The 764,148-nt window shown below is 31.7% G+C and carries 715 protein-coding genes, 14 tRNA genes, 10 rRNA genes, 2 other RNA genes, 18 pseudogenes, 4 riboswitches and 1 other annotated feature; of the genes and pseudogenes, 182 read left to right on the top strand and 577 right to left on the bottom strand.

Annotated features, from left to right (window positions below):
• Positions 1-187: 187 nt before the first annotated feature.
• The 4 genes from sucD to ylqF form a co-directional block, all read right to left on the bottom strand.
• Positions 188-1,093 carry a succinate--CoA ligase subunit alpha gene (gene sucD, locus NSU06_RS07515; protein ID WP_037540990.1) on the bottom strand — a complete coding sequence of 302 codons (906 nt, stop codon included), beginning with the start codon at positions 1,091-1,093 and terminating at the stop codon, positions 188-190.
• A 21-nt stretch (positions 1,094-1,114) separates the two neighbouring features.
• Positions 1,115-2,281: an ADP-forming succinate--CoA ligase subunit beta gene (gene sucC / locus NSU06_RS07520; RefSeq protein ID WP_017174593.1), complete on the bottom strand. Its 1,167-nt coding sequence runs from the start codon at positions 2,279-2,281 to the stop codon at positions 1,115-1,117.
• A 126-nt stretch (positions 2,282-2,407) separates the two neighbouring features.
• Positions 2,408-3,175, bottom strand: coding sequence for a ribonuclease HII (locus NSU06_RS07525; RefSeq protein ID WP_017174592.1), 768 nt, complete (start codon positions 3,173-3,175; stop codon positions 2,408-2,410).
• Positions 3,159-4,043 (bottom strand): ribosome biogenesis GTPase YlqF, encoded by an 885-nt coding sequence (gene ylqF, locus NSU06_RS07530; protein ID WP_017174591.1) that lies wholly within the window; start codon positions 4,041-4,043, stop codon positions 3,159-3,161. The genes NSU06_RS07525 and ylqF overlap by 17 nt, the downstream gene beginning before the upstream one ends.
• Positions 4,044-4,298: 255 nt before the next feature.
• Between ylqF and NSU06_RS07535 the strand changes: the two genes are divergently transcribed.
• From NSU06_RS07535 to NSU06_RS07545, 3 genes and pseudogenes are all read left to right on the top strand, one after another.
• Positions 4,299-6,905: a YfhO family protein gene (locus tag NSU06_RS07535; RefSeq protein WP_048682491.1), complete on the top strand. Its 2,607-nt coding sequence runs from the start codon at positions 4,299-4,301 to the stop codon at positions 6,903-6,905.
• Positions 6,895-9,519, top strand: a complete 2,625-nt coding sequence (locus NSU06_RS07540; protein WP_049415299.1) for a YfhO family protein — start codon at positions 6,895-6,897, stop codon at positions 9,517-9,519. The genes NSU06_RS07535 and NSU06_RS07540 overlap by 11 nt, the downstream gene beginning before the upstream one ends.
• A gap of 351 nt (positions 9,520-9,870) precedes the next feature.
• Positions 9,871-10,277, top strand: a pseudogene (locus NSU06_RS07545) (transposase); the annotation flags it as partial.
• A 56-nt stretch (positions 10,278-10,333) separates the two neighbouring features.
• Here NSU06_RS07545 and NSU06_RS07550 read toward each other — a convergent pair.
• The 5 genes from NSU06_RS07550 to rpsP all read right to left on the bottom strand — a co-directional run bounded on the left by NSU06_RS07550 (position 10,334) and on the right by rpsP (position 14,031).
• Positions 10,334-11,650 (bottom strand): ISL3 family transposase, encoded by a 1,317-nt coding sequence (locus NSU06_RS07550; RefSeq protein WP_049419732.1) that lies wholly within the window; start codon positions 11,648-11,650, stop codon positions 10,334-10,336.
• Between the two features lie 281 nt (positions 11,651-11,931).
• Positions 11,932-12,282, bottom strand: coding sequence for a 50S ribosomal protein L19 (gene rplS / locus NSU06_RS07555; protein ID WP_002448843.1), 351 nt, complete (start codon positions 12,280-12,282; stop codon positions 11,932-11,934).
• Positions 12,283-12,386: 104 nt separating this feature from the next.
• Complete coding sequence (gene trmD / locus NSU06_RS07560) at positions 12,387-13,124, bottom strand: tRNA (guanosine(37)-N1)-methyltransferase TrmD (RefSeq protein WP_017174587.1); 738 nt, start codon at positions 13,122-13,124, stop codon at positions 12,387-12,389.
• The gene (rimM, locus tag NSU06_RS07565) at positions 13,124-13,624 is read right to left on the bottom strand and encodes a ribosome maturation factor RimM (RefSeq protein WP_017174586.1); all 501 of its coding nucleotides are present in this window, start codon (positions 13,622-13,624) and stop codon (positions 13,124-13,126) included. The genes trmD and rimM overlap by 1 nt, the downstream gene beginning before the upstream one ends.
• 131 nt (positions 13,625-13,755) lie before the next feature.
• The gene (gene rpsP, locus NSU06_RS07570; RefSeq protein ID WP_002448807.1) at positions 13,756-14,031 is read right to left on the bottom strand and encodes a 30S ribosomal protein S16; all 276 of its coding nucleotides are present in this window, start codon (positions 14,029-14,031) and stop codon (positions 13,756-13,758) included.
• 492 nt (positions 14,032-14,523) lie between these two features.
• Here rpsP and NSU06_RS07575 point away from each other — a divergent pair, with 492 nt between their 5' ends.
• A complete protein-coding gene (locus tag NSU06_RS07575) occupies positions 14,524-16,215 on the top strand; it encodes an IS1182 family transposase (RefSeq protein WP_340779708.1) in 1,692 nt (563 codons plus the stop codon).
• On the opposite strand, the gene ffh is transcribed toward NSU06_RS07575, so the two are convergent.
• From ffh to NSU06_RS07640, 13 genes are all read right to left on the bottom strand, one after another.
• The gene (gene ffh / locus NSU06_RS07580; RefSeq protein WP_019835642.1) at positions 16,204-17,574 is read right to left on the bottom strand and encodes a signal recognition particle protein; all 1,371 of its coding nucleotides are present in this window, start codon (positions 17,572-17,574) and stop codon (positions 16,204-16,206) included. The two genes, NSU06_RS07575 and ffh, sit on opposite strands and share 12 nt — an antisense overlap.
• A 20-nt stretch (positions 17,575-17,594) precedes the next feature.
• Positions 17,595-17,927 carry a putative DNA-binding protein gene (locus NSU06_RS07585; protein ID WP_017174585.1) on the bottom strand — a complete coding sequence of 111 codons (333 nt, stop codon included), beginning with the start codon at positions 17,925-17,927 and terminating at the stop codon, positions 17,595-17,597.
• Positions 17,914-19,143 (bottom strand): signal recognition particle-docking protein FtsY, encoded by a 1,230-nt coding sequence (gene ftsY, locus NSU06_RS07590; RefSeq protein WP_017174584.1) that lies wholly within the window; start codon positions 19,141-19,143, stop codon positions 17,914-17,916. The genes NSU06_RS07585 and ftsY overlap by 14 nt, the downstream gene beginning before the upstream one ends.
• Complete coding sequence (smc, locus tag NSU06_RS07595) at positions 19,140-22,709, bottom strand: chromosome segregation protein SMC (protein ID WP_340779711.1); 3,570 nt, start codon at positions 22,707-22,709, stop codon at positions 19,140-19,142. Before smc ends, ftsY begins: the two co-directional genes overlap by 4 nt.
• Positions 22,710-22,778: 69 nt before the next feature.
• Positions 22,779-23,510: a ribonuclease III gene (gene rnc, locus NSU06_RS07600; RefSeq protein WP_002448736.1), complete on the bottom strand. Its 732-nt coding sequence runs from the start codon at positions 23,508-23,510 to the stop codon at positions 22,779-22,781.
• Between the two features lie 81 nt (positions 23,511-23,591).
• Positions 23,592-23,825, bottom strand: a complete 234-nt coding sequence (locus NSU06_RS07605) for an acyl carrier protein (protein ID WP_001830184.1) — start codon at positions 23,823-23,825, stop codon at positions 23,592-23,594.
• Positions 23,826-23,951: 126 nt separating this feature from the next.
• Positions 23,952-24,686 (bottom strand): 3-oxoacyl-[acyl-carrier-protein] reductase, encoded by a 735-nt coding sequence (gene fabG / locus NSU06_RS07610; RefSeq protein ID WP_017174582.1) that lies wholly within the window; start codon positions 24,684-24,686, stop codon positions 23,952-23,954.
• Positions 24,679-25,605, bottom strand: coding sequence for an ACP S-malonyltransferase (gene fabD, locus NSU06_RS07615; protein WP_340779713.1), 927 nt, complete (start codon positions 25,603-25,605; stop codon positions 24,679-24,681). Before fabD ends, fabG begins: the two co-directional genes overlap by 8 nt.
• Positions 25,598-26,584: a phosphate acyltransferase PlsX gene (gene plsX, locus NSU06_RS07620; protein ID WP_017174580.1), complete on the bottom strand. Its 987-nt coding sequence runs from the start codon at positions 26,582-26,584 to the stop codon at positions 25,598-25,600. Before plsX ends, fabD begins: the two co-directional genes overlap by 8 nt.
• Positions 26,577-27,146: a transcription factor FapR gene (gene fapR / locus NSU06_RS07625; protein WP_017174579.1), complete on the bottom strand. Its 570-nt coding sequence runs from the start codon at positions 27,144-27,146 to the stop codon at positions 26,577-26,579. The genes plsX and fapR overlap by 8 nt, the downstream gene beginning before the upstream one ends.
• Before the next feature lie 138 nt (positions 27,147-27,284).
• Positions 27,285-29,336, bottom strand: a complete 2,052-nt coding sequence (gene recG, locus NSU06_RS07630; RefSeq protein ID WP_019835645.1) for an ATP-dependent DNA helicase RecG — start codon at positions 29,334-29,336, stop codon at positions 27,285-27,287.
• Positions 29,337-29,919: 583 nt separating this feature from the next.
• A complete protein-coding gene (fakA, locus tag NSU06_RS07635) occupies positions 29,920-31,578 on the bottom strand; it encodes a fatty acid kinase catalytic subunit FakA (protein ID WP_017174577.1) in 1,659 nt (552 codons plus the stop codon).
• 14 nt (positions 31,579-31,592) lie between these two features.
• Positions 31,593-31,967 carry an Asp23/Gls24 family envelope stress response protein gene (locus NSU06_RS07640; protein WP_002448841.1) on the bottom strand — a complete coding sequence of 125 codons (375 nt, stop codon included), beginning with the start codon at positions 31,965-31,967 and terminating at the stop codon, positions 31,593-31,595.
• A gap of 269 nt (positions 31,968-32,236) precedes the next feature.
• On the opposite strand from NSU06_RS07640, the gene rpmB reads away from it, so the two are divergent.
• The gene (gene rpmB / locus NSU06_RS07645) at positions 32,237-32,425 is read left to right on the top strand and encodes a 50S ribosomal protein L28 (RefSeq protein ID WP_002448748.1); all 189 of its coding nucleotides are present in this window, start codon (positions 32,237-32,239) and stop codon (positions 32,423-32,425) included.
• A 51-nt stretch (positions 32,426-32,476) separates the two neighbouring features.
• On the opposite strand, the gene NSU06_RS07650 is transcribed toward rpmB, so the two are convergent.
• The 9 genes and pseudogenes from NSU06_RS07650 to NSU06_RS07690 all read right to left on the bottom strand — a co-directional run bounded on the left by NSU06_RS07650 (position 32,477) and on the right by NSU06_RS07690 (position 41,523).
• Positions 32,477-33,118 carry a thiamine diphosphokinase gene (locus NSU06_RS07650; RefSeq protein WP_340779716.1) on the bottom strand — a complete coding sequence of 214 codons (642 nt, stop codon included), beginning with the start codon at positions 33,116-33,118 and terminating at the stop codon, positions 32,477-32,479.
• A 4-nt stretch (positions 33,119-33,122) separates the two neighbouring features.
• Entirely contained in the window at positions 33,123-33,767 is a 645-nt protein-coding gene (rpe, locus tag NSU06_RS07655) for a ribulose-phosphate 3-epimerase (RefSeq protein WP_017174575.1), read from the bottom strand.
• Positions 33,767-34,642 carry a ribosome small subunit-dependent GTPase A gene (rsgA, locus tag NSU06_RS07660; RefSeq protein ID WP_017174574.1) on the bottom strand — a complete coding sequence of 292 codons (876 nt, stop codon included), beginning with the start codon at positions 34,640-34,642 and terminating at the stop codon, positions 33,767-33,769. Before rsgA ends, rpe begins: the two co-directional genes overlap by 1 nt.
• 298 nt (positions 34,643-34,940) lie before the next feature.
• Positions 34,941-36,964, bottom strand: a pseudogene (gene pknB / locus NSU06_RS07665) (Stk1 family PASTA domain-containing Ser/Thr kinase).
• Positions 36,961-37,704, bottom strand: a complete 744-nt coding sequence (locus NSU06_RS07670; RefSeq protein ID WP_019835576.1) for a Stp1/IreP family PP2C-type Ser/Thr phosphatase — start codon at positions 37,702-37,704, stop codon at positions 36,961-36,963. The pseudogene pknB and the gene NSU06_RS07670 overlap by 4 nt, the downstream one beginning before the upstream one ends.
• 5 nt (positions 37,705-37,709) lie before the next feature.
• The gene (rlmN, locus tag NSU06_RS07675) at positions 37,710-38,804 is read right to left on the bottom strand and encodes a 23S rRNA (adenine(2503)-C(2))-methyltransferase RlmN (protein WP_017174571.1); all 1,095 of its coding nucleotides are present in this window, start codon (positions 38,802-38,804) and stop codon (positions 37,710-37,712) included.
• Position 38,805: 1 nt separating this feature from the next.
• Positions 38,806-40,113 (bottom strand): 16S rRNA (cytosine(967)-C(5))-methyltransferase RsmB, encoded by a 1,308-nt coding sequence (gene rsmB, locus NSU06_RS07680; RefSeq protein ID WP_017174570.1) that lies wholly within the window; start codon positions 40,111-40,113, stop codon positions 38,806-38,808.
• Complete coding sequence (gene fmt, locus NSU06_RS07685) at positions 40,110-41,042, bottom strand: methionyl-tRNA formyltransferase (RefSeq protein WP_029376748.1); 933 nt, start codon at positions 41,040-41,042, stop codon at positions 40,110-40,112. The genes rsmB and fmt overlap by 4 nt, the downstream gene beginning before the upstream one ends.
• The gene (locus NSU06_RS07690) at positions 41,035-41,523 is read right to left on the bottom strand and encodes a peptide deformylase (RefSeq protein ID WP_048762375.1); all 489 of its coding nucleotides are present in this window, start codon (positions 41,521-41,523) and stop codon (positions 41,035-41,037) included. The genes fmt and NSU06_RS07690 overlap by 8 nt, the downstream gene beginning before the upstream one ends.
• Before the next feature lie 176 nt (positions 41,524-41,699).
• Here NSU06_RS07690 and NSU06_RS07695 point away from each other — a divergent pair, with 176 nt between their 5' ends.
• The gene (locus NSU06_RS07695; protein WP_002448731.1) at positions 41,700-41,903 is read left to right on the top strand and encodes a TM2 domain-containing protein; all 204 of its coding nucleotides are present in this window, start codon (positions 41,700-41,702) and stop codon (positions 41,901-41,903) included.
• Positions 41,904-41,962: 59 nt separating this feature from the next.
• Here the strand turns inward: NSU06_RS07695 and priA are convergent, their stop codons facing one another.
• The 4 genes from priA to gmk form a co-directional block, all read right to left on the bottom strand.
• A complete protein-coding gene (gene priA, locus NSU06_RS07700) occupies positions 41,963-44,371 on the bottom strand; it encodes a primosomal protein N' (RefSeq protein ID WP_049420303.1) in 2,409 nt (802 codons plus the stop codon).
• Positions 44,371-45,579 (bottom strand): bifunctional phosphopantothenoylcysteine decarboxylase/phosphopantothenate--cysteine ligase CoaBC, encoded by a 1,209-nt coding sequence (coaBC, locus tag NSU06_RS07705; RefSeq protein ID WP_048762373.1) that lies wholly within the window; start codon positions 45,577-45,579, stop codon positions 44,371-44,373. Before coaBC ends, priA begins: the two co-directional genes overlap by 1 nt.
• A 257-nt stretch (positions 45,580-45,836) precedes the next feature.
• Positions 45,837-46,049, bottom strand: coding sequence for a DNA-directed RNA polymerase subunit omega (rpoZ, locus tag NSU06_RS07710; protein ID WP_002448867.1), 213 nt, complete (start codon positions 46,047-46,049; stop codon positions 45,837-45,839).
• Positions 46,049-46,672: a guanylate kinase gene (gene gmk, locus NSU06_RS07715; protein WP_002448723.1), complete on the bottom strand. Its 624-nt coding sequence runs from the start codon at positions 46,670-46,672 to the stop codon at positions 46,049-46,051. Before gmk ends, rpoZ begins: the two co-directional genes overlap by 1 nt.
• Before the next feature lie 158 nt (positions 46,673-46,830).
• On the opposite strand from gmk, the gene NSU06_RS07720 reads away from it, so the two are divergent.
• Positions 46,831-48,534: an Rqc2 family fibronectin-binding protein gene (locus NSU06_RS07720; RefSeq protein ID WP_070549545.1), complete on the top strand. Its 1,704-nt coding sequence runs from the start codon at positions 46,831-46,833 to the stop codon at positions 48,532-48,534.
• Positions 48,535-48,595: 61 nt separating this feature from the next.
• On the opposite strand, the gene NSU06_RS07725 is transcribed toward NSU06_RS07720, so the two are convergent.
• The 38 genes from NSU06_RS07725 to NSU06_RS07910 form a co-directional block, all read right to left on the bottom strand.
• Entirely contained in the window at positions 48,596-49,000 is a 405-nt protein-coding gene (locus NSU06_RS07725) for a VOC family protein (protein ID WP_017174564.1), read from the bottom strand.
• A 319-nt stretch (positions 49,001-49,319) separates the two neighbouring features.
• Positions 49,320-49,544 (bottom strand): hypothetical protein, encoded by a 225-nt coding sequence (locus tag NSU06_RS07730; protein ID WP_231103763.1) that lies wholly within the window; start codon positions 49,542-49,544, stop codon positions 49,320-49,322.
• Positions 49,545-49,558: 14 nt separating this feature from the next.
• Complete coding sequence (gene pyrE / locus NSU06_RS07735; protein ID WP_017174562.1) at positions 49,559-50,167, bottom strand: orotate phosphoribosyltransferase; 609 nt, start codon at positions 50,165-50,167, stop codon at positions 49,559-49,561.
• Position 50,168: 1 nt separating this feature from the next.
• The gene (gene pyrF / locus NSU06_RS07740) at positions 50,169-50,861 is read right to left on the bottom strand and encodes an orotidine-5'-phosphate decarboxylase (RefSeq protein ID WP_017174561.1); all 693 of its coding nucleotides are present in this window, start codon (positions 50,859-50,861) and stop codon (positions 50,169-50,171) included.
• A 100-nt stretch (positions 50,862-50,961) separates the two neighbouring features.
• Positions 50,962-54,135, bottom strand: a complete 3,174-nt coding sequence (gene carB, locus NSU06_RS07745; protein ID WP_340779720.1) for a carbamoyl-phosphate synthase large subunit — start codon at positions 54,133-54,135, stop codon at positions 50,962-50,964.
• The gene (locus NSU06_RS07750; protein ID WP_070813287.1) at positions 54,128-55,234 is read right to left on the bottom strand and encodes a carbamoyl phosphate synthase small subunit; all 1,107 of its coding nucleotides are present in this window, start codon (positions 55,232-55,234) and stop codon (positions 54,128-54,130) included. Before NSU06_RS07750 ends, carB begins: the two co-directional genes overlap by 8 nt.
• 1 nt (position 55,235) lies before the next feature.
• On the bottom strand, positions 55,236-56,510 hold the full coding sequence (locus NSU06_RS07755; RefSeq protein ID WP_017174558.1) for a dihydroorotase: 1,275 nt from the start codon (positions 56,508-56,510) through the stop codon (positions 55,236-55,238).
• A gap of 2 nt (positions 56,511-56,512) precedes the next feature.
• Positions 56,513-57,406 carry an aspartate carbamoyltransferase catalytic subunit gene (locus NSU06_RS07760; protein ID WP_017174557.1) on the bottom strand — a complete coding sequence of 298 codons (894 nt, stop codon included), beginning with the start codon at positions 57,404-57,406 and terminating at the stop codon, positions 56,513-56,515.
• 25 nt (positions 57,407-57,431) lie between these two features.
• Entirely contained in the window at positions 57,432-58,745 is a 1,314-nt protein-coding gene (locus NSU06_RS07765) for a uracil-xanthine permease family protein (protein ID WP_048680024.1), read from the bottom strand.
• A gap of 224 nt (positions 58,746-58,969) precedes the next feature.
• On the bottom strand, positions 58,970-59,497 hold the full coding sequence (gene pyrR / locus NSU06_RS07770) for a bifunctional pyr operon transcriptional regulator/uracil phosphoribosyltransferase PyrR (RefSeq protein ID WP_017174555.1): 528 nt from the start codon (positions 59,495-59,497) through the stop codon (positions 58,970-58,972).
• Between the two features lie 267 nt (positions 59,498-59,764).
• The gene (locus tag NSU06_RS07775; RefSeq protein ID WP_017174554.1) at positions 59,765-60,682 is read right to left on the bottom strand and encodes an RluA family pseudouridine synthase; all 918 of its coding nucleotides are present in this window, start codon (positions 60,680-60,682) and stop codon (positions 59,765-59,767) included.
• A gap of 11 nt (positions 60,683-60,693) precedes the next feature.
• Entirely contained in the window at positions 60,694-61,170 is a 477-nt protein-coding gene (gene lspA, locus NSU06_RS07780; RefSeq protein WP_002448847.1) for a signal peptidase II, read from the bottom strand.
• 84 nt (positions 61,171-61,254) lie between these two features.
• A complete protein-coding gene (locus NSU06_RS07785; RefSeq protein ID WP_025987213.1) occupies positions 61,255-61,731 on the bottom strand; it encodes a CHAP domain-containing protein in 477 nt (158 codons plus the stop codon).
• 4 nt (positions 61,732-61,735) lie between these two features.
• Entirely contained in the window at positions 61,736-62,530 is a 795-nt protein-coding gene (locus NSU06_RS07790) for a VOC family protein (RefSeq protein WP_150885411.1), read from the bottom strand.
• A gap of 192 nt (positions 62,531-62,722) precedes the next feature.
• Positions 62,723-64,138 (bottom strand): NAD(P)H-binding protein, encoded by a 1,416-nt coding sequence (locus NSU06_RS07795; RefSeq protein ID WP_150885413.1) that lies wholly within the window; start codon positions 64,136-64,138, stop codon positions 62,723-62,725.
• Between the two features lie 196 nt (positions 64,139-64,334).
• Positions 64,335-67,085 carry an isoleucine--tRNA ligase gene (gene ileS, locus NSU06_RS07800; protein ID WP_070436687.1) on the bottom strand — a complete coding sequence of 917 codons (2,751 nt, stop codon included), beginning with the start codon at positions 67,083-67,085 and terminating at the stop codon, positions 64,335-64,337.
• A gap of 219 nt (positions 67,086-67,304) precedes the next feature.
• Positions 67,305-67,985, bottom strand: a complete 681-nt coding sequence (locus tag NSU06_RS07805; protein ID WP_049382509.1) for a DivIVA domain-containing protein — start codon at positions 67,983-67,985, stop codon at positions 67,305-67,307.
• A gap of 63 nt (positions 67,986-68,048) precedes the next feature.
• Complete coding sequence (locus NSU06_RS07810) at positions 68,049-68,822, bottom strand: YlmH family RNA-binding protein (protein WP_049382510.1); 774 nt, start codon at positions 68,820-68,822, stop codon at positions 68,049-68,051.
• Between the two features lie 75 nt (positions 68,823-68,897).
• Complete coding sequence (locus tag NSU06_RS07815) at positions 68,898-69,194, bottom strand: YggT family protein (protein WP_002455457.1); 297 nt, start codon at positions 69,192-69,194, stop codon at positions 68,898-68,900.
• Between the two features lie 22 nt (positions 69,195-69,216).
• A complete protein-coding gene (locus tag NSU06_RS07820; protein ID WP_017174547.1) occupies positions 69,217-69,807 on the bottom strand; it encodes a cell division protein SepF in 591 nt (196 codons plus the stop codon).
• A gap of 5 nt (positions 69,808-69,812) precedes the next feature.
• Positions 69,813-70,487 carry a YggS family pyridoxal phosphate-dependent enzyme gene (locus NSU06_RS07825; RefSeq protein ID WP_017174546.1) on the bottom strand — a complete coding sequence of 225 codons (675 nt, stop codon included), beginning with the start codon at positions 70,485-70,487 and terminating at the stop codon, positions 69,813-69,815.
• A 62-nt stretch (positions 70,488-70,549) separates the two neighbouring features.
• Positions 70,550-71,344 carry a peptidoglycan editing factor PgeF gene (gene pgeF / locus NSU06_RS07830; protein ID WP_017174545.1) on the bottom strand — a complete coding sequence of 265 codons (795 nt, stop codon included), beginning with the start codon at positions 71,342-71,344 and terminating at the stop codon, positions 70,550-70,552.
• Positions 71,345-71,534: 190 nt separating this feature from the next.
• Positions 71,535-72,713 (bottom strand): cell division protein FtsZ, encoded by a 1,179-nt coding sequence (gene ftsZ, locus NSU06_RS07835; protein WP_017174544.1) that lies wholly within the window; start codon positions 72,711-72,713, stop codon positions 71,535-71,537.
• 29 nt (positions 72,714-72,742) lie between these two features.
• Positions 72,743-74,176 carry a cell division protein FtsA gene (ftsA, locus tag NSU06_RS07840; RefSeq protein ID WP_017174543.1) on the bottom strand — a complete coding sequence of 478 codons (1,434 nt, stop codon included), beginning with the start codon at positions 74,174-74,176 and terminating at the stop codon, positions 72,743-72,745.
• Between the two features lie 103 nt (positions 74,177-74,279).
• Entirely contained in the window at positions 74,280-75,425 is a 1,146-nt protein-coding gene (locus NSU06_RS07845) for a cell division protein FtsQ/DivIB (protein WP_019835559.1), read from the bottom strand.
• A gap of 18 nt (positions 75,426-75,443) precedes the next feature.
• Positions 75,444-76,790: a UDP-N-acetylmuramoyl-L-alanine--D-glutamate ligase gene (gene murD / locus NSU06_RS07850; protein WP_150885415.1), complete on the bottom strand. Its 1,347-nt coding sequence runs from the start codon at positions 76,788-76,790 to the stop codon at positions 75,444-75,446.
• A gap of 1 nt (position 76,791) precedes the next feature.
• The gene (mraY, locus tag NSU06_RS07855; RefSeq protein ID WP_017174540.1) at positions 76,792-77,757 is read right to left on the bottom strand and encodes a phospho-N-acetylmuramoyl-pentapeptide-transferase; all 966 of its coding nucleotides are present in this window, start codon (positions 77,755-77,757) and stop codon (positions 76,792-76,794) included.
• Positions 77,758-77,931: 174 nt separating this feature from the next.
• Positions 77,932-80,178, bottom strand: a complete 2,247-nt coding sequence (locus NSU06_RS07860; protein WP_048762358.1) for a penicillin-binding protein — start codon at positions 80,176-80,178, stop codon at positions 77,932-77,934.
• Positions 80,159-80,560, bottom strand: coding sequence for a cell division protein FtsL (gene ftsL, locus NSU06_RS07865; RefSeq protein WP_070859730.1), 402 nt, complete (start codon positions 80,558-80,560; stop codon positions 80,159-80,161). The genes NSU06_RS07860 and ftsL overlap by 20 nt, the downstream gene beginning before the upstream one ends.
• A gap of 13 nt (positions 80,561-80,573) precedes the next feature.
• Positions 80,574-81,509, bottom strand: coding sequence for a 16S rRNA (cytosine(1402)-N(4))-methyltransferase RsmH (gene rsmH, locus NSU06_RS07870; protein ID WP_017174537.1), 936 nt, complete (start codon positions 81,507-81,509; stop codon positions 80,574-80,576).
• A gap of 14 nt (positions 81,510-81,523) precedes the next feature.
• Entirely contained in the window at positions 81,524-81,955 is a 432-nt protein-coding gene (gene mraZ, locus NSU06_RS07875) for a division/cell wall cluster transcriptional repressor MraZ (RefSeq protein WP_017174536.1), read from the bottom strand.
• A gap of 142 nt (positions 81,956-82,097) precedes the next feature.
• Positions 82,098-83,711 (bottom strand): bacillithiol biosynthesis cysteine-adding enzyme BshC, encoded by a 1,614-nt coding sequence (gene bshC / locus NSU06_RS07880; protein WP_150885417.1) that lies wholly within the window; start codon positions 83,709-83,711, stop codon positions 82,098-82,100.
• A gap of 380 nt (positions 83,712-84,091) precedes the next feature.
• Positions 84,092-84,781, bottom strand: coding sequence for a YjjG family noncanonical pyrimidine nucleotidase (locus tag NSU06_RS07885; RefSeq protein WP_002448764.1), 690 nt, complete (start codon positions 84,779-84,781; stop codon positions 84,092-84,094).
• A 125-nt stretch (positions 84,782-84,906) separates the two neighbouring features.
• Positions 84,907-85,041, bottom strand: a complete 135-nt coding sequence (locus NSU06_RS07890) for a beta-class phenol-soluble modulin (RefSeq protein ID WP_002488710.1) — start codon at positions 85,039-85,041, stop codon at positions 84,907-84,909.
• Positions 85,042-85,083: 42 nt separating this feature from the next.
• Entirely contained in the window at positions 85,084-85,218 is a 135-nt protein-coding gene (locus tag NSU06_RS07895) for a beta-class phenol-soluble modulin (protein WP_017174534.1), read from the bottom strand.
• A 34-nt stretch (positions 85,219-85,252) separates the two neighbouring features.
• The gene (locus NSU06_RS07900) at positions 85,253-85,387 is read right to left on the bottom strand and encodes a beta-class phenol-soluble modulin (protein WP_017174533.1); all 135 of its coding nucleotides are present in this window, start codon (positions 85,385-85,387) and stop codon (positions 85,253-85,255) included.
• Positions 85,388-85,429: 42 nt separating this feature from the next.
• Positions 85,430-85,564, bottom strand: a complete 135-nt coding sequence (locus tag NSU06_RS07905; protein WP_017174532.1) for a beta-class phenol-soluble modulin — start codon at positions 85,562-85,564, stop codon at positions 85,430-85,432.
• Positions 85,565-85,604: 40 nt separating this feature from the next.
• Complete coding sequence (locus NSU06_RS07910; protein ID WP_017174531.1) at positions 85,605-85,739, bottom strand: beta-class phenol-soluble modulin; 135 nt, start codon at positions 85,737-85,739, stop codon at positions 85,605-85,607.
• A gap of 432 nt (positions 85,740-86,171) precedes the next feature.
• On the opposite strand from NSU06_RS07910, the gene NSU06_RS07915 reads away from it, so the two are divergent.
• Positions 86,172-86,927, top strand: a complete 756-nt coding sequence (locus NSU06_RS07915) for a hypothetical protein (protein ID WP_017174530.1) — start codon at positions 86,172-86,174, stop codon at positions 86,925-86,927.
• Positions 86,928-87,009: 82 nt separating this feature from the next.
• On the opposite strand, the gene NSU06_RS07920 is transcribed toward NSU06_RS07915, so the two are convergent.
• From NSU06_RS07920 to zapA, 13 genes are all read right to left on the bottom strand, one after another.
• Positions 87,010-87,083 (bottom strand) — tRNA-Arg (locus NSU06_RS07920).
• Positions 87,084-87,306: 223 nt separating this feature from the next.
• A complete protein-coding gene (locus tag NSU06_RS07925) occupies positions 87,307-87,819 on the bottom strand; it encodes a YfcE family phosphodiesterase (RefSeq protein ID WP_017175710.1) in 513 nt (170 codons plus the stop codon).
• The gene (locus NSU06_RS07930) at positions 87,819-88,400 is read right to left on the bottom strand and encodes an XTP/dITP diphosphatase (protein WP_048681704.1); all 582 of its coding nucleotides are present in this window, start codon (positions 88,398-88,400) and stop codon (positions 87,819-87,821) included. The genes NSU06_RS07925 and NSU06_RS07930 overlap by 1 nt, the downstream gene beginning before the upstream one ends.
• Positions 88,401-88,430: 30 nt before the next feature.
• Positions 88,431-89,228: a glutamate racemase gene (racE, locus tag NSU06_RS07935; protein WP_054105445.1), complete on the bottom strand. Its 798-nt coding sequence runs from the start codon at positions 89,226-89,228 to the stop codon at positions 88,431-88,433.
• A gap of 175 nt (positions 89,229-89,403) precedes the next feature.
• On the bottom strand, positions 89,404-90,261 hold the full coding sequence (gene sdhB / locus NSU06_RS07940; protein ID WP_029376803.1) for a succinate dehydrogenase iron-sulfur subunit: 858 nt from the start codon (positions 90,259-90,261) through the stop codon (positions 89,404-89,406).
• Positions 90,261-92,027 (bottom strand): succinate dehydrogenase flavoprotein subunit, encoded by a 1,767-nt coding sequence (gene sdhA / locus NSU06_RS07945; RefSeq protein ID WP_049379537.1) that lies wholly within the window; start codon positions 92,025-92,027, stop codon positions 90,261-90,263. The genes sdhB and sdhA overlap by 1 nt, the downstream gene beginning before the upstream one ends.
• 80 nt (positions 92,028-92,107) lie before the next feature.
• Complete coding sequence (locus NSU06_RS07950) at positions 92,108-92,722, bottom strand: succinate dehydrogenase cytochrome b558 subunit (protein ID WP_017175714.1); 615 nt, start codon at positions 92,720-92,722, stop codon at positions 92,108-92,110.
• Positions 92,723-93,143: 421 nt separating this feature from the next.
• Complete coding sequence (gene uvrC / locus NSU06_RS07955; RefSeq protein WP_048762345.1) at positions 93,144-94,928, bottom strand: excinuclease ABC subunit UvrC; 1,785 nt, start codon at positions 94,926-94,928, stop codon at positions 93,144-93,146.
• A 96-nt stretch (positions 94,929-95,024) separates the two neighbouring features.
• The gene (gene trxA, locus NSU06_RS07960) at positions 95,025-95,339 is read right to left on the bottom strand and encodes a thioredoxin (protein ID WP_002449989.1); all 315 of its coding nucleotides are present in this window, start codon (positions 95,337-95,339) and stop codon (positions 95,025-95,027) included.
• Between the two features lie 180 nt (positions 95,340-95,519).
• The gene (locus NSU06_RS07965; RefSeq protein WP_070492258.1) at positions 95,520-97,871 is read right to left on the bottom strand and encodes an endonuclease MutS2; all 2,352 of its coding nucleotides are present in this window, start codon (positions 97,869-97,871) and stop codon (positions 95,520-95,522) included.
• A gap of 9 nt (positions 97,872-97,880) precedes the next feature.
• Positions 97,881-99,593: a DNA polymerase/3'-5' exonuclease PolX gene (gene polX, locus NSU06_RS07970; protein WP_017175717.1), complete on the bottom strand. Its 1,713-nt coding sequence runs from the start codon at positions 99,591-99,593 to the stop codon at positions 97,881-97,883.
• Between the two features lie 73 nt (positions 99,594-99,666).
• Positions 99,667-100,188, bottom strand: a complete 522-nt coding sequence (locus NSU06_RS07975) for a CvpA family protein (RefSeq protein ID WP_017175718.1) — start codon at positions 100,186-100,188, stop codon at positions 99,667-99,669.
• Entirely contained in the window at positions 100,189-100,455 is a 267-nt protein-coding gene (gene zapA, locus NSU06_RS07980; protein WP_017175719.1) for a cell division protein ZapA, read from the bottom strand.
• Positions 100,456-100,668: 213 nt separating this feature from the next.
• Between zapA and rnhC the strand changes: the two genes are divergently transcribed.
• Positions 100,669-101,595 (top strand): ribonuclease HIII, encoded by a 927-nt coding sequence (gene rnhC / locus NSU06_RS07985; protein ID WP_017175720.1) that lies wholly within the window; start codon positions 100,669-100,671, stop codon positions 101,593-101,595.
• A 438-nt stretch (positions 101,596-102,033) separates the two neighbouring features.
• On the opposite strand, the gene pheT is transcribed toward rnhC, so the two are convergent.
• The 5 genes from pheT to NSU06_RS08010 all read right to left on the bottom strand — a co-directional run bounded on the left by pheT (position 102,034) and on the right by NSU06_RS08010 (position 107,514).
• Complete coding sequence (pheT, locus tag NSU06_RS07990) at positions 102,034-104,436, bottom strand: phenylalanine--tRNA ligase subunit beta (RefSeq protein ID WP_049416184.1); 2,403 nt, start codon at positions 104,434-104,436, stop codon at positions 102,034-102,036.
• On the bottom strand, positions 104,436-105,494 hold the full coding sequence (gene pheS, locus NSU06_RS07995) for a phenylalanine--tRNA ligase subunit alpha (protein WP_017175722.1): 1,059 nt from the start codon (positions 105,492-105,494) through the stop codon (positions 104,436-104,438). The genes pheT and pheS overlap by 1 nt, the downstream gene beginning before the upstream one ends.
• A 351-nt stretch (positions 105,495-105,845) precedes the next feature.
• Entirely contained in the window at positions 105,846-106,586 is a 741-nt protein-coding gene (locus tag NSU06_RS08000) for a TrmH family RNA methyltransferase (RefSeq protein WP_017175723.1), read from the bottom strand.
• A 115-nt stretch (positions 106,587-106,701) separates the two neighbouring features.
• Positions 106,702-106,875, bottom strand: coding sequence for a 50S ribosomal protein L32 (gene rpmF, locus NSU06_RS08005; RefSeq protein ID WP_001830121.1), 174 nt, complete (start codon positions 106,873-106,875; stop codon positions 106,702-106,704).
• A gap of 84 nt (positions 106,876-106,959) precedes the next feature.
• On the bottom strand, positions 106,960-107,514 hold the full coding sequence (locus tag NSU06_RS08010) for a YceD family protein (protein ID WP_017175724.1): 555 nt from the start codon (positions 107,512-107,514) through the stop codon (positions 106,960-106,962).
• Between the two features lie 126 nt (positions 107,515-107,640).
• On the opposite strand from NSU06_RS08010, the gene NSU06_RS08015 reads away from it, so the two are divergent.
• A complete protein-coding gene (locus NSU06_RS08015) occupies positions 107,641-108,780 on the top strand; it encodes a nucleotidyltransferase (protein ID WP_019835747.1) in 1,140 nt (379 codons plus the stop codon).
• Positions 108,781-108,826: 46 nt separating this feature from the next.
• Here the strand turns inward: NSU06_RS08015 and coaD are convergent, their stop codons facing one another.
• Both coaD and rsmD read right to left on the bottom strand, forming a co-directional pair.
• Positions 108,827-109,312, bottom strand: a complete 486-nt coding sequence (coaD, locus tag NSU06_RS08020) for a pantetheine-phosphate adenylyltransferase (RefSeq protein ID WP_017175726.1) — start codon at positions 109,310-109,312, stop codon at positions 108,827-108,829.
• The gene (rsmD, locus tag NSU06_RS08025) at positions 109,305-109,856 is read right to left on the bottom strand and encodes a 16S rRNA (guanine(966)-N(2))-methyltransferase RsmD (RefSeq protein ID WP_002450015.1); all 552 of its coding nucleotides are present in this window, start codon (positions 109,854-109,856) and stop codon (positions 109,305-109,307) included. The genes coaD and rsmD overlap by 8 nt, the downstream gene beginning before the upstream one ends.
• Before the next feature lie 70 nt (positions 109,857-109,926).
• Here rsmD and NSU06_RS08030 point away from each other — a divergent pair, with 70 nt between their 5' ends.
• Positions 109,927-110,316 (top strand): DUF7147 family protein, encoded by a 390-nt coding sequence (locus NSU06_RS08030; RefSeq protein WP_019835748.1) that lies wholly within the window; start codon positions 109,927-109,929, stop codon positions 110,314-110,316.
• 17 nt (positions 110,317-110,333) lie between these two features.
• Here the strand turns inward: NSU06_RS08030 and NSU06_RS08035 are convergent, their stop codons facing one another.
• Positions 110,334-110,585 (bottom strand): DUF2129 domain-containing protein, encoded by a 252-nt coding sequence (locus tag NSU06_RS08035; protein WP_017175728.1) that lies wholly within the window; start codon positions 110,583-110,585, stop codon positions 110,334-110,336.
• Positions 110,586-110,729: 144 nt separating this feature from the next.
• Here NSU06_RS08035 and NSU06_RS08040 point away from each other — a divergent pair, with 144 nt between their 5' ends.
• Positions 110,730-111,665 carry a glycerophosphodiester phosphodiesterase gene (locus NSU06_RS08040; protein WP_017175729.1) on the top strand — a complete coding sequence of 312 codons (936 nt, stop codon included), beginning with the start codon at positions 110,730-110,732 and terminating at the stop codon, positions 111,663-111,665.
• A 167-nt stretch (positions 111,666-111,832) separates the two neighbouring features.
• On the opposite strand, the gene NSU06_RS08045 is transcribed toward NSU06_RS08040, so the two are convergent.
• The 4 genes from NSU06_RS08045 to cyoE form a co-directional block, all read right to left on the bottom strand.
• Complete coding sequence (locus NSU06_RS08045; RefSeq protein WP_049382517.1) at positions 111,833-112,267, bottom strand: YlbF family regulator; 435 nt, start codon at positions 112,265-112,267, stop codon at positions 111,833-111,835.
• 18 nt (positions 112,268-112,285) lie between these two features.
• Entirely contained in the window at positions 112,286-113,347 is a 1,062-nt protein-coding gene (locus tag NSU06_RS08050) for a CAP-associated domain-containing protein (protein WP_049382518.1), read from the bottom strand.
• 245 nt (positions 113,348-113,592) lie between these two features.
• On the bottom strand, positions 113,593-114,054 hold the full coding sequence (locus NSU06_RS08055; RefSeq protein WP_017175732.1) for a DUF420 domain-containing protein: 462 nt from the start codon (positions 114,052-114,054) through the stop codon (positions 113,593-113,595).
• Positions 114,055-114,083: 29 nt separating this feature from the next.
• Positions 114,084-114,995: a heme o synthase gene (cyoE, locus tag NSU06_RS08060; RefSeq protein WP_017175733.1), complete on the bottom strand. Its 912-nt coding sequence runs from the start codon at positions 114,993-114,995 to the stop codon at positions 114,084-114,086.
• Positions 114,996-115,233: 238 nt separating this feature from the next.
• Here cyoE and NSU06_RS08065 point away from each other — a divergent pair, with 238 nt between their 5' ends.
• The gene (locus NSU06_RS08065) at positions 115,234-116,154 is read left to right on the top strand and encodes a COX15/CtaA family protein (RefSeq protein ID WP_017175734.1); all 921 of its coding nucleotides are present in this window, start codon (positions 115,234-115,236) and stop codon (positions 116,152-116,154) included.
• A gap of 123 nt (positions 116,155-116,277) precedes the next feature.
• Here the strand turns inward: NSU06_RS08065 and NSU06_RS08070 are convergent, their stop codons facing one another.
• From NSU06_RS08070 to NSU06_RS08080, 3 genes are all read right to left on the bottom strand, one after another.
• Positions 116,278-119,727, bottom strand: coding sequence for a pyruvate carboxylase (locus tag NSU06_RS08070; protein WP_017175735.1), 3,450 nt, complete (start codon positions 119,725-119,727; stop codon positions 116,278-116,280).
• A gap of 335 nt (positions 119,728-120,062) precedes the next feature.
• Complete coding sequence (ftsW, locus tag NSU06_RS08075; RefSeq protein WP_049420385.1) at positions 120,063-121,295, bottom strand: cell division peptidoglycan polymerase FtsW; 1,233 nt, start codon at positions 121,293-121,295, stop codon at positions 120,063-120,065.
• Between the two features lie 244 nt (positions 121,296-121,539).
• A complete protein-coding gene (locus NSU06_RS08080) occupies positions 121,540-121,815 on the bottom strand; it encodes a YlaN family protein (protein WP_017175737.1) in 276 nt (91 codons plus the stop codon).
• Positions 121,816-121,953: 138 nt separating this feature from the next.
• On the opposite strand from NSU06_RS08080, the gene NSU06_RS08085 reads away from it, so the two are divergent.
• Both NSU06_RS08085 and NSU06_RS08090 read left to right on the top strand, forming a co-directional pair.
• Positions 121,954-122,439 (top strand): hypothetical protein, encoded by a 486-nt coding sequence (locus NSU06_RS08085; RefSeq protein ID WP_017175738.1) that lies wholly within the window; start codon positions 121,954-121,956, stop codon positions 122,437-122,439.
• A gap of 1 nt (position 122,440) precedes the next feature.
• On the top strand, positions 122,441-122,635 hold the full coding sequence (locus NSU06_RS08090) for a DUF2197 domain-containing protein (protein WP_002449988.1): 195 nt from the start codon (positions 122,441-122,443) through the stop codon (positions 122,633-122,635).
• A 61-nt stretch (positions 122,636-122,696) separates the two neighbouring features.
• Here NSU06_RS08090 and typA read toward each other — a convergent pair whose 3' ends face one another.
• On the bottom strand, positions 122,697-124,541 hold the full coding sequence (gene typA / locus NSU06_RS08095) for a translational GTPase TypA (protein ID WP_017175739.1): 1,845 nt from the start codon (positions 124,539-124,541) through the stop codon (positions 122,697-122,699).
• Between the two features lie 98 nt (positions 124,542-124,639).
• Between typA and NSU06_RS08100 the strand changes: the two genes are divergently transcribed.
• Entirely contained in the window at positions 124,640-124,831 is a 192-nt protein-coding gene (locus NSU06_RS08100) for a DUF5325 family protein (protein ID WP_002448174.1), read from the top strand.
• A gap of 68 nt (positions 124,832-124,899) precedes the next feature.
• Here the strand turns inward: NSU06_RS08100 and NSU06_RS08105 are convergent, their stop codons facing one another.
• Together NSU06_RS08105 and NSU06_RS08110 are read right to left on the bottom strand one after the other, a co-directional pair.
• Positions 124,900-125,715 (bottom strand): inositol monophosphatase family protein, encoded by an 816-nt coding sequence (locus NSU06_RS08105; RefSeq protein ID WP_002448077.1) that lies wholly within the window; start codon positions 125,713-125,715, stop codon positions 124,900-124,902.
• Positions 125,716-125,954: 239 nt separating this feature from the next.
• Positions 125,955-126,209: pseudogene (locus NSU06_RS08110) on the bottom strand (GNAT family N-acetyltransferase); the annotation flags it as partial.
• Positions 126,210-126,563: 354 nt separating this feature from the next.
• Between NSU06_RS08110 and NSU06_RS08115 the strand changes: the two are divergent.
• Both NSU06_RS08115 and NSU06_RS08120 read left to right on the top strand, forming a co-directional pair.
• Entirely contained in the window at positions 126,564-127,175 is a 612-nt protein-coding gene (locus NSU06_RS08115) for a YktB family protein (RefSeq protein ID WP_049382522.1), read from the top strand.
• A gap of 179 nt (positions 127,176-127,354) precedes the next feature.
• A complete protein-coding gene (locus NSU06_RS08120) occupies positions 127,355-128,701 on the top strand; it encodes an Nramp family divalent metal transporter (RefSeq protein ID WP_049382524.1) in 1,347 nt (448 codons plus the stop codon).
• A 359-nt stretch (positions 128,702-129,060) separates the two neighbouring features.
• On the opposite strand, the gene auxB is transcribed toward NSU06_RS08120, so the two are convergent.
• From auxB to NSU06_RS08180, 12 genes are all read right to left on the bottom strand, one after another.
• Positions 129,061-130,200 carry a lipoteichoic acid stability factor AuxB gene (gene auxB / locus NSU06_RS08125; RefSeq protein ID WP_049420387.1) on the bottom strand — a complete coding sequence of 380 codons (1,140 nt, stop codon included), beginning with the start codon at positions 130,198-130,200 and terminating at the stop codon, positions 129,061-129,063.
• Positions 130,201-130,272: 72 nt separating this feature from the next.
• A complete protein-coding gene (locus NSU06_RS08130; protein ID WP_048762329.1) occupies positions 130,273-131,346 on the bottom strand; it encodes an ABC transporter substrate-binding protein in 1,074 nt (357 codons plus the stop codon).
• The gene (locus NSU06_RS08135; protein WP_048762327.1) at positions 131,343-132,152 is read right to left on the bottom strand and encodes an ABC transporter permease; all 810 of its coding nucleotides are present in this window, start codon (positions 132,150-132,152) and stop codon (positions 131,343-131,345) included. The genes NSU06_RS08130 and NSU06_RS08135 overlap by 4 nt, the downstream gene beginning before the upstream one ends.
• Positions 132,153-132,157: 5 nt before the next feature.
• Positions 132,158-132,961, bottom strand: coding sequence for an ABC transporter permease (locus tag NSU06_RS08140; RefSeq protein WP_017175745.1), 804 nt, complete (start codon positions 132,959-132,961; stop codon positions 132,158-132,160).
• The gene (locus NSU06_RS08145; RefSeq protein ID WP_017175746.1) at positions 132,954-134,048 is read right to left on the bottom strand and encodes an ABC transporter ATP-binding protein; all 1,095 of its coding nucleotides are present in this window, start codon (positions 134,046-134,048) and stop codon (positions 132,954-132,956) included. Before NSU06_RS08145 ends, NSU06_RS08140 begins: the two co-directional genes overlap by 8 nt.
• Positions 134,049-134,061: 13 nt before the next feature.
• The gene (locus NSU06_RS08150; protein ID WP_017175747.1) at positions 134,062-134,601 is read right to left on the bottom strand and encodes a helix-turn-helix domain-containing protein; all 540 of its coding nucleotides are present in this window, start codon (positions 134,599-134,601) and stop codon (positions 134,062-134,064) included.
• A gap of 130 nt (positions 134,602-134,731) precedes the next feature.
• Positions 134,732-135,004 (bottom strand): UPF0223 family protein, encoded by a 273-nt coding sequence (locus NSU06_RS08155; protein ID WP_048762325.1) that lies wholly within the window; start codon positions 135,002-135,004, stop codon positions 134,732-134,734.
• 144 nt (positions 135,005-135,148) lie between these two features.
• On the bottom strand, positions 135,149-136,555 hold the full coding sequence (gene lpdA / locus NSU06_RS08160) for a dihydrolipoyl dehydrogenase (RefSeq protein WP_002455496.1): 1,407 nt from the start codon (positions 136,553-136,555) through the stop codon (positions 135,149-135,151).
• A gap of 3 nt (positions 136,556-136,558) precedes the next feature.
• Positions 136,559-137,863, bottom strand: coding sequence for a dihydrolipoamide acetyltransferase family protein (locus NSU06_RS08165; RefSeq protein ID WP_048762323.1), 1,305 nt, complete (start codon positions 137,861-137,863; stop codon positions 136,559-136,561).
• Between the two features lie 208 nt (positions 137,864-138,071).
• The gene (locus NSU06_RS08170; RefSeq protein ID WP_002448131.1) at positions 138,072-139,049 is read right to left on the bottom strand and encodes an alpha-ketoacid dehydrogenase subunit beta; all 978 of its coding nucleotides are present in this window, start codon (positions 139,047-139,049) and stop codon (positions 138,072-138,074) included.
• Between the two features lie 3 nt (positions 139,050-139,052).
• Positions 139,053-140,165 (bottom strand): pyruvate dehydrogenase (acetyl-transferring) E1 component subunit alpha, encoded by a 1,113-nt coding sequence (pdhA, locus tag NSU06_RS08175; protein WP_002448048.1) that lies wholly within the window; start codon positions 140,163-140,165, stop codon positions 139,053-139,055.
• Between the two features lie 166 nt (positions 140,166-140,331).
• Positions 140,332-140,961 (bottom strand): YkyA family protein, encoded by a 630-nt coding sequence (locus NSU06_RS08180; protein WP_017175751.1) that lies wholly within the window; start codon positions 140,959-140,961, stop codon positions 140,332-140,334.
• 134 nt (positions 140,962-141,095) lie between these two features.
• Between NSU06_RS08180 and def the strand changes: the two genes are divergently transcribed.
• From def to rnjA, 3 genes are all read left to right on the top strand, one after another.
• Entirely contained in the window at positions 141,096-141,647 is a 552-nt protein-coding gene (def, locus tag NSU06_RS08185) for a peptide deformylase (protein WP_002448106.1), read from the top strand.
• Between the two features lie 355 nt (positions 141,648-142,002).
• Positions 142,003-142,221 carry a DNA-dependent RNA polymerase subunit epsilon gene (locus NSU06_RS08190; protein ID WP_002448185.1) on the top strand — a complete coding sequence of 73 codons (219 nt, stop codon included), beginning with the start codon at positions 142,003-142,005 and terminating at the stop codon, positions 142,219-142,221.
• The gene (rnjA, locus tag NSU06_RS08195) at positions 142,221-143,900 is read left to right on the top strand and encodes a ribonuclease J1 (protein WP_002448244.1); all 1,680 of its coding nucleotides are present in this window, start codon (positions 142,221-142,223) and stop codon (positions 143,898-143,900) included. Before NSU06_RS08190 ends, rnjA begins: the two co-directional genes overlap by 1 nt.
• Before the next feature lie 37 nt (positions 143,901-143,937).
• Here rnjA and NSU06_RS08200 read toward each other — a convergent pair whose 3' ends face one another.
• From NSU06_RS08200 to NSU06_RS08210, 3 genes are all read right to left on the bottom strand, one after another.
• Positions 143,938-144,597 (bottom strand): potassium channel family protein, encoded by a 660-nt coding sequence (locus NSU06_RS08200; RefSeq protein ID WP_002448135.1) that lies wholly within the window; start codon positions 144,595-144,597, stop codon positions 143,938-143,940.
• Positions 144,598-144,720: 123 nt separating this feature from the next.
• Entirely contained in the window at positions 144,721-145,737 is a 1,017-nt protein-coding gene (locus NSU06_RS08205; protein WP_340779763.1) for a cytochrome d ubiquinol oxidase subunit II, read from the bottom strand.
• Complete coding sequence (locus NSU06_RS08210; RefSeq protein ID WP_017175753.1) at positions 145,737-147,083, bottom strand: cytochrome ubiquinol oxidase subunit I; 1,347 nt, start codon at positions 147,081-147,083, stop codon at positions 145,737-145,739. Before NSU06_RS08210 ends, NSU06_RS08205 begins: the two co-directional genes overlap by 1 nt.
• A gap of 195 nt (positions 147,084-147,278) precedes the next feature.
• On the opposite strand from NSU06_RS08210, the gene NSU06_RS08215 reads away from it, so the two are divergent.
• Entirely contained in the window at positions 147,279-147,512 is a 234-nt protein-coding gene (locus tag NSU06_RS08215) for a glutaredoxin family protein (RefSeq protein WP_049382531.1), read from the top strand.
• A 52-nt stretch (positions 147,513-147,564) separates the two neighbouring features.
• On the opposite strand, the gene ptsP is transcribed toward NSU06_RS08215, so the two are convergent.
• The 5 genes from ptsP to auxA form a co-directional block, all read right to left on the bottom strand.
• On the bottom strand, positions 147,565-149,280 hold the full coding sequence (gene ptsP / locus NSU06_RS08220) for a phosphoenolpyruvate--protein phosphotransferase (protein ID WP_049416172.1): 1,716 nt from the start codon (positions 149,278-149,280) through the stop codon (positions 147,565-147,567).
• Between the two features lie 2 nt (positions 149,281-149,282).
• Positions 149,283-149,549: a phosphocarrier protein HPr gene (locus NSU06_RS08225; protein WP_002448249.1), complete on the bottom strand. Its 267-nt coding sequence runs from the start codon at positions 149,547-149,549 to the stop codon at positions 149,283-149,285.
• 272 nt (positions 149,550-149,821) lie between these two features.
• Positions 149,822-150,364, bottom strand: coding sequence for a DUF697 domain-containing protein (locus tag NSU06_RS08230; RefSeq protein WP_017175756.1), 543 nt, complete (start codon positions 150,362-150,364; stop codon positions 149,822-149,824).
• Positions 150,365-150,429: 65 nt separating this feature from the next.
• Positions 150,430-151,602, bottom strand: a complete 1,173-nt coding sequence (locus tag NSU06_RS08235; RefSeq protein ID WP_049379549.1) for a class I SAM-dependent rRNA methyltransferase — start codon at positions 151,600-151,602, stop codon at positions 150,430-150,432.
• 151 nt (positions 151,603-151,753) lie between these two features.
• Positions 151,754-153,049 (bottom strand): lipoteichoic acid stability factor AuxA, encoded by a 1,296-nt coding sequence (auxA, locus tag NSU06_RS08240; protein WP_150885487.1) that lies wholly within the window; start codon positions 153,047-153,049, stop codon positions 151,754-151,756.
• A gap of 152 nt (positions 153,050-153,201) precedes the next feature.
• Between auxA and graF the strand changes: the two genes are divergently transcribed.
• The 5 genes from graF (at position 153,202) to NSU06_RS08265 (ending at position 157,928) form a co-directional block, all read left to right on the top strand.
• Entirely contained in the window at positions 153,202-153,321 is a 120-nt protein-coding gene (gene graF, locus NSU06_RS08245; protein ID WP_145433491.1) for a glycopeptide resistance-associated protein GraF, read from the top strand.
• A 264-nt stretch (positions 153,322-153,585) separates the two neighbouring features.
• Positions 153,586-153,687, top strand: a riboswitch (TPP riboswitch).
• A 92-nt stretch (positions 153,688-153,779) separates the two neighbouring features.
• Positions 153,780-154,355, top strand: a complete 576-nt coding sequence (locus NSU06_RS08250; protein ID WP_017175759.1) for an ECF transporter S component — start codon at positions 153,780-153,782, stop codon at positions 154,353-154,355.
• 12 nt (positions 154,356-154,367) lie between these two features.
• Positions 154,368-155,771 (top strand): ABC transporter ATP-binding protein, encoded by a 1,404-nt coding sequence (locus NSU06_RS08255; protein ID WP_070813311.1) that lies wholly within the window; start codon positions 154,368-154,370, stop codon positions 155,769-155,771.
• Positions 155,764-156,573, top strand: a complete 810-nt coding sequence (locus NSU06_RS08260; RefSeq protein ID WP_017175761.1) for an energy-coupling factor transporter transmembrane component T family protein — start codon at positions 155,764-155,766, stop codon at positions 156,571-156,573. The genes NSU06_RS08255 and NSU06_RS08260 overlap by 8 nt, the downstream gene beginning before the upstream one ends.
• Positions 156,574-156,786: 213 nt before the next feature.
• A protein-coding gene (locus tag NSU06_RS08265) for an IS3 family transposase (RefSeq protein WP_093514945.1) occupies positions 156,787-157,928 on the top strand; the annotation gives its coding sequence in 2 pieces (ribosomal slippage) (positions 156,787-157,057 and positions 157,057-157,928; 1,143 coding nt in all).
• Between the two features lie 71 nt (positions 157,929-157,999).
• On the opposite strand, the gene purD is transcribed toward NSU06_RS08265, so the two are convergent.
• The 11 genes from purD to purE are packed head-to-tail and all read right to left on the bottom strand — an operon-like array spanning position 158,000 to position 169,237.
• Complete coding sequence (purD, locus tag NSU06_RS08270; protein ID WP_017175764.1) at positions 158,000-159,238, bottom strand: phosphoribosylamine--glycine ligase; 1,239 nt, start codon at positions 159,236-159,238, stop codon at positions 158,000-158,002.
• 35 nt (positions 159,239-159,273) lie between these two features.
• On the bottom strand, positions 159,274-160,752 hold the full coding sequence (purH, locus tag NSU06_RS08275; RefSeq protein ID WP_340779767.1) for a bifunctional phosphoribosylaminoimidazolecarboxamide formyltransferase/IMP cyclohydrolase: 1,479 nt from the start codon (positions 160,750-160,752) through the stop codon (positions 159,274-159,276).
• A 15-nt stretch (positions 160,753-160,767) separates the two neighbouring features.
• Positions 160,768-161,334: a phosphoribosylglycinamide formyltransferase gene (purN, locus tag NSU06_RS08280; protein WP_340779770.1), complete on the bottom strand. Its 567-nt coding sequence runs from the start codon at positions 161,332-161,334 to the stop codon at positions 160,768-160,770.
• A 2-nt stretch (positions 161,335-161,336) separates the two neighbouring features.
• The gene (gene purM / locus NSU06_RS08285; RefSeq protein WP_340779773.1) at positions 161,337-162,365 is read right to left on the bottom strand and encodes a phosphoribosylformylglycinamidine cyclo-ligase; all 1,029 of its coding nucleotides are present in this window, start codon (positions 162,363-162,365) and stop codon (positions 161,337-161,339) included.
• Positions 162,358-163,842, bottom strand: coding sequence for an amidophosphoribosyltransferase (purF, locus tag NSU06_RS08290; RefSeq protein WP_017175768.1), 1,485 nt, complete (start codon positions 163,840-163,842; stop codon positions 162,358-162,360). Before purF ends, purM begins: the two co-directional genes overlap by 8 nt.
• Positions 163,821-166,010, bottom strand: a complete 2,190-nt coding sequence (gene purL / locus NSU06_RS08295) for a phosphoribosylformylglycinamidine synthase subunit PurL (RefSeq protein ID WP_017175769.1) — start codon at positions 166,008-166,010, stop codon at positions 163,821-163,823. The genes purF and purL overlap by 22 nt, the downstream gene beginning before the upstream one ends.
• Complete coding sequence (gene purQ, locus NSU06_RS08300; protein WP_017175770.1) at positions 166,003-166,674, bottom strand: phosphoribosylformylglycinamidine synthase subunit PurQ; 672 nt, start codon at positions 166,672-166,674, stop codon at positions 166,003-166,005. The genes purL and purQ overlap by 8 nt, the downstream gene beginning before the upstream one ends.
• Before the next feature lies 1 nt (position 166,675).
• Positions 166,676-166,936 carry a phosphoribosylformylglycinamidine synthase subunit PurS gene (gene purS / locus NSU06_RS08305; RefSeq protein ID WP_048682723.1) on the bottom strand — a complete coding sequence of 87 codons (261 nt, stop codon included), beginning with the start codon at positions 166,934-166,936 and terminating at the stop codon, positions 166,676-166,678.
• Positions 166,936-167,640 carry a phosphoribosylaminoimidazolesuccinocarboxamide synthase gene (gene purC / locus NSU06_RS08310; protein ID WP_019835351.1) on the bottom strand — a complete coding sequence of 235 codons (705 nt, stop codon included), beginning with the start codon at positions 167,638-167,640 and terminating at the stop codon, positions 166,936-166,938. Before purC ends, purS begins: the two co-directional genes overlap by 1 nt.
• Before the next feature lie 3 nt (positions 167,641-167,643).
• Complete coding sequence (gene purK, locus NSU06_RS08315) at positions 167,644-168,768, bottom strand: 5-(carboxyamino)imidazole ribonucleotide synthase (RefSeq protein WP_340779775.1); 1,125 nt, start codon at positions 168,766-168,768, stop codon at positions 167,644-167,646.
• Positions 168,755-169,237 (bottom strand): 5-(carboxyamino)imidazole ribonucleotide mutase, encoded by a 483-nt coding sequence (gene purE, locus NSU06_RS08320; protein WP_049379554.1) that lies wholly within the window; start codon positions 169,235-169,237, stop codon positions 168,755-168,757. Before purE ends, purK begins: the two co-directional genes overlap by 14 nt.
• Before the next feature lie 210 nt (positions 169,238-169,447).
• On the opposite strand from purE, the gene folD reads away from it, so the two are divergent.
• Positions 169,448-170,305: a bifunctional methylenetetrahydrofolate dehydrogenase/methenyltetrahydrofolate cyclohydrolase FolD gene (gene folD / locus NSU06_RS08325; RefSeq protein ID WP_070582778.1), complete on the top strand. Its 858-nt coding sequence runs from the start codon at positions 169,448-169,450 to the stop codon at positions 170,303-170,305.
• A gap of 88 nt (positions 170,306-170,393) precedes the next feature.
• Here folD and NSU06_RS08330 read toward each other — a convergent pair whose 3' ends face one another.
• A complete protein-coding gene (locus NSU06_RS08330; RefSeq protein ID WP_017175774.1) occupies positions 170,394-171,539 on the bottom strand; it encodes a globin domain-containing protein in 1,146 nt (381 codons plus the stop codon).
• A gap of 268 nt (positions 171,540-171,807) precedes the next feature.
• Between NSU06_RS08330 and NSU06_RS08335 the strand changes: the two genes are divergently transcribed.
• The 6 genes from NSU06_RS08335 to rihC all read left to right on the top strand — a co-directional run bounded on the left by NSU06_RS08335 (position 171,808) and on the right by rihC (position 177,440).
• Positions 171,808-172,125, top strand: a complete 318-nt coding sequence (locus NSU06_RS08335) for a DUF5011 domain-containing protein (protein ID WP_017175775.1) — start codon at positions 171,808-171,810, stop codon at positions 172,123-172,125.
• Positions 172,126-172,422: 297 nt separating this feature from the next.
• Entirely contained in the window at positions 172,423-173,535 is a 1,113-nt protein-coding gene (gene qoxA / locus NSU06_RS08340) for a cytochrome aa3 quinol oxidase subunit II (protein WP_017175776.1), read from the top strand.
• Positions 173,535-175,523 carry a cytochrome aa3 quinol oxidase subunit I gene (qoxB, locus tag NSU06_RS08345; protein WP_017175777.1) on the top strand — a complete coding sequence of 663 codons (1,989 nt, stop codon included), beginning with the start codon at positions 173,535-173,537 and terminating at the stop codon, positions 175,521-175,523. The genes qoxA and qoxB overlap by 1 nt, the downstream gene beginning before the upstream one ends.
• Entirely contained in the window at positions 175,513-176,118 is a 606-nt protein-coding gene (gene qoxC / locus NSU06_RS08350; protein WP_017175778.1) for a cytochrome aa3 quinol oxidase subunit III, read from the top strand. Before qoxB ends, qoxC begins: the two co-directional genes overlap by 11 nt.
• Positions 176,115-176,405, top strand: a complete 291-nt coding sequence (qoxD, locus tag NSU06_RS08355; protein WP_002448242.1) for a cytochrome aa3 quinol oxidase subunit IV — start codon at positions 176,115-176,117, stop codon at positions 176,403-176,405. The genes qoxC and qoxD overlap by 4 nt, the downstream gene beginning before the upstream one ends.
• A gap of 132 nt (positions 176,406-176,537) precedes the next feature.
• A complete protein-coding gene (gene rihC, locus NSU06_RS08360) occupies positions 176,538-177,440 on the top strand; it encodes a ribonucleoside hydrolase RihC (protein ID WP_017175779.1) in 903 nt (300 codons plus the stop codon).
• Positions 177,441-177,487: 47 nt separating this feature from the next.
• Here the strand turns inward: rihC and NSU06_RS08365 are convergent, their stop codons facing one another.
• Positions 177,488-178,657 (bottom strand): serine hydrolase domain-containing protein, encoded by a 1,170-nt coding sequence (locus tag NSU06_RS08365; RefSeq protein ID WP_235063137.1) that lies wholly within the window; start codon positions 178,655-178,657, stop codon positions 177,488-177,490.
• A gap of 362 nt (positions 178,658-179,019) precedes the next feature.
• Between NSU06_RS08365 and NSU06_RS08370 the strand changes: the two genes are divergently transcribed.
• The 4 genes from NSU06_RS08370 to NSU06_RS08385 all read left to right on the top strand — a co-directional run bounded on the left by NSU06_RS08370 (position 179,020) and on the right by NSU06_RS08385 (position 185,477).
• Positions 179,020-180,258 (top strand): LCP family protein, encoded by a 1,239-nt coding sequence (locus NSU06_RS08370; protein ID WP_235063138.1) that lies wholly within the window; start codon positions 179,020-179,022, stop codon positions 180,256-180,258.
• Between the two features lie 19 nt (positions 180,259-180,277).
• Positions 180,278-180,748, top strand: a complete 471-nt coding sequence (locus tag NSU06_RS08375; RefSeq protein WP_002448219.1) for a DUF2538 family protein — start codon at positions 180,278-180,280, stop codon at positions 180,746-180,748.
• 117 nt (positions 180,749-180,865) lie between these two features.
• Complete coding sequence (locus tag NSU06_RS08380; RefSeq protein ID WP_017175782.1) at positions 180,866-181,285, top strand: GNAT family N-acetyltransferase; 420 nt, start codon at positions 180,866-180,868, stop codon at positions 181,283-181,285.
• Between the two features lie 151 nt (positions 181,286-181,436).
• Entirely contained in the window at positions 181,437-185,477 is a 4,041-nt protein-coding gene (locus NSU06_RS08385; RefSeq protein ID WP_137689663.1) for a glucosaminidase domain-containing protein, read from the top strand.
• 176 nt (positions 185,478-185,653) lie between these two features.
• Here NSU06_RS08385 and NSU06_RS08390 read toward each other — a convergent pair whose 3' ends face one another.
• Positions 185,654-186,073, bottom strand: a complete 420-nt coding sequence (locus NSU06_RS08390; RefSeq protein WP_002448073.1) for a MarR family transcriptional regulator — start codon at positions 186,071-186,073, stop codon at positions 185,654-185,656.
• 268 nt (positions 186,074-186,341) lie between these two features.
• Between NSU06_RS08390 and NSU06_RS08395 the strand changes: the two genes are divergently transcribed.
• A complete protein-coding gene (locus tag NSU06_RS08395; RefSeq protein ID WP_242265551.1) occupies positions 186,342-187,517 on the top strand; it encodes an aminotransferase class I/II-fold pyridoxal phosphate-dependent enzyme in 1,176 nt (391 codons plus the stop codon).
• A 51-nt stretch (positions 187,518-187,568) separates the two neighbouring features.
• On the opposite strand, the gene menB is transcribed toward NSU06_RS08395, so the two are convergent.
• The 4 genes from menB to NSU06_RS08415 are packed head-to-tail and all read right to left on the bottom strand — an operon-like array spanning position 187,569 to position 192,197.
• Positions 187,569-188,387 carry a 1,4-dihydroxy-2-naphthoyl-CoA synthase gene (menB, locus tag NSU06_RS08400; RefSeq protein ID WP_002448062.1) on the bottom strand — a complete coding sequence of 273 codons (819 nt, stop codon included), beginning with the start codon at positions 188,385-188,387 and terminating at the stop codon, positions 187,569-187,571.
• On the bottom strand, positions 188,380-189,183 hold the full coding sequence (gene menH, locus NSU06_RS08405) for a 2-succinyl-6-hydroxy-2,4-cyclohexadiene-1-carboxylate synthase (RefSeq protein WP_049416162.1): 804 nt from the start codon (positions 189,181-189,183) through the stop codon (positions 188,380-188,382). Before menH ends, menB begins: the two co-directional genes overlap by 8 nt.
• Positions 189,170-190,840: a 2-succinyl-5-enolpyruvyl-6-hydroxy-3-cyclohexene-1-carboxylic-acid synthase gene (gene menD, locus NSU06_RS08410; protein ID WP_340779791.1), complete on the bottom strand. Its 1,671-nt coding sequence runs from the start codon at positions 190,838-190,840 to the stop codon at positions 189,170-189,172. The genes menH and menD overlap by 14 nt, the downstream gene beginning before the upstream one ends.
• Positions 190,830-192,197, bottom strand: coding sequence for an isochorismate synthase (locus NSU06_RS08415; protein WP_340779795.1), 1,368 nt, complete (start codon positions 192,195-192,197; stop codon positions 190,830-190,832). The genes menD and NSU06_RS08415 overlap by 11 nt, the downstream gene beginning before the upstream one ends.
• Before the next feature lie 180 nt (positions 192,198-192,377).
• Here NSU06_RS08415 and NSU06_RS08420 point away from each other — a divergent pair, with 180 nt between their 5' ends.
• Positions 192,378-193,316, top strand: coding sequence for a 1,4-dihydroxy-2-naphthoate polyprenyltransferase (locus NSU06_RS08420; RefSeq protein ID WP_049379560.1), 939 nt, complete (start codon positions 192,378-192,380; stop codon positions 193,314-193,316).
• Between the two features lie 47 nt (positions 193,317-193,363).
• Here the strand turns inward: NSU06_RS08420 and NSU06_RS08425 are convergent, their stop codons facing one another.
• Positions 193,364-193,915 (bottom strand): GNAT family N-acetyltransferase, encoded by a 552-nt coding sequence (locus NSU06_RS08425; protein WP_017175790.1) that lies wholly within the window; start codon positions 193,913-193,915, stop codon positions 193,364-193,366.
• A gap of 143 nt (positions 193,916-194,058) precedes the next feature.
• Here NSU06_RS08425 and NSU06_RS08430 point away from each other — a divergent pair, with 143 nt between their 5' ends.
• Both NSU06_RS08430 and NSU06_RS08435 read left to right on the top strand, forming a co-directional pair.
• Complete coding sequence (locus NSU06_RS08430; protein WP_017175791.1) at positions 194,059-194,271, top strand: TM2 domain-containing protein; 213 nt, start codon at positions 194,059-194,061, stop codon at positions 194,269-194,271.
• A gap of 88 nt (positions 194,272-194,359) precedes the next feature.
• Positions 194,360-194,458 carry an SAR1012 family small protein gene (locus NSU06_RS08435; protein WP_017175792.1) on the top strand — a complete coding sequence of 33 codons (99 nt, stop codon included), beginning with the start codon at positions 194,360-194,362 and terminating at the stop codon, positions 194,456-194,458.
• A 67-nt stretch (positions 194,459-194,525) separates the two neighbouring features.
• On the opposite strand, the gene NSU06_RS08440 is transcribed toward NSU06_RS08435, so the two are convergent.
• The gene (locus NSU06_RS08440) at positions 194,526-194,744 is read right to left on the bottom strand and encodes an IDEAL domain-containing protein (protein WP_002488353.1); all 219 of its coding nucleotides are present in this window, start codon (positions 194,742-194,744) and stop codon (positions 194,526-194,528) included.
• A 207-nt stretch (positions 194,745-194,951) separates the two neighbouring features.
• Here NSU06_RS08440 and NSU06_RS08445 point away from each other — a divergent pair, with 207 nt between their 5' ends.
• The 3 genes from NSU06_RS08445 to NSU06_RS08455 all read left to right on the top strand — a co-directional run bounded on the left by NSU06_RS08445 (position 194,952) and on the right by NSU06_RS08455 (position 195,847).
• Positions 194,952-195,536, top strand: coding sequence for a competence protein ComK (locus NSU06_RS08445; protein ID WP_017175793.1), 585 nt, complete (start codon positions 194,952-194,954; stop codon positions 195,534-195,536).
• 144 nt (positions 195,537-195,680) lie between these two features.
• A tRNA-Asn gene (locus NSU06_RS08450) sits at positions 195,681-195,755 on the top strand.
• Positions 195,756-195,758: 3 nt separating this feature from the next.
• Positions 195,759-195,847 (top strand) — tRNA-Ser (locus NSU06_RS08455).
• 90 nt (positions 195,848-195,937) lie between these two features.
• On the opposite strand, the gene NSU06_RS08460 is transcribed toward NSU06_RS08455, so the two are convergent.
• On the bottom strand, positions 195,938-196,927 hold the full coding sequence (locus NSU06_RS08460) for a lipoate--protein ligase (RefSeq protein ID WP_048762301.1): 990 nt from the start codon (positions 196,925-196,927) through the stop codon (positions 195,938-195,940).
• Between the two features lie 188 nt (positions 196,928-197,115).
• Here NSU06_RS08460 and NSU06_RS08465 point away from each other — a divergent pair, with 188 nt between their 5' ends.
• The gene (locus tag NSU06_RS08465; protein WP_002448045.1) at positions 197,116-197,292 is read left to right on the top strand and encodes a YkvS family protein; all 177 of its coding nucleotides are present in this window, start codon (positions 197,116-197,118) and stop codon (positions 197,290-197,292) included.
• Between the two features lie 15 nt (positions 197,293-197,307).
• Positions 197,308-197,910 (top strand): CPBP family glutamic-type intramembrane protease, encoded by a 603-nt coding sequence (locus NSU06_RS08470; RefSeq protein WP_071560569.1) that lies wholly within the window; start codon positions 197,308-197,310, stop codon positions 197,908-197,910.
• 163 nt (positions 197,911-198,073) lie between these two features.
• Here NSU06_RS08470 and NSU06_RS08475 read toward each other — a convergent pair whose 3' ends face one another.
• From NSU06_RS08475 to NSU06_RS08500, 6 genes are all read right to left on the bottom strand, one after another.
• Entirely contained in the window at positions 198,074-199,432 is a 1,359-nt protein-coding gene (locus NSU06_RS08475; RefSeq protein ID WP_002488327.1) for a TrkH family potassium uptake protein, read from the bottom strand.
• An 18-nt stretch (positions 199,433-199,450) separates the two neighbouring features.
• A complete protein-coding gene (locus tag NSU06_RS08480) occupies positions 199,451-201,310 on the bottom strand; it encodes a trypsin-like peptidase domain-containing protein (protein WP_101804198.1) in 1,860 nt (619 codons plus the stop codon).
• Positions 201,311-201,543: 233 nt separating this feature from the next.
• Positions 201,544-202,341, bottom strand: coding sequence for a TerC family protein (locus NSU06_RS08485; RefSeq protein ID WP_048682477.1), 798 nt, complete (start codon positions 202,339-202,341; stop codon positions 201,544-201,546).
• 56 nt (positions 202,342-202,397) lie between these two features.
• A riboswitch (yybP-ykoY riboswitch) is annotated at positions 202,398-202,530 on the bottom strand.
• Positions 202,531-202,651: 121 nt separating this feature from the next.
• Positions 202,652-204,214, bottom strand: coding sequence for a peptide chain release factor 3 (locus NSU06_RS08490; protein ID WP_340779801.1), 1,563 nt, complete (start codon positions 204,212-204,214; stop codon positions 202,652-202,654).
• The gene (locus NSU06_RS08495; protein WP_054105364.1) at positions 204,211-204,468 is read right to left on the bottom strand and encodes a YueH family protein; all 258 of its coding nucleotides are present in this window, start codon (positions 204,466-204,468) and stop codon (positions 204,211-204,213) included. Before NSU06_RS08495 ends, NSU06_RS08490 begins: the two co-directional genes overlap by 4 nt.
• On the bottom strand, positions 204,458-205,942 hold the full coding sequence (locus NSU06_RS08500) for a UDP-N-acetylmuramoyl-L-alanyl-D-glutamate--L-lysine ligase (protein WP_145449546.1): 1,485 nt from the start codon (positions 205,940-205,942) through the stop codon (positions 204,458-204,460). The genes NSU06_RS08495 and NSU06_RS08500 overlap by 11 nt, the downstream gene beginning before the upstream one ends.
• 380 nt (positions 205,943-206,322) lie before the next feature.
• Between NSU06_RS08500 and NSU06_RS08505 the strand changes: the two genes are divergently transcribed.
• Both NSU06_RS08505 and ltaA read left to right on the top strand, forming a co-directional pair.
• Positions 206,323-207,501 (top strand): diglucosyl diacylglycerol synthase, encoded by a 1,179-nt coding sequence (locus tag NSU06_RS08505; protein WP_017175802.1) that lies wholly within the window; start codon positions 206,323-206,325, stop codon positions 207,499-207,501.
• Entirely contained in the window at positions 207,476-208,672 is a 1,197-nt protein-coding gene (gene ltaA, locus NSU06_RS08510) for a lipoteichoic acid biosynthesis MFS flippase LtaA (protein WP_340779807.1), read from the top strand. Before NSU06_RS08505 ends, ltaA begins: the two co-directional genes overlap by 26 nt.
• Positions 208,673-208,720: 48 nt before the next feature.
• Here the strand turns inward: ltaA and NSU06_RS08515 are convergent, their stop codons facing one another.
• Positions 208,721-209,230: a 2'-5' RNA ligase family protein gene (locus NSU06_RS08515; RefSeq protein ID WP_340779809.1), complete on the bottom strand. Its 510-nt coding sequence runs from the start codon at positions 209,228-209,230 to the stop codon at positions 208,721-208,723.
• A 120-nt stretch (positions 209,231-209,350) separates the two neighbouring features.
• Positions 209,351-210,094 carry an esterase family protein gene (locus NSU06_RS08520; protein WP_340779812.1) on the bottom strand — a complete coding sequence of 248 codons (744 nt, stop codon included), beginning with the start codon at positions 210,092-210,094 and terminating at the stop codon, positions 209,351-209,353.
• A gap of 270 nt (positions 210,095-210,364) precedes the next feature.
• Here NSU06_RS08520 and cozEa point away from each other — a divergent pair, with 270 nt between their 5' ends.
• A complete protein-coding gene (gene cozEa, locus NSU06_RS08525) occupies positions 210,365-211,450 on the top strand; it encodes a lipoteichoic acid biosynthesis protein CozEa (protein WP_311052089.1) in 1,086 nt (361 codons plus the stop codon).
• Positions 211,451-211,801: 351 nt separating this feature from the next.
• Here cozEa and fabI read toward each other — a convergent pair whose 3' ends face one another.
• The 7 genes from fabI to NSU06_RS08560 all read right to left on the bottom strand — a co-directional run bounded on the left by fabI (position 211,802) and on the right by NSU06_RS08560 (position 218,716).
• The gene (fabI, locus tag NSU06_RS08530) at positions 211,802-212,572 is read right to left on the bottom strand and encodes an enoyl-ACP reductase FabI (RefSeq protein ID WP_019835652.1); all 771 of its coding nucleotides are present in this window, start codon (positions 212,570-212,572) and stop codon (positions 211,802-211,804) included.
• Between the two features lie 205 nt (positions 212,573-212,777).
• On the bottom strand, positions 212,778-214,622 hold the full coding sequence (locus NSU06_RS08535; protein ID WP_070663420.1) for a monovalent cation:proton antiporter family protein: 1,845 nt from the start codon (positions 214,620-214,622) through the stop codon (positions 212,778-212,780).
• A gap of 9 nt (positions 214,623-214,631) precedes the next feature.
• Positions 214,632-216,017 carry a magnesium transporter gene (gene mgtE, locus NSU06_RS08540; RefSeq protein WP_070663419.1) on the bottom strand — a complete coding sequence of 462 codons (1,386 nt, stop codon included), beginning with the start codon at positions 216,015-216,017 and terminating at the stop codon, positions 214,632-214,634.
• Between the two features lie 18 nt (positions 216,018-216,035).
• A complete protein-coding gene (locus NSU06_RS08545; protein ID WP_019835655.1) occupies positions 216,036-216,902 on the bottom strand; it encodes an RluA family pseudouridine synthase in 867 nt (288 codons plus the stop codon).
• On the bottom strand, positions 216,902-217,708 hold the full coding sequence (locus tag NSU06_RS08550) for an NAD kinase (RefSeq protein ID WP_019835656.1): 807 nt from the start codon (positions 217,706-217,708) through the stop codon (positions 216,902-216,904). The genes NSU06_RS08545 and NSU06_RS08550 overlap by 1 nt, the downstream gene beginning before the upstream one ends.
• 14 nt (positions 217,709-217,722) lie before the next feature.
• Complete coding sequence (locus NSU06_RS08555; protein ID WP_017175811.1) at positions 217,723-218,352, bottom strand: GTP pyrophosphokinase; 630 nt, start codon at positions 218,350-218,352, stop codon at positions 217,723-217,725.
• Positions 218,353-218,368: 16 nt separating this feature from the next.
• Entirely contained in the window at positions 218,369-218,716 is a 348-nt protein-coding gene (locus tag NSU06_RS08560; protein WP_002448177.1) for a UPF0738 family protein, read from the bottom strand.
• A 209-nt stretch (positions 218,717-218,925) separates the two neighbouring features.
• On the opposite strand from NSU06_RS08560, the gene NSU06_RS08565 reads away from it, so the two are divergent.
• The 3 genes from NSU06_RS08565 to yjbH all read left to right on the top strand — a co-directional run bounded on the left by NSU06_RS08565 (position 218,926) and on the right by yjbH (position 220,781).
• Positions 218,926-219,504 (top strand): CYTH domain-containing protein, encoded by a 579-nt coding sequence (locus NSU06_RS08565; protein WP_070663418.1) that lies wholly within the window; start codon positions 218,926-218,928, stop codon positions 219,502-219,504.
• A gap of 90 nt (positions 219,505-219,594) precedes the next feature.
• Positions 219,595-219,960: a truncated hemoglobin YjbI gene (locus tag NSU06_RS08570; RefSeq protein WP_048761221.1), complete on the top strand. Its 366-nt coding sequence runs from the start codon at positions 219,595-219,597 to the stop codon at positions 219,958-219,960.
• Between the two features lie 23 nt (positions 219,961-219,983).
• Positions 219,984-220,781: a protease adaptor protein YjbH gene (gene yjbH, locus NSU06_RS08575; RefSeq protein WP_048761214.1), complete on the top strand. Its 798-nt coding sequence runs from the start codon at positions 219,984-219,986 to the stop codon at positions 220,779-220,781.
• A 267-nt stretch (positions 220,782-221,048) separates the two neighbouring features.
• Here the strand turns inward: yjbH and pepF are convergent, their stop codons facing one another.
• The 4 genes from pepF to spxA all read right to left on the bottom strand — a co-directional run bounded on the left by pepF (position 221,049) and on the right by spxA (position 225,306).
• Entirely contained in the window at positions 221,049-222,857 is a 1,809-nt protein-coding gene (gene pepF / locus NSU06_RS08580) for an oligoendopeptidase F (protein ID WP_093514800.1), read from the bottom strand.
• 45 nt (positions 222,858-222,902) lie between these two features.
• The gene (locus NSU06_RS08585) at positions 222,903-223,880 is read right to left on the bottom strand and encodes a competence protein CoiA (RefSeq protein WP_093514799.1); all 978 of its coding nucleotides are present in this window, start codon (positions 223,878-223,880) and stop codon (positions 222,903-222,905) included.
• Positions 223,881-223,992: 112 nt separating this feature from the next.
• Positions 223,993-224,712 carry an adaptor protein MecA gene (mecA, locus tag NSU06_RS08590; RefSeq protein WP_048761209.1) on the bottom strand — a complete coding sequence of 240 codons (720 nt, stop codon included), beginning with the start codon at positions 224,710-224,712 and terminating at the stop codon, positions 223,993-223,995.
• A 198-nt stretch (positions 224,713-224,910) separates the two neighbouring features.
• On the bottom strand, positions 224,911-225,306 hold the full coding sequence (gene spxA / locus NSU06_RS08595) for a transcriptional regulator SpxA (RefSeq protein WP_002448146.1): 396 nt from the start codon (positions 225,304-225,306) through the stop codon (positions 224,911-224,913).
• A 268-nt stretch (positions 225,307-225,574) separates the two neighbouring features.
• Here spxA and trpS point away from each other — a divergent pair, with 268 nt between their 5' ends.
• A complete protein-coding gene (gene trpS, locus NSU06_RS08600) occupies positions 225,575-226,564 on the top strand; it encodes a tryptophan--tRNA ligase (RefSeq protein ID WP_017175817.1) in 990 nt (329 codons plus the stop codon).
• Here trpS and NSU06_RS08605 read toward each other — a convergent pair.
• From NSU06_RS08605 to opp3b, 11 genes are all read right to left on the bottom strand, one after another.
• Positions 226,498-228,237 carry an IS1182 family transposase gene (locus NSU06_RS08605; protein ID WP_340779824.1) on the bottom strand — a complete coding sequence of 580 codons (1,740 nt, stop codon included), beginning with the start codon at positions 228,235-228,237 and terminating at the stop codon, positions 226,498-226,500. The genes trpS and NSU06_RS08605 overlap by 67 nt on opposite strands.
• A 280-nt stretch (positions 228,238-228,517) precedes the next feature.
• A complete protein-coding gene (gene opp4C, locus NSU06_RS08610) occupies positions 228,518-229,429 on the bottom strand; it encodes an oligopeptide ABC transporter permease (RefSeq protein WP_093514798.1) in 912 nt (303 codons plus the stop codon).
• A gap of 20 nt (positions 229,430-229,449) precedes the next feature.
• Positions 229,450-230,412, bottom strand: coding sequence for an oligopeptide ABC transporter permease (opp4B, locus tag NSU06_RS08615; protein ID WP_093514797.1), 963 nt, complete (start codon positions 230,410-230,412; stop codon positions 229,450-229,452).
• A 1-nt stretch (position 230,413) separates the two neighbouring features.
• Positions 230,414-231,382 carry an ABC transporter ATP-binding protein gene (locus tag NSU06_RS08620; RefSeq protein WP_093514796.1) on the bottom strand — a complete coding sequence of 323 codons (969 nt, stop codon included), beginning with the start codon at positions 231,380-231,382 and terminating at the stop codon, positions 230,414-230,416.
• A gap of 14 nt (positions 231,383-231,396) precedes the next feature.
• Positions 231,397-232,368: an ABC transporter ATP-binding protein gene (locus tag NSU06_RS08625; protein WP_093514795.1), complete on the bottom strand. Its 972-nt coding sequence runs from the start codon at positions 232,366-232,368 to the stop codon at positions 231,397-231,399.
• Between the two features lie 48 nt (positions 232,369-232,416).
• Complete coding sequence (gene opp4A, locus NSU06_RS08630) at positions 232,417-234,129, bottom strand: oligopeptide ABC transporter substrate-binding protein (protein ID WP_145437257.1); 1,713 nt, start codon at positions 234,127-234,129, stop codon at positions 232,417-232,419.
• Positions 234,130-234,294: 165 nt separating this feature from the next.
• Complete coding sequence (locus tag NSU06_RS08635) at positions 234,295-235,953, bottom strand: peptide ABC transporter substrate-binding protein (protein ID WP_048761206.1); 1,659 nt, start codon at positions 235,951-235,953, stop codon at positions 234,295-234,297.
• 24 nt (positions 235,954-235,977) lie between these two features.
• Complete coding sequence (locus NSU06_RS08640; RefSeq protein WP_019835659.1) at positions 235,978-236,928, bottom strand: ABC transporter ATP-binding protein; 951 nt, start codon at positions 236,926-236,928, stop codon at positions 235,978-235,980.
• Positions 236,915-238,000, bottom strand: a complete 1,086-nt coding sequence (locus NSU06_RS08645) for an ABC transporter ATP-binding protein (protein ID WP_019835660.1) — start codon at positions 237,998-238,000, stop codon at positions 236,915-236,917. Before NSU06_RS08645 ends, NSU06_RS08640 begins: the two co-directional genes overlap by 14 nt.
• A 17-nt stretch (positions 238,001-238,017) precedes the next feature.
• Complete coding sequence (opp3C, locus tag NSU06_RS08650; RefSeq protein ID WP_002448155.1) at positions 238,018-239,082, bottom strand: oligopeptide ABC transporter permease; 1,065 nt, start codon at positions 239,080-239,082, stop codon at positions 238,018-238,020.
• Positions 239,082-240,008 (bottom strand): oligopeptide ABC transporter permease, encoded by a 927-nt coding sequence (opp3b, locus tag NSU06_RS08655; protein ID WP_093514793.1) that lies wholly within the window; start codon positions 240,006-240,008, stop codon positions 239,082-239,084. The genes opp3C and opp3b overlap by 1 nt, the downstream gene beginning before the upstream one ends.
• Before the next feature lie 231 nt (positions 240,009-240,239).
• On the opposite strand from opp3b, the gene NSU06_RS08660 reads away from it, so the two are divergent.
• A complete protein-coding gene (locus NSU06_RS08660; protein ID WP_048761201.1) occupies positions 240,240-240,617 on the top strand; it encodes a DUF3899 domain-containing protein in 378 nt (125 codons plus the stop codon).
• Positions 240,618-240,670: 53 nt separating this feature from the next.
• Here NSU06_RS08660 and fabF read toward each other — a convergent pair whose 3' ends face one another.
• Entirely contained in the window at positions 240,671-241,915 is a 1,245-nt protein-coding gene (fabF, locus tag NSU06_RS08665) for a beta-ketoacyl-ACP synthase II (protein ID WP_048761198.1), read from the bottom strand.
• 13 nt (positions 241,916-241,928) lie between these two features.
• Positions 241,929-242,870: a beta-ketoacyl-ACP synthase III gene (locus NSU06_RS08670; protein ID WP_002488368.1), complete on the bottom strand. Its 942-nt coding sequence runs from the start codon at positions 242,868-242,870 to the stop codon at positions 241,929-241,931.
• Positions 242,871-243,095: 225 nt separating this feature from the next.
• Here NSU06_RS08670 and NSU06_RS08675 point away from each other — a divergent pair, with 225 nt between their 5' ends.
• Positions 243,096-243,296, top strand: a complete 201-nt coding sequence (locus NSU06_RS08675; protein ID WP_017175830.1) for a DUF2929 family protein — start codon at positions 243,096-243,098, stop codon at positions 243,294-243,296.
• Between the two features lie 101 nt (positions 243,297-243,397).
• Here the strand turns inward: NSU06_RS08675 and clpB are convergent, their stop codons facing one another.
• From clpB to NSU06_RS08690, 3 genes are all read right to left on the bottom strand, one after another.
• A complete protein-coding gene (gene clpB, locus NSU06_RS08680) occupies positions 243,398-246,007 on the bottom strand; it encodes an ATP-dependent chaperone ClpB (protein ID WP_048761195.1) in 2,610 nt (869 codons plus the stop codon).
• A gap of 291 nt (positions 246,008-246,298) precedes the next feature.
• On the bottom strand, positions 246,299-248,113 hold the full coding sequence (locus NSU06_RS08685; protein ID WP_340779840.1) for an acyltransferase family protein: 1,815 nt from the start codon (positions 248,111-248,113) through the stop codon (positions 246,299-246,301).
• A gap of 484 nt (positions 248,114-248,597) precedes the next feature.
• On the bottom strand, positions 248,598-248,906 hold the full coding sequence (locus NSU06_RS08690; RefSeq protein WP_002448080.1) for a metal-sulfur cluster assembly factor: 309 nt from the start codon (positions 248,904-248,906) through the stop codon (positions 248,598-248,600).
• Between the two features lie 119 nt (positions 248,907-249,025).
• Here NSU06_RS08690 and NSU06_RS08695 point away from each other — a divergent pair, with 119 nt between their 5' ends.
• Both NSU06_RS08695 and NSU06_RS08700 read left to right on the top strand, forming a co-directional pair.
• On the top strand, positions 249,026-249,847 hold the full coding sequence (locus NSU06_RS08695; protein WP_070549417.1) for a Cof-type HAD-IIB family hydrolase: 822 nt from the start codon (positions 249,026-249,028) through the stop codon (positions 249,845-249,847).
• A gap of 82 nt (positions 249,848-249,929) precedes the next feature.
• Positions 249,930-251,252, top strand: coding sequence for a CoA-disulfide reductase (locus NSU06_RS08700; protein WP_061544377.1), 1,323 nt, complete (start codon positions 249,930-249,932; stop codon positions 251,250-251,252).
• A gap of 40 nt (positions 251,253-251,292) precedes the next feature.
• Here NSU06_RS08700 and NSU06_RS08705 read toward each other — a convergent pair whose 3' ends face one another.
• The 8 genes from NSU06_RS08705 to NSU06_RS08740 all read right to left on the bottom strand — a co-directional run bounded on the left by NSU06_RS08705 (position 251,293) and on the right by NSU06_RS08740 (position 263,513).
• Positions 251,293-251,694, bottom strand: coding sequence for a YisL family protein (locus tag NSU06_RS08705; RefSeq protein WP_017175835.1), 402 nt, complete (start codon positions 251,692-251,694; stop codon positions 251,293-251,295).
• A gap of 129 nt (positions 251,695-251,823) precedes the next feature.
• On the bottom strand, positions 251,824-252,726 hold the full coding sequence (locus tag NSU06_RS08710; RefSeq protein ID WP_049379475.1) for a fumarylacetoacetate hydrolase family protein: 903 nt from the start codon (positions 252,724-252,726) through the stop codon (positions 251,824-251,826).
• A 126-nt stretch (positions 252,727-252,852) separates the two neighbouring features.
• Positions 252,853-256,518, bottom strand: coding sequence for a helicase-exonuclease AddAB subunit AddA (gene addA, locus NSU06_RS08715; RefSeq protein WP_017175837.1), 3,666 nt, complete (start codon positions 256,516-256,518; stop codon positions 252,853-252,855).
• Positions 256,511-259,999, bottom strand: a complete 3,489-nt coding sequence (gene addB, locus NSU06_RS08720) for a helicase-exonuclease AddAB subunit AddB (protein ID WP_093514792.1) — start codon at positions 259,997-259,999, stop codon at positions 256,511-256,513. Before addB ends, addA begins: the two co-directional genes overlap by 8 nt.
• Before the next feature lie 128 nt (positions 260,000-260,127).
• Entirely contained in the window at positions 260,128-260,694 is a 567-nt protein-coding gene (lepB, locus tag NSU06_RS08725; RefSeq protein WP_017175839.1) for a signal peptidase I, read from the bottom strand.
• 14 nt (positions 260,695-260,708) lie between these two features.
• A complete protein-coding gene (lepB, locus tag NSU06_RS08730) occupies positions 260,709-261,233 on the bottom strand; it encodes a signal peptidase I (protein ID WP_049382051.1) in 525 nt (174 codons plus the stop codon).
• A 4-nt stretch (positions 261,234-261,237) separates the two neighbouring features.
• The gene (locus NSU06_RS08735) at positions 261,238-261,813 is read right to left on the bottom strand and encodes a TVP38/TMEM64 family protein (protein ID WP_025987168.1); all 576 of its coding nucleotides are present in this window, start codon (positions 261,811-261,813) and stop codon (positions 261,238-261,240) included.
• A gap of 368 nt (positions 261,814-262,181) precedes the next feature.
• Complete coding sequence (locus NSU06_RS08740) at positions 262,182-263,513, bottom strand: glucose-6-phosphate isomerase (RefSeq protein ID WP_017175842.1); 1,332 nt, start codon at positions 263,511-263,513, stop codon at positions 262,182-262,184.
• Between the two features lie 324 nt (positions 263,514-263,837).
• Between NSU06_RS08740 and NSU06_RS08745 the strand changes: the two genes are divergently transcribed.
• From NSU06_RS08745 to NSU06_RS08755, 3 genes and pseudogenes are all read left to right on the top strand, one after another.
• On the top strand, positions 263,838-265,040 hold the full coding sequence (locus NSU06_RS08745; protein WP_070548398.1) for an argininosuccinate synthase: 1,203 nt from the start codon (positions 263,838-263,840) through the stop codon (positions 265,038-265,040).
• Positions 265,033-266,412, top strand: a complete 1,380-nt coding sequence (gene argH / locus NSU06_RS08750) for an argininosuccinate lyase (RefSeq protein ID WP_002455540.1) — start codon at positions 265,033-265,035, stop codon at positions 266,410-266,412. Before NSU06_RS08745 ends, argH begins: the two co-directional genes overlap by 8 nt.
• Positions 266,413-267,093: 681 nt before the next feature.
• Positions 267,094-267,897: pseudogene (locus NSU06_RS08755) on the top strand (glycerophosphodiester phosphodiesterase); the annotation flags it as partial.
• Positions 267,898-267,985: 88 nt separating this feature from the next.
• On the opposite strand, the gene NSU06_RS08760 reads toward NSU06_RS08755, so the two are convergent.
• The 5 genes from NSU06_RS08760 to NSU06_RS08780 all read right to left on the bottom strand — a co-directional run bounded on the left by NSU06_RS08760 (position 267,986) and on the right by NSU06_RS08780 (position 273,313).
• Positions 267,986-269,230, bottom strand: a complete 1,245-nt coding sequence (locus tag NSU06_RS08760) for a Glu/Leu/Phe/Val family dehydrogenase (RefSeq protein WP_017175846.1) — start codon at positions 269,228-269,230, stop codon at positions 267,986-267,988.
• Between the two features lie 108 nt (positions 269,231-269,338).
• Positions 269,339-270,529, bottom strand: coding sequence for an ornithine--oxo-acid transaminase (locus NSU06_RS08765; protein ID WP_070859506.1), 1,191 nt, complete (start codon positions 270,527-270,529; stop codon positions 269,339-269,341).
• A 268-nt stretch (positions 270,530-270,797) separates the two neighbouring features.
• The gene (locus NSU06_RS08770) at positions 270,798-271,925 is read right to left on the bottom strand and encodes an NADH-dependent flavin oxidoreductase (RefSeq protein WP_070549404.1); all 1,128 of its coding nucleotides are present in this window, start codon (positions 271,923-271,925) and stop codon (positions 270,798-270,800) included.
• A 174-nt stretch (positions 271,926-272,099) separates the two neighbouring features.
• On the bottom strand, positions 272,100-272,483 hold the full coding sequence (gene ygs / locus NSU06_RS08775; RefSeq protein ID WP_002455545.1) for a S1 domain-containing post-transcriptional regulator Ygs: 384 nt from the start codon (positions 272,481-272,483) through the stop codon (positions 272,100-272,102).
• A 227-nt stretch (positions 272,484-272,710) separates the two neighbouring features.
• Positions 272,711-273,313, bottom strand: a complete 603-nt coding sequence (locus NSU06_RS08780) for a peptidylprolyl isomerase (RefSeq protein ID WP_017175849.1) — start codon at positions 273,311-273,313, stop codon at positions 272,711-272,713.
• A gap of 68 nt (positions 273,314-273,381) precedes the next feature.
• Between NSU06_RS08780 and kapB the strand changes: the two genes are divergently transcribed.
• The 9 genes and pseudogenes from kapB to NSU06_RS08825 all read left to right on the top strand — a co-directional run bounded on the left by kapB (position 273,382) and on the right by NSU06_RS08825 (position 280,924).
• Positions 273,382-273,762, top strand: coding sequence for a sporulation phosphorelay system protein KapB (gene kapB, locus NSU06_RS08785; RefSeq protein ID WP_002448064.1), 381 nt, complete (start codon positions 273,382-273,384; stop codon positions 273,760-273,762).
• A 132-nt stretch (positions 273,763-273,894) separates the two neighbouring features.
• The gene (locus NSU06_RS08790) at positions 273,895-276,297 is read left to right on the top strand and encodes a Na+/H+ antiporter subunit A (RefSeq protein WP_049419834.1); all 2,403 of its coding nucleotides are present in this window, start codon (positions 273,895-273,897) and stop codon (positions 276,295-276,297) included.
• Complete coding sequence (locus NSU06_RS08795; RefSeq protein ID WP_017175851.1) at positions 276,290-276,718, top strand: Na(+)/H(+) antiporter subunit B; 429 nt, start codon at positions 276,290-276,292, stop codon at positions 276,716-276,718. The genes NSU06_RS08790 and NSU06_RS08795 overlap by 8 nt, the downstream gene beginning before the upstream one ends.
• A complete protein-coding gene (gene mnhC1 / locus NSU06_RS08800; RefSeq protein ID WP_002448250.1) occupies positions 276,718-277,065 on the top strand; it encodes a Na+/H+ antiporter Mnh1 subunit C in 348 nt (115 codons plus the stop codon). Before NSU06_RS08795 ends, mnhC1 begins: the two co-directional genes overlap by 1 nt.
• Positions 277,052-278,551, top strand: coding sequence for a Na+/H+ antiporter subunit D (locus NSU06_RS08805; RefSeq protein ID WP_049382057.1), 1,500 nt, complete (start codon positions 277,052-277,054; stop codon positions 278,549-278,551). Before mnhC1 ends, NSU06_RS08805 begins: the two co-directional genes overlap by 14 nt.
• Positions 278,551-279,030, top strand: coding sequence for a Na+/H+ antiporter subunit E (locus NSU06_RS08810; protein ID WP_017175853.1), 480 nt, complete (start codon positions 278,551-278,553; stop codon positions 279,028-279,030). The genes NSU06_RS08805 and NSU06_RS08810 overlap by 1 nt, the downstream gene beginning before the upstream one ends.
• Positions 279,030-279,320 (top strand): Na(+)/H(+) antiporter subunit F1, encoded by a 291-nt coding sequence (locus NSU06_RS08815; RefSeq protein ID WP_017175854.1) that lies wholly within the window; start codon positions 279,030-279,032, stop codon positions 279,318-279,320. Before NSU06_RS08810 ends, NSU06_RS08815 begins: the two co-directional genes overlap by 1 nt.
• Positions 279,298-279,654, top strand: a complete 357-nt coding sequence (locus NSU06_RS08820) for a Na+/H+ antiporter subunit G1 (RefSeq protein WP_017175855.1) — start codon at positions 279,298-279,300, stop codon at positions 279,652-279,654. The genes NSU06_RS08815 and NSU06_RS08820 overlap by 23 nt, the downstream gene beginning before the upstream one ends.
• A 109-nt stretch (positions 279,655-279,763) precedes the next feature.
• Positions 279,764-280,924: pseudogene (locus NSU06_RS08825) on the top strand (NAD(P)-binding domain-containing protein).
• 57 nt (positions 280,925-280,981) lie between these two features.
• Here the strand turns inward: NSU06_RS08825 and NSU06_RS08830 are convergent.
• The 6 genes from NSU06_RS08830 to NSU06_RS08855 form a co-directional block, all read right to left on the bottom strand.
• Positions 280,982-281,356 carry a PaaI family thioesterase gene (locus NSU06_RS08830; RefSeq protein WP_017175858.1) on the bottom strand — a complete coding sequence of 125 codons (375 nt, stop codon included), beginning with the start codon at positions 281,354-281,356 and terminating at the stop codon, positions 280,982-280,984.
• 18 nt (positions 281,357-281,374) lie between these two features.
• Positions 281,375-282,694 carry a Na+/H+ antiporter family protein gene (locus NSU06_RS08835; protein ID WP_002455553.1) on the bottom strand — a complete coding sequence of 440 codons (1,320 nt, stop codon included), beginning with the start codon at positions 282,692-282,694 and terminating at the stop codon, positions 281,375-281,377.
• Between the two features lie 204 nt (positions 282,695-282,898).
• Positions 282,899-284,377 carry a M17 family metallopeptidase gene (locus tag NSU06_RS08840; RefSeq protein WP_079335426.1) on the bottom strand — a complete coding sequence of 493 codons (1,479 nt, stop codon included), beginning with the start codon at positions 284,375-284,377 and terminating at the stop codon, positions 282,899-282,901.
• 99 nt (positions 284,378-284,476) lie between these two features.
• Positions 284,477-285,685: an NAD(P)/FAD-dependent oxidoreductase gene (locus NSU06_RS08845; protein ID WP_017175861.1), complete on the bottom strand. Its 1,209-nt coding sequence runs from the start codon at positions 285,683-285,685 to the stop codon at positions 284,477-284,479.
• Positions 285,686-286,013: 328 nt separating this feature from the next.
• Positions 286,014-286,373, bottom strand: a complete 360-nt coding sequence (locus NSU06_RS08850) for a HesB/IscA family protein (protein WP_002448110.1) — start codon at positions 286,371-286,373, stop codon at positions 286,014-286,016.
• Positions 286,374-286,385: 12 nt separating this feature from the next.
• The gene (locus NSU06_RS08855; RefSeq protein WP_017175862.1) at positions 286,386-286,631 is read right to left on the bottom strand and encodes a YuzB family protein; all 246 of its coding nucleotides are present in this window, start codon (positions 286,629-286,631) and stop codon (positions 286,386-286,388) included.
• A 315-nt stretch (positions 286,632-286,946) separates the two neighbouring features.
• Between NSU06_RS08855 and NSU06_RS08860 the strand changes: the two genes are divergently transcribed.
• Positions 286,947-288,011, top strand: a complete 1,065-nt coding sequence (locus NSU06_RS08860; protein WP_017175863.1) for an NAD(P)/FAD-dependent oxidoreductase — start codon at positions 286,947-286,949, stop codon at positions 288,009-288,011.
• Between the two features lie 91 nt (positions 288,012-288,102).
• Here NSU06_RS08860 and NSU06_RS08865 read toward each other — a convergent pair whose 3' ends face one another.
• Entirely contained in the window at positions 288,103-288,426 is a 324-nt protein-coding gene (locus NSU06_RS08865) for a YuzD family protein (protein ID WP_002448149.1), read from the bottom strand.
• 103 nt (positions 288,427-288,529) lie between these two features.
• On the opposite strand from NSU06_RS08865, the gene NSU06_RS08870 reads away from it, so the two are divergent.
• On the top strand, positions 288,530-288,772 hold the full coding sequence (locus tag NSU06_RS08870) for a NifU family protein (RefSeq protein ID WP_002433501.1): 243 nt from the start codon (positions 288,530-288,532) through the stop codon (positions 288,770-288,772).
• A gap of 66 nt (positions 288,773-288,838) precedes the next feature.
• On the opposite strand, the gene dltD is transcribed toward NSU06_RS08870, so the two are convergent.
• The 7 genes from dltD to NSU06_RS08905 form a co-directional block, all read right to left on the bottom strand.
• Positions 288,839-289,996, bottom strand: a complete 1,158-nt coding sequence (gene dltD, locus NSU06_RS08875) for a D-alanyl-lipoteichoic acid biosynthesis protein DltD (protein ID WP_048679902.1) — start codon at positions 289,994-289,996, stop codon at positions 288,839-288,841.
• Positions 289,993-290,229, bottom strand: coding sequence for a D-alanine--poly(phosphoribitol) ligase subunit 2 (gene dltC, locus NSU06_RS08880; protein ID WP_017175865.1), 237 nt, complete (start codon positions 290,227-290,229; stop codon positions 289,993-289,995). Before dltC ends, dltD begins: the two co-directional genes overlap by 4 nt.
• Positions 290,230-290,244: 15 nt before the next feature.
• Positions 290,245-291,459 (bottom strand): D-alanyl-lipoteichoic acid biosynthesis protein DltB, encoded by a 1,215-nt coding sequence (gene dltB, locus NSU06_RS08885; RefSeq protein ID WP_079335427.1) that lies wholly within the window; start codon positions 291,457-291,459, stop codon positions 290,245-290,247.
• On the bottom strand, positions 291,456-292,910 hold the full coding sequence (gene dltA, locus NSU06_RS08890; protein ID WP_017175866.1) for a D-alanine--poly(phosphoribitol) ligase subunit DltA: 1,455 nt from the start codon (positions 292,908-292,910) through the stop codon (positions 291,456-291,458). The genes dltB and dltA overlap by 4 nt, the downstream gene beginning before the upstream one ends.
• Positions 292,911-292,924: 14 nt before the next feature.
• Positions 292,925-293,095 carry a teichoic acid D-Ala incorporation-associated protein DltX gene (locus tag NSU06_RS08895; RefSeq protein WP_002455559.1) on the bottom strand — a complete coding sequence of 57 codons (171 nt, stop codon included), beginning with the start codon at positions 293,093-293,095 and terminating at the stop codon, positions 292,925-292,927.
• A gap of 335 nt (positions 293,096-293,430) precedes the next feature.
• On the bottom strand, positions 293,431-294,219 hold the full coding sequence (locus NSU06_RS08900) for a TIGR01457 family HAD-type hydrolase (RefSeq protein ID WP_002448132.1): 789 nt from the start codon (positions 294,217-294,219) through the stop codon (positions 293,431-293,433).
• On the bottom strand, positions 294,219-294,653 hold the full coding sequence (locus NSU06_RS08905; RefSeq protein ID WP_017175868.1) for a DUF86 domain-containing protein: 435 nt from the start codon (positions 294,651-294,653) through the stop codon (positions 294,219-294,221). Before NSU06_RS08905 ends, NSU06_RS08900 begins: the two co-directional genes overlap by 1 nt.
• Before the next feature lie 102 nt (positions 294,654-294,755).
• Here NSU06_RS08905 and NSU06_RS08910 point away from each other — a divergent pair, with 102 nt between their 5' ends.
• A complete protein-coding gene (locus NSU06_RS08910) occupies positions 294,756-295,022 on the top strand; it encodes a DUF3055 domain-containing protein (RefSeq protein WP_002448201.1) in 267 nt (88 codons plus the stop codon).
• Between the two features lie 53 nt (positions 295,023-295,075).
• On the opposite strand, the gene NSU06_RS08915 is transcribed toward NSU06_RS08910, so the two are convergent.
• From NSU06_RS08915 to sufC, 10 genes are all read right to left on the bottom strand, one after another.
• A complete protein-coding gene (locus NSU06_RS08915; protein WP_017175869.1) occupies positions 295,076-295,462 on the bottom strand; it encodes a YutD family protein in 387 nt (128 codons plus the stop codon).
• Positions 295,463-295,665: 203 nt separating this feature from the next.
• The gene (gene lipA, locus NSU06_RS08920) at positions 295,666-296,586 is read right to left on the bottom strand and encodes a lipoyl synthase (protein ID WP_002448197.1); all 921 of its coding nucleotides are present in this window, start codon (positions 296,584-296,586) and stop codon (positions 295,666-295,668) included.
• A 111-nt stretch (positions 296,587-296,697) separates the two neighbouring features.
• Positions 296,698-298,029 (bottom strand): bifunctional metallophosphatase/5'-nucleotidase, encoded by a 1,332-nt coding sequence (locus NSU06_RS08925; protein ID WP_017175870.1) that lies wholly within the window; start codon positions 298,027-298,029, stop codon positions 296,698-296,700.
• Positions 298,030-298,048: 19 nt separating this feature from the next.
• A complete protein-coding gene (locus NSU06_RS08930) occupies positions 298,049-298,876 on the bottom strand; it encodes a sulfite exporter TauE/SafE family protein (protein ID WP_017175871.1) in 828 nt (275 codons plus the stop codon).
• Between the two features lie 13 nt (positions 298,877-298,889).
• Positions 298,890-299,738 carry a DUF72 domain-containing protein gene (locus NSU06_RS08935; protein WP_049379462.1) on the bottom strand — a complete coding sequence of 283 codons (849 nt, stop codon included), beginning with the start codon at positions 299,736-299,738 and terminating at the stop codon, positions 298,890-298,892.
• A 336-nt stretch (positions 299,739-300,074) separates the two neighbouring features.
• Positions 300,075-301,472 carry a Fe-S cluster assembly protein SufB gene (gene sufB, locus NSU06_RS08940; protein WP_002448087.1) on the bottom strand — a complete coding sequence of 466 codons (1,398 nt, stop codon included), beginning with the start codon at positions 301,470-301,472 and terminating at the stop codon, positions 300,075-300,077.
• Between the two features lie 161 nt (positions 301,473-301,633).
• Positions 301,634-302,095 carry a Fe-S cluster assembly sulfur transfer protein SufU gene (gene sufU, locus NSU06_RS08945; protein WP_002448166.1) on the bottom strand — a complete coding sequence of 154 codons (462 nt, stop codon included), beginning with the start codon at positions 302,093-302,095 and terminating at the stop codon, positions 301,634-301,636.
• Entirely contained in the window at positions 302,085-303,335 is a 1,251-nt protein-coding gene (locus NSU06_RS08950) for a cysteine desulfurase (protein WP_170999981.1), read from the bottom strand. The genes sufU and NSU06_RS08950 overlap by 11 nt, the downstream gene beginning before the upstream one ends.
• 30 nt (positions 303,336-303,365) lie before the next feature.
• A complete protein-coding gene (gene sufD / locus NSU06_RS08955) occupies positions 303,366-304,673 on the bottom strand; it encodes a Fe-S cluster assembly protein SufD (protein ID WP_049379461.1) in 1,308 nt (435 codons plus the stop codon).
• 122 nt (positions 304,674-304,795) lie between these two features.
• Complete coding sequence (sufC, locus tag NSU06_RS08960; RefSeq protein WP_049379460.1) at positions 304,796-305,557, bottom strand: Fe-S cluster assembly ATPase SufC; 762 nt, start codon at positions 305,555-305,557, stop codon at positions 304,796-304,798.
• 327 nt (positions 305,558-305,884) lie between these two features.
• Between sufC and NSU06_RS08965 the strand changes: the two genes are divergently transcribed.
• A complete protein-coding gene (locus NSU06_RS08965) occupies positions 305,885-306,742 on the top strand; it encodes a DUF368 domain-containing protein (RefSeq protein ID WP_019835074.1) in 858 nt (285 codons plus the stop codon).
• A gap of 63 nt (positions 306,743-306,805) precedes the next feature.
• On the opposite strand, the gene NSU06_RS08970 is transcribed toward NSU06_RS08965, so the two are convergent.
• Entirely contained in the window at positions 306,806-306,991 is a 186-nt protein-coding gene (locus NSU06_RS08970; RefSeq protein ID WP_002448111.1) for a CsbD family protein, read from the bottom strand.
• A gap of 175 nt (positions 306,992-307,166) precedes the next feature.
• Between NSU06_RS08970 and NSU06_RS08975 the strand changes: the two genes are divergently transcribed.
• Positions 307,167-307,331, top strand: coding sequence for a hypothetical protein (locus NSU06_RS08975; RefSeq protein WP_002448129.1), 165 nt, complete (start codon positions 307,167-307,169; stop codon positions 307,329-307,331).
• On the opposite strand, the gene NSU06_RS08980 is transcribed toward NSU06_RS08975, so the two are convergent.
• From NSU06_RS08980 to NSU06_RS09015, 8 genes are all read right to left on the bottom strand, one after another.
• On the bottom strand, positions 307,326-309,038 hold the full coding sequence (locus NSU06_RS08980; RefSeq protein WP_049379459.1) for an IS1182 family transposase: 1,713 nt from the start codon (positions 309,036-309,038) through the stop codon (positions 307,326-307,328). The two genes, NSU06_RS08975 and NSU06_RS08980, sit on opposite strands and share 6 nt — an antisense overlap.
• A gap of 292 nt (positions 309,039-309,330) precedes the next feature.
• Positions 309,331-310,146: a MetQ/NlpA family ABC transporter substrate-binding protein gene (locus NSU06_RS08985; RefSeq protein WP_017175876.1), complete on the bottom strand. Its 816-nt coding sequence runs from the start codon at positions 310,144-310,146 to the stop codon at positions 309,331-309,333.
• 20 nt (positions 310,147-310,166) lie between these two features.
• Positions 310,167-310,862, bottom strand: a complete 696-nt coding sequence (locus NSU06_RS08990; protein WP_017175877.1) for a methionine ABC transporter permease — start codon at positions 310,860-310,862, stop codon at positions 310,167-310,169.
• Positions 310,855-311,880: a methionine ABC transporter ATP-binding protein gene (locus tag NSU06_RS08995; protein WP_017175878.1), complete on the bottom strand. Its 1,026-nt coding sequence runs from the start codon at positions 311,878-311,880 to the stop codon at positions 310,855-310,857. The genes NSU06_RS08990 and NSU06_RS08995 overlap by 8 nt, the downstream gene beginning before the upstream one ends.
• Positions 311,881-311,964: 84 nt before the next feature.
• Positions 311,965-312,069, bottom strand: a riboswitch (SAM riboswitch).
• A 54-nt stretch (positions 312,070-312,123) separates the two neighbouring features.
• Positions 312,124-312,423 (bottom strand): thioredoxin family protein, encoded by a 300-nt coding sequence (locus NSU06_RS09000; protein ID WP_002448091.1) that lies wholly within the window; start codon positions 312,421-312,423, stop codon positions 312,124-312,126.
• Positions 312,416-312,802 (bottom strand): toprim domain-containing protein, encoded by a 387-nt coding sequence (locus NSU06_RS09005; RefSeq protein ID WP_002448075.1) that lies wholly within the window; start codon positions 312,800-312,802, stop codon positions 312,416-312,418. The genes NSU06_RS09000 and NSU06_RS09005 overlap by 8 nt, the downstream gene beginning before the upstream one ends.
• 136 nt (positions 312,803-312,938) lie before the next feature.
• The gene (gene gcvH / locus NSU06_RS09010) at positions 312,939-313,319 is read right to left on the bottom strand and encodes a glycine cleavage system protein GcvH (RefSeq protein WP_017175879.1); all 381 of its coding nucleotides are present in this window, start codon (positions 313,317-313,319) and stop codon (positions 312,939-312,941) included.
• 92 nt (positions 313,320-313,411) lie between these two features.
• Entirely contained in the window at positions 313,412-313,765 is a 354-nt protein-coding gene (locus tag NSU06_RS09015; protein ID WP_048761460.1) for an arsenate reductase family protein, read from the bottom strand.
• 139 nt (positions 313,766-313,904) lie between these two features.
• Here NSU06_RS09015 and NSU06_RS09020 point away from each other — a divergent pair, with 139 nt between their 5' ends.
• Entirely contained in the window at positions 313,905-314,228 is a 324-nt protein-coding gene (locus NSU06_RS09020) for a thioredoxin family protein (RefSeq protein WP_048682682.1), read from the top strand.
• A 37-nt stretch (positions 314,229-314,265) separates the two neighbouring features.
• On the opposite strand, the gene NSU06_RS09025 is transcribed toward NSU06_RS09020, so the two are convergent.
• Both NSU06_RS09025 and aroD read right to left on the bottom strand, forming a co-directional pair.
• On the bottom strand, positions 314,266-314,805 hold the full coding sequence (locus NSU06_RS09025; protein WP_002448165.1) for a nitroreductase family protein: 540 nt from the start codon (positions 314,803-314,805) through the stop codon (positions 314,266-314,268).
• A gap of 69 nt (positions 314,806-314,874) precedes the next feature.
• On the bottom strand, positions 314,875-315,600 hold the full coding sequence (aroD, locus tag NSU06_RS09030; protein WP_048761457.1) for a type I 3-dehydroquinate dehydratase: 726 nt from the start codon (positions 315,598-315,600) through the stop codon (positions 314,875-314,877).
• 161 nt (positions 315,601-315,761) lie between these two features.
• On the opposite strand from aroD, the gene NSU06_RS09035 reads away from it, so the two are divergent.
• Positions 315,762-316,184 carry an organic hydroperoxide resistance protein gene (locus NSU06_RS09035; RefSeq protein ID WP_002448074.1) on the top strand — a complete coding sequence of 141 codons (423 nt, stop codon included), beginning with the start codon at positions 315,762-315,764 and terminating at the stop codon, positions 316,182-316,184.
• A gap of 446 nt (positions 316,185-316,630) precedes the next feature.
• Positions 316,631-317,122, top strand: a complete 492-nt coding sequence (locus NSU06_RS09040; protein ID WP_048761455.1) for a GNAT family N-acetyltransferase — start codon at positions 316,631-316,633, stop codon at positions 317,120-317,122.
• 14 nt (positions 317,123-317,136) lie between these two features.
• Here the strand turns inward: NSU06_RS09040 and NSU06_RS09045 are convergent, their stop codons facing one another.
• Positions 317,137-317,736 (bottom strand): histidine phosphatase family protein, encoded by a 600-nt coding sequence (locus NSU06_RS09045; RefSeq protein ID WP_019835711.1) that lies wholly within the window; start codon positions 317,734-317,736, stop codon positions 317,137-317,139.
• A gap of 194 nt (positions 317,737-317,930) precedes the next feature.
• On the opposite strand from NSU06_RS09045, the gene NSU06_RS09050 reads away from it, so the two are divergent.
• Positions 317,931-318,173, top strand: coding sequence for a hypothetical protein (locus NSU06_RS09050; RefSeq protein WP_017175884.1), 243 nt, complete (start codon positions 317,931-317,933; stop codon positions 318,171-318,173).
• Here NSU06_RS09050 and NSU06_RS09055 read toward each other — a convergent pair.
• A complete protein-coding gene (locus NSU06_RS09055) occupies positions 318,165-318,368 on the bottom strand; it encodes a sterile alpha motif-like domain-containing protein (protein ID WP_017175885.1) in 204 nt (67 codons plus the stop codon). The two genes, NSU06_RS09050 and NSU06_RS09055, sit on opposite strands and share 9 nt — an antisense overlap.
• A 452-nt stretch (positions 318,369-318,820) precedes the next feature.
• On the opposite strand from NSU06_RS09055, the gene tsaA reads away from it, so the two are divergent.
• From tsaA to NSU06_RS09095, 8 genes are all read left to right on the top strand, one after another.
• Complete coding sequence (gene tsaA, locus NSU06_RS09060) at positions 318,821-319,078, top strand: type II toxin-antitoxin system antitoxin TsaA (RefSeq protein WP_017175886.1); 258 nt, start codon at positions 318,821-318,823, stop codon at positions 319,076-319,078.
• 22 nt (positions 319,079-319,100) lie between these two features.
• Positions 319,101-319,289 (top strand): type II toxin-antitoxin system toxin TsaT, encoded by a 189-nt coding sequence (gene tsaT / locus NSU06_RS09065; protein ID WP_017175887.1) that lies wholly within the window; start codon positions 319,101-319,103, stop codon positions 319,287-319,289.
• A gap of 96 nt (positions 319,290-319,385) precedes the next feature.
• Positions 319,386-319,952, top strand: a complete 567-nt coding sequence (lnsA, locus tag NSU06_RS09070) for a lipoprotein N-acylation protein LnsA (protein ID WP_371089541.1) — start codon at positions 319,386-319,388, stop codon at positions 319,950-319,952.
• A gap of 73 nt (positions 319,953-320,025) precedes the next feature.
• Positions 320,026-320,772, top strand: coding sequence for a poly-gamma-glutamate hydrolase family protein (locus NSU06_RS09075; protein WP_049379259.1), 747 nt, complete (start codon positions 320,026-320,028; stop codon positions 320,770-320,772).
• A 76-nt stretch (positions 320,773-320,848) separates the two neighbouring features.
• Entirely contained in the window at positions 320,849-321,133 is a 285-nt protein-coding gene (locus tag NSU06_RS09080) for a hypothetical protein (protein WP_019835715.1), read from the top strand.
• A gap of 155 nt (positions 321,134-321,288) precedes the next feature.
• Positions 321,289-321,516 carry a hypothetical protein gene (locus NSU06_RS09085; protein ID WP_019835716.1) on the top strand — a complete coding sequence of 76 codons (228 nt, stop codon included), beginning with the start codon at positions 321,289-321,291 and terminating at the stop codon, positions 321,514-321,516.
• A gap of 132 nt (positions 321,517-321,648) precedes the next feature.
• The gene (locus NSU06_RS09090; protein ID WP_017175892.1) at positions 321,649-322,353 is read left to right on the top strand and encodes a hypothetical protein; all 705 of its coding nucleotides are present in this window, start codon (positions 321,649-321,651) and stop codon (positions 322,351-322,353) included.
• A 135-nt stretch (positions 322,354-322,488) separates the two neighbouring features.
• On the top strand, positions 322,489-322,665 hold the full coding sequence (locus tag NSU06_RS09095; protein WP_019835718.1) for a hypothetical protein: 177 nt from the start codon (positions 322,489-322,491) through the stop codon (positions 322,663-322,665).
• A gap of 54 nt (positions 322,666-322,719) precedes the next feature.
• Here NSU06_RS09095 and NSU06_RS09100 read toward each other — a convergent pair whose 3' ends face one another.
• Positions 322,720-323,661 carry a cation diffusion facilitator family transporter gene (locus NSU06_RS09100; RefSeq protein ID WP_019835719.1) on the bottom strand — a complete coding sequence of 314 codons (942 nt, stop codon included), beginning with the start codon at positions 323,659-323,661 and terminating at the stop codon, positions 322,720-322,722.
• Positions 323,662-324,523: 862 nt separating this feature from the next.
• Here NSU06_RS09100 and NSU06_RS09105 point away from each other — a divergent pair.
• Positions 324,524-325,840 carry an ISL3 family transposase gene (locus NSU06_RS09105; RefSeq protein WP_049419732.1) on the top strand — a complete coding sequence of 439 codons (1,317 nt, stop codon included), beginning with the start codon at positions 324,524-324,526 and terminating at the stop codon, positions 325,838-325,840.
• An 80-nt stretch (positions 325,841-325,920) separates the two neighbouring features.
• Here the strand turns inward: NSU06_RS09105 and ssrA are convergent.
• From ssrA to NSU06_RS09165, 12 genes are all read right to left on the bottom strand, one after another.
• Positions 325,921-326,282: a transfer-messenger RNA gene (ssrA, locus tag NSU06_RS09110) on the bottom strand.
• Between the two features lie 86 nt (positions 326,283-326,368).
• On the bottom strand, positions 326,369-326,839 hold the full coding sequence (gene smpB / locus NSU06_RS09115; RefSeq protein ID WP_017175898.1) for an SsrA-binding protein SmpB: 471 nt from the start codon (positions 326,837-326,839) through the stop codon (positions 326,369-326,371).
• Positions 326,840-326,863: 24 nt separating this feature from the next.
• Positions 326,864-329,242 carry a ribonuclease R gene (gene rnr, locus NSU06_RS09120; RefSeq protein ID WP_340779864.1) on the bottom strand — a complete coding sequence of 793 codons (2,379 nt, stop codon included), beginning with the start codon at positions 329,240-329,242 and terminating at the stop codon, positions 326,864-326,866.
• 36 nt (positions 329,243-329,278) lie between these two features.
• Positions 329,279-330,019, bottom strand: coding sequence for an alpha/beta hydrolase (locus NSU06_RS09125; RefSeq protein WP_049415376.1), 741 nt, complete (start codon positions 330,017-330,019; stop codon positions 329,279-329,281).
• Between the two features lie 204 nt (positions 330,020-330,223).
• Positions 330,224-330,457, bottom strand: coding sequence for a preprotein translocase subunit SecG (gene secG / locus NSU06_RS09130; RefSeq protein ID WP_002448159.1), 234 nt, complete (start codon positions 330,455-330,457; stop codon positions 330,224-330,226).
• Positions 330,458-330,524: 67 nt separating this feature from the next.
• Positions 330,525-330,995, bottom strand: coding sequence for a hypothetical protein (locus NSU06_RS09135; RefSeq protein WP_017175901.1), 471 nt, complete (start codon positions 330,993-330,995; stop codon positions 330,525-330,527).
• Positions 330,996-331,168: 173 nt separating this feature from the next.
• Positions 331,169-332,473, bottom strand: coding sequence for a surface-displayed alpha-enolase (gene eno, locus NSU06_RS09140; RefSeq protein ID WP_017175902.1), 1,305 nt, complete (start codon positions 332,471-332,473; stop codon positions 331,169-331,171).
• A 131-nt stretch (positions 332,474-332,604) separates the two neighbouring features.
• Positions 332,605-334,122 carry a 2,3-bisphosphoglycerate-independent phosphoglycerate mutase gene (gene gpmI, locus NSU06_RS09145; protein WP_049415377.1) on the bottom strand — a complete coding sequence of 506 codons (1,518 nt, stop codon included), beginning with the start codon at positions 334,120-334,122 and terminating at the stop codon, positions 332,605-332,607.
• Positions 334,123-334,124: 2 nt separating this feature from the next.
• Positions 334,125-334,886 (bottom strand): triose-phosphate isomerase, encoded by a 762-nt coding sequence (tpiA, locus tag NSU06_RS09150; protein WP_049415379.1) that lies wholly within the window; start codon positions 334,884-334,886, stop codon positions 334,125-334,127.
• Positions 334,887-334,997: 111 nt separating this feature from the next.
• Positions 334,998-336,188, bottom strand: a complete 1,191-nt coding sequence (locus NSU06_RS09155) for a phosphoglycerate kinase (protein WP_017175905.1) — start codon at positions 336,186-336,188, stop codon at positions 334,998-335,000.
• 145 nt (positions 336,189-336,333) lie between these two features.
• On the bottom strand, positions 336,334-337,341 hold the full coding sequence (gene gap / locus NSU06_RS09160; RefSeq protein ID WP_017175906.1) for a type I glyceraldehyde-3-phosphate dehydrogenase: 1,008 nt from the start codon (positions 337,339-337,341) through the stop codon (positions 336,334-336,336).
• A 46-nt stretch (positions 337,342-337,387) separates the two neighbouring features.
• Positions 337,388-338,407, bottom strand: coding sequence for a sugar-binding transcriptional regulator (locus NSU06_RS09165; protein WP_048683224.1), 1,020 nt, complete (start codon positions 338,405-338,407; stop codon positions 337,388-337,390).
• 266 nt (positions 338,408-338,673) lie between these two features.
• Here NSU06_RS09165 and NSU06_RS09170 point away from each other — a divergent pair, with 266 nt between their 5' ends.
• Positions 338,674-338,901: a hypothetical protein gene (locus NSU06_RS09170; RefSeq protein ID WP_049382072.1), complete on the top strand. Its 228-nt coding sequence runs from the start codon at positions 338,674-338,676 to the stop codon at positions 338,899-338,901.
• Positions 338,902-338,953: 52 nt separating this feature from the next.
• On the opposite strand, the gene NSU06_RS09175 is transcribed toward NSU06_RS09170, so the two are convergent.
• Complete coding sequence (locus NSU06_RS09175; RefSeq protein WP_150885485.1) at positions 338,954-339,718, bottom strand: DUF4887 domain-containing protein; 765 nt, start codon at positions 339,716-339,718, stop codon at positions 338,954-338,956.
• A 187-nt stretch (positions 339,719-339,905) separates the two neighbouring features.
• Between NSU06_RS09175 and NSU06_RS09180 the strand changes: the two genes are divergently transcribed.
• The 3 genes from NSU06_RS09180 to NSU06_RS09190 all read left to right on the top strand — a co-directional run bounded on the left by NSU06_RS09180 (position 339,906) and on the right by NSU06_RS09190 (position 341,473).
• Positions 339,906-340,076 (top strand): hypothetical protein, encoded by a 171-nt coding sequence (locus NSU06_RS09180; protein WP_167805761.1) that lies wholly within the window; start codon positions 339,906-339,908, stop codon positions 340,074-340,076.
• Positions 340,077-340,373: 297 nt separating this feature from the next.
• Complete coding sequence (locus NSU06_RS09185; RefSeq protein ID WP_054105331.1) at positions 340,374-341,273, top strand: TIGR01777 family oxidoreductase; 900 nt, start codon at positions 340,374-340,376, stop codon at positions 341,271-341,273.
• A gap of 17 nt (positions 341,274-341,290) precedes the next feature.
• On the top strand, positions 341,291-341,473 hold the full coding sequence (locus NSU06_RS09190; protein WP_048683232.1) for a hypothetical protein: 183 nt from the start codon (positions 341,291-341,293) through the stop codon (positions 341,471-341,473).
• A 51-nt stretch (positions 341,474-341,524) separates the two neighbouring features.
• Here the strand turns inward: NSU06_RS09190 and clpP are convergent, their stop codons facing one another.
• Complete coding sequence (clpP, locus tag NSU06_RS09195) at positions 341,525-342,112, bottom strand: ATP-dependent Clp endopeptidase proteolytic subunit ClpP (protein WP_017175911.1); 588 nt, start codon at positions 342,110-342,112, stop codon at positions 341,525-341,527.
• 177 nt (positions 342,113-342,289) lie between these two features.
• On the opposite strand from clpP, the gene NSU06_RS09200 reads away from it, so the two are divergent.
• Positions 342,290-342,361 (top strand) — tRNA-Arg (locus NSU06_RS09200).
• Between the two features lie 68 nt (positions 342,362-342,429).
• On the opposite strand, the gene whiA is transcribed toward NSU06_RS09200, so the two are convergent.
• From whiA to fakB1, 19 genes are all read right to left on the bottom strand, one after another.
• Positions 342,430-343,374, bottom strand: coding sequence for a DNA-binding protein WhiA (whiA, locus tag NSU06_RS09205; protein ID WP_019834952.1), 945 nt, complete (start codon positions 343,372-343,374; stop codon positions 342,430-342,432).
• Between the two features lie 97 nt (positions 343,375-343,471).
• A complete protein-coding gene (locus NSU06_RS09210) occupies positions 343,472-344,458 on the bottom strand; it encodes a gluconeogenesis factor YvcK family protein (protein WP_019834951.1) in 987 nt (328 codons plus the stop codon).
• Positions 344,455-345,369 (bottom strand): RNase adapter RapZ, encoded by a 915-nt coding sequence (gene rapZ / locus NSU06_RS09215; protein ID WP_017175914.1) that lies wholly within the window; start codon positions 345,367-345,369, stop codon positions 344,455-344,457. Before rapZ ends, NSU06_RS09210 begins: the two co-directional genes overlap by 4 nt.
• Positions 345,370-345,522: 153 nt before the next feature.
• Complete coding sequence (gene trxB / locus NSU06_RS09220) at positions 345,523-346,464, bottom strand: thioredoxin-disulfide reductase (protein ID WP_017175915.1); 942 nt, start codon at positions 346,462-346,464, stop codon at positions 345,523-345,525.
• 63 nt (positions 346,465-346,527) lie between these two features.
• On the bottom strand, positions 346,528-347,967 hold the full coding sequence (locus tag NSU06_RS09225; RefSeq protein ID WP_049415402.1) for a tetratricopeptide repeat protein: 1,440 nt from the start codon (positions 347,965-347,967) through the stop codon (positions 346,528-346,530).
• Positions 347,968-347,984: 17 nt separating this feature from the next.
• Positions 347,985-348,464, bottom strand: a complete 480-nt coding sequence (locus NSU06_RS09230) for an acyltransferase (RefSeq protein WP_017175917.1) — start codon at positions 348,462-348,464, stop codon at positions 347,985-347,987.
• Positions 348,464-349,306, bottom strand: a complete 843-nt coding sequence (lgt, locus tag NSU06_RS09235; protein WP_049382074.1) for a prolipoprotein diacylglyceryl transferase — start codon at positions 349,304-349,306, stop codon at positions 348,464-348,466. Before lgt ends, NSU06_RS09230 begins: the two co-directional genes overlap by 1 nt.
• Before the next feature lie 3 nt (positions 349,307-349,309).
• Entirely contained in the window at positions 349,310-350,245 is a 936-nt protein-coding gene (gene hprK, locus NSU06_RS09240) for an HPr(Ser) kinase/phosphatase (protein ID WP_017175919.1), read from the bottom strand.
• 178 nt (positions 350,246-350,423) lie between these two features.
• Positions 350,424-353,264 carry an excinuclease ABC subunit UvrA gene (uvrA, locus tag NSU06_RS09245; protein ID WP_167805762.1) on the bottom strand — a complete coding sequence of 947 codons (2,841 nt, stop codon included), beginning with the start codon at positions 353,262-353,264 and terminating at the stop codon, positions 350,424-350,426.
• A 7-nt stretch (positions 353,265-353,271) separates the two neighbouring features.
• On the bottom strand, positions 353,272-355,257 hold the full coding sequence (uvrB, locus tag NSU06_RS09250) for an excinuclease ABC subunit UvrB (protein ID WP_150885328.1): 1,986 nt from the start codon (positions 355,255-355,257) through the stop codon (positions 353,272-353,274).
• Between the two features lie 267 nt (positions 355,258-355,524).
• The gene (locus tag NSU06_RS09255; RefSeq protein ID WP_017175922.1) at positions 355,525-355,752 is read right to left on the bottom strand and encodes a CsbA family protein; all 228 of its coding nucleotides are present in this window, start codon (positions 355,750-355,752) and stop codon (positions 355,525-355,527) included.
• Positions 355,753-355,757: 5 nt separating this feature from the next.
• Positions 355,758-356,405 (bottom strand): YfbR-like 5'-deoxynucleotidase, encoded by a 648-nt coding sequence (locus NSU06_RS09260; protein WP_017175923.1) that lies wholly within the window; start codon positions 356,403-356,405, stop codon positions 355,758-355,760.
• A 208-nt stretch (positions 356,406-356,613) separates the two neighbouring features.
• Positions 356,614-357,498 carry a COG3942 and LysM peptidoglycan-binding domain-containing protein gene (locus tag NSU06_RS09265; RefSeq protein ID WP_049382076.1) on the bottom strand — a complete coding sequence of 295 codons (885 nt, stop codon included), beginning with the start codon at positions 357,496-357,498 and terminating at the stop codon, positions 356,614-356,616.
• 220 nt (positions 357,499-357,718) lie between these two features.
• Positions 357,719-358,832 (bottom strand): peptide chain release factor 2 gene (prfB, locus tag NSU06_RS09270; RefSeq protein ID WP_100442621.1). Its coding sequence is split into 2 segments (ribosomal slippage): positions 357,719-358,759 and positions 358,761-358,832, totalling 1,113 coding nucleotides; the frame shifts between segments, so codons are not numbered across the junction.
• Positions 358,833-358,946: 114 nt separating this feature from the next.
• Entirely contained in the window at positions 358,947-361,484 is a 2,538-nt protein-coding gene (gene secA / locus NSU06_RS09275) for a preprotein translocase subunit SecA (RefSeq protein ID WP_017175926.1), read from the bottom strand.
• Positions 361,485-361,945: 461 nt separating this feature from the next.
• Positions 361,946-362,521, bottom strand: coding sequence for a ribosome hibernation-promoting factor, HPF/YfiA family (gene hpf / locus NSU06_RS09280; protein WP_017175927.1), 576 nt, complete (start codon positions 362,519-362,521; stop codon positions 361,946-361,948).
• Between the two features lie 61 nt (positions 362,522-362,582).
• Entirely contained in the window at positions 362,583-363,260 is a 678-nt protein-coding gene (locus NSU06_RS09285; protein ID WP_017175928.1) for a ComF family protein, read from the bottom strand.
• Positions 363,253-364,335, bottom strand: a complete 1,083-nt coding sequence (locus tag NSU06_RS09290) for a DEAD/DEAH box helicase family protein (protein ID WP_017175929.1) — start codon at positions 364,333-364,335, stop codon at positions 363,253-363,255. Before NSU06_RS09290 ends, NSU06_RS09285 begins: the two co-directional genes overlap by 8 nt.
• Positions 364,336-364,641: 306 nt before the next feature.
• Positions 364,642-365,508, bottom strand: coding sequence for a fatty acid kinase binding subunit FakB1 (gene fakB1, locus NSU06_RS09295; RefSeq protein WP_017175930.1), 867 nt, complete (start codon positions 365,506-365,508; stop codon positions 364,642-364,644).
• 140 nt (positions 365,509-365,648) lie between these two features.
• Between fakB1 and NSU06_RS09300 the strand changes: the two genes are divergently transcribed.
• On the top strand, positions 365,649-366,290 hold the full coding sequence (locus tag NSU06_RS09300) for a YigZ family protein (RefSeq protein ID WP_017175931.1): 642 nt from the start codon (positions 365,649-365,651) through the stop codon (positions 366,288-366,290).
• A 64-nt stretch (positions 366,291-366,354) separates the two neighbouring features.
• On the opposite strand, the gene NSU06_RS09305 is transcribed toward NSU06_RS09300, so the two are convergent.
• Entirely contained in the window at positions 366,355-367,428 is a 1,074-nt protein-coding gene (locus NSU06_RS09305; RefSeq protein WP_340779875.1) for a glycosyltransferase family 4 protein, read from the bottom strand.
• A 372-nt stretch (positions 367,429-367,800) separates the two neighbouring features.
• Here NSU06_RS09305 and gdpS point away from each other — a divergent pair, with 372 nt between their 5' ends.
• The 4 genes from gdpS (at position 367,801) to pepT (ending at position 371,595) form a co-directional block, all read left to right on the top strand.
• Entirely contained in the window at positions 367,801-368,871 is a 1,071-nt protein-coding gene (gene gdpS, locus NSU06_RS09310; protein WP_017175933.1) for a GGDEF domain-containing protein GdpS, read from the top strand.
• Between the two features lie 207 nt (positions 368,872-369,078).
• Positions 369,079-369,840: a threonine/serine exporter family protein gene (locus NSU06_RS09315; RefSeq protein WP_002448186.1), complete on the top strand. Its 762-nt coding sequence runs from the start codon at positions 369,079-369,081 to the stop codon at positions 369,838-369,840.
• A 16-nt stretch (positions 369,841-369,856) separates the two neighbouring features.
• Positions 369,857-370,351, top strand: coding sequence for a threonine/serine exporter family protein (locus NSU06_RS09320; RefSeq protein ID WP_002448047.1), 495 nt, complete (start codon positions 369,857-369,859; stop codon positions 370,349-370,351).
• A gap of 14 nt (positions 370,352-370,365) precedes the next feature.
• Positions 370,366-371,595, top strand: coding sequence for a peptidase T (pepT, locus tag NSU06_RS09325; RefSeq protein ID WP_017175934.1), 1,230 nt, complete (start codon positions 370,366-370,368; stop codon positions 371,593-371,595).
• Here pepT and NSU06_RS09330 read toward each other — a convergent pair.
• From NSU06_RS09330 to NSU06_RS09345, 4 genes are all read right to left on the bottom strand, one after another.
• A complete protein-coding gene (locus tag NSU06_RS09330) occupies positions 371,568-373,271 on the bottom strand; it encodes an IS1182 family transposase (RefSeq protein WP_340779876.1) in 1,704 nt (567 codons plus the stop codon). The genes pepT and NSU06_RS09330 overlap by 28 nt on opposite strands.
• Positions 373,272-373,548: 277 nt before the next feature.
• The gene (locus NSU06_RS09335) at positions 373,549-374,673 is read right to left on the bottom strand and encodes a glycerate kinase (RefSeq protein ID WP_017175935.1); all 1,125 of its coding nucleotides are present in this window, start codon (positions 374,671-374,673) and stop codon (positions 373,549-373,551) included.
• A 203-nt stretch (positions 374,674-374,876) separates the two neighbouring features.
• Positions 374,877-375,197, bottom strand: coding sequence for a bacillithiol system redox-active protein YtxJ (gene ytxJ / locus NSU06_RS09340; protein WP_002449093.1), 321 nt, complete (start codon positions 375,195-375,197; stop codon positions 374,877-374,879).
• Between the two features lie 114 nt (positions 375,198-375,311).
• The gene (locus tag NSU06_RS09345; protein WP_150885326.1) at positions 375,312-376,190 is read right to left on the bottom strand and encodes an EMYY motif lipoprotein; all 879 of its coding nucleotides are present in this window, start codon (positions 376,188-376,190) and stop codon (positions 375,312-375,314) included.
• Positions 376,191-376,297: 107 nt separating this feature from the next.
• Between NSU06_RS09345 and NSU06_RS09350 the strand changes: the two genes are divergently transcribed.
• From NSU06_RS09350 to NSU06_RS09360, 3 genes are all read left to right on the top strand, one after another.
• Positions 376,298-376,813, top strand: coding sequence for a GrpB family protein (locus NSU06_RS09350; protein ID WP_017175937.1), 516 nt, complete (start codon positions 376,298-376,300; stop codon positions 376,811-376,813).
• Positions 376,814-376,906: 93 nt separating this feature from the next.
• Positions 376,907-377,833, top strand: a complete 927-nt coding sequence (gene murB, locus NSU06_RS09355) for a UDP-N-acetylmuramate dehydrogenase (protein ID WP_150885324.1) — start codon at positions 376,907-376,909, stop codon at positions 377,831-377,833.
• A 27-nt stretch (positions 377,834-377,860) separates the two neighbouring features.
• On the top strand, positions 377,861-378,175 hold the full coding sequence (locus NSU06_RS09360; protein ID WP_017175939.1) for a CHY zinc finger protein: 315 nt from the start codon (positions 377,861-377,863) through the stop codon (positions 378,173-378,175).
• A 242-nt stretch (positions 378,176-378,417) separates the two neighbouring features.
• On the opposite strand, the gene NSU06_RS09365 is transcribed toward NSU06_RS09360, so the two are convergent.
• The 7 genes from NSU06_RS09365 to nrdI all read right to left on the bottom strand — a co-directional run bounded on the left by NSU06_RS09365 (position 378,418) and on the right by nrdI (position 385,976).
• Positions 378,418-379,452 carry a ferrated catecholamine ABC transporter substrate-binding lipoprotein SstD gene (locus NSU06_RS09365; protein ID WP_048761397.1) on the bottom strand — a complete coding sequence of 345 codons (1,035 nt, stop codon included), beginning with the start codon at positions 379,450-379,452 and terminating at the stop codon, positions 378,418-378,420.
• A 106-nt stretch (positions 379,453-379,558) separates the two neighbouring features.
• A complete protein-coding gene (locus NSU06_RS09370; RefSeq protein ID WP_017175941.1) occupies positions 379,559-380,329 on the bottom strand; it encodes an iron ABC transporter ATP-binding protein in 771 nt (256 codons plus the stop codon).
• Positions 380,326-381,285 carry an iron chelate uptake ABC transporter family permease subunit gene (locus tag NSU06_RS09375; RefSeq protein WP_002449066.1) on the bottom strand — a complete coding sequence of 320 codons (960 nt, stop codon included), beginning with the start codon at positions 381,283-381,285 and terminating at the stop codon, positions 380,326-380,328. The genes NSU06_RS09370 and NSU06_RS09375 overlap by 4 nt, the downstream gene beginning before the upstream one ends.
• Positions 381,275-382,243 carry an ABC transporter permease gene (locus NSU06_RS09380; protein ID WP_002449086.1) on the bottom strand — a complete coding sequence of 323 codons (969 nt, stop codon included), beginning with the start codon at positions 382,241-382,243 and terminating at the stop codon, positions 381,275-381,277. The genes NSU06_RS09375 and NSU06_RS09380 overlap by 11 nt, the downstream gene beginning before the upstream one ends.
• Positions 382,244-382,427: 184 nt before the next feature.
• On the bottom strand, positions 382,428-383,396 hold the full coding sequence (gene nrdF, locus NSU06_RS09385) for a class 1b ribonucleoside-diphosphate reductase subunit beta (RefSeq protein ID WP_002455627.1): 969 nt from the start codon (positions 383,394-383,396) through the stop codon (positions 382,428-382,430).
• 113 nt (positions 383,397-383,509) lie between these two features.
• Positions 383,510-385,615, bottom strand: a complete 2,106-nt coding sequence (gene nrdE, locus NSU06_RS09390; protein ID WP_017175944.1) for a class 1b ribonucleoside-diphosphate reductase subunit alpha — start codon at positions 385,613-385,615, stop codon at positions 383,510-383,512.
• Positions 385,578-385,976, bottom strand: coding sequence for a class Ib ribonucleoside-diphosphate reductase assembly flavoprotein NrdI (gene nrdI / locus NSU06_RS09395; RefSeq protein WP_002449085.1), 399 nt, complete (start codon positions 385,974-385,976; stop codon positions 385,578-385,580). Before nrdI ends, nrdE begins: the two co-directional genes overlap by 38 nt.
• A gap of 737 nt (positions 385,977-386,713) precedes the next feature.
• Between nrdI and NSU06_RS09400 the strand changes: the two genes are divergently transcribed.
• From NSU06_RS09400 to NSU06_RS09415, 4 genes are all read left to right on the top strand, one after another.
• Entirely contained in the window at positions 386,714-387,580 is an 867-nt protein-coding gene (locus tag NSU06_RS09400) for a DMT family transporter (protein ID WP_002449096.1), read from the top strand.
• Positions 387,581-387,590: 10 nt separating this feature from the next.
• Positions 387,591-388,091 carry a preQ(1) synthase gene (gene queF, locus NSU06_RS09405; protein ID WP_002449091.1) on the top strand — a complete coding sequence of 167 codons (501 nt, stop codon included), beginning with the start codon at positions 387,591-387,593 and terminating at the stop codon, positions 388,089-388,091.
• Positions 388,092-388,391: 300 nt separating this feature from the next.
• Positions 388,392-389,897 carry an S-Cys-Gly-3M3SH uptake peptide MFS transporter gene (locus tag NSU06_RS09410; RefSeq protein WP_048682169.1) on the top strand — a complete coding sequence of 502 codons (1,506 nt, stop codon included), beginning with the start codon at positions 388,392-388,394 and terminating at the stop codon, positions 389,895-389,897.
• Between the two features lie 129 nt (positions 389,898-390,026).
• Positions 390,027-390,950, top strand: coding sequence for a diacylglycerol/lipid kinase family protein (locus tag NSU06_RS09415; RefSeq protein WP_340779882.1), 924 nt, complete (start codon positions 390,027-390,029; stop codon positions 390,948-390,950).
• Between the two features lie 62 nt (positions 390,951-391,012).
• On the opposite strand, the gene NSU06_RS09420 is transcribed toward NSU06_RS09415, so the two are convergent.
• From NSU06_RS09420 to NSU06_RS09445, 6 genes are all read right to left on the bottom strand, one after another.
• Positions 391,013-391,549, bottom strand: a complete 537-nt coding sequence (locus NSU06_RS09420) for a 5' nucleotidase, NT5C type (RefSeq protein WP_017175949.1) — start codon at positions 391,547-391,549, stop codon at positions 391,013-391,015.
• A 94-nt stretch (positions 391,550-391,643) separates the two neighbouring features.
• A complete protein-coding gene (hisC, locus tag NSU06_RS09425) occupies positions 391,644-392,699 on the bottom strand; it encodes a histidinol-phosphate transaminase (protein WP_019834936.1) in 1,056 nt (351 codons plus the stop codon).
• A 137-nt stretch (positions 392,700-392,836) separates the two neighbouring features.
• Positions 392,837-394,351: an ABC transporter permease/substrate-binding protein gene (locus tag NSU06_RS09430; protein WP_069723654.1), complete on the bottom strand. Its 1,515-nt coding sequence runs from the start codon at positions 394,349-394,351 to the stop codon at positions 392,837-392,839.
• A gap of 3 nt (positions 394,352-394,354) precedes the next feature.
• Positions 394,355-395,311, bottom strand: coding sequence for an ABC transporter ATP-binding protein (locus tag NSU06_RS09435; RefSeq protein ID WP_017175952.1), 957 nt, complete (start codon positions 395,309-395,311; stop codon positions 394,355-394,357).
• Positions 395,312-395,500: 189 nt separating this feature from the next.
• The gene (gene recQ / locus NSU06_RS09440; RefSeq protein WP_017175953.1) at positions 395,501-397,279 is read right to left on the bottom strand and encodes a DNA helicase RecQ; all 1,779 of its coding nucleotides are present in this window, start codon (positions 397,277-397,279) and stop codon (positions 395,501-395,503) included.
• A 13-nt stretch (positions 397,280-397,292) separates the two neighbouring features.
• A complete protein-coding gene (locus tag NSU06_RS09445) occupies positions 397,293-399,173 on the bottom strand; it encodes an ABC-F family ATP-binding cassette domain-containing protein (protein WP_340779886.1) in 1,881 nt (626 codons plus the stop codon).
• Positions 399,174-399,284: 111 nt separating this feature from the next.
• On the opposite strand from NSU06_RS09445, the gene NSU06_RS09450 reads away from it, so the two are divergent.
• The gene (locus NSU06_RS09450) at positions 399,285-400,103 is read left to right on the top strand and encodes a ZIP family metal transporter (protein WP_002455634.1); all 819 of its coding nucleotides are present in this window, start codon (positions 399,285-399,287) and stop codon (positions 400,101-400,103) included.
• Between the two features lie 291 nt (positions 400,104-400,394).
• Here the strand turns inward: NSU06_RS09450 and ltaS are convergent, their stop codons facing one another.
• The 7 genes from ltaS to NSU06_RS09485 all read right to left on the bottom strand — a co-directional run bounded on the left by ltaS (position 400,395) and on the right by NSU06_RS09485 (position 407,077).
• Positions 400,395-402,332 (bottom strand): polyglycerol-phosphate lipoteichoic acid synthase LtaS, encoded by a 1,938-nt coding sequence (ltaS, locus tag NSU06_RS09455; protein WP_145421400.1) that lies wholly within the window; start codon positions 402,330-402,332, stop codon positions 400,395-400,397.
• Between the two features lie 406 nt (positions 402,333-402,738).
• Positions 402,739-403,743, bottom strand: a complete 1,005-nt coding sequence (locus NSU06_RS09460) for a 5-oxoprolinase subunit C family protein (protein ID WP_019834930.1) — start codon at positions 403,741-403,743, stop codon at positions 402,739-402,741.
• A complete protein-coding gene (locus tag NSU06_RS09465) occupies positions 403,743-404,447 on the bottom strand; it encodes a 5-oxoprolinase subunit B family protein (protein WP_048681250.1) in 705 nt (234 codons plus the stop codon). The genes NSU06_RS09460 and NSU06_RS09465 overlap by 1 nt, the downstream gene beginning before the upstream one ends.
• A 41-nt stretch (positions 404,448-404,488) precedes the next feature.
• On the bottom strand, positions 404,489-404,695 hold the full coding sequence (locus NSU06_RS09470; protein WP_049379636.1) for a hypothetical protein: 207 nt from the start codon (positions 404,693-404,695) through the stop codon (positions 404,489-404,491).
• Between the two features lie 53 nt (positions 404,696-404,748).
• Positions 404,749-405,357 (bottom strand): aminotransferase class IV, encoded by a 609-nt coding sequence (locus tag NSU06_RS09475; RefSeq protein WP_049379637.1) that lies wholly within the window; start codon positions 405,355-405,357, stop codon positions 404,749-404,751.
• Positions 405,358-406,500: a chorismate-binding protein gene (locus tag NSU06_RS09480; protein ID WP_049379638.1), complete on the bottom strand. Its 1,143-nt coding sequence runs from the start codon at positions 406,498-406,500 to the stop codon at positions 405,358-405,360.
• Positions 406,484-407,077, bottom strand: coding sequence for an anthranilate synthase component II (locus NSU06_RS09485; RefSeq protein ID WP_017175960.1), 594 nt, complete (start codon positions 407,075-407,077; stop codon positions 406,484-406,486). Before NSU06_RS09485 ends, NSU06_RS09480 begins: the two co-directional genes overlap by 17 nt.
• 330 nt (positions 407,078-407,407) lie before the next feature.
• Here NSU06_RS09485 and queC point away from each other — a divergent pair, with 330 nt between their 5' ends.
• The 4 genes from queC to NSU06_RS09505 all read left to right on the top strand — a co-directional run bounded on the left by queC (position 407,408) and on the right by NSU06_RS09505 (position 409,934).
• Positions 407,408-408,085, top strand: a complete 678-nt coding sequence (gene queC, locus NSU06_RS09490; RefSeq protein ID WP_017175961.1) for a 7-cyano-7-deazaguanine synthase QueC — start codon at positions 407,408-407,410, stop codon at positions 408,083-408,085.
• Positions 408,082-408,501: a 6-carboxytetrahydropterin synthase QueD gene (gene queD, locus NSU06_RS09495; RefSeq protein ID WP_017175962.1), complete on the top strand. Its 420-nt coding sequence runs from the start codon at positions 408,082-408,084 to the stop codon at positions 408,499-408,501. Before queC ends, queD begins: the two co-directional genes overlap by 4 nt.
• A complete protein-coding gene (queE, locus tag NSU06_RS09500; RefSeq protein WP_017175963.1) occupies positions 408,501-409,217 on the top strand; it encodes a 7-carboxy-7-deazaguanine synthase QueE in 717 nt (238 codons plus the stop codon). The genes queD and queE overlap by 1 nt, the downstream gene beginning before the upstream one ends.
• 108 nt (positions 409,218-409,325) lie before the next feature.
• Positions 409,326-409,934 (top strand): hypothetical protein, encoded by a 609-nt coding sequence (locus tag NSU06_RS09505; RefSeq protein ID WP_017175964.1) that lies wholly within the window; start codon positions 409,326-409,328, stop codon positions 409,932-409,934.
• A 92-nt stretch (positions 409,935-410,026) separates the two neighbouring features.
• Here NSU06_RS09505 and NSU06_RS09510 read toward each other — a convergent pair.
• The 9 genes and pseudogenes from NSU06_RS09510 to norA all read right to left on the bottom strand — a co-directional run.
• Positions 410,027-410,962: pseudogene (locus NSU06_RS09510) on the bottom strand (glycosyltransferase family 2 protein); the annotation flags it as partial.
• A gap of 127 nt (positions 410,963-411,089) precedes the next feature.
• Positions 411,090-411,929, bottom strand: a complete 840-nt coding sequence (locus NSU06_RS09515; protein ID WP_017175966.1) for an aldo/keto reductase — start codon at positions 411,927-411,929, stop codon at positions 411,090-411,092.
• 112 nt (positions 411,930-412,041) lie between these two features.
• Positions 412,042-413,412, bottom strand: a complete 1,371-nt coding sequence (locus tag NSU06_RS09520) for a hemolysin family protein (protein ID WP_048680802.1) — start codon at positions 413,410-413,412, stop codon at positions 412,042-412,044.
• Positions 413,413-414,247: 835 nt separating this feature from the next.
• Positions 414,248-416,218 (bottom strand): annotated as a pseudogene (locus tag NSU06_RS09525) (PTS fructose transporter subunit IIABC).
• 5 nt (positions 416,219-416,223) lie between these two features.
• The gene (gene pfkB, locus NSU06_RS09530; protein WP_019834923.1) at positions 416,224-417,144 is read right to left on the bottom strand and encodes a 1-phosphofructokinase; all 921 of its coding nucleotides are present in this window, start codon (positions 417,142-417,144) and stop codon (positions 416,224-416,226) included.
• A 10-nt stretch (positions 417,145-417,154) separates the two neighbouring features.
• Positions 417,155-417,901 carry a DeoR/GlpR family DNA-binding transcription regulator gene (locus tag NSU06_RS09535; RefSeq protein WP_048682600.1) on the bottom strand — a complete coding sequence of 249 codons (747 nt, stop codon included), beginning with the start codon at positions 417,899-417,901 and terminating at the stop codon, positions 417,155-417,157.
• 147 nt (positions 417,902-418,048) lie between these two features.
• Complete coding sequence (gene ybaK, locus NSU06_RS09540) at positions 418,049-418,504, bottom strand: Cys-tRNA(Pro) deacylase (RefSeq protein ID WP_172457931.1); 456 nt, start codon at positions 418,502-418,504, stop codon at positions 418,049-418,051.
• A 145-nt stretch (positions 418,505-418,649) separates the two neighbouring features.
• Positions 418,650-419,135 (bottom strand): hypothetical protein, encoded by a 486-nt coding sequence (locus NSU06_RS09545; RefSeq protein ID WP_049382110.1) that lies wholly within the window; start codon positions 419,133-419,135, stop codon positions 418,650-418,652.
• Positions 419,136-419,302: 167 nt separating this feature from the next.
• Positions 419,303-420,466 (bottom strand): multidrug efflux MFS transporter NorA, encoded by a 1,164-nt coding sequence (gene norA / locus NSU06_RS09550; RefSeq protein WP_061544168.1) that lies wholly within the window; start codon positions 420,464-420,466, stop codon positions 419,303-419,305.
• A gap of 384 nt (positions 420,467-420,850) precedes the next feature.
• Here norA and NSU06_RS09555 point away from each other — a divergent pair, with 384 nt between their 5' ends.
• Positions 420,851-421,468, top strand: a complete 618-nt coding sequence (locus NSU06_RS09555; protein ID WP_019834919.1) for a DUF1361 domain-containing protein — start codon at positions 420,851-420,853, stop codon at positions 421,466-421,468.
• Between the two features lie 117 nt (positions 421,469-421,585).
• Here NSU06_RS09555 and NSU06_RS09560 read toward each other — a convergent pair.
• The 4 genes and pseudogenes from NSU06_RS09560 to NSU06_RS09575 form a co-directional block, all read right to left on the bottom strand.
• A pseudogene (locus tag NSU06_RS09560) lies at positions 421,586-422,869 on the bottom strand (cryptochrome/photolyase family protein); the annotation flags it as partial.
• Complete coding sequence (locus NSU06_RS09565) at positions 422,866-424,536, bottom strand: IS1182 family transposase (protein WP_151520982.1); 1,671 nt, start codon at positions 424,534-424,536, stop codon at positions 422,866-422,868. The gene NSU06_RS09565 and the pseudogene NSU06_RS09560, both read right to left, overlap by 4 nt.
• Before the next feature lie 488 nt (positions 424,537-425,024).
• Entirely contained in the window at positions 425,025-425,324 is a 300-nt protein-coding gene (locus NSU06_RS09570) for a hypothetical protein (RefSeq protein ID WP_019834917.1), read from the bottom strand.
• 122 nt (positions 425,325-425,446) lie between these two features.
• On the bottom strand, positions 425,447-426,370 hold the full coding sequence (locus tag NSU06_RS09575) for a CobW family GTP-binding protein (protein WP_145428918.1): 924 nt from the start codon (positions 426,368-426,370) through the stop codon (positions 425,447-425,449).
• A gap of 222 nt (positions 426,371-426,592) precedes the next feature.
• Here NSU06_RS09575 and NSU06_RS09580 point away from each other — a divergent pair, with 222 nt between their 5' ends.
• A complete protein-coding gene (locus NSU06_RS09580; protein WP_048682595.1) occupies positions 426,593-427,030 on the top strand; it encodes a MarR family winged helix-turn-helix transcriptional regulator in 438 nt (145 codons plus the stop codon).
• 115 nt (positions 427,031-427,145) lie between these two features.
• Here the strand turns inward: NSU06_RS09580 and NSU06_RS09585 are convergent, their stop codons facing one another.
• Positions 427,146-428,813 carry an amino acid ABC transporter ATP-binding/permease protein gene (locus NSU06_RS09585; RefSeq protein ID WP_049379644.1) on the bottom strand — a complete coding sequence of 556 codons (1,668 nt, stop codon included), beginning with the start codon at positions 428,811-428,813 and terminating at the stop codon, positions 427,146-427,148.
• Positions 428,797-430,440, bottom strand: a complete 1,644-nt coding sequence (locus NSU06_RS09590) for an ABC transporter ATP-binding protein/permease (RefSeq protein ID WP_049420409.1) — start codon at positions 430,438-430,440, stop codon at positions 428,797-428,799. Before NSU06_RS09590 ends, NSU06_RS09585 begins: the two co-directional genes overlap by 17 nt.
• 286 nt (positions 430,441-430,726) lie before the next feature.
• Here NSU06_RS09590 and NSU06_RS09595 point away from each other — a divergent pair, with 286 nt between their 5' ends.
• The 4 genes and pseudogenes from NSU06_RS09595 to NSU06_RS09610 all read left to right on the top strand — a co-directional run bounded on the left by NSU06_RS09595 (position 430,727) and on the right by NSU06_RS09610 (position 433,238).
• Complete coding sequence (locus tag NSU06_RS09595; protein ID WP_048761332.1) at positions 430,727-431,596, top strand: undecaprenyl-diphosphate phosphatase; 870 nt, start codon at positions 430,727-430,729, stop codon at positions 431,594-431,596.
• Positions 431,597-431,737: 141 nt separating this feature from the next.
• A pseudogene (locus tag NSU06_RS09600) lies at positions 431,738-432,190 on the top strand (hypothetical protein); the annotation flags it as partial.
• A 23-nt stretch (positions 432,191-432,213) separates the two neighbouring features.
• Positions 432,214-432,675 (top strand): YaiI/YqxD family protein, encoded by a 462-nt coding sequence (locus tag NSU06_RS09605; protein WP_049420407.1) that lies wholly within the window; start codon positions 432,214-432,216, stop codon positions 432,673-432,675.
• On the top strand, positions 432,672-433,238 hold the full coding sequence (locus NSU06_RS09610) for an LOG family protein (protein WP_017175980.1): 567 nt from the start codon (positions 432,672-432,674) through the stop codon (positions 433,236-433,238). The genes NSU06_RS09605 and NSU06_RS09610 overlap by 4 nt, the downstream gene beginning before the upstream one ends.
• A 227-nt stretch (positions 433,239-433,465) precedes the next feature.
• On the opposite strand, the gene NSU06_RS09615 is transcribed toward NSU06_RS09610, so the two are convergent.
• From NSU06_RS09615 to NSU06_RS09630, 4 genes are all read right to left on the bottom strand, one after another.
• Complete coding sequence (locus NSU06_RS09615; protein ID WP_017175981.1) at positions 433,466-434,011, bottom strand: GNAT family N-acetyltransferase; 546 nt, start codon at positions 434,009-434,011, stop codon at positions 433,466-433,468.
• A gap of 100 nt (positions 434,012-434,111) precedes the next feature.
• Positions 434,112-434,408, bottom strand: coding sequence for a hypothetical protein (locus NSU06_RS09620; RefSeq protein ID WP_049420405.1), 297 nt, complete (start codon positions 434,406-434,408; stop codon positions 434,112-434,114).
• A gap of 154 nt (positions 434,409-434,562) precedes the next feature.
• Positions 434,563-434,940 carry an SA0632 family lipoprotein gene (locus tag NSU06_RS09625; protein ID WP_049420403.1) on the bottom strand — a complete coding sequence of 126 codons (378 nt, stop codon included), beginning with the start codon at positions 434,938-434,940 and terminating at the stop codon, positions 434,563-434,565.
• Between the two features lie 67 nt (positions 434,941-435,007).
• Positions 435,008-435,460, bottom strand: a complete 453-nt coding sequence (locus NSU06_RS09630; protein ID WP_019834911.1) for a GNAT family N-acetyltransferase — start codon at positions 435,458-435,460, stop codon at positions 435,008-435,010.
• A gap of 122 nt (positions 435,461-435,582) precedes the next feature.
• On the opposite strand from NSU06_RS09630, the gene NSU06_RS09635 reads away from it, so the two are divergent.
• Positions 435,583-436,272 (top strand): DUF1129 family protein, encoded by a 690-nt coding sequence (locus NSU06_RS09635; RefSeq protein ID WP_017175985.1) that lies wholly within the window; start codon positions 435,583-435,585, stop codon positions 436,270-436,272.
• A gap of 185 nt (positions 436,273-436,457) precedes the next feature.
• Here the strand turns inward: NSU06_RS09635 and NSU06_RS09640 are convergent, their stop codons facing one another.
• The 3 genes from NSU06_RS09640 to NSU06_RS09650 all read right to left on the bottom strand — a co-directional run bounded on the left by NSU06_RS09640 (position 436,458) and on the right by NSU06_RS09650 (position 439,229).
• The gene (locus tag NSU06_RS09640; RefSeq protein WP_017175986.1) at positions 436,458-437,678 is read right to left on the bottom strand and encodes a sugar efflux transporter; all 1,221 of its coding nucleotides are present in this window, start codon (positions 437,676-437,678) and stop codon (positions 436,458-436,460) included.
• Positions 437,679-437,724: 46 nt separating this feature from the next.
• Positions 437,725-438,579: a LysR family transcriptional regulator gene (locus tag NSU06_RS09645; protein WP_017175987.1), complete on the bottom strand. Its 855-nt coding sequence runs from the start codon at positions 438,577-438,579 to the stop codon at positions 437,725-437,727.
• A 92-nt stretch (positions 438,580-438,671) separates the two neighbouring features.
• On the bottom strand, positions 438,672-439,229 hold the full coding sequence (locus NSU06_RS09650) for a DUF402 domain-containing protein (protein WP_017175988.1): 558 nt from the start codon (positions 439,227-439,229) through the stop codon (positions 438,672-438,674).
• A gap of 214 nt (positions 439,230-439,443) precedes the next feature.
• On the opposite strand from NSU06_RS09650, the gene NSU06_RS09655 reads away from it, so the two are divergent.
• Positions 439,444-440,547 (top strand): 5-methyltetrahydropteroyltriglutamate--homocysteine S-methyltransferase, encoded by a 1,104-nt coding sequence (locus NSU06_RS09655; protein ID WP_049382104.1) that lies wholly within the window; start codon positions 439,444-439,446, stop codon positions 440,545-440,547.
• Positions 440,548-440,655: 108 nt separating this feature from the next.
• On the opposite strand, the gene NSU06_RS09660 is transcribed toward NSU06_RS09655, so the two are convergent.
• The 5 genes from NSU06_RS09660 to NSU06_RS09680 form a co-directional block, all read right to left on the bottom strand.
• The gene (locus NSU06_RS09660; RefSeq protein WP_049335017.1) at positions 440,656-441,147 is read right to left on the bottom strand and encodes a cupin domain-containing protein; all 492 of its coding nucleotides are present in this window, start codon (positions 441,145-441,147) and stop codon (positions 440,656-440,658) included.
• Positions 441,147-441,863 (bottom strand): YebC/PmpR family DNA-binding transcriptional regulator, encoded by a 717-nt coding sequence (locus NSU06_RS09665; RefSeq protein WP_049382103.1) that lies wholly within the window; start codon positions 441,861-441,863, stop codon positions 441,147-441,149. The genes NSU06_RS09660 and NSU06_RS09665 overlap by 1 nt, the downstream gene beginning before the upstream one ends.
• A gap of 144 nt (positions 441,864-442,007) precedes the next feature.
• Entirely contained in the window at positions 442,008-442,367 is a 360-nt protein-coding gene (locus NSU06_RS09670) for a transcriptional regulator, SarA/Rot family (RefSeq protein ID WP_002449574.1), read from the bottom strand.
• A 149-nt stretch (positions 442,368-442,516) separates the two neighbouring features.
• Entirely contained in the window at positions 442,517-444,655 is a 2,139-nt protein-coding gene (locus tag NSU06_RS09675) for a helix-turn-helix transcriptional regulator (RefSeq protein WP_070443339.1), read from the bottom strand.
• Between the two features lie 302 nt (positions 444,656-444,957).
• On the bottom strand, positions 444,958-445,626 hold the full coding sequence (locus NSU06_RS09680) for a Bax inhibitor-1/YccA family protein (RefSeq protein ID WP_048761295.1): 669 nt from the start codon (positions 445,624-445,626) through the stop codon (positions 444,958-444,960).
• A gap of 699 nt (positions 445,627-446,325) precedes the next feature.
• Between NSU06_RS09680 and NSU06_RS09685 the strand changes: the two are divergent.
• Positions 446,326-446,862 (top strand): annotated as a pseudogene (locus tag NSU06_RS09685) (CHAP domain-containing protein); the annotation flags it as partial.
• Positions 446,863-446,931: 69 nt separating this feature from the next.
• Here the strand turns inward: NSU06_RS09685 and NSU06_RS09690 are convergent.
• From NSU06_RS09690 to NSU06_RS09720, 7 genes are all read right to left on the bottom strand, one after another.
• On the bottom strand, positions 446,932-447,936 hold the full coding sequence (locus NSU06_RS09690) for an inorganic phosphate transporter (protein ID WP_017175997.1): 1,005 nt from the start codon (positions 447,934-447,936) through the stop codon (positions 446,932-446,934).
• Positions 447,937-447,950: 14 nt separating this feature from the next.
• The gene (locus NSU06_RS09695) at positions 447,951-448,568 is read right to left on the bottom strand and encodes a DUF47 domain-containing protein (protein ID WP_002449132.1); all 618 of its coding nucleotides are present in this window, start codon (positions 448,566-448,568) and stop codon (positions 447,951-447,953) included.
• 261 nt (positions 448,569-448,829) lie between these two features.
• Positions 448,830-450,719 (bottom strand): FtsX-like permease family protein, encoded by a 1,890-nt coding sequence (locus tag NSU06_RS09700; protein WP_145428934.1) that lies wholly within the window; start codon positions 450,717-450,719, stop codon positions 448,830-448,832.
• Entirely contained in the window at positions 450,709-451,470 is a 762-nt protein-coding gene (locus NSU06_RS09705; RefSeq protein WP_017175999.1) for an ABC transporter ATP-binding protein, read from the bottom strand. Before NSU06_RS09705 ends, NSU06_RS09700 begins: the two co-directional genes overlap by 11 nt.
• Positions 451,471-451,723: 253 nt before the next feature.
• Complete coding sequence (locus NSU06_RS09710; RefSeq protein ID WP_048683078.1) at positions 451,724-452,764, bottom strand: sensor histidine kinase; 1,041 nt, start codon at positions 452,762-452,764, stop codon at positions 451,724-451,726.
• Entirely contained in the window at positions 452,757-453,431 is a 675-nt protein-coding gene (graR, locus tag NSU06_RS09715; protein WP_017176001.1) for a response regulator transcription factor GraR/ApsR, read from the bottom strand. Before graR ends, NSU06_RS09710 begins: the two co-directional genes overlap by 8 nt.
• A 14-nt stretch (positions 453,432-453,445) precedes the next feature.
• On the bottom strand, positions 453,446-454,369 hold the full coding sequence (locus NSU06_RS09720) for an NAD(P)H-binding protein (RefSeq protein WP_017176002.1): 924 nt from the start codon (positions 454,367-454,369) through the stop codon (positions 453,446-453,448).
• 93 nt (positions 454,370-454,462) lie between these two features.
• Between NSU06_RS09720 and NSU06_RS09725 the strand changes: the two genes are divergently transcribed.
• A complete protein-coding gene (locus NSU06_RS09725) occupies positions 454,463-454,969 on the top strand; it encodes a GNAT family N-acetyltransferase (protein ID WP_150885320.1) in 507 nt (168 codons plus the stop codon).
• A 134-nt stretch (positions 454,970-455,103) separates the two neighbouring features.
• On the opposite strand, the gene NSU06_RS09730 is transcribed toward NSU06_RS09725, so the two are convergent.
• The 12 genes from NSU06_RS09730 to NSU06_RS09785 all read right to left on the bottom strand — a co-directional run bounded on the left by NSU06_RS09730 (position 455,104) and on the right by NSU06_RS09785 (position 469,543).
• Entirely contained in the window at positions 455,104-456,171 is a 1,068-nt protein-coding gene (locus NSU06_RS09730; RefSeq protein WP_049415468.1) for a YkvI family membrane protein, read from the bottom strand.
• A 268-nt stretch (positions 456,172-456,439) separates the two neighbouring features.
• The gene (locus NSU06_RS09735; RefSeq protein ID WP_017176005.1) at positions 456,440-456,943 is read right to left on the bottom strand and encodes a hypothetical protein; all 504 of its coding nucleotides are present in this window, start codon (positions 456,941-456,943) and stop codon (positions 456,440-456,442) included.
• Positions 456,944-457,058: 115 nt separating this feature from the next.
• The gene (dhaM, locus tag NSU06_RS09740) at positions 457,059-457,439 is read right to left on the bottom strand and encodes a dihydroxyacetone kinase phosphoryl donor subunit DhaM (protein WP_017176006.1); all 381 of its coding nucleotides are present in this window, start codon (positions 457,437-457,439) and stop codon (positions 457,059-457,061) included.
• A 221-nt stretch (positions 457,440-457,660) separates the two neighbouring features.
• Complete coding sequence (locus NSU06_RS09745; RefSeq protein WP_017176007.1) at positions 457,661-458,452, bottom strand: ABC transporter ATP-binding protein; 792 nt, start codon at positions 458,450-458,452, stop codon at positions 457,661-457,663.
• A 185-nt stretch (positions 458,453-458,637) separates the two neighbouring features.
• Positions 458,638-459,471: a YitT family protein gene (locus tag NSU06_RS09750; protein WP_017176008.1), complete on the bottom strand. Its 834-nt coding sequence runs from the start codon at positions 459,469-459,471 to the stop codon at positions 458,638-458,640.
• 514 nt (positions 459,472-459,985) lie between these two features.
• Positions 459,986-461,218 (bottom strand): NupC/NupG family nucleoside CNT transporter, encoded by a 1,233-nt coding sequence (locus tag NSU06_RS09755; protein WP_017176009.1) that lies wholly within the window; start codon positions 461,216-461,218, stop codon positions 459,986-459,988.
• 282 nt (positions 461,219-461,500) lie between these two features.
• Positions 461,501-463,672, bottom strand: coding sequence for a bifunctional glycosyltransferase/CDP-glycerol:glycerophosphate glycerophosphotransferase (locus NSU06_RS09760; RefSeq protein ID WP_079118803.1), 2,172 nt, complete (start codon positions 463,670-463,672; stop codon positions 461,501-461,503).
• 154 nt (positions 463,673-463,826) lie between these two features.
• Positions 463,827-465,554: an ABC transporter ATP-binding protein gene (locus NSU06_RS09765; protein WP_017176011.1), complete on the bottom strand. Its 1,728-nt coding sequence runs from the start codon at positions 465,552-465,554 to the stop codon at positions 463,827-463,829.
• A gap of 294 nt (positions 465,555-465,848) precedes the next feature.
• Entirely contained in the window at positions 465,849-466,247 is a 399-nt protein-coding gene (gene tagD / locus NSU06_RS09770) for a glycerol-3-phosphate cytidylyltransferase (RefSeq protein WP_017176012.1), read from the bottom strand.
• Positions 466,248-466,352: 105 nt separating this feature from the next.
• Positions 466,353-467,417, bottom strand: coding sequence for a glycosyltransferase family 2 protein (locus tag NSU06_RS09775; protein WP_048679973.1), 1,065 nt, complete (start codon positions 467,415-467,417; stop codon positions 466,353-466,355).
• The gene (tarB, locus tag NSU06_RS09780) at positions 467,414-468,508 is read right to left on the bottom strand and encodes a teichoic acid glycerol-phosphate primase TarB (protein ID WP_025987151.1); all 1,095 of its coding nucleotides are present in this window, start codon (positions 468,506-468,508) and stop codon (positions 467,414-467,416) included. Before tarB ends, NSU06_RS09775 begins: the two co-directional genes overlap by 4 nt.
• 222 nt (positions 468,509-468,730) lie before the next feature.
• A complete protein-coding gene (locus tag NSU06_RS09785; RefSeq protein ID WP_002449143.1) occupies positions 468,731-469,543 on the bottom strand; it encodes an ABC transporter permease in 813 nt (270 codons plus the stop codon).
• A 314-nt stretch (positions 469,544-469,857) separates the two neighbouring features.
• Here NSU06_RS09785 and tagH point away from each other — a divergent pair, with 314 nt between their 5' ends.
• Positions 469,858-470,652 (top strand): teichoic acids export ABC transporter ATP-binding subunit TagH, encoded by a 795-nt coding sequence (gene tagH / locus NSU06_RS09790; RefSeq protein ID WP_002449138.1) that lies wholly within the window; start codon positions 469,858-469,860, stop codon positions 470,650-470,652.
• 47 nt (positions 470,653-470,699) lie between these two features.
• On the opposite strand, the gene tarA is transcribed toward tagH, so the two are convergent.
• Positions 470,700-471,458 carry an N-acetylglucosaminyldiphosphoundecaprenol N-acetyl-beta-D-mannosaminyltransferase TarA gene (tarA, locus tag NSU06_RS09795; RefSeq protein WP_002455672.1) on the bottom strand — a complete coding sequence of 253 codons (759 nt, stop codon included), beginning with the start codon at positions 471,456-471,458 and terminating at the stop codon, positions 470,700-470,702.
• A 178-nt stretch (positions 471,459-471,636) separates the two neighbouring features.
• Between tarA and NSU06_RS09800 the strand changes: the two genes are divergently transcribed.
• The gene (locus NSU06_RS09800) at positions 471,637-472,380 is read left to right on the top strand and encodes a M50 family metallopeptidase (protein WP_061815595.1); all 744 of its coding nucleotides are present in this window, start codon (positions 471,637-471,639) and stop codon (positions 472,378-472,380) included.
• A 41-nt stretch (positions 472,381-472,421) separates the two neighbouring features.
• On the opposite strand, the gene NSU06_RS09805 is transcribed toward NSU06_RS09800, so the two are convergent.
• From NSU06_RS09805 to NSU06_RS09850, 10 genes are all read right to left on the bottom strand, one after another.
• Positions 472,422-473,069: a metal-dependent transcriptional regulator gene (locus tag NSU06_RS09805; RefSeq protein ID WP_017176019.1), complete on the bottom strand. Its 648-nt coding sequence runs from the start codon at positions 473,067-473,069 to the stop codon at positions 472,422-472,424.
• 182 nt (positions 473,070-473,251) lie between these two features.
• Complete coding sequence (locus tag NSU06_RS09810; RefSeq protein ID WP_017176020.1) at positions 473,252-475,291, bottom strand: cation:proton antiporter; 2,040 nt, start codon at positions 475,289-475,291, stop codon at positions 473,252-473,254.
• Positions 475,292-475,484: 193 nt separating this feature from the next.
• A complete protein-coding gene (locus NSU06_RS09815) occupies positions 475,485-475,985 on the bottom strand; it encodes a Na+/H+ antiporter subunit G (protein ID WP_019834899.1) in 501 nt (166 codons plus the stop codon).
• Positions 475,960-476,262 (bottom strand): Na+/H+ antiporter Mnh2 subunit F, encoded by a 303-nt coding sequence (gene mnhF2, locus NSU06_RS09820; protein WP_017176022.1) that lies wholly within the window; start codon positions 476,260-476,262, stop codon positions 475,960-475,962. The genes NSU06_RS09815 and mnhF2 overlap by 26 nt, the downstream gene beginning before the upstream one ends.
• The gene (mnhE2, locus tag NSU06_RS09825) at positions 476,259-476,741 is read right to left on the bottom strand and encodes a Na+/H+ antiporter Mnh2 subunit E (protein ID WP_019834898.1); all 483 of its coding nucleotides are present in this window, start codon (positions 476,739-476,741) and stop codon (positions 476,259-476,261) included. Before mnhE2 ends, mnhF2 begins: the two co-directional genes overlap by 4 nt.
• Positions 476,738-478,237, bottom strand: coding sequence for a Na+/H+ antiporter Mnh2 subunit D (gene mnhD2, locus NSU06_RS09830; RefSeq protein ID WP_049434595.1), 1,500 nt, complete (start codon positions 478,235-478,237; stop codon positions 476,738-476,740). Before mnhD2 ends, mnhE2 begins: the two co-directional genes overlap by 4 nt.
• Positions 478,227-478,574, bottom strand: a complete 348-nt coding sequence (gene mnhC2 / locus NSU06_RS09835; protein WP_002448875.1) for a Na+/H+ antiporter Mnh2 subunit C — start codon at positions 478,572-478,574, stop codon at positions 478,227-478,229. The genes mnhD2 and mnhC2 overlap by 11 nt, the downstream gene beginning before the upstream one ends.
• On the bottom strand, positions 478,571-478,996 hold the full coding sequence (gene mnhB2, locus NSU06_RS09840; RefSeq protein WP_002455676.1) for a Na+/H+ antiporter Mnh2 subunit B: 426 nt from the start codon (positions 478,994-478,996) through the stop codon (positions 478,571-478,573). Before mnhB2 ends, mnhC2 begins: the two co-directional genes overlap by 4 nt.
• Positions 478,983-481,385 (bottom strand): DUF4040 family protein, encoded by a 2,403-nt coding sequence (locus NSU06_RS09845; RefSeq protein ID WP_049379659.1) that lies wholly within the window; start codon positions 481,383-481,385, stop codon positions 478,983-478,985. Before NSU06_RS09845 ends, mnhB2 begins: the two co-directional genes overlap by 14 nt.
• A gap of 14 nt (positions 481,386-481,399) precedes the next feature.
• Entirely contained in the window at positions 481,400-481,957 is a 558-nt protein-coding gene (locus tag NSU06_RS09850; RefSeq protein ID WP_048683106.1) for a tyrosine-type recombinase/integrase, read from the bottom strand.
• A 142-nt stretch (positions 481,958-482,099) separates the two neighbouring features.
• On the opposite strand from NSU06_RS09850, the gene sroA reads away from it, so the two are divergent.
• From sroA to sarA, 5 genes are all read left to right on the top strand, one after another.
• On the top strand, positions 482,100-482,306 hold the full coding sequence (gene sroA / locus NSU06_RS09855) for a sigS mRNA-stabilizing protein SroA (protein ID WP_002448893.1): 207 nt from the start codon (positions 482,100-482,102) through the stop codon (positions 482,304-482,306).
• A gap of 32 nt (positions 482,307-482,338) precedes the next feature.
• A complete protein-coding gene (locus NSU06_RS09860) occupies positions 482,339-482,560 on the top strand; it encodes a DUF2922 domain-containing protein (RefSeq protein ID WP_017176027.1) in 222 nt (73 codons plus the stop codon).
• A gap of 180 nt (positions 482,561-482,740) precedes the next feature.
• Positions 482,741-483,667 (top strand): DMT family transporter, encoded by a 927-nt coding sequence (locus tag NSU06_RS09865; RefSeq protein ID WP_049379660.1) that lies wholly within the window; start codon positions 482,741-482,743, stop codon positions 483,665-483,667.
• Between the two features lie 147 nt (positions 483,668-483,814).
• On the top strand, positions 483,815-484,753 hold the full coding sequence (locus NSU06_RS09870; protein ID WP_061815593.1) for an HlyD family efflux transporter periplasmic adaptor subunit: 939 nt from the start codon (positions 483,815-483,817) through the stop codon (positions 484,751-484,753).
• A 315-nt stretch (positions 484,754-485,068) separates the two neighbouring features.
• On the top strand, positions 485,069-485,443 hold the full coding sequence (gene sarA / locus NSU06_RS09875; RefSeq protein ID WP_002448898.1) for a global transcriptional regulator SarA: 375 nt from the start codon (positions 485,069-485,071) through the stop codon (positions 485,441-485,443).
• A gap of 246 nt (positions 485,444-485,689) precedes the next feature.
• Here sarA and NSU06_RS09880 read toward each other — a convergent pair whose 3' ends face one another.
• The 14 genes from NSU06_RS09880 to adhP form a co-directional block, all read right to left on the bottom strand.
• Positions 485,690-486,505, bottom strand: a complete 816-nt coding sequence (locus tag NSU06_RS09880; RefSeq protein ID WP_017176030.1) for an alpha/beta fold hydrolase — start codon at positions 486,503-486,505, stop codon at positions 485,690-485,692.
• A 158-nt stretch (positions 486,506-486,663) separates the two neighbouring features.
• Positions 486,664-487,380 carry a hypothetical protein gene (locus NSU06_RS09885; protein ID WP_340779916.1) on the bottom strand — a complete coding sequence of 239 codons (717 nt, stop codon included), beginning with the start codon at positions 487,378-487,380 and terminating at the stop codon, positions 486,664-486,666.
• 205 nt (positions 487,381-487,585) lie between these two features.
• On the bottom strand, positions 487,586-488,092 hold the full coding sequence (locus NSU06_RS09890) for an SA0570 family protein (RefSeq protein ID WP_017176032.1): 507 nt from the start codon (positions 488,090-488,092) through the stop codon (positions 487,586-487,588).
• Positions 488,093-488,224: 132 nt separating this feature from the next.
• Positions 488,225-489,019, bottom strand: coding sequence for an alpha/beta fold hydrolase (locus tag NSU06_RS09895; RefSeq protein ID WP_048682336.1), 795 nt, complete (start codon positions 489,017-489,019; stop codon positions 488,225-488,227).
• Positions 489,020-489,724 carry an HAD family hydrolase gene (locus NSU06_RS09900; RefSeq protein ID WP_017176034.1) on the bottom strand — a complete coding sequence of 235 codons (705 nt, stop codon included), beginning with the start codon at positions 489,722-489,724 and terminating at the stop codon, positions 489,020-489,022.
• A 58-nt stretch (positions 489,725-489,782) separates the two neighbouring features.
• Positions 489,783-490,739, bottom strand: coding sequence for a FecCD family ABC transporter permease (locus NSU06_RS09905; protein ID WP_017176035.1), 957 nt, complete (start codon positions 490,737-490,739; stop codon positions 489,783-489,785).
• A gap of 190 nt (positions 490,740-490,929) precedes the next feature.
• A complete protein-coding gene (locus NSU06_RS09910; protein ID WP_048682710.1) occupies positions 490,930-491,850 on the bottom strand; it encodes an ABC transporter substrate-binding protein in 921 nt (306 codons plus the stop codon).
• Positions 491,851-492,053: 203 nt separating this feature from the next.
• Positions 492,054-492,557 (bottom strand): DUF805 domain-containing protein, encoded by a 504-nt coding sequence (locus NSU06_RS09915; RefSeq protein ID WP_017176037.1) that lies wholly within the window; start codon positions 492,555-492,557, stop codon positions 492,054-492,056.
• Positions 492,558-492,634: 77 nt separating this feature from the next.
• The gene (locus NSU06_RS09920) at positions 492,635-493,396 is read right to left on the bottom strand and encodes a MerR family transcriptional regulator (protein WP_095324333.1); all 762 of its coding nucleotides are present in this window, start codon (positions 493,394-493,396) and stop codon (positions 492,635-492,637) included.
• A 90-nt stretch (positions 493,397-493,486) separates the two neighbouring features.
• Complete coding sequence (locus NSU06_RS09925) at positions 493,487-494,134, bottom strand: endonuclease III domain-containing protein (RefSeq protein ID WP_340779920.1); 648 nt, start codon at positions 494,132-494,134, stop codon at positions 493,487-493,489.
• Between the two features lie 79 nt (positions 494,135-494,213).
• Positions 494,214-495,875, bottom strand: coding sequence for an arginine--tRNA ligase (gene argS / locus NSU06_RS09930; RefSeq protein WP_002448884.1), 1,662 nt, complete (start codon positions 495,873-495,875; stop codon positions 494,214-494,216).
• Positions 495,872-496,288: a DUF1934 domain-containing protein gene (locus tag NSU06_RS09935; RefSeq protein WP_002488582.1), complete on the bottom strand. Its 417-nt coding sequence runs from the start codon at positions 496,286-496,288 to the stop codon at positions 495,872-495,874. Before NSU06_RS09935 ends, argS begins: the two co-directional genes overlap by 4 nt.
• Before the next feature lie 318 nt (positions 496,289-496,606).
• A complete protein-coding gene (locus tag NSU06_RS09940) occupies positions 496,607-496,747 on the bottom strand; it encodes a hypothetical protein (protein WP_162837134.1) in 141 nt (46 codons plus the stop codon).
• Positions 496,748-496,927: 180 nt separating this feature from the next.
• Entirely contained in the window at positions 496,928-497,938 is a 1,011-nt protein-coding gene (gene adhP / locus NSU06_RS09945) for an alcohol dehydrogenase AdhP (protein ID WP_340779923.1), read from the bottom strand.
• A gap of 220 nt (positions 497,939-498,158) precedes the next feature.
• Between adhP and larA the strand changes: the two genes are divergently transcribed.
• Genes larA through larC form a run of 4 tightly spaced genes read left to right on the top strand, consistent with a single transcriptional unit; the run spans position 498,159 to position 502,249 of the window.
• A complete protein-coding gene (gene larA, locus NSU06_RS09950) occupies positions 498,159-499,427 on the top strand; it encodes a nickel-dependent lactate racemase (RefSeq protein WP_002488564.1) in 1,269 nt (422 codons plus the stop codon).
• A gap of 18 nt (positions 499,428-499,445) precedes the next feature.
• Positions 499,446-500,273 carry an ATP-dependent sacrificial sulfur transferase LarE gene (gene larE, locus NSU06_RS09955; RefSeq protein ID WP_002488593.1) on the top strand — a complete coding sequence of 276 codons (828 nt, stop codon included), beginning with the start codon at positions 499,446-499,448 and terminating at the stop codon, positions 500,271-500,273.
• Positions 500,274-500,285: 12 nt separating this feature from the next.
• Positions 500,286-501,062, top strand: coding sequence for a nickel pincer cofactor biosynthesis protein LarB (gene larB / locus NSU06_RS09960; RefSeq protein ID WP_002488579.1), 777 nt, complete (start codon positions 500,286-500,288; stop codon positions 501,060-501,062).
• Complete coding sequence (larC, locus tag NSU06_RS09965; protein ID WP_340779925.1) at positions 501,059-502,249, top strand: nickel pincer cofactor biosynthesis protein LarC; 1,191 nt, start codon at positions 501,059-501,061, stop codon at positions 502,247-502,249. Before larB ends, larC begins: the two co-directional genes overlap by 4 nt.
• Positions 502,250-502,303: 54 nt before the next feature.
• On the opposite strand, the gene NSU06_RS09970 is transcribed toward larC, so the two are convergent.
• From NSU06_RS09970 to NSU06_RS09990, 5 genes are all read right to left on the bottom strand, one after another.
• The gene (locus tag NSU06_RS09970) at positions 502,304-502,810 is read right to left on the bottom strand and encodes a YwhD family protein (protein WP_048682982.1); all 507 of its coding nucleotides are present in this window, start codon (positions 502,808-502,810) and stop codon (positions 502,304-502,306) included.
• 72 nt (positions 502,811-502,882) lie between these two features.
• Positions 502,883-504,187, bottom strand: coding sequence for an HD domain-containing protein (locus NSU06_RS09975; protein WP_172473780.1), 1,305 nt, complete (start codon positions 504,185-504,187; stop codon positions 502,883-502,885).
• A gap of 57 nt (positions 504,188-504,244) precedes the next feature.
• Positions 504,245-504,721, bottom strand: coding sequence for a GNAT family N-acetyltransferase (locus NSU06_RS09980; RefSeq protein ID WP_002488589.1), 477 nt, complete (start codon positions 504,719-504,721; stop codon positions 504,245-504,247).
• A gap of 94 nt (positions 504,722-504,815) precedes the next feature.
• Positions 504,816-505,352, bottom strand: coding sequence for a flavodoxin family protein (locus NSU06_RS09985; protein ID WP_340779928.1), 537 nt, complete (start codon positions 505,350-505,352; stop codon positions 504,816-504,818).
• 148 nt (positions 505,353-505,500) lie between these two features.
• Positions 505,501-506,436 (bottom strand): aldo/keto reductase, encoded by a 936-nt coding sequence (locus NSU06_RS09990; protein WP_002488560.1) that lies wholly within the window; start codon positions 506,434-506,436, stop codon positions 505,501-505,503.
• Positions 506,437-506,592: 156 nt separating this feature from the next.
• Between NSU06_RS09990 and hypR the strand changes: the two genes are divergently transcribed.
• Together hypR and merA (NSU06_RS10000) are read left to right on the top strand one after the other, a co-directional pair.
• The gene (gene hypR / locus NSU06_RS09995) at positions 506,593-507,033 is read left to right on the top strand and encodes a redox-sensitive transcriptional regulator HypR (RefSeq protein ID WP_002488600.1); all 441 of its coding nucleotides are present in this window, start codon (positions 506,593-506,595) and stop codon (positions 507,031-507,033) included.
• Positions 507,020-508,342 carry a hypothiocyanous acid reductase MerA gene (merA, locus tag NSU06_RS10000; protein ID WP_054105300.1) on the top strand — a complete coding sequence of 441 codons (1,323 nt, stop codon included), beginning with the start codon at positions 507,020-507,022 and terminating at the stop codon, positions 508,340-508,342. Before hypR ends, merA (NSU06_RS10000) begins: the two co-directional genes overlap by 14 nt.
• Before the next feature lie 61 nt (positions 508,343-508,403).
• On the opposite strand, the gene NSU06_RS10005 is transcribed toward merA (NSU06_RS10000), so the two are convergent.
• From NSU06_RS10005 to pta, 6 genes are all read right to left on the bottom strand, one after another.
• Positions 508,404-508,745 carry a DUF1450 domain-containing protein gene (locus tag NSU06_RS10005; protein WP_017176048.1) on the bottom strand — a complete coding sequence of 114 codons (342 nt, stop codon included), beginning with the start codon at positions 508,743-508,745 and terminating at the stop codon, positions 508,404-508,406.
• Positions 508,746-508,921: 176 nt separating this feature from the next.
• Positions 508,922-509,998, bottom strand: coding sequence for a phosphomevalonate kinase (locus NSU06_RS10010; RefSeq protein ID WP_017176049.1), 1,077 nt, complete (start codon positions 509,996-509,998; stop codon positions 508,922-508,924).
• A gap of 12 nt (positions 509,999-510,010) precedes the next feature.
• Positions 510,011-510,994, bottom strand: coding sequence for a diphosphomevalonate decarboxylase (gene mvaD, locus NSU06_RS10015; protein WP_017176050.1), 984 nt, complete (start codon positions 510,992-510,994; stop codon positions 510,011-510,013).
• Between the two features lie 4 nt (positions 510,995-510,998).
• Positions 510,999-511,922: a mevalonate kinase gene (mvk, locus tag NSU06_RS10020; RefSeq protein ID WP_048761238.1), complete on the bottom strand. Its 924-nt coding sequence runs from the start codon at positions 511,920-511,922 to the stop codon at positions 510,999-511,001.
• 412 nt (positions 511,923-512,334) lie between these two features.
• Complete coding sequence (locus NSU06_RS10025; RefSeq protein WP_029376812.1) at positions 512,335-513,171, bottom strand: lipoate--protein ligase family protein; 837 nt, start codon at positions 513,169-513,171, stop codon at positions 512,335-512,337.
• Positions 513,171-514,160: a phosphate acetyltransferase gene (pta, locus tag NSU06_RS10030; protein WP_002488580.1), complete on the bottom strand. Its 990-nt coding sequence runs from the start codon at positions 514,158-514,160 to the stop codon at positions 513,171-513,173. The genes NSU06_RS10025 and pta overlap by 1 nt, the downstream gene beginning before the upstream one ends.
• Before the next feature lie 170 nt (positions 514,161-514,330).
• Here pta and hemQ point away from each other — a divergent pair, with 170 nt between their 5' ends.
• From hemQ to NSU06_RS10045, 3 genes are all read left to right on the top strand, one after another.
• Complete coding sequence (hemQ, locus tag NSU06_RS10035) at positions 514,331-515,080, top strand: hydrogen peroxide-dependent heme synthase (protein ID WP_002455697.1); 750 nt, start codon at positions 514,331-514,333, stop codon at positions 515,078-515,080.
• A 454-nt stretch (positions 515,081-515,534) separates the two neighbouring features.
• Positions 515,535-516,302 carry a threonine/serine exporter family protein gene (locus NSU06_RS10040; RefSeq protein WP_002455698.1) on the top strand — a complete coding sequence of 256 codons (768 nt, stop codon included), beginning with the start codon at positions 515,535-515,537 and terminating at the stop codon, positions 516,300-516,302.
• Between the two features lie 12 nt (positions 516,303-516,314).
• On the top strand, positions 516,315-516,767 hold the full coding sequence (locus NSU06_RS10045; protein WP_002448879.1) for a threonine/serine exporter family protein: 453 nt from the start codon (positions 516,315-516,317) through the stop codon (positions 516,765-516,767).
• Between the two features lie 56 nt (positions 516,768-516,823).
• Here the strand turns inward: NSU06_RS10045 and NSU06_RS10050 are convergent, their stop codons facing one another.
• The 4 genes from NSU06_RS10050 to NSU06_RS10065 form a co-directional block, all read right to left on the bottom strand.
• Positions 516,824-518,293, bottom strand: coding sequence for an APC family permease (locus tag NSU06_RS10050; RefSeq protein ID WP_340779931.1), 1,470 nt, complete (start codon positions 518,291-518,293; stop codon positions 516,824-516,826).
• Between the two features lie 70 nt (positions 518,294-518,363).
• Positions 518,364-518,732: a DUF423 domain-containing protein gene (locus NSU06_RS10055; RefSeq protein ID WP_107632348.1), complete on the bottom strand. Its 369-nt coding sequence runs from the start codon at positions 518,730-518,732 to the stop codon at positions 518,364-518,366.
• 33 nt (positions 518,733-518,765) lie between these two features.
• Positions 518,766-519,116 (bottom strand): DUF5327 family protein, encoded by a 351-nt coding sequence (locus NSU06_RS10060; RefSeq protein ID WP_340779933.1) that lies wholly within the window; start codon positions 519,114-519,116, stop codon positions 518,766-518,768.
• Positions 519,117-519,776, bottom strand: a complete 660-nt coding sequence (locus NSU06_RS10065; protein WP_340779935.1) for a uracil-DNA glycosylase — start codon at positions 519,774-519,776, stop codon at positions 519,117-519,119. It abuts the gene before it with no gap.
• A 141-nt stretch (positions 519,777-519,917) separates the two neighbouring features.
• Between NSU06_RS10065 and thiD the strand changes: the two genes are divergently transcribed.
• Positions 519,918-520,748, top strand: coding sequence for a bifunctional hydroxymethylpyrimidine kinase/phosphomethylpyrimidine kinase (gene thiD, locus NSU06_RS10070; RefSeq protein ID WP_340779938.1), 831 nt, complete (start codon positions 519,918-519,920; stop codon positions 520,746-520,748).
• Between the two features lie 445 nt (positions 520,749-521,193).
• On the top strand, positions 521,194-521,382 hold the full coding sequence (gene vraX, locus NSU06_RS10075) for a C1q-binding complement inhibitor VraX (RefSeq protein ID WP_340779940.1): 189 nt from the start codon (positions 521,194-521,196) through the stop codon (positions 521,380-521,382).
• A gap of 268 nt (positions 521,383-521,650) precedes the next feature.
• Here the strand turns inward: vraX and NSU06_RS10080 are convergent, their stop codons facing one another.
• The 6 genes from NSU06_RS10080 to hxlA form a co-directional block, all read right to left on the bottom strand.
• The gene (locus NSU06_RS10080) at positions 521,651-521,929 is read right to left on the bottom strand and encodes a hypothetical protein (protein WP_070519190.1); all 279 of its coding nucleotides are present in this window, start codon (positions 521,927-521,929) and stop codon (positions 521,651-521,653) included.
• On the bottom strand, positions 521,919-522,299 hold the full coding sequence (locus NSU06_RS10085; protein WP_002455705.1) for a hypothetical protein: 381 nt from the start codon (positions 522,297-522,299) through the stop codon (positions 521,919-521,921). The genes NSU06_RS10080 and NSU06_RS10085 overlap by 11 nt, the downstream gene beginning before the upstream one ends.
• A complete protein-coding gene (locus NSU06_RS10090) occupies positions 522,268-523,413 on the bottom strand; it encodes a thiolase family protein (RefSeq protein WP_048682873.1) in 1,146 nt (381 codons plus the stop codon). The genes NSU06_RS10085 and NSU06_RS10090 overlap by 32 nt, the downstream gene beginning before the upstream one ends.
• Complete coding sequence (locus NSU06_RS10095; protein WP_017176056.1) at positions 523,410-524,795, bottom strand: AMP-binding protein; 1,386 nt, start codon at positions 524,793-524,795, stop codon at positions 523,410-523,412. The genes NSU06_RS10090 and NSU06_RS10095 overlap by 4 nt, the downstream gene beginning before the upstream one ends.
• 119 nt (positions 524,796-524,914) lie before the next feature.
• Positions 524,915-525,463, bottom strand: coding sequence for a 6-phospho-3-hexuloisomerase (gene hxlB / locus NSU06_RS10100; RefSeq protein ID WP_049418534.1), 549 nt, complete (start codon positions 525,461-525,463; stop codon positions 524,915-524,917).
• Between the two features lies 1 nt (position 525,464).
• Positions 525,465-526,097 (bottom strand): 3-hexulose-6-phosphate synthase, encoded by a 633-nt coding sequence (hxlA, locus tag NSU06_RS10105; RefSeq protein ID WP_002455709.1) that lies wholly within the window; start codon positions 526,095-526,097, stop codon positions 525,465-525,467.
• Between the two features lie 185 nt (positions 526,098-526,282).
• Between hxlA and NSU06_RS10110 the strand changes: the two genes are divergently transcribed.
• Genes NSU06_RS10110 through folE2 form a run of 3 tightly spaced genes read left to right on the top strand, consistent with a single transcriptional unit; the run spans position 526,283 to position 528,230 of the window.
• Positions 526,283-526,645: a YojF family protein gene (locus NSU06_RS10110; protein WP_002488035.1), complete on the top strand. Its 363-nt coding sequence runs from the start codon at positions 526,283-526,285 to the stop codon at positions 526,643-526,645.
• Positions 526,646-526,658: 13 nt separating this feature from the next.
• Positions 526,659-527,324, top strand: coding sequence for a bacillithiol biosynthesis deacetylase BshB2 (gene bshB2, locus NSU06_RS10115; RefSeq protein WP_340779944.1), 666 nt, complete (start codon positions 526,659-526,661; stop codon positions 527,322-527,324).
• Between the two features lie 27 nt (positions 527,325-527,351).
• Entirely contained in the window at positions 527,352-528,230 is an 879-nt protein-coding gene (folE2, locus tag NSU06_RS10120) for a GTP cyclohydrolase FolE2 (RefSeq protein WP_119882013.1), read from the top strand.
• 718 nt (positions 528,231-528,948) lie between these two features.
• On the opposite strand, the gene NSU06_RS10125 is transcribed toward folE2, so the two are convergent.
• From NSU06_RS10125 to tadA, 6 genes are all read right to left on the bottom strand, one after another.
• Positions 528,949-531,000, bottom strand: coding sequence for a Mur ligase family protein (locus NSU06_RS10125; RefSeq protein ID WP_053019377.1), 2,052 nt, complete (start codon positions 530,998-531,000; stop codon positions 528,949-528,951).
• A 2-nt stretch (positions 531,001-531,002) separates the two neighbouring features.
• The gene (locus tag NSU06_RS10130) at positions 531,003-532,628 is read right to left on the bottom strand and encodes a poly(glycerol-phosphate) alpha-glucosyltransferase (RefSeq protein WP_070549202.1); all 1,626 of its coding nucleotides are present in this window, start codon (positions 532,626-532,628) and stop codon (positions 531,003-531,005) included.
• A 124-nt stretch (positions 532,629-532,752) separates the two neighbouring features.
• On the bottom strand, positions 532,753-537,429 hold the full coding sequence (locus NSU06_RS10135) for an SdrD B-like domain-containing protein (RefSeq protein WP_340779948.1): 4,677 nt from the start codon (positions 537,427-537,429) through the stop codon (positions 532,753-532,755).
• Positions 537,430-537,744: 315 nt separating this feature from the next.
• Positions 537,745-538,311 carry an NADPH-dependent FMN reductase gene (locus NSU06_RS10140; protein WP_340779950.1) on the bottom strand — a complete coding sequence of 189 codons (567 nt, stop codon included), beginning with the start codon at positions 538,309-538,311 and terminating at the stop codon, positions 537,745-537,747.
• Positions 538,312-538,338: 27 nt separating this feature from the next.
• A complete protein-coding gene (locus NSU06_RS10145; protein ID WP_002488393.1) occupies positions 538,339-539,205 on the bottom strand; it encodes an HAD family hydrolase in 867 nt (288 codons plus the stop codon).
• A gap of 117 nt (positions 539,206-539,322) precedes the next feature.
• On the bottom strand, positions 539,323-539,811 hold the full coding sequence (gene tadA, locus NSU06_RS10150; RefSeq protein ID WP_049434272.1) for a tRNA adenosine(34) deaminase TadA: 489 nt from the start codon (positions 539,809-539,811) through the stop codon (positions 539,323-539,325).
• A gap of 63 nt (positions 539,812-539,874) precedes the next feature.
• On the opposite strand from tadA, the gene NSU06_RS10155 reads away from it, so the two are divergent.
• Both NSU06_RS10155 and NSU06_RS10160 read left to right on the top strand, forming a co-directional pair.
• Positions 539,875-540,492, top strand: a complete 618-nt coding sequence (locus NSU06_RS10155; RefSeq protein WP_049434273.1) for a deoxynucleoside kinase — start codon at positions 539,875-539,877, stop codon at positions 540,490-540,492.
• Positions 540,485-541,147 carry a deoxynucleoside kinase gene (locus tag NSU06_RS10160; RefSeq protein WP_049434275.1) on the top strand — a complete coding sequence of 221 codons (663 nt, stop codon included), beginning with the start codon at positions 540,485-540,487 and terminating at the stop codon, positions 541,145-541,147. The genes NSU06_RS10155 and NSU06_RS10160 overlap by 8 nt, the downstream gene beginning before the upstream one ends.
• Before the next feature lie 144 nt (positions 541,148-541,291).
• Here NSU06_RS10160 and NSU06_RS10165 read toward each other — a convergent pair whose 3' ends face one another.
• Together NSU06_RS10165 and NSU06_RS10170 are read right to left on the bottom strand one after the other, a co-directional pair.
• Positions 541,292-541,993, bottom strand: coding sequence for an HAD family hydrolase (locus tag NSU06_RS10165; RefSeq protein WP_049434278.1), 702 nt, complete (start codon positions 541,991-541,993; stop codon positions 541,292-541,294).
• 285 nt (positions 541,994-542,278) lie between these two features.
• Complete coding sequence (locus tag NSU06_RS10170; protein WP_017175349.1) at positions 542,279-542,506, bottom strand: hypothetical protein; 228 nt, start codon at positions 542,504-542,506, stop codon at positions 542,279-542,281.
• 680 nt (positions 542,507-543,186) lie between these two features.
• On the opposite strand from NSU06_RS10170, the gene NSU06_RS10175 reads away from it, so the two are divergent.
• A complete protein-coding gene (locus tag NSU06_RS10175) occupies positions 543,187-543,381 on the top strand; it encodes a hypothetical protein (RefSeq protein ID WP_017175348.1) in 195 nt (64 codons plus the stop codon).
• Positions 543,382-544,344: 963 nt separating this feature from the next.
• On the opposite strand, the gene NSU06_RS10180 is transcribed toward NSU06_RS10175, so the two are convergent.
• The 3 genes from NSU06_RS10180 to NSU06_RS10190 all read right to left on the bottom strand — a co-directional run bounded on the left by NSU06_RS10180 (position 544,345) and on the right by NSU06_RS10190 (position 547,105).
• Complete coding sequence (locus NSU06_RS10180; RefSeq protein WP_048761927.1) at positions 544,345-544,947, bottom strand: hypothetical protein; 603 nt, start codon at positions 544,945-544,947, stop codon at positions 544,345-544,347.
• Positions 544,940-545,449, bottom strand: coding sequence for a Panacea domain-containing protein (locus tag NSU06_RS10185; protein WP_048761930.1), 510 nt, complete (start codon positions 545,447-545,449; stop codon positions 544,940-544,942). The genes NSU06_RS10180 and NSU06_RS10185 overlap by 8 nt, the downstream gene beginning before the upstream one ends.
• Positions 545,450-546,841: 1,392 nt before the next feature.
• Positions 546,842-547,105 (bottom strand): hypothetical protein, encoded by a 264-nt coding sequence (locus NSU06_RS10190; protein ID WP_048685317.1) that lies wholly within the window; start codon positions 547,103-547,105, stop codon positions 546,842-546,844.
• Positions 547,106-547,281: 176 nt separating this feature from the next.
• On the opposite strand from NSU06_RS10190, the gene NSU06_RS10195 reads away from it, so the two are divergent.
• Positions 547,282-547,458 (top strand): hypothetical protein, encoded by a 177-nt coding sequence (locus tag NSU06_RS10195; RefSeq protein WP_160300589.1) that lies wholly within the window; start codon positions 547,282-547,284, stop codon positions 547,456-547,458.
• A gap of 794 nt (positions 547,459-548,252) precedes the next feature.
• Here NSU06_RS10195 and elxI1 read toward each other — a convergent pair.
• The 13 genes from elxI1 to NSU06_RS10260 form a co-directional block, all read right to left on the bottom strand.
• Positions 548,253-548,483 carry an epilancin biosynthesis-related protein ElxI1 gene (gene elxI1, locus NSU06_RS10200; protein WP_101804416.1) on the bottom strand — a complete coding sequence of 77 codons (231 nt, stop codon included), beginning with the start codon at positions 548,481-548,483 and terminating at the stop codon, positions 548,253-548,255.
• Between the two features lie 919 nt (positions 548,484-549,402).
• Complete coding sequence (locus tag NSU06_RS10205) at positions 549,403-549,831, bottom strand: terminase small subunit (protein WP_048761935.1); 429 nt, start codon at positions 549,829-549,831, stop codon at positions 549,403-549,405.
• A 25-nt stretch (positions 549,832-549,856) separates the two neighbouring features.
• The gene (locus tag NSU06_RS10210) at positions 549,857-550,096 is read right to left on the bottom strand and encodes a terminase small subunit (RefSeq protein ID WP_048761936.1); all 240 of its coding nucleotides are present in this window, start codon (positions 550,094-550,096) and stop codon (positions 549,857-549,859) included.
• A gap of 54 nt (positions 550,097-550,150) precedes the next feature.
• A complete protein-coding gene (locus tag NSU06_RS10215; RefSeq protein WP_340779962.1) occupies positions 550,151-550,672 on the bottom strand; it encodes a hypothetical protein in 522 nt (173 codons plus the stop codon).
• A gap of 11 nt (positions 550,673-550,683) precedes the next feature.
• Positions 550,684-550,917, bottom strand: coding sequence for a hypothetical protein (locus tag NSU06_RS10220; protein ID WP_048761942.1), 234 nt, complete (start codon positions 550,915-550,917; stop codon positions 550,684-550,686).
• A complete protein-coding gene (locus NSU06_RS10225; protein WP_048761944.1) occupies positions 550,907-551,749 on the bottom strand; it encodes a hypothetical protein in 843 nt (280 codons plus the stop codon). The genes NSU06_RS10220 and NSU06_RS10225 overlap by 11 nt, the downstream gene beginning before the upstream one ends.
• Positions 551,750-551,802: 53 nt before the next feature.
• Entirely contained in the window at positions 551,803-552,600 is a 798-nt protein-coding gene (gene zapE, locus NSU06_RS10230) for an AFG1/ZapE family ATPase (RefSeq protein WP_048761947.1), read from the bottom strand.
• 12 nt (positions 552,601-552,612) lie between these two features.
• Positions 552,613-553,371, bottom strand: coding sequence for a DnaD domain protein (locus NSU06_RS10235; protein WP_081365149.1), 759 nt, complete (start codon positions 553,369-553,371; stop codon positions 552,613-552,615).
• A 35-nt stretch (positions 553,372-553,406) separates the two neighbouring features.
• Entirely contained in the window at positions 553,407-553,631 is a 225-nt protein-coding gene (locus tag NSU06_RS10240) for a hypothetical protein (protein ID WP_037556069.1), read from the bottom strand.
• 53 nt (positions 553,632-553,684) lie between these two features.
• A complete protein-coding gene (locus NSU06_RS10245) occupies positions 553,685-553,936 on the bottom strand; it encodes a hypothetical protein (protein WP_048761953.1) in 252 nt (83 codons plus the stop codon).
• A gap of 59 nt (positions 553,937-553,995) precedes the next feature.
• Positions 553,996-554,205, bottom strand: a complete 210-nt coding sequence (locus tag NSU06_RS10250) for a hypothetical protein (protein ID WP_232153210.1) — start codon at positions 554,203-554,205, stop codon at positions 553,996-553,998.
• A 65-nt stretch (positions 554,206-554,270) separates the two neighbouring features.
• Complete coding sequence (locus NSU06_RS10255; RefSeq protein WP_002455738.1) at positions 554,271-554,540, bottom strand: hypothetical protein; 270 nt, start codon at positions 554,538-554,540, stop codon at positions 554,271-554,273.
• 11 nt (positions 554,541-554,551) lie between these two features.
• The gene (locus NSU06_RS10260) at positions 554,552-554,773 is read right to left on the bottom strand and encodes a helix-turn-helix transcriptional regulator (protein WP_340779970.1); all 222 of its coding nucleotides are present in this window, start codon (positions 554,771-554,773) and stop codon (positions 554,552-554,554) included.
• A gap of 124 nt (positions 554,774-554,897) precedes the next feature.
• On the opposite strand from NSU06_RS10260, the gene NSU06_RS10265 reads away from it, so the two are divergent.
• From NSU06_RS10265 to NSU06_RS10285, 5 genes are all read left to right on the top strand, one after another.
• The gene (locus NSU06_RS10265) at positions 554,898-555,503 is read left to right on the top strand and encodes a helix-turn-helix domain-containing protein (protein ID WP_048761960.1); all 606 of its coding nucleotides are present in this window, start codon (positions 554,898-554,900) and stop codon (positions 555,501-555,503) included.
• Between the two features lie 100 nt (positions 555,504-555,603).
• A complete protein-coding gene (locus NSU06_RS10270) occupies positions 555,604-555,837 on the top strand; it encodes a hypothetical protein (protein WP_002468636.1) in 234 nt (77 codons plus the stop codon).
• A gap of 21 nt (positions 555,838-555,858) precedes the next feature.
• Positions 555,859-556,332, top strand: a complete 474-nt coding sequence (locus NSU06_RS10275; protein WP_048761965.1) for a DUF6978 family protein — start codon at positions 555,859-555,861, stop codon at positions 556,330-556,332.
• Positions 556,333-556,336: 4 nt separating this feature from the next.
• Entirely contained in the window at positions 556,337-557,128 is a 792-nt protein-coding gene (locus tag NSU06_RS10280; protein ID WP_048761968.1) for a DUF1828 domain-containing protein, read from the top strand.
• 140 nt (positions 557,129-557,268) lie between these two features.
• Positions 557,269-558,405 (top strand): site-specific integrase, encoded by a 1,137-nt coding sequence (locus tag NSU06_RS10285; RefSeq protein WP_048761970.1) that lies wholly within the window; start codon positions 557,269-557,271, stop codon positions 558,403-558,405.
• 96 nt (positions 558,406-558,501) lie between these two features.
• On the opposite strand, the gene NSU06_RS10290 is transcribed toward NSU06_RS10285, so the two are convergent.
• The 6 genes and pseudogenes from NSU06_RS10290 to NSU06_RS10315 all read right to left on the bottom strand — a co-directional run.
• Positions 558,502-559,581: a branched-chain amino acid aminotransferase gene (locus NSU06_RS10290; RefSeq protein ID WP_019835794.1), complete on the bottom strand. Its 1,080-nt coding sequence runs from the start codon at positions 559,579-559,581 to the stop codon at positions 558,502-558,504.
• 174 nt (positions 559,582-559,755) lie between these two features.
• A complete protein-coding gene (locus NSU06_RS10295; RefSeq protein WP_019835793.1) occupies positions 559,756-560,703 on the bottom strand; it encodes an NAD-dependent epimerase/dehydratase family protein in 948 nt (315 codons plus the stop codon).
• 383 nt (positions 560,704-561,086) lie between these two features.
• A complete protein-coding gene (locus NSU06_RS10300; protein ID WP_340779978.1) occupies positions 561,087-562,040 on the bottom strand; it encodes an ornithine cyclodeaminase family protein in 954 nt (317 codons plus the stop codon).
• Positions 562,041-562,352: 312 nt separating this feature from the next.
• Positions 562,353-562,772 (bottom strand): NUDIX hydrolase, encoded by a 420-nt coding sequence (locus tag NSU06_RS10305; RefSeq protein ID WP_049420614.1) that lies wholly within the window; start codon positions 562,770-562,772, stop codon positions 562,353-562,355.
• A gap of 4 nt (positions 562,773-562,776) precedes the next feature.
• Complete coding sequence (locus tag NSU06_RS10310) at positions 562,777-563,289, bottom strand: GNAT family N-acetyltransferase (protein WP_049420610.1); 513 nt, start codon at positions 563,287-563,289, stop codon at positions 562,777-562,779.
• Between the two features lie 155 nt (positions 563,290-563,444).
• Positions 563,445-563,588 (bottom strand): annotated as a pseudogene (locus NSU06_RS10315) (8-amino-7-oxononanoate synthase); the annotation flags it as partial.
• A gap of 178 nt (positions 563,589-563,766) precedes the next feature.
• On the opposite strand from NSU06_RS10315, the gene NSU06_RS10320 reads away from it, so the two are divergent.
• A complete protein-coding gene (locus NSU06_RS10320) occupies positions 563,767-564,933 on the top strand; it encodes a M20 family metallopeptidase (RefSeq protein WP_340779980.1) in 1,167 nt (388 codons plus the stop codon).
• Positions 564,934-565,115: 182 nt separating this feature from the next.
• Here NSU06_RS10320 and tuf read toward each other — a convergent pair whose 3' ends face one another.
• The 28 genes from tuf to NSU06_RS10460 all read right to left on the bottom strand — a co-directional run bounded on the left by tuf (position 565,116) and on the right by NSU06_RS10460 (position 595,858).
• Complete coding sequence (tuf, locus tag NSU06_RS10325) at positions 565,116-566,300, bottom strand: elongation factor Tu (protein WP_017175321.1); 1,185 nt, start codon at positions 566,298-566,300, stop codon at positions 565,116-565,118.
• A 210-nt stretch (positions 566,301-566,510) separates the two neighbouring features.
• A complete protein-coding gene (gene fusA / locus NSU06_RS10330; RefSeq protein ID WP_017175320.1) occupies positions 566,511-568,592 on the bottom strand; it encodes an elongation factor G in 2,082 nt (693 codons plus the stop codon).
• Positions 568,593-568,713: 121 nt separating this feature from the next.
• A complete protein-coding gene (gene rpsG / locus NSU06_RS10335) occupies positions 568,714-569,184 on the bottom strand; it encodes a 30S ribosomal protein S7 (RefSeq protein ID WP_001137495.1) in 471 nt (156 codons plus the stop codon).
• A 69-nt stretch (positions 569,185-569,253) separates the two neighbouring features.
• Complete coding sequence (gene rpsL / locus NSU06_RS10340; RefSeq protein WP_016931318.1) at positions 569,254-569,667, bottom strand: 30S ribosomal protein S12; 414 nt, start codon at positions 569,665-569,667, stop codon at positions 569,254-569,256.
• 89 nt (positions 569,668-569,756) lie between these two features.
• Entirely contained in the window at positions 569,757-570,017 is a 261-nt protein-coding gene (locus tag NSU06_RS10345) for a ribosomal L7Ae/L30e/S12e/Gadd45 family protein (protein WP_017175319.1), read from the bottom strand.
• Positions 570,018-570,164: 147 nt separating this feature from the next.
• Complete coding sequence (rpoC, locus tag NSU06_RS10350; protein WP_161795359.1) at positions 570,165-573,758, bottom strand: DNA-directed RNA polymerase subunit beta'; 3,594 nt, start codon at positions 573,756-573,758, stop codon at positions 570,165-570,167.
• 189 nt (positions 573,759-573,947) lie between these two features.
• Positions 573,948-577,499 carry a DNA-directed RNA polymerase subunit beta gene (gene rpoB / locus NSU06_RS10355; RefSeq protein WP_002449020.1) on the bottom strand — a complete coding sequence of 1,184 codons (3,552 nt, stop codon included), beginning with the start codon at positions 577,497-577,499 and terminating at the stop codon, positions 573,948-573,950.
• A gap of 203 nt (positions 577,500-577,702) precedes the next feature.
• Positions 577,703-578,311, bottom strand: a complete 609-nt coding sequence (locus NSU06_RS10360; RefSeq protein WP_019835677.1) for a class I SAM-dependent methyltransferase — start codon at positions 578,309-578,311, stop codon at positions 577,703-577,705.
• 171 nt (positions 578,312-578,482) lie between these two features.
• Positions 578,483-578,851: a 50S ribosomal protein L7/L12 gene (gene rplL, locus NSU06_RS10365; protein ID WP_002488409.1), complete on the bottom strand. Its 369-nt coding sequence runs from the start codon at positions 578,849-578,851 to the stop codon at positions 578,483-578,485.
• Positions 578,852-578,890: 39 nt separating this feature from the next.
• Positions 578,891-579,391 carry a 50S ribosomal protein L10 gene (gene rplJ / locus NSU06_RS10370; RefSeq protein WP_002449049.1) on the bottom strand — a complete coding sequence of 167 codons (501 nt, stop codon included), beginning with the start codon at positions 579,389-579,391 and terminating at the stop codon, positions 578,891-578,893.
• A gap of 30 nt (positions 579,392-579,421) precedes the next feature.
• Positions 579,422-579,575: a sequence feature (ribosomal protein L10 leader region), on the bottom strand.
• A gap of 128 nt (positions 579,576-579,703) precedes the next feature.
• Positions 579,704-580,399: a 50S ribosomal protein L1 gene (rplA, locus tag NSU06_RS10375; protein ID WP_017175315.1), complete on the bottom strand. Its 696-nt coding sequence runs from the start codon at positions 580,397-580,399 to the stop codon at positions 579,704-579,706.
• 206 nt (positions 580,400-580,605) lie between these two features.
• Positions 580,606-581,028, bottom strand: coding sequence for a 50S ribosomal protein L11 (rplK, locus tag NSU06_RS10380; RefSeq protein WP_001832298.1), 423 nt, complete (start codon positions 581,026-581,028; stop codon positions 580,606-580,608).
• A 186-nt stretch (positions 581,029-581,214) separates the two neighbouring features.
• Positions 581,215-581,763: a transcription termination/antitermination protein NusG gene (gene nusG, locus NSU06_RS10385; RefSeq protein ID WP_017175314.1), complete on the bottom strand. Its 549-nt coding sequence runs from the start codon at positions 581,761-581,763 to the stop codon at positions 581,215-581,217.
• 17 nt (positions 581,764-581,780) lie between these two features.
• On the bottom strand, positions 581,781-581,981 hold the full coding sequence (gene secE / locus NSU06_RS10390; protein ID WP_017175313.1) for a preprotein translocase subunit SecE: 201 nt from the start codon (positions 581,979-581,981) through the stop codon (positions 581,781-581,783).
• Positions 581,982-582,024: 43 nt separating this feature from the next.
• Positions 582,025-582,168, bottom strand: coding sequence for a 50S ribosomal protein L33 (rpmG, locus tag NSU06_RS10395; RefSeq protein WP_049336738.1), 144 nt, complete (start codon positions 582,166-582,168; stop codon positions 582,025-582,027).
• Positions 582,169-582,248: 80 nt separating this feature from the next.
• Complete coding sequence (locus NSU06_RS10400; RefSeq protein WP_017175312.1) at positions 582,249-582,839, bottom strand: sigma-70 family RNA polymerase sigma factor; 591 nt, start codon at positions 582,837-582,839, stop codon at positions 582,249-582,251.
• Between the two features lie 67 nt (positions 582,840-582,906).
• Positions 582,907-583,437, bottom strand: coding sequence for an NYN domain-containing protein (locus NSU06_RS10405; protein WP_017175311.1), 531 nt, complete (start codon positions 583,435-583,437; stop codon positions 582,907-582,909).
• Positions 583,434-584,183, bottom strand: coding sequence for a 23S rRNA (guanosine(2251)-2'-O)-methyltransferase RlmB (gene rlmB / locus NSU06_RS10410; RefSeq protein WP_037541103.1), 750 nt, complete (start codon positions 584,181-584,183; stop codon positions 583,434-583,436). The genes NSU06_RS10405 and rlmB overlap by 4 nt, the downstream gene beginning before the upstream one ends.
• 8 nt (positions 584,184-584,191) lie before the next feature.
• Positions 584,192-584,578, bottom strand: a complete 387-nt coding sequence (locus NSU06_RS10415) for a Mini-ribonuclease 3 (RefSeq protein ID WP_017175309.1) — start codon at positions 584,576-584,578, stop codon at positions 584,192-584,194.
• A gap of 1 nt (position 584,579) precedes the next feature.
• Positions 584,580-585,980, bottom strand: coding sequence for a cysteine--tRNA ligase (gene cysS / locus NSU06_RS10420; RefSeq protein ID WP_017175308.1), 1,401 nt, complete (start codon positions 585,978-585,980; stop codon positions 584,580-584,582).
• Complete coding sequence (cysE, locus tag NSU06_RS10425; RefSeq protein ID WP_170999993.1) at positions 585,964-586,593, bottom strand: serine O-acetyltransferase; 630 nt, start codon at positions 586,591-586,593, stop codon at positions 585,964-585,966. The genes cysS and cysE overlap by 17 nt, the downstream gene beginning before the upstream one ends.
• Positions 586,594-586,979: 386 nt before the next feature.
• Positions 586,980-588,434 carry a glutamate--tRNA ligase gene (gene gltX, locus NSU06_RS10430; RefSeq protein WP_017175306.1) on the bottom strand — a complete coding sequence of 485 codons (1,455 nt, stop codon included), beginning with the start codon at positions 588,432-588,434 and terminating at the stop codon, positions 586,980-586,982.
• Positions 588,435-588,711: 277 nt separating this feature from the next.
• A complete protein-coding gene (locus tag NSU06_RS10435) occupies positions 588,712-589,785 on the bottom strand; it encodes a PIN/TRAM domain-containing protein (RefSeq protein WP_017175305.1) in 1,074 nt (357 codons plus the stop codon).
• Positions 589,786-589,807: 22 nt separating this feature from the next.
• Entirely contained in the window at positions 589,808-591,181 is a 1,374-nt protein-coding gene (gene radA, locus NSU06_RS10440; protein ID WP_017175304.1) for a DNA repair protein RadA, read from the bottom strand.
• A gap of 133 nt (positions 591,182-591,314) precedes the next feature.
• Positions 591,315-593,786: an ATP-dependent Clp protease ATP-binding subunit gene (locus NSU06_RS10445; protein ID WP_017175303.1), complete on the bottom strand. Its 2,472-nt coding sequence runs from the start codon at positions 593,784-593,786 to the stop codon at positions 591,315-591,317.
• Between the two features lie 15 nt (positions 593,787-593,801).
• Positions 593,802-594,809, bottom strand: coding sequence for a protein arginine kinase (locus tag NSU06_RS10450; RefSeq protein ID WP_017175302.1), 1,008 nt, complete (start codon positions 594,807-594,809; stop codon positions 593,802-593,804).
• On the bottom strand, positions 594,802-595,365 hold the full coding sequence (locus tag NSU06_RS10455) for a UvrB/UvrC motif-containing protein (protein WP_019835674.1): 564 nt from the start codon (positions 595,363-595,365) through the stop codon (positions 594,802-594,804). The genes NSU06_RS10450 and NSU06_RS10455 overlap by 8 nt, the downstream gene beginning before the upstream one ends.
• Before the next feature lie 31 nt (positions 595,366-595,396).
• Positions 595,397-595,858, bottom strand: a complete 462-nt coding sequence (locus tag NSU06_RS10460; RefSeq protein ID WP_002449017.1) for a CtsR family transcriptional regulator — start codon at positions 595,856-595,858, stop codon at positions 595,397-595,399.
• A 153-nt stretch (positions 595,859-596,011) separates the two neighbouring features.
• Between NSU06_RS10460 and NSU06_RS10465 the strand changes: the two genes are divergently transcribed.
• Positions 596,012-597,226: a NupC/NupG family nucleoside CNT transporter gene (locus tag NSU06_RS10465; protein WP_017175300.1), complete on the top strand. Its 1,215-nt coding sequence runs from the start codon at positions 596,012-596,014 to the stop codon at positions 597,224-597,226.
• Positions 597,227-597,262: 36 nt separating this feature from the next.
• On the opposite strand, the gene pdxT is transcribed toward NSU06_RS10465, so the two are convergent.
• Positions 597,263-597,817: a pyridoxal 5'-phosphate synthase glutaminase subunit PdxT gene (pdxT, locus tag NSU06_RS10470; protein WP_017175299.1), complete on the bottom strand. Its 555-nt coding sequence runs from the start codon at positions 597,815-597,817 to the stop codon at positions 597,263-597,265.
• Between the two features lie 3 nt (positions 597,818-597,820).
• A complete protein-coding gene (gene pdxS, locus NSU06_RS10475) occupies positions 597,821-598,708 on the bottom strand; it encodes a pyridoxal 5'-phosphate synthase lyase subunit PdxS (RefSeq protein ID WP_017175298.1) in 888 nt (295 codons plus the stop codon).
• Between the two features lie 95 nt (positions 598,709-598,803).
• Between pdxS and pdxR the strand changes: the two genes are divergently transcribed.
• On the top strand, positions 598,804-600,174 hold the full coding sequence (pdxR, locus tag NSU06_RS10480) for a MocR-like pyridoxine biosynthesis transcription factor PdxR (RefSeq protein ID WP_049382347.1): 1,371 nt from the start codon (positions 598,804-598,806) through the stop codon (positions 600,172-600,174).
• A 199-nt stretch (positions 600,175-600,373) separates the two neighbouring features.
• Here the strand turns inward: pdxR and rrf (NSU06_RS10485) are convergent.
• The 65 genes from rrf (NSU06_RS10485) to treP all read right to left on the bottom strand — a co-directional run bounded on the left by rrf (NSU06_RS10485) (position 600,374) and on the right by treP (position 663,746).
• Positions 600,374-600,488: ribosomal RNA gene (gene rrf / locus NSU06_RS10485) — 5S ribosomal RNA — on the bottom strand.
• A 67-nt stretch (positions 600,489-600,555) separates the two neighbouring features.
• Positions 600,556-603,477: ribosomal RNA gene (locus NSU06_RS10490) — 23S ribosomal RNA — on the bottom strand.
• Between the two features lie 145 nt (positions 603,478-603,622).
• A tRNA-Ile gene (locus NSU06_RS10495) sits at positions 603,623-603,699 on the bottom strand.
• Positions 603,700-603,798: 99 nt separating this feature from the next.
• Positions 603,799-605,349, bottom strand: a 16S ribosomal RNA gene (locus tag NSU06_RS10500).
• A 216-nt stretch (positions 605,350-605,565) separates the two neighbouring features.
• Positions 605,566-605,680, bottom strand: a 5S ribosomal RNA gene (gene rrf / locus NSU06_RS10505).
• Between the two features lie 67 nt (positions 605,681-605,747).
• A 23S ribosomal RNA gene (locus tag NSU06_RS10510) occupies positions 605,748-608,669 on the bottom strand.
• A 300-nt stretch (positions 608,670-608,969) separates the two neighbouring features.
• Positions 608,970-610,520 (bottom strand): 16S ribosomal RNA (locus NSU06_RS10515).
• Between the two features lie 122 nt (positions 610,521-610,642).
• Positions 610,643-610,718 (bottom strand) — tRNA-Ala (locus NSU06_RS10520).
• Between the two features lie 15 nt (positions 610,719-610,733).
• Positions 610,734-610,807, bottom strand: a tRNA-Pro gene (locus NSU06_RS10525).
• Positions 610,808-610,830: 23 nt separating this feature from the next.
• Positions 610,831-610,907 (bottom strand) — tRNA-Arg (locus NSU06_RS10530).
• A gap of 11 nt (positions 610,908-610,918) precedes the next feature.
• Positions 610,919-611,007 (bottom strand) — tRNA-Leu (locus tag NSU06_RS10535).
• A gap of 7 nt (positions 611,008-611,014) precedes the next feature.
• A tRNA-Gly gene (locus NSU06_RS10540) sits at positions 611,015-611,089 on the bottom strand.
• Between the two features lie 18 nt (positions 611,090-611,107).
• Positions 611,108-611,180, bottom strand: a tRNA-Lys gene (locus NSU06_RS10545).
• Between the two features lie 5 nt (positions 611,181-611,185).
• A tRNA-Thr gene (locus tag NSU06_RS10550) sits at positions 611,186-611,261 on the bottom strand.
• 11 nt (positions 611,262-611,272) lie between these two features.
• A tRNA-Val gene (locus NSU06_RS10555) sits at positions 611,273-611,348 on the bottom strand.
• A 10-nt stretch (positions 611,349-611,358) separates the two neighbouring features.
• Positions 611,359-611,473 (bottom strand): 5S ribosomal RNA (rrf, locus tag NSU06_RS10560).
• The 16S, 23S and 5S rRNA genes sit together here with 9 tRNA genes alongside, the layout of an rRNA operon.
• 334 nt (positions 611,474-611,807) lie before the next feature.
• Positions 611,808-613,298, bottom strand: a complete 1,491-nt coding sequence (gene lysS / locus NSU06_RS10565) for a lysine--tRNA ligase (protein WP_070517256.1) — start codon at positions 613,296-613,298, stop codon at positions 611,808-611,810.
• A gap of 151 nt (positions 613,299-613,449) precedes the next feature.
• Complete coding sequence (gene folK / locus NSU06_RS10570; RefSeq protein ID WP_017176407.1) at positions 613,450-613,929, bottom strand: 2-amino-4-hydroxy-6-hydroxymethyldihydropteridine diphosphokinase; 480 nt, start codon at positions 613,927-613,929, stop codon at positions 613,450-613,452.
• Positions 613,929-614,294 (bottom strand): dihydroneopterin aldolase, encoded by a 366-nt coding sequence (gene folB, locus NSU06_RS10575; protein ID WP_017176408.1) that lies wholly within the window; start codon positions 614,292-614,294, stop codon positions 613,929-613,931. The genes folK and folB overlap by 1 nt, the downstream gene beginning before the upstream one ends.
• Positions 614,272-615,075, bottom strand: coding sequence for a dihydropteroate synthase (gene folP, locus NSU06_RS10580; protein WP_048680149.1), 804 nt, complete (start codon positions 615,073-615,075; stop codon positions 614,272-614,274). The genes folB and folP overlap by 23 nt, the downstream gene beginning before the upstream one ends.
• 181 nt (positions 615,076-615,256) lie before the next feature.
• The gene (gene cysK, locus NSU06_RS10585) at positions 615,257-616,189 is read right to left on the bottom strand and encodes a cysteine synthase A (RefSeq protein ID WP_002449949.1); all 933 of its coding nucleotides are present in this window, start codon (positions 616,187-616,189) and stop codon (positions 615,257-615,259) included.
• A gap of 99 nt (positions 616,190-616,288) precedes the next feature.
• On the bottom strand, positions 616,289-618,013 hold the full coding sequence (locus tag NSU06_RS10590) for an IS1182 family transposase (RefSeq protein ID WP_340779987.1): 1,725 nt from the start codon (positions 618,011-618,013) through the stop codon (positions 616,289-616,291).
• A gap of 283 nt (positions 618,014-618,296) precedes the next feature.
• Positions 618,297-619,181, bottom strand: coding sequence for an Hsp33 family molecular chaperone HslO (hslO, locus tag NSU06_RS10595; protein ID WP_017176410.1), 885 nt, complete (start codon positions 619,179-619,181; stop codon positions 618,297-618,299).
• Between the two features lie 211 nt (positions 619,182-619,392).
• On the bottom strand, positions 619,393-621,525 hold the full coding sequence (gene ftsH / locus NSU06_RS10600) for an ATP-dependent zinc metalloprotease FtsH (RefSeq protein ID WP_048762012.1): 2,133 nt from the start codon (positions 621,523-621,525) through the stop codon (positions 619,393-619,395).
• Between the two features lie 283 nt (positions 621,526-621,808).
• The gene (gene hpt / locus NSU06_RS10605; protein WP_017176412.1) at positions 621,809-622,348 is read right to left on the bottom strand and encodes a hypoxanthine phosphoribosyltransferase; all 540 of its coding nucleotides are present in this window, start codon (positions 622,346-622,348) and stop codon (positions 621,809-621,811) included.
• Entirely contained in the window at positions 622,349-623,650 is a 1,302-nt protein-coding gene (gene tilS / locus NSU06_RS10610; protein ID WP_017176413.1) for a tRNA lysidine(34) synthetase TilS, read from the bottom strand. It abuts the gene before it with no gap.
• Positions 623,651-623,857: 207 nt separating this feature from the next.
• Complete coding sequence (locus NSU06_RS10615; RefSeq protein WP_017176414.1) at positions 623,858-624,259, bottom strand: S1 domain-containing RNA-binding protein; 402 nt, start codon at positions 624,257-624,259, stop codon at positions 623,858-623,860.
• A 134-nt stretch (positions 624,260-624,393) separates the two neighbouring features.
• A complete protein-coding gene (gene divIC, locus NSU06_RS10620; RefSeq protein WP_017176415.1) occupies positions 624,394-624,789 on the bottom strand; it encodes a cell division protein DivIC in 396 nt (131 codons plus the stop codon).
• 35 nt (positions 624,790-624,824) lie between these two features.
• Positions 624,825-625,106, bottom strand: coding sequence for an RNA-binding S4 domain-containing protein (locus tag NSU06_RS10625; protein WP_017176416.1), 282 nt, complete (start codon positions 625,104-625,106; stop codon positions 624,825-624,827).
• Positions 625,103-626,293, bottom strand: coding sequence for a MazG nucleotide pyrophosphohydrolase domain-containing protein (locus NSU06_RS10630; protein WP_017176417.1), 1,191 nt, complete (start codon positions 626,291-626,293; stop codon positions 625,103-625,105). Before NSU06_RS10630 ends, NSU06_RS10625 begins: the two co-directional genes overlap by 4 nt.
• Before the next feature lie 2 nt (positions 626,294-626,295).
• Positions 626,296-627,870: a polysaccharide biosynthesis protein gene (locus NSU06_RS10635; RefSeq protein WP_017176418.1), complete on the bottom strand. Its 1,575-nt coding sequence runs from the start codon at positions 627,868-627,870 to the stop codon at positions 626,296-626,298.
• Positions 627,854-631,357, bottom strand: coding sequence for a transcription-repair coupling factor (gene mfd / locus NSU06_RS10640; protein WP_340780058.1), 3,504 nt, complete (start codon positions 631,355-631,357; stop codon positions 627,854-627,856). Before mfd ends, NSU06_RS10635 begins: the two co-directional genes overlap by 17 nt.
• 2 nt (positions 631,358-631,359) lie before the next feature.
• Positions 631,360-631,932, bottom strand: a complete 573-nt coding sequence (pth, locus tag NSU06_RS10645) for an aminoacyl-tRNA hydrolase (RefSeq protein WP_002449969.1) — start codon at positions 631,930-631,932, stop codon at positions 631,360-631,362.
• Positions 631,933-632,237: 305 nt separating this feature from the next.
• Complete coding sequence (locus NSU06_RS10650) at positions 632,238-632,903, bottom strand: 50S ribosomal protein L25/general stress protein Ctc (protein WP_017176420.1); 666 nt, start codon at positions 632,901-632,903, stop codon at positions 632,238-632,240.
• Positions 632,904-633,075: 172 nt separating this feature from the next.
• Complete coding sequence (locus NSU06_RS10655) at positions 633,076-634,041, bottom strand: ribose-phosphate diphosphokinase (RefSeq protein ID WP_002449951.1); 966 nt, start codon at positions 634,039-634,041, stop codon at positions 633,076-633,078.
• Between the two features lie 211 nt (positions 634,042-634,252).
• Positions 634,253-635,608, bottom strand: a complete 1,356-nt coding sequence (gene glmU, locus NSU06_RS10660; RefSeq protein WP_049413888.1) for a bifunctional UDP-N-acetylglucosamine diphosphorylase/glucosamine-1-phosphate N-acetyltransferase GlmU — start codon at positions 635,606-635,608, stop codon at positions 634,253-634,255.
• Positions 635,609-635,870: 262 nt separating this feature from the next.
• Positions 635,871-636,182, bottom strand: coding sequence for a septation regulator SpoVG (spoVG, locus tag NSU06_RS10665; protein ID WP_002449945.1), 312 nt, complete (start codon positions 636,180-636,182; stop codon positions 635,871-635,873).
• Between the two features lie 68 nt (positions 636,183-636,250).
• Positions 636,251-636,631, bottom strand: coding sequence for a RidA family protein (locus NSU06_RS10670; protein ID WP_002449962.1), 381 nt, complete (start codon positions 636,629-636,631; stop codon positions 636,251-636,253).
• A gap of 15 nt (positions 636,632-636,646) precedes the next feature.
• A complete protein-coding gene (purR, locus tag NSU06_RS10675; protein ID WP_002449943.1) occupies positions 636,647-637,471 on the bottom strand; it encodes a pur operon repressor in 825 nt (274 codons plus the stop codon).
• Between the two features lie 14 nt (positions 637,472-637,485).
• Complete coding sequence (gene ispE, locus NSU06_RS10680; protein WP_017176422.1) at positions 637,486-638,334, bottom strand: 4-(cytidine 5'-diphospho)-2-C-methyl-D-erythritol kinase; 849 nt, start codon at positions 638,332-638,334, stop codon at positions 637,486-637,488.
• Between the two features lie 276 nt (positions 638,335-638,610).
• Positions 638,611-638,874 carry a biofilm formation stimulator Veg gene (veg, locus tag NSU06_RS10685; protein WP_002449940.1) on the bottom strand — a complete coding sequence of 88 codons (264 nt, stop codon included), beginning with the start codon at positions 638,872-638,874 and terminating at the stop codon, positions 638,611-638,613.
• A gap of 99 nt (positions 638,875-638,973) precedes the next feature.
• Positions 638,974-639,864, bottom strand: a complete 891-nt coding sequence (gene rsmA / locus NSU06_RS10690; protein ID WP_019835397.1) for a 16S rRNA (adenine(1518)-N(6)/adenine(1519)-N(6))-dimethyltransferase RsmA — start codon at positions 639,862-639,864, stop codon at positions 638,974-638,976.
• Between the two features lie 2 nt (positions 639,865-639,866).
• Complete coding sequence (rnmV, locus tag NSU06_RS10695; protein WP_025987191.1) at positions 639,867-640,415, bottom strand: ribonuclease M5; 549 nt, start codon at positions 640,413-640,415, stop codon at positions 639,867-639,869.
• 148 nt (positions 640,416-640,563) lie between these two features.
• Entirely contained in the window at positions 640,564-641,334 is a 771-nt protein-coding gene (locus tag NSU06_RS10700) for a TatD family hydrolase (protein ID WP_017176425.1), read from the bottom strand.
• A 23-nt stretch (positions 641,335-641,357) separates the two neighbouring features.
• The gene (metG, locus tag NSU06_RS10705) at positions 641,358-643,334 is read right to left on the bottom strand and encodes a methionine--tRNA ligase (RefSeq protein ID WP_049415668.1); all 1,977 of its coding nucleotides are present in this window, start codon (positions 643,332-643,334) and stop codon (positions 641,358-641,360) included.
• Between the two features lie 238 nt (positions 643,335-643,572).
• Positions 643,573-644,415, bottom strand: a complete 843-nt coding sequence (gene rsmI / locus NSU06_RS10710) for a 16S rRNA (cytidine(1402)-2'-O)-methyltransferase (RefSeq protein WP_019835399.1) — start codon at positions 644,413-644,415, stop codon at positions 643,573-643,575.
• Between the two features lies 1 nt (position 644,416).
• Entirely contained in the window at positions 644,417-644,665 is a 249-nt protein-coding gene (locus NSU06_RS10715) for a GIY-YIG nuclease family protein (RefSeq protein ID WP_017176428.1), read from the bottom strand.
• A complete protein-coding gene (locus NSU06_RS10720; protein ID WP_019835400.1) occupies positions 644,658-645,383 on the bottom strand; it encodes a tRNA1(Val) (adenine(37)-N6)-methyltransferase in 726 nt (241 codons plus the stop codon). The genes NSU06_RS10715 and NSU06_RS10720 overlap by 8 nt, the downstream gene beginning before the upstream one ends.
• Positions 645,384-645,504: 121 nt before the next feature.
• A complete protein-coding gene (yabA, locus tag NSU06_RS10725; protein WP_017176430.1) occupies positions 645,505-645,897 on the bottom strand; it encodes a DNA replication initiation control protein YabA in 393 nt (130 codons plus the stop codon).
• Between the two features lie 16 nt (positions 645,898-645,913).
• The gene (locus NSU06_RS10730; protein WP_017176431.1) at positions 645,914-646,717 is read right to left on the bottom strand and encodes a PSP1 domain-containing protein; all 804 of its coding nucleotides are present in this window, start codon (positions 646,715-646,717) and stop codon (positions 645,914-645,916) included.
• Entirely contained in the window at positions 646,718-647,644 is a 927-nt protein-coding gene (locus NSU06_RS10735) for a DNA polymerase III subunit delta' C-terminal domain-containing protein (RefSeq protein WP_049415669.1), read from the bottom strand.
• Positions 647,645-647,821: 177 nt separating this feature from the next.
• Positions 647,822-648,151, bottom strand: a complete 330-nt coding sequence (locus tag NSU06_RS10740) for a cyclic-di-AMP receptor (protein ID WP_002455851.1) — start codon at positions 648,149-648,151, stop codon at positions 647,822-647,824.
• A gap of 27 nt (positions 648,152-648,178) precedes the next feature.
• Positions 648,179-648,796 (bottom strand): dTMP kinase, encoded by a 618-nt coding sequence (gene tmk, locus NSU06_RS10745; protein ID WP_049415672.1) that lies wholly within the window; start codon positions 648,794-648,796, stop codon positions 648,179-648,181.
• 1 nt (position 648,797) lies between these two features.
• Positions 648,798-650,135 carry an aminotransferase class V-fold PLP-dependent enzyme gene (locus tag NSU06_RS10750; RefSeq protein WP_049415674.1) on the bottom strand — a complete coding sequence of 446 codons (1,338 nt, stop codon included), beginning with the start codon at positions 650,133-650,135 and terminating at the stop codon, positions 648,798-648,800.
• A 194-nt stretch (positions 650,136-650,329) separates the two neighbouring features.
• A 5S ribosomal RNA gene (gene rrf / locus NSU06_RS10755) occupies positions 650,330-650,444 on the bottom strand.
• Positions 650,445-650,511: 67 nt separating this feature from the next.
• Positions 650,512-653,433: ribosomal RNA gene (locus NSU06_RS10760) — 23S ribosomal RNA — on the bottom strand.
• A gap of 300 nt (positions 653,434-653,733) precedes the next feature.
• Positions 653,734-655,284: ribosomal RNA gene (locus NSU06_RS10765) — 16S ribosomal RNA — on the bottom strand.
• 524 nt (positions 655,285-655,808) lie between these two features.
• Positions 655,809-656,405 carry a recombination mediator RecR gene (recR, locus tag NSU06_RS10770; protein WP_002447967.1) on the bottom strand — a complete coding sequence of 199 codons (597 nt, stop codon included), beginning with the start codon at positions 656,403-656,405 and terminating at the stop codon, positions 655,809-655,811.
• A gap of 7 nt (positions 656,406-656,412) precedes the next feature.
• Positions 656,413-656,730, bottom strand: coding sequence for a YbaB/EbfC family nucleoid-associated protein (locus NSU06_RS10775; RefSeq protein ID WP_340780060.1), 318 nt, complete (start codon positions 656,728-656,730; stop codon positions 656,413-656,415).
• Between the two features lie 126 nt (positions 656,731-656,856).
• Positions 656,857-658,566 (bottom strand): DNA polymerase III subunit gamma/tau, encoded by a 1,710-nt coding sequence (dnaX, locus tag NSU06_RS10780; RefSeq protein ID WP_017175207.1) that lies wholly within the window; start codon positions 658,564-658,566, stop codon positions 656,857-656,859.
• A 72-nt stretch (positions 658,567-658,638) separates the two neighbouring features.
• Positions 658,639-659,157, bottom strand: a complete 519-nt coding sequence (locus NSU06_RS10785) for a GNAT family N-acetyltransferase (RefSeq protein WP_049415045.1) — start codon at positions 659,155-659,157, stop codon at positions 658,639-658,641.
• Between the two features lie 316 nt (positions 659,158-659,473).
• Positions 659,474-659,743, bottom strand: an RNA gene (gene ffs / locus NSU06_RS10790) — signal recognition particle sRNA large type.
• A 96-nt stretch (positions 659,744-659,839) separates the two neighbouring features.
• Positions 659,840-660,565: a trehalose operon repressor gene (gene treR / locus NSU06_RS10795; protein WP_017175205.1), complete on the bottom strand. Its 726-nt coding sequence runs from the start codon at positions 660,563-660,565 to the stop codon at positions 659,840-659,842.
• A 22-nt stretch (positions 660,566-660,587) separates the two neighbouring features.
• Positions 660,588-662,225, bottom strand: coding sequence for an alpha,alpha-phosphotrehalase (treC, locus tag NSU06_RS10800; RefSeq protein ID WP_049415048.1), 1,638 nt, complete (start codon positions 662,223-662,225; stop codon positions 660,588-660,590).
• Positions 662,226-662,303: 78 nt separating this feature from the next.
• Positions 662,304-663,746, bottom strand: a complete 1,443-nt coding sequence (treP, locus tag NSU06_RS10805; protein WP_017175203.1) for a PTS system trehalose-specific EIIBC component — start codon at positions 663,744-663,746, stop codon at positions 662,304-662,306.
• A gap of 381 nt (positions 663,747-664,127) precedes the next feature.
• Between treP and NSU06_RS10810 the strand changes: the two genes are divergently transcribed.
• On the top strand, positions 664,128-665,813 hold the full coding sequence (locus tag NSU06_RS10810) for an IS1182 family transposase (protein ID WP_340779996.1): 1,686 nt from the start codon (positions 664,128-664,130) through the stop codon (positions 665,811-665,813).
• A gap of 19 nt (positions 665,814-665,832) precedes the next feature.
• On the opposite strand, the gene NSU06_RS10815 is transcribed toward NSU06_RS10810, so the two are convergent.
• The 3 genes from NSU06_RS10815 to gltB form a co-directional block, all read right to left on the bottom strand.
• A tRNA-Ser gene (locus NSU06_RS10815) sits at positions 665,833-665,925 on the bottom strand.
• A 58-nt stretch (positions 665,926-665,983) separates the two neighbouring features.
• Positions 665,984-667,447 carry a glutamate synthase subunit beta gene (locus NSU06_RS10820; RefSeq protein ID WP_017175202.1) on the bottom strand — a complete coding sequence of 488 codons (1,464 nt, stop codon included), beginning with the start codon at positions 667,445-667,447 and terminating at the stop codon, positions 665,984-665,986.
• A gap of 18 nt (positions 667,448-667,465) precedes the next feature.
• Positions 667,466-671,974: a glutamate synthase large subunit gene (gene gltB, locus NSU06_RS10825; protein ID WP_070492118.1), complete on the bottom strand. Its 4,509-nt coding sequence runs from the start codon at positions 671,972-671,974 to the stop codon at positions 667,466-667,468.
• A 150-nt stretch (positions 671,975-672,124) separates the two neighbouring features.
• On the opposite strand from gltB, the gene gltC reads away from it, so the two are divergent.
• The 3 genes from gltC to NSU06_RS10840 all read left to right on the top strand — a co-directional run bounded on the left by gltC (position 672,125) and on the right by NSU06_RS10840 (position 675,062).
• Complete coding sequence (gene gltC, locus NSU06_RS10830) at positions 672,125-673,021, top strand: glutamate biosynthesis transcriptional regulator GltC (protein ID WP_017175200.1); 897 nt, start codon at positions 672,125-672,127, stop codon at positions 673,019-673,021.
• Between the two features lie 116 nt (positions 673,022-673,137).
• Positions 673,138-674,259, top strand: a complete 1,122-nt coding sequence (locus NSU06_RS10835) for a YibE/F family protein (protein ID WP_017175199.1) — start codon at positions 673,138-673,140, stop codon at positions 674,257-674,259.
• Positions 674,256-675,062: a YibE/F family protein gene (locus NSU06_RS10840; protein ID WP_017175198.1), complete on the top strand. Its 807-nt coding sequence runs from the start codon at positions 674,256-674,258 to the stop codon at positions 675,060-675,062. The genes NSU06_RS10835 and NSU06_RS10840 overlap by 4 nt, the downstream gene beginning before the upstream one ends.
• Before the next feature lie 66 nt (positions 675,063-675,128).
• On the opposite strand, the gene NSU06_RS10845 is transcribed toward NSU06_RS10840, so the two are convergent.
• Positions 675,129-675,512, bottom strand: a complete 384-nt coding sequence (locus tag NSU06_RS10845; protein WP_017175197.1) for an NUDIX hydrolase — start codon at positions 675,510-675,512, stop codon at positions 675,129-675,131.
• A 150-nt stretch (positions 675,513-675,662) separates the two neighbouring features.
• Between NSU06_RS10845 and NSU06_RS10850 the strand changes: the two genes are divergently transcribed.
• Complete coding sequence (locus tag NSU06_RS10850) at positions 675,663-675,941, top strand: hypothetical protein (protein ID WP_048762529.1); 279 nt, start codon at positions 675,663-675,665, stop codon at positions 675,939-675,941.
• 229 nt (positions 675,942-676,170) lie between these two features.
• On the opposite strand, the gene NSU06_RS10855 is transcribed toward NSU06_RS10850, so the two are convergent.
• The 6 genes from NSU06_RS10855 to NSU06_RS10880 form a co-directional block, all read right to left on the bottom strand.
• Positions 676,171-677,160, bottom strand: coding sequence for a LysM peptidoglycan-binding domain-containing protein (locus tag NSU06_RS10855; protein ID WP_017175195.1), 990 nt, complete (start codon positions 677,158-677,160; stop codon positions 676,171-676,173).
• Positions 677,161-677,636: 476 nt separating this feature from the next.
• Positions 677,637-678,479, bottom strand: a complete 843-nt coding sequence (gmpC, locus tag NSU06_RS10860) for a dipeptide ABC transporter glycylmethionine-binding lipoprotein (protein WP_002448016.1) — start codon at positions 678,477-678,479, stop codon at positions 677,637-677,639.
• Positions 678,480-678,520: 41 nt separating this feature from the next.
• Positions 678,521-679,180, bottom strand: a complete 660-nt coding sequence (locus NSU06_RS10865) for a methionine ABC transporter permease (protein WP_017175194.1) — start codon at positions 679,178-679,180, stop codon at positions 678,521-678,523.
• A complete protein-coding gene (locus tag NSU06_RS10870; RefSeq protein ID WP_070443497.1) occupies positions 679,181-680,203 on the bottom strand; it encodes a methionine ABC transporter ATP-binding protein in 1,023 nt (340 codons plus the stop codon). It abuts the gene before it with no gap.
• Between the two features lie 219 nt (positions 680,204-680,422).
• Positions 680,423-681,571: a bifunctional cystathionine gamma-lyase/homocysteine desulfhydrase gene (locus tag NSU06_RS10875; protein WP_017175193.1), complete on the bottom strand. Its 1,149-nt coding sequence runs from the start codon at positions 681,569-681,571 to the stop codon at positions 680,423-680,425.
• A 2-nt stretch (positions 681,572-681,573) separates the two neighbouring features.
• Positions 681,574-682,470, bottom strand: coding sequence for a PLP-dependent cysteine synthase family protein (locus NSU06_RS10880; RefSeq protein WP_017175192.1), 897 nt, complete (start codon positions 682,468-682,470; stop codon positions 681,574-681,576).
• Positions 682,471-682,725: 255 nt separating this feature from the next.
• Here NSU06_RS10880 and NSU06_RS10885 point away from each other — a divergent pair, with 255 nt between their 5' ends.
• On the top strand, positions 682,726-683,256 hold the full coding sequence (locus tag NSU06_RS10885) for a pentapeptide repeat-containing protein (protein WP_017175191.1): 531 nt from the start codon (positions 682,726-682,728) through the stop codon (positions 683,254-683,256).
• A 74-nt stretch (positions 683,257-683,330) separates the two neighbouring features.
• On the opposite strand, the gene NSU06_RS10890 is transcribed toward NSU06_RS10885, so the two are convergent.
• From NSU06_RS10890 to NSU06_RS10920, 7 genes are all read right to left on the bottom strand, one after another.
• Positions 683,331-684,659 carry a sodium-dependent transporter gene (locus tag NSU06_RS10890; protein ID WP_017175190.1) on the bottom strand — a complete coding sequence of 443 codons (1,329 nt, stop codon included), beginning with the start codon at positions 684,657-684,659 and terminating at the stop codon, positions 683,331-683,333.
• A 163-nt stretch (positions 684,660-684,822) separates the two neighbouring features.
• A complete protein-coding gene (locus NSU06_RS10895; protein ID WP_017175189.1) occupies positions 684,823-685,071 on the bottom strand; it encodes a hypothetical protein in 249 nt (82 codons plus the stop codon).
• 12 nt (positions 685,072-685,083) lie between these two features.
• On the bottom strand, positions 685,084-685,815 hold the full coding sequence (locus tag NSU06_RS10900) for an alpha/beta hydrolase (protein ID WP_017175188.1): 732 nt from the start codon (positions 685,813-685,815) through the stop codon (positions 685,084-685,086).
• 44 nt (positions 685,816-685,859) lie between these two features.
• Positions 685,860-686,531, bottom strand: a complete 672-nt coding sequence (locus NSU06_RS10905; protein ID WP_017175187.1) for a phosphatase PAP2 family protein — start codon at positions 686,529-686,531, stop codon at positions 685,860-685,862.
• A 363-nt stretch (positions 686,532-686,894) separates the two neighbouring features.
• Positions 686,895-687,257 (bottom strand): DUF2294 domain-containing protein, encoded by a 363-nt coding sequence (locus tag NSU06_RS10910; protein WP_002447992.1) that lies wholly within the window; start codon positions 687,255-687,257, stop codon positions 686,895-686,897.
• A 68-nt stretch (positions 687,258-687,325) separates the two neighbouring features.
• Positions 687,326-689,887 (bottom strand): DUF2309 domain-containing protein, encoded by a 2,562-nt coding sequence (locus NSU06_RS10915; RefSeq protein ID WP_017175186.1) that lies wholly within the window; start codon positions 689,885-689,887, stop codon positions 687,326-687,328.
• Between the two features lie 15 nt (positions 689,888-689,902).
• Positions 689,903-691,402: an NADH dehydrogenase subunit 5 gene (locus NSU06_RS10920; protein ID WP_017175185.1), complete on the bottom strand. Its 1,500-nt coding sequence runs from the start codon at positions 691,400-691,402 to the stop codon at positions 689,903-689,905.
• Between the two features lie 788 nt (positions 691,403-692,190).
• Between NSU06_RS10920 and NSU06_RS10925 the strand changes: the two genes are divergently transcribed.
• Positions 692,191-692,718: a phosphatase PAP2 family protein gene (locus NSU06_RS10925; RefSeq protein ID WP_228451900.1), complete on the top strand. Its 528-nt coding sequence runs from the start codon at positions 692,191-692,193 to the stop codon at positions 692,716-692,718.
• A 100-nt stretch (positions 692,719-692,818) separates the two neighbouring features.
• Here the strand turns inward: NSU06_RS10925 and guaA are convergent, their stop codons facing one another.
• The 4 genes from guaA to xpt form a co-directional block, all read right to left on the bottom strand.
• Positions 692,819-694,360: a glutamine-hydrolyzing GMP synthase gene (guaA, locus tag NSU06_RS10930; protein WP_017175183.1), complete on the bottom strand. Its 1,542-nt coding sequence runs from the start codon at positions 694,358-694,360 to the stop codon at positions 692,819-692,821.
• A gap of 146 nt (positions 694,361-694,506) precedes the next feature.
• Entirely contained in the window at positions 694,507-695,973 is a 1,467-nt protein-coding gene (gene guaB / locus NSU06_RS10935; RefSeq protein WP_145420143.1) for an IMP dehydrogenase, read from the bottom strand.
• A gap of 38 nt (positions 695,974-696,011) precedes the next feature.
• Entirely contained in the window at positions 696,012-697,280 is a 1,269-nt protein-coding gene (gene pbuX, locus NSU06_RS10940) for a xanthine permease PbuX (protein ID WP_017175181.1), read from the bottom strand.
• The gene (xpt, locus tag NSU06_RS10945; protein WP_017175180.1) at positions 697,277-697,858 is read right to left on the bottom strand and encodes a xanthine phosphoribosyltransferase; all 582 of its coding nucleotides are present in this window, start codon (positions 697,856-697,858) and stop codon (positions 697,277-697,279) included. Before xpt ends, pbuX begins: the two co-directional genes overlap by 4 nt.
• 206 nt (positions 697,859-698,064) lie before the next feature.
• Positions 698,065-698,167: riboswitch (purine riboswitch) on the bottom strand.
• Between the two features lie 213 nt (positions 698,168-698,380).
• Here xpt and NSU06_RS10950 point away from each other — a divergent pair.
• From NSU06_RS10950 to NSU06_RS10965, 4 genes and pseudogenes are all read left to right on the top strand, one after another.
• A complete protein-coding gene (locus tag NSU06_RS10950; RefSeq protein WP_017175179.1) occupies positions 698,381-698,788 on the top strand; it encodes a general stress protein in 408 nt (135 codons plus the stop codon).
• Between the two features lie 215 nt (positions 698,789-699,003).
• The gene (locus NSU06_RS10955) at positions 699,004-699,663 is read left to right on the top strand and encodes a hypothetical protein (RefSeq protein WP_019834714.1); all 660 of its coding nucleotides are present in this window, start codon (positions 699,004-699,006) and stop codon (positions 699,661-699,663) included.
• A 128-nt stretch (positions 699,664-699,791) separates the two neighbouring features.
• Positions 699,792-700,290 (top strand): annotated as a pseudogene (locus tag NSU06_RS10960) (DNA-binding protein); the annotation flags it as partial.
• Positions 700,291-700,646: 356 nt separating this feature from the next.
• Positions 700,647-702,038, top strand: coding sequence for an L-cystine transporter (locus NSU06_RS10965; protein WP_145420147.1), 1,392 nt, complete (start codon positions 700,647-700,649; stop codon positions 702,036-702,038).
• Between the two features lie 56 nt (positions 702,039-702,094).
• On the opposite strand, the gene NSU06_RS10970 is transcribed toward NSU06_RS10965, so the two are convergent.
• Positions 702,095-702,850, bottom strand: coding sequence for an NADPH-dependent oxidoreductase (locus NSU06_RS10970; RefSeq protein WP_101804333.1), 756 nt, complete (start codon positions 702,848-702,850; stop codon positions 702,095-702,097).
• A gap of 155 nt (positions 702,851-703,005) precedes the next feature.
• Between NSU06_RS10970 and NSU06_RS10975 the strand changes: the two genes are divergently transcribed.
• The 4 genes from NSU06_RS10975 to NSU06_RS10990 all read left to right on the top strand — a co-directional run bounded on the left by NSU06_RS10975 (position 703,006) and on the right by NSU06_RS10990 (position 707,173).
• Positions 703,006-703,785 carry a 2-keto-4-pentenoate hydratase gene (locus NSU06_RS10975; RefSeq protein WP_017175680.1) on the top strand — a complete coding sequence of 260 codons (780 nt, stop codon included), beginning with the start codon at positions 703,006-703,008 and terminating at the stop codon, positions 703,783-703,785.
• Between the two features lie 402 nt (positions 703,786-704,187).
• Positions 704,188-704,757, top strand: coding sequence for an alkyl hydroperoxide reductase subunit C (gene ahpC, locus NSU06_RS10980; RefSeq protein ID WP_002447989.1), 570 nt, complete (start codon positions 704,188-704,190; stop codon positions 704,755-704,757).
• A 14-nt stretch (positions 704,758-704,771) separates the two neighbouring features.
• A complete protein-coding gene (ahpF, locus tag NSU06_RS10985) occupies positions 704,772-706,295 on the top strand; it encodes an alkyl hydroperoxide reductase subunit F (protein ID WP_054105612.1) in 1,524 nt (507 codons plus the stop codon).
• A 248-nt stretch (positions 706,296-706,543) separates the two neighbouring features.
• Positions 706,544-707,173, top strand: coding sequence for an NDxxF motif lipoprotein (locus NSU06_RS10990; protein WP_017175678.1), 630 nt, complete (start codon positions 706,544-706,546; stop codon positions 707,171-707,173).
• 96 nt (positions 707,174-707,269) lie between these two features.
• Here the strand turns inward: NSU06_RS10990 and NSU06_RS10995 are convergent, their stop codons facing one another.
• A complete protein-coding gene (locus tag NSU06_RS10995) occupies positions 707,270-707,848 on the bottom strand; it encodes a histidine phosphatase family protein (protein WP_017175677.1) in 579 nt (192 codons plus the stop codon).
• A 277-nt stretch (positions 707,849-708,125) separates the two neighbouring features.
• On the bottom strand, positions 708,126-708,374 hold the full coding sequence (locus NSU06_RS11000) for a GlsB/YeaQ/YmgE family stress response membrane protein (RefSeq protein ID WP_002447983.1): 249 nt from the start codon (positions 708,372-708,374) through the stop codon (positions 708,126-708,128).
• 320 nt (positions 708,375-708,694) lie between these two features.
• On the opposite strand from NSU06_RS11000, the gene NSU06_RS11005 reads away from it, so the two are divergent.
• The gene (locus NSU06_RS11005; protein ID WP_017175676.1) at positions 708,695-708,952 is read left to right on the top strand and encodes a helix-turn-helix domain-containing protein; all 258 of its coding nucleotides are present in this window, start codon (positions 708,695-708,697) and stop codon (positions 708,950-708,952) included.
• 58 nt (positions 708,953-709,010) lie between these two features.
• On the opposite strand, the gene NSU06_RS11010 is transcribed toward NSU06_RS11005, so the two are convergent.
• The 4 genes from NSU06_RS11010 to rpsF form a co-directional block, all read right to left on the bottom strand.
• On the bottom strand, positions 709,011-709,955 hold the full coding sequence (locus NSU06_RS11010) for a hypothetical protein (protein WP_101804334.1): 945 nt from the start codon (positions 709,953-709,955) through the stop codon (positions 709,011-709,013).
• A 182-nt stretch (positions 709,956-710,137) separates the two neighbouring features.
• Positions 710,138-710,380 (bottom strand): 30S ribosomal protein S18, encoded by a 243-nt coding sequence (gene rpsR, locus NSU06_RS11015; RefSeq protein WP_002447994.1) that lies wholly within the window; start codon positions 710,378-710,380, stop codon positions 710,138-710,140.
• A 41-nt stretch (positions 710,381-710,421) separates the two neighbouring features.
• On the bottom strand, positions 710,422-710,937 hold the full coding sequence (gene ssb, locus NSU06_RS11020) for a single-stranded DNA-binding protein (protein WP_002447969.1): 516 nt from the start codon (positions 710,935-710,937) through the stop codon (positions 710,422-710,424).
• Between the two features lie 21 nt (positions 710,938-710,958).
• Positions 710,959-711,255 (bottom strand): 30S ribosomal protein S6, encoded by a 297-nt coding sequence (gene rpsF, locus NSU06_RS11025; RefSeq protein ID WP_017175673.1) that lies wholly within the window; start codon positions 711,253-711,255, stop codon positions 710,959-710,961.
• Between the two features lie 248 nt (positions 711,256-711,503).
• Here rpsF and NSU06_RS11030 point away from each other — a divergent pair, with 248 nt between their 5' ends.
• Positions 711,504-711,695: a hypothetical protein gene (locus NSU06_RS11030; protein WP_172473787.1), complete on the top strand. Its 192-nt coding sequence runs from the start codon at positions 711,504-711,506 to the stop codon at positions 711,693-711,695.
• A 69-nt stretch (positions 711,696-711,764) separates the two neighbouring features.
• Here NSU06_RS11030 and ychF read toward each other — a convergent pair whose 3' ends face one another.
• The 4 genes from ychF to NSU06_RS11050 form a co-directional block, all read right to left on the bottom strand.
• Positions 711,765-712,862, bottom strand: a complete 1,098-nt coding sequence (ychF, locus tag NSU06_RS11035) for a redox-regulated ATPase YchF (protein ID WP_019834710.1) — start codon at positions 712,860-712,862, stop codon at positions 711,765-711,767.
• Between the two features lie 11 nt (positions 712,863-712,873).
• Positions 712,874-713,077 (bottom strand): DUF951 domain-containing protein, encoded by a 204-nt coding sequence (locus NSU06_RS11040; RefSeq protein ID WP_002448008.1) that lies wholly within the window; start codon positions 713,075-713,077, stop codon positions 712,874-712,876.
• Positions 713,078-713,097: 20 nt separating this feature from the next.
• Positions 713,098-713,976 (bottom strand): mechanosensitive ion channel family protein, encoded by an 879-nt coding sequence (locus NSU06_RS11045; protein WP_061815518.1) that lies wholly within the window; start codon positions 713,974-713,976, stop codon positions 713,098-713,100.
• A gap of 129 nt (positions 713,977-714,105) precedes the next feature.
• Positions 714,106-714,930, bottom strand: a complete 825-nt coding sequence (locus tag NSU06_RS11050; protein WP_049382444.1) for a ParB/RepB/Spo0J family partition protein — start codon at positions 714,928-714,930, stop codon at positions 714,106-714,108.
• A 683-nt stretch (positions 714,931-715,613) separates the two neighbouring features.
• Between NSU06_RS11050 and NSU06_RS11055 the strand changes: the two genes are divergently transcribed.
• The 5 genes from NSU06_RS11055 to NSU06_RS11075 all read left to right on the top strand — a co-directional run bounded on the left by NSU06_RS11055 (position 715,614) and on the right by NSU06_RS11075 (position 722,744).
• Positions 715,614-716,717, top strand: coding sequence for a PLP-dependent transferase (locus NSU06_RS11055; RefSeq protein WP_101804335.1), 1,104 nt, complete (start codon positions 715,614-715,616; stop codon positions 716,715-716,717).
• A complete protein-coding gene (gene metC, locus NSU06_RS11060; protein ID WP_145420151.1) occupies positions 716,714-717,889 on the top strand; it encodes a cystathionine beta-lyase MetC in 1,176 nt (391 codons plus the stop codon). The genes NSU06_RS11055 and metC overlap by 4 nt, the downstream gene beginning before the upstream one ends.
• On the top strand, positions 717,843-719,681 hold the full coding sequence (locus tag NSU06_RS11065) for a bifunctional homocysteine S-methyltransferase/methylenetetrahydrofolate reductase (RefSeq protein ID WP_048679222.1): 1,839 nt from the start codon (positions 717,843-717,845) through the stop codon (positions 719,679-719,681). The genes metC and NSU06_RS11065 overlap by 47 nt, the downstream gene beginning before the upstream one ends.
• Positions 719,678-721,924, top strand: a complete 2,247-nt coding sequence (gene metE, locus NSU06_RS11070; protein ID WP_142836541.1) for a 5-methyltetrahydropteroyltriglutamate--homocysteine S-methyltransferase — start codon at positions 719,678-719,680, stop codon at positions 721,922-721,924. The genes NSU06_RS11065 and metE overlap by 4 nt, the downstream gene beginning before the upstream one ends.
• A 73-nt stretch (positions 721,925-721,997) precedes the next feature.
• Positions 721,998-722,744, top strand: coding sequence for a cyclase family protein (locus tag NSU06_RS11075; RefSeq protein WP_002488092.1), 747 nt, complete (start codon positions 721,998-722,000; stop codon positions 722,742-722,744).
• A 109-nt stretch (positions 722,745-722,853) separates the two neighbouring features.
• Here the strand turns inward: NSU06_RS11075 and NSU06_RS11080 are convergent.
• The 3 genes and pseudogenes from NSU06_RS11080 to NSU06_RS11090 form a co-directional block, all read right to left on the bottom strand.
• Positions 722,854-722,964 (bottom strand): annotated as a pseudogene (locus tag NSU06_RS11080) (GNAT family N-acetyltransferase); the annotation flags it as partial.
• 33 nt (positions 722,965-722,997) lie between these two features.
• Positions 722,998-723,324 (bottom strand): annotated as a pseudogene (locus NSU06_RS11085) (MFS transporter); the annotation flags it as partial.
• Positions 723,325-723,363: 39 nt separating this feature from the next.
• Positions 723,364-724,959, bottom strand: coding sequence for a xylulokinase (locus tag NSU06_RS11090; protein ID WP_079335384.1), 1,596 nt, complete (start codon positions 724,957-724,959; stop codon positions 723,364-723,366).
• Between the two features lie 306 nt (positions 724,960-725,265).
• On the opposite strand from NSU06_RS11090, the gene NSU06_RS11095 reads away from it, so the two are divergent.
• Complete coding sequence (locus NSU06_RS11095) at positions 725,266-725,625, top strand: DUF4870 domain-containing protein (RefSeq protein ID WP_025987127.1); 360 nt, start codon at positions 725,266-725,268, stop codon at positions 725,623-725,625.
• 75 nt (positions 725,626-725,700) lie between these two features.
• On the opposite strand, the gene NSU06_RS11100 is transcribed toward NSU06_RS11095, so the two are convergent.
• From NSU06_RS11100 to NSU06_RS11145, 10 genes are all read right to left on the bottom strand, one after another.
• The gene (locus tag NSU06_RS11100) at positions 725,701-726,030 is read right to left on the bottom strand and encodes a hypothetical protein (protein ID WP_340780007.1); all 330 of its coding nucleotides are present in this window, start codon (positions 726,028-726,030) and stop codon (positions 725,701-725,703) included.
• 200 nt (positions 726,031-726,230) lie between these two features.
• Positions 726,231-726,605, bottom strand: a complete 375-nt coding sequence (dhaM, locus tag NSU06_RS11105) for a dihydroxyacetone kinase phosphoryl donor subunit DhaM (RefSeq protein ID WP_019834705.1) — start codon at positions 726,603-726,605, stop codon at positions 726,231-726,233.
• Positions 726,602-727,183: a dihydroxyacetone kinase subunit DhaL gene (gene dhaL / locus NSU06_RS11110; RefSeq protein ID WP_019834704.1), complete on the bottom strand. Its 582-nt coding sequence runs from the start codon at positions 727,181-727,183 to the stop codon at positions 726,602-726,604. Before dhaL ends, dhaM (NSU06_RS11105) begins: the two co-directional genes overlap by 4 nt.
• Before the next feature lie 31 nt (positions 727,184-727,214).
• Complete coding sequence (dhaK, locus tag NSU06_RS11115; RefSeq protein ID WP_019834703.1) at positions 727,215-728,177, bottom strand: dihydroxyacetone kinase subunit DhaK; 963 nt, start codon at positions 728,175-728,177, stop codon at positions 727,215-727,217.
• Positions 728,178-728,371: 194 nt separating this feature from the next.
• The gene (locus tag NSU06_RS11120) at positions 728,372-729,484 is read right to left on the bottom strand and encodes a glycerol dehydrogenase (RefSeq protein WP_017175656.1); all 1,113 of its coding nucleotides are present in this window, start codon (positions 729,482-729,484) and stop codon (positions 728,372-728,374) included.
• A 577-nt stretch (positions 729,485-730,061) separates the two neighbouring features.
• Positions 730,062-730,604, bottom strand: a complete 543-nt coding sequence (locus NSU06_RS11125; protein WP_017175655.1) for a GNAT family N-acetyltransferase — start codon at positions 730,602-730,604, stop codon at positions 730,062-730,064.
• Positions 730,605-730,785: 181 nt separating this feature from the next.
• Entirely contained in the window at positions 730,786-731,628 is an 843-nt protein-coding gene (locus NSU06_RS11130; protein ID WP_017175654.1) for an AbiH family protein, read from the bottom strand.
• 24 nt (positions 731,629-731,652) lie between these two features.
• Entirely contained in the window at positions 731,653-732,192 is a 540-nt protein-coding gene (locus NSU06_RS11135; RefSeq protein ID WP_017175653.1) for a hypothetical protein, read from the bottom strand.
• Between the two features lie 2 nt (positions 732,193-732,194).
• Positions 732,195-733,799 carry an N-6 DNA methylase gene (locus NSU06_RS11140; RefSeq protein ID WP_017175652.1) on the bottom strand — a complete coding sequence of 535 codons (1,605 nt, stop codon included), beginning with the start codon at positions 733,797-733,799 and terminating at the stop codon, positions 732,195-732,197.
• 139 nt (positions 733,800-733,938) lie between these two features.
• Positions 733,939-735,480: an LA2681 family HEPN domain-containing protein gene (locus tag NSU06_RS11145; protein WP_017175651.1), complete on the bottom strand. Its 1,542-nt coding sequence runs from the start codon at positions 735,478-735,480 to the stop codon at positions 733,939-733,941.
• Between the two features lie 93 nt (positions 735,481-735,573).
• Between NSU06_RS11145 and NSU06_RS11150 the strand changes: the two genes are divergently transcribed.
• Positions 735,574-736,242 (top strand): Cthe_2314 family HEPN domain-containing protein, encoded by a 669-nt coding sequence (locus tag NSU06_RS11150; protein WP_017175650.1) that lies wholly within the window; start codon positions 735,574-735,576, stop codon positions 736,240-736,242.
• Positions 736,243-736,806: 564 nt separating this feature from the next.
• On the opposite strand, the gene NSU06_RS11155 is transcribed toward NSU06_RS11150, so the two are convergent.
• From NSU06_RS11155 to NSU06_RS11225, 15 genes and pseudogenes are all read right to left on the bottom strand, one after another.
• Positions 736,807-737,571, bottom strand: coding sequence for an alpha/beta hydrolase (locus NSU06_RS11155; RefSeq protein ID WP_017175649.1), 765 nt, complete (start codon positions 737,569-737,571; stop codon positions 736,807-736,809).
• Positions 737,572-737,595: 24 nt separating this feature from the next.
• Positions 737,596-738,255, bottom strand: a complete 660-nt coding sequence (locus tag NSU06_RS11160) for an ABC transporter permease (protein WP_017175648.1) — start codon at positions 738,253-738,255, stop codon at positions 737,596-737,598.
• A complete protein-coding gene (locus NSU06_RS11165) occupies positions 738,255-739,205 on the bottom strand; it encodes an osmoprotectant ABC transporter substrate-binding protein (protein WP_017175647.1) in 951 nt (316 codons plus the stop codon). Before NSU06_RS11165 ends, NSU06_RS11160 begins: the two co-directional genes overlap by 1 nt.
• Before the next feature lie 18 nt (positions 739,206-739,223).
• Positions 739,224-739,856, bottom strand: coding sequence for an ABC transporter permease (locus NSU06_RS11170; protein WP_017175646.1), 633 nt, complete (start codon positions 739,854-739,856; stop codon positions 739,224-739,226).
• Complete coding sequence (locus tag NSU06_RS11175; protein WP_017175645.1) at positions 739,853-741,028, bottom strand: betaine/proline/choline family ABC transporter ATP-binding protein; 1,176 nt, start codon at positions 741,026-741,028, stop codon at positions 739,853-739,855. The genes NSU06_RS11170 and NSU06_RS11175 overlap by 4 nt, the downstream gene beginning before the upstream one ends.
• A gap of 132 nt (positions 741,029-741,160) precedes the next feature.
• Positions 741,161-741,634 carry a thioesterase family protein gene (locus tag NSU06_RS11180; protein ID WP_017175644.1) on the bottom strand — a complete coding sequence of 158 codons (474 nt, stop codon included), beginning with the start codon at positions 741,632-741,634 and terminating at the stop codon, positions 741,161-741,163.
• Positions 741,635-741,638: 4 nt separating this feature from the next.
• Positions 741,639-742,604, bottom strand: a complete 966-nt coding sequence (locus tag NSU06_RS11185; protein ID WP_017175643.1) for a 3-hydroxyacyl-CoA dehydrogenase NAD-binding domain-containing protein — start codon at positions 742,602-742,604, stop codon at positions 741,639-741,641.
• The gene (locus NSU06_RS11190) at positions 742,604-743,488 is read right to left on the bottom strand and encodes a BKACE family enzyme (RefSeq protein WP_017175642.1); all 885 of its coding nucleotides are present in this window, start codon (positions 743,486-743,488) and stop codon (positions 742,604-742,606) included. The genes NSU06_RS11185 and NSU06_RS11190 overlap by 1 nt, the downstream gene beginning before the upstream one ends.
• A 126-nt stretch (positions 743,489-743,614) precedes the next feature.
• Complete coding sequence (locus NSU06_RS11195; protein ID WP_017175641.1) at positions 743,615-744,172, bottom strand: TetR/AcrR family transcriptional regulator; 558 nt, start codon at positions 744,170-744,172, stop codon at positions 743,615-743,617.
• Between the two features lie 471 nt (positions 744,173-744,643).
• Positions 744,644-744,793 (bottom strand): annotated as a pseudogene (locus NSU06_RS11200) (GNAT family N-acetyltransferase); the annotation flags it as partial.
• Positions 744,794-744,816: 23 nt separating this feature from the next.
• A pseudogene (locus NSU06_RS11205) lies at positions 744,817-746,138 on the bottom strand (ISL3 family transposase).
• 159 nt (positions 746,139-746,297) lie between these two features.
• Positions 746,298-747,938: a mercury(II) reductase gene (gene merA / locus NSU06_RS11210; protein WP_340780012.1), complete on the bottom strand. Its 1,641-nt coding sequence runs from the start codon at positions 747,936-747,938 to the stop codon at positions 746,298-746,300.
• Between the two features lie 28 nt (positions 747,939-747,966).
• Positions 747,967-748,359: an Hg(II)-responsive transcriptional regulator gene (gene merR / locus NSU06_RS11215; RefSeq protein WP_001863748.1), complete on the bottom strand. Its 393-nt coding sequence runs from the start codon at positions 748,357-748,359 to the stop codon at positions 747,967-747,969.
• Between the two features lie 189 nt (positions 748,360-748,548).
• A pseudogene (locus NSU06_RS11220) lies at positions 748,549-748,989 on the bottom strand (GNAT family N-acetyltransferase); the annotation flags it as partial.
• A gap of 73 nt (positions 748,990-749,062) precedes the next feature.
• Positions 749,063-749,263, bottom strand: a pseudogene (locus tag NSU06_RS11225) (GNAT family N-acetyltransferase); the annotation flags it as partial.
• 183 nt (positions 749,264-749,446) lie between these two features.
• Here NSU06_RS11225 and NSU06_RS11230 point away from each other — a divergent pair.
• Entirely contained in the window at positions 749,447-751,021 is a 1,575-nt protein-coding gene (locus tag NSU06_RS11230; RefSeq protein ID WP_049382452.1) for a BCCT family transporter, read from the top strand.
• 228 nt (positions 751,022-751,249) lie between these two features.
• Here NSU06_RS11230 and lepB (NSU06_RS11235) read toward each other — a convergent pair whose 3' ends face one another.
• Entirely contained in the window at positions 751,250-751,822 is a 573-nt protein-coding gene (gene lepB, locus NSU06_RS11235; RefSeq protein ID WP_049382454.1) for a signal peptidase I, read from the bottom strand.
• A gap of 206 nt (positions 751,823-752,028) precedes the next feature.
• Between lepB (NSU06_RS11235) and NSU06_RS11240 the strand changes: the two genes are divergently transcribed.
• The 4 genes from NSU06_RS11240 to NSU06_RS11255 are packed head-to-tail and all read left to right on the top strand — an operon-like array spanning position 752,029 to position 755,306.
• Entirely contained in the window at positions 752,029-752,436 is a 408-nt protein-coding gene (locus tag NSU06_RS11240) for a YxeA family protein (protein WP_037541632.1), read from the top strand.
• Positions 752,437-752,459: 23 nt separating this feature from the next.
• A complete protein-coding gene (locus tag NSU06_RS11245) occupies positions 752,460-753,218 on the top strand; it encodes an ABC transporter ATP-binding protein (protein ID WP_048762519.1) in 759 nt (252 codons plus the stop codon).
• Complete coding sequence (locus NSU06_RS11250) at positions 753,208-755,088, top strand: FtsX-like permease family protein (protein WP_049382457.1); 1,881 nt, start codon at positions 753,208-753,210, stop codon at positions 755,086-755,088. Before NSU06_RS11245 ends, NSU06_RS11250 begins: the two co-directional genes overlap by 11 nt.
• Before the next feature lie 26 nt (positions 755,089-755,114).
• On the top strand, positions 755,115-755,306 hold the full coding sequence (locus tag NSU06_RS11255) for a VraH family peptide resistance protein (protein WP_019834699.1): 192 nt from the start codon (positions 755,115-755,117) through the stop codon (positions 755,304-755,306).
• A 41-nt stretch (positions 755,307-755,347) separates the two neighbouring features.
• On the opposite strand, the gene NSU06_RS11260 is transcribed toward NSU06_RS11255, so the two are convergent.
• From NSU06_RS11260 to rpmH, 10 genes are all read right to left on the bottom strand, one after another.
• A complete protein-coding gene (locus NSU06_RS11260; protein ID WP_017175631.1) occupies positions 755,348-755,923 on the bottom strand; it encodes a helix-turn-helix transcriptional regulator in 576 nt (191 codons plus the stop codon).
• Positions 755,924-756,338: 415 nt separating this feature from the next.
• Entirely contained in the window at positions 756,339-756,881 is a 543-nt protein-coding gene (locus NSU06_RS11265; RefSeq protein WP_049335806.1) for a TetR/AcrR family transcriptional regulator, read from the bottom strand.
• Positions 756,847-757,242, bottom strand: a complete 396-nt coding sequence (locus NSU06_RS11270; protein WP_017175629.1) for a DUF3147 family protein — start codon at positions 757,240-757,242, stop codon at positions 756,847-756,849. The genes NSU06_RS11265 and NSU06_RS11270 overlap by 35 nt, the downstream gene beginning before the upstream one ends.
• A gap of 18 nt (positions 757,243-757,260) precedes the next feature.
• Positions 757,261-757,623 carry a DUF3147 family protein gene (locus tag NSU06_RS11275; RefSeq protein WP_019834696.1) on the bottom strand — a complete coding sequence of 121 codons (363 nt, stop codon included), beginning with the start codon at positions 757,621-757,623 and terminating at the stop codon, positions 757,261-757,263.
• Between the two features lie 170 nt (positions 757,624-757,793).
• Positions 757,794-758,633, bottom strand: a complete 840-nt coding sequence (noc, locus tag NSU06_RS11280; RefSeq protein WP_017175627.1) for a nucleoid occlusion protein — start codon at positions 758,631-758,633, stop codon at positions 757,794-757,796.
• A 53-nt stretch (positions 758,634-758,686) separates the two neighbouring features.
• Complete coding sequence (rsmG, locus tag NSU06_RS11285) at positions 758,687-759,409, bottom strand: 16S rRNA (guanine(527)-N(7))-methyltransferase RsmG (RefSeq protein ID WP_167805790.1); 723 nt, start codon at positions 759,407-759,409, stop codon at positions 758,687-758,689.
• Positions 759,409-761,286: a tRNA uridine-5-carboxymethylaminomethyl(34) synthesis enzyme MnmG gene (gene mnmG, locus NSU06_RS11290; protein WP_048679401.1), complete on the bottom strand. Its 1,878-nt coding sequence runs from the start codon at positions 761,284-761,286 to the stop codon at positions 759,409-759,411. Before mnmG ends, rsmG begins: the two co-directional genes overlap by 1 nt.
• A gap of 70 nt (positions 761,287-761,356) precedes the next feature.
• On the bottom strand, positions 761,357-762,736 hold the full coding sequence (gene mnmE, locus NSU06_RS11295; RefSeq protein WP_048679397.1) for a tRNA uridine-5-carboxymethylaminomethyl(34) synthesis GTPase MnmE: 1,380 nt from the start codon (positions 762,734-762,736) through the stop codon (positions 761,357-761,359).
• Positions 762,737-762,876: 140 nt separating this feature from the next.
• Positions 762,877-763,221, bottom strand: a complete 345-nt coding sequence (gene rnpA, locus NSU06_RS11300) for a ribonuclease P protein component (protein ID WP_048679394.1) — start codon at positions 763,219-763,221, stop codon at positions 762,877-762,879.
• Positions 763,222-763,319: 98 nt separating this feature from the next.
• Positions 763,320-763,457: a 50S ribosomal protein L34 gene (gene rpmH, locus NSU06_RS11305; RefSeq protein ID WP_000240855.1), complete on the bottom strand. Its 138-nt coding sequence runs from the start codon at positions 763,455-763,457 to the stop codon at positions 763,320-763,322.
• Between the last annotated feature and the right edge of the window lie 691 nt (positions 763,458-764,148).

Genomic DNA, 764,148 nt, shown 5'->3' on the forward strand with positions numbered 1-764,148 from the left:
TTTGATATATAAATGTAAGGAGTAATAATATTAAAAGATTATGTATACTTTTTGATTTCATAACATGTGAAAAATAGAGCGTTCAGTCATTTATAATATATTGTAGTCTACGATATATATAAGAAAAACTGCCAACAAATTTCAGTAATTGTTGACAGTTTGAATTCAATTATTAATTACATAATTGCTACTTCACTGTTAATAGTTCTTCATAAATGCCTGCTTCTTTTGCCGCTTCAATTAGTGTTGTACCAATTTCTGATGGTGTATCTGCTGTTTTAACACCACATTCATTAAGCGTTTTAATTTTTTCTGCAGCAGTTCCTTTACCACCTGAGATGATTGCACCTGCATGGCCCATACGTTTTCCTGGAGGTGCTGTTTGTCCACCAACAAAACCAACCACTGGTTTAGTCATGTTTGCTTTGACCCATTCAGCTGCTTCTTCTTCAGCAGTACCACCGATTTCGCCAATCATAACAACAGCTTTTGTTTCTTCATCTTCATTAAATGCTTTAAGTACATCGATAAAGTTTGTACCGTTAACTGGGTCCCCACCGATACCTACTGCTGTGGTTTGACCAATACCTTCTTCAGTTAATTGATGTACTGCTTCATATGTTAAAGTACCTGAACGAGAAACAACACCTACATGCCCTTTTTTATGAATATAACCTGGCATAATACCAATTTTACATTCATCTGCCGTAATTACACCAGGACAGTTCGGTCCAACTAAACGTGTTTTTCTACCCTCTAAATAACGTTTCACTTTAATCATATCAACAACTGGAATATGTTCAGTAATACAGATCACCATATCTAATTCTGCATCAGCTGCTTCTAAAATTGAATCTGCAGCAAATGGTGCTGGTACGTAAACTACTGATACGTTAGCACCTGTTTCTTTTTTAGCTTCAGCTACTGTATTATACACTGGCACGCCTTCAACAACTTGTCCACCTTTACCTGGTGTTACCCCTGCGACAATTTGTGTGCCATAATCAAGCATTTGTTTTGTATGGAAAAGGGCAGTAGACCCTGTAATACCTTGCACCATTACCTTAGTATTCTTATCTATAAATACACCCATTTTAGTGTTCCCATCCTTTCCTTACGCTTCTTTAACAAGTTTAACAATTTGTTGTGCACCTTCAGCCATTGTTGCTGCTGGTTCAATTGCTAGACCAGATTCATTTAAAATCTCTTTACCACGTTTAACGTTTGTGCCTTCTAAACGAACAACTAAAGGTAAAGTTAATTCGACTTCTTTAACTGCTGCTACAATACCTTCTGCAATCACATCACATTTCATAATTCCACCGAAGATATTTACAAAAATACCTTTAACATTATCATCCCCCAAGATGATTTTGAATGCTTCAGTTACTTTTTCTTTTGTAGCACCGCCACCAACGTCTAGGAAGTTAGCTGGAGTACCACCGAAATGATTAATTGTATCCATTGTAGCCATGGCTAATCCGGCACCATTAACCATACAACCAATGTCACCATCTAAAGCAATATATGATAAATCATATTTAGATGCTTGAATTTCTTTTGGATCTTCTTCTTCTAAATCACGTAATTCTAAAATATCTTTATGTCTAAATAATGCATTATCATCAAAATTTAATTTCGCATCTAAAGCCAAAACATCACCATCACCCGTTGTTACAAGTGGATTAATTTCAACAATAGAACAATCTTTTTCAACAAAAACATTATATAAAGAAAGTAAGAATTTTGCTGCTTTATTTACAGATTCTTTTGGAATATTAATATTGAATGCAATACGACGTGCTTGGAAAGGTGATAACCCTATCACTGGATCGATTGTTTCTTTAAAGATTTTTTCTGGCGTTTTAGCTGCAACTTCTTCAATTTCAGTTCCACCTTCTTCAGAAGCCATCAATGTAATACGATCAGTAGCACGATCAATGACAAAGCCTACATAATATTCTTTTTGAATATCACAACCTTCTTCGATATATAAGCGTTTAACTTCTTTACCTTCAGGTCCAGTTTGATGCGTTACTAATTGCTTGCCTAATAATTCATTAGCATAAGTTTCAACTTCAGACAGTGATTTAGCAATTTTAACTCCACCTGCTTTACCTCTACCCCCAGCGTGAATTTGTGCTTTCACTACATAAACATCTGAATTTAATTCTTTTGCCTTTTCCACCGCTTCTTCAGCAGTAAATGCTACACGTCCTTCTGGAACGGCTACACCCATAGCACGAAATATTTCTTTACCTTGATACTCGTGGATATTCATCTTCCATCCTCCTGTTTCTTAGGTTAAATTCACTTTAATTATAGAAAATGTAAGCGCTTTTGTAAACTGAAAGTGTTATACTTTTTGCAATAGTTTTTAAATTCAAATAATTTTATTTTTATTTAATTATATCATTGATTTAACAGGCTCAAACGTTTTACGATGATATGGCGTTATGCCTAATTGTTTTAATCCTTGAAGGTGTGATTTAGTGCCATATCCTACATTTTTTTCAAAATCATAACCAGGATATTTCAGTGCTACTTCCGCCATTAAACCATCCCTATATTCTTTTGCCATGATACTAGCAGCAGCAATAGAAACACTTTTAGCATCTCCTTTAATAATAGAAGTTTGAGGAATTGCATTATCCAATGTCATAGCATCAATAAGTAAATGGTTAGGTTGTTCTGTTAATTGATTAATAGCACGTTTCATAGCTAATTTGGTTGCGTTGTAAATATTGAACTCATCAATTTCTTCAGCGCTTGCTATCCCGTAAGCATAATCATAAACGCCTTCTTTTAATTGTTCGTTAAGTATTTTTCGCTTTGTTGCTGAAACTTTCTTCGAGTCATCTAATCCTAAATATTGATGTTCTTTATTTAAAATGACTGCACAAGCTACAACAGGCCCAGCAAGTGGACCACGACCTACTTCATCAATCCCACATATTAAAGCATTAGGATTGTCCTTTAATATTTCATTTTCATATTTATTCATTTGTTGATAATGTTCTCGTGTTTCTTGATCTTTTAAAAGCTGTTTACGACGTCGTACTATATTTTGCTGTACCCCTTTTCTTGTATCACTCATTAATTCATGTTGTTCAAGTGCTTCAATTGAATCAATTGTGTCTAATAATGCTTTAATCTCTTTAATTGTTTGAGGCATAATCTAAGTCCCCTTTCATTTCTGAATAAATATCAAAACAATAAGTTCCAATTTTAGCATTACGCACATCATTAATAATCAATTCGATGACAGCCTCGTAATCGACTTCATTTCCTTTTTGTAATAACCCACGTCGACGTCCAATAGCATCAAACCATTCTAAAATTTCTGCATCAGTTTCTACATCAATATTGTAATGATTCTTCAATCCTTCAATATCATGTTTAATTAAGAAGTGTAAACCGTATATTGCTACTTCATCTAAGTGTACGATACTATCTTTAATGGCACCAGTAAGGCTTAGTTTTTTACCTACAGTTTCATCTTCAAATTTAGGCCATAAAATACCTGGCGTATCTAGTAGTTGTAATGCTTTACCTACTTTAATCCATTGTTGTTGTTTCGTTACTCCCGGCTTATTTCCTGTTTGAGCAATATTTTTTTTAGCTAACTTATTAATTAATGTAGATTTCCCCACATTAGGTATACCAACAATCATGGCACGTATTGCTCTAGGTTTAAGTCCTTTCGCTTTTTCTTTCTCAAATTTTTCTTTAGTCGCTTCAATTGCAGCATATTCTACACCTTTTAAATTTTTGCCGTGTTTCGCATCAACTGCTACAGGATAAAAACCTTTATCAGTAAAGAAATGTTCCCACTTTTGCATTTCATTTAAATTCGACATATCTTTTTTATTTAAAATAACTACGCGTGGTTTTTGTTTAATGACATCATCAATCATTGGATTTCTTGAACTATACGGTATACGTGCGTCAACAAGTTCAAATACCACATCTACTTTCTTAAGTTGTTCTGTCACTTCTCTTTTGGCCTTTGCCATATGCCCTGGATACCATTGAATCACCATGACATTCACCCTACTTTCATTAAATTTATTTCAACTGTTCGATTATAATCAATATTTAAAATCTTCACTACTATTATCAATTCTATTATATTTTAACATGCTATTTCATATTCATTAAATCGCTAATATTAAAAACAAATTTCTAATTTTTTATAAAACATATAAATACTTTTATTAAGAAGTTTAATACTCTACAATTTAGTATGTAGTCATTTTTTAATTATGAATAGTACATTCTAACTATAGAGGTTTAATATGAAAAAATTCTTTACTTATCTAGGACTTTTTATAGCACTGTCCATCATAGGACATAGTTATGTCATTTATCGTTTTATTCACGATGGCATTTTATTTACAGGTCCAAATGATGGAATGGAACAAATGGTTCCAATTCAAATGTATTTATTTGATAAATGGAGTAGTGGCAATTTGTTTTATTCCACTGATTTTGGATTAGGTGGCGATTTCTTTACAGATCTTAGTTACTACTTCTCCACAAATATTTTATTTATAATAAATGTAGTATTTATTGCACTTATTAAAATTTTTATTCCTTTACATACGCATAATGTATTATTTTGGATGATTAATGCACTGATTATGTCCATGATTAAAGCAATGATTGCCATGTATTGCACTTATTTATATAGTAAATACATTTCAAATAACAAATGGTTAAGCTTAGTTGTAGCGTTTTTATTTGTTATGTCACCCTTATATTATCGCTTTACAGTGTATTGGCCCTTCTTTAGTGATGTGTTTGTTTGGATGCCGTTATTATTACTCTCTATTGAAAGAGTCTTACAAAAACAGAAGTTTGGACTATTCATTGTTACTGTTTCTTTAATACTAATTAATAACTTTTATTTTGCATACTATCTTTGTTTAATAGGTGCGGGTTATATACTGATTCGTATAATATTTAGACATCCAAAAGATATTCTCTCAAGAAGTAAAGCATTTTTAACTTTAATCATTAGTGCCCTGTTAGGTTTAGGTAATAGTTTATTTATCTTTTTTCATGGTGCTCAAAGCTTTTTAAATAACCGTCGTGTACCTTTTTCTGGAGCAGTTGATACATTTGAAAAATTAGATATTAATACAAATATTTTCTTTGATAATTATTTAATTGTATTATTATTTATTACCATTCAAGCTCTTTTAAGTTTTAAATTATATAAACATTATTATTATCGTTTATTTGCTATCCTTACCTTTGTATTTATTATATTTAGTTTTATACCTTTCATCGACCAAGTATTTAATGGTTTTTCAGCGCCTCAAAAGCGTTGGCATTTTATTTTAGCTTTTAATTCCACACTATTAATCGGATTATTTTTAAAATATTTCAAAACACTAACTACAAAATCTTATCTAATAAGTAATATTATTGCAGAATTAGTTATATTTATAAGTGCTATGATATATCATAAATTTTTAGCATGGTTCATATTAGTCCCTATTGTATCTTTGATTGGATTGATGGTTCTTATCATTAAAGATCGTACATATCGTTTTAAATTAAGTTATTTATATAGTGTTTCAATTATATTATTAAGTATCTTGGTCTCTATAGTATTTATTAAAAATCAAATTTACTATAAAGATCACACTGATCGTGGAAATACGTTTTATATTAATTCCAGTTTATATAGTTCCGACTTACAACGTGCACTTGTTCAAGAAATGAATCAAAATAAGCATGAAGATGAACGTATCGATTGGAGAGTCAACGAGCAAGATAATACACCGATGTATCAACATTTTAAAGGGTTAAGTTTATATTCAAGTATTTTTCATCATAATATACTCGATTATTATTACGATGCTTTAAAAATTAATTTAGCTGAGGAGTCATTGAGTAGATATCAATCAACGAATGGACGACAAAATATCGCGAGTCTATTTTCAGTGCGTTATATGATGCTAAAAAATTATCAAAATAACTTACCTTCCTACTTCAAAAAAATAAAATCAAGCGGACAATATGGTATTTATGAAAATACACTTAACTTACCATCTGTTAAAGTAACTGATTCTATATACAATAGTAAAAAATTGACGACTGCAATTGATAGAGAACATGCAATGTTAAAAGGTGTGATTTTAAACAATGAAGGCACAAGTTATAAAGCTAAAGCTCCTAATTTATTAAATCAATCATCATTGAGTTATAAAAATTTAAAACATTTAAATGGTAATGTCTATAAAGTAATTGGAGATAAAGGTGGAACATTAACGATACACTTACCTCAATCATTACGCCAAAAGTATGATGATTTTTACGTTACGATGAAAATAAAGCGTGGTAATCCTGATAGTAATTACACAGTCTCTGTAAATAATTATGCAAATCACCGATTATTTAACAATTCTACTTATCGTACTGGTATTGATACTCAACTTTATCGAACACAACCTGATAATAAGGGAAACATTAATATCACTTTATCTCCTAAAGGAACATTTTATTTAAACCTTCAACAATTAAATGGTGAAAACTATAAAATGTTAAAACAAATGCATAAAAAAGCTGATTTTAATAACAAATATAAAGATATTAAAAACGGCGTTGAAGTCAACTTAGCTAAACATGATAAAGGGATTGCTTCAATTAATATTCCTTATAGAGAAGGGATGCAAGCGTATGTTGATGGACACCGTATTAAACCTATGAAAGTTAATTACATGATGACAGGCGTTCCTGTTAATTCATCTGCTAAAAAAATAATTATTAAATATCAACCACCGTATTGGAATACTATGATTTTAATCTCACTCATCAGTATAGTAATAAGTGTTGTATTTGTTAGATTTGTGAATACCAAAAAGAGAAAGTTGAGGAAAAACATTGATCAATAAAATTCGGTCCAATCGATTATTGACCTTTTTATCTATATTTATAATTGCTAATATCATTTCTTTAGCAATTTATTATCCATTTATTCGAGATTATTTCAAAGAAGGATTTGTATTTAGTGGTTCTGGAGATGGTTTTAGACAAATGATGCCATTTCAAATGTACTTATATGAACATTACAGTAAGTTCAAAGGAGCCTATGATCAATCTTTTGGATTAGGCGGAGATTACATTAAGGGGTTGGCCTATTATTATTCTTTATCTCCCATAATGTGGATTAATTTTTTTATAATCTGGGTAAGTCATTTTTTATTTCATTGGCAAACGAGTCATATCGCCTTTTGGGCAACTAACCAATTAATAATCGCTTACGCTAGAACGATTATTACAATTATTGTTGTATTTTACTATTTAAAATGGTTAAAGTTGAAAACAGCGCCATTGCTTATCGCTACTATTTTATATGGTGCATCCACTCTTGTGCTTTACTATAACTATACATGGTCATTTTATGGAGACTTATTGATTTTATTACCTTTATCTTTATGGGGAATGGAACGTTTCTTCCAAAAAAGAAGAATAGGGCTATTTATCTTTTCAGTTGCTCTGACCTTATTTTCTAATTTTTATTTCAGTTACTACCAAGCTATTGTATTAGGGATTTATTTCATATTAAGAGTCATTTTTAAATATCGTTGTGATATCGTATCAAGATGGGAAAAATTTTATTTACTCGTTATTGGTGCAATACTTGCGCTTTTATCTAGTATTTTAGGATTCTATACAGGTGTATCTTCATTCCTAAACAATGATAGAGCCCAAAATGATGACTTTAATATTACATTGTTTACAGATTTAACACAAAGTAAATATCATATTTTTTCTGATGGTTTTTATATCACAGTTTCGATTATTGCATTAATGGCTTTATTTACGTTTAAGTTATATCGTCACTACTATTATAAAATTTTTGCTATCATCACTTGGTTTTTACTTATTGGATCGTTATCACAATACTTTGATAGTGCATTTAATGGCTTTTCATTACCACAACGTCGATGGGTATACTTTTTATCTATTTCAACTAGTATCTTAATTGCATTATATATTCAATATTTATCTGAACTTACATTAAAACAATATTTACTTGTAGCAATTCCGGTATTTATATTTGGTTTATATCACTATATATTTGCAAGTGCTTATGTCAATTGGATGATTGTACCATTATTTTTAATCATCGTTTTAACCTTTGTAGTATGGAAAAAGCAATGGTTATATCAACCTTATATACTAATAGCTATTGTATTACTATTCTTTGTACAACAAATTATAATGACACACGATTCACGAGCCCGTACTATTGATCCATATGCAACGACTACGAAAACATTAACAGATTCAAGTTATTATAATCATAAACTTGCTAAAAAAATTAATAATATTAAGAAACAAAAAGATAATAAAAATCCTTTCCATCGTATCGATTATATGTCAGCCTATGCACTCAATTCACCATTTATTTACCATTATAATGGCATTTCACTTTACTCAAGTATTTTTGATGGTGACATATTAAAATACTATGATAAAGAAATGCAAATTAATATGCCTGTTGATAAGAATAGTACATATCGATACTTAGGGAACCGAGCAAATTTAGAAGCCATGTGGGATGTTCAAGATCGATTCCGACATCCTAATGATCTGAATATGCCTTATGGTTTTAAAAAGGTAGATACTATCAATAATGGTTCAGATAAATTAATTCATTCAGAAAATACTATTAATTATCCAGCCACGCATATTACTAATAAGATTTTTAATAAACATGATCTCAAATCGCCATTAGATCGTGAGCAAGCGATGCTACAAGGTGTAGTATTAGATGATGATTCAATAAAAGCGAATACTTCTTTCACTCAAAATAAAAACCTATTAAGTAAAGCATATCAATCTACAAATAATGCTACTTGGAAAGATAAAACTCATTTAAACGTAAAAAAAAATAATGGTGGTATCACATTAACATTACCTAAAACTTTAGCAAATCAATATAAAGATATGTATGTCGAAATGGATGTAGAATTGTTAGCTCCCGATATTGAGCATTCTATAGGAGTAAATGAATATGCTCAAAATCGTAATATGCTAAGTTATAAATATCGACGTTTTGTAACGCCTGTAACAATGAGAGTAAAAGCTTCGGATCAATTAAAGATTCGTCTTACTAAAGGACATTATCGATTATCTATTAAAGGTATCTATGGAGAAGATTATCATACATTGAAACAAGCTTCTAAATCACTTAAACCTGTGACTATTTCACAATTTAGAAGTGGCTATACATTCACTAAACCTAAAGGAACTTCTGGATACTTAGTGGTACCAATCGCCTATGCTAATGGTATGCATGCACGTGTTAATGGACACGATGTAGATGTAAAACAAGCTAACGGTATTATGACAGCTATTCCAGTCAAGAAAAATGATACTCATATTGAATTATCTTATACACCACCACATTTTTATATACTATTAATTTTGAGCGTTATCGGAATAATAAGCAGTATAATATTTAGCAGATATTTAAAAAGAAAAAATCAATTAAAATAAAAAGAGCCTGGGTCATAATTACTAGCAAAATAGCCAGTAAATGAGTTTATAATAAATTCATTTACTGGCTTCTTTATTTACAATACTGGGTATTGTTGGATCGCTTTTTTAGGGAATAGCTTCAGCCTGCAGTCTTCAGCTTGTCCTATTCTCTCAAGAGTCTTGCCAAAATATTTTGTATTTATATGTAATTTTACATTGAAATACTTAAGAAAATAAGGCATATTCGTACAATTTAATAAACATCACTAAACTAAATCAACGAGATGTCTTATGTATAAAGATTATAATATGATTCATCTTACTCTACCAATGGCAATTTCAGTTCTCACTCCCATAAATGATATTGTAGAAATAAATACTAAGACTGAATTTATTTATACGAACAATAAAAGACTAGGATTTAAAAATATACCTATCACCATGATAAATATAGCTTTAAACGAGACTTTAAATTATATGAATGTGATGATGATTCAGAATGTCCTCTGAAACACCCATGTATGAACTTCAATTCAAAAACAAATAAAAAAGTAATGAAGAATTATAATTGGGAATATTTTAAAGCGCAAATTAATAAAAAGCTTTCAAAAACAAAAACCATTTATAGTCAAAGAAAAATTGATGTGGCGTCTGTTTTTAGATTTATAAAGGCTATTTTGAGTTTCACTCGAATGTCCGTTCGAGGGATAAATAAAGACAAAAGAGAACTAGGATTTGAGCTAATGACACTTAATATAAGAAAAGTAACAGCTCAATGAGCAGAAAATAATGGTTCTACGTCAAATCGGACTGATGAGTCCAAATATTGAGATTAAGCAACCTTAAGTTGTTTAATCTCTTTTTTTGTTGTTGAGGCAAATAGTCGCGAAGTTATAATAATTCGATTACGCAAATTATCATAATTTCTATAACCAAAAGATACCCTTTTAATGAGTTTGATTTTATTATTAATTCCTTCTAACGGACCGTTGGTCAGGTTAGAATATGTCATAGTATTTTCAATGAAAGCTGCTAATCGTCTTAAAGTTCTAATGACTGGGCGTAATTTAGGACACACATCTGAAAGATGAATAGAAAAGAGTTTATGATTAAATTTCTCTATTTGATTTTCTTTTAATAATCTTCTTAGCTCATGAACGTAGTGATATGTATTAAATAATTCTACATCTACACCTAATAAGTAATTTATAATGCTTTTTTCGGTTTTCCACTCTTTAAATAAATGGACTTTATGATAATTAAATGTTTCTAGCATTTCAAAAGGTTTAAGAAATAGTTTCCAATAACTTTTATATTTATTATAAAGCGGTCTATTAGAGATTCTATAACTATTCATTACATGAACTCTAGACATATTTAACGCTCGATTTAAAGATTGAACAATATGAAAACGATCAATAATAATCTTCGCGTTAGGAAATAATTGTTTGATTAGTGACATATATGGTTCATACATATCAATCGTTACTGTTTTGACTTTTTGTCTGAGTTTTAAAGAATAGCGATAAAAATGATCTTTAAGCGATTTCAACTTACGATCCGCTACCACATCTACGATGCGGTGCGATACAGCATCTGCATAAATAAAGCTCATTTTTCCTATAACATTTTTAACACTTTTAAATTCGTCCATCATTAAGTGTTCAGGTAGAGCATCAAAAGAAGACTGACCTACGTCGCTTGCCGCTTGATTAATCACTCTAGACACAGTCATTGATGATACTAAGCATGACTTAGCGATAGATTTTTGAGACCGGTATTCTTGTGCTTTATCTAAAACTGCAAGTTTTGTTTTATTAGAAATAAAACAATGAGCGTCGACAATATTAGATTTAGCAGTAAAATGACTGTCACATGATTTACAATAAAATCTTTGTTTTTGAAGTTCTAAATAAGCGGGCATTTCCATAATTTTAAGTAAAGTAATCGTTGAGGTTTTCTTACCATTTTTTACTATAGAGAAATTTTCATTTTTAGTTGAACAATTTTCACAATGTGTAGGTTGATAAGTGAGCTCGGCATAGTAAAACAAGCTCATTCGTCCTTTATGTTTTTTCTCAATCACTTTATCTGAAAAATTTAGATTTTTATCTTTAATTCTTAATGTATTTAATATAGACTTACACATAGGCGCATTACCTTTCTTTTTTATTTTGTGTGGTAACTAATAATTATAGAGGTAATTGCGCCATTTTTGTATTCAAACATAAAAATTGGACTGATGATTTTTAGTCATCAGTCCAATTTATTATAGAGCCAAAATAATCACAAAAATTATAAAAAAGACAATTTCTATATTATTTCAATAGAAATTGTCTTTTTTTACTTATCTTGGAACTTTATATCCAAGACTCTTTTTTAATTGCGTATTAACTTACCCATTTTTTAGTATAGTTTTCTATATACTGATTAGCGAATTTCTTGAATTCTTGCAGCTTTACCACGTAAACTACGTAAGTAGTATAATTTAGCACGACGTACTTTACCGCGACGTTTAACTTCGATTTTTTCGATTTTTGGAGTGTGTAATGGGAATGTACGTTCCACACCTACACCTGAAGAAATTTTACGAACTGTGAAAGTTTCAGAAATTCCTCCACCGCGGCGTTTAATTACAACACCTTCGAAAACTTGGATACGTTCACGTGAACCTTCGACGATACGTACGTGTACACGTAAAGTGTCACCAGTACGGAAAGTTGGTAAGTCTGTGCGTAATTGTGATTTTGTAACTGCTTCGATTAACTTATGATTACTCATTTTTATACTCTCCTTCAACCTATGTTCTTGCCTAGACATTCATATAGCAGCGGATCATAGTGATTTTTAGTGTCTTTTCACACTTGATATATATTAGCATACTCCTAGTTGTTTTTCAATTGGTTTTTATAGCTTTCTAAAAATTCTTTATCCTTGTCACTTAATTGATACTTTTCTAGTAAGTCCGGACGTTTATGCAAAGTACGTATTAATTTTTGTTCATGTCGCCATTTTTCTATATTTGCATGATTTCCAGATAACAATACGTCAGGTACAGTCATACCTTTATATTCTCTTGGACGTGTATATTGCGGGAATTCAAGTAAACCATCGGAGAAAGAATCATCTTGATGGGATTGTTCATTACCAAGTACTCCAGGAATTAATCTAACGATAGCATCAGTCATAGTCATAGCTGGTAATTCTCCACCAGTCAATACATAATCCCCCATTGAAATTTCATCGGTTACTAAATTTTCTCTAATTCTTTCGTCATATCCTTCGTAGTGTCCACAAATAAATACAATATGTTCCGCTTCACTCAATTCTTCAGCAATTGCTTGAGAGAATGGTCGTCCTTGAGGACACATGAGAATGACACGCGTTTTATCAGTACGTTTTAAATCTTTCATTGCATTAAACACTGGTTCTGGTTTTAAAACCATTCCTTGACCGCCACCATACGGATAATCATCCACTTGATTATGTTTATTTTCAGCGTAATCTCTAAAGTTTACAGTATTAACTTCAATAATATTTTTATCTTGCGCACGCTTCAAAATCGAATGATTTAGAACGCCGTCGAACATTTCTGGAAATAATGTTAGGTAATCTATTTTCATTATTCTAATAATCCTTCCATTGGCGTAATACGAATTGTTTTATGTTCAACATCTACTTCTTTAACGACATCTGCTATATATGGAATAAGGTATTCTTTGTCACCTTTAACAACCCATACATCATTGGCACCTGTTTCAAAAATATTAATGACTCTTCCAATTGGTGTATCGTTATTAAAAACCGTACACCCAATAATATCAGAATAGTAAAATTCGTTTTCATTCAATTCAATATCCTCATGATCACGTTCTTGGAATAAGTAGTCGCCTTTATATTGTTCGACGTCATTAATATTATTAATACCTTCAAATTTAAGCATGTGAAATCCTTTATGTATACGATATGATGTAATAGTCATTTCTATTTCATTATGGTGGTGATTCACGATAAGGACTTCTCCAGGTTGAAAACGTGTATCAGTAAAATCAGAATTAGATTTTACTTTTACTTCTCCTTTAATCCCATGTGTATTTACAATTTGTCCTACTTCTACTTGCATCCTTATCCTCCTTACATAGTCGTTTATTTATACATATTAACATGTTTCTTATAAAGTGAGAATATAATAAAAGCCTGTGACATACCTTATGCCACAGACCTGTTATTATATGATATTGATATTATTATCAATTATTTTGAACGTTTTTGTTCATCAAATGTTTTTAAAATACCTTGTTTTGATAAGATATTGTGAACAGTATCAGTTGGTTTTGCACCGTCTTTTAGCCATTTTAAAGCTAATTCTTCATCGATTTTAACTTCTGGTGCATTTACACTTGCTGGATTGTAAGTACCGATTTGTTCAATGATACGACCATCACGTGGTGAACGCGCATCAGCTACAACGATACGATAGAATGGATTTCTTTTTGAACCTAAACGAGTTAAGCGAATTTTAACTGCCATTTATAAAACTCTCCTTTAAATCTTTTAATTTTTATTTTCTACAAGAAATAATAATAACAGGAACCTCCAACTTTGTAAAGACTTTTTTCTTTACCAAATCTAGATTTATGAAATAAATTGTAGATTTGATTATGTACTAGCTTTAACTAGAGCTTACCTTTATTCATTTTGGTTATGCATGTGCCAATGTACATGCATTCCTTTACTTATTTATGAAAAAGGAGGCTGGGACATAATTCCTAACAAAATAGCCAGTAAATGAGTTTATTATAAATTCATTTACTGGCTTCTTTATTTACAATACTACGTATTGTTGGCTCGCTTTCTTAGGGGACAGCTTCAGCCTGTAGTCTTCAGCTTGTCCTGTTCCCTCAAGAGTCTCGCCAAAATACTTTGTATTTATATGTAATTTTACATTGAAATACTTTAAAAAAATAAGGCCCTTTCGTATAATTTAATAAATATCACTAAACTAAATTAACGAGGTGCCTTATGTATAAAGATTATAACATGACTCAACTTACTCTACCATTGGAAACTTCAGTTCTTATCCCCACAAATGATATGTCACGACATGTCAATGATATTGTAGAAACAATTCCTAAAACTGAATTCGATGAATTCAGACATCATCGTGGTGCAACCTCATACCATCCAAAAATGATGTTAAAAGTCATTCTATATGCCTACACACAATCTGTGTTTTCAGGTCGTAAGATAGAAAAATTACTTAATGATAGCATCCGGATGATGTGGCTATCACAAAATCAAAAGCCTTCTTATAAAACGATTAATCGATTTAGAGTCAATCCAAAAGTAGATGCTTTATTAGAATCATTATTTATTCAATTTCATAGTCAGTGTTTGAAACAACATCTTATAGATGATCAGGCCATTTTTATTGATGGTACGAAAGTTGAGGCGAATGCCAATCGATATACATTTGTATGGAAAAAGAGTATTCAAAACCATGAGACAAAAATGAATGAAGATTCTAAAGCACTCTATCATGAATTGATAACAAATAAAATCATACCTGAGATTAAAAAAGATCACGATAATGACTTAACAAAGGAAGAAATAGATTTGATTGGTAGTCATTTGGATAAAGAAATCGAAGATTTAAATCAACATATCGATAATGAAAAATGTACTAAAATAAGAAAACAAATACGGCTCAAAAGAACTAAAATTAAACAATACAAAAAGCAAATTAATGATTACTCTGGGCGAAAGCATAAATACGACGTCCAAAAATCTATTTTAAAGGATAGAAATAGTTATTCTAAAACAGATCATGATGCCACATTTATGAGAATGAAAGAAGATCATATGAAAAATGGACAACTCAAGCCAGGTTATAATTTACAAATAGCGACAAATTCTCAATTCGTTTTATCTTATAATGTGTATCAAAATCCGACTGATACAAGAACGATGATACCATTTTTAAATTTAATTCAAGAGACCTACGGTCATTTACCTGAATATATTGTAGCTGATGCAGGTTATGGTAGCGAACCCAATTATATGGCAATTATAGATGATTTTAATCGAATACCACTTATAACCTACGGTATGTTTATAAAAGATAAAACTAAAAAATATAAAAGCGACATCTTTAACACTCAAAATTGGGATTATGACGAAATTAACGATGAATATATTTGTCCAAACAATAAGCGATTGGGTTTTAAAAGATATGCCTATCGCCATGATAAATATGGGTTTAAGAGAGACTTCAAATTATATGAATGTGATGATTGTTCAGAATGTCCTCTGAGACACCAGTGCATGAAATACAATTCAAAAACGAATAAAAAAATAATGAAAAATTATAATTGGGAATATTTTAAAGCCCAAATTAATAAAAAGCTTTCAGAACCAAAAATAAAAACCATCTACAGTCAAAGAAAAATTGATGTGGAGCCTGTTTTTGGATTTATGAAGGCTATTTTGGGTTTCACTCGAATGTCCGTTCGAGGGATAAATAAAGCCAAAAGAGAACTAGGATTTGTGCTAATGGCACTTAATATAAGAAAAGTAACAGCTCAACGAGCTGAAAATAATCAAAAAAATTATAAAAAAGACAATTTCTATATTATTTCAATAGAAATTGTCTTTTTTCACTTATCTAGATACTTTATGTCCCGGACTCGCTTTCATTACTTTTTAGAATGGTAAATTCATGCCTTTTAACATATTTTCCATTTGGCTACGTTTACCTTTTTTACCTTTACGACCATTACCCGTAAATTGTTTCATCATTTTTTTCATATCATTAAATTGTTTCATTAAACGATTCACTTCCTGCAATGAACGGCCTGAGCCTTTTGCTATACGTTTCTTTCTTGAAACATTTAAAATTGCTGGATCTTGTCTTTCATTAGGTGTCATTGATTGAATAATAGCTTTAATATGGTCAATTTGTTTATCGCTCATATTTAGCTTATCTAAACCTTTCATTTTATTCATACCTGGAATCATTTTCATAATATCATCCAGTGGTCCTAAATTCTTCACTTGATCCAATTGTTCTAAGAAGTCATCTAATGTAAATGAGGACTCACGCATTTTCTTTTCTAAATCTTTAGCTTTTTCTTGGTCCACATCTTGTTGCGCTTTTTCGATAAGACTTAATACGTCACCCATACCTAGTATACGAGATGCCATACGCTCTGGATGGAATAATTCTAAACCATCCATTTTTTCACTCATACCAACAAATTTAATTGGTTTATGTGTTACTGCACGAATAGAAAGTGCCGCACCACCACGAGTATCTCCGTCTAATTTAGTTAAAGTCACACCAGTGACATCCAATTGCTCATCAAATGATTGCGCAACGTTCACAGCATCTTGTCCTGTCATCGCATCTACAACAAGCATAATTTCATCTGGTTTTGAGATTTCTTTAACATCAGTTAATTCATTCATTAATGTTTCATCAATGTGTAAACGTCCCGCAGTATCGATAATTACAAAGTCCAAATGTTCTTCTTTAGCATATCTTAATGCGTTATCTACAATTTGTTGTGGTTTAACTTGATCACCTTCACTATAAACAGGTACATCAAGTTGTTTACCTACTGTTTGTAATTGATTAATCGCAGCTGGACGATATATGTCGGCTGCTACTAACATTGGCTTTTTATTATATTTTTTACGCATTAACAATGCCAATTTACCAGCGGTAGTTGTTTTACCTGCCCCTTGTAAACCAACCATCATTACAACTGTGGGTGGCTTATTAGCCATTTTAATAGATGTATTTTCTCCACCCATTAATTGTGTTAATTCATCTTGTACTATTTTTATAACTTGTTGTCCAGGTGTTAAAGACTGCATAACGTCTGATCCCAAAGCACGTTCGGAAACTGTTTTAACGAAGTCTTTGACTACCTTGAAGTTAACATCGGCTTCTAACAATGCTAATCTAACTTCACGCATCATTGTTTTAATATCCGCTTCTGTTACTTTACCTTTACCGCGAATTTTTTGCATCGTGGCTTGTAAACGATCGGATAATCCTTCAAATGCCATATTAACAACCTCCTTATAAATTATTCTAGTTCTTCTAATTTTTGGATTAAATGTTCCAGTTTTTTAGTATCATGAATAGATTGTTTCATTTCGTTATAAATCATTTGACGTTGTTCAAATTTCTCATATAACTTTAATTTAGTTTCATAGTCTTCTACTAAATCGCCAGTTCTTCTTATATTATCATAAACCGCTTGTCTACTCACTTTAAACGTTTCAGCAATTTCACTTAATGAGTAATCATTTAGATAAAATAACTCAAGATAATTCTTTTGTTTTTCAGTAAGCAAAGAATGGTAAAAATCAAATAGATAATTCATTCTTAACGTTTTAACTAAATCATTTTTCCCCATTTTGGTGTTCCTCATTATTATCTGTTAAGCTTTGCATTTCATCAGGGATATTATCATTTTGCTCAATCATATCAGCAAACAATCCATATACATAACTTTCAGGATTAAATGGTTGTAAATCATCTAGTTTTTCACCTAAACCAACGTATTTTACTGGAATATGCAATTCGTTTCGAATAGCAAGTACAATACCACCTTTTGCTGTGCCATCTAATTTAGTGAGCACAATCCCTGAAACGTTGGTTACTTCTTTGAATGAACGTGCTTGTGATAGTGCATTTTGACCAGTGGTTGCGTCTAAACATAATAATGCTTCATGTGGTGCATCTGGAACAGCACGACTAATGACTCGTTTCATTTTGTCCAATTCTTGCATTAAGTTTGATTTATTTTGTAAACGACCTGCTGTATCACAAATTAATATATCTACATCTTTATTCTTAGCCGCATTGATTGCATCATAAACCACTGCTGCAGGATCAGAACCTTCGCTTTGTCTGATTACCTCTACGCCTACACGATCGCCCCAAACTTGTAATTGTTCAATTGCACCTGCTCTGAAAGTATCACCAGCAGCCAACATAACTTTTTTACCTTCCATTTTATAACGATGTGCCAATTTACCAATCGTTGTAGTTTTACCTACACCATTGACCCCAACCATTAAAATGACATTTAATCGGCCATCTTCGATATTCATTGCTTCTGAATGATCATCTTCTTGGTGATAAATTTCTACAATTTTTTCAACGATAACTTCTCTTAAACCTTCAGTTTCTTTGATATTACGACGTTGTGCTTCTGTACGTAATTCATCCGTTAATTGCATAACCGTATTAAAACCTACATCCGCAGTAATCAACATTTCTTCTAAAGCTTCGAAGAAATCTTCATCTACAGTTCTATAACGTGCAATCAAGTTATTTAATTGCTCCTGGAAGTTTTCTCTTGATTTTTCTAAACCTGCTTTAAATTTCGCTCCCATTTTTTGAGCTTCAATTTCTTCAAAATCTTCAATTGAAATTAACCCATCTTCGTCAAAGTCAGCTTCGCTTAATTTACGTGGTTTTTTCTTTTTTGGTGCAGGTTCTTCATTTTCTTGTTCATTGTCTTTTGTTGATGGTTGATCTAATTCCTCATCTTCCGTTAATTCCTTTTCAATATCTTCAGTCGACTTTGTAGAAAATTTATCTTTTAGTCGTTTGAAAAAACTCATGCATTTTCCTCCTTCATAACCTCATCTATTGTATTTAAATTTACACTTACTAATTTTGAAACGCCTGACTCTTGCATTGTAACACCATATAAACGATCCGAATACTCCATGGTACCTTTTCTATGCGTAATGACAATAAACTGTGTTTTTTCCGATAAATCATTTAAAAATTGTGCGTAACGAATAACATTAGCTTCATCCAAAGCTGCTTCCACTTCGTCTAGTATAACAAATGGTGCTGATCTTACTTTTAAAATAGCAAACAGTAATGCAATAGCACTTAATGCGCGTTCGCCACCACTTAATAAAGAAAGATTTTGTAATTTTTTACCTGGTGGTTGAACAATAATATCTACTCCCGCAGACAAGTAATCATCATCCGTAAGCTCTAACTTGGCATGACCACCACCAAAAAGTGATTGAAAGACAGTTGTGAAATAATCTTGTACTTCAAAAAATGTAGCTTTGAAACGATCTTTTACTTCTTGATCCATTTCATCAATGATTTGTTCTAAAGTCTGTTTTGCTTCTCTTAAATCATTTCTCTGTTCATTCAAAAATGTATAACGTTCATTTAATTCTTCAAATTGTTCAATAGCATTAACATTAACTGAACCTAATTCTTCAATTGACATCTTAGTTAATTTTACTTTTTTTCTTAATGTTTCTATTGGAACATTTGATTGATAAGTTTCTCTCGCACGTTCAAGTGTAAGATGATACGTTTCATTTAAATGATTCATTGCGTGATTAATAAGAACATCTAATTTAGACTGTTGGGCCTTAATATCTTGATAAAAACTTTCAATAGATAATAAATCTTGATGGCATTGTTCGAGTTTGTACTCATGAATTTCAATATCTTCATTTATAGAATCTTTCTGTTCTTTTAAAGTATCAAGTTTTTGTTTTAATTTATCACGTTGAGACGCTTTATCTTGGATACTTGATTGAAGTTGTTGAAATGCTTTTTCGCCCATCATATCGTCAGAATTAAATAATTCTATTTTCTCTTTAGTTGCAATGATTTGTTGGTTAATTTGTGCAAGTTGCTTATCTATTCTTTCCAATGACATAGTTTGATGACTTATTTTTTCTTTAACGACTGCAACATCAGAACGTTTTTGATTTAATTCTTTTTCAACTTGCGATACATTTTCTTTACCTTCTTTAGAGAGTTTTGAATATACCTCTATGTCATTTTCAAGTTGTTTTAGTTGCTCTTGAATTTCAGATAAACGCAATTGTTGTTGCTTTAATGTATGACGACTTTTTTCACTTTGATAGCCATCATTTTTCTCAAATTCAAATTCTTCATGTTCACTTTTTATATGTGTTTCTTGTTTTTTCAATCGATCTAAAGTCAATGTTTCTTCGTGAGCGGTATCTTTTAATTGATGATATTGTTGGCTTAAATCTACATACTTATTACTTAATGTCTCAACTTTCTCTTTTTGCTTTTGCAATTGTTGTTCGAATTCTTTTGTTTTCTCTTCGTAGTCGTTTAATTGTGTTTTCATTGTTGCCAATTCATCTTTTTGAGCTAAAATACTTTTTGATTGACGCATTCCGCCACCTGTCATTGCTCCTCCTGGATTAACGATATCTCCTTCTAAGGTAACGATTCGCGCTTTATATTGAATCGCTCTTGCAAGTTCATTCGCAATTTTAAGATTCTCCACTATAATTGTAGTACCCATCAAATTATCTATCACAGCTTGATACGTTTGATTAACTTCAACCGCTTCCGATGCAATATTAATAAAACCATCAAAATTTCGAGCTACATTTTGAATATGATGAGATAAACTTCTTGCTCTAATTACATTTAGTGGTAAAAATGTTGCTCTTCCTAATCCTCGTTGTTTTAAAAATTTTATCGCTTGGCGACCATCTTTTTCATTATTTACAATAATGTGTTGTAATGAGGCTCCTAACGCTGATTCAATCGCTTGTGTCAATTTTGATGGTACCTTGATGACTTCAGCTACTGCACCATGAATACCACTTAAAGTATTCTCTTTTGCTTTTAATATATGTTTTACTCCATTAAAAAAGTAGGAATAGTCTTCTGCTTGTGTTTCTAAACTTTCCATACGCACGCGCATTTTATCAGTATATCGATAAGCTTGATATAACTTATCTTCATATGTCGCTTCTATACGTTTTGCTTCAGATAAACGATCTTCAACGTCACGCATGTCTTTCTCTGTTATGTTCATTTTTTGTGATATAGTAGTATGCGCTTGTTCTGTTTGATGTATGTCATTTTGAATATGTTTAAGTTGATCAAATACTTCTATTAATCTTGCATCGAGACGTGTTTTTTTAGTTTCATTTTCTTGAATAGTACGTTCTAAAAAACGAATATCATTATTCACTTCAGATTGCTCAGACATTAATTCATAATATTCATTTTTAATAGTTTCTAATTTTTCATCATGTTGTGCATCTGTAAGATTAAGTTTTGATTCTAACTGTTTAATCTCTTTATTAAGCGATTGATGCTGTTTTTTAAGTTTAGATACTTGTTCTACAGAAAGTTCTCTTTCATCTTGAACATTCTTTAATTCATACTGTAAATTATCTAATTCTTCTTCAAATCGTGCATTCGTTTCTGATTGATTTCTTTTTCGCTCTTCAAGTACATTTAATTTTCCAATAAATTTTTCATATTCCTCAGTTGTAGTAATTAAATCTATATTAGTGTGGTCGGTATCTCTTTCAAGTTTTTGACGTTGCGTTTTTTGTTTTTGTAAATATTGATTTAATTGAGCTTGTTGACCTTCTTTTTCAGCTTGTTGGCTTTTTAGATGATTCAATCGTTCATCGAGTTGACGATTCTCTTCATCATATTGATTAATATCGTGTACAGTTACAACAACATCACTATGCTCCATCTCTTTTGATAATTGTAAGTATTCTTTAGCAATAGATGCTTCTGCTTTTAGGGGTTCAACACGCCCTTCTAAATCATATAAAATATCCTCTACTCGAGATAGATTATCTTCTGTATGACCAAGCTTTTGTAAAGATTCCGTTTTTCTTTTTTTATACTTTAAAACACCCGCTGATTCTTCTATGATTTGACGTCGGTCAACAGGTTTAGCATTTAAAATTTCATCTACTCTACCTTGTGAAATAATACTAAACGCTTCTTTTCCTAGACCAGAATCTAAAAATAACTCTGTAATATCGCGTAGACGTGCCCTATCATTATTTAAATAATATTCGCTTTCTCCACTACGATAAAGACGACGTGTTACAATCACATCATCAGCCTCAATCTGCAATTCTCTTGTAGAATTATCTAATTTTAATTGTACTTCTGCATAATTTTGTGCTTGACGATGTTCTGCCCCTGAGAAAATAATATCTTCCATTTTAGAGCCACGAAGCGACTTAGCAGATTGTTCTCCTAAAACCCATTTAATCGCATCAGTAATATTACTTTTCCCACTACCATTTGGACCAACAATTGCTGTCACGCCTTTATCGAACTGTACATTCGTACGATCTGCAAATGACTTAAAGCCAACGGTATCTATAGATTTCAAATAAACCATACTCTTCTCCTTAATTCATTCATACTCATTCTTGTTGAAAAGAAGATAATATATGAAATGCGTTCATTATTATTTGTTCTCATCTCTTAACTTATGATAAGCACTTTCAGCTGCTTTTTGTTCAGATTCTTTTTTTGTTCTGCCTTGTCCTTTTGCGATTGCTTTATTTTCTAAAATCACTTCAGATGTAAATAAGCGATGGTGTGCTGGACCTTCTTCTTTAATCAAATGATACGTCACATCCCCTTTACTTTGACTATGAATATATTCTTGGAATTGTGTTTTAAAATCGACCACGCCAATTAATTCATTATGTTCTACATATGGAAAAATGACTTTTTGAGCAAACTTCCAGACTACTTCTAAGCCTTGGTCTAAGTATAAAGCCCCAATAAACGCTTCAAAAGCATCTGATACTAATGAAGGTCTTGTTCTACCACCTGTTTTTTCTTCACCTTTTCCAAGTAAAATGAGTTGATTTAATTCAATTTTATTTGCAAATATTACAAGTGAGGGTTCACATACGATTGTCGCTCTCATTTTAGTTAAATTTCCTTCTGGTAAATTAGGATATTTGTCAAAAAGGTAACGTGAAACCGTCAATTCTAATACCGCATCTCCTAAAAATTCTAAACGCTCGTTATGAGCTAATCGATCCATATTAAAATCATTAATAAAGCTAGAGTGCGAAAACGCTTGTTGGTACACATCTAAATGAGTATAACTAAGACCAAGCATCTTCATTTTTTTATCAAATTGATATTGAAAATCTTTAATCATTTCTGATTGTTTCGGGTGCATGATTGATAAACCTCCGTTCATGTTATTGATGTCCTATGAAAAAAATCTGAGCCATCATGACGACGACTCAGATGTAAGTTTTTATTTTTCAAGACTATTGATGTATTTAACTGCATCACCAACAGTGTTGATTTTTTCAGCTTCTTCATCAGGAATTTCAGTACCAAATTCGTCTTCTAATTCCATCACTAATTCAGCGATATCAAGTGAGTCAGCGCCTAAATCATCTTTGAAAGATGCATCTTCTGTTACTTTATCAGCGTCTACACCTAAACGGTCAACGATGATATCTTTTACTTTATCGAAGTTTTCCACGTCGATTCACCTCCTTTAAAAGTGTCTATCCATAGACTATTATATTTTCCCATTTTAAGGGCTAAAACACAAGTATTTATTAAAAGGATAATGACTATTTATCCTTTTAAATACATGACGTATATATTACATATACATGCCACCATTAACTGATAACGTTTGACCTGTAATATATTTTGCACGATCAGATGCTAAAAATGACACTGCATAGGCAATATCTTTATCTTCTCCAAAACGTGATAATGGAATTTGCTCCAACATTTGTGATTTAAGATCTTCATTTAATGCATTTGTCATATCTGAGACGATAAACCCAGGCGCAACTGCATTAACAGTAATACCACGTGAAGCAAGTTCACGTGCACTTGATTTTGTCAGTCCTTCAATACCTGCTTTTGTCGCAACATAATTAGCTTGTCCAGGATTACCCATAGCCGCTACAATACTAGATAAATTGATAATAGCACCGCTACGTTGACGTAACATTTGTGGCGTAGCTTTTTGAATACAATTAAATGTCCCTTTTAAGTTAGTATTAATAACGTCATCCCATTCTTGCTCTTTCATTCGCATTAATAAATTGTCTTTTGTAATACCTGCGTTGTTTACAAGAACATCTAAAGAGCCAAATTGATTTACAACTTCTTTAATCATAACTTTGACTTGATCACCTTCAGCAACATTTGCTTGTATTGCAAAACTTTCTACGCCTTTTTCTTTAATTTCTTTAACCACTGCTTCTGCTTTTTCTTTATTACCCGCGTAATTAACTGCTACATTGAATCCATCTTCTGCTAATTGCAATGCAATACTACGTCCAATTCCTCTAGAAGCACCAGTTACTAATGCACTTTTAGTCATTTTCATTCCATCCTTTCACATCTTCTAATGTTTGAATCGATGTAATTTTAACATCTCGATTAATTTTTTTAATTAAACCAGATAATACTTTACCAGGTCCAATTTCAATAAAATGATCCACACCTTGGTCTATTAACCATTCTGTCGATTTAATAAATTGTACTGGTGAATAGAGTTGTTTCACCATATTTTGTTTAATCGTTTCTGCTTTTGTTTCTCCATGAGCATTGTAATTTTGAACGATAGGAAATTGAGCATCATTCCAAGTGAATTGATCAATAAATGAAGCGAAATTCTCTTCAATTACTTGCATCATTGAAGAGTGGAAAGGACCTGATACTGCTAAAGGAATCACACGCTTCGCACCTAAAGATTTTCCTTCTTTAGTTAATTTATCAATCAGCGCTTTATGCCCAGATACAACGATTTGACCTGGTGCATTAATATTGGCAGGTTCAATTAATTGATCTCCAAATGAAATTTCTTTACAAATTTCATTTACCTCTTCATAACTTAGCCCTAAAACAGCAGCCATACTTCCTACACCATTTGGAAAAGCTTGAGTCATTAATTCGCCACGCTTACGCACAATTTTCACTGCATCTTCAAATTTTAGTACACCAGCAGCCACTAAACTTGAATATTCACCTAGACTATGCCCCATTGTATAGTCAGCATCTATATAGTTTAGTGCTTTTAGTAATGCAATACTATGTGTTAACAATGCAGGTTGAGTATTCTCAGTTTCTCCTAATTTTTCCTCTTTATCTGTAAACATCGTTTCTAATAAATCAAAATCAACCGTTGTTTGCGCTAATTCTAAAATAGAAGTCGCATCTTTATTAACTTGATATAAATCTTTAGCCATTCCGACTTTTTGTGCACCTTGTCCAGGAAAAACAATTGCAATTTTACTCATTGTCACTACCTACCGTTTCTCTCATAATTTTTACTATTTGTTCATCACCAGCAATTTTAGCTTGTCGAATTGCAGAATAGAATGCACGTGCATTTGAACTGCCATGTGCTTTTACTACAGTACCATCTAACCCTAAAAGAACAGATCCACCATATTCTGCATAATCTAATTTTTTCGCAAACTTACTGATATCTTTTTTCAATATCGCCGCAGCAAGCTTATTTTTTAAATTAGCTAATAGTGTACCTTTTAACATTTTTCCAATTGATTTAGCAGTACCTTCGATGTTTTTTAGTACCATATTTCCAGTATAACCATCAGTGACAACTACATCTGTGTCACCCTCCATCAATGTTTTAGCCTCAATATTTCCATTAAATCGAATAGTCGCTTCATCTTTTAATAATTGATATGTTTTTTTAGTCAAAGCATTTCCTTTTGCTGGTTCAGTTCCGATATTCAACAATGATATTTTAGGTTGTTGAATACCTCTAATTTTTTGAGCATAAATATTACCTAGCTGTGCATATTGCAATAAGTGTTCAGGTTTTGCATCTGCATTGGCTCCAACATCTAAAAAGACAAATCCTTTACCATCGATAGTAGGTAATGTGACAACAAGTGCTGGTCTAGCTACGCCTTTAATACGTCCGACGATAAATAGCCCTGCTGACATTAAAGCACCTGTATTACCAGCAGATACACAGCCATCTGCCTCACCAGATTTAACCGCTTCTGCCATGCGTACCATTGAACTGTCTTTTTTTCTTTTAATGGCACGTACAGGCTCATCTTCCATCTCAATTTTTTCTGAACAATGTCTAAACTCTATACGCTCATGATTTAATGTATATTGTTTTTCATCACCAAATAAAATAATTTCTAAATCTTTAAAATCATTGATTGCTTTTTCTACAGCTTCTAATACGATTCCTGGTGCATTGTCGCCACCCATCATATCTACAGCAATTTTAACCATGGTTTTCATCCTCACTTATATAAAACATTTTAAATATGCCTGTAAAAACGCGTGTATCTTTTACAAAAGATTCCACTTTTATATCATAATGTCGATTTGTTCTATTGATTACGGTTGCTTCTGCTCTAACATTATCATGCAACTTTACTTTTTCAATAAATTTCAAATTACTTTCTTGAGTTAACACAGTAGAGTTATGTATTAGGGCTACACATAATGAATTAGCTTGAGCAAATAAAATATGCCCCCGTGCAATACGTGTTTTTTGAAACACATACTCTTCTGTAATTTCTATAATAGATTGGGCAGAATAATTAGGTTTAACTTGAATAAGATCCCCAATCACTTCATTAGCTTCCAATCCTTTGATATATTCATAATTTTGTTTAGCTACAGATTTAATACGTTTACGTAATTCAGGAATATTAAGTTGTGTGCGATCCAGACGGATAGTTTGAATACTTACGTTGAATAATTCACACAATTCACTATCCGTAATAAAGGGGTTTTCATTAATCGCCTTCTTAATCTCATGACGACGTTCTGTTTTTTTTAATTTCATACTTTCCTCCCCTTTAAATATTTTAGTACCAAGTCTTAATCATTCCTCACATATCATAACACTTTCTATTTATTATCCTCAACAAATATTACATGTTCATATAATAAATAATTTGAATTAAATATCAGTTTACTGATGTTAATCAAAACTTATGTTAAGTAAATGGTCGTTGATAAATGCTCTTAAACGTTCATATTTCTCAGTAAAGAACTCCCCGGATTGAATGAGTTCTGCAGCCTCATCACGAGCTACTTCTAGCATACGATAATCTTCTACTATATTAGCAACCATAAAATCTGGTAACCCGCTTTGTTTAACTCCAAAGAAATCACCAGGGCCTCTCATTTCTAAGTCACGTTCACTTAATTCAAATCCATCTGTAGTTTGTGTCATAATGGTCATTCTTTCTATGCCAGTTTCTGTTTTAGGTGATGCAATTAATACACAATAACTTTGATGTTCACTACGTCCAACACGACCTCTAAGTTGATGTAATGTAGATAATCCAAAGCGATCAGCATCATAAATCATCATGAATGTAGCATTAGGAACATTAACGCCTACTTCAACTACGGTTGTCGACACTAAGATATCAATATCATGATGACTAAAACGTGCCATTACATCATCTTTTTCGTCTGCTGACATTTTCCCATGTAATAAACCTACATGTGTTTTACCATAAAATTCTTGTAGTGACTCAAAAAGTTCAACAACATTTTGTACATCTTCTAGATGTTCAGAACTTTCAATTAGTGGACAAATCACATAGGCTTGGCGTCCTTTTTTTAGTTCGCTTGTCATTTGAGCTAACACTTGGTCATACTGTTCATGTTTCGCCCAATGTGTAATAATTGGCTTTCGACCTTTAGGTAGTTGTTTAATTGAGGACACATCCATTTCTCCAAATACTGAAATGGCTAACGTTCTCGGTATAGGCGTCGCAGTCATAAACAATACGTTGGTCATAGCACCTTTTTCTCTTAGTAATTGACGTTGATTCACACCAAAACGATGCTGTTCATCAGTAATCACTAACCCTACATTTTTAAATTGTACATCATCTTGAATCAATGCATGTGTACCAATTAAACAATCGATCGTTCCATTCTCTAATTGTTCTAGCAATACACGTCTTTTTTTTCCTTTTACCGATCCAGTTAATAAAGCCACATTCATATGGTCACCGAAAAGTTCTGTTAAACTGTTTGCATGTTGTTCAGCCAAAATTTCTGTAGGTACCATCAGTGCAGATTGATAACCAGCAGTTTTGAGTGCATACATACAAATTGCTGCTACAACTGTTTTCCCTGACCCAACATCACCTTGTAATAAACGATGCATGCGTATTGGCGCTTTCAAATCTCTAAATATTTCATTAACGCTCGATTTCTGTGCATCTGTTAATTCAAAAGGTAACGACTGGATAAATGACTTTACTTTATTAATATCATAATTAATTTCAATGGCTTCATCTGAAGCTTTTTCTAAGCGATTTAACCATTGCATACGTAGTTCAAACATAAATAATTCAGTAAAAGCATATGTACGTCTCGCACGCATAAGCGCTTGTTTATCTTTAGGTAGATGTAACGTTTTAATAGTATAATCTAGTAATTCCAATTTGTACTTTTGTCTTAATTCCTCTGTAATCCATTCATGTATAGTGACATCATTAAGAGATTGATGAATCATATCACGCATCTGTTTTTGTTTAATACCTTCTTTAAGTCGATATACCGGTTCTAATCTCACTTCTTCAGTAGAGGTATGAGTGTCATTAAAAAAAATACGATTGCCATTAATTTCTTGTTTAGCACGATTCCATTTACCTTTTATTGTTACTATTTGATTTAACTCAATTTTCTTTTTTAAATACGGTTGATTAAAAAATACACATTTAACTGCGATATTATCAATCATTAAATGGACAGTTAATTTTGATTTATTCCGGCCAAAAAAGGCTACCGTGGGTACAGAATAAATTTCTCCTGCTACTGTCACAGTAGATTGATCTTCAGCTAAGTTTAAATCTACGACAGTATTATCTTCATAACGTGTTGGTAAATATAACACTAAATCTTCTATTGTGTGAATGTTTAATTCATGTAGTAAAGCAATTCTCTTTGGTCCAAGTCCTTTTATAGATTGAAGCGGATATGGACTTTCAATTAAACTAACTTTCGACATTATTTCTCACCTAATATTTTTAATCTTATTTATATTTTATCACGTTTATTATAAATATTTAGTGATACCATCTTACTATAGCTCACTCGACAAATGAATATCACTCGCTTCATTTAAACGTATAAACGTACAACATTCACTTTTAACACTAATATCAATTATCATACTTAACCAATAAAAAGAGATCCTACAATGTTTCAATCTATTTTAATTGATTTTGCATTAGCTCTTCATCTTATTTAAATTTTAGAAGTACGAAATATTTTATATTTCATCAAGGTCCAAATCAAGAACGATTTATACATATATTCCCAGTTATTATTACTGCTGAATTATATGATATTTTTAATCACTCTTTGAGTATTAGATATCTTCTTAATTGTTATATCTTCCTCTATTTTACAGTTCATTACTGATAGCATATCTTTCTATTTTACTATATATTGATTGGTCATTATGTCTTGAAAAATCTATTAAATTAAGCTCTCCATTGTCATATTTTTCAATACTTTTCTTAAATATAAAATGGGGAGTGACAACGACAATTATTTCATCGTTATCACTCCCACTATTAAATCTCACTTTATTCTACAGCAAATAAATATGGATAAATTGGTTGATCACCTTTATGGATTTCTATTTCAACATCTGGATATTCATTTTCTATCCATTCTTCTAATTGAGTTGTCATATCAGATTGTGCATCTTCACCAGTTATCACTGTTAATATTTCACTTTCTTCATTTAACAATGTACTTAATAAGCCAGTAATAGTTTTAAATTCATCTGCATTACTAGTCACAATTTTACTTTCAGCTAATCCCATAAATTCATCTTTTTTAATATCTACACCATCAATCTTAGTATCTCTGACAGCAAATGTAATTGATCCAGATTTAACTGTTTCTAACGCTGTATTCATATGAGACGCATTTTCTTCTAACGTAGATGCAACATCATATTGGAAAAGTGCTGCAATACCTTGAGGAATAGATGTAGTTGGAATGACTACTGTGTCAGCTTTAACAAGTTGTGCTGCTTGATCACTAGACATTCTAATATTTTTGTTATTTGGTAAGATAATTGCACGCTGGCATTCAGACTGTTCAATCACCTTAACAATATCCTCTGTAGAAGGATTCATTGTTTGCCCACCACTAATAATGTGTGTCGCACCCATTGAAGTGAACAACTCAGAGATACCTTCACCCATTGAAATGGCAATTACTGCTGTTTCAACTGTTTTAGGTTGTTGCGAAGCTGTTGCTTGTTGATGACTTTGTTCTTTTCTAATTACTTCACGATGTTGTTCACGCATATTTTCTACTTTTAATTTAATAAGTTCACCATATTGTTGTCCATAATTGAACACTTCACCTGGTGTTTCTGTATGTACATGGACTTTAACTATTTCATCATCATTAATAACTAATAATGAATCACCAAATTCGCTCATATCATTTCTGAATGTTTGTTCATTAAATTCTTTTTTATCTTTTCCAAAGCGTACCATCATTTCAGTACAATAACCGTACTTAATATCTTCTGTATTAATAACCCCATGAAAATCATGTTCTTCATGAACCAAATCTTCTGTGTCTAATTTTTGTTTGTTAGCTTCAACTTTTTCGCCTTTTAGTCCTTTTAAAAAGCCTTCGTAGACACATAATAAACCTTTACCGCCACTATCCACTACGCCTACTTCTTTTAAAACTGCTAATAAATTTGGCGTATTATTTAAAGATTGCTCAGCTTTTTCGATTGTATATTCCATTACTTCGATGCAGTCATCTGTTTCTTCTGCTTTAGTCATAGCTGCACTTGCTGCATCTTTGGCAACAGTCAAAATAGTTCCCTCAACTGGTTTCATGACTGCTTTATAAGCTGTATCTACACCTGCTTGAAAACTACTAGCAAATTGTTGAGCATTAATCTCCTTTTCATCTTCAATATTTTTGCAAAATCCTCTAAATAATTGAGATAAAATAACACCAGAGTTACCACGTGCTCCCATTAAAAGTCCTTTAGAAAAAGTTTTACCTAATTCACCAATACTTTGAGATAAATTATTTTCAACTTCTTCGCGACCTGAGGTAATTGTTAAATTCATATTTGTTCCTGTATCACCATCAGGTACCGGGTATACATTAAGGGAATCAACTAAATCTGCATTATTAGATAAATTGTGTGCCCCTTGTATAATCATATCGGCAAATAATTTACCATTAATTTTGCTAATCATCGTGCTTTGTCCTCCTATACCTTCTTGCCCTTGTTATTAAGTCTTACACCTTGTACAAAAATATTAATAGAATTCACTTTAATATTAAGTGAACTTTCGAGTGTATATTTTACTGATGATTGTACATTGTTAGCTACTTCAGAAATTTTGACACCATAACTTACAATGATGTACATATCTATATCAATCACACCATTATCTTCTTTAACAACAATGCCTTTAGCATAATTCTCATGTCCTAATATTTCAGCAATACCGTCTCTTACTTGTTGTCTAGATGCCATGCCAACAATGCCATAACTTTCTACAGCTTTACTTCCTACAACAGAAGCAATGACCTCATTTGAGATATCAATTTTGCCATAGTCATTTAAGATTTCTAATGTCATCTTCATTATCCTCCTGAATTATGGTTAAAATCATATTTAATAAATGATGTATACATATATGATAAAGATAACTATTTTATAAATAAGCCAATCTACATAAAAATATATTATAATAACTCCACAATAGTTAATTATACCATAGATTTACATTTTCAAAACAATTAACATAAATTACATATGATTTTATTGCTTTAAATATTGATATATGGTATCTTATTTAAGTATATAAGTAGTTAAGTGTATTTATATTTATTAAAGGAGGTACTTTGATGGGTAAACAATGTTACGTAACAGGTCGTAAAGCTACGACTGGTAATAATCGTTCACACGCTTTAAATGCGAACAAACGCAGATTTAACGCTAACCTTCAAAAAGTTAGAATTTTAGTTGACGGTAAACCTAAAAAAGTTTGGGTTTCTGCTCGTGCTTTAAAATCTGGTAAAGTTACTAGAGTTTAATAAATATAATGCACTAAAAATGCCTTCATATGTGGTGAAGGCATTTTTTTATTACTCTAAATCTCTACTTCTCATTTGCAGTACTTGACCTTTTTCAACTTCGATAATTGCCATTGATCGATTGACTTCATTAGAAATTGTCAGTGTAGAGCCTATTTCTAAGTGCTGATGATTTAAATTATATTTAAACCCAGATAAAGATAATATCACTTCTCCATTTACTGGAATAAATGAAACATATTGATATTTATCAGATTTACGAAGTTGATGTGTTCCGGTATTAAGTAGCATGATTTCATTTTGCTTATCTATTACTTTAATTATAATTTCTTTTTTTATATAGTCTGACTTGAAAAGAATTTGTAATGTTCCCATAAAATGATCTAATCTTCCACCCGTTGCTCCGTAGATATCTATTTCTGTATATCCCTTTTGAATAGCTTGTTCTACGCCTAATGCTAAATCAGTGTCATCTTTTTCAGCTTTAACTGGATGAATATTTAATGTTTTTTTTAAAATTTCTCTTTCTTCATCATTGACGGAGTCAAAATCGCCCACTGAAAAAACAGGTACAATACTGTGTTCAGAAAGAATTAAAGTCCCACGATCTATTCCACCCCAAGGTTCAGTTGATAATTTTGAAAAAATATGAGGTGGTAAATGACGATCTCCACATAGTAAATTAATTTTCATTATCTCAACCTCTCAATATTTTAGTCACTGTTTTATAATCATCATGGTTAAAAAAGTATGAACCTGTAACAAAAAGGTTAGCCCCATGTTTTGCACAAATATCTATCGTTTTATCATTTATACCGCCATCGACTTCAATATTAAAATTTAAATTAAAAGATGACTTCAAATCATTTAATAACTTAATTTTTGAAGCACACATGTCGATAAATGTTTGTCCACCGAAACCAGGATTAACCGTCATTACTAAAACATAATCCACCATGGAAAGAACAGGTACGACCCTATCTACAGGGGTGCCAGGATTAATTACTACACCTGCTTTTTTATCTAGACTTTTGATAAGTTGAATAGCACGATGAATATGAGGAGTTGATTCAATATGGACTGAAATCATGTCTGCACCATGTTTTGCAAATGTCTCAATATAGTTTTCAGGATTCTCAATCATGAGGTGTACATCAATTGGTAATTGTGTAGTTGATCTTACTGCATCTAATATGGGTAATCCAATTGATATATTAGGTACAAATTGACCATCCATAACATCAAAATGTAGACCGTCAACGCCCGCTTCTTCTAATAATTGTATTTCATGTTTTAAATTCAAAAAATCGACTGATAATAAAGAAGGAAAAATGTGTCTCATTAATATCTAACCTTTCTATTCGAAATTTCATTAACTAATTGTAAATAGTGTTCATAACGAAATTGTGCTAAATTATTGTTTTCTAATTGATGTTTAACATTGCATTTAGGTTCTTTAATATGATTACAATTTCTAAATTTACAATCATTTCCAAAAGTATTAATTTCTTTAAAGTAATACTTTACATCATCTTTTTCAATATGATCAAAATCAAGTGCACTAAAACCAGGTGTATCTGCTATAAAACCATTTTCTCTTTCAAATAGCTCTACATGTCTTGTCGTATGTTTGCCTCGATTAAGTGATTTAGAGATATCATTGGTTTCAAGATTTAGTTCTGGTTTAAACGTATTTATAAATGTTGATTTTCCAACACCAGATTGTCCACTTAGCACAATTAGACCATTGGGCCAAGTATTCACAATATCAACTTTATCAGTTTTTTTACCTACAAATTGAACAGAATATCCTATTTCCTTATATGTATTTAGTATTGTTTCGATATGATTGATTTGCGTTTCACTAGCAATATCTTTTTTAGTGACTAATATACTAGGAGATAAGTTGTAAGAATGTGCAATCACTAAAAATCTGTCTAACAATTGTGTTGAAAATTTAGGTTCAACCGCACTCATTACAATAATCAGACCATCAATATTACTTACTGGAGGACGCTTTAATGCATTGTGGCGTTCATGCACGTGGTGAATATAACCTTCATCTTCATTTTGAATGTCAAAGTCAACGATATCTCCTACTACAGGAGAAAATTTTTTCTTTCTAAAAAGACCACGAGGTTTAGTATTATATTTTTTTCCACCTACATCTACTTGATATACTCCACTAATTAGTTTAACAATACGTCCTGTTTCCAAATTAACACCTCAAATTAAGTATTTATGTTTACGTTATTATAGCAAACATAGAATTAATAATATATATATTCTATACCCTCATCATAAAGATAAGGATAGAAAGACATTGAAATCACTTAAAAAATTAACTTTACATAATAAAATTATAGTTGTTAAAAAGACAATTTCTATATTATTTCAATAGAAATTGTCTTTTAAAATTAACATCATTTATATCATAGAATACACGTTAATGTATAAACAGTAAACGATGAATAACTTATCATTACTATCTTACTCTTATTCTGATATTTGAAATTTATTCGTAGTCAATATCTTTATCTGCAATAACATTGTCATCTACTTCAATCGTATATCCAGCAGAATCACCTTGTTCAATTTTTAATGGAATAGTAATGATTTTATCCTTGTGAATATTGTATGTTTGACTTACCTGTGTACCACTATTATTTTTATCTCTAATATAAATCTTTACCTTTTGGCTTTCTCCATCATTTCCAGTATACGGAATATGATAAGTTTCCGTATAATTTTTTACGCTTGTTGTATGATTATCTTTCTTATCATCAGAAGAATCCGAGTCCTCTTTTGAATCTTTTTTTTTATCTTTCCCCTTAGAAACCATAAGTTCTACTGTACTTCCTTCATTTACTTCAGTCTGTTTTGGAGATTGTGAAATAATGATATCCTTATCTTTAGTATCACTATTAGTCGTCTTAACTTGTACTTTTAGACCCCTCGACTCTAATTCTTTTTTAGCATTTTGATAGTTTTTATTTTCATAGTCTTTGACGTAAACTTTTTTTACACCTAACGATTCAGTCAGTACAATATGATGATCGTTAATTTTCACCGATTCATTAGGGTTAATATTTTGCTTGAAAATATATCCTTTTGGCATTTGACTATTATATTCTTGATTAATTGTCACATGATTTAATTTATGATCTTTAAGTTTTTTATAGCATCTTCTTTTTTAATCCCTATCACATTAGGCATATTTATCTTTTCTGGACCTTTTGATAATACAACATCTACTTTTTCTTGTTGGTTAACACGTTCTCCTGCTTTAGGATTGGAGTTAATAATTTTATTTTCGGGATAGTCATCATTATATTCTCTAGATATATGTCCTATTTCTAAATGCGAAGCTTTTAATACTTTTTCTGCTTCTTTTTCAGTTTTACCCGTTAAATCAGGCATTTCTGCATATTTATCACCAAGCATGCCCCAAGCGATAAACCCAATCAAGCTTAATAATAAAAGCGCTAGAATAAAAATAATAGCGACTTTTTTCTTTTTAGAACGTTTTTTACGTTGAGGTGTGTACACATTATTTTCACTTGCTTGAAATTTATGATGATTGATAATAGGAATTTGCATCGTTTGCGCTATATCTTTTTTATGATTTTCTTCATCAAGTTTGTTTTTTATTTCTTTTTTATCAATGGGTACTGTTTGGGTGGTATCACTTATACGCGTATGCTTTTCTTCATTTAATCTGCTTGTAACAAGCACACTACTCAAATCATTATACATTTCTTCTATCGTTTGATAACGATCTTTAGGGTTTTTTTCAGTCGCCTTAAGTACCACATTACTTAAAGATTGTGGAATATTTGGATGTTTTTCAGTAATATTAGGAACTGTTTCTTGAATATGTTTAATAGCAATACTTACAGCTGTCTCTCCCCTAAAAGGAGGTTCACCAACTAACATTTCATACAACACTATACCAATTGAATAGATATAGGTTGTTTCATTCGTTTTATCTCCTTTAGCTTGTTCAGGAGATAAATATTGAACCGTTCCAAGCACATGATTTGTTTGAGTCATTGATGTCTCACTTAACGCTTTTGCGATGCCGAAATCAAAAATTTTTAAAATTTTATCTTTATTAATTAGTACATTTTGAGGTTTAATATCTCTATGTATAATACGTTGCTCATGTGCTTGTTTTACTCCATTTAAAATTTGCTTAATAAAATCAATAGCTGTTTCTATATTCAATGGACCATGGCTATGTATATACTCAGATAGTGTCGGTCCATCAATATATTCCATAATAAGATAGAAATTATCATCATCTTCTTCAACATCATATATTTCCACAATATTTTCATGAACAATTTGTGTAGCACTATTTACCTCTCTGTAGAAACGTTTCATAGTTTCATCTTTTTCGTTTTGTGAAATAGAAATTGCTTTAATAGCTACTTTACGTTCAAGTATAGTGTCTTCAGCAAGATAAACAATACTCATTCCTCCGCCACCAAGTTTATCTAAGAGTTGATAGCGATCATTAATTAGCTTGCCATTCATACATTATTACCCTCAATTTCAGCTAATAGTACACTCACATTATCTTTAGATTGATGATCTAAGGCAGCTTGTATTAGTGCTTCTCCAAGTTCATTTAATGATGTAGACTGATTCATTAACGTTTCTATTTCATGATTTCTTACATAATCTGACAGTCCATCAGAATTAAGTAATAAATAATTATAGTAACTGATGCGCTTTGTAAAAATATCAGGACTTACTCGGCGATCAGTACCCATTACTTTAGTGATTATATTACGTTGAGGATGATTAAACGCTTCTTCTTCAGTAATTTGTCCGGTCATAAGCAAATGATTAACAAATGAATGATCATATGTAATCTGTTCAATTTCTCTTGAATTAATCACGTATGCTCTAGAATCACCAATATTTGCTACTACAATTTTATTATCAAATATGAGGGCACATACACACGTTGTGCCCATACCACGATATTCTTCATTCGTTGTAGCATATTCAAATAATTCGAGATTAATATCTTTTAATGTTTTACTTAACCATGATTCAGCTTGGTCTAATTCAATAAAGTTTTCTATTTCAAAATAGTCTCGTAATTGATTAGTAACAAATTGACTTGCAACTTCACCTGCTTTATGACCACCCATTCCATCACACAACACTAACAATTGTTGATGTGTTTGGTTATAAAATATACCTCCCGCGTCTTCGTTCTTTTCTCGATGTTGTCCAGTATCTGTGAAAAACTGTGCGTTAAGCATGATGATTACCTCGTTTCTACTTGTCGTTCCTTAGCTCTTAATTGTCCACATGCTGCATCTATATCTGAGCCTTGTTCTCTTCTAATTGTTGCATTGATGCCTAAACGTTTCAATTCTTTTTCAAATTTAAAAATATCATCTTTTGGTGTTTTAACATAATTACGTTCAGGAACATGATTGACTGGTATAAGATTTACATGACAGTTTAAATCTTTAATTAAATGTGCTAAATCTCTTGCATGTTCAAGTTGATCATTTACGCCTCCAAATAATCCATATTCAAATGTAATTCGACGATTCGTTTTTTCTTGATAATATTTGATTGCTTCCATTAATTTTTCAACATTATACGCTCTATTAATTGGCATTAATTTTGAACGAATTTCATCTTTAGCAGCATGTAAACTTACTGCAAAATTAATTTGAATTTGTTCATCAGCAAAGTCATAAATACGTGGGATAATTCCTGACGTTGATACTGTAATATGTCGCGCCCCAATGTTTAAACTATTATCATCATTGACTATTTTTAAAAAGTCCATCATTTCATCATAATTTTCGAAGGGTTCACCAATTCCCATAATAACAATTTGTGATACACGTTCATTAGTAGCATCAAGTGCTTTTTGAACTGTGAGTACTTGAGATACAATCTCGCCAGCCTCTAAGTTACGCTTTAAACCACCTAAAGTTGAAGCACAAAATGTACAACCAATTCGACAGCCAACTTGAGTCGTTACACATACAGAATTACCGTAATCGTGTCTCATTAATACCGTTTCAATGGTATAACCATCTTGTAATTCGAATAAAAACTTAATTGTTCCATCTTTACTTTCTTGTTTAACTACGGTAGTTAACGTTGTCATAACAAAGTTATCTTTTAACAATTGTCTTAAGTCTTTAGATAAATTAGTCATCTCATCAATAGTGTCTACACGCTTTTGATATAACCATTCAAAAATTTGTTTAGCTCTAAATTTTTGTTGTCCGTGCTCAATTAACCAATTTTGCATTTCATCATATCTTAACGAATATATTGATTGTTTTTCAAAATTTGGTAAGAATTTATTTTTTTTCTTTTTTTCAGCAGTTATCATCTTAACTTTCCTTTCTTTTTATTTTAGTAATGAAAAAGCCATCTGAATTAAAGTCTTGTGGCAAAATTTGTAGTGTTTTTACTTTTTCACCAGTAACAGGATGCGTCATCAATTCAAATTCAAAATCTTTATTTTCTTTTAAAAATGTATAAATTACATTTTCATTTTCCATTTGTTCAATTGTGCAAGTTGAATAAATAAGTGAACCGCCTGGTTTCAAGTTATGTTTAACATTATCTAATATACTTAATTGAATTTCTACAAGATCATTAATACTATCCTTAGATTGTACATATTTAATTTCAGGCTTATGTCTTAATACACCTAATCCACTACAAGGTGCATCTACTAAAATTTTGTCATATAGTTCTGAATATGGTTGTGTTGCATCATGGTCGAAAGTGGACACATTCTTTAATTTTAACTTTTTGATATTTTCTTTAATTAAACCAATTTTATGCTTATGAATATCTGTAGCATCTACATGGCCTGTGGATGCTAGTAATTCTGCCATATGACAAGCCTTACCGCCAGGAGCACTGCATGCATCTAATATGGTATCGCCTTTTTGAACATCCATTAAATACCCTACTAACATTGAACTTTTATCTTGGATGGAAATAAGTCCATCTTTAAAAGCTCGAGATTCAATCACTGGTTTACCTGTAAGGTGTAAACAATATGGAATGAGTTGATCAATATCCACATGATAACCTTCTTGTAAAAGCTCCTTACTTATTGTTTCAACATCCGTACGACTTGTATTCACTCTTACTGTACTTGCAGATTGTACTAGAAATGATTTTGCAATCTTATGTGTCGTTTCTATTCCGTAATGTGTAATCCAATGCTCAATAATCCATCTTGGTATACTATACTCAATCGTCATACGTTGCTTTTCATTCTTAATTGTTTCCAATGTCGGTAAGTCACTTTTAAATATGTGACGAAGTATAGCATTAACGATGTTCCCATTGTGCTGGCCACCACGACGTTTAGCAATATTAACTGCTTCATTTATAATTGCATGATTAGGTATTTTATCTAGGAAGACATATTGATATAAACTCATCCATAATAATTGACGTACCCAACCTTTAATTCTAGTCTTAACAAAGGGTTTTAAATAAAAATCTAAAGTCATTTTACGCTTTATTGTTCCATAAACTAATTCTGTAAACAATGCTTTATCGACAGTTGCAATATTATATTGGTTAATGACTTCGTTAATTTTTAAATTGCTATAAGCATTATCGTTTAAAATATCTTGAATGGTATGAAATGCAAGGTCTCTTACTGATTGTGTCATACTAATTTAGTCCCCACTAATGAATCTTGTACACCACTTAAATATTGAGCAGCAAGCATTCGTTTTTTCCCAGATAATTGAATATCTGTTAATGCAATAGCATCCAAAGAGCCAGTTCCTACAATAATTGCAGTCTTAGTGATTTCTATAATTTCACCTGGTTCTCCGTTTTTTCCTTTTTCAATATGAGCTTGATATAGTTTTAAATTTTTATCATTCATAGTTGTATAAGCCACTGGCCATGGTGATAATCCACGAATATGATTGTGTATCTCTTTAGCGCTTTTAGTCCAATCGATACGTTCGTCTTCTCTGCTAATATTAGACGCAAACGTTGCTTTTGAATCATCTTGTGGAATACTTTCATTTGAACCATCTATAATAGAAGGTAATGTTTCTTTTAATAAATCTGCACCTAAAAAGCTTAATTTATCGTGCATTGATCCTACATTATCATCATCTTCAATGTCGATGGCCTTTTGAGAAATAATATTACCTGCATCTAACTTTTTCACCATATACATGATTGTAATACCCGTTTGTGCTTCACCATCTATAATGGCTTGGTGAATAGGTGCTCCACCACGATATTTTGGCAATAATGAGGCATGTACATTTACAGCACCTAACTTAGGAAGATTTAATAGACTTTCAGGTAATAATTGTCCAAATGCTGCCGTTACAATTAAATCAGGATTTAAATCCATAAGTTCATTTAACTCATTAGAATCTTTTAACTTTTCAGGTTGATATACTGGAATGTGATATGTTTCTGCCACTTTCTTTACAGGAGGAGGGGTTAATACACGCTTACGTCCTACTGGTCTATCTGGCTGAGTAACTACTGCGATGACTTCATGTTCAGCGATTAACATCTCTAGTACTTTTGTTGAAAAATCTGGTGTTCCCATAAAAATTATCTTACTCATTGTCAAAATATGCCTCCACTTCTTTTTCAGTCAATATTTTTGTAGCACGTTCGGTAAATGGAATACCATCTAATTGATCAATGATGTGCAGTATCATTCTAGCCACATCATCATAAGCAGTTAATTCAATCTCGTGACCTTCTAAATCACTTGCTTCTACAGTTATCATTTTACTACGTTCTACCTCCCCAAATACATTAGGAAGATTAACCGAACCTTCTAAATCAATGATTTTCTCATTAGATTCTGTTTTGATTTTAGGATTGATTAATTGCAAGAGTCCTTCTGCTTCCATGTCAATTATAGCAACACGTTGACTTACACCAATTTGTGGCGCTGATAAAGCTGATGCTTCTTCAGAATATAAAGTGTCTTCAATATCTAATAATAAACGTTTTAAATTTTCATCAAAAGTTGTTATCTTTTTTGCTTTTTTAGATAAAACAGGATGAGTCGATGGAACTAATTTCTTTATTGCCACTTAGAACGCCTCCCGAAAAAAATTCATCATATTATTATAACGTAATTCAATTTAAAATGCGACCTTAGTCTTATCTTCACTCTTCTCAGATAACTTTAATTGCTTTTAGTTTTTTTCATATTTAAAATAATTATAAAGACAATTAATATATTAAATAGACTAAGGAGGTATAAAGAATGGAAGTCAATAAAGTGATTTACATTATCCTAGCTGTCTTTTTAGGTGGCTTTGGCGTACACAAATTTTATGCTGGTAAAATGATGTCTGGTCTTCTTCATTTATTATTCTGTTGGACAGGAATTCCTCATATTATTGCAATCATCAGTGCGATTCTGACATTACTAAGACCAGCAGATGAAAATGGAAACGTAACAATGTAACATGTAAATACAAAAAGAGTTACACCACGCAGTTAAACGCAAACGGTGCAACTCTTTTTTTACATTAATATTTGAGGATTGATATCAATCCTTAACGATAATTTATCTTTAATATATGCTTCATGATAATAATCATCTAAGTACTGTAATGCATGAATTAATTCTGGCTCACTCTTGTATTTAACCAATATTTGAAAACGATGTTCGTTATTAATTCTAGCAATTGCCGCTGGAGAAGGTCCAAGTACGAGTGCTCTTTCTGAAAGATGTTGCAGTAAAATTTGATGTACATGTTTAGCAGCTTCCATTACTTTTTTCATATTTTTATGCGCAATAGTAAAATTAATTAAATAATAATAAGGTGGATATTTACCTAATTTTCTAAATTGCATTTCTTTATGATAAAACGTTAAATAATCATTTTTTTGAACATCTTCTATTGCATAATGAGTTGGATTATATGTTTGAATAATCACTTTACCGGGTTTTTCATGACGACCAGCACGACCTGAAACTTGTGTAAGTAACTGATACGTTCTTTCACTCGCTCTAAAGTCGGGCAAATTTAACATTGTGTCGGCATTAAGCACACCAACTAATGTTATATTTGGATAATCTAAACCTTTTGCAATCATTTGTGTGCCTAATAAAATATCGCCTTTTCCCTTTTCAAAATCAGTCAATAGCTTTTCATGTGCACCTTTTCTTGACGTCGTATCTACATCCATACGAATAATACGTGCCTCTTCAAATTCTTGTTGTAAAATTTCTTCTACCCTTTGTGTACCTGTACCAACCTGTCTGATATGCGGGCTTTCACAATTAGGACACAGGTTAGGAGGCAAGTCTTGATAGCCGCAATAGTGGCATTTTAGTTGGTCTGTCGTCTTATGATAAGTTAACGAAATATCGCAATGTGGACATTGTGGAACATATCCACAATCTCGACATAACATAAACGAAGCATAACCCCGTCGATTTAAAAATAAAACGATTTGTTCATTTTTATTCAGTCTATCTTGAATCGCTTGTCTTAATTCTTCTGAGAACATGGAACGATTACCTGAACTTAGTTCTGCTCTCATATCAATGATATCTATTGAAGGTAAAGCTTGTTGATTAACTCTTTCAGGTAAAGTAAGTAATTGATATACATTTTTTTCTGCCCGTGCATAAGATTCAAGACTTGGTGTCGCACTTCCTAATACTAATGGACATTGATGAAATTGACTTCTCCATTCTGCTATGTCTCTAGCATGATAACGTGGATAATCTTCTTGCTTATATGTTGATTCATGTTCTTCATCAATAATAATAATGCCTAAGTTTTTAAATGGTGCAAAGATACTTGATCTCGCACCTACGCTTACACGTGCTCTTCCATCTCTAATTTTTTGCCATTCATCATATCGTTCACCATTTGACAAACCTGAATGTAAGACAGCTACATCATCACCAAAACGTCGCTTAAAGCGTAAAACCATTTGTGGTGTCAGCGCAATTTCTGGAACAAGCATCATGGCTTGTTCATCTTTTTTTAATACTTCTTCAATGGCTTGCAAATAGACTTCAGTTTTACCTGAACCTGTGACGCCGTGTAATAAAAATGTACGTTGTGCGTTGTGATCTATTTTTTCTTTAATTTGTTGAAATGCGTTATTTTGAGCAGGGGTTAACATTCGTTTTTCTTCTTTTTCAAAGATACGATTTGCAAAAGGATCTCGTTCAATTTCAGCATCATATTTTTCAAGGAAACCTTTTTTGACGAGACCCTCTATACTTGATTTAGAAAACCCCATTTCTTCAAGTTCTTTTAAAAATACATTTCTATGATGTTCTTCTAAAAGATAAGCATACACATCATATTGTTTTAATTTCTTTTCTAGTAAAGCTAATATATCATCTGGATTGTATCCTTCAACAACTCGTACTGCACGCTGTGTTTTTCTTTTTGTATGTTGAGATAATATGGTTTCTTCTTCTATTAAATGTTGTTCAAGTAAACGATTTAATATATTTAAATGATTATTTTTTTGCGCATCTTTATACTTATAATATCCGTTGTTATCAAAATATTTTAATATATCTTCTTCAATATCATTGTGACGGACTATTTTAAATACTTTAGTGTATTTTGCTTTAATCGCGCTTGGAAGCATTGCCTCTAACACAGAAATGCGTTTTGAAATATGATAATGACTCAACCATTCACTTAATTGGATAAGTTCAGGTGTTAATTCTGGTCGAATATCTCTAATTTCTTTAATTGCTTTCAATTTATCTATATTGACATCTTCACTTGGTTGTTGTTGTATATCCATAACATATCCTTGAATGGTACGTGGACCAAACGGTACAACAACTCTTACACCCACTTTTATAAAATCTTTTAAATGGTCAGGTACGAGATAATCGAATTTAAAATCAACACTCTTAGAAGGAATATCTACAATGACCTTCGCAATCATTATTGCCACCTAGTTTCCAGTTCATCTAAAATTTGTTGTGCAAGTTGCACTTTCTTTCCTTTTTTTATATTAATACGTTGTCCATCTTTAAAATGCATAGTGAGTTCATTATCATCAGATTGAAATCCAATGGTCTGATCTCCTACATTATTCGAAATAATGACATCCGCATTTTTACGTTTTAATTTATCTTGTGCATAAGCATTAATATTTTGGGTTTCAGCTGCAAATCCGACCAAGTATTGATGTGTTTTATGTTCACCTAAATATTTCAAAATGTCCTTTGTTCGCTTAAAAGTGACAGAAAGATTGCCATCTTGTTTTTTCATTTTATGATTCAATACATCAGCCGGCGTATAATCTGAGACGGCTGCTGCTTTAACAACAATATCTTGTTCTTCATATCGACTTGTAACTGCATTAAACATTTCTTCTGCACTTTCTACATGAATGACTTCTACATTCTCTGGATTATCAAGTTGCGTTGGTCCTGCCACAAGCGTCACCTTTGCACCTCTTTTAGCTAAAGCTTCTGCAATTGCATATCCCATTTTTCCAGAGGAACGATTAGATACAAACCTTACTGGATCAATTACTTCAATTGTAGGACCGGCAGTAACTAAAGCATGTTTCCCTTCAAAAGAAGTATGAGATATGTGTGATAGTTCATTCTTATCTTTAAAATAATCATTTATGATTTTGACAATTTGAAGAGGTTCCTCCATACGTCCCTTTGCAATGTACCCACATGCTAAAAAACCATCTCCAGGTTCAATAAAATGATATTCATCGTCTTTTAATACAGAAATATTATGTTGCGTACGTTTATTTTCATACATATGAACATTCATAGCTGGAGCAATAAATTTAGGGGTTTCTGTAGCAAGTAGCGTTGATGTGACGATATCATCAGCAATACCTACACTTAATTTGGCAATAGTATTAGCGGTAGCAGGTGCAACAACGATACAGTCTGCCCAATCACCTAATGCTATATGTTGAATGTCTTCAGGATTTTCTTCAATAAATGTATTGGTATATACAGGGTTTCTACTAATGGCTTGAAAGGCTAAAGGTGTAACAAATTCTTGTGCATGATCAGTGAGCATTACTCTTACATCATAATTCGCTTGCGTAAGTTTACTAGTTAAATCAATTGCTTTATAAGCAGCAATGCCTCCTGTAACAGCTAATAGAATGTTCTTCATGATTCGACTCCTCTAGTTATATTTATAGTCTTCACTTTTAAATTTATTATACACAACTAAGATGAAAAACTAAAAACACGGGAGTAGAACAGATTTTTAATTCACTGTTCTACTCCCGCAAGATTAACTGATTCTAAAAACGCTTATATAAGTACATTTTCAATTGAATCAGAGATTGCAAAAATGTTTAAAAGTCTGAAATACATGGTAACTTATATTTCAGAACAACAACTTAACTGATAACGAAATAATTTTATTTATGCTTGAAACTCTTCAGGTACAACAGGTGAAATTTTTCCGCTTGCGATCTCTTCTAGTGCTTCACCTACAGGTTTTGCTGAATGATAACCATTTAGTAATGCAGTTTCAGGCTTTTCGTCTAATTCACGTGCACGTTTAGCAGCTGTTGTTGCAATTAAATATTTTGAATTAATTTGTGATTGTAATTGATTTAACGGTGGGTTTAACATTATTTCTTTGCCTCCAATAACATTTTTCTATATATCGCTTCAACGCGTTCTCTTTTTAAGTGCTCGGCTTCTACAATTGATTGAATTCTTTCTTTAGCCAAATGAACTTCATCATTAACAACGACATAATCATAAAGATTCATCATTTCTACTTCTTTACGTGCTTCATTTACCCTACTTTGAATCTTTTCATCTGTTTCTGTACCGCGACCAATAAGACGTTCTTTCAAATGATCTAAGCTTGGCGGTGCAAGAAAGATAAATAATGCGTCAGGAAATTTTTTTCTTACTTGTTTCGCACCTTCAACTTCAATTTCTAAAAACACATCATGACCTTCAGCCATTGTATCTTTAACATATTGTACGGGTGTCCCATAGTAATTTCCTACATATTCGGCATATTCAATAAATTGATCTTCTTGAATTAATGCTTCAAATTCTTCTTTCGTTTTAAAAAAGTAATCTACACCGTTAACTTCTCCTTCTCGCATTTGACGCGTAGTCATCGAGATTGAGTATTTATATGATGTAGTTGGATCGTCAAATATCTCTTTACGAACAGTTCCTTTACCTACTCCTGAAGGACCTGAAAGAACAATTAGTAATCCTTTTTCATTATCCATGCCTTACGACCTCTCTAAGCTATTCTTCTATTATTTAAATATGATATCACATTGTTGTTTACGTTGTATAGAGTGTACTAGGATAAACTTAACTCATGACGCTCTATTGTTACCATGTTACAATATAATGAATGACAAAACTGAAGGTGGAAAAAATTATGGCTTATGATGGCTTATTTACAAAAAAGATAATAGAATCACTACAATTTTTAGTAACAGGTAGAATTCACAAAATTAATCAACCAGAAAATGACACAATCATTATGATTATTCGTCAAAATCGTAAAAACCATCATCTATTGTTATCTATTCATCCCAATTTTTCAAGAATGCATCTCACCAATAAAAAGTACGACAATCCCTTTGACCCACCAATGTTTGCACGTGTCTTTCGTAAGCATTTAGAGGGAGGTATTGTTAAATCAATACGACAAATCGGTAATGATCGTAGAGTAGAAATTGACATTGAAAGTAAAGATGAAATTGGCGATACGATATATCGAACAGTGATATTGGAAATCATGGGTAAACATAGTAATTTAATACTAGTAGATGATCAATATAAAATTATAGAAGGCTTTAAACACTTGACGCCAAATACAAATCAGTATCGTACAGTGATGCCTGGTTTCAAATATGAAGCTCCTCCTACTCAAAACAAACGAAATCCATATGATATTTCAAGTGATGAAGTGCTCAAATTCGTTGACTTTAATTCCGGAAAAATTGCTAAACAATTACTCAATGCGTTTGAAGGCTTTAGTCCTCTAATTACAAATGAAATTACAAATCGTTACCAATTTATGAATCAAGATACTCTACCTCAAGCTTTTGAAGAAGTGATTGACCAAACATTAAAAGTACCCGTACCAGTATTTCATAAAAATCATGAAACAGGTAAAGAAGATTTCTATTTTATGAGATTAAAACAATTCTCGGATGATATTGTTATCTATGATTCATTACATGATTTGTTAGATCGTTATTATGATGCTAGAGGTGAGCGAGAACGTGTAAAACAACGTGCGAATGATCTAGTACGCTTCGTACAACAACAATTACAAAAATATCAACACAAGTTAAGTAAACTTATAGACGAATACGAAAGTGCTAAAGATAAAGACACACAACAATTATACGGTGAACTCATTACTGCTAATATTTATCGTATTCAACAAGGTGACGCGTCTATAAACGTTCTAAATTATTATACTAATGAAGAAGTAACGATTCCATTAGACCCTACTAAATCACCATCTGTGAATGCTCAATACTACTATAAGCAATATAATCGAATGAAGACACGAGAAAAAGAACTCGATCTTCAAATTGCTCTTACACGTGAAAATATTGACTATTTTGCCAATATTGAACAGCAATTAGAACATATTACAGTTGATGAAATTGATGACATTCGTGATGAATTGGCAGAACAAGGATTTATGAAACAACGTAAAAATACTAAAAAGAAAAAACAAGATAAAATCCATTTACAAACATATATCTCTTCAGATGGAGACACGATTTTAGTAGGTAAAAATAACAAGCAAAATGATTATTTAACAAATCGTAAAGCTCAAAAATCACATATATGGTTCCATACTAAAGATATTCCAGGTTCGCATGTTGTCATTTTAAATGATGCACCGAGTGAGACTACGATAAAAGAGGCAGCAATGCTTGCGGGATATTTCTCTAAAGCTGGAAATTCTGGTCAGATACCGGTAGACTATACAGAAATCAAAAATGTCCATAAACCTTCTGGCGCTAAACCAGGATTTGTCACATATGATAATCAAAAAACGTTATATGCAACACCTGATTATGACCAAATCCAGCGTATGAAGCAGGATAAAAATTAAAAAAATAAAAATCCGTAGATGCTTTTTTTAAGTCATCTACGGATTTTATATATCATAGTGTCTATTTTTCTGGTAATGCAAGTTGGAAACTTACTCCAAATTTATCTTGCACCCATGCAAACTCACGAAATGGTGGCATAGAAGTTTTAGGCATCAGTATAGCACCTTCTTTTTTTAGACCATTAAATAAACGTTCCATTTCCATAGCATCTTCAACAGTGATATATAAAGAGATGGAAGGATTCATTGGTAATTCTTCACCATTATCGGCATCTATCGCCATGAATACTTGACCATTTAATGTGAAAATAGAATGTTGAACTGTCCCAGGTTCTCCAGGACCATCTTCTCCGTATTTTACCATTGTTAAAATCTCACTGTTTTTAAATAAGCTTGTATATAAATTGACTGCTTCTTCAGCTTGATTATTAAACATTAAAAATGGTGTTACTTTAGGTATTTCCATTGTAATCCTCCTATAATTTATAATTAATGTCTATTTTAAACTATTTTTAAAAATAATAAAAAGTTAGCTATTAAGAACTTTGAATTAAAAGTAGCTTTAATTTTGAAAACTTTCCATAAACAGTTAAAATTAAATAAAAGTATAATAGGAGGCATTTAATATGATGCATTATATTCTACCACTATTAGCAATGGTCATCGTTTTATTAATCGGATGGGTGTTAATTAAAATCTTTATACGTTAAGTTAATTATAGATTGATATAAAAAGATACATATAAATATGTTGATTCATATTTATATGTATCTTTCTTTCTATATTTAGATTTTATCTTTTTGACGTAAACGTGCTTTGGCTTTTTTAAAGAAGTCACTTGTATGCTCAAAAGATTCCATTTGTGCGTGATGCATATGTTTAATACTTTCTTTAATAGTTAACACATGTGCTGTTTGTTTAAATTCTTTTTCACTGTATAAAAATTGATTCACATGTTTTAACTGATTATAAAATGCATTATTATCTTTGTCTTTAGACAACTTTATCACCCTTTAAGCGAAACTTAGAGATTATCGCGCCAATCCACTAATGTTTGAATATCATTTTCTGAAATTTTGCCTTCTTCTTTAGCTACTTCAATAAGTTCATTATAATTACTTAGCGTATAGAATGGTAGATTCGCTTGTTTGAACATGTCGTCTGCTTTAGCTAGACCATAAGTAAAGATTGCAACTACACCTACGACTTCAGCCCCTGCTTCTCTTAAAGCTTCCACTGCAGTAATTGACGATCCCCCTGTTGAAATTAAATCTTCCACGACAACGACTTTTTTATTTTTACTTTGTGCGCCTTCAATTTGATTTTGTTTACCATGACTTTTACTTTTAGATCGTACATAGTTCATTGGTAAGTTTAGTTTTTCAGAAATATAAGCAGCATGTGGAATACCAGCAGTTGCTGTTCCTGAAATAACCTCTACATTATCAAAATGTTCTGTAATAAGTTCACTTAATCCATCACGAATGTCTTGACGTACTTTAGGGTAACCTAATGTAATACGATTATCACAATAGATAGGTGATTTTATGCCTGAACTCCATGTGAATAAGTCATTGGGTGATAAACTTACTGCTTCAATATCTAATAATGATTTTGCTATGTGTTTTGACATATTAACTTAACCAACTTTCCTTTATTTTTGTATAACTCTCTTGTGGATGCTCACTTTGAGTTATTGGACGACCCACTACAATGTGAGTTGAACCTAATTGTTTCGCGTCTTCTGGAGTTGTAATACGTTTTTGATCATTCACCGCTGCACCTTTAGGTCTGATACCAGGCGTCACCTTTAAAAAGTCAGAACCTAGAGACTTTGTCAGTAATTTAGCTTCTAATGGTGAACATACTACGCCATCTAATCCTGACTCCTGCGCTAATTTTGCATAATTCAACACTGCTTCTTCAATAGACGTTTGGATATTTTGTTCTTGATGTAGCATTTCTTCAGTCGTTGATGTTAATTGAGTCACTGCTATTATTTTAGTAGTTTCATTATATTTACGTAACCCTTTTACAGCATGTTTCATCATTTCAGTTCCACCAGCAGCATGCACGTTAACTAAATCAACATTTAACTTACCTAAACCCTCCATAGCTTTTTGAACTGTATTAGGAATATCGTGTAACTTAAGGTCTAAAAATATATCATGTCCACGTTCTTTTATTTTCTTAATTAAAGCTGGTCCAGTTTGATAATATAATTCCATTCCTACTTTTACAAAAAGTGGTTCATCAAATTGATCTAAAAAATCAAGAACATGATCCTCAGAATCAAAATCTAAAGCTATAATTGGTAAATCTCTCATTCATTAAACTCCTTTAAATAACTCACTTTTATTTTAAAAAGAAGCGACTTGTGCTTAAACATAAAGCAAGTTAACACATAAGTCGCTTATAATTACGGCATTACATATTTCTCATTGAAAATGTCATACTTTCAATGACATTTGTTAATGCACTTGCAGTATCTAATGAAGTTAAACATGGCACTCCGTTTTCTACAGTAGTACGTCGAATTTGGAAGCCATCTCTTTCAACTTCTTTACCTTTTGTCATTGTGTTAATAACAATTTGTACATCCCCATTTTGGATACGTGTTAATAAATCATCTTCTCCACCGATTTTACCAACAACTTCAACAGGGATATTGTGCGCTTCTAATTTTTGTGCAGTACCTTGTGTAGCTAAGATTTTATAACCTACTTCATTTAAACGGTGCGCAATATCAACGATTTCTTCTTTATCTTTATCACTTACTGTCATTAATACGGTACCATGATCTTTTACTTCTACACCACTACCTGTTAAACCTTTATATAAAGCTTTTTCAAGTGTTAAATCTTTACCCATCACTTCACCGGTAGATTTCATTTCAGGTCCAAGTGTCACGTCAACATTTTTTAATTTATTAAAACTAAATACCGGTGCTTTAACAAACACACCCTCTGAATATGGTTGAATACCTTGTTGATAGCCTAAATCTTTAAGTTTTGTGCCCATTATCGCTTGCATGGCAAGTTGTGCCATTTGAATATCAGTAATTTTACTTAAGAAAGGCACTGTACGACTTGCACGTGGGTTAACTTCTAATACATACACACCATCATGTGCAATAACGAATTGAATATTGATGAGACCCACAATGTTTAATCCTTTAGCTAATTTAATTGTATAATCTTCGAGTGTATTTATTTCTTCATCGCTCAATGTTTGTGGTGGATACACTGCAATTGAATCACCGCTATGAACACCTGCACGTTCAATGTGCTCCATAATACCCGGAATAATAACTGTTTCACCATCAGAAATTGCATCGACTTCTATTTCTTTACCTGTTAAATATCTATCCACTAATACTGGATGTTCTGGACTTGCTTTAACAGCTTGTTCCATATAGTCTTCTAATTCTGCATCACTATTTACAATTTCCATGGCACGGCCACCTAATACATAAGAAGGTCGTACAACTACTGGATAACCAATTTCACGTGCATTTTCTAATGCTTCTTTAGGAGAAGTGGCTGTTTTACCTTTAGGTTGTGGCACATCAATTTTTCTTAAAAGTGCTTCAAATTCTTTTCTATCTTCTGCACGATTTAAATCTTCTAATGATGTTCCTAAGATTTTCACACCATGTTTAGCTAATTTATCAGCTAAATTGATTGCTGTTTGACCACCAAATTGAACTACTACACCTTTAGGTTGCTCTAAATTAATGATATTCATTACATCTTCTTCAGTTAGCGGTTCAAAATATAATTTATCTGAAATTGAAAAGTCTGTTGATACTGTCTCTGGATTATTATTAACAATGATTGCTTCATATCCGGCATTTTGAATTGCCCAAACTGCATGCACTGTCGCATAATCAAACTCTACACCTTGTCCGATACGTATTGGTCCAGAACCTAATACTAAAATTTTCTCTTTATCTGTAACTATAGATTCATTTTCTGTTTCATATGTTCCGTAATAGTATGGTGTAGATGATTCAAATTCTGCTGCACACGTGTCTACCATTTTATACACAGGTTTAATATCATTATCTTGACGTAATTGATATACTTCTTCTTCAGTCATATCAAAGCGATGAGCAATCACTTTATCACTGAAACCATAATCTTTTACATATTTAAGATATTCTAAGTCTCCTGGATGCGCTTTAAGTTCATGTTCAATATGAATAATATTAAGGAATTTATTTAAGAAGAAATAATCAATTTTAGTCATTTCATGAATTTCTTGTAATGATGTGCCACGTCGAATCGCTTCACCAATAAAGAATAAACGCTCATCATCTTGATGACTAATACGTTCTTTAATGTAGTCTAAGTCATAACTTTCACCGTTTGGTAAACCAAGATGATGGACACCATATTCTAATGAACGAATCGCTTTTAATAATGATTCTTCATATGTACGACCAATAGCCATCACTTCACCAGTAGCCTTCATTTGTGTTCCTAATTCACGTTCACCTTTTTCGAATTTATCAAATGGGAAACGTGGAATTTTTGAAATGACATAATCAAGTGTTGGTTCAAACGCAGCATAAGATGTTCCAGTTATAGGATTTAGCATCTCATCTAATGTTAAACCAACCGCAATTTTAGCCGCTAATTTAGCAATTGGATAGCCTGTTGCTTTTGATGCTAGTGCAGATGAACGAGACACACGTGGATTAACTTCAATAATGTAATAATTTAATGAATATGGATCTAAAGCCAGCTGTACATTACAACCACCTTCAATACCTAAAGCACGAATCACTTTAAGCGATACATCACGTAACATTTGGTATTCAACATCTGATAGTGTCTGACTAGGAGCTACAACAACTGAATCTCCAGTATGGATACCTACTGGGTCAATATTTTCCATATTACATACTACAATGGCATTGTCATTTTTATCACGCATCACTTCATATTCAATTTCTTTATATCCTGCTATTGATTTTTCAATTAAACATTGAGTCGCTGGACTATAATGTAATCCATTACTTACAACTTCTTTTAATTCTTCATCATTATGACAGATACCACCACCAGTACCCCCCATTGTAAAGGCAGGACGTACAATTAATGGATATCCTACTTGTTCTTTGAATGCAAATGCTTGTTCTACAGTATTTACTATATCACTTTCAGGTACCGGAACATCTAATTCATTCATCAATGATCGGAATAATTCTCTATCTTCTGCTTGTTGTATAGATTCTAATTTTGTACCTAATAACTCTACATTATTTGCTTTTAATACACCGCTATCATGTAATTGTATTGCCATATTTAAACCTGTTTGTCCACCTAATGTAGGTAATAATGCATCAGGTTGTTCTTTACGAATGATACGTGCAATAAAGTCATGAGTTAAAGGTTCAATATATACTTTATCTGCAATTTCTTTATCAGTCATAATGGTTGCAGGATTTGAGTTTACTAAAATAACACGGTATCCTTCTTCTTTTAAAGCAAGACACGCTTGTGTTCCAGCATAGTCAAATTCTGCAGCTTGTCCAATAATAATAGGACCTGAACCAATTACTAAAATCGTTTTAATATCGTCACGTTTAGGCATTCGTTTTACTCTCCTTTTTATTATCTTTAAAATCTCTCATCATGTCTAAGAACTCATCAAATAAGTAATTTGAGTCACTTGGGCCTGGTCTTGCCTCTGGATGATATTGCACTGAAAAGGCTGGTAATGTTTTATGTCTTAATCCTTCAACCGTACCATCATTTAAAGCAATATGTGTCACTTCTAAATCTGTATTTTCTAATGAGTCTTTATCAATAGCATAACCGTGATTTTGACTTGTGATATCTACTTTACCTGTGCGTAAATCTTTTACAGGATGATTCGCACCACGATGTCCGAACTTCATCTTAAATGCTTTGGCACCTTGAGATAATGCAAATAACTGATGACCAAGACAAATGCCAAAGAATGGTATATTTCCTAAAACACCTTTAATCATATCTAAGGCAACATTAACTTCTTCTGGATCTCCAGGTCCATTTGAAAGCATGACACCATCTGGTGACATTGCTAATATTTCCTCTGCTGAAGTATCATAAGGTACTACAGTAACATTACATCCTCTTGAATTAAGCTCTCTAACAATATTTTGCTTTTTACCAAAGTCTAATAACACGACGCTTAAATCTGAGCCTGTTGATACATACGGTGTTTTTGTTGACACAGTAATTACCTCATCACGAGGTAATTCTGCAGTTTTTAAGTTAGCTGCAAGTGATTCAATTTCCTCTTTATTGTCAGTAAATCCTGCTTTTAATACACCATATTTTCTAATTTTTCTAGTAATACTGCGTGTATCTACCCCTGAAATACCAGGAATTTGATATTGAACAAGCACTTCATGTAATGTTTTTTGTTTTCTAAAATTACTTGGATGCGTACTTGCTTCCTTAACCACTACCCCATTTAATGTAGGTGTAAGTGATTCAAAATCGTCTCTATTAATACCATAATTTCCAATTAAAGGATAAGTAAATGTAACAATTTGACCAGTATATGATGGATCAGAAATCGTTTCTTGATATCCAGTCATCGCTGTATTAAATACAATTTCACCGATTGATAATTGATCTGACCCTAATTTATATCCTTCATAATATGAACCATCTTCAAATACGAGATATCTACGTTCAAACATTTTACTTGTCCTCCTTAAATTTAACTTCACCCTCAACCATTGTTAAAACAGGGTTACCATATACTTTATATCCTATAAATGGTGTATTATCTGCTTTAGATAAGAAGTCTTCACCACGAATTTCTCTTTCTTCATCTAAATTGATGATTGTTAAGTCTGCATAGCTGCCTTCTTCTAATTTTCCATAAGGTAAATCAAATATTTGTGCTGGTTTAATTGTTAAGTAATCAACAAGTTGTTGTAATGACCAGTCTCCATTTTTAACAAAATGAGTATATAATAATGGGAAGGCTGTTTCACTTCCTACAATACCAAATGGTGCTTTTGTCATTGGCTGAGCTTTTTCTTCTTTGGCATGAGGCGCGTGATCTGTAGCAATACAATCAATGGTACCATCTAGTAATCCTTCTAATAATGCATCTCTATCTTCTTTACTTCTTAATGGTGGATTCATTTTAAAAATGGCATTATCGCCTGGAACATCATCTTCAGTTAATAACAGATGATGTGGTGTCACTTCAGCAGTAACATGAATGCCTGCTGCTTTAGCATCACGAATTGCTCTTACACTTTCTTTTGTTGAAACGTGGCACACATGATAGTGACAATTTGCTGCTTCTGCTAATAAAACGTCTCGTGCAATTTGTACAGATTCACAAATGTTTGGAATGCCAGGAATACCTAATTCTTCACTACGTTTACCTTGATGCATTGCACCACCATAAATTAAGCTATTATCTTCACAATGAGCAACAACTGCTTTATTTAATTTTGCAGCTTGTTGCATCGCTTCATACATCATTGCTGACTCCTGAACACCTACACCATCATCTGTAAATGCAAATGCACCCTCTTTTGAAAGTGCTTCAAAATCAACATGCTCTTTACCAGCTTGACGAATTGTAATTGATGCATAAGGTAAGACACGGACTTGTGCATTTTCTTTAATTAATGATTGCAACTGATCCATGTGTTCTACTGTATCAGGTACAGGACGTGTATTAGGCATAGGACATACTGTTGTAAACCCGCCACGTGCAGCTGCTTTTGTTCCAGTTTCAATTGTTTCTTTATGTTCTCCACCTGGTTCTCTTAAATGTACATGCACATCTACTAGTCCTGGTGCTACAAACTGACCATTTGCATCAATGACTTCAGTACCTTCATCAATATTAATATTTTCATTCATTTCCTTGATATATTGTCCATCAATTAAAATTGACGTTGATTTAAGTTCACCATTGTCTAAAATTTTAGCATTTTTTATAAGTTTCATAATTATTCTCCTTTTCTTGATAAAAGTTTATCTATTACAGCCATTCTTAAATACATTCCATTTTCCATTTGTTTAAAGATTCTTGACTTAGGTGCTTCAACTAGTTCACTATCGATTTCTACGCCACGATTTACTGGAGCAGGATGCATCACTATCGCATCATCTTTTAAACGACGATACCTTTCTTTAGTTAACCCATATTGTTCATGATAATGATCAGCTTTAAAGTTTGCTTCATCAGTAATACCATGTCTTTCATGTTGAACTCTTAAAAGCATAATGATATCAACTTTATCAATCACATCATCAATATTTACATAGGGAGCATCTAATGTTTCATCTACCCATTCATTAGGACTTGAGAACATTACTTTAGCGCCAAGTGAGGTTAAACTTGTATAATTACTTCTTGCTACACGAGAATTTTTAATATCTCCACATATTAAAATATTTAATCCTTCAAACGTTTCGTATTCTTCATAAATCGTCATTATATCCAATAAGCTTTGAGTAGGATGCTGACCACTACCATCTCCAGCATTTGCAATCGGAATATTTAAATTTTCTAGTTCTTCGTAATATGCATTTTGAGGATGTCTAATGACTAATAAATTGACGCCAATACTCTCTAACGTTTTACAAGTGTCATAAAGTGATTCTCCTTTTTGTACTGAAGAAGTGCTTGTTTCAAAGTTAACTTGTTTCAATCCAAGATTAAGTTCAGCTACTTCAAAACTGCATTTTGTACGTGTTGAATTTTCAAAGAATAAGTTAGATACATATTTTCCTTCATACTGAGGGACAATTTCTTTTCCTGATTTAAAACGACTCGCTGTTTGAATAAGATTAAAAATATCGTCGTTTGTTAAATATTCCATTGAAAATAAATTTTTCATGACCTGCCTCCTAAAAGATCCTCTTTTATTTAATGTCTGATTCTTCTTTTTCTTTTGGCAAAATAAGATTTAATATGATTCCTGATAATGCTGCTAAAGCCATGCCTTCAATTTGTAGGTTCACACCAAGACTTTTTAAATTGATAAGTAAATTTCCAATACCAACTACTAGTACTACTGATGCAATAACTAAATTACGATTACTAGCAAAATCAACACGACTTTCTACCAACATTCTAAGTCCACTTGCTGCAATAATACCGAATAATAAGATAGATACACCACCCATAACTGGTGTAGGAATTGATGAAATTAATGCTGAGAACTTACCTATAAATGATAAGATAATTGCAATCACTGCTGCGCCACCAATGACATAGATACTATATATTTTTGTAATTGCGAGTACACCAATATTTTCGCCATAAGTTGTACTAGGCGGTCCTCCAATAATACTAGCGAACATTGTTGAAACACCATCACCTATAATTGAACGATGTAAACCTGGATTTTCAAAGAAATTACGTCCTACAATTTTATTAATTACCATTTGATGGCCAATATGTTCACTGACTGTTACAAATACTATAGGCAACATGACTAAAATAAGTCCGATATGTATCGATGGAACATAATCTTTAAATGGTAAATATATATCTGGAAAATCTAGCCAACTGGCTTTAGCAATTGGTTTGAAATTAACAATGCCTACAAAAATTGACACAATATAACCTACAATAATTCCTATTAACACAGGAATAAGAGAAAGGAAGCCTTTAAAGAATCCTTGAACAATAATAGTTACTAGTAAAGTTACTAATGCTACTAATAAATAGCTTAAATTGTAACCCTTCATATCTCCTGAATTCTCATACATTGCCATGTTTACTGCTGTTGGTGCGAGACTTAAACCAATGACCATAATAACTGGACCAACAACAACTGGTGGTAAAAGATGCATCAACCAACCGGTACCACTTAATTTTATGAAGATACCAATAACGATATACATTACGCCACTAGCGAATAATGCGACAAGCATATCTCCTAAACTGTGTGTACTTAACCCCGTAATAATTGGAGTAATAAATGCAAAGCTTGAACCTAAATAGGCAGGTATCTTTGCTTTAGTAATTAATATATATAGTAATGTTCCTATCCCAGATGCTAATAATGCTGCAGAAATAGGTAACCCTGTTAAAAATGGAACAAGGACAGTTGAACCAAACATTGCAAATAGATGTTGTAAGCTTAAAAACGCCCATTGTGCTGGTTTTGGTTTATCTTTTACATCTAGTACTGGTTTGACAGTACGTTTAAACATTTGCTCATTTTCCATGAAATGTTCTTCCTTTCTAAAAAAGTCTCTTTACACTATGGTAAAGAGACTAAAATAAATTAATGAAATATTATAAAAAGCTTCTTTAAGTTTTTTATAACATGACATAGGAAAAGTATTTAATTTAAGTGAGACATATCATCTATCCAATTAATAAATACATTACACGCTCACCATTAAATACTTTACCTTTTTCAGTCTCTCGTACTGGTTTAAAAGGTTAGTTATTCAATTACTACTGCATTTCTATCATCTATTTCTTCAAGATAAACAGATACTGCTTCATCTTTTGCAGTAGGTATATTCTTTCCAACAAAGTCTGCTCTAATTGGCAGTTCACGATGGCCACGATCCACAAGGGCAGCGAGGCCAATTTTTATAGGTCGAGAATGTAATAAAATTGCATCTAAAGATGCTCTAACTGTTCGTCCAGTATAAAGTACATCATCAATAATGATCACTATCTTATCTGTAACATCTTGATCAATTTCAATGGCATCTTTAGTGATAGGCTTTTTCGAGTTTTCAATATCATCTCTAAAATGAGTAATGTCAATCGTACCTGTTGGAACTACATGATGTTCAATTTGTTTAATTTTTTCTTGAATACGACGTGCTAAAAATTCGCCTCTTGTTTTAATACCTAAAAGAACAAGTTGTTCAGTTCCTTTATTATATTCTAGAATTTCATGTGCTATACGTGTAACAGTACGTTGTATAGCTGCTTCGTCCATAATAATACGTTCTGACATGATTACACCTCTTAAAAGAAAAAACCTCATGCCTTTTACAAAGACATGAGGTTTAATGTATATAAAAATATTTTATATGATTCGTCTGATAACAATCGAACAATTAAAGTTAATCATATTTATATCATTAGTCACCCTGTCTTTTGAGCCTCTCTGGACTCTTTTTAAAAGACACTGTTTTGTTTAATTTTAACTGTTATTAGCTTAAATCTTTTTAGTTCATAAGTCAATATGCTTTCTTTTAATTTACGACTTTGTTCTCTAATTTTATGATTCTCTTAATCGAATATCTTCTAATAGCGATTGAAACTCTTGAGGTAACTCAGCATGACGTTCAATATATTCATGAGTGACAGGATGTTCAAAACCAATAACTCCAGCATGTAAAGCTTGTCCACCAATATCTAATGTTTTTCTAGGACCATATTTAGGATCTCCAACAAGTGGGAACCCAATATATTTCATATGAACACGAATTTGATGAGTACGACCTGTTTCTAATTGACATTCAATTAATGTATAGTCATTGAAATGTTCTATTACATTAAAATGAGTCACTGCTTCTTTTCCATCATCAACAACATCCATAGATTGACGGTCTTTTTTGTTTCTGCCTATTGGAGCATCAATTGTTCCATAATCATGAGGGATATTACCATGTACTAAAGCTGTATACTTACGCTTTACTGTTTTATCCATAAGTTGTTCTACTAGACCACGATGTGCTATATCATTTTTAGCTACCATAAGTAAACCAGACGTATCTTTATCAATACGATGAACAATACCAGGACGTATCTCTCCATTGATACCTGATAAATCTTTAATTTGATACATTAACCCATTAACTAATGTACCTGTATAATGACCTGGTGAAGGGTGTACAACCATGCCTTTAGGTTTATAAACAATGGCTACATCTTCATCTTCATAATAAATATCTAAATTGAGGTTCTCCGGTAAAATATCGGCTTCAACCACTTCTTTTTCAGTCACTTGAATCTCATCATTTAATTTAACTTTATAATTTGATTTGATTATTTTACCATTAACAGTGACTAAATCATTTTTAATCCAATCTTGAAGTTGACTTCTAGACCACTCACTATTGAAATCAGATAATAATTTATCAATACGCTGACCTACGAGTGCTTCATCTTCTATTTTATATTCATACGTTTCCACTACGTGCCCTCCTATTCTTTTTTAGTTGCATCCTTAACCAATGCAATAATGACAAAAATAACACCAATTGTTAAGCTTGAATCTGCGATATTAAAAATTGGAAAATCATATCCAAAAATATTTGTATCAATGAAATCAACAACTTCACCATTGAATAAACGATCGATAAAGTTACCTAATGCACCAGCAAATAATAAGCTAATTGCAACTTGCATAAACGCATTATATTTAGTTTCTTTAATATAAAATATAATAAGTACAGCTAAAATAATAAGAGTAATAATATAGAAAAATCCCATTTTACCACTTAAAATCCCCCATGCTGCACCATTATTTCTATGTGATGTAATATTTAAAAAATGAGGAATCACTTCATAAGAATCACCAATGTTCATGGTTGCTGTAATTATTTTTTTAGTTAATTGGTCTATAATTAAAATCACGATGGCTACTATTAAAGATAAACCAATATAATATTTCTTTTTCATTCATGTGCCTCCATTCAGCCCTCAACTCTTTGACAACACTCTACATTATAGCCTACTACTTAGCATAAAAAAAGCTACAATCTTCTATGTCATATTTGTGTTACTTTTAGGATGAATATAATTAAATTGATCGACTTGATCAACATCTACAAAACGTGTTGTAATTTCGTAAGGTTTTCTGAAATTCATATCAGAGACTATTAAAGAGCCATCATTATTGACTTGTTCTACATAAGCAACATGTCCATGTTTTCCTTTTGGATAATGTAAAATAGAACCCTTAGTTGGATTTTCATTGACTGTATACCCTTGTTTCTTAGCCTTATTTGCCCAATGTTTAGCGTCACCCCATTGGTTACTTATTAAATGATGGTCTTCTTTTACTCGATCAAATACATAGTAAGTACATTGACCTTTAGCGTATGTGTTATATTTCATAGGATTTTTTTCCCAAAAATGAATTGTAGGTTCAGTCATATCTTGATTGTCTAGACCATCAAAAACTGCACCGGCCGTAAATATCATGCACACAAACACCATTAAAAAAATCCATTTTTTCATTTCATCACTCTACCTCTATAAAATTAAATCTAAACTGGATACCATCTGGACCTTTTATATTGATATGATGTGTTTCTGGATAATGAAAGTCAACGATAGATAAACCATAAGTATGTTCATTATCTATTCGCTTTATTTTTGAATTCCATTGATTCATTGAAAGATGACAATAATATTGTTCAGAAGCTAAATAAAACGATTCATCATCTAAATATGCAGAAGGTACTAGTCCAAAATGGTTTAAATAATATTCTCTTACTTCATTTAATCGAATGGTTTTTAAACTAATATTCCCAATTTTACTATCATTAGGTAAACCTTGCCATCCGATGGTGGATGCATATGGTAATAATGAAGAAACATCGAGCGGCTTAATATTGAGTCTAATCCATTCACTTTCTTGTTTCCAATCAGAAATCGCTTTATCAACATAAAATTTAAACATATGACCTTCTGGATCTTCGACAAAAATAAATGTACATACATTTTGTTCTCCACCATTAATTGGTAACTCATAATCATTTAACTTTTCGATTAGATCTGCCAGATGTTGTTTATTGGATAATTGAATTCCTATATAAAATAAACCAGCTTCTTGAGAAAAAGGATTTCGTCCAGACTTTATCTCTCTTAAAGTAATATAATGGTGACTGTCTCCAACTTGATATTTGACAGCGGTTAATGTCTCTTCCACTTTTTTAAACCCTAATAATTCTTCATAGAACGGTTGTAAAGTACGTAAATCTCTTACATTTAAAGTGATACCATTAATAAAATGTGCATCATTATCATGAAACATAGGACACCTCCTAAATTTTAAAATCTCTCTTTCAATTTAAAAAAGCTATGATTAATGATTATTCTATAATAAAATATTTAAAATTTTATCAGTCTTAATGCGTAATATTCAACTATTTAGACTAAAAAAGCTTTCGATAGAGAGAACTTCATTGCGTTTCCATCGAAAACTTTTAAATATATATAAAGTACATTATTTTTTAGCTAAAACTTTATTGTAGATTCTTGTACCAACACATGCACCAAACATTACACCAGTAGTCATAGCAAGATTAGTAAAAATTTTATTAACGGAATCTTGTTTATCTTTTTCATAACTAGCTAAATGATTCATATACTGTTTGAATACACCCATCACAAACTTATGTGCAATGGCTTGAGTAAACTTATAAACTCCCCATGGTAATGTTGGTTCATATCCTTGCAACGCTGCAATACCTTCGTTGGTATCTAATATACGTCTAAATTCAAATCGTGCATTACTACTGTCTTTAACCATAGCTAAATCTCCACCAACAATTTTATACACACTCATTTCATTAATAGAATCATGATTATCTCTTTTCATTTTTAAAATACATTTCCTTATTAATGGTAATTGAATATTAAATTCATGCTCATTAATGGTACCATTTACTAAATGGAGCGTGATATTATTAATAAATTCTGCATATTCTCTTGTTACATCCTGTATCGAATAACTTTCCGGAATTCTAAAACGCGTCATTGCTCTAACATCTTTAACTTCATCTCTCTTATTTTGATTTGATTTAGATTTAGATTGTTTTGTAGTTATTATTTGTTGTTCATCTTGTTTTTCTTTAAGTGCTTTTTTCACATTTTCTTTACCATTCATTTTCTCTTTAATCCAACATCGACTTAACCGAATAAGGATGGTTGGTAAGTGCAATATAAACAAACGTTTATCAAGAGTAGTCGCTATACGTTCAAATAATTCTTGATAATTCATTACCTTAGGCCTTGTAATATTAAATACTTCATTTTCTTTAGGAGAACGTTCGACTAACATAGCTAATTTATCAATAACATCATCCATAGATACTGGCGCAATCATATTGTAAGCCCAGTTCGGTAGAATCATTGCTGACAAACGCTCTATCGTTCTTTTAAAAATAGGATATGAACTACCGTTTGAATCTATAATTAACCCAGCACGTAATGTGCTTACAGGGACACCATAATATCTTAATATTTTTTCACATTCTAACCGACTTTTTAAGTGAAGTGACAAATGACTATCATTCGTGATAATACCACTCATAAATATAATGTGTTTGACCCCATGTTTTTTCGCTACGCGCCCAACATTATCAGCTAGTAGTGCATCCATATCTTCAAAATTAGCCTGTGTAAGTTTAGCACTTGTCTTCATTGAATGACCAAGATAAATCGCAGTATCTATACCTTTCATTACTTCAGTTATAGCATCTAAATCAAATAAATCTGCTGATTTCCAAGTTACATTTTTTTCATTTTTTTTATTTTGAGCATTTCTTGATATTGCGATAATCTCATGATTAACTTTTAATTTATCTTTTAAGTGACTACCAATATATCCAGAAGCCTCTGTTAGTAAAATCTTACCCATCATTTTATCTCTCTTCCTATATTACTTACGAGAAACATTCTATCACTTATTATTTGATATAACCTCATCCGTTTTTATCTAAACTTGAAACTCTATTCAGATATATTTTCAAATTATTATTATTTAATATTTATATACTTTATAAAAAAACGCTCGTAACCCTTAATTAGGTTACAAGCGTTCTATCTCTATTGAATTAAACTAAAGTTTTTACGACTTCTTGACAACGTGGACATAAATGATCAAGTTCACCAACAGATCCTAATGTTTCACTATAATTCCAACATCTTTCACATTTTTCACCTGAAGCATGTTCAATACGAATGTCACCATGTTGGTATTCATTTCCATTGTCTACTTTTTCAGTCACTTCAACTTGAGAGGCGATAAATAATTGTTGTAAGTCATTAAATTGTTGTAAAAATTCTGCAGCTTTAAAGTGATCATTGTTTCCAATCACTACTTTAGCTTCAAGAGATTTACCGATAACTTTTTCATTACGTGCTGCTTCTAATGCACGGTTTACATCATCACGTAATGACATAAATTGATTCCATTTATCTAATAATTCTTGATCAACGTCAACAACTTTTGGCATATCTGCTAAGTGAACACTTTCTTCTTTAACATGTGGTGTATGAGACCATACTTCTTCGGCAGTATGTACTAAAATAGGAGCAAGTAATTTAGTCATATCTACTAAAATTTGGTACAACACTGTTTGCATACTACGACGTTTATGTGCGTCTTTTTGTTCAATATAAAGAATATCTTTACCATAATCTAAATAGAAGTTACTTAATTCAACATTGATAAAGTTTTGAACTTCTTGATAAATATTTAAGTAATCAAAGTTATCATAGTGATTAATAGTACTAGCAGTGAATTCACGTAAGCGATTCAATAAGTAACGATCTACTTCTAATAATTCATGTTCAGGTACACTGTCTGTTTCAGGATTAAAGTCATTAATATTACCTAACATAAATCTTAAAGTATTTCTGATTTTTCTATAAACATCAGACGTTTGTTTTAAAATTTCATCTGAAATACGTACATCTGCTAAGTAGTCTGTACTACTTACCCATAATCGTGCAATATCTGCACCTTTTTGTTTTACTACTTGATTAGGAACGATAACGTTACCTAAAGATTTACTCATTTTTTTACCTTCGCCATCCATTACGAAACCATGTGACAATAAGAATTTATAAGGTGCTTGTCCTCTAGTCGCAACTGCTGTAGTAATTGAAGAGTTAAACCAACCACGATATTGGTCACTACCTTCAAAATATAAATCGGATGGGAAATGCAATTCTGGACGAGTTTCTAACACGCCTCTATGAGATGAACCAGAGTCAAACCAAACATCCATAATATCTGTTTCTTTAGTAAATTCTCCATTAGGGCTTCCAGGATGTGTGAATCCTTCAGGTAATAAATCTTTAGCTTCTCTTTCAAACCAAACATTTGAGCCATATTCTTCAAATAAATCAGCTACATGATTGACTGTTTCTTTTGTCATAATAATATCGCCATTTTCAGCGTAAAATACAGGCAATGGTACACCCCATACACGTTGACGAGAAATCACCCATTCACCACGGTCACGAATCATATTATAAATACGTGTTTTACCCCAATCCACTTTAAAATCAGTCTCTTCAATCGCATCTAAGATATCTTGTCTCACTTTATTAATTGAAGCAAACCATTGAGGTGTTGCACGGAAAATAACTGGTTTTTTAGTACGCCAATCATGCGGATAACTATGCGTAATAAAGTCTAATTTTAATAAGGCACCTTTATCAGTTAAAAGGTCTGTTACAGCTTTATTTGCTTTATCATAGAACATACCTTCAAATTGTCCGCCTTCCTCTGTGAAGACACCTTTATCATCCAAAGGACTGATGACAGGTAAATCGTATTTTTGACCTACAATATAGTCATCTTCCCCGTGACCAGGGGCAGTGTGTACACAACCAGTACCAGCATCAGTTGTTACATGACCACCATTAATGACTAATGACACTCGATCTAAGAAAGGATGTTGTGCTTCAACATACTCTAATTCTTTCCCTGTAAATTCTTTTTCCAATTGAATAGTATCTTTATCCCAGCCTAATGCTTCAGAAACACTTTCAGCTAAAGCTTCAGCAATCACGTATTTCTTACCATTTACATTATATTGACCATATTTCAAATCTGGATGAACTGTAATTGCTACGTTAGAAGGTAATGTCCAAGGTGTAGTTGTCCAGATAATAAATTGAGCATCCTCATCGATAGTACCTTTTGAATCTTTAACATCAAAGGCTACATAAATAGATGCTGAACGTTTATCGTGATATTCAATTTCAGCTTCAGCAAGTGAAGATTCACTTGATGGTGACCAATAAACAGGTTTTTTACCTTTATAAATTAATCCTTTATCAGCCATTTCACCGAACAAACGAATTTGAGCTGCTTCATATTCAGGTTTAAGAGTAATATAAGGATTATTAAAGTCCCCACGTACACCTAAACGTTTAAAATCTTGTTTTTGAAGTTCAACTTGTTCTAAAGCAAATTCTTTACATTTTTCTCTAAACTCAGCAATTGACATTTTTTTGCGATCAACGCCTTTTTTAGTCAATGCTTGTTCAATTGGTAAACCATGTGTATCCCATCCTGGAACGTAAGGTGAGTAAAATCCTTGCATCGTTTTATAACGTACAATAATATCTTTAATAATTTTATTTAATGCATGTCCCATGTGAAGATTACCATTTGCATAAGGTGGGCCATCATGCAAAATAAATGATTGATTTCCTTCATTTTTCTCTAAAGCTTTTTGATAATGATTATTTGCTTCCCATTGCTCTTGAATTTTTGGCTCTTTATTAGGTAAACCTCCTCGCATTGGAAAGTCGGTTTTTGGCATTAATAACGTTTCTTTGTAATTCATATTTTCCACTCCTTAAATATAAAAAGAACTCTAAGTTCAATTAATAGGGACGGGAAATCCGCGGTACCACCCTTCTTAACTCAACTTAGAGTTCTCTTCTTAATATTATAAAATTTTAATATGTCAGTGATATAAAAAATAGACTTATATTAGGCTTGCACCGTCTCCTAACTCGCTGTGAAAAGTTTATTATTTTTTACGTGTCTGACATTTTATTAACTATTTATTTGATGATGATTCGCTACTTGAAACATCCTTATTTTCAGATGTAGACTTACTTGTATTAGTTGTTTCATTAGAATTGATTGACTGATTTTCCTCATTTGATACTGTCTCAGTTGTTTCACTCGTTGGAGTTTCATTATTCGCATTTGGATTTACATCTTGTGGATTTAAATGCTGTATATTTTCTTGTGTCACTTGTTCTGCATCAAAATCATAATTTAATAAGTAATCCCAATCATCATTTTTCAATAAATCCAGCTGTGCTTCTACAAGCATACGAAATCTTGATCTAAATATTTTAGATTGACGTTTCATATCTTCAGTTTGGAAAGATAAATGACGTGCTTTTTCAATAGCATCATTTACAATCACATCAGCTTGCGCTTTTGCTTTAGAGATAATTGCTTCTGATTCTTTTGTGGCAGCAATTTTTGTTTGTTCTCCAGCTTGTTGAGCTTGAATAAGCGCATCACTTACTGATTGATGAACATCTTGATACGATTTAATATTAGTATCTCTCTCTTCAAGCACTTTTTCAAGTTGTTTTTTTTCTTCTTTAAGTCTTTCAATCTCATTACTTAATTGAGTTAAAAAGTCGCTAACTTCAGCAGGCTCCAAACCATTTTTCACTCTTGTAAATTCCTTATTTCTTATTTCATTAGGTGTAAAAGCCATCTGTTATCCTCCTTAAAACAAACCATCATAAAGGTGTTTTTATTAATTATCAATCAATATCATTTACTTAAATAGTGTTTGATACGTTATATGAACTTTTTCTTTTTTAGTTTTGCCACCTATATCAACAATTCGAGCACGTCCAAATCCTTGAATAGAGAGCAAATCATTGTTTTGAAGTTGAAAATCGGGAGAATCGATTAAAGTATGATTCACTTTTACCCGTTTTTTTTCAATTAATTGTTTAGCGATTGATCTAGATTTTCGAATCATTTCTTTTAAAACGACATCTAATCTTAAAGCACTGACTGTACTATGATGAATATTCCAATTCTCTTTTGATTGTATCATATCTTTAAATGGAATAGAATCAAGTTTGACTGTAGCACCTTTAATCTTTGTTAATTCCATCATAATATATGATTCCAATTGCTTTGTCAAAACAAACTGAATCGTATCACCAACAAGTATATCTCCTACTTGTTCTCTTTCTATACCTAAAGACATTAAAGTTCCAAGTACATGTTGATGTTGAATAGACACAAATTTCTCGGGATAATTAATTTGGATTAATACTTCTTCAAAATCACCTTCAGTAGGTTCAAAATAACTAGGCGCAATAATTGCTCTCTTTCTTTCTGCCGATTGACCACCGAAATAGCTCACTTTCATATCTTCAAAACTACCGACGATGACTTCTAATATATATTGTCCTCTAGGATCTAAAAATGAAGTCAATACAGGTGCATATTGTTGATTAACTTGTTCAAATTTATCTAATAATTGATCAATAAGTGGTTGTTCTTCATTTCTAAAGTGCTGATAAATATCGATGATTAACGCCTCCTCTTTTAAGTGTTAAAGAGCCTGAGACATTATGCATATCACAGGCTCTACTAACTTATTATAAAATTATTTTAGTATTAAATAATTTAATATCATATCAAAAATACTTTTCAATCCATATTGAAATAATACAAGTACAAATAATGCTACAATTGATGAAATATCAATCATACCAATGGGTGGAATAATCTTTCTAAATGGCTCTAAGAAAGGTTCATATATCTTACTTAAAAATGATCCAAATTTAGATTCTCTAATTGTTGGAACCCATGAAGTAAAGAAATAAATAATCATTCCCCAATAATAAATTTGAACTAGTAATAATATAAAGTTAAATATACTAGCTAATATACCAACATCCATATATTATATTCTACTCCTTAAATTATTCGTAATGTTGTTGTGTATTCATCTGTTCAAGGTGATCGGTAATACTACCTGCCACCTCAACATTATCAGGTGTACAAAGGAAGATATCAGCACCTACACGTTGTATATCTCCGCCAATGGCATAAACTGTTCCACTTAAGAAGTCAATAATACGTTTCGCTGATACTTTATCAATACGTTGTAAGTTAACTAATGTCGCACGACGATTTTTAAGTTCATCTGCAATGTCTTGAGTATCTGAAAATACACGAGGTTCAAATAAGCACATTTTTGAATTTTCGTAATTACTATAACCTGTACCAGCTGATTGATTCATAGTAACAACATTTTTTGAATTAGACTTATTTGATGTATGTCCCATACGATAATTCCTTTCTTCAGTATTGTAATTTTTTGATACTTTCTTTTGAGGTACAGTTTTTAAGTGATTTTGATTATTCTGTGTTCTTTCAATAGGTTGCTGTTGCATATTACGATTTTGATTTTCTTCATTTTGTGTTACACGCTGTTGTCTTTCAGCAGGGCTTTCGACTTCTTCTTCATCTTCCATTAGGAAAAAATTATTAAATAAATCCTTGATAGCCACGGGGCTCACTCCTCTTCTCCAACAAGTTTAGTCCCTATTCTTATAAATGTAGCACCTTCTTCTACAGCAATAGTATAATCATTACTCATTCCCATAGATAAATATTCACATGGTGCATAATTTAATTTAAGGTTTTTAATTTCATCTCGTTTTAATCTCAATTGTTTAAATAACTGATGTATGTAGTCCTTATCATCGGTATAAGGCGCCATTGTCATTAATCCAACAATTTTAATATTGTCGAATGCTTTAATTTGTTCAATAAAATCATTAACTTCACTAAGCGCAATACCATGTTTAGTTTCTTCACCAGAAACATTCACTTGGATAAAGCATGAAATAGTGTGAGTTGCTCTTTTATTAATTTCTTTTGCTAAATTCAAACGATCTAGTGCATGTAAATAATCGATGTCATTAATCACATCTTTTACTTTTCTAGACTGTAGTGAACCGATAAAATGCATTGTAACATCTTTAGGTAAGGCTTGTTTTTTTTCTAGAAAACCTTCTACTCTATTTTCTCCAAAGTGTCTTAAACCAGCATCATACGCTTCTTTTGCTCGGTCTATTGTAACATATTTTGTTACTGCAATCACGTTTGGAGCGGTCTTAATCACACTTTTTTCAAGATGATGATTAATTTCCGTTTGTATTTTTTCTAAATTTTCTGTCACTTTCATTATATATCAACCTCTTAACTTTGTAATGACATAAAGGATTATAGTGATATAACTGCATTACACTACACTTCTCCTTTTTGACCTATAAATGCTAGCATCCTGCCAGTTTTACCTTTTTCAACACGATAAGAGAAAAAAAGCGATAAGTCTTCTGACGTAGTATATTTTGTAATGTTAATATTTTCAGCTGGTACGCCACTATTTATTAATAATAAAGCGTTGGCTAATTTTAAATCAATACCATGTCGATCAGTATCTCGTGTTTCAATATATTTGTCAGAATTAATAGGCAATGTTTCAAATTTCTTTTTAATATCATCATTTATTTCATAGGTTGAAGAAGTCGCTGGACCTATGACTACATTTAAATCTTGATAGTCAAATTCTACATATTTAAGCATTTCTACTACTATTTGACCATATGTTCCTCTCCACCCCGCATGAGCTAGAGCGATAAAATGATGTTTTTCACTATAAAAATATACAGGTACACAATCAGCATAACACATCGTTAATAATATATCTGAATCATAAGTATACATACCATCAATTCCATATAATTCATTACCTAATGTCTTAATATTAGCGCCACAATGTGCTTTAGTAATGTGAGCGATATTATTTTCGTGTGTTTGAATAGGAAAAACCCATTGTTGTGTAGGAAAGTTGATAGCATTAGCTAATATCTCTTGATGATGCGTCACATAACTAGGTTCATCATCAATATAACGTGCCATATTAAATGCATCTCTTGGATATGGACTCTTTCCATCTTCGCGTGTAGTAAAACCAAGTGTTAACTGATCATATTGTGATGTATAACTCAAATAATGTGGCTGTTTTATAAATTTTTCCACGTTGTGAAAACCACCTTCACTTTTAAGAATAGTCATACCTAGACTATTGTTTTATATTTTATCAGCATTTCGATTAAAAGATGTAGATAAATGTATTATATAACATATTTCTTTTTAAATTAAACAAAACAAAAAGAGCAGCATTCTCCTCAGAAATCACTGCTCCTTTCTTTATATTTATACTTTAATATTAGCGTCTAGTTCTTCTAGAACGTCTTTCTTCTCTATTACGAATAAAGCTAGGAATATCATCATCTTTAGTAGTATGACTTCTTTCGCTTAGACCATCAGAAGGACGTGAATTAGATGTACTATGTGTGAATGAGTCTTCTTTTGGTGCACTTTGAGTTGATGTACTAGAAGTTGCACTTGAACCAAAACCAGTACTTGACGCTTTACGTCCTTGAGATGTTGGTTTATCTTCAAATCCAGTTGCGATTACTGTTACAACAATTTCATCTTGCAATTCTGGATTAATTACAGTACCAAAAATCATATTTACATCTTCATCTGCTGCATCTTGTACAATATCAGCTGCTTCTTGGGCTTCGAATAAAGATAAAGATTCTCCACCTGTAATGTTCATTAACACACCTTGAGCACCAACAATTGATGTTTCAAGTAATGGAGATGAAATAGCTTTTTTAGCAGCTTCCACTGCTCTATTTTCGCCTGAAGATACACCAATACCCATTAATGCAGAACCTTGGTTAGACATAATTGTCTTAACGTCAGCAAAGTCTAAGTTCACTTCACCTGATACAGCGATTAAATCAGAGATACCTTGAACACCTTGACGTAAAACATTATCTGCTTCTTTAAATGCTTCCATCATAGGAGTTGATTTATCAACAATATCTAATAAACGATCGTTAGGAATAACAATTAATGTATCAACTGCCGCTTTCATTGCTTCAACACCTGCTGCTGCTTGTGTAGAACGTTTACGTCCTTCGAAGCCAAATGGACGAGTTACAACACCTACTGTTAATGCTCCCATTTCTTTAGCAATTTTAGCAACTACTGGTGCAGCACCTGTACCAGTACCGCCACCCATACCAGCAGTAACAAATACCATATCAGCGCCTTGAATAGCATCTTCAATTTGTTCGCGTGATTCTTCAGCAGCTTTTTTTCCAATTTCTGGATTTGCACCTGCACCTAAACCACGTGTTAATTTTTCACCGATTTGTATCTTAGATTCTGCTTTAGATAAGTTTAAAGCTTGCCCATCAGTGTTAATTGCAATAAATTCAACATTGTTCATTCCATGATCAATCATGCGGTTAACAGCGTTGTTACCGCCGCCACCTACACCGATGACTTTTAATGTCGCCAAATGATTAAATCCTTGTTCAAATTCTAACATTTATTTTTCCTCCTAGTCTTAATGGCCAATTATTCAAATAGAGATTTCATAAGCTTTTTAAATTTGCTTTCTTCTTTATCAGATTTTTCATGTTCATCATCATAATGATGTGTTCCATCTTGATGGTTGTTTTCATCATACGTTTCATAATCATCATGTTTCTCCGCTTTTTCACGTACTTCCGGCTGATGATTTTCGTCAGTGTCTTCGTTTTTATTAGATTTACGTTTAAACCAGTCAAAGCCACCTGATTTTGAAGTATGATTGTGTTCGTCATTTTCAATGACTTCTTCTTCAAATTCATCATTATCTTGATAATTTATTGTAACATAATCTAATAATTCATCAAATGTGATACTACTAGATATTGTAGAAATCGCTGAAGTAAATTCAGGTTTTCTAATTCCCATTTGAGAAGGTGTATGGATTCTTATTTTTTCATTAACCATTGTACTTAGTAATTCTTTAACGCCCAATAAGTTTGAAGAACCACCTGTAACAATGAATCCACCATTTACTTTAGTTAATCCTAAATCTACCAACACATCAAATACTTCATCAAAGATATCTTGCACTGTTCTTTCAATAACTGCACTTAAATCTTTTTGAGTATACTCTACTAATTCGTCACTATCTACCTGATCAACACTGAAAACGTCTTGATCAGACGCTGATTGTGTATAAGCATGTCCATATTGATGTTTAATTTTTTCAGCTGTTTCATATGTAGTGTTTAATTCTTCTGCGATATCATCTGTAATATCACGTCCAGCTAATTCAATTGAATCGGCATCTACAAGTTCACCGCGTTCATAAAAGGCGATTTGAGTGAGATCTTCACCAATATCAATTACACATGCACCTAATTCTTTTTCAGTTGCAGATAAAATAGAGCCATAGTTATAAGCATCTGAATAGACGTCCAATACATCTACTCCACAAGATTCTACACATTTAATCATATTAATTAGAATTGACTTGTGAATTGCAATAACACCTGCTTCTACTTTTAACGAGTGTCTTGCAATGAGTTCTTTAGGATCCGAAACCTCGTTATCTCCATCTACAATGAATCTAATCGGAAACACATCAATAACTTCTGTATCAGGTACATCATTTTTTTGACGTATACCTTCCAATACTGTTTCAATATGTGATCCACTAATTTCTGTATCTTCGTAAAAATCAATTTCGTTTTCTTCATCATACACTTCAGTACCAATGATAGGTAATTTTAAGAAAACTTCTTTTATATCCACACCTGATGCGATAGAAGCTTTTTTAATTGTATCTTTAATTGCTTGTTTCGCAATATCAAAATCATCAATCAATCCATTCTTAATACCGCTAGTGTAGGTTTGCCCTGTACCTATCACATTAATACCATTGTGAAATTTTTCGCCTACTATTGTTTTAACACTTGATGAACCAATATCTATGCTTACATAGTAATGTTCCTCCATAGATAGGCACCTCCTGACAAAATACTATTAAAATACACTATATTTAGTTTACAATACGTCGTTTAGCTTGTGAACTATAAACACATATTATTATCGAAATTTTTTAATTATTTGTATCCGATTGTTCGCTTATTTTATTTAATGCACTTTGTAATTCATTTTTTGCTTCTGTTTCTTGCTGTGTTTTTTGACGAACATTTTGATCGGACTTAGAATTAATACTGCTATTTTCATTATATGGAATAAATGATGCTCCTACAGATAAATCAATATATCCTTGTGTTTTTAATTGACCTGAACTATCTTTTGCAAGAGATTGAGACATTTGAGGATAATACTCGATTTTGTTAGCTAGAGTATTGATGTCTCCTACTACTTGCATGCCATCTTTCATATATAAAAGGACTCGATTTTGTTGATTCTGCAAAGGTGCATATTTTATTTCTGAAATCATATCTCTCGTTTCATTAGACATTTTAGATAATGCTTTCGTGATACGATTTAAATTGTCACCTTTAAAATCTTCTAATACAGGTGCACTATTCGCAATATCACCATTATAATTGTCTAATTTTTTATTTCCTTCAATTATTGGCACATATTTATTTTTATCTTTTACAATACCTACTAAATTATTTTCAATAATTTTAACATTTAAAGTATTAGGCAACTGTTTATTAATCTGAACATCTTTGATTAATGAATTTTTCTTTAAATTATTGATAGCTTTGCTTTTACTAAAAGTATAAATGCGTGATCCTTTTTTGATATTTAATTCTTTTTCAACTTGGCTATCACTTACATTATGATTACCACTAATATTAACATGAGAAATTCTACTTAATGGTGTAAACATATATAGTAGAAATAATATAATTAAAAGTATTAAAGTAGTAACAATAATATATTGGATACGTTTTTGTCGCTTTCTTTTATCTATCTTTTGTTGTTCTCGTTTTTCAGCTACCGTTAAGTGACTATATTTATCATTTTGAAATTTATTGCGCTTTTCTCTTAACCTTGTTTTTACTTCTTTCTTTAAATTTTCACCTTTATTTTTCGAAGAATTTAAAGATTTATTTGACCTTCTATCATTTGAAAGATTCTTTTCTTTTTGGAGTCTATCTTTTGATTTAACATCATCTTTAATTTTTTTATTTTTATCATTTTCTAATTCAGTTTTGTCTTTATCAAATGAACGCTTGATAGAACGAATCTTTTTATTTCTATTGCCCCTTGTATCATCCAATTACTTCACATCCTTTAATTAAGATGGTAGGTATGCACGGAAACTTTCAATAAATCTTTCGCCGCGTTCTTCAAATGTTTTATATTGATCCCAACTTGCACATGCTGGTGAAAGTAAAACAACATCATTAGGTTCAATGACATCTTGAACTTTTTTTACTGCATCTTCTATATCAACTGCCTTGATTACTTCTTTACCTTGATTATTACCTAATTTAGCGAATTTATCTTGAGTTTCACCGAAAACTACCATTACTCTAACATGTTTCATGTAAGGAATTAATTCATCAAATCCATTACCTCGATCTAAACCACCACATAACCAGATAATAGGTTGTTTAAATGAATTTAAAGCAAACTGTGTTGCTAATGTATTGGTTGCTTTAGAGTCATTATAGTATTTATTTGTTCGATTCGTTCCAATATATTGTAATCGATGTTCAATACCTGAGAATGTTGTTAAACTATCTACGATAGCCTTAATTGGTACGCCTGCAAGTATCGCAGCTAAAACAGCAGCTAAAATATTTTCTAAGTTATGTTCTCCTGGTAAAACTAAATCATCAATATTAATAAGGTTAACATCATTATAAACGATATAATTATCTTTAATATAGATGCCATCTACTTCTTGTTGAGTAGAAAAATATAATGTTTTAGCTTTTAAATTTTCAGTTTCAATTAAATGACGTTGATGATAATTACAAATCAAATAATCATCTTCTGTTTGATTTTTGTAAATACGTCGCTTCGCATTTTGATAATTTTCTAATGACTCATGATAATCTAAATGAGCAGAATAGATATTTGTAATGATGGCAATGTGAGGTTTGTAATGTTCAATGCCAAGTAATTGGAATGAAGATAATTCAGTGATTAGATATTCATCAGGTGACGTTTCTTGAGCTACTTTAGAAGCAACATACCCAATATTTCCTGAAAGTCTTCCAGTTAATCTACTTTTTTTAAACATATCTCCAATGAGAGAAGTTGTTGTTGTTTTACCATTTGTACCAGTCACAGCGATAATTGGAGCTTCAGAAATTAAATAACTTAATTCTACTTCAGTTAAAATTTTAAGGCCTCGTTGATATGCTTCATCAATAATTGAAACTGTATAAGGTATACCTGGGTTTTTAACAATAATCGGGTTGCTATCAAGTAATGATAATGGATGACCACCATCAACAATTTTCACACCTAATGTTTCTAAGTCTTTTGCATGGGGATCTTTAGATAAATCTTTCCCATCATTTACAGTTACATTTGCACCTAATTTAACTAATAACTTAGCAGCTTCATAACCACTTTTTGCTAATCCAACTACAAGAACATCTTTATTCTCTAATCCTGTATAATTTAGCATTCTAATGCACTCCTATCCATAATCCAATTAATCCTGAAATTAAGCCCACAAGCCAAAATACTGAAACAACTTTCCATTCACTCCATCCGCTAAGTTCAAAATGATGATGAATTGGTGTCATTTTAAAGATTCTTTTTTTAGTTAATTTATAAGATGATACTTGCAACATTACTGATAATGTTTCGATAACAAATACTAAACCTACAAAAAGTAATGAAAATTCTTGGTTTAACATGATTGAAATTGTAGCAAAAATACCTCCTAATGCTAAGCTTCCTGTATCTCCCATAAATACTTTGGCTGGATTTAAGTTATACGGTAAGAAACCGAGTAATGCAAAAATCATAATAATACAAAAAGTACCAATTGCAGGGGCATTTAACATGAAACTCATAATTGCATACATAGTGAATCCAATAATTGATAAGCCAGTTGCTAATCCATCCAATCCATCAGTTAAATTAACTGCGTTTGAAAACCCAACTTGCCAAAAAACAATAAAAATAACGTACGCAAACGACAATGGAATTCCAAAATTAGTAAATGGAATATTTATACTTGTTGAAAATTCTATTAAATGAAAAACATCGCTTAGAATGAAAAATATAATTGCTATTGCAATTTGAGCTAAAAATTTCTGCTTACTTGTAAGTCCTTGGTTATTTTTTTTAACTACAATAATGTAATCATCAATAAAGCCAATGAGTCCAAATCCTATTGTGACAAAGAGTAATAGAATAATGGGATTGGAATGATCTGTGAAAAATATAGCAATAATAGATGTAATAATAATACTAATTAAAAATGTTAAACCACCCATGGTTGGTGTACCCGTTTTTTTCATATGACTTTGAGGGCCTTCTTCGCGGATACTTTGCCCAAATTTCATTCTTTTAAGTGTCGGTATAAGTACAGGAACTAAAATAAATGTGATAAGTAATGCGATAATCGCAAATATAAAAAGCATGGTAATCTCCTTTATGTATTTTAAATTTATTCGTTTTTCACTTTATTTCCTTTATAATCTTATCAATTTTCAAACTAATTTTATATATATTATGTAAGAAAATGAGATTATAAATAAGGTATACATAATATATGACACCTTATTTATTATCATTTAAAACGACGTCATTTGTTCTTATGAATCGTTTTTATCATTAGACGTTGTATCAGTTGAATTATCTGAAGTGTTATTTGAATCAGAGCCACTCGAATCAGTTAAGGATGTACTATCATTAGGATCATCAGTAGATAATTCTATTTCAATTTTATTATTACTTTTGAGTGTTGACCCACTCGCTACAGATTGTTTTGTTACGTATCCACTGCCTTTAGTCGTAACATTGATTCCAGTTAATTCTTGGAAGGCTAGGACATCGTCTGTTGTCCAACCTTTCATATTGGGCATAGTAATATCGCCGTCTGTCACTGCTAACACTTTACTATTCGGTAATAATTTTGTATTAGCTCTAGTAGATTGAGCTTTTATTGTATTACCATTACCAATAATGACAGGTTGTAAATCTTTTCCTTTAAGACTATCTTGTGCCTTTTGACTTGGTTGCCCTACAACATTTGGCACTTTACTATACTGTGCTGATTGAGTCTCATCTTTTTTAGAGCCTACATTTAAATACTTAAGTGTATTTTCCATGATAGGTTTAAAAGCTTTACTTACCCCTAATTCATATGCTTCTTGGTCATTTTTCTGAGCAAGACTCATACCGGCATAAACAATAACTCTTGGATGTTTTTTTGGCGCATCTCCCATAAAGCTTACAAAGTAGGGATTTGCTCCTTTAACGTATCCACTACCATTTTCATTAACGACCTGAGCAGTACCTGTTTTCCCTTCAATATCATAACCATCAATACGATAATTGGAAGCATGACTTTTATCACTATTTACTACTTTATCTAATTCTGTTTCAACTTTATCCGCAGTTTCTGAAGTAATAGGTTTTCCAGCTATTTTCTTTTCACCTTTATAGAATGTTTTCTTTGAAATTGGATTGTCTATACTTTGAACAAACCAAGGTTTTAACATATTTCCTTTATTAAAGAAAGCTGATTGTGCTTGTATCATTTGTACAGGTGTCACTGTAGTCGATTGACCGAATGCTGATGTTTTTTGTTGTAATTCATTTGACCAAGCAATATTTCCTTTTAATTCTCCGTCAAACATGCCATTTGTTGATTTACCAAAACCAAAGCGCTCGTACCAAGATTTCATTTTGTCAGCACCAACTAAATCTTGAAGATGCATCATCAATGTATTAGATGAGTAAGTGAAACCTAATGACATTGGAATTTCTCCCCAACCGGTTTTATTCCAGTCAGAAATTCTTGAACCCATAATATCACGATGACCAGATTCATATTTTTCTTTAGGATTAAATTTACCTTCTTGAATGGCAGCTGCTAATCCATATGATTTAAATGTTGACCCAGGCTCATAGGCATTTTGATATAAATCATTCGCCCATTTTTTTCCAAAGTCTTTACCCGTTTCGGGGTTGAACGTTGGACGTTGACTATATGCAAGAATTTCTCCTGTTTTCGCATCCATAACCACTGCAAATAAATCTTTTGGTTCATATCGTTTCACCATATCATCAAGGGCCTCTTCGACAAATACTTGTATATTTGAATCAATGGTTAAATGAACGTCATCACCACGTTTTGGCGCTTTTTCATTTTTACTGTTTGGTGCAATATAACCCCAAATGTCATGTATATAAGATAGCGAACCTTTCTGTCCATTTAGATAACTATTAAAAATCTTTTCTACACCTAATGCACCATTTAATTCCCCGGTATCAGGATTTTTTTGAGCCATACCAATTAAATGAGAAGCAAAATTACCGTTAGGATAGAATCGTTCAGTTTCTGGATATAAGGTGATGCCTGGTAAGTCCATTTTATCGAGTTTAACTTTATCTTGATATGTTAAATTTGTCCCTTTCTGTCCAAATTCAACTTGAAAGGCTTTCTTTTGATTAAGACGTTTTTCAATTTCATCAGGTTTCATATCAATAATTTTTGATAATTGTTTTGCTGTTTTCTTTTTATCTTTAACATACCTTGGTGTATCACCAACTTCTCCAGCATTTTTATCAATAATAGCTACTAATTTATATCGTTGAACATCTTCGGCTAAAATTTTACCGTTTCTATCGTAAATTTTCCCTCTTTCAGGCTGTTCTTGCGTTTTTACGAGATATTTTTCATTAGCGCGCATCACTAAATTTTGTCCATCTGAATGTCCAGTTATCATGATATATGAATATCTTAAAACCAATACAAAAAAGAGCAGTCCGAATAATCCAACAAGGAGGACTGCTCCTAATTTATTTTTTCTAATTTTAATTTTTCGCTTCGCCATTAGTACGCACTACCTTTACATTATCGTTCTTTAGGCTCATACCTTGTTTTTTAGCCTGATCGTAAATGCGCTCATAAGAAGAATTTTTCTTAATTTCAGATTGAATTGCATTGTTTTCATTAGATTGTTGTTCAATCTTTTGATCTAACTCGGCAATTTTATCATTTGTATCGTATGCATCCATTTTTAAAGATAGCATATAGATTGCTAGAACAGCAATTGCTGTGACAAGCGTTATGTATAAAAATTTCTCAAATCGCGTAAGTTGAACAATAACCTTTTTAGTTACTGTTTTCGTCTCAGATTGTGTTTTTGGTTGTTCTTTCGGTATGCTAGTGTGCTGAATGTGTTCATATGGTTCGTAAATTTTTTCTACAGCCATCCTCAATTACTCCTTATTTTAATATTTCAGCAACACGTAATTTTGCACTACGTGCTCTATTATTTTCGTCTAAATCCTCATCTGTAGCAGTAATTGGTTTACGATTTACTCGTTTTAACTTAGGTGTATAAGCTTCAGGAATAATTGGTAACCCTCTAGGCACGTCAGGTCCTTTTTCGTATTCTTGGAAAATTTGCTTGCATAGTCTATCTTCCAGAGAATGGAAAGTAATGACTGAAATCCTACCTTTTACTTTAACATGCTCAATGGCTTGTTCAATTGAATCTTCGAACGCAGATAGTTCATCGTTCACTGCTATTCTTATCGCTTGAAAAATGCGTTTAGCAGGATGACCACCTTTTCTTCGAGCTTTAGCTGGAATACCTTCTTTAATAATATCTACAAGCTCTAATGTTGTTTCAATAGGTTGTTGTTCACGGTGTGCTTCTATTCTTCTCGCTATTTGTTTAGAAAACTTTTCTTCTCCATAACGATAAAAGATTTTAACCAATGCTTCATAAGACCAATCATTAACAACATCATATGCAGTTAATTCTTGCGTTTGATCCATACGCATATCTAACTTTGCATCATGATGATAACTAAATCCTCTTTCAGGTATATCAAGTTGTGGACTTGAAACACCTAAGTCATAGTAAATACCATCTACTTTTTCAATTCCTAAATTTTTCAAAATATCAGTTAATTCTCTAAAGTTATTATGTACAAACGTGACCTTGTGTAAGTGATCTTTTAGTACTTCTTTAGCATTTTCTAAGGCAGTAGTATCTTGATCGATTGCAATCAACCTACCGTCATCGTTTAATTGATTTAATAAATAGAGTGCATGACCGGCTCCACCAAGCGTACAATCTACATATATGCCATCCTCTTTGATGTCTAATTCATCTATTGTTTCTTTTAGCATAACGCTTACATGATGAAACACTATAAATTCCTCCATTAAAAATCAAAATCTATCAAATCTTCGGCAATATCTTCAAAACTTTCTTCTGATTCTTCATAAAATTCATTCCAAGTTCCTCTATCCCAAATCTCTATACGATTTGAGACACCTATTACCGTACATTCTTTTGTTAAATTTGCGTATTTCCTCAAATTTTGAGGAATGTTAATACGCCCTTGCTTATCTAGCTCTACTTCGATAGCTCCAGAGAAGAACATACGCATAAACTTACGTGCGTCTTTTTTTGTCATAGGTAAGGTTTTCATTTTCTCTTCAATCTGTTGCCATTCTTCAAGCGTGTAGCCAAACAAACATTTATCAAGGCCTCGTGTGATAATAAAACGTTCATTTAAGTCATATCTAAACTTAGATGGAATTATCATACGTCCTTTAGCATCTAATTGATGCTCGTATTCTCCCATGAACATTATTACCACCTCACCTTATTAATAATTTACCACATCTCACCACTATCCTCCACTAATTATGTAAAATATCTTAAAATTCTTTAATTTGACATAAAAAGACCCATATTATCTATTTAAATAATATGGGTCTCTCCCTTACAAATTAAGGTTTTATAACTATTTGGTTAAATGTATATTTAAGTGGAGGATAAGTGGAGGGACTGAACGCATCTATCCCAAATTCATTCATCATTTGAAGTGGATTCCAAATTCTTTCTTGTAGACCACCCATTGGATGCAATACATGTTCAATCTCTCTAAAATGTTTCATACTTATATCGTTATCTCTTTCAATGTTAAGTAAATATCGGTTTAATAAATATTCAAATTGTTTATTATGAATGTCATAATTTTTCTTTACTAAATTGATATTGTCATGATTATCATTCACTTCTTTAAGAAGTAATTCGTATATTTTGGCATGATTCTCTTTTAAAGACTCTACTTTTTTAATAAATGTATCTGAGGCTTTGCTACGAACGAAGTTTTCTCTATCCGTTTCTATACCGTTCATAATAACATTTTCAGCATTTAACTTATACTGATTAATTAGCTTTTCTATTCTAATTGGTAAATAAGTGATTTTCATTCTTGGTAAAACAATAGGCATTTCAACATCTAAAATTTTAAATACTTCATTCAATTCAGCCCAGTATTTAATTTCACTTGGTCCTCCAATAAAAGCTACCGTATTAAATAGCCATTCTTCCATTACTGGTCTAGTTACAACATTATTAGAAAAACGAGTTGGTTCTTTTTCAACTAATTTTAACAATTCATCTTTATTATATGTAATATCTGATTTACTCAATTTGAATACATCATCTTTTTTAATAATTAGTTGACGCATACTATCTTCATGAAGGAACAAATGGACATTGGTATCTGTTTCAATCATTTTGTTTAAACCTGATTGCGTAGTTAATTTTTGTGTTTTTCTAAACGCCTGGTTAATTTCATTATGTTTTTGAATAATATTTTTTAATAATGGCTTCTCCAATTCACGAATTTTTTCATATTGAGCATCAATAAATAGTACACCGTAATCTTTAAATACTTCTTGAAGTAACCCTTTAAAAATATCAGTCCAATTATTGTACTTTTCTATAATCTCTAAACATACTTGATAAAGTGCGTTAGTATGTTTCGTTTCTTTTAATTCTTTAAAAAATTGATTAAGTGCTTCAATCATCTGTTCCTTTTCTGGAATATAGCGAGAGACGCTTGTTTCAGGCGATGTCATTGTATGATATTTTACTTTATGTAATTGAGTGTCTTTTGCATTATAAGCATACGTATGATTTACTTCTTCAAAGTCATGATCTTCACCAGCAATCCAAAAAACAGGTACAACTGTTTGTTGGTATGTTTCAGTTAACTCACGACTTAAATTAACAATTGAAAGAATTTTATGAAACGTATATAAAGGTCCACCAAAAAGACCAGCTTGCTGGCCCCCAATTACCACTTTAGCTCCTTCACTGAGTGCAGTAAGATGAGTCTGTTGAATTTCTGTTATATTCAAATCTGACATATATGATTTAATCACTTGAGCAAGTTGTTGCTCTCTACCATTATTAGGACGATTCATTCTTTGATTAAAACTAGATGGTTTGACTGGATTATATTGATAAAATTTCAATAATGTTTCATCACTGTTTTCTAACTTAGTAATAAATGAATCTTTTTCTTGAAAATTAGTTACTTTACAGTTCATTCCCTTACTCCTTCAATATAACATTACTTATTCAGTATAAAGATTATATCCTTAGATGACAATTTTACGGCTTAAATATTGAAATTCAAATCCATTTTATCAGATTATAAGTAATTAATATGTTATTAAATGAAAATCGTATATTAATGACGATACAATATATATAAAGAATTTAAATGATAATGAAAACATGAGCAAAGTTCAACATCTTTAAATAAATTAAAAAAACTGTTGAATTATTTGAGGAATTTAAAGAAAAAGAAATTAATAATAAAGATTTGCATAAGGGTTCAATATACTAGTATGGTTTCCAAATCATTAAGCTATAAACGCTATTTGCATAAATAAGCCTGAGCCATTTAGCTCAGGTCTGTTATTAATCATTCTTCCACTAAATTAACCAATTCATACAAAGATTGTATTTCATAATCCGGTACAATATCACTGTTATTTTCTTTATTACGATAATTAAACCAACATGTTGTAATACCAGCATTTTTTCCACCTAGTATATCTGATGTAAGAGAATCTCCTACTATTATTGAAGTCTTTCTTTTTTCTTCACCAATTCTCTCAAAGATATAATCAAAAAATTCACTCATAGGTTTTTGATATCCTGTTTCTTCTGATATATATACTCCAGATAAGATATCTTTAAACTCTAATTGAGCAATACGACGTTTTTGAGTATCTGTAACACCATTAGTCACAATAAACAATTCACATTCTTGGCTTAATCGATCAATTGTTTCTAAAGTAGAGTTGAAGAATTTTAATGGTGCTTTAGCTAGTTCGTCTCTAAATAAAACATCGGCTTTTTTACCATCTACGTCTATGCCATACTCTTTAAAATAATTAATAAAACGATGTGTTAATACTTCTTCTTTAGATAGTTCATTTTTTTGAAATGCTTCCCAATGATTTTGATTTACTTTCTTAAAATATTGAAAATCTTCTTCAGTTGGATAATGACCGAAATGATGTGCCATTTGATGAAATGCTCGATCTTCTGCATCAAAAAAGTCCACAATTGTATCATCAAAATCAAGTAAAATAGTATCGTATTTCATTTTTATACTCCTAAATTATAATATGTATATTATTTTAGCAGATTTGTCATGATTCATTAAATAATGCCAAAAAATAAAAACACTTAAGGATTAATCCTTAAGTGTTGAATACTTGCTATTAAGTATTAGAAACCAAATACTTTACCTAATACACTTGCACCACTTGATACAATGTCAACAATACTTGTACCTAATTTTGTCCAATCTTGATTTTGTGCTGCTGTTACAGTATTTGCAATTGCTTCTGCTAATTTAGTCATTTGAATTTCTCCATTCTTTTTTTATTTTTAAATGTTATTACATTAGAATCCTAAGTATTTACCTAGAATGCTTACACCATTTGATACGATATCAACAATGCTTGTACCTAATTTTGTCCAGTCTTGGTTAATTCCTGCGTCTACTGTATTTTTGATTGCATCGAATAATTTTTCCATGTTAATAACCCCTTTATACGTAATTAATAATTAATTAAAATCCGAATACTTTACTTAAGATACCTACACCACTTGATACGATGTCAACAATACTTGTACCTAATTTTGTCCAATCTTGGCTTTGTGCTGCGTCTACTGTATTTTTAATTGCTTCTACTAATTTAGTCATTTGAATTTCTCCATTCTTTTTTTATTTTTAAATATTATTACGTTAGAATCCTAAGTATTTACCTAGAATGCTTACACCATTTGATACGATGTCAACAATACTTGTACCTAATTTTGTCCAGTCGTGGTTAATTCCTGCGTCTACTGTATTTTTGATTGCGTCGAATAATTTTTCCATGTTTGTTATCTCCTTTGTACTATTTATAATTATCTTTAAATTAGAAACCTAAATATTTACTAACTAAACCTACACCGTTTTCTACGATACCAACAATACTTGTACCTAATTTTGTCCAATCACCATTAATACCTGCAGTTACTGTATCTTTAATTGCGTTAAATAAACCTTCCATTTCATACACTCCTTAGAAATTAATTGGTAAAATTCTAAAACGATAGGTTACTGTATTGCTTGCTTTGTTTTGTTTAACTATCGTTTTGTTATCTTTACTATAAAGGGTTTATTTAGATAGTTGTGTCATTTTCCGTAACTTATACTTAAATCATCAAAACTGTGCAATTTAAAAATTTATATTTACAGTTAGGAATTCAAATATGTCTATCTCGTCAAAGTTTTTTAGATTATAAAAATAAAATAATTAAAAATATTTAATACATAATTATATGATATAATCCAAAAGTGTATATTTTCATTATATTTATTCTAGTAAATTTAATTAAATGGTTATAAGGTGGTGATATTAAAAGTAATTCCTACGTAAAATGTGAATAAAAGGACTGTGTTATTAATAATTACTAATTGAGTGAACGAACGGAGAATACATATGAAAAAATATTTCATTTTATTATTTAGTAGTTTTTTAATATTAAGTGCATGTGATAATGATTTTTCTTTAACTGGTGATAATAAAAAAGAACAGAATGATACCAACAATAAAAAAGAGAAAGAAGATAAGCATATTTCAAAATCAGATAAGAATTCTATAGAACATAATGACAAAACTATCCAAAATCAAAATACTGAAAATACAAGTAATGAACAGAAGTCAAACGAAGAAAGAGATTCAAAAGATACCATAGAAGATGTTTCATCTCAAAATAATAATCAAATTGATTTCTCTAATATTAAAGATAGAAGTACATTAGAATCAATTATTTATGGAAATTATAGTGAAGAACAAAAGATACAAGCTTACAATAGTGCAGTTGCAAATGGAATTATTCCACAAGGAAATGTAATGGAAGGTCCTGCTAGTGTAGCGTATCAAAGTTCACTTAGAGTTGAAAATGGTCAAGAAAAATCAATTTATGACCGACCAAATGAGTCAGATGTTTCAGTAGATGATGAAAATGCAACTCCGGATCCTAATGCTGAAATCAATGCAGCAGAAACTGAAGATGAGTATTATGATGCACTCAGAAAAAAATATAATGGCGGTCTTTCATCTGGAGAACTTCAAACAAAACATGCAATTGAGCAAGGTTACTACGAAGGTGATGACGCTGAAGAAGTCTATCAAAACATTAAAGAACAAGAAGCTGACATAGCAGCTGGAAAATGGGATAAATATAATAATTAAATTCTTGAAGCAAGTCATCATAGTGAGTTTAAAACAGATAAGCAAAAACCCCGTAACCACAATGGTTAACGGGGTTTATTAGCGTCCTGGGAGGGATTCGAACCCCCGACCGATGGCTTAGAAGGCCATTGCTCTATCCAGCTGAGCTACCAGGACATTATTTTTTAACACAAGTATTATTATATCTAAAGAAATCTTATTTAGCAATAGCTTTAATATAAAAAAAGTTTATATTTTCCACTAATTACGTATAATTGCAACTAATCACATACTTTCTTCGTTGCTATTTAGTTAAACTAAATAGCTAAATGTTTGGTATCAAATTTGAAATTAGCTAGGACTAGACTATCTTGCATTGTAGTCCTAGCCCTTTTAATAGTTAATTAATTTCAAATTCTATTGATTGTATGACTTGATGATCTCTATTTCTAAAATTCAGCGTAGCTTTTTTACTTTCATCCTCTATAAGTAGTTCTGCGTATGTTTCTTCTATATTACTACGCGACTGTGAAATACTACCAGGATTTATAATATGGACGTCGCCTAATTTTTCATATTTAGCTATATGTGTATGCCCATAAAACGCAAATTGACAACCAAGAGATTGTGCTTTTTCAGCCAAACGCATACGTGTTTGATTTACACCATAAAGATGACCGTGGGTGTATAATGCTTTAACACTGTTCTTTTCAATGATGTCTTCATTTGGAAATTCAGGATAAAAGTCACAATTACCTTTTACACGTTGATACAAGCTTAATTCAGTATCATTATATTTAAATTCAGAATCTCCTAAATGTAAGCATATATCTGCGTCTTTATGATAGTCGTATAATTGATACAGAATTCCAGATTCAGTGTGATTATCACTTACAATTAACCATTTAGACATTATTTTTCACGCTCCAAAAATTCATTTAAAGCTTTAATTGCATTTCCACGATGACTCACATCGCTTTTTTCTTCTGTAGTTAATTCAGCCATTGTTTTGTTCTTCTCTGGAAGATAAAAAATAGGATCATATCCGAATCCATGATCACCTTTACGTTCTGTTGTAATTTCTCCTGATACAGTTCCTTTGAACATATGTGTTGGTTCATTTGGCGTACTCATGCTAATGACACATACAAATTGTGCCTTTCTATTTGTCTCACCTTCTAACTTTTTAAGTACTTTATCAATATTTGACTCATCATTTTTCTCAAGACCAGCATAACGTGCAGAATATACACCAGGCTCACCATTTAGAGCATATACTTCTAGACCACTATCATCGGCAATCACTCTTTTATTGAGTGCTTTAGCTGCCGCTTCAGATTTTAATCGTGCATTTTCTTCAAAGGTAGTGCCTGTTTCTTCAACATCAAAGTTCTTTATAATTTCTGAAATGCCAATAACATTATCATTTGGAAAAATAGCTTTAAAATCATTTATTTTACCTTTGTTGTTAGAAGCTATAACAATGTCTGCCACTTAAATCTTCCTTTCACTTCTGTTTTAAATTTAATCTACTTTTATACGTTCAACTTCTACATCTAATTTCAGCCATTGAGAAATGATATGTTTAATATGAACCGTATCACCTGTTGCAAAAAATCGATGTTTTGGATGTTGCGTATAGCTTGCATGTTCATTACTAAACGTAAGTAATGCACTTACTTCACGTGCAGTTTCAAGCCCAGAAGAAATAACTTTTTTATTCCCACCAAAATAATCATTAATAGGTTTATATAATAATGGATAATGCGTACAGCCTAAAATAACAGTATCGGCATCTGTGTTACGCCAATGTTTTAAAGTCTGATGTATTACAATACTAGTTATTGTAGGGTCATCATAACGCATTTGTTCAACGAGTGGTACGAAACCTGGACATGCTACCCCATATACTTCGACATTTGGGTTTATTCTTTTAATATGATGGCGGTAAGCTTCTGATTTAATCGTGCCCTCAGTACCTAAAATTAAAACTTTTTGATTTTTTGTAGTCATAATAGCGGTTCTAGCACCAGGTTCAATGACTCCAATAACTGGAATTGGTAATAACTGCTGTAAATGTCCTAACGCCACTGCAGTTGCAGTATTACAAGCAATGACTAACATTTTTATATCAAATTCCATCAGTTTATTAGCAAGTTGCGTCGTAAAAGTTTTTACTTCTTCTCCAGGTCTTGGACCGTATGGACACCTTGCGATATCGCCTAAATAATATATTGTCTCATTAGGAAGTTGTCGCATAATTTCTTTAGCTACAGTTAGTCCTCCAACTCCTGAGTCTATGACACCAATGGGTTTATTCATTTACATTCATCCTTATAATACATAATACGTTTATTTTACCATAGACAAACCTAATCATTCATTAATTGATATTTTTGCTCATTTTTATTTTACTCAATAAACATTTATATCCGTATTGAATTCTCCATTAATAAAAACCAGCAAAGTTTTTACTTTGCTGGCAAATATGTCATATTTAATTTACTTGATGATCAGAACCAAAGAATGATTTAAACATATGGAATGATGTTTCACGGTTCATTGCTGCAATTGACGTTGTTAATGGAATACCTTTTGGACATGCATTAACACAGTTTTGAGAATTACCACATTCTTGTAAACCACCTTCACCCATTAAAGCATTCAGCCGTTCATCTTTAGTCATTGAACCAGTAGGATGTAAATCAAATAAACGTACTTGTGAAATAGCTTGTGCACCAATAAATTTATTATTACGTGTTACATTAGGACACACTTCTAAACATACACCACATGTCATACATTTTGATAATTCATATGCTGTTTGACGTTTCTTTTCTGGAATACGTGGACCTGGTCCTAAATCATACGTACCATCAATTGGAATCCAAGCCTTCATACGTTTTAAGTTATCAAACATTCTTGTACGATCGACTTGTAAATCACGAATGACTGGGAATGTACTCATAGGTTCCAAACGAATCGGCTGTTCTAATTGGTCAACAATTGCTGAACAGGCTTGACGTGCACGACCATTAATAACCATTGAACAAGCACCACATACTTCTTCTAAGCAGTTCATATCCCATACTACTGGCGTTGTTTTTTCTCCTTTACTATTCACAGGGTTGCGTCTTATTTCCATTAAACAAGCAATCACGTTTAAATTCTCTTTATAAGGAATTTCAAATGTTTCTTCATACGATTTTGCTTCTTGGTTATCTTGACGTTTAACAATTAATTTAACTGTTTTTTGCGTGTGTTTTTCTTCTTTATGTGTTGTTTCTTGATTATGTTGTTCATCTGTATGACGTAATTCTTCTGGAGTTTCTTTTACTGATTGATTGTTAGCCATCATTTTTTACCTCCTTTAGATTTACTTGTATAGTCACGTTTACGTGGTGGAATTAAACTGATATCGACAGGTTCATATGTGAATTTAGGTGCTTCATATTCACCTTGATATTCAGCTAAAGTTGTTTTTAACCATTCATCGTCATTACGATCTGGGAATTCTGGTTTATAATGTGCGCCACGAGATTCATTACGGTTATACGCACCAATTGTTATAACACGTGCTAGCTGCAACATGTTCCATAATTGACGTGTAAAGAATACAGCTTGGTTACTCCAAGTTTGTGTATCTTCCATATCAATATTTTGATAACGTTCCATTAACTCAACAATTTTTTTATCCGTTTCTAATAATTTGTCATTTTCACGTACTACTGTAACGTTAGCTGTCATAATTTCGCCTAATTCACGGTGAAGTTTATAAGCATTTTCAGTACCACGCATATTAAGTAATTCGTCGAAACGTCTTTGTTCTTCATCTACACGTTTTTGATAAATACTGTCATCTAACTCAGTATATGATGTTTCAATATTTTCAACGTATTTAATTGCATTTGGACCTGCTACTGTACCACCGTAAATCGCTGATAATAACGAGTTAGCACCTAAACGGTTACCGCCATGTTGAGAGAAATCACATTCTCCTGCAGCAAATAACCCTTTAATAGTTGTCATTTGATCATAATCTACATATAATCCACCCATTGAATAATGTACTGCTGGGAATATTTTCATAGGTACTTTACGTGGGTCATCACCAGTGAATTTTTCATAAATCTCAATAATACCACCTAATTTAACATCTAATTCATGTGGATCTTTATGAGATAAATCAAGATACACCATATTTTCACCATTAATACCTAATTTTTGATTGATACATACATCAAAGATTTCACGTGTTGCAATATCACGTGGTACTAAGTTACCATAATCAGGATACTTTTCTTCTAAGAAGTACCATGGTTTTCCATCTTTATAAGTCCAAATTCGACCACCTTCACCACGTGCTGATTCACTCATTAAACGTAATTTATCATCACCTGGAATTGCCGTAGGATGTATTTGAATAAATTCTCCATTTGCATATTTAGCGCCTTGTTGGTATACGATAGATGCAGCTGATCCAGTATTAATCATTGAATTCGTTGTTTTACCAAAAATAATACCCGGACCACCTGAAGCCATAATAACAGCATCAGAACCGAAAGATTTAATTTCAGAAGTAGTTAAATTTTGAGCAACAATACCCCTTGCTGCATTTTCATCATCTTTAACTAATCCTAAAAATTCCCATCCTTCATACTTAGTAACTAAACCATCAACTTCAAAAGAACGAACTTGTTCATCTAAAGCGTAAAGTAATTGTTGTCCTGTAGTTGCACCAGCATATGCTGTTCTATGATGAAGTGTACCTCCGAAACGTCTAAAGTCTAACAATCCTTCATTTGTTCTATTAAACATAACGCCCATACGATCTAATAAATGGATAATTTTTGGTGCAGCTTCAGTCATTGCTTTGACTGGTGGTTGGTTCGCTAAAAAATCTCCACCGTATACTGTATCGTCAAAATGAATCCATGGTGAATCTCCTTCACCTTTAGTATTTACCGCACCATTAATACCACCTTGGGCACATACAGAGTGCGAACGTTTAACAGGTACAATTGAGAATAAGTCCACATGTGCACCTTGTTCTGCAGCTTTAATTGTTGACATCAGCCCCGCGAGGCCACCTCCGACAACAATAATTTTTTTCTCTGCCATAGAATTGTCACTCCCCTAAAATATATCTGAAACTAACCTATTGATTCCTTTTATAACTATACTTTTTTTACTTTCATTTTTTATGCAAAAGCTAAAATTGCAGTCACACCTATGTATGACAGAATTAAGAAAATAATTAATGAAACCCATGTGAAAATACGTTGTGATTTTTTAGATTGTAAAAATCCCCATGTTACTAAGAATGACCAAATGCCATTAGAAAAATGGAAAATGACAGCAATAACACAAATAATGTACACGATAACCCAAATTGGATTTTGTAACGTTTGATGCATCATGTCATAACTGATTTCTTTACCAAAGAAAAGTTTTTGTAAACGTGTTTGCCATAGGTGTACAAAGATGAATACGAAAGCAATAATCCCTGTTAACCTTTGTAGCGCAAACATCCAGTTTCTAAATAATGAATAATGGCCGATATTTTCTTTAGCAGTAAAAGCAATATGAATACCATATAGTCCATGATATAAAATTGGAATGTAAATCAAAATAAGTTCAGTTACTAATAAAAATGGTAAAGATTCCATAAAGCCTGCAGCCTTATTAAAAGCCTCAGCTCCTTGAGTCGCTTGGTGGTTAATCATTAAATGAACAATTAAAAACGCACCAATCGGAATAATCCCTAGTAGTGAATGAAGACGTCTAAGATAAAATTCATTTTTAGACTTAGCCAAAAGGAGTCCCCCCTGTTATAAAACATAATAAATTTAAATAGCTTCTTTTTAAGATAGTACTATAAACGCATTTACTATTTTATTTAGTACTTGTAAGTATAAAAATATAATAGTTATAATGATTGTAAATTTTCTGAAAATTAAACAAATCAAACATCTACTTTTTATTAGATTGAGTATTATTATTTTTCATAACTACAAGTATGACTTAAAAAAATAAATATAATTAAAAACAAGATGAATAAATGAGATATACAAGTATTACATGATAATTGTGTAACTACTATAAAATGATAATATTTCTCATTTAGAAAACGCTTCCATACTTTCTTAAAAAAATAAGCCTTTTGTTAACTATATTGTAACATTCTTTCTATATGTATGGGGTATGAAATTCAAAGTCATACCCCTTTTTTTGAAATTAATCTTCTTTTAAAGCATATTGTAGATTTTCAGCTACCTTTTTAGGTAATCCTGCAGCTTTTAAATCTTCTATACTAGCTTCTTTCATTTTTTTAATAGAACCAAATGTTCTTAATAATTTTGTTTTTCGTTTACTTCCTATACCCTCTACTGTATCAAGAACAGATTGTAATCCAGTTTTTTGTCTAGTTTGACGATGGAAAGTTATCGCAAAACGATGTACTTCATCTTGAATTCTATGGAGCAAATAAAAGGCTTGACTATTTTTCTTTAGAGGTACAACCTCAGCATTTGTACCGTATAATAATTCAGATGTTTGGTGTTTATCATTTTTTCTTAATCCAGCAACAGGAATATCTAAACCTAGTTCATTTTCTAGTACATCTATGACACCAGACATATGTCCTTTACCACCATCAACGATAATAAGATCTGGTAATGGAAGACCTTCATTAAGTACACGCGTATAACGACGGCGTACAACTTCTCTCATCGACTTATAATCATCAGGACCTTTCACAGTCTTAATTTTGTATTTACGATATCCTTTTTTATCCGGTTTACCATCCACAAATGTTACCATTGCCGAAACAGGATCAACACCTTGGATATTTGAGTTATCAAATGCTTCAATTCTTATCGGTGTTTGAATGCCCATTCTTTCACCAAGTTCTTCGATAGCTTTTATCGTTCTAGATTCGTCTTTAGCGATTAATTGAAATTTATTTTCTAGTGCAACTTCAGCATTATGATTAGCTAAATCAACCATTTCTTTCTTTGTTCCACGCGCAGGTTGAACAATTTTTGTATCAACTACAGAGTGAATGATATCTTTATCTAAATTTTTCGGTACATGTACTTCTTTAGGTAAAATATGTTGATTTAAGCTATAGAATTGTCCAATGAATGTATAAAATTCTTCTTCTTCTGTTTGTTGTAGAGGAATCATTGTTGCATCACGTTGAATCATATTTCCTTGTCTAATAAAGAATACTTGAATACACATCCAACCTTTAGAAACGCTATATCCAAAAACATCTCTAATTGTATTATCTGAAGACATAATTTTTTGTTTTTTAGTTAAATTATGAATATGTTGAATTAAATCTCTATATTCTTTAGCACGTTCAAAATCTAACTTCTCACTAGCATCTAGCATGCGTGTTTCAAGATTATGAAGAATTGTTTTATCTTCTCCATTTAAAAAGTCAGTAATTTCACGTGTCATTTGTGCATATTTTTGTTGATCTACATCATACACACATGGTCCCATACACTGACCGATATGATAATATAGACACAATTTATCAGGCATATTATCACATTTTCTAAAAGGATAAATACGATCTAATAATTTTTTAGTTTCTTGTGCTGAATATGCATTAGGATAAGGTCCAAAATATTTTCCTGTACCTTTTTTTACTGTACGTGTCACAAGTAAACGAGGATGTTTTTCTTTAGTAATCTTTATAAAAGGATAACTTTTATCATCTTTTAATAAAATATTGTAGCGAGGTTGATATTGTTTGATCAAATTCAACTCAAGTAATAATGATTCTGTCTCACTTGAAGTTACAATAAATTCGAAGTTACGAATTTCACTAACAAGACGTGTAGTTTTTGCATCATGTGCACCAGTAAAATAAGAACGTAGTCGATTTCGTAATCGTTTTGCTTTACCTACATAAATAATTTGGTCATTTCGATCTTTCATTAAATAACAGCCTGGTTCAAATGGGACGACACTTAATTTATCTCTAATTTTTTCTTCGTAGTCGGTCATCCGTCTCCTCCTTTCTATTAACTTGACGTTCACATAAAAAAGACGGAGCGATTACATAACATGTAATGCCCCATTCTTTTATAATTGTACTAAATATTATAGATGTTTATCTAAAACTTCTGCTAAGTTTTCTTTAGGTTGGAAACCTACTACTTTATCTACTGCTTCTCCATCTTTAAATACGATTAAAGTTGGGATGCTCATTACTTCATATTTAGCAGCAGTAGATGGATTTTCATCTACATCTAATTTTAAGATGTCTGCTTTACCATCATAGTCTCCAGCTAATTCTTCTAACACAGGGGCGATCATTTTACAAGGTCCACACCAAGTTGCCCAAAAATCTACTAATTTAACACCTGATTGAATGTTTTCATCAAAATTTGAATCTGTAACTTTTACGATTGCCATAATTGCCAATCCTCCTTAAATATTAAATGATGAGCAAATTATAACAGACTTTCCATATATCTGCATTGCTCTTGCTCATCTTTATCACTATTTATTAATCTTGTCATAAACTTATGTTAAGATTAAACGCTTGCTTTATTGTACGTCAAATTTTAAAAAAATCAACATTCTAGTTTTATATTATTTAAGTTCTGCTACTGTAACACCAAATCCGCCTTCACTTGGCATTCCACCACGAAAAGATTTAACACTTTTATGTTTTTTTAAATGATTTTGAACTGCTTTTTGAAGTGCACCAGTACCTTTACCATGAATAATATAAACCTGTTCATAGTTACTTAATACAGCTTGGTCAATATATTGATCTAAAGCTCCAACCGCTTCTTCATAACGATAGCCTCTTAAGTCTAATTCTGTTTTAATAGTTTGACGATTTTGGCGTGTCACCATTTTCGTTGGTTTTTCTTTTTTCTTTTTCGTTTTTTCTAAATCTTCAATAGGTAATTTCATTTTGATAATACCCATTTGAACTACAGCTTCATTTTCTCCGCTTAATTCTAATACTTCGCCTTTTTGGCCATAAGATAATACTTTAACTTCATCGCCAGCATGAATATCATCCCATTTTTGTTTTTTTACATTTTGTTTTAAGGATTTAGCTTCATATTGATCTTCTAAATGTTTTTTCTTATCTATTAATTCATGTTCTTTAACGTCGGCCCCTTTTTTATCTCGCATTTCTCTTAAATCTTTTAGAATGTCATCTGCTTCTTTTGTAGCTGATTTAATGCGCTGATTTGCTTTATCTTTAGCTTCATCCATTAATTTTTGTTCATAATTTTTATATTGTTGATACTGACGTTCCAAATCATCATGCGTCGTTCGTGCTTCTCTCAATAATTTTTCAAGCTCAATACGTTGTTCATCCACACGTTTAGAGTTTTTCTCTAATGATTCTATCATTGAATTAATTTCTTGTTCGTCTGTACCAATCATTGTTTTAGCCTTATTAATGATGTTTAATCCTAAACCTAATTTTTTAGAAATATCAAAGGCATTGGAACGTCCAGGAACACCCATTAATAATTTGTAAGTCGGACTTAATGTATTCACATCAAACTCAACACTTGCATTCATAACGCCTTCACGATTATAACTATAAGCTTTAAGCTCTGGATAATGTGTCGTTGCCATAACTAATGAACCAATCTCCCTCACATGATCGAGAATACTCATAGCTAAAGCTGCACCTTCACTCGGATCGGTTCCAGCACCTAATTCATCAAATAAAACAAGACTATTTTTATCCGTTTCTTTCAAAATTTCTACAATATTTTTCATATGTGATGAAAACGTAGATAGCGATTGTTCAATCGATTGTTCATCACCTATATCACAATATACGTTTTCAAATACACTCAATTGACTACCATCTAATGTAGGAATGAGTAACCCGGATTGAGCCATCACAATGATAAGTCCTAACGTTTTTAAAGTGACAGTTTTACCACCTGTGTTAGGTCCCGTAATAATAACCGTTTCAATATCATCAATAAATTCAATTGTATTTGCTACGACTGTATCTTTATTCAATAAAGGATGATAAGCATTAGGTAAATAAACCGTTCTTTCCTTATAAAAAGTAGGTTTTGTCCCTTTAATTGATCGTGCATAGCGCGCTTTAGCCGTTAAGAAATCAATTTGACCCATAACCGACTCTGCCACTAAACAATTATCATCATCAGCAGCTACGAAACCTGTTAATTCTGTTAATATACGTTCACGTTCTACTGCTTCATCATTTCTTAATCGACTAATTTGATTATTCATTTCAACAATAGAAGATGGTTCAATATAAAGGGTTTGTCCAGAAGCTGATTGATCATGCACAATCCCTTTAAAATCTTGTCGATATTCTGCTTTTACCGGTATCACATTGCGATCATTTCGCACTGTAATAATGGCATCTGAAAGTTTCTTTTGATTAGCTTGACTTTTAACAATACGATCTAAATTTTGTCTAATGCGTTGAGTCGTACTTGATATTTTGCTTCGAATACCTTGCAATTCATAACTTGCATTATCATATAAATCGTAAGCATCACATTTTTCATTTATTTCTTGATATAAATCAGTAAGTACAGGTAGTTGATTCATTCTTTCATTTAAAATTGGATACTTTACGACGCCTTCATCTTCTTCAAGCAGTTGATTATAAAATGTTTTAAATTGATTTTGTACTTGTATCAACCGCTTAATTACATTTAATTCGGTAACATTAAGCACTCCACCAATTTTAGCACGGTGAATTAATGGTGATACTTTTGATAAACCACTTAAACTAGGTAAACGATGTTTATTATAAATTTGTGATATTTCATCTGTCTCATTCATTTGAAATTCTACAGTTTCAAAATCAGTTGCTGGAGACATTTTAGACACTTTTTCACGTCCTAAATCACTTATCGTTTCAGAAGCTACAAATGATTTGATTTTATCAAACTCTAAGACGTCTAATGTTTTTTGTCTCATACAATCCCTCTATTTCTGTAATTTAATATTATTATTAATAAAGTTTTTAAAAGCGTCACGCGTCATTGTATTAATCACTCTATCTTTATTTACAAATCCTTTTTGCGCAGTAGCTACGCCATATTTCATAAAATCAAGATGATCCACATGATGAGCATCTGTATTAATTGTTAATTTAATATTTGGATATTTTTTTACAGTGGCAGCATTTAAATCTAATCGTTTTGGATTAGCATTAATTTCCATTACCGTTTGTGTTTCTTCTGCAAGTTGCATCAACTGTTCTATATTAGGTTGATACCCTTCACGTCGCTCAATAATACGACCAGTTGGATGTGCAATATGTCTAACATAAGGATTACGACATGCATGTTCTAGGCGCTTCATAATCTCTTCTTCAGATTGATTGAAACTTTGATGAATAGCTGCAATAACATAGTCAAGTTGCGATAGTATATCATCCTCATAATCTAATGATCCATCAGGTAAAATATCCATCTCTGTACCTGAGTAAATATCTATTTCTGTGTATTCTTCATTCAAATTTTTTATTTCTTCATTTTGACGTAATAATCGTTCAACTTGTAATCCATGCGCAACTTTTAAACTCTTTGAATGATCCGTAATGACCATGTATTCATAGCCTTTTTTAATGTTTGCTTCAATCATCTCTCGTATAGAAAAAGCGCCGTCACTATACGTTGTATGCATATGAAGATCACCTTTAATATCATCTAATGTAATGATTGAATTTAAATCACGATCAAACTCACTGCCATCTTCACGCATTGCTGGAGCAATCCAATGTCTACCGAAGTGTTGGTAAATTTCAGCTTCACTTTGGAATTGGAGTAACGTTCCATCTTGTTGTTCGATACCATACTCACTCACTTTTTCATTTTGTGCTTTAGCAAGTTGTCTAATGCGAATGTTATGATCTTTGGAACCTGTAAAGTGCTGTAAGGTATGATAAAAGGCTTCTGGTTCAACAAGTCTAAAATCTACACCAATCGTTTCATCATCATATTCCAATTCAAGTGACACTTTCGTTTCTCCAACTGCGACTTCTTTCACTTTATTTGGAATATTTAAAAGGTGTTGTTGTACATGAAGAGGGTGTCGTGTACTAATAATATAGTCTAAATCTTTACTTACTTCTTTATAACGACGGAAACTACCTGCTTCAGAATAATGCTCAACTTCTTCTAATTGTTCTAGATAAGTCATAATATCTTTATTTAAATGTCGCATCAAATCAATAGGATAATGATCTTTTTTAGCTCCTAGTGCTTTTACTGCTTCAAGTATGTTTTGTTCCGTTTTTTTAGCAAATCCACTTAGTTCACTAACTTTTCCCGCTTCACAAGCTTCTTGAAGATGTTCTTTATCTGTAATATTTAACTCTTTATACAACTTTGCAATTTTTTTACTACCTAAACCTTGAATTTTCATTAAAGGAATTAATCCTTCAGGAACTAAACGTTGCAATTCTTTTAAAGTTGATGAGGTACCTGTTTCTCGATATTCGCTAATGACCTCTCCTACCCCTTTTCCAATTCCTTTTAATTCAGTAACATCTTTTATTTCATCTAAAGAACGTTCATCTATTTCAAGACTTTGTGCTGCTTTACGATAAGCAGATACTTTAAACGTATTTTCTCCATTCAATTCCATATATATAGCAATTTTTTCTAGTAGTTGAATTACATCTTTCTTTGTCATTACATTCACTCCATAAAAAGAGACCAGGAGGTTTATATCCATCACCTAGTCCTGACCTTTTATCTTTTTTTATTTATAAATTTAGTATATAAGATGATAAAAACGGCATCTTAAATAGAATAATATGGCTTAAATAACCGTGTTTTAAACTTTCTTGAATCCATTCATTAGGATATAAAGATACTAAATATAAAACAAGTTGCAGTACAATCACACTGGCAATACTACCTAATAAGCTTCCCAATATTCGACTTGTAACATGAATATTATGATATGACACTATATTATCAAAAGTTACAATAATAAGATATAAAAGCAACTTACTTATAAAAGCAATACATAAAAATGCCACAATAGTATCAAAACGTTGTTGTACATCATGATATTGAAATGCGAAGTGCGTATCAAAAGCAACTGTTTTAGGAAATGGAACAAAAACAATCATTTGTTTTGATATATATTGGTAAAAACGATGCGCAATGAATAGTGAGACAAGCGTAGACGACAAATGAAGACTATTCAGCCAAAGGCCTCTTCTAAAACCAATTATCATATACATCAAAATAATAAGTATCATTACTAAATCTATAGTCATTTAGCTATCCTGTTGTTTTAATTCATAAATCATTTGTTTTAATATTTCGTTTTCTTCTTCCAATTTCACTTTTTCGTCCATGATATTCACTGCAGTTAAAATTGCTTTTCTTGTTGTATCTAATCCTGCTGATTTACGTCCTAATAATCTTAGCTGTTCATCTACTAAATGTGCTACATAACGTATGTGTTCAGGATCATCGTCACCGATAATCGTAAAATTTTGATCATTGATCGATACATTAATACGATTTTTAAATTCTCCCATTGTATTAACTCCTGACTTTTGATAATATTTTAAATTTCTTTGACTAATGTTTTGTTGAGTGAATAAGTAGATTATTATTATTATACATGAGCGTCTCTTATTTGTAATTATAGATTTAAAATACTATTTATTTATACCACTAAACCTACGTTTTTATCTTCATTATGTTAAAGTATATCTATTAGAATTTTAAAAGAGAGGTTTAAACATTTTATGGGAAATGTAGTACATAAATTAACTAATCAAGATATTGAGCAACTTTTGAACCAAATTAACTTTAGTACATCCAATTTACCTAATGGGATGAAAGCAAGAACCAAATATCATGACACTGTCATTAGTATTTACAATTCTGGTAAAGTTATGTTTCAAGGAAAACATGCTGAACATATAGCGCGTCAATTTTGTACTACTGATTCTGTAACTAATTCAAAATCTTCAAAGGCAGATGATTTACATAATATAACATATAATGATTATAACTGTATTGGTAGTGATGAAGCGGGAAGTGGCGATTATTTTGGTCCATTAACGGTTTGTGCTGCTTTTGTATCTAAAGAGCATATAGATATTTTAAGAACGCTAGGCGTAGATGATTCGAAAAAATTAACAGACACTAAAATTATAGAACTTGCAGAACAACTGATTACCTTTATTCCTCATTCATTACTTACATTAAACAATACTAAATATAATGAAAGACAAGCACTAGGTTGGTCTCAAGTAAAAATGAAAGCAGTCCTTCATAATGAAGCGATAAAAAATGTAACTAACAAGATAGATACTAAAGCATTAGACTACATTGTCATTGACCAATTTGCAGAACGTAACGTCTACAAGCGTTATGCTCTAAGCGACTTACCTTTTCCAAATCAAACAAAATTTGAAACAAAGGGAGAATCTAAATCCCTTGCTATTGCAGCAGCAAGTATCATTTCTCGCTATGCTTTTATTAAGCACATGGATTCAATATCAAAAATGATGCATTTTGATATTCCAAAAGGCGCGAGTCATAAAGTAGATTTAATCGCTGCTCAAATTATTGAAAAATATAATATTAGTAAGTTAGATTCTATTTCAAAAAAACATTTTAAAAATCGTGATAAAGCATGGACGTTGGTTAATAAAAAGTATCAATAAAGAACATTTTAGAATGCTATACGATGATGTCTAAATTCATCAAATTCAGTATCGAGAATTGTTTCAACACTTTTATTTACATATCGTGACACATCGTTTGCGGGAACAAGTGCTGAAGTTTCTATCGGTCAAGTAAGTTGAGTCATGTTAGAATCTTTATACATAAGGTACCTCGTTAATTTAATGAAGTTTATTAAATTATACGAAAGGACCTTATTTTTTAAAAGTATTTCAATGTAAAATTACATAAAAAAAGCATTTTAGCGCGACTCTTGATAAAATAGGATACGCTAAAGACTACAGACTAAATTTATTCCCTAATAAAGCGAACCAACTATACAAAGTATTGTAAATAATGAAACCAGTAAATGACTTTATAATAAACTCATTTACTGGCTATTTTTTTAGGATGTATATCCCAATCTCTTCTTTAATTTATTATCGAATTGTAGCGCCTTTAGCTTTTAATGCTTCTAAAATTTTATCATGCACTTTAGAAACACGTTCATCTGTAAGTGTATTTTCAGTATCTAAATAATTTAAACGAATGGCTACTGATTTTTTACCTTCTTCCAAGTGTTCACCTTCATACACATCAAATACAAGTGTATTTTTTAGAATGTCTTCACCATTCTCATGAATAATGTCTAATAATTCTGATGAAGGCATGTCACGTTTTACTTCCATAGCGATATCTCTTGACACACCAGGGAATTTTGGAATTGGTTCATAATTAATGTAACCTACAGCTACTTGCATCATTGCATCATAGTCTAATTCAAATACATATGTGCGTTTAAGATCATTTTCAGCTGCTAATTGAGGATGTAATTCTCCTACAAATCCTATCTCTTTACCTTCTAATGAAACAATCGCAGTTCTACCTGGATGAAGGCCTTTTATTTCGCCAGCTTTATAAGTGAAACCTAAATTTAATTTTTCAGCAATTCGATCGACTACACCTTTAGCAATAAAGAAATCAATCTCTTCTTTTTTACCTTGCCAAGTATTAACTACATATTCTCCAGTTAGAATACCACTTAAATATTCGATTTCATCCGGTAATTCATCTTTGCCGTTACCAAAGAACACACGTCCAATTTCATATAATCTTACATTTTTATTTTTACGTGCTACGTTATAAGTTGTTGCTTCGATTAAATGTGGTAATAAGCTTTGACGTAATGTAGAATGCGCTTCACTCATTGGCATAAGTAGACTAATTGTAGGACGTTCTTGTAATGCAAAATCTTTGGCATGGTCTTTAGACACAAGTGAATATGTGATGGCTTGATTTAATCCTGCACCTTCGAGTGTTTCTTTTACCGTACGCGTTTTATATTGACGATCTGTCAATTTTCCACTAGTTACATCATCAAACACTGGTAAAGTTGAAGGAATATTATCATATCCGTATATTCTTGCTATTTCTTCAATTAAATCTTCCTTAATTGAAATATCTTTACGACGTGAAGGTACATATACTGTTAAAGTATCGGCATTTTGAATCGTTTTAAATCCTAATTGTTCGAAAATAGCTTTAATCTCATCATTTGATAAATTAAAACCAATTGTTTGATTTACTTTTTCCGCAGTAATATCAATTGGCGTAACAAGTGAACCTAAATCTCCTTGTGCCACTCTATCTTTTAATACTTCACCAGAAGCATAATGTTCAAGTAAATAACAAGCTCTATCGACTGCTTCATTAACAAATTCTGTTGCAATACCTTTTTCAAAACGACTTGAAGACTCACTACGTAAATTCAAACGACGTGATGTGTGACGGATAGATACAGGGTCAAAAATCGCACCTTCTACTACGACATTCATTGTTTGATCAGTCACTTCTGAAAAATCTCCACCCATAACACCAGCTAATGCAATAGGTTCTTTACCATTTGTGATAACGATATCTGTATCAATAAGCGTTCTTTCAGTATCGTCTAATGTTGTCATTGTTTCATTTTCATTCGCTTGACGTACAACGATATCTTTAGAACCCATATGGTCTTGATCAAACATATGAAGTGGTTGACCATATTCAAGTAATACATAGTTAGAAATATCAACTACATTATTAATTGGACGGATACCAGCTTTAATTAAACGTGCTTGCATCCAGATAGGTGATGGTGCAATTCTCACATTTTTAACAACTCTTGCACTGTAATAAGGAACTTTTTCAGGATTATCAACTGTCACTGATAACTCATCTGTTGCTGAAGTTTCAGTTTCGTTAAGCGTTGTGTTTGGTTTAGTCATTTCAGTTTGATATAATGCTGCAACTTCATATGCAGTTCCCACCATACTTAAAGCGTCTGCACGGTTAGGTGTTAAATCAAATTCCATAATTTGATCATTAAGATATAATGCGTCTAATGCATCAGTTCCCGGTGTCACTTCACTAGGAAATACGAAAATTCCATTTTCATAGTCTTTTGGTACAACATTACTTGAGACACCAATTTCTTGTAAGGAACAAATCATACCTTCCGAACGTTCTCCGCGTAATTTGGCACGTTTTATTTTAATACCTCCAGGTAAACGTCCACCTACTTTAGCCACAATCACATATTGATTTTCATCAACATTAGGTGCCCCACAAACAATTTGAACAAGTTCTTCTTCACCTATATCAACTTGACAGATATTCAATTTATCTGCATCTGGATGTTTTTCTTTAGATGTTACATATCCTACTACTACATTTTTAATATCTTTTGAGTAATCTATAATATCTGCTACTTCAATACCCGTACGTGTAATACGCTCAGCTAAGTCTTTAGCAGGTACACCAGCATCTACGTAATCTTTTAACCATTCATTTGAAATCAACATTATGCTTCACCTCTATCTTCTACAGCTTTAAATTGATTAAGGAATCTCACATCATTTGTATAGAAATGACGAATGTCTTCGATTCCGTATTTTAACATTGCTATACGATCTGGCCCCATACCGAATGCAAAGCCAGAATATTCATTTGAATCAAAACCGGCCATTTCTAGAACATTAGGATGTACCATACCTGCACCTAAGATTTCAATCCATCCAGTATGTTTACATACATTACATCCTTTACCTTTACATTTGAAACAAGAGACGTCTACTTCCACTGATGGCTCTGTGAATGGGAAATAACTTGGTCGTAATCGAATTTCACGATCAGCACCAAATAATTTTTTAGCTACTAACTCTAACGTTCCTTTCAAATCACTCATTTTGATATGTTTATCTACTACTAAACCTTCAATTTGTGTAAATTGATGACTATGTGTAGCATCATCTGAATCTCGTCGATACACTTTCCCAGGACAAATAATTTTTACTGGTCCTTGACCGTGACGTTTTTCCATTGTACGTGCTTGCACTGGAGACGTGTGCGTACGCATTAAAATCTCATCTGTAATATAAAAACTATCTTGCATATCTCGGGCTGGATGTGATTTAGGAAGGTTTAAAGCTTCAAAATTATAATAATCTTGTTCTACTTCGTATCCATCAACAATTTCATATCCTAATCCTAGGAATAAATCTTCAATTTCTTCAACCGTTCTAGTTAATGGATGTTTTGAGCCAATATTAATTTGGCGACTAGGTAATGTAACATCAATTGTTTCCTCAGCAAGTTGTTGGTTTAACTTTTCATTTTTTAATAATTCTTGTTTTTCTTCAAGTTCATTTTGAATTGCTTGTCTTAACTCATTTACTTTTTGTCCATAAGCTGGCTTTTCTTCATTTGGTAAATCTTTCATATTTTTCATTAAACCACTTACAGAGCCTTTTTTTCCTAGATACTTTACTTTGACATCTTGTAAAGCACGTTCATCTTGCGCTTCGTTAATATCTACTAAAGCTTGTTGTCTTAATTCTGTCATTGAATCATTTTGAGTCATGACTTACACCTCATACTTTCTATTTATCATAAAATTTACTTTATTAAATTAAAAAAAGACTTTCATCCCTAAATAACTGGGACGAAAGCCTTCCGTGGTACCACCCAAATTTATGCCTAAGCATACACTTGTTAGCATTGTTAACGAAGATGCACTCCGACTTAAATTTCTTTAAGTAACCAAAAAGGTGAAAAAAACTAATGTAAATTGAAGTAAGTTTCAGTCACGCTTACTTTCCCTGTGCAATTAATCATTTAGTTTACGTCTTTTTATCGGTTTATATTTATCTTTAATAAACATATTATTTTAATTTTGTATACAATTAAGTATAGTCGATTTTAAATCAAAAGGTCAACCTTTCAAATGATAAAGCAAAATACTTCCAGCAATCGCCACGTTTAAACTTTCCGCTTTGCCGTATATAGGTATAATAAGATTCTGCGAGGTATGTGCTAATAATTCTTTATTAACACCTTCTCCTTCATTACCAAGTAATAAGGCAAATGTGTCTTGCGATTCGATGTTTTTATAGGACACAGCATTTTCTAAGGCTGTACCATATACTGGGCCATCAAATTGTTCAATAAATTTATTTAATTCTGTTGTGACAATAGGAATATGAAATACACTTCCTTGACTGGCTCTCATTACTTTATCTTGGTATGCGTCTGCTGTACCTTTTTCCATTACAATCATATCTATACCCGCAGCATCTGCTGTACGAATTAACGTGCCTAAGTTACCAGGATCTTGTATACGATCAAGTAATAACACTTGTTTCGCTTTTGAGATATCATGTTTAGGTTTTTCAATGACTGCAAAAAAACCTTGCGGTGTAATAGTCCCTGATAATGATTCAGCCACTTTCATATTAATTTCGTAAGCTTCTTTTGCATACTCTAAAAGTCTAGAATCTGTTCTTTCTGGCTCAATTACAAATAATTGTTTAATCATCATATTACTTTTAAATGCTTCATCAATTAAATGTATGCCTTCGATGAGAGCTAATCCTGTTTTATCGCGTTCTTTTTTCTTTTTAAGTTTATTTGCTAATTTAATTTTATTATTTTGTGTTGAAGTAATTTGTTCCATAATAGTCTCTCCAAATTATTTTTGATAGCAATGGTATAAATTGAGATAATATAAAAAAAGAGTGGGATAGAATTCATAATGAATTCGTATTCCACCTTTTTTAAATAGATATAAATTATTTAGAAACGACTTCTTCACCATTGTAAGAACCACAGTTTTTACATACGCGGTGAGATAATTTGTACTCGCCACAGTTTGGGCATTCAGTCATACCAGGTACTGAAATTTTGAAATGAGTACGACGTTTATTTTTTCTAGTTTTAGACGTTCTTCTTTTTGGTACTGCCATGATATATCCTCCTTAATATTAAAACACATAATCTCAAGTATTCGGTCATTTAATTATTATACTATAAATTAAATTAACCTGCTATTACTCTTTATCATATAACTGTTGTAATTTTTGAAGCCTAGGATCAACTTGGCGTGTTTGGGAATCGTCGTTATCTTTAGAGTGCTCAAGCTCAAGCGCTTGTTCTTCATCAATAACTTCCCAACCGTTACCTTCTGTAAGCATTTGATCACTATTCTCAGAAAATGCACGCATTGGCTTCTCAATAATAACCAATTCTTTAGCAATATCTCGGATATTAATCATACCATCTGTAGCAAGATGATAATGTTCATCTTCATCTACTTCTTCATCGGTATAACTATTATAACCTTCTAAATCAAATATTTCGGAAGTTCTGACATCAAGTGGCACATCTACAGGCACTAATGTACGAGCACAAGGCATAGTATACGTACCAGTAACATGCATATCTGCTATCACTTCATTTGATTTTATGGTTAATTCACCTTCGATATTCATCTCTGATAAATCAATCAGACCTAAAGGTTCTATTAAATCGTCAAAGTTCGCCTTTTCATTGAATTCAAAAGGTTTACCTTGATATTTTCTCAATTGCGTTATTGACCATTTCATATGGCTTCACCTCTAACAAACACAAAATTTATTTTAACTTTACTATTATAAGTTGTCAAGATTTTTTCTTAACATCTTATTATCTGTTACAATACTAATAATGAATACTGAAAGGACGAATTGCAAATGAAAAGTGTTGGATTGATTACAGAGTATAATCCATTTCATAACGGTCATGCTTATCATGCGCAACAAGCTAAAGTACAGTCCGATGCAGAGATCTCTATTGCAATCATGAGTGGTAATTTCGTTATGAGAGGTGAACCTGCTATTTATAACAAATTCCTACGTACACAAATGGCACTTTCCAATGTCGATTTAGTTGTTGAGTTACCCCTTATCGCTAGTCTTTCTTCAAGTGATTATTTTGCACAAATAGCTGTTCAAGTTGCTCGTTATCTAGATGTTAATACTATTGCTTTTGGAAGTGAAACACCTGATATAACTCGCCTTAAAAACGTTGCAAATGAAATAATCAATTTAGAACATAGTTCAACTTTTAATCAAAAAGTAAAAGAAGGTAGTAATTATGCAAAAATTATAAATGATTTAATTAGCGATAATACTTTACTGAAAATGCCTAATAATATTTTAGCAATCACTTACTTAAAAGCTATACAACAATTTGCACCTCACATGAAAGGACTTGCTATCCAACGTGTGCATGCTCATCATCATGATGCGACAATTGAAACATCATCCTTTGCAAGTGGTTCTGCAATTAGGCAGTCGTTAATCACTCAAGAAACTCAGTGGACTACAGTTGTTCCCTCTTCAATTCAATCACTGTATACAACACCTCATTTAACTAAAGAGGATACATTTAGCTTGATTAAATATCATATCTTAAGTCATTCAATTCATGAAATGGCTCATATATACACTATATCTGAAGGACTAGAACATCGATTAAAAAAATATATCAATCAAGCCACTTCTTTTGAATCCTTTATGTCTTTACTGAAGACAAAACGCTTTACCTATACTCATTTACAACGCATACTTATGCAAATTCTTTTAAATGTAAAAAAAGAAGATTCTATTCAATCCATTTCAGCTGTAAGAATTTTAGGAATGAATCGTCGCGGACAAAGTTATCTCAAACAATTAAAAACCAAATTTCCAGAGCGTCAATTCATCACTAATATTAATAAAACATCTGCTCATTTTTTTAAAAATGAAATTAAATCTACCGATATTTATAACTTATTATCAGGTCAACAGAAAAATGATTTTAATACCCCTGTAATTAGATTAAATAATTGAATTAAAGCGTATGGAACATTTCATTTCTGTTCTATACGCTAATTTTTTAATCTTCAAATTTTTCTTTTAATGCTCTTTCAACATGCCTAGGTACGAAATCTGAAATATCTGCCTTATATTGAGCCACTTCTTTCACAACACTTGAACTGATAAATGAATAGTTTGTACTTGTCATCATATACATTGTTTCTACATTACTATTTAATTTTTTATTCATTGAAGTTAAACGTAATTCATATTCAAAATCACTCACTGCTCTTAAGCCACGAATAATTGTTTTAGCGCCTATTTTATCACAAAAATCGACAAGTAATCCATTAAAATTATGTACTTTCACATTTGGCAAATGTTTTACAGATTCACGTATTAATTCCATACGTTCTTCAATAGAAAATGTACCTGCTTTACTACTATTTTTTAATATACATACATGAAGTTCATCAAATCGATCAGAACTTCTTTCTATAATATCTAAATGCCCATAAGTAATAGGATCAAAACTACCTGGAATGACTGCTTTTGTCTTAGTCATTGTGTTCTCCTTTTTTTAATAACAAAGTATCTGTTAAACCGTAATGATATTGCTTAATTACTTCAAAATCATATGTATTGATTTTTTCTTGATTACTAAACTCACAAATGATAATACCATGTTCTTTTAATAAATTAAACTTAGAAATTTGATCTAGAGCCTTATCTATTAGCCCTTTATTATAAGGAGGGTCTAAAAAAATGAAATCAAATTGAATGTCTCTTTTATTGATAGCCTTTAACGCTCTATCTGCATTATTTTTATATACTTCAGATTGTTCCTCTAAATTTAATTGTTTCAAGTTAGCTTGGATCACTTTAACTGCTTTAAAGTTTTGGTCTACAAATATAACTTTATCCATACCTCTAGAAAGTGCTTCAATTCCTAAAGCACCACTACCAGCAAATAAGTCTAAACCTAAGCCGTATACTTCATGTAAACTGTTAAAAATACCTTCTTTAACTTTATCCATTGTTGGACGTGTATTACGTCCTTCTAAACTCTCTAGTGGTTTACTTTTATGTTTTCCAGCAATGACTCTCATTTTGACTTACACTTCCATTTCATTCATTTATTTACTATAATTTATTTTGAAAAAGGAGAATTAAATATTTATGAAACAATCATTTATTATTTTAGGAGAAGGACTTACAGATTTATTCGAATTTCTTACTCTTATTGAATATAATCATGCAAGAATAGACAAGGTTGTCTATTTCCATACACCACAGTCAGACAAACAATTATCATCAGTCGCAATTATTATGAATCCTACGACCGGTAAACAATTTCAAGCCATATATATGATGTTAAACGCTTTAAAATATCCTTACCCAAATAGTAATAAAAAATTTGAGATGATTAATGAACAAGCTCAATCGTATGATATTCCTATTGTCGGCATTGATGTTCAACCGCCAAATGCATTTCATACGAATGATTTATATTTTAAATATTTAATTAGCGTACTTCGTTTACAAAATTGGATCCCACCGATGCAATAACAATGTTTAAATACATCTTAAAGCTTTTCATGCTTTTCTTTATCATATGTTTTTTTCAAGTTTTTATAAGGGGATCCATCAATATGTAAAACATATTTTAATTTCATTAATTTCTGGAGAATATCGTCTACTTCATGTTCATTAACATACATTACTACATACTTTCGAGGTTTATTAGTATAAACGATATGTCCATATTTACGTATCTGTCTTTCATGTTTAATATGCTTTAAGTAAATAATTAAGCTAACTCTTGGAATCAATTCCATATTATTTCACTCACTCCATTTATTATGCATAATTACTATACCATGACTAATAATTTTATAAAATACATTCAATATCTCAACACTTAACTTTCGAAAAATATTTCTTTAATTATTAATTTTAAATGAACTTTAGGAGGTTATACCTTGAAACACATTAAGAAGAATTTTTTTAATTTGGGTATCACTAGTATGGGTATACTAAGCAGTTTATTACTTTTAAAAAGAAATCAAAAGCCTAAAATGCTTAAAGACATACCTTACTTTTTTAATGGACCAGCACCTTATATTTTTGCACATAGAGGTGGAATGTCAGTTCGACCAGAACAAACACAATTAGCTTTCGATAATGCTGTTGATTATGGTTTAGATGGCTTTGAAACAGATGTGAGACTAACTAAAGATGAAGAATTGATTGTTTTTCACGATGCTACAGTCGACCGTACTACTAATGGTTCAGGAAAAGTATGTGATTACACATTAAAAGAATTAAAAAAATTAGATGCAGGATTTCATTTTACTGATATCAATGGTCGCCATATTTATAGAGGTCATCAACAAGCTAAAATTTTAACTTTCGATGAACTTTTAGAAATGTATCCTAGCAAATATATCAATGTAGATTTAAAAGATACTCCAAGTAGTTATGAAGGAGCTATTGCGCCTAAAAAAATGTATGATATTATAAAGCATCATCATGCTGAGAAACGTGTACTTGTAACAAGTTTCCATAAAAAACAAAATGAACGTTTTAGAGCAATAAGCAATGGAGAAATAGCTACTGGTGCAAGTCAACATGAAGTGACTGAAGGTGTGATTAAGTTTATTTTAGGACTAGGTTATCATTATCATCCTCAAGCTGACACATTTCAAATGCCTATAAAATTCAAAGGTATCCCATTATCATCAACTCATTTTATTCAATGGCTTAACTTATTAAATATTGTGCCAGGTTATTATGGCATCAATAGTGTTGACTTAATGTATGATTTGTATCAAAAAGGTGTCCACACCATTGTTACTGACCGTCCTGATTTAGGTAAACAATTTAAATCACTACTAAAACAACATACCTCAAATTAAATACACTCATTCTATATAAAATTAAAATATATACATAAAAGAATCTGGGACATACATCATAGTTGTCTCAGATTCTTTTAATATATTAATCTTCAATAATTAAAGTAAAAATATGCTGACATCTCATTTTGCAACTCAACCTCTGATTTACTAGATTTTATTTTTAATTATAAACGACAATTACATGTACCTCCTGAGGCGCAGCCTTTAGAATCCGTTTTAAAAAATGGATTACCCACTTCAATCTTTACATTTTCTGACACAGATAATGCGATTGTAGTCAACACTTCATCTATTAAATTTTGTAATTGTACTTCCTTAGATTTGTAATCCATTACATTAGGCAACATTTCATAAGCTCGCTTACGTCGACGTGTATCTAACATTACATTTTGATAATCTGGGTGATATCTACCAAAGCGCATCACTTCATCATAACGTTCTTTTGATTTTAAAAAAGCTTGATACAGTAAATGTGCTTCATCATCTTGTTTAAGTGTTTTTTGAGCTTCTCTATAATTAAAATACACTTTTGATTGTACAATCATGTCTGATAAATCTTCAATTTCATCTAAAATTGATAATGTTTCCTCTGTATACATTATCGGTCACCTCACAACTTATTTTTGTACAAAAATAAGTGAATAATAATTTCTCATTACTTCTCCACCCATTTCATTATACTTTTTATTTAACATTCTTGAACGGTGTATATCCGAATTCATCCAACTATGAATTAATGTAGGCACGTCATCAAAATCATAGCCCACATTTTGACTTGTAGCTATAAAGTCAATGTTTTCGTTACCAAGTTGGCTCTTAAGGGCTTCTTCTGTAAATTCAACATCTTCTGTACCAGTTGCTTCATATAAATTTGCTGAAGCAATATGTGAAATGTCTGAATTTACTTTCAATGGTGGAATATGTTTTAAATCTCTCATTTGATTAGTAATTTCATAGAGGGTTATCAATTGATTTGGGCTTTGTTCATATGGTAATGAATCTTTATTATTTCTGTCATTATTAAATTTATCATCTGAAATATCTTCTTCATCTGTTAATTGATAAGGTTTTATAAATGCTAATAGTTCTTTATCTAGATATCGAATACCCATAATTCGATTTGATTGTTGATCCACATAAACTTGAGCATAAATATTACCATATTTAATTAGAGTTTGAGTTTTAATATCTTCATCTGATAACTCAAAATTATATTGTTTTCCATTCACTTTAAAAGAGGGGTCAGGATTAATACTAGTTTTTTCAAATATATGTGAAGCATTTTCATTGATTTTTAATGATCCGGTTTGAGCTTTTTCTCCAGTAGCATAAACAGATTTAATTTCATCATGTTTTGTAGTAACAATATAATATTGTTGTTTTCTCTTAAATATATAATCAGTATATCCGCCTTTAACAGGATATGTACGATTTGCTTGTCCATATTTATTTGTAAGATAATTAATATCTTTACCTATCCAAGTACCTATCCCATTTTTGGGAGCAGGATTTTCAGTCTGTTTTTTCACGGAATGTGATACTTGATTTGAATGACTTATTTTATTGTTGTTATTAGGATTTTCAAGAACATCAAATTTTAATCTTGGTGAGTAAAATAAATAAATTAAAAATGTAATTAAAAATACGACTCCTAAAACTTTGATTACTAACTTAGTCATTGCTCCCCCACCTCTTTAGAATTATATATATTGTACAAAATAACTATTTTAACAATCAAGCCATTCTTTTTTTCTAAACTCCAAATTTATTAATTAAACTACATTATACCTATTTACAAATAAAATAAACAATTAATATTAAAACATAATTTATACTAAACAATTTGATCATCGACTGCCAAAATATTAAAAATACCTGAGACACTCATTATGTCCCAGGCTATTCTTTAAAATATTCAATATTGTTATAAACCTAGTGTGGCTTTAATCACCGATGTAGTTTCTCCACCTGGATAAATTACATATAGTAATAAGTATACTGCCACACCTGTAATACCAGTAAAGAACCATATAATTGAAGCGACAGGTCCGATTCTTCTATGCCATTTAAATTTATCTTTAAATGCAGTAATAATTTGAACTAATCCTAATACGCCACCAATCGTAGCAAGATTAATGTGGAAGATTAAGAATATCTTATAATATGTTCTAACAGAATCTGGACCACCAAAATCTGTATTACCTATAAATATCGTTCGAGTTGCGTAAATTATAAAAAACGTTAATGCGAAAAATGCTGCCCATAACATAACTTTTTTGTGAGTATTAACATGACGATGAGCAATTTGCCACCATCCTATTGCTACTAAAATAGCACTAATTACGATACAGCTTGTACTAATAGTTGGTAGAATTGGTAAACTCATATGTTCCATCCTTATTTAACTTAGATATTTTAAATCATTTTTATTAAAGAGATGACAACAACTAATGCAAAGAATACTACTAAATAATTTAGTGAATAGATAAACATTTTTGTTGCCCACTTAGTTTGATCAGTATTTTTCTTAAATGTTGTTAAACCTATAAAAATCCATCCAAGATTTAATAAAGTTGCTAATACAACGAACGTAGTGCCTAAACTAGATAATAAGAACGGTAATGGTAATAAAAATACTAACCAAATAAACATACTTACTCTTGTACGTTTAAAGCCTTTTACTGAAGGTAACATAGGAATATTTGCTAATGAATATTCATCACTACGTTTAATAGCTAAAGCATAGAAATGAATAGGCTGCCAACAAAAGACAACTAAAAATAAAGCAAAAGCTACAAGACTTATTTGTCCATCAATAGCTGTCCATCCAATTAAAGGTGGCACAGCACCTGGAAAACTTCCTACTACTGTGTTCCAAGTCGTATGTCTTTTAGACCAGATTGAATAATATGATACATATCCTACTATACCAAAAAGTCCTAAAACACCTGATGGCACATTTAATAAGAATAAACATGCTTCTCCTACTAACATCATACCAAAACTTAACATTAATAAATGTTTATCTGAAATTCTATCGTTTACTGTTGGTCTACTTTGTTTACTTGGCATAATTTTATCGATATCTTGATCATAATAATTATTTAATGCACAAGCACCACCCATAATTAATGTCGAACCTATCAACATTAATAGGATTTGAGGTATTGACGATAGGAAGGAATGATTTGTCATTACAATAGCTAACCAAGCGCCTGCAAAAGCAGGAATTAGGTTACCCTGTACCAAGCCCATTTTAATAATTTGTTGTAGTTCTTTAAAAGACACTCTACTTGACGGCTGTGATAAAGTGTGTTCTTTACTCATGGTTCCCCTCCTTAAAATTTTCATATAGTACTATGATATAATAATTACTTATAAAAGGCTAGGTAATATCTATTTAAATTGTGACACTTTAACGACTTCCTGTCTCACTAATTTTTTGTCTTTAATTATTGTAGTATAATAGTTGTAATATTTATAATTATATCTTTTATATTAAAATCAGAGCATAAATGGATATCATATTACAAAATATTTTAAATTAATGATGGGGTGTTTAAACTTGTTTAACAAACGAAACCTTAAATGGTTATCAATCGTAGCAACAATTATTATGGCATTGGTACAACTTGGGGGCGCCTTAGTAACTAAGACGGGCTCTGAAGATGGCTGTGGTGCTTCATGGCCTTTATGTCACGGCGCTTTATTACCTCAGAATTTGCCAATTGCTACAATCATTGAATTGAGTCACCGAGCTGTATCAGGTTTATCATTAATTGTTGTGTTATGGTTGGCCATCACAGCTTGGAAAAATATAGGATACATAAAAGAGGTTAAACCTTTAGCAATTATTAGTGTCGCTTTCCTATTAATTCAAGCCTTAATTGGCGCAGCAGCTGTTATTTGGCAACAAAATTCTTACGTTTTAGCCTTACATTTTGGAATTTCATTAATTAGTTTTTCTTCTGTGTTCGTATTAATGCTTATTATTTTTGAAGTGGATAAAAAATATGAGGCTGATGAATTATTTATAAAAAAACCATTGCGCAATCTTACTTGGATTATGACGGGCGTTGTTTATGTCACTATTTACACTGGTGCTTTGGTTCGCCACGCTAAAGCAAGTTTAGCATATGGAAGCTGGCCATTGCCGTTTAATAATTTAGTACCCCATACTGAGCAAGATTGGGTACAATTTGCACATCGCGGTATGGCATTTATCACTTTTTGTTGGATTATGATTACATTTATTCATGCCATCAAAAATTATTCTGAAAACCGTACAATTAGATATGGCTATACTGCTGCATTTATTTTAATTATTTTACAAGTGATTACGGGTGCATTGTCTGTAATCACACATGTTAATTTAATTATTGCATTGCTACACGCACTTTGTATTACTATACTTTTTGGCTTAATCGCTTACTTTATTTTACTCATGCTTCGTTCAATTAGAAGTGAAAAATCAAAAATCAAATAAAGTTTTAAAAGACATGTTAGAGTTATTGTAAAACATGGAATCTCTAACGTGTTTTTTATGCAAAAAAGCATAAGATAGAATGTCATTTAACTTTCTATCTTATGCTTTTAAACTTTTTAATACCTACTCAGATTTTTCAATTTCGATTAATAAATCTCCCGTTGCAATAGCATCACCATTTCCAACAGTAACTTTTTTAATCACTCCATTAAATGGAGCTTGAATTGTTGTTTCCATTTTCATGGCTTCAGTGATTAATAGTGGTTGATTTACTTTAACCTCATCACCTACTGAAACTTTAACTTCAGTCACACTTCCTGGCATTTGAGCTCCTATATGATTTGGATTTGTTTTATCTGCTTTAGGTTTTACATTCGCATTTGTTTTTATGTTTTCATCTTTAATCGTAATACGACGAGCTTGACCATTCATCACGTAATAAATTGTTCGATTACCCTTTTCATCTGCTTCACTAATTGTTTCAAGTTTAATAATTAAACGTTTTCCGTTTTCAATTTCAATTTCTACAGTCTCACCGTTACGCATACCAAAGAAGAATGTCGGTGTATCAAGTAATGATAAGTTACCATATTGTTGTCTAGTTTGAATAAATTGATCAAATACTTTTGGATAAAGTACATAACTTATAATATCTTGCTCAGTCACTTCACCATAATTTTTATCTTGTAATTGTTCTCGTATTTCATCAAAATCTACTGGTTTTAAATATTCTCCTGGACGTTCAGTTAGCGGTTGTTGACCTTTTAAAATAATATCCTGCAATTGTTTATTAAAGCCATTTACTGGTTGACCAATCTCACCTTTAAAGTATGACACTACTGATTCAGGAAAATCTAATTTATAACCTTGTTCAATAATCGATTGTTCATCTAAATCATTTTGTACCATATATAACGCCATATCTCCTACCACTTTTGAAGATGGTGTCACTTTAACAATATCTCCAAACAAGAAATTAACACGACGATACATATCTTTGACTTCATTAAAACGTTCACCAAGACCTAAACTTTTAGCTTGTTGACTTAAATTAGAGTATTGACCACCTGGCATTTCATGTTGATAAATTTCTGTATTAGGTGACTTAATATCACTTTCAAAGTCAACGTAGTATGGGCGAACAGTACTCCAATAGTGACTTAGTTCTTCTAAACCTTGAATATCTGTACGCATATTTCGTTTAAACCCATCTAATGCATAATATAAGGAGTTCACACTTGGTTGACTTGTTAAGCCACTCATCGATGCAATAGCTGTATCGATAATATCTACACCAGCATCGATGGCTTGTTTGTAGGTTAATAAACCATTTCCACTTGTATCATGTGTATGTAAATGTATTGGTAAATTAACTGCAGCTTTTAATTCTCCAACCAGTTCATATGCTGCTCTAGGTTTTAATAAGCCAGCCATATCTTTAATTGCTAAAATATGGAAACCTTCACGTTCTAATTCCTTAGCTAATTTAACATAGTAATCTAAAGTGAACACATTTGAACGTTCTGAGTTTAAAATATCCCCTGTGTAACAAATAGTACCCTCTGAAATTTTACCTGCTTTTTGTACCGCTTCATTTGCCACTTTCATTTGATCTACCCAGTTTAATGAGTCGAAAATACGGAAAACATCTACACCTGCTTTAGCACTTTCATCTACAAATTTTTGAATTACATTATCAGGATAATTCTTATAACCCACAGCATTTGAAGCTCTTAATAACATTTGGAATAATACATTTGGAATCGCTTTTCTAAGTTTTTCTAAACGCTCCCAAGGATTTTCTTTTAAGAAGTTGTATGCCACATCAAAAGTAGCGCCTCCCCACATTTCTAAAGAAAAACTATCTTTAAATACTTCAGCAGTTTTAGAAGCTATATTTAACATATCTTTTGTACGTACACGCGTAGCAAGTAAAGATTGATGCGCATCACGGAATGTCGTATCAGTAATTAAAACATCATCTTGTGCTTTAACCCAATCTGCAACTCCACTAGGGCCTTTTTCATCTAGTAATTGTTTTGTACCATATAGATGTTGAATTTTCTTTTTTGAAACTTGCGGAATCGAAGTTGACTCATAGTCTGGCTTCGTACGTTTTTCGACATTCGGAAAACCATTAATGGTTACATTCCCAATGTATTCTAATGTTTTAGTACCACGGTCTAATGTAGGTGCAATATCGAATAATTCCGGTGTTTCTTCAATAAATTTTGTTGTATAATCTCCACTTCGGAATTTTTCATTACGCATAACGTTAACTAAAAACGGAATATTTGTTTTTACACCACGAATACGCATTTCTCGTAAAGAGCGTTCCATTTTTTCTTCAGCTTGTTTAAAAGTAATGGCATGAGTAGATAATTTCACTAATAGTGAGTCATAGTAAGGCGAAATTTCAGCGCCTTGGAAACCATCTCCTGCATCTAAACGTACACCAAAACCACCACTTGAACGATAAGCAATAATCGTACCAGAATCTGGCATAAAATCATTTGTAGGATCTTCGGTAGTGATACGACATTGAATAGCATAACCAAGTGTTTGGATTTCTTCTTGAGGAGGTAAAGCGATACGTTTGTCAAATAGACTTGCTCCATCTGCTACTAAAATTTGAGTTTTAACGATATCAATTCCTGTAATCATTTCTGTAATCGTATGCTCTACCTGAACACGTGGATTGACTTCAATGAAAAAGAATTCATCGCCAGATACTAAAAATTCCACTGTTCCAGCGTTAACATATTTGATATTTTTCATTAATTGTAATGCAGACTGACAAATACGTTCTCTTAATTCATCAGGTAAGCCTACAGATGGTGCTACCTCAACTACCTTTTGATGACGACGTTGTACAGAACAATCACGCTCATATAGATGAACAATATTACCATATTCATCGCCAATAACTTGAACTTCAATATGTTTGGGATTATCGATGTATCTTTCGATATATACTTCACTATTACCAAATGATTTTTGTGCTTCAGATTTCGCACGATGAAACGCATCTTCTAATTCACTTTCTTCGCGAACAATACGCATACCTTTTCCACCACCACCACTTGTGGCTTTAATCATCAGTGGGAATCCTGCTTCTTTAGCAAATGCCTTTGCTGCATCAAAATTTTCAATTGGTCCATCTGTTCCTGGTATAACTGGTAAATTTGCTTTAATTGCAGTTGTTCTTGCTTTTACTTTATCACCAAACATATCTAAATGGTCTAGGTGAGGACCAATAAATGTTATGCCCTCTTCATTACAACGTCTTGCAAATTCTTCATTTTCACTTAAAAAGCCATAACCAGGATGTATTGCATCTACATTCGCACGTTTTGCTACTTCAATAATACGTTCAATATTTAAATAACTTTCGGCTGGTCCTAAATCTTTTCCCACTAAATATGATTCATCGGCTTTATATCTATGTAATGAATTTTTGTCTTCGTTTGAATAAATTGCTACTGTTTGAATATTTAATTCCGTTGCTGCTCTAAAAATTCTAATTGCAATTTCACCACGATTGGCTACTAATAATTTTTTTATATGATTCAAACAAGAAACACCCCTTTATATTTTGAATATTCTAACTAATTAGATAATAAAATTTTATCTTAAAATACATGAGAAAGCTAATACTTTTTTACATACAATTTATAAAATGAAAATATAGTAACTAGGTTAGCTTAATCACTATTTTAAAATGTAATCATTAATAATTATTATACTTAATAACTTTATATTATCATTTATAGTTTGAAGACGCTACTGTAGACTAGTAATCCTTTAACTTGTCACATAAATGTAAAAAGAGTGGAAGCAAATTTTTTAATTCTTGCTTCCACTCTTAATAATGTTAGTTACATATTTACATCTATCATTAAATGATTTTAATATTGTCTAGGAATATCCACTTTTGTTTTTTTATTTTTTATTGCTCTTTTTTCTTCAACTTTAATTTGTCTTGCTACTAACAATAATAATCCCATAGCAATACTTAAGCTGATCATTGATGAACCACCAAAACTTATAAATGGAAGAGGAACCCCTGTAAGAGGAATCGTAGCTGATATACCTCCTAAATTTACGAACGTTTGACTACCAATATAACTCGCTACACCAACACATATTAATTTATAAAAATATGAAGATGTTTTAGTGGCTAATATAAATGCACGGAATACAATAAAAAATAATAATCCTATTACTAATAAGGCACCAATCAGTCCTAATTCTTCACAAATTACTGCGAAAATAAAATCTGTATGCGCTTCTGGAAGATAGCCAAGTTTCATGATTCCATTACCTAATCCTCGACCAAATAATCCTCCATTTCCGATTGCCATTAATGAATTGGATAAATGATACCCAGTTCCAGAAGAAGAACTAAAAGGATCGTAAATTGTACTAAAACGTGCCTTTAAATATTCTGGCATCATTCCAGTGAAAATAAAGAATCCAGCAATAAGAATAAATCCAAGAATAATATATAAAATAGGTCCTTTTACTATTTTCTTAGCACCTATACCTACGAATAAAAACATTGCTAATATAATAATTAATGTTAATAATGTTTGTCCAATATCTCCTTGTAAAAGTACTAAACCTAAACAAAGGATAATTAAAATAATTGGCCCTTTGATAATTCTTAAATTACCTCTTAACTGCGGTAATTTTTTACTTAATACATAAGAAATATAAAGAATTAAAGCAATTTTTAGCAACTCTGAAGCTTGTAAATTCATAAATCCTAAGTCAAGCCAACTTTTTGAACCATTAATATTTTTACCTACCAATAATGTTAAAAATAAAAGGACAAAGATGATAATCATAATCCACTGTTGAACTTTTGATTGTTTAAAGACTTTTATATTCATCATAAATGAAATAAAAAAAACAATAATGAAACTCATGATAACATAAATTAATTGTCTGTTATAAAAATATGTACCTGAAACCTCAACGCCACCTGTTAACGTTCCTTTAGTAGCTGCCACCATACTGGCACTATAAACCATCACTAAACCTATAAAACACAAAATAACATATGAAATTAATAATGGATAATCGATAAACTTAGAGATTCTACCTATGTATCGAAATATATTTTTTAAATTATTCATAAAAAAGATCATCCAATTCTAAAAATTTAAACTATATATGCTCATTAAAACGATTTATCAAATTAAATTCTGTCTAAACTATTATATACTTTGTAATTATTAATTAACAAACATAAACGTAAAAAATAAAATAAAAGGACTGAAAATATTATTTACATAACATTTCAGTCACTATCATAAATTATTACATCTATTAATTCTTGCTCATTATAACACTTTCATATTCAAAGCATTAGACTTAGAGTTATACGTTTGTGAATGCTTCATGCAATTTAGATAATTCTTTTTCTAAACGAAGCATTAAATTTTTACCGTCTTCTTTATCAACTAAACCAAGTTTCACAGCAAAGTCTACTTCTTTTTGTAAACCAAACATTTGTGTGTCGAGAACCTCTTCATATAGTGGGCAAGATGGCATAGTTAAATTATCCATTTGAACCTTAATTAAATGCAAGATTCGGTCAGCATCTTGATTTAATTGCTCATAAGCTGCACTATTTATGTTCATTTGCTTCGGCATCACATTCTCCCCCTATCATTAAATATCTTCATATCAGAAGTTTATCCTACTACCTTTTAAAAAGCAAGTTTATTCAATAAACCCTTCATTTTAAATATGATAAAATAATGGTTAGATTGAAACTAGGGAGTGGGCAAGATGATTCAAATTAAAGGAGACGTCAAATTTCCTATTACTTTAGATAGTACAACATGGATTTTTGATGATAGAAAAGTAAAAATAGAAGATATTGAAAACGGTATTTTTGAAGGAACTAAACCTATTAAATTTGAAGATAACCGCGAATGGAATAGGGCTATTTTAGAAGGACAAACCAATCCTCCTACATTAAACTCTGAAATTAAGTATCGTAAACGTGCTGTATTAGAAGATTCATTTGCAATAAATATGACACCATTTTTTAAAAATGCAGAGCCTTTAGAAAGTGCAACTACAATTAAACTTTCAAATGATACATCTTCAATTGAAATTCCATTAGAATTATTACCTTATCTATTTTTCCAATTTGCTAAAGATGGTAAGCGATTGTACGATGATAATTCAGTAGATAGCTTTGTTTATAATCCCGAGGAGAACGCCTATTCATATCACTTTAAATATGTAACTCGTATTGAGGTGATTTAAGTTGCGAGAAGTACAATGTATTATTTGTGATACTAAGGTCTTAATTGATGAACGTACAGTTGAAGCTAAACGTCTACGTAATAATCCAATTAAAACATTCATGTGTAGTGACTGTAAAAGTCGATTAGACACACCTAGACAACGACCAAATGAAAATCGTAAATTTAATCTCCATTTTCCAAATGAAAACTTATAGTATACTTTTCAATAATAAAAAGACGCAACATCAAATTTGATGTTGCGTCTTTTTATTAGTTTTATTGATCTTGCATCATTTGTTTTACACGTTTCGCTTCTTTTTCACGTGCAGCTTTATTTAAAATTTTCTTTCTTAAACGGATACTTTGAGGCGTTACTTCAACCAATTCATCATCATTAATATATTCTAATGCTTCTTCTAACGTTAAAATTCTTGGACGATTCATTGTTTGAGTTTGATCTTTTGTTGCTGAACGTACGTTAGTTTGATGTTTAGCTTTAGTAATATTAACTGTTAAGTCGTTTTCACGGTTATGTTCTCCTACAATCATACCTTCATAAACTTCAGTACCTGGTTCCATGAAGTTTACACCTCGGTCCTCTAGACCAATGATGGCATAGGCTGTTGCTTGTCCTTGATCCATTGAAATTAATGCACCATTACGACGGCCACCAATTTGTGCTTTAACACGAGGTCTAAATTCTTCAAATGTATGATTAATAATGCCATAACCACGTGTCATAGACATAAATTCAGTTGTATATCCAATCATACCACGTGCAGGTACCATAAAGATTAAACGTGTTAATCCATTATCAGTTGTTAACATGTCTAACATTTCACCTTTACGCGCACCAAGTGATTCAATCACTGCTCCAGCATTTTCAGATGGAACTTCACATTGAACACGTTCAAATGGTTCACTTAATACACCATCAATTTCACGTAAAATAACTTGAGGTTTAGAAACTTGAAGTTCAAACCCTTCACGTCTCATATTCTCAATTAAAATAGATAAGTGCAACTCTCCACGGCCAGCTACAATCCACGTATCTGGAGAATCTGTTGGTGTAACTTTTAAAGATACATCTGTTTCAAGTTGTTGATCTAACCGTTCTTGGATTTGACGAGCAGTTACAAAATCACCTTCACGACCAGCAAATGGTGAATTATTTACTTTGAATGTCATTTCAAGTGTAGGTTCATCAATACGCAATACTGGTAACGCTTCTTGATGATCATGTGGTGTAACTGTTTCACCTACGTTGATATCTTCCATTCCTGATACAGCAATTAAATCTCCCGCTTGTGCTTCTTCAATTTCTTCACGTTTTAAACCAAAGAAACCAAAGATTTTTGTTACACGGAAGTTTTTCACTGTACCATCTAATTTAATAAGCGATACATTATCGCCGACACGCATTTTACCTCTAAATACACGACCAATACCAATACGACCAACGTAATCATTATAGTCTAATAATGCTACTTGGAATTGTAGTGGTTCATCACTGTTATCAATTGGAGCAGGCACGTAATCAAGAATTGTTTCATATAAAGACTGCATGTTTTCATCTTGTTTTTCAGGATCAAGACTCGCTGTTCCATTTACAGCTGATGCATAAACAACTGGGAAATCAAGTTGTTCATCATTTGCTTCAAGTTCAATAAATAAATCTAATACTTCATCTACTACCGCTTCTGGTCTAGCAGAAGGTTTATCAATTTTATTAACTACTACAACAGGTTTTAAATTTTGTTCTAATGCTTTTTTTAGTACGAAACGTGTTTGTGGCATCGTACCTTCGTAGGCATCTACAACAAGTACAACACCATCTACCATTTTCATGATACGTTCAACTTCACCACCAAAGTCAGCATGCCCTGGTGTATCTAAGATGTTAATTCTTGTACCTTTATAATTTATCGCAGTATTTTTAGCAAGAATTGTAATACCACGTTCTCTTTCTAAGTCATTAGAGTCCATTGCTCTTTCATCAACATGCTCATTTTCTCTGAAGATTCCAGATTGTTTAAGCAATTCGTCAACTAGTGTTGTTTTACCATGGTCGACGTGAGCAATAATTGCAATATTACGAACATCTTCTCTTCTATTAGTCATTTTATAATATCCTTTCTTGAGTAAATTCCCACTTTTAATTGCAACTTTTTTATTATATCATAATATTAACAAAAGATAACTAAAAGGTGGGGATGGGGATGGAAAAACCAAAATCTAAAGGTATATTCTGGATACTTTCTATTGTAGCAGTTATATTTTTAGTGCTCTTTAGTTTCAGCGTGGGTGCCGGAAGTATTCCAATGATGATTTTAACATTTATTCTTTTCATTGCAACGTTTGGCGCCGGATTTACGCTTAAGAAAAAGTATCGTGAAAACAATTGGCTATAATCAACCATTAAGATATATAAAGCTTGAGATATTTTTGTCTCAAGCTTTTTTTATTGAAATAAGATTTTTTATTTTTTAAAGCGTTGATGTAAATCTATTAAAGTAGCCGTATTAGGTGCTAGATAAATTTCTAATATTTCTTTATGAATATTTGAATTTCCTACTAATACTGAATTCGCACTTGAAATATTTAATGGTTCACCTAATAAGTTACTAGCTACGCCTCCAACTTCATTTAATACAATAAGACCACCAGCAAAGTCCCAAGGCTGTAATCTAGGTGTGATATAAGCAGCCAATTGTCCTTTAGCTACACTTATAATTTCTAAAGCTGCACTACCATATGCTCTACAGCTTCTTGCATCATTTACTATATCTTGAAATATAGGACCCATTTTAGGTTTGGTTACCCAATTTGGGTTGATACCAATTAAGCTTTTCTTTAGGGTGGTAGATTCAATCGTAGATAATGGATGTTTATTTTCAAATGCACCCTCACCTACCTTGGCATGATATAAAACATCTTTCATTACATCATATACAAAGCCAGCGTATGGTTTACCATTTCGATAGATACCAATTGAGATAGCAAAATTTTCTTTTTGATGTACAAAGTTTAATGTGCCATCAATTGGATCCACTACCCATACGACCCCTTCAACATGAGTTAAATCATGACCATGTCCTTCTTCCCCAATAACACGATGTTCTGGATAACTATGGGTAATCGCATCATATATATAATTTTCAGTAGCTTTATCAACATTTGTAACTAAGTCATTCGGATTTGATTTTGTTTCAATATTTAATTCTTCCTTCATCATTATTCTAACTTTATTTCCTGCTTCTAAAACTAAGCCTTTAGCAAAATCATATAGCGACATACTATCATCTCCTGTTGCTTACTATTATACATCAAATCAATTTTATAATTGTTATACATCATTTTATACCTTCATCACTATATATTAAACTCTTATGAATAGTTTATAAGCATAAAAATAGGTCGCCAATAAAAGCAACCTATCAAATCCATGATATAAAAGACTGAAAACATTTAAAATATATGAATAAATATGTACATTCATCTTATAATTATGGAAGATAAATAAATAAAAGATCATTAAGCTAATTTTAAATGTAAAATCGGGTAATCTCTACCTTGATTGTCTTTTTGAGATTCACTATATGCTTTAAAACCATTTTTAATATAAAATTTCAATGCATGTTGGTTATCTTTATTAACATCTACATATTGGATTTTATCTTCTTGAATCAGTGACTGAAGTATGATTGTACCGTAACCTTTATTAAAATGTTTAGGATCTATAAACAACATTTCCAAATTTTCATCATTAATTCCCGAAAAACCAATAACTTCTTTATCATAAAATCATAGATATGCATCTACATATTTTAAATAAGTTAGAAGGTCATTTTTTAATTGCATTCTATCTTCTTCTTTAAAAAAATCATGTGTTTTTACTACAGATTTCTCCCAAATTTTTAGTATTGTATTATAGTCTTTTTTCTTTTACTTTTATTAATCTCATGACACTCTCCTAACCACGAGGGGTAAAATCCTAAAAATTAAATGACTAACATCTAGGTACTGACTCTACCTTATTAGTTTAAATTAACTATCTATATTGTATATTACTATTCTATCATTATCACTTTGAAATATATGCTACAATAAACTCAACATACTATTAAAATAGGAGGAAGATCAATGACACAATACACATTTACACCTAAACATTTTAAAGCATTTGACGTTGAGGGTTTAGATGAACGAATGGAAGCTTTAAATAAATATATTAGACCTCAATTACATCAGTTAGGCGATTATTTTAGTGAGTATTTCACTTCTCAAACTGGAGAAACATTTTATGCACATGTTGCTAAACATGCGCGTAGAAGTGTTAATCCTCCTATAGATACCTGGGTCGCTTTTGCACCTAATAAACGTGGTTATAAAATGTTACCCCACTTCCAAATTGGCCTTTTTAGGGATCAATTATTTATCATGTATGGAATAATGCATGAAGGAAAAAATAAAGAAGAACGTGTTAAAGTTTTTGACAAACATTTTAATGCATTAAAACAACTTCCAAATGATTATCAAATTAGTTTAAATCACATGAAAAAAGATAAACAATATATCAAAGATTTAAGTGATACTGATTTACATCAAGCTATTGATCGTGTTAAAAATGTGAAAAAAGGAGAATTTTTTATAGCACGTACTTTAGCCCCTAGTGATGAACGATTAAAATCAGATGAAACATTTTTAGCTTTTATTAAAGAAACATTTGATGAATTCTTAAAATTATATGAATAAATACTATTCTTCGGCCTGGGACTTTACTAGAAGTCTCAGGTGTTTTTTATTTTATTGGTAATCACTCACTGTCTTGAAGATCCATCTAAATTCAGTAATATTCTTTTTTACAACATTTTTAGGTTGACCTAAAAATATATTTAGGTTAATATAATTAAAAAGATTTTAGGAGTGTATGAATGAATTATATGAGTGATAAAAAACAACGCAGCTTAGATGAAATTAATAATACAGTAGATTTTAGTAGTCATAAAAGTGCAAGCCAAAAATTTCTAGCTTTTTTAGGTCCAGGATTATTAGTAGCGGTAGGATATATGGACCCAGGTAACTGGATTACATCTATGCAAGGTGGAGCACAATTTGGCTATATCCTTCTTTTTATTATTTTAGTTTCTAGTTTATCTGCAATGCTTTTGCAAAGCATGACAGTGAGATTAGGTATTGCTACAGATATGGATTTAGCACAAATGACACGTTATTATTTAAATCGCCCGTTAGCAATTATGTTTTGGATAATAGCAGAACTAGCTATTATCGCTACAGATATTGCTGAAATTATCGGAAGTGCAATAGCTCTAGATTTATTGTTTAATATTCCTTTAATTATAGGTGCACTTATAACTGTTTTAGATGTTTTTCTTTTACTCTTTATTATGAAATTTGGTTTCAGAAAAATCGAAGCGATTGTCGGAACATTAATTTTTACTGTTCTAATTATTTTCTTATTCGAAGTATTTATTTCGTCACCTAAAGTGATTAATATTCTTAACGGTTTTATTCCTCATAAGGATATCGTTACAAATCACAGTGTGCTGTATATTGCTTTAGGGATTATCGGTGCTACAATTATGCCTCATAATCTCTATTTACATTCTTCGATTGTACAATCACGTAAATATGATAGAACTAATGAGAACGATAAGGCACAAGCAATAAAATATGCAACAATTGATTCTAATATACAATTAAGCATCGCTTTTATAGTAAATTGCTTGTTACTTATATTAGGTGCTGCACTATTTTATGGTGTTAATGCTGATAAATTAGGAGGATTTTATGATTTATATCATGCCCTTAAAACTCAGCCGCTTCTAGGGTCAGTACTTGGCAGTATCATGAGTACATTATTCGCTATTGCACTACTTGCATCTGGACAAAATTCTACAATCACTGGAACACTCTCAGGTCAAATTGTTATGGAAGGATTTTTAAGATTATCAATTCCAAATTGGTTAAGACGATTAATAACTAGAGGTTTAGCTGTCATTCCTGTTATAATTTGTTTAATTGTATTTAAAGGTAATGAAAATAAAATGGAACAACTTTTAGTACTTTCTCAAGTATTTTTAAGTATCGCTTTACCGTTTTCACTCATTCCTTTACAACTTGCAACAAGCAACAAAAAATTAATGGGCCCTTTTTATAATAAAAACTGGATTAACTTTTGTTCTTGGAGTTTAATTATTATTCTAAGCCTACTTAATGTTTATTTAATTATCGAAACATTTAAAGAATTTTTTGCATAAAATAAAACTATTGTTAAGGTATTGAACATGATATCTTAACAATAGTTTTTCTCTGTATTCTTTTAATTCATTATAACTTCCATAATATCATTGCAAACCACACTATATTAAACTTTCATATCAATGTCATAATATGAATAGTATAGATTTAATTTTTAATATTAATGTAGGTTTTACAAATACTCCAATAGAACTGATTATTGCGACTATATCATTTCAATGATGTATGCATTTATTTTAATTGATATCCTTCTATTATTAAATACTTATCCAATTTTATTTTTATTAACGATAAATAAACTCCCAAGCAATTTAATTCAAATTGCTTGGGAGCTATACGTAAAACTAATAACCTTCAATTATTCTTGATCAACTGAGTGTTTCTCTTTGTTTTCTTCTTTATTTAAAATTTGCTTACGTTCTTCATAATTCATTCGACGTTGATTAACAGCACTTGGCTGATTCTTTCTTTTTTCTTTCATACGTTGATTATAAGCTTTACGTTTTTCTTTTTTCTTAGCACGTAATTCCGCTTTTTCTCTTTTACGTTGTGCTTTTTGTTCTTTCTTATCAATATATAAGTCTTTTTCTACATTATTTTCATTGAATATATTTTCATCATCATCATTAACTTCATTCGGCATACTATTTTTTGATTTATATTTATACTTTCTTTGTCTTGAAAGCACGCCAGAAGTATCATCATCATTTGAAGATTGTTGATATTCACTTGTTACAGCACGTTTAGGATATTGATTATATTTATCTTCCTCAATATCATCATTAAAATCTTGCTCATTATTATTTTGATTAATATGATTATAATCCTCATAATCATGTTCTCTTTCATTATAATAACTTGAAGGTTTACGACGAGTACGACGTTCTGATTTTTTAGTCTTACGAGGTGGTTCTATGTACTCTTCTTCATCATTATATTGAGTAGGTTCTTCTTCATAATAATATCTATCATCATAATCATCTCTTTGATTATAATAAGGGGGATAATCGTAAGTAGAACCATATGCTGGAACAGTTTCTAATTTACTTCTTCTTGCAAACATCATAATCGCTGTAATGAAGAAGAAGATTGGAATAATTAATGTAATAAATAATAACACTAAAGGCAAAGTAATAATGGAAGCAATTAAAAATAATATTCCAGATAAAATTCTAATATTCATAGAAATTAAAGCTAAAAATGAAATTAATAAACAAATGATAAAGTACACGATAATTGCCCAAATTCCATTTTGTAACCATATAACAAATTGAGTCGTATTTAGACTATTGTTAACTAGTATTTGTTGTATTAATTGATTATTATTCATGGAATTTTCAAGATTTTGAATAGATGTATCATTACTGAATGATACGAGTGCAATAAACATTGTAATAACCGTTAATATTAATAAGAAAATCCAACTAATCCAACCTAAAAGTTTCTCAGTTAAACGGCTCACAGGTCGTTTGATTTGTGTGTATCGTTCTCCTGACATTTATTACAACTCCTTAATTGACTTGTCAAATTATTATATCTAATTTATAGGAAAATAACTACTAATTATCACTTATTTTAACGACATTTTAAAATTCAAGAAACTTTCGTTATATTCTCCTAATGTTTTCTCCCCTAAATCTTTATAAACTTCTAATCGTTTTTGTTCTTTTTGAGTTGGATAAAAACGGTGATCATTTTTTATGTTATTAGGTAATAAATTTCTAGCCGCCTTATTCGGAGTAGCATACCCAACCCATTCTGTATTTTGTTTATTATTTTTAGCATCTAATAAAAAGTTAATAAATTGATATGCGCCTTCTTTATTTTGAGCAGTTTTAGGAATAACCATGTTATCAAACCATACATTCGAACCTTCTTTAGGAACCACATAATCATAAGTATCTCCCTCTTGAACAAGTGGTGCTGCTACACCACTCCATACTACAGCAATATGGCCTTCATTTTGTTGAAGCATCATAGTAATTTCATCGCCTACTACCCCTCTAACTTGAGGGGTAAGAGATTGTAAGTCTTGTTCTGCTTGCTTAATATGAACAGGATTGGAATCATTTAAGCTATAACCCAATTTATTTAAAGCTAATCCTATAATTTCTCTAGCCCCGTCAACAAGTAATATGTCATTTTTGTATTTAGACTGATATAAATTGTTCCAACTATCAAATTGTTCATTAGGATACGCTTTTTTATTGTATAGAATACCTACCGTTCCAAAAAAATAGGGTATTGAATAGGTATTTTGTGGATCATAAGCCATATTCATATAATCAGAATCCAAATTTTTAATATTGGGTATTTTCTGATGATCTAAAGGTTCTAATAAATGTTCTCTTTTTAATTTTTGAACAGTATATTCACTTGGAAATGCAACATCATAATGTGTACCACCATTTTTAATTTTTGCTTCCATGGCTTCATTCGAATCAAACGTTTCATAAACAACTTGTATACCTGTCTCTTTTTCAAATTTTTTTATTAAATCGGGATCAATGTATTCCCCCCAGTTATATACATAAACTTTTTTACCAGTTTTTGTATGATCTTGAGAATTAAACCAATGACTTATTCCTAAACATATCAATCCTACTACAATGGCACCGATAATTAACTGAAAAAATTGTTTCATTCTATTGCACCTCTTTTAGCACTTCTACGTTTTAATATATTTTGAAGTGCATAGTATCCAATAATACCTAGCACAATAGCTAAAAATAAGATTGTTGAAATAGCATTTATTTCCATACTGATACCTTTTCGAGCCATGGCATACACCTCTACTGATAAGACACTAAATCCATTACCTGTCACAAAAAAACTTACAGTAAAATCATCTAGGGAATAGGTAAGTGCCATAAAAAAGCCACCAATAATAGCAGGCATTAAGTTTGGTAAAAGTATACGTCCGAGTACTTGAGATTCTGTAGCGCCTAAATCACGAGCTGCATTTAACATATTATGATTCATTTCATATAGCTGTGGTAGCACAAGAATGACTACTATAGGTATACAGAATGCAATATGCGATGCTAATACTGTTCCAAATCCTAATCCTAATCCAAATATATGACCTAAAGCTGTGAACATAATTAAAAATGAGGCACCTATGACAACATCAGATGAAATCATTAGTACATTATTTAATGTAAGTAATGTCAATTTAAACTTCTTATTTCGCAAATAATAAATTGATATTGCTCCAAATGTTCCTATAATAGTAGATACTGCTGCGGATAGCAATGCAACTGCTATTGTATTGAATATTACAGACATTAAATGATCATCTTGAAATAAAGTTTGATAATGTTCTAATGTAAAATGTTCAAAATGTACCATATTTCCAGCTGAATTAAACGAATAAAACATTAAGAAAAAAATAGGAAGATATAATACAACAAGTAATATTCCTATATAAAGTTTTCCGTACCATTTCATTTAATTCACCCTCTTCCATTTGTTTCTTTAGATTTAGTAATAATTAAGATAAAGGCCATAAATACAATTAAAAAGATAGCTATTGTCGAACCCATTCCGTAGTTTTGAATAACTAAAAATTGTTCCTCAATAGATGTACCAATATTAATCACTTTATTTCCAGCTATCAGTCTAGTAATCATAAATAATGATAGTGCTGGTATAAATGTGACTTGAACACCTGTCATTATACCTTCTTTAGTCAAAGGAAGTATGATTTTACGAAAAGTAGTAAATGTATTTGCACCTAAATCACTTGAAGCTTGTAATAAATTATTAGGAATTGATTTCATGCTATTAAAAATAGGCAAAATCATAAATGGTATATAAATATAACTTGCAACAAGTAAAAACGCACCTGATGTAAACAACAAATTTAGGGGATCAATATGCATTATACCTAACATTTTATTAATCATACCTTCGTGACTTAAAATTCCAATAAAAGCATACGTTTTTAACAATAAATTAATCCATGTGGGTATGATTAATATAAGTAACCAAATATTTTGGAATTTTGAAGATCTAATAAAATAGGCTGCAGGATAACTTATAATTAGTGTAATGATTGTTATAAGTGTCGCATAAAAAATAGAATCCCACATCATTTTTAAATATTTCATTGAAAAAACTTGTCGATAATTTGTAAAACTAAAGTGACCATTTATATCGATAAATGAAAAATATACAAGTAATAGCACAGGAATAATAATAAAAATAATCATCCATAATAAATATGGAATGATGAGAAATTTATTTAAATTACGCATGTTCAATATCCTCATAACTTTCAATACGTTTATCAAATTCTTCTTCAGTTTCTCCAGGAACCATAATATGAATAGCTTCAGGTTCAAAAAACAAACCTACCTGACTTCCTATCGTTGTCTTTTTAGTAGATTGAATAACCCATTCATACCCTTTCTCATCAATACAACAAATTTCGTAATGTACACCTCTAAAAAGCATTGAATCGACAGTTGCAGTGAATAAACCTTGTGTCGATTCAACTAAAGAAATATCCTCTGGACGAATCACTACTTCAATTTTTTTCCCAGATGGAATCCGAGCATCAACACATTCAAAATCCTGACCATATATATTCACTACAAAATCTTTAACCATTGTGCCATCAACAATATTAGATTCTCCAATAAAATCAGCCACGAATCGATTCACTGGTTCATCATAAATATCTGTTGGTGTACCAAATTGTTGTATTTCACCATCTTTCATCACAAAAATATAATCACTAAGTGCCAATGCTTCTTCTTGATCATGAGTAACAAAAATAAAAGTGATGCCTAATCTTTTTTGTAACTCACGCAGTTCATATTGCATTTCAGTACGTAATTTTAAATCTAGTGCCGAAAGAGATTCATCTAATAATAAAATTTCAGGTTTATTTACAATAGCTCTGGCAATAGCGACTCTTTGTTTTTGTCCCCCACTCATTTCATCAATATGACGTTGTTCATAACCTGTGAGCTTAACAAGTTTTAATGCTTCTTTAACTTCCTTATCAATCTCTTGTTTAGAAAACTTTTTTAGTCTTAAACCAAAAGCAATATTCTCATATACATTTAAATGAGGAAATAAAGCATAATCTTGAAATACTGTATTTACTTTACGTTTATTTGCAGGTAATTTTTCGATAGACTGATTTTTATAAATAATTTGACCTTCATTAGGTTGTTCAAATCCTGCAATAAGCTTTAAAATCGTAGTTTTACCACAACCTGAGGGACCAAGTAACGTATAAAAATATCCCGATTCAATATCTAAGTTCATATTATTTAATATTGTTGTATCATTAAATTTCTTAGTAACTTTTTTAAAAGATAATAGTGATTCCAATCCATTTCCTCCTTTACAAATATGATGCTGTTGCTACAATTAGAATTTTAACTTCATTTTCTGAATGATTATGTAATTGATGTAATTCATTTGCTCTAAAATAAAGTACATCTCCCTCATAAGCTTGATAGCGCTCCTTACCTAACGTAAGTATTACACATCCCTCTAAACAATAAATAAAGGTATCAGATTCAGAAGGTTCAAAAGATTTGTACGATGATCCAGGCTTAATTGTTAATATAAGAGGTTCCATTTCATATTCATTTGAACTAGGTACAACCCAATTTAAAATATATCCTCTGTCATATTCATCATAAATAGTTCGTTCACTTTTTTTATATAATACTTTCTCTTTCGCTTTTTCTTTAAAAAAATCACTTGGTGTAGTACCTAATACTTCTAATATATTTAAAAATGTTTCCATACTTGGAGACGCATATTCACTTTCAATTTGTGAAATATATCCTTTTGATAAATCAGTTCGTTCCGCTAACTCTTCTTGAGTAAGATTTTTTTGACGTCTTAAATTTTTTAATTTATATCCAATCTGCATAACTAACCACCTAAAAAAGCTGTATATTGTTTACTATTATCAAACATTTTGTTTAATGCTTAATAAAAATAACAAAATACAGCTTTAAATTCAATAGGTATATTAAAAAATTGAGATTGAATTAGCAATCTTAATGTTTACTAAAATTTTCTCGATCAGGATGCTTTTTAACTTCTTGGATTACTTTATAGCTATTATAGCCACTTTTTTCTTCAAATTCTTTAAAAATTTGTTTTTCTTCAGCTTTACTTGGCACAATTTGTTTAAATTTTTTATATTGTTCCATTAACTCAGTACCTATTATAGACTTTTCATAATAGTTTTCGATTTGATTAAAAAATTTAATAACTTCAACCATTTCATCATTAGACCAATCTAAATCGAGTGGATATTGATATTCCATAGTTACCCTCCAAAATATAAACTTATTTCTATAAAAAAAGGTGGAACTAGATTCCTTATAAAAATCATAGTCCCACCGTAAATGGTTATTTCAATTATTTCAATTAAATACGTCGATTTAATTCACAATTATTTCAAAAGGAAATTACATAGTATGGATTGGTAATCCAATAGCTTTTTCAGCAACTTCCATAGTCATTTCACCTAATGTTGGGTGAGCATGAACAGTTAATGCGATATCTTCAGCATTCATGCCTGCTTCGATAGCTAAACCTAATTCAGAAATAATATCAGAAGCACCATTACCTGCTACTTGAGCACCAATAACTGTGTCATCTTCTTTTAATGTAATTAATTTAACGAAACCAGTTGTATCATCTAATGATAAAGCACGTCCGTTAGCAGCATAAGGGAATTTAGATGCTTTGAAATCTAAACCTTCTTCTTTAGCTTGAGCTTCAGTATAGCCAACTTGAGCTAATTCTGGTTCAGTGAAGCATACAGCAGGCATACCAATGTAATCAACTTCTGATGCTTGACCTGAGATTACTTCTGCAGCTACTTTACCTTCATAACTTGCTTTGTGTGCAAGTGGTAAACCAGGTACGATATCACCAATTGCGTAGATGTTTTTAATAGAAGTACGACTTTGTTTGTCTACTTCTAATAATCCACGATCAGCAAATTTAAGACCTAATTCTTCTAAGCCTAATTCGTCTGTATTTGGACGACGACCTACAGTTACTAATACATAATCAGCTTCAATTGTTTTTTCTTCACCTTTAGCTTCGTAAGTAACTTTAACACCGTTTTCAGTTTCTTCAGCGTTTTTAGCCATAGCTTCAGTGATAATTTCAACGCCTTTTTCTTTCATACCTTTTTTAACAGGTTGAACCATTTGTTTTTCGAAACCGCCAAGAATTTCTTTAGCACCTTCTAAAATTGTAACTTCAGAACCGAAGTTAGCAAAGGCAGTACCAAGTTCTGAACCAATATAACCGCCACCGACAACTACTAATTTACCAGGAACTTCTTGTAAGTTTAAAGCGCCTGTTGAATCGATAACGCGTTTACCAAATTCAAAATTAGGAATTTCAATTGGTCTTGAACCAGTTGCAATAATAGCATTTTTGAAGTTATACGTTTGAGCACTTTTCTCATCCATAACACGTAAACTATTTTCATCTACGAAATAAGCTTCACCACGAACGATGTCAACTTTATTACCTTTTAATAAACCTTCAACACCGCCAGTTAATTTATTAACAACTGATTGTTTAAATTCTTGAACTTTATCAAATTTAAGTGATACGCTTTCAGCTATAATCCCTAAATTTTCAGAGTGTTGAGCTTCTACGAAACGATGAGAAGCATGTAATAACGCTTTTGAAGGAATACATCCAACGTTTAAGCACACACCACCTAAGTCACCTTTTTCAACAATAGTAACTTTTTGCCCTAATTGAGCTGCACGAATTGCAGCAACATATCCACCAGGACCTGCTCCGATTACAATAGTATCTGTTTCAATTGGGAAATCTCCAACTACCATGTTTTACCCCTCCATTAATAATAATTCTGGATTATTTAATAAGCGTTTGATATGATTCATAGCATTTTGACCAGTTGCACCATCAATTTGTCTGTGGTCAAAGCTTAATGATAATGCTAATACTGGAGCTGCTACAATTTCACCATCTTTAACAATAGGTTTTTGAGCAATACGTCCAATACCTAAAATAGCTACTTCTGGGTGATTGATAACTGGAGTGAACCATTGTCCACCAGCTGAACCGATGTTACTAATTGTACATGTAGCACCGCTCATTTCTTGAGATGTTAATTTACCATCACGAGCTTTAACAGCTAATTCATTGATTTCATCTGAGATTTGGAAAATAGATTTACGATCTGCATTTTTAACTACAGGTACTAATAAACCTCTTTCAGTATCTGCAGCGATACCGATATTCCAGTAATGTTTGTGTACAATTTCACCAGCTTCTTCATTAAATGATGTATTAAGTGCTGGGTATTTTTTAAGTGCAGAAACAAGCGCTTTAACAACATATGGTAAGAATGTTAATTTAATACCTTGTTCAGCTGCAACTTCTTTGAATTTTTTACGGTGATCCCATAATTCTTGAACATCAATTTCATCCATTAATGTTACGTGTGGAGCAGTGTGTTTTGAGTTAACCATTGCTTTAGCAATTGCTTTACGCATAGCAGGGATTTTTTCTGTAGTTTCAGGGAAGTCTCCTTCAGGTACTGATTGAGTTTGAACTGCAGAAGTATCTTCTGATGTTGAAGCAGCTGCACTTTCATTTGAAGCTGTTGCTGCTTGAGCACCGCCACCATTTAAGTGGTTATCGATGTCTTCTTTAGTAATACGTCCATTTTTACCTGAACCAGAAACTGCTTTAATGTTCACGCCTTTTTCACGTGCATATTTACGTACAGATGGCATTGCTTTAATTCGTCTATTTTCGTCTACTTTTTCATCTTGTGATGTTGAAGCTGCTGGAGTTTCTTCAGTTTTAGCTTCTTCTTTTGCAGGTTCTTCTTCTTTAGATGAAGCATCGTCATCATCATGACCTTTAAATTGCATTTCTTCTGCATCTGGTGCGTCAATTTTAACAATGACATCACCTACAACTGCTACAGTGCCTTCTTCAACTACTACTTCTTCAATTGTACCGCTTACAGGAGATGGGATTTCTACTACAGATTTATCATTTTGAACCTCTGCTAATACGTCATCCTCTTCAATTGTATCTCCGGCTGAAACAAACCACTTAACGATTTCACCTTCGTGGATACCTTCACCAATGTCGGGTAGTCTAAATTCAAATGCCACGTTCTTATCCTCCTAAGATTTAAATATTTATTATTTAAATAAATTTATAACATAGAGGAAGGACAGAATAATATGTCGTGTCTGTTAACACTTTATCATTTTGTCCTACGTCTCTAGTTTACAATTAATTATATATACATAAAATAAATAGAAAATACTTATTTTAAATATATAGATTCATATATAGCTTACTGTTTTGTATATACTATTAGAATTCTAAAGTAGCTTTAGCTTGTTCAATAATATCATTTTTATTTGGTAACCAAACGTTTTCAGCTTGAGTAAATGGATATACAGTATCAGCAGCAGCAACACGTGCAATTGGAGCTTCTAATGAAAGAATAGCACGTTCAGCTAATTCAGCTGCTACAGTAGCACCAACACCAGCTTGACGTTGAGCTTCTTGAACAACTACTGCACGACCAGTTTTTTCAACTGATGCAACTAATGTATCAATATCGATTGGTTGAACTGTACGTAAATCGATAACTTCTACAGAGTAACCTTCTTTTTCAAGTTCTTCTGCAGCTTTTTCAGATTCTTGTACCATTGCACCGTATGCAATTAATGTAATGTCATTACCTTCTTTTTTGACATTTGCTTTACCAATTTCAATTGTATATTCTTCTTCAGGAACTTCTTCACGGAATGAACGATATAATTTCATGTGCTCTAAATATACAACTGGATCGTTTGATCTAATTGATGAAAGTAATAAACCTTTAGCATCATAAGGACCAGATGGAATAACTACTTTAATACCTGGTGATTGAGCTAAAATACCTTCTAAGTTATCTGCGTGTAATTCTGGAGTGTGTACCCCACCACCAAATGGTGTACGAATTGTTACAGGAGCAGTTTTAGAACCACCTGAACGGAAACGCGTACGAGCGATTTGACCAGCAACTTCGTCAAACACTTCAAATACGAATCCTAAGAATTGAATTTCCATTACAGGACGGAAACCTTCTACAGTTAAACCAAGAGCTAAACCACCAATACCAGATTCAGCTAATGGTGTGTCGAATACACGGTCTTCACCGAATTCTTTTTGTAAACCTTCAGTAACACGGAATACACCGCCGTTAACACCAACGTCTTCACCGAAAATTAAAACGTTTTCGTCATTTTGCAATTCAGTTTTAAGCGCATTGTTAATCGCTTGAACCATTGTCATTTGTGCCATGGCTTATTTCGACTCCTTCTCTTTGTAAATTTCATATTGTTCAGCTAAATTTTGAGGCATATCTTCATACATGATATCCATTAAATCAAGAACAGTTTGTTTTGGAGTATTGTCAGCCTCTTTAATTGCTTTCTTGATGTCGTCTTTAGCACGTTCAATAACTTCGTTTTCTTTCTCTTCGCTCCATAATCCTTTATTTTCTAAGAATTTTCTGAAACGAACTAACGGGTCTTTTTTCTCCCACTCTGCATCTTCATCTGAAGTTCTGTAACGAGTTGGATCATCTCCAGCCATTGTATGTGGACCATAACGATAAGTCATAGTTTCGATTAATGTTGGACCTTCACCATTAATTGCGCGATCACGAGCTTCTTTAGTAGCTTGATATACAGCTAATGCATCCATACCATCAACTTGGATACCAGGGATACCTACTGCAATTGCTTTTTGAGCTAATGTAGTAGCAGCTGTTTGTTTACTACGTGGAGTAGAAATAGCATAGTTATTGTTTTGGATAACAAAGATTGCTGGTGCTTTATAAGCAGAAGCAAAGTTAATACCTTCGTAGAAATCACCTTGTGAAGAACCACCATCACCAGTGTAAGTGATAGCAACTGCTTTTTTACCACGTTTTTTAATACCGAATGCCACACCAGCTGTTTGGATATATTGTGCACCGATAATGATTTGTGGACTGAATGCGTTTACGCCTTCAGGGAATTGGTTACCTTTAAAGTGACCTCTTGAGAATAAGAAAGCATCAGTTAACGGTAAACCGTGCCAAATAAGTTGTGGTACATCACGGTAACCAGGTAAAATGAAGTCTTCTTTTTCTAAAGCATATTGAGAAGCTAATTGAGATGCTTCTTGTCCTGCTGTTGGAGCATAGAAACCTAAACGACCTTGTCTATTTAAAGAAATAGAACGTTGGTCAAGAATACGTGTCCACACCATTCTTTCCATTAATTCTACTAATTGTTCATCAGTTAAATCAGGTACTAAGTCTTCATTTACGACATTACCATCTACGTCCAAAATTTGAACCATTTCAAATTTCGACTGAGTATCATTTAATACTTTTACTGCATCGAATTGGGCTTGTAACTTAGGAGCCATTCAATTCACCATACCTTTCCCATATAATAGAAATTCATTTTATCCACTCATAGTGTACCACAATTATTTTAGACTGTTAAACATTTTCATAAAGTTCTGTATTACTAAAAAAAGATACAGTCTGAGAAACTGTATCAATGTAACAATTAACACTGTATTAGTGATGTTAAGAGATTAAATGATCGACGTCTTGTTTTTCTTTATTAACTGTATTCATTGCCTTAGCATAAGCCTGGAATTTTTTCTTAAAGTTTTCTTGAGCTTTATTAAGCGCATTGTTTTTTTCGTCTACTTGAGATTGTGTTACTCCATCTTGTTTGACTAATTCAAATAAATCTTTTTCTTTACTTAATACATTTCTATAAGCCTTAGCATAGTCGTCATGTGTTTTATATTTGTTTTTTATAGCATCGTCAAGTTGTTTAACTTCTTTTCTTTTATTATCATTTTTAATATCGTTAATATGAGAATCGCCTTTTTTAAATTGCTTTTCGGAATTTTTTAAAATTGAAACTTCCTTATCAAAGGTTTTTTCTCGTTTATCAATATTATCAAGTACATCGTCAGCTGCTTTACTACGTGTATTACTGTCATTGCTATTTGCTTTTTTATACAAACCTTGTTTCTTTTCTTCAAGTGAATTTAGTTTTTTACTAACCTCATTTATAGATTGTTCTTTATCAAATGCTTTTTGAACATTCTCGTCATAAGCTTTTACCTCTTTTTTATCAGTTGTACAACCAGCTAATAAAAGTGTAGAGGCAGCTGCAACAACTATGGTTTTACGTAATTTCATTAATGTCATTCCTCCTCATAGTGTTTCGATTGTAATATTATATAAAGATAGTTTATAAATCAAATGAAACTATATAATGTACGTAAATGTATATTATCTGTTATATTTTATATTATATAAGGAAGGTGTATAACATGTTAACAATGAAAGATATTATTAGAGATGGACATCCTACGTTACGCGAAAAAGCAAAAGACGTGAATTTACCTCTTTCTGAAGAAGATAAAAATACTTTGCGTGATATGCGTGAATTTTTAATTAATAGTCAAGATGATGAAATTGCTAAAAAATACGGTCTACGCTCTGGAGTAGGTTTAGCTGCACCACAAATTAATATCTCAAAAAAAATGATAGCTGTGTATTTACCTGACGACGGGGAAGGTAAATCTTACGACTATATGTTAGTCAATCCTAAAGTAATTAGTCATAGTGTCCAACACGCTTATTTACCTACTGGTGAGGGGTGTTTAAGCGTAGATGAAAATATACCTGGTTTAGTTCATCGTCATTATAGAACAACAATTAAAGCTTATGATATTGACGGTAATGAAGTTAAATTACGTTTAAAAGGTTATCCAGCAATTGTATTTCAACATGAAATTGATCATTTAAACGGTATTATGTTCTACGATTATATCGATAAAGATCATCCTCTTACTCCATTACCAGACTCAGTTGAAGTTTAATATTCAAGCCTAATGCATTTTTACATTATTGTAATAAATGTGTTAGGCTTTTCTTTTTTTATTCAATTTCCTACTACTTTTACTACATATAAACTGCTTTATTTATTCTGATACATAAGGTAAAATAAAAGTTAACTGAAATCATAGTAAATTACTATCTTTCAAAAATGAACGACATGTATGATTTGCCTTTAAGCACAGTAAAATAAATATTATTTTATATTAAAAATTTAAAATACCTGTTATGTGGCATTCACGTTAGATGTGAAAATAAATAAACATGTATATTTTATTTATTTTCTACTTGTGCTCATAAGACAATAAATAGACATTTATTTAGGAGGAAATATATATCATGGCAGTATTTAAAGTATTTTTTCAACATAATAAAGACGAAGTAATTGTTCGTGAGAACACAAATACAATTTATGTTGAAGGTGAAACTGAAGAACAAGTAAGACGTTATTTAAAAGATCGCAATTATAATATCGAGTTTATTACTAAATTAGAGGGCGCACATTTAGAATATGAAAAAGAACATTCTGATCACTTTAATGTGGAGAACGCTCAATAATGAAACAATTACATTCTAATGAAGTAGGTGTATATGCTCTAGGCGGCTTAGGTGAGGTTGGTAAAAACACTTATGCTGTGGAGTATAAAGATGAAATTGTTATCATTGATGCTGGAATTAAATTCCCTGATGATAATTTATTAGGTATAGACTACGTTATTCCTGATTATACCTACTTAGAACAAAATCAAGATAAAATTGTTGGTTTGTTTATTACTCATGGACATGAAGACCATATAGGTGGTGTGCCCTACCTATTAAAGCAAATTAATGTGCCTATTTATGGTGGCCCTTTAGCTTTAGGTTTAATACGCAATAAATTAGAAGAACACAATTTACTGCGTAATGCTAGTTTAAATGAAATTACAGAAGATAGTGTTATAAAATCTAAACATTTTGAAATTTCTTTTTACTTAACTACGCATAGTATCCCGGAAGCATATGGTGTTGTTGTTGACACACCTGAAGGTAAAATTGTCCATACTGGTGACTTCAAATTTGATTTTACCCCTGTTGGTGCGCCTGCAAATATCGCAAAAATGGCAGAGCTTGGTAAAGAAGGCGTATTATGCTTGTTATCTGACTCTACAAATGCGCTAGTTCCTGATTTCACATTAAGTGAACGTGAAGTTGGACAAAATGTCGATAAAATTTTCCGTAACTGTAAAGGTCGTATTATTTTCGCAACCTTTGCATCAAACATCTATCGTGTTCAACAAGCGGTGGAAGCAGCAATTAAATATAATCGTAAAATTGTAACTTTTGGTCGTTCAATGGAAAATAATATTAAGATTGGTATGGAGCTTGGTTATATCAAAGCACCCCCCGAAACATTTGTTGAGCCTAACAAAATTAATAATATTCCTAAACACGAGTTACTTATTTTATGCACTGGCTCTCAAGGTGAACCAATGGCTGCACTTTCGCGTATCGCTAATGGTACACACAAACAAATTAAAATTATACCTGATGATACTGTAGTATTCAGTTCTTCTCCTATTCCAGGGAATACTAAAAGCATCAATCGTACAATTAACGCATTATATAAAGCTGGTGCTGATGTTATTCACAGTAAGATTTCTAACATTCATACATCAGGACATGGTTCCCAAGGCGACCAACAGTTAATGCTTCGTTTAATTCAACCTAAATACTTCTTACCTATTCATGGTGAGTATCGCATGCTAAAAGCTCATGGTCAAACAGGTATTGATTGTGGTGTTAAAGAAGAAAATGTCTTTATTTTTGATATTGGTGATGTCTTAGCTTTAACACACGATTCTGCGCGTAAAGCTGGTCGAATTCCATCTGGTAATGTATTAGTTGATGGAAGTGGCATCGGTGATATTGGTAATGTTGTCATTCGGGATCGTAAATTATTATCTGAAGAAGGATTGGTTATTGTTGTAGTAAGTATTGATTTTAATACAAATAAACTTCTTTCAGGTCCAGATATTATTTCACGTGGTTTTGTTTATATGCGTGAATCTGGCCAATTAATTTATGATGCACAACGAAAAATTAAAACGGATGTTATTTCAAAACTAAATTCAAATGATGATATTCAATGGCATCAAATTAAATCTTCAATCATTGAAACGTTACAGCCATATTTATATGAAAAAACTGCTCGTCGTCCAATGATTTTACCAGTAATTATGAAAGTAAATGAAGAATAAAAAAACACGGTATTTCTTAAGAAATACCGTGTTTTTTTTATCTTACTATTTTTTTCTCAAAACGATTTAAATCATTATCGTGTCCAATCATTATCATAATATCTCCAATTTCAATATTCATATTTGGATCTGGTGACACAATGATTTCTCGACCTCTTTTTATTGCAATAATATTAATACCGAATTGTGCTCGAATATCTAAATCTCTGATTGTTTGACCAGTTAATTTTTCGCTTACTTTTAACTCCACTAATGAATGCTCATCTGCGAGTTCGAGATAGTCTAGTACACTTGCACTTGCTACATTATGTGCAATACGACGACCCATATCTCTTTCTGGATGTACCACAGTGTCGGCACCAATTTTATTCAAAATCTTTGCATGATAATCGTTTTGTGCTTTGGCCGTAACTTTTTTAACACCTAATTCTTTCAATATTAAAGTTGTTAATGTACTAGATTGAATATTCTCACCTATTGCTACAATGACATGATCAAAATTTCGTATACCTAAACTTTTCATTACCGCTTCATCTGTAGTGTCAGCTACAACAGCATGTGTCGCAATTTCACTATATTCATTTACTCGAGCTTCATCTCTATCAATAGCCATAACATCCATATCTAAAGCGTTTAACTCTCTTACAATACTTCCTCCAAAACGACCTAATCCTATTACTACATACTCTTTCTCCATGAATTCTGGAACTCCCATCTAAAAAATAAGAGCTAAAATGATAAGTTCATTTATATACTAGAAACTTATTCAAAGTTCTATAAATATAAATCACTCTCATTTCAGCTCCTCTCTTAATTTAAATTACTTTTTACCTTCCACATATTGTTTATCAAAAACGAATAATCTCAATAACAATATTAACGATGGAAGTAATAAAAGTAAACCTAAAATAAAGACGATCGTTAATGCTAAGCCCATTGATGAGTTTACACCTGAATCTGAAATTTTAATATATGGATAAAGAATATAAGGTAACTTACTCATACCGTAGCCGTAAAAAGCGAAAGCCATTTGTAAAATCACCATAATAAATGCTAAACCATGATACTTTTTAATCATATTTAAAATTCCTGCAATTAAGAAGAAAATAAAACTAATTGCAAACATCCACCAATAATGCGTAATTGCATTATAAAAGTGATTAGAGTTTTGTATTCTTAATGATAAGAATACAAATAATGAAATAATAATCATCGGTGGACCCCAGAACATAAACCATTGACGCATAAATTTATAAGCCACTTTATCTTTTGCTTTAGAAGCGTAATATGTTAAAAACCCTGATGATATATATAACACACTTACAATTGCTAAAAATACAACTGACCATGCAAAAGGACTTAATAGTAATTGTACCCAATCCAAATCAAAATGATTGCCTTGTTCATTAATGTATCCGCCTTCTGAGATAGTCAATACAGTTGCGAGTGCTGCGGGTATTAAAAGCCCAGTAATACCATATAAAAATATCCAAGGCAGTTTATTATCTTGTCCATAATGTTCAAAAGCATAAAAACTACTTCTAATAGAAATAAGAATTAAAGCGATTGAACCAGGAACTAATAACACTGTCCCTAAATAAAGAGCTGAATCTGGGAAAAATCCGACAAAACCTACAAAGAAAAATACAAAAAATACATTTGTTACTTCCCATACAGGATTTAAATATCTTTCTATAAGATGATTAATCTTTTTTTCTTCTCCCGTTAATTTTGTATGCAAAGTTAAAAATCCAGCACCAAAATCAATAGACGCTACGATAATATAACAAAATAGGAAAGTCCATAATACTGTAATACCTATGCAAGTATAATCCATTATTCTTGACCTCCAATCACTTTATCAATATCCTCGCGAGCTGGTTTATTTCTAAACATTCTCAATAATACATAAGCAGATGTAAAGAGAAGTACAAAATAAAGTAAACCGAATAAAATTGTTACTAATGTAATTCCTCCTGCCTGTGTAGCAGCTTGGCTAACACGCATGTAACCTCTAACAATCCATGGTTGACGTCCCATTTCAGTTAAGAACCAACCAAACTCTATAGCAAGCATTGAAGCAGGTCCTGTTAAAAGTACTGCATAAAGCATTACTTTTTTAGTTATAATAGGACGTAGTTTTTTTATCAATAATGCTAATATAAAAATGCCTGATACGATAAAACAAAAGATTCCCATAGCTACCATTAAATCAAAGAAATAATGAACGATTAATGGAGGTAAATCATTTTTAGGAAATTCATTTAAACCTTTTACTTTAGTATTAATATTATTATCAGCTAAAAAGCTCAGTAATCCAGGAATTTTTATAGCTCCTGAAACTTCTTGAGTGTTTTCATTTAAGACACCAAAAAATACTAAATCTGCTTTGGAATGTGTATCAAAATGCCACTCATATGCAGCTAATTTTTCTGGTTGTACTTTATGAAGAAACTTAGCAGACAAATCTCCCGCTAACATTGATAATAATGTTTGAATAAATCCAAGAATCATAGTCATTTTTAACGCTTTTTTATGATATGGCGCATCTTCACTATATTTATTTTTCAATAATTTAAATGCAGCAATTGCTGCCAAAATAAATGCCATCGTCATACCAGCTGTTGCAACAACATGAAATGCTCTAACTAAAAATGAAGAATTGAACATTGCTTCAAATGGTTGAACATTCACCATTTTACCTTTTTTCATTTCAAAACCTGCTGGAGTATTCATAAATGAGTTCACTGAAGTAATAAAGAACGCTGAGAATGAACCACCAATAATAACAGGTAAACTAATTAAAAAATGTATCCATTGATTTTTAAAACGATTCCATGTATACAGATAAATACTTAAAAAGATTGCTTCAAAGAAGAAAGCAAATGTTTCCATGAAAAGAGGAAGCGCGATAACATGGCCACCCATTTTCATAAACGTAGGCCAAACAAGTGAAAGTTGTAATCCAATAATTGTTCCAGTTACAACCCCAACTGCAACTGTAATCGTATACCCTTTTGACCAACGTTTTGCTAATGCTATATATTTAGGATCTTTCTTTTTGATCCCTAAAAACTCTGCGATTGCAAACATTAATGGCATTCCTACTCCAATAGTAGCAAAAATAATATGAACGCCTAATGTCATCCCTGTCAAAAAACGACTAATTTCGACAGAATTCATACTTAACCACCTTTTCTATAATTTAAAATTTAATCCTATAGATTTAAATTATATACCTAAACATTAGTAACTAAAATTTTTTTGTTTACTTTTTAATAGATAATTTAAATGGAATTCACATAAAATTCAAAATTTGCATTTTTTAATTACCTTATATATAGTAAGAAAAGTATAATTAAAAGGAGAATATGATTTATGTCTAAAATAATTATCTATACACAAGATGATTGTCCACCTTGTAATTTTATAAAAAATTATTTAACGGAACATCATATTAATTTTATTGAAAAAAATATTAAGCATCCTTCTTATCGTAATGAAATGTTAGAATATGATGCATTCTCTACACCATTTATCTTATTAAATGAGGAGCCTATGTATCATGTAGATTTAGAAAAAATCAACAGAATATTTGATATCCAACTGTAATACATAAAAAAAGAACCTGAGACATCATAAGTTGTCTCAGGTATTTTTAATATTATTTAGAAATGCGATGAACAAGTTCTTTAACTTCATCTTGTGTTGCACAATTAATGGCACGATTTGCTAATTCCGCCATTTCATTTTTACTTAAACCATTAATTTGTCTTCTAGCTTTAAGAATAGAGGTTGCACTCATAGAGAACTCATCTAATCCTAAACCTAATAATAATGGAATTGCTGTTTCATCGCCAGCCATTTCACCACACATACCAGTCCATTTACCTTCTTTATGAGAAGCTTCAATGACCTGTTTAACTAAACGTAAAATTGCTGGGTTATATGGTTGATATAAATATGAAACACGTTCAGACATACGGTCAGCTGCCATAGTATATTGAATTAAGTCATTAGTTCCTATACTAAAGAAATCTACTTCTTTAGCAAAGATATCAGCTAACGCAGCAGTAGAAGGAATCTCTACCATGATACCTACTTCGATATCATCAGCAACTTCTTGTCCTTCGCTAGTTAATTTATCTTTTTCTTCTAAAAGAATAGCTTTAGCATCTCTAAACTCTTTAATAGTGGCTACCATTGGGAACATAATATTTAATTTACCATAAGCAGATGCGCGTAATAACGCACGTAATTGTGTTCTGAAGATGTCTTGTTGATCTAAGCACAAACGAATTGCACGATAACCTAAGAATGGATTCATTTCTTTAGGTAAATTTAAATATGGTAATTCTTTATCTCCACCAATATCTAAAGTACGTACAACAACGCGTTTATCTTTCATAGTTTCTAAAACTTTTTTATACGCTTCAAATTGTTCGTCTTCAGTTGGCATTTGATCTCTACCCATATATAAAAATTCTGTTCTATAAAGACCAATTCCTTCAGCGCCATTTTCCATAACACCATATAAATCATCAGGTGTACCAATATTAGCAGCTAATTCTGCATGTTCACCGTCAACAGTTACAGTTTCGGCATCACGAAGTTTTTGTAATTCTTTTTTATCTTCAAAGAAACGCTCACGTTTATTTTGATAAGCAATGAGTTCGTCTTCAGTTGGATCTATGATAACGTCACCAGTAATACCGTCAACAATAACCATATCTCCTTGTTTTACTTCATGAGTAATCGATTTAGTACCAACCACGGCTGCAATTTCTAATGAACGGCTCATAATTGCAGAATGACTTGTACGTCCACCAATATTTGTAACAAAACCTTGAACAAACTCTTTGTTTAATTGTGCAGTATCAGATGGTGTTAAATCGTTTCCTATAATAACTACACTTTCATCAATCATACTAGGATTTGGTAACTCCACGCCTAAAAGATGAGCAAGTACACGCTTAGAAACGTCACGAATATCTGCTGCACGTTCTCTCATATATTCATTATCCATAGATTCAAAAATAGTAATGAATTGAGTCGTAACTTCATTTAATGCTTCTGGTGCATTGACTTTCTCATTCGCAATTTTATCTTCAATTGGCTGAATTAATTCTGGGTCATCAAGTACAAGTAAATGTGCATCAAAAATAGCAGCTTTATCTGCACCTAATGATTTTTCAGCATTATTTCTAATTTTTGTTAATTCAATTTTGGAAGCTTCTAAAGCATTTCTGAACTTTTTAATTTCAGCATCAGTATCAGTAATTTTCTCATTTGTAAATGATAAATCAGGTTCTACTAGTAAATATGCTTTGGCAATTGCAACTCCATCAGAAGCTGCAATACCTTTAATTAATTTAGACATAATTACTCTGTTAAACCTTCTTTTGATAAAACTTCACTGATAGCTTGAATTGCATCTTGTTCATCGCTTCCATCAGCATAGATAGTAATTTCAGCATCTTTACCTACACCTAAACTCATAACGCCCATAATTGATTTTAAATTTACTTTTTTACCGTTATATTCTAATTGAATATCTGAATCAAATTTAGATGCTGTTTGCACTAACATTGTAGCTGGACGTGCATGAATTCCAGTTTCGTCAACAATTACATATGATTTTTGTTCCATAATCTATTTCTCCTCCATAAGTTAGAAAATTAATTTTCTTATTATCTAACATAAAAATTCATACCCTAACACTACCAAAATATATAACTAAATTCAATTCTTATATAATTGAATTATTATCGAAAAATACACTTATGTTAATAAAGTAGCAGTCATTATATAAGTAATCAAACAAAGTTTGATTACTTAAAATGGGTATAGGTTGATGTTAGTCAATTTTCTAATGTTATATATAAATTCCTTCCCTTTTATTATACTACATTTTTAAAAAATTAAATAATATCACGTAAAACTTTTTCACATTTTTCTATATGATCTTGACCTAATTTATTCATAAAGTAGTAACTAATTGAAGCTGAAACAGCTTGTCCCACTATTGGGAACCATTTTGTTTGTTTTGCTGCTGTACGTTTAGCAACATCTCTAATGATTAGTTTCAAAGCACCACTAGTTACTTTTTCACCAATCATTGAACTACCTTGAATTGCTGCTGCTGATAAAATACGTTCTTTAACATCTTCACCAAGAGAATTGACTTGTTTTTGATCAAGACCATAAATTTTATTAATATCTTCAATAATATCTTTCATCAATTTGATATCTACACCAAAGTCTAATCCTGGAATTGGCACAACACTCATCCCTGAAGATAATAAAGATTTTTTCTTAACAACAGCTTTAGCTTTTTCTCTACGTTGTGCAATTTCTTCTTCATTTTTAGGTAAGATATCTTTTTCGTTAATTTCTTCTATATCTAAGACTTTTTTACCAACTTTATCAGTAACTCCATTTGTAATTTTATTAATAATACCCACTTACTGACTCACCTTTCGTTTTTCATAATATTTTCAATATACATTTAATACCCTATTTCAGTACTTTAATGCTTAATATTTATGAATACAGCTTTTAAATATTTAGAAGGTTTATAATGTGGATGTGTTTTAAAGTCTTTTGGTAATCCCATGACTTCTTCTATTTCATATTCTACGTTAGCTTGTTCCAATGTTTTCTTAATTACATTTTTAAATGCTTTTAAAGAAAAAGCACTTGAATTTGTACATAGAAGCAATGTACCATCTGGTGCTAAAACATCTAAAGCACCATTAATTAAATCATCATAATTTTTTTGTACTGAAAAAGTTTTCTTTTTATTACGTGCAAAACTAGGTGGATCAATGACTATTGTGTCATATTGTTTTCCATGACGTGCTGCATAATTATAAAAATCAAATGTATCCATGACATAGATATATTGACTTTTAGGGTCTACACCATTTAACCCAAAATTTTCTTCAGTTAATGTACGAGAACGATTAGCTAAATCTACACTTGTTGTAACTTTAGCATTTTTAGATGCTACCACTGAAAACGCGCCCGTATAACTAAATAAATTTAAAATACTTCTATTTTCGGCAAAATAATCACGTAATTTTTTACGAACTTCTTTTTGATCTAAAAATATTCCTGTCATTAATCCATCGTTTAAATCAACATTGTAAAATGTAAAATTTTCTTCAATAACTATTGGAAATTCCGGAGTTTTTCCAAGTACATGTCCTCCTGTATACTCCGTATCTTTAAAGCGCATTTTTTCAAAAACTGATTCAAATTTAAATACTTTTTTTATTGCTTCAATAATTATATAACGAAACTTGTAAATTCCTTTTGAATACCATTGAATAAGTAGATGTCCATTGTAATTATCAATAGTTAAACCTCCAACGCCATCTCCCTCAGCGTTAAATAGTCTAAAAGCATTAGTTCCTTCTATATTATAGTAATACTCTCTTTCTTCTAGCGCTTTTTTAAATAAATTTTCAAAGAAAGTAATATTGATATCTTCTTCTTGGCTATATGTGATTACCCATCCTAATCCTTTATGTTGACGTCCTACATAAGCTGTTGCAATATATTGGTTATTTTCAGTAACTATATTAAACAAGTCACCTTCTTTTAAATGATCGTGTTGAAAAATATCTTCTTCTTCAACTAAAGGATATTGATTTAAATATTTAGTTTCTTTGCCTTTATTTAAAGTTGCTATTTTCATTTTAATTTCTCCTATTTTAATTTTGTAACGAATCTATTGTAATCTACTCTACTATTTTAACAAATTAAAATTCTTCACCTAAATATTAAATTAAAAAAAGAAGTGGAACACTGAATTCAAAAATGAATTCTGTTCCACTCCCTTACTCAGATTATGGTTTTTCTTTTAATTGCAACGAAAATGCTATAATTACAGGTATTAACATAATAATTAATGTAGGTGTAATAAATATTGAAAGTAATAGACCATGAATCATTATATTAATAAATTCAGTAAGCAATTTGAAGAATAGAATACTAATCATAAACAACTGTAAATAGTAAAATTTGCCTCTTAAAAAATGAGTAAATGTCGTCGCAATGTAAATGATAATAATAAAGAGTAATATTAACAGTGTAATCCATTCAATCACGTATTGAGTTTGTGATAATTCCCATTCTCCAGATACAAATAGAGCATTTCTATTATTAAATTCTATAAATGTAAATAAGAATAAGATAAAACCACAGAAAATTTCCACATATGCTGGTTTAATCCATTTAGGACGTCTCATCCACTTAGGAATATCATCTTCTTCTATATCTACAATATTTTTAAATTTACTTTTAAATTTATCGCGTTTAGATCTAATTCTATCTAAATCTACACTTCTTCTTGTCTTACGTGCATATTCTGATGTTTTATCTTGAAGTTGTTTAAAATGAACTTTTGATTGAGTCGAAACGTTTCCTTTTTGAGTTCTTGATAATTCAGGCTCTTCTTCCCCTAATTCTTCTTTTGTTAAAGGTAACGCACGGCGTAAGAATAAGAAATTCCAAATTGCCGCTTGAGCTAATAACCACATAATGATGAAGAATGTATTTACACTTAAAATATCAATAGGCTCAATCTCATTTGCATCGATTTTGCCATACAATGACAGTTGAGTAATCAAGTAACTTATTCCATATGAAATAATAATCCATAAATAATGAACTTTTCTATTTTCTTGATACAATTCATCTTTATAAACGATATATCCTGTATGAATCACAAATGGAATAATGAATATAATTGCCCAAAAACCATATACTTGAGTCATCAATGTAATTGTAATGAGGAAGTATAAAATACCAATGACTAAAAAGAAAATTGAGATGTCGTAATCGTATTTGGTTGTTCTAAATAACGTATATCCAATCAATATGACAAGAATACCAAATAGAATAATTATGACTGCACTTACAACTGGAAAGTTGCCTATGAATCTACTCATCACTCTAATTATTTCACTAAAAAATGCATTAAGAAAGTCCCATATATTATGTATTTTTAAATCAATTTTATCTTTATCTTTTAGTTTATGGATTAAAGGCAAATTGATTAAGATAATGAGACCTGTGAAGAGTGAAACGATACCGATCAAGTAACTATAGATAATCTCGGCGTGTTTCTTAAGAAAAGACATACAGTTCACCTCAAAATTAATTATATATGAACTTTCTATTCTTGTCTTTAATAAAAAATAAAATACTTCTCTAGACTGAGATGAAGTTTATTCTTTTATTAATTGGGTATATTAATTTTGTAAAGTAATCTATGAAAAAGGAGAGTTGTCCTATGACACATGAAGATGCAAAAAAAGCAAAAGAATATGAAGAAAAATTAAAAGAACAAAAAGAAGAAAAAACTGATGATATTGAACAAACTAAACAAGACGTTCAAAGTACATTAGACTAATTTTCTTATTTATGTCATCATTAAGAATATTTAATGAATAAGCCTGAGACATACAAGCTGTCTCAGGTATTTTTAATATATTGGCTATCGATGGCTGAGTTGGAAATAAATCTGTCCTACTTTCATTCATTATTTTTAGAACTAATTACATTTTAATTGTTAAATATGTAAACTGTTTAATTATAATTTATTTTTAATTAAATATAGATTAAAAGCATCTTGACATCTACTATTAAAAGTCATACATTTAAAATAAATAAAATATAAATGCACTAGGGGTGTATAGCACTGAGATGAGGCTTAACCTCAAACCCTTTGAACCTGATCTAGTTAAAAACTAGCGTAGGAAAGTGTTAACTTAAATAAATCATGTTTTTAATAATCAATAGCATTTTTATTTAAATTTACGCACAACTTTTCTACGAAGGGTTGTGCGTTTTTTTAGGAGGAACTATTTTATGTCTAAAGGTTTAAAACTTTCAGAAATTCTAGTTACGGTGCTGATTGCTGTTATTTTTGCAATCATTTATAACTTATGGTGGTTGCCATATAATTTAGCTCAAGTAGCTGGTATACATCTAGAGCAACTTACATACGGTATTTGGTTTATGGCTGCTATTGTGGCTTACTTAATTATTCCTAAACCAGGTATTGCATTAATTGCTGAATTTGCTGCTGGTGCAGGTGAAACTATTGTTATGGGGAAATTTGATATTCCTACTATAGTATATGCCATTTTACAAGGTCTAGCATGTGAAATTGTGTTTGCTATCTTTAAATACAAATCACGTTCTTTAATGGTAGCAATGTTAGCTGGTTTAGTAACAGCATTAGTATCTTTCCCTGTAGATTATTTTTACGGCTATCTAAACGAAGTTGCGGGTTGGAACTTACTACTTTTCATCATTTTCCGTGCTATTAGTGGTATTGTACTGTCTGGTATACTCTCTTATTTAATTGTAAAAGCCTTAGATCAAACTGGAGTAACTAAATTATTCCGTCCTGCCTCTCAAAAAGATTACGACAACTTATAAGGGGAAATGATTGTGTTAAAAGTCAAAAATTTACGTCTAAAATATCCAAATGGTGATCGAAAAATTTTCGATAATCTAAATATAGAAATTAAAGATAAAGAAAAAGTGCTTTTACTAGGTCCTTCAGGATCTGGTAAAAGCACATTGCTTAATGTCCTTAGTGGCATTGTTCCTAATCTTATAGAATTACCGATGAAATATGATGAACTAGACATTGATCCTAATTCGGGGGTTATTTTTCAAGACCCAGATACACAATTTTGTATGCCAAAAGTTTACGAAGAATTAGCTTTCGTCTTAGAAAATCAAAAAGTGCCAAGAGAAGACATGGATGAACAAATTAAAAAAGCACTTGCGTCTGTAGATTTAGATGTGGATAATTCAACTTTCGTAAATAATTTAAGTGGTGGTATGAAACAAAAGCTTGCTATCGTTGAAACGATTTTACAGAAAGCTGATACACTCTTTTTAGATGAACCTACAGCTATGTTAGATGTACAAGCAACTGCTGACTTATGGCAACGATTAATTCACTTATGGACTGATCAAACGGTATTAATTGTAGAACATAAAGTGGAACATATTTGGCATCATGTAGATCGAGTCATATTAATGAACTATGATGGAGAAATTATAGCTGATAATACACCTGAATACATACTCAAACATTGTGAATCGTTACTCACTGAATTTGGCGTATGGCATCCTCATGCTTGGGATTATGCACCTATTCGAAAAGATTTAACTCCCCAATATTCCAATACACTTTTTAAATTTCAAAACGGACAAATAATTCGTAGTAAAAATATACTATTTGAAGTTTCAGAACTAAATATTCATCCTGGAGAATGGATTACAATTACTGGAAAAAATGGAGCTGGTAAAACTACTTTACTCGAATCTATGATGCAATTAGTGAAATACAACGGTACAATGTTTTATGAGAAGCGATTACTGAAGAAAATTAAAGATGCTGCTCAAAATATGTATCTTGTATACCAAAATCCTGAACTTCAATTTATTACAAATTCAGTTTATGACGAAATTAATATTCATTATAATCATCTTGATAAAGCAAAATCGAAAGAAGAAACTGAGCATCTTTTGAAACTTTTACATTTAGAAAAAGTTAAACATCATCATCCTTTTGAAATATCTACAGGTCAAAAACGTCGATTAAGCGTAGCAACTGCTTTAAGTTCAAAAGCTGAAATTGTTTTACTAGATGAGCCAACATTTGGACTTGATAGTCATAATACATTTCAATTGATTAAGCTATTTGAAGAACGTGTAAAACAAGGACAAACTATCGTAATGGTGACGCATGACCCTGAAATTATTCATCGTTATCCAACACGTCGACTTGTCGTAGAAAATCATAAGCTTTTAGAAATGGCAGGTGAATCAAATGTTTGAACGTTGGAAAAAGCGTCATACACTTGTAGATGATGTAAATATTATTACGAAATTAATTCTTGGAGTTTTATTATTTATTTTTATCATTTTTGTGCATAATTTTGATTACATGATTTATATTACTTTATTAATGTTTATATTTTTATTATCTTTTAATGGTACAGCTTTTAAAGTCATTGCTGCATTTTTATCAGCAACCATTCTCTTTGCCTTGCTATCATCATTATTCATGATTTTATATGGTGATGGTACACATATGTTATTTGAATGGGGAATTATTCATATTAGTACTGAGAGCATTGTAAGAGGTCTTCACTTATCTTTAAGAACAATTACTGTTTCAATGTTTGGTGTGTTAATTGCATTAACATCGCAAATTGTAATGATTTTCTATAGTTTAATGCAACATTTAAAAGTAAAACCTAAAATCGCCTATGCATTTATGGCTGCTATTCGTATGGTACCACTTATTTTCACATCATTTATCCAATTAAGACGTTCTTTAAAAATGCGTTACCAAATGATTGATGCTTCCAATTATCGTGGATTTAAACGTATAAAACACTTACTTATTCCAGTTTTAAGTCAAAACATACGTCGTGCACATCAATTATCAGTAGCTATGGAATCAAAAGGATTTAAAGATGGCCCACGTACCTATTATTATAAAGCACCTTTCTCATACAAAGATATTCTTTTTGTTGGTATGACAATTGCTTTACTTATTATTGCTTTTTATTTATCTCAATATTTTCCAATCACTGGTATTGAAGATGCTCGTGTTTCAGAAATGTTAGAGTAATATATCTAACATAAGACAAACTAAAGTAAAAATTGAGTTCAAAGATAAAAACAGTTTCAAAAATACAGTAAATTTATCTTGCTCGTATATTAAACCCTAACATTATAAAAAACCCATAGATGAATATCTGGACTGACCCCAATTAGTGGGAAGTATATAAAAACACCTCCGCATGATTCATATTAAAATGAATCATGCGGAGGTGTTTTTTCTATGAAAAGAGTTGCTTATTCAGTAGAAACAAAGTATAAAGCTGTTGAAATGAAAGCAGCAGGATTTTCAACAAAAGAAATTATGGAAGAATTAAATATTAGAAATAGAACACAAGTGAAAACTTGGTGGCGATGGTATCGAAATGGGGAAAGTTATAGATTTTCACAACACGTTGGTAAACAATATACCTACGGTAAAGGATTAGAAGAGCTGTCAGAAGTAGAACAATTAAAATTAGAAAATAAGAGAAAAGATATAGAATTGGATATTTTAAAAAAGTACAAGGCATTGGAAAGGAAGTGGTACCAACGGTAGTCATAGATTTAGTGGATCAATTAAAAGGAAACTATTCAATCAAATTGATACTAGACGTATTAAACATACCTAAATCAACATATTACCGATGGAAAAACAAAACCTATAAAAATGATACTGTAACACAAAAAGTCATTGAATTATGTGAAGCTAACCACTATACCTACGGTTATCGTAAGATTACAGCATTGATTAATCAATGTTATACATCACCAATTAATCATAAGAGAGTACAGAGAATTATGCAGAAGCATCATTTGAACTGCCGAGTTAGACCTAAAAAGACGACAAGGATAGGTAAACCGTATTATAAAACAAACAATTTATTACAAAGACAATTTAAAGCGAGTTGTCCCATGAAAGTATTAACAACCGATATTACTTATTTACCATTTGGTCACTCTATGTTGTATTTATCTTCGATAATGGACATATATAACGGAGAAATTGTGGCGTATAAAATAGATGATAAACAAGACCAAAGTTTAGTTAATGATACATTAAATCAAATCGATATACCTGAGGGGTGTATATTACATAGTGATCAAGGCAGCGTTTATACATCTTATGCTTATTATCAATTATGCGAAGAAAAAGGCATTATCAGAAGTATGTCCCGAAAGGGAACACCTGCCGATAACGCCCCGATAGAAAGTTTTCATTCCTCGCTAAAGTCTGAAACTTTTTACATCAATAATCAGCTTAATAGCTCTAATCATATTGTAATAGATATTGTCGAAAAATACATTAAAAACTATAATAATAATCGAATTCAACAAAAACTAGGCTACTTATCCCCTGTAAAATACAGAGAATTAGCAGCCTAGCACATAGTGTTTTTATTAAGTTCCCATTTTAAGGGTTCAGTGCCTATCATCTATGGGTTATTATTTTTAGTTTATTTGAGTGCTTTATTTCCAATATCTTTACGATAAAATAGTTGATCACTCTTAATTTTTTCTACATTTCCATAAGCATCTTTTTGTGCTTGTTGAATAGTTTTTCCTTTTCCAATGGCTAATACAACTCGTCCGCCGGATGTAAGAAATGTATCATTTTCTTTTTTCAAACCACTAACGAAATAATGGTTATTTAATTCAAAGCCTGAAACCTCTGCACCTTTATCATATGACCCAGGATAGCCTTTCGAAGCAAGCATTACTCCTACCACATAATCGTTAATCCATTGAAAACGAATAGGTTCTTTACGGTCTAGAGCAACGATTTGTGCCATCAAGTCACTTTCTAGACGACTTAACAATACTTGCGCTTCTGGATCACCAAATCGTGCATTAAATTCAATAACTTTAGGACCTTCCTTAGTTAAAATTGCACCTATATAAAGTAAACCAAAATAGTCATAACCCTCTTCTTTTAACGCTCTAGCAATTGGTTGAGCAATATCTTTGTTTGTACGTTCTAAAACGTCATTTGAAATATGAGGAACAGGACAATAAGCGCCCATCCCACCAGTATTAGGACCTTCGTCATTATCATAGGCACGTTTATGATCTTGAGCAATACAGTCAAAAGGAACTGCATAATCACCATTAATGAATGTCATTAATGAGAATTCTTCTCCTTCAAGAAATTGTTCAAAGACAACTTTTCCATCTTCTTGTGGATATAGCACTTCTACCGCTTCAATTGCTTCATCTCGTGTATTAGCAATAATTACGCCTTTACCAGCAGCTAACCCATCCTTTTTGACTACAATAGGTAATTCGCAATCATTTACATAATTAAGTGCTTCAGTTTTATTGTCTATTTCTTTATAATCAGCAGTTGGAATATCATATTTTTCCATTACCCTTTTAGCAAAAGATTTAGAACCCTCAATTTGGGCTGCTTCTTTATTAGGACCAAAGACTTTAACATGATTGTCTCTCAATTTATTAGATAAACCATCTATCAATGGTTGTTCTGGACCAATAATCACCCATTCTATATGATGTTGGTGAACAAATTGTAAAATAGCCTTATGGTCGGTTTCAGCAATTTCAGTGTGTATTTCAGCTAAATGAGTCATTGCATCATTTCCAGGAATAGCATAAAGTTTTTCAATAAGTGGCGACTGATGTAATTTTGATACTAATGCATGTTCACGACCGCCTGCACCTATAACTAAAACATTCATTTCTTTTCTCCCTCTATTCTCTCAATTATTTTAAATTAGTGTTTAAAATGACGCATACCAGTAGTAACCATAGCAATACCATGTTTGTTAGCCATATCAATCGAATCTTGGTCTTTAATTGAACCGCCTGGTTGAATAATAGCTTTAATACCATGTTTTGCAGCAAGTTCAACAGTATCATCCATTGGGAAGAAGCCATCAGAAATCATTACTACATTGTCATTTATTTCAATTGCGCGCTCTAATGCAATCTTAGCTGCACCTACTCTATTCATTTGTCCTGCACCAATTCCAACTGTCTGTTTATTATTACTTAAAATGATTGCATTACTTTTCACTGATGGAATAACTTTCCATCCTAGAAGCATTGCCTCCCACTGAGCATCGGTAGGTTCAACGTCTGTAACAACCTTCATTTCTTCTTTAGACACTTCGTAATTATCTTTATCTTGAACCAAATATCCACCTGAGACTGAAACAAATTCTTCTTCACGATTATCAATTGTCATATCAATTTCTAATAAGCGAATATTTTTCTTTTGAGTTAAAATATCTAAAGCTTCTTTATCAAATTTTGGTGCAATGACAACTTCTAAGAAAATAGAATGTAACGTTTCCGCTAAATCTTTGGTAACTGTTCTATTGAGTGCAATGATCCCACCAAAGATAGACTGATTATCTGCATCATACGCATGTTTAAATGCAGTTTCAATATCAGTGCCAATACCTACACCACATGGATTCATGTGTTTAACTGCAACGGCAGCTGGTTCTTTAAATTTTTTCACTAATGCTAATGCTGAATCTACATCTTTAATATTATTAAAACTCAATGCCTTACCATGTAATTGTTTCGCACCAGCAATAGTATGTTTACTATTAGAAGTACGAACAAAACGTGCTGATTGTTGAGGATTCTCACCATATCGTAATTCTTCACTATCTCCTTTGAAGAAACTTACAATTGCATGATCATATTCATTTGTATGTTCAAATACTTTAATCATTAATGACTTACGGTATGATTCATCAAGTCGATGTTCTTTAATTCGTTGAATGACTTCATTATAATCAGATGGATGGACAATGGTTGTTACATGTTTAAAATTTTTGGCTGCAGCACGTAACATAGTTGGACCACCAATATCGATATTTTCAATTGCATCATCTTCAGTTACATCTGGATTAGCTACAGTTTGTTGGAAAGGATATAAGTTGACCACAACCATATCAATTAAATCAATGTGTTGTTCTGATAATTGTTCTAAATGTTCAGGTTTATTACGATCTGCTAAAATACCACCGTGTACTGCTGGATGTAACGTTTTTACACGACCATCCATAATTTCAGGGAATTGCGTCAACTCTGATACAGATTTAACAGTTACATTAGCTTCTTCTAAAGCACGTTTTGTACCGCCCGTTGAATATAATTCATAATCTAATTGCGTTAATGATTTAGCAAATTCCACGACTCCACTTTTATTTGAAACACTAATAATTGCTTTTTTCATGATTAACTATGCTCCTTATTTAATAACTTTAGCTATTACACTTGGATAAAGTTCATATTCTAATTGTTTCACACGTTCTTCTAACGCTTCTTTTGTATCGTCCGGTTTTATATCACATTTTCGTTGTTCAATTATTTCTCCCGTATCCATTCCACTATCTACATAGTGAACTGTTGAACCTGTTTCCTTATCCCCACTATTAAATGCTTGACCAATTGCATCTTTCCCCTTGTACTTTGGTAATAATGAAGGATGAATATTCAATATTTTACCTTCATAAACATTTAATAAGTCTGGTCCCACTAATCTCATATAACCTGCTAAGATAATCCACTCCACCTCTTCACTATGAAGAAGTTGAATTAATTTTTGTTCATATTCTGCTTTGTTTTCAAAGTCTTTAGGTTCATTAATATGAACCATCACTTTCAACTGTTTTGCACGCTCAATGCAATAAGCATCGTGATGATCTGTATACAAAGAAGTAATTTCTATATTATTAAGGTGCCCCTTATCAACTTTAGATACAATATTTTCGAAGTTACTTCCTGATCCAGAGGCAAATATAGCCACCTTAGTCATATCTATACCCCCTCAAGATAAATCTGTGCATCATTACTTTTAACAATTTCCCCTATTTGATATGCAGCAATATCTTGTTCTTTTAAGATATCAAGTGCTTTAGATACATCTTCTTTATTTACAATGACAGTATAGCCTATGCCCATATTAAAAACGTTATACATTTCACTCGTTTCAATGTCAGCTTGTTGTTGTAACCATTCAAATACTTTTGGTGTTGGGAAGGATTGTGTATCAATTTTAGCTGCTAACCCGTTAGGTAAGCCTCTAGGTATATTTTCATAAAATCCGCCACCAGTAATATGATTCATGCCTTTGATTTTAACTTTTTCTTTTAAAGTTAAAATAGGTTTCACATACAATTGAGTCGGAGCTAAAAATGTATCAAGATAAGTACTTCCATCAAATGAATCATTCAAATTAATTCCGGATTCTTGAATTAACTTTCTTACTAAACTATACCCATTAGAATGAATTCCATTAGAAGCTAAACCAATGATAATTTGTCCCTCTTCTACTTCAGATCCATCAATATATTCATCTTTTTCGACTGCCCCTACAGCAAAACCTGCTAAGTCATATTCTCCTTCGTGATACATTTCACCCATCTCGGCTGTTTCTCCACCAATAAGAGCAGTATGAGTAGCTTCACAACCATCACTCACACCTTTTACAATTTGCTCTATCACTTCCGGAACAACTTTATTTGTTGCTATATAATCTAAAAAATATAGCGGTTCTGCGCCCGTTGTAAGAATATCATTTACACACATGGCAACTGCATCAATACCAATCGTGTCATGCTTATTATTATCAATGGCAAGCTTTAATTTTGTTCCTACACCATCTGTACCAGAGACTAATACTGGCGCTTTCATATTAAGCTGGGATAAATCAAAAGTCGCACCAAATCCACCTAATCCACCAAGTACTTCTTTACGCATTGTACGTTGAACATGACTAGACATTCTTTCTACCGCTTCATAACCTGCATGAATATCAACACCTGATTGTTCATAAGCTTTAGACATGTATATTTCCCTCTCTATCAAAATAATGTTTATGATTATCAATATATTCTTTTTGACGTGTACTTAAATTATTTAAATAGTTTTCTTCATAGTCAAATAGACCTGCTGGATAATCTCCTGTAAAACTTTCTACACATAATCCACTATATGGTGCATCAAAATCTAATCCAATTGATTCTATAAGACCTTCAACACTTAAATATGCAAGAGAATCTGCACCAATATACTCACAAATTTCTTCTGGAGATTTACTAGCAGAAATCAATTCAGCAGTAGTAGACACATCAATTCCATAAAAACTAGGGAACATAAATTCTGGAGAAGCTATACGTACATGTATTTTATTTGCTCCAGCATCTTTAAGCATTTTGACAATACGTTTACTTGTTGTTCCTCTTACAATAGAGTCATCAACTAAAATAATGTCTTTACCTTCTACAATATCTTTCACTGCCGATAGCTTAACGCGTACTCCTTGTTCACGTAATTCTTGTGTAGGTTGAATAAAAGTTCGTGCGACATATTGGTTTTTCACAAGCCCCATTTCATAAGGTAATTGAATCTCTTCAGCATAGCCACTAGCTGCAGATAATGATGAGTTTGGAACACCGATAACCATATCTGCTTGAGCCGGACTTTCTTGAGCTAATTTTTTACCAGAAACTTTACGAACTGCATGCACATTTTTTCCAGCAATTGTTGAATCTGGACGCGCAAAGTAAATATATTCCATTGCTGAAATAGCTGTGTTAGTGTGACTTGTATATGATTTTACTTCAATGCCATTGTGATTAATGACAACATACTCTCCAGCATGAATATCTTGAACATATTCTGCTCCTAGCACATCTATGGCACATGTTTCACTAGCTAAAATGTATGTTCCATCTTGCATCTTACCAACTACTAGAGGACGAATCGCATTTGGATCAACAGCACCATACAAAGCGTCTTTAGTCAATATTGCGAAAGTAAATCCGCCTTTAATTTGTCGTAAACTTTCTTTTAGCGCCTCTTCAAATGTAGGAGCTTTACTACGACGAATTAAATGCATAATCACTTCAGTATCAGAAGATGAGTGGAAAATGGCACCATGTTTTTCAAGGTACTGTCTTAAAGTTTGTGCATTAATTAAATTACCATTATGACAAATTGCGACACTCATATCGTAGAAATGATATAAAAATGGTTGGATATTTTCGATACCTTTATTTCCTGATGTCGCATAACGAACATGTCCAATAGCATGATTGCCATCTTTTAGTTTATTAAGTTGTGGTTCTTTAATGGCTTCAGTAAGTAAACCTAAACCACGTTCACCCTTTAGAGTATCTTCATCAGAAACTACAATCCCTGCACCTTCTTGCCCTCTATGTTGTAAACTATGCAATCCCATATAAGTTAACTGAGCTGCTTCTGAATGATTCCAAATGCCAAAGACACCGCATTCTTCGTTTAATCCACTGTAGTTAAACATTCTGAAATAGCTCCTTCCCAAATTGCTTTAATATCTGAGACTTTTTCTGTAATTGTAGATGTAGTATTAGATACTTTAAATTCATCAACATCTGTTAATTCACCAATTTTAATAGCTCCATCTACATCTAGTGTTTGTCCTTCTTTGACTGCAACGACATAACGTCCTTGTGTTTCACTAAATAATTGTGCATCAGAGAGTTCTACTTTTGCTTCTAATCCTAAATTATAATAAGCACTTATTTTAGCAAGCGTAATAAGCAAACCGCCTTTACCTACAGTTTGTACATGAGAAGCAATTCCATTTCTAATAGATGTTTTTATTGCTTCGCCTTTTGCCACTTCATCACCTAAATCAATTTCTTCATACTCATGATTGACTTTACTATATAAAAGTTTTTCAATTTGACTTCCACCAAAATCATTTCTTGTTTCTCCTACAAGATATAATGTATGCCCTGTTTCTGGATGGAAATCATTTAAATATTGAATATCTTCAATGAGTCCTACCATTCCTACTACTGGTGTAGGGAAAATAGAAGTTCCTCTAGTTTCGTTATATAAAGAAACGTTTCCTGATACTACCGGTGTTTTTAATACTTCACAAGCTTCTGCCATACCTTTTGTAGAATCAATTAATTGTTGGTAAATTTCTTTCTTTTCTGGAGAACCATAATTTAAACAGTCTGTCATAGCTAATGGTGTTGCGCCTACAGCAATTAAATTTCTATAAGCTTCTGCCACAACCATTTTTCCACCTTCGTAAGGTTGATTAAATACATATCGAGCTTCACCATCAATGGTTGAAGCAATGGCTTTATTTGTTCCTTCAACTCTTACTACAGATGATTGTAGTCCAGGTTTAATAATGGTATTAGCACCTACTTGTTGATCGTATTGTTCATATAAATAATGTTTCGAAGCAATTGTTGGATGCTTTAATAATTTCTTAAATACATCTTGTACATTGATCTCACTATAATCATTTTTTGAGGTATTATATTCTTTTTCTTCACCTTCTAAAATATAGACAGGTGCTTCATCAGCTAGTGCATCAACAGGAATATCTGCATACACTTCATCTTCGTATTTAAGAACGAAGCGGTCAGTATCCGTTACTTCACCAATTACTGCACTATCAAGTTCATGTTTATCAAATAAGTCCAAGAACTTTTGTTCTGTTCCTTTTTCAACAACAAGTAACATTCTTTCTTGTGTTTCAGATAACATCATTTCATATGGTGAGATTCCTGGTTCACGTGTTGGGACTTGATCTAGATACAGTACTAATCCACTACCGCCTTTAGCAGCCATTTCTGATGAAGAAGAGGTAAGACCTGCTGCTCCCATATCTTGGATACCTACAAGTTCATCAAATGTGATTGCTTCAAGTGTGGCTTCCATTAATTTTTTACCTACAAATGGGTCACCAATTTGTACTGAAGGTCGTTTACTTTCACTTTCTTCAGTTAATTCTTCAGATGCAAATGTGGCACCATGAATACCATCACGTCCAGTTTTAAGGCCTACATAAATGACTGAATTTCCTTCACCTTTAGCAGTACCTTTTTGTACCATATCGTGATCGATAACACCTACACACATTGCATTGACAAGCGGATTTCCATCGTAACGTTCATCGAATTCGATTTCTCCTGCTGTAGTTGGTATACCAATACAATTACCGTAACCACCAATACCACGGACAACGCCTTTTAATAAACGTTGATTTTGTTTTACTGATAATTCACCGAATCGCAAACTATTTAGTAGGTTAATGGGTCTTGCTCCAATCGATACGATATCTCTGATGATACCTCCTACACCAGTAGCTGCACCTTGATAAGGTTCGATTGCTGAAGGATGATTGTGAGATTCTACTTTGAAAACTACCGCTTGATTATCACCAATATCTACAACTCCAGCACCTTCACCTGGTCCCATAAGGACATGCTCGCCAGTTGTCGGGAATTGCTTTAAGAAAGGTTTAGAATGTTTATAAGAGCAATGTTCACTCCACATGACTGAGAAAATACCTACTTCTGTAAAGTTAGGCTCTCTTCCTAAAATCTCACGTACCTTATTATATTCTTCATCACTTAAACCCATGTCTTGATATAGTTTTTCAAGTTTAATTTCTTCAATACTAGGTTCGATAAACTTAGACATTTTGTTCCCTCCAACTATTTACCATTGCTTCGAATAATTTAACACCACTGTCTGTACCAAGAAGTGTTTCAAGTGCTCTTTCAGGATGAGGCATCATTCCACATACATTGCCTGCTTTATTTACAATACCTGCAATATGTTCATGAGACCCATTCGGGTTATCTTCATATGTTAAAATAATTTGATTATTTTCAACTAATTCATTGTACATATCATCTGTACAATAATAATGTCCTTCTCCATGTGCTACAGGATAAACAACAATTTCATTTTCTCCATATAAATTAGTAAAAGGAGTTTGATTATTAACAATTTTCAGTTTTTCATTTCTGCTAATAAATAGATGTGAATCATTATGTAATAAGGCGCCGGGTAATAGTCCTATCTCAGTTAAAATCTGGAATCCATTACATACACCTAAAACGGGCTTACCTTCACTGGCAAAACGTTTCACTTCGCTAATAATTGGAGCGACACTTGCCATAGCCCCTGAACGTAAATAGTCACCAAATGAAAAACCACCTGGAATTAATACCCCGTCAAAACCTTTTAAAGATGTTTCACGATAATCTACATATTCAGCTTCTGCACCTGTTTTAATAGCCGCATTATACATATCTCTATCACAGTTAGATCCTGGAAAAACGAGAACTGCAAATTTCATATTATGCATTCTCCTTTTCATCAACAATTTTATAACTATATTCTTCAATAACCGTATTAGCAAATAACTTTTCGCTTAATGTCGTAATAATATTATTTACTGCTTCCTCTGTAGCTTCATCAACAGTCATATATAATACTTTACCTACTCTAATGTCATTAACTTGTTTATAACCTAAGTCATGCACAGCACGATTTAATGCTTGACCTTGTGTATCCAATACCTGTGGTTGTAATGTAATGTGAAGTTCAATTGTTTTCATTATTTTAGTTCCTCCAATTTATCCAAAAATGTTTGATACGTATCTATTAAAGAACCAGTATCATTTCTATATACATCTTTATCGAAATTCGTATCTGAATATTTATCCCAAATACGACAAGTATCTGGTGAAATTTCATCCGCTAATAAAATATCACCATTTTCTGTTTTTCCAAATTCAACTTTAAAATCTACTAATCTTAAATCCATTTCATTCATTAATTGAATTAATACTTTATTAATATTTTTAGCCATATCTTTTAATGTCTTAATTTCCTCATCATTAGCAATATGAAGTAATTTGACATGATCATCAGTAATCAATGGATCATTTAAATCGTCATTTTTATAAAAGAACTCTACAAGTGGTTCATCAAATACATGGCCTTTTTCAAAACCTAAACGTTTCGTAATAGAACCTGTCGCAATATTTCTTACAACTACTTCTAGTGGTATAATCTTTACTTCTTTAACTAATTGCTCAGTTTCAGAAAGCTGTTTAATAAAATGGCTTTCAAGGCCATGTTTATTTAAATATTCGAAAATAATTGAAGTAATTCGATTATTTAAACGTCCTTTCCCTTGCATCTTATCCTTTTTGGCGCCGTTACCTGCTGTGACTTCATCTTTGTATTCAACTCTCAACTGATGTACTGTTTCAGTTGAAAATACTCTTTTTGCTTTACCTTCATAAAGTAATGACATTGATTATTCTCTCCCTTTAAATTGTTTCAACATTTCATTTTCAGTTTCATTAACATTATTTGTAAGAATGGTCATATGCCCCATTTTTCTATCCGGTTTTCGTTCTGTTTTTCCATAGATGTGGACATGCCATTCAGGATGATCTCCAAATTTATCTTCTAATAAGTCTAAATCGCGTCCTAGTAAATTCATCATCACAGCTGGTTTTAAAATTTCAATCTCTTGAGGTAAATCTTGACCAGTTACTGCTAAGATATGTGTATCAAATTGAGAATAATCACATGCTTCAATCGTATAATGTCCAGAGTTATGTGGTCTCGGTGCAATTTCATTTACATATAAGTGATTTGATTTATCAATAAAGAATTCCACGGTAAAAGTACCAACAAAGTGAACTTTTTCGATTATTTTATCTACTTCTTTTCTCGCTTCTTGCTCTTTATCGCATCTAGCTGGAATAATAGTTTTAAATAGTATTTGATTACGATGCTCGTTTTCTTGTAGTGGGAAATAAGCAATTTGTTTTTGATTACCAATCGTTACAGTTAAAGATACTTCTCGATCGAGATCTAAAAATTTTTCTGCCACACATTCATGTTTTGAAACAAGTACTTTAGCTTCTTCAACATTGGAATCATTTTTCACTAAAATTTGTCCTTTACCATCATATCCACCAAAACGTGTTTTTACGATAAATGGATAACTTAATGTTTCAATTGCTTGATTCAAATCTTTTTCATCTTTTAAAGATACATAAGGAACAATTTTCGTACCTGCAGATTCTAATGTTTGTTTTTCAGTTAAACGATCTTGTAATAATTCAATTGCTTGATAACTTTGAGGAATGTTAAATTGTTGAGTTAGTTGCTTAAGTTGTTGAGCAGATATATTTTCAAATTCATAAGTAATCACATCTGATTGTTGACCCAATTTGTTTAAGGCTTCTTCATCATCATACTCTGCCGTGATAAAAACATCTGCTACTGATTTACATGGACTATCTGGATTAGGATCTAAACACGCTACATTAAAGCCCATTTTTTGGGCAGATTGTGCCATCATCTTACCTAATTGTCCTCCACCAATAATACCAATTGTTGCTCCGAACTTTAATCTATTGAAGTTCATCTTGCATTTCGCCTACCTTATCTACTAAAGATTGTTCATATTGTTCAAGATGTTTACAAACTGAATCATTTCCAATACTTAAAATTCTCGCTGCTAAAATACCAGCATTTTTAGCCCCAGATTTACCGATTGCCGTTGTAGCAACAGGAATTCCACCAGGCATTTGAACAATAGACAATAGTGAATCTAGTCCTTTTAAACTTTTAGATTCAATAGGTACACCGATAACAGGTAACGTTGTCATTGAAGCAACCATCCCAGGTAAATGTGCTGCACCACCAGCGCCAGCAATAATAACGTCATAACCGTTTGTACGTGCTTCACTTGCAAAATCAAACATTAACTTTGGCGTACGATGTGCTGACACTACTTTCTTTTCATATGGTATTTCAAATTGTTCTAACATTGCACAACTTTCTTGCATAATCTTCCAGTCTGAGGAACTACCCATAATGACTGCTACTTTCACTTTGTACACCCTTTCAAAGTTTAAAATATAAATCTTATTAGTTGTATATTACACGTATAGCATACCAAGTATAAGATTTAATTTCAATCAAAAATCGAACTTTATCTATGTTTCTTAACTTAATTTACGCTTTTTAGCTAAAATTTGACGTTTTTATACCTTTAAAGTTAATCTATAGACAGATGTTTAATAAACAAGGAGGAGTTTTTTGTGGTTGCAAAAATTTTAGATGGGAAACATATTGCAAAAGATTATAGACAAGGGTTGCAAGACCAAGTTGAAACTTTAAAAGAAAAGGGATATACACCAAAATTATCCGTTATTTTAGTTGGGAATGATGGTGCAAGTCAAAGCTATGTTAATTCTAAAAAGAAAGCTGCTGAAAAAATAGGGATGATATCTGAAATTGTTCATTTATCTGAAGATACTTCTGAAGAAGACGTATTAAAAGAACTAGATCGTTTAAATAATGATGATTCGGTAAGTGGTATTTTAGTCCAAGTACCTCTTCCTAAACAGGTTAGCGAACAAAAAATTTTAGAAGCAATTAATCCAGAAAAAGACGTTGATGGTTTTCACCCATCAAACATTGGTAAATTATACATTGATGAACAAACGTTTGTTCCTTGTACACCATTAGGAATTATGGAAATTTTAAAACATGCAGATATCGATTTAGAAGGTAAAAATGCTGTCGTAATTGGCCGAAGTCACATTGTAGGTCAACCCGTGTCTAAGTTATTATTACAAGCAAATGCGACAGTAACAATCTTACATTCACGTACTAAAGATATGCATAGCCATTTAAAACATGCAGATGTTATCGTCAGTGCAGTAGGTAAACCTGGATTAGTTACTAAAGACGATGTAAAAGAAGGCGCAGTGATTGTGGATGTAGGTAATACTCCTGATGAAAATGGCAAACTAAAAGGTGACGTTGAATTTGATGAAGTAAAAGAAATTGCAGGTGCTATTACTCCAGTACCAGGCGGTGTAGGTCCTTTAACTATTACGATGGTTTTAAATAATACATTATTAGCTGAAAAAATGCGTAGAGGCATTGAATAATTTAAATTCAAACGTTTATTATTAAAAAAGAGAGAGACATAATTTCAAATTAATTATGCCTCTCTCTTTTTTTAATAATATATTACATTTATACTGAAACACTTAATTTTGGAACAAATGTTTCATAATGAATATGTTCTTGGCTTACGCCTATTTCTTTTAATACTTCAATCACTGATTGAATAAATTTAGCACTTCCACAAACATATACTTCACTATCATTATTCACATAATTTTCAAGAGTTTCTTTAGTTAAATAACCTTTAGCTTGTCTATCATATAATTCATATTTCGCGTTGTCGTAGCGTTTTGAAATATCTTTTAAATGAGAAGTGAATGGTGTATCGTTAACGTCTCCAGTTACTTGAATAAACTGTGCATGACTTCCATTTTCAGCTACTTTATCAAACATTGAAACAAGTGGTGTGACACCAATACCCGCACCAATAAATACTTGTGGTTGATTTTGGTTAACCACACCAAATGGACCTACTGGAGCTGATAAGTTAATATCATTTCCTTCTTTTAATTCATCATGTAAAATAGTTGAAACTTCACCTTCATGGTCTGTAGATACATCACGTTTGACAGCAAAAGTTAAATGATTGTTATCGCCACTAACAATTGAATAGTGACGTTTTGCACGATAAGGCATTTTTTCACTACTTACATCAACTGTAATATATTCTCCTGGTGTAAATTGACTTAAATCATATTTATCTGATACTACAGTAAAGGATTTAATATCAGATGAAAGTTGGTCAATTTTTTCTATTTTAAATGGTTGGAAACCTTCCCATAACATTTTACTATAAATATCTTTTTCAACTTGAATAAATACATCAGCAATTTCTTGATATGCTTTTTTCCAAGTTTGAATAATAGGATGACTATCTTCTAATCCTAAAACAGCTTTAATTGCTTCAATTAAGTTTTCTCCTACGATATCATATCCAGCTGGTGGTACTTGCAACGCACAATGTTTATATGCAATTTCTTTAACAACTGGCAAAATATTTTCTAAATGCTCAATATTAACTGCAGCTGCTAATACACTTTGAGCTAAAGCAGTAGATTGGAATCCTTTTTGTTGGTTAGTTTGGTTAAACATATTTTTTAACTCTGGATGTTGTTGAAACATTCTATTGTAAAAATAAGAAGTGATCTCTGTTCCTCTTTCTTGTAATACTGGAACAGTTTCTTTTACAATTCCTTTTTCTTGTTCTGTTAACATTCAAATCCACTCCTACTTAAAATTATATGTGTAAAATATATTTATTTACTACAAATATATTTTAGTACAATACTTATTATAATGTAATATAGATTTTTTTAAATTCACAGAACTTTCATTTTACATAAATTTAATATTTATTTATCTTAAGTTCATTTAAATTTAATCTTGAATAAGCTATATTAAGACTATAGTATGATGTTAAAAATCAGAAATTAAAGTATAGTTAAATTATTCAAATGACTTATTACATTCGGAGGTTAACGTAATGAATAAACTCATACAATCTCTTTCAGCTCTCGGTGTCTCCGCTACTCTTGTGACTCCAAATTTAAGTGCAGAAGCTACTTCAAATCATACTCCACAGCTTAAAGGAGTAAACGATATTGTTATTGAAAAAGGTCAAGATTATAATGTATTAAATGGAATTAGTGCCTATGATAAAGAAGATGGTGATTTAACACATAAAATTACAGTTGATGGTCACGTAGATACGTCAAAAGTAGGTACTTATAAAGTAAGATATAATGTCATCGACTCAGAGGGAGCCGAAGAATCATCAACACGTTACATAAAAGTTAAATAAATGTGTCAATTTTCTGAAAAAGACGAGATGAATATCTCGTCTTTTTTATTTAATTTTTATTGTAAACGCTAGAATTGATAATGTTTCTCAAATGTAACGAACAATTTTCTATTTTTGACATTTTTCACAGAATAGACACATAATTTTAACAAACCTTACATTCCCCGTCATTCCTATTGTTACTAGTTTTTTCCTATTTATTATTGTAATTTTTTTCTAATAAGGTCTTGTAAATATCGCGTAATAAACTAAAATTAATGGTAAGCCCTACATTTGTAGTATTAGGAGGTCAAAAAAGTGTCAAAATTTAAGTCGTTGCTTCTTATGTTTGGCACACTAATTTTACTTAGTGGTTGTTCAAACATAGAAGTGTTTAATGCAAAAGGGCCAGTAGCAAGTAGTCAGAAGTTCTTGATTATTTACTCAATCATCTTCATGCTTGTTATTGTTGCTGTTGTACTTACTATGTTCGCTGTTTTTATTTTCAAGTATAGTTACAATAAAAATGACGAATCTGGTAAGATGCACCACAATTCTTTAATTGAAACAATTTGGTTTGTGGTACCAATCTTAATCGTAATTGCTTTAGCTATTCCAACAGTTAAAACATTATACGATTACGAGAAACCACCTGAAAGTAAAGAAGACCCATTAGTTGTCTATGCAGTTAGTGCCGGATATAAATGGTTCTTTGCTTATCCAGAACAAAAGGTTGAAACAGTGAATACATTAACTATTCCTAAAAACCGTCCAGTTGTATTTAAATTACAATCTATGGATACAATGACTAGTTTCTGGATTCCTCAATTAGGTGGTCAAAAATATGCCATGACTGGCATGACAATGAATTGGACTTTAACAGCCGATCAAACTGGTACATTCAGAGGACGTAACTCTAACTTCAATGGTGAAGGTTTCTCTCGCCAAACATTTAAAGTTCACTCTGTAAACCAAAAAGATTTCGATGCTTGGGTTAAAGATGCTAAAAGTAAGAAAACTATTAGCCAAGATGAGTTTGATAAACAAATCTTACCAAGTACTCCAAATAAAGAATTAACATTTAGTGGTACTCACATGGCATTTGTCGATCCTGCAGCTGATCCAGAGTATATCTTCTATGCATATAAACGTTACAACTATACTCAAAAAGATCCTAACTTCGTTGCTGAAAAAGATCTTTACAAAGATGTAACAGATAAACCTCAAAAACCAGCTCGTAAGGTAACAGTTACAAATGTCAACTATCCTCGTCATGGTATGAAGCCAATGATTTTAGGCAACGATGACCCTTACGATAGTGAGTTCAAAGATGAAGAAACTCACAACGCTAAGGAAATGGAAAAAATCAATAAAGGAGCTAAAGACGAGAATGCGTCTAAAGCAGATAATGATCATGGAGGTGAACATTAATGAATTTTCCATGGGATGAATTACTCGTTAAAGGTAACTGGATGATTACTATGGCACAAATTGGTGCCCCATTCTTAGTTATCGGTTTAATCGCAGTAATTACTTATTTCAAATTATGGAAATATCTATACAAAGAATGGTTCACATCCGTAGACCATAAAAAAATCGGTTTAATGTACTTAATTTGTGCAGTATTAATGTTCGTTCGTGGTGGTATTGATGCGTTATTACTTCGTACTCAATTAACTATTCCGGATAATACTTTCTTGGAATCAAATCACTATAACGAAATTTTTAGTACGCACGGCGTTATCATGATTATCTTTATGGCTATGCCATTCGTTTTCGGTTTATGGAACGTTGTTGTTCCTTTACAAATTGGGGCTCGTGATGTGGCATTCCCTGTAATGAACAACATCAGCTTCTGGTTATTCTTTGTTGGTATGATTTTATTTAACCTATCATTTATCGTAGGTGGATCACCAGCAGCTGGTTGGACAAACTATGCTCCACTAGCAGGAGAATTTAGTCCTGGTCCAGGAGTTAACTACTACTTAGTAGCAATTCAAATTTCAGGTATCGGTACTTTAATGACAGGTATTAACTTCTTTGTAACAATACTTAGATGTAAAACACCTACTATGAAGTTTATGCAAATGCCTATGTTTACTGTAACTACTTTTATTACGACATTAATCGTAATTTTAGCATTCCCAGTATTCACAGTTGTTCTTGCTTTAATGACAGCTGATAGAGTATTCGGAACTCATTTCTTTACAGTAGCAGATGGCGGTATGCCAATGTTATGGGCAAACTTCTTCTGGGTATGGGGGCACCCTGAAGTTTATATCGTTATCTTGCCTGCATTTGGTATTTATTCAGAAATTATTCCAACATTTGCTCGTAAACGTTTATTCGGTCACCAAAGTATGGTGTGGGCAACTGCTGGTATCGCGTTCTTAAGTTTCTTAGTTTGGGTTCACCATTTCTTCACAATGGGTAATGGTGCTTTAATTAACTCATTCTTCTCAATCTCAACAATGTTAATCGGTGTACCTACCGGAGTTAAATTATTTAACTGGTTATTAACATTATATAAAGGACGTATTACTTTTGAGTCACCAATGTTATTCTCATTAGCCTTTATCCCTAACTTCTTATTAGGTGGGGTTACTGGTGTAATGTTAGCAATGGCATCAGCTGACTATCAATATCACAACACTTATTTCTTAGTAGCTCACTTCCACTATACATTGGTTACTGGTGTAGTATTTGCCTGTCTAGCTGGTTTAATCTTCTGGTATCCTAAAATGATGGGTTACAAATTAAATGAAAAATTAAATAAATGGGCATTCTGGTTATTCATGATTGGATTTAACGTATGTTTCTTACCACAATTCATTCTTGGTTTAGACGGTATGCCACGTCGTTTATACACATATATGCCATCTGATGGTTGGTGGTTATTAAACTTCATCTCAACTATCGGTGCATTAATGATGGCAGTCGGCTTCCTATTCTTAGTAGCAAGCATTATCTACAGCCACATTAAATCTCCACGTGAAGCAACTGGAGATAACTGGGATGGTTTAGGTCGTACTTTAGAGTGGTCAACAGCTTCTGCTATTCCACCTAAATACAACTTCGCAATCACTCCAGATTGGAATGACTATGATACATTTGTTGATATGAAAGAACATGGTCGTCATTTCTTAGACAATCATAACTACAAAGATATTCATATGCCTAACAACACACATACTGGTGTATTTATGGGTATATTCATGTTAGTTGGTGGTTTCTTCTTAATCTTCGAATCTATCATTCCATTCCTAATTTGTGTAGCTGGTATCTTCGGAACTATGATTTATCAAAGTTTCGTACAAGATCACGGTTATCATATTCCAGCTTCTGAAGTTGCTGAAAACGAAGCACGTTTAAGAGAAGCACGTATTAAAGAAAGGGAGGCTGTAGGTCATGAGTCATGATACAAACACTATTGATTCACGTACGCATGAAGGTCAATTGAATAAACTTGGCTTCTGGATTTTCCTTACAGCCGAATTTGCATTATTCGGTACCCTATTTGCAGCGTTATTAACGTTGCAACATGGGGGCGGTTACGGTGGTAAATTGACAACTGAATTGTTTGAATTACCACTTGTCCTAATCATGACATTTGCCTTATTAATCAGTTCTTATACTTGTGGTATTTCAATTTACTACTTACGTAAAGAAGAAAAAGGTAAAATGATGTTTTGGATGATTTTAACAGTAATCCTTGGCTTAGTATTTGTCGGATTCGAAATTTATGAATTTGCACATTATGCTTCTGAAGGTGTAACACCTAAAGTAGGCTCTTACTGGTCAAGTTTCTTCATCCTATTAGGTACACATGGTGCCCATGTTTCATTAGGTATCGGTTGGATTATTTGTTTATTAATCCAAGTAGCAACACGTGGATTAAATAAATTTAATGCTCCAAAATTATTTATAGTAAGTTTATACTGGCACTTCTTAGATGTTGTATGGATCTTCATCTTTACTGCCGTATATATGATAGGGATGGTGTATAGCGGATGAACACAATCGTAAAACATACAGTTGGCTTTATTGCTTCAATCGTTTTAACGTTATTAGCAGTTTTTGTAACTCTATACACAAACATGACATTCCATGCTAAAACAACAATTATCTTTGGTTTTGCTTTCATCCAAGCTGCATTACAATTATTAATGTTCATGCACTTAACTGAAGGTAAAGATGGACGTTTACAATCTGCCAAAGTTATCTTTGCGATTATTATTACTTTAATCACAGTTATTGGTACTTATTGGGTTATGCAAGGTGGACATTCTAGTCACTTATAATTCAATTTCTACCTTTCTTAAAAAGCCTGTACGAGTTTTTTAACTTGTACAGGCTTTTTGTTTTGTTTATATTAATTACTTCTTTGTGTATGATAGATATAAGAAAAAGTAAAAATCTTTGGAGGTGTATTCATGTCATTACCTATTATTATTGATACTGATCCAGGTATAGATGATGCAGCAGCAATTGCTCTTGCATTATCTCATACAAAATTTGATGTCAAAATGATTTCTACTGTAAATGGAAATGTAGGTGTTGAGAAAACCACAGCGAATGCTTTAAAATTAAAAGCCTTTTTCAACAGTGAGGTCCCTATTCATAGAGGAGCTTCTCAACCATTAATAAGTGAAATACAAGATGCTAGTCATATTCATGGAGAAAGTGGTATGGATGGCTATCAATTCCCTACAATTTCTACTTCAGATTTAGCGTCTTCTCATGCTGTAGAAGCTATGAATGAGATATTAAGTCATTCTAATGAACCTATTACTCTTGTAACTTTAGGCCCTTTAACAAATATAGCTCTACTTTTTAATACGTATCCTGAATGCAAAAACCATGTTAAAGAAATTATTATGATGGGTGGTAGTACTGGAAGAGGTAATGTTACTCCCCTAGCTGAATTTAATATTTATTGTGATCCTGAAGCAGCTCATATCGTTTTTAATGCTGGTTTACCTTTAACGATGATTGGCTTAGATTTAGCGCGTCAATCATTATTTACTCATTCTTATTTAGACACTCTTAAAGATAAAAACAACACAACACAAATGTTGTATCATATTTTCCAACACTATCGCGGTGAAGATTTTAAAGAAGGAATAAAACTATATGATGCATTTACGATTCTTTATTTACTTGATCCTAAGAGTTATGAAATTAAAGAAGCAGATGTGCAAATTGAATTACAAGGGTCACTGACTCGTGGTGCTACTGTAGTTGATTTTGAATCTTCCTATCCTAATTGTTCTGTAGTCGTATCAAGTATAAATGAACATTATAAAACAATATTTTTAAATACTTTAAAAAATTAAAGGTCGAAACAATTAATGTTCCGACCTTTTAATATTTAATTTTACTCTTATTGATAATAAGATTGTTGATTTAGTATTTTATGATAAATATATGAGATGCGATTTTCATTTGTTACTTTAGAATTATCACCTATATTTGAAGCAAGTACGATGACATAATGTTGATTGAAATAGACGGTAAATATTTGTCCATAGAATACACCATTAATTCTGTTATATTGCGGTGTAACATAAAATCCGTAACGATAAGATTCAGGATATGCTGTTGTTCCTAATTGCTGAGTCAGTGGTATTGACACTGATTCACTAAAAATATTATTATTTTTTAAATTATTTACTAAATGAGCCATATCATATGTTGTCATATATAAATTACCCGCTCCATAATATTGAGCTAATATATTTGGTTTCATAGCAGTTAATTTACCGTCAATCATTTTATATCCTGTAGCCATATATTTTTTATATGGTTTTTCATTAAAGAACGCACTATGTTGTAAACTAAATGGTTGTGCTAAATCATCATAATAATTCGCAGCATAGGATTTATGTGTGACTACTTCTATTACTTGAGCAAGCACTAAGTAATTAGCATCATTATATAAATGTTTATGATAAAATTTTTCATCAATTCCCCTTGCTTGTATTGCATGTACTGCACCATCAAGACTTTTAGTTTTAGGAGAAGCTTCAAATTTATATAGCCCACTTCTATGTAACATTAGATCTTTTAAAGTTATCTTTTTTGTCGTTTCAAACCAAGGTAAATATTTAGTGACAGAATCATTTATATTCACTTTATTTTCATTTTCTAATTTTTTTAGAATTAATCCAGTTGTAAATTTCTGTGCGGAACCAATTAAATACATTGTATTTGGTGAGTTTTTAGTTTTATGATGAAAATTTTGATAACCGTATCCTTTATTCAACTTTAATTTACCATTTTCAAGAACTGTAACTGCCCCATTAAAATGAATTGCTTTTAAATATTCATCAATATTTTTGATATGTGGTTCTTCGACTTCAATTGTCTTTAAATGTGGCAATTTCGATACATGATAATCTCTTTTTTGTAAATACGTTTTATTATCATTAATTTTGTTATATTCTGTATCTTTATGATTTGTTTTATATACTTTCATTAAGAATATAACGAATAATGTTACTAAGATGATTAAAACTATGATTAATGTTATTATTTCTATTCTTTTTTTCATTTGCTGCCTCATTACAATTTAATAAAAACTATTAACTCTACACTATTTTATTAATTTTTTATTCTTTCAATAAATTATATTATATATTATTCCCCCTAAAATATCATCTTTAATATATCTTACTCCGACTATTTTTTATTACATCATTCTTTAGACCGATAAAGTAAATTTTCAAGCCTGCTTCATTGTAAATAAAAGTTTTTAAACATTATCTTTTTATATTAAAATTAAGTTGTAATTTTAGCTAATTAGTAATACAATTTATGGCTATGGGAGTAATAATTATTATTCTTTTATATTAAAATGGTATGATTAAATTATTAACTTATTTTTTTAATAAATACGTATAGGAGCACATAATTATGAATCGTTTTTTAAAATATTTTATGATGCTATTAACATTATTACTTATTGTTGTTCCTGTCATTTTTATTGTCAATTTATATCATCATTCTGAGAATGCTTTGCAATCTTCATATAATAAATCTGATGCAAAACGTCATTCTACTTTAAGAAATAGCAAAATAAATCCTTCTAAAAACGCTATATCAATATTATTTCTTGGGATAGACGATAATGAAGGTAGACGTAAAAATGGTCAAACGACTGAACATTCAAGAACTGATTCAATGATTTTAGCAACACTTAGTCCAAATAAACAACAAATCCGTTTATTAAGTATTCCTCGTGATACAATCAGTTATATTCCTAAAGTAGGTTATTACGATAAAATCACACACGCACATGCCTATGGAGGTCCTATTGCTACTATGGATACTGTTGAAGCCACACTTAATGTCCCTGTCGACTATTATGTTCGAATTAATATGGATGCCTTTGTTCAAGCGGTAGATAAATTAGGTGGTATTTATTACGATGTACCTTATGATTTAGATGAACCTAACACAGATGATACTGGAAGAATCAAAGTTAAAAAAGGGTATCACAAATTAAATGGTGATGAAGCTTTGGCTGTAGCACGCACGCGTCATCACGATTCAGATTTAAAACGTGGCGAGAGACAAATGGATTTAATCAAAATTTTATTTCAGAAAGCAAAAAATTTAGATTCATATGACAGACTAGATGAACTCGTTCAAATAGTAGGTAAAAATGCTAAACATAACCTAACAACAGAAGAAATTAAATCGATAGCTTCAATTTATTTATCTGATAATATAGACTTTAAAAAGTCTCAACTTAAAGGTGACAATGATTATTTAAATGGTATCTACTATTATCACCCTAGCATTAAGAGCATATTAAAATATTCAAATTTATTGCGTTCTGATTTAGGACTATCTAAAATAACAGATAAGAATGATTTATTGGATGAAAGAGTCATTAAATATTATGGCAATCTAGTACCGTTAACACCTATTGATTCGTTTCTGTTAGAAAATAATCAAAAAGATACCACAACAGATGAAAACTCTATTCAAAATAATGATACTAACCCTTCTACGCAATCACAATCAGAACAAAATCCATCTGATAGTACTATGGTTCAGCAAGATCAAACGAGTAATCAAGTCAATAGCAACAATCCAGACAACTCAAACGACTTCAACAATCAAAATGAAATAAATCAATTATATTAATTTGAGAGGAGCACGTAGAATGTCACGCAAAACATATGAAAAAATTGCTAATATTAACGGTATGTTTAACGTATTAGAACAACAAATTATTCATAGTCAAGACATGGCTTTATTTAGAAGTGAATTCTTTTATGTTAATCATGAACATCGTGAAAACTATGAGGCATTATTAGTATACTATGGTGAAAATTCAGTGAATCCAATTGTAAATGGAGCTTGTTACATTGTTGCTTTACCTGAAATTTTTAATAAAGTAGATGTATTTGAATCTGATTTACCCTTTTCTTGGGTATATGATGAAAATGGAATTACAGAAACAATGCAAAGCATTAGTATTCCTTTGCAATATTTAATTGCAGCTGCTTTAGAGGTGACAGACGTTAATCTTTTTAGACCTTCAGGTTTCACTATGGGTATGAATAACTGGAACATCGCACAATTAAGGATCTTTTGGCAATATTGCGCAATTGTTCGCCAAGAAGCATTATAATTTATTACTCCTTTTTACTTTTTAGTAAAAGGAGTTTTTTTTCTATATTTAAATAATATAAAATGATTCTATACAATGATTGAGTTTATTTAATTTAAGAGAGTAGGTAAATGTCACATGTTTAGAGAAGTAATTAATCAATCTATGCTTTCTGACTGTTTTGAAATTAGAAAGTCAGTTTTTGTAGAAGAGCAAGGGGTTCCATTAGAAAACGAATTAGATGCATTTGAAAATACTTCTACTCATATTATTGGATATCACGATAATCATCCATTTGCTTGTGCACGATTTCGTCCATATGAAGATGGTATAAAAGTAGAACGTGTAGCAATTTTAAAACCTTATCGCAATAAAGGATTCGGTAAAACATTAATGAACACGATTGAAAGTATTGCAAAACGAAAACATCATCATAAACTTATTTTAAACGCACAACTACAAGCTAAACCGTTCTATGAAAAACTAGGTTATGTTAGTATTGGTCTTCCTTTTCAAGAAGAAAATATTGTTCATATTAAAATGTATAAAATAATTTAAATTATATTTTTCGATACTTGAATTCCATTTACACCAGCTAGATATTTTTTAAAAACAAAATTAAATTTAGTTTACAAATTAGTTAAAAATAATTACTCTTACTTTTCTTGACGTTATAATAAAAAAGTAAATTAAAAAAGGAGCAACTATTATGTCGAAAAAATTTAGCTTTAAATTCCCATCAATGATCGCCCTTACTTTATTTGGTGCAGCATTTACTACACATCATGCTGAAGCCTCTGAAAACAAACAAGAGGCTGCTAATAATGTAATCGATGATCAACAAAATATTGAAAATGCCAATGTAGCTAAACATCAAGTCAGTAATGCAGCTCAAAATATCTCTGGGGTGCAAACTTACCAAGACCCTACATTAGTAAAATCAAATACTACTAATAATACATACACATATGATGCAAAATTAGATCACTTAAATCAATCAGCGTCATCTCAAAATAACTCAACGCGTTCTAATACTAATGATACACTTAAAAACAATGATACAATTTCAAATTATCAATCTGATAATACAAAACATAATAATAATGAAGTAGCTACTACCTCTACTACTTCAACTGATTCAACTAAATTAGTTACATCAGCAGAGTCTAATAATAAAATAAATTCAAATCATGTAACTACTGAAACACAACCAACTCATAATGAAAGTGCTCAAGTTTCAAATACACAAAAGTTAAATACAGATGAGCCTAAAACAACATTAAATAACGTAGATAGTCAAAACAATAGCATATCAAAAACTCAATCAAGCACTACTTTCGTTAATAATAAGCAACAAAAAGTAGATGATGATACGACAACGACAAATAATGACAATAATAAAGTATCAACATCTTCTACTTCTACTACTGAAAGTGACAGTACGTCTAACAATTTATCAAATAAATCAGACAACACTACAGTTAACAATGAAGATACTACTCTTCAAAATAATAATACTCAAACTTCACCAATGCATAATACTTTAAAAGTACGTGCATACAGTGCAGCTTTAAATAATACTAATGTTAATAATAAAACTACAACTTCAACTCAATCAAATGATGCATCTGTCTCTGACTCTACATCATCAGTGTATAAAGGTATCGGTGGAAAAGGTGGTCCAGCTACAGTAAGTACATATTCAACTACTTCTTCACTACCAAAATATGTACCACAAGTTAAATCTTCAATTAATAATTATATTCGCTCAAATAATTTGAAAGCTCCTTCGATTGAAGAACATTATACATCTTACTTCCCTAAATATGGGTATCGAAATGGAGTAGGAAAACCTGAAGGCATCGTCGTGCATGATACTGCAAATGACAATTCAACGATTGAAGGCGAAATTAATTATATGAGAAATAATTATACAAATGCGTTTGTACATGCATTTGTAGATGGAAATCGTATTATTGAAACTGCCCCTACTGATTATTTATCTTGGGGAGCTGGACCATATGGAAATAATCGTTTTATTAATGTTGAAATTGTTCATACACATGATTATGCTTCATTTGCACGTTCAATGAATAACTATGCAGATTACGCTGCTACACAATTACAATATTATGGATTAAAACCAGATAGTGCTGAATATGATGCTAAAGGAACAGTATGGACTCATTATGCTATTAGTCGTTATCTTGGAGGTACAGATCACGCTGATCCACATGCCTACTTGAGTAATCATAATTATAGTTATGATGAATTATATGATTTAATTAACGAAAAATATTTAATTAAAATGGGTAAAGTTGCACCATGGGGTACAACATCTACAAATAATTCAACTCCTACTACTAAACCAAGTGTAAATAATAAAAAATTAACAGTAACATCTAATAATGGCTTAGCTCAAATTAAATCAGATAATAGCGGTCTTTATACTACTGTATATGATTCTAAGGGAAAAACAACGAATCAAGTTCATAATACTTTAACAGTTACAAAATCTGCACAGCTTGGTAAAGATAAATATTACCTAGTATCCGATTATAATAGTGGAAAATTATATGGATGGGTTAAACAAAGTGAAACGATTTATAATACTACTACTTCTAAAACAAAAGTAAATAAATCGTATACTATTAAACCTGGAACGACACTATACACGGTTCCATGGGGTAATTATAATCAAATTGCTGGAACAGTATCTAAATCAAATCAATCTCCATTTAAAGCGAGTGCATCACAACAAGTAGGTAAATCAACTTATGTATATGGTTCAGTAAATGGTTTAACTGGTTGGGTAAGTAAATATTATTTAAATGATATTCAAAACAAAGCGGATACAACTAATGTACTTAATGTTTCTCAATTAAATAACACTTTAGGACAAGTAGCTAAAAAAAATAGTGGTGCTTACACAACAGTATATGACTCATCAGGAAAAATAAATCCTTCTATTAACGGTAATACTTATCGTGTAACTAAAAAAGCGACATTAAATAATAAAAACTTTTATTTGATTTCTGACTTTAATGGTAATCAATCACACGGTTGGATTCCTTCATCAGAAATTAATATTCAAACTACAACACCTATAAATGATGGTATTAAAAATTACAATATCAAAGGAAATAGTAATATATATGAAACACCTTGGGGCAGTTCGTCTCAAATTAAAGCAACTGTTCCTTCAAAGGGAGATGTTCTAAAATCTATAGACGCTTTAAAAGTAGGCTCAAATACGTATCTTCACGGTGTTATCAATAATGTTTGGGGCTGGATTTTATCAGACGATGTTCAAACTGTAAAAACGAGTCAAAAAACAAGTAGTGTTCAAACTGTTTCAAAAATTGCTCAAGTAAATTCAACAAATGATGGTATACGTTCAAGTATTTACGATGCAAGTGGTAAGCATGCAAAGCAATATGCTAACAAAACATATGTTGTAACTAAAGAAAAAAAATTAGATGATAATACATATGTTTTATTATCTAGTACTTCTGGAAATACCCCATTAGGTTGGTATAATGTTAAAGACTTAAATATTAAAAATTTAGATAAAGAACAAAAAGTGAAAGGTACTTATACTGTCAATCAAAATAATAAGGGCTTGTATACGATTGCTTGGGGCACTAATCAACAACGATTAGATAAAAACAACATTGCTAATCAAACTTTCACAGCTTCTAAATCGACAATTGTTGATGGTAAAACGTATTTATACGGTACAGTTAATAATCAAACAGGTTGGATTGCACTAAATGATTTAACTAACGCTTCATCTTTCGATACAGTAGAAGACTATAACGATGATTTAGTTATAACTAATGGTAATAGTTTTTACTATGACGACCCTACTTCAGCTAAAGGGTACTTACTCAAGCCATTTAATGAACAAATTTTTCAAGTTACAAAACGAAAAGTAGTAAATGGTATCACTTGGTATTATGGTAAATTAAGTAATGGTAAATCAGTATGGATTAAGAAAAGCGATTTACAACAACAATTAGTTAAACTATCTAAAAACTATAGAACACTTGATGATGTCACTAAAATTCAACAAAATGTTTACGGTGCACCACCACAAGTTCAACGTAATAATAGCGGTTGGTCAAATGCAACGTATAGTGAAATTAAAAATGCGATGAACGCGAAAACACTTGCTAAACATCCAACTTTAAAATATCAATTTTTACGTTTAGATCGCCCACAATCATTATCTGTAGATCGTTTAAATCGACTACTTAAAGGTAAGGGAATGTTAGAAAACCAAGGTCAAGCATTTGCTAATGCTGCAAAATTGACAGGTGTTAATGAAATTTACTTAATTGCTCATGCCCTACTTGAAACGGGTAATGGCCAATCTAAACTTGCTAAAGGTGCAAATTTGGTTAATAATCAAGTCGTTTCTAATTCCCCTATTAAATACTATAATGTATATGGTATTGGTGCTTATGATTATGCACCACTTGTAAATGGAATTAATTACGCAAAACGATCTGGCTGGAATAGTATTTCTAAAGCTATTATTGATGGAGCTAAATTTATTGCTCAAGATTATATTAAATCTGGTCAAAATACACTTTATAAAATGCGTTGGAATCCTGATCAACCTGGTACACATCAATATGCTACTGATATTAATTGGGCAAATGTGAATGCTGAAGGTTTAAAATACTTATACGATCAAATTAATTCAGTTGGTAAATATTTTGAAATACCAGTATTTAATCAATAATACTACTTGGGAGTGAGACTGAATTCAGTTGCCCTTCAGTTATCGCCTACCCATACGTAAAAGAATCTGAGACACTTATTTCTGTCTCAGATTCTTTTTTGCTCTAAATTTTATATTTCATACAAACACCCATCTTATTGTACTATGTTATAAAGAACAATAAGATGGGTGCTATGTTAGATATAAAGATGACGACTATTAAGTTTATTTAAAAGATGATTCAAATTATTGATTTCCTCTTCTGTTAAACATTGACATCTCGCTTCGATTAATTCACATCTTGCTATATTGATTTGTTTAATTAAATCTCTAGCTTCAGTTGTTAAACATAAATCCTTACAACGTAAATCTTCGTGTGACTGTTGACTTGTAATATAACCTTTATGAACTAATTTCTTTATCCAACGAGATACAATGGACTGCTCTCTACTAATCTTCATTGTTAAATCATATTGTGATAATCGATCATAGTTATAAAGAATTCTTAATAATTCCAGTTGGTCATTTGTTATATCAGTCCGTTGGCCAAAGCGTCTATTTACTAAATTAAGATCATTGTTTGTTAGGGTAATAAGTTTTTCTAGTTGATTATACATAGCTGTTCTACTCCACTCTAGTAATTGTTTATATTATAAAGTTAATTTTATAATTAGACAATACTATTCAATAAATTGACTAAATTCATTTTAATAATATGGTATTATCTATTCATTATACACGATTTCTAATTTTTCTATTTAAATTGAGAGAAAATGAGATTTTATTAATTAAATATTATAAATAAAAATATGATATGATAATTATATTCTATTTCAAAGTAATGAGGTCATAATACTTTGAATGATTATATTTAGAGGTGTAAATATGAAATTAACTTTAAATTCAAATTCTAAGTTTTTAAGAGCGCCAAGTATCCGACAGTTTTCAAGTCGAATAAAAAATATTGACGACTGTGTTAATTTAACTATTGGCCAACCTGATTTTCCAATGCCTGATGTGGTTAAGCAAGCATATATTAATGCAATAAGTGAAGATAAAACAAGTTATTCACATAACAAAGGTCTTACTGAAACACGTCAAGCGATTAGTCAATATTTTAAACGTAGATATGGATTTTTTTATAGCGAAGAAGAAATTATTGTTACAAACGGTGCAAGTGAAGCGTTAGATACATCGCTAAGAAGTATAATCGAACCTGGAGATGAAATTTTAATCCCTGGTCCTATTTATGCTGGATATATCCCATTAGTTGAAACTTTAGGTGGTAAACCTATTTATATTGATACCACACATTCTGACTTTAAGGTCACACCTGAGCTAATTGAAGCTTACTTTACTGATCAAACTAAAGCAATTTTATTAAATTATCCTACTAATCCAACTGGTGTTATATTAGAACGCTCAGAAGTTGAAGCCCTTGTACGTTATTTAAAAACTAAAGAAATATTTATTATCAGTGATGAAATCTACGCTGAAAATACGTTTACAGGAACACATACTTCTTTTGCAGAATATGAAGAGATACGTGATCAACTATTACTCATTGGTGGCTTAAGTAAATCGCATTCAGCTACAGGCATCCGTATCGGTTTTTTAATCGGTCCTGAATATTTAATTGAAAAATTAACTTTCATGCATGCATATAATTGTATTTGTGCTAATGTTCCTGCTCAAATTGCTTGTATCGCTGCATTAAATGAGGGTTTAGAAGCACCAAAATATATGAACGAAGCTTATATTGAACGACGTGATTATTTAAAAGCTAAATTGTTATCGCTAGGATTCGAACTTGAAGCTCAACCTGAAGGTGCATTTTATATTTTCCCAAGTATTAAACGATTCACTAATAATGATTTTGACTTTTGTGTCAATGTACTGGAAGAGGCACATGTTGCGATGGTGCCAGGCTCTTCTTTCACAGATATAGGAAAAGGCTATATTCGTATTTCTTATGCTTATGAAATGAACGTCTTAAAAGAAGGTATGCGTCGTTTAGAATTATATTTAAAAGAACACTATCCTAACGTGTTAGATAATTAAAAAAAACGCAAGATTGACTAAGTCAATTTTGCGTTTTTTTATTACTATTGTTTATGGGAATTTAGGGAATTGATCAAAATCAGGATCGCGTTTTTCTTTAAATGCGTCACGACCTTCTTTTGCTTCATCAGTAGTATAATACAGTAATGTAGCATCTCCAGCCATTTGTTGTAAACCAGCTAAACCATCTGTATCTGCATTCATTGCAGCTTTTAAGAAACGTAATGCTGTTGGTGAATGTTTCATAATGTCTTTACACCAAGCTACTGTTTCATCTTCTACTTTATCTAAAGGTACTACAGTATTAACTAAGCCCATTTCTAATGCCTCTTGAGCATTGTATTGACGACATAAGTACCAAATTTCACGTGCTTTTTTGTGGCCTACGATACGAGCTAAGTATCCTGAACCATAACCAGCATCAAATGAACCTACTTTAGGTCCAGTTTGACCAAAGATTGCATTATCTGCAGCAATTGTTAAGTCACATACTACATTTAATACGTTACCTCCACCAATTGCATAACCCCTAACCATTGCAATAACTGGTTTAGGAATAACACGAATTAAACGTTGTAAATCCAATACATTTAAACGAGGAATTTGGTCTTCACCAACATAACCACCATGTCCACGTTTCTTTTGATCTCCGCCTGAACAAAACGCTTTATCGCCTTCACCTGTTAAGATAATAACAGAAACATTTTGATCATCACGTGCTCTAGTAAATGCATCAATCATTTCAGCTACTGTTTTAGGTGTAAATGCATTACGTACTTCTGGTCGGTTAATTGTTACTTTTGCAATTCCTTCGAAGAATTCATATTTAATTTCATCATATTCTTTTAGTGTTTCCCACTGTCTAGTCATTTTGCTCCTCCTTTAAAAAGCCTAATACTATTGTATCAAATTCCGCTTCATCTTCCACATGAATTGTGTGACCTACATTTTTTAAAATACGAATTTGATAGTTTTTAATTTCTTGTGCCATTTTTTTAGCAGTATTAACGAATTTTTCATCTAATTCTCCTGCTAGAATAAGGCAATCACTTTTTATACGCTTAATATCTCCCCATAAATTAGGCATATGTCCAGTCCCATAATCTCTTAAAGCTTTCGCTAATTTATTAGGATCCTGCGAAAGTCGCATACGACGCATTGCCTGTTTTTTATTATCATCTAATAGATATTGTGTTTGAAATAAAGGGAGTTTTTCCCAATCATTTACAAACACTTCAATTCCAGCTATTTCTAATACACGTCCACGTGCTTGATCGATAGCCTGTCGTTCTTTACGTAAGGCTTCGTCAGCAATGCCTGGCGATGTACTTTCTAATATTAACTGTTTGATTCCATATTGACCATATATTGTATAGTAAAGTGCTACGCGCCCACCCATTGAATAGCCTAATAAACTGAATTTATATTTCTCAAATTGAGATAAAACTCGATTTATTTGTTCCGTTATATACGGAAAGTCCCATGTTTGATCTATAGGTGAGTCATCTTTGCCATGTCCAGGTAAATCAATAGTTAAAATATTACATTGAGTAAGAAAAGCCTCTATATGATTCATATACGTTTGACTATCACTAATAAAACCATGAAGTAAAATTAATAATTGATTGCTTGGATGATCAGATTTATAAAAATTATAATGTAACATTTAAAATCTCACTCAATTTCTGATATAAAAGTTGATGTTGTTCTAAGTTATCTTCACGATTTGTAATCATTTCATATATATATGAATTCATATTTGAAAATGATACTTGAGAAAAATCGGTAATATTATTCAAACGTTTAAATGAAAAATCATATAACATGGCAGTATACTCAAAATTTAGTCCAGTTGGTGTACCAAATAGACGTTCAAAGTATTGCTCTGCTGCTTTTTTTTGAGGCAAATAAGAAAATATACCTCCACCATCGTTGTTAAGTATAACAATATTAATATGAATATCGTTTAATTTAGCCATTAATAATCCATTCATATCATGATAAAAAGCTAAATCTCCAATCAGTAATGTCACTCTTTTATGTACTGCCATACCTAAAGCAGTAGAAATAACGCCATCAATACCATTTGCACCTCGATTAGCGTACACTTCTACTTCACTATCAAATAATAAATTATCTACATCACGAATAGGCATACTATTACTTACAAATAATGCATCATCTTTAGTGAGTTTTTGAATCAGTGTACTTACAAATGCTGATTCATCTGTCGCTTGAGACATATGTTGAGTGATTGCTTTACGAGATTGTGCTTCTATAGATTGCCAACGTTCAATCCAATCCTTACGATTTACTGTTGGTTCATTCACTAAACTTCTGAAGAAATCATTTGCTGATATTTCATATGAGATGTGTGGCGGTGTTGGAAATACATCAATTTTATCATTATTTTGAACTAATATTTGAAATGCATTTGTGCGTGTAAGCCATTGATTTAATTTTTTAGAAATAACTGGTTTACCTACACGTATAATAAAATCAGCATCAATATTTAAATGAGAACGGTATAATAAATCATATGTTGTAATAACATTAGGATGGTTAAACTTGCGTAATTGACTAAGTGGATCTGCAAGAATTGGTAAATCATGAATTGTAGCGTAAGTTAAAATTTGATCGACTGCTTGGTGCTGCATATCCCCTACAATAATAAGACCTTTCTTATCTTTTAATACATTTTTTATATCTTGTATATCTATATTTTTTTGATAATGAGGCAATATTTTATGTTCAGATTTTAAATTCTCAGTCATTTCAAGATCTGGTGTTAACGGTTCTCTAAATGGCAAATTAAAATGTATTGGACCACGGTGTGGGCCATATAAATATTGACTTGCAATTTGCATTTGATAATTAATAGTATTCAGCATTTCTTGACTGCCATCAGCTACAGGCATATCAAATTGGAAGTTAATATAATTTGCAAACATATTGACTTGGTTAATCGCTTGTGGTGCACCTACACTTCTAAGTTCATGTGGACGATCGCTAGTCAATACTATAAGCGGTATACGGCTGATTTGACTTTCAGCTATAGCTGGCGTGTAATTAGCAGCCGCTGTTCCAGAAGTACATAAAATCGCAACTGGGCGTTCGCTCCCTTTAATTAATCCTAAGGCAAAAAAAGCTGCGCTACGTTCATCAGGATGTATCCAAGTTTTAATATTTGGATGCGCTTCAAATGCAATCGCTAAAGGAGTCGAACGTGAGCCCGGACTAATAACGACTTCTCGCACACCATAGGCATATAACTCTGATGCAAATGTATAAACTTGTTTAGTTAAAGCTTCTTTATGATTCATTCTTATTCACTACTCCTAAAGCATTCATCATTGGTGAAAATTTCACCGACGTTTCTTCAACTTCACTTTCAGCATTAGAGTCTTTTACAATACCACAACCTGCAAACAAAGTAGTTTGATTTTGTTTAATTAACATAGAACGAATAGCCACAATAAATTCACAATCATCATCTACGTCAATATATCCAACTGGAGACCCATATAATCCTCGTGTACCAAATTCATTTTTTTCAATATAGTCAACTGCTTCTTTCTTAGGATAACCCCCTAAGGCAGGTGTAGGATGCAACTCATCAATTAAACTAATATACGAATGATTCAATAATGTTCCTTTTATTTCAGTATACAAATGATACATATGATCATTTTTTAAAATATTAGGTTTTTGATTGTACTCTACATTTTCTACATAAGGCTTAATATCATTTAAAATGCTTCTAACGACAAATTGATGTTCACCTAGATTTTTACTGTCTTGTAGAAATGCTTGAACATTTTTTTCATCTTTTTCAGCATCTTGTGTTCGAGGAATTGTTCCTGCTACAGCCTTCGTAGATAATACACCGTCCTCAACTTTTAATAATTGCTCTGGTGTTTGAGAGAAGAATACAGATTGGTTAGACTCTAGAATAAATAAGTAACTATTTTTCTCATTGTTTAACGCACGATTAAGTACATAAGGAATACTAATTGGCTTATCAAACTTAATTAAACGACGTCTCGCAAGCACTACTTTTTGATCTTTATCAAGTTGTTCAATCGTATGACTTACAAGATCTTTCCACTCATCAACATAAATATCTTCCATGCGTGTTACATTGCCTAAAGCTGTCTCTCGTTCTGTCGTATCGACTTGAGTATTTTCAAAATAATTAATAATTTGATTTAATTTTTCCATTTCAAATTGAGCTTTTTCAACTGTATATGTCAAAATGGTTTGATTGTTAACTGAAGAAATAAGTACTTCAGGTACCACAAAATGATTAATCCCAAATTCACGCCACTCATCATCAGACTTATGATTTGAAAATTGGAATCCCCCTACTATTTTAAGGTGATGCTTTTGCGTATTAACATGAATTAGTTCTACATCGTTTTTAAATTTTTCCCATTCCCGAAAGATAGATTGTTTATTTTCAAAGTTATTCTTAAATCTTTGAATTGCATGATAGCCGAAAAATGAAGACATATTATCGTTTAATCGCAAATAAAATCGATCTCCAGCTTGTTTTTCAGTTAAATTAAATAATTCACTTGGTGTTAAAGATTTATTTAACACGACTTCAACAGAAACCCAGTTTTTATTGCTTTCATATATAGATTCCATAATTTTGTCTTCCATTAGGTTGGCAGCCATTCATTTCACTTCTTTCATTATCTTTTTTTACTCATTAAAGTATTGTAACATTTTTCGTTATTCATCGTATCATAATTGCTTAATCAATTTAGAGAAATATTTCACGTTGATTGACCTTTCTTACCTATTCCTATAAAATACATATGTTAAAACTTTATATTATAAGAGGTAGATTACATTATGGCAGATCAATATCAACAATATTCAACTGTTAGAAAATATTGGCATTTAATGAGACCTCATACTTTAACCGCGTCTATTGTCCCTGTATTAGTAGGAACAGCGACAGCTAAACTTTTCTTACTGGGCAGTCAAGATCATATTAAATTCAGCCTATTCTTAGCAATGTTAATCGCATGCCTTTTAATTCAAGCAGCGACTAATATGTTTAATGAATATTATGATTTTAAAAAAGGATTAGACGATCATACATCTGTAGGCATCGGTGGCGCGATTGTTCGAAATGGTATGAGTCCAAAACTTGTCATGAATCTAGCAATTGCTTTTTATATTATTGCCGCTTTACTTGGTATATATCTAGCTGTTAATAGTTCATTTTGGATTATTCCAGTTGGTATTGTATGTATGGCAATTGGTTATTTATATACTGGTGGACCTATTCCTATTTCATGGACGCCATTTGGTGAATTATTCTCCGGATTATTTATGGGTATGATTATCATTTTACTTGCATTCTTTATTCAAACAGGTAATGTGAATGGTTTTATTGTTTGGATTAGCTTACCTATTGTCATTACAATCGGGTTAATTAATATGGCTAATAACATTCGTGACCGTGTTAAAGATAAAGCAAGTGGTCGTAAAACCTTATCTATTTTATTAGGTAAAAAAGCTTCTATTACGTTTATGGCAGCAATGTATATCTTAGCTTACTTAATCGTAATATTTACTGCTTTATTCAAATCAGGCGGCTCATTATTCTACTTGTTAGTATTATTCTCATTCCCAATGCCAATCAAAGCAATTCGTCGTTTTAATAAAAATGATACACCAGCAAGCATGATGCCAGCGATGGCAGCGACTGGCAAAACGAATACAGTCTTTGGTATTTTGTACGCTTTGGGTATTTATATCAGCGCACTTTTAGGTGGAATCTAATTTGTTTTAACTAGCATTGTGTTTTAACAATGCTAGTTTTTTTATTATTATATATATATCATATGTAGATAATCATGGCCATATAAATTAATATCTTCAACCCATTTGAAACCTAGTTGTTTATAAAGTTTAAGTGCTTTCTCATTATTATAATCACAATTTAAACTCCATTTTTTATTAAAACTTGTGGTGATCAAGTGTTCCAACAATTGTGTCGCAATACCTTGTCCTCTATAATCAGGCGATGTGACCACTGCTTCAATATACCACTCATCATTTTTAGCTTCTTTTATAGGTAAAGGTGTTCCAACTAATCTGATATCTTCTTCAAGAGGCAGTTGGTTCCATTGTTCTTCGTACTCCATTTCTTTTGAACCATCATAAGCGATAATACAACCGGCCACTTCATTATTCTTTTCATATACCCATATATTTTTATAATAGGTACGATAATGTACATTAACTATACTAAGTTCAAGCAAATTAATCATACGTTTTTTAGAAATTTCCTTTACAATGTCAAGTTCCATATCTTTCCATATTAAATAATAAAGTTTTGCAATTTGCTTATTATCACTTGGTGTCGCTTTTCTAATCATATTTATCCCTCCATCTACATCATACTCATCTTCTTACAAGAAATTAAATATTATAGTAAGTATAAACTTATTCTTTTATAAGTGACATTCTTGATTTTAGTCATAAATTACTTACAATATAAAAATAAGGAGGCATCCATAATATGAGAGTAAACAAAACATTATATGTATTATGTGCATTGTTCTTAGGTGGTGTTGGGATTCACAAGTTCTATGCAGATAAAGTTGGACAAGGTGTATTACATTTGGTCTTCTTTTGGACACTTATTCCAACAATTGTTTCGATTATTCATGGCATTATCATTATCTTTACTACTAAAGCTGATAATAATGGATATATTTTTATACCCAGATAAAAACAAGCGAAAGTTTTTAAACTTTCTTCTTTAAATTAAAGAAAATGGGGTATAAATTAATAATAGTTTTAAAAAGGAGAATGTGACTATGAAAAACTTTATTAAACGTATTGTGAGAACAATTATTACAGGCTATGTCTTAAAATGGATTAAAAATAAAATAGAAGGAAATTCAAAAAGAAAATAATTTAAAAAGGTCTATTCACTTTATTTTAGAGAATAGACCTTTTTATAGTGATTCATTGGAACCGGATTTACTCATTGAGAAATGCCTCCAAATGTTTTAATTCAGTAGTATATTGATTAAAATCATCTTCATTTCTATTAACCAAAGCTTCATCAATTAATGTTACAAGTTGTTTCTTTCTTTCTAAACGTAACGCTTCGTCAATCACAAGTTCTACACCTAAATCATTCACCGTCGTTACAAATTCTTCTAGTGTGGTATGTTTAACATTTGTATTGTAATACATAAGATTCACTACCTTTCTATTAATTTAAAAATAGTATACAAGCTTTTTATTTTGAAATCAATGAATATTCAGACTTTTCTAAATAAATTAGTGTAATTTTATTTTTAAATAATAACTTGACAACATATACTTTTTTTATATAATAATTTTATATTATTAATCACTCTTCGTGTTTAATAATAAATAATTAAATAAGGAGCTGATCTTATGACTCAGTTCAATAAACCTCCTAATACGATTTATGTCATACGTAAAGGTGATATGGTGATTAGACCTACATTTGACGATCATCAACAACCGAACGGCTCAGAAATCCTCAAATTCGATACCTCACGAGAAATAAGTCCTTTTAAAACTCAAAAAATTATTGAACGATCTTGTAGATTTTATGGCAATAACTACTTAAGCAAGAAAGCTGAAACTCAACGCATTGCTGGAATAACTAGTAAACCTCCCATCCTTCTCACACCATTGTTTCCAACTTACTTTTTCCCAACACATTCAGACCGTTTAGAAGAAAATATATGGATTAATATGCATTATATTTCTGATATTAAGCCATTAAAAAACAGAAAGAGTAAAATTATCTTTGCAAATCAAGAAGCACTAACATTAAATGTATCTTTTCATAGTTTATGGCATCAATATTCTAATTCTATTTTCTATTACTATATGATTGATAAACAAGCAAGAATGAAATCTAATAATCCAGATATGCCAATCGATTATGAAAAAACATCTTTAAATATTTTTGAGGCACTTTCACACTATTCTTTATTAGAAGATAAATAGCTGTATGTTTATTTTTAAAATATACGGAACGATTATATTAATTTAGTGTAAATGTTCCGTATATTTTTTAAAGATAATCTCTTGCAAATTTTAAGATTATTGATATAATTGTATTTGTATTGATTGAAGAACACGTTATATTATTCCGCAGTAGCTCAGTGGTAGAGCTATCGGCTGTTAACCGATCGGTCGTAGGTTCGAATCCTACCTGCGGAGCCATATGGAAACGTACTCAAGTTGGCTGAAGAGGCGCCCCTGCTAAGGGTGTAGGTCGCGAGAGCGGCGCGAGGGTTCGAATCCCTCCGTTTCCGTCATTTGACTCTTTACTTTTTAAGTAAAGAGTTTTTTTTATAAAAAAAGAGCCAATGTTTCTACAATTTGACTCCTTTTTTATATTTAAACTAATACGCCATTAACTTCAATATACTGTCTTTATCAATATCACCAAAGTAATGATAAAAGTCATAGTCTTCCATTACTTCTTTTATATGAGTATAATCGTGTAATGTTCCTACTAAAGCATCTTCTAATTCATTGACATTTCCTTCTCCAAAGAAATCGCCAAAGATTTTAGCATGCTCAATTTTTCCTTTTTTGACATCAAATTTAATTTGAATGAATCCTTTTTCAAACTTCTCGTCACGTTCAAAATTATATTTCGGATTTTTACCATAATTCCAATCCCAAGTGCGATATTTTTCATTGCTTAATTGCTTAATATTGTTCCAGTCTTCTTCCGTTAAATGATATTCCTCTACTTCATGCTCACCAAAGATGTTTTTTAAAATAATTTGCTTAAATTGATCAATTGTAATAGAGTCATCTAAAAATTCTTCAATATTTGCTACGCGTTTACGTACAGACTTCACACCTTTAGATTGAATTTTTTTAGGATTCACTTTTAATGCGTTTTGTACTTCTTCTAAATCACTATTTAGCATTAATGTACCATGACTAAACATACGATTTTTAACCTTAACCATAGCATTTCCAGAAATTTTAGCTGCGCCTACTTGAATGTCATTACGGCCTGTCATTTCTGCATCTACACCCATAGATTGTAAAGCTTGAACAATAGGCTCAGTAAATTTCTTGAAGTTATGAAAACTGTTACCATCATCACTCGTTACAAAACTAAAATTCAAATTGCCTTTATCATGGTACACAGCTCCTCCTCCAGAAATTCGTCGTACAACATGAATATGATGCTCATCTACATACTGTTTATTAACTTCTTCAATTGTATTTTGATTTTTACCTACAATGATTGAGGGTTCATTAACATAAAATAAAAAGTAACTATCATCTGCAGGTAAATATTTAAGTACATATTCTTCCATGGCTAAGTTAATTGTAGGATCAGTAATATTATTATTACTTACAAATTTCATAGCACTCACCTTTCTCTTTCTTTTAAAATTTAATAATGCAATATATCTTCCACTATCGATTATTTAACTTAATTATGGCATTATTTTCAAAAATAATATAATATTTTCTGATTTTAGTATATATTTGTTTATTTGTAGTGTAAATTTTAGTACAATATAGTCTAGCTATGATTTGAGGAGGACTCGAAATGACTGTTGCAGAAGTTGGAAATATTGTAGAATTTTATGACGGTTTAAGAGGCCGTGTTGAAAAAATTAATGATAATTCAGTTATTGTTGATTTGACAATTATGGAAAATTTTAATGAACTAGATTTACCTGAAAAAACAGTTATTAATCACAAACGATATAAAATCGTTGAATAAGAAGGTTAATATTAAATGAAAAATACATCTAAACCCTTAATTTGGTTTGTTGCAAGTTTTATTGTATTTCATCTTATCTTATTTATAATGTGGGGAGAACATCAAGAATATTGGTATTTATATACTGGTATAATGTTAATTGCTGGCATTAGTTATGTATTTTATCAACGTGATATCACATCAAAACGTCTATTAACCTCTATTGGTGTGGGCGTAATCACAGGTGTTGTATTAGTGATAATACAACTTATATTTTCACTTATATCGTCACAAATTACTTATACCGAATTAATTAAAGAATTATCAAGAACAGGTGTATATTTTAAATGGCAAATGTTAGTTACTATCTTATTTGTCATCCCTTGTCATGAGTTATACATGCGTGCTGTCTTACAAAAAGAGTTAAATAAATTTAGACTACCTCGTTGGATAACAATTTTAATACCTGCATTATGTTCTAGTTCTTTATTTATCTATCTTGATAAATGGTGGATTGTTATTTTTATCTTTATAGCTCAAGTCATATTATCATTGAGTTATCAGTATACAAGACGTATTGTTACATCGTCTTTAGGTCAAATTGTTGCCATCATTTTATTACTTATCTTTCATGGATAAAAACCTTTTCTTAGTTGCTAAAACTAAGAAAAGGTTTTTTTAATTGGTATCACGATTCATTTCAATAACGATATTCTTTTTTTATTTAAAACATAACTATCTACATACAAAAAAGAGTGGGATAACGAATTCAAAATGAATGTATCCCACTTTCCTTTTTTAGTTATCCAATTTGAATTCTCTCTTTTGGATAACTAAATTTATCAGGTTCTTTACGACCAGATATCATAATAATAAATGATATTAAACCGACACGTCCTATAAACATAAGAAGCATTAAGACGACCTTGGTAATACTGCTAATATTATCTGTCACCCCAAGTGATAAGCCACATGTTCCAAACGCAGACATGACTTCAAAAAACACCTGTAAGAATGATAAATTATTGGCTTCTGCTGCTAATATAATAATGATACTTACAAAAGTAAGTACCGTCGCCATTATAAACACAGCAAAAGAACGTTGTATATCGATGGTATGAATTTCTCTATTAAATACTTTAATCGATGATTTTTCTGTATTGTTATTAAAATTAATCACAAATAAAATAAGTATCGCAAATGTCGTTGTTCGAATACCTCCTCCTACTGAACTCGGAGAAGATCCAATAAACATGAGAATACTCATAATGACATTTGTTGCATCACTAAAGTGTGTCACATCAATGGTTTGTAATCCAGCACTACGTGTAGTTGCAGATTGAAATAATGCATAGAATAAAGATTGATGCCAATTATATCCTTTGAATGCATGATTGTACTCAAGTGCTAAAATAGATAAAAATCCAGATATAAATAGGAAAAAGTAAGTCGTTGTTGTAATTTTAGTAAATAAAGAAAATCTAAAATGACTTACTCTATTTCGTATATAAGCTCTGATTTCAAGTAATACTGGAAAACCAATTGATCCAAGAATAATTAAAAACATTACAATAGTTTGTACAAAGTAATCCTTGGCATATGGAACTAGTGATTGGCCAGTAATATCTAACCCACCATTTGTAGTAGCTGAAATAGATACAAACAAACCTTGCATTAAAGCATTTTTTAAATCAGGATTGTCTCTGTAAAAATAAAATGCAAGCAAGAGTGCACCTACAATTTCGATAGTCATGATGGTTTTAACAATTTCAATAATAAGCTTAACTGTCCCACTCATTGTGTCTTTATTATTATCAAGCATGATAAGTTGACGTTCGCGCATACCAATATGTTTACCAAGTACTACCCACAACACTGTACCTATCGCCATTACGCCTATGCCACCGATGTTTAAGATAATTAAAATGATAAGTTGGCCAAATGATGAATAGGTATCAATAATACTGACTGGCGTTAAACCGGTCACACTAATTCCAGATACAGCTACAAACAATGTATCTATAGGACTCACCTTCACGCCAGGTTTATGTACAAAAGGTAAATTGAGTAATAAAAATGCAACGACAATTGCAATTAAATAATATAAAACAATACCTTGTTGAGGCGTTGATTTTTTGAATAATTTACTGAAAATAGACATTAGTTTGTCACCTCAATGTCATTTCAAATTAATTTCTATATCTTGAATATTTCCATCTCTGTAAATTTTAGCCGATAACGTTTTTAAATCTTGTCGATGGTTAAACAGGATGTGTCTATACTGCAAATTATCTTTTAATGTTTTACCTTCTAATTTTACAATGACATCACCAATTTTTAAACCTGATTTTTTACCTAAACCGTCATCTTTTAATTTTTTCACTAAAATCCCATCATTTATATCATTAGGTAATTTTAAAAGTGAGCGTTCATAATGATTTAAATCATTTACATTTTCTAAAGCTATTCCAGTATTGGGGTAATTTACTTTCCCATTTTTCTCAAGCTCTTTAGCGATTGATTTAGCTTCATTAATGGGAATAGCAAAACCCATTCCTTCTATACTTGGCATATTAATTTTTAATGAGACGATACCAATAAGCTCTCCATCTTTATTAACTACAGCTCCACCTGAATTTCCTGGATTAACAGAAGCATCAATTTGGAACGTTTGCATCAATTCATCATTTTTATTATCTTTATCAAAATCAACAGGAACCAACCGATTTAGCCCCGAAATAATCCCTTTTGATACCGTATTTCTAAACTCTTCTCCTAGAGGATTACCTACAATTAATATCGATTCCCCTAAAACTAATTTATCTGAATTTCCAATATGGATAGAATTAATATTTTTATCATTGATTTTTGCTTTCACTACTGCAATATCTGACCATTTATCCTTTCCGACCACGTCACCTTTTATACTTTTATTCTCTCCATATGTAATCTTAACTTTATCCGCTTCACCAACAATATGTGTATTTGTTAATACAAAAAAAGTATCGCCTACAGTTTTGTAGACGACACCTGAGCCAAGTTCACTATCTAATTTTGAATTTGTTTTTTGAACTGAAGTATTCTTAGGTGCGTCACTTTCTACTGTTACCACTGATCTGACAGTATTATTAGCGTTTTTCATAGTTGTTGTGTACTTCTTATCTTGTGTATGTGTTTGATTTGAATGTTGTTCTTGTGAAGGTTCAGTAAAAATAGCTTTTACTAAAACTAAAATTAATATTAACGCAATTGCGATTAAAATTTTAATCCAATGTTCTTTTAAAAAGTCAACGACTTTATTTTTTGTATCATTTGATGATTGTTCATGTGATTCATGAGATTGTTGATCCGATATATTTTCTGTCGTATTCTTATCAGAATTAGATATGTGCTTTGATTGTTCACTCTTAGTATGTTCTACTTGAGTTGAACGTTGCTGAGTTGAAATTTGTTCTTTCTCAGTATGGATTGATTCTTTATCCTTAGTTGAAGTGTATGATTCTTCAGTGATTGTTGGATGTTTAGATTGTGTTTTAATTGTATCATTATGTTGATTGTCTTTTTCTTGTTTAGACTTTGGACGAGATTCATTATTTTTATTCAATCTACTATAAGTTGGTTCTATAGATTTATTCGTTTCATTTTCACTTTTTGAGCCATTACTCGAAATTGGTTTTTGCTGTTTCAATTCCTCATTATGTATGTCTTCTTGTTTAAGGTGTTGTTCTTCAGGCAGAGTTAAATGATGCCTATTATTTTTCTTAGCTGTGTTTGATGCATCTCTTTTTGATCTTAACTTAGCTAAATGTTGTTGTTGTTGAATTTCTTCTTGTGTTAATTTTTCAATTCTAGCTTTTCTTAAATTATCTTTGACACGTTCTTCATTTACTTTTGCTTGATGCTGTTCTTTTTCTGCTAAATGTTCACGCTTTTGTCTTTCACGTTCAATACGTTCCTCACGTTCTTCATTATGAAAGTATTCGTGACGTTTACGCCCATATTTACTACGCGGTATCACTTGTTTTTTATCATTATCCAAAGATGCCCACTCCTAACCTTGAAATCACAATATATATCACTAAAAAATGATTTACTTTTATGTGGTTATATATCTATCTTAATTTATTTATATATTACTTAAATTTTAATATCATTAGTGTTAATAAGCAAACGATTGTCAAATATTTTCTAAAAATATTTGACAAATAGTTATTAATTGAAAAAACCTTTTGAAGTTTTTTATAAAAAAACTTCAAAAGGTTTCGATTACATCTAATGCTTAGCATTCTTTTTATTTTTTCTTACTGATGTTAACCATCCAATCACAACTAATAAAATCATTACAGTCCAAAAGATTGCTTGCCATAACGTACTATGTGGGAAGTCTTCTGATAATACGCCAATATCTGGATGAGCTAATACGATAACTACTAATTTAATACCTACCCAGCCAACAATTGCAAAAGCGGCACCTTCTAAACCTGGATATTTATTTAATAAATCAACAAACCATGTTGCTGCAAAACGCATTAAAATAACACCAATCATACCACCGATGAACATAACTCCAAATTGGCCTAAATCCATACCGCCAAAATGAATACCCATCTTAGGAAGTGTCACTGCAATAGCCATTGCTGCTAACATAGAATCAATTGCAAAGGCAATGTCAGCAAACTCTACTTTAAATACAGTAGCCCAAAATTTTCCAGCACTTACTTTCTTTTCAGCGCCAGTTTCATCATAATGATGTTCATCCCCAACTTGTTCCTCTTCATCTTTCTTATGGAAGAAATTCCAAAGATTTCTAATAGACATGAAAATTAAGTATGCAGCACCAATCGCTTGAATAAACCAGAAATTCACAATAATACTAATTAAAAATAAAGCAATAAAACGGAAAATAAATGCTCCTAGTAAACCATAGAATAATGCTTTTTTACGCTGTTCTGGTGGTAAATGCTTAACCATTACTGCCATTACAACCGCGTTATCTGCTGCTAGTAATCCTTCTAAAAATACTAACACTAATATTACCCACAAATAAGGTAAAATTAAGCTTGGATCCATGAAAAGACAGCTCCTTTATTTATTTTTTACAAATAAAAAGACCTATGCTAATTCATAGCAAAGGTCTCACTTAGCAAATTTGCTCATTTTACCGGAAGTATCAACTTCGTAATGACGATAAAATGCTGAATTTAAGATGTTAGTAATATAGCATCTCAAATTCTCAAGTTACTCCCCCCTGACATTAAGCCATAGGTATTTATTTGTTAAGAGTATTATAACCAGATTTGATATATATAAACAATGTTAAAGCTAAAATTATTGTATATCTTTATTATTATTTTAACTTAAACCTTATATTGTCATTTTTTTATAATAAACTATATAGTTTAATATCTGGGAATTTTTCTTCAAACCAACGTGTAGCAAACTCATTTTCAAATAAGAAAACAAACTTATCATATCTGTCTTTCACTAAAATAGAACGTGACGTGTTCATCTTATCTTGAATATTCTCTTCATTTTCAATCCAACGTGCAATTTTTCTACCTACGGGTTCCATGACGACATCTACATTGTATTCATTTTTCATTCTGTGCTCGAATACTTCAAATTGTAATTGACCCACTGCACCGAGAATAATTTGATTCGTATGAAGTGTTTTATAATATTGAATCGCACCTTCTTGCACAAGCTGTTCAATTCCTTTATGGAAATGTTTTTGTTTCATTACATTTTTAGTAGAGACTTTCATGAAAATTTCAGGTGTAAATTGCGGTAAATCTTGGAAGTTAAATTTTTGTTTACCTCCAACTAATGTATCACCAATTTGGTAGTTACCTGTATCGTATAATCCAATAATATCTCCAGCTACAGCGTGATTGACAGTTTCTTTATCATCTGCCATAAAAGAGGTAGAACGTGTGATTTTTTGTTTTTTATTAGTACGTTGTAGGGTCACATCCATACCTCTTTCAAACGCACCACTAACTACTCTCATAAAAGCAATTCTATCTCTATGTTTAGGATCCATATTCGCTTGAATTTTAAATATAAAACCTGAGAACTCGTCATCAAACGGGCTAACTTCAACTTCTTCATTTGTCTGACGAGCATTAGGCATGGGCGCATAATCTACATATGCATTCAAGAAATTCTGAACCCCGAAATTAGCCAATGCTGATCCAAAGAATACAGGAGTTAAATCACCATTTAATAATGCTTCATTATCAAATTTTTCGCCAGCTTCTTCAACTAACATAAACTCTTCAATCGCTTGTTCGAAAGCACTATCATTGCTAATAGTGTGTTCTTCTTTAAGTTCATACTCATCATTTAAATGTAATACATTCTCTTCATCTCTAAAAGGTTCAATAGTTTTAGACTCACGATCGATAATACCAAAAAAGTTTTGACCCATTCCTATTGGCCAATTCATTGGATAGGTGTCAATATTTAATGTTTCTTCAATTTCTTCTAATAGTTCAAATGGTTCTTTACCTACACGGTCTAATTTGTTGATAAAAGTAAAGATAGGAATGCCTCTCATTTTACATACTTTAAATAATTTTAATGTTTGGGGTTCGATCCCTTTCGCACAATCGATAACCATTACTGCACTATCAACCGCCATTAATGTTCGGTATGTATCTTCAGAAAAGTCTTCGTGTCCTGGTGTATCTAGAATATTAATTTTATAATCATCATAATCAAATTGCATGACTGAACTGGTCACAGAAATACCACGTTCTTGTTCCACTTTCATCCAGTCACTGGTTGCAAATTTCCCTGTTTTTTTCCCTTTTACAGTACCCGCTTCACGAATAGCACCACTAAAATATAATAATTTTTCAGTTAGCGTCGTTTTACCAGCATCCGGGTGTGAGATAATAGCAAACGTCTTTCTTGATTCTATTTCTTCTTTTAAACTCATTCATTATTCTCCTTTAAATCCTTTATTATCCACTTAGATAACTGAGAAGCTATACGCAATGCTTCACTTTCTTCTTTAAATGTAAATAATTGCATTATTAACTCTTCATTTATTTCCTGTTCATTGAGTTGTGCATTTAATTCTACAGACCAAAACATATCTGGAATAGCTATCATATAATAAGAATGATGCACATTTTCATATAGATAGACATTGATTATTTCATTTTGTTCAGAAAGTTGCTTAATGATCATAGTTGGATTTTCCAAACTTTTTATACGCAGCTTCTAAACCAATTAAATCGTCACGATGTGGCACTTTCACGTGTCCTGGCATAATTTGATAAGGTTCTCTACCTTTAGAAGCAAGTACAACTGTATCACCTGGATTCGCGACTTCGATAGCATGTTTAATGCCTTCAGCTCGATCTTCAAATTCTACATAGTTATTATGTGTTGCCCCTTTAGCAAGTTCTGCAGTCAACATTTTAGGGTCGTCATCTGCTGGATTGTCAGGTGTAAAAATAACATAGTCTGCTCGACATGCAACAGCGCCCATTTCAGGCGTTTTTGTTAAATCACGTTCGCCAGCCATGCCTACTAAAAAGATGAGCTTTTGTTTAACAAAAGGTTGCACTGCGTCAATCAGTTTATTCATACCATCAGCAGTATGTGCATAATCAATAATTAAATCGATTGGAAGTGATGGATCTAAAACCTCTAGACGCCCTTCAACAGGTTCTAAAGATTTCACCACTTCTACGATATCTTTGAAATCGACTCCTTTACTCCACACTGCTATCATAGCTGCCATAAGATTTGAGATATTAAATTTACCTACATAGGGTGATGAAACATGATACGTGCCAAATGGAGTAACACAATCAAATTGTACACCTTGTAAAGATTCTTTGATATTTTGAGCCATAAACTGTGCTCCATTATCTATACCATATGTCAATATTTCAAATGGTGTTACCGTTTCTAAATATTTAGAGAAATCATCATCATTATTTAATACCACATACTTTTCTTTTGATAAATCTTCACCTAATTGACTAAATAGTAAAGATTTAGCATGTCCATAAGCTTCCATTGTGCCATGAAAGTCTAAATGATCTTGGGTTAAATTTGAAAAAATAGCTACATCAAATTCTACCCCTCTTAATCGTCCTAGAGCTAATCCATGACTTGAGACTTCCATAGTCATTGCTTCAGCTTTACTATCTACAGCTTGCTTAATTTTCTTAGTAAGCAATACAGTTTCAGGAGTAGTATTTGCCCCTTTTGTTTTTTCTTCATTAATTTGAAATCCATTCGTACCTAAATACGCACTATTTTTGTCTAATCCTCTATAAATTAAGTGAATCATTGTCGCGATTGAAGTTTTACCATTTGTACCAGTGACGCCAAAGGTAGTGAGTTGTTGACTTGGATAATCAAATAATGTATGCGCTAATATACTGGCTACTCTTAAAGTATCAGGTACAATAACTTGTGTGACTTCTCCTTTAACTTCTTGCTTACGGTTTACAACTATAATTTTAGTTCCTTGGTCAATGACGTTTTGACAAAATCTATGACTATCTACAGTATATCCTTTAGAGGCTACAAAGATACTTTCTCCACTAGCAGTTCGAGAATCTGTAGTAATATCAGTGATATCTATATCTAAAGTTCCTATAACTTGTTTAACTCTTATTTTATTGAACAACTCATTCGCATTCAAAATGTATCGCTCCTTTTTTTCAATATCTCTATTATACACATTTTAAAGTTGTTGATAAATTTATTCTCACCTAAAAAAGTAAATTCTGAACTACTCAAAATCAAATAATTTTTGTATCTTCTATATTATTAATATTAATTCCAAGTTAATTATTTATAAATTTTTTCTTATCTTAGTGTAAGTCCCATACATTTCACTTTATTAGTGCTAGGATAAGGGTATAAAGTTAAAGTAATCATTGTTCGAATATGCTATAATTCACTATAAATGAATTTTATGACTTTCTTGAATAAAATACATATTATTTATACCCGTATGTATTTTTTACTGTAATACATTATTCGATGGATTAAACTTAAATTATTGGAGGGTGACTATTAATGGTTACTCAAAATAAAAAGATATTGATTATCACTGGATCATTTGGAAATGGTCATTTACAAGTGACACAAAGTATTGTCAATCAATTGAATGACATGAATCTATCTCATATTTCTGTTATTGAGCATGATTTATTTATGGAAGCACATCCCATCCTTACGTCTATTTGTAAAAAATGGTATATCAATAGCTTTAAATATTTTAGAAATATGTATAAAAACTTTTATTATAGTCGACCAGATGAATTAGATAAATGTTTTTATAAATACTATGGTTTAAATAAATTAATTAACCTACTTTTAAAAGAAAAGCCTGACTTGATTTTAATGACTTTTCCAACGCCCGTGATGTCAGTATTAACTGAACAATTTAACATGCGTATTCCTATCGCAACAGTCATGACGGATTATCGTCTACAAAAGAACTGGATTACTCCAAATTCTCATAGATATTATGTGGCTACTGAAGATACAAAAGAAGACTTTGTAAACGTTGGTGTACCGGCATCTTTAATTAAAGTCACAGGTATCCCTATTTCTGATAAATTTGAAGCGGATATTGATCAACAGGCTTGGCTAAAAAAATATCATTTAGACCCTAAAAAAACTACTATTCTTATGTCTGCAGGTGCTTTTGGAGTATCAAAAGGTTTTGAACATATGATAGAACGTATCTTAGAAAAAAGTCCTCATTCTCAAGTCGTTATGATTTGTGGTAGAAGTAAAGGACTTAAACGTAATTTGGAAGCTAGATTTAAATCTTACGACAACGTTCTTATTTTAGGATATACAAAACATATGAATGAATGGATGGCTTCAAGTCAATTAATGATCACTAAACCAGGTGGGATTACGATATCCGAAGGTTTGACAAGAAGTATCCCAATGATTTTCTTAAATCCTGCTCCAGGACAAGAACTAGAAAATGCGTATTATTTCCAAGAAAAAGGGTATGGTAGAATTGCTGATACTCCTGAAGATGCAATTGACATTGTCTCTGAATTAACACATGATTCGAACAAATTAACTTTAATGATAAATACAATGCGTCAAGATAGAGTAGATTATTCAACCCATCGACTTTGTATCGATTTATTGAATATGCTCGATCATTCATCTCAACAGCAAGAAATTTATGGAAAGGTGCCATTATATGCCAAGTTCTTTGTCAAACAATAAAAGCGTAAGTAAAAACTTTAAAATAATGCTCGTTATTTTATTTTTAATGGAATTTGCTAGAGGAATGTATGTATTAAGTTATGTTAACTATTTACCTACTGTAACCTCTATCGCTGTAGCTGTGACTTCAGTAGCACTATCTATTCATTTTATTTCAGATGCAGCTACAAACTTTGTGATTGGTTTTTTATTAAAGAAATTCGGAACTAAAATCGTCCTTAATTTAGGTTTTTTATTAGCTTTTTTAAGCTTGTTTCTAATTATTTTCTTTCCAGCTAATCCCATCATTATCATCATTAGTGCAATTATGCTAGGGATTGCAGTAAGTCCAATATGGGTAATCATGTTATCTAGTGTGGAAGAAAGTCAACGTGGCAAACAAATGGGTTATGTATACTTTTCATGGTTATTAGGTTTGCTTGTAGGTTGGGCGTTTATGAATGTTCTAGTCAAAATACATCCAACGCGATTTGCATTTGCGATGTCTCTTGTCGTTATCATTGCATGGATACTTTATTATTTTGTAGATGTAAAACTCACAAATTATAATACTAAACCTGTGAAAGAACAATTAGGTCAAATCATAGAGGTAATGAAACGTCATATGATTTTATTCCCAGGCATTTTGTTACAAGGTGCTTCAATATCAGCTTTGCTTCCAATATTACCGACGTATGCTACAAAAGTTGTGGGGGTAACAACTATTGAATATACTGCTGCTATCGCTATTGGTGGTATTGGTTGCGCAATATCAATGTTATTTTTATCTAAAATGATCGATAAAAATAGCACTGGCTTTATGTATACCGTTATTTTTGTAGGATTCATATTGTTTACGCTATTTATTTTTGGTCTCTCACTAGTTAACAATATTATTGTTGTTTGGATAGTTGCCGCCTTTATAGGTTTAATCTATGGCATTTTATTACCTGCTTGGAATACTTTTATGGCTGGACATATCGATCCATCTGAACAAGAAGAAACTTGGGGTGTATTTAATAGCGTCCAAGGCTTTGGTTCAATGATTGGTCCTCTTTTCGGAGGCCTTATCGCTCAATTCTCAAATGGATTAAATAATACATTCTATGTCTCAGCTTTGATTTTTCTATTACTCGCTATTTTTTATGGTATTTATTTTATCAAAAGTAGAAAGCATCAAAAATATTCTTAAAAAAGAAGTCAAAACTAAAATGTTTTGACTTCTTTTTTTATATACATATTATGCTAGTTTAAAACTATCAACAATGTTCCATCTGTCTTCATCTTCATTGTAATGTAACAATGAAAGTTCATCAATGGTTTCTCTATGGTCTACCCCTGCAAGCTTCACTTGACCAAATATATCTTCAAATTCTTGACTCGTTAAGCCTTGAGCAATCTTAAAATGAGGAACGAATGGATGTTCAGCTTTACCATAAAAAGATTCGGTATTAAATGTATTAAATAAATTTTCTAATTCTTCTGTTTTTTCTACTTTAAAATAAATAACATTATTTGTCGGTTTAAAGCTTGAAGCTTTTGTCACGTGGACCTCTACAGGTTTAAATCCATCTAATGTTTGTTTAACTTCGTCTTTAAATGAATCTAATTCTGTTTCTTTAAGTTCAAAGTGAGGTTTAATCGTAATATGTGGCATAATACGTGCATACTCCGTATCATAACGCTTACGATAGCCATCTACTTCATTTTGAAATGATTGTGACGGAATAAGTGCTAATCCTATCTTCATTGAAATTCCTCCTTTGTTTAACATACTTCTATTATATCAAAATTCTATTTAATACGTTATTAGATACAACATTTTTTGAAAAGGCTTTCAAAAAGATTTGTAAACTATTAATATGTACTATTATTTATTATTATTTAAAAAATAATAGAGAATATCTCCGAGCATAGGTTTCCATGATTTCCAATTATGACTACCATTAAATTCATTGTATACGTAAGTGACACGCTCATCTTGTTCAATAAGGTTTGCTAGCTTTCTATTTGGAGTTAAAAAATCCGCTTGCTCACCAGTCGTTGGTAATTTAAAATCGACTTCATCTTTACCAATCGCATGCCAAATCGTTAATCGATTACGTTGCTTACATGTCTCAAATTTTTCAAGAACAGTATGATCTGAGTGCGGACTAAACATAGCTATTTGACTAAATATTGAAGGATAAGTCAATGAAGTAAGAAAGGCAATACTTCCAGCTAAACTATCTCCTATTAATAATCTAGAATTTCCCACCTTATATGTAGGGAATGCTTGATCAATGAAAGGTAAAAGCTCTTTAACTACTGACTGAATCATCTTTTGACTACGACTACCTTGAGGATGAAACTCTTCTCTACGTTTCTCAACATCTTCATAATGAAATCCAACAATAATAGCACGTTCAATATGTTCCTCTTTTCTTAGACGTTCATATTCACGCTGAATCCTTCCAAATCGGAAAAAATCCAATCCATCAAAACAAATAATCACCTGAGACTTAAATAATTCAGTAAAATCTTCTGGAAGATAAATCGACAATGTGATATCTCTTTCTAGAATGTCACTACTCAAAATATATTTATTAATTTTTCCAGCTTTAAATTCTCCCATGTTATCTTCTCTCCTTCATATATATTCATATTGTATCAATTTTATTTATTAGTGACAGTGATATAAACGTTTATAATAAGCTTTTTTATTTTAGATTTTATATACTTTTTTAAGAGAATTAGGAATTGTTTAATTAAGCTCATCTATTTTTATACAACTAAATATTATAATATAATTCTTTTTTAGTTAATCAACTTTTCCTTTTTAACATCTCTTATTTAAGATATACTTATTACTAATGAATTCATTACTTTAGGAGGAAGTAAGTCTATGCTTAATAAAGTATGGTTTCGAACTGGGATTTTCTTAATCATCCTGTTCGTACTTATAAAGTTATTTATGGAAGTGCATAGTGTATTTACACCTATAGCAACTATTATTGGTTCAGTGTTTCTTCCATTCTTGTTAAGTGGATTTTTATTTTATATCTGCTTACCTTTTCAAACACTTTTGGAAAAATGGGGTTTCCCACGTTGGGCAAGTATTTTAACTATCTTTATCGTATTAATCGCTATTATCGCTATCGTAGTAGCTTTCATTGCGCCTATTATTATTTCTAATGTTAATAATTTAATCAAAGCAACACCAACTTTACAACGTGATGCAGAGCAAGTGGTTAATTTCTCATTAAATCAAATGGATAAATTACCAAGTGATGTAACAGCGAAAATTAATTCAACAATGAAATCAATCAGTGATAGTTTAACTGGTATATTAGCAAATTCAATCACTTATATCACATCTCTTATTTCAACCATCTTTTTATTGATTATGGTACCGTTCTTCTTGATTTATATGTTAAAAGATCATGAAAAATTTATTCCAGCAATTGGTAAATTTTTCAAAGGAGAACGTAAAGTTTTTGTTGTTGATTTACTTAAAGATTTAAATTATACGTTAAAATCGTATATTCAAGGTCAAGTTACTGTTAGTTTCATCTTAGGTATTATTCTTTATATTGGTTATACCTTTATTGGGTTACCTTATACTCCATTGCTTGTATTATTCGCTGGTGTAGCAAACTTAATCCCATTTTTAGGACCATGGTTATCATTTGCGCCTGCTGCAATATTAGGAATTATCGATGGTCCATCAACATTTATTTGGGTTTGTGTTGTTACATTAATTGCACAGCAACTTGAAGGTAATGTCATCACACCTAACGTCATGGGTAAATCATTAAGTATTCATCCACTTACAATCATTGTTGTTATCTTAGCAGCGGGTGATTTAGGAGGATTCACACTTATTTTAATTGCTGTTCCACTTTATGCAGTATTAAAAACAGTAGCAAGAAATGTATTTAAGTATCGTCAACGTATCATTGATAAAGCAAATAGCGATGTTAAAGATTAATTTAATTATTAATGCTTTTTAATTACTTACTGCGGATAGAACATATTCTATTCGCAGTTTTTTTATGTCATATCACATTAAATAATATAAAGCTAGAAGAGGGATAAAATTCATTTTTAAGTCGTCGTTCTACATCATCAATGCCTATGCCTCTCCAATTTGCGTTGAATATAGATGTTCTTATTAAAAGTCTCTATGTTCTAGCCTTGGAATTGAAATTGAATAAAGCTTGATACAAATGCATTTTCAATTCAGTCATCAACTGTCAATTTATTAAAAAAGTCTAAGACAACTCATTGTCTCAGACTCTTGGATTTATCATATATCTTATATCTATTTTTCAATTTAAACTTATTTAATTGCGTGGAAACCACTATCTACGTGGATATTTTCTCCAGTCACACCACTTGAAAAATCACTTAATAAATAAGCAGCAGTTCTGCCCACTTCTTCTTGATCTACATTACGTCTTAACGGTGCACGTTCTTCAACTTCTTTAAGAATTAAGTTCAAACCACCTACACCTTTAGCACTTAATGTACGAATTGGTCCAGCAGAAATTGCATTGACTCGAATATTATCTGGGCCTAAATCATATGCTAAATATTTAACATTTGCTTCAAGACTTGCTTTTGCAACACCCATCACATTATAGTTTTGAATTGCAAATTCTCCGCCTAAATAAGTTGTAGCTACAATACTACCCCCATTCGGCATAATTTTTTTCGCTTCATGAGCTACAATGGTTAATGAATATGAACTAATATCTTGTGCAAGTAGGAATCCTTCACGAGATGTTTCAGAAAAACGACCACGTAAATCTTCCATATTAGCAAATGCAATTGAATGATAGACGCCATCAATAGTTCCAACTTCTTCACCAATTTTCGCAAAGCCATTAATGACATCTTCATCTTTTTGAACATCTATTTGATACAAATGATGCTCTTTTTGATTTAATTGGCCTAATAATTTTTCTAATTCTTTTTTACTGCGCTCTTTACGATATGTAAATACGAGATGAGCACCTAATTCGTCTAATACTTTAGCTACGCCAAAACCAATACTACGTTTATTAGCGATACCCATAATGACAAAGGTTTTATTTTCTAAATTAATCATATAAATTATCTCCTTATATTACTTTATATTAATTCGTTCATTATAAACGTTTTTAACATACATATTTTACCATTGTTAATAATATTTAATAAAGTAATAATAAATTTTCAAATCATCTCAATAAAAAGAGAGGTACATAAAGTAATGTATCTTTTTATGTTATTTTTCAAAGATACCCTTTATTTTGTCCTCTCTTTTAAATAGATTAATAATAAAATTCTAATTCAGATTTGAGTTCATCTACATATTCTTTAGAACCTGTTACAATTAAACGGTCTTTATATCTAAGTTGCGTATCTCCATGTGGTACAATGGATTCATTATTTCTAACAATACGTACAAATATGATGTCCCCACCAAATGGGAAATTACGCAATAGAATATTTTCGTATTTATAATTTAACATTTCAATTTCATATAGTGAAGTTTCAACGTTACTTAAAATATTTAGCATATTTGGTGTTTCAATTAAACCTTTTAAGAAAATTTTATTACTAATAAAATTACTAAATACTTCAATACCATCTGTTTTTAACTCTTCATCATCACCACTATTTTCTAGTCGACAAATAACTCTGTTTACACCATGAGATTTAGCTAATTTTGCTATCATTTTATTTAAACCATCATCATTAGCAGAACATACGACAATATCTTGATTAAATAAGCCAAGTCTCTCTAATAAACTTTCTTCATATTCACTAATTTCAATAACAGTCACATTGTCAGGTAAATTACGCTGATCACCTAAATCTTTACGGTAAAACAACGTTATATTATATAACTGTGAAGTCAGATTTTGAACAATTGGAATAGTCAATTGATTTTTACCAATTAACGCAATATCAATTTTCCGGTTCACTTCATCTGGAATTGGGAATAATTTTTTAAATACAACAGGTACAAATACACATGTAATAATTGCACTTAATATTAATATTCCTGACATTTCAGAAGTAATTGCTTTTAATTCTTCAGCAATTTTTGCTGCAGCAATAACAAGCGAAAGTGTTGATGTTAATAAAAATGCTGATGCAATGGTTGTTTTAGTATCAAACCATCTTCGAATAAATAAGACAGGAATCAACTTAGAAACGATAAAGGACAATATAAGTATCGGAATTATAATAAGTAAAGAGGGTTCTTTAATTAAAGATGGTATATCTAAATCTACACCGACCATAATAAAGAATATCGGTATAAAGAATCCGTATCCAAATGAATCTAAAGTATGAATGATTTCTTCATCAGGTTTTAACAGTGATACAACTACACCAGCTAAAAAAGCACCTAATATATATTCAGCACCAACACCCTCAGCAAGAGCAACCAGTAAAATGATTAATGCAAAAATGGCACGTATACCAATTTGTGTTGTACCACCCATTAAGCGTTGCATAAAATTTAACCGTTTAAATACAGAACCTAACAAATAAAATATTGCAGTAAACACGATTAAAATTGCAGATAGCCAAATTGACCCTCCGCCTTCACCATTGATTCCACCATAAATAGTTAATAAAACCATCGTAAATAAATCTGCTAATACTGCTACTAATAATATAAATTGTCCTATTGTTGTGCGCATGATATTCATTTCTTTAAGTGTTGGCACAACTACACCCAATGAAATAGTTGAAATAATAATGACCATTAATAATACATCATCTACAAAGCCTAACCATTTAAATGCAAATGCTAAAATGATTGAAAGCACTATTATTAATGAAAAAACTGTAAGTGCTAATTGTAAATGACTTGGTAAATTCTTTTCATTTTTATCAATACCCTGTCTCTTTCTTGTGTCTTTTTTAAATGCGCTGAAATCAATTTCTAGTCCACTTAAAAACATTAAAAAGATAAAACCTAATGTTGACAGAATATTTAACATTTCATCTTTGTGGACAAGTCCTAAAAATGAGTTTCCTATAATAATTCCCATTAATATTTCAGCTACGACAACAGGTAAAAAAGTGACGTTTAATCGATTAACAATAATCGGTGTAAGAAATGCTGCGACGACGACTATGACCAAAGAAAAAAATTCCATTTCATCCCCCTATGTTAGATATGACATAAATGTTGTTGCAAGTCCAAAATAAATTAACATACTTACAATATCATTGATAGTTGTAATAAATGGTCCACTTGCGACAGCAGGATCGATATGAATTTTATTCATTAAGATTGGAATCATTGATCCTACTAACGTACCTACTGTCATGGCAATAGTTAAACTTGCACCTACAATCAGTGCCAAGAATGGTTGACGATAAATAATGACAATAATTAAGAATAAAATCACTGCACATACAAAACCAGTGATTAACCCACTACCTGCTTCTTTTAAAGCTATTTTAAGTTTACTTTTTTCTTTAATATCACCATTAGAAATATTACGAACAGACACTGCTAATGATTGTGTTCCTGAATTTCCTGACATCCCACTTATAATAGGGATAAATGCTGCTAATAATGCAACTTGCGACAAGGTATCTTCAAAACCACCCAGAATCGTTGCTGTTATCATACCTAAAAATGTTAAAATAATAAGCCACGGTAATCTCTTCAATGCTTTCTTAAATACTGATTGATCAGTAGACTTAGTATCAGAAACCCCCGCTAAACGTGAATAATCTTCATCTGCTTCTTCATTTACAACATCTAAAATATCATCTATTGTGATAATCCCTACTAAATGATGTTGATAGTCGATCACAGGCATAGCAATAAAGTCATAATCTTTCATTTTTTGAGCAACACGTTCTTGATCTTCTTCTACATTTACACTTACAACACGTCGAATCATTACTTCTTCAACATGAGCATCAATATTTGCTACAATTAAATCTTTCAAAGATAGAACACCTACGAGTTGACCGGCAGTATCAACGACATAAATCACATATATCGTTTCTGCGTCAGGTGCTTGACTTTTAACTAGCATGAGTGCCTCTTTTACAGATGTACTAATATCCAATGAAATATATTCAGTAGTCATGATACCGCCAGCAGTATCTTCTTCATAATGTAATAACTTTTTGATTTTATCTGTGACTCTGTTATCCATCAAAGCTAATAAACTGGCAACTTTTGAGTTAGATAATTCATTTAGAATATCAACTGCGTTATCTGTAGACATATTTTCTAATACTTCACTTGCATAATGTGCATGCATTGAATCAAATAATATTTCATATTCTTTCCCCTCAATATCTAATTGATTAAAAAATCTACTCACTTCTTGAGGCGATAAAAATTCGAATATTCTTTGTCTATTCTGATTCGTTGTATTTTCAAAATATTCACTTTGTTCATATTGATGTATAGTTAGAAATTCTTTTCTGAATTGATCTATATCATTGCGGTTTAAACTGTCATCTAGTAGTTTTTGATTGTATACTTTATTATGTTGTATGTCAGTTGTTTCTGTATTTAATGACATCAAATGTACCTCCTAATTTTAATTTACACTTTGATATATTTTTTCTAAGTTTTTATAGTCTAAAATAATCTCGATTTCTTTATTATATATTGGATGTCTAAATTTTACTTTATAACACTGTAAAGATTGTGTTTGAATCCGAGGATGAAAACCATCATATAAGTCATCCCCAATAAGTGGATGACCAATATGCTTAAAATGAACTCTAATTTGGTGTGTTCGTCCAGTATGTAATTTAACTTCACATAAACTTGCACTGTGATGACTACTCAACGTTTTATATTCAGTTTTTGCATGTTTACCAGATGGCGTAATACACCGAGTAATAATACTATCTTTGTTTCTACCAATAGGTGCCTCTATCATAGATTGTTCTTTAGTTTTACCGTAACACACACATATATATCGCTTATCTATTTCAAATGTCGACATAAGGTGATGAATATGACCATGTTTAGTAAAGATAACGATGCCCGTCGTATTACGATCTAATCTTGTAACAATATGAGGTACTACATATTGTACTTTATTTGTAGAATGATTTAAATAATACATCACGCGCTCAATTAAACTATCATGAGGATGTTCTCTTGAAGGTGCACAATTTAAATGCACCGGTTTTGAAACGATAATTAAATATGTATCTTCATATAATATTTCAATATGTTTGTTTGAAGGACGAAGATATGTACTTGGAACTTCTTCCGGCAGTTTAACAATAAGTTGATCATCTTTTTTCAACATATATCTAACTGTCACAGGTTGCCTATTAATAATTAAAGCGCCATCACGTTTAATGGCGCTAATTGTTTTCTTTGAATAATTATGACGTTGTAAAAATGTCTTAAGCATTTCTTCGCTATGAATATGGTATACAAATTTCATCAATCATCTTCACTTTCAATAAACGAATCATGAACTCTTTTCCAAAAAGGAAATGGTCTAAACCTAGCAAAACGAACTTTTTCATTTGCGACCCTAAATTGAATGTCGCTCACATTTTTATGTTTTAGACTGACATGGTCAATTGTTGTTCTAATTGTATTATGATTTACAGGTGTAATCAAACATGTATGATGCTTAGGTAATACTAATGGTGAACCTACCGTTCTAAATACTCTATTATTAATAGATGCAATTTCAGCAATTTGTATGGCTTCAAGAGAAGGATGAATCAGTGCACCACCTAGTGCTTTATTATAAGCCGTCGACCCAGAAGGTGTAGAAATACATAGACCATCCCCTCTAAATCGTTCAAAATGTTTACCTCTAATTGCGACATCTGCTACTAATGTTGATCCATTTTCAGTTTTCATAGTTGCTTCATTGAGTGCTAGATAGCGTGTTTCATTCTTAGTGTTGTTATATTTAACAATAATTTCAAGTAATGGATATTCAATCACTTGAAATTCAGAATGATGAATTTCATCAATCAATTTTTCAACTTCATGAGGTAACCAGTCTGCGTAAAAACCTAAATGACCAGTATGTACTCCAACGAATGCTACATTTGATAACATATGACTATACTGATGAAAAGCTTGCAAAAGTGTTCCATCTCCACCGACAGATATTACTATTTCTGGATTTTCTGTATCCTCCATCATATGAAAAGAGTTCATTTGATTCATCATTTTATGTTTAAGCGTGTTTGATTTAGAGTCACCTTTAGATAAAATCGTATAACGCATGTATTGACACCTCATTAGTCATGTTTTTTTGCACGTTTTTGAGTATAATATTTTTGAGCTTCTTGTATTTCCTCTTTAATTTCAGACATCTCTTCATCTAATAAGTAAGCCGCTTCAGCAGCTCTTTCTAGACGATGTTGTATCTCAGCAGGATAATCTCCATCATATTTATATCTTAATGTATGTTCGATTGTAGCCCAAAAATTCATTGCTAATGTTCGAATTTGAATTTCAGCTAATATCATTTTTTGACCACTTAATGTTTCAATTGGATACTCGATAATTACATGATATGAACGATAACCACTTTGTTTTGTATTGTTAATATAATCTCTTTCTTCTACAACTTTAAAATCTTGTCGTTGTCTAAGCATGTTAACAACTACATCAATATCATCAACGAATTGACACATCATCCTTAAACCAGCTATGTCGTACATTTCTTCACGTAATCGATCAAAAGGAATTCCCCTTTTATTCGCTTTATCAATGATACTTGTAATAGGCTTTACACGACCAGTTACAAATTCAATGGGTGAGGCGTTGTCTCCAACTTCATATTGCTTACGTAAGCCTTTTAATTTCACCTTTAATTCATCGACTGCTTGTTTATATGGTGTTAAAAATTGCTCCCATTGATTCATATGGTTCCACTCCGTTTCACTTTAGTTCGAAAGTTTCTTCAACTGCTGAAACAAACTCCTTACCATAGTTATTATTTCCTTCAACATTTTCTAGGATATAACTTAATTCATCTTGAAAATGTTCTAATTCTAATTCATCGTTAATAATTACTTTTTTATCTCTATTATTATGTAACATTGACCACGTCTCTTGTACAAAAATCAAATATGAATACGACGAGCCATCATCTAATAAATAAGCAAAACTAAAATTATCACTATCTACAAGCATTTGTCCTACTTCATCTAATCCATCAGTTGGATCTTCTGAGTAGCAATAAATGCTATCATCTTTGATTTTAATTTCATTTACATATATACGCATGCTTGTTCCTCCTTATTATTCCTTATTAGTTTAACATAATTTAACTTTCAAACACACATTAGAGTACCATAGTTCAAGTATGCTCTAAACGATTAAATATTTAGCTCCATATATTTTATTTTTAGTATTGTTATTACTTTAATTTTTTACAAATGTCCGTCATAATGAACTACAATAATATACTAAAGATTTTCTAATGAGGTGTAATTATGAGTACTAATAATGAAATTGAATTTAAGCAATTAATTGATTTCAATACATATAACGCGATTAAAGATTCTTACTTTAAACAACTCACACCATTCACTCAAACAAATTATTATATTGAATCATCTAGTTTCAAACTACGTGATCATCGTTCTGCTTTAAGAATACGTGTTAAACAAAACACATTTGAAATCACACTAAAAGTACCAGCTAAAGTTGGCTTGATAGAATATAATCATCCAATCGATATTAAGCCTCATATTGGACAAACAATTGTCAAATCAACATTACCTAACGATATTCAAAAAATTCTTACTGAATTTGATATTGAAGAAAACGAATTAAGTGTTTTAGGTGCATTGACAACTGAAAGATTAGAAGTTGAATTTCAAAATGAACTATTAGTATTAGATAAAAGTCAATACTTTGATAAAACAGACTATGAACTAGAATTTGAAGTCAATGATTATCAAATAGGCTTTGAAAAATTTCAAAATTTATTAAAACAATTTGACCTAGTTCATGAGCCCCCTAAAAATAAAGTTCAACGCTTTTTTGAATATCAAGCTCAATTAGGATAGATATGAGATAAACTTGTGAAAAGTCAAATTACTTTTAAATGTAAAAATTCATGTTATATTAGAAATATATTAATAGAAATTGGTGATACTATGGCTACAACACCTTATGATGTAATAGGAGAAAAAGCTTTGTATGATATGATTGATTATTTCTACTTTCTTGTAGAGAATGATCAAAGAATCAACCATTTATTTCCTGGAGATTTTAAAGAAACAAGTAGAAAGCAAAAGCAGTTCTTAACACAATTTCTAGGAGGTCCTGATTTATACACTCAAGAACATGGTCACCCAATGTTAAAAAAAAGACATATGGAATTTAGAATTACTACTTATGAAAGAGATGCATGGTTAGAAAATATGTATAAAGCAATCAATAAAGCTCAATTTCCAGCAGGAGTTGGCGAATACTTGTATGAAAGATTGCGTTTAACTGCTAACCATATGGTGAATTCCTAAATATAATTGAAGGTGAGTTAAACATGGCTGAAGAACTTAAAATTGTAGATAATGCGAGTCGTGAAAACACTAATCTGTCACCTGTAAATAAAATAGAAATTTATTCATTCTTTGATCCTTTTAATAAAGATTGTTTTAAATTATCCGCAATTATTTCTAAATTAAGAATTGAGTATAATCAATATATTCGAATCAGACATATTTTGAATCCTTCATTAAAGGTCTTGACTAAATGTCAAGCTCAAAGTACTTCAGATTTTGATAATATTGCTTTAGCATATAAAGCTGCTGAATTACAAGGTAGATTAAGAGCGGAACGTTTTATTCATTTAATGCAAAACGAAATTATACCGAAAAAAGATATTATCACTGAAGAAATGATTTGTAATTGTATTAAAAATGCTGGTTTAGATTATGATGTTTTCAAAGAAGACTTACAAAAAAATAAACTTACCGAAAGTTTGAAAATAGATTTGCATATTGCAAGAGAAATGGAAATTGAACAAGCGCCTTCACTTGTATTTTTTAGTGAAGATGTACATGAAGAAGGTTTGAAAGTCGAAGGCCTTTATCCTTATCATATTTATACTTATATTATTAATGAATTAATGGGATGCCCTATCGAAAAAGAATTACCTCCAAATCTCGAAACTTATATTCAATCCAAACAATTAGTAACGATGGAAGAATTGCTTACTATTTATGAATGGCCGGAAAAATTACTCGTAAAAGAATTGAAAAAATTAGCTTTACAACAAAAAGTTGAAAAACTAAATTATCCTGACGGCGAATTTTGGCAATCTAAAATGCCTAAGAAATAACAAAGAGCGATCACTTATATGAAGTGTATCGCTCTTTTTATATTAACTTGATTTAATAATTAAGCATAAAAAAAACGCCGTGTCTGATTACACGACGCTAAACAAAGGGGATGGGAGAAATTTTTCACTTCAAACAAAGGGGTATGTTTGTTATGTGATTAATTTCATGTATATAATATAACACGCTCAAAACGTCGTTTCAATATTAAACTACATTTCCACCCTAAATGTCACAAATTAGACACATTGAAAACGAATACACTCTTTTTAGTGCTTCATTAATTTTTCAAATGCTTTTAATTTTTGTTCAAAAACTTCACACGCTTGCTCTATAGGTTCTGGTGTAGTCATATCTACACCCGCATTCTTAAGAATTTCAATTGGGTAATTAGAACTACCTTTTTTCAAGAATTCATTTATATATCTTTCAACAGCAGGCTGTCCTTCTGTTAAAATTTGATGACTTAAACTTTGAGCTGCACTGTATCCAGTTGCATATTGATATACATAATAATTCATATAGAAGTGTGGAATACGAGACCACTCTTTACTAATATGATCATCTGTTTCTACTACATCACCGAAGTATAGTCTATTTAATTTAGCATACTCTTCATTCATACGAGTTGAAGTTAATGGTTCTCCCGCTTCCTCAATTTGATGAATTTTGTGTTCAAATTCAGCAAACATAGTTTGACGGAATAATGTTGCTCTGAAACGCTCAAGTTCTTGGTTTAGTAATAATAAACGTCGATCATCATCTAAATGTTTATCCATATAATCACTTAGTAGAGCTTCATTACATGTTGAAGCAACTTCAGCTACAAAGATAGAATAATCACTAGAGTTTGATGGTTGATTTTTACGACTAAAGTAACTATGTGCAGAATGTCCAAATTCATGAACAAGTGTATATAAATCAGAGATAGTATCAGACCAATTTAATAAAATAAATGGATTAGTTAAATGTGCGCCTGAAGAATAACCACCTGAGCGTTTTCCTTTATTCTCATAAACATCTACCCAACGATGATTTAAACCTTCTTTCACTACATCTAAATATTCTTTTCCCATTGGTTCTAGGGCTTTTAGCATCCATTCTTTAGCTTCGTCATATGGCATTTCAAATTTAACATCTTTAACTAATGGAGTATAGATGTCATACATTTTCAAATCATCAATACCTAAAAGTTCTTTTCTCAATTGAGTGTATTTATGCAACAATGGAAGATATTTGTGAACTGTTGCAACTAAATTATCATATACTTCTTCAGGAATATGATTATTACTTAAAGCGCGTTCACGTGCCGTTTTATAGTTATGCGCACGCGCATTGAAAATATTTTTCTTAACTTCACCAGCTAAAGTTGAACCTAATGTATTGTTATATGCACCATACGCCTCATATAAGTTGTTGTAAGCTGACTGACGTAATTTACGATCATCTGATTCTAAATATTTAATAAATGTACCTTGTGTTAAAGGATGTTTTTTCCCATCTTTATCTACTGCATCTTTAAACTCTAAATCAGCGTTACTAAACATACCATAGACATTTTCTGGAGTTGATAATGCATCTTGCGCTTGGGTTAATAATTTTTCTTTATCAGCATCTAAAATATGCGGACGTTTTTCATTAATTAATTTCAAGTCAAATGCATAACGTTTTAAATCATCGTTACTCTTAATAAAAGATTCTAATTTCTCTTCATCAATTTGCAAAATCTCTGGAACTAAGAAACTCCATACTGAGCTAATTTTTATGATGAGTTGATGCGCACGAGATTCAAAACCAGTATATTTATCGTTAGATGTATCTTGGTCTTGTTTTAGATGTGCATAAACATATACCTTTTCTAATTGTGTTCCAATCTCATCTTCTAAAGCTAAAGCATTATATAAAGTTTTAGCACTATCTCCTAGATGTCCTTTAAATTGTTCTTCTTTACCTAGATAGCTCTCTACCTCTTTTAATGCCTTTTCAAAAGCTTCATCGCTTTCAAAAATAGTTGTTAAATCCCAAGTTTCATTTGGATATTTTCGTTCTTGCTCTTCTCTAGTAAGTTGTTGACTCATACATGTACCTCCTAAATGAATTAATGTTATAATTTTCTCATTCTTTTATTTATTTTGCACGTTTAAACTCCCGCTTATTTGTTGAATATAATCATCTATTAACTTTAAAGTAATTTCTTCTTTATTAATATCCAGTAGATAAAATTGTCTGAATTTCAAATACGACATTAAATACTGCTTGGGAAGATTATGTTTTAACAACAACTTCAGCTTGAGTTGCCATTGTACTGGATGATTTTCAATAAAAATTTGATACGAAAAAATATAACCTGTATCTCTACATACCTCATCGTCAGTTATTTGTAATTGATACATAGCACTTAAAGACGGTTCTAGCACTGAACGTTTTTTTCTACAATTAAAAATATAACGACTGATATGTCTATTTGACAATTTATAACAATATGACTCATTCTTTTGTTCATTGAATGATAACAATTCAGAAATTTGAATTATTCGTCTATGCGCAATAAATTTTCGGCCACCAATATGTTGTATATTGACATACTTTACTATAAGTTGTTTTTCATGCTCCCAACTATATAGCGTTCTATCAATCGGATTAATGAAATAAGCTTGAAATGTGTTCAAGTATAAATAACCCTTATGATATTGTACTTGTTCGATAATCCAAATAACTGCTACTCCAATTTGTTCAAGTCCTCTTGATCGAGATTTGACCTCTTTTATACTTATTCTTGAAAATTGAACTTCTATAGCTACTTTTGCATTCACAAGAATATCAGGATACTGCATAATTTCAGAAAAATAAGGCTCTATTTCAACATTAAAGTGATATTGTTTTAGACGTTGAGCAATAAAAAATTTAACGTAGTAATGTTTTTCTGTTTCATTTTTCATACATCTTCTTTTAGTTTGAGAAACATGAGCAAAATGCGAAATCTTTTTTAACCCTTTTTTTAAAAGAAGTTTTTCTTTGCAATATGGACATCGGTATGCTTCAGTAATGATGGCTTGATGAGCATATACGGTTTCATTATTACGATTAATCGCTACTAACATGCATTCACCTCATACTATTAAACGTTTAAGGTGATTCATTTACTTTAAAAAAAGAGAGTAGAAAAGAAATTCATTTTAAATTTCTTCTCTACTCTCGATTAATCGTTATATATTATTCTACTGAATCAGTAAAATAACGACGTACTTGTGAAGTAACATTATGACTCATAATAATTTTAGCATAATCATTTAAATACACTTCTGTCTTATCACTAGGATAAGCGAATTCAAGTAATTGACTATAGCTATCATTAATTGTCTCTTGGCTAACAGTACTATCGAAGTGAATTGCATAGTAGTAATGTGAATCACTCATATACAATAAATCTTCAAACTCATCTGTAGATAGATTATGATGATAAGCGTAATGAATGACTTCTTCTAAGTCTTCGAATTTCACAATAATTGTTCTTAAACTAGAACGTTGTTGTGATGATTTACGTTTAGATTTATGTGCTTGTTTTTGTTGTGCACGTTGTTCAAATAAATCTTCAATACTTTCTTCTTGTTCTAATGTATTAGCTAGCAATTCATTCACTTGTTCCTCAAATTGTTCATTTGCATGATTATCTGACATGTTCATTGCTTCTTCATTTTTAGATTTAGAGATTGTAACTTCCACGCCTTTTTCAAATGCATGTACTTGAATCCAAAGAGGTCCTTCGACTACAAAATCTTCTTCTTCATTAATCTCGTCCATCATTGACCAAAAGAATTCTTCACCACGCTTACGATTTGTCCATAAATCTTCACGACTAAATCCTCTTGCTTCAATATCACCATAAGTGATAAATAATTTCACAGTTGTGTCGTCAACGCGTTCTATTCTCATATCATCTCACTCCTTACAGTCGATGAATAGTAACCATATTGTATTAGAACGTAAGTTAAATTACAATTTATTTGTTTGATTAAATTTCACTATTTTAAATAGGACACTATATCATATTATATTCCCTTTTTTTATTATAAAAAACAGCACTATAGCTAAGCCAGTGCTGTTAAATAATATGTTGTTAAATTTTAAATATTAGTCGACTAAACGTTGAGCTTCTTGTAATTGGAAAGTACGAACCTTTCTAGGTAAGAAACGTCTGATTTCATCTTCGTTATATCCAACTTGCAAGCGTTTTTCGTCTAAAATAATTGGACGACGTAATAGTCCAGGATTATCTTGAATAATTGTATACAAATCTTGCAATGGTAAAGAATCAATATCTACGTTTAATTTTTGATAAGTTTTAGAACGAGTTGAAATAATTTCATCTGTTCCATCTTCAGTCATTTTTAAAATTTGTTTAATTTCATCAATTGTTAAATGTTCAGAAAAAATGTTACGCTCCGTATACGGAATGTCATGTTCTTGTAACCATGCTTTCGCTTTACGGCAAGATGTGCAACTTGGTGATGTAAATAATGTTACCATACATCTCACTCTCCTATTGAATAAATATTATTCATTATATTAATAATTATGCTAATTTGTCTTAAGCTTATATTATAAGTATAATATGCTAACATTAAAATTAAATGAGAAAATCCTAATTTTTCTGAGAAATTTCAAATTTTCTAAAAATTTCTCTACAAAATCTAATTTCTTATGTGTATCTCTATTATAACATAACTTACAATTTAAAAAAATACTGTTATAATCTAGTTAAAATGAATTATTTTTAAAGAAAGTAGGCATCTATATGGAGACATTATTTTCAGGAATACAGCCAAGTGGGATACCTACATTAGGTAACTATATTGGTGCATTAAAACAATTTTCAGACGTACAGAACGATTACAACTGTTACTTTTGTATTGTAGACCAACATGCGATTACTGTCCCACAAGATAAAATCAAATTGCGTAAACAAATTCGTCAGTTAGCAGCAATTTATTTAGCTTCAGGTATTGATCCAGATAAATCAACATTATTTATTCAATCAGAAGTTCCAGCACATGTTCAAGCCGGTTGGATGTTAACGACCATTTCAAGTGTTGGCGAGCTTGAACGTATGACGCAATATAAAGATAAAGCGCAAAAACGTACAGATGGTATTCCAGCTGGTTTATTAACTTATCCACCTTTAATGGCAGCTGATATTGTTATTTATAATACAAATATTGTGCCCGTAGGTGAAGACCAAAAACAACATATGGAACTTACTAGAAATTTAGTGGAACGTTTTAATAGTCGTTATAACGATATATTAGTTAAACCAGAAATTCGTATGCCAAAAGTTGGTGGACGTGTAATGAGTTTACAGGATCCAACAAAGAAAATGAGTAAAAGTGATGATAATCAAAAAAACTTTATCTCATTACTTGACGAACCAAATGTTGCAGCGAAAAAAATTAAAAGCGCTGTAACTGATTCAGATGGTATTATCAAGTTTGATAAAGACAATAAACCAGGAATTTCTAACCTACTTACAATTTATTCAAGTTTAACTAATAAATCTATTAAAGAGCTTGAAACACAATACGAGAATGAAGGATACGGAACATTCAAAACAGACTTATCAGAAGTAGTTAAAGACTTTTTAGTACATTTCCAAGAAAAATATAACGAATTTTATAATTCAGATAGATTGGATGACATCTTAGATCAAGGGCGTGACAAAGCTCAAAAAGCTTCTTTTAAAACACTGAAAAAAATGGAACGTGCAATGGGCTTAGGACGTAAGAGATAAATTAAAAGAGTCCGGGACATAAAGTATCTAGATAAGTGAAAAAAGACAATTTCTATTGAAATAATATAGAAATTGTCTTTTTTATAATTTTTTTGATTATTTTCAGCTCGTTGAGCTGTTACTTTTCTTATATTAAGTGCCATTAGCACAAATCCTAGTTCTCTTTTGGCTTTATTTATCCCTCGAACGGACATTCGAGTGAAACCCAAAATAGCCTTCATAAATCCAAAAACAGGCTCCACATCAATTTTTCTTTGACTGTAGATGGTTTTTATTTTTGGTTCTGAAAGCTTTTTATTAATTTGGGCTTTAAAATATTCCCAATTATAATTTTTCATTATTTTTTTATTCGTTTTTGAATTGTATTTCATGCACTGGTGTCTCAGAGGACATTCTGAACAATCATCACATTCATATAATTTGAAGTCTCTCTTAAACCCATATTTATCATGGCGATAGGCATATCTTTTAAAACCCAATCGCTTATTGTTTGGACAAATATATTCATCGTTAATTTCGTCATAATCCCAATTTTGAGTGTTAAAGATGTCGCTTTTATATTTTTTAGTTTTATCTTTTATAAACATACCGTAGGTTATAAGTGGTATTCGATTAAAATCATCTATAATTGCCATATAATTGGGTTCGCTACCATAACCTGCATCAGCTACAATATATTCAGGTAAATGACCGTAGGTCTCTTGAATTAAATTTAAAAATGGTATCATCGTTCTTGTATCAGTCGGATTTTGATACACATTATAAGATAAAACGAATTGAGAATTTGTCGCTATTTGTAAATTATAACCTGGCTTGAGTTGTCCATTTTTCATATGATCTTCTTTCATTCTCATAAATGTGGCATCATGATCTGTTTTAGAATAACTATTTCTATCCTTTAAAATAGATTTTTGGACGTCGTATTTATGCTTTCGCCCAGAGTAATCATTAATTTGCTTTTTGTATTGTTTAATTTTAGTTCTTTTGAGCCGTATTTGTTTTCTTATTTTAGTACATTTTTCATTATCGATATGTTGATTTAAATCTTCGATTTCTTTATCCAAATGACTACCAATCAAATCTATTTCTTCCTTTGTTAAGTCATTATCGTGATCTTTTTTAATCTCAGGTATGATTTTATTTGTTATCAATTCATGATAGAGTGCTTTAGAATCTTCATTCATTTTTGTCTCATGGTTTTGAATACTCTTTTTCCATACAAATGTATATCGATTGGCATTCGCCTCAACTTTCGTACCATCAATAAAAATGGCCTGATCATCTATAAGATGTTGTTTCAAACACTGACTATGAAATTGAATAAATAATGATTCTAATAAAGCATCTACTTTTGGATTGACTCTAAATCGATTAATCGTTTTATAAGAAGGCTTTTGATTTTGTGATAGCCACATCATCCGGATGCTATCATTAAGTAATTTTTCTATCTTACGACCTGAAAACACAGATTGTGTGTAGGCATATAGAATGACTTTTAACATCATTTTTGGATGGTATGAGGTTGCACCACGATGATGTCTGAATTCATCGAATTCAGTTTTAGGAATTGTTTCTACAATATCATTGACATGTCGTGACATATCATTTGTGGGGATAAGAACTGAAGTTTCCAATGGTAGAGTAAGTTGAGTCATGTTATAATCTTTATACATAAGGCACCTCGTTAATTTAGTTTAGTGATATTTATTAAATTATACGAAAGGGCCTTATTTTTTTAAAGTATTTCAATGTAAAATTACATATAAATACAAAGTATTTTGGCGAGACTCTTGAGGGAACAGGACAAGCTGAAGACTACAGGCTGAAGCTGTCCCCTAAGAAAGCGAGCCAACAATACGTAGTATTGTAAATAAAGAAGCCAGTAAATGAATTTATAATAAACTCATTTACTGGCTATTTTGTTAGGAATTATGTCCCAGCCTCTTTTTATCATTATCTTCTATCTTTTGGATTAAACGCATCTTTTAAACCTTCACCAACAAAATTAATACTTAATATAGTAAACATAATCATTAGTGCAGGAGGCATCCAAATCCATGGTTTAGAACTAATTACATCGCCTTCTTGAGCATCGCTTAACATATTTCCCCATGAAGGAATAGACTTACTAATACCAAATCCTAAAAAACTTAATCCTGATTCAACTACAATCATACCAGCAAAGGTTAATGTCGCTTGAACAATAACAACACTAATAATATTAGGTAATAAGTGTTTTAAGATAATTTTATGTGTAGGAGTTCCTATGGATTTAGCTGCTAAGAAATACTCATTTTCTTTTTCTTGCATCACTTTACCTCTTATAAGTCTCGCTATCCCACCCCAACTTAAAATGATAATAACCACTATTAAAATCAATGCAGAACCGTATGGATTTTTAATTTTATCTCCTAATGCTGCATTTAGAACAATTGCAAAAATTAAAAATGGAAATAACATCACAAATTCTGTAATTCTCATTAATATTGTGTCAGTTATACCTCCAAAATAACCTGATATTACTCCAATTGTAATTCCAATGATCAACATACCAATAGTCGAAGTTAGTCCAATCGTTAACGAAACTCTCCCTGCATATAATAATCTGCTAAAATTGTCTCTTCCTCCAGAATCAGTGCCTAAAATATTATGTGAAGACATATCACCTTTAATATTTAAAAGATCTTGTTGATTAATTGGTAGAGGAGCTAATAACGGTGCAATAATAGAAATAATAGCTAAGAAAAATAAAAATATTAAGGATACCATTGCAATTTTATTTTTTAAAAACTTTTTTAAAGCTAATTGTGTTGGAGAATAAATTTTTTTAGTAGAATTTTTTTTACTGCTTCGTTCTTTTTTCATAATACTCTTGCCTCTTTTATTTAATTACTGTGAATTCTTGGATCTATAAAATTATATGTAATATCAGAGATAAGATTGCCAAATAGACCTAAGAATGAAAAGAAAAGTGTTAAAGCCATCATTAATGGATAATCTTGGCCTGTTACTGATTCTAAAAATAATTTTCCTATACCATTAAATGAAAAAATAGTTTCAGTTATTACTGCACCACCTAAAATACTTACAATATCTGCCCCTAAAAATGTAATTATAGGAATAAGTGAATTTCGTAAAATATGCTTATTATAAATTTTATTAGTTGATAAACCCTTAGCTTTCGCTGTTAGAACATAATCTTTACTTGAATTATCAATAATATCATTTCTAAGGTATTGAATATAACCAGCAGTAGATAACAAACCTAATGTTAAAGCAGGTAATAACGTATGATATATTTTACTTATATAGTAACTAAACGTTCCTTCTTCTAAATTAATATCAACAGAGCCTTGAAAAGGAAATATTGGAATTTGAAATGCGAATAAATATATTGCAAAAACACCTGCTATAAATGAAGGAATAGCTAGCATAATATAGTTGAATATTTGAATTGTATAATCACTTAGTGTATAGGCATATCTACCAGATATAATTCCTAATATAAAAGATAATATGTATGTAATGATTAACGAAACTGTCCCTAATAATATTGTATTAGGTATACGTTCACTTATTAATTCAAGTACTGGTCGTTTATATTTAATTGATTCTCCTAGATTACCATGAGTCACATTATTTACCCATCTAATATATTGTTTAGGAATTGAGTCATTAAGACCTAATTTTTCTTTTTGAGCTTCAATTGCCTCTTGTTTAACATGAGGATTATATTGTCCTGTAAATGGATCACCAGGCTGAATGATTGCTAAACTAAATACCACTATAGATATCAAAAACAGCAAAGGAATCATTAATAAAAATCTTTTTATTATAAGTCTTAGCACTTCACTCTCCTCCTTCGCTATAGAAACAAGCAACATAATGATTAGACTTAATTTCTTTTAATTTAGGTCTTTTTTCTGAACATATTTTTTTTGCTATTGGACACCTAGTGTGAAACGGACATCCTTGTGGTGGATTACTTGGAGAAGGTAATTCTCCATTTAAAATAACTCTATTTGATTTTTGTTTATTAAATTGTGGGATTGAAGATATAAGTGCTTTAGTATATGGATGATAAGCATGAGTATATAGTTCATGGCTATCCGCTATTTCAACCAAATGACCTAGATACATTACGCCTATGACATCACTAATATGTTTCACAACGCTTAAGTCATGTGCTATAAAGAGATAACTGAGACTAAATTCTTTTTGTAAATTTTTCAATAGATTTAAAACTTGTGATTGTACTGATACATCTAATGCACTAACAGGTTCATCTGCAACAATTAACTTAGGTCGTATTGCTAAAGCTCTAGCAATTCCAATTCTTTGACGCTGTCCTCCTGAAAATTGATGAGCATATTTATAATATGCATCTTCGCTCATACCTACACATTTTAATAAGTATAGTACTTCATCTTTCAAATTCTTTTTATCTACAAGATGATAATTTAGTAAGGGCTCACCTACAATATCGCCAACCATTTGCATAGGGTTTAAAGATGCATAAGGATCTTGAAAAATCATCTGAAAATCTTTGCGTGCATTTCTTAATTCTTTACCTTTAAGTTTAGTAATACTTCTCCCGCATATTTTAATATCGCCAGATGTTATATTTTCTAAGCGTACAACAGACTTACCAAGAGTAGATTTCCCACAACCTGATTCACCTACTAAACCAAATGTTTGTCCTTTTTTTATTTTTAATGTGATATTATCTACCGCTTTTACATATTGATTCTTTTTAAAAAGACCATTTTTAATAGAATAGTATGTTTTTAAATTCTGTATTTCTAAGATGTAATCCATATTTCTTTTCCTTTCTAATCATTGAATAAATGACAACGTACCTTACTATTATTTAAATTTAGAAGCTTAGGTTCGCATTGACTACAGATATTCATTTTTTTAGGGCATCTATTAACAAAACGACATTGCTTATTATTAAATTCTGTTATATTTGGAACTAGTCCCTCTATAACTTCAAGATATTCAGTATCTTCATCTAATTTTGGAATTGTATTTAATAATTTTTTTGTATATGGATGTTTAGGATTCACCATTACGTCTTTCAAATTTCCATATTCAACAATTTGGCCAGCATACATGACCATGACTGAATCACAAAATTCAGATACAACACTTAAATCATGAGTTACTAAAATAATAGCCATTTTATTTTTTCGTTGTAATTTCTTTAGTAAATCTAGAATTTGTGCTTGAACCGTAACATCTAAGGCAGTTGTAGGTTCATCTGCAATTAATAATTTAGGATTACATGAAATGGCAATAGCAATCATCACTCTTTGACGCATTCCACCTGATAGTTGATGGGGATAACTATTTAATACTTCTTCTACTCTTGCTATACCAACGTCTTCTAATAACTGTTCTGCCAATTGATATGCTTCTTTTTTATTCTTTTTTAAATGTAAACTTATAGGTTCAATAATTTGTTCCTTAATTTTAAAAACTGGGTTTAATGCAGTCATTGGTTCCTGAAAGATCATACCTATTTCTTTGCCACGAATATTTTGATATTCTTTTTCTGTTATTTTCGTTAAATCTTTACTATCAAATATGACTTTTCCATTTGTTATTTTTGAAATTCTATCAGGCAATAATCTAATAACCGATTTATTAAGTATAGATTTTCCACAACCCGATTCCCCCACAACACCTAATATTTCATTTTTTTCTAAGTTTAAAGATATCTGATCAATTGTCGGATACCATTTATTTTCAATTTTAATCGAAGTTTCTAAATCTTTAATTTCTAATAAATATTTATCCATCGCTTACTCCAATCAATAAACCCCGACTAAAGTCGAGGTTTATCCTAATCATTCTTTGGTTAATTTATATAAATCCATATCTGATCCTATTTTAATGTCCACATTTTTCACTTTGTCATTAACGACAGTTAGAGTGTCTAATTGAACAATAGGTAATGCTGGTAATGTATCATTAGTATGTTTTTGCCATTCTAGATATATTTTTTTACGTTTTTTATCATTATTTCCTACTTTTGAGAAATCCAATGCATCATCTAATAATTTATCAGAAGTTTTATCTGTAGTACGCATTTCATTTTGTGGTCTATCAGAATGATATAAATCAGAAGGATCTGGATCAGAACCACCTGTCCATGTTCTAAAGTAAACTTCCATATCTTTAGAAGCTTGAGCTAAGTCATCGTTATATTTACCAAATTCAACCATTTTCACATTCGTTTTCAAACCGACTTTTTCCCAGAAATCTTTAATTGCTGCAGTTCTAGGTTCAAATGTTGGATTTGATCCAGAATAGTGTTTTAAATTAATTTCAAATGGTTTACCATTAGGGTCTTCTCTGAACCCATCACCATTTCTATCTTTATATCCTAATTTATCTAATATTTTTTTAGCTTTTTCTGGATCATAGTTATAGTCATTTAAATCTTTTTGATTAGCTGCAATCCAATGAATTGATGGTACAAAGCTATTTAGTTCTTTACCATATCCTTGATAAAACGCTTTTATCCATTTTTTTCTATCAATTGCATATAACATTGCTTGTCTAAGCTCTTTTTCTTTATATTTTGGACGTTCTGCTCCAGTTTTATTTTTATCTTTATCATAATCATGAGATACAAATCCTATTACTGCATAATCTGTGCCTGGAGTTGACAATACTTTAAGTTTTCCATCTCCTGATTTTTTAGCTTCTTGAGCAATACTACCAGTAGTACTATCAGTCATATCGATTTCACCATTTTTCATAGCTTTAACGATTTGTGTTTGATCAATTACTTTTAAATTTATTTTGTCTAACCCTGGTTTTCCTTGCCAGTAGTCATTAAATTTTTCCAATTGTACCGCTTCACCTTGGACTACCTTTTTAACTTTGTATGGTCCAATACCTATTGGATGTTTTCTAATCTTATCTGACTTAGCTAGGTCTTTTACAGGAACATCACTTAAATATTTCTTACTTAATAAAGGTCCAGCAAAGAAACTTTCTAGATAATTAACTTTTTTATCTTTGAAAGTCACTTCCATAGTGTATTTATCTACTTTTTTAATACCACTAATTGAATCTGCTTGGCCTTCATGTTTTTCTTTAGATCCCTCGATATTTTCAACTACTGGATAATAATTTCCATTATAGTCTTTATCTGCTAACACATTTAAAGAATAAATCCAATCGTCAATCGTTAATTCATTACCATCATGCCATTTAATTCCTTTTTTAATTGAAAATTTAATTTTTTTGCCTGGATCAATGTCTTTCCAAGATGCAATATATGGCTTAGGTTTTAAATTTTTATCAAGTTTAATAAGTACCTCATTAAAATAATTTTCTACTGATGAGTCCGAAGCGTCAGAACTTAATAAAGATGATAAAGTTCCTGAAGGTGCAGCATTTAGAGCTACATTTAATACTCCACCCTTATGATTAGATGTTTCAGTTTTAGATGTAGTAGCGTCTTTAGAATTTCCTCCGCCTTTTCCACATCCACTCAATACTAATATTGCTACTAATAAAAGAATTAAATACTTTCCAATTACTTTCATTAATATCAAGCCTCCTGTATATTCTATGATGTTTTTCTTATTTTACTTCTAAAATAAAATTTAACAAATATATTTTAATAATTTTCTGATAATTATTTTATTTAAATTTTTAAATAAAAATAACCCCAAGTATTATAACTTGAGATTACTTTTTTGAATATTTAATTAGTTATCTTTCTTTTTTCCTGTTTCACGATCAATTGATTTATCGATATATACATGTTTCAGTGTAGTATCTGGACCAATTTTATGATACTGTAATCCTTTGACCTGTGGATTAGTTAAGTGTGCTTCACCTTTTTGATAAACAGGAGCTACTGGTGCATCATGAAGTAAGATACTTTCCGCACGTTGTAGCGCTTCATTTCTTTTTTCTGTTTCACGTAACAATGAACTATTTGATTCTTTTAAAAGCCTGTTATATTCTTTGTTATCCCAATCAGTATTATTTTGAGCATTATCCTTAGTCATTGTTTCTAAAAATGCTGTTGGATCAGGATAATCTGGACTCCAACCTGAATAAGTCGCTTCGTAATTATTAGCTAATTCTAAAGTGGTTTTTTGTTTAAATGGCATTTGTTTAATTTTTAATGTAACGCCTGGTAAGTTTGATTCAATTTGAGATTTAATATACTCTGCAGCTATTTTAGCAGCTGGTGTATCTTGCGTATTCATTGTAAATGCAAACTCTTTTTTACCTAATTCTTTTTTTGCCTTTTCCCAATTTTGTTTTGCTACCTTAGGATTATATTTTAAAGGAGACTCAACTGTACTTGCGAAGTCTTTACCGTCAGGCGTCTTCGCTGTACCTATTCCCGTGAAATTATTTGAAGCAAGAGACCCATCATTTAAAACAGTTTTTACATACCCTTTTTTATTGATAGCTTGTGCAATAGCTAATCTCAAATTTTTATTTTTAAATTCAGGCACTGTTTTTTCATTCATTTTAATATAAAAAGTAGCAGCAGTTAAACGATAGTTTAATTCTTGACTGCCTTTATATTTATCTACTTGTTCAGAAGTGATGATTGTATCATCGATTGAATTAGTATCATATAAAGAAGCGCCAGCTTGTTGATCTTTTAAAACTTTATAATTTACTTTATCTAATTTGACATTTTTCTTATCCCAATATTGATTATTTTTAACCAATTGTATTTTATCTTCTACCTGCCAATTGATAACTTTGAATGGCCCATTATAAACTGCTCTTTCAGCATTCGTTCCATATTTTTTATCATATTTTTTGGCAATTTTAGCATCTTGTGGATAAAACGTACTTAAAGCAAGTAATTCATTTATGTACGGTACTGGTCTTTCTAAATCAATTTGAAGTTTATATTTATTTAACGCTTTGATTCCTAAAGAATTTACTGGTTTTTTTCCAGTATTAACTAAATCTGCATTTTTTATATCACTCATTATATATGCAAATTCAGAGGCGGTTTTTGGATCTACAACTTTTCTCCATGCATAAACAAAGTCATGCGCTGTTACAGGATCTCCGTTTGACCATTTTGCATCTTTTCTTAAATTGATAGTCAGCGTTTTACCACCATTACTTTTTTGTGGTGTTTCTTTTGCTACACCTAAAGTTACTTTGTCATTTTTATCTATTGAATATAATCCTTCGAAAGTTTGACCAGCAACATCGCTAGAAACAGCATCTGTAATAAGAGCTGTATCTAAAGTAGTTATATCTTGAGTAATTATTTTTCTGAATACCTGTCCTTCATCAGAATATAAACTTTTTTTGTTACTACACGCTGATAGTATTAAAGTGAAAATAACTAATAGCGTTAAATATTTATATTTTTTCTTCACATTCTTGTCCTCCCTTCCTCAGACTTAATTATGTTGAAGATGAGTTTGATCTTGTTCTTTTAAACGTACTGCTTCTTCATCTGTTACAAAAACGTAATGATTAGGTCTAATTTCTTGCAGTCTACGTTCTGCATTTTTAGATTCATCTTCTTCATACACAATTCGTTTTCTTGTTCTTTCACTATCAGGATCAGGTTGAGGGATAGCAGATAATAGTGATTTAGTATAATCATGTAAAGGATGATAATAAATTTCGTCAGACGATCCTAATTCTACAATTTTTCCAAAATGCATTACTGCTATACGATCAGAAATATATTTGACCATTGATAAATCATGGGCAATAAATAAGAAAGTAATACCTCGTTCTTTTTGTAATTTCAGCATTAAATTCACTACTTGAGCTTGAATAGAAACATCTAATGCAGAAATTGGCTCATCTGCAATAATAAACTCAGGTTCTACAGCTAAAGCACGAGCAATTCCTATACGTTGACGTTGTCCACCAGAGAACTCGTGTGGATAACGGTTCGCATGTTCTTTACTTAAACCTACTGTTTCTAGCAAATCATATACTCGACGTTTACGATCTTTTTTATCACTTGCTAACTTATGAATATCAATACCTTCTGCTACAATATCCATGACTTTTAGACGTGGATTTAAAGAAGCATATGGATCTTGAAAAATCATTTGAATTTTCTTATTAAATTTTAATAAATCTTTTCTTTTAGCAATCTTCTGAATATCTTGTCCTTCATAAAGAATTTCACCATCAGTAATATCATTTAATTTAATAATGGCTTTTCCAGTTGTAGACTTTCCACATCCAGATTCTCCTACTAATCCCAATGTTTCCCCTTTATAAATATTAAATGAAATATCTTCGATTGCTCTAACTTCATTACGTTTACCTTCATTAAAATACTGCTTTAAGTTTTTAATTTCTAATAATATTTCTTTATTCTTCTCCATCGAACGACACCCTTTCTACTCGACGTGGCTTGTCGTAATTATTAGGCATTTGACGTTGTCTCTTTTGTACCATCTCTGGCGGTTCAACTTTTGGAGCGCGTTCGTCTAATAACCATGATTTTACATAATGAGTAGGTGATATTTTAAACCATGGTGGAACTTCTTTAAAGTCAATGTCTAGTGCATATTGACTACGTCTTGCAAATGCATCACCCTTTGGTGGATGTAATAAATCAGGCGGAGTACCTGGAATTGCAATTAACTCTGTCTCGTTACTTGTCGTTAAATCAGGCATTGAAGATAATAATCCCCATGTATATGGATGTTTTGGATCATAGAAGATTTCATCGACATTTCCAGTCTCAATCATTTGCCCTCCATACATAACAGCCACTCTATCAGCCACATTTGCTACTACCCCTAAGTCATGTGTAATAAAAATAATAGATGTTTCAATTTTTTGTTGTAATTCTTTCATTAAATCTAAAATCTGTGCTTGCATTGTTACATCAAGTGCTGTCGTTGGTTCATCTGCAATTAAAATTTTAGGTTCGCACGCCAATGCAGTTGCAATAACAATTCTTTGACGTTGACCCCCAGAGAATTGATGAGGATATGCTTTAAATCTTTTTTCTGCATTAGGCAGTCCTACTAAATTTAAAATCTCAAGTGCACGTTTTTTTGCTTCAGATTTACTATAATGACGATGTTTTATTAAAGGTTCCATAACTTGCTTACCAATTTGCATCGTAGGATTTAATGACGTCATAGGGTCTTGAAATATCATAGAAATATCTTTACCACGAAGTTTGTTTAATTCTTTTTCAGATTTAATTGCTAAATCTTCCCCTAAAAAATTAATTGTCCCTTTTTTAATTCTCCCTGTATCCCCCTGGAACAATTTTGTAATTGCTTTTGTTGTTACAGATTTGCCAGAACCTGATTCTCCGACAATCGCTAATGTTTCCCCTTTATTTAAAAAGAAATCTACTCCTCTAACCGCTTGCACTTCCCCGGCAGTAATATCAAAGGAAACATGCAAGTTGTTGACTTCTAACACTCTTTCTGACATAGATTTTGCCTCCTTTGTTATTTACGCATTTTTGGATCAAATGCATCGCGTAATCCGTCACTAAATAAGTAAAAGAATAAAATTAATAAACTTAATACTGTAGCTGGAATAAATAATTCGTGTGGGTGTATTAACAACATTGCTCGTCCATCATTTACGAGTGAACCAAGTGATGTTTTCGGTGCAGGTACCCCTATACCAATAAAGCTTAAAAATGCTTCGAAGAAAATTGCACTTGGTACAGTAAACATAGATGTTACTACAATGGCACCTAGTGTATTCGGTAAAATATGTTTAAAAATTAATTTAAATTTTGAAGCCCCTAATGTTCTTGAAGCCATTACAAATTCTTGACTTTTTAGTTTTAAAAATTCACCACGCACTACTCTACTCATACCTAGCCATCCAGTGATAGACATAGCTAAAATAATCGTCCAAATAGATGGTTCAAATATCAATACAAATAAAATAACAATAATAAGATTAGGAATAGATGCTATAATTTCTAAAATACGTTGCATCACATTGTCAACACGTCCCCCAAAAAATCCTGAAATAGCGCCATAAACGACCCCTATAAAGATATCTAGTGCAGCAGCTACAATGCCAATAAATAATGAAATTTGAGCACCTTTCCATGTTCTAGTCCAAAGATCACGACCTAATTGGTCTGTACCAAACCAAAAATTTTCTTTCACGCCCGCTTCTTTATAAGCGCTCTTACCATCTGCCCCTGTTCCATCAAAAGGTAAAAAGTGTACTTGATCTAGTACTGGAATTTTAGCAGGTAAATTTCGTCTAGTAACATCTTGTTCAGCATAATCATGTTTACTAAATGCTGGTCCTACAAATGCAAGAATGACAATTAAAATGAGTCCAATCAAACCGACAATAGCTAGTTTATTTCTTTTCAACTGTGTCCAAGCATCTTGCCAGAAGTTTTTACTTTCACGTTGTATTTCTGGTTCTTTATTTAAATCGAGTTCTCTAATAACAAAATCCGTCCCAACCGCTCCCTCAGAGGTATGTGACATCGCTGCATTTGAATGGTCATCAAATGGTTTATTAAAATTTTCAGGCATTATTTTTTACCTCCTTGTACACGGATTCTTGGATCAATTACACCATAAAGAATATCTACAATAAAAATTGAAACGATAAATAATGTACTAAATAAAATTGTAGTAGCCATAATAACTGAGAAATCATTTGTTGTAATCGATCTAACGAATTGGTCCCCTAAACCGGGTACACCAAAGATATTTTCAATAGTTAAAGTCCCTGTTAAAATACCGGCTAACATTGGAACAATAATTGTAATAATAGGAATTAATGCATTTCTTAATGCATGTCCAAAAAGGACTCTTATCGGCGAGTTACCTTTAGCTCTTGCTAATAATATGTAATCAGAACTTAGTACCTCTATCATTTCAGCTCGAATATAACGAGCTACCGTGGCCATTACACTTGCTGATAATGCTAAGGAAGGCAATACTGCTGTTGAAAATCCTTCCCATCCTGCTACTGGAAACCATCTTAAACGTACTGCAAAAACGTATTGTAATAGTACTGCTAAGACGAATGAAGGTACTGATACTGCTATAACTGAAATAACAGTAGTTGTATAGTCTACCCAAGTGTTTTGTTTCGTAGCAGCAGCTACACCTAAAATTAAACCTAAAATCACTCCAATAATCATTGAAGTAATACCCATTTCCATAGAAGGAATCAATCTCGGTCTAATTAATGACCAAACTGGTTGATTATGATATTGGAACGAATAGCCAAAATCTCCAGTTACTACATTTTTTAAATAATGAAGATATTGCACTGCTACTGGATCATTTAATCCATATTTTTCGTTTAAAATTGCTTTTTGCTCAGCACTTAATTTAGCATCATTAAATGGTGATCCAGGCATCATTTTCATTAAGAAAAATGTAATTGTGATGATAATAAATAACGATAAAACCATATATCCCAAACGTTTTAATATATATCGCGTCATCATATAGTCCCCCTTTACTAAATATTCAAAATTAACATTCCCTTCAAAATTTTCAGAAATATTTATACATATTATATATACTATTTTCATAAAATTGCAATATAATTTTACATTTTCTTAATATAAGTGTAATTTTTATATATATTATTTAAAAGAATATAAATTTTAGATTTTATTTATAGTAAGTTTACAGTAAATTAGACTATATAGATAAAAAAGTCGGAGGTATACATGAACAATATTAAAACTTGGTTTATATGGCTCTTTTTGCCACTCATATGTACTTTTTTACTTTGGATGTTCGTAACTCAACATTCGTTTGTCTCATTTATTAATATCTTATTTTATATATCACTTGTATTATTTATATTGTTATTTTTAATTCTCCTTGTACAAGAAGGTATATTTGATGCTACAAGTTTTGGTTTTAGACGCATGCGTTATCAACTCGCTTCTCGCTCTAAGAAAAAAACTTTAGAGAACGATGACTTTTTCAATCCAAAACAAGTAAAAAAAGAGCATTATACCATTTCAACATGGTTACTACCTGCTCTAATACTATGTGCATTTTACTTCATTTTGACTATTCTTATTTCAATTTTTCTATAAACATAAAAAAACCATGCATATTATTGCATGGTTTTCTACTCTTAACTTAATTTTTAATCTTTAAACTTTTTAAATACTAATACTGCGTTATGTCCACCAAAACCTAGACTATTACTCATTGCATATTCAATTTCTAAATCTTGTGCTTCATTAGGAACAATATCTAAGTCACATTCTGGATCTGGTGAATCTGCATGAATCGTCGGTGCAACTTTAGAGTCACGAATAGATAATGCAGAGAAAATTGCTTCAATTCCCCCAGTAGCACCTAATAAATGTCCTGTCATCGATTTAGTTGAACTAATTTTTAAGTTTTTAGCTGCATCTCCAAATGTATTTTTAATCGCTTTAATTTCATACAAGTCACCTACTGGCGTACTTGTACCATGTGCATTTAAGTATTGAATATCTTTAGCTTCAATACCTGCATCATCTAAAGCCGCCTGCATTGCACGAGAACCACCTTCGCCTTCAGGTGCTGGTGCAGTAATGTGATAAGCATCTCCAGTTGAACCATATCCTACAACTTCAGCGTAAATTTGTGCGCCACGTGCTTGTGCTGATTCTAATGATTCAATGACTAAGATACCAGCGCCTTCACCCATGATAAATCCATCACGTCCTTCTTGGAAAGGACGACAAGCTGTTTCTTTATCATCATTTGTTGATAATGCACGACTTGCACTGAATCCTGCAAGTGCCATATGCGTAATAGGTGCTTCAGTACCCCCAGTAATCATAGCATCAGCAGCACCTCTTTGAATGATTTTAAATGCTTCACCGATAGAATTTGTACCTGTGGCGCAAGCAGTAACAGTTGAACCATTAGGTCCTTTTGCACCTAAATCAATTGAAACTTGGCCAGTAGCCATATCAGGAATAAGCATTGGAACAAAGAAAGGACTAACTCTTCTTGGTCCCTTATTCTTCAGTATTGTATGTGCAACTTCAAATGTTTCCATTCCACCAATACCTGAACCAATCCATACACCGATACGATTAGCATTATCGTCATTGATAGTTAAATTAGCATCTTCTACAGCTTGTCTTGCCGCTACTACTGCATATTGTGTAAAACGATCCATGCGACGCGCATCTTTTTTCGAAATATAATCTTCAATATTAAAGTCTTTTAATTCACCTGCTAAATGAACGTTATATTCTTCAGTATCAACGCGTGTAATTATATCAATTCCATTGACACCTTTTAAGGCATTTTCCCAATTTGTTTGGGCATCGTTTCCAATAGGTGATAATGCACCCATGCCTGTAATTACCACTCTTTTGTTTTCAGTCATACATTAAATCCTCCTATTTACCCCATTTGATTACCATAGCGCCCCATGTTAGGCCGCCACCGAAACCTACGAGTACTAAAGTGTCATCATCTTTAATTCTTCCGTTTTCTAACTCTTGTTGAATACTTAAAGGAATCGAAGCAGCTGACGTGTTTCCAAAACGGTTAACTGAAACACTCATTTTTTCTCTTTCAATACCCAATCTTTCACGTGCTGATTCCATAATTCTGATATTTGCTTGATGTGGTATAAACATATCAATATCATCAGATTCTAAACCAGCTTTTTCAACTACACGTGTAGACGCTTCGCCCATAATTCTTACAGCGAATTTAAAAACTTCGCGTCCATTCATTACTAGTTTACCAGTCTCTTTATTTAAATATAAGTATTTTCCACCTGACCCATCTGAGCCCATTTCATAGCTAATAATACCTCGTCCTTCTGAGACTTCACCAATTACTACTGCACCTGCACCGTCTCCAAATAATACAGCAGTTGAACGATCAGTTAAGTCAGTGATTTTGGATAATTTATCCGCACCCACTACTAGAATATTTTTATAGTCTCCAGATTGAACATATTGTTTTGCAGTAATCATTGAATACATGAAACCTGAGCATGCAGCAAGTTGATCCATAGTAGGCACTTTACCAGTACCTAATTTTTCTTGTAGTATATTAGCTACAGATGGAAATGGCATATCTCCAGTTGCTGTAGCTACAATAATCATATCTATATCATTCGGTTTAATACCAGCATCTTCAATTGCTTTCTTACTTGCTTCATATGCTAAGTCTGACGTATCTTGGTCGTCACGAGACCAACGTCTTTCTTTAATGCCAGTCATTTTTGAAATCCATTCATCAGACGTATCTAAAAAACCTTCAAAATAGGCGTTATCGACTACTCTCTCAGGTGCATAAGCACCAAAACCTTTTATACCTACGTTCATGAACGTACACCTTCTCACTTCATTTTTTAATACCAGGTATTAATTTAACATACTTTTTAAATCTAACTCAAGTAGTTACACTTGATTAGACGATTTTGTTAAACAGTCACGAGCCAATAATTCATATAAAAAATGGCACAAATTTTTATACATTCTCTACTAATACTATACAAATAATTCACTTTACTTTAAAATGATAATATATATAAATTGGAGGTCATATATATGAAATACCTCGTAACTTTTATTTGGGCGTTAATCTTAACACAAATGGTTAACTTTGTACTTAATAGTTTAAATGGTGGCGGCAGTTTAGATGTGATTAAACCAATTATTATTGCAATCATCATTACCATTGCTATTGCCATTTTAGGTGCTATGATTAAACCTAATGATTTCGCTCGTAAAGGGAATAGAGACGTCTAAATGGTATTGTATTACGTGTTTGGAGTAATATAACGCTCTTAACAAGTTTAATAATAAGAAAAGGCATTGGAAAGCTTTGCTTTCCAATGCCTTTTTATATACTATTCAGCTGAAGGTTTTTGTACATCAAATGTTAATTCTTGACTATCGTTAAGATCAACATTTACTTTTGTACCTTCTGGCATATTTTCTTTAATCATCATACGAGCAAGTGGTGTTTCAATTTGACGTTGTACAAAACGTTTAAGTGGTCTAGCACCAAATTGTGGTTCGTATGCTTCTTCACCTAACCATTTTTTAGCTTCGTCTGATACTTCAATTGAAATACGTTGATCCATTAATCGAATATTTAATTGAGTTAAAATTTTATCTACAATCATACTCATATCATTTATAGATAATGGTTTAAATAATACAATATCATCCATACGGTTTAAGATTTCTGGTTTAAAGAATGCATGTAAACTATCCATAACTGCTTTTTCAGTGCTTTCAGTAATTTCACCAGAATCTTTAACATTTTCTAATAATATTTGTGAACCAATATTACTTGTCATGATAATAATTGTATTTTTGAAATCTACGCTACGACCTTTAGAATCAGTTAAACGCCCTTCATCTAAAATTTGAAGTAACACGTTGAATACATCACTATGTGCTTTTTCAACTTCGTCGAGTAGAATAACTGAATATGGGTTACGTCTTACCGCTTCAGTTAATTGACCACCTTCATCATGGCCTACATAACCAGGAGGCGCACCAATTAATCTAGAAACAGAATGTTTTTCCATATATTCACTCATGTCAATACGAATCATATGTTTTTCAGAGTCGAATAATGATGAAGCGAGTGATTTAGCTAACTCTGTTTTACCTACACCAGTTGGACCTAAGAATAAGAAACTACCTATTGGACGATTAGGATCTTTTATACCTGCACGCGCTCTCACTACAGCATCTGACACAAGATCAACCGCTTTATCTTGCCCTACGACACGTTCATGTAAGATATCACTTAAGTTTAATAATTTTTCTCTTTCTGTTTCGACTAATTTAGAAACTGGAATACCTGTCCATTGGCTTACAATATCTCCAATTTCCTCATCAGAAACAACTTCGCGAATCATGCGTTCATTATCGCCTTGTTCATCATGGAAAGCTTCTTCGTATTCTTTTAATTCTTTTTCTAATTGTGGAATCGTACCATATTGTAATTCTGCTGCTTTTTCATAATTACTTTCTGTTTGCGCATCTTCTAAAGCTTGACGACTACGATCTAATTCAGCACGTTTTTCTTGAACTTTCGCGATTTTTTCTTTTTCTTGTTCTACACGAGATTGTAATGACGCTTGTTTTTCTTTTTCATTTGAAAGTTCTTCTTGTAATTCTTCTAATCGATGTTTACTTGCATTATCTGATTCATTTTTTAATGCACTTTCTTCAATTTCTAATTGCATAACACGGCGATTAACTTGGTCTAATTCAGTTGGATTTGATCCCATTTCTGTTCGGATAGTTGCACAAGCTTGGTCGACTAAATCAATTGCTTTATCTGGTAAAAATCGATCAGTAATATAACGATCTGATAATTCTGCTGCTGCTACTAAAGCACGGTCTTGAATACGCACACCATGATAAACTTCATAGCGTTCTTTTAAACCACGTAAGATTGAAATTGTATCTTCTACGTCAGGTTCACTTACACCTACTTTTTGGAATCGACGTTCTAAGGCTGAATCTTTTTCAATATATTCTCTATATTCATTTAATGTTGTAGCACCGATACAATGCAATTCACCACGAGCTAACATTGGTTTTAACATATTACCAGCATCCATTGCACCATCTGTTTTACCAGCACCAACTAACATGTGAATTTCATCGATAAATAGGATAATACGTCCATCTGATTCTTTCACTTCTTTAAGTACTGCTTTAAGACGTTCTTCAAATTCGCCTCTAAATTTTGCACCTGCAACTAATGCACTTAAATCTAATTCAAAAATAGTTTTATCTAGCAATGATTCCGGCACATCTTTACGTACAATACGTTGTGCTAATCCTTCTACAATTGCAGTTTTACCTACACCAGGCTCTCCAATTAATACTGGGTTATTTTTAGTTTTACGGCTTAAAATTCGAATGGTATTACGGATTTCTTCATCTCTACCAATAACTGGATCCATTTTGCCTTGGCGAACTTCTTCTACTAAATCTCTACCATATTTCTCTAAAGCTTCATAATTTACTTCTGGATTTTGTGAAGTCACATGATTTCCCCCTCTAACTTTAGTAATAATTTCTTTGACTACTTCTTCTTTATTTCCTACAAATTGTTGTGTTGTTTCATCAATGTCCATAGCAGCACGTAAAATATGTTCCATTGAGATATATTCATCTTCATATTCTTTCATATATGACTCAGCTTTATTTAATAATTCGTTTGCTTTTGAGCCAATATATTGTCCATATTGAACATTATCACCTTGTACTGATGGATAGTGTTTTAATTTTTCACTATACGCTTGATTTAGTTGATCAGTGTCTATATTTGCACGTTCTAAAATACTTTTAAACAAGCTTTCGTCTTCTTCTAAAGTTCCTTTTAGTATTGCTTCAATTTCAATATTTTGTAATTCATTTTCTTTACTTAATTCAATTGCTTTTTGCAAAGCTTCTTGTACTTTATAAGTCATTTGATTGATATCCAAATGTATTCACCCCTACTTTTTGTATAAGAGTATGGTCAAATACTCCTTCGTTTGACTTTGACTTTCTTTGACCTTAATTACATTATAGACCTTCTTTACTAATTAATCAACACTTTTACTCATCTTTTTAACAATTCAATAAATCCTATCATATCAAGCATTCATTTACGTTTCATTCATTACTTATCATATTACCTTACTATTTAAACATTGTTACCTTAATTTTTTCTTAAATGCTAAAAAAGGATTAACTTTGTGAGCATCCTCAACTAGTTAATCCTTTTTAATTATTTATTTTTTAGTCATATTTTTTAGTATTTCATCCGATAATACTTGTACCCCACTATGTTCTAAGTGCACACCATCAGATGCAAAATATTCAGTGTGACCGGCAGAACGTTTATACCAGTCTACTAAAACAACATTTTTATGTCGCTTAGCTGCGTCTGAAAGTTGTTTATTTACATTATCTTGCCAGCTTCTCGGTACCCTTGTATTAACTAAATATATTTTAGCTTTACCAAATTTACTAATAAGTTGATCAAGCTCATCTTGAGTAAAATCTCCATTTGTACCAAGTTCTAATACAACTTGATTTGATGGTTTATTATAATTAGTATAATTATTTGCAACTATCAGGGCTTCTTGTAAATGACGACCTACTTTACCATCTATAGTTGCTTTAGGAACTTGAGATTTAAATTCTTCACCAATATCTACCATAACTGAATCGCCAATAAGTAATGGGCTGATATTTGTGTAAACTTTATCTTTATTCTCACTCTTACTTGTTTGTCCATTTAACTTAATATTTTCACCGGGCATCATTTTGACTAAATATTTATCAGCAGTACTTGTATTAAAACTGTTTGCTTTATTTGCAATTTCATCTTTTCCAAATCGATCAAATGCACCCATAAATATTAATAACAATGGAATCACAGCTATGATAGTAACGATTGTTCTTATAAATTTAGGTCTACGTAATCGGTCAAAAGAAAATGCGCTTAACCCTTCACGTCTAAATGGTGTTTCAATATAACGATAAGATAATTCTGCAAACGCCACAGTTAATAGTATATCTAAGATATATACATATATTGGTAACTGACCATCAACAAAATGTATATGTAGAAAACTAATGACGGCGAAATGCCATAAGTATAAACTATATGAACGTTTTCCGATATACACTAACAAAGGATGTCCTAGAAATTTAGCAATCATTGTAGATGGGTGAACGACACTTGCAATAACAAATAATGTCACTAAAGATATCAAATAAAACCCGCCATTGTATATCCAATCATTATCGTCGTTAACAGTGAAGAATAAAATAATTAAGATAAGTAGGCTACCTATACCAATTCCATCTATTGCACGACGTAATCGTTGTGGTGGATTAACTTTTAATTTAAATGGTGGCCAAACAAACGCCAATATGACGCCTAATAATAATGTTTGTAAACGAGTATCTGTACCAAAATAAACACGCGAATATCCCACATTTGGTTGTGATATAATGACCATTTCTAATAAAGAGGCCAATGATACTATCCAAAATATAAGTGTCACATTACGATATTTTTTAATCGTAAGTAATAATATCACTAAAATGAATGGGAAAAATAAATAAAATTGTTCTTCGATAGCAAGAGACCATAAATGTTTAAGAGGCATGAATGAAAATTGTTCAAAATAGTTAACGTCTTTAGCGATATACCACCAATTTGAAACATAAAATAGCGCTGCAATAATATCATGTTTAACTCTAATAATTTGTTGAGGTTCAAATAATAAGGTTGCAATACCTACTGTTATTAATAAAGCTATCACCGCTGGCAGTAGACGTTTTATGCGTCTAATCCAAAATTGTTTAAGATTAATAATTCCTTTTTCTTCATACTCTCTCAAAAGTAAACTTGTAATTAAATATCCTGAAATAACGAAGAAAGTATCTACACCAATAAAACCTCCAGTTAGCCACTTTCTATTCAAATGATATATAATGATGCCTAATACGGCAATTGCTCTTAGACCATCTAAACCAGGCATATAGCGCATTTTTGTTTTATCCTGCACGCCCTTTTCTAAATTTTGTTTCATTGTTCACATTCTTTCCCTATTAAATAATAAATTTTCAATAAATTCATTAGATATAAAAGCACTAAAATCAGAATAACAATAAAGTTAATTATAGAAGTTTATATGTATGATTGGTCATTCTATAGTCTATGAATTTAATACACTGTATAATATGATTCTGTGTTTTATACTAAGTTGACTGAAAACTTGATATACAATTAAATAAAATATAAATTCATTTTCATTGATTAATTCTTAATTGTTGAAAATTATACTTTTCCTAAGATATAAGTCTTATGTATTGTAGTATAACCTAGACGTAAATTCAATTTATATTACAATTGTGTCATTTCTTTTTTACTCATTTAAAAATAAAATTGTCACATTCTTATATATTAAAAAAGAGAGTAGAAGAAAAATTCATCCCCTACTCTCTATTAAATATTGTATCTAGCGCTTCATAATAAATAGCTTCATACATTAATGCTATCGAGCTCGCTTAAATTTATCCAACGCCTAATGCGATTTTTGCATATCTAGACATCATATCTTTATTCCATGGCGGATTCCAAACAATATTAACTTCTGTATCTTGAATCTCTGGAATTTCGGCTAATACTGTCTTAATTTGATCGATGATTTGTGGTCCAAGTGGACAGCCCATAGACGTAAGTGTCATTTCTACAGTACATAATCCTTCATCATCAACGTTTACTTTATATACTAAACCTAAATTAACAATGTCTATACCTAATTCAGGGTCAATTACCATTTCCAAAGCGCCAAGGATACTATCTTTTAATGCTTCTTCCATTAGTATCACCTCTCCATAATTATCTTTACACTAATATATCAAATATCCGACAAAACGCCAATAAAATGCTATGATACAAATAAACTAATATTTATGAACTGTAATGCAAGGAGATATTTATGAAACCTTATTTAATTTGTTTAGATTTAGATGGAACATTATTAAATGATAATAAAGAAATTAGTGATTATACAAAAAAAGTTTTAACTTCTTTACAAAAACAAGGTCATTACTTAATGATTGCAACTGGACGTCCTTATCGTGCAAGCCAAATATATTATCATGAACTTAATATGAATACACCTATTGTTAATTTTAATGGTGCCTACGTTCATCATCCAAAAGCAGATGACTTTGAAACCAAACATGAGGTATTAGATGTAGACATCGCTAGAAGTATGATAGAGGCACTTCAAAAAGCTAATGTTACAAACATTATTGCTGAAGTGAGAGACAGTGTCTTTATCAATGACCATGATCCTCGATTATTTGAAGGTTTTTCAATGGGCAATCCTAAAATCCAAACAGGCAATTTATTAGAAAAACTTGATGAATCTCCAACTTCCATATTAGTGGAAGCTGAAGAAGTGAATATCACACGTATTAAACAAATGTTAACTCGTTTTTATGCTGAAAATATTGAACATCGTCGTTGGGGTGCACCTTTTCCTGTTATTGAAATCGTAAAACGAGGTATTAGTAAAGCTCGTGGCATTGACTATGTTAAATCATATTTAAATATAAATTCTTCTAATATTATTGCATTTGGAGATGAAGATAATGATTTAGAAATGATTAAATATGCTCAATACGGAATTGCTATGGACAATGGTTTAGATGATTTAAAACATATCGCTAATCATATCACTTATTCCAATAACGAAGATGGAATTGGGCGTTACCTAAATGAATTTTTCAAACTAGAAATACCTTATCAATAATAAAAATGAGAGTACTTAAAGTAAGATTCTAAAAATTATAATTGTATCTCACTTGTTTACTTCTTAGTTATGGAGGATATGTATGTCTAAAATTATTATAGTTGGTGCTGTTGCTGGGGGCGCAACATGTGCAAGTCAAATTCGTCGCTTAGATAAAGAAAGCGACATTATCATTTTTGAAAAAGATCGAGATATGAGTTTTGCTAATTGTGGTTTACCTTACTATATTGGACATCTCGTTTCTGATCGTCATCAAATATTGCCTATTACACCAGACATTTTTAAAGAGAAGAAAAATATTGTAGTTAAAACACATCATGAAGTAATTGAAGTAAACGATCAACAACATGTCGTACGTGTATTAAATCATCAAACAGGCGAAACATTCGACGAAACTTATGACAAATTAATCTTAAGTCCTGGCGCTAGTGCGAATACTCTTGGATTTACTAATAATTTTACTTTCACTCTAAGAAATGCAGAAGATATGGACCAAATCGATCAATATATTTCTCGTCATAAAGCTAAGCGAGCATTAGTTGTCGGTGCTGGTTACATTTCATTAGAAGTATTAGAAAACCTTTATCAACGTGGTCTTGATGTGACATGGATTCATCGTTCAGATAAAGTCAATAAATTAATGGACCAAGATATGAATGCAGCCATTTTTAGCGAAATTGATCAAAGAAACATTTCATATAGATTAAATGAAGAAATTGAATCAATTCAAGCGCATACTGTTTATTTTAAATCTGGTATACATGAAGATTTCGATATCATTATTGAAGGTATAGGAACTCATCCTAATTCATCATTTTTACGTTCATCAAATATTCATATAGATAAACAAGGTTTTATTCCTGTTGATGATTGCTTTAAAACAAATATACCTGATATTTATGCTCTAGGTGATGTCATCACCTCACATTATCGCCATGTAAATATGAATGCTCAAGTACCTTTAGCTTGGGGTGCTCATCGTGCAGCAAGTATTATAGCAGAACAACTCTCAGGTAATAAACATATTACATTTAAAGGTTTTCTTGGTTCAAATATTGTAAAATTTTTTGACTACACTTTTGCGAGCGTAGGAATAAAACCTGAAGAATTAAGTCTATTTAATTATGAGATGGTTGAAATTAAGTCTGGTGCACACGCAGGATATTACCCAGGTAATACACCCCTACACTTACGTGTCTATTTTAATAAAGACAATAGACAATTAATACGCGCCGCAGCAGTTGGAAAACAAGGCGCCGATAAACGTATTGATATTTTATCAATGGCTATGATGAATCAACTTACAGTAGATGAATTGGCTGAATTTGAAGTTGCCTATGCGCCTCCTTATAGTCATCCTAAAGATTTAATCAATATGATTGGTTACAAAGCACGCAATATATAAAAAGAATCGTTTGAGTAGACACTCAAACGATTCTTTTTACTTAACTTAAACCGAACATTTTAGATAATGGACCCCATGGTAAGATAATTCCAAGAGCCATAGTAATAATAATTAAAATAATTGTTGCCCAAAATAAGCCATGACTAGGTGCATGTTTTTTTCTTTTAGCTAATGATACTTCCATTAAAGCAACAACACCTAAGCCACATAACATTTTTAAAGTAAGAAGCATGTGGTTGCCACCTTCACCATGACTCGCTGCCATAAACTCTTCAATTAATTCCCAAAATCCTGAGAATATTGTAAGGAGCATAAAGACTCTAAGCCCCATATGTAATGATTTAAAAGTTGGTGTTGGCCCCTGTGATTTTGAAATGTGTAAAAATGCAATAATATATAACACAATGGTTAAAACCCAACTCACAATATGCATATGTAACAAGACTTGATTACCTCCAATATTTATAATCACTTTCTTTTAATTATCATAACATATTTCCACTTTTTAAGTATTAAAATTTAAAAAGGAGAGAAGCCTTAGCTTCTCTCCTTTTAAACATAACTAGCATTATTATTTGGCAATATAAGTTGTCAAAGTACCAATGTTATCAATAGTTACTTTAACTTCATCACCTGGTTGTAAGAATTTTGGTGGTTGTAATCCAGCTCCTACACCCGCTGGAGTACCGGTTGCAATGATATCACCAGGATGTAAAGCAACATATTTAGAAATTTCTTGAATTAAGTCATCAATTTTATTAATCATTTGACTAGTGTTTCCATCTTGGCGAATTTCATTATTCACTTTAGTGACAATATTAACATTTTCTGGAGTAGGTAATTCATCTTTAGTAACAATATATGGTCCCATTGGGCAACCACCTGTTAAACTTTTAGATAAGAATGCTTGATCTTGTGTATTTTGAGCAGTGCGGTCTGTAATATCATTAATGATAGTATAGCCATAGACATAATCTAATGCTAAGCCTTTAGGAATCTTTTCGCCATATTTACCGATCACAATTCCTAATTCACCTTCGTAATCTAACTGATCTGTAATATCTTTATGATTTGGAATTGTTGCGTTATCACCAGTTAAAGAAGAAGCTGCTTTAGTGAACACATATAAACGTTGCACTTCATGATTTAACTCAGAGGCATGATCTTTATAGTTACGACCAAAAGCAATAACATTATTCGGTGGTGTTACAGGAGGTAAAAATTCAATATCATTAAATGAGAATTTATACTGATCTGCTTTTCCACTATTTTCAACAGCTACTATTGCTTTACGTACTTGTTCTTGGAAATCAAGTGTTTGGTTTTGTTGTAAACCTTCAAGTAGCGTTTGTGGATGGAAGTCTCCTTCACCAAATTCAGCAAAAATTTGTTTTAAATCCCATACAGCGTCTTCACGCTTTACTTTAACGCCATATGATTCAGCGTTATTGTATTTGAATGATAAAAATTTCATTCATTATCAACTCCTCATCTATATCTTATTTCATATTATAACTTTAATTATTAATAAATAACAAATATATATGTCTGAAATTTTAGAAATTTGACGCATCTTTTCTAAAATAAAATAAGATTGATATTATAAAGCATCTTCAATGCTCATCTCACCGAATTGGAAGAAATATAAATAGCCGTTCACTCTTTTATTTAGTATTGTTTCTAAGGTGTTTTTGTAATATTTCATTTGAATTTTATACTTATCACGTAATTGTATTCCAATCTCTTGATCCGTCAGCCCTCTTCTTCGATTAAAAGCATCTGTTTTGTAATCTACAAAATAATATTGATTATCTTTAATAAAAATCAAATCAATCATACCTTGGATAATGGAGACATCTTCATCTAAATCTGGTATTTCATCTACACGTGCTTGATTAACTACAAATGGTAGCTCTCTGTATACTTCATCAGCTTGTGCAATTTTCATATATAAGTCACTACGAATAAATTCCATAATTCTTTCAAATTGGATATCTTTTTTAGCGTCTTCTTCAATAATGTGTTGATCAATTAACATATGAATATAGTCATCTAACTCTATTTCAGTTAATCGTTGTTCTCTAAATGGAAGATGCTGCATAACGGTATGCATCAATGTACCAATTTCATTAGCTTTACGTTTTCTTTCTTGTCTTAAGAATTTAGGACGTTCATAAGTATAAGCACCAATGCGATATTGTCTTACTCTATCGTAACTTGTTCCATCTTCTTTAGTTTCTAATTGACGTTTTAATTCAGATACAGATTGTTTTGATGGCTTTTGAGTATTTTTTATAAATGGATACTTAAACGTTAATTGATGAATCATTTGTTGTTCGTTTTCTTTATTATTCGGAGCCTCTTCTTCAATATCATTGATAGTTCGATGTAATGTCTCATTTGAATCACTTATTAAAGATAATTCATCAAAATGAATGATTTTCAAATCTACATATGGTTTCAAACTGTCATCTAATTGATTGATAGATGTCTCAAATTGATAATCGGATGTGATAGATTGAGATAAGTGTTTCGCTAAAATACTATATACCAGATTAAAAGGTCGTTCTACTGATAATCTTTTATGAAGTGCAATGAGTTGATTTGAAATAGGCAAACGTTCATACTTTCTTAACTTTTCTTCTTTATCTACCGTTCCAATTAGAATGAGCTGTTCTTTTGCACGAGTTAATGCCACATACATTAAACGCATCTCTTCAGAAATCAATTCTTTTTCTGTTAACGATTTAACAACTACAGATGAAAGTGATGGATAAGAAATATTATCTGTTAAATCATAGTACTCCATTCCTAAACCATATTTTTGATTTAATACTAAAGGTTTCCGAATATCTTCTTTATTAAAATTCTTAGAAAGACCAGAATAAATAACATATGGAAACTCTAAACCTTTACTACTATGAATTGTCATCATTCGAACTACATTATCATTAGGTCCTATCACATTTTCTTCACCAAAATCTTTTTTACGCTCTATCAATTCATCGATAAATCTTATAAATTGATAAAGTCCTCTAAACGTAGAGTTTTCAAATTCTATTGCTTTATTAAACAATCCAAAAAGATTAGCACGTCTGCCTTTACCACCAATCAGTCCGCTAAAATATTGAATGACATAATGATCATTATAGAACTTATCAATTAACTGATACACAGGATGTGTTTGCCCATAATCTTGATATAAATGTATATCTTCAATAAAACGACGTAATTTATCAACTAATTGTGTGTTAGCTTGATCATATTTTATATAGTGTAAAATTGATTGATAAAAGTAATCATCATTTGAACTGACTACTCGAATTTCAGCAAGTTCATCTTCAGTAAATTGATAAATAACAGAGCGCATTAACCCAACTAGATAAATATCTTGCAATGGGTTATCAATCGTTCTAAGAAACGATAGTACTAGTCGTACTTCCGTTTGTTCAAAATAACCTTCCTTACTATTAACATGGAACGGAATATTATTATCTTTAAATACTTTTTGCAAACGTCTAGCATTACTCATTCCACGTTCTAAAATAACAATATCTTTATAAGTTGCTTTACGATAGGCATTGTTTTTCGCATCGTAAACGAGTTTATTATCAAGGATATGCTTTACTTGTTCAACTACATAATATGCTTCTTGTTCCTGTCTATCTAAGTCTGTGTCCTCATTTTCAGATTTAATCAGCGCATGTAATTCGAGTGGCATTGGTTTTTCTGGATAATAATGAGCGCCGAAATATAAACGCGCATCGACATCATAATTAATTTCTCCAACCGCTTCATCCATCATATGATCAAAAAGATAATTAGTCGTTGAAAGTACTTCCTTTCTTGAGCGGAAGTTATTAGATAAGTCAATTCGAAGTCCCGTTTGTTGCCCTTCTTTAGTGAATCGATGATATTTACTCATAAACAATGTAGGATCCGCTTGTCTAAACTTATAAATAGATTGCTTTACGTCTCCCACCATAAATAAGTTGCCATCTAATTCATCACCACGTTTGATAGTAGATATAATTGCCTCTTGTACCTGATTGGTATCTTGATATTCATCAATAAGTATTTCTTCAAATTGATGACGATAATCTTTAGCGATAGTAGAAGGCATCCCGTTTTCATCTGTTAATATTTGTAAGGCAAAATGTTCATAATCTGCAAAGTCTAGTACATTTCTACTACGTTTTTTCTTAGCAAAATCATTAATGATATCTTTAATGATTTGAACTAAATATTTTATCCGAGGCGCTAACTGTTTCATATCGTCTTTAAGTTCATCTACTGACCGCATTAAATATTTATTTTTTACATCTTGAATGGTTTCATTATATTCTTTATAGAAAGATTTAATATCTTCAAGTGTCTCTAAATCTTCATTTTCTTTTTTTATTTTTGATGACATTTGTGGAAATTTTTCAGGTGTATGATTAAGAAGTGCATCTCTATTCAAAACACCATCTTCTAATATGCTTTGACATATCATTTTCTCTCTTTGGACAACTTCTAAATGTTTTTCAACAGCATTACAATAGGATAAAAGATTTTCTGCTTCAAGAAGTGAGTCAAATGCTGCTTTCATATATATTTCTGCAAGTATTTTTAATTCTTTAAGGTAGTCTTGTTGCTTCTCATCATTCTCGTAAGGATCAACTAATGAATCTAACCATTTAAATGGTGAAGGATTAGCTATACTAAAATAATAAAATCGCTTTAACATTTCTCTAAATCCATCGTCATTTCTATCATTTGATAGTTGTTCGACTAAAGTCAAAAATTCAATATCAGGATTTTCATAATGATGTTCTAGTACTTCATCAATTGATTGCTCCAATAAAAGTACGTTTTCTACTTCACTAATCGTTCTAAAATTAGGGTCTAGTTGGATAACATCATAATGTTGTTGAATCACCTTTAAACAAAAACTATGCAGTGTAGAAATTTGAGCTTGATGTATTTTTATACGTTGACTTTTTAAGTGTTCATTCTTAGGATCCTCTAATGAAGCTTGTTGAATACGTTGTTCTACACGATGTTTCATCTCTCTAGCACTTAAGTTCGTAAATGTTACTACAAGTAATTTATCAACATCTACTTCATCTCTTAAGATTTTTTGAATAATACGTTCAACTAGAACAGCTGTTTTTCCTGAGCCAGCAGCTGCTGCAACTAGTATATCTTGTCCTTTTGCATATATACTGTTCCATTGTGCATCCGTCCATTGTGCGTCTTTAGGTTTTATCGGAATATTATTCATTGTCCTCACCGCTTTCTAATTCGACCTCTTGAATTGCTTGAATTGGATTAATCGATTCATCTACATGGCGATAATGTTTACTATCAATAAGGCTATCTACGTGACATACTGACTGGAAACTACAAAATTCACATGGTAATTTGTCTTCAAATTTAAGTGGAGCTACTTCTGTATGACCATCCATAATATTTGAAGCAGTCTCAATAAAATTATTTTTATTGTGTTGAATAAATTTATGAATCGTTGTTTCATCAGCAACTTGGCTTCCCCGTGCACTAATACCTCCATCTTTTTTTAATGTCACGGGTACAATATCTGATTTAGATATCTCGTTAAGTCTTATATCCATAGCATCGATAACTTCAGCATCACTATTGATTAATCCTTTTAATTTATATTCTTTTAGAATAGCTTGATTAATATTTTTCTTATTTAATGCCTCTTCAGTTAAATCGCCCCATTTTTCAAATTTCAAACGTTCATCATGAATGTGGAAATATAACAATCCACCTGGTTTAACCTCTGAACTTAAACCAAGTCGCTCTGAATTTTGTAATACGATATCCATATACGTCATCATTTGCATCTGTTTACCATAATAAACTTTTTTCAAATTTAAATTGGCGCTATGATTAGATGATTTATAATCAATAATATTTACAAAACTTGTATTATTTTTTGTATAAGTATCGATACGATCAATTTGTCCACGAATATGAATCGGAATCCCTTGTGTCGTCATTAAGGGATGTGCAATCAACTCTTCTTCAGTTCTTGGTTTCTTTCTAAAAGCAGTTTCAAAACGTTTTGGTCTAAATTTTGTATTCTCATTTTGATAACGAAGTGCCTTTAAAGTACTTTCAACAATGACACCTATACGTTTAGATACATAACGATAATATGCATTGGAATCCATTAAATTAAATTGCACTTGTGGTAAAACATGTTGTAGAGCTTCTTCTGTAAGTGCATGGATTTTCTGATTATCCAGTTGACTAAATTCTCCGTTTACTTTATCCGAAATATATTTTAAAGCATTATGAAAAATATTACCTAAATCAAAACTTTCAAGTTGATATTTGGTACGTTCATTTAAACGAAGACCGTAAGTAGCATAATGTTGGAACGGGCAATCATTATAACCTTCAAATCGTGAAACACTAGCATTAATAGACGTTCCATATAATGCTTCTGACAATTGTGGTGTGAGTTGAATGGTTTCATTATCATATGTTAATGCTGTTGATAAATAGTTTATACTGTCATTTAATTCTTCATTTTCACTTATAACTTTATAAGCATCAAGCCACGTATCTGCTACCGCTTCTTCTTCCAACCACGATTTCAATGCTTCAAATAAATGAATTTTAGTTTGATGTGGATGTTCCATTAATGTAAGAGGATAAGCATGATGCAGATAATGAATATTTTGGATATCCAAATTACTGAACAATGCTTGAATCTGATTTAAAAATGGACTTTTCTCTTTTTCATCTCCTTGCATCCCCATAAGACTATATGAAAAAGTCATTTGTTCACATGCACGTGTCATAGCAATATAGCATACAAATGCTTCATCCATTTGTAAGATATCAGAGGTTGGACTTAATTCAACACTTCCCTGTTCCTCTAACAAACGTTTTTCTTCATCAGTGATTAAGCTTGAAGATGACATGGGCTGTGGCATCACTCCATCATTCATCCCAACCATATAAACGTGTTTTTTATTATCAACTTTTGCTAAATCCATAGTCCCTATGCTCACTTGATCCAATGTTTGAGGAATCATTACAAATTCGAGTTGTTCAAGTCCAATGTCAAATACTTCTAAGAATCGATTTAAACTCATTTCTTCTTCTTCAAATACTGTGACTAAATCATCTAGTATTTGTATTAATCCATTCCATAATTGGTCAATTTCTTCTGCTTTCTCATGGTCCCCTTTTAAATCTAGTTCATCACGGTGAGCCATTAAATATTTAGGTAAATCAAAAGCTTCCATTGTTTCATAAAATGCAGTTGCATAATCTCTAACATTTTTAGAGTGAAGCATGGCTTGTTCAAAACGAAGTATTTTATTTACAACATCATCCTTTAAGCGTACGACGTCTTCAAATGCTTCTTTTTCTTCTTCAGTTAATTGATGCTCTTTACGTCCCATTTTTGTAAAATTATCGATATTAAACAATTTATCATCTAACCATTTTTTACCGTAAATACCTCGTTCAATGACAAAGTTTTCTAATAGATCAATTAAGTAACTACTATTTTTAAATTGATGAGATAAAATATTGGTTTTAAATAGTCTCATCATTGGACTAAGCCCCATATTACTTTGGATAACTTCTAATAAAGAACGTATCATTTCCATTATAGGATGATGTGTCATCGATTTTTTAGTATCAATATTATAAGGAATATCGTATTGTGGCAAAATAGATTCAAATAGATAAGCATATGTTTCATCTCTATATAAAATTGCAATATCTTGATATCTAAAGTGTTTATCACGTGTATCTTTAATAATACGTCGTGCTATTTCATTAACTTCTTCTCTCATATTCGATGACTCAAGTAAATCAATATAACCATGTGATTGAGTTGGATTAACTTGAAGTGCGTCAAATTGTTGTTCTAATTGTAATAAATCTTTATTTTTGAAACGATATGGTGTTGTAAAATAATGTTCATTTAAAGGTATATGTAATTCATTTGCAATTTCTTTTAAGTGAATAAGTACGTCAGAAGGTTTTCTAAACATACTAAAGTGATCTTCATTACCATCTGTAGTTAATAATATAGTAACTTGTTTAGCATTTTGTACTAATGCTTTAATAATTTGATATTCAAGTGTTGAAAAGTTATAAAATCCATCTATATAAATATCAGCATGCTTAATCCACTCAGATTTGTGCATTATTTCAATAAAATAATTAAGACTGTCTTCAGCGGTAATAAATTCTCCATTTAATCGTTCTTCAAAATAATGATAAATAAGCGAAATATCTTCTAGTTTATGTCGGGTTCTTGTTTGTAATTCATTATCTTCTAAAAATGAATCAAGTTGATGAGGTGTTACAGAATATTTCTTAAAATCTTGGATTTGTTCACTTAATTTTTCACTAAAACCATAATAATCTGCTTGAGATTGATATAATTTCATTTCTGATTTGTGTTGTTGAACGATATTGAATATCATCATTTCAATAGCTGCTTTAGTTAAACGTGTTTCAGTTAATCCTCCGAGTTCTTGAAAGATTCTATAGCTCAAACGTTCAAAATGTAAAACTTCCGTTCTTAAACTCCCGTTTAACTCTCGATCATTTACGAAAGATTGCTCCAATTGAAACGTACTTTGGGTAGGTGCAATCAAAATGATAGGATCTCCAAGAGGATTTTCTTTCATTTGTTGTTTAATATTTTTAATCATATGATACGATTTACCGGTACCAGCTCTTCCAAGATATGTATTTAATTCCATTATCTACACACTCCTTTAAACTCATTTTACCACGGAACATACGTTCTTAAAAAGTAAAGTAGATAAAATAAAAGTAGAATGTGAATTCACCTGAATTGACATTCTACTTTCATTTTTAAATTGATATCCTACTTATCTGGATTAAAATTAAATTTAAAATCATTTAGTGGCCAAAATCTAAATGATACTTTACCGACGATTTGTTGTTTATCTATTAATCCAAACGCTCTACTATCTTTACTAACTTCACGATTATCTCCTAGCACTAAGTATTTATTTTTAGGAATAACGTTAGACTTAGGATGAGCATTAAGAAGATCCTTAGTTTCAAAAGATCCTGTAATGTACTCTCCTTGTTTATGTTTTTCATTATAGTCTAAGTAAGGCTCATTTACTTTTTTTCCATTAACATATAGCTGATCTTTTTTATATGTCACACTATCTCCTGGTACGCCTATCACTCTTTTAACATAGTCATCAGATTTATTAGCATGGAAAACAATAACATTTCCTTTTTTTATGTTTCCTACCTTATAACCTAAAATGTTAACCATTACATGTTGTCCATCTTTTAATGTTGGATCCATAGAGTCGCCTTTTATTGTATAGGATTTGGCAACAAAAGTGACTACAAGCCATACAAGCAATAAGCCTACAGCTATCGCAACAATCCATTCTGTTATTTCTTTTTTCAAATATAACACCTCATCTATTTATTAAACTCATAGTTGAATGATCTAAAAGGATAATACCTTAGATATACATTTCCTATAACATCACTTTTTTTAATTAATCCATATTTTCTCGAATCAGTTAATGTATTACTATTATCATTCAACACTAAAAATGAGTCAGGTGGAATAATATCCCCATCAGTATTTTCTAAATCTCGTAATGCGAAATCATTAATATCTCTATTTTTAGCATAATATTTATTCACTTGTCTATCATCTTTATATAATTTACCATGCCTTATTTCTACCGATTCGCCTGCTTTCCCAATAATACGGCTAAAATGAATTTGATCATGATGACGATACATAATAATATCGCCTTCATTTAATAAATTAAATGTCACTTTCAATTTATTAATCATTATATAATCATTTTTATTTAGAGTGGGGGCCATCTCATTAGTATGAACAATTGCACTTCTTAGTAAAAAATTTTGGATAAATATCACAAAAATAATTGCTAAAATAATGGAGATACTCGTACTTATAATTCGACGCAAAATGTCACTCCTCATGTGTTCCCATAAAATGTTTTTCAACTCTTTTTCCAATAAACCATATGACTATAGTAACAATAATTAAAATAATTGCTCTTATAGGATGGGTTAAAAATGTAGTCACTTCTCTACCCATCACTGCTAAAAATGAGATGGAAATAAACTTTGAAAATAATAAAATAATAAAATAATTCTTCATTTTAATATGAGAAAAACTAGCTACAAAGTTTACTACTGTATTAGGTGTAAATGGAAAACACATTAATATAAAAATAGGAACAAGTCCTTGTTTATCTATAAAATGTGTAAGTTTTTTCACACCTTTTTTTGCTTTAACTCTTTGCATAAAAGATGCATCAACGAATTTCCTAAAAAAATAAAATACAGTAAATGTCCCAGCGACGATCCCTAACCAACTAATAATGGTTCCTGTAATAAAACCATAAGCATGAACATTTAAGATGACATATAGAGTTAAAGGAAAAACAGGAATCATAGCTCTTAAATAGAGAATAATAAAACCTGCAAAGTATCCTAATTGTTGTAACACATTAAACCAATGTTCAATTTGATGAAACACTATATCATCAAATCCTTTCTTGAAATTTCATCATTCTCTATTGAGTATAAAATTATTTTACACTCTTTTCTTAAAAAAACTATTAATTCAATAAGAAATCAGTCACAAGTACTAGATAACAGATTTAACATTAGTCATATTAATCATTTAAAAGAGAGTGAGACTGAATTCAAAACGAATTCAGTTTCCTTCTCTTGACCCCATATTACGTTAAACAAAAACTTCTTTTTATGAAAGTCTAGTATGTTGAAAAAGATTGATATAAGTATATATTCAATTGAGTCATTGACTGCCAATATATAAAAAACGCCTAAGACAGCTCATCATGTCCTAGGCTTTAAACTATCATTTTATTTAAATTTATGTTGATATTATAAACGTTCTTCTAATTCTTTTTTCTTATCTTCATAACCTGGTTTACCAAGTAAAGCAAACATATTTTGTTTATAAGCTTCTACACCAGGTTGGTTAAATGGATTAACACCTAATTGATAGCCACTCATCGCACAAGCTAATTCAAAGAAGTAAACAACATAACCGAATGTTTCTTCATCTAAACGTGGGATATTCACAACGATATTAGGAACGCCACCATCAGTATGAGCTAATAACGTACCTTCAAATGCTTTTGTATTAACTTCATCGATTGTTTTTCCAGCTAAATAATTTAAGCCATCTAAATCGTCATCATCTTTTTCAATTGTAATATCATGTTTAGGTTGATTTACTTTTACAACAGTTTCAAATAAGAAACGGCGTCCTTCTTGAACGTACTGACCTAATGAATGTAAATCAGTAGTATAGTTTGCGCTTGAAGGATAAATACCTTTAAAGTCTTTACCTTCAGATTCACCGTATAACTGTTTCCACCATTCATTAAAGTACTGCATAGATGGTTCGTAGTTAATTAACATTTCAGTTGTATAACCTTTACTATAAAGAACATTTCGAATTGTTGCATATTGATATGCAATATTCTCTTCTAAATTTTCAGATGATAGTTCTTTACGAGCTTTATTTGCCCCATTCATAATTGCTTCAATATCAATACCTGCAGTTGCAATTGGTAATAATCCTACTGCAGTTAATACTGAATAACGACCACCTACATCATCAGGTACAACAAATGTTTCATAACTTTCATTATCTGCTAATTGTTTCAATGCACCTTTTGCTTTATCAGTTGTAGCAAAAATACGTTTTTTTGCTTCGTCTTTACCATATTTTTCTTCAACTAATTGTTTAAACAATCTAAATGCTACAGCAGGCTCAGTCGTTGTTCCTGATTTAGAAATAACATTTACTGAAAAGTCTTTATCAGACAAGTAATTCACTAATTCTTGTGTATAACTTGAAGATAAGTGATTTCCTACAAATACAATCTCAGGATATTCTGTACTGTTACGGAAAGATGAAGTAAGCATTTCAATTGCAGCACGTGCACCTAAATATGAACCGCCAATTCCGATAACTACCAATACATCTGAATTCGATTGAATATGTTTTGCTGCTTTTTGAATTCTAGAAAACTCTTCTTTATCATAATCTTCAGGTAAATTTACCCAACCTAAAAAGTCGCTTCCAGCACCTGTACCTTCATGAATCGTTTTATGAATTGTTTTTACAATATCTTTTTGTTGATCAAGTTCATGTTGACCAAAAAATTCTAACGTTTTTCCATAATCTAATTGAATATGAGTCATTTATAAATCCTCCAATGTTTATGAATTAGTTTCATTTTACTAACTTTAAGTTATCTATTCAATGAACAAGTTCAATTATTCAAAAAATAGTCTGTTTTTTTTAGAATCATTGAATTACCTTACCTTGTAATGAATACACAATCGAAACAGCAATAAACTCCTTAGTTGTAGTAATATTCAATAAATATAGAAATAACAATAGATGATTAATGATATTCAAATTATCTTTATTTTGTATAAATATGTAAAAAAATGGTTTTATTTTCAAAAACAATCTGTTAGTATAGAATTATATTAATTTTCAGAAAATTTTGAGGTGACAATATGAAAGATAAAATTGTTTTAGCTTATTCAGGTGGATTAGATACTAGTGTAGCTGTTAAATGGCTTATAGATAAAGGGTATGACGTAGTGGCAGTATGTTTAGATGTTGGCGAAGGTAAAGATTTAGATGTTGTTTATTCTAAAGCATTAGACATGGGCGCCGTCGAATGTCATGTTATTGATGCAACTAAGGAATTTAGTGAAGATTATGTAAGTTATGCAATAAAAGGAAATTTAATGTATGAAAATAGTTATCCTTTAGTATCTGCGCTTTCAAGACCCTTAATAGCGAAGAAATTAGTAGAAATTGCTGAACAAACAAAGTCAATCGGTATTGCACATGGTTGTACTGGTAAAGGTAATGATCAAGTACGTTTTGAAGTAGCAATTAAAGCACTTAACCCTAATTTGAAAACATTTGCTCCTGTTAGAGAGTGGGGCTGGAGTCGTGAAGAAGAAATCGACTATGCAATCAAACATGGTATTCCTGTAAGTATTAATCATGATTCACCTTATTCAATCGATCAAAATTTATGGGGTCGTGCAAATGAATGTGGTATTTTAGAAGATCCCTATGCTGCTCCACCGAAAGATGCATATGATTTAACTGCTGAATTAGAGGATACACCAAATACACCAGATGAAATTATCTTATCATTTAAAAATGGTGTTCCTGTTCAACTTAACCATAAAGACTATGATTTAGATCAGCTAATTCTAACATTAAATGATGTAGCTGGTAAACATGGTATCGGACGTATCGATCACGTAGAGAATCGTTTAGTTGGTATAAAATCACGTGAAGTATATGAAACACCAGGTGCTGAAGTGATATTAAAAGCTCATAAAGCTTTAGAAACATTAACATTAACTAAAGATGTGGCGCATTTTAAACCAGTCATTGAAAAACAATTTGCTGAACAAACATATAATGGTTTATGGTTCTCACCTTTAACAGACAGTCTAAAGCAATTCATCGATAGCACTCAACACTATGTTGAAGGAGATGTTAGAGTTAAATTATTTAAAGGTAATGCTATTGTTAATGGTAGAAAATCGCCTTATACACTTTATGATGAAAAGTTAGCAACTTATACTAAAGAAGATGCTTTTGATCAATCAGCTGCAGTCGGCTTTATTGATATTTATGGACTGCCAACACAAGTAAATGCTTATTTACATGGAGGTTATAGTAATGAGTAATAAAGCATGGGGAGGTCGTTTTCAACAACAACCTGAAGAATGGGTAGATGCGTTTAATGCTTCTATTGACTTTGACCAAACGCTTTTAGATGAGGATATTCAAGGTAGTATTGCACATGCAACAATGCTTGCACACCAAAACATTATTTCTGAAGAAGAAAAAAATGCTATCGTAAAAGGTTTGAAAGATATACAGGCAGATTTTCATAACCATAATATTGAATTTAAACATGCTTTAGAAGATATACATTTAAATATTGAACATGAACTGATACAACGCATTGGAGATCCAGGTGGCAAGTTACACACAGGTCGTAGCAGAAATGATCAAGTAGCAACAGACTTACATCTCTATGTAAAAAAACAGGTCATTGAGATTCAAGCACTTATTCGTTCATTCCAAGAGTCTATTTTAACTCTAGCAAAATCTCACGTAGAAACGATTATGCCAGGTTATACGCACTTACAACGTGCTCAACCTATTTCTTTCGCTCATCACATCATGACATATTTTTGGATGTTGGAAAGAGACTATACACGTTTTGCAGATAGTTTAAAACGTATTGATATATCTCCTCTTGGCGCTGCAGCATTGAGTGGCACTACACATCCTATCGATAGACATGAAACTCAAGAATTACTTGGTTTTGAATATATTTATGAAAATAGTCTTGATGCAGTGAGTGATCGTGATTACATTATTGAAACATTGCATAATATATCATTAACAATGACTCACCTATCACGTTTTGCAGAAGAAATTATTTTTTGGTCTACGGATGAAGCGAAATTTATTACACTATCTGATGCATTTTCTACTGGTTCATCTATTATGCCTCAAAAGAAAAATCCAGATATGGCTGAACTCATTCGTGGTAAAGTTGGACGTACGACAGGACATTTAATGAGTATGCTTGTCACATTGAAAGGCTTGCCTCTTGCATATAATAAAGACTTACAAGAGGATAAAGAAGGTTTATTTGATTCTGTTCGTACGATGAAAGGTTCTTTACGTATTTTTGAGGGCATGCTTAATACGTTAACGGTTAATACAAATCGTTTAAATGAAACAGTGCATCAAGATTTCTCTAACGCAACAGAACTTGCAGATTATTTAGTAGATAAAAATGTACCGTTTAGAACAGCACATGAAATTGTAGGAAAAATTGTCTTTGAATGTATTCAACAAGGCATCTATTTATTAGATGTACCATTTGAACGTTATCAAGAATTAAATGATAAAATCGAAGAAGATGTATATGATTACTTAAAACCAGAAAATTGTTTAAATAGAAGAAAAAGTTATGGTTCTACAGGCCAAGATGCTGTGCGTCATCAATTGAACGTTGCAGAAAATATTTTAAAACAATAATGAATACTATTATTAAATGACTATGAATCGAATAAATAAAGATTCTAATAAAGCATCTACTTGAGGATTAACTCTAAATCGCTTAATCGTTTTATAAGAAAGTTTTTGATTTTGTGAAGATCACATCACTTGTAAGAATAAGTACTGAAGTTTCCTTTCGTAGAGTAAGTTAAGTCATGTTAGAATCTTTATACATAAGGCACTTCGTTAATTTAGTTTAGTGATGTTTATTAAATTATACGAAAGTGCCTTATTTTTTTAAGTATTTCAATGTAAAATTACATATAAATATAAAGTAAATTGACAAGACTCATTTTTTAGTTAAATTTAATTTAATTATTTTAACTTTCTCTATATTTATTGTTAATAAATTAATAGTTTTGCTAAAATTTTGAAAAAATTATTCTAAAAATTTCTTCTCTTTGCTAAAGTTTTAATGTATTTTTAAATTGAACTGAGAGGATGAATTTTTTGAAGGTTTCTAAAAAAGCAATGATATCTAGTTTAGCAATAGCCACTATCGGTTTAGTAACATTACATAATCCAGTAGAAGCAAATAATAATCATAACAACTATAGCACTACTTCTAATTCCGCTGCAGAACATCAACAGTTTAATCAATCACAAAATAAATATACGTCAGTAGCGATTAGTAAACATCGTAATCAAGATCATTCGAATTGGATGACCAACTTAACTGGCGAACGTTTTACGACTATCGCTCATAGAGGTGCAAGTGGCTATGCGCCGGAACATACGTTTCATGCATATGATAAAAGTCATAATGAGTTAGGGGCGTCGTATATTGAATTAGACTTACAACGTACGAAAGATGGACAACTTGTAGCAATGCATGACGAAACCGTTGATCGTACAACAAACGGTACAGGTCGTGTCGAAGACTATACACTCGCACAACTTAAACAACTAGATGCTGGGTCATGGTTTAACAATGCTCACCCTGAATATGCGAAACCAGAATATAAAAATGCTAAAGTCCCTACTCTAGATGAAATTTTATCTCGATACGGTACAAAGGCTAATTATTATATTGAAACTAAAAATCCTAATGTATATCCAGGTATGGAAGAACAACTACTTGAAACATTAAAAAAACATCACATGTTAACTGGTAACTCTTTAAATCATGGACATATATTAATTCAGTCTTTCTCAGAAGAAAGTTTACAAAAAATGCATCAATTAGATTCACGAGTACCATTGATTCGATTACTTGATAAAAATGAATTGCAACAACAAAGTGAAGCAGATTTACAACATATTCTCTCATATGCCATAGGTGTCGGCCCAGATTATACTAGTTTAAACGCTGAAAACACTAAGCATTTAAAAGATTTAGGTTTCCTAATTCATCCTTATACAGTAGATAAAACTACAGATATGCAACGTTTAAATCAATATGGTGTTGACGGTCTATTTACAAATTTTGCTGATAAATATAAAGCTACTATCCCAAACGAGTAATTTTATTAATTAAATCACTCTATAAAAAACCTCCCAATAACGAGTATATATTTCTCATTATTGGGAGGTTCATTTTTAATAGTTATATTTACGCCCATCCACGATAGCGTGCTGCTTCAGCGGTACGTTTAATTCCTACAATATAAGCTGCCAATCTCATATCAATTTTTCTATTCTGAGCTAATTCATAAATAGTATCAAAAGCCTCGATTAATTTTTCCCGTAATTTTTCATTGACTTCATCTTCTGACCAGTAATAACCTTGGTTGTTTTGTACCCATTCAAAATAAGATACTGTCACGCCACCTGCACTTGCTAATACATCGGGTACGAGTAAAACGCCACGTTCAGTTAAAATACGTGTAGCTTCTGGAGTGGTTGGTCCATTTGCCGCTTCTACAACAATGTCAGCTTTAATATCGTGTGCATTATCTTCTGTGATTTGATTTGAAATTGCAGCCGGTACTAAAATATCACAATCAAGTTCGAATAATTCTTTATTTGAAATTGTATCTTCAAATAAGTTAGTTACAGTACCAAAGCTATCACGACGATCTAGTAAGTAATCGATATCTAAGCCATTAGGATCATGTAATGCACCATATGCGTCTGAAATACCAACTACTTTAGCACCCATATCATTTAAAAATTTAGCTAAGAAACTTCCAGCGTTCCCAAAGCCTTGAATCACAATACGTGACCCTTTAATTTCTTTTCCTCTACGCTTAGCAGCTTGTTCAATAGCAATCACTACGCCAAGAGCAGTAGAACGATCACGTCCTTGTGAGCCACCTAAGACAATTGGCTTACCAGTAATAAAACCTGGAGAATTAAACTTATCTAAAGCACTATATTCATCCATCATCCAAGCCATAATTTGAGAATTTGTAAACACATCTGGAGCAGGAATATCTTTAGTTGGTCCTACAAATTGAGAAATTGCACGTACATATCCTCGTGATAAACGTTCTACTTCATGAATACTCATTTGACGTGGATCACATACAATACCACCTTTACCTCCACCATAAGGTAAGTTGACAATGCCACATTTTAAAGTCATCCACATCGATAAAGCTTTGACTTCTTCTTCATCTACATCAGGATGGAAACGAACGCCACCTTTAGTAGGACCTACAGCGTCATTATGTTGTGCACGATACCCAGTAAATGTTTTAACTGTACCATCGTCCATACGTACTGGAATACGTACTTGCAAGAATCTTAATGGTTCTTTAATTAAATCATACATACCATCATCAAATCCCAATTTATGCAATGCTTCTTTAATGATGCTTTGTGTAGAAGTCACTAAATTATTATTCTCAGTCATAATCACTTTCGCCTCTTTTTTTTCACAAATGTTTTCGCTTTCATAAGTATTGTAACACGCCTATACTTTTTAAAGAAATTAAATCACGCCATATTACGTCATATCTATTTACTCAAATACACTTCTAATTCGATTTAATGCTTCATCTAATTCTTCTTTAGTAATAACCAAAGGTGGCGCAAAACGAATTACTGTATCATGGGTTTCTTTACACAATAAACCTTTTTCTTTCAACGCTTCACAAAATGGTCTTGCACTGTCGTGTAATTCCATACCAATGAATAACCCGCGTCCACGAACTTCTTTAATTGCAGGGTGGTTAATCTTTTGTAATTCTGATTTAAAATATTCACCTAGTTCATTTGAATGTTCTGGTAAATTTTCATCGATAATGACATCTAAAGCCGCAATTGACACTGCACAAGCAAGCGGATTGCCACCAAAAGTAGAACCATGAGAACCAGGTGTAAATACATCAAGCACCTCGTTATCTGCTAATACAACTGAAATTGGTAAGACGCCTCCACCAAGCGCTTTACCCAAAATATATACATCCGGTTTAACATTATCCCAATCACATGCAAATAATTTTCCAGATCGTCCTAATCCAGCTTGAATTTCATCGGCGATAAACAAAATATTATGTTCATTACATAAATCTCTAATGGTTTTCAAATAACCTTCTGGAGGAATATTAATGCCTGCTTCGCCTTGAATAGGTTCAACTAAAACAGCTGCTGTGTTTTTATTAATTGCTTCTTTTAATTGTGTTTCATTGCCAAAGTCAACTTTACGAAAACCATCTAATAAAGGACCATATCCACGTTGATATTCAGCTTCAGATGATAAAGACACAGGGGCCATTGTACGACCATGGAAGTTCCCATTAAATGCAATAATCTCAGCTTGATTTGGTTCAATACCTTTAACGTCATAGGCCCAACGACGTGCAGCTTTTAAGGCTGTTTCAACTGCTTCAGCACCTGTATTCATTGGTAGTGCTTTATCTTTACCAGCTAATTTACAAATTTTTTCGTACCATTCCCCTAAGTTATCACTATGAAAAGCACGAGAGACAAGTGTCACTTTATCTGCTTGATGTTTTAATGCTTGAATAATTTTTGGATGACGATGACCTTGGTTAACTGCTGAATATGCTGATAACATATCTATATATTTATTACCTTCTGGATCAGTAACCCAAATCCCCTCTGCTTCTGAAACAACAATTGGTAGCGGCACATAGTTATGAGCACCGTAATGGTTTGTTAGTTCAATTATTTTTTCAGATTTAGTCATAATATCTCCCCTTTGCTTATTGTTATATTAAAACTAATCACTATATTTACTGGCTTTCGAAACTCTATTTTAAAATATTAAATTCTCTCTAAATCCTTTTATGAAAGCCCTTACAAACATAATGACATATCCTCTTATCATTTTACAAGTAAATTATTTCTATTAGCTAAAATTTTAATATAAACCTTTTTTTCTTAATAAAAAAAGGTAGTGGACAAAATTCATTATGAATTCTGTCTCACTACCATACTATTTCATATTTTATTAATTATTTATCTTTACGAGGTAACGGATAAAATCCTTTATTAAATTGTTCCCATAAATTTGGTGGTAACGCATGTTTATCTTCACGATTTGGATCAAAGTATGAGATAATTTCCTCTTCTTTACCCTCTTCAATTTTATTGATAAAGTTATAATCTAGAAGAATTCCACGACCTAATGCTACGAGTTCAATGCCTGTCGATTCTACTGCATCTAAAGCATCATCAGCAGTAAATACAGAACCTATACCAATGACTGGCATACGTCCATCTACCCATTGATGGATAAGTTTTAGACGTTCTTCTCCTTCATATTTACCCTCACGTGTTTGTGAATGAATATCCATAATTGAAATATGAACATAATCAATCGCTTTTTTTGTAATTGTTTTAATTAATTTTTCTGTGTGTTCCATTGAAATACCAGGTGATTCTGCTTCTTCTGGTGATAATCTATAACCTACAATAAAATCTTTATTTGCATAAGTTTCTTTAACTTTTAATACTTCATCAATCACTGCAAGTGGGAATTTTAAATGGTCTCCCCATTCATCTTCACGACGATTATAGTATGGAGAGAAGAATTGATGAATTAAGTAATGGTTCGCTCCATGTATTTCTACGCCGTCAAATCCAGCTTCAATGGCGCGACGTGTAGCTTCACCGAAATCTTTAATTGTTTGTTCGATTTCTTCAGTAGTGATTTCTCTTGCATGATGTTCCTGTTGTTGACCAAAACTTTTCATTGAAACGGGGCTTGGTGCCACAACATCTCCATTAGGAGTCAATTCAGGTAAAGCTTGTGCACCACCATGATGAATTTGTACTAATGCTTTTGCGCCATTTTTCTTCATTGCTGTCGCTAAGCGTTTTAAACCTTCGATATCTGAATCGTGTGCGACAGATGGTTGGCCTGGGAAGGCTTTACCAATATCATTTACATTACTTGCAGCATTAATTGCAAGACCTACATCTTTGGCACGTTTCTCAATGTAAGAAATTTCGACATCTGAAATAGTACCATCATCATTTGATGATGTATGTGTTAAAGGTGCAAGTACAAAGCGATTTCTTAATGATACACCGTTGGGTAATGTAACAGTTTCAAATAATTTTTTATATTTATTATTCATAAGTAATTCCTTTCTAAATCTTTTAGTTTTATTATTTTCAAACTATAACATGAACATTTTTATGTCTCTACTTTTATGCTTATATGCATTAACCATCTTTTTAAATTTAGCAATATATTGACATAATAAAAAACGTTACTTAAAAAAGTAACGTTTTAGCGTGTTGACAGTCATTCAATTATTATTACGAATTGCACGTTTAGACTGCTTAATCCAGACCGGTAGGCGTTCTTCAAGCGTTTGAAACCCATACTTTTCTGTCTCTTTAATTTCATCTAATACAGACTGTTTTTCTTTTTTTCGTTCATAATTCTTAAAGTAATCATTATCTTTAAGTGACAAATTAAGCTTTCCTTCATCGTCTATAGAAAGGATTTTAGCTTTTACAATTTGACCTTCTGATAGAAATTTTTTTAGATTATGGACATAATCATCCATAATCTCTGAAATATGGATAAGTCCTTCAGTATGGTCAGGGGTCTCAACAAAAGCGCCATACGGTTGAATTCCAGTCACACGCACTTTAATATGCTGACCTTCTTTATAGTGAGTATTCAACTTGATAACCCCTTATTTCGTTTTTCTTAACATATTAATAATAGCATAAATCCCATACTTGGACTAACGATAAACTAATAAAAAATTAATTTCTTTAGAAATTTATATTTCTTCTTCATAAATTTACATTAAAAAGTTCGTTTTTAATATAAAAAGATGAGCGTAAATGTCTTATTTAAAACAGTTTACGCTCACCTTTTTTTATTTAATGATATTTCTTTGATGAATTAAGCTTTTTTATCTTCTACATCAATAGATTCAATAACCACATCATGTACAGGCTTATCTTGTGCCCCTACTTTAGTATTTGCAATATCTTCTAATGTAGTTTCACCGTCAATTAATTGACCAAACACAGTATGTTTTTGATCTAACCAAGGTGTTCCACCTTTTTCTGCATAAGCTTTAGCAATTGGTTCAGGCCAACCGCCATCAACAAGCTGATTAAGCATTGTATCTGGTACTTCTTTCATTTGAACAACAAAAAATTGTGAACCATTTGTATTTGGACCAGCATTTGCCATTGAAAGTGCACCATATAAATTAAATGCTTCTAATGAAAACTCATCCTCAAATGAACCTCCATAAATACTTTCTCCTCCCATACCAGTAGCAGTAGGGTCTCCACCTTGAATCATAAAATCATTAATGACACGATGGAATGTAATGCCGTCATAATATCCATTTTTTGCATGTGTCACAAAATTTTCAACTGTTTTTGGAGCAATCTCAGGAAACAGCTTAAATGTCATATCTCCTTTATTTGTATGCATAATTACTTTAATTTCATTATCTTGTATTTCTTTATTTAACTGTGGATAGTTAGTCATTTAAATTCTCCATTCATGTTATGATGATATAGATACATATTAACATATTTGAAAGGAAGTAATATAGCATGTTATATCGATTCTCTCACAAAACAGGTACTTATGGTGTAACGATTAAAGAAGATAGCGATCATCAAGTTTTAGTACAAATTGAACAAGTCATTAAACATCCTAAACAAGGAGATTTACATCATCCTGGTGAAACTGAAGGTGTTTTTTTTCATGAAAGACGTGCTTTAAGCCATTATGAAAAACGTTATGCAACACGTTCACAATTGAGAGATTTTAATGTAGAAGAGATGAAATATGAAGATTCTTTACAACAAGCGATTACTAAAATGGAAAACGAATTAAAACAACAACACACAGAATACGCAAAATTGGCATTAGACAATTTAAACAGTCTAAAAAAAGACTATTCTATCCAATATAAACAAAATTTTTTCTAGTCCATTTTACGTCTTTCTTCCTATTTAACAAGATAAGTAAAATTGCTGACTTTACATCTTTTCACAGTTTTTCAGAATAAATTGATTGATGTATAATAAAATTTATAACAATTTTTGAAGGAGGAAAATATAGTGAGTTTGATACATATTGCGGTACTTTTACCGTTAATATTCGCACTCATTATTCCAATCCTTTATCGTTTCTTTAAAAAGATTCATTTAGGATGGTTTGTATTACCTGTTCCTGTTGTCTTATTTATTTATTTTTTATCTTATATTTCAACTACTCAATCAGGTAATACAGTAATAAAAACTTTCAATTGGATGCCACATATCGGCATGAATTTTGATATTTATCTTGATGGCTTAAGCATACTCTTTAGTTTGCTTATAACTGGCATTGGAAGTTTAGTAGTTCTTTATTCAATCGGTTATTTAGATAAATCTGAACGATTAGGGAATTTTTACTGTTATTTATTACTGTTTATGGGTGCAATGTTAGGCGTCGTACTCTCAGATAATATCATTATCTTATATCTATTCTGGGAATTAACTTCATTCTCAAGTTTTTTACTCATTTCTTTTTGGAGAGAAAAGAAAGCTTCTATATATGGAGCACAAAAATCACTGATTATCACTGTATTTGGAGGACTTAGTTTACTTGGTGGATTAATCTTAATTTCACTTGCAGGACAATCATTAAGTCTACATTATTTAATCCATCATGTATCTCAAATACAAGACAGTGCTTTCTTTACACTTGCAATGGTTTTAATTATGTTAGCAGCTTTCACAAAATCTGCACAAGTGCCATTTTACATTTGGTTACCTGATGCAATGGAGGCACCTACTCCTGTCAGTGCATATTTACATTCAGCTACAATGGTTAAAGCAGGGTTATATCTTGTTGCACGTTTAACCCCATTATTCGCGATATCAGAAGGATGGATATGGACTATTACTTTAGTAGGCTTAATCACACTATTTTGGGCTTCATTAAATGCAACGAAACAACAAGATTTGAAAGGGATTCTAGCATTTTCTACAGTTTCACAATTGGGAATGATTATGTCTATGCTAGGTATTGGAGCTATAAGTTATCATTTTGAAGGTAGTGACAGTCAATTATATATCGCTGGTTTTACAGCAGCTGCTTTCCATTTAATTAACCATGCTACCTTTAAAGGTGCATTATTTATGATTACAGGTGCCATTGATCATGTGACAGGCACACGTGATGTAAAAAAATTGGGCGGTTTACTTACTATCATGCCAATTTCTTTTACTCTTACTGTAATTACAGCATTAAGTATGGCAGGTGTGCCACCATTTAATGGTTTCTTATCAAAAGAAAAATTCTTAGAGGCTATGATAGAAGCTACACACACGCCTCTATTTAGTTTAAATACTCTAGGTATTGTTTTTCCAATTTTAGCGATTGTAGGTAGTATATTTACATTTGTATATTCAATTAAATTCGTACTACATGTATTCTTTGGTAAATATCATTCTGATTTATTACCTAAGAAAGCACATGAAGCATCATTATTAATGTTAATTTCACCAGCAATTCTAGCAACGCTAGTTGTTGTTTTCGGACTATTCCCTGGACTATTAACACATTCTATAATCGAACCAGCTACTAAAGCCATAAGTGGAATATCAACCGTACATGCAGAATTCCATATGTTCCATGGTATTACTCCTGCGTTCATCTCTACTTTAACGATTTGGATTGTAGGTATTATCTTATTATTTACGTTCAATTATTGGATTCGTTTATTAAAAGCACAACCAGACAACTTAAAATTAAATTATTGGTATGATACTACTGGCAAATGGTTACCAAATCATTCCGCTTCTCTAACTAATTATTATGTTAATGGGTATGTACGGGATAGTTTAGTCTTTATTTTTGGTACATTAATTGTGTTAACACTCATCACATTAGTGAGGGTACCGTTTAGCTTTAATTTTAAAAATATAAATACAATTCACATCTATGAAATGATTATTATCATAATACTTACTATCTCAGCGTTCTTAGTTGTTACAGCAACATCTCGTTTATTTAGTATTATTATGCTTAGTGTTGTTGGCTATGCAGTATCAGTTTTATTTGTTTTCTTTAAGGCACCTGATTTAGCTTTAACACAATTTGTTGTTGAGTCTATCTCAACGGGTCTATTTCTATTATGTTTCTATCACTTGCCTAACTTAAATCGCTATAATGAAAAAACATCATTTAAATTAACGAATGCTATCATCTCTATTGGTGTTGGTTTGGTAGTGACAATATTAGGTCTTATCGCTTATGGTAATAGACATTTTTCTTCTATTGGAGAATATTACAAGGCACATGTTTATGACTTAGCACATGGTAAAAATATGGTTAACGTTATTCTCGTAGACTTCCGTGGTATGGATACCTTATTTGAATCTTCTGTATTAGGTATTGCAGGTCTTGCAGTTTACACGATGATTAAATTACGAAGTAAACGTAACAAAACAAGTGAGGTGGAAAGCAATGAATAGACAAAATAACAATTTAATGTTTCAGTATTCAGCTGTAATTATTGCTTTCTTAATTGCTCTTTTTGGTATTACTTTATTTTTAGCAGGACATTACACACCAGGTGGAGGATTTGTTGGTGGATTGCTTCTATCAACCGCTTTAACCATTATTATGATTGCATTTGATATAAAAACGATGCGTAAAATCTTTCCTTGGGATTTTAAAATCTTAATTGGTATTGGTTTATTATTCTGTGTAAGTACGCCTATAGCAAGTTGGTTTTACGGAAAAAGTTTCTTTACACATACAGAATTTAATATTCCATTACCACTTCTACACTCTGTTCATATGAATACACCAATGTTCTTCGACTTTGGCGTTATGTGTGCAGTAATTGGTACAGTAATGACTATTATTATAACGATTGGAGAGAACGAATAGTGGAAATTATTATGATTATTGTATGTGGCATACTTACATCAATCAGTGTCTATCTCGTTTTATCTAAAAGTTTAATACGTATTATTATGGGAACAACGCTGATTACACATGCATCAAATTTATTTTTAATTACTATGGGAGGATTGAAACATGGTGAAATGCCAATATATGAAAAAGATATTCATCACTATGTAGATCCAATCCCTCATGCATTAATACTTACTGCAATTGTTATTGCATTTGCAACTACTGCTTTTTTCTTAGTCTTAGCTTTTAGAACGTATAAAGAATTAGGCACAGACAACATAGAACAAATGAAAGGAGTGCCTAGTGATGATAGCAACTAATATGGTTGTTCTTACATTAGTTATACCAATCATTACCGCTATTATTCTTATCTTTTTGGGTCAACGCTATCCATTAAAGCGTGCGGTCACATTGATAGGTTTAGTTTTAACTTTGATTGTAGCGATGATTAATTTAATTAATGTTAGTAAATTTGGTCCTCTTAAAGTAGAATTAGGTTCTTGGCCAGCCCCATATGGTATTATCTTTTTATTAGATACGTTAGGGGCAATGTTGATTGTAACGAGTATTATCATTACTCTGCTCATTACGATCTATTCTTTTTCAACTGCCGGAATCGATAGAGAGCGTTATTATTTTCATTTTTCAATCGTCTTTATGTTAGTGGGTATTATTGGTGCTTTCACTACTGGAGATATTTTTAACCTTTTCGTATTCTTTGAAGTCTTTTTAATGTCATCTTATGCATTGCTTGTATTAGGTGGTACACGTATTCAACTTCAAGAAACGGTCAAATATTTACTTATTAATGTTGTAACATCGACATTTTTCGTTATTGCTGTTGCTATCTTATATTCAATCGTCGGCACTTTAAATATGGCTGACATTAGCGTAAAACTGAATGAATTATCTCATTCACATCAAGGATTATTAAGTATTGTCTTTATTTTGTTCATCTTTGTGTTTGCAACTAAAGCTGGTGTTTTTCCATTATATGTTTGGTTGCCTGGATCATACTATGCGCCACCTTTTGCTATCATTGCATTCTTCGGTGCTTTATTAACTAAAGTTGGCGTCTATGCTATTTTAAGAACACTTAGTCTTTTCTTCCATAACACAATGAGTTTTTCTCACTATACTATTTTATTCTTAGCACTATTAACGATTATATTTGGATCCATTGGTGCCATTGCTTATTATGATATTAAAAAAATTATTTTATATAATATTATGATTGCAGTAGGTGTCATACTCGTTGGTGTTGCTATGATGAGTAAATTAGGAATTATGGGTGCTATATATTATACCATTCACGATATGTTAGTTAAGACTGCACTTTTCTTAATTATTGGTGTCATGTATCAAATTACCAAAACATCAAATCTTAAGTCATTCGGTGGTTTAATTAAGACATATCCTATACTTGGTTGGTCTTTCTTTATTGCAGCTTTAAGCTTGGCTGGTATTCCCCCATTTAGTGGGTTTTATGGAAAATACTTTATTGTAAAAGCCGCTTTTGAAAAAGGATTTTATATCAGTGCAATTATCGTATTACTTTCAAGTTTAATCGTACTCTATTCTGTGATTCGTATTTTCCTACATGGTTTCTTTGGTGAACCTAAGGGATATAAAATGAATAACAATGTAAATGTAAAACAAGCAACAATCGTTTCAGTAATTGCAGTTATCATTACTGTACTATTTGGTTTATCTGCTGATGCACTTTATCCATTTATATCAGAAGCAGCTAAATCTTTCTATGATCCTAATGTTTATATTAAAAGTGTATTAGGAGGTAGATACTAATGGCTCTTCAATTTGTGTTAAATATTATATTAGCTATTATATGGATGTTTTTAAGCGGCAGTTATACATTTAATAACTTTTTACTAGGATTTTTAATAGGAATTGGACTTGTTTACTTATTTAAAAAAGTATTGCCTGGTAGTTTTTATTTAAAAAGAGTTTATAAAGTCATTAAATTGATTGTTGTCTTTTTTATAGAATTAATGAAAGCCAATATTGATGTATCCAAAATTGTGTTACAGCCAAGACTTAAAAATCAACCTGGTTTCTTTATTTATCACACAGATTTAAAACATGATTGGCAAATTGTTTTATTATCTAATTTAATCACTTTAACACCAGGAACTGTCGTTTTAGGTATTAGTGATGATAGAACTAAAATATACATTCACTCAATTGACTTTAGTACAAAAGAAGAAGAAATTGAAAGCATTAAATCATCACTTGAAAAAGTAGTGAGAGAGGTGGGCGAAGCTTAATGGTAAAAACAATTATTATTATTGCTTTAATTGTCGTAGTATTATCGATGCTAGCAATGTTTATTCGTATTATTAAAGGTCCCACTTTACCTGATCGCGTCCTTGCACTAGACGCTATTGGCTTACAATTGATGGCGTGTGTTGCATTATATAGTGTATTTATCGGCTCACAATACTTACTTGTAGTTATTTTACTTATTGGTATTTTAGCTTTCTTAGGTACAGCAGTATTCTCTAAATTTATAGATAAAGGTAAGGTGATTGAACGTGATAGCAAAAATCATCATTAGTTTAGCCATCATTTTCATTATCTTAGGTGCATTGATAAGTGCAATTACTGCTATTGGTATTATTCGTTTAAAAGATGTCTATTCACGCGGTCATGCTGCAGGTAAATCTGCAACATTAGGTGCTATATTTTTATTATTTGGAACGTTTTTATATTTTATGGGAACAGAAGGATACGCCAATATGCAACTGATATTCGGCATTATTTTCATTTTGATTACTGGCCCTCTTTCTAGCCATTTAATGATGAAAGCATCATATAATAATAAAACGCCTTATACTAAAGATACAAAAATTGATGAACTTAAAGATGAATTTAACAATAAGAAAATATAATTTGATAAAAATCGAGGTACTTTCTTAAAGTGCTTCGATTTTTTGTTTTGAAAAAGATAGTTTTATGTTATTATAAATCGTAATAATTACGTTTTAAAGGAGTTTTATTATGCATTGGACTATTATTGGTGGCGGTATACAAGGAACCACTATAGCAATTAAGTTACGTGAAGTAGGCATGTCCATCCAAAATCTTACAATTATCGACCCTCATGATTCTTTATGCGAACAATTTCATAAATGCACAAATAGAATTGCTATGCCTTACTTACGTTCACCTATTGTACATCATATTCATCCTGACCCATTTCATTTAAAAAAATTTGCAAAAATGAATTAGTATATTAATCCAACTTTTGGTCGTTATCAAAGATCTCAAACAGAGATGTTTATGGATCACACACATGCTCAAATACATAACTACCATCTAAATCAAAGTTATATTCAAAGTTATGTTCAACGCATTGAAAAAAATCAAAGAGGATGGAGTATTACAACAAGTCATCATTCTGTCATTCAAACTGATTGTGTTGTTTTAGCACAAGGATGTCATAATGAACCTTTTGTCCCTGCCGCATTTACTCAAGCTAAAGATGTATGTCATATATTTAGTGATCATTTTAATTCTCAATTATTTTCACAATCATCTCATGTCATTGGAAGTGGTATTTCAGCTGCTCATTTAACATTAAAGCTTTTAAAATTAGATAAGAATAAAATCGTTCATTTATGGATGAATAAAAATATAGATATTCAACATTTTGATGCTGATCCTGGTGGGCTAGGTCCAAAAAAAATGAAGGCCTTTTTAAATTATTCTTCACATGAAGAAAAACTTCAAACAGTATTAAAAGAAAGACATAAAGGTTCAATGCCTCACGAGTTATATTTACGCTTAAAGAAATATGTTCAAAATAAAAGACTTATTATACATAAAGAAGAGATTAAGGACTTAAAATCGCATCAAATTATTACTGAAAATTTAAATATCCCATATGATTACATACTTTTAGCAACTGGATTTAAGTCTTCAATTTTGCAGCAACCCATGATACAATCTCTAATTCAAAATGCTAATGCCCCCCTCCTATCTTGTGGATTTCCAAAAATCACACATGAATTAGAATGGTTACCTCATTTATTTGTTGCTGGTGGACTAGCTGATTTAGAACTTGGTCCATTTGCTAGAAATATCATGGGAGGTAAAGAAGCAGCTCAAAGAATTTATAGCGTATTTCAAAGAATAAATCACCATAGAGAAGTATCATAAATATAAAATACTAGCCCGTAGATGAATATTTTCTACAGGCTAGTATTTTATAATTTGTTATTTTAATGGTTTAATCCCTATTGTACCTCTCATGATACTAATTAATTTATCTTGATCACTTTTAATTTCTATATTCCATACTTGTGTCGTATGACCTTTATGAATAATAGAAGCGGTAGCAATCACGCGTCCCTCTTTTACTGAGTGAATATGATTGGCATTCATTTCTAAACCTAATGGGATAAAGTGTTTCGTATCAATTAAATGGGCAGCGCCTAATGAACAAGCTGTTTCACCTAATGCAATACTTGCACCACCATGTAGATAGCCAAAGGGTTGTTTAACCTTATCAGTGACTGGCATGGAAATTACAACTATTCCCTCATCTACTGTTTCGATTTTCATATCAAATGTTTCAAGTAAATTAGACATGTTGTCACCTCTTTTTTTCTATAATACCATTGCAGCTATTGTACCAAAAATCATCAATGGAACATTATAGAAAAGGAAGTTAGGTATACATGTATCTCTAATGTGATCATGTTGACCATCTACATTAAGACCTGCTGTGGGTCCAAGTGTTGAATCACTTGCTGGTGAACCAGAATCTCCAAGTGCAGCAGCTGTTCCTACTAAAGCAATTAATGCCATATTATCTAAACCAAGAGATGAACCTAGTGGTATAAATAAAGCTGCAATAATTGGAATCGTAGCAAAAGATGATCCAATGCCTAACGTAACAATAAGGCCAACAATATACATTGCAATAATAGTAATTAATTTATGTCCATTTGTAATCTCAGTTAAACTAGAAACTAATTTTTCAATATCACCAGTAGCATTCATGACACCGGCAAAACCGTTAGCTGATAAAATAACGACACCAATAAATGACATTATTTTTATTCCTTCTACAAATTGACTATCTAATTCATTCCATTTATAAATACCAGAAATAAAGAATATCAGCACTCCAGCTAATGCTCCAAAAATCATTGAATCCGTAAATGTTTGAACTAAGAAAGTAGCGAAAATAGCAACAATCGTAATAACTAATACATATGGCCGAATTTCTGCTACTTCTTCTCCATTATCTTTCAATCTCTCTTGCTTATATTCACGTGGTTTACGATAAACAAACAATCCAATAACTAAACCGACAATATAACCAAGTGAAGGAATTAACATTGCTTTCCAAATCATATTAAATTCGATAGGATGATGCGCTTTTTGAAATCCGCTTTGTATAATTTGGTGGAAAATCTGTCCAAAGCCATAAGGTAGTAAAACATATGGCCAACATAAACCAAATCCTATAACTAAACCAATTAATCGTCTATCAATTTTCAAATCGTTAAATAGACTAAGTAATGGTGGAATTACAATTGGTATAAATGCAATATGTACTGGAATTAAGTTCTGACTCATAATACTCATTGCTAGTAATACTAAAATAATAATCACTTTTACTTTAATCCTTGATAAGCGACTATTCTCAGTATGAATCGCACGAATAATTTTATTTACTAAATAATCTGTGATGCCACTATACGATATCAGTGCTGCAAAGCCCCCTAATAAAGCGTAACTTAATGCCACTTCCGAACCATCTACAATATTTTTACCGAATACACTAATTACTTTGTTTAAACTCATGCCAGATATTAGACCACCTACAAGTGAACTAATAAATAAACTAATGATAACATTCAGCCTTAAGAGACATAATATAATCATTAATATTACAGCAATAACTACAGCATTAAACATTATACTCACATCCTTTATTACTCTACCGAACTAAAGTGTATAATTATGTGATTAATAATATCAAGTAGTCAGGCGGTTGTCAACGCCTAATATAATAGTATTTTAAAAATGTTTTAAAAAAATAAACGTCTAAGGTATCAATTTACCTCAGACATTTATCTATTTTGTCTCAAAATGAATGTATATTCATTTCTAATATCTATTCTATTTTGATTGTCGTAACCAATTCACTATGGTCATTATCATGCTTCCTGTCGGACCTTTAGGACCTTTATAGTTATCTTTATTAATCGTCGCAGGACCTGCAATATCAAAATGAATATGTGGCGTTTGCCCACTAAAATGCGTAACGAAAGCTGCAGCAAATAAGGCTTTACCTTGTCCATTTGTATGATTCACTAAATCAGCGACATCTGTATTACGAATCAATTGTTGTTCAGTTTGAGTAATAGGCAATTCAAAAGCGAATTCATCAACTTCTCTAGCACTTTCTAAAATGTGTTTCATATCTTCATCTGCATTCGAACTAAATAAAGCCGCCTTATCTTCTCCTAATGCCGCTATAGCAGCACCTGTAAGAGTAGCAAAATCACATATTAAACGTGGTTGAAATTGATTTGCATAAAATACGCCGTCTCCTAAAACTAAACGACCTTCAGCATCGCTATTTAAAACTTCTACTGTTTCACCATTTAAGGCAGTATATACATCATCTGGTTTCATAGCCTGTTGACTAATCATATTTTCTGCAGAGACAATGACACCTACAATATTTACTGGTAAAGATAATTTAGACGCAGCATCAATCATTCCTACAACGTTAGCAGCACCACACATATCAAATTTCATTGTTTGCATCCCCATTTTAGATTTAATGCTATAACCACCAGAATCATATGTAATCCCTTTCCCAACTAATGCAATAGGTGCTTCATTTTTATCTGTTCCATGATACGTTAAAGTAATAACAACAGGAGGGTGAGTGGATCCTTTACCTACAGCATGTAGTAAACCAAAACCTTCTGATAACAATGTGTCATTATTTTTAATATCTACTGAAACAGAAGACGATTTAAAATGATGTGCTACTTTATTTGCAAAGTATTCTGGAGTAAGTATATTGGGAGGCATATTACTAAAGTCACGTGCTATATTCACCGATTCACCAATTAAATATCCTGCTTTTATATTTTTTATATCCTCATCACTATTAGATGATTCTATATATAATTCCAGTTGATATGGTGTGGATTTGTTAGATTTATAGTTGTTAAATTCATAAATCGATTGTCTACTTTGTAATCCAAAAATCTCTGCAATACTTGTTTTGTCAATTTGTTTTGAATTAAATGTCTCAAAAAGAACATTGGCTTCTGTAACACGTTCTTTTTTTAGATATTGAAAAAGTGTACCAAACACTTTTAAAAATGAAGCATAAGATAATGTTTTCAAATTTCCTAGTCCAACCGTAATTAAACGTTTAGGTTCATTATTTATGTATAAAATAGTCGAAGATGTTTTTCCTAATTGACTACTTACAATATGTCGATGTCGGTAATTTTCAATAGTTTGTGTAAGGTCACTATTTTGATACGTGATCTTTCCAATTTGATTAAGATGATCGGGTACTCCTAGAATAATAACGTCGGTCATTTTATTCGAATTATAATTAAAATGTATCATATAACTCTCCTTTAAAATAAAGGAGTGAGATATTGAAATCTAGTTTGCTTCACAGATTTCGGTCTCACTCCTTAATGATTAAATATTTAATTTATTAACTTAGAATTTACCTTTTTTAAATGCTAAGCCAACGCCACCCATTTTGAATACAGCACGTGTATCAATCACTTTTTTCATGAACGCAGCTTTTTTACCAGTAATGTCTCTACCAAACACATGACCTACACCATCATGTGAACCTAAAGAACAAACTGTACCACGATCAATATATTCGAAGTCAGTTGTAGCTTGGCCATTTAAGATATTTTCAATATTTTTAGCAACATGCGCACCTTGTTGCATAGCAATTTGAGCTGTAGTTGGTAATGGACGTTCCTCACCTGCTGGGATAAACGCAGAAACATCACCAATAACGAAGATATCATCATGACCATCGATTGTTAAATCTTGTTTAGTTACGATACGACCACGTTTTACACCTTCGAATGATTCTTCCATAAGTTGACTACCGCGAACTCCAGCAGCCCACACTGCAGTATTGGCTTCAAGTTGTTGTTCTTGATCATTTGTTTTAACTTTGAAACCTTTTTCATTACAAGCAACGATTGGCGTACCAATTTTAAATTCAACGCCACGTTCTTCTAAATAATTAACTACATAATTTACAAGATTTTCTGAGAACATTGGTAAAATTTTAGGCATAGCTTCAACACATGTAATTTTAACTTTATTTTGATCTACACCATATTTATTACATAATTCAGGAATTCTGTCTGTTAATTCACCTAAGAATTCAATACCTGTAAATCCAGCGCCACCTACTAAAATTGCTAAATCATTTTCATCTTTCTCTTTTGATGCAGCGTAGTTCGCAAATTTATCTTCAATATGACGAGATAATTCGCGAGCAGTATGAATATTTTCAATTTGGAACGCATGTTCTTTCATTCCGTTAATACCGAATGTTTCACTTTCAAATCCTAAAGCAACAACTAAAATATCATATTCAAAAATACCATGAGTAGTTTCTACTTTTTTAGCGTTTCTATCAATTTTAGTTACTTCTGCATTGATGAAGTTGACTTTATTTTTGTCAATTACACTTTCAATTGGATAAATTAAATCTTCATAATTTAAAGTACCAGCTGACGCTTCGTGTAACCAAGTTGCTTCATAATGATATTTGTTTTTGTTAACTAAAGTGATTTCTGCTTCATTTGCAGATACTTCTTTTTGTAATTTAGTAACTGCTTGTAAACCTGCATATCCTGCACCTAATACAAGTACTTTTTTACGATTCTGTGCCATTTCATTCACCTAAGCTTTCGTATTTTTTCTTAAATGTAGATAAAGGCTACAAGTTTCAGAACATGTTGAAACGTAGTATTTTTATAATACAATAGTATTGTAAAAATACTAATTGTTTCGAAAAACTTTGAACTTAACCTATTTGTTCATCCCCATTTATAGTCTTAGTCAACACTTTTATATCCATTTTTGTGAACATTTATTCACAAAAAAGACAAAATTTAATCCACTTCCAATTTTATAGTTTTTATATCATATTTTCAAGCAACAACAGAACGATTATTTAAATTTATTATTACTATATTGTATTAACTTAAAAATATGAAACTTAACAATTTTCAGGATGTCCAGCTACTTTTGCTGTTCTAAAAGAACTGCCACATCCGCATGATGCAATTGCATTTGGATTGTCGATTTGGAATCCACCACCCATTAGTGATTGTTTAAAATCAATTTTAGTGCCATTCAGTACGGGAGCATCATCTTTATCTACTAAAACTTTTAATCCATAATATTCTAATACTTCATCATTTGATCCTGGAGCTTCTTCTGCAGACATACCATAGGTTAAACCTGTACATCCGCCACCATTCACTTTAATTTTTAAATAACCGTTTTCCATATGATTACTTTTCAACATGTCTTTTACTTCATAAGCTGCTGCTTCAGTAAGTGTTACTGTTGGCATTTCTAATCACTCCTATAATAAGTTTGTAAAATCATTTTCTTCTATGTGTTTATAAATATTGTTTAACAAATCTTCAGGTGTATCCCCTTCTATGACTTCTCCATCTACCAATGCATATAACCCAGAAGAACATAAACCACAATTATTGAGACATCCATATTCTAACACATCTACCTCAGGATCACTTTCGAGTTTATCGTAAACGTAGTCTCCGCCTTTGGCCATATTCGATATACAGAATTCGACTAATGGAAACATACTTCACCTTCTTTTTAATTTAATTATATTATTATAACAAATCTCTTTATATGTTGCATTGCTATGGTTTTTAACTAATTGTATTTTGCAATAACATTTTACATTCGTTTGTCGTTATTATTAAAAACATATATAATAAAATTATATTAATCTTTCATTTATTTGTTAGGGGACAATAAATGAAAAATAAGCGTTAAAATAGGCTGAATCACTTATTATTGAACCTATACTTTATTTATACAGTCTGACATTATAAAGGTCTGACATTAATACTACATAGACAATTGATATTTTAATGTAAAGGGGTAACATAATATGAAACATTTAGTTCTGCTTGGTGGAGGGTATGGTAATATGCGTATTATGTCGCGCATTCTTCCAGATGTTCTTCCTCAAGAATACACATTAACTCTTATAGATCGAATGCCGTTTCATGGTTTAAAACCTGAATTCTATGCGCTCGCTGCAGGCACAAAATCTGATAGTGATGTGCGAATGAATTTTCCTAATTCACATCGCGTAAATACAATTTATGGAGAAATAAGTGATATCGACTTAGATAACCAAATTGTTTCGGTAGGACAAACTAAAGTAGATTATAGTGAGTTGATTATCGGACTAGGTTGTGAAGATAAATATCATAATGTTCCAGGAGCTAAAGAATACACGCATAGTATTCAAACGCTTTCTAAAGCCCGTGAAACGTTTCATAGTATTAGCGAGTTACCTAAAGGAGCGCGTGTTGGAATTGTAGGAGCTGGCTTGAGTGGCATTGAATTAGCAAGTGAACTACGTGAAAGTCGCACAGATTTAGAAATTATTTTATATGATCGTGGACCTCGTATATTAAGAAATTTTCCAGAAAAATTAAGTAATTATATTGCGAAGTGGTTCCGCGAAAATAATGTAAACGTGGTTCCTAATTCATTGATTGATAAAGTTGAGCAAGGAACAATTTATAATAATGGTACACCAGAGCCTGTTGATATTGTAGTATGGACAGCAGGTATTCAACCAGTTGAAATTGTAAGGAAACTGCCTATTGATACTAATAAAAGTGGTCGCGTTATCGTTAATCAATATCATCAAGTACCGACTTATAAAAATGTTTATGTAGTTGGAGATTGCGCAGCTTTACCACATGCGCCAAGTGCTCAATTAGCAGAAGTACAGGGGGATCAAATTGCCGATGTACTAAAAAAACAATGGAATCATGAACCACTTCCTGAAAAAATGCCTGAATTAAAAGTTCAAGGTTTCTTAGGTTCTCTAGGAGAGAAAAAAGGGTTTGCCTATATTATGGATCGTACAGTTACAGGACGTTTAGCGCATATATTAAAATCAGGTGTTTTATGGCTATATAAATATCATAATGGATAAACACAACTGGGAAGCGGGACAGAATTTAATTTCAATTCATCATCTCACGCTTCCCCTCATTTTTATAAAAAATCGAATACTCCACTTTGCATTAATTATTTATAATATATTGATCTATAAAATGAGTCACTTTTTTTGACTGAATATAACCGTCAGCCACATATTCATCGTTCATTGTAATAAGCGGGTAAAACAACTCATCATTTTCAATTTGCTCAATATATTGTTGATCATGATCACTTAAATTTTCAGTTTCTTTTTGAAAATCGATATATGTATATTCGAAATGAATATTAGGATATTTTCTTTCTAATAATGGTTTTAGCCACTCATACGTATTTTTAGAAGTTGGTGCATTGACACAACTAGCACACACTACATCCGCACCGTAAACAACAACACTTACTTTTGTCATATATTAATCCCCCGTTTAGTTTTATAGATTTTTCTTTCTTTATCTATTATAATAAATTAATAATAAGTTTATGAAGTATTTTACTTGAAAGGAGACATATCTCATGCCTACTGAGAATGCAACAATGTTTGATCAAGTAGCCGAAGTTATTGAACGTTTACGTCCGTTTTTATTACGTGACGGAGGAGATTGTACATTAGTCGATGTAGAAGATGGCATCGTAAAATTACAATTACATGGTGCGTGTGGAACATGCCCAAGCTCAACTATTACATTAAAAGCAGGTATAGAACGTGCTTTACACGAAGAAGTACCCGGCGTTATAGAAGTAGAACAAGTTTTCTAACGATATAAATTAAAGACACCCTACCCTCAGTATTTAATCAGAGTAGGGTGTTTTTTTTTTTGCTATTTAGAATTGAGTTTGATGATTGTTCATATGTTTTTCAATTTGACGATCCATGTATACCCAACCTTTCCAACCTACATGTACCACATCACTTAATACATATTTTTCATAGTCTTTATTTGACATATCATACACTTTCCCACCATGTGCGACAACAGTTTTATGTATTTTTTTATAGACAGGTTCACGTGTTGAACGGTGAATACCTAAATGATCGTACCATTTACCATTTACTGGAAGAATAACATATTGTACATCAGCACCTGCTTGATGCATTGTATCTACTAGTAAAGATAAATCCTTAAACTCTGGTGAATTCATTTTAAATTCATATTGGCGACGATTCATTGGCTTTTTATGCATTAGTTTTTTCCAATATTCGTTACGGATACCATAACTATTAGAAGTAGAACGTTTTTCACCAAGTTGCACTGCTTTATTACTCATGTTTTTCCAAGAATCATTGGGTGATGTAAGTGAGTGTACATGAGTTAATGGTGATTTATCTAATGAAAAGTATGTTTTTATTGCCTCAATTTTAAGAAGTTGACTTTCTTTAAACTTAGAAATATAACGACCTTTTGGGTTGCTTGGATCTTTTACTAATTCTTTTAAATATTCCTTATTAGGAACACTTCTAAATTTTAATAATCGTTTAGCATAGCGTTGTTTTAACTCTGAAGGCATATCCTTTTGTTGAAATATCTGATTGATTTGATTTGGTGTCGTACGCGCAGCCATATCCATATCATTAACGCCATGTGTACTAAACCATTGTGGTGAAATGATAAATGTCATCTTTTTACCTTTAAGTTGATCATATTGACCCGCTAATTCAATAGCATTAATTAAATCTGTATTACCGCCCGTACCAACTAAGAATACAGGCTTTGTATTTTTTCGATGATGCATTGCTATCGCAGGATTAAACGGATCACGTTTATTTAACTCACTTGAACCATAAAGTGGATAATATTTATCATTACTAAATAATTGATTTTGAATGAGCGTACCTTTAAGTACTTGATCAGTTAGTGACGTTCTATTATCAGCAAGTGTCTTATTGTTAACGAGACCAGTAAACCAACTCGCAGGCATTAATACAAAAGCTAAAAATATGATTCCACTAATAAGAATTGGTAAAAATGGTTTGAATTTCATCGTAATTCTTCTAAAGCTTCAACAATTTTATTAGGAGTTGCCCATTCATCGCGATCAAAATCCATAATTGATACTTCAATTCCTAATCTATTTTGAATTTCTAATAATAATCCAACTGTTTGAAATGAATCAATAATTCCTTCTTCAAAAATCTCAACATCTGGGTTTTCTTTAACTACGTCATTTTCTGCTACATCAGCTAATACTTCTAAAACTTGTTCTCTAAATTCCATCATTTATTTCTCCCTTTAAATTAATTTTCCTGAGAATATTAAGAAGCCAAATGCTACAAAATGGAATGTGATAATAACACTTAATGCTGTAGCAAAACCATTTTGAAAGCGAGGTGGATGTTTCTTTCTCCAGCGTTCATAATATCCATATCCGATAAACATTAAACCGTGATAAATACCATATACAATATAAAATACTTCTAATCCGTGCCATACACCCATAATAAAGAAATTTAAGAAGAAGGCAAAATTTGACATTGCAAATTGATTCTTCATTATTTTTTTACTAGACATATAGAACAATGTTCTCATATAAACACAGTCTCTAAACCAGAATGATAATGACATATGCCATCTATTCCAGAAATCTTTAATGTTACGTGCTTTAAACGGCTGTTTAAAGTTTGGTGGTGTATTAATGCCATATAGATAACTCACTGCTATTGCAAATAAACTATAACCTGCAAAGTCAAAAAATAGGTAAAAGCTATAGGCATACATATATAACCATTTATGAGTAAAACCATGTAAATGCATTAATAATGGCATAATTGCATATACATTAATTAAATGAGCAATAATATATTTATATAAGAAGCCCATCATAATCATATGAATCGCTTTAACTACCATACCTCTGTATTGCTCACCAGTTGGTATTTTTTTATCGTCTTTGACAAAACGTTTATAACGGTCGATGGGTCCTGAAGATACTGTTGGAAAGAATGAAATAAATTGAATCAATTTCCCCACTTTAATTTCTTTAATAGAACCATCTCTAATTTCCATTATAAGTTGTACACTTTTAAAAGTAACATATGAGATTCCTAAGAATCCGACAAATTCAATTAACTTATGTTCATGGAAATGTATTTGATGTCCACCTAACCATGAACTTTGTAATATTTTAACAAGTGCTAAAGGTAAAATAGATAAAATCATAATAATTAAAAATTTAATAAAAGTATTATTTTTTTGTCGTGATTTGTAATACCACATGATTAATAGCACTTGCCATATTAAATAAATTACAAAACTGATTAATTGAACACTTAAATATTTCTGTCCAAATAAATTGTATGTATCTGAAGAGAAAATAATCACAATCATAATCACTGTACTTATCCCATTGTATACATAGCTTCGCTTACCTAAAAATCCGAGTATGATGACTGGTAAAAGAACGATAAATACGACTAAGAAGAAGGTAAACGTACCATAAGGAATCATGCGTCGATATCCTCTGCAACTTGTTTACGATCAAGTTTTCCATTTGATGTTAATGGAAGTTGTTCCATCCAAACGAATTTTCTCGGAATCATATATTCAGGTAAGCGAGATTTCAATTCATTTTTAATGTTTCTGGTCATCTCTAAGTCATTATCAACTTTTTTAGTAGGTACAATAGCACCTACAAGATAAACAACTTTTCCATTTTTATAAATTGGCACAACAACAGTTTCTCTAACGTATTTTGAGTGTCTTAGTTGTGTTTCAATTTCTTCTAGTTCCATGCGATAACCGTTTAACTTTATTTGAAAATCGATACGTCCTTGGATAAACCAATAACCATCTTTTTCAATAGCTTTATCACCCGTGTGATAAATGCGAACGCCATTATCAAACTTAAATACTGCTTCAGTTTTTTCTTTGTTTTTTAGATATCCTAAACTCACACTTGTTCCTTTAATAACAAGTTCACCTTCATCAGTTGTTGATAGTGTAGTATTCGGTCTTGCTACACCTACTGGAAGTGGGTTATAACGTTCTAAAATCTCGGGTGTGATTTTTACACCAGTAACTGCAACTGTCGCTTCCGTTGGTCCATATGTGTTATAAACAATTGCATTTGGATATCTATCAACAAGTGCTTTAGCTGTTCTATGCGGTAAAATTTCTCCACAAAAGAAGAAATGATTTAAACTTGGATAATCTTTTTCATTAAGGTTAGGAAGTAATAAACACATTTCTATAAATGATGGTGTTGATACCCAAGCATTAATTGGCGTTTGAACAAGCATTTCATTTAATAACTTCGGTTTTTTTATCATATCTTTATCTACTAAGTTAAGTGTTCCACCAGATGTTAAACATGGATAAATTGCCATTACAGATAAATCAAATGAAAATGGTGCTTGGTTCAGCCACTCCTGATGATTATCTGTTTCATTTAATGAGACCATCCATTCTGCAAATTCTATTAAACTCGCATACTCAATTTGCACACCTTTAGGCTCACCTGTAGAACCAGAAGTGAATATAGTATAAACAACATCTGTTTTATCCATTTGACTATCAAAAACAATAGGATAATCAGAATGTTTAATATCTTCGATTGTAAGTTCTTTCCTTGGTTGATTCACACTTGAATCAGTTGTATTTAAAATAAATGTTGGATCTACTTTATTCATAATCATTTCTACACGTTCTATTGGAACTGACGTATCAATTGGGACATAGCCACATCCTGCTTTGATTGCTCCTATCATTCCAACTACCATATATGGTGACATATGACCATAGATGATTAATGGCTTATTTGTATCTTGCAAATAATGTGCTAGCTTACTAGATTCTTCTATAAGTTGACGATACGTTAACTCATCTGATTTATGTCTAATAGCTACTCGATCTGGATTTTTTTGTCCAATATCATTAATTAAATTTATAATATCTGTCATCCTTTGACTCCTTACTAGAATTCGTTATATATAAAGTTATTATGTGTATCGCCTGAACCATATATAAGATACAAAGCTATAAAAATTGCTAAGTATAGAATAGTCAGTAGATATGGTTTTGCTTTTTCATAAAAAACACTTATTTTTTTAGTTTCTCTCAATTGAATATTACACCTCACAAACATTGCTATTTATTTTGAAGAACAATTCTACTTATTTTATATTTAGTAAAGTTATCTTACTATCAAGAAATATTATATCGCACTTTTATTTTTACACTTTATTATATAAAAATATTAATTATATATCAAATTTATTTTATATAATAATTAGTGAGTGTTAAATATGTATCTATCTTATCCGATATGTCCTTATTCTTATCTTTGATATTCTATATATTAGTACTAATGATTACATATCACAATTACACAGAGCATAACAAAACTGTTAGATATAAAAACTTCTTATTACTCATATCATCAATTTAAGTAATAAGAAGTTATCATAGAAATTATTTTTATTAATTAGTATTACTTTCTAATTCAGCTATAGCCACATTCAAATCTTTAAATGAATAGGTTGGCTTTGGTTGTTTAGTTTGAATTTCTTCATAAGATGTTACACCTGTTTGTACATGTACCGTATCCATCCCCACATTAATACCAGACATTATATCTGTATCATACAAATCTCCCACCATAGCCACTTCAGACTTATCGAGTTTCAAAATATCTAAAGCAATTTGCATGATGATGGTTTCTGGTTTACCAATAAATTGTGGCTGTTGTCCAGTAGATACACTAACCACACTTGTAATAGCTCCATTTCCAGGTAAGAAGCCTCTTTCTTTAGGAATTGAGACATCTGGATTCGTAGAGATAAATTTTGCGCCTTTACGTACTGCTAAAGTAGCTATTGCAAGTTTTTCATATGTGACTGCTTCATCTAAACCGATAACTACGTAATCTACATTCTCATCTTCTTTTACGGTTAAACCTGCATCGGTTAATGCTGTTCTTAAACCATTACCTCCTAGCATATACACACTAGCTTGACTATTTTCTTCTGCAATGTAATTTGCCGTAGCTAGAGCAGAAGTAACTACTTCGTCTGGTTTAGCGTCAATCTTCATTTCTTTTAACTTTTCTGTTACTTCTTCAGGCGTCTTAGTAGAGTTATTAGTAACATATAAATGAGGAATATCGTTTTTGTTCAAATAATCGATAAATTGAGCAGCACCATCAATTTCTGCTGTACCCATATACATTGTTCCATCTAAATCGATTAAATAACCTTTATAATTTTTCATTATGAATAATCTCCTTTTCCAAAAGCGGTAATTGGCACATTTTCTTTTTTTAGAAATTGAGTAACTTCTTTCACAAATTGTCGATAATACGGTATTGAGGTGTCAAATAATGGTACAAGTGTTTCAACTTCTAATTCTGTATAATGATGTGCAAACTGTTTTCTGATTTTAACTGTATCATTAATATGGTTTTGTGTATCTTTGGAAATCACCCCTTCAAGTTCTAAAATATCAATAACATCTTTATAGTTACCAGGATCTCTCAAAATAAAAGCGTCAATAATCATATTTCCAATATCTACTGATGATTCAATTAACATTTGCGCAATACGTTCAAATGCATAATGATTTGATTTATTTGTTTCATAATCCTTAATAAGCTGATTTAAATATTTTATTTTAAGTGCTAATTTATCTTTATCTACAAAATACATATCGGTCACCTCTTATTATTATTATCATATCATAGTTTTGCATCATGCATCATTTGTCGTTATACTAATTTCACATATTAAAAATAAAGGAGCATGACTGATATGATAGATATGTTTCTGTACGATGATGAGGAACAATCGCAAGCACAATTTGTAGGATTTGTAGGTGAACATAGTCGCTATGATTTAATGCTTATTCAGACCGATCGTCATTACGGTAAAACACTGGTATTAAATCTTCAAACTAATAAATTTGGCATCATAGGCACAGATGATATTGAAGAAGAAGGATATATTGCTCATATATTAGGTGTGTCTCAAGAAGAAAGCGAAGAAATCATTGAATATCTAAATCAAGTTATTCAATAAATGAAAGGTCAAAACAATGATATTTACAAAATATACATTGTTTTGACCTTTCATTATTTATTATTCTTTTTTTCAGTAGATTGCGTAGCTTGTATTGTTGGTTTTATTTTAACATCATGTAATTTATCCTCTACTTCATCTACACTATCTAGTTCTAATCGTTCATTATCATTAATATGTCTCACTATGAAATATGGACAACCAAAATTACAATATTCCAAAATATAATCTTGAATGGTTGAAAAACGTTTTGAAATTTCAGCTTTTTTATTTGAATCTTTATAAAATCCTTTTAAACGTAATTGATCATAACCAAAATCCCCAACTACAAAATCATATTTATCAAGTATATCTGAATATCTTGAAGCAAATAATTCTTCGTCAAAGCATTCTCTATAATCTTCAATTAATTCAAAATACTGTTGATTAACTTTAATCATAATAAGTCACCTTTAATTGTAATTATAATAAAAACTTAGATTGCCTATTTTAAAGAAAAAGAGCAATCTAAGTTTTAGCATCCATCTATTAATAAACATTGTTAATTGACTTTATGTACTCATATTATTGTTTCACAAGATAATATGACTTCATTATGCAATATCACTTAACAGAAAGTTTATTATAAATTTTTGGGTTAATATTATTTTTGTTGTAACTGTTCTTCTCCAAGACGGTGTTTTTCTTTTGCCGCTTCATTTACTTGTTCATCAGCATGATAAGAACTTCGTACCATTGGACCAGCTTCACAATGTTTAAATCCTTTTTCCATTGCAATTTTTCTTAATTTACCAAATTCTAATGGAGTATAATACTTTTCAACTTTTAAGTGTTTACGTGATGGTTGTAAATATTGACCAATTGTTAAAATATCAACATCATTTGCACGTAAGTCATCCATTGTTTCATAAATTTCTTCCAATGTTTCACCTAAACCTACCATTAAACTTGATTTAGTTGGAATATCAGGTTGTAACTCTTTAGAACGACGTAAGAATTCTAATGTTCTGTCGTAAGTCGCACGCGCACGAACTCTTGGAGTTAAACGACGTACTGTTTCAATGTTATGGTTTAAAATATCAGGTCTTGAAGCCATTAGTGTTTCAAGTGCTTCATAATCCCCACCCATATCTGACGGTAAAATTTCAATTGTCGTATATGGATTACGTTCACGTACTTTACGAACCGTTTCTGCATATACATTAGATCCTGCATCTCTTAAATCATCACGTGCAACAGCTGTGATAACAACATGTTTAAGATTCATTAGTTCTACAGACTCTGCAACACGTTCTGGTTCATTTAAATCTAGTTCATTAGGTAAGCCAGTTTTTACTGCACAGAAACGACAAGCTCTTGTACATACCGCACCTAAAATCATAAATGTAGCCGTACGTCTAGCTCCCCAACATTCATGTATATTTGGACATTTTGCTTCTTCACAAACTGTATGTAAATTTTTCTCACGCATCATTTTCTTGAGGCCGATGTAGTTTTCATTAGTGTTTAGCTTTATTTTCAACCAATCTGGTTTACGTAAAATCTCTTCATTTTTAGTAGCCATAACAACACATACCCTCCTGTTTAATCTATCTTCAACTATTATAACGAAATTTACATTAAATTAAAATGTAATAACTTATAAAATTAAGACATAACTATGAACATTTGTGTACTAAGAAGAATGATGCATATGAATTAATTTTTCTTTAAAGATATCTCTTAAAAATTCAGGCATTAAATAATCAATCGATGTTCCTTTTAATAATGGGAAATATCTTCCAAATGTATACATATCTACAGTTCCTAATATATAGGTACGGTTATCTTCTATTTCTTGTCCATCTACAAAGAAGCGATGTTCTGATTGAATAAATCCACATTTATATAATATATAACCACCAAAAATATCACCTCTAAATCCTAATCCTTGGACATGTTCATACATATATTCTTGCTTTTGACTTTTTAAGATTATCTTTTTCAATTCAGAACCTTTCAAACGTACACGAACTAAGTTGATTGGATGAGGTAACATAGTATGGATATCGTATTCAGTAAGTTGATCGCTCTCAACATTATTAACAATTAATCCAGCATTAATAATTGTACAATCTGCATTTGTAAATTCATACACACTTTCTGCAAGTAAATAAGTCGTTTTTGTAATCACATTTGTTTTACTAGATAAAGAAACTGGCTTATTAATAATCGCCTTATTCATCAAATCTTTTCCTTCTTCATCAAAATGTGTTTTAACCACTGGTAATGTGTCTACTGGATGTAATGTAGCCTCTTTAGTAACTACTTTTTTATTTTCAATCGTTAAATTCACTTCTCCAAGATAATGTCCATATTTCCCTGCTGCTGCCATAAGTACACCATTATTGACTTCACCATGATTAAAATGATGATGTGTGTGGCTTCCTAGTATCACATCTATCTCTGGGATTTCTTGACATAATTTTTCATCAAAAAAGACACCTACATGACTCATAACTATTAATACATCGTATTGTCCTTTGCGTTGTTCAATTTCGTCTTTGATGGCTTCTAATGGGTCTGTCACAATCCAATCAAGTGCTCGATAGAATGGCGTGAAAGGTGCCGTCGCTGCTACAAATAAAAAGCGTACATCTTCTATTTCTTTTATATAAGATGTGGCAATATGACGAGGTAAGTGGCCATCTTCGTCTAAAACATTAGCACATATGACTTTAAATTGTGCATCATTGTAAAGATTATTTAATGCTTCATGAGAAATAGTCATTCCTTCATTATTCCCAATTGTAGCAATATCACAATGAGCCTCATTTAAAAGTTCAACATTTTTTTTGCCCATAGTTGCTTCTGTTACTGGTGTAGATAAATCAACATGATCACCAATATCTAAATAAAGTGAAGGGTGTTGAAGTTCAGGTCGGTGTTCAGCCATGTACGTCATAATACGTGCATATTCATTAAGGTGACTATGAATGTCATTTGTATGAAAAATTGTAAGCTTCACTTAAATTCCTCCTGTTTTATTATAGAAACGATTTAATAATTAGATATACACCCATAATTAACATTACTGTGCGTAATAATAATACTACTGTTTCTGATTTAATCGAGTGATTTATTTTTACTCCAATTTGAGCGCCAATATAACTAGAAATGATTAGAATAATTGAATATGACCAAGCAACATGACCTTGAATAATATGACCAATTGAACTCATAACACTTGAAAAGAAAATCATCATCATACTTGTCCCTACTGCTACATGAGGTGGAAATCTAAATACTATAAGCATTAAAGGAGTCATCAACGCTCCACCACCAATTCCAAATAAACCTGTAAGTACACCTATAAATAATGTAGCAAAGAAGGCAAACATAGGTGGAACGCTATAATGATAAGTCATCCCTTTAGCATCGATGTATGTTTTACGATACTTTTCCTTATCGAATATTTTAAATGGTTTAATTTTATATCTAATCATCAATAAAATAGATACACAGATCATAAAAATACCAAAGTATAAATTAAACGAATTTAATGTTAAATATCTACTTAAAAATGAACCAATAAGTGAACCAGGTAATAATCCAAATAAAAATATGGATCCATTTTTAATATCTACTTGCTTTGTTTTCAAATAACCAATAGATGAAGAAAGTCCAGTTACAATAAGAATAACCGATGACGTACCAATTGCAATCTGAGTAGTGATGCCGTGTAATAGATGATGGTTCACTCCTAAATACACTAAAGTAGGTACGATAATTATACCACCACCAATACCTACTAAAGAACCTAATACTGCAGATAATAATCCAATTAAAACTAATAAAATCATTGTTAAAAACATTATAATTCGCCTCTTAGAAAAATTTTAATTGCTGAGGTGCTAAGCCTGTATACTCTATATCTAAAATATTTTGATAGGTTTTAGCATTTTGAGCTGCATGACCACCAGAATTATTATTAAAAACAACATAGACCTTTTCAGCTTTTTGTTCTAATATTTGAACTTTATTTGCTAAATCTTTTAATTCATTTTCATTATAATTATATAAATATCTAACATCTCGCCACTCTTGATCAGTCATATCTTTTTTAGTCCAACCATGCTGATTTCTACCATGATAACGCACAAAAGCGGTACTAGAAGTTATACGATTGACTAAAGGTATAGACCCATCTTTAATTTGTGGTTCATCTACGACCGCATGAATAATTTGATGTTCGGTTAAAAACATTAAAGTTTGTTCTTTAAATTGGGAATTAAACCAAGATTGATGTCTAAATTCTACACACATGGGGATATCTTCTAGCTGTTGTCGAACATACAAAATATAATTTATATTTTGAGCTGTACAATCAAACCAAGGTGGAAATTGCACAAGTACCATTGCTAATTTATGATGTGCAATCAGTGGTTCAAGCATGTGTCTAAATTGTTTAAATAGTTCAGATCGTGAATCAGCATAAGTTTTATAATCTGAGTGAAGCGTCAATGCTTGATGAATCTTAACGATAAACTGAAACTTATCTGGTGTTTCATTGATCCATTTCAATATATTACGTTCAGGTTGGATAGCATAATATGAGGCATCAAGTTCAACAACAGGAAAATGACTCGCATACGTACGTAATTTATCTGTTTGTCTTTCAAGATCTTCATATAAAGAATAATGATCTCCCCATCCAGTTAAACCGATATTAATCATTTTTATCACCAGATATATGATACCACATTCAAAATTAATATATCACTTGTTGTATACTAACTTTACATTTTCTTATTATTTTAAAATCGCTACTATAACACCCTAAGTTTGCGTTAATAACTGATTCATTTGTAAAAATAATTAATCTATTAAATCGTTCACTTTTGATTAGTAGCTAATTTGTAACTACTTGTCTTCTAATATATTGTGTTAACTGGTTTTAAACTAGATAAGGTAGAATATCGCCATCATAATTAATCATAGCTTTAAAAACAAAAGAACTAGAATGTTAAACATTCTAGTTCTTTTAACTATTAGCTTAAGCTATATCTTAAATTATCCGATTGAACCTTCCATTTCAAATTTAATAAGACGGTTCATTTCTACAGCATACTCCATTGGTAATTCTTTAGTAAATGGTTCGATGAATCCCATAACAATCATCTCTGTTGCTTCTTCTTCAGAAATCCCTCTACTCATTAGATAGAATAATTGTTCTTCAGATACTTTAGAAACTTTCGCTTCATGTTCTAATGAAATATTATCATTAAATACTTCATTATATGGAATTGTGTCTGAAGTTGATTCGTTATCTAGAATTAATGTATCGCATTCGATATTTGAACGCGCACCTTTAGCTTTGCGTCCAAAGTGAACGATACCGCGATAGATTACTTTACCACCGTTTTTAGAAATTGATTTAGATACGATAGTTGAAGATGTATTTGGGGCTTTATGAATCATTTTAGCACCTGCATCTTGAACTTGACCTTTACCCGCAAATGCGATGGATAATGTACTACCTTTCGCACCTTCACCTAATAATACACAGTTAGGGTATTTCATTGTTAACTTAGAACCTAAGTTACCGTCAACCCATTCCATATTACCATTTTCATGAACAAACGTACGTTTAGTAACTAAGTTATACACATTGTTAGCCCAGTTTTGGATAGTAGTATAACGAACATGTGCATCTTTATGAACAATAATTTCAACTACTGCTGAGTGTAATGAACTTGTAGTATATACTGGTGCAGTACAACCCTCAACATAGTTTACTGAAGCCCCTTCATCAGCAATAATTAATGTACGTTCGAATTGACCCATATTTTCTGAGTTAATTCGGAAGTACGCTTGTAATGGTGTATCTAATTTAACGTTTTTAGGTACATAGATGAATGAACCACCTGACCATACTGCTGAATTTAATGCTGCGAATTTATTATCAGCTGCTGGAACAACAGAAGCAAAGTATTCTTTAAATAAGTCTTCATTTTCACGTAAAGCACTGTCTGTATCTTTAAAGATTATCCCTTTTTCTTCTAATTCTTTTTCCATATTATGATATACAACTTCTGATTCATATTGTGCAGAAACACCAGCTAAATATTTTTGTTCTGCTTCTGGTATACCTAATTTATCAAATGTACGTTTAATTTCTTCAGGTACTTCATCCCAAGAACGTTCAGTATGCTCTGAAGGCTTAACATAATAAGTAATGTCATCAAAATTCAATTCTGATAAATCGCCACCCCATTGAGGCATTGGGATTTTATAGAATAGTTTTAAAGCTTTTAATCGGAAATTAAGCATCCATTCTGGTTCTTCTTTCATCTTAGAAATTTCTCTAACAATATTTTCTGTTAGACCACGTTCTGATCTGAAAATGGAAACATCCTCATCATGGAAACCATATTTATAATCTCCAACATCAGGTGCTTTTTTAGCCATTTCAATCACTCCTTAAATATATTTAAAACGATATACGCATCATTTATCTTTCACTACTATCTATAGTCATTGTAACAACATGAAAACTATATAAAAAGAAATATGTGTAAAATGTCACAGCACCATAGTGCTTAGAATAACATTTATTACCTATTCGTATTTTATTCTTCAGTTGTACCTTCTGCTTTACCTTCTTTTTGCACTGTACCTTTTTCTAAAGCTTTCCACGCTAACGTTGCACATTTAATACGCGCTGGGAATTGAGAAACCCCTTGTAATGCTTCTACATCTCCCATATCTTCAGTGATGTTATAATCTTCACCTAACATCATTTTAGTAAATTCTTGACTCATTTGCATTGCTTCACCTAATGAATGACCTTTAACTGCTTCAGTCATCATCGATGCACTTGACATTGAAATTGAGCAACCTTCACCTTCGAATTTCGCCTCTTGAATGATACCATCTTCGATATCAAATGTTAGTCTAATGCGATCACCACAAGTAGGATTATTCATATCTACTGTCATTGATCCATTATCTAAAACGCCTTTATTACGAGGATTCTTATAATGATCCATAATTACAGATCTATAAAGTTGATCTAAATTATTAAAACTCATATGAGAAAAACTCCTTCGTTTGTTTCAATGCTTCTACTAATTGGTCAACATCTTCTTTAGTATTATAAATATAAAAACTTGCTCTTGCAGTAGATGATACATTTAACCATTTCATTAATGGTTGCGCACAGTGATGTCCAGCTCTAACAGCGACACCTTCAGTATCTACTGCTGTAGCAACATCATGTGGATGAATATCAGCTAAATTAAAAGTGATCACACCTGCACGTCTTTCTTTAGGGGGACCATATATTTCTAATCCTTCAATTGAAGATAATTGCTCATATGCATATTCTGTTAATTCTTTTTCATGCTGATGAATGGCATCAAAGCCTATATTTTCGATATAACGAATAGCTTCAGCCAATCCAATAGCTTGAGCAATAATCGGTGTACCAGCTTCAAATTTAGTAGGTAAGTCAGCCCATGTTGCATCGTACTTACTTACAAAATCAATCATGTCCCCACCATACTCAACAGGTTCCATGTTTTGAAGTAGTTCACGTTTTCCATATAATACACCAATACCAGTCGGTCCTAACATTTTGTGACCGCTAAAGCTAAAGAAATCAACATCTAAATCTTGAACATCGATATCCATATGAGGTGCAGATTGTGCTCCATCAACACTAATAATAGCACCGTGTTCATGCGCAATCTTAGCAATTGCTTTTATATCATTAATGGTACCTAAGACATTAGACACATGAGTAATAGCTACAATCTTAGTATTGTCATTAATTGTCGATTTGACATCTTCAATTCTTAGTTCACCATCATCAGTCATAGGAATAAATTTTAAAGTAGCTTTTTTTCGTTTAGCTAGCTGTTGCCAAGGCACAATATTAGCATGATGTTCCATCTCTGTCACAACGATTTCGTCGCCTTCGTTAATATTAGCGTCTCCATAACTATGTGCAACAATATTAATTGAAGCAGTCGTACCTCTAGTAAAAATAATTTCTTCAAAATATTTAGCATTAATGAAACGTCGTACTGTCTCACGAGCACTTTCATATCCATCTGTTGCTAAAGAACCTAGAGTATGCACACCACGATGCACATTAGAATTGTAACGTTTATAATAATCATCTAATACATTTAATACTTGCACTGGTGTTTGACTTGTTGCTGTTGAATCAAGATAAGCTAATCGTTTTCCATTAATTTTTTGATTTAGTATAGGAAAGTCTTCAATAATTTCTTGTATGTTTAATGAAGTTTCGGCCACTACCTTCACGACCTTTCTTTTATTGAAAATCTCAATGATCTATTTATTTACTTTAAGTTCGATGACTTCTCGTAATTGACGTTTCACATCTTCAATTGGTAATTCACGGACAACTGGATCTAAGAAACCATGAATAACAAGACGTTCTGCTTCTTTTTGAGAAATACCACGGCTCATTAAGTAGTAAAGTTGTTCTGGGTCAACACGACCAACCGAAGCTGCATGACCTGCTTCAACATCATCTTCATCGATAAGTAGAATAGGGTTCGCATCTCCGCGAGCATGCTCTGAAAGCATTAACACACGAGATTCTTGATTTGCGATAGATTTTGTACCGCCATGCTTAATATATCCAATACCATTAAATACAGATGAAGCATTTTCACGCATTACACCATGTTTTAAGATATAACCATTTGTTTCCTTACCATATTGAACGATTTTAGATGTTAAGTTAATTTTTTGATCACCAGTACCAACAATGACTGATTTTAGTTCACTTGTTGAACGATCACCAATTAAGTTAGTAGTATTATCAATAATTTGGCTTCCCTCATTCATTAAACCTAAAGCCCAATTAATTGATGCATCTGCTGCCGTCACACCACGACGGATAATGTGACCTGTAAATCCTTTATCTAGATAGTCAACTGAACCATAAGTAATGTTTGAATTTGCTCCTGCAATCACTTCAGAAATAATATTGACTTGATTACCTTCACCACTTGCAGTTGAAAGGTAATTCTCAACATATGTTACTTCAGCACTTTCTTCCGTTACAATAATGGCATGATTAAATAAACTTGCATTCTCATTGTCATGTAATACTACATATTGAATAGGGTCTTCAACTACTACATTTTTAGGGACATATACAAATACGCCACCATTCAATAATGCTGTATGCAAAGCAGTTAATCGATGTTCATCTACTGTAACTGCATCTTTCATTAAATATTTTTCTACTAATTCACTATGATCTTGTAGCGCTTTTGATAAACCTTCAATAATAACATTATTATGATTTGCTTGTTCTGATACTTGTGTGAAAGCTAAATCATTATTATGTTGAATAATTAAATTTTTAGAATTTTCTATATCAATAATATTTTTAACTGATTCAGGAAGTTCTGATACATCATTATATGATTCACTTTCAACATGATGTTGTTTAAATGCATCGAAATCCCATTTTCTTAGTTTTGTTTTATCTGGTTTAGGCATTTCTAAAGTTTCTGTTAATTTCAAAGCTTTTTGACGTAGTTCAGTCATCCAAGAAGGTTCATTTTGTGCTTTAGAATAATCAACAAGTTGTGCTTCAGAAATATTTAAAGTTTCTGTTGTCATAATGCTTTTTCCTCCTACTTGATGAAAAATTTTAGTAACTGAATCGATATATAAACTGTTTATTTCCACATTTTAAAATCAATCAGTTCTTTTAATGAATAGTGTTTATTTTGTTTAATGACCTATTCAGTTGCACCAAATTCTTCTTTAACCCATTCATAACCTTCTTCTTCAAGACGTTTAGCTAATTCTGGACCGCCTGATTTTACAACTTTACCGCCATACATAACATGTACTTTATCAGGAGTAATATAGTTTAATAAACGTTGATAGTGTGTAATCATTAATGCACCGAAATCTTCGCCACGCATTTCATTGATTCCTTTAGAAACGACTTTTAATGCATCAATATCTAAACCTGAGTCAATTTCATCTAAAATCGCAAATTTGGGTTCTAACATCATTAATTGTAAGATTTCATTACGTTTTTTCTCCCCACCTGAGAAACCTTCATTTAAATAACGTTGCGCCATATCTTTATCAATATCTAAGAAATCCATTTGTTTATCTAATTTTTTAATAAATTGCATTAAGTTAATTTCTTGACCTTCTTCACGTTTTGCATTAATCGCTGAACGCATAAAGTCTGCATTTGTTACACCAGTAATTTCTGATGGATATTGCATTGCTAAGAAAAGACCTGCTTTTGCTCTTTCGTCAACATCTAATTCTAAAATATTTACACCATCAAGTAATACTTCACCTTGAGTGACTTCATAACTTGGGTGACCCATAATTGCAGAAGATAATGTTGATTTACCTGTACCATTAGGTCCCATGATTGCGTGAACTTCACCAGTATTAACTGTTAAATTAACACCTTTTAAAATTTCTTTATCTTCAATAGACACATGTAAGTCTTTAATTTCTAATGTTGATGACATTTATATTCCCTCCATAAAATATAAAGTTTTCTTAACTAGTTTATAGTAATTTTAATTTATAGTCAAAAAGACTTCTAACACTTTAATACACTTAATTATAACGTAAATAGTCCTTAATATAAACTTATTAAAATAACAAAAAAGACTATATTTTCGCCAAAACTGTTTCGAAATCACTTCAATTTTCAAGTGCGACTGATAATCAAAAGGCATCTGTTCTCAATAGGTAACTAGATACTAACGATGATTAACTATTTAATATTTCAATGTAAGGTGAAAATTTGGTAATATTCGTATTAACTTAATAAAGAAAGAAAGGAGACCTTTATGACATTCAAATGGAAAAATATTTTAAAAGGATTTGCTATGGGGACTTCAGATTTAGTTCCAGGAATCAGTGGAGGTACCATTGCTTTACTTTTAGGGATTTATGATGATTTTATTTCATCCATTAGTGGATTGTTTTCTAAACGGTTTTGGCCAAGTCTAAAATTTTTACTTCCTATATTAATAGGAATGATTTTAGCGATTGGTGTACTTAGTAATTTAATTCATTACCTACTCGATCATCATCATGTAATAACGATGTTCTTTTTTACTGGTTTAATTATAGGCATTGTCCCTTACCTATTAAAAACTTCAGATTTTAAAAAAACATTTACAACTAAACACTATGGATTATTAATTTTAGGAATCATAGTTATAGTAGCATTAACAATATTAAATCCTAGCACACAGCAATCAAGTTTAACACTTCAATTATCTTTTAGTCTTATTATTAAATATTTTATAGCAGGTGTTTGTGCTTCTAGTGCAATGCTACTTCCAGGTATCTCTGGCTCATTTATGCTACTTGTATTCGGTGCATATGGAACAATAATGTTAGCTATTGCTAATTTAGCTAAATTTAACTTTACCGGTCTGCCTATATTAATAGTAGTTGGTTTAGGTATTTTATGTGGATTTCTATTTTCAAGCCGTATTATAAAATACTTTTTAACCCACCACTTTATTGGAACATTTGCCTTAATTACTGGTTTTGTTATTGGTTCAATTTATGCTGTATTCCCAGGAATTCCTAAATCACCAGTAGAATGGATTGTTTCGATTATTTCTTTAGTAATAGGATATATAGTAAGTTATTCATTAGGACTAATTACGTCTAACAATGATACTCAGACATAATATTCTAAAATAAACAAAAAACGCATGTGTTTAACACATGCGTTCTCTTCTAGTTAAAACGACTTATTTATCGCCTTTTAATTTATCAATAACATCATTTGCTTTATCTTTAACGTTATCAACCACTTCTTTAGCTTTACCTGAAGCTTTGTCGCCTTGACCTTCTTTTTCTAAATCTTTATTATCAGTTGCATTACCAACTGTTTCCTTAATATTACCTTTAGCTTGTTCAAATTTATCTTCTGCCATTTTAAATTCCTCCTTGTTGAACATTTCATTCTTAAATGATTTTTGTAATATTAACATACCCAATACATATCATGTATAAACATAAATTCTGTTATTTTTTTATATTTTCTGTCTAATTAAAATAATTGTTATAATAACATTGTTCAATTTACTTATCCAATTGGAGATGATAACTATGACATTTGTTAATTTTACTGCTATGACAGAAAAAGGTTTAAATAAAAAAGTCAATGCATTCTTAGAAGAACATCCATATATAGAAATTGTTAAATTTGAATATGCGATGGGTCAAGGTGGTATCGGCGTTGGAATACTATATCAAGACGATTCAAGTTTATAATATAAATGACTGCAATAAATGTATTGATATAAAATAAAAAAGAGTCCGGGACATAAAGTATCTAGATAAGTGAAAAAAGACAATTTCTATTGAAATAATATAGAAATTGTCTTTTTTATAATTTTTTTGATTATTTTCAGCTCGTTGAGCTGTTACTTTTCTTATATTAAGTGCCATTAGCACAAATCCTAGTTCTCTTTTGGCTTTATTTATCCCTCGAACGGACATTCGAGTGAAACCCAAAATAGCCTTCATAAATCCAAAAACAGGCTCCACATCAATTTTTCTTTGACTGTAGATGGTTTTTATTTTTGGTTCTGAAAGCTTTTTATTAATTTGGGCTTTAAAATATTCCCAATTATAATTTTTCATTATTTTTTTATTCGTTTTTGAATTGTATTTCATGCATTGGTGTCTCAGAGGACATTCTGAACAATCATCACATTCATATAATTTGAAGTCTCTCTTAAACCCATATTTATCATGGCGATAGGCATATCTTTTAAAACCCAATCGCTTATTGTTTGGACAAATATATTCATCGTTAATTTCGTCATAATCCCAATTTTGAGTGTTAAAGATGTCGCTTTTATATTTTTTAGTTTTATCTTTTATAAACATACCGTAGGTTATAAGTGGTATTCGATTAAAATCATCTATAATTGCCATATAATTGGGTTCGCTACCATAACCTGCATCAGCTACAATATATTCAGGTAAATGACCGTAGGTCTCTTGAATTAAATTTAAAAATGGTATCATCGTTCTTGTATCAGTCGGATTTTGATACACATTATAAGATAAAACGAATTGAGAATTTGTCGCTATTTGTAAATTATAACCTGGCTTGAGTTGTCCATTTTTCATATGATCTTCTTTCATTCTCATAAATGTGGCATCATGATCTGTTTTAGAATAACTATTTCTATCCTTTAAAATAGATTTTTGGACGTCGTATTTATGCTTTCGCCCAGAGTAATCATTAATTTGCTTTTTGTATTGTTTAATTTTAGTTCTTTTGAGCCGTATTTGTTTTCTTATTTTAGTACATTTTTCATTATCGATATGTTGATTTAAATCTTCGATTTCTTTATCCAAATGACTACCAATCAAATCTATTTCTTCCTTTGTTAAGTCATTATCGTGATCTTTTTTAATCTCAGGTATGATTTTATTTGTTATCAATTCATGATAGAGTGCTTTAGAATCTTCATTCATTTTTGTCTCATGGTTTTGAATACTCTTTTTCCATACAAATGTATATCGATTGGCATTCGCCTCAACTTTCGTACCATCAATAAAAATGGCCTGATCATCTATAAGATGTTGTTTCAAACACTGACTATGAAATTGAATAAATAATGATTCTAATAAAGCATCTACTTTTGGATTGACTCTAAATCGATTAATCGTTTTATAAGAAGGCTTTTGATTTTGTGATAGCCACATCATCCGGATGCTATCATTAAGTAATTTTTCTATCTTACGACCTGAAAACACAGATTGTGTGTAGGCATATAGAATGACTTTTAACATCATTTTTGGATGGTATGAGGTTGCACCACGATGATGTCTGAATTCATCGAATTCAGTTTTAGGAATTGTTTCTACAATATCATTGACATGTCGTGACATATCATTTGTGGGGATAAGAACTGAAGTTTCCAATGGTAGAGTAAGTTGAGTCATGTTATAATCTTTATACATAAGGCACCTCGTTAATTTAGTTTAGTGATATTTATTAAATTATACGAAAGGGCCTTATTTTTTTAAAGTATTTCAATGTAAAATTACATATAAATACAAAGTATTTTGGCGAGACTCTTGAGGGAACAGGACAAGCTGAAGACTACAGGCTGAAGCTGTCCCCTAAGAAAGCGAGCCAACAATACGTAGTATTGTAAATAAAGAAGCCAGTAAATGAATTTATAATAAACTCATTTACTGGCTATTTTGTTAGGAATTATGTCCCAGCCTCTTTTTACTGCATTATTATTCATTATTTTGCAGGTACAACTGCACCTTTGTATTTTTCATTGATGAAATCACGAATGTCTTTAGATTGTAATACTTCAACTAAAGCTTTAATTTTTTCATCATCTTTATGATCTTTACGAACTGCAATTAGGTTTGCATAAGGGTTATTATTAGGTTTTTCAACTACAATTGAATCTTTTTGTGGACTTAAGCCTTGATCAATAGCATAGTTTGAATTAATAATAGCTGCATCTACATCTTGATTTTGATAGATTTTTGGAAGATATTCAGCTGATTGTTTGTTATTGAATTTAATATCTTTTTTGTTTTCAGTAATATCTTCAAATTTAGCGTCTTCAATTTTTACGCCTTTTTTAATTTTAATTAAGCCTTCATCAACGAAGAATTTTAAGAAACGACCTTGTTCAGCTGGGTTATTTGAAACATAAACTGTCGCACCTTTAGGAAGGTCTTTTAAACTTTTGTATTTTTTAGAATAAACAGCCATTGGTTCTAAATGAACTTTACCTGCATCTTCAATTTTGTATCCTTTTTCTTTACTTTCAGTTTTTAAATAAGGAACGTGTTGGAAGTAGTTAGCATCAAGCTCACCTTTATCTAACAACTTATTAGGTGTAGTGTAATCATTGATTGTTTTAATTTCTAAATTATAACCTTTTTTCTCAAGAAGTGGTTTTGCTTTTTCTAAGATTTCAGCATGTGGTGCTGGTGAGGCACCTACAACGATTTTTTTATCTTTTTCGTCTCCGCCTTTACCACAAGCAGCTAATACAACTGTCAGTGTAAGTACTAATACTAAACTTAAAAGTTTTTTCATTTAATCTGTCCTCTTTTCTATTATCGTTTATCAATTTTATTTGTAAGCCAATCCCCGATGAATTGGATTATAAATACAATAATTAAAATAAATACGGTTGACACTAGAATGACGTCGTTTTGGTTACGTGTAAAACCAGTTAAGTAAGCTAAGTTACCTAAACCACCTGCACCAATAACGCCTGCAATAGCAGTTGAACCAACTAAAGCGATAGCAGTTACTGTAATACCTGAAACAAGTGCTGGCATTGCTTCTGGAAGCAATACTTTTCGAACGACTGTCCAAGTATTCGCACCCATAGACCATGCTGCTTCAATAACGCCTTTATCGATTTCTTTAAATGCGATTTCAACTAATCTTGCGTAGAACGGTGCAGCGCCAATGATTAATGCTGGAAGTGCTCCCGTCGGTCCACTAATTGTACCTAATAATACACTTGTGAACGGAATTAATAACAAAATTAAAATAATAAATGGAATCGCACGGAACAAGTTAACTATAAATGAAACTACCGTATAGAAAATTTTAGCTCCAGGTGCATCACTTTTAGCTGATAAGAAAAGCAGCACACCTAAGATTAAGCCAAAGATAAAAGCAAAAATGGTTGACACTACAGTCATATAAAGTGTTTCATATATTGCTTGCCAAACTTCAGGCCATTGCACGTTAGGCATAGTAATCATTTCATGGAAGATATCACCATATGATTTATCCATGTTTAATCACCTCCACATTTACGTGTTGTTTATGTAACTCAGTTACAAATGTATTAAATCCATCTTCACTAATATGTGGAATATGTACAATTAAAAATCCAATTGAACCTGTACGTGTATTTTTAATATTTGCTTCCAAAATATTTAATTCAATATTCTGCATTCGCGTAATATCAGATACAACAGGTTGTGTGGTATTATTACCGTTGAAATTCAATCTTACAATATAAGCGTCTTTGTTCAATGGTTCTAGATGTTTAATTGAATCTTCAAAATCGTCGTCTAAATCGTCTTTCACGAATCGTTTTGTCACCTCATGTTGAGGATTTTCAAATACTTCATCAACATTACCTTGCTCAATAACACGCCCATTTTCCATCACTGCAACTTCATCACATATGCGTCTAATCACTTGCATTTCATGTGTAATAATCACAATCGTTAGATTTCTTTCTTCTTTTATTTTTAATAGTAAATCTAAAATTTCATCCGTTGTTTGTGGATCTAGCGCACTTGTAGCCTCGTCACATAATAAGACATTCGGATCATTCGCTAATGCACGAGCAATCCCAACTCTTTGTTTTTGACCACCTGATAATTCTGAAGGATAAGCTTTTTCACGACCTTTTAAACCGACCAACTCTACAAGTTCTAAAGCTCTTTGTTTTGCTTCTGCACGAGATACTCCAGCTATTTCTAGTGGGAACATAATATTACTAATGACAGTACGTGACCATAACAAATTAAAATGTTGGAAAATCATACTTACTTTTTGTCGTTTTTTTCTCAAATCTGACTTAGAAAGTTTGTTAATATTGTCTCCATCTATAATGATATCCCCTGAAGTCGGTTCTTCTAGATTATTAAACATTCGAATTAACGTACTTTTACCAGCACCAGAAAACCCAATCACTCCAAAAATTGAGCCTGATTCTATATTCAAGTCAACGTGATCTACTGCTAGTACATCTTTGTTCTTTGTGTGATAGCGTTTAACAACTTGATTTAACTCAATCACGTTAAATGCCTCCCTTAAATTCCTTATGTAATTAAAAAATGCTTTCCCATCTAGAGAGATGAGAAAGCATTTAAAATTATCTTTCTCTCATCTTCTAAAGTCTTAAACTTTATGTGAATTGGCACCATTTCCATTATAGACGGTTGCCGGGCTTCGTAGGGCACATCCCTCCACCTCTCTCGATAAGAGTTTTCGCACTATTTAATTAATTTATATCCTATCACTGTACTAATAATTCGTCAATCATTTTTTTAACTTTTCTAACAAATATGGCACGGATTGAAATGCATAGATTCTATCTACCTCTTTATCCTTATCCATAATTAACAGTACAGGTACAGACATAATTTTATATTCTTCACTAAAATACTTATGGAAATTTAAATCAATTTTTTTAAGTGGTAATTGTTCGATATCATTTGCAATATCTAGCATGCGCTCTGAAATCTTACATGTTCCACACATAGGAGTATATCCAAATATTAAATGTTTATCTTTATCAAAGTGTTCTTTGATGTCTTCGATTTTAATAGAATTATTCATTCACAAGTACTAACCTTTCAGAACTTAAATTAGGTATAAGTTTTTTCTCTTTTTTTACGTTAAATCCGTATTTACTCAATACATGAGCAAGATAATTTTTGGGACAACGTGCGACTTCACAATATGTTTTATCTACATAGATATGTTCACTTTCACTTAAATAACGTTTAAACCACTTTCTAATTTTTTCGCCCTCATCATCTGAATCGGCAAGAATATAGACCTGTTTTCCATATAACGTTTCTATCATATCGTCTAGTTTGTCGATACTCATTGTACCATGTGTACAAATAATATTTACAGGTTCAGCAATGACTTGTTGCACTTTCTTCTTATCAGATTTACCTTCAACAATGATAACTTTATTTAAAATTGCCATGTTCATCCACCTTCTAAGTCGATATTAAACAATCATTTACTTTTTCACGTTATTGATGAATATAAACACAATTTACAGATAATTAATATAATTATATAAAAAACTCCTAGATTTAATATCAAGGAGTTTTAAAAAATTATTCGCCAATCATTTCAGAGTATTGTTCAGCTGATAGTAATTCATCTAATTGACTTTCGTCACTTAATTCAACTTTTACCATCCATGCTTTTTCATAAGGTGATTCATTAACAAATTCTGGACTATCTTCTAATTCGTCGTTTGTTTCAACAATTTTCCCAGAAACAGGTGCATACAATTCAGATACTGTTTTTACTGATTCAACACTACCAAATGTATCCCCTTCATTAATTTCATCATCGACATCTGGTAATTCGACAAATACGATGTCTCCTAATTCACCTTGCGCGTATTCAGTAATACCAATTGTTGCCGTATTTCCTTCAACTTTAACCCATTCATGTTCCTTAGAATATTTGAATTCGCTCGGTACTGCCACGAAAATCCCCTCCTAAAAATAATTACAATTTAATGATGCCATACCGTAAGTTTTCATTCAACTATTAATATTAAAAGTTGTGATTATACTTTCTATAACCATACATCTTTGTATTGTTCTTCATTAAAACCTAATGTAACTTTTTCACCCGAAACCGCTAGCGGACGTTTTACCAACATTCCATCTGAGGCTAAGAGTTCTAATTTTTCATCATTAGATAATTCATTTAATTTATCTTTCAAACCAAGTTCTCTATATTTCACACCATGTGTATTAAAGAATTTATTGATTTCCACTTCTGATTTAACTACTAACTCTTTGAATTCTTGCTTTGTAGGTGTGTGTTGCACAATATCTATAGACTCATAACTCACTCCATGCTCATCTAAAAATCGAGCAGCTTTTTTACAAGTTGTACATTTTGGATATTGATAAAATTTAATCATTCAGTATTATCCTCCTATTTAAACTTATTCTAAATATATCAGATTATTTAAATAAACGCTCTACTTTTTAAGCTTTATTTTTTTCTAAACATTAGTAATTAGTTATAATATATAAAACAAGCTAAAAGGAGTGTAAAGTATGAAAAATATTACTACTACTGAAGAATTTAATTCAGTTATTCAAAGTGAACAACCTGTTATTGTAAAATTTGAAGCTGGTTGGTGTCCTGATTGTAAAGCAATGGATATGTGGATTGATCCAATCGTTGACAAGTATAACGACTATAAATGGTATTCAGTAAATCGTGATGAATTAGAAGATGTAGCATCAGACAATGAAGTCATGGGTATCCCAAGTTTACTTATATTTGAAAATGGTCAAAAACATGCCCATTTACATTCTGCTAATGCAAAATCACCTGAACAAGTTGAATCATTCTTAAAAGAAACATTTAATAAATAATTAAAAAACCACACTCGTTATTTTGAGTGTGGTTTCTTTAATATTCTGAGATTAAATGTTTATTTTTACGTTTTGCTTTAGGTGGAACCTCTTCTAAATCAGTAAGATACAATAAACCTGCAATAGCTTCATCTTTAGCAATACCAAATGCTTTTCTTACTTTTGGTTCAAAGATGTACAATGGCGTTTTCCAACATGTACCAATACCTTTTTCATAGAGTAATAACATTAGATTCTGAGTGTATGCACCCATCGCAAAAAAGTTTTCGCGATTTTGTCGTTGTCGTGGGTCAGTTTTAAGTACTAAAACTAACATACCTCCTAAATTTGTCACCGCGTTATAATGATCTTCTTGTTTTTCCGGACTATTTGGAAAGGCAAAACGTGTAATATCTCTACTCATATCTCCTAATCTATCTTTAGAAACATGAATAACTCTCCACGGTTCTCTCATACCATGATTAGGAGCGTCAGTAGCTTGTTCTATGGCTTTAAATACATCTTCATCATTAATAACCATATCATGTTTAAATTTCTTTATACTTCTTCTTAAAGAAATTACTTCTTGTAATTCCACAATTATCGCTCCTCTATATTGATAACTATTATCAATTATACGCGGATATCGATGACATTTCAATGTATACTACATGTTTTCGTAAAATAATAATTGTTTTTTTAGTTCTTTAACATGAATCTGTCCTGGCGCTTGAGGTTCACCTAAACAACCATATGACACTGTCCCCCCAAAAACACCTTGAGCAGTTCGGCTCACTAATCCTAAACGAGACATAGATATCCCAATAACTTGTTGAGAAATCGCTTCAGATGTATAAGCTACTGCTTCTAATAGCGTTGCTACGTCCCTTTTTTCCTTAGGCATTACTGCAATTTTTACATACTCAGGATTTAATTTTAGCATTTTATAATATGTGAACTTTAATTCTTCTAACGGTGGCGTTTCTAAAAAATTATGATATGAGACAATTATTTGCTTCTGATGACGATGTGCATTTTCTATAATACGCTTATGCGTCTCAACATCTATATTTGACTCCCATTCTATATCTATCATTTGAAATGCATCTATTGAGGAAATTGTTTCAATTAACTGTAAATATTCTTTATTAGTTAACTGACCTTTTCCACCTTGAGAAAGTGTGCGATATGTCACCAATATTTTGAAATGACCCTTTATTTCATTTAGAAGTGAAAGGTTTTTCATTAAATGTTCGTGATGATGACTCTCCCATTGATCTATACGCAACTCAATGATATCTATATATGCATGATTATCATTGATACTATTTAACGTTTCATTATCTATTATATCTTGAGGTGCTATGGTTGCAGCTACCTTTACTTCTGCCATATAATCCCTTCTTTTCTTACCATTTACAATTTTATATTATTTTAAACTATTTATGTCACACTCGCCAATGTTTAAAATTCATGTTAATTTTTACAAATCATGATTTAAAACGTTTTAGTTGGGTATACAATAATTATATTCGAATTTAGGAGGTAATAATAATGGCAGTTCAATATGAAACTAAAGCAACAAACGTTGGTGGACGTAAAGGACACGTACACACAGACGATAATGCAATAAATGTAGATGTATTACCACCACAACAAGCAGATGGAAACGCAACTAACCCTGAACAATTATTCGCAGCTGGCTATGCTTCATGCTTCAATGGTGCATATGACCTTATTTTAAAACAAAATAAAGTTCGCGGAGCAGAACCTGAGGTAACTTTAACTGTACGCTTAGAAGATGATCCAAATGCTGAAAGTCCAAAATTAAGCGTATCTATTGATGCAAAAGTTAAAAATGTATTATCTCAAGAAGACGCTGAAAAATATCTACAAGATGCTCACGAATTCTGTCCATATTCAAAAGCAACTCGTGGCAACATCGATGTAGATTTAAATGTTCAAGTTGTTGACTAATTAGCATTATTCTTTAAAATTAAAATTTTATAATTTAAAAAAACCCTGAGACACCTCATTATGTCTCAGGATTTTTTTATGTGTTGATAGATAAAGACTGAATTGAAAAAAGCTGATATCAAGTTATTTCAATAGTAGTATGAAAGTTAACATAATGACTTTCAATAAGAACATTTACGTCCTTGGGGATGTATTGCTAGAGTTGAACGACGTGTTCAAATTGAATCCTATCTTGCCCATTTCCTATCTAAAAAATTAAGTTTAAAAATATCGATGTATGATAGATATTATTTTAATGTCTATATATTCTCACACTTTTTGTATAATTTTTTAAAATAAGCTATTCTATATATATAGTTATTAATTAAAGTTTATAAAATATTTATAATTCAATTAATTTGTATAAATAGATTATTAAATGCTAATGATAATTTGAGGTGAGTATAATGTCAGAAGTTAGAATTCTTACTAACAATGATTTAAATCAATATATTACTTTAATATCAAATGATTCACATACTTATTCATGGGATAAACTTTATTTTCAACATGTGTCTCCAAATTATTTAAAACACATTCTATCTAAAGAAGAAGAGTATTGTAATATTTTTGGCAATTTTAAAAATGAAAAACTTGTGGCTGGTGTTACATTGCGACAACTCAAACAAGTAGGCACACAACATAAAGCAATGTTAGAAAATCTCTTTTTAAAAGACAAAAAAGACGAGATTACTTTGCAAAATTTAATCTGTGAAGTGATTAATTATGCAAAGGCTCGTCATATTGAAAAACTAATGACTTGTATTACGTCCAATCATATTAGTGCAAAGATTTTTTTCACTGCACTTGGTTTTGAAACTTTAGGGATTGAAAAAAACTCATTTAAAGTAGATGATACTTATTTCGATGTTCATTGGCTACTCTATGATATTAAATAGCCAGGATAATAATTTTATTTATTGACATCATCGATTGTAGGATCAACCATATCGAGAAATTCAAATTTTCCATGTGTATAAATGAATTTTAAAATACAACAATTTCCAATGATATATTGATTTGCCATATCATCACCTATCCATTTTCTTAAAAAAACCTGAATGGCTGTACCATGGCTTACCGCTAAGAATGTTTTTCCATTAGAGGACTCTAATAAATTACTTAATGTTGTGACGATACGATGTTCAACTTCACTTTTCGTTTCTCCTCCGAAAGCACGTAGTCTAGTTCCAAAAATATCGTGTTTATCCCAAACTGCATCCAATAATTGAACACTATCTCCTTCAAATAGCCCAAAACTCCATTCTTTTAATCCTTTATTACGTTGATATGCTTGATCAGGTAAAACATTTTCTAACGTATCACATGCTCGTTCCGAACTAGATGAATATGCTTCGTCAAAAGTAATATGATTATGTTTAAAGTAATGACCTGCTTGCTTCGCTTGAGATATTCCTAATTTAGTAAGTGGAGAATCACTTGCACCTTGTACTTTCCCTCTTAAATTAAACATAGTTTGTCCATGTCTCATTAAATAGAGTATTTTACTCATTACATTCACCTCAATATATTTTTTAAATAATATAGGCAACTTTCTTTTACACCACTTTATAATCCATACATAGTATACCTTAATTTTTTTATACTTAAAAATAACTAAAGGTAAAAAATTAATTACTACTCGTTTGATTCTCATTATAAGGGGTATAATGAATTATAAGTTTTACAAATAAAGGAGCGTTCATTATGAATGATCATAATCAATACAATTATGTCAATCCTAATAACCTCTCATTAGATTGGGAATGTTTTGTAATAAGTAAATCAGAAATGTTACTTGATGGAGTTCCTAGTGAACTTATTCATTCGTGGTTAGATAGAGAAATTATAGAACCTTTTTCAATTAGAGATAATGAATTAAACTTTAAAACTAAAGATATATGGAATGCGCTAAAGCAACAAAATTGGTACTATCCTAATTCAAATTAATTTATAGAGGCTAATTGCTCGATTAGCGCTTTCGATAAGTTGGTGATCAACGTAATTTGACATAACATATGCTCTAATTTCTTTATTATTGCGTTCGTTTTTGGGAAATTTATGATCATTTACAATGTAGTTTGCTAAACTTCCTAGTGGTGTATCATCATTAATAAATCCAATAACAAAATCATAAAATGTCATTTTTTCCTCCTCACATTACAACATTTCAGTATCTCCTATCATCTTATTATTTCTAAATGAGTGATGTTTATTTATATAAGCAAATCAGTAAGTTAGATTTTTATAAAAGTTGTAATGTTTTAATTGGTTTTATTAAAATAATTAAAACACTTTATTTTTAATTATTCACTAAAAACATTCTATGCGGATATTAACTTTCTGTAAATGTGATGATTTTTTGAACTTTTATACTCTTCTATTTACTTTTCTGATTTTCCCTTTTAATTGATATGTTTATTAGTGTAATCATACATATTTATGACTGCCGATGAGTATATTTTAGTTTAATCGCCAGCTTTTTTTCTGTGTATTTACGAAGTAATTCTTTTAATAAGAATTAAAGTTTTACCTTTCTTTTAAAGAAGTGATATGATGATAAAAAAGACATCATTGTTATAGAGGTGACACTACCTATGAATATTAATAAATTATTTTGGATTAATATTATGATTACCCTTTTATTTCTAGGTTTTAATATTACTGTCACCTATTTTCCTAAGTTAGATGATTATTTTTGGCTCATACCTGGTTTAATCATATGTGGCCTTACTATTTCATTCAGTTTAATTGCCGCTATTTTGGATAAAAACCTTATAAGCGAAATAATTTTTTTAACTAATCTAATCATTTTTTTATATTATATATATCCACTGATATATAACTTTTTTTAATTAAAATGTGGGAGGTTTACAAATGAGTACACATTTAACGATTTTACTTTGGCTCGGTATTATATTTGTTGTTGCTGCTTCAATTATATTAGGGTTATTGCTAAAATCTAAAAAAGAAGAACGTAAAGAATCATATTTAGGCTTTACAGTCATCTTTTATATTTTTGGTTTTGCTTTACTGATATATGTACTAATATTTGGTATTTTATAAATAGAGTTTAAAAGAACAAAATACAATCTTATTTTGTTCTTTTTTATATATTCCTCTATAAAACAATTAAGGAGATATAAATTGAAGACTATTCAATTGAAGCGTATTATATTTGTTATTTTCACTTCATTACTATTTTTCGCGTTCCCTTCTCATACTTATGCATCTATAAGTTCCACTTCTTCATCTTCAGGAAAAGGAAATGATTTCAAATTACAACCTGGTGACATTATTCTTACAAAAGGTCCGGTATTATTTGGTTTCTTTGGACATTCAAGTATTGCTTTAGATCATGATACTGTTTTACAAATTGAAGGACCTGGCGATAAGCCTATTACTGAATCTTTCGAATCATTTAAACAGCGATTTGGCGTTAAAAAAAATGATTGGATTAAAATATATCGTTGTGAATATCCTAATGCAGGTCAAAAAGCAGCTGATTGGGCAAAAGCTCATTATAAAAATAGTGATAAAACTTATTTAGTTACACTTAATTTAAAAAGTGAACGCTTTACATATTGTACTAAAATTATTTATCAAGCATATAAATACGGTGTAAGTAAAGATACGATAAATGATCATGGTTTACTGATTATCTCTCCATATGCTTTAGTTGATAATTTTAATAATGACTATCGCCTTAAGCTTGTAAAAACATACTAATAGTTAAAGACTATGGCGTTACGCTATACTTTTCTATACTAAGAAATGATATTTAAAGGAACAACTTATTTTTATGAAAAACAAAAAATTAAATTATCGATTTTTTTATTACATCTTTTTAACTCTTATTATTATATTATTTATTCTTTTCTTTCTTTACTTTTATAAACATTTTGATTTAAAACAAAATCAATCTTTAGATTACTATGCTAACTTTAATGATTTAAAACAACATACAACAAAAAATAAAGATTGGAAAATAATCACAAAACACCGTAAGCACAGCGATACCTTAATTACAGCGATTCATGGTGGAAGTATTGAACCTGGAACCACTGAACTCGCTCGTCGTATTTCAAATATTGGTCAATATAATTTTTATTCATTTGAAGGTCTACGTTCAGATAATAATGCTCAACTACATATTACTTCTACTGTTTTTGATGAACCTCAATTATTAGATATGCTCAACCATTCGTCAAAAACAGTATCTATTCACGGATATGCAGGCGATGAACCCATTGTTTACGTAGGTGGTCAAGATAAAAAATTGGTTCAAACATTACGTCATTCATTAACTGATCATGGATTTACAGTACAAAAAACGCCTAAAGGAATTGAGGCCCTTTCCAATAATAATATTATTAATAGAGATAAAAAAGATACAGGAGTGCAACTAGAATTGACGACTCGCCAACGAGCTTTGTTTTTTAAACATAACAACTTGGATAAAAATAATAGACGATCCCCCAAAAATTATACGAGAACATTTTATAGATTTGCCGAAGCAGTAGATCAAGGTATTAAAAAAGCTCAATAAATGTAATATCGTTTTTTTAGTTTTTTAATTAAATTAAATTGGGTATATATAAGTAATGAGTTTAGGAGGCGTTTCTATGGACGAATTAACTAACGAACAAAAATATACAGTAGCAAAATTTTATAAGCTATATATGGAACGTTCAAATAGTGGTCAAACAGAGGAAGAAGCAAATAATTTTAAAGATAGTATTACAGCTCAAGATGATTATTTTTGCGATAGAAAATATAGCGATTTCTTAGAAAATTGTAAAGTTCTTATTGATCATGGCTATCTAGATGGTAATATTATGTCTGATAGAATTTATAATATTAAAGTTACAAATAAAGCTTTTACTGAAATTGAACAAAGCTTTAATTAAAAATATCTAATTTTTTCAAGTTATTCCTATTCAAGGATCTTTGCTTAAAAGTCTTAAATAAATATATTTATTTAACTATGAATATAACTTTTAAAGCCTGCACATATGTATTGAGTATGTTTCAGGCTTTTTATTTTTAATAGAGGTGAGTTTACATGAATCATTGGAAAATTAATAATATGACGAATAGAAATCTACTTATACAACAAAACGAAAATGATGTATCTATAGTTGAACCTTTAAATAATGGTTCATTTAAAATTCTATCAGAGTTTAAACTGAATACACCGTCTCTTCCTATTAATACATATGATGACCAGTTATATGTTTCAATCAATTTTAAAAATGAAGAAATTAACATTTACAATAAATCGAATGAATAACACTATTATATTAATAATTTTATTAACTAAATTGTTTTAAAAAAATAATAAAATGTTAAATAAATATTAATATTTATTATGTAATAATTATAGTAATATTTGATTGATATGTTGTAATTATGGAGGTCAGTTATGGATAACATTATATTCTATCTAGGCATTACTTTATTTTTAATCGCATGTATAGTCATTATTTTTGGTATTATTGCTATTTTTAAGAATAAAAATTACTTAAAAATGCTTGCTATGGCTATTATTATTATCTTATTAAGTATGCTTGCACTGGGTATTCATAAAGTCATTGAGAGTAATAATCCCTCTAAAAGTGACATCACTCCTGTAAAAAAAGAAAAGCCTAAAGATAATAAAACAAATAAAGAAAATAATAATAAAAAAGATAATAATTCTAAGAAAGATCATAAGGATACATCAAATGAGTCTATTCAGGACACTCCTGCCACTCAAGAAAACACACCCGCCACAGAAGAACATTCAATTCAGTCATCAGAATCACCAACTACACAACAAGAAAACCCAACTACTGAACAAAATAACGCGACTACAAATAACCAAAATTCTACACAACGACACCAAGAACCTTCAACACACCAACAAGACACATCTCAATATCAGACGAATTCAGCAAATAATGATTTAAAACAAACAAATTCTACTCAAACCCAGAATAGTCAAAATAGTACTCAATATAATCATACAAATGAATCTAATACAACAAAAAACAACACTAATAATGTAAATCAAAATAGCACATCAAATACAACTCAAAATACACAAAGCGGTAATACGAATAATAATATAAACCAAATAAACAATTAATAATAAAAAAGGTAGAGTTTTGAGGCTCTACCTTTTATTTTCGACTTCTTTTTAAAACTTATAAATATTTATTGAATATTACATTTAATATGCCATACTAAAATATGATACGACTTAAAACAAAGGGATGAGACAATGAAAAAATTAGCCTTACTAACACTTTCAAGCTTTCTAGTATTAGGTGCATGTAGTCATAGTAATGATACAGTCAAAGATGTAAACGAAAGTGCACATAAAAAAAATAATCCAAAAGCACACAAATCTAAAGGCAATTCTGAACGCGTAGATAGTAAAAAAATAAATAAAAACTAAAAATAAGGAGTAGAAGCGCTCTTACTATCCATCGCTTCTACTCTTATTTAATTATCATTCTTCGTATTGTTTAAAGTAATCTTCATCTAAATGGTTAAGATGAATATTTTCAATTTGTAGTGTAACATGTTCTAAATTATATTTTTCTTTCAACAATTCAGAAACTTTATTAACCGTTGAATATGGCCATTTAGTATATTCATCACTTAAAACAACATGAGCACTCAATGAACTATGGTTTGTAGTGATACTCCATAAATGAAATTCATGCACATCTATAACGCCTTCAACGCTTTTCATTGCATTAATAATTTCATCTGAATCATATCCATCTGGAATACTCTCCATTAACACTTTCCAAGCATTTTTAATTATTTTATATCCACCATTTAAAATGATAAGAGAAATGATGATACTAATGATTGGGTCAATAATTTCCCATCCAGTAAAATGAATAAGTACTACTGCTACGATAACGCCAATTGAATTTAATAAATCTCCGAAAAAATGCCATAATGCGCTTTGAATATTAACATTATCTTCTTTTCTTAAAGATCTATATAAAATAAGTGTTAAAATGATATTTATAATAAGACCTAATACAGCTACAAATATCATGATACCACTTGCTACCGATTCAGGATGTATGATTCTCAAAATGCCTTCATACATAATACCTAACGAAATAACAATTAATGCTAAGCCATTTAAGAAAGCTACAATAATTTCTAATCTTAAAAATCCATACGTATAATGTTTCGTTGGAGGCTTACTTGCAAAATAAATAGCAAGCATAGACAACCCTAGTGCCAAAACATCACTTAACATATGGAATGAATCTGATAATAAAGCAAGTGAATTAGCATATAACCCACCTACAAACTCTACAATTGTAAAAATCAACGTAATAATCAAAGAAGACCAAAGCGTTGCTTTTGAACTACTTTGAAATTTCCTATGTTCTACATGATGAAAATATTTTGATTGATTGTTCATTACTTCTCTCCAAACAATTAAATTATAAATTATTTTCTTTAAAACTACCCTAATATATATTAAAAAAAACGTTACAAACATTAATATATCAACGTTTTAATGTTATTACAATAAATAATTGAAATTTAAAAACATTGTATATTTGAGGCAAAATGATTTATCACATAAATGTAAATATAAATTGCATTACATTTAATCACCACAGTTGATTTACCAATCATAAAAGTTCGTTATTTCTATTTTGTCTTAGACTAACTGACTTATATCTAGTGTTAGTCAAAAGTATTCATCATTCTTTAATTTATTAACATCATACTTACATTATTTTTTTCGTTGCATTATTTCTATATAATATTAAGAAAGAAGCTCTTCAAAAACATGAAAAAGGAAGTTATCAAATGCTTTTATTTCCTTCAAGTATTTTTATGATTTTACTAGGAAATTTAATTATTAAAAACCCACCTAAAAAGATAAACCGCTTCTACGGATTTAGAACAAAAAAATCAATAAAAACGCAACATAACTGGGACAAAGGACAAATAGACAGTTAGCATATTTTAAATATAATGAAATGAAAGATACTTATAGTGAAGATGAGAAAATTCATGATATTATCCTTGAAATTCACAATGATAAAAATGAAATAGTTTTATACAAAAATATTGCATCTTAATTATAGGGTGCATTTTTATTGGGTATATTTGGGGGCTATATTGGGGCAATAAAAATAAAGGCTCTATAATAAATTGGACTGATGACTAAAAATCATCAGTCCAATTTTTATGTTTGAATACAAAAATGGCGCAATTACCTCTATAATTATTAGTTACCACACAAAATAAAAAAGAAAGGTAATGCGCCTATGTGTAAGTCTATATTAAATACATTAAGAATTAAAGATAAAAATCTAAATTTTTCAGATAAAGTGATTGAGAAAAAACATAAAGGACGAATGAGCTTGTTTTACTATGCCGAGCTCACTTATCAACCTACACATTGTGAAAATTGTTCAACTAAAAATGAAAATTTCTCTATAGTAAAAAATGGTAAGAAAACCTCAACGATTACTTTACTTAAAATTATGGAAATGCCCGCTTATTTAGAACTTCAAAAACAAAGATTTTATTGTAAATCATGTGACAGTCATTTTACTGCTAAATCTAATATTGTCGACGCTCATTGTTTTATTTCTAATAAAACAAAACTTGCAGTTTTAGATAAAGCACAAGAATACCGGTCTCAAAAATCTATCGCTAAGTCATGCTTAGTATCATCAATGACTGTGTCTAGAGTGATTAATCAAGCGGCAAGCGACGTAGGTCAGTCTTCTTTTGATGCTCTACCTGAACACTTAATGATGGACGAATTTAAAAGTGTTAAAAATGTTATAGGAAAAATGAGCTTTATTTATGCAGATGCTGTATCGCACCGCATCGTAGATGTGGTAGCGGATCGTAAGTTGAAATCGCTTAAAGATCATTTTTATCGCTATTCTTTAAAACTCAGACAAAAAGTCAAAACAGTAACGATTGATATGTATGAACCATATATGTCACTAATCAAACAATTATTTCCTAACGCGAAGATTATTATTGATCGTTTTCATATTGTTCAATCTTTAAATCGAGCGTTAAATATGTCTAGAGTTCATGTAATGAATAGTTATAGAATCTCTAATAGACCGCTTTATAATAAATATAAAAGTTATTGGAAACTATTTCTTAAACCTTTTGAAATGCTAGAAACATTTAATTATCATAAAGTCCATTTATTTAAAGAGTGGAAAACCGAAAAAAGCATTATAAATTACTTATTAGGTGTAGATGTAGAATTATTTAATACATATCACTACGTTCATGAGCTAAGAAGATTATTAAAAGAAAATCAAATAGAGAAATTTAATCATAAACTCTTTTCTATTCATCTTTCAGATGTGTGTCCTAAATTACGCCCAGTCATTAGAACTTTAAGACGATTAGCAGCTTTCATTGAAAATACTATGACATATTCTAACCTGACCAACGGTCCGTTAGAAGGAATTAATAATAAAATCAAACTCATTAAAAGGGTATCTTTTGGTTATAGAAATTATGATAATTTGCGTAATCGAATTATTATAACTTCGCGACTATTTGCCTCAACAACAAAAAAAGAGATTAAACAACTTAAGGTTGCTTAATCTCAATATTTGGACTCATCAGTCCGATTTGACGTAGAACCAAAATAAAAAGCTTGCAACCAATAGGGTTACAAGCTATAAGATGGAGGCGGCGGGATTCGAACCCGCGTCCAGAGGTCCTGATACAAATCTTTCTACGTGTGTAGTCTATTGATTCATTTCGCATATTGGTAAGCAATAGACAACCAACAATATGCTAGTTTGATTAAATTTCATCTAAACAGACTTCAAACGGCAGTGTTTAGCATATCCTATTAGGGTTGAATCGCGTTAACAGCACATAGGAAATGCTGTTAGGCGATGCAGAGCGCTATTACGCAGCTACTGCTAAATTATTGTTTGATTTGTCAGTTATATTTAACTGAATGTGTTGATGACGGAGACAACCCTCCGACACGCTTAATAAGCTCGGGGGACCCCTGTCGAATCCAAAAACGCCCCCACAATATAATAAAATACAAGATACAGTTTAATTTAAACAACTTTACTTATCATAACAAATAGAGCCCGATTAAGCAACAATTATGCTTAATAACGGGCTTTCATTGCACGATCAACATCTCGTTTCATTGCTTTATCTTTCAATGCTTGACGTTTATCATGCAGTTTTTTACCACGAGCTATGCCTAATAAAACTTTACATTGTCCATGTTTTAAATACAATTTTAAAGGAATAATCGAATATCCAATTTCTCTTGTACGTTCGCCGAGTTTGATAATCTCTTTTTTATGCAATAACAGCTTTCTTGATCGTAATGGATCATGATTAAAACGATTTCCTTCTTCGTATGGAGCAATATGCATATTATTAATGTACATTTCTCCACGCTTCACTTGTGCATAACTATCTTTTAAGTTCGCACTACCACGTCGAATCGATTTAATTTCTGTACCTTGAAGCGCAATACCTGCTTCAATGGTATCTTCAATATTATAATCATGTCTTGCTTTACGGTTTTCAGCCAACGTACCTGGTGATTTTGTTTTTTTCTTGGCCATTACTGTATGTCACCTCTTTGCTGATTATTTTTTCTTACGACGCGCTTTTTTCTTAATATTTTTATCTTTATAAAAAGGTTTATGCTTAGTTGAGCTTTGTTTATCACGTTGACGTTGATTTTTACCCTTACGTTGTTTACGTTTTTTCTTTTTGTTTTTATGATGATTATCTTTGGATTTATCTAAAGATTTACCACGCGTTTTAGCTTGAATCGTTTTTCCACGAGCAGGACGCTGTGATTTATCATTTTTAGGTAATGGCATGCCAACAATTTGGAAATCTATCATGCGTTCATCTACGTCTACATGAGTAACTTTAACTTTTACCTCATCACCAATTCTAAACACTTTAGCATGTCGTTCACCTATCAACGCCATTTGTCTTTCATCAAATTGATAATAATCATCTGTCATATTAGAAATATGAACCATACCTTCTATCGTATTTGGTAATTCAACGAACATACCAAAATTGGCAACAGAGCTTACAATACCTTCAAATTCATCACCAATATGTTGAATCATATACTCTGCTTTCTTCAACTCATCTGTATCTCTCTCTGCTTCAATTGCGCGACGTTCACGTTGAGATGTATGTTCTGCTAATTCTGGTAATGTTTCTTCCCATTTATGCATCTCTTTATGATTCATAGAGTGATCGACAAGATACTTACGAATTAAGCGATGGACAGTTAAATCTGGATAACGACGAATCGGGGAAGTAAAATGTGTATAATATTCTGCTGACAAGCCGAAATGACCTAAATTTGTATCATCATAATGTGCTTGTTGCATCGAACGTAACATCATTGTTGAAATAACCATTTGCTCAGAACGACCTTCAACTTCTTCTTGGATAGATTGTAATGTTGAAGGATGAATATCTTCACCTGTGCCTTTAACCATAATACCAAAATTAGTAATAAAGTCGAAGAACTGGCGTAATCGATCTGATTTTGGTTGTTCATGAACACGATAAATAAATGGCACTTCTAATTTGTTAAAATGTTCAGCAACTGTTTCATTGGCTGCTAACATAAATGATTCAATTAAACGCTCTCCTTCACCACGTTCTCGCATTATTACATCTGTAGGTAGTCCTTCTTGATTGACCAACACTTTTGCTTCATTAATATCAAAATCAATTTCACCACGACGTTTACGCATACGGATAAGTCGATTAGATAAATCTTGTGCTAAATCTAACATTGGGACAATTTCACTGTATTGTTGACGCACTTCTGTATTTTTTTCGGTAATAATTTGATTTACTGCATCATATGTCATACGATAGTTTGAATGAATAACACTATCAAATATGTCATGATTCACCACTTCGCCACGCTCATTTATTTCCATACGACAACTTAACGTTAAACGATCTACTTCAGGATTTAATGAACAGATACCATTACTTAAACGGTGTGGAATCATTGGAATAACACGGTCCACTAAATATACACTCGTTGCTCTATCATAAGCTTCTTTATCTAGCGCAGAGCCTTCTTTTACGTAATAACTTACGTCTGCAATACTTACTGTCAATTCCGTATGGTCATTATCTAGACGTTTAACGCTAATTGCATCGTCTAAATCTTTAGCATCTGCACCATCTATTGTAATTGTAAGATCGTTTCTTAAATCTCTTCGTCCCTTAATTTCTTCAGGTTTTATTTCTTCAGGGACTGATTCCGCTTCTTTTAATACCTCATCAGGAAATTCAATCTCAATTCCATGCTGATAAATAATTGAAAGAATATCTACTCCTGGGTCATTTTTATGACCTAGAATAGCAGACACATGTCCTTCTGGATTATCTGTACCATCAGCATATTTTGTGATTTGGACAAGTACTTTATGACCATCTACAGCTCCAAGACTCTGTCCTTTAGGTATAAATATATCTTGCATAATACGTTTATCGTCAGGAATGACAAAACCAAAATGTTTTGCTTCACTATACGTACCTACCACTTGTGTGACAGAGTGTTTTTCTATAGATTTTACTTCACCTTCAACTTTTCCACGATGCTCTCCTCTGGATTTTTGTAATTCAACTATTACTGTATCTCCATCTAAAGCACGATTAATCTTTGTTGGTGGAATAAAAATATCTTCAAGTTCTTCGTTTTCTGGGCGTAAAAAAGCAAAGCCTTTTTTATTTTGACTTAAAGTACCTCTTATTAATTTTGAACTTAAATTCTTATTTGATACTTTACGTTGATAGCGATCTGTTTTTGTTCGCTCTACCAATCCTGCTTGTTCAAGTTCAACGAGCACCTTTATTAATTCTCTAAATGAGTCGGCACTACTAAGACCTAAAGCATCTTGAAAGTCTGATACAGACATCGGTTCATAATCAGGTTGTTTTACAATTTCTTCAATGGATTGCTTTAAATTCATCATGCCCCTCCTTTCTTCAATCAATTATTTTGTGATTTATTCAGACCAGTCTAATCCTTCTAAAAACGCATATACATCTTCAAACACTTGCTCTTTTTCTTTATCAATTGTAATGACATGTCCTGAATTTGCATACCATTTAATTTGTTTTTCATCTGAATCTACATTTTCGTATATATAATTTGCTGACTGAGGATCAATCATTTCATCTTTTTCAGCTTGAACTACTAAAATGGGATCTAAGACTTCATCTACATCATTACGCACACGACTTAAAGTATCACTAAGTTCTTTGAGTGTTTCAGTAGGATGAAAATCTTCCATTTCTTTATCAATCGTTGCTTGATCTTTACCTTCGTATTTTTTAAAATTACGTGCATATTCTAAAAAACCTTCATAGATTGTACCTTCTGTTTTTACTTCGACAGGTGCACACATTGTTATGATACCTTTTACAGGACGGTTTAAACTTAACTTCAATGCAAATACGCCGCCTAACGACAATCCAGCTACCGCTATGTCTTCATAACCTTGTTCTACAAGATAATCATAGCCATCAAGTACATCTTTAAACCATACATATGGACTAGACTTTAATATTTCTTCTGGCGGTGCAGCATGACCTTCATACTGTGGCGCATAAGAAGTATAACCTTTTTTTTGTAAAAATCTACCAAGTTGTCTTACATCTGAGGAATTACCTGTGAATCCATGTAAGAGTAAGACTGCTCTTTTACCTTCTTGGAAAAAGAAAGGTTGAGGTAACTTAATTTGCATTTTTTATCCCTCTCTAACAAAAATTATAATATGATTATTTTTTTAATTTGTACTAATAGGTTGTATTCATTATATAATCAATCTATTTTATTCCCTGAATAGCTTAAAAATATGCATTGATGATTATATTAAAATAATGACTTCTTTATAAAATGTGTTAATTCTATTATAAATAAAAAAGCCCGACATTGATATCGTCGGACCTTATAAACCAAAATAACTTATCCCAATCATTATTAAAAAGAAAATGATGGCTAACACAATTGTTAATCTATGCAAGAATAAATCGACGCCACGTTGTTTTTGCTTACCAAATAACTGTTCAGCGCCCCCGCTAATCGCACCCGAAAGTCCATTACTTTTACTTTCTTGGAGTAATACAACAGTAATTAATGCAATACAATCAATAATTAATAAGACCATAAATAATGTATGCATGAAAAATGTCCTCCGTTCATTATATACGTTCCGAATTATAACATATTCTTAATATAGTTATCAAATACTATCGATTAAATGTACTTTTACGTACAATTGAAATAATTAACATATATATGGCTAATATTGCTGAACCAATCACGACGATTAAAATAGGTAAAATAAATAAAACCGATTTTGTTTCAATAATAGCATTTAACACCATTGTTAAGTTGACAAGTGTAAATAATACATTTGATACATATACGGCAAACATAAACCACCAAAGATATTTATGTCGATTCCATAAAGCAATCACTCCAGCTAAATATGCAAGAATATACATAATACCTGTATATCTAAAACTATTTAAAATATTATCTACTGCACTGCTTGACGCTTTTTGATGTGCTAGTGTTAACAGTGTCTTAGCAGTGCGAGCATCTAAAGCAATAAAATTATGGATAATTAATAATATACAAAATACAAGCGAACTATATCCAATCAATTGACCAGTAATACGTTCTCTTTTATTTGACTGATTAAGTTGTTGATCCATCTTCAATTCTCCTTCTTTCAATTACAGGATTATTATATCAGTTTCATCAATGAAGTTAAATCTTACACTTCTATACTATTATTTAAAATTTTATATTAAAAAAAGCCTGTCATAGTCTCAACTCTATGACAGGCAAACGCGTGAACTCTATTAATTTTAGTATGTTGCTAAAATTATTTATCTAAATTGTAGAAAGATTTAATTCCGTCAAATTTTGCTGTTTCAAATAATTCATCTTCAATACGTAGTAATTGATTATATTTCGCAATACGATCTGTTCTTGATAATGAACCAGTTTTAATTTGACCAGCATTTGTTGCTACTGCGATATCAGCAATTGTTGTATCTTCAGTTTCACCAGAACGGTGAGATACTACTGCAGTGTAACCAGCTTTTTGAGCCATTTCAATAGCATCAAATGTTTCAGTTAATGTACCAATTTGGTTTACTTTGATTAAGATTGAGTTACCAATACCTTGTTCAATACCTCTAGAAAGAATTTCAGTATTAGTTACGAATAAATCGTCACCTACTAATTGAACTTTATCCCCGATACGATCAGTTAATTGTTTCCAACCGTCCCAGTCATTTTCATCCATACCATCTTCAATTGTAATGATTGGATATTTACTAATTAATTCTTCTAAGTAGTCAACTTGTTCAGCTGCGCTACGTTTCGCACCATGTTCACCTTCGAATTTAGTGTAGTCATATACATCATTTTCATAGAATTCAGATGAAGCACAGTCAAATCCTAAGAATACATCTTCACCTGGTTTGTAACCAGCTTTTTCAATCGCTTTAATGATTGTTTCAACTGCATCTTCAGTACCGTCAAATCTTGGAGCGAAACCACCTTCGTCACCTACAGCAGTTTCTAATCCACGTTCACTTAAAATTGATTTTAAGTTATGGAAAATTTCAGCACCCCAACGTAATGCTTCTTTAAATGATTCAGCACCAGTTGGTAAAATCATGAATTCTTGGAATGCAATTGGTGCATCTGAGTGAGAACCACCGTTAACAATATTCATCATTGGGACTGGTAATTGTTTACCGTTAAATCCACCGAAATATTTGTATAATGGTTGACCTAATAAGTCAGCTGCTGCGCGTGCAACGGCAATAGATACACCTAAAATAGCGTTTGCACCTAATTTACCTTTGTTAGGTGTTCCGTCTAATTGAATCATCATTTTATCAATTGATACTTGATCTAAAACTGAAAATTCACCTTCAACGATTTCTGGAGCGATAATTTCGTTTACATTTTCAACAGCTTTTGTAACGCCTTTACCGCTATAACGTGATTTATCTCCATCACGTAATTCAACTGCTTCGTGTTCACCAGTAGAAGCACCTGAAGGTACTAAAGCACGACCAAAAGCACCACTTTCAGTTAATACTTCAACTTCAACTGTTGGGTTACCACGTGAGTCTAATACTTCGCGAGCATAAACATCTGTAATAATTGGCATAATAAATAATCTCCTTTAAATTTAGATTCCTTAATTATTATAACTATTTTTTGTTATTTAATAAAATATTTATACTAAGATGACTTAATATTAAAGAATAATATTAAATCATCTTATCATTTACAGTTTTACTAATGCTTAATTAAAGATTCACCTGTCATGTCTGACGGTTGTTCAACATTTAATAAGTCTAGTAATGTAGGTGCTAAGTCACCTAAACGACCAGTTTCACGTAATGTTACATCTTCTTTAGTAACAATTACCGGAACTGGGTTTGTAGTATGAGTAGTCATAGGTTGATCATCATCAGTTAAAACTTGATCTGAGTTACCATGGTCAGCTGTAATAATTGCATAGCCATTCATATCTAAAATTTTATCAACCACTTCACCTAAACATTCATCTACTGCTTCAATTGCTTTGATAGTTGGTTCAAGCATACCACTATGACCTACCATGTCAGGGTTAGCAAAGTTTAAAATAATTAAATCTAAATCACCTTTGTCTAACTCTTCTAACAATGTATCTTTAACTTCGTATGCACTCATTTCAGGTTTTAAATCATACGTAGCAACTTTAGGTGAATCGATTAAGCGACGACGTTCACCTTCAAATTCTTCATTACGTCCCCCACTCATGAAATAAGTAACATGTGGGTATTTTTCAGTTTCTGCAATACGTAATTGTTTTAAATTATTATTTTGAGCAACTTCACCAATTGTATTCGTTAAATCAACTTTTTCAAATACGACTTCTGCATCAACATTATCATTGTATTTAGTAAACGTTGCATAGAATAAATCATTTACACGCTCAACTTTAAAGCCGTCAAATGCTTTATTTGTAAATATTTCAGATAATTGTGCTGCTCTATCAGGACGGAAATTGAAGAAGATAACAGCATCACCATCTTGAACACCTTCATTTTGTCCTTCAACTATGAAAGGTTCAACAAATTCATCTGTAACATCATTTGCATAATTCGCTTCTACACCTTCTTTAGCGTTCGCATAAGAAGAACCTTCGAAATTGCGAATAGCATTATAAGCTTTTTCTTCACGATCCCAACGTTTATCACGGTCCATTGCGTAATAACGACCTGAAATTGATGCGAATTGACCTACACCAAGTTCTTTGAATTTAGCTTCTGTTTCTTCAATATATTTAATTGCTGATTTTTGATCTACATCACGACCATCTAAAAATGCATGTACATACACTTTATCTAAACCTTTTTGTTTAGCAAGTTCTAATAATGCAAATAAATGTTTGTAATGACTGTGAACACCGCCATCTGAAAGTAAACCAAATACATGTAATGCTGAATCGTGATCTTTAACGTGTTGAGCTGCTTTACCTAACACTTCATTTTCGTAGAAATCACCATCTTCAATGGATTTATTAATACGAGTTAAACTTTGATAGACAATACGACCTGCACCTATATTCATATGACCTACTTCAGAGTTACCCATTTGACCTTCGGGAAGACCAACATCTAAACCACTTGCTTCAATTTGAGTCGTAGGATATTTGTTGTAATAACGATCAAAATTTGGTTTATGCGCTTGTTTTACTGCATTACCATGTTCACTTTCACGGTTAGCAAAACCGTCTAAAATAATTAATGCTGTTGGTTGTTTAGCCATAATTATTTAGCACCTTCTAACAATTGTACAAAATCATCTACTTTAAGTGATGCGCCACCAACTAATGCACCATCGATATCTGATTGAGTCATATATTCTTTAACATTATTTGGTTTCACACTACCACCATATTGAATACGAGTCGCATCAGCTACATCTTGACTAGACACGTCTGCTACTGTTTTACGTACTTGTGCACACATTTCATTTGCATCTTCTGAAGTAGCTGATTTACCAGTACCGATTGCCCAAATTGGTTCATAAGCAATAACAACTTCTTTAAGTTGATCTTCTGACAAGCCTTTTACTGCTTCTTTTACTTGGTTGCTTACTACTTCGTTAGCTTTGCCATTTTCTCTTTCTTCATCTGTTTCACCAACACAAATAATTGGTGTCATTCCATGATTAAATACTGCATGTGCTTTTTTATTTACATCTTCATCTGTTTCATGGAATAATTCACGACGTTCTGAATGTCCAATAACGACATATTTAACACCTAAATCAGCTAATGCCACTGGAGAAGTTTCTCCTGTATATGCACCATTATCTTCAAAATAAGTGTTTTGAGCACCAATTTTTAATCCTTTTGCTTTGCCATCATTCACTAGAGAGATTAATGCATCTAATTGAATTGTTGGCGCACAAATTACTGATTCAACTTCTTTTTCATCAGGTAATGTAGGTAAATTGTTTACAAAGTCTTTAGCTTCTTGAACTGTTTTATTCATTTTCCAGTTACCAGCTATGATTGGTTTTCTCATTATTGACACTCCTATTATTAATAAATTTAAACTTACTTATAAATATTTACGTTCTTTTATTGTTTTCCCATGAAAATCATAAAAGAAACATTTTTATTATTCAAATAAATATTATTTATCGTTAATTGCTTTGATACCAGGTAATTCTTTACCTTCAAGATATTCTAATGAAGCACCGCCACCAGTTGAAATATGAGTGAAATCATCTTCAAATCCTAGTGAAATTGCAGCCGCTGCTGAATCACCGCCGCCGATAATTGTGATTGCATCTTCTAAGTTAGCAATTGCTTTACATACACCAATTGTACCTTTAGCAAAATTACTAAATTCAAATACACCCATAGGTCCGTTCCATACTACTGTGTGAGCACCTTGTAATTCTTTAGTAAATAACTCGATTGTTTTTGGTCCAATATCCATTGCTTCTTGATCACTTGGAATTTCATCAATAGACACTTCAGTGATTTTAGCATCATTTGAAAATTCTTTAGCTACTTTGCAATCAACAGGTAATACAATTTGATCGCCATTTTTTTCTAAAAGTTCTTTAGCAAAGTCAATTTTATCTTCTTCTAATAAAGATAGACCAATTTCTTTACCTTGTGCTTTTAAAAATGTATATGCCATACCGCCACCAATAATGATTTTATCAGCGATATTCACTAAATTTTTAATAACACCAATTTTGTCAGATACTTTAGCACCACCTAAAATAGCCACAACTGGTTTATGTGGATCATTTACCACACCACCGATAAATTTAATTTCTTTTTCCATTAGGTAGCCTGCAGCTGTTTCTAGATGAGTAGAAATACCAACATTTGAAGCATGTTCACGGTGTGCAGTACCAAATGCATCATTTACAAACACATCACCTAATGATGCCCAATACTTACCTAATTCAGGATCATTTTTAGATTCTTTTTTACCATCTAAATCTTCAAAACGAGTATTTTCAACTAATAATACATCGCCTTCATTTAAATTTTTAATTGCAGATTCTAATTTTTCACCGCGTGTTTCTGGAATAAACACAACTTCTTTGCCTAATTTTTCAGTTAATGAATCCGCTACTGGTTTTAAAGTTAACTCTTTTTTATCACTTTCTTCTTTAACTTTACCTAAATGAGAGAATAATACTAATTTACCGCCTTGTTCTAAAATATATTTAATTGTTGGTAAAGCTTGAACAATACGGTTATCATTTGTAATTTCACCGTTTTTTAAAGGTACATTAAAATCAGCACGTTCAAGTACAACTTTCCCTTTTAAGTCTAAATCAGAAACAATTTTTTTTGCCATTATAATTTCCTCCTTTAAATAGGAATTATTAATATAAAAATAAGCGGAGAAGCGTTAGTGCTCCCCGCTTACTCATAAGCTAACTTAATTCAACATTTTATATAAGTGTACTGAGCACAAGTTTTTATTAAACTAGGCTACGAAATTATTTAGTTAATTCAGCTAAATATTCTAAAGTACGTACTAATTGAGAAGTATAAGACATTTCGTTGTCATACCAAGCAGCTACTTTAACTAATTGTTTGTCGCCAACTGAGATGACACGAGTTTGAGTTGCATCGAATAATGAACCAAAGTTCATACCAACAATATCTGATGATACGATTTCATCTTCAGTGTAACCGAATGATTCGTCAGCAGCATTTTTCATTGCTTTGTTAACATCTTCAACTGTTACTTCTTTTTCTAATACAACTGTTACTTCAGTTAATGAACCAGTAGCTACTGGTACACGTTGTGCTCCACCATCTAATTTACCATCGATTTCAGGAATTACTTTACCGATAGCTTTAGCTGCACCTGTTGAGTTAGGTACGATGTTTTGTGCTGCTGCACGTGCACGACGTTTGTCACCTTTTTTGTGTGGACCATCTTGAGTCATTTGGTCGCCAGTGTAAGCGTGAATAGTTGTCATTAAACCTTCAACAATACCAAATTCGTCATTTAAAACTTTAGCAACTGGTGCTAATGAGTTTGTAGTACATGAAGCACCTGATACTACTGTTTCAGATCCGTCTAAATCTTTGTGGTTTGTGTTAAATACGATAGTTTTAACATCACCTTTAGCTGGAGCAGAAATTAATACTTTTTTAGCTCCTGCATTAATGTGTGCTTCAGCTTTTTCTTTTTCTGTATAGAAACCAGTACATTCTAATACTACGTCGATATCTAAATCGCCCCATGGTAATTTACTTGCATCTGGTTCTTCAAAAGATTTAACTTCTTTACCATTTACACGGAAACCACCTTCAACAACTTCTACGTCTCCGTTAAAGCGACCTTGCATAGTGTCATATTTTAATAAATGAGCTAACATTTCGTCGTCTGTTAAGTCGTTTACTGCAACTACTTCAATACCTTCTACGTCTTGAATTCTTCTGAATGCTAAACGACCAATTCTACCAAAACCATTAATTGCTACTTTTACTGCCATTATAATGGCCTCCTTTAAAATGATATTTAAAAAGTTAAATAACTTTTTATTCCTTATTTAGTATTACTTTAGCTGCTGCTTCATCAGTAATTAATATTGTATTTTTGGGAGCAATACTGAGATATGCTTTGATAGCTTCTCCCTTAGACATGCCGCCAGCAACAGCATATATAAATTCTTTGCTTTCTAAATCTTCAAGTTGTAATCCAATAGTTTTTACTTTTTGAACTACATGACCTTGAGCGTCAAAATAATATCCGAAAGCTTCTCCGACGGCTTGATGATGTTGAAGTCTTTCAATCACCTCATCAGATGATTGTCTACGATGCGCCATCTTCAGCGCATCACCAATACCGTGTATTGTTATATTTGCTTGTTTAATCTTTTCTAATGTGTGCACAACTGATGGTTCCATCAGTAATGTATTATATGTTGATTCGCTTACATTATCTGGTACATATAGGGTGGTATAATACCCACCACTTTGTTGTGCCATACTTGCTGCAATTGTATTTGCTTGATAAACCATATTTTCACCAAGACCACCACGTGCCGGAACAAAAAACACATTAAATGGTAATAAATGCATTGCTCGGCTAACATTAGCCATTGTTGATCCGCCTGTCACTGACACAATTGCATCTTCATACAATATATCTTCTAGTAAATGACCTGCTTGTCTACCCATCTCAGACTTAACTTCTTCATGCATGTCAGCATTTCCAGGTATGACATATACTTCTTTAACTCCAAAGTTGGACTTAATATGTTTAGCATAATGATTATCATCTTTATACACTTTAAAGTAATCACTTAATTGATTAAGTACTTTTGTACCTTCCTCGGTGATTTCCATACCAGTTGATTTTACTTGTATAAGATTTTGCTTTTTTAATATGTCTGTTTCTGTTCTTAAGACTCTTTCTGTAATATCCATATGTTCGCTTAAACTTCTACGCCCAACAGGTTCATTATTTGAAATTGTCGTTAAGATAGAGAAACGTCGATACATTTTATCAACTAAGTCAGGAACCAACTTTTGTTGTAGTTTAATCAGATCTTTCACTACTACCTTCCTCCTATTTTTCTCAAAAGGTAATCGAGAGTTAGAGGGGGTTTGACTTTTTTTGTCCCAGGTGGGACAAAATTCAACCTCTTTACAATTGCAATACTACTATTGTCGTTATAAAAAAGCAAGCGAAAACCCTTATTATTTTAAATAATCTGTTAAATATTTAAAATAGGGTATAGTAAATGCAATAGAGTTAACTTTATAGGTTTTTCAAAAATGATGAATTATAATTGAAAATTAACTAGATAGGAGGAATCACTTTGAAATATAAAGACAATAAGGATGTAGAAGTTTTAGATCCTTCTGATAATAGATATAAAGATGATGACTATTTTAAAAGAGAACAAGAATATCGAGATATGTCTGAACATCACAATACAATACGATATCACTATGGTTGTGGTTGTCCTTTTGGTTGTTTCTCTTCCATTTTTATATCGATTGTTCTTTCAATTATCTTAACGTTCTTGCTCAACTGGATATTTTAAAAAAACCTAGAGATACACACATGGTAAAATGTGTATATACCTAGGTCTTTTTTTATTCTTCGTTTGAAGGTCTCTGAGATTGTTGGGTATTACTTTTTGATTCTGAATTTGTTGAACTAGATGATTGTGTTTTAGGCTCGGCAGTAGATGGTTGCGTCGTTGATTTTTGTGTTTGTGATGATTGATTTGTATTAGCTCGTTCTTGTGTAGTAGTTGTGTCATTGTTACTTGAATTATGTTGTGATGTTTCAGTTGAAGCATTAGAACGAGAAGATCGACTTGACTGAGTGCTTTCAGTTGATTTATTTGTTTCTTCTTGCGTTGCTTTTTCTTGAGTTTGTGAGTTTTCTTTTTGTTGAGTACTTTGAATTTGATTTGTACTAGGTTGTTTTGTAGGTGTTTCTTTAGAAGATTGTTGTGTTTGTGCTGTTTTACCTTGATTAGTAGGTTGTACTCTTATTGAATTACTTTGCTTATTAGAATAGTTATCAGTGACATTTGGATTTTTTACGTTATCTAATTTATTTTCCTTACTATTATTTGTATTGTTTTCACTTGTTGTATTTTCTTGCGTACTTTCTTCGTTCTTTTTATCACTTTCAGTATCTTTATCTTTCTTATGTTTATGTTCTTCCGTTGATTGATTATTTAAACGTTCATTGACTCTGTTTGAATTATCTACAAAAGCAAAAACTGCAAACACTAATCCACCAAGTAATAGAAGCACAATAAGTGTACTAATTATTTTAGAAATACCACTCATTTTTTTCTTTTCATGTGCTTCATAGTCTTTAAGATTTCTATTTTTTTTTGACATGGACTCCCTCACTTCTTAATTATCTATTCATCCTTTAATATAGCAATCTATTTTACGTTATTTCCTTTTAAAAAAATAAAAAAACACTTAAGTACATATATAAATGAAATACTCATTCAATTATATATGATAACATCATATATAAATAACTACACTATCAATATAAAGTAAATTTTGGAGTGACAAAATGAAAAAAGATACTTTTAACACATTATTTAAAAATCCTTCAAGCAATAAAATTAAATCTATGATGTTAAGTAATGATGATTTTGATGAAAGTAAAAATTCAAAATTTGATATATTTATTGGCATTTTAGTTCCTATAATCATATTATTCTTAATCTTATTTATAAAGTAATATAATAGAAACTTGAAAGAGAATAGAAAGAAATTAAAATGACTTTTGTTTTGTATATTATTATATTAAAGGTGTAAACATACTTTTTAAATATTCTACTATTCTCTATGGCAAAGCTATACTTATATTATAGCTAAATTTAGGTAAATTTAATGACCGTATTTTCTAAAGTTAATGACCGTATTTTCTAAAGTTAATGACATATTATTGAATAAATCTTGAATGCTTTTTGAGCATCTTTCTCTACATTGTCATTAAAAAAATTTATTTTCTTTATAAAAAATGAGGTGTTAGTAAATGAAACAATTTTTAATTACTGGTGGAACTGGAATGGTAGGTAGTCACTTAGTAAATGAAATAAAAAAAAGAGAGGCTCATATTACAATTTTAACTCGTAGTGATAAACAAAGTGATGAGCCTAAGATTACGTATGTTAACTGGTCTAAAAAAGGATGGGAAAATCAAGTGCCAGATATTGATGTAGTTATTAATTTAGCAGGCGCTACATTAAATAAACGTTGGACACCCTCTTACAAACAAATGATTATGACAAGTCGTATTCAATCGACTGAATCTTTAGTTCATTTATTTGAGCAACGTCAACATAAACCTGAAGTGCTTTTTAATGCAAGCGCTATGGGTTATTATCCTCCAAGTTTATATCGAACTTATACAGAACAATATCAAACACTTCCTTTTGATTTCCTGTCAGATGTCGTTTATCAATGGGAACGATTTGCTCGTCGTTTCGAAAATTTTGGTACACGTGTTGTATTAGGAAGATTTAGTATGATTTTGTCTTCTGAAGGTGGCGCACTTCAAACGATGAAACTACCATATAAATTCTACGTAGGCGGTAAATTAGGTTCTGGACATCAATGGTATTCTTGGATTCACATAGATGACTTAGTGCGTGCGATTTTATTTACAATTGACGAATCAAATGCAAAAGGTCCATTTAATATGGCTTCTCCAATTCCTGAACGTCAAAATTTATTTGGTTATACGCTTGGACGTACGATGCATAAACCACATGAAACGTGGGTGCCATCATTAATTATGCGTGCTGTACTAGGAGAAATGTCGACAGTAGTTCTCGATACTCAAAAAGTCTTACCTAATAAATTAGAAGCATTAGGGTTTAATTTTAGGTATAATAATTTAAAAGTTGCACTTGAAGACTTAATTAACGAATAGTAATTGGAGATTTAGTGATGAATGACAACAAGTTAACGTATATCTTACTACTTATCGCTAGTATATTTTTAATTTTAAATGGTGTCTTTGCTTTCGAAAAGAGTATCATTATGGTACTTTTATCTTTTTTCTTTATTATTATAGGATTATTATTAGGGTTTGTAGCTATACAATATTTATTAAAAACTAAAAAACCATAAAAAAGGAAGAGCATCAATGCTCTTCCTTTTTTACATATTAAACAATTCTATTTACATATCTTCAGGTTGCATTACGTGATCAATTAAACCATATTCTTTTGCTTCATCAGCAGTTAAGAAGTTATCACGATCAGTATCTTTTTGAATTCTTTCAATACTTTGACCTGTACGTTCAGCTAAAATACGATTTAATTTTTCACGTGTTTTTAAGATATGGTTAGCAGCAATTTCAATTTCTGTCGCTTGACCTTGAGCGCCACCTAATGGTTGATGAATCATAACTTCAGCGTTTGGTAAGGCAAAACGTTTACCTTTTGTACCAGCTGCTAATAAGAATGATCCCATTGACGCAGCCATACCAATACAAATTGTTTGTACATCTGGTTTAATGTGTTGAATTGTATCGTAAATAGCAAATCCTGCTGTTACACTACCACCTGGAGAATTAATGTATAAATAAATATCTTTTTCAGAATCTTGAGCTTGTAAGAATAATAATTGTGATACAATTGAATTTGCAACATTATCATCAATTGCTGAGCCTAACATAATAATGCGGTCTTTTAATAGACGAGAATAAATATCATATGCGCGTTCACCGCGATTTGTTGTTTCAATAACTGTAGGAATTAAATTCATTATATTTCCTCCTTGTAATTAACTGTTATATTTATTTTACAACAAAAGTCAAAAATGGTCAAAAAGAATACTTTTACTTTTATTTGACGTTGCTTTTTATAATTTTATACACTATTCATATATTCAAATTGTACTGTTAATTATATATTTAGTACAGAAATTAGTTTTTATATTATACTCCTCGTAGTGTAATGGATAGCACGTAAGATTCCGGTTCTTAAGATAGAGGTTCGATTCCTCTCGAGGGGGCTATTATTAAGAAATAGAATGAAACGTTATATTAATGTTTCATCCTATTTCTTAAAACACATTTTATTTTATAATTCGACTTTTTCTCCATTTCTAATTTTATCAGCGAGTTCATTTAATTTTCGTAAGCGATGATTTACTCCTGATTTAGAAATAGGCCCATTTGATATCATTTCTCCTAATTCTTTCAAAGAAATTTCTTGATGTTCTACTCGTAATTTTGCAATCTCTCTTAAACGATCAGGTAAATTATCTAAACCTATTTCTTCATCAATTAATTGAATGCTTTGTACTTGTTTCATAGCTGCACTCACAGTTTTATTTAAATTAGCTGTTTCACAATTTACTAATCTATTGACAGAGTTTCTCATATCTCTCACTATTCTTACATCTTCAAATTTTAATAGTGCTTGGTACCCCCCTATCAAACTTAAAAACTCAGAAATTTTCTCCGCTTCTTTCAAATAAGAAATACTTCCTTTTTTTCGTTCTAAATGCTTAGCATTCAGTCCATAACTGTTCATTAGTTTAGTTAATCCCTCAGCATGTCCTTCATATTGAGAAAAAATTTCTAAATGGTAGGAAGAAGTTTCTGGATTATTTACTGATCCACCCGCTAAAAATGCCCCTCTTAAATAGCTTCTACGCATTTCATCATCTTTAATCATACTCGCATCAATGTCATGAACGAAAATACCATTTTTTAAAATACCTAATTCATCAAGTATTTCTTTAGCACGTACTTTAGTTCGACAAATGTAGATATTATTCTTTTTTAATTTCATTTTTTTTCGTACTAAAATTTCTACTTCGACATTAAAAATACGCTTAATTAATGAATATATTCTTCGAGCCGTAGTCGCATTTTCAGTTTGAACATTAATTACAAATTGTTGATTAGATAAACTGAGTGCACCGTTCATCCGAATCAAAGCGCTAAGTTCAGCTTTAGCATTACTTTCATCGACTTCAATGCGGGTCAATTCATTTTTCATATCTGATGCAAAACTCATTGATGCTCCCTCCTTTTCTCATCATCATTATTATATGTAATTAACATCTCAAAATATATAACACTCTATATCAAATTATTTTTAAATTCATTAAAATTTATTTTTTAGGTTTAAATTGAATTGTACTTGTTAATTCAAGTGCTAAATCATATACAAGTTTAGCAAGTACCTTTGTATTATGACGAACAAAGACATGGTCATAAATTTCTACAAGATTTTTAGAAGTAATCATTTTAATATTATTTTCTGTTAATTTTATTTTATTCGTACTTACAGGATGAGCATTACGTTCTTTATATCGTTGAAGAATCTGTTCATCAAATGCATCATTACTACAAATAACATAATCAATAAATGGTTCACCAGCATGTTGATGAATAGCTTTAACATGATCGTAGACATCATAATCATTTGTTTCTCCTGGTTGAGTCATAATATTAGAAATGTATAATTTCGGTGCTTGTGAACTTATGATTGCTTTAGAAATACCTTCAATACACAAATTTGAAATTACACTTGTATACAGTGAACCAGGACCTAGAACAATTAAATCCGCTTCTTGTAAAGCATCAACGGCTTCCTGCATGGGTTCTACATTAGATGGTTCTAAATAGACACGTCGAATTTTTTTATTTTTTTTAGGTATTTTAGATTCACCTTTAACAATCTCACCATCTTCTAAAACAGCATTTAACATAACATTAGTATTAGTAGATGGAATCACTTTTCCTTTAATGTTTAAAATTTTACTTAATTCTTTCACTGCATGACCAAAGTCATTTTTTATATTTGTAAGTGCTGCAAGTAATAAATTACCTAATGAGTGACCTTCAATTTGATGTTCTTCAAAACGATACTGAAATAATTCTTCTAGAATTGGTTCTGCATCACTTAGCGCTGCAATGACATTTCTAATATCTCCTGGAGCAGGAATAGACATTTCATCTCTAATTTTACCTGTACTACCACCATCATCTGCAACTGTAACAATAGCAGTAATATCTATTGGATATTCTCGTAACCCTCTAGCTAGTACTGAGAGTCCTGTGCCTCCTCCGATTAGTACTACTTTCAACTGTTTCATTTCTTCACGCCACTTTCAATATGTGCATCTCTATGATGAACATACACATTATAATCAAATATATCATTTAACTCTTCTCCGATACGTTTAGCTAAGGCTACAGAGCGATGTTGTCCACCAGTACAACCTATTGCTATAACCAGTTGTGATTTACCCTCTTTTTTATAGCCTGGAATCATAAAAATAAGTAAATCCATTAGTTTTTCAAAGAAAGTTTCAGTTTCTTTCCATTTCATCACATAATTATAAACTGCTTCATCTTCTCCAGTCATCGGTCTCAAGTCTTCAACATAATATGGATTAGGCAAAAAGCGTACATCGAATACTAAATCAGCATCTTTCTGAATACCATGTTTAAATCCAAAACTAGTTACATTAATACTAAATGAATTCATTTTTTCATCGGCGAAATGACGTTTGATTCTTTCTTTTAATTCTTTAGGCTTTAACTCTGTAGTATCAATAATATAATTCGCTATTGATCTAATATTTGAAAGTAATTGTTGTTCTTCTAGAATTGAATCAATTAAAGACATTTGACCATTTTGATTTAAAGGGTGCGCTCTACGTGATTCTTTATATCTAGAAATTAATTTTTCAGTTGTAGCTTCTAAAAACATAACATCTACAATAACATCATTTCTCGTTTTAATTACATCAATTTCATCTATAAGTGATTTAAATAACTCTTTTCCTCTTAAATCAATTGCAATTGCTACTTTTTGAAGTGAAGGGTTACCTTGCTCCATTAACTCCACAAGTTTAGGTAGTAATATAGGTGGTAAATTATCTACACAGAAAAAGCCAATATCTTCTAAACATTGAATAACTAATGATTTACCAGCGCCAGACAATCCTGTAACAACTAATAGTTCACTTTTGCTCATTTCATCATTTATTTGATTAACCATTCTAAGCACCATCCATTTAAGCATACATGTATTTATATAACATCATAGCATATATTTTTACCTTGCTAACAATTTGTATCGACTTTACTGCTAAGAAAAAAGCTAGTAATAATACTTCTATCAGAAGTGATTATTCTAGCTTTAATTAATCCCTTAAGCTTCTTCTTTATCTTTTAATTCTTCGATATAATCAATTGCACTTTGTGCAGCAATACTACCATCACCTGTAGCAGTTACGATTTGACGTAATCCTTTATCTCTCACGTCTCCAGCTGCAAAAATCCCTGGTACAGAAGTAGTCATATCATCTTTTGTAATAATATAACCCATATCATTTGTAATACCTAAGTTATTAAATGGTGCTGTTAAAGGTTTCATCCCAATATAAATAAATACACCGTCTGCATCTAACGTTTGTTCAGACGCATCTTTTGTTGAAACTAACGTTACAGATCCAACTTTTCCATCTTTTTCATTAATTGATTTCAAAGTGTGACTCCAAATAAAATCAATTTTTTCATTTTTAAATGCACGATCTTGTAGAATTTTTTGGGCTCTTAATTCGTCTCTTCGGTGAACAATTGTTACTTTATCAGCGAATTTAGTAAGGAATGCGCCCTCTTCTACCGCTGAATCGCCTCCACCAATAACAAATATATTTTTGTTTTTAAAGAATGCACCATCACATACTGCACAATAACTTACGCCACGGCCACCTAATTCTTGTTCACCAGGGACACCAATTTTTTTATATTCTGCACCTGTTGAAATAATCACTGCTCTAGCTGTTATAGTTTTATTTCCTAGATTAATCACTTTGTGATCGCCATTATCTTCAATTGATTTGATATCTCCATATTGATAAGAAGCACCAAATTTTTTCGCATGTTCAAACATTTTTGTTGATAAATCTGGACCTGTAATCATTTCAAACCCTGGAAAATTTTCAACTTCTTCCGTATTTGCCATTTGTCCTCCAGGCATACCACGTTCAATCATCACTGTATTTAGATTTGCACGTGATGCATAAACTGCAGCAGTCATTCCAGCTGGTCCAGCCCCAATTATCGCAACATCAAAATCTACTTCGTTCATTTTTATACCTCCTATGTTTATATTAATACGCGCATTATATAGTATTATTTGCTTTTCATAAATTTATATGCTCAATAATTTATCAATTGCGTTATCTAATTTATATCTTGTAGTATTAAAAATTTCAATAATTTTCTTTTTAGTTATACGCTTTTTATGATAACGGTAATATAAATAAACATGTGCCGCAATATATCTATTTAACTCTTTAAAATTAACGCCTTCAACGATTAAAGCTTCTCCTTTATCAATCCAACTGACAAATAATTCTGTATCAAACGATAGTTCTTCAACGTCATACATTTTCTTTAATCCTTTATGAATAAAATCAAGCTTATTTAAATGTAATCCTTGAACTAAGTAGGTTAAATATAACTTTTCATAGTCATTCATGTTTTCCAATACTGACCAAATGTCTTCAGTCATTAGTATTTCTTTTCCGTTTAACTGATTTAATAAAAATACGCCATATAATCGATAATGACTGTCATCATCTAATAATAAAGGTAATATTTTTTGTTCAAATGTATATTTACTTTCTTCTAATACCCATGGGGCATATCCAACATCTACTTCAGAAATTTGCAATAATTTATCCCAAAATAATTTACTTTGTTTTTTATTTCCTAAGTAATAATAGTTATAGCTTAAAGCATTAAACATTTGAATTGAAACAAACTTACCCTTTTTATATAAAGGTAATAAAAGTTGTTGAGACGCTTTGTACTGTTTGAGATAACTTAGTACAATACCTAACTTAAAACTTTCATCTTCGTTCATCGGCATCACTTTATTTAATATTTTTATATATTTGTGATACTTCTCTGTTTCATTAGTATTATATAATAGCAATGTATAATGACATAGTGCATGTACATCCGAGTTATCTTCAGCAAGCAATGTTTCGAATAATTCTCTAGCAATCTCATATTCACTCAAATAAAGATAACACATTGCTAGTAAATTTCTAATAACGCGATGCGACTGAATATCATCGTTTTGTTTTAAAATATACGTTCGTGCTTCTTGTAAACGTCCTTGAGCGAATAAATATTGAAATAATAATTGAACTGCAAATAATTGTGCTTCCATTTCAATTTTATTTTCTTCAATATAAGAAACTTCGAACATTTTTTCTAATTCTTCTCTAAAAGAATCATCATTTGATAAAATTACATAATTAATACCAAACAAGAAGGCCTTGTTTGGCTCGTTAAGTTTAATATTCAGTTGACTCAATTGATAATAACTTTCTGCTACATTATGATCATTTATAATGCTTTCATAAAACATTTTTTCTGCTTTTTTATTCAAATTCAATTCATTTAAACAATCGGCATACTTAAGTCTTATATCAAAATCTTCAGGTGACAAATCTAGCACATTTCTATAATATTCAGCTGCTTTTCTATAATCTCTCTGTTTATATTTTTGATCTGCCATCTTTCGATAAAAATTCTCATCAAAAGTCATTGGAATAATTTTTTGTTCCTTTCGTGCCATGCTTTGTCACCACTTTCTTATTTATTATGAATTTGCATGGGGTTTCCAAAAGCAATAGTATCATCGGGAACATCTTTAGAGACGATAGTACCTGCTTTAATTATAACGTTATGACCGATTTTCACCCCAGGTAAAATGGTCACATTTGCTCCAATTAAAGTATGAGAACCAATGTCCACTCGTCCATAACGATACTCATTTACTAAAATTTCATGCGTTAATATTGTTGTATTATAACCAATAACAGTATTACTGCCAATAGATATTAACTGGGGATGAAAAATATCAGGCATTACCTTATAGGCAAATGCAGTTCGTTCCCCAATTGACATCTTCAAGAAATGAATATAAATATAACGTTTTACATTTAAAAAAGGAATAAAGCGACTTATTTCTATTATTACTGTATTTTTTAACACTTTAGAAAAACGAACAAATTGGTAAATGCGCCATAAGGGATTCATCGACTGTGTATTAATAATAGTTAATCGTCTCATTATTTTACCTTCACTCTTGAATTCCAAGTTAATGGTCCAGCATTTTTATAAATAACTGGTTGATGTTTGATTCGACGATAGATAATTAAAATAATACCCATAATCATTAAAATAACTGAAACAAGTTGAGCTACGCGAATATGACTTGTTAACATTAAACTGTCTGTTCGTAATCCTTCAACGAAGAAGCGTCCTATTGAATACCAAATGAGATATAATGAAAATGTTTCTCCAACGCGTAGATGCTTTCTAAGGGTAATTAATATAATAAATCCAAGTATATCCCAAATAGATTCATATAAAAAAGTAGGATGATAGTATACACCTTCAATATACATATTTCGAATAATAAATTCTGGAATATGCATGCTTTCTAGAAATGTTCTTGATACTGGTCCGCCATGAGCTTCATGATTCATAAAATTGCCCCATCGCCCTATACCTTGAGCTAATATAATACTTGGTGCAACAATGTCTCCAATTTGAAAAGGATTAAGATTTTTCAATTTACATAGAATAATTCCAGTAATAAAGCCACCTATTAATCCACCGTGAATAGCTATCCCGCCATGCCAAATTTTAGGTATTTCTGATGGATTTTCCATATAATAAGGCCATTGAAATATAACAAAATAAATTCTTGCAACTAGAAATCCGAAAATTGCACAATAAAAGATAATATCTACTAATGTATCTTTATGTAATCCTATAGATTTCAAGCTTTCTTGAGCAATAAAATATCCTATTAATATTCCTACTGCAATAATAATTCCATACCATTTTATCGATAAAGGACCTATATCGATAGCAGTAGGATTGATATAATTCAAATTAAAAAGCATATACTATTTCCCTTCATTCTGATTCCCATTCTTGATAATTTCTTCATTCAAACGTTGATTAAATTCTTCAGCTGTATTAATACCCATGATATTTAAACGATAATTCATTGCAGCTACTTCTATAATAACAGCAACGTTTCTTCCTGGTCTTACAGGGATTGTTTTTTTAGTTATTTCCGTATCTAAAATCTTTAATGTTTCTTCATTTAATCCAACGCGATCATATAATTTATTCTTATCCCAATTTTCAAGATTTATATTTAACCGTATTTGTTTTTGGGTTAGAATTGACCCCGCTCCAAATAAAGTCATGACATTGATAATTCCTAGTCCACGTATTTCTAATAAATGTTCAATTAACTTAGGTGGTGTACCAACCAATTCGTCTTTCGTAATTTCACGAATTTCAACATTATCGTCTGCTACTAAACGATGACCTCGCTTTACTAATTCTAATGCTGTTTCACTTTTCCCGATGCCAGAGTCTCCTGTAATTAATACTCCTACACCATATACGTCTACTAAAACACCGTGTAGAGAGGTCGTTTTAGCTAACTCATGTTCTAAAAATGTCGTTAATCGACTCATTAAACTTGTTGTAGCATCTTTAGAAACAATCAAAGGTGTATCCATTTCTTGAGCCGCTTCAATCAGTTCCTGAGGTGGCTCTAATCCTCTTGTCACAATAATTGCTGGCGTTTCAGGACGACATAATTTTCTCATTCGTCCCCGTCTTTCTTCATCTGGTAATAAATTGTAAAATGATAATTCAGTGGTACCTAATAATTGAATACGATTTGCTGCATAATGAGAAAAATAACCTGCCATTTCTAAACCAGGTCTAGAAATATCAATGTTTTTAATCGTTTTATTTAATCCTTTTTCTCCAGTAAATAGCTTCAGTTTTAATACTTTAACCAATCTATCTGTCGTTAACATGAGTTCACCTCAAAATTCCCTTGAATTAATTCATCTCTTATCATATCAAAAATATAACAATATGTTATATAAAAAAGGAGTAGAAAATGATTTTTCTACTCCTTTTTTCAAAATCAGTAAAATGATATTCTACTTCATTTGTACTCTAAAAAAACACTATCGCACATTAAATGCTATTTTATTCATCTCGCACTTTATCACGTTCTAACACTGTTTTTAAATACTTACCAGTATAAGAAGCTTCCACACTTGCAATGTCTTCTGGCGTTCCAGTTGCAACGATAGTACCGCCACCTTCGCCGCCTTCTGGTCCTAAATCTATAATATAATCTGCTGTTTTAATAACATCTAAATTATGTTCAATAATAACCACTGTATCTCCATTTTCCACAAGGCGATTTAATACTTTTAATAATCGACTGATATCGTCAACATGAAGACCTGTAGTAGGTTCATCTAAGATATAAATTGAGCGTCCTGTAGAACGTTTGTGTAATTCTGAAGCCAGTTTCACACGTTGTGCTTCCCCACCAGAAAGTGTGGTTGCTTGTTGTCCTAAAGTAATATAGCCTAATCCTACATCTACAAGTGTTTGTAATTTTCTATGAATTTTAGGAATATTTTCAAAGAAATAAGTCGCTTCTTCTACTGTCATTGCTAATACATCTGCAATATTTTTCCCTTTATATGTGACTTCTAAAGTTTCTCTATTGTATCGTTTGCCATCACACACTTCGCATGGAACATATACATCTGGTAAGAAGTGCATTTCTATTTTAATGATGCCATCGCCTTTACAAGCTTCACAACGACCGCCTTTAACATTAAAACTAAAGCGTCCTTTTTGATATCCTCTAATTTTAGCTTCATTCGTTTGAGCAAAAACATCTCTAATGTCATCAAATACACCTGTATATGTCGCCGGGTTAGAACGTGGTGTTCTTCCTATAGGTGATTGATCAATATCTATAATCTTATCTAATTGATCAATACCTTTAATTTCCTCATGCTCTCCAGGTTTAACTTTAGAATTATTAATTGTTTGAGCTAATGATTTATATAACACTTCATTAACTAATGAACTTTTACCTGATCCAGAAACACCAGTTACAACCGTCATTACAGACAATGGAATATCTACATCAACATCTTTTAAATTATTACTTTTTGCACCTTTTATTGATATTTTACGATTCGTGATTTCTCTACGATGTTCCGGTACGTCAATACGTTTTTTACCGCTCAAGTATTGACCTGTTAAGGATTTCTTGTCTTTCATTACCTTTTTAGGAGTCCCACTTGAGACAATTTCGCCGCCATGGTTACCTGCACCAGGTCCGACATCAACAAGGTAATCTGCTGCTCTCATCGTATCATCATCATGTTCAACGACAATTAGTGTGTTACCTAAATCTCTCATCTCTTTTAATGTATTGATTAAACGATCATTATCGCGTTGATGTAACCCGATAGAAGGTTCGTCTAATACATAAAGCACGCCTGTCAATCGTGATCCAATTTGAGTAGCAAGACGAATACGTTGTGCTTCTCCACCTGATAATGTTCCTGAAGAACGATTCAGTGTTAAATAATCAAGGCCTACATTATTTAAAAATGTCAATCTTGAAATAATCTCAATTAAAATTTGTTTAGCAATCGCTTTGTCTTGCTCTGATAACTCTATATTCTCATAAAATTTGAGTGCATTTTTAATTGAATATTCTACAACTTCTCCAATATTGTATCCACCAACATATACTGAAAGTGCTTCTTTACTTAAACGTTTACCGTGACATGTTTCACACGGAAGTTCAGTCATATATCTACTCATCATTTCACGTGTATATTCTGATGGTGATTCGTGATAACGTCGATCTATATTAGCGACTACGCCTTCAAATTTCATTTTTCTACGGCGTGTGTTTCCATTTCGACTATGAAATGAAAACTCAATTTCTTTATCGCCTGACCCATTCATAAGAATACCTTTTTGTCTATCAGTCAATTTTTTATATGGCTTATCCATATTAATTTTATAAACTTCACATACTCGTTTTAATAATGTTGGATAAAAGTCGGAACTTGTAGGCTCCCAAGGTTCAATCGCACCTTCATTTAAAGTTTTATTAGTATCAGGAACAACCAAATCTAGATCCACTGTAAGTCTTTGACCTAATCCATCACATGTTGGACAAGCACCGAATGGACTATTAAAACTAAACATTCTAGGCTCTAATTCACCTATAGAAAATCCACAAATTGGACAAGCATGATTTTCAGAGAATTTGAGATCTTCTCCACCAATGACATCAACAATAAGGTTTCCTTCACCTAACTCTAAACTTGTTTCTATTGAATCTGCTAATCTTGTTTCTATTCCTGATTTTACAACTAAACGATCTACAACTACTTCAATAGTATGATTTTTATTTTTATCTAGTGCAGGAACGTCGTTTACATCGACTACTTCACCATCGACACGTAATCTGACATATCCCTTTTTACCAATATCTTCAATTAATTTTTCATGGCTTCCTTTTCTATGTGAAACTAAAGGAGCTAAAATTTGAATTTTAGTTCTCTCTTCTAATTCTAATATACGATCTACCATTTGCTGCACGGTTTGCGATTCGATTTCGATTCCATGATATGGACAAAATGCTTTCCCCACACGTGCATATAATAATCGAATGTAATCATATATTTCAGTCACAGTAGCTACTGTAGAACGTGGGTTTTTACTTGTCGTTTTTTGGTCAATTGAAATTGCAGGTGATAGTCCTTCAATGGTATCAACATCCGGCTTATCCATTTGTCCTAAAAATTGTCGTGCGTAGGCACTTAACGATTCTACATAGCGACGTTGTCCTTCAGCATATATTGTGTCAAATGCAAGTGATGATTTTCCCGACCCAGAGAGACCAGTCATCACTATAAGTTTGTTCTTTGGTAACTCAATATCGATATCTTTTAAGTTATGTGCTCTTGCACCTTTAACTATGATACTTGGACCTTTCATTTAATAATCACCCTTCTGCTTTTAGTTCAAATAACATATCTCTCAATTCTGTTGCTCTTTCAAAGTCTAAATCTTTAGCTGCTTTTTTCATTTCTTTTTCAATATTTTCAATTGTTTTCTGACGCTCTTTCTTTGTCATTTTCTTAGGTACTTCAGTTTGTTGTTTTTCATTTGTGTCATCATTATCCACTGTAGCACTAATGACGTCATGTATTTTTTTATTGATTGTTTTAGGAGTAATACCATATTTTTCGTTATGTGCCATTTGTATTTCTCGACGACGCTGTGTTTCATCAATTGCGTACTGCATAGAGTCTGTTATCTTATCGGCATACATGATAACTTCTCCTTTATCGTTACGTGCAGCACGTCCGATAGTTTGAATAAGTGAACGATTTGAACGTAAAAATCCTTCTTTATCTGCATCTAAAATAACTACTAACGACACTTCAGGTATATCAATACCCTCTCTAAGCAAATTGATACCTACTACAGCATCATACGTGCCCATTCTTAAATCACGTATGATTTCTATACGTTCAAGTGTTTTGATTTCAGAATGAAGATAATTCACTTTAATTCCTGCCTCTTTCATATATGTTGTCAAATCTTCACTCATTTTTTTAGTTAAGGTTGTAACAAGCACACGTTCATTCCTATCAATTCTTTCTTGAATTTCACTGAGTAAATCATCAATTTGATTCTTCGTAGGTCGAACATCAATTTTAGGATCTAATAAACCAGTTGGTCGAATAATTTGTTCTACCATTTTATCAGTATGTTCAATTTCATATGGACCAGGTGTTGCAGAAACATAAACGAGCTGTTTACTTTTTTGTTCAAATTCTTCAAATTTAAGTGGACGGTTATCCATAGCACTTGGTAAACGGAAACCATGATCTACGAGTACTTTTTTACGTGCTTGGTCTCCATTGAACATACCTCTAATTTGTGGTAACGTCACGTGCGACTCATCTATCATTACAAGCCAATCATCACCAAAATAATCAAGTAACGTATAAGGTGTGGAACCAAGTGGTCTTAATGTTAAATGAACAGAATAATTCTCTATTCCTGAACAAAAGCCCATCTCTCTCATCATTTCTAAGTCATAATTTGTACGTTGTTCTAGACGTTGTGCTTCTAATAATTTATTTTCAGCTTTCAATTCTTTTAATCGCTCTTCAAGTTCTTTTTCAATACGTTCAATAGCGACTTTCATTTTTTCTTCTCTAGTAACGAAATGGGAAGCCGGGAATATAGCAAAATGTTCTCTTTCACGTATCACTTCACCAGTTAGATAATTTACTTCTCTGATTCTATCAACTTCATCGCCAAAAAATTCTACTCGGATACACATTTCTTCCCTTGAAGCAGGAAAGATTTCTACAACATCTCCTCTTACTCTAAATGTACCACGTTGAAAATCGATGTCGTTTCTTGAATATTGAACATCGACTAATTTTCGAAGAAGCTCACTTCTATCCATTTCCATCCCTACTCGAACGCTAACAACTAAATCTTTGTATTCTTCTGGATTACCTAAACCATAAATACAACTTACACTTGCAATAATAATCACATCATCACGTTCGAATAAAGCACTTGTAGCTGAATGTCGTAACTGATCGATTTCATCGTTAATTGAGGCGTCTTTTTCGATAAATGTATCCGTTGATGGCACATATGCTTCAGGTTGATAATAATCGTAGTAACTTACGAAATATTCTACCCTATTTTCAGGAAAAAACTCTTTAAATTCACTATACAATTGACCTGCTAACGTTTTATTATGCGCTATAATTAATGTAGGTTTTCCAACTTCTTTAATTACATTACTCATGGTAAATGTTTTACCAGTACCCGTTGCACCAAGTAATGTTTGATGACGTTTACCAGCTTTAACACCTTCAACAATTTTTTTTATGGCTTGAGGCTGGTCCCCTTGTGGTTCAAATTCAGAATTTAATTTAAAAGGATGATGTTCTACCATTCTTTCAAGCGCCTCCTCAGTTTATTTTATTAAATGTTTATTTCAGTAAAAATAAAATTATTTATACTTATCTTAACAAAAAAGCGAATAAAAAAACAAACGTTTGTTCGCTTACGTTTGCCATCACTTTTTATACATATATAAAAGATGAGACACAAATATAAATTCACTTCTATATTTATGCCTCATCTTAATATGTTGACGTATTTTTATTAGATATGTATTAATAATATAAAACAAATGGTATCGTACTGCAATTTTTTTAGCTTAGTCTTGATGTTTGTGAAATTCTAAATTATCAATAATCACATAACCAGCTAGGATAGATACTACATCTAAAAATATAATCCATTCATTATGAAAAAATCCTTTATACACTGAAGCGGCAATTAATATCAATGTTACAATGACGCCTACCCATTTGCTTCTGGTAATTACACTGAATAAAATAACTAAGATACATGGAAAGAAGGCAGCTAAAGTATACCATATCATTATATTCACTCATTTCGTCTTCGTCGTTCTAAGATTGACATTGTTGTTTCACGTAGTTCAGCACGAGGAATAAAGTTTTCCGTAAGCATTTCCGGTATAACGTGATCGATAAAATCTTGTACTGAACTTAAATGATCAAACTGCATTATTGTTTCTAGGCTATGTTCATAAATTTCAAAAAACAGATCTTCCGGATTACGTTTTTGAATTTCACCAAACGTTTCATATAATAAATCAATTTTATCAGCTACTGATAAAATTTGGCCTTCTAAAGAATCATCTTTTCCCTCTTGAAGTCTTTTACGATAAATATCTTGGTATGGCTTCGGAATTTCTTCATTAATGAACGTATCTACCATTTCTTCTTCGACTTGGGAAAATAACATTTTTAATTCTCTGCTTGCATATTTAACTGGTGTCTTAATATCCCCTGTAAATACTTCTGCAAAATCATGGTTAAGGGCTTTTTCATACAAGCTTTTCCAATCAATTGAATTACCATGATATTCTTCAACTGTTGCTAAGTATTGAGCTATTTTAGTAACTTTAAATGAATGTGCTGCAACATTATGCTCAAAATATTTGAATTTTCCTGGCAATCTTATTAATTTTTCAAGATCAGATAAACGTTTAAAGTATTGATGAACCCCCATAATGCGGTTATACCTCCTTATATTATTAAATAGAAATTATACTTGTATTTATTATATCAATCAATCGTTTAGTAAAAATTTTTAATTGTGATAATTTCGTAACTTTTATTTCTTCTTTTAAATAATACATTGCATTATTAATAACTAAAAAACATCAACAAAACATAAGCTTTGTTGATGTTTTAACATTATAAATCCTTTGAAAAATTTAATGTATAAAATTATAAATAGACGAATTATAAATTGTTCTATTTGTAACATCATTGAAATGACCATTCCAATTCATTTCTGAAACGTAAAACGAACCATCATTATTCACACGTTCTACGATACCTACGTGACCATAGTAACCCGCTGATGTTTGGAAAACCGCTCCTACTTCAGGACGATGATCGACCACTAAACCAGCATTTCTAGCTGAGCTTGCCCAATTATTTGCATTTCCCCAATAGCTCCCTACTGAACGTCCTAATTGTTGTCTACGATCAAATGCATAATATGTACAGTTACCAAAATAATAATGATTACCTTGGTTATTTAAAGCGCTATTATTATAATATACTGGTGCACTGACTGTTTCTGTATTGTCATTACTACTAGTAACATATGATGGAGACGCTACATACGGCGTAGTTTCAGCGCTATTATAACTTAATGGTGCAGTTTCACTTGAATAAGGCGTAGCATATACACTACTATCACTTATCAAGTGACTTTCTAATGTTGCTGAACCTTTGTCACTTACTGCGATTAAATCACCAGGATGAATTAACGGTTTTACTCCTGGATTAAATGCATATAATTCATCTAATGTTAAATGATGAGCTTTCGCAATTTTGTTTAATGTATCACCAGATTTAACTTCAACAATATCTTTATCAGGTACAACTATTGAAACATCTTTTTCAACTTCATCATTACCTATATGATTTAATTTTTTTATCTCATCTGCAGTTGTAGAAAATTGTTGTGCCACTGCTTCTACATTTGTTTTTTCTTTAACAATGTGTGTTTGTTGTGCATGTGCTAACGTATTTAAACCTGTAATTGCTGCAATTGAAGCAAATGTTACAGTTATTGATTTTTTTAACATGTTGTCATTCCTTTGCTGTAGTGTATTCTTGTTCATTAATACTTTAGCATAAACAACATTAAAAAAGAGGAATGTTAAAACCTTGTAATATAAAGGTTAAATAACACTCCTAAATTAGTTTAAATTGATTAAATTAGTAATATTACAAGTCACGAATTACATTTTAAAGTTAGATTTATTTAGATTTTAAAATTTTATTTTTTATTAATAAACAACTCAATCAATCATTTTGTGACATCGTTTGTCGTAAATAAGCTTCTATAAATGGCGCAATATCTCCATCCATTACTGCATCTACCTTAGCAGTTTCTTCATTTGTACGATGATCTTTTACCATAGAATATGGATGGAATACATACGAACGAATTTGACTACCCCATCCTATTTCTTTTTGTTCACCACGAATTTCTGCCATTTCACGTTCTTGCTCTTCTAACTTCAATTGATATAATTTAGATTTCAACATTTTCATTGCAGCTTCACGGTTCTTGATTTGAGAACGTTCATTTTGGTTGTTCACTACAATTCCAGTTGGATGGTGAGTAATACGGATTGCAGACTCTGTTTTATTGATATGTTGTCCACCTGCACCTGATGCTCTAAATGTATCTACTGTAATGTCATCAGGATTAATTTCTATTTCTATTTCATCATTATCAAATTCTGGTATAACATCACAAGAAGCAAATGACGTATGGCGTCTTCCAGATGAATCAAAAGGTGAAATTCTTACAAGTCGATGTACTCCTTTTTCTGCTTTTAAGTAACCGTAGGCATTATGACCTTTAATCAATAATGTGACGCTTTTTACTCCCGCTTCATCACCTGGTAAATAATCGATGGTTTCTACTTTAAAACCTTGTTGTTCACCATATCTTTGGTACATTCTTAATAACATGCTAGCCCAGTCTTGAGATTCGGTCCCTCCAGCACCAGGATGCAACTCTAAAATAGCATTATTTGCATCATGTGGGCCATCTAATAATAATTGTAATTCAAACTGATCGATTTGTTCTCTGAATGTTACAATATCTTGTTCTAAATCTTCTTTGATTTCATCATCATATTCCTCTTGAAGTAATTCCCATGTTGCATCCATATCTTCTAATTTATGGTTGAGTTCATAGTAACCATTAACTATCGATTTTAATGCATTATTTTTATCAATAACATCTTGAGCTTTATTTTGGTTATCCCAAAAGTCCGGTTCTGTCATCATTTCTTCATATTCTTGAATATTTGTTTCTTTATTTTCTAAGTCAAAGAGACCCCCTAATTTGTTCTAAATCATTATTATATTCATCAATATTACGTTTGATTTCTGATAATTCCACTATATATGTCTCCTTTATTTATAAATTCTTTAAATAAAATACGAGATCGTGACAAAAGCTTTTAAATGATAAGCAATATACGTCTCGATCTCGCCTAATTATAATTACTTGATATTAATCTTCTTTACCATGGCAATTTTTATATTTTTTACCACTACCACAAGGACAAGGATCATTACGTCCAATTTTTTCACCTTTTACAATAGGCTGTTTTTTTGCTTTTTCTTTGCCATCTTCAGCAGATACGTGTTGTGCCTTACCAAAATCTGTTGTTTTTTCACGTTCAACTTGTTCGTCTACTTGAATAACAGATTTTAATATATATTTAGACGTATCTTCTTCAATAGCTTGCATCATTAAGTCAAATAACTCGTGTCCTTCATTTTGGTAATCACGAAGTGGATTTTGTTGTGCATATGAACGTAAGTGTATACCTTGGCGTAACTGATCCATTGTATCAATATGGTCAGTCCAATGAGTATCAATAGAACGTAATAAAATCATACGTTCAAATTCAGGCATTTGATCTCCAATTTTTTCTTTTTGGATTTCATAACCTTTTTCAATTTTAGCCCATACCACTTCAAAAATATCTTCAGAATCTTTACCTTTAATTTCTTCTTCAGTTAATTCTCCTTCTTGAATAAACACATCATTAACATAATCTATAAATGGTCCATAATCAGGATTATCATCTTCATCGTTAATATAGTAGTTAATAGCTCTCTGTAAAGTAGTACGCATCATCGCCATAACAATTTCTGAACTATCTTCTGAATCTATAATGCTATTACGTTCATTATAAATAATTTCACGTTGTTTACGTAATACTTCATCATATTCGAGAATTCGTTTACGTGCATCAAAGTTATTTCCTTCAACACGTTTTTGAGCTGACTCAACTGCACGTGAAACCATTTTAGATTCTATTGGCGTTGAATCATCCATACCTAAACGATTCATCATTTTTTGAAGTCTTTCAGAACCAAAACGAACCATTAATTCATCTTGTAATGATAAGTAGAAACGACTATCCCCTTTATCTCCTTGACGACCTGAACGACCACGTAATTGATCATCAATACGACGAGATTCATGTCGTTCAGTACCTATTACGGCAAGGCCACCTATTTCTTCTACGCCTTCACCTAATTTAATGTCTGTTCCACGTCCAGCCATATTAGTAGCAATAGTAACTGCACCTTTTTGTCCTGCATTTGCTACAATTTCAGCTTCTCTTTCATGATTCTTCGCATTTAATACATCATGACGTATACCGCGTTTTTTCAATAAATTTGAAATGTATTCACTTGTTTCTACTGCAACAGTACCTAATAAAACTGGTTGTCCTTGTTTATGTTTTTCAACTACATCGTCTACAACTGCATCAAATTTTCCTTTTTGACTAATATAAATTAAATCAGACTTATCTTGACGTTGAACAGGTTTGTTCGTTGGAATTTGAGTTACTGTCATATTATAGATATTACGGAACTCTTCTTCTTCAGTTTTAGCAGTACCAGTCATTCCAGCTAATTTATTATACATACGGAAGTAGTTTTGGAAAGTAATTGAAGCCATTGTTTTAGATTCATTTTGAATTTTCACGCCTTCTTTAGCTTCAATAGCTTGATGCAATCCTTCAGAAAAACGACGTCCCGGCATTGTACGACCAGTGAATTGATCTACAATTAATACTTCTCCATCTACGACCATATAATCGACATCGCGTTGTAAAGTAACATGTGCTCTTAAAGCAGTATTAATATGACTAATAATATCTACATTTTGAACATCATATAAATTATCGATTTTAAACATTCGTTCTGCTTTATCTGCACCTTGTTCTGTTAAATGAACAGCTTTTGTTTTTTCATCATATTTATAATCTTCATCTGCTTTTAACATCTTAGCAAAAACATTCGCTTGAGTATAAAGAGACGTTGACTTTTCAGCTTCACCTGAAATAATTAACGGTGTTCTTGCTTCATCTATTAAAATAGAGTCAACCTCATCAATAATCGCAAAATGTAATGGTCTCATTACACGTTCTTCCGCATAATTCACCATATTATCTCTTAAGTAATCGAAGCCTAATTCATTATTTGTACTATAAGTAATGTCTTTTGCGTATGCTTCTCGTTTTTCTTCTGTAGATTTACTATTTAGATTTAAACCAACTGTTAAACCTAAAAACTCATATAATTCAGCCATTTCTTCACTTTGAACACTAGATAAGTATTCATTGACTGTAATAACATGAACACCTCGACCTGCTAAAGCATTTAAATACGTTGGCATTGTCGCAGTTAATGTTTTACCTTCACCAGTTCTCATTTCTGCAATATCACCTTTATGAATAGCAATACCACCCATAACCTGAACTTTATAAGGTGACATGTTAAATACACGTTTTGCACCTTCACGTACTAATGCAAATGCTTGCGGCAAAATTTTATCTAAATAGTCATTTTGTTTTTTTACATCTTCAATTGCTTGTGCTTCTTCTTGAAATTGTTTCGTTTTATTTCTGATTTCTTCGTCAGTTAAAATCGCTATTTTTTCCTCTAAAGCAAGTACTTCATCAGCTTTTTTACTTAAACGTTTCACTTCTTTCTTATTGCCGTCAACAATTTTTGATAAAAATCCCATTATGTTCGCTCCTTTAGCTAAAAAAACTGTTTGGCCTACAACAATTTATAATATCATTTATAAGTTCAAATTTATACTTAAATACTCATATAAATGATATGCTTAATTGTGTACAATAATTACTTTTATATTTATACTTTCTTTCTATTTTAAAAAACTTACTATCCCTTTAATTTTTAATTACCTCATTACATTAGCATAGCATGATTATACCGTCCATGAATAAGTGTAAAAGTAGCTAGTCGATAGTAGCTTCATACTTATTCTTCACATTGTACGATACATATAATATTTATTATTCTCTTCTAAATAATAAAAGTACCTGGGACATCAACTTGTCTCAGGTACCTTTAAACAAGGAAGTAGTCATTGACTGAATTGAACACGTGCTTATGTCATGTATTTTCAATTCTAGTCATAGCTCCTCATACTTAACTTTCGCAAAGAACGTCTACATTCAACTATTCAGTTGTTTCAATCAGACCATATTTACCATCTTTACGTCGATACACAATACTTGTACCATCTGTTTCACGATCTGTAAAAATGTAAAAATCATGCCCTAATAAATCCATTTGTAATACTGCTTCTTCAGAATCCATTGGTTTTAAACTAAACTGTTTAGAACGAATAATTTCTATTTCATTCTCATTTGATGATTCTGAAGTATCTTCCACATCCTCATTCACTACTGTTTGTTGCTCAGCAATAAATGGTTCTTGTTCTCCATTATCTCTATTCTTACGATTCACACGCGTTTTGTATTTACGAACTTGACGTTCTAATTTGCTTGTAACTAAATCAATTCCTGCGTATAAATCGTCGTGTCGTTCTTCAGCTCTCAATGTAACATTTTTCAAAGGAATTGTTACCTCGATTTTAGTAGCTGAATTTTGATACGTTTTAACTTTTACATGTGCAACTGCATTTGGCACATTATTAAAATAACGTTCAAGTTTACCAATTTTTTCCTCAATATAGTTGCGGATAGCATCTGTAATAGTGAGGTTATCTCCATGAATTTCAAATCTAATCATAGTTATCTCTCCTTTAACCTCTAATATTGGTAATTCTTACTATTATAATATCATGTTTAAGTCATCTTGAAAACGCAAACACTTTGAATTTTCTGACTTTTTTATTACATAATACACTTCCAGCATAATGAACTGTCAAACCTGTAGTATAGATATCATCAATCAGTAAAATATTTTTATTTGTAATATCTATATTTTCTTTAAGATAGAACGGATTGTCAGCTTTAAATCGTTCTTTTTTTCCAAGTCTTGATTGCTTAGGTCGTGAACGTGTGCCTAATAATTCTATATAGCTTATACCCATTTTGTCCAAAACAGTGGTTACTGGATTAAACGTTCGATGTTCATCTCTTTTATAAGGGGATGGAATAGGGACAATATAATCGTATGACGTTTTAGGCAATGTTAACTTTGAAGCTAAAACCTCAGCTAAATAATAATCTTTCATAAATTTGTAATGATGAATCGTTTCTTTCATTATTCCATCATATTTATAATCACAATACAGTTGTGACATTAGCGTAAATTGCTGATTGAGACATTTACAGTCTAAACATTCATCACCTGTATTTATTTTATAATTAAGGCATCTTGTACATCTTTTTTCATCATTGATATCAAGCTTAATGGCTTGCCATTGTTTTTTGCATGTTTCACAAAATTGTTGTGGTGGTTTATAAAAATTAAATATAGATAACTCTTCGTGAATAGAAGTAGCACACTGAATACATTTATTCATCGATCCACCCTCTTTGAATCCCTAATTTATTCATTCTTGTAATATCTTTTTTAGCCATCAACATTGATATACTCACACCTTCATGAAGAAATAATACCATTCCTGTGGGAGCTTCTTGTTTACGTCCAACTCTTCCAGCAATTTGTACTAATGCAGCCTTTTCAAATGTATCTGCATTAATTACGATAACGTCTAATTGAGCCATAGTAAATCCACGTTCTAAAATTGTTGTTGTAAAAACAATTCGATGTTTTCCTTCACGAAGTGCTTTCACTTTTTCAAAACGTAAAGCATCTTCACTTGAAATACATATCAAATCTGAAAATATTTTTTTATAGTATTCGGATATCTTAATCATCTTTTCTATATTATTAAAAAATACTAACGTAAATCTTTTATGTTCAATCTGATTTAATAACATATACTTTAAAAAACTTTGAGTACGATTCATATTTAATTTAAAATATTTAAATTTTGGAACTGGTAATGGGTGTCTATGAAAGCGAGCAGGTAACTGTATAATGCGATGTTTTGGTATTTGACGCAGTAAATGTCTAGGTGGCGTTGCAGTCATATAAATCAATGTAGATAGCGGTTTAGCCGCTTGTTTAATAGCATTTTGTAGATGATGATCCATAGGCAGCGGAAATGCATCAATTTCATCGACAAAAATAACTTCAAAGTGATTTTTAAATCGATATAGTTGATGGATAGTACAAATTACAAAATGTCCGTTATATTGTTGTTTACTTGATTGATGCAATACGTCAATATTTTCTTTCAAAAAAACTTCTTTAATACGCTGGCTAATCTCTACTACTACATCTACTCTTGGAGAGATGATTGCTACATTAAATCCTCTTTTACGTGATAAGCTAATACCCTCATATATCATCTCTGTTTTTCCTGCACCAGTTACCGCATATAATAGTAAGTCTTCACAGTTTTCTATAGCAGATAAGATTTTTTCAGATGCATAACATTGCTGTTCAGATAATTTAAAAGATAATGTATATAATCCCTCTGATTTAACATTTTTACTTTTAATGATTTTATATTCAGTAATATTATCCATTCTTCCTAAATGTATACATTGTCGACAATATATTACTTCTTTATTAAGAATAGAGGAAAAATATTGATAGAAATGAGCACTATCTTCATTACCACATTGAATACACCGATATCCTTTTGAACTCTTTACGATACCTAACGTTTTCTCACTGATTATTTCATCTTTTAATTCTATTTCTGAAGATACTAATCTTCCATAATATTTAATATTTCATCACTTCCTTATTAAAATAAAAAAAGTCTAATCGAAAAGGAGATGGGTACCTTAACCCTCCATGTTCTCACTTTTAACGATTAGACCTTCATCTTATTCGATTACAATTTTTCTTGGGAAATATCCAACTCCGATTCCACCTGAACCTAAATGAGATGCAATGACTGGTCCATATTCACAATATTGAATATTAATGTTTGAATATTTCTCTTTTAATTTAGCACAAAAATCTTTACCCTCTTTTATTTTATCGCCATTAATCACAAACACTGTTACATCATTAATATTTTTCGCAATATCAAGTGCATGTTGTTCTATAGAATTATAAGCTCGCTTACGTGTACGTACTTTTTCTAAAGGATGAATTTTTCCATCTTCTTCAAACTTAAGCACTGGCTTCATTTGTAAAAGTGTTCCAATCCATGCTTGGGCACCAGTAATACGACCACTTTTTTGTAAATTTTTTAAATCATCAACAAATAAGTATGCACCTGTATCTTTACGAATAGACGTTAATTCCTCAATAATTTCGTTAGGGGTTGCTCCGTCTTCAATCAATTTTAATGTATAAATCACATAGCTGCCTTCAATCATAGAAGCTAATCTTGTATCAAATGTGTGGACTTGAATGCCATCTACCATTTCACCTGCTTGTGTTGCTGATTGATAACTACCACTAATCCCACTTGATAAATTAAAGACGATAACATCTGTATAACCTTTATCTCTTAATTCCTCATAGTTCTTTATCCATTCACCAATAGCTGGTTGACTTGTTGTAGGAATTGTTTTAGATGCGGCCATTTTTTTATAAAAAGATTCTTTTGAAAGATCTGGATGTTCAGTAAATGTTTCTCCATCATCAAATGTTACACTCAGTGGTGCAACTGGTATCTGATATTTTTCAATAATATGTTTTGGCAGATTCGCAGTAGAGTCTGTCATTACTGCAATTTTCATAATCGTCCTCCTCAATTATACTCAACAGTATTATAAATTATTTTAATAAAAAAGGAAATTCATAATCAATTATTTATCTAAAAGAAAACAAACGTGTATAATAAAATTCATATTAATCATATCGTGGAGGTATTTATCAATTGAGTGATCATGTTATTACTATAAAAAAAGAACATATTATTGAAAATACAATTAATAAATCTCGATTTATTGCTCATATCAAACCTGTTTTCTCAGAAGAAGAGGCTAAGATGTTTATAGAAGAAGTAAAACAAACTCATAAAGAAGCAACACATAATTGTTCTGCGTATACTGTTGGCAATCAAATGAATATACAAAAAGCCAACGATGATGGAGAACCAACAGGAACAGCAGGTATTCCTATGCTTGAAATATTAAAAAAACTGGATATTCACAATGCTTGTGTAGTAGTTACTCGGTATTTTGGTGGCATTAAACTTGGCGGTGGCGGATTAATTCGTGCATATAGTGGTGCAGTACGAGATGTGATTTACGATATCGGCCGTGTAGAATTAAGAAATGCTATTCCCACTACTGTTACCATTAATTATGACTTAACAGGTAAATTTGAGTATGAACTTGCTTCAACCTCTTTTTTTCTAAGAGACAAAGTTTACACTGATAAAGTGAGTTATAAGATTGATGTTGTAGAAACAGAATACGACTCATTTATCGAATTTTTAAACCGTAATACAGCAAGTCAATATGATTTAGAAAAAGATACACCTAAGCAATTACCTTTTGATATTGAAACAAATTAATTAAATTACAAAAGCCAGCAAACGCTTAAGATTGCTGGCTTTTGTAAATAAATGAATAAAAGTATTATTTATGGTTTGTCTTATGGCGAGATGCATCGTCATTTTTTTTAGAAATTAAATTAAGAATAGGACGATAACTATCATCTATTAAACCAGTAAATTCAACGATGAGTTCAATTGTGATGACGATTAAGATAAACATTAGTAATACACCTAATGGTTGAGATAAATACAATATAATACTCGATAAACTAAACATAATCGCAATAGAGTATATCAGTAATACTGTTTGACGATGTGTATATCCTAATGCAAGAAGTTTATGATGTAAATGTGATTTATCTGCTTGCATAATGTGTTGACCATTTCTCACTCTTCTAATCATTGCAAATAAGGTATCAATAAATGGTACCGCTAAAATAACAATTGGGAAGAATAAAGAAATAAATGTGATATTTTTAAAACCTAGTAAGGATAAAAAGCCAATAATAAATCCAATCATTAATGCTCCACTATCGCCTAGAAAGATTGTAGCGGGATGGAAATTAAAGAATAAGAAGCCAAGTAATGCGCCAATCAACAAGCTACAAATCATAATGATAAATACATTTTCTTGTAATATAGCTATGAAACCAATGGTAGTTAAACCAATAACTGACACACCTGATGCCAAACCATCTAAACCATCTATTAAATTTATTGCATTTGTTATTGCTACAATCCATATAATTGTAATCGGTATACTTAAAATACCAAAATGAATGGTTGGACCAATTGGAAAAGAAATAAAATCTATGGTAATCCCGTAAAAAACGACAACTGATGCTGCTATAATTTGTCCAATTAATTTTAAAATTGGCTTCAAATCATAAATATCATCAATGATGCCTACAAAATACATAATAATTAAACCAATTACCAAAGGTTTGACTGCTCTCTCTATGGGATGACCTAACCATAAACCAATAAGAAATGAAAGTAGTATGACAGTACCTCCCATGACTGATACTGGTTTTGTATGTACTTTTCTATAGTTAGGTCGATCTACTAAATTAAATTTAAAAGAAACCTTTATTATAATAGGTGTTATTATTAAACTGATTACCAATGTTACAACAATAAGTAATAAAGTATACATCAGTTCACCTTCAATATATTCCTGTTATTTTTTCATCTATACTATTTAAACAATTATTATTAATTTTTTAAATTAGACTATAGTAGTATATATACTTTTTCAATTTTATATATTATTAGTCTATTTATTTTCTTCGTAATAATCTATTCATTAAATAGACCACTTTTAATCATGTATCATAAACTAATTAAAATTAATTGTAAATTTTTTGTAAAGATACGTATTTTTTATATCATATCATTTTGTTATAAATTTGAACATGAAAGTCTATCTGAAATTCATAATATATATTTTATAACAAACAACTTAATGACAAATAGTAAGTTTTCACTTACAATTACTAATGGTTAATTTAAAGGAGTCGATCCCAATATGATTGAAGCAATTATTTACAATATTGCCGTTATGGTAGCTGGAATTTATTTATTCCATCGATTACAATATTCAGAAAATAAAATCATGATATTTTCTAAAGGTTATGTCACAATTTTAATGACTTTGGTGGCATTACTATTAACAGCTTACCCTATTCCTTTTCATCATCAATATCTTATTCGCCTAACTTTCGTCCCGTTACTATTCCTTGGTCGCTATACAAACGTCGGTTACACTTTTATTGCCTCACTTATCATAAGTCTAGTGGATATATTTTTATTCGGAAATTCATTTTTTTATGGCGTCGTTCTTATTATAATAGGTATTATTGTTAGTTTAATTGGGCCGTTTCTTAAAAAAAATGATATTATTGCTTTAATTATTTTAAATGCTATCAGTATTGTTATTATTTTTGTTTTATCTATCTTCACAACTTTATATGATTTAACTGAATTAATTATGCTTATACCTATTTCATTCGTACTAACGATTACTTCTGCTATTACCTTTGTTGATATCTGGCATTTCTTTTCGCTTGTTACACGGTACGAAAACGAGGATAAGTACGATTATTTAACAGGTTTAGGTAATGTAAAAGAATTTGATAGACATTTAAATAAGATTTCTCAAAAAGCCGAAATAGAACATACTAGTCTCGCACTTTTACTCGTTGACATTGACGGATTTAAAGATGTTAATGATACATATACTCATAAAGCAGGAGACGCTGTACTAAAACAAATGTCTCAATTGCTTAAAAATTATGTACCACATCAATTTAAAATCTTCCGTAATGGCGGTGAAGAATTTTCTATCGTTATCTTCGATTATTCTTTAGATCAAAGTGTGAAACTTGCTGAAAATATTAGGATGGCAGTCGAAAAATCTTCGTTCCATTTACCTAATAAGGAAGTTATAAAATTATCTGTATCTATTGGCGTTGGTTATTTATCTCAAGATGAATATAAATCTCAACGTAAAGTATTTAAAGACGCCGATGATATGGTCCATGTAGCTAAAAAAGAAGGTCGTAATCAAGTAATGTTTAATCCTATAATTAAATTATAGACGTTACGATTTAATTTGAGATGGAACGTGGAATTCGAAATGAATTCTGTTGCATCTCTTTTTTATACTCATTTAACATCTATATTATTTATTTGTTATTCTACTTTTAAAATGACTGATTTAGTAATAAAGTATTAATACAAGCGAAGAATATTATAGATATACACGAAAATCATTATATATTTTAATTATTGTGGAGGTGCTTTTATGAATAATTCAATCACTATTATCGATGAAAATAAGGTGATTGATGTTGTGTTAATAGCTGGTCGTATTCTCTTAGAATCTGGAGCTGAAACTTACCGTGTTGAAGACACTATGAATCGAATTGCTCACAGTTATGGTTTAAATGATACATATAGCTTTGTCACATCGACCGCTATCATTTTCTCACTTAATGATCGAACAAATACAAGGCTTATAAGAATTAGAGATCGTACTACAGATTTAGAAAAAATTGCTCTTACAAATAGTCTTTCTAGAAAGATTGCTAAAAATGAGTTAACTATTGATGAAGCTAAATCAGAACTGATTCATCTAAGTAAAGCTTCATTACAATATTCTTTTTTATTGAATTTTTTTGCTGCGGCAATTGCATGTGGCTTTTTCTTACTCATGTTTGGCGGTGTTGTTTCTGATTGCTGGATTGCTATTTTAGCTGGCGGTGCTGCGTTCTTAACTTTTAGCTTTGTCCAGCGTTTCATTCAAATTAAATTCTTTTCTGAATTTGTAGCATCAGCAGTAGTTATTACAATTGCTGTTACATTTACTAAACTAGGCATTGCTACAAATCAAAATATTATAACAATTTCTAGTGTTATGCCCTTAGTACCTGGAATTTTAATTTGTAACGCTATTAGAGATTTAATGGCTGGCGAGCTACTTGCTGGAATGTCTCGTGGTGTAGAAGCTGCACTAACATCATTCGCTATTGGTGCAGGCGTAGCGATTGTTTTATTAATTCTTTAAGAAAGGCTGTTTATGTATGTTATTTTATTTATTTCATTTTGTTATAAGTTTTATTTCGACAGTACTTTTTTCTATTATATTTAACGCTCCTAAACGACTTTTACTTGCTTGTGGATTTGTCGGCGCCTTAGCTTGGACAATTTATCAATATACCGTAGATATGGATTTAGGAAAAGTTGGCGCTGCGTTTTTAGGTAGTTTAATTCTTGGTTTATTAAGTCATGTGATGAGTCGACGCTATAAAAGACCCGTGATTATCTTCATTGTGCCAGGTATAATCCCTCTTGTTCCTGGTGGTACAGCATATGAAGCAACACGATTTTTAGTATCTAATGACTATACTCATGCTGTGAATACATTTCTAGAGGTCACATTAATTTCTGGTTCAATTGCTTTTGGAATATTAGTAGCAGAAATTCTCTATTATATTTACACACGTATTAAGCAATTTTATGGTAAAATCAAAGGAAAAACGTACAGAAAATCTTACAATATGAACAATAGAGTCTAAGGGGATGTTTCGTCATGAAAGTACAGATTATAGATAGATTATCAAGATATGTGAAAATAGATACACAATCAAATCCCGAATCGAAATCGACGCCTTCTACTGAGAAACAATGGGATTTATTACATTTATTACAAAAAGAACTGCAAAACTTTGGATTAGAAACAGAATTGGATAATAATGGTTATCTTTTTGCTACTTTAGAAAGTAACATAGAAAAAGAAGTTCCTACGGTAGGTTTCTTAGCACATGTAGATACATCACCAGATTTTAATGCGACAAATGTTAATCCTCAGATTATAGAAGATTATGATGGTCAACCTATTAAATTAGGTCAAACAAATCGAGTATTAAGTCAAGATGTATTTCCAGAACTTAAAAAATTAGAAGGTCACACTCTAATGATTACAGATGGTACATCTTTACTAGGTGCCGATGATAAAGCAGGTGTTGTAGAAATTATGGAAGCAGTAAAATACTTGCAGACCCATCCAGAAATTAAACATGGTCGCATACGTATAGCTTTTACACCTGATGAAGAAATAGGTCGTGGTCCTCACAAATTTAATGTGAAACGCTTTAATGCCGATTTCGCCTATACTATGGATGGCAGTGAGTTTGGAGAATTACAATTCGAAAGTTTTAATGCAGCAGAAGCAACAATCACTACACATGGTGTAAACGTTCATCCTGGTTCTGCAAAAAACGTTATGGTTAATGCTATTGGATTAGCACATCAATTCCATAGTCTACTACCTGCTAATGAAGTACCAGAACGTACAGAAGGTTATGAAGGATTCTATCATTTAATGAAAATAGAAGGAACAGTTGAAAAAGCTTCTTTACAATATATTATAAGAGATCATGATAGAAAATCTTTTGAACTTAAAAAGAAAAAACTTTTAGAAATTCGTGATGATATTAATATTCATTATGAAGGTTATCCAGTAAAAGTAGATATCGAAGACCAATACTATAATATGGCTGAACAAATTAAGCCACATCCGTATATTATTGATATTCCTAAAAAAGTATTTGCAGATTTAGAGATAAAACCAAATACTGCGCCTATACGCGGTGGTACTGATGGTTCTCAGCTTTCATTTAAAGGTTTACCTACACCTAATATTTTTACAGGATGTGGAAACTTCCATGGCCCATTTGAATATGCTTCTATCGATGTAATGGAAAAAGCAGTACAAGTGATTATCGGTATTGCTCAAGAAGTAACACAATATGAAAAATAATAAATAAAAAGAGTCCGGGACATAAAGTATCTAGATAAGTGAAAAAAGACAATTTCTATTGAAATAATATAGAAATTGTCTTTTTTATAATTTTTTTGATTATTTTCAGCTCGTTGAGCTGTTACTTTTCTTATATTAAGTGCCATTAGCACAAATCCTAGTTCTCTTTTGGCTTTATTTATCCCTCGAACGGACATTCGAGTGAAACCCAAAATAGCCTTCATAAATCCAAAAACAGGCTCCACATCAATTTTTCTTTGACTGTAGATGGTTTTTATTTTTGGTTCTGAAAGCTTTTTATTAATTTGGGCTTTAAAATATTCCCAATTATAATTTTTCATTATTTTTTTATTCGTTTTTGAATTGTATTTCATGCACTGGTGTCTCAGAGGACATTCTGAACAATCATCACATTCATATAATTTGAAGTCTCTCTTAAACCCATATTTATCATGGCGATAGGCATATCTTTTAAAACCCAATCGCTTATTGTTTGGACAAATATATTCATCGTTAATTTCGTCATAATCCCAATTTTGAGTGTTAAAGATGTCGCTTTTATATTTTTTAGTTTTATCTTTTATAAACATACCGTAGGTTATAAGTGGTATTCGATTAAAATCATCTATAATTGCCATATAATTGGGTTCGCTACCATAACCTGCATCAGCTACAATATATTCAGGTAAATGACCGTAGGTCTCTTGAATTAAATTTAAAAATGGTATCATCGTTCTTGTATCAGTCGGATTTTGATACACATTATAAGATAAAACGAATTGAGAATTTGTCGCTATTTGTAAATTATAACCTGGCTTGAGTTGTCCATTTTTCATATGATCTTCTTTCATTCTCATAAATGTGGCATCATGATCTGTTTTAGAATAACTATTTCTATCCTTTAAAATAGATTTTTGGACGTCGTATTTATGCTTTCGCCCAGAGTAATCATTAATTTGCTTTTTGTATTGTTTAATTTTAGTTCTTTTGAGCCGTATTTGTTTTCTTATTTTAGTACATTTTTCATTATCGATATGTTGATTTAAATCTTCGATTTCTTTATCCAAATGACTACCAATCAAATCTATTTCTTCCTTTGTTAAGTCATTATCGTGATCTTTTTTAATCTCAGGTATGATTTTATTTGTTATCAATTCATGATAGAGTGCTTTAGAATCTTCATTCATTTTTGTCTCATGGTTTTGAATACTCTTTTTCCATACAAATGTATATCGATTGGCATTCGCCTCAACTTTCGTACCATCAATAAAAATGGCCTGATCATCTATAAGATGTTGTTTCAAACACTGACTATGAAATTGAATAAATAATGATTCTAATAAAGCATCTACTTTTGGATTGACTCTAAATCGATTAATCGTTTTATAAGAAGGCTTTTGATTTTGTGATAGCCACATCATCCGGATGCTATCATTAAGTAATTTTTCTATCTTACGACCTGAAAACACAGATTGTGTGTAGGCATATAGAATGACTTTTAACATCATTTTTGGATGGTATGAGGTTGCACCACGATGATGTCTGAATTCATCGAATTCAGTTTTAGGAATTGTTTCTACAATATCATTGACATGTCGTGACATATCATTTGTGGGGATAAGAACTGAAGTTTCCAATGGTAGAGTAAGTTGAGTCATGTTATAATCTTTATACATAAGGCACCTCGTTAATTTAGTTTAGTGATATTTATTAAATTATACGAAAGGGCCTTATTTTTTTAAAGTATTTCAATGTAAAATTACATATAAATACAAAGTATTTTGGCGAGACTCTTGAGGGAACAGGACAAGCTGAAGACTACAGGCTGAAGCTGTCCCCTAAGAAAGCGAGCCAACAATACGTAGTATTGTAAATAAAGAAGCCAGTAAATGAATTTATAATAAACTCATTTACTGGCTATTTTGTTAGGAATTATGTCCCAGCCTCTTTTATTTATTTTATTCCATTAGCTGTAGTTTTTAATAATCGCAAAGCTTGAACTGTATAATGTCTAATTTGAAGACCCATTTTAAAATCTGTGTATGTTTTCGGCATTTCAATAAATGTGTTAAACATGGCTGTTACGCGATGATGATTAAATATATCAAACTTATCATTAGTCGCACAAATTGCAATAGATGGTTTGTGATATTTTTCTGTAAGTTCCGCAATAGTCAATGTGGTTGTTTCAAGCATATGATCTTCTTCTTTTAAACCCTCTCCAAAGATAATTAAATCTGCCTGAGATACTAACTCATCTAAATGTGTAATTTGATTTACTAGTTCATGACTCGTTAAAATTTCTGTGTTGTATAATGCTTTCAACACCGCAGCAATACCGCCACCGGCTCCGCCACGTTCAATTGGCCCTAAAGCAATATGTAATTCATTTTTCATAATCTCATTTAAGTACCACATTAAATTATCAATTTCCACTGCTTTTTTGTGTGGAATTTGATGGTTATAGCTTAATTTCATAATTTCACTATTTTTTCCATACAACTTACTAGAAAAATCCGTCATCACTTGTAGTCTGACATTTTCCAATGTACTAGGCAGTCCAGAGATATCAATATGACGAATGAACTTAATCATTTGTGCGCCTTCTCGTGCGTCAAGTTCTCTATTTTCATCATCATAAAATTTAGCTCCTAAAGCTTGCAGCATCCCTACGCCACCATCAAAACTATCCATACCACCTAAAGATATAATAATATGATCTGTGTTCTTGTTTAATGCATCTAAAATAACTTCTCCTAACCCAAAACTAGTACGTTGTTCAATTGCTTTATGACCTTTTGAAAATAAATTACTTTCAATAATTACAGTACCTTCTTCAGTTTGTCCATATATCGTTTCAATCTCATTCATATCAGCATCATGAACATTCACTTTATATTTTGTACCTGATTGCCAAAGAAATACTGAATTTAATAATTCATGACGTCCGTTAAATAAAGGTACCTGTACAATATCTGCATGATCAATTTGACTTGCTATTGCCTCTTCCACATAACGATTCGCTTGATAACTCGAAATAATACCGTTAAATTCATCCATGGCTACTAAAATTTTCATTCTATTTTCACCTCATGCCACTTTCTATCTTTCTTAAATTCATACGTTATAACTTCACTTTCACATTATACATAGGTTCATCGCATATTTCATTTTTTACATTTTATAAATATAAAAGTCATTTAAAATGATAAAAATGTAGATATAATAAAGAGCTGGTAACAAAAAATGTACCAGACTCTTAAATCGATATATTATCTTTCTTATTCTTCAGCTTGTGCTAATGTAGATACATTAATATCACTATGACTAGCATTCCATACAGCTTTTCCATCTACAAAATAAAAAGCTTGTGGTGATTCATGTTTCACATTTGTCTTTTCAGCAATATAATCAGAAAGTTTTCTTTCTTCTTGAACCACTAGATAATATCCATCTATGTCTCTTTCATATAAAAACTTATTAAATTGATCAAATGCTGCAGCTGAAATTGGACATGTGTCACTATGTTTTAATACAAATACATCGTTATGTTCTTCTAATACTTGTTCAAACTGGTCAATCGAACTCAGCTTTATAGCCATTCTATTCACCTCTAAATTTTTTAACTTTGTCCCTTTTTTTAAATTAAACTTCTCAATGGCTACAATTATACACATTTCATCATATAATGTTAACCAAAAATTTAAATTTAGGTTTTATTCGTTTTGCTGTACTTTTTCTAATTCTGTATTAAAGTTGTAATTTCCCTTACTTAAATCTTTACCCGTTTTAGGTAGTTTCTCAACATTAATTTTTGAAAGTTGATCTTCAATCTTAATAGTTATTTCACGTGTCTCATAATAATCAAGTAAATTATAGTACATTTCTATCGCATTTTTACGAGCATTGTTTAAATGTGAATCTGTAATATTAGTCTGATTTAAATCTTTAATCTGTTTTTGTATCAGTGGTTTTATATGCTCATTAATTGCTTTTGAAGTAGGATAATTATCCTTTTCTAAATATTTTTGAGCAGTTTTTCGTAAATTACGATTATTGTTTTCAATTTTAGATTTTAATAGATGTGCATTTTCTTGATTATTTGTTTTACGTATATCTTTTTCTACTAGTGCTCTATTTATTTCAAATGAATGTGTATAATTTAGAATTTTTTCATTTTCCACAACTGATTGATTATATAAATCTACAAATGATTTAATTTCATTTATAGATTGATGTTGATTACTCACATGATTTAAATAATCTTTCTTTAATTGACGAGTTTTATTTGTCTTAGCCGGAAGATGTTTAGCTTCTTTTTCATACTCTTTAAACTCAGGCACTAAACGGTGATTTATATTTTTCTGTAGTCGTTCAAATGACTTTTTATTTTTATCTGTTGTATCGGTTTTACTTATATCATTTAAACGGTTCAGCTCTAATTGATTCATCACTTTTTCCACGCTTTTTTGCTTGGTCTCTACTTTAGATAGGTGTTGTTTGAAGCGATTTAAATCTTCGTTATTATTCTGACCACAACCAGAAAGTATCAAACAGTATAGTGAACATAATGAAAGTATTATTAATTTTTTCATTTTTGCACTCCTAACACCCGTATTATACATAAAGTTATTTATATTGAAAATAAATTATGTTATAGTATTTCAGAATTTGTATAATAATTTAATTGAAGGAGTTACACATGTATGCATCTGTTCAATCATTTATAAATTGTTCCAACGGCAATGATTATCATCAGTTGTACGAAGACACTAAAGCTCTGTTATTTAACTTGTTAGATTCTCCAGTAAAATTTACACAACATATCGGAGGAACAAAACATTTTTCTTATCCCACAGAACCGATTTTAGATGTTTTAGTTGGAGTCAACAATCTCCATGATATTACATCTCTTGATGAAAAGAGATTGAATTATGTAGGCTTTTATCGATTACACCACCCTTATAAAAAGAAAGTGATGATGGCAAAATTTGATAATATGATCAATCTTAAGCAAATAATACGATTACATATTATTCAAATAGATACGCCCTTATTCACTCAATATTTAGCTATAGATCACGTACTGTCTACACAAAAACACGTAGCACAGATGTTTTCTAATCAGAAAAATAAATTTATCAATCTAAACTCAACAATCCGATACTACGAAAACCAAAAACAGAAATTTTTTGATAATTTGTATCATACACTTTAATGATATACAAATTGTTTTAAACTCTTTTAGCAAAACATATGTAAAGTTGCTATAATAAAGTTTAGATTATAGAAGAGAAGAAAGGATGTACTTATGTTAGAACAAGAAGACATCTTAAAAGATTTAAAATCTTTAGTACCTGACAATATTATTAAAGTTAATGAACCGTTAAAACGTTATACATACACGAAAACTGGTGGAAATGCAGATTTTTACCTTTCACCTATCGAAAATGAACAAGTACAAACTATCGTACGTTATGCTCATGAACATCAATTACCTGTTACATATTTAGGGAATGGTTCAAATATTATTATTCGCGAAGGCGGTATCAGAGGTATTGTGATTAGTCTATTATCTCTTAATCATATTAATGTCTCAGATGATGCAATTATAGCAGGAAGCGGTGCAGCAATTATAGATGTATCAAGAGCGGCAAGAGATCACGTTCTTACCGGCTTAGAATTTGCTTGTGGCATTCCTGGTTCTGTTGGTGGTGCTGTTTATATGAATGCAGGCGCCTATGGAGGAGAAATTAAAGATTGCATCGATTATGCTTTATGTGTAAATGAACACGGCGATTTGATACAACTTACTAAAGAACAATTACATTTAGACTATAGAAACAGTGTCGTTCAAAAACAACATTTAGTAGTTCTTGAAGCAGCATTTACTTTAGAACCAGGTAACTTGAACGAGATTCAAGCTAAAATGGATGATCTTACAGAACGTCGTGAATCTAAACAACCACTTGAATATCCTTCATGCGGTAGTGTATTCCAACGTCCTCCAGGTCATTTTGCTGGAAAATTAATTCAAGATTCAAATCTTCAAGGCCATCGTATTGGTGGCGTGGAAGTCTCAACTAAACATGCCGGATTTATGGTAAATGTCGATAATGGTACAGCAACAGATTATGAGAATTTAATTCATCACGTACAAAAAGTCGTGAAAGAAAAATTTGATGTTGAATTACATCGTGAAGTTCGAATCATTGGCGAATATCCAGAGTCAGAGTAAATTCTCAATGTTAGGAGATGTTAAACAATGCTAAAAGTTTATGGTTCTCTCGTAGACAATGAAACACGTTGTATTCACTATCATACATTTCTTGACATTATAGCGATTAAATTTAAATGTTGTGAAAAGTATTATCCTTGTTATCAATGTCATAACGAACATGAATCTCATAACATTCAGCGTTGGTCAGCAGAGGAATTTCATAAAAAGGCGATACTTTGTGGAGTTTGTCAAAATGAACTCTCTATTCATGAATACATGATGACTGAAACATGTCCAAATTGCCAAGCACATTTTAATTCACGTTGTAAATTTCACTATCATTTATATTTTGAAATTTAATACTTAAATTAAATGATATATAGAATAACATATAAAGACAAAGTATTTTGGCAAGACTCTTGAGGGAACAGGACAAACTAAAGACTACAGACTAAAGTTGTCCCCTAACAAATCGAGCCAACCATACGAAGTATTGTAAATAAAGAAGCCAGTAAATGAATTTATAATAAACTCATTTACTGGCTATTTTTCTAGGATGTATGTCCCACTCTTTTATTTATTCTAAACTTAATATCCTAGATTTATTTTTTAGTTTTATCAATTACTTTTTCTAATTCATCAATCTGTTTTACTGTTGTTGTTGTTGAGCCTGAAGCAAAATACCATAATTTAGGATCTAATTCATAAACATTGTTATTTTTAACTGCTGTTACATCTTTAATAACATCATTTTTTAATACTTGTTTAGCTGTCGATTTTCCACCCACAACTGACCCGCGATCCATTGCTAAAATGATATCTGGATCATGATTACTGATATATTCATTATTAATGTTTTGACCATGTGGACTTATTTTAACGTGTTTATCTGCTGGTTTAAAGCCTAGTGTATTAAATACCAAATCACCAAATCTTCCGCCTGGTCCGAATGTAGAAAGTTCTCCTTCATTAACTAAAAGATACATTACAGATTTATCGAAATTCTTAGTTTGTTTTTTCATATCTGAAATTTTTTGATCTAATTTTGTATTCATATCTTTTGCTTTATCTTCTTTGTTATAAATTTTACCTAGATTTTCTGTGTTCTTTTTCATATCTTTAATATAATGATCTTCACTTGCGCCTACATAGACAACTTTAGCTTTAGGCGCTGCTTTTTTAAACTCATCTAGATTTTTCTGAGTGGCTGCTCTACTTGAAATATAAATAACATCCGGTTTAGCTTCAGCTATTTTATCGAAATTTATTTCTTTTAAATTACCAGTATTAATATATTTATCCTTTTTAAATTCACTTAGAAAACTTGGTAAAGATTCATTATTTTCGCCTTTTGGTAAGCCTTTCACTTTATCAGCTACACCCATTTCTTTCAAAACATCTAATGCTCCATAATCTAGAACAACCGCGTTCTTAGGATTTTTAGGCACTTTCACAGTGTTACTAATTTTTTTATCCTCATTACTACTTTCGTCATTTCCACTTGCTGAAAAGCTATTTTTAATTGAAACTGTATCTTTTGAATCATTTTCATTATTTGATTTATTACCAGAATTATTACTACACGCTGATAATACTAAAGCTAAAGTTAAGACTAAAAATAAGACTGTTTTCTTCATATGTATTTCTCCTTTTATAAGTTAAATTTGGCACTCAATTTTTCAACTATTTTCTTTTATATTTTCTAAGCATCACCCCTTTAAATATAAAAATATTTATCTCATTTTAAAAGATAACCTCATCATAGTATAAACAAATACGTTGACCTCTAATTTCTTCTACATGAACATCCATTTCATACAAATCTCTTAACACATTTGTTTCAATTATACTATCTTTTGGGCCAGATTTAACAATTTCACCTTTCTTTAGTGCAACAATGTAATCTGAATAACAAGATGCAAAATTAATATCGTGGAGTACAATAACAATCGTTTTATTTAAATCGCGACACAATGTTCGAAGTATCTGCATAATTTGAACTGAATGTTTCATATCTAAATTATTTAACGGTTCATCTAACAAAATGTATTCTGTATCTTGAGCAATTGTCATAGCAATATACGCACGTTGTCTTTGTCCTCCAGATAGTGTTTTTATATTTCTATCTTTGATTTCCCTTAGATGTAGTAAATCAATGGCATATGCCACTTTCTCATGATCTTCTTTTTTCATTCGACCTTTTGAATAAGGAAAACGCCCAAAATTTACAAGCTGTTCTACAGTGATATTCATATCAGTATGATTTGTTTGTTTTAAAATACTTAACTTTTTTGCTAATTCATCACTTTTATAATCATCAATTAATTTATTTTCAATATTAATTGTACCGTTCTGATATTCAAATAATCGACTTACTGCTGATAGAAGTGTACTTTTTCCTGCTCCATTTGGACCTATCAAAGAGGTTAACTTACCCTTTTGTATATCAACATTTATATCTTTCAAAATAGATTTACTCTGAATTTTTTTATCTAAATTTCTAATCTGAATCAATCTTCATTCCTCCTTTTAATAAGTAAGTATATGAAGTAAATACCTCCAACTAAATCTATAATAAGACTAAATTCAGTGGTAGCTTTAAACATATTTTCTATAATCCACTGAGCTATAAATAAACTAATCCAACTTATAAGAATCGTTGCGGGTAAAATATATTTATGTTCATATGTTTTCATGAATTCATGCGCTAAATTGACTGTTAATAATCCTAAAAATGTAACAGGACCTACTAAAGCAGTAGATATTGATACTAATAAAGCCACTAAAATTAATAAAAGTTTTGTCATTTTTTCATATGATACACCTAAGTTAATAGACTGATCTTTCCCTAGTAATAACACATCTAAATAAGGTCTTAATATAAAAGCAATTACAATTAAAATAATTAAAAGTATACTTGAAATAAGAACAAGTTTAGAATTAGAAGCGTCAAAACTTGCAAACATCGCACTTTGAACGGTTAAAAAGTCATCTGGATTCATAATAAGTTGAATAAATCCAGTGATACTACGGAAAAATGTTCCTAATACTACCCCAACAAGTAAAATAAAATAAACCGAAAAATGTCCTAATTTAAACATGCCTTGAAATAATACTAAAGAAAAAAGAACCATCACTACGAGAGTTAGAAGAAAATTCAAATAAGTATTTGTCACTACACTGGCTTGTGTACCTAATAAGAACACAGGCAAGACTTTAATAAATAAATAGACTGAGTCTAATCCCATAATTGAAGGAGTAAGTAATCTATTTGCAGTGATAGATTGGAAAATAACAACTGCCGTACTAATAGATCCACCAACAAGTAAAATTAAAACTAATTTTCTTATTCGACTTTCAAACTGATATTGAAAAATTTCAAAATCCAAACCTACTAGTAAGTAGAAAGCAGCCATGCAAATTGTAAAAAGAAAGAGAATTAATATTTTTTTATTAGCACTAATTTGCATAATTATTTCTACCTTTCATCAATAAAACTAAGAAAATAATCGTTCCAAATACTCCTATTGTTAAACCAATATTTATTTCATAAGGGTAAACAATTAATCTACCAATAATATCGGAAAACAATACAAATATAGAACCTAGCATTAATGTATGAGGTAATGCATTTTTCAAGTGGTCGCCTCTATACATTGAAATAATATTAGGAACAATTAAACCTAAAAACGGTAATGTTCCAACTGTCACGACAACTAATGCTGTCAATGTTGCAGTGATTAAAAGCGCAATATTTATAATTTGTTCATATTTAACACCTAAATTATGACTAAAATCTTTGCCCATTCCAGCAATCGTAAAGTGATTGGCAAATATATAAGCGATAATTAATAAAGGAATAGCTAAATATAAAATTTCATAACGGCCGCTTGTAATAACAGCAAAATTCCCATTCAACCAATTATTAATACTTTGTAGTGCATTCGTTCTTAATGCTATAAAAGTGGTAAAACTTGAAACAATGCCACCAATCATAATACCTAAGAGCGGGACAAAAATAACTTCTTTCACTTTTATAAAATTGATTAGTTTAACGAATAAAAATGTTCCTCCTAGGCTTAATGCAACTGCAAAAGTCAATTTAATCAATATATGACCTTTTGGGAAAAATATGAGTGAAAGTAATATTCCTAATTTTGCCCATTCCATTGTTCCAGCTGTAGTAGGACTTACAAATTTATTTTGCATCATCTGTTGCATAACTAGTCCTGCTAAAGCAAGAGAACTTCCAGATAAAAGAATACTTATAGTTCTAGGAATACGACTAGAAAATAAAATATTTTTCTGATTATCTGACAAATGAAAAAGATCAGTTATTGATAATTGACTTACGCCAATAAATAAAGAAAGTATACTTAATATCACTAAAATGATTAATAATGTATAACCTTTGAATAGAAACTTCATTCGTAATGCTCCTTAGTATATATACCATTTCCATTGAAAATGATTATCATTTAACTATATATTAAATTGTCATAATAAATTTTTCAATAGTAATACTAATATTCTTTTATTTTTTATAGAGAAATTAAAAAAACTAATTGCAGTGATGATTCTACAATTAGTTTTTCTAAAATTAGTTATTATTCTAATCTTCAAAAATAAAATCTTCGTCTTGTAAAGCTTCCACGTTAAGTGCTAATGTATAGCCGTCTCCTTTTACTGAGAAAAAGTCATGATTTTTTGTTGATGTATCTAATGCATTTTCAATAATAGGATTAAACTCTTTTTCTTCAAAATAAGGTTCAAATCCTAAGTTTGATAAAGCTTTATTCCCATTATATTGTACATAATTTAAAACATCTTCAGTTAAACCGATATCATCATATAACATATGTGTATATGATACCTCATTTTTATATAGTTCTTCTAACAACTTATACATTTCTTTATCAGCTTTTTGTTTTTCATTTTCTGATAGCTCATTACGTAAACTTTGAGCATCTAAACCGGTAAAAACTCCATGAATTGATTCATCAAGTAAAATTTTTCTAATAATTTCACCAGAAGTTGTCATTTTTCCTTGACCCGCAAGATAAAGTGGATAATAGAAACCAGAATAAAACAAGAACGTTTCTAAGAAAACACTTGAAACTCTTGCCATATATTGATCAAAAATAGAGGCTTCTTTTCCCCAAAGTTTATGATAATTAGAGATAATTTTATCAGATTTATATTTTAAATGAGGCTCTTCAATTACCCAAGTATCTAATAGATAATTTGTTTCACTAGATGGAAGTAACGTTGTAAAAATATGTGAATAACTTTTAGCATGAATTTGTTCCATCATTTGCATAAATGAATAAACTGCTTTTTTACGTAAATCCGTTGTATGTAGCATAATTAATGGCATACCATCATCCGCTTGATGTGTATCTAATCCAGTTAAACCTGCTAAAGCACGTTTAAACGTATTTTTTTCATCCTCTGTTAGTGTCTTCCAACTTGCTATATCCTTTGAAACTTTAAATTCTGTTTCTACCCACATTTGTGAAATGTTTTGACGCCAAAACATATTTGTCATATCTTCTTGAGTATTCCAATTGACGGCCTTCATTAATAAAATCCTCCTTTATTTATTAACCATTACATTATTTAAGAGGATAAGATTAAAATGCTTCTCTGTGAGAATAATTTAATCTTTCCTCTAAATATTTATTTCACTATTAATTAAATTGCACAACTTGTACATTCTTCAACACTTAATAATTTATTACGTGTATAGTATAAAGATTTCAATCCTTTGTGATGTGCGTATACGTATAATCGTGACAATTCACGTGTTGAAATTTCAGAATTAACATATAAAATTGTTGAAATCCCTTGGTCCACATGTGTTTGAATTGTTGAAATTAAATCTATAAGTTTCATTTGATCAGTATTAAATGCTGATTTATAGTACCACATTGTTTCAGGTGATAAGAAAGGCATTGGATAAAATGTTTCAGCATTTCCATACGTACGTCGCTCAATTTGATCTACAATTGGCATGACCGAACTAGTTGCATTTTGAACATATGAAATACTTTGAGTTGGTGCAATAGCTAATCGATACGCATGATATAAACCATATTCTTGTACTTGTTGTTGTAATGATTTCCAGTCTTCTGATGTAGGAATGTGCATATTAGCAAATAATTCTTTTACTTTTTCAAATTGTGGCACGAACTCTTGTGATGTATAAAAATCAAAATATTTGCCACTTGCATAATCTGATTTATCAAAATCTTGATATGCTTCTCCACGTTCTTTAGCAATTTCCATAGAACGTTCAATTGAATAATAGTTCATCATCATAAAGAAAATATTAGCAAAATCTTTGGCTTCTTCAGATTCATAGCCAATTTTATTTTTCGCTAAATAGCCATGTAAGTTCATTACACCTAAACCTACAGAATGTAACTCATTATTTGCTTTTTTCACACCTGGTGCATTTTGAATATTTGCTTCGTCACTTACTACTGTTAATGCATCCATTCCAGTATGTACTGAATCTCTGAATTTACCCGTTTCCATTACATTCACTATGTTCAATGAACCTAAATTACATGAAATATCACGTTTAATTTCATCTTCAATTCCATAGTCATTAATAATTGACGTTTCCTGTAATTGGAAAATTTCAGTACATAAATTACTCATTTTAATTTGACCAATATTTGAATTCGCATGTACTTTATTCGCATTATCTTTAAACATTAAATATGGATAGCCTGATTGCAGTTGTGTTTGAGCAATCATATTCAACATTTCTCGTGCATCTTTTTTCTTTTTAAGAACATTAGGATTAGCTACAAGTTCATCATAATATTTTTCAATATCAATATCGTCTAATGTCACTCCATATTCTTGTTTTACAGTATGAGGTGCAAACATATAAAAGTCTTTACCTTCTTTAGCTAAATCAAAGAATTTAGATGGAACAATAAGACCAGTGGAAATTGTTGATAGACGTAAGTCTTCATCGGCATTTACTTTTTTAGTATCTAAGAATTCTTCAACATCATAATGGAAAATGTTTAAATATACTGCTCCAGCTCCAGGACGTTGACCTAATTGATCAGCATAACTAAATCCACCCTCTAATGCTTTTGCTACAGGTAATACACCTTTAGCTACGCCTTTAATACCTTTAATTGCTTCACCACGTGCACGTAATTTAGATAAATTGATAGCCACGCCACCACCAATTTTACTTAATTGTTTAGCAGTAGAATCTATGAAATTAATTGAGTTTAGACTATCATCAACTTCTAGTAAAAAACATGAAACAAGCTCTCCACGACGTGCGCGTCCTGCATTTAAAAATGTAGGTGTAGCAGGTTGATAACGTTGTTCAATCATCGCTAAAATAAATTGTTTAGCTTGTTCTTTATTACCATCTGCTAAATATAGAGCAACTATGGCAACATGTTGATTATAGTCTTCTAAGTACTTAGATTTATCATTTGTTTTTAAAGCATAATCTTTATAAAATTTGCTTGCAGACATATAACTAGCAAATTCAAAATTAATAGATTTTGCGAATTCGATAATTTCTATTAAATCTTCTTCGCTATACTTCTTAAATACATTAAAATAAAAATGATTATCTACTAAGTAATGTAAACGTTCAATTTCGCTATCAAAATAAATTGTTTTATCGCTAATTTCTTCTAAGTAAACGTTTAAAGCTTCTTGATCTTTCTCAAGATTAAAAAAGCCATTGTCTTTACGTTTAGTTACTTCATTGTTTAATTCAATATGATTGTACTTTTTCTCGTCCATAATCTTCATTGAAATGCCCCACCTTATCTCTAAATTCGATAACATCTTTATTTGTACCTTGAACCTCAAATTTCATTAATAAAGGCACATGGTATGTTTCAGAAATTGTTCGACCTGCTTTCGCAAAGTTTTGTCCCCAGTTACGATTACCACTAGCAGCAACAGCACGTATATAAGCATGATTAACTTCTAGAAAAGACTGTACTTCCTTAGGAACTTCACCAAAACCAATTGTACCTGTAACTAAAATATAAGGTTCTTCTATACTATCCTTACAATTGTCTTTATTGATTTCTAATACATTTTTAATTTCACTACGTTTTATAAATCTTCGTACATTTCCTGAAAAAGAGAAATAAACTACTTTCATAGGAACGCCCTCTTTCGACAATCTTATTAATTAAAAAGAAGTTCTCTTAGTCTTATAAGAAAACTTACTTTTAGAACGAATATCATTTCGTTAACTTAATCAAGTTAATACTACATATTGTGTTTCTAATTATTAATCTTTAAAAATCATTATTTATAAATCGTTCATGTAAATAGTGTAGATTCCGAAAAAACCAATCCAAATAAGTGTGAAATTGCTACTAAAATGAATTATTCATACAATCTTTCTATTTTCCTCAAACACAACATATTGTGTCTCAATTCAAAACCCAACACTATATTCTGTGTTTCATTATACATAAATGGTACCCTAATTAAAAGTTAATATTTGATGTCAAATGTTCGTGAAATCGGTTAAAGGTGCATCATAGCTATATTAAAAACTAAGAAAATTTTATTTTAGTTTTTTTAAGGTATTTCACTTGATTTTTTGCCTACCATTACTAAACCTTATTTATTCGGGATTTCCAATACATAAGAATGTAAATCATAATATATTGTTAGCCATTTATTAAAAAAATAACTCATTTTTTATATTAAAAGCCGAATGAATTTCTATTTTACGAATTAAAAATTTAGAGTATATTTAATCGCATTAAGAACATATGTTCGTTATCATTATAGTTTTTCTTTTTTATCTTTGCAAGTACTTATGCATCCACAAATAAATTATGCTAATATATAGACGTTAAATTTTTATAAATGAGGAGATATACTTTGAATCCTAAGGTAAAAGGTATCATTGCTATTTTAATTTCTGCTATTGGTTTTAGTTTTATGTCTGTTTTTTTTAGACTAGCCGGAGACTTACCTGTATTTCAAAAATCTTTAGCAAGAAATTTGGTAGCCATGTTTATTCCATTATTTTTCATAATAAAATATAGGCAACCTATATTGGGTAAAATGAGTAGTCAACCCCTTTTAATGACTAGATCGACGTTAGGTCTTATAGGGGTATTACTAAATATTTACGCTATTGATCACATGGTGTTAAGTGATGCTGATACTTTAATGAAGCTTAACCCTTTTTGGACTATTTTATTAAGTTTAATATTTTTAAAAGAGAATATTAAAAGGTATCAAATTATAGCTATGTTAATTGCTATTTTTGGTATGTTATTCATTGTTAAACCAGAATTTTCTTCAACTATGTTCTCTTCTTTAGCCGGTTTATTCTCAGGTATCTTCGCTGCATCTGCATATACTTGTGTACGAGCATTAAGTAAACGTGAAGCACCTTATACTATTGTATTTTATTTTTCATTATTTTCAGTCATCGTTCTTATTCCATTTTCTATTGCAACATATGAACCGATGACAAAGTTACAAATTATATATTTATTAGGAGCTGGATTATCAGCGGCAGTAGGACAAATTGGTATTACATTAGCATATAGTTTTGCTCCAGCAAAAGACATTTCTATTTTTACGTATGCTTCTATATTATTTACTGCATTATTTGGCTTTATATTATTCGGAGAAACACCAGATTTCTATGCATTTATAGGTTATATCATCATTATTGGCGCTAGTTACTTTATGTTTGAAAAAGCACGTAGACAATCTAATACATCTAACAATTAGGAGGCAAATTATGACACAAGGTCGCAATAAAGAAGAATTACAAGATATTACATTATTAGGCAATCAAAATAATAAATATGAATTTGACTATACACCTCAAGTACTCGAAACTTTTGATAATAAACATCAAGGAAGAGATTATTTTGTAAAGTTTAATTGTCCAGAATTCACTTCTCTTTGCCCTATCACTGGACAACCCGATTTTGCTACAATTTATATTTCATATATACCAAATATAAAAATGGTAGAATCAAAATCACTAAAATTATATTTATTTAGTTTTAGAAATCATGGTGATTTTCACGAAGATTGTATGAATATTATCATGAATGACTTAATTGACTTAATGGATCCTCATTATATAGAAGTATGGGGTAAGTTCACGCCACGTGGAGGCATTTCAATAGATCCATATACAAATTATGGTCGTCCAAACTCTAAATATGAAAAGATGGCCGAACATCGTTTAATGAATCACGATATGTATCCTGAAAAAATAGACAATCGATAACATGTTTTTTAACTCCTTTTATTTTTACTAATGTAATATAAAAGGAGTCATTTTTATTCTAGATTTTTTTAATAAACTATTGCGATTTATTAAATTAAAGCGTATTTTAATATTATCGCTAAAATTTATAAAGATATAAGTTCATGAGCAATAAAAACTTTTATTTTTATAAGTTATTATATTTTATTTGACTGAAAATTCTAAAAATTTATATTTTTAAGAAATTCTTGTGAGATGTAATTGTACAATCTTATTTACATAGTAATCAGTCATATTAGGAAAGAAAGGAGTGGGATGTTAATGGCAACAAATAACTCCCATGAACAAACAATTCAATCAATACCACAGAAAGGATTTTTCGGTCATCCTAGAGGACTAGGTGTGCTCTTTTTCGTAGAGTTTTGGGAAAGATTCAGTTACTACGGTATGCGTGCGATGCTCATATTTTATATGTATTTCGCAATACACCAAAATGGATTAGGTATTGATCAAACTACAGCAATGTCGATTATGTCAGTATATGGAGCACTTATTTACATGTCTTCTATTCCTGGCGCATGGATTGCTGATAGAATTACAGGCACACGTGGTGCTACTTTATTAGGTGCTGTACTTATTATTATTGGACATATCTGTTTAAGTTTACCATTTGCTTTATTTGGTTTATTCTCATCAATGTTCTTTATTATTATCGGATCAGGTTTAATGAAACCTAATATTTCAAATATTGTAGGTCGTTTATATCCTGAAAATGATACACGTATTGATGCAGGTTTCGTTATTTTCTATATGTCTGTTAACTTAGGTGCATTAATTTCACCTATTATACTGCAACATTTTGTAGATATACGTAATTTCCATGGTGGCTTCCTTCTAGCAGCTATTGGTATGGCATTAGGTCTTGTTTGGTATTTGTTATTTAATAGAAAGAATTTAGGTAGTGTTGGAATGAAACCTACTAACCCACTATCTAAAGAAGAAAAGCGTAAATATGGAATGATTATCGGTATCATAGTAGCAATTGTGATTATCGTATTATTAGTTACATATTATACCCATACCCTTTCATTCGATTTAATTAGTAATACTGTATTAGTTCTTGGAGTAGCTTTACCAATCATTTACTTTACAACTATGCTTCGTAGTAAAGACGTTACCGATGTAGAACGTTCTCGAGTTAAAGCATTTATACCTTTATTTATTTTAGGTATGTTATTCTGGTCAATTCAAGAACAAGGTTCTAACGTTTTAAATATTTATGGTTTAGAACGTTCTGACATGCAACTCAACTTATTTGGTTGGACAACTCGATTTGGGGAAGCTTTGTTCCAATCTATCAATCCATTATTTATTTTATTATTTGCACCAGTTATTTCTATGATTTGGTTAAAAATGGGTAAAAAGCAACCTTCTTTAGCTATTAAATTTAGTATTGGTACATTACTAGCAGGTTTATCATACATTCTAATTGGATTAGTTGGTTTAGGTTATGGACATACACAATTCTCAGTTAACTGGGTTATTTTATCATATGTAATCTGTGTTATTGGGGAACTTTGTTTATCACCTACAGGTAATAGTGCTGCTGTTAAACTTGCACCTAAAGCATTTAATGCTCAAATGATGAGTGTATGGTTATTAACAAATGCTTCAGCGCAAGCGATTAATGGTACATTAGTAAAATTAATTAAACCACTTGGTCAAACGAATTATTTTATTTTCTTAGGAACAGTTGCTATTGTGATTACTCTTATCATTTTAGTTTTCTCACCTAAGATTACAAAAGCTATGAAGGGTATTCACTAAGTAAATACAAAATAGTAAAAAGTACTTCTAGTTATGACATCTAGAAGTATTTTTTTACTTATATATTTAAAATTATAAAATTCAGGGTAAATATTTATAATATCATTTTAAATGAAAGTAGGTTTAACTATGGAGCAACAGTATAATCATGGGGTATTATTTTACCATGAACATAGCGGGCTTAAAGATATATATGATGGATTGGGAGAAGTCGCTAAATCACTAACTCAGTTATGTAAGCATCTTTCAATACAATTAAGTGAAAATGAGGGTGACATTGAAAGATATTGTAAAGAAATAAAAGATCATACTTATAGTAATGATATTGATATCGTTTTTATATTGGGAGGAGACGGTACAGTTAACGAATTGATTAATGGTGTGATGAAATATGATCTAGATCTTCCTATAGGTATTATTCCAGGAGGAACATTTAATGATTTTACTAAAACATTAAACTTAAATCCTGACTTCAAAAAAGCTAGTGAGCAATTGTTATCTTCACATATTGAGTCATATGATGTTATGAAAGTAAATGATAATTATGTACTTAACTTTGTCGGACTAGGACTTATTGTGCAAAATGCTGAAAATGTTCAAGAAGGACGTAAAGATATCTTTGGAAAATTAAGTTATGTTGGTTCTACTGTAAAAACACTCATGAATCCCGAACATTTTGACTATACATTGACAGTAGACGACAAAGAATATAAAGGAAATACGTCTATGCTAGTGATAGCAAATGGACCTAATATTGGTGGCAGTCGCATTCCACTTACAGATCTTTCTCCACAAGATGGAAAATTAAATAGTTTTATATTTGAACAACAAAGTTTTAGTATTTTAAACGATATTTTCAAAAAAAGAGATAGCATGAATTGGAATGAAATTACCGAAGGAATTAATCATATTCCAGGTTCTTACATAACATTACGCACTGATCCAAATATGAAAGTAGATATTGATGGAGAAATTAATTTAGAAACACCTATCACCATTGATGTGTTACCTAAAGCAATCAATATCCTTACTTTTTCGAATGATGAGAAATAACAACTATATCATAATCAAAAGGTATGTATGAATGCTTCAAGCTTCATACATACCTTTTTACTTTAATTATTATTTAAAAACATTGCTTCTACATCTTTCCAGCCATTCACTCGTTTAAAACGTGTTTCATTTATATTATGTGCAGCCGTAAAGATAATAGGTTCTCCTTCAAAAATTTGAAGCTGACGAGGATTATCATCTATTAAATAATCTGTTTTAACAATATTTTTTCTTCCACAAAAAATAAAATGCTGTGGATCTAAAAATGGAAAATATTCTAGTAACCATTCATATTTATCATGAAATGAGGTGGGTACATCCATTGCTGCTGTAGCAATATATACATCATAATGCTCATTAAGTTTTTCTACCACCTCTTGAGCATGTGGTATCACTTTAAGATGTCTAAAAAACTCTGGCGCTCTTAAAATATCTCTTACTAACCCATCATGTTCAGGAATCACATGGTTTAATTTCTGACCATGTAACGATTCCATTGTAATTCCTAATTTAGTTTCAATATTAACTGCTTCAATAATTGCACCTAAAGTATCTGCTAATACTTCATCCATATCTATTGCTATAGATTTACGTGCCATGCTATCACTTCCTTAGTTATCTTTTGCACATTTTCAAAGTATAGCAAAAAACCTTTAATTCGTCATGAATCGCAATTAAAGGTTTTTCCTTAGTTTAATAATTAAATTGTTTTAATACTTCAATCATTTTATTATTTTGTTCTTCAAATCCAATTGTAATACGTACTCCATTAGGAAAAGGTCTAGTGATACAGCCAACGTTTAATAATTCATTATACAATGCTTGTGGCTTATCTGTTACTACAAATACAAAGTTCGTTTGACTAGGTAAAAAGTGTTTACTTTGTTCAATGTTATAGAACTTTTCACGTTCTTTTGCATTTTTTCTAGTAATCTCTTTTAAATAATCTTGATCTTCTAATGCTGCAATCGCTGCATATTCTGAAATTCGTGTCACATTAAATGGTGGACGAATGATATTCCATTTTTCAATGGCTTCATTTGTTGCCACAACATATCCTACACGTAAACCTGCTAATCCATATGCTTTAGAAAATGTTCTTAATAAAAATGCATTATCAAAGCGTTCTTGTAGTTTTAATGTATCAGGATAATCTTCAGCAGTGACGAATTCGAAATATGCTTCATCAATTAAGACTGGCACATGACTTGGAACACGTTCCAAAAATGACTCTAATTCATCATGACTAAAATATGTACCTGTAGGATTATTAGGATTACATAACCATACTAATGAGGTATCAGAATTAACCTCTTTTAAAATTCCTTCCAAATCAAATCCGCCATTTTTTAACGGTACTTTTACAACTTTAGCTGATTCAACAATCGCATTATGATAATATTGTCCAAAAGTAGCTTCACTTGTCACAATTTTATCTCCCGGTGTTAAAACTGCTCTAGAAATCATGAGTATTACTTCATCTAAACCTGCGCCAAATAAAATTCGAGATTCATCAACATTTAAATGCTTACTAATTGCTTTTCGTAATGATGGAGAGCCTGTTTCCGGATAGTAAAATAATTCATCTAAGTGAGCCTCAATTGCTTCTTTTACACGAGGTGATGGTCCATATAAATTTTCATTCGATGCTAGTTTATATAACTCACCTTCTATACCAAATTTTTCTTTAAGTGCTTGCGGTGATAACCCAGGTTGATATGCCGATAATTGTTGTAATTGTTTTTTCATTTATGATCACTCCTATATAAATTAAGTTACTTTCCTTTTTTACCTATTAATTAAAATAGTACCATAAATTATCGATTTATACTTTATGTGTTAAAAAAAACTCATAGATAAAATGTATCTATGAGTTTTTTACAAATTTAATGTACTAATCCTTCTTTTTCTAAATATTGTTTAGCAACTTTATATGGATCTTCATTTTTCACTGTCACTTTATAATTCATTTCTTGCATTTGTTCATCCGTAATTTTATTTGATAATTGATTTAAAGCTTTTTTAATTTCCGGATGTTCTTTTAGAAATTTTTCTTTAAACATTGGAGCACCTTGATAAGGTGGAAAGACATGCTTATTATCTTTAAGTACTACCATATTATATTGTTTTAATTCAGCATCTGTAGAATACGCATCAATAAGATTAATGTCACCTTTCTCTACTGCCGTATAACGTAGTTTAGGTTCCATTTGTTTAATATTAGAAAGATTCAAGTTATATTTTTTAGCTACTGCTTTATAACCATCATCTCTATCTTTAAATTCCATAGTAAATCCTGGTTTAAGTTGACCTTGTACTTTACGTAAATCACCAATTGATTGTAAATGATGTTTTTTAGCAAAATCTCTTTTAACAGCTAAAGCATAGGTATTATTATATTTCATTGGTTTAAGCATCGTCATATCATATTTTTTCTCTAAACTTGCTTTAGCTTGGTGATATACATCAGCTTCTTTTTTAGATTTTAGATCCTCTTTAGTAAGTTCTCCTAGTACTGTACCTGTAAATTCTAAGTACCCATCTATATCGTCTGATTTTAACGCATTAAATAAGAATGAGGTTTTACCCATACCACTTTTAACATTAACTGTATCATGTGTTTCCTCTTCAATTAATATTTTATACATATTCGTAATAATTGAAGGTTCAGAACCTAATTTTCCTGCCATAGTAATCGTTGCACCTTTTTTACCAAAGAGTGGAACAACAATAACAAGTAAGATAATTAATAGAATAATACCTAGTGTAATAAGAAGTTTTTTATAAGATAATTTCGCCATATAACGCAATATAAAATCAAATAAAATAGCTAATAATGCAGCTGGAATAGCGCCAATCAATATAAGTGCTGTATTGTTACGATCAATGCCTAATAAGATCAAATCCCCTAATCCACCTGCTCCAATTAATGCAGCTAATGTAGCAGTACCAATAATAAGCACCATAGCTGTACGTATACCTGCCATAATGACTGGCATTGCAATAGGTAACTCGACTTTAGTTAAACGTCGCATTGGTTTCATACCGATACCTTTGGCTGCTTCTGTTAGAGAAGGCTCTACTTCTTTAATACCTGTATATGTATTTCTTAAAATAGGTAATAGCGCATATACTACTAATGCAATAATTGCTGGAACTTTTCCTATACCAAAAATTGGAATCATTAATCCAAGTAAAGCAAGGGATGGAATAGTTTGTAATACCGCTGCGATATTCATTACAACTTCAGATAAACGCTTTGTTTTAGTTAAAGCAATACCAAGTGGTACTGCAATTAAAATTGCGATAAATAAAGCAATAAAAGAAATTTGTATGTGCTCAAAAATTGTTCTTAGTAATTCTCCTCTACGATCATTGAGCGTTGTTAAAAATTCGTTCATGCTTTAACCCTCCTTATCATTTTTAGATAGATAGTCAAAAACATCTTCTCTTCTTAATAATGACTGTGTTAAAGCATGATTATTTTCTACAATGACTGCTTCATGTTTAGCAAGTATCTCGTAAATATCTTGAAGTTTCATACTATCTTTTATAATTGGGTATCCTTGTTTTTCGTCATATTCAGTAAGTGTTCTTGTAAGATTTAGATCGGAGATTTTTGAATTATTGATATCTTTATGCAAGTGATCGCCCATAAACTCTCGAACAAATTGATTTTTAGGATGCTCTTGGAATCCTTCAGGTGTGTCAATTTGTTCAACACGACCATCATTTAATAAACAAATACGATCTCCTAATTTCATTGCTTCTTGTATATCGTGTGTTACAAAAATAATTGTCTTTTTAATTTTCGTTTGTAATTCTAATAAATCATCTTGTAATTTTTCTCTACTAATGGGGTCTAACGCACTAAAAGGTTCGTCCATTAATATTACTGGAGGATCAGCTGCTAATGCTCTTACCACGCCTACACGTTGACGTTGTCCTCCCGATAATTCATCTGGTTTACGATCTCGGTATGTATTTGGATCTAATCTAACCATATCTAATAATTCATCTACACGTCGATGAATATCTTTGTCTTTCCACTTTTTCATTTGAGGAACTTGTGCGATATTTTCTTTAATCGTCATATGTGGAAATAATGCGATTTGTTGTAGTACATATCCAATATCCCAACGCATCTCATAAACTGGATAATCACTCACTGGCTTATCTTTAAAATATATGTATCCTTCACTTAACGATATTAATCGATTAATCATTTTTAAAGTAGTTGTTTTTCCACAACCTGAAGGTCCGATTAAAATAAAAAATTCTCCTTCATTAATCTTAAAACTCACATCATCAACTGCAACATTCGTTCCATAACGTTTTGTTACATTTTTAAACTCTATCATCTTGTCACCTTCATTTCCTTCACATCACTATAAAATTTATATTGCTTATTTTCTATTAAATCATGTTTATTGATAAATTCATACTTAATAGATTTAAATACTAATTATTTTTTAACAATAAAAAATAAAACAACTTAAAACATTTTTCTAGCTTCTAAGTTGTTTTATTAAGTCATATTTAATTTTTTGTTAGATATTCGTTTTATATGATTGGATTGTTTCAAGAAATTTAGGACAATAATGTTTTAACTTATAGCTTCCTACACCATCTATCGCAATCATTTCTTGTTTAGATTCTGGTTTACGTTTAGCAAACTCTTCCAATGTATAGTCAGAAAAAATACTCACAGGCGCAATATTCAACTTTTCACTTAATTGACGGCGAACTTCTACTAATTCACTATATAAAGCACGATCAACGCCTTCTATTGTATTAATGAAAACTTTTTCCTTACTTTTATGTTTAAATGGCGTCGTATACACTGTGACGTCATTATTCAATAATTCTTTCACACTTTCATCACACGTTAGAATTTCATTATATTCATTTAAAAAGCCTTTAAACCGTAACTCATCAATTAAATGACTTAACTCTGAAGTAGTATAGTCTTTCATCAATCCATGTGTTGTAAGTTGATGATAATGATTGTATTTAATATAATCACTTAATTCTCCACGTAACACTTGAATAATAACATGATAGTTTTCTTGTTGACGCATGCGTGCGATACAACTAATAATCATTTTTGCTTCATTGGTCATGTCATAAGTTTTATTTTGTTGAATGCAATTACTACATTGACCGCATTCCTCTAGACGCGCATTCGGTTCAAAATAATGTACAATTGTCGCTTCTAAGCACTTTTTCGTTTTAGTATACTGAATCATTTTAGTTAGTTTCTCGCCCATTTTATCTTTATAATCATCATCTGCTTGCGAAACAGTAATAAAATATTCATGTAATCCTTTATCTCTTTCACTAAATAATAAAATACATTCACTTTTTAAGCCATCTCGTCCTGCACGACCCGCTTCTTGATAGTATGATTCAAGATCTCCAGGCATGTTGTAATGAATAACATAACGAACATTAGATTTATCAATACCCATTCCAAATGCATTTGTTGCGATAACAACTTTAATACGATCGTATACAAAGTCATTTTGAGCTTCTTCTCTTTCTTTATTTGTTAAACCTGCATGATAAATAGCAGAAGCAATATTTATAGATTCTAGAGATTCTTGTAATTCTTCTACTTGTTTACGTGTAGAACAATAAATAATACCTGCTTGATCTTTATGAGCTTTAGCATATTCAATAACAAAGTTTTGTCTTTGATATGTCGGATTTACTTTAAAAATGAGATTACGTCTTTTGGTACTTGTTTTAATTTCATCTTCTTTTCGGATATTTAATTTTTCCATAATATCCTGTTGAACTTCGGCCGTAGCTGTAGCTGTAAGAGCTACAATCGTAAAATCTTGAGGTAGTGTAAACACTTTGTTTATGACGCTTTGATAACTAGGTCTAAAATCATGTCCCCATTTTGAAATACAGTGAGCCTCATCAAATGCAATTAAGTTAATATCAATTTGACTAAGCAACTTTAAAAAATAGTTACTTTCAAAACGTTCAGGTGCCACATATAAAAATTGAATGCCTTCAGTGATTAACTTATTTTCAATCTCAGATTGTTGTTTTTTATTTAAACTACTATTTAGATAGGCTGCTTTGATACCCATTGCTTTTAACTGATCCACTTGGTCTTTCATTAAAGAAATCAATGGACTTATTACTATCGTTGTACCACCTAACATTAAACCAGGCACTTGATAACATATTGATTTACCACCACCTGTAGGCAAGACACCTAATACATTATGATGATTTAATATTTTAGAAATTATCTCTTTTTGACCTGGTCTAAACGTATCATAACCAAAATAATGTGACAAAGTTGCTTCCATACTTACATTCCCCTTATTGCTCTTTTATTTCTTCTAATTCACTCCATCTCGTGATGTCTACATCATATGACTGCTCTAGATGTTCTTTTTCTTCATTTAATTCTTTTATTTTAGCGTAATCAGCGCTCGCTTCTACCATTTCAGCATCAATTTGCTCTAGTCTATGTTCTGTCGTTTCAATACGTTCCATTAGGGCTTCATATTCCCGTTTTTCTTTATAAGACAGTCCCGTCTTTTTACGAATGTTTGATTTAGTTTTAGGTTGTTGAGCTTGTTTTTCAAGTGTATCCTGTCGATCTTTTTCTTTTTTATAGGCCTCATAATCTTCGAATGTTCCAATAATACGTTCTAATTGGCCATCGTGAATGTACCAATATTCTTGTGCTACTTTGTTTAAAAAATAACGATCATGACTTACAGTAACTACTGACCCTCCGAATGTACTAATGTAGTCTTCTAAAATTGTTAATGTTTCAGTATCAAGATCATTGGTTGGCTCATCAAGTAACAGAACATTAGGTTGATGAACAAGCAATCTCAATAAATATAATCGTTTTTGCTCTCCACCTGATAATTTATAAATCTTTTTACCATGAGCAGCACTCGGAAATAGAAATCGCTCTAACAATTGAGTAACTGAAACTGAAGTACCATCTTTTTCTTTTGCCACTTCACTTTCTTCTCTCAAATAGTCAATCATACGTATATCACTATCCAAAGTTTCTTCTGTTTGTTTAAAATAAGCTATTTTTACAGTTTGGCCAACTTTTAATTCTCCAGAATAATCAGTATCATCTTGATTTAAAATATTTAACATTGTCGTCTTCCCTGCACCATTTGGGCCAACAATACCAATTCTTTGACCACTTTGAATGATTTCTGTTACATCTTTGAATAATATTTTATTTTGAATCTTTTTCGTTAAATGATCTAACTCAAATACTTGTTTGCCTAATCTAGAATAAGCAAGATTGAGTTGACCTTTATCTTTTTGATGATGAGATTGAACTTCTGTCTCTAAATCATTAAATCGATTAATTCGAGCTTGTTGTTTTGTCGTTCTTGCTTTTGCGCCTGTACGCATCCATGCAAGTTCTTGTTTATAAAGTGCTTTTTGCTTTTCTTGTTGTTTTTGTTCAATCACTTCATTTTCAGCTCTCATTGCAATGTAATCTTCATAGTTTCCTGGATAAGATTTAAGTTTTCCTCTATCTAATTCCACAATACGTGTAGCAATCTCATTTAAAAAATAGCGATCATGTGTCACAAATAAAACTGTATGTGGATATTGCTTAACATAGTTAATTAACCAATTAATTGATTCAAAGTCTAAATGGTTTGTAGGCTCATCTAACAATAACAAATCAGGTTGTTCAATAAGCGTCTTAGCTAAGACAACACGTTTTTGTTGTCCGCCTGATAATTCTTTAACTTTTTTAGTCGTATTATTAATACCTAATTTTGATAAAATAGTTTTAATTTCAGCATTGTAATCCCATGCATGGTGTTGATCCATAAGTTCTTGAGCTTCCATCATTTTTTTAAAATTCGCATCGTTTTGATGTTCTGTATATATAGTCATAGCTTCTTCATATGTTTTAATAATACGTAACGTATCTGTATCGGAACTTAGAACAGCTTGAAATACTGTCATATCACCATCTAAATGTTGCTTCTGTGAAGAATAACGAATACGATACTGATTAGGATGAGTTATATCGGCTGAAAAATCTTCATCTAAACCACCAATGACTTTTAATAAAGTACTTTTACCAGTACCATTTATACCTACAAGTCCAATTTTTTCATGTTCAGAAATAGAAAGATTTAAGTCATCAAAAATAACTTTATCAGCATATGATTTATTTAGTTGTTCTATTTTATACGCTTCCATATTTTTACTTCCTTTTTAATATCGAAATTTCAATATATTTCTGATAAGCTTAATTCAGTTCTATATATTATACACCTTTTTAATGCTAAATGATATAAGGAGAAAATAGATGTGATAGACTTTTTCGAAAATTTACCACCTTATCTTCAAGCACTTATTGCTGGTATTATCACTTGGTTATTAACTGCTTTAGGTGCTGCATCAGTCTTTATTTTTAAGACTGTAAACAAAAAAATTCTAACTTCTATGCAAGGTTTTGCCGCTGGAATTATGATTGCTGCAAGTTTTTGGTCTTTATTACAACCTTCCATTGATTATGGTACAAATGGTCATTTACCTGCTTGGTTACCTGCTGCGATTGGTTTTATTCTAGGTGGTGTGTTTATTAGAGGACTTGATGCAGTCATTCCACATATACACCAAAAAATCGGTGATAAAAGTCAATATCGAGAAGGCGTTAAAACTTCTTTAAGTAAAAATGCTTTACTAGTATTAGCTATCACTTTACACAATATTCCTGAAGGTTTATCAATTGGTGTAGCATTTGGTGGAATTGCAACTGGAAATGGACAAGCTACCTTTTTTGGAGCCCTTGGTTTAGCAATTGGTATTGGTATTCAGAATATTCCAGAAGGAGCTGCTTTGTCTATGCCGATTAGAGCCGCTGGTGCAACACGTTTTAAAGCATTTAATTATGGTCAAGCATCAGCAATAGTAGAACCTATTTTTGCAACTATAGGTGCCATTGCAATTATTTTTATCACTCCAGTACTACCTTATGCATTAGCTTTTGCAGCAGGAGCAATGATTTTTGTAGTTGTAGAAGAGCTTATTCCTGATTCTCAATCGGGTAATAATACAGATTTAGCTACATTAAGCTTAATGCTTGGTTTTGTAATAATGATGATATTAGACGTATCATTAGGATAATTAAATTAAAGAATAGGCCTGAGACATAATAAATTGTCTTAGGCATTTTTAATATATTGGCAGTCAATTCTAGTCTCGGGACTCCAACATAAAAATTTTCAATAAGAAAGTCTACGTCTAACGCAAGTTAAGAATGCGTTACCACAGTAAAACGAGGAATTCAAAATGAATTCTGTCCCACTCCCTTTCTTTTTTGTTTATTTTTAATGCAACTATAAAAAACCCGTAGATAAAACTTATCTACGGGCATTTAATATAGAATGTTGATTTTACACACTCTCTAATATTGAATTATTTTTGATTTCCATAAGGACCTATTTTGTAGTCATATTTTGACGGATTAATTTTTTTGAAATCTGGATTATTGTAGAATCTGAATAGGTCACCATTTAATACGTCGTCACTCATTTCTAAATCTTTTTCCACCTGTTTCTTATTTTTTTCTAAATCTTTAGGTGGCGTTGTTATTAATTCATTATTTTTATTTGAATATACTTTACCATTCACAAATTTATAATCTTTTGTGATGAAATCACCATTACGGAATGGAATCACATCATTATGATCTTTAGATAACATATCTGTACCCAACATTAAATAATTCTTCGAGTCAATACCAACTAAATTTAAAATAGTAGGCATAACATCCACTTGTCCAGCATATGTTTCATCTACAGTCCCATTTTTGCCAGGAATTTTTAACCAGAAGCCAGTACGATTTAAATCTGTAAATTTAGCTGGTGTAATTTGCTCACCCAGTAATTTTTCCATTGCATTGTTATGGTTTTCAGAAATACCATAATGGTCACCGTAAATCATAATAACTGAATCATCATATAACCCTTTAGTTTTCAAATCATTAATATACTGTTCTAAAGCTTGATCTAAGTAATGCGCCGTTTGAATATATCCATCTACAGTAGAATCGCCTGTATTCGGCTTATCAATACTTGCATCTTCTGAATTTAAAGTAAATGGATAATGGTTAGTTAATGTAATTAAATGGGAATAAAAAGGTTGTTTCATTTTAGATTGATATTCTGCTGATGCTTTAAAGAAAGGTTTATCTTTTAACCCTAAATTCACGACATTTTCATCCGACATATCATAATATGTTGCATCGTAAAATTTATCTATACCAAAATGTTTATAAATTTGATCACGGTTCCAAAATGTTTTGTAGTCCCCGTGCATCACATCAGAAGTGTAACCTTCTTTTTGATCTAAAATTGCTGGTAAAGATTGATATGTGTTATCTCCTTTTAATGAATACGCAGATCCTTGTGGTAAACCATATAAACTATTATCCATTGTAAATTCTGAGTCAGAAGTTTTACCTTGTCCTGTTTGATGGAAGAAGTTTGGATAATATCTAAAGTCATCGTTACCAGTCGATAATTTGTTTAAGAAAGGTGTAACTTCCTTACCATTTACTTTTTTATTAATTAAAAATGTTTGAAAACTTTCCAAATGTATTTTTATGATATTTTTCTTCTTAGCAATACCATAATATTCAGAGTTTGGTTCTGTATTTTTTTGTTTCGTATAATTTAAAACACGAGTTAAATCATCTTCAGAAGCCAATGCTTTTTGTTGATTGTTTTGAATCGTTTTAACACCATCATATACAGTAAAATTATATGGACCTAAATATTTAACTAAATATTTGTGATCAAATGTACGAGTCAATAATTCAGGGCGATCAGTTTCAGCAAAAGCTAAGTTTAAAAAGAACAATGCAATTGATGCTGCCATCACTACTGGTACAAACTTTTTACTAAATACACGTTTGTCTAACCAACTTCGTTTAAAAATTAAAATAAACAGATAAACAATAGTATCTATAAAATACACAAAGTCATACCATTTAAAAGAGGCACTTACTGCGCCCCCCATCGATTCAACGTTACTCGCTTGATTTAATGTACTAAACGTTAAAAAGTCTGAGAAGAATCTAAAATAAACAACATTAGCATAGAGTAAAAATGTTAATAAGAATCCTCCAATAAAAATAAACCAATATGCTTTCTTACCTTTAAAGAACAGAAAGATACTTAAAATAAGCGCGATTAAACTATATGGATTCATCAATAGTATTAAATTTTGAACTAACCCTTTAACACCTAAAGAAAAATCTACATAGTATGAGAAATACGTTTTCAATGTTACTGTAAATACAGTCATTAAGAAAAACGCAAAAAGACTTATTTTTCTTTTGTGTAAACTCATGAATGTTTCCTCCGTTTATAGTTATTCAAATACGGCCATTTACGAATGCTATTTTTAAAATTTAATATGTTTTTAAAACAATAAAATTTTTAATTATTATTTAATAAAAGAACCTTTTTTATCACTACATTTAATTGTTAACTATTTATTAAAAAAATGCGAATTTTGTAATATTTTTGTAATAATACTTCATAGTTCAATATATAAATATAAAGTATTTTTACTTATTTATCAAGAAAAAGCTCAAGTTTAGCCTTTCCATTTATATACCTAATCATTTCTAAACTATTAAACTGATTGATATATTATAACGTCTAATCTATTCAATTTAATCAGACTATAGTCCTATACCTTTACATTAAAAAATATCATTAAATATTAATATTCAATATTTTGATGATATTTTTTATTTTAACATTTCTAATTGCATTCGAAATTCGATACCGTGAAATAATTGATTCATCCAATTACTAAACTTCACAGTATTTTTTTCAGCCGTTTCAATATCTATAAATTGAAATTTCAAACGAGATCCTCGTGGTTTTTGAGCAAGTTTAGTTAAATGATAGCTTGCTATAGTACCTATTTGTGGATAACTTCCAATAGTGTAATGATCATTTAATAAAATAATAGGTGTACCATCACGTTTTACTTGAATAGTGCCCTTTTTTACTGGTTGATACTCAGGCATATCTTCATAATATGCTTTAATACTAGGACCCTCTAATAACATCCCTACACGATTAGACTTATTCGTTACCTTGTACTCTCCATGTATAAATGTTTGTTGTGTTTCAGTATCAAAATCATTTGTTCCTTTATTAGCAATGACATGAAATACATCAGAAACATAATTAAACGATAAAGCATAACCATCAATTCCCCAACTTGTTGTTCGCTGATGTGCTAAATTTTCAAAAAGTTTACGGTGTCGTGATGTATAATCACGTTTCATTTCAATTTCATCGCCTTCTTGAAGTGTTCTTCCATGAAACCCTCCAACACCAACATTTAAATCTGTTGACGTTGAATTTAACCAAGAATCTAATTTAAATCCTCCTCCAATAGCTAAATAAACACGAGATGTTGTACTCGTTTCTTTGAAAGACAATACTTCTCCTTTTTCTACTAAATACAATTTATAAGGTTTAATTTTCATATTTTCTGTACACGCTTCAAAGTGATGACCTGTTAAGGCAATTAAAGTAGGCTCTGTGAATCTAATTTTCGCCATAATATGTGTCATTTCTAAAGTTGCTTCGTTTTTATCATTTGCTACAAGACGATTCGCAATTTCATGTCCTAATGTATCTAATGCACCGCCAGGGATGACTCCCTCATATTCATACCCTTGGCGTCCAAAGTCTTGGAACGTGCTAAAAAGTCCAGGTTTTTCTATTATGATTGACATTATTTAAAATCTCCTAATTCAGTATCATTTGGATTTTTAGGATGAAATAAGACATTATCTCCTAATTTTAATAAATTAAAGTTATCGCGCTCTGGTGAAAATAATTTAATTGGGGTATAGCCAATGACTAACCAATCGTTATAAGTATCTGTCGTTACAATGCCACATTTTTTCCCTTCAATAATGACAGAACCTGCAGGTACTCTTTTTTTCTTGTGACTGGTATGATTAACATATAATTTTTCATTCATTCCTGTTAAATAAGGAAAGCCTGGAGAATATCCCATCATAGAGACAAAGTAATGTGATTTTGAATGAAGTTGAATAAATTCCTCTTTGGATAGACGATAGTATTTTAATAGAGCCTCTAAATCAGGTCCAAATTGATCACCATAAACCACAGGAATATTATGAAAATGACACGCTATTTGTTTATTTTCGATATGTTCTAATTCAGTCTGAATTGAATTTACAAGTGCCTTCATATATTGAAATGGCGATGAAATATTATAATGTTTAATCATATCTCGAGCATCATAACAAATCATCATACTAGACTCTGTAGGTACAATATCAGTGATGAAAGGTAAGTCTTTATTTAATAAATGTGTACGTACAGCAATTAAATTTTTTGTTACATCTTCAGCGACTTCTTGTTCAATATCTATAATAATCGCTTGGTCTCCTTGACTATAAATTTTCATTATTGCACCTCTTATTACATTCTAAATTATTTGAATCTATTTTATTGATGATAAAATAAATTTAATAAATGCGTAGCATATGGCATGATAGACTGAATTAAAAGATATACTAGTACAAATTGAAACAACACAGTCATTGTGCCTACAATACGCGGTAGCATGATTAGATTATCCTTCAAATATCGATTGATTATATATTTACTTAAACTATTGAGTAGTACGATAAGTATTAACCATAATAATGCCATAATCTTCTCCATTATTAACTAAATTAAATTTCACAATATTTATCAAATGTATTTTATATATAAATAGATACCCGAGCAACTTCACGTAGACTATTCAGCAAATAAACTTCTACTTCTTCATTTTCCAGTTTTATCATTAATTCATCTTTAGTATAATCTTTCAGCTTAAGTTTATGATTTTCTAATAAACTTTCTCTCATACATCCTCGTAAAAAATCTTTATTATATCGTGGCGTATAATAGTTTCCATTTTCTTTAATCATAATATTTCCAATATCAAATTCTAAAATTTTACCACTATCATCATACAGTAGTATCAAATCTGTTTCATGATTATGCGTTAAATATGTTCTTTCTGTTGTTTTATTTATAATAAATTTTTGTGGATAATCATTGTTAGACTTTTTAAAACGTGCAGTAAAATTGTCTTTAGAAGATAATGGCTGAATAACGTGGGTAAATTGTCCGTCTTTATCAATTTCTATTTTCAAACGATATAAGTGGTCATTATAATTTTGTTTTAAATTTTCAATATAACTATACCAAGCAATCTCTGAAAACTGAAAACCTAATTGTGAACAAGATTGACGTAAACGACGCGTATGATAGTTTAGCCTTGGTATATGACCATGATTAAGTCGCATTGTTTCAAATAATTTCAATCATAACTCCTCCAATATTTTGGTTTTGTCTCGAAATTCTTGAATTTCATTTAATGGAACAGAATCAATGGTAATTCCCGCACCTACCCCGTAAAGAGCCAGATTATTTCGATATTCTACTGTTCTAATTGGAATGTTAAAAATCATTTTATCATCTGGTAACAATAAACCTATTGTGCCGCAATAAATATGTCTTGGACTGGTTTCTAAATGTTTGATATAAGCCATTGTACTTTGTTTAGGCGCACCAGTGATAGATCCACATGGAAACATTGCTGTTAAAATTGAATGAAGCGATATAGCATCTTCGAGTTGCCCTGTTACCATACTTGTCATTTGGTATACGGTTTGATACGTTTCAATAAAAAACAATTTATAAACTTCGATGGTTCCAGTTTTTGAAATTCTTGACATATCATTACGTAATAAATCAACGATCATTACATTTTCTGCTCTATCTTTATGAGAATACATTAATGCTTCATAATTCAACTGATCTTCTACACTATTTTTCCCACGTGGCATTGTTCCTTTCATCGGCTTACTAACAATAATGTTTGCTTTATTGTTAAACGTACCTTTTTGAAAAAATAACTCTGGAGAAATTGACGCAACTTTTACTTCTTCGGTATCTAATAAAGCTGTATAGCCACCGTTATTGTTGTGAGTTAAATAGGTATATAACGTTGAAATAGGATAATGTACTTTACTGGATAAACGAGTAGTATAATTAACTTGATAAGTATCTCCTTCTGTAATAGCTTCTTGTATTTTAATAATTTTTCTTCTCATTTGTTCTTCACTTTCTTGAAATTGAAAATGATGTACTGAATGATATTGTATATTATCCTTATTATTATCAGAGTTTAAGGGTTGATTAAAAGCGTATGCAGCAGCGTATACTTCTTTTTCTATTAAGTGATACGTTTCTAATTGATTATTAAAAAATGGCGCTGATTCATAAGTTAAATATAACGCTACATAATGCCCCTTTTTCTGTTGTTCTTCAGCAAATTGAATAACTTCACCTACTTCTTCTAAAGAATAGGCAATTGATTTTGAAATATATTGATCAAATCGCAATTGATAATTGATGTAGTCATCTTCATTAGTATAATAACGGTAATTAAACGTAATATTCATGTGTTTTTCCTACTCTCTCTATAAAGTATTGAATCTGCTGATGACCATATTCACTTAATATAGATTCAGGATGATACTGTACTGCAAAAATAGGTAGTGTATCATGTTCAAATGCCATCATAATACCTTCATTATTTGTAGCTGTAATATTTAATTGAGAAGGTAATTGTTGCCTATTAGCAATTAAAGAATGATAACGCATGACATTAAAATTTTGAGGTAACTGTTTGAAAAGTCCTTTACCTGTATGCATTATAGGTGTTGTATGACCATGAACGGGCTTTGGCCCATGCATAATTTCCCCTCCATAATATTCATAGATGAGTTGAAACCCTAAACAGATACCTAATATAGGCACCGATGAGGCGTATCTATCTAAAACGCTTTTCAAAATTGGATAGTCACTTGGTTTTCCCGGACCTGGAGATATGACAATAGCTTCAATTGTTAATTCTTCAAGTAATGCTACAGTCACTTCTGTTACCTTTATTACCTTTACACAATGAGAAGTTTTTGTTTTTATGTAATCAATCAAGTTATATGTAAATGAATCATTATTATCTATGACTATAATCATAATTATTTCCAACCTTCAAAATAATATATTAAAATACAATTTTATATAAGCGCTTTTTTTAATATTCTATAAACTAGCACTTGATTTTAAGATATGAATATATTAAGCTATCTATCGTATAATTCGAATATAAAGAGGTTCCTAGCTGAAACCCTCTATAAAAAACTAGACCTTTGTAGAAATATTTATATAAGCTTTTTAATGTACATATGTTCTACATCTTTTAAGTCTATCTTTTTATAGAGATAGGCTTTTTTTATATTTTATATCCAATGTTTTCATTCTATTTCATCATAAATTAAAAATATTAACTTTTAAAGGAGAAACGTTATGCCAAACAGTGTTTTGAATTCTGAAAAAGCAATTGTTGTGTTTAGTGGTGGTCAAGATAGTACAACCTGTCTTTTCTACGCCAAAAGACATTTTAAAGAGGTTGAACTTGTCACATTCAATTATGGGCAAAGACATAATACAGAAATCGAAGTAGCTTCTAAAATAGCAAAAGATCAAGGGTTGAAACACCATATTTTAGACATGTCTTTACTATCTCAACTTACTCCAAATGCATTAACAAAACATGACATGAAAATTGAGACAGGAGAAGATGGTATACCAAATACTTTTGTACCTGCTCGTAATTTATTATTCTTGTCATTTGCTGGAGCTCTTGCTTATCAAGTGAATGCGAAACACATCATTACGGGTGTATGTGAAACAGACTTCTCTGGTTACCCAGATTGCCGAGATAGTTTTATTAAATCTATGAATGTCACACTTAGTTTATCTATGGATAGAGACTTTGTTATTCATACACCCTTAATGTGGTTAGATAAAACGCAAACTTGGGAACTCAGTGATGAATTAGGTGTCCTCGATTATGTGCGCCACAATACGCTTACATGCTACAACGGTATTATTGGAGATGGATGCGGAGAATGTCCAGCTTGTAAATTAAGACAACGTGGACTTCATCAATATTTAGAACAAAAAGGAGATGCGTCATTATGATACAACAAGTTTATCCTACAGTGAATCACCCTTATACATTTGAATTAAATAAAGATTTCAATTTTTCTGCGGCACATTTTATTCCTAGTGAAGATGCTGGAAAATGCATGAGAACACATGGACATACTTATTTTGTTAACTTAACTATTGTTGGAGATACACTCGACCATAATGGATTTTTAATTAATTTTAGTGAATTAAAACGATTGGTCCATGACCAATTTGATCACTATTTATTAAATGATTTACCTCAATTTAAAGATAAAAGTCCTTCTACTGAAATTGTGGCACAGACAATTTTTGAAATCGTACAAGCTCATCTTAACGAGTATGACAATAAACCTAAATGTGTACAAGTGTATTTACGTGAAACACCATCAAGTTATGTTGTCTATCGTCCAAAGGAGAATAAATAATGCCTTCAAAAATACCAGTTTTAGAAATTTTTGGTCCTACTATTCAAGGAGAAGGACGAGTTATAGGACGAAAAACAATGTTTGTCCGCACAGCAGGATGCGATTATCGTTGTAGTTGGTGCGATTCCGCCTTTACGTGGGATGGTAGCGCTAAAGATGATATAGAGTTATTAACTGCTCAAGACATTTATGATCGTTTAAAAGAAATTGGCGGTAATCAATTTGATCATGTCACTATTTCTGGAGGTAACCCTGCATTAATCAAAGGAATTCAAGATTTAGTAGATTTATTTGAAGAAAAAAATATTTTTACGGCATTAGAAACCCAAGGCAGTAAATTTCAACCTTGGATGCGACAAATTAACGATTTAACAATTAGTCCTAAACCGCCTAGCTCTAATATGGTGCCTAATTTAGAAATATTAGATGATGTCATAGAACAATGTATACCATCAACATTGAACTTGAAAGTAGTTGTTTTTGATAAAGAAGATTATCAATTTGCTAGAATGATTCATCATCGTTATCCTAATATTCCATTTTATTTGCAAGTAGGAAACCCTTATTTAGATGATGATGTTGAACATCATACCGAAAAATTACTTGGTCGCTATGAAACCCTTGTAGACACAGTAATGAATAGCAGTGATATGAATCACGTGTATGTTTTACCTCAGTTACATACATTGTTATGGAGTAATAAGAAAGGTGTATAATTAGTAAATTATAATAGAATATTATTTATTAAGTGTTTTGAAATGATTAAGTTTATTTTAATTGCTATAATATTTTAATGAACTACACACACGTGATAGGAGTACACCATGATTATATATGTATTTATTAATATAGCCATTACAATATGTGTTCTGGGTTTTGATTTATATCGGCATCATTTCAAACAACTAACGTTTAACTCCGTTCTATTATCCATTGTTATCAATGCTATTATTAATAGTATTGTGATTGAAAAGTTCAATTTTATAACATTTGCTTCAATTATATTTTTCTTAAGTTGGACAATCTTACAATATTATTTAAATCGTAAACATATATACTTAATGATTTCAGAGTATAAATCTCTTGCATTCATTTTTGCAATTATGATTAGTTGCTCATTATTTATCACTTTTGAATCTAGCGATCAATCAGTCTATATGTCTATCCCTTATTTAGCTCCAGCTATATTTATCGTAGGCTTAAGCATTGATTTCATAAGTACTTTTTCAAAAAATGAAATGAATCATCTTAAATTTTTGAGTAAGCTACAACATCCTATTATGATTGGTCATACAATTATTATTATTTCAATTATACTTTTGACCTTATTAACGTCATTTTGGTATATCTTCATAATTATTTATGCTTTATTTGATATATATTTATTGTGGCAACTCAAACATAATCATATTGAAAATGACTTAAAAAAATAAACATGTAAGAAGCTATGATGTAAGAGCTTTTACATGTTTATTTTTTATTGATAAATTTTTTCTTTTTCTGCAACTACTTTTTCAATAGGTGCTTTTAAATTGGAAGCTTCTACAATATATTTTGGTCTTTGTTTTACTTCGTAATAAATTCGCCCAATATATTCGCCAACTACACCAATAGACATTAACTGAATGCCACCTAATAACAATACAGCTGCTATTGTTGTAAAGTAACCCGGATGATTAATTCCATTCATTAAAATGCCTATTAACAAATAAATAATATAAATGATGCTTAATCCAAAGATAAACATTCCAAGATATATCATTGCTCTCAGTGGTTTATTATTAAATGATATTAATCCATCAATCCCATAATTTAATAACTTGGTAAAAGTCCATTTAGATTCTCCAGCTTCTCGTTCTACATTTTTATAAGTAAAAATCTTTGTATTATATCCTATCCATTCAAATAACCCTTTAGAAAATCGATTATATTCATTTAATGAAACAATCGATTTAACTGCACGTTGACTTAATAATCGAAAATCTCCTACACCATCACTAAATTTAATATCTTCGACAAAGCTATTAATGAGCTTATAGTACAACTTTGACATTGTTTTACGTGCAACATTTTCACCACTACGATCTCGTTTAGCGACAACTTGATCAAACCCTTGTTGATACATTTCAACCATTTTAGGTATAAATTCCGGAGGATGTTGTAAATCTCCATCAATCATTACGACTGCATCAAAATTCACACTGTGTTGAAAACCAGCAATCATTGCTGCTTCTTTACCAAAATTTCGACTGAAAGAAATATATTTAACATGTTCATCGTATTCCGCTAAATGTTGTATATGCTCAATCGTATTATCTTTACTACCGTCATCAATAAATAACAAGTCATAATAATAACGACGAGTTTTACTATTCTCCGTCAAAATTTCAGTCAATCTATCGTAAGTTTTTTTTACGACTTTACCTTCATTGAAGCAAGGTATAATGACTCTGATTTTCATCTAATTACATCCTTTTCTACATTCTTTCCAATATTGTATCAATAAAATCAATAAACATTCTACTAATAACCATGTAATTAACAAATAATTAACATTAATTCCAGCTTTTGTAATAATTTAAACTATATTATTTTAAATCACCTATTGCTACATCATCTGGATCTTTACCTTGACGTGCATTTCTATTTAAACTATCAATTTCCGCAATCTCAGTAAGTTCTAAATTAAAGTCAAAAATATCATAATTTTCACGAATACGAGATGGCGTTTTTGATTTAGGAATAATAATTCTGTCATGGGCTAGATGCCAACGTAATACAATTTGTGCTGGTGTTTTGTCATATTGTTCTGCTAATTTTGTAATTACTGGATCATCTAATAATCCTCGATTTCTCATAAGTGGCATCCAAGCTGTAACAGTAATATCATGTTTATCACAATAATCTTGTACATCTTGTTGATTAAAATAAGGATGAACTTCTATTTGATTAATTTGAGGTACAATAGTTGTCTCTTTCATCAAAGTTTCTAAGTGATGGGGTTTAAAGTTACATACACCAATCGCTTTAATTTTACCTTCATTATATAATTTTTCTAATGCTTTATAAGATTCAATATATAAGCCATCTTTTTCACATGGCCAATGAATTAAATATAAATCTAAGTAATCCAATCCTAAGTTTTCTAAAGATTTATTAAAATATTCTAATGTATTATCATATCCTTGATAATCATTCCATAATTTAGAAGTAATAAATACGTCTTCTCTTGCAATATCACTGTTGTTTAAAGCTTTACCTAGTGCTTGTTCATTACCGTAAAAATAAGCAGTATCAAATGCACGATATCCCGCTTCTAATGCTGTTTGTACTGCGGTTTCCATCTCATCATCTTCCATTTTATAAACACCTAGTCCTACTTTAGGCATTGGGTAACCATTATTTAACACTTGTGTATCATTTATCATTTGTGCCACATCCTATTCAATATAATTTCTCAACTAAAAAATAGCATAACTTAATTTCTTTTACGCATACAAATAAAGACACTTAGGTTTACATACCCAAGTGCCTTTATTTTTATTCATCCGATTCATGTTTGTGATCGTGATTTTCTTCTTCCTCTTCATCACTAATCACAGGTCTTGTTTCATTAAATTGGTATTTAAGTACAACCCATACCAATTGATGATTATCCATTTCAGAAACAATCCATCGATCGTATTTTGTATCTATATAATCTTCAACTTGAAGATTAGTATTGTGTGCTTGTAACCATCCACCAATTGTATCGATATCTTCAGAATCTTCAAAAGTGATATCAAATTTTTCATGTAAATCATCAAGTAAGACACGTCCGTTAATTTGATACATATCTTCCTCTAATTTAACAATATCATTTATTTCATCGTCATCAAATTCATCTCTGATTTCACCGACAATCTCTTCAAGAATATCTTCCATTGTTAGAATACCAGCAGTACCACCATATTCGTCAATAATAAGACTAATATGAACATGTTCACGTTGCATTGAAACTAATGCATCGCTAATACGAGTTGTTTCTGAAATCATAGGTAATTCATGAATATAATTAGAGATTTTAATTGTTTTACCTGAAGCATATTCTGTTAAAAATTCTTTTACATTAATAAAACCTTTTATATGGTCTTTATCCCCATCTTCAGTAATTGGATAACGTGTAAATTGATGTTCTTTAATCGTTTCAAGTAATTCGTCAACATTAAATGGTTCGTTTAACGTTACCATTTGTGTACGTGGAACCATGATATCTTTCGCATGTCTTTCGTCAAATGAAAAGATATTTTGCATGTAATTCAGTTCTGTTTGATTAATTTCTCCACCATTATAACTATTATTAATAATAATTTTAATTTCTTCCTCAGACATTGCATCTGCTTGCGCATCAGGATTAACACCAAGCATTCTAATAATTACTCGTGCCGAACCATTCATTAACCATATTAATGGTTTCATGACATTACCAAAATAATATAATGGTCTAGCATAAGTTAATGCTAATTTTTCAGTATGTTGTATTGCTATTGATTTAGGTGCTAACTCACCTAACACTACATGTAAATAAGTTACAACAATAAACGAAATCACAAATGAAATGGTTGTAGTTACTGCACTTGGCAAATGTAATATATTAAAAAGTGGATGTAATAGTTTTTCGAATGTCGGTTCACCTAACCAACCTAAACCTAAAGATGTAACTGTAATACCAAGTTGACAAGCTGATAAATAATAATCAAGATTAGCAATCATCTTTTTAACAATTTTTGCACTTCCATTACCTTCATCAGCAAGTTGTTCAATTCGTGTTGAACGTACTTTTACTAATGCAAATTCAGATCCAACGAATACAGTTGTTAAAGCGATTAATAGAAAAAATATTACTAAATTAATTATGGTCACTGTTTCCAATTAGTTCCCTATTTCTAGGGATTCACCTCCAAATATTATGTGTCTCTAATGAGTAACACGAATTTAATACGTCATACTTATCACCGTTATAAAAGCATGTTAAGACCTTCCCATCAAGACACCCCCAAAAAAATGTATTACTTTAATTTTACCATATTTCTATACTAAATGGTTAAATAAGAATAAGAAAGCTTTTAACATTTAAAATCATTTAAAAAGCATTATATACTGATTTTCTTCCTACTATTTCATATATACTTCAATGGTCCTTGTAATAAATTTTTAAGAAAATCAGAAAAACGATATATGAGGGATTTTTTAATTAAGCACTATAAAAGTGCAATAATAGTCCAAGATGGTTATTTGTTTCTTAAACTCAAATTCTCATTTAAAACTAATCTATAGTAATAGTCAAGTATATATATCGCTATATCTTTTTAATTACATATTAACTATATAATAAAAGATTGGACAGAATTCGTTAATCTCCTCGATAATGTAACCCCAGCTTTCGTTGAACGTTGGGTTTCTCAGGAAACCCTTTTTGCTGAGGCCCCAACCCCAGCTTTCGTTGAACGTTGGGTTTCTCAGGAAACCCTTTTTGCTGAGGCCCCAACCCCAGCTTTCGTTGAACGTTGGGTTTCTCAGGAAACCCTTTTTGCTGAGGCTCCAATCCAAATTTCTTTGAATATTGCCTTTTTTACAAAGATCTCGATGCTAGTATTCCTTAAAATAGCTTTGAGGCAACACGTTTTCGATTCAATTAACAAATATTAATATATAAAAAATGCCTGAGACAACTCATTATGTCTCAGGCTCATTAAACCAATGTTGATTATTCATCCATAGATTCTGAAGCTTTAATTTCTTGTTCTGTTAATTTTGGTTTCAGTAAACCATAAAGTACTGCTGAAACAAGTGTACCTATAATTAAAGCAATGATAGTTTGGATGATATGACTAAAGTCTGTTGCTGCTATAACGATGATACCACCATGTGGTGCATTAATTCTTGAACCAAGTCCTAATGCAATCGCTCCAGCAACACCTGAACCGACCATCATTGATGGAATCACACGTAATGGGTCAGCAGCTGCAAAAGGTATAGCACCTTCTGTAATAAATGATAGACCCATAACATAGTTAGGTACGATTGAGCCACGTTGCTCTTTTGTAAATTTACGTTTAAAGATAAACATTGCTGTGGCAATTGCCAATGGTGGAATCATACCACCAACCATTGCTGCTGTTATTGGTGCAGCATTACCTTCAGTTAAAGCTGCTGTCGCAAATACATAGGCCGCTTTATTGAATGGACCTCCCATATCAATTGCCATCATAGCTCCAATAACTAGTCCTAATAGCATAATGTTAGAACCAGATAAACTATTTAAACCATTTAATAATAGATTGTTTAACCATGCTGCAGGTGGATTAAATACATAAATCATTAATAATCCAGTAATCGTCACACTTAATAGTGGATAAATTAATGTTGGTTTTAAACCTTCAACTGCTTGAGGTAAATTACGAGTAATATATTTGATACCTTGTGTTAAATAACCCGCTAAGAAACCAGCAATAATACCACCGATAAATCCAGAGCCACCAGAAATTGCTAACATACCGCCAACTAGGCCAGCTGCAAAACCTGGTTTATCTGCAATACTACGAGAAATGAAACCAGCTAAGATTGGAATAATTAATGCAAAGGCACTCTTATTACCAATATTCCACAATTGTTCTGCAAACGCATTATGTTCAGGGCTTTTTGGATCAAATGAGTTGGCACCAAATAAGAATACAATCGCCATTAAGATACCACCAGCAATAACAAGTGGTAACATATTAGAAACACCATTCATTAAGTGTTAATAAAATGCTTTACCTGGACTTAATTTTTCATCATTACTATCTTTATCTGTATTTCTTTGTCCACCATGTGCTTTAAATGGTTTTCTACTTGTATCAAGTGCTGTATTGATTAACTCTTCAGGACGTTTAATCCCGTCTGCTACTGGAACCTCAACTACATTTTTACCATCGAAACGATCTGTTTCTACATGAACATCGGCAGCTACAATAATCCCAGTTGCACGTTCAATATCTTGTTGAGTTAAATGGTTTTTAATACCACTTGAACCATTTGTTTCAACTTTTATTTTAACTCCCATTTTTTCTGCTTGTTTTTTCAAAGCATCACGGGCCATATACGTATGTGCAATACCTGTTGGACACGCTGTTACAGCTAAAACGTAAGATTCGTTAGCATTATCATTCGCTGATGCACCAGTTGTTGCTTGTGCTTCAGCCTCTTGCTCTTGAGCTTCTTTTTCTTCTTCTTTAGTCGCTTCGTCATCAGCATTATCAATAATACGAAGTATTTCTTCTTCTGAATTAGCCTGTAATAAATTTTCTCTTACTTTATCGTCCATTAAAATACCTGACAATTTAGCTAATGCATCTAAATGTGTTTGTGCACCACCCTCTGGCGCTGCAATCATAAAGAATAAATGTGCAGGTTGGCCATCTAAACTTTGATAGTCCACACCTTCTTTTGATTTACCAAAAGCAATCGCAGGTGATTTCACTGCTGCTACTTTAGCATGTGGAATGGCTATTCCTTCACCAATTCCCGTTGTGCTTTGTGACTCACGATTATGAATCGCTTCCTTAAATTGAGCTATATCACTTAATTTACCAGCTGAATCTAATTGATTAACTAATTCATCAATGACGCCATTTTTATCACTAGCTGATAAATCCATAGCAATTGTTTCTTTAGTAAGTAATTCTGTTATTCTCATCTCTATCACTCCCCATCAAGTACAGAAATTGTAACTTGTGACTTGATTTTTTCTATATCTTCTTTTAATGCTAAGTCATCATTAAATGCTGTAGCCGTACCTGAAGCTACTGCTTGGCGAAATGCTTCTTCAAGTGAGAGTCCCGACTCAAGACCCGCTACCATACCTGCAACTGTACTGTCACCAGATCCTACTGTATTTACAACTTCACCTTTAGGATTTTGGGCTTTAATACTTCTTGTCTCATCAACATATATGGCACCATCTCCACCTAAAGAAATAATGACAGATTGAGATCCATTTTTTACTATTTCTCTACCATACTTAACGACATCTTGATCAGATTTAATTGTGACATCAAACATTTCTTCTAATTCATCTTTATTCGGTTTAATAAATAAAGGATGATATTCTAACACTGTATTAACTAAATCTCTTTCAGCATCCACTACTAATTTTGCACCTGTTTCTTGAGTGATTTTTGCAATTTGAGCATAAGCATCACTCGGAATACTTTTTGGAACACTTCCTGCTACAATGACAGTGTCCTCTTTAGAAGTATGTCTAATCTGATTTAATAATGCTTCAAACTGATCAGAAGTCACATTCGGACCAGGTGCATTAATTTCAGTTTCATCGCCAGATTTTAATTTAACATTAATACGAGTATCTTCATTTACTTTAATAAACTCCGTATTAATATCGCTTTGTTCCAAGATACTAGAAATAAATTCCCCAGGAAAACCTCCAGCAAATCCTAATGCCGTAGACGAAACATCTAAGGTTTTCAACACGCGAGAAACATTAATACCTTTTCCTCCAGCAAATTTGTATGTTTCTCTAGCTCTATTAAGTCCTTTTAGCTCAAATCCATCAGTAAACATGATGTAATCAATAGAGGGATTAAATGTCACTGTATATATCATAATTAACCTCCTAAAAATGGTATTTCTCTTTGTATTCGTTGTAGCGATTATGATGACGTAATTGCTCAGATACGATGTACTCAACATGGCAAGATTTGGTTGAGACATGCGCAAAATATATTTCATCTAATTTTGAATGGTCTAATAAAACATAAGATGTGGTTGCTTGATGTATTGCTCTTTCTTTAATTAATGCTTCTTTTTCATCCGGTGTGGTTAATCCATGATTCAAATCTAAGCCATTCATACCTATGAAAGCTTTATCAAAACAATAACGTCTTAAAACTTCAAGGGCACTTGCTCCTACAGTAGCAAAAGTGGTAGCTTTTACTTCTCCACCAATCATCAAAGTTTTAATACCTCGCTGAAGTAATCTTTCAACGTGAGACAATCCGTTTGTAACCACTACGATATCTTGTGCTTTTATAAATGGAATCATCTCAATTGTAGAAGAACCTGCATCCATAAAAATACAATCATTATCTTCAATGAGCAAAGCTGCCTTTCTTCCAATTTCTTTTTTTTCTTTTAGATTTGTAGACAGTTTTTCAGATAAAATGGGTTCTTGATTTCTATGACTATTAAGTGTCGCACCACCATGAACACGTTGAAGACGTCCAAGTTGTTGTAACTTTGATAAATCTCTTCTTATAGTTGAAGCACTACAACCTGTTCGTTCAATTAACTCTTGGAGTGATAAAAAATCTTTTTTCTTAAGTTCTTGTAAAATTAAACTTTGTCGTTTTTCAGAGATCATCTTTAACACTCCTTTACAACTTTTATTATAGTGTTCGCGCTTACATATTTCAATCAAAAATTATCAAAAACGTTCAAAAACGTTCAAAAAATCGAAAAATTAACAGAGTGTTCACAATGTATATCATTGCTCACTCTGCTAATACATTTAATGTTGAGTAATACGCGCTGTTTGTGCCTGTGTAACTGCAATTAAATCATTAGGTTCAAGTATAATTTGCATGCCTCGTTGACCACCACTCACATTGATTTTGTCTCGTGATAAAGCTGACTCATCAATAATCGTTGGAAACGAATGTTTCATTCCTATTGGAGAACACCCTCCTCTTATATAACCAGTAACTTTTTTTAAATCATCCATCGGCATCAAATTAAGTTTCTTTTCACCTATGACATGTGCCGCTTCTTTTAAGTCTAATGTTTCACTGACTGGTATAACACATACAAAATGATCATGATTAGCATTTTCTAATACTAATGTTTTATAAACGTCTTTCACATTCGCATGCACTAATTCCGCAATTGTTTCTCCATCTAAATGTTCTTCACCTATTTCAAATGTATTTACTGAATAATTAATCTTGGCTCTATCAAGCATTCTCATTGCATTAGTTTTCTTATGTTTCAATGTAACACCTCATTTATCTTCTTTATATATCCCATTTTACTACTCTTTTTGACTAATAAAAAATAGAGTAAGATAGAAATCTTTAGATTTCACTTTCCTACTCTAATCTTACTTTACATTTTTATTTAACATTATTTACAGAAATGATCTCAACTTTACCCATTTTATTAATTGTTATATCTTCAGCTTTTTTGTTTTTTGGATACGCTTCAAAAGTGATGGATTGATTAGTTTCATTCAAACGCTCTAACTTTACAGGCTCTTTATAATTTTGTTGCATATAATTTTCAGCTATCGTTTTACATTCCTCTGTTGAATATAAATATTTTTCTTGAGCTTTCTCATTTAACCTATAGTTAACGTTTTGATTTTGACGAATGTCTGCTTTGCGTTGTGTTTGATCTTTCTCAGAAGCTTCGGCGGTGTGATTGCTGTTTATATTTAATATATTTTCAGTTTCGACAATACTTCCAACTTTTGAAAAAGTAGAAATTGTTCGATGTACCTTAGCTAAGGCATTTTGATTCGTTGCGATAAATAATAGAAATGCCAAACAAATTGATAAAATGATAGCTACCACACTTAACAATATATTTTTTAAATTCATCTCCTTACCCACACTTCTCTTTGAATTTTTTTATATCTTAACATACAAATATAGATAAAATAATTCAATAGAAGGCAATTTAAAATAATTGTAATCTTTGTAACAGTTATATTACCTAACGACTTTTTATTGTTACATTTCTATTATATAAAATATATAAAACTTATTTAATCACATCCGCTACGATTTAACTTTAAATTTTTCTCTATGAAAATAATTACTATCCCAAATAACATTACAATAATAGACATATATAAAGGAAATTCAATATTAACATCAAATAATGAACCTGCTACCAATGGGCCTACAAAATTACCCATACTTGTAAATGTAGAATTAAGTCCTCCAGCAAAACCTTGTCGATTACCCGCTATATTTGAATAATAATTAGTTAGCGCTGGTCGAATTAAATCAAATCCAATAAAGACAATAAAACTAATTAACATAATTGACCAGTAACTATGAGCGATTATAAGACTAAATATAACAATGACAGAATATAATAATGCCCAAGTAATAAATGTAAGTTCAGTGGTATATCTCATAAATTTATCAAAAAAGAAAATTTGGAATACTGCTCCTGCAACACCACCACCTACAATAGCAATTGAAATATCGCCAGGTGCGTAGTTTGCTTTCGCTGAAGTATATAGAGAAAATAACGTCTCAAAAGAAGACAAACCAAAAGCAAGTACAAACGTTAAGATAATTGGAGTAATAAAAACACCCCATTGAATTTTAGAAAGTTCTTTTGTTTCAAAGTGAATATGATGACTTTCCACTGTATTTTGTGGTTGTCGAATCAATATTACAGATATAACAAACGCCATAACACCTAGTGCACCTGCAAAATAAAATGGAAGACGATGTGATACTTCTGCTAAAAAACCACCAATTCCTGGTCCTAAAATAAAACCAGAGTTAATAATTGCAGACATATAACCAAAATTTTTTGCTTTATCTTTAGCTTTAGAAATATCTGCAATCATTCCTGTTACACCAGGCATTACCATCCCTGCACTAAAACCTCCAAGTATTCTTGATACTATTAGAAGTATAAAAGAATGACTCATAGCAAATAAGAACTCAGAGATCGTAAAAAATACTAATCCTAAACAAATAATTAATTTTTTACCCAATTTATCAGCTAAACTTCCTCCAAAAGGAGAAATAATCATTTGGGACAATGAGAAAATGGCTACTAAAATTCCTAAATCGCTTCCTTTTAATCCTAAATCTTTCAAATATACTGGAAGAACAGGAATAACAAGGCCAATTCCAACGAATATTAAAAATATATTAAAATATAATGTAAATAATTGCTTTTTCATATAAGACCACCTCTCTTTTATCTATAATTAAATACTCTTAATGAAATTCATCTAATTCATATTCTGAGAAAAGTTAAAAATTCTAAATTTTTCATTTAGATACTATTATATATTATTTTTTATTTTAAAATATACCATCTTACTTACTTAATAGTTATTCAAAGTATTTTACATTTATGTTATTTATAATCAAATTATCTTAATGATACATATGACATCACGTATTTAAAATTATTGAGATTCTTTTCTTACAGATTACACATCCATTTTACAATTATTAATGCTTCTCTAACTTTAATTATTCTACCTTCTTTTTTCTTGATTACTTCGCCTTTAACCTTTACTATAATAATTCAACTAAATCGTTAGAAAGTAGTGCATATTATGACTTCACGTTATATTGCAAGAATCTATTTTATTATTCTTTTTGTAATATCTTTATTTGAAACACGTGTATTTAACTTTGTAAGCTTGAATTTATTTTTAGCTTACATTCCACTTGAATTATGTTTCTTATTAGATTTATTTAAACCTAGAAAAAAATTTGAATGGCCTATATTTATTATTTTTGCTCTTATTTTTATTTTATTAGTACCCAATACATTTTATATGGTTACTGATCTTATTCATCTTAATCAGTTTACATTTGATTTTTACGTTCAACTTAATTTAACAGAATGGTTATACTTTACTTTCTTACTGTTAAGTGTATTTTTTGCGATTTATTGCATGGCTCTCATATTTGTTCATTTATCTCATTTCACTTCAAAGCTATGGTTAAATCGATGTTTATTAATAACACTTATGTTTTTAAATGGTTTAGGAATATTTATGGGTAGATTTTTGAGATTTCATACTGTTCATTTAATTACCCGTCCCTTTACTATTATCACAGAAGTCATTCGTGCCTTAAATGGTAGTAGTTTAATATTTATTTCATTAATGATGCTACTTCAATTTGTCATTTTATTATTCATTAAAGGGATAAGAATGGCACATTGATATATTTCTATTTAATACAGTTTATTCATGTAGAAAAATTTTATAAGACGTTTAGTTATGTATTTAAAAAAGCTAGGGGTTGAAACATGAACTCAATGTGAACTCTGTTTCCTTCCCCTAGCTCTTTTTATATATATTTTTAAATATTGTCATCACATATTCGCGCGCAACTTTATGATCTACAATTGGTTTAGGATAATCTTCACCTAATTGTATTCCTTTTTTTACTAATTGTGTTTGATATTGAAATGGGTGATGTAAGAATTTTGCGGGCACATTATCGAATATAGGAATATATTTTTTGATATATAAAGCGTCTTTATCAAAACGTTCACTTTGTCTAGTAGGATTAAACATCCTAAAATACGGCACAGCATCTGTCCCAGTTGAAGCTGACCATTGCCAACCATGTACATTTGAAGCTGCATCATAATCGATTAATTTTTTTCTAAAATAATCTTCGCCCCAAGCCCAATCAATAAACAAATCTTTAGTTAAAAATTGAGAGACTACCATCCGCATGCGATTATGCATAAATCCTGTCTCATTTAATTCATTCATAGCAGCATCAATAATAGGAAAACCAGTTTTACCTTCACACCAGCGATTAAACTCTTCTTTGTTATAAGACCATTGTATAGTACGGTATTTTTCATTAAATGCTTCATGTGCACTATGAGGATATTGAGCCATAAGAACATAATAAAACTCACGAAACATTACTTCTCTAATAAAACTTTCGTAATTATTTTCATTTTCCTCATATCGTTCTAATAAATCTGTAATAATTTGTTTAATATCTATCAGACCATATGCTAGAGCAATACTCAATTGACTAGTGAGTACTTCTGGAAGATACTCTCTATCCTTTTTATAGTTTTGAATACTATGATTTAAATAATCCTGCCAATTGTTTAACGCTTGATCTTCTGATTGTCCATCATGATGATAATCATTAGTTATAGTTTGTTGTGATTGGCTACATTTATTAGCGATATCACTTAAATGATATTGATACGAAGAATGCTGTCTAAGTTTTGAACGGTGTGCTTTATAAAAACTTGTAAATACTTTATATGGTTGTCCTTGCTGATTCATCGTGTTACTTGGCTTAAAATAATGATTAACGTTAATAGTTATTACGGATATATCGTGCTTTTTAAACGCTTGTTTTAAGTGTCGAATATCATATCTTTCTTGATGATAACTCATGATATCGCCCTCCATAACTATTTCTTTAATATCATGTTCAGTACAAAACATACCTAGTTCACTGTAATTGATGACATATGGCTCTATATGATGTTCTTTCAACTGATATAAAAATTTTTCTAAAGTGCCATAATAATAGTTTGCTTTTTTATCTGTACCTTCCTCTTCAAATGTTTCCTTAGGAATTATAGAGTTCGGGACATAAAGTATCTGGATAAGTGAAAAAAGACAATTTCTATTGAAATAATATAGAAATTGTCTTTTTTATAATTTTTTTGATTATTTTCAGCTCGTTGAGCTGTTACTTTTCTTATATTAAGTGCCATTAGCACAAATCCTAGTTCTCTTTTGGCTTTATTTATCCCTCGAACGGACATTCGAGTGAAACCCAAAATAGCCTTCATAAATCCAAAAACAGGCTCCACATCAATTTTTCTTTGACTGTAGATGGTTTTTATTTTTGGTTCTGAAAGCTTTTTATTAATTTGGGCTTTAAAATATTCCCAATTATAATTTTTCATTATTTTTTTATTCGTTTTTGAATTGTATTTCATGCATTGGTGTCTCAGAGGACATTCTGAACAATCATCACATTCATATAATTTGAAGTCTCTCTTAAACCCATATTTATCATGCCGATAGGCATATCTTTTAAAACCCAATCGCTTATTGTTTGGACAAATATATTCATCGTTAATTTCGTCATAATCCCAATTTTGAGTGTTAAAGATGTCGCTTTTATATTTTTTAGTTTTATCTTTTATAAACATACCGTAGGTTATAAGTGGTATTCGATTAAAATCATCTATAATTGCCATATAATTGGGCTCGCTACCATAACCTGCATCAGCTACAATATATTCAGGTAAATGACCGTAGGTCTCTTGAATTGAATTTAAAAATGGTATCATCGTTCTTGTATCAGTCGGATTTTGATACACATTATAAGATAAAACGAATTGAGAATTTGTCGCTATTTGTAAATTATAACCTGGCTTGAGTTGTCCATTTTTCATATGATCTTCTTTCATTCTCATAAATGTGGCATCATGATCTGTTTTAGAATAACTATTTCTATCCTTTAAAATAGATTTTTGGACGTCGTATTTATACTTTCGCCCAGAGTAATCATTAATTTGCTTTTTATATTGTTTAATTTTAGTTCTTTTGAGCCGTATTTGTTTTCTTATTTTAGTACATTTTTCATTATCGATATGTTGATTTAAATCTTCGATTTCTTTATCCAAATGACTACCAATCAAATCTATTTCTTCCTTTGTTAAGTCATTATCGTGATCTTTTTTAATCTCAGGTATAATTTTATTTGTTACCAATTCGTGATAGAGTGCTTTAGAATCTTCATTCATCTTTGTCTCATGGTTTTGAATACTTTTTTTCCATACAAATGTATATCGATTGGCATTCGCCTCAACTTTCGTACCATCAATAAAAATGGTTTGATCATCTATAAGATGTTGTTTCAAACACTGACTATGAAATTGAATAAATAATGATTCTAATAAAGCATCTACTTTTGGATTGACTCTAAATCGATTAATCGTTTTATAAGAAGGCTTTTGATTTTGTGATAACCACATCATCCGGATGCTATCATTAAGTAATTTTTCTATCTTACGTCCTGAAAACACAGATTGTGTGTAGGCATATAGAATGACTTTTAACATCATTTTGGGATGGTATGAGGTTGCACCACGATGATGTCTGAATTCATCGAATTCAGTTTTAGGAATTGTTTCTACAATATCATTGACATGTCGTGAAATATCATTTGTGGGGATAAGAACTGAAGTTTCCAATGGTAGAGTAAGTTGAGTCATGTTATAATCTTTATACATAAGGCACCTCGTTAATTTAGTTTAGTGACATTTATTAAATTATACGAAAGTGCCTTATTTTTTTAAAGTATTTCAATGTAAAATTACATATAAATACAAAGTATTTTGGCGAGACTCTTGAGGGAACAGGACAAGTTGAAGACTACAGGCTGAAGCTGTCCCCTAAGAAAACGAGCCAACAATACGTAGTATTGTAAATAAAGAAGCCAGTAAATGAATTTATAATAAACTCATTTACTGGCTAATTTGTTAGAAATTATGTCCCAGCCTCTTTGTTGATTAATATATTCGAATAATGGATTATTATTTATTCTAAATACTCTATTGAGAATGACGCCAATATTCATACTTTCACTCCTAGCCTGAGGATTTGTTAATAATTTAACTACCCTATTTATCTTAAAATTAAAAGGAGTGACTACAGAATTCAATACAAATTCTAAAGTGACTCCTTTTACTTGATTTATATGAGGTGATTCATACTTTTATTAACCAAATATTTCTCGATTAAGTCCAAAAACGTATAATAAAGTAAAGAAAGTTGCTGCACTTAAAATAGTTAAAATTAGCGTTAATATGAGTGTACGTTTGTACTTATTAATAAATGCGATAAATAATATTCCTAAATTATAAGCAAAGAACAATCCAAATAGTGTCATTGTGATTTTTATATTTGTAAAAAAGATATTTAACAATAGAATAATAATTGCAAAAATTAAATATGGGATTGTAATCCACTTAAACTCAAAGCGAATTTGTTTAGTACGTTTATCTTCATTATGATTCATTAATATATCCTCCTTATTCTATTATAAATGATTTATTTTTTTATTCTCATGACAAGACTGTGACATATTTATTAGAAATTTAGAATACTCATAACCACTCACATAAAAATTAAGGAGTCATTTTAAGTAAATTGAATCATTTCTAATTGGTTTTTCAAACGTGTTGTATCAAGCATTTCACCAATAATAACAATCGTTAATGGCACTTCTCTATCAGTTATTCCATAAGTAGGTAATCCCATTGAAAATTGGAATTCGTATATTGCATCCAATTGATCTTTAAATTTTACAAATCCTTTTAATCTGAATACTTCATCTGGCAAACGCATTATAAATTGGTAAAATAATTGTCGATCAATAGGAGCGCTAAACGTATATTTCATAGATTGTACATTATGATGGTGGACATGAACATGCCTATTAATATCAGTAGATTTATTTTTCACTACTACGTCATCTAATTTACTATATGTAGTCACGTAAATCGTTGCTTTATTATTAATAGAAGCCAATTGTTTTTTTATATTTTCTAATTCTACTTGTGTCACTAAATCCATTTTATTAAGAATAATTACATCACTATATTTAATTTGTTCTTCCATTAACTCATTCGTTTCTGCCGTATATTTCATTCTATTATTAAATCTTAACGCATCAACAAGGCCTATTATTTTAGGAATTTCCACGTCATTAACTATTGTTGGATCTTGACACGCTGCAAAGACTTCTAAAGGATGTGCAATTCCAGTCGATTCAATAAGAATGTGTTGACTTACACCTTCTTTAATCAGTGATTGTAACTGTAATACTAAATCATTATTTAAGTCACAACATACGCATCCATTGATTAATGATTTTACAGTAATATCTTCTTCGATAAGTAAACTATCAACGTCAAAAGAACCGAATTCATTCATAATAATTGTTATTTTCTTATCTTTTTTTAATAATTGGTGTATATAATTATTCAAAAATGTAGTTTTACCACTTCCTAAAAAGCCATTAATAATTGTAATAGATATTTTTTGATTTTTATTATTTATCATTTTAAAAACTCATTTCTATATAAAATGTATTTGAAATTAATATTATAAAAATGTATGTTAGATTACACTTGATTAAAATATCGTTTTCTTCTAAAATTTAAGCATACTTTAATTTTAGCATGGCATTGAAATGAAGTGTGTGATAATTTATATTTTACACAACATAGACGAACTTTAATCCGAAATAAAGAGAAACGGATAAATGTCTGGAGGAGAACTTTAATGTCTGAACAACACAATTTAAAAGAGCAACTTTGTTTTAGTTTGTACAATGCACAAAGACAAGTAAATCGCTACTATTCAAACAAAGTCTTTAAAAAGTACAATCTTACCTACCCACAATTCTTAGTTTTAAGCATTTTATGGGAAGAATCGCCTGTAAATGTTAAGAAAGTAGTCACTGAATTAGCTTTAGATACAGGTACAGTATCACCCTTACTAAAAAGAATGGAAAACGTTGATTTAATTAAACGGGAACGTTCTGAAATTGACCAACGTGAAGTATTTATTCATCTTACTGAAAAAAGTGAAAATATTAAACCCGAACTAAGTGATGCATCTCAAAAAGTTGCCATCGCTTCTTCTTTGAGTAACAATGAAGTCCATGAACTTAATCGTCTATTAGGTAAAATTATTACTGCTTTTACCGAAAACAAATAATGTGACATGCTAGTACTAAACTAATTAAAGTTATTCATTTCAAAATGTAATTTATATATTTATCAATAGTGAAAAACCTGAGATCATTCTTTAAAGCTATCTCAGGTTTTTTATTTTATAATGTATTAATATGAATCATGCGATTTAAATACCCCTTATTTTGACTTAATGATACATAATCTCCGTACTCAACAACCTCACCTTCAACCATTACGATAATGGTATCGAAATATGGAAGTAAGTCTAAATCATGTGTAGCAACAACTAATGTTTCTGCTCGCTTGTTAATTTCTTTCATTACATTGTTCGTATTATCTTCATCAAGCGCTGTAGTTGGCTCATCTAATAGCCAAATGTTAGACGATTTTAAAAATAAACGTGCTAAAGATAAACGTTGAATTTCACCGCCAGATAAAGAAGTTCCATCTAAAGTCAATTGAGTGTTCAAATTTAAGTAACTTAAATTCAACATATTTAAGACATCGATTAAGTTTTCATCTTTTTGATTAGATAATAAATTTTCTCTGACAGTACCATCAAATATTTGTTGAGATTGTAATAACGCATTGATTTCATTATATCTATCGTTTTCATTAATTTGAGTAATAGGTTGACCATACAACTCAACACTACCTTCTTCTGTTTCATATAAACCACATAGCAGTTGCATTAACGTACTTTTTCCTGAACCAGAAGGTCCAATGATAGCTACTTTTTCACCTTTATGGATGGTTAAATTAATATCGTTTAATACTAATGTTTCTTGATTAAAATATTTAAAGTTTAGATTAGAAATACTAAATACAGGTTCTTGTTTTGTCTGTACATTTAACTTAGGTGTAGTTATCGAAGAATTAAACACCTCATTAATATCCGTTAACGCTTGATCTGTATCTGCCTTATAATAAGCAAAATTACTCATTGGAATAGCCTGTTCGAACAAAGTTAAAATCATTAATATCATACTCGTTACATATATAACATCTAAATATCCATGTTCAATTTGTATCACTGCTAAAGCTAAACTTAAAAAAATCGTTACAATAGAAATGAGATTCAATATATAATCATAAAATGTTAAAAATCGATTTTCTTTAGCTTGTAACCTATCATAATATTCTAATGATTTAACGACTTTCTTTTTATATGCATCTTGTTGATTAAAAGTAATTAACTCTTGATAACCCGCTTTATAATCATAAAACTCAGCCAACATTTTTTGTTCATGAGTAGTAACTTGTTGTTTAAGTATACGTACACGCTTAGCACTTAACCATGGTATAATCCATAAATAAAATAGCATACTTATGACAATTAATATAGCATGAGCAATACTAAAATAAATTAATGCAACAGCAGCAATTAGCGCAGTTAAACCTATTACAAAAGGGGGATAATATACACGTAAATATATATTTTGCAGTGACTCCACCTTATTAACCATCCTTGAGATTAAATCGCTCGATCTAAATTTACGATAAATATTAGGCACTCTTGGAAAAAGTTGCTTTACAAACTGTACTCTTATATTCCTTAACATTGTAAATGTAGTTCGATGGGATAATAATCTTTCAACATATCGCGTAATAGCACGTAAAAATCCAAATAATTTTACAGAAACGACAAGTATCATCAATGCGTAAATAGGCATGCCTAGTGCACTTTGAGTTACCATATATCCACTTAGGAAGAACATTGTAAGTGCTATTAGGCTTCCAGTAATGCTGACTAATATAGCTAAAAATAAATCTTTATCTAAATGAAATTTAATATGTGGTTTCATCTTTATTCACCACCTTATTTAATTGCGTAGAAATTTGATTATCATCTTTAATAAGATGACCTTCTTTTACATATAAACGTCGTGTTGCACGACGTATAGTCGAATTACGATGCGCGATTGTAATTGTAGTAGCATGCTTAAAGTTATGCTCTAATGTTTGTTGAACAACACGTTCAGTTTCAATATCTAAACCTGTAGTAGGCTCGTCAAATATTAGAATACTTGGACGTAGTAATAGTACTCTACAAAGTTCTATTCTTCTCATTTGACCTCCAGATAACATTTCCCCACCTTCACCAATTACAGTATGAATTCCTTTATTTAAGCTTAAAATTTTTTCTTTAAGTCCTACTGTTTCTAAAATTTGTAAAATTTTTTCATCTGAAACCTCATTAAACATTGTAATATTATCTTTAACAGACGCCGAAAAAATATATGGATGTTGGTTTAACATACCTATATCTGTAACTTCAGAATTAAATATAATACGACCTTTTGTAGGTGTTATCATTTGCTTAATCAGATTCGCTAGTGTGGATTTTCCAGCACCACTTGGACCAACAATTGCAATGTTTTCTCCTTGATTGATTGAAAAAGTTATATCTTTTAATGCATATAGGGTCGTATTAGGGTATTGATAACTTACTTTATCGAAGTAAATTTGATTTTGCTGATTCTGATTTATGGTAGGCGTGTTAATATTTGATTCTTCAATATTATTTAAAAAATCAAAAATAATATCACTTGCTCCTTCACTTTGTTTACCAGTATGGAAGGCTTGACCTAAATCTTTAATTGCATTGTAAAATTCTGGTGCTAAAATAATCGCAATTACAGCAATTTTAAAATTGATATGGTGAAACACGACTAAACTTAACGTCGCTTCTAGTGCAATTAAACCAATACCTAACATACTTATAAACTCAAGCATAAGACCAGATAGAAATGCACTTTTCAAAATTTTCATCGTTAAATCCCTAAAGTGTGTGCTCTCTCTATAAATACGATTTTCCGTCTCCGTTGTTCGTCTAAATAGTCTTAAAGTAATCAAACCTTTAGCTATATTTAAAAAGCGTTGGCTGAATTGATTTAAATACGTCATTTGTTCTTTAGATTCGTCTCGTGTTTTCAAGCCAAAAATAATATAAAACAATGGAATAAATGGTGCAGTAACCGCCATAATAATAGCAGTGTTAAGATGTATAAAACACATTACACTAATAATGACGAGTGGTATGAACATAGATTTAAACACTTGCGGCAAGTAATTATTAAAAAAGGGTGTAATTCCATCTATAACTTCAGTTAAAATGTTTGTTTGTACGCCAATTGAAGCTTTAGACTTACTTGTTATTATTTTTTGACGAAGGTCATGTTTAACTTTGTAAGCTAAAATATCCCCTAATCGTTGATTCAACATATTAAACGTTACTCTCAAAATTAATACAATTAAAATAGTAAATAACAATGAATAGATAGATGAAAGCTTGTGGTACAAGACTTGATTCAAAAACTCAGCAATTCCAATATTTTGAATCACTACACATATGGCTAACAATACACTAGTCATTCCCATAAAAATTGGAAATAATTTATATTTAAAGACTAAACTCATTAAATTTTTCAACTTTCTTCACCTAATGCTTTATTATAGAAGCTTGATCACAAATAATCATTTAATTGATTTCAAAGTTAAGTGACAATATTATGTCATTTCTTTGAATTCATCATCTTCCACACAATACAACAAAATAATATTTTATTTCAAAACAACATGACATTATTGTCATATACACCGGTAATTATTAGTAAATTATTATTTCAATATGCTATGATAATAAAGTGAATTTTTTAAAATAAAATATTTAGCATAAATAAAAGTTCATTTTTTACATAAAAGAAAGAGGTTACTTATGATAATTATTGAATTTATTAAGGCGTTAATTTTAGGTATTGTAGAAGGTCTTACTGAATTTGCTCCTGTTTCATCTACTGGACATATGATTCTTGTAGATGATATGTGGTTAAAATCGTCTCAATTTTTAGGTTCTCATTCAGCTTTTACTTTTAAAATTGTCATTCAACTAGGTTCTGTTTTTGCTGCTGCATGGGTGTTCCGTGAACGTTACTTCGAAATGTTACATATTGGAAAATACAAACACGTTGCTCATAGTGAGGGAATGCGTTCTAAACCTCGCCGATTGAACTTACTTCATGTATTAGTAGGTATGATTCCAGCTGGAATTTTAGGTGTTCTTTTTGATGACTTTATTGAAGCGCATTTATTTAGTGTACCTACTGTAATGATTGGTTTATTCATTGGCGCTATTTATATGATTATTGCTGATAAATACAGTACTAAAGTAAAACATCCGCAAACAGTCGATCAAATTAATTATTTACAAGCATTTGTCATTGGTATTTCTCAAGCAGTCGCAATGTGGCCTGGGTTCAGTAGATCTGGATCAACAATTTCTACTGGGGTATTAATGAAACTCAATCATAAATCTGCTTCTGATTTCACGTTTATTATGGCAGTTCCAATTATGTTAGCAGCAAGTGCATTATCATTACTTAAAAATTATCAATATATTGATCTTGCACATGTCCCATTTTATATTATTGGATTCTTAGCAGCATTTATTGTCGGTTTAATCGCTATTAAAACGTTCTTACATTTAATTAATAAAGTGAAGTTAGTACCATTTGCGATTTATCGAATCGTATTAGTTATTTTCATTGCTATTCTTTATTTCGGATTCGGTATTGGTAAAGGAATTTAATGATATGACACTAAAATTCTTTTTGAATTTTAGTGTTTTTTTATAAAAATTTTAAATCACTATTTTAATCTAGTGCAATCGTTTGAATTCCTGTATCATAGGGTAATGAAAGAGAAAGAAAATTTTATGGAGGCAACGAGTATGGACAAAAAACAAGTTATTAAAACAGTAATTAACGTGTTACCGATATTTATCGTACCACTAGTTGTAGAACGTAAAAAAATCAAGTCTCATCCAGATGTTCAAAAAGCTTCGCATGCAACTTCACATGCTACACATACAGTAGCAAATAAGGCATCTGATGTTAAAGATTACTTTGGTGATAAAAAACAAGAGTTCGATAATAAGCGCGAACTCAAAAAAATTGCTAAAGAAAATGACCCTAAATATATTAAGAAAAAAGGATCAAAATTAGCTAAAAAGAACCATAAACAATCTTCTAAATTAGAGAAAAAGCTTCAAAAAAATATTGATAAACGTCATAAAGAAGAAGAAAAAATTCAAACACATAATGAAAAACAGCGAATTAAAGAAATGAAGAAATATGATAACTATAATGCCGACAGTATTATCACTCAAGATAAAGTTTTACATTCAGAAAAGGCTACAAATAAATAATGACAACCATATTTGTTGATGGTGATGCTTGTCCAGTCGTTAATGAAATTATTGATTTAACAGCTGAGACAGGCTTTTTTGTTACGATTTTACGGAGCTTTAGTCATTTTTCTCATTCTCATTATCCAAGTCATGTAAATATATTATACGTTGATGATGGACTAGATGCAGTGGATTACAAAATTATACAACTTGTAACAACTAGCGATATTGTGATTACTCAAGATTATGGATTAGCTAGTTTGTTACTAAAGAAAGCTAGAATTATAATGCATCATAAAGGATTTATCTATAACGAAAATAATATAGATATATTACTTCAACAGCGTTATAATAATGCACAAATTAGAAAACAAGGTGGACGTCATAAAGGACCCTCCCCTTTTTCAAAAGCAGACCGACAGCATTTTTGTGATGTTTTTCAAACCTTACTTAATCAATTAATGGAGGATACAAAATGAAACGTATAGCAGTATATTGTGGAGCAAGTAAAGGGAATAATCCTATTTATGTTAAAGAAGCATATCAATTAGGAAAATATATGGCTGAACAAGGTTATGAACTCATTTTTGGAGCGGGTTCAGTAGGTATCATGGGCGCTATTCAAGATGGCGTACTAGATTACGGAGGCCGTGCAATTGGAGTGATGCCTAAAATGTTAGATGAACGTGAAATTACAAGTCAAAAAGTAAGTGAGCTCATTCTTGTAGACTCAATGCACGAACGCAAAGAAAAAATGACTGAATTAGCAGATGCTTTTGTTATGGCACCAGGAGGAGCTGGTTCTCTTGAAGAATTTTTCGAAATGTATAGCTGGGCACAAATTGGTATACATCAAAAACCAATCGGCATCTTTAATTTAAATGGATTCTTTAATCCGCTTCAAATTTTGATTGATCATATGATTGAAGAAGGTTTTATCGATAAAAAATATAAAGAGTTAGCACCTTTATATGACACTAAAGAGGCTCTAATTGATGGATTACTTAATTATAAACCTCTTGGTGTTAGAACCTATGATTGATTAATATTATAAAAAAGATGGGCCAACGAATTCTTTCTGAATTTGTTGGCCCATCCTAGTTTCGGCATCAAATATAGAGACTTTCGTGTTAAGTGTTTCTATATTTGCGTCTAGGACTAGAAATAAATTTGTTTTTTATCGTCACATTTTTAATGTAGTCCATAACTTTTAATATGCTAAAAGCCTCTAGGGTTTCTATTTATCTTCTAGTATTTATTTATTAATATTTATATGTTTAACTTTTTTTGATATCTTACATGTCTTTTAAGTGGATGATATTTACTTAGGTCAGGTAGTTCAAAATAATCAAATAATGACATCCCAATTTTTTCCATTACTTTTCGAGAGGCCAAATTCCCCTCAGCAGTAAGACTAAATACTTCTTCTATGCCTTTTTCTTTTGCATACTCTAAAACAGCCATAGCACCTTCAGTAGCAATACCATTCCCCCATACTTCAGGGATAAGTCGCCATCCAATTTCATATATAGGTAAATTTTCAAAAGGATATTTACTATCTTTTGGTAAGTAGTTTAACCCTATATATCCTAGCCATGCTCCTGTCTCTTTAAGCTCAACAGCAAACAGCCCAATTCCTTTTTCTTTTAAAATATCATCCATTCGTTGCATATCTAATTCTGAACGTCTATAACTTAATAGACTTGGAAAATAGCGTCTTACCTGAGGATTTGCATTCATTTTTTGAAAAGATAATAAATCTTTTTCTTCCCAATCACGCAATCTCAATCTTTCTGTTTCTATATAAACAACCATTTATCCACACTCCATTACCCAAATACAATTATGAAAAAAGTGTGACATGGAGTATATAACCATAACACACTTCGTTTCGTTCATTTTGATTAAAAAATTATTAATTTTTTGAAATATAACTTATTAATTCGATATGTACTGGAATTTCTTTTAACTTATTACGTTGATTTTTAGGTGCTACAAATGTTGCATCGATATAATCATTACGATGATTAAGTTTAAAAGTAGCTACAAATGTATCACTTTCTGATTCAAAATTTGGCAAGTGTGCTACAACACGTTTAATGTCTCCAGTTGAATGAGTTACTGTACGTCCAGTAATATTTTCAATCTCTTTACCTAATTCTGGAAGTGTAAGGTCACGTCCCTCTAGAATTTGAAAATCATGTTCATGCATAGTTATCTCTCCAATACTATAAATTATGTGCTGAATTTTATTATTATATTTTTAAACTTTATTTTCAAATATATGGATATTATATTCAAAATGTATTTAAGTACTATTACCCTTCTTATTCTATCGCCAAACCTGCAGCCTTTTAAAACCGATATTAGTTGTTCTCTGTAGCCGAACTAGAGCTTGTATTATTACTTGATTGTTCACTATTTGAGTCACTACTTTGTTCTTCAGTACTACTAGAACTTTCATTTGATAAATTCGTTTGACTTGAGTTATCCTTTTTGGATTTTTCAGTTTCTTGTTTAACTGATTCTTTGGCAACAGAACTATCTACTTCTTTTTGTAACTTTTCTCGTTGCGCATTGAGCTTTTCTTTTTGTTTCTCTAGATTATTTTTTTCATTTTTTAAATCTTTATTTTCTTTTTCTAGCTGTTTAATATCATTTTCTAAAGATACTTTTTCTTCACTTTTACCACATGCTGACAATATTAAAGTCGCTAATAGTAAAAGTACAATCCACTTCTTCATATATTTCTCCTTTAAATATATATCAATAACACTTATTTTAACATGAAATGTGGCATGATTCATTTTATTATTTTAAGTCTTTTCGCATTTTAACATGAGTTATATCATATCCTTGTTCACGATTGATATGAATCATTTGTTCATTATTCGCATCCACTGTGCTTTCGATAGAATGTGCATCTTTTTCTATCGCCCATTGTTCTAATGCCAATTTTAAATTAGTAGCTATCCCACTGTTTCGACAATGAGGGTGTGTATATAACATTTCAATCGTTACCACTTTCGTACTCGTTTCAAAATGACCCCAAATGAAAGCAGAAGGTTCTCTAAAATCATGTTTTGACTCAATAACATAAATAATATCTTGGTTCATGTTTAATCTTCTCTCAATCATTTCTTGTCTTAAAGCTATAGAGAGCGTTGTAGCATGATAATTTAATCCACTTTTTTCTAAGTAATATTCATGAATACTTGCAATATTCTCAATTAATTGATCATCAGTAATTGAAAGACTTCTCATTTTATATTCTCCCTATTTATACATTATATTCTTTACATAACTATGATATGATTATTCATATTTAATATATAATAATCAACTTTTAAAACTTTTAAACATTTTTATTTTTAAGGGGATAATAAATGAAATCGACTGCAACATTAGCCCGCGAAAACAACGTGAAATCCATGCGTTTAAATAATACGGATCGAGAAATCTTTGAAAACTATATGACTTATATTAGATCAGATTTACGTGTAAATCCGCATGATAGTGAACTCATGCTCAATCGTATTTTGAAGGAGTTACTTGCCGCAGAAAATGATGGAACTTTAGCTCTTGAATTTTTCGATCATGACCCAAAAGCACACGCTAAAAAACAACTTAAATCCCTACCAAATGAAACATTTAAAAATATTGTTAAATCTATTTTTAGAAATTTTATCTTTTTAATGGGTATATTCTTTTTCTTTAAGGGGTTTATCGGTTTTTTTGTTCCTGATAATCATAATGAAGTATATTTATATACCTTTCCTATTACGCTCATCATTGGTTTAACTATTATATTTCTCTTTATTTTAGTCGTTTTTAAAACTGTTCAATTACAGTGTTTTAATAATTCGCATTGGATTTGGTGGTTTAATTACTGTATTATTGCATTACTAGTAGTAGCACTATTTTATGTATTTTTTATTCCACAGTCATTTTTAGCATATGGACCTAGTATTCAAATTAATAATTGGGCATTTATTATCATTTCTATAATTATTACACCTATTGCTTTCTATATAGAACATCATTTTGTTGATGAAGATTCAAATACTGTGTTATAAAAATATGAAATAAGAGCTTAGAACATTATTCTCAAAAACATAACAACTCTTTGAGCTACATATAAATTAAATAATTATAAAAAAGACCCTTTTTCTATTATTTCAATAGAAAAAGTGGTCTTTTTCATTTGTCGAAGGATTTAAAGTCCCAGACTTTTATTTTCATACATAATCATTTCTTTTAATTATTGTATATTCATAGTTGAGGATGTAAACTTTTGATCTTTAGTGAACAATATTAAAATCATACCAATAAAAATAGATAAGGCAGAAACATAAAAAACGTTTTCTAATCCAACCCAATGACTCATTACGCCACCTAATAAATTTCCACATAATTGTCCTATTACCATTGCATTAGCAAATAAAGTCGACGCATAACCAGGAAAGTCAGGTAGTATATCTTGGAAATAACTAATACCCAGTCCTAATAAAATCGCTAAATAAAATGCTAAAAATACTTGTCCTATCATCATCATATATATATTTTCAAATATACCAATACTAAAATAAAATAGACCCCCACTTATGGCTCCTAGTATAAGCAAAGTGCGTGTAGATAATTTGGATGCTAAAATCCCTAATATAACCATAAAAGGCACCTCTAAGCCAGCACATAAACTTGCTAAAGTACCTACATAACCTTCTCGTTCTTTCAAATATTCTGTAACGAATAATGGCATATTCATTGTATACATCCACTGACCAATATGTAGAAGTATAAAAGCAATAAATGGAATAAATAAAGCTTTATCTTTTAACATATTAGGTGCAGTTATTTCAATACTAGCAGTATCTTTAACTTGTTCGTTTATAGTCAGATTTAAATCTTTATAAAAGAATATTTGTAACAACAGTGTAAATAATAAAATGATAACTGTGCCGCCAAATAGCCCTGCGTAGCCCATAAATTGAATGAGATATGCACCAATGAGTGGACCAAATAAAAAGCCAAAAGAGAACATTGATCTTAAGACAGTATTAGCAAATTTTGCATTATTTCTGGATGAAGACGCATTAATAGATTCTCTAGCGGATGCATATAATTGGGGCATTGCAGGTGCGAATAATCCTTGAAATATCGCATATACTATAATAAATAGCCATATATGATGGATGTAAAAATATATAGAAAAACTAAGTGCTCCCATAAATAATGCACAAATAATAAGTATTTTCCGATTAAGATGATGTGTATCTGAAAATCTAGCAACAATCGCATTTACAGTAAATTGACTGACTGCAGCCAAAGCTAAAAGAACACCAAACTGATTTGTCGACATTCCTAGTTCATTTGTTGCGAATAAAACAAAGTATGGCACTGTAATGGCAATACCCATTCCTAAGAGCATCATATTAATAAGAAATAATTTATAGTTTTTAATATGCAATAGTGCTGAAAACATATATTATACCTCTATTCTTCTTTTAAATTGCAATATTGATTAACTATTATTTAGTAAAATTAAGCATTAAAGAAACAAAAGCATCAACTTGTGGTAGTTGCAATATACTACTATCATAACTCATATACGTTGAGCGGATTAACGGAAGACCATCAATGTTGACTTTTTCAAATTCAAATACGTGATGATCAATATTCTTCATCATTATTTCTGGAAGAATAGTTACTCCTACACCACTTATTAGCATTTCTTTACATGTTGCCACTTGATCTACTGTAATGGTAGCATGATAATCTTGTCCAAATTTTTCACTATACCAATGATTAATTTGATTGATATATATTGGATCTGCTTGAAATTCAATAAATGGTAACTTTGACACATCTTCATGACGTTCTTTTGGATAAATAAAATAATGTTCATCATCAAATAAATGGATATTTTTTAAATTCATTACTTTATTCCCTCTGGTAATTAAAAGGTGATAATCTCTATGATTAGATCTAATTTGCTCTGTTGAACCCACTTGAACTTGTATTTCTACATTAGGAAATTGTGTATTATACAAACTCAATACACGGGGCAATATTGTTTGTCCAATTAAAGATGAACATCCTATAGATATGGTTCCATTTACTTCCCCTATATGTGCTTGTATTTTATCGAAAAACATTTTTTCTCGATTCAACATATCACGTGCATGTTCGATAATCATTGCACCTTCTGTAGTAGTAATTAATTGTTTTTTAGTACGAATAAATATTTCTACTCCAAACGCATGTTCAATTGCTTTTAAGCGTTGCGTGACTGCTGGTTGTGATATATATAAAATTTCAGCAGCTTTTCTTAACGTTTTCGTCTCATCTAATGTAATTAGTAATTGATAATCTTCAATTTTCATAGCTTCCCCCTTATGTTTATCCACGAATACGGCTATGATGGTAAATAAAATTGATACTATTTCATTATTGTTTTAGTATTAAAGAAATATAATTACGCTTTCTTATGCTTATTTAATTTACCTATCATCTTTTTATAACAATGCATAATTCGATGATGTATCTCTGCAAAATTGTCCTCAATCTCAATCATCAATTGATGAGCGATAATATAGGCTTCATGGTATTGTTTCTTCGTAATTTGTCCATTTTTCAAAGCTAGTTCTAAATCATGTTCATCTACTAACTCATATTCACCAGTGGATGGTAAAACCAACACATCTAAAAATAAATCTAATGTTCTCGCGTTCCCTTTTTGAGTAATATTTTTAATGTTAATATCAAAATAGTACTCTAATGGATTCCCCTTATCATCAAACATTGCAGTAATACTATAGCGTTTTTTTTCTGGCAAAATTTGTAGCCATTTATAGTTATTATCTACTACAACTACATTTTGATCGACCACCGTCACCTCTAAAGGCTCACGCACCTTTTTCATCGTGACCAAGCCAATAATACCTTTAAACCTATTATTATTTACCTTAACTTCTATGTAATCACGTTCAATTAGGCGACGCCAGTGACGTTTATCTATGTATTTAATTTTCATAAAGCCACCAACTCCTTGTCATTATTATATTAAACTAAGTAAACCATGTCATCTTATGCCATGCTTTATTACTTTTAGCATATAAATTTATTAATTTTTCAATTTCATTTTACTACAACTATTAAATTTTTAGGTAAAATTGACAAAAACACTAAGATTTGATAGTTTTATTCTATATTATCTGAAAATTCTAAATAAAAGGAGCGTTTTATATATGACAGTTAGACCTTTTCGAGCAGATCACGTGGGAAGTTTATTACGTCCTAAACGCCTAAAAGAAGCGAGATTTAAGTTTAATAATAACGAATTATCTTTAGAAGAATTAACACGTATTGAAGATGAAGAAATCGAACGTATTATTGAAAAACAAATTGAGATTGGTTTACATAGCATTACAGATGGAGAATTTCGTAGAAGTTGGTGGCACTTTGATTTTCTGGAGAATATTAATGGCGTAGAAGGATATACTCCTGACCACGGATTAGAATTTGAAGGTGTAGAAACACGTGCACATAATGTGAGAATTGTGGACAAAGTATCATTTAATCCAAATCATCCACACTTTGAACACTTTAAGTTTTTATATAAAAAAGTGGCTGGTCGCGCAACTGCTAAAGTATCAATACCTAGTCCAAATCAATTATTCCACCCTAATATTTTAAATGAAACGATTTACCCTAATATAGAAGATTTTGCAAATGATATTGCAAAAGTTTATCATGAGACGTTACAAGCATTTTATGACTTAGGAGCACGCTATATTCAATTAGATGACGTATACTGGGCTGGTTTAACTGACGGTACTCAAAAAGTGAGAGGTCGTCAACGCTCTGAAGATGAAAAACTAAAAGCACGTGATTTAGCCTATAAAGTGATTAATAAAGCGATCGAAGGACTACCAAATGATTTAATTCTGACTACTCATATTTGTCGTGGTAACTATAAATCAACTTGGGCAATTTCTGGAGGATATGAAGCCATCGCCCCTTACCTATTTAAAGAAAATTTAAATGGTTTCTTTTTAGAGTATGATGATGAACGTTCAGGTGATTTCGAACCACTTCGTTTCTTTAATGACAATGCTTATGCAGTTCTAGGACTTATCACCTCTAAAACAGGTGAATTGGAAAATAAAGACACAATTAAAAAAAGAATTAAAGAAGCAGAACAATATGTAAATATTGACCATATCTGTATTAGTCCACAATGTGGTTTTGCTTCTACAGAAGAAGGCAACGCTCTAACTGAACAAGAACAATGGAACAAATTAGCTTATGTTGTAGAATTAGCTAATGAACTTTTTGGCACGGCTGAATAGAAAATGGTCAGAAATGTTGTCCTCTATCTCTTTTTAAAATAAATCTTTTTAAAAAAGACACTTCATTCATGTAGTTATACTTAACTAGATGAATGAAGTGTCTAATTATTAATACTCAATGTTTTTCAATGCATATTTTTGAATCATTCGGCGATATTGTGGATATGCTTCTGTCAACTCATCTTGTGTGAATAATTCAAAATACTTAAATTCAAATGCAGGTTGACACATACAGCCTACTAAACTATAACCTTCCGAATGAGGTACACTCGAAGCAAAAATGGTTCCTTTGGGAACAACATATTGTAGTACTTCTCCATGGTCTACATTTGGACCTAACAAGACACTACGATATTGGCCATCTTCAGTTAACATATGTATCTCTAGTGATACACCAGCATGATAATACCATACTTCATCAGCATCTATACGATGAAAATGCGAAATATCATCTGCTTTTAATAAGAAAAGTATACTACTAAAAGATGCCCTTTCATCTTTCTTTACACCCTCCGGTCGAATAGTTTCTTTATAATATCCACCTTCTGGATGAGATTCCAAGTCTAACGATTGTATCCAAAACGAAGCCGTGTGTTTCACTATTTTAAGTCCACATTATGGAAAACATTTTGAACATCTTCTAAATCTTCAAGTGCATCAATAAGTTTTTCAAGTGTTGCTTGATCATCTGCTGAAAGTTCAATATCAGTCTGAGGTAACATTTCAAACTCTGCAATTTTAAAGTCTTCTACACCTGATTGACGTAGTACCTCTTGTACTTGTGCAAATTGATCAGGTTCTGCATACACAATCGTCAAGCCATCTTCTTCAATAACGTCTCTTACATCTACATCTTGTTCCATCAATGTTTCTAGGACGTCATCGGCAGATTTTCCTTCGACACCAAACGTTGCAGTATGGTCAAACATATAAGCCACTGAACCAGATACACCCATATTACCACCATTTTTTCCAAATGCTGCTCTAACATCTGATGCTGTACGATTCACATTATTAGTTAAGGCATCTACAATAAGCATGGAACCACTTGGACCAAATCCTTCATACCGTAGATGGTCATAATTTTCATCTCCACCGCCTTTAGCCTTATCGATGGCTCTATCTATAATATGATTTGGAACAGAATATGTTTTTGCTCTTTCTAGCACAAGTCTTAATGCTTGATTTGATTCAGGATCTGGCTCTCCTGATTTAGCTGCTACATAAATTTCTTTACCAAATTTTGCATATATTCTACTAGTATTTTTATCTTTTTGGGCTTTTTTTTCTTTAATATTATTCCATTTACGTCCCATATTGTCATCTCGCTTTCTTACTCAATACTACTTATTATATAGTATTAATAATTTATTGTCTAAATTGAAAAAAACGTTACTTCCTTATAAAAAATAAAATACTGACAAAGCATCCCCTTGTCAGTACTCTCCCAATTCATTTAGTTAATTATCTAAAAATCTTTCTACATCATTAAATAAAGCATTAAATTGATCAATATTAGATTTGTTCATATAGATAAAAATTTTACGTTCATCTTCTGTTGATCGAACTTTACTTAATTTCTCTTTTTCTATTAATCTGCGTATAGAAACAAGTAATTTTGTTCTACTTAATTCTAGTTCTTCAATTGCAACTTTTAAGAATGTTTGCATTAAAATTTGATCGTCTGCTGTGTATTCATAAGCTAATTTTAATAAAGCTAAATCATTTAAGGTTAGTTTGTATTCTTTCTCTATATATTCAGACAACGCTTTATATTGTTTATAGATTTTCAGCAAGCGATTTAATTCATCGTTACTCAAGCATTTGCACCTCCAATAAAAGCGAACAATTCAACATATATTATCCTTTAATTTTGGAGTTCTGTCTTTTGCATTTGTTTTGAATTTTTTGTTAAATTTACCAACAAACTCAAATATTGTTGTGCAAAACTTTTTTGAGATGAAATTTATTATTTATATATCTCAATTATATAAAGCCCGTTATAATCAAGTTTAATTTGTAATGCCTCTTTATTAAAGTCATGTTCTCTAATTTTAAAAGAAGAATGTAATAAACGATTTACTTTCTTCAAGAATGTTTTAGACCATTGATAACGATTACGTATGTCTTCAGTAATAATATGATTAATATTGCCGTTATAATCATCAATCTTTTGAATTTTTATAAGATGATTTTTATTTGTCTTATGTTTAAAATCTACATATATATCAGTTTTTTCATAATTAGCATTTCGTGATTCACTTTCTAGAACACGCCAATCATATATAAATAGTATGAATTTATTTTCTTTTTCAATCACTATATAATGATCTTTAATGTATTTTGGTTCCTGACTAAGCGTCATGATATGTGCCATCATTGTCCCTAATATTGTTTTAAAACCTTTTTCATCAAAAAGATGTAAAGCATTAAATTGATGACTATCCTGTCTAAAATTGAAACCAATACCGTCAAAGTGTTGAGCTGATTTAATATTTGTTTCTACAATTAACGGGGCACTACTATTTAAGTCATTATATTCACTATTTAAAAATACATGATTTTCAACGTTTAAAAATATTATTCTTTGATTTTCTAAATCAATGTGATTTAAAATTTCACGTATATTTTGATAACGTAATATATTCTTTACTAATAAACGATTATTATCTTCTATTAAATAGGGTTGATTTAGTTTTGAATTATCAATAAACAGAAATTGGAAATTCACTCTTTTAATTTGCGATTCTAAAGTTTTAAATAAAACTGGATTATTTAGCAAGTTACTAATTTCTAATCCAAAAGAAAACCGATTTGTTTTATGTTGTATTTTTAATATCATACGATAAATGGCTTTTAAATCAATCTTTTCTAAATCAAAAACAATACCTAATTCGTGATTTACATTTACTTCAACTTGGTTTATTTCAAGATAATCTAATACATTTTCATATGTCATTTCAAGGAAGTTAATTAGATTTAAATCCTCAAGTTTAAAACTTATATTTAGATTTTTTCTAATAATATATTCAAATATTCGCTGAAGTTCTTTAACAGTGAAGTGTTCTTTTATTTCCTTCATATCCACTCTTACATAAATCATTAATGATGGACTCTCGTCAAGATAATCGATATATTTCTCTAAAAATAACAGTTTTATTTCTTCAATCGTATTGATCTGTACTATACATTGATAAGGTTTAATAAACGTATCTAATTTTGAATCGATATATATTTTATGTTCTGTTTTCTTTTGATAATAATATTGTTGTGACTGAATCATATCTCTTATATTTTGTAGACTATCATCAATATGCGTTTCATAATCCATAAAAATCATTTTTTCATATTTATTACACGATCTATATTCATTTGGTGTCATTCCCATATAACTTTTGAACGTTTTAGAATAACTTGATGCATTACTAAACCCTACTTTTTCACTAATTAAACTAATCGTATCGTCTGTTTTCAATAATAATTCAAATGAATTTGCAATCTTCAAAGTGTCTACATAAGTTTTAAAACTAATATTTAACAACTGTATAAATTGTGATGATAAATTAGATTTAGATGTAAATAGATTAGATGAAACGTCTTTTAATGTTAATTTCTTTTCAATATTTTCATTAATATAGTCTAATACTTCACTTAACTCCCCATAATAAGCATAATTATATTGATCATTAGCAATATCTATTTCAACACTGCCTTGTCTTCCAATAATTTGAACAATGTCAACTATGTATTTGTTATCTTCTGAAACAGATTTATGATTAATATGATTCATTGTTATCTGTAATAATGCTTTTTTTATTGCATTAATAGATTTAACTAAATTAATTGAATATTTATAATCAAAGAAATTAAATCCTTCTTCTTTAAACCAATCACTTGCAATATAAATCATTATTGTTTTCTCATTCTTATTAATTGAAAAAATATCTTTATTGTTTATGACGTAGATATCATTATTAATCGTCACTTTTTTGGCAAAATGTTGAATTTCTAATGAACCTTCTATTGGGAACAGCAATATAATACCATCTTGACAACGTGTCATTTGATATTCATGCTTAGTAAGTAGGTGAAAATACCCATTAGACATATACTAACCTCTTTCTAATCTTGGTAGTCCTTCTTTTAATGTGTTTATATAAAAATGCTAATTTATAAGTGTTTAAATGTAAATCTATCACAACATTAATACTAAATCAAAAATACGTATAAAATTAAATTAAGTTTAATTTTATATTAAATATATTTCATAATCATTTAAAAAAGATGCTCCATGATTGCCTTCTTACTTTAATAAAATAAACAGCTTTAGACTACTCTTTACTTAAAATGTTTTGAAAACAATGTGAAAACATCTTTTCTAAATATTCAACTTATTATAAATATGAATGTCTAGTTTTTAAAGCGATTTGCTAAATTCAATATATCTTTGATGATATTTAATAAATTAAGAAATAAATTAAAACCCATTTCTCTTGGCGTAAATCTACCATGTTTCATACGATTAAAATCAAATAATGTATATAGTAAAAACAAGACTAAACTAACCATTGTAATAACGATATGGAATATTGAATTATGAATAAATAAGCCAACTAGACTAGCAATAATAAGGGCAATTAACGTTACAAATAAATATTTACCTAAGCTAGAAGCATCATTAATAACAAAATACCCCAATATTCCAAATACAATGAACGCTATAATGGCTAACAATATATTTTTATAAAAAACGTCTGCGCCTAAATTTTGCATATACATTGAAAATGTTGCATACGATAATAAGCCAATAATAATAGCATAGATATGCGAAATAATAAGACCATATTTACGTGCTCTTTTAATAAATAACGTCGCTAATACAATAACAAATAATGTAATTGATAAAGGACGTCGCCATTCTACAGGCAAATATTGACCTAAATAACAGCCAATCCCAAAAATAAGCCAATAATATGTAAAAAATAGCCAAACTTTACGATATGCATGGTTTTGTTGAGTATTATCTTTTGAACGTGCGTTTTGATGTTGATGATTTACTAAATTTGAAGAACTTGACATCTTATACTCCTCTTTTAAATAGTGTCTTACAATAATTGTACAATATTTGTTGAGAATAAAAAAATAGTATAATTTATTTACTTTTAAGTAGGTATCTTATCAAGAAAATACAAAAATTATTACAAGTTTAAATCATTAAAAACAATTCAAACTACCTCTTACACGATACGTCCTTGCTTCAATTTTACTATAAAAAATATTACAAATTTCTTTTTAAATAAATTTAATTTTATCTAAATAAAACTGTTGAAGACTACTGTATCAAGGGTTTTTATCTGTTTACAAAAAATAGTATTACTTTTAATAATATTACAAGATAATAACAACCCACATATTCTTATATTTTTTTGATAGTATATGTATGTGATATAAAAAGGTAAATTATACAAATTTAACAATATTAAATTCTAAAATTCAAGGAGGATACGTAGTTTGAAAAAGTTAGCTTTTACGTTGTCTATTGCGTCAGGAGCTGTAGCATTTTTCTCTCATCATGCTGAAGCATCAACACAACATACTGTTCAACCTGGAGATTCTTTATGGAGTATTGCAAACAAATACAATACAACTATTGATGAGCTTAAACGAAATAATCAATTAAATGGTAATTTAATTTTTCCAGGACAAGTACTAACTATTAATGAATCGTCAACTACAACATCTACTACATCAAGTAGTTTATCAAGTAAGTCTTCTACTACTTATACTGTTCAATCTGGTGATTCACTTTCTCGTATCGCTAATAAATATGGAACTTCAGTTACTAACTTAATGAATGCAAATAATTTGAAAAATTATTTAATTTATCCTGGTCAAGTATTAAAAATTCCAAGTAGTTCGAGTACTACAAACTCATCATCTACTACTGCTTCTCAAAGCACTGGTTATGCTTCACCAACCTTTAACCATCAAAATTTATACACTGCTGGTCAATGTACATGGTATGTGTTTAATCGTCGCGCCCAAGCTGGATCACCCATTAGTACATATTGGTCTGATGCTAAGTATTGGACTTATAATGCTGCCTCAGATGGTTATATTGTTAATCATACTCCTACTGTTGGAGCAATTATGCAATCGACTGCTGGGTATTATGGCCATGTAGCATACGTGGAGCGTGTGAATCCAGATGGTAGTATTCTAATTTCAGAAATGAATTATACATATGGTCCTTATAACACAGATACTCGTGTGATTCCTGCTTCATTAGTTTCTAACTATAACTATATTCATTAATATGATTCAAACCACAAAATAAGCTTGAGACATGTTTATGTCTCAAGCTTATTTTGTGGTTATTTTACCTTAAAGAAAAATATTTAAAATCCAAAATATAATTGCTGCTAAAATAGCAGAAATTGGCAATGTAATAATCCATGTAATAATCATACGTTGAGCTGTATTCCACTTTACACCTTTTGCACGATTTGATGCACCTACACCTAAAATTGATGATGATACAACATGTGTTGTAGATAATGGAAAGTGTAATGATGAAGCAACGAAAATCGTTAATGCTGAAGATAAATCAGCAGCTGCCCCATTAGCAGGTCGTATTTTCATTATATTTCCGCCTACTGTTTTAATAATTTTCCAACCACCAATTGCAGTTCCTAGACCCATTGCTGTGGCACAAGCAATTTTAACCCATAATACTGGTTCCACATTCGATGGATCTTGTAAATTCGCTACAATCAAAGCAAGAGTAATAATACCCATTGATTTTTGAGCATCATTTGTACCATGTGAAAACGATTGAAGCGCTGCAGTAAACATTTGGAAAAAGCGGAAATTACGATTTGCTCTCGTAAGGTTCGCATTTTTAAAAATAATTTTAACAATTGTATACATGATAAAACCAACACAAAATGCGATAATTGGTGAAATAATTAATACAATGATAATCTTAGTAAAACCTTGGTAATGTAATACTGTAAACCCCTGTGCAGCTATTGCAGCTCCAGCAATAGCGCCGATTAAGGCATGAGATGAAGAACTTGGTATACCATATAACCAAGTAACCAAATTCCAAACAATAGCAGCGATAATAGCCGCTAATACTACTACTAGACCATTTTGTAATTTAAATGGATCTACGATATCTTTAGTAATTGTTCCAGCTACCCCTGTAAAAGTAAGTGCACCTATAAAGTTCATAATTGCCGCTAGAAGAATAGCTGTTCTTGGTGTCAATGCACGTGTAGAAACCGCAGTAGCAATTGCATTTGCTGTATCATGAAAGCCATTGATAAAGTCAAAGACTAAAGAAAATGCAACGATAGCTATAGTGATGACTAATACATATTCCATAATTTAAAACTCCCTTAGCTATTTTTCATGATAATTGTTTCAAAGTTGTTAGCAACAGCTTGACATTTATCAGCGATATTTTCTAAGCTTTCGTAAATATCTTTAATTTTAATTAAAGTGATTGGATCGGTTTCACTATTAAAGATATGTTTAATTGATTGTCTTAATATACCATCACAATTTGTTTCAAATTCTTTAATATTAATTGAATGAATTCTCATGTGAGATAATTTTTTATCAACAAGTAAACCAACTGCTAATTTCATTTCAGCGACAGCTTTTTGAATATTGTCAACAAATTCAGCCATATATTCATCAGTATATTCAATTGAATACATTTCAAACATTCCAGATGTTTCTTCCATTGCATCAAGTACATCATCGATTGCATTACACAATGATAGAATGTCTTCTCGTTCAATAGGAGTGATAAATGTTTGATTTAAGTCGCTAATGACTTTGTGCATAAGTTCGTCACCATGTGACTCGTACGTTTTAATGTTATCAGAATAAGCTTTTAAATCTAAATGGGTATTAAAATCCATTTTCCCGAATTCTACAGCTGCACGGTCCAGATTAAATACCATTTCTTCTAATTGAACCATAAACTTATCCTTTTTCTTAGTGAACATTATAATGCCTCCATTTTAGCGATTGCTATCAATCACACGTTTATTATTTAATTTAAGACAATTTAAAAATGAGCTACATTTACAATAGCTTATTTTAAAACATTATTTAGAAAGCTTTTGTAAAATTTATGTAAATATAATGTTATACCAGTTACGATACACTTCTACTTAACGCCTAAGTTGTCTCTAATTGAAAATATCATAAATTTTTCATCTCTACAATAAATTTACAAATTCTTTACAAACTCGAAATATTCTCTCTTAAATTGAGTGATTGATCGTTCGCTTAGAATGATTATAAGCAATAAATGCAAACATACTATATACGATTGTATAAATAATCATAACGATAAAAATGGACGTTTGATTTGTGAATCCTATAAATTTCATAAATACAAGTGCTGCAAAATATGCATGAAGTAAAGCAATAGCTAAAGGTAGTCCAAAGTTAAACGCCACTTTCAATTTTAGACCTCTATCCATATCTTTTTGAGTAAAACCTAATTTACGTAATATTGAATAATTTTCTAATTCATCTTCAGTTTCATCAATTTGTTTAATATAGATAATACATCCAGTTGCTATAAGAAATGCAATACCTAAAAAAGAACTTATAAATAATAAAATTCCTGTTAAACTTGAAATTTCGCTTGCTATCTGACTTCTAGTTTTTAAATTCTGATTCATGTGATTGATAGTCTTTTCTAATCTAGGTATATCTTTTGTATGTTTTAAATCAAAACCATGTTGAGAAATGATGTCCTTATTTTTAACATGTTGTTTTATAAATTGATAATCCTCGTTATTAAGCACGAGTGTCGGTCCACCTAAATCTATACTCTCTTTAAAATAAACTTTATGAATCACTTTTTGCAGTTGAACTTTAGTATGATGTCGTTTCGTACCAATCAGTGTTGTCCCGTGTGGTCGATGTTTAGTTAATTCAGGAATAACATCTTCTGGGATAATTAAATCTGCTTGTCCTTTTTTCAAAGAAACATTTGAAAAGTAATCTTCACTTGTTACAGTCACCGAATAAGGTCTAGCTGCATTTACATCAAATAGATAATCTTTATATAAATGCGTGTACACTACTTGCTTATAATTATAGTTATATGCAATATGCTGTTGCTCTAATTGATATTTTAACTTTTCAGACAAGATGTCGTTGTTCGTTGTTACTTCATAAGGTGATTCTAATGAAATTTCTTTACTTAAAGATCCTCGACTAATTGCTGCAAAACATAGGACCGATACGGTAATAGCAGAAATAATAGAAATGATTGTTAAAGAGAAAGCATTCTTTCTAATCCTAAACATTAATGAAGAAGTGAAAATAACATCATTTACAGTTACATTTCCACTTTTAAATGATTTAATTATTTTTAATATAAGAGACACTGAACTTCTGAAAAAGAAATAAGCTCCGATCACAGTTAAAAATAAAATAATAAAAGGTAATACGATATCATCTAATAATTCAACAAATCGTGTGGATAAATAATATCCTGCCAAAATGAAAACAATACCTAAAATTCCTAGAATAATTTCTCCAAATGTAATATGTTTACCTGTTTCATCTATATATTCTTCAGACTCCATTAATTGCGTAACAGAATATTTATTTAAGAAAATGATAGCTTGAAGAATAATTAAAATATATGCAATGATTAAAATAAATAAGGTTTGAATTATAGCGTCTACACTAAAAACAAGCGAAACCGAGGTATGTATACCTAATAATTTCAATATAATCATAAGTAAAATTTTAGACCCAACAATCCCTATTATCACACCTAAAACTGCAGTGATTAAGAAAATAAACAATTGTTCTAACATAAACATATAAATAATACTTACTTTATTTAACCCCATAATCTGTAATAGTCCCAATTCGTAACTTCGTCTTTTAATAAAAAGAATATTGGTATACATAATAAAGACAACGATGATTATAAATAGAAAATAACTTCCTATTTTAGAACCCTCTCTAATCATAGATAAAGACTCATGTATATGGAGATGATGAACATATTTAATCGTAATAAAACTAAAATATAAAACGGTACTAATGACTAATGAAAACATATAAATAGCATAGTGCTTGATATTTCTTAGGAAATTTCTCCAAATAATATAGCTAAAACTCATAAATCTTGCCACCTAATATACTTTGGGCTCTTAATATTTCTTCATAAAATAATTGTTTATTATCTTGTCCTTGATAAATTTCAGTAAATATTAAGCCATCTTTCAACATTACAACACGATTAGAAAAACTTGCTGCAAGTGGATCGTGTGTAACCATAATAATAGTTACATCATAGATTTTATTTATTTTTTCAAAACGTGTGAGTAAATCCCTAGTGTTCTTAGAGTCTAAAGCGCCTGTTGGTTCATCCGCAAAAATGATTTTAGGATATGTAATAAATGCACGCGCTGCAGATGTTCGTTGACGTTGTCCCCCTGAAATTTCAGACGGATATTTGTCACTAATATCATATATATTAAGCGCTTCAGTAATTTGTCTATAACGTTTATTCATTTCTTCCTTATTTAATTTAAGTACTGATAAAGGCAACATAATATTTTCTTTTACAGTAAGTGTGTGTAATAAATTATATTCTTGAAAAATAAATCCAATATCTTTTTTTCTAATTTCTGATAGTTCCTTATTTGATAACTTTTCCAATTGTTTTCCATTTAGTATTACAGATCCTTGTGATAAATAATCAATTGAACTTAAAACATTAAGTAATGTTGTTTTACCAGATCCAGAAGGTCCCATAATTGAAACAAACTCTCCAGTTTCAATATTTAAATCAATGCCTCTTAACACTTCTTGTATCGTTTGTTTTGTCCCATATGTTTTAACAATTTGCTTTGCTTGTAATATTGTCAATTTAGAATGTCCCTCACTATCATATATTTTAACGATTGAATGATATAGATGAACCTGAGACGTCACTATAAAGTCCCAGGTTTCACTCAATGTTCTACTCACTTATTACACTAAAATGATATTTCCATAAGCTTAATTTATGTATTTACTTTAAATATTATATAAGTTTTAGTCCAAACTTTTTATAGTAAAGTCCAATATCTCCTTGCGATAAAGCGAACAATTGCACTTATATACTATTTTAACAACGTCTTTATGATAGACTTAATTTCTCTTGTGACATTCTTTCTATGACTTCGTTTTGCATAGGGAACGTTAAAATAAATGTTGTTCCTTCACCCACCGTCGACTCGACCTCTACTTCAATACCTAATGGATGTCTTACACTTTCTACTAAGTATAAACCAATTCCAGAAGAAGTTGTTTCATTACGATTTGCGGTAGAAGTATAGCCTCTTTCAAAAATACGTGGTAAATCTTTAGCACTAATCCCACGCCCATAATCAGTAATTTCTAAAGCGATATGGTCTTTTTTAGCAAACGACCGAATCACAATATCTTTTCCTTGAGAATATTTCAAAGAATTAGATAAAATCTGTCTAATCATCATGCGACACCATTTTACATCTGTAAATACTTCTGGATTCGTGTCAAATTCTAATTCATAGCCAATACCTTTAACTTGACTGATATGCCGCGTAAGTTGAATTTCTTCGATCACTAAACGTTTTAATGGTACTTTTTCGAAATACATATCTCTATTTTTAGATTCAAGACGTGTTAAATAAAGTTGCTTATCTAATAATTCATTCACTCTTGACCATTCATAAAGTAAGGCTTTCTTACGTTCCATATCTTCAACTTGATCAATTAATAATTTCATTGCTGTAACAGGTGTTTTAATATCGTGAACAAATTCAGTTAACGATTGTTCAGACGCTTGTATATGAATTTGTTGTTCAGTAGCTCTTTCTTTTTGAAACAATAATTTACGATATAAATAGTCCACCATTTCCTGTTGAAATGGATTCTCAGCTAATTCTTTATGTTTAATTTCTTCGATTTCCTTATTATTATAAAAATGTTGATATAATTTTACTTCTCTTAAAAAAGTAAAAATAAGAAATATACAAGTTAAACCTATATTTAATAAGACAATGTACGCTACACTTTCAATTGCCATATCATAGTCTATATATGCCATCCCTAAAAACACAAACTGCAAAAATATAATCCAAAATATCCAATTACTTCGTGTTTTAAGAAATAGCCAAAACCATTTCACATTACTCATGTGCCATATATCCTTTACCTACTTTTGTTTCAATTTCTGTTTCCATATCGATCTCAGATAATTTTTTTCGTAATCGATTTACATTGACTGTTAATGTGTTATCACTCACAAACGCTTCATCATCCCATAACGCTGTAATTAATGTATCTCTAGTCACAATTTGATTTTGTTTTTGAATTAACATTTCTAAAATAATCATTTCAGTTTTAGATAAATAAATGATTTTATCGCCTTTTTGAATACTATCTTTTGAAAGATCTACTAGTGCATCTTGCCAATTTAATGTACGTCTTTCTTCTGCGCCAAATTGATATACGCGTCGATAAATTGCTTGTAACTTCGCAATTAGTACGTTGGTATGAAAAGGCTTTTGCATATAATCATCTGCACCTAATTCCATACTCATCACTTGATCCATAGGATTATCACGTGACGATAAAAATAAAATAGGCACATTAGATACTTGTCTAATTTGACGACACCAATAGAATCCGTCATATTTAGGTAATTGCACATCCATTATAACGATTTCTGGTTGAACATTATGATATGTTTCCATTACGTTACTAAAATCATTGACACCATAAACAAAAAAATCCCAATTTTCTAATTCTTTCTTTAGTTGTTGAAAAAGCGTCTGATCATCTTCTACTAATAATATTTGCATGTGTTTTCATCCTATCACTTTGTATATTTCATTTTTTCTCCTGATTGCACACGTCCATTGAAATGCCTAATACGACAATCAATTTCAAACCCTCTCATAATTAAACCTTGTACGGGAGCTTGAAAAAAATAATAGAGTGGCCATAACAATTTAGGAATATAATCATATAGTTGAACAATTACTAAACGCGTTCCTTTAATTTGACGAAATTCCAATTTTCCTTGTTTTTTAGAACGTTTTTTTATAATTGAACCGCCTACTAAATTAAATGTAATTAAACTATTATCATTTACTTCTTTCTTCATTACTAATAGAGGCTTAAACTCATTACGAGTATATATTATATATCGATTTTCTATATATTTCGTGTGTAAAAATGTACCACGTGTATCATTCAGCCATTTAAAAAAATAAGCGACTAATTGTTCTAAAGACCATTTCCTAGGTAATATCATTCTTAATGCTGTCCGTATATCATTATATTTAGACACTTGTAACTCAACATTAATATGAGAGCGTTTGATATAGGTCTCAGTCGTTTCTACAGGAACACCATAGTTTTTTAAACATTGTATTGTCTCATTATCAAAGCGACTACCGCTTACGTACAAAATTTTATTTATTTTTTGTTGTGCTGCTGCTCTTGCAAAATTATCGGCTGCAATGAGATTTAAATCACGTGCAGTTGCTTGAGTAAGCTTGGCAGAATTTTTATTAGGATCTAAATAAAATACTGCAATATTCATACCTGACATTGCTGATTTAACATCTTCATAATTATAAATATCTTTTTTTAGCCATTTTATATTATGATTAAACTCTTTTTTTGTATTTGGATATTTAGATAAAGCAAACAAATTTGCATCATTTTCTATCGCACTGCTAATATTCTTACCTATATAACCACTACCACCCGCTAATAATACATTAGGTTTCATTATTCTGTTACTCCTTTTTAAAATTCTAAATATGTATATTTTTTAAATAATTGGTATAATATATGTTATATTACTATCTCAGGAGGAAGCCGAATGGCTCATATTATTCGTGAAATTAGTATAAAAGATACTGAAGCTTTGACAACATTATTAACTAAAATATATGATGAATCTGATTATACACTTTATAATCCTGGAGAATTTAACCCTAGTGTTTCTTCTATTAGTAATCTTCTAGAGCGTGTTATCACTTCTCCGAGAAATACCATATATGTAGCTGAAGAAGATGATCAACTCGTTGGATGTATATTCGTCACTACTGAAAAATACGAACGTACACAACACGAAGCAATCATTACACTTGGTATTACTAAATTTTATCAAAAAAAAGGTATTGGACTTGCTTTAATTAATGCTGTTGAAGCTTGGGCTCTTAACCATAATATTAAACGTCTTCAAGCTTCAGTCGTTCCTGAAAATACACACGCACTCATGCTACTTAAAGGCGCTGGATTTAATATTGAAGGCGAACTTAAAAATAAATTACTGATCAACAATCAATATTTTAATAAATATATTATGGCTAAATTACTACTTTAATTACAATATGTATTATACGCTACGTTCAAAATGCAAAAAAGCAATTCGTGTTAATTACACGAATTGCTTTAGACTGTCTATGAGTTATTTAACTTTGTAGGCAGTTTTTTTATGGATTATTTATTTTATCAATTTTAAGCAATGTGGTCTTTGTTATCACTTTTACGTAAATAATATTTAATAAGCACTGCTACCACAATAAATAATCCAACTACGCCCATAATGTTATATAAGAAGTTGATTAAATCTGCAAAACCAACAAAACTTAAAATAAAGGCTGCAATCATCATAATAACAATAAATATATGATATTTTTTACTGTATGGCTCAGTGAAACGTGCAGCAAACGAATAAGTCAATCCTAAAATAGTATTATACATTACTGCTAACATAATCACTGTTAAAACTAATCCAAGCCATGGATGAATTTCGTTCGCCAATTTTAAAGTTGGAATTTGTTCATTTTTAATTTGTGAATATTCTGATTGTAGTGCAAAGTTAATCAATGCAAGTAAAACAGTATACACTACACCGCCAAATAAAGCACCGGCACCAGATACTTGACGTTTAGATGCATCTCCACCAATCGCCACAACCGTACTAAATCCTACAGCAAAAGCTAATCCACCGTACATTAACCCTCTAATAATACCTAAGAATAAACTTGGATGATCTACTGTACTATTAACTTTACTGATAGGGATACTTCCAGCGAATAGATAATATATAGCAATAAGAACTACCATGACAATTAAGAATGGTGTAACGACCCCTAACGCTCTTACAATCTTATTAAAGTCTAATAATAGTGTTAAATAAATAACGACCGTCATAATTAACGCGCCAAGCCATGTAGGTATACCAAAGCTCTCTTCGAACGTTGCGCCTGAACCTGCAATCATCGTTACAGCAATCCCAAATAAGAAAAAGACTAGAATATAATCAAAGATTTTACTAAATTTTTGACCAAATAAATATTGTAATGTTGATTCATGGTTTGTTGCTTCAAAAGCCGTTCCAATTTTAGCGACTTGTCGCCCTATAAATCCTAAAATTAATCCTGATATTAACACGCCTATATATGACCATAAACCATAAGGCGTGAAGAATTGCATTACTTCTTGCCCTGTAGAGAATCCTGCGCCTACTACAATCCCCACATAAGCAAAACCTATTTTTATAGATTCTTTATTCAACCCCATGTATTGATTAACCTCCTTATTTTTGACACATTCAAAATTATAACGTACTAATAATAATATGCAACAGTGCATAAACGTTGTGAGACAACGCTTATCGCTTCTAAATACTAGTGTTAATACCCTTACAAACAATTTAAAAAATTTAATATTTTTAATAATTTGTCACAAAAAATTATATTTGAGTTACTAAGTAAAATATTATTAAAAAAGAGTTAGATAAAATGAATAACTATGGTTATTCATTATCTAACTCTCTTATTTCACTATATTATTTTGAACTTCCAAATTTCTTTAATTCATCAAAATTTACTATAACATTATCCATGCGTTTAGCTGAATCTTTTAACACATTTCTTGCTACATGATTATTAGGATCTAATTTTAAAATTTGTTTAGCTACTTTAAACGCTTCAGAATCTGAAATAATTGGATCAGGTATAGCATATAATAATAGCATTTGAAGCAAACTTTTTATTTCTTTACCATTTGTTAACTGAATAGAAGCATCTGCATGATAATATGCCGCTTCTAAAGCACCTTCCACTTCACTCAAAGGATAGACTAATAATAAAAATGCTAAATCATGTAATTCTGCTGTTTCATTAGCCTTCATCATATCTAATATACAAGTATAAAACATAATGTTTTCTTGTTCATGAGCACAGGATATATATACTTCTTCGAATTCCATAAAATCAATATTGGACATTATATTTTTAATTTCTTCAAATTTACCGTTCAGAACGTAAAATTTAATATCTTCTTGTAGCATAATGTCCACCTACTTTCATCATCAATATCATGCTATTTATTTTACCATATTCATTTTGGATAATCATTTTATAACCTTTTTTTTATATAAAAAAAACATCAAAATTTATCATTACTTATTTAAATGCTGTAGACTTAAATGAAGAACGATTCACTTCTTGAATCGCTTCATTAGCAGTTTTACCAACACTTAAAGACATTGCTGCTGTAAAACTTCCTTCTACAATGGGTGCATTTACTTTGTAAATATGATACTTACCTTTATACATATCAATTGCTAAATCGATATTCATTTCTGATGATCCTAAATCATAAAAACATAATGCATCATCATCTAACTGATTAATCAATTGTTCAATATCATCATATGAAGTTCCAATTTCACCATTTACTCCACCATAAGCAATCACATTTATGTCATTTGTCATTTTATTTAATAAATTTTTAGTTCCCTTAGCTATTTCTTCACTATGACTAATAATAACTATAGTTGTCATCATTTCAACTCCAGTCAATCAATTAAATAACGAATTTGATTTTTTATTAAAGTGAACCTTAATCAACGTGTGTTTTCATTATAAAATAACTTATCTGAAAGCGCGAATATTTGTGTATTAGACAAAATATTAGTCATTGACTGCCTATACATTAAAAATGACTGAGATAGGTATCCAACATCATAATAATTGTAGCTATATTGCTGAAGTTATAATCAATCTTATCTTTTTTCAAGTAAATTGTAAGTGACTAAAAGTGGTTTCCCTGTTCTAGGATCTTTTCCTAATACTGCATCTATATTAAACACACTTTCTAATATCTCTTTAGATAATACTTGGTCAGTAGGTCCATTATCTATAATGTGTCCTTCTTTCATGATTAACAAATAATCCGAAAATCGAATTGCCTGATTGATATCATGTAAGACCATAACGATCGTACACCCTAATTCTTTATTCAAATGTTGCACCAATTCTAAAATTTCTAACTGATGAGAAATATCTAAGTACGTTGTAGGTTCATCAAGAAAAATAATATCTGTTTTTTGTGCTAAAGCCATTGCTATCCATACACGTTGTCTTTGTCCCCCACTTAAATCATTAATCGATTGATGACGAAATTCTGTAATGCCTGTTACGTTTAATGACCATTCAATTTCATCTTTATCTTTTTTAGATAATCGTCCAAATCCTTTTTGATGAGGAAAACGTCCATATGAAACGAGTTCTTCAACTGTTATACTGTCAGTCACTGTTGGAGTTTGAGGTAAAATTGCAATTTTTTTAGCTACTTCTTTTGTAGATTGATGTTGAATGTTTTGATTATCAAGTAATACTTCTCCTTTTTTCACTTCAATCAGTCTTGAGAGTGCTTTCAATAATGTAGATTTCCCACAACCATTCGGTCCAATAATTGATGTGACTTTACCATCACGTATTTGAACATCTAATTCTTTTATAATTGTCGTATTTCTATATCCTATATCTACTTGAGATGCATTTAAACGATTCATATATAGGCCCTACCTTTGTACAAAAAATATTTACGACATCTATTGATAATCGTTCTCAATTAATTATTGCTATTATACCATTTATACACATTTTTGACTATTCTTTTTACTATGAGACGATTATAAAAAATAACCCTAAAAATCTGAGATATACATAAAACGCCTCAAATTTTTAGGGCCCTTTTTTATTCATCGATTAAAAAACCATTTCCATAAACATCACGCACGTCATGAATAACCAAGAAAGCATTCTTATCTATTTTTTTTATAATTCGTTTGGCACGAGTTACTTGAGTTTTAGCTACAACAACATACAAAACGTCTTTTTCTTCTCTACTATAATAACCATGTCCATTCAATATAGTAAGGCCTCTACCAACTTGTTCATCAATAGCCTTAGCTACCTCTTCAGGTTTGCTAGAAATAATTGTCATTGCTTTTTTTGTATTAAGTCCTTCTATAACATAATCCATTACTTTCGTGCCTATATAAAGTGAAATCACAGTTACCAATGCTTTACTTAACGGTAGTACTGTTAAAGAAATGGCTACTACGATTAAATCAAAAAATAATAATGCGTATGCTGTACTAACATCTAAGTATTTATTAGCTATTCTTGCTAATATTGTTGTTCCAGCTGTAGTGCCACCTGCTAAAACGATTATTCCAATACCTAGTCCAACACTTGTGCCGCCAAATACTGCATTGATGATGACATTACCTGTTTCTACGTGCCATGATTCTGTAAGACTTAAGAAAACAGAAATAAGTACAGTAGCAATAATTGTTAATATCGTACTTTTTTTACTTAAAAATTTATACCCAATAACAATCAATATTGCATTAGCAACGAAGTTAGTGAGCGCTGGTGAAATATGAAAAGCGTAATATAATACAATAGCAATACCTGTGACGCCACCTTCACCTAAATTACCTGATATAATAAATGCATTGACTCCTGCTGAAAAGATAAAAGAGCCTAGTATAACTAAAAGTATATTTTTTATATTTTTGTTCAAAAACACTCACTCCTTTTACGACTATAACGATTAAAATGTTAGCATAGTCTCATCATTCCCTACAATATGCTTTTTAAAAATAAATGTATTAATAAATTTTAATTATCTTAAAATATAAAGATTTAATTTAAATAAGATACATATTCATCTTTAAATCTAATGTACTAATAAAAAATACGTGGAAATTTTCTGAATTTTTCGTTTACTTATAAATATTAGTTTGCTATACTATGTATAACTTCTTAATTACAAGAAGTTATCTCCTTTGTGTTGTTTATAGTAACAAAACAAATTTTGCTCGAAGTACTGTGACAGTACCTAGTCCTTACCGTTACAAGTACATTAATATTCATTTCCCATAAAAACCAAGTATATAAAGTGTCTCCTCACTTTGCATGCTTGGTTTTTATCATGCAATAAAATGAATAATAAAAATAGGAGTGACATAGAATTCTTTTCGAATTCAATGTTCACTCCTAATGGTTGACTATAAAATGATTTAAATTTTAATACCTTACCATGCAAATAAACCAACAAATGCTGCAGTAAGTAGTGAAACTAAAATACCTGATAATAACATCATCGGTACATATTTTGAAACAAAATCTGATGTTTTCTTATCAACTATACCCTTTAATGTACCAACAATCATCCCAATTGTAGAGAAGTTTGCAAATGAAACTAAGAATGTTGATATCACTGCACGACGATGTGCGCTATATGTGTCAATTACTTTTGTAATTTCACCCATAACTACAAATTCGTTTGTAACGATTTTTTTGGACATCTGTTGTGCCACTATCCATGCCTCACCCCATGGTAAGCCAAGCAATAAAGCAAATGGATACATAAAGACGCCTAAGATTTGGTTTAAACCAAAACTACCTTTCATACCCATCCAACTGCCTACTAATCCAGTAATCAAATTAATAAAACGATCTAAAAAATCAGCCAACGCGACAAAACTAATAACAAAAGCGATAATAATTAATACTAATTTACCTGCATTTAATACTGAATCTCCTAAAAATGAGAAGAAAGGTTGACGTTCAATTTTTTCATCATTATTAATGCTATAGATAATATCTTCTTTTTCTTCAACAGTAACAGGATTTAAAATAGAAGCGACAATAATTGCATTAATAATATTTAAAGGAATCGCCGTTAACACTAATTCACCAGGAATCATTTGAACATAGGCACCTACAATAGCTCCAGAAATAGAACTCATTGACATCATTGCAACTGTTAATACACGCATTTCGTTCATACGCTTAAGTTGTTCATTAGAGACTGCAAGCGCCTCTGTATTTCCTAAAAACATCATTTCGATACCAAAGAATGATTCAAATTTAGGTTGACGTGTAATTTTCGCAAGTACAAAACCAATTCCTCCAATAATTTTAGGAAGAATATTAAAATACATAAGAATATCAAATAGTGGAACAACTAATAAAATTGGAAATAATGCACTCACTGCCATATCCATTTGTTTACCACTTGTAAAACTACTGAATGCAAAACCTGTTCCAGTATGAGCTGATTGAATAACCCAAGCAATGGCAGCTGCTAAACCTTCAACAATCGATCTTCCAATTTGGAAATATACAAAGAACCATGCTAAGAATACATTTAAAAGAACTAAGATTAATATAGACTTCCATTGAATATGTTTGCGATCTCTAGAAAATAAAACTGCTATTCCTAAAAACACAAGTAATCCAATGATATTTATTAGTAAAAACATAAGACACCTACCCACATTTTAAAATTAATATGTATCACATTACCCTTAAATAGAACCGTACTATTTTCATAAAATAACAACTAATGTTCTGTAAAAAATACATTTAACATTATACCACGAGAAAATGTTCGTTAAAATAACATATTTAATAAAATAATTGTCTATTTTTCTTTTTTGATGTTATTTATCATAAATACCATTTAAACTTAATACGGTTATATAGAAAAAGAATGGGAAAACGAATTCAAAGTAAATTTTTCCCATTCTTTATGTCATTTGATTTTATGATTCATTTTCATGAATATCATTATGAATATAGTCTGCTATAAATTTAGAAGATTGACCTTTTTCAATTGAACAAAAATCATTATAGAACGCTTCAATTTTATCTTTATATTTTTCTTTATGTGTATCTAAATGTTTTAATTCTTCAGCAAGTTTAAATTCATCTGTAATAATTTCTCCTGGTAAATCTTCCATATAATTCATATAGAAGCCACGAAGACCTTTATCGTATTTTTCGATATCATAAGCAAAGAAAAATTGAGGACGTTTTAAAATACCATAATCAAACATCACTGACGAGTAGTCAGTAATAAGCGCATCAGATATTAAATATAATTCTGAAATATCATTATAATTTGAAACATCAATAGCAAAGTCATCGTATCCAGTTAGATCTAATGCATTTGCAATAAGATAATGCATTCTTAGTAAAATGACATAGTCATCTCCAATTTGCTCTTTTAAATTAGCTAAATTTATTTTCAAATCAAATAAATATTGACCTTTTTTAACGAATTCATCATCTCTCCAAGTTGGCGCATACATAATGACTTTTTTATCTTTTGGTAAATTTAAATCTTTTTTAATTTGTTCTATATACTCAGTATCATTTTGTCTTGTAACTAATACATCATTTCTTGGATAGCCAATTTCCCAAATTCTTTCTTCATTCATCCAAAAAGCAGACTTAAAGATATCCGTAGAATAACGGTTTGGAGATACTAAATAATTCCAACGAGATGCTTCTGTATAAAAATTCTTTTTATAATTTGCTGTTGTTGTTCCTGGCATTCTTACCACTTTCATATCATTTGCTAAACGTTTTAACGGTGTACCGTGCCAAGTTTGAATATACATTTGATTCTCTTTTTTATTTAAATACAATGGTAATCGAGCATTCGAAATCCAGTATTTCGCTTTAGCATAAGCCTCATAATATTCTTTGGATCCTTTTTTCACTTTAGTTGCATTTCCAGGAATAATATTGTTATTAGGCTTAGAAAAGACCCAAATATATTTATATTGTGGATAGTGTTGTTGCATATATTCATATATATACTTTGGACTATCACTGTAATTTTTACCACCAAATGACTCAAATATAATCGTATGTGGATCTACCATATTTTCATTATCAGTAAGTTGATATTTAGCACGTTCTTTCATTTTATTGTTTGTTAGAATACTTTTAAATAAACGTGTTTTTTTACGTAATTCATTCACATATCTTGCATTCTCAATGTCATCCATAGATAAAAACATGATTTCAAGATTATATAACAACTTACCATCTTTAATGATATTCCATTTTAGTGCTTTTACTACTTTAACTAGAGTGTGTTCTAAAGCAATATATCTTGCTTTAATATCTCTAAGCGAAGGATCAAAACCTTTTTTAATTTCATTTTTCATTCTTTGGACTAAAAATTTCTTAACTTCTTTATTTGTAGTTCTTTGTATAGCATCAAAGAAACTATTTGTATAGTCTTCAAATTTATCAATAAAATCTTGATCACTTAATGTATTACCATTAAATGGATCATATACTTCACCACGATAATAAAACGGAAAATTAACAATTCTAACAAAATGTTCAGCATATTTCAGATAATCTAATACAAATGAATTATCAATAAAAATGCTTAAATCTTCATTAAATTTAATGTCATGTGCTTTAATAATTGCATTTCTAAATAAAATATTACATGCAGTTTCTTTTCGTAAAATTGAATTAGGATATGAATGATGTGATCGATACTGCAAACGTATCTTATCTTTATCTACATATTGAGGACGTTGCATTGTAAATTTGTGTACCGGTGCAATTAATGTATCTAAACCATTGATATGATTTAAATAATATTCAATAGCATATGAGGCTAATTGATCATCCGCATCTAAAAACATCACGTATTGACCTTTTGCTAAGTCTAAAGCGATATTTCTAGCATGTGCATGACCAGTATTTGTTTCAAGTTGAATAAACGTCACATCTTTATCATAAGATGCTAACGTTTTATTTAAGATTTGTGTTGAATGATCCGTAGAACCATCATCTACAATAATGATCTCAAAATCTTGATTCCTTTGAGTTTTTAAGCTATTAATACAATCTTCAATATATTCTTCACTATTAAAATATGTAATAATTATTGATAGTTTATTCAATATCATTCTCTCCAATTTTATTTATGTTTATTCAATTAATTTTTAAGCAATGTGTTTGTGTACTAACTATATCTTATCAGTCTAAGATTTTTTCATCTACACTGTAAAATTATAGATTACTTTATCATCGTGATATTTGGATGTTCGACATCCATTATTTATTTATATTTTGTGTAGTCACAAATTGATGATATTTCTCATGATATTTCATTAATTCGTCATGTGTACCTTCACCTGTCACACGTCCTTGATCAATAAAAATAATTTGACCTGCCTTTTTAATCGTAGACAGACGGTGTGCAATCACTATTGTTGTTCTACCTTTCATCAATACTTCTAAAGCTTCTTGAATTTTTTGTTCACTTTCACTATCAAGATTTGCAGTAGCTTCATCAAGTAACAATATGTCTGGATTTTTCACAAAACTTCTAGCGATATCAATACGTTGTCGTTGCCCCCCGGACAGTTTTAATCCACGTTCGCCCACTAATGTATCGTATCCTTCATCAAATTGCATAATAAAGTCATGACAGTTTGCTAGTTTTGCATATTTAATTAGTTCTTCATCAGAGACATTACGGTTAATACCATATAAGATATTATCTCGAATTGTTCCTGTCATCATAGAGTTTGACTGCATGACATATCCAATTTTGCTACGCCAATTTGTAATTGGAATATCATAAATACTTTCATTGCCATATGTAATATCACCATTATCGATATCATACATACGTTCAATTAAATTAAAAATAGTACTTTTCCCAGAACCTGAAGGACCAACAAAAGCACTAATGTCACCCTGAGGTATACGAAATGATACATGATCAAGAATCGTTTTTACATCATATTTAAATTCTACGTTATTAAATTCAAGTGCTCCATTCTCAATGTTGATATTAGCAATGGGTTTTAACTGTTCCATCGGTTCAACGGGTTCTTGCATAATTTCATAAATACGTTGACTTGCACCTACAGCTTTTTTGTAATCAGTAACGAGTGTAGATAAGTTCATAAGCGGCATAGATAACTGCATCACATAAAAAATCATAGCTATTAAAGCACCTGCTGTAATAGCACCTGTAGCAATTCTAATGGCACCAAATCCTAAAATAATGGCTATCATTAATAACATAATTACACTTGAAATAGGTTGAATAATCGCTACTATTTTTGCTTGTCTTAAACCTAATTTATATATTTCATTTAAGTTATAATGTGCATTATTTAATTCTTTTTGTTCAGTATTAGAAATTTTTACTAAACGCATTTCTGTCAATACACGACCTAATAACCCACTAAAATTGGCAATTTCTGCTTGGGTATGTTTTGAAATTTTTTGCATACGTCTTCCAAGTGGAATCATAATACCCATAAATATTGGAATAGCTATGAAAGTCAGTAAAGTCATTTGCCAGTCCATAATAAACAGCATAATAATAGAACCAATCAATGTGATAATAGCTGGTAGTAATTGTGGTAATTTTTGAGAGATAAAATCGTTAATGACCTTAGTATCATCAGTTAAACGACTCATCAACTGACCACTTTCATTTTTGTCAAAAAATGGCATTTTCAGTTTAATCATGTGCTCCCACAATAATGAACGAATACCATAAATCATTTTTTCTCCAATTTTACTTAAGAGGTAAATACCTAAACCGCTAAGTAATGCATTAATGATAAATATACTTGCAAATAGAACGACAATATTCCAATTAATATTATTAGTAGAAAATTTATCTACTAAGCGACCTGTAAACAGTGGAATCAATAATCCGCTAAGACTTCCTAACGAAGAAATGATAACAGCAGTTATTATTAAACCATAAGGCCAAGACAATCGTTTAAATAGAAAAAATAATGGATTGTGTTGTTTCATAAATAAACCTCTTTAATCATCAATTTATATTTGTATTTTTGATATTATATTTAGTGTTTATCCTAATTTAAATGTATTTTAACTGGTAATTTGATTGATTGTTCTTAGTATAGCATTTTATTTAAAATGTTTTATTACATAAAAATAGGAGTGCCCTAGAATTCGTTTTGAATTCACTGTTCACTCCCAAAAGGATGAGTCAAATCAAACAAATTATTGTTATCTACTTGATTTAATCAATGATTGAGACATAGCTAAACTTCTAAGGCGTCTATATATGCCTTCAATACATTATTATTTTGCATCTTTTCCGTATAGCTCTTGTTTAATTTTAGTTGTTGAAATACCCTCCGTGCGTTTGAGGTATACAACTTCACATTTGTCTTTTAGGAAGTCAAATTGACCTTCCCAGTCATGGCCCATAACAAACACATCAACATCATAACGATCAACGTCTGTTTCTTTTTGACCCCATCCATCTTCTGGAATCACTAAATCAACGTAACGAATAGATTCTAACATCATTTTACGTTGTTCAAAATCATAATAAGATTTTTTATTTTTAATTTGGTTAAATTCATCTGTAGATAAAGCTACAATTAAATAATCACCCATTTCACGAGCTCTTCTTAGTAATTCTATATGACCATAATGTAATAAATCATATGTACCATATGTAATGACTCTTCTCATATTTCCTTTCTCCTTTACAAATATTTAACATTAATTAATAATCTTAATTTAGCATAAATATATTTAACATACCATTAATTTTATATTGACCAGACCCTTTCTCATTTACTTATTCATCATACGTTTCAATGATTGCTTTCCACTGAATGCTAATTTTTTAGGCATTACTTGTGCTTGAAAACGTAAAAAACCAGGTCTCCCAATTCCTACATCAATAAGTGTATGTCTCCATAACTCATATGTCTCACGTGTCCAATGAGTCGCACTTTGCTCTACGGCTTGTACTATTCTAAACAACGCTTCTCCAGAATAATTTGTATGTTGCATATCTCTGATATATTGAGTGATTTTGTCTATAATTTGAAGTGTCACTTTACTGTATTTTATTAAATATGCTTGAATGAGATAGCTGACAATTAAGTCATCCATTCGATAACTATAATATGCTTTTTCGTTGACAAGTAATAACATATCCATGACTTCACATCGAACTTTTCTAGCATCTTCTAAGTAAGATATAAACGTATCTGCACGTTGATCTGTAATAGAACCTTCTCGCTCATTGTATCCATATACTATAAAAGGAACTAGTTGGATATCCCTTGCCATTAAATAAGCACGAGTGACAAATGTATGTTCTTCACAAAATACTACATCTTCATCGAATCTTAGTGTATTAAATTTAGCTTTGAATAACTTGCCACCTGGTCCAATAGATTGAAGTATTTCTGGCGCTTCTGCTAAAGAAACTATTGCTTCACGATGAATGTCTTCGTGTGTTGGAATAACTTTCCAGTCGCCATTCAATCCTCTACCGATTTGCCCAATCACAATATCTAGATGCTCATTTTTTTCATAATATTGAATCATTTGATCCATTTTTCCAGGTAAAAATTGATCATCTGCATCTAAGAACATAAACGCATCGATATCATCTGACATTGCAGAAAGACCCATATTTCTACTTTTTGCCGCTCCTTGATTGTCTTGATGATAAACAATGAGATGTTTAACTTCTTTTTGCAATTCAGTTAACACTTGTTTTGTACGATCTGTTGATCCATCGTTAATACAAATAATTTCTACGTCATGTGTTGTATCAATCGATTTAACTGCTTTTCGAATTGTATTTTCAGCATTGTATACTGGAATAATAACCGCTAATTTCATTCTTTCACCAACTTTTCAATAAATTTCAATACGTTTTCTAAGCTTTTTTCACTATTATATTTATGCCAATTTTTAAATAATGGTTTTATTTCTTTTTCATTATATTTAATCTTAGTCACTAATTCATCTATATGTTTCACTTTATAAAATGTTGGAATATCGCGATAAAATTGATTCAATCCACGTACCTCTTCATACTCTTCTTCGTCAAATACATAAAATAATGTAGGCTTATTGAGTAAACTAGCTTCTATTGGTAGAGAGCTATAATCACTAATAATAATATCAGCCATCATTATTAGTTCTGATGTTGGCGCAATATGCTCACTATTAGGGATTGATGGATGAAGTTGATTAATGAGAGTATAGTTGGGTAATTGCTTTTCAAAATATACTTTATCAATTTGACGATTATCCATTTGATTTTCACGATAAGTAGGCACATATAATGCTAATTTATTAGGAATATTATAATATTTTTTTAACTTTTTTTGCTCCGTCTTAAGGTCTAGTTTAAAATATTTGGTTAATCGAGGTAGACCCAACTTAAGCATTTGAGTGCGCTTAGCGTCAAAAGCACTTTCAAAACATTTACTCATCTCTTCTCCACCGACTAAATAATAATCAGTAGCCTTATAAACGCTTTTATATTGTTGAACCATTTTTTTATTATTTAAATCTACTTGATGATCCGTTAAACCAAAATTTTTTAAAGCACCTGAAGCATGCCATGTTTGGATGATGGTCTGTCCTTTTTTCTTATGATACCCTCCGAGCATAAGATAATATGTATCAATCACAATCACTTTTGCTGTACTTATCGTCTTGATATGTCTCACTATATGATTATTTCCTGCAGGAACAAAAGATACATTTTTAAATTGCTTTAGCTTAGCCCATTCTTTTTCTTTAGCAATGACTGTTAATTCATAACCTTTCTGATTTAATTGCTCAATTATTGGCATAACGTCTTCGGGAAATGTCATTAAAATCGCAATATGATTCGATTTTAGTCGTTTAAATCTAAAAATTTGGTTTACGATAGTAATAAGTGTCATATAAATATTTTTTATCACTACTCTTGTCATCATTTAATCCCCTTACTCGTTAATAAAATAATTTATAAAGAAAGAGTAGGACAGAAATACATTGATTTTGTCTCTACTCTTTATCATTTTCACATACATCTCTATCGACATCGTCTATATTTTATATTTATTTATGATATATATGCTAAAGAGCTTGAAATGCAATCTAATACATTTCAGGCTCTCTACTAATAAATGTAAGTATTGATTTATCTAGCACACGTTTTATAAAAAATCTGCAAAATGATCTCGATATCTACGATGTAATATAGACCCTAATACAAAGAATACTATAATAATCACAATATTATAAAGAAGTAATCTCCAATGTTCAATAAAGTACCATTGATGGAATAAAATTGCTGCGCGATAAGACTCAGCTAAAAAGTATACAGGGTTAAATTTCATAATGTCATTAATTACGCTACTAATTCCAGTATCTTTTGGTATCCATAAAATAGGAGACATATAGAATAAAATTCTTAGTAATGCTTGCATAATCATCTGTGTATCACGAACAATGATTCCAAGTGTTGATGTAAAAAGTGCTACAGAAGCCACAAAGAAAAATGTTAGTGGTACGTAAATTAACAATTGTACAATATGGATAGACGGCATAATGCCATTTCCCATACAAATTGCAATAATAAGTGCTAATAAGCCAATATGGCCATAAAATTTACTTGTTACGATATAAGTTGGAATAATTGATAAAGGGAAATTCATTTTCGCTACTTGGTTAAATTTCATAGATACTGATTTCGTACCTTCAAGAATACCTTGGTTAACAAAGAACCACATGCTAATTCCTACTAGTAACCATAAAATAAATGGAATGCCATGTATCGGTTGATTACTACGAATTCCCATACCAAAGACAAACCAATACACCATAATTTGAAGTGCTGGGTTAAGTAATTCCCAAGCCATACCTAAGTAATTATTTGTATTTGTTATTTTAATTTGAAATTGTGCAAGTCGTTGCACTAAATAAAAGTTTTTTATATGTTCTTTAAAAACAGTTCCTACTGCCGACATTGAATTAAACCACACTTTCAATTGTAAATTCATAATGGCTTTTAATTTCTTTAACTACTGATTAAAATCGTTTTATTATAAAATTTCTAAATCAACGTTTAAAATGATTCATATAAATCCATTATATATTTACGCAACACATTAGTCGAAAATTTTATTAGGATAGACTTAACTCAGAAAAGAAAGTAAAATTAATATATTGTTTACAAAAAAGATACAAAATCTCATATACACTTTACACTAGGTTAATAAATTTAACAACTATTGAGTGATGTATTATAATCTATATAATAAATCATAAGAAAGGAAAAATCATGAGCGTATCTGTTAACATAAATCATGTGACAAAAGAATATCGAATATATCGCAATAACAAAGAACGTATCAAAGATGCGTTAATTCCTAAAAATAAAAACAAAACCTTCTTTGCTTTAAATGATGTGTCTATTACTGCTTATGAAGGTGATGTGATTGGTTTAGTAGGTATAAATGGTTCAGGAAAATCCACGTTAAGCAATATGATTGGTGGTTCATTATCTCCAAGTTCTGGAAATATAGATCGTCATGGTGAAGTAAGTGTCATCGCCATTAATGCCGGTTTAAATGGGAAACTGACGGGCATTGAAAATATTGAATTTAAAATGCTTTGTATGGGGTTTAAAAAGAAAGAAATTAAAAGACTTATGCCTCAAGTTATTGAATTTAGTGAGCTTGGCGAATTCATTTATCAACCTGTTAAAAACTATTCAAGCGGTATGCGTGCAAAACTCGGTTTCTCTATCAATGTAACTATTAATCCTGACATTTTAGTTATCGATGAAGCACTATCTGTTGGCGATCAAACATTTACTCAAAAATGTTTAGATAAAATATATGAGTTTAAAGAAGCAAATAAAACGATTTTCTTTGTAAGTCATAATATCAGACAAGTGCGTGAATTCTGTACTAAAATCGCTTGGATTGAAGGTGGAAAGCTAAAAGAATTTGGTGAATTAGATACAGTGTTACCTAAATATGAGCAATTTTTAAAAGATTTTAAGAAAAAATCTAAAAAAGATCAAAAAGCATTTAGACAACAACTTGATGAAAAACGTTTTGTTGTAAAGTAAAAGAGGATGAGACTTAAGTGATTCATAGGCTTAAGTCTCATCCTCTTTTATTTTTTCTTCTTATTCTGCAATTTCCAAACTTTAAACATAAATTTAGGAATACTTTTTATACGACCTATTCGCTTCCAATCAATAAGTAATCGGTAGACCCATTCCATATTTAAATTTCTAAAAAGACGAGGCGCTCTTTTTTTAGTACCACTAAACACTTCTAATGAGCCACCTACGCCCATCATTACTGTATGCTTAAAATTACTTTCATTTTTTTGAATCCATTCTTCTTGTTTTGGAACACCCATTCCAACAAATAAATAGTCAGGATTGAAACGTTGAATTCTTTTCACTACAGTTTCATCTGACAGGTCAATATACCCATGATGATACTCAAAAGTAACATTAGGATATTTCTGTTGTAATTTGTGTTGTGCTTGCGCAACAATTTCATTTTTTGATCCTAACAAATATACCTTTTGACTTTGCTCGTGTGCAACTTTAATACATTCTTCCATAAGTTCAATACCTGGTACACGTCGCTTTAATGGTTGTTTTAATCTATTAGAAGCTTTAACTACACCTGTACCATCCGCAATGATATAACTTGCACTATTTATAAGCTTTCTATAGGTTACATGTTCAGAAGCATACACTACGATTTCAGGATTAGCAGTTACAATAAACAAGTTATCATTTGTATTATTTTCAAAAAAATGTTTAATATTTTCAACCATATCCAACATTGTCACATTATCGAATTGTACGCCTAATATATCTACTTTATCGTTTTTTTTCTTTTTTGAACTATACATTTACGTTAACTCCCTGCTTTCTTACCCTCTTTATATGTTGTAATGAATTTATAATAACCTCAACTTATTCATCATATATTATTTTTGTCATTGTATTCAAAAATACGTCTAAAGTCTAAAGGTCCAGTTTATCTTAATGATTTATAATAGAAGTCATACTATTAACGTGAGGTTGATTATGGATTATTTGCAACAATTTTTAACTACGACTATTATCTTAAATATTTATTTAGTCATTATTATAGCAATATCTTATATAATTATTCATCAAAATCGACATTGTTCTTTTAGTCAATATTTAGATATTTACTTAAATTATATTCCAGTACTGACTCATGAAATGGGTCACATTCTATTTAATAAGTTAAGTGGGGGGCATGCTAAAGATCTTGTCATTGTTGTACGCCCTAGTGAACGTAAAGAAACGTTACAACAAGGCTATGCAATAACACAATCTAAATCAGTTACTGGACAATGTATTACGACATTAGGTGGATATGTCATGCCACCAATCATGTTAATGATAGGTTTTTGGACCATTCATTTTAACTATCCAAGCTTATTTTTAATCTTATATAGTTTGATATTTATGTATTACCTTATTTTAACATCTCGAAAATTGTCTCCCATTATCGTTTTAATCATTTTAATTTCATTATTGTATTTTTTATTGCAAGACAATAATCAATTTATGATTTTTTATATCGTAGTCCTCCTATGCCATCTTATCTTAGGTGTCCTATTAGGAGAAGTTTTGCAATCTAGTTGGACAATTATATTATTGACTTTCCAAAGAGTAAAAACACATTGGGATGGTAATACTTTAGCTGAATTGACACATTTACCAACATTATTTTATAGTCTATTTTGGATTATGATTAACGGTTTCTCTTTATATTTAATATACAAATTTATGATTTAAAAACGGCTCATCATATTCAAGTTGAATAGATGACGGTTTGTTTAATTTTTCTCTACAAATATATTCATTGCATTATCATAACTAAGAATCGTCATAGTTGTATTATTATTTATAATCATGACTTTATTGGTTTTATCTTTAGATACTATTTCAATGTTATCTCCAATTGAAATATGCTTACTGGATAGATAAACAAGTAAATCCGTTCTATCGCGAACACGTTTAATGTTTACTATGTCTCCTTCATCATATTCAAGTAATGAGTCATTATACTTTTCTTTATAAATATAATTTCTTGGAATAACTCCTCCATGCGGACAAGTTTCAGGATAATTTAACAGTTTATCTATCCTTTCTAAAAATAAGTCAGAAATTTTATGCTCTAAAATTTCCGCTTCTTGATGTACTTCTTCCCAATTATAATTTAACACTTCAATTAAAAATTGTTCTAATAAACGATGTCTTTTTATAATATCGAGTGTATGAGAGAGACCTTCTTCAGAGAGTTTTACCCCTTTATAATGTTTAGTTTCAACAAATCCAGCTTTTTCTAAACGATTTACCATCTCACTTACAGAAGGTGGTTTTATATCTAAATATTGAGATAGTATTTTATTTGAAACAAAAGCGCTATCACCACCATTAGTTAGAATTGCTTTGAGATAATCCTCTTTTTCTTCAGTTAACATGATTTCACCTCATAAACAGTTTCATCTTATTGTATCACGAATGGTTGAGTAATGTGGTTGTCTTCTATCATCTTACAATAAGAGGAATACATCTTAAATTTCAATTTTAAACCTTCCATTTATACTAAAAAAAACCTAAGACATAGCGAGGTGTCTTAGGTTTAGTATTAATTATTATTAAATTAATCAGTTAAACTGTCTACAATAACCATTTCATCATAGTTAATTGCCTCACGTAATTTTAAAGCTGTCGCTTCTGTAATCTCTTCATCACTAATAAGTTCAGTTAAAATACGACGTTGCTCTCTTAAAGCATTCAACTTAATTTTAGTAATTGAATCTTCAGAACGTGTGTTAAAGAAGTTAGATGGTGATAAGTTGTCTATTCTCATTAAATATCCATCACATATCATACCCACTTCTAATTTATTATCTTCATTTGCCTCTTTAACAAGTCGGCTTACAACATTATAATGGACTCTTTTATTGATTTTAGAAAGTTCCATTAAGTTTTCAGTAACACTTAATGATGAAGCTGCATTTGTACGTGTACGAATATGACGTTTCAAAAGTAATCCTCTAATTCCAACAATAATACGACGACTGAGTGAAGCTTGTCTATAAACTTGTGTACGTTCAGCAAATCGCATATAGTTTTCTAACATGCTTTCCGTAATTTCGCCTTCATCTGCTAATTTTTCAAGCGTTTTTGTTTCTACGTTAAAAGCAATTCGTTGTAAACGTTCCAGCTCTTTTGAATTCTCGTCATCTTTTTCTACTGATTTTAGGAAAGTTAATTTATCATGATATTCTTTAATAACATTTCCATATCGATAGCTTGTTTCAAATGAGGAACGTTTGTTTAAATAATCAATCACGTGTTCTAAAATATAAATTCTTGCTTCTTTAAAATTCATACTTCCTATTTTAGGTTGAGGTGCATTTTTCGTAACAAAAGGTAAAATGATTTGTGCAATCACTAAGCTTAAGATAACCATACCTGAAGAAATAAAGAGTAAGTCATTACGATACTTAAATGACTCATGATTTTCTAAATAGTAAGGTAACGTTAATGCGATTGCGAGTGAAATTGTTCCATGAACACCACAAAAAGTCATAATTAACGCATACATACTTCGTTTAGGGGGTTTCTCTTTCGTATTTGTTCCATCATCATTCATTAATTTTTGGAATGGACTGACTGATAGATAAAATAAAGGATATAGTACATAAACCCAAATAAATCTAAATACATATACAGCCAATGCTACTAATAAAGTAATTCCTATTAAGAAAAGTAAGTTATGTGGTTCACTTTTAATAATTTTTACAATGACTTCCGGCACTAAGAAGCCAAGTATTGAGAATACAAAACCATTTAACGCATAGCCTAAAATATTCCACGTATGGTTATAACTTAGTTGAAGGCGTGTACGTGTTTGAGCAATACGGTCACGTTCAAAACCATGAACAAGTCCAGCCACTACAGCAGCAATAATACCTGAAGCATGGAATAGTTCTGCCACAAGATAGGTTACAAATGGTGTTAACAATTGAAGAAATACAAACATATTAATATTTTCAATACCACGTCGTGTTAATGTTAGACGGAATCGAACAAGTAATATACCGATTAACAATCCTACAATGGCCCCTCCGATTGAAGCAATTAAGAATTGTTGAATCGCTTCAAATAATGAGAAAGCGCCAGTAACAAGTACCCCTACTGCTATTTTAAATGAAATGATACCTGCAGCATCATTTAATAAAGACTCACCTTCTAAAATCGTCATTGCACCTTTTGGTAATACTTTACCTTGAGTAATAGCTTGCACTGCCGGAGCATCGGTAGGACAGAGAATTGCGGCAATCGCAAACGCTGCACCAATTGGTAAATCTGGCCATACTAAGTGAATAAATAACCCTACACCTATGACGGTAGTAATTACTAAGCCTAATGCCATTAACATGACAGGTTTAATATATCTTCGTAAATGTACCCTAGATACATTAACACCTTCAACAAATAATAAAGGTGCAATGGTAGCTAGCATAAAGAGTTCAGAATCAAAATTGAATTCAACTGGTACAGGCAATATAAAGAGGATCATTCCTAATATGATTTGAATAAATGCAAGAGGTACTTTAGGAATAAAAGTATGAACAAAGGAGCTTACAATAACAACAGCTAGAAATATGAGAATCGTTTCAAATATTTCCAAACTTTCACCCCATTATTTCATATTTAATTTGAGATATAAGATACATTATCATCTTATTTATTCTAAACGTATGTAGTTATTATCTACCGTTCTTATGCTCTCAATTTAATATCAATTTTATCATTAAAATATATTCAGATTAACTAACTTGCACTTTCAAAATAATTCACTTAAAAATTATTAAGATATGCAATTATTCTTCTAAATCTTCAATATTTTTATCACCATGTTGTTTTCTTTCTTCAGCTCTATGTTTTTTAATATCATAATACAGTTTTTCTCGTTGTTCTTCTCTTTTTTTAGCACGACTTTTTAACTCATCTGTTGTATTAAATTCTTTTGAACTTAATAAAATGGAAGATTGTCTTGGTGCATCATCTTTTCTATACATGTATGCTCCAGTTCGATAAGCTGCTCTAGCAACAAGGTGCATACCAACAGGAGATGTTAAATTAATAAAGACAATGGATAATAACAAACGAACACTAAAGAAACCTTGCACCGTTGTAAAGTATATTAATGCCCCGATTAAAGTAAGTAATACAGAAAGCGTTGAACTTTTCGTGGAAGCATGACTACGTAAAAAAACATCTTGAAATTTTACAATGCCTATTGCACTAATCACTGCAATAATACTTCCTAGAAAAATAAGGATAGACGCAATCAACTCAGTGACGCTTTTTATGAGTTCCATTGAATACCCGACCTCCTCCAATAAATCTAGAAATAGATACAGAGCTTACAAATGAAATGATCGCAATCAACATAATTGAATCTAAGTACGCATCAGTATCATAAATCACGCTAACCACCCCAACAATGCACATAATGACGGCACTGGCTGCATCAAATGCTACAACTCTGTCTGCTGTTGTAGGACCTTTAATCAAACGAAACAATCCAATAATAAATGCAATACCAAATAATATTAAAGCTCCTGTACTAAAAAAGTTAGTCATCGCTTGGATCATCGTGACACCTCCATAATTAAACGTTCATATTGTTTAATACTTTTTAACAAATTAGCTTTTTCATTTTCAGAAATGTCTATACTATGAATAAAAAATTTATTGGTTAATTTTGAAATTCTAATCACTGTCGATCCAGGCGTAATAATAATTAAAATGGTTAAAAATGTAATGGCCCAATCACTTTTTAACTCTGTTTCATATGTGAGAAGACCAGGATTCATATCTTTTGTTTTAAATAAAATATATTTAATGATACTAAGACTTGAAGTAATTAACTGATACAAATATATACCTAAAAACTTAATAGCTATCCATATTTTTACTAAATAATATTCTTGACCAAAGAATCGATGCAGTATATAAATGATAATTAATCCTATAAGATAGCCAGATACAAAGGTAGAGAATAAAAAAGAACCTTGGTCTTGAAAGAGTACCCATAGAAAAGCAATTAAGATATTCAATACAATTTGTCTCATTTATTCTCCTCCTTTAAATGCGGATTAACTAAGTGATGGAAGTAAGCATCATTTGTATTTAACTCTGTTGCATTTTTAGTAACATTCATAACAATTGGTGCCGCAAGACCCATAACTAGTACAACTACAGTTAGTATGCCAATCATACCTTTTCGATGAGCAGGTAATGGGTTGTAATCAACTTGCTCGCCATCTGCATCTCCAAAGTACATGATAAATAGTATTCTAAATAGACTATACATTGCTAAAAGACTTGTTAAAATCATGAGTGCTAATCCGATATAATTACCATTTTGAACCGCACCTTGGAAAATAAGCACTTTACCAGGGAATCCACTAAATGGAGGAACCCCGCCAATCGCGAAAATCATAACGATAAATGCTACGCCAAAGAAAGGCTCTCTCTTTGCCAAACCATATAAATACTTATATTCTCTATAACCAGACATATAAACTAAACTACCAATAATAAAGAATAATAATGTTTTTACTACAATATCGTTTGTTAGATAAAAAATAGCACCATGAATTCCAGCAAATGTATTTGATCCTAAGCCTAAAATAATAAAACCAATTGATAAAATAACTTGATATGCTGCAATTTTCTTTATGTCTTTAAATGCAATGACTCCAAAAGCACCAATAATCATTGTAATACAAGACATAAATACAAGTATTGGGTGTGTAATATTTGGATGTTGATCAAATAATAAAGTGAAGAAACGAATTAAAGCATATGCTCCCACTTTCGTCATTAAAGCTGCAAATAAAGCTGCGAGCTCAGTATTTAATACTGCATAAGCTTTAGGTAACCACATAAATAACACTAACGATGCTTTTGAACCAAATGCAATCATAAATACAATTGCAATGACAACCACCATTTCATTATTGTGAATATCATCTAAGCGTAAGGCAACTTGAGAAAAGTTTAATGTTCCTACTAATTTGTAAAGTAAGCCAATACCTAATAAAAATAACCAAGACCCAATAATATTTAAAACAACATAGACAATGGCTGCTCTTAATTGTTCTATTGATTGTCCTAATGTTACAAGCACAAATGATGCAAGTAACATAATTTCGAACATCACATAGAGGTTAAATAAATCAGAAGTTAAAAAAGCACCAATCACACCGGTAGTTAAAAATAAAATAAATGTTGGTAAATAATAGCGATTCACACGTTTTTCAGCAGATCCAAATCCATACGCCATAATTAAAGTCACTACAAAAGAAGCGACTGTTACCATGAGTAAACTTAAAGTATCACCTAAAAATTGAATACCAAAAGGTGCTTTCCAACCACCAAAATCTAAAGTGATTGGTTTATGATTCATCACATAAATCAATAAAGCTAGCGAAATAAGCGTATTAACCGTCATTGTTCCAATATATAAAATCTTCGAAACTCTATTTTTATTCTTCGTAAATACAAGTAATAATGCACAAAGAAGTGGTAAGAGAATCGGAAGGATTAATAAGTTACTGTTCATCATCTTCATCCTCCCTAAGCACATCAATTTCTGATTCTTTTGTAACACGATATGTTCGATAAACTAATACAAGTAAGAAAGCTGTCATACCAAATCCAATAACAATTGCAGTTAAAACAAGTGCTTGCAATAATGGATCGACATAGTTGGTATTTGAACCACGAATAAGCGGTTCTGTTACGTGGTCACTATAGTGACCCATACTCATAATAATCAAATTACCCGCATGCGTATAAATCGAAATCCCTACAATAATACGAATTAAATTTAAAGATAATATCATGTATGTCGCTAAGAATACGAGAAATCCTATAATTAGTAATAAAATAAGATTCATGATTTACCTCCACTCAATGCCAACATAATTGTGACAATCACACCCACTACTGAAAGTACTATGCCTAATTCGAAAATCGTCACTGTAGTAATATGCATTTCATTAAATATTGGTAAATGAAGTGTAAATTCACTTTGATATAAAAATGATTTGCCAAAAAAGGTAGGCGCAATAGCTGTGATTAAAGAAATAAGCGCTCCAATAATCATTAATTTTCTAAAGTCGATAGGTAAACTATCCAATACTTTTTTTACGTCGAAAGCTAAAAACATCAAGATAAAAGCTGAGCTAAAGACGAGACCACCAATAAATCCTCCTCCTGGATTATTATGACCCGCTAAATAAATGTAGAAACCAAAAGTAAGTAAAATGAATACAACAATTTTAGTTACTGTTTTTAAGACTACGTCATTTTCTTTCATCTTGACCCCTCCGATCTTTGTAATTTAATAATGTATAAATACCTAAACCAGCAATAATTAATACCAAGCCTTCAAACATAGTATCAAGTGCTCTAAAATCACCTAAAATGGCATTCACAATATTTTTACCACCTGTGAGTTCTTTTGCATTCATATAATATTTAGAAATAGTTTCTAAACCATCACCTTGTTGTGCCATAAATACAAGTGTTACCACTGCGCCTGCAAAAATGAATGCTACAACAATTTTCATCATTTCTTTTTTCTTATCTGCTTTCTTACGAGAAATATTTGGTAAGCGTGAAAAACTAACAATGAATAATATTGTAGTCATCGTCTCTACTACAAGTTGTGTTAAAGCTAAATCAGGTGCCCTCATGATTAAATAAAATAATGCAACTGAATAGCCAATAATTCCATTTAATATTACCATCGTTAAACGTTGTCTTATAAAGACAAGTGCTATACCAACAACACTGATTGAAATCGCAAGCAGCACTTCTAAAGGCCCAAAGTCAGTAACATGCATTAGATGTAGTTTAGGAAATCCTACTCTTAAAAAGCCATACGCTACAAATAGTGAAAACACTAAAAGCGTAATCACATTGTAGTAATTTAATCGGTTCGTCATTACACCACGAATACTACAACCAGCATAATGTTCAAATATGCTATAAGCTTTACGATAGGAATTTGTAATCGATGCTGTTTTGATTAAGCGGTGCGTTAACACTTTCCAATTTACTTTTGTTGCTAAAATAATTCCTAAAATAATAACAATGATACTAAAAATAAGCGGTAAATTAATACCATGCCACTGGGATACATGTGGTGCCATCTTATCAACTTGGATACCTAAGTTTGTGACATTTCTTAATGCAGGTAAAACAATCGGATGCGTAAAGGTATTTGGGATAAAGAAGATAACAGGTAGCATCACAGCAAAGATCATTGCTGGTAAACTGAACAACCACGGCTCATGAATATGCTTTTTAGGAACTTCTTTTTCATTAAATTCTCCCCAATATGTTTCTTTTAGCATGTAAACTGCATAGACAAAAGTGAATATACTTGCAATCACGCCTAATGCCACAATTATGATGGTTAAAGTTAAACTAAATTGCTCTAATTCAATAGATTTAACTAAAGAATCAAAAAACATTTCTTTACTTAAAAAACCATTTAAAAATGGTACTCCCGCCATTGATAATGCTGCAAGCGTCATACTCACGTGCATTTTAGGAAAGAATTTTCTCATACCATTTAATTTTTTAATATCTCTTGTGCCCGCTTCATGATCAATAATACCTACGCCCATAAATAACGTACATTTAAATAACGCATGATTCATGACATGGAACAACCCTGCAAATAAAACTAATGTGTAAATTTTAGCCATTGGTCCACTTGGATGCTGCGCAATACCTCCACCTAAACCAACCATTGTCATAATCATCCCAAGTTGACTAACTGTAGAATAGGCAAGAATTCCTTTCAAATCATATTGTCTTAAAGCTGTAAGAGATCCAAACATCATTGTGATTAATCCTACAAAAGTAACAATATAAATATAACTATTACTTAAGCCTAATACAGGTGTGAATCTAAATAGTAAAAATATACCTGCTTTAACCATTGTTGCTGAATGTAGATAGGCACTTACAGGGGTTGGCGCAGCCATAGCTTTAGGTAACCAAATATGAAATGGAAATTGAGCTGATTTTGTGAAAGCTCCAATAAGCATCATAATGATCATTGGAATAAATAAAGGTTGCTCACTAATATGATGACTTTGCGATAAAATTTCAGTAATTGTATTCGTACCTGTCATTATGTACAACATAATAAAACCTGTTAATAATGCTAAGCCGCCAAATACCGTAATCATAAATGACTGTATTGCACCTAGCTGACTATTTGCATTACTATACCAATACGAAATAAGTAAGAAAGATGAAACACTTGTGAGTTCCCAGAAGATATACATAAGAATGGTATTATTAGATATTACTATACCTAACATACTAAACATAAATAAAAGTAAGTATATGAAAAATCTAGGTAAGTTATCACCATTAGGCGTTAAATATTGAGTAGCGTAAAAGAAAACAGCTATCCCTATAATAGAAATAATTAAAGCAAACATTAATCCAAGTCCATCTAGTCTTAAATCTAAATTCAAATCGATAGCTGGCATCCAAGCTAGTTTAAAAGAAATCACTTTCTGATGAAGTACACTAGGAATTTGAGATAAGAAATAAACAGAAGCAATTACTGGAGCAAATAGGGAAATATATCCCGCATAGCGTCTTAGAGGTCTAATAAATAAAGTGATTAGAACCATACCTATGATTAGTAAAAGTGCCCCTAGTAAATAAATTAAACTCATCAAAACCCTCCTTTTTATAAATTCAAAGCAATAATTGTATGATGATCTTCTTTAGGTGACAAACCAATAAATTTCAAAGTTTCATGCGTAGTCTGGTGTCCTAAATATTTTTGAATAATCGCAATAGAAATACCCGATTTATAAGCATGATATGCAAAAGTTTTACGTAGAGTAGTTAAACCAATATGTAAAAGGCCTAATTCTTTAGCTGCGTGGTGAATAATTCGATAAGCTTGCTGACGTGAAAGTTCTTTATGTGTACGAAGAGACTGAAATAAAAGATGATCATCTTTCAACTGATTTTCATAGATATATGTATCAATTTCATTTCTTAAATCAGAAGGAAGCATAATTTTGATAAATGGGGCACTTTGTTGAATCCAAGCTGTCTTTATTTCTTTATTTTCTTTATTCTTTATATCTTCAACTTTAAGATGTAATAAGTCAGTAAGTCGCATACCTGTATGTATAGCCAGTTTAAATAAAAGATAATCTCTGTCTGATTTCATTTGTAACACGTGATACATCTTCTTAATATCATTCTTTTTCTTAATAGGTTCTACATAATTCATTTATCCACCTCAAAAAAGTTTCTTATTTAATGATATATCATATTTTAGTAACATTAAAATATTTCGCTCAATTATTTTTGACTTCAAGTTACTTTTTTTAAAAATATTTTCGATATATAAAGTGTAAGGAGGTGAAAGTAAGATGAACGAAATTACTCAGTTATCTGTTATTTGTACTCACGTTACACATGATACAAATGGAAAAGCTAAAGAAATTAAACGTCGATTTAATAACATTAATACACGTGCTTCTGAAGCAGACATCAAATCATTTGTAACAACAATTTCAAATTTGATTGAAGAATCTTTCGATAAAGTTGAAGTTGTAAAAACTCAAGGATTAGTTTAATGAATGATTTTATTAAAAAGGAGGTATGAACAATGTCAAAAACGTTAGAACTTATATTTAAGACAAATCTAAACAAAACAGCTAAGTTACAATTACCACAAATTTCAGCAACAATAACAGAAGCTAATGTACAATCAGCAATGGAAAATATCATTAAGTTAGATGTTTTAAGATTTACCAGTGGCGCTCCAAGTAAAGTCGCTTCAGCTCAGATTGTAGATAAAACAACAACTGTTTTATTTGAATTAAATTAATTGACATAGTAGACGTAAGTTACAATATCAAATTTTACTTCACGTCTTCTAAACAGTAGATTGAGAATGGATGAAGAGTTCTAACAGAATTCTATCCGTTCTCTTTTTTAGTATAGAATTTTTTTATAAATTTACGTATAATAATCATATTTGATAGTAAAAATAATGGAGGAATTAAGTTTGCTTTTTCTATTTGTACTTGGAATTATTGCTGGTATGATGGTGCCTATTCAAACATCGATTAATTCTAGATTAGGTCGATTTACAGAATCATCTTTTTATGCCTCTACGATTTCTTTTTTTGTAGGCACTCTATTTTTATTAATACTTAATATCATTTTTAATATCCAAATGTTCTCAAGCTCATTTTATGCTGGTCACTCTATTGATTATCATTGGTGGGTTGGTGGCTTGCTTGGTGTATGTTTCTTAACAGGTAACTTATTACTTCTTCCAAGATTAGGTGCAGCACTTACGGTTGTGATGACAGTTGCTGGTCAAATCATAATGGGTGTTATTATTGATACATTGGGATTACTTGGAGCCAATCAAACATCTTTTACTTTTTTAAAAGGTGTGGGAATTATTGTTTTATTATTCGGAATTCTTCTTATGAATCATATACCTAAAAATAAACTTAAAGATAAAAGAAATATCTCACTTTATATTTGGTTGTTCATTGGCTTTATTTTCGGATTTGCGCCTCCACTACAAACTACAATCAATAGCGGACTTTCAAAGCAAATGCATTCTTCTTTATTCGCTGCACTAGTTTCTTTTACTGTTGGAACTATTGCGTTATTTATTCTAACAATCATATTTAATAGAAGTTTAAAAATTAAACTATCACAACATCATTTCGGTCGTATTAAACCGCTCTATTTTATTGGTGGAATTTTAGGTGTCGTATTCGTTACATCTAATATTATATTAATGCCCTATTTAGGTGCTGCTCTTACAACTATTGTCGCAATGCTTGGTCAAATGATAATGGGCGTCATTATTGATCACTTTGGCATTGGTGTACCTAAAAATGAAATGACTTTCCGTAAATTTATAGGATTAATCGCTATAGCAATTGGTATTGTTTTATTACGTTTATTTTAATGGCTAATAAAATTAAACTTTTATCTAAATCTTCGTCTTCTTAATGAAATAATTGAGAAGACTTTTTTGATGTCATCATTTAATTATGTTGTATTTAGCTCTAAACTTGTATAATAAATGCATATTAATGTTTAGAGGTGATTATATTTGAAAAAGTTTTTATCCCCTTTACCAATACTGGTAACCCTCCTCCTTCTCCTTATTATTTCGTTTGGATTTTATATTTATTCTAAGATTCCTAAAACTACTCATTTAAGCAAAATAGAAACGATGACTGTAAAACCACATTACTCTCTTTCTTTTCAAGGCGTTCAGCAAGCTAAACAAAGTTATACACTTTATTATGAGCCCTCATTAGGTATTAGTTCAGATATTCTAGTAAAAAATAACGAAACGATATCTAAAGATACACCCATATTTAAATATTATAATCCACACATTGAAAAACATATTCTTGCAAAAAAGAATCTTTTATCTTCAATACAACACTCAAATAAAATATCCTCCGATAACTTCAACCAACAAGTTCAATTATCTAATGATATACTCAACTTACAGCAACAACTTCAAACACGTATTTATGCTCCTATTAAAGGTCGAGTCACTGTACTTCACCCTTTCCCTTCAAAATCTCATACTGAAATTATGCAAATTAATAGTGATGAACGAATCATTCGTGCTAAAATCAATGAATCTCAACTCAAACAGCTTAAAAATAATCAACTTGTTCAAGTTTCTATTAAAAATACTAGGCAATTTGAAGGAAAAATTTTATCTATTTCTTCTATTCCTTATAAAACTGAGACATCTTCCTCTTTTTATAACGTAGATATTTCTACAGATCCTTCCTACCCTATTGGATACCATTTTAATCTTCACTTAGGAACAACAGAATATGAATTACCCAATAAAGTCATTTACAATAAAAATTATGTTCTAGTTATACATAATAAAAAAATTATAAAAAGAAACATTAAATATATTAAAAGTAAAAAAAGTGGGTATATTATGGTATCCAATGGATTAAATATTGGTGATAAAATTATTACGCATCCTTCTACATCTTTATTAGAAAGCACCAAATAATCTTTTATTTTAGTATATTAAACTTTAATTTTATAATATGGAGTATCATAATAATTGTTCTTAATTAAATCTTTTATAAAATTTGCTTATTTTTATAAACAAAGTATTAATTAATCAAAATATTGTTTTATTAAGTGCATTTTCGTTTACTTTCTAATTTTATTTAGTTATAATTAACTAAATAAAATAGAATTAAATTAATTTATTTAATCTAAATTATTAATAGCTTTTTTAAACTAATAGTTGACGTTATATATAGATAAATTTAACGGATGCATAAAAAATAGAAAGAATATTAGTTGGGGAGGTCTTAAAATGGCTATTTCAAAAATTAATGACTGCTTTGAATTATTAGCAATGATTACTTATGCAGATAAATTAAAAAGCATTATTAAAAAAGAATTTTCAATTAGCTTTGAAGAATTTGCTGTTTTAACTTATATTAGTCAAAGTAAAGAAGAAGAATATTATTTAAAAGATATTATTAATCACTTAAACTACAAGCAACCTCAAGTAGTAAAAGCAGTGAAAAATTTATCTCAAGAAGATTACTTCGATAAAAAACGTAATGAGCATGATGAAAGAACAGTATTGATTCTTGTAAATGCAACGCAACGTACAAAAATTGATGAATTACTTAATAGAGTTAACAAACGAATCGAAGAAGCTAATAAAGAAACAGAATTATAATAGTAAACCCTAAAGAGACTAGAACTTTAAAAAACCTAGAATAATAGCCCGTAGATAACATTCGTCTACGGGCCTCTTTTATAGCCATAATTCATATTATATGATGTTGTTTTCTGTAGAATAACTTCATTCTAATATTTATAAACATTGTTTAATAATTTTTTTATATCTAGAACCCCACCCTTTAGGTTGTTCTGTTTCCTTAGATATTCTATTGTAGATAATTTTGACTCTATGCTTATAATTTTATATCAATAAATTTGTAGTATGAGATGCATCATTTTTTTCTACAAAATTTAAATATAATGTTAAAAATTTCTCTTCTTCTTCTATATGAGGTGCATGCCCTGAGTCATTAAATAAAACATAATTTATATTTTTAAATTGATTTTCAAATTGTTGATTCTCTTTATTGATAATAATTGGGTCATAACGTCCTTCTACTATCATAGTTGGAACATTGATTTCATGTGTGACTGTATTTGATTGATTCTCTGTATCTAATAAGGCTCTTGATGCTACTGCACTATCTTCATCGTCTTGTTTACTATATAAACGTTGACGTTGAAACCACTTCATTGCAACGTCACTTTTTTTGTAAATATATGGAAATAATATAAGTAACGCTTCAGATTTATTAAACCCCGCTACTTTATCTTGGTGCTCAATCATTAATTTTGTAAAACCATGGACAATATCTTCAGATTTAGAAGATATAATTGTTAAAGATCGCACTTTCTCTTTATATTTTTCGGTAAAAGCTTGTGCAATAATTCCACCCATATCATGTCCTAATAAATGTGCGCTTTTAATACCTAATTGTTGCATTAACATAATTAAATCTTTAATGTGATCATTTAAGTTATAACTCGTAGGATGTGTAGATTTCCCATGACCTCTCACATCATAAACAATGACTCTATAGTGTTTTTTCAACTCTTTTTTTAATGAGTAAAACCCAGCTAAATTACCATCTAAACCATGAATTAAAATAACGGGAATGCCTGTACCTGCATCTTGATAAGCTATCTTTATTTGATTAGACGTTTCAATTTTTTTCATATCGGCACCTCCCTTAGTATTTACTATACCCACTAAAACATATTTAACGCTATAAACATGTATACAATTAATTATTTTTTTATTTAAAAATTTTTATATAATTTAAATAAAAAAACTCAACCCTATTAATCAGGGTTGAGTTAAAATCATATATTTTATTAAATACTTCTTCTAGATGATAATCGTATAGTATATGTAACAATTAGTACGACGATAATAATCCAAATGATAAGTGAAACAGTTTGAGCGACATTTGAATTTACAATAACAGCATCAATCGTCTTTTGAGAGAATAATAAACCTACTGCTGTATATTCTAATCTTTTAAAAATAACCCCGCATAAACTCATTATAAGTCCCATAAAGAAAATAAATTGATGACTATACATAGTAATAGGAACAATGCCTATAGTGAGATTAAATGCACGCATAATAATAAGAATTAAAGCAATAATTGCAATCATATAGCCTATGATTATCTCTGTGCGATTACTATATAAATATTTTTTTCGAGCAATTTGTATATGAATAAAAATAGTAATCGGGAAAATAACAATACAATAAAACAAAGATAATATAGTTGCAGCTTGGAATGGAACGTATTGCTTATCATATAAATATGAAATTAAAATAAAATTGATAATAAAAAATATAATAGGATTCAATTGTAAACAAAATAAATTTCGTTGAATAATTAGGATAATTTGAGCCGTTGATTTCCCTCTAAAATCAAGATAATCTTGCTTTTTTTCTTCAGATTTTTTAAAGTCATTACGTATATTTTCTTTAATGTCATCGATAAGTTTAGGGGGCATGCCTTTATGAGTAAAATAATCATTCACATTTTCAAGTAATACTTTATCGTTTGATCGCATATGTTGCTCCTTTATCAAATGTAAGTTTTAAAATACATTCAATTTATTCATTTCAACATTTTATCATAGATTTCAATTGATTTCTTTTCATAAAAAGAAGTAGGATAACGAATCCCAGATTGAATTCGTTATCCTACTTCTATATATTTCATTACCTTTTAAATGAAATGGATTATACGTCACTTTAACTAACTACTTCATTACATTATTTATTAATATCAATACGATATAATTTTAATACTTTGTCTTTAGGTGAGCTTGAACCAAATTGATAGCTTGTTTTACCGTTTTGAATATAAGCAAAATTGCCACTTACACTATTATATTGAACACGTTTAATGGCTCTTTTACCTACGCTTTGTGCTACTTTTTGATAAGTTGGACCATTGGCTTGATTATAAGTCATTGATACTCTAGTCACATAACCAGTATTTTTTTTACCGATGGCAGTAACAACTAATACGCCTTTATTTGTATGGAATTCATAATATTTTTCTTGATTATTTGGATTATATGAATAAATAGGTGTGCCATAGTGATTAATAACATTTTTAATTGATTCACCTATTGTCACATTTTCTAATGTTTTTTGACCTTGAGTTAATTGTTGTACAGTCTGAATCGAATTACCACTAGCTGCTTCAGCATGATTATAGCCTACTCCTGTCATTACTAGTCCTGAAACTAATAGGGCTGTTGCTAACTTTTTCATAAGCACTCACTCCTTTTTCTTTTATGCTTAATTACAGTATACCCTATCCATTACAAAAATAACAGAAATATTACAAAAACATTACAAAATATTTCTTTTTTATAATCCATTCATTTTGGTAAATAATATTATTTAGTGTTGAGGCATATGTTTTTTTATAAAAGGTGTCACATCATGGATAAACTTCTCTTGTTCTTCTTCAAAAGGATACATGCTTGACTTCGAATACACTTCAAAATGTACATTTCCTATTAAATCTGCTACTTCTTTAGATTCAAGAGATGTTATTCTTTCTCCATACGTACTTGCAACTATAAATGTGGGTTTAGTGATGTACTCAAATACTTCTGCAATTCCTCTTTGTTTAAATACTTCATCTACTGCTTCTGTCTCTTCTTTAGTAGAAATTGAATTAGTATCTTCGACATTTTTTAAGAACTTATTCACTTTACGATGTTTATAATAGCGATGTTTATCTAAAAACTTCTCTTGTTTATCTTCATTCCAGTTACGGATTTTATGTGCGTATTTTCTAAACAATCGTTCTTCTGGTAACTCTCCTTCAATAGATGTCGGATTGATCATTGTTAACGAAGAGACATACTCTGGATATTGCTTTGATAAATGCGCAATAATTGTAGCACCCATTTCATGGCCAATAAAAGCCGCTTGATCTATGTAGAGATAATCTAATAATAAAATAATATCATCTGCAAATTCATTGAATTTAATATGTCGTGGTTTATCTGAATATCCATGACCACGTAAATCCAATAATACGACTTGAAATGTTTTTGAAAGTGCATGAGCTAAATTTTGAAAAATTGAAGCATTTTCAAACGCAGTATGTACAAGCACTACTGGGTATCCTTGTCCCATAGTATTGTAATTTAATGTAAATCCACCTTTTCTTGTAAATAATTCCATTTAATTATCTCCTTTTTTTTGTTTATTTATGGATAAAATCGTTAAGAGCTCTTCTATTGTTGTAATGATATAATCTACTTCTTCTTCTAAAGGTTCTAATTCAGCATTTTCTTGTTTATACCAAACGCTTACCATTCCCATAGCACGTGCAGGAGCAACATCATTTAAGGCATCATCTCCAACATACATAATTTCTTCTGGTAAAACGCCGAGTTGATCAATCATATCTTCAAAAATACGTGGGTGAGGTTTGCGATAACCTACTGTTTCAGAAGTTGATAAATAATTAATCACGTGTTCTATTCCTAATGAATAAATCCGAAATTGTTTAATCTTTGATTTCCCGTTTGCAATTACACCGAGTAAATAATCATGCTCTGACAACTTTTCAAGTGTGTATAATGTATCGTAGTATGGAAATACATATCGATAGAAATGCATTTCGAAATCATGAAATAAATCTTTCCATTTCAATCTATCGATGTGAAATTGTTTTATTATCTCCTTATATACATAAGGTTTATCGTTATCTTCATCATCATCTAATTCTATAAATTTATGTTTAAAGTCAGCAAGTTGTACATGTACAAAATAATCATGAAAACGTTCATATTGTTCTTCTATAAATTTATCTCGAGACTTAGTTCTATCCAATAATGTGCCTTCTAAATCGAACACAACTGCTTTGATTTGGCTTAAGTCCATTTTTATTTACCTCTTATCACTATAATTATTCTTATTTTAATAATTTTTGTTCACTTCACTAACGTGTTGTATTAGATTGAGTGACTAAAATATAAAATAATATGGGTATCCCAACAAGTGATAAAATAATACTTGCTGGAATTTGCACTGGATTAATAACAATCTTCCCTACAACATCAGCGAATAGCATCGTTAATGCACCTATCAATATGTTTAATGTCATTTGTATAGCAAGACTATATTGAAAATAATATCGTCTAATTAATTGAGGTACAATGATGCCAATAAAACCTATAACACCTATAAACGCTACTGCTATAGCTGTCATAATAGATGTTAACAAAAGTACAATAAATGTTATCCATTGCACATTTAACCCTAGAGACTTACTTTTAGCTTCTCCTAATTGCAAGAGCTTAATTGGTGTAACTAAACTATATATCACAATAATGATTGGCAAAGAAACCATTGTAATATAAACGAGCTCATTCATTTCGGCATTCGCAAATCCTCCGAAATAATAGGCTAACATACGATTCGTACGTTCTGGTTTAATGAGTGTAAGTATATATATTAATGCATTAAAAAAAGCGCCTACCATAAGTCCAGATATGATGAGTACTCTAATTGGAAAATTTCTAGACAATACGATTGTCATTATAACAACAAGTAAAAGTGTCGTGATACTAAAAATGATAGAAAAAATTGGAATAAATAGAAAAGATACACCTAAAAATATAGCTAAACTTGATCCAAAAGTCGCTCCACTCGCTAAACCAAGTGTAAAGCTATCTGCTAAAGGATTATTTAATACCGTTTGAAATAATTGACCCGTCAACGTTAATATGGCTCCTACCATAAGTGCCTCAAATGTTCTAGGAACTCTAACCTTAAAAAAAATCATTTGATTAAATGCTTGATGTAATGACCCTAAACCCCAAAAAAGACTTATAGCTATTATAATACATAAGCAAAGTGTCCAAACTGAAAATGTTAAATATAGATGTCGTTTCATTTCCACTCACATTTCAATTATTATTTATTTCTTATATTACAATGAATATATCCTTACTACTAATTAAAATAAGATTACAAAATGATTCTTTCTCTGCTTTGCTAAACTTACAAGAATATATGTTGTATAAAAAGCCTACAACATTGTCAATATCGTTGTAGGCTTTTGAAAAGTCTCTCATCTTAACGTTTTAACGTTTATAAATTGCATCACGTAATTCTTTCATACCCTCATCAATACGAGGTCCTGGTCGTGAAATTTCGTCACCATTGACTGTTTCCACACGTTCATTTTTTACTGCGTTGACTTCAGAGAAACCATCACGTTCTTTAATCACTTCATAATATTCTTCTTTTGAAATACCTTCAGTTGAAATTAAAATATCAGGATTTTTTCTAATAATACTTTCTTTATCTACTGCTTTCCATCCACTAACATTTGAAAATACATTTTTTGTATCTAGTTTTTCTATCATATCATTGAAAAAGGTTTCTTTTCCTGCTGTATATATTTCAGGTTTTGAAGACACTTCTATAAAAACACTCTGTTTTTTATGATGTGCTGGAATTGATTCAATTACTTTTTGAACATTATCTTTTGTTTCTTTGACTAACTGTTTCGCCTCTTTTTCACGATGCGTTACTTTACCTACTTGCTCAAATGAATCGTAGACTTGATTTAAAGACTGAGCGTCTTTAACATATACTACCTTCACACCACTATCAGCTAAACTATCAAGTGTTTTTTTAGCAGATGATTTTTGAGATTCATGAGCTAAAATCAAATCAGGTTTAGCTTTTAAGAGTGCTTCCTTATTTAAGTTCATTGCATCAAATTGTTGCTTGCCTTTTTTCACGTTTTTTGGATAATCATCAACTGTTGATACACCTATAATATTTTTTCCAAGACCAAGTCTATATAATATTTCAGTATTACTTGGAATCAAAGATATAATACGATGATATGTATGAGTATTATTATTGTGATCCGTTGTTTTTTGCTCAGTTGAATGCGTAGAATGATGTCCTTTTTCACTCGATTGATTTTGTCCACATGCTGCTAAAACTAATACTAATGTAAATAAAATAATCCACAGCTTCTTATTGTTCATTTATAAACAATACCTTCCTTTCACAATTTTGTTTATTTCATATATTTATCATACCAAATTATTTATATCATTAATTTAATTCTATAAATTTTTATTGTGTAATTTTATATTATTGGTTAAACTTAATGATTTAATTCTATTTCAAAATAAAAAAAGAAGGAAACAGATTTCAAAATACATTCTGTATCCTTCCTGTTTTCATACTATACAGTAGCTATTTTAGGATTTGGGCCATACTTATTTGTCCCCTCATCACTATCTTTTATTGTAAATGCAAAAGTAATCACAAGAATAATAAGTAAGACTAAAGACATCGCTGCCACCATAATTCCTAATTCAAGCGCAATCATTCCGTTGAAAAAACCATCAATTGAAATACCGTATGTTCTATCTACAATACTTGAAATTTTTCTGATTGATGTAAAAATTAAAATAATAAGAGGTAGAACCATTGTGTGCCCTGTATCATGTAAACGACGTACCGTCATCGTAAACGTTCCTATAAAAATAATGATATCAATGATTTCATACACAATATCAAAAAATGTATGCCCTCCATTTAACCCCAAAGTAATGATATTAAAAAGTAAACTCATAATCACTAAAATAATACAATTAGCTAAAATAGCAAACCAATAATGGCGTCTTCTAGTTCGACTTTTTATATTAAAATAATTTTGCCAAAATAATTTGAACGCTTCTATCATGTTTAAGCTCCTTTTATTCATCAGATATATTATATATATATATCATCACATATTATAGAACTTAAAAACATCTTTTATTAAATATCATTTCGAATCGCATCAGCAATATACTGATTTAAATTATCGTGTCGTTTGTTATTAATTGTTTTAGCAAATCGCTCATCATTCTCATAAATCGAGGCAATATATTCTAAAAATTGTTCATCTACGTTAGGTACTTGTGTTCGAAGAATATCTTTTAGTTCAAAAATTGCTTGTTTAACCTGTATATGATTTATTTTATAGTTTGCAATGAATAATTCATTCATTTTATCAAAGAATAAATGTAACCTCTCCATTGTTTTCTTATTATTTTGTTGTTTTTCTGTAGAATTCAATCGTTTTTGATTCTCTTTAAAAGCTTGATAATAAGGAGTATGACTATATTTCATTTCAGCTTCTTTCTCATATTGATTTTGTATATTATCATTATTCCATTTACTCATATTAATTTCCTCTTTTCTATGATTAACGAGATGATGATTAAGAAAATGAATCATTTTGTTTAATTGATCTCTTTGTGCAACAATACACTGATAATTATTTTCTAATATTATATTTTTCTCTTCTATACTGTTACTAAAATAAAGTTGAATATCTGCTAATGATAAATTCAGTTCCCTTAGAAATTGAATGGTCTGTAATTTAGAGATATCCTTAGAAGAATAATAGCGATAACCATTAGATGCAATATAAGTTGGCACAAGCAACTCAATTTCATGGTAATAATGAAGTGTGCGTTTAGTTACTTCGGTAATTTGACTCACGTCATTGGGTGTAAAATATGCCTGATTTTCCATTCTGACATCCTGCCTTTTTCTTAATCTATTTGTTTCACTACTCTTTTCATCTCTCTATAAAAGAGACTAAGCTATGACGTCACGTCAAGGTCAATCCATTTTTGTAAAATATTGATCTAAGAAATGATATCTTTGTTCAATAGAACCATTAAAATAATTTTTCCCAAAATTATCTAGTAAAGCATGAAATTCATTTGCATCTTGATTTGTAAAGTTTGGAGGTAATTCGACATTTCTTTTTAATTTATCGTAATTCTCAGTATTGGCATAACCGAGTTTTTTATATAATCGACGTGTATAATGATCAGGAATAAATTCGACCCTCTCAAAAATATAAACTAGCAATACATCTGCTGTTTCACTTCCAATACCGTGTAGCTTAAGTAATTCATTTCTTAAATGTTCTCCATATACTTCATTAATCTTGCAATAATCAAACTGATATTGATTTAACCAGTTGAATAATGTAGAAATTGCTTTTGATTTATTGTTATAGAAACCACTAGAGCGGATTAATATTTTTAGTTCTTCTATCGGCAGATTTAATATGTTTTGCGGTTCAAAATGGGTTGCTTCTTTCAGCCGTCTAAGAGAAAGTGCAGCATTATTCCAGTTTGTATTTTGAACTAATATAGCACCTAATATCATCTCTTCACGTGTATCTGCTGGCCACCATCCTTGAGGCCCCATATGTTTTAATAATGCTTTGTAAAGTTGTTCTGTAGTCATCATTGACATCTTTTTACCTTTCTATAAAAAATAAACACCTTCACAAATAAATATTCGTAAAGGTGCTTTTAATTTAAAAGTATTTATATTACATTGATTCTGGTGCTGATACACCCACTAATGCTAATGCATTATGTAATGTAATTTTAACAGCTTCAATAAGAGCAACATGTGCTTTTGTTTTTTCAATATCATCAGATAATACCTTTTCAGCATTATAGAATTTATGGAATGCTGAAGCTAGGTCTTGAATATAATTAGTTAATCGATGTGGTGCACGACTTTCAGCAGCACTCTCAATTGTAGGCTCAAACTCTGCTACTTTCTTCAATAAATCAATCGCTTTTTCATTTGTAATGGTACTAAAATCAGCGTTTTTGTCTATTTCAATCCCTTTTTCTTTAGCTTGTTTTAAAATTGAACAAATACGTGCATGTGCATATTGTGCATAATAAATTGGATTATCTTGAGATTGCTCTTTTGCAAGTTCCAAATCAAAATCAAAGTGCGAATCAGGACTACGCATTGTTAAGAAATAGCGCGCCGCATCAATGCCTACTTCATCCATAATTTCACGTAACGTAATTGCATTACCTGTACGTTTACTCATTTTAACTTCTTCGCCATTTTGCATTAAACGAACCATTTGCATAATTTGAATTTCTAAACGATCGCTATCTACACCAAATGTTTCTAAACTTGCTTTTAAACGATTAATATAACCATGATGATCTGCACCCATTAAATCAATTAAAATATCATTGCCACGATTAATTTTATTGTAGTGATACGCTGTATCAGGTGTAAAGTACGTATAGTTACCATCTTTTTTGATTAGTACTCTATCTTTATCATCCTTAAAGTCTGACGTACGTAACCAAGTGGCACCATCTGCTTCATACGTATAGCCTAACTCATGCATTTTTTCTAATGTATTATCAATCGCACCATTTTCGTATAGTGATGTTTCACTAAACCAATTATCAAAATGAACATTGAAATCTGATAAATCTTTTTTCAATTTATCCATTTCATAATCCACACCCAGTTGTCTAAATGTTTTTAAGCGTTCTTCATCAGAGTAATCTTTCATTTCCGGATGTTTTTTGGCTAAGTCTTTACCAATTTCGACAATGTCTTTACCATTATAGCCATCTGCTGGCATTTCATGGCTTGTATCCCCTAATGCCTCAAAGAAACGTGTTTCAATTGAACGTGCTAAATTTGTAATTTGATTACCAGCATCATTAATATAATATTCACGTGTTACATCGTAACCAGCTGCAATTAAAATATTTGCTAGTGAATCACCTACAGCAGCATTTCGAGCATGTCCAATATGTAAGTCACCAGTTGGATTTGCTGATACATATTCTAATAATATTTTTTTGTTTTTTGGTTCTTCCGCATAACCAAATTTATCACCTTTTTGAATTGCTTCTGAGATGACAGCTGTTAAATATTGATTATCTAAATAAAAATTGATAAATCCCGGGCCAGCGATATCTACTTGTTTTACATTTGCTTTACTTGTATCTAAATTGTCTACAATAGCTTGAGCAATATCGCGTGGATTACGTTTAGCAATTTTAGTTAAGACCATTGCAATATTAGTAGAATAGTCTCCATTTTTAGTATCTTTAGGGATTTCAACTTTAATTTCAGGAATATCTTCTGCTAGATTTGCTTTTTTAATACTTGCTTCAATTTCTTGTATTAAAGTTTTCTTTACTTTTTCAATAATATTCATTCGCCTATCTCCTTATACTTAAGTTCATATTGATATGAGCCCATTTTTTCGTCATTTTGATGTAATTCGTATTGTATTTTTAATTTCCCACCATTTTCATTTACAAAATGTAAAATACTCTTAGTTCTTACTATTAATGGAATGCGTCCTGCTGGTATAGTATAAAGTGTTGTAGTGTCCTTACCTTCAACGAAGTGTAAGTTCATATTGATATCACCTCTACGTATCAACTTCACGCTATTGTCTTCAATTTTAATTGTTACATTAACAACTGCACTTTCAATTTGTTCTTGATATCGAATATAATCGGCATGTTTTTGTTGCCATGATCCTTGAGAAGAAAATTCAAATGTTTGTTTTTCTCCATTTTGTTTTAAGACTTGTTTCGTTTGAATGTGTATATTCTTATCCAACGTCTGACTCACCTTAATCTTTAAAATATTACACCACATTATAGCATAAATCCTATAGTGCTTGAAGTTAACAAAATTCTATCAACATTAGTTAAATAGTTATCATAAAAAAGAGAGTAAAACAAAAGTCATTTTGTGTTCATTGTCCCATTTAAGTCCTTGCCTCAACACAATTAAAAAATCTTGATATCCTATGTTTTTAATTTAATTATCTACTTCTATATAATGAAAAAGAGCCTAAGACGCTTATGTTTTAAGTCTCAGACTCGATTTTTTTCAAGTTATTATTTTTTGAATGTCACCATTAGTATCATAGTATTACTTTTTTCTTTCTAATATGTCCGTTTCTGATTCAAGTTCAACAATATCATAATGATACTTTTCTAAAAGTGTTCTATATTTATAGAAGAAAATGATGCCGAAACCGATTGATGCTACAAATAATAAGATATTTTTCATTTGTTGTCCTCTTTACTCCATAAATTAGCTATAATCTTTTAAATAATTATATCATTAAATAACATTTCTTAATAATTAAATTAGATTAACTGTACCTTATTTCCCAGAAATAAATACTTTTGCTTCACTATCTTCTCCGCATCTATGAAATAAAACCTTTATATATTTTTTATTAATATATTAGAATTTAATTACCATTCGACCTGTAATAGTTCCTTTTTCCATTTCTTCAAAAATATCATTTATTTCTTCTAATTCACGTGTTTGAACTTTAGGTATAACCTTACCTTCAGCAGCAAATTGAAATGCTTCTTTTAAGTCTTGTCGTGTTCCCACTAAAGAACCTACCACTTCGATACCATCGAGAACTAAACGAGGAATTTCTAAATCCATTTTTTCAACAGGTAAACCAACCGCTACAACACGCGCGCCAGCTTTAACAACATCTACTGCTTGATTAAATGGCGTTTTAGCTACAGCTGTAATTACTGTTGCATCAAGTCCTTTTTCATCAGTTAATTTATTAACTTCTTCAACAGCATCTTGATTTTTTGTGTTAACAACTGCATCTGCACCTAGTTCTTTCGCAAAATTTAATTTATCGTCACTAATATCAAAAGCAACCACTTTAGCGTTGAATACATTTTTCGCATATTGTAATGCTAAGTTACCTAAACCACCAATACCGAATATCCCAATCCATTGACCTGGTTGAATTTGACTTACTTTAACTGCTTTATATGTGGTTACGCCTGCACATGTAATTGAAGACGCTGCTGCTGGATCTAAAGTTTCAGGTACTTTAACTGCATAGTCTGCTGTAACAATTACTTGTTCCGCCATCGCACCATCAACTGTATAACCTGCATTTTTCACATTACGACATAAAGTTTCACGGCTTGTTGTGCAATATTCACAATGACCACAGCTTTCAAATAACCAAGCAATAGAAACGCGATCACCTACTTTTAAAGATGTCACATCATCTGCTATTTTGATTACACGTCCAATACCCTCATGTCCTAAAGTTCGACCTGTTACATCTCCGAAATCTGCATTTTTAATGTGTAAATCTGTGTGACATACACCACAATACTCTGTTTGAACTAAAGCCTCACCTGGTTCTAAGTTACGTAATTCTTTGTTTTCCACATTTACTTTATGATTATGCGTTACTACTGCTGCTTTCATGGCAAATCACTCCTTATTCAATATAATTACAACCTAACTTCATTATATGTAAATGCTTACAAAAATGGAAATATTTTACTTTTTATGATTAATTATTTAATTACTTATATTTCTATTAATTTCCTTTAATTAAAAAACGAGCATTAAATATGCTATACTTTTAATTGTAATAAACATATAATTTACTATTTATCATCATGACTTATTGGAGGGGAAAACTGTGAAAACACATGTTTTATATGGGAAATCCGAAGTTGAAGTCGAAGTGCCGGATGATAGTACAGTCATAGAACCACAAAATATCGAGGCCCTTGAAGATTATACTTCAGCAATTCAAAATGTCTTAAGACATCCTACTGGCTCAAAGCCATTAAAAGAATTAGTAAATAAGGATGATATTGTTTCAATAGTCATAAGCGATATTACACGTCCAACACCTAACCATATACTGGTCCCCCTACTCATTGAAGAATTAAATCACGTTCCTCGTGAAAATTTCGTCATTATTAATGGCACAGGAACACATCGTGATCAAACACGTGATGAATTAATTCAAATGTTAGGAGAAGATATCGTTGATTCTGTTAAAATCGTTCAGAATCACTGCAATGAAAAAGAAAATCTTACTAAAGTTGGACACAGTAAATATGGTTGCGATGCTTACTTAAATAAAGACTATGTAGCATCTGATTTTAAAATTGTTACTGGCTTTATCGAACCTCACTTCTTTGCAGGTTTTTCTGGTGGACCTAAAGGAATCATGCCTGGCATCGCTGGTCTTGAAACCATTCAAACATTTCATAATGCAAAAATGATTGGTGATCCAAGATCGACTTGGGGAAACCTAGAAGATAATCCTGTTCAAGATATGGCACGTGAAGTTAATAAAATGTGTAAACCAAACTTTATGTTAAATGTCGCTTTAAATAAAGATAAACAAATCACTGCAGCTTTTGGTGGTGATGTATTTGAAGCTCATAAAGAAGGGTGTGCATATGTTAAAGAACATGCCATGTTTAAATGTGATGATCGCTTTGATGTTGTCATTGCTTCAAATTCTGGTTATCCACTCGATCAAAATTTATATCAAACCGTTAAAGGTATGAGTGCGGCAAGTAAAGTTGTTAAAAAAGATGGGAATATTATTATGGTTTCAGAATGTGCAGATGGTTTTCCAGACCATGGTAAATTTGCTGAAATTTTCAAAATGGCTGATACACCGCAAGGTATCTTAGATTTAATTCATGATCCAAACTTTTCAGAGGTTGACCAATGGCAAGTACAAAAACAGGCAAGCATTCAAACCTTCGCAAATGTGTATGTTTACTCAGAACTTACTGACCAACAATTAAAAGATTCAATGTTAAATCCTACTTCAAATATTGAAAAAACAATTGCTGATTTAGAAGAACAGTATGGTCGTAAATTGAGTATTGGTGTAATGCCACAAGGACCCTTGACAATTCCTTATGTAGAAGATGAAGACTAATTGAAAGGATTGATAAATATGACTGAATTATTAAATAAAGAAAATACTTTAGATACATTATTAAAAGAAATGGAAAGTGTTGTTATTGCATTTTCTGGTGGCGTAGATAGTAGTTTAGTATTAAAAAAAGCCATCAATGTATTAGGTAAAGAAAATGTTAAACCCGTCGTTGTAAAATCAGAACTTTTCAGAAATGAAGAATTTAATAAAGCTATTGAATTGGGGCATGAACTAGGTATTGACGTTGTAGAAACTGAAATGGCGGAATTACAAGATGAAAATATTGTTAGAAATACACCTGAAAGTTGGTACTATAGTAAACGATTAATGTATAGCAAATTAACAGACATTAAAGAGACACTTGGTTTCAACTATGTATTAGATGGTATGATTATGGATGATTTAGAAGATTTCCGTCCTGGTTTAAAAGCAAGAGATGAATTCAAGGTACGTAGTGTACTTCAAGAAGCTAAATTATATAAAACTGAAGTTCGTGAACTTAGTAAAAAATATGATTTACCTGTTTGGAATAAACCAGCATTGTGTAGCTTAGCTTCTCGAATCCCTTATGGCGAAGCATTAAGTTTCACTAAAGTAAATAAAGTAAACGAAGCTGAAAAACATATCTTAAACTTAGGTGTCAACAATGTTCGTGTACGTTATCACCAAAATATTGCACGTATTGAAGTTTCAGAAGAAGATTTAGCTACAGTAATTAAAAATAAAGATAATATTACGTTACGTTTAAAAGAATTAGGTTTTGATTATGTAACTGTAGACTTAGAAGGTTACCGCACAGGTAGTATGAACGAAGTCATTGATACAAAAAATACTAAATTAGTATAAGGACGTACACTTATGAGTAATAATCAACATTTTATTGAAAATCTGCTCGAAGGTGTAAAATCAAACCAAATATCAATTGATGAAGCTAAAGCCCAACTTAGTCATTACGACGAATTGGGCTTTGCTAAAATTGATTTACATAGAGCAAAGCGTCAAGGTTTTCCAGAAGTTATCTTTGGACAAGGTAAAACAAAAGAACAAATTGATACTATTATAACTAGTTTATCTCGTCATCACCATGTAATTCTTGTTACACGAATTAATGAAGAAAAAGCAAATTATGTATTAGAAAAACATCCGCATTTAGAATATCATCCTGAAGCTCGCATTGTTTGTACTCCGATTGCATCGGTTCAAAAATCAAAACATTATATTTCTGTGCTTTGTGCCGGAACTTCAGACTTACCGGTTTCTGAAGAAGCAGCTATTACTGCGGAACTTATGGGCATTAATGTGAAACGTTACTATGATGTTGGTGTTTCGGGGATACATCGTTTGTTTGAACATATTCATGAAATTCGACAAGGTAAAGTAAGTATAGTCATTGCTGGAATGGAAGGTGCACTTGCAAGCGTGGTAGGCGGACTCGTAGACCATCCCGTTTACGCTGTTCCTACCAGTGTAGGTTATGGCGCTAACTTTAATGGTGTCACTACTCTTTTATCTATGGTAAATAGCTGTGCACCAGGTACCAGTGTCTTAAATATTGATAATGGATTTGGCGCAGGGTACAATGCCGCAATGATTATGAATATGTTAGAAAAAAATGAGGATGAGAGAAATATATGAGTAATGCATTATACTTAGATTGTCATGCAGGTATTGCTGGAGACATGCTCCTATCTGCGTTGGTAGACTTAGGTGCTTCACCAAACGAAATAGAACATGAACTTAAAAAATTACCTATTGATAATTTTAAGTTAAATTTTAAAAAAGAAATGAAACAAGGTATTCATGCAATGACTTTATCCATTGATTTTCATGAGTCACATCACCATCGAACAGCATCTGATATATTTAAAATGATTGATGAAAGTGATTTAGATGACAGAGTAAAAATGAGAAGTAAGTCTATTTTTGAAATGATTGGTCATGCAGAGGCAAAAATTCATGGCATGTCTATTAAAGACGTTCATTTTCATGAAGTCGGTGCCATGGATTCTATCATTGACATCGTTGGAGGGTGTATCGCTTTAGAATTACTTAATATCGATCATTTGTACTGTTCACCCATTCCTACTGGAAATGGGAAAATTAAAATAGCTCATGGTATATATCCAGTACCGGCACCTGCCACAGCAGAAATTTTAAAAGGTATACCATTAACAAACTTTGACGTTCACAGCGAACTGACTACACCGACAGGTGCAGCAATTGCTAAAAGTTTAGTGACAGAATTCGGCCCTTTTCCAGCTGCTACAATACATCATATCGGATACGGCGCAGGGACTAAAAATTTTGATTTTCCAAATATAATTAGAGCGATTCAATTTACAAATAATGAGACAAGTTATGATCAAGTACAAGTGTTAGAATGTCAAATGGATGATATGACACCAGAAACGTTAGGCCATTTTATGGATACTGCATTACAAAACGATGTATTAGACATATACTATTCTCCTATTATTATGAAAAAGAATCGACCAGCTACTCAGTTAACTATTATTTGTAAAGTTGAAGATAAATTACGTATTGAAGAGTTGATATTAAAACATACCTCATCACTTGGCGTACGTAGTTATAAAGTGAATCGTCGAATTTTAGATAGAACATTTCGTGATATTCAAACGCCATATGGAAATGTTTCAATTAAACTTTCTTTAAAAAATGGAAAAATTTTTAAAATAAAACCTGAATATGAAGATTTAAGAGTTATTAGTAAACAAACTGAACAATCTTTTCAACAGATTTATCATCATGTAATGAAATCAGTTTATCAGTTTTATAATGTTGGAGATACTTTAAAAAAATAAAAACTCGAGATACTCAGTCATTGAATATGCACTGCTGAGTGTCTCGAGTTTTTTCTAATCAAATGCCTTGAATAACGTTTCGTTTGAGTTATTCCACATCGTTTCATTATGGGATATTAAAAAATCTTTTAATACTTTTTTATTTTCTTCACCAATTTGTTCAATAATAAATTGATGTTTCATAGACTTATCCATCATATTGACATGTTCTGGCATACTCTTATAACCTCGACGAATACTTTTATTTACAAGTAAATAACATGCAGTGACGCCCGCGTAATAAGGACCATTTTCACCACGTTCAGTAGTCACCCAACATAACCAATATTCCTTAGCCTCTGGACCTTCCACTGATTCTTTATCAGTAATCCACTTTACGCCTTTTTCTACTTCCGCACGTGCATGCATACCGCCAATATCAACAAATGCTTCTTTATTTGCAACATCGATAAATACAGGTGCAATATTATCTAAACTAATCGCTCCTATATTTGTACCTTTATGACCATCTAAAGGATCATTTTTTATAATATTAAATTTAAACCCTTTATTTTCTGCCACGATGATTCCTCCAATACTTCTTTACCTTTTCACACTCGCTATTAACTAATAGCGTATATTATCATCAAATATTTAATTTAATTCATTCAATAAATTAATAATTGAACCTTTCACTTCCGAATCTTTAATATTAAGAATCATTTCTTTAGGATAGTATAGTTTATAGTCTTCTCGATTAATCCCAGTAATACTTGAAATGACTAACGATTGGCTACTAATTTCTTTAATACTACCATTTCGTCTTAACAAATGGATAGGTTGTCGATTAGAACCAGGTCGATCATAATCATATGGTAAATCTGAAAATGCTTCACTAACAAAATAATATTCCGGGTCAATGTCACCTTCAATAAATAAATCCTGTAATTCAGTAATTGTAATAATCGAACCATCAAATGGAATATACTTAAAGAGATCACGATTAATAAATCGACGCGCTAAATCACTTAAGATCTCATCTTCTTCATGTATCCATTTCTTCAAATAAAATAATACAGTTACTTCATCTAATTCTACATACTGATCAATTGTAATTGTACCTTCAAAAAATGGAATAAATTCTTTTGGATACATTTTAAATTGATAGTCTTCCTTATAAAGCTGTTTGACTCGCTTAAGACAATTATTTAATAGTACTTCTCCACCACGACTTACGGGATGAAAATAGATTTGCCAATACATTTGGTAACGACTCATAATAAAATTTTCTACAGCATGCATACCACTTTCTTTAATAAGTACTTCATCTTTTGATGGTCTCATTAATCGAAGTATACGCTCCATATCAAATGTACCATAAGATACACCGGTGAAATAAGCATCACGTTGCAAATAGTCCATACGATCAGCATCAATTTGAGATGAAATCATGGAAATGACTAATTTATTTTTATGCGTTTTATTAATAACATCGGCTACTTCCTGAGGAAAGGTCTCAGACACTCTACTTAATACTTCGTTAACCTCAGTGTTTCCAGTAATAATTTCTTGGGTAAACGCTTCGTGATCCGTATTAAATATCTTCTCAAAACTATGTGAAAACGGCCCATGACCCAAATCATGTAATAAAGCTGCACATAAAGCAAGGGGGCGATCTTTATTATTCCATGCTTCACGCCCAACAAATGATTCATCAATCATACGTCTTACAATTTCATAGACTCCTAAAGAGTGTCCAAAACGACTGTGTTCTGCAGTATGAAAGGCAAGGTATAATGTACCTAATTGCTTAATACGACGCAAGCGCTGAAATTCTTTAGTTTTAATTAAATCCCATATTAGTTGATCTTTAACATGAACATACTTATGAATTGGATCTTTAAATACTTTTTCTTCAGCTAATTTTTTAGTTACATAAGATGATTGTGTCAAGTTCATCCTCCTCTTTCATACTTGCTTTCATCAGTAGTAATATGAATTTAAGTTGATTAATTCTTATAATACTTTCTTCATTAATGCTAAATCTAATTGTTCACCATACATTTCTGGTTGATATGAACGAACTATTTCAAAACCATGATGTTGATAATAATGAATAGCTTCTTTGTTCTTATTATCAACTTCTAAAAAGACCGTATCATATTCATTTTCAAATTCATGTAATCCTTCTTCAAGTAAACTTGTTCCATAACCTTTATGTTGTACACCTGGGTGAACATAATGTGCGGCTAAGTATAATTCTTTACCATAGATAAAGTTAGCAAATCCTACAATTTCATTATTTTCTTCAACAACTAAAAAAAGTTGATCTTCTAATCGCTTTTTTAAATGGTGTTCATTATACGAAGCTGCTAATAATTCATTAATTGTTGATACTGCATAAATATTTAAATACGTATTATACCAAGCTTTTGTAGCTACATCTCTTATTGCTATAACGTCATTAGTTGTCGCTTTTCTAACTGTATACATGCTTCATTCTCCTGACATTTTATTGTAATTTAATAACAAAATTATATCATAGTATATTAATAAACGCTTTCACTCAACTTTAAGATGCATCTTATTAAGACAGTACTGCATTCCATTCCTGTGCTCTTTCTAGAGCATATACATCTTTCATAACATCTCCAGGTCTTTCTGCTATACCAATAATATAACCATTTAGTTTTGCTCCGAGAAAATCTAAACTATATTCTAACTGTTTAATGCAAGGTTTCGCTTTTACTTTCGGACAATCTCCCCCAACTAAGATTAATCTAAAATCAATGTTAGACATTTTAGTTTTAAAATCCTGATATTTAGGATCGATTAATGATTCTGACCAATGATCGATAAATGCTTTTACAGATGCTGACACACTATACCAATACACAGGTGATGCAAAAATAACTGTATCACTTTCAAGCACTTGGTCAATAATCAATTGATAATCATCTATGTATGACTCAATTTGCTTTGATTCATGTCTATAATCTCTTACAGGTTTAAAATGATATTGTGTTAAATCAATCCAATTATATTGTTTTCCTTCTAGAGCATATTGTGTTAATTGAGCAGTATTTCCTTGTGGACGACTTCCACCAAATAATACAGTAATCATGTATCTTACCTCTTTTTTAATTTATATTATTAATGTGTTTTTTCTATTTACTTATTATGTACCCCATCTTTTTACTTTTATTTATAATAAAAACTCCTACACCTATATAAACGGTGTAGGAGCCATTATTACTTTTATTTAACGTACTTTATTCAACTGGGAATAAATCATCTATTTTCTTAATTTCTTCTTCAGTCAGTTCAATATTTGCTGCTTCAATGTTTTCTACAACTTGATCAGCACGTTTCGCACCAGGAATAACAACATCAAGTGATGGACGTGTTAAGTAGAATGCTAATACAATATTAGCAATACTTGTATTATGAGTTTCAGCAATACTTGATAATTCTTTTACTCGACGTACGTTATCATTGAACACTTCTGGTTGGAAATCACGACGAGTTGCACGATGATCATCGAAAGTTTGATTTTCTTCATACTTACCAGCTAAAATACCAGAAGCTAATGGGAAATATGGTACAAAAGTAATATCATTTTCAGCTGCGTATTTCATTACTTCTTCATTTTCACGATGTAGTAAATTATATTCTAATTGAACAACATCCACATATCCGTCTTTATTCGCCTCTTTAAGTTGATCTAACGTAAAGTTTGAAACACCTATTGCTTTAATTTTTCCTTCTTTTTTAAGTTCTTGTAATGCTGCCACAGCTTCATCTTTTGGTGTATACTCATCAGGAAAATGAATGTAATACAAGTCAATATAATCCACTTGCAAGCGTTCTAAGCTCTCTTCAACTTGTTGTTTTAAATAATCAGGTTGGTTATTTTGAACAACATCGCCATTATCTTTAATAACATGTGATCCTTTAGTTGCAATTTGAACTTTTTCACGAGGATATTCCTTTACAACTTCTCCTACAAGTTCTTCTGAGCGTTTAGGTCCATAAATAAACGCAGTATCAATTAAAGTAATACCATTATCAATAGCTTTTCTAACGACATCTTTTCCTTGCTCTTCATCTAAATTGGGATATAAATTATGTCCTCCGACTGCATTTGCACCTAATGCAACTGGAAATACATGAACATCAGATTTTCCTAATTGTACAAATTCTGCCATGATATTCACCACTCCTTAAAAATGTAGTTTCTATTTATAGTTTACCCGATTAGTAATGATAAATTCATTCAGTAGTGTTTAAAACATTAAATTTGACATATGTTTTATTTTATATTTAAATGTAACTAATAAAGTTACATTTAGGAGGTGCATCATTTGAATTTAGAATTTAACATTGCCGTTCACGTACTTAGTTTTTTAGTAAAGCACGACAACCAACAATTCAGTAGTCAATCTTTAGCAAAATTAACTTGCCTCAATCCAGTTCAATTACGTAGAGTGACTACTGTTTTAAATCAATACCAGTTTATTAATACTTCCCGTGGTAAAAATGGTGGATATAGTGCAAATCATTCAACTGCTAGCATTAAACTATCAGTACTATATCGTATATTTGTGCTTGAAAAAGATAGCCAACAGCGTATTTTCACAGGTCATGAGCAGAGCGATTGTGAAATATCAAGAAACATAGCAAAGACCATGTCACACTATAATCAAAAGGAACATCGTGTTATTTTAAATTTTTATGATACCCTCACAATTAATGATGTAATTAATGATACACTTCAGGAGGATACAACATATGACACATTATAATTTAATCGTTATTGGTTTTGGTAAAGCCGGAAAAACACTTGCCAAATATGCATCATCACAAGGACAACAGGTTGCTTTAATTGAACAGTTTACAGAAAGCTATGGCGGTACATGCATAAACCATGGCTGTATTCCATCTAAAGTGCTTGTTAATGATGGTATTAAACATGTCGATTTTTCAACTGCCTTTTCAAGAAAAAAAGAAGTAGTCAAAGCATTAAATCAAAAAAACTATTTAAACTTAGAAAATGATGAAAATATTACCTTGTTAAACTTTAAAGCACAATTTAAATCTAATACAGAAGTAGAATTAATTGATGAAAATGGTAAGTTAGTTCAAATACTGACAGCAGATAAAATTTTAATTAATACAGGTGCAAAATCTAATATTCCAAATATTGAAGGTATAGACTCAGCACAAAATGTATATGATTCAAAAGGACTATTAAATATTTCTTATCAACCTAAAGAATTAGTGATTATTGGTGGAGGATATATTGCATTAGAATTTGCCTCAATGTTTCAAAGCTTTGGTACAAACGTAACTGTACTAGAATATAATAAACAATTTATGGCCAGAGAAGATCAAGAAATAGTCACACACATGATTAATGATTTTAAAGATAAAGGCGTACGTTTAATTACTAATGTTGAAACAAAAGCATTAAAAAATGAAGGTGATTTGACAACAGTTGAAACCTCACAAGGAAACTTTACTGGTGATGCAATCTTACTTGCTACAGGACGTGTACCAAATACAGATTTAGCTCTGAACAATACAGATATTGAGTTAGGCACTCACGGAGAAATAAAAGTAAACAACCATCTACAAACCTCTGTATCACATATTTATGCTGCCGGAGATGTAAAAGGTGGATTACAATTCACTTATATTTCTTTAGATGACTTTAGAATCTTGAAATCTGAATTGTTCGGTGATCGTTCACGACATACTGAAAATCGTGGTATTATCCCTTATACAGTATTTATCGATCCACCACTTTCTCGTGTTGGTATCACCGCTTCAGAAGCACAACAATTAAATTATAATTACGTTGAAAACACTTTATTTATTAATACTATACCAAAACACAAAATTAATAACGATGGTCGCGGTCTTTTCAAAGTTGTAATCAATAAAGATAATAATGAAATATTAGGTGCTACTTTATATGGTAAAGGTTCTGAAGAAATTATTAATTTAATTAAACTTGCTATCGATCAACATATTCCTTATCAAGTATTACGCGATAATATTTATACTCATCCAACAATAGCTGAATCATTTAATGACTTATTTAATATTTAATAAAAAAGCTCGTAAACCCATTTTTAAATGAGTTTACGAGCTTCTTTATCATCGATATTTATTATTTATTTGCTTTACGCTTTGCTAATTTTTCTTTTAATTTTCTATCTTGTTCTTCTTTACGACGCTTACGTTCTTCATTACGTTTTCTCAAACGTTCTTCTTCTTCAGGATCACGTGGTTTTTTTAATTGTGCAGTCACTTTTTCCATAAGTTCATCTTCAGTCAATGCAGCAAGTGGGCGATTATTAACAAAAGCAAATGTCTTACGACGACCTGGACCACAGTATGACTGACAGCCTATTTCAATTTCAGCATCAGGATCTAATTTTTCTAATTTTTTCTTTAATGATTTTAAGTTAACTGCCTGACATTCGTCACAAATCAAAAATTTATTCTTCACTTCGCTACCCACCTTTACATTATTTTCTCTCATATTGACTTCCATTCATTTATTACAACTCTAATTATTTTACTCTTTTTAATTAAAAATTCAAGCACTAAAAAAGATTTGCTATAAATAAAAAGCAAGACATATATTTTCTTAATAAAATGTCTCGCTTCATCATAATAGTAGTCTTATTGTCCGTGATATATTTTAAATTTCAAAGGTTTAATTCCCTCTTTTTCCCATACTTCATAAATAGAGTGCTTATCAACTCTATTATCGATAATTGTAATGCCACAATCTCCTCCACCAGCTCCAGAAGTTTTTGCTGCACCACCAAAACGTTCACCAATATCACATAATAATTTTAATTTTTTTGTTTCAATATCAACCGTAGCCTCTTTATCCATTTGCTGAATAATACTACGATTTTGACGAATCATTTTTTGTACACCTTTTATATTATTCGTTTTAAAAGCATAGATTAAATTTTCCACACACGTATTTGATTGATCAAGAAACTTACCATAAAAAATAGGGTCAGATTTTAAACGCTTGACTTCGCTTACTAAGTGAGGTGACGAAGCAGGAGAACCGGTCCATCCTATGAGAACTTCCATATTTTCAGGCGCTTGTAAAGGTTCTATATGAAGACCTGGCCAGTTTTTTTCTAATACTTCATCTACAGATGTTTCTTTCATTTGTTGTTTTACCCATTCGTGATCAAACGTACTATAGGCAAGCCATCCACTATAAACACTAACAGCAATATCTCCGCATGAACTTAAACTTTGTAATCTCATATTTGAAATAACCGCAAGCTTATAAATATAAAGATTGGATAACTCCATTTCATAAAATTCATTTAGAACCTTAATCACAGATACTAAAACTGCAGCACTAGAACCTAAACCATACTTTTGTCCTGATGCATCTGCAAGATTACTATCAATAGTAAGATGAAAATGTTTTAATTTTATATTACAACTTTTCGCATACTGCTCAAACACTTCAATAGCAGTAACTACATATTTGAGTTGATTGGCTGCATGTACATCTGATATTTCTATTTTATCTTCATTACGATTAAATGTGACAGGTTTATAGTGTAATGTTTTAGAATGAATCGTACCTGTGATTTCATTTGAAGCTTCAATAGCAGCCGTGACAAAACGATCTACTGCAATTAACACTGATTTATATCCAGGTTCGGTTACAGCATATTCGCCCGCTATATAAAGTTTTCCTGGCGCTTTTGCCTGAATCATTATATCTCTTCCCTACTTAATTATTTCGACTCCTGCGTGTGTAATATCACTTGTTATAATTTGATCTTTATTAAATACTTCTAAAAATTGATTCACAATCGCTTGTTGATGTTTCTTTTCTATTAGAACTTTTACATTTGGTCCTGCATCCATAGTAAAATAACAAGGTAATCCTGCTTCTCTACATTCATGTACAATTCGCATAGCTTCGTAGCTTTCTGGCACAAGATATGTAAATGGTGGCTGTGCACCTAAATTTGTTGCGTGCATTCTCAAACCGTTTGCCTCAATCACTTCACCCATTCGTTTAAAATCTTTTTGGGCAATCGCTTGTTTTGTGACTTTTAAATCTTCCTCTACATGATCTAACCAGTATTGATAAAAACGTGAAGTCTCACGAGTTAAAGACATACCTGAACGACTTGATACTTTCTTTGATTTATTGTTAATAACTACAAAAATCATAGCTAAGTCATTCTCGAAACCATCTGACTCAATTTGATGGGCGTAAGACGTTTTATCATCATGACCTTTTTCCCATTCAGCAAAACCACCATAAATACTTCTTGATGCTGATCCGGAACCACGACGAGCAAGGCGAGATAAATCTTTATCTGATAGGTTTAAATCAAGCGCTTCATTGCAAGCACCAGCTAAAGCTGCATATGCACTAGCTGAAGAAGCTAAACCGGCAGCAGTAGGTACAAAATTATCACTTTCTATGAGTGCATACGTTGAAATACCAGCTTCTTTTCGAATCATATCCATATAACGTTGAATTTTGGCGCTTTCTTTAGCGTTAACAGCTTCCTTATTTAAAATAAGTTGATCTTCTGTTAATGAAGCATCAAACGTTACACGTGTTTCTGTATAGAAACGCTCTAATGTCACTGATAAACTATTATTCATAGGAATAATTAGATCTTCATCTGCTTTTCCCCAATATTTTATTAGAGCAATATTCGTATGGGCGCGTGCTTTACCACTTTTTTTCAAAGATTTATCCTCCTAACTTTTCAATCCAAGTATGTTGTGCTCCATCTTTTTCGGCTGCTGCAACAATAGTTTTAGCAGTCACTTCTTCTTTAGTTAGAATTAACATGCTACCACCTCGTCCACCACCAGTTAATTTACCAGCTACTGCACCATGTTGTCTTCCAATTTCGAGTAAAGTTTCGATTTTATCGTGACTGACTGTCAATGTTCTTAAATCGTCTTGACATTGATTAAATATATTAGCAAGTTGATCAAAGCTATGATGGTTAATTGCATCACTAGCTAAATAAACAAGAGAGCCAATATGTTCAATGACATTCATATATGACTCATCGTTATCACATAAACGATGTACATCTTCAACTGCTTGTTTTGTAGAGCCTTTAACTCCTGTATCAATAACAACCATATAGCCATCTAAATCAAGAGACTTTAAAATTTCAACTTCTCCTTTTTGATACCAAACGGGTTGATTCGTTACAATCGTTTTTGTATCAATACCACTTGGTTTACCATGAGCAATGCGTTCAGCCCAGTCTGCATTTTCTAGTAATTCTTTATCAGATAGCGGCAATTCTAAATAATCATAACTTGCTCTTATAAAAGCTACTGCTACTGCTGCACTCGAACCTAAACCTCGAGAAGGTGGTAAATTAGCTTGAATTTTAATCAACAATGGTTCTTCAACATGTTTGCTTTCTACGAAGTGTGTAATAAGTGATTTCAAATGATCAGGTGCATCGTATAAAGGACCATCATAAACATCACTCTGAATTGCTGAATAATTACCTTTTTCTAAGCTTTCAATAAGCACTTTTACTTTTCCTGAAGTAAATGGAATGGCGATTGCTGGCTGGCCAAAAGTTACAGCATGCTCACCAATCAATATAATTTTTCCGTTAGATTCTCCATAGCCACGTCGTACCATGATCTCTCACCTTTAATATTCTTTCTAAAATGATTTCAACATTCATTAATGTTGTTTTAAAATTGAACATATTTATACATTTGTACATGTCATGTCACACATATGTTTATACTCATTTACTTCAAATCTTGCATTTGTGTTAATACATCAATAAATAGTATAAAACTTTGTCAAAAATAGTTCAAAACTTTGAAATATTTATATCCTAAAAAATGTTATAATCAACATAATTATGGTTAAATTATCGTTCTTAAATGAATCCACCTCATCTATATTACTATAAAAAATAATAAGAATGTAGCAATTTTTATATTTTTGAAGGTAAATATATACTTTAGTTGTATGATTGCATGCTAAAAAGGGAGTAAGCTAAAATTCACTTAGAATTTTTCTTACTCCCTTTTATCTTATTTTAATCTAAGGAACGATTCATTTTCTCATTACGTTCAATCATTTTATCGAAATATCCTTCATAACGTTGCCACTCATCCTCTGTAATTGGATCCATATTTAGCTGACCACCTAAGTCTTTAATCGCATAAAGTAATTGGAACATCACATCTTGAACTTTAATGTCTCGATGAAGTAATGTCTCCAAAGATGCCATACATTCTGGTTTAATATCCGGATATTTAAATTTTGTAACTTCACCTTTCAAGGCACGTTGATAAAATTCATGCATCATTTCAGCTCTTTCTTCACCAGAGCCTTCAACACATAAATAAATTTGAACTGCAATACCTCCACGTACCCGTCGTTGTGAAATACCAGCAAATTTTTTTCCATCAATACTTAAATCAAATCTTCCAGGACAATATGAATGCTCTATTTCTTTAGTATCTATATCTACATTTTCATTTTCGAACATTTTACAAATAAGTAAATACATCACTGTGAATGCTTCATCAATGGTTGTCTCAGTTTGTCCTTTAAAAATAAGCGAAATATTTAAAACACCTTGGTCTAATACAACCCCAAGACCACCAGAATTTCTAACGATTGCATTATAACCGATCTCGTCAGTTAAGTATTGAATACCGTCTTTTAAAAATGGTAAACGTGAATCATGTATACCTAAAATGACAGTGTGTTGGTGAATCCATGTTCTTACAACGTTACAAGATATATCTTTTCCTACACTTTCTGAAAACGTGTCATCAAATGCAAATGACTGCATTGGCGCTAAACCTGAAGAATGGTCTATATAGCGCCAATGAATGTCATTAAAATACTTACTTGCTAAATCCATTATTGTAATGTTTGAGCAGCAGTAATAATTGATAAGTTATAAACGTCTTCAGTAGAGCAACCACGAGATAAATCATTTACAGGTGAATTAAGACCTTGTAAAACTGGACCAATCGCTTCAAATCCACCTAAACGTTGTGCAATTTTGTATCCAATATTACCTGCTTCTAAACTTGGGAATACAAATACATTTGCGTCACCTTGAATTTTTGCTCCAGGTGCTTTTTTCTCTGCAACTGCAGGTACAATCGCAGCATCAAATTGAAATTCTCCATCAACCACTACATTATCTAAACCTTCAGATTCCACTTTTTCTTGTGCTAATTTTACTGCGTTAGCGACTTTTTCTACATCATCTGATTTAGCTGAACCTTTAGTTGAGAAACTTAACATAGCAACACGTGGGTCCATACCAAAGCTTTTTGCTGATTTTGCACTTTCTACGGCAATTTCTGCTAAATCAGAAGATTCTAATGTTGGATTGATAGCACAATCACCAAATATATATTGTTTATCTTCTTTAATCATAAAGAAGATACCAGATGTTCTAGATACGCCAGGTTTTGTTTTAATAATTTGTAAGGCAGGACGGACAGTATCTCCAGTTGAATGTGCAGCACCACTTACTAATCCATCAGCATGACCAGCGTATACTAACATTGTTCCAAAATAGTTAACATTGTTTAATAATTCTTGAGCTTGTTCTTCAGTAGCTTTACCTTTACGACGTTCTACGAAAGATTTGACTAATTCAGGTTTCAAATCACTTTTAGAAGGATCGATAATTTGAATATTAGAGATATCTAATCCTTTATCTTGAGCTAAAGTATTTACTTTTTCTTCATTACCTAATACTAAAGGTGTAACATAGTCAGTTGCTTGTAACTTTGTAGCCGCTGTTAATACTCGTTCATCTTCACCTTCCGGTAATACAATTCTAACGTTTTTTCCTGAAAGTTTTTCTTGTAATACATCTAATAAACTAGACATAATGCCCTCCTCAAATTTTTAAAATAATAGTATGTTCACCTTAATTATACTTTATTTCTTTTAATATTTCTATTTCATTAATTTGTAAACTTTTAAGTATGTGTGACAATTCTCTTTATGATAAAATTTAATTTGTATTGATAGAAAATATAGTTAAAGGAGCGATAGATATGAGTGAAGCAGCTGAAACATTAGATGGTTGGTATAGCCTTCATTTATTTTACGCTGTCGATTGGGCAACTTTTAGATTGGTGCCAGAAGATGAGCGCGAAGCAATGATTAATGAATTTAAAGTATTTATCGAAAATAAAGCCACTGCCAGAGAAAAACAAGCTGGAGATTATGCTTTATATAATATTACAGGTCAAAAAGCAGATATTTTATTATGGTATTTACGTCCAGAAATGAAAGAATTGAATGAAATTGAAAATGAATTAAATAAATTAAGAATTGCTGATTTCTTCATTCAAACTTATTCATATGTATCTGTGATTGAGTTGGGTAACTATTTAGCTGGTAAATCAGACGAAGATCCTTATGAAAATCCACATATTAAAGCAAGATTATATCCAGAATTGCCTAGAACAGAATATATTTGTTTCTATCCAATGGATAAACGTCGTAATGAAACATATAACTGGTATATGTTACCAATGGAAGACCGTAAAAAATTAATGTATAACCATGGTATGATTGGACGCAAATTCGCTGGTAAAATTAAACAATTTATTACTGGTTCAGTAGGTTTTGATGATTTTGAATGGGGCGTCACATTATTCTCAGATGATGTTCTACAATTCAAGAAAATTGTTTATGAAATGCGTTTTGATGAAACGACTGCTCGCTATGGCGACTTTGGTAGTTTCTATATCGGCCATATTTTAACTACTGATCATTTCGATCAATTTTTTGCAATTTAATATATAAATGGAGCAAAGACTAGCATAGTAAACGCCAGTCTTTGCTCCATTTTTTCAATAAATTAATATATTTATATAAGGCAATTAGTTTCCGAGATAAAGTACACTTTAAAAAAAGTGTACTTCAAGTAGTATGGTTTGGGAGAACTTCATTACTACTCTGAACATTAACAAATCGCAAAAGCGCTGTCGCTACCCAGCACAATTTTGATTTATTAACTATTATTATTTAACCGAATTGTAATGTTCTGAAACATTATTGTTATAAATCAATTGTTTTTTTACAATTGTTTTTTTACATTAAATTTTATTTTCATTAAAATATATTTACCTACTATTGAGATATAAATATGAATGTTCATCATATTATGATTGTTAAGTTTTATAATGTAAGGTAGTTATTTTCATGTACTTCTACTATAATAATGATTACATCTTAACGAATGGTGATGAAATGGAAAATATAAATAAGCAAGAACATATAGATGAAACTTTAATCAAAGACGTCGTCATGATGGCTGGACGTATATTACTTGAATCTGGTGCGGAAGGAACACGTGTAGAAGATACAATGACCCGTATTGCTCGAAAACTAGGATATCCTGAAAGCAATAGTTTCGTTACAAATACAGTCATTCAATTTACTTTACATAACGAATCTTACCCACGAATATTTAGAATTAATTCCCGTGATACTAATCTCATTAAAATTTCACAAGCAAATGAAATATCACGATTAATCACAAAAGGGGATATCTCTTTAGAAGATGCAAAAGAGCGATTAGAAAAAATATATATTGCAAAACGAGATAGTAGCTTAACATTTAAAGGGATTGCTGCTGCCATTATTGCAATTAGTTTTCTATATTTGCAAGGTGGCCAATTTATCGATGTGATTACTGCTCTACTTGCAGGTAGTATTGGATATCTGGTTGTTGAAATTCTGGATCGCCGATTACACGCACAATTTATTCCAGAATTCGTCGGATCCTTAGTTATTGGTATTATCGCAGTATTCGGTCATTGGTTAGCGCCAAGTGGTGATTTAGCTACTATTATTATTGCTGCAGTCATGCCTATTGTACCTGGAGTACTGATTACGAATGCTATACAAGATTTATTTGGCGGTCATATGATGATGTTTACCACTAAGTCTTTAGAAGCACTTGTCACCGCATTTGGTATTGGTGCCGGTGTAGGTTCGATATTAATATTAGTTTAGGAGTACGCATAAATGTTTTGGTTATTTAATTTTATATTTAGTTATACAGCTTCTCTCTTTTTCTGTGTCATCTTTGACGCTCCTAGAAAGCTGTATTTATCGTGTGGTTTTGTTGGAGCTTGTGGATGGATGGTATATATTTTATTCTACCAAGGTTTGAATATACATACGATTTATTCAAGTTTCTTCGGTAGCTTTACATTGGGTTTAATCAGTCATTACATGGCTCGTAAAAAACGTGAACCTGCAATCATTTTCATGGTTACTGGTATTATTCCATTAGTTCCTGGTGGACTTGCTTTTGATGCAACTAAAAATCTAGTCTTATTACAATTTGGTAAAGCAATCAATACAATGCTCGAAGTCACACTTATCGCTGGTGCGATTGCATTAGGATTATTATTCGCAGACCAAATTTCAAAAATCATCGTTTCTGGTTTCGCTCGGCGACGTAAACGTATATAAAAATAAAACGCGAGAGATTGTAGGTAACTAACCCTCATCTCTCGCGTTTACGTATATTATTTTTTATCTTGTATCATTTCTTTAACTTCTCGTTCTGATTGATTTAAAATCAGACGACTTAATTCATCATTATTCATATTTTTTAATTTAGGGTATCGAACTACAAAGAAAATAAGACCAATCACTAACCAACTACCCAATGCAATATATGAAGGCATTGAAAGTGAAGCCGGTGATCCTGGAACTAATAATAAAAGTAAAAAGATAAATGAAACAATAGAACCTAAAATAGCAAAGGTCTTATAAAGAGGACCATACGTGTTACTTTGTTTATTGTAACTAAATAGCTTAGCAGCAGATAAACAAGTAATAAAATAAGCAATCGATACACCTGTTGAAGACATATCAACAATCCATGTCAATGCGGTACGTCCTAACCATGGCGCAATTAAAGTAATAGCTACTAAAAAGATAATGGCTACATAGGGTGTTTTATATTTTGGATGTAATTTACTAAACGCTTTAGGCATGACACCAGCACGTCCCATTGAGAATAGTAATCGACTTGAACTCATTAAGAATCCGTTTAATCCAGTAAAAATCCCCATAATAATAGCAATCGCTAATACTCCTAAACCAATATAACCAAAAGCAGTTTGTGTTTCAGCACCTGTTAACCATAAATTTCCATTAAAGTTCGCATTATTCGTACCCAACCATCCTGTGTATAAAATCATAATGACATAAGTTAAAGCTGCCGCTAATAAACTGTATACAATCAATTTGAACGTTTTGTTTGGCGAAAAATTAAACTCTTCTGCTGTTTGTGGAATATTATCAAATCCCACATAAGCCCATGGTGCAATAGCTACAATCATAATAATGGAATTAAACCATCCAAGCTCTTTACTTGCTAAAGGTTGTAAGTTGCTTAACGAAAAGTTATTTCCGAAAAATGAACCTATAAACATAAGTACAACAACAATGACCATTGCTACACAAAAGTAATATTGGAGTGTACCAGAAACACTTGCACCACGAATTGCAATAAACATAAATACTAGTAATAATACCGTAGCAATAACTATTTCTGTTATGTAAACATCCCATCCAGCAATCGTATATAATCTTCCACTATTCAAAATGTTTGGCAGTAAAAACTTAATTAATAAACTAAATGCTGTCGCATTTAACGCTACTACACAAACATAACCGAATGTTAAGAACCACGATGAAAAGAAACTCACATATCTTCCAAAGCTTAAATAACTAAACGCGAATGCACCGCCTGACACAGGAAAACGTTCGACTAATGCACCATAACTTACAGCAATTAATATCATCAATAAAGCACCAATAACAATACCAATTGCCGAAGCAATCGGACCTGATTGTTTAATCCAATCACCGGGCAGTATGAATGCTCCCCATCCGATACACGAGCCATAAGCAATCGCCCAAACAAATTTTTCAGAGAGGTTTTGCTTTAAATCTCCTCTATCTATCTCTCGATTTTTATCATTCATAAAATAAACTCACCTCGAGTATTTAACATACCCAAAAAGGTGAGTTTACTAACCAAAATATAAAATATGATTATCCAGAAAATTTAAATGTTGCAATAATTAACATTAACCATCCCACAATAAAGAGTACGCCCCCTAATGGTGTAATCGCTCCTAAAATACGAATTTGAGTCAATGCAAGAATATATAATGAGCCACTAAATAGAACAATACCAAAGAACAAAAGCCATCCTGCCCAATTCACATTAATAGAAGTTGTACCACTAATGATGCCAATCATAATTAATCCTAGACCATGATACATTTGATAATTCACTGCTTTTTCCCATACTGACATATATTTATCAGAGAGTTTTCCTTCAAGTCCATGTGCACCAAAAGCACCCGTACCAACAGACATCATCGTACACAATGCACCTAAAATTATAAATACTTTCATCATAATATTTTAGTTCTCCTAACTTATTTTTAATTAAAAATCAAATATTGATTCACCATTTCCAATTTCCTCATCCGTCACCATCATATTAGACGATTTAGTTTGATGCTTCATTGTTTGTGGAACTTTACCACCCATCGCTTCAATTTCTGCAGCAGTAATCGCTGAATGATTTGAAGACTTATTTGAAAACGAAGATTCAGAAGTTACACTATTAGTAAAATCATGTGTTGATTTTTTAGAAGGTCGTTTCGAAACATCGGAATAAAGAGATGTTAAGGTATGAATCGCATACATATGCTTTTCAAACTGCTGTTCATCTTGAGCTTCATCTGCTTGCACTAATTCGTGTTCTATAAGTTGAATTAATTGTTCTTTGTTCAATTAAGATTCCCCACTTTCGCACCATTGTATGGGTGTTTTACCTTTAGATTTTAAATAATCATTTGTACGAGAGTAAGGTTTAGACCCAAAGAAACCTCGATAAGCAGATAATGGACTTGGATGAACAGATTTAATGATATGATGCTTTGCTGTATCAATTAATTTTATCTTTTGCTGCGCAGGTTTTCCCCATAAGATAAAGACAACGTCTTCGCGATAATCTGAAATAGCTTTAATGACTTCATCTGTAAATATTTCCCATCCAATGTCCTTATGGGAATGCACTTCACCTTTACGTACAGTTAATACAGTATTTAATAACAGAACACCTTCACGCGCCCAGTCCTGTAGATGTGGAGAAGTTCTATGACAGCCAATATCATCTTCTAATTCTTGATACATATTTCTTAAAGATGGTGGAAATTTAGCATTGGGTTGAACTGAAAATGCTAACCCATGTGCTTGGTTAGGTCCATGATATGGATCTTGACCCAAAATAACAACTTTAATATCTTCAAATGGTGTTAAATCAAAAGCTTGATAAATATTTTCTCTATCTGGATAGACGATTTGTGTCGTATATTCTTTTTCTAAAAAATCATGCATTGCTTTAAAATCATGTTTTGTTGTAATGTCATGAAAAATGTCTGACCATTCCATCGTTTTCACCTCACTTCTATTTTAACATAGGACCCCTCTGAAACGTGATATAAATCGCCTTACTATCTTCATGCTAGAACAATAGTTGAGTTACATGATATGATAAATAAAGATGTAAATAATTGACAGGAGTGATAATACATGGCATTAAAAAAAGTATTAACAATTGCCGGTTCTGATACAAGCGCTGGCGCAGGTATGCAAGCCGACCTTAAAACATTTCAAGAACTAAACACTTACGGTATGGTGGCTTTAACAGCTGTTGTAACAATGGATAAAGAAACTTGGTCCCACGATGTGACACCACTTCCAATGGATGTATTCGAAAAACAATTAGAAACCGTCATTTCAATTGGTCCAAATGCTGTTAAAACAGGTATGCTTGGAACTGAAGAAATCATTAAACGTGCTGGCGAAGCATTTGAACAATCAGGTGCAAAATATTTCGTAGTAGACCCAGTTATGGTATGTAAAGGGGAAGACGAAGTACTTAACCCAGGAAATACAGATGCAATGATTAAATATTTATTACCTAAAGCAACGGTCGTAACACCTAATTTATTTGAAGCTGGTCAATTATCTGGATTAGGTAAATTAACGTCAATTGAAGATATGAAAAAAGCTGCAAAAATCATTTATGATCAAGGTGCTCAACATATTATTATTAAAGGTGGTAAAGCATTAGATCAAGATAAATCTTACGACTTATATTATGATGGTCAAACATATTATCAATTAACAACTGATATGTTCCAACAAAGTTATAACCACGGTGCAGGTTGTACATTTGCAGCAGCTACAACAGCTTACTTGGCAAATGGTAAATCACCTAAAGAAGCTGTTATTAGCGCTAAAGCATTTGTGGCATCAGCAATTAAAAATGGTTGGAAAATGAACGACTTTGTAGGCCCAGTTGATCACGGCGCATACAACCGCGTAGAACACATCGACGTCGACGTCAAAGAAGTTTAAAGAAGTACTGCATTTTTGAAAAAAATGCTAGTACTTCTTATGCAAAAGAGACTAGTCTTTTGTAATCCTTAATTAGATTTCATTGTCCTTCCCCGACGCCCCAACTCGCGTTGATCGTTGACTTTCATTTTGAAAGTCTCTTTGTTGGTGCCCCAGCATTAGAGTTGAAAGAAGCTAATCAGCGTACTTTCAATTCAATCAGCTACTGTCTGTACTGCATTTTTAAAGAAATATAAGCACTTCTAAAGCTTTTAATCTTGTGTATGATAGTTTGGTCACACTAGGATTAAAAGCTTTTCTTATATCTTCATTATCTTCTAGGTATTTAGTCGTAGTATGCTCTACACAGTCCGTTGCAGTAAAAGTTAGTACCATAGACTCATGTTTTTTATCATAAAATCCATTACTATATTAAGTGTAGAGAGACAAAGGAGGAATTAACAACATGATTATCTACAAGCAAAATATAGAAAACGGTATCCCAATATACGAAATTATTACAAAGACCTTCAAGACGATTACGGTAAAATTCGATAAAACGTTTAGTAAAACTGACCTCTATCAATTGCTCTCTGTACTAGAAAGTGATGTTGATAACATGAAATTAAGTTATTCATCACATTTCAAAAATTAAAAAGTGTTTTTCCTAATTGAAATCGAACACAGATGAATATTTCAAAATCTTTTTTTAAAGTTAAAATGCCCCTAATACTCAAAACTTTAAAAAGTCATTAATGATTCAAAAGCTCACCCTAATAAAATAGCGTTAATGTTAGTCCAAAATTGTCCCCTTTTGGAAACTTGGAGAGGAACTTTAAGTTATACTAACATTAACGCTATATTTTTATAATATTGTTTCTTTTTTAACACCTATGGTGGGTTATCAACGGTTAAATGAATAATTATAAATCAGTATGATTACTTTTTTTAGTAATAACTATTTTTTCTTCACCATTTAAACCAAAGACGTTTATTTCATTATGACTCACTTTTTTTAAGATAACTTCTTCGTCTATATCTATAATCTTTCTATACTTAACGTTAAATTGTGTCCACTCTATTTGAAAATACGCTAATACACAATCCACTACCAGTTGACCAGGGACAATGGTTGAATGAAGCTCATTTTTATCATTAACAAGGCGAAGGTAATGACTCACTTTATCATGACTAAACCTCATCATTTACCTCCTTTTTTATAAATGTTTGCCTAATAAATATACATTGTCTATTATCTTTATATATTTTTAAATCGTAGATATATTGGATATATGTTTTAAACTTTTTCGTACTTTTATGTGTTAAGTACGCCTCATATTTTAGCCTACATTTTAATGATTCAAATTCTTCACATGTTGTTCGCACAAGAAGAATATTTTCTTGTTGAAACTTTTGGAACAACTTAAACTTTGGCCAAACGTTTGCACACATGAGTGGAGGCACTACGCCTTTATACGTTCTTTCAACTACTTCGCAATACTCTCTTACTTCTTGCTCATTAAAATCTATTTCTATTTTCTCATAAGCCCCATCGTTCGAAGAGTATAGCATTTCCCATTCCTCCTCCAATCCCCATTGTAGCAACTCCCCGCTTCCAATGTGTCATATTTAATAACCTAGTGATTAATGCTACGCCACTTGCGCTATAAGGATGACCAGACGCAATGGCTCCCCCCCACTGATTGACTTGATTAATATTTAATTTTAACTCTTGAATTGAAGCTAAAACTTGTGAACTAAATGCCTCATTAAGTTCTATTGCATCAATGTCACTTATTTTTAAATTTTGTTTTTTTAGTAATTTTGTTACAGCAGGTACTGGTCCAATACCTAGTCGTTTCGGATTGACACCTATTGTCACTGCATCTGTAAACATCATTCCCTCTGATATTCCGTATTGTAATGCCGTTTCTTGATTCATAACGAGTGCAAGCGCAGCGCCGTCATTTTTCATACAACTATTTCCAACCGTTACTGTTCCGTTAGCTAGTAAAGGACGTAATCGATTTAATCGTTGTTCAGTAAGTGTTGGCTTAATACTTTCATCTTTATCAAATAAATGACCTTTGATGTTTAAAGATACAATTTCATTACTTATACTTCCATTCTTATAATATTGATGTGTGAGATGATGACTACGTATCGCAAAGGCATCTTGTTGTTTACGCGTAATATGATAATATTGCGCAACATTTTCAGCTGCCTCTATCATACTTGGATCTTGACCTTTTGGTGCAAAAGAGGCACGCTCATAAAATTCTGGTAATTGTGTATCATACACTGATTGAGGGCGTTTAATCTTCCAAGGAGCACGACTCGTGCTTTCTACTCCTCCAGCTATATAAATATGACCTGCACCAGCTTGAACCATTCGACATGCATATATAATACTTTCTAACCCTGACCCACATTGACGGTCCATTGTAACACCTGGAATACTCTCAGCTAGACCTGCTTCTAATAAGGCTTTACGAGCAATATTTCCACCATTACCTACGATATTTCCAATCACTACATCATCTATATCAGGTATTATTTTAGGAAAAATTGAATTCATTTCTTCAAATAAGGGCATGAGTAATGTTTCAGGTTCTAAATGTTTCAATTCCCCACCATATTTGCCAAAAGGTGTACGCTTCGCCCATACAATAACCGGTTGGTTCATAATTTAAAGTCTCCTTTTACATAGGCAGTACGCATTTTATTTCGAGCAACTTTGCCACTTTGGGTATATTGCATACTGTCTACTTTTATAAATTTGGAAGGTACATCATATCGTGATAGAACTTTCATAATATGTTGTCTCACAGTTTGGTACTCAAGTTCTATCGATCCTGTATATAGTAAAACCGCTATTTCCCCAAAACGTGGATGCGGTTCTCCTATAACAATTGCTTCTTCTACTCCATCAATATTTTTTATCATTTGTTCAATAACTTGAGGATAAACATTTTTACCTCCAATAATTAATCGTTCATTTTGACGACTCACTAAATATAATTGATTATCTTTAATATAAGCGTAATCGCCTGTTTTAATCCATGTTTCAGGTAATACGACAGATTGATTTACATATCCAGAGAATATCATATTACTTTTTACATTTAATAACCCTATATGATTCTTGTCTTTTTCCTCTAAACCAATCGTTACATTTTGAAATATGTATCCCACTGAATCAACAGAAGCTTTACGGTTAATGTTATAACTAATAAAACTTGCTTCTGACGTTCCAAAAAATTCAATAATATTAGCATGCTGAAATGTTTCGGCTATACGCTTAAACAACGAAGAAGAGAGTTTCGCCCCACTACTTAAAATAGTCGTTAAATGTAGGTGATCGTGATTTATTTTTGTTATTGCATGTAGCATTGTTGGAACAAGAAATAATGCACTATTTGTTGTTTGTTGTTTCATTTTGCTAACGAGCTTAGTCGCATTAAAACGGGTTTGTCCAATAAATGTTCTCCCTGTATATAACGCATAAATACAAGTGTATAAAGACAATGAATGTGCAAGTGGTCCCGGTGCTACAAGTATGTTTTCTTTATGACGAAGTAGCTTTTCATTTTCTTTGTATGACGCAAGCCAAGATGGTTCATTTCGATAATATGCTTTAGGTAACCCTGTTGTCCCAGATGTAAAACCAATATGTAATAGTTGATGGACTTGTGACTGCTCATTTAAATATGTTGGATATGTTTCAGAAGACGTTGTCTTTATCAGTCTATGCTGTTCATCAACAAGATAGTCAATATGATACGTTTCAATCAGTTGATGAATTGTTACTTCAGACCATTGATCATCTAAAAAACATGGAATACTTCCTTGCTCTAATATTGCAAAATAATTCAACATATTATGTAAAGGACTTTTACTTAACAATCCTACTCGGGACCCTTTCGGTAAATGCATGAAGACTGATTTTAATTGCTGTATTGCTGTATAAAGTTCTTGATATGTCAATACATCTTCTTCGAACGATAGTGCAATCATATCTGGTTGTTCTACTGAATAGTGATTTAATTTATTTAGTATTTCTAACATATAACCCTCTCCAAATGTTAACTGGATTAATTATTATATTAACATTATATGAAAAATAACACATAAAAAAATCACTCAAATATATTCATCTGAACGATAATATATTTGAGTGATGGTTTTTATTCTAAATTAGCATGATTGTCTTGCATTGCTTCTTCATTAATATTAAAGGCATCCATTAATCCAATCACGACACTATCTAAAAAGATAAGTGAAGATTGTTCAAATAGACTACCTAACGGCTGTTCAGAGCCTTCTGCTTCATGTTTCGTTCCTGCAGGTAAAGTAATCACTGTATCAGCGACATCGCCAATTTTAGATTCTTTTTTAGTTGTTATTAAAGCAATTTGAGCACCAACTGAATGTGCCTTTTCAGCTAATAATCTTAGGTGCTCTGTTGATCCAGAACCGGAAATAATAATTAATAAATCATGCTCTTTAATAGATGGCGTTGTTGCTTCACCTATTGCAGATGCATCTTTTCCTAGTTGATTCAAACGCATTGCAAAGCTATTAGCAACATATCCAGAGCGACCTTTACCAGCTGTAAAGATACGAGATGCGCCAACCACTTCATTTGCAAAACGTCCATAATCATTATCCTCTAGATGTGATAACGTGTTATCTATTTCTTCAAGAATTAAATGATAATTGTTAAAAGTTGGCATTTTATTTACCTTCAATCGCTTCACGACATTGTTTAGCTGCTTCTACAGGATCATCTGCGTTAGCAATACCGCCACCAACAATAACTAAATCAGGTTCTTCTGCTACAATTTCTTTAATTGTTTCAGGTTTAATACCACCAGCTACGGCTACTTTAGAATTTTTAATGACTGATTTAACTGTACGTAAGCTTTCTAATGGAGATTGTCCTTCAGCTTGTAAATCATAACCAGTATGAACAGCGATATAATCAGCGCCCATTTCATCTAATTCTTTCGCACGTTTTTCTAAATCTTGTACAGCAATCATATCAACTAACAATTGTTTACCATGTTTGTGTGCTTCTTCAACCGCACCTTTAATTGAAGCATCTTCTGCAACACCTAAGATAGTCACAACATCTGCACCAAATTTAATAGCTTGGCTTACTTCATAGTCTGCTGCATCCATAATTTTTAAATCAGCTAACACTTTAGCATTATTAATATTTTCGTTTAAATGTTGAACAGCTGGTAATCCTTCATTAATAACGATAGGTGTACCAATTTCTACGATATCCACATATTCTTCAACTTTTTTAGCTAATTTTGCTGCTTCTTCTTTATTTAATAAATCGATTGCTAATTGTAATTCCATTACAAACATCCTTTCATATCATAGTCGTAGTAGTATACATACCCATGTTAAATATTTTTAAACCTTTAAATCACTTCAAATTATTTTCTTTCATTTATAAATAAATTGAGCATAGGTGTACAATTCGGTAGTTCTTTTTAGTAAAATAGATAGATACACACATTGTATGGTTGTAAGGAGTGAACGTGTTGGAACCCATTAAAGCTGAAGAAGTACAACGATTGTTAACTACATTTGAAAACAAACCTGTCTATTTGCATGTTGAAACGACGAATGGTGCATATGCTAATCATTTTGATCAACGTGTGTTTAATGCAGGTACGTTTTTACGAAATATACAAGTCACATATGAACATGCGCAACTAAAGGGCGGAGATAAAGATCCATTTCGTGTTGGGTTGAAACTTCGTGATGGAGGTTGGGTATATGTGCAAGGCCTGACTCACTATGAAATCAATGATAATAATGAATTTTTAATAGCTGGATTTAATTACGAAGGACAGTTGGCTGCGACGATTGAAATCAGTGAACAGCCATTTACAGTATAGAGGAGGAAGATTCATGAAAGATGAAAGACATGTACTAATGATATTTCCACATCCCGATGATGAAACCTTCTCATCTGCTGGGACAATCGCAAGTTATATTGAAAATGGGGTGCCTGTCACTTATGCCTGTCTCACATTAGGACAAATGGGACGTAATTTAGGCAATCCCCCTTTTGCGACAAGAGAGTCACTACCTTATATTCGCGAAAAAGAATTAGAAGATGCTATGAAAGTGATTGGTATTACTGATTTACGTAAAATAGGTTTAAGAGATAAAACAGTAGAATTTGAGCCACATGAGCAAATGGATGATATGGTAAAAACATTGATTGAGGAGACAAATCCATCAGTGATTATTTCATTTTATCCAAAATTTGCTGTACATCCAGACCATGAAGCAACAGCTGAAGCTGTCGTAAGAACAGTAGGACGTATGCCTAAAGAAGAGCGTCCAAGACTTCAACTCGTAGCATTCAGTAATGATGCACCGGAGATTTTAGGTGAACCTGATATATTAAATGACATTAGTCAATATAAAGAGATTAAATTAAAAGCGTTTGAAGCTCATAAATCTCAAACAGGTCCTTTCTTAAAACAATTAGCAAGCCCTGAAGTTGGTGGAGAAACACAAAGTTTTCTAGAAGTCGAACCTTATTGGACGTATCATTTCGATAATTAAAATCATTAGAGGAGGTACAATAAACGAATGACTGAATTTGATTTATCTACTCGAGAAGGTCGCTGGAAACATTTTGGTTCAGTAGACCCTATCAAAGGTACAAAACCTACAACTAAAAATGAAATGACTGATTTACAAAGTACACATAAAAACTTCTTATTTGAAATTGAAGAAGTGGGTATTAAAAATTTAGTATATCCTGTTAAAATTGATCAATTTCAAACAGCAGGTACATTTAGTTTCTCAACAAGTTTAAATAAAGATGAAAAAGGTATTAACATGAGTCGTATCTTAGAAAGTGTTGAGAAACATTATAATAATGGTTTAGAACTGGATTTCGATACACTATATCAAGTATTACGTACATTACAAGACAATATGAAACAGAATGCTGCGGGAGTAGACGTTTCAGGTAAATGGTTCTTTGATCGTTATAGTCCTGTAACTCATATCAAAGCAGTGGGTCATGCTGATGTTACTTACGGTTTAGCAATTCATAAAGATCAAGTAACGCGTAAAGAACTTACCCTCACGGCTACTGTAACGACACTTTGTCCTTGCTCTAAAGAAATTAGCGAATACTCTGCTCATAATCAACGGGGTGTTGTAACAGTAAAAGTGTATTTAGATAAACATTCTGAAATGATAGATGATTACAAAGAAAAGATTTTAGATGCAATGGAAGCAAATGCAAGCTCTATTCTTTATCCAATTTTAAAACGTCCTGATGAAAAACGCGTAACAGAACGTGCATATGAAAATCCACGTTTCGTTGAAGATTTAATTCGTTTAATTGCCGCAGATTTAGTAGATTTTGACTGGATTGATGGCTTTGACATTGAATGTCGAAACGAAGAATCCATTCACCAACATGATGCTTTCGCAAGACTAAAATATAGAAAATAATAAAGTCTCCTAAAGTGAAGCGACCCCAAAAGTTAGATCAATACCTAACTTTTGGGGTAATTTATTTTTTGAATACCTTTTGGAATTGAACATATCCAGAAATGTAGTGTTCAATATCATCGATACTAGTAACAATTTACATAATTACATTAATTAAATATATATTATTTGATAAAACAATAACATTAAAAGTTAATGTTTATGCAACTTTAACTGAACATTACCACGAAACACTAACTAAATTCTTGAAAAATAAAAAATTATTTCTAAAATAAATTTCCAATAGGTCAAACAGAAATAATACCAAATGAATTTATAGTCGAAAAATAAGAAATACTATGACAGAAATAATACTAACTAATCCAAACAAGCTAGCAATTGTAATTGGTTAAGATGAACACGATATAAAAATACTTAATATTTATAATCGAGAAGGTAATAAGATTGAACATATAAACATTAATAAAAGAAAAGATATTTCTACCAAAAATCAAATAGAAATAAAAGAACATAAAAATTTACATCGTTATCTCTTCTTTAAATGAGTCCAAAGCCAACTAATTACATAGAATTAAAAAATAATATTAAAAGTTACATAATAAAATACTAAAAAATAATCAAATGCTCATCATAATTGTTTAAATCGTGAAAACATTAAAATTTGAGAAGAGTGTGCTTGAATATGAATTAAATGCAACGAAATATTAAGAAAGAGATTCTAAAAATTTTTAAAGTCAGATTTGGGATCTTGATATGAAGTGAAAATAATAGTTTCTTTTTCTCCACGTATAAATCCACTTTTATATTTAAGTCCTAAAATAAAAGAATTATTAAATTTAAATAAATCATATTTATAATACTTATATATTTGATATAAATCTTTTACAGTATAACTTTGGCGATCTTTAATTCTGAAACGACCAGTTAGATTTGTAGCTATCGAACTAGATAATTTTAGTTTTTCAATCAAATACTTAGTATATTTTTTTCGATCTACATGATTTTCAAATAACTCATTAGCTAACTCATAGATTTCAGAAGGATGTGGTGAGTTAGTCATATTTTTTAGTAATGTATAAGTATAAATTTCTCGACCTTCAACATAGCCAGTTTTACTACTATTAGTTGACCAACTCTTCATGTTAATCTTTCTATTTTCTAATTTTTCATCTATAGCTTTTAAATAATAAATGAGTGGGCCCATTCCCTCAATTGTTTGAGACATATCACTGTTAAATTCTTCAATGATTTGTCCAGTATCATTATTTACTCTAATATAACTTTCCCCTACTTGACTAAGTTTCTCAAACAGATTATCAAAATCAAATTCTACGTCATTCCTCCTCAAAATATTAGGTAATGATTTAGCTATTTCTGGAAAATCTGTACCAGTTACAGAAGACTTTAGTAAAGTTAGAGAATCTTCATTACATAAATAATTTAAATCATTTATCAATAATTCTTTGTTAGGATACCAAATTATATTCTTACTTCGAACTTTATTTACGACTTGTCTTAATTCTATATCCTTACATAGAATATAATCTGCATTACAATTTTCTAACTCATCCACTAATTGTAAATGTGTTTCACTAGACTTATGACCTAAATCACTAATTTTTCCAATTGCAATGATTTTATTTCCTTTGTAAAATCTAGTTTGACTATTAAAAGCTCTAATTGCATTAATCATTGCAGGCAAAGAAGCATTATGTGTATCATCCAGTAAAGTTAGTTTATGAGATTTTGTTTGTATTTCTTTCAATGCTAATATTTTTGAAAAAGGTTTGAAATTCTTAAGTAAGTCTTTCTTTATTGGTAAATTTAGACTTTTCAGAGTTAGCATACTTGCTAGTGTGTTAGAAACCATTCCTTCACTAATCGTATTAAGTTGATAAATGTCTGTTTCGTTATTTTGGTCATTTATTAATAATTCAATATTTCCTTTATTATACTTGATGTTATCTACAGTTAAATCAGCATTACTATCCTTTTTAATACTATAAGTTAAGACATTATTTGTATTTTCTCGCGCTTTGTCTACTAAGTAATCTGCATATAATGTATCGTTATTAACAATTGCCACTCCATTATCTGCAAGTCCCTCAAAAATCCTTGTCTTAATTTTGGCAATATCTTTAACAGACTTAAAAGTTGAAAAATGTGCTTCACCTATACCAGTAATAATTGCTATATCAGGTTTTAAGTAAACTGCTGTATTTTCAAGATAATTAATAGCATTCAAAGATGTTTCAATCACAGCAAAGTCTGGATTTTTGATTAATTTCAACATATTATTATAAATGGCTGCTCTAACGTTATTGTTTCCTCTGTTTTCGAGTACATCAAAATCACTTAATAAGCTAGTAATTAACATTCTAGTTGAACTTTTACCCATTGATCCAGTTATTGCAACAACCGGATTTTTATATTGATTTCTAATATAAATAGCTAGTTTTTTAAATGCTTGAACTGAATCTTCTACAATTATTTGAGGAACAGTAAATTTTAAATTGGAAATATAACTTTCCGTTATAATTAAACCAATCTCTTCATTTTGGCTGTCAACTAAATCATTACCATCTAAAGCATTTTTATTTCTTCCCAATTCTCTTGCCCATGTTTCTTTATTTGGAGAAAAATATGCAGTCTTTTTGCTTTTTACAAATTTATAGATGGTTTCAAAATCATTTATTTCATTTGATTCTCTATTATGAGCATCCTTTAATGTTCCACCTATAATATGATAAATCTTTCTAATTGTTAGCATAATCAATACCTACTTCCTTTGAATACCTTTTGATACTGTACATACCCTGACAAATAATGCTCAATATCATCAATACGGACACGATAACCATGATGTTTAATAAAGAAGCTTCCTAAAATTCTAGATGGATTTTTAAAGTACATTGCAGTTTCAGGGTAAAAGAAGCCAACTCTTTGATAATCTGCTCTAATATCAATAACTTCTTTTAAATATTTTTCATCTATCAAATGATTTACTAATTCCTCATAACTCGTTTCTTTGGCTTTTTGTACTAATCGATAAGTAGCCATTAGCATTTCCAAGAATGTTGGGAAAGTAGTTTCACGGTTTTTAATATAATTTAGATATGTATTCACATTTTTTATCCCAAATTCAAAATATTTTTCTTGAGGATTAATTTGAACTAATTCATTTGTACAATATCCTAACCAATGATCATGATATTGCCAATATTTTTTCTCAATGAAACGATCCATTAAATTTTCTACAGTTTTCAACCATAACTCATTTTTATCTCTTTGATATAGTCTCAACAAAGCAAGGGCTGCTTCGCCATCATAATAAATGATTCTGAATTTCTCTTTAACACTTAAATCAGGATAATTCAATAAGTGCGTCGTTTCATATGTATCTTCATCAATCATTGAAAGAATACCGTTCGCTACTTTTTGAGCAGCTTCAAGATATTTAGGATTATTCTCATATTTCAAATATTCACATACAGCGAATATAAATGAAGCATTTTGTCCCAATTTAATTTCATTAGTGTCTTCCGTATCATCATAGACATACGCTTTATCTTCAACTTCAAGTAATTGATTTGAAATAACATAATCAATTGCTTTTTCAACAGGTTGCAAACTTTCACCTAAATATGCTAATCCTTCTATTAAGGCATATGTAGAAGATGAATGTCTTAGTATATTATAAAAACCAATTTCATTATCAAAATGTGGGAAATACCCATAAATATATTTACCATTATCTAACAACATATTTTGTAAGAAATGAGTGCTGCTTTCAATTAATTGATCAATTTCACTCCCCAAATGATCTACTTTTCTTAAACCTTTTCTATAACCATTGTTGTATAGTTCATATACTTCTTCATTATCTATAAAGAAGCCTTGTGTATAAAATTTAACAACTTCTTTTTCGTCATAAAATTCACTTGAAAAAGCCTTTTTGTTAGTCGTGTATTTACGTAAATAATTATTAATATTTTTATCAGAAAGAAATAGTTCTTTAGTTGTATTATCTGGTCGGACAAAAGCATTCGCATTAATTTCTTCAGGTAAAACGGCTAAATTCCATAGACTATCAAATGCGATACCAAAATCCACATAATTTCGTCGTGTATTAATTAACGTTTTTTTCAATTCTGTAAATTGAACTTTTTCAGTGGATGTAACAATATCTAATTTAATCCACTCGGGAAATTGACCTGTTTTCTTTTTAAATTTAAGTGCTGATTTCGAAATATCTTGCTTAAGGTAATTCGTTTTTTTGAACAGTTTAACTTGAGCTTTGATGTTAGGTTTACCCAAACTTAAAAAAACATAATTATTAATTTCAATTTTATTATTTACTGCGGTTAATAATTTTTCTAATTTATATTCAAAATCCATAGTTTTCACCCTATTTATAATTATTTATCCTCTTTCTATCAATTAATATCATAGTATTTAAAATAAAACCAGGCCCTGAAAGGCCTGGTTTTAAATTTCATTGTGTCAACATGAAATCTACTTATTATTTTTCATCATTATTTTCGTTTTTACGACGTCTGCCAACTAAGAATAATCCTCCAAGTGCAGCGAATAATGAACCAAATAATGTGCCATTATTTTGATTGTTATTACCAGTATCAGGTAATTCATTACTATTTGATTTATCTGCTTTATCATTATGAGCTTTATCTGCATCTGCGTCAGCATCTGAATCTGCGTCAGCGTCTGCATCTGAGTCAGCATCTGCATCTGAATCTGCGTCTGCATCTGAATCAGCATCTGAATCTGCGTCAGCGTCTGCATCTGAGTCAGCATCTGCATCTGAATCTGCGTCTGCATCTGAGTCAGCATCTGAATCTGAATCAGCATCTGCATCTGCGTCAGCGTCTGCATCTGAGTCAGCATCTGAATCTGAATCTGCGTCTGCATCTGAATCTGAATCTGCATCTGAATCAGCATCTGCATCTGAGTCAGCATCTGCATCTGAATCTGCGTCTGCATCTGAGTCAGCATCTGCATCTGAATCTGCGTCTGCATCTGAATCAGCGTCTGCATCTGAGTCAGCATCTGCATCTGAATCTGCGTCTGCATCTGAATCAGCATCTGCGTCTGCGTCTGCGTCTGCATCTGAATCTGAATCTGCGTCTGCGTCTGCATCTGAGTCAGCATCTGCATCTGAGTCTGAATCAGCATCTGAGTCTGAATCAGCATCTGAGTCTGCGTCTGCATCTGAATCTGAATCTGCATCTGAATCTGCGTCTGCATCTGAGTCAGCATCTGCATCTGCATCTGCATCTGCGTCTGCATCTGAATCAGCATCTGCATCTGAGTCTGAATCAGCATCTGCGTCTGCGTCTGCATCTGCATCTGAGTCTGCGTCTGCATCTGAGTCTGCGTCTGCATCTGAGTCAGCATCTGCATCTGAGTCTGCGTCTGCATCTGCATCTGAATCTGCGTCTGCATCTGCGTCTGCATCTGCATCTGAATCTGAATCTGCGTCTGCATCTGAGTCTGCGTCTGCATCTGCATCTGAATCTGAATCTGCGTCTGCATCTGAGTCTGCGTCTGCATCTGAGTCTGCGTCTGCATCTGAGTCAGCATCTGCATCTGAGTCTGCGTCGCTATCTTCATTAAAGTATCCGTTATCAATACTGAAGTCATCATGATCAGTAATAGTTACATGTACTTCTTCACCATCGGCATCTTTTTCATCATCACTACCTAAGTTTGTAGTAGTTTGAGTGAAGCCTTCAGGTTTATCAAAATGCACAATATAGTCACCACTATCTAAATCATCAAAACGATATTTACCACTTTCATCTGTTGTTGTTGTTTTTAATACATTACCATCACTATCTTTTAATGTAACAGTTACACCTGCAATTCCTTTTTCATCAGAATCTTGGATACCATCTTTATTAGTATCTTCCCATACATAGTCACCTAAATTATATTTTGGTGTTTTATAAAATCCACTATCTAGTGTCCAGTTATCAGCACCATTAATAACACCTGTAGTTGTTAAACCATCAGAATCTTTTTCATTGTTATTTCCAGAATTTTCTGTTGTAGGTGTATAGCCCTCAGGTGTTGTGAAAGAAACTTCATACGTTCCATTTTCTAAATCAGTAAATTGATATTTACCACTTTCATCTGTTGTTGTTGTGCCAATTGTGTTGCCATCACTATCTTTTAGTGTAACAGTTACACCTGCAATTCCTTTTTCATCAGAATCTTGGATACCATCTTTATTAGTATCTTCCCATACATAGTCACCTAAGTTATATTTTGGTTTATAAAATCCTGAATCAATTGTTTCATTATCTGCGTCTTTAATAATAGCTGTTGTTGTTGTGCCATTTGAATCTTTACCATTATCATTACCAGAATTAACAGATGTTGAGGTATAACCTTCGGGTGTTTCAAAATCTACTGTATACGTTCCATTTTCTAAATCAGTAAATTGATATTTACCACTTTCATCTGTTGTTGTTGTTTTTAATACATTACCATCACTATCTTTTAATGTAACGGTTACACCTGCAATTCCTTTTTCATCAGAATCTTGGATACCATCTTTATTAGTATCTTCCCATACATAGTCACCTAAATTATATTTTGGTGTTTCATAAAAACCTGTATCAACAGTCATATTGTCAGCATTATTAATGGTACCTTTGGCTACCACTACATTACTATCTACATCTTTTTGACCATCCGAATCAATAGTATCATTATCAATTGTATTTGACGGCGATGGAGTGTAATTATTAGGAATAACAAATTCAACATTATATGTTCCATTTTGTAAGTTATCAAACTGATAATGTCCTGTATCATCTGTGGTTGCACGTTGTAATTCTTTGTTATTACTATCTTTAAGAATGACGTAAACACCTGGAATACCTTTTTCGTCATCATTTTGGATACCATCTTTGTTTTTATCTAACCATACATAGTCTCCAAGACTGTATGTTGGGTTATCTCCTTGTGCTGTTGAAGAACCATTAATGTAACTGACTGTTGTACTTTTAGTGCCTGTTGGGTATCTTGATTCTTGATTACCATAACGTGTTAATTCATAATTTGTAGTAACATTGCCAGTACCTGATGGTTTAACCGCTTGAGTAATAATATAACGTTTTCCTTTTTTCATATTACTACGGTTAAGATCTATATCTACTCTAGTATTATTAAGGCTATATTTAGGTGTAAATTCATTAGTTACATCTTTAACTGCAGATCCGTTTAAATTCGGATTAAAGCTATCAACTAAAACATTATCATCTAATACTTCATACACTTTTATTTCATTAGGTATAAAATTACCGTTTTGAACTGTTGAGAAATATTTTGCATCATAAATTCTATTCCCAGGTTGATTTAAATAAACAACTTCATTATGTTTATTATTTACATTATCAACATTTGCTACTGCTGCATTTGTAAGATGGTCTTTATGATTACCATAATCTACTACAAAGTTTTCTCTAACTTCTTGGTTAGCGATGGTAACATCCATAGGATAACTTTGTTTATCTTTAGTTACTGTCTCTCTTTTTGGTGTTGCTAAAAGATTAAAGCTACCTGTAATGTTTTGGTATTGATCTACATAATTAGTAAAAGTGTATGTAGTTGTATTTGTAGTTTCATCATAAACACCGTTTGCTACAATTGAACCTTCCTTACTACGTAATTGTGTATTTTTAGCTGGAAGTTCTAAAGCACCAGGTCTAATGTAATCACCGTATTTTATAGTAAATGTATCTCCTTCTTTAATACTGTTATCTAATTCATAATCAGCAGATAATTTCAATTGCTCATTGCTTGTTGGCCAAATCGTGTTATTATCGTGTTGATTATTTTTCTGATTAAGTGTCAAACTAGCATTTGTAACACGAATTTTATCATTTACTAAAGATCCACCTGTACTTGATGTAGTATCAGTGCTATTTAAAGCAAAAGTAGTTGGTGTACTATCTGTTGATGCTGTTGACATTGGCGCTGTGGCTGCTAATGTCATAAACGGACTAGTTAATCCATAATCTGGATTTGAAAAGTCTGTTTTAATTGTTTCAGCTACAACTGCATTATCAATCTGATCTCGTGTTGCTGTTTCTAAATTCACATCATTACTTACTGCATCAGTAATTGTGTCTGTATTATTACTTGTATCTGCATTTAAACTATCTACCGCATTACTCGTGTATGCTTGTTTATCTGCAACTGAACTATCTGAAGTAATAGATGGAGCATCTGTAGTAGATGACGTATCAGTTGAATTATTTGATTGTGTTGTCGCATCTGATGGGCTTTCTGCTGAACTATCTAATTCTTGAGTTGTATTATCTTTTGAAGACGTAGTTGAAGATGACTCTTCTTTTGGTTGTTCTGTTGTACTTTGTGTCGTTGAGGCATCTGTTTTAGCGTCTTGTTGTGTTGATGGTTCTTCTGTTGTTGATGTAGTTGAAGATGACTCTTCTTTTGATTGTTTTGTCGTACTTTGAGTTGTTGAAGCATCTGTTTTAGCGTCTTGTTGTGTTGATGGTTCTTCTGTTGTTGATGTAGTTGAAGATGACTCTTCTTTTGATTGTTTTGTCGTACTTTGAGTTGTTGAAGCATCTGTTTTAGCGTCTTGTTGTGTTGATGGTTCTTCTGTTGTTGATGTAGTTGAAGATAACTCTTCTTTTGATTGTTTTGTCGTACTTTGAGTTGTTGAAGCATCTGTTTTAGCGTCTTGTTGTGTTGATGGTTCTTCTGTTGTTGATGTAGTTGAAGATAACTCTTCTTTTGATTGTTTTGTCGTACTTTGAGTTGTTGAAGCATCTGTTTTAGCGTCTTGTTGTGTTGATGGTTCTTCTGTTGTTGATGTAGTTGAAGATGACTCTTCTTTTGGTTGTTCTGTTGTACTTTGAGTTGTTGAAGCATCTGTTTTAGCGTCTTGTTGTGTTGATGGTTCTTCTGTTGTTGATGTTTCTGCTGAGTCAGGTTTATTAGCTGAATTACTATCTACAGTTTCATTTGTAGCGTCTGCAGTATTTTCAGCAGCCTGCGCTTCATGATCGGCGCCAAAAATCAATGTAGCACCAACTAATATTGAAGCTGTTCCTACAGTGAATTTTCTTATGGAGTACTTATTTAACTTATTAGAAATAAAATCCAATCTCTTGTTAATAGGACCTTGTCTTCTTTTACTCATATTTACCCCCTAATAAATAAATTATTTATACTTTAAAATGTAAAATACACATAATATTATATGTAAATACACTCCTAGGATAATGTATTTTACCATTTAACACAATACTTTTACAATTTTTTACAATAAAAAAATAAATATTAGGTCATACAATAGATAGGTACCTTTAATCTTTTTAAGTCAATTCACTTGACCAAGTTATAATTATCTCCAAATGATATACAATCTTTCTCGTTAAATAAAAAAAGAGCAACATACGTCGCTCTTTAAACTCGTTTCTTCCTTTATAAATGTGTTTTTTAACATTATTAAAATTTATTTTAAATGTTCGTACGGACTGTTATTGACAAATGATACAATTTGATCGACAAATAGTTTTGCGCGTAATTGGAATTCTTCGTCATTTAAATACAGTGTGCCATCTTCTAATTTTGCATAATCCGAATCGTGTGTCGCAATTTGTGTAGGTACAGCAATACCTAATAAACTACGAACAATGACACGTAAATGTGAGAGTGGTTCTGAACTTACGATACCGCCACTGTTACCAATTAAGCCCACTGGTTTCATTTTGACATATTCCATATTAATGTGATCTAACGCATTTTTTAAAATGCCTGAATATGAACCATGATAATTTGGCGTACCAAAAATTAGGAAATCCGCTTCCATTGCTTTGTCCTGGAACTCTTTTGTATTCGCTTTAATTTCTTCTGTTGAATGTGTTGTTCCTGAAAAATCAAGTTGATTTAATGGTCTTTCAGCTAAATCAAAAATATCTACGTCGACATCATGATTATCGAATTGTCCTGTTAAATATTTAGCTAGTGCATTGGTATGTGAACCTACTTGTGCACTTCCTACTACGATAAGTCCTTTCATTTCGTTCTAACACCTCTTAAATATTATTTATTTCTCTTCAGTTAAAACTTTCATAATTGCTTTACCTACACCACTATGTTCATTGGTATCTGTAACCAATTTAGCTATAGCTTTCACTTCGGGCATCGCATTGTCCATCGCAACAGGATAGCCTACGCGTTCAAGCATGGATACATCGTTTAAATTATCACCTAACGCCATGACATCTTGTAAGTCAATATGAAGTTGATTAGCAATAGTTTCTAATGCAATTCCTTTTTGAGCATCTGAATGTGTAATTTCTAAATTACCACGTGATGATGATGAAACAGCAAGACTTGATATGGCCGATAATTCTTTTCCAATACGTTCAATTTTTTCAAGATCTGGATTAAACGCCAGTACTTTCATTATCAGTTCGCCCGGAATATCTTCAATATCCTTGTAATTATCGACAATTTTGAGTGTACCGTTATCTATACGTTTTTGAATCCCTGCTTTAATCTTTTCAACATCACCTTGTTGGCCTGCATTTCTTGCAATATCTAAATAGATATCTAAATCACGTGTTGGATCTTCTGTATAAATCCCTCTATTCGTATACACTTGGTAGTACACGTCTTCTCGATCAAGAATCGCTTTAATTCGTTCTACTAATTCATGATTTAAATGAGAGGTATTCATAATATTGAATGATTCATCACGTACTTCTGCACCATTTAAACAAATATAAGGCACTTTTAAATCTGTTTCAGCCATAGGCGTGCTTGCTTCATAAAAAGCACGACCCGTTGCAATGACTACTGTAATCCCTTTTGATTGAGCATATTTAATCGCATTAATATTTTCTTCTGAAATTTCATGTGCTGCATTTAACAGTGTCCCATCCATATCTGTTGCAATCAGTTTAATCATGCGGTTACCTCATTTCATTAGCTAAACTTACAGCTATTATATTTTAGAACATACATATTCAGTGAACAAAATTACAAAATTTAAATTTGTTTTACCGTTCCTATTTTAACAAATTTATCATCTTTTGTACGATGATGTGTTTCTTTTAACTTTTTTAGCTCTTAAATCACGGAAAAATTGTCTCAATAAATTGCTACACTCTTCTTCTAACACACCCTGTTCAACAATTGCACGATGATTAAATTGTGGCTGTTGTAGTAAATCCATTAAGCTACCACTGCAACCTCCTTTAGAATCCATCGCGCCATATACAACTCGTGGTATACGACTCATTACAACCGTTCCAGCACACATGACACAGGGTTCTAATGTGACATATAATGTACAATCTTCTAAACGCCAACTTCCTATGACTTTAGCTGCCCGTTCTATTGCTAAGTGTTCAGCATGAGCAGTAGGCTGTTGCAGGGTTTCTCTTAAATTATGGGCACGTGAAATAATGTCGTTATCTTTAACGATCACTGCTCCGATTGGAACTTCACCAAGCTGTCGAGCCTTTTTCGCTTCTTCAATTGCACATTTCATGTAAAAATCATCATTTGTCATATGTGTCATCCCTTACTTATGATAAAATACTCAATGTCTATTTTAACATTTGGAGATGTAATTATGAATAAACCATTTATTGCAATAGAAGGTCCGATTGGCGTTGGCAAATCGTCTCTTACTCATAAAATTAGCCAAACCTTTAATTATTATGAAGAAAATGAAATCATTAATGAAAACCCCTTTCTTTCTGATTTTTATGATGATATTTCAAAATGGAGTTTTCAAACTGAAATGTTCTTCCTTTGTAATCGTTATAAACAAGCACAAGATATTGCAAAAATTAATCAAGGTGTGGTAAGTGATTACCATATTTATAAAAATAGAATATTTGCCTGCAATACACTTAACGAATCAGAATTTGATAAATTCAATCGTATTTTCAATATTTTAACTGAAGATCTTGAATTACCTAATATGATCATCTTTTTAGATGCTGATTTAGATGTACTGAAACGTCGTATTGCTAAACGTAACCGTAGCTTTGAACATCAAATTGAAGATAGCTACTTACTTAATTTAAAAAAGGATTATTTATCATTTTATGAAACATTAAAAAACGAAGGTGCTAATGTGATTTTAATCGACACTTCTGATTTAGATTTTGTACAAAATGAATCAGATTATCAATTGATTTTAAACCAAATTAAACCCATGATAGGAGATATAAAATATGAATAATTACGGTATCCCTCAAAATGCAATTATTACAATTGCTGGAACAGTAGGCGTAGGAAAATCTACATTAACTCAAGCGCTTGCTGATAAACTCAATTTCAGAACTTCCTTTGAAAATGTAGACCATAACCCCTACTTAGATAAATTCTATAATGATTTTGAACGTTGGAGTTTCCACCTGCAAATTTATTTTTTAGCTGAACGTTTTAAAGAACAAAAACGCATGTTTGAATACGGAGGAGGCTTTATACAAGATCGTTCTATTTATGAAGATGTTGATATTTTCGCAAAAATGCATGAAGAACAAGGAACAATGAGTAAAGAAGATTTTAAAACTTACTCGGAGTTATTTGAAGCAATGGTTATGACACCCTATTTCCCTAAACCAGACGTTTTAATTTATTTAGATTGTGACTATGATGAAGTGATTGATCGTATTCATCAACGTGGCCGCGATATGGAAATGAATACTGATCCGGTATATTGGAAAAAGTTATTTAAACGCTATGAAAATTGGATTAACAATTTTAATGCTTGTCCTGTAGTACGAGTGAATATTAATGAATATGATATTCATGAAAATCCCGACTCTTTAGATCCAATTATCAACAAAATTGCACATATTATTCAAACATATCGAAATGTCGATCATCGATAAAAAAAGAGACAGACTTTACTGTCTCACCTAGGCAAGAAGGACTAGAATTAAAAAATGGGTATAAATCCATGTTTAATTCAGTCCTTGGCTGCCAATATGTTATAAATGTAGAAAATAACAATTGATACTTTAATCTCTTTGTGTTTAATTATTTTGTGTATATTTTTTTAATACTTCTGGTACACTCACAGCTGTTTCAATCACGTAATCAGCATCCACAAGTTCCTCTTTTTTTGCGATACCACTTAATACACCAATGGCTAAACCTAACTTTGCATTCACTTTAGTCTTCATATCATTATTTGTGTCACCTACAATGGCTACATCTTCCGGTTTAACATCATAATGATCAAAAAGTGGCTTAAGTACTTCAGGATTGGGTTTTTCAGCCGTATGCGCTTCAGTAGAAATGACTAAATCAAACGCATCTTTAGAATGTGTTTCTTCTAAAAATTGTGTCACTCCTTTTTCAGAGTCACTAGTCACAATACCAATTTTATAGCCTTCATATCGTAATGATTGAATCATATCATAAACGCCATCTATCCAGTTATTTTCTGGTTCACGACTATCTACTAATGCTTGACTTGTATCACGCGTCCATTTAGAAACATCTTTTCCTGATTCGTCATTAAACGCATGAACAATTTCATCTAACGATCCTGAACCCATAACAGAATCCGGACTAATCGTATCTTTAACAACGCCTAGTTTGCGAAGCGTTGCTTCTTTATTTGCTACAGGAAATGTTTCCAGGAAACTATTTACCAGACGTACGCCAATTTTTTCCCAACTATGATCAAATTCAATTAATGTACCATCTTTATCAAATAATATCCATTCCATTTATATATACACTCCTTATTTTGTATTTCATTGTAATATACATTGTTCTTTTAAGTATAGTAAAAGAACTGCTTAGCATACGTTTATAAAAAAAGCCATACCTCTCTAGGTATGACTCAACTAAGAATATATAAAACTAGTTTTGAATAACGTTGGCATTACTATGCCTCAACGGGAATGAGACTATGTGTAAGGGAATAGTCTCTAAAAATATCATACATCACTTCATTTTTATTGCCTACAACAAGTTGATAAGTATCAACATTTCATTTCATTATATATTTATCATCTTACAGGTGCTATATTAAAAAACTCTACTTTTCCACAGTTTTTGCATTCTGTAATAAATGTTTTAATATTTGATGTTTCAGTATCGTCAGAAACTGGAGAAAATACAAATTTATCTTCATGATATTTAATTTTAGGTGCTATACAACATGTATCACGATGTTTTTTCTTATGAAAATCAGAAAATGTTTCAATTTCATTGTTTGAATATTTAACTTCAGTCATTATCATCACCTCTTATTTAATGTGTTTCAACTTTATCATAAACGATTAAAAAATTGTGCACAATTCCTTAATTGTTTACTTTTAATACCTAAATGTTAATTCGCTATAATTTAAATTATATATTAAGAAACACGCTTCTTATTTAGTAACTATATCTAAATAAAAAGCGTGCTTTACTAGTATTTAATGAAAATATATATTCAATTCGATTAGGGGGAAACAATTAATTAATTTCTCGGTTCACCATTTACAAGAATACCACTTACTAAATCATATACTTTTTTAATGAAATTAAAGATATCTAACATGGTTTTCATCTCCTTAAATATGTTTACAACTAATAGTTTAGTACATATTTTAATTGATGGGATATTTCTGCCTAAGTTGATATAATTCATGCTAAAATGTCTTGATTTCCCTATTATTTCATATTAAATGTTGCCTAGAAGTCCAAATTATTCATCAAGTTCCCAAAAAAATGAGAAAGATGTATTGAAAAATAACAAAAAATTTGCCTTATTGCTTTTATATCTATAAGTGGTTTAATTAATAGATAATACGGTGATTATAATCTTCACTAAAAAAATATAAAATTCTATAAAATATCTTTGTGATATGCTATTGAGTAATTTTAACAATGATATTCATCATATCATTACTAAAAATGAAAGGATATATTCATGTTAATCGTTATTTTTATTTTATTCGGAATCGGAATTGGATTATTTATATTAAGTTTCTTCTTAGCAGAAAATGAAGGACTCGCTTATAAAACAATTAGCAGAGGATTTTCTGCATTATTTGTATCACTTGGTATATTAGCATTAATGGGGTATCTCATTAATTTTATTTCTTCACATTATTTAAATATCTAATTCCTTATATTTTCTATTCTCAACAAAGTGGAAAGACATCATTTAAAGTTGTCTTTCCACTTTTTCAATTTACTTTATTTTATTATTGGTCTCTTGATGATACTTGAATCAAATATATATCGTATTAATTACTCTAAGATGATCCAAATCACGGATAAAAATTGGATTAAGGTAATCAAATAGAGCAACATCATAGTTAGCATTACTTTCATTGAAACTTAGTCTTACTAGTCGTGTACGAGTGAGGCTTTTTTTCGCATAAAAAAAGGAGCTTTATGCCCCTAAAGATCTATATCATTTAAATGAATTTCAAATGTTGAGATTACCTAAGTAATAATGGTATTAGGTATATGGTATTTGTAATAGAAGAAAAACACTAAGTCAAGGGTTGTCATTTAGGTAATCTCATTACTTATTATTACATAATAAAATTTAATTATCTATACTATTGAAATAAAAAATAATATTTTTTACATTTAAATCTAATTAATTATTAAAATGATAAAAAATGTTTATCTTTATTTGTAAAGGGTATAATTTAATTAGCAGAATATTTTGTTATAATATTTTGCTCCTTATTTATTTTACGTCACCACTCTTACTTAGTTCGACATAAGCTATGTTAAGAGTGGTTTTTTATGCAAAAAAGAAGCCAACTCACTTTTTTATATGCTCCCCAAAAGTTGATCTAAAATGAAAAATAACAAGCTAGAAACCACGTAGTCATAACGTTTCCAGCTTGTTTTTATAAGTTATTTATATTCCGGCACAATGACTCTCCAACAATAAGTATATTTTATATATATTTATAACGATTTATAAACATTGTTATTTTAGCTTTTCATATCATTATTTTTACTCATGTTTAATGTATATTTTTAAATAACGTATTCAAAACGTATTCAAAATAAAAACGCCACTCGTAAGTGACGTTTAAAATGAAATATTTAACTTGTCCGTGTGCTAATTAATAAAATACTGACTAATACAATGTTTTTTGCTATTTGTGACTGCGTTAAAGGTCTTAATCATCATTTCCTCTTTACTCATTCCATTATGCTTACTTGGCAATACTAAATGTTGAGGATCTATACATACTATTTTAATTTCTTTATCTTCTAAATCATAATACCAATAAACTCTTAAACCTTCTTGTAAATCTAGTAAACTTTTAATGTCACTTTTCATCAATCCCATTATCTTTTGCACATCTTCTTTTAAATATAAAGATATGATAGATAACATTCTTTCATTGTAATTTACCGTATTAGCTTCAATCGACTTAATCATGCTTATATCACTACTAAAGTGTGAAATAGCATTAATTTGATATTGTTGCTTTTCATTTGAAATAAAATTTGTAAATTTTAAATTAGTATTTTGCTTAGAAAATATTATACTATCATTAAAAAATACAATTTCACTATCAGGTGAATCTTTTAATTGTTTTTCAACTCTATCAATTTTAAATTCATTTCTAGTTGGTAAAAAATCTTTATTAACAATTTCAATATGAACGTTCTTTTTTCTTTTTTTAGAAGTAACATTACTATTAAATCTAGGCATTTACCAATCCTATATATTCCTTAATAATTAAATCATTATTCATAACTTCTTGATGAGTAATATTATTTTTCCACTCTTTATCTTCATGAGAACGTTCTACTAAACCAAAATCACTAATTTTTAAAGTGCTCTTAATAATTTCTCTCAAATATTCTGTAATTTCTTGCTGCATTGTTTTATCTTCTATTTCAAAATTACTCATTGAAAAGTCTATGTCATTATAATCAAGACTATATTTATTACTCACATACACGTCACGAATAACAGGGCCGTATTGCCAAGCTTCAAATTGAGCATCAAATAAATATTCAGGTAAGTTTAAACTTTCATTTTGTGTAACTTTATATTCTTTACTTTTAGATAGTTGTCCATATGAAGCTCCATAATATGCAAATAAAAAGTATAATGTTTTTTGTAGTCTTAAAGGAGAAATATTTTCTATTTCTTCTTTCATTAAAGCGATTATATTTTCAACTGTTGTCAGGTGTTTTTTTTCAGTCATGATAAACTCCTCCATAATCAACACATTATATTGAACATAAAAATAACAGCGACTATACGCTGTCACTGTGTATATGTCTTCAATATATAATACACAAGAAACAGCATGTAACTTTCTGTGTATTCACTAAGATGTGTTGCGAATATGCAATGTTTATATATAATATAAAACATTTTTGTACTTTTTACTATACATTTACATAAATTTGTCAAGTTGATTAGAAATTGTTGACACAAAATGTTAAATAATTACTAGGCTTCATATTTAAACTTTCCCACTTTTTTAGGTATCATCAAAACGCATACCCCTTTTAAACCACATTGCTAAATCGACAAGCTAGTTAATACTGCAATCCTAATTTAGGACTGCACCCGTGCACTAATATAAATTGTGAATATTCCTATGTATCGAAGCGGTTGCTGTATTCACTCATCTATGAGGTAGCATTTCATGACCTCATGAATAAGGGAGAACGTTTTGTTCACTCCTTACTTAGATCCACTAACAAAGGGCGTCGTGTTTCCCTACCCCCTTTTATACATGACTGATTGGATTGTTCATGCAGCTACCATCACGAATGGTTACGGCAGTGTATAATAAAATGTATGTCTATTAAGTGTAGTAGATGTATGTTAAAATAATTCGTAGTTAACATTGCTTTCATTGAAACTTAGTCTTACTAGTCATGTACTAGTGAGACTTTTTCGCATACAAAAAGGGGCTTTACGCCCCTAAAGAGTTATGCTATTTATGAAAGCTTTTAAAGTGTCGAGATTGCCTAAACATACAGTATTTTCGATGGAGAAGAAATACTTAATGGAAAGGAAAAGTCGCCATTTAGACAATCTCAATTGTTATTATTACACACTAATTTTTATTTAGCCACACTATTATAATAAAAATCATTGGTTTGTATGTAATAGAGTAATAAATACGTTTCACTCCTTACTTTTCATCTACACTCTCACTTAGTCCGTCATGAGCTAAGTTGAGAGTGTTTTTTTACGCAAAAAAAAGCTAACCAATTAAGGTTAGCTCCTATGTCGTCGAAGTAGAGTAAAAACTCTAGGTATATAAGGATTTTAGAAGTCATTAAACCTCTTTCGCTATTATCTCATTATTTATATATTTGTCTACAATAAAATAAAAAGCTATGCCCAATGGACATAGCAAGGTAAAAAATGACATACATATAGAAAAATATAATATAGAAGTGCTTCATAAGGGAACAACTTCTAATGTCATTATACGCATTAAATTTATTAATTGTCTACAAGATTTACAATATCTACGAATTATTTACATTCTCACTCCCCATATTTGGGGAATGAAACTCATTACTGGATCGTTATATAAAGTGCGTACCTAAGTTGAGTACGCAGCTATCAGTAATTATTTATCCTCTTTTTCTTTTCTTCTCTTCCTTAATTTATATATCAAATAAATAACTACAAACGTAATCGAAAATAAGTCAAAAGACGATAAAAGTGATTTACTAAAAGATTGCTTTATCCAAAAGAAGCGGATTAGAAATAATAAAGTTGATTGTATTATTAAAGCAAAGAAAATATTAATGACTGGTTTATCTTTAATGAAGTTATACACAATATAAGCTATACAAACAATAGTTATAATTAACATTAAAGCTTTTGCCATTGCTAATACTCCTTTTTAACTTTACATTAGCATATCATTGTATTACTTATATTTTAATAATTTCACTGTCCAGATTTGGAATATGAAATTCACTGCGCACATTTGCGCCATGAGATCATATTAGATAATGTATTATTATAAAGTGATAGATACTATTAAACATTGAGGTGTACAAAATGAAGTATAGATTAATTGCAGTCGTAATATTCGCTATAATCGTTCTCATTGCTACTTTTTATATTCAACCTATGCTTAATACAGATAACCAATTAATTAACTTAGTTTACGTTGTATTTTTGTTTGTTGTTGGTGCTATTTTAGGATACATAGGTCGTCGTTTAGATAGTAAATAGCTGCGTTGCCATTTTGACTACGCAGAGAAGCTGTAAACGACTTTTCTGAGGTACTAAACTGGTACTTCAGATTAGATAACCAACATGTTTGTTTTCTATTTATATTCTAAAGCGCCGACATTTCGGCTGTATTCGTCTTAATTTAGAGAACCGACATTTCGGTTTTCTAATGCACTACAGCTATTGAATTGATTAATAAGCTTATATTTAAATTTCTGATACGGTAACTTAACGTATCAGCTTTTAGAAGCGGAATACAACTTTCAATATATTCACTTAGCCCAAATTTGGTTTCAGTAAATGTACTTATATTACTGAGCTCACTTTTGAGCTGAGAAAATATATTTACTCAGTACATTTAGATTGAACAATAAATTAATATCCTCAAATTTGGGGATATTAAAAAATAGTAATAAGTTCAATTATGGACATATTTAACCGACTCACTTTTGAGCTGGTTAAACCACTTCCCTATTTTAAGGTACTGCTTACAAGCGGACTTTTAAGTCCGTTTGTTATTGTATGAAATGTAAGGTTTGGACAGGTTATAAATAAAAAGACTGCACCCAAAGGATACAGTCAGTTTATTAAAGGATACTCAATTTTGAGTAGTAAGTTTAGTAGCTGCATTTATTATCTTATAAAAGCCTCTAAACGTAAATAGAAAACGCTTACTTTTATATTATAAAATTTAATACATCATATTTACATTTCTTTTTCAACTCTGTATTATTTCTATATAGTATCAAGACAAGAAGAAACTCGTTTTTAACTCGTTTCAAAACCCATAAAAATCACACCTGTTTTTTTTCTTTTTTCAACTTATCCTTAATCATTTCTGACGGCACTGCAAAAACAAACATCATGATAAATAATATAAGTGCCATATGTGGAATATCTTCTAAAAAATACCAACGCAAATGCCAATCAAACATCATATTCGCAGACATAACGGCATATTTTAGAAATAATAAACCTACGCATATATAAGTCAAAGCATCTAAAATCTTAGTTATAGTCTTCAATCTCATACTCCTTTTTTATTAACATTACTAAAAATTATTGCTTTATTCCATTGCTTTATTGACGTTGAGCCTCGGAACCCTTAACAATCCCAAAACTTGTCGAATGGTCGGCTTAATAGCTCACGCTATGCCGACATTCGTCTGCAAGTTTAGTTAACAACAATAAATTTTTTCATCATAAATACGTGTCTAATCTTTTTTAGAACGATTAATCAAAAAATAACCTAAAAGACCACAAAATAAAATAAATAAAAATATAAGCATTTTTTATCTCCTTTTAGCAAACTTTAAGTTTAGTTAAAACTTTTTCTCAACATAAATAAATTTTCTCGGCATAAATGCGTCCTTTAATAATTGTGATAACGTTTAGCATTCCAATATACAAAAATCATGAAAAGCACCACATAAATGCCAAACCAAGAATCTAAATGGTTTTGATTCATTTGTTTATAAGCAAAGAACACCAAAAATATTGCCAAAATCATTTGTATACTAAACAAAATCCATTTCAAAATTATCACTCCTTTTTAGAAGAACTTTATCACAAGGACTATTTAAATTTTAAATACCCTTATTTGCAATTTTAAGATACTTTTTAGAGCATTTAGAGAGTTTCATATATATTTTTATTTAACGGCTCTTAGAACTCAAATAAAAGCTAAAATTAAAAAATTAGAAAAACAAACCTTTACTTTAGATACTAACAAATTAAACTCTTTTTTATGAGGAATAGCTTTGATTACATAAAAAAAAGACCAGATGAATTAACATCTGGTAACCGGGATTTCACCGGGAACGAGCTACTTGTTAAAGTAGAAAGCGGGATTTCACCGCGAATTATCATATTAAATAATACCAAATATTTCTTTTAAATTAAACTTTTTATAAACCTAATCTTTATTTACTTGTCAATTTTACCTTAATCTTCTTCTGGCACATCATCAATAAATATTGGTGCAGTAACTTCTATCTCATGCTTATCAGTCCACATGCGATAACGTTTGCCTAATAATTCTGCTGCTTTTATTCTGTCTTTGGCACTAGGCTGTATTGTTTGGATTTCTTGCATACCCTCGCCCACATATACTAGTATCTCTTCTTTTTCTTCGGCTCTAAGCACTCGTGTTAAGTAACGCATGATCTCATCAGCTTCTGCTATGCTTTCTTTTTGAATAATTTCTAAATTATCATCTATATATTGATTTATACTCACATTTTCCAACAATTTTATCGCATTACCTCTTGCATAACTTACACTATAACCCGCATTTACCGCCGATTGATAGGCGTTTCCAGTTCGAATATACTCATCTGCAAATTGCTTTTGTTTTAACGTTAATGACTTCATTTTATCCCTCCTAACAAATTATCGCCTACTTTATTAATCTTGTTAAATAACGCATAACTCCGTATTTCTCGGTCATATTATCATTCTTTATTTCTTCTAAACGCTCATGTATATAGGATTTCACACTAATATTTTCCAATAATTTTAAAGCATTATCTCTTGCGTATACTTCACTATATCCCACTTTTATAGCTGAATAATAAGGATTACCCGTTTCTATATACTCCTCTGCAAAGCGTCTTTGTTTGGTTGTTAATTTTTTCATGTAATACCTCGATAAACTATAAAATAAGCCCACTATAAAAGTAGGCTACATTGATTAAATATAAAATGGTTTATGGCTATTGACAGTACCCATGTATTCAGTTGGTTGAATATTATTTTCTCGTATCAATCTGTCTATATAATGGCTTAAATTACGTTGTTTCAGTAGATAACTATTGTTATATTCTTCTAGTTTCTGTTCTGCTTGTTTTAGTTCTTCTTTGAGCTTGTTATAGTGTTTTAAATCATCATAGTAAATATCAATATATTCATCACTTAATTTATCGGCTTCTTCTTGCATACTGCTACAATTTTTAATAATAACTTGTTTCAGTGATTGCTTCATAACGCTTAAACGTTTTACTTTTGCTTTATGTGTCGTTTCTTGTTTATCAATTTTAGTATATAGCTTATCAGCTTTTTCAACTTGGTCACTTACTACTAATTCTTGATAGTCTTTATTAAGTTGATCAATCTTTTCTTTTTCGTTATTTACTTCTTGCTCTAATGCTTGTATATCCTTTTGATAGCTTTCAATATTCTTTTTATGCTCTTCAATTTGTTTTAATGTTTTCACGGGTAGCCCTCCTATTTAAATAATTCAACATGCTTCGCTATTTCTTCTTGTCGTTGGTTAGTGTCTTTAATACTCATGATTTGTTGGCGTTTCTCATGCTTTTCTAAACTACTTAATTCTTTCTTTTGTTCTTGTGATTGTGCTTTTTCTTTTGCTTGGCGTTCACTATAACTATATAAAGCTAATCTTTGTGATTCTGATAATTCTAATGCTTCACTTAATTTATTCATTTCATCATTGTTCATATCGTTTTAACCTCTTTTCGATTGGATTATTTATTAATGTTCTCGCTATTGCTTTTAAATGATTATAGGCTTGTTTTCTTTGTTTCAATGGCAAGCGATAGAGTGCTGCGTCAGTTAATATTTTGAGATTGTAACTATCGATATTAAACTCATGACGATCTAACACATAAGATAAGAGTTCATCATTGTTCATCTGTTGAATTAAGTCAATGAATATCCCCATATCTGTATTTCGTTCTGCTTCATGTTCTTTAATTAATCGCAGCTCTTTCTCTTGATTGAGCGTTAGGCCATAACCATTATTAATCTTTTTCTTTTGTTGTCTCTTTCTTACTTCATCTTTATCCACTAAGTACGCATTAAATGACTTTTTATTATGTTCTTCTTGTCTTTTCTCTCTTTCAGCTTGGACATAGTTATATAAATCAATTTTAAAGCGTCTCACAAGCTCATTATCACGCACCTTTGCATGTTTGATATAATTCATCAAAAGTGTTCGTTCTTCGTCTGTATAGGTGTCTAAAACAACGTATAAGTGATATAAGTTTCTATTACTCTTTTTCAGATAAGATTCTAGCTTTTCTTTTTCTTCGATAATCTGAATAGCTAGATGTTCGATATTCACACTTTCATAATAGAGAATTCCTGTAATGTTATCGCTAGCCATATGTGGCTTATTACGTTCATAGAGTGTTTCAATACCTTCCCTAATATTTTCTGCTTTCTTCTCAATAAACTTTGGATTATATAGCGTAAATAACGTATAATCACTAACCATTTCAATGTCTTCGGTGTCTGTCTCTGGTTGATACGCTTGTTTTAGACTTGCCATACTATGTGTTACTCCTTTCTGAGAAGCGGAACGGGTATAAAACCCGTTACCACTTATGCTTTAAAATCTTTTAATCTATAATCTGTACCATGCATTTTTATAATTTGTGTGTTTTTCATCAAACGACTAAATCTTTTTGCTTTATCGTCATTGTTAGAAAGTTCTAATGCTTCACGATTAGTTGTTATGATGTTGCTTTTACCTGTTCTCATGTCTGTGAGTGAAAATAGTTTTTCATTGCCATAATCATTTACTGTTGTGCCGTAATCATCTATCACAAGTAAATCTACATCTCTAATCATTTGATCTAATTCTTTTTCAGTCATTGCTACATTCTTGTTGTAGGTATTTCGATAAGCTTTCACTAATTCAGTAACATCTAAGAATAAAGCTGTATAGCCTTTCTTTTTGACTTCTCTTACAACCGACATAGCTAAATGACTTTTGCCTATGCCATAACTCCCCTGTAAAAGTAGCGACTTTGGTTTATCTGGTTTAAAGTTAGCTACATACTTTTGTAGAATCTGCTTAGTTTCTAATAAGTTTTTATTAGTTGGTTTATAATTATCAAATTCAGCTTTTAATAAGTCATCATTCATCATGGATTGCTTAAATACTTTTTCAATATTCAAGCGTTTTTGATTTGCTTTGTGTTGGCTTCTGCTTTGTTTTCCTTTCTCAATGGATTCACACTCGCACCCGTTTCTGATTATTTGAATTGTACCGTCTGACTTTCTGAATTTATGATAACTATATATGTTTTTGCATTTATCACATTTAAGGTTATATTGTTCTTCAATCAATTCACTACGCATTTTGCTTTTTAAATCAATATCATTAATACTTTTCAAGCATCTTCCCTCCTAAAATAAATCAGCGTATTGAGAGTTATCGAATGTTTTTGTAGATTCCGTTTTATTCTTACTTGTTTCACGTTGTTTTCTACGTGCTTCTATATCGTCAATAGACTTAATACCGTCTTGATACCAACTTTTAAGAATACTGTTAGCATAACTCCACTTACATACATTGTTTGTTGCTGCTTCTTTTAATGCTTCTATAACGATATTCTCATTACCGTTGAAGTCATCTATCCATGCATTAATTTGATCAATAACGAATGGTTGAAGTATTCCAAATCCATTTTCTTGGTAAAAGTTGAATACATTACTATATGAATGTGACGGTGGCTGTTGTTTAGTAGTGCTTGCACTACTACTACTTGTATTATTTAATCTTGTAATATTATTACTTGTAATATTCTCTTGGAAGTTTGCTTCTATAGGTGTATGCACCATATTTTCTACACCCCTATGGAAATTATCTTCTATAGGTATAGAAGTATGCGTCATGGGGTACATTTTTCTTTTCTTTACTTCCTTACCATTTAATTCAAGTTCTATTTTCAAATAATTTAACTTTTTTAAGTTATTTATACGTGTTGATATAGTTCTTTTAGATACTTCATACAACTTAGCAAAGTAATTATTGCTTGCTGAACAATAACCATATTTATTACTTAATGCTGTTATTTCCGCATAAAGTATTTTCTCACTATCAGTTAATCGGTTATCATAACGGACACTTGCTGTTAATATTGCGTAATAACTCGGTTGTTCCAATCTTCTGCCCTCCTTTGCTGCTAATTTTTATCAATCTACAAAAAGCCTCTTTCAAATAATTGTGTTCGTAGTGTTTTAAAACGTTTGTAACTGATCATCAAATCATTGCATGTTTGCGTAGCACTCGGAATAAAGTTATCCCCTACATGTGCCATGTAATAGCAATACAATGCTTTAGCTTCGATACTTATATCTTTGCTAGACATAACACTTTGCGTAATGACGCCATAACCTTTAGAACACTTGATTTTATTAGTCATAAAATGCTATCCTTTCAGTAGTTTATTAATTTCTTAAATGATTTTTGTTGGCGTTATCTGTTTCTCCTTTGGCTGGCGTGAACAGATGACGCTTTTTCTATTTCTAACTTCATTTCATATTCTTTTCTTTGTGCTTCTATTAATCTTTCATACATAAGTTCAATAGCTTTTTGTTTATTGTTATCTTTCAATAATTCAATAGCTTCCTCATATGCTTTAGCTTCAAAAGAATATGAAGTATATAAAATCATATCTTTCACTTTGTTTACTTTTTTATGATCGTATTTCTTTTTAAATAATTTCATTATTTTGTTCCTCCTATTGCTCCATATTGAAGCGATTTATTTTGTTAGATACTTTCTACTTAAATTCTTTTACTGTCTTGTAAATGCTCTCTATATGCTTTATAGAGATATGAATGTTCTTCATCTCGAATATCAAATTTAAGTGCTGCAATCATACTTCCAAATAAGAAAAACACTAACGCATAATGTAATTCAGAATACATATTTAGAAATATAGTAATTACACAGATATAAGCGAGTTCATTCAGAAATCTAATCAATTTAAACACCACCTTAAAATTGAATTAATACTATCGTTCAATCACAAATTACTAACATGCGGGACTTAGATAATTTATTTTTTCTGTGATAGTAAAAATTCTTCAACTTCTTTGAGATCATAATAATAACTGCGCCCTTGCTTTCGTTTAGTAAGTCCTAAACGTTCCCACTCAGTAATATCACTATGTGTACATCTGTATAACTTTCTTAATTCTGTTTGTGTAGCCCATCTCTTCTGTTGTTGCTCTATCTTTCGCTGCGCTATCTGTTCAGCAAGTTTTAAGATACCATTTGCTAATTCTAAAGAAGCGGATTCACTTAGTATCGGTTGCTGTTCTGCCATGTTTAAGCCTCCTAAACTGTAATTTCTGTACTTTTACTGTAAAAAATTTCCTTATCAACAATAATATTATTTTTTTTCATAAAATTAATAAACTTATTTATCTCTTTCACTTTAAAGTCCGATTTGCCATTTTCCTTAGAAGCATAGGAATTAGTTGACATACCAAGAATGTCAGCCATTTTCTTTTGAGTTAGTCCTAAGCTGCAACGATATCCTTTTACTTTGTTTTCCATTTAAACACTCCTTTCTGTAATTGCTGTAATTCAATAATACAAAATACTTTTATAAAATGCAAGTTTTTTTGTGTAATTTCTGTAATTAGTTTATAATATTTTTATGAAAGGAGAATTTATTGAAATGAAAAGTGCAAAAGAAGTAGGCCAAACTATTAAACTTATTAGAATTGGTAAAAAACTTAGTCAAAAAGACTTTAGTAAAAAAATAGAAACCACTGTATCAGCTTTAAGTAATTGGGAAAATGGTAGAAATTATCCTAAAGATGATTATCTAATTAATATAAGTAATATTTTTAATGTTCCATTAGACATTTTTAAATATTCAACTAAAGAAAGAGTGACAGAGATTGTAAATTCTCTTGAAAAAAGAGTGAACGAAAACGATAATTACAAAATTTTATACTCTCCTAAAGTTAAAAATGAAATTATTGAAAAAGCCACTTTAATTACTGATAAACAACAAGAAAATTATAATGGTTTACTTAATTTTTCAACTAAACAAGATATTTTGAATACATTAAATGACTTGATTATAGATGAAAATATCACCATTGGTTACAATTTTGAAAATGATAACGAAGTCTTTAATTTCATAGATACTGAATTAAGGAATTTTACTTCTAAAAATATTAAATTGTTAATTTCTAAAAATGCTAACCATGATTTAGTAGCTAAAATAGAAAATGAATTGTACAATGCTATCGATAATATCGACAAATTAAGATAATCTTTCCACTCCTACTTACGAGTTCATACATACTATTTACACATTAATATAGCATTACATAGTCGTTTATATTTAAATTTAATTAAAGGAGAAAGATAGAATGTACTTCAATGATTGGAAAGTTACTATTAACGGAAAAGGATCACATGATGTTGTGACAAATGAAGATACTTTGTTAATTTTGCAAGATTATCAACATGTTGAAATAGCATTAAAATTAGTAAACGATACTATTCAAGTAAAATCATTAGGATATGGAGAGGATGTAAGCATTAACCCTACTACAAAAGAAATAACGGTTAATGTAACAAATTTATTAGAAGATGATGAGTAATTAATTAAAGGAGGTTGAGAGATGGAGTTAAAATTAACAGATAAAGAGGCAAATGATTTATTATTTTTAAGTAAAGAAATATTGGAACGATACAATATAAAATTAGAAGAAAACTGCAAAGGCGAAATAAATATTACTTCTCCAAAAGTACCTACAAAATTTATTTTAAATTATTTTATAAGACCAGGGAAAGCTACTTTGAATTTTAGAGAAACTCAATATAATACATGTTTGTTAAGGATCAATTTAAATGATGGTTTTCACAAAAATTCAAACAACGATATAGTCAGAGGAAATAGAATTAATATTTTTTCTGAAAAAGAATATAAAAATAAAAATGACTTATCAACACATATGGTAGCCTACCCATTACCTTATAAAATTTTTGAAGATAGTTCAGATTTCGTAAAACAATTATTCTCCGTTTTACGATATACTAATACTAATCATAATGATAAAATTTATATCGAAACTAAATTTCAATTAGGGTGGTGATACTATGAATGACAATGAAATTAAATCTATTAGCGAAGATTACTTTAACTATTTAAAAAAAGAATCTAAATTCGTACCTTTAGAAAATGAAAGTATTGAATTCTATTCACCAATTGTAGATTATTTTGGTGATTCGATTTCAGTTAACATCTCTAATAACATTGATAATTATCTATTGACAGATTATGGTGAGACATTATGGAATTTGGAGCAATTAGGCATAGATTTAACTAGTCATAAAAAACAAAAAAAGTATCAGTTCCTTAAAAATATAATCGAAAGTAACAATTTAGTTCTGGAAAATAAAAAAATACAACAATATATTGACAGAAAAAAACTACCTCAAGCCATACATGATTATGTTTTAGCTATTTCGGAGATAAGCAATTTAGCTATTTTAAAGAAAGATAATATAAAATCTCTATTCAGAGATGAAGTGATACAATATTTTTTAAAAAATCGTGAGACTTATCCAAACGTCTTCATTGAGTTTAAAGTTGAAGGTAAATCAAAGCTCACTCATAACTTTGAGGCAGTTTTTCCAGGTAAAACCACAGAATATGTAAAAACCATTAAACAGATTAATAAAAATAGTGCAAAAAATCTCCTTTTCGATTGGGAAGATGTTGAAGAATATAGAAGTAAAATGTACGATTCTAATGCAAGATTAAACATTATTACGGAAAATGAAGATGAAATAAGTGATTCAGTAGCAACTATGCTATCACGGTATAATGTTGAAGTATTACCGTTTGACGATAAAAGAAAAATAAAAAGAAAATTTAGCAATCTTTAATTTCAGGGTAGCTCGCCTACCCTACTACAAATTCACTTATAGTAATATTAATACTATTACCGCACCAATGAGTAACCACTCTCAAAGGTGTGTTCAATCCAATCAAACGCATGCGGGCAAGTAGAAAGGATTGATTTACAATGATTAAGAAATATAAAAAGAAAGACGGCTCAACGGCGTATATGTTTGTTGCATATCTCGGTGTTGATCCAATTACTCGTAAGCAGAAGCGAACAACAAGACGTGGCTTTAAAACTGAAAGAGAGGCCAAAATTGCAGAAGCTAAGCTGCAAACAGAAATACAAAGTAAGGGATTTCTAAATACTGATATCACGACTTTTAAGCAAGTATATGAGTTATGGATAGAGCAATATAAATGCACCGTTAGAGAAAGTACATTTGTTAGAGTTAGTAATATGTTTAAAATAAAAATACTTAAAGAATTTGATAATATGCCTATTCAAAGTATCACTACACCTTATTGTCAAAAAGTTATAAACTACTGGATAGAAAATTATAAGGATTTTAGAAATATTAAGGTATACGCTGCGAATGTATTTGAATATGCTGTTATGTTAAAAATAATACATGAGAATCCATTTAAATATACTAAATTACCGAAAAGAACAAGAAATAAAAGCAATGAGCATTTAACCTATTATTCTAGTGATGAATTAAAACAATTTCTAGAACTTATTAAAGACGATTTAATGTATTATGCTATGTTTCGACTTTTAGGATTTACTGGTATGCGTAGAGGGGAATTAATGGCTTTAACTTGGGAAGATATAAACTTTAAAAATAAAACAATCAGTATAGATAAAACTGTTACTATTGGACTTAACAGTAAAGAGATTATACAACCTCCTAAAACTCATTCATCTATAAGAGTTATAAGCATTGATGATCGTACGCTTTCAATATTAAAAAATTGGCGTGTAGAACAACGTAAACTTTGTTTAATGCATGGACATAACACAAGTAATAAATCACAATGCTTATTTACAAATTTACGAACAAATAAACGTCTACAAGTGCAGCACCCCAATAAAGCAATGGATAAAATATGTAAAAAATATAACTTTAAAAAAATTAAAATTCATGGTTTTAGACATACTCATTGTTCATTACTATTTGAAGCGGGCTTATCTATTCAAGAAGTGCAAGATAGACTCGGACATGGTGATATTAATACAACAATGGATGTTTATGCTCATATTACCGAAAAACAACGTGAAAAAGTTGCTGAGAAGTTTGCTAATTATATTAGTTTTTAACAATAACGTATTCAAAACGTATTCAATTTATAATTACTAAAAAAACAACAAGCTAGAAATCGCATAGTTACAACGTTTCTAGCTTGTTTTTACAAGTTATTTATATTCCGGCACAATGACTCTCCAGCCATGTTTATCTTCTAATTTACCACTTTGGATGCCAGTGTATGTGTCATATAATTTTTTAGTGATTTCTCCAGGTTCGTTATTATTAATCACAATTTCTCTATCTTCATATTTTAATGTACCTACTGGAGAGATGACTGCTGCCGTACCAGAACCAAATACTTCTGTTAATTCACCTTTATCGTAAGCTTCGAATAATTCATCAATAGATACTTTACGTTCTTCGACTTCATAGCCTAATTCTTTTGCTAATTCGATAATTGATTTACGTGTAATACCAGGTAAAATACTACCATTTAACGCAGGTGTTACTAATTTGCCATTTTCAACGAAGAAAATGTTCATACTACCTACTTCTTCAACATATTTTTGTTCAACGCCGTCCAACCATAATACCTGATCATATCCTAAGTTATTCGCATTCGTTTGTGCTAATAAACTTGCTGCATAGTTACCTGCTACTTTAGCAAATCCTACCCCCCCACGAACTGCACGTACATATTCATCTTCAACATAAATTTTTGTTGATTTTAATGTATCACCGCCGTAGTAAGCACCTGATGGAGATAAGATAATTAATAATTTATATTTTTTAGAAGCACGAACACCTAAAATACCTTCTGTAGCGAATACGAATGGACGAATATATAAAGATTGACCTTCGCCTTCTGGTACCCAATCACGTTCGATATCGACAAGTTGTTTCAAACCATCTAATAATAATTCTTCATCTACTTTAGGCATTTCTAAACGCGCTAATGAATCATTGATACGTTTGAAGTTTTGATCTGGACGGAATAATACGACCTCACCATTATGTTTATATGCTTTTAAACCTTCAAATACAGCTTGACCATAGTGTAAACTTTGTGCTGCTGGAGAAATTTCAAACGGTGCATAAGGAACAATTTTTAATTCTTGCCAACCGCCTTTTTCTTCATCATAATCTACACTTAACATATAGTCAGTAAAATATTGCCCAAATCCAAGATTTCCTTCTGGTTTTTCTTTAAGTGTGTCACGTTGTTCAAATTTAACTTTTTCTGACATGTTGAAGCCTCCTAATATATTTCATGAATAAGATTTAATATAAATTATAGCAATCTCAGATAGTCTATTCAATAAATTTTCTAAAAATTCAAACAAAATAAAAAATGAAACCCTTTTCTTTTTTTATTCTTTAAAAGAGAGTCAAATTCCAAAGACACCTTTTTAATTATGAACTTATGTCTTTTCTTTAATCGTTCGTATCATTGTTTCTGTCATTTTAGCCAAATGATACTTTGGATTAAAGCCCCATTCTTTTCGAGAATAACTGGTATCAATATTATCTGGCCATGTATCTGCAATCGTTTGTCTTACTGGATCGACATCATAATCTAAGGTGAATTCTGGAATATATTTCTGAATTTCTTTCTTAATCATCTCAGGTTCAAGACTCATTGCGCTTAAATTATAACCATTGCGTGTTACAAGTTTCTTACTATCCGCTTCCATAAGTTGAATAATCGCATCAATGGCATCATCCATATACATCATATCCATATACGTATTTTTAGCGATATAGCTCGTGTAGTGACCATGTCTAACCGCTTCGAAATATATTTCTACTGCGTAATCTGTAGTACCTCCGCCTGGCTTTTTGGCATGTGAAATGAGCCCTGGAAATCTTACACTACGTGTGTCGACGCCAAATTTTTTAAAGTAATATTGGCATAATAATTCACCTGCAACTTTATTTATTCCGTACATTGTTGTCGGTTGTTGAATCGTATTTTGAGGTGTGTTTTTCTTAGGTGTAGACGCACCAAATGCCCCAATTGAACTTGGCATAAAGAAATGTAAGTCATACATTCTTGCAGTTTCTAAAGCATTTATTAACCCATCCATATTTAAATCCCAAGCCTGCAACGGATTTTTTTCAGCTGTTGCAGAAAGTAATGCAGCCATATGCATAAGTGTATCTGCTCTAAAGTCTTCTACTACACCCATCATTGCGTCACGATCTGTTACATCAAGTAATTCAAATGGGCTGTCACTAATCAATGAATGTGGTTCTGGCTCTCTAATATCAGTGGCTAATACATTATTTTTCCCATATAATTGTCTACATTTTAGTACCAATTCAGTTCCTATTTGTCCTAGTGCTCCTGTAATTACAATTCTCTTCATTGTCATTTCTCCCTTTGTCTTATATATCCTAATAGTGTTTTTTTAGAACTCCCCATATTCCTAGATTCACTATGTTATAAAAATGCTTACATATATCATTAGATTATACGTTAAAGTGATAATTTTATTCTTCTAATAAATTATTTGATTTAACTTACGTTTTGTTTGTTAATCATTTTTAAAATTATCGTAAATTATTTTTTTCCTTCTTATATCTCAATGCCTATAGGCTACTATAAACTTGTTAATTATTTTTAAAAGGAGGCGAATATGAAGAAATATTTTGTATCACTCTTATTGATTTTCTTTATACAATAAAATACCGTATCAGCCATGGCTACGTTATCACTGATACGGTATCTATTTTTTTATATAGTATATGGTTAATTAATTTGTTGAGCTTTTTTATAAAAGTATTGTGCCACCACTATATCTACAATAGCTAAACCTACTGATTTAAATACTGTTACTTCTTCTTCTTCATCACGTCCAGATATTTTTCCACTTACAATATCTCCTAGTTCACCATGTAGTGATTGCTCAGTAATGATACCTTCTTCTAATGGTACTTTTAAATCACCTGTTTCTTCCATTGCTGCTTCTGTAGATTCAACAACTATTTTATTAGCAATCAACATCGTTTCTGAAGGTAGTTCTTGCATTTCAGGTTTAAATGAACCCACTGCATTTAAATGAACACCGGGATGTAATGAATGAGAAAATACCGGTTTATTTGAATTTGTAGCTGTCGCAACAATATCTGCGTTTTCCATGGCTTGATCCGCTTCATCGAAGACTTTTGTTGACACGTGATACGTTTGTTTCACAAATTCAGCCAATTTTTCAGCTTTAGTTCTTGTACGACTCGAGATATGAAGCATTTCAATATCTCTCACTGCTAATATCGCTGCAATGAGCCCCTCAGCTTGATCTCCAGCGCCAATCACACACAATGTTTTTGCATCTTCACGCGCTAAATATTTTGTAGCTACACCAGAAATGGCACCAGTACGAATCTTAGTTAAATAGCTACCATCAAGTACAGCAAGGGTTTCTCCTGTATCATAATCACTTAGCAATACGGATCCAGTAATTGTTTTTTTATCTAGTTTAGGATTATTAGGGGCGAAAGTGACTGTTTTAATACCGACAATATTTAATTCGTCTGATAAAGCTGGCATCACTAAATATCTATTTTCTTTATTAAAAGGTAATACATAACGTAATGGCGTTTCCGTTTTTCCTTCTGAAAACGCCTGTAACGCGTGACCGACTTCTTCAATCACTTCTTTCATATCTAATAAGTTTTGTTGATCCTGTTCATTTAAAACGAGCATTTCATAGACCTCCACTGTTTGGATATTGTTAAACAATAGATTAGAAGTAGCAATCATCCATTTTAATTATTATATATTCTAATCAATTGAATATTAATATTTTTTATAGATTTTATTAACTTATTATTGTGATGATATACAATTGATGATATCTTTATATTGTAAATAAAAGGTACAGTTTACATAGTAAAGTGCCTTGCGATTTCATAACAATATGAAACTATTTATAAACTTTTGACACCCATCACTTTTCTTATGAGAAAAGTGATTTTTTTATATCTTACTATAAATGATTGTTGTAATACCTGTTTTTCAATCTATAACACCTTCATTATAATAGGTAGCTTTATTATCTAAAAATACTTTTAAACTGTGATTATAATATGTAAGTTTTTGGTCTGCTTCTTCGATGGTCATCCATTTTGTTTCTGAAATTTCATCTTTCATTTGTATATCTATTACTTCATTTGGAATTGTAGCTTTAAACATAATAAATAATGTGTGTACATTCATTTGAGTGGATTTACCTTCATTAATACTTACGATATCTCCAATCTTAGCATTAAGACCTGTTTCTTCCATTACTTCACGTTTCAAAGCTTCAACTAGTGTTTCTCCCTTTTCTACCTTTCCTCCTGGTAATGACCACCCCCCGCCATCTGTATTATTAACAAGTAATACTTTTCTTTCTTGATTTTGTATGAGTGCATATACGACTTTTAAATCTTTCACAGTTTCACCTTCCATCATTTAGAATTTCAAATCGACTTACTGGCTGACCGTTTTTTTTAATATACGAATTAATTTCATATCCTCCATGTTTTTTTATTACTTTTTGTGAAGCATAATTATAAGGATTACATGTCATTAATACTTTATGTATCCCCATTTTATTTAGTCTATTTAGTGCTTCTTCTAACATGCTTGAAGCATAACCATTTCCTCTGTATGGTTTGGCGACGCCATAGCCTACATGTCCTCCGATATTTTTTAATTTATCATTAAGTTCATGACGAATATTTACTGCACCAACAATATCATCATTTTTAAAATAAAATAATGTTGTAGAAGGAACGGTATTCATATTTACGGGTGGATGATGCAATTGTTCTACCATTTGTTCAAAAGATTGATAATGTGCGACATCAATATTAGATGGAATAATTTTCTCATTGTTATCATACCAATATTGTAAATATCGAATTAAATTTTCTTTATCTTTATACTCTAGTTTTCTTAATTCAAGCATGTATACACCTCTTTTTTACAATTAGTGTACCACTAAAAATGAAAAACAATCCATTTATACATTAAAACTAATAGATTACTCAAATTAATTAAATGTTTATTTAATAATATTTAACCCTTTTCTAACTTTTAATACTTTAAATGCTTGATCTAACATTTTTTAGTGCGTGCGACATCATCACCTACGACATCGATAGCTTTAAATAATGTACCGCTTTGGAAATCAATTTTGTCTTGTAAGCCTAAATGTTTTACTATTTCTGCGCCTTTATCTATCACAACTGAACCATGTGCCTCATCATTTCTCTTTTGTTATTGATTCATCATAATTTATTATCATCATAATCATTTTATGTTATAAGATAATTCATTTAATATTTGATAGTGTGTCTTTTAATAAAATTACAATGAGTGACTACTGAGTTTTAGTAGAATTTGTTATACTAAAGTTCATAATAATTAGGAAGAAGTGGTCAATGTGTTTGATTGGTTTCAATTAGCCAGTGAAAAAGAAAATAGAATGATTCAAATGCGTCGTTATATGCATCAATATCCAGAGCCTTCTTTTGAAGAAACGTGGACACATAACTACATTCTCAATCAGTTAAGTCATTTAGACTGTGAGATTGTGTCACCTGTAGGACGAAATGGTATCAAGGCAACTTTTAAAGGGAAAGAAAATGGTCCAACTATTGCATTTCGTGCAGACTTCGATGCATTACCAGTCCAAGAATTAAACGACGTTCCATATAAATCTAAAAACGATGGTTTTATGCATGCATGTGGTCACGATGGTCATACTGCTATTTTATTAGGTGTTGCTGAAATTGTTCATGAACATCGCCACTTATTAAAAGGAAATGTTGTATTTATTTTTCAATATGGTGAAGAGATTATGCCAGGTGGCTCTCAAGAAATGATTGATGATGGCTGTTTAAACGATGTTGATAAAATTTATGGTACTCATCTTTGGAGTGGTTATCCCACTGGTACAATTTATTCAAGACCAGGTGCAATCATGGCTTCTCCAGATGAATTCTCGATTACCATTAAAGGTAAAGGAGGACATGGTGCTAAACCTCATGAAACAATTGATCCAATTGTAATTATGGCTGAGTTTATACTAAGTGCTCAAAAAATCATTTCTCGTACCATCGATCCTGTAAAAGAAGCAGTATTAACCTTTGGTATGGTACAAGCAGGTTCTTCTGATAGTGTTATTCCAGATTCGGCATTTTGCAAAGGGACGGTACGTACATTTGATACAGAACTACAAGCTCATATTCAAGAGAAAATGGATAAGTTATTACAAGGTCTTGCATTAGCGAATGATGTCACTTATGACATGGAGTATATTAGAGGGTATTTACCAGTTCATAATCATGAAGAAGCTTATGAAACAGTTAAACAAGCGGCAAATGATTTACATTTACGTTTTAATAAATCAGAATTGATGATGATTGGTGAAGACTTTTCACACTATCTAAAAGTCCGACCTGGCGCATTTTTCTTAACTGGATGTGGCAATGCTGATAAGGGTATTACAGCCCCACATCACAATCCGCATTTTGATATTGTTGAAGCAGCATTTAAATATGCTGCAAGTGAATTTCTTAAAATCTTAGAACTTGAAAGCGTTTTTTAATTCTTTGTTAAATATGTATCGTAAACCTTAGAATATAAACGATTGAAACAGCTCATAGATAGTATTTATCTATGGGCTGTTTTATTAATATTTTTTACTAAATAAAAGTACAGTGAACTTAAGTCTTATTTTCAAATAAAAAAAGACTCCCAATAAGGGAGTCTTCTATATCAAATAATAAATTATTCGAAGATTTCAGTTACAACGCCTGATCCTACAGTACGTCCACCTTCACGGATTGAGAAACGAGTACCGTCTTCAATCGCGATAGGAGCGATTAATTCTACTGTCATTTCAACGTTGTCGCCAGGCATTACCATTTCAGTACCTTCTGGTAAGTTAACAACACCAGTCACGTCAGTAGTACGGAAATAGAATTGTGGACGATAGTTAGTGAAGAATGGAGTATGACGTCCACCTTCATCTTTTGATAAAACGTATACGTCTGCTTTGAATTTTGTGTGAGGTGTAATTGAACCTGGAGCAGCTAATACTTGACCACGTTGTACATCTTCACGAGCAACACCACGTAATAAAGCACCGATGTTGTCACCAGCTTCAGCGTAGTCTAATAATTTACGGAACATTTCTACACCAGTAACAGTTGTTTTAGAAGTTTCTTTGATACCAATAATTTCAACTTCTTCACCAACTTTGATTTGACCACGTTCAACACGACCTGTAGCAACAGTACCACGACCAGTGATTGAGAATACGTCCTCAACTGGCATCATGAATGGTTTATCAGAGTCACGTTCTGGAGTTGGAATGTAATCATCAACTGCTTGCATTAATTCTAAGATTTTTTCTTCGTATTGAGCATCGCCTTCTAAAGCTTTTAAAGCTGAACCAGCGATTACAGGTACGTCGTCACCTGGGAAGTCGTATTCAGATAATAAGTCACGTACTTCCATTTCAACTAATTCTAATAATTCTTCATCGTCAACCATGTCAACTTTGTTTAAGAATACTACTAATGCTGGTACACCAACGTTACGTGATAAAAGAATGTGTTCACGAGTTTGTGGCATTGGACCGTCAGCAGCAGATACTACTAAGATACCACCGTCCATTTGAGCAGCACCAGTGATCATGTTTTTAACATAGTCAGCGTGTCCTGGGCAGTCAACGTGAGCATAGTGACGTTTGTCAGTTTGATATTCGATGTGTGCAGTATTGATTGTAATACCACGTTCTTTTTCTTCTGGAGCGTTGTCAATCATGTCATATGATTGTGCTACAGTGTCACCATTTTTAGCTAATACAGTTGCGATAGCAGCTGTTAAAGTAGTTTTACCATGGTCAACGTGACCGATAGTACCAATATTGGCATGTTCTTTTGAGCGATCAAATTTTTCTTTTGCCATTATTAAATCTCTCCTATTCTAGTTAAAGTTATTTCAATATTATCTCTCATGATAGTTACTCACTATCATGAGACATAATGATTGTTCTAAAAAGAATTCATAGTTCTTTTATAATGCATTTTGGATAAAAAATCAATTCATAAAGATGAATGCTTAATTAATAAGCTCAAGCTGTATTTTACCTAGATTTACTAGTTAAAACAAGTTATATTATTCACCTTTATTTTTTTTGATGATTTCTTCAGCAATTGATTTTGGAACTTCTGCATAATGGTCAAAGTACATAGTGTAAGTACCGCGACCTTGAGTGTTAGAACGTAATGAAGTTGCGTAACCAAACATTTCTGAAAGTGGTACATAAGCGTTAACAACTTGTGCGTTACCACGTGGTTCCATACCATCAACACGTCCACGACGAGCTGTTACGTCACCCATGATATCGCCCATGTATTCTTCAGGCATTTCGATTGTAACTTTCATCATTGGTTCTAAGATAACTGGATCACATTTCTTAGCAGCTTCTTTAAGTGCTAATGATGCAGCAATTTTGAAGGCCATTTCTGATGAATCGACATCATGGTATGAACCATCAAATAATTTAGCTTTAACATCAATTAATGGATAACCAGCTAATACACCGTTTTCCATAGCATCTTTAAGACCAGCTTCAACTGATGGAATGTATTCACGAGGAACTACACCACCAACGATAGCGTTTTCGAATTCGAAACCTGCGCCAGTTTCATTTGGAGTGAATTCAATATGAACATCACCATATTGTCCACGACCACCTGATTGACGAGAGAATTTACCCTGAACTTGAGCAGATTGTTTAAATGTTTCACGATATGAAACCATTGGTGCACCTACGTTACATTCAACGTTGAATTCTTTTTTCATACGGTCTACTAAGATATCTAAGTGTAACTCACCCATACCACCGATGATAACTTGTCCAGTTTCTTCGTCAGTATGTGCATGGAAAGTAGGGTCTTCTTCTTGTAATTTAACTAAAGCTTGAGTCATTTTATCTTGGTCAGCTTTAGACTTAGGTTCTACTGATAAGTGAATAACTGGTTCTGGGAATTCCATTGATTCCAAGATAATGTCATTTTTCTCACCACATAAAGTGTCACCAGTACCTGTTTCTTTAAGACCTACAGCTGCAGCGATATCTCCTGAGTAAACAGTGTCAATTTCTTGACGAGAGTTCGCATGCATTTGTAATAAACGACCTACACGTTCACGTTTATCTTTTGTTGAGTTTTTAACGTATGAACCAGATGTTAACGTACCTGAATATACACGGAAGAAAGTTAATTTACCAACATAAGGGTCAGTCATAACTTTGAAAGCTAACGCTGCGAATTCAGCATTATCGTCAGCTTTTGCAATGACTTCTTCATCAGGATTTTCAGCACGATGACCTACGATAGGTTTAACATCTAATGGTGATGGTAAGTAATCAATTACTGCATTAAGCATTAATTGAACACCTTTGTTTTTGAATGCTGTACCACAAAGTACTGGGTAGAATTCTACGTCAGTAGTTGCTTGACGGATAGCATTTTTTAATTCAGCTACTGAAATTTCTTCGTCACCAAGATATTTTTCCATTAATTCGTCGCTAGTTTCTGCAACTGCTTCGATTAAGTTAGAACGAGCTTCTTCTGCTCTTTCTTTGTGATCTTCAGGAATTTCAATTTCTTCAATTTCTGTACCTAAGTCATTTGTATATTTGAAACATTTCATTTCAACTAAGTCAATGATTGCTTCAAATTCATCTTCGGCACCAATTGGTAATTGGATAGGTGCTGCATTTGCTTGTAAGCGATCATGTAATGTACTTACTGAATACTCAAAGTTTGCACCAAGTTTATCCATTTTGTTAACGAATACAATACGAGGAACACCATAAGTAGTAGCTTGACGCCAAACAGTTTCAGTTTGAGGTTCTACACCTGATTGAGCATCAAGTACAGTAACCGCACCGTCAAGTACACGTAATGAACGTTCAACTTCTACAGTGAAGTCTACGTGTCCTGGTGTATCGATAATGTTAACACGGTGGTCTTTCCAAGAAGCTGTTGTTGCAGCTGATGTGATTGTAATACCACGATCTTGTTCTTGTTCCATCCAGTCCATTTGTGAAGCACCTTCATGTGTTTCACCAATTTTGTGGATACGACCTGTATAATAAAGAATACGTTCAGTCGTTGTAGTTTTACCAGCATCGATGTGAGCCATGATACCGATGTTACGAGTGTTTTTCAAAGAAAATTCTCTAGCCATTGTTTTTCTCCTTCCAGTTATTACTGAATAAGTACTATAGAATATGGCGATGCCCTAAGCATGAACCATTTTACTTGGTAAACCAATATGACGGAACACACTCAGGGTTAAAGCTTCAATCTTACCAACGATAGTGAGCGAATGCTTTGTTCGCTTCAGCCATTTTGTGAGTGTCCTCACGTTTTTTGACTGCACCACCTGTATTGTTAGCAGCATCTAAGATTTCGTTAGCTAAACGATCTTCCATAGTTTTTTCACCACGAAGACGAGCGTAGTTTACTAACCAACGTAATCCTAAAGTTGTACGACGTTCTGGGCGCACCTCAACAGGTACTTGGTAGTTTGAACCACCTACACGACGCGCTTTTACTTCTAATACTGGCATAATGTTGTTAATAGCTTCTTCGAATACTTCTAAAGCATCACGACCACTGCGTTGTTCTACAAGGTCAAATGCAGAATAAAGAATTCTTTGTGCTGTTCCGCGTTTACCATCTAACATAATTTTGTTAATTAATTTTGTAACTAACTTAGAGTTATGAATTGGATCTGGTAATACGTCTCTTTTAGGTACTGATCCTTTACGAGGCATTATAAAGTCCTCCCTTCCTATTATAATATATTCTTAAAAATTGATAGTAAAATTTACACAATCTTAAACTTAATTTTTAGGTTTTTTAGTTCCGTATAATGAACGTCCTTGTCTACGTCCATCTACACCTGAAGTATCAAGTGCACCACGTACAATATGGTAACGCACACCAGGTAAGTCTTTTACACGTCCACCACGTACAAGTACAACACTGTGTTCTTGTAAGTTATGGCCGATACCAGGAATGTATGCGTTGATTTCAATGTTGTTTGATAAACGCACACGAGCGTATTTACGTAACGCTGAGTTAGGTTTTTTAGGTGTCATTGTACCTACACGAGTACAAACACCACGTTTTTGAGGTGAGTTTAAGTTAGTAAATTGTTTCTTTTTACTATTGAAACCTCTGTTTAACGCTGGTGAATCTGATTTTTTAGATTTACTTTGTCTAGGTTTACGTACTAATTGATTAATAGTTGGCATTGAATGTCCTCCTCTCTTCATTTTTTAATTCCACACATCCAGGTGGTTCATTTTTAGGTTAAATAAAATTTAGTAAGTGTAAAAACTTACTAATTCTCATTCAATAACGCAACAATTGTCGCATTAACATTAATACCTACTGCTTTTCCTAAAGCCGATTTGCTTTCGAAATAAGTAATCGGTATGCTTTTATGATTGATTTGGCTAAATACTTGAGCTAATAAGTATATCTCAACATCTTTAGCAATAATCAATGATGCAACTTGATCTTTTTTCAACGCTTTTAACGTTTGTTTAAGACCAACTACAAAATGTTGTTTGTTAAAGCGTGCAACTTTTTCATTAGACATTAAATATCCTCCAAAGTTCTGCTTGCATCAACCTTTACAATAATAACACTTTATATAATAATTAGTCAACATTTTTTATCATTTTCTGTAAATATTAAAAGAAAAGAACTTGGAACAAATTAAAGTTCCAAGTTACTTTCACATTAATTACTCAGTCACTTCTGCTTCGTCAGCTTCAGCAACTGGAGTACCCACTTTATCGTATTTAACGTCACTATAACGTCTCATACCTGTACCAGCTGGGATAAGTTTACCGATAATAACATTCTCTTTAAGTCCAAGTAAGTCATCGCGTTTACCTTTAATAGCAGCATCAGTAAGTACACGAGTAGTTTCTTGGAATGAAGCCGCAGATAAGAAGCTTTCTGTTTCAAGAGATGCTTTAGTAATACCAAGTAATACTGGTTTTGCAGTAGCTGGGCGTTTACGTTCTTTAAACGCTTCTCTATTTGCATCAGTAAAGTTATGAATATCTACTAATGAACCTGGTAGAAGTTTAGTGTCACCAGCTTCAATAATTCTTACTTTACGTAACATTTGTCTAACCATTACTTCAACGTGTTTATCATCAATTTCTACACCTTGCATACGATAAACTTTTTGCACTTCTTTAAGTAAGTAGCTTTCAGTCGCGTTTAAACCAGCAACAGCTAAGAAGTTCTTAGGTTCAATAGAACCTTCAGTTAATACTTCTCCACGTTCTACTGATTGGCCGATTTCTACTTTAATTCTTGAAGTACCTGAAGCAAGATAAGATCTTGTTTCATTAGCGCCTTTAATCACAATTTCTTGTTGGCGATCTTTTGCTAATTTAATATCTTCAACGACACCTTCGATTTCAGTAATTACCGCTTGACCTTTAGGGTTACGTGCTTCAAAGATCTCTTGGATACGAGGAAGACCTTGAGTGATATCGCTTCCTGCTACCCCACCTGTATGGAAGGTACGCATTGTAAGTTGAGTACCAGGCTCACCAATTGATTGAGCGGCAATAGTACCAACTGCTTCACCTACTTCAACTTTTTCACCTGTAGCAAGGTTTTTACCGTAACATTTTTCACATACACCATGACGAGTATTACATGTAAATGCTGAACGGATATACATTTTTTCAATACCTGCATCTGTAATTTTCTTAGCAATTTCAGGTGTGATTAATTCATCAGGACGAATAATGATTTCATCCGTTTCAGGATGACGAATTGTTTCTTTAGAATAACGGCCTTCAATACGTTCGATAAATGGTTCAATCATTTCTGTACCTTCTTTAATATCAGAAACTAATAAACCACGGTCCGTACCACAATCTTCTTCACGAACGATAACATCTTGTGCAACATCAACAAGACGACGAGTAAGATAACCTGAATCGGCTGTTTTAAGTGCTGTATCGGCAAGACCTTTACGCGCACCATGAGTTGAGATGAAGTATTCTAATACTGTTAAACCTTCACGGAATGATGAAGTAATTGGTAACTCAATAATTTTACCTGATGGCGCAGCCATTAATCCACGCATACCGGCTAATTGTGTGAAGTTAGATGCGTTACCACGGGCACCTGAGTCACTCATCATAAAGATTGGGTTTGTTTTTTCAAGTGATTGCATTAATTCGCCTTGAATTTGATCTTTAGCATCTGTCCAAATTTCAACAACTGCATTGTAACGTTCATCTTCAGTGATTAAACCACGATTAAATTGTTTAGATACACGTTCTACTAATTTTTCGTGTTCATCTAAAATTTGTTGTTTATCTGGAAGTACTACGATATCAGATACACCAACTGTAATACCAGCTTTAGATGAGAACTTGAATCCTAAGTCTTTCATGCGATCAAGCATCATTGATGTATCTGTGATGCTAAATCTGTTAAATACTTCAGCAATAATATTACCTAAGAATTTTTTGTTGAAAGGTGCAGTAAGTTCTTGCTCTTCGAAGTAAGCTTTAAGACCACCTTCACCTAATTGTGTTGGATCAACAAAATATTTATCAGGTGTTTTATCTTCTAAGTTTTCTTGAGTAGGCTCATTAATATATGCAAATGAATCTGGAATGATTTCATTAAAGATCACTTTACCTACAGAAGTAGCTAAAATTTTATTATTTTGTTCTTCTGTAAATGTAGGGTTATTAAGTGAACGCGCATGTAAACCTATACGAGTGTGTAGATGAACATAACCATTTGCATATGCTTTAAGTACTTCATTTGTATCATTAAAGATTATACCAGTATTTACAGCATCTTTACGTTCTAAAGTTAAGTAATAGTTACCTAATACCATATCTTGTGATGGTGTAACAACTGGTTTACCATCTTTAGGGTTCAAGATATTTTGTGCCGCTAACATTAACATACGTGCTTCAGCTTGTGCTTCTTTAGATAATGGTACGTGTACCGCCATTTGGTCACCATCAAAGTCAGCGTTATAAGCTGTTGTTACAAGTGGATGTAAACGGATTGCACGCCCTTCTACTAAAGTAGGTTCGAAAGCTTGAATACCTAATCTGTGAAGCGTTGGCGCACGGTTAAGTAATACTGGGTGTTCTTTAATGACATCTTCTAATACATCCCATACTTCATCATCCATGCGTTCAATTTTACTTTTCGCATTTTTAATGTTTGTTGCGATTTCACGTTGAACTAATTCTTTCATGACGAAAGGTTTAAATAATTCAAGTGCCATTTCTTTTGGAAGACCACATTGATACATTTTTAAGTTTGGTCCTACCGCGATAACTGAACGACCTGAGTAGTCAACACGTTTACCAAGTAAGTTTTGACGGAAACGACCTTGTTTACCTTTTAACATATGTGATAAAGATTTCAATGGTCTATTACCTGGACCAGTTACTGGACGACCACGACGACCATTATCGATTAGTGCATCTACTGCTTCTTGTAACATACGTTTTTCGTTTTGAACGATGATACCAGGAGCACCAAGATCTAATAAACGTTTCAAACGATTATTACGGTTAATAACACGACGATATAAATCATTTAAATCACTTGTTGCAAAACGTCCACCATCTAATTGAACCATAGGACGAATTTCTGGTGGAATAATTGGTAGTACATCTAAAATCATCCATGAAGGATTATTTCCAGAATTTCTAAATGATTCCACAACTTCTAAACGTTTAATTGCACGTGTTAATCTTTGTCCAGTTGCTGATTCTAATTCATCACGTAATGCTTTTAATTCTTCATCTAAGTCAATTTCTTCTAATAGGTCTTTAATACCTTCTGCACCCATTTTTGCTACAAATTGACCTGGGTATTTATCATAATATTCTCTGAATTCAGCTTCAGATAATAATGATTTTTTCTCTAATCCAGTTGGACCTGGATCTACAACCACATAAGAAGCAAAATAAATAACTTCTTCTAATGATCTTGGAGACATATCTAATAAAAGACCCATACGACTTGGGATACCTTTAAAGTACCAAATGTGAGAAACAGGTGCTGCTAATTCAATATGACCCATTCTTTCACGACGAACTTTAGATTTTGTGACTTCTACACCACAACGGTCACAAACCATGCCTTTGTAGCGTACACGTTTGTACTTACCACAACTACACTCCCAGTCTTTTGTAGGTCCAAAAATTCTTTCACAGAAAAGACCATCTTTCTCAGGTTTCAAAGTACGATAGTTAATTGTTTCTGGTTTTTTCACTTCACCATATGACCAAGAACGGATTTTTTCAGGTGAGGCTAAACCGATTTTCATATAATGGAAATTATTTACATCAATCAAGGAGCCTACCTCCTTCAATTTAGATTAGCTGTGCTATTTGATTGATTTACATTTACTGAAACTGACATCACATACATAAGATGCACATCAGTGCGCAATCTAAATCTTGATGAGATTAAAATTACGCAACTCATGTTTATTCATCTTAAATTTATAATTTTATTATTCGTTAGTTTCTTTTTGAGTTTCTGGAACATCTTTTTGTTGTAAATCTACTTTGCGCTCAGTTGCATCTTCATCATCAACATCGGCCATTTCGATTTCATTATCATGTTCATCCATAACTTTTACATCTAAACCTAAACTTTGTAATTCTTTCATCAATACTCGGAATGATTCAGGAACACTTGGTCTTGAAATGTTTTCACCTTTAACGATAGATTCGTATGTTTTAACACGACCTACAGTATCGTCAGATTTATAAGTTAAGATTTCTTGTAATGTGTATGCTGCACCATAAGCTTCAAGTGCCCATACCTCCATCTCACCGAAACGTTGTCCACCGAATTGTGCTTTACCGCCAAGTGGTTGTTGTGTAACAAGTGAGTAAGGTCCAGTTGAACGCGCATGCAATTTATCGTCAACCATGTGAGCAAGTTTAAGCATATACATTACTCCAACAGAAATACGATTATCGAATGGTTCACCAGTACGTCCATCATATAATACTGTTTTACCATCACGTGCCATACCAGCCTCTTCGATTGTAGACCATACATCATCGTCGTTTGCACCATCGAATACTGGAGAAGCAACATGAATACCTAAGTTTTTAGCAGCCATACCTAAATGTAACTCTAAAACTTGTCCAATGTTCATACGTGATGGTACACCTAGTGGGTTTAACATGATATCGATTGGACGTCCATCTGGTAAGTAAGGCATATCTTCTTCAGGAACAATCTTAGAGATAACCCCTTTGTTACCATGACGACCACACATTTTATCCCCAACATGGATTTTACGTTTTTGAACGATATATACACGAACAAGTTGGTTCACACCTGGTGATAAAGTATCATCGCCTTCTTCACGATTAAATACTTTAACGTCTAGAACGATACCACCTGCACCATGTGGCACACGTAATGAAGTATCGCGAACTTCTCTTGCTTTTTCACCAAAGATAGCGTGTAATAATCGTTCTTCTGCAGTTAATTCTGTGACACCTTTTGGCGTTACTTTACCAACTAAGATATCTCCATCTTTAACTTCTGCACCGACGTATATAATACCACGATCGTCTAAGTTTTTAAGTGCATTTTCAGAAACGTTAGGAATATCACGTGTAATTTCTTCAGGTCCTAATTTAGTATCACGTGCTTCAGATTCGTATTCTTCAATATGAATTGAAGTATATACATCGTCTTTAACTAATCGTTCACTCATGATAACGGCATCCTCATAGTTATATCCGTCCCAAGTCATGAAACCTACAACGACGTTACGACCTAATGCCATTTCTCCTAATTCCATTGAAGGACCATCAGCTAAAATTTCATTGTATTCTACAACGTCACCTACAGAAACGATTGGACGTTGGTTATAACAAGTACCAGAGTTTGAACGTTTAAATTTAGCTAATGGGTAACGGTCTAATTCGCCTTCATGTTCAGTTCCATTTTCCTCAACTAAACGACGAACTAGGATTTCATTAGACTCAACATGTTCAACACGACCTCTATGTTTTGCAGTAATTGCTGCACCAGAGTCACGAGCTGCCACATGTTCCATACCTGTACCCACAAATGGAGCTTCAGGATTCATCAATGGTACTGCTTGACGTTGCATGTTCGCACCCATTAACGCACGGTTAGAGTCATCGTTTTCAAGGAATGGGATACAAGCTGTCGCTGCTGATACTACTTGTTTAGGTGATACATCCATGTAGTCCATTTTTTCTTTTGCCATAACAGTATTGTTACCACGGAAACGACATACCACTTCATCATCTAGGAAACGACCATTTTCATCTAAACGAGAATTGGCTTGTGCAACTACATAGCTATCTTCTTCATCAGCAGTTAAATAATCAATTTGATCAGTAATTGAATTTGTATCAATATCTACTTTACGATATGGTGTTTCGATAAAACCAAATTCATTTACACGTGCATAACTAGATAATGAGTTAATTAAACCAATGTTTGGTCCCTCTGGTGTCTCAATTGGACACATACGACCATAGTGAGAATAGTGTACGTCACGAACTTCCATTTGTGCACGTTCACGTGTTAAACCACCAGGTCCTAAAGCAGAAAGACGACGTTTATGTGTTAACTCTGCTAATGGGTTAGCTTGGTCCATGAATTGAGACAATTGAGAACTACCAAAGAATTCTTTAATTGAAGCAATTACAGGTCTAATATTAATTAATTGTTGTGGTGTAATTGAATCAGTATCTTGAATAGACATTCTTTCGCGAACGACACGTTCCATTCTAGATAAACCAATTCGGAATTGGTTTTGTAACAGTTCACCTACTGAACGTAAACGACGATTACCTAAATGGTCAATATCATCTGTATAACCAATACCATTCAATAAGTTAAAGAAATAACTCATTGAGGCAATAATATCTGCTGGTGTAATACATTTCACTTCTGAATCAGGTAATGCATTACCAATCACTGTTGTAGTGCGTTCTTCTTCATCATTTGGAACATACACTTTAATTGATTGAATTTCTACAGGTTCATCAATAACGCTACCTTCTAACTCGAACACTTCACTGTTTGCATTTGACTCTAAAACATTCATAATTTCGTCTAATTTACGACGATCTAAAACTGTTCCTTCTTCAGCAACAATTTCACCTGTTTCGCTGTCAACGATTGGTTCAGCTAATTTTTGGTTAAATAAACGATGTTTTAGGTGTAACTTTTTATTTGTTTTATAGCGACCAACACTTGCTAAATCATAGCGTTTAGGGTCGAAGAAACGTGAATATAATAAGCTTTTTGCGTTTTCAACTGTTGGTGGTTCACCAGGACGTAAACGTTCATAGATTTCTAATAAAGCTTGTTCAGTATTTTCAGTACTATCTTTTTCAAGCGTATTACGTAAGTATTCACTATCTCCTAATAAATCGATAATTTCTTGATCACTAGAGAATCCTAAAGCACGTAATAATACTGTTAAAGGTAATTTACGTGTTCTATCAATTCGAACGTAAACGATGTCTTTAGCATCTGTTTCATATTCTAACCACGCGCCACGGTTTGGAATAATCGTTGCGTCGTAATTTTCACGTCCATTTTTATCTATTTTTTCATTAAAATATACTGATGGTGAACGTACTAATTGTGAAACGATAACACGTTCTGCACCATTAATTACGAACGTACCAGTATCCGTCATCAATGGGAAGTCACCCATGAAAACTTCTTGTTCTTTAACTTCACCAGTTTCTTTGATAATGAGACGTACTTTAACACGAAGAGGTGCAGCATAAGTAGCGTCACGGTTTTTTGATTCTTCTAAATCATATTTTGGTTCACCTAATCTATAATCCACAAATTCTAAAGATAGGTTTCCAGTGAAATCTTCAATTGGTGAAATATCACGGAACATTTCTAATAAACCTTCTTTTAAGAACCAGTCATAAGATTTAGTTTGAATTTCTATTAAGTTAGGTAATTCTAATACTTCTGAAATTCTCGCATAATTTCTACGTTTACGATGTCTTCCATATTGGACAACTTGACCTGCCAAACAGATTCACCCCTCAAATATTGTGTTGAACTTATACATAAAATTTCACATAACAAGACAAAAAGAAAACGGCAACACAATTGATGACACCATTTTCGATTCTTCTCTTATTCTTGTTTATCGTGCTCAATTTGCGTAAAAGTACACACTTGTTGAACATAAATTTTTACATTTTATAACTATATCAGAATACCATTTTGAAATCAACCTTTTTGGCTCTTCAATATATAGTACCCTTTACTTTTGTTCACAGTTTCTACATTATTAAATATTTCTTCCATTTTCTTTTTAGCAGAAGCCATACCTTGCTTTTTCTGAATGACAACATAGAGTTCACCTTGATTTTTTAGCTTTTGATATGCTTCTTCAAAGATTCGATGAACAACATTTTTCCCAGCTCTAATTGGTGGATTTGTTAATACAAAGTCAAAGTATTCATTCTCAACTTGTGACAGACCATCACTTTCTGTAATGATGACATTATCAATTTGATTTTGCTTTTTGTTCTTTTCAGCTAAATGTAAAGCTCGATGATTCACATCCACCATAGTCATTTGATGGTGTGGTGACACTTTAGCAATCATTAAACCAATAGGACCATAACCACAGCCAACATCAATGATACGTTTACTTGGACCTGGTGGATGTTCATTTAAAAACGTTCGTACTAATAAATCAGACCCAAAATCTACTTTTCCTTTTGAAAAAACGCCCGCATCTGTCGTTAGTTTTAACTGAGATTTATGATAAAAGTATTGAATTGTTTTTTCATCACTTTGTACTTCAGGATTTTCATCATAGTAGTGACTCATGATTTCACCTCTTTATTTGTTCATCTATTTGATTAGAAAATGAATTAAAACCCCGTTATCAACAATAACGGGGTTTTAATTTCTCAAAGAATGCAAGTAATCATTAACGCTTTCACTCTAAAGTGACTAAGTTAAAATGATTTACTTATATATTAAGTTAAGATACTAGAATTATTTTAATTCTACAGTAGCTCCAACTTCTTCTAATTGTTCTTTAAGTTTTTCAGCATCTTCTTTAGCAACAGCTTCTTTGATTACTTTAGGAGCGTTGTCTACTAATTCTTTAGCGTCTTTTAAGCCTAAGCCAGTTGCTTCTTTAACTGCTTTAACAACTTTGATTTTTGAAGATCCAGCTGAAGTTAATTCAACGTCAAATTCAGTTTTTTCTGCGCCAGCGTCTCCGCCACCAGCTGCACCAGCTGCTGCTACAGGAGCTGCTGCTGTTACACCAAATTCTTCTTCAATTGCTTTTACTAAATCGTTTAATTCTAATACTGACATTTCTTTAATTGCTTCAATGATTTGTTCTTGATTAGCCATTTTATTATTCCTCCATTTATTTTAAAATTTTATGCGCAATTATTCAGCGCTTTCTTCTTTTTGTTCTCCAACAGCTTTAACCGCATAAGCGAAGTTGCGTACTGGAGCTTGTAATACTGATAAAAGCATAGATACAAGACCATCGTGTGAAGGTAATGAACCAACAGTTTTAACTTCTTCTGCTGAGATAACGTTACCTTCCATAACGCCTGTTTTAATTTCTAAAGCTTCATGTTCTTTAGCAAATCCTGAGATCACTTTCGCTGGAGCAACTACATCATCAGTAGTTGTAGCGATAGCTGTAGGACCAGTTAAGAATTCATCTAAGCCTTCGATACCTGCTTTTTCAGCTGCACGACGAACTAATGTGTTTTTGTATACTTTATACTCAACACCAGCTTCACGTAATTGAGCACGTAAATCAGTTACTTCCGCAACAGTTAAACCACGGTAGTCCACAATAACAGTTGAAACTGAATTTTTAAGTTGTTCAGCGATAACGTCAACTTGTTGTTTTTTAGCTTCAATAATAGCAGACATTCAGACACCTCCATTTTTATTTTTGGTGCTTTTTTAATAAAAAAAGCACTTTCTACCCACGGCAAAAAGTGCTTGAAAGATCATTATAATAATCATCACGTTCAAGTCAATTTTAGCCTCGGTAGGATATTGTTTTAAGTTAAAAATTAACTCCTACTGTCTTAGGTAAAATAATCACAATAAATAATATAACTTGTTTATTGTGATATGTCAATTGTTTTTTTAAAAAAAGACTGGAAGAAAATGTATCTTATCTTTTTCAAAATAAGCAATTATTATCTACCAGTCTATAATCTATTAATATATTTAAAATTAAAGTTTAAATGCTGAAGTATCTACTTTAACTCCAGGACCCATTGTTGTAGTTACAGCAACAGATTTGAAGTAAGTACCTTTAGCAGATGCTGGTTTAGCTTTAGCTAAAACATCTTGTAAAGCATTAAAGTTTTCAACTAATTTTTCTTCGTCGAAAGATACTTTACCAATCGTAGCATGTACGATACCTGCTTTTTCAGCACGATATTCAACTTTACCAGCTTTAATTTCTTCTACAGCTTTTTTAACGTCCATAGTTACTGTACCAGTTTTAGGGTTTGGCATTAAACCTTTAGGTCCTAATACACGACCTAATTTACCAACTTCACCCATCATGTCAGGTGTAGCTACTACTACGTCAAAGTCGAACCAACCTTGTTGGATTTTTTGAGCATATTCAGATTCACCTACGTAATCTGCGCCTGCTTCTTCTGCTTCTGTAATTTTATCACCTTTAGCGAAAACTAATACACGTTGTGATTTACCAGTACCGTTTGGTAGCACTACTGCACCACGGATTTGTTGGTCATTTTTACGTGTATCAATACCTAAACGGAATGCTACTTCAACTGATGCATCAAAGTTAGCGATACTAGTTTCTTTAGCTAATTTAATTGCTTCTTCAACACTATAGTATTTAGTACGGTCAACTTTATTAGCTGCTTCTTGATACTTTTTACCTTTTTTAGCCATTTATTGTTCCTCCTTTAGTGGTTTTAGCGGAATTTCCTCCCACGCTTACTTGTGTGATTTACACAAGTTAAGAGCAGATAACAGATGATGTCAATAATAAATATTAATTTACTAAAGACTAATCATAGACAATATATGTTGTCGTTTCTGTTACCTGCTATCGTCTATCAGTTTATTTCAAATTCAAACTAATTTTCATTTAATAATTATTGTACAGTGATACCCATACTACGTGCAGTACCTTCGATAATACGCATAGCTGCTTCTTCGTCTGCAGCGTTTAAGTCTTGCATTTTTGTTTGAGCAATTTCACGTACTTGATCTTTAGTTACTGTAGCAACTTTAGTTTTGTTTGGTTCACCAGAACCTTTTTCAACGCCAGCTGCTTTTTTAAGTAGTACTGGAGCCGGTGGAGTTTTAGTAATGAATGTAAATGAACGATCTTCATATACACTGATTTCTACCGGAATGATTAAACCTGCTTGTTCTTGTGTACGTGCATTGAATTCTTTACAGAATCCCATGATGTTCACACCTGCTTGACCTAATGCTGGACCAACTGGTGGTGCTGGGTTCGCTTTACCTGCAGGAATTTGTAATTTAACTACTTTTTCTACTTTTTTAGCCACGATGTGCACCTCCTTGATATCGTGATGTGGTCACAGGGCTCAGTTTTGCCCTCCCACTCATAAACATTTCGTGACGAAATGAGCGTTCTAAAAACGCGACCACATTATTTTAACATTAAACTTAATTAAAAATCAATAGTAAAATTTCATCTTTTTAAGCAAATCATACTTTATAATTTAAAATGATTATAATTTTTCTATTTGATCGAATTCTACTTCGACTGGTGTTTCTCTACCAAACATATCGACTAATACAGTTAATTTAAATTTATCTGCTTCGATTTCTTGAACTTCACCAACTTGATTTGCAAATGGTCCTGATTTGATGCGGACTTGTTCACCTACATCTAATTCTACATCAATTGTTTTTTCTTTAAGTCCCATTTGTTTTAAGATAAATCTCATTTCTTCAGGAAGTAATGGATTAGGTTTTGAACCTGCACCTGCTGAACCAACAAATCCTGTGACACCTGGTGTATTACGTACAACATACCATGATTCATCTGTCATAATAAGTTCTACTAAAACATACCCAGGAAATGTCTTTTTAACTTGTTTTTTTGCTTTCCCATCTTTAACTTGTGTTTCTTCCTCTTCAGGTATGACAACTCTAAAAATTTGCTCTGTCATATTCATTGATTCTACTCTTTTTTCTAAATTCTTTTTAACTTTATTTTCATATCCAGAATACGTATGCACTGCGTACCAACGCTTAGTCCCAACTTCTTCAGACATGTTGTCACTCCTTACTCTTATCTAAATAATTCAATTAAATTACCAATACCTACGTCTAATACCCAGAAAAAGACCATAAAGAAAATTACTGTAGCTACTACAATGACAGTATATTTAAAAAGTTCTTCTTTCGTAGGCCAACTTGTTTTTTCCATTTCGCTTTTAACGCCTTGGAAGAAACTTTCTTTATTCTTACTTGCGTCTTTATCTTTAGCCATAACCTTACCTCCATGCTCTTCAAAGTATATACTTATAAACTCATTACTTTGATTCTTTATGCATCGTGTGTTCATTACATCTGGAACAATATTTCTTCAGTTGTAATCTCTTAGCTGATGTTTCTTTTTTAGGTACATTATAATTTCTGCTACCACACATTTCACAAACTAAAGGTACTTTTCTCACATCAATTCACCTTTGCTCATATTAATACCAGTATACTATACATAAACTTATAATAAACTGTCAAACTCGTACTAAAATACTTAACATTTGTATTTTAATAAATATTGTTTCATTTTTATTTTACAACGTTGAATACTATTGTAAACTACTTTATCTTTTACATTTAGTCTTTTCGCTATTTCTGATGGGGAATAATCAAGTAGAAGTAAATTTGCAACTTCTCTTTCAAACATACTTAACTTCTTAAAACTATCTATCAAGTCTTCTTTACTTAATCTAGTTAAATATAGTTCTTCCGTCCTTTTTATCATTTGATTCAAACGATATTCTACTACACATTCATTGATTAACAATTGTTGACGTTGATTAAACGCATAACGTTTTCTCCAAAAATCTTTTTTTACAGAATAAACTAAACGATTTAAATAATGTTCGAATGGAACATTCGTATTAAAATTAAATGTGTGTAAAGCTAAATATATCTTTAACGAGGTATCTTGAATTAAATCTTCCAGTTCTTGATGATCTATACCTAGCATTCTAAACTTCATCATAAGTTTAGGACGTATCACATTCATTATATTTGCGAATAACTGTTCTTTCTCCAATGTATTTTGGCTATATTGAAAAGCTTTAAATATATCTTCTAGTTGTCGAAAATGATAAGTCATATACAAAACCTTTCTTTATAAGTTAGGCACATTGTATAAGACGCATCTTTTAAATATCAAGACTGTATTATTTATGTTTTTTACCATATCCTCGTCGTATTTTTTCAAATTCTGCAAGTACATCTTTTGATAACGAAATTCGAGTTCTTGGTTTACGTTCATTAAAATCATCTACTGATTTACTAACCGTCATTGCATTCTCTTTTAAATCTCGCCACATTTCTCTAGATGAAACACGATATGCACCTGCTCCAAAAATAGCATGTTGCTCGCTCATATCGCTAGTCACTACTGTAATATGTGTCGTATGTTTATTGTATAAATTATATACATAACGCTCAATATAGCTATCTGCAGTTTCTTTTTCTTTCGTAAAAACTGTTTTAACACCATGATACATGTATTCTCTTTCTATACCAGATTGTTCATATGCATCAAATACACATACAATCTCATCAGCGACAACTGCATTGTAATTGGCAATCACATCTAAGAGTTGTTCACGTGCTTCCTCTAAACTTTCTCTTGCTACTTTACTCAATTCCCTTGATTGACCAATCATATTGTAACCATCAATAATTAGATATCTATCTTTCATTGGGTGTCTCCAATTTGATGTCGTTTTCGATAGACTTCATACATCATTAAACTAGCAGCTACAGAAGCATTTAAGCTATTAACATGGCCTACCATAGGAATTTTAATATAGAAATCACATTTATCTTTAACCAATCTACTCATACCTTGCCCTTCACTACCAATTACGATAGCCAATGGCATATCAGCAGCCATATTGCGATAATCTGTAGCATTATCCGCTTCAGCTCCTGCTACCCAATATCCATTATCTTTCAGCTCATCAATTGTTTTTGATAAATTTGTAACACGCATCACTGGGACATGTTGAATCGCACCTGTTGACGCTTTTGCGACAGTTTGTGTGAGCGCAACAGAACGTCTCTTAGGGATAATAACTCCATCTACTCCACTTGCATCTGCCGTTCTAATGATCGAACCAAGATTATGTGGGTCTTCTAAACCATCTAAAATAATTATTGTAGAAAGGCCTTCTTTTTCTTTTTGAGATTGAATAAACTGATCAAAATCTGCATATTCGTATGGTGCAATCAGTGCAGCTACACCTTGATGAGGTGCATTTGCTAAATTATCTAATTTGGATTTTGGAACAGTTTGTATAATCAATTTCTGTGCTTTAGCATTTTTTAAAATATCATTAATTTGCTGCTTTCTTATTCCTTCTTGTATCCAAATTTTATTTATTGTATGACCAGACACAATTGCTTCTTTAACAGCGTGTCTACCGACAATAACGATATCTTCCACTATGTTCACTACCTTTCATCAACAATTTGTACAATCGTATCAAGTAACGCATCTAATCGTTCATTTTGATGATCTAAATAAAGAAATCCTATAACAGCTTCTAAACCTGAACTTTTACGATACGTTTGTACATCTGTATTTTTAGCTTTCGTATAACTTTTAGCGTTACGGCCTCTTCTAACAATATCTAGTTCTTCTTCAGTAAACCATTCTTTTGTTATTAATACCTCGAGCGTTTGTGCTTGGCTTTTTGCAGACACATATTGTTTCGATACTTGGTGTAAGCGATTCGGTTTACTCTGTAATTTAAGCACAATGTATTCACGTACATGCTGGTCTAATACAGCATCTCCCATATAAGCTAACGTTAATGGGTTTAATAGCTTTGCATCCATATTAACCCCTTCTAAATCTTACACCTTGAGGCGTATCTTCAAGAATAATATTTTGTTCTTTTAGCATATCTCTAATTTCGTCAGCTCGAGCAAAATCTTTATTTTTACGTGCTTCATTACGTTCTTCGATAAGTTTTTCTATGTCTTCATCAAGTAATACATCATTTTCTTTTCCTTCTAATGGCACACCTAATACGTCACTAAAAATGTGATATACTTCTTTAAAGCGCTGAATCACTTTAGTAGATGTTGTATTTTCTAATACATATTTATTAGCTAATTTCGATAAATCATACCATGCAGTTACAGCATTTGCTGTATTAAAATCATCATCCATTACAGCTTCAAATTGTTTTAAAATATCATTAATTTGATCAATATAGTCTGTTTGTGTTTCTAAATCAGTTGTGATTGCTTCTCTTTCTTTAATTAATTGATAACTATTACGTATACGCTCTAATCCACTTTTAGCAGCATTCACTAATTCAACGTTATAGTTGATTGGACTTCTATAATGAACACTGATCATGAAGAAACGTAATACATCTGGATCAATTTCTTTAATAATATCGTGTACTAAAATAAAGTTACCTAATGATTTACTCATTTTTTCATTATCTATATTAATGAAACCATTATGCATCCAATAATTAGCAAAAGGCGCGTGATTGTGTGCTTCAGATTGCGCTATTTCATTTTCATGATGTGGAAATTGTAAATCTGATCCTCCTGCATGGATATCAATTGTTTTTCCCAATTCATGATAAGCCATTACAGAGCATTCAATATGCCATCCTGGACGTCCTTGTCCAAATGGGCTCTCCCAACTAATTTCTCCAGGTTTTGCCTTTTTCCATAGCGTAAAGTCCAATGCATCCTCTTTTTGTTCACCTGCTTCTATACGAGCGCCAACTTTTAAATCATCAATAGACTGATGACTTAATTTACCATATCCATCAAATTTACGGGTTCTAAAATACACATCTCCATTACTTTCATATGCATAACCTTCATCTACAAGTTGTTTAATGAAGTCAATGATTTCATCCATATGATTCATTACTCGCGGATTAGATGTCGCTCTTTTAACATTAAGTGCCCCTACATCTTCATAGAATGCCTTGATATATCGATCAGCAATTTCTGGCACACTTTCATTTAATTCTTTAGACCGATTAATGAGTTTATCATCTACATCAGTAAAATTAGATACGTAATCAACCGTATAGCCTTTATATTCAAAATATCGACGTACCACGTCATAATTAATTGCTGGACGGGCATTACCAATATGAATGTAATTATACACTGTAGGTCCACATACATACATTTTTACCTTACCAGGCTCAATAGGCTTAAACACCTCTTTTTGACGTGTTAAAGTATTATATAATGTAATCATCTTTAATCTCTCCATTCTTAGCTTTTTCCAATTGTCGTTCTAGTTGCTTAATTTGTTCAAATAAAGGATCAGGCAAATTACGATGATCAAATGTTTTCCCAATTCGTTTTCCTTCTTGTTTAACAATATGACCTGGAATGCCTACAACTGTTGTATAACTTGGCACAGATTGTAAGACTACTGAATTCGCACCAATATTAACATTAGAATTAATTTGGATATTTCCTAAAACTTTTGATCCTGCTGCAATTAAAACATTATCTCCAATATCTGGATGACGCTTTCCTTTTTGTTTACCTGTACCACCAAGTGTCACGCCTTGATAAATAGTTACGTTATCTCCAATCGTACATGTTTCACCAATGACTACACCCATACCATGATCAATAAATAGACGTTTTCCGATTTTTGCTCCAGGATGAATTTCAATTCCTGTAAAAAAGCGAGATACTTGTGAAATCATTCTCGCCAAAACGTAGTGTTTTTTATTATATAATTTATGTGCAATTAAGTGACTCCATACCGCATGCAAGCCTGCATAAGTTGTGATTACTTCAAATGTTGTACGTGCTGCAGGGTCTTGTTCAAATACCATTTTTACATCATCTTTCATTCTTTTTATCAAGACGCTCGCCTCCCCATTTTCTATATATTATGAATATCTTACAGTCCATGTATAATAATTCAAATATTTAAAAAAAGCGCCCCTAACATTAACTGCTAGAGGCGCTATTGCACGGTTCCACTCTTCATTTTAGATAAAGTAAGTTGATGAACATACTAGTCTACCTTATCATACTCATTTCTATATTTAATTGAACATTCAAAGGTGCATTCGATATAGATAATGATATGCTCACAGCAACCGCATACTCTCTAACAACATTATCGTATATTTACTAATCCTTTAACTAACATATGTTTAATTTTATCATAAGAAGTTTTTTATAAAATTTCAAGTTTAAACATGTGTGTCTGACTTATTATATTAACATTGTTTTAAACATATTTTTTTAAACGAGATAGTACTTTTTCTTTTCCTAATACTTCAATTGTATTCGGTAATTCAGGACCATGCATTTGACCAGTCACTGCTACACGAATAGGCATAAATAATTGTTTACCTTTAATACCCGTTTCTTTTTGTACTTCTTTAATCGTTTTTTTAATTTCAGCAGCTTCAAATGGTTCAAGCGCTTCTAATTTACCATATAAATGAGACATTAATTCAGGAACTTGTTCGCCATTTAATACCTCTTGTTCTTCTTCACCTAATTCAGGCATATCATGGAAGAACATTTCTGATAACGGAACAATTTCTCCTGCATAACTCATTTCTTTTTGATAAAGACCAATTAATTTGCGTCCCCATTCTCTATCTTCTTCACTTGGATTTTCAGGAATTAAATTTGCTTTGATCAAGTGTGGTAAAGCAAGCTCAAATACTGTTTCTGTATCTTTTGTTTTCATATATTGGTTGTTAACCCAAGCTAATTTTTGTCTATCAAACATTGCTGGAGATTTAGAAAGACGTTGTTCATCAAAAATCTTAATGAATTCTTCTTTAGAAAAGATCTCATCTTCACCTTCAGGAGACCAACCTAGTAAAGCAATAAAATTGAATAACGCTTCAGGTAAATAACCTAAATCACGATATTGCTCGATAAATTGTAAAATTTGGCCATCTCGTTTACTTAATTTTTTACGTTGTTCATTTACAATTAATGACATATGCGCAAAACGTGGTGATTCCCAACCAAATGCTTCATAAATCATTAATTGCTTAGGTGTATTTGATACATGATCATCTCCACGAATAACATCAGAAATTTCCATATAGTGATCATCTACTGCTACCGCGAAATTATACGTAGGGACGCCATCTTTTTTCACGATAACCCAATCTCCAATATTATTAGAGTCAAAAGAAATTTCTCCTTTAACCATATCATCAAATGTATATGTTTTATCTTTTGGAACACGGAAACGAATAGCGGGTTTGCGTCCTTCAGCTTCAAATTGTTGACGTTGTTCTTCAGTTAGATGTGCATGTTTACCGCCATATCGTGGCATTTCTCCACGAGCAATTTGAGCTTCACGTTCTTCTTCTAATTCTTCTTCAGTCATGTAACATTTGTATGCTTTATCTTCATCTAATAATTGTTGAATAAGTGGATTATAGATGTCTGCACGTTCAGACTGACGATAAGGACCATGACCTTTGTCTTTATCGATAGATTCATCCCAATCTAAGCCTAACCATTTTAAGTTATCAAATTGTGAAGATTCTCCATCTTCAAGATTTCTTTTACTATCTGTATCTTCAATACGTACTACAAAATCTCCATCATAATGTTTAGCAAATAAATAATTAAATAATGCAGTTCTTGCATTTCCGATGTGTAAATATCCAGTTGGACTTGGCGCATATCTTACTCTTACGCGTTCACTCATTCGTTTCACTCCTAATTTTGTTATTCATTCTTTATAGCGAATGATTTCTTTCATTAGAAAAAAGTTATCCCAAACAATCTTTAAAGAATCGTTTTTGAATAACTTTAACTTCTAATCTATACTTAGATCAACTTCGCATTTCCTTATTATTGTAGCATTAATTGGCTGGTTTGATAAGTCTATTGCTGTTGTTGTTACGTTACTCATCAATATCTCATAGCGAAAAATGTTATACAATAATTTATAAATGAATACGTTTCACATGAAACCCTTTTCTCTATTCACTTAAGGACTCCTCTATAGTCTTAGCAAATATAATACGACCAGATGATGTTTGTAATAAACTAATGACTTCTAATTCAACCTGTTTACCTATAAGAGATTTGGCATGATCTACAACTACCATTGTTCCATCATCTAGATATCCTACCCCTTGGCCAGGTTCTTTACCCATTTTAGTTAATAAAATATTAAGTCGGTCACCTTGATGAACATTGGGTTTAATTGCTTCTGACAAATCATTAACATTTAATGCAGTAATCCCTTGAACATGACATACCTTATTCAAGTTGAAATCGGTTGTAATGACATGAGCATGATAAACTTGAGCTAATTCAACTAACAGTTTGTCAATATCACTATGAGATTTTTGAGGATGAATCACACGAGTTGGATAGTCTAAATCATAAAGTTGATTTAAAATATCTAATCCACGTTGTCCTTTTTCACGTTTGATACTATCATTAGCATCTGCAACTACTTGTAATTCATTTATAACTCCTTGAGGAATAAGAATTTCTCCATCTATAAATCCGCATTTAATAATATCTAAAATTCTTCCATCAATAATTGCACTTGTATCTAACAGTTTAGGTATGGCGCTGATATTATTTTTAGACATTGAACGTGCTATATTTTCTGGCAAAAACATAAGCATTTCATCACGCTTTTTCAAACCAAACTGGAATCCTAAATAACATAATAATAATGTAATAATAATAGGCACAAGGTGATTTAATATAGAATTTCCTATCATTTCTAAAATAAATGAAACCATTACTGAAATAAATAAACCAACGACTAATCCTAGTGTAGCAAACAAAATTTCAACTGCACTACGTTGCATAATCCAAATTTCAGCTTCTTTAAGTAATCGTGTTACTTTATTAATAAATAACCCAAATATTAGAAAGAATACAATCATCCCTATTAAACCATCAACATAATGATTAGTATAAATGGGATGGTTGTTCATACCTAAATCATTTAAAATTTCTGGAATTAACATGATTCCAAATGATGCACCAAGAATGATGTAGATTATAATAATAATTCCTTTTAATACCTTCATACGTTATCACCCCTTTAAATGCCTATGATGAGCGATTACTAAACGCATATGTTAAGGCATCATGTACCGTTGTCACACCAACGACCTGAACACCTTCTGGGAATGTCCATCCACCTATATTCGTTTGGGGAATAATCACTCTCTTAAATCCTAGTTTTGCCGCTTCTTGTACACGTTGCTCGATACGCGATACTCGTCTTACCTCACCAGTTAATCCCACTTCACCAATATAACAATCCAAACCATCTACGGCTTTATCTTTAAAACTTGAAGCAGTCGCTACAATAATACTTAAATCTACAGCCGGTTCAGTAAGTCTCACTCCACCCGCTACTTTAATGTAAGCATCTTGTTGTTGTAAAAGATAATTTTCTTTTTTCTCTAAAACAGCCATAAGTAAGCTAAGTCGATTGTGGTCGATGCCTGTGGCCATTCGTCTTGGATTATTAAATGTAGTAGGTGTTACTAGAGATTGCACCTCAATCAATAGTGGTCGTGTGCCTTCCATAGTAGCCACAATTGTTGATCCTGGAACATTTGTAGAGCGTTCTTCTAAAAACATTTCTGAAGGGTTTTGTACCCCTTTCAAACCACTTTGTTTCATTTCAAAAATACCCATTTCATTTGTTGAACCAAAACGATTTTTAACTGCTCTTAGAATTCGATAAGCATGGTGTTCATCACCTTCGAAGTATAAAACTGTATCTACCATATGTTCTAATAGTCTTGGACCAGCAATTTGCCCTTCTTTTGTTACGTGACCTACTATAAAAGTTGCGATATTCATTTGTTTTGCAATATTCATTAAACTTTGTGTACTTTCTCGAACTTGTGATACTGAGCCAGGTGCTGAACTAATCTCAGGATGATAAATCGTTTGAATTGAATCGACAACAAGTATGTCTGGGCGCTCTTGTTCCACGGTTTGATGAATAACTTCTAAATCTGTTTCAGCTAGTACATTTAAATTACTAGAGTCTTCCTCTAGACGATCTGCACGCAATTTCGTTTGATTTAGTGATTCTTCACCCGTGATATAAAGTACATTAAGTTTCTGTGATAACGATGCACAAATCTGTAATAATAATGTAGATTTCCCAATACCCGGGTCGCCGCCAATCAGTACGAGTGATCCACTAACAATTCCACCACCAAGTACACGATTAAATTCTTTAGAGTCCGTTTGAACTCTCGGTGTTGCCTCATGCTTAATACTATTTAATTTCTGTACTTTTGCTTGTGTCTCTTTTGCTTTTACGCCATGCTTTGGATTGGAAGTCTTTTCAATAATTTCCTCCATTTGATTCCAAGCACCACAATTCGGACATTTTCCCATCCATTTAGGAGACTGATATCCACAAGCCATACATTCGAAAATTACTTTTTTCTTGGCCAAAACTGCACCTCCGATTTTTTTGAACATATCTATTTTATATGTATCCAGTTATAATGACAAATTTAAATATATATATAAATGAAAAGAAGAGTCTAGGATTTAATGACTCCTAGACTCTGAATTTAAGCTCTTTTTATTCTTCTGTTGCTGGTTCTTTTGTATCTTCTATATTATTTTCTTGTTTATCATGGATATCATATTTGAATTCATTACCATCATGATCAATTGTGACTTCTTTTCCTTCAATTTGATTACCATCAAGTATCAATTCACTTAAATTATCTTCAACTGTTTTTTGAATTGCTCTAATTAATGGACGAGCACCGTATTCTGGATCATATCCTTCTTCGGCAATTTTTTCTTTAGCTTTATCAGTAACTACAATATTAATATCTTGTTCTGATAAACGTTTTGTTAATTTATTTACCATCATAGTCACAATTTCTTTAAGTTCATCTTTTGTTAATTTATGGAAAACAATAATATCATCTACACGGTTTAAGAACTCAGGACGGAATGAATTTTTAAGTTCTTTCATCATAGTTCTACGAATTGTTTCATAATCTTGTCCTTCAGATGCACCACCGAATCCAGCGAAACGTTGATCTTGTAGTTCTTGTGCTCCTACATTTGATGTCATAATAATAACAGTATTACGGAAATCAACTTGACGCCCTTTTGTATCAGTTAGATGTCCATCATCAAGTACTTGTAATAAGATATTAAACACATCTGGATGCGCTTTTTCAATTTCATCAAATAGGATAACAGAATATGGCTTACGTCTAACTTTTTCAGTTAATTGACCACCATCATCATGGCCTACATAACCTGGAGGCGCTCCAACTAAACGACTCACAGCATGTTTCTCCATAAATTCACTCATATCAACACGTATCATTGCGTCTTCTTCACCAAACATTGATTCAGCTAATGCACGTGCAAGTTCTGTTTTACCTACACCAGTTGGTCCTAAGAAAATGAAACTACCGATTGGACGTTTAGGGTCTTTTAGGCCTGCACGTGCACGACGAACTGCTTTACTAATAGAAGTTACAGCATCGTTTTGTCCAATTACTCGATCATGTAATGTTTCTTCTAAATTAAGCAAACGATCTGACTCTGTTTCATTAATTCTAGTTAATGGAATACCTGTCCATCCTGCAATAACTTCAGCAATATCTTCTTTAGATAATGACGTTGATTGTCCACCTTGAGATGTCTTCCATTCATTTTTAGCATCTTCATATTGTTTTTCAAGTTTTGATTGTTTATCTCTTAAGTTAGCTGCATTTTCAAATTCTTGTGCATGGACGGCAGCATCTTTTTCATTTTTAACTTTTTCAATTTCTTGTTCAATCTCTTTTAAATTATTTGGAGTTGTGTGACTTTTTAGTCTCACTTTTGAACTTGCTTCGTCAATCAAATCAATTGCTTTATCTGGTAGGAAACGATCAGATACATAACGGTTACTTAATTTAGCAGCCGCTTCCAGTGCTTCATCAGAAATATTAATACGATGATGAGCTTCGTAGCGATCACGTAAACCTTTTAGAATAGCAACAGTATCTTCTACAGAAGGTTCATCAACTTGAATAGGTTGGAAACGACGTTCTAATGCAGCATCTTTTTCGATGTTTTTACGATATTCATCTAATGTTGTTGCACCAATACATTGTAATTCACCACGCGCTAACGCTGGTTTTAAAATATTAGATGCATCAATTGCACCTTCTGCGCCACCAGCACCAACTAGTGTATGCAATTCATCAATGAATAAAATGACATTACCTGCATGATGGATTTCATCCATGACTTTTTTCAAACGTTCTTCGAATTCACCACGATATTTAGTACCTGCCACGACTGTTCCCATATCTAGTGACATTACACGTTTATTTTTTAGCGTTTCTGGCACTTCATTATTTACAATAGCTTGTGCAAGACCTTCAGCAATGGCTGTTTTACCTACACCTGGTTCACCAATAAGTACAGGGTTATTTTTAGTTCTACGACTTAATACTTCAATAACACGTGTAATTTCTTTATCTCTACCCACAACTGGATCTAACGTACCGTCTTTAGCAATAACTGTTAAGTCTCGTGCTAGTCCATCCAATGTAGGAGTGTTGTTTGATTTATTTGCAGTTGCATTTTTAGTATTCATTTCAGGACTACCTAATGCTTTCACTACTTGTGCACGTGCTTTTGTAATATTCAAATCTAAGTTAGCAAATACACGTGCTGCTACTCCTTCATTTTCACGAATTAAACCTAATAAAATATGTTCTGTACCTACAAAATTATGATGCAATTTTCTTGCCTCATCCATTGATAGTTCAATGACTTTTTTAGCTCTTGGTGTATAGTGCAACGTACCAGAATGTTCTTGACCATGACCGATTAATTTTTCAACTTCTTCAATAACTTTATCTTCAGTAATATTAAAACTTTCAAGTACTTTAGCAGCAATACCTTCTGGTTCTTTCATTAATCCAAGTAGTAAGTGCTCAGTACCAATGTTCGAATGATTTAAACGAATTGCTTCTTCTTGTGCATGTGCTAATACACGTTGTGCGCGTTCAGTTAATCTACCAAATAACATATCGTTTACAACCTCCTAATTTGTATGTTTTCTTAATATATTTGCCCGTTTTTCATTTACAGATACGTTTTCATCTTCATCATTATATAAAAACGCAGATTGGATACTTACCATTAATTCATTAAACTTAAAGTTACTTAAATTTAAATATCCTAAATCTATGCCTAACTTAATTTCACTTAATCTATATGACGCTTCTTCCATTGATATCATACGGCTATTTTGTAATATTCCTAACGAACGATAAATACGGTCAAGCGTTTCTAATTCACTATATTGTGTTAAACGTTCACGAATTTGCATTTCTTCATTAATAATTTGTTGAACTACTTCTGTCAGCTGGTCAATAATATCTTCTTCTGTCTTACCTAATGTAAGTTGATTTGAAATTTGATAAATATGACCATAAACTTGTGAACCCTCTCCATATATACCTCGAATCGTAAATCCAAAACGATTAATTGTTTGTGCAATACGATTCATACGTTTCATTATAGATAATCCAGGTAAATGAAGCATCACACTTGCTCGCATTCCAGTCCCAATATTTGTAGGACAAGTAGTTAAATAACCTAAATCTTCATCGAAACTAATTTCTAATTGTTCATCAAGAATATCATCAATTTCTGAAGCCTTTTGATATAAATCTGTCAGAGATAAATCATTACCCATTGCTTGAATTCGTATATGATCTTCTTCATTAATCATAATACTTAAAGATTCATCGTCATTTAATAACACCGCTGAAGCTGGTTGTTTAATCAATTCTTTACTAATGAGATGTTTAGCCACTAACTTCATCTTACTTTGTTGGTCCATGGTATCTAAACGCATTAAAGATAAATTAGGTAGTGCATCTTGCACTTCATTGATTACTCTAAAACCTGCTTGTTCAGATGGAAACATTAAAGGATGAACATGATTTTCTAAATTACGTGCTAAACGAATACGCGAAGACATTACAATGGGAGATTCATCTGTTTCTTTCATCCATTCACTAATATGTGCATCCATATCATTCATCATGCTCCATCTCGCTTTCATGTTTCAAGGCTTTAATTTCATCTCTAATGATAGCTGCTTCTTCAAATTTTTGCTTTTCAATTAATATATTTAAGTAATTCGTTTTTTCTTCAATTTGTTTTTTTATTGCCAGTTTATGATGTGAAGAACGAGGCATCTTGCCTACATGTTCAAATTGTCCACCTTGTACTCGTCTTACAATATCAACAATATCCTCTTTAAATACTGCATAGCAATTTGCACATCCAAATTTACCTACATGAGCTATATCTTTCAATGTCATATTACATGTAGGACATCGTTTTTCTTCTTGAAATGCTACTTCATGAAAATTTAATCCGTGTTTAGTTGCTAAATGTTGTAAGATTTGTTTGACTACAAAGGCTTCTTCAATATCATCTTGAAACTCTGAATGTGACGCAGCATGTTCTTGTTGATTCCAAGGTTGCTCTCCTTGCGCACATTCTGAACACACCCACTTTTCAGAGGTACCATCTTTACTTTTTACTGTGAGTTTAACCTCTGCTTCATTTAAATGACAATTTTCGCAAAGCACACATAGACACCTCGCATTTCTTTATTATTTATTAATAGTAATTAATGATAGGTAATAATCGTTTGAGAATATTTGCTCTAATAATATCTCTAGAAACAACATCCATTGATAGTGTTTCACGATCAATAATCACTTGAATCATTCTTGCTTCTCTATCACTAATTAATCCTTTATCTAACAAACCATCAATTATATAATATGCTTGCTGTTGAGATATAGAAGGACCAATTAATTGCAATAGATGATTAATATAACCCGTTGCATCTTTATTTTCAATTTTCGTGATTCGGATATATCCTCCTCCACCACGTTTACTTTCTATTTCATAACCATGTTCATTTGTAAATCTCGTTTTAATAACATAGTTGAGTTGAGAAGGCACACAATCGAAACGTTGAGCAATATTAGCTCTTTGAATTTCTACCATATCTTCATTACTTTCTTCAAATAATTGTTTAATGTATTGTTCTATGATGTCAGACATGTTGTGCATGATTTACCACCCCTTTTGACCTTCTTTGACTATATTATATGACCAACTTTGACCTTTTTCAACCAATTTGTTTTTTTATTTAAAAATATTAATGTTACTTCTATTATTTTATTGTATTATATAAGATAAAGAGAATTTTAAAGGAGTAGAATTATGCATATTCTTATTGGGATCATTGGGATTATTGTCTTTTTAGCGCTGGCATTTTTATTTAGTTCAGATAAAAAGAATGTTCGTTGGCATTATGTTGGATTATTATTAATTATTCAACTTATATTCGCATTTATTCTTTTGAAAACGACTGCTGGTATTACAATTATTGGTGGTATTTCAAATGGATTTAACTATTTGTTACAAAAAGCTGCTGAAGGGGTTAATTTTGTTTTTGGAGGATTTAAATTTGTAGATCCAAAAAATCCACCATTCTTCTTTAGTGTCTTATTACCAATCGTATTTATTTCGGCATTAATTGGTATTTTACAATATACTAGAATTCTTCCATGGATTATTAATGTGTTAGGGTTCTTAATCTCTAAAATTAATGGTATGGGGCGTTTAGAATCATATAATGCAGTAGCAGCTGCGATTCTTGGCCAATCTGAAGTATTTATTTCATTAAAACAACAATTACCATATATACCTAAACAACGTTTATATACTTTAACTGCTTCTGCAATGTCTACTGTATCTGCATCTATTATCGGTGCATATTTTACATTGATTGAACCTAAATACGTTGTTACAGCGGTTGTATTAAACTTATTTGGTGGCTTCATTATTGCTTCTATTATTAACCCTTATACAGTTAATGAAGAAGATGATAAATTGCTAGTGGATGAATCAGAAACTAAAAAACAATCATTTTTTGAAATGTTAGGTGAATATATTTTAGATGGTTTCAAAGTAGCAGTTATCGTTGGTGCAATGTTAATTGGCTACATTGCAATCATTGCTTTATTAAATGGCCTTGTAAGTGGTATTTTTAGTTTAATTTCTGGCGGAGCAATCAAATGGGATTTCCAAACGTTAATTGGTTTTGTGTTTGCGCCATTTGCTTTCTTAGCAGGTGTTCCTTGGCAGGATGCAGTTAAATCAGGTTCTGTGATGGCAACAAAATTATTATCTAATGAATTTGTTGCTATGCAATCACTTGGAAGCTTGAAGGGTATTTCTGAACATGCAAAAGGTATTACGTCTGTATTTCTAGTTTCATTTGCTAACTTTAGTTCTATTGGTATCATTTCTGGTGCGATTAAATCACTTAACTCTGAAAAAGGTGATGTCGTAGCACGTTTTGGTATTAAGTTATTATTCGGTGCAACACTTGTATCATTTATTTCAGCTGCTATCGCTGGATTCTTCATTTAATAAGAAAAAGCTTGAGACTTTAATCTCAAGCTTTTTTTATTTAACTATATGTTCAATAAAATACTGAGTTATACGATAGTCATCTGTTAATTCTGGGTGGAAAGACACCCCTAGGTATTTCCCTTGCTTAACAGCTACTATTTTATCACTAATAGAACTTAATATTTCTACATTATTTTCTACACTAACAATATGTGGTGCTCTTATAAAGACACCTTCTATATCTTTTGCAATACCTTTAACATCTAACTCAGCTTCAAAACTATCTACTTGTCTACCAAAGGAATTACGCGCAACAGTAATATCTAATTTTTTTAGATATCCTGTCTCACCTTCTACATCTTTTGCAAGCACAATAAGACCTGCGCAAGTTCCAAACATTGGTAAATCAGATTGTTGTAATTTTTCTTTAAAGCCATATAAATCCATAAGTCTTCTTAAAGTTGTAGATTCACCACCAGGGAGAATAAGACCATCAATTTCATCTAATTGTTCAACTTTCTTAACTGCTATACCTTCGTGACCACTTAATTCAATGTGACGAATATGTTCACGTACTGCACCTTGTAACGCTAATACACCAATCTTCATAAATTACCAACCACGCTCTTGCATACGTTCTTCTAATGAGATTTTATTTATATCTAAACCTTTCATTGCAGTTCCTAATTCAGCTGCTAATTTTCCAATTAATTCATAATCTTGATAATGAGTTGTAGCTTGAACAATAGCTTTTGCAAATTTTTCTGGAGCTTCAGATTTAAAAATACCTGAACCCACAAATACCCCATCAGCACCTAATTCCATCATTAAGGCAGCATCTTGAGGTGTTGCTACACCACCCGCTGCAAAGTTTACTACTGGTAAACGACCTTCTTCTTTAATTTGTTTTAATACATTATATGGTGCACCTAATTCTTTGGCATAAGTCATAATTTCATCGTCATTCATTACAGTTAGACGACTAACCTCAGAATTAACTTTTCTCATGTGACGTACAGCTTCTACAATATTACCTGTTCCAGGTTCTCCTTTAGTACGTAACATCGCTGCACCTTCGCCAATACGTCGTGCTGCTTCACCTAAATTACGGCAACCACAAACAAATGGTACAGTAAATTGATCTTTTCTTAAATGAAATTCTTCATCTGCAGGAGTAAGAACTTCAGATTCATCAATATAGTCTACACCCATAGCTTCTAATACACGTGCTTCTGTAATATGACCAATACGTGCTTTAGCCATTACTGGAATTGAAACAGCATTCATTACTTCTTCAACAATTTTAGGATTGGCACTACGTGCTACACCACCAGCTGCTCTAATATCAGATGGTACGCGTTCTAAGGCCATAACTGCTACTGCTCCAGCTTCCTCTGCGATTCTAGCTTGTTCAGCATTCACAACATCCATAATGACGCCGCCTTTTTGCATTTCAGCCATACCGCGTTTAACTCTTTCAGATCCTACAATTTTAGACATTTATAAAACCCCTTTTCAATTGATTAAATCCATTTTAAAATATAAACTGATGTTTAAAAAGGTACAATTTTAATAAAAAATTAGGGGTCAGATTTATGACGAAGAAAAAATCATTATATATTTCTTTATATGAAAAGCTAAAAAAACAAATTATTGAAGGTGTATATGAATCAAACGATAAATTTCCATCTAAAAGACAGTTGAGTCAACATTTATCACTTAGTCATACTACAATTGAGCATGCCTATCAGTTACTTTTAGATGAAGGATTTATATACTCAAAACCACGTTCAGGTTATTATGTTTCAGAAATTCAATCATTACCAGTAACAAATAGTTATCCTGAAATAAGTGATATATTAGAAACTGATAAGACTACACAGAAAAATACGTATCAGTATCAATTCAATTTAGCTGAAATTGATGCTGAACATTTTCCTAGCCATTTATTTAAAAGGTATGCTAAAGAAGTATTTGAAGAAGATCAACTTGCCCTTTTGAGTAAAGGAAGCGTTCAGGGAGAATTTAACTTAAGACAGCAAATTTCTCATTATTTATTTAATAGTAGAGGAGTATCTTGTCATCCAGATCAAATCATAATTGGCTCTTCAACTGAACAATTATTAAATATGGTCACTGATTTATTAAAAGATTCATCATTTATTATAGAACAACCTAGTTATCCACCAATTAAACATGTACTGGATAAGCATAGAATAAGTTATACACAAGCTAGAGTAGAAAAAGATGGAATTAATATCGATGAAGTCTTTCAAAAAAATAATGATATTTTATATATCACACCATCTCATCAATTTCCAACAGGATATGTGATGAGTTTAAAGAAGCGCACACAACTTATAAAATGGGCACAACAAAAGAAAGAACGATATATTATTGAAGATGATTATGATTCAGAATTTAGATATTTCGGAAAACCTATTCCAGCATTACAGAATTTAGATAAAAAACAAAAAGTAATATATATTAGTACATTTTCGAAATCGCTTTATCCAAGTTGTCGTATGGCATACATTGTCTTACCAAATAAACTGCTAAAATTATTCCGAGAGATGAAATATGTTGAAAGCAATACTGTGCCTGTACATCTACAACATATGGTAGCACAATTTATGGCAACTGGTAGCTTTGAACGTCATCTTAATAAAATGAGAAGAATATATAAAAATAAATTAACTTTTATTTTAGAAAAACTAACACCATATAAAGGACAATTGAAAATTGAAGGCGCACTAACAGGAATGCACTTCACACTTGTAGTTAAAAATAATTTAACATTAAATGAATGCATAAAAAGAACAAAAAAATGCAATCTTAAATTAACGCCTTATCCTTATAGCAACAAAAAAGCACAACCTCCTACCTTCTTAATTGGCTTTGGAGGTATCCCAGAAGAAAAATTAGAGAAGCATGTTAATGCGCTTATTAAAGCACTTACTGTTTAAATAGAAGAAATAAGTTCTGACTCATTTTGGATTGGTAGTCATTGAACGTGAACTTTTTTAAGAAAGTCACTATGCTAGCAATCCTTAGTGTATATTCATTTAGTCATCTTTTAATTAGTTATATATAGATATATATTTTAAAATAAAAAAAGAGACCTCACGGTCTCAATATCAGCTCATCGCATCCATACAATGATTTGCCTGGCAACGTCCTACTCTAGCGGAACGTCAGTCCAACTACCATCGGCGCTAAGGAGCTTAACTTCTGTGTTCGGCATGGGAACAGGTGTGACCTCCTTGCCATTGTCACCAGACAAATGAATGATTATACATTCAAAACTAGATAGTAAGTAAAGATTTGCGTCGCAAAACTTGAAAAAATTGATTAAGTCTTCGATCGATTAGTATTCGTCAGCTCCACATGTCGCCACGCTTCCACCTCGAACCTATTAACCTCATCATCTCTGAGGGATCTTATAACCGAAGTTGGGAAATCTCATCTTGAGGGGGGCTTCATGCTTAGATGCTTTCAGCACTTATCCCGTCCATACATAGCTACCCAGCTATGCCGTTGGCACGACAACTGGTACACCAGAGGTATGTCCATCCCGGTCCTCTCGTACTAAGGACAGCTCCTCTCAAATTTCCTACGCCCACGACGGATAGGGACCGAACTGTCTCACGACGTTCTGAACCCAGCTCGCGTACCGCTTTAATGGGCGAACAGCCCAACCCTTGGGACCGACTACAGCCCCAGGATGCGATGAGCCGACATCGAGGTGCCAAACCTCCCCGTCGATGTGAACTCTTGGGGGAGATAAGCCTGTTATCCCCGGGGTAGCTTTTATCCGTTGAGCGATGGCCCTTCCATGCGGAACCACCGGATCACTAAGTCCGTCTTTCGACCCTGCTCGACTTGTAGGTCTCGCAGTCAAGCTCCCTTATGCCTTTACACTCTATGAATGATTTCCAACCATTCTGAGGGAACCTTTGAGCGCCTCCGTTACCTTTTAGGAGGCGACCGCCCCAGTCAAACTGCCCGCCTGACACTGTCTCCCACCACGATAAGTGGTGCGGGTTAGAAAGCCAACACAGCTAGGGTAGTATCCCACCAACGCCTCCACGTAAGCTAGCGCTCACGTTTCAAAGGCTCCTACCTATCCTGTACAAGCTGTGCCGAATTTCAATATCAGGCTACAGTAAAGCTCCACGGGGTCTTTCCGTCCTGTCGCGGGTAACCTGCATCTTCACAGGTACTATGATTTCACCGAGTCTCTCGTTGAGACAGTGCCCAAATCGTTACGCCTTTCGTGCGGGTCGGAACTTACCCGACAAGGAATTTCGCTACCTTAGGACCGTTATAGTTACGGCCGCCGTTTACTGGGGCTTCGATTCGTAGCTTCGCAGAAGCTAACCACTCCTCTTAACCTTCCAGCACCGGGCAGGCGTCAGCCCCTATACATCACCTTACGGTTTAGCAGAGACCTGTGTTTTTGATAAACAGTCGCTTGGGCCTATTCACTGCGGCTCTTCTGGGCTTGCACCCTAAAGAGCACCCCTTCTCCCGAAGTTACGGGGTCATTTTGCCGAGTTCCTTAACGAGAGTTCGCTCGCTCACCTTAGAATTCTCATCTTGACTACCTGTGTCGGTTTGCGGTACGGGCACCTAATCTCTATCTAGAGGCTTTTCTCGGCAGTGTGAAATCAACGACTCGAGGAAACAATTTCCTCTCCCCATCACAGCTCAATCTTAAGAGTGCCGGATTTGCCTAACACTCAATCTCACTGCTTAGACGTACAATCCAATCGTACGCTTCGCCTATCCTACTGCGTCCCCCCATCGATTAAAACGATTATAGGTGGTACAGGAATATCAACCTGTTATCCATCGCCTACGCCTGTCGGCCTCAGCTTAGGACCCGACTAACCCAGAGCGGACGAGCCTTCCTCTGGAAACCTTAGTCAATCGGTGGACGGGATTCTCACCCGTCTTTCGCTACTCACACCGGCATTCTCACTTCTAAGCGCTCCACATGTCCTTGCGATCATGCTTCAACGCCCTTAGAACGCTCTCCTACCATTGTCCAAAGGACAATCCACAGCTTCGGTAATATGTTTAGCCCCGGTACATTTTCGGCGCAGTGTCACTCGACTAGTGAGCTATTACGCACTCTTTAAATGATGGCTGCTTCTAAGCCAACATCCTAGTTGTCTGGGCAACGCCACATCCTTTTCCACTTAACATATATTTTGGGACCTTAGCTGGTGGTCTGGGCTGTTTCCCTTTCGAACACGGACCTTATCACCCATGTTCTGACTCCCAAGTTAAATTAATTGGCATTCGGAGTTTGTCTGAATTCGGTAACCCGAGAGGGGCCCCTCGTCCAAACAGTGCTCTACCTCCAATAATCATCACTTGAGGCTAGCCCTAAAGCTATTTCGGAGAGAACCAGCTATCTCCAAGTTCGATTGGAATTTCTCCGCTACCCACAGTTCATCCGCTCACTTTTCAACGTAAGTCGGTTCGGTCCTCCATTCAGTGTTACCTGAACTTCAACCTGACCATGGGTAGATCACCTGGTTTCGGGTCTACGACCAAATACTATACGCCCTATTCAGACTCGCTTTCGCTACGGCTCCACATTTTCTGCTTAACCTTGCATCAGATCGTAACTCGCCGGTTCATTCTACAAAAGGCACGCCATCACCCATTAACGGGCTCTGACTACTTGTAAGCACACGGTTTCAAGTTCTCTTTCACTCCCCTTCCGGGGTACTTTTCACCTTTCCCTCACGGTACTGGTTCACTATCGGTCACTAGAGAGTATTTAGCCTTAGGAGATGGTCCTCCCAGATTCCGACGGAATTTCACGTGCTCCGTCGTACTCAGGATCCACTCAAGAGAGAATATATTTTCAACTACAGGATTATTACCTTCTTTGATTCAACTTTCCAGATGATTCATTTAATATATTCCTTTGTAACTCCGTATAGAGTGTCCTACAACCCCAATAAGCAAGCTTATTGGTTTGGGCTCTTCCCGTTTCGCTCGCCGCTACTCAGGGAATCGAATTTTCTTTCTCTTCCTCCGGGTACTAAGATGTTTCAGTTCTCCGGGTCTGCCTTCTGACAAGCTATGAATTCACTTGTCGATAACACAACATAACTTGTGTTGGGTTCCCCCATTCGGAAATCTCTGGATCAACGCTTACTTACAGCTACCCAAAGCATATCGTCGTTAGTAACGTCCTTCATCGGCTTCTAGTGCCAAGGCATCCACCGTGCGCCCTTAATAACTTAATCTAATATAGTTATTAATCTGTGAGTGTTCTTTCGAACACTAGCGATTATTTTTTATGAATTCAAGCTTATTTAAAACTCTATTCACTCGGTTTTGCTTGGTAAAATCTATTTACTTACTTATCTAGTTTTCAATGTACAAATTTAATGGTGGGCCTGAGTGGACTCGAACCACCGACCTCACGCTTATCAGGCGTGCGCTCTAACCAGCTGAGCTACAGGCCCATTAAATATTTAAATGTTTAAAATAAACATTCAAAACTGAATACAATATGTCACGTTATTCCATATCATCTCTATGAGATGTTCCGAATATATCCTTAGAAAGGAGGTGATCCAGCCGCACCTTCCGATACGGCTACCTTGTTACGACTTCACCCCAATCATTTGTCCCACCTTCGACGGCTAGCTCCAAATGGTTACTCCACCGGCTTCGGGTGTTACAAACTCTCGTGGTGTGACGGGCGGTGTGTACAAGACCCGGGAACGTATTCACCGTAGCATGCTGATCTACGATTACTAGCGATTCCAGCTTCATGTAGTCGAGTTGCAGACTACAATCCGAACTGAGAACAACTTTATGGGATTTGCTTGACCTCGCGGTTTCGCTGCCCTTTGTATTGTCCATTGTAGCACGTGTGTAGCCCAAATCATAAGGGGCATGATGATTTGACGTCATCCCCACCTTCCTCCGGTTTGTCACCGGCAGTCAACTTAGAGTGCCCAACTTAATGATGGCAACTAAGCTTAAGGGTTGCGCTCGTTGCGGGACTTAACCCAACATCTCACGACACGAGCTGACGACAACCATGCACCACCTGTCACTTTGTCCCCCGAAGGGGAAACTTCTATCTCTAGAAGGGTCAAAGGATGTCAAGATTTGGTAAGGTTCTTCGCGTTGCTTCGAATTAAACCACATGCTCCACCGCTTGTGCGGGTCCCCGTCAATTCCTTTGAGTTTCAACCTTGCGGTCGTACTCCCCAGGCGGAGTGCTTAATGCGTTAGCTGCAGCACTAAGGGGCGGAAACCCCCTAACACTTAGCACTCATCGTTTACGGCGTGGACTACCAGGGTATCTAATCCTGTTTGATCCCCACGCTTTCGCACATCAGCGTCAGTTACAGACCAGAAAGTCGCCTTCGCCACTGGTGTTCCTCCATATCTCTGCGCATTTCACCGCTACACATGGAATTCCACTTTCCTCTTCTGCACTCAAGTTTTCCAGTTTCCAATGACCCTCCACGGTTGAGCCGTGGGCTTTCACATCAGACTTAAAAAACCGCCTACGCGCGCTTTACGCCCAATAATTCCGGATAACGCTTGCCACCTACGTATTACCGCGGCTGCTGGCACGTAGTTAGCCGTGGCTTTCTGATTAGGTACCGTCAAGACGTGCACAGTTACTTACACGTTTGTTCTTCCCTAATAACAGAGTTTTACGATCCGAAGACCTTCATCACTCACGCGGCGTTGCTCCGTCAGGCTTTCGCCCATTGCGGAAGATTCCCTACTGCTGCCTCCCGTAGGAGTCTGGACCGTGTCTCAGTTCCAGTGTGGCCGATCACCCTCTCAGGTCGGCTACGTATCGTTGCCTTGGTAAGCCGTTACCTTACCAACTAGCTAATACGGCGCAGGTCCATCTATAAGTGATAGCAAAGCCATCTTTCACTATCGAACCATGCGGTTCGAAATATTATCCGGTATTAGCTCCGGTTTCCCGAAGTTATCCCAGTCTTATAGGTAGGTTACCTACGTGTTACTCACCCGTCCGCCGCTAACGTCGAAGGAGCAAGCTCCTCGTCTGTTCGCTCGACTTGCATGTATTAGGCACGCCGCCAGCGTTCATCCTGAGCCAGGATCAAACTCTCCATAAAAATTTATGATGTTTGATTAGCTCATAATACTAAATAGTGTTTGTAACATTTAAGTTACTTTATTGGAATTAACGTTGACATATTGTCATTCAGTTTTCAATGTTCATTTTCTTCAACACAAGAATTAATTATACTCGTTATTAACTTGAAAGTCAACAACATTTTTAAAAAATATTTAATTAGCCACAAAAAAAGACCTGTCGGTCAAATGTGGTTGCCTGGCAACGTCCTACTCTAGCGGAACGTCAGTCCAACTACCATCGGCGCTAAGGAGCTTAACTTCTGTGTTCGGCATGGGAACAGGTGTGACCTCCTTGCCATTGTCACCAGACAAATGAATGATTATACATTCAAAACTAGATAGTAAGTAAAGATTTGCGTCGCAAAACTTGAAAAAATTGATTAAGTCTTCGATCGATTAGTATTCGTCAGCTCCACATGTCGCCACGCTTCCACCTCGAACCTATTAACCTCATCATCTCTGAGGGATCTTATAACCGAAGTTGGGAAATCTCATCTTGAGGGGGGCTTCATGCTTAGATGCTTTCAGCACTTATCCCGTCCATACATAGCTACCCAGCTATGCCGTTGGCACGACAACTGGTACACCAGAGGTATGTCCATCCCGGTCCTCTCGTACTAAGGACAGCTCCTCTCAAATTTCCTACGCCCACGACGGATAGGGACCGAACTGTCTCACGACGTTCTGAACCCAGCTCGCGTACCGCTTTAATGGGCGAACAGCCCAACCCTTGGGACCGACTACAGCCCCAGGATGCGATGAGCCGACATCGAGGTGCCAAACCTCCCCGTCGATGTGAACTCTTGGGGGAGATAAGCCTGTTATCCCCGGGGTAGCTTTTATCCGTTGAGCGATGGCCCTTCCATGCGGAACCACCGGATCACTAAGTCCGTCTTTCGACCCTGCTCGACTTGTAGGTCTCGCAGTCAAGCTCCCTTATGCCTTTACACTCTATGAATGATTTCCAACCATTCTGAGGGAACCTTTGAGCGCCTCCGTTACCTTTTAGGAGGCGACCGCCCCAGTCAAACTGCCCGCCTGACACTGTCTCCCACCACGATAAGTGGTGCGGGTTAGAAAGCCAACACAGCTAGGGTAGTATCCCACCAACGCCTCCACGTAAGCTAGCGCTCACGTTTCAAAGGCTCCTACCTATCCTGTACAAGCTGTGCCGAATTTCAATATCAGGCTACAGTAAAGCTCCACGGGGTCTTTCCGTCCTGTCGCGGGTAACCTGCATCTTCACAGGTACTATGATTTCACCGAGTCTCTCGTTGAGACAGTGCCCAAATCGTTACGCCTTTCGTGCGGGTCGGAACTTACCCGACAAGGAATTTCGCTACCTTAGGACCGTTATAGTTACGGCCGCCGTTTACTGGGGCTTCGATTCGTAGCTTCGCAGAAGCTAACCACTCCTCTTAACCTTCCAGCACCGGGCAGGCGTCAGCCCCTATACATCACCTTACGGTTTAGCAGAGACCTGTGTTTTTGATAAACAGTCGCTTGGGCCTATTCACTGCGGCTCTTCTGGGCTTGCACCCTAAAGAGCACCCCTTCTCCCGAAGTTACGGGGTCATTTTGCCGAGTTCCTTAACGAGAGTTCGCTCGCTCACCTTAGAATTCTCATCTTGACTACCTGTGTCGGTTTGCGGTACGGGCACCTAATCTCTATCTAGAGGCTTTTCTCGGCAGTGTGAAATCAACGACTCGAGGAAACAATTTCCTCTCCCCATCACAGCTCAATCTTAAGAGTGCCGGATTTGCCTAACACTCAATCTCACTGCTTAGACGTACAATCCAATCGTACGCTTCGCCTATCCTACTGCGTCCCCCCATCGATTAAAACGATTATAGGTGGTACAGGAATATCAACCTGTTATCCATCGCCTACGCCTGTCGGCCTCAGCTTAGGACCCGACTAACCCAGAGCGGACGAGCCTTCCTCTGGAAACCTTAGTCAATCGGTGGACGGGATTCTCACCCGTCTTTCGCTACTCACACCGGCATTCTCACTTCTAAGCGCTCCACATGTCCTTGCGATCATGCTTCAACGCCCTTAGAACGCTCTCCTACCATTGTCCAAAGGACAATCCACAGCTTCGGTAATATGTTTAGCCCCGGTACATTTTCGGCGCAGTGTCACTCGACTAGTGAGCTATTACGCACTCTTTAAATGATGGCTGCTTCTAAGCCAACATCCTAGTTGTCTGGGCAACGCCACATCCTTTTCCACTTAACATATATTTTGGGACCTTAGCTGGTGGTCTGGGCTGTTTCCCTTTCGAACACGGACCTTATCACCCATGTTCTGACTCCCAAGTTAAATTAATTGGCATTCGGAGTTTGTCTGAATTCGGTAACCCGAGAGGGGCCCCTCGTCCAAACAGTGCTCTACCTCCAATAATCATCACTTGAGGCTAGCCCTAAAGCTATTTCGGAGAGAACCAGCTATCTCCAAGTTCGATTGGAATTTCTCCGCTACCCACAGTTCATCCGCTCACTTTTCAACGTAAGTCGGTTCGGTCCTCCATTCAGTGTTACCTGAACTTCAACCTGACCATGGGTAGATCACCTGGTTTCGGGTCTACGACCAAATACTATACGCCCTATTCAGACTCGCTTTCGCTACGGCTCCACATTTTCTGCTTAACCTTGCATCAGATCGTAACTCGCCGGTTCATTCTACAAAAGGCACGCCATCACCCATTAACGGGCTCTGACTACTTGTAAGCACACGGTTTCAAGTTCTCTTTCACTCCCCTTCCGGGGTACTTTTCACCTTTCCCTCACGGTACTGGTTCACTATCGGTCACTAGAGAGTATTTAGCCTTAGGAGATGGTCCTCCCAGATTCCGACGGAATTTCACGTGCTCCGTCGTACTCAGGATCCACTCAAGAGAGAATATATTTTCAACTACAGGATTATTACCTTCTTTGATTCAACTTTCCAGATGATTCATTTAATATATTCCTTTGTAACTCCGTATAGAGTGTCCTACAACCCCAATAAGCAAGCTTATTGGTTTGGGCTCTTCCCGTTTCGCTCGCCGCTACTCAGGGAATCGAATTTTCTTTCTCTTCCTCCGGGTACTAAGATGTTTCAGTTCTCCGGGTCTGCCTTCTGACAAGCTATGAATTCACTTGTCGATAACACAACATAACTTGTGTTGGGTTCCCCCATTCGGAAATCTCTGGATCAACGCTTACTTACAGCTACCCAAAGCATATCGTCGTTAGTAACGTCCTTCATCGGCTTCTAGTGCCAAGGCATCCACCGTGCGCCCTTAATAACTTAATCTAATATAGTTATTAATCTGTGAGTGTTCTTTCGAACACTAGCGATTATTTTTTATGAATTCAAGCTTATTTAAAACTCTATTCACTCGGTTTTGCTTGGTAAAATCTATTTACTTACTTATCTAGTTTTCAATGTACAATGTCATTAATTAATAATCACAATTAAGTATTATAACAAAATATAATAGTCAATGCAATATTCAATTAATCATGAATGTTTAAAAATAAACATTCAAAACTGAATACAATATGTCACGTTAATCCGTATCATCTCTATGAGATGTTCCGAATATATCCTTAGAAAGGAGGTGATCCAGCCGCACCTTCCGATACGGCTACCTTGTTACGACTTCACCCCAATCATTTGTCCCACCTTCGACGGCTAGCTCCAAATGGTTACTCCACCGGCTTCGGGTGTTACAAACTCTCGTGGTGTGACGGGCGGTGTGTACAAGACCCGGGAACGTATTCACCGTAGCATGCTGATCTACGATTACTAGCGATTCCAGCTTCATGTAGTCGAGTTGCAGACTACAATCCGAACTGAGAACAACTTTATGGGATTTGCTTGACCTCGCGGTTTCGCTGCCCTTTGTATTGTCCATTGTAGCACGTGTGTAGCCCAAATCATAAGGGGCATGATGATTTGACGTCATCCCCACCTTCCTCCGGTTTGTCACCGGCAGTCAACTTAGAGTGCCCAACTTAATGATGGCAACTAAGCTTAAGGGTTGCGCTCGTTGCGGGACTTAACCCAACATCTCACGACACGAGCTGACGACAACCATGCACCACCTGTCACTTTGTCCCCCGAAGGGGAAACTTCTATCTCTAGAAGGGTCAAAGGATGTCAAGATTTGGTAAGGTTCTTCGCGTTGCTTCGAATTAAACCACATGCTCCACCGCTTGTGCGGGTCCCCGTCAATTCCTTTGAGTTTCAACCTTGCGGTCGTACTCCCCAGGCGGAGTGCTTAATGCGTTAGCTGCAGCACTAAGGGGCGGAAACCCCCTAACACTTAGCACTCATCGTTTACGGCGTGGACTACCAGGGTATCTAATCCTGTTTGATCCCCACGCTTTCGCACATCAGCGTCAGTTACAGACCAGAAAGTCGCCTTCGCCACTGGTGTTCCTCCATATCTCTGCGCATTTCACCGCTACACATGGAATTCCACTTTCCTCTTCTGCACTCAAGTTTTCCAGTTTCCAATGACCCTCCACGGTTGAGCCGTGGGCTTTCACATCAGACTTAAAAAACCGCCTACGCGCGCTTTACGCCCAATAATTCCGGATAACGCTTGCCACCTACGTATTACCGCGGCTGCTGGCACGTAGTTAGCCGTGGCTTTCTGATTAGGTACCGTCAAGACGTGCACAGTTACTTACACGTTTGTTCTTCCCTAATAACAGAGTTTTACGATCCGAAGACCTTCATCACTCACGCGGCGTTGCTCCGTCAGGCTTTCGCCCATTGCGGAAGATTCCCTACTGCTGCCTCCCGTAGGAGTCTGGACCGTGTCTCAGTTCCAGTGTGGCCGATCACCCTCTCAGGTCGGCTACGTATCGTTGCCTTGGTAAGCCGTTACCTTACCAACTAGCTAATACGGCGCAGGTCCATCTATAAGTGATAGCAAAGCCATCTTTCACTATCGAACCATGCGGTTCGAAATATTATCCGGTATTAGCTCCGGTTTCCCGAAGTTATCCCAGTCTTATAGGTAGGTTACCTACGTGTTACTCACCCGTCCGCCGCTAACGTCAAAGGAGCAAGCTCCTCGTCTGTTCGCTCGACTTGCATGTATTAGGCACGCCGCCAGCGTTCATCCTGAGCCAGGATCAAACTCTCCATAAAAATTTATGATGTTTGATTAGCTCATAATACTAAATAGTGTTTGTAACATTTAAGTTACTTTATTGGAATTAACGTTGACATATTGTCATTCAGTTTTCAATGTTCATTTGATATTAATTAAATGGTGGAGACTAGCGGGATCGAACCGCTGACCTCCTGCGTGCAAAGCAGGCGCTCTCCCAGCTGAGCTAAGCCCCCATATTTTTAAAGAAGTCGGGAAGACAGGATTCGAACCTGCGACCCCTTGGTCCCAAACCAAGTGCTCTACCAAGCTGAGCTACTTCCCGTATATTAAATTGATAATTTTAAATGGCGCGCCCGATAGGAGTCGAACCCATAACCTCTTGATCCGTAGTCAAACGCTCTATCCAGTTGAGCTACGGGCGCTATATTTAAATTGGTGCCGAGGACCGGAATCGAACCGGTACGGTGATCTCTCACCGCAGGATTTTAAGTCCTGTGCGTCTGCCAGTTCCGCCACCCCGGCAAAATAATGGAGCGGAAGACGGGATTCGAACCCGCGACCCCCACCTTGGCAAGGTGGTGTTCTACCACTGAACTACTTCCGCATATTAAAATAAATCGTATGAGCCATAGAGGATTCGAACCTCTGACCCTCTGATTAAAAGTCAGATGCTCTACCAACTGAGCTAATGGCTCAAAGATGGTGCCGGCCAGAGGACTTGAACCCCCAACCTACTGATTACAAGTCAGTTGCTCTACCAATTGAGCTAGGCCGGCTGAAAAGTAAATGGTGGAGAATGACGGGTTCGAACCGCCGACCCTCTGCTTGTAAGGCAGATGCTCTCCCAGCTGAGCTAATTCTCCTATCAAGTAAGCCTGGCAACGTCCTACTCTAGCGGAACGTCAGTCCAACTACCATCGGCGCTAAGGAGCTTAACTTCTGTGTTCGGCATGGAAACAGGTGTGACCTCCTTGCCATTGTCACCAGACAACAACTTACTTAAACAAGTATATTACTAATTAATTAATTTTTCAATAGTTAATTTTACACTTTATTAAAATTCTTTTTACAAGCGTTTTACAAAATTAACTTTCGTTTTTGACGACTTTTATATCTTATAATAAACAAAGTTTAATGTCAATAAGTTTTTAAAGATTTTTTAAATTAATTTTTAAAAAAGGATTTAATTTTTGAACACTCATAGTATACTACCACATCATATATATAATATCTAGTCCTTTTTTAATTAATTTTTTTCATTTTGTTTTTCATAAAAAAGCGTTGCTTACCTTAGCAAGCAACGCTTTTAATTTATATTGATCTTATTTTTGTCTCATGTAAGGGAATAATAATACATCTCTAATAGATGGTGAATCTGTTAACAACATAACTAAACGATCAATTCCAATTCCTAGTCCGCCTGTTGGTGGCATACCGTATTCAAGCGCTTCAATGTAATCTTCATCCATTTCATGAGCTTCATCGTTACCTTGTTCTTTTTCAACAAGTTGTGCTTCAAAACGTTCACGTTGATCGATTGGATCATTTAATTCTGTGAAAGCATTTGCATGTTCTCTACCTACAATAAACAACTCGAAACGATCAGTAAATCTTGGATCTTCTGGATTTTTCTTAGCAAGTGGAGAAATTTCAATTGGATGTCCATAAATAAATGTAGGTTGAATTAATGTTTCTTCAACTTTTTGTTCAAAGAATTCATTTAAAATATGTCCATATTTCATGTTTTCTGTAATTTCGATACCATGCTCTTTAGCTAATGCTTTAGCTTCTTCATCCGTTTTCACATTATAAAAGTTTACACCTGTAGCCTCTTTAACAGCGTCTACAATATGAAGTCGTTTCCAATCTGATTCTAAGTCAATTTCTTCGCCATTATATTGCACTTTTGCTGAACCTAATACAGTTTGTGCAATATGTCTAACCATAGATTCTGTTAAATCCATAATATCATGATAATCGGCATATGCTTCATATAACTCTATCATAGTAAACTCAGGATTATGGCGTGTTGATACACCTTCATTACGGAATACACGACCAATTTCATAAACTTTTTCTAATCCGCCTACAATTAATCGTTTTAAATGTAACTCTATCGCAATACGCATATATAACGTTGCATCTAGTGCATTATGATGGGTAACAAATGGTCGAGCTGCAGCACCACCAGCGATTTGATGCATCATTGGCGTTTCTACTTCTAAATAACCTCTTTGATTTAAATAATTTCTCATTTCTTGGATGATTTTACTACGGTTAATAAATGTACGAGTACTATCTTGGTTAGTAATTAAATCTAGATAACGTTGGCGATATCTTTGCTCAATATCTTGTAAACCATGAAATTTATCAGGTAATGGTCTTAAAGCTTTAGATAATAATGTAAATGATTTTGCTTTTACTGATAATTCGCCAGTATTTGTTTTAAACATGACACCTTCAATACCTACAATGTCACCTAAATCCGTTGTTTTCCAAAGGTTATCAAAAGGTTCTTCGCCAATTTGATCTTTACGTACATAAATTTGAATTTGACCAGTTAAATCTTGTACATGTGCAAATCCTGCTTTACCTTTACCACGTTTTGTCATTAAACGCCCTGCAATAGAAACATGACTTTCGTTTTCTTTTTCATGTAATTCTTCTTTAGAAAAATGATCCCATTTTTCTTTTAATTCACTTGCAGTAGCTGTGCGTTCAAAGCGTTTACCAAATGGGTCAATTCCTAAATCAATAAGTTCTTGTAATTTTTGTCGACGAACCTGCATTTGGTCATTCATTTCTTCTGACATTACTCTCTCTCCTTTAATCTTCCTGTTTTACTATTAATGGATGTTATGTACTTATTAAAAATATTTTCCATTCACTATTTTATACATAGTCACATAGTTAAATTCTTAAAATATATTTATATCTTAAGAATTTAAGCACTTATCTTAGCACTTAATCTTTATATTTCTTAACCGTATCATCTGGAAAAACTAAATCATGAATTTTCTGATTTAATCGTGGATCCTTTTTGTCCGATGCAATATCGTTCAACGGTATAAGTACAAAAGCACGTTCTTGCATTCGTGGGTGAGGTATACTTAAATTGTCTGTTTCAATAATATTATCACTATATAATAAGATATCTATATCTAATGTTCTAGGACCCCAACGTATTTCTCTTACTCGATGCAGTTGTTGTTCAATGTCTAAACAATGCTTAAGCAATTGCTGAGGTGACAACTCTGTTTCAATCTCTAAACACAAATTCAAGAAATTAGGCTGATCAGTATAGCCAATCGGTGCAGTTTCATATATCGATGATTGTTTTGTTACCTTTATACCCTTAATGTTTCCAATTAAATCAATTGCCTTAAGAAGTTGTTGTTTTCTATCACCAATATTACTTCCTAAACCTAAATATGCTTGTACCATTAACGATTCTCCCTCACTATTTCAATACCCACACCATCGTAATGACCAGGTATAGGGGGATTTTCTTTAGTGATTCTGACTTTCGTTTCCATTACACGATTATAGTGTGAATTTATACGTTTTGCAATACGTTCAGCTAGATGCTCGATTAAATTGCAAGGTGGACCTTCAACAATATCTTTTACATCCTCAAATACTTCACCATAATGCACAGTATCTTTAACATTATCTGTCTGCCCCGCTTTTGATAAGTCTACTTTTAAAGTTACGTCTACTAAAAAAATTTGACCTATTTCATTCTCAGCTGCGAGTGCACCATGATATCCATAAAACTTCATCCCTTTAAGAAAGATCATGTCGTTCATTTTCATTCTCCTTCAAAAAATCTATACCTTGAGCTAAACGTACATTTAATTCAACATTATGTACGCGAACTGCTTTTATGCCTTTCATTATACCATAGGCAGTAGTAGCAGCAGTGGCCTCATCTCTTTCTTTAGGTGTCGTATCAGTAGAAATCATCTCTCTAATAAAACGTTTACGACTTGTCGCTAATAAAACTGGATACTCTGTAGCAACTAATTCATCTAATCGAGCCATTACTTCATTTTCTTCTTTTCTACTTTTGGCAAATCCAATTCCAGGATCTAACCATATTTTATGTTTTGGAATCCCTGCCATTTCTGCTTTATTTGCTTGCTTTATAAGTGTTAATAGCATTTCTTCTACAACTGGTTGGTCACGTTGGCCATCTCCATTATGCATTAACACAATTTCCGCTTCATATTTAGCAACTACATCTAAAATATGAGGATCATATAACCCAGCCCATTGGTCATTAATCATTGTGGCCCCTAATCTTAGACAAGCTTCAGCAACTTCACTGCGATATGTATCTATGGAAATTTGTACATTTAGTTTTACTAATTCTTCTACAACTGGCACTACACGTTGCATTTCTTCTTCTAAAGACACTTCTGTGTGCCCAGGTCTTGTTGATACGCCTCCTACATCAATAATATCTACGCCTTCATCAATCATTTCTTTAGCACGTGTAACTGCGTTATCAATTGAATTATACTGACCACCATCTGAAAATGAATCAGGCGTTACATTTAAGATTCCCATAATTTTTGTTTTACCCACTATCAATCATCCTTTGTTTTAAAAATAAATATGTATACTCACATGATACACTCATTTAGTCTATATTTCAGTATTGTTAACTAAAAGAACCTTTATACTAAAAAATAGCTGGCTCCGCCTTTTACGAAACCAGCCATTTCTTATTTAAAACATGATATTCAAATATCAACTTATATCATCATTAGTCATCGAATGAATATAATGGTGTAGATAAGTAACGTTCACCATTACTTGGTAATACTGTTACAACTGTTTTACCTTTACCTAACTCTTTTGCTTTTTCGATTGCTGCATAAATTGCTGCGCCTGAAGAAATACCTGCTAAGATACCTTCTTCTTTAGCCACACGACGTGATGTTTCCATTGCAGTTTCATTACCAACTTTAATGATACTATCATAAATATTAGTATTTAAAGTATCAGGTACAAAGCCAGCACCTAAACCTTGTAATTTATGTGGTCCAGGTTCTCCACCACTTAATACAGGAGATCCTTCTGGTTCAATTGCTACAATTTCAACGTTAGGATATTTCTCTTTTAAGACTTTACCTACACCAGATAGTGTACCGCCAGTACCAACACCTGCTAAGAAAGCATCAATTTGTTTGCCTTCAAATTGTTCAACTAATTCAGGACCAGTTGTTAATGCATGTACTTCAGGGTTAGCTGGATTTTCAAATTGTTGAGGTTCGAAATAACCATGTTCTTCTTTCAATTCTTTAGCTTTCTTAATAGCACCTTTCATTGCTTCAGATCCAGGTGTTAACACTAATTCCGCACCATATGCTTTTAATAAGTTGCGACGTTCAGAACTCATTGTTTCAGGCATAGTAAATACTGCTTTATAACCTTTAGCTGCACAAACAAATGCTAAACCAATACCAGTATTACCACTTGTTGGTTCTACAATTGTATCACCAGGTTTAATTTTCCCTTCTTTTTCAGCTTTTTCAATCATTGCTAAAGCAATACGGTCTTTTACAGAGCCACCTGGATTTTGATACTCTAATTTTACATATACATCTGCCGCATCTTCATCTACTACGTTTCTTAATTTTACTACCGGTGTGTTGCCAATAATTTGTGTAATATTTTCTACAGGTTTTTGTGCCATCGAAAAAACGCTCCTTTAACTTTCTAATTTAAAACTTAGTTTTTCTATCGGATATAACTATATTCTATCAGAATTTTCTAAAAAGACAAAGATATTTCTTTAAATATGATGTAATATTTTACTTTCATTAGTTACATTTAGTTCTTCCCATAAAAAAAGAGTTCGGGACATAAAGTATCTGGATAAGTGAAAAAAGACAATTTCTATTGAAATAATATAGAAATTGTCTTTTTTATAATTTTTTTGATTATTTTCAGCTCGTTGAGCTGTTACTTTTCTTATATTAAGTGCCATTAGCACAAATCCTAGTTCTCTTTTGGCTTTATTTATCCCTCGAACGGACATTCGAGTGAAACCCAAAATAGCCTTCATAAATCCAAAAACAGGCTCCACATCAATTTTTCTTTGACTGTAGATGGTTTTTATTTTTGGTTCTGAAAGCTTTTTATTAATTTGGGCTTTAAAATATTCCCAATTATAATTTTTCATTATTTTTTTATTCGTTTTTGAATTGTATTTCATGCATTGGTGTCTCAGAGGACATTCTGAACAATCATCACATTCATATAATTTGAAGTCTCTCTTAAACCCATATTTATCATGCCGATAGGCATATCTTTTAAAACCCAATCGCTTATTGTTTGGACAAATATATTCATCGTTAATTTCGTCATAATCCCAATTTTGAGTGTTAAAGATGTCGCTTTTATATTTTTTAGTTTTATCTTTTATAAACATACCGTAGGTTATAAGTGGTATTCGATTAAAATCATCTATAATTGCCATATAATTGGGCTCGCTACCATAACCTGCATCAGCTACAATATATTCAGGTAAATGACCGTAGGTCTCTTGAATTGAATTTAAAAATGGTATCATCGTTCTTGTATCAGTCGGATTTTGATACACATTATAAGATAAAACGAATTGAGAATTTGTCGCTATTTGTAAATTATAACCTGGCTTGAGTTGTCCATTTTTCATATGATCTTCTTTCATTCTCATAAATGTGGCATCATGATCTGTTTTAGAATAACTATTTCTATCCTTTAAAATAGATTTTTGGACGTCGTATTTATACTTTCGCCCAGAGTAATCATTAATTTGCTTTTTATATTGTTTAATTTTAGTTCTTTTGAGCCGTATTTGTTTTCTTATTTTAGTACATTTTTCATTATCGATATGTTGATTTAAATCTTCGATTTCTTTATCCAAATGACTACCAATCAAATCTATTTCTTCCTTTGTTAAGTCATTATCGTGATCTTTTTTAATCTCAGGTATAATTTTATTTGTTACCAATTCGTGATAGAGTGCTTTAGAATCTTCATTCATCTTTGTCTCATGGTTTTGAATACTTTTTTTCCATACAAATGTATATCGATTGGCATTCGCCTCAACTTTCGTACCATCAATAAAAATGGTTTGATCATCTATAAGATGTTGTTTCAAACACTGACTATGAAATTGAATAAATAATGATTCTAATAAAGCATCTACTTTTGGATTGACTCTAAATCGATTAATCGTTTTATAAGAAGGCTTTTGATTTTGTGATAACCACATCATCCGGATGCTATCATTAAGTAATTTTTCTATCTTACGTCCTGAAAACACAGATTGTGTGTAGGCATATAGAATGACTTTTAACATCATTTTGGGATGGTATGAGGTTGCACCACGATGATGTCTGAATTCATCGAATTCAGTTTTAGGAATTGTTTCTACAATATCATTGACATGTCGTGAAATATCATTTGTGGGGATAAGAACTGAAGTTTCCAATGGTAGAGTAAGTTGAGTCATGTTATAATCTTTATACATAAGGCACCTCGTTAATTTAGTTTAGTGACATTTATTAAATTATACGAAAGTGCCTTATTTTTTTAAAGTATTTCAATGTAAAATTACATATAAATACAAAGTATTTTGGCGAGACTCTTGAGGGAACAGGACAAGTTGAAGACTACAGGCTGAAGCTGTCCCCTAAGAAAACGAGCCAACAATACGTAGTATTGTAAATAAAGAAGCCAGTAAATGAATTTATAATAAACTCATTTACTGGCTAATTTGTTAGAAATTATGTCCCAGCCTCATCAACATTCTACTATTTTTTTATTGTATCAAGTAGTTCTTGAAGTTCGCCTTCAGAATAATGATATTTATTTCCACAGAAATGACACACGGCCTCAGCACCATGATCTTCTTTAATCATATCTTCAATTTCTGCTTCACCTAAACCTTTAATTGCATTTAGGAATTTTTCATGACTACAATTACATTCAAATTGTGCATCCATTGTTTCCAAAATTTGTACATTCTCTTCACCTAAAATTTCATTTAAGATACCTTCTGGTGTTAAGCCTTGTTCAATCAATTTAGAAACTGGCTGCATTTGGTTAATTGCATTTTCTAATTTAGTAATAGTTTCTTCTTTAGCGCCTGGCATGACTTGTATAATAAATCCACCCGCTGCTTTAATAGAATTATCAGGGTTAACAAGTACCCCTAATCCCACTGATGACGGTGTTTGTTCACTTGTCGCAAAATAATAAGTGAAATCTTCTCCAAGCTCACCAGAAACGATTGGACTTGCGCCTGAGAAATAATCTTTCATTCCTACATCCTTAACGACTTGAATTGCACCCTCAGTACCTACTGCTCGTCTTACATCCAATTTACCTTGATCATTAAGTGGAAAATGGGTTTGAGGATGGTCAACATATGCACGGACATTTCCTTGTGCATCTGCATCAGCAATAATTCGACCAATTGGGCCCTTACCATCTACTGTGACAGTAAGCTTTTGATCTCCTTTTAACATTGCCCCCATTAATAACGTTGCTGTCATTGTTCTCCCCATCGCTGCTGAAGCTGTAGGCCATGTATAGTGACGTGTTTGGCCTTCTTGAACTGATTCAGTTGTTAATGCAGCATACGCACGTACTTCTCCATCAAAAGCCAATGATTTAACAATATAATCATGTGTCATTACTCTAATCTCTCCTTTATGTTATTTTATTTCGTTTGTTTCATTTATTTTAAAATCTAATATTAAATCCTTTATTAAGAATATCTATTTTACACTGCTTATTTAAGAATATGAAGTAACTTGCTCTAGGGTATATAATGCTCCTATATCATATTAAAAACTCTTTCGATTAAGGTTATTTAACCCGAGTCGAAAGAGTTTTTATGACTAACTATGATTCTCTATGATTTGAATCTGTTGGATGCTCTATATTTGGAGATTGTTCATAACCTGTTTCATCTCTATCATTTCGTTGTGAATGATTTTGAGATTGATTACGGTCTGAACGATGATTGTTTCTATCATGATCGATTCTGTCATCTTCTCTGCGGTCTTCTGCTTCATCTTTACGACCTTCTTCAAGTTGTTCTTCACGAATGTCATCATAAGATTTACCATATTTACCGTTTGAGAACTCAGAATCATCTCTATCTTCATCTTTTACCACTTTAGCTGCATCATAATCCACTGTTGGTAAAACACCATCATAGAATAATGAACGTATTTGTTCTGCTACTAGTGTTTCTTCAGTTAATAATGTTTTAGCAATCAGTTTCAATTGTGATTCATGTTCTAATAAAATTTGTTTACAACGTTCATATTGTTCTTTAATAATACGTTGAACTTCTTTATCAATTTCATAAGCAATTTGGCCTGAATAGTTAGGTTCACCTTGCATATCTTTACCTAAGAAGACTTGACCGCCACCGCTTGTAGAGAATTGTAAAGGTCCTAATTTCTTACTCATACCATATTCAGTGACCATTGAACGTGCAATTTGTGTTGCTCTTTCAAAGTCGTTTGAAGCACCAGTTGATACTTCATGGAAGTTAATATCTTCAGATACACGACCACCTAAAAGACCACAAATTTTATCTAACAATTCTGGTTCTGTCATTAAGAAGCGGTCTTGTTTAGGTAACATCATTGCGTAACCACCTGCTTGTCCACGAGGCACAATCGTTACTTTGTGTACAACTTCTGCTTCATCAAGTACCATACCAATGACTGTATGCCCTGCTTCATGATGTGCTACAATATTACGTTCTTTATCAGAAATAACACGAGATTTTTTCGCTGGACCCGCAATCACTCGGTCTGTTGCTTCTTCAATATCACGCATATCAATTTTATTTTTACCTTCACGTGCGGCAATTAATGATGCTTCGTTCAATAGGTTTTCTAAATCAGCACCAGAGAAACCAGGCGTTCTTTGAGAAATAGCTTTTAAATCGACAGTTTCATCAAGTGGTTTGTTTTTAGCATGAACATGAAGAATCGCTTCACGGCCTTTAACATCTGGACGACCTACTTGAATTTGTCTATCGAAACGACCAGGACGTAATAATGCAGGGTCTAAAATGTCAGGACGGTTGGTTGCTGCAATCATAATGATACCTTCATTCTCACCGAAACCATCCATTTCAACTAATAATTGGTTAAGCGTTTGTTCACGTTCATCGTGACCGCCACCAACACCTGCACCACGTTGACGACCAACAGCATCAATTTCGTCTATGAAAATAATACATGGTGCATTTTTCTTAGCATTTTCAAATAAATCACGTACTCGACTTGCACCAACACCTACAAACATTTCAACGAAGTCAGAACCACTGATTGAGAAGAATGGAGCTCCAGCTTCACCTGCAACGGCACGTGCTAATAATGTTTTACCTGTACCTGGTGGGCCTACAAGTAAGACACCTTTAGGAATTCTTGAACCCATTTTCTTAAATTTCTTATTATCTTTTAAGAAATCTACAATTTCAATTAACTCTTGTTTTTCTTCGTCTGCCCCAGCAACATCTGAGAAGCGAACACGACGTTTTTGATTGTCGTACATTTTTGCTTTGGATTTACCAAAGTTCATCATACGACCTCCACCGCCGCCACCTTGTGCTTGGCTAAGGAAGAATATAAATAAGAAAGCAATAATTAATACAGGAATAAGCGTTGTCAACATACTGACAAAGACACTTTGTTTTTCTTCTTCTTTAACTGTAAAATCTAATCCTTTTTGGCTACGAGCTTCACTTGTTATTTTTTGTAAATCTTTTTCGTTATTGTATAAAATCGTTGAAGAATAATCTTCATCATTTTTAGTTTTACCACTTACCAAGTACACATTTTGTTCAGGTTGGATTTCTAAAGTTTTAAGATCACCTTTATCCAATTTCTCTACAAACTGTGAATAGGAAAGTTGTTTCGGTGTATTTCCATTACCATTGATATATGAGAAAACACCGAATATAATAACGCCAATAATTGCGATAACTAGCACATTGCGAAAAGCTTTCTGCATGCGTCATTTCCTCCTATTTCTATAATAAAGCTAACAAAAATTGTAACATAATCTAGCTTATAAAGGCTAGTATTTCAACTTTTGTAGCGCTTTTCTAATTCTAGTTAATTATTTTATATTCATCATTTACTCATTCTTTGTTTTCGGCTTTACATATCTATGTATAGTCGTTTCACAAAATGACAATTTTGAATATAAAATGAGTCTACACTAATTTATATCGTTAGTATAGTTATTATATTTAAAAATCTATCTATTGTATTTGCTAATACATTATAAAATTTTATTTATTGTAAATTTCCGGTTTTAATGTACCAATGTAAGGAAGATTTCGATAATGCTCAGCATAATCTAAACCATATCCTACTACAAACTCATCAGGTATTTTTTTGCCAACGTATTTGGCTTCAATATCCGCTTTACGACGGTTCGGTTTATCTAACAATGTAACGATTTCTAATGAGTTAACTTTGCGTGATTGTAGTAATTCAGTAATTGATTTTAAAGTTGTACCTGTTTCTAAAATATCTTCAATAATAAGTACATCTTTGTTTTCAATAGAAGCACTTAAGTCTTTTAAAATTTGTACTTCTCCTGTTGATTCTGTACCACCGTGATAACTTGAAACATCCATAAAATCAATTGCTAAATGTGTATCAATACGTTTAATTAAATCTGCCATAAACATAACTGAACCTTTAAGGATACCAACACAAACAAGTGGTTTATCTTTGTAATCTCTCGTTAATTGTTCACCTAAATCTTTACAAATTTCTTGGATTTCTTCTTCAGTTAATAAAATATCTTTTAAATCATCTTTCATTTATGAGTCATCTCCAATTTTTTTAATATCTATTATATGTTTAAAGCTTGTCGCCACATAAAGTTGTCCTATAGCTATCACTCGTTGTTTTGCATCTAAAATGATAGGTATTTGTGTACGTTCTATGCTATCAATTTTTTTATCAATAAATAAACGACTTACTTTTTTATGTCCATGACTACCATTTAACTTAAACTTATCTCCATCTCTACGTGTTCGAATCGTTAGAGGCCAATCTATTGCTTCATCATTCTCATTTGGATGAATTGTAATTAAATAATGACCAAATTGATATGTATAAGGATGTGTAACAATTTGTTCTTCAAGTAGAGATTGTTCATAATGAGCCATTATTATAAATTTATCATATGCAATTTGAATTATCCATTTTTCAGTGAGGGGAATTTTAATTTGAGATTGTTTACTCTCAATTTGTTCGAACCATTCATTATAATTTTTTTCTGAAAACGATTTATTTAACTGAAGCATCTCAAATAAACGATCTAATAAAATCATTTTTGAAATTTCATCTAGTTGATTAAAAGACGCTCGAGATAATTGTATACGTTCTTTATTAAGGTGAAAGTTAACATGTTGTTCTATAAAACAACTTATTCGTTGTTGTGTAAGTTGTAATTGCATATCATGCCAATGTTTCAACTTTAATAATTGTTCCACATTGAAGTCCTTATTTTCATCAATAGCTGGTAAAAGTCGATTGCGAATGTCATTTCTTGCATATTTATTATGGTGATTAGATTCATCTTCATAAAAAGGCACATGGTGAATGGTTTGATATTGTTTTATATCATTTTTATATGTCTCTATCAGAGGACGACAAATAAAATAATGATTTCGCTCAGTACATTCATTCATCCCTAATGAATTGCGTGTTGATCGACCAGTAAAAACGCGATAAAAAATCGTTTCAAGTTGATCATTTAAATGATGAGCAGTTAATAACACATCAGCATTTATCTTACTCATCATCTCATCAAACCATTGATAACGTAAATCTCTCGCTTCAGATTGAATACTTTTTCCTTTTTCTACTATTTTAGATAAATCTAACTGTTTAACATAACAGGGGATTTGATGTTGCTTGCAGAATTGTTTAATAAATCGTTCTTCTTCGACAGATGCATCTCTCAAACCATGATTTACATGCAAGCATGTTATAGATTGATATGAATGTGATAAGTCATTTAATAATTTATATAATAAACACATACTATCAATCCCTGTAGATACTGCAACAGCTAAATGATCCGTCTTTTTCCAAAGAGACGTTTTCACTTTCACATTACTGAACCTCCTGACTTAGGCTAAATAATTGATATAACGAAAAAAGAGTGAGATAGAACTTTAATTTCAGTTCTTTATCTCACCCCTGGCATAGATCTTACATGATCTTATGCCCTTAAGTTATTATCAATACATATTAATCTAGAATAAATGATTGGAACCAGGGCTCCGTTAACTTAGCTATATTTATTCACACAGATATAATTAACGTCTAGATCCTTTACCACCACGTCTTGATTCTGTTTGACGTTTAATAGAAGTCAATTTGTCTTCACTGTCTTTTAAGAAATTACTTAATTTCTTTTCAAAATCTTCTGCTTTTTGTTGAGGCGGTTTATTTTGATTAGATTTGTGATGTGGACGACGAGGACGATCTTTCGCTTTTTTAATTGAGAGACTGATTTTACCATCATCTGCAATAGATAAAACTTTTACCTCCACTTCATCTCCAACTGATAAATGATCTTCTACATTTTCAACATAATTATCAGCAACTTCACTAATATGAACTAAGCCACTTTTACCTTCAGGTAATTCTACAAACGCACCAAATTTTTTGATACCTGTCACTTTACCTTTTAGCTTGTTTCCTACTTCGATTGACATATTCTAAATAAATCCTCCCGATAATGTTTCAATTTTAACCTTATTATATTCCTGTTTTAAAATTTACACAATGCTATAAAACGATTATTTTAAATTAAGCGTTTTACTTTAATTTTTAAAGTTGCCTACTCTTTTTAATTATTACTAGAGGATTTAGAATTAGACGATGATTTATCATTAGGCAATTTAAAAATAATTTCTCCATTGTTACTTAAATAATAGTCATCTCGAGCAACTTTCTCTATATAATCTTTATCGTTAAGATTATTAAGCTCTTCTTTTAATGCTATTTCCTCATCTTGTTTCTTCTGAAATTGTTCTTCTTTATGCTTTCGTTCTATTGTTGCTTGATTGTTACTTTGTTTTTGGAAGACAAGCATGATAGATAGAATAATAATAATCGCTAATAATAATCCTCCAAAAACTGTTACTCTTCGACGAACGACACGCATTCGTTTTTGTTGACGTTGTTTCTTTCGATTTCGTTCTGAAGTATATTGATTATCAATATGTTCTACCTTTTTACTCATAACTTGTCACCTCCTTTAAACGTTTCAATCATAGACTACACTTCTTCAGATTGTGCAGATGGTTGAACTCGTTCTTCTTTAATCAGTTCATACATATTTTTAGCATTTTCTTTTGAGGCATGTTCACTTAATCCAGTTACTTTAACCGTTACACGTTTTTGTCCAAAACGAATGACTAATTCGTCTTCCACTTTTACATCTGTGCCAGCTTTAGCTACATTACCGTTAATTGTTACACGTCCTTGATCACTAATTTCTTTAGCAAGTGTACGACGTTTTACAAGTCTTGATACTTTTAAATATTTATCTAATCTCATTTATCATTCTCCCCTTGTTGTAAATAATTTTTAAGGGTTTCTTCATTAAAATCCTTATTTTTGGTTTTATCATACAATGTCATAAAATGGTCTGCAAATACTTTCTCAAATTTCACACGAGGTATTTTACCTTCTTTTGCTTTTGCATTCTTCCAGACATCATTTAAATCTTCTATTGTTTCAACTGTTTTATCTCCGAATATGTGAGGATGTCGACGAATCATTTTAGCATTTAAACTTTCAATAACTTCTTTAATATCCATATATCCTTCTTTTTTACCAATACTCGCATGAAGTAGCACTTGTAATAAGATATCTCCGAGTTCTTCAATCATATGCCAATCATCTTCATTATCTATTGCTTCAAACAATTCAAATGTTTCTTCTAATAAATAACGTTTAAGTGATTCGTGCGTTTGCACACGATCCCACGGACAGCCTTTTTCATCATCCACTAGATGGTCAATAATATAAACTGCAAAATCAAAATCAGTATACATATCTTCATCACGCGTTATTTTAGGCACAAATACACTTGTCAGATTGTTAAACATATCCTCATTATGATCTAACTCAAATAACGGTACTTCTAATACTTTAGCGCCTTGACTATTAGCGCCTGTAACTATCTTCACTTTAAAATCGTCTGGATAACGTTCCATTAATGTGAGTTTAACATCTGCTGCAATCATCGCACTATATACTTGTGTAATGAGAGTATGTGTTCGAATATTTAATGTGTTTTCTTTCAAAATAGTACCATCTAATAATGTAAATCCATCATTAGGATCTTCATCGATTGCGACAAATATATCATCTATAAAACTTTTCCCACCTAAAATCTTTACATGTATATCATCATTATTTTTATTGTAATCAAGTAATTTAGCAGTCGTCGTTTCAGCTACACGAGGATGTCCAGGCACTACGTAAACAGTATCTTGTATACGCGTTTCTTCTATTAAAGTTTCAACAATATGTTGATACACCGCTTCAAATTGATCATACTTTTCGTACACGTCATCAAAGCTTTTAAATTCAATGTCACTTTTTAAATCTTTAATAACAGGATGTTCGAGTGTCCTTGCATATACACTCTGTTGCTGTTTCAAAAAGCGATAGACACCTAAAGGTAAATCATCCATACTATGATTGCCTATACCAACAATGGTAAGGGTATGCGTCATATCTATCTTCCTTTCTTTATGCGATACAGTTTATCGCCGAATGGTAAGTGTTTTAATTCTTTATATCCTAAAATATTCATATACATAACAAGGAATAGGAATATGAGACCCCCTATTCCTACTATAATTAACAACTCAATTAGACTTCCTAAACGGCCTACAGGAGGTAATAACATTCGCAACCCCTGTATGACTACTGACATTATAATGAGCGCACTCATCAATTTAACAATAAACGCGCGCATGCGATTAAAACGATAATATTTAACGACCTCATAATGTAAAATAGTAACAAATATCATAAGCGAAAGCACTGTGCTTATACTTGCACCTAAAATTCCCATAAAGTGAATAAAAATCACATTAAAGATAATTTTAAATAGTAGTCCTGACATCACACCAATAAAAATAGGGCGAATTTGATTCATCACTTGTAAAAGTGCGATGTCCATCATGATAAGCGATACACCAATTACAGTAAGCATATAAATACTAAGTGTGAAGCTTAATTGATCTGTTTTGAAAAATACATGGTTCATCATCGGTAGTATATTAATAAGACCTATACCTGCTGCTACGCTAATGAGTAGTGTGATTTTTAAAGATGCATTTGTATAACGATTCATAAGAACATGATTATGATCAGACATTGCATCTGTAAGTAATGGAATTAGGACAAAGCTAAATGTAGTTGTCACTATTAAACCTATTTGAATAAATGAAGCACCTCTATCATAGATCCCTTTTTGCATAATCGCTTCTCTAAATCCTAAACCATATGTTTGTAGCATATGAACGACTGTAAAACTATCTATAAATTGCCATAAAATAACTAATAATTGACTTAATGCAAATACGAGAGTCGCAAGTATTAGCTGTTTCCAAGGAAGAGGATATGAGTGCTGATTTAATTGTAATCGGAAAGGTCTTGTTGCTAATAAATATAGACTAGAACCTAAAAATCCAAGGGCTGAGGCTAATATTGCAAGTGCTCCAGCTTGATAAATGGTCCATTCTTTAAACATAAACATTAAAATAGCTATAATAATAACACACACACGAATACATTGTTCTATTACTTGTGAAATAGCTGGTATATTCATTTGTTGTCTACTTTGATAAAAGCCTCTAATCACACCCAGGATTCCTATAAACAAATAGCTAAAACTTGCCATTTTTAGCATTGGTGCTAAGTGAGCATCTCCCATTAACAGTGCTAATGGATGGGAGAATACTAAAATCACACTAAAAATAATAAGACCTATCATTTGAAATCTTAGAAGTGTTTTTGAAAATACTTCAGTTCCACTGTGACTTCCAAATACTTGAGTGACAGCACTAGGAACTGCATTCATTGATAGTATCATACCTAGCGCTACAATAGGATAAATTTGTTGATAGGCATATAATCCAGAGTCACCTAAAATATTTTGATATGGAACTCGATAAATTGCACTTAATACTTTAACAATGACTAAAGCAAGCGTTAAAATCACTACGCCATTAAATGCTGAATGTTGTCGTGAATTCTTAGAAGAAGATGAAACTTCAGATGACGATTTATAATTCGTACTCAAGTTCCATACTTCCTTCAAGACATTTTACTAAGAATTTTAAGTTTTCTAACCACTGTTTAGATTTTGTTAGAGTAATATGCATTTTACCTTCTTTAACACCCAACTTCATTGTTCGTCCTAAAGGTTGAGTTTGTTTAAATAATTCTTCACCATTTATCTGTTCTGTACCTTTAGTTGAAAGAAATACTTCAATTTGTTTTCCTTTATCTTTAATCAATGTCACGCCTGCATGTAAAGCATGTATTTTAATTTCTACCATTTCTAATAAACGTTCTACTTCTACAGGATAATCATTGAAGCGATCAAGTAATTCATCTTTCACATCAAAAAGCTGTTCTTCAGTTTCAACTTTACGCAATTTCTTATAAATTTCTATTTTAGCTTGTTCATTTTGAATATACTCTGCTGGTAAATACGCGTCTAAGTGTAATTCCATTTCAACATCTGGTGCATCAGGGGTTTCTTCTGTAATACCACGTTTTTCGTTTACCGCTTCTTCTAACATTTGAGAATACAAATCAAAACCTACTGAATCAATGAATCCATGTTGTTGCTTACCTAATAAATTACCGGCTCCACGTATATTTAAATCACGCATGGCAATTTTAAATCCTGAACCTAATTCAGTGAATTCTTTAATCGCTTGTAAACGTTCTTCAGCTGTTTCTGTTAATACTTTATTAGCAGAATGTAAGAAGTAAGCATATCCAATACGACTTGAACGTCCAACTCTACCACGTAATTGATAAAGTTGACTTAAACCAAAACGATCCGCTTCTTCTATGATTAATGTGTTCGCATTAGGCACATCGACACCTGTTTCTATAATGGTTGTTGTAACTAAAATGTCGTACTCTCCATTAATAAAACTCAACATGGTTTCTTCCAAATCTCGCTCTGTCATCTGTCCATGAGCAACAGCAATGTTTGCTTCTGGCATCAACATTTGTAACTGTTCACGCTTTTCATAAATAGACTGTACTTTATTGTAAAGGTAGAATACTTGTCCATCACGAGAAAGTTCACGTTCTAAAGCCTCTTTAATAAAATTACTATTTTGCTCTAATACATAGGTTTGTACAGGGAAGCGGTTTTCTGGAGGTGTTTCGATGACAGATAAGTCACGTACACCAAGCATACTCATATGCAATGTTCTTGGAATTGGCGTGGCTGTAAGTGTCAATACATCTACATTGGTTTTCAATGTTTTAATACGTTCTTTATGACGTACGCCAAAACGTTGTTCTTCATCGACAATAAGTAATCCTAGATCTTTATATTGAATGTCTTTACTCAATAGTTTATGTGTTCCAACAACGATATCAACGTATCCAGATTTTAGACCTTCTTTAGTCTCTCTAACTTCCTTAGCAGTACGGAATCGACTAATCAACTGAATTTCTACTGGAAAATCTTGCATCCGTTCAATCAATGTTTCGTAGTGTTGTTGCGCTAGAATCGTTGTAGGCACTAAAAAGGCAACTTGTTTGCCTTCCATGACAGCTTTAAAGGCCGCGCGTACAGCAACTTCAGTTTTTCCGTAACCCACATCTCCACATAGCAAGCGATCCATTGGACGTTCTTTTTCCATATCTTCTTTAATTTCTTCAATCGATTTAGCTTGGTCTGGTGTAAGTTCATATGGGAAGTCCATTTCGAAATCATGTTGCTCAGCCGTATCTTCACCATATTGATAACCTACTGACATTTCTCGTTCTTTATATAGTGCAATAAGTTCATCTGCGATATCTTCAACACTTTGTTGTACTTTGGCTTTCGTTTTTTTCCATTCTGAGCCGCCTAGTTTATTTAATTTAGGCGATTTATCTTCTGAAGCAACATATTTTTGTACTTGATCCATTTGATCAACAGGTACAAAAAGTTGATCGGTTCCTTTATATTGTAATTTAATATAATCTCTATGGACGTCTCCAACTTCTAGTGTTTCAACGCCTAAATAACGTCCCACACCATGGTGCACATGGACAACATAATCTCCAACATTTAAATCTTGATAAGATTTAATTTTTTCAGCATTAGAAATTGTTTTAGTCCGTTTTCGTTGTTTTTTCTGTTTGGTTTTAAATAATTCTCGTTCCGTAATTACAACAAGTTGCATATAAGGCAGTTCGAAACCTTCTGATAGACTACCTTCTGTTACAATTGCTTGTCCACTTTCAATCTCTGAGTGAATATTTGTAACAGTAGGAATATGCATTTCATTAAGCATCGATTGAATACGCTCAACTTTCGTTTCAGTTTCTACAAGTACTACAATAGTGTAATTATTGCTTACATAACGTTGAAATTCTGAACGCATAATGTCATATTGTCCATAAAATTGTTGCACTGGCTTACATGAAAATTTAATAATATGTTGCAACTTCACTGGCATAGACGATGTAAATAAAGTGAAATATGTGACTGGATAATGATTGATTAACGTTTCAAACCCATCATATTCCATAAATGACTGCCCAATAAATCCGTTACCACTTTCAATTAAGTTCTGGATAAAATCATCTACTTCAGTAGTCAATGTCTTTTCAGTTTCTTTAATACGATTATATTCATCAACTACTACAATGGCATCTTTTTGGAAATAATCGATTAGTGTAGAAGGTGTGTCATACATAAAAGCAACTAGACGGCGAAGTAATTGATGATCAAAGAAAGTGGATTCAAATAATTTAAAACTTTCATATGTTTCTTTCAAATCATTTCGTACAGATTTATCAATTTTAGGACGTGTTTGTTCATATGCTTTTTGTAATTCTGTTTGAAGATGATTAATCACATCTTCCGTAATAATATAATCACTCGCTGTAGTGATATCTACCTTTTCAACATTATCATTTGAACGTTGTGTTTCTACATCAAAGTCTCGAATCGAGTCGACTTCAGTGTCAAACAATTCAATTCTAACTGGTTGACCGATAAGGGGGTAAATATCAATGATGCCGCCTCGTAGAGAAAACTCACCAATGTGAGAAACGACACTCTCACGTCGATATCCCATGTTTACTAGTTTATTTAACAATTCATCCACATCGATATCATCGCCAACTTCTAAAGTCATTTGATGATGTTTCCACAATTCTACTGGAGTTAACCATTTTTTCAAACCATTTAAAGGAACGATAAATAACCCTTTCTTATCATGAGATAATGCCGTTAAAGTTCTAACACGTTCACTCATAAGTTGTGGGCTTTGAGTTGAAAATTCCTCTGTCATAATATCTTGGACTGGATATTTATAAACTTCAGAATGATCAATGTATTGCAATATATCAGTTTCTAATTTGTCTGCTTGATATAAATTATTTGTGATTAATAGCATTTGCTTATCATCATTCAAGTATTTTTCAGCAATAATGGTTGCTTTGGCTGAGGGAGATAAACCTGTAACTAAAATATTTTGGTTGCCAAAGACTTCGTCAAGTTCCTGGAATCGTTTGTCATTTTGAATATAGTCAGAAATAATCATTCTCAATTGACTTCTCCATTATATTCATTCATAACATGATCGAAACGAGACGTCTCAATAAATGCTTCCACTGCTTGTGCAGCATGTTCAATTACTTTTTCCATTGTCATCATTTCTTCATTAGAAAATTTTTGTAATACATAATCTGGAACTGACATACCATTCGTTGGTCTTCCTACTCCAATACGAATACGCTTAAATTGATCTGTACCTAAATGTTTAATAATCGATTTCATTCCATTATGTCCACCTGCACTTCCTTTTTGACGTAGACGAATATGCCCTTGAGATAAATCCATATCATCGTATAAAACGATTAAATCTTCAACTTCTACATTATAGTAATCCATTAAAGGTCCTACAGCTTCTCCTGATAAATTCATCATAGTCATTGGCTCGATAAATAGCACTTTATCCCCATTTAAACGTTCAATAGTATAAGCGCCTTTGAATTTTTGTTTATCTAATGTAAATTGATTTTTATCTAAAATATAGTCAATCACTTCAAAGCCAATATTGTGTCTTGTTCGTTCAAAACGTTTACCTATATTACCAAGACCCACAATACATTTCATACGTTGCAACCTCCATTGTGTTCATCTTTTTGATTGATTTGAACATTTAATTTAATATGTGTCGATTACTCCTTATTTTATAATATTACTCAATATAATACAAAAAGAGAGTAGGAAAGAAATTCAATGATTTCGTAACCCACTCTTTTATAAGTTATCAATCTTCAACTTTATTTTAACATTCATTTTTTAAATGTCCGATATACATAAGAAAAAGCCTTCTACATATGAACATGTATCAGGCTCTTTCTATCAATTTAATTAAAGACATTCTCACTTAAAGTGACTACATAGTCATCAACGAATTATTCTTCGTCTTTATTTTCTTCGTCTTCTTTGTCTTCTTTGTCTTCACCAGCTACTTCAGGTTCTTCAGTTGCTGATTCACCTTCCATTGCTTCGATTTCTTCTTCAGAAGGTTCATCAGTTGGAGGAACTACTGTAACAACAGATTCTTCTGGATCGTTTTCAATTGTGAAATCACCAGATACTTTAATATCCCCAACTGAATAGCTATCATTTATTTGTAAATCAGTGATATCTACTTCAATTGATTCTGGGATATTTTCTGGAGTTGCTGTAACTTGTAAATCAAATAATGGTTGTTCAACTACGCCGCCTTCTTTAGCGCCAACTGCTTCACCAACTAATTGAACTGGTACTTCAACAGTACGTTCTTCAGTCATGTTAATAGCTAAGAAGTCGATATGAGTAATTTGGTTTTTAAGTGGATCAAATTGATAATCTGATACCATAACTTTAATTGTTTTAGAACCCACGCCTAAATCAATAACACCGTTACGTCCAACTTCACGGATGACTTTGATGAATTCAACTTCATCTACTTTAACTGAAGTGTTTTTAGTACCATAACCATAAACAACAGCAGGTACTTTACCTGTATTACGTAATTTTTTAAGGTCAGAACGAGTTTGTTTACCTTGACGAATGATTGACTTTAATGAAGCCATTCGTATTTCCACCTTTCATTTTCAAGTTGAAACAATAATAATATATTGTCTTAACTTCTCCTCACTTGCCCATCAATTTAAATATTGCTTGCAAGTGTTTATTTATTCGTTAAATCACGAACGAATAAATTATACATGTTTAAAAATAATAAGTCAAACTCATTTGTAAATTTTAGTCAAATAATACACTTACTGACTCACGTTCATATACACGAACAATAGCTTGTGCTATTAAACCAGCTACAGATAATTCTTTGATGTTTGATGGTTTTTGACTATCGTCAAGTAAGATTGAATTTGTAACAATAAGTTCTTTAATCGCTGAATTTTCAATACGTTCTTTTGCAGGACCTGAGAGTACAGGATGTGTACAACAAGCATATACATCTTTCGCACCTTTATCTTTTAATGCTTGAGCAGCTAAAGTAATTGTTCCTGCCGTATCAATAATGTCATCGATAATAATAGCTGTACGTCCTTCAATTTCACCAACGATATTCATCACTTCTGCCACGTTTGGTTTAGGACGACGTTTATCAATAATAGCAATCGGAGTTTTTAAAATGTCTGCTAATTTACGTGCGCGTGTTACCCCGCCATGATCCGGAGATACAACAACACATTCTTCTGGGTTGATGTTAGGATCATTTTCAAAATATTGTCCAATAATCGGTACGCCCATTAGGTGATCGATTGGAATATCGAAGAAACCTTGAATTTGTGGTGCATGTAAATCTAAAGCAATCATACGATTTGCACCAGCAGTTTCAATTAAATTTGCTACTAATTTTGCAGTAATTGGTTCACGACTACGCGCTTTTCTATCTTGGCGCGCATAACCATAATAAGGAACAACAATATTGATATTTGCTGCAGAGGCACGTTTACATGCGTCAATCATAATTAATAATTCCATTAAATGTAAGTTAACTGGATAAGAAGTCGGTTGAATGATAAATACATCACATCCACGAATACTTTCTTCAATATTAATTTGAATTTCACCGTCACTGAAGCGTTTAACAGAACATTTCCCTAATTCGATTCCTACACGATCAGCAACCTCTTGTGCTAATGGTTCATTTCCCTTTAAAGAAAAAATCTTTAAAGACGAATTTTTGTACTCATTATTTAACATTTATAGTCCTCCAATTTTTTACTTAGACAATACTATTATATAAAAATTCTAGCATTTTTACTATATTCCACTAAAAACTGACCAATAATATGTTTATTACGTATCACTCAACTTGGCATGATAGTAATACATTCAAAATTTTATATTTATATATTCATTTATTCCCTTTAACAGAAAAATGACACAGTCTTTTTGTATCTTATATTAATCTTTATTTTTTATTGTAACCTTCTTTGGTTACTTGACGTGCGCGTGCTAATGCTAAGCTTTCTTTAGGTATGTCATCTGTAATCGTCGATCCTGCTGCAATTAAAGCGCCATCTCCTACTGTTACAGGGGCAATCAAATTCGTGTTACAACCAATGAAAGCGTCTTTTCCAATGATTGTTTTAAATTTATTTACTCCATCATAATTAACAGTGATTGAACCACAACCAATATTTGTACGTTCACCAACTTCTGCATCGCCAATATAACTTAAGTGTGATACTTTTGCACCATCTTTTAATTCTGCTTTCTTAACTTCTACAAAGTTACCCACTTTAACTTCAGCACCTAGATTTGAACCAGGTCTTAATTGAGCAAATGGACCAACTTTGGTCTTATTTCCTACACTAGAATCATTGATGACTGATTGTATAATATGAACTTTATTGCCAATACGACTGTTGTTAATTTCTGAATATTGACCAACGTGTGTATCTTCACCAATGAATGTTTTTCCATTGATACGTACGCCTGGCTCAATAACAGTATCCATACCTATCTCTACATCTGGACCTATAAATGTAGTGATTGGATCAATGATTGTAACACCATTTCTCATATGATGATGATTAATACGATGTTGCAACGCTTTTTCAGCATGACTTAACATGATTCGATCATTTACACCCATAATTTCATCAAAGTCATCAGTATGATACACTTCTGCTTTTCCATTATCTTCTAAAATTAAAGTAACGACGTCAGGTAAATAATATTCACCCTGTGCATTATCATTTTTAACTTGTTTAAGTTTTTCGAATAACGTTTTATTATCAAATGCAAATATACCTGAGCTGATTTCATTGATGTCTTTTTGAGCATTTGTTGCATCTTTTTCTTCTACAATGCGATTAAGGTGATGATTTTGATCACGTACGATTCGCCCATACCCGAAAGGCGTCTGAGCTGTAGCCGATAAAACAGTAACTTGTGCTTGTGTTTCTTCATGGTGTGCAATTAAACGTTGTAAAGTTTCTGAAGTAATAAGTGGTGTATCTCCACATACTACTAATGTTGTACCTTCTTGAGTATGTAAATGTTCTTCTGCCATTTTAACTGCATGTGCAGTTCCTAATTGTTCATTTTGATAACTATATAATGACTGATTACCTAATGTCTCTTTTACTTGTTCTGCCCCGTGACCTACGATAGTGACGATTTGATTTACGCCCGCTTTTTTAACATTTGTCAGTACATGTTCAACCATTGGTTTACCAGCAACCTCATGTAACACTTTATATTTCTTTGATTTCATTCGTGTTCCTTTTCCAGCTGCTAATATGATTGCATTTCTTTGCATGAATAATAATCCTCCAATAAAATTTGCACTTCACAAGTAATTATAATTTAACTCAACTTATAGTTTCAAGATTTAACAAATTTTGTAAACAGAGTTTAATTATTTGCATCATACATTTAATTTTCAAAAAATATCGATAAAACAATAAAAATGGGCACGAAACAAAATTCAAGTTTGAATTTAGAGTTTCGTCCCCACGTCATTTAGCTTACATAATTAATAAAATAACCATTATCAAAAATATGATTTGATTTTTGTTATTTTAAGCTTCGTCTGATTCTTCTGTTACGTCTGATGAAGCATTTTTATCTGGAATCACTTCGTCAGTTTCATCATATACTTTCATCACAGCATCCTGTATTTCTTGTCTCATTTCTGAATTGATTGGATGTGCGATATCGCGGAATTCACCATCTGGTGTACGTTTGCTTGGCATAGCAACGAAAAGACCTGAGTTGCCTTCGATTACGCGTAAATCATGAATTACGAAAGCTTCGTCTAATGTGATAGAAACGAGTGCTTTCATTCTGCCATCTGTTTGTATTTTTCTAAGTCTTACATCTGTCACTTTCATGCAGTGAGCCCCCCTAGTATATATATCTTTGTGTGGTTAGAAGCATGACAATGTGTTAATTAAGTAAATTATATTCCTTTAACTTTACCTACTAATTCAATTTCAACTTTAACGTCTTTTGGTAGGCGAGACACTTCTACGCAACTTCGCGCAGGTTGATGCTCATTAAAGTAGCTACCATAAACTTCATTAATTTGTTGAAATTCATTCATATCAGAAATAAAAATAGTTGCTTTTACAACAGAGTTTAAATCAGAACCTGCTTCTTCAAGTACAACAGATAAATTTTCTAATACTTGTTTTGTTTGTTCTTTGACATCGCTACTTACGATGTTTCCTTCAGTATCTAATGGAATTTGTCCTGATGTGAATACTAAATTATTCACGACCATTGCATGAGAATATGGTCCTAACGCTTCAGGTGCTTTATTAGTATTAATTGTTTTCATGGTGTATAACTCCTTTTAAGAAAATTTAGACAAGATATTACCAGGTTCAACTTTAAATTCTTGATTATATTCGTCAACATCTGATAATTTGACTAAAGAAGTATAATCCTCAATCAATCTTTGTTTTACTTCTTTTGATTCTACTAGTACAGATACCCCTTTCACCTCTGCTTTAAACTCATTCATAAGATTCATTACACCATTTATTGAACCGCCTGCTCTCATAAAGTCATCTACAACTAACACATTTGAGTTTTCGGCTAATGTGCGTTTCGATAAGACCATCGTTTCAATTTTTCTTGATGAGCCTGAAACATAGTTAATGGAGACCGTAGAACCTTCAGTAACTTTATTGTCTTTTCTAATAACTACTACAGGTAAATTTAATACGTTTGCTACTGCATTGGCAAGTGATATCCCTTTCGTTGCGATAGTTACTACTGCATCTAGTTTCTCATCCATGTAAATACTAGCAATGAGTTTCCCTACTTTATTAAGTAATGATGGGTTACCAACTAAGTCCGATAAAAATAAATATCCACCTGGTAATAAGCGCTCTTTTTCTTGTAGCATAGTAATGATTTCTTCTATAATTTCGATTGCTTCTTCTTTGCTCATCATCGGCTTATAGGTTACACCGCCGCTTGCGCCAGCTGTTGTAATTACAGTTCCCAATTTTTCTTTTTGGAACGTATTTTTGATGATTTGAACGTCTTCACTAATCGATGACTTCGCTTGTTTAAATTTTTTCACAAAAAAAGTTAATGGAATTAACTGATTTGGATGGTTCATTAAATATTGTGTCATAAAGACAATACGTTCACTTCTTTTATACCTCATAAGTTCCAGCCTTTCTATCCTAATAATCTTACTAAATACACTTCGTTACAACAGCCATTTACAGCATTATATACTTTCTTTGCTTGGCTCTCCTTTTGAGCGAATGCATATACAGTAGGTCCACTCCCACTCATTAGTGCTCCATCAGCACCACAACGCAACATATTATTTTTAATTTTTTTAATTTCTGGATACATAGACATAGAAACGGTTTCTAAACGATTAGATAAACTCTTACACAATTTCATATAATCTCCCTGTCTAATCGCTTCTTCACACATTTCTGTATGTACATCATAATCCTCTTTTAAATTAAGTTCTTTAAAAATATCTGGAGAAGATATTCCAAGATTAGGTTTTGCTAATACCACCCATGCAGAAGGAGGTTTGTCTAGAAATTTAATTTTTTCGCCTCTCCCTTTACATATAGCAGTTTTATTATAGATGCAAAATGGAACATCTGTCCCAATTTGAAGGCCTAATTGGCTTAGTGTTTCTAAAGATGCGCCTAATTCATATAAACGATTAATTCCTCGCATCGTAGCAGCAGCATCAGCTGATCCCCCAGCTAATCCAGCAGAAACCGGAATATCTTTATCAATCGAAATCGTGACGCCTTGTTTAAGTTGATATGTTTCCATCATCAGTTTAGCTGCTTGGTAGGCGAGATTTTTATGATCATTAGTAACATAGTTATGTTCTATATCTACAACAATTTTATTATCATTTCTTTTCTGAAAAGACAATCTATCATTCAGATCTACTGTTGTCATTATCATAGCAATTTCATGGTAACCATCATTTCTTTTGAAAAGTGTATCGAGCGTCAAATTAATTTTGGCTGGTGCCGTTTCATATATCATTTTTCCGCCCTCTCTTCATCAATAGTATTAAAATGATTTTAACATAAAGACTTAAAATATTTGATAGTTACATTATAAATTATAATTAAAAGTTAATAAATTAGGAGATAAATGATCTTAATTTCAACTGCAAATCTTGATTTATTTAAATTATTATTTTATTAAAAGAGATTAAGAATTAAAAAGAGTGTTGAACTTAAACAGCCCAACACCCAATATGTTTTTAATGATAGAGTTTGTAGTACACTAAACAACTCTATATTTATATGTTCGAATTTAGTGTGCAACTACTTCTTGATGATTATCCTCTTCAAATGAAACTTGTACATTCTCTGTAAGAACATCCGTATATGTATACGACACTCTTTCAAAATTATGCTTATCTTGATCTAATTCAACAATAAATACTGAAGGATATGTCTCTTTTAACACTCCACAACGTTCGATTGTTTTTTTTCGACCACCGTTGGCTTTAAGTACAATACGATTTCCTAAATGACAATCAATAGAATTTTTGATGTCCAAAATTGATTTTGGCATATTGCTCCACCTCGCTACAGGTTACATAATATCACATTTTGAAGTAATATGTCAAATAAAATTTAAATTTTATCAAGGTAGCGACACTTTGTCAACAATTTAATTTTCTAATTCTGGGAAATTTTTCTTTTCTTCATACAATCGTGCAAAATCTTGTATAGAAAGGGTTTCTCCACGACGTTTAGGATCAATATTTGCGTTTTCTAACCATTGATGAATTTGTGATTTATATTTTTTACCATCTTTAAAGAAATTCTGATAGTTATTATTAATCGTTTTACGTCTTTGAGCAAAAGCAGCTTTTGCAAGTTTAAAGAAAGCTTGTTCATCGTCTACTGAAACAAGAGGTTCCTCTCTTTGCATCAATTTTACAACAATCGAGTCAACATTTGGTGGCGGCATAAACACTGATTTAGGGACAGTGAGTACTTTACTCGTTTCTGTGTAATATTGAGTCACAATAGATAAAGAACCATATGCTTTTGTACCTACTTCTGCATTTAAACGCTCTCCAACTTCTTTTTGCATCATCACTACATAACCATCAATGGGAATATCTTGTTGCATTAAATTAAGTAAAATCGGAGTCGTAATATAGTAAGGTAAATTCGCTACTACCATAATTTTATCGCAATCATTTAAATACGTGTTCACAGATGCAGCTATATCAGCTTTTAATATATCTTCATTTATAATTGTTACATTGTCGTAGGGATGAAGTGTTTCTTTTAAAACTGGAATTAGACGTTGATCGATTTCAAATGACAACACTTTTTTAGCACTTTTAGCGAGTTGTTCTGTTAATGAGCCCATACCAGGGCCCACTTCAATTACACCTGTCGACTTATCAATATGACTTGCATCAATAATTTTATGAATAATATTAACATCTACTAAGAAATTTTGACCTAAGCTTTTCTTAAAATTAAAGTCAAATTGATTTAATAGTTCTTTTGTTCTAGAAGGTGTAGCTATATCTTTTCTATCCATCTTTAATTATTCTCCTTATCCATTGATAATGCACGTCGTACGTCTTCTTCAGTATAACCAAAAGCATTTAATTTTTTTAGTAATTGTTTGCCATTAGAATGTCCAATATGCAATTTACGTCCAAGTATCTCTCTCTTACGTCTCGCATCTTTACCAATAATTAAACCTAAATCAATTAATACACTTTTATCTATCGACTCCTCTCCTTCTTCAAAAGGAGAACTCACATGCATTAAGGCTTTCTTTATATCTTCAGGATGTGTATGTTCTATCCCAATTTTTCCACGCTTATTTTTCGCTTTTTCACGATCGACATAGGCATGTTTAACTCCTGGTACGTGTTCAGTAATAATATTTCTAATTCTATCACCTGGAAAGTCAGGATCAGTTAATACAATCACGCCTCTTGTTTCTTGAGCATTCTGAATCACTGCTAACGTTTCTCTATTAATGGCACTTCCATTTGTTTCAATCGTATCACATTCCACAGCTGTTTTAACTCGTTCTGTGTCATCTCTGCCTTCGACAACGATAAATTCATTTATTCTCATATTCATTTACCATTACCTTTCACTTAATCTCATTTCTATTATAACGGTTATACTATAAAAAATGAGAAAGATGCACATATTATCGTCATTCACTATTAGATAGCATTACGATAGATGATGTTTTACATCTTTCTCATACTGAGGATTATTAATTTAAGTTAAATAATCTTTCTGCATTTTCTGTAGTTTGACGACATACCTCTTCGTATGTCATATCACGTAAATCTGCAATTTGTTGTGCAACAAGCGTGACACGTTCAGGTTCATTACGTTTTCCTCTATAAGGATGTGGAGATAAATAAGGTGCATCTGTTTCAACTAATAAGCGATCCATTGGAACATGTTTAGCGACCTCTTTAGGTTGTTTTGCATTTTTGAATGTGACTGGTCCGCCTAATGACACATAGAAATTAAGTTTATTAATAATGACATCTGCAATTTCAGGTGATGCACTAAAACTATGCATAATGCCTCCAACTTCTTCTGCATGTTCTTCCATTAAAATATCTACACAATCTTGAGTTGCTTCACGATTATGAATGACAATAGGTAACTTAACGCGTTTAGCTAAAGCAATTTGCTTTCTAAACACTTCTTTTTGAACATCAGCTGGAGATTTATCCCAATGATAATCTAATCCCATTTCTCCAATACCGATAATTTTAGGATGCTGAGCTAATGATTCAATCCATTCTAAACGTTCTTCAGTAAAATCTATTGCATCTACAGGATGCCAACCGATAATACCATAAATAAAGTCATATTCATCAATCAGTTCCATAGTACGTTCAATTGTCTTAGTATCAAATCCCACGACAAACATACGGTCAACGCCTGCTTCTCTTGCACGAGATATCACTTCACTTAAATCTTCATCATATTGTTCGTCATTTAAATGAACATGTGTATCTATTAACATTTTATCTCTCCTAACGGCTATATTTATTTTATAATTGCACCATTTGGAATTGCACTCGGTAAGCTTACTAACGTTAATACTTTATCTTTTTCAGCTGATAATATCATACCTTCAGATTTGTGCCCCATTAATTTTGCTGGCTTTAGGTTAGTTACAACAGCCACTTTTTTGCCAATAATATCTTCTGAACGATAGAATTTCGCAATACCTGAAACAATCTGACGTTGTTCTGCTCCTAAATCAACTTGTATTTTTAATAATTTATCTGATTTCGGTACATTTTCTGCATCAATAACAGTTGCAGCTTTAATTTCAACTTTATCAAAATCTTTAATATCAATTTGCGATTTACTTGGTACTTCTTCTTTATCATCTTCACTAGATTTAGGTGGTTGCATTGATTTTTTAATAAATGCAATTTCATCCTCTGAATCTAATCTTGGGAAGATTGGAGAAGGTTTTTCAGTAACCATAATTGGTTCTTGTAATGCACCATAATGCTCTAAACTTGATAATTCGTATAAATCTGAATTATTAATATTCAATTGTTTGAAAATTTCTTTAGGCGCATGTGTTAAGAATGGGCGCAATAATACAGTCGCAAAACGAATATTTTCAACTAAGTGTGCCATTACATTTCCTAACATATCTTTTTGACTTTCATCTTTAGCTAAAACCCATGGAGTGGTTTCATCGATATATTTATTTGTTCGACTTATTAACTTCCAAACTGTAGATAATGCTACTGAGAATTGGAAACTTTCCATATTGTCATGGAAATTCTTCACAGTTTCAAGTGCTAATGCTTCCATATCTTCATCCAATTCATGTTTTGGTCCTTGGTATGCAGGGAGCTCTCCTTGGAAATATTTATTAATCATAGAAATCGTACGGTTAACTAAGTTACCTAAATCATTTGCTAAGTCGAAATTAGTACGTTCAACAAATGCCTCCGGAGTAAATACGCCGTCAGATCCGAATGGTAATTCACGCATTAAGTAATAGCGTGTAGCATCTAAGCCATAACGATCAATAAGAACATTAGGATCTACTACATTACCTTTAGATTTACTCATTTTTCCATCTTTCATTAAAATCCATCCGTGCGCGAATACTTTTTTCGGTAAAGGTAAATCAAGAGCCATAAGTAAGATAGGCCAAATAATAGAATGGAAACGAACAATTTCTTTTGCCATTAAATGTACATCTGCTGGCCAATATTTTTGGAATAATGAATCATCATCTGATAAATATCCAAGAGAAGAAATATAGTTTACTAAAGCATCAATCCATACATAAACTACATGTTTAGGGTTAGATGGAACTCTTACCCCCCAATCAAATGACGTACGTGAAACTGCTAAGTCTTCTAATCCTGGTTTAATAAAGTTATTAATCATTTCATTTTTTCTAGATGGAGGTTGAATAAAATCAGGATTAGCATCGTAAAATTCTAATAAACGATCTGTATATTTATTAATATTAAAGAAATAACTTTCTTCTTTAACTAATTCAACTTCATGTCCAGAATCTGGACTTTTACCACCTGCGATTTTACCATTTTCGTAAACAGGGTCTACAAGTTGAGATTCAGTATAATACGTTTCATCAGGGACAGAATACCATCCCTCATATTCACCAAGATAAATATCACCTTGTTTTAATAAACGTTCAAATACTTTTTCTACCACTTGTTTATGACGTTCTTCTGTAGTTCTAATAAAATCATCATTTGAGATTTCCAATTTAGCCCATAAACGTTTGATTCCAGCAATCATTTCATCTAAATACTCTAATTCTGTTTTTCCTGCTTTTTGCGCTTTTTCTTGGATTTTTTGACCATGTTCGTCTGTACCTGTAAGATAACGAACATCATATCCTTGCATACGTTTATATCGTGCAATTACATCACCAGCAACTGTAGAATATGCGTGACCGATATGCAGATTACCACTAGGATAATAAATAGGGGTTGTAATATAAAATGTTTCTTTCGCCATCAGTAGTCCTCCCTTTCGTTCATGTCTTAATGACTAGTTCACTTTAAATTTTATCTAAATTTTTAATTATTTTCTAATGAATATTTAATATAACGTTTGTGACGACACATCATCATAAAACATCTATCTTATTCATTATAACCCATATAGAATATACATTGTCGTATCTTATTAACATTATCATAAATTAATATTTTATGGTATTTTTCTATCACTATGATACAAGTTTTTATTAATTTTACGATTTAATATTATGATAAATATCATAAATCTCACTTGTTTTCATCTGTCGTTCTTCTGCGACTACTTTTATCGCTTTCTTAGGTTTTAAATTTTGAGTCTCAATATAATGATTAACATGATCTATAATCGTTACATCTTCAAACCATTGTTTTGTTTCTTGAGCTTTGGCCCCCTCAATTAAAATCACAAATTCTCCCTTTTGTGGAATCTCTTGATTTTCAATTGCTTCTAATAATTGTGATACTTCAAACATAACCACTTGTTCAAATTTTTTAGTAAGTTCACGACCTACTGCTACACGTCTTCTTGAATCTACTTTAATAATCGCTTTTAGTGTATCAATCACTCTAAATGGAGACTCATAAATGATTAAAGTACTATCTTGATACATTCGTTGAGATAAAATATTCACTTTTTCTTTTTCTTTTCGTGGCAAGAAGCCTAAAAAAGTATATGTAAATGAAGGTAAACCACTTGCCATTAGTGCAGTTAATCCTGCATTAGGTCCTGGAATGGTTTCTACAGCAATGTTATGTTTATGTGCTTCAACAACAAGTTCATATCCTGGATCGCTAATTAACGGCAACCCTGCATCTGATACAAGCGCAATATTATTTTCTTCTTTAAGTAATTGAATTAAATAATCTGTCTGTTGCTCTTTATTATGTTCATGATATGATTTTAATGGAGTAGTAATATCATAGTGGTTACATAACTTTTTAGTTACTCTCGTATCTTCACACGCAATGATATCTACCTGTTTTAACGTTTCGATTGCTCGAAATGTAATGTCACTTAAATTACCTATCGGTGTCCCTACTAAGTATAAAGTTGCCATATTATCCCTCCTCAATCAATTTTAGTTTTCTTTGTCTTGTAAATGTCTTAATTTCATATTCTCTACGTAAAGCTTCTGATTTTGTCTCGTACATTTCTTGATATACTAACACTACCGGACGTCTTATTTTTGTATATTTAGCACCTTTCCCAGCATTGTGTTTATTTATACGTGCCTCAATATTATTCGTATACCCTGTATATAAACTGTTATCACTGCAACGTACGATATATACAAAGTGACTACCCATAATAAACCTCTTTCATTTGCTCACTATATTCGCCATTTTCATTGTAAATATAAAATGGTGGTGCAATCTCTAGACCTTGATTACCATTTTTTCTTCCTTCAACAACAATAGTGACTGCTGATTTACCATGCTTACTATAAATAAATACAATACGTTTAGGTTCGATATTAGCTTGTCTCATTTCAGTTAATACATCCATAAGTCGTTCAGCACGATGAACCATAACTAGACGTCCACCCTGTTTTAATAAATGCCGTGCTGCAAACATGCAATCTTCTAAACTACACATAATTTCATGTCGTGCTATTTTATGTGCTTCTTTTTGGTGTTGATGAAGTTGATTACGTTTAAAGTAAGGCGGGTTACAGGTTATTAATGTAAACTGAGAGGGTTTAAACGTTTGATACACATCTTTTAAATCCATATTATGCATAGATAAACGCTCTTCTAATCGATTATATTTAAAGCTTCGTTGAGCCATGTCTGCCAACTGTTCTTGAATTTCAATACTTTCTATTTTTTGATGACTTTTTGCAGATAATAATAAAGCAATAACACCATTTCCGGCACACAAGTCTAGAATGCTATCATTTTTTCGTACTTTAGTAAAATGTGCTAATAAAAGTGCATCAGTAGAAAAAGAAAACACCTCATCATTTTGAATGATTTTTAAGTTCTCCTTAATTAAATCATCTAATCTTTCTTGTTCCTTCAACATATATGTTATCTCCTAAAAAAGAGATGTATCACAACACAAAATCTGAAATTTTATTGTGTTGAAATTCATCTCTCCTAAAAATTAAAATTATACCATCCATTTATCATTCTTTGTTATGGATTTAACTATTTAAAACATTCATGCATAATAAACAATCTTCACCATAACGATGTTTACCAAATAATTCGCCATTACAAATATGAAAACCTTCACTATACAAAACAGCTAAATTGTCTTTACTTGGTAAAGGTTTTTTTACATTTTTAATTGCACTTTTAAAGTCATTTTCATTTGATTTTTTATTATGTTGACTTTCACTATTGACTTTTGTTGATTCAACATCTTGTTCACTTTTAGCCATTAGCGCTTTTAAATTATCGTTTTCTACTTGTAACGTTACATTTTCTTCTATCAATTGAATAGCTAAAGATTTAAGTTCAGTCATCTCTTGAGTTAATACATTAACGTTACTTTCTAATTTTACAATTTTTTCGAATAAATCATTGCGATTCAAAAGAAAGACACTCTCCTTAATTAAATGTAGCTAATTCCTCCATTTTATATTCTAAAGGTTGCTCTAAACCATCAATCTTCACTTGCATCGAAATATCTAATATATTTAAACCTACAACTTGTCCAGTACCTTCCGGTGTATGAATTTCATCGCCTACATCTGGTAATTGTGCACGAGCTTCCTCATAATAATCATTTTCATATTTAAGACAACACATTAAACGTCCACATGCACCAGAAATTTTAGTTGGATTTAATGATAAATTTTGATCTTTTGCCATTTTGATAGATACCGGTTGAAAATCTCCTAAAAATGTTGAACAACATAATGAACGTCCACATGGCCCAATTCCACCTAGGAGTTTTGCTTCATCACGAACGCCAATTTGTCTAAGTTCAATACGTGTTCTTAAATTTTGAGCTAATACTTTCACTAACTTTCTAAAATCGATACGATCATCAGCAGTAAAATTAAAAATGACTTTCGATTTATCTAAAGTATACTCACAATTCACTAAGCGCATATCTAAGTCTTGATCTTTCACTAACTGTTTACATAAAATTAGTGCTTGCTCTGCATCTTCTTCATTTTGATTGTATTGTTGTATATCTTCTTCAGTTGCAATACGTAGAATATCTTTTAACGGTAATGTCACATCTTCATCATTTACACATTTTGAAGCTAACTTTACTATACCTATTTCAATGCCTCGTTTAGATTCGACTACAACCCAGTCTTCACTGTCTAATTTTAAATCATTCGGCGCATAATATTCCAATTTACCTGCTTTTTGAAATTGCACACCTACTACATTTGGCATTTAACTCACACCTTTAATTACGATTTGTTCAAATACGAGCATCGGATTCACATTCTGTATCAATTTTTTATGTGCTTCTGTAATTTGATCATACATTAATATCATTTGATTAAGTGTTAATCGTGTTGTGTATTCCTTAATTAGTGGTTTAAGATCAGTAAAAATGAAATTGTTCTCAATTCCGACTTTAGCATGCATCATATCTTCAAAAAAAGCATTGATAACAGACAAAGTAAGAAGTTGTAGTTTTCGATTTTTAGCATTTTTTAACACATCAATAACACCAATCAAGGCCATTGGTTTATTTGTTAATAATAATTCGCACCAATGAACGATTACTTTTCTTAATTCAATTAAATCATACTCTTCATTAAGGTCTTTGGCTACCTCAATTTGTGTCGTATATGAACTTAACATTTCAGCAATAGCCCGATTCATACCATTATCAACAAGTTTATCGATAAAATGCGATTTGTCACTCGGTTTAAAATACATATGTTGACATCTAGAGTGAATCGTATTTAATATTTGTTCTGGTTTAGTAGAAATTAAAATTGCAATAGTATTTTCTGGAGGTTCCTCTAAAAATTTTAAGATACTATTTTCACCTTGAACTGTTAACTTTTCAAAGTCTTCTATGATATAAACTTTATATGTACCTTCAATAGGTAATTGGTTCATTTGGCGTACAAGTTGTTCAATTTGTTCTTTTTTTATAGTAGATTCTTCAGAGGATATATATGTAAAATCAGGATGATTAAAATTACGCAATTTCAACTCACATTGTTCATTTCTATTACAAAGAATAAGTTGTGCAAATTCCATTGCTACATGTTTCATTGATTGTGCATCATCACCTTCAAATAAATAGGCATGTGATAATTTATTCGAATGAAACGCATTAGCTAATTTTTGTAATTCCTCCATATTTGCATACTCCCTATTCATAGTTCATTTTAAAATTATATCATTAAATTTTTCAGTCGCATTTATCATTTAGCAATTAATTATGATGTATATGATAAAGAGCCGATAACATAAAAAATATGTTTCAGGCTCTTTGAAAATTATCTTTTAAAACTTTATTTAATTGTTAAATTAAGCTTAGAATCTGTGGAATTTTTCTACTGGCATTACAAATACTGTAGCGCCTCCAACTTCAACTTCAACAGGATAAGGTATGTAAGAGTCTGCACTACCACCCATTGGCGTCATTGGTGAAACAAGTTGATCTCTATTACCACACGTATTATCAATGACGGTTAACGCTTCATCAACACGTTCATCATCTACACCACATAAGAATGTTGTATTTCCTGCTCTTAAGAAGCCACCAGTTGTTGCTAGTTTAGTAGCTCTAAAATTGTTTTTTACGAGTTGGTCTGAAAGTTCTTGACTATCTTGATCTTGAACGATCGCTATAATCATTTTCATTTTAATACACCTCTCCATATTATTATATCATAAGTTTTTTAAGTAACTTAAAATGATCTCATACGTATCACTTACGACACTTTCGATGTTTTGTGTAGCATCAATTACTTTAAAACGCTCAGGATTAGTTTTAATTAATGTTTTATATCCCTCAATTACTTTTTGATGAAAAGTTAGTGTTTCTTTATCTAATCGATTCTGACTTCTTTGATTTTTTAGTATTCGTTCTCTCCCCACTTCAGCATCAATATCAAGATAAATTGTTAAATCTGGATAAAGTCCATTAATTGCAAATTCATTTATTTTTTTAACTTCTTCTATACCTATACCCCGTGCATGCCCTTGATATGCTAAAGAACTGTCAATATATCGATCACATAAAACTACTTTATTATTTTTTAAAGCGGGTATCACTTTTTCAACCAAATGTTCTCTTCTAGATGCTGCAAATAACAATGCTTCTGTACGTATATCAATATTTTCACCATCTAGTAAGATATTACGTATTTCTTCCCCCGTAGATACCCCACCTGGTTCTCGAGTAGAAATAACATTATAATTTTCAGATAACAACTTATTAATCTGATTTAACACTGTAGTTTTCCCAGAACCTTCAGGCCCTTCAAATGTTATAAATGCAGCCATATTATTCATCCTTAACTAATATTTTATCATTTTTAATACCTTCAACACGTACACTATGTGAAAGATAATATTGCATCAATTTTATCATATTTTTAGTCACTTTTTCTCCTTTCCAAAACACAGGAATTCCAGGAGGATAAGGAACAATATGTTGAGCTAATACTTTATCTTGTGCTTTATTAATATTTATCCAATATGCATGATTAATATACTTTGATACATAAACACTTTTTTCTAGCGGCAATAAAACCGGCTCTAGCTTTTCTTTTGCTTTTTTAGGTAATTTTATAGTTTTTATTCTATGCAGTAATGTTTTGAAAGGATATCTATCATTAAAATGCCATAATGGTAAGACAATGAGTATTTGATAATCATCAGCTAATTCAATATAAATATGATTCTTTTCAAAATAACGTTGTACTTCTAAACCCGTATGCCCATTTGCTCGAACAATAAGCTTTAATGGATCCTCAACTTCAATAACTTCAAAATGCTGTTGTCTTAACGTTTCAATAAGTTGTTTTCTTTTTTCGAAAAAGAGACTACTGTCATAAGAATTATAAAATTGATGCGCTAGTTCAATGCTCGACATTACTAAATAAGATGGGCTAGAAGTTTGAAAAATACCTAAATATTTAATAACTTCATCTTTCAAAGGTGCATTTTTATGAATAAATAATACTGATCCCATAGTAAGTGTAGGCAAAGTTTTGTGATACGATTGAACAACATAGTCAGCTTCTGATTCTAAAGCTGATTTAGGAAAGTGTTTCAAATTAAAATGGGCACCATGAGCCTCATCAACTAAAACAGGTATATTGTAATCGTGAAATTGTTTAACACACTGTTTGATATCAAAGCATTCTCCATAATAATTTGGATAAGTAACGACAGCGAGTTTTTGATGTCGTAACATTTTAGTATCTATCAAAGGCGCTAAATACTGGTAACTTTTATCACTTCTGTACATAGGCAAAATATCTGCAGACTGTTGAGTTAAATCTAAAGCATTAAAAACTGATTTATGTACATTACGGCTAATTAGATAACGACCTTTTATATGAGTAAATGCTTGTATAACTGATAAAATGCCTGAAGTTGTACCATTAACTAAATAATAAGCATCATAATTAGGATGCTTATTCACACGATTCATACTTTCTAAAATAGTATTTTCTGGATGATGTAAATCATCTAGACCCGTGATTTCAGTCATATCCATTTTCAAAGATAATGCATCTAAATAACCGATAGTCATATTTTTATGTCCTGGAACATGTAATGAGATAGCATGATGATGAATTAAATCATCAAGTTTTTGAGTGATAGGTAATTTCAATTAAGTCTTCTCCTCATATATCTTTAAATATCTCCTATTTTAATAGATAATTTAAAAAAATAAAAGAAACGCTACAATTTCTGTTGTTTGATCTCTTCTCAATTCATTAGCTCCAAGCACTTTTTCTAAATTTCGACATAAAAAAAGAGACCTCACGGTCTCAATATCAGCTCATCGCATCCATACAATGATTTGCCTGGCAACGTCCTACTCTAGCGGAACGTCAGTCCAACTACCATCGGCGCTAAGGAGCTTAACTTCTGTGTTCGGCATGGGAACAGGTGTGACCTCCTTGCCATTGTCACCAGACAAATGAATGATTATACATTCAAAACTAGATAGTAAGTAAAGATTTGCGTCGCAAAACTTGAAAAAATTGATTAAGTCTTCGATCGATTAGTATTCGTCAGCTCCACGTGTCACCACGCTTCCACCTCGAACCTATTAACCTCATCATCTCTGAGGGATCTTATAACCGAAGTTGGGAAATCTCATCTTGAGGGGGGCTTCATGCTTAGATGCTTTCAGCACTTATCCCGTCCATACATAGCTACCCAGCTATGCCGTTGGCACGACAACTGGTACACCAGAGGTATGTCCATCCCGGTCCTCTCGTACTAAGGACAGCTCCTCTCAAATTTCCTACGCCCACGACGGATAGGGACCGAACTGTCTCACGACGTTCTGAACCCAGCTCGCGTACCGCTTTAATGGGCGAACAGCCCAACCCTTGGGACCGACTACAGCCCCAGGATGCGATGAGCCGACATCGAGGTGCCAAACCTCCCCGTCGATGTGAACTCTTGGGGGAGATAAGCCTGTTATCCCCGGGGTAGCTTTTATCCGTTGAGCGATGGCCCTTCCATGCGGAACCACCGGATCACTAAGTCCGTCTTTCGACCCTGCTCGACTTGTAGGTCTCGCAGTCAAGCTCCCTTATGCCTTTACACTCTATGAATGATTTCCAACCATTCTGAGGGAACCTTTGAGCGCCTCCGTTACCTTTTAGGAGGCGACCGCCCCAGTCAAACTGCCCGCCTGACACTGTCTCCCACCACGATAAGTGGTGCGGGTTAGAAAGCCAACACAGCTAGGGTAGTATCCCACCAACGCCTCCACGTAAGCTAGCGCTCACGTTTCAAAGGCTCCTACCTATCCTGTACAAGCTGTGCCGAATTTCAATATCAGGCTACAGTAAAGCTCCACGGGGTCTTTCCGTCCTGTCGCGGGTAACCTGCATCTTCACAGGTACTATGATTTCACCGAGTCTCTCGTTGAGACAGTGCCCAAATCGTTACGCCTTTCGTGCGGGTCGGAACTTACCCGACAAGGAATTTCGCTACCTTAGGACCGTTATAGTTACGGCCGCCGTTTACTGGGGCTTCGATTCGTAGCTTCGCAGAAGCTAACCACTCCTCTTAACCTTCCAGCACCGGGCAGGCGTCAGCCCCTATACATCACCTTACGGTTTAGCAGAGACCTGTGTTTTTGATAAACAGTCGCTTGGGCCTATTCACTGCGGCTCTTCTGGGCTTGCACCCTAAAGAGCACCCCTTCTCCCGAAGTTACGGGGTCATTTTGCCGAGTTCCTTAACGAGAGTTCGCTCGCTCACCTTAGAATTCTCATCTTGACTACCTGTGTCGGTTTGCGGTACGGGCACCTAATCTCTATCTAGAGGCTTTTCTCGGCAGTGTGAAATCAACGACTCGAGGAAACAATTTCCTCTCCCCATCACAGCTCAATCTTAAGAGTGCCGGATTTGCCTAACACTCAATCTCACTGCTTAGACGTACAATCCAATCGTACGCTTCGCCTATCCTACTGCGTCCCCCCATCGATTAAAACGATTATAGGTGGTACAGGAATATCAACCTGTTATCCATCGCCTACGCCTGTCGGCCTCAGCTTAGGACCCGACTAACCCAGAGCGGACGAGCCTTCCTCTGGAAACCTTAGTCAATCGGTGGACGGGATTCTCACCCGTCTTTCGCTACTCACACCGGCATTCTCACTTCTAAGCGCTCCACATGTCCTTGCGATCATGCTTCAACGCCCTTAGAACGCTCTCCTACCATTGTCCAAAGGACAATCCACAGCTTCGGTAATATGTTTAGCCCCGGTACATTTTCGGCGCAGTGTCACTCGACTAGTGAGCTATTACGCACTCTTTAAATGATGGCTGCTTCTAAGCCAACATCCTAGTTGTCTGGGCAACGCCACATCCTTTTCCACTTAACATATATTTTGGGACCTTAGCTGGTGGTCTGGGCTGTTTCCCTTTCGAACACGGACCTTATCACCCATGTTCTGACTCCCAAGTTAAATTAATTGGCATTCGGAGTTTGTCTGAATTCGGTAACCCGAGAGGGGCCCCTCGTCCAAACAGTGCTCTACCTCCAATAATCATCACTTGAGGCTAGCCCTAAAGCTATTTCGGAGAGAACCAGCTATCTCCAAGTTCGATTGGAATTTCTCCGCTACCCACAGTTCATCCGCTCACTTTTCAACGTAAGTCGGTTCGGTCCTCCATTCAGTGTTACCTGAACTTCAACCTGACCATGGGTAGATCACCTGGTTTCGGGTCTACGACCAAATACTATACGCCCTATTCAGACTCGCTTTCGCTACGGCTCCACATTTTCTGCTTAACCTTGCATCAGATCGTAACTCGCCGGTTCATTCTACAAAAGGCACGCCATCACCCATTAACGGGCTCTGACTACTTGTAAGCACACGGTTTCAAGTTCTCTTTCACTCCCCTTCCGGGGTACTTTTCACCTTTCCCTCACGGTACTGGTTCACTATCGGTCACTAGAGAGTATTTAGCCTTAGGAGATGGTCCTCCCAGATTCCGACGGAATTTCACGTGCTCCGTCGTACTCAGGATCCACTCAAGAGAGAATATATTTTCAACTACAGGATTATTACCTTCTTTGATTCAACTTTCCAGATGATTCGTTTAATATATTCCTTTGTAACTCCGTATAGAGTGTCCTACAACCCCAATAAGCAAGCTTATTGGTTTGGGCTCTTCCCGTTTCGCTCGCCGCTACTCAGGGAATCGAATTTTCTTTCTCTTCCTCCGGGTACTAAGATGTTTCAGTTCTCCGGGTCTGCCTTCTGACAAGCTATGAATTCACTTGTCGATAACACAACATAACTTGTGCTGGGTTCCCCCATTCGGAAATCTCTGGATCAACGCTTACTTACAGCTACCCAAAGCATATCGTCGTTAGTAACGTCCTTCATCGGCTTCTAGTGCCAAGGCATCCACCGTGCGCCCTTAATAACTTAATCTAATATAGTTATTAATCTGTGAGTGTTCTTTCGAACACTAGCGATTATTTTTTATGAATTCAAGCTTATTTAAAACTCTATTCACTCGGTTTTGCTTGGTAAAATCTATTTACTTACTTATCTAGTTTTCAATGTACAATGTCATTAATTAATAATCACATCTAAGTATTATAACAAAATATAATAGTAAATGCAATATTTAATTAAACATGAATGTTTTAACATAAACATTCAAAACTGAATACAATATGTCACGTTATTCCGTATCATCTCTACGAGATGTTCCGAATATATCCTTAGAAAGGAGGTGATCCAGCCGCACCTTCCGATACGGCTACCTTGTTACGACTTCACCCCAATCATTTGTCCCACCTTCGACGGCTAGCTCCAAATGGTTACTCCACCGGCTTCGGGTGTTACAAACTCTCGTGGTGTGACGGGCGGTGTGTACAAGACCCGGGAACGTATTCACCGTAGCATGCTGATCTACGATTACTAGCGATTCCAGCTTCATGTAGTCGAGTTGCAGACTACAATCCGAACTGAGAACAACTTTATGGGATTTGCTTGACCTCGCGGTTTCGCTGCCCTTTGTATTGTCCATTGTAGCACGTGTGTAGCCCAAATCATAAGGGGCATGATGATTTGACGTCATCCCCACCTTCCTCCGGTTTGTCACCGGCAGTCAACTTAGAGTGCCCAACTTAATGATGGCAACTAAGCTTAAGGGTTGCGCTCGTTGCGGGACTTAACCCAACATCTCACGACACGAGCTGACGACAACCATGCACCACCTGTCACTTTGTCCCCCGAAGGGGAAACTTCTATCTCTAGAAGGGTCAAAGGATGTCAAGATTTGGTAAGGTTCTTCGCGTTGCTTCGAATTAAACCACATGCTCCACCGCTTGTGCGGGTCCCCGTCAATTCCTTTGAGTTTCAACCTTGCGGTCGTACTCCCCAGGCGGAGTGCTTAATGCGTTAGCTGCAGCACTAAGGGGCGGAAACCCCCTAACACTTAGCACTCATCGTTTACGGCGTGGACTACCAGGGTATCTAATCCTGTTTGATCCCCACGCTTTCGCACATCAGCGTCAGTTACAGACCAGAAAGTCGCCTTCGCCACTGGTGTTCCTCCATATCTCTGCGCATTTCACCGCTACACATGGAATTCCACTTTCCTCTTCTGCACTCAAGTTTTCCAGTTTCCAATGACCCTCCACGGTTGAGCCGTGGGCTTTCACATCAGACTTAAAAAACCGCCTACGCGCGCTTTACGCCCAATAATTCCGGATAACGCTTGCCACCTACGTATTACCGCGGCTGCTGGCACGTAGTTAGCCGTGGCTTTCTGATTAGGTACCGTCAAGACGTGCACAGTTACTTACACGTTTGTTCTTCCCTAATAACAGAGTTTTACGATCCGAAGACCTTCATCACTCACGCGGCGTTGCTCCGTCAGGCTTTCGCCCATTGCGGAAGATTCCCTACTGCTGCCTCCCGTAGGAGTCTGGACCGTGTCTCAGTTCCAGTGTGGCCGATCACCCTCTCAGGTCGGCTACGTATCGTTGCCTTGGTAAGCCGTTACCTTACCAACTAGCTAATACGGCGCAGGTCCATCTATAAGTGATAGCAAAGCCATCTTTCACTATCGAACCATGCGGTTCGAAATATTATCCGGTATTAGCTCCGGTTTCCCGAAGTTATCCCAGTCTTATAGGTAGGTTACCTACGTGTTACTCACCCGTCCGCCGCTAACGTCAAAGGAGCAAGCTCCTCGTCTGTTCGCTCGACTTGCATGTATTAGGCACGCCGCCAGCGTTCATCCTGAGCCAGGATCAAACTCTCCATAAAAATTATGATGTTTGATTAGCTCATAATACTAAATAGTGTTTGTAACATTTAAGTTACTTTATTGGAATTAACGTTGACATATTGTCATTCAGTTTTCAATGTTCATTTCTTCAACACAAGAATTAATTATACTCGCTATCGATATGAAAGTCAACAACTTTTTTAAATTAATTTTTTTGTGTTTTTAATGTTCGTTGATTTGTTTCGCTCAACAAATAAATACTATACAGGGTTTCTCCCAAATGTACAATGGTAAAAATTACACTACAAAGAGCGAAAGATAGAGACTAACCCACAAAACACGAACATTATATAAAATAATTTGTTAATAGTTAATATTAAAGTTGTTTTCTTTCAGTTTATAACTTTTTTTACATTACTTTTATCTCATAAAACAAACTTTTAAAAATTTACATTTTTTAAAATAATTTTAAAAAAAGCTATTTACAGTGTGATTTAGTATTGTTGAAGGCGGAATATCCTCGCTATTCAATACTCATCTACTATAAATAGCACATAAAAATTTACATTTCGGTTCTACCAGCAATTGCTTTAGAAAGCGTTACTTCATCAGCATACTCTAAATCGCCACCAACTGATAATCCTTGTGCAAGACGTGTTACTTTTATTCCAATAGGTTTTACAAGTCTTGAAATATACATGGCGGTCGATTCACCTTCTAAGTTTGGATTCATAGCTAATATAAGTTCTTTAACTTCTTCATCTTTTAATCTATCAATAAGTGTGGGTATATTGATATCTTCAGGTCCTATACCATCCATTGGAGAGATAGATCCATGTAATACATGATAAAGGCCTTTATACTCTCTCATTTTTTCCATTGCAATAACATCTTTATCATCTTCAACCACACAAATAATTGAACGATCCCTTTGTTTATCTTCACAAATGTAACACGGATCTTTTTCAGTAATATGACCGCAAATACTACAATAGGTAAGTTCTCGCTTAACATCTACTAAGGCTTTAGCAAATTTTACGACATCGTCTTCTTTCATGTCTAATGTATAAAAAGCCAGACGTTGAGCCGTCTTGGGACCAATGCCTGGCAGTTTCATAAAACTATCTATAAGTTTTGAAATCGGTTCAGGATAATGCATACTTAACCTACATTCCTGGAATATTTAAGCCTTGAGTATGTTTACCTAATCGTTCTTGCGTTAAATTATCTGCTTTATTCATTGCTTCATTTGTTGCAGCTAAAACTAAATCTTGTAACATTTCGATATCATCTGTATCTACTGCTTCTTCTTTAATTTCTACATCTACAACTTCTTTATGACCAGTTACAGTTACGGCAACCATACCGCCACCAGCTGTTCCTACAATACGTTCGTCTTTAAGTTTTTCTTGTTCTTGTGCCATTTTCTTTTGCATTTTTTGCATTTGCTTCATCATTTGTTGCATATTTCCGCCACCGCGCATCATTCATTTCCTCCTTAAATTTTCACATTAATTTTATTATAATTTATATTTCATTATACATACGTTTATATTTATTGTCATGTATGACTCATTCAACTTACCTTATAAACAAACTGATATATTTTATTATTCATCTATAATATTCACAGTATCTTCACCAAATAAATCTCTCGCTTTTTGAGCAATATCAGACGTTTCCTCTTTAGTATTATCTTTTGTACTTTCAGAAGAATGATGATCATTTTGTTTTCTATGATTAATATACTCGCTTCTCACTCTCATCCATTGATCTGAAGGGACACCTACTACTTCAACGTTTTTATCAATGATATTACAAACGACGTTTTCAATGTTTTTCCTTTTTTCTTCATCTTTATTAACAATTTCACAATGTATTTCTTCATCAAATTGAATTAATACACGTTTTCTACTTGCTGCTACTGGAATTGAGTTTTGCAATAAGCTGACTAAAGATTTTTTATCATTACTTTTAGCATAATCAATTACTTCTTGCCAATGTTCTTTAAGTAGTTGAATATCTTCTTTATTTGCTTCATCTAACACTTTAGCTATCTGCGTCATAGAAAATGCCGCTTTACTTTGACGTTTATTTCTAGAATGTGTGTTTGTTTGTGTGTGCTTTTTATTACTCTGTGAAATACCTTGTGCTTTTAAAGTTTTTAACTCATTTTCAAGTTGTTCCATTCTTTGTAATAACACTTCATTATTAGGTTCTGTAGCAACAGGCGTTGTTGCTACATTTTCTACTTTCGTAGGATTTGTTTTCACCATTTCAGCTAATTTAACTAATAACACTTCAAAGTGTACATTCTGATTCACACTAAATCTAATAGAAACGAGCGTATCATTTATAATATCTATCATATGATATAACGTTTCTAAATCAAATTGAGTTAAGGCATCGTAACTTGTTTGTTCATTGATTGTTTTATTCATAATCGTATCTCTTACGAAATAAATCATATCATTAATAAGTCTATTTACTTCTTTACCTTCAGATACAAAGTGATGATAACGAGAAAATGCTTCTTTTACATTTCCATTAACGATATCGTTAAATAATTCATTAAGCGATGCTTCATCTACACTACCCGTTACGTCTAATACATCTTGTAAGGTAAGATGCTCATCTCCAAAAGCAATTGCTTGGTCCATAATGCTTAATGCATCACGCATACCACCTTCTGATGCTTTAGCAATAAATTCTAATGCCGCTTCCTCATAATCTAGTGATTGTTCTTGTGCAACAAAACGTAATCGTTCGACAATTTGTTCGGTACTAATCGCTTTAAAATCAAAACGTTGTGCACGTGAAATAATCGTAGGTGGTATTTTATGCGGTTCTGTTGTTGCTAAAATAAAAATAGCGTGTGCTGGAGGTTCTTCTAATGTTTTTAATAAAGCATTAAAAGCACCTGTTGTAAGCATATGAACTTCATCTATAATATAAACCTTATATTTTGATTCACTAGGTGCGTATTTAACTTTATCTCTAATATTTCTAATTTCATCAACACCGTTATTACTAGCAGCATCAATTTCAATAACGTCACCATTTGTTCCTTGTGTAATGCCTTTACATACTGCACACTCATTACAAGGTTCACCATCATGGGGATTTAAACAGTTAATAGCTTTAGCAAACACTTTAGCTATACTTGTTTTACCAGTTCCTCTTGGGCCACTAAAAATATATGCATGAGATTGCTTTCCTTTTGAAATAGCATTTCTCAATGTTTTAGTGACATGTTCTTGACCTACAACATCATTAAAACTTTGAGGTCTAAACATTCGATATAAAGCTTGATAATTCACAGTCGCACCTCCAATACAATTACTTATCAATTATATCATGCAATATCTTTGATATATTAATTTTTTATACTTCTATGATATTGGTTGTAGTTTCCCATGTGGATATTCACTTAATTGATCCCACAAGAATTTCACATAAAGAGACTTATCATCATTTTTCGATATAATATGATGTTGTGCCGCTGATGCATAACCTAACGCTGTAAAATACTCAGGACAATCATCTACAATAATAGCAGTATAATGATGAGCTTTCGCACGCTCTTCTACAGCTTGCACTAAAGCTTTTCCTATACCTTGGTTTCGATAAGATGTTGCTACAATCAAAGAAGATAATTGTAATACTTTAAATGTATCTTCATTATCAATGAGATTCACTTCATTTAGCATGATGTGCCCTATAATGTCCCCATCTTCTTTTTTCGCAATAACTTCTAATTTATAATTATATGTAGGTTGTTTTCTTAAATTAGAAATTATTTTACTATGTGATTTACCATCTAAACCTTTGTTATTAGTATAATGTTTTTCAAGTTTTTCTAAAGTCTCGATATAATCCATTTCAGTTAAAGTACTTAAATAAACTTGCATAACTTCCCCCTATAATTAACATGTTCCTAATCATATTTCTATTAAATAAATTGAGTAAATGTATCAATGTATACATCCATAACCCTCATTATAAAAATAATTTAGGGTGTTTGTTTTTCTCAACATGCCTATTTTGAATATCTGTATATAAGTATGATGTTTATAGTTGTTCGATGACAACTTATTTAAATGATTTAAGAATCTTTATCTGTATTCTAAGTTCTTCTATAGTTTATATAAAAAAGGAGTGACTTTAAATTAAAGTCACTCGTAAAGTATATCTATTTATAGAAATGATTAATTTTAAATTAAATAACCGTGCACCTTCGAATCGAGTGTACATCATAAACGTTACCGAAGTCGATAGCTAAATCTCGGCTACCCTACGGCACATATGAGTGTCCACTTAATGCTGCTTCCGTCAGGACCTGACATGATTCATGGGTTCATATTGCATAGGACCGAAATCTTCAAACACCTCGTGCTTCGGGCAGACTTCACAAAAGTACACCCTCAACGAAGGATTTAAGTCTCGCATAAAGCGGATTTCGAGTACAGGGAACCGCTACCTCCCCACCTAGCACGGTAAGTTTTATAATACTATAAAACGTATTAACGTTGCAAGTAAAATAGTATATTTATTTATAAATCATTCAAGTTAAAAACCAATTCAAAAATATTACTATTTATTTTGTCGACGAGAAAATTCATTAAACTTAAACTCTGTCGCTAGATGCTTTGAAACATTATATTGAAATCGCGTCGTATCTTTAAGAAAAACGGTACTTCTTACTGTCGCTGTATATGGATGGTGCACTTTACCAAACACTTGATATTCAAAATCCTTAAATGGTTCAAATGTAATTGATTTATTAGAATAGCTAATATCTAAATGAAGTTCTTTTTCTAAATAATCATAAATAGACTTTCTAGCTATTTCATTAGATATTTTAGGAACTAATGATGTTAGAAAATAATCTTCATCTAATATTTTAACTTTTCCATTTACACTTCTACTTCTTACTACATGACATAATAAGTCGTTATTTCTTAGACCCAATTGTTCTTTCACTAAAGGAACATCAGACGCCTTTATTATTTCATTTACAAGGACATATGTTTCATGATTTAAGTTTAACTTTTCTTTAACTTCTTTAAAGCTAATTAAATCTGAAAAAGGAAATTCAGTGATATCTTGTTGAATAACAATCGATCCTTTTCCTTTAATTTTTTGAATCATCCCATCATTTGCAAGTAATTCAAGTGCTTTTCTTACCGTTTCTCGAGATGAGTGATATGTTTCTACAAGTTCACGTTCTGACGGTAGTTGTTCACCGTATAAGTATATTCCCTCAGAAATATCTTTTTTTAACTTTTCATAAATTACTGCAAATTTTTGTTGAACCATTTTTATTTTTTCACCCTATCACTTAATATGACTTACTAATTACTATCGCACCATATGATGAAATCTTATTATCAAAAATTGTACCACTCTGAATAATAATATCTCCTACTATATCAAGATCATCTGGAATCCTAACAGCTTCATTTGAAAAGTTAGCAATAATTAACCAAGAATCATTTTTATAGTTGCGACGATAAATAAACAATTGTGGATGATCCATATACAATGGTTCAATATCTCCATAAGTAATAATATCATGATGATGACGTAACTTAATAAGTTGACGATATACATGTAAAACTGAATCTTTATTACTTATAGCATCTTCAACATTAATCGTATCTATATTCTTAGGTAAATCTATCCATGGCGTACCAGATGTAAATCCTGCATTTTCATTTTGATTCCATTGTATAGGAGTACGCGAATTATCACGCGATTTTTGGGATAAAATGGTCAAAATTTCTTCTTCTGGTATCCCTTCTTCTTTTAGATGTGTATACGCATTAAGAGATTCTACATCTCTATATTTTTGTATTGATGTATAATGAGGGTCAGTCATGCCAATTTCTTCACCTTGATAAATATAGGGTGTCCCTTGTAAAATATGCAACACAATAGCTAACATTTTTGCGCTTGCTTGACGATTCAATTCATTTGTGTCATCGCCAAATCGTGATACTACTCTTGGTTGGTCATGATTACACCAAAAAATAGCATTCCATCCACCACCATTATGGATACCTACTTGCCATTCCATTAAAATTTTCTTCAATTTAAGAAAATCATATTTTTCATTTGTCCACTTTTCACCATCTTTATAATCCACTTTTAAATGATGAAAATTAAATACACTATTCAATTCTTGACGCTCAGGACGTGTATATTTAATACAATTGTCAATCGTTGTTGAAGACATCTCACCTACTGTCATCATATTTCTATTTCCAAAAGTATGACGGTTGAGTTCATGTAAATATTGGTGAACGCGGGGGCCATCAGTGTAAAATTCTTTTCCGATGGCTTCTGAATTTTTAAATTCATCTTTAGAAATAAGGTTTATTACATCAAAACGGAAACCATCAACGCCAAATTGAATCCAATAATTTACCATTTCATAAAGTGCTTGTCTTACTTTTTCATTATCCCAATTCAAATCAGCTTGTGTCACATCAAATAAGTGTAGATAGTATTCATCAGATTTCTCATCATATTCCCAAGCATTTCCACCAAATTTAGATTGCCAATTTGTTGGTGGTCCATCTGCTGATGATTTGAAAAAATAAAAATCTCGATAAGGATTATCTTTTGAATGAATTGCTTCCTTAAACCAATGATGTTCCGTAGAAGTATGATTAATTACAATGTCTAGCATAACTTTTAAGTCTCGACGATGTGCTTCATAAATCAATTTTTTAAAATCATCTAATGTTCCAAACTCTTCATTAATTTTAAAATAATCGCTGATATCGTAACCATTATCATTCATTGGAGATTCATAAATAGGTGTAAGCCAAATATAGTCCACGCCTAAATACTTTATGTAATCTAATTTTTCAATAATACCATTCAAATCTCCTTTGCCGTCTCCAGTCGTATCATTAAAAGATTTAGGGTAAATTTGATACACTACTGATTTTCGCCAATCGTTTTGAATCATATTAATACCACCTTTATCTAAAAATATATTTTTCAAAATAATTAATTATTCACATCTTATAATGAAAGTTCATAACCCTCATTTTATATCATTGGGATTTTCTACCATTTCTTTAGCTTTAATTTTAGTGAATTTAGAAAAAATCACCGTTAATACTGCTGGCAAAATCATTGCTAATAGGATAACAAGTATATAAATATACCAATATTTACTTTGGATTGAAATAAAAGCTGGAACGCCTCCTACCCCTACATTACCAAGTACTCGATTTGCTCCAATGACTGCTCCTAAAACACCCGATGTACAAATAGCAGCAAAAAACGGTACTTTTAAAGGTAAATTCACTCCAAACATAGCTGGTTCAGTGACACCTAAGAAAGCAGAAACGCCAGATGTTAATGCTAATCCTTCTTCTTTTGCCATTTTTCGACGTTTATAAATTAACCATGCACCAAATGCAGCTGATCCTTGACAAATATTAGAAATGGCTACAATTGGCCATAAATAAGTTCCCTTTAAAGAACTGCCCATCAATTGAAAATCCACTGCTAAGAACATATGGTGTAACCCAGTAATAACAAGTGGTGCATAGAAGAAACCATAAATTGCGCCACCTAACCAACCCGCATGTTCAAAAATAAATTGTATAGCACCTGTAATCGCTGTTCCGATACCTAATGCTATAGGCCCAATAATAATAAATGATAGGAATCCTGTAATTAATAATGCTACAGGCCCTACTACAAGCATCTTAATTGAATCATGCACGACTTTATTAAGTGCTTTTTCAATTAAAGAAAGTACATAAGCCGCAATAAGTACCGGAAGGACTTGCCCTTGGTAGTTTAATTGTTTAATTTCTAAACCAAATAAATTCCATGTAGGAATATGACCCTTAGCTATATCATATTGTGAAACGAGTTGAGGATGCATTAATATCAATCCCAACACTAATCCTAAAATTGGACTACCTCCAAAGACTTTCATACTACTCCAACCAATTAAAGCTGGTAAAAAGATAAATGCTGTACTAGCTATGACGTTAATAATATTAGAAATATCACCTAATTGATGATGTTGTTCCACTAAGGCCTTAGGACCAAATAAATTTTCCATAGTTAAAAGATTATTAATCCCCATAAGTAAACCAGCTGTTACTAGTGCTGGCAAAATTGGAATAAAAATATCTCCTAATAATTTTACTAATCGTTGTAATGGATTGCCTTTTTTTGCAGCGGCAGTTTTTGCTTCATCTTTAGATGCAGTTTCTACACCGGTTTCATTTACAAACTGTTTATACACTTCATCTACTGTACCAGGACCAATAACAATTTGATATTGATTGTCAGCTTTAAATTGGCCTTTAACAAGCGTATTATTAGATAAAGCTTCCTTATCTACTTTATTATCATCTTTCAAAACTAATCGTAATCGCGTTACACAATGAGTAGCAGTATCTACGTTTTCTTTTCCACCTATTGCTTGAACAATATCTTGTACATCTTTTCTTTTTACGCCCACGATGTCCACTCCTTTGTTTCTAACTTAAACAAAGTATAACTTGTCTAGACAAGTTATGTAAAGGCTTTCATTAAATGATTTGATTTTTTAAAAATTTAGTACATAAAAATGAGGCTGGGACATAATTTCTAACAAATTAGCCAGTAAATGAGTTTATTATAAATTCATTTACTGGCTTCTTTATTTACAATACTACGTATTGTTGGCTCGTTTTCTTAGGGGACAGCTTCAGCCTGTAGTCTTCAACTTGTCCTGTTCCCTCAAGAGTCTCGCCAAAATACTTTGTATTTATATGTAATTTTACATTGAAATACTTTAAAAAAATAAGGCACTTTCGTATAATTTAATAAATGTCACTAAACTAAATTAACGAGGTGCCTTATGTATAAAGATTATAACATGACTCAACTTACTCTACCATTGGAAACTTCAGTTCTTATCCCCACAAATGATATTTCACGACATGTCAATGATATTGTAGAAACAATTCCTAAAACTGAATTCGATGAATTCAGACATCATCGTGGTGCAACCTCATACCATCCCAAAATGATGTTAAAAGTCATTCTATATGCCTACACACAATCTGTGTTTTCAGGACGTAAGATAGAAAAATTACTTAATGATAGCATCCGGATGATGTGGTTATCACAAAATCAAAAGCCTTCTTATAAAACGATTAATCGATTTAGAGTCAATCCAAAAGTAGATGCTTTATTAGAATCATTATTTATTCAATTTCATAGTCAGTGTTTGAAACAACATCTTATAGATGATCAAACCATTTTTATTGATGGTACGAAAGTTGAGGCGAATGCCAATCGATATACATTTGTATGGAAAAAAAGTATTCAAAACCATGAGACAAAGATGAATGAAGATTCTAAAGCACTCTATCACGAATTGGTAACAAATAAAATTATACCTGAGATTAAAAAAGATCACGATAATGACTTAACAAAGGAAGAAATAGATTTGATTGGTAGTCATTTGGATAAAGAAATCGAAGATTTAAATCAACATATCGATAATGAAAAATGTACTAAAATAAGAAAACAAATACGGCTCAAAAGAACTAAAATTAAACAATATAAAAAGCAAATTAATGATTACTCTGGGCGAAAGTATAAATACGACGTCCAAAAATCTATTTTAAAGGATAGAAATAGTTATTCTAAAACAGATCATGATGCCACATTTATGAGAATGAAAGAAGATCATATGAAAAATGGACAACTCAAGCCAGGTTATAATTTACAAATAGCGACAAATTCTCAATTCGTTTTATCTTATAATGTGTATCAAAATCCGACTGATACAAGAACGATGATACCATTTTTAAATTCAATTCAAGAGACCTACGGTCATTTACCTGAATATATTGTAGCTGATGCAGGTTATGGTAGCGAGCCCAATTATATGGCAATTATAGATGATTTTAATCGAATACCACTTATAACCTACGGTATGTTTATAAAAGATAAAACTAAAAAATATAAAAGCGACATCTTTAACACTCAAAATTGGGATTATGACGAAATTAACGATGAATATATTTGTCCAAACAATAAGCGATTGGGTTTTAAAAGATATGCCTATCGGCATGATAAATATGGGTTTAAGAGAGACTTCAAATTATATGAATGTGATGATTGTTCAGAATGTCCTCTGAGACACCAATGCATGAAATACAATTCAAAAACGAATAAAAAAATAATGAAAAATTATAATTGGGAATATTTTAAAGCCCAAATTAATAAAAAGCTTTCAGAACCAAAAATAAAAACCATCTACAGTCAAAGAAAAATTGATGTGGAGCCTGTTTTTGGATTTATGAAGGCTATTTTGGGTTTCACTCGAATGTCCGTTCGAGGGATAAATAAAGCCAAAAGAGAACTAGGATTTGTGCTAATGGCACTTAATATAAGAAAAGTAACAGCTCAACGAGCTGAAAATAATCAAAAAAATTATAAAAAAGACAATTTCTATATTATTTCAATAGAAATTGTCTTTTTTCACTTATCCAGATACTTTATGTCCCGAACTCATCTTCTTTATATTGATTAGTCTTGGATTTTAATGATAATGGCGGAGGAAGAGGGATTCGAACCCCCGCGGCCCGTTAAGGCCCTGTCGGTTTTCAAGACCGATCCCTTCAGCCGGACTTGGGTATTCCTCCAATGAACACAATAACCATCATATAATATTATTCATTGGAAGTCAATATTTTTATATTATTATGCTAAAACTTTTTGTTTGAGATATTGATCTACTGATTTAGCTACAGCTCGTCCTTCTTTAATTGCCCACACGACTAAACTTTGTCCACGACGTGCATCTCCTGCAGCAAATACTTTTTCTTGATTTGTACGATAATCCTGCTCATTTGCTACGATTTTATTTTGTTTAGTTTTAATATCAAATGATCGTGGTACTGTTGTTTCAGTTCCTTCAAATCCGATTGATAATAATACTAAATCTGCTGGCCAGTGTCTTTCTGTACCATCAACCACTACCATACCCTCAGGTGTTTCTTCCAAAATTTGGGTATAAACACCGCGAATATTACCAATCGCATCTACATCATATCGCATAGTTTGAACGCCATATGCACGAGGCTCTCTTCCAAATCGTGCTTCATATTCTTTATGAGCATAATCCATTTTAAATACAGGTAATGCTAAAGGCCAAGACGTGTTACTTTCAAATGTAATTTCTTCTGGTGCTTTTGTATACTTGTTAAACTGTACAATAGATTTACAATTTTCGCGTAAAGCAGTTGCTACGCAGTCTGCTCCAGTATCCCCTGCTCCTATAACAATTACATTTTTATCTTTAGCCGTAATTGAAGCTTCTTCAATCTCACCATTTAGAACTTGCATTTGCTCAGTAAGGTAATCCATAGCAAAGTGAATACCTTGTCCCATTCTACCTTCTAAAGGCAAGTCACGTGCTTTTTGAGCACCAGTACATAATATAATCGCATCAAATTGTTCTTCTAATTCATCACGTGTTATATCTACACCGATATTAGTATTTGTCTTGAAAGTAATACCTGCTTCACGCATGATTTCAATTCTACGTCGAACCACAGTTTTGTCTAACTTCATATTTGGAATACCATACATTAATAAACCACCTGGCTCAGCTGCTCTTTCAAAGACCGTAACTTGATAGCCTAAATGATTTAATTCTTCCGCAGCTGCTAATCCCGCAGGACCGCTTCCAACAATTGCCACGCTCTGATTTTTGTGTTCTTTTGGATATTTTGGTTTTACCCATCCATTGTCATAAGCTTCATCAATAATCGTGCGTTCGATACCTTTAATTGCTACAGAATCACGATTAATTTTCATAACACATGATTGCTCGCATGGTGCAGGACAAATACGTCCTGTAAATTCAGGAAAATTATTCGTCTCACTTAGACGTTCGTATGCTTCTTTAAAGTCTTGATGATACACTAAATCATTCCATTCTGGTATATAATTTCCTATTGGACAACCAATTGTTTCTCGTCCGAAAGGAAGTCCAGTTTGACAAAATGGCGTTCCACAATCCATACATCTTGCCCCTTGAATAGAGGCTTCTTCTCTAGAAAATCGTTGTTGGAACGCTTCGTGTCCTTCTAAACGTTCAATGAGTGACAATTCTGCTAATGATTGTTTCTCATATTTCATAAACCCTTTAAACTCACCCATAACTTTTCCTTCCTTTCTTTAATAAATCACAGCTGGTTGCAAGTCTTTTTCAATCGATGTGCGATGATCATAAAATGCAGCTAATTTTGCTTCGTTATCTTCTGATAAATGACGATGTTGTAACTCGATTTTTTGCATCATTAATTCATAATCTTTTGGAATTACTTTTATGACATGTTCAGTGACATTCTCAAATTGATTTAAGATATCTTTAGCTTTTGTACTTTCTGTATAACGATAATGTTCTTCTAACATTGATTTAAGTAACTGCTTTTCTTCATCATGTTGCACGCGTTTAAATGCTAATGTTGGAAGTTGGTTCGCTTTTTTAAATGCTTCGATATCACTTGGGAAGATATAACATACTCCACCACTCATACCTTGGCCAAAGTTTTTGCCAACATCACCAAGTATAACAACATGTCCACCTGTCATATATTCCAAACCATGATCTCCAATTCCTTCAACAACTACATCAACACCACTATTACGAATACAGAAACGTTCTCCAGCACTACCATTAATATAGGCTTTACCACTAGAGGCTCCATAGAAGCATACATTACCTGCAATAATTTCATTTTCACGAGCATGCTTTGGTGCTTTCACAACAACTGTTCCACCAGATAACCCTTTTCCTACATAGTCATTAGCATCTCCAGTATGATGTATTAATAGTCCTTTAGGAGCAAATGCACCTAAACTTTGCCCAGCATGGCCCATCGTTTCTGCAATAATCGTTTCTTCAGGTAAACCTTTACTACCATATTGCTTCGTAATATAACTACCCGTAATTACACCAACATTTCGTTGAGTATTATTAATTGTATATTGTCCTTTAAATGTTTCACCATTTTCAATACTTTGTTTTGCCTCTTTATATAAATAATTTAAATCGAACCCAATATCTAAATGATGATTTTGAGCTATTTCTTTTGTGTTCGGTCCATCAACTGCATGAAGTAATTTCTCAATATCAAGTGATGCAGCTTTAGATTTAGGATTAATATGACGAGAACGTTGTAATAAGTCAGTACGTCCTACTAGTTCTTCGACTGTTTTCAAGCCAAGTTCCGCGAGAACTTCTCTTAATTCTTCAGCGACGAAATGCATAAAATTGACAACATGATCCGCTTTACCTCTATAAAGCGCACGTAAATCTTTATTTTGCGTTGCTATTCCTACTGGACAAGTATCATTATGACACACTCTCATCATAATACATCCGAGAACAACAAGAGGTGCAGTTGCAAAACCAAATTCTTCTGCTCCTAATGCACACGCTAATGCTACATCTCTACCTGTTAATAACTTACCGTCTGTTTCTAAACGTACACGGCTACGTAAATCATTTAACTTTAATGTTTGATGTGTTTCTGCTAAACCAAGCTCCCATGGTAATCCGGCATGTTGAATACTTGTTTTAGGAGATGCACCCGTACCACCGTCATAACCACTGACTACAATTTTATCTGCAAATGCTTTAGCTACCCCTGAAGCGATCGTTCCTATACCTGTTTTAGATACAAGTTTAACAGCAATATCAGCATCTTTATTTGCATTTTTCAAATCGTGAATCAATTGCGCTAAATCTTCAATTGAATAAATATCATGGTGTGGTGGTGGAGAAATAAGCCCAATACCTGGTGTAGATCCACGTGTTTCAGCAATCCATGGATATACTTTAGTGCCAGGAAGTTGTCCACCTTCACCAGGTTTTGCACCCTGAGCTACTTTAATTTGTAATTCTTTAGCGTGTTGTAAATACTCACTAGTTACACCAAATCGTCCTGATGCAACTTGTTTAATCGCACTTGATAAATAACTGCCATCTTCTTGAATGACATATCGTTTAGGATTTTCTCCTCCTTCACCGCTATTGCTTTTTCCTCCTAATTTATTCATCGCTTTTGCTAAAGTTTGATGTGCTTCCTCAGAAATAGAACCATAGCTCATAGCACCTGTGTTAAAACGTTTTACAATCGATTCTACAGATTCTACTTGCTCAATAGGAATTGATGATTGAGATTTAAATTCTAGTAAATCACGTAAATGGTCGTGTCTATTTTCATGCACAGCATTAGTAAATGTTTTAAATTGCTCGTAATCATTTTCACGACAGGCATGTTGTAATAAATGAATCGTGGTTGGATTAAATACATGATGTTGTCCTTGTTGACGCCACTGGAAGTTACTACCAGAAGCTAGATATTCTTCTTCATTACTTTGACGTTTTCTATTTTCTTCATCAATTTGTTCAATACTTAATCCTGATAATTTAGATTGTGTTCCTGTAAAGTAAGTGTCAATCACATTTTGAGATAAGCCTACTGCTTCAAATATTTGTGCGCCTTGATAACTTTGAACGGTAGAAATACCCATTTTAGCCATAACTTTAATAACGCCTTCTGATAAAACATTTGTATATGTTTCAACATTTTCAGAAATCGAACCTTCAAGATGATGACTATCAGTTAAATGAGCAATCGTTTGTTGTGCTAAGTAGGGAATGACTGCATTAGCACCATATCCAAGTAAACAAGCAACATGATGCACTTCACGTGTTTCACCTGATAAAGCAACAATACTTGTACTCATACGTAAATCTTCTTTAATAAGTAATTGATGAATATGACTTACAGCTAATAACATCGGCATAGCATAATGCAACGACTGAGTTGTATTGATAAGTGCGCTATCATCTAACACTAAAATTGTGTAACCTTCTTTTGTAGCTTGAACCGCTTCTTCTCCTATATGATTTAAAGCTTCTTCGAGTGAAATATCTTGATACAGGGTCGATAAATGTTTCACGTTAAACTTACTTTGTTCAATTTTATCTAATTGATTTAATGTAAGAACCGGTTTAGTAAGCTGTATACGATTTAAGACATTCGGTTCTGGATGAAGTAAATTTCCTTCACTACCTAGATAAGATAACTCACTTGTTACAATCTTTTCACGATAAGCATCGATAGGTGGATTCGTTACTTGAGCAAACAGTTGTTTAAAATAGTTAAATAATGATTCTGGTCGTTCATTTAGTACTGCGAGCGGCGCATCATACCCCATGGCACCAATAGGATCTTTTTTTCCTATCAAAAGATCTGTCATATATTTATGAATATCTTCCTTAGTGTAGCCAAACTGCTTTTGTACTTTAAACAGTGTTGCTTCATCTAATAATTGACGTTGATATTGAACTTCGTCTAATTCTAAATCAATCTTGTATTGATCAATCCAATCTTTATAAGGATATTTATGTGCAATATGAGTTTTAAGTTCGTTATTTTCGATGACTTTATTAGAGTTAAAATCAACGAGCAATAATTTCCCAGGATTCAATTGTCCTTTAAAAGCAACGTTTTCTTCTGGAACATCAATCACACCCACTTCAGATGAGAAAACAATAAAATTATCTTTAGTGATTGTATAGCGTCCTGGTCGTAATCCATTTCGATCCGTTAATGCGCCAATTTTATCGCCATTACAGAATGAAATCATTGTTGGGCCATCCCAAGGTTCCATTAAATAGCTATAAAATTCATAAAATGCACGTACATGTTCATCATTGGATTTATTATATAACCATGGCTCTGGTATAAGTAACATCGCCGCTTCTTCAGGCTCCATTGCTAAACTTAAAAACTCCAACGCGTTATCTACAATAGCTGAGTCGCTTCCGTCTTCATCAACAATATTTTGAATTTTTTCACTTTCATTACCAAATAAAGTATTAATAAGTTGACGTTGACGAGCACGCATCCAGTTAACATTACCTTTAATCGTATTAATTTCTCCGTTATGCATAAGAAGTCGGTTAGGATGTGCACGTTTCCAACTAGGGAATGTATTCGTACTAAATCTAGAATGAACAAGTCCTAATTTTGATTGATAATCCTCATTGTTTAAGTCTAGATATAACGTCTTGATTTGATCTGAACGTAACCAACCTTTATAGACAATCGTTTTATGAGATAAACTTGTAAAATATAAATCTAAATGTTCGCGTTCTGCATATTGTTCAATTTGTTTACGTGCTAAATAAAGCTGTTTAACAGGCGTTTCATGTTGGTTTAAATCTACAAACACTTGTTGTACATAAGGCATTGTAGAAGCAACATGTTCTGCTAATGCTTGTGTATCTACAGGTACATCTCTATAACCAATTACTTTCAATCCTTCATCGTTAAAGTATTGGTTAAATACAGTTTCATGCTGTGTACCTGAAACTTTTTGATTAGAGAAAAAAAGACCTACCGCATATTCACCTTCATTAGGTAAGTCGAAATGAGTATGTTTTTTAAAAAATTCGAAGGGAATTTCTGTCATAATTCCTGCGCCATCACCAGTAATACCATCAGCTCCAATACCGCCTCGATGGTCTAATCTACGCAACATTTCTAATGACTTTTCAATAATATCGTGAGATCTTAAATTATCCATATTGGCATAAAAACCGATTCCACATGCATCATGTTCCTCACGGTAATCATATAATCCTCTTTTTAGTCTATCTTTAAACACGATGCCCACTCCTTTTGAGAATTTTCAGAAAATTTACTGTTAATAACAATTAATATAATGTAAAATATTTATCTGAACAATATATTAAATAGATGATATCATTCTAATAATTAGAATATTTACGATATACTTAGATTAAGGAGGTAAAATATGGAAATTAAACAATTACGATACTTTGTTGAAGTGGCTCGCCGTGAACATATTTCTGAGGCTGCATTGGAACTTAATATTGCTCAATCTGCAATTAGTCGCCAAATCAATTTACTTGAAAAAGAATTACAAGTCCCATTATTTGATAGACAAGGTCGCAATATATATCTTACTTCGCACGGTAAAGCGTTACTAACACAAGCAACTCACATACTAGAACAACTTGATGAAACAGTTGCACTTTTTCAACAAGAACAACTTAAAAACGCTCATCATATCAATTTAGGTTTTGAAGAAAGTTATGCTTCTCATATGATTACACCTATTATTCAAACGTTTGAAAGAGAATATGATAGTCACATTATACCTAGTTTAATGAATCATACTCAGATAGTAGACTATTTAAATTCAGGAAAAATTGATATAGCTATTGTTGAGAATACACCTGAACTACAAGCAAACTCAACTCTTTCAATTACGTCTTTATATGAAGAAACATATCATTTATACGTACCTAAAGACGATGCTATTGCCTTATCATTTAATCCGCCCTTAACACAACTTAAACAATTTGAAAAAAATCCTTTATATACACTTCACGATTTTCCTGATTCTATTAAAAAACGATTAGAATCTGTAATTAAAGTACCTATATATACACTAGGTACAAAGTCTCTTGGTCAGTATCTATTAAAACAACGTCGTGGCCATCTACTCTTACCTGATTATATATCGTTGGATCATTCATCTGAACAATTAGAGGATATCTCTTTATCACATACAGAATTAAAACGTTCATTTTGTGTGGTATTTAAAAAAGACAATAAAAAAGTAGATATCTTTAATCTATTTCATCTCATTCAAACATTGCTAAATAAAGTTTCAACATATCACTAGGTCTTGTAACGAACACTAACACATAACATGTGATTGAATATCATTTTGAACACGCATATATTTACTTTATTGCAATAAAGGGGTAAATTATATAATTAAAAAGAGGTTTAGGTTTAATGAATATAAAGACACTTCATGTTTCTAAAATTAAAAACACTCATCGTCTAATTATTATTGTTACTTTCATAATGATTGGATTATTTATTTTTACATTTTTTAATGCTTCATTTTATCAAATACCTATTGGTAAAATCACAAATATCGAAACAAGTCATGGTCAAAAAGTCACAGACGAGCATCATAATACTGACACAAAATATAATCAACGATTAACTATACGCATTCTAAACGGTAAGTATAAAAACGAGATCACAACTGTTAATAATCATTTTGTAAAATCTCAAGCAGATTCAGAGCAATTTGCTAAAAACGAAAAAGTATTATTACATATACAAAAAGGTCCATCTGACGCTACCATTCTAGAAAAAAAACGCGATGGCCTTACTGTGGCGATTGTAGGCATATTTATCGTGACACTTTTAATTGTAGGCAAAAATGTAGGGTTACAATCAATTCTATCTCTACTATTTAACACTGCGTTTATTATTGTTTCCATAGGCATTCATAATACTTTTTCAGGTACAAATTTATTTTTATTAATGAGTATAGCCATTATTTTATCAACTATTCTTACATTAGTATTAGTAACTGGGTGGCAAAAACGAACTTGGGTTACGATAGTTGCTACTTTATCTGGAACGTTTTTATGTGTAGGGATTACTGAATTATTAATTCAGTTTACAGGTGGTAATGGCATCAAATATGAAACAATGAGTTTTTTAACGCTACCTCCAAAAGATGTCTTTATGTCTTCTGTTCTTATAGGAACATTAGGAGCGGTGATGGATGTAGCCATTACAATTTCTAGTGGAATGTACGAAATTCTCCAGCGTACGCCTCACATTTCAATGGCTCGTTGGGTTTTAGCTGGACGTCATATTGGCCAAGATATTATGGGTACCATGACCAATATCTTATTATTTTCATATTTATCAGGTAGTCTAGCTATGGTATTAATTTACTTAAAAAATGCGAATACATTTACTTACACAATATCTATGAACTGGTCTCTAGAAATGACACGTGCACTGACTGGTGGTATCGGTATTGTATTGACCATTCCTATAACCATAGGACTTATGGTCACTATATTTAAGTGGAAAGGAGTAAGTCGATGACTACAATTTTTTTACTCGCACTATTACTTTTTATTTTAATGGTTTTGCTTGGCGGTAAAAAAGGACTCATTTCCTATCTCACTTTATTTTTAAATTTTATTATTCTTATTATTAGTATTGTTTTCATTCTGTTTGGCATGCCAATCTACCTAATAGCCTTTACTTTTTGTCTTGTGACTGCTGCTTGTAACCTTTTTATTTTAAATAGTTACAATATCAAAACACAAGCCGCATTTATCGGAACGATAGTAACAACAGTGCTTCTTATCATAGGCGTCTATTTATCTGTAAAATTTGGTCATCTACAAGGTTTTGCTACAGAACAACAAGATGAAACCTATATATTTTCAATGAATATTGATATAAATATGCTACAATTCTCTGTTTTTACTATTATGTTGGCTGTCATCGCTGCTGTAATAGATTTAACGATTACAATAAGTTCACCAATGTATGAGTTGAATGAAACCAATCCTAATCTTTCTCGTAAAGAATTATTTCAATCTGGTATGCGTGTGGGCAGAGAAATTCTTGCTACTTCCGCTAATACAATTTATTTAGCTTATTTTGGTGGACAATTAACATTATTCTTTTGGTTTTTTCAACTTCATTATTCATTTGGGCATATTTTAAATTCTAAAATTTTTGCTCAAGAGTTTATCTCAATCTTATTAGGTGGCATTGCAGTCGCGTTAAGTATTCCTATCACGGCTTGGGTTAGTGCTCGGTTGATTAAATATCATCAACTTAAACAAACAGATCACCACATTACTACTTCATCCTTAAACGAAGATATAAAATAGTAAAGACCAAACAGTGGCATTTAATGATTGAAAGCATCAAATGTCACTGTTTTATTTATTCAATACTTATGTTGAAAATGTTTCAATCCACTTAATTACAGCTGGTGCGATATATTGTGTATCAAATTTATTGAACCAACGAATATCAGTAACTTCATTATCAATTTGAACTTCATTCCAATTAATACTTCGATTAACCTTAAATCCATTTAATTCGGTCAAAGTATTTGGTTGAGGATAGGCTTCACCAATCACTTTTCCAATATATGTAAAATCATCTTGAGAAAAATGAAGTTGTAGTTCTTCTTCAATTTCTCTTTGAATAGCTTCTAAGAGCGTTTCACCTTCATCAATTTTCCCACCAGGAAAATAATATTTTTCTCTGTGACGCACTTGTACCAGTAAAATTTGGTCCTCTGTTTCTTCCACTAAACATACACATTTAATCATTCTATTCATCCTTATTAAAATATTCTCACTTCAAAAAAATAATTTAATTTAGTATGATATTAACATACATTAAAACAAACATTGGGACAAATTCTTAATGAGTGGTATAACATTCAGATTTGTTTTTTATTTTTATGGAGGTCTTGTATGATGGCAAAACAATCAAAACTTTCACGCTTATCTAGTTTAGTAAGTACAGCAGGATTTATTGTGGATGGATATAATGGACTTAAATATAGTGCAAAAAATAAAAATTTAGTTTATCTATCACTAGCACTTAGCACAGCGGGTACTGTGTTCGATTTTATAGTTTCTATGAGATCACCACGTAAATTCCGTAAATTCACATCATTTATCTCATTTATTGTTAATGTGACACGCTTAGCTTCAAGCTTTAGAAAAGTGAAAGAAGATTATCATTTCGAATAAAAAAACGAGCCTAAGACATAATGAATTGTCTTAGGCATTTTTAATATATTGGCAGTCGATGACTGAAGTAAAAATACGCTTGTATCAAGCTTTTTTCAATTCTAGTCCCGGATTCCCAACATAAAGACTTTCAATAAGAAAGTCTATGTCCAACGCAAATTAGGGATACGTTGCCAAGGTAGGACGACGGATTCAAAATGAATTCTGTCCCATTTCCTTCATTTTTTTACTAATGAATAAATTTATATTGTCTAACTTGATAGGCTGGAATTGTACGATATGTTAAAATTCCTGGACCTGCACTAAAGTTCATTTCAGATACTAAAATACTTCCATTACTATTGACGCGTTCTACAAATGCAACATGACCATAGTAGCCAGCATCTGATTGAGCAATTGATCCTACAGTAGGATGATAATCAATTCTATAGCCATCTCTTTCAGCTGCATTATCCCAGTTATTTGCATTCCACCAATATGTACTAATACCTTTACCGATTTGAGCACGACGATTAAAGACATGCCATGTACATTGACCCCAATCATATAAATTTCTATGATTAAAAATCGGTGTATGATAATAATAATTTGATGATGAACTTGTACTATTTGTATTACTACTTGATGATGCTGTGCCGCTTACGCGTAATGTTTGACCTGGGTAAATAAAGAAATTATTTAACCCATTTAAACGCATAATATTTTGATATGTCGTATTATATTTCCAAGCGATGCCCGATAATGAATCACCGTAACGCACAGTATAGTAGCTTGAAGAACTAGATGAATTTGAGCTACTTTGTGTGTGGCTACTCGAACGTGCTGTCCCTGAAACTTTTAATGTTTGACCTGGAAAAATTAAAAAGCTATGAAGTCCATTTAATTCCATAATATGGCGGTACGTTGTACCATAGCGACTAGCAATTGATGATAAACTATCTCCACTTTTTACTGTATATGTACTGCTTGAGTTATTACTATAAGAATGGGATGAACTAGAGCCTGAAACAGTTAATACTTGATTTGGAAAAATAAGATTTGATGTCAAACCATTTAATGATTTTAATTTAGCTATTGTTATACCATAGCGATTTGAAATAGACCATAATGATTCTCCACTTTTTACGGTGTGAGTTGTTGCTGCTTCTGCTTGATGTGCAAATATTGTACTAAATGCCCCAGTTCCAATAATTGCTGTTGCAAGAACTTTTTTATTCATAAATAAGCGCCTCCTTAATTTTATGCTTATCTTTGACATGTCCTCATGACAATTGTTGTATTAACGCTTAGTTTTATTACGTTAATTCTAGTGCTTTAACTTTAATTTTTTCTACTCAAGTAGTCTACTTATATAAATTAATATATTTCATCATAATATTCCATTTCAATTTGATTACATAATGATGAAATTTTAGTACGATACTTATAAATTTAAAACTTTATAAAAATCAATTTCTTTAGTCTAATTATTGCATAACGCAAATAAGGATTTTTTTAATGTGATTATATTTAATCAAAAATTTATGATACTATTGAAAATGATATAAAAAAAGAGCGAGACAGAATTCATGTTTGAATTAGCTGTCCCACTCCAAGAGTCGAAAAAAGCTTGATATATGTGTATTTTTAATTCATTAACCTACGATACATACTAAACGACTAAACAACGATTGATATTCTACAATTTTTAACTTACTATTTTAAGCTATCTTCAATGTCTTTAATTTCTTTTTGAGATAAATCGACTGCTTTTTCGCCATCTTTAGTGTCTTTTTTCAATGCTTCTTGTGCTTCTTTACTATGATATAGATCTACAATTTTTTTGTATGTTTTATTATCTTTATCTTTTGAGTTAACGGCAATTAAATTAATGTATGGTTTAACTGCATCTGAAGTAGAACTTTCTAAATAAATTGGATCTTTCTTAGCATCTAAGCCTGCTTTCGTTGCTACACCATTGTTGATAACTGAAATATCAACATCATCTAATGCACGTGCAGTTTGTTGAGCATCTACTTCTTTAATTTTTAAATGTTTAGGGTTATCTTTAATATCTTTTGTTGTACCACTTAAACCAAAGTTATCTTTTAATTTAATAAGTCCTGCTGATTCTAATAATTTTAAAGCACGCGCTTGGTTAGAAACATCATTTGGAATCATCACTTGCGCGCCATCTTTAACATCTTTAATATCTTTTACTTTTTTAGAATAGATGCCTAAAGGTGCTAATACGGTTGTACTAATTGCTTCAATTTTTGCATCTTTATGTGCTTTTTTATATTCATTTAAGAAAGCAAAGTGTTGGAATGCATTCATATCGATATCTCCATCACTTAATGCTTTATTAGGTACGTTATAATCTGAAAAGTGCTTAATTTCTAAATCAATATCATCTTTTTTTGCTAATTCTTTTACTTTTTCCCAAGCAGCAGTATCATTTGATGCTACGCCAACTGTTACTTTCTTACTATTTCCTCCGCCTGAACATGCCGCAAGGACAATAATAGATGCTAATAATAAACCGATTATTCTCTTCATTAAAAACTGCCTCCCAATATTAAAATAATTTATTTAAATAACTAATTTCTGCGAATTATTCTAGAAATAAAGTTACCTAATGACTGAATAATTTGTACGATAATAACTAGAACGACAACTGTAATAATAATGACCAATGTATCAAAGCGTTGGTAACCATAAACAAGCGCTAAATCTCCAATACCACCGCCACCTACAGCACCGGCCATAGCTGTACTACCAATTAAACCAATAATCGCTGTAGTAATAGCTAGTACAAGTGAACCTAATGCTTCAGGCAATAAAAAATGACGAATAATTTGAAGTGGTGATGCTCCCATAGCTTTTGCTGCTTCAATAATGCCATCATCTACTTCTAAAAGTGAATTTTCTACTAAACGCGCAATATATGGTGCTACATATACTGTAAGTGGAACAATTGCAGCTGTCGTACCGATTGACGTACCTGCAACTAATTTAGTAAAAGGTACAATTGCGATTAATAAAATGATGAATGGAATAGATCTTAAAATATTAATAATTGGATTAAGAATTTGGTGAATAACGACATTAGGCCAGATTCCATGTTTTCGAGTGACTACAAGTAAAATACCTAATGGGATACCAATCAATGCACCAATAATTAATGATACTGTTACCATATAAAGTGTTTCATACAATGCTTGCATTAATTGAGATGACTCTATGCTTGAACCAAACATTTAACGCACCTCCTCATAATGAATATGTCGCTCATTAAAATATGATTCTACCGTGTCACGACTAAATTGTGCATCGTGTTCAAAGCGTAACCATAAATAACAAATCGTTTCATCTTGAATATCTGACATAGACGAGAATAGAATATTTACATTAAAACCATATTGGTTTATTAACTCGTTCATTAATGGATAATCAATTTGCTTTTTATCTAAGAAAAGTCTGTAATCTGTATAATGATTATCTGCTCTTTCAAATGAGGCACGTAATGCTTTAGAAGGCTCTGTACTAATAACTGTTGATACAAAATTTTGTGCTGTTTTCGTTTTCGGATGACTAAACACATCTTTTACTGTACCAATTTCTACAACTTCCCCGTGTTCCATTACAGCTACACGATTACAGATTTTTTGAATCACGCTCATTTCGTGAGTAATCATCATAATCGTAACCCCAAATGTTTCATTCACATTTTTAAGTAATTGAAGAATAGAACTTGTTGTCGCAGGGTCTAATGCACTTGTCGCTTCATCGCACAATAATATTTTAGGATTTGTTACAAGTGCTCTTGCAATTGCAACACGTTGTTTTTGTCCTCCGGAAAGCTCATCTGGAAATTGATTTTTCTTATCTGCAAGTCCCACAAACTCTAGCATTTCTTCAACTTTCTCTTTAATCTCAGTATTACTTTTGTGACTCAGTATCAATGGCATTGCTACATTTTTAAAAACGGTTTTAGAATTTAAAAGATTAAAATGTTGGAAAATCATTCCTATATCTTTTTTTACGTTGCGAAGTTCTTTTTCACTATATGTATTAATATCATGTCCATCTACAATAACATGGCCCTCTGTAGCTTGTTCTAATTGGTTAACTAAACGTACTAGTGTACTTTTACCAGCACCACTATAACCAATCACACCAAACACATCACGCGCATCAATTTTAAAAGAAACATCTTTTAAAGCGTGGATGGTTTCTCGTTTCTTTCGAAATACTTTATTTACACCCTGAAATTCAATCACTATGTTCACCCTTATCTAATTCTGATTAAATTCGTATGATATGAAGTATAGGCAAAAGTTAAGGATGCGTCAATATAGTTTTTTAAAAAATTGAAAATTTCAGATATTTTTAGTATTGAATTACTCTTTTAGTTCCAAATATCATAATAAAAATACAAGAGTACAATAAATATCGTTTCAATTTCTATTGCACTCTTGCATTAATACTTTCACTATATTCTATTTATTTAGCGTATCTATGGCTTGTTTTAAATCTTGTACTAAATCTTCAGTGTCTTCAATACCGATTGATAATCGAACTAAACCATCTGTAATTCCTTCTTTAGCACGCACATCTGCTGGAATAGATGCATGTGTCATCAAAGCAGGTACAGAAATTAAGCTTTCCACCGCACCTAAGCTTTCAGCAAGGGTGAAATAGTGTGTTTCACGAATTAATTGTTTAGCTGCTTCTGTATCTTTGACTTCAAATGCAACAACGCCAGTATGACCACTTGCTTGAGCGATATGAATATCATGATTAAGATGACTTTCAATACTAGGATGGAACACTTGTTGTACTGATGGATGTTCTTGTAACATTTTCACAATACCTTCTACGTTACGATTGATTTGTTCCATACGTAACCCCAGTGTTTTAATTCCTCGAATTAATAAATAACTATCTTGTGGTCCTAATACACCACCTGTAGAGTTAGAAATAAATGCTAAGCGTTCACCTAATTCATCATTAGATGTAGCGACTAAACCTGCAACAACATCACTGTGTCCACCAATATATTTTGTTGCTGAATGTAATACAATATCGATTCCAAAATCTAACGGATTTTGATAGTACGGTGTCATAAATGTGTTATCGACTACAGAAATGAGTTGATTTTCTTTCGCAATTTCTGCTGCACGTCGAATATCTGTCACACGTAATAAAGGATTAGACGGCGTTTCGATATATAACATTTTTGTTTCTGGTTTAATATAATCTTTTACGTTTTCAATATTTGTAGTATCAACGAAATCAACATCAATACCAAATCGTGTAAAGACTTTTGTTAAAGCACGATAAGTTCCACCATACACATCAGAATTTAAAATTAAATGATCACCTTTATCTAATAACATTATAACAGCGCTAATCGCAGCCATACCTGAACCAAATGCAAATCCATGTTTACCATTTTCTAAATTCGCAATGACGCTTTCAATAGAAGCACGTGTTGGGTTTGCAGTACGTGAATATTCATAACCCTGTCTTAAATCACCAATATCATCTTGCAAATAAGTACTTGTTTGATAAATTGGTGTCGTTACTGCTCCAGTAAAATCATCCGTCGTATGTCCACCATGAATCATTTGTGTTTTTTTCTTCATTATTATTCTCCTTTGTATTCAAATATTTTTTTTGACATATAACGATCACTGCCATCTGGAAAAATTGTTACAATAATACCTTTATCAATACGACGTTTAATATCTAAAGCACCTTGTAATGCTGCACCAGATGAGCTACCAACAAGTAGTCCTTCTTGTTTAGCTAATCGTTTTACATTTTCAAATCCTTGATTATCACTAACTGTAATAATATCATCAACGATAGATTTTTCTAAAAATACCGGCCATTTTTCAGAGCCAATACCTTCAATATCATGAGCATGTGCTTTGCCACCATTCAAGACTGAGCCTTCAGGTTCAACAATAATATTTTTAACATTAAATTGTTGTAAATGTTTAGCTACACCGGTAAACGTTCCTCCAGATCCAGCACCAGCTACAAAATAATCAATGTGTGGTAATGCCTCTGTAATTTCTTTTCCAAGTGTATGCGTATAGGCTTCTGGATTATGTTCAGTTTCAAACTGGTTCATATATACTGCATCGTATTTGTCAGCATAATGACGCGCTTCTTTTTGTGCACCAATCATTCCCTTATTTTTAGGTGTTCGTTTGATTTCAGCACCCAATACTCGCATAATTGAAATTTTTTCTTCTGAAAATCCTTCTGGGGCAAAAATCACACACTTTAAATGATAACGATTAGCGGCCATTGCTAATCCAATTCCTGTATTACCAGCTGTAGCTTCAACGATGGTATCTCCTTTTACAATACGTTTTTCTTTTAGCGCAGTTTCTACAAGATATTTCCCTAGTCGATCTTTAATACTTCCACCAGGATTAAATTGTTCTAACTTCGCATAAATTTGTACATGTTCATCGCTAAAACTTTCTAATAATACTAGTGGCGTTTGTCCTATTAAATCATAAGTAATCATATCTTTCGTTCAATACACTCATGTAATGTCTGAACATACCTACTTTCTATAATCATATTCATTTCCAATATTTAATTTTAATTCTTACTCAACCGCTACGAATTATACGCTAACTTATATCTTATTGCAAAAAGCTAGATTCTTTATGTAAAATGTAATTAGTTATTGCGTTTAAGTACTCATATTATGATAAAAGTGAACTACTGGAAATGAATTAAATTTTACGATGAATCAACGTACAAAGGAGAATCGATGATGACATCTAAAGCAGACTTATCTTTATCCGTCTTTACTAAGGATGATTATAAAAATTTAAATTATAAAAATAGTACATTTAGAAACTCAATGTACGACGAAATTGAAGTAAATAAAAGTCACTTTAAACATTGTGATTTTAGCGAAGGTATTTTTAGGAATGTAAGCACTATTTCAAATTCAAAAATGATCAATTGTAATTTTGATAAAAGTATCTTTGAAAATGTAAATTTTTTCAAGACGCTGATTAGTAAATCAAATTTAACTGTTACCTCATTTGATGAAAATCATTTTAATACATTAACGATTGAACATTCTATTTTTAAAAATAGCAATATACGTAATGTAAAATTTGATAACGTCACGTTTAAAAAAGTGATTTTTGAAAATGTCACTATGGATTTGTGTCATTTTGAAAATGTAAAAATAAAAGATTGTATATTTAAACATGTCACTATTAATAATTCTTCAATTCCTGAAAAAATATTAAAAGAATTACATAAACAAGATGTTACGTTTGAAAATATGTAATTCAAATTATCTTTATGCTAAACAGAGTCTAGAACAACGATTTGTATTCTAGACTCTGTTTATTTTTGTTAATGTTAAAATAATTGAACAATAAAAACTAATATAATAATAATGGGCATCATATATTTAATTAAAATATACCATGGAACAAAAAGTTTAAATTTATCTTTCCCAAAGCTCTCTTTTAATGCTTGTTTATCTAATAATTGACCTACAACTAATGTCGTTCCTAATGCTCCTAATGGCATCAAGATATTCGATACGATAAAATCCATATTATCAAAAATTGTACCCGCTCCAAACTTAATTCCACTTAAACTGCTAAATGATAGTGTTGCTGGGATACTAATAATAAATACTAATATACTTGCAATAACTGATATAGCTTTTCGTTTAGTATTATCATTTTTAGTGAAATTTGAGACATTTAATTCCAATAAAGAAATAGAAGACGTTAATGCCGCAAATAAAAATAGAATTAAGAAAATTAAATAAAATACAATACCAAAGCCCATTTGATTAAATACTAACGGTAACACTTTAAATAAGAGTCCTGGTCCTTCTTGAGGTGCATAACCAAATGTTTTTAAAGCTGGGAATATTGCAAGTCCTGCTAATACAGAAACTAAAATATTCATAATAACAATTGAAATGGCGGAAGATTTAATCGTCATTTCCTTAGGCGCATAACTCGCATATGTAATCATACCTGTCGTGCCTAAGGATAGTGTAAAGAACGATTGACCTAATGCAAATAAGACACCCTTAACTGAAATATCTTCTATTCTCGGTTGTAATATATAGCGAACGCCCTCTAATGCTCCGTCTAATGTCAATGATTTAGCAACAACAATAATTAGAAAAACAAATAATAAGGGCATCATAATTTTAGAAGCTTTCTCTAAACCTTTTTCTACACCTAGCATAACGATAATCATTGTTAAAAGAATAAAAATACCCTGTCCCAACACAGTTAACCACGGGTTACTAATTATTTTTTCAAATTTAATTTGAGTTAATGACGTATGTTCAACAGATAATAATTGTAAAAACACATTCCCAATATATATAACAATCCAGCCACCGATAACACTATAAAAGCCGAATAAAATAAAAACAGCTAAATTTCCATTCCACCCAATAATATTTAACCATTTTTTTCCTGTTAATTTACTATAAATTCGAGTCGTATAAGTGCGCCCCATTATTCCTACCGTAAATTCCATAATCAGTAACGGTAATCCTACAAAAATAGTAAAGATTAAAAATAAAAATAAAAAAGCGCCACCACCATAAATGCCAGCCATATATGGAAACTTCCACATTGCGCCTAATCCTATAGCAGAACCAGCACTTGCTAGAATAAATCCGGTTGATGTTTTCCATTGTGATTGATTACTCATTTTCTATCTCCCTTTAACGCGTTAAAGCATGTGTGCGATTAAGTTCTACTCTAACATGTCTGACTAAATAGTGCAATATGCATATAAATGAGTATTAAAAAGATAAGAATAGATGTAAATGACATCTCTCAACTATTCTTATCGTTTAAACTTACTGTTACATTTATTTTTCAAAATCATATATTATGGATTGACCTTCATCTACTTCTTGAATATTCAAACTTTCGATATGATCAACATTAATGTAATGAACTTGTGAGTCATCTTTTAGAAATAAATAGGCCAATTCATCAAATTCATCAATAATACGCTGTATGCATGTGTCATAGTCTGGACCATCTTGGAACGTTTTAAATTCTTTATAAGTAGTTCCAGAAACCGTTGTATATATAAGTAAGAATGTACGTTTCATCTTATTACTCCTTTATTCAGATTTAAAAAAAGTTACAACTTGAGTGATAACGTCTTCATGTCCATCTCCATAAGTCATTAAATGACGACTTAACGGATGACATGTTAAATCTTTGTTATTACTATCAATATGATTAAAAATATAATGGGCACTATTTTGATAAAAGGCATCATCATTACCACCATACAAAATACGAGCGGGAACATGTATACGTTCTAATTCATTAGAAATTATCTCAATAAATGCTTTAAATTCTGCGATATGTGGTTGATAGTCTTGAATTGTTCCAAGTTGTTGTTGTGAAGTAGTTTCATCAAATTTCAATAATTGATTCATGCGCTGACCATAACGTTCCATACGCCACGCAATACTTTTTTCTTCTTTTTCACTTGGTGCAGACATCACTGCTATTTTAGAAACATCAAATAACTCAGCTAACTTTAATGTAAATAGTCCCCCTAGTGAGATCCCCGTTACAAAAATAGTGTCAAACCCTTTATTTTTTAAAAATTGATACCCTTCTAATACATCATTCCACCAATCCTGAATCGTAAATTGAGTAAATTGGTCTAAAGGTAAGCCATGTCCCTGATAATTTGGTGCAAAGCATGTGAAGTTTTCTTCATTAAGCGCCTTAGCTAATGGTTTTACATCACGAACAGTTCCTGTAAATGAGTGAAGTAATAATATCGCTTCTTTTCTTGAACCTTCTAAATAAATCGGATGTGGTGATTTGATTTTCATAGTATTCTCCCCTTTTAAAATACTTATGTTATGAAACTTAAGCTTTACTTCTTTCTTAATTTAATATTAAAGAGTGGTAACGTCATTGAAAATAAAGCAACCCAAATCATTCCTAACGAAAAACCACCAATGACATCAGTTAGATAGTGAGCGTGGAAATATAACCTACAACTTAATACGCCTATCCAAAATATAACGACAACTATAGCAATACTATATCGTATCGCTTTGTTTTTAATAAGTGGAATAACAACTAAGAGTATAGCTAAAGCAAATAATGTACTGGCATTTGAATGACCACTTGGAAATGAATATCCATGGTCTACTAAAAGATGGTTATACGGACGAGGACGAGCTATTATTTGTTTAATTAAAAAATTAACATAAGTTCCTGTATAAATCGTAACTAATAACCACAATGAAAGTTTATAATTTTTAAAAATTAAGATAAGTGCTAAAAATAACGTTATGTAGAGAATGGATTTTACTTCTCCAAAATTAGCACAAAACGTCATCATTTTATGCCAAATTGTACCGTCATAGTGTCTTCTAGGTTTACCAAAATAGTTGGTCAACTCATGTAATGAGTTTAAATCTAATTTTTGCATTAGTGTGGTATGATAAATGACATTCATTGCCGTTATTATAAAAATAATTAATCCAACAACAAACATAGAAATAGTTTTAGTTGGCGATACTTCTAATTTATTTTTCATATTTGTTTTTCCTTTACTACATTTGATACTAATATTTTATGAAAACTCTTTCAAATAATATATCCGTTCTTCATATTCATTAAAGTTTGAAGATGTATCACACAATTCATTCATCAATATGTTGACTACTTAACTTAACTCATTGATCGTATTGCCCTTTTATACCTCTAGCATCAGAATAGTCGGACAAATGATAATGAGTAAGAGGTTCTGATTGAATTGATTCGTTCGCATCTCTATCTCTCTTTTAATGTTAGTTAGATTTTACAATAAATGATAAAAATTCGCTTGTAAAAAAAGAGATTAGGAATTATTTTTTATATAACATTTCCTAATCTCTTCTCGTACTTATAACATTTTATTTTAAAGTGATTTTTCAAGGTTCTTATCTAATTTAAAAACAATAATACGTTCACCAGTAATTGTACTTAAATCACTATGGAAGCTTTTAACTTCAGTACCTGTGATTTTGAAAACAAGTTGCATTAAATCATCTTGTCCAGATTCCACCAGTTCTGAGCGTGTACGTTTAATGTTAAGTAATCCCTCTTGAGTTTCACATACACGATACTCCGCAGGCGTCAAAATACCTTGTAAGTTGACGATAATCATATCTCGTAGAATATCTGTCTTTACTGACAACGAACCACGTCCAAGAAAATCTTTTTCCCATTGCGTAATTGCTTTACTAATTTCTGCTTCATACATACCTTTCGATTTCGTCATTGCTATAACAAATCTCCTAATGTTTAATTAACATTAGTGTATCATTTTTTAAATTAAAATCGAATAGCTTACCAATCTTTAAAACTACCCTTTTCATCAATACTTGCAAGACGTACCCATTGATGATCGACTTTTTGTTTAAACTTAATATTATCATTAAGTAAACGTTGTATATAACGATCTGGTGCTTGAATCACGACTAATAATCGAATTGGAGCATGATAAATTTTATTGTCCCCTGCCATCACAGACTGCCATGGCAATCCAGCTAATAAATCACTTGAATTCCCTTGCATAACGCCAACACCAGAAGTGACAGATTGTGTTGTTTTATTACCGCTACCATAAAAATGTGGTGCCACTGTAGAGGCATAATACTGTAGGTTAATCCACTGTGCAACGAGTGCTGGACCAGAAATAATTGTATTTAGTAATTGACCATCAGGATCTTTCGCATAATCATAATTATGTAAAAATGCACGTCCTTCTAAATTACTACCTTCTGTAATACTTCGTTGCCCAATAATAAATTCTGCATTACGTGCTAAGCCCCATTCTGGACGGATTTCGCTCCAATCATTTGCAAAGCGATGTGCTTCCGCAATTGGATGTTTCAATTCTCTATCGCTTAAACGAGGTAATTGAGCAAGACGTTCTAAATTTGCATGATAACTTACACGTGGCATGGCTTCTTCTAAAATATCAAATGCTTTCTTTGCTTCTGATGTTAATGAGGGAACGTAAATCCATTCTAATTCATCAATTGATGTTTTATGTTCTGCAGCAACAAATACTGTCTCATCCGGAATATGAATGCCTTCAGCGGCTAACCCTTGACGTACTAAAGGTAAATTGCACATCATGGCAAGTAATTTCGCATTAAATCCACTTGAAGCTCCTCCACAAGCACCACATTCTAATGATGCATGGTAGGGATTATTGTTTGTTTCGCTTCCATGCCCTCCAAGTACTACTAATGGCGCAAAATTTGTAGTTAAATCCATTAATTGTAACGCTTGTTTCGTAAAAGCAATTTGTTCTTCTTCAGTAAATCCAACAGGCAAATCACTATGTACATGATGATCTCTATCAATCGTTAGCTTAGCATTCGGTTTTTTTAACCAATTTTTAGTCAATTTACGAATAAATACGCCTGTTTTCTTTGGCATTAATGTACTTGCAAGTGTATTTAAACTTAAAAATGGCCCACTTAATTCTGGCAATAATAAACTAGGTAGCACATTATTTTTCATTAATTTAAAAGTATAAAACATGGATGTAATGGAATGTTGCTGTTGATTATACGTATTTAATGCATGTCGCTCTGCATATTCTTTAATAGTATATGCAGGAGGTACCATCACTGGTAAAGAATCATGACTAAACTGTTCATCTAATGCTTTTTTTCGTATAGGTAAACCAAAGAAACCTGCAATTCCTATAGTTTCAAATGGCCCTTGATTTTCTAAATGACGACGAAATGGTTCAGAACGTACATCGATACAAAATGCAAGTTGTACTTTTGTAGGTTGTTTGTCACGCTTGACCGATTTATCGTAAATCATCTCAACAAGTTTGCGTTCGTGAGTTTCTTCCCAAGCTTCTAACCATAATTTCTTGAAGTATAATGGATTAAAATCATGAGCAAACTTCAAGTGTTCAATTTGACCCTCAATAGACATCTCAGCCCATTCATCAATCGTCATTTCACCATAATATAACCATTTACTCACAAGTTCTTTTATTCTTTTTTCAACATTTAAGACTGCCGGACGGCTCATTTTTTCAGTATCTAATAGAATACATTCCATTGTAAGGCGTATTGCAAGATATTGAGTTAATAAGTCTTTTTCATGTTCATGTTTTTCAGCACGATAATACATCATACCTGCCCAACCTGGTAACGATAAAAGATGTCCAGTTAAATAAAATTCATATTCATCTTCAGCAATATCTAGATGATTAAGTGCCATGATTAATGCGTCTTCATAGTTGTGTGGCAACATCTTAATCATTTTACGTTGAGTTTTAGTCAACATTGGATCATATTTCGCTAAATGTAACCAGGCTACATAGAACCCTTCTTCGCGTTTAGGCATTGTCCAACTTGATTGGAAAGTATCTAAATATAATTTTGACCATTTAATAATATGAGTATTTAACTCATCCATTAAAGATTCGCCTTTAGCATTAAATGCATTTGCACTTTTTGAACGTGCATAAGCAAATGACTCATTTTCGAATACTTTTTTGAGTTTTGAGACTTCTAATTTCAGATAGGCTTCTTTAGTAATTAAATCTCTCGGAATATCTTTAATATTCATAGCATTTTTGCAGTACGTATCCACATGAGTCTTAGGAATATCCGTCTTATAAGATTGAATAGCTTGTTGTACTTCTTCTTCAACGATATGTTTATCAATCTCACCATTTTCAAGCGCCGTCATTACAGAAGCATGGCTTGGATATAAATCAATATCACGCACATGTTTAAACCATTGTGCAACTTGATCAAAGGTTTGATACTCAAGTTCTTCCCATGGATTACGTGCTGCAAAGATTGAAATTGGTGAAAGTGGCGTAATCACACGACGTGCAGATTGAACAACGTCTTCTATATTAATAGTCATGTAAATGTTCACCTCTTATAAATATTTCTTTAAATAATTTGGATGGCTTTCTACAGATTTAAATTTAGCTTCTCCAATTTTAATTAACCATAAGTAAACTTTAGCAAAGGCTGTAGATGTACGATGGCGAGCGACCCAAATACTAAAAATACTACCTAGCACTAAAATTGCAATACTAATGATAATACTAATTAACGGTGGATGGGCAGGAGCCATATATACATGATGGAGTATATTAACAAATACTTGATGAGTCATAATATAAACCATTGCAACAACTACAATCATTGTAATACCTATAAAGCGTCCCATTACTCCTTTATTTAATGCTACAAGTTGATTCCATGATACAGAGATAGACCAAGCTAAGATAAATGCACTAATCAAAATATATGGGCTATGGTTACTTGTCATAAAAAATACAATTGCAATAATCAATGCAAGAGCTCTTCCAAGTATTATCCATCCATATGATTTCTTAATATTAGGTGGAGTTGGTATATTAAATCGTCTGACAACTGAGCCTGATTGTAAGAATAATGTAGCTTTAAATATACCATGCAATATTAAATGGATAATCGCAGCTGAATAAACACCCATTGCACATTGAACGAGCATAAAACCCATTTGACTCATCGTTGATCCAACAAGTTGTCGTTTATAATCAACATGTACTAAACTAATGCCCGAACCAATCAATACTGAAATACTAGAAATAATTAATAATATTGTAAGAGCAATAGAATTATCAAATATCGGTGAAAAACGCGTTAAAATAATGCCCCCCGCATTAACTATACCGGCATGCATAATAGCTGATACAGGTGTAGGCGCAACAACTGATTCAATTAACCAACTCTGAAATGGATATTGCGCAGCTGGAATAATAACAGCAACAACAAGCAATAAATCAATAACTAATTTTAGACCATGATTTAGAGCATAGTCATAATTTTGAGAAGGATCGATTGTCCATTCTCCTGTTCCTATGTATAGCAAAATAACCGCAATTAATAGCGCTAACCATCCAATAATAAAGGAACGTGCAGAAACTTTTGCTGCCTCCGCTGGAACTTTCCAAGTTTTATTCAATCTAATTAGTTGCGTTAAACAAAATAACGTTAATCCCCAGCATAAAGTCATTAAACGTAAGTCATTGCTTAACCATCCTAGTGAAGCAAAAACAGTTATAAATGTATATAAAGGAAAATACTTACGATAATTGTGATCTCCTAATAAATAACGCGTTGAAAACTTTTGAATAATAAAACCTAACGCTAAAACAAAAGCACCTACTAACCAAGCAAGTTTATCTAAGGCAAATATGCCAATAACTTCTCTTTCATTTATAGTCACTAACCCTACAATACCTACAATAACTGGCAATAGAAGTAAAGCTAAGTGAAATCTTATGTATTTAACTGGAACTGAGGGGATTAAAACAATCAACCCACTTAACGCTGCCATAATAAGCGTTATAAAAAATAATATAAGTAAACTACTCATACTTAACATTATCATTCCTCCACTTTTAAACTGTAACCTATATATAACTATTGCTTATAATATAATAAAACACCTACAATAGTTTAGTTTTATCCTATTAAAAAGGACGACTATCTATTGTAGGCTTCTTTTATGCTCATTCAATATATTTATTAATGCTCTTTAAGCAACCTATAATTTAGATTTAAGTACATTAGTTTTACCCTTCAATTAAACAATAAAGTAAATGATACTTTTTGCCTCATTGCTTGATATAAACCTATGTATAATTTAATGTATATTAAATACAATATATGAAAATATCAACTAAAAGTCAAATTTCTAATATATAAAAAGAGTTTGAGACGATAAAGTATGTCCCAAACTCTCACGGATAAAATGAATTTACTTCATTACTTATAAAATAACATATTTTGTTCAATATTCATGTAACAATTCTGTGAAAACGCTTAATTTTTTTGTAAAGTTTTTTAATATTTTATTTGCTTTTTTTGAATAATGAAGGATGACTATCATATTTTTGTGATTACCTTAGCTTTTTTGTCTTTAAATTTATTTTAATATTAAATCATTCTTTGTATCGATAACTTTAGCGCTTTAACAAGTTAAACTAGATTAAAATAAAGAAAGGTATAGTACTGATGCAAAATAAACAATATACATTAACCATTTCATTTATAATAAGTAGTCTCATTTTTTTAATAACTATTTTTTCGGTTTTTACTAAGTCGTTATGGACACATATATTAGATTTACAATCATTCTATTGGTTCTTAAACACATTTGGCGAACCAAAAATGAATTTCAAAGGTAATTGGTTCAATGACTTTATGACGTTTCTAGCATCATACGGTGATATTGCAACCTTTATTACCCTGACCCTTATCATCGCAACTATTGTTTTAATTAAGCGACGCTTCTTATTAGCAATATGGTTACCGACAACAGTAGCTTCAGCAGGTATCATAGGTATTGCGTTAAAAGACATCATTCATCATTCAAGACCTTATGATCACTTAACAATTGATGCAGGATTTTCATTCCCAAGCGGACATGCTTTAACAAGTACGATTGTTATTTTTGCTCTTATTTTTGTACTTATCCCTAAATTAGGAACTATCTGGGTAAAACGCATAATAAATACGGTGTTAATTGTAGTATGGTTAGGTATTTTATTTTCAAGATTATACTTCCATGCTCACTATCTCACTGACGTAGTTGGCGGCATATTTTTTAGTTTTTCATGGTTATTCATATCATTGATGGTGTATCAATATATTCTTCAAAAAGTACACCATAGAACATCATTACAACAAAGACGATAATCATTTCAATCAAAAAGAAATTAGCATAAACGTCCAAATTATTGAATTTAATAAAAAAAAGCGAGCATTTCTCACGAAAATGCTCGCTTTTTTTAATGGGCTACTCCCATTCTATAGTGCTTGGTGGCTTAGAAGTAATGTCATAGACGACACGGTTTACATGGTCTACTTCATTAACTATACGACTAGAAATTTTTTGTAATACTTCCCAATCGATACGTGCAAAATCACTTGTCATACCATCAATTGATGTTACAGCACGAATACCTACTGTATGATCATACGTACGATAATCACCCATAACACCTACAGATTGAATACCTGGTAGTACTGTGAAGTATTGCCAAATCTCTCTTTCAAGACCTTCTTCTCGAATCACTTCACGTAAAATCGCATCAGATTCACGAACGATTTCTAATTTATCTTCCGTAATTTCACCTAACACACGAATACCTAAACCAGGACCTGGGAATGGTTGTCTCCATACTAAATGTTCAGGGATACCTAATTCAATACCTAAGGCACGAACTTCATCTTTAAATAATGTATTAATAGGTTCAATCAATTCAAATTCCATGTCTTCAGGTAATCCACCTACATTATGGTGAGATTTAATTGTTTGCGCTGTTTTTGTACCTGATTCAATCACATCTGTGTAAAGTGTACCTTGTGCTAAGAAATCAACATCTGTTAATTTAGCCGCTTCATCATCAAACACATATACAAATTCATTACCAATGATTTTACGTTTTTTTTCTGGATCAGAAACGCCTTTTAGTTTTTCCATAAAACGTTCTTTGGCATTTACACGAATAATATTCATATCAAAGCCTTCACCGAATTGTTCCATTACCATATCGCCTTCGCCTTTACGAAGTAAACCATGGTCTACAAAAATACATGTTAATTGATCACCAATGGCCTTATGCAATAATACTGCAACAACTGATGAATCTACACCACCGCTCATGGCACATAATACTTTACGATTGCCTACACGTTCACGAATTTTTTCGATTTCAATTTCAATGAAGTTTTCCATTGTCCATTCACCTGTACAATTACATACACGACGGACAAAATTTCTTAGTAAATCATTACCGTATTCTGTATGACGTACTTCTGGGTGGAATTGCACACCATAAATACGACGTTTTTTATCTTCGATAGCAGCATAATTTGTACTTGGGCTATCAGCAATAACTTCAAAACCTTCAGGAATTTCAATGACTTTATCTGAATGACTCATCCACACTGTTTGTTCTTCTGGTAAACCAAAGAATAACTCATCAGATTTTGCTTTAATAATTGCTTTACCATATTCACGTTCATTTGCACGTTCAACTTTACCGCCTAATAGTTTGGTTGTAAGTTGCATACCGTAACAAATACCTAACACTGGAATACCTAAATTATAAATTTCAGGATCAATCGTAAATGAACCTTCTTCATAAACAGAATTTGGACCTCCTGAAAGAATAATACCTTTAGGATTCATACGTTTAATTTCATCTATAGAAATTTCATGATCGTGTAATTCACTGTAAACGCCCATTTCACGAATACGACGTGTAATTAACTGGTTATATTGACTACCGAAATCTAAGACAAGAATTAACTCTTGTTCTTTAGCCATTTCCATAATAGTAAATCTCCTTTAAATTAATTTATGTAAACAATAGAAAGACGCTTTTCATATTTATAAAGACAATAAATAATTTCAACCTCTATAAACAATTTATAGAAAAGCGTACTTTCTTAATTTAATCGCTTCTTGCTCACCTTACATTAAAATGAATAGTTTGGTGATTCTTTAGTAATTTGTATGTTATGTGGATGACTTTCCGCTAAACCTGCAGGGCCCATACGTGTGAATTGTGCTTCTTCACGCAATACTTTTAAGTTTGGTGAACCAGTATAACCCATACCAGCTCTTACTCCACCCATAAGTTGATAAATGGTATCTTGTAATGGTCCTTTATAAGCTGTGCGACCTTCAATACCTTCTGGAACAAATTTTCTAGGAGATTTATCTTCTTGGAAGTAACGATCATTTGACCCTTTTTCCATGGCTCCAAGAGAACCCATTCCACGATATACTTTATATTGTCTACCTTGGAAGACTTCAGTAGCGCCTGGGCTTTCTTCAGTACCAGCTAATAAGCTACCTAACATAACAGCATGACCACCAGCCGCTAATGCTTTAATAATATCACCAGAGAATTTAATACCACCGTCAGCAATAATCGCTTTACCATGTTTACGTGCTTCAGTAGCACAGTCATATACTGCAGTAATTTGTGGTACACCTACACCTGCAACGACACGTGTTGTACAGATTGATCCTGGTCCAATACCTACTTTAACCACGTCTGCACCTGCTTCAAATAAAGCGCGTGTCGCTTCAGCAGTTGCAACATTTCCTGCAATAATTGTAAGGTTAGGATATTTATCTTTCATTTTTTTGACTTGCTCAATCACACCTTTAGAATGTCCATGCGCTGTATCAATAATTAACGCATCTACTCCTGCTTCTACAAGTTTTTGTGCACGAATTTCAGTATCTTTAGATGTACCGATAGCTGCTGCTGCAAGTAAACGACCATGCTCATCTTTCGCTGCATGAGGGAATTCAAGTACTTTTTCTATATCTTTAATTGTGATGAGACCTTCTAAACGACCATTTTCTACTAATGGTAATTTTTCAATTTTATGCTTTTGAAGGATTGCTTCTGCTTCATCTAATGTTGTACCAACTGGAGCTGTAATTAAATTTTCTTTAGTCATCACATCTGAAATTTTAATTGAGAAATCTTCAATAAAACGTAAGTCACGGTTTGTAATAATACCAACGAGTGTTCTTGATTCTTCATCTTTTACAATAGGCACACCTGAAATACGATATTTACCCATTAATGCTTCTGCTTCATAAACACTTTCATCTGGTGTTAAGAAGAATGGATTCGTAATAACACCATTTTCTGAACGTTTTACTTTTTGTACTTCATCAGCTTGCTCTTCAATGCCCATGTTTTTATGGATGACACCTAAACCACCTTGACGTGCCATAGCAATAGCCATTTTAGATTCAGTTACTGTATCCATACCAGCAGAAATAACTGGAATATTTAATTTAATTTTATCTGATAATTCTACGCTTAAATCAACATCACTTGGTAATACGTCTGATGCAGCTGGAATTAACAAAACATCGTCAAAAGTTAATGATTCTTTAGCAAACTTATTTTCCCACATTTATAACACAGCCTCCATTTTTTATATAGTTAATCTTATTATTTCACATTTTCGTCGTTTTGTTTATACTTTATACCGTTAAAAAAGAAATTAAGAATAATAGCAGAGATTGCTCCTAAAACAATACCATTTTGAGTTAACCAAGCGAACTGTTCTCCTAAAGCTTTAAATGCTTGAGGTACAGCACTAATTCCTGTACCAAGTCCGACTGATACAGCAATAATTAATAAATTATTTTGATTTTTGAAATCAATATTTCCTAAAATACTTACCCCATAAGCCATTACCATACCAAACATAGCAATCATTGCACCGCCTAATACAGGTAAAGGAATAATATTAGCCAGAGCACCTAGTTTAGGTATACAACCACTTATTAAAAGTAAGACTACCATTCCGTATATGACTTTATTTTTCTTAGCTCCAGAAAGTGAAACAAGTCCTACATTTTGCGAATAAGCTGTATAAGGGAAAGAATTAAAGATTGATCCTAAAATGATGGCTAGACCTTCCGCAGTGTAACCTTTACGAAAATCTTTACGTTCTAGCTTACGACCAGTGATTTCACTTAATGCATGATATACACCAGTTGATTCAATCAGACTTACAATTGCTACAATTGTAAACACTAATGTTGCACCGAAATCAAAGCCAAATCCTGAGAAACGGAATGGTCGTGGAATACCGAGCCAATGTGCGTCACCAACTTGGCTAATATTAACTAATCCAAAGATACTAGCCAATATAGTGCCTATAACTAAACCAATCAAAATTGCAATAGATTTTAAGAATCCCGTTGTAAATCGTTGTAATAGTAAGATAACAATAAGTGTCACTCCACCTAAAATTAGATTTTTAGGGTTACCATAATCTTTAGCGCCTTGACCACCAGCAAGATAATTCATAGCAACGGGCATTAAGTTAATTCCGATAATTGTAACGACACTACCTGTAACAACAGGTGGGAAAAATTTAACTAAATAAGAAAAGAATGGAGCAATGATCACAACTAAGATACCTGATAGGAACAATGATCCATATAACACGTCTAAACCTTTAGTCTGTCCAATTAAAATCATAGGTGCTACAGCAGTAAATGTACATCCTAAAACAATAGGTAGCCCTGTACCAGTAATCTTATTTGCTTGTAAAAATGTAGCTACTCCACACATAAAAATATCTACTGTAATTAAATAAGCAATCTCTTCAGGTGAGAATTTTAAACTTGTTCCTACAATGATAGGTACTAAAATAGCACCTGCATACATTGCTAATAAATGTTGTACACTTAAAATTAAATTTTTCATTCATCTTCACCTAGTAAAGTCACTTTATTCCCTGTTAAGGAAGCAACTTTACATAATGAAGAAACAGTTAAACCAGCCTCTTCCAATCTTTGTCGTCCATCTTGGAAACTTTTTTCTACAACAATTCCTATGCCTACTGTTTCTGCTTTAGCTTGTTGTGCAATGTCGTACAATCCAAGTGAAGCATCACCATTTGCTAAGAAATCATCAATAATTAATACTTTATCTTCAGACCCTAAAAATTCTTCTGATACAATCACTGTACTTGTTTTATTTTTAGTAAATGAATGGATATCAGTACTGTAAAATCCATCTTTTAAAGTACTTGGCTTTGCTTTTTTTGCAAATAAGCATGGCACATCGAAATGTAATGCAGCCATGATTGCAGGAGCAATACCGGAAGCCTCAATAGTTAAAATTTTCGTAATCCCTTTATCCTTAAATTGTTTATAAAATGTTTGACCCACTTCATACATTAATTTGGCATCAATTTGATGATTTAAAAATCCATCAACTTTTAATATTTTTTCATCAATGACTACGCCATCTTCCTTGACTTTTTGTTCGAGCGCTTCCACTTCAAAACCTCCTAAACTTTATATAAAAAACCCGAAACTTTTATCTAGTTTCAGGATCTATAAGTGAACAAGTACGATACACATTCATTTGTAACTTAGAAGTAAATAATTTAGATTTATAGATGATAAACACTACTTTACATTATACAAATGATAATATAGTATAAGACATCTTAGCCAATCCTCAAACTTCTCATTAACTTCCTTACCTTTGTACTTGAACTCATAGTCGCGTTGTTTATGGCAACACGGTAGAAACTTCTAAAGCCATATTCTTCAGATTATATGAGCAATATAAATTATTTAATGATGATAGCAAATTTTAAGCTTATTTTCAATAACTGATGGAGAGTTTATCCTTGTAATCACACTACTTATAAATGTAAGCGTTTAATATCATATAAAAAAACTGTATTTGTAAAACACATATGTTTAATTATATAATTATATAGAAACGTTTTATATCTATTCATTAGGGTATAAATATTTAAAAGTAGCATGAAATGATGGAGGACGATGAATATGCCAGATATTACAGTTATAGATAATGAAAATCAAATTTACAATGTGATTGAAAAGAAAAAAGCAGAAGGATATTCAGAAAATGAGATATTTGTTATCAGTAAATCTAAATTACATTTAGATGATTTACATAATTCTCAAGTAACACTTATAGCAACAAGTGGTTCATTCAGTGATCGCATGTCACGCTTATTAACCGGTGAAGATGGTGAAGAAGCTGTATTGAATAATTTCAAACTATCTGATAACCAAGCAGAACAATATAAAAAAGATATGCTTGATGGCAAATTTTTAGTAATCGCTAGAAAAGACGCTTCTTCACATAATGAAGTTGAAAAAAACAACGCAGCTTATGAAGAAGTTGATATCACTCATTACGCTAATGAGTCTAAGGGTCCAAAATCTTAAAAATAAGTTTAACCATTCATTGTATTTATTCATGTCGATTGTTAAATGAATATAATTTCTTACAAATTAACAGTCAAAAATTAATATATGCTTCTTTCAAAGTAAAGTGTGAATCATTTATAACTTTGAAAGAAGTTTTTTAATATATTTTGTATTATGATGTGCTACTTTACAAATGTGCTATACTTAAAAAAATATGATGCGGGGAGATCGCTATGAAATTTCACACTATTCATTCTTTAGAAGACGCTTATTATCAAAAAGCCGTCGAGTTTTATAATAAACAATTAGATGTTGATTTTTTTGAAGACAGCATTATCACAAAACGGTCCTTACAGAATAATAAAACAGAAAATGATTATGTTTTTATTGTTGGTATTGAGAAAGAAAATATAATCAGTTTGGCTACAGCGCACTACGAGGCAACAACAAATTCAGCCTTTTTAGTCCACTTATTAGCTGTAGTTGATTCAAACTATGATGAAATCATATCTCAAACTTTAAATGAAGTTGAAACTCACCTAAATATATTATCTAATAAAGTACATGCTAGAGATATTAACTTTTTAATGATTGAAGTCCCGAAACTTGATAATAGTATATTAGATAATCAATTAATTAAACGACGTCATCATACCTTATTAGAAAATGACTTTGAACAACAATATGACATTGATTATTTGCATCCTAACTATACGTTTGAAGAAACACCTATACGTACTGACTTATTTATTAAATCTAACATTGAACTTACAAAAGACATCTATCCTGCTAGTGTGAAATCTAATTATATTCTCAAATATGTATTTGCGAATGGAATTTCTAGAGATATTATATACCCCCTTTTAGAAAAGATGAATTTACGTTTACCTTGATAGAACACTTGAAAAGCGCGATATAAAAGGTTAAACTAATATGCGAGGTTAGACTGACGTGTCACTAACCGAAGACAAACGTCAGTGTAAATGAACAATATTCTATAGATACGAAAGGACTTCAAATTATGTTAACTAAAGAATTCGCTCAACGTGTCAAACTAAGTGAAAAACAAGTCCGCAAAATCGTCCAACATTTAGAAGAACGAGGATATCAACTTAGTAAGACTGAATATCGTGGTCGTGAAGCTACAGACTTTAAAGAAGAAGATATTGAACTTTTCCAAGATATTGCAGAAAAGGTAAAACAAACAAATAGCTATGATTTAGCTTTCGAAGAATTAGAAAAAGAAAAAGATTTTTTACAAGTTATCGTTAAAGAAGACCAACAACAGTTACCAGCTGATCAAGGCGTCACACAATTGGTAGAAGACTTACGTACGGAAATACAAAAAATGCGTGAAGAACGTCAAATGTTAGGTCAGATGATTACTCAAGTTCATCAACAGCAAAATGAACTTAAAGAATTACAAAGTCAAATTACTGAAAAATTGAAAGCAAATAATGAGTCATTAGCTGCCATCCAAACATCACAACAAGCCATTCAAACTGCTCAAAAAGAACAATCTGATTATACTAAAAATAATTTAGTTAAAGAAATTAATGATAACAATCAACAAGCGATTGATAATTTAAAAGAACATCAAACTTATGTTTCATCTTCAAATGAGAAAAAAGGATTCTTAGCTAGACTATTTAATCTTTAATGTAACAATTGTATATAGTGCTATTTACTAAAACAGGATTGAAATTAAAAAGATTTCGATCCTGTTTTTTCGTTTTAATACTCATTTAGTGTCTATTTATAATTAATTTGTAAAAATATTTAGTAATTTATGTTATTTAAAGTATTGAATTATTATATATTTAATACTATTCTTATGAAATGTGTCGGATTTAACTAATAAAAGGAGAATCATTATATGGGAACATTATTTTCAATTATTAATATTGTCATAATGTTGATTTTCATTATCGGCTTATTCATTATGGCTAAAAAACATGTATCATTCCCTAAACGAGTCTTTACCGCTCTAGGATTAGGAATTGTATATGGTATTATTTTACACCTTATTTATGGTGTTAATTCTAAAGTGCTTGAAACTACAACTGATTGGTTTAGCATCGTTGGAGATGGCTATGTGACATTATTACAAATGATTGTTATGCCTCTTATTTTTATTTCTATTGTTTCAGCATTTAGTAAGATACAAATTGGCGATAAATTTGCTAAGATAGGTTCTTATATTTTTATGTTTTTAATTGGTACTGTCGCTATTGCAGCCGTTGTAGGTATTTTTTATGCCATTGTATTTGGCCTTGATGCTTCAAGTATCGATTTAGGTAGTGCAGAACATGCACGAGGAAATGAAATTAGTAGTGAGGCGAAGCAACTTACAGCGAATACACTACCACAACAAATTCTTGAATTATTACCAAACAATCCGTTCTTAGATTTTACTGGTCAGAGAACAACTTCAACTATTGCAGTAGTAATATTTGCCATTTTTGTAGGATTTGCATACTTACGTGTTGCACGTAAACAACCTGATAATGGTAGCTTATTAAAACGTGGTATTGATGCTGTTTATGCTCTCATCATGTCAATTGTTACCTTTGTTTTAAGATTAACTCCTTATGGAATTATCGCAATTATGGCTTCTACAATTGCTACAAGTGATTTTGCAGCAATTTGGACATTAGGTAAATTCATGATTGCATCTTATGCAGCTTTACTTACAATGTATGTTATTCATTTAATTATTTTAGCGATTATGGGAATCAACCCTATTCGTTATGTCAAAAAAACACTTGAAGTACTGATTTTTGCATTTACATCACGTTCAAGTGCAGGAGCGCTTCCTTTAAATGTGCAAACTCAAACGCAACGTTTAGGAGTACCTGAAGGTATTGCAAACTTCTCAGCTTCATTCGGCTTGTCTATTGGCCAAAATGGATGTGCTGGTATTTATCCAGCAATGCTTGCTATTATGGTTGCTCCTGTTGCTCATGTTGACATAGATATACCATTCATTCTTACACTAATTGCTGTTGTAGTTATTAGTTCATTTGGTGTAGCTGGCGTTGGTGGCGGTGCAACTTTCGCTTCAATTCTTGTATTATCAACTTTAAACTTACCAGTTGCATTAGCGGGTGTATTAATTTCTATCGAACCAATTATTGATATGGGTCGTACTGCTCTAAATGTCAATGATTCTATATTAGCAGGTACTGGTACAGCACGTTTAACAGGTAACTTAGATAAAGAAAAATTTAATTCTAATCATTATGGAGAATTATCCACAGAATCATAAATAACAAGAGAGGCAGAATTTCGAACAAATTCTGCCTCTCTTTTTTCGGTTTTATTTTATCTTTTCATTAATCCAGATTTATTTAATTGCTCTAACATATCTAATCGTGCTTTTCCACTTAAAAATCCAGCAACTTGTTGAGACCAGGTTTCATTTCTCACACCATTTGTACGGTCTTGATAATATTTACTAACCAATTGATCATAAGCGTTTAATGTTTCTTTTTGTTGTGCATTATTACTATTATAGACATTTTTATGGAAGACATGTTCAAAAGGTAAACGTGGTTTTGGTGATCCATTTTCATCCTCAGCTGGCTCCCCTACAGCCATACCAAATAGAGGGAAGGCATATTCAGGTAAGTCTAAAATCTCACGTACACGTCCGACATCATTGCGAAGCGAACCTAAGTATACAATGCCATAGCCCATATCTTCAGCTGCTAAAGCAATATTTTCTGATACTAATGCAACATCAATGGCACCAACTAATAAGCCCTCAGCTGACTCAAATGACGTCTCCATGTGTTGTTCTACATCTTCATTAATAAGACTATGACGATAATAATCTAAAACAAATACAAATAAATAGCCATTATCTACCACATAATGTTGACCTGATACTTCTTTGAGTTCTGCTTTAATTTCTGGGTCTTCTACTCCAATAATTGAATATGTTTGTAAATAACTAGATGTTGAAGCACTTTGCCCAGCTTCAACTAACTTTCTAACAACGTCTTCACTTAAAGGTTGATCTTTAAATTTTCGAACTGAATGATGTTTTTTAGCTAATTTGTAAACATAATCTGACATTAAGTCCACTCCTTTTTTAATTACTGAATATATGTTAACAATTTATATTTTATTTTTCTTCCAAATTGCCCTTTATTTTAAATTAAGATTTGCATGCTAAACTAATTAAAGTTATCATAATAATGACAATTTTCAGATATCAAAGGAGAGATACTATGACTCACGCTAACAAAGAAGTTTCAACAGCCTTATATCAAGCTTTTACATCAAAAAAACCGATTGATTTTATCAGTTCCTCTTTTGAACTAAATGAGTTAGAAGCCTATCACACACAAGATGATCTCATTAATCAATTAAAAAATAAGCAAAAATCAGAAATTAAAGGTTACAAAGTAAGTATGACAAGTGCCGCCACTCAAGCCATTGCCAATACAAATGAGCCTGCGTACGGTACTATTTTATCTACTCAAGTAGTCGAAGGTGGTAACTCCATCTCATTATCAACATTATTTGATCCATTACTTGAACCTGAACTTATCTTTGAATTAACTGCAGATTTACCAGAGAATGCAGATGTTCAAACCATCTTAGAAAGTGTAAAAGTAGCTCCAGGTATTGAAATTCCTGACGCACGTTATAAAGATTGGTTCCCTAACTTTGCTTTATCAGATTTAATTTCAGATAATACTGCAACAGGTTTAATTGTGGTTGGAAAAAGAGTAACACCTCTTGATTACAAATCGTTTGCTGATATTAACTTAAAGTTATTTAAAAACGATCAAGAAATTGAAACAGGACATTCTAGTGACGTACTAGGAAATCCTATTGAATCTATAAAATGGTTAAATAAAAAATTACATTCACATGGAAAACGTTTAGAAAAAGGTCAATTTATTTCTTCAGGTACATTTATTTCACCACTACATTTAGAAAAAGGTATTTATATTGCTGAATACGAGAAAGTAGGAAGTGTAAAAGTAGAAGTCAAAGACTGATTTTAATAAAATAATATTGAAAATACTTGATACTCTCTTCAGATTTATATGTTTCATAGCGTAACTTGAAGAGAGTTTTCATCTATTATTTTTGATTTCCATTATCAAATACTTTCCTTTAGTTGAGAATAGATTTAAGCGAAAAGATGTATTTGTATTTACAATTTACATTTTTTAATTAGGAAAAATAAACCTCACAATATCTTAAAAAAGTTAATATTTTTTATATAAACCTTATTATATCAGTGCTTTATAATGTTTTTCTTACTTTTAAGTATATTATGTTGACGAAATAAAATCTACATGTAATAATATTAATCAAGAGATTAGAATTATTATAAATAAGCAATAATTATTATGTAGTTCTAATTAATATTCGATAAATCAGGAGGAATTTAAGTTATGTCTTTAATTAATAAAGAAATCTTACCTTTCACAGCTCAAGCATATGATCCTAAAAATGATGAATTCAAAGAAGTAAGCCAAGATGATTTAAAAGGTTCTTGGAGCGTTGTTTGCTTCTATCCAGCTGACTTCTCTTTCGTATGTCCAACTGAATTAGAAGATTTACAAAACCAATATAGCCAATTACAAGATTTAGGTGTTAATGTATTCTCAGTTTCAACTGATACTCATTTCGTACACAAAGCTTGGCACGATCATTCAGACGCAATCAGCAAAATCCAATACACTATGATTGGTGACCCTTCTCAAATCATCACTCGTAACTTCGATGTATTAGATGAAGAAGCAGGTTTGGCACAACGTGGTACATTTATCGTTGACCCTGATGGTGTAGTTCAAGCAGCAGAAATTAATGCAGATGGTATTGGCCGTGATGCAAGTACATTAGTAAATAAAATCAAAGCTGCACAATACGTACGTCAACATCCAGGTGAAGTTTGCCCAGCAAAATGGGAAGAAGGTTCTGAATCATTACAACCAGGATTAGACTTAGTAGGTAAAATTTAAGGAGGCATTTAAGTATGCTTAATGCTGATTTAAAACAACAATTACAACAATTATTACAACTTATGGAAGGCGATGTAGAATTTAGAGCAAGTATCGGCTCTGATGATAAATCTAAAGAATTAAAAGATTTATTAGATGAAATCGCTGAGATGACAGATCATATTACAATCGTTGAAAAAGAATTAAAACGCACACCAAGTTTTCAAGTAAGTAAACCTGAAGAAGATACTGGTATCACATTTGCTGGTATTCCTTTAGGTCATGAGTTTAATTCACTTGTGCTTGCCATTTTACAAGTAAGTGGTCGTGCGCCTAAAGAAAAACAATCAATCATTGATCAAATTAAAGGTCTTGAAGGTAACTACAATTTTGAAACTTATGTAAGTTTAACTTGTCAAAAATGTCCAGATGTAGTTCAAGCATTAAACTTAATGAGTGTAATTAATCCAAATATCACTCATACAATGATTGATGGTGCTGTATTCCGTGAAGAATCTAAGGATATCATGGCAGTCCCTGCTGTATTTTTAGATGGTGAAGAATTCGGTAATGGTCGTATGACAATTTCTGATATTTTATCTAAACTTGGCAGTACACAAGATGCTTCAGAATACGAAGATAAAGATCCATACGATGTATTAATCATCGGTGGTGGGCCAGCAAGTGGTAGTGCTGCAATTTATACTGCGCGTAAAGGTTTACGCACTGGTATTGTTGCAGATAGAATTGGTGGTCAAGTTAACGATACAGCTGGTATTGAAAACTTTATTACTGTTAAACAAACCACTGGATCAGAATTCTCTTCTAATTTAGCTGCACATATCGAAGAGTATGATATTGATGCTATGACTGGTATTCGTGCAACTAAAATTGAAAAAACTGATAAAGCTATCCGAGTAACTTTAGAAAATGATGCAGTTCTTGAAAGTAAAACTGCTATTATTTCAACTGGTGCAAGCTGGCGTAAATTAAATATTCCTGGTGAAGATCGCTTAATCAATAAAGGTGTTGCCTTCTGCCCTCACTGTGACGGACCTTTATTTGAAAATAAAAACGTTGCAGTTATTGGTGGTGGTAACTCTGGTGTTGAAGCAGCTATCGATTTAGCAGGAATAGTTAAACATGTGACGCTATTTGAATTCGCTCCAGAACTAAAAGCGGATACAGTGTTACAAGAACGTTTACGTTCTTTCCCTAATGTTGATATTCACACAAATGCTAGAACTGCCGAAGTTCTAGGTGAAGATCATGTTACTGGTTTAAGCTATGAAGATATGTCATCTGGTGAAATGAAAGAATTAAGCTTAGATGGTATCTTTGTACAAATTGGCCTTGTGCCAAATACAAAATGGATTGGTGACGCAGTAGAGTTAAATAGCCGTGGAGAAGTCGTTGTGGGTCGTGAAAATAACACAAACATTCCTGGTATTTTTGCTGCTGGTGACGTTACTGACCAAAAATATAAACAAATCATTATATCAATGGGTTCAGGTGCTAACGCAGCATTGAGTGCATTTGATTATATTATTAGAAATTAATTTACAGTTTAACTTTCTACATGAAAGTAAGACTTAGAACTTAACCTATCAAATATCTTCATTTTAAGCAGAGTCATTTTATTAATGGCTCTGCTTTTTTAATTTATTTTTTTACTGATATTGCCACAATTTGTTCATAGATTTATATTAATTTTAAGTCTTAAACATTCAATTCTGTTTCTATAAATGATACTCTATTATTATGCTTAAATAGAAACGTTTACTAATAAAGGAGATTATTGAAATCTATGAAAAAGAGTATGATTATTAGTAGTTTTTTAGCATTGTTATTAATATTAAGTGCTTGTGCACCTAATAATGATAATAACGAAGACAATCATAATCAAAGTAACGGTGTTAATGCACCGAAACATGCTAAAAACTTAACTGAAAATGATATTTTTACATCGAATAAATCACATCAAAAGCTTACTGAAGATGAAATGAACCAAGCAATCAAAAAATATCTAGATGTTAATAGTGATATTTTAGATAATAAATATATAATGCAAAGTCAAATCGACCGTCAAAGTTCAGGACAAACAAAAATCACTGATAAACAAGCTACAAAACTTAGTAATTTATCTAATATTGCTGTTAAAAATGACTTACACTTTAAAAAATATGTTGAAAATAACACATTGCCAGACGGCTATAAAGATCATGTAAATCGTATTATTAAATACTTTCATGCTTTGAATAGTACAATTGCAAATGTTGATGAAAGTATCGAACAACTGAATTACCAACCTCAAAATACAATTAACGTTGTAGATGTTCCTACTCATTATGCTGGAGATGTAAATGGAAACCAACAAAATAAAATCAAATCTTTCTTAAATAAGAAAGATATCAAAACAGATGTTTTTGATAAATAGAATAGGTAGTATCCGTTTGAATATGTTATTCAATCCATTAATGGTGACGTCTAATATATAAAAAATCTGAGACGATGAATGATGTCTCAGATTTTTTTATAACTCAATAAGATATGGCTTACAATTTTCAATTACTTTAGTTAATGCTTCTTCTTTATTTATATAGCCAAAGTAAACCATAATACAACGTATCACAACTTGATGTGCAATAATGACTATCGTGTGATTATCTTGAATATGGATCGTTTCGAAAAACTGTTTCACTCTATGATAAACATCATTATAACTTTCCCCCTCAGGCGCTTTTTGAATAAAGCTATGTCGAAAATCTTTATAATTTGAATCATGAAAATAGCGATGATACTTATTATTTTTCATAAGTTTATCCTTAAATTGACCTTCAAATAGACCCAATGAACGTTCACGTAATAATGAGGTAACTGTAGTTGGGATATCGTAAGGGAAGATATATTGATATGTTTCTTTTGTTCTTGTTAAATCAGATACATACACATCATCAATTTTTATATTATAAAAATACGTCTTTAAGTTTTTTGCACTTTCAATGCCCCTTTCAGTTAAAGGAACGTCTAACTGACCACAATAATATGCTCGATTGTACTTATTATCGTAATTAGACTGTGATTCACCATGTCGAATAAGATATAAATTCATGTTTTACCTCCTATTTCAATTTATTATATTAAATAATAATTGAATGAAGTCTACTAATAATACAAATTATATATTTTTAAATAATATAAGTTTTTATGATTGTCAATATTTATATTGCATGATACTATTAACTTGTAGTTATTTAATAACTACAAGTCTTTTATATTCATGAACATAATACTCCTGGATGACGTCTTAACCCGACGTCATCCTCTTTTTTTAGTTTAATAAATAAAAAAAGAGCACTACATAACGTAGTCCTCTTTAAATACTATACTTATTTTTTGATTGCTTTTAAAATTAAAGAAACAATAAAAATAAGAATAATTGCACCGATTAATGCTGGGAAGATTGGTACTCCGCCCCAAACAGGACCCCAAGTACCTAACAATTTACTTCCGATGAATGAACCGATTAAACCAGCAATGATATTACCTAAGATACCACCAGGGATATCTTTACCCATGATCATGCCAGCAATCCAACCGATTAATCCACCAACTATTATCATAATAATAAAGCCCATAGTTAGATTACTCCTTATAGTTTTATTTTATTTACTTCTTATTCATACCACCTATTTCAATTTTATAAACATCATTATTAAAATAATTTATTTTTTATAACAAAAACAACTAAATAATAACACCCACATATTTTATTAGTATTTATTCAATTAATGATTAAAAATATAAGGCTCCTAAAAATAGCAACTATTTTTATATAAAATACTTGCTAAACATTATGAACAAGCATATTATAATAAAATATATAAAAGACTTAATAAATTTTCATATAATAAAATTTTGTTTATATACAAAATTGATACTTAGGAGGTTATGTATTATGAGTTCACATGCACTGTATAACTTAAGAAAAAAAAGACATCTTGAAATTAATGAATTAACTGAAATCCTAAACAAAAAGTATGGCACACATTACGAACCACATCAATTATACGAATGGGAAAATCATCAACATGAACCAAAGTTCAAAGATGCAATGATTCTGGCAGATTATTTCAATACATCTTATCAAGTTCTAGTTGAAAGTAAATATAAAGAATATCAACAACAATTTGATGATGTTGATATTCGACTATAAACAACTTTAAAGGAACAAAACATATTCATGTTGAATATAATGTCTTGTTCCTTTGTTTTTATTCTTCGGTATTTGTACTTTGATGATTTGGTTGTGCTTGTTCATTACGATCCATTTGAGAAGTTGTGGATTCTTCTTTAGTTTGTGTAGAAGCGTCTGTTGAAGTTGAATGATTGTTCTCGGATTGATTCGATGTCTGGACATCATTTTGAGTTTCAGATTGCGCGCTATTTTGATTTTCTTCATTAGATGATGTATGTTGCGTTTCATTATTATTCTTTGTTTCATTATTTTGTACATCATTATTTCGTTGTCGGTTACTTTGTTCTAATTTACTTTCATTCATTTGTTTTCTTTTAGCTTTTTCTTCATCTGTCATATTATTATAATTATCAACAATACTACCTGTATGTTTATCTACAATAGCTACATAAGGTGTACCAGTACCATAAGCGTCACTTGCTGCATAATCTATATAATACATATCGTCAGTACTTTTACTAGGATTGTAATTAAATTCATTTCTTAAACGATGTCCAAATCCTTGATTTTTATACCAATCATAGACAACATCCTCTGCTTGCTGAGGTGTAAGTTCTTTATTCGAAGAATCGTTTGATTGATTGTCACTAGTTGAATGACTTTCATTTGTAGTCGTTTCATTATTTCCATTGATTCCGTTTTCAGATTGGTTTTGAGTATTCTGTTCGGATGACTGAATACTATTATTATCATTTGGTTGAATATCTTCAGTTTGATTATAATTAGTATTTTCATCATTATCATTTTGTTGTGTATCTGATGAATTTATATTCTTCTCATTATTAGTATCATTATTTTTATTTGAATTATTAGGCGTTTTATTTTTATTATCATTCTTCTCAGTTTTTTGTTTATCCTCTAAACTATCATTATTTCCGCCTGGTAAATGAATATTTAAATCACAAGCACCCAAAAGTAAAGTAGATGCAACAATACCTGCTAATAAATGTTTTCCTCTCATTATCATCAAAACTCCTTATGTATATCTCTTTTAATGATAACATTTTATATTGCACCCATTAAAGATATTACGCAATACATTTTAAAATCAACTTAATATGTATAATCTGCTCATTTTTTATTACTCGACATAAAAATAACCCCGCAAGCCTTGAGCTTACGGGGTTTAACACTAATTATATATTAGTTTTCGTCTTTAACATATGGTAATAAAGCCATATGACGAGCACGTTTAATAGCTGTAGTCAACATACGTTGATATTTAGCTGAAGTACCAGTTACACGACGTGGTAAAATTTTACCGCGTTCTGAGATAAAACGTTTTAATAATTCAGTGTCTTTATAATCAATATGTGTAATACCATTTGCTGTGAAATAGCATACTTTTTTACGACGACGTCCGCCTCTTCTTGGTCCACCTGCCATGGTTAATTACCTCCTTTTATATTTTTAATCTCATTCTTTCGTTAGAATGGTAAGTCATCATCACTAATATCAATTGGACCATTCGCATTTGCAAATGGGTTATCTGATTGATTATTGTTTGATGCACGATTGTTATTATTATTATAAGATGTATTTTGTCCTGATTGTGAACCACCAAATCCTTGGCCATAATCTTGGAAATCATTATTTCCTTGATGACGTTGTCCACCTTGTGCATTTTTAGGTTCAAGGAATTGAACACTATCCGCTACAACTTCAGTGACAAATATACGACGACCTTCTTGATTTTCATAACTGCGTGATTGTATGCGACCATCAACGCCAGCTAAACTACCTTTTGAAAGATAGTTATTTACGTTTTCTGCTTGTCTTCTAAATACAACAACGTTAATAAAGTCAGCTTCGCGTTCCCCTTGAGCATTCGTGAAAGTACGGTTAACTGCTAGAGTAAATGTCGCTACACTTACGCCTGAGGGAGTACTTCTGTATTCTGGATCCTTAGTTAAACGACCTACTAATACAACTCGATTTATCATTTCAACGCCCCCATTTAATTATTACTTATCTTGGTCTTCACGGATAACGATATAACGGATAATATCGTCATTGATTTTAGCTAAACGTTGGAATTCGTCTGTAGCTTTGTTATTATCTGTTTTAATGCGTACGATGAAGTAGAAGCCTTCTTTGAAATCTTCAATTTCGTAAGCAAGACGGCGTTTACCCCAGTCTTTTTCTTCTAAAACTTCTGATCCTTCTGAAGCTAAGATACCGTTAAAGCGTTCAACAACTGCTTTTTTAGCATCTTCTTCAATGTTAGGACGTACGACATACATAATTTCATATGTTCTCATTTTATAATTGCACCTCCTTGTGGTCTATGCGGCCTATCGAATCCTATCCATAGGCAAGGAATAATTTTCATTACTCACAATCAAGAATTATAGCATAGGTGATTACTTTTTACAATAAATATTATTTGAAATATTTTATCTGAAAGTGGATTGGATTCATCGTATTTTCCCTATAAATTTATATTCAAAATTTAAACATATCTTTTCAAAAGAGAACTGACATTCTATAATATCCTTGAGGTGTAACTATGCAATTAGATTTAGATTGGAATAAAGAGTTTCAAGAGTTTCAAGAAATCTTAAATTGCGGTATCACTCCAGAGTGGCTATACTGTGCAAAAGCCAATATGATTCTTGAGCCAGCTTATACTGGAGAAGGTAAACAGTTTTTTAGCACCAAAGATATTGTTAAAGCAAGTAAAGTTATACCGTTTTTTTAAGATATAACCATAATGATATAACTAAAGCGCGACGTCTATAATAAATAGATGTCGCGCTTTTTTATATTCCTATACATTAAATCGGAAGTGAACAATATCTCCGTCTTGCATAATATAATCTTTACCTTCTAAACGTTGTTTACCTGCTTCTTTCGCACCTTGCTCACCACCATGCTCAACATAGTCGTCATAACTTGTTACTTCGGCACGAATGAAACCACGTTCGAAGTCTGTATGAATGATACCTGCACATTGTGGTGCCGTCATCCCTTGTCTAAATGTCCAAGCACGTACTTCTTGAACACCTGCTGTAAAGTAAGTAGATAATCCTAACAAATCATATGTTGTTCTGATAAGACGATCGAGGCCTGGTTCTTCAATACCTAAGTCTTCTAAAAACATTTCTTTATCTTCATCATCAAGTGTTGCAATTTCTTCCTCGATTTTTGCGCTAATGACGATAACTTCAGAATCTTCTTTTGCTGCGTACTCACGAATGGTTTTCACTTTATCATTTTCATCGTCACCAATTTCATCTTCGCCAACGTTTGCAATATATAACATTTTTTTAGATGTTAATAATTGAGCTTGATTTACATATTTTTGATCTTCTTCGTTAAAATCTAAACTACGAACTGGATTTCCTTCTTCTAACGCTTCTTTTATTCTAGATAAAATGCGGAACTCCATTTCGGCTGTTTTATCTTTTTGACGTGCCATTTTTTCAATTCGAGGCAAACGTTTCTCTACTGATTCTAAATCAGCTAAAACAAGTTCCATATTAATGACTTCAATATCATCTAATGGATTTACACGGCCAGCGACGTGTGTCACATTTTCATCATCGAAAGCACGTACTACCTGACAAATAGCGTCTACTTCACGAATATGTGATAAGAATTTATTTCCTAAACCTTCACCTTTTGAAGCACCTTTAACAATACCTGCAATATCTGTGAATTCGAAAGTGGTAGGAATCGTTTTCTTAGGTTCTACCATTTCTGTTAATTTATTCAAACGTGTATCTGGTACTTCTACAATCCCGACATTCGGGTCAATCGTAGCGAAGGGATAGTTCGCAGCGAGCGCACCTGCTTTTGTAATTGCATTAAATAGAGTAGATTTACCAACATTAGGCAAACCTACGATACCTGCTGTTAAAGCCATGAATCATTCTCCTAACTTTCTGTATCTTGATGAGATACTAATATTTTTTTTATTTTTTTATCAAACACTTGTCGTGGAATCATAATACTTCTTTGACAATTTTCACATTTAATTCGTATATCTGCACCCATGCGAATAATTTTAAATCGATTTGTTCCACAAGCATGTTGTTTTTTCATTTCTACTATATCATTTATACCATATTTTGGTGTCACAACATTACCCCCAACATTTATTAAGCGTCTTGTTTATCGGTATTTCTTACGTACATGGGTTGTGGCAATTTAATACCTTCTTGTACAAACATTTTTTGAATTTCTTTGCGCAAAATCCTAGAACCTGAAGCACCTTCTCCAGGAATAGTTTCTGCTGATATTCTTATGATAACTTTTGTTTCATCTAACCCATCAATTCCTAAAACAACTGGATCAGTAATGAATAAGTAGTATTTACTACGCATTGCTGTAAATAATTTATTTAATTTCTTTTCAACTTTATCTAAATTTTCATCAACTGAGACTGGAATTTCTACAATTGACGTACCATTAGTAATAGAATAGTTAGTAATCTCACCCATACTACCATTTGGTAAAATAGTTAACTCCCCAGTGATGGTATTAATACGCGTTGATCTCAATCCTATAGATTTTACTGTTCCTTCAGCAACTGTAGTACCACCGCTATTAATTTTAACATAATCACCTACATCAAACTGATTTTCAAAAATAATGAAAAATCCAGTAATAATATCTTTGACTATAGTCTGGGCTCCAAAACCAACAGCGATACCTACAACACCGGCGCTGGCGATAATTCCGTTTACGCTAATTCCGAATTTACTTAATACTGTTGTGAGCACGATAAACCACACAATGTATCTTACAACATTTTTGATAAGGGACACGAGCGTTTTAGAGCGTTTTTTATTTCCTCTATTACTTTTATTTTGAAATTTAAATGCTTCTTCTATCGCTTTATTAATAATTCCAATTACAATTAAACCTACTAAAATATAAATAATAATCATTGCTAATTTAGTTACTAAATTTGTATATACTTCGGGTTCTGTTAATGGTTGAAATAGCGATGTTAACACGTTCTTCAACTGATTCATATAGCCCCCTCCTTTTCTATTTAGTCCACATTAAATTTGTATTCCAATTTATTTATTATACAAAAATTCTTCTAAAATTGTATCAGTCTTTTGATTTATCATTTTCTTTTTTATTTTATTAATAGGATACTATTCATTAAGTTTATCTATAATACGTCTAAACTCAGCCTCGGATTTAAACTCAAACACAATTTTCCCAACATTTTTAGATACAGATATATCTATATGAGTTCCAAATTTTTCCTTAAGCGCACGTTCTTGTTTCTGTATGAATTTGGGTTTACTTGGAGTATTTAATTTTTCTTTTTTAGACTGCCCACCGTCTTGAATTTCAGAAACAACTTTCTCTAAATAACGTACACTCCACCCCTCTTTGATTGCTTGTTTACCTATACGTTTCATCGTATTTACATCTTTTAATGCAAGTAAAGTACGTCCATGGGCACCTGACATGCGATGCTCTCTTACAAGCTTAGCAATATCAGAGGGTAAATTTAGTAATCTTAGCATATTAGCAATGTAAGGACGTGATTTTCCTAACCTTTCAGCAACTTTTTGTTGTGTCAGACCAAGATCGTTCATTAATCGTTGATAACTTTCAGCTTCTTCAATTGCATTCAAATCTTCTCTTTGTAAGTTTTCTATAATGGCTAATTCCATCATGTCAGAATCAGAAAGGGATTTTACAATTGCAGGAACTTCCTCTAACCCAGCTAATTTAGAAGCTCGAAAACGTCGTTCTCCTACAACGATATAATATCCATTGATCGTTTTTCTTAAAACAATAGGTTGAAGTATACCATGAGTTGTTATAGAATCTGCTAAATCTTGAAGTTTCTCCTCATCAAATGTTTTTCTAGGTTGATAGGGATTAACTTTAATACTTGAAATTTTAATATGTTGTACGTGTTCATCATTATTTAATTGAATACGTTGATCTTCAATATGGTCCACTCATAGTCCTCCCTTATCTTTAAAGTCATTACTTAATTTTAAAAAAAGCGTGTTATATCTACAAGTCTTATAAACTTTTTTAAGAAAAATTTTACTAGGTAGAAAGTATATATATCAATCATTCAACCGCTTTCTGAATTTATTATTTAATCATAATTTTCAGAAAAGTTGTTGACAAATGTAATTTATGTCTGTAAGCTATGAATTAACTTAAAAAAACACAAATTACACACGGTAATAAGGAAAGTAAAACTTACACTGCAGATACAGAGAGTCTTGTAAGCTGAGAAGAGACATTGAAAGAAAGTTTGAAAATGGCCTTTGAGTGTTGATGCCAATATGAGGTATCAACGGGTTCGCCCGTTATAGCGATACAGTATTAACATTTATTGTTTAATGGCGTACTGGAATCACCGACGTCACTAAATTATCGTTAATACTCATTTATCATTAAAAGTTAAATGAGTTTTTTTATTACAGATATATCTGATACTTTACGATAATGTGTGTCACTTTTTCAAGTACTCCTAAAACATGATGGCGTACTGTTTGAGGTTACTTTAGCAATAAAGTAGCAAACAAAGGTGGTACCACGAAACAAGCTTTCGTCCTTTACATCCGATACATATCGGGTTTAAAGGACGGAAGCTTTTTTTATTTAGAAAATGATAGGAGGATTTGAAATGAAAGATACTCAATTAGCACAAATTTCATTAACAAAGGATTTGACTGGCGCAATTGCTAATCCAATTTACTTATCGACGGCATATCAACATCCTCACCTAGGTCAGTCTACAGGATATGATTACACACGAACGAAAAATCCAACGCGCTCTTCATTTGAAGAAGCATTTGCCAAATTAGAAGGTGGTACAGCTTCATTTGCAACTTCAAGTGGTATGGCAGCAGTTCAACTTATTTGTAACTTATTTAAACCTGGTGATGAAATTTTAGTAGCTTTTGATTTATATGGAGGAACATTTAGATTATTTGATTATTATGAACAACAATATGGTATTCATTTTAAATACGTTGATTTTTTAAATTATGAAGAAGTCGAAAATAGTATAAATAAACACACGAAAGCACTCTTTATCGAACCAATTTCGAATCCTCAAATGATTCAAATTGATGTAGAACCATATTATGTTCTAAGTAAAAAACATCATCTATTAACCATTATCGATAACACGTTTTTAACTCCATACTTATCAACACCTTTAGAACAAGGTGCTGACATTGTTTTACACTCAGCTACAAAGTATATAGGTGGTCATAATGATGTACTTGCAGGTGTAGTGACAGTTAAAGATGACACACTTGCTGAACAATTAGGTCAATTTCACAATATGATTGGCGCCACATTGTCTCCACTTGATTGTTACTTACTTCAAAGAGGTTTGAAAACACTACATCTCAGAATAGAACGATCTCAAGACAATGCACGTCGTCTCGCAAAACGTTGTGAAACATCCGATTCTATTGATGAAGTACTCTATAGTGGAAAAACAGGTATGCTAAGTTTACGTCTTAATAAGGTTTATAGCGTAGCTAAATTTTTAGAAAATTTAGAAATTTGTATTTTTGCAGAAAGTTTAGGAGGAACTGAAACCTTTATTACTTTCCCATATACACAAACACACGTCGACATGCCAGATGATGAAAAAGACAAACGCGGTATTGATGAACATTTAATTCGCTTATCCATTGGTATTGAAGATTATAAGGATGTTGAAGCAGATATTATTCAAGCATTAGAAAATTCTAAAGTAGGAGTGATTTCATGAGCTTATCTAAAGAAACAGAAGTGATATTTGATAAACATAGAGGTGTAGATTACGATTCAGCAAACCCACCATTATATGATTCTTCAACTTTCCATCAAAAAGTACTTGGTGGTAACGCAAAATTTGATTATGCCAGAAGTGGTAATCCTAATCGTCAATTATTAGAAGAAAAATTAGCTAAACTTGAAGGCGGCCAATATGGATTTGCTTATGCTTCAGGTATTGCAGCAATATCAGCCGTATTACTCACATTACAAGCTGAAGATCATGTCATTTTACCAGATGATGTGTATGGCGGAACATTTAGACTAACTGAACGTATTTTAAATCGTTTTAATATTAAATTTACGACGGTAAATGCGACTCATCCTGAAGAAATTGAACAAGCTATTCAACCTAATACAAAATTAATTTATATAGAAACACCATCGAACCCATGCTTTAAAATCACTGATATTAAAGCAGTTGCTCATATCGCTAAAAAGCATGATCTACTTTTAGCAGTAGATAATACATTTATGACTCCGTTAGGTCAATCTCCACTTGCACTTGGTGCTGATATAGTGGTTCATTCTGCAACAAAATTCTTAGGTGGACATAGTGATATTATTGCTGGCGCTGCTATTACAAATCGCAAAGACGTCGCTGAGGCACTTTACCTACTCCAAAATGGAACAGGAACTGCCCTATCTGCACATGATAGTTGGACTTTAGCCAAACATTTAAAAACATTACCTGTTCGTTTTAGAAAATCTACATCGAATGCTGAAAAGCTTGTAGACTTTCTAAGTCAAAGAGATGAAGTTGCTGAAGTATATTATCCGGGAAATAGTGATTTACATTTATCACAAGCTAAAAGTGGCGGTGCAGTCATTGGCTTTCGTCTAAAAGATGAAACAAAAGCTCAAGCCTTTGTAGATGCGCTAACTTTACCACTTGTATCGGTAAGTTTAGGAGGAGTAGAAACGATTCTCTCACATCCAGCCACAATGTCTCATGCAGCTGTTCCAGAAGAAGTGAGAAACGAACGTGGCATTACATTTGGTCTATTCCGTCTAAGCGTAGGTCTTGAACAACCTGAAGAACTCATAGCTGATATTGACTACGCATTGAAGGAGGCATTTAATGAGTCGATTATTGAATCATTTGAAGAACAACGTTTTAGTAGCTGATGGCGCAATGGGAACAATCCTCTATTCCGAGGGCCTAGATACTTGTCCTGAAGCATATAATCTTACACATCCCAATAAAGTTGAACGTATTCATCGTTCATATATAGAAGCAGGAGCTGATGTCATTCAGACAAATACGTATGGCGCTAACTTTGAAAAATTAAAAGTATTTGGCTTAGAGCATAAAGTAAAAGAAATTCATAAAGCCGCTGTACAAATTGCAAAACGCGCAGCCAATAAAGAGACATTTATCTTAGGAACGGTGGGTGGCTTCAGGGGAATAAAACAAGAAGACTTATCGCTTTCTACTATTCAATATCATACAGACAATCAAATTGATACGTTAATTGAAGAAGGTGTAGATGGTTTACTATTTGAAACCTACTACGATTTAGATGAATTAACGAGTGTGATAACAGCGACACGTCAAAAGTACGATATTCCAATTATCGCACAACTGACCGCTTCCAATACGAATTATCTCGTTGACGGTACAGAAATTAACGAGGCGTTAAAACATCTCATTGAATGTGGCGCAAATGTGGTGGGCTTAAATTGTCACCATGGCCCACATCACATGCAACGCTCATTTTCACATATCGAACTACCAGAACATGCCTATCTCTCATGTTATCCTAATGCGAGCCTACTCGATATTGAAAATAGTGAATTTAAATATAGCGACAATGCTAAATATTTTGGTGATGTTGCACAAGAATTAATTAACGAAGGCGTTCGTTTAATTGGTGGTTGTTGTGGTACTACACCGGAACATATCTCTTACATTAAAGAATCTGTAAAAAATTTAAAACCGATTAAAAATAAAAAAGTTATTCCAATTCATCGAACAATTAATACAAATGCAAAACGTACATTAAAACAAAATTTAACATCAAAAGTAAAACAGAGACCTACTGTGATTGTTGAATTAGACACTCCAAAACATCTCGATACAGAATTGTTCTTTGAGAATATAGGTAAGCTAGATGAAGCACATATTGATGCAGTAACACTCGCAGATAACTCTCTCGCTACTGTAAGAATCAGCAATATCGCTGCTGCAAGTTTAATCAAACAACAATATGATATTGAACCTCTTGTTCATATCACATGTCGCGATCGGAATCTAATTGGTTTACAATCTCATCTACTTGGTCTTTCACTCATCGGTGTTAGTGAAATTTTAGCCATTACAGGAGACCCTTCAAAAGTAGGTCATCTACCAGGCGCAACAAATGTGTATGATGTTAACTCAAAAGGTCTAACAGAACTTGCACTACGATTTAATCAAGGTATTAATGTTGATGGTGATGCGCTGAAGAAACATACCAACTTTAACATCGCCGGGGCGTTCGATCCAAACGTTCGTAAATTAGACGGGGCAGTTAAACGCCTTGAGAAAAAAGTAGCGGCAGGTATGAGTTACTTTATTACCCAACCTGTATATAGTAAAGAAAAAATCAAAGAAGTATATGAAGCAACTAAACATCTTGATACCCCACTTTTTATCGGTATCATGCCTATTGCAAGCTACAATAACGCACTTTTCTTACATAACGAAGTGCCTGGAATTAAAATGTCTGAAGATGTATTAAATCAATTTAAAGCAGTAAAAGATGATAAAGAAAAAACAAAAGAATTAAGTTTGAGACTGTCTAAAGAATTAATCGATACGGTACATGAATACTTTAATGGTTTATATCTCATTACACCTTTCCAACGTATTGATTATTCATTAGAGCTCGCAGCATATTCTAAAGCAATTACCCAAAACAAGGAGGCAATATCATGACAACAATTAAAACTTCAAACTTAGGATTCCCAAGATTAGGTAGAAAAAGAGAATGGAAAAAAGCAATCGAAAGCTATTGGGCTAAAAAAATCGATAAAACTGAATTAGATCAAACATTAACAGACTTACATAAAGAAAATTTATTACTTCAAAAGAATTATAATTTAGACAGTGTACCTGTTGGTGATTTCTCATTATATGACCATATTCTTGATACATCATTACTTTTCAACATTATTCCTGAACGTTTCCAAGGACGTACAGTAGATGATGATTTATTGTTTGATATTGCACGTGGTAATAAAGAACATGTTGCAAGTGCATTAATCAAATGGTTTAACACAAACTATCACTATATTGTTCCTGAATGGGACAATGTTGAACCTAAGGTAAATCGCAATGTATTATTAGACCGTTTTAACTATGCTAAATCAATTAATGTAAATGCACATCCTGTCATTGTTGGCCCAATCACTTTTGTGAAACTTTCTAAAGGTGGTAGTCAATCTTTTGAAGAGAAAGTTCAAACATTACTTCCATTATATAAAGAAGTATTACAATCTTTAGTAGATGCAGGTGCTGAATACATTCAAGTCGATGAACCTGTTCTTGTAACAGATGAAAGTGAAAATTATGAAAATATTACTAAAGAGGCTTATGACTACTTTGCTGATGCTGGTCTAGGAGAAAAATTAGTCATACAAACCTATTTTGAACGCGTGAATGTCAAATTCTTAAGCCGTTTACCAGTGGCTGGTCTTGGTTTAGATTTTGTTCATGATCATGGTTATAACTTAGAACAAATTAAAGCAGGAGATTTCGATAAATCTAAAACATTATATGCTGGTATTATTGACGGTCGTAATGTTTGGGCTGCAGATATTGAAGCGAAAAAAGAATTAATCGAAACTTTACAACCTTATGCTAAAGCAATTGTAATTCAACCATCATCTTCATTATTACACGTTCCGGTATCATTAGATGATGAAACATTAGATACATCAATTGAAGAAGGCTTAAGCTTTGCTACTGAAAAATTAGATGAGTTAGATGCATTACGTCGATTATTTAATAATAATGATAGTAAAAAATATGATGAGTTAAAAGCACGCTATGAACGATTCCAAAGTCAATCGTTCAAAAACCTTGAATATGATTTTGATAGCGTACCAACCAGTCGTAAATCTGCTTTTAAAGACCGTAAAAAAGCACAAGACGCTCGTTTACATTTACCAGATTTACCAACAACAACGATCGGCTCATTTCCTCAAACAAGAGAAGTACGTAAATACCGTGCAGACTGGAAAAATAATCGAATTTCAGACGAAGAATATAACAACTTCTTAGAAAATGAAATCGCACGTTGGATTAAAATCCAAGAAGAGATTGGCTTAGATGTACTTGTACACGGTGAATTCGAACGTAATGACATGGTTGAATTCTTCGGTGAAAAACTTCAAGGTTTCTTAGTCACAAAATTTGGATGGGTTCAATCTTATGGTTCACGTGCTGTAAAACCACCAGTTATTTATGGAGATGTAAAATGGACTGCACCTTTAACAGTTAAAGAAACTGTTTATGCACAAAGCTTAACTGATAAACCTGTTAAAGGTATGTTAACTGGTCCAGTCACTATCTTAAACTGGTCATTCGAACGTGTAGACGTTCCTCGTAAAGTCGTTCAAGATCAAATTGCCTTAGCTATTGACGAAGAAGTATTAGCACTTGAAGAAGCAGGTATTAGAGTCATTCAAGTAGATGAACCAGCATTACGTGAAGGCTTACCATTACGTTCTGAATACCATGAACAATACCTTGCTGATGCGGTAAATTCATTTAAACTTGCAACCTCTTCAGTCCAAGATGAAACACAAATTCATACGCATATGTGTTATTCTCAATTTGGTCAAATCATCCATGCAATTCATGACTTAGATGCAGATGTTATTTCAATTGAAACATCACGTAGCCATGGTGATTTAATCAAAGACTTTGAAGATATTAACTATGATTTAGGTATTGGATTAGGTGTATATGATATTCATAGTCCACGTATTCCTACTGAAGAAGAAATTGCAACAGCAATCGATCGTTCGTTACAACAAATCGACCGTTCTTTATTCTGGGTTAACCCTGACTGTGGTCTAAAAACACGTAAAGAAGACGAAGTGAAAGATGCTTTAACAGTACTTGTAAATACTGTTCGTAAAAAACGTGAAGAAAAAAATAAACCTGTCGCATAAGATACTGATAAACATGTGAGGGAGTAATTGAGTTTTCTCCCTCTTTTATTCTTAGACTTTCGAGGTGAAACATATGACAAATTATCCATTGTGGGACCAATTACAACAATTAAAAACAGCAGAGTGGGTAGATTTAACCCATACTTTCGATCCAGACATTCCACGATTTAGTGAATTTGAAAAAGGCCAAGTATCCACATTATTTACAGTCAAAGAACATGGCTTTTATGTACAACGTTGGAATATCGTTACACAATACGGCACACACATTGACGCACCGATACATTTTGTAGAGAATAAACGTTATCTTGAGGATCTTGATTTAAAAGAATTAGTCTTACCACTTATCGTGTTAGATTATTCAAAAGAAGTAAAAAATAATGATGACTTTATCGTGACACGCCAACATTTAGAACAGTGGGAAGCGGAGAATGGGCGCATTGAAGAAGGTACCTTTGTTGCTTTACGTACAGATTGGTCAAAACGTTGGCCAGATATTGAACAATTCGAAAATAGAGATACTGATGGTAACCAACATTTACCAGGTTGGGGACTAGATGCTTTAAAATTCTTAATTGAAGAACGTGGTGTAAAATCGATTGGTCATGAAACATTCGATACAGATGCGTCAGTAGATACAGCTAAAAATGGCGATATTGTTGGAGAACGTTATATACTTGGACAAGATACCTTCCAACTTGAACTCTTAACAAACCTAGACCAATTGCCTACGCGCGGCGCAGTCATTTATGCAATTAGTCCCAAACCAAAAGATGCGCCAGGTTTCCCTGTCCGTGCATTTGCTATCAAACCATCTTAAATATAAGTGATATGTTGATAATGAGCGATCAAATTTATCACTTTCCTATATAATATATATCATCCTGATACTAAAGTACTTGAGCAAGACGAAGTATCAGGATGTGTTGTTATTTATATTCATTTTCATATTCATCTCTCAACAAACTATACACATAACTATCTGAGAATTTCCCTTGTACACGTTCATCACTTCTCAATATACCTTCTTGTGTGAATCCACGAATACCATACATAATTATCATCATTGCTTAATTTTGTTGAGCTAAACCTAAAGTTAAAAATCCAACATGAAAAATAATACATATTATAAATGCTAAAATCATCAGTCGACGTGGACTAAATACTTCTGCTAGTACTCCAGACATCCATGAAGCCAGTGCTACTATTAATCCATATATAGCTATCACTCTACCTGCTTGTGAATCACTATATCCAAGCCCGACAATATACTTAGACAAAAACACTTGTTCAAATCTATCTATCACCTGTCATAAATATAGCTACCGCTACATAACCCCAATTAATACTCTAGGTAATCCTAAAAACTGACAATTTTGTTTAGTTAAATCATTAGTCACAATAGTTCCACTTTCTCCCTTTATATATTTGTGATTTTTTTAAAGTTGTTCGTTAGCAAGACGTTCTATAGGAAGACCTTTTTTAAAACGTTCAATATAACGATTAAAGCTTTCTATTTCCTTTTCATTTGGTTTAATTTTGATGGACTCAGTATCTTTAAAAGCAATTTCATTAAGATAACTAGATAAATTTACATCGTTTTCTGCTACAAGATACCTAGCTAAAACAGCAATCCCCCATGCTCCACCTTCACTAGCTGTTTGCATAACACTAACAGGGCTTTGCATTGCTGCTGCTAAAAATGTTTGAGCAACTTTTTTGGTTTTGAATATACCTCCGTGCCCATATATTGAATGAATTTCAATATCTTCATTTTCTTTTAATAAATCAATACCAATTTTTAATGTACTAAATGCACTATATATATGAGTCTTCATTACATTAGCTAAATCGAATGAACTATCTATCGATCGTACTAACATAGGATAACCCTGTTGAACCTCTGTAATAAATTCTCCGGATATATAACCATAAGAAAGTAAATTTCCAAGTTTATCATCACCATTTAAAGCGCTTTCAAATAATTTTGTGAAAAGCTCACTTTTTTCATATTTGACACTCATTACTTCTAATACTTCTCCAAATAAATCAACCCATGCATTAATATCAGATGTGCAATTATTCGCATGTATCATGGCTACTTCATAGCCATCTGGTGTTGTGACAATATCCACTTCCGGATAAACGTTTTTCAATGATTTGTCTAATACAATCATTGAAAAGATACTTGTTCCCGCAGATATATTACCAGTCTTTGGAGCTACGCTATTTGTAGCTACCATCCCAGTTGCAGCGTCAGCTTCTGGAGCACACATAGGACAGCCTGCTTCTAATTGACCATTGGGATCAATAAGTTTTGCTCCTGTTTCTGTTAAATAACCTGCATTTTCACCTGCTACCACAACTTTTGGTAATATCTCTAAAATATCTTGATGATATCCCATTTCAGAAAAAAGTTGATTAAATGTTTTAGCAATATCTTGTCGATACTCTTTAGTTTCTACATCAATAGGAAACATTCCCGACGCATCACCTATACCTAATACTTTTTCATCTGTTAAGTACCAATGAATATAACCAGCAAGTGTGGTCATATAATCTACTTTAGCAACATGAGACTCATCATCTATAGCTGATTGATATAATTGAGCAATACTCCAACGTTCTGGAATGTTAACCTGAAATGCTTCTCTTAATATTTGGGCTGCATGATTAGCGTTATTATTACGCCAAGTTCGAAACGGAACGAGCAAATCTTCTTTTTGATCAAATACTAAATAACCATGCATCATCCCACTAATTCCCAATGATTTAATTTTTTTCACTGTAGTCCCATACTGTTCTTTTATAACTTTAGTCATTTCACTATAACTTTTTTGTAGACCTATCCATGCATCGTTCATAGAATATGTCCAATATCCGTCTTGATATGTATTTTCCCATCCAAACGTTCCTGTAGCTAATGTTTTACAGTTGTCATCAATTGCTACCGTTTTAATTCTAGTTGAACCAAATTCAATACCAATTGTTAAATTACCCTCTTCAATAAATTGTTTTATTGAGGAATTATTCATTTTATGCACCTCCCTATAAAATTAGTGAAAACGCTTACTTATTTAATGCTATCAAAAATTTATATAGCAAACAAGTAATTTTTAAGTATAATATTTTTTCAATTTTAATATTTATACATATACAATTGATACTTTTAATTATATAAAATCTTAAATAAAAACTTATTAGTTATTTATCTAGAAAATGTATAAAAACGATATTTTTCTTTTCTCAATACTTACAGTGTTGTAAGTTTATCTATTAATTGTTGTAATATTTTATTATTGATGTTTTTATAATAAGTAAAGAGAAAGAAGGTGAAAAAAGTGGAAAATACAAATAGTAAGATGCATAAAAATGACAATAGTTATGTTTTATCAGCATTGAGTTATTTAAGTATCTTTTTTGCGCCTGTCATTTTACCTTTATTGGTATGGATACTTTCAGATGAGCCAACGTCTGAGCATGGTAAAAAAGCTTTAGGGAACCATGTTATAACGTGGATCAGTTTTTTTATAGGTAGAGCCGCATTTATTTTTTCAAAAGAGGTCTTTGATAAACCATTCGATCATCAATTATTAATATTTGTTATTGCTTTAATCATTGCTATTGTGTTCTTCTTAATTGCTTTAATATTATATATCCTCAACATTATCAGAGGAATTAAAATTTTATTAAAAAAATAAGTCACTTATATATTAAATTAAAAAGGGAGTGCTATACTTCCTTTTTAATTTAACGCTTTTCTATAACTGATGACTTTATTTATAATCTAAGATACTTTCTTCAACGTTTCTAATCACATCTCGCGAAACCTCAAAATTATTATTAATATATCCATGCTTATTAACCGATAGAGCAATCGATTGGCCTGCATAATAATCATTTTGACTTACTCTAAAGGCACGAGTAAATGCTTCACCATCTTGTATTTTATCAATTAAAATATCTCTATTCACAAAAATCGGTTGGCTAATATTTATAGCTTTTCCATCCTTTATATTAAACTCATACAATCTTAATCCATATAATTCAAGATCGTCATTTTTTTTCTTAATGACGTATTTAATCGCATTATATTTTCTAGCCATCTTTTTAATCCTTTCTATTGCTATATTATAGTAATTTTTATTTTAGTTTTCATTTATAATGTGTATTTCAAAAAACTTGAAAGATAATTTATTTATTATATAAAACCACTATGAACATTGACATTCAATCACTGCAGTTTAAATTAATAAAAAAAGAGGACAAAGACCTCTACACATCTTTGACCTCATAATATATTCACTTAATCATTTTTTAATTGTTCTTTGACTTCTGCGATAGCTTCATCCATTGTTTTATTCGATTTAAGTGCAACGCTCGCGATAAAACTACCTTCTACTAAAGGAGCTTCTATTTTTTCTATGCGATGTGAACCTTCATACATTTCGATTGCCATATCAAGATTCATACCAGCAGATCCTATATCATAAAAACATATTGCATCGTCATCTAATTCATTTATCACTGAAAGAATACGATCAAAAGATGTCCCTATACCATTATCATCTAAGCCACCAATATCAATGATATTAATGCCATTATCTGTCATTTGTAAATTTAAATCTTTGATACCTTCAGCAATTTTATTACTATGACTCACAATTACTATTGAAGTCATTTTACCTCTCCTCCTATCATTGCATTTAAAATATAAACACTACTTTGAGCACCTGGATCGATATAACCTTTTGAATCTTCTTTAAAATATGATGCTCGTCCTTTCGTGGCTATCATGTTTTTAGTTTCATCAGCATATGATTGTAATGTGTTAAAATCAATGTTTTCATCTTTATCTAATGCTTCTCTTGTACGTTCAATTACGTCATACATTGTTTTTTCATTTAATTCTACTTTTCCACGTTGTTTAACGGCTTCTGAAAAAGCAGCAATCATCTCTTTTAAATTTTCTTTGTCAATATCATCTTTAACGACATTTGCCATTTTAACAAAGCTAAAACCGTATAAAGGACCTGAGGCACCGCCCACTTTAGACATTAATGTCATTCCTGTTGATTTAAATAATGACTTCATATCTGTGTCATCCAGACCTTGTTCTAACGCTTCAAATCCTCTGACCATATTCACTCCATGGTCGCCATCACCAATGGCACGATCTAAATCAGTTAATTCACTTTCTTTTTCTTTAAAAGTTTCAACTAAACTAAGTAGTCTTGTTTTCATGTCTTGTACATTCATTGAAAAGTCACCTCATTATCTCTATTTTTATTTAAAAATAACGACTTGTTGTTGGAGCTAAAAGACCTTTTTCTATTTCTTCACTATAAGGAACCACTGTAATGGAGAAACCTTGCATATCAAGTGATGTCATATAATCACCAACAAACCATTGTTTAGCAGCTATGTCATGTTCTTGGAATTGTTGATTTAAATACTTCGCCACAATACTTAATTCAGATAAAGGCGTGCCTCCCATACCATTTACCATAACAATTAATGATTGATCTTTCACTTCTTTTAACAACTCATCTAGTAAACGCTCAATAATAACATCAACCGATTGAATCGCTTCACGGTGTAACCCTTTTTCACCATGAATGCCGATACCTATTTCCATTTCATTATCATCAATATCGAAACTATATTTCCCAGTTGTTGGCACCATTGGTGAAGTAAGCGCCATCCCAATACTTTTAATTTTAGGAATAAACGCTTCAATTTTGTTTTTAATATCTTTTAAAGATAGGCCTTGGTCCGCTAAATAACCTGCATATTTATGAACGAATACCGTACCAGCCACGCCACGACGTTTTTCTACATCTGAAACAGCAATATCATCATTCACAATGACACGTTCAACTTTAATATCTTCCATTTGTGCCATTTCTTGAGCCATCTCAAAGTTCATAACGTCTCCAGCATAATTTTTAACGATTAATAATACACCGTCGCCTGTATCGACTGCTTTAATAGCATCTAAAATTTTATCTGGAGTCGGAGATGTAAAAACTTCACCACATACTGCCGCATCAAGCATACCATTAGCTACATAACCCGCATGTGCTGGTTCATGACCACTACCACCGCCTGATACCAAGGCAACTCCTGAATTTTTTTTATTTTTTTTAACAACAACTGTTTCTGAAATAATTTCAATATTATCATTCGTTAAAGCGAGACCCTCTAACATGTCTGTTAAAATATTATTTTTTTCTTTAATTAATTTTTTCATCAAAAAGCGACTCCTTTTGGCATATTCAAAGTAAGTTTATCTAAGATTAAATATCAACATCATTTTCTTTATTTAAACTTGGAATTTTCATATTAGTAAATATAAAAATACTCTTTCAAAAAAGGATAAAGACATAAGTTTTATCTTTATCCTTCTAATTACTTATCTATTCTTAGTTATCTTCTTTACGAAAATTAACCTTTGGAATTCAACGTACTTTTAGATAATTCACTTACTGTTAAAATAGCGTCTGCAATGTCATCTGCATTTAACTTATCACTTAAATTTGCAAAAGTATCATTTGGTTCTAAAGCACGCTCACCTACGCGAACCAAATCTTCATAACTTTTATCGGCAATGTGGAGTTCTTCTAAAGTCGTTGGCATATGGATACTACTTAAAAATTGTTGATATTTTACAAATTTTTCTGTTGGCGCATTTTCCAATACTAATTGGACTAAAATACCATAGGCCACTTTTTCACCATGCGTTAAATGATGAATATCGCCTTCAAGTGCTGTAAAACCATTATGAATTGCATGAGCAGCTGCAAGTCCTCCATTTTCAAATCCTAAACCTGAAAGTAATGTGTTCGCTTCAATCACTGCTTCAACTTGTGGAGATACAATATGATTTTTAATTGCTTCATATGCACTATGTCCATATTCAAAAATTACTTCTTCACATTTCTGCGCAATCGCTAAGCTAGCTAATGATGGTTTTCCACTAAACATATTTTTTCCTTGTCTACGTAACGTAGATTCTACCTCAACTAAAGTAGCTAATCCATCACTCATCCCTGAAGCAAATAAACGTACAGGCGCTTGCGCAACAATTTGTGAATCCACCATTACTGTATCAGGATTCTTAGGGTAAAATTCATAACCACTAAATACGCCATTATCATCATAAATAACAGATACGGCTGCCGTAGGTGCATCCATTGATGCAGTAGAAGCGAAATCGATAACACTTGCATTTAAAGCATTGGCTACTGCTTTACCTGTATCAAGTGCCTTTCCACCACCTAAACCAATGACTACATCTATGCCTTTTGTCTTAGCTTCATCAACGATACGATTAATTTCATTTTCTGAAGATTCGCCTTTAAATGTTTCGTAATCATAATTAACTTCTGAATTATTTGAAAAACTTTGATCAATTTGATCTTTAGTTATATTCCAAACAACTTCATCTGAGATTATTAATGCATGTGAACCTAAACGTTGTGTTTCATCTGCGATAGATTCGATAACTCCTTTTCCTTGTACATATCTTCCTGGAGATTGATAAATAATTTTTGCCATAGAGCTTTCCCTCCATAATAAATATTTATACTGCATCATTTAATAACTCTTCAGTAAATTACGCTCACAAATATATGATATAGAAAATACATATTAGCGTATTTACCATTACAATACGAAAAATAAGAATCAAAAGAAAGATTAAGTTGCTTAAAAAATTGATTTCTCTCTACACTTCCATTATTAATCTATTAAATATAATTGTCCACATATTAGCTAAAACTTCATTAAATTATCACTTTAAAACTTAAATATTGTAATATTATAATTTATAACCTATAATTGACTCTATCTTTACAATAGGTTTTATTGTGTTATCCTATGCTTGTATTACTCTTAATCTAACATAAAAATTTTAACCACTTTCAATTTATTCTGGAGCGTAAATTGAAAGTGGTTTTTTTAATTTATTATATATAGGTTTACTAAACAATAAGCTTAAAATAGAAAGAGATGATTCTATTCTCTATTATGTTCGGAATGAATCTATAAGTGGATATCATACGTTTATTGATTACTTAAAAAATAATTATAAAATCGTCTTGAAGATAAATTTGAATGTGTATTTACAATAGAATTAATCATCATATTCTTCTCTAAGCAAACTATACACATAACTATTTGAGAATTTCCCTTGTACACGTTCATCACTTCTCAATATACCTTCTTGTGTGAATCCAAGTCTTATTGGTATAGCTCGACTTTTCTTATTTTTAGTAGACATTCGTATTTCGATTCGATTAATATCATATTCTTCATATACATATTGAATAAGTGCTTTAGTGCATCTAGTCATGATGCCTTTCTTTTGGAAATCTTCAGCTAAATAATAACCAATCGACGTGCGTTTGTTAACCAAGTCTAAATAATGTAAGCCAATGACTCCTACAAGTTTTTGGTCATACCAAATGCCACAATGGAATCCATCTCCACGCGCAAATTGTTGTAAGGCCGACTGAATAAACTTCTTACTGTGTTCAACCTCAGTTGTGTATGCTACAAATGGCAAGAACTCCGCTAGATACTCACGATTACTATCTACTAATTTAAAAAGTTGATCCGCTTCACGTTCTTCCAAAATTTTCAACTTAACATGTTCATTGACCTCGTACCCAAACATCATCCCGATCCCCCTTCAGTAAAAATTCCTAATTATTCAGTAAATTAAAGTCATAATAGCATAGATATATATATTGTAATAGTATAATTTACATTAAATTTTGAGTTTGAATTTATTTATATTTCCTTTTACTTTAATTTGTAAATAAAAAGCATCCCTTCAAAATGAGGGATACTTTCTTTTAATCCTCTAATATTAGAAATCTTTTTACTTTTTTATTTAATTCAGCTTCGTCTATTAAACTATTTAATATACTCTTTTGCTCTTCGTATTCTTGTTCTTTTTGAGTTTTATAATTATATAAATAGATATTTTCTAATTCGTTTTTATTAATATTATTAAAAATACCTTTTATATATATTAAATCGATATCCGCAAAACTAAAACCATAAAAATATATATTTTCAATTTTTTTGTCGGATAAATCTTCAAACCAATTTTGATTATCTTTATATATTCTAGAAGTATCTTTTATTAACTGATGTTTTAGGTAGTTATTAAAACCAAAGGCTGAATGGCCTATTGAATGAATATTTTCTACTTTTTTATGTCCAAATTCATAACCTACGCCATCTTTAACTACATGAATATATTTAATATTATTCTTATTAATGTTGTAAAGCATTTCCAAAGTAGGGGTATAATTCAAACTTAAAAATATATCTTCATTTTTATTAAATAAATATTTCAAATCTTTTTTAGGAGTTGCTTCAGAAATTTTATCATTTTTTAATTTTTCTATCCACTTTTTAAAAAAAAAGCTAAAACTTGTAGAAAAAGTAATAGCTGGATTTATATACTTATCGCTCTTTTTAACAACGTAATCTAAATCTAGTCTACCTATACTTTCTTCTAAATCTTTCCATAAATTTTCTTGATTTTCTTGATGAGCTATTTCAATTATTTCAAGCAATAATTTCGCATTATCATCATCTGAATCAGCTAAAGATTCTTTAAAGTTTGTATAAGCTGAAGCAATGTGATGGTCTATGTCAAAGCCATTCCCAATTACGTATAAATTCATTTTTGTTCCCCCTTAGTTTATGTTCTAACTAGTAATTACTCTCGTATTATCAAATATTACTGAACTAGCTATAGCATCTGTTAGATTTGTTTTAGTTATTTTTAAGCCTGAACTTGTCATTAGTTTATGTATTTTAGGATAAATCGTTTCTGATCCATCCATAATCGTTTGGACTGGATTATCGGTGTCACCTATCCCTCTCATTTTGTGAGGGACAGCACCAATAAATACATCCGTGTATTGTGTTGAATTTTCTAAAGTAGAAATATCAAAATTTGTTAAATCATCATATTCAACAATTTCATATCTATCTTTTAAACTCGCTTTTTTAAATATGCCGTTAATATCTTTAGCTTTTAAGCCCCCGTTTCTTACCCCTAAAATGAGAACTTTAGCATTGTCATTATAAAGATGACCTTGATTACTATCATTTTTCTCAAATTGATAACGTTCTAAGAAAGTATCAAATTCACTTTGTTGATTGTATAGCCTTGCTTCTTGTTTTAATCTCTCGAACAATTCTTCTAAAAAATCATTTAGTTCTTCGATACTTAATTTACCCAATCCTATTCCCCTCCGTTTTCATTAAAAAGTTGTGGTAATTTTTCTTTAAAGTTTTTGACTTTTTTCAGATAACTATAATATTCGAGTAATTCTTCTTCCATTTTAAAGGCGATGTCTTCTTGAGTTTCTTCATCTAGCATAGACACCTTATATTCTTGCAAAGATTTTTGTGAAATAACATTAATCACAGTTCCTGTCATTAGTTGTTTTAACTGTTCAACACCTATTTCACTTGTTAAAAATGCAAATAAATAGTAAGGACTCACTTTATCGTCTTTAATTCTTAAAATATTAAAATTAGAAGAAATAATTAGATTATCTTTAGCTAAACTTTCGGTAACAATAGCTATTTTTAAATCCGAACTTCTTGTACTTAATACAATATCCTTAGGTTTTAATAGATATCTCTCATATTCATCGAGTATATCTTGACTGATTTGTTGTTTAGGAGTATCAATTTTATAATCTTTTACATCAGATAAATTAAGTAAGTAACCTGATTTATCTTTACTTTCTTCCTCATCTAATCTTTTTTTAGATACATCTTTTCCACGAATCGTTTCTACGATGTTAGTTAACTCGGTAGGACTTACAAGACGATCTTCAATATTAACTAAATAACGAATAGGAGATAAATTATAGTCATTATCTTTGACTTCTTGTTTATTCACTTTTACAGAAATTTCAGTTTCTTCTTCTAGCGCTTTCATAATAGTTGTAATATTTTCATCTTCAAAAGTATTCTGCATTCTGCCCTTTTGAGTATAAATTTCTGAAGCATCAATAAATGTAATCTTATCGCTATTGTCTTTTTGCAAAATTAATAAAGTTGTAGGTATAGCCGTATTAGTAATCAAGTTCGAAGGAAGTTGAATAACTGCTTTTATTAAATTCTTCTCTATCAACTCTTTACGTATATCTTTAGCCATTTCAGTAAATGTAGCAGCGTTTCTTACTACAATAGTTCCTACACCCTTATCCTCTAAATTATTTAAAATACGATTTGTAAATATCCATTCAGAGAATTTACTTCTTGTCTTTAGATAACTGTTAGAAGCGGAATCTTCAATTTGTTTTAAACGTTTATTATCTGCATTTAAAAATAATGCATCTGAATAAATACATTCAAATTTATCATTGCTTCCAAAATTTAAAGTAGAATCAATTTTTTTAATTTCTATATTCGTTTCTGATTGAGATAGAAGCTGTTCGCTAATTTCAGCTACGTTATGATTAATTTCTTCACCCCTTAAGTATTTAAAATGACCTTCCTTATTCGCTCTCCATAGCATATGTCCTGTTCCCGAACCTAAATCTAATAGTGAATTTTGATTACTATAAGTTTTGAAAATCTCTAAAGATAGCGATTCGATAGACTCAGTATAAGTTGATACTGAATGACGATTCATAATTTGCAAGTCATAATAAATACTTTGTAATTCTTGAACTGTCTTATTTTCTAATTGTTTGATTATTTCTTTAGTCGAATTATCCTTAAACTCATTGTCAATTTCTTGTTTGCTAATTTTTTTAATTACTAATTCCTGTAATTCTTCTAATGTCATTGAACCCCTTAATGTGTTTACTTGTTTCAATAAATCCAACATAATTTCCTCCCTCGGTTAACGTTAACCTAAGTATATAGCACTACCCTTTAATTGTCAACGGTTAAATTTAACCTTTTAATTTTTAAACTGAAAAAACTAGCGACTTGATTTTATCGCTAGCTTATAAATCTACTTTATTTTAAATTTTCCATTCGTCACTAAATTCGCGGAGCGCCATAATTACAAATTTATCTTTTTCATCTTTATTTATATTATTTTCATTTATATTTACTGTAAAGCATAATAATATAATTAATTCTCTACATATTCTAATTAAATTAATCCCTAACTCATTTAATTCATCTGATGTAATAGTATATGATAAGTTATCATAATCACTAGTGGCTTGATCTATAAAATTACTATCTAATACCTTTAAATACCTATGTTCCATTATATTTCTTATCGTATAAGTACGTCTTAACTTTTTATCTATACAATCCAAATTCTTTGATTTAGTTTTAGCGAATAAATCTTTATACGTCCAATACATGCCTTTTAAGGCAATATTATTTTTAAACACCTCATATATTTCATTATTAGCACTTTGCCAAATTCTTTTAAAAGAAACTTCACGATCTTTCAATCCTAATTTGAAATATTTATTTAAAAAATATCCAATTCTATCAAACAATGCATAAGCACTTCTATATGCTGCCTTTACTCTTTCTATATTTAAACCATATTTAGGATAGTCAATTGTATTTACTAAATATACATTTTCATCTGAAAAATGATTCTTGTTATTATACATCCCTTCATAAAGTATATATCTGGCAGAACAATACTCTTGTTTAATTTGATTAAAAATTCCATAAAATGATGAATGATCATTAATTGACGTTAATATATTTGGCAAATGAAGAGTGTCTTGATTATTTTTAGTCATATAATCTATATCATTTATTGTGTTCAATGCTAAACTATTTTCTGCCACCCAATCCCAGTAGTCTTCATTAGTAATATTATTTGTAAAGTTATGATCATCTAATCTATCTTTTTTTAATATAGATTCCACATTGTACTCTGTATCATACGGATTAAAATTATCGATTTCATCGAGAATATCAATTTTACTTTGATAAAAAGCTTTTGCATTAGGATGTACTATACTATCCTCATAAGTTAAAGCCGTATCTAACAATTGATAAGCGTATTTATAAAGAGACTCTTTATTATCTGTATAATCAAAACAAGCATAATCAAAAATTTCTGTCCCTAAATTTCCAATTGCCATACCAAACTGAGAAGTTGCTAATTTTCTCATCTCAAATATTGCAGATGAATATTTCCCTATAGAAATAAGTAGATTACAATAATTGGTTTTTACACTATTATATATACCATTTAAATATATGTATTCTATCTCATCAATTTCAGTATCTTTTAAATATTCGTCCATTGAATTAATCGCAGTTCTAGCTAAAAACAAGCTTTTTTCAATTAGTTTTTCCCATTCTACGGTTTCTTTGTTATTAACTTTTATATCAATGTAATTATTTAAACTAGTAAAACTAATGTACAAATAATAAGCATACATCATCTTAGATTCAACATAATCGGTTGATAATTTTTCCAATTTCTCACTAATTTCATATAATGAATTGGGATCCTTTTTATCTAAAGCTTCATCAGCTTTCTTCGCGTAATTCAATAATTGTTCATTTTTATACCACTTCATTCACTTTACCTCTTTTAGTTTTTTGTAAGCTTTTACCTATTGTTCAAAATATATTAAAATAATTATACTCAAAAATGAAGGGAACTAAAATCAATGAAACCATTTTTTATTGATGAAAATTATTTTGAATATGAATACGATCAGCTACTTAAAGAATTAGATATATTCGACTTTTCTAAATTTAATGATTTGATTAATGGTTTGGATAGGTTAGGCTCAAATATAGTTTCTACTATTAATTCTATACATGATACCTGTGAATATTTCTGTAATTCTTTTGTAAATTTAAAATATTCAATAAATTTAATTGAAACTGTTAACGAAGAAGAAAGAAACTATTATTGGGTTTTTTATTTTCATAATATTACTTTACATTTTCTACATACATTAAATGATTTATTATATTCATTAGCTCAAGAATATACTTCACATTATGAAGTAAAAAAAGATATAGGTTTTAAACGAAATTTAGTAGAAAATTTGATAGCTTCAAATAACGACACACATAGACAAATCGGCAATATCCTTAATAAAGATGTTCCTATACGTACTATGAGATATAGAGATGAATACACACATAATATAATGCCTTACAGACCCAATAGTAACCCAACTGTAGAAAATGGCATTACTATGTTTCGAGGCTATTCTACCATGATAACAAGTTTAAATAGTTTAGTGGACGATATTGAATCTGATTTAAAAAAACTAAAAAAAAGAGCTAAGAATATTAAGCAAGTAGTAGGTTTAACTAATGATTAAGCTTCGTATAAATAAATAAAAAAGTATCTATTAATAAGGCTTTGGATTAATCAAAACCGCTATTAAAGCTATAGTAATGTTTGATACTCCTTTGTCTCGTCTAGAAAAATTAGAAACAAAAGAAGATTAGAAAATATGACTAATAGAGTTGCTATCAACAAAATATAAAAGAAGTAAAATTACATTTTTCTATACTTCAAAATTACATGGCTTACTAAGCACGAAAAAAAGCATTAAAATTACAAAACTTTGGGAAGATATGAATAATTATTTCATAATTTCTTTTTAATAATAAAATTTTTATATCTTCTCCCCTCATTTATATTTGTAATAATTTATTTATCAATTTCTTTATTAGTTACATATAATCTATAAAATTATTGAATTATTTGTTTAATAACAAAATATCCTTTTTAATAAAACTCAATTGTTGCTATTGCCTTAAATAATATATATTGATTTTTAAATTAACTTGTAAATGAATAATCAATATTAAATCTTTCTATATAAGAATAAAATAATAAGACCACTAGTCAAAATTGTTAGACTAATGGTCTTATTATTTTATATATTATTTGTAAATATTTTAATTACTTTCTCAATAGCTTTATCCCAAAATGCATAATCATGTTTTCCTGGGCTCTTTATAAAGTCATACTGTACATTTTTTTTATCTAAATAGTTAATAAAATCTAAGTTACCTTTATAAAGTTCATCTTCTGTACCACACATAATTAATAACTCTGGTAAATCAATATTTTTCTCTATAGCTTTATCAACAAGATAATAAGGATCAAAATTACTACCAACTATTTCTTTATTCGTTCCGACTATAGATTCTGGTGAAAAATCATACCATTTGTAATTTTTAAGCATGGAAACGTCGAATGCGGCAGATAAAGGAGCAGCTTTAGAGAACAATTGACTTTGTGTTAGTGCAAATTTAATTGTTCCATATCCTCCCATTGAATGCCCTGCAATAAAATTATCTTCTCTTTTTCTAGACAACGGTAAAATCTGGTGTACATAATTGTAAACTTCTAAAATGTAATCATAATAACTGTGTCCGAAAGCCATATTCGTATAAAAACTGTGATCTGCATTAGGCATTATAATCGCTAATTGATATTCATTAGCATATCGTTCTATACTTGTATATCTTATATACGAGTGAGTGTCGCTAGATAGTCCATGAAATAACAACATTGTTTTAAGTTTTTTTGTCTCGTTCGATGGATCAAAGTAACTGTCATCTTCAGGTAAAATAATATTTAAAGATTGATGCATTCCAAGTGTTTTTGATAAGTAATTCATCTGGATTAAAGCCATATTATCTACTCCTTAAATACTTTATTAATTATTCGTTTGTGTAGCTGGATCTAATTTTTTCTCTACTAGACGTAAAACAATATCTATAAGAACTACTATCACAACAATTGGTAATGCACCAGCCAAGATAAATAGTGTACCATCAGTAGCATTCGTACCACGAATAACGACATCACCAAGTGAAGGCGCTCCAATGAACGAACCAACAGCAACAACACCTATTGCAACTACGAGTGCAATACGTATGCCACCAATAATTACTGATAAAGAAAGTGGTAACTCAATCATACGTAAGACTTGATTACGTGTCATTCCCATTCCTTTTCCAGCATCTTTAATATTAATATCTACTTCTTTAATACCGGTATAAGTATTTTTTATAATTGGAAGTAAAGCATACAAGAATACTGTAAAAATAACCGTATTGATGCCTAATCCTATTACTAACATAAGCATCGCTAACATCGCAATGACAGGAACAGTCTGTATGATATTCGCTAAAGTAATGATAACGCCTGATAATTTTCCAAATCGTGCAATAATGATGCCTAAAGGAATACCTATAATTGACGCAAATAATACACCATACACTGACATTAGGAAATGATTAATAAACAATTCAAAAAGGTAGCCTGAATTTGTTTGATAGTAAGAAATAAGTTGTTCAAATAAATTACCATTCATTAATTTCGACCGCCTTTCTGTTTTGCATCATTTTCAAAATAATCATGTTTTTTCAAGAAATCTTCTGCTACTGTTGCTGGCTCTTTACCTTTTCCATCTGCTTGATAATTTAATTCTTGCATCTGTTCAGTTGAAATCTTACCTTCTAATTTTTCAATAATTGGTTTTAATTGTGGTTTTTCTTTTAATAGTTTATCTGTTGCTAAAGGACTAGCATCATAAGGTGGAAAGAACTGCTTGTCATCTTTCAGTACTTTTAAATCATAAGCCGCGATACGACCATCAGTTGAGTAGCCTACAGCGACATCTAAGTTACCTGAATGTAATGCGTCGTATACTAAACCAATTTGCATTGGTCTAACAGTACCAAAATGGATACCGTATTCTTGTTTAAATCCAGGATATCCATCACCCTTACGATTTTGCCATGAACTATCCATTCCTACTCTCAAATCTTTAGCATGTTTCTTTAAATCAGAAACTGTTTCTAAATTATATTTTTGTGCTGTTTCTTTTGTTACCATTAGTGCATATGTATTTTCAAAACCATATGAATTAAAGAAAGTCTGATTAAACTTTTCTTCAAATCCTTTTTGTGTCACTTTCATTGCTCTATCAGGATCTTTAATTGGATCTTCGCCTAATGCACCAGTTAAATCCGTACCTGTATATCGCGTACCTGACATATTAGCTTGGCCACTCGTAATAGCATTGTGTTGAATTACACTAGACCCTAAGTTATTGATTAAAGTTGGTTTAATCTTTCCATCTGTATCATGTTCAATGAGTAGTCTTAACATATGTGAAATAATTTGAGATTCACTTGTTCCTAGAGATGTAATTCTAACCTCATCATCTGAACTACTATTTTTTAAACCTGGCAAGCTACATCCAGATAACACAGTTAGACATAGCACTAAAACAACAATATACTTTTTACAATATTTCATAATGTCCTCCTTTATTGTTTATCTGGAAATTTTAAGTCCTTTTGGTATAATCCATTTTTCAATTTGAGCTAAAATTAAATCAACGATTAATGCTAACAACGTTACCAAAATCGTACCTACGATAATCATTTCTGGTTCATATAATGCTAAACCATTAAAGATTAAGTCACCTAAACCACCAGCGCCAACATAACTCGCAAGTGCTGCCCAACTAATCACATAGACTGACGACAAACGAATCCCACTTAGAACCATTGGTAATGCTAAAGGTAATTCAATATCTTTCATTAATTGAAAATTAGTCATTCCCATACTGCGGCCAGCTTCTACAATATTACGATCTATATTTTGAACACCCACAATTGTATTATTTAATATAGGTAGTAAAACATATATAAATAACGCAATAATTGCCGTTACTTTACCTACACCAAATAAGGGAATCATTAAAGCTAAAATCGCTAGTGTAGGAATCGTTTGTAAAATACCAGCTATAGTTAACGACACCTTTGATAGCTTTTCTTTCTTTGACAACAAAATACCTAAAGGAATGGCAACAATCATAGCAAGTATGAGAGCCATGATAGAAATGTAAAGATGCTCTAACGTTTTATTCAGTAACATACCACTATTTTCTACTAAATAATTCATACGTTATCAGCCCCAATTTCTTTAGGATCCACAATACCTTGATTTTCAGTAGTCGTTCCACCCCAAAGTGTATCATATACGATATCAACTAGGTTAGAACGTGTTACAAGTCCAATTAAAGTATGTCCGTCCGTATCAACAACAGGAACATTTCTTACATTACGCTTAAGAATGGTACGTACTGTATCTTGTAATTTACTATCTACCTTAACGCGATAAATATCACGTTGCATCGTATCAATTAATTCTTTTTTACTACGTAATCCTTGGTTGATATCTTCAATATCTAAATAACCAAGTAAATGATGTTGATTGTCAACGACAAAAATGGTATCTATACGATATTTTCTCATAATATTAACTGCATCATTTAATGATTCGTCAACATGTACAGTTATCGGCTTAATCATTGCGTCTTCTACAGTTCTAATATTTGGTCTATCTTGAATCAAGCGATTTTGTCCAATGAAGTCTTTAACAAAATCATTAGCGGGATAACGTAAAATATTATCTGGTGTATCATATTGCACTACTTTACCGTTCGTCATAATACAAATTTTATCTGCTAATTTAATGGCTTCGTCCATGTCATGCGTTACAAAAATAAATGTTTTTCCTAATTGTTGTTGTAATTTTTTTACTAAATCTTGTAATGTATCTCTTGTGATAGGATCCAAAGCACCAAACGGCTCATCCATTAAAATAATATCTTGTTCAGCTGCTAGTGCACGAATCACGCCAATACGTTGTTGTTGCCCACCAGATAACTGTGAAGGATATCGTTCTAAATACTCTTCAGGTAAATCAACAAGTTTAATTAGTTCTTTTGCTTTTTTATCTTTTTTTTCTTGCGACCATTTTAATAATTTAGGTACGAGTACAATATTCTCTTTAATTGTCATATGAGGCATTAAACCAATTTGTTGAATTACATAACCAATGCTTCTTCTCAATTCTACTGCATTGATATCTTTAATATTTTTGCCATTAATTGTAATTTCGCCCTCTGATGATTCAATCATTCGATTGATCATTCTTAATGCAGTTGTTTTTCCACTACCACTCGTTCCAATAAAAGCGATAAAGTCTCCTGATTCAATATCAATATTCATATTATCTACCGCTTTCTTACCACCTGCATAGACTTTTGATAAGTTTCTAATGCTTAACATATGTCCAATTCCTCTCTATCTATCATTTATTAAAAAAGAGAACTTAAAGTGAATGTTATACAAAGTTTACTAAGTAAAAACAAGGCACATTAAGTCCTCAATATTTCAAGCATTCGATTATCAATACAAACTTTATTTGTTTCTACTAATTCCGATTTGATGGCCTAATTGTTTAGGCACATTTACATCAGAAGTTTGGTTAAAATACGCTACTATAGATTCTGTAATACTTTTAGGAAATGGAGCCGGTCGGTTTGTGACTGTATCTATTCCCATTAGCATAACTTCATATACTGCGCTACATACCATGTCATCATTTAACATTTCCATAAAGATATGAAGTCTCTTACTATCATAATCATATAAACTCACTCTTACTTCAATAGGTTCATATTTCTTCATTTCTTTCAAAAATGTTATATGATTTTCTAATGTAAAAATGGTATAGTGTAACGATTGAATTCCTTCTTGATCAAGTCCAATGTATGCTAACCAAGCATCAGTTGCATCACTAAACACACGATTATATTCAGCATCATTCATGTGTCCATTGTAATCAACCCAAGATGATTTTACATCAGTATGATAAACAAACTGAGCTGTCATAGCTTTACACCTTCTGATGTTGCTTAGATTTTTTCATTGATGCTGTATCTTTAGGCCAGTATTCTTCTGCGAGTTGTTTTACTTTAATAAGGAATTCATTACGTTTTCGATCAAGTTCTGACATTGTATATCCTTGTGAAGTCGCTTCACTACCGCGTACCACTTTTTCATAAAGATCCTCTGTCAATTCGGGTGCAACTAACTTAGTCCATGGTTTTTTCAATGCAGGACCAAATTGTTTAAGCATATGTCTCATGCCACCTTCTCCACCTGCAAGATGGAATGTCATAAATGGTCCATATTGAGCATAACGTAAACCAGCTGCATGCGTAAATGCTTTATCTACTTCTTCTGTTGTTGCAATACCATCATTAACAATATGTAATGATTCTCTCCATAATGCTTCCATTAGACGATCTGCAATATGTCCTTCAATTTCATTTCGCACATGAAGCACATCCATACCAATACTCTCATAAACTTCTTCAGCCTTAATAACTGTCTCTTCTGAGGTGTTTTGACCTGGTACAATTTCAACAAGAGGTAAAATATATACTGGGTGAAAAGGATGTGCTACTACTAAACGTTCAGGGTGTTTTAAATTCTTTTGTAACTCAGTTGGCATAATACCAGAGGTACTTGAACCGATAATGGCAGACGGTTTCGCATAAAAATCGATTTCTTTTAAAACAGCATCTTTAATCGATTCTACTTCAGGAACGTTTTCTTGAATAAGATCTGCATCCTTAACTGCCGATTTTAAATCAGTAGTAAAGCTTAAATTATCCAACGATGCTCCCTCAGATAATCCCATTTCTTTAGCATAAGGCCAGTTTTGTTTAACTTGTGTTAGCATTCTTTCATAGGCACCATCACTAGGATCTGTAGCAATAACTTCGTGGCCGTGGGCGAGTATTCTTGTTATCCATCCGCTACCAATCACGCCTGTTCCAACTACTGCAAACTTCATTATTTATCTCCTTTATTATTTTTAAGATTAAATTTTTCTCTTGCTTCTGCAGGTGTTAATGGTATTAAATCATATTCTTTCATTATTTTTTTAGCTTCTTCAACTAATGCTTCATTTGTTGCTTTAACACCTTTTGAAATATACAGGTTATCTTCAAGACCAACACGAATATTTCCACCACGTTTAGCAACTTCTCTAACTGTTGGTAATTGCATTCTACCAATACCAAATGCAGACCATTGCGCACCTTCAGGGATTCTTGAAATAAGATAGTCTAACGTCTGAGCATCATTTTCAGCACCCCAAGGTATACCTAAACAAAACTGGAACATAGGTTGTTCGACTAAACCTTCATCAACAAGTTGCTTTGCAAAACTGACATGACCTGTATCAAAACATTCAAGCTCAGGTTGTACACCTGCATCTTTAATCATTTGTGCTTGTTCTCTCAGCCATGAAGCGGGACTAATATATATCGAATCTCCCATATTAACGCTGCCACAATCAAGCGTACACATTTCTGGTAATGTGTCTCCTACTGGTCTATGACGCTCTTTTGGTGTTTGAATCCAGGTTCCTTCACCGCCTGTTTCTGGGTGTTGTTGACTTGGGATAAAGTCGCCACCGCCACCAGCTGTTACATTAATAATAATATCTTCGTCTGCCTCTCTAATGAGTCTTACGGTTTCACTATATAGTTCTGGATCATGACTCACCCCACCTGTTTTAGGGTCTCTAACATGAATATGTGCTACTGTTGCTCCAGCTTTTGCACACTTAATTGCTGAATCAGCAAGTTCTTGAGGTGTTACTGGAACATTTTCATTTTTGTCAATTGTATCTCCAGCGCCTGTAATTGCTGCAGTTAATACCACTTTTTTCAAGGTAAGCACTCCTTTATATTTTAAATACGTTATAAACTATACCAACTGGTCGGTAAAGTTTCAACCATGACATAAAAAATAAGCTGAAAAGTTTCATTCTCACCTAACAGCTTAAAACCTGAAAATTTATTTTTTTTCTTTATTAATACCTACTTCTACTTTTTCTTTTAACCGATTTATTACTTTTTCACGCATTGCTTCGTCAACTGCACTTATTCCAAAAACTTCTGATAACCATAAACCATCAACGGCTAACCTAATGATTGTTGCATCTACTTCATCTAGACCGTCATTAACAATTTGAGATTGCCAATCTTCATATAAAGATTTTAATGGTAAGAGTAGCGCTTTATTTGAACCTTGTGCAGCAAGCATTGCAGAAGTAATAGGCGCATTTTCAACACGATGTTCTTTCGTTGCTTCAATAAACGCATTTAACCATTGTCCTTGTTTACAATGTGTATTATCAATATGGCTATTTACATTTTCTCGATATAATTCATTAGCATAATTGACAAGCTCTTTTATTAAACCTTCTCTATTTTTAACATGATAAAGCAAACCACCCTTGCTTATACCTGCTTCTTTTGCTACTGCATCTAATGTTAAATAGTCAGTACCTTGTCTATTTACTATATTAGCTGCAGATTCTAAAATATACTGTTTCTTAGATTTCCTTGCCACCAATTCACCTTCTTTCAATTAAAATCAATATTGTTTACATATTACTCTTAAATAGATAGAAATTATTATATTATATAAATTATTTTAAAAAAAGTTTTACGTTCTAATCTCTTTAACTATATTCAAAATGATTACACTTAAAAAATGTATAAAGTTAAGAGTAAGATAAAGAATTCAAAATGCTTTCTTCTTTCTATCTCAACTATGTATATAACCTAATTTATATTGAATGTAAACCTCCTTTATGAAAGTTTTAGTTCCAGAACTTAAATCAAATTGAACTTAAATTTTTAACCTTTTGTATTGATTGTATAAGAGTAGAAGCGAAAACTTAATATAAGTGTATTTTTCCATTTTAATTATTGATTACCTTTGTATTAAAATATAAGAAACGCTCATTTAAAACGCTTTCTGTCAAGTAGATAATTAAATAATTAAAAGCTATTATTAATTTTAAATAATTTCTCATCTTTAAATTTGACTTTCATATTCTTTTCTCAACAAGCTATACACATAACTATCTGAGAATTCCCCTTGTAAACATTCATCACTTCTCAATATACCCTCTTGTGTGAATCCAAGTCTTATTGGTATAGCTCGGCTTTTCTTATTTTGGGTATTCGGATTTTATGGTGGAAAAGGGCTTATAAATCACCCTTCTCCAAATTCTTAATAAGTGTGGAAAATCGACACCAAAGTTGTCTGTAATGTCGTGGTCATTCACTTCATACCAATTGAAAGTATCGTATAACATAGCTTTATTGAAAGCACTTGAATTAAATCGTGGCTTACGCTTTTTATGGAGCTTCTCATTGAAAAGGATTTTGGCTCGTAAGGCATCAAACGAGTAACCTCTACCCATTCGCTCTACCTGCCTAATAATGCTGTTAATTGACTCCGTATAAGCATTAGTGAGCCTTTTATCAAAGTAGTTGAATATTTCGACATGCCAGTTGTCTACGGCTCTCACGAGGTCTTTATATGCGTCTTTAGAGTTGCTGGACATACAACGGTGTCTCCATTGACTATAACGAAGATGACCTTCATCTGGATCAGGAGTATCCCATATCCAGTAAAACTCTTCTTTGAGTTCATAGGCTTCTTTTAAAGCAGGAAGATTACCTAACCAAGTATCTAAGAGGAATGATTCACGTTCATTTAGATCGTGTTTACGCTTTAGAAGGATAAACCTTTCACGCATAAGGGTACGTCTTTCTTTTTGGCTCATATGGGCTTTCAAAGACTTTCTGACGTTATCTAAGGCTTGATTAGCCATTCTAACTACATGAAACTTATCTACGACAACTTTAGCGTGTGGAAGGATAGTGTTCACTGCGTCTTTGTAAGGCTTCCACATATCCATTGTGACGTACTCAATGTAAGTCCTGTCACTGATTTCTGAAAGACGTTGGATGAATGTTTCCTTGTTACGGTTAGGCTTGATGTCATAAATAGTCCTGCGTTCAATATTAGTCAATACAAGCCGAGGTCTACGGATAATATGTATCTCGTCTATCCCAAGCCACTTAGGAGTTTCAAACTGGTATTCACGTTCTTTGAGTGCCACATAGTCCTTAAAAACGTTCCTAATGGTTTTCTCGTCAACACCAACGCTTTCTGCGACTTCTACAAAGGTCTTAGACATGGATTGCTCTTGAATGGACTTTAAAAGCCTTTTGGTCATACTACGCTTTTCATCTACAGATATTAGGCGTTCCCAGAAGGTAGATCCGCATTCACGACACTTGTATCGTCTACGGTTCAATTGTAAGCCCACTCGCTTTAAACGAATGGGCAAATCCATAATTAGTTGATTTCTTGAACTGTGTTTGTACAACTTGTCAAAACCACATTCAGGACAACGTTCAGGTGGTCCGACTGCTTCAACTTTAAACATCATATCGGTTTCATTTTCTTGTGGCGGTTCTATTGTTTTAATGTCTGGTGGGGATAATAAGTCTGACATATTATTCATCCTTTATTACTCTGCGGTGTTAAGGTATCAATTATAGATTTGATGTCGAAATCATCAGTGTTAAATTATTTTTGTGACCACAAATGCACTTAGAAAATCCCTTAAAGCATTAGCTGGTTCACTTGAATAGGGAGTTGTAAAAAAGTTCCCTTAGCCTGCACAACAAGATAATTTCGAAATATCTTTATCGAACGTAAGTGCAGCTAATTTTAGCCCTTCAGCCATTGTTAAATATGGTGCTAGGGTTTCTGTTAAATCTTCTATCGTTAAGCCAAATTTAACAGCTAATGATGCAGCATAGATGACATCTCCTGCATTCTCAGATACAATATGAACCCCTAATACTTTTAGTGTTTCTGCATCTGCTACTAGTTTAAATACACCGGTTGTTTCACGGTTTACAATTGCTCTTGGAACAGCATCTAAAGGTAATACAGATGTCTTCACATCATACCCTTTCTCTTTTGCTTGTTCTTCTGTTAAACCAACCGTTGCAACCGTCGGATTCGTAAACGTAACAGCAGGAACTACCGATAAATCTATTTTTTTGTTTAATCCACCAATAGCATTATCAGTAATAATTCCACCTTCATAGGCTGCTACATATACAAATTGTGGTCCTAAAGTCACATCTCCTGCTGCATAAATCTTTTCATTACTTGTTTGACCAAAATCATTGATCAGGATTTCATTATTTTTTCCAGTTTCAACACCTGCTGCACTTAAATTTAAAGAATCCGTATTTGGTTTTCTTCCAGTGGCAACAAGTAACTGATCTGATTCAATGACTTCTCTACTGCCATTTACTGTTACGTAAACCCTTTTTATCTCTCCACTTTGTTCAACACACTCAAAAGTTGCCCCTTTGACAAGGTTTATACCCTGTTCAATTAACGCTTTTTCAACTGACTCTGAAATCTCAGGATCATACTCCTTTAAAAGTCGCTCACTTCTTTGCATAAGCGTTATTTCTGAACCTAAATGATGAAATAGTTGTCCAAGCTCCATTCCAATGTATCCTGAACCAATTACAGTTAATCGTTTTGGTATTTTCTTTAACTCAAAAAGTGTTGTACTAGTTAAATAGTCCATTTTTTCAAGTCCCGAAATTTGGGGCAACGAAGGCGATGCACCTGTTGCAATTAAAAAGCGTTTTGCAGATAACTTTGCCCCATTGACCTCAACCGTACTAGCATCAACGAATTTTGCTTCACCTTTAATTAAATCAAAATTGTATTCATCAATTAAATCCATATATTTTTGATTCCGAAGTTCGCTCACCAATTTATCCTTTTGCGTGATTAAACTAGCTAAATCCACTTCTCCAGCGGATGTTTGTAAACCTATAAACGGATTGTCTTTTGATAAATGATTGATTTCCCCTGCCCTAAGAAGAGTTTTTGACGGAACACAGCCAATATTCACACAGGTTCCCCCAACCGTTCCACGCTCAATCATTCCAACTTTTGCACCGTATTCTATAGCTTTAATTGCCGAAGAAAAGGCAGCAGCACCAGAACCAATAATAAGAAGGTCATAATTGTCTTCATTAATTAACGCCACGTTTTCTAGTGATGATACTTCTTCAATTTCTCCGGCTTGGTAATTTGCTTCATCAATCGCCTTTATTGCACTTTCAACCTCAATATCATCGGGCAGTTCAAATACTGCTTCACCACGACGATAACTAGACTCAATATTTTTAGCACCTATCTTTTCAAGTGCTGATTCTACGTGTTTTTCACAACCCGTACAAGTCATTCCTGAAATGTTTACCTTAAATTTATTCATAAAAAAGCTCCTTTCGTTAATTAATCTCTCATGTTAATGTTTCTATTATTGGACACGAATGTAATTGCTTTTCATCTGGACATCGTTGTTTTAAGTCGTCTAACATAGTTTCAATTCGTTTTAAATCCTCTATTTGTTTTTGCACTTCCTTTTGTTTTTTAGAAACAAATTCGAACATATCTTGACAACGAACTTCATCTTTATCTACAACACCAAGTAATTTATAAATCTCGCTTAAAGAAAAACCAAGTTCCTGTATTCGTTTAATAAACCCAACACGCTTAACGTCATCATACGAATATATCCGATAACCAGCTTCCGTTCGGTGAGGTTCTTGTAATAAATTTTTTCGCTCGTAATATCTGATCGTTTCTTTATTAACTCCACATTTATCTGCAAACTCACTAATGCGATAAATCATCTTATTTCACCCCATGAATATTATAAACCGTGTACCATAGTACACGGTCAAGTAAATTGGACTATTTTATTTTTTTCCCAAAGTATCACTCGTATGTGATTGATACTTTTATATAATACTATTGATTATCCTAACATCCCGCCAGAAAATCCGATTTAAACACCAGTTGTTTTTAAACTATTAAGAAAGTAATTCCACTATATATTCCGAAGACCCCTTATTTTTAATAGACATTTGTATTTCGATTCGATTAATATCATATTCTTCATATACATATTGAATAAGTGCTTTAGTGCATCTAGTCATGATGCCTTTCTTCTGGAAATCTTCAGCTAAATAATAACCAATTGAGGTACGTTTATTAACTAAGTCTAAATAATGTAATCCAATAACACCAATCAGTTTTTTATCACTCCATATTCCACAATGAAACCCATTACCATCGATAAATTGTTGTAAAGCTGAGTGGATAAAGTGTTGACTATCTTCTACCCTCTTTGTATGTTCAACAAAAGGTAAAAATTCCGCTAGATATTTGCGGTTACTATCTACTAATTTAAATAACTGCCCTGCTTCTCGTTCTTCTAATATCTTTAATTTAATATCTTTATCTATTTGATAACCAAAGATCATAACTATCCCACCCGCTTATATAATTATTAATGAACCTTAAAGAAAAAAACCGCTACTAAAGAGGATATGGAAATCCATCTCCACGCGCAAATTGTTGTAAGGCCGAATGAATAAACTTCTTACTGTGTTCAACCTCAGTTGTGTACGCTACAAATGGCAAGAACTCCCCTAGAGACTCACGATTACTATCTACTAATTTAAAAAGTTGATCCGCTTCTCGTTCTTCTAATATTTTTAATTTTAAGTGGTCATTAATTTGATATCCAAACATAATTAAAACCTCCTATATTTTCAAAATATTCGATAAATTATAAGTATAATAACATAATTACATACATTAAAAACATAAACTTATTAAATATTTGTAAAACTTTAAACTTATTCATTATTCTTTTAACGATATATGTTAAGCTTTTATACATCTGTTTTATTAAATTTGAAAGGAGTTAAATACATGGAAAACAAATCTAAACAGTTTTCAAATGTATTTATTTTTGCTTCAGTTATTGTAGGGTTACTGGTAATTATTGGAGCCATCTTCCCTAATCAATTTGGTTCAATTTCTGGAGCAATCGGAAGTTTTATTACAGAAACGTTTGGTTGGTACTATATGCTACTTATTAGCATTATTCTGATATTTTGTATCACACTTATTTTTCATCCAATTGGAAAGCTTAAGTTAGGAAAACCTGATGATAAACCAGAATTTAATACCATTTCATGGTTAACAATGCTATTTAGTGCAGGTATGGGTATTGGACTTGTATTCTATGGATCTTCTGAGCCCATTTCACATTATCTATCGCCACCAACAGCGAGTAAAGAAACAGAAGCTGCTCTAGCTGAAGCCATGCGTTCAAGTTTCTTACATTATGGACTACATCCTTGGGCAGTTTACGGTATTGTTGCATTAGCTCTTGCATATACACAGTTTAGAAAAAATGACTTAGGACTCATTTCTCGTACATTACGTCCTATTTTCGGAAATAAAGTAGAAGGTCCATTAGGTACTGTTGTAGATGTTTTAGCCGTTTTTGCTACTATTATTGGGGTTGCAGTGTCACTTGGTGTTGGCGCCATGCAAATTAACGGTGGTTTAAATTATTTATTTGGAGTGCCAAACAATAAACTTATTCAAGGCATTATTATTCTTATTGTTACAGTTTTATTCTTAATTAGTGCTTGGAGTGGTTTAAGCAAAGGTATTCAGTATTTAAGTAATTTAAATATGCTTTTAGCTGCGATGTTACTTATTATTACTCTAATTGTAGGTCCTACAATTTTAATTATGAATATGTTTACATCCTCAATTGGTGAATATTTGAATACACTTATTTTTAATAGCTTTGATGTTGCTCCACTTAACTCACAAAAACATGAATGGTTACAGTCATGGACGATTTATTATTGGGGCTGGTGGATGAGTTGGTCACCATTTGTAGGTATCTTCATTGCCCGTATTTCAAAAGGTCGTTCGATTCGTGAATTCGTTATCGCAGTATTAGGCGTTCCTACAATTATTAGTATGCTATGGTTTACAGCCTTCGGTATTACTGGTATTGAAATTGGTAAGCAATCTAAACATATCTTTAGTATGCCACCTGAAACACAATTATTTGGTATTTTCAATGAGATGCCTATGGGTGCAATTTTATCGTTTATCGCTATTATCTTAGTAGGCTCATTCTTTATTACATCCGCAGACTCAGCTACATTTGTATTAGGTATGCAAACATCATTTGGTCGTTTAAATCCATCCGGTTTTGTTAAGATTGTTTGGGGCGTCATGTTATCAGCGATTGCCTACGTACTTTTACTATCTGGTGGATCGACAGGTCTAGATGCTCTGCAATCAGCTGCTATTATTTCAGCATTACCATTTAGTTTTGTTGTTATTTTAATGATGATTTCATTTTTCAAAGATGCAAATCAAGAAAGAAAATTCTTAGGTTTAACCTTACAACCTGATCATCAACGTAAAAAGGACTATATTAAACATAACACAAACCAACAATCTAAAATGAAATAGGACAGAACCGGAGACATCATTAAATGTCTCCGGTTTTATATATATTAGTAGTCGATGATTGAATTGAAAAATGCATTTGTCGCAAGCTTTTTTCAAGCTTAGTTCTCTTTTTTGGGGACGACAAATTCAAAATAAATTCTATTTACTCTTGTAGTTTGTATAGGATAAAAACTCTACTATAAAATAAAAGGTCACAACGAATTAAAAATGTTCGTTGTGACTTTATTTTTAAAATGTTCCTGGATTGAAGTTAGTTTTCCATTCATTAAATGGCCAATATCTCCAAACGACTTTACCTACAAGTTGTTTTTTATCTACTAGACCTACAACATCAAATCGGCTATCTATACTATTTTGTCTATTATCTCCTAAAACTAAATATTTATCTTTAGGAAGTTTCATTTCACCATTTGAACCTTTAATTTGACTTGATTTAAATGAGCCTGTTAAATATTGACCTTGTTTATGTTTCTTATTGTAATCTAAATACGGTTCAGACACTTTTTTATTATTTACATATAATTGGTCTCCCTTATATTCTACTGTATCCCCTGGTGTGCCAATCACACGTTTAATAAAATCACGTTTTGAATCTTCATGAAATACAACGACATCACCATTATCAATGTGATTCATAGATTTAGAAATTTTACTTATAATCACTTTATTGCGATCTTGAAACGTTGGATGCATTGAAGATCCAGATACTGTATAAGATTCGCCAATAAACTTTGTTACTACAATAACAACCAGTAGCCCCACTACAATGGATATAACCCACTCCATGATTTCTCTTTTCACATTTCATCCCGCCTATCATCTTTTCTTATTCTCGATTACTTCTACTCTATCATACATACTTTTCAAACACGTTTCATTCTTCTTACGACTGATTATTATTTAAATCTTTCACATTCGTAAGATACACCTCTTACTTTGTAAGGTTAGATAAAGGCACCGCTTCATTCACCCTTTTAAAATAAGAAGTGTAATAGAGATAAGGAGTGATGAGATTGAAATTATTATTAAGAATCATATTAACTATTCTTGTCATTATTGTAGTCATTATAGGTGGTTTATTTGGATTAAACGCATATTCAGACCAACATCCTAACAATCGTTCTATCAATGATTGGAATAAATTAAATCCCTTAGCACCAACGCATGAGTATTATGTTAAGACTCAAAAACCATCAAAAGTGGAAGTCGTTGATAAGGAAAAAGACTTCTATATCTATCATTATAATCAAACAGGTTACACCAAAGATGGTAAAGCTAAAAACATTGATTATACAGCGTCTAAAAAATTAAAACAACATCATTACTTAGTTGTAAGCGAAAAATCTCACACCATTACATCATATAAAGAAGTAAAACAATCAGACATTCCAACTAAAGCGAAAGAAAAATTATAAAACTTACAAGGAGTATGATAATCATGCCTATTTTAAACGTTAATCATTTATCAAAAGTTTATGGAACGAAACAAAAATTTAAAGCACTACACGATATTAACTTTTCAGTCGATAAAGGAGAATTCGTTGCCATTATGGGACCTTCTGGTTCAGGTAAGACAACCCTTCTTAATGTTATCAGTTCGATTGATAGCATTTCAGGCGGTACTGTAGAAATCAGTGGCAATGAGATAAACCAGTTATCTAATAAAAAATTAGCACAATTTCGTAAGAAAGAACTTGGTTTTATTTTCCAAGATTATAGCGTTTTACCTACATTAACAGTTAAAGAAAATATTATGTTGCCATTATCTGTCCAAAAAATGAAAAAAGATGAAATGGAAAAAAACTATCAAGACGTCACAGAGGCACTTGGTATTTATGATTTAAGTGATAAATATCCTAGTGAAATTTCTGGAGGTCAACAACAACGTACAGCTGCTGCACGTGCTTTTGTACATCAACCATCCATCATTTTTGCAGACGAACCAACAGGTGCACTTGATTCAAAAAGTGCACAAGATTTACTTCATCGCTTAGAAGATATGAACAAACAATTTAATAGTACGATTATTATGGTTACTCATGATCCTTCAGCAGCAAGTTTTGCACAACGTGTCATTATGTTAAAAGATGGCGATATTCATTCAGAAATTCTTCAACAAAGTAAAACAAAATCTAAATTTTATAATGAAATCATTCAATTACAATCAGCCCTAGGTGGTGTGGCAAATGACGTTTAATCAAATTACATTAAAGAATTTAAAAAGTAATATCAAACATTATGTATTATATCTTTTTTCATTAATCTTAAGTATCATCTTATATTTTAGTTTTGTCACATTACAATACACACATAGCTTAAATAATGGTACATCAAAAATAATCAATCAAGGTGCAAAAGTTGGTTCAATTTTTTTATTCATTACGATTATCATTTTCTTAATGTATACGAACCATCTATTTATTAAACGTCGTACACGCGAATTTGCATTATTCGAACTCATTGGACTAACACGTGGTAACATTCTTAGAATGCTTGCTATCGAACAAATCACTTTATTTATTAGTACAGGCATTATTGGCGTCATCGTTGGTATTTTAGGTTCAAAATTATTGCTTTCAATATTAATAAAACTGATGCATTTACATATTCATGCATCTATAGGATTTGAAGTAGCAGCTTTAATTCAAACAATGATCATGCTAATGTTAGCGTTTATTCTAATTATGTTAGAAGATACTATCTTTTTAAAACGAAGAACCATACTTTCTATGATGAAAGACAGTATGAAAACAGAGGCAGTAAAAGCGAAAATCACCACGCCAGAATGTATTGCTGGTATTCTTGGACTCATAATGATGATGTTAGGTTATTATATGTCTACAGAAATGTTTGGTAAATTTCAAGAATTAACAATGGCCTTATTAACGCCGTTTATTATTTTATTCTTAACTGTAGCAGGCGCATATTTGTTTTTCAGAAGTTCAGTTTCAATTATTTTTAAATCTTTAAAAAAATCAAAACAGGGTCGTGTCTCTATCACTGATGTCGTCTTTACATCTTCGATTATGTATAGAATGAAGAAAAATGCGATGTCTTTAACTATTATTACAGTCATTTCAGCAGTTACAGTAACAATATTGTGTTTCGGAGCAATTAGTAAAGCAAATGCTGACTTTAATATTCAATCATCGTCACCTCAAGATATTAACTTTACTAAAGCAAAGACGGCCCAACAATTTGAACATCAACTTAACCAACACGGTATACCCTATACAAAAAAAACGTATGAAAATGCCAATACCCATATTATTGAAAATGATGTCATTAAAAGTAAAACGGGTAATGCAATGCAAAATGAAAGTATATCGATTATGGCTGATCCTCATATCAAAGGTCATCACGCTACAATTACAAATTTACAAGGTCCACTTTCAATGATGTTTAATGTTCAAATTCATAAAGATTTAAAACTAAAAGGACAACAAGTAAAGACATTTTATGTAGATAAAAAAGATTTAAATGAAATCATTCCAATGGATGCTTCACTGGGTGGGCCAGTACTTAAAATTAGCGTAGACAACTATAATGCTTTAAAAACAAAAAATCAACTTACACATCATTATGGTTTTAATATTAAGCATCATAGTGATCTTTCAAAAGCTGAAACATTAGCTAAAAAAGGAAACCAAAATGTAGTTTTAAAAAGTGAAAACAAAAAAGCAATTGATGAAAGTAATGGCATTCTTATATTTGTCACTTCTTTCTTAGGTCTTGCATTTTTAGTAGCAGCTGGTTGCATTATTTATATTAAACAAATGGATGAAACTGAAGATGAAATAAACAATTATCGTATTCTGCGACGTATTGGTTTTACGAATACAGATATGATAAAAGGACTAGCTTTAAAAATTATATTCAATTTCGGTTTACCATTAGTTGTTTCTTTACTCCATGCCTTTTTTGCAGCAAACGCATTTATGATCTTAATAGGCAATTATACATTGACACCTATCTTCATTGTCATGGTTATCTATTCACTTGTATATCTGATATTTGCAGTTATTTCGTTCATTCATTCAGAACGCATCATTAAAGACGCCATTTAAATAATAGATTGAAAGGACATGTTAAAATGACTATTAAAGAAATGATTCAACACGCATATGACGATTTATTAAGTTTAAAAGTAAATTGGTTTAATGGTATCATGTTAGCTCTGATAGTATTAGTTGCTAGTAGTATTACAACGCCATTTATTGGTGTGCCGGTAGGCTTACTTGGCGGTGGCTATATTTTGAAAAGATACGAAAAAAATAACCATTAGAATAAAAAAAGAAGCTCAAAATGAATTGAGCTTCTCTTTCATTAATATTTTAAAAATATCTCTGTTAAATATATACTCAAATAACACATACATAAAAATAAACCCACTATAAAAATAAAAGATAATATACTAGTAAATATATTCCTTTTTTCACTAGATTTTACTTCGTTTGGATCTTTACCATTCATAAAAGCTACTATTCTATCGTAGTTATCTAAATTATATTTATACTTAATTTTATCAATTTGAGTACCACTATAAAAGCTAATTAAAAAAAGAATAGCAATTATTATAAATCCCCATGAATTAAAATAATATAAGAGAGGACCTATAAGTATAGAAGACAAAGTAAATCCAATAATCATAACTAACGACCAAATGTTCATTTTTCTTTTTATAGATTCTTGTTTATTTGAATTTAAATCTCCTCTAACTAAATCATCTAGTGAGATATCAAACAACTCACACATTACTAGTAAATTATGAATATCTGGATAACTCTTTTCATTTTCCCAATTTGATATTGTCTGTCTAGAAACATATAATTTTTCCGCTAAGTATTCTTGAGAATATTCATCTCTTTCTCGATATTTTCTTATTTGTTGACCGATATCCATTCATTCACCTCGTTATAAATTAAACTATTTTTATTTAATTTTTAAAATCATAATACTATATTTATAAAAGCGTTTTTTCTAATAAAAAGCTATCAATTTTCTTTTACATTATCTTAGTTTTAGTGTAAAAAATGTTTTACATTTTAGTATATCGCAATATTTTAAGATCTTTAGAACAAATATAAGCAAAGTATTGGTAATGAAACTCCTAAAGGGGTAGGACAAATTAAAGATTGAGACCTTAATCATAAATAAACATGAAAAGACTTTGAGTTGACATAAACTGAAACTATCCCCTAGGAAAGCGAAATCGTATAATACTGATTATTAATAAAAAACCCATAGATTAAAATCATCTACGGGTTATATAAGAATAAGAATGATACTCTAATTTCTTATAGTTTCAATATTTTTACTATTCAACATTATATGCATCTAAAATTACTTTTAATAACTTTTTAATATAAGTTTCATTAAGGACGTGAGGTTTAATCAATATATTAAAATAAATCGGTGAAAAAATTAAATCAATAAATAAATCTTGGTCCGCTTCGTCAATATATTTAGAAATAATAGTCTTCAATATTTTACGATTGCTATCAAAATAACCTTTCATAAATATGTCACGTGCTTCAGATGGTTGATAACTAATTAATATTTCAATCACAGCACGACCTAAATGAGTTTGATAAATATTCATAATTCTTATTAGAAAATGATACAATTCCTCGTACATCGTTTTATAATCATTTTCAAAAACGTGGATTCGACTGACAAACATATCGACAATAATAGATGATTTATCTTTCCAACGTCTATAAATTGTCGCTTTAGAAACACCTGTATTTTCAGAAATTTGATCTATTGTTATATCTCTAAAATAAGTCGTTTCTAATAATTGATCAATTTCTTTAAATATTTTTTCATTGATTGTTGGATCTTTCGGTCTTCCAGCCATCTTTTCTCCTTCTTAAACGTGAAATAAATTCTACAATTTCAAAGATAATTACTGCACTAATAAACCATACAACAAAACCAACCAAAATACTAAGTAACCACTCATGTGTAGAATATAACATTGCCCATGTTGCTAAGATACTACATAATACACCTGTCATACCAAAAACTGCACCTCTACTAACATGTTTGGCAACGACATCTCCATGTTGCATACCAGTAATAAATAAAGAAACAAGAAATACTGCAGGTAATGTTGCAAAAACGCCACCTAATTCTTTCCAAGGTAGCATAACTGAAATAATATAACTTAACATAACAGCTAAACCACCCACGAGAAATTTGATAAAAGTTAATTTCATTAAAAAATCCTCCAAATATTAAGAAATGTGTCGTACCGCAAAAATAGCAATTGAAATGACTAACCAACAAATAAATGCAAACGCTGTACCTTTTTTATAATCTCGTTTATTTATATAAATCGACGTAATAAATACTGTAATGATGCAAGAAATAATACCTATTATAGCTCCTGAACTAAGATGTATCGACATTTGAATCAGCTGTTCTCCTCGATGATCTATGGCTAAAGCAATAATAGCTGCTAGGTAGACTGCCGGCATAGTCGCAATAATGCCACCCATTTTTCCTCCTACTTTCTCAGCCATAATCGATGCAAAGGCAACAGCGATACCTCCAATCACAAAATGAAGTATCGCACTTGAAATTGATATTCCGAACACATGAAACCCTTCTTACCTTAATTATTAAACGATACGTTTCGTTTAATAATATTGTAATTCTATTTTTAAACTATGTAAATATGAAATAAAGAATCCATTATTATAAAATAGGTGACAAAAAAAGAACAGGATACTGAATGCAACATTCATTCTACCTGTTCTTTTAGTCATTAACGTTTATATAGTTTTATTTTAATTTCATAATAATCCTCGTGATCTTTATCACGATGCTCAACATGAATACCCGAGTCTTCAATGGCTTGAATACTCTTACCAACTTCATCACGTGCTTGTGTCAAATCTTTAGAAAATTGGAATGTTTTTGCTTTTACTTTTTCAGGGCCTAATTTTTGTTTCACACGAGCTTCTGTCTGTTTGACATTCAATTTCTGAGCAATAACTTGTTCAATCAATTGTTCTTGATCCGCTTCTTTTAAGGATAATACTGCGCGTGCATGGCGTTCTGTAATTTTACCTTCACGTAATCGTACAATTACTTTTGGTGCTAATTTAAGTAAGCGTAATTTATTAGCTATAAAACTTTGGCTTTTTCCAAGACTTTGCGCTAACTCACTTTGAGTGGTTTGTCCAATTTCAAGTAACTTTTTATAAGCTTCGGCTTCTTCTATTGCAGATAAATTTTCACGTTGGATATTCTCAATAAGGGCCACTACAGCAGTTTCTTCATCATTCATATGACGAATAATGACGTCTGCTTTAGATTGATGCAAGGATTGTAATGCTCTAAATCGTCGTTCACCTGCAATAATTTCATACATATTCTCTTCTATAGGTCGAACGACAATGGGTTGTAATAACCCATGTTCTTCTATCGACTCAGCAAGTTCTGTAATTTTACTTGAATCAAACACTTGGCGCGGTTGATAACGGTTAGGTACGATACGCTCTATTTGAATGGATTCCACACTTGAATGACGATTTTCTTCAATATAATCAACGATGTCTTCTTTATTTTTTAAACCAAATAGTTTAGAAAAAGGTTTTTTCATTGTCCATTCACTCCTCTTAAAATCAATTTTAACATGAGTAACCGAAAAATTGATTAATTTTCTAATAAAGGAGCTTTATTAGGTGTACCAGGTTTTCTAGGATATTTTTTAGGCGTTTGACGGCGCTTATCAACTATAATCATTTGTCTTTCACCTGCATCTTCTGGTAAATCAAATGTGTAAGAATCACTAAACTCTCCACCTAAGATGCTTATACCAAATTGTGCTTCTGCTAATTCTTCTTCACCTTTTGCAGACTTTAATGCAATAAACTGCCCGCCTTTTTTAACTAACGGCAAGCATAACTCACTTAGAACAGTAAGTCTTGCCACTGCACGTGCTGTTACCACATCATATGTTTCTCTATTGACACCTTTACCAAATGTTTCTGCTCGATCATGAACAAAACTTACTTGTGTTAATCCAAGTTCAACTGCTAAATGATTTAAAAACTGAATACGTTTATTTAATGAATCGACAATGGTTACTTTCAATTCTGGAAAAACAATTTTTAAAGGAATACTTGGAAATCCAGCACCAGCCCCTACATCACAAAGTGTTAGTGGTTGATTAAAATCATAGTAAAATCCAGCTGTAATAGAATCATAGAAATGTTTCAAGTAAACTTCATGCTCATCAGTAATACTTGTTAAATTCATTTTTTCATTCCATTCAACAAGCAAACGATAATAGGTTTGAAATTGTTGTTGTTGTTGTTCTGTTAATTCAATCCCTTGCTCACTTAACACTTTTGTTAACCATTCGATGCCACTCATTAATTTTTCACCCTTTGTAATTTACCTTGTTCTAAATATACAAGTAAGATAGAAATATCTGCAGGATTAACACCTGAAATACGTGATGCTTGCGCAATATTTAATGGTTTAACCTCTGCTAATTTTTCTCGTGCTTCAGTGGCTAAACTATCCACTTTACTATAATCTAAGTCTTCTGGAATTTTCTTTTCTTCCATACGTTTAACTTTTTCAACTTGTTGTAATGATTTATTGATGTAACCTTCATATTTCGTTTGAATTTCAACTTGTTCTTCTACCGCTTCTGGTAACTGATGTGTTTCTTCTAATATCTCTAAAATTGTATCATACGTCATTTCAGGACGACGCAATAAATCAATGGCTAAGATACCATCTTTTAAGCGTGAACCACCATGAGCTTCAATCACAGATTGCGTATGTTCATTTGGTTTAATACGGATATTTGATAAACGGTCAATTTCATCTTGAATTTGTTGACGTTTATCATTAAAACGTGCATAACGTTCTTCAGAAATCATGCCTAAGTCATAACCAATATCAGTTAAACGTAAGTCGGCATTATCATGACGTAATAATAAGCGATATTCAGCACGAGAAGTCAATAAACGATAAGGCTCATTCGTTCCTTTTGTTACTAAATCATCAATTAAGACACCAATATAAGCATCTGAACGACTTAGAATTTTTTCGCCTGTACCTAATACTTTACCTGCAGCGTTAATACCTGCCATAATGCCTTGGCCTGCTGCTTCTTCATAACCAGATGTACCATTAATTTGCCCTGCAGTATATAAGTTTTTAATCATTTTAGTTTCTAATGTTGGCCATAATTGTGTTGGCACAATCGCATCATATTCAATCGCGTAACCTGCACGCATCATATCTGCTTTTTCAAGACCCGGAATAGTAGCTAACATTTGGCGTTGAACATGTTCAGGAAGACTGGTTGATAAGCCTTGCACATAAACTTCATTCGTATTACGTCCTTCTGGTTCTAAGAAAAGTTGATGACGTGGTTTGTCATTGAAACGTACAAATTTATCTTCAATAGATGGACAATAACGTGGACCTGTACCTTTAATCATACCTGAGTACATAGCTGATAAATGTAAATTATCATCAATGACTTTATGTGTACGATCATTTGTATACGTGAGCCAACAAGGGAGTTGGTCTAAAATGTATTCGGTAGTTTCAAAACTAAACGCACGACTAACGTCATCGCCAGGTTGAATCTCGGTTTTAGAATAGTCAATTGTTTTAGAATTCACACGTGGCGGTGTACCTGTTTTAAAACGCACCACTTCAAACCCAAGTTCTCTTAAGTTATCAGCTAATGAAATAGATGGAAGTTGATGGTTTGGACCACTTGAATATTTCATATTACCTAAAATGATTTCTCCACGTAAAAATGTACCTGTCGTGATGACTACAGCTTTCGCATGATACTCTGTACCTATATTCGTACGTACACCTTTAACTTCATCATTTTCAATCAATAATTCGTCTACCATGCCTTGCATGATATCTAAGTTATCTTCATCTTCAATGACACGTTTCATTTCTTGTTGATAAAGCACTTTATCAGCTTGAGCACGTAATGCACGAACTGCTGGACCTTTACCAGTATTAAGCATACGCATTTGAATGTGTGTTTTATCAATGGCTTTAGCCATTTGGCCACCTAATGCGTCGATTTCACGTACTACTATTCCTTTTGCTGGGCCACCGACTGATGGGTTACATGGCATAAAGGCGATATTATCTAAATTAATGGTTAACATTAACGTTTTAGCACCACGTCTTGCTGAAGCTAATCCCGCTTCAATTCCAGCGTGACCGGCACCAATAACAATTACGTCATATTCTTGAACCATTGAATTGACCTCCCTATTTTTTCCTTAATTATTATTATTCATTTTAGACTAATGACCGTCTTAATTTTTATTATTTACCTAAACAAAATTGACTAAATAGCTGATTAATTAATTCATCACTTGCTGATTCTCCAATAATTTCTCCTAATATTTCCCATGTACGAGTTAAATCAATTTGAACCATATCCATAGGAATACCAGCTTCAGCTGCATCAATGGCATCTTGAATTGTTTGTCTTGCTTGTTTTAAAAGTGAGATATGTCTAGAGTTTGAAACATACGTCATATCTTGATTTTGTACTTCTCCACCAAAGAATAAATCTCTGATTTGTAATTCTAATTCGTCGATACCTTCTTGTTTTAACATTGATGTTTGAATAAGTGGTGTGTCCCCTATCATAGTTTTAACTTCTTCAATATCTAATCGACGTTCTAAATCTGTTTTATTAACGATAACAATAGCATCTTCAGTTTTTATTACTTCATATAATGTACGATCTTCTTCAGTTAAAGGCTCGTTATTATTTAATACAAAAAGAATTAAATCCGCTTCACTTAATGCTTTACGTGAGCGCTCTACGCCTATTTTTTCTACAATATCTTCAGTATCACGAATACCTGCTGTATCAACAAGTCTTAATGGGACACCACGTACATTAACGTATTCTTCTAATACATCTCGAGTTGTTCCAGCTACTTCAGTGACAATGGCTTTATTATCTTGAATAAGATTATTTAGCATTGAAGATTTACCTACATTCGGTTTACCGACAATCACTGTAGATAATCCTTCTCTCATAATCTTACCTTGAGTTCCCGTTTCTAATAATTGATTAATTTCATTTTTAATTTTTTTAGACTGCGCAAGTAAAAATTCCGTTGTTGCATCTTCAACATCATCATATTCTGGATAATCAATGTTCACTTCAACTTGGGCAAGAATTTCCAATATCGATTGACGTTGTCGTTTAATTAAATCACTCAAACGACCTTCAATTTGATTCATTGCAACTTTAGAGGCTCTATCCGTTTTAGAACGAATGAAGTCCATGACTGCTTCTGCTTGAGATAAGTCAATTCGGCCATTTAAAAACGCACGCTTAGTATATTCGCCAGGTTCCGCCATTCTAGCACCATGTGTCATGGTAAGTTCTAGTATGCGATTGATTGTCAAAATACCTCCATGACAATTAATTTCAATAATATCTTCACGTGTAAAGGTTTTTGGTGCACGTAAAACTGAAATCATCACTTCTTCTACAACTTCGTCTGTCTCAGGATCTATAATATGGCCGTAATTAATAGTGTGTGATGGAACATCTTTTAATTTTTTCTTTCCTTTATATAACTTATCGCCTATTTCAACCGCTTCTGGACCAGACAACCGTACAATACCAATTGCACCTTCTCCCATTGGAGTTGAAATACTTGTAATTGTATCAAAATCCATTATCCATTCTCGCCTCCCTAGTTAAGTAAAATTTCAATATAATATTGTAATAAGTTTCTAATTAAATTGCGAATATATTGTTTTATAACCTAATGGTTAGTCTTCGGTTTGTCTAACGTTAGACTTCCGTCAGTCTAAATTTAATTAATTCTCTTATTAAATACCTTTGCTATTTTCAATACATGTTCTAAACTGCCTTGAATCTCTAAAGTTGACATATTTTTAGCAGGTTGTCTCGCTATTACAATAATATCTTTTGAAATCATATCTTGCTTATGCACTTTAAAGTTTTCTCTAATGGCACGCTTAATACGATTTCGAGTTACAGCATTTCCGATTTTCTTAGAAACGCTAATGCCTAAGCGAAAATGTTCATACTCATTGTTTAATGTATACACAACAAATTGTCTATTGGCTACAGATTTTCCCTTTTTATAAATTTTTTGGAACTCACTATTCCTTTTTATACGATAAGCTTTCTCCACGCTTAAATCACTCGCTTACATTGTTCTTTATGTTACATTCATCTATTAAAATGTGTGGGTTTAAAACGAAAAAAAAGACCACTGAGAAGTCAGTGATCTTATGCTGATAAAACTTTACGGCCTTTACGACGACGACGCGCTAAAACTTTACGGCCATTTTTAGTGCTCATACGTTTTCTGAAACCATGAACTTTACTATGTTTACGTTTATTTGGTTGATAAGTACGTTTTACCATGCAAAACACCTCCATCTACATATTATATCTCGTTCACTAAATCTACTTCTAATGAACCTGACTATTTTAATAGATAAATGATAATTGTTAATATCAAATCATTTTGATTTAATTCGATTTTATCTAGTCATAATTCAAGCAACTACTACAATATAACAAATTACCATTTATAAAGCAAGCAGCTTTTGAAACCAATTAATGATTTTCAAGAATGTCTTTTAGTTATATCATTTTCATTTTTAATATTTATACATTTCATTGATTCAGTAGCTTCTCAATTTTATACATATTTAATACACGTTTATAAATTATTTCCCAAACCTGTTATAGTACATTGAATTATGGTATCATTTTTTATCCACTTATTCACATATAGTATTTAATTTTTTGTGGATAATCAATAGCATATTCACAGATTTATACCAAATTTACAAACATATTCACAGCCATTTGACATCTATTGCAGTTAAAAAGTATAATTGTGTGGATAAGTCGTCTGAATCATTTATCTTATAGGATTTTTTTATAAATTCTATACGTGTTTTTACTGTGTATAAATCATAGCATATATAAAGTTATCCACCGAATGTGATTAACTTGTGGATAATTATTAACATGCTGTGATTATTTTTATCCACGCTTATAAAAACTGTGTATAAGTCTTAAATTTATAGAAAGATGGAGTTTATAT

This window comes from Staphylococcus sp. FSL W8-1270 (assembly GCF_038007165.1).
Classification (GTDB): Bacteria; Bacillota; Bacilli; order Staphylococcales; family Staphylococcaceae; genus Staphylococcus; species Staphylococcus hominis.

Excerpts from the sequence above, each read along its gene's own strand:
- NSU06_RS09210 (WP_019834951.1), bottom strand. The coding sequence starts at position 344,458 with ATGAAACAGTTGAAAGTAGTACTAATCGGAGGAGGCACAGGACTCTCA.
- NSU06_RS10715 (WP_017176428.1), bottom strand. The coding sequence starts at position 644,665 with ATGGGTAGTCACTTTGTATATATCGTACGTTGCAGTGATAACAGTTTA.
- merA (WP_054105300.1), top strand. The coding sequence starts at position 507,020 with ATGACACATTATAATTTAATCGTTATTGGTTTTGGTAAAGCCGGAAAA.
- queE (WP_017175963.1), top strand. The coding sequence starts at position 408,501 with ATGCCTTCAAAAATACCAGTTTTAGAAATTTTTGGTCCTACTATTCAA.
- norA (WP_061544168.1), bottom strand. The coding sequence starts at position 420,466 with ATGAAAAAGCAATTATTTACATTATATTTTAATATATTTTTAATATTC.
- NSU06_RS08505 (WP_017175802.1), top strand. The coding sequence starts at position 206,323 with ATGGTTACTCAAAATAAAAAGATATTGATTATCACTGGATCATTTGGA.
- NSU06_RS10670 (WP_002449962.1), bottom strand. The coding sequence starts at position 636,631 with ATGAAAACAATTAATACTAATAAAGCACCTGAAGCGTTAGGACCATAT.
- noc (WP_017175627.1), bottom strand. The coding sequence starts at position 758,633 with ATGAAAAAACCTTTTTCTAAACTATTTGGTTTAAAAAATAAAGAAGAC.
- NSU06_RS07650 (WP_340779716.1), bottom strand. The coding sequence starts at position 33,118 with ATGAAAATTAATTTACTATGTGGAGATCGTCATTTACCACCTCATATT.
- ylqF (WP_017174591.1), bottom strand. The coding sequence starts at position 4,043 with ATGGTGATTCAATGGTATCCAGGGCATATGGCAAAGGCCAAAAGAGAA.
- priA (WP_049420303.1), bottom strand. The coding sequence starts at position 44,371 with ATGATTGCGAAGGTCATTGTAGATATTCCTTCTAAGAGTGTTGATTTT.
- ltaA (WP_340779807.1), top strand. The coding sequence starts at position 207,476 with ATGCCAAGTTCTTTGTCAAACAATAAAAGCGTAAGTAAAAACTTTAAA.
- NSU06_RS09085 (WP_019835716.1), top strand. The coding sequence starts at position 321,289 with ATGAATCATTGGAAAATTAATAATATGACGAATAGAAATCTACTTATA.
- NSU06_RS09015 (WP_048761460.1), bottom strand. The coding sequence starts at position 313,765 with ATGATTAAATTTTATCAATATCCAAAATGTACAACTTGTAAAAAAGCT.
- tsaT (WP_017175887.1), top strand. The coding sequence starts at position 319,101 with ATGAGTACACATTTAACGATTTTACTTTGGCTCGGTATTATATTTGTT.
- ybaK (WP_172457931.1), bottom strand. The coding sequence starts at position 418,504 with ATGAGAATGCTTGATAGAGCCAAGATTAATTATTCAGTAAATACATTT.
- NSU06_RS08225 (WP_002448249.1), bottom strand. The coding sequence starts at position 149,549 with ATGGAACAAAAATCATATGTAATTGTTGACGAAACTGGAATTCATGCA.
- NSU06_RS11230 (WP_049382452.1), top strand. The coding sequence starts at position 749,447 with ATGGAAAACAAATCTAAACAGTTTTCAAATGTATTTATTTTTGCTTCA.
- NSU06_RS09680 (WP_048761295.1), bottom strand. The coding sequence starts at position 445,626 with ATGTCAAGTTCTTCAAATTTAGTAAATCATCAACATCAAAACGCACGT.
- smpB (WP_017175898.1), bottom strand. The coding sequence starts at position 326,839 with ATGGCCAAGAAAAAAACAAAATCACCAGGTACGTTGGCTGAAAACCGT.
- NSU06_RS08250 (WP_017175759.1), top strand. The coding sequence starts at position 153,780 with ATGTCTAAAGGTTTAAAACTTTCAGAAATTCTAGTTACGGTGCTGATT.
- secA (WP_017175926.1), bottom strand. The coding sequence starts at position 361,484 with ATGGGATTTTTATCAAAAATTGTTGACGGCAATAAGAAAGAAGTGAAA.
- NSU06_RS10735 (WP_049415669.1), bottom strand. The coding sequence starts at position 647,644 with ATGGAGGAATTACAAAAATTAGCTAATGCGTTTCATTCGAATAAATTA.
- NSU06_RS09690 (WP_017175997.1), bottom strand. The coding sequence starts at position 447,936 with ATGGAATATGTATTAGTCATCACTATAGCTATCGTTGCATTTTCTTTA.
- NSU06_RS09000 (WP_002448091.1), bottom strand. The coding sequence starts at position 312,423 with ATGAATAATTCTATTAAAATCGAAGACATCAAAGAACACTTTGATAAA.
- NSU06_RS10865 (WP_017175194.1), bottom strand. The coding sequence starts at position 679,180 with ATGTTTGGTTCAAGCATAGAGTCATCTCAATTAATGCAAGCATTGTAT.
- NSU06_RS10260 (WP_340779970.1), bottom strand. The coding sequence starts at position 554,773 with ATGGAAAACAAAGTAAAAGGATATCGTTGCAGCTTAGGACTAACTCAA.
- NSU06_RS08555 (WP_017175811.1), bottom strand. The coding sequence starts at position 218,352 with ATGAATCAATGGGAGCAATTTTTAACACCATATAAACAAGCAGTCGAT.
- larB (WP_002488579.1), top strand. The coding sequence starts at position 500,286 with ATGAGTAATAATCAACATTTTATTGAAAATCTGCTCGAAGGTGTAAAA.
- NSU06_RS08560 (WP_002448177.1), bottom strand. The coding sequence starts at position 218,716 with ATGCGTATATATGTAAATGAAATTAAAATCAAAGATGATAGCATTTAT.
- NSU06_RS08080 (WP_017175737.1), bottom strand. The coding sequence starts at position 121,815 with ATGCCGAAGCAAATGAACATAAATAGTGCAGCTTATGAGCAATTAAAT.
- NSU06_RS09585 (WP_049379644.1), bottom strand. The coding sequence starts at position 428,813 with ATGAAACCACATATTAAATTTCATTTAGATAAAGATTTATTTTTAGCT.
- lysS (WP_070517256.1), bottom strand. The coding sequence starts at position 613,298 with ATGTCAGAAGAAATGAATGACCAAATGCAGGTTCGTCGACAAAAATTA.
- NSU06_RS11240 (WP_037541632.1), top strand. The coding sequence starts at position 752,029 with ATGAGATTGAAATTATTATTAAGAATCATATTAACTATTCTTGTCATT.
- NSU06_RS09920 (WP_095324333.1), bottom strand. The coding sequence starts at position 493,396 with ATGGAAAATCAGGCATATTTTACACCCAATGACGTGAGTCAAATTACC.
- NSU06_RS10895 (WP_017175189.1), bottom strand. The coding sequence starts at position 685,071 with ATGAAACGTACATTCTTACTTATATATACAACGGTTTCTGGAACTACT.
- NSU06_RS10160 (WP_049434275.1), top strand. The coding sequence starts at position 540,485 with ATGAATAATTACGGTATCCCTCAAAATGCAATTATTACAATTGCTGGA.
- NSU06_RS10165 (WP_049434278.1), bottom strand. The coding sequence starts at position 541,993 with ATGGAATGGATATTATTTGATAAAGATGGTACATTAATTGAATTTGAT.
- NSU06_RS10265 (WP_048761960.1), top strand. The coding sequence starts at position 554,898 with ATGAAAAGTGCAAAAGAAGTAGGCCAAACTATTAAACTTATTAGAATT.
- NSU06_RS09580 (WP_048682595.1), top strand. The coding sequence starts at position 426,593 with ATGTCTGAACAACACAATTTAAAAGAGCAACTTTGTTTTAGTTTGTAC.
- rpsP (WP_002448807.1), bottom strand. The coding sequence starts at position 14,031 with ATGGCAGTTAAAATTCGCTTAACTCGTTTAGGTTCAAAAAGAAATCCA.
- NSU06_RS07535 (WP_048682491.1), top strand. The coding sequence starts at position 4,299 with ATGAAAAAATTCTTTACTTATCTAGGACTTTTTATAGCACTGTCCATC.
- NSU06_RS09710 (WP_048683078.1), bottom strand. The coding sequence starts at position 452,764 with ATGAGTAATGTGAAATGGTTTTGGCTATTTCTTAAAACACGAAGTAAT.
- NSU06_RS09305 (WP_340779875.1), bottom strand. The coding sequence starts at position 367,428 with ATGTATACTTTATTACTTATTGTTGTAACATTGGTAATCAGTTTAATA.
- racE (WP_054105445.1), bottom strand. The coding sequence starts at position 89,228 with ATGAATAAACCCATTGGTGTCATAGACTCAGGAGTTGGAGGACTAACT.
- trmD (WP_017174587.1), bottom strand. The coding sequence starts at position 13,124 with ATGAAAATAGATTACCTAACATTATTTCCAGAAATGTTCGACGGCGTT.
- ftsZ (WP_017174544.1), bottom strand. The coding sequence starts at position 72,713 with ATGTTAGAATTTGAACAAGGATTTAATCATTTGGCGACATTAAAAGTC.
- argH (WP_002455540.1), top strand. The coding sequence starts at position 265,033 with ATGAGTAATAAAGCATGGGGAGGTCGTTTTCAACAACAACCTGAAGAA.
- NSU06_RS07825 (WP_017174546.1), bottom strand. The coding sequence starts at position 70,487 with ATGAAAGTGACAGAAAATTTAGAAAAAATACAAACGGAAATTAATCAT.
- pepF (WP_093514800.1), bottom strand. The coding sequence starts at position 222,857 with ATGAGTCAACAACTTACTAGAGAAGAGCAAGAACGAAAATATCCAAAT.
- queD (WP_017175962.1), top strand. The coding sequence starts at position 408,082 with ATGATACAACAAGTTTATCCTACAGTGAATCACCCTTATACATTTGAA.
- NSU06_RS10125 (WP_053019377.1), bottom strand. The coding sequence starts at position 531,000 with ATGCTAACAATTAGAAAGATTTATCATATTATAGGTGGAACATTAAAG.
- NSU06_RS08445 (WP_017175793.1), top strand. The coding sequence starts at position 194,952 with ATGACTCAGTTCAATAAACCTCCTAATACGATTTATGTCATACGTAAA.
- NSU06_RS11125 (WP_017175655.1), bottom strand. The coding sequence starts at position 730,604 with ATGTTTGGGTACGAGGTCAATGAACATGTTAAGTTGAAAATTTTGGAA.
- NSU06_RS08490 (WP_340779801.1), bottom strand. The coding sequence starts at position 204,214 with ATGAGTTTAAAAGAAGAAATAGAATCAAGAAAGACGTTTGCTATTATC.
- NSU06_RS10920 (WP_017175185.1), bottom strand. The coding sequence starts at position 691,402 with ATGTTAAGTATGAGTAGTTTACTTATATTATTTTTTATAACGCTTATT.
- pheS (WP_017175722.1), bottom strand. The coding sequence starts at position 105,494 with ATGACTCAAAATGATTCAATGACAGAATTAAGACAACAAGCTTTAGTA.
- NSU06_RS10290 (WP_019835794.1), bottom strand. The coding sequence starts at position 559,581 with ATGTCAGAAAAAGTTAAATTTGAACAACGTGACACACTTAAAGAAAAA.
- addA (WP_017175837.1), bottom strand. The coding sequence starts at position 256,518 with ATGAATAATATTCCGATAAAACCTAAAGACGCACAATGGACGGATGCA.
- NSU06_RS08365 (WP_235063137.1), bottom strand. The coding sequence starts at position 178,657 with ATGAAAAAAAGAATAGAAATAATAACATTAATCATAGTTTTAATCATC.
- NSU06_RS11045 (WP_061815518.1), bottom strand. The coding sequence starts at position 713,976 with ATGAATCAGTTGAAGAACGTGTTAACATCGCTATTTCAACCATTAACA.
- NSU06_RS09725 (WP_150885320.1), top strand. The coding sequence starts at position 454,463 with ATGGCTCATATTATTCGTGAAATTAGTATAAAAGATACTGAAGCTTTG.
- NSU06_RS08215 (WP_049382531.1), top strand. The coding sequence starts at position 147,279 with ATGTCTAAAATAATTATCTATACACAAGATGATTGTCCACCTTGTAAT.
- NSU06_RS09605 (WP_049420407.1), top strand. The coding sequence starts at position 432,214 with ATGACAACCATATTTGTTGATGGTGATGCTTGTCCAGTCGTTAATGAA.
- NSU06_RS08395 (WP_242265551.1), top strand. The coding sequence starts at position 186,342 with ATGAAATTAACTTTAAATTCAAATTCTAAGTTTTTAAGAGCGCCAAGT.
- NSU06_RS07860 (WP_048762358.1), bottom strand. The coding sequence starts at position 80,178 with ATGGCGAAGCGAAAAATTAAAATTAGAAAAAATAAATTAGGAGCAGTC.
- tsaA (WP_017175886.1), top strand. The coding sequence starts at position 318,821 with ATGAATATTAATAAATTATTTTGGATTAATATTATGATTACCCTTTTA.
- NSU06_RS07885 (WP_002448764.1), bottom strand. The coding sequence starts at position 84,781 with ATGAAATACGATACTATTTTACTTGATTTTGATGATACAATTGTGGAC.
- NSU06_RS10880 (WP_017175192.1), bottom strand. The coding sequence starts at position 682,470 with ATGATTACTTATGATTTAATAGGACAAACGCCACTAGTATTATTAGAA.
- NSU06_RS09285 (WP_017175928.1), bottom strand. The coding sequence starts at position 363,260 with ATGAATAAATGTATTCAGTGTGCTACTTCTATTCACGAAGAGTTATCT.
- tarB (WP_025987151.1), bottom strand. The coding sequence starts at position 468,508 with ATGATGACAAGAGTAGTGATAAAAAATATTTATATGACACTTATTACT.
- NSU06_RS09785 (WP_002449143.1), bottom strand. The coding sequence starts at position 469,543 with ATGTCGGCAGTAGGAACTGTTTTTAAAGAACATATAAAAAACTTTTAT.
- rpoZ (WP_002448867.1), bottom strand. The coding sequence starts at position 46,049 with ATGTTAAACCCACCGTTAAATCAATTACAATCACAAATTAATTCAAAA.
- NSU06_RS09695 (WP_002449132.1), bottom strand. The coding sequence starts at position 448,568 with ATGTTCACTAAGAAAAAGGATAAGTTTATGGTTCAATTAGAAGAAATG.
- NSU06_RS09005 (WP_002448075.1), bottom strand. The coding sequence starts at position 312,802 with ATGGCAATTTTAAATAAAGTTATCATTGTTGAAGGTAAATCTGATAAG.
- NSU06_RS09155 (WP_017175905.1), bottom strand. The coding sequence starts at position 336,188 with ATGGCAAAAAAAATTGTTTCTGATTTAGACTTAAAAGGGAAAGTTGTA.
- typA (WP_017175739.1), bottom strand. The coding sequence starts at position 124,541 with ATGACTAATAGAAGAGAAGATGTTCGTAATATTGCAATTATTGCTCAC.
- NSU06_RS07915 (WP_017174530.1), top strand. The coding sequence starts at position 86,172 with ATGAAAAAATATTTCATTTTATTATTTAGTAGTTTTTTAATATTAAGT.
- NSU06_RS10240 (WP_037556069.1), bottom strand. The coding sequence starts at position 553,631 with ATGACTAATAAAATCAAGTGTTCTAAAGGTTATGGCGTCATTACGCAA.
- secG (WP_002448159.1), bottom strand. The coding sequence starts at position 330,457 with ATGCATACATTATTTATGGTCTTATTAATTATTGATTGTATTGCATTA.
- NSU06_RS09380 (WP_002449086.1), bottom strand. The coding sequence starts at position 382,243 with ATGAAGTTTCTATTCAAAGGTTATACATTATTAATCATTTTAGTGATA.
- nrdF (WP_002455627.1), bottom strand. The coding sequence starts at position 383,396 with ATGAAGGCCGTCAATTGGAATACTCAAGAAGATATGACAAATATGTTT.
- NSU06_RS08545 (WP_019835655.1), bottom strand. The coding sequence starts at position 216,902 with ATGAAATTTGTATACCATATTCATAGCGAAGAAATGCTTAAGACATTT.
- pheT (WP_049416184.1), bottom strand. The coding sequence starts at position 104,436 with ATGTTGATTTCAAATGAATGGTTAAAAGATTACGTAGATGCTGGTGTA.
- NSU06_RS09480 (WP_049379638.1), bottom strand. The coding sequence starts at position 406,500 with ATGAATATTACGTTTAATTACCGTTATTATACTAATGAAGATGACTAC.
- NSU06_RS09470 (WP_049379636.1), bottom strand. The coding sequence starts at position 404,695 with ATGGCATTATTATGGTTAATACTTATCGTACTACTCAATAGTTTAAGT.
- NSU06_RS08975 (WP_002448129.1), top strand. The coding sequence starts at position 307,167 with ATGACATTTGTTAATTTTACTGCTATGACAGAAAAAGGTTTAAATAAA.
- clpP (WP_017175911.1), bottom strand. The coding sequence starts at position 342,112 with ATGAATTTAATTCCTACAGTTATTGAAACAACAAATCGCGGTGAACGC.
- argS (WP_002448884.1), bottom strand. The coding sequence starts at position 495,875 with ATGAATATTATTGAAAAAGTAAAGAAAACTTTAATACAAGAAATTGAA.
- NSU06_RS09640 (WP_017175986.1), bottom strand. The coding sequence starts at position 437,678 with ATGTTTTCAGCACTATTGCATATTAAAAACTATAAATTATTTCTTATT.
- gmk (WP_002448723.1), bottom strand. The coding sequence starts at position 46,672 with ATGGATAATGAAAAAGGATTACTAATTGTTCTTTCAGGTCCTTCAGGA.
- qoxB (WP_017175777.1), top strand. The coding sequence starts at position 173,535 with ATGAATTTTCCATGGGATGAATTACTCGTTAAAGGTAACTGGATGATT.
- purQ (WP_017175770.1), bottom strand. The coding sequence starts at position 166,674 with ATGAAATTTGCAGTTCTCGTTTTTCCAGGATCTAACTGTGATAGAGAT.
- NSU06_RS09045 (WP_019835711.1), bottom strand. The coding sequence starts at position 317,736 with ATGAGTAAAATACTCTATTTAATGAGACATGGACAAACTATGTTTAAT.
- NSU06_RS10130 (WP_070549202.1), bottom strand. The coding sequence starts at position 532,628 with ATGGATTTTGAATATAAATTAGAAAAATTATTAACCGCAGTAAATAAT.
- NSU06_RS10445 (WP_017175303.1), bottom strand. The coding sequence starts at position 593,786 with ATGTTATTTGGTAGATTAACTGAACGCGCACAACGTGTATTAGCACAT.
- dhaL (WP_019834704.1), bottom strand. The coding sequence starts at position 727,183 with ATGAATGTACAAGACATGAAAACAAGACTACTTAGTTTAGTTGAAACT.
- NSU06_RS08475 (WP_002488327.1), bottom strand. The coding sequence starts at position 199,432 with ATGTCTATTTTCAGTAAATTATTCAAAAAATCAACGCCTCAACAAGGT.
- NSU06_RS08570 (WP_048761221.1), top strand. The coding sequence starts at position 219,595 with ATGGCTACAACACCTTATGATGTAATAGGAGAAAAAGCTTTGTATGAT.
- NSU06_RS11270 (WP_017175629.1), bottom strand. The coding sequence starts at position 757,242 with ATGAAATTAACTTTTATCAAATTTCTCGTGGGTGGTTTAGCTGTTATG.
- NSU06_RS10135 (WP_340779948.1), bottom strand. The coding sequence starts at position 537,429 with ATGAGTAAAAGAAGACAAGGTCCTATTAACAAGAGATTGGATTTTATT.
- NSU06_RS07550 (WP_049419732.1), bottom strand. The coding sequence starts at position 11,650 with ATGTGTAAGTCTATATTAAATACATTAAGAATTAAAGATAAAAATCTA.
- purK (WP_340779775.1), bottom strand. The coding sequence starts at position 168,768 with ATGAACTTCAATAGATTAAAGTTCGGAGCAACAATTGGTATTATTGGT.
- carB (WP_340779720.1), bottom strand. The coding sequence starts at position 54,135 with ATGCCTAAACGTGACGATATTAAAACGATTTTAGTAATTGGTTCAGGT.
- opp4A (WP_145437257.1), bottom strand. The coding sequence starts at position 234,129 with ATGAAAGTAATTGGAAAGTATTTAATTCTTTTATTAGTAGCAATATTA.
- NSU06_RS08915 (WP_017175869.1), bottom strand. The coding sequence starts at position 295,462 with ATGATTAAAGTTAATCAACAGTATTTTGAATTAATTGAAGATTATAGA.
- NSU06_RS10360 (WP_019835677.1), bottom strand. The coding sequence starts at position 578,311 with ATGAGTCACTACTATGATGAAAATCCTGAAGTACAAAGTGATGAAAAA.
- purF (WP_017175768.1), bottom strand. The coding sequence starts at position 163,842 with ATGTTTAACTACAGTGGATTAAACGAAGAATGCGGTGTCTTTGGCATT.
- NSU06_RS09430 (WP_069723654.1), bottom strand. The coding sequence starts at position 394,351 with ATGAACGAATTTTTAACAACGCTCAATGATCGTAGAGGAGAATTACTA.
- purR (WP_002449943.1), bottom strand. The coding sequence starts at position 637,471 with ATGAGGTATAAAAGAAGTGAACGTATTGTCTTTATGACACAATATTTA.
- NSU06_RS10775 (WP_340780060.1), bottom strand. The coding sequence starts at position 656,730 with ATGCGCGGTGGCGGAAATATGCAACAAATGATGAAGCAAATGCAAAAA.
- ispE (WP_017176422.1), bottom strand. The coding sequence starts at position 638,334 with ATGATATATGAAACGGCACCAGCCAAAATTAATTTGACGCTCGATACA.
- opp3b (WP_093514793.1), bottom strand. The coding sequence starts at position 240,008 with ATGACGCGATATATATTAAAACGTTTGGGATATATGGTTTTATCGTTA.
- rpsG (WP_001137495.1), bottom strand. The coding sequence starts at position 569,184 with ATGCCTCGTAAAGGATCAGTACCTAAAAGAGACGTATTACCAGATCCA.
- NSU06_RS10875 (WP_017175193.1), bottom strand. The coding sequence starts at position 681,571 with ATGAAGAAAAAAACACAAATGATTCATGGTGGACATACGACGGATGAT.
- recQ (WP_017175953.1), bottom strand. The coding sequence starts at position 397,279 with ATGGAAGCAACTTTGTCACATTATTTTGGTTATGATACGTTTAGACCA.
- NSU06_RS08260 (WP_017175761.1), top strand. The coding sequence starts at position 155,764 with ATGTTTGAACGTTGGAAAAAGCGTCATACACTTGTAGATGATGTAAAT.
- fapR (WP_017174579.1), bottom strand. The coding sequence starts at position 27,146 with ATGAAATTAAAAAAAACAGAACGTCGTCATGAGATTAAGAAGGCGATT.
- dltB (WP_079335427.1), bottom strand. The coding sequence starts at position 291,459 with ATGATTCCTTATGGTACGTTTACCTTCTTCTTAGTCGTATTTATCGTT.
- NSU06_RS09775 (WP_048679973.1), bottom strand. The coding sequence starts at position 467,417 with ATGAAATTAGCGGTTATTATTCCAGTATACAATGCTGAAAATACAATT.
- hxlA (WP_002455709.1), bottom strand. The coding sequence starts at position 526,097 with ATGGAATTACAATTAGCAATCGATTTATTAAATAAAGAAGAAGCAGCA.
- rpsL (WP_016931318.1), bottom strand. The coding sequence starts at position 569,667 with ATGCCAACTATTAATCAATTAGTACGTAAACCTAGACAAAGTAAATCT.
- fabG (WP_017174582.1), bottom strand. The coding sequence starts at position 24,686 with ATGACTAAAAGTGCATTAGTAACTGGTGCTTCTAGAGGAATTGGACGT.
- NSU06_RS09040 (WP_048761455.1), top strand. The coding sequence starts at position 316,631 with ATGTCAGAAGTTAGAATTCTTACTAACAATGATTTAAATCAATATATT.
- folB (WP_017176408.1), bottom strand. The coding sequence starts at position 614,294 with ATGAACGACATGATCTTTCTTAAAGGGATGAAGTTTTATGGATATCAT.
- NSU06_RS07890 (WP_002488710.1), bottom strand. The coding sequence starts at position 85,041 with ATGACTAAATTAGCAGAAGCAATTGCAAATACTGTAACAGCAGCACAA.
- hpf (WP_017175927.1), bottom strand. The coding sequence starts at position 362,521 with ATGATTAGATTTGAAATTCATGGAGATAACCTCACTATTACAGATGCT.
- nrdE (WP_017175944.1), bottom strand. The coding sequence starts at position 385,615 with ATGAAGATTATGGACGAGAAAAAGTACAATCATATTGAATTAAACAAT.
- NSU06_RS09035 (WP_002448074.1), top strand. The coding sequence starts at position 315,762 with ATGGCAGTTCAATATGAAACTAAAGCAACAAACGTTGGTGGACGTAAA.
- NSU06_RS10890 (WP_017175190.1), bottom strand. The coding sequence starts at position 684,659 with ATGAGTAATCAATCACAATGGAAAACATCAACCGGATTTATTCTAGCA.
- NSU06_RS10855 (WP_017175195.1), bottom strand. The coding sequence starts at position 677,160 with ATGAATAAAAAAGTTCTTGCAACAGCAATTATTGGAACTGGGGCATTT.
- NSU06_RS09225 (WP_049415402.1), bottom strand. The coding sequence starts at position 347,967 with ATGGCACGAAAGGAACAAAAAATTATTCCAATGACTTTTGATGAGAAT.
- NSU06_RS11030 (WP_172473787.1), top strand. The coding sequence starts at position 711,504 with ATGCAATTAGATTTAGATTGGAATAAAGAGTTTCAAGAGTTTCAAGAA.
- NSU06_RS09765 (WP_017176011.1), bottom strand. The coding sequence starts at position 465,554 with ATGAAACAACACAATCCATTATTTTTTCTATTTAAACGATTGTCTTGG.
- NSU06_RS07525 (WP_017174592.1), bottom strand. The coding sequence starts at position 3,175 with ATGCCTCAAACAATTAAAGAGATTAAAGCATTATTAGACACAATTGAT.
- opp3C (WP_002448155.1), bottom strand. The coding sequence starts at position 239,082 with ATGCCTGAAAATTTTAATAAACCATTTGATGACCATTCAAATGCAGCG.
- thiD (WP_340779938.1), top strand. The coding sequence starts at position 519,918 with ATGGCATTAAAAAAAGTATTAACAATTGCCGGTTCTGATACAAGCGCT.
- NSU06_RS07805 (WP_049382509.1), bottom strand. The coding sequence starts at position 67,985 with ATGGCTTTTACACCTAATGAAATAAGAAATAAGGAATTTACAAGAGTG.
- NSU06_RS08470 (WP_071560569.1), top strand. The coding sequence starts at position 197,308 with ATGAAAAATACATCTAAACCCTTAATTTGGTTTGTTGCAAGTTTTATT.
- queF (WP_002449091.1), top strand. The coding sequence starts at position 387,591 with ATGACACAAGGTCGCAATAAAGAAGAATTACAAGATATTACATTATTA.
- mgtE (WP_070663419.1), bottom strand. The coding sequence starts at position 216,017 with ATGTCATTAAATACAGAAACAACTGACATACAACATAATAAAGTATAC.
- ffh (WP_019835642.1), bottom strand. The coding sequence starts at position 17,574 with ATGGCATTTGAAGGATTATCCGATCGTTTACAAGCCACGATGCAAAAA.
- NSU06_RS10295 (WP_019835793.1), bottom strand. The coding sequence starts at position 560,703 with ATGAAGAGAATTGTAATTACAGGAGCACTAGGACAAATAGGAACTGAA.
- queC (WP_017175961.1), top strand. The coding sequence starts at position 407,408 with ATGCCAAACAGTGTTTTGAATTCTGAAAAAGCAATTGTTGTGTTTAGT.
- NSU06_RS10085 (WP_002455705.1), bottom strand. The coding sequence starts at position 522,299 with ATGCTATACTCTTCGAACGATGGGGCTTATGAGAAAATAGAAATAGAT.
- pta (WP_002488580.1), bottom strand. The coding sequence starts at position 514,160 with ATGTCTAGTTTATTAGATGTATTACAAGAAAAACTTTCAGGAAAAAAC.
- recR (WP_002447967.1), bottom strand. The coding sequence starts at position 656,405 with ATGCATTATCCTGAACCGATTTCAAAACTTATAGATAGTTTTATGAAA.
- rpsF (WP_017175673.1), bottom strand. The coding sequence starts at position 711,255 with ATGAGAACATATGAAATTATGTATGTCGTACGTCCTAACATTGAAGAA.
- cysE (WP_170999993.1), bottom strand. The coding sequence starts at position 586,593 with ATGAAAGATGATGTAAAAATGGTATTTGAACAAGACCCTGCAGCACGT.
- NSU06_RS08130 (WP_048762329.1), bottom strand. The coding sequence starts at position 131,346 with ATGAAACAATTTTTTCAGTTAATTATCGGTGCCATTGTAGTAGGATTG.
- NSU06_RS09675 (WP_070443339.1), bottom strand. The coding sequence starts at position 444,655 with ATGTCTAATGGGTATTTTCACCTACTTACTAAGCATGAATATCAAATG.
- purL (WP_017175769.1), bottom strand. The coding sequence starts at position 166,010 with ATGTCTAAGTTTATCGAACCTAGTATTGAAGAAATTAAACTTGAAAAA.
- gltC (WP_017175200.1), top strand. The coding sequence starts at position 672,125 with ATGGAAATTAAACAATTACGATACTTTGTTGAAGTGGCTCGCCGTGAA.
- NSU06_RS10465 (WP_017175300.1), top strand. The coding sequence starts at position 596,012 with ATGCATATTCTTATTGGGATCATTGGGATTATTGTCTTTTTAGCGCTG.
- dhaM (WP_017176006.1), bottom strand. The coding sequence starts at position 457,439 with ATGACAACTATAGTTATTATTAGTCATAGTGAAGAAATAGCTAAGGGA.
- NSU06_RS07895 (WP_017174534.1), bottom strand. The coding sequence starts at position 85,218 with ATGGAAAAATTATTCGATGCAATCAAAAATACAGTAGACGCAGGAATT.
- NSU06_RS10415 (WP_017175309.1), bottom strand. The coding sequence starts at position 584,578 with ATGGATGCAAAGCTATTAAACCCATTAACGTTAGCTTATATGGGAGAT.
- purM (WP_340779773.1), bottom strand. The coding sequence starts at position 162,365 with ATGTCTAAAGCTTATGAACAATCAGGTGTTGATATTCATGCAGGTTAT.
- NSU06_RS09090 (WP_017175892.1), top strand. The coding sequence starts at position 321,649 with ATGGATAACATTATATTCTATCTAGGCATTACTTTATTTTTAATCGCA.
- NSU06_RS10615 (WP_017176414.1), bottom strand. The coding sequence starts at position 624,259 with ATGTCAATCGAAGTAGGAAACAAGCTAAAAGGTAAAGTGACAGGTATC.
- tmk (WP_049415672.1), bottom strand. The coding sequence starts at position 648,796 with ATGGCTGCATTTATAACATTTGAAGGGCCTGAAGGTTCTGGGAAAACT.
- NSU06_RS09320 (WP_002448047.1), top strand. The coding sequence starts at position 369,857 with ATGTTATTTTATTTATTTCATTTTGTTATAAGTTTTATTTCGACAGTA.
- treR (WP_017175205.1), bottom strand. The coding sequence starts at position 660,565 with ATGGTTCAACAAAAATTTGCAGTAATTTATGAAAAGTTAAAAAAAGAT.
- mraY (WP_017174540.1), bottom strand. The coding sequence starts at position 77,757 with ATGCTTTTTATATTTGCGATTATCGCATTACTTATCACATTTATTTTA.
- NSU06_RS08370 (WP_235063138.1), top strand. The coding sequence starts at position 179,020 with ATGAATCGTTTTTTAAAATATTTTATGATGCTATTAACATTATTACTT.
- NSU06_RS10460 (WP_002449017.1), bottom strand. The coding sequence starts at position 595,858 with ATGCACAACATGTCTGACATCATAGAACAATACATTAAACAATTATTT.
- metC (WP_145420151.1), top strand. The coding sequence starts at position 716,714 with ATGAGCTTATCTAAAGAAACAGAAGTGATATTTGATAAACATAGAGGT.
- NSU06_RS08830 (WP_017175858.1), bottom strand. The coding sequence starts at position 281,356 with ATGTCTAATTTACTTGAAACATTTGATATGAAAATCGAAACAGTAGAT.
- murD (WP_150885415.1), bottom strand. The coding sequence starts at position 76,790 with ATGCTAAATTATACAGGATTAGAGAATAAAGATGTTCTTGTAGTTGGA.
- rplL (WP_002488409.1), bottom strand. The coding sequence starts at position 578,851 with ATGGCTAATCAAGAACAAATCATTGAAGCAATTAAAGAAATGTCAGTA.
- NSU06_RS09805 (WP_017176019.1), bottom strand. The coding sequence starts at position 473,069 with ATGTTAACTGAAGAAAAAGAGGATTATCTCAAAGCAATTCTAACTAAT.
- NSU06_RS09700 (WP_145428934.1), bottom strand. The coding sequence starts at position 450,719 with ATGAGTTTTAGCTATATTATTTGGAGAAATTTCCTAAGAAATATCAAG.
- NSU06_RS10145 (WP_002488393.1), bottom strand. The coding sequence starts at position 539,205 with ATGATTAAACTGATTGCAACAGATATGGATGGGACACTGTTAAATGCA.
- aroD (WP_048761457.1), bottom strand. The coding sequence starts at position 315,600 with ATGGCAGAAGTAAAGGTAGCTGCAACCATAGCACCTCAAGATATAATA.
- fusA (WP_017175320.1), bottom strand. The coding sequence starts at position 568,592 with ATGGCTAGAGAATTTTCTTTGAAAAACACTCGTAACATCGGTATCATG.
- smc (WP_340779711.1), bottom strand. The coding sequence starts at position 22,709 with ATGGTTTATTTGAAATCTATAGATACCGTTGGCTTTAAGTCATTTGCA.
- NSU06_RS08515 (WP_340779809.1), bottom strand. The coding sequence starts at position 209,230 with ATGAAGATAGGATTAGCACTTATTCCGTCACAATCATTTCAAAATGAA.
- NSU06_RS11170 (WP_017175646.1), bottom strand. The coding sequence starts at position 739,856 with ATGAATTATTTAGTAGAAAATAGTGGTATGTTACTGAATAAAACGTTA.
- NSU06_RS10850 (WP_048762529.1), top strand. The coding sequence starts at position 675,663 with ATGGCAAAACAATCAAAACTTTCACGCTTATCTAGTTTAGTAAGTACA.
- NSU06_RS09050 (WP_017175884.1), top strand. The coding sequence starts at position 317,931 with ATGAATGATCATAATCAATACAATTATGTCAATCCTAATAACCTCTCA.
- sucD (WP_037540990.1), bottom strand. The coding sequence starts at position 1,093 with ATGGGTGTATTTATAGATAAGAATACTAAGGTAATGGTGCAAGGTATT.
- NSU06_RS08380 (WP_017175782.1), top strand. The coding sequence starts at position 180,866 with ATGTTTAGAGAAGTAATTAATCAATCTATGCTTTCTGACTGTTTTGAA.
- NSU06_RS10300 (WP_340779978.1), bottom strand. The coding sequence starts at position 562,040 with ATGCTCGTTTTAAATGAACAGGATCAACAAAACTTATTAGATATGAAA.
- rsmD (WP_002450015.1), bottom strand. The coding sequence starts at position 109,856 with ATGAGAGTCATTGCTGGAAAACATAAAAGTAAACCACTAGAGAGTTTA.
- NSU06_RS09595 (WP_048761332.1), top strand. The coding sequence starts at position 430,727 with ATGATAATTATTGAATTTATTAAGGCGTTAATTTTAGGTATTGTAGAA.
- NSU06_RS10345 (WP_017175319.1), bottom strand. The coding sequence starts at position 570,017 with ATGTCTAATGAAAAAGTTGCACGCTTTAACAAACAACATTTTGTAGTT.
- NSU06_RS10840 (WP_017175198.1), top strand. The coding sequence starts at position 674,256 with ATGACTACAATTTTTTTACTCGCACTATTACTTTTTATTTTAATGGTT.
- NSU06_RS10625 (WP_017176416.1), bottom strand. The coding sequence starts at position 625,106 with ATGAGATTAGATAAATATTTAAAAGTATCAAGACTTGTAAAACGTCGT.
- NSU06_RS10915 (WP_017175186.1), bottom strand. The coding sequence starts at position 689,887 with ATGACTATTAATATAGAAGACGTTGTTCAATCTGCACGTCGTGTGATT.
- auxB (WP_049420387.1), bottom strand. The coding sequence starts at position 130,200 with ATGTCAGGAGAACGATACACACAAATCAAACGACCTGTGAGCCGTTTA.
- NSU06_RS10055 (WP_107632348.1), bottom strand. The coding sequence starts at position 518,732 with ATGAAAGTATTTATAATTTTAGGTGCATTGTGTACGATGATGTCTGTT.
- purH (WP_340779767.1), bottom strand. The coding sequence starts at position 160,752 with ATGAAAAAAGCAATTATTAGTGTTTCAAATAAAAGTGGAGTCGTGGAA.
- lgt (WP_049382074.1), bottom strand. The coding sequence starts at position 349,306 with ATGCTTTTTAATTTGAATTATATCAATCCTACTGCTATCGATATAGGT.
- hslO (WP_017176410.1), bottom strand. The coding sequence starts at position 619,181 with ATGACACATGATTATATTGTTAAATCATTGGCTTTTGATGGAGAAGTA.
- pdxT (WP_017175299.1), bottom strand. The coding sequence starts at position 597,817 with ATGAAGATTGGTGTATTAGCGTTACAAGGTGCAGTACGTGAACATATT.
- NSU06_RS09330 (WP_340779876.1), bottom strand. The coding sequence starts at position 373,271 with ATGTATAAAGATTATAACATGACTCAACTTACTCTACCATTGGAAACT.
- NSU06_RS08710 (WP_049379475.1), bottom strand. The coding sequence starts at position 252,726 with ATGAAATTTTTATCATTCAAATACAATAACGCTGAATCATATGGCGTT.
- NSU06_RS10995 (WP_017175677.1), bottom strand. The coding sequence starts at position 707,848 with ATGAATTTATATCTTATTCGACATGGTGAATCACAGTCTAATTACGAT.
- NSU06_RS08935 (WP_049379462.1), bottom strand. The coding sequence starts at position 299,738 with ATGATTAATATCGGTTTAACTGGATGGGGAGATCATTATTCTTTATAT.
- pyrE (WP_017174562.1), bottom strand. The coding sequence starts at position 50,167 with ATGTCAAAACACATAGCAAAATCATTATTAGATATTGAAGCAGTAAGT.
- NSU06_RS09360 (WP_017175939.1), top strand. The coding sequence starts at position 377,861 with ATGCTAAAAGTTTATGGTTCTCTCGTAGACAATGAAACACGTTGTATT.
- NSU06_RS10065 (WP_340779935.1), bottom strand. The coding sequence starts at position 519,776 with ATGGAATGGTCAGACATTTTTCATGACATTACAACAAAACATGATTTT.
- NSU06_RS10810 (WP_340779996.1), top strand. The coding sequence starts at position 664,128 with ATGTATAAAGATTATAACATGACTCAACTTACTCTACCATTGGAAACT.
- NSU06_RS09410 (WP_048682169.1), top strand. The coding sequence starts at position 388,392 with ATGGCAACAAATAACTCCCATGAACAAACAATTCAATCAATACCACAG.
- NSU06_RS09890 (WP_017176032.1), bottom strand. The coding sequence starts at position 488,092 with ATGAAAAAGTTAGCAACAGCCCTATTAGTTTCAGGACTAGTAATGACA.
- NSU06_RS08670 (WP_002488368.1), bottom strand. The coding sequence starts at position 242,870 with ATGAACGTAGGTATAAAAGGTTTTGGTGCTTATGCACCTGAGAGAGTA.
- NSU06_RS11175 (WP_017175645.1), bottom strand. The coding sequence starts at position 741,028 with ATGTTAAGCATTAGAAACTTATCAAAAGTCTATGCAGGTGGTAAGAAA.
- ahpC (WP_002447989.1), top strand. The coding sequence starts at position 704,188 with ATGTCTTTAATTAATAAAGAAATCTTACCTTTCACAGCTCAAGCATAT.
- NSU06_RS08390 (WP_002448073.1), bottom strand. The coding sequence starts at position 186,073 with ATGTATAATCAACTAGAAAAACTTATTACCCTAACAAACAATGATCTT.
- NSU06_RS09620 (WP_049420405.1), bottom strand. The coding sequence starts at position 434,408 with ATGCATGAACATGATTTTCAAATTCTAGAGGGACGTGACCTTACACTT.
- lipA (WP_002448197.1), bottom strand. The coding sequence starts at position 296,586 with ATGGCTACTAAAAATGAAGAGATTTTACGTAAACCAGATTGGTTGAAA.
- NSU06_RS08565 (WP_070663418.1), top strand. The coding sequence starts at position 218,926 with ATGAGTACTAATAATGAAATTGAATTTAAGCAATTAATTGATTTCAAT.
- hpt (WP_017176412.1), bottom strand. The coding sequence starts at position 622,348 with ATGAAAGATGATTTAAAAGATATTTTATTAACTGAAGAAGAAATCCAA.
- plsX (WP_017174580.1), bottom strand. The coding sequence starts at position 26,584 with ATGGTTAAAATTGCTGTAGATATGATGGGTGGCGACAATGCACCAGGA.
- graR (WP_017176001.1), bottom strand. The coding sequence starts at position 453,431 with ATGCAAATATTATTAGTAGAAGATGATCAGACGCTTTTTCAACAACTA.
- NSU06_RS08695 (WP_070549417.1), top strand. The coding sequence starts at position 249,026 with ATGAAACCTTATTTAATTTGTTTAGATTTAGATGGAACATTATTAAAT.
- NSU06_RS08465 (WP_002448045.1), top strand. The coding sequence starts at position 197,116 with ATGACTGTTGCAGAAGTTGGAAATATTGTAGAATTTTATGACGGTTTA.
- NSU06_RS08980 (WP_049379459.1), bottom strand. The coding sequence starts at position 309,038 with ATGTATAAAGATTATAACATGACTCAACTTACTCTACCATTGGAAACT.
- rpmH (WP_000240855.1), bottom strand. The coding sequence starts at position 763,457 with ATGGTAAAACGTACTTATCAACCAAATAAACGTAAACATAGTAAAGTT.
- hisC (WP_019834936.1), bottom strand. The coding sequence starts at position 392,699 with ATGAAAAAACAATTACAACAATTATCGGCATATCAACCTGGGTTATCA.
- purN (WP_340779770.1), bottom strand. The coding sequence starts at position 161,334 with ATGACTAAGGTGGCTATATTTGCCTCTGGATCAGGAAGTAACTTCGAA.
- NSU06_RS09535 (WP_048682600.1), bottom strand. The coding sequence starts at position 417,901 with ATGATCTCTGAAAAACGACAAAGTTTAATTTTACAAGAACTTAAGAAA.
- NSU06_RS10925 (WP_228451900.1), top strand. The coding sequence starts at position 692,191 with ATGAATTTCAAAGGTAATTGGTTCAATGACTTTATGACGTTTCTAGCA.
- metG (WP_049415668.1), bottom strand. The coding sequence starts at position 643,334 with ATGGCGAAAGAAACATTTTATATTACAACCCCTATTTATTATCCTAGT.
- fmt (WP_029376748.1), bottom strand. The coding sequence starts at position 41,042 with ATGAGTAAGATAATTTTTATGGGAACACCAGATTTTTCAACAAAAGTA.
- NSU06_RS07910 (WP_017174531.1), bottom strand. The coding sequence starts at position 85,739 with ATGGAAGGTTTATTTAACGCAATTAAAGATACAGTAACTGCAGGTATT.
- dltC (WP_017175865.1), bottom strand. The coding sequence starts at position 290,229 with ATGGAATTTAGAGAACAAGTTTTAGAAGTATTAGCTGATGTAGCAGAA.
- NSU06_RS08520 (WP_340779812.1), bottom strand. The coding sequence starts at position 210,094 with ATGGGAGAATTTAAAGCTGGAAAAATTAATAAATATATTTTGAGTAGT.
- rnjA (WP_002448244.1), top strand. The coding sequence starts at position 142,221 with ATGAAACAATTACATTCTAATGAAGTAGGTGTATATGCTCTAGGCGGC.
- gdpS (WP_017175933.1), top strand. The coding sequence starts at position 367,801 with ATGATTGAAGCAATTATTTACAATATTGCCGTTATGGTAGCTGGAATT.
- larE (WP_002488593.1), top strand. The coding sequence starts at position 499,446 with ATGACTGAATTATTAAATAAAGAAAATACTTTAGATACATTATTAAAA.
- NSU06_RS09925 (WP_340779920.1), bottom strand. The coding sequence starts at position 494,134 with ATGTCAATGATGACTACAGAACAACTTTACAAAGCATTATTAAAACAT.
- NSU06_RS10965 (WP_145420147.1), top strand. The coding sequence starts at position 700,647 with ATGGGAACATTATTTTCAATTATTAATATTGTCATAATGTTGATTTTC.
- NSU06_RS08805 (WP_049382057.1), top strand. The coding sequence starts at position 277,052 with ATGATAGCAACTAATATGGTTGTTCTTACATTAGTTATACCAATCATT.
- hemQ (WP_002455697.1), top strand. The coding sequence starts at position 514,331 with ATGAGTGAAGCAGCTGAAACATTAGATGGTTGGTATAGCCTTCATTTA.
- NSU06_RS08115 (WP_049382522.1), top strand. The coding sequence starts at position 126,564 with ATGACACAATACACATTTACACCTAAACATTTTAAAGCATTTGACGTT.
- ptsP (WP_049416172.1), bottom strand. The coding sequence starts at position 149,280 with ATGTCTAAATTAATTAAAGGTATTGCAGCTTCTGATGGAGTTGCAATT.
- NSU06_RS09665 (WP_049382103.1), bottom strand. The coding sequence starts at position 441,863 with ATGGGACGTAAATGGAATAATATTAAAGAAAAAAAAGCCCAAAAAGAT.
- rsmA (WP_019835397.1), bottom strand. The coding sequence starts at position 639,864 with ATGGATAGAAAAGATATAGCTACACCTTCTAGAACAAAAGAACTATTA.
- merA (WP_340780012.1), bottom strand. The coding sequence starts at position 747,938 with ATGAATAAATTTAAGGTAAACATTTCAGGAATGACTTGTACGGGTTGT.
- NSU06_RS10270 (WP_002468636.1), top strand. The coding sequence starts at position 555,604 with ATGTACTTCAATGATTGGAAAGTTACTATTAACGGAAAAGGATCACAT.
- NSU06_RS07905 (WP_017174532.1), bottom strand. The coding sequence starts at position 85,564 with ATGGAAAAATTATTCGACGCAATCAAAAATACAGTAGACGCAGGAATT.
- NSU06_RS08550 (WP_019835656.1), bottom strand. The coding sequence starts at position 217,708 with ATGCGTTATACGATTTTATCTAAAGGTGACTCTAAATCAAACACGCTT.
- NSU06_RS07760 (WP_017174557.1), bottom strand. The coding sequence starts at position 57,406 with ATGAAAAATTTATTTTCAATGGAATATTTAACAAACGACGATATTTTT.
- tadA (WP_049434272.1), bottom strand. The coding sequence starts at position 539,811 with ATGACAAATGATGATTTTTACATGAAATGTGCAATTGAAGAAGCGAAA.
- rsmB (WP_017174570.1), bottom strand. The coding sequence starts at position 40,113 with ATGACACAATCAGTAAGAGACCTTGCATTTCATACCATTCAAGATATT.
- sufC (WP_049379460.1), bottom strand. The coding sequence starts at position 305,557 with ATGTCATCAACATTAGAAATTAAAGACTTACATGTGTCTATTGAAGAT.
- purC (WP_019835351.1), bottom strand. The coding sequence starts at position 167,640 with ATGTCATTACTTTATGAAGGTAAAGCAAAAAGAGTATTTTCAACTGAA.
- opp4C (WP_093514798.1), bottom strand. The coding sequence starts at position 229,429 with ATGAAAAAAGAACGAAGCAGTAAAAAAAATTCTACTAAAAAAATTTAT.
- NSU06_RS09445 (WP_340779886.1), bottom strand. The coding sequence starts at position 399,173 with ATGGAAGCGTATAAAATAGAACAACTAAATAAATCATATGCTGATAAA.
- NSU06_RS09745 (WP_017176007.1), bottom strand. The coding sequence starts at position 458,452 with ATGAATCGTTTAAATGCATCTCAAGTAGATATAGGATATAGAAATACG.
- NSU06_RS07670 (WP_019835576.1), bottom strand. The coding sequence starts at position 37,704 with ATGCTTAACGCACAGTTTTTCACAGATACTGGACAACATCGAGAAAAG.
- NSU06_RS10405 (WP_017175311.1), bottom strand. The coding sequence starts at position 583,437 with ATGAAAGATAGATATCTAATTATTGATGGTTACAATATGATTGGTCAA.
- NSU06_RS09570 (WP_019834917.1), bottom strand. The coding sequence starts at position 425,324 with ATGAATCATAATGAAGATAAACGTACTAAACAAATTCGCTTTGAGTTT.
- NSU06_RS09880 (WP_017176030.1), bottom strand. The coding sequence starts at position 486,505 with ATGAAAAAAATTGAAACGTCTAATCAAATAAAGATAGCTTATCAAGAT.
- adhP (WP_340779923.1), bottom strand. The coding sequence starts at position 497,938 with ATGAAAGCAGCAGTAGTAACGCATAATCATAAAGTAAATGTGGAAAAC.
- NSU06_RS08535 (WP_070663420.1), bottom strand. The coding sequence starts at position 214,622 with ATGGAATTTTTTTCTTTGGTCATAGTCGTCGTCGCAGCATTTCTTACA.
- NSU06_RS10175 (WP_017175348.1), top strand. The coding sequence starts at position 543,187 with ATGTTAATCGTTATTTTTATTTTATTCGGAATCGGAATTGGATTATTT.
- ltaS (WP_145421400.1), bottom strand. The coding sequence starts at position 402,332 with ATGAGTTTACACAAAAGAAAAATAAGTCTTTTTGCGTTTTTCTTAATG.
- cysS (WP_017175308.1), bottom strand. The coding sequence starts at position 585,980 with ATGATTACATTATATAATACTTTAACACGTCAAAAAGAGGTGTTTAAG.
- NSU06_RS09375 (WP_002449066.1), bottom strand. The coding sequence starts at position 381,285 with ATGCAAATTAGTGCTAATAAAAAAATATTAATTCTCTTTCTTTTTACA.
- NSU06_RS11010 (WP_101804334.1), bottom strand. The coding sequence starts at position 709,955 with ATGAGAGGAAAACATTTATTAGCAGGTATTGTTGCATCTACTTTACTT.
- NSU06_RS07725 (WP_017174564.1), bottom strand. The coding sequence starts at position 49,000 with ATGGAAATACCTAAAGTAACACCATTTTTAATGTTTAATAATCAAGCT.
- gpmI (WP_049415377.1), bottom strand. The coding sequence starts at position 334,122 with ATGGCTAAACAACCAACAGCATTAATTATTTTAGACGGTTTTGCTAAC.
- NSU06_RS11250 (WP_049382457.1), top strand. The coding sequence starts at position 753,208 with ATGACGTTTAATCAAATTACATTAAAGAATTTAAAAAGTAATATCAAA.
- NSU06_RS09315 (WP_002448186.1), top strand. The coding sequence starts at position 369,079 with ATGAATAATTCAATCACTATTATCGATGAAAATAAGGTGATTGATGTT.
- trxB (WP_017175915.1), bottom strand. The coding sequence starts at position 346,464 with ATGAACGAAGTAGATTTTGATGTTGCGATAATTGGGGCTGGACCAGCT.
- NSU06_RS09435 (WP_017175952.1), bottom strand. The coding sequence starts at position 395,311 with ATGATAGAGTTTAAAAATGTAACAAAACGTTATGGAACGAATGTTGCA.
- NSU06_RS07765 (WP_048680024.1), bottom strand. The coding sequence starts at position 58,745 with ATGGAAAATGAGCAAATGTTTAAACGTACTGTCAAACCAGTACTAGAT.
- NSU06_RS09420 (WP_017175949.1), bottom strand. The coding sequence starts at position 391,549 with ATGGCACGTAAATCTATAGCAATAGATATGGATGAAGTATTAGCAGAT.
- NSU06_RS08850 (WP_002448110.1), bottom strand. The coding sequence starts at position 286,373 with ATGCCAACAGTAACACTTACTGAAGCAGCAGCTTATGAAGTAAAAGAC.
- guaB (WP_145420143.1), bottom strand. The coding sequence starts at position 695,973 with ATGTGGGAAAATAAGTTTGCTAAAGAATCATTAACTTTTGACGATGTT.
- eno (WP_017175902.1), bottom strand. The coding sequence starts at position 332,473 with ATGCCAATTATTACAGATGTTTATGCTCGCGAAGTATTAGACTCACGT.
- NSU06_RS07815 (WP_002455457.1), bottom strand. The coding sequence starts at position 69,194 with ATGGATGTTGGTATATTAGCTAGTATATTTAACTTTATATTATTACTA.
- NSU06_RS08010 (WP_017175724.1), bottom strand. The coding sequence starts at position 107,514 with ATGAAATGGTCAATAACGCAATTGAGAAAATATCAAGGTAAACCTTTT.
- gmpC (WP_002448016.1), bottom strand. The coding sequence starts at position 678,479 with ATGAAGAGAATAATCGGTTTATTATTAGCATCTATTATTGTCCTTGCG.
- NSU06_RS08425 (WP_017175790.1), bottom strand. The coding sequence starts at position 193,915 with ATGATTAGAAAAGCGACACCAAGTGATAATAAGCAAATTGCAAAACTT.
- NSU06_RS10210 (WP_048761936.1), bottom strand. The coding sequence starts at position 550,096 with ATGAAAAAATTAACAACCAAACAAAGACGCTTTGCAGAGGAGTATATA.
- larC (WP_340779925.1), top strand. The coding sequence starts at position 501,059 with ATGAGTAATGCATTATACTTAGATTGTCATGCAGGTATTGCTGGAGAC.
- NSU06_RS08905 (WP_017175868.1), bottom strand. The coding sequence starts at position 294,653 with ATGTATTTTGTAGATAAAGATAAATTAGCACTTAAAATAAAATATTTA.
- uvrB (WP_150885328.1), bottom strand. The coding sequence starts at position 355,257 with ATGGTAGAACATCATCCTTTTAAATTAAATTCTGAATTTGAACCACAA.
- pbuX (WP_017175181.1), bottom strand. The coding sequence starts at position 697,280 with ATGAAAAATTTAATTTTAAGTGTACAACATTTATTAGCAATGTATGCA.
- NSU06_RS08330 (WP_017175774.1), bottom strand. The coding sequence starts at position 171,539 with ATGTTAACAGAACAAGAAAAAGGAATTGTAAAAGAAACTGTTCCAGTA.
- NSU06_RS09105 (WP_049419732.1), top strand. The coding sequence starts at position 324,524 with ATGTGTAAGTCTATATTAAATACATTAAGAATTAAAGATAAAAATCTA.
- NSU06_RS08870 (WP_002433501.1), top strand. The coding sequence starts at position 288,530 with ATGCCTACTGAGAATGCAACAATGTTTGATCAAGTAGCCGAAGTTATT.
- NSU06_RS09650 (WP_017175988.1), bottom strand. The coding sequence starts at position 439,229 with ATGAAAATTAAATACATAGATAAACGTCACTGGCGTCGCCTAATTGAA.
- NSU06_RS09850 (WP_048683106.1), bottom strand. The coding sequence starts at position 481,957 with ATGAATTATGTAGAACCTATTAAGAAAAAGAATGATATTAAGAAGATG.
- uvrA (WP_167805762.1), bottom strand. The coding sequence starts at position 353,264 with ATGAAAGGTCCAAGTATCATAGTTAAAGGTGCAAGAGCACATAACTTA.
- kapB (WP_002448064.1), top strand. The coding sequence starts at position 273,382 with ATGTTATATCGATTCTCTCACAAAACAGGTACTTATGGTGTAACGATT.
- NSU06_RS09135 (WP_017175901.1), bottom strand. The coding sequence starts at position 330,995 with ATGGATCAACAACTTAATCAGTCAAATAAAAGAGAACGTATTACTGGT.
- coaBC (WP_048762373.1), bottom strand. The coding sequence starts at position 45,579 with ATGAAGAACATTCTATTAGCTGTTACAGGAGGCATTGCTGCTTATAAA.
- NSU06_RS08745 (WP_070548398.1), top strand. The coding sequence starts at position 263,838 with ATGAAAGATAAAATTGTTTTAGCTTATTCAGGTGGATTAGATACTAGT.
- gltX (WP_017175306.1), bottom strand. The coding sequence starts at position 588,434 with ATGAGTGAACGCGTAAGAGTAAGATATGCGCCAAGTCCAACTGGATAT.
- NSU06_RS10450 (WP_017175302.1), bottom strand. The coding sequence starts at position 594,809 with ATGAATGATATGGATGCACATATTAGTGAATGGATGAAAGAAACAGAT.
- NSU06_RS08860 (WP_017175863.1), top strand. The coding sequence starts at position 286,947 with ATGAAACATTTAGTTCTGCTTGGTGGAGGGTATGGTAATATGCGTATT.
- NSU06_RS09975 (WP_172473780.1), bottom strand. The coding sequence starts at position 504,187 with ATGAACTTGACACAATCATCTTATGTAACTAAAAAATTAGCTGAAGAA.
- rihC (WP_017175779.1), top strand. The coding sequence starts at position 176,538 with ATGTCATTACCTATTATTATTGATACTGATCCAGGTATAGATGATGCA.
- NSU06_RS08900 (WP_002448132.1), bottom strand. The coding sequence starts at position 294,219 with ATGAAAAATTATAAAGGTTATTTAATCGATTTAGATGGAACAATGTAT.
- metE (WP_142836541.1), top strand. The coding sequence starts at position 719,678 with ATGACAACAATTAAAACTTCAAACTTAGGATTCCCAAGATTAGGTAGA.
- NSU06_RS08685 (WP_340779840.1), bottom strand. The coding sequence starts at position 248,113 with ATGAAACAAAATTTAGAAAAGGGCGTGCAGGATAAAACAAAAATGCGC.
- NSU06_RS10155 (WP_049434273.1), top strand. The coding sequence starts at position 539,875 with ATGAATAAACCATTTATTGCAATAGAAGGTCCGATTGGCGTTGGCAAA.
- NSU06_RS08810 (WP_017175853.1), top strand. The coding sequence starts at position 278,551 with ATGGCTCTTCAATTTGTGTTAAATATTATATTAGCTATTATATGGATG.
- qoxC (WP_017175778.1), top strand. The coding sequence starts at position 175,513 with ATGAGTCATGATACAAACACTATTGATTCACGTACGCATGAAGGTCAA.
- NSU06_RS08780 (WP_017175849.1), bottom strand. The coding sequence starts at position 273,313 with ATGACTAACTATCCACAGTTAAATAAAGAAATACAAGATAATGAAATT.
- NSU06_RS09905 (WP_017176035.1), bottom strand. The coding sequence starts at position 490,739 with ATGAAACGACATCTATATTTAACATTTTCAGTTTGGACACTTTGCTTA.
- NSU06_RS10655 (WP_002449951.1), bottom strand. The coding sequence starts at position 634,041 with ATGTTAAATAATGAGTACAAAAATTCGTCTTTAAAGATTTTTTCTTTA.
- pth (WP_002449969.1), bottom strand. The coding sequence starts at position 631,932 with ATGAAATGTATTGTGGGTCTTGGTAATATAGGTAAACGTTTTGAACGA.
- NSU06_RS08150 (WP_017175747.1), bottom strand. The coding sequence starts at position 134,601 with ATGCAGATTGGATATAAATTAAAAAATTTAAGACGTCAAAAAAATCTT.
- pdxS (WP_017175298.1), bottom strand. The coding sequence starts at position 598,708 with ATGTCTAAAATTGTAGGATCTGAAAGAGTTAAACGCGGTATGGCTGAA.
- tpiA (WP_049415379.1), bottom strand. The coding sequence starts at position 334,886 with ATGAGAAAACCAATCATAGCTGGTAACTGGAAAATGAATAAAACAGTT.
- NSU06_RS08760 (WP_017175846.1), bottom strand. The coding sequence starts at position 269,230 with ATGACTGAGAATAATAATTTAGTGACTTCTACACAAAGCATCATTAAA.
- NSU06_RS09055 (WP_017175885.1), bottom strand. The coding sequence starts at position 318,368 with ATGACATTTTATGATTTTGTTATTGGATTTATTAATGATGATACACCA.
- rimM (WP_017174586.1), bottom strand. The coding sequence starts at position 13,624 with ATGCAAGTAGAAGTAGGACAAATTGTAAATACACATGGGATTAAAGGA.
- NSU06_RS09755 (WP_017176009.1), bottom strand. The coding sequence starts at position 461,218 with ATGTTTTTACTAATAAATATCATTGGATTACTTGTGTTTTTAGGAATA.
- NSU06_RS09900 (WP_017176034.1), bottom strand. The coding sequence starts at position 489,724 with ATGGACTTAAGCCAAATCAAAGCAGTTGTGTTCGATTTAGAAGGCACA.
- NSU06_RS11255 (WP_019834699.1), top strand. The coding sequence starts at position 755,115 with ATGACTATTAAAGAAATGATTCAACACGCATATGACGATTTATTAAGT.
- NSU06_RS07755 (WP_017174558.1), bottom strand. The coding sequence starts at position 56,510 with ATGAAACTTATAAAAAATGCTAAAATTTTAGACAATGGTGAACTTAAA.
- NSU06_RS09655 (WP_049382104.1), top strand. The coding sequence starts at position 439,444 with ATGACAGTTAGACCTTTTCGAGCAGATCACGTGGGAAGTTTATTACGT.
- rnmV (WP_025987191.1), bottom strand. The coding sequence starts at position 640,415 with ATGAGAATAAATGAATTTATCGTTGTCGAAGGCAGAGATGACACAGAA.
- NSU06_RS10650 (WP_017176420.1), bottom strand. The coding sequence starts at position 632,903 with ATGGCTTCATTAAAGTCAATCATTCGTCAAGGTAAACAAACTCGTTCT.
- NSU06_RS08460 (WP_048762301.1), bottom strand. The coding sequence starts at position 196,927 with ATGAAATTTGTAAGTAATAATAATATTACTGATCCTACAATTAACTTA.
- NSU06_RS08840 (WP_079335426.1), bottom strand. The coding sequence starts at position 284,377 with ATGATACATTTTAATTATAATTCGAATAAAATGACCGACGTTATTATT.
- tuf (WP_017175321.1), bottom strand. The coding sequence starts at position 566,300 with ATGGCAAAAGAAAAATTTGATCGCTCAAAAGAACATGCCAATATTGGT.
- NSU06_RS09255 (WP_017175922.1), bottom strand. The coding sequence starts at position 355,752 with ATGATATGGTATACTTTAGCTGCCTTCTTTCCATGTATCTTAGTTATT.
- NSU06_RS09565 (WP_151520982.1), bottom strand. The coding sequence starts at position 424,536 with ATGTATAAAGATTATAACATGACTCAACTTACTCTACCATTGGAAACT.
- NSU06_RS08385 (WP_137689663.1), top strand. The coding sequence starts at position 181,437 with ATGTCGAAAAAATTTAGCTTTAAATTCCCATCAATGATCGCCCTTACT.
- NSU06_RS10630 (WP_017176417.1), bottom strand. The coding sequence starts at position 626,293 with ATGACGCATACCCTTACCATTGTTGGTATAGGCAATCATAGTATGGAT.
- NSU06_RS08055 (WP_017175732.1), bottom strand. The coding sequence starts at position 114,054 with ATGAGTTTACCAATTCTACCAACTATTAGTACAAGCTGTATCGTAATT.
- NSU06_RS10700 (WP_017176425.1), bottom strand. The coding sequence starts at position 641,334 with ATGTTAATAGATACACATGTTCATTTAAATGACGAACAATATGATGAA.
- sufB (WP_002448087.1), bottom strand. The coding sequence starts at position 301,472 with ATGGCTAAAAAAGCACCTGATGTTGGAGATTATAAATATGGTTTCCAT.
- NSU06_RS07790 (WP_150885411.1), bottom strand. The coding sequence starts at position 62,530 with ATGTTTCATGATAATGATGCACATTTTATTAATGGTATCACTTTAAAT.
- glmU (WP_049413888.1), bottom strand. The coding sequence starts at position 635,608 with ATGCAAAGAAATGCAATCATATTAGCAGCTGGAAAAGGAACACGAATG.
- NSU06_RS10400 (WP_017175312.1), bottom strand. The coding sequence starts at position 582,839 with ATGACTTATCATTTTCGACAACTAGAAGATATATTTAAAGCTTTTCAA.
- NSU06_RS10095 (WP_017176056.1), bottom strand. The coding sequence starts at position 524,795 with ATGTTAGAAATACTAAATAAATTAAATCACTATTCAGTAGAACAACCA.
- NSU06_RS08910 (WP_002448201.1), top strand. The coding sequence starts at position 294,756 with ATGATAGATATGTTTCTGTACGATGATGAGGAACAATCGCAAGCACAA.
- NSU06_RS08375 (WP_002448219.1), top strand. The coding sequence starts at position 180,278 with ATGTCACGCAAAACATATGAAAAAATTGCTAATATTAACGGTATGTTT.
- NSU06_RS10220 (WP_048761942.1), bottom strand. The coding sequence starts at position 550,917 with ATGAACAATGATGAAATGAATAAATTAAGTGAAGCATTAGAATTATCA.
- NSU06_RS09335 (WP_017175935.1), bottom strand. The coding sequence starts at position 374,673 with ATGAAAATTTTAGTAGCCATGGATGAATTTAACGGTATTATTTCGAGT.
- NSU06_RS08415 (WP_340779795.1), bottom strand. The coding sequence starts at position 192,197 with ATGGCTGCCAACCTAATGGAAGACAAAATTATGGAATCTATATATGAA.
- NSU06_RS10435 (WP_017175305.1), bottom strand. The coding sequence starts at position 589,785 with ATGAAGGTATTAAAAGGAATTATTATTATAATCTACATCATTCTTGGT.
- NSU06_RS08485 (WP_048682477.1), bottom strand. The coding sequence starts at position 202,341 with ATGGATCCAAGCTTAATTTTACCTTATTTGTGGGTAATATTAGTGTTA.
- NSU06_RS08795 (WP_017175851.1), top strand. The coding sequence starts at position 276,290 with ATGAATAGACAAAATAACAATTTAATGTTTCAGTATTCAGCTGTAATT.
- murB (WP_150885324.1), top strand. The coding sequence starts at position 376,907 with ATGTTAGAACAAGAAGACATCTTAAAAGATTTAAAATCTTTAGTACCT.
- dltD (WP_048679902.1), bottom strand. The coding sequence starts at position 289,996 with ATGAAATTCAAACCATTTTTACCAATTCTTATTAGTGGAATCATATTT.
- NSU06_RS09345 (WP_150885326.1), bottom strand. The coding sequence starts at position 376,190 with ATGAAAAAATTAATAATACTTTCATTATGTTCACTATACTGTTTGATA.
- bshC (WP_150885417.1), bottom strand. The coding sequence starts at position 83,711 with ATGAACTGTAAAGTAACTAATTTTCAAGAAAAAGATTCATTTATTACT.
- NSU06_RS08675 (WP_017175830.1), top strand. The coding sequence starts at position 243,096 with ATGAAATACCTCGTAACTTTTATTTGGGCGTTAATCTTAACACAAATG.
- menB (WP_002448062.1), bottom strand. The coding sequence starts at position 188,387 with ATGACTAGACAGTGGGAAACACTAAAAGAATATGATGAAATTAAATAT.
- ftsY (WP_017174584.1), bottom strand. The coding sequence starts at position 19,143 with ATGAGTTTTTTCAAACGACTAAAAGATAAATTTTCTACAAAGTCGACT.
- recG (WP_019835645.1), bottom strand. The coding sequence starts at position 29,336 with ATGTCGAAAGTTAGTTTAATTGAAAGTCCATATCCGCTTCAATCTATA.
- NSU06_RS09545 (WP_049382110.1), bottom strand. The coding sequence starts at position 419,135 with ATGAATTTAAAAAATATATTGTTAAGTGTGGTAGCTATCATTTTATCA.
- NSU06_RS10885 (WP_017175191.1), top strand. The coding sequence starts at position 682,726 with ATGACATCTAAAGCAGACTTATCTTTATCCGTCTTTACTAAGGATGAT.
- NSU06_RS10740 (WP_002455851.1), bottom strand. The coding sequence starts at position 648,151 with ATGAAAATGATTATAGCGATCGTTCAAGATCAAGATAGTCAAGAACTT.
- NSU06_RS09175 (WP_150885485.1), bottom strand. The coding sequence starts at position 339,718 with ATGTCAAAAAAAAATAGAAATCTTAAAGACTATGAAGCACATGAAAAG.
- lpdA (WP_002455496.1), bottom strand. The coding sequence starts at position 136,555 with ATGGTAGTTGGAGATTTCCCAATTGAAACAGATACTATTGTAATCGGA.
- NSU06_RS11265 (WP_049335806.1), bottom strand. The coding sequence starts at position 756,881 with ATGGCTGGAAGACCGAAAGATCCAACAATCAATGAAAAAATATTTAAA.
- NSU06_RS08035 (WP_017175728.1), bottom strand. The coding sequence starts at position 110,585 with ATGGAATTGATTCCAAGAGTTAGCTTAATTATTTACTTAAAGCATATT.
- mnhF2 (WP_017176022.1), bottom strand. The coding sequence starts at position 476,262 with ATGATCCAAGCGATGACTAACTTTTTTAGTACAGGAGCTTTAATATTA.
- NSU06_RS10910 (WP_002447992.1), bottom strand. The coding sequence starts at position 687,257 with ATGACGAAATCGAAAGGTATGTATGAAGCAGAAATTAGTAAAGCAATT.
- mnmG (WP_048679401.1), bottom strand. The coding sequence starts at position 761,286 with ATGGTTCAAGAATATGACGTAATTGTTATTGGTGCCGGTCACGCTGGA.
- NSU06_RS07720 (WP_070549545.1), top strand. The coding sequence starts at position 46,831 with ATGGCTTATGATGGCTTATTTACAAAAAAGATAATAGAATCACTACAA.
- divIC (WP_017176415.1), bottom strand. The coding sequence starts at position 624,789 with ATGAGTAAAAAGGTAGAACATATTGATAATCAATATACTTCAGAACGA.
- NSU06_RS08085 (WP_017175738.1), top strand. The coding sequence starts at position 121,954 with ATGATTCAAATTAAAGGAGACGTCAAATTTCCTATTACTTTAGATAGT.
- NSU06_RS08135 (WP_048762327.1), bottom strand. The coding sequence starts at position 132,152 with ATGAAATGGTACGGAAAACTTTATATAGGAATATTACTTGTTGTATTA.
- NSU06_RS09505 (WP_017175964.1), top strand. The coding sequence starts at position 409,326 with ATGATTATATATGTATTTATTAATATAGCCATTACAATATGTGTTCTG.
- rsmI (WP_019835399.1), bottom strand. The coding sequence starts at position 644,415 with ATGGCAACTTTATACTTAGTAGGGACACCGATAGGTAATTTAAGTGAC.
- NSU06_RS08845 (WP_017175861.1), bottom strand. The coding sequence starts at position 285,685 with ATGGCACAGAATCGTAAAAAAGTACTTGTATTAGGTGCAGGATATGCA.
- NSU06_RS07925 (WP_017175710.1), bottom strand. The coding sequence starts at position 87,819 with ATGTCTAAATGGTTAATTGTAAGTGATAATCACACTGAATCTGGAATT.
- pfkB (WP_019834923.1), bottom strand. The coding sequence starts at position 417,144 with ATGATATATACAGTGACATTTAATCCCTCTATTGATTACATCATGTTT.
- NSU06_RS07575 (WP_340779708.1), top strand. The coding sequence starts at position 14,524 with ATGTATAAAGATTATAACATGACTCAACTTACTCTACCATTGGAAACT.
- def (WP_002448106.1), top strand. The coding sequence starts at position 141,096 with ATGTTAACAATGAAAGATATTATTAGAGATGGACATCCTACGTTACGC.
- NSU06_RS09985 (WP_340779928.1), bottom strand. The coding sequence starts at position 505,352 with ATGATTACTGTATTATTTGGTGGAAGTCGTCCACAAGGAAATACTGCT.
- dhaM (WP_019834705.1), bottom strand. The coding sequence starts at position 726,605 with ATGACTTCAATAGTAATTGTGAGTCATAGTAATAAAATTGCTGAAGGT.
- NSU06_RS10720 (WP_019835400.1), bottom strand. The coding sequence starts at position 645,383 with ATGTTGAAGGAACAAGAAAGATTAGATGATTTAATTAAGGAGAACTTA.
- rpe (WP_017174575.1), bottom strand. The coding sequence starts at position 33,767 with ATGAGACACATTTTTCCTTCTTTATTATCAGTCGATTTTTTGAATTTA.
- NSU06_RS10140 (WP_340779950.1), bottom strand. The coding sequence starts at position 538,311 with ATGAAAGGACTTATCGTAGTAGGAAGTGCACAAGTAGGTTCACATACC.
- rpsR (WP_002447994.1), bottom strand. The coding sequence starts at position 710,380 with ATGGCAGGTGGACCAAGAAGAGGCGGACGTCGTCGTAAAAAAGTATGC.
- NSU06_RS07795 (WP_150885413.1), bottom strand. The coding sequence starts at position 64,138 with ATGGGTAAGATTTTACTAACAGAGGCTTCTGGATATATTGGTAGTCAC.
- rplA (WP_017175315.1), bottom strand. The coding sequence starts at position 580,399 with ATGGCTAAAAAAGGTAAAAAGTATCAAGAAGCAGCTAATAAAGTTGAC.
- NSU06_RS10050 (WP_340779931.1), bottom strand. The coding sequence starts at position 518,293 with ATGAATGATAAAAATCGAGAGATAGATAGAGGAGATTTAAAGCAAAAC.
- NSU06_RS11005 (WP_017175676.1), top strand. The coding sequence starts at position 708,695 with ATGAGTTCACATGCACTGTATAACTTAAGAAAAAAAAGACATCTTGAA.
- rlmN (WP_017174571.1), bottom strand. The coding sequence starts at position 38,804 with ATGATAACTGCTGAAAAAAAGAAAAAAAATAAATTCTTACCAAATTTT.
- NSU06_RS10730 (WP_017176431.1), bottom strand. The coding sequence starts at position 646,717 with ATGCCAAATGTAGTAGGTGTGCAATTTCAAAAAGCAGGTAAATTGGAA.
- merR (WP_001863748.1), bottom strand. The coding sequence starts at position 748,359 with ATGATTTATCGCATTAGTGAGTTTGCAGATAAATGTGGAGTTAATAAA.
- ftsA (WP_017174543.1), bottom strand. The coding sequence starts at position 74,176 with ATGGAGGAACATTACTATGTAAGCATAGATATTGGTTCATCAAGTGTT.
- NSU06_RS09940 (WP_162837134.1), bottom strand. The coding sequence starts at position 496,747 with ATGAAAAATATCTTATTATTTGTAGCATCAATCGGTTTCGGCATCATT.
- NSU06_RS09735 (WP_017176005.1), bottom strand. The coding sequence starts at position 456,943 with ATGCTACAAGAAGATATTAAATTTTACGTTCTGAACGGTAAATTTGAA.
- NSU06_RS09800 (WP_061815595.1), top strand. The coding sequence starts at position 471,637 with ATGGATTATTTGCAACAATTTTTAACTACGACTATTATCTTAAATATT.
- NSU06_RS11155 (WP_017175649.1), bottom strand. The coding sequence starts at position 737,571 with ATGGCTTTAATCCAGATGAATTACTTATCAAAAACACTTGGAATGCAT.
- NSU06_RS08815 (WP_017175854.1), top strand. The coding sequence starts at position 279,030 with ATGGTAAAAACAATTATTATTATTGCTTTAATTGTCGTAGTATTATCG.
- NSU06_RS11140 (WP_017175652.1), bottom strand. The coding sequence starts at position 733,799 with ATGTTGGATTTATTGAAACAAGTAAACACATTAAGGGGTTCAATGACA.
- NSU06_RS08625 (WP_093514795.1), bottom strand. The coding sequence starts at position 232,368 with ATGGATAAATATTTATTAGAAATTAAAGATTTAGAAACTTCGATTAAA.
- NSU06_RS11165 (WP_017175647.1), bottom strand. The coding sequence starts at position 739,205 with ATGAAATATTGTAAAAAGTATATTGTTGTTTTAGTGCTATGTCTAACT.
- NSU06_RS09555 (WP_019834919.1), top strand. The coding sequence starts at position 420,851 with ATGACTTCACGTTATATTGCAAGAATCTATTTTATTATTCTTTTTGTA.
- NSU06_RS11260 (WP_017175631.1), bottom strand. The coding sequence starts at position 755,923 with ATGGATATCGGTCAACAAATAAGAAAATATCGAGAAAGAGATGAATAT.
- NSU06_RS10975 (WP_017175680.1), top strand. The coding sequence starts at position 703,006 with ATGACTCACGCTAACAAAGAAGTTTCAACAGCCTTATATCAAGCTTTT.
- NSU06_RS08190 (WP_002448185.1), top strand. The coding sequence starts at position 142,003 with ATGGCAGTATTTAAAGTATTTTTTCAACATAATAAAGACGAAGTAATT.
- fakA (WP_017174577.1), bottom strand. The coding sequence starts at position 31,578 with ATGATTAGCAAAATTAATGGTAAATTATTTGCCGATATGATTATACAA.
- mnhC2 (WP_002448875.1), bottom strand. The coding sequence starts at position 478,574 with ATGAATCTTATTTTATTACTAATTATAGGATTTCTCGTATTCTTAGCG.
- NSU06_RS10310 (WP_049420610.1), bottom strand. The coding sequence starts at position 563,289 with ATGCTTGAATTAAGAAAACTAGAGTATAAAGATAAAGAAAATTTAATT.
- rnhC (WP_017175720.1), top strand. The coding sequence starts at position 100,669 with ATGGGAAATGTAGTACATAAATTAACTAATCAAGATATTGAGCAACTT.
- NSU06_RS08430 (WP_017175791.1), top strand. The coding sequence starts at position 194,059 with ATGAGAGTAAACAAAACATTATATGTATTATGTGCATTGTTCTTAGGT.
- NSU06_RS08690 (WP_002448080.1), bottom strand. The coding sequence starts at position 248,906 with ATGGAAGAAGCATTAAAAGATAGTATCCTTGGCGCTTTGGAAATGGTA.
- pepT (WP_017175934.1), top strand. The coding sequence starts at position 370,366 with ATGAAAGTACAGATTATAGATAGATTATCAAGATATGTGAAAATAGAT.
- treC (WP_049415048.1), bottom strand. The coding sequence starts at position 662,225 with ATGATTCAAAACGATTGGCGAAAATCAGTAGTGTATCAAATTTACCCT.
- NSU06_RS09185 (WP_054105331.1), top strand. The coding sequence starts at position 340,374 with ATGAAACAATTTTTAATTACTGGTGGAACTGGAATGGTAGGTAGTCAC.
- NSU06_RS10970 (WP_101804333.1), bottom strand. The coding sequence starts at position 702,850 with ATGTCAGATTATGTTTACAAATTAGCTAAAAAACATCATTCAGTTCGA.
- trpS (WP_017175817.1), top strand. The coding sequence starts at position 225,575 with ATGGAGACATTATTTTCAGGAATACAGCCAAGTGGGATACCTACATTA.
- cozEa (WP_311052089.1), top strand. The coding sequence starts at position 210,365 with ATGCTTAATAAAGTATGGTTTCGAACTGGGATTTTCTTAATCATCCTG.
- hxlB (WP_049418534.1), bottom strand. The coding sequence starts at position 525,463 with ATGCCAACTTTTAACAATTATCATTTAATTCTTGAAGAAATAGATAAC.
- NSU06_RS10785 (WP_049415045.1), bottom strand. The coding sequence starts at position 659,157 with ATGCAAGTTTATTTAAGTACTTTAACTGAAATGGATTATATCGAGACT.
- gap (WP_017175906.1), bottom strand. The coding sequence starts at position 337,341 with ATGGCAGTAAAAGTAGCAATTAATGGTTTTGGTAGAATTGGTCGTTTA.
- NSU06_RS08605 (WP_340779824.1), bottom strand. The coding sequence starts at position 228,237 with ATGTATAAAGATTATAACATGACTCAACTTACTCTACCATTGGAAACT.
- NSU06_RS09845 (WP_049379659.1), bottom strand. The coding sequence starts at position 481,385 with ATGAGTTTAATTTATTTACTAGGGGCACTTTTACTAATCATAGGTATG.
- NSU06_RS08155 (WP_048762325.1), bottom strand. The coding sequence starts at position 135,004 with ATGGAATATCAATATCCACTCGATTTAGATTGGTCTAATGATGAAATG.
- NSU06_RS09190 (WP_048683232.1), top strand. The coding sequence starts at position 341,291 with ATGAATGACAACAAGTTAACGTATATCTTACTACTTATCGCTAGTATA.
- NSU06_RS10025 (WP_029376812.1), bottom strand. The coding sequence starts at position 513,171 with ATGGATTTAGCAAGTAAGTATTTTAATGACATTCATTGGCGCTATATA.
- menH (WP_049416162.1), bottom strand. The coding sequence starts at position 189,183 with ATGTTACATTATAATTTTTATAAATCTGATCATCCAAGCAATCAATTA.
- NSU06_RS07695 (WP_002448731.1), top strand. The coding sequence starts at position 41,700 with ATGGAAGTCAATAAAGTGATTTACATTATCCTAGCTGTCTTTTTAGGT.
- NSU06_RS08045 (WP_049382517.1), bottom strand. The coding sequence starts at position 112,267 with ATGTATACAGAGGAAACATTATCAATTTTAGATGAAATTGAAGATTTA.
- NSU06_RS08235 (WP_049379549.1), bottom strand. The coding sequence starts at position 151,602 with ATGAAAATAGCAACTTTAAATAAAGGCAAAGAAACTAAATATTTAAAT.
- mnhD2 (WP_049434595.1), bottom strand. The coding sequence starts at position 478,237 with ATGAACAGTAACTTATTAATCCTTCCGATTCTCTTACCACTTCTTTGT.
- NSU06_RS11065 (WP_048679222.1), top strand. The coding sequence starts at position 717,843 with ATGAGTCGATTATTGAATCATTTGAAGAACAACGTTTTAGTAGCTGAT.
- NSU06_RS09415 (WP_340779882.1), top strand. The coding sequence starts at position 390,027 with ATGGAGCAACAGTATAATCATGGGGTATTATTTTACCATGAACATAGC.
- folE2 (WP_119882013.1), top strand. The coding sequence starts at position 527,352 with ATGACTGAATTTGATTTATCTACTCGAGAAGGTCGCTGGAAACATTTT.
- NSU06_RS09260 (WP_017175923.1), bottom strand. The coding sequence starts at position 356,405 with ATGGGGGTTCATCAATACTTTAAACGTTTATCTGATCTTGAAAAATTA.
- NSU06_RS08495 (WP_054105364.1), bottom strand. The coding sequence starts at position 204,468 with ATGATCATTAAGCAACTTTCTGAACAAAATGAAATAATCAATGTCTAT.
- pdxR (WP_049382347.1), top strand. The coding sequence starts at position 598,804 with ATGACGAAGAAAAAATCATTATATATTTCTTTATATGAAAAGCTAAAA.
- NSU06_RS09125 (WP_049415376.1), bottom strand. The coding sequence starts at position 330,019 with ATGCAAATTAAGTTACCTCAACCTTTCTTTTTCCAAGAAGGTAAAAGA.
- NSU06_RS09485 (WP_017175960.1), bottom strand. The coding sequence starts at position 407,077 with ATGATTATAGTCATAGATAATAATGATTCATTTACATATAACTTGATT.
- NSU06_RS09365 (WP_048761397.1), bottom strand. The coding sequence starts at position 379,452 with ATGAAGAAAACAGTCTTATTTTTAGTCTTAACTTTAGCTTTAGTATTA.
- mnhE2 (WP_019834898.1), bottom strand. The coding sequence starts at position 476,741 with ATGAGACAAATTGTATTGAATATCTTAATTGCTTTTCTATGGGTACTC.
- NSU06_RS07785 (WP_025987213.1), bottom strand. The coding sequence starts at position 61,731 with ATGAAAAAATGGATTTTTTTAATGGTGTTTGTGTGCATGATATTTACG.
- folK (WP_017176407.1), bottom strand. The coding sequence starts at position 613,929 with ATGGTACAAGCATATTTAGGTTTAGGAAGTAATATTGGTGATAGAAAA.
- NSU06_RS09720 (WP_017176002.1), bottom strand. The coding sequence starts at position 454,369 with ATGAAACCTAATGTATTATTAGCGGGTGGTAGTGGTTATATAGGTAAG.
- ftsL (WP_070859730.1), bottom strand. The coding sequence starts at position 80,560 with ATGGCTGTAGAAAAAATTTACGAACCATATGAACACATTCAGCACACT.
- NSU06_RS08440 (WP_002488353.1), bottom strand. The coding sequence starts at position 194,744 with ATGTATTACAATACAAATGTTAAACATACCACACTAGAAGAATTTGTA.
- NSU06_RS10170 (WP_017175349.1), bottom strand. The coding sequence starts at position 542,506 with ATGACTGAAGTTAAATATTCAAACAATGAAATTGAAACATTTTCTGAT.
- lspA (WP_002448847.1), bottom strand. The coding sequence starts at position 61,170 with ATGAAAAAGAAATATTATATTGGTTTATCTTTAATAGTAGCCATCGTG.
- fakB1 (WP_017175930.1), bottom strand. The coding sequence starts at position 365,508 with ATGAAAATTGCAGTAATGACAGACTCTACTGCGAATCTGCCAAAACAT.
- NSU06_RS08585 (WP_093514799.1), bottom strand. The coding sequence starts at position 223,880 with ATGTTAGTAGCGATTAATCGTAATAATGAAACCGTATATGCTCATCAA.
- NSU06_RS08865 (WP_002448149.1), bottom strand. The coding sequence starts at position 288,426 with ATGACAAAAGTAAGTGTTGTTGTTTACGGTGCGGATGTAGTGTGTGCT.
- NSU06_RS09915 (WP_017176037.1), bottom strand. The coding sequence starts at position 492,557 with ATGATAGAAGCGTTCAAATTATTTTGGCAAAATTATTTTAATATAAAA.
- spxA (WP_002448146.1), bottom strand. The coding sequence starts at position 225,306 with ATGGTAACATTATTTACATCACCAAGTTGCACATCTTGCCGTAAAGCG.
- tarA (WP_002455672.1), bottom strand. The coding sequence starts at position 471,458 with ATGTATAGTTCAAAAAAGAAAAAAAACGATAAAGTAGATATATTAGGC.
- bshB2 (WP_340779944.1), top strand. The coding sequence starts at position 526,659 with ATGAAAGATGAAAGACATGTACTAATGATATTTCCACATCCCGATGAT.
- ileS (WP_070436687.1), bottom strand. The coding sequence starts at position 67,085 with ATGAATTACAAAGAAACGTTATTAATGCCAAAAACCGACTTTCCAATG.
- NSU06_RS09350 (WP_017175937.1), top strand. The coding sequence starts at position 376,298 with ATGTATGCATCTGTTCAATCATTTATAAATTGTTCCAACGGCAATGAT.
- NSU06_RS08140 (WP_017175745.1), bottom strand. The coding sequence starts at position 132,961 with ATGCGTAATTTAAATAAATTTCTCATCATTCCATATTTATTATGGATG.
- NSU06_RS11055 (WP_101804335.1), top strand. The coding sequence starts at position 715,614 with ATGAAAGATACTCAATTAGCACAAATTTCATTAACAAAGGATTTGACT.
- ftsW (WP_049420385.1), bottom strand. The coding sequence starts at position 121,295 with ATGAATAATTTAAAAAATATATTTCGATACATAGGTAGAATCTCTAAG.
- purD (WP_017175764.1), bottom strand. The coding sequence starts at position 159,238 with ATGAATGTTTTAGTTATAGGTGCAGGCGGTCGTGAACATGCATTAGTA.
- sroA (WP_002448893.1), top strand. The coding sequence starts at position 482,100 with ATGAACGAAATTACTCAGTTATCTGTTATTTGTACTCACGTTACACAT.
- NSU06_RS08835 (WP_002455553.1), bottom strand. The coding sequence starts at position 282,694 with ATGTTTAATGCTGTAGTTATTGCTGTAATATTAATGATTATATTATGT.
- rplS (WP_002448843.1), bottom strand. The coding sequence starts at position 12,282 with ATGAGTAATCATAAGTTAATCGAAGCAGTTACAAAATCACAATTACGC.
- NSU06_RS07640 (WP_002448841.1), bottom strand. The coding sequence starts at position 31,967 with ATGACATTAGAAATCTTAAATGACTATGGCAAAATTGATATCTCAAAT.
- qoxD (WP_002448242.1), top strand. The coding sequence starts at position 176,115 with ATGAACACAATCGTAAAACATACAGTTGGCTTTATTGCTTCAATCGTT.
- NSU06_RS09575 (WP_145428918.1), bottom strand. The coding sequence starts at position 426,370 with ATGATAAATAATAAAAATCAAAAAATATCTATTACAATTATTAATGGC.
- mnmE (WP_048679397.1), bottom strand. The coding sequence starts at position 762,736 with ATGGATTTTGATACAATTACAAGTATTTCAACTCCAATGGGAGAAGGT.
- auxA (WP_150885487.1), bottom strand. The coding sequence starts at position 153,049 with ATGTCTTTTCTTAAGAAACACGCCGAGATTATCTATAGTTACTTGATC.
- NSU06_RS08640 (WP_019835659.1), bottom strand. The coding sequence starts at position 236,928 with ATGGAGAAGAATAAAGAAATATTATTAGAAATTAAAAACTTAAAGCAG.
- fabI (WP_019835652.1), bottom strand. The coding sequence starts at position 212,572 with ATGATTAATTTAGAAAATAAAACCTTTGTCATTATGGGTATCGCTAAT.
- NSU06_RS08015 (WP_019835747.1), top strand. The coding sequence starts at position 107,641 with ATGAAAAGTGTTGGATTGATTACAGAGTATAATCCATTTCATAACGGT.
- tagD (WP_017176012.1), bottom strand. The coding sequence starts at position 466,247 with ATGAGAAGAGTCATTACATATGGTACATATGATTTATTACATTATGGT.
- NSU06_RS09100 (WP_019835719.1), bottom strand. The coding sequence starts at position 323,661 with ATGAACAATCAATCAAAATATTTTCATCATGTAGAACATAGGAAATTT.
- NSU06_RS08620 (WP_093514796.1), bottom strand. The coding sequence starts at position 231,382 with ATGGATTACATCTTAGAAATACAGAATTTAAAAACATACTATTCTATT.
- rnr (WP_340779864.1), bottom strand. The coding sequence starts at position 329,242 with ATGAATTTAAAGCAATCCATTGAAGAAATTGTAAAACAACCTGATTAT.
- NSU06_RS08645 (WP_019835660.1), bottom strand. The coding sequence starts at position 238,000 with ATGTCAGAAAGAGTGTTAGAAGTCAACAACTTGCATGTTTCCTTTGAT.
- NSU06_RS08970 (WP_002448111.1), bottom strand. The coding sequence starts at position 306,991 with ATGGCAGAAGATAAATTTGAACAAGCTAAAGGTAATATTAAGGAAACA.
- NSU06_RS11120 (WP_017175656.1), bottom strand. The coding sequence starts at position 729,484 with ATGGCAAAAATTATTTATCAATCTCCAGGAAGATATGTACAAGGAAAA.
- NSU06_RS09910 (WP_048682710.1), bottom strand. The coding sequence starts at position 491,850 with ATGAACAATAAGAAGCTGTGGATTATTTTATTTACATTAGTATTAGTT.
- NSU06_RS08200 (WP_002448135.1), bottom strand. The coding sequence starts at position 144,597 with ATGGAGAAAGAGTATGTAGTAATAGGATTAGGTCGTTTTGGAGGAAGT.
- zapA (WP_017175719.1), bottom strand. The coding sequence starts at position 100,455 with ATGGGAGAATTTAAAAATCGTATTAATGTATCGATCAATGATCAAAAT.
- yjbH (WP_048761214.1), top strand. The coding sequence starts at position 219,984 with ATGGCTGAAGAACTTAAAATTGTAGATAATGCGAGTCGTGAAAACACT.
- sucC (WP_017174593.1), bottom strand. The coding sequence starts at position 2,281 with ATGAATATCCACGAGTATCAAGGTAAAGAAATATTTCGTGCTATGGGT.
- NSU06_RS10990 (WP_017175678.1), top strand. The coding sequence starts at position 706,544 with ATGAAAAAGAGTATGATTATTAGTAGTTTTTTAGCATTGTTATTAATA.
- rpmB (WP_002448748.1), top strand. The coding sequence starts at position 32,237 with ATGGGTAAACAATGTTACGTAACAGGTCGTAAAGCTACGACTGGTAAT.
- NSU06_RS10275 (WP_048761965.1), top strand. The coding sequence starts at position 555,859 with ATGGAGTTAAAATTAACAGATAAAGAGGCAAATGATTTATTATTTTTA.
- NSU06_RS10010 (WP_017176049.1), bottom strand. The coding sequence starts at position 509,998 with ATGATTCAGGCAAAAGCGCCAGGAAAACTTTATATAGCGGGCGAATAT.
- NSU06_RS10195 (WP_160300589.1), top strand. The coding sequence starts at position 547,282 with ATGAAGTATAGATTAATTGCAGTCGTAATATTCGCTATAATCGTTCTC.
- NSU06_RS08855 (WP_017175862.1), bottom strand. The coding sequence starts at position 286,631 with ATGTTTCCATTAGTCGAATTCTGTATATCGAATATGGCCAAAGGCGGA.
- NSU06_RS11000 (WP_002447983.1), bottom strand. The coding sequence starts at position 708,374 with ATGGGCTTTATTATTATGATAATAGTTGGTGGATTAATCGGTTGGATT.
- NSU06_RS07585 (WP_017174585.1), bottom strand. The coding sequence starts at position 17,927 with ATGGGGAAAAATGATTTAGTTAAAACGTTAAGAATGAATTATCTATTT.
- NSU06_RS08770 (WP_070549404.1), bottom strand. The coding sequence starts at position 271,925 with ATGAATAATAAATATAAAAAATTATTTGAAACTGTTACATTACCCAAC.
- cyoE (WP_017175733.1), bottom strand. The coding sequence starts at position 114,995 with ATGAGTAAAGAACACACTTTATCACAGCCGTCAAGTAGAGTGTCTTTT.
- NSU06_RS08030 (WP_019835748.1), top strand. The coding sequence starts at position 109,927 with ATGAAACAATCATTTATTATTTTAGGAGAAGGACTTACAGATTTATTC.
- NSU06_RS10820 (WP_017175202.1), bottom strand. The coding sequence starts at position 667,447 with ATGGGTGAGTTTAAAGGGTTTATGAAATATGAGAAACAATCATTAGCA.
- NSU06_RS09625 (WP_049420403.1), bottom strand. The coding sequence starts at position 434,940 with ATGAAGAAGTGGATTGTACTTTTACTATTAGCGACTTTAATATTGTCA.
- NSU06_RS11090 (WP_079335384.1), bottom strand. The coding sequence starts at position 724,959 with ATGAATAATTCCTCAATAAAACAATTTATTGAAGAGGGTAATTTAACA.
- cysK (WP_002449949.1), bottom strand. The coding sequence starts at position 616,189 with ATGGCACAAAAACCTGTAGAAAATATTACACAAATTATTGGCAACACA.
- NSU06_RS08335 (WP_017175775.1), top strand. The coding sequence starts at position 171,808 with ATGAATAAACTCATACAATCTCTTTCAGCTCTCGGTGTCTCCGCTACT.
- NSU06_RS08180 (WP_017175751.1), bottom strand. The coding sequence starts at position 140,961 with ATGAAATTACGTAAAACCATAGTTGTTGCAGCTGCCTCTACACTTTTA.
- NSU06_RS08050 (WP_049382518.1), bottom strand. The coding sequence starts at position 113,347 with ATGACTAAGTTAGTAATCAAAGTTTTAGGAGTCGTATTTTTAATTACA.
- NSU06_RS08700 (WP_061544377.1), top strand. The coding sequence starts at position 249,930 with ATGTCTAAAATTATTATAGTTGGTGCTGTTGCTGGGGGCGCAACATGT.
- NSU06_RS08930 (WP_017175871.1), bottom strand. The coding sequence starts at position 298,876 with ATGTTTTTAACAATGATTTTATTAGTTTTAATTGGATTATTATCTGCA.
- uvrC (WP_048762345.1), bottom strand. The coding sequence starts at position 94,928 with ATGACCGACTACGAAGAAAAAATTAGAGATAAATTAAGTGTCGTCCCA.
- ahpF (WP_054105612.1), top strand. The coding sequence starts at position 704,772 with ATGCTTAATGCTGATTTAAAACAACAATTACAACAATTATTACAACTT.
- ssb (WP_002447969.1), bottom strand. The coding sequence starts at position 710,937 with ATGATAAATCGAGTTGTATTAGTAGGTCGTTTAACTAAGGATCCAGAA.
- vraX (WP_340779940.1), top strand. The coding sequence starts at position 521,194 with ATGATTATCTACAAGCAAAATATAGAAAACGGTATCCCAATATACGAA.
- ychF (WP_019834710.1), bottom strand. The coding sequence starts at position 712,862 with ATGGCTTTAACAGCAGGTATCGTAGGTTTGCCTAATGTTGGTAAATCT.
- coaD (WP_017175726.1), bottom strand. The coding sequence starts at position 109,312 with ATGACTAAGACAAAAGCAGTCATTCCAGGTAGTTTTGATCCTATTACT.
- sufU (WP_002448166.1), bottom strand. The coding sequence starts at position 302,095 with ATGAGTTTTAATAATTTAGATCAACTTTATAGATCTGTAATTATGGAT.
- NSU06_RS09615 (WP_017175981.1), bottom strand. The coding sequence starts at position 434,011 with ATGGTTGTTTATATAGAAACAGAAAGATTGAGATTGCGTGATTGGGAA.
- NSU06_RS09980 (WP_002488589.1), bottom strand. The coding sequence starts at position 504,721 with ATGTATACAGTTAGAAAAGCGACAACTAATGACGTTATAGCAATAAGA.
- sdhA (WP_049379537.1), bottom strand. The coding sequence starts at position 92,027 with ATGGCAGAGAAAAAAATTATTGTTGTCGGAGGTGGCCTCGCGGGGCTG.
- NSU06_RS10040 (WP_002455698.1), top strand. The coding sequence starts at position 515,535 with ATGGAAAATATAAATAAGCAAGAACATATAGATGAAACTTTAATCAAA.
- rplJ (WP_002449049.1), bottom strand. The coding sequence starts at position 579,391 with ATGTCTGCTATTATTGAAGCTAAAAAACAACAAGTTGACGTTATCGCT.
- NSU06_RS09635 (WP_017175985.1), top strand. The coding sequence starts at position 435,583 with ATGAAATCGACTGCAACATTAGCCCGCGAAAACAACGTGAAATCCATG.
- nusG (WP_017175314.1), bottom strand. The coding sequence starts at position 581,763 with ATGTCTGAAGAAGTTGGGACTAAGCGTTGGTACGCAGTGCATACGTAT.
- graF (WP_145433491.1), top strand. The coding sequence starts at position 153,202 with ATGACACATGAAGATGCAAAAAAAGCAAAAGAATATGAAGAAAAATTA.
- trxA (WP_002449989.1), bottom strand. The coding sequence starts at position 95,339 with ATGGCAATCGTAAAAGTTACAGATTCAAATTTTGATGAAAACATTCAA.
- NSU06_RS09095 (WP_019835718.1), top strand. The coding sequence starts at position 322,489 with ATGAAAAAATTAGCCTTACTAACACTTTCAAGCTTTCTAGTATTAGGT.
- rapZ (WP_017175914.1), bottom strand. The coding sequence starts at position 345,369 with ATGGTTAATCAAATAAATGATGAAATGAGCAAAAGTGAACTATTAGTT.
- rsmG (WP_167805790.1), bottom strand. The coding sequence starts at position 759,409 with ATGAGTGGCATCGAATGGTTAACAAAAGTGTTAAGTGAGCAAGGGATT.
- ytxJ (WP_002449093.1), bottom strand. The coding sequence starts at position 375,197 with ATGGCTATAAAGCTGAGTTCGATTGACCAGTTTGAACAAGTATTAGAA.
- NSU06_RS11180 (WP_017175644.1), bottom strand. The coding sequence starts at position 741,634 with ATGACAGCTCAGTTTGTTTATCATACTGATGTAAAATCATCTTGGGTT.
- NSU06_RS08895 (WP_002455559.1), bottom strand. The coding sequence starts at position 293,095 with ATGTTTGTGAGGTGTAATATTCAATTGAGAGAAACTAAAAAAATAAGT.
- mvk (WP_048761238.1), bottom strand. The coding sequence starts at position 511,922 with ATGGTACGACGTGGCTATGGAGAATCTAACGGAAAAATTATATTGATT.
- secE (WP_017175313.1), bottom strand. The coding sequence starts at position 581,981 with ATGGCTAAAGATAAAGACGCAAGTAAGAATAAAGAAAGTTTCTTCCAA.
- mfd (WP_340780058.1), bottom strand. The coding sequence starts at position 631,357 with ATGATTATTTCTGACTATATTCAAAATGACAAACGATTCCAGGAACTT.
- mecA (WP_048761209.1), bottom strand. The coding sequence starts at position 224,712 with ATGAGAATAGAACGCGTTGACGACACAACTGTGAAATTATTTATCACT.
- NSU06_RS10255 (WP_002455738.1), bottom strand. The coding sequence starts at position 554,540 with ATGGCAGAACAGCAACCGATACTAAGTGAATCCGCTTCTTTAGAATTA.
- fabF (WP_048761198.1), bottom strand. The coding sequence starts at position 241,915 with ATGACTGAAAACAAAAGAGTGGTAATTACAGGCATGGGTGCATTATCA.
- NSU06_RS09460 (WP_019834930.1), bottom strand. The coding sequence starts at position 403,743 with ATGTCAATCATAATAGAAAAACCTGGACTTTTTAGCACGTTCCAAGAC.
- NSU06_RS10835 (WP_017175199.1), top strand. The coding sequence starts at position 673,138 with ATGAATATAAAGACACTTCATGTTTCTAAAATTAAAAACACTCATCGT.
- NSU06_RS10590 (WP_340779987.1), bottom strand. The coding sequence starts at position 618,013 with ATGTATAAAGATTATAACATGACTCAACTTACTCTACCATTGGAAACT.
- dltA (WP_017175866.1), bottom strand. The coding sequence starts at position 292,910 with ATGACAGATATTATAAATTTAATTAATGATATTGGACAAAAAAATCCA.
- NSU06_RS08100 (WP_002448174.1), top strand. The coding sequence starts at position 124,640 with ATGGAAAAACCAAAATCTAAAGGTATATTCTGGATACTTTCTATTGTA.
- NSU06_RS10185 (WP_048761930.1), bottom strand. The coding sequence starts at position 545,449 with ATGACTGAAAAAAAACACCTGACAACAGTTGAAAATATAATCGCTTTA.
- mnhB2 (WP_002455676.1), bottom strand. The coding sequence starts at position 478,996 with ATGAAAGAAAATGACGTAGTCTTAAAAACAGTAACTAAAATTGTTGTA.
- ftsH (WP_048762012.1), bottom strand. The coding sequence starts at position 621,525 with ATGCAGAAAGCTTTTCGCAATGTGCTAGTTATCGCAATTATTGGCGTT.
- sdhB (WP_029376803.1), bottom strand. The coding sequence starts at position 90,261 with ATGGCTAACAATCAATCAGTAAAAGAAACTCCAGAAGAATTACGTCAT.
- NSU06_RS09730 (WP_049415468.1), bottom strand. The coding sequence starts at position 456,171 with ATGGGGTTGAATAAAGAATCTATAAAAATAGGTTTTGCTTATGTGGGG.
- NSU06_RS08990 (WP_017175877.1), bottom strand. The coding sequence starts at position 310,862 with ATGGATAAATCATATGGTGATATCTTCCATGAAATGATTACTATGCCT.
- NSU06_RS09290 (WP_017175929.1), bottom strand. The coding sequence starts at position 364,335 with ATGGATAATATTACTGAATATAAAATCATTAAAAGTAAAAATGTTAAA.
- dhaK (WP_019834703.1), bottom strand. The coding sequence starts at position 728,177 with ATGAAAAAATTAATTAAAGAAAAAAATAATATTTTAACAGACATGTTA.
- NSU06_RS10285 (WP_048761970.1), top strand. The coding sequence starts at position 557,269 with ATGATTAAGAAATATAAAAAGAAAGACGGCTCAACGGCGTATATGTTT.
- hprK (WP_017175919.1), bottom strand. The coding sequence starts at position 350,245 with ATGTTAACGACAGATAGATTGGTTAAAGTATTAAAACTGAAGCTATTT.
- NSU06_RS10045 (WP_002448879.1), top strand. The coding sequence starts at position 516,315 with ATGTTTTGGTTATTTAATTTTATATTTAGTTATACAGCTTCTCTCTTT.
- NSU06_RS09860 (WP_017176027.1), top strand. The coding sequence starts at position 482,339 with ATGTCAAAAACGTTAGAACTTATATTTAAGACAAATCTAAACAAAACA.
- sufD (WP_049379461.1), bottom strand. The coding sequence starts at position 304,673 with ATGACAACAGAAACTTTAAATATTTCTGAAGCACAACTTGTTGATTAT.
- NSU06_RS07900 (WP_017174533.1), bottom strand. The coding sequence starts at position 85,387 with ATGACTAAATTAGTAGAAGCAATTAAAAATACAGTAGACGCAGCACAA.
- NSU06_RS08420 (WP_049379560.1), top strand. The coding sequence starts at position 192,378 with ATGGCAGATCAATATCAACAATATTCAACTGTTAGAAAATATTGGCAT.
- NSU06_RS09020 (WP_048682682.1), top strand. The coding sequence starts at position 313,905 with ATGAAAAATATTACTACTACTGAAGAATTTAATTCAGTTATTCAAAGT.
- veg (WP_002449940.1), bottom strand. The coding sequence starts at position 638,874 with ATGCCAAAATCAATTTTGGACATCAAAAATTCTATTGATTGTCATTTA.
- sarA (WP_002448898.1), top strand. The coding sequence starts at position 485,069 with ATGGCTATTTCAAAAATTAATGACTGCTTTGAATTATTAGCAATGATT.
- pyrF (WP_017174561.1), bottom strand. The coding sequence starts at position 50,861 with ATGAGAGATTTACCAATTATAGCTTTAGATTTTGATTCTGAGGATCAT.
- NSU06_RS08120 (WP_049382524.1), top strand. The coding sequence starts at position 127,355 with ATGAATTATATGAGTGATAAAAAACAACGCAGCTTAGATGAAATTAAT.
- NSU06_RS09895 (WP_048682336.1), bottom strand. The coding sequence starts at position 489,019 with ATGGAATTATTTACAAGAAAAGGTGGATTTACATTAAATTACAATACT.
- NSU06_RS10900 (WP_017175188.1), bottom strand. The coding sequence starts at position 685,815 with ATGAAAATCAAATCACCACATCCGATTTATTTAGAAGGTTCAAGAAAA.
- fabD (WP_340779713.1), bottom strand. The coding sequence starts at position 25,605 with ATGAGTAAAATTGCAATTGTTTTTCCTGGACAAGGTGCACAAAAAGTC.
- NSU06_RS11150 (WP_017175650.1), top strand. The coding sequence starts at position 735,574 with ATGAAACCATTTTTTATTGATGAAAATTATTTTGAATATGAATACGAT.
- NSU06_RS09515 (WP_017175966.1), bottom strand. The coding sequence starts at position 411,929 with ATGATAAATGATACACAAGTGTTAAATAATGGTTACCCAATGCCTAAA.
- NSU06_RS08105 (WP_002448077.1), bottom strand. The coding sequence starts at position 125,715 with ATGTCGCTATATGATTTTGCTAAAGGCTTAGTTTTAGAAGCAGGAAAT.
- NSU06_RS10090 (WP_048682873.1), bottom strand. The coding sequence starts at position 523,413 with ATGAACCAACCGGTTATTGTATGGGCGAAGCGTACACCTTTTGGCAAA.
- NSU06_RS08435 (WP_017175792.1), top strand. The coding sequence starts at position 194,360 with ATGAAAAACTTTATTAAACGTATTGTGAGAACAATTATTACAGGCTAT.
- NSU06_RS09630 (WP_019834911.1), bottom strand. The coding sequence starts at position 435,460 with ATGAGAAGTCTTTCAATTACTGATGATCAATTAATTGAGAATATTGCA.
- tagH (WP_002449138.1), top strand. The coding sequence starts at position 469,858 with ATGAGCGTATCTGTTAACATAAATCATGTGACAAAAGAATATCGAATA.
- NSU06_RS10955 (WP_019834714.1), top strand. The coding sequence starts at position 699,004 with ATGAAATTTCACACTATTCATTCTTTAGAAGACGCTTATTATCAAAAA.
- NSU06_RS08170 (WP_002448131.1), bottom strand. The coding sequence starts at position 139,049 with ATGGCACAAATGACAATGGTTCAAGCGATTAACAATGCGCTTAAAACT.
- NSU06_RS08985 (WP_017175876.1), bottom strand. The coding sequence starts at position 310,146 with ATGAAAAAACTTTTAAGTTTAGTATTAGTACTTACACTGACAGTTGTA.
- NSU06_RS07965 (WP_070492258.1), bottom strand. The coding sequence starts at position 97,871 with ATGAGACAAAAAACATTAGACGTCTTAGAGTTTGATAAAATCAAATCA.
- NSU06_RS09075 (WP_049379259.1), top strand. The coding sequence starts at position 320,026 with ATGAAAAACAAAAAATTAAATTATCGATTTTTTTATTACATCTTTTTA.
- NSU06_RS10950 (WP_017175179.1), top strand. The coding sequence starts at position 698,381 with ATGCCAGATATTACAGTTATAGATAATGAAAATCAAATTTACAATGTG.
- NSU06_RS11075 (WP_002488092.1), top strand. The coding sequence starts at position 721,998 with ATGACAAATTATCCATTGTGGGACCAATTACAACAATTAAAAACAGCA.
- whiA (WP_019834952.1), bottom strand. The coding sequence starts at position 343,374 with ATGAGTTTTGCATCAGATATGAAAAATGAATTGACCCGCATTGAAGTC.
- NSU06_RS09265 (WP_049382076.1), bottom strand. The coding sequence starts at position 357,498 with ATGTTAAAAAAATCAATAACTGTAACATTTGCTTCAATTGCAGCAATT.
- NSU06_RS08205 (WP_340779763.1), bottom strand. The coding sequence starts at position 145,737 with ATGGATTATACTTGCATAGGTATTACAGTATTATGGACTTTCCTATTT.
- nrdI (WP_002449085.1), bottom strand. The coding sequence starts at position 385,976 with ATGAAAGTAGTTTATTTCTCTTTTTCAGGAAATGTACGAAGATTTATA.
- NSU06_RS09465 (WP_048681250.1), bottom strand. The coding sequence starts at position 404,447 with ATGAAAATTTATAGTCAAGGAGACCAAGCGATTATTATAGATATTGAA.
- pyrR (WP_017174555.1), bottom strand. The coding sequence starts at position 59,497 with ATGTCAGAACGTATTATTATGGACGAAGCAGCTATACAACGTACTGTT.
- NSU06_RS11245 (WP_048762519.1), top strand. The coding sequence starts at position 752,460 with ATGCCTATTTTAAACGTTAATCATTTATCAAAAGTTTATGGAACGAAA.
- spoVG (WP_002449945.1), bottom strand. The coding sequence starts at position 636,182 with ATGAAAGTGACAGATGTAAGACTTAGAAAAATACAAACAGATGGCAGA.
- polX (WP_017175717.1), bottom strand. The coding sequence starts at position 99,593 with ATGACAAAGAAAGATGTAATTCAACTACTAGAAAAAATTGCTATATAT.
- NSU06_RS10205 (WP_048761935.1), bottom strand. The coding sequence starts at position 549,831 with ATGAAGTCATTAACGTTAAAACAAAAGCAATTTGCAGATGAGTATATT.
- addB (WP_093514792.1), bottom strand. The coding sequence starts at position 259,999 with ATGGAATTAAATACATATCTTGGAAGAGCTGGTACCGGTAAATCGTAT.
- NSU06_RS10280 (WP_048761968.1), top strand. The coding sequence starts at position 556,337 with ATGAATGACAATGAAATTAAATCTATTAGCGAAGATTACTTTAACTAT.
- NSU06_RS07975 (WP_017175718.1), bottom strand. The coding sequence starts at position 100,188 with ATGACTATAGATTTAGTAATGATACTTATTATTTTGATGTATATGATA.
- guaA (WP_017175183.1), bottom strand. The coding sequence starts at position 694,360 with ATGGAAATGGCTAAAGAACAAGAGTTAATTCTTGTCTTAGATTTCGGT.
- NSU06_RS11130 (WP_017175654.1), bottom strand. The coding sequence starts at position 731,628 with ATGAATTTATACGTAATTGGGAATGGCTTTGACATAGACCATCACATT.
- NSU06_RS09230 (WP_017175917.1), bottom strand. The coding sequence starts at position 348,464 with ATGAGACGATTAACTATTATTAATACACAGTCGATGAATCCCTTATGG.
- NSU06_RS08660 (WP_048761201.1), top strand. The coding sequence starts at position 240,240 with ATGAACAATATTAAAACTTGGTTTATATGGCTCTTTTTGCCACTCATA.
- NSU06_RS11145 (WP_017175651.1), bottom strand. The coding sequence starts at position 735,480 with ATGAAGTGGTATAAAAATGAACAATTATTGAATTACGCGAAGAAAGCT.
- NSU06_RS08765 (WP_070859506.1), bottom strand. The coding sequence starts at position 270,529 with ATGACTAAATCTGAAAAAATAATTGAACTAACAAACCATTACGGTGCT.
- NSU06_RS09610 (WP_017175980.1), top strand. The coding sequence starts at position 432,672 with ATGAAACGTATAGCAGTATATTGTGGAGCAAGTAAAGGGAATAATCCT.
- NSU06_RS08740 (WP_017175842.1), bottom strand. The coding sequence starts at position 263,513 with ATGACTCATATTCAATTAGATTATGGAAAAACGTTAGAATTTTTTGGT.
- rpmF (WP_001830121.1), bottom strand. The coding sequence starts at position 106,875 with ATGGCAGTACCAAAAAGAAGAACGTCTAAAACTAGAAAAAATAAACGT.
- NSU06_RS10225 (WP_048761944.1), bottom strand. The coding sequence starts at position 551,749 with ATGGCAAGTCTAAAACAAGCGTATCAACCAGAGACAGACACCGAAGAC.
- rnc (WP_002448736.1), bottom strand. The coding sequence starts at position 23,510 with ATGCACCCGAAACAATCAGAAATGATTAAAGATTTTCAATATCAATTT.
- NSU06_RS09080 (WP_019835715.1), top strand. The coding sequence starts at position 320,849 with ATGGACGAATTAACTAACGAACAAAAATATACAGTAGCAAAATTTTAT.
- pdhA (WP_002448048.1), bottom strand. The coding sequence starts at position 140,165 with ATGGCTCCTAAGTTACAAGCCCAATTCGATGCAGTAAAAGTATTAAAT.
- purS (WP_048682723.1), bottom strand. The coding sequence starts at position 166,936 with ATGAAAACAATTGAACTTCACATTACATTACAACCACAGGTATTGGAT.
- NSU06_RS07750 (WP_070813287.1), bottom strand. The coding sequence starts at position 55,234 with ATGTTTGAACGTAGATATCTCGTATTTGAAGATGGTTCATATTATGAA.
- NSU06_RS10845 (WP_017175197.1), bottom strand. The coding sequence starts at position 675,512 with ATGATTAAATGTGTATGTTTAGTGGAAGAAACAGAGGACCAAATTTTA.
- NSU06_RS09815 (WP_019834899.1), bottom strand. The coding sequence starts at position 475,985 with ATGGAACTCATAAAAAGCGTCACTGAGTTGATTGCGTCTATCCTTATT.
- NSU06_RS08965 (WP_019835074.1), top strand. The coding sequence starts at position 305,885 with ATGACATTCAAATGGAAAAATATTTTAAAAGGATTTGCTATGGGGACT.
- NSU06_RS09180 (WP_167805761.1), top strand. The coding sequence starts at position 339,906 with ATGAAAAAAGATACTTTTAACACATTATTTAAAAATCCTTCAAGCAAT.
- NSU06_RS11100 (WP_340780007.1), bottom strand. The coding sequence starts at position 726,030 with ATGGCTAGAAAATATAATGCGATTAAATACGTCATTAAGAAAAAAAAT.
- NSU06_RS09645 (WP_017175987.1), bottom strand. The coding sequence starts at position 438,579 with ATGAAAATTGAAGATTATCAATTACTAATTACATTAGATGAGACGAAA.
- NSU06_RS10190 (WP_048685317.1), bottom strand. The coding sequence starts at position 547,105 with ATGGCAAAAGCTTTAATGTTAATTATAACTATTGTTTGTATAGCTTAT.
- NSU06_RS10245 (WP_048761953.1), bottom strand. The coding sequence starts at position 553,936 with ATGAAATTATTTAAAAAGAAATACGATCATAAAAAAGTAAACAAAGTG.
- NSU06_RS08210 (WP_017175753.1), bottom strand. The coding sequence starts at position 147,083 with ATGAATTCTGTCGAAATTAGTCGTTTTTTGACAGGGATGACATTAGGC.
- NSU06_RS08000 (WP_017175723.1), bottom strand. The coding sequence starts at position 106,586 with ATGGAACAAATTACTTCAACACAAAATAATAAAATTAAATTAGCAAAT.
- NSU06_RS10905 (WP_017175187.1), bottom strand. The coding sequence starts at position 686,531 with ATGAAAAATAAATTAGAAGTATCGCCAACTAAAACTATTTCTATGTTT.
- NSU06_RS11160 (WP_017175648.1), bottom strand. The coding sequence starts at position 738,255 with ATGAATGGTAATTTATTTGAACAACTTATTTCTTACTATCAAACAAAT.
- NSU06_RS10180 (WP_048761927.1), bottom strand. The coding sequence starts at position 544,947 with ATGCCTAGATTTAATAGTAATGTTACTTCTAAAAAAAGAAAAAAGAAC.
- mraZ (WP_017174536.1), bottom strand. The coding sequence starts at position 81,955 with ATGTTCATGGGAGAATACGAGCATCAATTAGATGCTAAAGGACGTATG.
- menD (WP_340779791.1), bottom strand. The coding sequence starts at position 190,840 with ATGAATCATAAAGAAGCTTTAACTAAACAAGTTTATACATTTGCATCA.
- rpoC (WP_161795359.1), bottom strand. The coding sequence starts at position 573,758 with ATGAAAATCGGTTTAGCCTCACCTGAAAAAATCCGTTCTTGGTCATAT.
- NSU06_RS09885 (WP_340779916.1), bottom strand. The coding sequence starts at position 487,380 with ATGCGATCAAACGATAAAGTATTACTTGAAAATGTGAATGATTATTTT.
- NSU06_RS09990 (WP_002488560.1), bottom strand. The coding sequence starts at position 506,436 with ATGGCAGAATTTGTACAATTAGGAAAATCTGATGTTCATGTATTTCCA.
- NSU06_RS11185 (WP_017175643.1), bottom strand. The coding sequence starts at position 742,604 with ATGAAGTTTGCAGTAGTTGGAACAGGCGTGATTGGTAGCGGATGGATA.
- NSU06_RS10080 (WP_070519190.1), bottom strand. The coding sequence starts at position 521,929 with ATGAGGTTTAGTCATGATAAAGTGAGTCATTACCTTCGCCTTGTTAAT.